Genomic DNA, 922,746 nt, shown 5'->3' with positions numbered 1-922,746 from the left:
AATGGAACTGTTCTAGATGCTCTTGGGTTAACTTCAATTAAGTAAATTTCACCTTTATGAATTGCATATTGAGTATTCATAAGTCCAACAACACCAAGACCTAATGCCATATCTTTTGTTTTAGTTTCTAACTCTTTAATTAACGCATCATCAATTGAAATTGGAGGTAATGAACAAGCAGAATCCCCTGAGTGAACACCAGCTTCTTCAATATGCTGCATAATTCCACCAATGTAAACTTCTTTTCCATCACAAATACAATCTACATCAAGCTCAATTGCTCTATCTAAGAATTTATCAATTAAAACTGGTGCATCATTTGAAACAGAAACTGCTTCATCCATATATTGTTTTAACTCTTCTGTTGAGTAAACAATTCTCATACCTCTACCACCAAGTACAAATGATGGTCTAACTAATACTGGATAACCAATATTTTCTGCAATAGCAATAGCTTCTTCAACTTTAACAGCCGTTCCATTATCTGGCTGTAATAATCCGATTTTTTCAACAAATGTTGAGAATTTTTCTCTATCTTCTGCTAAATCAATAACTTCAGCAGTAGTACCAATAATTTTTGCCCCAGCTTCAGTTAAAGCATTTGCAAGTTTTAATGGAGTTTGTCCACCAAAGTGTACGATTACACCATCTGGATTCTCTTTTTCAACTACACTTCTAACGTGTTCAAAGTCAATTGGTTCAAAGTATAAAATATCAGATGTATCATAATCAGTAGATACTGTTTCAGGGTTACAGTTATACATAATAGTTTTTACACCCATTTCATTTAAAGCAAATGATGCGTGTACACAACAATAATCAAACTCAATACCTTGACCAATTCTATTTGGTCCTCCACCAATAATCATTACTTTTTTATCAGTTTCAGTTTGTCTAGTTGGAAGACCTTTTGTAATGTTAGTTGTAGAATATAAGTATGGAGTTAAAGCTTTGAACTCAGCTGCACAAGTATCAACTTCATTATATTCAAAGTCTACATCTAATGCTTTTCTAGCTTTGTAAACTTCTTCTTCTGATTTATTAATTAACTTTCCAATCATAGAATCAGAGAATCCATTTACTTTTGCATTTCTCATAGCTACTTCATCGCTTAGAATTGATTCATCAATTGATTTTTCAATATTATAAATTTCTCTAAATTTAGTTAAGAACCATGGGTCAACTTTACATAGCTCAAAAATCTCATCATTAGTAAGGCCATGTCTCATACCATCCATTAAGTATCTTAATCTATCACAATTAGGTCTTCTAATCTCTTTTTTGATCAATTCTAAATCATCACTAATTGGATCAAATCCTACAAGCCCTGTTTCCATAGAACATAATGCTTTTTGAATTGACTCATTAAAAGTTCTACCAATTGCCATTGCTTCACCAACTGATTTCATACCAGTTGTTAATGTAGAGTTTGCTTTAGGGAATTTTTCGAAAGTAAATCTTGGAACTTTAGTAACAATATAGTCAATTACAGGTTCAAATGAAGCAGCAGTTCCTGTAATATCATTTGTGATTTCATCTAAAGTAAATCCAACAGCTAAAAGTGTTGCAACTTTTGCAATAGGATAACCAGTAGCTTTAGATGCAAGTGCAGAAGATCTAGAAACTCTTGGGTTCATTTCAATAACAATCATTCTACCTGTATTTGGACAAATTGAGAATTGTACGTTTGAACCACCAGTGTCAACTCCAATTTCTCTAAGAATTGCAAAAGATGCATTTCTCATATCTTGGTACTCTTTATCTGTTAAAGTAAGAGCAGGAGCAATAGTAACAGAATCTCCTGTATGTACACCCATTGGGTCTAAGTTTTCAATTGAACATACAATAATACAGTTATCTTTTCTATCTCTGATAACTTCCATCTCGTACTCTTTCCAACCAAGCATAGATTCCATAATCTCAATTTCATTGATTGGAGATGCTTCAATACCCTCTTCTGCAAGTTTTTTGAACTCTTCCATATTATATGCAACACCAGAACCACCACCAGCTAGTGTAAATGATGCTCTTGAGATTACTGGAAAACCAATCTCTTTTGCAACTTTGATAGCTTCTTCAACAGAATAAGCATTTGCACTTTTTGGTAAATCCATTCCAATTTTAATCATAGCTTCATTAAATAGATGTCTATCTTCACCTTTTTTAATTGCTTCTGGATTAGCTCCTAAAAAGTGAATACCTTCTAGCATACCTTTATCATACATTGAAGTTGCAACATTAAGTGCAGTTTGTCCACCCATAGTTGGTAATATTGCATCTATATTCTCTTTTTCAATAATTTTAGCAACAACTTCTTCTGTGATTGGTTCAATATAAGTTTTATCAGCAAATTCAGGATCTGTCATAATCGTAGCTGGATTTGAGTTAATTAAAACAACTCTATAACCTAATTCTTTAAGTGTTTTTGTAGCTTGAGTTCCAGAGTAGTCAAACTCACACGCTTGTCCAATTACGATTGGTCCAGAACCAATAAGTAAAATTGATTTTATGTCTTCTCTTTTTGGCATTAAAAAGTTCCCCATATAGTTTTATAAAATTTGGATAGTGTATCTAAAAAGGTCTTAAAATTGGGTTAGAAGTTAAAAAAGTAAAAAAAACTTCAATAAAAAAATTGAATTATTTATTGAAGTTAAAATTAATAATTATTTAGTTGGTAAATTAAATTTTTTAGTATCTAAAATACCTTCATCATTGAATGCTAAATAATATAAAATATCTTTTTTAACTGATAATCCAGCTAAATATCTAAGTGCTAAATTTGCTTGAAGTGAAGCAATATGCATAACAATAGGACAAGCAATTCCATTTGGTTTTCTATCATTTACTACAAAAACTGATTCATAAGATGCTTTTTCAAAGAAACAAACTTGACCATGGAACTCTTCAACACTTCCATAAATCCAAGGTTGATTTTTTTTCATGCAGTATTCATTTATTGCTGCTCTTGAAGGAAGATTATCAGTTGCATCAATAATTAAATCAAACTCTAAATCTCTTTTTGCAAAATCATCAAAACTCTCAGTATAAGCTGTAACTTTAGTAAATGGACATCTAGATTCAATAAGTTCTTTTAAAACTTCTGATTTGTATTTTCCATCATCACCAACTTTAAAACCAATTTGTCTATGGATATTATGTACTCCAACTTCATCAAAGTCCACAAAAGCAAACTCCCCTATTCCAGAAGCTCCAAGTGCAATTCCTAAAGAACAACCAAGCCCTCCACTACCAATGATAGCTACTTTTTTATTTTGTAAAGAGTCTTGAGTTTCTTGACCCCAAAGTTTTATTTGTCTATTAAAATATTCGTTAAATTCTTCATTCATATTTAATCCTTAGTGATTTAATATAGTATAAATCTATTATATATCTGTAATCATAGCAAAAAAAAGTTAAATTTGATTTACCTAAATCTTGAGTTATTTTGTACAAAATATGATAATATTCTTCAAATGAATTTTAAAGGAATTAAGTGAAATCCCTATTTATACCTCTATTTTTAATAAGTTACATTTTTGCAAATGAAGATTATGAATATATAAAAAACTCTATTGAGATGAAATATAAAAATCAAACACCTAAACAATGGGGTGAAAATGTAACAGGTGTTAAGTCAAAACTAAACACAAATGAAAAATCAATAGTTTTAACAATGGACGCTTGTGGTAGCAAAAAAGGTATGGGATATGATAAAGAGATTATTGATTTTTTAATCAAAGAAAAAATTCCAGCTGTATTATTTATAAATGCTAGATGGATAGACAATAACCTAAGTACTTTTAAATCCCTTGCATCAAATCCATTGTTTGAAATAGCAAACCATGGATTTAAACATAAACCTGCTTCAGTTACAGGAAAAGAAATTTACAAAATAAAAGGAACAGAAAATATCTCTGAATTAGTTGATGAAATAGAGTTAAACTCTCAAAAAATTGAGCAAATTACAAACAAAAGACCAAAATATTTTAGGTCTGGAACTGCATACTATGATGAAATCGCAGTACAAATTGCAAATGATTTAAACTATGAAGTTATTGGATACTCTATTTTAGGTGATGCAGGAGCTACTTTTAATGAAACACAAGTTGAAAAATCTATTTCAAAATCAAAAAGTGGCGATATTATACTAATACATTTTAATCATCCAAAATCAGGAACTAAAAATGGCTTGATAAAAGCCGTTAAAAAGTTAAAAAAAGATGGTTATAAATTTGTAAGTCTAAGTGATTACTCTTTAAAGTAATCACTTAGTTTTTATTTTCAGTAGTGAAGATAAGTTTTGCTTCATCAAGAAGTTTTTGAGCCTCTTCTAGCTCTTTCATTCCATTTTTATATACTTCAATAGAATCACTTAAAGTGATTTGAGGATTTGAAAGTTTTTCTAAAAGCTCTTTTGCTTTTACTACTTTTTGCTCAAAACTTAGTGTTTCTAATTCTTCTTTAATTTCATTCATTTTAATCCTTTAAAATTTCACTAACATAATCTTTAAATTTTTCTACTTCAACTAAAAAAGAGTCATGTCCGCATTTACTATCAATCATTTTATATGTTACTTGTTTTTCTTTTCCAAGCTCAATCATAATATCTCTAATCTCTTCCATCTCTTCAGGGAAAAATAGCATATCATCACTAAATGAAATAAGATGAAGTTTTCCTTGAACCTTATCAAAAGAGTCTGCTAATTTGTCCTTATTTCTTCCTGCATCAAAAATATTCATAGTCTTACAAATATACAAATATGATAAGGGATCAAATATTTTTGGGAAGCTATATGCGTTGTATTCTAAGTATTTTTCTACTTCAAATCTCCCAAAAAGTTCATATAAACCATCAGTTGATGCATAATCTCTTCCAAACTTTCTATTAAAAAGACCTGGAGATAAATATGCAATTAGGCCTGCCATTCTTCCAATAGCAAGTCCTGGAAGTCCACTTGCTTCTAAATCATCTTTTTTATAAAAACCATTTTTAAATATTGGGTCATGTCGAATTGACTCAATTGCAAGTTTATTAATAGCAATTGCCCAAGGTCTAGTATATGCTGTAGTTGCCATAGCTAAATAGTGTTTTGCAAAAGTTGGATGCTCTATTGCATAACAAAGTGTTTGCATTCCACCCATACTTCCACCAATAACTGCGAAAGCATTTTTTATACCTAATCTATCATAAAGTCTCATTTGAGCTTTTACAACATCAGATATTGCTAAAACTGGAAATTTTAATCTATACTCTTTTTTAGTACTTGGATCTATACTTAAAGGGTTTGTAGAACCAAAAGTACTTCCAAGATTATTCGAACAAATTACAAAATATTTTGTTGTATCTATTGTTTTACCATCACCTATGAATTTATCCCACCAACCTGGTTTTGCTTCATCGGCATATCTTCCTGCAACATGGTGGCTTCCTGCAAGTGCATGACAAATCACAATTACATTTGATTTATCTTCATTTAACTCACCATAAGTTTCATAGATTAGTTCAAACTCTTCTAAAATCCTACCACTTTCTAGATGCAAAGGTTCAGTAAATTTTTCTACTTTTGTTTCGATTTTCAAATTTGTTTCCAGTTATTTGTAATTTTAAGGTTGATATATTAGCCAAAATATCATAAGAGTATAATTTACTGTTTAGATTCTAAACAGACTTTAACTCATCAATTTCTACTTTCATTAATGCTTGCCATAATTCATTTGGACTCCACTTTTTAAACATTGATAAATCAACTTCATCAAATGGTGTGTTTAAAACATATTTATGATAAACATACATAAAAGCACTTACTCTATAATTTTTTGCACAGTGAACCCAAACTTTATTTGCTCCAAGTGCCTGTAGAGTATTTAAAAATAGTTTCAAATCACTTAATTTTGGTTCTTCAAAACTCACAGGTATATGTAAATAGCTCATTCCTAGACTTGTTACAATTTTATCTTCATTTTCAATAGCATTTGAAGAATCATTTAATGCAAGATTTATCACAACTTCAAAACCTTCATTTGCAATCTCTTCAAACTGTTCAATTTTTGGTTGACCTGAAGTTGAAATCAGTTCATTAATTTTTATGTAGTTTAGTATCTTACTCATTACAAGTCCTAGTTATTTTTTTCTATTGTAAGATTTTCTTTCTTATTCATAAGTAAATTTCATTATAATTAGCCCATGAAAAAGATATATATAGCAGGACCGGATGTATTTGAACCAAACTCAATAGAAATTGGGAGGAAATACTCAAACCTTTGTGAAAAATATGGTTTTAAAGGACTTTATCCCTTAGATAATGTAGTTGATTTTAACCAAGAAAAAAGAAAAATTGCCCAAGATATTTTTAAAGCAAATGTGGAACTTATAAAGCAAGCAGATATCATAATAGCAAATCTAAATGCATTTAGAGGGAAAGAGGCTGATAGTGGAACTATTTGGGAGTGTGGATATGCAAGTGCATTAGGGAAAAAAGTATATGGATATATAGCAAAAAATTTAAACTATATAGATACTTTTAATGAAGATGAAACTAAAAAATTAAACGGTATAGTTGTAGATTTAGATAGTAAAACAATTGAAGATTTTGACTATCAAATAAATCTTATGATAGCTTGTAGCGTTGAAAAACTAGTAATTGGTGGATTTGAAGATTGTTTAAAGGAGTTAGAAAAGTGAATATGATTTTGGCAAAAGATAAAAACGCTAAAGGTGCTTATGAGTTAGTAAGAAGCTTACAACATAGATTTGTAGATGGTTTAAATAATTTAAGTGCTAAATATGGAGAAAACAGACCTTTTGAAGAAGTGATTTGGTATAGAGATGAAGGAACTCATGGTGGAGGAAGTAGATTTGAAGCTAGAGATAATGTTTTATTTAACACAGCTAGCGTAAATGTATCTCAAGTTCACTATGATGATATGGAAGAAAAACAGTTACAAAGTGCAACTGCAATTTCAACTATTATTCATCCAAAAAATCCAAATGTAAGTTCAATTCATATTCATATTAGTTTAACTTGCCTAAGATCTGGTCATGCTTATTGGAGAGTAATGGCTGATTTAAACCCTGCAATTGTTTTTGAAGAAGATAAAACATCATTTAGTGAAGCAATAAAAGATTTAGCAGGTATTACTTTTGAAGAAGGAACTGCACAAGGTGACAAATATTTTAATATTCCAGCTTTAAATAGACATAGAGGTGTAGTTCACTTTTATTTAGAAAACTATAAAACTACTGATGAACAAGCTGATTATAACTTTGCATTAAAATTTGGACAAGGAATTATTGATAACTATCTTGAAATTACTGAAAATGCAATCCAGACTAGAACATCATTTAGTGTTCATGATATAAAAGCTCAACTTGATTATCATACTTTATATCTATTCCAAGTTTTAACACTAGATAGAGGTACAACTTCAGGACTTTTAGTTCATAATCAAAATGATGTTGGAATTATGGGTTCTCTTCCAAGTTTTATAAATAAAGCCTTATTAAAATCATGGGCTCAAAAAGTTGAAACTCCACAAGACATACTTGTAAACTCAATTGTTGAAGTAATTGATGATAATGGAATAATCGATGAAAATACAAAAGAAAAGTTAGCAACAGTAGTAAGAGAACATTATAAAAAATATCCTGAATCATTAAAATATCAAGCAAGTGGAAATATAATACCAAGTACTGTTGCAAATCATAAAAAATAGCAATTTATAATATGTTAATTGCATATAAGCTAAAATAATAATTTTTATAAGGATAAATATGGATTATATAAAAGAATTAGAAGAAATCGTTAAAAATGACGTTTTAATTGAAATATCTCAAAATATTAAAGAGTTAAACGAAGCTATAAAAGATAGTAAGAAAAATAAAGATTTAAAAGAAGAGCTAAAATACATGGAACAAGTAAAACTTTATTTTGATGAAGTTATTTTAGATATTGAAAATAAAACAATGACACAAGAACAAGCTTTAGATATTCTAGAAGGACTAGAAGATATGAGAGCTGATAATCAAGAGGTTTAATAAATATGTTTGAAAATTTTGAAATTTATCAAATAGTAAATGCCCTAGGATTGATTCTAGGATTATTATTTGGTGCAATTGCACAAAAAAATCAATTTTGTTTTAGTGGGTCAATAAAAGACTATATCCAAACAAAGTCAACTAGACGAGGAGCTTCAGTTATTATGGCAATGATAATAGCAATAATTGCAACAACAATAGCTGGAAACTACTTTGAATTTGATGTAACAGAAACAAGATACTACAAAGAAGATATCAATTACTTTGCAATTATTCTTGGTGGATTATTGTTTGGTACAGGAATGATGATAGCTGATGGTTGTAGTAATAGACAACTTGTGAAGTTTGGACAAGGAGATTCTAGATCTCTTATAACTTTACTTTTTATTGGTCTTTTTGCATACGCAACTACAAAAGGTTTATTATTTGATATTTTAAATCCATTTACAAATAATGAAACATTAATACAATGGTCAAGTAATTTAGAAAACTTTACAATGAATATCTATGTTGTAGTGGCTATATTGTTTGGTATTTTATTTATGTTAACTAAAAATATAAAAAGAATGTTCACACTTATTGATGGTGTATTAATTGGTCTTTTAGTAGCAGCTGCTTGGAGTATAACTTGGGTTTTAGGCCAAGAAAGTATGGAGAGAATAATCCCTCTTGATGGTGTTTCTTATGTATATCCAACTGCACAAACAATTGAGTTATTTATGTATTACCAAGTTAATTATTTAACATTCCCTATTTGTTTAGTTATAGGAGTGATTGTTGGAACTTTTGCTATGTCATTTGTAAACAAAAAATATAGCTTTGGATGTACTGCAAGCCAAAAAATCAATAGAGTAACATACAATATGATTGGTGGTGCTTTAATGGGAACAGGAGGAGTTATGTCTATAGGTTGTACAGTAGGTCAAGGTTTAAGTGGAATGTCAACTTTAGCATTCTCTTCATTTCTTGCTATTAGTTCAATCTTTATTTCAGGAGTTATAACTGCTAGAATTTTACATAAAAAAGATAAACTTCCTATGTGTTTTATCTTTGAATGGAAAGATAAAGAAAATCAAGATTATCAAATCTAATATTTAATATTTGGGGTTTTCCCAAGTATTATTAATAACACTCTTCTTATAAATTTTATAATTGGATATAAAACTTTTTTAAACAAAATATTATCATAAAGAAATAACTTCCCATCTGTAACTTTTTGTAAAAATATTATTGCTTCACTTCCTTGGAAAATCAAAGTATCAGCTACTACAATTACACCATTGTTTATATCAAAACCTTTTTTTGCAAACTCTTTTATATCTAATATATTATCTCTTGCATTTATTATTGTAATATCATTTGATTTTCTTAATTTTATTAATTGTGCATAGTTTTTACAAAAGGGACAATCTTTATCATAATAAATTTCTATTTTCATTTTTTTCTTTAATTTCTAAATTTAAACAATTATATCAAAGTTTATAAAAACTATTTTTATAAAAGTGTGATAAAATTCAATTAAATAAAAAGGTATTTGATGAATTGGTTGGCACATATTTTTCTTTCTGAACAAAATATAGATTTCCAAATAGGAAACTATTTAGCAGACCCCTTAAAAGGTAAGCTTTGGGAAGATGCTAGCGAAAATCTTCAAAATGGTCTTAAAACTCACATTTTAATTGATTCTTTCACAGATTCCCATGATGTAGTAAAAAGAAGTAAAAATAGACTTAGAGATAGTGGATTATTAAAATCCATAGTTATGGATATAACTTATGACTATTTTTTATCTAAACATTGGAATAAATATTGTAATATTTCTTTTGAAGATTATACAAATCAGTTTTATAAAAAAGCTACCCAAAGAGTTGATAGTTTTCCTTTTAAGGCTGCAAATAGTGTTGAGAGAATCATCAAATACAAAATTTTAAATAAATATCAAACCCTACAAGATTTAGAAGTGGCATTTATTAGAATTGATAGAAGGTTATCACCTAAACTTTTATCAAGAGACACTACAGTTAGTTACTATAAAGCCGTAAGTAAAAACATAAATGAGCTTGAAGAAGATTTTATAGAGTTTTTCCCTCAACTATGTGATATGGTTAGAGAAAATGTTAATAAAGATAAAATTACACACTGGAAAATTTAAAGGTAAAAAATGAATATAGATATTACAAAAATTGCAAATGTAATAGTTTTAATGATAGATAAAAAAGTAAAAAACTTAGATGATAGAAAACTATCAATTATGCTATTTTTGATGGATTACAATCATAAAAAAACTGTTGGAGAATTAATTTTTACAGATGATTATATAAAAAATAAGAAACTTCCTTCTTCAGTAATATTAAGTGAACTATTTGATATTATAGCTTCTCAAGAGGAGTTAAGTGAAGATGATGATAGATTGTATCTAATAGAAGAACTTATTGAATACATAGATATAGATATTACTCCAAAAGAAAAATTTACAGAATTAAAATTTTCTAAAAATGAAGAGTTTGATGATGAAATATTTTCAAAAGAAGAGTTAAAGACTATCAACAAAATCATTACAAACTTTAAAGACACAAGCTTTAGAAATATTGCAAATGAACCTTTTAGTTTAGATTTATTTAGAGATAAAAAAGATGGAGAAATGATTTTTTAGAAATTTTCATTAAAATTTCTAATATCATCTCTTGTCAAAAATAAATCTTTTTCTTGATTCTTTTGTAAAATAGGATTCATCAAAGCATTTGAATCATTAATATGTGGTATTCCAACAAGATGTGCAATTTCATGTGCTAAAACAGCTTTTAATTGATCCAAATTTTCAAAACTATAAATCTCTATTTTATCCATACTACTTTGAGTAGTAGTCTCTTTAAATTTTTTACCATCTTTTATATATGTTTTTTCAATAGTTTGAATTTGTCCAAATGCTCTTCCTTTTACAACCTTTAGACTTCTTTGTAAGGATTCTATCTCATTAGCTAATATTTGTGATTGTTTTACTAGATTATTAAAAGAATGGATTTTATTGTTATATTGATTCAAGCTCTTTCTTAACTTAGACGCTAACTTTCTTTTTAATTTCGTCTCTTTTTTAATATCATCTTTTTTAACTTTTATGTAATTTTTAATTTCATCATACTCTTTTTTTGGATATTGTTTTATTTTATTTACTTCTCTAACATATCTATTTAAATTTTCTATTTTCTTATTTAATATTTTTGATTGGATATTATACTCTTCTTGAACAGTATCTATTTCAAACTTTTTTGAAGGAAAAAACTCTTTTAATTTTGATATCTTATCTTTTTTCTTTTCGAAGTTATTTATTTTTCTTTCTAATCTTTTTTGAGCTAATGTTGGTTCTAAATATGTTAAATGAATAGGTTTCCCATCATTTGAATAATCAAATACATTAAACCCTAATTGAGATTCAAATACTTTTTCAATATCATCAATTATTTCTCTTAGTTGCGAATAAGTTATTTTATCTTCATATTCCCTTGAAATTTCCCCTATTCTAACTTTTTCAAAACCTGCAAATAAAGATGATAGAAAAAGTAATGTTATAAATAAAATTTTCATCAAATCCCTTTATATTTATCTATATATTAAAACTTTTAGATATAGTACCAAAATAACATATAAGGATTAACTAATGGCAATAAAAAACAATCAAATTGTATTAATGCAATATGAGTTAAAAGCAAATGATAATATTATTGAAAGCAATTTAGACGGTGACCCAATTGAGTTTACATATGGGAAAGGACAACTTTTAGAAGGTTTAGAAGAAAGAATTAAGGATATGAATGCAGGCGATGAAAAAGAGGTTACAGTGCCAGCCTATGAAGCATATGGAGAGTATGACAAATCTTTAACAGAACAAGTTCCAATCAATGAATTTGAAGGAATTGATTTAGAAATAGGCATGATATTAGAAGCAGATGGAGATAATGGTGAAATCTTTAAAGCAACAGTTACAGATGTTACAAAAGAAGAAGTAACGGTAGATTATAATCATCCATTAGCAGGTACTGACTTAACTTTTAAAGTTAGAATTAAATCAATAGTATAAAAGAGGCAAACCTCTTTTATCTAAATTTCTTAGCATCTTTTTTTGGTGGAGGTAAAATCCTATTAAAATCATAGGGAACAATATCATGTTCTATCTTTTCAGTAAAATCATATAATCTTATACAAACACCAAATAAAATAAACCATACAAATATTTGATTTATAATTGGCGTTGAAAATACAATTCCAACTAAAACACCCAATATCCCTAAATTTATAGCAATTATATCAATTTTTTTCTCTTTTACTAATTTGTAATAATGTTTAATTTTATCTAGCATATATAATCCTTTTTTAATAAAAGTTCTTAAGTATACTATTCTAACAAAATACTTTTAAATAAAAGAGTCTATTTTTTAACTTTTTTTCTAGATGCTTTTGCTATTTTTGCTTTTTTCTTCGCTTTTGCTTTATTTTGACTAGCTGATTTTCTAGCATTTACAACCTGCTCTTTTACAGTAGTATCTTTTGAAAATGCTTTTGGAGTAGAGTTACTACCTAATTTAATTAAGTCCACTTTTGAACTTTTTACACTGTTATTATTTGAGCTTTTTCCCATTTTTAGTCCTAGTATTTTTTAAGAAGCGCATTATAATCTTTTTTGAATATAAAAATCATAAATACAATCAAAATATAATATACTTTCATCAAATAAGGAAATATATGTATACTGATAATTTAAATAAAATTGATAAAAAAATAGAGCAACTAATAGATGATAAAACAACTTATAACTTCGATACTCTAAGACAAAAAGTAGAAAAGATACTAACTGGAATTGAAATGTTTATGATTGAAGATGAATTAGACTCAAAAGCAGTCAATTTATACCTAAAAAAAGTAATCACACAAAGAAATGAGATAGCAAAACAAAAAGAGAAATCAATTTTTCAAGATACAAAAGAAAATAGATACAAACTAATAGAAGAAATTTGTAAAAAATGCGAATTTAATTCTCAAGAAGAGTTAAGCAAAAAGATAGAAGAATTAGAGAAAAAATCTGTTTATGAATTAAAAGAGATTTTAAATAATATAATCTAAAAATAATTTTTAGAATAATAAATGACTGAAATAGTTTTTAGATACATACACTTTATAGGGATTATCAGTTTGGCTTCATACTTAGTAATGCAACATTTACTAATAGCAAATGAAAATAAAATAGAAAAGTTAAACAAAATAGCTTTTATTGATATAATTTATGGTATCAGTGCTATTCTTACATTAGTAGTAGATTTAGCTTTATGGTTGTTTGTGGGAAAAGATTCAAGCTTTTACATACAAAACTAACACTTTTTATTGTGATTGCTTTATTATCTATTTACCCTACTATGTTTTATCTAAAGAATAAAAACAAAGACGTAGCAGTTGTAAAAATGCCAAAAATGATAATCATGCTAGTTAGAACACAATTAGCTATTTTATTTATTATGCCATTATTAGGTGTTTTAATTGCAAAAGGATAGGTTTTTCCTATTCTTTTAATAATACTTTTAGTTATCGTTATCACCTGACCCCTAATTGAAATTGATGACCCCTAATTGACCCTAATTTTACTAATTATCAAAATTTGATTTAACATCTGAATCTAATGTTTTTATATACTTTATAATTTCTATAGAAGATTTTAGAAGCTCTTTATTTCTAGTATTATCCTCAATAAATTCAGTTGACGTTCCTTTTCCTCCATGAAATAAATTATTTCTTACAGTTTTTAAATATTCAATAGCTGATTTTAAATCATTAGAATTTGAATACCAATGATTACTAAAAACTAAATTGCCACTATTATCAACTTTTTGTATTTTAGGAGGATTATTAAGGATATATTTGTCTGATAAATAAGTTAAAGAAAAAGAACTACTATTTTTAGAAATAAATTCTTCCCAATCTGCAAATGCATTATTATTTCTATCATTTTTCAAATATTTTTGAATACCAGTTGCTTTTAATGCATATTCCATTTTTGAGAATAATTTAAAAAATTCAAAAGCTAATTCTTCAATATTAGTACTTGGCATTTAACTCCTTCAAAAATTATTAAAATAATTATACTAAAAGAAGTTTAGAATTGACTATTTTTTTAAAGTTCAAGGCAAGAGTAAAATTTTTTGTGGGAGCTTACTGAAGTAAGTGAGTAAAAAAATTTCTGCGATAACGCAGAAACTTGGAAAAAGAGGCTGTTATAAACCTCTTTTTTTTAGATGTGGTAATTAGGTGCTTCGTTTGTAATAGTTACATCATGTACGTGAGACTCTTTAAGTCCTGCACTTGTAATCTCCACAAACTCTGCTCTTTCTTGGAATGTAGGAATATCTTTACTTCCTAAATATCCCATAGAACTTCTTAAACCACCTACCATTTGGTGAATGATATCTGAAATATGTCCTCTATATGGTACCATACCTTCAATTCCTTCTGGAACTAATTTATCAGCAGCAGTTCCTTCTTGGAAATATCTATCAGTACTTCCTTTTGTCATAGCTCCAATAGAACCCATTCCTCTATATGATTTAAATTTTCTACCATGAGATAAAATAACTTCACCTGGAGATTCTTCAGTACCTGCTAATGCACTTCCCATCATAACAGCACTTGCTCCAACTGCTAATGCTTTTGCAACATCACCAGAATATTTAATACCACCATCAGCGATAATTGGAGTACCCGTTTTAGCACCTTCAGCAGCACACTCATCAATTGCAGAAATTTGAGGAACACCAACACCTGCAACGATTCTTGTTGTACAAATAGAACCAGGTCCAATTCCTACTTTAACAGCATCAGCACCAGCAGCAATTAAATCAGCAGTTGCTTCAGCAGTTGCAACATTACCAGCAATAATTTGAACATCCATTTCAGCTTTAATTGCTTTTACTGTGTCTAAAATACCTTTTGAATGACCGTGAGCAGAATCTAAAACTAAAACATCAACACCAACTTCAACTAAAGCTCTTGCTCTATCAAGTTGACCAACACCAATAGCAGCACCTACTCTTAATCTTCCAAACTCATCTTTATTTGCATTTGGATATTCTCTTTTTTTGTTGATATCTTTAATTGTAATTAGTCCAACTAATTTATTGTTAGCATCAACGATTGGTAATTTCTCAATTTTATTAGCATGCATAATATCAGCAGCTTCATCTAAAGTAGTACCTTCTTTACCAGTAATTAATGGCATACTAGTCATTTTTTCTTCAACTAATTTACTATAATCTTTTGTAAATCTCATATCTCTATTTGTTAAAATACCTAATAAAATACCATTTTCATCTACAACTGGCACACCAGAAATTTTGTATGAAGCCATAATATCTTCTGCGTCTTGTAATGTTTGATGTTTTTGGATAGTAACTGGATCAATAATCATTCCAGACTCAGATTTTTTAACTTTTTTACATTGTAAAGTTTGAGTTTCAACATCCATATTTTTATGAATAATACCAATACCACCAAGTCTAGCCATTGCAATCGCTGCTTGATATTCAGTAACTGTATCCATAGCAGCAGATACAAAAGGAATATTTAAATCAATTTTTTTTGTTAATTTAGATTTTAAGCAAACTTCTTTTGGTAAAACCTCAGATTTTGCTGGTACTAATAAAACGTCTTCAAATGTTAATGCTCTTTTTCTAATTCTCATATTCTTTCCCTAATATTATTTATTATAATTTACTGCTTTTTCAAGTGATAAAGCACCATCAAACATTGTTTGCTCATCATAAGCTTTTGCTATTAATTGTAAACCAACAGGCATTCCATCTTCATCTTTATCAACAGGAACTGAGATAGCAGGAAGACCAGCTAAATTTACAGAAATAGTATAAATATCACTTAAATACATCTCAAGTGATGTTTTAAATGAACCAAATTTTGGTGCAGTTGTTGGAGCAACTGGAGATAAAATTAAGTCAGCATCTTTAAAAATTGCTTCATATTCATCTTTAATTAAGTGTCTTACCTTTTGTGCTTTGATATAATAAGCATCATAGTAACCAGAACTTAATACAAATGATCCTAACATAATTCTTTTTTGTACTTCTTGCCCAAATCCTTGAGATTTAGTTTGAACATACATATCTTTTAAGCCACCTTCACCTTTTCTATTTCCATATCTAACACCATCAAATCTAGAAAGGTTAGCACTTGCTTCTGCTGTAGCAACGATATAATAAGATGATAATATTTTATCTGTATCTAACATATTTTTATGAACTATTGTATGACCTGCATTTTCTAATGCTTTAATTGTTTTTTCAAATGCATTCTGAATTGCGGGACTAGCTTGAGAAATGAAGTTATCAATTACTGCAATTGTAAGTTTTTTATCACCATCAAGTTTTGGAGTAACTGCTTCATAAGCTATATTTGCTGAAGTAGAATCCATTGGGTCATGTCCAGAAATAATGTCATATAAAATTGCTGCATCTTCAACATTTTGTGTAATAGGACCACATTGATCAAGTGAAGAAGAATAAGCTGTAATTCCATATCTTGAAACTCTTCCATAAGTTGGTTTCATACCAACACAACCACAATAAGCTGCTGGTTGTCTAATACTTCCACCTGTATCAGTTCCAAGGGCAGCAATTGCAATACCACCAGCAACAGCAGCAGCACTACCTCCACTACTTCCACCAGGAACTTTTTCATTGTTAACTGGATTTAATGTCTTACCATAACAAGAAGATTCAGTTGAACTTCCCATTGCAAATTCATCCATGTTTGCTCTACCAAAAGCAGATAAGCCAGCTTTTTCTAAATTATTAATAACTGTTGCATTATAAGGACTAATGTATCCTTTTAAAATATTACTAGAACAAGTAATTTCCCAGTTTTTAACATTTATATTATCTTTTATTGCTATTGGAATTCCAGAACCTGTTTGTGAAATATCAGTAGAAGTTAGTTGTTCAACATAGGCACCTATATTGCTATTTTTAATTTTTGTAGTTAAATCATCTCTTAGTTTTTTTATATCATCATCACTTAAGGTAAGTGCTTCTTTTAGAGTTATCAAATATTTCTCCTGTTGTTTTACATTTATAGTAATACGCTGGATTTTATCTAAAATATCATTAAAATCAGGTAAATAAAAAGTAGGAATAAAAAAAGGGACAGGTACAAATGTACCTGTCCCTTTATATTTCGTTAAATCTAAAGATTATACGAAAGAAATGAATGCCATTGGTGTAGCATCACCTCTTCTAATTCTTGTCTTAACGATTGAAGTGTATCCACCATTTCTACCTTCGTATCTTGGTGCAATTTCATTAATTAATTTTTTAGTAGCTTCTTTGTCTTGTAATGCAGCAAATACAGCTCTATGTGTATTTAAGTCAGCATTTCTAGCAGTTGTTACTAATCTTTCAATGTGTCTTTTTAATTCTTTTGCTTTTGGTACAGTTGTTTCAATTTTTTCTCTCTCGATAATTGCAATTGCTAAATTTTTTAACAATGCTTTTCTATGAGAAGAAGTTCTATTTAATTTTCTATATCCGTGCTTATGTCTCATATTAAACCCTTAAATTATGCTTTTAGTTGCTCTAATTTTCTTCTTAATGCAGAAGCAACATTTTCTGGAAGTGTATTTTCAACTGGGTATCCTAATGACTCTAATTTTTCAGCAATTTCGTCATAAGATTTTTTACCTAAGTTCTTAATATTTTTTACTTCAACTTCACTCATAAGTACTAGTTCACCTAAGAATTTTAATCCAGCTCTATCTAAAGAGTTGAAACTTCTAGCACTTAAATTTAAATCATCAATTTTAATGATTAAATCTTTTAGTTCTACTGGCTCTTCTCCAGTTTCACTTACTGTTACTTCAGATAAATCAAATACTTTGTTAAATACTGACATTTGAGAGTACATAACTGATACTGCTTCTTTAAATGCAGTAACTGGAGAAATTTGTCCATTTGTTTGTACAGTAAATACAGCTTTTTCAAAGTTAGGGTTATCTTCAACTAACATTTTTTCAATATCATATACTACTTTTTTAACTGGAGTAAAGAATGCATCAATAGGAATGTAATCTGGCCCAACAATATCTCTAATATCTTCAGAAGGCATATATCCAATACCTTTTTGAATAATTACAGAGAAAGTTAAGTTACAGTCACTGTTGATAGTAGCTAAGTGAACGTCTGGAGAAACAATTTCAACATCAGAGTTGATTAAATCTTCACCTTTAATTTCTTTTGGCCCATTAAATGAGTACTCTACTACTACTTGATCTTTATCGCCGTTAATTTTAAATCTAATGTTTTTTAGATTAATAATAAAAATAGCTATATCTTCTAGCATACCTCTTAAAGAGTCAAACTCATGAGAAGCACCTTCAATTTTTACAGCAATTGGTGCGTAACCAATTGAAGAGCTTAATAAAAGTCTTCTTAAAGGGTGCGCTAAAGTAATTGCAAAACCACTTTCAAATGGATATGCTGATATTTTAGCTTCATTTTCGCTGATAGCTTCGATCTCAACTTCAGTTGGTAAAAACGGTGTGTCTGCAAACTTTTTCATTAGCTACCTTTTATTTATTATTTAGAATATAACTCTACGATTAATCTTTCTTCAACAGGAATAACAACTTCTTCTCTTGTTGGGATTCTTGTGAAAATTCCGAAAACTTTATCTTTTTCTACGTCAACCCAGTCAACCATACCAGTTTGGTTAGTTAATTCTAATGCTCTAACAATTTGAGGGTTGTTTTTAGATTTTTCTCTGATCTCAATTTTTTGACCAGGTCTAACGATGAAAGAAGGAATATCAACTTTCTTACCATCTACTAAAATGTGTCCGTGAGTTGTTAATTGTCTAGCAAATGCTCTAGTTGAAGCAAATCCCATTCTGTAAACAACGTTATCTAATCTTTGCTCGATTAATGTAATAAGGTTAGCCCCTGTATTACCTTCTCTTCTTGCAGCTTCTTTAAAGTATTTTCTGAATTGTTTTTCAGATACACCATACATAAATTTAGCTTTTTGCTTTTCTCTTAATTGTAAACCATACTCAGAGATTTTAGCTCTTCTTTGTCCATGTTGTCCAGGAGCAAATGGTCTTTTTTCTAATGCAGATTTTCCGTTAAGTCTTCTCTCACCTTTTAATCCAAGGTCTGCATCAAGTCTTCTTTCAATCTTTTCTCTAGGTCCTCTATATCTTGCCATTATTTATCCCTTACACTCTTCTTCTTTTTGGAGGTCTACAACCATTATGTGGTAATGGTGTAACATCTTTTAACCAAGTAACTCTAATACCTTCCATAGCACCTACAGATTTAACTGCAGTATCTCTACCAGATCCTGGTCCTTGGATTTTAATTCCAACATTTTTGATTCCGTGCTCAATTGCTTTTTGCATAGCATCTTCAACTGCTGCTTGTGCTGCGAATGGAGTAGATTTTTTAGAACCTTTGAATCCTAAGTTTCCTGCACTTGACCAAGAAATTGCATTTCCTGCATTGTCAGTAACAGTAACCATAGTATTATTGAAACTTGCAGCAATGTGAACAATACCGTCAGCAATGTTCTTTTTTACGATTTTTTTTCTAGTAACTTTTCTTTTTGCCATCTGTCATTCCTTACTTAGCTGCTGCACCAACAGTTTTCTTTTTACCTTTTCTTGTTCTAGCATTAGTCTTAGTCTTTTGCCCTCTACAAGGTAAACCTCTTCTATGTCTTAAACCTCTGTATGAACCTAAATCCATTAAAGCTTTAATATCCATTGCAACTTTTTTTCTAAGATCACCCTCAACCATGTAGTTCTTTTGGATTTCTTGTCTAATTGCAGCTGCTTCGTCTTCTGTTAATTCATGTGCTCTTTTATTGTAATCAATTCCAACAGCGTCTAAGATTAATCTAGAATTATGTAAACCAATACCATAGATATAAGTTAATGCATATTCCATTCTTTTTTTGTTTGGTAAATCAACACCCGCGATTCTTGCCATGTGTCTTATCCTTGTCTCTGTTTATGTTTTTTGTTATCGCAAATTACTCTTACGATACCTTTTCTTTTGATAACTTTACATTTATCACACATCTTTTTTACTGAAGCTCTTACTTTCATAAGTCTTGTCCTCTTTTTGTGTTTTTTACCACTTTTCAACAGGGAAGAACTACTTCGAAAAAAGCAAACTGCTTTGCTTTTTTGTAGTTCGCCCCGATTTTCATATTCCATAATATAGGAATAAAATCGGCGGAGCAAAGCTAGTCTGTCCCCAAATATTGGTTTCAATTGCTTCTTTCCGGTTCTGCCCAACTCTTTATAAAACACAAATATTTTATAAAAACTTCCGTTATGGTTGAAAAAATGGAATTGGATTATAATTAAATTTTACTTAAAGTAAGTTGAAAAGAGTATATAACGCATTGTTTAATCAAATATCTAGTATTATTCCATTGAAAATAGATAAATATTTATAAAAGGGTTTAATTTTGTCAATAATTTTTAAAAATGAATTAATAAGAATCGAAATAGAAGAGTCTGAAATACCTTGGCTAAAAATATTCACTCAAGAAGAGCTAAAAGAGTTTTCTGATTGTGATATAAAAACTAAAGCAGAAATCTTAAGAGCTTTAGATATTGTTGAAAAAGAGATGATTAATTATTTTAATCCAACAAAAATAAACATTGCATCATTCGGAAATTATGTTCCCCATGTACATTTTCATATAATGGCACGATTTGAAGAAGATTCATATTTTCCAGAGCCTATGTGGGGAAAAAAACAAAGAGAATCAAATCTTAAACTAGCATCATTTAAAGATTTTTACACGATACTTAAAAATAAGCTGTAAAATCAGCTTATTTTATCCATCATTATTAATCTGTTTAATTAATTCTTCTAAAATATTATCTGCATTATCTTTTTCAATTTGGCATCCACCAGCAGCCTTATGACCACCTCCACCATACTTTAACATTAACTCTCCAATATTTGTTTTAGATGATTTATTTATAATTGATTTACCTGTACTAAATACAACTTTTTCATTTCCTTTTGTCCATCCAATATGTATAGAGATATTTTGTTCTGGATACATTGCATAAACCATAAATCTATTACCAGGATAAATTATCTCTTCATATCTATAGTCAATTAAAAGTAAATTATCTTTTACTACTGTACATCTTTTTAATTGTTCTTTGAACTCTTCTTCATATTTAAAGTATAAATCTGTTCTCTCTTTTACATCACTTAATTCTAAAATTTCATCAATATTATGTCTTGCACAATATTTTACTAAATCCATCATAAGTTGATAGTTTGAAATTCTAAAATCTTTAAATCTTCCAAGACCTGTTCTTGAATCCATAATAAAACTAAGTAATGCCCACGCTCTTGGATGTAAGATGTCTTCTTCAACAAAATCAGCACTATCAGCTTTATTTGCTCCATTCATCATACCTGTGAAATATCCTGGGAATACTTCATCTCCATCATAATAATCATATACAACTTGTGCTGCACTTGGAGCATCAGGATTTATTATATGATTAGCTTTTTTTTCATTTCTTAAAGTCTCACTAAAATGATGATCAAATACTAAATGAGCATTTTGCACATAAGGTAAATTTGTAATGATATCATTTGAAGTAATTTCAACTTTTCCATCTTGCATATCTTTTGGGTGTGCAAATAGTACATCATCAATAATACCTAGATAAGTTAAAAGTGTACCACACACTAATCCATCCATATCACTTCTAGTAACCAATCTATACTTTTTATCACTCATTTTAAATCCAAATCATTTTTTTATTAGATTTTAACACAAAATGTTATTAATTACTATTAAATAAATTATTTTTTTGTTTTTTTAAAGAAAAGAAGAATAATTAGAAAGTAAAAACTTTCTAATTATTTATTAATATAGTTAGCGATAATATCACCCATTTCAGCAGTAGTTACAACTTCTTTAGCATCATAAGCTGCTAAATCTTTTGTTCTATATCCATCTTTTAATACATTTTTAATTGCATTACTTATCATATCTGCTGCTTTTTCTTCACCTAGTGAATATCTAAGCATCATTGCTGCACTTTCTATTGTTGCAATTGGATTTGCTATTCCTTGTCCTGCAATATCAGGTGCACTTCCATGAATTGGCTCATAAATTGCTGTTTTATCTCCAGTTGAAGCTGATGGTAATAATCCAATAGAACCAACAACCATTGAAGCAGTATCAGATAAGATATCTCCAAAAATATTCCCTGTTACAATAACATCAAATTGTTTTGGGTTTCTTACTAATTGCATTGCTGCATTATCTACATACATATGAGATAATTCAACTTCAGGATAATCTTTTGCCACCTCTTCCATAGTATCTCTCCATAATTGAGAAACTTCTAAAACATTTGCTTTATCAACAGAACAAACTCTTTTATCTCTTTTCATTGCAAATTCAAATGCTTGTTTACCAATTCTGATAATTTCATCTTTTGTGTAAACCATAGTATTAAATGCTTTTTGGCCATCATTCTCTCTTGGTTTACCAAAATAAATCCCACCAATTAATTCTCTTACAACCATAATATCACAACCTTTAATAACCTCTGGTTTTAAAGTTGATGCATTTAATAGTTCATCATAAACAATAGCTGGTCTTAGGTTTGCATAAACTCCCATTTTTTCTCTAAAGTTTAATAATCCTGTTTCAGGTCTTAATTCTCTTGGCAATGTATCCCATTTTTCACCACCAATTGCTCCAAACAAACAAGCATCAGAAGCTAATACACCAGTTACAGTTTCATCTGGCAATGGAACTCCTGTTTCATCAATTGCAATTCCACCCATTAAGTACTCTTTATACTCTAATGTAAAATCACAAGCTCCTGCTACTGTATCTAATACTTTTATTGCTTCATCAATAATTTCTGGACCTATTCCATCACCTTTGATTACTGAAATATTATATTTCTTCATTATTTACTTTCCTTTTCTTTTGCAACTTCAAGATTTGCATAATTAATTAATCCACCAGCTGCAATTAACTCTTGCATAAACTCTGGAATTGGAATAAATTTATAAGTTTTACCAGTTGTGTTATTTGTAATTTCACCTGCATCAACATCAACAGTAATTTCTTCACCCTCTTTAATTTCTAAAGATTCTGGTAATTCAAAGATTGGTAATCCCATATTAAATGCATTTCTATAAAAGATTCTTGCAAAAGATGGTGCAATAACTGCTGCAACTCCTGCTGCTTTTAGTGCAATTGGAGCATGTTCTCTAGATGAACCACAACCAAAATTTTCACCAGCAACAATAATGTCACCTCTTTGTAATTTATTTGGAAATTCAGGGTCTGCATCTTCCATTACGTATTTTGCTAAATGTTCAGGGTCTGAACTATTTAAATAACGTGCAGCTATAATAACGTCTGTATCAATATTAGCACCAAAATTCCATACTTTTCCAGTAATTTTTTTATCCATTATCTGTCCTTAAATTTAATAAACTTTACTTACTTATTAAATTGATTATTTTTCAAGAAAAACGCATTTTAGCGAAAAATAGAGTAATTTTTAATTAAATCATCATTTAAAGGCTTTTTTAACTAATTTGGGTATAATCCAAATCTATCTTACAAACGAGGATATTCCGTCAATGAGTGCAAAAGATTTAAATAAAGGTATTGAGACACTAGTTAAAGAGTACAAAGACTCAGTATTAACTTATGAAAAAATTATAAAAATCTTTCCCAAAGCTCCAACTGCATCAGTAGTAAAAAAAATTATTGCTTTAGTTCAACTTTACAATGTTACTGTGATTAGCTCACAAGAACAGGCTAAAAGAATGAATGCTGAAGAAGCAAAAAAGAAAAGAGAGCAAAGAGAAAAACTAATAGAAAATGAAGATGATGTTTTTGATTTACTTAAAAATAAAGAGTTATTAGAGTGGTCAAGATCTGATTCTCCAGTTAGAATGTATTTAAGAGAAATGGGACAAATTCCATTACTTACTAAAGAAGAAGAGATTGAAATTTCTAAAAAAATTGAAATGGGTGAAGATATTATCCTTGATGCCATTTGTTATGTTCCATACTTAATTGATTTTATTTTAGAATACAAAGAACCTTTAGTAAATAGAGAAAGAAAAGTAAAAGAATTATTTAGAAACTTCGATGATGAAGATGATTCAGGTGATGATTCAAATGATGACGCTGAAGATGAAATCGATGATGAAGATGATTCAGGTGATGATTCATCAAAGAAAAACAAAAAACTTGATAAAAGAGCACAAACTATTGTTGATGCTTTTAAAATCTTAGAAAAAGCGAAAAAAGATTGGCTTAAATTCTTAGCAAAAGAAGAAGCAAAATCTGATGCTGAATTGGATCAAATGACACACAATTTAGCAGTTGCATTTAAAAAGAAAATCTTAAAAGAGGCATTATTAGATTTAGGACCAACTTCTAAACTTATTACAGAAATTGTAAAAGCTATGGAAACTGCACTTAAATCAGATACTGGGTTTGAGAGTGAATTAAAAAGATTAGAGTATAGATTACCGTTATTTAATGATACTTTATTAAAAAACCACCAAAAGATTTTAGATAACATTGTTAATTTATCAAAAGCTCAAATTACTTCAATGGTTCCTGAAGCGACTATGGTTTCTACATATATGGAAATTAAAAAACTTTTCCAAACAGCAGAAGCTTCTAAAGATGGATTTGATTTAGAACCAGAAGAATTAAAAGACGTTTTAGAGCAGATTAAAAGAGGTAAAAGAATTACTGATCAATCTAAAACTAGAATGGCAAAATCTAACCTTAGACTTGTTGTATCTATTGCAAAAAGATATACAAATAGAGGTTTACCTTTCTTAGACTTAATCCAAGAAGGTAATATTGGTTTAATGAAAGCTGTTGATAAGTTTGAATATAAAAAAGGTTATAAATTTTCTACTTATGCAACATGGTGGATTAGACAAGCAATTTCAAGAGCGATTGCTGACCAAGCTAGAACTATTAGAATTCCAATTCACATGATTGAAACTATCAATAGAATCAATAAAATCATCAGAAAAGGTATTCAAGAAAATGGTAAAGAGCCAGATGTAGAAGAGATCGCAAAAGAAGTAGGATTACCTGTTGATAAAGTAAAACAAGTAATTAAAATTACTAAAGAGCCTGTATCACTTGAAGCACCAATTGGTTCTGATGAAGATGGTAAATTTGGAGATTTCGTTCCAGATGAAAAAGCACCAACACCAGTTGATAATATTATGAAAGAGGATTTACAAGGTCAAATTGATCAAATTCTTGCTCAATTAAATGAAAGAGAACAAGCTGTTATTAGAATGAGATTTGGTCTAATGCAAGATGCATCGGATAGAACTTTAGAAGAGATTGGTAAAGAGTTATCAGTTACAAGAGAAAGAGTTAGACAAATTGAATCTAGTGCTATTAAAAAATTAAAGCACCCAAAAGTTGGTAAAAACCTTAAGAATTACGTAGAGAGTTAATTATGAACTTTTATGAAGAATGGGTTGAATTAGATTTAAACCCTATTATCTCTTTTTCCTCTTCAGGAAAAATTATCTTTTCAAATTCAGAAGCTCAGTTTTTATTAAATAGAATAAAAGCTAAAGAGCTTTTTGACTTAGCATTAACTTATGCACCAAAAACCTTTGGTGCAAATACATCGTACATCGATTTGTCTTTGAAAAATTATACTTTTTACGCGATCACAGTTATGTACGAAAATGAAGATGAAATACATATGAAACTTTATAAAAGTGCTATGGTAAAAAAAGAGAATAAAATCAATATAAAAAATATTAATACTACAAATATATTTACATTAGTAGATTTAGCTATTTCTTCAAGTAAAATTAAAACTAATGCTAATTATATTAAAAACTATGATCCATCAATACCTGAATTTAAACTTGATGCTAGTTCATTTATTAAAACACTAGGACAGGTATTCGAGTCATTTACAGGTTGTGAAAACATTACTTCTACAATTATGTTAAAAATTGGTGAATATATAAAAATTGATGGTAGAAAATATTCTTTAATTAGTGTTGAAATTTCAAGTGATAATGAGATAACAATAAATAATCTTAATCCTAAAGAGGATAATTCTTTAATCTTAACTTGTGAAGACAATAAAATAACAATTGACCTTCCTCTCATACTTTAACATTTCAAAGCTATTTTCTTAGCTTTGAAAGTAAAGTTCCTATAGGAACGACTCCTAATCCTACAATAAATGCTATTGGAATAAGTAATTTGTTATTGTTTAATGCAAAAAAACCAAAAACTAAAATTCCATACCCTAATACTCTATATATAGATAAGAATCCACCTGCTGAAAATATAGTATTTTTAAAAGAGTTTTTCTTTACTTTTGATTTTTCATCTTGAATAATCTCTTTGATTTTTTGAGGTGTTAACTCCTCTTCAGGTATTTCTTCATATTCAGTATATAAATCAAAGGGATCATCTATCTCATCAATTTTATCTCTATCTTCACCCTTTTGAGATTTTGATAAATCTAAATTTGCGATTCTTCCGTTTATATTTCTTCTATAAGATAAAAAAGATGCAATTGTAATAAATAAAGATGAAATAAATGCTACTTGAGTGTTTAAAAGCCAAATAGAATCTTGAAAAATCAATGAATAAATAACTAAACAAAGATCAATTAAAAAAAAGATCTTCGCAAAGTTTAAAATTTCAGAATTAATCTTCATCATTGTCGTAAGCTTTATCCCCATACTTTGCTCTATGTGCATATCGAGGGTCGTTTTCTAAACCTTCATACTGTTTTTGAGCTCTTTTATATGCTTTATAAATATTTAAAATAGCTGCTAAGATACCCCAAACAATTCCAAGCCATAAAGTCCAAGAATAACCTGTAAGATATTTAAGACCATACCCTATTCCAAATCCAATAACAATTGCTGCAACTATAGATATACCTAAAGATAGGTTATCTAAAGCTACAATTTTATCTTGATGCTTTGGTACTTTTTTTTCTTCTTCCATACTAATCCAATTAGTCTATGTATGTACAACAATAATCAGTAATTTCTAATACTTTAATATCAAAGCTACAATTTGCTGGTACTTCAAAATATTCACCTGCATTAACCTCTTCCCAGTTACTATCACCACAAGCAATTAATACTTCAACTTTTCCAGCAATGATTTCCATATGTTCTGCTTTTTGCGTACCAAAAGTATACTCACCAGGCATCATAATTCCTAAAGACTTAGAAACTCCATTTTCTACATAACTTCTTGATGTTACATTTCCATCAAAATAAATATTTGCTTTTTTTGTTAAATCAACATTCTTAATAATTCCCATATTTTTTCCTTATAAATTTTTCATAATTTCATCAGCTGCACTAATACAAGCTTCTATATCTTCATCACTAATTTCTGTACACATAAATCCAGCTTCATATTGAGAACAAGCAAAATAGAAACCTTTTTTAATCATTTCATGGTGGAATTTACCAAATCTTTGGAAATCACAAAATTCACTTACTTCTTTAAAGTTTGTTGGAACTTTATCAGCAAAGAAGAATCCAAACATACTTCCTCTTGTATCAACTTGAAGACCAATATTATTTTTAATTGCTACTTCTTTTAATCCAGAAACTAATTTAACTGCTTTTGCGTTTAAAGTTTCATAAATTTCTGGATTAGATTTTAGTTTTCTTAAACTTGTAAGTCCAGCTGCCATTGCAACAGGGTTACCGCTTAAAGTTCCTGCTTGATAAACTGTACCTTCAGGACTTAAATGCCCCATAATCTCTTTTGAAGCAGCAAAAGCACCAACTGGCATACCTGCACCAATTACTTTTCCAAATGTAATAATATCACCTTGAGTTTTTAAAATACCACTAGCACCTTTTAAACTTGCTCTAAAACCTGTCATAACTTCATCAAAAATAAGTAAAGCACCATGCTCATCACATAATTCTCTACAAACCTTTAAAAATTCATCACTTGCAGGAACTAATCCCATATTTCCAGCAATTGGCTCAATAATAATACAAGCAATATCTGAACTATTTTCAAAACATTTCTTTAGATTCTCTATATTGTTATACTCTGATAATAAAGTATGCTTTGTTAAATCAGCCGGAACTCCTGGAGAACTTGGTGCTCCAAATGTTGCCATACCAGAACCCGCTTGAACTAAAAGAGAATCAGAGTGTCCATGGTAACAACCCTCAAATTTAATAATATCATTTTTACCAGTAACACCTCTTGCTAGTCTAATAGCACTCATTGTAGCTTCAGTTCCTGAACTAACAAATCTAACTTTATCAATGTAATCATACATTTCAACAATTTCAGTAGCTAATTGTGTTTCAAGTTCAGTTGGAGCTCCAAAAGATAAACCATTTTTAGCTGTTTGAATAACAGCTTCTTCTATATCTTTATCACAATGACCAAAAATTAGTGGTCCCCAACTTTGTACAAAATCTACATATTTATTTCCATCTACATCAAATAAATATGCACCCTCACCTCTTTGAATAAAAGGGGGAGTTCCTCCTACACTTTTAAAAGCTCTAACTGGAGAATCAACTCCCCCAGGAATAACTTTACAAGCTTCATCATATGCACTTATTGACTTATCAAACATTAAAAAAAATCCTTTGTTAATCATTTATAAATGATATTGTACTATAATCCCGTTATGAAACTTATTATATTTGCTTTTATTATTTCAATATCTATACATCTACTTCTTTTTAATAATTATAAAAATGAAAAAATAAAAGAAGAGAATTATACTAATGTAGAAAAATCAGCTAAAAAATCTGATATAAAATATGTAACTATAAAAAAACAAGAACCAAAAAAAGAGATTAAAAAGCCTGTAAAAGAGATTGAAAAAAAGATTGAAAAGCCTAAACAAATAAATAAACCAAAACCTACACCTACACCTAAAAAGTATGTCAAAGCAAAAGAGAATATAAAATTCCAAGAAAAAAGAAAGCAAAAAGAGATACAAAAAGCTAAAGAATTTCAGAAAAAAGTACTTAAAGAGCAAATTGTAGAAAAAAAACCTTCAATACAAGAAAAAACTTTAGAAGACTTTTTATCACAAAAAGAGCCTGTTGATAAAAAAATTTTAAATAAGTTAGAGAGACTTTATGGAAGAGAGTATGAAAATTTTACAAAAGTACAAAAAGCATATTTAGAGAAGAATATAAACAATTTTCAAACTATTACACAAAGGGTTTTAAATAGACTTGGATATCCTAGAATTGCAGCAAAATTACGACTTTCTGGAACAAATATAGTTGAATTTTTATTTCATCCAAATGGAAGTATTAGTAATCTAAAAATTATTGATAGTTCTGGTTATGAAGTATTTGATGAGTATACACTAGAACTTATTGAAATTGCGTATAAAGACTATCCAAAACCAAAAACTACTACAAAGCTGAGATTTAATGTTAGTTATAGATTATATTAAAGGTAATAAATGATTAAAACATATTTATTAAAATTTATAAAAGGTGAATTAAGCCTTAAAGTCACTTTTTGGGCTTGGTTTGTACTATTTTCATTTGTTCTAGAGTATTTTATTAGTCCTATTTTTAATATAAGTGAGACACTTAGTGTTATATATTTTATATTTATGTTTATTTATACATTTGCAATTTTTCTTGCAGTATTTAAAAGTGCAAATAGATTTGAAGGTTCAAAAGTTTGGTCATATTTAGCAAAAGCCATCATAACCATTAATCTTTTTTTATCTGTTTCTTATTTTATTGAACTATTTCAAGAAACATATTTAGAAGACTATTCTATAACTCAAGAAATTAATTTTTATAAAGAAAACTTACCTTTAAGAGTTGATTTAAATACAGAACTAATTGATATCAATAAAAAAGAGAACACAATTCAATATGTTTATAAATTATATAATACTGAAAGTTTTACCGCCTTAGAAAAACGAAAATTTATAAAACAAGTTCAAAACTCTTTATGTGAAGAAGAAGGAAGTCAAAACATACTAAAAAAAGACTACACTTTAGAGTATCAATATGTGGATAAAAATGAAAATAATTTTCTTGATATAATCACAGACAAAAGTGTTTGTGGAGAGAGTATTTATGATTTAGATATTTTAAAAGAGATACTTAGACAAAGAGGAGAGTTATAAAAACTTTATAACTTCCTTTCATAATTATATAAATCCATATACCTAAAAGCTAATAAATTCTCTAATATTGCAAATATTACAATAAAGTTTATAAATGAACTTCCACCATATGAAAATAGAGGTAAAGGAAGCCCTACAACAGGTGCAAATCCAATCACCATCAAAATATTTACACTCATATTAAAAAATATCAATAATGCTAAGCCTGAAGCAAAGGCCCGTATGACGTAATCATCTTTGAAATAGTAATTTAAACTAAGAAGATGCATTATGATTAATCCATAAAGAATAATCAAGCCAATAGCTCCTAAAAAACCATACCTTTCTACAAAATAAGCAAAAATAAAATCACTTGTAGCAATAGGAAGAAATTTTAACTGTGTTTGTGTTGCTTCTTCACTTTGTTTCCCAACTAATCCTCCTGAACCAATTGCTATAATCGATTGTTTTACGTGATAACTAGGTTTTTCAGATATAAAATCTTTTATTCTTTTTTTCTGATAATCTTTAATTAAATAGGTATAAATAAAAGGAGATGAAACAGAAACAACTAATACAATAGTTGCCCAAATCTTCCAATTAACCCCAATAATAAATAAAATTCCATATCCAACTAATAATAAAACTAAAGCTGTTCCCAAATCAGGTTCTTTAGCAATTAAAATAAAAGGTAATAGAATATAAAAAGAAAAATATGAAAAATCTTTTAATCCATAGCCTTCTTTTGGTGGAGGTCTATTATAAATTAAATATCCAAGCATCAAAATATAAATAGGTTTAATTAATTCTGATGGTTGCATTGTCGTATTTAAAAATGGAACAGGTAACCATCTTTTTGCACCTAGTTTTGTAACACCCCAAAACTCAACAGCTAATAATAGTGCAATTCCTAACCAGTATAAAATAGGTACTAATCTTAATTTTCTTCTAATAGGTAAAATAAATACTATAATAAATGCAAAAATAGAAATACTAAAATACATTAATTGTTTATTCGCTAATATTTCATTTGTTTCACTTATTAAACGATATGATAAGTATATTAATGGTAAAACAAATATGATTAACAAATAATCAAAATGAGATAAAATTCTTTTGTCAAATAAACGCATAGTGAAAGAGTACCCAAATATGAATAAAAATTTTATTGTTGAAGAAGAAAATAGATTAGACAAGTTCTTAGCTACGAAAATAGAGGCTTCTAGAAACCAAATTGAGCAACTTATAAAAAAAGATTTTGTAAGTGTTGATGGTAAAATAGTTAGTAAAACAGGTTATAAATTAAAACTCAATCAAAATATTGAAGTAAATTTTCCACAAACAGAAATTTCAGATGTTAAAAATGAAGAATTTATTAAAGAATCTCTAAAAGATAAAAAAGTAGAAATTATTTATGAAGATGAACATATCTTAGTTGTAAATAAACCTTATAATTTGACAGTACATGATGCACCAAGTGTAAAAGATGCTACTTTAGTAGATTGGTTAAAACTAAAAAAAATCTCGCTTTCAACTATTAGTGGAGAAGAGAGACATGGAATAGTTCATAGACTTGATAAAGGTACTAGTGGTGTTATGGTTATAGCTAAAACCAATGAAGCTCACACTTTTTTAGCTAAACAATTAGAAGATAAATCTATGGGGAGATATTATCTAGCAATTATAGATTTACCACTAAAAGATAATGTAATTATAGAAAAGCCAATTGGAAGAAACCCTAATAACAGATTAAAAATGTCAATTGAACAAAATGGTAAAAATGCCAAGTCAGCTTTTTTGAAAATAACACAAAGTAAAAATGAAAAATTTGAACTAATAGCAGCAAAATTATTTACAGGTAGAACACATCAAATAAGAGTTCATCTAAGTTCGATAAATAGGCATATACTTGGGGACAATTTATATGGTTTTAAGGGCGAATTAAATAAAATAAATAGATTTTATTTACATGCTTATAATTTATATTTAACTCATCCAATAACTAAAAAACAAATGAGTTTTAAAGCAAACTTGCCTGAAGATATATGTAAATTTCTAAATGAAAACTTTAATATGGAGAATATGAATGACAACATTGATGAAAACAGCATCATTAGCAACTTTGATTCTTTTATTTAGTGGATGTAATAATTTAAATAATAATTTAAACACTCCAGCAATAAAACCAAAAGTTGATCAAACACTTGAGATGATTAACAAAGACTCAATCAAAACTATTTCTGATATTACATCTATTGCTTTTGAATGGCAAAAAGTTGAAGACCCTAGAGTTGTAGGTTATAACTTTTACAGATCAGATGTACTAAAAGATGGTAGAACTTTAAAACTAGTTAAATCTTTAAGAAATAGATATGCTACTCACTATGTTGATTCAGGATTAGAACCAAATACAAAATATATTTATCAAATCTCATCAAAAACAAAAGATGGAATTGAATCAAATACTACAGAAGCTTACTTAGTGCAAACACTTCCTAGACTGGAAGCAGTTAGTTTTGTTCAAGCTATATCTGATTTACCAAATAGAATAAAAATTCTATGGAGACCACATGAAGATAAAACTGTAGAATACTATAAAATTGAGAAATTTAATTTAGCAATGAACAAATGGGAACATTTAGCAAAAGTTGATGGAAGACTTCAAGTTGAATACATCGATGATGATTTAGATAATGAAGAAGAAGGTAAGTATAGAATTACAGCTTACAACTTTAAAGATATTGCTTCAAAACCTACAACTGCAGTTTTAGGAAAAACAAAAGCCTTACCTTTAAGTCCAACAGATGTTAAAGCAAGTAATAACTTAGCTAAGAAAATTGAATTATCATGGAACCCTTCTCCAACTGAAGATGTAATCAAATATGCTATTTTTAGAAGTCCTTTTCAATCTATTGGGTTTAGCCAAGAGTATGAAGTGAAAGCTGATACTTTAAACTTAGTTGATACAGTAAATGATGATGACAAAAAATATTACTACAAAGTTTATGCTGTTGATAAAGATGGTTTATATAGTGATATGAAAGTTGATTCAACAGAAGGTAAAACATTAGGTAAACCTGCAAAACCTGTAATTACATTAGCTCAAATTCAAGGTAATAAAGCTATTTTAAACTGGAAAGCAGGAGATAATAGAGCAGTTTCTTATAATGTTTACAAAAGAATAAGACTTAATTTCTTTGAATACAAAACTGTAAAATATACTGATATCAGAGCTTTAAGATTTGAAGATACTGATATTATCAGTGGAATTGAATATAAATACTCTATTCAAGCAAATGATGAAAATAGTTTAATTTCTGATAAAACAGATGAAGCTTTATTAACTATTCCAAAAACACCAACTCTAAAATAAAAAGTAGAAAATGCCACACTTAGTTTTAAAAAAAGAAGAATTATTAAAAACACCATCTAGTAAAGATGGTGTAGAGTTTAACTTTGTTGCAAAGTCATATAACTTTACAGATAAACCAAGAAAAACAGAATATAAAATTGGTGTTTATGACACTAAAGAAAATAAAGAGTTTATGCTTGGACTTAAGCCTAAAGATGAAAATTATCTTTTAAAATCAGATAAAACTACAAGAGTTACACCTGTAGATATTATGAAAAATGCAATAAATAGTTATGCAATTGCAAATAATAGTGAAATTTTATTTTCTAATACAAACATCACTACTGGTGCAAAAAATGCCTTAGAACATAAATATTTAAAAGATATAAACTATTTTGTTGATGATTTTGAAACTCAAAAAGAGATTCAAATTGAGATTGGATTTGGAAGTGGAAGACATCTTTTACACCAAGCAAAACAAAATCCAGATGTACAATTTATTGGATTAGAGATTCATACTCCTTCAATTGAACAACTTTTAAGACATTTAGAACTTCAAAATATAACTAATGTACTTGTAGTAAACTATGATGCAAGATTATTTATGGAGTTTATTAAGTCAAATCAAGTAGGTAGAATTTTTGTTCATTTCCCAGTTCCTTGGGATAAAAGACCACATAGAAGAATATACTCAAATGAGTTTATTAATGAAGCATTAAGAGTATTAAAAGTTGGTGGAACTTTAGAGCTTAGAACTGATAGTAGAAAATATTTTGATTATTGTATGGACTTATTAACAAATCTACCAAAGGGTAGACTAACAGTTGATATAAATAAAGATTTAGAAGTTTCAAGTAAATATGAAGATAGATGGAAAAGAATGGGTAAAAACATCTATGATGTAGTTTTAGAAGCTTGGAATGAAGATGAAGACATAAATTTAGACTATGACTTTTCATTTGATTTTAAAATAGATTTTAACAAAACTTTAAAAACAATAGAAACAAATACGATAGTTGAAAAAAACTATTTTGTTCATGTTGTAGAGCTTTATACACTTGAAAATAAAGAGAACTCTGGGCTTATAAAAGTAACTATGGGTAATTTTGATAGACCTGTAACAAAATTTTTATTTGTAGATGATGGAAATGTTAAATATTTCCAAGGTAATCCTTTACCAACAAGTTCAAATATCCAAGCACATTTAAAAATTAAAGAGATTTTAAATAAATGATAGAAGCTAAGAATATTTATCTTTCATATGATGATAATAAATATATTATTAAAAAGGGTAATTTTACTATAAAACCTAAAGAATTCATCTTTATTGGTGGAAATTCAGGTAGTGGAAAATCTACTTTATTAAAATCATTTTATGGAGAAATTCCATTAAAACATGGTAGCTTAAAAATAGAAGACCAAGAAGTTTTTGGAATAAAAGGTAAAAAACTTAGAAAACTTAGAAAAGATATTGGAGTAATATTTCAAGATTATAAACTAATCAACGAATACACTATTGAAGATAATATTATGATTCCATTAAAAATCAATGGTTACTCACCTGAAATATCAAAAGATCAAGCAAAAAAGCTATTAGCTCATGTTAGATTATCACATAGAGCAGGATATTATCCAAATGAGCTAAGTGGTGGAGAGCAACAAAGAGTTGCAGTTGCAAGGGCTTTAGCACATAATCCAAAGATTATTATTGCAGATGAACCAACAGGTAACTTGGATGACTATTCTGCTGAAGTTGTTTGGAATTTACTAAAAGGTGCAAATGAGCAGCTAGGAATAACTGTTGTTGTTGTAACTCATAGAGTTCCTAAAAATCTTGGAATAAAATTTAGACAACTATCTATTGAGGATGGAATAATCTATGAAGTTTCTTAAAAATCTTTTTGCTTTTTTTATTCCATTATTAGCTATGCTTCTTACATACTCAATTTTTACATTAGTTGATAATGTAGTTGATAGTTATAAATCAAAAATCTCAAGAGACTACTCTATTGTAATAGTGACAAATACTCCTTTAATAAAAGAATCAATTAATGAACTAGCTGGAATTCAAGTTGAGAAGATTCAAACTTTAAAAAAAGATAGAATAATAGATAATATGAAATCAAGTTTATCTAAAAATTCTATTGAACTTTTAAAACAAAAGCTTCCTCACTTTTATCAGATTTATCTTGAAGTTTTTCCTACAAGTAGTGAATTAGAAGATATTAAAGAGATTTTATTACAAAATAAAAATATTAGAAAAGTTGAAGTTTTCTATAAAAACCATAATCAGATTTATCTGTTATTATTGCTTATTAATACAATTACATTTATACTATTCTTTGTGGTTACAATATTTGCTATTATCGTAATTGCAAAACAAATAAAACTTTGGTTTCATGAACATAGTGTTGAGATATCAATTTTAAGACTTCATGGTGCATCTATTCTTTATAGTGCATCAAGTGTGTTAAAATATGCTGTTCTTAGCTCTTTTTTAGCATTTCTAACAGCAGGAACAATACTATATTACGTTTATAATAATATGGGAATTCTATTTCCAATAGAGTTACATGATATTGTTAATATAGAAATAAACTTATACTCAGAATTTGTAAAACTTTTTATACTCTCATTTTTTATATCAATTTTTACAATTCTTGGAGTATTATTAAAATATAAAATAAACAATGACTAAATTAATATTTATAATTATAATACCTATTACACTTTTATTTAGTGCTACTAATATTGATAAAAAAATTGAACAAAATAAAAAAATATTGGATAATAGTAGTAATAAAAAGAAACAAACAACTCAAAAAGTAAAAGAGTTAGCCAATAGAATTGATAGACAAAATAGAAATATTATTAAATTAGAGCAAGATATACAAAAAGTAAATAGTGATATTGAAAAACACCAAAAACTTTTAGAAGAATCTAAATCTAAATTAGAAGAATTAAAAAAGAGATCTTCAAAATTAATTACTGAAAAAAAGAACAATGAAGAAGAGATTGTTGATACTATTATTGAAGAGTTTTCAGTTTCAATTGCTTTAAAACTTGCTTCTGAAAACTCTTTACAAGAATTAATTGATAGTGAGATATATACGCTGCTTTCTCAAAATTCTAAAGATAAAATTTTAGAACTAAACAACAACTATAATTTAGTTAGTTCAAACACACGAACAAATCAAAAAAACATTGATAAGATTTCTTCATATATTGAAGAGAGACAAAAGACAAAAGAGACTTTAAATAATCTAAAAGAAAAACACTCAAAATCTTTAGTAAGTTTAGAAGACCAGCATAAATCTTATCAAAAAGAGTTAACGAAAGTTGTTGAGCAACAAGAATCATTAAAACAACTTCTATCTCAATTAAATATTTTAAAAGCAGAAGAGATTAAAAAAGCTAGAGAAATAGAGAGAAAAAGAAGATTAAAAGCTTTAATGGAGCAAAAGAAAAAACAAGCTAGTCAATCAAAAAACAAAGATGTTGATGAAATAAAAACAGCAGAAGTTAGGAATCAAGAATATGCTGATAATTTAAATCTTGATGTTAGAAAAATTGGTTCTTCAACTGATGGAGTTAAAATTGTTAGATATAGAGGTAGTAAAACAATTCCTCCTTTAAAATCATTTAAAGTAGTTAAGAAATTTGGAACATATTATGATCCAATTTATAAAATAAAACTATTTAATGAATCAGTTGTTTTAAAATCAAAAATACCAAAAGCAAAAGTAGTTTCTGTATTAAATGGTAAAGTTGTTTATGCAAAGAAAAATGCAGGTATGTTAGAAAACGTAGTTATTATTCAACATGAAAATGGTTTACATACTATTTATTCACATTTAGATGAAATTGCCCCTACTCTAAAAGTTGGTAAATGGGTTAAAAAAGGTTATGTTGTTGGTAGAGTCGATGATAGCTTAACATTCCAAGCAACTAAAAACTCTTCACATATAAACCCAAAAGATCTATTTAGAATCTAAAATATGATATTTAAAAAATTTAAATATCTTCATATTTATTTACCTTCTATATTTATTATATGGCTTGCTCTATTTATAGATAGCAAAACTATTTCAAGTCTAATTTCACATAATCAATACATCTCAAATATTATTGTAATTGCAACTTTTATTTACCTTTATAGAAATGTCACAGTTAAAATAAGAAAAATTATGCTTTATGGAGTTTTTCTAGGACTTGCAGGAGAGACTTTGTTTGCTTTAATTTTAGGAATGTACTCTTATAGACTAGAAAATCTTCCTATTTATGTTCCCTTTGGTCATAGTATAGTTTATGTAATAGTTTTTTATATAGCAAAAGAGAAACTTGTAAAAATAAATTATCAAAGTGTCATTAAATATTTATACATCTTTATGACTACCTTTAGCACTTATTGGTTTATAATAAAAGATGATACATTTGGGTTTATCTGTTTTTTATTTATAGTTTATCTATTTTATAAGAAACCTCAAATGAGACTATTTTATTTAATTATGTATTGTATGGTTTTATATCTTGAGCTTGTTGGAACCTATTATAATTGTTGGGTTTGGCCTGAAACTTGGTTTGGTAAAATTGATTTTATAAGTAGTGCTAATCCTCCAAGCTCAATTAGTCTATTTTATTTTGGTTTTGATTTGGGTTGTTTATGGATTTATAAAAAACTTAATTCTAAAAAATGGAATAGAATGAAAAATATAAAAAGAATTAGAGCATGCAAATAATAGATTTTAATTATGAAAATAAAAAAGATAAAGAGCTTACAGAACTTTTTATATCTTCAAATAGTACTAAAAAATATATTCTAGGAATAAATAGACTTACAAAAAGTGTTTTAAAACATATCAAAGTTGATGGAATAATTGATGATTTTACAAGGGTGCAATCTTCAAGAAAAAAAGATGTATTAAAAATCCAAGATATACCAAAAGACTCTATTATACTTTCAACATCATCTGGAAGTCCACTTGAAGTAAAAAATAGATTAGATGAAATGGGATATACAAATTTCAACTACTTAAGTTTTTATAGATACTCAAAGTTTCCTTTAGCAAATCCTGATTTTATAATAGATTTTAAAGATGATTATATTAAAAACAAAAAAGAGTATGAAAAGGTTTATAAACTACTTGAAGATGAAAAGTCAAAAGAGGTTTTTACAAAAGTAATCAACTTTAAAATCAGTTTTGATTTAGAGTTTATGGAAGGTTTTACAAATAACCATGAAGAACAATATTTTGATAAAGAACTTATTGCAAATATTAAAAATATAAACTTTTTAGATGGAGGAGCCTATGTTGGAGATACAATTCCATCTATTATAAAAAACTTCCCAGACTATAATAAAATATATTGTATTGAGCCAAATAGTTTACATATAAATATAGCAAAAAGAGATTTTGAAAATCAAAGGGATATTGAGTTTATAAATTGTGGACTAGGAGCAAAAAAAGAAGTTAATTTAGATGAAGATAATTCATCTCAAAATAACTGCGCCCATGATTATCAAGCACTAAATATAAACTCAATAGATAATCTAATAAATGAAAAAATTGATTTTATTAAACTAGATATTGAAGGTGCTGAACAAGATGCAATAATAGGTGCAAAACACACTATAAAAAAATATCATCCAATATTAGCTATTTGTGTTTATCACAAAGCACAAGATTGGTACAAAGTACCAAAACTTGTACTTGGTATAAGAAGTGACTATAAAGTCTATTTACGTCACTACATGGAAGGTATTTATGAAACAGTGATGTACTTTATTCCAATAAAGAATTAAATCATCATATTTCATCAAGTTTAGCTTGATAAAGTACATTTAACTCTTCAAGTTCTACTTTTAAAGTATCAAGCTTTTTTTGAGCTGATTGTCTATCATTTCCACTTAGTGTTGGAATTAATACATCAAGTGATTCAATCTCTTTTCTAATAGGAGAAGTTGTTTTACTTTTTTCTTGGACAACTGCTGATCTTAATTTTTTTCTCTCTTTTTTATCTAGTTTAGGCTTAGCAGGTTTAGCTTTTTTCTCTTCAACCATATCATCTTCATCCCAACCAATTTTCTCTAAGAACTCATCATAAGTACCATTGAAATAATCAGCACCTTCGTTTCTAAATACAATCAATCTATCACAAACATCTCTTAATAACTCTTCAGAGTGAGTTACAATTATACAAGAACCTTCAAAAGCTTTTATTGCGTTTGTAAGTGCTTTAATAGAATCTATATCTAAGTGGTTTGTAGGTTCATCTAAGAAAAGTAAGTTAACATTTTGAGCTATGATTTTACCAAGCATTACCCTACTCTTTTCACCCCCTGATAAAAGAGAGATTTTTTTCTTTGCATTATCTCCACTAAACATCATAAGACCACAAATACCTCTAATAACTGGTTCTGGAAGTTTTACATTTACACTATGAATTTCATCTAAGATAGTATTGTCTAAATTTAGATGAGAGATGTTTGTTTGACCAAAGTGTCCAAACTCACAACTTGGGTGAAAATGAACTTCACCTGTTAATTGTTTTAACTCACCTGCTAATACGTTTAAAAGTGTTGATTTACCCTTTCCATTTTTTCCTATAATTCCTAGAGTTTCACCCTTTTGAAGTGCAAAAGTAATATCTTTGAATAGTACATTATCTTTTGAGTAACCAAAGCTTACATCACTAACTTCAAGTAAAAACTTAGCTGCTGTTTCTTGATAATTAAAATCAAATTTTAGATTTGCATCGTATTGAATATCTTCTAAAATATCCATCTTCTCTAAAATTTTAACTTTTGATTGAGCTAGTGTTGCAGTTGCTGCTCTTGCTTTATTTTTTGCAATAAACTCTTCAAGCTCTTTTCTTTTTTTATCTTGAGCTATTTTTTGCTTTTCATGGTGTTCTTCATTTGAAGCTAACTGGTCATAAAACTTTTGCGTACCACCTTCTATTAAAAATGCACTTCTTCTAACTATTCCTAAAGTATGAGTACAAACACTATCCATAAAATCTCTATCGTGAGTGATTAATATAACTTCACCTTGAAATGATTTCAAAAAGGCTTTTAACCATCTAATAGATAAGATATCTAAGTAGTTTGTAGGTTCATCTAATAATAATAGATTTGGTTCAGTTAATAATAATTTAGCTAAATTAATTCTAATTTGATAACCACCAGAAAAAGAGTTTGGGTCTTTTTCTAAATCTTCTTGTGTAAACCCAAGACCAAATAAAATCTTCTCAGCTTTATAGATATTATATTTATCATCTTCACTTAGTGCAAGTGCAGTTTCGTCCAATAAGTTTTTTTCAGTAAAGTTAAAATACTGTTTTAAAGCACCTATTTTATAGTTTTTAGGGATTGCAATATCACCACTATCAGCAGACTCTTCACCAAGTATTAGTTTAAATAAAGTAGATTTACCAGTTCCATTTCTACCTACTAATCCTATTTTATTTCCAGGATTTAATCTTAAATTCAATTCACTATACAAATCATTTGTAGGATAGCTTTTTGATATATTTATTAGTTCAATCATTATATTCTCACATCTATATTTATAATTTTCGCGGATTATACTATAAAGTTAATAATAGTAAATTTACTCATAATTTCAAATTCAGCGCAAAACTGCATTAATTACTATATAATATTAAAAAATAAAAAAGGATTTCCAATAATTTTATTTGAGAAAACTACAAAAAGTCAATTTAAAACTTTTTGTGAAAAGAATAAACCAAAAACGATGGAAGATGCAGTAAATTTCTTTAGCGTATTTGGTGGATTAGATATTCAAGTTGATACTACAAAACCATTAAAAGATGAAATAAAAAAACATATTTTAAATAACTATACTCACCTAAAAAGTGATATAAATGCACTAACTGGTGGATATGGTGTATCTCACGCTATTTTAACAGGTATTGCACTTGGTGATAGAAGAACAAATACATCTTTTAAAAAAGCTCATGTTAGTTTTGAAGAGGGTATGAAAAATATTGAAGATTTATGTGATAGAGGTGTAATTGAGATTGAGTCTTCACTTCACTACTTAGCTGATAAAAGAGGTGATGATAAAGTTGCTAAAAGATTACTGTTTACAACTCCTTTTACTAGATTTTGGTTTGCTTTTGTTTCACCTATTTATAAAGGAATTAGTGAAAAAAACTACAAAGAGTTTGACCAAAGATTTGATAATAGAATTGAAGAGTTTACAGATTTTGTTTTTGAAGAATTAGCAATGGAATATATCAAAGAGTACTACAAAGAAAATGGTGTAAAATCAATTGGGAAGTATTGGGATAATTCAATAGAAATTGATATTGTTGCTAAAACAAATGATGGTAAAGTTTTAGTTGCAGATTGTATAAACTCAAAAAATAAAGTTAAAAAAGCTTCACTAACAACGCTTCAAAGTAATAGTAAAAAAGCTGGTTTCAAAGCTGATATTACAATACTTTTTGCAAGGGATAAATTCTCAACTGAAGTTAAGAACCTAAAAAGTGATTCAATTAAACTATTTAACGCTAAAAGCTTAAAATTATTAATTGACTAAAAAAGAAATCAAGCTTTAGAATCTTTTAAAGCTTGTTCTCTTAATTTATCTTTTTTACTCTTTCTCTTGCCCTTAACTGGTGCATTTCCTTTTTTCTTAATTGCTTTAGTTCCAAGTAATTCAAAGCCTTCTATTTGCTCTTTATGAAGTTTTATTCCAGCTTTTTTTTCAATTAATCTAAAGTGTTCTTCATTTTCATAGTTTATAAAACTAATTGCAGTTCCACTACTCCCTGCCCTTGCAGTTCTTCCAATTCTATGTACATAATCAGCAGGTGATCTAGGCAAATCATAGTTTACAACACAATCAATCCCTTCAATATGAAGTCCACGTGCAGCAATATCAGTTGCAAATAGAATATTTATTTTTTCTTCTTTAAAATCTTGTAGGGTTAATTCTCTCTCTTCTTGGTCTAAATCACCATGAAAAGATAGAGCTTTAAAACCATATTTTTTTAACTTAAAAGCAATATTATCAGTGGCTCTTTTATTTGCCATAAAAACTAAAACTTTTTTAAAGTTTTCTTCTTTTAAAATCTTTCTTAAAAGTGGATTTCTATTTTCAATATTTACTTCAATTAATCTTTGATTGATATTTTCTAGATTTATTTCATCTTCATCTAAAACTACTTTTTTTGCTTCACTAGTGATTTTAGGAATTAACTCTAATATCTTCTTTGGATAAGTTGCAGAAAATAGTAAATTTTGTCTTTGATTTGGAAGTGATTTTAAAACTAAATCAAGTTCTTCTTCAAAACCTTCATTCAGCATCTTATCAGCTTCATCAAGAACAAAAAAATCAAGGGAGTCAAAGTTTATTTGCTTTTTATTTATAATGTCAAGTAATCTTCCTGAAGTTGCAACAACAACATCACAACCTTTTTGAATATCTAATAATTGCTCACCTATTTTTTGTCCACCAATTAAACTTGAAACCTTTAATTTTCTGTCAAAATATTTAGAGAACTCTTTAAAAGTTTGAGCCACTTGTAGGGTTAACTCTCTTGTAGGAGTTAAAACCAAAACTCTTATTTTAGCTTTTTTTGTTTGAGTTGGATTATTTAGTAATTGCTCTAAAATAGGTAATACAAAAGCAGCTGTTTTACCGCTTCCTGTTTGTGCTTTTGCTACTACATCATTTTCTTTAAAAACTAAAGGTATAACCTCTTTTTGAATAGGTGTAGCACTTTTGTAAGAGTTTTCTTCTAAGGCTTTAAAAATGCAGTTTGAGAAATTAAAAGTTTCAAATAACATGATTAAGCTTCCAACTCTTGAAGTTTTACTTCATACTCTTCTAAAATCTCATCTAATTTCAATTGATTTTCTTCTAGTAATTCAAAATTCTCTTCTACTTCTTTTTCAAGTTTTAATACAACTGAAGAGAGTTCAATTACCTTTGAGTTATCATTTTTATTAGAAGCTTCCATTAGTTCATTTTGATTTTGCTCTAATGTTTCTTCTAACTCCATAATTTTTGTTTCATATTTTTCAACTGCTTTTTTAAGAGGACTTGTTAGTTTACTTCTTTCTTGAACTAGTGCAGCTCTAAGTTTTTTATTCTCTTTTTTATTTACTTTTGGAGTAGATTTCTCTTTTTGCTCAATCTCTTCCTCTTCCCAACCAATTTTTTCTAAGAACTCATCGTAAGTTCCATTAAAATAATCAGCTCCACCTTTAGAAAATACAATCAATCTATCACAAGTTTGTCTAAGTAACTCTTCTGAGTGAGTTACAATAATACATGAACCTTTAAAGTTTTTAATTGCTTGAATAAGTGAGTCAATAGATTCCATATCTAAGTGGTTTGTAGGCTCATCTAGAAATAATAGATTTACATCAGTAGCAAGGATTTTACCAAGCATCACCCTACTTTTCTCTCCACCTGAAAGAAGTGATATCTTTTTCTTAATATCATCTCCACTAAACATCATAGACCCAGCTATTCCTCTAACAGTTGATTCAGGCAGTTTAGGATTTCCTAAATATATTTCATCCATAATTGTATTGTTTGGATTTAAATGGTCAATATTAGTTTGTCCAAAGTGTCCAAAATTTGTAGTCCCGTGATAATCAATATTTCCAGTTAATTGTTTTAACTCTCCAGCTATTGTATTTAGAAGTGTTGATTTACCCTTACCATTTTTTCCAATGATTCCTAGAGTTTCACCTTTTTTAAGAGTAAAAGATATATCTTTGAAAAGTATATTATCAGCTTCATATCCAAAGCTAACATCTTTTATATCAAGTAACACTTTTGCAGGTGTTTCTTTGAAATTAAAATCAAAATCAAGTGTTGCATCATGAGATAGTGAGCCTAAATCTTCTAATTTATCTAGCTCTTTTTGTTTTGATTGAGCTTGTGCAGCTGTTGAAGCTCTTGCTTTATTTTTAGCAATAAACTCCTCTAACTCTTTTCTTTTTTTATCAAGAGCTATTTTTTGTTTTTCATAGTGTTCATCATTTGCTTCTAATTGAGTATAAAACTTCTTTGTATCTCCTGGAATTATTTCTAAATTTCTTCTTACTAATCCCATGGTATGAGTTGTTACACTATCCATAAAATCTCTATCGTGAGTGATTATAATAACTTCACCCTCAAAACTTTTTAAAAATGATTTTAACCACCTTAAAGATAAAATATCCAAGTAGTTTGTAGGCTCATCTAGTAATAATAAATTTGGTTCAGTAACTAATAATTTAGCTAAATTTATTCTAATTTGATAACCACCAGAAAAAGATAGTGGGTCTTTTTCTAAATCTTCATTTGTAAACCCTAAACCAAATAGAATTTTTTCAACTTTATAAACATTATACTTGTCTTCTTCATTTAAAGCTTGTGCAGCTTCAGCTCTAACTGTTTTTTCACTAAAGACTAAATGCTGTCTAAGTGCTCCAATTTTATAGTTTTTTGGAATATTTATTTCACCATCATCAGGGCTTTCTTCACCAAGTATAAGTTTAAATAAAGTAGATTTACCACTACCATTTCGACCAACTAAGCCTACTTTATTGCCTTTATTTAGTCTAAAATTTAAATTTGAAAATAATTCTTTGTGCGCATATGCTTTTGAGATATTTGAAAGTTCTATCATTTTATTCTTTTTATTAGTTTTTTGGGATTATACTATATAAAAAGAAAGACAAGAGTTAAAAAGACAAGAGAATGAACTCTTATCTTTTAAAATAATTAGTGTAAATCAGCGTTTAATTTAACTTCTCTAGTTGATCTCATAGCAATTGTTTGACCAGTTTGAGAGTTAACTCTAAAGTGAACTCCATTTACACCTTGGAAATCACTACCTTTCATAACTGTAGAAATTTCTTTATCAGGGTTAATCTCTTTTAATGCAGCAACTGCTTTTTCAGATAATGTAATTTTAGTTCCTGGTAAAATTGTTACACCAGCATCTAAAATACAACTATCACCAATAGCAGTACCTGTACAAGAGTTTGCACCTAATAATGTGTTTTCACCAATTGAAACAGGCACACCATCAGTTCCTGATAATACACCAAGAATTGAAGCACCACCACCAACATCAGAACCAGCTCCAACAACTGCGCTTGAAGAAATTCTACCTTCAACCATAACAGAACCTTCAGTTCCAGCATTAAAGTTAATATATGCAGCACCAGGCATTACAGTTGTTCCACCTGCTAATTGAGCACCAAATCTAACTTTTGAAGTCTCTAAGATTCTTGTGTTATCTGCAGGAATTACGTGAGATAAGAATCTTGGGAATTTATCAACCATATCAATAGTTGGGTATTTTCCTGATAATTTTAATACAATTTCATTAGCTCTTAACCAGTCTAATTCAATTGGTTGATTTCCAACCCATGCACAGTTATGTAAGGCACCAAAAATTCCATTTAAGTTAAGGCTTCTTAATTTTGCTTTTCCAGTTGATAAAGCGTATAATTTTAAGTATGCAGCTTCAACAGAGTTAACAGCCTCATCTTCAAAAATAAATACTACTTTATAATCATCAGCAGTTAATCCTGAATCAATTGGTAATGATGCTAAAGTTGAAATAACTTGAACATTTTTATGCTCATCACCCTTTGCTTCAGGAATGTATGGTCTAAATGCCTCAACACAAGATGCTAAGAATTTATCAGAAAGGTTACATACTAATTCAGTTTTAGATGTATCTACCTCTTCTCCTGCTTCTTTTAATGCATTTAATAATACTGCTGCACTTCCGTAGTTTTCTTCCCAGTTAATTATTGGGTATGTCGCTTGTAAGATTTTGTCAGAGTTTAATTGTCCTCTATCTACTCTTGCAATACCAAAACCAATTGGGTTTTTGTACCAGCTTTGAGCTTGAATATCTTGTACTAATTGTTTAAAATCTTCTTTTGTATAAGCCATAATGTCTCCTATAAATTTTGGGGCGATTATACAATAGTGTAAGAAAATCTAAGATTAAATTTAATAAATAGTATCCATATCTATAATAGCAAGTGAACTATTGATACTGTGAAGAGCTGTTAATAAAGCCTTTACATTAGTTGAACGTAAAATAACCTCATATCTAAACTTGTTAGCTAGCTTAAAAATAGGACTTTGACCAAATCCAACAACTTCAATATTATTCATGTTTTTAAATATTTTTACATATTTATCAAGTTCATCTTTAACTTTTAAACCATTTGTATGAGCAAAAGTCACCTTTGCCATTTTCATAAAAGGAGGATAAAAATCTTGCCTAAACTCTAACTCTTCATCTAAAAACTCTTGATAATTTGACTCACATAAATAGTGTTGAAAGAACTCTTCATTTTTAGTTTGGATTATAACTTCACCCTGCCCTTTTCTACCACTTCGTCCTGCTATTTGAATAAGTAGTGAAAGTGCTTTTTCTCTTGACTTATAGGAATTCATATTTAAAATAGAATCAATTCCTAAAACAACAGCAAGTTTTACGTTATGATAATCATGACCTTTTGAAAGCATTTGTGTTCCAACTAAAATATCAATTTTCCCATCGTTAAACTCATTTAAAACTGTTTTTAACTGTTTATCTGTTTTTATTTGGTCTCTATCAAATCTTTTGATAACCTTATTGGGAAAATGTTCTTTTAGCTCTTCTTCAATTTGTGCTGTACCTACTCTTAGGTTATGAATTACCCCATGGTTACAAGAAGGACAAGTACTTGGTATTTGTTGAGCATAACCACAATAGTGACACTTAAGTGCTAAATCATTTTTATGTAAACTCATAGAAACAGAACAGTATGGACACTCAACAGATTTTCCACATGAAGTACAAATTTGATATTTAAAATTTGCCCTTGTTGGTAAGAATATAATCACTTGATTTTGTGATTCTAAAGTTGATTTAATTTTATTAAAAATTTTTAATGAAATATTTGAATCACTATCATCAAAAGTATAGTTTTTACTTGTATCATAAAAAGTCTCACTAAGTCTATAATATGGTATTTTATTAAAAGAGCTTGAACTAACTGTTGCACTACCAAGAACTAACTGTATATTAAATTTTTTAGCCATATAAATAGATAAATCTTTAGCATGATATCTAGGTTTTGAATCACTTTTATATGAATCATCATGCTCTTCATCTACAACAATTACTCCAAGATTATTAAAAGGTAGAAAAAGTGCAGACCTTGCACCTGCAATTAGTTTTATACTACCTTCTTGTAAGCCTTGTAAGATATCTAGTTTTTTCTTTTTTGTAATTTTTGAGTGCCAAATAGCAACACTTTTTCCAAATACTTTTTCTAATCTTTTTTGCATTTGAGGAGTTAAAGAAATTTCAGGCATTAGTAAAACTGCTTGTTCATTTTTATTTAAATGTTCTTCTATAATTTTTATGTAAATTTCTGTCTTACCTGAACCTGTATTTGCAAAAAGTAAAGCTTGTTTTTTGTCATTTAAAAAATCATAAGCTTCTGTTTGTTTAGGAGATAATTTAATTTTACTATCAAACTCAATTTGCTCTTGTAGTTTAATAATCTCTTTTTGAAAAGGAGTATAAATACTTAAAGCCTCACCTAAACTACATACATAATATTGAGAGATAAATTTAGCAATTTGTAGCATCTTCTCATCATAATATTCATTTGTAAACTCTTGAATATTATTACACACAAATTTTGGTTTTTCTACCTCTTTTATAACAACTGCTTCATTTAAATTTTTTCTTCGTTGAAGAACAACTAAAACTTTATCACCTATTTCTAATTTAGATTCACATTGATAAGTAAGATTATCTAATGGTGATTTTAAAAGTGCTAATTCATAATAGTACATTAATACACTTTCTCACATAGAGTCTCATCACTAACACATTTAAATATTCCATTTTCAAGTGCAAAGTCTATTATTTCATTAGTTGATAATACAAATGAATAACTAAGATCACTTAATTTAATCCAAGAACCTTTTTTACTAACTTCTTTTGAAGTTGCTAAAATATTAATATCTAAAAATTTTGTAAAAAGCTTTTCACCTGCTTTATTAATCATTGCATCATCTAAACTGTTTATTTCAGTTGAGTTTGCCAAAAGTATTTGTTTTGTATTAAATTCATTGATTGAGTTTTGTAGTAATGTATATTGAGATTTCAAAGTTGTTAAATTACTTTTTGTATTTATATTTACAAATTTAGGCAGGGCAAAACTCATAATAATTCCAATTAACAAAACTACAACAGTAATTTCAAGTAAAGAAAAAGCTTTAATTTTAAAACCTTGAAAGTTTATCTGTAATTTGTTCTACATCTTTTTTAAAAGTTTTATATTCGTGAGATAATCTAATATAAGCTGCAAGTAATTCTTTTGTATCATTATTTTTATCTAAGTTTAAATACTTAGTAAGGTGTTCTAAAACCTCTTCATCTAAGTTTACAGTATAAGCCATATTATTGATATGAAATGTAACTTGTTTACTCACCCTTTTGTGCCTTTATTAGTGTTAAAGTACTATCGATTCTTAGAAACATATCTTGATTATTTCGAACTAATTCATCATTGTCATTTTTAAGCATGTCAAGTTCTTGTTTTAAATTTATATTCTCTAATCTTAACTTTTCATAATCATGCAATAATTTGTCAATTTTACTATTTAATGTTTCTATTAGTTCCATAAAAGAAATTCTATCTAAAATTTCCTACAAATCAATATAAATTTTGTCTTTTTTATTATTTTATATAACTTTTTGCCTCTTCATATAAAGTAGCTACAGAATCTCCCCATTTAGAGTACTTTTTTATCTCTTCTTCATTAAAAGCAAATTTTTTAATAATTTTTTCTATTAGTTCTTTTTCTTTATAATGATATTTTCTATCAATATGAATTAAAATCATTAGTTCTAAAATTACAATTTTCTTACTTTTTAAGGATTTAAAATCATTTAATATCTCTTCTAAATCAAAACTATTTTTATCAAAAGATGTAAGATTTTCTATTCCCATTTCAGTGCAATACTCTTGAATAATCTCTTCTTCTTTTTCTCCATAAATATCATCTACTCTTGCAAGATAGTGTGCTAATTGTAAAAAAGAGAATTTCTCTTTTGATTGTAGTTTCATTAATAACATTAAATTTCCTATAGTTTAAGTATAATAATTGTACAAAATAATAGTTAATCATCAATAAACAAACTTTGTAATTAAGGGAAAATAGATGGATATACTTTTTAATCAAAAAAAGATTAATAATATCAAAATAAAAAATGCAATTGTAATGCCTCCTATGTGTATGTATAAAAGTGATGAAGACTCCCATTTAAAAGATTTTCACTTTACTCACTATAATGCCAGAGCAATTGGAGGTGTTGGATTAATAATAGTTGAAGCAACAGCAGTTGAAAAAAGAGGAAGAATTTCTAATAATGATTTAGGATTATATGATGATTCACAAATTGAAGGTCATAAAATATTAAATAATCAAATTCATAAATATGGAACTAAAACAGCAATTCAATTAGCCCATGCTGGTAGAAAATCAGTTTGCACAAACTCTACTCCAATTGCACCTAGTACTATAAAATTTAGTGATGATGAAGGGTACAAAACTCCAAAAGAGATGACTAGTGAGGATATAAAAGAAGTTAAAAATCTATTTGTAAATGCTGCAATTAGAGCAAAAAATGCTGGTTATGATATGATTGAACTTCATGCCGCCCATGGATATTTACTTTGTGAATTTTTATCACCAATTACAAATCAAAGATTAGATGAGTATGGCGGAACACTTCAAAAAAGATGTAAGTTAGTTTTAGAGATTGCAAGTGAGATAATAGAAGCTACAAACTTACCATTAATAGTGCGAATTAGTGCAGATGAATGGGAAGAAAATGGTTGGGAAATAAAACAATCAATTCATTTATGTAAAGAATTAGAAAAAATTGGTGTTAGTGCTATTCATGTAAGTGCAGGTGGAAATATACATAAACCTAGTCTGACTCCAAATATTGAACCACTCTATCAAGTAAACTATGCAAAACAGATAAAAGAGAGTATTAAAATACCTGTAATTGCTGTAGGACTTATTACAACAGCTCAAGAAGCTGAAATGTTATTAAACAATGATTATTGTGATTTTGTAGCATTTGGTAGAGAACTACTTAGAAATCCAAATTTACCTTCTCATATAGCACATGAATTTAATATTGATGGAGTAATTGATAAATCATATTTAAGAGCTTTTCTATAGCTCTTAAATAGTTAATTAAGCACCTAAATATTTTGCTCTAATTTCATCAAGTCCAACTAACTCTTTTCCTACACCTTCAAGTGCTATTTCACCATTTTCAAGAACATAAGCATAATCTGATATTTCAAGTGCTGCATAGGCATTTTGCTCAATTAATAGTATCGTTATTCCTTCATCTCTTAATTTTAAAATAATATCAAAAAGCTCTCCAATAATTTTAGGAGCAAGACCAAGTGAGGGTTCATCAAGCATTAAAAGTTTTGGTGAACTCATCAATGCTCTTGCAATTGCAAGCATTTGTTGCTCTCCTCCACTCATAGTACCGGCTAATTGTGTTTTTTTAGCTACTAATCTTGGGAAAAGTTTAAACATATGCTCTTTTAATTCTTCATATTTTTCATCATTATTAAAAGCACCCATTCTAAGATTTTCTTCAATTGTAAGATTTATAAATACTCTTCGTCCTTCTGGAACTAATGCTATTTTACTTTGTACTATTTCATGTGTTTTTAATTTTGAGATATCTTTCCCTTCAAAAAGAATTTCACCACTTTTTTTAACATCATTTACGATTGAAGATAAAGTTGAAGTTTTTCCAGCTCCATTTGAACCAATAAGTGAAACTATTTGTCCCTTTGACACTTCAAAGTTTATTCCTTTTACAGCTTTTATAAGCCCGTAAAATACTTCTAAATTATTTACTTTAAGCATGTTTAAAATCTCCAAGATAGGCTTTTATAACCTCTTCATCTTTTATTGCATCTTCAATATGCCCTTCAAAAATAGTTTTACCATAATCTAAAACCATTACTCTATCGCACAAATGATTTACAAACTTCATATCATGTTCAATTAATAAAATTGTCACATCAAACTTATCTCTAATATCAAATAAAAGATTTGCCAACTCTTTTGTCTCATTTGGATTCATTCCAGCTGCTGGTTCATCAAGTAAAAGTAAACTAGGAGTTGTAGCTAAGGCTCTTGCTATTTCTACCTTTCGCTGACTTCCATAAGATAAAGAAGTTGCTAATTCATCTTTATATTTATCAATTCCTAAAAATTCTAAAATTTCTATTGCTTTTTTTTCTATCTTTTTTTCTTTAGAAAAAAATCTAGGAAGTCTAAAAATAGATTCAAGATAAGTATATTTAGCACTTTTATCAAGTCCGATTAAAACATTATCTAAAACACTCATAGAAGAGAATAGTCTAATATTTTGAAAAGTTCTTGCTATTCCTTCATGAACTATTTTATAGTTTTTCTTATTTGTAATATTTTTCCCATTTAATATTACTTCACCACTTGTTGGTTTATAGTTTCCTGTGATGATATTAAACATAGTAGTTTTACCTGCACCATTTGGACCAATTAAACCAAAAATTTCATTTTTGTTAATTGAAAAAGATGTATCATTAATAGCAACTACTCCACCAAATGATTTTGTAATATTTTTAACTTCTAAAATCATTTTTTCTTACCTTTAAATTTAAAAATATCACTTAACTCTTTTTTACCCATAATTCCTTCTCTTGCAAATAACATCACAAGAATTAAAATTACAGAGAATACAACCATTCTAAGACCTGGATGTGCATCCGTTTGGAAGCCAAATATATTCATAGGACCATCAAGGAATCTTAACCACTCACTTCCACCAATTACAAGAATTGTACCTATAATAGCTCCTGTCATAGACCCAAGCCCTCCAAGAACAATTATAATTAATAGTTGGAATGTTAAGAAGAATGTAAATAAATCTGGACTAATCGTTGTAAGAAGAATTGCTAATAATCCTCCGCCAATTCCTTCAAAAAATGCACTTGTTCCAAAAGCCAAAGTTTTAATTTTAAAGGTATTAATGCCAATTGCACTTGCTGCATCTTCATCATCTCTAACAGCTTTCATAGCTCTTCCATATTTAGAATGAACTATATTTAGCATAATAATTACAGTTAAAATAGCAAGTCCACCTGTCCAATAAATATTAATTAATGAAGGAATCTCATTTAATCCAATACTTCCATTTGTAATTTCTGGTTGATTTATTGCAATTACTTTGATAATAAAACCAAAACCAAGTGTAACGATAGCTAAATAATCACCTCTTACTCTAAATACAGGTGCTGCTAAACAAACAGCTACAAATGCTGCAATAACACCACTTAATAATAAAGCTGGAACAAGTGAAGTATTAAGTGCAAGTACCCAAGGAGCTGGATCTTCAAGTTGATACAAATCCCATTTTAAATCTTCACTTAATAAACAAATAGCTGTTACATATGCACCAATTGCTACAAATCCATTTGGCTCTAATGAAAACTGTCCTGTAACTCCATTTATAAGATTATATGAAGCTGCTAGAATAATAAAGATAAAAATATTATTTAAAATTCTCATTCCATAATCTTCAAAAATATATGGAGAAATCATTAAAAATGAAATACTTAATAGTGTGTAGATTATAAAATTTTTATTAATAGTCATGATTAAAACCTACTTTTTTCAAAATTTATTCCCATAATACCAGTTGGTTTAAATAATAATACAAGAATTAAAAATATAAATGCAATTGCATCTTTATATCCACCAAATTCAGGGAAAAATGCTACAAATATAACTTCTGTAAACCCTAAAATAAATCCACCTAAAACTGCACCAGTTACTGAACCAATTCCACCTAAAACAGCAGCAGCAAAAGCTTTAAGACCAATCATAACACCCATATATGGAGTTAAAATTGGATAAGAAATAGCCCAAAATATTCCAGAAATAGCTGCAAGTGATGAACCTATAATAAATACAATCATTATAATTCTATTTGAATCCACACCCATAAGTGATACTGTTTTAATATCAAAAGCAAGTGCTCTAATTGCAACACCATATTTTGTTTTAAAAAGTATAAATAAAAGTACACATAAAAGAAGAACTGTAACAATAGGAACTATAATTACAATTGGAGTTAAAACTGCACTTCCCATATGAATAATTTTGTCGAAATATTCAGGGATATCAAAAGATTTTGGTGTTCCACCAAAGGTTACATTCACTATATTTTCTAAAAAAAACGATACACCAATTGCTGTAATTAAAAGTGAAATTCTAGGAGAATTTCTTAAGGGTTTATATGCAATTTTATCTGTTAAAACACCAACAATTACGGATATTAAAATTGCAAAAAAAACAGAAAGTGCAAAAGATATTCCAAAGCTATCCATTGCAAAAAATGAGGCAAATGCTCCAACCATCATAATATCAGCATGGGCAAAATTTATAAGTCTCAAGACTCCATAGACCATTGTATAACCAATAGCTATAAGTGCATACATGCTTCCAAGACTTATTCCATTAATAAGTTGTTGTAAAAATGTTAATAAATCCATTTTTCTCCAATAATTTTTTAAATAAAAAGGCTTTAAAAGCCTTTTTTATTATATTTTTATGGTTCAACAGTAGTTAAATATGATTTTGAACCATCTTTAATTTGATTAATTACAGCAGATCTTACAGCATCACCACCTTGAAGTGTAATAACTCCTGAAGCACCAGCAAAGTTTTTAGTTGCTCTAATATTTTTATTTACACACACAGAATCACTTGGGTCTTCACAAGAATTCATTGCATTTAAAATTACATTATATGAATCTGCTGCTAAAACTCCAAAAGGATGAACTTCTTTTTTTAGCTCTTCTTTATAAGTTTGAGCATACTTTTTTGAAAGTTCTGTTGTTTTAGGAGCACTTGAAGAGTAAAGATCAGTTGCATAGAATCCCTCAACAGCATCACCACCTGCTTTAAAGAATACATCATCTGCAGTCATACCATCTGTTCCTAAGAATTTAGCTGTAATTCCTAGCTGTTTTGCTTGTTTTGCAATAAGACCAGCTTCAGCTGAATATATAGGGAAGAAAATAAGTTCTGGATTTAAAGCTTTAATATTTGATAACATTGCTTTAAAATCAGTATCACCAGCATTTATTTTAGCATTTTGTAAAATTTCACCACCAAGTATTGGATATGTTCTTTTAAAAATCTTAGAAATACCTATTGAATAATCATTTTTAACATCTGTTATTAAAACTGCTTTTTTTAGTTTTAAATTCTTAATAGCAAAATTTGCAGCAACTTCACCTTGGAAAGCATCAGAAAAACAAACTCTCGATACATAATCTTTTCTTTTAGTTACTAATATATTTGTTGCAACAGGAGCTACAACAGGTATTTTTGCATTTTCTGCAAGTTTAGTCATTGCCATTGTATTTGTTGAAGTAAGTGCTCCAATAATTGCTGTAACTTTATCTGAAGAGATAAGTTTTGATGCAGCATTTGCTGATTCAATTTTATCTGATTTATTATCAACTAAAATAAGTTTAACATCATCACCATTTTTTAATTTTGGTGCCATTTTGTTCATTAATTCTAAACCTTCCATTGCACTTTGACCAAATCCACCTATTGGACCTGACATTGGCATAATTACACCAATTTTTACCTCTTTTGCAAATGAAATAGAGCAAGTTAATGCAGAAGCTAAAGCAATACTTATGATTTTTTTCATATTGTCTCCTTGTTTTTATATAAAATCTTATCAAAATAAAATTTCAATAATAATAAGTAAGGTCTATTATTTATACATAATTTACAATGTAGAATTAAGAGATGATAAAATTAATTATGTTATATTATGCACTATAAAAGGGATTGAAATGAAAACTGTTATTGCATTACTGATTTTTTTTAATTTTAATTTATTTGCAGAAAATACAAAATTAGAAAAAATAATCACGAATAATGAATTAAGGGTATGTATTTGGCCTCAATATTATGGAATATCATATATTGATTCTAGAACTCAAAAACTTACAGGCATAGACATTGATTTAGCCCATGAACTTGCAAAAGATTTAAATGTAAAATTAAAGCTAGTAAAAAGCTCTTTTCCAACACTAATTGAAGATGTAACTTCCAACAAATGTGATATTGCAATGTTTGCAATAGGAAATACAAAAGCTAGAAGTGAAAAAATGAGATTTACAACTGCTCATTTACAAAGTGATATTTATGCAATAACTACAAAAACAAATAAAAAAATAAAATCATGGGAAGATATAGATAAGAATGGAGTTATAGTTGCTGTTGCAAAGGGAACATACCATGAACCAATTATGAAAAAAAAATTAAAAAATGCAAAACTAATCACCATAAAAGGATTTAAACAAAGAGAGCAAGAGGTTCAATCTGGAAGAGCTGATGTATTTATGACAGATTATCCTTATAGTAAAAAAATGTTAGAAAAAACTGATTGGGCTAAACTGATAAAACCTACAGATAATTATCATTTAACATCTTATGCTTGGACTATGGCATATGGTCATGAAGAGTTTTATCAAAGAGTAGAAAAATTTATTTTTAAAATAAAAAATGATGGAAGGTTACTTAAGTTTGCTAAAAAAAATGGATTAGAACCTATTGCTAAATTAAGATAAAATTTGTAATGAAAAATAGATTAAAACTAGCCTTAGGAATAATTATTGCTTTTAGTATAATTCTTTTTATTATAGAGCCACTTGCAGATTATAAAAAACAACCCGTAATTTAAGCTGATTTAAATTTTAAAAAGTTGAATCAAACTTCAGATAAGTTATAATTTTTTACTACAAAAATTTAACAGAAGAGCGATTCAACTTATGGAAATTATTCTACCAAAAATATCTTCAAGTCTATCTAAAATGTGGACTAAGGTTTTAAATCTTGAAAATTCACTTTTTCCTTCTTTGAAAAGAGAGCTTCAATTAGAAGAGTTGTCAAATAAAGAGCAAAAGCTTATTAAGATATTAGACTTTGCTGCGATTGAAAAAAATATCACTGTCGTATCTATTACAAACACTCCAAAGCATAGAGAAGAGATTGCACGAGCATTTATTGCAAAGAGTGTTTACAATATCCAAACAACCAGAGACCTTATCGATAGACTTCATAGTGATAGAACGCTGAGGATCTTGTGTGGGTGGAGATATAAAAACGATATTCCAAGTGAGTCTAAATTTAGTAGAGTCTTTAAGGAGCTCAGTGAGCTTAAAATTGCACAAAAGACGCATGAGCAGTTTGTGAAGGAGTATCTAAGGGATACACTCTTTTTTTATAATGCAAGTGATGCAACAAAAATACCACTGAGAGAAAAACCTGTAAAAGTTGAAAAAGAAAAGTTTAAACCAAAAAGAAGAGGACGACCTAAAAAAGGTGAAACAAGAGAGCCTAAAACACCCAGTATCTTGCAGCAACAAGAAGATATGAAAACCACAAAGCAGATGCTATCTTTGGTATCAACGCAGTGTGGAGTTGGAAGAAAACAGAATTCCAAAGGCAACTTTGAAACATGGATAGGAGGGAAACTCCATATCAGTGTAGTAGATGGAGATATCCCTATTACTGCTATTTATTCAGGGGCAAATGTTCATGATAGCTCAGTAGCACTTCCTCTTATAAACGAGACAAGCAAAAAAGTATCATATCTTTATGACTTACAAGATGCAGGATACGACAGCAATATTATCAGAGATTTTTCCAAAAAACTAAATCATAGACCGCTTATTGATATCAATCCGAAGAACTCCAAAGAGTTAAAAGGAAAAATTCAACTTATAAAAGATGAAAAAAAGAAATTTAAAATTCTAAACCTTACTCAAAGTTTAGATACCCATCACTATAACCAAAGAAGTATGGTTGAGAGAGTCAATAAATACCTCAAAGAAGACTTTGGATGCAGTAATATTTATTATAAAGGAGCTACAAAAGTAGCTTCTGTTTTAGCATTTGGTATTTTATCAGTTTGTATTCATCAGAGTTTGAAACTGGTAACATAACTTTTAGCTAAAAACACTAAAAATTAGCCATTTTTAAAACTCAACCATCAAGCACGCACCCAATAATAGTTTTTTATCTAAAATTGACCCATAAAGCGGTAAAATGATTAAAAGTTTAAAAGATCTGCTTGATAAGCTTAGTAGGTTTACAAATTCACTAGTTTATGATGGTGGAATTTGCAAGCGGCTCTATAGTTAAAGCTTTATCCTTATTTAAAGAAGAAGCTGAAAATAATTACATAAAAATCTCTAAATTAAATGCAAAAGCATTTTCAAAAGAGTTAAATCAAGACTTATCAAATATTGAACAAATTATAAATAATATCCACTCAATTATTGATATATCTATGCCACTTACAAGTATAAATAGAAGATTAGTTGATATGCAAAAAAACTATCCACAAATTAGATCTATCAATATATTAAAAAATGACACGATTATTTATAGTTCTAACCTTGAAAATATTAACTTAGTAATCAAAAATCTAAATCTTTTCCCAAATCCTATATTTGAAGAAAATATATTAAAAATATCAACACCATGGATAGGTAGAGATTTTATAAATGGTGATGATGTATATACAAATGAAGAAAAAATCAGCAAAAATGAAACTTTTTTTATACCTATTTCAAAAACTATCTTAAGTAAAAATAGTGATTATAATGTAGTTATAAATCTAAATAATGACTATTTTATAAATAGATTTTTAAATAGTATTGATTCAGATTATGTAACTTTTGAATTAATTAGACTAGATGGAATACTACTATTATCTACTGATGATTCAAAAATAATTGGAACAAAAATAAAAGAACAAGATTTACTTGAAAAGACATTTGAAAAAAATGAAATAACCAAAGTTGACACTATTGATGGAAAAAAATATATTTTAACCTACACACTTACAGATAATTTTCCTATTACATTAGCTGTAAAATTTGATTATGAAAAGAGTATGAGTAATTGGAATAAAAAAGAGTATGAATTTTTTATTATAACTATCATGACTATTATAATTACCATAATCGTATCTTTATATTTATTCTATCTTTATAATAAAGGAAAAGAAAATGAGATAATTCTTCATAAAAAACAATCTCAAGAACAAGAAAAATTTAAACTTTTATTTGAAGATTCTCATTTTTTAGCTGCCGTTTTAGATGAAAGAGGAAAAATAATTGATATAAATAAAACAGCTTTAATTTTCTTAAATCAAAATATTAATGAAGTAAAAGAAAAAAATATTTGGGATTTAAAATGCTGGAGAGATGCTGAAAAAGTTTTTTTCAAAAACTCTTTTTTGATTGGTCCATTAAAAAAAGATATTTCAAAAGAAATAATAGCTTTAAATTCAAACAATGAAGAAGCAATTATTGATTTAAATATATATACAATAAGTAAAAATAATGAACATAATTACATAATAATAGGTCAAGATATAACTCAAAGAAAAAATAGAGAAAAGAAATTAAAACAAGCTTATTCTGTTTTTAGTAATACTCATGATGGTATTATAATTACAAATAAAGATACAAAAATAATAGATGTTAATAATGCTTTTACAAAAATTACTGGTTATACAAAAGAAGAGATACTAGGTATCAAGACTAGTATATTAAAATCAAGTATACATTCAAAAAAATTTTATGAAAATATGTGGGAAAAAATAAGAACAGCAGGTCACTGGGAAGGAGAAGTAACAAATAAAGATAAAAATGGAATTTTATATACTGAGTGGCTTACAATAAATACAATTTATGATAAAAATAATAGTATTCTTAACTATATAGGTGTTTTTAGCGACATTACAGAACAAAAAAATAAAGATATAAAAATAAGAGAAAGTGAAGCTAAACTAAAGAAGTTTTTTCATCATTCAGGAGTTGGGATTGCAAGAGTTTCATTAGATGGTCACTGGTTAGAAGTTAATGATAAATTGTGTCAAATATTAGGTTATGAAAAAGATGAGCTTTTAAAATCAACTTTTCAAGATATAACTTACTATAAAGATTTAGATGAAGATTTAACATATGTTAGTAAAATGATACAAAAAGAGATTGACTCTTATGAAATGGAAAAGAGATACATAAAAAAAGATAACTCTTTAGTATGGATAAAGCTAACAGTGACACTTATTTTAAAAGAGAATGGTGAACCAAACTATTTTATTTCGGTAATTCAAGATATAAATGCTAATAAGTTATATGAGAAAAGTATAAAGCAGGCTTTATTAGTATTTGAAAATACACGTGATGGAATTATGATAACAAATAAGAAAAATCAAATAATAAATATAAATCCTGCTTTTACTAAAACTACAGGTTATAGTTTAAAAGAGATTCTTGGAGAAAATCCATCAATATTAAAATCAAATAAACAAGATAAAATTTTTTATGAAAATATGTGGAAAAATTTAATAGAAAATGGGTTTTGGGTAGGTGAAATAATCAATAAAGATAAAAATGGTAACCTATATGAAGAGTTATTATCAATCAATATAATTAGAAACTCAAACAATGAAATAGAGAACTATATAGGTATTTTTTCAGATATTACAATTCAAAAACAACAAGAAAAGATGCTATTACAACAAGCTAGGACTTCTGCTGTAGGTGAAATGATTGGAAATATTGCTCATCAATGGAGACAACCACTTTCTGTAATATCAACTGCATCTACGGGACTTAAATTTACACTTGAAATTGGCAATAAAATATCTAAAGAGGATATAATTCCAACTTTAGATAAAATAAATGAACACACGCAACACTTATCAAAAACAATCGATGATTTTAGAAACTTTTTTAGGGGAGATATATCTGATAGAAAAGAGTTTAACTTAAAAAAGACATTATTAAAAGTTGAAGATTTAACAATTGATTCTTTTAATAATAATTTTATCATCGTAAAAAAAGATATAAAAGATGATATTTACATAGAAGGAAACGAAAATCTACTTATTCAAGCTTTGATAAATATTTATAATAATGCAATTGATGCTTTAAAAGAACAAAATCAAAATGCTAAACTGTTTTATGTATCTTTAGAAAAAAATGAAAATAGAATCTCAATTTTACTAAAAGATAATGCTGGAGGGATAAAAAAAGATCTTATGGAAAAGATATTTGAACCTTATTTTACAACAAAGCACCAATCAGTTGGTACAGGATTAGGTTTATATATGACTCATCAGATTATAACAAAGCAATTTCATGGGGAAATAAATGTATATAATGAAGAGTTTATTTATGAAAATGAATCAAATAGGGAGTGTTAGAAATTCCGTGTCAATCTGATAAAATAATATCAAGGATTGACAATGGAAGAGAGAATTAACTTTGACTTCAATGAAGTTTTAGAAAAATTTAAAAATGGTAAAAATCTTACTGGTAAAGATGGACTTTTAGCTCCTCTTATCAAACAACTAACAGAAGCTGCACTTGAAGCAGAAGTTGAATCACATATTGCTAATGATGTTCTTTCAGGAAAAAGAAATAGAAAGAATGGTGTAAATAAAAAAACTATTAAAGGTTTATCTGATGGTTCTTTTGAACTTGAAACTCCAAGAGATAGAAATGGAACATTTGAACCTCAAATAGTAAAAAAACATCAAACTACAATTTCAAATGAAATAGAAGATAAAATCCTTTCAATGTATGGCTTAGGAATGAGCTACAGTGATATATCGTCTCATATTGAAGAAATATATCAAGTATCTATTTCAACTGCAACAATTAGTGCTATTACAGATAAAATAATTGATAAAGTTAAAGCTTGGCAAACAAGACCATTAGATTCAATCTATCCATTTGTATGGTTAGATGCAATACATTATAAAATTAAAGATGGTGGTAAATATGTATCAAAAGCTGTTTACACAGTTTTAGGTGTAAATATGGAAGGTAAAAAAGATATATTAGGACTTTACCTTTCAGAAAGTGAAGGAGCAAACTTCTGGCTTAGTGTTTTAACTGATTTAAACAATAGAGGATTACAAGATATTTTAATTGCTTCTGTTGATGGATTAAAAGGATTTCCTGAAGCTATAAAAACTATATTTCCAAAAACTGAAGTACAACTGTGTATTATTCATCAAATTAGAAATTCAATAAGATATGTGGCTTCTAAGAACCATAAAGAGTTTATGAAAGATTTAAAACCAGTTTATCAAGCTGTTTCAAAAGAAGCAGCAGAAGATGCACTTTTAGCTTTAGATGAAAAATGGGGAAAACTATATCCAATAGTTTTACAATCTTGGAATAATAAATGGGAAAATCTATCTGTTTATTTTAAATATCCACCAGAGATTAGAAAAGTAATATACACAACAAATATTATTGAATCTGTACATAGACAATTTAGGAAACTTACCAAAACAAAAGGTGCATTTCCAAATGAGAACAGCCTATTAAAACTGCTTTATATGGGAATGAAAAATGCCACTAAAAAATGGAATATGCCAATGTGGAATTGGAACTTAACACTTTCACAATTGGCAATATTTTTCGAGGGTAGATTGGATAGCGAACTTAAAATTTAAGTTCAGGTGTGATAGGATTTCTCCTATCAGAATTACTTTGACACGGAATATTTAACGATCTCATCAAATATGGGTGCAGTATTTAGTATAAAATTATAATACTATTACTACTGCATTTCAAGGGACATTAAATACATATCTTCACCATCTTCAACTTTTACGTTTACACTATTACAAGATGGACATGAAAATTCATTTTTATCTAAAGTTGAAGTTTTACTACAATCATGACAGAGTATTTGTACTTTTTGTATATTCATTACAAAATCTGCTCCATCACAGACTGTTTGTTCTTTAAAAGTATCAAAAGCAGTTTTAAGTAAGTCTGGTTCTACACCACTTAAAACTCCAATTTTAACTACTACTTTTGTAACTTTTGATGCATCATTTGCTTTTGCATGCTCTTCACAAGATTCTAATAGAGATTGAACTATTGAGTATTCGTGCATTTTTTACCTTTAACAAATTCTTGGAAGTAATTCACCAGTTGGTGTTTCTAAAAATCTTTTTGTTCCCCATGCTGAGTTTAAAACTACTTTTTGTTCATATTGATCTGTAACTTTACCGATAATTGCAGCATTTGTTGCTTCAGGGAATTTTTTTAAAACATCAATTGCTTTTTGTGCATCATCTTTTGCAATTGCTAGTACAAATGTACCTTCATTTGCTAAATTAGATGCTTCAAAACCTAACATTTCACAAATACCTTTAACCTCATCACTTACAGGAATTTTATCTTCTTCAACTTCGATACATACATTTGATTGTTTTGCCCACTCATTAAGTACTGCACTTAAACCACCTCTTGTAGCATCTCTTAAAGCAGTTATTTTAACTCCACTATCAATCAAAGCTTTTACTTGAGGATATAATGAATTACAATCACTTTTAAGTGTTGTACTCATGTCCATTCCCTCACGTGCTGCAAATATAGTTGCACCATGTGCTCCAATATCTCTACTAACTAAAATCATATCATCAGTAGTTATATTATTTGAACTAATTCCTTTATATTGAATCTCACCTACACCAGTTGTATTTATAAAGATTTTATCAACACTTCCTTTTGGTACTACCTTTGTATCACCACTTACAACTATTGCTTCATTTTTAGCAAGTTCTTCTTTCATAGATGCAACTATCTTTTCTAATTGCTCTACTTCAAAACCCTCTTCTATAATAACACTACAAGTTAAATATTTTGGTTTTGCTCCCATCATAGCTAAGTCATTGCATGTTCCACAAACTGCCAGCTTACCAATATCTGCTCCATTAAAAAATAAAGGACTAACTGTAAATGAATCTGTACTAAAAGCTAAGTTGCCATTTTCTATAACAGCAGCATCTTCACTCTTTTCTAATATCTCATTTTTAAAGGCACTATAAAATATATTAGTAATTAGTTCATTATTTTCAACACCACCATTACCGTGAGCTAGTGTTATATTTGTCATCTGTTTTCCCTACTTTTACTATATTTTTTGCTTCCGCCTTTAGAAGTTTCCACTGGATATTTAGCTTCATTTTTATCCATCTTTTTTAAAATAGCATCTTCTAAGTCAATATCTAGTTTCATACATATTCTTAATAGATATATAGCTATATCTGCAACTTCTTCTTTTGTATGTTCTTTTACATCATCTGGTAAATTTAATGACTCTTCAAAATCTAACCATTGAAAAATTTCATTTAATTCACCTACTTCTCCATTTAATGCCATAACTAAATTTTTAGGATTATGGTGAGAATTCCAATCTCTATCATCACTAAATTTTTGAATTCTTTGTTTTATTTTTTCTATATCCATGAATTTTAACCTTATAAAAGATTCCCATATTTATAATAAGCACTACAAGCACCCTCACTACTAACCATACATGACCCAATAGGATTAGTTGGAGTACATACGTTTCCAAATATCTTACAGTCAGTTGGTTTTGCAACACCTTTTAAAATATCTGGACATCTACATGCTTTGTTTTCTTTTACTTCTTTTGTAGGTAGTATATCTTTATAAACTATTTTTGCATTGTATTTACTATACTCATTTTTTAGTTCATAACCACTATTGGCAACCTCACCTACACCTCTAAATTTAAAAGGTACTTTTGTAAAGAACTTCTCTATCTTCTCTTGAGCTTTTACATTCCCCTCATAAGATACAAGTCTTTTATACTCTATTTCTAAATCACTTCTATTTTCAACAAACTGTTTTACAATCATAGAAATAGCTTGCATAACATCTACTGGTTCAAATCCTGCTACTACAACTGGTTTATTATAAGTCAGAGGAAACTCTTCATAAATCTTACTACCACTAATAACACTTACATGAGATGGCCCTAAAAAAGCATCAATCTTACAATCATCACTTTGAACTAAAACTCTCATAACTTCTGGTACAGTTATATGATTTATATGAAATTGTATATTTGGAATATCGTTTTTTATAACTTGTTCAATTAAACTACAAGTCATAGGTGTAGTTGTCTCAAATCCTATTGCAAAAAATACTACAGTTTTATCTGGATTTTCACTAGCAATTTTAATACAATCCATAGGTGAGTAAACAAATCTTACATCAGCACCTTCACTTCTTGCTTTTTGCAAACTTCCTTTACTACCTGGTACTTTTATCATATCTCCAAGTGTTACAAGTATCACATCACTTTGTAAACTTAGTTCATAAGCACTATCTATTCTATCTTTTGGCATAACACACACTGGACATCCAGGTCCATGAATAAAATTGATTTTTTTATTTAGTAATTGAGGAATACCATATTTCATGATAGTATGAGTATGTCCACCACATACTTCCATGATATTAATAGTTCCATCATAATTTTCTAAATCTTTATCTATGATTTGTTTATATGCTTTTATAGTTTTAGGGTCTCTAAAACCATCATATAAATCTTTTAGTTGTAGTTCTTTTTCCATAAATATTCTTTATTATCTATTTGGACAGTTGTCTGATTCTTCAATAGCTGCTAAGCGTTCTTCCTCTTCCATCTTATCTATAATCTCTCGATAGACTTTTAGTGACTCTAAAGCATCTTCTTCATCAATCTTATTCATAGCAAAACCAATATGGATTAATACATAATCACCTACTACTACTTCTTTATCAATTAAGTCTAAACTAGCACTTCTTTCAACTCCCATAGTATCAACTACACAAGTATTCATTTCCTCATCTATACTTTTAATTTTAGAAGGTATTGATAAACACATTATCTCATTCTCCTTTTAAAATTAATCCAATCAACCACTGCTTTTAATGAATCAGCATCTTTAGTACTTACTTCTAAGATATCTACATTTGGTTTTAGTTTTCTGGCAGTCTCTTTTTCTTTTTGAATATCATATTCAAAGTATGGAAGTAAATCAGTCTTTGTAAATAGTATTAAATCTGCTGCTCTAAACATAACTGGATATTTAGCAATCTTATCTTCACCCTCAGGTACAGATACTAGAACAATGTTTAAGTGAGTTCCTACATCATAAGAAGCTGGACATACTAGATTTCCTACGTTTTCTACAAAACATACATCTAAATCTTCTAAAGGCATATCATGTAATCCTTTATGAACCATAAACGCATCTAAGTGACAAGCACTCCCTGTTTGGATTTGTACAGCTTTAATATCTTTTGCAATTAATCTATCTGCATCTCTATTTGTTTCTAAGTCACCTTCAACAACACCATATTTAAAATCTGCAATATCTGCTAAATGTTCAAGTAAAGTAGTTTTACCACTTCCTGGACTACTCATAAGATTTATTCCTAATACTTTGTGATTATCAAAGTGTGCTCTATTGTGAGCTGCTTCGTGGTCATTTTTATCAAGTATTTTTTGAATAACTGAAACTGTTTTTGCATCATTTAATTGAGGGTTATGATGAAGTGTTTCATGAGCTGCTTGATGAGAAGCACTTTCATGTGAATGTGAATGGTCATGACTGTGTGAGTGGTCATGATCATGATGGTGATGAGTAGCACCTGCTATTGTACAACCGCAATCTTTACACATAGGGATATCCTTTTTACTAATGAATTATTATTCAATTTTATGAAGTTTAACTCAAAAAATCTAAAGGATATATAATATTTTTAATTTCTTAGGTATTTTTAGAACTAATCTTTTAATTTACCTGCTAAAAAACCACTTGAAAAAGACCATTGAAGATTATAACCACCACAAGGGCCATCTATATTCATAACTTCACCACAAAAATAAAGTCCTGATGTGATTTTACTTTGCATGGTTTTTGGGTCAATTTGCTTTAAATCAACACCACCTCTTGTAATCATTGCAAATTTAAAACCATCATGTCCAGTAATTGTAAAAGGAGTCCAAGCTAAAGTTTTAACTAACTTCTCTCTTTTAACACCTTCAATTTGTTTAAATCTAAGATTTGTATCTACTTCACAAATATTGCATATTTGAGTTGCTACACTAGTAGCAAGTAATGTTTCTAAATTTTGTAAGATATTGTGTTGCGGATTTTTAACAATCTCTTTTTTTAGATGAGAGTAAATATCTTCTTCATTCATCCCTTTTAAGAAGTTTATTAAAAGTGGTACTTCTTTATGTTTTGCAAGTATTGGAGTAATTTCTCTTGCAAAATCTAAAATAACTGGTCCTCTAAGTCCTTCTTTTGTAAAGATTAAATCTCCAGTTAGTTTTAGTTTTTTATACTTTGGAATATCAACTCTTAATATAGCTTTTGCAATAGTATCTGCTTTACAAGCTGCAAAGTTTTTTTCTTTTGTAAATAGTGGCATCATAGCAGGATGTGTTTCAGTTACTTTATGCCCAAAACCTTTTGCATACTCATATCCATCACCAGTTGCTCCAAGAACTGGATAACCAAGTCCTCCTGTTGCTATTATCACATTTTTTGAAGTGTATGTTTTATCACTTGAATTTAAAGTAAACACCTCATCATCTTTTAAAATACTGTCTATTTTAACTGAACACTCTACATCAATTCCAAGTCTTGCAATTTCTTCATCAAGTGCACTTAAGATGATACTAGAACTATGATTTACGGGAAATACTCTAAATCCATCTCTTGAAATAGTTTCTACTCCAATACCATGGAAGAAGTCTCTAAGTGCATCAGCATTAAATAAATTTAATGCATCACTCATAAATCTACCATTTTTACCAAACTTAGCCATAAATTCATCAGTTGATAAAGTGTTTGTTAGATTACATTTTCCACCGCCAGTTGCTTTTAACTTAGCAGCAATTTTTGATAGTTTTTCTAAAAGTAGTACGCTTTTATTCTCACTTGCTGCACTAATAGCTGCTAAAATTCCAGCAGGTCCTCCACCTATAACAATAACATCGTAAATTTTATTCAATTATCTTCTACCTCTAACTTTTCTAAACAATTATTATGTAGTTTATATATTGTTGGAGCTAAACTTTCGATAAAACTTTTGTGATGGGATACAATAACCATAGATTTTTTAATAGAATTTAAAATATTTACTATCTTTTTTTCTGATTCTTCATCAAGTGCATTTGTAGGTTCATCAAGTAGTAAAATTCGAGGCTCTAATATCAATAAACCTGCTAAAGCAACAATCTTTTGCTCTCCACCACTTAAATCAAAAATTATTCTATCTTCTAAGTGTGAAATATGAAGTTGCTCTAATATCTTCTTACCTTTTTCTAAAGCTACTTCTTTACTCTCACCTCTAGTTCTAAGAGAAAAAATCACATCTTCAATAACAGTTGGACATAAAAAATGATTTGTAACATCTTGAGGAAGATAAGCTATATCGTTTCTATATTTTTTAAACTCTTTTAAATTATTGATTTTATTGTGAAATATCTCTAGATAACCATCAGTTGGCGCTATTAATCCTGCAACTATTTTTAGAAGTGTACTTTTACCACTACCATTTGAACCAATTATTGCTATTTTTTCTTCATGACCTAAATTAAAACTAATCTTACTAAACAACTCTTTTTTATCATTTTTATAAGATACAGCTCTTAAATTAACTGAACAACTCATATACTACCTTTAATAAAATCAATACAATAACACCTAATAAAATCTTTTCATGTAAATCTATTTTATAAGAGTTTAAAAAATAAATTCTATTTTCAAAACCTCTTGCATTCATACTATATTTCATATCTTCTGATTTTTTTAATGCTTTTATAAATATCATGGCAAAAACATTTCCATAAGTTTGATATGTAAACATTGAAGTATTTGCATTAAAACCTCTAGCTTTTAAACTATCCTTCGCTTTTTTGAAATCTAGCATTAAATAGTCAATAAGAGTTAATGTAAAATAAAATACACTAACTAACTTTGAAGGTACTTTTAAAGCATCTAATGCTCTTACTATATCATAACCTTTTGATTTATAAAAAATAGAGATATTAAAAAGTAAAATCATATTAGTTCTAAAAAACAATTCTAAAGCTTCTGTTTTATCTTGAAAAAATACAAATAGTACTAAAACAACTATGAAAAAATTCAAAAAAACTAGTTTTCTAAATATCTTTAATAGATGCTCTTTTTGTACAAATAAAATTATACTCAAAGGAATTAGGAATAAAAAACTTAATGGTGAAAATGCAACTAAAATTGAGAATAAAAAAGCATTTACTAAACTTATTAATTCTTTATTCATTTTTTAAATCTTTTAAGTAAAAAGAAAAGTAAGAATATAGTTACTAATCCTAAAATGATTTTGATATATTCTATTTTCTTCTCTTCTTTTACATGCTCTTTTTTTTCTTCATGTTTTATATTATCTACTGTGACTTTTTGTTGTGCAATATGTCCACTACCTGCATCAATAGTAATCTCAATGTCTTTTGAAGTTGGTTTATATAAAAAAATTCCTTCATTATTAAGTTTATTTTTGAAGATTACTTTGTCTTCACTTTTTACTGTAAACTCACAATTTATACATGGTTTACCATTTGCAAAATATGAATAAATCTCAAGATTGTCATTTTCATTTGTAATAAATAGATTTACTTTATGAGCAAATGATAATGACATAAAAAGAAATACTAAAAATAGATATCTCAAATTAACCTTTCAAAAGTTTTGGATAGACTTTTTTGATAAATAGAAGTAAGAACATACTTACTAATCCTTCTATAATCATAGTTACAATATTTACTGAAAATATCGTATATGCTGCGTAATTATATTCATCTTTTGAGAAATATAAAATTAAAGTAAGAAAAAGTGTTGCAAAAAAAGTTCCTAAAAACCCTACTAAAAAGAATTTTACTTTTTCATTTACTCTTTTTATAAAAGATAAGTTATAAAAATAATAAACTATTACAGCTGGTGCTGCCATAATAAATAAATTTACCCCTAAACTTGTAATTCCACCATATCCTAAAAGAAGTGCTTGAAGTAAAAGTGCTACAAAAATAGCAACAAAACTACTCCAAGATATAAGTATTCCAATAACGCCCAAAAGTATTAAATGTATTTGAGTAACACCAAAAGGTATATGAATAAATGATGCAATAAAAAACATAGCACTAGCAACTGCAGTTAAAGAGATTTCTTCATTTTTAAGCTCTTTAACTGCTTTTATTAGTGCAATTGCTGAAATTGCTGATATGATAATAGTTGGTTCAATTCCTAGAACACCATCAGATATATGCATTTTAGTGCGCTTTAATCCACATTAAAGCACCATTTTCTACAGGATACTTTTTACCTTGGTGTTTTAATTCACCCTCTTCTATAAGTGCAGCAAATCCCCACCAACCTTTATGGTTCATATTAAATGAAAAAACTCCATTATCATCAGTTTTAACTACTTGAGTTATATGAGCATCACTTGGAGCTTTTAATCCAAACTCATTAAAAAGTTCTACTTCTACTTCTGTATTTGCTGCTGGTTTTCCATTATGTAATACTTTACCTGTAAATAAATTATTACTATAAAGTGCAAATGGCTTACTAAGGGGAATAATTTCATATTTTAACCCAAGAGGTTCATCCCATCCATCCTCTAATCCAAATGAACTAATAATCACCTTTGGGACATGAGATATAAACTTCTCTTCAGCAGGTTCAAAATATGGTTGAGGCTCTACAAAAAACTTGTAAACACCAGGTTTTTTTATTTCATAAGAACTTTTCCAAGCTTTATGATCAAACTTTTTTGTCTCTTCTAATTTTATAGTTTTATCTTTACTATTTAAATATAAAGTTGGTTTTTCCATAGTCATACCAGTTTGTTCAAATGGATGAATAAACGAAATATCAAAGTTAATTTTTGATTCATCTTTAGAGCTAACATTGTCAGTTGTTGGTAAAAAAGTTAAAAAATGAGCATTTGCACTAACTAACAATCCTAAAGATATCGAGATAATTTTTTTCATAATTGACCTTTTATTTAAAATTTTATAAATTATATTTATCATGACGTTATAGTATAATAAATTTTTATATCCACTTAGGTAATTTTAGAACAAAAAATAGACAAAACTTGCTAAAATAAATTTATGATTTGTAAAAACTGTAATAACACTAGCTTTTATATGCTAAAAGATGACTATATAAAATGTAAAAATTGTGCAAAAAAATATTCAATAAAAAAACTCAAAAGAGATGAAGATATTATAAATGGATTTTGTGAAGAAAAAAATGCCCTAGAATTAAGTAAAGAGTTAAAGCTAAATTATAAAACTGTAAAAAATAGATATGATGAAATAAGAAGTAAGATTCCACAGTTTTTAGAAGATGTATATAACTCTATGCCAAAAGATTATAGTGAATATGAAGAGTACTATTATTTTACAAAAAAACAAAAACTAAATAATATAAAATCACTTTATGAAGCAATAAACATAATTGGTTTTTACTCCAATGAAAAAGTATATACGTTATTGATGCCAAACTTAAAACACAGAAGAGAATCACATGCAGGTAGTGAATATGAAGAGTATTTAAATTGGCATAAAATATATTCAAAAGAATCGTACAAAACAAACCTATATGACTTTTGGAAATATTTAGAAGAGAATTTGAAAAAATATAAAGGGATTGAATATGAATACTTCTTTTTTTATTTAAAAGAGAGTGAATTTAGATTTAATTACTCAAAACAGGAGCAATTAGAGATTTTAAAAAATCTCTAATTTGCTAAAAATCATAAATTATAGAAGTTAAAAATTTCTTATCTGTTTTTTCTTTAACTGTATCGTTAGTATAATCAACTCTATATGAAAGAGCCATTGATAAGTTTTCAACCATTTTTACTTGTAAAGCTGTTTCGCTTGTAAGAAAATATGTTTCTGATTCTTTTAATGATTGTAAATAATTTAACATTTGTTTAAAAGATGTATTATTACTTACCTTATACTCATAATTTAATTTTGTTTCTGTAGCAACATACGATTCATTAGATTTTTCAGAATATTTATCATAGGCATAATTAATACCCCCTTCTAAATCTAATTTATGAATATCATTATTTAAAACTTTGTATCCAAAACCTGGACCAATATTTAATCTATAATCATATTCAGACAATTCATCTTTTACAAAAGCCATACCAAGGTATGTATATAATCTATCAGTTAAGAGATGATTATAATCAAATTCCAATCTGTACTGATTTGCTGATGTTTTATTATCTGTTTTATTGTATAGAACATATGCTTCGGCTTTAAATGAGTCTTTAGAAGACAACTCTTTTTTTGTTTTTAACTTACCTGAAATAACAGTTGAATCAGTATTTCCATCTGTTTTTACAAATGAAAACTCCAAATGATTATCCGCTGCATTTAAAAGCGAACAAAAAGAAACAACTAAAACTAAGATTATTTTGTGATTTATAATATTTTTCATACTTTATCCTTTCTAAAAAAATAAAGTGGAATAATATCGAAGGTTAATTAATAAGTAATTAATTTGATTATAATAAAAAAAGAATTTAAACTAAAAGCGTTTGCTTTTAGTTTATGTACTCAAACTTCTTAATCGAGTAGTTCACCAGCTCTCTCCTTCAGATGAAACTCATAGAGAAACTATAATTTATTAACGTAACAATAACGTAGCTTTTTAAAATTTTTTAATCTTGTATAGTCCAAATGAGTTTATTTGTAACAAACCCTAAGCTTGGAAGCTTCGATAAAATCTCTGTTTTTAACTCTTCACTTATTGTTGAACTTCTTGATAAAATCCATAAATATTCCCTTGATGGTGTTCCAACAACTGCATATTTATAATCCTCATCTAACATTAAAACCCAATAATCACCCCAAAATGGTCTAAAAAAACTAACTTTAAGTTTTGTATTTTCATCATTTGTAGCATAAGCAATACCATTTGCTTGTGTTTTTTCACCAGTTTTTATTTTAGTACATCGATTAATAACATTTATATCTCCGTCTTCCCTTAAACTATATGTTGCAGTAACATTTTTACAACCTTTTTCAAAAAAGTGTTCATATCTTGCTACTTCATACCACTTACCTAAGTACTTATTTATATCAACACTTTTTGTAGTTGGTAATGTTGGGTATTTTGAAGAACAAGCTGTAAACAGAAAAATAAAAGATAAAGGAAGTAAGATTTTAAATAAAGTTTTCATCATAAGCCTTTTTTATTTGATATTAACAAAGACTTATGATAATTTGTAGTTAATTTATGTCAGTTAGACACTTATAATACTAGAACCTTCTTTAACCCAAGAGCTTAATAATTCACCTGTATAATAAATCTGCATATCACAAGATTTTAATTCATCAACTATTCCTAAGTTTTCAGCACATTTTTGACATGCTATTATTTCAACACCATCCTTAGCCATCTGTTTTACTTTTTCTTGTAATTCATTATCATTTGCAATTAAAGTTTGAGATGCACCCCAAATTAAAACTTGAACATTTTCAATCCAACCTAGTTTTTTTGCATTGTGGGCATATAAACAAACCATATTTAAAGCTGTTTCTTTATTATCACTTGTCCATAATATTCTTGCTGTATTATTCATAAACGCTCTCCTTTTATAAATTAATTTTTAATATCTTATCAAAAAAATACTAGAATAACCTATACCTAAATAGTTTTTAAATAAAATGTCAAAAATAATTATTCTTAAAGGAATTAAATGGCTGGATTATTAGGTTATCTCTCTATTTTAGCTGATGATATTGGAAGTTTAGCAACAAAAACAATAGCAACAGCAACTAAATCTTTAACAACTTCACTAGATGATGTTAGTTTATTATTTGATGATATTGTTACATACACAAAACTTGCAAGTATCAAGTCTTCTGGCTTAGTTGTTGATGATTTAGCTGCAATTGCTAGCTTTACGAATGAAACAACCTCTGATATTTTAAAAAAAGAGTTAAAAGATGCAAAAGATGCAAATGAATTTAAACAAAATATTCAAAGACTTTCAAAAGAAGAACAAGAAGAAATTTTAATAGAATTAGAAAAAATCAAAGTTCAAGCCATAAAAGAAGCCCAAAAAAATGCAGCAAAAAGAGAATTACCAATAGTATATAAAATTGCTCTTGGTAGTTTTAAAAATAAGTTTATTATTATTCCAATAGTACTACTAATGAGCTATTTAGCTCCTTGGCTAATAGCTCCTACTTTAATCTTAGGTGGTATATATTTAGCATATGAAGGTGTAGAATCTATATTAGAAAAATTAGGTTTTCACCATGAAAATCACAATGTTGACGAAAATTTAAAAAACTTATCAACACAAGAACTAGAAGATGAAAAAATAAAAGGTGCAATAAAAACAGACTTTATTTTGTCTTTTGAAATTATCGTAATTACTTTAAGTTTACTAGATAACAATGATTTTATTACAAAATTAGCAGTTTTAATACTAATGGGAGTTTTAGCAACTGTTTTTGTATATGGAATTGTAGCATTAATAATAAAACTTGACGATATTGGGTTTTATTTACAAGAAAAGAAAAGCTCTATCTCACAAAGTATTGGAACTTTATTTGTAAAATCTATGCCCGTGATTATTAAAATTATTGGTATCTTAGGAACAATAGCTATGTTAGCTGTTGGTGGTGGTATTATTTCCCATGAAACTCATATTTTACACTCATTTGATCAGGTATTAAAAAATATACCACTAGGTGGTTTTTTAAGTGAAATAATTCTTGGTGCAATAGTTGGATACATAACTGTTTTAGTTGTACCATTTATTTCTAAATTAATTAAAAAAAGTAAGTCTTAGCAATATCTGCTAAGATATATAACATCAATAAAGCAAAGATAATTTTATTAAAATTCATAAAATTATCTTAGCTAACTTTTCTTAAATAGTAATTTATTTTTACAATTAACCCTTGATTAACGAAAACTAAATATAATCTCAAAATTTAATTAAAGGAAAATTATGTTGAATAATGCATTTTCAAGATTTAGATTTGTATCTTTTATAGAAGGTTTATCATATCTTATTCTTGTATTTATAGCTATGCCAATAAAATATATTGGAGAAAACCCATATCCAGTTAAAATTGTAGGGATGACTCATGGGGTTTTATTTATACTTTTTATGCTTGTACTGTTTTTAGCAAAGTCTAGATACAAATGGAATACAGGGCTTACTTTCCAACTTTTTGTATACTCACTTATTCCATTTGGATTTATTATTATTGAAAGAGTTTTAAAAAACTTACCAAAAGATAAAAAAGAGTAATGAAAGCACCAATTTACATGGATATTATGGCAATTTATTTTGCCATTCTTCCAATTTTGTTTGCTTTTAGTGTATTTTTAGCAGTTAAGAAAAAATACAAACTGCATTTTCAAACTCAAACTTTATTATTAGCTTCAAGTTTAATTGTTATTCTATATTTTGAAATCAATGTAAGACTATATGGTGGTTTTGTTAAATATTCTGATAATAGTAGCCTATCGTTTGAATTTTTATTAGTTTATTTGATTATTCATATACTAATTGCAACTGCAAGTTTAGGTGGATGGTTATATTTATATATTAGTTCTTTAAAAGAGTATAAAAATAGTGGAATTGAAAGTTTTAAAAGTAGTAAACATAAAAAAATTGGAAAGGCAATTTTTTACTCTATGAGTCTATCTTCTTATATGGGTGTTTTACTATATGTTCTTATTTTTTACAAATAAGAACACAAAGATATTTAAGGTCTATAAACTTTTATATTTGTATAGTTTTCACTATCTCTTAAATATTGACCGTGAAGTTGACTTAAGATTCCCTTTTCACAGTAGAAAAGATATTCTCTATCTTGAGGAAGTTTTTTAAACTCTTTTTTTAGATTATAAAATGGTATTTTTAGTGTTTCAACTGATGTTTCAATACAATCATCACTTTGTCTAATATCAATTACTGTGTAGTTTCCAGATGATAAATCAGATATAACATCAAGTTGACCTATTTGTGCTACATCTAAATCAATTTCATCTACATTTACTGTAACCGCGTTTTTAACAGCTTCATCTAAAACAGTATAATCAAACTTTTTAGACTCTTCTTCCATTCTTTTATAGCTACCGTGAGTTATTGGGTTTTTAGAAATTACACCACAATATTCTGGCATAGATTCTGCAAAATGTTTTGTTCCAATCTTAGAAGCTATTTCCATGATATCTGGCTTACTCATAGTTGAAAGTGGTCTTAATACAAGTTTGTTACAAGCTTGGTCTATGATTGCAAGATTTCTTAATGTTTGTGAAGAAACTTGTGAAACACTTTCACCTGTTAAAAGGGCATCAATTTCCATTCTATCAGCAATTCTTTCACTTGCCATTAACATAAGTCTTTTAAGAGTTACACCCATATATGATTCGTTTGTACTATTAAATATTTCAGTCACAACATCTTCAAATGGAATAGTAGTAATTGTTACTCTATGAGATGTTCCAAACTTTTTCCACAGATAATAAGCTACTTGTTTAACTCCTATTTCATGGGCTACTCCACCTAGATTAAAGAAAATAAAGTTAGTTTTAATTCCCCTTGACATAGTTAAGTAACTAGCAACTGTAGAATCAAATCCCCCTGACATAAGTGATAAAATAGCTCCTTGAGTACCTATTGGGAAACCTCCAAGACCTTTGTGTCTTAAGGTAATTACATTTAATTGCTTATGAATTAATTCTAAACTAACTACAACTTCAGGAGTTCTAACATCTACACCTTTTGTTTTTTCACTATTTTGAGCAAGCATATATCCACCAACATTTCTTTCAATATCTGGCGATTTAAAAGGTTGTTCCCCTACTCTTTTTGCATTTACTTTAAAAGTTTTACCTACGATTTGTTCAGCTGCTATTTCATTTACTTTTTCTTTTATTTCATCAATTGTAGAGATATTATCAAATTGAACTGCTTCTAAAACAAGTTCAATTCCTGGTGTTTCAAGTAACTTTTGTCTTGTTTCAACAACAAATTCCCTTAAACATACAACTTCAATCTTATCAAAGAATTTTACGATAGTTGTGTCTTTACTTATAGAAAAAAGTATTTTTTGAAGATTTGTATAAAGCTGATTTATCATCTGTCTTTTAGCTTTTGTACCTTTTACCATAATCTCTGGAAAAAACTTGATTATAAACTTTTGAGTTTTAGCTTCGTGATTTGTCATATTTTTATTTTGGCCCTATATTAAATTAACGCGATTATATCAAAAGAGTGGTAAGTTTTTAATTTAACAGTGTTTTACCCCAAAGCTCCAAAGTCCTATCAGGTATAAACCAAACATCATCTTCTTTATCTATAATCTCTCTTTGATACAACTGTTTTAAAGCACTTTGCATAGAACCTTTTGAGATATTATACTCATCTAACACATCTTTAGAATGAATATTTTGAGAATATTTTGATAAGGCTTTAAAAGCTTTTTTTTGAAATTGACTAAAAGTGTCAAATAGTATTTTGTATCCTGAAGATTTTGCATGAATTATCTCTAAAATAGCTTCATCAACTAAACTAATAGTAATCTCTTTTCTTTTATGATAAACAAAAAGTATATGGAAAATATGTTGTATAAACTTTGTTTCACCATCAGTTAAATCATAAATATACTCTACAATTTCATCAGAAATATTTAAATGTTTTGAGACATAGTTATTTATATCTTCTTGTTTTATGGACTCAAGTTGCATAGATGTCGCCTCTTCAAAAAGTGGTGCTCCATACTCAAAAAGTCTATTTAGCATATGTCTTTTTGAACCTAAAAATATATAAGAGATATTATAGTTTTCTTGGATATATTTTCTAAGAATTGCATCTATTTTTGCATCTTTTAGCGTTGAGATTTGTTGAAACTCATCTAAGGCTATCACTATTTTTTGTTTTTTTGATAGTTCAAAAACTGTATTAAAAAACTCATCCATCATCTCTTGAAAACTTAGGGCTTTTAAATCAGGTTTTAAACTCAATTTTCCAGTTTGAGGATCAGCACTATATACTAGACTAACTCTTTTAAATAGTTTGCTAAGTCGCTTTAAAACTACTTTTATATCACCTTTTATAGAACTAGCCAAACTATGCAATAAATTTGATGCAAAATCCTCTTTAGAAGTAATATCAAACATATCACAATAGATAAATAAATACTCTTTATTTTCCCTAAAAACTTCTCTTACAAGTGAACTTTTACCAAGTCTTCTTTTAGAATATATCACAAGATTTGTTGAAGTATTTGCAAAAGATAGTATTTTTTCTTTTTCTACTTCTCTTCCATAAAATGATTCATTTTCTGCATAAGTTTCATAGGGAAATGGTGAATTCATACTAAACCTTTTTAGTCATTAAATTTATTTACTTTTAGTATATTAACTTATAATTATAATTTTGTCAACCTTTAGTAATCAAATTTAATTACTACAAAGAGCTGTCAAATAAGCTTGTTCTTGATATTTTTTTAATTCATTTGGAAAATCAATCATATTTTTCTTCTCAAATGATGAAATAGCTTGAGGAGATATTAACTCAACTTCACACATAGGATTTAACTGAATTAAGCCTTCAAGTTTAAATGTAACCGCACCACCTGCAAAGTTACCCTTTTTGGCACGTTTTTTGATAACAACTTTATCTATTTGATTTTGTTCTAAAAATAGCAAGAAGTCATTGCAAAACTGTCTAATATCCCCTTGTTTTTCATCATCTTCTAATATAAGTTTTTTTATCTTCAAATCACAATATTTATTATCATCTAACACGACTAATATCACATTATTTGATTTTAATTCTATCCCACAAAGTTTCATTATATACCTTTTTATTTTTTGTGATTATAGACAATAAATAAAAAAACAGTTAATTATATGTCAATTTGTAAGATAATAAAGAAAGGCTAAGAAATGACTCAATTTAAATGGGAATAATATTATTTAATATTTTATGTTATAATTAACATTATGAAAAAAGAAGAAATATTAAACAAACTAAAAGAACTCAAACCTATTTATTCACAAGAGGGATTTATCATAAAAGGATTGTTTGGTTCATATTCAAGGGATGAAGCAACTCCAACAAGTGATATTGATATTTTAATTGAATCTACACCAGAATTTGCTTCTAGATATGGATTCAAATCTATTAGTAGAATAAATGAAATAAAAAATGAAATCAGTAATATCTTTGGATTGCCCGTTGATTTAGCTGATAGTTCAGGTATGGGGAAAACTGCTAAAAAGTTTATTATTGATAGGGCAATATATGTCTAAAGAGTCTATTTCAAAAATATATTTAATTATTGAAAAAATTGAATATATAGAGAAAATTGTAAAAGACAAAGGAAGTATTTCTCTAGCATTAGAAGATATTGTTACTTCACGACCCGAAAAACGAAAAAAAAGGGTCAGGTGATAATAATAACATTATTTACTCATTCTTTTTATAATCCCATTCACAGCTGGTTGTGATATCCCAATAGTCTTAGCAATCATATATTGTGAATAGCCTTGATTATAAGCTTCAAATATATAGTTATTTCTTATTTTCTTATCTGTTATACCTTTAAAAAGTTCTATAAGTTTTTCTTCATATATTTTTTTATCTATATTTGGTGCATCCACTAAGTTTGAAGCTTTTGTTAATTCTTTTAAATCGAAACTATCTATATCTAAACTAAAAAAATCATTTATCCTTTTTATATTTTTTTCATACGTTTTTACAATCCAAGAATTTCTTAGATAATTTGGAACTTCTTCTTTCTTAAAAAAATAATAACTCGAACTATAAGGATAATGTTCAATCTTTTCCACTAGTTTTGCTTTTAATGGATTTTGTTCAATATATCTAATCAATGTATATAAATATACTTCATTTACTACATACCAAGATTTAAATCTTCCTTGCCATAAGTGACCAACTCTTTTATATTTTTTATTAAAATAAATCGCATATGTTGAGTTAAGGTATCTCATAAATTTGGAAAGGTTCTCATCTTTTAGTTCAATCAACAAATGATAGTGATTATTCATCAGACAATAATTATGTAAAGTTATATTAAACTTTTCACATCCATCTGAAAGTAGAATTATAAAATATTCAAAATCGCATCTGTCATAGAATACTACTCTTCTTTCTACACCTCTATTAACTACATGATAGAAACCTGATATTTCAATTCTTGGTCTTCTTGGCATATTTTATCCTTATTTGAAGATAAAGCATAATAACAAAAATATTTATTTATTTTAAAAAATTTTACATTTTGCAATATTTTTCACTAAACTTTTCAATAGAAATAAATTATCTTATCGTTATCACCTGACCCCTATTTTTCTGTATTTTTCTGAAGATAAAACATAATAAAAACATAATAACAAAAATATTTATTTATTTTAAAAAATTTTACATTTTGTAATATTTTTCACTAAACTTTTCAATAGAAATAAATTATCTTATCGTTATCACCTGACCCCTATTTTATTTCTCTAATCTCCAATTTTAATTATTCCACTCATATTCATCTCCTTTTAGTATTTTTGTTTCTATAAGTATTTTTTTAATCTGTTCATATTTTTTTTTATAGTTTTTTAAAGCAAATAATCGAATTTGTAAGATATAAGATAAAAATCTATTAGATTTTGATCTAAAATGAATTGTTCCTTTATTTAATTTATAAGAACTTCTAAATACAATAGCTTCTGCAACCAATAATTTAATTTCACCAAATATCCATATTTTTTTGATTTCTGTTCTTGTAATTAAAAGTTTCTTGAATAATAAAACATCAAAAAAAAGAAATAATGCATATATACATATAAAAATACCTAAAATCTTTAAAAAAATATTTTTATCACTTCCTACAAAAAAAATACATCCTATTAAAATTCCAATTAGGGCAAATAAAAGTAGTAAACTTTTCTTATAAAAGTCATATTCAATTTCAAGTAAAATTTCTTCCCCATCGATATACTTTTTTCCATCTTTCTCTTCTATATTTAATACCATACAATTACCTCTCTAAATCTATTTTTATATCAAACCCTATCATCTCACATTCAACCCCTCATCCAAATACCTAATAATTGGATAAATAAAAAACTCAATAACTCTTCTTTTCCCTACTTTGATTTCAGCTGTTACACTCATACCTGCTTCTAGGTATCTCTCTTGTCCTTCTACATTTAAAGTTTTTCCATTTGGTTCTATTTTTACTTCATAAACGGGACCTAGTTTTTCATCATCTATGGAAAAATTTCCAACATTTATAATCTTACCTTCAAAGAAGCCATACTTTTGAAAAGAGAATGTATCTATTTTGATTTTAGATTGCATATCTTTTTTTATAAAACCTATATCTTGATTTAGTACATTTACTTTTACTATTAGTGGTGTTTCTTTTGGAACTATTGAGATTAGTTTTTCAGCTGGTGTTACTACTCCACCTATTGTATTTATCATTAGTTTTGCTACATATCCATCTGTAGAAGATACAATAGATTGTTTTTGATTTTGAAATTTTATTGCATTTATTTGGGATTCTAAATTTCTTGCTTCTTTTTGTATAGTTTGTAGTTCTTGGTATTTTGTATCTTTAAATTGATTTATACACATAAAAAATAGAGCCTTTTGTTTTTATAATAAATTTTATTATATCTAACAAATGACTCAGAAATGACTCAATTTAAATATATCATTTATGAAGTGCATAAATAGGATTTTGAGAAACTTTTATATCTTTTGTTATCTTTTCTCCAAATCTATTAAAAACTGTATTAAAATCGGTTAATTCTATATCATCCCCACTTGACCAAACTATATCTAAAGTTTGTTTTGAGTTTTTACAAGTGATTACATGAAGGCTTTTTGAGTTTGAGTAGTTTTCTATTTTTGAGCTATTTAGATACGATAATAAAGTTTCATAAGCCTTTTGAGACCTTGTATCAAAAGAACCACTCAAATATACCCTATCAACTTTTCTTGAACCATAAGCTAATAGTATATATCTTAAAAGATTGTTTATATTTGAAGTATTTACTTTTTGATTTGAGATATCTAATTCTATATAAATATTTTCATTTGGGATTTTAGCTCCAAGCATAGACATGGCATAGTAAATATCGATTGTTTTTAAAAAGTCTTGAATCAATCCTCTTCTTAACTCAGGAGCGACATTTAAATCTATTTTAAATTTTACTAGAGTTTTATCATATATTGGTGATTCCTTATCAAAAAAACTTTTGATATTTTGGGAAAAACTATTATTTATACTTTCTACTTCCAAGATTTGTTTGTTTTTTAGTTCATTCCTATCATCACTTATAAAGCCTGTATACTCTTGTTTTTTACCTTTTAAAGTTCTTGCAAATATCATCACAAGAGGAAAAAGTGTGATTGATTTAAAATCTTTTAACATATTAAACTCTAAAATACAAAAGAAATATCAGAAATACCAATATTATAAATATTTACTTTAACACCAACACTATCTAAAATACTATATGAGATAGTTAGTTCATTTGGATTTTCTATTGTTGGATTTTCTTCTACAAACTGTACATACTTATCATAATCAATAATTGAGTAGATAAATAAAGCCTTTTCTTTAAACTTTTCATTATCTATGTACTTTTCATAAACCTCTTTGTAAGTATCCCTATCATACTTATCATAAAAATTTTTCTTATACATTAGTTCACAGTAAGCTTCTTTTTTAAATTCATCAGTTTTGTATGTATAATAATCATCTGCAATAATACCTTGTAAATCTTCGTGTATTTCAAAAAAGTTGTATTTTATATATCCATCTTCACTTGAGATTTCATGTGTTGTCTTAATCATAAATATTCCTATATTTTCTTGTAATTCTAACGAAAACTATATTAAGTACCATAAATACTAAAGTTTAACTTTTGCAAAATAAATTGCTGTTTTTTTATCTTTAAAAGAAGAGTAATAACTGATATATACAATATCATCTTTTAGAACTAACCCAGGATATGAACAGTCACCCAAAGATGGAAGCTTTAAAAACTTTTCAAACTCTAAACTTCTTGGGTTTAAAATCCCAATAGCGGTAAAAACTTCTTTATCTTGAAAAAAGCGCCCACTTACTAAAAAATCATCTTTTAATTGCAACATTTTAGGACCACCAATATATTGCTTTAAATCTTTCCACTCCCAAGAATCATAAGGTGGTTTTGAAAAACCAAGCATTGCAAAATGAGTTCCACCATCACGTCTTAATAAACAATATGCATCATTGCTTTTAAAAACTATTGATGTTTCATTTCCTCTTTCTAAAGCTTTTGGGAAAATATTATCTTGAATTAAATCCCACTTTATTCCATCAGCAGAGCTAAATATAGCACCTAATTTATGTTTTCCAGTATATGCCATAGAATAGGCCTTATTCTTATGCCAAGTAGTACTCCACCTCCAAGTATTAATACCTGTTTCACACCTAAAAGCTTCACTCCACTTATTGTTTTTTTCTAAGAAGAAATTTAGTGAAGAAAAAATTGCTTTTTTCTCTTCTTGTTTTCGCTCTCCCACATTTAACATCAGTTTACCTTCTGAAGTAATAGAAAACTTAGGATCTCTTAAATCAATATCATTTAGTTTAATACTAGAATGAAGTTCCCAATTTTGACCATCACTTGAAATAAGTATTTTTATAATGCCATCAAAACTCATATGAGTAGAAGCTTCTCTAAAGGCACAAAAAAATTGATTATCAAAATAAATCAAATCAGTAAAAGCACAATGTAAATCATTTGCCCATATATTTTTACTTTCTAATAACTTCATATTCTCTCTTTTTATTTTATTGTTAAACACTTAATATAATTATTCATAATACATTTTATATAATTATAATATTTAAAATAGTTCAAATAAAACATCTGCTTTTTTACAAAAAATTATTTTTTCTAAAAAAGCCTATATATAAGCTCTATAAAATATTTTTATTACATTTTTTAAATATATTAACAGTATATATACAATAATAAATTGTATAATATATACTAGCAAACACAATAAGCTTGCCCTGCACTTATTCCACCATCATTTAGTGGTATATTTTTTGAATAGTAAACATCTATATTTTCTTCTTTTAATAGTTTTAAAACCAACTCTAAAAGTGTTTTATTTTGAAAAACTCCACCACTTAAAACAATAGGAAATGCCCTATTCTCTTCGGAAATTTCTAATATAATTTTTGCAAGTGTATTGATAAACCTAGTACAAATTAAAACACTATTTTTATCTTTTACAATCTCTTTTATCATATTTGATAAATCTATTTCATCACTTTTTATTTCAAAACTGTATGAGTCTTTTATACTATCATCATAATTTTGTTCTATTAAAAGCCCAGTTTCACCTTCATAACTTTGTACTTGTAAAACTCCTGCAAAAGATGCAATTGCGTCAAATACCCTTCCTATAGAGCTTGTTAGAGGAGCATTTAATCCTTTTTGCCACATTGTATATAAAAGTTGTATTTCACCTGTTTTAAAAGCTTTTATTGTTGGAATATCTAATTCAAATATCTCTTCTAAACTATAATTATCAAATAAAAGTGACAAAGCTACTCTTTTAGGCTCTTTTACAGCTATTTCACCACCAAGAAGTTTGAAATATTTTATATGATTAACTCTTTTATAGTTTTTCTTTGAAGCTATAAAAACTTCCCCACCCCAAATATTTCCATCATCTCCATAACCTGTCCCATCAAATGCTATTCCTAAAACTTCATCTTTTAGTTTATATTCAAGCATAGTTGAAAGTATATGAGCATAGTGATGTTGAACTTGAATTAATTGTATTGATGGATTTTTTTCTTTTAATTTTTGTGCAAATTTTGTTGACTCATAATTTGGGTGTTTATCACAAACTATAACATCCGGTTCAAAGTCATAAAATCTTTTAAATGTCTCTATGGTACGCTCAAAATATTCAACAGATTCAATTGAGTTTAAATCTCCAATATGAGGAGATAAAATTAGGTTATTTTCAAAGACAAGTGATATTGCTGATTTTTGATTTGCACCAAGGGAAAGTATATTTTTTGAACTATTTTTTTCAAGTTTCAGATGTGTTGGAGCATATCCTCTAGCATTTCTTAGCTTTGAAATATCATCATCTATTATTTGTATAACAGAATCATCACATGCATTTACAATCTCTCTATTAAAATCTAGTACAAAATCTACCACATGAGCTAACTTTTCTAAGATTTCATCTTTAAATCTAATGATTGGTTCATCTTTTAAATTTGCACTTGTTGCAACAATGGGATTGTTTAAATATCTAAAAAGTAAATGATGCAAAGGTGTATAAGCAATAAAGCTCCCAAGATGGTCAATATTTGGTGCAACAAGTTCACTAAGATTAGTATTTGAAGCTTTTTTTACAAGTAAGATTGGCTTCTCTTTTGAGTTAATTATCTCTTCTTCTTTTGTTGTTAAAACTGTATAATTTTTAACACTCTTTAAATCTTTAAACATAACTGCAAAAGGCTTTGAAATACGGCTTTTTCTGATTCTTAGTTCTTTTACTACCATATCATTTGTTGCATCACAAATTAGGTGAAAACCACCTAATCCTTTTATAGCTACTATGTGTCCATTATTGATTAAACCTGCTATTTGTTTTATAGCTTCAATATCATCATTTAACGCTTCATTATATTTATTATACAAAGTTACTTTTGGACCACAAACTTCACAAGAAACTGGCTGTGCATGATATCTTCTATTTGTTGGGTCATTATACTCTTTTGAACATTTAGAACATAGTTCAAATTCACTCATAGATGTATTAATTCTATCATAGGGAACTGTTTTTATAATAGAGTATCTTGGACCACAGTTTGTACAATTTGTAAAAGCATAATTGTATCTAAAGTTATTACAATCATTTATATCTTCAATACAATCATCACAAATTGCCATGTCAGGACTTATGATAGTTGATTTATGATTTGAGTTAGCACTTTCAATAATTTCGAAGCTTTCATATACTTTATTTGAAATTATTTTTTCTATTTTTAGTTCATCTACTTTTGCTAGTTTTGGGGGATTGTTTTTTAATTCATCTAAGAATTTTTGACAAGAATTTTCGTCTGAATAAATGATTATATTTACACCTTTTTCATCATTATTAACCCAACCTTTTATATCATTTTTTAAAGCAAGATTATAGACAAATGGTCTAAACCCTACTCCTTGAACTATACCTCTTACCTCTATTTTATAACTTACCATTTGATACTTTCTATTTAACTATAATTTTTGTAGAGATACTTAACTCACTCTCTTTTTCAATGATATTATCAATTATTGATTTAATCTTTTTATACTCTACTTGACCTATATTTTTATCACTTGTTACTTCTAAATCAATATGAACTATTCCATTTTCAATGAGGTATAAGTCAAGTACTTCAAGATTTATCATTTTATCTTCTATTTTTACATACTCTATTTTCTCTAATTTATTTAAATACTCATTTTTTACTACTAGTTCATCAAAAGAATTAAGTAAAGGAATAGTAATCAATGCCATCATAATTCCAGTATAAAATAGACCTTTTTTTGCCCTTTTAATTGGTGAATATCCCAAGATTATAAAAGTAAGTGCAGCACTTAAAGTAATCCCTACTAAGTTTGTAATAAATAGTAAAAATGAGCCATAAATCATACTTAAATCACCAAAACCTATACCAATACCTGTTACACTTAAAGGTGGCACTAAAGCAACAGCAATAGCAACTCCAGCTAAAGATTTTGCTACCTCTTCTTTTGCACTAGCATAAGCCCCTGCAATTCCTGAAAAAACTGCCACAAAAAGATCTAATAAGTTTGGATGAAGTCTTCCTTTCATCTCACTTGTAATATCTTCAAGGGGTATTAAAAATGTAAATAAAGAAGATACAAATAAAGCCATTATAATACCAATTAAAAGAGTTCTAATACTTTGGCTTATCAAAAAGTTATTAGCTCTAATAACCCCCATAGAAAGTGAAATAATAGGTGACATTAAAGGTGCTAAAATCATAGCTCCAATAATAACTGGTGTTGAATTAGCAAAAAGACCAGTAGTTGCAACTAAAGTACTTAAAATCATAAGAGTAAGATATATATATGAAAACTTTGCACTACTATTTAAGCTTAAAAATAAATCTTTAAAATCATCTTCACTAGCTTTTTTAAATAAATAGAGTTTTTTAGTAAGTAAAAGCTCTTTTAATTCACCTTTTGGTAAATAATTCACTTTGATAGTATCTTTTTCTTCAATTTGATTACTATCTTTTTTTAATTTATTTTCAAAACTTCTTCCTAAATGTAAACAAATACTATCTTTTAAAACATCTATATTTATTTCATCAGTTTTTTGTGTATAAACACCATCAACAACACAATCAATATTTCCTTTAGATTTTATATTTAAAGATGAACTTTTAATAAATCCTAAACTTTTAGGTAAAGAAAATACCGAAATTTTATGATAGAAAAAAATAGTAATCAAATATGTAAAATATGAGATTAATGAACTAGGAGAGAGAATAAAAGCATTTAATTTTCCATCCCTTAAAGATAAATCATCTTTTAAAGCAGAATTTTCATCTTTTACAGAGTGTTCTAAAACAATAATTCCAGAAGCAACAGTTTTAATACTATGCTCTTTTGAAGTTGTTAAAGTATAAGGTTTAAAACTAATATTTTTTAAATTCTTATAAAAACTTTTAAAATTACTTAAATAGCTTTTCTTTCCATAACCATTTATTCCATGCATATTACCTATTTCTATTTTATTAAATGCAATTGTATCATTACACATTAAAACGTCTATACAAGTAAAAAGATTCTCATTAAAAGCATCATCAATAGCCTCTTTTAAACTTTTGGATATTGAATAATTGTTTATGGCACTTGGACAATTTTCATTTGGAAGTATTGCAATATGAACTTTGGAGTTTACATGATTTTTGAAAAATATTTTTATCTCTTCATCACTTAGATTTAATAAAAATAAAGATTGTGTATCTTCAAAAACTTCATCAAAATTAACTTTTTGGATATTTAAACTAAATCTCTCGTTTAAATATCTTGATACTTCTTCATTAACCTCAGTATCTTGAGTCGATACTAAATATACTTTCTTATACAAAAAAAATCCTTGAATTAACTAATAAGAGAGTATATAAAAACATATCTTAATTAGTTAAAATCCAAAGCCTAATAATCTAAAGGATACCTTTTTGGTAAGATTATATTATAGTTTTTAGATAAATTTTTATGTGTTTTAGAAAGTAATATAGAGTTTGCAAACATATCACCACAAAGAACTATATCTTTTGCTTTTGTATCCTTTGCAATTTCATCAGCATAATTATTAATAAAATCACTAAAACTTTCATAAAAAGAGTAAGCTAGTGTCATATTATCAACATCTGCCATTTTATATGACATCATAGATTGAACAGTTCTTCTATAATCTAAATAGTTAACTCCATCAATATTTACAAGTTTTGTATCAATTTGAAGCCCACTTTTAATTCCTGCACTTAAAGCTAAATCTTCAAACTCTTTTGCATCTTTTAGACCAATTACCTTTGCACACATATTAATAATTGATTCAAATCCATTTGTATCTTGTGATATTTCACCTCTTAAAAACTCTGGAAATTTCTTTTTATAATTGTTTATTAATCTTTCGCAGTGTTCATCAATCTCTTCTATCTCTTCAATACAGTTATTTAAATCATTGATAATATTTGGTATTTCAATAATTTTTTTCAGTCCTTTTGAAGGGATATTTATAGAGATATTACTATCATCACTTTTAAGTGAAAAGTAAACACCAATTGATGGAATTAATCTTTTAGCATTTTGTGCTAATATAGCTTTATAAACTCCTCCATTTGTATCAAAATACTCTTTTGAAGTATTAAACTTTTGTTTTGCTACATAATCAAACTTAGGGAAAAGACCTTTTTCACCTCTTATAATTAAATTATCATTATTAAAATATGTAACTTTGATTCCATCTTGGTAAACATCATCATTTACATATAAAAGATAATCAATTCCCTTTTGTTTTAAAGCTTGTGAGAAAAGAACTGTCTCTTTATCATCTGGAATTTTTGCATATACATAATTTGTTGATGAAATCTCTTTTTGAGCATTTTTAAGTAGTTTAATTTTTAACTTAACTAAGGGTCTTTCAATTGAGCATAAAAGTTGCATCTCTTTCATATTTATATCAAATAAATCATGAACTTTTGTTACATCTGTAATAAGTAGTTTTACTTCATAACCTTTTGATTCGAACTCTTCTCTAAGCTCTTTATTTGGCAAAAATAGATCTTTTAATCCATTATAAGTTTCAAATCTAGAAACTTCACCCTTTGATATTTTTAGAATATCATTTAAAAAATCAATATCATTATTCTCTATAATTTCCTTTATTGCATCATTTGTAAGTAGTGATAAATTTTGTTTAACATCATGAACTTCTAATTCTTCTATAGTTTCATCAATATCTTCAATTACATAAGATTTTCCAATAAATATAGAAACAGGTAATCTTGTCTCTAAAAACTTGAAAAAACCTTCAATCTTTTCGCCCTCTTCTTCAATTATTATTAAAATAAATCCATCATATTGTTTACAAACAGCATTAACTCCTGCTTGTGCTATTAAGGTCTCAATAATCTTTTTAAAATAAGAGTTTGTTGAGTTAAACTCAATCTTATAAACTAGTTTCATGTGTGAAATCTTCCTCATTTGGGATTCTGCTTAAATGACTTCCATTGTAACTACCAATCATACTTTTTACAATATCATCAACTGCAATATTATTTACTTTCTTAGCTTTTATACCTAAGCTTTCAATCTCTTTTATTCCATTTAAGGTAAACTCTTCAAATCTTTCTTCCATCTTAGGCGTTAATCCAATACCAACACTAATAATATCTTCTGGAATAATTCCTATAATTGTTACATTTGCGTGAGAGTCTAAAACAGAAACAATTTCAAGCATCTCTACTATTTCTACTTCATGAGCAGTTTTTCTATAATTACCAAGTCCTAATAAAACATCAGAAGGTAATCTATAAATTCCTCCTATTTCATCTTCAATAGACACAGTATCTAAAATAATAACATTATCATACTCTTGGAAATATGTCATTAGTTTAAACCCTAATGTCCCACCATCAATAACTTCAATATCACCTTCAAACTCATAGTTTTGTCTAATATATTCAGCGGCATAAATACCAATACCTTCATCTTTAAAAAGCATATTTCCTACACCAACAACTATATTTTTTTTCATTTTATAACTCCGTTGCTATCTATTTTTAAAGATTAAAACAGGAATTAATCCTGTTTTTTATCCTCTTCTTTCTCTTTTACAAATTTAGAACCACCAACAACTATAGCGATGTCTCCTTCTTGCCAGAAAATTGTTCTCCATACTTGATAGTAAATATGAAATATAACCCACATTAAAATTAAATACATACAGAAATGATGTACATATCTAACACCCATATTTCCACCAAATACATATAGTGTCCAGTCAGTAACTAAATGTAGCATAGCAGGCCACCAAGCACCAATTGAAGAGGTACCAGAAGCTAGTGCGTGTACATATAACTGTAAGCCTGTAAATAACATAAGTACTAATAGTAAGTGAAATACTGTAAAAAATACAGTATTAAAACTATCACTATGAGTTGAATCAAACTTCTTTCTTCTATTTAAAGTAATAAGATTTAAAAGAACTTCCCAAAACTCCACAAGGTTTTGCTTATTTGGAATTAACTTTTTATAAGGCTTTTCAAACCTTGAGAAGAAGTATAAATACCCAACTAAAATTGCAGTTACATCAAATATAATTGCAACAATAAAGTGCCACCATCTATTCCAAGCCATAACATACTTATCCACAGCAGGATCAGCAATAAAAGTTTGGTAATAAGGGTGACCTATATAAAGACCGGTTACAACTGCAATAATCATGCTTAACACTGTTACCCAGTGTATAATTCGCATGGTTACAGTCATTCTTTTAACCTTTTTTATTTTAGGCACGGCTAGTTCCTCCTATTGGATCTACTTTATAAACACCTAACTCTTTACCATTAGTATCGATAATATGAACAGCACAAGCAATACAAGGATCAAAACTATGAACAGTTCTTAAGATTTCTAATGGTTGATCAGGATTTGCTACTTTTGTACCAACTAATGATGCTTCATAAGCACCTAATCTTCCTTTATAATCTCTTGGTGCTGCGTTCCATGTTGATGGAACTACTGCTTGATAGTTTTCTACTTTACCATCTTTGATTTTTACCCAATGCCCTAAACCACCTCTTGGAGCTTCTGCCATACCAAAACCTTGAGCATCAGCAGCAACATTATCAAAGTCAAATTCAGTCCAAGTAGATAAATCTCCATGTGCAACATTTGATGCTAACTCATCAGTCCATTCCATCATAACATCAGCCATAAGTTCAGTTTCAATAGCTCTTGCTGCTGTTCTTCCTACTGTTGAAAATAAAACTTTTGTTGGTAAGTTACCATTTTTTAAGAATGTTGTTACATATTTAGAGATTCTTTCATCACCTTTAGCAACACCTACAATCATTCTAGCAAGTGGTCCTACTTCCATTCTTTCATCATCATATAAAGGTGATTTAATCCATGAGTATTTATTTTCTGTATCTAAGTAGGCAATATTCCCCTCTTTTTTACCAAAACCTGTATAATTAGGATTTGTTACACCATCATATGGGTGTAAATTTGTGTTACCTTCATACCAAGCGTGAGTAACATCTTCTGTAATCTTAGTTTGATCAACTTCATAAACTTTTGTTAAATCTTTATTTTTAACAATTCCTGATGGGAATAACTTTGAAGCTTCATAGAATGGTAAATCATCTAAATTAAAGTCTCCAAAAGACATGAAGTTTCCTAATCCTCCACCAATTCCTTCTAGTGCTTCATCAGCATACATAGTACCAGCCATGTAAACATCTGGTAAATATGCTTCTTTAATAAATTTTCTACTTCTTTTTAATAACTGTTTGAACTCTGCAATTCTTGCTGGGTTTTTAATATCTTGAACACAAGTTACTCCACCAACAACAAATGATTGTGGATGCGGGTTTTTACCACCAAAGATAGCCATCATTTTAGCCATATCCCTTTGTAATTCAAGTGCATCTAAATAGTGAGAAAGTGCAATTAAGTTTTGTTCAGGAGTTAATTTAAAGCCTTTACTTCCCCAATAAGCATTTCCAAAAATACCAAGTCTACCTTGTTTTACATATCTAGTTACTCTTTCTTGAACTTGTACATAAATATCTTCACTTGCATTCCAAGGTCTTTGATCTGAAACACCTGCCCATTTTTGAGCTTCAGCAACTGCAGCTTTTGGATCAGCTTTAAGTGCTTCAGTAATATCAACCCAGTCAAGTGCATGTAAGTGATAGAAGTGAACAACGTGGTCATGTAAATACAGTGCACCTTGGATTAAGTTTCTAACTAATCTTGCGTTTTTTGGAATAGTTACACCAAATGCATGTTCAACTGCTTCAATAGATCTTTGATAGTGAGTACCTGTACAAACACCACAAATTCTCATTGCAAGTAGTCCACAGTCTCTTGGGTCTCTTCCTTGTAAAATTGTCTCAATACCTCTAAACATAGTAGAAGAAGAGTATGCATCAGTTACAACATTGTTTTCATCTATGATTGCCTCAATTCTAAGATGTCCTTCAATTCTTGTAATTGGATCAATTACTAAGTGTTTTTTTGCCATTTTTATTCTTCTCCCTCATCTGATTTTTTTCCTGCAACTGCACTTGCAACTGCATGAACTCCAATACCAATTGTTGTTGCTGTTAATAATCCAAGTCCAAATTCATCAACAGTTTTCTCTACTCCACCAGTTGGCGCTTTAATATTTGCACTTGCCATTGGTCTTTCATATGCATATTTATCCCAGAAATCTGGTTCAGAACAACCAATACATCCTCTTCCAACTCCAATAGGCCAGTTAGCACCATCGTTATATCTAATAATAGAACAGTTATTAAATGTCATAGGACCTTTACAACCAACTTTATATAAACACCAGTTGTTTTTAGCACCTTCATCACCCCACTCTTCTACAAATTCACCAGCATCAAAGTGAGCACGTCTTTCACAGTTATCATGAATTCTATAACCAAATGCAAATTTAGGTCTTAATAATGAATCTAATTCAGGAATTTGACCAGTTAATACGTAATGTAATACAACACCTACCATATTTGCAGGGTTTGCAGGACATGCTGGAATATTAATAATTGGCTTACCTTTAACTAAATCCATAACTCCAACTGCACCAGTTGGATTTGGAGCAGCTGCAGGGATTCCTCCAAATGTTGCACAAGTACCAACAGCAACAACAGCAGCTGAATCTTTTGCAACTCTTTGTAAATGGTCATGGAAAGTTTCACCTGATGGTCCAATAGTTCCATAGTTTCCATTCATTCCCATAGGAATTGAACCTTCAACAAAAAGTAAATACTGTCCTTTAAAGTGTTCAATTGCATCTTCTAATTGATGTTCAGCATCATGACCAGCACCAGCCATTAAAGCATGGTGAAATTCTAAACTTAACACATCAAATAATAAATCATCAACTGTTGGCGCACTACTTCTTAATAATGCTTCTGTATTACCAGCACAGTCTTGTAGTTCTAGCCATATAACAGGAACTCTGTTCATTAGTTCTGTTGCTTCTGCTACTAATGGAGCAAACATTGGAGGTAACATAAGTGTAGCAGTTGTTGCACTAACCCACTTCATAAAATCTCTTCTATTTACACCTTCACTATCAATAACATCCATTAAGTCAATATCTTGTAAGGGTTCTTGTTTTCTTAATGTTGCTAATCTAGTTTTAGCCTTTTGAAATAAAGAGTTATAGTACTCTTCACCTTTATTCGTATCTACTCTTCCTGATTTTTGGGTAAAAACTTTTTTTACCATTTCAGATGAATCAATCATAAATCACACTCCTAAAAAAATGAATATTCATTTATATAAATTTAACTTAGCAATAGTAAACTTTACAAAGACTTAATATTTATTTATGATATGTAGCACCAAAATAGCATTGTAAGGTATGATAGAATAGTAAGTACGGTAATAATTAGGTTTTCTAAATTTTATTAATAAAAAAGAGATTTAAAGTTAACTTTTAACTTTTTTATGTGTTTGTTACAAAAGTAAACATTTTAATGTGTTGTACAAACAGAACAAACATCAAAACTTCGAAGAATAAGTTTTGAAATATCAATACTAGGGGCTCCAATAATTGCATTTTGTGCAACTCCAAATTTATTATTATACTTAGGTCCAAGATTCCAAACACTAGGAGTAATTATATTATATGAAAATATTTTACCTTCATTTATTGATACTTTGTGAAATAAAGAACCTCTAGTTGCTTCAATAGCACTCTCTCCATAAACACCATCAAGTTTTTTTAAATCAATTTTAGGTTCTAAAAATGACTCTTGAGAAATATCAATCTTTGATATAAGTTTTTTTGTTTCAATCAATAGTAAAGCTACTTCATTAATTCTTGCAAAGACTCTTGTATAAATAGAATCTTCATATTTTGTATAGATACTTCTTATAAACTTATTGTTTGATATCATAGCTCTTGATAAAGGTCCTGACTCATAAAATTCATCTTTATACAATACTGATTTAGCCCAAGTATGTTTATCTTCAGAGTTATCATCTTCAATTGTAAATGTATTTTTTTCACTCTCTACAATTTTTGTATAATCAATACCATTTATAAGTTTATTTTTAAATCTACCTTTTTTAAAAATTGTATTTTCCCCTAAACTTATAAATTGACTATATGATTTTCCATACTTAGTTAGCTCATACTTTAATGATAAATCACTAAAGTACTTTAAATCTCCTCTTAAATCCTCAATATTTTCATATTTTGAAAAAGATAAATATTTATCTATTGAAACTCCACTAATTGAATTTTCAAAAAACTTAATAGTACCATCTAAGTAATTACTCATAGTAGTTAATTCTAATAAAGTGGGGTCACTCATAACTCCCCCTGGAATCATATAAGAAGTATGAGGCCATTGACCTCCTATAATTGCCAAAGACTTTATAGTTTCACTTGCTACTTTTGTAGCTTCTAGCCATCTTTTACCTTTTATTGGTTCATAAATTCCTAAATCTTCTGTTTCAAGTTTAACAATATCAGGTAAAATAAACATATAAAACCATTTTATGTGTGAATCTATAATCTCAATATTTAAACCAATTTCTCTTAGAAGTTTGGCTTTTGGAGTAATTTCTAACTTCTCTCCAATATTCTCATATACATTTTCTAAAGCATCAACAGTTGCCTTAAGGTGAGCTTGTCCGCAAATCCCACAAATTCTTGGAGTGTAGATTAAAGCATCAAGTGGAGATTTATTTTCTAAAATATATTCAAATCCTCTAAAATTTAGAAAATCAATTCTAGCATCACTTATAAGTCCATTTTCCCAAGTACAATTAAGTTTTGCTTCACCTTCAATTCTTTCTACTATATCTACTGTTTTCAAATTTAATCCATTAGCTTTTTATTTAATCTATCTATTTTAAAAGTCTTTGCAACACCTGTGATTGAAAGGTATGCACGTTTTGGAATACCTAAAGGTACTTCAAAAGGAATTCCTATATTTTTTTTAGTATTTAACATATCATCTCTTGGGAAAGTTGGTTCTGTACAACCAACGCAAGGCATTCCAGCTCTAGTCTTACTACTAACATCATTCCATAATATTTTATTACAAGAGCCATGAGTCATAGGACCACGACATCCTTGGTCATAAAATAAACATCCCTCTTTTGTTCCAAATTCACCCTCTACTTTCCATTCAAAATACTCATTTCTTGTACAACCATGGTGAACTAAACTACTATATAACTCTTTTGGTCTTCCTTCATTATCTAATGCAATTCTTCCATAATCTTTTAACAAAAACATTGTTTGTAATAACCATTCAGGATGAACAGGACAACCTCCAAGATTGATAATTTGATGCTTTAATAAAGTTTTATCAAAATACTCTTTAACACTTTTAACTCCAACATGCTCTTTAAACATAGCATGAATCCCCCCAAATGAAGCACAAGAACCAACACTAATAACATAAGTTGCTTTTTTTATAAGTTTAGTTAAGTGATTATAAGTTGAATTATTTGAAATTTGGAAAAATTTCTTATTATTTGAAATAGAGCCTTCAACTAATAAAAAATCTATTTTTGAATTAGAGTTCAAAATGTCATCCAAGCTCTTATCAATAGTTAAACTTGGATGATATATAAGATTAAAGCTATCAAAAAAAAGCTCTAATCTATTTGAGTTAGCACTTAGTAATGAGTGAGTATTACCATTACAAGTAATTGCTTGAAACCATACGACTGTAGGCTTTTCTTTATTCTTCATACTTTAATGCTCGATAAATATTATCAGCAACAGCATCACTGTATTCTAATAAATCTTTATCTAATACTTTTTCACCTGAAAGAAATGCAAATCCACCTAAACATCCCATTATCATAGCAAATGCAGGGAAGAATTCTTGTTCTCTAAACTCTTTATTTTGAGCTCCAGTGTCTAGTAAAATCATAACTTCAGTCACAAACTCTCCAACACATAAAAATCCTTCACAACCTTGTTTAAATACTTCTCTATTTGATAAATAAACTCTTAGAAAATACTCAATTACTTCTGGAGATTTTTGCACATTTTCTAAATATTTATTTACAAAAATTGATACTTTTTCTTTTGAAGAAATTTCCATATTGTTAATTTCTCTAAGTTCTAAAGCTAAAATATTTGTTGAGTATTTTATAGCATATTTTGCTAACTCTTCTTTTGAAGAAAAATAGTTATACATATTTCCTACACTCATTTTCATAGCTTTTGCTATGTCTGGAATAGTAGTATTATAAAAACCTTTTTGTGAAAATAGTTTTAGTGCATTTTCAATTATACTGTTTTTTTTAGTCTCTTTTGTTCTAGAAATAACTTATCCTTAATAATTGATTTTTATAGGTAATGATAATCTATTTATAATTAATAAGTAATGAATTAAAAGGGTAAATATAATTAAGGGAAAAATAAAAAAGCTAAGAAGAGAACTTCTTAGCTTTTAAAATTGATAATTTAAATTATCTTGAAGTAACTAATGTAGTTAAGTGGTCAGTAGAAACTTGGTGGAAGTTTAAGTATTTGTAAACACCATCTTTGTTTTCTTCTGTAATTTTCTTAGGAACAATTGACATATACTCTTCTTTAGTTGGAAGTCTTCCAAGTAATGCTGATACTGCTGCCATTTCTGCTGAACCTAAGTAAACTTTAGAGTTTTTACCAAGTCTGTTATCGAAGTTTCTAGTACTTGTTGAGAATACAACTGAACCTTCAGATACTTGTGCTTGGTTACCCATACATAAAGAACATCCTGGGATTTCTAATCTTGCACCTGCTGCTGCAAAGATTGCATAGTAACCCTCTTCAGTTAATTGAGCTTCATCCATTTTTGTTGGTGGTGCAACCCATAATTTAGAAGGAACTTCACCCTCACCTTTTAATACCTCACCTAATGCTCTAAATAATCCAATGTTAGTCATACAAGAACCAACGAATACTTCATCAATTTTTGTAGGTCTATTATCATCAGCTAAGATGTTAGATAATGTATCAACATCATCTGGATCGTTTGGACAAGCTAAGATTGGTTCAGTAATAGTATTTAAGTCGATTTCGATAACCGCTTTGTACTCTGCATCTTCATCTGGTTGTAATAACTCAGGATTTGCTAACCATTCTTTCATTTTGTCAGCTCTTCTTTGAAGAGTTCTAGCATCTTCGTAACCCTCTTCAATCATTTTTTCAATTAAAGCGATGTTTGAAGATAAGTACTCAATGATTGGTTCTTTATCTAATTGAACAGAACAAGCTGCTGCTGATCTTTCTGCTGCTGAATCTGATAATTCGAATGCTTGCTCAACTTTAAGATCTGGTAAACCTTGGATCTCAATAATAGTTCCAGCAAATACGTTCTTTTTATTTTTCTTAGGAACAGTTAATAAACCATCCTGAATTGCTTGGTATGGAATAGCATTTACTAAATCTCTTAAAGTAATTCCTGGTTGCATTTCACCTTTGAATCTAACTAATACAGACTCTGGCATAGTTAATGGCATCATACCTGTAACACCAGCAAATGCAATAAGACCAGAACCAGCTGGGAATGAGATACCAATTGGGAATCTTGTATGTGAATCTCCACCAGTACCTACAGTATCAGGTAAACATAATCTATTTAACCATGAGTGAATAACACCGTCACCTGGCTTAAGTGTAACACCACCTCTTGAGTTGATGAAATCTGGTAAAGTATGTCTTAATTTAATATCTGCTGGTTTTGGGTAAGCAGCAGTGTGACAGAATGATTGCATAACCATATCAGCACCAAAAGATAATGCTGCAAGTTCTTTAATCTCATCTCTTGTCATTGGTCCAGTTGTATCTTGAGATCCAACAGTTGTAGCGATTGGCTCAACGTACATACCTGGTCTAACACCTTCAATACCACAAGCTCTACCAACCATTTTTTGTGCTTGAGAGAATCCTTTTCCGCTATCAGCTGGTTGTGCAGGTGCAATAAACATATCAGTTGCATCTAAACCTAAAGTTTCTCTAGCTTTTGCAGTTAAACCTTTACCAATAATTAAAGGAATTCTTCCCCCTGCTCTCATTTCATCAGTTAATGTATTTGGAGCTAATTTGAATTCAGAAACTACTTCTCCATTTTTAGTAATAACACCTTCGTAAGGCTTAACAATAATTTCATCACCAGTCTCTAAGTTATCAACTGGAGCTTCAATTGGTAAACATCCTGAATCTTCTGCAGTATTGAAGAAAATTGGAGCAATAATAGAACCAATTACAACACCACCTGTTCTTTTATTTGGAACACCTGGAATATCTCTACCCATGTGCCATTGAACAGAGTTAATACCTGACTTTCTAGAACTTCCAGTACCAACAACATCACCAACGTATGCTAATGGGTTACCTTTTTCTTTTAAAGAAGCCATAGTTTCTAATGGATTTTCCATTCTTGATTGTAACATCGCAGTTGCGTGTAATGGAATATCTGGTCTAGTAAATGCAACAGTTGCAGGAGATAAATCATCTGTATTTGTTTCACCAGGAATTTTGTAAACAGTTAATTTAATTTCTTCTTCTAATGCTGGCTTGTTAGTAAACCACTCAGCATTTGCCCAAGATTCAATTACTTCTTTAGCTTTTGCATTTCCAGCATCCATTAAATCTTTTACATCATTGAATGCATCATATACTAAGATAGTATTTTTTAATTGAGTAGCAGCGATTTCTGCAACTTCTTCAACTTTTAGTGCTTCAATTAATGGAGTAACATTAAATCCACCCATCATTGTTCCTAAAATTTCAACAGCCTCAGACTTAGAAATTACAGAACATGAAACATTTCCTTGAACAACGTCATTTAAAAATGCAGCTTTAACGTAAGCAGCGTCATCAACACCTGGGTTAACTTTATTTTTAAATAATTCTAAACAGTACTCTGCTTCCTCAACTGAATCAGCTTTTAATAATTCAACTAATTCAGCAGTTTGCTCAGCAGTTAAAGCTAATGGAGGTAATCCACCTTCATTAAGTCTTTCTTGTGTATGTGCTTTGTAATCAGCTAATAAACTCATATATTTATCTCCTCATCGATTTAAAAAGTTTAGACTGATTATATCATAAAGAAAAAAAATCGTATGTACAATTTCTGTAATCACTTGTACAAGTTTAAATTATGTAAATAAAAGTTACACAAATTTTAGAATTTAAGTTTTAATTAATTTAGATTCAAGGAATTCTATTACTTTATGGGTATTTGAGAACTTTAAGAAAGTTTTTAAAAGAGTTTTTTACTTAGAGTACATCAATGTAAAAAAATTATTCTTTTTTATTTTTTATTGTACAATTTTTGAACATTAGAAGCTTAAATATATTTATATATTATTAATAAATATATTTATATAATTTATTTTTTTAATAAGGAGTCAACTATAAAGAAACCTAACTAAAAAACAAAGATTTTAAAGTTTCATTTGGAAACACCTAAAGCTAAATTTTCATCAAATTTGGTTTTGTTCTTTAACATTACAAATATTGTTTTTAGAAGTTTATTTGCAACAGCAATAACAGCTTGTTTGAATTTTTTACCTTCTTCTCGTTTTTTAGAGAAATAGAGTTTAAATTTTTCACAAGAACGAATAGTACCAATTGCCATTTGCCAAATAGTTCTTCTAAGGTTTGCATTACCTCTTTTAGAGATTTTGCCCCTATAGTTGATTGAAGTACCACTTTGTCTAACTGATGGGTCAATTCCTATAAAAGCACATAGTTGCTTTACGGAATTAAACTTATCAACAGAGGATACTTCAACCATAAAGTTTTTAGAAGTTACTGCTCCAATTCCTGGTATTGATTGTACTATATCAATATCATTGTTTATATCAGTATCTTCTAAAGAGTTTTCCAACTCAGAATCTAGAATAGATAATTCATCTTGAATAGCTATTAATCTTCTAATTTTAGAAGTTAAAACCTTTTCAAGATATTTATCGGATACGGCGATAGAAGTTTTTGCTAAGGCTAATATATCCTTTGCAGTAATTTTAACTTTATTGCCACTTGTATCATCTAAGATTCGTTGGATGGTCTTTTCCCTTAAGTTCCTAATTGCTTTACGGCTAGGAGCTTTAAGGAGCAGATTTAAAATGCTCTTTGTAAATATATTTGTGTTCTTTAACAATTCAGGGAATAATTGCACTAAATTAGCTTTTATTTCAGTTTTTAATCTTGCTACATCTTTCGAGAGGTTTTCTCTTTCACGGATAAGCGGTCTAATATTTTCAATATTATTAGTACTAGCAAGATGTAAAGATTGATATGATTTTAAACTAAATAGAGCAATTGAAGCTGCATCTTTTTTATCATTCTTAGTTTTTCTAAGGGTAGTTGAACCAATAAAACTCTTTATGAGTATTGGATTAATCACTACACACTTAAAACTATTTTCTAATAAAAAAGATAATAGTGGTAAATGATAAATACCAGTTGCTTCCATTGCTATTAAAAGCTCTTCTTTAGGATATGTGGATAAATACTCTACTAAAGTATCAAATCCATCTCTATTCATTGTAAGCTTTACTTCTAGTTTAATTTCACCACTATTTTCAAGTAGTGTTAAATCAAAGCTATCTTTAGAAATATCTATTCCTATGAATTGTTTATACATCACAAATACCTTTACAAATGTTATTTTACATACAAACAGATAAGTAACCTTACTTTTATCCTATCTCCATAATGACAGAAGCTCGAAGCTTAATCAACCTATTGGGATTTGAAGTAAGTGATAGACTCCTTGGAGATTTAATAAAACTTCATTAAAAGTTCTATCATTGATCTAAAAAAAATGTGATCATCTTACTTATCTCTTTGTATGTAATTATACAAAATTTATTAGTAGGAAAACAAATGCTAATTGAAAAACTTCAAGAAAAACTTCATACTCAAATCCCATTAACAAAACTTATGGATATTAAAATAAAAGATTATAATGATGTTAATCTAATTACTACTGCACCATTAGAAATTAATATCAATGATAAAGGTACAGCTTTTGGCGGTAGCTTATCTACCATGACTATTATTTCTTCATGGAGTTTATGCTGGCTTATTACAAATGAGTTAGGATATGAAAATACAAATATTGTAGTAATAAAAAATGAAAACAGTTATAAAAGACCTGTAACAAAAGATTTAGAATGTTTTACATTAAAACCAACAAAAGAAGAGATTGTTCTTTTAAAAAAGAAATTAGATTCAAAAGGTAGTGCATCTATAAAAATAAAATCATATATTAAAGAAGAGAAAGAAGTATGTGTTGAGTTTGAAGGTTATTATGTAATTAAACTCATTTAGATATAATAAAAAAAATTTATAGGATAAAAAATGACAAACACAGAAAAACTTGAAAAACTTCTAAAAGAAGAGTTTATACCAGAATTAGATGAAGCATTATTAGAACTTGCTAATATTACTCAATCATGGAAAGCAACAAGCGAAGATAAAGAAGAGTTTGAAGATTTAAAGCAAATGAAAAAGTTCTTTGATAAAGTTATTGAAGACTTAAATGAAAATGCCATAAATGAAGATGAAGCAAAAGAGTTGATTAGTGCTATTGAAGAGATGAAACTAGATTAATTTTCACAAAGGATAAGTTATGAAGATGATTAAATATACTTTTATTCCATTAGCTTTAACACTATTTATAAATGGATGTACGCATAAAACTCCATATACAAATAGATCACAAATGATATTAATGTCACAAGAAGAAGAGTTAGCATTAGGTGAACAATCATATAAACAAGCCTTAGAAAAATCTGAAGTTATCACAGGGACTTATGATGCACAAAGGGTTAAAAATATTGGTTTTAAAATAGCACAAGCAGCAAATATTCCAAACTATAAATGGGAATTTAACTTAGTAAAAAATGATGCAGCAAATGCTTTTTGTTTACCAGGAGGAAAAGTTGTTGTATATACAGGTATTTTGAATATTGCAAAAAATGATGACCAATTAGCTACTGTTATAGCCCATGAAATAGCTCACGCACTAGCTAGACATGGAGCTGAGCGAATGAGTAGCGCAAAAATGCAACAAGGGGTTCAACTACTTGGAAATATTGTATTAGGTTCAACAGCACCTCAATATACAGATATATTTAATCAAGCTTATGGAGTTGGTACGCAACTTGGAGTTATGCTTCCTTATGGAAGGCTACAAGAGAATGAAGCTGATGAAATAGGAATATATCTTATGACAAAAGCTGGTTATAATCCATATGAAGCATTAAACTTTTGGAAGAATATGAGTAAAAACAAAAAAGAGAGTAGTGAGTTTTTTTCTACACACCCTAGTTCATCAACTAGAATTGAAAATATACAAAAAACTATAAATAAAATGAAACTAAATAATAATTCGACAAAAAGTATAATTGAAAAGAGTAAATCTGAAAGTTCTTTATTAGGTAAACAAGTATATTAAATAGAGATAAAACTTATCTCTATTTAATTAAGCTATATTTGTATAAACAGCTTGAACATCATCATCGTCTTCAAGCTTTTCTAATAACTTCCCAATCTCTTCTTGTTGCTCTTCGCTAAACTCTTGAGGATTATTTGGAATTCTTTTTAACTCTGCTTTTGTAAGTTCTATTCCCATATCTTCAAAGGCTTTGTTTAAAGTTCCAAAATCAGTATAATCAGCAGTTACAAGTACAATTCCATCTTCTTCTTCAATCTCTTCAAGTCCAGCATCAATTAATTCTAATTCTAACTCTTCGATATCCATATCTTCTGGTTTATTAAATTCAAAAATAGCTTTTCTATCAAAGAAGAATTCTAAAGAACCAGTTGGTACTACTTGACCACCATTTTTATTAAAATGCATTTTTACATTTGCTACTGTTCTTGTATTATTATCTGTTGCAGTTTCTACAAAAACTAAAACACCATGAGGTCCTTTACCTTCAAAGTTTACATCTGAATAGTTTGCAGCATCTTTACCTGTTGCTCTTTTAATTGCTGCATCAATATTTGTTTTTGGCATATTTTCAGCTTTTGCATTTAAGATTGCCGTTCTAAGTGCAGAGTTCATCTCAGGATCTCCACCTCCTGCTTTTGCTGCCATTTCAATAGCTTTTGCAAGTTTAGGGAAAACTCTAGACATTGCTCCCCATCTTTTCATTTTAGCGGCTTTTCTATACTCAAAGGCTCTACCCATATTAACTCCAATTAAATTTGTTTTTCTAAATATTTTGGGATTATAGCACTTTTGTAATAATAAATTTATTATAAGCGCCTAATTTAAAATTTGCTACTATTTTAATATGAAAAAAATTATACTTATTATTTTGATATTAAACTTTAATCTTTTCGCACTTGAGTTATCATCTAATCTAGTAAATAATGCAAATACTGTTTTATTAGAAATAGAAAAAGAGAATATAAAAGATGTCAAACTAACTTTTGATAAACAGAATATAAACTTTAATAAAAACCCTTTTAAAAAAAATAGCTTTTATGCTCTACTTCCAATATCTTATTATCAAGAATTAAAAGAGTATAGAATAATTATTTCTTATTTAGAAAATAACAAAAGAGTTTTTGTGGGTAAAGACTTAAAAGTAGTTGATGGAAACTATAAAAGTGAAGTTATAAATGTAAAACCTTCGAAATTTAAACCTCCAAAATCAAGAGTTGAGAGAACAAAAAAAGAGTATAGTGATGCAATGAAAGTTTATAATAGTAAGTCAGAAAAACTTTACTGGAGTGAAGATTTTATTTATCCTTTAAATTCAAAAATCACAAGTAATTTTGGCACAAAAAGAGTTTATAATGGGGAACTAAAATCTTATCATAGCGGTACGGACTTTAGAGCAAAAAACAATACTCCTATTATAGCTTCTAACAGCGGGATAGTTAGAATTGCTCAAGATAGATTTTATGCAGGAAATTCAATTATAATTGATCATGGACATGGAGTATACAGCTGTTATTTCCACTTAAACAAAATGAATTTTAAAGTTGGTGATTTTATAAAAAAAGGTGAAGTGTTAGGACTTAGCGGAAATACAGGAAGAAGCACAGGACCACACTTACATTTTGCTTTTAGAATACATGGAATTCAAGTAGATCCATTACAAGCTATTGAAGTACTAAACTCAATAAATAATTAATTCAACATTTTTTACACATTTTTTAAGTATAATTTTTATTATTTCTAAAAGGACAAATTTGAAAAATTTAATTTTTGTACTATTTTTAACACTTTCTTCTTTCGCAGATGAGACATTTGATGACTTTACAAATGAATTTGATAATGAGCTTAAAAGGCAAGAAACAAAAGTAGTTTTTGACCCACTAAGTGGTTACAACAGAGTAATGACAAACTTTAATGATAAAGTTTATGAAAATGTATTAAATCCTGTTGCAACAGGCTATTCAAATACAGTAAATGAGAATGTAAGAATTGGTATATCAAATTTCTTTAATAATTTACTTTTTCCTGTTAGATTTGTAAATAATCTTCTACAGTTTAAATTTGAAAATTCAGCTGAAGAGTTAGGAAGATTTTTAGTAAATACACTATGGGGATTTGCAGGAATTTTAGATCCAGCTAAAGATGATTTAGGATGGGTTAGCCATGATGAAGATTTTGGACAAACTTTAGGATATTGGGGTGTTGGTGAAGGCTTTCATGTAGTTTTACCATTTTTAGGGCCTTCAAATCTTAGAGATATGTTTGGACTTGTTGCAGATGGATATGTTAATCCTTTAACAACTACAGCTTCAAATGAAGTATCATATAAAATACCAAACAACACATATGAGCAACTAGGAATAAAAACTGTTGATGTTGTAAATGGCACATCTTTAAGATTAGGACAATATGAAGCTATTAAAAAAGATGCTTTAGATTTATACCCATTCTTACGAGATATTTATACACAATCAAGAAATAAACAAATAGAGGAATAAAATGAAAAACTTATTTAAACTTTTTTTAGTTATGTCTTTGGCAATTAGTAGTGCTTATGCATTAAAAAAAGATGAAATCCAGTCTGTAATGACTCAAAAAATTGATGGAGTACTTTTAGTTTTAGAGAAAAAAGATTTAACTACTCAACAAAAAGCTGATGAAATAATCACAATTATGGATGAAGTTTTTGATTACAACTTAATGGCTATGATTTCTCTTGGTAAAGAGACTTGGACATCAATTACAAAAGAACAAAGGGCTGAGTTTACAAAAGTATTTGAAGATAAACTAAAAAAATCATATATTGAAAAACTTGAATTATATACGGACCAAAAAGTTAAAATTATTGGACTTGAAGAGTATAAAGGAAGTAGACAACAACTAAAAACTGAACTTTTAGGTAAAGATAAAACTTATCAAATTAACTATAACTTTTATAATAAAAAAGGTGATTGGTTAATTTATGATGTTGATTTAGTTGGAGTTAGTATAATACAAACATATAGACAACAATTTGCTGGTTTATTAGATAAAAAAACTTTTGATGAAATGCTAAATATGTTAAAAGATTCTTTAAAAGAAGAAGCTAAAAAATAGTAATGATAAAAAAGTTTTATGACAAATTAATATTAAAATATCCCCTTGCAATTCTTATCATACTTTTAAGTTTAATAGGAATACTAGGGTATTTTGCTACGAAATTAGAAATTGATGCTTCTTCTGAAACATTATTAGTAGAAGATGACAAAGACCTAAAGTTCTACAGAGAAGTAAACAAAACATATAAAAACCCCAACTTTTTAATTGTAGCATTTAGTCCTAAACAAGGCGAATTACTTGATGAGAAGAATCTTAATATAATTGAAAATATTAGTAAAGATTTTTTATCTTTAGATGTAGTTGAAAATGTTACTTCAATTTTAAATGTACCATTGCTTCAATCTCCAATTAAACCTATTTCTGAGCTAGTTTCTGGAATTGATACACTACAAACAAAACAAAATCCAAACAAAGATTTAATCAAAAATGAGTTTTTAACTTCTCCTTTATATAAAAATGCACTTGTTAGTGAAGATTTAAAAACTACAGCTATTGTGTTAAGTTTAAAAGAAGAGAGAAAATATTACGAACTTTTAGAAAAAAGAAATTTATTATTAAAAAAACAAAAAAACAATAGTGCCACAAATGATGATTTAAAAGAACTTGAATTAATTCAAAAAGAGTTTAAAAAATATAGAGATTACTTAAGAGAAAAAGAGAGTAAAGATATCGAAAATATTAGAAATATAATCTCTAAATACTCTAATGACTCAAAAATATTTTTAGGTGGAGTTAGTATGATTGCCAATGATGTAATTGGCTTTGTAAAAAATGACTTAAAAATATATGGTTCTACATTAGTATTTATTCTTATTTTTATTTTATGGTTTATATTTAGACATATTAGATGGATTGTAATACCGATTAGTATTTGTATTTTATCAGTAATTTCAACAACTGGTCTTTTAGGATTATTTGGGTGGGAAGTTACTGTAATATCATCTAATTTCATATCATTACAATTAATTATAACAATATCAATAATACTGCACTTAATAGTTAGATATAGAGAATTAAACGTAAAATATAAACATGCTAGCCAATATAAGCTAGTAATCAATACAATTTTATCTAAGTTCAATCCATCATTTTTTGCTGTAGTTACTACTATTACTGGTTTTGCTTCACTTGTTTTATCAAGTATTGAACCAGTTAAAAACCTTGGACTTATGATGAGTGCTGGTATTGCTATTTCACTAATAATAGCTTTTTTAGTTTTTCCAGTTTTATTAATTTTAATGAAAAGAAAAGATGAACATGATAATAAAACATCTAACTTCTCTTTAATTGATAAATGTATTAAAATTGTAGAAAATTCTAAAAGAGCAATTATAATTGCAAGTATAATTGTAGTGGCCTTTTCACTAACTGGTGCTTCAAAATTAATAGTTGAAAATAGCTTTATTAATTACTTTAAAAAATCTACAGATATTTATAAAGGGATGGAAGTAATTGATGAGCAATTAGGTGGGACTACTCCTTTAGATATAATAGTAAAATTTAAATCTATTGAGAAAAAAGTCGAAGAAAAACCTGAGCAAAATGATGCTTTTGATATGTTTGATTCCTTTGATAACGAGTTTGAAGCAAATGCTAATGATGAACAATACTGGTTTACAAAAGATAAAATGGATACTATTACAGCCATACATGACTATCTTGAAACTCTTCCTCAAATTGGAAAAGTAAACTCATTGGCAACTCTTTTGAAAATTGGTAAAATATTAAATGATGGGAAAGAGTTAGACGGTATAACTTTAGCTTTACTATATAACGAAATTCCAAGTGAATACAAAGACTTGATTTTATCTCCATATATAAATATTGAGAAAAATGAAGCAAGAATTAGTATGAGAATTATTGATTCAAATCCTGAACTAAGAAGAAATGAACTTTTAAACAAAATTAAATATGATGTTGAACAAATAATAGAAGATAAAGATACTACATTTAGACTTTCAAATCTAATGGTTTTATATAATAATATGCTTCAATCTCTTTTTGATTCACAAATCAAAACTTTAGGTTTTGTTTTAATTATACTATTAATTATGTTTTTAATTTTATTTAGGTCAGTAAAAGTAGCCCTAATTGCATTAGCAACTAATATTGTACCAATATCAGCTATATTTGGTATAATGGGATGGTTAAATATTCCACTAGATATTATGACTATTACAATTGCAGCAATTTCTATTGGTATTGGAGTTGATGATACAATTCACTATATCCATAGATATAAAGAAGAATTCAAAGTTGACCATAATTATGTTAACTCAATGAGAAGAGCTCATAAAAGTATAGGTTTTGCAATGTATTATACATCTATTGTAATTATGTTAGGTTTCTCTATTTTAATTTTATCAAATCTAATTCCTACAATCTATTTTGGTCTATTAACAGTTGTAGTTATGGCTTCACTTTTAACATCAGCTCTACTTCTATTACCAAGACTAATGATTATATTTAAACCCTATGAAAAATTAAAGGTAGAAAAATGAATGTAGCTATTTATTGTGGTTCAGCATTTGGAAGAAGTTCAATATATGAACAAGAGACTAAAAAACTTGCTTTAAAATTAGTTGAGAACTCTATGAATATAGTTTATGGAGGTTCTACTCAAGGATTAATGGGAGTAATTTCAAATGAATCTTTAAAACTAAAAAATAGTGTTACAGGTGTAATAACATATGATTTAGTAGATAAAGAGATTGAAAATAAAGCTATTAATAAGATTTATAAAGTAAATACTATTAATGAAAGAAAAGAGAAGATGGAAGAGCTTGCAGATGCATTTATTACTCTTCCTGGTGGGTTTGGTACATTAGAAGAGATTTCTGAAGTTATATCTTTTGCGCAACTAGGTTATCACAAAAAGCCATGTGCATTTTTAAATATAAATGGTTATTATGATAACTTTATCAAATTTTTAGAAAATGCTGTATATGAAGGTTTTATTGCAAAAAGATTTATTGAAATGCTAATTGTTAGTGATGATATTGATGAAATTATAAAAAGAATAAAAAATTATGAAGCTCCAACTTCAAAATGGAAGAAAGAAAAGTAAAGCGGTTTACTAACTATTAACTTTTTATTAAATAAATGTTAATTACCATTGTTTATAATTGTATTACAAGTTAATTAATTAACTTAACCACGATGTTAAGATTTTTGAATTTAACTCTCTCCTACTACTAAAATACAAGTTAAAAAAGGGAAGCCTAGGCTTTCCTTTTTTTATGTCTGCATAAATTAGTTTCTGTATAATTCATCTATGAAAAAATATATATTATTTGATAATGATGGTGTTTTAGTTGAAACAGAACCATTATATTATGAAGCAAGCAAAAGAGCACTAAAAGAGTTTTTTAATGTTAACTTACAATTTGAAGATTATATGAAAATTATGACCGATGGAAATGGAGTTTGGGTAGCTGCACCAAATGCTTCATATGAAGAGGTAATAATTGCAAGAAATCAAAGGGATGTTTATTATCAAGAGTACTTAAAAAAAGAGGATATTGCAATAAGTGGTGTTCATGAAATATTAGATGAATTAAAACAAACCTATAAAATGGGTATAGTTACAACTTCAAGAAGAGTAGATTTTGAGATTATACATAATAATAGAGGAATAACAGACTTTATGGAGTTTGTTTTATGTGTTGAAGATTACCCACGAGCTAAACCATTCCCTGATCCATATTTAAAAGGATTAGAGCTATTTAAAGCAAAAAAAGAAGAAACAATAGTAGTTGAAGATTCACAAAGAGGTTTAATATCAGCAAATAAAGCCAAAATAGATTGCGTAATAGTTCATAATAAATTTACACAAACTCAAGATTTTTCAACAGCAAAATATAAAATTGATAGTTTAAAAAAACTAATAGATATTTTATAATATCTATTAGTTTTCAATAGCAATTTTAATATATTGTTCTAAACTCTCTTTTGATGTATTTCCCACAAATTTTTTTATGAATTCACCATCTTTAGAAAATAGAAATTTCTCAGGAATTTTTTGAATATCACCTAAGTCTTTTGCTAGTACAAAATTCTCTTCTCCAATTGTCACAGGATAAGGAATATTATACTTATTTATAAATTCTAAAACCTCTTCTAGAGGTTTATCTTTTTCAAATAAAACAGATACTATTTCAAAGTCATCTTTATATTTTTCTCTTAATTCTTTAAAAACTGGTATATCTTCAATACAAGGTGGACACCATGTTGCAAAGACATCAATTAGTACAGCTTTTTTACCTTTATAGTCATTAAAATTAAAACCTTCTGGTGTACTTTGAAATTCAATAATTTTTGCATCAACAGTTGTTAAGGCATAATCAACTGGCTCAAATGGTTTTTCTTCTACAACTTCTGTTTTAGCAACTAAACTTTCATCAAAACTACTTTTATTATCACATGCTGTGAATAAAAGCATAATACTTAATAATCCAACTAATGTTTTTATCATTCTTATTCCATAATTGTCAATTTTTTTAAAAGATCTTTCGCTTCATCTTCATCAAAAAAAATATTCATAGAAAGTTCTTGATTAACTCTCTTTAAAAACTTTAATTTCTCATGTTTTAAAAGATCTTCATCTTTTTTATATCTAAGATTTATCTCTTTCATCTTTTCAATATAATAATCTTCTATTTCGCTTTTCTTAATAGCTGGGCTTTTTTTATTTGCTGCAATTTTTGCTTTAATAAAAAATGCAACAACTATACCAACAACTAATAATATAATTAATAAAAATTCCATTACTTACTATTTACTTCTTGCTATTGCTTTTGCTTCATTTGCAATTTCATGTGCTTTTCTAGCCATTTCTAAAGCTTCTGCAACAGCTTTATTGTTTTCTTCTTCTGTTTGTAATCTTTCGATTCTTTCTAATACATTTCTATAGTCAATATGTCCTATAGTTTCCAATACTCCATCTGATTCAATTATATATTTAATATAAGATAAATCTTTCCAGTTTTCAGTTAATTTATTATCTAAGTGAGATTTATAATCTGCACCAATATCAGTTTTATTTGCAACAAAAGATAAATCTAAATCTATATCATTTCTCTTTGCAAACATTGTTTTAGATAATAGTTTTAAATGATTTTTAACTTCAAGTTTCGAAATATATCCATATACATTCTGTTTTTCATCATTTTCTAATAAATAATCCAGTATTTCTTTAGAGATTAATCCCTCGCCACTTGTAAATAGACTTCTTAACTTCTCATTACAGTTTGAATAAATATTTGAAGCTTTATTTTTATCTAAACCTCTTATAAATTTAAATAAATCAAGATTATAACCATAACTAAATTTATCAATTTGTTTTTGTAATGGATTTATAATTATACTCGGATTTGAAGTAGTATTTGCATAATTTACTATTTCATTAACATGTTTTATATCATTTTCATCAAATAAAGCATTTGTGTAATATTCTTCAATCTCTTTTAATAAATTGATATCTAAAAGTGACTTAGATTTTTCCTCATAAAAAGATGTCAACTCATCAATTTTATATTTTTTAGAGTTTTGTGCCATCAATGCATATTGTGATGCAATTTGTTGGTATCTATTTATCTTTTCACTTATATCTAAATTTTTTAATAAAGCTAATTCTTGCTTTAAAATATCATTTTTTGATGCATTAATACTTTGCGCAACTTTTATACCTCTTTTTGGTAATTCAGTAACTAACTTTGTTAATTTTGTATCATAATCATTAATATCTTTTGTATCTTGAATATTAGAAACTAATTTTACAGCACTGGAAATTTTTATTGATCTTCTAATTAAAAATATGATTATCAAAATAATTGATAAAACAACAAGTAATGCTATTAAAAAGCCATTTGTATCTTGCTCGTATATTTTTAATAAATCATAGTTTGATTCTTTTACTAGAGCAAAAAAAGATTTAATATTTTCTAAAAAAGACATTGTGGGGTTCCTTTATGCGTAACTTATATTTATATAATATATTATAATAATATTTCTTAATACTTTAGTACAGCAAAATGCTGTACTACTTTTATTATTTATATGCTTCAGATATATACAAGTTTTCTAAAGCATCAGCAGATAAACTTCTTAACCTTTTACCATTTATAAATATAGTTGGTGTACCTCTAACTTGAAGTTTTTGAGCATCAACTAGATCTAAATTAATTCTTTTTTTGATTTCAGGATTTTGCATATCTTTTTGTAATTTAACTAAATCTAAACCTTCAACCTCTTCTAAAAAGCCCATTAAAAGTTCTGGTTTTTCATTATTATGCTGTGCCCATAAAGGCTGTTTAGAATATACAACATCTAATACTTCTAAGTATTTATTTTGCTCTCTAGCAGCTTCAATAATACGAATAGCATACTCTGAGTTTTTGTGATTAGCTAAATATCTAATAACTAACTTTATATCTTTATAATACTCTTTATAAAAATCTTTAATAATACCATTAAATAATGCACAAGATTCACATTCTGGATCTATATATTCTACAACATAAATACCTTTTTCATTGTCACCAAATGATGGGCTATACTCTCTTATAAAAGGGTCTTTTTTATAATCTATTGAAGCTGTAACTTCTTGAACTTTCTTTTCTTCTTTATTTTTGAATGCATAACCACCACCAACAAATAAAGCAATTAAAACAATAAGTGTAATTGCAACTAAACTTTTATTTTTCATCTAAATACTTTCCTTTTTTCAAAATAATTAAAAATATAAATAACATACAAAATGATACTAAAGATAAAAATGGAATTGTAATAAAACCTAATAAATCTATATATCTAGTAGAACAAGGAACTCCTTGAACACACGGAGTCAAATCATCAGTAATAATTCCAAACATTAGTAAATTATGATAAATAGCCATTATAAGACCTCCTAAAACAAGAGGAAATGCATACTTAAATAATTTATTATCTGGATATAAAAGATTCACTAGAAATATTAAAACTAAAGGATACATAAATATTCTTTGGTACCAACACATAGAACAAGGAACAAAATTCATGATTTCTGAGAAGAAAAGACTACCAAGCGTAGCAATACTTGATACAAGAAAAGATAAAAAAACTAAAACTGAACCCAAAACAACCTCCATTAATTTATTTTTAAGATGGGGAACCCATCTTAAATTATGCCCCACCACCAATAGGTGAGTTGATTTCATCATGAATAGTATTTCTAGGTATTGAATCACATAATTCAATCGACTCATTTAATGCTTTCATGAAATCCTCGACATTTTCATAAGGAATATCTATTTCAGATACTTTATCTTTACCATGAGAATATATTGCAATATTAATTACAGGACTGCTATATTCACCATAAGGTTTTTCAACATGAGTAATTCTAACTGTGTCATCAGTAGAGTGGGCTAATTTTAATGTTTTAACTTCTATATGTCTTTTTGGCATAATAAACTCCTTAATATTAGTATAAAAATATTGTACCATAAGTTAAGCTTTAATCAAAAAATAATCAAGTTATTTTATTGATGTAGCCGTCAAAAACAAGTAGTTTTTACCTGTTAAAGTTACCCTATATTTCTTTTGTTGAAGATATTTCTTACAAAACATCACATCATTATACAATACTGATTGTTCAGAGAATGTGTAGTTTTTTGCTTTTGCACCAAAAACAACTTCATTTCCAATCCATCTACAATTAGGAAATCCTAAAATAACACTGCCTTTATCTTTAAGATGGTTCTGAATTAAATTCATAAATAAAAGTTTAAAATTCAAACTTGAACTTTGTAAAGTACCAATTGAAATCAAAAGATCTGCTTTTGGTAAATCTAACTCATCTAACTTATTAATATCATGGTTGTAAAAATTAAAATTATTAAAAGGAAATCTTTCTTTTGAGAATTCAATAGCACTAGAAGAGAAATCTACTCCATGAAATTCAATATCTGCTAAATTATTATCAAGAGTTTGTTTAATTACTTCAAATTCATCAGCTTTATTTATACCTAAATTTAGTACTACTTTTTTATCTTCAATCTTTACATTTTTTAGTGCATTTACATAATTATTTAAAAAAGTTGGGTCTTCATTTTTATTAATTCTAAAAAATATTGATTCTATGCCATACTTATCATTTGGATTGATTAGTTGTTGATTATGAAAAGAGTCATTTGAATTTAGTTTTTCAAACTGTAAATCCATAAAATATTTATCAATACTACTTACATACATTTTACAAAAAAGTATTTCACTTAAATCACTCCAAACCTTAAAAGATCGATAAATAAACTCCTCTTCTAGTTTAATTATTTCACCACTAAATAAATCTTTTGATACACTTGGATTTAATACCTTAATTTGAACACTATCTTTGTGTAACAACTCATTTTGCATGAAATTTATTATTTCATACATTGTTTCATTTGTAAATTTTTTCATATATAAATCTTCTTTTTATTTTGAAATCATATAATAGTATTATGAATCTTAGAATATCAACTTATAACCTATATCAATTTTGTTCTCCACCCTACTCTTACTATACAAAAAAAGAGAAATTTAGTACTACTCAATGGCAAAGTAAATTAAACTGGATTGAGCAAACGATAAAAAATATTGATAGCGATATCATAGCATTTCAAGAAGTTTTCACTCAAAATGAACTAAAAGAACTTCTACTCAAAAATGGTTACAAACATTTTGCAAGTGTAGATGAAGCAATTTGTGAAAAAAATATTTTTCAAACTTGTACTGTTTTTTTAGCTTCAAAATTCCCAATAAATAAAATAGAAACAATAAAAACTAATAAAGATATTGTAGATATATTTGAATTTGATGATGAATTTATTTATTCAAGAAAGCCAATAAAAGCTTTTATTCAAATAGATAATGAAGAACTTATAACTTATGTATTTCACCTAAAATCAAATCGATTAAATGAGTTTGAATATAAATTTTCAAAAAATACAAAAGTAGAAGAAAAAATAGAAAAATCCCTTTTAAGCTTTAGTTACAAAAATGCTAATGCTTTAAAACAAAGATTATGCGAAGTAGTTCATCTATCAGCAGATATAAATAAAACACTTAAAACAAATAAAAATATTATTGCATTAGGTGATTTAAACGATAAAGAATTCTGCTTGAGTATTGATTTATTAACATCTAAAACTTTGATTGAACAAATCATTAAATCAAAAAGTCTCTCTAATTTAAAGTTAAACAATAATGAAAAACAGATACTTGATTCTTTTTATTTAGATAAGAGCTATAAAACTAGACCAGCCACATCTTATTTTAGAACCGTTGGAAATGTAATAGATTATATATTTATATCAAATAGTTTAAAACAATTCTTTAAAAAATATCATATCTATGAAGAGCATCTAAAAGATAATAAAGATGGTTCTTTACTAAAAAGTGATCATACCATAATTAGTATAGATTTTAATTTTTAATGTTACGAATATACTTATTTTTATAAGTTAATTTATTTTTTTAAACTAATTTTAATATATATACATTTTTCTTACATTCTTTTTTTATATTATTACATTCTATTTGGAAGATAGATAAAAAAGGAAGAGATATGAATATGAAAATGCAAACAGCAGATTTATGTGACGATAATAGAAACAAAAAGATTCAAGTTTTATCGCCTAAGTTTAGAAACTATGGTGGTCTTAAAAGTTTTCAAGGAAGAATTGAAACAATTAAATTAGACAAAAGCAATTTTAGACTTCTTGAAATGTTAAGGGATGAAAAAGGTGAAGGCAAAATAGTTGTAGTTGATAATTCTCAAGAGTTTTTTGGTGTTGTAGGGGATAAACTTATGGCATTTGCAAAAAATAACAACTGGAAAGCAATAATATTAAATGGTTATGTTAGAGATACTAAAGAGACACAAAATATTGATGTTGGATTATATGCAATTGGAACTTGCCCTTTAAGAAATTTTGATAAAACAGAATCGTCAAGGGGAGAAGATTTAAGTTTTGAAGGTGTAAATATACAATCTGGTGATTGGGTTTATGCAGATGAAGATGGAGTAATTTTCTCAAAAGAACCACTTAAATAGTTTTTTAAACCATCATCTTTTAGATGCTGGTTTAAAATAAATCTACACTAGAAACTAAATCTTCATTAAATGCTATAACTTGATTTCGCCCTTTATTTTTTGCTTCATACAATGCAATATCAGCATTTTTAATAACTGATTCAAAATTTGTTGAATCATTAGGGAACATAGAAACCCCTATACTAACTGTTTTTCTTAGTTTTGCTCCAGCATAAACATCAATATCATTTTGACTAACTTTTACTCTAATTTTATTTGCAATTTCTAATGCATTATCTAAAGATTTTACATTTATTAATAAAACCATAAACTCTTCACCACCATATCTTACAACAATATCTGAATCTCTAACTGTTTCAACTAATATTCTAGATAGTTCTTTTAATACTTTATCTCCAATGTCATGTCCATATTCATCATTTACAGCCTTGAAGTGATCCATATCAAGTAATAATACTCCAATATCAAAGTTTTCTCTATTAGCTTGTGGAATTAATTTTTTAGAGTGTTCTTCTAAGAATTTTCTATTATAAAGTCCTGTTAGACCATCTCTAAATGCTGATTGTTTTAAAGCTTCCATAAGTATTTTAACTTCAATAGAAGGTGCTGATTCATTTATATAACTTTTTATAAAAGAGATATTTGATTTTAGTTTTTCTAACTCTTTTTCATTATCGAATACAAAATTGATAATTAGATATATATTTTTACTAATACTTGTTGGTACACAAAAATGAAATTTATTTTTTTCATTAAAATATGGACAACTATTGTGGAATTCTAAGGACATCACATCATTTTTAGTTCTAGCAGCTCTACATAAATGAGGTGAATCTTTTAAAGAACTTTCACAATAAAAACCTTCACCAATTTTTTTAATAACTTCCATTTTTTGTTTTGAAGAATCAATCTCAACAAATGTAAAATTCTTTTGATTAAATTGATTAATTAAAACTTGACTTAATCTATTGTAAATCTCATCTTTCGAGCTATCTAACTCAATTTCCTTTTTAAACTGATAAAGATTAGAAAGGTTTGTAATAATTTTTTTTGAATCTTTTAAAATTGAAATTTTAGATTCATCTTCACTACTAGAGTTACCAATAAAAACTTTTAATTTTTTATCAATATCATTTGAAGTATCTTTGAAAGTTGTTAATAAGCTATTAAAATTATCCATTGTTGTAACCATTTGAGGTGTTAAATCAATTGGATATTCTACCTTCTTAAAATTACCTGCAATTGCACTATCTAAGCTCTCAGTTAAATTTTTAAATAATCTAGAGTATTGTGTTAAAACTTTTCTAAATATTAATAAAATCAATACTGCTGATAAAAATATTAGAACTAAAGCAGTTAAAAATATGTTTATGCTTAGTTCTTCTATTTTACTTAAATCCATTTCTAAAGAAATTGCACCTAACACATCACCTTTTTGAACATTATGACATGATAAACAATTACTACCATTTGTATCATCTGCTTTATAAGGTATAGTAATTCTCATAGTTGTATCAAACAATGAATTTGAAACTTCGTATTTTGTAACTCCTGTTTGTAATACCTCTTTATCAATGTCATCTCTAGGCGACTTCTCATTAAAAGTTGAATATTGTTTATTTATTAATTCACTTCTTACAATCCAAAGACTATTAACATCTTTCATATCCTTAATAGAATCTAAAAAAGAATCTATATCTTTCATATTATCATTTTCCATGTAATTAGTAATTCCATTTTTTATTACATTTGAAACGACATTTGCATTATGAATAGCAAGTTCTTTATTATTTTGTTTAAAATTATATGTAATTACTAAAGTAACTAGTATAGTTAAAACTATTGATATAGTAAGAAATTTAATTATTATTTTATTCAACGATTGTCCCTTTATAAAGTTAGGTATTGTACTTTTAAATCACTTAAATAAAAAATAAAAAACACACTTATTAGATAATTATTTAACTTGTTTTTTAATTTCTAAATTAATTGTTGCTTCATTAATAAGTAATTTTGCAACTTCATGATAAGCATGTATGTACTTATTTATTTTTAAATCTTTTAATTCAGCTTTTTCTTTAGTTGATTGAATTTTTAAAATTATATTAGCTTCATCATAATAATTTAAAACAGCTTCACAAACTAATCTTTTTACATGAATATCACTAAGAGTAATTATTATTGCACTTGACTGTTCAATTTTTAATGACTCTAAAACAGGTTTTTTATCTAAGTGACCAAAATATGCCATATAGCCAAGTTTTCTAGCTAAAAGTACATGCCTTAAATCATCACTAATAATTACAAAAGGAACCTCTTGTTCACTTAAATCTCTTGCAATAATTCTTCCTAAAGTAGAAAATCCACATATCACAATATGATTTTTTTGTTTAATTGGTGTGATTTTATCTGATTCATAAAACTCTACTACAAAATATGAAGCTAACTTATAAATATTAGAAACAATAAAAGGCGTGATAATCATCGATAAAACAGATATTAAAATTAAAAAACTAGATTGTTCACTACTTAAAAGATTATCATTTGTTGCTAGTGCAAAAATTGCAAAGGAGAACTCTCCAACTTGACAAAGGGCAATTGCTGATTTTATAGATGTACTTTTATCACTTTTTCTTCTAATTATAAAATAAATAACAATTGCTTTAATAAGCATAATAGCTAATAAAAACAATAGTATTATATGAACATTATATAAGAAATATAAAGCATCTATTTTTGTTCCAACCCAAAAGAAAAAAGTTCCTAATAACAGATCTTTATAAGTTGCAATATCCGATTCAACTTTTACTGAATAGTTTGTATCAGAGATAATCATTCCTGCAATAAAAGCACCTAAAGAATAAGTAAAACCTAATTCATGAGCTAAAAGTGATGCCCCAATTACGATAGAGAAAACAGAACCTAAAAACAGCTCTTCAATTCTTGTTTTAGCAGAAAATTTCAATAACCAACTAATTATCTTCTTACCAACTATAAACATAAATGCAATAATTACAATTGCTGAAATAAAAGTTTTTGTTAGAACTTCACTTATTGATAAAGTATCATTAGCTAAGAATGTAATTAATAAAAGAATAGGAATAACTGCTAAATCTTGAAAAATTAAAATTGCCGTTGATTTTTCACCATAAGGGGTATGAATATCTTTTGAACTTTTTAAATAAGTTAATACAATAGCTGTTGAAGATAATGAAAATGCCAGTGAAACTATTAAAGATACTTCAAGTCCCAAATCAAAAATAAAATAAGAACAAATATAAATAATAATTGCACTTAAACCTACTTGTAAAGAGCCATTAATAAAAAGAATTTCTTTCATTTTCTTAATCTTATCAAAACTCATTTCAAGTCCAATTGTGAACATTAAAAAAACAATACCAAATTCACCAAGTAGTTCTAAAGAATGCATATCTAGCTTGCTAAAATTAAAAAAATAACTAATTATTGTTCCTGTTAATATATAGCCAATTATATGAGATATACCAAACTTTTTTAAAATAATATTTAATATTGTAGCAATAGTAATAGTTAGAAAAATAGTAAATAAGAGATTTTCCATGTAAAACTTTCAATAAATAATTTAGTGCAATTATATCTTAATTTAAAAATATAAATTAGTAGAAACTATATAAATAATATCTAAAATCAAGATTTATTTAAATCTCTATTGAATAAGTTGATCTAAAAACTTCTTGAGCTTTTAAAGTAATTACTCCCTCTTTAAGTTTGATATCTTTATTATGATTTATATTATCAGCTACACCATGCCATGGTTCAATACATAAAAAAGGAGCACCTGTAGGTTTAGACCAAATCCCAAGATAAGGGAAATCTTTAAAGTTAATTTTTACAAATCTATCATTTTGTGTATTTTTATATACTACTTCTTTAAATTCATTTTTAAAAACCAATGCATCTTTACTAAATAATTCATCACTTAGATATATTTTTTCACTATTCATTTCTGAAAAATTAGATAACAATCCATCTTCTAAAAAGAATCTTGAAGCTATTTTTTTGTCAAGTTCTAAATAACACTCATCTTTTCTTTCATCCTCTAAAGGCCAATTAAAGGCAGGATGAGCACCAATAGAAAAATACATAAGGTCATCATCTTTATTAATTACTTCATAAGAAATTATTAATCTATTATCTTCTAATTTATATGATAAATATAGTTCAAATTTAAAAGGGTATATTTTTAAAGTGCTTTCATCATATGATAATCTAAATTTGATTTCTAAATCACTTAATTTAGCTATTTCAAACTCTTTATCCCTAGCAAAGCCATGTTGATTCATTTTATATGTTTTATTATTATAGATATATTCATTATCTTTTAGTTTTCCAACTATTGGAAAAAGAATAGGAGAACTTCTATTCCAGTATTTCTCATCAGCACACCAAATATAATCTAATGACTCATCAATTTTTTTCAAACTATTTAACTGTGCCCCATAAGAATTAATTGTGGCTTGAATATAGTCATTTTTAATTATATAATTCATTCTAGTCCTAATTGCCCCTCTTTATATTCAATCTTTAATAATAATCTATCAATAATTTTTTGATGTTTATCAATCTCTTTTTTTAACTCTCTAATAGTTTTATTTTTCAAATCAAACTCACTATTTACTGAATCCAATAAAATCTCCATTTGTTCACTTTTAATTTTCACTTCATCTTGTTTTTCAACAGCAATTGTTAATTTCTCTTTAGCTCTAACACTTAAATTGGTTAATTTCTTTTTTCTTTCATTTGTTTCATCATTAAAATATCTAAGTTGCTGTTTAAATTTATCTTGCCTAGATACCTCTAATGCTATAGAATTATCAATATTTTTGTATTTTGAAAGTTGAGCAAACAACTCGTCAATTTTTTCTCTAGCTTCAATATTAATTCTTCTATTTTTATTAATATTTTCAATTACTTTTTTTCTAAATTTTTTTTGCTCTAATTCATACTGTGTAGCTAAAAAACCTATCCAAGTAAATTCATAAATATTATTAGTTGTTTCATCTTTTAGTAGGTATAACTGTTAAATATGTATAAAACTCTTCTTTATTTTTTGAGAGATTTTTAACTTTACCTTCCCAAGTATTCCCTTGAGAAATAGTATTTAAAATTTCTTGTAAAGTATTTTTATCATTAACTATTAAATCTATTTTTTTATTAATTACTTCTGTCTCTAAATAATATGAAACCTCTAAAAAAGATTTATTAACAAATGTAATCTCATTATTTTTATTAGTTTTAGACACTATTGCTACTTCATTTACAACTTCAAAAATATCTTCTAAGTTTTTCATTGTTTGAGCTTTTGTTTGTTCATAATATTTTGTTCGACATATCTTTTCAACTGAGTCTAAAAGAGATTTAGCACCTAAAGGTTTAATTAAAAAATCAGTAACATTTAATTTTAAAGCCTCTAATAATTCCTTTGAGTCTAAAACTCCCGTTGTTATAATAAAGGGTAATTCCTCATCAATATCTCTTACTTTATTTAGTAAATCTATTCCCCGAACACCTTTTTCTAACTGCATATCTGAAATTATAAGGTCAATATTATTTTTGTTTTCTAAGAAGTATTCAAAAACATTTTTTGAACTATCAAATAAATATACTTTATTAAAAGTTTTCTTCAAAATATTTTCAAAATATTTTGCAGTTGTTTGATTTGATTCAATATAAATAACATTTAATTTACTATAAAACTCTTCATTACTTAATACCATATTAACTACTTTTTCGTTTTATTTTTATCATTATATAACTGACTTTCTCTATGATTTAAAACATCTTCTAAATCACTAACTTTTTGCTTCTTTATTTGTAACTCTTTTTGAATTTTTTCTATATAATGCTCTCTTACTTTTATTTCTCTTCTTAAATAAATTACTTTTTTATCAGCCTTTATCATTTGTTCTTTCATACTATCTGTAGATTCACTAATCTCTTTCATTTTTAAATTAACATTTTTAGTAAATAATTCCTGCCTATTTCTTATATCTTTTAATTTATTTTCTAGATTATTTATATTGTTAATATATTCATTATTTTGATTTTTTACTTTTTCAAATTCTGACTCTTTTTTTTCAAAACCTTTATAGTGTTCCAATTCTTTAGTTAATGAATCAATTTTTTCTTGAGCTTTTCTATATATTTTTTTTGTTTCATTAAAGTTATATAAAACTTTCTTTTTGAAGTTTCTTCTGTTATTTTCTTCTTTTGTTGTAATAAAATTTATACTAATAAATTTGTTACCATTTTCATTTAATACAGGAATAATTGTGCAATTTGAATAAAAAGCAGTATCATCTTTGGTCATAAACTTTAAATTACCTGACCACCTTTTATTATTATTTAAATCTTCCCATTGTTTATTAATAATTTCAGAAGGAATATCTTTATGATAAATATAGTTGAATTCATTATCTAAGACATCATCTACATCTAATTTTGAAAGCTCTGTGTAAAATTCATTTACATAAGTAATTTTTTTGTTTTTATCAAAAACAAATACAAATGCTACTTTATTAATAGTATCAAGATATTCATTTATCATATTTTGATAATGATCTATCTTTTTTTGTTTTTTACTTTTTCTAGATAAAGTTTCTATTTTTCCTAAAAGTTCTTTAATATCTAATGGTTTAACAAAATAATCGTTAACTCCATATTTGATAGAATCAATTAAATACTCATGGTTTGTAAAAGCAGTAGTAAAAATAAAAGGAACGATTTTATCAATTTTTCTTATTTCATGTAATAAAGCTATCCCATCTTTTTTAGGCATATTTATATCACTAAGTATTAAATCAATATTTTTTTGATTAGCATTAAACAGTTCTATAGCTTCTTCGCCATCTGATGCTAATAAAATATCTTTGAAGAAAAGTTTCAAAGTATCGTTAAGTTCTTTTTTTATTAGCTCATCATCTTCAACATACAAAATATTTAACTGTTTTAAAAAATCTTTATCCATATAACTTCTTATTTTTACATTGTATGTATATTTTACAACAAGTAAGCTAATTATTTTATTTATAACATTTAGTTATTTTTAGATTAATAACAATTTGATTATGATTTGGATATAATCATTGAATTTTTTTATAAAAAGGTACAAAATGATTGAAAAGAATGGTGATATGTTAACAGTTAGAGAAGATTTAAAAGTATTTGACTGTACTATTAGAGATGGTGGTTTAGTAAATAATTACCACTTCACTGATGAATTTGTAAAGGCACATTACGAGATGTGTGTTGCTTCTGGAGTTGATTACATGGAGATTGGTAAAAATGTTTCTCCAACAGTAATGGATCCAAAAGAGTATGGGAAATGGAATTTTTGTTTAGAAGATGATATTAGAAGTGTTGTTGGTGAAAACAATACAAACCTGAAAATTGCAACAATGGCAGATGTTGGTAGAACTTTAAAAGAAGAGATTCCTTTAGCATCTGAGTCAGTTGTAGATATGATTAGAGTTGCTACTTATATTCACCAAATTCCTGAAGCAATTGAATTAATTGAAGATTTCCACGCAAAAGGATATGAAACAACTTGTAATATTATGGCTATTTCTAAATCATTTGATGATGAGTTAGATAGAGTTTTAGATCAAGTTTGTGCTTCAAATGTAGATGTAATTTATATAGCTGATAGTTTTGGTTCGTTTTATCCAGAACAAATTAAAAAGTTAACAGCAAAATATCTAACAAAAGCAAATGCTGCTGGTAAAAAAATCGGTATTCATGCGCACAATAACTTACAACTTGCATACGCAAACACACTTGAAGCTATGATTTATGGAACAAGTTATTTAGATGCAACAGTTTCAGGACTTGGAAGAGGTGCTGGAAATTGTAATTTAGAGTTATTATTAGGTTTCTTAAAGAACCCAAAATATAAATTAACACCTGTATTAAAATTTATTGAAAATTATATTGTAGATTTAGAAAAAGAACTTGACTGGGGTTATAGTGTACCTTATATGATCACTGGTAAGTTAAACGAACATCCAAGACCTGCAATGAAAGCTAGGGATGAAAAAGATACAAAATATGTAGATTTTTACAACAGAATGACAGAAGAGTATAGCTAATAGCTATACTCTTTTAACTTAACTCTCTTGTGAAATATCACCACCTAAACTTGATATTTTTTCATCTAATAAAGCCAAAGTTCTATTTTGAGTTTCATAAGATATCTCAGGTAGTTTTCCTCCAAAAAGTTTTTCAGCCTCTTGAAAACCTTGAATAATACCCTCTTTGCCTTTTTGTAATAGCTCTAAATCATCACCTGCAAAACTAAATACAAAGTTAGCAACTCTATTTGAAGTCTGTTCTACTCCAAAAAAACCATCTTCACTAACTAAATCTTGTGCTTCTTGGGGTGTTAGTTCTAAAATTGGTTTACCTTCGTAACCAATATTTTCTAAACTCATTTCACCATCATTAACACTTTTACCAGATAAGAAATCTAAAACTTCTTGTTGTTCATCACTAATTTTAAATGAAGCCGCACCTTGAGCTATTGTATTTTCTTTCATAGAACTTGCTGTATTCATACTAAAAAGTATTACTTGAGCATTCATAGATAAACTAACTTTAACAGCAGATTCATTAAAAGTATCTTCAAGATTCTCTACTGATTCTTTACTTGTTTTAGATTCATTTGTTGAACTATCATTTTGTTTAAATAGATTCAGAGCCTGATTAACACTATTATTTACTTGCATAATAAACTCCTACTAATAAATTTTGTATAATTACATACAAAGAGATAAGTAAGATGATCACATTTTTTTTAGATCAATGATAGAACTTTTAATGAAGTTTTATTAAATCTCCAAGGAGTCTATCACTTACTTCAAATCCCAATAGGTTGATTAAGCTTCGAGCTTCTGTCATTATGGAGATAGGATAAAAGTAAGGTTACTTATCTGTTTGTATGTAAAATAACATTTGTAAAGGTATTTGTGATGTATAAACAATTCATAGGAATAGATATTTCTAAAGATAGCTTTGATTTAACACTACTTGAAAATAGTGGTGAAATTAAACTAGAAGTAAAGCTTACAATGAATAGAGATGGATTTGATACTTTAGTAGAGTATTTATCCACATATCCTAAAGAAGAGCTTTTAATAGCAATGGAAGCAACTGGTATTTATCATTTACCACTATTATCTTTTTTATTAGAAAATAGTTTTAAGTGTGTAGTGATTAATCCAATACTCATAAAGAGTTTTATTGGTTCAACTACCCTTAGAAAAACTAAGAATGATAAAAAAGATGCAGCTTCAATTGCTCTATTTAGTTTAAAATCATATCAATCTTTACATCTTGCTAGTACTAATAATATTGAAAATATTAGACCGCTTATCCGTGAAAGAGAAAACCTCTCGAAAGATGTAGCAAGATTAAAAACTGAAATAAAAGCTAATTTAGTGCAATTATTCCCTGAATTGTTAAAGAACACAAATATATTTACAAAGAGCATTTTAAATCTGCTCCTTAAAGCTCCTAGCCGTAAAGCAATTAGGAACTTAAGGGAAAAGACCATCCAACGAATCTTAGATGATACAAGTGGCAATAAAGTTAAAATTACTGCAAAGGATATATTAGCCTTAGCAAAAACTTCTATCGCCGTATCCGATAAATATCTTGAAAAGGTTTTAACTTCTAAAATTAGAAGATTAATAGCTATTCAAGATGAATTATCTATTCTAGATTCTGAGTTGGAAAACTCTTTAGAAGATACTGATATAAACAATGATATTGATATAGTACAATCAATACCAGGAATTGGAGCAGTAACTTCTAAAAACTTTATGGTTGAAGTATCCTCTGTTGATAAGTTTAATTCCGTAAAGCAACTATGTGCTTTTATAGGAATTGACCCATCAGTTAGACAAAGTGGTACTTCAATCAACTATAGGGGCAAAATCTCTAAAAGAGGTAATGCAAACCTTAGAAGAACTATTTGGCAAATGGCAATTGGTACTATTCGTTCTTGTGAAAAATTTAAACTCTATTTCTCTAAAAAACGAGAAGAAGGTAAAAAATTCAAACAAGCTGTTATTGCTGTTGCAAATAAACTTCTAAAAACAATATTTGTAATGTTAAAGAACAAAACCAAATTTGATGAAAATTTAGCTTTAGGTGTTTCCAAATGAAACTTTAAAATCTTTGTTTTTTAGTTAGGTTTCTTTATAGTTGACTCCTTTTATCTAATTCTACATTTCTTAAAGTTAATTTAAACTTAATTTTACTTTATATCTTTAATTAACTCCTCAAACCATTTAGCTGCTTCTTCAACACTATCAAATCTTCTAGATTTTGCAACTTGATCTTGTCCTTCATAGAACCTTACTCTAATTCCATCTTCAACATGATCAATTTTAGTTCTAGTAATCTTTGCCATGTTTAAATAAACTCTCTCATTTAATCTTACAAACATACATTCTCCTTTTGTATTATTTTAGTAAAAAATATTTTACCATTAAATAATTAAATCCAACATACATTTTGTGTATTGATATTTATATTAACCTCATCACCTGGTAAAAGTCTTTGTTCTTGCATGTACTCTCTTGTTATTTTACAATTAAAACTAATTCCACAAATAGCAAACTGTACCAATAGTTTAACACCACCATTTATTTGATGAATAGAATCAATAATACCTTTTAATGTATTACCACTATTAAACTCTTCACAATCTACTCTACATATAGTTATATCATCACTATTTATCATAGCTATTGAATCTCTTTTCTTATCAAAACTATTTTGGATTTCTAGTTTTTGTCCATCAATAAACTCTTTTACTAAGTTTTGATTTTCATTTTTACTCCACGGAGCAAAAAGTAGATTTACACTGCTACTTTCTATTAGGTTACCTTGGAAAAGAGCTACTTTTTTATCACAAATATGATTTAACCAATTATGGTCATGACTTGAGATAAATATTGTTGTGTTGTAATCTTGTTTTGCAGTTAATATCGCCTCTTTTATTAATTGAGCAGAATTCGTATCAACTCCACTTGTTGGCTCATCTAGTATCAATACTTTTGGCTTAAGTATTAGTCTAGCTGCTAAGGCTACCCTTTGTGCTTCACCACCTGAAAGTTGACTCCACTTCCTTTTTGCAAATGAATTACTTAGTCCTACAACACTTAAAGCTTCAAACACTTTATCATCTAAATTTTCTTTTTCACCTCTTAGTTTTAAACCATAGGCAATATTTTCATAAACTGTTCTTTTAAGTAAATAAGGATTTTGAGGAACCATTACAACACTTTGTTTAGTTTTTAAATCTAATTTTTTATTTTCAATCCCCTTATAAATTAGTTCTCCATTACTAGGATTATTTATAAAAGAAAGTATAGAAAATAGTGTAGATTTACCACTACCATTTGGACCAAAAAAACCAACAATTTGATTTTCATTAATAGTTAAATTTGGAATATTTAAAACTCTTCTACCTTCATAGTATTGTTCTATATTTTTAAGACTATACAAACTACTCATTGTGTCCATTTCCTTTTTAAAACTGAAAGTGCAATATTTACCATCAATGCAACTGCAAATAAAACAATTCCAAGTGCAATACCTGTAACAAACTCACCCTTACCTGTTTCAAGTGCGATTGCAGTTGTAACAGTTCTTGTGTGATATTTAATATTTCCACCAACCATCATAGAAATACCAATTTCAGTTATAATTCTTCCATATGCAGTCATGGCTGCTGTCATAAGTCCAAACCTAGCTTCAACTAGTGTTGCAACTAATATTTGATATGAACTTGCACCCATACCTTTTAGGGATGTATATAGCCTTTTATCCACTGCTTCTACTTGAGTTGCTGTTAAAGCTATTATGATAGGAAGACCTAAAACTATCTGTCCTATAATAATAGCTTGAGGAGTAAACAGTAAATCAAATTTACCAAATGGTCCTGCTTGTGAAAGCATGGTATATGCAATAAGTCCTATTACAACAGTTGGAAGAGCTAGTAGTGTATCAACGATAGTTCTAAGCACACTTTTTCCATAAAAGTTGTAATACCCAAGGGCAAAGCCCAGAGGTAAACCTATAATTAAACTTATTAGTAAAGACCAAGAAGATACAGTTATAGTTGTAGTAATTGCAGAGTACACACTCTCATTTCCTGAGCTTAACAGTTGTATTGCTTCAGCAAAACCATCGGTAAATAGATTCATATTTTAAACTGTTCCTTACTTATTTGCATTTGGAATAAATAGTGCTTTATCTAATAATCTAAAATCAGCAATAATTTTTTGAGTCTCAGGTTTTACAATCCAGTTAGTAAATTGTGTTGCAAGTTCTGGTTTCACATTTGGACATTTATCTTTATTGATTGTTACAACAGAGTATTGATTAAATAAAGATTTATCACCCTCAACTACAATTTTCATATTATTGTTATCTCTCTTTTGAGATTCATACTTAATCCAAGTTCCTCTATCAGTCATAGTGTATCCATCTTTTTCAGATGCCATATTGATAGTTCTTAGCATTCCTTGTCCAGTTTGTACATACCAAGCTGCATTTTCAGGTGCTTTTTGTAAAGCAGTTTTCCATAATGCAATCTCTTTTTTATTAGTTCCTGAGTTATCACCTCTTGAAAAGAATTTAGCTTCAACTGATTTAATTTTCATTAATGCTTCACTTGGAGTCATACCAGAAACTTTAGCACCATCAGTTTTTGGTCCTACAATAATAAAGTCATTATACATAACTTGTTTTCTATTAACACCATAACCACTTTCTACAAACTTCTTCTCACTAGCAGGTGCATGAACAAATAAAATATCAACATCACAGTTACTTCCCATTTTAAGTGCTTTACCAGTTCCTGTTGCAAGCCATTTTAAAGTTGTACCTGTCTCTTTTTCAAATTTTGGTGCTAAATAGTCTAACAATCCAGTGTTATCTGTACTTGTAGTTGTAGCCATCATAAGTGAATCTTTTGCCATAAGAGTTGTTACTAATAATGTACTCAATCCTAATGTTACTAATGTTTTTGTCATAAAATTCTCCTTTTAGTTAAATATATTTGTTTGGTTTTTATCAAATTGTGAATCAAAAGGTATTACTTTTACTTCTTGATTACTCTGTATATTTTGTGTATTTTCATTTGTTACTAAGATACAATTACTTTCATACAGTGCAGTTATCATTCCTGAACCATATTTATTGTTTCTTGTTACTTTAAACTCTCCGTTTAAAATAGTTCCTAGAACTACATTTACCCTCCCCTTTTTAGTTTTAAAATCACTACTATTTACAGCTTTTAAAAATGTATGATAAATACTTGTATCACCTTGTAATTTTCTTAGCATTGGAATTACAAATAAATAGATATTTACCATAGCAGTCAATGGATTTCCAGGCAGACATATAACAGATGTTTTACCCATAGTTCCCATCATAATTGGTCTCCCTGGTTTTATATTTACTCCATGAAAAGAAGTTTCTAATCCATTTTGTAAAAATGCCTCTCCTACAAAATCAGCATCCCCCATAGAAATACCACCTGTTGTAATAATCACATCATAAGTCTTTAAATTTTTAATAAACTGCTTTGATTCTTCAAGATTATCAGGAACTACCCCTGTATAAGTTGCATCAAAACCTTTCTCTTTTAATTGAGAAATAAGTGCATAAGAATTACAGTTATAAATCTCTTCATCATCAGCTTCTTCCCAAGGCTCCTTAATCTCATTTCCAGTTGAAAGTACAGCAATAGTGATTTTCTTGTAAACTTCAACCATAATCAAACCTTGTGAAGCTAAAAGAGTAATATGAGAAGATGTTATTCTCTCACCCTTTTGGAATAATACACTTCCTTCTTTTTGCTCTTCACCTTTTAATCTTAAGTTTGCACCTTTTTTAATATCTTCAGGGATTCTAACTGTTTTATTAGTTACATCAAAACAGTTCTCAATAGGAATAATAGTATCAGCATCATTTGGTACTTTTGCACCTGTCATAATTTTATAACACCCATTATCCAAAAGTGATTCCTTTACAGCCTCCCCTTTATCACCTGCATAGATAACTTTATTTATATTTAGAGTTTTTCCAGCATCACTAAATTTTACTGCAAAACCATCCATCGCTGAGTTATTAAAAGCTGGTAAATTTTTTACACAAACTATGTCTTTAGCTATTGTTCTATTAATTGCTTCACTAATTGGTATAATTTCAGTAAAACTAATAGGATTTACCATTTCCAAACTTTTTTGTACTGCATTTGGGAAGTCTAAAAAATTCATTTTTTGATTCATCTAATTTCCTTAATTTAAAACTTTGATTTGTCTATATTTTTTTGCCATTGTTTTAACTATTTTCTCAATAGTTTCTTCTTCATACTCTTTTGTAAAAGTTAGACTAATTGAGTTTCTACTTGTAGTTTCATCATATCCCATAGCTTGAATTATTCTTGATGGTTTTGAAAGTCCTAGTGAACACCCTTCTCCATTTGTGATAAAGATTTCATTAAGGGCAAGTGTTCTTATAAGCTCTCTTGCTTTTATATCTTTTAAACCAAAGTGAAGTGAATACTCTAAAGTGTTGTTATTATCAATAAAGAAGTAAATATCTTCTCCAAAAGCCTCTACTAGTTTTGATTTAAATAGCTCTTTTTGAGTTAAGTTAAAAGTACAATTTTGTATTGCTTTTGATATAAACTCAAGAGCAAGTGAATCTTTAAATCCAATTGATTGTTCATCTAATAGCTCCTCATTAAAAAGTATTATTGAATGAGTAAAAAATCCAGTTAGTTTATAAGCATCAAAATAAATCACATCAGAATTTTCATCAAAATTTGCACTTGCATTTGAGATGATTTTTGCACTACAAAGTGTTTTGATTTTTTCTAAATCAGTCTTTAAAAATGTATCCATCACATAAGAACTAAGAAATATAAAATCAACTTCTAAAGTTTTTATAAACTCATAATCAACACTTCCATCTTTTAAAAGTGGAATATAAACTATCTCAAATCCAAGCTCTTCAAAAACTAATGCTGCATCAATTAAAGCTTGTGATTCTCCAAGACTAAGTGCAATTTTTCCTTTTTTAGAAAGTTTTAAAAATAGTGATAAAAAACCCTCACTACTAAAAGAAAAGTAGTTTAAACTTTCAAATCCAAACTTGTCTAAAAAGTTTTTTTCTAAAGATAAATATTGTTCATTGTTTTTTAAAACACTAAGAGAATTTTCCTCACTTATATGCAAATTTTGCATATTTCTATATTGCAAAGCATTAAAACTATGAAGCATCATCTTCCTTTAAACTTATTAATTCATCTTTTTTTAAAAATAGCTCTTCAAATCTTTTTTGAGAATATTTTTTAATATCTTCATCTAACTGGTTATATAGTTCAATTAATTCTTTAGCTTTAGGAGTTAGTTTACTTCCACTATCTTCTCCTCTACCCTTTTTTGTAATAACTAATTTATCTTCAATATAATTTTCTAAAACTTGAATATGACTCCAAGCTTTTTTATAGTTCATTCCAGCTTTTGTAGCTGCTTTTGAAATCGAACCAGTTAACTCAACATATTTTAAAATCTCATTTTTTCCACTTCCAAAAACAAGATTTCTGTTATCATCTTCAATCCAGACTTTAACTTTCACTTCCATTTTTATGACCTTTTTTCTCTCTAAAACATCCTAATTGACAATGAACAACATCAATATCAGAATTTTTTACAGTTGAGCCAACTGTTTTTAAACTACTTCTTTGTGCTTCATCCCATAAAACTTTGCACTCTAAAGTTTTGTGTCCCATATAATTTTGTTTTAGTCTATTATATACTTCAATATTAGGGTCTTGAAATCTTAACTTTCCAAAAACTCCAAGTTCACAATTAGTAATTTTAATACCCAAACTTTTTGTAATAGCACTCATCTCTTTTGGTTTTCTACCAATTAACCTTGATACTTTAAAGGCCTTTAAACAAGATAATTTTCCATCTTCATCTAAGTTAGTTAAAATCAGTTCTTTTTGAATAGAATCAAGTTTTATTTTTACATTATCATCAATACTAGACATCTAAATCTATCCTTCCGCTATGAGTATATAAATTCATTTTTCTACCCCTTGCAAAACCAATAAGAGTAATTCCATGTTTATGAGCTGTTTGAACTCCAAGATATGTTGGAGCTGTTCTTGACACAACTATTGGAACTCTATGCATCACTGCTTTTGTAACCATTTCTGAACTTAATCTGCCACTTACAAAAAGAATCGATTTTGTAGTATCAAGTCCAGCTAATTTACACTTTCCAATAGCTTTATCAATTGCATTATGTCTTCCAATATCTTCTGCTGTTATAGTTGTTCCATCAAGTAAATAAATCATTGCTTTATGAACACAACCAGTTAAGTTATATAGTTCACTCTCTTTATAAAATATTTTAATCTCATCTAAAATAGTTTTAGGCTTTACTTTAAAAGCTGTTTGATTAAATGGTATTTCAAGCTCACACTCAGCTGTTCCAGTAACTCCTCCACCACATCCACTTGTTAGTGTTTTTTCTTTATAAAGATGTTTTAGTGACTCTTCATTTATCTTTGCACTTACATCAACTCTAAGTCCATCTTCACTTAAATTAATTGTATTAATATCTTCAATTGAAGAGATAACATTTTCACTCATCAAAAAACCAATAGCATGAGCTTCTTGGTCTTTTGGTATCGTCATCATAGATATGGCTTTTTCTCCATTTAAATAAAGGTTAAGACGTGCTTCTTCAATAGTCACATCTTCAACCTCAGTGGCTTCATTTTCTATAAGTTTGTCTATTACTACTGTTTTTAAATATTTGGCATTTTCCATATCTATCCTTTAATATGCTAATTTTGCATATTTAAAATATTTTAAAAAAAGCTAACGGAAATATCCGTTATGCTTTTTTAATTAAATCTTTATCTTCTTCTAAAACATCCGGTCTTAATTGTTCTAAATACTCAAGTGGTAACTTTCCAGTTATAACACCTGGAAGGTATCCTTTTACTGACACAAAATATGAATATACTGTCTCAAATGTAAAGAATGAAATAATTGCACTACCCATAAAGTGAATAAAAAGAATAAATCTTTTAAACTGAATAGTTTGTGCATGTGTTTGATAATCTGGAAACATAAACCAAATTATAAATCCACTTAACACTAATAATGAACCAAATGCAACATACATATAGTAGTTGATTCTATCCATATGCTTATATTTTCCTCTTAGGAAAATTTTATTCCAAATCTTAGAACTTGGTCTAATAAAATATTTATGGTCTTTAAATGCAATAATTGTCATAATTGCCCATACAGGGATCCAAGCAACTCCTACAACTTCATGAGTTGCTCTCATATATCTAGCAATTATTCCACCACCTGTCCAGTTACCAAATGTAATTGAAAAACCTGTTATAAATAGATAAATCATAATTACAATATTTAACAAGATTACAACTCTTTGGAAAAGAGAATAAACTTGTACTTTTTCGTTTTCTTTTGTAATTTGTGCTTGTTTCCTACCCTTTGCAACAATAAACATTGTTAAAAAGATAAAAAATTCCACAGTAAAAACTATTGGTAGTAGGTGTTGTCTCTCTTCAAAGGCTCTAATAACTTCAGGAGCTATAGTGTCGTATTGAGGACCAAATAAAGAAACCTCCATTTGTTGATAGTGAGTTAAACTCTCATAAGGAACCACTTGCCCTGTAATGTTACCTTGAAGAACTTGCAATAAAAACTGATATACATAATTTATATCTGCAATCGTTGCTAACCAAAAATACCAATAAGTTAATAATACGAATAAAAGACCTACAATAATGTAGGCTTTATATTCGCTAAGAAAACTTTTATTTTCCATATGCTTTATCCCATCCATAAGGCATAGATTGAACACCATGACCAAATGATAATACTCTTTCTCTATAAATATTTGATATAGATTCAGAATCTCCAACTAATAGAGCTTTAGTAGAACACATAGCTGCACAAACAGGAACTTTACCTTCAGCAATTCTATTTTGCCCGTATAATTCTCTTTCATGCTCACTATTTGTCTCATCTGGACCACCTGCACACATTGTACATTTGTCCATAACACCTTTAGTACCAAAGGCACCATCTTTAGGGAATTGTGGCGCACCAAAAGGACAAGCGTATAAACAGTATGAACAACCAATACACTTATCTTTATCATGCAATACAATTCCATCTTCTCTAATATAAAAACAATCAACAGGACAAACTTGTTCACAAGGAGCATCTGTACAGTGCATACACGCAACTGACATAGAGAACTCTTGCCCTTGTTTACCTTCATTAATTGTAATTACTTTTCTTCTAGAGATTTCAACTGGTAACTCGTGAGCTTCAGCACAAGCAACAGAACAACCATCACAATGAATACATCTGTTTTCATCGCAATAAAATTTCATTCTTGAAAAATCGATTTTATTATTACTCATATTGCTCTCCTATGCTCGCTCAATTCTACATAATCCACCTTTTGTTTCAGGGATTTGAGTAACAATATCGTAACCATAGTTAGTTACTGTATTTGCACTCTCACCTGATGCATAAGGTTTTGTACCATCTGGGAACTTATGAGTTAAATCCTCACCTTCCATAAATCCAGCAAAGTGGAATGGTAGGAATACTCTATCTTCTGATACACTATGTGAATACTTAGCTTTTACTTTAATCTTATTACCTTCAGGTGAGTGAATCCACATCCAAGCACCATCTCTAATACCATGTCTTCCTGCAAGTTCAGGATTAATATCACAGAACATTTCAGGTGTTAATTTAGCTAGATATTTACTAGCTCTATTTTCAATACCAGCACCATTCATATTTACAAGTCTTCCTGTAACTAAGTTAACAGGGAAGTCTTTTGCCCAATCTTGTGCAGTTTGCTCAGACACATATCTAGTATCAACTCTATAGTGATCTTTTTTATCAGCAAACGATGGGTACTGTTTAACTAAATCTGTTCTTGGAGAGTGTAATGGCTCTCTATGTAATGGAATTGGGTCTGCAAATGTCCAAACTTTAGCTCTAGCTCTAGCATTTCCATAAGGAGCAATTCCTCTTTCCATACATTTTTCAGCAATAATATTTGATGTATCAACTTTCCAGTTTTTACCTATTTTCTTTTTCTCTTCTTCAGTTAACTTGATTCCTAAAACTTCTTCGATATTGTCTCTAGTAATCTCAGGATAACCATCTGGATTAGCACTTCCTTTTGGAGCACTTCCCTTAGCAGCTAATTGAGAAACACCATCGTGCTCTAATCCAAATCTATTTCTGAATCCCATACCACCTTCAGATACTTTTCTGTTGATGTTATACAAAATAGGAGATCCACTATGAGCTTCAGTCCAACAAGGCCATGGTAAACCATAGTACTCACCAGCCATTTCTCCATATCCTCTCATAGATACTTCATCAAACATGTGCCAGTTTTTCTGATGTTTTTTTAATCTTTCAGCCGTCCAACCAGTTAAACCAATTGTTTTAATCGTTCTTGCAATTTCATCTGTTGCATCTTCAGGCCAAGTAAACTCTTTTTTGTTTTCTCTAACTAACATACCTGCTGTTAATTGATCATAGAAACCAAGTCTTTTTGCTAATTCAAACATAATGTCATGGTCAGTTTTTGACTCATACATTGGCTCAATAATTTTATCTCTCCACTGAGCAGATCTATTTGTTGCTGTAACTGAACCACTAGTTTCAAATTGAGTTGCCGCTGGTAAAATATAAACATCATCTTGCTTATCTGTTAAAATAGCACCTTCATTTACAAATGGGTCTACAAATACTGCTAACTCTAAGTTATCAAGTGCTTCTTTTACTTTCTTTTGTTGTGCAATTGATGTAATACCATTTGCCATAACAAATAAAGCTTTTAAGTTTGTTCCAGCATTATGAATTGCATCTTCACCTGGCTTTCCACCAAGAACTCCAGCCCACCATCTAGCTAGTGTAAATCCCTTTTTATTCATCCATTCAGGAGATTTGAATCTTCCTTTTAACCATTCATAATCAACATTCCACATTTTTGCAAAATATTTCCATGAACCATCTGCTAGTCCATAATAACCTGGTAATGAATGAGATAAACAACACATATCTGTTGCACCTTGAACATTATCATGTCCTCTTAAGATATTTGTTCCACCACCTTCTTTACCCATGTTTCCAAGAGCAAGTTGTACGATTGGAGCAATTCTTGTATTCGAACTACCATTATTATGTTGAGTTAGACCCATAGCCCATACTAAAGTTCCTGGATTTGAAGATGCATATAGTTTAGTGATTTGCATAATTAAATCTGCATTTACACCTGTTACATCTGCAACTCTATCAAGAGGCCAATTTTTAGCTTCTTTTCTAATATCATCCATTCCATAAACTCTATCATTGATGAATTCTTTGTCTTCCCAACCGTTTTCAAAAATGATATTTAACATTCCATACATAAATGGGATATCAGTACCTGGTCTAATTTGTGCATATAAATCTGCTTTTGCAGCAGTTTTTGTAAATCTAGGATCTACAACAATGATTTTTGCATTATTTCTTTCTTTTGCTTTTAAGAAATGTTGGAATCCAACTGGGTGATTAACCGCTGGATTAGCACCAAATATGATTATCGCTTTAGTGTTTTGAATATCCCCTAAAGAATTTGTCATAGCACCATAACCCCATGTATTTGCCACACCGGCAACTGTTGAGCTATGTCAAATTCTAGCTTGATGATCTATATTATTAGTTCCAAACATTGCAGCGAATTTTCTAAAATAATAAGATTGCTCTGTATTAAATTTCGCTGACCCTAAAAACATTGCGGCATCTGGCCCTTCATTTTTTCTTAAAGATTCAAGCTTATTAGCAATGTTATCTAACGCTTCATCCCAAGAAATTCTTTGCCATTTTCCACCTTTTTTTACCATCGGGTGTTTAACTCTTACTTCTGATCTAACCATATCAATCATATCAGCACCTTTACAACAGTGCCCTCCAAGTGATACAGGGTGATCTTGAGCAACTTCTTGTCTTACCCACACACCATTTTGTACTTCTGCCATAACTCCACAACCAACAGAACAAGCCGTACAGATAGACTTAACCATCTTAGAACCAGGGAAAGGATTTTTTATCTCTTCCTCAGTAGCTTCTCTTGTTGCGTTAGTACTAGCAAAAGCTGATGTCACACCAAATGCTGAAGCAACAGCAGCCATTTTCATAAATGACCGTCTACCTACTTTTGCATTTAGAGTTTCATATGTGTTTACTGACATACGCTTCTCCTACTTTTTATTTTGCGTTCTTGTAGTACTCTTCCCAAGTCGCAGTTTTTTTGTAAAGAATCTCTTTTTTTCTAGAAGACCCTAATACAACACCATTATTTGAATCACTTTGTACTGATTCACCAGTAGCAGCCAATACACTAGTACCTGCAGCTACTGCCGCACCAGCAGTAACTATTGCCGTTTTCTTAGCAAATTCTCTTCTGCTCTTTTGCACGACTGACCTCCTTATAGAAAATAAGCCCCTAAAATAGAGACTTTATAAAAAAAGTTTAAACTCTCTTTATAAAATCTCTTAGTGTAGGAATTCCTACACTAAATCTCACTCTCCACATCATAATGTATATCAATAGGACAAGATTCATTTTGGGTTTTCTTTGGTCCCATTGCTTTTAATACTTTATTTCTAGCACGTCTTTGCTTTTCTTCTTCACTAATTTCTTCAAGCTCACAAGATGTTTTTTCAACTTTTACTTTTGGCGCTGGTTTTGAAACTTCTAAATATAGCCTTTCAAACTCTATAAATGAGTGTAATACAACCATAAGTTCTTTGAAAATCTTTGAACTATTATGCTCATATAATTCTTTTGCTACCTCATCAATAAAATCATTTAAAACTGATGAAAAAATACAGTGAACAGTATTTTCATACTCTTTTTCACCTTTTGAGATATTGTCACAAAGATGTGACATAAGTGAGAAAATAAAACCAACTGAATCTTCATATTCATAATAGTTTTTTTCATTTCTTCTTAATTTTGTTTTTCCCACAAAATTAATCATCTCAACTCTTTTTTTACCTGATTCAACACCCTCATCATAATATGAAGCTGTAAGTCTAATTTTTTTATTAATTGGATTATGAAATAAATCATCAAACTCTTGCATAAGTGTTGCATTTGAAGTGGGGTCTAATAATTCATATAGATTCTCTAATGCACCAGCAGAAGAGTTATCTAAAGGGTTTTCTTTTAGAATTGAGATTAAATCTCTAAGTTCTAAATAGTTTTGAGTCTCTTTAGATAAAACAAAAAAATTTGCAAATAAATTGTAATAAAGTGCTCTTGCTTTATTTATTGCTTGATTATCTTGCATTTGTATCCCCTTGTATTTTTTTATCATAATAGTTTTGCATCATAATTTTTGGCTTACAGTCAGCACAACAGTAAAGACTTCTTTCTTTTACTGGATCACTTGCAAATATTGGAGCCATAATTGAAGCAATTTTTTGAACAGATTTTGTAGTTGCAAACTCTTTCCCACACTCAACACAAGCAAATAAAGTATCTTGAGCTAAGATATTTTCTTTAAACCACATAGGCTCTAATTTGATTACATCTCTATCAATAGTTAAACAATCACTTTCAGGACAAGAAACTTCACAATATCCACATGAAGTACATAAAGATGGATTTAATCTTAAAGTATTATCTTTTGCATCAGCTTGCAGTGCATCAACATTACAAGCACCAACACAAACTAAACATAAAGTACATTTATTTGCATCCACATTAACTAAACCATAGTGAACATGTTCACCTGTTTTAACCTCGCCTAAGTTCTCATCACCAACTATTTTTTGTAATCTTTGTGAGAAAACTTCTCTTTTTTTAAGACCACTTTGATTGAAGTTAAAATATGAGGTTTCTATAAAAGATACTTCATTTATAGCCTCTATTAACTCTTCTTTATTAGAAGCTACAATAATGGCATCTTTTCCATATTTTGCTTGATAAATATCATTTAAAATTCTAATTGCATCGCCAGTACCTTTAGAGATAAAATCAGTATAAAATATAATTTGAGAAGATGAAGATTGAGCAATAGTTAAAAGCATAGTTTCATCTAAGAACTTTTCACCATCAATTGCAAATGGTAAAATATTCTCTTTTAACTCAATATCTAAATTCTCAATATTCATTTTAGAAGGAATAATTAAAGGATGAGTCTCTTTATAAAATAAACTAATCTCATATATAGACTCCCTTGAAGTTGGAGTATATTCTAATGCTCCACTTGGACAAACAGAAATACATCCACCACATCCATGACAATCAATTTGTGAAAAAGTTAATGTTTTAGTTTCATCATCTTTTGTAATAGCAACACTTGGACAAACTTCTTCACACTTTGAACATATTACTTCTCTTCTAGAGTCATATTGACAAATTGTTTTATCATAAGTTGTGATTTTTTTGTATGAATATGAGTTAATATTTTCTTTGATAGTTTTTAATACTTCACTAAGAGTCAAAGTATTTGGGTCAAAGCATCCACTTTGTTTCATTCCTTCAATTTTTGCATTATACCAAACAATTTGTGATACTTGAAGTTTTACATCTTTTCCTTCATCATCAACTACAACTGTTAGATTTCCAATATGTCCATCAATACTTTTTATAATATCTTCATTTATATGGAATAATTCAAAATCTTTTGAATCAATACAAGAGATAAACTCATCATACTGTTCTTTTTGATTTGTAACTAGTAAAAGCTGATTTGAAACCTCTTGGTCGTATGAAATATCTTGAGAAAAATCATACTTAGTTGCAGCTATTTCATAAAGCTTTGAAACATTTTGGATTTTTTGAGATATTGTATCTTGTGAATTTTTAATATAAAAATCAATTTCTCTTGCTGTTAATTCACTATTTATCTCATTTGTATTAGAGATTAAAAAAGATTTGTTTTCAATCTCTTTTAAATTTGTAGTAACTAAAATCTCTTCACTAATTGGGAAATCAAGCCCATTAGGATTATAATATATAAACTCTTGCATAAACTATGCCCTTCTTTTTTTGGTAAAAGATATTTTACCTTATTTTATTTGGATATTTTTTAAACAGAACTTAAATAATAAAAAATTATTTACCATTTTTTATTTGGCTTAATATATTGTACGTATTTACTCAAAATATAGTAAATATTGAGTAAACTTTTATATGTTAAAACGAGTTCCTATAATAATATTCATACTACTAATCTTTTTTTATTACTTTAAAGATGATGTTTTCACAAGTAAAGAGATAAAAATTGGTTCTTCCTTACCTAAAACAGGTATTACAAAAGATTGGGGGAAATCAGTTGTTAATGGTGCAAATGCTTATTTTAAATTTGCTAATGAAAATAAAATACTTGGTGATAAAACTATAAAATTTATCACTTATGATGATAAATATGAACCTGAACTAACTCAAGAAAATATAAAAAGACTTGTTTATAAAGAGGATATTTATGCTCTTTTTGGATTAGTTGGAACGCCAACAGTTAAATCAATTTTACCAATTCTTGAAGACAATCATATACCTCTTTTTGCACCTTTTACTGGAGCTTCATTTTTAAGAGATACTCGCAATGAAAATATAATTAATTTTAGAACTTCATATCAAAATGAAATTGAAACAATAATTGAATACTTATATAAAAAGAAAAACTTAACTAAATTTGCAGTTTTTTATCAAAATGATGATTATGGTGAAGAAGGTTATGTATCTATAATTCAATCCTTAGAAAAAAGAAAACTTAGTTTAAGTGCTGAGGGAACATATAAAAGAAATACCTTATCTATAAGTCATGCTTTTAATGAGATAAAAGATGCCAAACCTGAAGTTATAATGCTTATTGGGGCTAATAGAGCTAATGCACTTTTTATAAAAAAAGCAAAAGAGAATGATGATTTTAAAAATACATTTTTTTGTACAATATCGTTTGGAGATGCTAATGCTACAATTAATGAGTTGAAAAAACTTAATTCAGACACATCAAATCTTCTTTTTTCTCAAGTTGTACCTCACTATGACAATACAAATATAGAAGAGATTAAACAATATCAAAAACTAATGAAAAAATACTATCCAAATGAAGAGTTAGGATTTATATCACTTGAAGCTTTTTTAGCAGCAAAAGTATTAGTAAATTCACTTAATAGAATTAAAGGAGAAAGAACAAGAGATAAATTAGTTCTTACTTTAAAAACTACATATAAAAGTTTATTTGATGGTATAGATATACAATATAAAAACAATCAGCTTTTAAATAAAGTATATTTGTTTGAATACGATAATAAATTTAAAGAGATAGATTATGAAAAATAGCTTTAATAAAATCACAAGTTATTTTGACAACCTAAAATTTTCTTATAAAACCTCTTTTTTAGTTTTTATTATAGCTGGGGGTATGATTTCTATTATTATACTTTTTCAAATATCTATTTTTACAATCAAACAAGATTTTGATGTTTTATTTGATAAAAGAACAACTTCACTTATAAAACTAGAAAATATAAAAGATACTTACAAGGTAAACATTCAAGAAACACTAAAAGACTTAGAGAATAAAAATCTATCTTACAAACAAGCAAAAGAGGTTTTACAATTAGGTGAACAACTTATTAATAAAAACTGGAATGACTATAAAAAAATAAATATTTTAGAACAAGATAATCTAATATCTAATTTTATCAAAAAATTTATGTTAGAAAATCAAGCATCAAATGAAAATAAAATCTTGAAAGATAGTATTATGAATAATATCGATAAAAAGATGATTACTATCAAAAGTATTTTAAATAGTTTAGACACTTCTAAAAAATATTTTTCTGAGATAAATTTACAAGTAAATGGTTTAAATATTTATATTACAAGTTTAATTAACTATGATTTATCTATAGCTTTAAATGAAAAAAGGAAAACTGATAAAATTTTTAATATTATTATCATTTTTTCATTTATAACGATTTTCTTCGTGTTTTTATTCTCTATTTTCTTAACACTGTTTATTATCAACAACTTTAAAAAACTACACAATTCATTGGAGCAAAAAGTTGAAGATAAAACTAAAGAGTTAACAGAACTAAATAACTATTTAGAGATAAAAATTTCTAAAGAAGTTGCTCAAAATAGAAAAAAAGATATGATAATGACCCAACAAGCAAAGCTTGCAAGTATGGGTGAAATGCTAAATAATATTGCCCACCAATGGAGACAGCCACTTGGTTCAATAACGATGATTATTCAAAGTTTCCAAACTAAAATGAATATGGGAAAATTAACTTATGATTTTGTGGAAGATAAAGTAAATGATGCCCTACTTTTAGCAGATAATATGTCAACAACACTAGATGATTTTAAAAACTTTTTCAATCCTGATAAATCAAAAAGCAGTTTTGATTTAAGAAAATGCATCGAACACTCAATTGAACTTTCAAAATATATATTAACAAAAGAGAATATTCATATTGAACTTAGTATGAAAAAAGATATTAAAATAAATAGTTACTATAATGAGCTATCACATGTTTTTTTAAATCTTATCTCAAATTCAAAAGATGCTTTAGCTACTAATGTTGACAAAAATGATAGAATTATAAAAATTGTAGTAAGTAAATACAAAAATGAAGCTATTATAAATATTATTGATAATGGTGGAGGAATACCTAAAGAGGTTATTTCAAAAGTTTTCGAGCCATATTATACAACAAAGTATAAAAGTGCTGGAACAGGTATTGGATTGTATATGTCAAAACAGATTATTGAAAGACATATGAATGGTGCAATTTCTTGTAAAAATATTAATCATAAAATTAAAAATGATAAAAACTATAAATGTACTTTATTTACTATAAAACTACCAATAGAAAATGACAATAACGAGGAAATAAATGAGCAATAAAGATTTAAATATTTTACATAATTTTAATGTTTTATATCTAGAGGATGATAAAAGTTTATTAAAGCATACAACTGATGTCTTAGAAGATTTTGTGAATAAAATCTATTCTGTTGAAAATACTAAAGAGGCTTTAGACGTTTTATTAAATAAAAAAGTCGATGTAATTATATCTGATATATTACTTGAAAATGAAAATGGAATTGATTTCTTAAAATATTTAAAAGAGAAAGATATAAACATTCCTACTATTTTGACAACAGCTCACACAGATACCAACTATTTACTTGAAGCAATAAAATTAAAAGTTGAAAACTATATTGTAAAGCCTATAAATATAAAAGAACTATTAAATAGTTTACATGATGTTTTGCTTCCAGTAGTTCAAGAAAAAGAGATAAGGAAAAATGAAAATGTAATTAAAACAATATCAGCTATAACAGATAGTAAGCAAGTTGATATTGTAAAATACATTATAAATAATTTAGATGTTGATAATCAATTTATCGCTTCATATAGTGATATTATGGAAAAGTTTTCTATATCAAAACCAACGTTAATAAAACTTTTTAAAGAATTAGCTCAAAAAGAGATCTTAGTAAAAACACAACATAAAACTTATAGATTTAATGAAAGTGCCTTAGAAAATATTTAAACTACTTTGTATGATTGTTTGTAGATATTTCGATACCTTCGTATGAAGTTGTTTTTATTGCTTTTAAAATATCATTTATTGAAACTTTTGTTTCATCATAGATAACTTTTACTTCTTTGTTATTTAATCTTGCACTAGCTTTTTGTACTCCATCTAATTTTCTTACAGCTTTTTTAACAGCAGTTGTACATAAAGGACAGTGCATCCCCTCAACTTTGAAAATAGAAATTTTTTCTGCAAATAAAATAGAAGATAGTAATAAAAGTGATAAAAATATTTTCATAATATTAGTCCATAAACATAGGTATAATTTCTGGATAAAAAAGTAATCCAGATAAAAAAATAAAAAAAGTAGAAAAAATCAAATATTGTTTTGTTTTTTCTTTCTTTGAGCATTCGCAAGAAATCTTTTTTCGAAGAGTAATAAATGCAAATATAAACAACCCAACAGTCACTATAGCCATAGGAACTCTCAAATATTCTAATGTAGTAAAATAAGTTAAAACTCCACTAGAAATTCCAAAGAATATAAATAAAAAAGCCGGTAAACAACATAGTGTCGATAATAGTGCAGTAAAAACTGCACCGATTATTGGGAGGTTTATTTTTCTCATGCTCTCTCAGTAGAAGTATAACTATATGCAAAAGCTTTTGCATTATAATAGTCTTGTGCATCTTCTCCAATTTCTGCATATGGATAACCTAACATATTTAATGGGTATTGAGTTGGTTTTGGATTTAATACAAAATCTCTAGCATAGTTAAATGCAACCCAGTTCATTTCCCAAGCACCAAACATGAAATTTTTAGTTTGAATTGTTTTTTCTGATTCATTAGTTAAATCTTCACCTAATCTTACTTTTGTAACATCTGCAGGATCAGCAGGAACCCAACCAAGACCAGCTATAAAGAATTCTGCTCTACAGTGTTGACCACCAGTAATTTTTGCAAAACCATTATCATCAGCTTTTCCACAAACTTTAGAAATCTTAGATTTACCTGCTCTAATTCCAAATACTTCTCTAGAAGGAATTCCAGCATTTCTTAAAAGTGCAACAAATACTGAACTAATATCTGTACATTTTCCACCATAAATCTTCTCTTCTAAAGATTTTCCAGCATCACCAATACCACAACCTACAACTGAGTTATCTCTGTACATTGTAGTAACTGTCCAATCATAAATAGCTTGTGCTTTTTCAAGTGGAGTTTTAGCATCTTTTGTAATATCATTTGCTAAAGCAGTGATTTTTTCTGTAACTGGAATATGTTTTGTTGGCTCTAAATATTTTTTTATTTCAGCTGAATAGTTTGTATCATTTTTAGCTTTTGATAAATCTTTAAATGTTTGATTTGATAATACATCAAAAGTTACATTTACAACTGGTTTTTCAGTTCCTTTTTTCCAAGTTACATATAAAACTTTTGTGTCGTAATCATTTTGTACAATTTTAGCTTCACTAAAGTTTCCTTCATATTTGATATCAACTAGTTTTTGATACTCTGAATCTAATGGAACTGGTATCCAAACTTGAGCTAACTCATCACTTTTGGGTAATTCATAATTATTTGTAATTGAGAATTTTCTAAATCCTTCTTTAATTCCAAAAGGATTAGTTTTTGTATTAGCTAAAGCAATATTAGGTGCAATAACAGCAGCACTACAAACTAAAGATGTAGTTTTAAGAAATGTTCTTCTTTCCATAAGGTAAACCTCAAAATAGTAAAATGTTCTACTTGAGATAAAGTAATAAGTCATACTTTATATCTGCCATAACTATGGCCTATGAACTTAAATATTTTGAAATACTATAATAGCTTTAATAAAACAATACTTAAAAGGTAAAATATTTTTTACCTATCTTAACCTGCCTTTAAATCTCGTTTCTGTATAATATTATGACAATTAAACAGGAAGATAAATGAACGACGAATATAAATTAACCAAGTTTGTCAAAGCTGCTGGTTGAGCTGCTAAATTGGGTCCGGGTGATCTTAAACAAAGTATTATTAGCTTAGTACCATGCGACAATGACATACTTGTAGGTTTTGATAGTAGTGATGACTCATCGGTTTATAAACTTGATGATGAAAAAGCACTAGTACAAACACTTGATTTTATTACGCCAGTTGTGGATGATCCCTATGTTTATGGGAAAATTGCAGCTGCAAATTCACTATCAGATATATTTGCTATGGGAGCAACAGTAAAGACTGCCCTAAATATCGTAGGATTTGATAGAGCTAACCATGGAACAGAAGTATTAAAAGAGATGCTTCGAGGTGGAAATGAAAAGATTCAAGAGTGTGGAGGTCTGCTAATGGGTGGACACACTATTGAAGCACCTGAGATGTTTTATGGACTTTCAGTTAGTGGGCTTGTTCATCCTAATAAAATATATAGAAATAATACTGCAAAAATAGGACATGTATTAGTTCTTACAAAACCTGTTGGAATGGGTGTTTTAACTACTGCTATAAAACGTGATTTATTAAATGAATCTACGAAAAATGAAGCAGTAAAAGTTATGGAAACACTAAACTACATACCATCAAAACTTCTTAGAAAGTATGATATAAGTTCTTGTACAGATATCACAGGATTTGGACTTCTTGGGCATGCTTTAGAGTGTACAAATGATTTCACATCATTTGCTATTAATTGCGGTCATGTTCCAGTGATGGCTGATGCTCAAAACCTAGCAGATGAAGGTGTAATCCCAGGTGGAACAAAAAAGAATATGAAACACCTAAAAGATAAAACTACTATCATGTGTCCTACGAGTGATTGTTATACTATGTACTGTGATGCTCAAACATCAGGAGGACTTTTAATAGCTATGGATGCAAATGATGCAAAAGAGTACATAAAAGAAGTGGAAGACTTAACTTATGGTTATGCTTCAATTATTGGGGAAGTAATCCCTAGAGGTGCTACACCTATTATAATACATTAAGGAAGTTTTTTACTTCCTTGATTAAAAATCAGACATCACTTAATTAATACAATCTTAAAACCGTAAAAAATATACAAAAATTTAAATACAAATATTCTTCATATGATAAACTTATAATTCCAAAAATTTAAAAACTTCTAAAGGAATATGATGAAAAAACTTTATATTTTTAAAGTAGGAAATACATTTGCAAATACAAAAGAGACTTTAGGTGATTTTGATGATTGGATTAAAAACTTTATTTATACAAACTCAATAATAGAAACTATTGACATAATAAATAATCAAAAACTACCTGACTTTGATAATACTTTAGGAGTAATTATTACTGGTTCTCATGCTATGGTTACTGATAATTTAAAATGGAGTTTAGATACTGAAGAATGGATTAGAAAGGCTTCACTAAAAGATATTCCTATTCTTGGAATTTGTTATGGGCATCAATTAATAGCTAAAGCATTAGGGGGAGTAGTTCAAAATAATCCAAATGGAAAAGAAATAGGTACAGTTTATATTTGTAAAACTAAGGAAATTGAAAACGACTTACTTTTTAATAATATGCCCGATACTTTTTTTGCAAATGTAACTCATATGCAAAGTGTATTACAACTACCAAAAGGTTCAAAAGTATTAGGTTTTAATGATCATGACAAACACCAAATTGTTAGATTTACAAATTTAATTTGGGGAGTTCAGTTTCATCCTGAATTTAATTCAAATATTATGAAATCTTATATTGAAGAACAAAAAAATGAACTAATCACCTTTGGTTTCAATATAGATGAACTTTTAGAAAAAGTTAACGAAACTAGTTATTCAAATCAGTTATTACAGAGGTTTGTTAAGTTACTAAAATAAGCTTTTAAAAGATAAACCACTATAATATCTATTAAAAAGTAAAGGCAATACTTGGATTTTAATAAACTTGGCTTAGAAGATAGCTTTTTAAAAAATCTTCAATCTCTAAACTTCAAAGAGATGACAAAGATTCAAGAGCTATCACTACCAATAGCTTTACAAAACAAAGACGTGGTAGCAAAAGCTAAGACTGGTTCTGGTAAAACTGTAGCCTTTGGAATACCTCTTGTTAATAAACTTGATGTTAAAAAGTTTAAAATCCAATCACTAGTATTAGCTCCAACAAGAGAGTTAGCAAATCAAATCGCACTAGAGATTAGAAAACTATCAAGACATATTCACAATGTAAAAGTTTTAACTCTTACAGGTGGAGTTCCTTTTAAACCTCAAGTTGCTTCACTATATCATGGTGCTCATATCATAGTAGGAACTCCAGGGAGAGTTTTAAAACACATTGATGAAGATAATATCAACTTTGAAAATCTAAACACACTAGTACTAGATGAAGCTGATAAGATGCTTGATATGGGATTTTATGAAGATATTAGTAAAATCATAGATGCACTTCCTAAAAATAGACAATCTATGCTATTTTCAGCAACTTATGAAGAAAATATCGAAAAACTAGCAAACGACATACTAAACAGCCCTACTTTTGTAGAAATTGAAGATGAACAAAAAGTAAAAATCACTCAAAAGTTTTATGAGTGTGATGAGAGTATAAAAACATCACTAATACCTTCAATCATCTCTTCAAATGCTGCAAAAACTACGCTGATATTTTGTAATATGAAAATCAAGTGTGATGAACTAGCTGATGATTTAGATAAGCTTGGACTTGATGTACTTACACTTCACTCTGATTTAGAACAGCGTGATAGAGATGAAATCATCACAATCTTTGCAAACAAATCATACCCGATACTAATAGCAACAGATGTAGCCTCAAGAGGACTTCATATAGATGATATAGACTTAGTCATCAACTATGATTTAGCAAGGGATGAAAAAGTACACACACATAGAATAGGACGTACTGCAAGAGCAGGAAAAGGTGGAGTTGCAATCTCACTTTATACTCAAGATGATGACGATAAAGTGCAAGACCTAAAAGAGTGTTTTGATGATATTATTGAAGATAATATAGAAAATATCCACGATAACCCTGATTTTAAAATTGATAGTGAATATAGAAGTATATTTATAAATGGTGGGAAAAAACACAAACTAAGAGCTGGTGATATACTAGGAGCTCTAACTGCTAGTATTGGTCTTCCAAAAGATGCCATAGGAAAGATAAACTCTATGGACTTTTGCTCTTATGTAGCAGTTGAAAAACAGTATTTAGATAAAGCACTAAATGGACTTAGCAAGAATAAGATTAAAGGTAAGTATTTTAGAGTTTTTGAGAAATAAAAAAAGAGGATAGAGGACAAACAACTTTAGTCACCACTCTGACTCTCACCATATAGGTATGTTTGCGATTCCTCTATCACGATTTAAGATAAAGTCTAATTATCTTCTTTTGCTTCTACATCGGGAGCATTTCTCAATATTTTTAAAGCGTGTTCTCTTGAACCTTTTTTTGCTCTTTTTTCTAACTCAGAAACAGTCTTAAGTGCAGAAATTTTTTCTGCAATAGCATTTACTATGAATTGATTCATAGATGTATTACCTTTTAAATTTTCTAATTCTTCCTTATAATAATCTGGAATTCTAAGAGAATAATTCATTTCTACTCCTATATAATTTCTAAAAATTCTTTTGTAGTTACAACTTTAATATTAAAGTTTTTCTCTACATTTTTAAAATCTTTAGTATTATTTGTAACTATATAATTTGCACTAGAATTAAATGCAACTTCTAAAACCATATCATCTTTTATGTCCTTTAAAAAAGGTCTCCATAAAAAATTTATGTTTTGATGATATGAAATCAAACAAATATCATCCAAAAACATTTCAATATCTGCTTTAGATAAATTTGCATATTGTTTTAAATTTTCTTCTCTTAGTAATACATCAGTATATTCACTAACTAATGTATTTGATATAACATTTACTTTTTTGCTATTTTCAAAAAGCCAAATCAAAACTTTATTTGATGAACCATTTTGAGAAAAAAGTGCTGAGACTAAGACATTTGTATCTAAAACTATTTTCATAGTGATATTATATATGATATTACTGTAAAAATCAAGAAAATGTATTAGTCCAATACATATGGCACTGAGGATTAGTATTTAAAAGTTAGTGATACTCTAAATTACTAGAATAGAACTTCCAAAAGATGCTATAGGAAAGATAAACTCTATGGACTTTTGCTCTTATGTAGCAGTTGAAAAACAGTATCTAGATAAAGCCCTAAATGGACTTAGCAAGAATAAGATTAAAGGTAAGTATTTTAGAGTTTTTGAGAAGTAAAACTAGTCAACTAGTTTTACTTGAAAGTTACTACAACCTGCTGTTGTAATTTTTCCATAATATATGTCACCTTTTACAAAACCATCCATACTTACAGTTCTATATCCACTTGGTCTTTGAATCCATTCTCTTGGTTCAAAAACTAATTTTCCTGAAACTTCATCATAATTTCCAACTAATTTAAAAACGCCCTTTTTCACATTTGCATAATTGAAAAAGAATAATGCATTTATATTATTTTCATTTACATTAGTAATTTGAAGATTTAATGCTGTATTACCTTGTGCACATTTATATGCACCTTGCCAATTTTGACCTTTTTTTAAAGCCACGTTTTGAGTTTTTACACTTTTAGTTGGTATTTGAAACTGCCCAACTGAAGTACAACCTGTGATAATAAAAACTAAAGAAATCATAAATAAATATTTTTTCATTTTAGTTACTCCTACTTTTAAAATTTAGATATTTTACAATAACAATGACTCAAAAATGACTCATTTATCTATTAAGTCATAAATTTTCCACAAAACAAGATAGTAAAACTTTTTTTACCATTTTATTAAGAGTCATAAAATAAGATTTTAGATAAAATATTTTAAAATATGTAAGAAACAAATGGCGAGAAGATGAAGGAATCGAACCTCCCACGGCTTTGTCAGCAAAACCGTCAATCAGGGTTGAAGCCTGTGGTGCCCACCAGGTACACTTATCTCCCACTTGAGAATCAAATCTTACATTAAAACATTTTAAAATCTTATAAAAGGGTCAAAATGACTTTACTAAAATCCATTCCTAAGATTGATAAGTTTATCAATAACAAAGCTTTTGATGGATATTCAAAATCACTTATTACAAAAATCTCAAAAGAGATTATACAAAATCTTAGAAGTGATATTTTGAATAACAACATAAAAACAATAGATGAAAACCTACTTATATCACAAACCATAAAAGAGTACGAAAAACAAATCTCTCCATCACTTCAAACAGTGATAAACGCAACTGGTATCATAGTGCATACAAATCTTGGAAGAAGTCTTATAAACAAAGACTCTCTAAACAAAGCTATAAATATAGCAACATCATACAACAACTTAGAATATGACTTAGAAAAAGGACAACGAGGGGAGCGATACTCACACATAGTAAAAACACTTCAAGCCCTAACTGGATGTGAAGATTCCATAGTAGTAAACAACAACGCAAGTGCAGTGTTTTTAGTACTAAATACTTTTTGCAAAGGAAAAGAAGCAGTTGTAAGTCGTGGGGAGCTTGTGGAGATTGGTGGAAGTTTTAGAGTTCCTGAAGTGATGACTCAAAGTGGAGCAATCTTAAAAGAAATCGGAACTACAAATAAAACTCACCTAAGAGATTATGAAAATGCTATTAGTGAAAACACTTCAATGCTGATGAAAGTACATAAATCAAACTACTCAATAGAAGGCTTTAGTAGTGAAGTTGATTTTGAAGATATAGTAAAAACTGCACAAGAAAATGGTGTGATAGATTACTACGACATGGGAAGTGGTCATATGATAGATTTACCATATAATCTAAGCAGTGGTGAGCCATCTATAAAAGAGCTTATGAAATACAATCCATCGCTTCTAAGCTTCTCAGGGGATAAACTTCTAGGAAGTGTACAAGCAGGTATCATAATAGGTAAAAAAGAACTAATAGAAAAAATCAAGAAAAACCAACTATTAAGAATGCTAAGAGTTGATAAAATCACTCTAGCTATTTTAGAAGATACATTAAACTCTAACTTAAAAGATGAGTTAGACTCAATACCAACTTTACAGATGTTAAATACTTCTGTTAAAACTTTAGAGCAAAGAGCTAATGAAGTGAAAAACGCCATTGAATCTCTTTGCAAATGTGAAGTTATAAACACAAGTACGATGGTAGGAGGAGGAACAACTCCAAATAAAAAGATACCATCGGTGGCACTTAGTTTAGAGTATAAAAATCTAAAACCAAATGCACTAGAAAAACTACTTAGAAAAAACAACATCATAGCAAGAATAGAAAATGACAAAGTCTTACTAGACTTTAGAAGTATAAGTAGTGATGATGCAAGTAAACTATCAACTATCCTTTGTGAGGTATTTAACTAATGTCAAATATCATCATCGGAACAGCAGGTCATATCGACCACGGTAAAACTGCACTTATCAAAGCTTTAAATGGTTTTGAAGGAGATAGTACAAACGAAGAAAAACAAAGAGGAATCACAATAGATTTATCTTTTTCAAACTTAAGTAGAGCAAATCAAAACATAGCTTTCATAGATGTCCCAGGACATGAAAAGTTAGTGAAAAATATGATTGCAGGAGCTTTTGGATTTGATTATGTGATGTTAGTTGTTAGTGCAGCAGAGGGAATAAAACCCCAAACAATAGAGCATATCCAAATCATAAATTTACTAGGACTAAAAGAGATTATTGTAGTTCTCACAAAAAAAGATTTAGTAAGCTCTGAAGAGTTAGAAACTCAAAAACAAACTATCCAAAAGTTTTTAAGTGAATTTGACTTTGAGATTAAGTTTATAAGTGCAGTTTCAATATATGATGAAAGTTCAATCGTGAGTTTAAAAGAGCAGTTATTTAGCATAGAAAACTCTACAAAAAGTGAAGAAAACTTCTTTAGATACTATGTAGATAGAGTTTTTTCTCCAAAAGGTATAGGTACAGTTGTAACAGGAACTGTTTTAGGAAAAGCTTGTGAACTAAATGAAAAAGTTTACATAGCTCAAATTCAAAAAGAAGTAAAACTTAAAAACATCCAAGTACACAATGAAAATGTCATGGAAGCAAATATTTCCAATAGAGCAGCCCTAAACCTTCAAGGTGTAAATATAAACCAAATCAAAAAAGGTGACTTAATCACTAAAAAAGGTTATATCAGAGGTTTTGATGGTATAGACATAGCCTTTACTTGCCTAAAAGATAAAAAACTAAAACACAACCAAACATACTCACTTTTTATAGGTGCAAAAAAAGTTGAAGTAAAAACTCTACTTTTTGATGGAACACAAGATAAAGAAACTGGTTATGCTACACTAAAAGCAGATGAAAAGTTATATACAATTTTTGGCGAAAAAGTGATTTTAAGAAGTGGAAATGACACTATATGTGGTGGAAAAGTTTTAAATCCAGTAATTGACCCTATGAAAAAACCACAGAAAAAATCACTTTTGGAAGCTTTAGATAAAAATGATTTTGTAAGTGCTTATAAAGTCTTACTAGAAGTACATAAAAAAGGTCTTGGAATCATTTCATCAACTCAAAGATTTGCTCTTAGTCATAGCCAAGCTATAGAGTTTGCAAATAAACTTGATAATGTATTTATTGATGAAAAAGACTTAGTAATTTATCCACTAAAAACACAAGATGAAGTAAAAGACTTCATCAAAAATATCTATACAAAAAATCAATACGCCCTACTTTCAAGTGCATCTATAAATCTTAGATTAAAATGGGCAAGTATAAACTTCATACAATCAGTTTTAAATGAATTAATTAAAGAAAAGTTCTTAATAGCAGAAGATAGTTTGTATAAAAGTGCAAATTTAAAACAAGATATAAAAAAAGATTTAAAAGATATAGTTCTAAATAGATTAAAAAAAGAAGATATAGAACCAACTGCACCTTATAATATCTATGATGATTTAGATATAGATAGAAAACTTGGTGATACTATACTTAAATCACTAACTTCAAATAAACAAGTCGTAAGACTACAACACAATCTTTTTATTCATGGTGAAAGTCTTAATAAAGTCATTAAAATTATGAGAGAGATTATAAAAGAAGATGGATATATAGAAATTTCAAATTTCAAAAAAAGAGTTGAGTTAAGTAGAAAATATCTGATATCTTATTTAGACTATTTAGATAATTTTTCAGATATTAAAAAAATTGGAAATAAAAGATACTTTATCATATAATTATATACATACTGTACAAGTTAAAAGGAAATATTTGACTGATGATATAATTAAAAAAATTGATTCACTACCTCCATTACCTGAATCAATTACGAAAATAGAAGATTTTAGAAGAAAAGATAACCAAGAAGTTGAAGAGCTTGTAGAAATACTAGAAAAAGATGCATTTTTAGTAAGTACTTTGTTAAAAGTTGCAAACTCTGCAATGTTTGGTTTTAAATCTTAAGTAGAGACAATAAAAAGACTAATCAACCTTCTTGGTGTAAAATTTACTTTATATGTAGCTATAAGTGAATCTGTTCAAAATATTTTGGTAGGTGATTTAAAGCCGTATAATATAACTACAGAAGATTTAAAAGAGAGTAACATATTATCTGTAAATCTAGTTAATCTTTGGATAAATAAAACTAATCCTGAATTAAGAGATGAGCTAATACTACCTGCACTTTTACAAACTATGGGGAAAATAATATTATCAGAGCTAATTATTGAAAAAGACTTAGTTGAACAATTCCAAGAAGAGCTTGAATCAGGTAAAAATATCAATCAAATAGAAAAAGATATTATGGGAATTACGACTGCAGAAATGTCTGCTTTAATCTTCAAACACTGGAAACTAGATGAGAATTTTATTGATTTAATTAAATATGTTGATGATATTGAAAACTGTGATGAGAAATATTTAGAAAAAGCAAAAATCTTAAATATTATAAAGATTATTTGTAATCCCTATAAACCTCTAAATGAAGAGATTATTAATAAAGCGTTAAATAAAGCTTCAGAGTATAATCTAGATACTAAATACCTAAAAGATGCTATCAAAATACTAGAAGATAGAGCTTTAGACTCTTAAAATAAAGGGAATTAAATCCCCTTTTATTTTTTCCCTAAAAAGTTTTTATTATTTACATCTTCCAAAATCTCTTTAGCTATATCCTGAGTTTTATTTGCAATACTTTGTGTATAACTTGCTACATTTGCATTTTCTTGAGTTTGTTTATCTAAAGAATTAATTGCATTATTTATTTGCTCTATTCCAGTTTGTTGCTCTTTTATTCCTGATTCAACATTTTTAATTAAATCCATTGTATTTGATATATTTGAAGTTAATCCTGTATAACCATTTATCATCTCATTTGCTATTTTTTTACCATCACTTGCCTTAGCTGTTGCATTTTCAACAATTGATTTAATCTCATTGGCTGCTTCTGCACTTCTTGTTGCTAAGTTTCTCACTTCTTGAGCAACAACAGCAAATCCTTTTCCAGCTTCACCTGCTGTTGCTGCTTCAACAGCAGCATTAAGAGATAGGATATTTGTTTGAAATGCAATTTGGTCTATTACAGTAATTGCTTCATTAATTGTAGAAACTTGAACATTTATTGACTCCATTGCATTTGTTGTTTGTGTTGCTAGGTCCTGTCCTACATTAACTGAAGTTGTAAGTTCATTTGCATACTGTACCATTTTCATAACATTTAAAGAGTTATTACTCATATTACTTGTAATCTCTTCAAGTGCTGCTGCAGTTTGTTCTATGCTTGCTGCTGCTTCATTTGAAGAGATACTTAATTTATCTACATTTGAAAGTAAATCTTTAGAGTTTGATTGTAAAGTTGAACCATTACTTTGATTTGAAACAAGCATATCACTTACTGTTTGAGATATTTCATTTAAACCATCAACCATATTTCCCTTTGCATTATCTATTTTATGAGAGAAATTCAATCCTTTGATTTCATTGATTGCACTTTCTATTTCATTAATATTAGTAGCAATTTTTTTCGATAATGTTTCTAACATTTCATTCAATAGTATTTTTAAATCTTTTAAAGAGTCAGAATTAGTATCTGCACTTACTTTATATTCTAAACTTCCATTTTTAACTCTATTAACTACTTCATTAACATTAGAAATAAACTTTTCATCTTGATCAAGTAATATTTTTGTCTTTTCAATATTTTCATTAATTACATGAGAAATCTTACTGATCTCATCATTTGATGAAGTATCTAATAAATGAACACTTTTAGTCTCTTTATTTAAAAATTGAAAAAAATCTACTAGGCCATTTTGTAATTTCAATAATGATTCATTAACTGTTTTACCAAGAAAAAATACTAAAATTACTGTTATGATAATAATAAATAAAGCAATAAATATAAATGTGTTTAATGATAAAGAAATTAAATCTTGAACATCTTTTGAATTTTTATCTATAATTTTATTTGTTGCTTCAGTGAAAAAATCAATCAAATCCCTCATAGATTCATAATCTTTTAGATATGTAGAAAAATAAACCTCTTTTGCTTTTTCAATCTCTTGATTTTTAACTAATTCAACAATATATTTTGTATTTTTATCAGTTGAATTATAATAAACTTCAAATTGTTCAAACTCTTTTTTATTTTTATTTAGTTCATTTTCTAGTTTTGCTTTAAATTTATCAAACCTTTGTCTAACTTATGTAAGGTTATCTAATACTCCTTTTTTTATGAGCTTATCGATTTCTTCTTTATCATTTAGGTGCATAATCTGACTAATAGCAACATTTGATTGATATGAATCTCTATCTGCTTCAAGAAGGACTGTAATTCCTTGATATTGTTCATGTGTTAGTTTATCTACATTTACTTTTATATTTGAAATATTATTTGATACATAAATACTAGATATACTTACAATAACAATTAATATAGCAAATGAAATAATTATCTTATTTCTTAAACTCATAAAAAACTCCTAGTTATAGTTTATATGAATTATTTTATTACATAAATGTAGCTTAAAAGTATCATTTAAGTATTATTTATAGATTTTATTACATATTTAGTATCCCGTGATACAATTTCAAGATGACTTTAACTAATGAACAAGAAGAGATAATAAACTCAAAAAAGAAATCTTTTAAAATAAATGCTGTTGCAGGAAGTGGTAAAACTACAACACTATTAGAATATGCCAAGAAAAATTCTCATTTAAAGATTTTATATTTAGCATATAATAAGTCATTACAAATTGAACTTCAAGAGAAACTAAAAAATTATAAATTATCAAATATGTTTGTAAGTACTATTCACTCTTTAGCTTATAATAGGATTTCAGCTTACCAATACAAACTAGTTCAAGATTTAAAAATCGCTATTTTAGAAAAAGTAATTTGTGGGTTTGAACAAATAACCCATCAAAAACAGTACTACCCAACGCCTGAATATTTAACGCTATTAAAAGATTTAGTAAACTTTTATTGTAATAGCTCACTAATTGCACTTGATAGTAAACTTTTAAATACTTATAAAAAACAGTCTGATTTAGATGCAAAAATATTAGAACTTTTAAATAATGAAAAAAAGGTTTTAGGTCACTTAAAACATATACTTAGTTGTATGAAAAATAAAATTATTGAAGCAACTCATGATTTTTATCTTAAAATGTTTTTTTTAAATAAAAGAGCTTGTTCAAACTTAGGGTTTGATTTAATCTTAATAGATGAAGCACAAGATATATCTGATGTTATGATAGGAATTGTTGAAGCTCAAAATTGTGATAGAATTTATGTTGGAGATTCATTTCAACAGATATACTCTTTTAGATATGCTACAAATGCTTTAAATAAAATCGATTTACCCTCTTATGATTTAACTAAATCTTTTAGATTTTCAAATGAGTTTGCAAAAACACTCAGAGATAAGCTAAATAAACTATATGAAGTTAAATCATCTTATAAACTTAAACTAAGTGGAATAGATACTATCACAAAAATAGGTGAAGAGTATATAGATATGAAAAAACCAGTTTGTATTATTGCAAGAACCACTTTTGGGCTTATTCAAAAAATCATACATTTCATTCATAGTGATTATAAAATCTATTTTGAAGGTGGTTATAGTTCATACTCTTTTATGAATCAAACTGTATATTCAATATTTTATTTAAAACAGAAAAAAAATGACAAAATTACAATTGATGAAATCAAAGAGTTTGAATCTATTTATGATTTAGAACAGTTTGCAAAAGATACAAAAAATCAAGACTATTTAAATGTCATAAAGTTTATAAATGCTTATGGTGATAATATTTTTGAAATAAATAAAAAATTAAAAGAAAAAGTAGTAACAGATAAATCTAATGCAGATATTATATTTACTACAACTCATAAAGCAAAAGGTCTAGAATATGACCAAGTTATTATGGCAGATGATTTTATAACAAAAAAAGAGTTATTTAACAAAAAAAATCCCTTAAGTTATAATAGAGCTATTGAAGAATTAAATATATATTACGTAGCAGCAACAAGGGCAAAAAAAGCTATTGTTCTAGCAGATTTACAGCTTAATTACAATAGTGAACAAAGCCTTTAGTAATAATTTGCTAATATTTCAAAATCAAAAGGATTTATATGCAATATTTTGGAACAATTCAAACTAAATACGAAGAGATTTTTTTAACTGAAAGCTATATGTATTTTAATTATGACGATGAAGATATTATTACAGCAAAAGAGTTAAAAGAAAAGATCAAAACTGGAAAATTAAGAAAAAAAAACATTATAGGAACTGTTTATTTATATAATCCAATAGCTGCGCCAATTGGATTTGATTCTAAAAAATTCTTATTAGATCAAGATTTTGAAGATTTTGATAAACTAATTGAATTAAAGGTAGAAAACTACCTAACAACTTTTAAACAAGCAATGAGAGAAAATTGTAAAGGTAAGATAGTTGAAATCAAATCACTATTTAATTTGGTTGAAAAGAATATTGATTCTTCAAAGTTATTAATCAAGTTTAATGAAGATTTAGAAAAATATAACTCAAACCAAAACACTGAATTTGATAGAGATATTATGTATATTGATGCACAAACTTTTATTCCAAATGGTAAGTTTGTATTTTTCTGTTGGGGAGATAAAATTTCTGATAAAGAATTTCCTTACATCAATGAATATGCAAAAACACTTTATGAAAATGTTTTACAACTTGGTAAAAAACCTGTTTATGTATATAAATATGAAAAAACTGAACAAGGTGCTATTGAGTATCTACAATTTTCAAATCCAGATCAAAATCATAAATATAAAAACTCAATTACAAATGCTATAAAAGAGGCTTTTAAAGAGTTTCCTCCAACTCCAAAACCATATCAATAGAAATTGAGAAACCTTAAATTAATTTTAGGTAAAATTTATTATTAATATTAAGGTTTCTTATGTTTGACAAAACTTTTTTAAAAAACTTAACTGTACTATTTGTTGAAGATGAACAATTAGCAAGGGAAAAACTTGCAAAACTTTTAGATAAAGTCTTTAAAAATGTTATTATTTGTGAAAATGGTCAAGAAGGTCTAAATAAATTTACAACTAGATTTAATTCTGATGAAAAAATAGATTTAATTATTTCTGATATAAATATGCCTATTATGAATGGCCTTGAAATGTTAGAAAAAATAAGAGATTTAGATAAAGAAGTTCCACTAATATATACAACTGCTAGAAGTGAAAGTGAAAATATTTTAAAAGCAGTTAGCCTAAATGTAAGCCATTATATTTTAAAGCCTATAGATTCAGAAGATTTATTAAAAAAAGTATATGAAATATGTGAAAAACAATATGTAGAAAAAAAGCTTGAAGATACTAAAACAGAACTTGAAAACTATATAAATGCTATAAATAAAGTTGCTGTAATTTATAAGCTAAATATAGAAGGGAAAGTTTTAAATGCAAATAATATGACTTTAGATATCTCTGGTTATAGTAAAGATGAGATAAAAGAACTTTCATTTCATGATTTAGTTCATCCAGATATTCCAAAAACTTCAGTAAATAGAAGTTGGGAAGATATAAAAAAAGGTAAAAGTTGGACAGGAAATACTAAATACATAACTAAAGATAAAGAGGCATTTTATTTAAAATGTTCAATCTTTAAATTATCCCCTGAATTAGATGAATTTATTACTATTGGATTTTCTTTAAATGAAGAGAATAGTGAAAAAAGAGAGTTCAAGAAAAAAGTAATGAAAGCAATTCAAGAGTTCAAAAAAAATGAGATGAACTACAAAAAAATCATAATTGAACAAAATGAAAAAATACAAGACTTAGAGAGAAAGCTTCTTAGATTAATTGATGAATTAAAAACAGAAAAAGAAAAGACTTCAAGCCGTCAAAGACAACTTGAACATTATGAGTTGCAAATGCATAATGTAGATGAAAAATATGATAAGTTTATGAAAGACTTAAGTAAAAAAAGAGATGAGCAAGCAAGAGAAATAAATGAGCTTAAAAATGAAAAACTTCTTTTAAAAAATAAGAATAATGAGTATGAGGCAGAAATTAGTGCAACAAAAAAAGAATTAAAACTACTTATGGAAACTAATGAACAAAAAAATAAAAAAATTCTTGATCTTCAAGATGTAATAAATTCATTAGAGACAAAAATCAAAGAGATTCTTAATCCTGATGAGGCTTCTCATTAGGAAGCGCAATTATATATCTAAGCCCCTTTTCACTATTATTCACCTTTAAATCCCCACCTAAACTATTTTTAATAACTAATTTAACCATATATAAACCTGTTCCCGTTCCAGAACTCTTCGTAGTATAATAAGGATCAAAAAGTTTTTCTAAGCTATCTTCTTTTACTCCACCTGCACTATCTTCCATAATTAGTATTGTATAGTTTTGTTTAACAAGAACTTCAATATTTATCTCTTTAACTTTTAGTTCTTCTCTTTCTATAAAAGCATCTATTGAATTGTTTATAATATTTAATACAACTTGTTCTAACTCTGTTTCAACACCATAAACCATTTCCTCTTTTACTGTAATATTTAAATTTATATTTGCTGTTTCAATTCTATTCATTAAAAGTTTAACTGATTTGTTTATAACTTTTTTTATTTCAAAAACTCTTTTTTGCTTATCAGGGTTAAAGAAGTCTCTAAAACCATCAATTGTTTCACTTAAATATTCAATTTGCTCTTTTGTATTTTTTGAAAAATCTTCAATAAATTTATCATCAATTTCATTATACGTATAAGAGTCTTTTACATCATTACAATATAAAGATAAAATATTTAATGGCTGTTTTAGTTGGTGAGCAATAATTCCTATCATTTCTCCCATTGTTGCCATTTTTGATTGATGAATCAATAGTTCATCTTTTACAGCAATCTCTTCTTCATCCTCTTTTCTTTTTTCAAAAATATCAATATAAACTTTTAGTTTAGAGTTTAATAATACATCATGAATTGGTTTAGTTATATATTCAACTGCTCCTAAATCATATCCTTTAGATTTATATTCATCTTTGTCATAAATTCCTGTAATAAAAATAACTGGAATTTCTTTAGTTCTATCAATATTTTTTAAATACTCAACAAACTCAAAACCATCAATTTCTGGCATTTGAACATCTGTAAGGATTAAATCTATTTTTTCTTTCATCAAAATTTCCATACCCTCTTGGGCACTCAAAGCTGAAAAAATTTCAACATCGAAACTATCTTCAATCATCATTTTTAAAGAGTAAATATTTTCAGGTACATCATCTACTAATAAAATTTTAAATTTTTCCATTTTATCTTCCTAATTTTTCTAAAATTTCTTTTACCAAGTTCTCTTTTACATCATCTTTATGAAAATACTTTTGATCCTCACTTTTAGACAAAATAATAGTTTGTGTCTCTTTGCCTTTACAGTAGTTTACAAACTCATCTATTTTAGTTTTTGTATTCTCTTTGTCTATTACGACTAAATCTTGATACTCTTTTTCCATTAAATCAAAAGTATCAGTTAAAGAGTCAAGTTGTATTAATTTTATATCATGTTTTTTCAACTGCACAACAATAGGAAACATCGCTAGTTTATCACAATTAAGTAAAACAACCCTTTGTACTTTACTTTCAATATCTTGACTTGTATTGATATCTTCCATATCAAAAAATACTATATCTTCAATTTCTTGCTCATCACCATTTTTTTGAGAAGAGATAGAGACATTGTCATCTGAGATATTTTTAATATCAGTTTTTTTAGGAAGAATCATTTCAAAAGTACTACCCTCACCTATTTTACTAAAAGCTTTAATATCACCACCAAGTAAATTAGCTAACTCTTTTGAAATAGCTAAACCTAAGCCTGTACCACCATACTTTCTAGTTGTACTTCCATCTGCTTGTTTAAATCTATCAAAAATATGGCTAAGTTTTTCCTGTGCTATACCAATACCATGGTCAATTACTTTTACAGTTATATCATTTGCATTCTCTTCTAAAATAACATCAATTAAGCCTTCATTAGTAAATTTTATAGCATTACTTAAAAGATTTTTTAAAATTTGTTTAATTCTATGAGAATCTGTCAATAAATTTATATCATCAAGTAAACAATTAAATTCGATATCTAGATTTTTATCCAAAGCTAAAGGTCTCATTTCTTCAACTAAAGAGAAGATTAAATCATTAATATCAACCTTAGAGAGATTCAAAGAAATTTCTCCTGCTTCAATTTTTGAAATATCTAATATATCATTAATTAAATGCAGTAAATCATTTCCACAATTGTTAATTATAGTTAAATTTTTAACTTGTTCTAAACTAAGAGAACTATTCTTATTTTTTTTCATAATTGAAGATAACACAATTATTGAATTTAGGGGAGTTTTTAATTCATGACTCATATTTGCTAAAAAATTACTTTTATATTTATCAGATTCGATTAGCTCTTTTTGTTGTTCTTTAAGCTCATTTGTTAAATGTTTAAGCATCTTATTTTTGTTTTTCATTCTTTGAACATTTAAACATGCATCTATGCTAATATTTAACTTTACCACTAAATCTTGAAACATTGAGCCAATATAATCAAAATTTATACTCTTATCTTTATAAACTAAAAAAAGAACTCCCTCAATTAAAGGCATTATAATTATTCTAAAGTTTTTCTTTGGACATTGATAAATATTAAATTTTTCTATTTTATCTTTTAAGTCATTTTCATCAAAACATGGCAATTCATTGAAAGATAAATATTTATAAAGATTACTCTTTTCATCTACTAAATAAAAATATCCTCCATCAGCATTAGTTTCAGTAACAAAAGTTTCTAAAACCTCTGTCATCATTTTTTTTAAATCTAAACTATTACCAATTGAGCTATGACACTTATAGGTCAAAGCCAAGTGCTCCATAAACATCTTATGCCTTTTGTGAAAATAAATAATTTTTAATTAAAATAAATAGTACCATAAAAACTTTATAACTTAGCTCAAAAGAATAAAAATAAGTTTTCTTTCTCAAAATATACTCTTTTATCAAATTATTAGTATTTACTAGTGTTTTTATTAATTTAGTAAATTTTTTATTTTTTTCTTCTAGTTTTAGCTAAATTTAATATTAGTAATATTATAATTCCATCCACTTAAATTAATGGGGTATCGCCAAGCGGTAAGGCAACGGTTTTTGGTACCGTCATGCGCAGGTTCGAATCCTGCTACCCCATCCATATTTTTGTGTGATCTTATCAATAATGGTGAGGTTGGAGAGTGGTCAAATCCTGCGGATTGTAAATCCGCCGCCTACGGCTTCGAAGGTTCGAATCCTTCCCTCACCACCATTTATATTAAGTTATGGTTCGATAGCTCAGTCGGTAGAGCAAAGGATTGAAAATCCTTGTGTCGGCAGTTCGATTCTGCCTCGAACCACCACTTAAATTTTTTACACATGTGCGAGTGTGGCGGAATAGGTAGACGCGTGGGACTTAAAATCCCATTCCGGTTTCGGAGTGTGAGTTCGATTCTCACCATTCGCACCATGTTTTTTTTACAATAACTTTTTCTTAGTAACTTCAACTATCATTTTTCAATATACAAATTTTAAATTAAAATACATTTTCATATGCAACTATTTTAAAATTACTACTGAGGAATAGTAATTTTAAATACAGCACCTTTATAAGACTTATCATTATATTTATATTTTTGATTATAAACTTCTATATCAGCTTTTAAATGCTTAACTAATATTTCCTCAGTCATATAAAGACCAATACCTGTTCCATTGCTTTTATGTTTTGTAGTAAAGTATGGTTCAAATATTCTATCTATGATATCTGAAGGCACTCCCCCTGCACTATCTTTAATCTCTATTATCACATTCCCATCTTCAATATATGTATCAATAAAAATTAATCTCTCTATACTATTGGGTAATTTTATAAGTTCATCTCTTGCATTATTTAAAATATTGATTAAAGCTTGTATTAATTCATTTTCATATGTATTTAATTGAATGTTTTCAATATGCTTTATAATTTTAATCTCTTTAGCATTAAATTGTGCAGATATCAAATCTAATGCCGTTGAAAAAGTGTTTTTCAAATCAAATTGTGTTTTTGTTTTATTTGGACTAAAAAAGTTTCTAAAATCATCAATAGTTTTTGATAAATGCTGAGCAGAAGCATTAATTTTGTCAACTGAATCATAAAATATTTCATCATTAAACTCGCCAAACTCTTTTTGCAGTTTCATACCTGTAGCTGCAGTTGTAATTGTTGATAAAGGTTGTCTCCATTGATGAGCAATATTACCAATCATTTCACCCATAGATGCCATTTTAGATTGTTGATGTAAAATTGTTTGTTTTTTACTTAATTCTTGTTTATATTGTCTGAATTTCTGCTCTAAAAAGTTTGTTACATATTTTGAAATAAATAATAAGATAATCATTATCACAAAACTAATAATCAAAATATTTTGAATATACTCTTCAAACTTTTCATCAATTTTTCTTTTTCTATCTTCAATACGTGAGATAACATCATCTTCATAAAACCCACTACCTATCATCCAATTCCAATTACTTAAACCTTTTATAAAACTAATTTTATGTGTTGGTTCATTTGTATCTGGCTTCTTATTTTGAATATAAGAGTAGTATCCTTCACCATCTTTTGCAATTTTAATAGCATCTTCTATAACTTTTGCAATATTTTTTATATCATTATTTTCTAAATAGTGTTTACCTAAATAGTTTTTTCTTATATGAGATAGATAAACACCATCGTAACTTATTACAAATATGTATCCTGCTTTACCAAAGCGAATAAGATTTATATACTCTAAAGCTTTCTTTTGAATCTCTTTTTCAAACTCATCAAAATATTCACCTGTACCAATAGCCATATTTAATGGTTCAAAATATTTATAAAAAGAGATTTTTCTTCCAATCTCTTTATTTGTATTAGGTTTGTACCAATAATATTCATCAAACCTTTCACTCTTTTGTTTTATGGTATCAACAATTGTTTCAAATAGCTTATAACCTTTTACATCTGTAAAATTAAGCATATTTTTACCTTCTATTGATGTATCAATTGGATGAACTAATTTATTTCCATAAATATCATCCATAAAAAAGTAACCTCGGCCATTGTTATACCTAATACCACTTAAAGCTGTTTTTATTAACTCAAAAATCTCTTCTTTTGTTTTTGTATTCTTATTTTTTTCATAAATATTAGTAGCTAATGAGTGGGCTTCATATACCCTTTCTTTTACATTTTTTTTAAGTTCATTTTCTGTAGTTTCTTGCAGATGTTTAATAAAAGTATAAACCCTATTCACTTCATCTTTAATAATCTCTTTATTTTCATTTATAAATTGTTCTTCTATACTCTTTTTTTCTTCATGAAAAGTTCTTTTCTTTTCAAAGTATAAAAATAAAACCATAAAGATAGATAAAATCAAAACAATTATGGCAGGTGTAAATCTAATTATATTTAATAACTGTTTTTCTTTACTTTGAATCATAATTCACCTACTTTCCCTCTATTTAAGAAGTTATTATAGCCTATTAAAATTTAATACTTGTCAAAAATTTATTATTTCTAATTATATAACATAAATCAAAAAAAAGATATAATTTGTCTTATTTATCATTTTTTAGAAGGAATAAGAATTATGGCAAAAATAGGTATTTTAGTTGCAAGTTCAAATAATAACCTAAAATTAGGGAAAAAACTTGAAGAAATTGCAAAAAAACATTGTGATTGTGTAGAATTAATTAATTTAGTAGATTTAAATTTACCATTATATAGTACAGTTGAAGAGGAAAACAATGGGATTCCAGAAGTTGCATTAGATTTAGCACAAAAGATTTTATCATTAAACTCTTTTATTGTTGTGGCACCTGAATACAACGGAGTTATGCCTCCAGTTTTAAACAATGCTATGGCATGGACTTCAAGAGCAACAAAAGATTGGAGAGATGCATTTAATCATAAAATTGTACTTTTAGCAACACACTCAGGAGGTGGTGGGGCAAAAGGTCTTCAAGCTATGAGAATTATGTATCAACACTTAGGTGCAAATATACTTGCTAGAGAGATTTTAACAACATATGAAAAACAATTAAATGAAGAGTCAGCAGAAGATATGATTAAACAATTAATTAAATTAGCAAGAGCTTAGGAGTTTACTCCTAAGTAATTATCTCTTTTTTAGGTTCGCCTATTAAGTAACCTTGGGCATAATCAAAAGCTAAACTTTTTACTTCATCATAAATCTCTTGTGAAGATACAAACTCTGCAATTGTCTTAAATTTTTGTTTTTTAGCAAAATCTAATATTGTTTCAACAATAGCTTTATTATTTTTATTTATGTGTATATCATTTATTAAAGAGCCATCAATTTTTATAAAATCTGCTTTTAATTTAATTAGATAATTAAAATTTGAATAACCAGAACCAAAATCATCAATTGCAACTTTAGCTCCAAGGGATTTAACTTTATCAATAAAATCATTAGCCTCTTCAAAATTATTAATACCTTCAGATTCAACTATTTCAAAAATGACTTTTGAACCAATGTTATACTCTTTTATTTTTTCAATTATATAATTTGCAACATTTTCATTAATTATATCTTCAATAGTAAGGTTTACTGAAAACTCATAGTTTTTGTCTTGAAAATATTCAAATGATTTTTCAACTACTGTTTTTGTCAATTTTATATACTGTTTTGATCTTTTTGCAATATCTAAAAAATAGTAAGGTGAAATTGGAATATTCTCTTCATTTATAAGTCTAACTAAAACTTCATATTTCTCTATTTTTTGAGTTCTCATATTATAAATTGCTTGAAAGAAAGGTACAATTTTATTATTATCAAGGGCTTTTTTGAGTTTTAAAGTCCATAAAACGTTTTTTTCATAAATTTTTTCTAATCCAAGTCTTTTATCATAAATATTTGAACTTTTATCAATTTTTACATATTTCTTTATCATATTAGCTGTTTTTTTTATAATTGATTTATCTTCAAATGAAATACTATATGTAGTTTGAATATATAACTCTTTTTTTCTAATAATTATAGGTGAAGAAGATATTTTGTCATTTATTGTTTTAACTACTTGTATAAACTCATCTTTTTCAATCCCATCAGCTAATATCGCAAATTCATCTGAATAGATTCTATATAAAAAATAGTTTGAAGGAATAAGTGCTCTAAAAAAACTTGAAACAGTTTTTAAAACCTCATCACCTATTTCATGGCCATAAAAATCATTTAACTCACCAAATTTATTAATATCAAATAGAGCTAAAGCTGGTTTATGTGATTTTTGAATATCCTCTAAAAGTTTAAATCTATTCCCTTCATTTGTTAAAAAATCACACCTTAAATTTTTTTCTAACTCTTCTGATTTATTGACTAAATCAGTAATTTCATGTCTGATGGCAATATATTCTAATAGCTCACCATTTAAATCTAAGATAGGTTTTATTGTTACATTTATATAGTAAAAATCCCCATTTTTTCTTTTATTTTTTAATACTCCATGCCAAGTTTGTTTATTTTGTATAGTTTCCCACATTTGGGCAAAAACCTCTTTTGGAGTATCTCCTTTTAAAATACTATGGGGTTGATTTAAAACCTCTTCCTTTGAATATAAAGTACAATCGCAGAACTTTTCATTGACATAAACTATATTCCCTTTTAAATCACCTATGGATACAATATTGCTCTCTTCTATTGCAGATTTATATTGATTTAATTTATAATTCTCATTTTTTAACAATGCAATTTGTTTTTTCAAATCATCAATACTATCTTCACTTTTCAAAGAAAACCTTTTTTTATTATTTTACTATAAGAATATCAAAAAAAATTCACTATTGCAATCATAAGTAAATATTTTTTATATAAATTTGACATAATTTTTACACAACTGTAACTATTTTGATGTTTAAAAGTGTTAAAATTAAGTATGAAAGAAAAAGTTTATGTTATAGATACAAATATCATCTTACAAAATCTTCAAAATCTAAATAGAATATCAGACAATAAAACTAACCATATTGTTATTCCTGAAACAGTATTACTTGAATTAGAGGATAAAAAAAAGCTTTCAAGTGAACTAGGATACTATTCAAGAGAGTTTGCAAGACTTCTAGCAAAGATGAAAATAAAAGAGGTAGATTATAAATTAGGTTTCAAGGTTGTTAAGCTTTACAATGATGAAATAAATCTTGATATTATTAGCAAAGATAGTTATGAAACACAAATTGAGCAAATTCATATATCTGAATCAAATGACAAAAGAATAATTGAAGTTGCTAGTGTTGCTAGGGATTATTATAAAGGTTGTCAAACTATTTTTTTATCACTTGATGTTTATGCAAGAACATTTGCACTATTTAAAGGTATAAAAGCAGAAACTTTACATGATGATAAATCAACAGTTCCAAAGTTTAATTTTGTAAAAGAGTATGAATTAGACTCATCTATGTTTAATAGTTTAGAAAATAAAGATATAAAAAGTATAGACTTAGAATATGAATACCAAAACTTTGCATATTCATTTCAAAGTAATGATGGAAATGTAGAATATGCAATAATTCATGACCAAAGAGTTGATGTATTAAAAGAGAATGATTTTAAAGCACTAAATGTAAAACCTGTAAATTTAAAGCAAAAACTATTTACAAAAGCAATACTATCTAATATGTATGACTTACTTGTAATTGATGCAAAAGCAGGAAGTGGAAAAACTTTAATGTCTATTGTAAGTGCTATGAGACTAATTGACCTTGGGCTTTATGATAAAATTGTTTATGTAAGAAACTCAGTTGAGTCACTTGATAAAGGTGCAGATGTAGGTTATTTAGCTGGAAATGATGAAAAGTTTAGAATTTATAATATGGCTTTGCATGATACTTTAGAGTTTATTGCTAAAAAACATCTCAAAAAAAGTGAAAATAGAGAAAATCAAGAATCAATTGAATCTAAAATTGATGAGCTAAAATCAAGATACTGTATTGAAACTTTATGGCCAGGAGAAGCAAGAGGTAGAACTCTATCTAGTTCAATTGTAATAATGGATGAGTGGCAAAATAGCAGTGAAAAAACAACCCAGTTAATTCTTTCAAGGCTAGATGAAAGTTGTATGGCAATAGTAATTGGTTCAAATAGACAAATTGATAACTTATATTTAAATAAATATAATAATGGATTAACAACTTTACTTAAACAAACAAACTATGAACATCCTGAATTAAAGATGTTTGCTATTGAGCTTGAAAAAGCTGTAAGAGGTAAGTTTGCACAATTTACAGAAAGAATATTTGAAAAAAGAAAAGATTAGGAGAAAACTATACAAAATAGACTTATAAACGATACTATTTACAATCATATTGAGTACACAAAATTAGAAGATAAAATACTTCAAACAAAGATTGTAAATAGACTTCAATTTATCACACAAAATGCTTTAGCATATTTTTCATACCCATCAATTACAACAAAAAGATTTATTCATAGTTTAGGAACTATGCACTTAGCTTCATTTATGTTTAAAAATGCCTTACTAAATGCAGATAAATCTACTAAAAATGATTTTTTAAAATCTTTAAAAAAAGTTTTAAAAAAACTTATTGAAGAGAAAAACATAGATATAAATTTAGATGATATGGAGTATTTTGACAATAAAGCTTTATATCAATTTACAATTCCTACAAAATCTAAATCCCAAAGAGTTGTTTACACTATATTTTTGCAAACAATAAGAATTGTTGGATTATTACATGATGTTGGACATCTTCCTTTTTCACACCAAGTTGAAAATGCTTTAAAAAAAGTGTATCAACAAATAAAAGCAAAAGATGAGAAGAAAAAGCAATTATGTCAAAAAGAGATACATTTTTTAGAGATTTATAACAAAATTACAAATAATGATAAAAATGTACTTCATGAAGCAATAGGTAAGGAGTATCTAAAACTACTTTTTGAGTATGAGCTATATGATTTATTTAAAAAAGATGAAGATATAGAATTTTTAAAGCTGATAAAAGAGTTAGCAATAATGATTTTAGAAGAGCAAAGCTATAAAGGTTTTGATTTTAAAGTATTACATAGTTTCATAGATAGTACAGTTGATGCTGATAGATTAGATTATATAAACAGAGATATGCTTGCAAGTGGTTATATTACAGGACCAAATGACCATATTAGAATTACAAAACAATCAGTTTTAGTTAAAAAAGAGGATAAATATTTATTAAGTTTCTTTGATATGAGTTTAATCGATATTGAACATATGTTAGAGATGAGATTTAATCTTTATAAAAAAGTAATATTTAACCATGGTATTGCAAAAACAGACACTCTTTTGGAAAATGTTGTTCAATATCTATCATCAAAATATTTTGATGACCAACTTTTAAAAGAAAAAATCTCACAAAACATCTCAATGCTTTGGGATTTTCAAAATGAAAATAAACAAAAAGAGTTAGATACTATTTCTATGTTAGATGAAAACTGGCTTATTTCTTTGTTTAAAAATGAATATTTTGAGATAAAAGATAAAGAGAGTTTAACATCACAAGATATCAAATATATGTACTGTTTTGAAGAGGTACTATTTGGTAAAAGAAGATTTAGAAGTCCTTGGAAGAATTTAAATGAATTCTATAAAGTTTTAGAGTTTAGTACAATTGAGAGATATAAATTTAGGGAAAGCTTTGGTTATATAACCTCTAATAGATTAAAAAAACTAGAAAGTAAACTTGATAATTTTATAAAAAAGTGGGAAAGTAGTATTGATGATACATTTTTTGCTTATCAAACTGTTTCATTTAAACTAGGTATTGAAAAAGAGTTTTTATTGTATGATGGATATGAGCTAATAAATTTAGATGAAATTTCAACTTTACGAAAAAGACTTAAACACTCCATGAGAAATACTGTTCCATTTTATTTATACTCTAATGAAAAGAGTTTAAATAAGCAAATGAAAGAGGATTTAAAAACTATATTATTTGACATTTTCGAGGAATGAAATAATCCTTATTTTGCTAGAATATACTGATAGTAAAAATAAGGATTGAAGATGGATTTAACACAGCTTAGAGGAAAATATACAACTAGAAATCTTGAAATAGATGATTTAGATAAAAATCCATTTAAACAGTTTGAACTTTGGTTTAATGATGCTATGAACGCAAAACTAATTGAGCCAAACGCCTTTTCTTTAAGTACAGTTGGGAAAGATATGATGCCAAGTATAAGAACTGTTTTATTAAAAACTTTTGATGAAGATGGATTTGTTTTTTTTACAAATTATAAAAGCACAAAAGCTAAACAAATAGAAGAAAACCCCAAAGCAGCTGCACTTTTTCCTTGGTTAGCTTTAGAGCGACAAGTTAAAATAGAAGGCTCTATAGAAAAGATTTCCACTGCAAAATCCCTAAAATATTTTTTATCAAGACCAAAGGGTAGCCAAATAGGAGCTTGGGTTTCACACCAAAGTGAAGTAATTAGTTCAAGAAGTTTATTAGAATCAAAATTTGATGAAATGAAAAATAAATTTGCAAATGGAGAAGTACCCTTCCCTTCTTTTTGGGGTGGCTATATAATCAAACCTACAAAAATAGAGTTCTGGCAAGGTGGAGATGATAGGCTTCATGATAGATTTTTGTATGAATTACAAAATGATAATTCATGGGATAGAAAAAGATTAGCACCATAATATTTCAAATCGTAATATTTTTTTTAAAATAAAAAGAACTACTATATAATTAATAAAAAAAGAGGTAGTTTTTATGATACTTGGTAAATGTCCCTATTGTGGTGGAGATGTAATTGAGCGAAAAACAGTCGTAAGAGGTAAAAAAGCTAAACTTTATACTTGCGAAAATGCTAGAAAAGAGTATGATGATAGTGAACAGTTTGTGTTTACTTCAGATTCAACTTGTACTTTTAGAATATACTCAAATGCACTTTTAAGATACAATAAACGAAGTATTGGCTCAAATGAAATAAAAAATCTACTAAATGATGGTCAAATAAAAGTAAGACTTCATGGAAGATCAGGAAGTAGTGAATATTTTAAATATGCCATAACAGACAAAGAGTATGGCATATCTATACTTTGGGATGAAGAGTGTGATTAGTCTCTTCTAGAAGTAGTTTCTAATAAGTGGAATCCAAATTGAGTTTTAACTGGTCCATGAACAACATTAATTTCATCATTGAAAACAACTTTATCAAACTCTGGTACCATTTGACCTTGGAAAAAGTTTCCTAAATCTCCACCATTAGCTCCTGATGGACATTTTGAATACTCTTTTGCAATATCTTCAAATTTTTCACCATTTGCAATTCTCTCTTTTAACTCTAAACATAAATCTTCTGATTCTACTAATAAGTGTCTAGCTGTTGCGCTTTTCATTATAATTCCTTATTTTAATTTTTTAATTTGGAAGTTTATCTAAACTTGTATTAATTAAAAAACTCAATTGCATTTTTACCTTGTTTTTTAGCTGCATACATAGCTGTATCAGCTTGTTTAATAATATCTTTCACACTAACGGAAGCATCACTAAAAAGTGTTACTCCAATACTTGGAGTTGAAATATTTTTATGGCCACTTATGTATTCAATACCATTTAAGGCATCTTTTATTTTTTTAGCAAGTATCCCAATATTTTTCTTTGCTTCTTCTTTATCTCTTCCTATACTATCAGCTAGGATAATAAACTCATCACCACCTATTCGTGAAACAGTATCTTCATTTCGAATAACATATTTTAATTTTTTTGCAACTTCAATTAATAACACATCCCCAACATCATGTCCCATAGTGTCGTTTATAGTTTTAAAATTATCTAAATCAATAAATATCAATCCACCTACGTTATTGTGTCTTACAACCTTTGTTATAGCGTGCTCAATTCTATCAAGAAGTAAAAGTCTATTTGGTAATCCTGTTAAATTATCATGGGTTGCTTGATACTCTAAAACTTGTTCTCTATCTTTTATATCACTAATGTCAATGTATTGACCTAAATAATTAATAATTTCATTCTTATTATTTCTAATAGCAGTTACAGTTAATCTAACAGGTAAAATTGTTCCATCTCTTTTTTTATTATAAATTTCACCACTCCAAGAGTCTTCTCTATCTAAAACTCTCCACATTCGTTCATAAAATGATTCATTTTGATGAAATGACCTAAATAAATTGGGGTTTTTTCCTAATATTTCATCTTTTGTATAACCTAATACATCACAAAAAGCTTGATTTGCCTCAATAATTTCACTATTTTCATTAGTAATCACCATAGGCACACTAGATTCAAAAGCAACAGATGCAATTTTAAGTTGTTCCTCTTGCTTAATTCTTATTTTTTCATAATCATATTTTTCTAAATAGTGAGTAATATCAAAAATCATTTGATCAAAAAGCATTTCAACTTCATAATCAAAAAAGTTATATACATTGGAATAAATTACTAATACAGAAACTTGTTCCCCAAACTTTTTGATGGGGAAAGATGCTGCTGAGTTTATATTAAACTTCTTTCCATACTCAGAAAAGACTGAAATATTTGCTTTTGTGAAATCTTCAACTAAAACATTTGATTTCCATTTAATTGCTCGTGTTAAAAGATTATCTAATTTTTCAAAATCTCCATCTAATCTTTTTTTGACAATATCTTTTAATTCACCATCTTTAGCATAAATTCTCTTTTCTTTATCATGTTCTTCTAAATCATACACAAAACAAAAAACCATACTTGAATTTTTTGAAACCATTTCATGTAATTCTGTATAAATCTCTTCTTTACTACTCTTTTTTAATAATTGTTTATTAGTTTCATTTAAAAGTTCATATACTTTTTTCTGTTTTTCTATTTTTTCAAAACTTTTTTGTTCATTTAAGATTATGTTTCTTAGTAAAAAAAGAAGACTTATTAATGTAATAAATGAAACAAATAGATAAAATACACTTACATTCTGTTCTAAGAAAGCATCTTTCGTTGCTTTTTTAGCAATGCTATCTAATTCTTTTAGCATCTCATCAAAAATTTTATTTAATGCATCTACTTTAGTAGTTGATAAGTTCCACCAATGTACTACATCAAACTCTTTAGTCAATATATTTTTTAGGACATCATCTCTGTACTTGTGAACATCTTCTTGAATTTTAAAAGGCAAGTTTTTATTATAAATTTCTTGAAGTCGTAAAGAAGAGTTTATTTTAAAATAGTTAAGATTTGATTTTTTTATGGTATGAACTTCATCAACTTTATTTTGAATTATTTCATCTAGTTTCTTATCAATAATAAGCTTAGATATAATTGCTCTTTCAATACCTGTAAACTCTTTAAAAAGTAAAAAATAACTAATATTTGTAAACTCTTTATTAAAAGCAAATGCTGACTTTACACTTTTAATAGAAATAATTGAATTTAAAAGTTTTTCATTTAATTTTGAATAGAAATCTAAAACTCTGTATGAGTCTATTTTTATTTCATTAATACTTAATCTAATATTTTCCAACAAATAGAATTGATTTTGAATATCTTTTACTAATATTTCAATATTGCTATTTTCATTGCTTTTTTTTATAAATGCTGTAGCATATCTTAGATATTCGTTAAACTTTTTGTTTGTAATTTCTTTTTGTTTTATTAACTTATCGGAAAATTTATGAGATTCTAAATAGACTACAGAATAGCCTCTCTCTTTTTGAAGTTCATGAATTAAATTTTGAGTATACTCTAAATAAACAACGTTATCTAAAGTTCTATTTATTCCCTGAGTATAATCCAATTTTTCAATAACCAATTTAGTACTGAAAAATAAGATACCAACTGCAGGTAAAGTAAATACTAATATAATTTTTAAAAGCAAAGAGTTTTTAAACAAATTTTAACACCTAGAAATTTAAATTATTTTAGACATTTTATGATTATTTTTCTTATAAAGTACTTTTTTGATTTTTTTATATAAGAACTAGCTTTTTTCAATCCTTTTAAAAATATACATTACTGTTAATAAAACTATTACAACAATACCTAATCCAAAGTACTTAAAATCATCTGCACTACTTAAAATAACTTCTCCAGCAATATAACTTGCATATCCAACTACACAAGCCCATGTAGCAGTTGCAAAAATATTAAAAATTGAGAATTTTAGTGCAGAATATTTAGTAAGTCCCATGGCTAATGGTATTAATGTTTTTATTCCATAAATATATTTTTGTATAAATACTACAAATGAACCATATTTTCTCATCATAATATGAGCAAGTGCAATTTTTCTTCCATAGTTTTTCATCATGCCTTTGGCATAGCTTTTATTTTTCCTAGCTAAAAAAAACAGAAATTGGTCACCTAAAAAATTTGAAACTCCTGCAACTAAAATTGATAAGTAAATATTTAAATCACCTGCATAAGATAATACTCCTGCAATAACTAAACCTACAAATCCTCCACCAAATGAGTATAAGAATAAGGCGATATATCCCCAATCTTTAATAAATTCTTCCATTTTATACCTTCAATTCAAAAAGTTCTAAAGCATCAATTACATCTTCATCATCTAAATCAACAATATCTTTATCAATATTTATTTTTGCTTGAGTTTGAATAAATTCTTTGACTTTAAGTCTAACATCATTTATATCTTCAACAATTGTAAATCCATTAAATTGTACTTCATTATCATAACAAAGTAAAATTCCTTCACAGTTTTCTTCAATAAAATCACTAATTTGTCTATAATTAATTTCTAAAGCAGAAGCATTCCAACCATAATCTTCTAATATTTTGTCTTCAAAAAACTCTACTCCATCACTTTGATGATCAAAATATAACATTAGTTCTTTATTTAAATCTATAATATCTTGCCATTTTGATAAGGGTTTTATTCTACATTTTGTTCCAATAATAGTTGGCTTATAATCTTTGAAAATTTCCAAAGATAATTCTTTTGCATCATTACTATTTATTAAAAAAGTATTATCATTAGTTTTAAAAATTATTGGATTTTTTACATTATCATCAATATTTTCTAATATATTCCCATTTATATCAATAAAAAAATTCTTTTTTACAGAATATAAATCTAAAACTTGTATAATATCTATATCAACTTGTAAATCTTTTATATTAATTTTTTTCATTTTTTAATTTCCTTTAAAAAGTTGTTGGATTTTAACAAATTAACTATTAAATATAGAATTTATAAAAAATAATTACATTTTATTTTAAAAAAGTAAAAAAAATAATCAATTTTTTACAATTATTAAAGTTTAATTATATATAATTTAGAAGATTTAGTAGAATTGAAGGTAAATAAATTGGCGTTGAAAAATTTTATATCAAACCTATTCAATAAAAACAGTTACAAAACACTATTTTTAATAGATATTTTGTATATGAAAGATATCAATGCTATTTATAAATTCAATAATGGTGACTATATTATTAGACAATTAAAAACATTACTTGAAACAAAAATAAAATTTGATATAAAACATGAACTTGAGAGAAAAACACTAATAAACATTTCAAATACTCATGCAGATGTATTTGAATTAACAATATATGACAATCTTGAAATAGATGAAATTTTATTAATAAAAGACATTGTTTTTAAGAATATAACTTCTCATAACTTTAAACTTTTAGATAAAAAAACTTTAATTAATATAGATGTAACGATTGGTTGTTCTAAAAGTGATGATAATCAAATTAAAATTTATGCAGAAAAAGCTTTACATAATGCAAAACTTAACTATGTTCACTATATGTTTTATGATTCATATCTTTATAAAAATGAATCTGTTAGTGAAAATTTAGTAAAAATCTTAAACTATAGTATAGATAATAACTTGGTAGAACCATATTTTCAAGCAATTGTTGACAATGAAACTGAAGAGATTGAGAAATATGAAGTTCTGATGAGAATTTTTGATCAAAATGGTAATATTATATTACCTAATGCATTCATTCAAAAAGCAAAAAAATGTAGGCTTTATACTAAGCTTATGGAAATACTAATTGATAAAACAATAAATTATATTTTAAAATACAAAATAAATGTTAGTATTAATTTGAATTATACAGATATTATTAACTCAAATATAAAAAAAGCTCTTATATCAAAAATTCAAAAAAATAATGTTGGGAAATACATAACTTTAGAGATTTTAGAGAGTGAAAAGGTATCTAATTTTAACATTGTAAATGATTTTATAACAAGTGTAAATATTCTTGGAGTAAAAATTGCAATTGATGATTTTGGTACTGGTTTTTCAAACTACGAAAATATATTAAATTTAAATATTGACTATATAAAAATTGATGGTTCATTAATCAAAAAAATTGATGAAGTTATTTATTTAAACTTAATTAAAAGTATAGTTTTATTTTGTAAACAACAGAACATCAAAATTGTTGCGGAGTTTGTTAGTGATTTAAAAATTTTAAGATATGTAAAAAATATACAAATAGATTATTCACAAGGATATTATATTAGTAAACCTAAGTCTATTTCAGAGATAATCTTGGAGAGAGAAAATGAAAAAAGAACTAAAAAAAATAACTGATTTAACTATTAATGAGTTACTTAATCAAGAAGTTATTCTACCATCAATTTATTTTGAAAAGTTCAATGAAAATGCATCAAAAATTGAAATAAATATAGAAGATGAATCTTTTCAAAATGAAATTAATAAAATAATTATTGATGAATATAATACAATTGAAGAGTATATTAATAATATTGCTTCAAATGTAACGTTAATTAAAGACTCAGCAAAAGAAGCAAAAACTGCCTTATTAGAGAAAAATGTTGATGAATTAAGTAATATTTATAAAAAAATGTCTAATTTAGAAAAAGAGATATTAACATTAAATAATAAACTTTTCTTAGATGAAACAACAAATATAAACAACAGAAAGTGGCTTTATAATCAATTTTTGAATGAAAAAGGCTTTCTAAAAGAAAAAGGTACTTCTATTTTAGTAGGAATAGATGATCTTGAATATATAAAAAAACAGTATGGTGAACTAATAGCTAATAACCTATTACTTTTCACTGTTAAGTTCATCAAAAAAAATCTAAATGATGAAAAAATAATTTATAATATAGCAAGATTTTTTGAAAATAAGATTATTATTTTTTGTAAAGAAGAAAACTTTGATGATATAAACTCTATAGTTCTAAATTTAAAACAGACACTTGCAAATGCAACACTAAAAAATAATTCAGGTCTTATGATAAAAACTTCATATAGTTTTGCCATTGAGCCATATTTTGAGAATCAAGACTCAAAAGAACTTTTTGAAAGACTTTTTCTAAAATTAAAAGAGCTGTAAAACTCTTTTGATTTTTTTATAGCAGACTCAAAACTAATAGGTTTAAATTTTATTTTAGTATTTGGTTTTGCTTGAGCTAATTTAAAACAATCAATATCTAAAACAACTCCAATTTTAGGATAACCTCCAATTGTTTGTCTATCTTTTAATAAAATAATAGGCTGTCCATCTTTAGGGATTTGAATAGATCCATAAACTATACCTTCTGATATAATACCACCTAGACTACTATTTATTTTTTCTCCTTTTAACTTACAAGCCATTCTATTAAAATCATTTGAGATTATATATTCAGACGAAAAAAACTTATCTTTTTCTTCCTTTGAAAAGCTATCTTTTTGATAAGAAAGTACAACTCTCAATTCTAACTCTGTACTATATTTTGGTATATATTTCTCTTTTAATCTTTTGTCATAATAATTTATATAAGATTTATAATTTAAGATATCTCCTGTTTTTAAAAACTCACCATTAATTCCACCTAATTTCTCTTTTATAGTTGTACTATTACTACCAAACTCTTTTTTTATAGAAAAACCACCTTTTACTCCTAAATAAAGCTTTGAACCACTAAAAAACTTACCTATTTTTAAAATATCCCCTGATTTAACACTATGAGTTCTCCAAGGTTTTATAAGTTCATTATTTAACTTTATTATTGCATCTGCTCCTGTCAATGCAATTTTTGTAGGACGCAAAAACATTACTTCAAAATTAAAAAATGATATTTCTAATACATTAGTATCTTGCTCATTATTAAGTAAAATATTTAGAATATTATAGGCATATTCATCCATAACGCCAGAATTTGTTACACCAATGTGACTATAACCAAATCTTCCACTATCTTGAATAGTAGTAAAAAAAGATGGATTTAAAACTTCTAAACTCATATTATTCCACCTTTTGATAAAAACTCTTTTTTAGTTATGGGGTTAAATTTTACTTTTGAACCAACGTTAAAAGGACTTAGATTATCTAAGTTTTTATCAAAACAGTTAAATAGTGTTTGTCCTATAATATTCCATCCACCTGGACTATTTTGTGGATAAACTGCTGTTTGAGTATCAGCAATAGCAACACTACCCTTTGGAATATTTTTTCTTGGTGTTTGCAATCTTGGTAGTTTAATTTTTTCATCTACATTTCCCATATATGCAAATCCAGGTAAAAAACCTATAGCAAAGATATCATAAATTTTAGAGCTATGTAAATATACTATTTCTTCAATATCTAACTTTGTATTATTAGAAATTGAATCTAAATCTAAGCCTACTTCTACTCCATAATATACATCTATATTAAGTAAAGAATCTTCAAGATTGATTTCATCTTCAAGTTCAAGGTTTTCTATGATATTTTTAAAAGAGTAAAAGTCTATTTTAAACATATCAAAATTAATAACAATTGAACTATAAGAAGGAATAATATCAACAATAAAATCAAAGTTTTTTTTCAAAATAGCATTATAAGTTTTTATCACTTTTTGAGAAATATCTTTTGAAATTTCATTTGAAAAATATATAATTAAAGAGTTTGGAGAGAGAGGTTTAATATTCATTAAATAAGTGCTTTTCTAATAAGTTTTATAAACTCTACTGCATTTTCATTATCTCCATGAACACATATAGTATCTGCTTTTAAAAATAGTTTTACACCATTTATACTTTGTATAAAGTTTTTTTCTTTTAAATTCACTAATCTTGAAACTAATTCTAATTCATCATGAATAACAGCATTATCATGAACTCTTGATACTAAACTACCATCATCGTTATAGTTTCTATCTGCAAAAACTTCATAAAGAAGTTCAATACTATAAATTTTTGCTGTATATGAGTACTCTTCATTTCTAGGACTTGATAAAATCATTAGTTTAATATTCTTATCAAATGATGAGATTGCACTTAAAATCGCTTTGAAAATATTTTCATCTCTCATCATATCATTATACAAAGCCCCATGGGGTTTTACATAGGCTACAGTTGTTCCGTTTGCTTTACAAAATGCACTTAAAGCCCCTAATTGATATAGAACTATAGACTTAATCTCTTCAAGGGTACATTGAATACTTCTTCTTCCAAAACCAACTATATCTTGATAAGCAGGATGTGCTCCTATTGTAACATTGTGTGTTTTAGCTAAAGAGACTGACCTAGCCATAGTAACAGCATCACTAGCATGAAAACCACAAGCAAGATTTGCCATATCAATATAAGGCATTATTTGCTCATCAGCTCCCATTTTCCATACTCCAAAACTTTCACCCATGTCACAATTTAATTTTATCATTCTACTTCCTATTAGTATTGATACATATGATACTTTTTATTTTCTGCTGCTTTTCTCTCTTCAACTTTTTTATAAGTATCAATTGCCTTTTGTTTTATCTCTTCATTTACATTTTTTGTGATATATTCATCACAAATATTTTTTAAAACCATAATATAAACTATGCTATTTAATTTTTTCCCTTCTTCGTTTCTCATCATTCTTTCCATATCAATAGCCATAATTGCCTCTTGAAAAGTATAATATAATCTTTGAGAAATATCATCTAATCTATATGTATAACCTAAAATCATATAGAAGTTTTCTTCATAATCTTTTAGTAAAGATTCTTTTTCTAATTCATTATAAAATGACGTGATTTTATCTTTACAATTTTCAATAATTTCATCTGATTCTAAACTCTGGTTCTTGTAATAACAAAAAAAGTTACAAATTTCATCAATATTTTCTATTTTTTATCCTTTTTTCACAATTTATACATTATTATATAGTCAAATAACAAAATTTTATATTAGGAAAACAAATGAAAAAATCAGTTATCGTTGCATCACTTATATTAACTACATCACTAAGTTTTGCTTTTGATTTAGGAAGTATTACAAAAACTGTTTTAGATACAGTAAATAATAACTCAACTACAACTCAAAATACAACAACTACAAATTCAAAATTAAGTGATTCTACAGTGTCAAGTGGATTAAAAGAAGCACTAAAAGTTGGAGTTAATTATGCAGTTTCAAATCTTGGAGCTAATAATGGATATTTAAATAACTCTTTAGTAAAAATTCCATTACCAGGAAATTTAGCAAAAGCAGAATCGCTAATAAGAAAAGCAGGAGGAGATGCTATTGCTGATAATTTAATTACTTCTATGAATAATGCAGCTACAAAAGCAGCACCTCAAACAGCAGAAATTTTAGTAGGTGCTATTGAAAAAATGAGTTTAGCTGATGCCCAAAATATTTTAGCTGGAGATAAAGATGCAGCTACAAACTATTTTAAAACAAACACAACAGACTCTTTAAAGAAAATGATAAAACCTATAATTCAAGAGACTATGCAAGAAAACCAAGTAGCAAAATACTACGATATGGCAAATGGTTTTTATAAAAACAATGTTGGTAATTTAGTTGATACAAGTGCAATAAGTGGATTAGCAAAGAATTTTGGTGTTGACTCATATATTCCAAGTTCATCTGATGAAAGTATTGATGATTATGTTACAAATCAAGCAATTGATGGACTATTTAAAATGATCGCAACAAAAGAAGCTGAAATTAGAAGTAACCCTGTTGCTCAAACAAGCTCTCTACTTCAAAAAGTATTTGGAAACTAAGAAGATTTTTCTTCTTAGTTTATTATCCCTCTCCACCTTGCATACAAAAGTAATTTTGAATAGAGTTATTCTTTACAAGACTAAAGTTTATATCTTGAGTAGGTAAAAATGTTTTATCAAAATTATACTTATAATCTAAATCAAACTGCTTTATTAACTGTATATATAAATCTGATTTCTTATCTAATATAAATATATCTTTACTTATTTCATAAATATGAATAATATTTATTATATATTTATTATTTATTTCATAAGTATAAAATGTATAATGTCCAAACTCTTTTTCTTCTAATTTTACGATATTTCTTACGGCTAATTTTTTCTTCAATAACTCTAAGTAATAAGGATAAGATAAACCTATCCAATCAACATCTTGATCAAGATGTATATACTCTAAATATAGATTTTCACAATTTAATGTATATGCATCTAAAACATAAGAATCGTGTCTAGTCTTTATTTCAATATTTTGAAGTTGATATTTATAAAAATTATCTGAATCAATTTTAAAAACCAATTCATTTTCAATTAAACTAAAAGTAGGTCTAGAAAGTTTTGTTACTTTTTTAATAATCTGTTTTATAAAACCCTTAAAAAGACCCATAGTTAATTCCATTTTTATTTAATATTAAGAATTGTATTGTAACTTATTTTTACTATTATTGCAAGGAAAAAGTATATTATTTGTACGTAAAAATACGTACAAATAAAAATATTATAAAGCTTTGTTAGTAATTCTTGAAAGTCTTTGAGCAAATGCTACAGCATCAGTGATATCCATACCTTCAGATAGTTTTGCTTGGTCTAATAAAATCCAAGAAACATCTTCAATTGTAGATTCATCTGGACAAGCATTTAATTTTTTTACAATTTCATGCTCTGGGTTGATTTCTAAAATTGGTGCTGATTCAGGCATTGTTTGACCCATTGCTCTCATCATCTGCATCATTTGAGCCATTTGTGCATCACCTACATCTTTAACGACACAAGATGGAGAATCTGATAATCTATTTGTAACTCTAACATCTGTTACACTTTCACCTAGTTTATCTTTAATTTTTTCAACAATTGATTTAAATTTTTCTTCTACTTCTTTTTTCTCATCTTCACTTTGCTCTACTTTTGGAGCTTCACAAGCTGTAATATCTTTGAATTCCCACTCTTTATAAGCTCCAATATTTGGAGTAATAATTTCATCAATCTCTTTATCATCTAAGATTAATACTTCAATATCATTTTTCTTGTATGCTTCAAGTAATGGAGAGTTTCTTAATACTTTTTCATTTTCACCAATGATATAGTAAATAGCTTTTTGCTCACTATTAGCGCCCTCTTTATAAGCTGCAAGTGAAGTCATTTTTCCATCTTCTGTTTTTGTTGATTTATATCTTAATAAATCTAAAATAGCTTCTTTGTTTGTAAAGTCTTGGTAAACACCCTCTTTTAATGGTCTAATATATTGAGCAATAAACTCTGCATATTTTTCTTCATCTTTTGAAAGTTTTTTAATCTCAGATAAAATCTTTTTAACAGATGATTGTTTGATATTTGCTAAAATTCTATTTTCTTGTAAAATTTCTCTTGATACATTTAGTGGTAAATCTTCAGAATCAATAATACCTCTAACAAATCTTAAATATGTTGGTAATAACTCTTTTTCATCATCAGTAATAAATACTCTTTTAACATATAACTTAACACCTGGTTGATAATCAGCTCTGTACATATCCATTGGTGCAGTTTTTGGAATATAGAAAAGTGTAGTATACTCATTTACACCCTCTGCTTTTGTATGAATTGTAAGCATTGGATCTTGCGAATCATGAGAAATTGATTTATAAAAATCATTGTACTCTTCTTTTTTTAGTTTAGCTTTTGGTTGAGTCCATAATGCCGTTGCTTCATTGATTTTTTCATGTCTTTTTTCAACAGTTTTTTTAGCCTCTTTTCCTGCTTTTTTATCCTCTTCACTTAACTCTTCTGTTACTTCTTCACTATAGTTTAAATAAATTGGGTAAGCAATATGGTTAGAATATTTTCCAACTATATTTTGGATTCTATATTTTGAAGCGAATTCTTCTGCTTCTTCATCTTTTAATTTAATATAAATCACTGTTCCATTTGACTCTTTTGTACAAGGAGCTAAATCAAACTCACCTGTACCATCACTTGACCATTTGTAGGCTTGTTCTTCACCAGCTTTTTTAGAAATTACATCTACTTTATTTGCAACCATAAATACAGAATAAAATCCAACACCAAATTGACCAATTAAGTTTGAATCTTTTTTAGCATCACCTGTTAAATTATCAATAAATGATTTTGTTCCTGATTTTGCGATTGTACCAATTGAAGCGATTAAATCCTCTTCATTCATACCAATACCATTATCTGAAATAGTTAAAGACTTATCTGCTTCATCAAAAGAAATATTGATTTGCCCTGCCCAATCTCCAGGTAGTGCTGCCTTAATATTTTCATCCGTTAGTTTTAAATAATTTAATTTATCAATTGCATCACTTGCATTTGACACTAACTCTCTTATGAAAATCTCTTTGTTTGAATATAACGAGTGTGTCATTAGGTGTAATAACTGACCTACTTCTGTTTGAAATTGATGTTTTGCCATCTTTTTTCTCCTATAAAATTTAATTTTTTATAAAGAGATTTTAACAAAACTTTATAAAACAAAGCTAAAGTTTTATAAAAAATTAGCACTTTTTATATTTAAGTGCTAAAAATTAATTTTATCCCAACAATTCTTATCTAAATAAGAATACTTCATACTATAATTTATTTTCCAACTTGGATGTTGAAATACTACAATTCCACCTAATATCTTAAATTTGTAATCTTTTTTATTCTCTTTTATCCACTTTTGTAATGCTTCAGCTTTATCTTTAGTTTCAATTGATTTAGCGGTATCTCCTTTTTTTGTATCAACAATAAAAAGCCTATTTTCTTTTGTCATAATCAAGAAATCAGGATAAAAAAGTCGCTCTTTTTGTTCTTGTGAATCAAAATATTCAATAGCAAAATTCTCTTTTCCACTATCACTTTGTTTATGCCACCAAAGAATATTTTCTTGTTTTTCTAAATATTCTATAAATTCTTCCTCGTTCTCTTTTCCTTTGTATTTTTTACGATTATAATATCTTTCATAAACATTTTTAAAAACTTTTAATTCTTCAAAATCGTCAGAAAAACTAACCTCTTTCTGAGGAATAGTTACATTTACTAATTCTTTTCCTTCTTTTTCTTTGAGTTTTATTTCATACTCTTTTCGAAATCCAATCAAAGCTTCATTTATAACTACTTTTAAAAAACTATCATTTTTAAGTAAATCATTTACAATAATCAAATAAAACTTTTCCCTATGAAGCTGAAATCTTTTATTAAACCAAACATTTAAAGCCTTTTTTAAAGCACTCCAAGACCTTGATGGATTATATTTTGCAATATCATTTTCTTGTTTTTCAAGTTCTTCAAAACACAAAAGATTATAAAGTTTTTCAATATCATTTCTACTAAAAGTAAAATTTGTTTCATTTGCTTTTTGTTTAAGTTGAACCATAAAACCATCAAAACTACTAATTGTTGCATCAACCACAATTTTATTTGAAATATTAGAAACTTGAAAATCTATTTTTTTCTCAATTTCACTTTTGTAATTATCTAAAGTATTTAGCATATATTTTTGCCACATATTTTCAGGACTTAAAGTATTAAAATCAACCCTATTATGATAAACACTTTGCAGGCTTATTTGAGAAATTTCATCTTTTAATTTTGTAAAAAATATCGGTAATTTATTCTCATTTGCTTCTTTTATATCTCGAATATGGCTTTTATTGTAATTTGTATAGATATATGCCTTATTTAAAACTTCATTTTCATAATGTTTTGCTTCAGGCATTCTCTTAACTCGTCCAATAATTTGAGTATGAAATGATGGAGATTTTATCTCTCTAAACATCACTAAAATTGAAGCTCTTGGACAATCCCAGCCTGTTGCAGGTGCTACTTTAAAAAGCATAAAATTCACTTCATTGTTATTTAAAGTTACAAAATCAAGATTTTTCTTTTCATTTGATAACCAAATAGCTATCTCTTCATCTAAAACACCTTCTGACTTTAAATAATTTAAAACTACAAGTTTTTTATTTGTTGAAACTTCCTTTTTTTCATTCATATCACTTGGAAGTTGGATAAGTACAAGTGGATTTATATCAAGATTTTGCTCGTTATAAATTTTTTTGAGTTCATCTCTTTTTTTTATCGCTAATTGTACCATCAACTTATCTTCACTCAAATTTTGACCTTGAATAGATTCTATCTCTTCTTGTGTTTGGATAATAAGTGATTTTTTAATCAAGCCACTATTTATTACTTCATCTTCCAAAACCTCTATAAATCCCGCTTTAAGATGAGTAACATCACTAATATTTGGTAAATTTTTTGGAGTTGCTGTTACCTTTACGATGATTCTTGGATTTATCAAATCAATCACTTCTTGTGCTAAATTTGTACTTGTTTCTGTATGCGCTTCATCAATGATAAGTATCAAATCTCTTTTATTTTTTGTATTGATAATAAACTCATCAAAAACGCCATAATCTCCATTTGTAAGTTCAGAATCTTTTCGCAAAACCCGTCCATCTTTTGTACTTGACTTTATCTTTGACCAATTTATAAAAAAAATGTTGTTTTTTGGTAATTCTTTAAGAGATAAATCATTTTTATCTCTTAAAGTCATATCTGTTCCATTATTAAAATATCTATAGAATTTTTCTTTTGATTGTAGATAAGAATCATCTCCACCAAAAGAAATCCAAATATAAGCCTTATCATCATCAAAATGATAGTTTCCATCAAGTGTTCTTAAAAATTCTGCCATCATTATAGTTTTTCCAGCACCCGTTGGAGCTTTAAAAATTAAAGGAAGTTGATAGTTTTTTGTTTGCCAAAGATTAAAAAATTTTTTACTTAAAGCATCTACAGCTTTTTTTTGAAAATCGACTAAAATCATAAAATCCCCTCTTTGTTTATCTCTTTATAAATTTCAATTATTGGCTCTGGAATATCTTCAATTTGGTAATTCTTCCCTAAATATTTATATGATGATTTATCAATTTTTCCAAATGAAAAAATATAAAGTTTTGTAGAATGTGATTTTGTTTTTTCTATCAATTCATCAAAACAACTTAAATCCTCTGTAAAATAAATTGCTGTTTGTTTTTTTGTTGTTTCATTTATAAAAATTTGATAATGTTCACAAAGTTCTAACATATAATGTGTATTTTCTTTGATAGCTATCATATTTCCAGCTTTTTTGGTTAGCTCTTCCCTTGTAGTATCTGTGATATTTGATATTCCATTTGTAGGGATTAAATCTGTTTTATAGTAGTCTAAGTTTCCAGATATTCCATCTATATCAACTCCTTTTGGAGTTGTGTAACCATTGATAACTTTTGAGATTCTTGGATAGGTAACTTCTTCACAAATACTATTTTCATTATTTGTACAAAGAATAAATTGTCTATTTCCTTCATCTTCTTTATTTAATTCTAGTACTGCATGTCCTGTTGTCCCTGAACCTGCAAAAAAATCTAGAATTATTGAATTCTCTTTTGATATAATTTCAAGTAAATATTTAACTAATTTAACTGGTTTCGGATAACTAAAAATTGATATACCAAAAATATTTTTTAAATCATTATTCCCATCTCTAGTTAATCCTTGTTCTAATAATAAGCTTCTAGGTTTTATTTGCCGTTCATTATTATCTTCTTCATAAAGATAATTTTTAGTATAAACTTGCCATTTTTTTTTAGAATCTAAAACAATATCAATCTTGCCTTTCAGTTGTTCTTTTTCAAAAGTTTCTTTACTCCATCTCCAAATTGTTGGTGGTAAAATTTTAGTTCCATCAGGTGCCATTATTTCATATCGTAAATTTGGTCTATTATCATCAATACCTGTTTGATACAAATTTTTTCTTTTGTAAAAACCATATTTAGCAAAATTATTATCTTTGAATTTGTATTCTTTTTTTTGTTTATCAGAAATCTTTGTAAAAAATTTATCTACACTATTTTCATTCTTTGCATAAATTAATATATATTCATGATCAGACGCAAAATATTTTGCATCTGAACCTCCACCAGCTTTTTTCTTCCATACTAATTGACTTAAAAAACTATTTTTAAAAATATCATCACAAAGCAATTTTAATTGTGCAACTTCATTGTCATCAATACTTATAAATATAACTCCACTATCTTTTAGAAGATTATGTGCAAGTTTCAATCTTTTACTCATAAAATTTAGCCATTTACTATGTCTATATCCATCTTCCTTATCCACAAAACTATCGTTATATTTAAAATCCTTATTTCCTGTATTATAAGGAGGGTCGATGTATATGACATCAATTTGACCTTTGTGCGTATAATTTAACACTTGTAAAGCATGATAATTATCACCCTCTATCAAAATATTTGTAGGTTTTTGAATATCAGTTTTTATTGTTTTTTCATTAATTTTTTTAAGAATTGGGATGCTATTTTGGCACTCAATTACAACTTTTTCAGGCTCTTTTTCATCATCCCAAACAAGACCATATTTTTTAGATTCTAATTGCTTAATTTTTTGAATTAATTGCGCTTTTGTATAATTTTCATATTTCTTCATAGATTAATATTTTTCTCTTTTTCCCATTTTTAGAAAAATATTTTATCTTATTAATTTTAATAGTAGTTAAATATTAACTATTTATATAGCTTTTGTAGTTAATATTTAATCTGTTGAGTAATTACATCTTATAAGTTAACTTTTTACTAAAAAAGGTTAAAACTATGACTCAAAGAGATATGGCAGGATATATTGGTGTAACTCCTGTTACACTAAGAAATTGGAGAAGAGAAAAACCAAAATTATATGAAATAGTTATGAAAGGTTTTGCCTTTGAAGAGGTAGTAAAAAAAGCTCAAGAAAATGCAGATGAACTTAAAGCCTTGGAAGAATCATTTAAAGTTAAAAAATGAAAAAACTAAATTTGTAACTACTCTAAGATTTTAGTTAATGTTTCTTTTAGTTTTGGAAGATGATGCCTAAGAATACCTTCAATAAGTGATTTATTAACTCCTTCATAATCATGTGCAATAAAATTTCTTACATCATAAGCACCTTTTATATCATTTTTATCGATATTTTTATACTCACTTTCAAGCTTATTTAGTGTTTCACCAATCTGTAATAGACACATAAGAGTTGCATCAAAGCCCATTTTATCTTCAAGAAGAGAAACTATTGAGTTAAATTTATTAATAAATAATTCAATGTCATCTATTTTTTCTAAAATAAATTTAATTCTTTTAGTATCAGACATAAATAGCATCCTTTAAAGCATCATTTTTAAATAACTTACTTGGATTATCAATTGTTGCTAAATCAATATTTGTTTTGAAAATATTTTTTAATTCTTCTTTAATTTCTGTTAACCTACTAAATGAAGAAAAGCCAGGATGTTTTTGACAAAATAGTTCGCCATTTATATCATATAAAATATCGATATCACTATTTTCATTTTGTGTACCCTTAGCATACGAACCAAATATACCTAAAAGTAATAAACCTTCTTGTTCATAGTGAGGTTTTAATTCTTTTATTTTAGACAATATTAAATCTCTATTTAATTCATACATTGCGAATCTCCGATTATATTACGTTACTCATATCAAAATATTTCTGATACCACTTAGAATTATTATATAAGAATAAAAATAAAAAATCACACTTTTTGCAAAAAAGTGCTAATTTATACGGAATAATAATTGTATGACTAAACTAAAAAGGACTTTTATGGCTTTTAATCCAGATGATTTTTTTATAACAACAAAAGTAAAAGATATACTTGAAAAATTTCCACATTTAAAAGAAAATGATTACACAAAAGTTAGTTTAGAAGATGAACTTACAAAACTAAACTTTGAAATCATCTCAAGGGATTATGATAATTTGGCATATAAAAATATAGAAGATTACTATGAGCTAGAAATAGATAGTATTATCTAGTTTTAGTATGGCTTTTTATATGATTTATTTGGTAAAAGAAGTTTACTTTTTCTAATCTTTCTTTTACTTTTTTTCTTTATAAGAGAGAATCTTAAAGCTCTATTAGCATAATATTCTTCTCTTTTTTCTCTCCAAGATTTCTTTTTAGAAATATACTTTTTAAGTGTGTGGTTATAGTACTTTAAAATACTGGACTGAGATATTTCTCTTTTCTTTAAAATATATCTTTCTCTTTGAACAGAAATTGATTCAACAATATTTATATACTTAACTTTCGCACCTAAAACCAAGCAATTTTCCAGTCACATCTCTTAATAGATCAATGATAGCTGTAAAATCCTCATTTCTATTGACAACTTCTTCAATTTTTGCAATCTCATCTAAAATAGCTAAAAATGCTTGCATAGCTATTGCTAGAGTATGAAGTTCACATTCTAAATCTTTAAACAATCCACCAATTGTTTTAGGTTCATTGCTGATACGATTTATATAGCTAACAACATTGTATGTAAAAAAAGATAGTGTAATTCTGGCTATCAAAGCTTCATAGATTCGATTCTCTTCTTTTCCGAATCCAAAGTGTTCACGAAGTTCTTTATACCCTTGTTCTATATCCCATCGTCTTTTATAAATATCTATAATCTCTTCATCACTAAGTATAAGATTGGTTGATACGATTGGTATTAAATTCTCTTTTGTTTTTATAAAAACAATTTTTAATTTACCAGCTTTTTTATGTTCAACTATGGTTGAAAAATACTCAAACTTTATCTTTTTGCCATATTGACCCATCTTGATAGATTTAAGCTTTTTAAATTTGTTATAGATGCCATCAAGGGTCTTTTTCTCTCCTGTAAAATTCCATATCCTGTCATTGTTTACCATTCTTGAAATGACTTGCAATCCAAGTTCATTCATAGTTTCTATAAATACAGGTTTAGAATACCAGCTATCTACAAGCAGATAATCTGCATATATACCACTAGCTACTGCTCTTTTAATCATCTCTATAGCAATTTGTGATTTCCCTTTTAAGCTTTCCAATCTTCGCTTATGTGCATTGGTTCGATGATCAATAATATTTGTAAACTCTTCTATCTTTACCCTTGCATAACTGTTCATAGCAATTGCAAAGTCCAACATAAAATTTGAATAACCATCACTATAGTTTAGTGATACAACATTTACACCTCTGATTTTTCTCTTTGCTTTATTGCTCCAAAGGTTGTCACAACTTCCCTCTATATTTTTACCAACTTTATCTTCAACAGTATCATCAAGTATAAGAACTCTTACTAGCTTTGAATCTTGCACTTTATGAAGTAGTGATAAGATCTTTAAAGAACTAAGAGATAATAGTTTTCTCCAATTATAAGAAGTATTGGAAAGTAATCGATAATATACATCTTTTTTGAAACTATCATTACTTTGATCCATAAAGGTTGATATTTTTTTATTCATAACCAGCATATATACAAAATGTAATACAACCATATGAACAGCAACTCCCTCTTTTTTAGAAAAATTGCTCTTGGTTAAAATAGTTTTCATATTTAACAAACGTAATGTTTCATAGATTGGATTTTTTAACTTATCGTTTATAATACCGATGATCTTGGATTCTATCTGCATTCTTACCCTTTAATATAATAGATATTATAGCTAAAAGTGCCTATTTAAGGGCTTTATTGAGAGTTCAAAATAGAAAAATATCATAGAAAAACAACTAAATTATTTTTATGTCAACAAGGATAAGATTATTAACTAAAGGAGTAATGTTTTAGGGAGATTTAGCTACAATTTTAATCAATTTAACGTGCGAAAGTTAAGTTATATATCTATCTCTTCTTCTTTGGATTATTTCATAAGCTGAAAAATTTTTATCCAAAATTGAAGCGAAATACTCATCTACTCTTCTTGATAACTTAATTAAATTTAGATGTATCTTTGTACCAAATACAAAATCAAAGATATTTAATATTTTTCTAAATAAATATAAAACTGATGAATAAAAAGCCTTTACAATCCAAAATCTTTCAATATAATTTATAATTTTTATTACAAAAAAGATTTGAATAACTGAACTAAAAATAAAAATAGATAATCCAAATACTAAAGTTAAAAACTTTCCAATAAACAAAATTAATACATAAAATACTTTTTGTAAAAGCCCAATAATAATTTTTCCAATATATGTTGTTAAAATATAATAAAAGAAACTCCCACCGAGGAAAAAGTATAAAACTGCAGCAATCTTTTTCATGAAAGTTGTATTTTTTATCTCATTTGCTTTTAATTTTAATACTTCTAAAAAATTCTTTTTAAATCTTTCAAAAGAGTGCTTTTTAAAATAGTTTGTAACTTGTTCAATAAAAAATCTTTTTATAATCACCCAAATGATTGAGATAAAAAATTTCTTGTATCCAATTTTTTTAACAATAGTTAAAAATGTCTTTTTAGCAACCACTGATTTTGTAGTAGCTTTACCTACAAGTAAAACAGTACTTATATCAATCACTAAAATATTTTCTATAAAGAATATTCCAATATCATCCCAATATTTATAAATTAAAAAACAAGACAAAACAAATAGTGATGTTTTTACTAGATTTAGATAACTATTTTTCAAAATATCGAGAAACCATTTTTTTAATTCTTAGATAAAAAACACTATTTTTTATAATATCAGCATAGTGTGTAATTTTATTTTTAATGATACTAATTCTAAGTCTTACCACTCTTTTTAATCTATTTACTCTTATTTTAAAGAGTCTAATAAATGGTATTTTAAATATTTTTTTTATTCCAATACTATTTAATACAATATTTAGTGTTGAAAGAATTTTTCCCACAATTACGAGTAATAGCTTTAATAGGTTTGAGGAAACAATAAAAGGCAATACATAAATCATAAGCCCCGAACTAACAATCAAAAAAACAATAATTACAAGATATGTTTTTTCATCTATTGCATCTACTTTTATTTTAAGCCACTGATAAAAAGATGAAGCATAAAGTCTATCTTTTAGTTTAGTAATAATTGATTTGATAAACTTTATATGAAGTAGAATATAATTGAAAATTTTCTCTAAAACTTCATAAATCTCAAAAATTACATACAGAAAAATTGATAGAATAAATTTTAAACTAAATTTGCTCTCTTTATCTTCTTCATCATTTTTTTTCATTTAAATCTCCAAGTGAGTTATTTTAATATATTAGAAGTGCAAAAAAGATAAAATAACAACTTAATAAAGGATAAAAGATGAATACCGAACAATTTTTAAACGATTTACAAAAAATATATGACTTTTTAAATGAACAAAAATCAAAAACTAATGAACTTATAAAACATCTAGAAAATAAAGAATATGATAAATTAACTATTATTGATGAGTTTGCAAAAACTTTAAATCTTGAAATGAAAGATGACTTAAGACTTGCACTTGTGACAAGACTTGTGAACTTAAGAGATGATTCTTTAGTTCAAGTGTTAAAAAAACTCGATAAAAATGAAAAAGAGATAATCGAACTTCAAGAAAAAGCATATCAATTTATAAAAGATTACTGGCAAGAAAAACATAAAAATTTAATTGACTATATTTATGATAATAATCTTTTAACTCCATTTTACCAATCAGTATTTAGTGGAGTTTATTCAGTTGGATTAGCTATGACTAAATGGCAAACTTCTTGGACAGCACACATCATAAATGGTGTAAATAAAGAGTTAGTAGCAAAATTTGATGGTGATGAAGAAAAGGTTATGAAATATCTTGAGGATGAAAAACTACTAGATCTTGGTCATGGTGGACAAGTTGCTGATAGATGTTATTCAGCTCTTGTAAATGATGGGGATAAATACACTTCAAAAGCATACATAGATGCATTTAAAAAAGAGACTACTGCTGTTGTTGATGCCCTTGAAGAGTTTGCAGATAAGCTAATAGACCTTGAAGATGAAATCTATAATCAAAAATGGGATTATGTACTTTATATTCAAGCACTTATAAAAGCATTTAGTGAACAAAAAACAGAACTATTGGTTTCAAGATGGGCAGATGTTGATAGAGCATGGATGAAGATTAAAACTCCTATTCAAATAGGACATCCACTTGAATACTATGAAGATCACTTTAGAAAAGCAGTAGCACTTGAGTGGGATATTAGACTTACAAATCCAAAATTTGCACAAAATGACCATAGAGTAAATAAAATCAAATCAGCATTTGAGAAGATTTATGACAATACTGAAAAGACAACTGGATACCAGAAGATTTATGATTTTAGTTTAAAATCACTTGATAAAGTTCAATTATATGTAGGAAGACCTGCACTATTCTTTGGAGCAGAATTCCAAGGACTATTTTCAGCTCAAGTTGTACCAAATGATGAAATCGTAAGTTTAGAAGAAGGTAAAAAAATCTTTGCATTTTCTGATGAGATTTTACAATCATCAAGAGCAAAACCATTTTTAGCCCTAAGTAGAGAAATATTTGGTCAAGAGTTACTAACAAAAGATAGAGAGTTTTTATTTAATGAAACCGCTTCATGGCACCAAGTATATGATATAAGTACTATTGGGCATGAGTATGGACATATTTTATGGTGTGATGATGAGACGGAATCAGTTATGAATAAAACAGGGAATTTTAAAAATATTGAAGAGTTTAAAGCAACAACGGGTGGTTTAATATCTTACTTTTTAGATGAAGCAACTGATGAAACACACCTAAAAGAGCAAGTTTTAATTGACTTAGTTAAAAGAAGTGTTGGACTTATAGGATGGATGGAAGTAGATGAAGTTCAACCATACTATTGTGAAGGATTAATTCACTTAGATGGTTTATTTGATACTGGCGTTTTATCTTGGGATGTTGAAAATAGTGAGCTTAAAATAGATATTAGTGATGAAAAATATGAAGAGCTAAAAAAATGGTATGTGGTAAATTACACAGCCTTAGCAAAACACTATTTAGATAAAAAAGACGCTACACAATTTTTAAATCAATATGCTACAAAATCAGGTAAATATTTTATGCCAAATGATAAAACTATAAATGAGTTTGTAAAATACTACTTTAAAAGATACCAAGAAATTGGTCAAGAGTTAGATACAGTTGATAAAAAAGAAAATTATATAAAATAAGAGGATTTAATCCTCTTATTTTTTAATTCATATCACGAACACAACGAACATAAGCTTTGCCATCTCGTCCTGATTTATGAAGACCTCCATGTGAACCATTTGCAAAGTAAATATACCATGCATTTCCTCTTGCTTCAGCATACGAAGTCGAACTCCAATAATTACCAGAAACAATATTTTCAAAAATACTATTTATTGATGGATTATATTTACTTAAATCAACAATACTTTTCAATTCATTTATATTTGGTAAACGCCAGTTACTATAACCTCCTAAAGTTAAATTCTCACAATAATCAACTGCTTCACTCCAAATTATTTTATCAGTCTTCACTTCAAAATCATCTTGCCAAGTAAGATTTGATACATCATCTATCACAACTTCTTGTATAGAATCTCTCGAAAAATCAGCAAATAAAAAATTTGTTAATAAAGCTAATATTAATATATTCTTTTTCATTTTTTCCTCTCTTATATTTCATTTAGTTATCTAACACAACGAACATATGCGTTTGCATTTTTAAAAGCATAAAAGTTCCAACCATTATTAAAATAAACTCCCCAAGCTTGACTTGACAATTTTGCAGAAGAAGTACTACTCCAATAACTATCTGAAATTGTATTTTCAAAAACACTATTCATTGATGGACTATATTTGCTATAATCAATAATACTTTCTAATTCTTCTTGTGTTGGTAATCTCCAATCATTATAGTCTCCTAATGTAAGGTTTTCACAATATGTAACAGCAGTATCTCCAATTGTATCGTCATAATTAGCTGCATCATAATTTGTTTGTGTTGACCAAGGTTTTAATGTAATTGCACCAGCATTATCACTATAATCATCTTGCCATTGTAATCCTGTTACTTTATCAATTACTATTCCTTTTTCTTTTGTATAATTTCTAGCTGTACCTTTCTTATAATAGCCATCATCAAAATTACTATAAGAAGCTGTTTGTCCAGTTGATAATTTTGCTAAAGAAAAAGATGATGAAGTAGATACAACTGTAGAATCATCTTTTATACAACGTATAGGTAATCCAGAAACCCTAATATTTGTAGAACTATTTACATAACCCATATAATAAGAACCTCCATATGGATTAGCTGTACTTGACCAAATCTCAATATTTTGAGTAGTTATTAAACCTGTTGTTCCATCACGATAACCACTATTTGGTAGTTTTAAAAATCCACTATAAAAATCCATATAAAAAGATGGTTCTTTTAATAGTTCATTATAATTTGGAACTCTAAATCCTATTGGACAGACAGATGTTCCATCTAGCTTTGACCAATTTTCAGTTCTTTGAGAACTATTACTATCATCTACATTTGTCCAGTCAAAATATGCACCATCATCACTTTCATCATCATTATCTAAAATAAAATTACTATTATTAGGTAAAATAGAGTTAGATATGTTTATAGATGTTGTTGAATTTAACTTTTCATGACCATCAGCATTTCTTCCCCATTGGAAATAATCACCAAAACATAACTCGTCAGTAGCCGAAGTACAAACTCTATTTGCACCAATATTTCTATCTAACCAAACTCTTCCTGTAGTTGGTGAAATCACTTTACCATAAGAAAATCCATTATGAGTTATTGTGTTTGTTTCTTCAGGTATTTCTTCTTCAAAGGTATAACCACTATTTTTTAATTGTTCAATATTATTTAATTGAACAGAATCAGTATAAAAAGATGGATATTTTTCTAAATTAAATAGTTCTTCCCAAATCTTTTTATATTCATTTTTTTTATTAATAGAATAAACACTATCTGAGTATATGTCACTAATATTTTCTAAATGAGAGGCACTTATTGATAATATGCCTGCTGTTGACTTAAGAATACTATCAGGAAATACTGAAATTCCTACCGATATTAATCTATCACGTAAATATTCTAAAAACGTTCTCTCTTCTAAATCAGTAGTTGCTTGATAAATTTGCATACCATATTGCATAAAAGCAGAAGCTCTGTTCTGAAGTATAAAGAGTTTTGAAAGTTCTGATAGCATGTTAGATTCTAAAGTATTATTTGTTAAAATAACTTCACTTTTAAAATATTCTGTAATTAAATTTCTTTTTCTTACTGAATAATCTCTCAAAATCTCATATCCATATTGTAAAAAATTAATACCCAAAGCTTTAACTGTATATTGATTATTTTGATTAAATAATTCTTCAACTCCAGTGTAAAAATCAGATGTTAGTCCTAATCCATCAAAAGTATAAGCATTAATTGCTATAGAAGTCAAAGCTTCAGTAATAAACATACTATTTTGTGCAGAATCTATTGCATTTATAGTCTTAACATAGTTATCATAAAACCTCATCATAGATCCTTCATCAAAGTTTAAAACACTATGTAAAGTTTGAAGAGAAGAAGTAAGTTGTTTAGCTTTATCTATTGAAGTAGAAAATTCATCATACTCTACTACTATACCTAAAGAATCTTTAATTTTGATGTTATTACTAATAACCTCACTAACTGTGCTAGTATTTATTGAAGCTTTGTATGTTTTTCCTCCTACACTTAATGTTGCATCAGGTAAACTTGATGTTTGTACTGTAAGCTTATATTTTGAAAAAATATTGTTAAGATAATATGTTGAATATTTATTTGTGAATGGAGTAGAAATTATCACAAAATAAGAATCATCTTTATCAGGTTGTTTTGTTAAAATAAATTTTTCATTTTTTAGTTCACTCGCCTTTCCATCAAATAGTATTCCATCCTTTTCTAATACCATTGTTGGAAATAATATTTTAGAAAAATATGAGGCATTTACAATTTGAACATTAAATTCACTTTCATCTAAAGAAAATATTGCTTGTATAGTTTTATCTGCTGATTTTATAGGAATAATATCAATTAATTTATCCTTATTATTGTAATCAAATACACTATGTAAAGTACCATTTATAGTTTTAGTTGAAGTATCTGATAAATTATATGGATTTACATTAACTTTTGAGTCGATAATACCATTGACATAAACTTTGTCAGTAATTTCACCTATTATATTTACTTCAGCATTTGAATCTTTAGATAACCAATTATTTTCACTGAATACAATTTTATATTGCCCAGAATCCAGCCTAAAACTAATATTACTATCACCAAAGATGTATAACTTTCCATCTTTTGTACTTCTAAAAAAAGGTAAACTTACTTTATTATAATTATCAGCCTCTTTTTTATAAAGTGAAAATTCAATTTCACCTTTTAAGTTTTTTACATATATGAGAGTATCTTGTTCTTCTTCTGACACTGTAAAAAATTTACTTATTTCTTTGCCATCAACAATATCTATACAATAAGTTAAGCCACTCAATGACATACCATTACCCAAAACTTCCTCAGTGCAAATATCAGTTTTTACTTCTTCATTATCATTTTTTACATTATTTACTAAAGAACCAGCAAAAGCTACTTGTTGATTTTGAGTTAATTCTAAATCTGTATACAATGTATCTAAGTTAATCTTTGGCTGTAATGCTTGTAATGATTCATTAGTTACTTCATCTATATCACTAATTGCTGGAAGTTGATTAATAATATGATTGTTTATTGTCTGTAAACTCTTTTGATGGGTAATATCATCTTTTAATCCAGAATCTGCTAAAGAACTTAAAATTGGTTCTTGATTTTCTGCCATTAGTTTTACAGTGATTTTTGCGATATTATGAATTTTTGTCTTTTCTAAATCACTTAAATTTGGGGAATCAATATAATTATCCAAAATATCTAAAGAACTGTCATTTATACCAACTTGCAGTTTATATTTTTCTTTTGCTTGTTCTAATGTAAGATTTTCATCAGTTTGAATAGATTTAATTAATGTTGAAACTGGACTTATAAATGCTGTTTCACCTTTTGGTGCACTTAATATATAAGGTTTTTGGATAGGAAGATTATCATCTTCATCAATTGCACCTACAGGAACTTCAACTATAAAAGAATATTTAGAAATATCGATATTTTTATCAATATTTAGTGTATATTGACCACCATTTACACTTTTTGTTTTTGGTTCATTTTCATCACATATTTCATTTTGATTTAAATCCAAACAAACATTTGCACCGACTATATATCCGTCTGCAACTTTTCCAGTAATAACTTGGGTATTTATATCTTTTACCGTTGAAGAACTACTGGTCCCTCCACCACAACCACTAAGTATAAAAATACTTATGAAAATAAATAATAAATTCCTAAACATAATGTTTCCTTTAAACATAATTTATAAAATTACTCTACTAAATAAACATTACATTTCACATTACATTATTAATTAAAAATACCTACACCTACATTTTTTTCTATTTTTATTTCAAGTTTTTGTAATTTATTTTTCAAACGATGGATAAAAATTCTTCTAGTATTATCATTAACATTAGAGTTGAACCATACTGTTGATTCAAAAAGTTCATAAGAGACATAGCTATTTAAATTATTTGATAAAAGTGTTAAAGCTAAAATCTCTTTTTGAGATAAAGGAACTTTTTGTTCATTAAAAAATAAAATATTTTTATTCTTATCAAAACTATAATAGTCATTTATTACAATAATATTATTTGTTGTAGACAAATTATATTTATTTATTGCAAGATTTATTAAAACTTCAAGCTCTTCTTTTCTAAAAGGTTTTAATAAATATCCTAAAAAATTTGTTTGAGAAACTCTTCTTAAAGTCTCAGCATCTTTGTATGCGCTTATAAAAATCACTGGAATGTCATATAAGTTCTGCAAAGATTCCACTATATTAATACCATCTAGTGCACCTTCGATTTTAATATCAGATAATACAAGATTAATACCATTTGTCTTAATCAAATCAAAAGCATCATTCGCATTTGATGTCTTATGAATGTTTTTTATACCAATTCTTTTTAAAATTTTTGAAATATGAAGTGCTATTATTTTATCATCTTCAATTATTAATATATTTATTTTTTCCATAGCTATAACTTTTTATAATATTTATATGTTATTTTTACATAAAGTTTTGTATTATTCACTTATGAAAATAAAACTATTCATATTTTTTATATTTTGTGTTAACTTTTTATTTGCAAATGTAATTGAAATATCAAAACTAAAAAATACAAATATATTAAATCAAATTGAAATTTATATAGATAAAAATTCTAAAAAAGATTTTAAAGAAATAATAAATTCTCCAACTTTATTTACAAAATATGATAAAGAGCATATTTCTTTAGGATATACTAAAGATACAGTCTGGCTAAAATTCAAAATCTTTAATGACTTAAGCAATACCGTAGAAAAAAAACTTGAAATAGATAACACAATGCTTGATGAAGTAATCCTATATGAAAAAATAGATAAAGATCATTTTATAGAGTATAAAAATGGCGTTTTTTATAGAAAAGAGTTTAACTCACTTATGAGGTATAATTTTGATATAAATTTAAAACCAAATGAAATCAAAGAGTACTTTTTAAAAATTAAAAGTGAAACTTCAAGTTCTTACTTTTATTTAAACTTATATGAAGAAAAAGAGTTTTTAAAAAAAGATATTAATTATCAACTTATACTAACACTTTTTTTTGGAGCAATGTTAGCTCTTATTATTTATAATCTTATTATATTTTATTTTACAAAAGAGATGGTCTATTTTTATTATGTTGGGAACATCTTTTTCTTAACTATAAGTCATATCTCTTTTACAAGTATGAATCTGCATTTTTTACCTGTAGCATTTGAACATATTGATGCCTATCTTACAATCTACTATATAATTTTTAACTGCATATTTGTTCTTTTATTTACTAAAGAATTTTTGGAATTAAAAAAATATAGATATATAAATATTTTAATAAGTACTTTTATTTCTATTAATTTAATCTTGATTCCATTTTCATTTATTTCAAATGAATATATTCTAGATTTAGTTACATATTTTTCATTAATAATTTTAATTACTGTTTTTTTTAGCAGTATAATAATTGCAATTAAAGAAAAAAGTGAAAATGCTAAATACTTTACAATAGCCTGGGGAATATATATTTTTGGCTATGTAATGCTTGGCTTTAAGCAAATGAATTTATGGTCTTTAATCGATTATTTTCCATATACATTTGAGCTATGTTGTTTTATAGAAGGAATGATGTTTTCTATAATACTTGCAAAAAAACTTAATAAAACTAAAGAACTTGAAATATCACTAAATAATAATAAAGTTTTACTAAAAGAGTTACATCATAGAATAAAGAACAATATGCAATTTATAATGATTATGTATAAAATGAAATTAGAAAAATTCACGAATGAGCAAATAGATAAAAAACTTGATGAAGTAGAGATGATAATTCAAGCTATTTGTAAAACCCACGAAATTTTATATACACAAGAAAATTTATATAAGATTGATACTAAAATCTATTTTAAAGAATTAATTGAAAAAATTAAAGAATCTTATGAGACAAAAAATATAAAAATTTCTTCAATTATTGAAGTTTCTCTTGATTTGGAAAAATCTATATATTTAGGAATTATCATAAATGAACTTGTAATAAATAGTTTAAAATACGCTTTTTCAAATAACAAAGGTGAAATAAATATCATATTGAAAAAAGATGGAAATAAAACTATTTTTATTTACAAAGATAATGGTAAAGGTTTTGATTATAATCAAAAAAAAGAAGAATCTTTTGGTCTTACTTTTATAGAATCAATTATCCAAAATGAACTAAAAGGTAGTATAAAAGTTGAAAGTCAAGACAAATTAAAAGTAACTATAGAAATATAGTTATCTTTTAAATTTAGCTATAAATTTAGAAAATTCTAAACAAAATTTCATTTTAAATCCATTGTTATTACTACTTTGTATAAAATATTCTACAATATTTGTATTTCCAAATATTGAAGCAAAAAATAGTGGTGTTGTTCCAAATCCATTGTTTTCATAAATATTTGCACCATTTGAAACTAATATTTTAGCAATCTCTAAATTTCCCTTGAAACATACTCCACAAAGAGGAGTTTGTCCTTTATAGTTTTTTTTATCTACTTGGGCATTATAATCAATCAAAAGTTGAACAGTATTAACATTTTCTCTATATGAAGCAAGCATCAAAAGAGTATTTCCTTTATAATCACAAAGATCAACAGACATACCACTATTTAATAATATCTTTAAATCCTCAGTCTTACCTTGTCTTGCATAATCAAAAGCAATAAGTTGCAACTCTTCAAATCTATTTAATTCATTTACTCTTGCTTCCATCTTAAAATCCTTTTATATTGGAAAATTTTTATTACTTAATAAATTTATTCTATATGATAAAATATTAAAAAATTCTTAATCTTTTATACTAGGACTTATAGTTTTCCAATCTTCTCTAAGGGTTTTATTTAAAATAAAAACATCTTTTGAGTTTGCTTTTTCATTATATTCATAAGGTGTTACAACAACTAAGCCACCTTTTAAAATACTTGTAAAAGTATTTGACTCAACTTGTGTTCCTGAAAATAGTGAAAACTTAAGCTCAAAACCACTTATATCATAAAACTGCGAATTTTTTCTTATTAGTTTTGTATATTTATCCTCTATCAGACAATCAACAATCACGTTTGAACCATCATCACTTAAATCAATTTTATTTACTTTTCCTATTTGTACATTTTTATAATAAACAGGTGCATCAACATTTACACTTGAAGCTGTACTATCATATACTTTAAAAATAGTTCCAAAATGAGATTTATTTATAGATGGTTGTGTATCATAACCTACAAATTCATTTTTATATTTACCCTCACCTTTTATAACTCCAATATTTACAGCCATAACAGTTGACCCAACATTTGCTACTTCTTGTAAAGAAATTCTAGGTTTTTTTAAGAAAAATATAGTGCCCTCTTTTGCAAAAGAATCATAATCATCATAGATTATAGCTTTAACTTCGACTTTATGTTTTGAAGTTAGTTTTACATCTGTTACTTTTCCTATATTTACACCCTTATAAGTTAAAGATGAAAAATCTTTTTGTACCCCTTCAACATCATCAAACAAAATTGTAATACTATTTGAAGAGTTTTTCATATCATCAAAACTTGAAAAAATCTCATAATTATCATAAATCATATTTGAATTTGTATCAAGATGGATTGAACCTTCAAGAAGTGAAGTAAAATTATCAACTTCAAATAAAACACCATTTAAACTTGCTTTTAAATTCACAATTCCTTTTTTATAAAATCTTGATTTACTATTTATATATTTTTTAAAAGCATTATAAATAAATAGTTGAACTTCTGACTTATTATCATTAAACTTTATATCTTTTACAAAACCTATCTCTTGATTTTTATAAATAATCGCCATATTTGGTTTTATTTCAAAGTCATTGTTATAATAAGCATTTATTACAAAGCCACTGTTGTAGACTCTTTTTAATTTTTTCACATCTTTGTATGAACTATATAATTTAAACTCTTTTTTCTTTAATTTAGTAGTTCTTTTTTCACCAACTATACCAATAGCACCATTTAATAAAGGTTCTATTCCACTAAAATTAATATTTAAATCAAGTGCTTTTAAATCTACTAACTTTGAGCTCATATCATAAAAAAGAATGTGGTCATTTAAAATGTGTGAATAGTTTTTATCAATAGCAATTTGAATTTTAACCTTTCTAAGACTATTTGTTAATCCATAATCTATAACTTTTCCTACTTCTATATTTTTATAATAAACCTTTGAATTTTTTGAAATAGAATTTAAATCATCACTATATAATGTGATTAAAATATCATTTTCATTTTGGGTTAATTTTTCTTTTGAGAAAGCCTCAAAACTATCAGAAAATTCACCTTTTTCATATTTTAAAGTAAGATAATTTCCTTTTACAATATTTCCTAGGTTTTTAACTCCACTTAATGAAACCTCTGGTTCTTGTATAAAAAATCTTGTTTTATTTGTAAGTAAATATTTATATTTTTCAAAAACATAAGCTCTTACATTTACATCATCAACATTTAAAGTAAGCTCATCAATTTTACCAATTTCTATACCTTTATAAATGATAGGTGTTTCTTCACCTATGCCATTTATTTCTTTAAATGAGATATTAAAATACTCTTTTGCTTGTAATGAAGTTTGATCTGCATATAATGCCACTTCTTCATCTTTACTTATTTTCTCTTCATCTTTTTGAGGTGTAATTACTGTAATTCCACCTACAAGTGCAGAATATAAAGATCCAACTTCAACTTGTAAACCACTTGGTCCATAACTTACTTTAAGAGCTTCATTTAAAACAAATTTTGAACTTTTATTTACTAAATAATTAAACTTATCATAGATATATGTATTTAATAAAACCTTTTCATATTTAAAGTCTTTTGATACAACTTCCCCTATTTGAAACTTATTATAAAAAATAGGAGTACCAACTTCAACATTATCTTTATCACTTGCACTTAAAGTTATATAATATCCCTGGGCAGATAACTCATCATCAGGTTTGCTATCAAGTCCTATGAAATTTATCTGTTCTTTTCCCTTATTATATTCATCTTGAGTTCGAAACTTAGGCGATAGTTCAATTTTATATCCACTAATTAAAGTGTTAAGTCCAGAAATTTTAGTAAGAGAAACTGTTGGTTTTTTTATCCAAAACCTTGAACTTTCACTGGCTACATATTTTGCAACATCACTTTTTACTAAGATTCTTACATTTACATTTTTTAAATCATCATGCATAGTAATTTTAGTAACTTTTCCAAGTTGTAAACCTTTGTATTCAAGGGGAGTGACACCTTCTTTTAAACCTTCTGCACTTTTAAATGTAACTATTATATTTGTACCTTTTTTAGTATAAGTATCATAGGCAATCCAGGCTAATATACAAAGAATAATAATAGGAATCACCCAAGCAAATGAGACCTTTCTTTCTTCAACTTTTGGTTTAAAAACTACACTTTCATTATTTTCTTTCATCCCAAATTATCCTCGTATCAAATATATGTGCTGCTATCATAGTAACTATTACCATCAGTGCAAAAGAGGTTGCAGCTAAACCTCCTTTGATATTAAAAAATTCATCTAGTTGCACTACTGATGCTAATATTGCAACCACATAAATATCTATCATTGACCATTTACCAATTGCTTCAATAAAATGAAACATTACATTTTTTGCTTTATTAGATAACTGTACATTAATCTTTAAAGATAGAAATATTATCAATAATCCAATTAGTTTTATAAGTGGAATTATTACACTTGCTGTAAAAACTACAATTGCTATAAAGTAGTTTTCATACTCTAAAAAACTAATAACACCTTCTAATATTGTACTTTCAACACTAACACCAAATTTAGTTACTTCCATCATAGGATATACCATAGCTGGAATATACAAAAGCATTGCACTTATAACTAATGCAAGTGAAATTTGTAAAGAGTTTTTTGTTCTTCTTCTAACTTTATGTTTACATCTAGTACAAATAAATTCATCATAATTCTCTTTTTCATAAACTTTTCTACAATTACTACAAGATATTAAAACCATCTACTCTCCAAATACACTTTTACCCTCAAATTTTTTATTAGACATATAAAAACAGAAGATATAAAAAAGCATTATATAAAAGCCCAAGTCAAATCTTGTAGAAGAGACCATTCCAACAAGTTTTATATATGTAACAATAATACTAATTATAAATACTTCAATAAAACCCCAAGTTTTTGTAAAGTGAAAGCTATCATGCAAAAATGTTTTCGTAAAAAACTTTACTTTTGTATGTTTTTGAATAAAAGCAACAATTATAATAATTGAGTTAAATAATGGAGCTATAATAATAGTGAAAAAAACTATTAAAGCAACAAAAAAAAGATTTTGCTCTAAAAGGATAAAAACTGTATCATAAAGTGTTGCTTGTAAATCTTTATTATTAATAGATAGTTTTATTAAAGGGAAAATATTCATTAGAACAAAAAGCATAATTGCTGATATTGCATAAAATAAAGAATCATAACTATGGTCTATATATGCTCTTAATTTTGTATTACATCTAGGACACTTGATAAGATATTTTTTTGAGGCTTCTTGTTTATTAACAAAAAGTCCACAACTTTTACACTCGATAATATTTTCAGTGTTTAAACCCATAATTTTCCCAATTAATTGATATATTATTTTAACATAGTAACCTTTTTTTAAATTATAAAAAGTGTTTAAAATCAAATATATTGTAATATATGTGTTGCACTTATGCAAAACTTTGAACAATTTTTTAAAAGGTTAATAAAATGCAATTTAATATAACTCCTGCACAAGTAGGAACAAGACCACCAGTGGTAAAACCTAGTCCACAAGTTTTAGAATTCTTAGGTGAAGAGGGAATGAGAAAATTAGTTTCTGATCACTACGACTTATTAAGACAAAGTGATATTAAAGGATTATTTCCGCCAACTGATGAAGGTTTTGCTTTAGCTAAACAACACTCGGCTGATTTTTTTATTCAAATTTGTGGAGGTCCAGATTATTTTAATCAAAATAGAGGAGCACCAATGATGGCTGCACGTCATCAACCATTTAGAATTACGCCTAAAGCTAGACAAATATGGTTAGAATCATATGCTGTAGTTTTATCTCAATTAGATATGCCTGAAGATTTAAAAGAGTCTTTATGGGGATACCTTGATATTTTTAGTATATGGATGATGAATACGCCAGAATAAGGGGATAAGGATAGGATTTGATTCCTATCTTTTTAAATAAATACCTTCACCTTTTTTAGAAGCTATTTCTAAGTCTTTTATTTTAGATTTTAATCTATGTATTAATTGTCTTCTAGTTCCATCAGATACTTTTTGTGTTCCCCATATTGCTTCATTTATAACTTCATAAGAAGTAACTTTTTCATTATTTAATAAAATAGATAAAAGTAGCTTTTCATTTCTTGTTAAATTTACTTCAACACCATTCTCAAAAAGTTCTTTATGTTTAGGATCATACTTGTAAATATTATTTATCTCAATTACTTTTTCTTTACCAAAAACATCATATTTTAAAATTGCCATGTCAATTAAAGCTTTTAATTCTTCAAGTTTAATAGGTTTTACTAAATAACCAACCATATTTTCAAGTCTTGAAGCCCTGTGGATTTTTTCATCATCACTATATGCAGTAATAAAAATAATTGGTAAATTATAAATGTCTTGAAATACTTTAGAAGCATCAATACCATCAACTAAACCTTTTATTTCAATATCAGAAATAATTAAATCAATATTATCATCAAATAATGTTTCGTATGCTTCTTCTGCTGTAGAATGAATAGCAACAACTTCATAATTAAACTTTTCAAGTATTTCTTTTAGGTTTTTAGCGATTAATCTTTCATCTTCTATCAAAAGTATTCTAAGTTTTCTAGACATTGCTTTCCTTTATGTTTAGAAATTAGATATATGATAAGAAATCATATAAATTTAACTAACTTATCAAATTTTTCTATAAATTATGCTTCAACTATTTGATAATTTAGTATATTATTTAAGGTTTGAGTATCTTTGATATATTTTTACACAAAAAATAGTTATAAATAATGAAATAACAAACTTATGTAAAAATATTTTTCAAAATATAAAAGCTCCACTTAAAAAAGTGGAGCTAAAGTATTATTTTAATTTTGTAGTATTTATTCCAGGTTTTTCTTCTGTTCCTACATAATCAGACTGAACTGATGATGATCTTAAATAAGAAAAAAGAATACCAACAGCTATACAAAATATAATTACAATATAAACTGTATTTCTTTTCTCTTTTGTTTCTTTTCCATTATAATCATCAATTTTTTCTAAACTTGGTTCATTATTCATATCACTCATAATTTCCTCCTTTAAAGAATTATAGCATAAGTTAAACTTAAATAATATTTATAAGTTATACTTATATTAGTGAAACCATTAATTGATTTACAGTAATGGCAATCTCTTTAATATCTTTATTCTCTTTTGCCATAAAATCATCTAAGTGATCTCTTACTTTATAAAATGTATCTTTTTCATTTGCAACAAAGTTTGCAAAGGCTACATCTGGTTCTTCATTTACTCTTTTAAAGTCTAATACTTTTTTTGTATAGTGAACAACAATAAACTCAATAAATTGTAAAACTTGATTTCTAAGAGTTACATCACTATGTCCTGAGATTTTTACTTTATTTAATGCAATGATAATTTCTAAAATATTAAATTCATGAATTAATGAATAAAATAAAATAATTACATCTTTAAATGAATGATTAGTATTCTCTTTTATCACAATTGCAGCAACTGCAAATCTTAGATAATCAATCACACTGAAGAATTTATTGAAATTCTCATCATTAGGTATTAAAGTCTCTACACTTTGGTTGTGAACTTGTGACAATAGTGTAAATAACTCTTCTTTATGGTCAATAATATGAGAGGAATCTAATTGATTTTTCTTTAGATATTTAACCATCCATTTTGTACTTGCATAAAGTACATACTCAAGTTTCCCAATTAGTTTATACTGTCTATCACTATTTAAAACATAATCTTGACTATAAATTTTTTCTCTAATCTCATCAGCACCAAAAAGCTCTCTAACAACTAAAAATGATTTAACTTTTAGTAAAAATCTCTCTTTACCAAGTTTTTCATAATCACTTATAAATGTAATACCTTGATGGTTTATAATAATATCAGCAATAACAGTTGCTATAATCTCTTTTTTTAATGGATGATTTAAAATTTGTTGCTCATACGCCCCTACAAAAGATTTAGGATAATATTTAAATAAATACTGTGTTACAAAAGCATCATCTAAAATTTTTGATTCAAGCAATATTTTCTTCAGAAAAATTTTTGTGTAAGATAAAACAGAACCTAGAACTGGTCTTACAATAGAACCATTAATATCTATAATATCATTTATATTTTCTCTTTTTGGAATATAAAATGCTGACTTATTAAATGATACTAATTCATTTTCTAAAACTTCAATTGATTTAATAAAATCATTTGGATACTTAGTAGAAAATTGTTCATCCATAGAAATAACACAAGCTTGTTCATAGTTATTTTTTAATACCATTTGAACAATTTGTTCAGTTAAAGAATGAAGAGTATCTTTAGCTTGAGTTTCATCTAAAATCCCTTGATTTTTAATAATATTTAATAGAATTTTTAAATTTACTTCATGATCAGACGTATTAACACCTGCAGCATTATCTATAGCATCAAGATTTATTCGTCCACCATTTAAGGCATACTCTATTCTAGCTTTTTGAGTAAATCCTAAATTTCCACCTTCACAAACTACTTTAGCTCTTAATTCATTTGCATCAACTCTAACCGCTTCATTTTGTTTATCACCAATGTCAAGGTTATTTTCATCACTTGCTTTTACATAAGTTCCAACACCACCATTAAATAACATATCAACATCTAAAGTTAAAAGTTTTCTACATAACTCTTCGCCTGAAATAGTTTTTTTAGTAGTATTAATTAGCTTTTTAATTTCAGCAGACAACTCAATTTCTTTATCGCTTCTTTTAAATACTCCACCACCTTTTGAGATTAGTTTTGTATCATAATTACTCCAACCACCATTTTTTGATTCAAATAATCTTTTTCTCTCTTCATAAGCTTTTTTTACATTTGGATTTGGATCAATAAAAATATCTTTGTGGGAAATTGCAGCTAATAATTTAAATTTATTAGACTCTAACATTCCATTTCCAAAAACATCACCACTCATAGAACCAAGTCCAACTACTGAAATTTCATCTTTATAAATATCTATATTATCTTCTATAAAAAATCTCTTTGATGACATTATTGCACCACGAGCAGTTATACCTAAATCTTTATGACCATAACCATTACTTCCCCCACTAGCAAAAGCATCACCTAGCCAATAGTTTCTACTTATTGCAATATTATTTGCAACATCACTCATAGAAGCAGTTCCTTTATCAGCAGCAACTACAAAATAATAATCATCCCCATCATAAGAGACTACTTTCTCATTTTTTACAACTACCCCATCAACTAAATTATCAACTAAATCTAAATTTGCATTAATAAATTTTGAATAAACTTCAGTGAAAAACTCCATTGAAACATCATCTCTTTTTATTACAAAACCACCTTTAGCACCGCTTGGAATGATAATTGAGTTTTTTCCTTCTTGAGTAATCATTAAAGATTTCACTTCTTGTCTATAATCATCATGTCTATCTGACCATCTAAGACCTCCTCTTGAAACCTTTGTCATTCTTAAATGAACACCATAGAAATCTTGGTGAAAAATGAAATTCTCAATATTTGGCTGAAGTCCTTTTAAGTCTTTTCCAAAACAAGCAGTATCAATTTTAAATGAAATTGCTTCTTGATTTAAGAAGTAGTTCGTTCTTAAAAGTGAACATAAAAAAGAGAAAGTAAGATTTAAAATTTTATCATCTAGAATTTGAGGCACTTTTTTTATCTCTTCTTTTATCTTTTCTGAAATAACGCTAAGTTCAAAATCTCTATTTTTTATATCTGGACCAAATTTTGTTAAAAAATACTCTACGAAAAGTGCTGTAATATTATGATGATTTGTGTATGTATTTAAAATTGCAGATGAGTTTATTTCTAAAACTGCTTGGTCTAAATACTCAATAAATGCTCTAATTAAATTTACTTTTCTTAAACTAAAGTTTTGTTCATATACAAGTAAGAATGCTTTAGAATGCTTTACTGTAGTATCTTTTAATGAATTTGTAATTATCTCTTCAATATTCTCCTTCGCAAATTCCAACTTCTTAAAATCTTGAATGTTTAAATTAAACCTTGAGATATAAATCAACTCTTTTTTATTTGTTACATTGTAAGTTACTTCATCAATAATTTCAAAGCCGATGTTATGTAATAATGGAGTAACATTTGATAAAAACATCTGCTCTTTTGAAAATATTTTTATGTATTTGTTATTTTTATTTTCTAAAATTTTTGTAACAATTCCATCTTCTAATACTCTATTAAAAAGCTCATCACTTACCGCTAAATCCTCAGGTGTTAACAGTTGTGCACATATTGCTTGAATATCTGAAGTAGCCATTTTAAAATCCTTAATTAAAATTATTTATTATATAATTTTAATCTTACTCTTTATAAGTTAATGAAATGTTAAATAAACAATAAATTAACTTTTTTATCATTTACTAGTAACTTTATCATACTTTGAATTTAATACTTTTACCAAATCATTAGGGTTAAGTTCTATATCTAAACCCCTTTTCCCTCCACTAATGTAAATAGTTTCAAAACTTTTAGCACTTTCATCTATAATGGTTCTTAAAAGTTTTTTTTGTCCAAGAGGAGAAATACCCCCAAGTAAATAACCAGTTACTTTTTGTGCCTCATCTTTATTTGCCATAACTGCTTTTTTTGAGCCTAAAGCTTCTGCTATAAATTTTAAACTTAACATTTTAGATACAGGTAAGACTGCAACAGCTAATTCTTTGGGAGATAGTTCAACCAAAAGAGTTTTAAATACTTGATTTGCATCTAACCCTAATTTCTCAACAGCTTCATTTCCAAAATCAGTACATGCTGGATCATGTTTGTATTTGTGTAACTCAAATTTTATTTTATTTTTTTTCAATAGATTAATTGCTGGTGTCATTTAACACAAACTCCTTTTTTATAATTGCTCTGCCATAAGATATTTTATAAAAATATAATTAAGAATTAACATTATTATTGAGATAAATATCTTATAATTCAAAATATTTAAAATTACAGGAATATTAATGTCATATAGAACGTTAAAAGAAGAGATTGAAGTATTAGAATTAGGACTACCTCCGCAAGAAGACGATGGATTTATTGGAGGAAGACTAGACCCCCAAGAAGCTAAATTAGTTTTAATTCCAGTACCGTGGGAAGCTACAGTTTCATTTGGTGAGGGAACTGCTAATGCTCCTGATGCTATTAGAACTTCAAGCCACCAATTAGATGTTGAAACTTACCACTATATTAAGCCTTATACTGCTGGTATTTGTATGTTAAATACAGATAAAGAGTTATTAAAATTAAGTAATAAAGCTAGAAAAAAAGCAGTAAAAGTTATAGAAGCACTAGAAAAAGGTAAAAGTGATAAAAAGGCTTTACAATTTGTAAATGATGCTTCAAATGAATTAAATGAATCAGTTTATGAAAAAGCTATGGATCAAATTACAAAAGGTAAATTTGTAGGAGTTGTTGGAGGAGATCACTCTAGTCCACTTGGATTAATAAAAGCTTTAAATGACACACAAATTGAAAAGTTTGGAATTTTACATGTTGATGCACACCATGATTTAAGAGAGGCATATGAAGGTTTTACATATTCTCATGCGTCAATTTTTTATAATGCTATGAATGAGTGTGAAGATATTTCAAATTTAGTTCAAATTGGAATTAGAGATTATAGTAGTGAAGAAGCAAATAGAATGATTGAGTATGGAAAAAAAGGTGCATGTCTATATGATACAGATATGCAAGCTCAATTAGCTAGTGGTAAATCACTAGAAGAAGTTTTTGCTCCTTATATAGAGCAACTTCCACAAAATGTTTATTTATCAATTGATATTGATGGATTAGAGCCACTAAACTGTCCAAATACAGGAACTCCAGTCCCAGGTGGTTTAAGATACAGTGAACTTGAACACTTAATTTTTATGGTTGTAAAAAGTGGAAGAAATATCATAGGTTTTGATTTATGTGAAGTTGGAGATAGTGAAGATGGATGGGATGCAAATGTTGGTGCAAGAGTTCTTTATCAACTTTGTGGGGCATTACTTGCTAGTCAAGGAAAAATAGAGTATAAATAATTAAGGTTTTTTATGATTACTTCAAATATAAATGAGTTACTGATTAAGGCAAATATCCAAAAAGATAAAACGCAAAAAAGTGAAACTACTTTTTTAGATGAAGTAAAAAATATAAGCGTAAACACTCAAAATAGCTCTAAAACAAATAGTTTCTCTTTTGAAAATATTGATGGAATCACTCTTGAAGAGATAGATTCTATCTTTACAAATGATAAAGATAAAGAGTTAGCAAAAAACTTAAGAATAGCAACTTTATTTACAGAAGATAAAAATCTTGCAAAGGCAATGTTTAACACGGTTTTAGGGCACCCATTTTCTTTAGGCACAACTTTTTTATCTAATATGTATGATGATAAACACAACTATTTTAAAAGTATAAATTCAAGCACTAAACTATCAGATTTATTATATGAAACAATTGTAAATAAAACTTCAAATCAAAGATTAAAACCAACAGAAGTAATTTCTCAAGAGAAGCTAGATGAGATATTATTAAGTGTTCAATCATTTGATTTTTTAGATACTCTTTCAAATTCATATAAAAATAGTTATGAAAAATATAAGGATGATGAAGAAGATTACTCTTTTTTATATAATGATTTTAACTTACAATATGAACAGTTAATTGAAAAATATAAAGAGATAAATAATCAAAATTTGAGATTTGTTTAGAGTTTTAGTATAGTTAATCTAACTAATCCTAATTTGCGCAAAAAAGTACAGGTTTTGGAACTAATTTTTATAAGTCATATTTTCTGTTGATAACTTAGTTCAAGAAATTAAATATTTATATAATTTCTACTCTATTTCTTCCATTGGCTTTAGCCTTATATAGTGCTTCATCACATCTTCTAAACATAATGTCCAAATTGTCACCATCTTTATACTCTGTAACGCCAAAGCTTGCTGTTATTTTTCCTGCTGTAGGATGTTTATTCTCTTCAATTTTATCTTTTAGAGACTCTGCTACTTTTTTTGCTTTTTCTAAAGGTGTATTAATAAACATAATTATAAATTCTTCACCACCCCATCTTGCAAATATATCATTTGCTCGAATATTATTATTAACTGTTTGAGCCATTGATATTAAGACTTCATCTCCAATTGAATGTCCAAATTTATCATTAAAAGATTTAAATCTATCAATATCTAATATTGAAATAGATAATGGAACATTATACCTTTTAACCCTTTCTAGTTCATTTTCAAATAATTCATTAAATTTATTCCTATTATAAACACCTGTAAGTCCATCAATATAAGCTTTATTTTCTACTTTTATGAACTCTTCTTGCATTTTTGAAATGTCAAACAAAGTTATTAGGAAATCTCCATTGATATGTAGTTTTTGCATCTCTATAGAGTAAGCTTTTGGTTCAAACTTTTCATTTAGTAATAGAACTTTTCTATCTGTTATTCTTGTATTTTTATATAAATGGGCAAAGGATTCATTATCTTTTAACAATCCTGCATGAAGGTATCCCTCGTGTTTAATAAATAAATTTAATATATTATGGTCCATTTCATTGTTAAAATCAGAAGTGTTCCTAACTAACGCAATTGATTTAAATTTATCATTAGAAAATTTTACATCTTTAAAATCTGTTATTAATAATATATTATCTGTTGTATTAAGAATTTCATCAAGTAAAAATCTTTGCTTCTCAGATTTTTCTTTTTCTTCTTTTATTTTAATATTAGACTTAATTTGTCTAAATATCAAATAGATAATTAAAAGAGATACTAAAAAAGAGACAATTCGAGTAACTAGAACATTTTGAAGAGTTGAATTAATAATATCTGACTTAGTGTAAGATACAATCCAGGCAACTGTACTTTGACTTAAGTTTTTTATTGGTAAAAAAGATACTATTTCAATAGTTCCATTATATTTGGCATAAAAATTAAATCGCTCACCTTTTTCAACATTTATATCAATGGTTTTTTTATGGGGTAAAAGTTTTTTCTTATTGCTTAAAATACATTCTTGCTTTGAATGAAGAGTACTTAAATTAAGCATCTTATTTTCATGTTCAGCAGCTTGATAATAGTTCAATATTAAATCTTTTGTTTCCCATGCTTTAGTGGTAAATAGTTGTTTGTCTACTAGAAAATGAGAGTGTATATTACTTACATTATTCAAATACCATTGGTAATGATTACTTGAAAAAGATATTTCCATAGCACCTATATGAATATTATTTGCATCAAATATTGGAAATGTATTTCTAAAACCATGAGAAGTTCTTCCTTGAGTAAAACCTCTAATAGGTTTTTTTGTTTGATTAACTAATTTAAAGTCTTCTCTAATATTAGTTAAATCATCACCAAATTTAGATGGTTTATGAACTCTTAGAAAAGAGATATTATCTTTATTTACAAATTGAAGTTGTAAAACACCTTGTTTTTTTATATCTTCATAATTTGGTAAAAGTTGATTATAAAGTTTTTCTCTATTAATTTTGTTTTGTTTTTCATTTAATGTGTATGAGGCACTTAAAAACTTAATTAAATCTGTATTTCTAATTATTGAGTTAGAAACAGAATAAGCTATATTTTTTTGTGATGTATTTAAAATGTCATAGTGAATTTGAAGTTTTTGTAAATCTTCTTTTAAAATTAGATTTATCATATGTTTTTGAATATTTTCTGAGATTAAATAAACAGAAGTATTTATAAATATAAACAATACTAAAAGTAATATCTTTGATTTAGTACTCAAAATAATCTCCTTCTTTTGTCACAATAATTATAACATATTATTATTTTAAAAATATTAAAATGAGATTTATGATCTGTCAATAGAAAATAGTACATAAAATTTTGGATAACCTTTCCCTAAGTCTCTAAATTTTGGAACAAAATTAGAAAATCTCACTTATTGGCTTTATAACCTTTATTTAGAGATATAATTTGTTCCAAAAAGTGTTCAATAAGTAGAATTTGGAAATTCTCTCAAACCTTAAGACTTTTGGAACAGTAAAAGTGGTTTTTAAATCTTAAGTCTAAAGATTAATTTTTATAGAAGATAAAATAAAAAGAGAGTTTAAACTCTCTTTTTAAATTGATTATGCAAATGCAGGTTGTAAGAAAGGAATAATTTGTTTTTTTCTAGATAGACAACCATCTAACCAAACTTTTCCATCAACTAACTTAACATCAAATGCTTTTTCAAAAATTGATGCATCAGTTGAAGAAACAAGTACTTCAGAACCCTCTTTCATAATATCTGTTAAGATTAAACATGCTGTATGTAAGTTATTTTCTTCTCTTAATTTGTCTAAATCAGCTTGTAATTCAGCTTTAATTCCATCAAAAATAGCTAAATCAATAACTTCTAATTGACCAATTCCTACTGCATTTCCATGCATATCAAATGGTTTGTAATCTCTTAAAATAAGTTCTCTAACAGGAACACCCTCAACTGCTGATTTAACTTTAAACATTTCCATACCAAGTGCACCAAAATCTTCAACACCAGCAATCTCAGCTAATTCTCTAACTACTTCGATATCTTTAGCAGTACAAGTTGGTGATTTAAAAATAACTGTATCACTTAAAATTGCACATAACATAACACCAGCAATATTTGCAGGAATTTCTACTTTGTGATAGTCATACATTTCTTTTACGATTGTATTTGTACATCCTACTGGTCTAATCCAACACTCTAATGGAGTTGAAGTTTCAATATCACCTAATTTGTGATGATCTACAATACCAACAACTGTAGCTTCATCAATATCTTTTGGAGCTTGTCCTCTATCAGAATAATCTGTAATAAATAATTCACATCCAGCAAATTCAGTTTTAAGCTCAGGAGCTTCAAAACCAAATCTATCTAAAATAAATTGAGTTTCAGGAGAAACTGGTCCTTGACGTGCAGGAATTGCTTCTCTTCCAATTGCGTTTAAAAGGTATGCTAATGAAATCGCTGAACAGATTGAGTCTGAATCAGGAGTTGTATGTCCACATGTATAAATTGCCATAATATTATTCCTAATTTATAAAATTTTGGGCATTTTATCTAAAATTTAGTTATGTTACTTTTAAATAAATTTTTTAACTCTTCTAGTTAAATTAATAACAGCTCTCACTTAAAGATTAAATTAAGTTTTTTTGTTAAACTAATAATATAAAAAACAAAGGAATTATAATGATTAGTAACGAACTACAAAAAGAACTAATAACACAACTAAATAAAGAATACCACTCTGCATACATTTACTTAGGGATGAGTGCATATTGTTCAAAAGAGGGATTTAACGGTGCAGCAAATTGGTTTTTAATTCAATACCAAGAAGAAGTAGCACACGGTATGAAACTATTTAAGTATCTTGAAGACCAAGATGTAGAAATTCAACTACCTTCTATTGAGAGTGTAGAAGTTGAATATAAATCACTATTAGATGTATTTAAAAAATCCCTTGCACATGAGCAAAAAATGACAAAAAATCTAAATATTTTAAGTGATTTAGCAATGAAAGACAAAGACCATGCAACATATAATCTATTACAATGGTATGTTACAGAACAAGTAGAAGAAGAAGCAACAGTAAAAGCTATTATTGACCATATTAAACTTGTTGGTGATAATGGTTATGGTTTATATACGATTGACAAAGAGCTAAGTGGAAGAACATTTACAGATCCAACAGCAAACTAAAATAAGAGGTTTAACCTCTTATTCTTGAATTAAAAATTTACCCTCTTCTCTATTTTTTACTAACTTAGAAGAGTTAACGACAACTCCATGCATAGCAATATAAGTACCTAAACTAGGATTTGCACTTAAAAAACCTAAAGCCATTGAAAAATTCATTGTAGCTTCTGATTCATCTATACTCATAGGAACCATAGCTCCTGTAAATACAATTTTTTTATCTACGATTCTTTTTTTTATCATTGCTGATGTTAAATGAATAGTATCAGTTCCATGGATGATGATAATATTATCACTTATACTATTTTGTATTTCTGTACAAATTCTTTCTCTATCAACATCTGTCATATCTAAACTATCTTTTGAAATTATATTTTTAATATCAAACTGCACATTGTGACAAGATTCAATTATCTTATTTAGTGCAATATTATCTTTTGGAACTTCAAGTTGTCCTTTAATTGGATTATATCTTTTATTAAATGTTCCACCTGTATTAATCACAGTTATCTTCATCATTTCCCTCTTTTTCATCATAATTATTTACCATATTTCTTGGATGTAAAAGTTCATCTAACTCTTCTTTTGTGAACAATTTTTGCTCTAAAATAATATCATATACTCTTTTATTTGTTGCAAGGGCTTCTTTTGCTAAAGCTGAACTTTTTTCATAACCTAAAATTGGATTTAAACACGTTACTAAAGTAACTGAGTTTAAAATATTGTTCATACAAACTTCTTCGTTTGCAGTGATTCCCTTAACACATTTTGTGGCAAGTGTATGGAATGCTCTTCTCATCATATTTATTGAGTTAAAGAGTTTATATGCAATTAATGGCTCAAATACATTTAACTGTAGCTGACCTCCTTCACTTGCAATTGAGATTGTTGCATCAGCACCAATAACATCAAATGCTACTTGATTTACAACTTCAGGAATTACTGGGTTCACTTTTCCAGGCATTATTGAACTTCCTGGTTGTAGTGGTGGAAGGTTTATCTCATTTAACCCTGCTCTTGGACCTGAGCTAAGTAGTCTTAAGTCATTACAAATCTTAGATATTTTAATAGCTACTCTTTTTAAAATACCTGAAATATGTACAAATATTCCCGTATCTTGTGTTGCTTCTATTAAATCCCCTGCACTAACATAATCAACACCTGTAACTTCTCTTAAGTATTTAATAGCTTTTCTTCTATACTCTTTTTTAGTATTAATTCCAGTACCTATTGCAGTTGCTCCAAGATTTACCTCTTTTAAAAGTGCTTGAGCTTCTCTTAATCTATAAATATCTTCATCAATCATAGTTGCAAATGTTTTAAACTCTTGACCTAAAGTCATAGGAACTGCATCTTGTAATTGAGTTCTTCCCATTTTAAGTACATCTTTGAACTCTACTGATTTTTCATTAAAAGTGTCCCTTAAAAATCGTAGACTATCTTTTAATTTATAGATTAAATCAAATAATGTAAGCTTTATAGCAGTTGGATAAACATCATTTGTTGATTGACTCATATTAATATGATTATTAGGATGAATAATATCGTAACTACTTCTTTCATATCCTAAAATTTCTAAAGCCCTATTAGCAATAACTTCATTTGTATTCATATTTGTTGAAGTTCCAGCACCCCCTTGAATTGGGTCAACAATAAATTGATCATAGAACTTACCATCAATAATTTCATTACAAGCTTGAATAATAGCGTCAGTTTGAATATCAGTTAAATCACCTAATTCATGATTTGCTAAAGCACAAGCTTTTTTTACTTTTGCAAGTGATTTTATAAAATTTGGAAATAATGATATATTGGTTTTTGTTATATGAAAATTCTCTTTAGCTCTTAAAGTTTGAATCCCATAATAAGCATCTTTTTCAATTTTCTTCTCACCTAAAAAATCTTTTTCTATACGGAAAAACTCTTCCATATTTATCCTTTTGAATAAATTTGTTAAATTATAATATATAAAAGTGCGCAAAAAGTGGTTTTATTATAAAATTTATAAATATTATTATAAATACTTAACAAAACAATTACAAAAGAGAAAATATGTATAAAACATAATATTTCATTTAAAACTTTTGCAAATACTAGAACAGTAGGTTATTTAGCAAGTAATAAAAAAGGTCCTACTATTACTCTTATAGCTAGTGCAATTACTTTAAACCTTCAACAAATCATAATCTTCAAGCTTCAATTATGAGAGAAAAACTTCAAGAAACTTTAGGTGAAAACTGGAAAAGTGATTTACCAACACCAATCATGGCAAGTGAAGATTTTAGCTACTATTTAAATGATAGACTATAAAACCAGTTAGTATCACTCTTATGAAGTTGGCTAACTTTAGTTTTTAACTAAAGTATAGCCCTCTTGTGGAACATTTTTAATTATATTTATAGGCAGTTTATTTCTAATCTCTTTGACTAATGATTTAAGTGCATAACTTGTCATCTCTTTATCAATCCAGATTTCACACTCTATTTTTTCATAAGACAGTATGCCATCTTTATTGTCATATAAAAGTTTTAAAAAATCTTTTTCCCTTTTTCTTAAAGGTATTACCTCATTATTTTTATAAACTAACTCTCTTTTTTTTAAATCAAGTATCAAATTTTCAAATAAAACTATACATTCATCATTTTTACTTAATATCTTTTTGAAAATCTCATCAAGTTTCTTTGTATTTAATGGTTTTAAAATAAAATGATTAATGTTTAAATTTATCAGTTCAAGTAAGTACTCTTCATTTGAATAAGCAGTCAACATTATAATAATTGTATTTTCATCTTTTTGTCTAATTTTCTTTACAAACTCTATACCATCACAATCTTTCATTTGAATATCAGATAAAACAATTTTTGGCTTATAATATTCATACATTTCATAGCCTTCATTCCCATTACTAGCTTCATAAACATTATTAAAATAGTATCCCAAAGTATTAACAATACTATCTCTTATTCCATCTTCATCTTCTACACATAAAATCGAAATATCTTTTAACTCTTCTAAATCAAATGTTGTCATTTTTTATCCTGCAATAACTATTTTAAAAACAGCTCCCTTTTCACTATTATAAACACTAAGTTCACCACCCATATTTCGCTTAACTATTAGTTTTGAAACATAAAGTCCAAGTCCAGTTCCTTTTGATGAGTCTTTTGTACTAAAATATGGGTCAAAAATCAATTCCATATTTTCACAACTTATTCCACCAGCATTATCTTCAATTTCAATAATTCCCAATACCCCTTTTGTATCAATTGTCAAAATTATTCTTGGCTTAGAAATCTTTTTTTCAACTAAAATATCTTTAGCATTTGAGATAATATTTAATATAACTTGAGAAAATTCTGTGGGGTATCCATATATTTTCTTATCATTTACTATATTTAAATTTAGTTCTATATTTAAATTATATAAAGTAGCTTCAATTATATTTATAGCTTTTTTACATGAATCTGATAATAAAAACTCTTCTTTGGTCTTATCTGGCTTATAAAAGTTTCTAAAATCATCAATAGTATTTGACATAAACTCAATCATCTCATCACTTTTTTCAACTGCTTTATAAATATGTTCTTCATCAACTTTTTTAAATCTTGTGGCAGTTTGAAGTTCCATCAATATTGCACTTAATTGACTTAGTGGTTGTCTCCATTGATGAGCAATCATACTAATCATAGAACCAATTCTTGCTAGTTTTGCTTGTTCTAATATTTTTTTATCTTTTTGTTTTGCTTCTTGTATCCCTGCTTGAACTTTTGATTCTAGATTCTTATTTAGATATTGAAGTTTTGCTTCTTTTTGATTTACTTTTGTGACATACTTATTTATCACATCTTTTATGATTGTCATCATTAAATATGAGAAAAGAGCTAAAAATACTACTAAGATAGAAGTCATAACTATCATAAATTTTTTAAATTTTTCTTGTTGTATTTTTAACTCAATACTCTTTTGTTCAATTATATTTAAAGCAACTCTTTTTTCAAAGTTTAAAATTATCTCTTTTTTTGATTTTTCAAAATCTTCTTGTGTTAATTTTAAGTAATATGATGTTGAAAATATAGATATAAATATTACACATAAAAATGGTATTGTAATTATAAAAAAAGGAATTCCCTCTTTGTTAAACATCTTATATCCTCAACTATAAAAAGTAAGCAAGAGCTTACTTTTTATCTTCTTTTCTTGTATCATTAATATTATCAACAATCTCTTTCCAAGTCTCTTTATCAATATTAAATTCATTGTAGTTATTATATCTAAGAACTGGCTTTTTACCCTCACTAATTTGTTTATCATAACCTTTTATAAGTGCAATAACAGGTTTATATAATAGTGCAATTACAACCATATTAATAACTGCTAATAATCCCATAGAAAGATCTGCAAATGTAAAAATAGAACCTAAATCTTGCATAGAACCCCAAACAATTAAGGCAACACAAAAAACTCTAAAGGCATTAAATAAAGTTACATTACCTTTTGAGAAAAAGTTTAAACTATTTTCTGCTAGATAGTAGTTATATAGCATTGAAGAAAAACCAAACAGTAATAAAGCAAATGTTACAAAATATCCACCAAAAGGACCAATATGCTCAATCAATGCATTTTGAGTAAGTAATACTCCTTGAACACCTTCATTTCCAGGAACATAAACTCCTGATAAAAGAATAATAAATGCTGTACAAGAACAAAGAATAATTGTATCAATAAACACTGAGAACGACTGAACAATACCTTGTTGAACAGGGTGTGCCACATAAGCAACAGCTGCTACATTTGGTGCACTTCCAAGACCTGCTTCATTTGAGAACATTCCTCTTTTAGCTCCTTGAATTAACACTGCACCTATTCCACCAGCTATTGCAGTACTTGGATTAAATGCTTCAGTTACAATCATAGTAATTAAAGAAGGAATTTTATCGAAGTTTAAAATAATCACAACAAGAGCAATAAGTAAATAACTAACAGCCATAATTGGAACAATTACTTCAGATAATTTTGTAATTCTTTTAATTCCACCAAATACAGTAATAGCAAAAATAAATGTTAATAAAACTCCAGTTACATATGTAGGAATTTCAAATGAAGATTCAAATGAAGTAGTAATAATAAAAGATTGTGTTGCATTAAATGCAAAACCAAAAGTAATCATAAGTAAAATAGAGATTATTACCCCTAACCATCTTTGACCTAGTGCCTTTGTAGCATAATAAGCAGGTCCTCCTCTATAAACCTTACAATCTTGACCATCTTTTTCTTTGTATAATTGAGCTAATGAACACTCAAAGAAACTTGTTGCCATACCAATAAGTCCAATAACCCACATCCAAAATACAGCCCCTGGACCTCCAAGAGTAATAGCTACTGCAACTCCAGCTATATTTCCTCCACCAACACGTCCAGCAACACTTAGCATTAAAGCTTGGAACGAACTAATATGTCCCTCTTTATCATGTACTGTATCCCTTAAAATATTGAACATCTTAAAGAAATATCTAAACTGTACAAATCTTGAACTAACTGTAAAAAATAGTCCTAACACTGGTAATAAATAAATTAATATATTACCCCAAATCAAGTCATTTAAAAACGAATTAATTTCAGCTAACATTATGTCTCCTTTTTTTATTTATTGAAAGTTTAACAATCCAAAGGGTGCTAAAAGTGTGTATGCTCAATATTTTTTGGATATTATACCTTTATGATACATATATTTTCAGCACTTATTCCAGTCTTTTCACTGATACTAATTGGATACTTCTTTAAAAGAATAAGTTTTCCATCAAATGAGTTCTGGCCAATGGCAGATAAGCTAACATATTTCGTACTTATGCCTTCACTTTTAATATATAAACTCTCAAGCGCACAGTTTCACGCTGATAGTATTAATTTTGTATTAGCTTCACTTTTAGCAATATTTTTCACTATGGTTGTTTTAATTATATTTAATAAGTTTAGTCCTACTAAAAATAGTTCATTTACCTCTATAGTTCAAGGAGGTATTAGATTTAATACCTATGTATTTTTAGCTTTAAGTGGTTCAATATTTGGAGATGAAGGTCTAATATTATCAGCTATTATTCTAACCTTTGCTATACCTTTTATAAATATACTTTGTGTAACTATCTTTGCACTTTATAGTGATAATGATAAATTAGATTTTAAATACTTAGTGAAATCAATAGTTACTAACCCATTGATTATAGCTTGTGCTATTGGCGCAGGAATAAACTTTTTAGAAATTCCACTTCATGTAAGCATAGAAAATCTTCTTGAAATATTAAGTAAAGCTGCCCTTCCTATGGGACTTTTATCTGTTGGTTTTGCATTAGTTTTAAAAGAAATAAAAAGTGCAAAAAAAGATTTAATTATTACGTGTATAGGGAAATTTATAGTTTTACCACTTCTAATTTATATATTTGGATTGTATTTTGAACTAAGTGATATAATGATTGCTGTGTTAGTTTTATTTGGAGTTTTACCAACTGCACCTAGTTCTTTTATACTTGCAAGGCAACTTGGAGGAAATTTAGAGTTAATGACAAGTATTATTACAGTACAAACTTTAGTGTCTGCACTGTTTATAATACTGTTTTTAAACTATTTTATATAGTCTAAAAACCTAACTCTTCATCTACTAAAACTAAGATAATTCTATCTTTATCATCAGCTTTAATATAAGAAAATTTATTAGCAATATTATCTAAGTTATGTCTTGGTTCTTTTCCCATTTCTATTGCTTTTGAATTCATTCTATCTATATTTTTAACAGCAGCAACTTCCATAATTCTTTTAAAACCATCTTCAACAGTATCTACTATTTTATTTTTTCCAACTATAACTAAAACATTTTTAGGTCCAAATATCATAGCTGCAACTCTATTTCCACTACCATCAGCATTTACAAGTTTTCCATCTTTTGTAAGTGTATTTGTTCCTGTAACATAAAGGTCTGTTAGCATACCTTTTCTTCTTCTTTCTATGTTTTCATCCATAGTTATTCCAGCTTCATACTGGTTATATAAAGTGATGTTTTCATTTTTAACTAAATAATCTAAAAGCCCAATTTGACCAACTGAAGTTGAACCACCAAGCCCAACTGAAATTCCATCTTTTATATATGTTTTAGATATTTCAAAAGCTTCATTTTTATCTTTAGCTAAATGAACTTTATATCCACAATTTTCTAATGTATTAATTAGCTCTTGCATAAGCTCTTTCCTCTTTTGATAACATTTTATGCATTATTATAGCTACAGCAAAAATACCAAAGCCTAATAAATGTGTATTTTGAATAATACCAAAGAAACTCTCAATATTAAATACACTATCAGGAGTCAATAGAAAAAATGCGGCAAATGCAAAGATAACTCTTTCTAATATAGACATTTTTTTATCCCAAAAACCTTCCATAACAATAGAAAAACTCATAATACCAAATAGTGCAAAGCCAAAGATTTCAAACCTTTCAAACCAAGAACCATTTACTAATGGAGTAAATGCAAATAGTAATGGAATAATATACATTCCCTTACCTACTTTCCATGAAACCATACCAGTTTTCATAGGTGGAGTTTTTGCAATAGCAGCTGCTGCAAATGCTGCTAAACATACAGGTGGCGTAAGATTTGAATCTTGAGAAAGCCAAAAGATTATCAAGTGAGCTGATAATAAATACATAGTAACTTCTGGAATTTGAATACCAGCATTTACAAGTGCAGCCATTTCAGGACTTAACATTAATCCAACTAGAGCAGGTGCTGATAAAACTGATAATACTACATAAGAAGCAGTAACTGGTAATCCCATTCCTAATACAAGTGAAGCTACTGCAACTAAAACAATAGCTAAAAGTAAAGAGTTACCAGACCACTCCATAATTAGTTGTGAAAAAGTAATTCCTATTCCAGAAATATTTATAATACCAACAATAATTCCAACTGCAACTAGTAAAACTCCAGTTACAATCATATTTTTACTTCCTAATGCTAAAGCTTCTAAAATCTCTTTTATTCCCATTCTTTTGTTTTTTGTTAAATAAGAAGCTAAAACAATAGTAACTATTGCAATACCTGCAGAATATGTTGGCGTAAATCCGTAAATCAAAAGCCCTACTAAAGTTGAAAGAGGAATTATAAAGTGAAAACCTTCTCTTAATATTGGCAATACTTTTACATTCTTTTTCTCACCTTTAATATTATTCTCTTTTGCATGAATATTGATATAAAATGCGATTGAAGCAAAATATAAAATAGCAGGTAAAATAGAAACTGAAATAATAGTCACAAAAGGTATATGAGTCATCTGAGCCATGATAAATGCCCCTGCTCCCATAATTGGAGGCATAATTTGACCCCCAGTACTTGCTGCTGCTTCAACTGCAGCTGCGAACTCACCTTTAAAGCCTGCTTTTTTCATCATAGGGATTGTGATAGAGCCTGTACTAACTGTGTTTGCAACGGCACTTCCAGAAATAGTTCCCATCATAGCTGATGAAATTACTGCAACATGTCCAGTTCCTCCAGTATATTTTCCAGCAACGGCATCTGCTACATCAACGATAAAATCACCTGCCCCAGATTTTAATAAAAAGGCTGCAAAAAGAATAAACATAAATACATAAGTTGCTGAGATTGTAGCAATTGGACCAAATAATCCTTCATTTGTATAGAACATTCTATATAAAAATCTTTCAACACTCATACCAGCAAATGCAAAAACACCCTCAAAATGTTGACCTAAAAATAGTAAATATGCAATACAGAAAATGATAATTCCAGGAATAATATATCCAGTAGTCTTTCTAACCATTTCTATAGCTAAAACTATTGTCATACCTGCAACTATTAAATCACTAGTTCTCATTTGACCTTTTGCAACTTCATATAGTGATTCTTCAAAAAACATCATATAAGCAAATGTTGCAAGAGAAAGTATTGCAAATAATAGATTTAATATACTAACTTCATCTTCTCCTTTTGAAGCTTCGTAAGTTAAAAATCCAAGTGATGCTAATAGTGCAAAATGAGCACTATTAAACCATAAATCACTCAACCCTCCCCAAATATTTATTCCAAAATGAAATAGTGAAATAAATATGGCATAAACAAATGTTATCTCTTTAAAATATTTTATTTTTATCATTACTTCTTCCTAAATAGCGTTATATATAATAGATAAATAATAGACAATTACTTATATATAATATATGCCAAGAGAAGTGGGTTCTCTTGACTAAAAATCAATTATTTTGCAATTAAGTTTGCAGGAATATTGATACCTTGTTCTTTGTAGAATCTTGCAGCACCTGGGTGAAGAGGCATTGGTAAACCACTAATTGCTTTATCTAAAGACATAGCTTTTGTAGCTTTATGTACTGTATTTAAGAATGGTAAGTTTTCATAAATAGTTTTAGTTAAAAGATAAACTGTTTCTTCAGGAGTATCTTTTGTAACAACTAATAAGTTTGGTTGAGCAATAGTATTAATATCTTTATCTTGACCTGGGTATGTACCAGCTTTAATATTAAATGGTGTCCATACTGGATAGTTTTCCGTAATTTTTGCTAATTGTTCACTTGTGAAATCTAATACTTTGATTTTATCATTTCCAATTGAAGCAAATGCATTTGTAACTGCTGATGTTGGTGGTCCTGATGGAGTATTCATACCATCAATTTTTCCATCTTGAAGTGCAGTTGAACTTGGAGTATATCCTAAGTATTGGATATTCATTTTATTATAATCAATTCCTAAAGATTCCATAATGATTTCAGAAGAAACTCTAGAACCAGAACTTCTACCACCTATTGAGAAACTCTCTCCATATAGATTTTTTAAATCCATAGCATTACCAGTTTTTACAAAATCTTTTCTAATAGTAAATTGTTCAACATTTTGCCATAGCATAGAAATTGATCTAAGATTTTTCTTAGCATCACCGTCATATTTAGCTTTTCCTTGCCAAGCCATTGAACCAAATAAACCTTGAATAATCGCGAAGTTTACTTCACCTTTTTCTAGCATATCTACATTTTCAGCAGAACCCGCAGATGTGATAGCTGAGAAAGTTGTTTTGTGTTGTTTTGCTAATTTTAGTGAAGCAATTGTAGCAATACCAACACCAACTGGATAGAAAGTCCCACCTGTACTTGCTGTTGCAATTACATATTTAGACTCTGTTGCTGCATTAGCACCTGTAAGCATTGATGCAGTAATAACTGAACCAACAAAAAGTTTTTTTAAAAATGACAATTTTGACATGTTATCTCTCCTTTAAAATTGTATAAAGAAGTATAACACATTTTGAAACAAAATTGTTTCAAAATTGTTTCAAATTTATAAATTTATTTATAAGCCTCTATTTTAAGGGCTTTAAAACTATTCAATTATATATCCCAAACCTTTTTTTGAAACAATAAAGTCATTATCTACTATTTTATCCTTTACTCTTTTTATTACAGTTCTTAGTGTTGCATCTGAAGTTTTTGTATCATTCCAAATAAATTCTTTTAAAAATTCTTTTGTTTTTATCTCTTTTTTATTAGTTACTAAAGCTTGAACTAGTAGTGTCTCTTTTTTTGATAAATCAACTAAATCACTTCCTTTGTAAAGTAGATTTGTTTTTGTATTAAAAGTATAAATATCATTCAATTCTACCACTTCATCTTGAATTTCTATCTTTGATTTATCTTCTAAAACTTTAGATTTAACTTTTTTAAGCAATTCCATAATATTTTTTACTTCTAATGGCTTTACAAAATATGAAATTACATTTAATCCAATTGATCTAAATAAATACTCTTCATCTTTATATGCAGATACTATTATAAACTTTTGATTTTCATTGATTGTAGTAATATCATCAATCATACTTAGTCCATCTTTATTTGGCATTTTAATATCTGTTAAAACTAAATCGAATGTTCTTTCTTCATCGTTATACTTTTTATAAAGTTCTAATCCTTGTTGTCCATCACAAGCAATTTCAACCTCATCAAAAATAGTATCTAAATAAAAACTTAGTATTTCTCTTGCATCTTCTTCATCTTCTACTAATAAAACTCTTGTAATTATCTCACTCATTTTTTATCCTTATAGACTTAAATATCTAAAGTGATAGTAAACTTTACACCACTTGAAATATTTTCTACTTCTATTTTTCCTTTCATATTTGCTTCTACAATTGACTTTGTCATATATAAACCTATTCCTGTGCCTTGGTCTTCAAACTTAGTTGTGAAATATGGTTCAAATATTCTATCAATAATTTCTTCATCTATATTTCCACCATTATTTGATATTTCTATTTTTAATTTATCATCATTTTGTGATGTTTTTATATTAATAAGTGCTTCAAAATTCTCTTCTGTTTTTTTACTAAGAAGTGCATCTTTTGCATTATTTAAAATATTTAGTAATGCTTGTTTTAATTCATTTTCATAGTTTAATATCTTGATATCTTCATACTCTATATTTATTTTGATTCCATCTTCATCAAATTGTGTTTTTATCATCTGTAACAATGAATCAATCAATTCTTTAATAGAAAACTCATTTTTAGATTTTGATGGTTTATAAAAGTTTCTAAAATCATCAATCGTATCACTCATGTAATCTATATGTTTAAAAGCCCTATTCATAAACTTATTAATTTGAGCTTCATTTACTGCATCATTTTTATAATTATCTCTTAGAAAATGAAGAATTAAAGATACATTATTTAAAGGTTGTCTCCATTGATGTGCGATATTTCCTAACATCTCACCCATAGATGCTAATTTGTTTTGTTGGATTAAGATTCTATCTTTTTGTCTATTTTTATCAAGCTCTTCTTGAACTTTTACTTTTAACTCTTCTTCACTAAGTTTTATTTTTGTAATATCACTAATATATCCATAAAAGTGACTAACTTGTCTTGAGTGATTTTTAATCAAAATTGCTCTAGTAGAAATCCATCTAGTTTTATTTTCAGCATTTTTAACTCTACACTCCACTGTAAAGTTTTGTAAATCATTTTTAAGTGCTGCATTAATAGCAACTTGAAACTTATCTCTATCCTCTTTATGAATTAATTCCATAAAGTTTCTTTCATGGGATTCAAATTCTCTTTTTGTAAAACCAAAGTTTTTAATACTATTTGAAATATATTTAACACTTAACTCTTCATCATTAACTAATTTAAAGATTACAATTTTCCCATCTTCAACTAGTAATTCAACATCAAGTAACTCTTTTTTTAATCTTTTATTTTTATCTATATCCATAGACATCATAAGCATTCTATCTAGTTCACCATCTTCACCTATAAAAGATTTACCTCTTGCAAGAACCCATTTGAAACCATCATTTTTAGTTTTTAATCTATATTCACAAATAAATGTATCATCAGCTTTTGCAAAGATTTTTGAAAATAGATTTTCTACATTTGCTTTATCATCATTATGAATCAAATTAAACCAATCCGAAAATGTTTTTACTTCATCTTTTTCATATCCAAACATATCTAACCATTTATCTGAGAAATATATCATTTTGGTTTTAAAATCAATATCCCATAAACCATCATTTGAAGCAATAATTGCTAATTCAAATCTCTTTTTCCAATGCTCTAAAGATATAGTTTTATTCTCTAATTCACTATTGTATTTATTAAATATTTTTCCAACAAAGTTTGAAAATAAAAATGTAAATAGAATCAAAATACTTGTTACTACAATTATAATTCCAAGTATTTGAAAGAACCAATTTCTATACTCTTTTTTTATAGAAGTAATAGAGCCACTAATAGAATTTTCAATACTTTTTTCATCATAAAAATTCACTATCAAAAAATTAAATTTGTGATAGAAAAAGCTATTGTCATCAAAATATTGGTTATATTCTAAGTCTTTAAAATAGTGTTCTAAAATCTCAAAAGATTGAGTATGCTTTCTATTTTCTAAAAGTACATTTGATTTAATAAATTTCTTTTGATTGTAAAAGTTAAAAGTCTCTTGAGATAGAATATCATAAAACCAAATTTTATAATCATTTTTTGAAATAGTATCTACAATAGAATCTTTTGTGATTTTTCTAATTGAATTAATAGTAGAAAAAGAACCTATATAATATTCATATCCTAATATATTTACACTATCAAAAAAACTTAATCTTACTGTTTTTTTATCATCATTTTTCCAATATTGTGTATTATTTTTACCTTGAGATGAAATATACTGAAGAGTTATATCTTCATGAATATCATCATTTGAATTAAATATTAGTTTTTCTAAATATTTAATTGATTTTTTTCCATATAAAATATTTAGATTATCTTTGGTAAAAACCACTATTTTTACATCATTCTCCATCTCTAAAGACTTAAAATAATCACTTAAAATCTCAAACTTACTTAAAGAGTTTGATTCTAAATATCCTGATGCTTTATATGAAACTTTTTTAAGTAGTATCTCTTCATCTAAAAAACTCTTTTTTAATTGCTTATCTACTTGTAGTCTAAACTTTTCTAGATATTGCTTTTTCTCAAACTTTTCATTTAAAAATGTTTTTTGTTTTAATAAATCTATCTCTCTATTTTCTTTAGTTTCTAAAATAAAAAATGTAATTACAATCAAAAGTGTTGATAAAAGAAGTATGAATATAGCAGGAATTTGAGAAAAAAGTTTTTGAATATATTCTAGTGTATATCTCTTCTCATTTTTATTTTGCATTTATATTCCTAAAGAATCAATTTAAAGTTTCAAAATTGTTTCATAAGTAAAACATATTTGTACAAAATATCAACTTAAATAAATCTAGCTTAAAAAAGTTCTAAAGGGTATCATTGAAGATTTTTTAAAATCATTCTTTTCATAAAACTTACGGGCTTTAAAATTATCACTGTCAGTTAGTAAAGTGATTCTTTTACATCCTTGTTCTTTTGCAAAATTCTTTGCAAACTCTAAAAGCTTTGAGCCAATGTTTTGATTTCTAAATTCATTTGAAACTATCATATCTTCTAAAATAGCAACCCTAGTTCCAAGTGCAGTTGAAATAGAGTATAAGATATTTACCATAGCAACAATTTTGCCATCTATTTGGCAAACTAAAATATGGCCTATTTTTTCATCTTCTATTATAGTTTTTAAAGCATTATTTTGAAGTTCTTCATTTGGTGTAAACTCTTTTTCTAAACTAAAAAGTTCAGTTAAGAGTTTACATAAGTTTGGTATATCTTTAAGCGTTGCTACTTTGAAGGTCATCTTTTCTCACTAATGTAGTTTCATATCCCATTTCTGGCTCTTTTGGAACAAGATTTGATAAGGCAAAAGAAACAAATGCAATAACCGCTCCAATAATAAATACTAAAGAGTTAGAATAAAGCCAAACTAGGCCTAAAACTGCAGGTAAAAATACTGCTGCGATATGATTTATAGTAAAACTTACTGCACTTGCACTTGAAATATCTTTTGGGTCTGCAATTTTTTGGAAATATGTTTTAAGTGTAATTGCCATAGCAAATAGCAAGTGGTCAATTAAATATAAAGCAAATGCCACAGAAACACTATCAACAAAGGCATAAGAGACAAAAACTATCATAAGACCTAAATACTCAAGTCTTAGAGTCAATCTCTCACCAAATCTAACAATAAACTTACCAATTTTTGGTGCTATGTACATATTTAAAATTGAGTTTACAAAAAGTAAAATTATCATATTGTGAATATCAACACCAAACTTCTCTACAAGTAAGAATCCAGCAAATACAACAAATATCTGCCTTCTAGCCCCTGCTAAAAATGTTAGTAAATAAAATAGCCAATACTCTTTTTTAACTCTTAATTTTCTCTCTTGAATGACTGCTTCTTTAAAGTGAGTAAATAAAAACCAAGCAGCCAAACCTAAAATAAAAGAAAATCCACCAAATATCAAATAAACATATTTATACTCAACAGCTAAATAGTTCATCAAAATATAAATCAAAATAAATACTAAAAGCCCAGCAAATGATTTCACTGCAAATAGTTTCCCTAAAACTATTGGTGATCTACTTTTATCAAGCCATTGAAGAGAAAGTGACTGATTTAAAGTCTCTAAATAGTGAAATCCAATAGACATAATAACTGTTGTGATATATAGACCAATTGGTGTTGGGAAAAATCCAGTAAGTGCAGTACCAAGTCCTAACATCATGATTGATAGATAAACTAATCTTTGCTGAGCAATAATAGCAAGTACTAGTATCACTGTAAAAGCTAAAAGTCCTGGTATTTCCCTAAGACTTTGTAAAATACCAATTTGGCTACCATCAAAAGAAGCTACTTCAACTGTAAAGTTATTTAATAAACTCATCCAAGCACTAAATGACACAACCATAGATATAGTCATAACATATAGTAAGGCTTCCTTTGAAGTGGTAATTCTTGTTAAAAATGTTTTTTTCAAATAATTGTTCCTATGATAATTTTAAGAGCTAAAAGTGTTAATATAACTTTTAAAATCATTGTAAATTTCTTTCCATCTACTTTATCTCGAAGTTTCGTCCCAATCCAACTTCCCGCAATTGCTCCAACAACCATTGCAATTATCACTCCAATATAATCAAAAAATACAAAACCAAAGTACATAAATACAATTAGTTTTAAAATATGAGTGATACACATAATAGCAGCTGCTGTTACTACGACTTTGTTTTTATCTTTGTAGTCTTTTAGTAACAGAGTCATAGCAAGAGGTCCAGTTGCCCCTACTACTATTGATAAACCACTTTGAAAAAATCCAATTAAATAGTAGTTTTCAAATTTTTTGATTTTATCATTAAATTTAGAAGACCAAAGTGATAGTAAAATATATGCTCCCATAAATAGTGGAACATATTCTAAAGATATTAAACTAACAATTGAGGCAAATAAACCAACTCCCAAAAGTGAACCAATCAAAAACTTTGGAACTACTTCATATTGAATATCTTTATATCCAAAAAATGCTCTACTAATATTGCTTGATAATTGTGTTAACCCATGTATTGGTATTACTGCGTTTATTGGCAAGAATGATGGCATAATCGCTATTAACATCATACCTCCACCAAGTCCTACAATCGCAGTAATAGTTGATGTAAAAAAAGTAATAAATCCTAAAATAACTTCTAACATATACAAATCCTATAATTATTAAGCTAAAAATACCCTATTAAGGCTTTATTATCAAAACTGGGTTATAATCGACTTTTCAAATAAAGGAAAAACAATGAAAAAATTACTCATAATTACTATATTTTTAACAAATTTTTTATTTGCAAACTATGCATTCACTGGTCAAAACGGTGGACAAATTGATATGCATGGAGGGAAAGGTGAAAAACTAAAAGGTGGTTCTAGTTTAGGAAGTGGTGAGTTAAAATCACTTGGAAATATTTCAAAACCACTTGCCCCTATTGCACCAACTCCACTTATCAAAAAAGAAGAAAAAAAGGAAGAGACTAAATAATGGCACAAACATATAAATTTATTTCATGGAACGTAAACGGAATTAGAGCAGTTGATAAAAAAGAAGCTTTAAAATGGGTTGATGAAGCAAATATTGATTTACTTGGAATTCAAGAAACAAAATCAATGAAAACACAAATCCCTGATTCAATTTTTGAGAAAAACTACAAAACACTATTTGCAAGTGAATCAAAAATCAAAGGTAGAAGTGGAACGGCACTTTTTACAGACATTGAAACTACATTTGAATGTACTTGTCCAAGTGTTGATATTCTAGAAGAAGGAAGAATCAACGAAGTTCACTTTACACTTGGAAATAAAGATATTGCATTTTTCAATGTATATTTTCCAAATGGTCAATCAAAAGAAGAAAGACTAACTTATAAAATGGAATTCTATGATAGATTTTTAGACCACTGTGAAAATCTAAAGAGTGAGGGAAAATCTATCATCGTATGTGGTGACGTTAATACAGCACACACTGAAATAGATATCGCTCGACCAAAAGCAAATGAAAAAACAAGTGGATTTTTACCAATGGAGAGGGATTGGATAACAAAATTTTTAAACCATGGTTATATTGATACATTTAGATTAGTAAATGGTGATATCAAAGATAAATATTCTTGGTGGTCATACAGAGCAAATGCAAGAGCAAATAATGTTGGCTGGAGAATTGATTATTTTTATATTAGTGAAGATTTAAAAGAGTATGTAAAAGATGCTTATATTTTAGATGAAATTATGGGAAGCGACCACTGCCCTATTGGGCTTGAGATGGAGTTATAAGAGTTCTTCTCTTATAACTAAACTTTTAATAAATCTAACACATCCTGTGCACTTGGTGTAAAATCTTTATGTTCTTCATCACTATATGGATCGATATATTTATATACTATTGTTTCAAGGGGATTTTTCCACTGATTTCTTTGCTCTATTTTTTCATATGAAGTTGGTATAATTAACGTATTTACTCTATATATTCCTGCTATTTGCATAGGTCCACTATCGATTGTTAAAAACAAATCTAAAGCTGCAATTTTTTCTGCTAAATCTATTACTGAAGTTTTACCTGCAAGATTAGTACAATTTTCTATACCATTTTCTTTTAATTGATTTTCAATATCTTCACAAATATCAATCTCATTTTTACCACCAAGTAAAACAATATCATATTTATGAGCTAATGCTAAAGCTACTTTTGAAAACTCTTGGGAAGGCCATCTTTTTACATTTGCATATGTTGAGCCTGGATGAATTCCAAATGTTGGTTTTTTAAACCATTGTGGTTTTACTCTTAGCATCAAATCACCAGCAGTATAATCAGTATCTAAAGTTTTATTCATAAACTCATTATATTTTTCTACATTATGGCAATCTTTGTGAATATCTTCATAAATTACTTTATTTTCACATTGTACAAAAAACATAAAAAACTTAGTAAAAAAGCTATTTTTAAAAGAGATTACTAAATCTTGTTCCCCTAAACCCCTAGCTGTCCTAAAAAGTGACAATAAAGAGAAAATAGACTTAGATGTATCTTCCACTACAACTTTTGAAATTCTTACATCCTTTTCAAATAATTTTGCAGATACAGCAGAACCAACAAGAGTAATCTGTGCACCTCTATGGTGCTTTATTAGGTTTTCTATGGCTGGAGTAACCATTATAGTATCTTCAATCAAGTCAGGTAATTCAACTAATAATTTCATCACATATTCCCAGTAAAAATTTAATATAACTAAATATACACAAAGATTCTTTGTTTTAGTTTAGTTTTTAAGATTACAATTGTTAGTATTGCAAAAACTCAAGGATAAATATGGAAGATTTTAACTTTGATGAATATGTAAAAATGGTTAAATCTTTTCAAGAAAAAGATGACCCAACAGGATGGTTTGATTCTATTTATAAAAATGCAAATGGTGATTATAAAAAAGTATTTTGGGCTGATTTAGAACCTAGCCCTTATTTGGTAGAATGGCTAGAGAAAAATCCCTTAAATAAAAAAAATAAAAAAGCTTGTGTTATAGGTTGTGGAGTTGGAGATGATGCCCAAGCTTTAAGTGAATTCGGATTTGATGTAACTGCTTTTGATATATCACCAAGTGCCATTGAACTTTGTATAAATAGATATCCAAATACAAAAGTTGATTATATAGTTGCTGATTTATTTGATTATCCAAAAGAGTGGTTTGAAAAGTTTGATGTAGTTTATGAATGTAATACTATCCAAGTTTTACCTGGAGTTTATAGACATAAAGCAAGAGATGCTATGAGTTCTTTAATTTGCAAAGATGGATATATATTAGTATCTTGTAGAAGTAGAAATGAAGGTGAAAAACAGGATGCTATTCCTTTACCTTTAACAAAAAAAGAGATAGATAATTTTAAAACTATAAATAATCTAAAAGAGTTAAGTTTTTTAGCTTATGATGATAATCAAGAACCTTCAGTACCTCATTTTTTTGCAGTCTATAAAAAATAGACTGCTTTAACTTATACTATTTTCAGTAACAATAGGTATCTCAATAATAAATTTTGCACCCTTATTTGTATTAATTACATTTAATTTTCCATGTAAACTCTCTACAATTATTTTATAGCTCATATATAAACCAAGTCCTGTACCTTGAGAAGAGTGCTTTGTTGTAAAATATGGGTCAAAAATTTTATTAAGTAAATTATTATCTATTCCACCAGCATTATCTTCTATAGTTAATATAACTTTTTCATCATACTTCTTCATACTAATTTCAATCCAAGGATTTTCTATATCACGTTCTTTTAATGCATCAATAGCATTATTTAAAATATTAATTAAAACCTGCCCTAATTCACCTAAATATAAATATAACTCAATAGGATTTTTATCTATATTATTTTTTAATTCAATTCCATTGTGGGATAATGAACCAGATACAATCTCAATTGCTGTATTTATTCTCTCTTGTAAAACAACTTTTTTAAACTCTTTTTTCTCTTTTAAGAAGTTTCTAAAAGTATCAATAGTATCAGATAAATATTGAGTTGTATTTACAATTTTTTCCATATTATCACTTACAATATTCATATCTTGTTCTATTCCAACTTTATGACTTACATTAACACTTGATGCCAAAGTAGAGATCGTACTTAAAGGTTGTCTCCATTGATGAGCTATATTTTCAATCATCTCTCCCATTTGAGCTTGTTTAGTTTTATTTTCTAACTCTTTAATGTCAGTGATATCAACCACACTTAAAACTGAAATATTTTTATCTTTGATTTTATAAAAACTTACTAAAGCATAAAAGGTTTTATCTTCATTTTTTTTAGCAAATACTTCAAAAGGATATTTATAATTATCATTAATTTTTGTCTTAAAATACTCTTCTGAATCTTCACTAATAAAATCATAAGGACTTTTTCCTTTTATTAATTCTTTTGATTTGTATTTAAAAATTTTAACAGCTCTTTTATTTGCATTAATACACTTATCATTTTTAAAAATAATTATAGCCTCTAAAGTAGAATCTATTAGTTTTGAAAACTCATTTATTGACTTTTTAAGAAGATATTGTTTATAAATGAATAGAGCAAATATAAATAAAACAAAAACTAAAATTTGCCACATAATTGTGTAATCAACAACTTGTTCAAATTTTATAGATATCCATTTATTTAATATTTTTCGTTTATCCTCTTCACTAATAGTCTTAATTGCTTTTTCTAAAATATCAAATAGAATTAAATCATCATTTCTTACAGCAATTCCTAATTCCCAATTAAGATTTAATTTACCCGCTATTTTAACTTGATCTCTCTGTCTTGTTTGAAAAAAAGAACTAATTGTAGTTAGAGTATCTACATAACCAAATATCTCACCTTTAGAAACTAACTTCATTCCCTCTTCGATATTTTTCACTTCAACAATATTAATCTCAGGATGTTTTGTTTTAATTATTTCTGAAATAGCGTTGTTTTTGATTATTCCAATTGGTTTATTATATAAGTCTTTTATATCTTCAATAAAAGGAATATCTAATTTTGTAGCAACAACTAGGGGTAATTTTAAATAAGTAGATGTAAATTTCAAATACTCTTCTCTTTTTGGTGTCTTCATTGCAAGAGATATAATATCACACTTTCTATTTTGAGCATACTTTAATGTTTGGCTCCAGTTTTCCGTTTTAATTACATTAAAATCAATTCCAAGAACATTTGAATACAATTTAAAATAATCAGCACTTATACCTTTATAATTACCTTTTGAATCAAAAAATTCTAAAGGTTCCCAATTTGGATCAATACACATATTAATGTTTTTTTTATTTCTTAAATATTTTTTTTCTTCATTATTAAGTGTTATTCTTGAATTAGTAAAATCACCAAACCATTTCTTATTTAATTGTTCAAGTTTTTGGACAGAAAGATTATTATAGGCTTTATTTATTATTGAAATTAAAGTAGGATTATTAATGTTTGTTGCAAAATGTAAAGAATTTAACTTTCTAGCAAAATTTTCCTTAACTATTGTAGATACCTTAAGAGAGAAGAAACCATATTTTTTTATATAATAATTTGCAACATCTTCACTACTTATTATAGCATCTATTTCTCCTGTACTTAGAGCTTCTAATTTATCTTGAAAACTTTTATAGTAAATTTTTGAAACTTCAGAATATTGATTAAAGAAATTCTCTTCACTCCAGCCTTTTATTACACCTACTTTTTTTCCATACAAATCTTTTATATTTGAAATATTAGGTCCATCTTTTCTAATAACATATACATTTACTGATCTTGAATATGGTGTTGAAAAATTAAATTTTATTTCACGATTTGCAGTTTTATACATTGTGTGCATCAAATCAATATTATTATTTTCTAAATCATTTAGTAGTTCATTCCAATCTTTTGTTATATATTTTATTTTTAAACCACTATCTTCCAAAAGCATTTCTAATAAATCTATTGAATATCCCTTTGCTACTCCATCAATATTATAATCATATGGCTCATAAAAATACTCATTAGAAACTAAAATAATTTTTTTATTTTTAATATACTCTATTTCATCTTCTGAAAAAATAGTCTTAGAAAATAGAATTATAGGTAATAATAAGGCAACTAAAATTTTTATCATTCTTTATCTTTATCATTTTTTGAAATTATATAATATATTTAAAATACTTATATATGTTTTAATAAGAGATAAAAATAGACTTAAAATAATCTTTATATGTAATAAATTCAGAATATCATAATAAAGCCTCAATCCAATTTACTACACCATTTAAACTATCGCTCTGTTTTTTAGAAATAAACACATAAGGCTTGCTTTTTCTACTAACTTTAACATCATTTTCCATATCAGTTAAATCAATATCAACATAAGGTGCTAAGTCAGTTTTATTTACAATAAGTAAATCAGAAAACAATAAACCAGCTCCTTTTTTTCTAGGAATATCAGCACCTTGTGCCACATCAATCACATATACATAATAATCAATTAATTCATAAGAAAAAGTTGCACTAAGATTATCTCCACCACTTTCTACAAATACAATATCAGGATTAAATTTTTCTTCAAGTTCCACTACTGCTTTTTGATTCATAGAAATATCATCCCTAATAGCAGTGTGGGGACAACCACCAGTTTCAACACCTATGATTCTATCTTCATCTAAGTCAAGTGTTTTTTTAAGATAATTTGCATCTTCAGTTGTATAAATATCATTTGTAACTATTCCTAAAGAGTATTTATCTTTAAGTAAATTTGTAAGACTTTCAATAAGTGAAGTTTTTCCACTTCCAACTGGTCCTGCGATTCCTATTTTTAATGCCATATTTTATATTTTCCTTCTTTTCTTTATAATCAAGTTGCGAACATCTTTGGTTCTAAATTTAAGTGTGCAAAAATCACTTCTTCAAATAGTGGATTAAAGTTTGTAACTTTATCACCAATATTTTCATATCCATAATTTTCTAAAATCTCATCAAACTCAAATAACATTTGTTGAATTTCACTTGGTTTTATTCTTGATATTTTTAGAGTTGTTACAGCTATATTTATAAGGTTTTTCTTTGTCCACATTACTATAAAATCTTCTAAGCTAATATCTAAATCATAAGCTAAACAAGCTAAAACTATGATCTCATTTGCAACTGATTTTTTTTCTTCAATGTCTTTAAAATACTCTTTTACTATATCTTTAGTAGCTAAGTTTTTTATTTGAGCATAATAGTTTTGCCCAATATCCCTTGAAGCTTTTGCATATTCAAAAGTCAAATAAGCTTTAAAATTCTTATCTAATCTTTTTATGATAGATAATTTATCATCTTCTAAAGCTTCATAAACTTTTTTGATATAAACAAACTCCATTTGTGAGTATTGGTCTATGATAAGATTTTCTAAATAGATTTTTAAACTATTTATATCTTTTACTTCTTCTTTTATCACATGTGGTTCAAGTCCAAAAGAGTGTACAAAAACACCTGATGGAAAACTCCCATCAAGGATTTGTAAAAATCGACTAAGGCTTTTTAAATTTGATTTTGAAAAAGAATTAGTGTGAGTGATGTGCTTTACCATTTGGTTTAAAGTACCCTTTTGTTTTTTCAACTTTTATTGCATTATTTGAATAACAATCTTTGATAATATCACCAAGTGAAATATCATCTAACACTGTAATTTTAAAATCTTCAATCATAACTGGTTGATGACGATTTCCAATTTCATAAGCAGTTTTTGCAAAAGTTAATGCATCATCAAACTCTAAAGTGAAAATTTCATCTTCACATCTACTTACTTTAATAACATGACCATCTTCACACATCAAAAAATCATTTTCATGAAGATGTGTAAACTTAGCTTTTACTATAAAATTTATATCCTCTTTTGAAACTGCAGTTAAATTTGGCTTTTGCATATCAAACCATGATAACTCAACCTCATCAGTGTAAAAATCTATATTTTTTCTTATTTCAATAACTTTTTTAATATCATTTATACTCATAATTTACTCCTAAAATAAGAAATATTTCTTAGCCATTGGTACTGTTTCAACATAGTTTGAAGTGATTAATTCACCATTTACAGTCACATCATAAGTTTCAGGATCAACTTGAATATCTCCTATGAAATCATTTAGTTTCATATCTTTTTTACCAATATTTCTAGTATTTTTCACTTCTAATACTTGTTTTTCAATTCCAAGTTTATCTTTTAAATCTCCACTTGCAACTTTTGAAGTAAAGATAGCGCTTGTTTTAGCACTTGCTTTTCCTAAACTTCCAAACATAGGTCTATACATATTTGGTTCAGGTGTTGGAATAGAAGCATTAGAATCACCCATCATAGCAAGAGCTATAAATCCACCTTTTAATACAATCTCAGGTTTTACTCCAAAAAATGCTGGTGTCCAAAGAACTAAGTCAGCCATCTTACCAACTTCTACACTACCAACATGCTCATCAATTCCACAAGCAATAGCAGGGTTTATAGTATATTTTGCAACATATCTTTTGATTCTTTCATTATCACACTTTTCATCATCAGATTCTAAAGTCCCTCTTTGTTTTTTCATACTATCAGCAACTTGCCAAGTTCTAATAACAACTTCACCAACTCTACCCATAGCTTGTGAATCAGAACTAGTGATAGAAATAGCTCCAATATCATGAAGTACATCTTCAGCAGCGATTGTATTACCTCTAATTCTAGATTCTGCAAAACTTACATCTTCAGGAATCTTTGGGCTTAAGTGGTGACAAACCATAAGCATATCAAGGTGCTCTTCAATAGTATTTTTTGTATATGGAAGTGTTGGATTTGTACTTGATGGTAAAATATTTTCCATTCCAGCAACTTTCATAATATCAGGTGCGTGACCACCACCAGCACCTTCACTATGAAATGTATGGATAGTTCTATTTTTGAAACTATCAACTGTGTTATCCACAAATCCTGATTCATTTAAAGTATCAGTATGAATAGCAACTTGTACATCAAAATCATCTGCAACTTTTAAACATGTATCAATAGCATTTGGTGTACTTCCCCAGTCTTCATGAAGTTTTAATCCCATAGCTCCAGCTTCTATTTGCATTTTTAAAGCTTCATAAGATGAACTATTTCCTTTACCCATAAAACCAAAGTTCATAGGAATATCATCAACACTTTGAATCATCTTTGATATATTCCACTCACCAGGTGTACAAGTAGTAGCATTAGTACCAGTATTTGGACCCGTTCCTCCTCCTACCATAGTAGTAACACCTGAACTTAATGCCTCATCAATTTGACCAGGACTAATAAAGTGAATATGTGAATCAATTCCACCAGCAGTGATAATTTTACCCTCAGCTGATAAAATCTCAGTATTTGCACCTATTTCTAACTCAGGAGTAATTCCATCACATAGATTTGGATTTCCTGATTTTCCAATGGCTATTATAATCCCATCTTTGATACCAATATCAGCTTTGTAAATTCCAGTAAAATCTATAATAATCGCATTTGTGATAATTAAATCAGCTACTTCTGTTGCAGTTGGACTTTGTGCCATACCATCTCTAATAGTCTTACCACCACCAAATTTACTCTCTTCACCATATGTTGTGTAATCTTTTTCTATTTTAGCGATAAGTGAAGTATCTGCAAGTCTAAATCTATCATTTGTCGTTGGTCCATACATTGAAGCATATTTTTCTTTTGATATCTTCATCACTACTCTCCTAAAAATGTTTTTAAATTTTCTATTGCTTTTGCTTTAGTTGATTCATCATCTAAATTACCTTCAACTAAACCATTAAAACCACTCATATATCTTTTACCTGTAAAATCAACTAGCGTGATACTTTTCTTACTTCCTGGTTCAAATCTCACAGAAGTTCCAGCAGGAATATCAAGTCTTTTTCCATAGGCTTCAATTCTTTCAAAATTTAGCTCTTTATTTACTTCAAAAAAGTGATAGTGAGAACCTATTTGAACTGGTCTATCACCTTTGTTTTCTACTTCAATTGTAGTAGTCTCACAACCTGTATTTAATTCAATTTCACCCTCATCAATAAAATACTCACCTGGGGCAATATCATTCTTATCATAAGGAATTGGGTCATGAACAGTTACTAATTTTGTACCGTCATTAAAAGTAGCTTCTACTTGAACCATATGCATCATAGAAGCAACACCAGGAAGAACATCTTCTTCTTTTAGAACTTTTGTAGCATCTACCATAAGTTGTGCAACACTTTTCCCATCTCTTGCACCCTCTAAAATATAAGAACTCAAGATTGCTACAGCTTCTGGATAGTTTAGTTGTAAACCTCTTTCTTTTCGTTCACACGCTAATTTTGAAGCAGTATAAATAAGCAATTTCTCTTGCTCACGATTTGTTAAAAACATATGGCTAATTCCTCCTTAGTGATTTATTGTTTACCTAAAACAAATGCTTTTTTATTTAGATTTTTTCTATATAGTTCCCATATAGAAAACATACTGTTTTTTAATTCATACATAGAGTTTGAACTAATAACTCCGATGATGATTCTTTTTTCACAACTGTATGTGAAACTTTCAAATTCATTTGAATGTAAAAGATTTAAAAATTCATCATTGTTTTTTGTTTTTATGTACATCTTTGCAAAAATCTGATTTTGTGATGATTTTCTTTTAATGTAGTTTTTCAAACTATCTCCAGTAACTTCAAACTTCTCTAAATACTCTAATTTTTTGTTTTCATAAAAAGAGTTTTTAATAAGCATTGATGAAAAATCAAAGTTCTCAAAGCTTCTTCCATCAGTTAAGATATCTGTATAGAAAAAAGTTGATTCCTCATCAAAATTTAATCTAAAAGTTTGAATATATTTTGAATCTTTATATAAAATCAGTTCATCATTTATAAACTCTAAATTTGAGTTTTTTAAATCTATATTTATAGAGTTGATTCCATACTCTTTTTTTGATGGATAAATTTTTGTTGCTGATTCAGTTGTTATAATAAGATTTGAGTTTGATAGAGTAAATGCTGTTTTTACTCTATCTTTAGGAAAAATACCCTCACCTATATTTAATAGTTTTATATAGTTTTCGCACATCTTAAAATAATAGTGTCTTGATGGTAAACAAAGCTTATCTAAACTAAATCTATCATTTGTAAAACTAAACTTTATACTCATATTTTTCCTAAAATTTGTGTTTTTATTAGTAAATATTTTATCAAAAAAGTGTAGTCTACTTTTTCTTCATCTGTATATATTTTATACACATTTAAGGAGTTTGATTTTGAATTGATTTATTGATATATTTAGGAGGCAACACTAAAGCAACAAATATGAAAATTTTTTATTTTTTCTCTAAAATTCTTATATAATCTGCGGCTTCAGATTCACCCTCTTGCTTTGCTAATTTTAACCATTTTAAGGCTTCTACTTTTTGCTCATTTGTTATATTTTCAACACCTTTTCCTTTTGCTGTTGCAAGCATGATTCCATAAGCTAAATAAGCATCACTATTTTCATTTTCACAAGATTTTTTTAGCCAATACTCTGCTTTATCTATGTCTCTAGGTAGATGTATACCTTTTTCATACTCAATTCCAAGTTCATATTGTGCTCTATCATCATTTAGTTCTGCTGCCTTTTGGATGTATTTTAAAGCCTCTTTTCTATCTTTTTTTACACCATTACCTTGCTCGAAAAGATTTGCTAAATTTATCAGAGCAGTAGTATTTCCTTTCTTTGCTAAGTCTTCCCAAATAGCTCTAGCTTCATCATATTGTCCCATTTTAAATACTGCGTAAGCTTTTAGATTTAATACTGCATTTGTATCATTTTCACTTCTAGCATATAAAGAAAGATTTATTACAAAGATAAATATTATAAGTTTTATAAAAAGATTTTGCATATTTACTCCTATTGATAATTTGTATAAAACATTAGTAAATATTAACATATTAGGAGAGAAAAAAGAAGAGAATTAAATTCAGCTAATTTTATTTTTTAAGATTTTTATAGACTTCGTTATTTTCTCTTCTACCAACAGTTAGAACTAAAACAACTATTTGTTCATCTTTAACTTCATAAGCTAGTCTATAACCTATATTTCTTAGTTTGATTTTATAGACATTTTCAAAACCACTAAGCTTATCTTTTGGGATTCTTGGATTTTCAAGTCTTTCTTTTAGTTTCTTTTTGAATTGTTCTTTTATAGTACTATTTAGTTTTGACCACTCTTTTAAAGCCTTTGGATTAAACTCTAGACTATAACTCATCAATATCTACTTTGATAGATTTTTCACTATCATTTAATCTTTCTTCTACTAATTTAGATAATTGATATTCTTCTATTATTTCCATCATTTTTTCATAAGTTTTTGATGGAATTAAGTATGCACTTGGGCTATTATGATTTAAAATAGCTATTGCTTCATCTCCTGCATTTTTTAATAATTCAGTTGGAGATTTTTTAAGTTCTGTAATACTTGCTGTATAGTTTGCTAATATAGTATTCATTTTGATACCTTTTTAAGTACTTTTTTTAATACTTAATTATACATTTAATTTATGTTGTTGTCAATTTAGAGAAGAAAAAGAGAATATTAAAAGTGTCTGTTCCCTTTTTCTTATGGGTTTTAATGAAGAAGGTGTCTAAAAAAAGTGTCTATCCTTTTTTCCCTTAGGCTTAACAATATACAAAATAATAAAGTTAATACCTAAAGCAAAAATTGATATAATCAATAAAAGTACTATTATTGAAAGATTCCCAACTAAAAAGTTGGGAATAAAAAAGAAATATTTAAACCGACATATACTTCTTAATAATATCATCACTTAACTGGCTGATTTCACCATTTGCAACAACACTACCTCTATCTAGTACATAAAAGTCATCACCATGACGTCTTGCAAATGGTAGTTTTTGTTCTACTAACATTACTGTGATATTTTCTTCTTTTGTAAGGTAGTCTATTACTTCACCAATTTGAGCTACGATATTTGGTTGGATTCCTTCACTTGGTTCATCAAGTATTAAAAAATCTGGGTCGATACAAAGTGCTCTTGCAATTGCGAGTTGTTGTTGCTGACCACCTGATAAATCTCCACCTTTTCTATGAGCCATATCTTTTAAAACTGGAAATAAATCATAAATTTTAGAAGGAACTTCTTTGATTTTATTTCTATTTGATAGTACACCTATTTGAAGATTTTCTAAAACTGTAAGTTGTGAGAAAATCTCTCTTCCCTGTGGTACATATCCTATAGCAATACTTGCTCTTTTATGATCTGATAGTTTTGAAATATCACTTCCATTATAAATCAACCCACCATCTTTGATAGGAAGTAATCCCATGATTACTTTACTAAGTGTTGTTTTTCCAACACCATTTCTTCCCATAACACAAGTACATCTACCTTTTTTGAACTCTAAATCCAAATCCCATAAAGTGTGACTTTGTCCGTAAAATTGATTTACTTTTTCTATCTTTAACATATCTTATTCCCCCAAATATACTTTTCTTACATCTTCATTATTCTGTATTGCATCCATGTTACCCTCAGCTAAAACTGAACCTTCGTGAAGTACTGTAACTTTTTTTGCAATACTTCTAATAAACTCCATATCATGTTCCACTACAACAACTGCATTATCTTTTGCAAGATTTGTTAAAATCTCAGCAGTATTTTCTACCTCTTGTGGAGTCATACCAGCAACTGGTTCATCCACTAGTAATAGTTTTGGTTCTTGCATAATTAACATACCAATTTCTAGCCACTGTTTTTGACCGTGAGATAAGATGCCTGCTTCTTGACTAGATAATTCTTGAAGACCGATTAGTTTCATAGTCTCTTCGATTTTATCTCTTTGCTCACCATTTAATTTTGAAAAAAGAGTTTTGAAAAATCTTTTATCATCTTTCATAGCAAGTTCAAGATTTTCAAATACTGTATTGTTTTGAAAAACAGTTGGTTTTTGAAACTTTCTTCCTATCCCAATCTCAGCAATACTTGGCTCATCCATCTCTAGTAAATCAACAGCTTCACCAAAAATCACATGACCCGTATGCGGTTTTGTTTTACCAGTTACTACATCCATCATTGTAGATTTTCCTGCACCATTTGCACCAATAATACATCTAAGTTCACCATAATTGATAGAAAAACTTAGATTATTTAAGGCTTTGAATCCATCAAAACTAACACTTACACCATCTACTAAAAGGATTCTGTCACCCTTTTTTAGATTTCCAATTCTTTGTTCATTTTCGTGTTTTAATAGTTTCATTTCTACGCCTTTTTAACTTTTGAATTAATTTGAGATATAAGCCCTACTACACCTTTTGGTAAGTATAAAGTTACTACAACAAATAGTGCACCAAGTGCATATAACCAAACTTCTGGAAGAGCTGATGTGAAGTATGTACTTGCATAACTTACAATAATAGCTCCAATAATTGCTCCATATAAAGTTCCTCTTCCACCAATTGCAACCCAAATTACAAGTTCAATTGAGAACAGTGGACTAAATACACCAGGATTGATAATCCCAACTTGTGGTACATATAAAGCACCTGCAATAGCAGCTAATACAGCTGATACTACAAATATAAATAGTTTATATTGTTCTACTTTGTATCCCAAAAACCTTACTCTACTTTCAGCATCTCTAATAGAAATTACTACTCTACCAAGTCTTGAGTTGATGATAAATCTACAGATTAAATATCCTGCTGCTAAAGCTAAAAATGTGATGATTAAAAGCCCTACTCTAGTAGTATCAGCTTGAAGATCAAATCCTAAAATATCTTTAAAATCTGTTAGACCGTTGTTTCCACCAAATCCCATATCATTTCTAAAGAATGCTAACATAAGTGCATATGTTAAAGCTTGAGTGATGATTGAAAGGTAAACTCCTGTAACTCTTGATTTAAATGCTAACCAACCAAATACAAAAGCCAAAATACCTGGAACTAAAGCTACCATAATTAGTGCAAATAAAGGATTATCAAAACCATACCAAAACCATGGTAACTCTTTTAAGTTCATAAATACCATGAAGTCAGGTAATTCAGGGTTTCCATAAACCCCTCTATCACCGATTTGTCTCATAAGATACATAGCCCAAGCATATCCACCAAGGGCGAAAAATGCACCATGACCAAGACTAAGAACACCTAAATAACCCCAAACTAAATCAAGTGCAAGTGCTAAAAGAGCAAATGCTAAATATTTACCTAAAATCGTAACTGTAAAAGTCGAAATATAAAACACTGAATCAGCAGGAACAAATAAATTACAAAATGCAACTACAAGTACTACAACTGCTAGAGTTGAAAGTACTATTTTCCCACCTTTGTCATTTTCTAAAATTTTTAATACTAATGGTTGTCTCATGGCCTAGTCCTCTGCATCTCTTCCCTTTTGTGGGAAAAGACCTCTTGGTTTCTTTTGAATAAATAAAATAATAAATACTAAGATGATAACTTTTGCTAAAACTGCTCCTGCAACTGGTTCGATGAATTTATTGATTTCACCAAGTGAGAATGCAGCGATTAGTGTTCCCCATAAGTTACCAACTCCACCAAATACAACAACCATAAATGAATCTACAATATATGCTTGTCCTAAATTTGGTCCAACATTTGTAAGCTGAGATAGTGCAACTCCTGCAACTCCTGCAATACCAGAACCAATACCAAATGTCATAGCATCGATATAACTTGATTTGATACCCATTGCTCTTGCGATTGGTCTATTTTGAGAAACTGCTCGCACTTTTAAACCTAAGCTTGTTTTTTTCATCACATATAAAATTGCAAGGAAAACAATCACTGCAAAAATAATGATATATAATCTATTGTATGTTAAAGATAATGCACTATTAACTTCAAGTGCACCACTCATCCAATCTGGTGTTTTAACCTCTTGATTTAGTGGAGAATAAATAGTTCTTACTAGTTGTTGTAAAATTAAACTAATACCGAATGTGGCTAAAAGTGTTTCAAGTGGTCTTCCATATAAGTGTCTGATAACTAATCTTTCAATTAAAATACCTACAATTCCACTTACAATAAATGCTGCAGGAATCGCAATAATAATTGAATACTCAATAAGACCTGGCATGATTTGTTGGATTGTATATGTTGTATATGCTCCAATCATGATTAACTCACCATGAGCCATATTAATTACTTTCATAACACCAAATGTAATAGCTAGTCCAATTGCAGCTAAAAGTAAAACTGAACCTTGAGATAAACCAAAAAATGCAGTTTCTAATACAGAATAGAAACTTCTAGAGCTTTCAACAGATGCTATTGATTTTGCTGCTGCTTTTTTAAGTTCAACACTTGATGATTTATTTTGTTCAATGGCTTTTAGTGTTGCTAATGATTTAGATGAGATAAAATCTCCAAGTGCAACTACAGCATTTAACTGCTGTTCACCTGTGTAATTATTAGCAACAATAATATTTTTTGCTTCAGTTAAAACTTCAATTATATTTGAGTCTTTTTCACTTTTTAAAGCTTTGTTTATAAGCTCTTCATCATCAATTGACACGTTATCTAAAATATTTTTTGCTGATTTTAATCTTTTATCTCTATTTTTAGAGAAAAGATTCATCTGTGCTAGTAGATTTTTTATAACACTTCTTAATTTATTATTTGTTTTAACCTTTTTTAAACTGTACTTATCAATAGCTGGTAGTGCAGAGTTTGTTAAAAGATCAATTGTATGATATGAATTTCCTTCTTTTTTATCTAAAATCACAAAAGTCTTTTCTTCTTTTGTAACATAGATATCACCTTGTACCATTTTTGATAAAAGAATTGATAATCTATCATCTTCGCTATAGTTGTTTGCTAATTGCTCTACTATTTGTTGTTTTGTTTTAAAACTTTTTGTATCTAAAGCTTTAATATCTTCTTCAAATGAAGCTGAAAACATAGATGATAGGATTAATAAATTAAGAAAAATTATTTTAAATATTGTTTTCATTTAGTAGTCCTGATTGTTTTTTTGTAAGGATAAAAGAGAGGGAGAGTTCTCTCTTTTATCTTTTAGTTATAAGTTATTAGAAATTTTGACCTGAACACTTTTTAGTAATAGTGTTGTAGTTACCACAGTTGATTGGTGCAGTCCAGTCAGAGATTACATCTTTTGAACTTGGTAAGAAATCAGACCATGCATCACCTGCAACTTCACCTTCAGTTGACCATACTGTTTCAAATTGACCGTCTTCTTGAATTTCACCAATTAATACTGGTTTTGTTAAGTGGTGGTTTTTAAGCATTGTTGCAGTTCCACCTGTTAAGTTTGGAGTTGATAATCCAATAATTGCTTTTGAAACAGCATCTACATCAGTAGTTCCAGCTTTTTCAACAGCTTTTACCCATAAGTTAAATCCAATGTAAGTAGCTTCCATTGGGTCATTTGTAACTCTTTTATCATCTTTGATAAATGTTTTCCATGCTTTGATGAATTTATCATTTTCAGGAGACTCTGCAGATTGGAAGTAGTTCCATGCAGCTAAGTGTCCAACTAATGGTTTAGTATCAAGACCTGATAACTCTTCTTCACCAACTGAGAATGCAACAACTGGAATATCTTCAGCACTAATACCTTGGTTACCTAATTCTTTATAGAAAGGAACGTTTGCGTCACCATTGATTGTAGAAACAACTGCTGTTTTCTTACCAGCAGATCCGAATTTTTTGATATCAGATACGATTGATTGCCAGTCAGAGTGTCCAAATGGAGTATAGTTAATCATGATATCTTCTTTTGCAACACCTTTTTCAAGTAAATAAGACTCTAAGATTTTGTTTGTAGTTCTTGGGTAAACATAATCAGTACCAGCTAAAACAAATCTTTTTACACCTAAATCTTTCATTAAGTAATCAACTGCTGGAATAGCTTGTTGGTTTGGCGCAGCACCTGTATAGAATACATTTTTAGATGACTCTTCACCCTCATATTGTACTGGGTAGAATAATAATCCGTTTAACTCTTCAACAACTGGTAAAACAGATTTTCTAGATACTGATGTCCAACAACCAAATGTTACATCTACTTTATCTTTAGTTAATAGTCCTCTCATTTTTTCAGCAAATAAAGGCCAGTTTGAAGCTGGGTCAACAACTACAGGCTCTAGTTTTTTTCCTAAAACTCCACCTTTTTTATTTTGTTCTTCAATTAACATTAAAACTGTATCTTTTAATGTAGTTTCTGAAATCGCCATTGTTCCTGATAATGAGTGTAATACACCAACTTTAATAGTATCAGCAGCGTGTGCTAACATTCCTCCGATTAAAGCAGAAGCTACAACTGCTTTTGCAAACGTTCTCTTCATGTTCGTACTCCTTTTATATTAAGTCATCTTGACTTCTGATTGGAAGTATAAAATAGAAGTGTTGTTTAAGTGTTGTTTTTAGTAGTAATTATAAAGAGTACTTGTATATAAAGTATACAAATACTTTTTTATGAGAAATATAAATTAGCGACAATAGCAAGAATAACAACTATTTTCACAATTATAATTTGTGCAATTTTATTTTGCTTAATTTTTTCAATCATGTTCTAATCCTTTTTTAAAAGTCAATTATAAAGTATTTGCACTTATATATTTGTTCATTTTCTTCATTATTTCAATTTAATATATGATGAAAATTAGCTATTTATTGTTATTTCCTGCCCCTATTTCCAATAAAAGTATGGTAAAATATGGTAAAGGAGTTTTTATGACTAGAAAAATGACAATAACACTTGAAGAAGAACTACTAACATCACTTGATAATGAAGCTTTAAAAAGTGGTAAGAAAAAAACTCAGATTATAAGAGAAGCTTTAAATTTATACTTAAATATAAGTTCAAAAGGAGAGAAAATTAAAGCTTGGGAAGAAGAGAATAAAAAAGCCATAGACTCATATAATAAGATGGTAGAAGAAGATGGACTTATTCTAAAAAGTTCTAGGATGTTTTAATGGCTCAATTTGATGTATATATAAATGAAAATAATCTAACAAATCAAAGAGTGCCTTATCTTCTAAATGTTCAAAACGATATATTAAAATCACTAAATACAAGAGTTGTAATACCACTGGTTAGAGACTTAAAAGGTGTACAAGGTCTTACAAAAGAGCTTATAATAAATGATGAAAAAGTATATCTAACAACTGCCCAAATGGGTGCAGTGATGATAAGTGAATTAAAACAAAAAGTTGTAAGTCTAGAAGATGAAAAAGAAGAGATAAAAAACTCTATTGATTTTTTGATTTATGGGTTTTAATGAAGAAGGTGCCTAAAAAAAGTGTCTATCCTTTTTTTTCCTCAGGCTTAACAATATACAAAATAATAAAGTTAATAACAGATTATTAAAAGTTTAATATTGATTCATACTCCAAAGTCCTAATGAAAATTCTTACAAAGATTTTCAATTACTAAATTATATTCATCATCTGTTAGTTTTGCAATTTTTTCTTTGATTCTAATTTTTGATAAAGTTCTTATTTTATTGATTAAAATATCTGAATCTTGTTTTAAATCACTTCTTGATTTAATTCTCATTCTGTATGGTTGCATATCATCTATTAAATCAGTTGATAAAGGAAGTAAAATAACAGTATCTAAAATAGAATTTTCATCATCTCCTGAGATAATTACAGCTGGTCTGATTTTACCAACTTCATCACCTTTTTTTGGATAAAGATTTACTATTACAATATCACCTCTATTTAATTCCATCATCAACTCCAAGTTCTGCAAATTCTAAATCTTGATGTTGTTTTAATTTTTTAAGTTTTGCTAGTTTTTCTTCTCTATCAATCTTTTCAATCAATGGTCTAATTTGTTCTTCATATTTTGAAGAGATAAAATATCCTAAAGTTATATGTTTTCTTCTATCAATAATTTCAGCTATATCCATAGCTTTTATTAATGATGGTTTATTTTGAATATCTGTAACACCATAAGTTGTCATATTATATCCTTTATATATTTTTAATCTATAAGAATTATATCTTATATTTTAAAATATAACAACTTAATGTATTAATCCATTAACATATCATATGATTCTAAAGTATTTTCATATTCATCTTTTTGATAAGTAATATAAAACTTTGTTCCTTCTAAACTACCATTTGATTGCTTCATATTCCAAAACTCATTTGCAAAATCATCATATGCTACAATAAAAAGTTCTTGACCTTCATTATCAAAAGTTAAGCATATTGATTCTGGACATGTTTCTATTTTTTTCATAGTTACAAAAGCTTCTTCTGATGCACATAAAAATGTTCCAATTGCAAATAGACAAATAATTATTTTTTTCATAATACTCCTTTTATAAGAATATTATAACATTATTTTATCTATTTACACTTATCATACAAATCTTTTAACTCTAAATTCAAAGCATTTGAAGAGATATAAACTTCCCAAAGTGAGATTACAAGTGATACACACATAGTTAGTAAACTAAGACCAAAAACATCTCTACCAAAATTGTAATATCCTAAAAAAAGTGCAAACATAGAGATAGTACAAAGTAGTATTGAAACCACTCCAAAAAACTGCATCCATTTTGTTAGTTCTAATCTTTTTTTTAGATTTTCAATTTGTCCTGAAAGTTCATGTCCACCGTGCGTTCTTGCTTGATTAGAAATTGACCGTATTAATTGTCCTGTTGTTAGAAATCTATTTGTATATGCTAAAAGCAGTAGTGAAATAGCTGGGAAAAGAAGTGCTGGTGTTGATATTTCAATATCCATAATTTATTAAAATCCTTTATTTTATTTTTTCATAGTTTCTACAAGAAGTATCATCACCATATTCACAACCAAGTTTTAACATCTCTTTTGTTTTTTGAATACTTGAAGTAACTCCTAAACCATTATAATACATAAGAGCAAGATTATTACAAGATGTTCCTTTTTTTTCAATACAAGCTTTAGAATAAAGTTCAAACGCTTTTTTATAGTCTCTTTTTACACCTTTTTTATTTTCATACATTAAGGCTAAATTATGGCAAGCATCTGCATCATTTTTATCACAAGCAAATTCAAAATATTTTTTTGCTTTTAAAAGATTTTTCTCAATTATCTTACCATCATAAAAAATTACTCCTAAGTTATAACATCCAAATGAATCACCCAACTTACAAGATTTTTCATATAAATCTTTTGCTTTTAATTGGTTTTGAGTTATTCCCTTTCCTTTGTCATATATTAATGCGAGATTATAACAAGCAAAACCATGATTTAATTCACAAGCTTTTTTATATAAGTTAGTTGCTTTTTTCAAATCTTGTTTTAAAAGTTTACCTTCATCATACATAACTGCAAGGTTATAACAAGCTCTTGGTTGATAGTTTTCACAAGCTTTATTAAAAAGCTTTATAGCTTCACTAATTTGTCCATTATTTCTTAATTCAATTGCTTTATCAACATTATTTGCATATACATTAACACTCAATAAAATAAATATTATTAGATATATAAATTTCATAAAGACTCCTAAAATATTTTTTATGATTTAATTATATCTAAGCTAAATTACTTATTTATTATATTTGATTATTATTTTTTTACAAAACTGTGGAATAAATAAATATTTATTTAATAGGATATTATAATAAATTATTATAGTATTTTCATAGTAGGTTGAATTTCATAAAAGTTAATCAAGGATTTAAAATGTTATTACATTTAAACACCAAAAAAAGGATACTTCTCAATTTAATTTTGAGTTTGACAGGTTTTGCAACTTTGACACTTGTTGCAATATTAAATAAAGGTGATATTCTATCATTAGTTATTGTTAATATACTTTTTATAACAGTAATTACATATTTAAGTCTTTACTCCATGAAAAGAATTTGTGGTGGGATAGATAGGCTAAAAAGATACATCGATGATTTGATGGACTTTGCTTTCTTTAAAACAAATAGAATAAGAAGAGCTGAATTTATAAAAAATGATGATATAGGGCATATTTTAAAAGAATTAAACAAATATGTTGATAAATTTGATGTAATGAGAAAAAATGATATGCACGTTTTGGGAGAAGTCGTAATATCATTAAATAAAGTTTCTCAAGGAATTTATATTTCAAAAATAAATGCAAACTCTGAAAATTTTATGATTATGACTTTAAAAAAGATAGTTAATGAAATGCTCGAAACAACAAATAAAAACATGGAAGAGCTTGTAGATATAATGGATAAATATACTCATCAAGACTACCGACATCAAATGAAAATAAATCCTATACTAAAAGGTAAAATGTTAGTAACAATGGAGCAAATTAATAAATTAGGAAGAGAATTAAATGATAATGCTAAACAAAATTTAAAAAATGGGAATTTATTAGAATCAAACTCTGAAAAAACCAATGAATCAATAAAAAATCTTGTTTCAAGAGCAAATGAACAAGCAGCATCATTAGAACAAACGGCTGCTGCACTTGAAGAGATTACTTCTATTACAAAAAACAATACATTAAATGCAAGAAAAATGTCTGATTTAAGTAAAAATGTTAAAGAATCTGTAAAATTAGGAGAAAAACTCTCACTAGAAACTGCATCTTCTATGGATGAAATAAATGATGGAATGAGTGCTGTTAATGAAGCAATTACAGTTATTGACCAAATAGCTTTCCAAACAAATATTTTATCACTAAATGCTGCTGTTGAAGCTGCAACTGCTGGTGAGGCTGGAAAAGGATTTGCAGTAGTTGCACAAGAAGTTAGAAACCTAGCAACAAGAAGTGCAGAAGCTGCAAAAGAGATAAAACAATTAGTAGAAACTGCAACTTTAAAAGCAAATGAAGGGAAAAAAATATCTGATAATATGAGTAAGGGATATGAAGAGTTAAATAATGCAATCTCTGAAACTATAGATATTATTCAAGATGTTAGTAGTGCATCAAATGAACAACTAACAGGAATTGAACAAATTAATGATGCTGTATCAATTTTAGATAAAGTTACTCAAGAAAATGCAAATGAAGCAACAAATGTTGCAAAATATACAAGTGAAACTCTTGAGTTGGCCCACCTTTTAGTAGAAGATGCTAAAACAAAAAAAGTAAACTAAGGATATCTGATGAATAAAGAAATAGTTTTAGATGATAATGCATTTTTAGTTAGCGAAACAGATGAAAAAGGAATTATTCTATTTGCAAATGATGACTTTTGTAAAATTGCAGAATATGGAGTTGATGAACTTATAGGGCAACCTCATAACTTAGTAAGGCATGAAGATATGCCAAAGGCTGCCTTCAAAGATTTATGGAATACTGTAAAAAAAGAAGAAATTTGGAGTGGATACGTTAAAAATAAAACAAAATCAGGTAACTACTATTGGGTTTTTGCAACTGTTTTTCCAAGTATAAATGCCCAAGGCAACAGAACATATTTATCTTGTAGAAGAAAAGCTTCTCAAGAAGAAATTAATGAACATATTAAGTTATATGAACAATTGATTAAAGAGGAAAAATAAAAAGAGTTTTTACTCTTTTTAGAGACTGTTTAGAGTTTTGTGTCAAATCCTGATAGTTGAATAAAACTATATCATATTCATAATTATTTGTAAATTTAATTCCACTAATAATAAATCAACTTGACAAACATATTTTATTATATTAGAATATTCTAATATAATTATATTGGAGTTTATATGAGTGAAGAATGTTATAGAGAGTCAAGTAATATCAGTGAAGTTGAAAAAGCTAAGAGTTTTATTTCTGATAATCATTTAGAGATAGAAAAAGAATCAGAAAAATTAGCACTACTGTCAAATAGTGTTAGACTAAAAATTGTATTACTACTTAAAAACTTCAATAAACTTTGTGTATGTGACATTGGTGAAATATTAGAAGTTAATCAATCTGCAATTTCACAACACCTTAGAAAATTAAAAGATGGTGGAATATTGAATAAATCAAGAGAAGGTTTAACTATTTACTATTTTATTGATGAAGTGAATAACCCTGATTTAATAGGTTTATTAGAAAAAATATTTTTATTCAAGGAATAAGTATGGAATTTATATTAAATTTTTTGCAAAGCTTTTGGGAACTATCAGTAATGATAGGTCTATATGTTTTAATTGGATTAATTTTTGTAGGAATAATCCACCTATATATTTCAGAAGATTGGATTAAAAAACATTTAGGTGAAGATAATAAATATAGTGCTTTAAAAGGGGCATTATATGGTATTCCTCTTCCTCTTTGTTCTTGTGGTGTAATACCTTTGGCTACAAGTTTAAGACAAAAAGGTGCTTCTAAAAAAGCTGTGACAAGTTTTTATATTACTACTCCAATGACTGGAATTGATTCAATTATAGCTACATATGGAGTATTTGGTCTTCCAATGGCAATAATTAGAGTTATTTCAAGTTTCATTAGTGGAGTTGTTGCTGGTAGTTTTGTAAAAGAATCATATGATGACATTCAAGAAGAAGAGAAAAAGTCTTGTTGTAGTTCTTCTTGTTGTGGTTCTTCTTCTAATGAAGTAGTAAAAGAGAGTCAATTTAAAAAAGCATATGATTATGCAATGAATGAAGTTTTTAGTGATTTAGCAAAACCAATGTTTTATGGTCTAATATTAGCAACTTTATTTTTGCTTTTAATTCCAAATAATGGGATTGAATTTTTAAATGATAATTTATTTATCGCTTATGCATTAGTTTTTTTAGTTGCATTACCTTTATATGTATGTTCTATTTCAGCCATTCCTATTGCTTTATCAATGTTAGCAGTTGGAGTAAGTCCTGGAGTAGCTTTTATTTTTTTAGCAGCAGCTCCTGCTACAAATATCATTACAGCAGGGATTATAAAGAAAATTCTTGGAAATGATGTCTTAATAATATATCTTATCTCAATTATTGTAGTCACTGTTTCATTTGCATTAATGATTGATTTTGCATTTCCAAAAGAATGGTTTGTTTATACATTAGATAGTTTAGAAAGTGAATCAAAATCAATACTTGATATAGGTGGTGCTATTATATTTTTAGTCACTATGTTTTATTTTGTTGGTAAGCAATGGATTAAGTCTATATCTTCAAAAAAGAATTAAAGTAGCCATCTAAAAAAGATGGCTATTATACTTATAGTTTTAAATACTCAATTGATTATCTAACCTACCTTCAAAAAATATTGTAAGTTGAGAGATTGTAAGAGACCAATTCCTAACTGGCATAGTCCATTTTTTATTTGCATTCTGAATTCCCATATACAATAGTTTTAAAAGTGAATTTTCATTTGGAAAAGCTCCTTTAGTTTTTCTCACACTTTGTGTTCGTTCTAAGCTGTAAGCTTTCTAAATTGCCTATGTATTGATTCAATAATATTTGTAGTATAGATAATTCTTCTAATATCTTCAGGATATTTAAAATAGGCAGATAAGTTTTCCCACTTGTTTTTCCAAGATTGAATTACAATAGGGTATTTTTTACCCCACTTATTTTCAAGTTGAACTAATGCTTCTTCTGCTGATTCTTTTGAAATAGCTTGATAAATAAGTTTTAAATCTTTCATAAACTCTTTTTGATCTTTTGAAGCAACATATCTAATTGAATTTCTAATTTGATGAACAATACACAACTGTATTTCTGTATTAGGAAATATTGCATTTATAGCTTCAGGAAATCCTTTTAATCCATCAATAGATGCAATAAGTATATCTTCTACTCCTCTATTATTTAAATCAGTTAAAACCTGTAACCAAAAATTAGCTCCTTCATTTTCTGACAGATATAATCCTAATATCTCCTTTTTACCATTTAATCCAACTCCTAAAACAGTATAAACAGCTTTAGATATATATCTTCCATTATCTTTAATCTTATAGTGTATTGCATCAAGCCACACAAAGGGGTAGATTGATTCAAGTGGTCTTTGTTGCCATTCTTTTAATAATGGTATAACTTTATCAGTAACAGCACTTATTGTAGCTTTAGAAAAACTCATTCCATACATTTCTTCAATATGTTCAGATATTTGACTATAACTATTTCCTAAAGCATACAAAGATAGAATTTTTTGTTCTATATTATCTGACATATGAGTTTGATGTTTTTTAACTATTTGAGGCTCATAAGAACCATTTCTATCTCTTGGAACATCAAGTTCAAATTCACCAACACTACTTTTCATAGTTTTAATAGATTTACCATTTTTTCTATTTTTATTTATCTCAGAAGTTAAATGAGACTCAAGTTCAGCTTGTAATACAGCTTCTGTAAGTTGTTTAATAAGAGGAGCTAAGACTCCATCTTTACCATCTATTTTTGAACCTGCTTTTATTTGTTCAAGTGCTTCATTTAAATCAAATGTTTGATTCATTGTTCAATCCTTTAGAATTATAAATTCTATCAGACTGACACAAAATTTCTAACACTCCCTCTTTTTATTTATATTTCTCACATATTTTTAAAATAGACTGATAATCAAAATCTTCTAAAAAATCTTCTAAAAACTTTTTACTTTTTTTATCTAATTTATTTGTAGATATTAAATCTTTTATAGATTCATTATCCATTTGCAAACAATAATAGATTAATTTTTCAAAAAAATCTTTTGGTACATTTTCAAAAGAGAGTTTAAAATCTACTTTTTCTTGTTTTTCAAAAACCACTTCAATATTCAAATATTTTTGCAAAATATTAATTAACTCTTTTTCATCAAATGGTTTTGATAAAAAATCATTTGCGCCACTATTATAAGCTTTTTGTTTATCTTCTTCAAAAACATTTGCTGAAAGTGCAATAATTGGAATATCTTTTTTATTTAAATCTTTTCTAATAATTTGTGTTGTTTCTAGTCCATCAAGTCCACTCATTAAAATATCCATAAATATTAAATCAATACTATGAGCTTTGAAAATATCAATTGCTTCTTCTCCACTACTAGCTTCATAGGTTTTAAAGCCATATTGATTTAGTATTTGTACTACTAAATCTCTATTCTCTTTTATATCATCAACAACTAAAATTGTTTTATCATCATTTACATCTGCAATTCCTGCAATATCTTTTGTAAATATTTTTTCTTCTAACTTATTTTTTACAGATTTTTCATAATTAATACTAAAATAAAATTCACTCCCTTTACCTATAAAACTTTTAAGATAAATAGTTCCACCCATAAGTGAAATCAACTCTTTAGTAATAGATAAACCAAGGCCTGTTCCTTGTGAGTTATAATCATCTTTTTTTATCTGTTCAAATGGCTTAAAAATCTTTTTTTGATTTTGGATGTCTATTCCAATTCCTGTATCTTTTACTTCAAAGAAGAGTTTTTTATTTTGTGCATAAATATTTAAAGTTATTTCACCATTTATAGTAAATTTTAGAGAATTTCCTAACAAATTAATAAGTATCTGCCTTAATCTTTGTTCATCAGCTTTTATGATATTTGGAACATTTGAATCAACATTTAACTTAAAGTTTAATCCTTTAGATTCACACCTAAATGCAAACATAGATTCAATATCTTTTATAAATTCATGAAACTCAAAGGTTTTAGGAACTAATTCGATTTTTCCTGCTTCTATTTTTGAAAGTTCTAAAATCTCATTTATAATATTTAATAAGTGATTTCCACTTCTTTTTATAACCTCTAAGTTTTTCTTTTCTTGTTCATTTATATTTGAGGACTTTCTTAAAAGGTTTGCAAAACCTAAAATAGCATTTAAAGGTGTTCTTAATTCATGACTCATTCTAGCTAAAAAGGTTGATTTTGCTTTATTTGCACTTGTTGCTTCTTCCATAGCTAGTTTAATCTGATGTTCACTTTCAATTAATTTTTCTGTATTATCTTTAAAAATTTGAACTGAAGCTATCATATCTCCAACTTCATCTTGATATTTATTTTTTTCTAACTCAACACTCATATCATTTGATGAAAGTTTCATCATAACTTTTCTTAAGTAATCAATTGGATACACAATTCTAAATAAAATAATAAAGAATGACATTAGAAAAAGAATTATTGAAAATAGTACAATCACATTTACGTAAAACTCTAACTCTTTTACTATTATTCTAGCTTCATCTACTTTTTGTTTAGTTCTTGATTCAAAAGCTTTATAAAAATCATCAATTGGTTTCATAATTCTAATTTTTGCTTCATGATATTCATCAGAATGCATAATATCTCTAGCTAATTTAAAATTAGGTTCACCATGAATTGTATAGTTACCATTTTCATCTTGGAAAATTCCTTTAACTGCATTCATAGCTTTGTGTTCCAAATTTGTTAAGTCATCTGATTCTTTTTTTGAAGCATATAATAAATTTAACTCTGATTCAGGGAAGTTTGCCCTTTGCATAAGTTCTTTAAGTGCGATTTTTTCTCCATCTAAAATAGGTTTTTTATCCCCTAAAGTATAAAAATCCCAAAATATACCATTATATCTTTGGGGTCTTGGCAAATCACCATTTCTAATGTCAAATACAGTTTTAAACTGCTCTTCAAACATAGAGTTTCCAGTGATTACATAAGTTCTTGCCATTCTTGTTAAGTCATCACTACTTTGTCTTAATTCTTGAGCTAGAATCAAAGACTTATATTGCATTTGATATGCATCTTCAAGTTTTATTGTTGATTTTTGATATTTATTAATCACAACTGCAACAAAAATAAACGAAACTGTATTTAAAATAAACAGTAACATAAAAAGTCTCTTTAAATTCACTAAAAATCCTCAATTTACTTTTATATCTTTTATCTTATAATCTTAACAAACAAGGCAGTGTAAAAGATTAACTATATGAATAAAAACTATACAGTACTTATTATTGATGACAAAAAAGAGAATTTAAAATATCTAAATGAAATTTTAAAAGATGAAAAATATACTGTTAAAGCATCAACTGATGCTAACTTTGCAATAAACTCTTCAAAAATCAATCCCCCTGATCTAATTTTACTAGATATAAAAATGCCTGAAATAAATGGTTTTGAAGTATGTAAACTCTTAAAAAAAGAGAATAAGCTAAAAGATATTCCTATAATATTTATTAGTGCATTAGATGATATAAATAGTAAAGTAAAAGCTTTTGAAGAAGGTGGAGTTGATTATATTACTAAACCTTTTGAAAAAGAAGAAGTAAAAGCAAGAATTAAAACTCAATTAAAACTTTTTGAGAAAAAACAAACAATTGAAAATCTTCTTATACAACAAGACTTTTTCTTAAAAAAAATAATTCATGAAATGAATACACCTTTGAGTATAATCTCTTTAAATATTGATAATCTAGAAACACAATTAGGTCCTAAAGAGCAATTTGAAGCGATAAAAGCTTCATCAAAATCTTTATCTTCAATTTACAATGATTTATATTATTTAACAAAAAAAGAGAAAAGAACTCAAGAGATAGAATCTATAAACTTAATAAACTTTCTCTCATCAAGGGTAATGTTTTTTGATGAGATGGCAAATATAAAAAATATAGATATAGAATTAAGTATTCACAGTGAATTTAGTGTAATTATGGATAAAAATGATTTAGAAAGAGTTATTGATAATACTATATCCAATGCAATAAAGTATTCTAATGAAAACTCTATAATAGACATAATTTTAGACAAAAATTATATTGAAATAAAAGATTTTGGAACAGGAATAGAAGATACAAATGTAGTTTTTAATCCTTATTACCAACAAAAAAATGCAAATATAGGACTTGGACTAGGGCTTAGTATTGTGAAAGATATTTGTGATAGATATGAAATTAAAATAAATGTAAATTCAGATAATAATGGTACATCATTTATCTATACTTTTCCTCAAAATTTAACAAAAGAGAATTAATGAAAATTTTTTTATTAGAAGATGATTTTTCACTAAATAAAGTAATAAAAAACTCACTTCAAAATAAAGGTTTTTTTGTAGAGAGTTATACAGATGGATATAAAGCAATTGATGTAGTAATAAACAGTAAATATGACTTATATATTCTTGATGTAAATGTTTTAGGATTTGATGGTCACAAAGTTTTAGAAGTGATAAGAAGTGAAGATAAAGATGTTCCAGTTATTATGATTAGTGCAGAAATTGATATAGAAAACATCAAAAAATCATACTCTTTAGGATGTAATGACCACATTAAAAAACCATTTGATTTTGAAGAACTATACTTAAAAATCCAATACCTATTTAGTCATAAGATTAGCGAAGAAGTAACTGAAAAAGTTGATTTAGGATATGAATTTGCTTTTGATTTACAAGAAGAGAAACTTTATAAACATGAACATGAAATTGATCTAACACTAAAAGAAAAACATCTTTTAACACTTTTAGTTAAAAATATTAATAATACAGTTACAAATGAAATGATTCATGAATATGTTTGGGATAGCAAAGAGATGGAAGCTGTTAGTATGAGAAGCATCGTTCATAAGCTAAAAAAGAAGCTTAAGAACGGAATGATTATAAATCTTCGAGGTGTTGGATATAAATTAATTTATCAGAAATAAGTTTTTTTAGCTCTTCTAATTCTTCTTTAGAAAGAGAGTCTTCATCTACTAAAACCTTATCATATTGATTCTCTTGAAGAGCATTAATTAACTCAATTTTTTTAAATACTTGTTTAATTTCATATCTCTTTTTTAATTCAACTACTTTTGTTATATAGTTTATAGGATTTGGATTTAAAAAGATTATATTTTGTTTTGTCTTTTGTCTATTTTTTAAAGTAGTATCTTGACTATCTACTTCTTCAAATCCTTTAATGATTTTTGGTAAAGTAACTTCAAATATAGAGCCTTTTCCTTCTTGACTTTCTACTTTTATTTCTCCTTTTAAAAGCTTAACTAACTCTTTACAAATTGTTAATCCAAGTCCTGTACCAGTAAACTTTCTAGTTGTTGTTGAGTCAACTTGACTAAATCTATCAAATATAAGTTTTAATTTATCACTTGGTATTCCAATACCCTCATCTTGTACTTTTATTTTAACATACTCATTTTGATCAATTAAACTTAAAGAAACATTTTTATTCTCACTAGTAAATTTACAAGCATTACTTAAAAGGTTATTGATAATTTGTGCAACTCTTTTTTCATCAGTAATTATAGACTCTAAGCTACTATCAATATTTAGTTCAAAGTTAATATTTTTAGCTCTAAATTGACTTTCAAAACTATTTACAATATTTTTAATAAAATCATTTACTTTAAATTCACGAATATCTAGATTTATTTTCCCTACATTTAATTTTGAATAATCTAGAATATCGTTAATTAAAACTAATAAATTCTTTCCACTTTTATTAATTACATCTAAGTTTTTTATATCTTTTTCTGTAAGATTTTTTTGTTTATTAGTGGTCATAATTTCACTTATGACATTAATTGAATTTAATGGAGTTTTTAACTCATGACTGATATTAGCCAAAAACTCATCTTTAGATTTATTAGCATTTTCTGCAATTATTTTTGCTTTATTTAACTTATGAGCTTTTTGTTTTAGCTCTTTGATCATATATTCAAAATTATCACTTAATTGAGAAATCTCTAAAACATTTGTATTTACTGATTTAAACTCAATATCATTTTTAGTTAATTGAGTTGTTTGATCAGATAAAAATTCAATTGGTTGTGTAATATCATTTGAAAATTTATTTATTCTTCTTAATAAAATATAAAAGAAAATTACATAAAAAAGAATTAATAAACCAATAGCTAAATATCCTATTTTATTAGTTAAATCTCTTAAACTCTCAATTGAACTAAAAAGCTTATCTTCATCCACTAAAATCATCATTTTCCAGTTTGTTTCACCAACATTTTCCATTAATGTTAAATACTTTTTATCTGCGATTATCAACTCTTCTGTACTATTTGTATTTATAAGATTTTTAAAATGCTCTGCAAAAGGTGATTTATTTTTTAATATATTATACTCTTCAGGCTTTTCAATAGTATTTAGTAAAACATCTGTATATAAATGGTCTTTTAATTCTTTTAATCCCAAAAGTTTTTCAATTTCATTAGGCATTGCAATAATCATACCCTCATTATCAACCATGAAAAGATTTGCATCATAAGGTAATTTTGCATCAAGAATATTTTTAACAAAAGAGTCAATTGTAATATCAAGACCAGTTACACCTTCTAAAAAATCATTTTTATAAATAGGAACTATACAAGAAAGCATCCAACCATTACCTGCTGGGTCTAAGTAAGCACTTGTCCAAACTGGTTTTCTTGAAGGATTATGCTTTTGATCAGCTAAATAGTAAAAATTGTAATCTTCCATATTTATATGTTCACCATATTGTTCATAAACTTTTGGAATAAAAGGATAAAGTCTATTTAAATCATCCCAACTATTAAAGTACGATGCCATAATTAAAGGATTTGTATCAACAATATTTTTTAAACTTGTATCCATAGCTTCTGTAAAAAGTGCTTTATGTGCTTCTACTTCTGTTATTTTAGTATTTGAAGAGTAGTATAAACTAGCCCCAACTTTGTTAGTTTTATAGTAAACACCATTTGAAGCTACATCAAAAGTTGGCTTACCATTTGGTAAGTAAATATTTTCAGAGTTTTTAAATATAGATTCATGCTCTTTTTGTAAAATTGTTGCATATTCAGAGACTTGTCTTAATTTTTCACTTATCTTATTGGCTTCATTTTTAAGAATATTTTGGCTACTAGTAATTGCTTCATTTAACATTAAATCTGTATTTTTAGTAGCTATATATTTATTGATAGAGAAGTATAAAATAATAAGTGTAATTTCAACGACTAAAATTGGGATTAATGAGAATTTTATAAAATGACTAGATAATATCTTTTTTAAAAAAAGTTTTTTCAATTTTTACACCTAATTTTTTTTCATATTATATCACAAAAAGGTGTATTTAAAAAATTATTAAAGATAAAGCTTATAGGGAAATCCCTATAAGTTTTATTATTTAAAAATATCAGCCATTTGATTTTGATACCAACCAACAGCAAAATCTGCTTCTTGCATTCTATAACTTTTGTCTGCATTTGTTGGACTTAAACCACCTGAACCTTCAACTTTTACTATCTTATCTTCATGGGCTTCATAAACTGCAGCAACTGAAATACCATAATCAGGAGCAACAAGACTATAACAAGTATTAGCTAATTTTGGTGGATTTACAGCTTCTTGCTTTCTAAGTAGTCTAGTTATCTGTAAAGCAGCTATTTTACCTTGTGAATTTGCAGAAAAACCTGATTTTGGCATAGATGCTGAAATTGAAGCATCTCCAATAACATGAATGTTTTTAACTAATTTTGATTCAAATGTTTTTGTATTAATAGGACACCAGTCACCATCAGTTAATCCTGAATCAAATGCTAACTGCCCTGCTTTTTGATTTGGAATATAGTTTAAAACATCTGCTTGAATCTCTTCATCTTCTGTAGTACAAACTCTATTTTTAGGATCAACTTTTAAAACTTTTCCTCCAAAATCAGAACTTCTCCACTCAATCATATCACCATAAAGTTCTTCCCAACCTGCTGTGAATAAACCTTGTTTAGAGAATTTATTTTTTTGGTCTAATATAATGATTTTTGATTTTGGCTTATTATTTTTTAAATAGTTTGCAACTAAAGATATTCTTTCATAAGGTCCAGGAGGACATCTAAAAGGATTTTGTGGTGATACCATTACATAAGTTCCACCATCTTTCATTTTTTCTAATTGTTCTCTTAAAAGTGATGTTTGAGCACCTGCTTTGTATGCATGAGGAGAGTAAAGTTCACTTCCTTCTTCATAACCTTTCTCATATTTAAAATCAATTCCTGGAGATACAATAGCTCTATCATATGATATAATTTTTCCATTATCTAAAACTACACTATTAATAGCTCCATCAAGTTTTTTTACTTTTTCATGAATTACTTTTATCCCATATTTAGACTCTAAAGTTTTGTAGTCATGTTTAATATAATCAATATCATTCATTCCTGCAATAACTGTATTACCAAAAGGACAAGTATAATACTCTTTGTTTTGCTCAATTAAAATAACTTCTAAACTTGAATCAAATTTTTTAAGATATTTTGCAGCAGTTGCTCCACCAAAACCACCACCTACAACTACAACTCTTTTTTTATTTTTAGGCATACCAACAGATGCTAAAGAGTTACTAGCAGCAAGTGAAAGTGCAACAGAACCTAATAACAGTTTATTAAATTTTCTTCTACTTAACATAATTTTCTCCTTGCTTATCTTTTAATTTTAGAAAAGTAATATGATACTTGTTCTAACTCTTCATCTGTAAAACCTTTTGTATGCTTTTGCATCATAGTCCCAGGTCTTTTACCATATTTATAATCAAGAAGTGTTTGATATAAAGTAGTTTTACCAAGTCCAGCAATATAAGGTGTTATTGTCTCAGACTTACCATCTGTTCCATGACAAGAGGCACAAGAGAGAGATAACATCTCTCCTCTAAGTGGGTCATAATCAGCAGCAAAAGAGAAGCTTGTTGCTAATAATAAAGAAAAAGCTATTTTTTTCATAAACTATCCTTTCAAAATTGATATTTACTAATATAAATACTATATTTGAAGAATAGCAATAAAGTAGTAATTTTGCTTTAATTAAATAAAAAAGAGTTTTTTGTATCCTAAAGTAACATATTGATTTTTTCATTAGAATCAATTATCTTATCAAGTCCAACTTCTTCATTTAAAATTAAAGAGTATACCGTATCAACTATCTCTTTTAAAGAGACTTCTTTAGCTTGCTGATTAGCAAATAAAAGCATGTTAACTCCTGAATTAATGGCAAGTTTTAAAGTTGTTCTTAAATCATAATGTTTTGAAATAGCATACATTTGTAAGTCATCAGTAATCAATACACCTTCAAAACCTAACTCTTTTCTTAAAAGTTTTGTATTTACATTATAAGATAGAGTTGCAGGATATTTATCATCTAAATTTTTATTAAAAACGTGAGCTGTCATAATCATATCAACACTTTTATTTTTGATAAACTCTTTATAAGGTTCTAACTCTTTTTCACTCCAAGTATTAGTAATATCAACAAAACCTTTGTGTGAATCAGCTAAAGATGAACCATGCCCAGGAAAATGTTTAAGTACGGATATCACATTTTGTTTTTTTTGTTCCTCAACAAAAACTGATGCATATTGAGTTACTTTTTTTGCATCTTCACCATAAGAACGCCCTAGTTTATATATTACTTTATTGTTTTTATTAACAGCTAGATCTACAACTGGAGCAAAATTTAAATTAACACCATTAGAGTTTAACATTGTTGCAAGATTTTTATAAGATTCCCTTGCAAATGCAATGTCCTTTATAGAAATTGTTTTTGCTTTTAAAGTATCTTCAAAACCATTTGATTTTTTCATTCTTTGAACAATTCCACCCTCTTGGTCTATTGCAATTAATAGTTTTTCTTCAGATATATTTTGTAATTGAGAAGTTAAAAGTTTTAATTGTTGTGGGTCTTTAATATTCTTTATTTTCTTTTTATTTGTAGGGTCTTTATCAAATAAAATCACTCCACCTAATCCAGATTCAATATTTTTATAGATTTCATCATTTGAATTTATACTCTCACCTTTAAATCCAAGTACAACCATTTTTGAAATCATTCTTTCAATATCTTTTTTATTTAAATCATCATTTGCACTAATAAATGATACTAACAAAAAAGGTAGTAATAATTTTTTTAACATTTTAACCCTTTAATTTTTTTGGAAATTATAGTTATATTTCATTTGGATATTGTTTAAAAGATTATTTTTTATACATATTTTAGAAGTTTTAGTAATATTTTATTGACTTTGCATATAAAAAAAGATACCATAACAAAATAATTTAAAAAGGAGACCTTATGTCAAAGAAAGAAGAAGAAAAATTAAAGAAAAAAAAGGCTAAAAAAGCTGAAAAGAAAAAAGTAGAGAAGAAGAAAAAAGACTCTAAAAAGAAAAGTAAAAAAGAGAAAAAAGCTTTAAAGAAAAAAGTAGAAAAAAAGAAAGCTAAAAAAATAGAAAAGAAAAAAAACAAGAAGAAAAAAGCAAAAAAAGCTTCTAAAAAGAAATAAATAAAAAGCACTAATTAAGTGCTTTTTATGCCCTCTATTATTCAGGTTTTTCCATATCTCTAAATAGATATCTTTGCGAAGATTTAACAGATAAATATCTAACTAACAATAAGAAAAGTATCACTCCTGATAAAATCATAAGATTATAGTTTACTGCACTTTCAAAAATTGCTTCTATTGAATTTAATTCTTCAACATTAATCTTTACTACATTTACTATAAATTCTCTAAGAGCTAAAATAATAAATGCATCAACAAGTAGACTCATTGTAACTCTTTGTTCTCTAATATAATTTACTACAGCTCTAACTATTTCTAAAAATATAATAAAATAAAGCATATAAATAATAAATTCCATTAACATATTTGTTGCTAATGCAATTAGAAATAAAACAGAAGCAATTGTCATTTCTATATAAAATTTATCTTTAAAAAAACGAATAATAGTTCTTTTCATAACAATCCTAATTTATATTTGCTTTAATAGCTAACCATTCTTGAGGGATCTGATTATATGATTTATTAGCCATAAATATTATTGAAGATATCATAGCTCTTGAACTAGTATCTCCACCTGCTTTTGCATTTTGGATTAATAACTCTTTTAAATTATCATATTTGCATAAAAGATGTATTATTCCACTAAACCCATCATCAATATCACATGCAGGTCCAAAGTTTCTAATTGAATCATATGTATTTTCATTTTTTGAATCAATACCTCTTGTAATCATTTTTTGAATTGAAGTATCAAACTCATCCTTTAAAAAAGAGATAGATTCAATAATATTTTTTCCTTCTAAAACCATTAATAATAATTTTGCAAAAAATTTACCGCAAGTAATAGTTTTAATATTATTATGAGTAAGATTAATAAGTTTTTCTACATTTTGTAAAAACTCTATCTTATTTTCAGAAACTAATAATAAAGGAGCGATTCTACCTATTACAGACATATCAGTAGAAGTTGAACCACTAGGAGTTATACCATTAGCAATATTTTGCATACTTTGTTTTGATGCACTATCTAAATAACCATCATAAGTTTTCATCTTTTCAAACCAGTATTTTGAAAACTCTTTTTCATTAAAATTATTATTTTCTAAAATAAATTCATATAACCATAAAGTTTGGTCACCATAGTGAGTAAACTCTCCTGCACCTTTTCCTTTATGCCAAATTGCCATTGGTGCATTTAGGATATTCCAATTTATACTATCTTTAGCCAGTTGATTCTCATCATAAACCCAATGACTTCCTAATGAATATGAATCAGCTACTAATGAAACTAATACTAATTCTTTTATTTTTTTTTCTTCAAACATCTTTTCTCCAGCACTAAAAAAAATTATATTTTGTAGTTTAACAAAAACTAGATAATAAGTACGATTACTTATTCCAATTTTTATAATTTGTAAAAGCAGGGAACTGTTCTTTATACTCTTCTATATCAAAATTGTATTGATATGAATCCATATATGCAACTAAAATATCATAAGATTTTTTTAATTCTAAAAATTTTTCTTCACTACCTTCTGGCATATCAGGGTGATATTTTTTTGATAGTTTTAAATACTTTTTTTTTAAATCTTTTCTAGATGTTTTAGTTAAGATACCTAAAGTATCGACAGCCTTTTCAAACTCTTTATAATCCATTATTTATCCTTATTAATTGTATTTTACTAAACTAATTTAAATTTTTACTTTATTAATAAACACAAATAGATAAAAAAAGTTTCTATTAAATTTTTGAAGTAGTTTTGAAATAAAGAAGATATCTTCTTTATTTCATTAATGGGTCTATTAAACTTAAACTATACATTCCAATAAGACCTAATATTCCTGCAAATAAACAATAATAAATTGTAGGAATTATAGTTTTTCTTAAAGTTTCACCCTCTTGGTCAAGTAAGCCAACAGTAGCACTTGCAGCAACTACATTATGAATTGCTATCATATTTCCTGCTGCTGCTCCAACTGCTTGAAGAGCAATCATAAATGCAGTTGAAATACCTAGTGCATCAGCAACACCAAATTGAAACTGACTAAGCATCATATTTGAAACAGTATTACTTCCTGCAATAAATGCACCTAAAGCTCCAACCATTGGAGCAAATAATGGGTAAATATCACCAACTGTTGAAGCAACAAAATTTGCCATGGCTACTGGCATTGAGTCAAATCCTGAAGTATTAATACCTGAATTAATTAATATTCTAACTAATGGAATAGTAAAAACAAGTACAAACCCTGCTCCAATCATCACTTTAGAAGACTCACTAATAGCTTCTTTTAACTCTTTAAATTGCATTTTATGTAAGAAATAAGTAATTAAAACTACAAAAACTAAAATTCCACCAGGCAAATATAGAGGTGAGATTGTATAACTTACACCTTCCCCTAAAATATCTTTAAAAGGAATTACAAATGAAGTTACAAATGCTTTAGCTTCAGTACTAACTCTAGTAATTACTAAAATCAATGCTACTAAAATATATGGAATCCATGCAATTGTTAAACTCATTGGCTCTTTTGGACTCATAGCATCAAGTTTTATTTCTAATTTACTAATCCATTTAGAAGGCCACTTATCTAAAGGAGGGAAATCCCATGTAGTTTTAGGTATTAAAAAACCATTTTTAGCAGCAATTACAACAATAGGTAAACCAACAAGTGCACCAATAAGAGATGGGAATTCAGCACCTAAGAAAATACCTGTTAAAGCGTATGGAATTGTAAATGCAAGTCCTGCAAATATTGCAAATGGTAAAATAGCTAAACCTTCACTCCAAGATTTATTTTCACCAAAAAATCTTGTCAACATAATAACCATAAATAGAGGCATAAATGTTCCAACAATTGCATGTGTAATTGCAACTTCAGATGTAATTATTTGTAAATAACTATCCCAAGAACTACCCATAGTTTGTAAAGTTGTACCAATTCCTTCTGAATCTAAACCTTTATTAACTCCAATTAAAATTGGTGTTCCTACTGCACCAAAAGAAACGGGTGTACTTTGAATCATCATTCCAACCATAACAGCAGCCATTGCAGGGAAACCAATAGCAACTAATAGTGGTGCAGCAATAGCAGCAGGTGTACCAAATCCAGAAGCACCTTCAATAAATGAACCAAATAACCAAGCAATAATAATAGCTTGCACTCTTCTATCAGGGCTAATATTATTAAAACCTTGTCTAATAATAGAAATAGCTCCTGAGTGCTTTAGTGTATTTAAAAGTAAAATTGCTCCAAAGATAATCCATAAAACTGCAATAGTAATAAGTAAACCTTGAATAGTAGATGCAAGTACTCTATTAAAAGTTACTTCCCATACAAAAAATGCAATAGCTACAGTTGCTATATAAACTAATGGCATAGCTTTTTTCGCTGAAACTCTCATACCAATTAATAATAATCCAGCTAGAAATATAGGTAAAGAAGCATAAAATGCTTGTAATCCTAAACTCATAACATCCTCCTAGTATTTTAAGGATGTAAGATTAGAATTAAAAAATGAAATTCGTATGATAAAAAACTAAAAATAGCAATAAAATAGCAAATTTATACTCTTTATATTAATTTTTTGTTAAAAATACTATAATACACCAATTTTAAATTTAGGAATAGTTTATATATGCCAAATAACACAGTAATATACATTTTTAATAGAATAGTTAGATTATCAATTTTATTTTTTATTTTATATCTAATTTTTACAAATTTTGGAACGTTTTTGATGATTCTAGGGGTTATCTTCGTAATAATTGCCTTTTTAATTTATAATTTTAAAAAGAAAATGAGAACAAAAGGTTTTCACTTTAAATTTGATAATAGTTCATTTCAAAATGGTCAGAACTTCAATTTCAATGACTTTAAAGGCTTTAATCAACAAGACTTTTCTGGATTTGCGAATACACCAAGATTTGATGAAGTACAAAAAGCAAAAGAGTTTTTTGGATTTACTCATTCTCCAACTAAAGAAGAGATAAAAAAAAGATATAAAGAATTAGCAAGAAAATATCATCCTGATATTAATCAAGGGGATGATGCAAAAATGAAAGAGCTTAATCATTATAGAGATGTATTAATTAAGACTGTTGAGTAAATCTACAATAATTACACTTTAAAAAAATAAGATAAATGAAAAAGGTTTACTAGATGAAATCAATATTTGTACTATTAATTTTTATTAATTTTTCTTTTGCAAGCTACTCTGTATACTTTACAGGAATAAAATTAGGTGAAGCAAAAGATTTTGAAACATTAAATGAACACTATTTAAAAGCAGATGTTACAAACTCAATTGCAAAATTTTTATTAGGTAGAGATACATTTATATTTCATGATGAAAAATTTTCACTAAAAAAAGATAAAGAAAATATCAAGTATAAAAAAGACAAAAATCAAATTATTGAGGTTTTAAGAAGAGCTAAAAACAATGAACTTAAACCTGGTAGAATTACTATAAATGAGAATAAATATATTGACGTAACATTTGATAAAAGTTATAAATTTAAATATGTTTCTAGTGGGAAAGTTAAAAGTGAAGGATACTTTATAATTAAAAATTCACAAATTCAAGAGTTTATTGAAACTAAAAATGATATAAAAATTACAAAAAATCAAGAATAGCACTTGACAAATAGGAAAAAACCAACTATAATACCGCCCTACAGTTTCGGGGCGTAGCGCAGTCTGGTTAGCGCACCTGGTTTGGGACCAGGGGGCCGGAGGTTCGAATCCTCTCGCCCCGACCACTTCAATTTAAAATCAAAAAACTTCAACATCCTTAATTTCAGAACCTGATATTTTTTCTAATGTATTTTCAACAATATCTAAAAATTCTTGTCTATTTTTTTCATCCATATTATTTTCAAGCATTTCTAAAATATATTTTATACCATTTGCATTTATTTTTTTTACACTTGCTAAATAGTGAACAAAAGATATAATCTTCACATCATTAATTGAGTAAAGTTTTTTTGCATCTTTTTTTACGGGGAACAGCCCCTTATCTTCATACATTTTTAATGTTCTTACTTTCGCAGTAAGTAGTTCAGCAATACTACTTAATGGTAGTATATCTTTATCATTGTTTAATAAAGCCAATTAACCGTTCCTTTTTTTGTAAAATTATACTATTTTGCAGCTTTTGCTTCTTTTACCCAAGCATCAACTTGTTTTTTATTCATGTCAAGCCATTTTTGAACATGTCTTTTTATATCTTTTTCTTTATTTTGACCATTTGCCATAAGCATATTTTGTCCACTAACGTCATTAACGTCTAATTTAATGATATTAAATAACTTTGAGATATCTTTATAATCTTTTACATTAGCACTTGCTACAATTTTTTGATGATTTACATTAAATCCATAATCTGCACCATTTGGTAATTTTGTAGAGTCGGTATTTGGATTTGCACTATGAGTTACTTGCAAAAAAGTCACATCCTTACCTGGAACTAATTTACCTGATACCCAATATGGAGTCCAAGTATAATATAAAATTGATTTACCTGTTTTATAGTTTGCAATTGTATCAGCAATAAGTGCTGAATACTCACCTTGATTGTGTTCAACAACACCTCTCATATCATATGCATCTAATTGATGTTCAATAACTTTTTCACATCCCCAACCAGCATTACAACCAGTTAAATCTGCTTTACCATCATTATCTAAATCAAACAGTTTAGCAATTTCTGGTTTCTTTAAATCATTATAATATTTAATATTGTATTTATCAGCTGTTTTTTTATCAATTAAATAACCTTGAGCACAATTAGCAATGAATTTATTATCAAATTTTATTGCTTTATTAGAACCAACAGCATCAATCTTTCCATTGTGTAATGGATCCCAACTACTAGCTAAAAAATAAACCTCATCACTTGTTGCATTGTTTGCAAGTGTTTGGTATGCAATATCATAATTTACATCATTTGAAATAGTTACTTCATGCCCCATTTTCTTTAAAACTTCAGCAACAATTTCCATTTGAAACGCTTCTTCAGCAACATTTGTTTTAAGTGCAGTAATTTTAGCACCAAAAAGTGATGTAGCTACAAGTGATGTTGCTAGCGTTCCTAATAAAATTTTTTTTATACTCATAATCTAATCTCCTTAAAATTTATAAGATACATAAAGTCTTGATCTATATTTACCATATCCTGCATTATCATTTAAATCAGCATGTAATAATCTTGCTGAAAGTGCATTTGTAAATTTATAATCAACAATAATATCTGTTTCTCTCATATCTCCACTATTTCCAATTTCCCAATTAGCATGGATAAAACTTGCAGATAATTTATCAGTGAATTTATAAGAACCATCTATACTATATGCTGTTGTATCAGCATCATAAACTCCACCATACATCCAAGTCCAAGTGTAGATATAATCTGCACCATTTCCTAAGTTATATGCAGATACTCCACCTTTTCTGACACTTCACTATATGCAACACCTAAAGATAAACCACCAATATTAGTAGAAGCTTTTAATGCATATAAATATCCATCTCTATTATTTAAGTAATAACCAGTATCAGCAGTATTATCATCATCAGACCCATAATATTGAGCACCTAATTTAAATGCACCAAAATCATAAGAACCATTTAAATAGTAAAGAGTAATATCTTTATTATCAGTTGTCATATCCGTAGCTTTTACATATTGACCTGCTAAATTTAAGTTTTCAATTGAGTTATTTGTTACATAAACTGAATAAACTCCATCACCTAACTTATTAAACTTAGGAGCACCTTCATTTACATCAGTTCTTCCTTGGAATTTTGTAACGTATGAAGCTGTGATCGTTGTATTTGGTAAATCTGAGTTTTGAATAGTATATGCTTCAAAAGACTCTTTAAAAATTCTAGTACCAGAACCTGCTACTAATGGAGTTGAAATATATTGTCTACCAAGTTTAGCTGTAGTATTTCCTCTTGTATATTGTAAATATGATTCAGACATTACTGCACCTGAAACATTTTGATCTGCATCAAAGGCATCTGGTTTTTCATCTAAGTCTTCAGCTGTAGTTGAAGCAACTTGAAAAGTAACTCCTGCACTTAAACCATAAAATGAACCTGTCTTATAAGATAAGTTTCCACCATTTGTCCAAATACTTGTTGTTTCAGAATTATTACTCTCTTTTTGGAAATATTGAGATTTAATCTCACCACTTACCTTACCATTTTCGAATGCTTCACTTAAAGTATCTGCACTTAAATTTCCTGCAAATAACACCGATGACGCTATTAATCCTAAACTAATTTTTTTATTCATTATTTTCCTTTTCCTACTAATTTTAAGATAAACCCAGCTGGTCCTTTTTCATACCATTTAGTTTTATCACTTTTATCTTTTTGTCCCATTGCTTGAGTTAATCTATCTAAGATTATTGCTAATAAAACAATACCTAATCCTCCAACTGCAGCTAAACCAACATCTAATCTTCCAATTCCTCTAAGAACCATTTGACCTAGACCTCCAACAGCAATCATTGAAGCAATAACTACCATTGATAAAGCAAGCATTAGTGTTTGATTTATTCCTGCCATAATAGTTGGCATAGCAACAGGAATTTGTACTTTCCATAACATTTGCTTAGAACTAGCTCCAAAAGATCTTGAAGCTTCAATTAAATCATCAGGCACTTGTCTAATACCTAGATTTGTAAGTCTAATTAATGGAGGAAGTGCAAAAATGATTGTTACGATAACTCCAGGTACATTACCAATACCAAATAACATTACAATTGGAATTAAATAAACAAAGGCTGGAGTTGTTTGCATAGCATCAAGTATTGGTCGTACAATTTTGTCAACCCTATCACTTTTAGCACACCATATACCAAGTGGAAGTCCTATGACTATAGAAAATATAACTGAAGTAATAACTAAAGATAAAGTAATCATAGACTCTTCCCAAGCACCTATAAATCCGATTATAAAAAATGATATAAGAGTTCCAAATGCCATCTTTTTACTAGAAAACTGTAAAGCTAATAAAACAAAAAATGCAATAACAACATAAGGATTTAAAAATAGTAAAAATGCCTCGATAGATTTTAAAACTATATCAATAGGTGCTTTTGCAGCTAAAAAAACGTCTCTATAGTTTTGAACTAACCAATCAATTCCATTATTAGTCCAATCATCAAAAGGAATAATAGCATCACTAAATGGATTTAAAATATCAAAACTTGTTTCTTCTTCAATAGGAGTTGCTGTAGATTCTTGTGTCCAGTCAACAGATGACTGTTTATCTTCTTGTGCAGTTGATGCATTTCCCCATGGATCATTACTCATGTGATTCTCCTTCTTCTAGACCTTCATCAAATACTTTTAATAATCTACTTTTAGAAATAGTTCCTTTATACTTGCCTTTTCCATCAATAACAGGAAGTGGATATTGATATTCAGCAACATCAGTAATAAAATCAGAAATTTGAGTATCGTCAGTTACAGCTTTATTACAATAAATGGCATCATAAATTGTTCCACCTTTTTGCTTTTGCTCTTTTAAAGAATCTAAAGTTAATATTCCAAGATATTTACCACTTTTTTCAACAAAATATGCATAATCTTCATCAAAATCACCGATATATTGAAGTGCAGATTTTACACCTGTGCTTTCTTTGTCAATAATAGTTGGTCTAAGTTTCTTAGCAATATGCCCTGCTGTTAATACAGAAGTCACATCAACACCTTTAAAAAATGACCTTATATAATCATTTGCAGGATTATTTATAATATCTTCTGGTGTTCCTATTTGAGATATTTCACCATTTTGCATGATAGCGATTCTATCCCCTATTCTTATAGCCTCATCTAAATCATGAGAAATAAATACAATTGTTCTTTTATCATTACTTTGTAATTCTAATAATTCATCTTGCATTTCTGTTCTAATAAGAGGGTCTAGTGCTGAGAATGCTTCATCCATAAGCATAATATCTGGATTATTTGCTAGTGCTCTAGCAAGACCTACTCTTTGCTGCATTCCACCACTTAATTCATCGGGATAAGATTCTTCATAACCTTTTAAACCTACTTGCTCTAAAGCATTTTTAGCAGCTTCATATCTTTGCTCTTTTGATACACCACTTAAATCTAATCCAAAAGATGTATTATCAATAATATTCATATGAGGCATTAATGCAAATGATTGGAAAACCATAGATATTTTCTTTCTTCTAATTTCCATAAGTTCTTTGTCAGATAAGTTTGTAACATCAGTATCATCAATTAAGATGTTACCACTAGTAGGTTCAATAAGTCTATTTAGTAATCTTACAAGTGTAGATTTTCCAGAACCTGATAGTCCCATAATTACAAAAATTTCGCCTTCGTAAATTTCAAAACTTGCATCTTGTACACCTATAGTCATGCCTGTCTTAGAAAATATTTCTTCTTTTGAATGCCCATCATTTAACATCTTTAAAGCTTTTTTTGGATTTTCTCCAAAAACTTTATAAACATTCTTAACTGTTAATTTTTTCTTTCTTTCAGTAATAATTTAACTCCATAATTTAAAATAATTAAATATAACAATATACTATATTTTCTTAATATTTTATAAATATATTAAATTTTATTTGTTTTAATAACAAAATTAATTTAAGCTATATATAAATTTTATATGCTATATTTACAAAAAATATGTTATATTTTTACATATTATATGTAATTTTAAAACATTTAATATGTATATTTTTTAACTATTTTATTAAATTTTAAATCTAAAAAGGAGATATCTTGTCCACCAAGATTAAATTGGTAAAACCTAAAAAATCTCATACAAAAGAGATAATAAAACTAGTAAAAGACACAAAAGTCTTAGATGTAAACTCTGAATATTTATACTACTTACAAACAATCCATTTCAAAGATTATTGTTGTGTTGCCATAGATGAAACTAAGAATAAAGTTATAGGTTTTGTTTCTGGTTATCTAATTCCAAATGAAAATTCACTATTTATATGGCAAGTTGCTGTAAATAGTAATTATAGAGGATTAGGATTAGCTCAAAAATTAATTTTAAAAATTGCAAAAAGAAAAGAATGCAAAGATATTAATTATATAAAAACTACAGTTTCTCCAAGTAACTCTTCTTCAATTAGAGTATTTGAAAAAGTTGCAAAAGAGCTAAACACTAAAATTAAAAAATCTAAATTTTTAAAAATGAAAGATTTTAAAAATGCACATGAAGATGAACCTATGTATACAATTGGTTCTTTTAAATTAAAAGGAAAAAAATAAAATGAGAATATTTGAAAATTTTGAGTCAGAAGTAAGAGGATATATAAGAAGTTTCCCAACAATCTTTAAAAAAGCTAAGGGAGCTATTTTAACAGATGAACAAGATGTAGATTACATAGATTTTTTTGCAGGAGCTGGAACATTAAATTATGGTCATAATAATGATTTAATTTCAAACGCTTTAATTGAATATCTACAAAATGATGGAGTTGTTCATGGACTTGATATGGCAACAACTGCTAAAAAAGAGTTTATGGAAACATTTCAAGAACTGATTTTAAAACCTAGAAACTTAGAGTACAAAATGCAGTTTACTGGACCAACTGGTACAAACTGTGTTGAGACAGCTTTAAAACTAGCAAGATTAGTAAAAGGTAGAAGTAATGTAATAGCTTTTACAAATGGATACCATGGATTAAGCCAAGGTTCACTTGCAGTTACTGGAAATAACGAGTATAGAGATGAAAGTTATATTAGTAGAAGTAATGCTACTTTTATGCCTTTTGATGGATATTTTGGTGATTTCAATACTTTAGAATATTTAAGAAAATTTTTAAATGATGGAAGTAGTGGTGTTGATTTACCTGCTGCTATTATTGTTGAAACAATTCAAGGTGAAGGTGGAATTAATGTTTCAAGTGCAAAATGGCTTAAAGAGTTAGAGAGTATTTGTAGAGAGTATGATATTTTATTAATTATTGATGATATTCAAGTTGGGAATGGTAGAAGTGGTAACTTCTTCTCTTTTGAGTTTGCGGATATAAATCCTGATATGGTAACACTATCAAAATCAATTGGTGGAGGTTTACCAATGGCATTATTACTATTTAAACCAGACCTAGACCAATGGAAGCCAGGTGAACATACGGGAACATTTAGAGGTAATAACTTAGCATTTGTTGCTTCAAAAGTTAGTTTAGAAAACTACTGGCAAAATGAAGACTTGACAAACGCAGTATTTTATAAAGAGAAAGTTTTAAAGAAAAAACTTGAAGAAATAGCCCAAAAACATAGCGATGTATTTGATATAGATATTAGAGGTAGAGGTTTAGCTTATGGATTTGAGATTAAAAATGACCCAACAGTTGCTGGTGAAATTTCATCTTATGCATTTGAAGAACAACTGATTGTAGAAACTTGTGGAAGTCAAGGTCAAGTAGTTAAATTCTTACCTCCATTAATTATTGATGAAGAGACTTTAATTGAAGGTCTAAATAGATTTGAAAGAGCTATTACAAAACTTGCAAGTGATAAAAAGAAAAAATTAACAGAGGAATTTTAATAAATGATTGTAAAAGATATTAAAAAAGATGTTATAGGAACAAATAGAGAAGTATTTGCCCAAGGTGGGCAATGGGTTAGTAGAAGAATGCTATTAAAAGATGAAGGTATGGGATTTTCTTTCCATGAAACAATTATCAAAGCAAATACTAAAACTCACATTCATTACCAAAACCACTTAGAAGCTGTTTATTGTGTAGCTGGGAATGGAAAAATTGAAGACTTAGCAACTGGTGAAATCCATGAGATTTATGATGGAGTTATGTATGCACTAAATAATCATGATGACCATAATTTATATGGTGGAACTGAAGACATGAGACTTATTTGTGTATTTAACCCTCCTATTAAAGGAACTGAGCATCATGATGAAAATGGAGTTTATCCATTAGAGGATTAAGATGAGACTCTTAGCTTTAAATATAGATAAAAAGTTTATAGATGAAATAGAAGAGAAAAATCTTTATATTTGTGATGTTGCAGAAGATTTATTTGATGCAGTTTATCATGCCCAAGTAAGATTATATAATTTAATATTAGTCTATGAAAATGATTTAATAGCTTGTAAAGAGATTATTCAAAAAAGATTAGATAAAAAAAGTGCCGTTGTGATACTTACAAAAAATCAATCAAAAGATTTTGAGATAAGTTTACTTCAATCTGGTGCAATTAGTGTCATAAAAGAACCCTTTGATTATGAATTGATTTTAGCAAAACTAGAATCAATTCATAGAGAGAACTTTGCAAAGAAACTTAAATTTAAAAACTATCTAAAACTAAATAATATTGAGAAACAAGTCCTAGATATAAATAATAATAAATTAAATATAAAAGGTAAATCTTACGAGGTTTTATCTTATCTTATAAAAAATCGACACAAAGCAATTATTTCAAAAGAAGAGTTAGTTAATGCAATTTGGGATGAACCAGAACTAATATGTCATAACGTTATTGAAGTTAATATAAATCAAATTAGAACTGAACTAAAAAAGAACTTTAATACTGATTTAATAACTACAATAAGAAACAGAGGTTACAAAATAAGTAATGTATAGTGAGGAAAATATGAAAGTATGTAAATTTGGAGGTAGTTCTGTAAAAGATGCCTTACAAATCAAAAAAATAGTAAATATCATAAAAGCAGATGAAGATAGAAAAGTTATAGTAGTCTCTGCACCTGGTAGAGATGAAATACATGATGAAAAAATTACAGACCATTTATTAAACTTAGCAACAAATGGAGAGCATTTTGAAAATCAGAAACTTTTTATATCTATTGATGAATCTAAATTTGCTATTATAAAAAAATTTGAAAAGCTTTGTGATGATTTAAAAATAGATAAAAAGTTTATAGTTGACTACTTAAAAAAAGATTTAGAAAACTGTAAATTAAAAGGTGATGAAAGAAAAGCCTTCTTTTTATCAAGGGGTGAACACTTTAATTCTAAAGTTATTACAGCATATATGAATTCAGTGGGATTAAAAACAAAACTTATGCTTCCTGAAGAGTTTGGATTTATTTTAAGTGATTGTTTAACAAATGGAAAAGTAAATTCAAAAACACATGAAAACATTCAAAATGCTTTTACTTTTAAAGAAAATGAAGTTTATTTAGTTCCTGGTTTTTATGGAGTTAATGAAAAAAATCAAATTGCTGTAATGAGTAGAGGTGGAAGTGATTTAACAGGTGGTGAATTAGCCTATGCACTTGATGCAGATATTTATGAAAACTGGACAGATACAAATGGTGTTTATAATGTTGACCCAAGAGTTGTAAGTGAAGCAAAAGTAATACCTAGACTTACATTTAAAGAGTTAAGATTACTTAGTTCAAAGGGATTTAATGTTTTCCATTTTAATGCAATGCTAAACTGCAAAAAAAGTAAAATTCCAATTAATATTAGAAATACAAATAACCCAGTTCACGAAGGAACATTAATTCTTAGTGAAAGAGTTCCTATGGAAGATTTAGTAGGAATTGCAAAACTAGATAATATGGCTTCAATTCATATACAAAAAGATATGTTAGGAGAAGAGATAGGATTTAGTGCAGAACTTCTTAAAATTTTTGGAGAGTTTGGAATAAATACTTATCATTATCCTACTGATAAAGATGATATTGCAATACTTGTTGACCAAGAAGATTTAAAAGGTAAAATCAATAATCTTAGACGTCAAATAGAAAAACGCCTAAAAACCAATGAAGTTAATGTTAACTATAATATATCTATATTAACTTTAGTTGGAATTGGATTAAGACAAAATTCTTTTGCAATAGTTGATGCTATAACTGCACTAAAAGAGAAGAATATACCATTTGAGATGTTTGATATGAGTCCATCAAAAATTTCATTTCACATAGGTGTTTCACAAAATGTCTCTGATATTGCACTTAAAACATTAAAAGAGGAACTACTTTAAGATGAAAAAGCTATTCTATTATTTTTACTTTCGAATATTTTGTGTTTTGCCCAAGAGACAAAACAATTAGACAAGCAAGAAGCTGATAAAAAGGTAGAAAAAGGAATAAATAGCTTGGAAAAACAGTTATACCATCCATTTGTAGAAAACTATATTTTAAATGAAATAAAAACTCTAAGAGATGAGAATAGAGACTTAAAGATTGAACTTCACAAAACTTTAGCAAAAAAAGAAGTTGAAATATCAAACAATGTAATTAATTATGCAACTTCAACTTTAAATAATATGTTTTATATCATCGCTGCAGCCTCATCTTTTTTAGTTTTAATGGGTTGGAACTCAATTAAAGATATTAATAAAAAAGTAAAAAATGATATTGATGAAAAGATTTCAAAAACAATTTCTGATTATGAAAAAAGGTTAAATCTATTTGAAGAAGATTTAGAGAAAAGATCAAAACAAGTTGTTCAAAATCAAAAAAATATTGAGAAAACTAATACTATTTATTCTCTTTGGATGAGAGCTTCAAAGGAATCAACAACTTTAGGTAAAATTGAAATTTATGATGAAATTTTAAATCTAAGTCCTGATGATGTTGAAGCTTTAACATATAAAGCTGAAGCAGTTTTAAAACTTGATGAAGCAAACTGGGCACTTAGCTTAGCAAACCAAGCAATAAAAATTGATGATGAATTTTCTAATGCTTTTTATCAAAGAGCCAAAATTTTATATGACCTTGGACAAATTGATAGCTGTATTGAAGATTTGGAAAAAGCATTGGAGCTAAATGAACAGTATGTAGAAAAACTAAAAAAAGATAAGTTTTTCTTTGAAATACTAGAAGATGAAAGATTCTCTAAACTTATTGAGAAATATACAGCAGAGGAAGTAGTCTAAACAAATACAAACTTTCATTTTTTATCTACAAAATCACAAAATATAAAGTTAAACTAGATATTATTTTAAAAAGGATAAAAAATGCTAAAAATAATAATATCAACATTACTTTTCGTGACTTCACTAATGGCGACAAATAATAATAAAACTATTTACGATTTTAAAGTAAAAGATATAAAGGGAAATGACGTAAGTCTTTCAAAGTATAAAGGGAAAGTACTTTTAATAGTAAATGTTGCTAGTAAATGTGGATTTACTGGTCAATATGAAGATTTAGAAAACCTTTATTCAAAACATAAAGATAAAGATTTTATGATTTTAGGTTTCCCTTCAAATCAATTTGCAAATCAAGAACCAGGAACAAATAAAGAGATTGCAGAATTTTGTCGATTAACTTATGGAGTTGAGTTTGATATGTTCTCAAAAATTGATGTGAATGGAGAGAATGAATCACCACTTTACACATTTTTAAAAGATAAACAACCAGGTATATTAGGTAGTAAAAATATTAAATGGAATTTTACAAAATTTTTAGTTGACAAAAATGGTAATGTAGTTGATAGATTTGGAAGTACTACAAATCCAAAATCTATTGAAGATGATATTTTAAAATTACTATAAGAGATAGAATTTTATTCTATCTCAAATAGACTTTGTTGTCCAATTTCTAAATTAATTTTCTTTTTTATACATAAAGGAGAATTAAAAGAAACCTTATTGACAGCAGAAGTTACTTCATATAAGTCAAGTTTTTCATTTGCATTACAAGTAATTAAAGCTGTAGTGATAATATTCATTTTTAGTTCATCATCACAATATTCATCCCAAATACCTGCAAGGGCAAAATAATCATTTTTTATATCTTTTACAAAATATGGCTTCTTTGTTTTATCCTCTATTTCCCATTCAAAAAAACCATTTATTGGAATTAAACAGCGTCTAAATTTAAAAGAATCCCTAAAAGTAATCTTTTCAAAAATTGATTCACTTCTTGCATTTATATTCATAGATTTTTTACTTTTAGCCCAAGAAGGTAAGTAACCAAAGTGAGTGTATAAATATTCTCCACTATTTAATAAAGCAGGAATTGGCATAGTTGGAGCTATATTATATCTTGGATTTAGATTTTTTACTAAATCAACTTTGATAAATTTTTTTGCATTTTCTTTAAAATATCTATCATCATATATTGCTAATCTTCCAGGCATAAACTATTTTCTTTTCCTTAATTTTTTTAAGTATAATATATTTTAAATTTAATATCAAAAAGAGAATATTTTAGATATTATTTCACAATGAATTTAGAAGAGAAATTAAAACAACTTCCCACTGATGCAGGAGTATATCAATACTTTGACAGAAATGGTCACTTACTATATATTGGAAAAGCAAAAGTACTTAAAAATAGAGTAAAATCTTACTTTAAATTTACTCCAAAACTATTACCTGCTGATAAACTAAGTCCTCGTATATATAAAATGATTAGCGAAGTTGAATCTTTAGAGTGGATTGTAGTTCCTAATGAACATGATGCTTTAATACTTGAAAATTCACTAATCAAACAACTAAAACCTAAATACAATATTTTATTAAGGGATGATAAAACATACCCATATATTTATTTAGATAACAATGAACTTTTTCCTAGACTTGAAATAACAAGACGTGTTTATAAAAATAAAAATCTAAAATATTTTGGACCATATTCAAGTGGTGCTAGAGATATGTTAGATAGTATTTATGAAATTGTTCCTTTAGTTCAAAAGAAATCTTGTGTAAAAGAGAAAAAAGCATGTCTTTTTCACCAAATAAAAAGATGCCATGCACCTTGTGAAGGTAAAATTACAACAAGTGAGTATGCAAAAATTGTTGATGAAGCCTTAGAATATATTTACAACAAAACTAAACTAATTAATAAACTAAATGAAAAAATGATGCAATATTCAGAAGATTTTAGATTTGAAGATGCTATGAAAATAAGAGATAGAATAAAAACTATTGAAAAATCTCAAATTAAATCAGGAATGGATTTAGCCACAAATGAAGATATTGATATTTTTGCAATAACAACATCTAATAAAAAAGCAGTTGTTGTAAGAATGTTTATTAGAGATGGGAAGCTAACTTCATCAAACCATGACTTCTTAAGACTTGATAATATTGAGCAAGATAGTGATTTTGATTATGAAGAAGCATATAAAAGAGCTATTATTAATTATTATGATAATGAAATCCCACTACTTCCCAAAGAGATTTTAACCGCAATTGACCTTGAAGATAAAGAAGAGCTTGAAGATTTTTTAAAAGCAAGATTTGATAGAAAAATAAAAATTATAAATCCTAAAAAAGATAAGAAAAAAGATATTGTACAAGTTGCAATTAATAACTGTAATGAACTGCTTAGAATCGATGCTAGTAAAAATCAAACTACAATTTATGATGAAGTTAAAAAACTGTTTGACCTTAAACTTACTCCTTATTTAATAGAGAGTTTTGATAACTCTCATATGATGGGTCAAGCAACTGTTGGAGCAATGGTTGTATGGAATGAACAAACTAATGGTTGGAATAAAAAATCTTTTAGACACTATAATCTTGAATCAAAAGATGAATATTCTCAAATGAGAGAGATGTTAATGAGAAGAGTTGAAAGTTTTGAAAAAAATCCTGCACCTGATCTTTGGGTAATTGATGGAGGAGAAACCTTACTAAAACTTGCATATGATATAACTCAGTCTGTGGGAGTTAATTTAGATATAATTGCCATAGCAAAAGAGAAAGTTGATGCAAAAGCACATAGAGCAAAAGGTAAAGCAAATGACATTATTCACTACAAAAAAGATGGTGAATTTAAATCTTTAAAACTATTAACAAGTGACCAAAGGCTTCAATTTGTTCAAAGACTTAGAGATGAAGCTCATAGGTTTGTAATTAACTATCATAAAAAACAAAAAAGAAAAGAAGATAAACAAGTTTCACTTTTACAAATTAAAGGTATTGGTGAAGCAAAGGTGAAAAAAATGTTGCTATACTTTGGTGAATTTGAGAAAATAAAAAGTGCATCTATTGAAGAATTAAAAAATGTTTTAAATGAAAAAGATGCAACTGTTATATATAATTATTTTAATAATATTGAGGAATAAAATTGGCACTGATAAAACTTAATAAAAACAATTTGTTTTATAACTTAGAAACTATTTCAAATCATGCAGGTGGAAAAGAAAAAGTAGCTGTTGTTTTAAAAGATAATGCCTATGGCCATGGACTAATTGAAATAGCAACACTAGCTAGTGAATTTGGTATAAAAAAAGCAGTTGTTAGAACACTAGATGAAGCACTGGCTATAGAAAAATTATTTGACTATATTTTAATACTTGCTCACAAGGATTTTCACACTTATTCACATACTTTTCACATAGCATTAAATTCAATTGAGGATATTGATAATTTACCACTTGGATGTAATGTTCATATAAAAGTTGATACAGGGATGCATAGGAATGGAATTTTAATTGAAGAGCTAGAAGAGGCTTTTTTAGGGCTATCTAAGAAGAATATTAAGGTGACTGGGATATTCACACATCATAGAAATGCAGATAATCTCTCAACTGATTTTTTCTGGCAAAAGTCAGTTTTTTCTAGGGTTAAGTTAGCTGTAAGTGAATTATGTGAAAAACTTTCACTAGATATTCCTAGCTTCCATTCTTGTAATTCTGCAGGCCTATTTAGACACACTAATTTTAACGAAGATTTTGCAAGAGTTGGTATTGCAACATATGGATACCTTGATAATGCTAATATCTTTAAATTTCCAACTTTAAAGCCTGTATTATCACTATGGGGGAAAAGAATTTCTACAAGAACTTTAAAAGAGAGCCAAAGTGTTGGTTACGGAGGTACATATAAAGCTACTGAAGATACTATTATTTCCACATATGATGTTGGCTACGGAGATGGTTTTTTAAGACTAAATGAAAGAAAAAACTATACAACACCTGATGGATTCAAAGTTCTAGGTAGAGTATCAATGGATAATCTTTCACTTAATACAAATAAGGATGAAGTATGCATATTTAATGATGCTAATACTCTTGCTAAAGTTCACGATACTATTTCATATGAAATCACAACAACACTTAGTACAAATATAAAAAGAGTAATTGTGTAATGAAACTAGTAGTACTAATTATAATATTTTTCAATCTTGTAAATAGTACAACTTTAAATAAATCTTCATCACAAGGTGAAAAACTTCAAAAAGCAATAAAACTTATAAAAGAGAAAAAAAATCTTGATAATGCTTATAATATATTACTAAATTTATCAAACAATGGAAATATTGAAGCTTCTTATATTCTAGGGAAATTCTACCTATCTAAAATAACTAAATATCACGATGAAATAAAAGCATATAATACTATATTATCAGCAGCCAATAAAAATCACTCTAAATCACAGTTCTTAATAGGAAAGTTTTTTCTACATGGTAAAGTTGTAGAAAAGGATTATGAGAAGGCTTTATATTATTTTGAAGAGGCTTCAAAACAAAAACTTTATGATGCAAATTGTTACATAGCTTATATGTATGCAACAGGGAAAGGTGTTTTTCCAAACTTTGGAAGAGCTCATCAGTTTGCAAAAGATGAGTATAAAAGAGGCAATAAATTTTGTAAAAAAGTTTGGAAAGACTATAATTTAGCAAACTATCCTAAAGATAAAAGCTGGAAAATTGGGAATTATTTAGAACCAGTTAAATAACTAAAAATTTATATCTTTAAGAATATAATCTTTTTTATTTTCTTCACAATATCTAATAAATAAATCAAAATATTTATCTACCTCTGCTTTATCATAACCACCTAATGAAATAACAACTTTTCTTTTATCATTAATTATCTTAGGTAATGAAGCAAAATCTAGATGCTCAGGCATTTTTTTCATTGTTTCTATTAAGTCATTTTCACTTGTATCAATAGTCATAACTTTTTTATATTTTTCTCTTGAAATTGGATAATGAGTATCTAATGCTTCAATAACCATAGATTGACTCATTGAAGGAAAACCAGGGGTAAAAAAGAACCTATTTTCTAAATAAAATCCTGGAACATTATTTACAACATTTTTAAGAAGTTTAGCACTAATGGGAAGATATGCCATATTTACTCTATGAGGATAAGCTTCTTCTCCAAATTGATTTATAATTAAACTCTTAGCTTTTTCGTTAAATTCCATTTTATAATCAGTAAAAGCTCTAGCAGCTGTTTGTCTTGTGTAATCATCAGGAGTTGAACCAATTCCTCCAAAACAAAACATAACTGAATTTTCATCATTTTTTATTAAGTTAAAAATATTAAACATAAGTTTTGGGTCATCTTCAATAACAAATGAAGCTTTATGTTCCCAATTTCTTTTCAGTAACTGCTCATTTAAGAAAGAGAAATGGGCATCTTTTCTTCGACCATTTAGTAATTCAGTACCAATAATTACTGAATAAAAATTTACTTTTTTCATCATATTTTAGATTGAATAAAACTATCCATTTCAGTTACTATTTCTTCAATAGTAGCTTCACCACTAATTGTCTTTAGTATATTTTTTTGAGTATAAAAACTTCTGATTTCTTCTAAAGGTTCAGTAAAAAGTTTCATCCTATTTAAAAATACTTGCTCATTATCATCATCTCTTACAACTTGTGCATCAGCTGCTCTTCCTAAAACTCTTTGAAAAGCTGTCTCTTGTGATACATCAACTTCAATCACATTTACAAGTTCAACTTCATTTTCATCAAGTAAATATTTATCTAACTGCTCCATTTGTTCAATACTTCTTGGATATCCATCAATAATTACTGTTGGAGTTGAAGCTCTTTTAATAGCTCCTAAAATAGTCTCAATAGCAATATCAATAGGCACAATTAATCCTTTACTTATATAACTATCAATTACAGCACCTCTATCAGTTCCACTCGCAACTTCAGCTCTAAACATATCTCCTGTTGAATAGTGTGTGATATTTTCATGTTTAGCTGCTATTAATTCAGCATCAGTTGTTTTCCCACTTCCCGGAGCTCCAATAATTAAAAATAGTTTCTTCATAAATGACCTTACATGTGTTAATTGGCGTAATTGTATCAAAAATCATTTAAATTCTTTATGTATTATTAAAAAGCTAGTTTGCATTTTAAACTTATGTATTATTAAAAGCTTTTTGAATACAATACGGAAAAAAGTAAGGAAAAGCAATATGAATTTAATGCTATTTGGAGCACCAGGTGCTGGCAAAGGAACTCAAGCAAAGTTCTTAATTGAAAAGTACGATATACCTCAAATCTCTACTGGAGATATCTTAAGAGAAGCAATTGCTAACAATACTGATATGGGTATGGAAGCTAAAAAATTTATGGATGCGGGACAATTAGTTCCTGATTCAACAATAATTGGTATTATTAAAGATAGATTAGCACAAGATGATTGTAAAAAAGGTTTCATCTTAGATGGTTTCCCAAGAACTTTAGCTCAAGCTGAAGCTTTAAAAGAGTTAATGGCAACTATGGAAATCTCTTTAGATAAAGTAATTTCTTTAAATGTTCCAGATGAAATGATTGTTGAAAGAATTACAGGAAGAAGAACTTCTAAAAAAACTGGTAAAATTTATCACATTAAATTCAACCCTCCAGTAGATGAAAAAGAGGAAGATTTAATCCAAAGAGCTGATGATACAGAAGAGACTGTAACAAAAAGATTAGAAGCATACCACGCTCAAACTGCACCATTAATTGACTTTTATAAAGAAATGGGTGTATATTTTGAACTTGATGGAACAAAAGAAGTTTCAGAAGTAACTCAAGATATGTTTAACGCTTTATCATAATTTAAAAAGTTTTAATTACTAAAAAGGGAAGCTAATTTTTGGCTTCCCTTTTTTTATGTTTTAAATATATAGATTAATTGAAGAAAACAAAGTAATAAATACTTAGCTTTCTTCTATTTAACTATCCTTGCATTCCAGCACCAGAAGTTTTTGATTTACTGTTTTTACCACCAAATCTTTTCTTTTCAATTACTATCTCTTTTTGTTTTTCTTTTCTTCTTGGGTCTTTTTCCACAAAGATTTTTTTCTTTGTAAATGGATCCATTTCAGTGTAATACATAACAGCAGAATATGTTCCAGGAGTTGGAGTAAAAACTTGTGCTTGTTCTGGATTCATTTTTAATTCATGTGTTGTAAACTGTTTTAACTCATGCATATGTTTTTCTTCACATCCAGGATGAGCAGCTATTAAATAGTATGTTAAGAACTGTTTTTTCCCAGATTCTTTGTTTAAATCATCATACATCTTTTTAAAGTCAATTAATGTTTGTTTTCCAGGTTTTCCCATATGATGTAATACCTCATCATTTGTATGCTCTGGTGCTACTTTCATCTGACCTGAGATATGGTGATCAACCATCTCTTTTAAATACTCTTTACCATGTTTTTTATCAGCTGTAATTAAATCATACCGTACACCAGAAGCAACAAAGGCTTTTTTAATACCGGGAACTGCTCTAATATCTTTTAGAAGTTGGATATTTCTACTATGGTCAACTTTCATAGTTCTGCAAAGTCTGTGGGCATCTACACATCTTTTATTATCAATACAAGTTCCAAGATTCATTTTCTTTTTACACTCATATCCATACATATTAGCAGTAGGTCCACCAACATCAGAAATAATTCCTTTGAAATCTTTCATAGTTGTAAAGTGTTTTGCTTCTTTTAGGATATTTTGTTCACTTCTAGTTCGTATAGTTCTTCCTTGGTGCGCTGCAATTGCACAGAAGTTACACTCACCCCAACATCCATGGTGAGTCATAATAGAAAACTTAATAGTCTCTAAACACTTGACCTTCCCTTCACTAGCATGGAAAGGATGTAAATCTCTTTGATATGGATATGAAGCGATATTATCCATCTCTTCTTCTTCCATATGACGACTAGGTGGATTTTGAACTAAATATCTAGTATCTACTTTTTGATAAAGCCCTTTTGAGTATATTGGGTCATTATTATCATAAAAATCTCTAAAAAGGTCTATATATTTCTCTTTATCATCTAAACACTCTTGGTGAGAAGGTATCTCTTTAAAATCTTCACCTTTTGGTGCTTCTTTTGAGATATAACAAAGCCCTCTAATAGTTCTTGGGTCTTTCCCCTCTTTTAGATAAGTCCCAAGGTCAATAATAGCTTGCTCACCCATACCATAAACCATATAATCTGCTTTTGAATCAAACAGTATTGGTTTTCTAAGTTTATTTGTCCAATAATCATAGTGAGTTAGTCTTCTAAGACTAGCTTCTATACCACCTAAAACAATTGGCACTGTATCTTTGAAGTGTCTTCTAATTAAGTTTGTATATACTAAAGTAGCTCTATCTGGTCTTTTTGTATTTTTTCCACCTGGAGTGTAGTCATCAGAGTTTCTAAACTTTTTTGTTGCAGTGTAGTTTGAAACCATTGAATCAATACTTCCACCACTAACTCCCCAAAATAGTTTTGGCTCACCTAATCTTTTTACATCTTTATCAGATTCAACATCAGGTTGACCGATAATTCCTACTCTTAGACCTATGTCTTCTAATATTCTTCCAACTACTGCAATTCCCATAAATGGAGAATCGATGTAAGCATCACCGGTGATTAGAACAACATCTAGTTCGTCCCAACCTCTCTCTTCCATCTCTTTTCTTGTAGTAGGTAAAAATTTATTTGGTTTATTTTCAATACTCATTTTTTCTTCTTTAATATTTTATATAATTGTTAATACTTTTTTCGTATTGTACCAAATATATTTTAACCCTACTATAATAATTACAATTAAACTTTCTTAGTTAAGTTATCATCTATCTTTTTTATATTTAAAAGCATTGCTACTTTTGATTTTTCATAATCATCAATATCAACTAAACTCTCTACTAAAGTACCTGTTCCTAAGAAGTGTTCTTGGATATTTTGTATTGACTTTTTCTCAACCAGTGAAATATGTTCAAGAGAAGATACTAAAATACCTACACAATGCTCAATATTATCTTTATCATACTCTAATAAAATAATATTTGTTAACTCTTCATCATTAATATCTTCTTTTATAAAGTCTCTAATATCAAGAATTGCAACAAGTTTATCATTGTATAAAACCATACCTTTAAAGTGATTAGATTTATCCATTTCTATTGATTCTTGCATTTGCTCAATTCCAATTGATTCAACAACATTTTCAGCTCTTACAGCTAAAAATTTACTTCCAATATTAAATGTTGCAATCTCTACATTTGAATCATTCTTTTTCTTTTTTAAATTTTGAATATATTTATTATTTTGAACTATTTCAACAGCTTTCTCTTTTTTATTACCAATTTTTATAAATACTATAGAAAAGACATCATTTTTATAATCATCGATACTACTTTTATACTCTCTATATCCTGAAGAACATTTTACTCCAACGGCATAATAAGTATTACCTATTTCTACAATTTTACTCATTTCTTGACCATTTTTTAATTCAAAAAATGAATCTTCTAAATTTAAAGAGCCATTTACTTCAAGTTTTTCATTAGTAGAAGAAATAATTTTTTTGTCTCTTGTTGCAAAGATAGCAAACATATCATTTTTATCAGTTAATTCATTTTTTTTAGGTAAAGTATCTTCTAGCATACTATTAAATTGAGGAGTTGAATCAAAGACAATTGCAATACCACCATTTATCATACTAGGATTTTTCAATGACCTAATACCAGCACAATATACATAAGTTGATTCATTGTTATATAGTGATGTCTTTTCAAAATTTGAAACACAATATTTAGAAGTATCACTTAAATTAAATGTTCTATTAACCCATTCATAATTTAAAATTTTTCCTACTAAATACTCTTGGCTTTCATTTGAAACAGCTATTACTTTTCCATCTTTATCAAATACTAAAAGATTTGTATATACTGTATATAAATCATTAATATATTTTAAAATAGAAGTTATTTCATCTTTTTTTGAAATAATAGAGTTTTTATCATCAAATGCTTCTCTAAAATATGAAGTTAATGCCCACCATCTACAATCATTAGCTCTTTCATATAAATTTCTATCCATTATATCAATTGCTAGACTTGATAAAAATTTACTCTCTGTTAAAATTGAACTTAAAATAGTTTCATTTAAATTTGATAAAGAAGAGTTTGCTTTTGTTCCAGTTACTCCAATCTCTGCTAAAAGAGATTTTGAGAACTCTTTATTTACAGAGTTTAATTTACTTTGAACAATATTACCATTCCAAATAACTCTTTTCAAATTTTCTTGTATCGATTTACTTTTATTAAATACATCTTTTAACTCTTTAGGAAAATGAACTTTATTATCCATCATTGCATCAATCACATTTTGATTTCCTATACTTTCATTTGAAATATCACTTAAAAATGCATACTCCAATGGAATCATCATATGACCATACCATTTTAATCCCATAAATCCTTGATAACCATTTGTTTCACAACTTTTTGCAATATAATCTCGCCCGGCAAAAGATACTATTTTATACTCTTCATTTAAAATAATTGGTAACTCAACACCTAAAGGAATATGATATTTATCACTTGAAGCAATAACACATCCACTCTCATCTAAAATAGTCATACACTCTTTGTTTGAAGGATCAACTAAATTATTAAAAATTCCCTTCATTTCATCTGTAAATCTAAAACATAAAGATAACACTCCTATATTTTCAGATGATGAGCTATTAGTTTTTGTTACTTTATATGAATAAACTAATGACTTTTTATATTGAGGTATAAAATCATGAAACTTATATGTTTCTACATATTCATCACTTGTATTTAAAACCATTTGAATATAATCACTCTCAACTTTTTCAACTTTAGAGTTTTGATCAAGTCTAACTAATATATTTCCTTTTGTATCTGATAATACAATATCAAAATAAACAGAATATTTTGCAACATACTCTTTAAATCTATCTACTATTAAATCTTTTGATTGATTACTTTGTTCATCATATTTTGGAGCCGCTTGCAAATTCCACCATCATAAACTAGTGAATTTGTAAACCTACTAAGCTTATCAAGCAGATCTTTTAAACTTTTAATCATTTTACCGCTTTATGGGTCAATTTTAGATAAAAAACTATTATTGGGTGCGTGCTTGATGGTTGAGTTTTAAAAATGGCTAATTTTTAGTGTTTTTAGCTAAAAGTTATGTTACCAGTTTCAAACTCTGATGAATACAAACTGATAAAATACCAAATGCTAAAACAGAAGCTACTTTTGTAGCTCCTTTATAATAAATATTACTGCATCCAAAGTCTTCTTTGAGGTATTTATTTACACGCTCAACCATACTTCTTTGGTTATAGTGATGGGTATCTAAACTTTGAGTAAGGTTTAGAATTTTAAATTTCTTTTTTTCATCTTTTATAAGTTGAATTTTTCCTTTTAACTCTTTGGAGTTCTTCGGATTGATATCAATAAGCGGTCTATGATTTAGTTTTTTGGAAAAATCTCTGATAATATTGCTGTCGTATCCTGCATCTTGTAAGTCATAAAGATATGATACTTTTTTGCTTGTCTCGTTTATAAGAGGAAGTGCTACTGAGCTATCATGAACATTTGCCCCTGAATAAATAGCAGTAATAGGGATATCTCCATCTACTACACTGATATGGAGTTTCCCTCCTATCCATGTTTCAAAGTTGCCTTTGGAATTCTGTTTTCTTCCAACTCCACACTGCGTTGATACCAAAGATAGCATCTGCTTTGTGGTTTTCATATCTTCTTGTTGCTGCAAGATACTGGGTGTTTTAGGCTCTCTTGTTTCACCTTTTTTAGGTCGTCCTCTTCTTTTTGGTTTAAACTTTTCTTTTTCTACTTTTACAGGTTTTTCTCTCAGTGGTATTTTTGTTGCATCACTTGCATTATAAAAAAAGAGTGTATCCCTTAGATACTCCTTCACAAACTGCTCATGCGTCTTTTGTGCAATTTTAAGCTCACTGAGCTCCTTAAAGACTCTACTAAATTTAGACTCACTTGGAATATCGTTTTTATATCTCCACCCACACAAGATCCTCAGCGTTCTATCACTATGAAGTCTATCGATAAGGTCTCTGGTTGTTTGGATATTGTAAACACTCTTTGCAATAAATGCTCGTGCAATCTCTTCTCTATGCTTTGGAGTGTTTGTAATAGATACGACAGTGATATTTTTTTCAATCGCAGCAAAGTCTAATATCTTAATAAGCTTTTGCTCTTTATTTGACAACTCTTCTAATTGAAGCTCTCTTTTCAAAGAAGGAAAAAGTGAATTTTCAAGATTTAAAACCTTAGTCCACATTTTAGATAGACTTGAAGATATTTTTGGTAGAATAATTCCCATAAGTTGAATCGCTCTTCTGTTAAATTTTTGTAGTAAAAAATTATAACTTATCTGAAGTTTGATTCAACTTTTTAAAATTTAAATCAGCTTAAATTACGGGTTGTTTTTTATAATCTGCAAGTGGCTCTTTGATTTATAATTGTTTAAAAAACTCCTAATATCATCATCCGTTGCTAAGAAACCAATATCCGCAGTTCTTTCAAATAAATTCCTAATAACTATATCAATAGCAACTTGTGCTTTAAAAGTCATTTCATTTTTTACTTTATTTATTTGTTGTTCACTTAAGTGATTTAGAAGTGTTGAAGTTAGATTTAAGAAATTATCTTTCGTTTTTCCAATGTCAATATTTATATCTCCTAATTGACCTAATAATGCTAAAGTATCCCAAGATGAACTTAATCGTCCTAAATCTTCTCTATACTTTTCTACATCTTCAATATATTTTATCATAGGATATAAATCTTTTTTTATATCTATACCTTTGTAATTTAAATTCATAATAACCTCTTGTTATATATTCTATATAAGAATGTTATCATTTAAACTATATCTGATGCACTATACAGTTGTATACTATTTATACATTTTAAAAAAATAATTTTTATTTAGAGATTTCTTGAGCAAGTAATCTAAGTGAGAAAAATATCTTTTCTTCGAATGGGTCATGTTCAATAAGTTTAATTTTAAGACTATTTGAAATAGCACTAGCTAAACTATAAGAATCACCTTTTAAATAAATAATTTTATTTATTTTTCTATTCTTAGTCTCTTGTATTGACTCACTTAATTCATTTAGCTTTATGTACTTTTTTTCTTTGTCTACTAATATTATTCTAAATCTTTTTCCAAAATAGTCCCAATAATTTCCTAATACATATAAACTTCTAACATCACTTGCCATTAGTTTCTCTTTTATATTTAAAAAAGTATTGTCAATTTCATCTAAGAAAGCTTCATAATTTTGTTTGTAAAAAGAACAACTAAATTTATCAATTTCACAAAACTTATCATATATATTCTTAGCAATAACTCTTAAATTAAATGGGTCTAACCAATAATATGGATTATTATCCATTATTTTTATATCTTTTGATAAATCTAAAGTCTCTATAAAAGGATTTGATTTTTTGAAAATATCTTCATACTCTTTTTCAACATTTAGTCCTAAATGTATATAAAGTTTCACATCTGCTAATTTTGATATATCAAAATTTGATATTTTTCTTTTTGTAGGAAGATATCTATTATTTATCTGTTTTACTCTTATTTCATTTTTACCAATATATTTAGCAATATAAGTCTCTAAAGGAAAGTAAGTGGTAACTTGAAATTTTGCAAATAGTAGTATAGGTAGGAGTGAAAATAAAACTATTTTTTTCATACTAACCTACCTATTAAAAGTTTCTATTCAGTAATAGGTTTTCTAATTCTTAAGCTTAATTCTTTTAACTGCTCAGCATCAACTTCTGAAGGTGCTTGAGTTAATAGACATTGAGCTTTTTGAGTTTTAGGGAATGCAATTACATCTCTAATAGAATCAGTTCCTGCAAGTAACATAATCATTCTATCAAGACCCATTGCAAATCCACCATGACTTGGAGCCCCATATTGAAGTGCATCTAATAAGAATCCAAATTTCTCTCTAGCTTCTTCATCAGAGATTCCCATAAGTTCAAATACTTTTGCTTGAATCTCTTCTTTGTGAATTCTAATACTTCCACCACCAAGCTCAGTACCATTTAATACAATATCATAAGCAATTGATTCAATAGCTTCTAAATCACTTGTATCTTCTAAAGATTTTGGCATTGTAAATGGGTGGTGAAGTGCTTTTGTTCTTCCATCTTCAACTTCAAACATTGGGAAATCAACAACCCATAAGAACTCATATTTATCAGCTGGAATAATATCCATAGTCTCAGCTAAATAAAGTCTAAATCTTCCCATGTAATCCCATACAGTTTTTTTCTCACCTGCTCCAAAGAATACTACATCACCAACTTCAAGTTCTGTAACTTTTACAATCTCATCTAAATCAGCTTCAGAGAAGAATTTTGTTAATGGACCTTTTAATCCATCCTCTTTCATTTGGAAGTAACCTAAACCTTTAGCTCCAAATTTTCTAACGTAATCTTCAAAACCTTTCATTTGTCTTTTAGAGAAGATATTATCCCCATTTGGACATTTAAGTGCTTTGATTCTGTTGTTCTTTTTATCTTTTGCAATATCAGCGAAAATTTCATTTGTAGATTTTGCAAAAATATCAATTACATCTACCAATGGCATTTCAAATCTTGTATCAGGTTTATCAGAACCATAAGTTTCCATTGCATCCCAGTATCTCATTCTTGGAAATGTTTCAGGAACTGTTTTTCCACATTTTGTAAACACATCGTAAATTAATTTTTCAGCAACTTTGATTACATCTTCTTGGTCACAAAAAGACATCTCAACGTCTATTTGAGTAAATTCAGGTTGTCTATCAGCTCTTAAATCTTCATCTCTAAAACATTTAGCAATTTGGAAATATTTATCAAATCCAGATACCATTAAAAGTTGTTTGAATAATTGTGGAGATTGAGGTAATGCATAAAACTCACCTGGGTGTACTCTTGATGGTACTAAATAGTCTCTTGCACCTTCTGGTGTAGATTTTGTTAAAATTGGAGTTTCAACATCTAAGAAACCTAATTCATCTAAAGTATTTCTAACTTGAATAGCTGCTTTACTTCTTAATTGGAAAATTTCATATGATTTTGTTGATCTTAACTCTAAAAATCTATTTCTTAATTTAATTTCATCATTTACTTTTTCATCATTTAAATCAAATGGCATAGGCTTAGATCTATTTTCAATAACTAATTTATCTAAAATAATTTCGATTTTTCCAGTTTTTAAATTAGGGTTTTCTAAACCTTCACCTCTAGCTCTTACTTTTCCTGTTGCTACTAATACAAACTCGTCTCTTACAGTTTCTGCTATGTTTAATGCTTCTTGACTATCTTGTGGATCAGCTACTAATTGAACGATACCACCTTTATCTCTTAAGTCAATGAATATAATTCCACCGTGATCCCTTCTACTGTTTACCCAACCAGCAACAGTTACAGTTTCACCAATGTTTTTTTCAGTTACGTCAGTACAATAATGTGTTCTCAAATCTTAACTCCGTTTACATAAATATTCGCGATTTTATCTAAATTTTACTTAATTTCAATAAAACCAAAATCAGTAGCCTTAAATAAACGAGGTTTATAATCTACTTCATTATCAATAATTTCAGTTAAAAGCAATCCACTTCTATTTGAATCAAATAAGTAATTAACTCCAACTAAAACTGAATAATCAACCCACTCATATCTTACATTTCCACCAAATAATTCAATAGTATCTAAAAGTTTTTCATTGACATCATCAATTGAACTAGCAACAATAAATTTATTTCTATCTTTTTCTTGTGTTAAAGATATTAATTTTGGGTCAAAGTTATTTTGAGTTGATAAAACAATACTTGGATATATTCTATTTGCAGTAATTTGAGAAAGAATTAATGATGTTTTTACAATATCAGTATTTAAAAAGATATTAGCATTATTTAATCTATAATCTTTAATTAAACCTCTAAAATAGTTTCTTTTTTTCTTTATCTCTTTTACAACAGGTATATTTATACCTAAAGAATCAAATTTTGATTTTAACTTTTTACCTAAAAATGAGTCTTGATAAAACATTACCTTTTTATCATTTGGAGAGTATTCAATTAGTTTATTAATTTGTTCCTCATAAGAAATTGAGCCATAAATTAAATTACTTTTATTTTCAATTGAAGAGTTCTTTTCAATTAGAGGTAAATATACCCTTATATCTTCTAAATCAATTTGATTTAAAATTTCATTTACTCTTGGAGTAAATAGTGCTATTACATTCTTATAATCATTTTGTTTTAAAGTTTCAAATGCACTTTGAATATTCTCTAAAGACTCATTTTCTGTATCAATTATCTTAAAGTCATAATCTATTTCTTTATAAGATAAATAGGCTAAAATTGTTGATATTGAAGGTTTCGTATATTTTGCTACATATTTTGAAGGATATATAAATGCTATTTTAACTTTGTCTTGGGATTCTAAAAAAGGGATAATCTCCTCTTCAATCTCTAACTCTTCTACAACATTAATTTTTTCTTCTATCTTTATTTCAGGTTTAACTATAGGTTTTCCAATTTTTTCATTAGGAATATTCGCTTCAACAACTTGTTGTTTCTCAACACAACCTGTAAAAACAAAAACCGAAATAATAATACTAAGTAAATATTTCAAATTAAATTCTCCATTATATTTTTAATTTTCAACATATCATAATAAGCATCTTTCTTAAAAGATGGATTTCTAAGTAAAAAAGTTGCTGAATAAGTAGCAATTAGTTTTATACCGTTAAAACTTAACTCTTTTCCTCTTACTTGAGAAAAATCATTGCTATTATTCAATAAATAAGAATAGGTTTTATCTCCTAAAACCACAATTAATTTAGGATTTACTAACTCAATTTGTTTTAATAAATAATCATTACAAGTCTCGACATTTGAACTATTAATTCCAGAATTACTCTTACACTTTACTAAACTTGTTAAATATAAATCCTCTTTTTGAACTTTTAAAACATTTTCAATCATATTTTTTAAAAGGTCACCTGTTTTACCACTATAAAATAAACCTAGTTCATCTTCACTATTAGTGGGTTCATCAGTTATCAACATAATATTTGAATACCTATTTCCGTAAGCAAATAATACATTTTTTCTAGTTTTTGACAATTCACACAAATGACAATGTTCACATATATTTTTTAATTCTTCAATATTGTTTGGTAATTTATAATTTTTAATATCAGGTGAAAATAGTTCTAAGTTTTCATGATACTTAAAACCTATTGATTTTAAATAATTCAATTGATTTAAAATTTTGTATTTAACTAATTTTGTCATGTTAAAATTGTACAAAAAGAATACTTTTAAGATTATTTGTTCCAATATATAGGAAAAAATGTAAAATTATTTGACATATATATAAATTATTGGTACAATAATCGTAATTTTAAAATGGAATAGTTATGACAATACCAAGTTTAAGAAAATTAGAAATAGATTTAGAAGTAAATAAAACAACATTACATAATTGGAAAAAAAATAGACCTAAATTGTATGAGTTTATTATAGAGTCTTACAAAGATAGAGAACTTTTGAAAAAACATTTGAATCTATTATTAGAACAAAAAGAATTGATTGAAAAAGAAATAGAACTAGTAAGTAAAAAATAATTTAGTATATAAAGTTATGGAGCATTATTATAATAATGCTTTTTAAAGCGTGCGAACTATTTTAATTAGTGCTTCATAGTTTTGTATATTAAATAAGGAATAAATTCCTTATTTAAAAGATATATTATTTATATCTGTGAGTAATTCTACCTTTATCTAAAGAGTAAGGTGTAATCTCAACTTTTACCTTATCACTAGGTAAAATTTTTATATAGTGCATTCTCATTTTTCCTGAGATATGACATAGTACTACATGACCATTGTCTAATTCAACCCTGAACATAGCATTAGGTAAAGCTTCAATTACTTTACCGTCTATAACTATTACATCATCTTTTGCCACTTTTTTTCTCCAATTATTCTACTAAACTTAATATTTGTGCTTTGCCATCAACAACAGCAACAGTATGCTCGTAATGACTACCTCTTAATCCATCTTCAGAAACAACATCCCAACCATTATCTAAAATTATTGGGTTTCTTCCTTTTTTACAAATCATAGGCTCAATACAAAAAACCATACCATTTTTGATTTTTGGTCCTGATTTTGGTGAACCATGTTCTAAATAGTTAGGGATTTCTGGGTCCTCATGTGGCTTTTTACCAATTCCATGACCACAAAATCTAACTAATGGCTGATAGCCTCTTGCAACAATAAATTTTTCTATTTCATATGATAATTCTTTAAATCTCATACCATCTTTAATAATATCAATCGCATGATATAAAGAGTCCTTTGCACAAGCGATTAGCTCTTCATCCTCTTTTGATATATTTCCAATAGGCATTGTAATTGCAGAATCACCATACCAACCATCAAGTTCAGTTCCAATGTCTATACCAAGTATATCTCCATCTTTTAAAACTCTATCTGTAGGAATACCGTGAATGATTACTTCATTAACAGAAGTACAAATAGAACCAGGGAAACCATATAAACCTTTAAAAGAAGGTCTTGCTCCATGAGAAAGAATAAATTCTTCTCCCATAGTATCAACCTCTTTTAAAGTCATACCTGCTTTAACATTTTCTTTTAAATAATTTAGAGTTTTTGCAACAATGATGTTTGCTTCTCTAAGCTTTTGAATTTCATTAGGCTTTCTAATTGAAATTGCCATTTTATAAACCTACTGCACTTAACGTTTGATATTTATTAGTATACTGTTGTGCTTCAATTTTTCTCATCGTATCAATTGCAACTTGAACTACAATAAGCACAGCAACCCCTCCAAAATAGAAAGGTACACCCATAGCTTTTACAATTAACCATGGAACAGTTGAAACTGCACCTAAATAAATCGCACCCCAGAAAGTTAATTTACTTGCAACATCATTTAAAAATTCAGAAGTATGTTCTCCAGGTCTAACACCAGGAATAAATCCACCTTGTCTTTTTAAATTATCAGATATATCTTTTGCATTAAATGTAATTGATGCATAGAAGAATGCAAAGAAAACTACAAATAAAAACATAAATAAATTAAACGTATATGAACTAGGACTTAAATAATCTGCAATTGCCACTAAATACTCGTTTTGGCTACCTTGTAATACAGTAGCAGGAAACATTAAAATAGCACTTGCAAAAATTGCTGGAATTACACCTGATAAGTTAACCTTAATTGGAATGTAATTCATAACCCTTTTATTTTGGTTTTGCATCATTACTTTTCTAGAATATGATACAGGGACTCTTCTTTCACCTAACTCTACATAAATAATTGCTCCAACAGTTGCTAAAATAACAACTAAAATACCAATTACTGTTAAGAAATTCATTTGACCATTATTAACAAGATCAATTGTACCACCAATAGCACTTGGAATTGCAGAAACAATACCTGCAAAGATAATTAATGAAATACCGTTACCGATACCTCTTTGAGTAATTTGCTCACCAATCCACATTAATAACATAGTACCAGTTAACATAGAAATTGCAGATACTGCAATAAATGTGTTCATATCAATTGAAATTGCACCTTGCCCATTTTGACCTGTCAAAGAATTAAGACCTACTGATACACCAATAGATTGAATTAATGTAATAACAATAGTTGTATATCTGATGATTTGCATATATTTTTGCATACCATCTCTTTCTTTTTTCATTTTACCAAGTGCTGGGAATGTTGCTGCTAGAAGTTCCATAATAATAGAAGCAGTAATGTAAGGCATAATACCAAGTGAGATAATAGACAGTCTTTCAACTGCATTACCACTGAACATGTTAACAAGACCTAGTGCATTGTTAGCGTTTGAGTCGAAAAATTCTTTAACTACGTCTATATTAACTCCAGGAACTGGCACGTATGCCAGTAACCTGTAAAGAAAAATAAAACCTAATGTAATAAGAATCTTATTTATTAGATCTTTACTCATTTTTAGTTTCCAGTAGTTGTAACGTTTTCGTCTTTGATCTTAGAAGCTAAATCTTTAGCTGTTGAACCAACTAATTTAACTTTTACTACTGATTTAGATAATTTGTATACAGATTTGATTGTCTCAACTGTAATTTCTTCAAGTGCTGCAACTTGTTTTACTTTATCTACGTTGATAGAATAAGGTTTTGTTACTCTTGAAGTGAATCCTACTTTAGGTAATCTTTTATAGATTGGTTGTTGACCACCCTCGAATCCTCTTTTAATTTTGTAACCAGATCTAGATTTTTGACCTTTTTGACCTCTTGTAGAAGTCTTACCCATTCCTGAACCTTGACCTCTACCTACTCTTTTTACGTTTTTAGTACTACCAGCAGCTGGTTGTAAGTTATTTAATACCATTTACTATCCTTTAATTCTAGCTAAAGCTTCAACAGTAGCTTGTACAAGGTTATTAGGATTGTTTGAACCTAATGATTTAGCAATAATGTCTTTTACACCAGAAAGCTCAAGTACAGGTCTTGCAGCTCCACCAGCGATAAGTCCAGTACCCTCTGATGCAGGTTTTAATAAAATAACACTTGAATTATACTTATGTTGAATATCATGTGCTATTGTTGTACCGTGAATATTAACTTTAACTAATGATTTAAATGCATCATCTAAAGCTTTTTTAATTGCATCAGGAACTTCTTTTGCTTTACCAGTTCCGAATCCTACTGTACCGTTTTTATCACCAACAACAACTAAAGCTGTAAATCTGAATCTTCTACCACCCTTTACAACTTTTGTTACTCTTCCGATTTTAACGATTGCTTCTTGAAAATCTTCTCTATTTACTGCTGCCATCATTAACCCTTATAATTTGATACCATTATCTCTTAATGCATCAGCAAATGCTGCAACTACACCGTGATAAAGGTAACCATTTCTATCATAAACTACTGTTTCAACACCAGCAGTTTTTAATTTCTCTGCAAACTCAGTTGCAACTTTAACTGCATTTTCTTTATTAACTTTAAGACCCATAGCTTGAGAACTAACTGCTGCTAAAGTAACACCTTCAACATCGTTAATTGCTTGTGCGCTAATGTATTTGTTAGATTTAAAAATTGATACTCTTGGCTTTTCAGCAGTACCAAAGATATTTCCTCTAACTCTTCTTTTTCTTCTTGCTCTTAAAGCATTTTTCTTTGCTAAATCTTTTGCTCTACTCATAATCTCACACCTTACTTAGCAGTTTTTCCGGCTTTTCTAACGATATGCTCGTCAGTATACTTAACACCTTTACCTTTGTATGGTTCTGGTTTTCTAAAGCCTCTAATAATTGCAGCAGCTTGACCAACAGCTTGTTTGTCAGCACCTTTTACGTGAATTAAGTTTTTCTCAACAGAAATATCTAATCCCTCAGGGATATCATAATTAATTGGGTGAGAGTATCCTAATTGTAACTCTAAAACGTTTCCTTTAACAGCAGCTCTATAACCAACTCCATTAATCTCTAAAGATTTTTGGAATCCAGCATCTAAACCAACAACAGCGTTGTTAATTAAAGCTCTGTAAGTTCCCCAGAAAGCAGAAGATTCTTTAGACTCTCCAACTCTTTCTAGAACGATTTCATTGTTTTCAACTTTAACTTCAACTCTTCCGTGTGTTTCAACAGGAATAGTTTTGTTCCCTTTTTTTACATTTACAATAGTACCAGCAACTGATACTTCAACTCCTGAAGGAATTGCGATAGGTTTTTTTCCAATTCTAGACATTACACTCTCCTACCATACAGTACAAAGTACTTCGCCACCAACATTAGCTGCGTATGCTTCATCATTAGCAATTACACCCTTGTTAGTTGAAACGATAATAGTACCGTACCCATTTTTAAAAGATTTGATTTCAGAAGCGTTTTTATAAACTCTTCTTCCAGGTTTAGAAACTCTTTTAATTTCGTTAATTACTGAGTTTTCATTGTCATCATATTTTAATTCAACTTGAATCGACTTCTTATTGTTTTCACCATCAATAACTTTGAAACCAGTAATGTATTCTTTTTGTTGTAATACGTTTAAAACACCTACAACAGTATTTGAATGTAATAATGTTGCAACTTCTAATTTTCTCATTGCAGCATTTCTGATTCTAGTTAAAGCATCTGCGATTATATCATTCATCATAGCTTTTTATCTCCTACCAACTAGCTTTTCTAACACCAGGTAATAAACCTTCGTTAGCCATTTTTCTTAAACAAACTCTACATAAACCAAAATCTCTGTATACAGAGTGTGGTCTTCCACAAACAGAACATCTAGTGTATGCTCTTACAGCATACTTAGGTGTTCTCTTTTGTTTAGCGATCATAGATTTCTTTGCCATTACGCTCTTCCTTTTGTAAATGGAATTCCTGCTAACTCTAATAATCTAAATGCTTCAGCATCGTTATCAGCAGTAGTAGAAATTGAAATATTCATACCGTGTGTTTTGATAATGTTATCATATACAACTTCTGGGAACATTAATTGCTCATCAAGTCCAAAGTTGAAGTTACCTTGACCATCAAAACCATTCTTATTTAAACCTCTAAAGTCTTTTACTCTAGGTAGTGCAATAGAACAAAGTTTGTCTAAGAACGTGTACATTTGCTCACCTCTAAGTGTAACTTTAACACCTACAGGATAACCTTCTCTAACTTTAAAACCTGCAACAGATTTCTTAGCAATAACTAAAACTGCTTTTTGACCAGCAATTAAAGAGATTGTGTCTTGAATATTTTGCATTAATTTAGAATCTTTCATAGCTTCACCAGCACCAACAGAGATAACTACTTTATCTAACTTAGCAGTTAACATTTTGTTTTTTGGGAACTCAGACTCTAAAACTGGTTTAATTTCTGATTTGTATTTTTCTAATAATCTTGCTGCCATTTATTACCCTTCTACTTTTGCTACATTTGAAATGTCAATTGGCATCTCTTTGTTTACAAATCCACCATCTTTATTCTCTTCAGATGGTTTAACAGTTTTTTTAGCAACTTTACAATCTTTTACGATTACTTTGTTTTGTTTTGGTAATACAGATAAAACTTCACCAGTTTTACCTTTATCATCACCAGCGATGATTTTTACAGTATCACCTTTTTTAATTTTTAATTTAACTGCCATATTATAATACCTCCGGTGCAAGTGAAACGATTTTCATAAAACCTGAATATCTAACTTCTCTAGCAACTGGTCCAAAGATTCTTGTTCCAATAGGCTCTTTCTTAGCATCTAAGATTACTGCCGCATTGTCATCAAATCTAATTAATGAACCATTTTCTCTTTGAACTTCTTTATGAGTTCTAACAACTACAGCTTTAACAACTTGACCTTTTTTAACTTTACCAGTTGGTAAAGCTTTCTTAACTGAAGCAACAATTACATCACCAACAGAAGCATATCTTCTTTTAGAACCACCTAAAACTTTGATACACATGATCTCTTTTGCACCAGTATTATCAGCTACGTTTAATCTAGTAAAACTTTGAATCATTATTTAACTCCTGTAGCTACAATAGTCTTTAATCTAAAAGATTTAGTTTTTGATAAAGGTCTACACTCAACAGCAATTACAGTGTCACCTTCGTTTAATTCATTTCTTTCGTCATGAATTAAGTATTTTTTAAATCTTTTTACAGTTTTGTGGTATTTTGGGTGTAAAACTGATCTTGTAACTAGTACAGAAGCAGTTTTGTCTCCAGATTTTTTTACCACTACACCTTGAATCTCTCTTTTATGTGTCATACTTAGATCCTTAGTTAGCTTTTGCTGCAGTAATAGCTGTTTGAATTCTTGCGATATCTTTTTTCGCTGTTCTTAATTCAGAAGTGTTAGTTAACTGCATAGTTTTTAGCTTAGCTTTTAATTCAAAAAGAAGCACCTTTTTCTCTTTTAATAACTCGTTTAGCTCTGTTAAGCTTTTATCTTTTAAATCAGTATAGTTCATTTTCGCTATCTCTTGTTACAATTTTAGTTTTAAATGGTAGTTTGTGTTGTGCTAAAGTTAAAGCTTCTCTTGCTAATTCTTCAGAAACCCCTGCCATCTCAAAACAAATTCTTCCTGGCTTAATGTTCATAACCCATTTATCAACAGCACCTTTACCTTTACCCATTCTTGTTTCTAATGGTTTAGCAGTAAGTGGTTTGTCTGGGAATACCATAATCCATACTTTAGCTTGTCTCTTAACTTTTCTAGTCATCGCAATTCTTGATGCTTCGATTTGTCTTGAGTCAATTCTTCCGTGTTCAACAGCTTTTAAACCGATTTCACCGTAAGCTAAAGAGTTACCTCTAGAAGCTTTACCTCTGTTTCGGCCTTTCATCATTTTTCTGTATTTAGTTCTTTTAGGCATTAACATGATTATTTACCTCTTCTTTTTGATGGTCTTCTTTTTGGTTTAGAAGTATCTTCAGTTTTCTCTGCAGGAATACCTTTAGCTAAAACTTCACCTTTGAAAATCCAAACTTTAATACCAATACAACCATAAGTTGTATGAGCTTCAGCAAAACCATAATCAATTCTAGCTCTTAAAGTATGTAAAGGAACTCTACCTTCTAAGTACCACTCAGTTCTAGCCATTTCAGCTCCACCAAGTCTACCAGAAACAGAAACTTTAATTCCTTTTGCTCCACCTTTAAGTGCGTTTTGCATAACTCTTTTCATAGCTCTTCTAAACGCAACTCTTCTTTCTAATTGTTGAGCAACATTTTCAGCAGCTAACTGTCCAGAAACTTGAGGTTTTCTCTCTTCTTTAATGTTAACAGCAATCTCTTTACCAACTAATTTAGATAAGTTGTTTTTTAATTTCTCAACATCTGCACCTTTTTTACCAATAATGATACCAGGTCTAGCAGCAACGATAGTAACTCTAACTTTTTTAGCTGTTCTTTCAACGATAGTTTGTGCAACACCAGCATAGTATAATTCTTTTTTAACATACTTTCTGATTTTGTCATCTTCAGCTACATTAGTAGGAATGTTTCCAAATTTAGGAAACCATCTTGATTCCCAGTTTCTGTTAATTCCTAATCTTAAACCTATTGGATTAACTTTTTGACCCATTACTTATCTCCTTTTGCAGCTACTTCAATCATAATATGTGCAGTTGGTTTATGTTTAGGTGATGCACTACCTCTTGCTCTTGGAGTAAATCTCTTAAGAACTGGTCCTTTATCTACTCTTGCAGATGTAACTACTGCATTTTCTGGCTCTAAACCTGCATTTGCAACAGCTGAAGCTATAACTTTAGAAATGATTCCTGCAGCTTTGTTAGGAGTAAATGCTAAAGATGCAATTGCGTACTCTGCATTCATACCTTGAACTTCTCTAGCAATTAATCTTGCTTTTGTAGGAGAAACTCTAATAAATCTTAATATTGCTCTTCCCATTATTACGCCTTTCTCTGAACAGAACCTTTATGGCCCTTAAATGTTCTAGTTGGTGCAAACTCACCTAATTTATATCCAACATGGTTCTCTGTAATTAATACAGGAACGAAGTTTCTTCCGTTGTGCACATTAAATGTTAAACCAATCATATCAGGTAAAACCATAGATCTTCTTGACCAAGTTTTAATTGGTTTTTTATCGTTAGCTTCATTAGCTTTGATAACTTTTTTCATTAAGTGTGCGTCTACAAATGGACCTTTTTTTATTGATCTTGCCATCTTAAACCCTTACTTCTTTCTTCTTGAAATGATTAATTTGTCACTAGCTTTTTTCTTTCTAGTTTTGTAACCTTTAGTTGGCATACCCCATGGAGTAACTGGATGTCTTCCTGAGTTAGTTTTACCTTCACCACCACCGTGTGGGTGATCAATTGGGTTCATTGCAGAACCTCTAGTTTGAGGTCTAATACCCATGTGTCTAGTTCTACCAGCTTTTCCAATTACCATATTGATGAAATCTTCATTTCCAACAATACCAACAGTAGCCATACATACACCTAACATTTTTCTCATCTCACCAGAAGGTAATCTTAAGATAACGTATTTGTCTTCTCTACCCATGATTTGTGCATAAGAACCTGCAGATCTTGCAAATTGTGCACCTTTACCAGGTTTTAACTCAATGTTGTGAACCATTGTACCAACTGGGATGTTCATTAATCTCATTGCATTACCAGGTAAAATATCAAGTCCAGATTCAGCAGCTTGTACTTTATCTCCAACTTTTAATCCTGAAGGTTGAATGATATATCTTTTATCACCATCAGCGTAAGTTACTAAACAAATTCTACAGTTTCTGTACGGATCGTACTCAACAGTAGATACTGTACCTTCTACACCAAATTTATTTCTTTTGAAATCAATAATTCTGTAAAGTTTTTTAGCACCTGCTTCTTTATGTCTAGATGTAATTCTACCGTTATTATTTCTACCAGCGTTAGCTTTAACTCTTACAAGTAAAGATCTTACTGTTGGTTTAGAAGTAATATCAGAAGTATCCATAACTGACATGAATCTTCTTGCAGGAGTTATTGGTCTAAATTTTTTAATTGCCATTTAATATCTCCTTAAGCTGATAGGTTCGCTATTTCAGCGCCCTCTGGTAATGTAACATAGAATTTTTTGAAGTCTGCTCTTTTTCCAGGTCTTCCTCTAAATCTTTTAACTTTACCATCTTGTCTTAAAGAATTGATTTTTGATGGAGTAACACCAAAATACTCTTTAAATACTTCTTTTAAACCGCTTTTAGTCATTCTTGGACTAGTTTGAACAACGATTACACCATTTTCTTGAAGCTCGATTGTTTTTTCTGTATATAATATTGCTTTAATATCTGTAATATCTGCCATCTTAAGCCTCTTTTGTTAATGCATCTAGTACTGATTTTTCAATTAGTACTGAGTGGTATGCAGCAATTAAATAAGCGTTAACTTCTTGCTTTTCAACCATATAACAGTTTTTAATGTTTCTAAACGCTAAGTAAGTTTTTTCATCAATTGAATCAACTACGATTAATGTATCTCTTTTGTTTATTTTACTTAAAACTGCAACTGCGTCTTTAGTTTTACCAGATTCTAATTTTACTGAATCTACTACGAATAAAGCTTCATTGTTAGCTTGAGCATTTAAAGCATATTTTAATGCTAATACTTTTTGCTTTTTATTAACTTTTTGGTTGTAGTTTCTCTTAGTAGGTCCAAATACTTGACCCCCACCAACGAATAAAGGAGATCTTTTAGAACCCCATCTAGCACCACCAGAACCTTTTTGAGCTTTAGGTTTTTTACCACCACCGCTAACTTCAGATCTGTTTTTAACTCTAGCAGTATTAGCTCTTAAACCTGTTAAATATGATTTTACATATAAGTATAAGTTGTGAGAGTTAATCTCTTCATAACTTGCAGGTAAAACTACTTCACCATTGTTTTCAAATTTTTCGTTTAAAACTATTGCTTTACTCATTTAGCAACCTTTACTTTTCCTAATGAACCATTTGCACCAGATACAGAACCTTTAACTACTAAGATTCCAGTTTCAGCGTCAAATGAAACTACATTATTTTTTACAGATACATTTGTATTTCCGTATTGCCCTGGCATTTTCTTACCTGGCATAACTCTACCTGGCCATTCACAGTTACCAATAGAACCTACTCTTCTACCCATTCTGTGACCGTGTGATGCTCTACCACCAGCGAAGTTCCATCTTTTAACCCCACCTTGAAAACCTCTACCTTTAGTTTTAAAAGTAGTTTTTAATACAGCACCTTCACTTAATGGTGAAACATCTAAATCACCAGCTTCAGTATTTGCTACAGTTAATGTTGCAAATCTATTAAACTCTTTAGATAAGTTATATTTTTTTTGTTGACCTTCAATTGCTTTATTGAATTTCTTACCGTTACTGTAAGACACTAATGCTACACCGTCAGTTACTTCACATACTTTTGTATCAAGAACTTTTAAAAGTGTAACAGCTGTACTTGGAACAGAAACTGTTCTACTCATACCGATTTTTTGAACTATAAATTCCATCTTGTATTACCCTTTCTTCTTATTCTTGACCCATAGATCTAACTTCAACATCAACTTCAGGAGCTAAGTCAAGTTTCATTAATGAATCTACAGTATCTGGAGTTGCAGCAATGATATCAATCATTCTTGAGTGAATTCTGATTTCAAATTGCTCTCTAGAGTCCTTATTTACGTGAGGACCTTTTAAAACTGTGTATCTTCTGATTTTTGTTGGTAGAGGGATTGGACCTCTTAAATCAGCACCAGTTCTTTTTACAGCTTCAACAATTGAAGCAACACTTCTGTCTAAAACTCTATGATCATAAGCTTTAAGCTTTAATCTGATTTTTTCCATTTATTTTCCTTTAAAGAACTCGTTAGATGTGCCATAAAATGCACTCTAACCACATTTAGTGGACGCGGATTATAACTTAATTTTAGTTAAATGTCAAGATTTATGGGGTTTTGTAGTAAAAAAAGTATATTTTATTTCCTTCTAAAAAGGATAACTATATACAATTAGAGAGTGTTTTAAGTTTTTTGTAAGATTGTTAATAAAATTCAATAGTTATATACTATTGAATTTTAGCTGCTGTTACAACAAGTTCTACTAGCGTATTATGACTTGCCATATTTGCTTGTACACATGAACGTGCTGGTTTATCATCTTGAGGTATCCACTCTTTCCATACCTCATTAAAATCATTAAAATCTCTATAAATATCTTTTAAAAATATCTCTGTTCTTAAAATATGATGCTTACTAGAACCTGCTTCATTTAATCTTTCTTCTAAAATATCCAATGCTCTTTTAGCTTGAATTTTTATGTCAAGTTCTTTATCATCAGAAACAATCCCGGCTAGATAAACTGTTCCATTATATTCAACAATTCTACTCATTTTTTCATTTACAATTTTTCTTGTAATCATAATATCCCTTTTTAGTATTTTCCTTGATAAAAGCCAGAGAATAGAAGAATGTCATCACAATCTTTATTCTCTAAGTCATTTATAATTAAATCATTTAATATCATTGCTAAACTTGGTCCAAAGGTCATACCAAGCCAACCAAGTCCCATTCCATATATTAGATTCTTGTATTTTTCATCTCTACCAATTAAGGGCATATCATTAGGTGTCAATGGTCTAAATCCTGCCCATAGTTTTTCATTTGACATTTCAAAAGGTATAGTATATTTTTTAAAATTCTCTTTTATACTATCAATTTGCTTTTTAACAACAGCAGGATTAGTAGAACCTATTTCTAATTTAGAAGTAAGTCTAACATCATCTTTTCGTGGTGACATTATTATAAATAAATCAGCAAATAATGTTGATGTTAAAGGTTCATACTCTTTTGGCATATTAAATGTAATACTATAACCTTTTGCAGGTGTCATAATTAATTCTTTATTTAATTTATCAGCTAAAAGTGTTTGATAGCCTGTTGACATAATATAAGTATTTGCTTCATAAGTTTTTGTAGCTGATTTCACGTATTCAATTTTATCTTCACTAAATTGAATATCAGTGATTTTTTCATTTAATATAAATTCAACACCATTATTTTCCAAATACTCTTTTAATTGTGTAATAACTTTTTTTGGATCTAAATGTGCATTCTTTTTAAATAGTATCGCCCCTTTAGCTTTTTCATTTGAACAAGGAACATAATCTTTTATTTCAGATTTAGTAAGTATTTTGAATCTTGTTTCATCTTCATAACTATATTGCTTTATTTTTTTATTATATGTCTCTTGGTTTGTAAACAAAGAGAGCATACCTTTATGTTGAAAATCAAAATCTAAGCCATCTTCTTCTTGCATCTTTTTATATTTATCAATTGTAATTTGTCCATACTTTTCAAATAACGCTATTGTTCTTTTTAATCTTTGAGGATTTGCACTATTAATAAACTTCCAAAGCCAAGATATAATTTTTTTATCTAATGTAGGATGAAGAATAACAGGTGATTCACCTTTAAACATTAGTTTTAAAGTATCTAATACTACTCCTGGATTTGATAAAGGACCTTTGTCAAATGCAGATAATAAACCTGCATTTCCAAATGAAGTACAATCTGTGATATTACCTTCATCTATTACTGTAACTTTTTTACCAGATTTATGTAATTCATAAGCTGCAGTTAGTCCCATAATACCTGCACCAATTACTATAATATCTCTATTCATTTTTTTTCCTAATTTATATACATTAAGGGCATAATATACAATAATTATGTTTATTTGTAGTGTAAGTAAAGCACTAGATAAAATATTTTGAAGAGTTTTCTTTTAGTTTTTGGAATATCTCATTAAAATCAGCTGGATATACTCTGTTACCTGCAATAGATGATATAAAGTTTGTATCCCCAATCCATCTTGGTAACATATGATAATGAACATGTTGTTCAATACCAGCACCTGCAGCTTTTCCTAGATTCATACCAATATTAACACCTTCACAAGGCATAATATCTTTTAATAGTTTTACCCCTTGTCTAACTCTAATGCTCATTTGTATCCAAGTATCTTCATTAAGCTCTTCTATTTTATCTGTATGAAAATGTGGTATAACCATCATATGTCCAGGAGAATAAGGGAACTTATTCATAACCACATAACAAAATTCATCATGAAAAAGTACTTGAAGTTTTTCATCATCAAGATTTTTTGATATATGACAAAAAACACAACCTTCTATTTTTTCTTCACTAACATAAGAGTATCTCCAAGGTGCATATAAATGTTCCATTTTTTAACCTGTTTTAACTATATAAAATTGGGTGCATCATTTGCAAATAAAATTAAATCACCTTGTGTGGTTTTTTGAGCCAATGTTGTTTCTAAATGTGATTTATCTTTTAAGATAAATACCTTTTCACTATCAATATTTGAACTTAATAAATGGCTATTTAAACTTCCTGTAATAATTACAAAATCAAATTTTTCATTTATGGCTTTTGCTAAAAGAATATTTGCTTCGTCAGTTGATTCAACTAAACCTGGAGTTATAATTACTTTTCTACCTTCATATGTACTACAAATATTTACAGCTTCTAGCATACCTTCTAAATTTCCATTGAAACTATCATCAATAATAAGTTTTCCACCAGCTTCAATTTTTTGAAGTCTATGTTCAACTTGAGGAAGTGTTTTTAGTGCAATTTTAATCTCATCAATACTCATACCTAAATAATGAGAAACTAAAATAACAGCCGTTAAATTTATTGCATTAAAACTTCCTAAAATAGGAGCATAAAAATGTTCAATTTGTCCATTAATCTCAACATCAAACCACAATCCATCTAGCGTACTTTTAGTTATATGTAAATTGTTTGGGAATTTTGTAATAGTGTCATAGTCTTTAATTGGAACACTCTCATGCACAAATCCCATTTTCATTTTTGGTGATTTTAATATTTCCATTTTTGTATGAATGATATTATCTAAAGTTTTAAAGTACTCTATATGTTGCTCGCCAACACTTCCTAAAACACAAACTTCAGGTTCTAAATACATAGTTATCTCTTCAATATCGCCTTTGACTCTTGCCCCTGCTTCGGCAATATAAATTTGTGTATCTAAAGGTATATCCCTATTTACATCTAAAACAATACCTCCAATAGTATTCACACTTCTTGGTGTTTTATATGTTTTAAACTTATTTTTTAATACATGGTGTAAATAGTTTTTTATTGATGTTTTTCCATATGAAGCTGTAATAGCAACTGTTTTAAGTCCCACTATACTTTGTAATCTTTGTTTACCTTTATGCTTAAAAGATAGGAAAAAAATCTTTTCTAAAATAGTTGAAGCAACATATGTAATAATCAAAGGAACAAAAATAAACATATTTGTACACTCTGGACTTGCTAAACATAAAGCAGAGATTGCAAATGTAGTAAATAACAGTATTAATAAAAATCTTTTTACTCTTGAAGTTAAAACAACTGGCCTATCAAGTTTTCTATTCCATAATATAAAACTTGTCATATATATCAAATAAAAGTATATAGCAAAATATGGACTAGGAATTAAATAGTATAATACAACAGGCGCTAAAAAGTAAGTAATGTGCCATTGCCATTTATGATGCTTAAAAACAACTCTATCAAGTTTATAGTTGTACCATTGTAAGTTTGTAATTAAGTACCAACCTAAAGCCATGATTAGTACAATATGCGTAAATATATTAAAGTATTCCATTCTCTATTCTTTCAGAAATATCTTTTGCATTATGTGCAAAGAAATAGTGGTCACCATCATAAGATATAAAAGTTGATTTTTCTATTAAAGAAGCAATTTTTTTACCTGAACTTAAAGATGTAGCCGTATCTTTCTCACCCCAAAAGATTAAAGCATTATTTTGAAAATTTGAGAAATGTGTAGAAAAATCTTCATTTACAACATTTTTAAATGTTGAATACATCTGTTCGCTCATTTGATTAACATCACTACTTCTAAAAGATTTTGTTAAAGAGCTAAGACCTAATTTATTAAAAATCTTTGCAAATGCAATTTTTAATTTAACATCAAAAGGTTTCTCTTCTAAAATTCCAGCACTACTTAGTAAAACTAAATTTTTAGGATTTAATAAAGTTGAAACTTTTCCTCCATAAGAGTGTCCTGCAATTATATCTTTTGAACTGTTTAATAGTTTTAAAAACTCATCCACTATTTTCACATAATCATTAGTTGTTAAATCATAACTATTTGAAGATTTTCCAAATCCTGGCATATCAATATAAATATGTCTAAAATTATTTAAATATTTTCCAAAAGAGTTTTTCATAATCTCTTTATTTGAACCCCAACCATGTAAAAATACAATATCTTTAGAAGCAGTTGGATTAACTATCTCATAAGATATATCGAATTTTTTGTTATCTACTATTAAACTTTTTGATGCCAATTTTTATTTACCCTTAGATGCGTGGATTTTATTTACATATTCATATGTTATTGGAATATGTTTTTTTCTTGGTAAGTTTTTAGCTAAATCTGTAAATAAAGAATTAAAATCTTCAAATAAATAATTTGCCATAGAACCAGGAATTGAGTTGATTTCATTTAAGTAAACTTCATTGTCAATTACAAAAAAATCACATCTAATAATTGAACCTTCAAATAAATTATTATAGATTCTTTTGAATGATTCTTTTACCTTTGCATTTAACTCTGCACCTAAATCAACTTCCATTGCTTTTGAAGTTCTTGAAAAATCCAAATATTTCTTATCAAAATCTAAAAACTCCGCTTTTTGAGGCTCTTCAATAATGGAGAATTTAAATTCTCCATTTATTCTAGTTCCTGCTAAATTATACTCTTTAACCCCAGGAATAAAAGGCTCAATTATAATTGCATTATCAAATTCATATGCAACATCTAAAGCATACTCTAGTTCTTCTTGTGATTTTACAATTGAAACTCCAATTGAACTTCCTAATTTTACTGGTTTTAAAATTACAGGAAATTCATTAACTTCAACTGTTTCACCTTTTGTATAATATTTATAATCAACAGTTTTTACATCAACACTTGAAGCATAACCTTTAGTTAAAAATTTATTTGAACTAACAACACAAGCTTCTGTTCTTGGAGCTATAAAAGGAATACCATAGAAATCTAAAACAGATGAAAAAATACCATCTTCACCATCACCTCCATGCATTAATGATAGTACAAGGTCATAATCTATAGCTTTATTTTTTGATAAAAGTCCACCTTTTTTATAGAAGCCACCCTTTTGTAAATAAACCTTATCAAACTTTTTATATTCACCTGAACTAAATAGTTTAGACTTAATTACATCTGTTGGAATATGATATAATTCTCTTGAAGAATCTAAAAAAAGATATACCAGTTCATTTTTCAATACATCTTTCATAGCAATTGAACTAACTATTGATATTTCATGTTCAAAACTTATTCCACCAAAAACTATTGCAATTTTCATCTATTTCCTTTTATTATTATTTTTGTAATTTTTTAAGTGCTTCTTTTACAAGATCACTTGTATTATTTCCTACACAAGTTTTTAAAACTTTTGATACTAAATCTTTTTTGAAACCTAATGATTCTAAGGCTAAAGATGCTTCTAAAGTACTATTTGAAGAGTGATCATTTAAAGCATCATCCCCTGATATTACAAATCCAGATAATTCAACTAAAATTCTACTTGCACCTTTAGGTCCAATTCCAGGAACTCTTTTTAGCATTGATATATCATTTTCATTAACTATTTGTGCAAAAGAAGTTGGAGTAAAGGTTGAACAAATAGCTAATGCCACTTTAGGACCAACTCCATTTATTTTTATAACCGTATCAAATAATTTTTTTTCATTTGGATCTAGAAAACCATATAAAGTTTGAGAATCTTCTCTAATAATATGAGTTGTAACTAAAGTAATTTCATCTGAAACTATTTTTGAACTGCAATTTAATGAGACAAAAACTTCATAAATAATTCCATTTACATTGACGTTTAATAACGTCGGTTCTTTTTTAATTATTTTGCCTACAAGCCCTACAATCATTATTTCTGCTCTTTTGTTTCTTTTTTAATCTTTTCATAAAAAAACATGCTGTTTTTTATAAATAATAAATACTATTAATTATATAATAATTGTACTTAAAGAAAAAAGGGCTATCAAATGTTGGATTTTGTAACAAAAAAAATAAGCAATAAAATCATATTACCTCTACTTGTTTTAATGACATTAAGTAGTTTAGCGGTTGTATATTTTACAACAGAAAAGGTTAGTAGTGATTCAATAGCTAAGACTAAAGAAAATTTAGAAATGCTGAATTCAGCCATGTTCCAAAGTTTAAGAAATGCAATGAACACAGGAGACCCTGCACAAATTCAAAAAGCAGAAGATGATGCAAGAGCAATAAAAGGTGTGAAAAACCTTACTGTAGCAAAAAGTAAACCTCTAATGGAGTTATATGGTTCAACAAGCCCTTTTACAAAAGATACGGATGTAATATCTGTATTTGATTCTAAAAAATCAGCATTACTTGAAACAGATGATGAAAATGGCCATAATTTAAGAATGATAAAACCAATGATAGCTACTCAAGAGTGTCTAATGTGTCATGCTAATCAACAAGAAGGTGATGTTATAGGTGTAATGGATTTAACATTTTCACTTGATGAATCAGATTCTCAAATAGATGAGCTTGTAATTGATATTTTAATTATATCTACTGTTCTTGGTTGGATAACTATTGGACTAATATTTATTATCGTGAAAAAAGCAACTAACCCTATTACAAAATTAAAAAAAGGATTTGAAAACCTTTTAAATTCAAATGATTCAAATATCAAACTTGAAGTAGAATCTAAAGATGAAATTGGAGAAGTATCTTCATTATTTAATCAATATATGAAAAAAGTGAGAGATGGACTACATCAAGATGAATTAGTTATTGAAGAGGCAAGTGATGTTTTAGAAAAAACGAAAAATGGTTTCTTTGTTTATAATGTTAATAAAAAAGCTTCTAATCCACATGTAGAAGATTTAAAAAATAAACTTAATCATATGATAGAAAGTACAAAAGAGACACTTGACAGGATTAATGAAACATTGAGATCTTATTCAGAATCAAAGTATGATTTCAAAATTAATGATGATGGAATTTATGGAGATTTAGGTTCATTAACAGCAGGTATAAAGCTTGTTGGAAATAATACTTCAGAAATTTTAGCAATGGTTATGAATACAGGTAACAACTTAAATGAAAATACAAAAGTATTATCAGAAGCATCAAGAAATTTATCAATATCATCAAATCAACAAGCTGCATCTTTAGAAGAAACAGCTGCAACTTTAGAACAAATAACTTCTAATATACAAAATAACACTCAAGCAACAGTAAACATGGCTCATTTAGCTCAAAATGTTACAAAATCAGCAAATAAAGGACAATCTTTAGCAAATGAAACTGCTGTATCTATGGATGAAATAAATAGCAAAGTTACAGCTATTAATGAAGCTATTGATGTTATTGATCAAATAGCATTCCAAACAAACATTCTATCACTAAATGCAGCAGTTGAAGCTGCAACTGCTGGTGAAGCAGGTAAAGGATTTGCTGTAGTTGCACAAGAGGTTAGAAACTTAGCTTCAAGAAGTGCAGAGGCTGCTAAAGAGATTAAAGATTTAGTAGAAGATGCTAGTACTAAAGCCCATGAAGGTAAATCAATTTCAGATGAAATGATTAAAGGTTATGAAGAATTAAATACTAATATTTCAGATACTATTGAAATAATTAACCACGTTGCAACAGCTTCAAAAGAACAAGAAAATGGAATAGTTCAAATAAATGATGCAATAAATACATTAGATAGAGCAACTCAAAAAAATGCCCAAGTCTCTGAACAAATTTCAAGTATGGCATCTGAAATAGCTAATATGTCAAGCTCATTAGTAACAGCTGCTTCAAGAGCTTCATTTATTCAAGATGCTCTTGACAAAGTAGATGATGTAGATTTAGTATATGATACAGCTCAATTAAAAGTTGATATTCTAAATACAAAAGATAAAGTTTACTCTCAATTAGGAACATATCAAAACTTTGAAATTGAGAGAAATAAAACTTTAGATGAATGGAGTTCAAAACATATTAGTTCAGGGAAAAATGTCGATCCTAACTTAATGAATGATATAAAAGAGCTTCAAAAAGAGTTCCATGATGACCTGCAAAATTTAGTAACTTAACTTTCGCACCTAAAACCAAGCAATTTTCCAGTCACATCTCTTAATAGATCAATGATAGCTGTAAAATCCTCATTTCTATTGACAACTTCTTCAATTTTTGCAATCTCATCTAAAATAGCTAAAAATGCTTGCATAGCTATTGCTAGAGTATGAAGTTCACATTCTAAATCTTTAAACAATCCACCAATTGTTTTAGGTTCATTGCTGATACGATTTATATAGCTAACAACATTGTATGTAAAAAAAGATAGTGTAATTCTGGCTATCAAAGCTTCATAGATTCGATTCTCTTCTTTTCCGAATCCAAAGTGTTCACGAAGTTCTTTATACCCTTGTTCTATATCCCATCGTCTTTTATAAATATCTATAATCTCTTCATCACTAAGTATAAGATTGGTTGATACGATTGGTATTAAATTCTCTTTTGTTTTTATAAAAACAATTTTTAATTTACCAGCTTTTTTATGTTCAACTATGGTTGAAAAATACTCAAACTTTATCTTTTTGCCATATTGACCCATCTTGATAGATTTAAGCTTTTTAAATTTGTTATAGATGCCATCAAGGGTCTTTTTCTCTCCTGTAAAATTCCATATCCTGTCATTGTTTACCATTCTTGAAATGACTTGCAATCCAAGTTCATTCATAGTTTCTATAAATACAGGTTTAGAATACCAGCTATCTACAAGCAGATAATCTGCATATATACCACTAGCTACTGCTCTTTTAATCATCTCTATAGCAATTTGTGATTTCCCTTTTAAGCTTTCCAATCTTCGCTTATGTGCATTGGTTCGATGATCAATAATATTTGTAAACTCTTCTATCTTTACCCTTGCATAACTGTTCATAGCAATTGCAAAGTCCAACATAAAATTTGAATAACCATCACTATAGTTTAGTGATACAACATTTACACCTCTGATTTTTCTCTTTGCTTTATTGCTCCAAAGGTTGTCACAACTTCCCTCTATATTTTTACCAACTTTATCTTCAACAGTATCATCAAGTATAAGAACTCTTACTAGCTTTGAATCTTGCACTTTATGAAGTAGTGATAAGATCTTTAAAGAACTAAGAGATAATAGTTTTCTCCAATTATAAGAAGTATTGGAAAGTAATCGATAATATACATCTTTTTTGAAACTATCATTACTTTGATCCATAAAGGTTGATATTTTTTTATTCATAACCAGCATATATACAAAATGTAATACAACCATATGAACAGCAACTCCCTCTTTTTTAGAAAAATTGCTCTTGGTTAAAATAGTTTTCATATTTAACAAACGTAATGTTTCATAGATTGGATTTTTTAACTTATCGTTTATAATACCGATGATCTTGGATTCTATCTGCATTCTTACCCTTTAATATAATAGATATTATAGCTAAAAGTGCCTATTTAAGGGCTTTATTGAGAGTTCAAAATAGAAAAATATCATAGAAAAACAACTAAATTATTTTTATGTCAACAAGGATAAGATTATTAACTAAAGGAGTAATGTTTTAGGGAGATTTAGCTACAATTTTAATCAATTTAACGTGCGAAAGTTAAGTTAGTAAGGTTAAATTCTGAACATGCAGCAAATTTAGAATTAAATGAAAAAGCTAAAAATGTAGAAGTTACATCACTAAGAATATTTGGAAACTTAAATAATGTAAAAAGAGTAGCTTGCAAGAAATAAAAGAAGTTTAACTTCTTTTATTTTTAAGATTGCATTTGCTTGATTAAAGCTTCAAGTTCATCTTCACTAATATTGTCATCGGTATTATCAATATTTTTAGCACTTGGCGCTAAATTGTATTGAGATTTATCAATATCATTCTTTTCACAAACATAATTAACAACTCGTTCAATTTTTTGTCTATGTAAATCTTGATGTTGCAAAAATCCAAAAACCTCTGTTAATTTATTTGTGACTTTTTCTTTTTCATTAAAAGAAAGATTTGAATTAGAAATTAATTCTTGAATATCTTCACAATTATTGTAAATCAATTCTGCATTATTTTCTGATTCTTTTATCACTACACATAGTTCACTAATAAGTTCCTCATACTTCATAAATATACCTTTTCATAAGCTTATGTAAAAAGTTTAGCTTATTTTTACTTAATTATTATCTATGAAAAAAAAGTTATTAGTGTATAATTTCAGCTATTACTTCTGTAGCGTAAGAGCCTTTTGGTAAATAAAATTGTAACTCCATCCAATTTTTATCTTCTTTATAATTACTCTCCAACTCTTCAGGGAATACCCAAGCAAATCTTCTTGCTCCATCTGTTCCAGTTTTTTCATCAAACTCTTTTTCAATTTCAAAAGCTAAACCTTCACTTAATTTCACCCTCTTCCCACATAATAATCCAGTTGGAACTCTATCTCTGTCATAAAACTTTTGAGCTTCTTCTTCAAGATTTTCAATAGTAAAGATTCTTCCATAAGGATAATGAGAGAACATATCTCCTGGTAATACTTTTAAAGGGTGTGGCTGTTTTTTCATCTGTTTTACTATATCAAGTGGTAAATTTAATTTTTCATAAATCTCTTTTGGTTCAAAAGCATCTACCAATTTTGAGATTTCAATTCTTTTTGACAGCCAATTATTAAACAGATAACTTTGATAAGAGTTAATATACATTTGTTTTAAGTTTCTTCTTTTTTCTTTTAACTTACCATCAATAATATCTTTACCTTTTTTATAATTATCACCTTCAATTCCAAATCTTTGAAAACCAAAATAGTTTGGAATCCCATAAGTTACTATTTGACCTAAAATTTGTTCTATTTTTCTTGCATCAACTAAATTAACTCTTTTAAGTCTAATAAAAAACTTATTACCTTTTAAATGGCCTATTTTTATTTTATTATTATGATAAGTTTTTTCTAATATTTTTATATTTGGATTATCAAAGCTATCCAAAGCCTCTTCATATTTTTTATGAATAGATAATGATTGAATTGTCATCGCATTTTTATCTTTTAATCCAGCATAACCAAACTCTCTTGTACTACAATTTAAATGTTTAGCTAATATTTCAATAGCATCCCATGTAGCTAAATCTTTTTTTCTAATTTTAATTATTAGATGTTCTCCTTCACCTGAAAAATCATATAATGGTACTTCTGTTACAACAAAGTCATCTTTATTTTGTTTAAATAGTACATCTATTTTTGAGTGATTTAAGTATCTTTGTAATTGATTCAATATATTTCCTTAGTTTTTAAAAGTGATGCTTTTTAGCTTTTGTTTCATATTTTCCTTTTTTGGCCTTAGCAAAAATATTTAACTTTACTTTATGTTTTTTTGCAATTTCTTCTATTTTATTTTTATTCTTTTCATCAAAAGCAAAAAGTATTTCATACTCTTCCCCTGAAGTTCCTCTAAACTCATCAATCTCATAAAAAAATTCAAAGCCTACTTTACTTTGTTGAGATAGTTTTTCCAAATCAAAAAACAAACCATCAGAAATATCCATTGCTGCATTTATTAATGGAGCAATTTCATAAAAAAAATCTTGCTTCAATTTTGGTTTAATAAACTTTGATTTATTAGAAACTTTTTCATTATTAAATAATCTGTTTAAATCTCTTTTACTTTCACCTAAAGTTCCCGTAAAACAAACTAAATCATTTTTCTTGATACCATTTCTATAAACAGGTTTATTTGTTTTTGAAACTATTGTTATTGAAATATCTAATTTTTCATTTGATATTGTGTCTCCACCAATAATTTCGATGTCAAACTGCATTGCTGCTTTTTTAAAACCTTTGGCTAGCTCTTTTAAATCTTCATTTGAATAAGTTTTGGGAATAGCTACACTTAAAAGTGCATATTTAGGAATTGCATTCATTACAATTGCATCTGAAATATTTACAATCATTGATTTATATGCAATTTGCTTTAAACTCATCCACTCTTTTTTAAAATGAACATTTTCAAAAAAAGCATCTTGAGAGTAAACATATTTACCAATAACAGCGCCATCATCACCAATGATTTTATTTTTTGAAAATTGTTTTATAAAATAGTCTTCTTTATTCATGTCGCAATTATATCTAAGAAGAACAAAATATATTCTATATTAAAATCTTGAAATTTTAATATGATCAAATAAAGGTCTAATTTGATAAAAATAATCGTTCTAAAAGTAAAAACAAAATTATATTACTTATGCATGATTTTATTTTTGTAAATAGATTAAATGAAAAAGAGAATTTAACTAACTTTATAAAACTACTTAAAAATAGAGGTTGGAAGTTTAAATCTATTAATGAACATCTTTGAAAATATTGAAAATTACAATTAGGATACATTATGTCCTATTTTATTTTAAGAAAATTATAGTATAATACCGTCATTAAAATAATTATATAGGAGATAATATGCCAAAAATTAATAAATACGTTGATATTGATACTGTTGAGAGAGAAGCTAAAAAAGACTTAATTGATAGACACTCACCATTCATTCACTGTGCTGAAACTGCAAAAGCAGGAGAGCCATTTGAAGTAACTGTTAAAATGGGTAACGAATATACACACCCAGATGATTTTGATCACTACATTGAGTCTGTTTCTTTATTTAATGGTGAAACATTATTAGCAAAAGCTACATATGTACCAGGAACTTTAGGAAATGTTAAAGCTCATAATACTACTACATTTACTATTATTCCAACTAGCAAAAAATTAAACTTAGTAGCTCACGGTTACTGTACTAAACACGGTATTTGGGAGTCAACTCCTGTAACTGTTTCTGTTGCTGAGTAGTTAAATACTTTATTTTATACAAAAAAGGTAGGAGTTCTTACTTCTACCTTTTTTTATTCTATTTTAAATACAATACTATTACTATATACTAAATCTTCAAAATTAAAAAAAAGAGAATATATTGACAAAATTCAACTTATTAAAGTATCTATCAAGTGATATTGATGAAGCTTTTGAAGCTTTTTATGAAGGGAACATCAATTTTAAAAGAGCACTTTCTTCTTCATATTCAAAAATATGATAAAACAGAACATTTAATAAAAGAGATATTTGAATATTTTAAAATTATGTCTTCTTATACAGCAAAAGGCTATTTAAATAGAATGATTGAAGAGGATAAAAGAGATATTGAAAACTTCTTTAATCAAAATATTAACGATGAAAATATTATTCCTCAGGATATTTTATCAAAAAAATTTATATGGCTAAAAAAACTAATTGAAAATATTGAAAATAAAGGTACTTTTAATAACACTTTAAATGATGAGCTATTTTATAATTGGATAGAATCAGTTGAGATTTTGTCAAATGAAAAAAAAGAGTTCTTTGAAGAGTTAAAAAGAAGAATATCAATCAATATTCAAAATCTATTTTATTTCTTAGAAAATGATGAATATACAGAAATTCTACCACTATATACTTCTCTTTTAAATATTTATAAAATAATTTTAATGATGAAAGATACTCTAACAGTAGAGTATGCAAATAATATTATAAAAAAGATGAAATTAGATTCTTTAACTCAACTATATAGAAAAGATTTATTTGAAGAGATATTAAACAAAGAGTTAAAATCACAAAGAAGTAATGATGATTATAATTACTTAAGTATTGTATTTATTGATATTGATGACTTTAAATTAATAAATGATAAGTATGGTCACTACACAGGGGATAAAGTTATAGAAAAATTTGGTGAAATAGTGAAAAAAAATATTAGGTCATCAGATATAGGTTTTAGAATAGGTGGAGATGAATTTGCGATTTTGTTAAAAAATGCAAATGCAGATATTGCAAAAAAAGTAGCTTTGAAAATTAGTCATGATTTAAGATCATACAAATTTATATTTAATGATAATATTTCATTTTTTACAAGTTTAAGCATTGGAATTTATGATATTGATAAAAAAATAATGAATCTATTGATTCAATAATAAAAAATGTAGATAAAAAACTTTATATCTCAAAAAAGAATGGGAAAAATCAAATAACAGTATAGATTTATTTAACATAAAATTAACTATTTATAAATATAATGAATAAAATCATTCAAAGGAATAAATATGTACAAAAACAAAATTTTATTAATTTTGATTTCAACTATATTAAGTTTTTCTTATGCCCAAGAGATGTTCCAAACAGTAAACCCAAAGGATGCGACACTTGTGAAAAGTGACTCATCAAAAGAGTTTTGTAATGTATGTGGAATGCACTTAACAAAATTTTATAAAACAAATCATGTGACTGAGTTTAAAAATGGACATAAAGAACAATACTGTTCAATACATTGTCAAGCAAAAGTTGATGAAGCTTTCAAAGAAAAAATTAAACATGTTCAGGTAGTTGATACTAATAGTTTAGAACTAATTGATGCCAAAAGTGCCTTTTATGTTGTAGGGAGTTCAAAAAAAGGAACTATGAGTATGGTTAGTAAATATGCATTTTTGAGTGAAAAGGAAGCTAAAGAGTTTCAAAAAGAGTTTGGAGGAGAGATTCATAACTACAATGAAGCATTAAAAATCGCAAAAGATGACTTTAAAAATGATGACAAAGCTATTAATCAAAAAAGAATAAAAGTAGCACAAAAAGGGAAAAAAATTTATGAATCTCTATGTAAAGAGGTAAGTAAAGAATTTAACTCTATTGGTGAAGCAAAACAGTATCTAATAGATAATAAAGTTTGTAAAAATTTAAAACCTCAAATGCAACAAGCGGTTGCTATTTATTTATATAATCCTTTACTAGCTGTTGATAAAAATAAAATCATTAATGTACCAGCAGATGCAAAATGTCCAGTATGTGGGATGTTTGTTGCAAAATATCCAAAGTGGGTTGCTAGTATTAATATAAAAGAAGCCCATACTCACTATTTTGATGGAGTTAAGGATATGATGAAGTTTTATTTTAATCCTTCAAAATTTGCACATAATCACTCTAAAGATGAGTTTAAAGATATAAAAGTTACTGATTACTATACACTAAATGCTATTAGTGCAAAAGAAGCATTTTATGTAATTGGCTCAAATATCTATGGACCTATGGGTGAAGAATTAATACCTTTTGTTTCAAAAGAGAAAGCTCAAAAGTTTTTAAATGATCATTTTGGTAAAAAAGTTTTAAAATTTGAAGAGATTAAAGAAAGTATGCTTTACTAAACTCTCGTAATACAATGCGATTTATCGCATTGTAATTAAATGCCGAGAATTAAATTTTATTTTTAATAAAAGAACAACAATAATCAACTAATGAATGAACTCTTAATTTAAATTTTGAATTTGCAGGAATCTCAAAAGTTGCTGGCCCTTCAAATTTTACCCAATCTTCTGCTGGTAACATAACTTCTAATGTACCTCTTTGAATATCCATAACTTCTTTATGAACAGTGTTTAATTCATATTCTCCTGGTAACATAATTCCTAAAGTTTTTCTTGAATCATCAGGGAAAACTATAGTTCTACTTGTAATGTTTCCATCAAATAATACGTTTGCAGCTTTTGCAATCGATACATTATTAAATTCTGCCATTTAATTTCCTTACTTATATATTTTAGATATTTTATCCAAAAAAAAATATGAATATATTGAAGTAAAGTAGCAGTTGCATTTAGATACAATTAGCAATAAATCAAAAGGTAACAAAATGAGTATTCAAAGAGAATTAGAAACATTAATTAAAGAAGATGTTTTAATAGAAATTGAAGAGTATATCAAAGAATTAAAAACAATGATTGAATCAAATAATGACACAATCGATGCTAATGAAGAGTTAAAACAGATGGAAGAGATGAAAAAAGACTTTGAAGACATTTTAACTGATTTAGTTCATGGGGATATAAAAGATGAAGAAGCAAAAGAGCTTTTAGATGAGATTATTGAGATGAGAAAAGAAGAGGATTAATTTTAATTTATGCAAGGATATATAATTGATATTAAACCTGTTAAAGATGATGATTTAATTGTTACATTACTTACAGAACATGAACTTATCAAAGCATATAGATTTTATGGAGCAAGACACTCCAATATAAATATTGGTTATAAAATTGATTTCGAACTTGAAACAACAAAAGCTAATATTCCAAGACTTAAAGATGTAATTCAAATACCTTTTAAGTGGATATTAGACAATGAAAAAATGTATTGTTGGCAAAGATATATTAAACTTTTTTATCCACATTTAAAAGAGTTAGAAGGATTAGACCCTTTTTATTTTTATTGTTTAGATAACTTAATATTTATTCTAGAAAAGCAGAATGCTTTAAGAGCTATAATACACTCTTATATATCTCTTTTAGAGTTTGAAGGAAGAATTCATACCGATTATGAATGTTTATTATGTGAAAGTGAAATAAAAGAAAATATATCTTTAGTAAGAGGTTTTTTGCCAGTTCATGCAAAATGTACCTATGGAAAAGTTTTTGAAATGAAAAAAATAAAATCTTTATTTGAAGAAAAGGATTTAATAAACTTAAATAACCAAGAAATAGAATACCTTTGGGATATTCTACTACAAGGTCTATAGTTCGTCTAGTAATCTATCTTGAAGCTTTTCTATTGCACTTAATAAAGGTTTTGTATCAAAACCATAATCTTTTGCTTTTGAAACCGCTTTTTCTATATTTTCATCACTTAAAGGACTAGTTACACAACAAGCTGTTTTAATAATATCTAAATATCTAGCTTTAGTTTTAAAATTAGAATCACATTTTGAGATATCATCTACAAATTCTATCATATTTATTAAATTATCACTTAACTTCCAATGCTTAAAAATTTTTGCCGTTGTTTCTGAAGTAGTAATTCCAATAATCTCTTTTTCAGTACTTGCAATATCTTTAGTTTGAGCTAATTTGTTTTTAAACTCTTCTAGCTTATTTTCACTAATTAGTATATCTGATAATACAAATTTTCCAGCTTCTTGTAAAAGTGCAGGAAGAACAATTTCCTCTTTCAAATCAAAATCAACTTTTGATAACCAAAGGTTTGCTAAAGTAGAAGAAATATTTGACGCTCTCATAAAATCATCACTATTTATACCATATGGGTCTAAGTTAGAAGCTAACATATTTTGAACTGTTCCTCCAATAGCAATAGAAACCGTAAAATTTATTCCTAACAAATTAACAGCTCTACTTGGAGTTTCAACTTTACTTCTAAAACCAAACATAGCAGAATTAGAAATTTTTAATAAAGTTGAAATTATTAATGCATCTTTTTCAATTATTTCCAATAATTCTGATACTTCTTTATCACTTTTCTTTCTAAACTCTTCTATCTCAACAATAGTTTTAGGTAGCGGAGGAAGGGATTCTATCTTTTCTAAAATACTTGTAGATGACACTCTATGCTCCTATACGTTTTTTATTATTTTTTATTTTAACTAAAATATTATCAAAGGATTATAAATTACTTTAAAAAAATTTAAACATTAAATCTAAAGTGCATTACATCACCATCTTGCACAACATAATCTTTACCTTCAAGTCTTAACTTTCCAGCTTCTTTACATTTTGCTTCTCCACCAAGACTAACAAAGTCCTCATAAGAGATTACTTCTGCTTTAATAAATCCCTTTTCAAAATCATTATGAATAACAGCTGCTGCTTGTGGTGCTTTTGTATTTTTTCTAATAGTCCATGCTCTAACTTCTACTTTACCTGCTGTAAAATATGATTGCAATCCTAATTTATCAAAAGCTTTATGAATAATTTGCTCTAATCCTGATTCTTCAACACCTAAATCAGTTAAGAATTCTTTTGCTTCATCATCATCTAAACCAACTAACTCTTCTTCAATTTTTGCACAAAGCATAATAACATCAGCATTTACAGATTCTGCATGTTCTTTTAATGCTTCAACATACTCATTTGTACCTTCAGCTAGTGAATCCTCATCCATATTTGCACCATAAATTACATCTTTATTTGATAAGAATCTTAACTCTTTATCTAATGCAATAAAAATATCATCATCAGCTTTTTCAAAAGTTTTTACAGGCTGTAATTCACCTAAATGAGCCATTAACTCTTCAGCTACTACTAATTGAGATGCAGCTTCTTTAGAAGCTTTTGCTTGTTTTTTCAATCTTTCAATTTTTTTCTCAACTTGAGTTATATCTGCATAAATTAATTCTGTTTCAATAATTTCAATATCTCTAATTGGATCAACATCACCTTCTACGTGAGTAATATTACCATCATCAAAACATCTAACCATATGTAAGATTACTTCAACTTCTCTAATGTTAGATAAAAATTGATTCCCTAAACCCTCACCCTTTGAAGCTCCTCTAACAAGTCCTGCAATATCAACAAAATCAATAGTTGAATGTTGAATTTTATCAGGATTAACAATTTTTGCTAATTCATCTAATCTTTTATCAGGAACTGGAACAATCGCTTTATTTGGTTCAATTGTACAAAACGGATAGTTTTGTGCTTCTGCATTTTGTGCTTTTGTTAATGCATTAAAAGTTGTTGATTTACCTACATTTGGAAGTCCTACTATTCCTACACCTAATCCCATTATAATCCTTTTATCATTTTGTATAAATAATCTAATATATCCATCAAATTGGCTTTTTTAAGGTTTTCTTGTGATCTATATAAAAAACTTTATTTCAATATTTAGCAAAATTTAGCAAATTAAAAGGACTAAATAAGGATTTTTCATATTGAAATTATACTTCTATCAAAAGAATTCCAACCAATATGGAAGGTATTTTTGAATACATATTATAGGTAATAAAGACAAAAAAAGAGATAAATTAAAAATATTTACTTAATGTTATATTTCATACTTTTTAATCTCTTTTTTTAACAGCTCAAAATTGTTATGTATTTCATCTTTTGATAAAGAGTCTGCTTTTTCTAACTCATCAAGAATTTCACAGCTTTTATCTAAACCAATATTCAAACATGAGTTTTTAATATAGTGTGCTTTTTTAGATATTTCTTCAATATCATTAGCTTCTACAAAATCATTTAATTCTTTCATATCTTCTTTTATTGATAATTTAAACTTTTCAACTAACATATTTGCAATTTTATCACTTACACCTAACTTTGAAGATATATTTTCTATACTTAAATTTTCAACACAATTATTTTCAATTTCTAAATACTTATCAAGTATTTTTACTAACTCTTGATTATCTATTGGTTTACTTAAATAACCATCCATTCCCTCTTTTATATATTTTTCTCTATCACCTTCAATTGCATTTGCAGTTAAAGCAATAATTGGAGTATGATTATTAGATATTTGTTCATAGTTTCTAATTAATTTTAATGAAGTAAGCCCATCCATAATTGGCATATTAATATCCATAAATACAATATCATAATTATTTTTTTGATACTCCATAAATGCTAACTCACCATTATCAACAATTGTAACATCTAGTCCAAAATCTTTTAATATTAAATCCATTAATAGTTGATTATTTGTATTATCATCAGCAACTAAGATTTTTCCTATATATTTAACATCAGAAGATTGTAAGTTCTTATTTGTTTTTTCAATTGATTTGACTTCTGCAATAATATTAAATATTTTTGAGCCATAAATAGGTACATCAAGATAATAATCCATTAAAGGCTTCATAATATTATTTTCCATTTTTTTCATCTGACCAACATAAACAACAGGACATTTAAATTTTTCTTTTCGCCCTTTTAACTTTTCATAAAATTGTGGATCACCAAAACAGAAAATCAAGTCTAAATGTTCTTGCTTGTCAATATCATCTCCAACATGAATATTTCCAAAATTTTTAACAATATTTTTTAGATGCTCCCGTATATTTTCTGGATCTTCAATTATATTACATATTGCAAAATTATATTTACTCTCTTCAAGTATATTTTCAAGTTTATTCTCAACTTCAAAGTCAATATCAAAATAGAAAACACTTCCCTTATCTATTTCACTATTTAATTTAATTTCAGATCCAAATAGCTGAACAATTTTTAGACTAATTGCTAAACCTAAACCCGTTCCACCAAACTTACGAGATATACTTCCATCAGCTTGTGAAAATGGCTCAAAAATCTTTTTTTGTTCTTCCTTTGAAATACCTATACCTTCATCTTTAATAGAGAATCTAATTTTTGCAGTGTTTTTTGTTTTATTTATTAAACTTACATCAAAAGTAACTTTTTTATTTTCTGGAGTGAATTTTATTGCATTACTTAAAATGTTAGATAGTACTTGTTTTAATTTTGTATCATCACTTATCACATACTCAGGAATAGAATCTTCTAGTCTATATAAAAATCTAATATCTTTTTGTTTTGTATTAACAGCATATAATTGTACAACCTGTTCTAAAAGTAATTTTAAATTAAAACTACTTTCTGAGATTTCAAACTTACCACTTTCAATTTTTGAAATATCTAAAATGTCATTAATAATATTTAATAAGGCTTTTGCACTTCTAGAGATTACTAAAGCTTTATCTTTTTGTTTATTTACATTTTCAGTATTGGCTAAAATATCAGAAAAACCAATAATTGCATTTAAAGGAGTTCTAATTTCGTGAGACATATTTGCTAAAAATTGAGATTTTGTTTCATTAGCTTTTAATGCTTCTTGTTCTGATTGTTTAGCTTTTAAAGTTATAGCTTCTAGTTCTTTATTCTTTTTTGTTATTTGTTTAATTAATAAATATCCAAGTATAATAATTAAAAATACAATAAAATAAGTAAAAATATACTCAAGGTTTTCATAATATTTTTTCTCTTTATTTATACTACTTTCTAATTTTGATATATTTTTTTTACTGTCATAAAGCAATCTATTTGCATTCTCTTTCATTCTAGTAAATAGTGTTGGTAACTGTTTAAAAAATAGCTCAACTTTAAAAAGTTCATCATTTGTTGCATTATTACTATTAATTTTTATTTTCATTATATCTTCCATTTTAGAAGATTTATTTTCAAGCTCTTTTAATTTAGGAAGAAGATCAATTGCCTCAAATGTAAATTTTTGATTAAGTGATGGAGTAAATTTAATTACATCTGTTGTTTCATCTATATCTAAAATGTTAAGTTTTATATAACTATTAACCTCACCTCCATAGTTTAAAACATTAATCGCCTTTTTTACATCTTCAATCTCTTTTTTAATCTCTTCTTGCATAGGCTTAATGCTTTTTATATTTGTTAAAATACCCATTTTATAATAGTGAGTTTCAATAGAACTAATCTCTTTTAAAATATACTCACCAATCTTATATCTAGCATACTCATTTTTAACATTTGTATCAAGTTTTTCAACAATATCTTTAAAAACCAAATGAATAAAAATAATTCCCATATATCCTAATACAAAAGCTAGTAATAAAGCAATTAATCCATGAAGAATACTATTATTTCTTATCATTAGAAACTAACTTTATCAAAATCTATCAAATCTTGTTTAGAGAGGAAACCATAATTATAAAAAATCTCTCTACCTCTTTTAGATGTGGCAAATTCCATGAACTCTTTTGTTAATTCTGGATATTTAGAAGTTTTTAATAAATTTAATACAAGTTTTGCCTTGCTTATAACTTTTTCATCTATGTATAAAGCCTCAATATAATCTTTATTTTCACTCCAGTAAGTTGTTGCATGCCAATTTAAAATTAAATCTGCATTCCCATCTTTTATTGCATTAACTAAATTTCTTGAATCAGAAGCTAAATAGATAGTATTCATATAATTTTGGATTTAATAACTCTTCAAGTGATGGCTTTATATTCTTAGGATTTCCTTTTTTTACAACCATTGAAAGTTTATTAAAACCAACAAATTTACCATCTAAAATCAAACCATCTTTTAAATTATTATTTCTGTATGTAACAGATCCAGGAAGATATAAATCTCCAATTTGACTAAGTTTTATGCTATCGTATAAATCTTGACTTCCACCTTGTAAAATCTTTATCTTACAATCACATTTTTTTTCAAATTCTCTAGCTAATTTATCAATGGGTTTAACCATAGTGATTCCAACATAAAAAAGTAATTCTTTTTTAGCGTGTAAAAGTGTAAGAGAGAATAAAAATAATATTAATATGATTCTTTTTAGCATTACAAAATCTTTCAGTTTTTTATTATTATAGCAAAATGTTATTATAAATTAATTGAAAAGATAATATTATAGAGATAAATAAAATTATAAGGTTTATTTTGGAATTTGAAAATATAAAAATTATATCTATTGATGATAATGAAAATAATCTTTTCTTAATTGAAGCTATATGTGAAGATATGAATCTAAATGTAACAAGTTTTTCTAATCCTTTAGATGCATTAGTCTACTCACTAAAAAATAAAGTTGACATGATTCTAATTGATTATATGATGCCAACATTAAATGGATTAGAATTTATAGAAGAGTTTAGAGTTCACAAAAAAAATGTGCCTATCATAATGATAACAGCAGCTGGTGATGAAGATATTCATAAATCTGCTTTTGAACTAGGTGCAAATGACTTTTTAAGTAAACCAATTAATACTGTACTATTTCAAGCAAGAGTACAAAATCTTTTAAGTGACTATCAAAATAGATTACTACTAGAAGATAGAGCAAAACTGCTTGAACAAGAAGTTGCAAAAGCTACAAAAGAATTAATTGATAAAGAGCATGAAACTCTTAAAATTTTAGGTAAAACAGCTGAATATAAAGATCCTGAAACTGCTTCTCATATTGCAAGAGTAGCATATTATTCTAAAATGCTAGCAAGGGAGTATGGATTAAATGAAAAAGAACAAGATTTAATATATTATGCTGCTCCATTCCATGACATAGGTAAAATAGGAGTTGAAGATAAAATTCTTTTAAAACCTGCAAGATTGGATGAAGAAGAGTTAAAAATCATGCAAAATCACTCAATGATTGGTTATGATATTTTAAAAGATGCAAAAAGTGATTATTTGCAAGCAGGAGCTACAATAGCCCTAACTCACCATGAAAAATATGATGGAACAGGATATCCTAATAAACTAAAAGGTGAAGATATTCATATTTATGGAAGAATTGTTGCAATTGCTGATGTATTTGATGCATTAACATCACAAAGACCGTATAAGAAAGCATGGGAAATTAATGAAGCTATGAATTTTCTAACTGAAAATCGTGCTAAACATTTTGACCCAAAACTTGTAGATATTTTTATTACAAATAAAAATGAAGTTTTAGAAATTTTCAACTCTTTCAAAGAGTCTTAAAATAGAGAAAAAATCTCTATTTTAAATCTATTATTTAGCTAAATCTTTTAATAGTTCCACTGTAAATCTAACCCCTGCTCCACTTGCTCCATGAGGATTATATCCCCATTGTTTTTCTACAAAAGCAGGTCCAGCGATATCAAAGTGAATCCATTTATTTTTATTCTCTTCATAAATAAAGTTATCTAAGAATATTCCAGCAGTTATTGCTCCACCATATCTAGTATTAGCAATATTACAAACATCAGCAATCTCTGATTTAATTGATTTTCTTAAATATCTATTGAAATCTAATGATGTAGCATACTCTCCAGCTGCTTTTGCACTACTTACAGCTTTGCATTTTAATTCATCACTATTTCCCATAACTCCACTTGTATATTGACCAACACCAACAACACAAGCACCAGTTAAAGTTGCATAATCAAAGATATAATCAATATCTTTAATTTCATCTTGTGCATAACACAAACAATCAGCTAATACTAATCTTCCCTCAGCATCAGTATTTCTAACTTCAATAGTTTTACCATTTTTAGCTGTAAGTACATCATCAGGTTTATAAGCATCTCCACCAATCATATTTTCAACTGCACCAACAATTGCATGAACTTCAACTGGAAGCCCAAGTTTTGCTATAGCCCAAATTGAAGATAATACAGCACAACCACCTGATTTATCTGATTTCATAGTAACCATAAAATCAGCAGGCTTTAAAGATAGTCCACCTGAATCATAAGTTAAACCCTTACCAACTAATACAACTTTTACCTTTGCATCTTTTGGTTTATATGATAAATGAATTAGTTTTGATTCATGAATTGAAGCTCTACCAACACTTAACATAGAGTTCATACCATTTTTCTTTAAATACTTTTCACCCTCAACTTTGATTTCAATATTTGTATCTTTTGCAATATCTTTTGCAATATCAGCCATAACAGCTGGATAAAAATCTTGAGGAGGAGTATTTACCATATCTCTTGCTTTATTTACAGCTTTTGCAATAGTTTTAGACTCTTTTAAAATATTTTCTAATTCATTAGTTTTATTATTAACTGCCATTTCTAAAGTTAATTTCTTTTTTTCTTCTTTTTTAGATTTGTATTTAGTAAATTTATATTCACCTAAAAATGCACCTTCTACTAATGATTTAAAGTTTTCTTCTAAGTCACTATTTAAAGTTAATTTCGCACTTTCATATTTAGTTGATGCAATCTTTCTAACTGCATTTGCTGATGCAATTGCTATTGAATCATAAGATGCTTCCTCGTAACCAACATAAATTTTTTTTGACTCAGCTAATAGTGTACAAGCTTCATCTTTTGCTTTAAAATCTATTGATTCTAAAACCTCTTTATCCGCACAGTTATCTAAATCATTTATAAAAATTATCTCTATATCTGCTTTAATATCATTAATATTTTTTTCAATTAAATTAATTTTCATTTACTACCTTTCTTTCTACTTTTTTTGTAGCTTTATTAAACATATAAATTATACTACCGCCAAAAATTGCAGCAATTGGAATTGCTAAATACCAATGCTCTTTAGCCCATTCTAAAACTACTAAAATCTCTTCACCAAAATACCAAACAGGAACTATAGTAATAGCAGCCCAACACCAAGCACTAATAAGATTTATAAATGCAAACATTTTTGCACTATATCTTGTAAGTCCAATTGATATTGGAATAATTGTTCTCATACCATACATATATCTTTGGATAAATATAATAGGCCATCCATATTTCTTTAAAAGTAAGTGCGCAAAAGCAAATTTTCTTCGCTGTCCTTTAAACTTTTTATGAACATGAGACTTATTAAATCTTCCTATATAAAAATATACTTGATCACCAGCAAATCCACCAAGACCAGCTATGAATATTGCTAAATATAAATTCATATCACCTGTATGAGATAAAAGTCCTGCCATAACAAGACCTGCTTCACCTTCTAACATTCCCCATGCAAAAAGAATTATATATCCATACTCTTTTAATAAATATACAAACTTTTCTTCAAATCCACTTACAGGTGCATGATATAAATTATATCCTAGGTATGAGAAAAAGGTAATAACAATAACTGCTAAAATTTTTCCAGAATGTGGTTGAAGTTTTTTAAATAGTTTTTCCATAAAAGAACCTAGTCAAAGCTTAATAAACTTTTTGCTTGAACCATATCCTTATCACCTCTTCCTGATAAATTAATAACAACAACCTTACCTTGAAATTTATCCTTTGCCTTTTTTAAATATGCAACTGCATGAGAACTCTCAAATGCAGGGATAATTCCCTCACGTCTACTTAGCCATACAAAAGCATCTAATGCTTCATCATCTGTAATTGAATCATAAGAAACTGATTTGTTATCTTTATGAAATGAATGTTCTGGTCCAATTCCTGGATAATCAAGTCCTGCACTAATAGAGTGTGCTTCTATTACTTGCCCATCTTCATCTTGAAGTAAATATGAACACTGACCATGTAAAATTCCAGGAGTTCCTTTTTCTAAACTACATCCATGCTTATCTGTTTCAAGTCCTAAACCACCTGCTTCAATACCAATACAAGTAGTTTCATTATCTTCTAAAAAGTGTGAGAACATACCAATAGCATTTGAACCACCACCAATACATGCTACAACATAATCAGGTAGTTTTCCCTCTTTTTGTAATATTTGAGCTCTTGCTTCCCATCCAATAATTGCTTGGAAATCTCTAACCATCATAGGATATGGATGAGGACCAGCAACTGTACCAATGATATAGAATGTATCTCTTGCATTTGTAACCCAATATCTAATTGCATCATTCATAGCATCTTTTAATGTTTTACTTCCAGATTCTACTGCAATTACTTTTGCACCTAAAAGTTTCATTCTAAATACATTTAGTTCTTGTCTCTCAACATCTTTTGCACCCATAAAAATAGTACACTCTAATCCCATTAAAGCTGCAATAGTAGCTGTTGCAACACCATGTTGTCCAGCACCAGTTTCAGCTATAACTTTTGTTTTACCTAATTTTTTAGCTAACAATCCCTGAGCAATAACATTATTTACTTTATGTGCACCTGTGTGATTTAAATCTTCTCTTTTTAAGTAAACTGTAGCACCAATTTCTTCACTTATATTTTTCGCGTGATAAAGAGGTGTTTGTCTTCCAACATAATCTTTTAAATACCCATCTACTTCTTTCCAGAACTCTTCATTAAATCTAAACTTTTTATACTCTTCTTCTAATTCTTTTAAAATAGGCATTAATGTTTCAGGAACATATTGTCCCCCAAAAATACCAAATTGCCCTTTTGTATCTGGGTCAAATTTACTTGGCTTTGGAATATAGTAACTCATTATAATCTCTTTTTTTTAAATTTCTAAAACTGAATATACTGGTGCATGCTCTTTTAATTTTTCTGCACCATCTAAAAATGTTAAATGTATTAAAAAACACATCTCAACTAAATTTGCATTAATATCTTTTACTAATTTAGCAGCAGCATTAGCAGTCCCACCTGTTGCAATTAAATCATCAATAACTAAAACTCTTGCATCTTTTTTTGGAAAAGCATCTAAATGAATTTCAATTTGATCGAATCCATATTCTAATTCATATTTTTCACAAACAGTTGCAGCAGGAAGTTTTCCCACTTTTCTAATTGGGACAAAACCAATACCTAATCTATCTGCAAGTGCTGCCCCAAAAATAAATCCTCTTGAGTCAATACCCGCAATATAATCTAAATCATAACTTTTATATCTTTGTTCTAAGTGATCTATTAAAAACTTGTATGCATCTTTATTGTTTAAAAGTGTAGTAATATCTTTAAAAACAATTCCAGGTTTTGGAAAATCTTTTACATCTCTTATTGAATCTAATAGATATTTTTTATCAATATCATTTAATACTATTTCTTCACTCATAAAATCCCTTTATATCGCTTCATGTGAAAGTTAAACATTTTATCTAAAAAAATATTATGAATTTATGATGAATTTAAAATATTTTAAATATAATTTTTATTATTATTTTAAAGGTATAAGATGAGACTTTTTTTAGTATTTATAATAAGTTATTCTTTATTATTTTCATTAGAGATACAAAAGCCCAAAACTTATGAAAAAAACTTTCATAAAATTGAAAATTGGGTTATGAGTGAAAAACTAGATGGAATAAGAGCATATTGGAATGGTAAAGAGTTAATTACTAAAAATGGTAATAAAATTTATACTCCAAAATGGTTTATACAAAATTTTCCTCCCTTTGCACTTGATGGTGAACTTTGGACAAAAAGGGGTGATTTTGAAAATATTCAAAATATAGTTTTAGATAAAATTCCTTCAAAAAATTGGAATCAAATTACTTATAATATTTTTGAAGTTCCTAACCAAAAAGGTAATTTTTTTCAAAGAATTCAGATATTTAAAGATTGGAAATCCAAGAAAAATATACCTCATCTAAAAATCATTCCACAAATAGTTTGTAATAATGAAGAGCATTTGAATCAATTTTTAGAAGAATTAGTCTCAAAAAAAGCTGAAGGTGTGATAATTAAAAATCCAAATAGTGCTTATTTTACAGGAAGAAGCAATGATATTTTGAAAGTAAAAAAGTTTTATGATGATGAAGGTTTAGTAATTGCTCATAACTATAATGAAAAAAATAACTTTAAAAGCCTAGTTATAAAACTAAAAAATGGTGTTGTATTTAATTTAGGCGGAGGCTTTTCAAATAAACAAAGAGAAAAACCTCCTAAAATTGGGGAAATTGTAACTTTTAAATATTATGACTTAACAAAATATGGTAAACCAAAGTTTGCATCTTTTCTAAGAGTAAGAAAAAAAGAATAAACTATAACAACTGATAAGATTGTGTTTCAATTCCCTCATCTTCTTTTAATTTAGCACAAACGTTATCTGTATTTGACTCATCTAAAGTTAAAGAGATCTCATCAATTTTTACTTCAATTGTAACACAAGATTTAAAATCACTAATTTTTTTACTATTAGTTTCATCAGTTGTCCAGTTTTGACTATTTAAAGTTATTGCATCAGAAATATTATCAATCTTACCTACTTGAAGATGATATGTTTGAATGGATGAAATAATTGAAGAAATATCTCTTTTTAAAGTAGATACAACAGCTGAATCTTTTGTATCTAAAAACTTAGGAACTGCAAAAGATGCAATAACACCAATGATTACAATAGCGAAAATCAACTCTAAAAGAGAAAAACCTTTCTTCATAATTAATCCTTTAAAATAATATAAAAGATTATAAGCTAAGTTTTCTTAAGATTAAATAACTAAATAATTTATTTATAAACTTTATAATATATCAGGTATATCTATATTCGTCTCTTTTTCATTATCAGCAACTGTTTCAAATACAATTTCAACAGGAGCTGCACCATGGTGTTCATTTGGCTTATCAACAAATTTAGTTAACGCTTTATGGAAATCAAGTTTTACTGTACCAATAGGTCCATTTCTTTGCTTACCAATAATTACCTCAGCCTCTTCAACTGGCTTATTAACAAAAGTAGATTTATACTCTTCACCTTTGTCTTTAGCCTCTTTTTCTTTTCTAGCCTCATCTCTTTCTTTATAAACATCATCCCTATATACAAACATAATAATATCGGCATCTTGCTCAATAGCTCCAGATTCTCTAAGGTCACTTAACATAGGTCTTTTATCAGGTCTATTCTCTAATCCCCTATTTAACTGAGATAGAGCAATAATTGGGATTTTCATCTCCCTAGCAAGCATTTTAAGTCCCCTTGAAATATCAGAAACCTCTTGGTGTCTATCTTTATTTCCAGTTCCTTGCATAAGTTGTAAGTAGTCAATGATTACTAATGAAATATTATTATCTTCATTTTGTGCTAATTTTCTAACCCTTGCTCTTAATTGATTAATATTAACACTACCCCCATCATCAACAAAAAGCTTCTTTTTATTTAAATCATCAAATGCCCCACTTAATTGACTCCATTGATTATCGTCCATATCACCTTTTCTAAGGTTTTGTAATGGAATAGAAGTCTTTGCTGCTAACATTCTTAGCATCAATTGTTCTGCTGGCATTTCTAGTGAGAAGAATATAACACCCTTATTTGCTTCAACATTGGCTAATGCCATATTTAAAACTAGTGCAGTTTTACCCATCGCTGGCCTAGCTGCAATTATTACTAAATCCCCTTCATTAAATCCTGTTGTTCTTTTATCTAAAGCTTCAAAACCTGTTGTTTCACCAATTAAGTGAGTATTTCCAAGCTCTTTCATTCTTTTGATATAATCAAGTGTATCAGTGGTTACAACTTGCATATCTTTTACTTCATTTGTAGCACTATCAGTTGAAATTTTGTATAAAGCACCTTGAACTGTATCAAGGGCCTCATTTGCACTTACCTCTTCTTCGATAGCTACTTTTTTGATAGTTGTTGCAAGTGTGGCAAGCTCTCTTTTAATTGCACCATCTTTGATTTCTCTAACATAAGCTAAAGTATTAGTAATTGGATTTGCTGAAAGAATTTCAAGTAAAATTGAGTCATCTACATCTTTACCTTCAAGTTTTCTTCTAATAAACTCTTCATCAATAGGCATAGCATCACTATGAAGTTTTTCCATTACCTCAAATATTTTTTTGTGTGCAGGCAAATAAAAGTCATTTGCTTTTAAAACACCTAAAACATCTTCAAACTCTTCTGGATTAAATAAAATCGAACTTAATACTGCTCTTTCTATATTTATACTATAAACACTATCCATCTTTTCTCCAAATTATTAGCAAACTCTATTTCTACCACTATTTTTAGCTTCATATAGCTTTCTATCAGCTATTATTAAAGCATCTTCAAAATTTTTAAAATAGGATTCGCCATTTTCTGAATTGATTTGTATAAAACCAATACTTATTGTTGTTGATACTTTTTTATCTTCATAATCTATACTAAATGATTGGAAATCTTCTCTAATTTTATTTAAAATCTCTTTTGCTTTTTTTGCATTAACAGCAGGAAGTATAAAGACAAACTCTTCTCCACCATATCTAATAATCATATCTGAACTTCTAAGGCTTTTTTTTGCAATTTGAACAAAAGCTTTTAACATTTTATCCCCAACCATATGACCATAGCTATCATTTACATTTTTAAAATAATCAAGATCACACATTGCAAGTACAAATGTTTCTGCTGTAGCTGATGCAATTTCTAATTGATTTTGATAAAGTTTTTCTATCCTTTGTCTATTTAATGCACCTGTTAGTGGATCTTTTTTCGCTTCATTATTTATTAAAGTATTGTCAATTAATGCAAGCTCTGTTCCTAAAGATAAAGATAACATTTCACTTTTTTCTAAATATGTTAGCAAGATATGGTTTTGCCCACTATCTTTTGATAAATAGCTCATAATTTGTTTTGACATAAAATGAAGTTTCTCATGCATTTTCAAAATACTATTATATTTTGAATTATTTTGAATTATTTTCTTACCATCACTGTGTAACCATTTTCCAAAAGTACAAAGGGTGTGATTAGTTTCAGGGATTATAGCTATGTCTCTTGATTTTACAGCTTTTGATAACTCGTTTAACCACTCTAAATGAGCCTTATAATATAACACTACATTTCTTTCATATATATCATTTAAACTAGATAATCTAATGTTATTTTTACTAATTAAACTCTCAGTATATTTATCAAGATAGATTTTTGCTATAGTATCTTCTAATTCCAAATGAAGTTTATAAATCTCATAAATTTCATCTTTTGCATTTTTATATAAGAGTCTTTCCATAATTAACTTTTCTAAATTTATAAGTTCATTTGTTAAAGTTACATATGGAATTGAGAGTTTAATATTTAGTTCTACTAATTTTTCACAAGTAATAAATGATTTTTCTAAATTTCCATTACAAATATCTTCTATAATATCACAAAAAAAATCTTTTATATTTACATACTCTTCCTCTTCTATTTTTCTAAAACTAGCAATATATCTTGATAAAAATTGCTCTTTTATATACACAATTTCAGAGGATAAAACTTCTTTAAAAGATTTTATATTATCACTCATTATTTTCTTTTTTCAGCTTCAAGTTCAACCTCTTGTATAAACTTATTAATTAAAGCATCACCTGAAAGCTTTTCAATTATTTCACCTCTTTTCATTACTAATCCACTTCCCTTACCAAATGCAATTGCAACATCAGCGCTTTTAGCTTCACCAATAGCATTTACAACACATCCCATTACTGAAACATCAAGTGGTGTTTTAATATGTGCTGTTCTTTTTTCAATTTCAGCTACTGCACTTACTAAATCTGCTTCAATTCTTCCACAAGTTGGACAAGAAACGATATTTAATCCCTCTTTTGCAATTCCTACATCTTTTAAGATTGCTTTTCCTACTTTAATCTCTTCTTCAAGCTCACCTGTCATTGAAACTCTTAAAGTATCCCCTATTCCATCAAGTAATAGTGAACCTAATGCAATTGAAGATTTAATAGTTGAGTGAAACTGTGTTCCAGCTTCTGTTACACCTAAATGAAATGGATAATTATTTTTAGGTCTTAACATTCTATATGCTTGAACTGTTCTTTGAACATCACTTGCTTTTAATGATATTTTCATATCAGTAAAACCTAAATCTTCAAGATATTTTATATTATATTCAGCACTTGCAACCATTCCTTCAGGTGTTTGCCCATATTTATCTTCAAATTGCTTTTCTAAACTTCCAGAGTTTACTCCAATTCTAATTGGAATATTTCTTTGCTGGCAAGCTTTTACAACTTCAGCAACTCTTTTTTTATCTCCTATATTGCCTGGATTAATTCTGATACAATCTACAACTTCAGCTGCAATTAAAGCAAGTTTATATTTGAAATGTATATCTGCAACAAGTGGTAAATCAATTTGAGATTTTATATCTTTTAATGCATTAGCTGCTTCTAAATCAGGAACAGCAACTCTTACAATATCTGCACCAGCAAAATGTAATTTTGTTATTTGCTCAACTGTTGCTTTTACATCTGATGTTTTTGTAAAAGTCATAGATTGAACTGGTATTGGAGCATCACCACCAATTGGTACATTTCCTACGAATATTTGTTTTGTTGGGTATCTTTTTATCATCTTGTGATTTTATCTAAAAAATATTAATTTAAAATGAAAATTTCAATTAAAAAAAAGCCTTACTTTTATATAATCTAAATTGATAAATATAGGAAAATTAAATATAAAATTATGCAACTAAAAAAAAATATATTAACAATAATTCTAACTTTCTCAATTTTAGCAATTTTAATAATTATCAGTTCCTATTATTATATTTCCAATAAACAACATGAGCTTCTAAATTCTATTTACAAATCCACCCATCAAAATATAGTTAAAACAACACAAAATTTAATCAAAGATAAATTAAACACAACACTAACTATCTCTTTAGCTTTAGCTAAAAGTTATGATCTACAAAATATTATGAAAAATAAAAGTTACGATCAAATAGATTATCAAAACATCACAAAAGAGATTAATAAATATTCAAAATATAAAAATGTTTGGATTCAAATAGTTGATAAAAATGGTAAAAGTGTTTATAGATCTTGGACTAAATTAAAAGGTGATAATTTACTTTTTAGAAAAGATCTAAAAAAAAGTTTAATGGATAAAGATGTTTCAAGTTCTATAAGTGTTGCATTATTTAATCTAACATTAAAAGCAAGAACGCCAATTTTTGATAAAGAAAATAACTTTTTAGGGGCTTTAGAAATAATAACTCATTTTAATTCAATTGCTAAAGATTTAAAAGAAAATAATATAAACAGTTTAGTAATTGCTGATAAAAAATATAAAAATACTTTAAAATATCCTCACACAAATATTTTCATTGATGATTATTATATAGCTAATATAAATGCAGACGAGAACTTAATAAATTATGTAACAGAAAATAAGATTGAAAAGTATGTGAATATTAAAGAATATATTATTGAAAATAACTATCTAATTTCAAATTATACATTAAACACTGCAAATGGTGAAAAACTAGCTTATATAATAAACTTTCTAGACTTGAAAAACATTGATTTAAATAGTGTAAAATCTTTTAAAATAAAAATTATAATGAGTTCTATTATTGCACTAATATTTATATTTTTCTCTTTTTTAATTTATATTTATTCTTCTTACTTAAACAAAATTAAAGCTCAAGAGATGAAAAAACAATCAATTTTAGACTCTCAACTTAGTATAATTGTAATTACAAATGGAGATACATTAATTGATGCAAATAAAAAATTAATAGAATTTTTCAAAGATGTTACAACCCTTGATGAATTCAAAGAAAAATATAGATGTATTTGTAAAACTTTTATAGATTTAGATAATGATTTATATATTGTCGATAAAGATTATGAAGGTAAAAATTGGGCAGAACATATTTTGATTAATAGCGAAAAGCATTTTAGAGTTGCTATGAAAAATAGTAAAAATGAGATTAGACATTTTTCAGTAAAAGCTTCAACAAACCCAAGTGAAAGTTACATAATTGCAACTTTTTCAGATATAACTCAAGACATAAAAGAAATAGAAAAAGATAAAGAAAAAGATAGATTACTCTTTCAACAATCAAAAATTGCAGCCATTGCAGACATCCTTAAGAATATTGCTCATCAATGGAGACAACCTTTAAGTGTTATTAGCACAATTGCAAGTGGTATGAAGATTCAAAAAGAGCTTAATTTATTATCTAATAAAGATTTTGAAAAGTCTTGTGATGATATTATTTCAAATACACAAAAGCTATCACATACTATTGAAAATTTTACAAACTTTTTTAATAAAGAGAACAATATCAATAATTTTTCACTAGTTGAGGCATTAAAAGAAGCCACTGACTTTTTTGAATCAATATTTGAAAAAAACAATATTAAATGCTCTTTTATTTATGAAAGTGATACTATTTTAAAATGTAATAAAAATGATTTTTCACAAGCAATTTTAAATATCTTAGATAATTCCATTTATGCTTTGACACATAATAAAAATGAAGATGAAAGAGTTATATTAATTGAATTTAAAAATAATATTTTACAAATAACAGATAGTGGAAATGGTATAGATGAAAAGATTATTTCTAAAATATTAGAACCTTATTTTACTACAAAACATCAAGCTTTTGGTGTTGGCTTAGGATTATATATTGTAAATGAGCTTTTTGTAAAAAATTTAGGTTATAGTATTGATATTAAAAATATTGCATTTGAATATGAAAATAAAAAATATTTTGGTGCAAGCTTTATGATTAATTTTAATTAAACTTCTATTTTGTAAACATTAGATAGAATATCGCATATTATACAAAGGAAATTTATGCAAGATTTTACTATTTTTGATATGGTGGTACTAGGTATTACTTTAGTTTTAGGACTTAAAGGACTTTTTAGAGGACTTATCAAAGAGGTATTTGGAATTGTTGGAATTATTGGTGCTATATTTGTAGCTTCAAGAGTATCTAAAGATATTGGTGATTTAATAGCACCTTTTTTAGCACTTGAAAATGAAACAACAATTAAATTAATTGGATTTATTGTTGCGTTAATTGGTTTTTGGATTATTGTTTATGCACTAGGATTAATCATAAGCAAAATTTTCAACGCAAGTGGTCTAGGAATTTTTGATAGAATTTTTGGATTTTTATTTGGTGCAGCAAAAGTGTTTTTAATCTTTTCTGTTATTGCTTATGCATTATACCAAGTAAATTCATTTAAAAAAGCAATTGATGAGAAATCGGCTGGTTCAGTTGTTATGCCACATTTATTAAGTGTTGGTTCATATATAATTAAACTAGATACAAGTTCAATCACAACAAAGATAGGAAACACTGTAGATACTGTTGTTGATACAGCAAAAGATGCAACATCAAGTGAAAAACCTACAAGTGAAAAAATTCAAGAAAGCATAGATGAAACTACAAATGAGATAAAACAAGAAGTAGAAAAAAGTGTAGATGAAGTAAAAAAAGCTGTTGAAGAAGAGGTTATGAATAAAGTAGAAGAGAAAGTTAAAGAAGTATCAACAGCAACAGATGAGCAAATCAATACAATGAAAGAAAAACTACAAAGTATTGTAAATAAACCAGAAGAAACTAACTAAAAAAGGAAATAAATATTGTTCGAAAATAAATACATACAACAAAGAATAGAAAAAGCCAATATTTTAAAAGAAGCGGGATTTAATCCTTATGCAAATGATAGTAAAAGAAATACTTCTATTTCTAAGTATATCAATGTAAACAGTGATATATTTAAAACTGAAGAAAAAAGAGATGAAAATAGAAACTATACAGTTGCAGGTAGAATTAAGTTTTTTAGACTTATGGGAAAAGCATCTTTTCTTAAAATTGAAGATGAGTCAGGAATTTTACAAATTTATGTGGCAAGAGATAATTTACCAGAAGGTTTTTATAACGATATTTTCAAAAAGAATGTAGAAGTTGGAGATATTATTGAAGTAAGTGGTTATCCATTTATTACTGGAAAAGGTGAGCTTTCATTACACGTTCATGATTTAAAAATCTTAACAAAAGCCATTTCACCACTTCCTGAAAAATACCACGGTATTCAAGATAAAGAGTTAAGATATAGACAAAGATACTTAGACTTAATTATGAATTCACAAGTTAGAAAAACTTTCCAAATTAGATCTAGAGTTATTTCACTAACTAGAAGATTCTTTGAAAACAAAGGTTTCTTAGAAGTTGAAACTCCAATGATGCACCCTATTGCAGGTGGAGCTAATGCTAAACCATTTGTTACTCATCATAATGCATTAGGAATTGATAGATTTTTAAGAATTGCACCTGAACTATATTTAAAAAGATGTATTGTTGGTGGATTTGAAGCAGTATTTGAAATAAATAGATGTTTTAGAAATGAAGGAATGGATGCAACACATAATCCAGAGTTTACATCTATTGAGTTTTATTGGGCCTACAAAACATACAAAGATTTAATTATACTTACAAAAGAGTACTTTGAATTTTTATTTGAACATTTAGATTTACCTACAGTTTTACCTTATGGTGAATTTAAAATCGACTTCAGTAACTTTACAGAGATTCCATTAATTCAATCACTTTATGAGATTGGTGGAGTTCCAGCTGATATTGTTGAAGATAAAGATAAGATAATTGCTTTTATGAAAGAGCAAAATCTTGAAGTAAATGAAAAAATGAACTTAGGTCAATTACAAGGTGAGTTATTTGATGAGTATGTAGAAGATAAATTAATTGATCCTACTTTTATTACAGAGTATCCTGTTGAAATCTCTCCACTTGCAAGAAGAAATGATGATAAACCTCATTTAACTGATAGATTTGAGTTATTTATTGCAGGAAAAGAGATTGCAAACGCCTTCTCTGAGCTTAATGACCCTATTGATCAATTAGAGAGATTTGAAGGTCAAATGGCAGCAAAACATAGTGGTGATGATGAAGCACATGAAATGGATGAAGATTTTGTAAATGCTTTATCTTATGGTATGGCTCCAACAGCAGGTCAAGGTATTGGTATTGATAGATTAGTTATGATGTTAACAAATGAACACTCTATTAGAGATGTATTGTTATTCCCAGCTATGAAACCAGTTAAACATGAAATTAATCTTCATGACGATGTTGATGAAGAAAACTAAAATATAATTAAAACTATTAGGAGAAAATAAATGAGTTACATTAGTAATAAATCTTTAAAAGATGCAGATAAAGAGATTTTTGATATTGTTGAGTCTGAGTTAGAAAGACAAACTTACCACTTAGAAATGATTGCAAGTGAAAACTTTACAAGTCCAGCAGTTATGGAAGCTATGGGTTCTGTTTTTACTAATAAATATGCAGAAGGTTATCCATATAAAAGATACTATGGTGGATGTGAATTTGCAGATAAAGCAGAGCAACTAGCAATTGATAGAGCTTGTGAAATCTTTGGATGTAACTATGCAAATGTTCAACCTCATGCAGGAAGCCAAGCTAATGGTGCAGTTTATGCAGCATTATTAAAAGCAGGTGACAAAATTTTAGGTATGGATTTATCTCATGGTGGTCACTTAACTCATGGTTCTAAACCTTCATTTTCTGGTAAAAATTACCAAGCATTCTACTATGGTGTAGAGCTAGATGGTAGAATTAACTATGATAAAGTAATGGAAATTGCTAAAATCACTCAACCAAAAATTATCGTTTGTGGAGCATCAGCTTATGCAAGAGAGATTGATTTTTCTAAATTTAGAGAAATAGCTGATGCAGTTGGTGCTATTTTATTTGCTGATATTGCACATATTGCTGGATTAGTGGCTGCTGGTGAGCATATGAGTCCATTCCCTTATGCTGATGTTGTAACAACAACAACTCATAAGACTTTAAGAGGTCCAAGAGGTGGTTTAATTATGACAAATGATGAAGAGATTGCTAAAAAAATCAACTCTGCAATTTTCCCAGGATTACAAGGTGGTCCATTAGTACACGTTATGGCTGCAAAAGCTGTTGCATTTAAAGAAGTTTTAGATCCTTCTTGGAAAGATTATGCAAAACAAGTAAAAGCAAATGCAAAAAAACTTGGTGAAGTATTAGTTTCTAGAGGTTATGACATCGTTTCTGGTGGAACAGATAACCACTTAGTATTAGTATCATTTTTAAATAAACCATTTAGTGGTAAAGATGCAGATGCAGCACTTGGAAATGCAGGAATTACAGTAAATAAAAATACAGTTCCTGGTGAGACAAGAAGTCCATTTGTTACTTCAGGTATTAGAATAGGATCACCAGCACTTACATCAAGAGGTATGAAAGAAGCTGAATTTGAAATTATTGCAAATAAGATTTGTGATGTTTTAGATAATATTGAAGATACTGCATTACATGCAAAAATTAAAGAAGAACTAAAAGAGTTAGCAAGTAATTTTGTAATCTATAATCAATCAACGTACTAAGAAAACCTATAAGGATTAGCTATGCAAATAAAAGGCGAAGAGTTTATTAAAAAAGTTCAACTTCAACAAGAAAGAGAAGAGCTTGAACAAAAATTAAATGAACTAGAAGAGGCAGAACAAACTTACACTGAAGAAGATCCAGTTATAGTTGAAACTCCTATTTCAAATGAACATGAGCTAAATAACATTATGTTAGATGCAAATGAACCAATAAATAATGACAATGACAATAAGAAAAAATATCTAGCTCTAGGTATTGTTTTAGTTGTACTATTTTTATTGACAATTATCATTATTCGCCTTTTAACTGGAGATGAAAAAGAGGATGATTTTACATCTTCAAAAGCTAGTTCTTTAGAGATGAAAAAGCTTGAAGAAAACTCTAATATAGAAGAAAATTTTCAAAAAATCATTAATGAAAGAATAAAAAAAGAGGCTGAAACAGTAGCTAATACTGATACTAAATCTTCTGAAGATAAAATTGATAATATTGAACAAAACATTCAAGAAGAAGAAAAAGAAAAGACTCTTCAATCAACTTTAGATGAAACTATTAAAAAAATAGAAGAGAAAACTAAAGAGATTCAGAAAACTGAAGAAAAAGCAGTTAAAACAAAACCTGAAGTAAAAGAAGAGCCTAAAAAAAGCATAAAAGACTTAGTTCAATCAACTGCTTCAAATGAAGTAATTAGTGGTTATTTTGTACAAATTGGTGCATTTACTAAAACACCTTCTTCAAGTTATATTAATAAAATTAGAGATGCAGGATTAAAGTATAAAGTATATAAAGTTGAAGTAAAAGGTACTATGTATAATAAAGTACTAATTGGACCTTACTCTTCAAGGGCTGTTGCAAAAGACAATATTGATTCTATCAAGAAGAAATTAAATTTATCAAGTGCATACGTACTTAAGTTTTAAAGAGATTAAATGAATTTTTATAGTAAAGAACTATTTTTAGACCAGTTTACACCTGTTTCAATTTATGAAAAGATTAAAGAGATTTATAAAGAAGAGATTACTTTTCTTTTTGAAAGTACTATCAACTCTAGTGATGGGAACTACTCATATATAATAATAGAAGCACGTGAGCGAGTTTGGTATGAAAATGGTGTTTGTTATCATAAAAATGAAAATGGTGAAATAAATGAAGTTGAATCAAATCCATTAAAATTCTTAAAAAACTATTACAAAAATTTTGATAAAGAGCTTTTTAAAGCAAAAAGTGAAGAGTTAGGAATTGGTCTTGTTGATGGTTTTATAGGAAATGTAGGTTATGATATAGGTAAAGAGTTTGAACCTGTATTAAAACCTTATATGAATTCATTAGAAGATCAATTAAATATTCCTGATTTAGATTTAATTAGACCAAAGATAATTTTAGGGTTTTCCCATAAAACTTCAAAATTAGTTATGGTTACTTCTCTAGAAGAAAAAGAAAAAGAACTTGATAAAATAGAAGAACAACTTTTAACTGCCTATACTTTTACTCCACTTAAGAAAGCTATTATTAAAGATGAAGGTAAATTTAACTTTTCAAAAGAAAAGTTTTTTGATATGGTTGCAAAATCAAAAGAAATGATTAAGTCAGGTGATGTATTCCAAATTTTAATGTCAAATAGATTTATTCAAAAAGCCCAAGTTGACCCATTAAGTTTTTATAGAGCCCTAAGAAGTAAAAATCCAAGTCCATATTTATATCTACTACAATTTGAAGATTTTTCAATTGCAGGAAGTAGTCCAGAAGTTATGATTAGGCTTGTTGATGGACATCTTCTTTTAAGACCTATTGCAGGAACTCGAAAAAGAGGAAAAACAATTGAAAGAGATTTAGAGCTTGAAGAAGAAATGATTAATAACCCTAAAGAAAGAGCAGAACATTTAATGCTTGTTGATTTAGGAAGAAATGACGTTGGAAGAGTAGCACGACCAGGTACAGTTAAAGTAACTGATTTAATGAGAGTTGAAAGATACTCTCATGTAATGCATATAGTTTCTGATGTTGAGGCTGTAATTGATGATAAATATGATATGTTTGATTTATTTGCCGCAACTTTTACAGCTGGTACTATGACAGGAGCTCCTAAAATTAGAGCTATGGAACTTATTGCACAATTTGAAGGAATTAAGCGAAACTTTTATTCAGGAAGCATTGCATATTTTGGATTTGATGGAAATATGGATAGTGCAATTACAATTAGAACTTCAATGATTAAAAAAGATAGTATTATTTTCCAAGCAGGAGCAGGAGTTGTTGCTGATTCAATACCTGAAGAGGAATACTTAGAAGTTCATAATAAACTAGCTGCTAATATCTCTACATTAAAAGACTTGTCTTAAGTCTTTTAAGTTATAATTTTACCACTTAAAATCCCTAAAAAGGACACACTATGCTACTTGGTGTAAATATAGACCACATTGCTGTTTTAAGAGAAGCGAGAAAAATAAACGACCCAAATCCCCTTGATGCACTTGGAATTTGTAAGCTATCAGGTGCTGATCAAATCACAATTCATTTAAGAGAAGATAGACGTCATATACATGACAATGATGCAAAAGCAATTATTGAGCAAAGTACACTTCCTGTTAATTTAGAATGTTCAATTAATGATGATATTATTGATATTGTATGTGAATTAAAACCTCATAGAGCTACATTAGTACCTGAGAATAGAAATGAAGTAACAACAGAGGGTGGACTTGATATAGAGTCAAATTTTGAAAAGATAAAAAGAGTTGTTGAAAGATTACATGAAAATGAAATCGAAGTTTCTCTTTTTGTAGACCCAGACTTAGAAACTATAGAACTTTGTTCTAAATTAAAAGTTGAATGGATTGAACTACATACTGGAACTTTTGCAAATGTTTATGCAATGCTTTATTCAAACTTAGCTCAAACTCATCATAGTATTAAAGAATTAGAACTTAGTAAAAAAGAGTTAAAAACTAAACTTGATGAATCAATTACAAGTATAAATGATGCTACTAAATTTGCTTTAAAACACAATTTAAAAATAGCTGCAGGTCATGGATTAAACTACCAAAATGTTACACTTATTTCTTCAATTAAAGGAATTAGTGAACTTAACATTGGGCAAAGTATAGTTGCAAGAAGTGTTTTTACAGGACTTTCAACAGCAATTATTGATATGAAAAATATAATAAACTAAGGCAAATAAATGAAACCTAAAATAGCTATAAGTATTGGTGACTTAAATGGAATTGGTATAGAAATTGCTTTAAAAAGTCATGAAAAAGTTTCAAAACTTTGTGAACCTATTTATTGTATTAATAAAAAAATGCTAAAAAAAGCTGCGACAGAATTAAATATAGAAATTCCCAAAAATTTTGAAACTTTCAAAACAAAAGGTGACTTTGAAATTAGGCCTGGAACAGTTCACAAAAAATCTGGGCAATACTCTTTTGACTCATTTCATGATGCAATAAACTTAGCTTCTAAAAATGAAGTTGATGCAATTTGTACACTTCCTATTAATAAAGAAGCTTGGTCAAAAGCTGATATAAAATATAAAGGTCATACAGAAGTTTTAAGGGACTATTTTGGTAAAAATGCAATCATGATGCTAGGTTGTAAAAAGATGTTTGTAGGACTTTTTACAGAGCATATTCCCCTTAAAAAAGTAGCTAAAAAAATAAAAGAAGAGGATTTAACTCAATTTTTAATTGATTTTTATACTAATGTAAAAGCTGAAAAAATCGGTGTCTTAGGCTTAAATCCACATGCAAGTGATAATGGAGTGTTAGGGGATGAAGAAGTTGAGATATTTAAAGCAATAAAAAATGCTAATAAAATACTAAACAAAAAGGTTTTCACTGGACCACTAGTTCCTGATACTGCTTTTTCACCCCTTTCTAGAAAAAGCTATAAATACTTTGTAGCAATGTATCATGATCAAGGATTAGCACCATTAAAAGCTTTATATTTTGATGAAAGTATTAATGTAAGTCTTAATTTACCTATTGTTAGAACATCAGTTGACCATGGAACTGCCTTTAATATTGCTTATAAAAATGAAAAAATCAATACTAAAAGTTATATCAATGCAATAAAAGAAGCTGTAGTACTATCTAAAAACCAATAATGAAAAGTTTAGAAGCTTCATATGAATTAAATCTTTCTAAAATTAATTTTTTAGAAAGAAAAGTTAAAATAACTCATCCTAAAACAATACTTTATGGCCCTTCAAATGTGGGTAAAACCTATCTTATTTATGATTATTTATCACATTTTAAAATAAGTGAATATATTTATATTGATTTTAATGACAGTAGAAATAACTATGAAGATATAAAAAATAATCTTGATGAATTTTTAAGAAAAAATCAAATAAAAGTTTTAGTCCTAGAAAATTTTGATTTCTCATTTGAAATACCATATTGTGATAATATAATTATTAGTAGTGATATAAAAAAGAGGCTAAAAGGATTTAAAAACTTAACTATAAATCCTTTAGATTTTGAAGAGTATATACTTCATGATCAAAGACATCAAAATATTACAATTAGTTTTAATAACTTCCTAAAATATGGGAATCTCCCAGAAATAATTAATCTTGAAGAACACAAAAAAGTACATAGACTTCAAGAGATTATAAAACTACAATCTAAAAATACTACGGAGTATGAAATACTTAATATTTTAATTGAAAATATTGATGAAAAGAAATCATTATTCCAACTTTTTAATGCACTTAAAATGAAAATTAAAGTCTCAAAAGATATATTTTATGAAACAGCTAAAAAACTTCAAGAAAACAATACTATATATTTCTTACAAAAATATAATCAAGAGAAAGCTGTAAAAAAAATCTACTGTTATAATCACTCATTTTTAAATGCAATTACTCATAATAAAAAGTTTAAAAATGAGTTTACAAATATGATTTTTTTAGAATTAAATAGTAAATTTAAAGAGTTATATTACTTAGATAATATAGATTTTTATATCAAATCTTTAAATCAAGCTGTTGTTTGTATTCCTTTTTTTAACTCAATTTTAATGGGAAGTATTTTAAAAAAGATAATAAAAACAGCTAAAGATAATGAAATAAATGAGGTAAATATTATCACTATTTCAAACAATGAAAATATAAAAGATCCAAATATAAAAATTAATATTTTGCCATTTTATGAGTGGGCTTTAAGCTAATAAGTAATTGTTAATAAAATTTTAGATAAAATCACGAATTATTAAAGGATACGTAATATGGATAAAATGGATAGAAGAGTACTTGTAAAATTTTCTGGTGAGGCACTTGCAGGTGCAGAAGGTTATGGTATTGACACTCAGATTTTAGATTATATTGCTGAGGAAATTAAAAACTTAGTTGATAACGGTATTGAAGTTGGTATTGTTATTGGTGGTGGTAATATTATTAGAGGTGTGACTGCTGCTGCTGATGGTGTTATTAAAAGAACAAGTGCTGATTACATGGGAATGTTAGGAACTGTTATTAACGGTGTTGCAATGCAAGAAGCATTAGAACACAAAGGTATAACTGCAAGACTTCAAACTGCAATTAAAATGGAACAAATTGCTGAACCATTTATTGTAAGAAAAGCAAGAAGACACTTAGAAAAAGGTAGAGTTGTTATTTTTGGAGCAGGAACTGGTAATCCATATTTTACAACTGATACTGCTGCAACATTAAGAGCAACAGAGATTGGTGCAAGTATGTTAATAAAAGCAACAAAAGTTGATGGTGTTTATGATAAAGACCCAATGAAATATGATGATGCAATCAAATTAGATACAATCTCTTATGACCAAGCATTAGAAGATCATATCAAAGTTATGGATGATACTGCTATTGCTTTAGCAAAAGACAATAAGCTTCCATTAGTTGTTGCTAATATGAATGAAAAAGGTAACTTACTAAAAATCATTAATGGTGATTTTAGTAGATGTTCAATTGTTAAATAAATCACAGAGGAATTTAAATGAGATTAGAAGAAAGAATGACAAAAGCTTTAAAACAAGTTAACAATGATAGATATATTTTAGCTATTGCTGTTGGACAAAGAGCTGATGAATTAAGTAAAGGTGCAAAACCATTATTAGAGCAAAATACTCAAAAAATGAAATATACTGATATTGCAATCGATGAAATTGCAAACGGTTTATTAAAAATTGAAGGACTAGTAGACAAAAATTAGATATAAGAACTCTCTTATATCTTGGTCTAAATTTAATGGATCCATTTATCAAAAGAATTCAACAGATTAATTCTGTTGAAGATGCTATAAAAGAACTCGAATCAGAAACAAAACTCTCATCAAAACTAAAAGAAATAATAGATTTTGTTATAACTGCACATGAAAATCAATACAGAAAAAGTGGTGAACCTTATTGTGTACACCCTATTTTAGTAGCTTCAATTACAGCTCACTTTTCAAAAGATGAAGCAATAATTGCAACTGCCCTACTTCATGATGTTGTTGAAGATACAAACTATTCACTAGAGTACGTTCAACAAAGATGGGGATATGATATTGCCCACATGGTTGATGGATTAACAAAAATTGTAGAAATTAGAGAGCATGAGTTTGTTCCTTCAAATAACACAAATGATGCAAAACTAATATCTTCAGCTTTAACATTTAGAAAAATGCTAATTGCTTCAATTGATGATGTTAGAGTATTAGTAGTAAAGTTATGTGATAGATTGCATAATATGCTTACACTTTCAGCACTTCCACCTAATAAACAAAGAAGAATAGCGGAAGAAACACTTGTTGTTTATGTGCCAATAGCAAATAGACTTGGTATTTCTACACTAAAAAATGCTTTAGAGGACTTAGCATTTTTTTACATTTATCCACAAGAGTATAAAAAGATTGATAAATTTTTAAAAGATAATGAACATGCAATGCAATTAACTTTTAATAATTTTATATCAACTACAAAATCTTTATTAGAAAAAAATGGATTTGATTTAGAAAAAATCAAAATCTACTCTAGAATTAAACACCATTACTCTATTTATTTAAAAATGCAGAGAAAAGGTATCTCTTTAGATGAAGTTTTAGATTTATTTGCAATTAGAGTTTTAGTTGAAGAGGATATTGATTGTTATAAAGTTTTAGGATTTATTCACTTAGAGTATAAACCTTTGATTTCAAGATTTAAAGATTATGTAGCAACTCCAAAAGAGAATGGTTATCAAACTATTCATACAACAGTTTTTTATAACTCTAAAATTTATGAAATTCAAATTAGATCATTTGAAATGAATAAAGTTGCTGAATATGGTATTGCAGCTCATTGGAAGTATAAAACAGGTGAAAAAAGTACTACAAATTTAAATTGGTTAAAATCACTAGAGTTTTCAAATGAAAATGTAGAAGAGTTTTATCAAGAGACAAAAGATCATTTATATACTGAAGAGATTATTGTTTACTCACCAAAGGGTGAGATTTTTAATCTACCAGTTGGTTCAACGGCTCTTGATTTTGCATATTTAGTTCACACTGATGTGGGTAAGAGAGCAAAAGCTTGCTATATTAACAAGATTAAAAAACCTTTATTAACTGAACTTAAAAGTACAGATATTGTTAATATTGAAGTAAGTGATAAAGAGATTGCTAGATGTTCTTGGATTGAGATGGTTAAAACATCAAGGGTAAAAAAACAAATAAGACTTACATGTTCTCATAGACAAAAAGAGATTGATGAGTTATATGGTAAAAATATAATAAATACAGTATTCTCAAGATATGATGAAGATATTACTAGTAAGTTTGAAGTTGAATCTCCATATAAAATCCCTCAAATATTAGACTATTTTAAACACACAAAGTTACAAGTTGAGAAAAAAATAGTTGCCCACAGAGGATTGATGACAAGATTTAAAATCTTAACTAGTAAAATAAAAGAGTTTAAATTTGATAATATGTTGATATATTCTAATTTTAGTATTAATTCTGTATCATTTGACCATTGTTGTCACCCAAAATTTGGTGATGATATAGTAGCTTTTAGAGATGGAAGTAATGCTGTAATACATCATAAATTATGTGACAAAGCATATAATAAAATATTATCAAAAAATCAAATGCTATTTTGTAAATGGACAAAAGATACAGTATATCAATATAAGATGCTAGTATCTTTACCTAATACAAAAGGTGAATTAGCAAGATTACTAACTCATATGTCTCAATACGAAATATATATTTTATCTGTAGATTTTGGAAGACAAAAGCACTCTTATAGACAATATTGTGATATTGAATTTGAGATAAATAAATCAAATATTGATGAAGTTAGAAAAATAATAGAGAAAAAAGTTAAAGTTATAGAGTTTTTCTCAAAAAAAGATGCATATAAAAATTAGAAAAGGTAAGAATTTAATGGAAAACAAAGTTCAAGAAGCAATTGCTGAAATACAAAGAGGAACAGCTGAAATAATTGATATCGAAAGAATTGAGAAACTTATTACTAGATATTTCCAGACAGGTGAAAACTTCTATGTAAAAGCGGGATTTGATCCAACTGCTCCAGATTTACACTTAGGGCATACTGTATTAATCCAAAAATTAGCAGCTTTCCAAAAATATGGTGGAATTGTTCAATTTTTAATTGGTGATTTTACGGCAACTATTGGTGATCCAACAGGTAAAAGTGAAACAAGAAAAGTATTAAGTGAAGAGCAAGTATTACAAAATGCTCAAAGTTATAAAGAGCAAGTATTTAAAATCTTAGATGAGAGTAAAACAGAGGTAAAATTTAACTCAACTTGGTTAAAAGAGTTAGGTACTGCTGGATTAATTTCACTTGCTTCAAATTTAACTGTTGCAAGAATGTTAGAAAGAGATGATTTTTCAAAAAGATATGCATCAAATACACCAATTGCTGTAAGTGAATTTACTTACCCATTATTACAAGGTTATGACTCAGTTGCTATGGATACAGATATTGAGCTTGGGGGAACTGATCAAAAGTTTAATTTACTTATGGGAAGAACTTTACAAAAAGCATACAACTGTAAAAAACAACAAGCAGTTTTAATGATGCCTATTTTAGAAGGTTTAGATGGTGTTCAAAAAATGTCTAAATCTTTAGGTAACTATATTGGTGTTACTGATGAGGCATTTGATATGTTTGGTAAAGTTTTATCAATTAGTGATGAATTAATGTGGAGATATTATGAACTATTATCTACTAAGTCACTAAAAGAGATTGAAGAGTTAAAAGATGGTGTTGAAAATGGTTCAATTCATCCAAAAGATGCGAAAGACTCTTTAGCAATTGAGATTGTAGATAGATACCATGGAATTGGTGCTGGTCAAAAAGCTAAAGAAGAGTTTAAAAAAGTTTTTGCAAAAAAAGATATCCCAACAGATATTGATGAATACACTTTTGAAGGTGAAATTTGGATTGGTCAAGCCTTAGTTGACTCTAAATTAGTGCCTTCAACTTCACAAGCAAGAAGAGATATAAAAGCAGGTGCTGTTAAATTAAATCAAGAAAAAGTAACAGATGATAAACTAAATTTATCAAAAGGTGAGTACATTTTACAAAAAGGTAAAAAAAGTTTCGCTAAGATAACAATAAACTAGAAGGGCTAATTTTGAAAATAGGAAAGTATGAAATAAAACACCCAATTATCCAAGGTGGAATGGGAGTAGGTATTAGTTGGGACCAATTAGCTGGTAATGTAAGTAAAGAGGGTGGTCTAGGTGTTATTTCTGCTGTTGGTACAGGTTATTATAGAAATAGAAGTGAAAATGTACAAATTATCACAAAAAAAGATAAACCAAAAGATGTAGCGAACTTTTATAATAGAGACTCTCTTAATGAAATCATTCAAAATGCAAGAAAAATTTGTGGAGATGCTCCACTAGGTTGTAACATCTTATATGCAATTAATGATTATGGAAGAGTTGTAAAAGATGCATGTGAAGCTGGTGTTGATATTATTATTACAGGAGCTGGACTTCCTACAAATATGCCAGAATTTACAAAAGATTTTCCAGATGTAGCTTTAGTTCCTATTGTATCAAGTGCAAGAGCTTTAAAACTTATTTGTAAAAAATGGCAAAAATATAACAAAATTCCAGATGCCGTTATTGTTGAGGGTCCTTTAAGTGGTGGTCATCAAGGATTCAAATATGAAGATTGTTTCAAAGAAGAGTTTCAATTAGAAAATATTGTTGGACCTGTTATTGAAGAGGCTAAAAATTGGGGAGATATTCCAATTATTGCAGCTGGTGGAATTTGGGATAAAAAAGATATTGAAAAATTCCAAGCACTAGGTTGTACTGGTGTTCAGATGGCAACAAGATTTATAGGTACTTTCGAGTGTGACGCCCATCAAAATTTAAAAGAAGTATTAATCAATGCTGATAAAGATGATATTAAATTAGGTAAATCTCCTGTTGGATTACCTGCAAGATCAGTTAGAACTAAATTACATTTTTCTATGGAAAATAACACAGCACCAAAAGTTCAGTGTATCTCAAACTGTGTTGCACCATGTAACAGAGGTGTTGAAGCTAAAGCCGTTGGATACTGTATTGCAGATAGATTAGGTGCAGCTTATAATGGTGATGAAGATACAGGTCTATTTTTTACAGGGGCTAATGGCTACAGAATTGATAAACTAATATCAGTTCATGAGCTAATGGAAAAACTAACAAAAGGAGAATAAAATTTTTAAGAATTTTTTTCTTCTAACCCTTCTATTTATAGTATTTAGTACAAATACATATGCTTCTATTAAAGATGATTATAGAACAGCTCGAATGGAATACCTAAAAGCTGTTCTAAAAAAAGATAATGATAAAAAAATCGAAGAGCTGAAAAAACTTATTGTTCTTGGTGAAAAACTAAATAAAGATATTACTCCTGATAAAAAAAAGTTGGAAATACTTTTAGAAAGAGGAAATAAAATATCATCTACTCCACAAAAAGAGATAAAAGAGTCTAAAGATACAAAAGAATCAACTGTAAAATATGCAATAGAATCTGTTTATACTCAAGGTAATAAAGTAATAATAGATTTTAATGTTGATGTTACAAAAGATGATATTAAATTTTTTGAACTTAAACAAAACCCTTTAACAAAAGATGTTTATGATATAAATGGCTATTTTAAAGATGCAGCTCCTACAAAACTTAGTATAGATGGTGTTGAAAAAATTGTAATTGGTCAATTTAAACCAGATGTTTTACGAATTGTTTTTTCAGATAAAAAAAATCTAAAAACATCATATGAAATAAATGATAGACAAATTATAATTAGTGTAGAAGATGTTCAAAAACAATATTTAGAACAAGAAGAACTTGGCAATCCTTATGTTGATAAGAAAAATGAGATTAGGACAATTACTGCAAAAAACAATAAGATTTTTGTGAGATTTAATAAAAATGTAACATTAAATGATATTAAATATAAATCATATAAATTTGGCAAAAATTTTGAAAATACTTTTGATATAAAAGGAAAATTTGAACACACAAAACCAACTGTTTTAAAAATTGATGAAATAGATAGAATAATAGTTACAGACTATGCAAAAACTGCTGTTAGAATAAAGATTAGAAATAAAAATAAAACTGATGTAAAATATAGTTTAAATGGAAAACTTCTAACAATTAGTGTAAAAGAACAAAAAGAGACACTACCATATCCAAACTTTAGACCAAGAACTATTGTAATTGATGCAGGACATGGAGGGCATGATGTAGGTGCTGTGGGTCCTGGAAAAAGATATGAGAAAGTAGTTACTTTAAATGTTGCTAAATATCTTCACGCTATGTTGAAACAACGTGGTCATAAAGTTTATCTTACTAGATACAATGACAAATATATAAAAGTTAGAAATAGAACAATATTAGCAAATGAAAAAAATGCTGATATATTTATATCTATTCATGCAAATGCTGTTCCTAAGGCAAAAGCAACTAAAGTTGAAGGTATAGAAACATTCTTTTTAAGTCCTGCTAGAAGTGAAAGAGCAAAAAGAGTTGCTGCGATGGAAAATAAAGAGGATATTACAAAAATGAGTTCTTCTACAAAGAGTGCCTTTTTAGAATCACTAAATAGACCAAGAATTACAGCTTCACATAAATTAGCTATTGATGTGCAAGCAGGATTACTACAGTTTGCTCACAGTAAATATACAGATGTAAAAGATTCAGGAGTTAGAGAAGGACCGTTCTGGGTTCTTGTAGGTGCTCAGATGCCTTCTATTTTAATAGAACTTGGATATATGTCTCATCCTGTTGAGAGTAAAAGATTATACTCTTCAACTTATCAAAAACTATTAGCAAATGGTATTGCTAATGGTGTAGATGCTTACTTCTCAAAAAATCCTTAACTTGATTGATTAGTTTCATCTGCTTTTTTTTAATCTCGGGTAAATCATCAAGTGAAAAGAATTTCACTTTTGAATTTTCCCAAGATAGATAATTGCTTTTTAATTTATCTTCATTAAAAAACTCTTCTAAGCCTTCTATATTTTTAGCATTTACTAACCAAATACCAATATCTTTTTCAAGATTTATTTGCTCAAAATAGTCTTCAAATAAACCTATTTCAACATTAATAGAGCTCTCTTCGTAAAACTCTCTTTGGGCACATTCATAAGCAGTCTCATTTTTTTCTTTACTACCTTTTAAACATCCCCACTTATTTTTACTCGCAACAGATTTACACAATAAAATTTTAATATCATCATCAATAGCTAAATAAGGAACTACACCATATGCTTTTTCATGAGATTTCATAAATTTCTACCTTAAGAGTTGATTTTTTTATTATAAAAATATATTGAGCCAACTACCCAAATAAACATAGGAAGTAGTATTGATAGCTCAGGAAGTATAATTCCACCACTTGTAAATTTAAAAAGCATAAAAAACACACCCCAAACAATTAGTGTTCCAAATACACATAGGGATACGAATTTACCCATATTAAAAAATCTACTATTTAGTGATGCATATGCAAATATTAGTAAAATCAAAGGTATTACAAAATAAGTAACTACTAATTGATTATATAAAATACCTCTAATTGTATCAGTATTTATTCCTTGATTTGATAATAAAATCAATGCTGAAACTGCATCTATGACAGAAAAATTTGATTTTGATTCATATACATTATCTAAAATTTTTGGTTTAAATCCCTCTAAAGTATTCAAAAACTTTTCATATCTAATAGTTAGTTTTGAGTTATCAAAATTTAACTCTTTTGGTTTTGTTACAATTTTAGCATCTACTACATACCATTTATTATTTTGGAAGTATGCATTTCTTGCTATGATTGTCTCAATAACATCCCCTTGTTCAACTCTAAAGATATGTATATTTTCAGCTTTTTGCTCCAAAGGTAATAGTTTTTTAAAGTATACATAATAGTCATTATATTTTAAAAAAATATCACTTTTTGTACTTGTAAAATATTCATTATCAAGTATTTTTTTCTTTTGGTCATAAGAGTATGCTAAAGGTGTCAATTGAAGCACAATAAGCAGTGTTAAAAGAGCAAAAGATATTTTTAATACAGGAGAGTATATATCTTTAAGATCTGCACCTATTGCGTTAAAAGCAACAAGTTCGTTTGATCTAATAAATAAAACTAAAGTAATAATCCAACCAAATACTATTGATAATGGAAGTGCTAAAGTTAAAGTAAAAAAACTGTTATATAAAAGATATAGTAGCTGTAAATTTGCTGAGCTTGGTAGATCTTTAAAGTTTTGTAAAAAATCAATTCCAACAAAAAAAAGTTCTAGTGAAATTAAAACAATTAAAAAGTTTTGAAGGTATTTTTTTAAAATATATTTTGTTAATATTCTCATTCTTTATTTCAATGTAAATTTTGATTTTACTTGATCGATATCTTCACTTTTAAGTGCTTCTATCGCTTTTATAGTATGAGGTATTATATCTTCTAGTTTATTTAATTCTTCTTTTGAAAAGTTACTTAATACATAATTTGCAACTTCAGCTTTATCTTGTGGTTTTCCAATTCCAATTCTAACTCTAATATAATCTTTTCCAATATGTGCATCACATGATTTAAGTCCATTATGACCACCATGTCCACCACCTATTTTGAACTTAACAGCACCAAATGGTAAATCTAAATCATCATGAATAACTATAATATTTTCATTTTCAATTTTATAGTACTCTTTTATAGAACCAACTGCAAGACCTGAATTATTCATATAAGTTGTAGGTTTTGAAAAAAGGTTATAACCTGATTTTAAAAGTGTAGAGTTGAAGTTTGATTTATTTATATTTGAAGTTGTAAGATTTTTGGTCATCTCGTCAATGACCATAAATCCTATGTTGTGTCTTGTTAATTCGTATTTCTCACCAATATTACCAAGACCAACGATTAAATGCATGTGATTTATCTAAAATTATTTAGCTTTAATTACACCAACAACTGGTACTCTTGGGTCTAAATAACAATCAACACCCTCTGGGAATTCAATGTTTCTAATTAAGATGTTATCACCTGTATCTAATTGAGAAACTTCTAACGTAAAGTTTTGTGGTAAGTTCTCATAAGTACATTTTACAGGTACTCTTTTGTGGTTAATCATTAAAAGACCTTTATTTTTAAGACCTTTTGGAGTTCCTGTAGTATAAACTGGAACTTTGTAAGATGCTCTAACACCTGGTTGTGCTACCATTAAATCAACGTGTAATAAATCAGAAGTTAATGGACATTTTTGGTACTCTTGTACTACTACTTTAAGTGTGTTATCACCTACTTTTACATCAAATGCTAAAGTTTCTTTTGTTCTCATGAATTTAATGAATTCATTTCTTTTGAACGCAGCAGAAATATTTTCTAAACCTTTACCATAAATATTTGCAATTAAGTAACCATCTCTTCTTAAAGTCTTAGTTGCTTGTTTTGTCATACTATCTCTTACGATACCCTCTAACATAAACAGATCCTTTGTTTTAAATTTTAAGTGCGGGATTTTACACAAACTTACCTAAATATTTGTTTAAGTTTTAATTAAACTACTATTTAACTTTTATTAATTGGTTTTTTGCTAATATATTTGCCTTAATAAAACTTTAAAACAAGGTAATACCCTATGATACTTTTAGATGGAAAAGAACTATCAAATAAAATCAAAGAAGAAGTTAAAGTTGAAGTTTCTCAACTAGTTGAAAATGAACAAATCACTCCAGGTCTTGCAGTAATATTAGTTGGTGATGATGCAGCAAGTGCTACTTATGTAGGAAGCAAAGCAAAAGCATGTAAAAGTGCAGGAATTTACTCTGTTGTGCATGAAATGCCTAGTTCTATTACTCAAGAAGAGCTACTAGATACTATAGCTATGATGAACAAAAATCCAAAACTTGATGGTATTTTAGTTCAATTACCACTTCCAAAACATATTGATACAACAACTGTTTTAGAAGCAATTGACCCTTTAAAAGATGTTGATGGATTCCACCCATACAATGTAGGAAGAATGGTTTCGAACTTAGATTCATTTTTACCAGCGACTCCATTTGGTGTTATGAGAATGTTTGAAGAGTATAATATTGAATTAAGTGGAAAAAATGTTGTAGTAATTGGTTCATCTGATATTGTTGGTAAACCAATGGCATCACTTTTAATTAATGCAAAAGCAACAGTAACTGTATGTAATAGTAAAACAAAAGATTTAGCAGCACACACAAAAGAAGCAGATATAGTTGTAATTGCTGTTGGTGTTCCACATTTACTAAAAGGTGATATGTTAAAAGACGGTGCAGTTGTTATTGATGTTGGTATTAATAGACTTGATACAGGAAAATTAACAGGTGATGCTGATTTTGAAGATTGTAAGCATAAGTGTTCACATATAACTCCAGTTCCAGGTGGAGTAGGACCTATGACAATTGGTATGTTACTTAAAAATACTGTTAAAGCTGCAAAACTAAGAGAGAAAAGAGAAGCAAGATAGATGTTAAATAAACTTTATAGATGGTCTTCTTCTTGGACTGGAACTATTGTAATAGTATTAGGTATTATATTTTTTATAGCTCAGGCATTTGTAATACCTAGTGGAAGTATGAAAAATACACTTTTAATAGGTGATATGCTTTTTGTAAAAAAATTCTCTTATGGTATTCCAACTCCAAGAATTCCTTGGTTAGAAGTTAAAGTATTACCTGATTTTAATGACAATGGTCACTTAATAGAAGGACCAAGACCAAAAAGAGGAGATATCGTAGTATTTAGATATCCAAAAAATGAAGCTATTCACTATGTAAAAAGAGCTGTTGCAACAGGTGGAGATTTAGTTGCACTTAAATCTAAACACCTTCTTTTACATCCTGTTGAAGGAAATGAATATGTAAAAGCTAATTATCCAAAAGAGAATATCATTCAAATAGAGGATAAACTTTGGGTAGTAGATCCATATAAGATAGATCATCCAGGAATTCACAATGACCCAAGTGTTGTAAACAATGGATTAAATCCTGCACAACTGTTTGATATGATGCCTATTAAAGTTCCTGAAGATGAAACATTTATGATGGGTGATAATAGAGATCACTCAAATGACTCAAGATTTTGGGGAACTGTTCCATACAAATATATTGTTGGAAAACCTTGGATAGTATATTTTTCAATTGATGACAATTATGAAATTAGATGGGATAGAGTTTTAAAGACAGTTGATTCTTTGGAAGAAGATTTAAAAGATAAAGATATAGAAATTAACCACGAAAAAGGAATTTACTAATGAAGTATTTTATTGGAGCAGACCACGCTGGAATTGATATAAAAGCTTATGTAAAAGAGCTTTTTGAAGCAAGAGGTCATGAAGTAGTTGATTTAGGACCAAGCACAAAAGATAGAGTTGATTATCCAGATTTTGCAGCAAAGGTTTGTGAAAGTGTATTAGCAAATGAAGGTTCAAAGGGAATCTTAATTTGTGGTTCAGGTATTGGTATGTCAATGGCTGCTAATAAATTTGATGGAATTAGAGCGGCACTTTGTCATAATGAATACTCTGCAAAAATGGCAAGAGAGCACAATGATGCAAATGTTATTTGTTTAGGTGAAAGAGTAAGCGGATACGGTATGGTTGAAGCAATCGTTGATGCGTGGAATGAAGCATCTTTTGAAGGTGGAAGACACGAAGGTAGAGTTGAAAAAATCAATGCCTTAGGAAAAATGGGAAGTTGTAGAGCATAGTTTCTATGCCCTACTTTACCATCAAGTATCCATCAATATCTTCATAATAATCTTTTAAAATTCTACTTACTTTAAAGCCAAACTTTTTATATAATCTAATGGCATCCAAATTTGATACTTTTACTTCAAGTGAAAACTTCTCTTTATCTAGGTTTTCTAAACTATACTCTAGTAATCTTGAAGCAAGTCCTAAACCTCTAAAATCTGGATGAATAGCCAAAGAGTATAATCTATAATAATTTTTTCTTTTTAGCCACAGAATATATCCTGCTATTTTTTCATCTTGTTCAATTTTATAGATAATATTATTTGATAGATGATATCTAAGTGAATTTTTACTTAGTGCAAAACTATCATTTGCAAATACTCTGTTTTCAATATCAAATAGAGTATTCAAATCTTTTGTTGTTGCGATTTCAATCATTTTTGATAAATAGTATATTTTGGTACTAATTTATTTGGTCTATATGACATTTTTACTTTTTTAAGATTTTCAAATCCCATATCATCACCTACATTTATATACTCAACGCCATATTTATCTTTTAATATTTTTGTAAACTCTCTAAAAATAAACTGCGCACAGCCAAGTATTTCAAAATCTGTTTTCTCTAAGATTACACTGGCTGTTGTTTTATTTATTTTTTCACCTACAGTGAAGCCTTTTACTTCATCATCTATATATATCACTAATCCAATGATGTCTAAGTTTTCATAATCTTTTACTAATCTTTTAATAGCAAATCTTTCAAAATAGATACCATCTAAAAATACTTCAACTTCCTCTTTTGGCATATATGTTGTTCTATCTTTTACCCATTTATTAAAAAGATTTAAAACATCATTTCCATGTTTCTTTATATCAAGTATCTCAATTTTATGTTCTGGATAAACTTTATTAAATCTATTGATTTCATTTCTTTTTGATTTATAAGAATCCCCTTTTAGATCGATCAAATCATCAACTTTATAAATATAATCAACTAACTTTTTTTCTATAATAAAATCTTTTAACATTTCATATATCAAAGTACCCTCTTCTAAATAATCAACAAAACCTTCTAAGATATCTTCATGAACATACTCCATTTTTGAGTAGTTTCTATTACTATTGTGGGAGTTCATAATCTCAAAACAATCAATAATAGCTTCATAAGTATTCTCTTTTTTTCCAATTGGAGGCAAAAGCATAGTTAATTCACCAGAGTTTAAAATAAACAGACAAAAAGTATCATTTACAATTGCATAAAAACCAGTTGCAGTTGATAACCAAATATAATTTCCTGCAAATGTATAATCACTAACATCTACATTTATAAGATTTAGATACTTATCCATTGTCTCTTTTGCACTTAAATCAAAATGCTTTAAAGTATATTTTCCAATACTTAGTGTTGACATATATTTCTTTTTCCTTGTATAAAAATTTGCGGAATTATACTCCTAATTTTTGATTTTGCGTCAAAAAGTCAAAAAATTTTTTTCTCATAAAATTATTGACTTTTTTTTTATTTTGTTTTACAATATAATAACTATTTTATATAAGGTGTTATATATGTATACTTTAGAACAAATTGAAAAGCAGCAAGTTGGATTAAGACTTCCTAAATACTTAATAGAGCAAATTGATGAATTAACAAAAGAATATTCACTAAATAGAAGTGAAATTATTACAGAATCAATAAAGGCATTTCTAATAGAACAAAAAAGTAAAAGACTTTATGATAGTTTTAATGAATCTTGTAAAGAATTAAAAACAATAATTGCAAATGAAGGTGATGATTTAGATACTTTAGAGGATTTCATAAATGAAATTGATAATTAAGCCTCTTGAAAACTTCAAAAAAGAGGCTAAGAAACTTGCAAAAAAATATAAAGAAATCTCAAATGATTTAAAAAAACTTCAAGAAGAACTTTTAAATAATCCTAAAGCAGGAATTGACTTAGGCAGTAACTGTTACAAAATAAAAATTAGAGGATTTAGGGTTATATACTATTATATTGACCAAAAAGGTATTATATACCTAATGTGCATATATTCAAAAAGTGATTTAGAAAATATTGAAGATAATAAAATTCTTCAATTAATCGAAGATAATAATTTATAAGATTAATTTCTTTCATATCAATCTTATGAGATAATCGAAGCAATAAAAAAGGAGCTATTATGGAAGATTGGCAAGTTTATTTGATGATGTTTTTTGTAATAGTTCTTATGTTAGTTGGAAAAAAACTGATGTTTTTTTCAGATGATAAAACAAAAAAGGATTAAAACTTGATAAATCCAAAAATAATTGACTATATATTTTCAAGTGCATCTATTCAAAGATGGAATGACTATCCAAGAATGGTTGAGCTAGTTGAGCTTGATAAGCAAGCCCACAAATTTATTATTGCTTATTTTATAGCAAAACTTGAAGATGATATAAACTTTACTCACTTGATTGAAGCTGGAATTTTTGAGTTTTTAAGACGTGTAGTTGTAACTGATATTAGACCTGATGTTTTTAGAAAAGCACTTCAAAAAAAATCAAAAGAGATTAACTCTTGGGTTATCTCAAAACTAAGACCATCACTTGAAGATATAGATAATGGTAATTTTTTACAAAAATTTGAAGATTATTTAAACAACCCAGAAATATATAAAAAAGAGAGATTTATACTAAAAGCCGCATCATATCTATCTACGAAATGGGAGTTTTCTATCGTATATCAAACAAGTCAATTCTTAAGTGATATTGAAGATGTTAAAAAAAGTGTTGATGAAGAGATAGAGGATTATTATGAACTTATAGGAGTGCGAAAAATTGCACTTAATAAAAAGCTTGCAAAAGTAATTGATCTTAGTGGTAGATTGAGATTTCAAAAAAGATGGGCTCAAACTCCAAGAGTTCCTGAAACTTCAGTTTTAGGTCATATGTTAACAGTAGCTATTTTTGGATATTTTTACTCTATTGATGTAAATGCCTGTGATAAAAGACTTCAAAACAACTTTTTCACAGCCCTTTTCCATGATTTACCTGAAGCTTTAACAAGAGATATAATCACTCCTGTAAAATACTGTGTAGATGAATTATCTGAAATAATTGCAGAGTATGAAATACAAAAAATAGAAGATGATATTTTACCAAATGTACCAGAAACACTCCATGAAGAGTTTTCATATATTCTTGGATTATATGATGGAGTAAAAGAAGAGTTTGAAAATAAAATCAAAGTAGATGGAAAGATAGAAGTTGTAGAAGATGTTTCAAAATACAACTCTGATAAATATGATGCAATTGATGGACTTGCACTAAAACAGTGCGATAAATTATCAGCTTTTGTGGAAGCTAGTTTATCTATATCTCATGGTATAAAATCAAAAGAGTTGGTAAATGGTAAAAAAGAGATTTTAAAAGCTTTTAAAGAGATTCAAGGAATAGATTTCAAAGCAATTGCAACACAGATAGATTATGAGTTTGGAACAACAGGACAAACGCAAGTTAGAATGGATTTTGATTAAAAAATAGTATTTATGAGATTAAATTTAATATACTTTTTTTCTGTGGGCCACTCTAATTATTGTAATAACTAAGAAATTATTTTCCTTTAAATAAATAATTCGATAATCACCTGCTCGTTTTCTATATTTACCTTTATGTTTTCCTTGTAAAGCCTTATTTTTTGAAAAAATACCATTTTGTAAATCAAGAATTTTTGTAGCAATTAATTCTTGATTTTTCTTATCAATTTTCAAGAATTCTTTTTGAGCTTCTTCCTCAAAAGCTATTTTATACATCAATTCCAGCTTTTGCAAATACTTCTTCTAACGGTACAACTTTTGTTGATCCATTTTTTAAATTATCAATTCTTTTATCTGCAACCATTTCATCTAATTTATCAAAATATAAATCAATGGCTTTTTCAATCAAACTAGTTCTTGTTTTATCCAATTCTAGGGCATATTCATCTAAACTTTTAACTATATCTTTTTCAAGTCTAATATTTATTGCTTGTTTCATAAATAATTCCTTTGTTAAATTTGTATATACAATTGTAGTGTATTTGTATTTAAATATCAATTATGAATAAAATAATTTAATACATAGTATAATTGGAAAAATTTATACAACAGGAATAAAAAGTGGTTTACGATTTTTGGAAACACTACCAGGAGTTTTTATCTTATGATCAAGCTTTGGCTTTTGATTATAGACTTGATAATATTGTTATAAAATTAAATGATTTTTTTCAAAGATTGATAGTACAAAATATTGAGAAAGAAGAGATTCGATTTTTTCTTGCGGGGTCTTGTATAAAGTCTGATGTTTTTAGAGACTTAGATATGATATTTCCTATTAGTGAAGATAGAGAGCTTATAAATAATGCTTTAAATAAAGACTTTTTTGAATATGAAAACAACTCTTATACATATAGATACAAAAATGATATTTATCAACTTGTTTTTAGAGAAAAATTCAAAGATGCATCTCTTGAATACTTAGTAGATGGATTTGATTTTGATTCTACAAAAGTTGCTTTTGAGTGTACTTTTCATACTACAAAAAAACTTCTTAGTATTGAAAAATGTGATATGAGAGTAGAGTTTGTAAACTATATCAACACAAAAGTAAATAATTTGCATAGAGTTAGTGTAAATCCTTTTGTATCTTTACAAAGGTCTATTCACTTCTTAAAAAGAGGAGATGATGTACCATATAGTGTATTTTTGGATATTTGTTCTGCAATTGCAGATTTAAAAATCAAAGAGAATGAAGATGTAAATAAACACTTCACAAGACTACAAGGTAATCCAAATAAATTAGAAAATATAAAAGATGCCATAAGTCATTTTATTGAAGATAAAAAAGAGGATGCTAAGAATAGTGATTAAGTAAAGAGATTTGACTATCGATATCTTCTTTACACTCTTCAATAGTTTTTTTATCAAGTCCAATTTCTTTAGCTTTATTTTCAAAGTTTTTTACAACTTCAATAGCTTTGTCTATAATTTTTGCAGCAGCTATAGATTTAATAGACTGAGACTTTGCGATATTAAGAACATCTGATCTTGTAAAGTTTAAGTCTTTCCCTCCAATTGTTGTTGTATGTGATTTCATTACACCCTTTGAGTATGTAATATCATAAGCTGGAGATAGACTCCATTCTCCATTTTCATCCATTAGATACGAAAAGTTTTTTGCATGATCATCGAAATTGAAAACTAATATATTTAAAACCATTCTTTTAAACAGTTCTTCTATGTCTTCTTGTGATTTACAAACTATTCTTGTCAATGCAAATAGATTTTCATATGAAGTTGATTTTAAAATAGATATATCTGTATGCATTAATCCTGCAGCTGTACATAAATGTATCTTTTTATCATTTTTATCTCTATCAAATCTTTTAACAAGTAAATGATTGGCATTATTTTCACTGATTAATTCAAAATCAGCAGTATTTATTCCCATTTCTTTTGCCATTGACATAAAAATATATTCTAGTTTTGTAAAACCAATACTTCCAACATAATCATAAATCTCATCAAATTTTATTATTGCTCTTTCAAATTCTTTATGTAATGTTCTTTTGTTTAATCTAATTTCTTTAGTTTTATAATTATATTGAACTAGCATTTTAGGTCTTCCTCCTCCTACAGGAGAAACACTTTCTCGTATATTCATTAATGTTTCAATAGAAGACTCTTTTTCTTTTAAGGCTTGTTTCATTTCTTCATAAGCATCTTTTGCATTTATCGCAATATCATGTGTTACAAAATCATCTTCTTCTTTTGGAAAATATTCAATTGCTCCCATTCCTCTATCACCAATAAATGCTAGTTTATGTAATTGGGTTAGGTCAAAAGATTTTAGCCCTTGTTTTTCAAAATACCTGTCAATAAAAGGCATTCCATGTTTATCTGGAAGTGAATCAAAAAAGACACCTGCTATTCCATGGTATAAAGTAGGATGATTTGGGTTGGTATAGGCATCTTTTGTTTTTGAAGTATGAAGTTTAAGAGGAGATATCTCTAATCCTTCTAATTTAAAATCTTTGTCATATTCAAAATATACAACTCCATCATGTTCAATCATTGTGCCAATTTTCTTACCATAAATGTATGCATTGATTTCATCCATGACTTTTTCCTTTTCTAACTCTTCTTCTCTCTTTCTTGTTCTTTTCATTTCTAATTTCATCAATTGAAGTGAATTTTTCTTGTTGAAGTAAAGATTCAAGTTTAGCTGTCATATCAAGGGCAATCATGATATTGATGATATTTTCAAATTTTGTTGTTTTATTTTGAATAAAATTCGCATAGGATTTTGATGACATACCAGCAGCCTTATATAACTCTACTTGTGTCATATTTTTTCGAATTCTTTCTTTTTCAATAATTTCAACAAATTTTTCCATAATGTCATATGGTGACATCATCTCAATCATAATTATCCTTTTTTTACTAATTTATATTAGAATAAATATATTAATTTATCTTTTCAAATAAATTATACTAAATAAATAAGCAAAAAGCAATTATTTTTTAAAAGCTATATTTTAAATTTGCATAAAGGTATCTTCCTGGGTCATTTAATAACTGAACATCCCCTAAACCAATATACGTAATATCTTGATAAGTATTTGTTGAGTTGTAAGTCTTATCAAATAAATTATCAATACCTAAAGTCAAAGCGAAGTTTTTAGATAGTTTGCTATTTGTTTTTAAGTTTACAACTGCATAGCCAGCTAGTTCTTGTTCATCTGCACTTGAATCATATGTATCCCAAGAATCAACTGCAATAACTTCTGCTGTGTATGTTGTAGTATTTTGTTCATAGTTTAGAGCTAAATTGGCTTTTAATGGTGGAACCTCTGCTAAATCTTTATCTGTATAATTACCATCTTTTTTTCCTCTTTGATATGCAATTCCATAATCAATTGATAAATTTTCACTTGCTAAATAGAAACCTGAAATTTCTGCTCCAAAGATTTTTGCATCTATGTTTGTAAATGTTCCTGTATTATAAATATAATCTTCTAATTTTGAGTAGAAAAGTTTTGTTTTGATATTTAGTGCTCCAATATTTTTCTCAAAACCTAAGTCTAGTTCATAGTTTTTTGTATCTTCTAGATTATCATTTCCTGTTAAATCTCCAGTTGATTTTCTTGAGTATAATTCTCTAGCATCTGGAACCCTTGAAGCTTTTCCTATACCTGCGAAATATTTTGTATTTTCGTCTGCATTATAAACTGCAAATATGTTTCCACTCAAATCAGTATATTTTTTATCAGTTAAACTATTATCAACTGTATCTATATCAGTATAATCATATCTAGCGCCAAACTCTAAATCTAATTTTCCAAATGATTTTTCTAATTTTGTAAAAATTGCTTTATTATTAGTATCTGTACTAGCTATAGAATCTCCAATATAAGGATTTGTGATATTTAAGTATTTTCCTCTCCAGTTTCTAACACTTGTATCTAGTCCTACAGTTACAATAGAGCTTGCAACTTCTAAACTATTTTTTATTTTAGCTCCCCAAATTGAGCTTTTCATATGATTTGTCATATACATCATACTTCCAGCATCTCTAAATGATGTATCCATTGGATGATCAACATTTGAGTAGTAATAATCAATATTTAATTCTTTTGATAAACTTCCTAAGTCTCTTGTAGTATATCCAACTGTGTAGATATTTGAGTCATCATATTTTGCATCCATTGGAGTATTTGGATATAAAACATTATCACTTCTATTTGCAGTATAAGATAGCTTTATTTCACTATCATCAGTGATATTATATACTGCTTTTGTAAGTAAAGTTTTTTTCTCATAAGCATCTAAACCATCTCTTGAGTATTGATTAGCAACTGGTACGCCACTTGCTTTTTGTTGCTCTAAAAAGTTGTTTCCCTCACCATCTTCATATTGATCACTTGTTTCTGTTGATGCACTTACTAATACTTTTAATTTATCAGTTCCACCGCTGATTGTTGCACTTGCTTTTTTGTATCCAAAGCTTCCAAATCCTACATTTATGTCACCACCAAAATCTTTTGTTGGTTCTTTTGTATTTACTGTAACTTTTCCACTTAGTGTACCAAAGTTTTCAACATCGTATGGACCTTCTATAACTTCTACACTTTCTATGTTGTTTGATAATACATGAGATGTTGCTGGGTCCATTCTGTTTGGGCAGGCTCCGTAGATTTTGGCATCGTCTATTAGGATATTGATATTATCTTTTTTTTGCCCTCTTAATATAATATCATTTGCAATACCGCTTCTTCTTACTATTGAAATAGATGGGATGTTTTTTGTCAGGGCTTCTGCTAAATCTGCACTTTTGATTTGTTCGTTACTTATGTCTTTGATTATTTTACTATTTTCTTTTTCTACTACACTTAGAGTTTCTAATTGTACTTCTTGTGCATTTACTAAAACTGCTGCACTAATAAAAGATAAAGTTAAAATTTTTTTCATAAACTTTCCTTAAATAAAAATTTATGAATTATTGCTAAGAGTTGTTAATTTTGTGTTAATTTAGAAGTAAAAAAGAGAAGTTGAAATAACTTCTCTTTTAAGTAATTAGTGTGAGTGGTTTGAATCGTTTGAAGACGATGCAATAGCTGCTGCACCAATTGTTGCTACTGTAGCACCAATCACAGTTGCTGTAGAGATAACAGTACCACCGATTGCAATACCACCAGCTGCCGCTGCTCCACCTGCTGCTGCTGCTCCACCTGCTGCTGCCGCTCCACCTGCCGCTGCTGCTCCACCAGTACTACCTGCTGCTGCCGCACCAGCACCTGCTGCTGAACCTGCTGCTGTAGCTGATGTTAAACCTAATGAAACTGATAATAAAATCACACATAATTTTTTCATTTTAAATTCCTTTTTTCAATTTTGGCATTATTATAACATAATTTTTTTAATTTTTATAAATTTATTCTTTAAATCTATGAATATTTTTTTTCATTATTTGACTATTGTTTTCACTACTACTCATAGGATATATTGCATTTGGGCTTTCTATAAACTTGCCTACGTCTCTTGTCCATGGTTTTAGGTTGTATGTTAAAATATTTTTAATATTTTTAAATGTAAACACCTCTAGTGGAACTTTTAAATATACACCTTTATCTATATATCCTTTGTTTTCTTCATCGGTAAATACTTCATCAGAGTTTGTAAATGTTGCAAATACACCCATAGAGAACTCTTTGTAATTTCTAGATAAATCTATCTTAAATCCTCTATCTCCTGCCATAAACTCACCAATTTTTAATCCCATATGAATATCATATTTTGGTGATACTAAAGCGTATAGATTTACAAACTTGGCATCATATTGTGTGTCACCATAAATTTTTACCATGTTGTTTATATATCTTTTATAAGCTACTTGATACTGTAAACCTACACCAAACCTATCATCAAACAGTGGTTTGTACCACTCTAAGTCAACACCTGCAAAAGCAATATCTAAATATCCAAGTTCAACTCTTGCCAAACTTTCATAAGGAGCTTTTGTCATATATCCTACAGTAAAGTGATTTAGTTGAGTGCTATCGTATTTACTATAATCTAAAAGCTGTGTATTTACTGATAGGTTTGTAGTCACATCATCATCTGATGGTAAATCTTTTATTGAATTATATAAAGGATGAGATAGTGAAGCACTTGAGAAAAATCCTCCTCCAAAGTCATACTCTAAATCAAGCTTAACACCAAGTTTTATAGCAAATGGGTCTTCTTTTCTATTTAAAACACTACTTGCACTCATACCAAAGTTGTAGTTAAATCCACCGATATTTAGTTTGTCTGATTTATGTGTCTCTTTTGTGTCCTCTTTAAACTCTTTATACATTTTTTCATAGCTATTTGATAAAATAAGTGCATCTTTCATGTAGTTTGAACTTACTTTTTCATTTTCAAAGGCATCATACTCTTTTCTACTAACTTTAAAAGTCTTTGTTGGGACGTCTTTTTGTTTTAGTGTTGCATATATAGTGTCATAGTTTTTTGGTGCTACTTCATCTACTGTTGAGATAGCTCGTCCTGCTGCTTTTATATCACTATTGTATCTTGAGTTTTCTAGTTCGATCCAGATTTTATTTTTTGAGATTTCACTTGTTACTTTTTTGAACTTTTCTGCTGCGACTTCATTTGATAGTTTTGCTGTGAACTCATCCTGAGATATATTTTCATACTGTTTTAGTTTTTTTTCATCTGCTTTCCATTTTGGGTCTGGAAGTCTATCAAACATACCATCATTTGAAAAACCAAACTGATAAGCGTATCCAAAGGCGAAGTTATTCCCTCTAGTAAAAGCTAAACTTACAGTACTATTTGGAGAGTAAAAGTATTTTAAACCTAAGTTTATATTTGACTTTGCTTTATCAAAACTTGCGCCATCATAAAAGGCATTTACTCTATCTTTTTCATACTCTATAGGTGAGTATTCTGCTAATAAGTTCACTTTTGGGTGAGCTTTAAAAACTACACTCCCAAAGGGTTTTCCACCACTCCAGTTTGTATCTTTTATAAACTGTACAGCACTATTATCACTTCCACCACTATTTGAAGTTGATGAGTATTTAGAGATATCTTCACCTCCAAGCCTACCTTTTGCATATCCTAAAGTAAAATCAAAATAACCTATCTCTTTGCCCAAGGCCACATATTTAGAACTATATAAAGCTGTTCCCCAAAAATCATCTAGTCCAAATACCACACTAGGAAGAAGTTCAGTCTCTTCTTGTAAAAGTAGTTTTAGATTAAAAGATTTATCTTTGTAATTGCCATATCCATAATTACTACCAAATCCAGTAACTCCACTGATTCTTGTAACATGGAAGTTTGCTTCTAAAAAAGGTAGAGGAGTTGCTGTAAAACCAAAGTAAGTGAATGGTTGATCTTGATTTAAAAACATTCTCATAGACCAATCAGGCATAATTCTAGCGTTTGGTGTCTCTATGATACCTGTGTTTCCATTGAACATGGAAGTGTTGTTTGAGGCTAAAACGCTTGAAGAAAAAAAAAGAGTAGATAAAACTACCTTAGATAGTTTTTTCATCTTTTTTATTTCCTTTTATAAACTCATAAAAAAATACCATAAAAATACCTAGTATGATAGATGTCACAAATGACACTACTAAGATAAGTGCTCTTTTTGGTTTTGTTTTTTCTTTGATATATGCTACTCTACTATCTACTAGCTTTGATACAAAGTAGTAGTCATTTGCTTGAGAGAATACTCTTTTTTGCATAAGCGAAGAGATTGACTTACTTAGCTGTTCTTTTAGGCTTACATCATATGTTGAGCTTAGCTCTTTTTGGTAGTAAGTGATTTGTTTTTCTATCTCTTTCATATCTTGGATTTTTATCTTTTCTATAATCTCTTTTAAGTAGATATCTACTAGTTCTTTTGCTAAAAATCTATCTATATACTCAGCACTAAAAGTGATAAGTCCACTATCTTTATCACTAGATATACTTAATATTTTTGATAAAGCTAAGTTTGTATCATATATCAATTCATCTTGAGTTTTTTCTTCATCAATTTCTGGCACACTATAAAGTGAATCAAAACCAAGAGCAAATACAAGATTTGATGGTTTATTTATTTTTTCTATCAGGTCATACTTTTTTATCATATATGAGTTGAACTCATAGTCTTTTAGTACTGTTTGCATCATAGTCATAGGGTCTTTGCTACTTCCACCACCAAGAGATATACCTGCAAGTCCTGCAAGTGAGCCTAGACCTCCTAGACTTGACTTACCATCATCACCTTGGGGTGATAGTACTACACTTGACCTATATGAGTTTGGGATACTTAAGGCATATATCAAAGTAGCACAAACTACTATAAAAGAAAATAGTACTATTTTAATCTTATGTTTCCAAATAGTAGAGAAAAGTTCCCTTAGGTCTATCTCATCTTCTTGGATATACTCTTTATTTACTACTTCACTCATACTATAGTCCACCTACTGTTTTTAGAGATGCTGCTGTTACAGCCAACTGATAAACTATACTTGATACATCTTTTGCGAAGCTTATATCTGATACTGGGTCTAACATCATAGGCACTACTATAGTGTCACCTTTGAATACATCGTTTGAGTTACCCCAGAAGTAGTCTGTCTTTACTCTTTTTGCTTCACCGTTTGCTTTTACTATGTATATATACTCTTCATCAGCTAGTTCTGTGATACCACCTGCTTTTGCTAGGTAGTCTTTGGCATCTAGGTCTTTTTCATATACAAAAGTGTTTTGATTTAGTACTTCTCCTACTACTGAGATAGTGTCGTTTATACTTGGTATATATAGACTATCTTGGTCTTTTAGTGTTAAATCAAAAGGTGAGTTTTGGAATCTTTGTAAATCTAAGTATAAATTTAAAGATATTCTACCTATTGGTTTGTTTCTTGAAGCTTCTTTTTCTAGTTGGGCTACTGTTGATACCATGTTTTGTTTACTCTGCAGTGATTCACCTGCTTCATTTGCGCTTGAGCTTATTTGAAGGGCTTTTGTACGTAGTCTATCTAAGCTATCATCTAGTCTTCTTTGTTGTAGTTGTTTTACTTCTTCTCTAGTAAACACGCTACCTTCTACAAAGGCATGCTTTGTAAATCCACCAGCACGAGCTAGAACGCTAGATAGTTTCTCACCCTCTGCTATAGAGTATCTTCCTGGGAATCTAACCTCTCCTTTGATATCTATATATTTTTTTTCATTCCAGTTTTTTATGGTAAATATCGTCCACTCATCATCTGGAAATATCTGTAAGTTTAGATCAAAGGCTTTGTTTAGGTCTATTGGGATGATAGTTCTGATTCTCTCATCGCCTTTTGTTTCATATCTTGCTAGTTCTGCTCTACTAAGTAGTGACTTTTTAGTAAAACCTCCTGCTAGGTTCACTAGGTCTTTTATAGTAGTATTTTTTGTGATGTTGTAAGTACCTGGGATAAATATCTCACCTTTTATAGTGGCTTTTGATATGTCGTTTGTACTTTCAAAGTCAAAGAAAACTATCTCATCGTATTTTTTGATAGCAAAGTTTCCATTTGTAGATATATCTACTAGATGAGTTACTTTTTGGTTGTTTTCTACTCTGTTTATTTGGATTTTTGATTTGTCTGGGTAGATTGCTTTTCTTTTATCATCTATTATAGTCTCTGTTTTGAAGTTAACTATACTAAATAGATCTTTGGCTTTTAGTCCATCTATAAAGTCATATTTTCTTTTTTCATCACTTACTATCATACCACTTGCGAAGATGTAAGGTTTTTGTTGGAATTCATCTTTTTTAAATACCTTTATAGTATCTCCTGCACTTAAAGAAAAGTCCAACTTAGAGTCTAAGACATCTTTTAGACTAAAACTTTTTACCTTGCCTTTGATATCTTCTACCATAGAAAACTCATATCTTGTGTCTTTTTTGAAAAAACCATTTTGACCGTGAGTATCTAGTAGGTCTTTGAATAGTGTAGTGATTTTTTTATCTTTTGGTAGTTGTACTTCTCCTTCTAAGAATACATTTCCTACTATAGTCACTAGGTTTGCATTTTGGGCGCTTAGTTGGCTTACTACTATTTCATCACCATTTTTTGGTTTTAGTTTGTATAACTCTTCTTTGTTTAGGCTTAGGACTTTTATAGAGTTGTTTTCATATCTTTTTAGTTTTATTGCTTTTGTGTTTGCTTTTGCTTTGAATCCTGTAGTGAAGTTGATAAGGTTTTTGTATGATTCGTATGATCTTAGCTCATATATAGCTGGGTTATTTATAAAACCTTTTATAGATACTTGTTTACTCACTGGATTTACTACTATGATATCGCCATTTTTCAAAGTCATATCTGATGAGTTTTTACCATATCTTATAAGCTCATATAGATCAAAGTTTTTTATAACTTTTCCATCTCTTTTTAGTGATATATTTCTATATGAACCACTAGGTAGGATTCCCCCACTATTTAAGATAGCATCTTTTATAGTAGAAAAACTAGTAAGGTTATAAAGACCAGGTGCGTTTACAAGTCCTGAGATAGTAACCTGAATAGATGTAAACTCAGAGATATCTACTAAGATATTCGTAGAGTTTGGATAGGCTTTTTTTACCTCTTCTTCTATAAGAGTCTTTGCCTCTTCAAAAGTCTTACCGATAAGTTTAAGCTCTCCTACTAGTGGGATAGTTACATTTCCATTGTTATTTATAGATAGTTTGAAGTTTTCATTTGTAGCTCCATATATCACTATGTTTAGTTTATCTTCATAGTTTAGTATATAGTTTGATGGAGTTGGCATAGAGTATGGATTTATTTTATTTTTATTATTGAAAAATTGACTTCCAAATCTTTGTAGCTGTACTTTTGTAGTAGTTGATACGAGATCGTTTTGAACTACTTGCTCTTTTGCTACGCTTTGCTCGCTAGCTTGTTCTTTTTGTACTATAGCACTATCTATCTGGCTTTGGCTTATGCCTGCTTGTTTTGCCATCATGATCTGCTCAGGGCTTAGCTGTATGGCAAATAAGTTTATAAATAGTAAACATACTACTAATAGGTATCTCATTTATATAGTCCTTTTATAAAATTAAGTAAGATTTTATCTAACTTTTTTGGTTATTTAGCTTATATTTTCTTTTTTTTCTTAAAGCTAGTTTTTCTATGAGTTTTTGTCTTCTTTTCATACCTGTAAATATCATATAAAAAAGTATAGTAATACCAAAAAATCCAACCAAAGCCATAAAAGCTCCAGCACCATTACCCAACTCTTTTGAGTTTGAAGCTAGGACTATACCAAGTAAAGAAAAAAGTCCTTGCATCAAAGATATGAAAAATACTGTTTTTTTGACATTTTTTGAAAAGAACTTTAATAAAATATGATGTATGTGAGTCTTATCTGGCTTAAAAGGTGACTTACCATATCTTATACGTCTTATCATCACAATAACAGTATCTAGTATAGGAATAGCTATGATGTATAATACAGCTATAGGATGTACATACTTTATAGATAAAACTCCAAGTAATGCTATAATAAATCCTAAAAAAAGACTCCCACTATCTCCCATGAATATCTTCGCAGGGTTCCAGTTGAAGTACAAAAAAGCCAATAGTGTCACTATAAGCACAGTACTAAGCGATAGTATAAGTTCATCATCAAACTTATAACCAATATATACAAAAGTACTAAGTATAATAAGAGATACCAATCCAGCCAATCCATCTAATCCATCGATAAGATTTAAGGCATTTGTATATCCTGCAAATGCAAACATACTAAAAGGCAATGCAAAATACCAAAGATAAACTTCAAAACCAAAAAACAACCCCAAACTATCTATACTAATACCACTAAAATACAAAATAATAGAAGATATAAATATCACATAAAACTTCTGCTTTGGACTTGCATCTTTATGGTCATCTAAAATACCTATCAAAAATACTAAAAATATAGCTAAAAATACACTCCAATACTCTATAAAAAAAGAAAAATCAAAAACCAAAAAATATAGAAAAAAACTCAAACCAAAACCAATACCTGCACCTCTTGGAGTGATTTTAGTGTGAGAACTTCTGTCATTTGGGATATCTACTAATCCTAGAAATGAGGCGTTTTTTATAATTAGTTTTATAAAAATAAATGTCAAAATGAGTATAGAGATAAGTTTTATTATAAGCATATATTTTCCTGATTTATAATTTACCTAGTTTTAACAAAACTAAAAATTTCACTAAATTTAACTGTCTGCCTATTCTTGTAGGTTCTTTTAAAAGTCTATATAACCACTCTAAATGTAAATCTAAAAATACCTTTGGAGCTCTTTTTTTATTTCCTCCATAAATATCAAAACTACCACCTAACCCCATATATAAAGCAGGCTGTAAATGTATAAGTTCATCCATTAAAAACTCTTGTCGAGGACTTCCTTGTGCTACAAAAATAACATCAGGTTTTAAATTTTGTAGTTTCTCTTTTAGTTCACTTTTTTGTTCTTCATTTATAAATCCATTTTGATATCCTAAAATATTTATACTTGGATATTCTATCTTCAATTTTCTTATTGTATTTTCTATTACTTCTTGTGTAGAGCCTATAAAATAAAAACTTTTTTCATTTTGAAATTCTTTTATTATATCTAACCAAAATTCACTACCAGGTATCTTTATAGTATTTAAGCCCTTTTGTTTTAATGCCATAACTGCACCAATACCATCAGGATATGAGATATTTTCATTTACAATTTTTCTTAGTTTTTCATCATCTTTAAGTATCTTTTCTGCATTCATTGCTATGAGTATTTTTTTTTCATTTTTAATTTGATTTAAAAAGTGTTTTTTATTTTCAAATGCATTTATTTTATAATCATTAATAATTTCACTTCTCATCGATAAATCCTTTCAATTTAGAAGACAAAATTTTAGCTACAATTTTGGAATCATATAGTATCGCTGTTTTTAGTGCATTGTTTTTATACATTTGTAATTCTTTTTCATTCATGTTGATAAAATGTTCAATATTATTTGCTAAAGCTTCAGCATTTCCTACTTCAAAAAGTTTACCGTTTATGTTATCCTTAATATAACTAGGAAGTGCACCTATGTTTGAGCCAACTACAGGCACACTACATGCCATAGCTTCAAGTCCTACAAGACCCAAACTCTCTGCAAGCCTAGTAGTAAAGGCAAAAATACTCATTTGATTAAAATAGCTTACAAGCTCATTGTGAGGCTTTGGTCCGACAAACTCCACTATATTTTTAAGTTCTAGATCTTCAATCTTTTGCAAAAGTGATTTTTCCTCTGCACCACCACCAATAATTAAAACTCGAAATGTTACACCTTCACTCATCAGTGAATTAACAGCATCTAGTAGAGTGTCCCAACCTTTGCCTTTATCTATTCTTGAAACATATCCTATTGTAAATATCTCTTTTTTTATCTCTTGAGGCTTAAACAGATTAGTATCTATACCACCAGATGGAGAAACAAATATTCTTTCTTTAGAGATATTAAATTTAGTGTAAATAACATCTTGAAAATAATCTGATGGCACTACTATCATATCTGCTTTTTTAATAATAGGAGTTACAAGCTTTTGAATAAATCCACCAATTCTATTGTTTACAAATATATCACTTCCATGAGCATTTAAAACTAGAGGCTTTTTAATATATCGTTGTACTAACAAAAGTGGTAGTAAAGAGTGACTTATATAATGTACATATATCATATCATAGTTATCTACTTTTACTTTGCTAATTGTATTTTTGAAAAAGTTAAAATATTTTTTGATTTTATCTAATTTAGAAGTTCCTTTGCCTTTGATAACTACAAGTTTAAAAGTAATATTTTCATCTTCTAGTCGTTCTCTAAAATTTTTTACAAATGTACCAAAAAAAGGTGTTTCTTTTGATGGATACATGTTTGATATTAATAAGATTTTCAATGTTTTTCCTTATATCTGTATCCATTAAAATATTGAATATCGTTTTCTAAATATTCTATAAGAAGGGGGAAGGTTTGATATACTGTTAGATTAATTGGGGCTTGATTACTTTTATAAAAGAATTTAGATTGATTAAGGTTTACAATATATAAATGTCCAAGGTATAAACTTAAAATGATTGGTATTGAAAATATAATTTTTATCGATAAGTTTTTAATATTTTGTAATATCATTAAAAATACAATGGGTTGTAAAAATAAAGTAAACTGAACAATTCTAAATATCTCCCCTCCTGCTATTACTACACCTACTATAATAAGTAATAAATTGTATAATATAATATTATATATGAAATAATTTGTTAAATTTAATTTTTTGAAAACTATCACATATGTAACCATTAAAAATAATGGTAATATTAAATAAATAATATTTGAATTAATTTGAAAAAAAGAACGAGTATCAAAAGAACCGGTTATTTTATTAACTACATAATTATCTGTTAATGTTAATATTAAAAATAAAATTATTGAGACAAATAATATTTTTAATATTATCTTAATGTACTTGATAAAGTTAATATGTGTTCTTAAGTTTTTTGCAAAAATAAATAGCGGTAATAATAATAATGCAGATGACATATGAATTGTCGCACCAATAACATAAATAAGTAGTGATTTTTTTGCTATAGTTTCATCAATAGATCTATAGTAAATTGCCATGAAAAGTATTGGGAGAGCAACTGATGATCTGAGAATATGCCATTGTAACTGAAAACTTTTTATATATAAAATATAAAATACTACAGAAAAAATTGCTTCTTTTAAGGTTAAAATTTTTCTATAACTAAAATACATAATTATAAAAGTTATTAAAATTGTGGAAAAATAGTATTGAAATAAATTAAAATTCCATACTTTCAAAAAATATGAATAATATGCAAATAATATATCAACATTTTTAGCATAAAATAGTGAAATAGCAGGAACAGTTTCAAAGGTCGTATAATGTTCATATGCTAAAAAGTAGGAAGCCATATCATCTGAGCCATCCCACAGTAAACCTACATATCGACTTGAAACCAAAAAAGTAATTATAAATAGAAATAATAAAAAATTATATTTTATAAATATTTTTTCAGACAAGAAAAAAAAATATAACAGAGAACAATAAATATATAATACATATGGCATAAACAAACTAGTTGTTAAAAGAATTAAACCTGACAGATATCTAATATTATTAATCATTATAAATATTTTTGTACCCAATTAATTTATAAAATTTTTTATTTAAAATGTTTTTTATTTTCCTAACTGATTTGGTTAAAAACTTCATCAATGTCATCTTGTCTTTTTTTAATAATCTATCTGATTCAAGATTGGACTCACTAAGTTCAATAGGATGAAGCAATATACTTGCTACATAAGATTTAACTTTTAGTCTTGGTAAAATTTTATTCCACTCATCTGCAACAGCAATATTATTCTTGTATATATTTAATAACTTAATAGCTGTATTTTTATCAATACAGTAAGAAGATGCCCTCCATAAATGATTAATACTAAATTCTGCTAATAAAAATATGTTTTTATTTTTTTTTATTTTTTTTCCAAAAATATATTTACTTGCTTTCCTACCGTCCATTCCACCACAATGAAAGAAAAATTCTTCTTTTAAATTAATTATAATATCTCTTATCTCTTTTATGTCTTGTTCAGTACCTATTATATCATCTTCAAGAATAAGTGCATATTTGTAATCTGAATCTATAAAACTTTTCAAGGCTTTTTCATGACTCATAAGACAACCAAGCTCACCAGGAGTTATTAACTTATCAGTATTATGAAAAAAATGATTCATTCTATTAAAGTACTCCTCTGTAGTTAAGTTTTTTCCATAAACTGCTTCTATATAGTTCATTTTTTCAAATTCATCATTAAATGATTTTGACATTTTATTTCTTCTATGAGTATCTTTTTTTAATGAAATATAATATATTCCTAATAAATCATCTTGCATTTTATTCCTTATTGTAAGTTATCAATTAAAAAATTTTTAGATCTAACTTTATACTTATTTAGTATTAAATTTATTTTCTTCCAGTCAATTTGGCTTTGAATTTTTTCTATATTTATATCACTTTTATTCAGAACTAGCCTATCTTCTAGACCAAATATTTTAAGAATAGAATTAAATCTAGCCATTCCTCTGCTTTTATTTCCATATACAATAAAAGGCTTATTAAATATGATAGAAAATACACAGCCATGGAAAGAATCAGTTACTACATACTTAGCATTATCAAAACCTTTTAACCATGAAGTTACTGTTGGATAAATTTGCTTCTCAATATCCTCATTCGGATCTTTTGATTTAACATTTATACTGTATGGTTTTAAACCAAGAGTAGAAACTATTAGCTCCTCAAGATATTTTTTATCGTGTGTTTCATCTAAAATATAGGATAATAATTCACCATTAAAATCAGATTCATTTTCTTGTTTTATGATTTTATCATAATCATCTTTTTCTAATAGCATAGTTGGATCAAGAACATGCTGAACATTAATTCCAAAATTATTTTTACAAAGTAAAACTCCACTATTTTCCCTAACTGATACTGCTTTAAATCTTTTAATTTGTTTTTTAAACTTTGAAGTTTGCTCCGGAGTAAATTCCCATTTATCAAGTCCAAATGATGGAGCATAAGAAAGTAAAATTGCTTTTGGATTTATTACAAAATCAAAAAAAGCCCTGTCGATATACTTATACATAGTAGGTCGCCAAACTTGATCACTACCAACAATATAAGCATCAAACTTATCCCCATACTTTTTAAAATCATCAAATGAGTATATTGGATCAGTTTTGGGTATAATATATCTATCAACAAAGTATTTAGTATTTTTTTCAATAATATTTTTAAATCGTTCATTCTTCCATCTAGTTGTTACATAAGATAAAAAATATCTTTTTAAATATTTTTTAAATTTAGTTTTAAGACTTAGATCATTTGACTGTACAAACAATAACATTGGTTCATGACCAAGTTTTTTTAGTGTTTCAATTAGTGCATATGATTGTAAATACCCTCCATAATTATTATTGAAAGTCATTGTCAGTACTGCTATTTTCATTTATTAAACCTTTTAAATTTATTAACTATTTTTTTTGAAATACTTTCAAGATTATTGATATTAGAAAGCTTTCCCATCACTCTAATTTTTTTTAATAATGAATTAATTTTTTTCTTATTCTCTTCATATCCACTATTACTTAGTTTTTGTATTTCTTTTCTATATTTTATTATTTTATTAATAAAATAATTTTTATTACCATATTTATAATTATTTTTAGTATCTACTACCATTTCTTGAGATTTATATACTAAATTATAATCAATCATTTCAATCGATACATCATTACTATTACAAATAATTTCATCTATTTCATTTGTACGAGCTATTGCTAAAGTATGACCTTTATAATCTTTCATATAATCAGGTAGCCAAGCATCCATCAGAACTACATCTGCACAATGAGCAAAAACATCTGTACAACTATTACAAGCATTTGGAGTAAAGGCTCTGCTTCCCCACAACTTTGAAGGGAGATCTGCATTTGAAAGTCTATTAACTTTTTTTTCATCAATACTTGTAAATTCAAAACCAAAATTTATCGCTGATTTGTTTTCTTGTTTGACTCTAAAATTGACTTTTTTCAATCTATCTGTTCCAATAGCAACTTTTGCCAAAGCATGGGCAAACTCCTTTGTTTTCATCTGCCCACAAACAAGACCTATGATAAATCTGATTCTTTTTCTTAGTTTACTATTTTTAGCTTGTGCAAGCCTGATAGCTTTTGCAAAACATGGAAGTGTAGTAATAGCATATCTTCCATCATTTTTCAAAACATAATCTAAAACTTCAGACATTTCTGTAGGATAATATACTGAGCCTCTTATTTTTTCTAACTCTTTAATCTCTTTAAAGTTAGAAAACTTGAAAAGTTTATCTGGATCATTATTTGATTCTACTGTCAATATTGTATCTACAAGCTTTTGCTCAAGTAAATTTTTCAGTAGTGAATGTCCTGCTCCACCAGATGCTGACTTTAACCTTTCATAAGTATCTTTTTTATGTACTTCATAGGTATTTACAAAATAGCCTAAATCTTTATGAAAATTTATATTTTCTTCATCTTCATAGATATCTTTTGCTAACTCTTTTTCATCTTTATTCTCTTCTACAAAAGGGCAAGCATCCATACAAAGTGTACATTTATCTAAACAACCCTCTGATTCAATAGGTTCATACATACCTATTGAGTTAAAATCCATTTTTAAAACATCTACGGGGCAAATAGCATCGCAAGTTCCACAACCTATACATTGATCTTTTTGTACAGTAGTTTTTATAATATTGAAACTCATCTATTTCCTTGTAATTTAAACTTATTTTTAAAAATAATTTTTAGTTTTTTTCTTGTTTGTAAATCTATACCTATAAAATAGATTAAAATAAAATTTACAAATATAGACACTACAAAAAAAAGTAATAGTTGATAAATATTATTATCTATCAAATTAGATAAATAATTTAGTGATAGTAAAGAAATGCTTATAATGATTATAAGAGGAGCAAAAGATATTTTTAAAAAGCTTATCAATGAAAAACCTATTAATCTTTTTAAGAAAAATATTTCTAATAAAATATGAAAAATCCACATGCAAAGCATCACTATAAATGGAGAATATATAGGAAAATCATTTTCTAATAAAACCCATGAAATTGGTAAAACAAGAATCAATAACACTCCAGCACTAATTTGAATACCTTTAACTTTTCCAGTTGCTTGTATAGCCATAACCATTGGACGTATAAAAGAATACATTAAACCATATATCATAAGTAATTTTGTAAAAATAATTGTATTTTCAGGTATTTGCGTTAACCATACAGATAAAACATAATCTAACTTTAAAATGATTGGTAATACCATTATCCAAAGTAATAAAAATGCATACTTAGTATTTTGATATAAAAAATTATTTAGTTCATTTATTTTATTTGATGCATATAGTTTAGTTATTTGTGGTGTTATAGCTGTTTGAAAACTATTTACAAATTGATTTAATCCATTACTCACTTGCATTGAAATAGCATGTGCAGCATTTGCCACAGGTCCAAAATATAGATTTAAAAGTATAGATACTCCATGATTAGATAACATTGCACCTAATGTTCCAAATAAATTCCAACCTGAAAATTGCATCATAGATTTAATAATATGTTTATCAAACATAAGTGTAAAATGAGACTCTTCATAATTTTTTAACACATAAATTCTATAATATAAAGCAATTGTTAATGAAACTAAAAACATCAAAATACCATAAATTATTAATTTATCAAATGATATAACCAACAGTAAATAAACAACAAAAAGTTTTAAAATAGCTTCAACAATACTTACATAGGCAAATATATGCATCCTTTCATGAGCTATAATCAAAGCGTGGTAAGGTACTTGCATAACTGTGACCATAATAGAAAATATAGCAAACTGATAAACCCAAAATGCAGCATCAAATCTATCAGCTGGGATACTTATCTTTTCATACAATAGCCAAAGACCAATAGTTTCACCTAAAAGTAAAATTAATAAAGCTAAAGCGATATGAATCATTACAGCAGTTGAAAAAGTCTGTTTGAGTTTTACTAAGTCACCTTTGCCTATTTCAAAAGTCAAAAATCTTTGTGTACCGCCTGTTAAAGTATTATTCAAAACAGCCATGAGAAGAACAAAACTAGCCACAAGATTGTAAAGACCAAAATCTGTTACACCAAGTATATCTAATACGACTCTTACAGTATAAAAACCTACTGCCATGATGATAATCATACGGAAGTAAAGAAACATTGTGTTTTTGGCTATTCGTTTGTTGTTTTGGGTCATTAATAGTTTTTCTTAGTTAAAACATTATTTTTATTAAAGAATTTATTTTGATATACGTAATCAATTTAAAACTCCACAAAAGTCTAAATCAGTTTGAATTTCTAAAGATTTAAACTCTTTATGTGCTACTAAAAATGTCACTATATCGGCTTGTTTTATAGCCTCTTTATAATTTACTATTTCAAATTCTTTATGACTCTCTATATTCGGCTCAACTGCTAATACATCTAGTCCATCAGCTTTAAGTCTTCTAGCTATATAAAGTGCTGGTGATTCTCTTAAGTCATCAATATCAGGTTTAAATGCTAATCCCATACAAGCTACTTTTGCTTTTCTTCCATTTTCAACTTCGTAAGCTAGTGCAGCATTTTTTATCTTCTCTATAGCCCACTCTGTTTTATATGTATTTACTTCCCTTGCTGTTCTTATCATCTTAGCTGTTTCACCACCTGCATGAACTATAAACCATGGATCTACAGCTATACAGTGACCTCCTACTCCAGCACCTGGTTGAAGTATATTTACTCTTGGGTGTCTATTTGCTAAAGATATTAATTCCCATACGTTTATATCAAACTTATCACATAACATAGATAATTCATTTGCAAAAGCTATATTTGTATCTCTAAAAGAGTTTTCAGTTAATTTTGCCATTTCAGCTGTTCTTGCATCTGTTGAAAGTACCGCACCACTTACAAAAGTTTTATAAAATTCTACAGTTTTTTCTGTAGCTTCTGGTGTAAGACCACCTACGATTCTATCATTTTCCACAAGTTCTCTCATGATATGACCAGGAAGTACTCTCTCAGGACAGTGAGCTATATAAAGTTTGCTTGTATCTACATCTTCTTCTTTTAGAGTCTTTTCTACAAGCTCTGTAGTTCCTACTGGTGATGTTGATTCAAGTATCACTATATCACCATCTTTTACATAAGAAGTTATTGCTTTTGTAGCACTTACTACATAATCCACATTTGGTACATGCCCATCATGAAAAGGAGTAGGAACAGCTATGATAAATACATCTGCAATATCAGGTTTTAGGCTTGCTTTTAATTTTCCACTATTTACAGCACTTTGTACAAATGTATCAAGTTCTGGTTCTACAATATGAATTTTACCTTGGTTGATAGTATCAACTGTACTTTGAACTACATCTACTCCATGTACACTATAACCTCTATTTGCCAAAAGTGCTGCTGTTGGTAAACCTATATATCCAAGTCCTATTACACATATCTTTTTATTTTGATTCATATTATTTTGTTTCCTTAATAAAATTTACAATTCTCTCACAAGCCTTACCATCTCCATATGGATTGTGTGCTTTTGACATTTTGTTGTATTCTTCTTCATTATCTATAAGATTTTGAGCCTCTTTGATAATAGTCTCTTTATTTGTTCCTACTAATTTTACAGTTCCAGCTTCCACTGCTTCTGGTCGCTCTGTTGTATCTCTCATAACTAATACAGGTTTTCCCAAACTTGGTGCCTCTTCTTGTATTCCTCCTGAATCTGTTATTATAAAATATGATTTATTCATCATATATATAAATTGTTCATATTGAAGTGGTTCTATTAAAAATACATTTTTAGTATCTGATAGTATTTCTTTAACTGGTTTTTGTACATTTGGATTTAAGTGTACTGGATATACTATATCTACATCGGGATTGTTTATTGCAAGTGTTTTTAAAGCTTCACAAATATTTATAAATCCATCTCCAAAGTTTTCTCTTCTATGTCCTGTTACTAAGATTAGTTTTTTATTTTCTTTTAATTCATATTGAGAGTTTATAGAATTTACAATTTTAGTTTTTAATTCTTCATTTTTTTCTATTTTATCTAATGCTAAAAAAAGTGCATCAATAACTGTATTACCAGTTACTATTATATTTTTTGGATCTTTATTTTCTTTTAGAAGATTATTTTGAGATGTTGTTGTGGGAGCAAAGTGATAGTTTGCTAATACACCTGTTATTTGTCTATTTGCTTCTTCTGGCCATGGAGAGTATAAATCACCTGTTCTGAGTCCTGCTTCAACATGTCCTACTTTTATTTTATTATAAAAAGCAGCTAGTGAAGATGCACTAGTAGTAGTTGTATCACCATGAACTAAAACTACATCAGGATTAAAGTCATTTAATACTTCTTTTAATCCCAAAAGAACATTTGAAGTTACATCAAAAAGATCTTGACCTGGTTTCATAATATTTAAATCATAATCAGGTTTAATATCAAACATTTCAAGAACTTGATCAAGCATTTCTCTATGTTGTGCTGTTACACATACTTTTGATTCAATTGAGCTCTCTTCTTCAAAGGCTTTTACTAATGGTGCCATTTTTATTGCTTCTGGTCTTGTTCCGAATACTAGTAGGACTTTTTTCAAACTTCATTACTCCCTATTTTTAAGACAAATATTTTATCTTCTTACAACTTAGTAAATAATAAACAAGTATATTTTACCGTTATATTTTCATCATGTATTGTACTATACAAATGTCTCAGAAATGACTCATTTTTATATTTTTATTGATTTTTTGCAAATTTTACATCCTAAAATCATCATCAACCCTAACAATATCATCTTCACCTGTATACTCACCAACTTGGGCTTCTATTAGTACTACTGGTATTTTTCCTTCATTTTCTAGTCTATGAAGTTCTCCCATTTTTATATATGTACTTTCATTTGGTCTGATATATTGTTTTTTATCTCCTACTGTTACTGTTGCAGTTCCTGATACTACTATCCAGTGTTCATTTCTATGGAAGTGTTTTTGAAGGGATAGTCTTTTTCCTGGTTTTACTTCTATTCTTTTTATTTTATATCCACTTTTATCTTCTAGTACTGTATATGTTCCCCATGGTCTATGTCCTGTTAGGTGGATATTATGTAGTTGGGAGTTTTGTTGTTTTAGTTTTTCTACTACTTTTTTTACTTTTTGAGAAGAGCCTTTTTTTGATACTAGTAGTGCATCTCCTGTATCTATTACAATAAGATCTTCTACATCTACTGTTGCTATTATTCTATCATTACCATATATTAGATTATTTTTAGAATCTATTGATATATGATTTTCATTTAATGTATTATTATTTTCATCTTTTACCTTTGCTTCGCTGCAGGATTCCGTTTCACTCCATGGAAGTTCTTCATAAAGGGCATCAAAGCTACCTACATCTGACCAGTTTATATTAGAGGGTATTACTTTTACTATAGAAGATTTTTCCATTACAGCGTAATCTATACTATCTTCTGGGATATTTATCATATCAGTATGTTTTATTCTAGTTAGGTCATTTTCTTTATTTGCATTATTTAGGGCATTTAGTGATGTTTCATAAATATTTGGAGAGTATTTTTTTAGTTCATTTAAAAACACACCTGCTTTAAACATAAACATACCACTATTCCAGTAGTAGTTTCCTGCTTTTAGGTAGGAAGTTGCTGTATTTAAGTCTGGTTTTTCATGGAAGGCTTTTACATCAAACTCATTTTGTGATTCAATATATCCAAATCCAGTTTCAGGAAATGTTGGGGTAATACCGAAGGTTACTAGGTTATTATCTTCAGCTAATTCTTTTGCTTTTAATAGAACTTTTTCATATTCTATTTCATTTTTTATTAGGTGATCACTTGGAGTTACTAGGACTATTTCATCTTTATCTAATTGCATACAAGCTAGGGCAATAGCAGGGGCAGTATTTCTTCCTATTGGTTCTAGGAGGTATTTATTATTTGTTTTACTTAATTCTTCAAGTTGATCTAGGGCTAGGAAGTATTGTTCTGTATTTGAGACTATAAATTGACTATCACATATTTTTGAGTTTCTTTGAACTGTTAATTGGAACAATGATTTTATTTTTTTATTATGAGAGAATAGTTTTACGAATTGTTTTGGCATAAGTGTTCTACTTATTGGCCACAATCTTGTTCCACTTCCTCCGCATAGGATTATGTTTGTCATTTTTTGGTCCTTTTCTTAACTATCACTATTAAAAATATCTCTAGTATAAACTTTTTCTTTAATCTCTTCTAGAGGTGATTCCATTCTATTTGCTACTATTAAATCACTTAGGAGTTTAAACTCTTCTAAATCGTTTATGACTTTTGAGTTATAAAACTCTTTGTCTTTTAGTTCTGGTTCATAGATAACTACTTCGATACCTTTTGCTTTGATTCTTTTCATGATGCCTTGAATAGCACTTTGTCTAAAGTTATCACTTCCACTTTTCATAATCAGTCTATAAATACCAACTACCTTGGGATTTCCTATTCTTGGGTCTAATCCAACTCCATCTATGATTTGTTTTGTATCTAAGTTGTGAGTTTGAGCATAAGAGTCTAGTTCATTGAAGTATGCTACTCTCATGGCTAGATATGTATTTGAAAATAGTTTTATAGCTTCTGCTTCTGTTGAGTTTGTGAATAATATATCAATGTTTTCTTTTTTAGCACCTTGTTCTAGTAGTTTTGCAAAGGTTTGGGCTCGCTTTGATTTTTCACCTACTATTATTCTAGAAGGGTATAGATTATCATATAGTGCTTTTCCTTCTCTTAGGAATTCTGGTGAGAAGATTATATTATTTGTATTGAATTTTTTTGATACTTCTTTTGTGTATCCTACTGGAATAGTTGATTTTATTACTATTGTTGTGTTTGGGTTTATTTCTATGATATCTTTTATTACTGATTCTACAGATTTTGTGTTGAAGTAGTTTGTTTGTGGGTCATAGTCTGTTGGTGTTGCTATGATTATGAAGTCTGCGTTTTGGTAGGCTTTTTGTTTATCTAAGGTTGCTGTGAAGTTTATGTTATCTTTTTGTAGATACTCTTCTATCTCTTTATCTTTGATTGGTGATTTTTTGTTGTTTAAGAGTTCTACTTTTTGAGGGATTATATCTAGTGCTATTACTTCATTTTGTTGTGATAGTAAAAGAGCGTTTGAAAGTCCTACATAGCCTGTTCCAGCAATAGCAATCTTCATATGATGTTTGCTTCCTTAAGATTTTTAGGTTATTATATTTAATATAAACAAAAAAGATAATATAATCCAAATTAAAAAGGCAAAGAATTGGCGAAAATTATTCTAAGATTTATATCTTTTTAGATATACTAATGTATATATAAAACCATAGGATTAGATTATGATAACAACTAAAAATACAAAACTACTAGTTTCCATGCCAAAAAGTTTATCAGATGAAGTGACAGAATTTGCAAAAGAATTAAATCAAAATAAAAGTGCCTTAGTTTCACAAGCCTTAGAATTTTATTTTGATCATCTTGATTTACAAATTGCAAAAAAGAGAAGTTTAGAGAAAAATGAAACAATTAGTTTAAAAGATATGAGAAAACTATCTAAATCGTGAGATTGTACAGAGATTTTACTCCCTCATTTACTCCCTTATATAGTCCCTCATTTACTCCCTCATTCATTTTTATAAAATATTTTAGAATATTTGCTTCTTTTAGATTTTTAAGTTATTCAATATAAATAAAAAAGATAATATAATCCAAATTAAAAAGGCGAAAAATTGGCGAAAATAGTTTTAGATGTGGATAATAAAAATAAAGATACGGTTTTGATGATTTTAAAGAATCTAAAATCTGATTTGATAAAAGATATAAAAGTAGATAATAAACCAATAGGTAAAAGCTCACTTGTAAAAAGAACACAAGCTGTAGCAGAAGATGAGTTTTTGCCAAAGGCTGTATCAACTTCTAGTAAATATCTATCAAAAGATGCATTTAAAGCAAGACTTCAAAATAAAGGTAAATAAATCATGCAAATACTTATATTTTCCCTACTTATAATAGCTTTAATCATATATTTAGTATATAAAATAAAAACAAGTTTTACAAAAAAAGAGCTGGTGACTACTTCGGTGGTAGCTGTATCTATAGTAGTGGCTATACTTTTCTTTAGTGTTGAAAAGAAAAATCAACTTCCAAATGCTTTTAAACAATACTACAAAGAGCATAAAGGTTTAGAGGTTTTAAAACTATCATTTAATCAAACAAATGTAGAGGTACTATCAAGTAGTAAAAATATATATAAATTTAACTACCTCATCCAAAAAGAAGGCCAAGAATACTTTTGTGAAGCAAAAGATGTAGAAGTAATCAAAGTAGAAGATGAGTATATCTTTAAAGATTTTAAAGAAGAGTGTAGAGTTAGATAGGGTTTAAAGCTGTTTGAATTTTCGGAATAATTGCTTTGAATTTTCGGAATTTTTATGTATAATTTTCGGAATGGAATGATGAAAGCCTGCAATAGCTTTTGATTGTAACCTTTTCTTAGCATCATCAAAATTTGAAAATTTTAATTGATTGTCTTTTTCTTTAGTTTCTAATTCATCTAGAATTTCTGTGTGCCAATTTGGAGTGAATCTTTCATCATCTACATTTTGACTCATATCATTCCTTTTATAATTATTTTTAATCAATGTGGTTTGAACCCACTCTTTGATTTACATACATGAGGGAACAAGCAGTTATCACAATCAGGTTTAACTGCTTTACAAATATATCTACCAAATAAAACCATCGCTTGATGAAAGATGTGTAAATCATGCCCTTTTAGTTTTTTTACTAACTCTTCTTCTGTTTTATCTACAGTTTTAGCATCACTAAGACCTAGTCTATGCGAAACCCTAAATACATGAGTATCAACAGCCATCAAATTTGCACCCTCAAACTCAATCATAAATACATTTGCAGTTTTATTTCCAACACCTGCAAGTTTCATAAGCTTCTTTTGGTCGTGTGGGATTTCACCATCAAAATCTTCTAAAACACTTTGTGCCATTTTGATGATATTTTTTGCTTTGTTATTGAAAAATGAACAAGATTTTAATAACTCTTTTACATCTTCTAAATTTGCAACGGCAAGCTCTCTTACACTTGGGTACTTTTCAAAAAGTGCAGGAGTGATGATATTTACCCTTTTATCTGTACATTGAGCTGAAAGTATGATTGCGATTAATAACTCATAATCGTTTCTATACTCTAACTCTGTAACTGCATCACTATACTTTTCTACAAACGCTTGTTTTATGATCTCTATCTCTTCTTTAGTTGCTTTTTTTAATCTTGGCAAACCAATTTCCTTTTATTTACTATTTAAATTTTTTAATTGCTGTAAAAACTTTATTACTGATTTTTGTTTTAAGTTTTCTTTTTCAAATATTTCAATTGTGAGAATAATATCAATATTTTTTAAATAAATTAATTCATCAATATCTGTTTTAAATTCAACTAATTTATTTTTAATAACATCCCAAACTATATCTTCATCAATACCAAAATAACCATGATTTATCTGATTTCTAAAATCTACGATTCTTCTATACTTTTTGTCTTCTAAAAAAGATTCATTCAATAATATTTTAGTTGCTTCGCCAATAATTTCTAACTCTCTAATAGTTGCATCCCAACTTAGTTCATCATTTAGTAATTCAGTACCATTTGAAAATTTTTTTGTATATCTTTCTACTTTATCAATTGCAATTAATATGTCTAATATATAGAATTCTATTTTTCTTTTAGACATATATTATGTCCTTTTTTATATCTTCTGCAATAAAACTACGAATACTTTTTTCTAATCCTAAATCAATTTTTTTCTGAAGTTTTTCTTCTAAATACTCTTTGAAATCATAATAGTTATCAAAACTTGAAGGCATTTTTACAAGAATATCTATGTCACTATCTTCGGTTGCTTCATCTCTTGCATAAGATCCAAAAAGTCCGATTTTTTCTACCAAATATTTTTTCTGAAATTCTTTTTTATGCTCTTTTAAAAAAGACAATATAGTTTCTTTTGTTACTTGCATATATAAACTCCAAATTAATTTTTTCTATTATACCTATAACTTCTTTATCTTATCTATCTCATCTCTAAGTCTAATTGCTTCTTCAAAATTCAAGTCTTGGGCGGCTTTTTTCATCTGTTTATTTAACTCAACTAAGATTTTCTTTCGCTCACTTGCTGGCATTTTTTCTAGCTTGCTTTTCTTCCAAGCAACATCATCATACTCTTCCATTTTTAGATTTTGGTCTAAACTTCTTTTTGTTGAAGTTGGAGTAATACCATGCTTTTTGTTATGGGCTTCTTGGATTTCTCTTCTTCTACTTGTTTCATCAATAGCATACTGCATAGAGTCTGTGATTCTTTTTGCAAATAGTATTACTCTACCATTTTGATTTCTTGCAGCCCTTCCTATTGTCTGTATTAGTGAAGTTCTACTTCTTAAAAATCCTTCTTTATCTGCATCAAGTATTGCTACAAGTGAAGTTTCTGGGATATCAAGCCCTTCTCTAAGTAGATTAATACCAATTAAAACATCAAACTCTCCAAGTCTTAACTCTCTGATGATTTGATTTCTTTCAATTGCATCAATTTCACTGTGCATATACTTAACTTTGATACCTAAATCTTGATAATAACTTGCAAGCTCTTCTGCCATCTTTTTTGTTAAAACAGTGATTAAGGCTCTTTCATTTTTCTCTATTACTTTTTTAAGTTCATCATATAGTGTCTCTACTTGATATTCACTATCTTTTATCTCAATTAGTGGGTCAAGAAGTCCTGTTGGTCTGATGATTTGCTCTGCAACTACGCTTGATTTTTCTATTTCAAGTTCATTTGGAGTAGCACTTACAAACAAATATGAAGCTTTTTTACTCATAAACTCATCAAACTGTAAAGGTCTATTATCAAGTGCACTTGGAAGTCTAAATCCATACTCTACAAGTACTTCTTTTCTACTTCTATCAGCTGCGTACATCCCTCTAAACTGAGGAAGTGAAACGTGTGATTCATCAACTATTAGTAAAAAGTCATCATTCATCGTTTCAAAATAATCCATAAGTGAATATGGAGTCTCACCTGGCTTTTGACCAGTTAAGTGTCGTGCATAGTTTTCAATTCCCTTACAAGCACCTGTTCCTTCAATCATCTCTAAATCAAACTCTACTCTTTGTTTTAGTCTTTGATACTCTACAAGTTTGTTTTCACTATAAAGTTGTTCTAGTCTTTCATCTAACTCTTCTTCTATTTGTTTAACGGCAACTGCTAATCTATCATTTGTAACAACAAAGGGATTAACAGAATAGATAATCACATCTTCAACTTCTTTGATTTTATTGTTTGTTAGATACTCATGTTTTGTGATTGATTCAACCTCATCACCAAAAAATTCAACTCTAATAAACTCATCATCATAATATGCTGGGTAGATATCAATTACATCACCATTTACTCTAAAATCAGCTCTATCAAAAAATTTGTCGTTTCTTTTATATCCCATTTCTATAAGTTTTAGTAAAAATTCCCTCTGAGAGTATTCAAATCCTACTTCGATTCTTTGAACCATCTCTTTATATTCAGTAGGATTACCTAAACCATAGTTTGCTGAAACTGAAGCGATAACTATTACATCATTAAAAGAAAGAAGTGATGCTGTTGCACTAAGTCTTAATCTTTCTAATTCACTATTTATAGAACTATCTTTTTCTATAAACAGATCAGTTCTAGGAATATAAGCTTCAGGTTGATAATAATCATAGTATGAGATGAAGTATTCCACATGATTGTTTGGGAAAAACTGTTTAAACTCAGAGTATAACTGAGCAGCTAGTGTTTTATTATGAGTCATAATAAGTGTTGGTTTTTGAGTTTTTTCAATAACCTTTGCCATAGTATAGGTTTTACCTGAACCTGTAACACCTAAAAGAGTATTAAACTTATTACCTTCAAGGATACTATTGCTCAGTTTTTCGATTGCTTGGGGTTGATCTCCTGCTGGAGAGTATTGAGATTCTACTTTAAATTTTGTCATGTGGGATTATACTGAAAAATTTCTTTTTCTATAATCAGTAATCACTTTTTTATGTATTCAGATGCTGCTTTTTGAATAAGAGCTGATCTTGATAAATGATGTTCTTTAGCATTTGTAAAATACTCATCCCATGAACCTTTTAATTTATTTCTATTTGTTTAATTTTATCTTTTTAATACTATAAATTATTTATAAATATCACCTCTAGTGTCAACTTTTAAAATTAATATTTCATAAATTAAATTTACTTTTAAAATCTTCATTTGAAATCTGAGAGTATTAAACTTATTACCTTCAAGGATACTATTACTCAGTTTTTCGATTGCTTGGGGTTGATCTCCTGCTGGAGAGTATTGAGATTCTACTGAAAAATTTCTTTTTCTATAATCAGTAATCACTTTTTTATGTATTTCCAAAGTCTCTAATTAAACCTTCAACAGATAAGTCTTCATCAATTTTATCAAAATGCAATCCAATACCATTTTATTCCTTATTAAATTAAGCTGTTACTTGGACTTTAACTCCAAGTGAACTAATTACTTTCATAATTGTATCAAATTTAGGTTTTGTACCTTTATGAAAAGTTTTATATAAACTTTCTCTACCTAATCCAGTTTCACTTGCAATTTGGCTCATACCTTTTGCTTTTGCAATATTTCCTAGAGCTTCAAGTAATTCATCCATATCACCATCAGCTAAAATTTGAGATAGATATTCAGCTATTACTTCTTTATTATCAAGATATTGTGCTATATCAAAGTTTGTAAGTTCTACATTACTCATTTTCAAGCTCCTTTAAAATCTCATTTGCTTTTTTAATATCATCACTTTGTGATGATTTATCTCCACCAATTAATAAAACAATAATTTCATCATCTTTTAAAGTATAGTAAACTCTATATCCTGGACCTGTTGGAATTCTAAGTTCATTTATATTATTACCAACTGATTTATGATCTCCAAAGTTTCCTAATTTCATTCTCTCAACTCTTCTTAATACAGCAACTTTACCTTGAGTATCTTTGAGTTTTGATAGCCATTTTGAAAAGATATTTGTTTGTTTTATTAAATACATAAAGAAATTGTATCTTAAAAGATACAAGATGTCAAGAATTTCGAGAAAAGGTTAAATAATAAAAAATCAAGGAAACCTCTTTTACACTCCAAATCACATGTTTACTAAGTTGATCTCTATTTTTACTTATATTTACGTTTTCATAATACTTCTTTTTGATTCTATTTATTTCGAACTCTACACTCTCTTTTGGCATTTGTAAAATAGTAGAAGGGATATGATTTTTTAAATCAGGTAAAAAAAGTTGTCCATTTTTTTGGATTAAAGATAATAGCAAAGAGACTTGCCATGAGTGCCACTCTATTTGAGCTAGTACCTTTTCATCACTATTTTTATAGTCTAAGGCTTTATAAGAATCAAATATAAGCATGCAAGTTTTTACCAAAAGATGATAATCACTTTTTTCTATATTGTTATGAAATACTAAATTAAATGATTCTTCTTTATTATCTGTAGGTTCATATTTATATGAAATAGTAGTTTTACTTTTCATTAGCAAATAGACTAAAATCAAACAAATGATAACTAAAAGTAAAATTATGACTACTAAAATTGTATTTATCATAAACTTTCCTTTTTAAATCCATCCTTTGTAAATCTTGAAAACTCTTTTGAACAGCACAATGACGGGATATTTACATAAAATTTATTATCAATATTATAACTCTTACCTTGATGATAGTGTCCTTCTATGATTAAATCAGTTTTATAGTTTTTCACTCTTTTTTTCACTAATTCTTCAAAATTCTTCATATCATGACATATACTTTTTCCAAGAAGTGCATTTTCTATTTTTTTTGAAATAGAGAAATTAAAATCTAAAATATTTAAAAACTTTAATAAAGTAGAGTTTCTAATAATAGAACAATATAAATCATATTTCCAATCGATAAAATTATCACCGTGGGATAAAGCTATACTTTTGCCATCTTGTGTTTTACAAATATATGGTTGATTTTCTCTTTTTATCACTTTGATATTTGGAAATAATACTTGCATATTATAATCATGGTTTCCCTCTAAATAAAGTATCTCTATATTTTGAGACAAAATATTTAAAATATCAATTAGTTCTTGATTTATTTTTATAAAATATTTACACTCACCTGAGATAAAATCAAAATTATCTCCCATTAGTATAAGTTGAGTTGCTGTGATTTCACCAGAGTTTAACTTTTTTAAAAAAGTCAAAAACTCTTGGTGATTTTGGTTGTAGTGAGAATCTGCTACAAAAATAGCATCATATTTTATATTATGGAACATAAGCTATTTTAGGAATCCCTTCACCCTCTTCATATCCACACATGATGTTGGCATTTACAACAGCTTGTGATGAAGCTCCTCTTAATAAATTATCAATTGAAGAGTTTATAAATAGTGCTTTACCATTTCTTGATACAAAAATATCACAGAAGTTTGTACCAGCTGTTGATTTTAAATCAACTGGTGTTTTTCTAACTCTTACAAATTCACTATCTTTATATGCATCTTCAAGTACTTTTTCTACATCGATTTCTTCTTTAAGTGTTGCAAATACTGATACTAACATTCCTCTTGTGATTGGAAGTAAATGTGGTACAAAGTTTATTTGAAACTCTTTATTTTTTACTTTTTTTACTTTTTCTTCAATCTCTGGCATATGTCTGTGTTTAAATGGATTGTATGCATGGTGGTTTTCATTTAAATTTACAAAATGAGCTACTTCACTTAGCTTTTTACCAGCACCACTAACACCTGATTTTGCATCAATAAAGATTTGAGAATCTTCTTGAATATAATCTACAAATGGTAAAAGAGCAAGAAGAGATGCTGTAGGATAACATCCTGGGTTTGCTACTAGTTTTGCATCTTTTAAATCATTTTTATAATATTCAGGTAATCCATAAACTGAATCTTTTATATGTTCTTTATCTTCATGTGGACAATAATGTTTTTCATAAGTTTCTAACTCAAGTCTATAATCTGCACTTAAATCAACTACTTTCACACCAAGGTCTAATAACTCTTTTGCAAAAAACATTGAAGTCTTATGAGGTAATGCTAAAAATGCTAAATCAGCAACTTTGGCTACTTCACTAGCATCTGCTTTTGAAACTTCCACATCTATTACACCTGCTAAACATGGATGTAAATCTTGAACATTTTCATTTCCAGTTGAATTAGCTATATAAGTGATATTAAACTTTGGGTGATTGATTAAAATCTTTATTAATTCTAAGCCTGTGTAACCACTAGCTCCAATTATTGCTACGTTCATTATAGTTCTAACTCCTTATAATACACTGCTAATATTTCATAAGTTTTATTTCCACCAGGAAGAGTTGCAGTTATTTCTTCACCCTCTTCTTTTCCAAGTAGTTGTTTTGCTAAAGGTGAGTTAAAAGAGATTAAACCATTTTGTGCACTTGATTCAACTCCACCAACAATTGAGTATGTAAACTCTTCATCACTATTGCAATCTACTAAATCAACAGTAGAACCAAAACTAACTTTTGTATGAGGAAGTGTTGAAGGATCAATAATAATAGCTTTTGAAATTAAGTCATTTAATTCTGCAATTCTTACATCAATTAATTTTAATTTCTCTTTTGCAGCATGATATTCTGCATTTTCTTTTAAGTCACCTAATTGTCTTGCTTCATCTAAAGCAATAACTGTTTCAGGTCTTTCTGTTTTTTTCAAAAATTCTAATTCTTTAGTTACTTTAGTGTAACCGGCATTTGTCATTGGTTCTTTATCCATCAATAACTCCCATATATATTTTATGATATAATATCCTATTTTAATAAAAGAGTAGATTATATAAAGAGAAGAATTATGCAATATGATAGAACTATAAAATTATTTGGTGAAGAAACTTTTGAGAAGTTTCAAAATACAAAACTTATTTTACTAGGAGTTGGAGGTGTAGGAAGTTTTGCACTTGATGCACTATATAATACAGGAATTACAGATATTACAATAGTTGATTTTGATACATACGAAGAGTCAAATATGAACAGACAAATGGGAAGTCATGGTAATATTGGAAGAGTTAAAGTTGATGCTTTAAAAGAAAAATATCCAAATGTTACGCCAATTCATGTAAAAATAACTCCTGAGTGGATTGATCAACATGATTTTTCATCATATGATTATATTTTAGATGCAATTGATGATGTTAAACCAAAAGTTCATTTAATCAAAAAACATTTTACAAAAGTAATTAGTACAAGTGGTGGAGCTAAAAGATTTGATCCTAGTAAAATTGAATATATTTCAATATGGGATACTTATAATGACCCATTTATTAGAAAAATAAGAAATGAGTTAAAAGCTCAAGGTTTTAAGAAAAAATTTAAAGTAATTTTTTCATCTGAAAACCCAAATTGTATTGAAAAAGGAAGCTTTGAAGGTGTAACTGGCTCATTTGGACTTATGATGGCATCGGTTACTGTACAAAAAATTTTGAAGAAACAAAAAAAATAACTTAAAGTGTCTTAAAGTTTAAAATTTATATAATTGATAACTTAAGATTTAATAAAGGATTCACATGAGCGGTATTAGTGGTAGTGTTGAACAAATGACGCAAGGTCATTTAAGAAACGTTCAACAATTAGCTGTATTTTACACTGGTCATAATAGTATATATGCGATTAATATTGCAAAAGTAAAAGCGTTTATAATCACAGAAGAAGTTGCAATTAATGACACACCAAAAGATAGTGATGTTATTGCTGGTATTGCAACTATTAGGGGTGAGCCTGTAACACTTATCAATCTTGATGTTTGGTTAGGGGTTAAACCTTTAGAGATAAAAGATTATAAGCTTATTATTTATTGTGAATTTAATCATAAAAAAATTGGTTTCTTAGTAAAAGATATGCTTGATATTGTAGAAAAAACAACAGATCAATTAAGACATACAGAAGAGACAAATTCTAAAATCACATATACAACTTATGTAAAAGTTCACGATAAAGATGAACTTTGTACAGTATTTAATGCAGAGCAGTTATTAAAAGATATTCACTTTACTGATGATGGTGAAAATGAAGTTCAAAAATATGTAGATGAGAAACTACACTCAGATAGAGTTATTTTAGCAGCTGAAGATTCAGGAGTTGCTAGAGAAGTATTAAATAAATTCTTCAAAAAAACTGGTGCTAAGTATGAGATTTATACAAATGGTTCTCAACTAATAAAAAGACTTGAAGAGTTAGACCCACAAGATGTTGGTATGATTTTAACTGATATTGAAATGCCAGGAACTGATGGATATCAAGTGGCATCTTTTGTAAAAAATAGCAAGTTATATAGTGAAATTCCTGTAATTGTAAACTCATCAATGACTACTGATGCTGTAAGAGGTAAAATGAAACAAATTGGAGTTGATGGTTTTGTTGGTAAAACTGATATTCCAACACTTTTTGACTACACTAAGAGATTTTTATTACACTAAAACTTTTAAATAAGATGAGATCTTCTCATCTTATTAATTATTTATTCTTAATTTTTTTCTAACCATTGCTCAAAATATTTTATTTGATTTTCTGTTTGAATTGATGATGTTCCACCGTATGAATTTCTAGAGTTCATTGAGTTTCTTAAATCTAAATACATAACTATTTCTTCACTTACATCTTTTAATTCTTCATTTGCACTTCTAATTTCATCAATATTTAATTCACTAATATCTTTTCCTAGTTCATTTGCCTTTGCTACAACATCTTTTGTTATATAGTAAGCTGTTCTAAATGCCATATTTTGTTTTTGAACTAAAAAGTCTGCTAAATCTGTAGCAGTTAAGTGCCCTATTTTACAAGCATCTTCCATTTTATCAGTATTTACAATCATAGTTTTAATAACTTCATTTAAAATAGAAATAGAAATTTCAGCTGTTTTAACAGAATCAAAAACACCCTCTTTGTCTTCTTGAGTATCTTTGTTGTATGCTAGTGGTAAACCTTTCATAACTGTTAGAAGTGAAATTAGGTTTCCATAAACTCTTCCTGTTTTTCCTCTAAGTAATTCTGGTACATCAGGGTTTTTCTTTTGAGGCATGATTGAAGATGTAGTAGCATATTCATCACTCATTCTAACAAACTGGAATTCATATGAAGACCATAAAATTAACTCTTCAGAAATTCTACTAATATGCATCATACAAGTTGAGATATTAAATAAGATTTCTAAAGCAAAATCTCTATCTGAAACTGTATCCATAGCATGATTTGTAGGAGAGCTAAAGCCTAGTTTTTCACAAGTTGAAAATCTATCAATATTATGTGGAGTTCCTGCTAAGGCTGCACTTCCAAGTGGTGAATAGTTGTTTCTTTCATAAGAGCTTTCAAATCTTTCAAAATCTCTTTTAAACATATTTGCATATGCAAGCATGTGATAACCAAAGTTAAGAGGTTGAGCGTGTTGTAAGTGAGTCATACCAGGAATTAAAGTTGTTGTATGTTTTGATGCAACATCTACAAAAGTAGCAACTAACTGCTTTAATTGATTTTTTAATTGAACTGATTTATCTTGAACATAAAGTCTAAAATCAGTTGCAACTTGGTCATTTCTACTTCTTGCTGTATGAAGTTTTTTACCTGGTTCTCCTATGATTTCAGTTAGCCTTGATTCAACTGCCATATGAATATCTTCAGTTGCTAGTGTAAACTCAAAATTTCCTGATTCAATCTCTTCTTTAACTTGTAAAAGTCCTGTTTCTATTGCAGTTTGTTCATCACTAGTTAAAACACCTTGCTCACAAAGCATTTGTGAGTGAGCAATACTTCCTTTGATATCTTGAGCATATAACTCTTTATCAAACATAATAGAAGCGTTGAATTCATCTAATATTTGAGCATTTGTATTTTTTAAAATTTGATTGTTTGTATTTGACATAAATATCCCTAAATTGTAATGTAGCTTAAAATAAAAATGCCATTATATCATAAGTGATATTATTATAAGTACTTAAGAATTATTCAAGTAGAATATTAAAATTAATAATTTTTAAGGTTTTTTATGCGTTTAATTTTGGTATTTTTTCTTTTGTTAAAAATACTCTCTGCCCAAGATTTACAAACTCTACTTGATGAATTTAAATATGAAACTTCTAAACAAATAGCAAATAAAACAAAAAAAGAGTCTTTAGGACATGTTGTATCATTTACCCAAGAAGATTTAGAAATGATGGGTGTTAAGACACTAAAAGATATATTAAAAATATTGCCAAAAGTCTCTATGCAAACAAACTTTTTTGGAGCTTCAAATCTAACTTACGCAGGAAATCCAAATAGTATAAGTACATCTATGAGATTATATATAGATGATCAAGAGTTAAGCTCAGTTCAAACTCTATCACCTTGGCTTTTATATGCCAATTATCCAATGGAACATATAAGTCATATTGAAATATATTATGGAGAAAGTACCTTACATTTAGGTAATGAACCTGCAAAACTTACTATAAAGTTACATACAAAAAGAGCATATACTGTTTCAGGTGGTATATTAAGAAGTTCTATTTCAAGACAAAATTCAAACTCAACTACTGCTGTTTATGGAAATGATATTGATGATACTTCACTTTTATTTATGTTAAGCCACTCAAATGTAAATAAATATGCTCACTTATCTTTAAAAAAAGATGAGTATAAACTTAGTTCTGGTTTTACAAAAGTGCAAAAGGAAAACTATCTTGGACTTGCATATGATTTAGAACCTGATTATTCAAAAAGTGAATATGATCAATATTTTTTAGAGTTTTCAAAGGCTTTTAATGAGGACTTAGGAAAGGTCTATTTTAGTTTTAATCAAACTGAAAAAAACTCAACTGAGATAAATCAAGAGGGAATTTTACTAGCCTCTGAGGTTGATTTTAATACTTTTAATTTACCAAAAGAGCTAGATGAAGATTTGACATTTAGAAAATATGACTTTGGGCTTACAAATATTTTTGATTTTAAAAACTACTCTTTATACTTAGGTGGAGCAATAAAACACAAAGAGTATGATATAAATAGAAGAGATATAACTTACTTTGATAATACTACAAAAAGTGATGTTAAATATTCAAACCTCAAAAGTGAAACTATCTACTCAATACTAAGTGAACACTCTTATAAACTTAATGACTCAAATATATTAATTGCTAATTTAAAATATGATAAATATATTAAAGATAATGGCTTTAAAAACTTTGATTTTCTAACATCAAGACTTGGATATATATCAGCACTAAATGAAAACTATAGTTTAAAACTATTTTTAACAAATACTTTTACTCCACCTTCAATGTTTGAAATTGATTTTGCAAGTAAGCAAAAAAAGATCTAAAAAATGAAAATAAAAATATTGCTACATTTGAAATAGAGTATGAAGATGAAATACAAAATCTATCACTTTTTTTAAACTATTTAGAGATTAAAGATATGATTGTTTTTGATTCTAATGAAATTGGCTATATTAACTACAATGAAAAAGATTTTAATGCAACTGGCTTTTCACTAAATTATGAAAGGTATTTTAATAAATTTAATAAAATCCATTTTAATTACTATGGATATATTAACTCAATTGAAAAATATGGTAGCCCTAAAATGGGTGGTTCAATAAAAGCTTATCAAAAATTTGGTGATTTTAATTTTTATGAACAGCTTATTTATAAACAAAAATATAAATATAATGACAAACTAAAAATAGATGATAGTTTTAATTTGTCATTTGGTTTAGCTTATAATTTAGATAAAAACCTACAAATTGATTTTAAAGCAAATAATTTACTAGATGATGATATGGATGTAGTTTTTGTTGATTATGCAAATAACTCTTTTAAAACTATGTCAAATAGTAATAGAAGCTATACAGCTAGCTTAAAGTGGGTATTTTAAATGAGAATTCTTTTTTTTAATCTTCTATTTTTAATGCCTTTAGTGTCAAAAAACATCTATTTACCTCAAAACTCATCGAATATCATCGAACTTGAAGCAAAGATTGTAAGTCAGATTGCAGAAGCATTTGTATTTGATCCAAAGATTTATATAATTGGTTCTAATGAACAATTAAATAGTTTTTTTTCAATATATTCAAAGCTTTCTTCAAATTGTGAAGATGCAGATTTTATTTATATAAAAAAAGATTTTGATATAAATAAATGTAAAAATAAAAGGAAATTCTTTTTTACGGACAATAAAAAAACATATAAAAAAAGTAGTGATATTTTAGGCGCTTTTTTTTGGTTTAAAAGTAGACCAAATATAAAAATATCTTCAAGTAGAGCAAGAAAATACAATTTGATAATTCCTAGTGATTATAAAAGATTTGTGGATAAATAATGATTTTAAAACCTGTATTAAAAAGCCGATTTAATCTATACTTTAGTTCACTTCTTGCTATTTTTATAATAATATTAATGGCTTATTTTTCAACTATTTATATAGAAAAAAATATTGAATCAAAAATCTTAGAGATCTCTACAAATGATGTATTTGAAATAACAAATAATACAGCCAATGAAATAAAAAAAATTGTATTAGATAATAAAGAAGATTTAGATTTATTACTTAATGAACAAAAAATAAATAAAAATGAAAAATCACTATTTAATCTATTAGATAAAAAAGTAGCACTTTTAAAAACTAATAATATCAAATACGCATATATACTTTATGTTGATAAAAATGAAATATTTAGATTTATTTCAGATGCTGCAAGGGGTGAAGAGAAAGCTGAGATAAATCAAAAATTCGATATTGATTCAAAATATTGGATTGAAGCTTATTATACTAAAAAATCAAAAGTTATTAAACATGATTACATAAATGAACTCTCTTTAACATATTTAAAACCTATTGAGATTGAAGATATTACTTTGATTTTAAGCATTGATTTTTCTGTAAAAAAAATTGATGAAATCTCTTCTACGATTTCACAAGTAAAACTATTTTTACAACTATTTTGGGTATTAATATCAATCTTACTTGTGATACTTATGTATCAAACATTTAAGTTTTACAAAACTAAAAAAATATCTTATATTGATAGATTAACAGGTATTTATTCTAGAAACTATCTTCAAGATAATGAGATGTTTATCAATCTAAATGATTATATTGTTTGTGCAATTGATGTTGATTATTTTAAAAAAGTTAATGATACTTATGGACATGTAGTTGGTGATGATATTTTAGTTCAAATATCAAACAGAATTAAAAATGAGATTAGAGAAAAAAAAGATATATTTGTAAGATATGGGGGAGAGGAGTTTTGTTTACTTATTAAAAAAGAGAAAAGATTTGATCCTTTAGAGTTAGTAGAAAAAATTCATAATGCAATAAAAAATAGGGAATTTAAAGTCTCTAATAGTGAGAGAATCTCCCTAAGCGTATCAATAGGAGTAAACCTTAATCCTAAAAAACAAAGAAACTTTATAAGTGCATTTAAACTAGCTGATATGGCACTTTACAATGCCAAAAATAAAGGTAGAAACTCTATTGAGATATACAAAGAAGATCATAGAAATAAAGACTTTTTAACAATAAATGATATAAAAGATGCAATTGAGGATAAAAGGGTTGTGGTTTATTATCAAGAGATTATAAATGAGGATGAAAATGATAAAAAAAGATATTATGAAGCTTTAATTAGAATCATCAAAGATGGTCAAATATACTCTCCTGAAAAGTTTTTACCAACAATTAAAGACACATTTATATCAACTAAACTTACAAAAGAGTTATTAAGTATTATTCAAACAAAAATTTTAAATTCCCAAGAGAATATTCAAATTTCTATTAACTTAACTCAACAAGATTTACAAAATGAACCCATTTTAAACATATTAAAAGAGTTTGCAAAAACTAGTAATATTGCATCTAAAATCGCTTTAGAAATAGTAGAGACTGATGAAATAATATCATATGAAGAGATTACTAAAACTATAATGGAGTTAAAAAAACTATCTTATAAAATCTATATTGATGATTTTGGAAGTGGATACTCTAATTTTATTTATCTTTCAAAAATAAATGCTGATGCAATTAAGATTGATGGCAGTATTATTAGTACAATCAATAAGGATGAGTTATCTTATTTAGTAGCAAAAAATATAATGAATTTTGCAAAAGAGGCTGATATTGATGTAATTGCTGAATATGTAAGTTCTAAAGAGATATATGAAACTGTAAAATCACTTGGAATAAAAAAGTTTCAAGGTTACTACTTTAGTGAACCTATTTAGTTAAAACAAAGTTAAATACAGGATTAGAGATTTTGTATTTTTTACAAATTAGTGTAAATAAAATAAATATAAATGTATGAAAAACTACCAAAAGAAATATAGCTAATAAAGGAACTCCAAAAAACTGATAATCCCAATAATAAGTCCAAACCCCTAAATTAATTGTAATTATTTCTCCCCATGTAGGAAATATAGCTGAAACTAAAACTACAAAAATCAATTTACTTTTCAAAGAAATTGTATTTGTGATTTTTAAAATATCTCTTTCTAACTTGTAAAAAAAGCTAAAAGTTAATGCCCAAGCAAAAGGTAACCAATAGGGAAAATGTCTGTTATTATCTAAATTATGATATTCCCAATAATTATTACTTATGCCCCAGATTTCTGCAAAAGAACCAAGTAAGCCACTTAAAACTGTACCAGCAATTAAGATTTTCCCATTTGTTGAGAATAGATTTTTATCTGATTCTTGATAAATTCTAAAAACTAAAAGTAAAAAAAGAAATACTGCTAAATATAAATCATAAGGGAAAAAAAAGCCAATAATAATACCAGCTATAGATAAAGATAAAAAGGCTCTTGCTATTCGTAAGGTTAAAGCTTTATTCATAAAAGAAAAAACCTATGTGAAATCACATAGGTTAAAAATTAGATTGGTAATACTCTAATATTTTCGTCAACTTTTTGTTGTAAAACTGACTCAATAGCGTATAATGTTCCAGTACTTCCAGAAGCACATCCAGAACAAGAACCTAAATATCTAATATAGATATCGTAGTGTGGTAAGTTTTCTTTAATATCGATGATTTCCATATCTCCACCATCCATAACTAACATTGGTCTAATATCAGAATCAATTACAGAATCTACTGCTTTAATTCTTTGAACTAAAGTCATTTTATCAAAACTAGCTTGACCTGAAGCACTTGCATCAGCAGCAGTTTTTAATTTTTCTTCTTCCATTGAAGCTCTAGTATCTTTTAAAATATCTACTAAATAAATATCTTTTTCTTCATGCCCACCAGGCTTAATACATGATTTACAAAATGCACCTGCTTTTGTAAAGTCAGTAATCTCTTCAACAGTTTTTAAATCATTTAATTTAATAACTTCTTTTAAAGTTGCTAATGAAACTCTAGCACACTCACAGATAATTTCCTCTTCTTCAAAAGACTCCATATCTACACCTTTGTACTCACCTGCTGCTTTTTTAATAACATCGTAAGCCATAACTGAACAGTGCATTTTTTGAGGTGGAACAGCTGGAGTATCTGGATTATCTCTTAGTGCATGCTCAACATCAATATTTGTAATCTTAACAGCTTCATCAACAGTTTTTCCAACACATAATTCAGCCATAACATCTGAAGATGCAATTGCAGTACCACAACCAAAAGATTTGAATTTTGATTCTAAAATTTTATCATTTGACTCATCAACTGCCCAGTATAATCTTACTGCATCACCACAAGATTCTGCACCAAAATCTGCAATAATAAGTTTTGCATTTAACTCTTTTGCTCTTTCTTCAGTAATTTCCCCTTGGTGTTTAGGGTTGTTCATTCTTTCAACTACTTGGTTTGAATATTCATCCCAAATTGAACCACTAATTAAATCATTTTTTGCCATTTTTAATTCCTTTTGATATCTTCTTTAAATATTATAAACCAGATGCATGTGATGCTGGCGCGTATGCATAAGAGCTTGAAATTCCTCTTAATCTTGTAACTGCATTTTTAATAACTTCAATTGCATAATCAATTTGCTCTTCAGTTGTAAATCTACTTAAAGAAAATCTAACACCTGTGTGAGCTAATTCACTATCAGATCCAAATGCATTCATAACTGGGTTTGCTTCTAAATCTTCACTAGCACAAGCACTACCAGTTGATGCTCCAATTCCTTTTTGGTTTAAATCCCATAACATAGATTCACCCTCAACACCTCTAATAGATATTAATGTTGTATTTGGAGTTCTATTTTCAGTTCCTCCAATAACAATTGTGTCTGGTAATTCTAAAATTGCACTTTCTAATTTATCTCTTAATTTAGAAATATGATTTTTTTCATATGCTAAAGCCATTGTAGAAGTAGCTAATTTCATAGCCCATCCCATTCCTACCATTGATGCAACATCAACAGTACCAGCTCTTAAACCACCCATTTGCTCACCACCATGTAATAATGGAGTTAAAGCACATGATTTTCTTACATATAATCCACCAATACCTTTTGGTCCGTGGAATTTGTGAGCTGAGAATGATAAATAATCAACATTACAATCTTGAACATCTACTGGAATTTTACCAATTGCTTGAGTTGCATCAGTGTGGAATAATACACCTGCATCTCTACAGATTTGTCCAATCTCTTTAATTGGGAAAATTTTTCCTGTTTCATTATTTGCCCACATAACTGAAACTAATGCAGTTTCATCTTTGATACAATCTTTTACTTGTTGTGCATCAATAGTACCTTCAGCATTTACACCTAAGTAAGTTACTGCAACACCTTGAGACTGTAAAAATCTACATGCTGCTGTTACAGCTGGGTGCTCTACTTCAGTTGTGATGATATGTTTTTTATCACCATTTAAAATTTTATCAATCCAAACACCTTTGATAACAGTATTAATACTCTCTGTTGCATTTGCTGTAATAATAATATCATCTTCATCAGCTGCATTTATACCTTCATATAAAAAATTTAATGCTTCAACCATTTTTGGATGAGTTCCAGCACCAAACCTGTGCAGTGAGTTTGGATTACCATAAATGTCACAGAAAAATGGTTTCATTTCTTCAAAAACTTTTGGGTCAACCATTGTTGTGGCATTATTGTCTAAATAAACTTCCATCATAATTATATTCCTAATATTTTTTAATTTTAACTTGTTAAGAGGTATTTTAAAAATACTTCTTTTTTAAAAATTTTTCGTATTCTAATCTAAATCGGATAAAATATGTCTTAATTTGATTTTATACAAGTCTAAGTTTTCAAAAAGTAACAACTTATTCATATAATTATATTCAATTATTCCTAAATTTTTTATTTGATTTTAAGTAATATTTCTGCTATTATTTTAAATAAGATAATTTTTATCCTATTTAATAAATTTTAATAAACTATTGACTACAATCAATTTAGTGAATTACTAAAAATTGTAGAATCTTAAAATAGGACAAAAAATATCTTATATAAATAAAAATGGAGTCAATTATGAGTGACAACAAACATATTCACGACGTTTTAAAACAAGAGTATAAACTTGGTTTTGAAACATTAATAGAAAGCGATACTTTTCCTGTTGGACTTAATGAAGACGTAATAAAAGCAATAAGTGCAAAAAAAAATGAACCTCAATGGCTTTTAGACTTTAGATTAAAAGCCTATGCTAAGTGGTTAAAGATGGAAGAGCCAGATTGGGCACATTTAAAGTACCCTAAAATAGATTATCAAAATATTTCATATTTTTCTGCTCCTAAGAAAAAACTAGATAGCTTAGATGAAGTAGACCCAGAGATTTTAAAAACATATGAAAAACTTGGTATTCCGCTAGAAGAGCAAAAACAACTTGCAGGTGTTGCAGTTGATGCAGTATTTGATTCAGTTTCAGTTAAAACAACATATCAAGAAGAGCTTGAAAAATTAGGAATTATATTTTGCTCTATTTCTGAAGCTGCAAATAAATATCCTGATTTATTACAAAAATATTTAGCAAGTGTAGTCCCTGTAACTGATAACTATTTTGCCTGTTTAAACAGTGCAGTATTTACTGATGGAAGTTTTGTATATGTTCCTCCAAAGACTAGATGTCCAATGGAATTATCAACTTATTTTAGAATTAATGCACTGAACACTGGACAGTTTGAAAGAACACTAATCATCTGTGATGAAGGAAGTTATGTATCATATAATGAAGGCTGTTCTGCACCAATGAGAGATGACAACCAACTTCACGCAGCTGTAGTTGAGCTTTGTGCACTAGAAAATGCTCAAATAAAATACTCAACTATTCAAAACTGGTATCCAGGTGATGAAAATGGTAAAGGTGGTATTTACAACTTTGTAACTAAAAGGGGTTTATGTAAAGGTGATAATTCAAAAATCTCTTGGACACAAGTAGAAACAGGTAGTGCTATTACTTGGAAATATCCATCATGTGTTCTTCAAGGTGATAATAGTGTTGGTGAGTTTTATTCTGTTGCAATTGCTTCAAAAGCACAACAAGCAGATACTGGAACTAAAATGGTTCACTTAGGTAAAAATACAAAATCAACTATTATCTCAAAAGGTATTAGTGCAATGCATGGTTTAAATGCATATAGAGGATTAGTTAGAGTTGGTAAAAATGCCCACAATGCAAGAAATATTTCAGAGTGTGATTCACTACTGATTGGAAATACATGTAGAGCCCATACTTATCCATATCATGAGATAAGAAACTCTAGTGCAAATATAGAGCATGAAGCTACTACTTCAAAAATATCGGACGAACAATTATTTTATTTAAATCAAAGAGGTATTAGTGAAGAGAATGCAATTGCAATGATTGTAAATGGATTTTGTAAAGAGGTTTTAAAAGAGTTACCAATGGAATTTGCTGCTGAAGCAAAAGAGTTATTAAATATATCATTAGAAGGAAGCGTTGGTTAATCCAACGGATTTATAAGGAAAACAAGATGTTAAAAATTGAAAATTTACACGTTAATATAAATGAGAATGAAATTTTAAAAGGTTTAGACTTAGAGGTTAAACCAGGTGAAGTACATGCGATCATGGGTACAAATGGTGCTGGTAAATCAACACTTGTTAAAACAATAAGTGCTCACTATGACTGTAATGTAACGGATGGAAACATCACATATAAAAATAAAGATTTATTAGAACTTGATGTGAGTGAGCGAGCAAATGAAGGAATCTTTATGAGTTTCCAATCTCCAGTTGAAGTTCCAGGAGTAAATAATAGCTACTTTTTAAGAACAGCTATTAATGAAAAAAGAGCTTATAATGGAGAAGATGAAATCGATACAATGGAGTTTTTAAAACTTACAAAAGAAGAGACTGCAAAATTTAATATAGATAGAAAACTACTTCAAAGAGATTTAAATGATGGTTTTAGTGGTGGTGAGAAAAAAAGAAATGAATTAATTCAACTACTTATGTTAAAACCTGATTTAATCTTACTTGATGAAATAGATTCAGGACTTGATGTTGATGCTATTAAAATAGTTGCAAATGTAATCAACTCTATGCTTGATGGGAAAAGATCAATTATTATGATTACGCACTATGATAGATTATTAGAGTTAATTAAACCTGATTTTGTACATATTATTAATGATGGAAAAATTGCAAAAACAGGTGATTATAGCCTTGCACTTGAACTTGATGAAAAAGGTTATGAAGCAATAGGAATTAAAGATGAAAGTAATTAATACAAAAGATTTAAGACTACCAAAGAAAAAAGAGGAAGAGTTTTTAAAGATAAATTTTGACCCACTTTTTTCTTATGATTTTAAAAATGTTGAAACTTTAGAAATTGATATTATGGGATTAGAAGAAGTGGTTGATGAAGCTACTTATGCTTCACCACTTTTTGATATCACAAGAAATTTTGATGTAAAACAAAAGGTTTTAAAGATAGATAAAAATATAAAAGAGCCAATATTTTTAATTCATAAAATCAGCGAAGATGAAACTTTTTTTACAAACTCTATTAAAATTGAAGTTAGTCAAGGAATAAAAGCTCAAGTAGTTGAACTATTTATTACAAATGGACAAAACTCTGCTTTAAGCATAAATAGAAATATTCATTTAGAAAAAGATGCTAATTTGGAGTATGTAAAAGTTCAAGATATTAGTAGTTCAAATTCAATGCTATTTAATACTTTAGTTTCACAAGATGAAAACTCAAATTTAGATTTTTCAAACTTTGAGTATGGTGATGGGTTTATAGTAAATACAATTCAAAATATTATTGAAAAACAAAGTGTTACTTATAATCTTAATGGATTAGTAAAGTTACATAGTGATGCAAATTGTGCAAATTTAATTAAAACTATCCACAATGAAAAAGAATCCCTTAGTAACATAAACTATAAGCACTCATTAAAAGAGAGTTCAAAAGCTGTATTTAAAGCAACATCTGTTGTAAATGAAAGTGCACCTAATTCAAAGGCATTTCAAAATAGTGATACTATTTTATTAAGTGATGATGCAACTATATTTGCTCAACCTCATTTAGAGATATTTATTGATGAACTTGAAGCAAGTCATGGTGCTACAACTGGGTCTTTAAATAAAGAGCAGTTATTATATCTTCAATCAAGGGGTATTTCAAAAGATAATGCATATAATATGTTATTAGAAGCTTTTGAGAAAGATATTGCACAAAATTTAAAAGATGAACTTGTAAAAGAGTTTGTGGTGCAATATGATAGGAGAAAATATGTTTAAAAAGGATTTCCCATATTTTTCAAATAGTGATATCACATATTTGGATAATGGAGCAACTACGCAAAAACCTAAAGTTGTTATTGATTCACAAATTGATTACTATACAAAATATTGTGCTAATACACATAGAAGTAATTTTGGGGATGCTAATAAAGCAACAAGAGAGTTTGAAAATGCGAGAAAAATATTAAAAGAGTTTATTAATGCTTCAAAAAATGAGGAGATTATCTTTACAAAAGGTGTTACTGAATCAATAAATTTTATTGCAAGTTCATTTGCTGTTGATTTTGAAACAGTGATTATTTCAAGTTTAGAACACCACTCAAATGTTGTTCCTTGGCATATGCAAGGAAGAACAATAGGAAAAGGTTTAGAAGTAGTTAAATGTGATGACAGATTGAACTTTGATATGGAGCATTTTGAAGAATTACTAAAAGCTAATCCAAAAGCTTTTGTAAGTATTACACATATTTCAAATGCCTTTGGAGAGATTCATGATATAAAAGCTATTACAAAATTAGCTCACTCTTATGGTGCAGTTGTATTAGTGGATGGGGCACAAAGTTTAGCTCATCTAAAAGTTGATATGCAAGAGTTTGATTGTGATTTCTTTGCAATGTCTGGACATAAAACATTTGCTCCAACGGGAGTTGGTGCTATTTATGTAAAAGAGCAATATTTAAATGAATTAAAACCATATCAAACAGGTGGAGCAACTATTCATGAAGTTGATTTTTATGGTTCAACACTACTTGATTCTCCATACAAGTTTGAAGCAGGAACTCAAAATATAGCAGGTGTTATTGGTTTTGGAAAAGCTATTGAGTATTTAAGCCATGTTGGATATGCAAATATTGAAACAATAGAGAATGATGTATATAAATATTTACGTAATGAGTTAGAAAAACTTGATGGAATTATTTTTTATAATGACATAGATAACTGTGTTGGAAGTCTAAGTTTTAATTTTGAAGGAATTGTTCATGATGATATTGGAATTTTAATCGATAAGATGAAAATAGCTTTAAGAGTTGGTCATCACTGTGCCCAACCAATTATGAAACAACTTGGAATAAAAGGAACAATTAGAGTCTCTATTGCATTTTATAATAACTACAAAGATGTTGATAATCTAATAAATGCACTAAAAAGAGCTTTAAATATGTTAAGGGATTAAAAATGAGTATAGAACAAAGAGTTGCAGATATTAAAGAAGATTTAGATTTTTTTGAAGATGAATTACAAAAATATGAATATATTATAGATTTAGGTAAAAAACTTGAAGAGTTTCCTGAAGATGATAAAATTCCAGCAAATATAGTGCATGGATGTACTTCTCAGGTTTGGTTAACAAGTGAAATTAAAGATGGTAAATTATATTTTCATGGAACTAGTGATGCAATAATTGTAAAAGGTTTAGTTTATATGATATTAAAGATTTTTTCTGACTCTACAATTGAAGAGTTAAAAGAGGTTGATATGGATATAGTTCATGAACTTGATTTATCAGAAGTTATTACTCCAAATAGACAAAGTGGAGTTATTGGAATGATAAAAAAGATAAAAGAGTATGCGCAAAATGCGTAAAGGATAAAAAATGAGTACAAATTTTGATAAAGATGAAATTAAAGAAAAGATTATAAAAAATTTAAAAAATGTATTTGACCCAGAAATTCCAGCAAATATTTATGACTTAGGGTTAATATATAATATAGATTTACAAGAAAAAGGGAACTATTTACACTGTGTTATTGAGATGACTCTTACAAGTCCAGCTTGTCCTGTTGCAGAAAGTTTAGTAGAACAAGTTAGATATGTAACACTTGCTGTTGATGAAGTAGATGAAGCAAAAGTAAATCTTACATTTACTCCACCTTGGAGTCCTGAACTTATGACTGAAGAGGCAAGAGAAATCATGGGAGCAAGTGGAGCTGCGATGTTCTAAAAGGAGTTTGTTATGGAAATAGCTGTTTTATTAGTTTATATAGGATTATTTGTAATAGCTATTATTTTATCTTTCGCTTCTATTAAATATTTTATAACTATGTGGAAGTTTAAAAATAGAAAAAAAGATGGAAGCGAAGATAAAGATTTTAAATATTTTGATTAAATTCATAAAAAAATTATTATAAACTTATTTTTAAGATTTAAATAGTATCATTTGTATTATTATCATGGATTTAATTATGGGAAACAAACTCAATAATAGTTGTAAATTAGAATTTAGTAATGAAGTAGAAATTAGTTCTGAAGATTATAATAATATATTAGATTTAGAAGAAAAGATACTTCATATGGTTGCATCAAACCAACAAACCTATGAAATTTTAGATCAACTATGTATTATGGCAGAATCTTTACTAAAAAACTCAGTGGCTTCAATATTAATAAAAAACCATAATGGTGATTTAGATGTTGAAGCTGCTCCTTCTATACCTAATGATGCAAAAAAACTATTGTATGATCTAAGCCCTGGCCCTCATAATGGCTCTTGTGGAAATGCTGTTTATTATAATAAACCCCAATATATCCAAAATACATTTATTGATGAAAGATGGACAAACCTAAGAGAGTTTGCTAGAGATTTTAATATTTGCGCATGCTGGTCAACACCAATTACTAATGAAAATAAAGAAGTAATTGGATCTTTTGCATTATCATCTTTTGAACATCGAGCTCCAAGTGCATTTCATAAGAAACTTTTAAAAACAGCCTCAACAATAATAAGCATTGTTTTGAAAAATAGAAAAACTAATAATAAAATGAAATATTTAGCTTATCATGATGAATTAACTGATTTATACAATAAAAGTTATTTAGAAAATGTTTTAAAGAAAAAAGGTGAAAAGAGCTTAATTCTTCTAAATATTAATAGTTTTAGTTATATTAATACAGCCTATGGATTTGATATAGGTGATAAAATTTTAAAAGATGTTTCAAAAGTGTTAAAAAACAACTTTCATGCTGATACTTTATGTAAAATAAATTCTGATGAGTTTGCCTTAGTTTATGATAAAGAAATTGATATAAAAAGTAAGATTAATTCAATTCAACAATATTTTTTAAATCACATGATTGATATTAATGAAATTAAAATTAGTATTACTTTCTCATATGGAGCAACTTTTGGAGAAGAGAATCTATTAAGAAAAGCATCTACTGCATTAAAAAAGGCAAAAGAGAGTGGAAAAAACAAATTCATTATCTTTGATAAATTTGATAATCTAAATTACAAAGACAGAGAAAAATTTATTAAATATACTAACATTATAAAAAATGCCCTTGATAATAATCAAATTGTTGCTTATTTTCAAGGTATATATGACAATGAGAAAAACTTAATTAATAAATATGAAGCTTTAGTTAGAATTGAATTAGAAGATAAAGTAATTAGTCCATTTGAATTTTTAGAAATCGCTAAATTAGCTGGCTTAATTCCTAATATAACTAAAATTATGATTAAAAAAAGTTTTGAGACAATGCTTTCTAACGACTACACATTTTCAATAAATATTACAGAAGATGATTTAGCAGAAGAGTATTTGGTGGATTACTTAAAAGAGCAAGCATCCAAATATAATATAAATCCCAATAGAGTTATTTTAGAGATTTTAGAGGGTGTTAGTACAGGTGGGAAAGATAGCCATTTAAACCAACTAATTGAACTTAAAAAACAAGGATTTAAAATTGCAATAGATGATTTTGGTGCTGAATACTCTAATTTTGAAAGAATTTTAGATTTAGATGTTGATTTTATAAAAATTGATGCTAAATATATTAAAAATATTCATAAAGATAAAAGAAGTTATGAAATTACAAAAGCTATTGCATTTTTTGCAAAGAATGTAAATATATCTTCAATTGCAGAGTTTGTACATAATGAAGATGTTCAAAAAATTATTAAAGAGTTAGGTATTAACTTTTCTCAAGGATATCTATTTAGCCAGCCCAAAAAAGAGCTATTAAAATCCCTAGAAGAATAAGTAGCGTTGAAATAATCAACTCAAAAGTAAGAGCTTCATCTAAAAATACAACTCCTAAAAATATAGCAATAATAGGAACTAAAAGCTGCAATATACTTGCTGTTGTAATTTTCATTTTAGGTAAAACAAAATACCAAATCAAATACCCAACTGCAGATGTTAATGAACCAGATATAATTGCTAAACTTGCAGTATATAAATCAAATTTTAATTCACTAATAAAAAGAGACATAAATACAATAACAAATAGTGTAGCTTTTAAAAAATTATCAGTTGTATTTAAAGTAGCATTTGTTGATTTTTTCCCAAGAACACTATAAACAGCCCAAGCGATACCTGATAATATCATTAAAAAAGAGTGATAAAAAGATAAGGAAAACTCTTCTTTGGGATACAATAAATAAAATAGTCCACTAAAAGCTATAATTACACCTAAAGCTTTTTTTGAACTAAACTTTTCTTTATAAAAAATTGCTATTAAAATCATACTTATTTGAACACTTGCAAAAAGAATTAAAGTTCCAACTCCTGCTTCCATATTTACATAAGAGTATGAAAAACAAATGGCATATAAAAAAAGCATAAAAGAGCTTATCCAGTTCTTTTTCAAATCAAATTTCAGAGTTTTAGTTTTATAAAAATATATTATTAAAAGTAAAATTGCCCCTGAAAGTATACGTAAAAAAGTAAAAGAGAAAGCATCAATATTTTGGGTAATTAATGCCATTCTTGCAAAAATAGAGTTTGCACTTAAAAATATAAGTGAGAGTGAAACTAAAATAAAAAGTTGCATTTATGACCATAATTGAAATTTAGGTATATGTGAAACAGCCTTTATAATATCTGTTTTTGAAACTATTCCAACTAAAATATCCTCTTGTGTCACAACAGGAATTGCATCAAGTTTAAAATCTAGCATAACTTTTGCAACTCTTCTTATATCTGTTATAGGGTCTGTTGTTAAAACCTCATCAAGATAAATATCTTCAATTTTTCTATTTAAAATATTATTTATATTTGATATATCATCCATTATAAGATTTAAGATAGTTTTTTTATTTATCATACCCATGATTTTTTTGCTAAAGCCTAATACTGGAAGTTGATTAACCTCAACATCTTTTAATTTATCATAGGCTTCTTGGATTGTTATTGATTGGTCTATATAAACAGGTTCTAAAGTCATAATATCTTTTACATGAAATACTTGTTCAGAAGTATCAATATTTGCGACTTTTTTATATGCATTTATCGCTTGTTGAGTATCTTTCCCTTTTTTTGAAGTTAAATACTCTTGAAATAAATCATCATCATTAGGCTTTAATTGAACAGCATCAGGAGCATCAGTTTTTTTTAATTCATACAGGTTATCTACTGTACTTCTAAATCCTACACTCCCTTTATTATATATTGCGAACATTTTTTTACCTTTTATATAAAATTAATTGATTTTATTACAATAGTATAACATTAAACTTTAAAGATTTAATAAGAAAATTGTTAAAGGGGAAATAACTAAAGAGAGTATATAAAAGGTTAATAAAAAATTTATTAACCTTAAAACATAAAATTAAAAACTTGAGCTAATGTAACCAATAGCCAAGAAAGAAACTACTACTAATACGATTAAACTTCTAACAAAGTTCATATTACATCCTTTAAGGTTAAATATTTTAGTTAAACTAAAAATATTATATATGAGATATGTAAATTTTAAAATGTAACTACTCTTTACAATTCCTTGACATTTAATTAAAATTTATATGAAAAAAGTATTGAAGTTACTTTTGTATCTACATCATCTCTATTTTCTGGTAGTTCTTTTCCATTTTGATATGAATACTTTGCAATAATATCAAAGTTTTTAAACTTTTTACCAAATGAAAACATATATGTTTTATCTTGTTGCATTGCATGGTGTTGAACTTTCATACCATCATCTAAAACTGTAAAAATTCTCTCTCCAAAGAAAGCGGCAAAGCCTGTAATAAATCCATTATAATTTCCTGCAAGTTTTAAGCCTGTAGTAAAATAATCTCTATCTTTAAAAGTATATGCACCATATTTATTGCCATCAATATCTATTTTTTTTGCAAGGATTGTTGCTTTAAGCCTCAAATTATTGATTTTAAAAGCTTTTGATAAACTAATATCATATTGATTTACGTCAAAATCTTTGTAATCACTTTTATAATAATTAATTGAACTAATAAGAGCTTTTGAAATATTATAAGTTGCACCAACTCCATAAATTTTTCCCTAATCAGTTGGAGCTAAATTATCTATAATTTTTATAAAAGAGCCTTTTAAAGCTAAAACATTATTTAGATTATATGAGTATTTTGCACTATATTTTTCAACATCTAAAGATGGTAAACTTACATTTGTAATTGAGTGTTTTCTATTAACATTATCTGATTGCATACTTAAGTTTAGTTCTTGCTTTTTATCAAAATATTTATAATTTATATTTTGTACTTTTCCATCAATTTTTGTCATTGAATTATTATAATCTTTATTTCCGTATTCATATGAAAGTTGAGTATTTGCATAAACCATACTACTTAATAGTAAAATTATAAAAAGAGTTTTTTTCATTATATTCCTTATTTAATTTGCAACTAAGTTGCAATAAATTTTCAGAATTATAATCATTTTTTATTAATTTAAACTTATGATATATTTATAGTAAATACTTATATTTAAAAAAGATGGAAGGTTTTATTTAAATTTTATTATAAAAATATTATAAGAGTCTTTATAGTCATAATCTAAGGTAAAGTCATGCATTTTTACAATCTTATTTACAATATTTAATCCCAATCCATGACCTAATTGCTGGTTTGGATCCCTTGTAAAAGGTCTTGTATAATATATTAAATCATTATGTAATTTATTTCCTAAATTTTTAATATATATTCTATTATTAAGTGTTTGAATCTTTATTGGATAATTGTTTGTATATTTCATTGCATTATCGATTAGATTTTTTAGAACCATTGTCATGTAGTACTTATCTGCACTTATTTCAAAATCATCATCAACATTTAATTCAATCTTTGATTCATCATCTATTGAGAGTTTAGATAGAGCTTCTAATATCAAAGAACTAATTTTAAAATTTGTAATATTTAAAGTTGCAAAATTTAATTTCTCTCTTTGAAGAAGTTTACTAGTTAGCTCTTCAATATCAACAAAAACACTATTTATATTTGATAGTTCATTTTTATCTAGTTTATCTTTTAGATTCTCTAATAAAAATTTACCTTTTGTAATTGGTGTTTTTAATTCATGACTTATATTTCTAAGTAGCTCTTCCCTTGAATGAATTATATCTTCTTGTTTTTCTAAATATGAGTTTAGATTATTAGTAATTTCATTTAATTCATTGTTTTTACCAATATCAACTTTAATTTTATTTTCATCATCATTAAAGAGTTGTAAGACACCTTTATTTAATTTATCAAGTTTATCTTTTATCTCTCTTATAATTTTTGAAGATATTATAAGGGCTAAAATTAGTGCAACTAAAAAAAGAATTACAACCTCAATTTTTATAGTATCAATAAAGTTATTTTTATCTATTTCTGTTTTATTAAGTTCATTTTGCAAATAATCAATTTCATAATCTAAAAGCTCATCTACTTGCTTACTTAAAGACTCAAAACTTGTGTTGAAATCATTGAAAGTTCTATTCTCTTCTTTTGTTAAAACTATTCCATATAATTCATTTCTAATTAGTTTATGTATTTTTTCAAACTGTAAGAAAATCAATTGAAGATTCTCTTTTTCAATTATAGATTCAGAGTTTTCAATTGTTATCTCTTTTTTTAAAAGTAGTTTTTTTAATAACTCATCTGATTTATTAAGTCTCTCTTTTACAATATTTATTTTTTCATAATCAGTAATAATATCTAATACAATCCAAGAAAAAGAGTTGTTATACTCCTTTAGTTTTTCAACCCTTCTAATTTGGTCATATCTATGTTTTTGAGATAAATGTACTTCATTGAAATTATAAATTGAGTAAAAAAATACACCTATAATAAATATTGTAATCAATAAGATTAAAGAGAATGAGATATAAAGTCTTTGCCTAATTGTCATTTATAAATTTATACCCTATTCCCCAAACTGATTTGATATATTTAGCCTCTTTAGAATCATCATTAATTTTAAATCTAATATTGCTTATGTGCATATCGATTGTTCTATTTTTTGTATCTTTTTTTAGACTTGTTTGATTTAAGATATCTTCCCTAGAAACTACTTTATTTATATTGTTTACAAACATAAAAAATATCTCTGATTCTATTTTTGTAAACTCAATTTCTTGATTTTCTAAAAAAACTCTTTTTTTGTCTAAATCAATATATAAATCATTTATATTCATTTCATTACTACTAGAGTATCTTTTTAGTGTAGCATCAATTCTTAGAACTAATTCCCTTGGTTCATAAGGTTTTGATAAATAATCATCAGCACCAAGTTCAAAGCCATGGATTTTATTTCCTATATCATCCCTAGCAGTTGATATAATTATAGGAATATTTTTTATCTCTTTTAATTTTTTAAATAGATCAAAACCATCCATTCCTGGAAGTCCTAAATCTAAAATTACAATTGAGTAATTTGTAAAGTTTTCTTCAAACTCTTTTAAAGCTTCAAAGGGATCAGAAAAAACCTTACAAGTGTAGTTGTAAGGTTCTAAAAATCCACTTATTAAGTTTTGTAACTCTAAATTGTCTTCGATTAAAAGAACATTATTGTTTTTCACTAGTTTCCTTTAGTTTCACATTATTTTAATGTTTGTTCTTTGCTGAAACTGATTTTAACCAAAAATATCCAAATAATCCAGAAAACAATGAAGCACTTAAAATACCAACCTTAGCTTGGAAGATTAATTCTGCATTTCCTAAAAACGCAAGATCTGCAACAAATATTGACATTGTAAAACCAATACCACCTAAAAATGCAACTCCAAATACTTGACTTAAAGTACTTCCAGTTGGAAGTTGTGCTATATTTAATTTAATAGCTAACCATGAAACTCCAAAAATTCCTATAACTTTTCCAAAAATTAAACCTAAAATTATTCCTAAAGATACAGGTTCTAAAATTGTTGAACCAATTGAACTAAAATCAATTTTTATTCCAGCATTTGCTAAAGCAAAAATAGGAATAATTAAAAGAGCAACTGGTAAATGTAAATTATGTTCTAATCTTGATGCAGGAGTACCTACTTCATCAATTTTATCTTTGATATTATTTAAAATCTTTTTTTGCTCTTCATGTAATTCAAAATTCTCTTTTTCTGGATACTTTTCATACTCCTCTAAAAGATGTTTAGTATCTTTTGCTAAAGTTGATGGAACTCTTTTTGGAGTTGAAGGAATTGCTAAGGCTGCTAAAACACCAGCAATTGTAGCATGAACTCCTGATTCAAGCATAAAAAACCACATAAATAAACCTACAATAAAGTAAGGTAATATCATATGAATTCCAAATCTATTAAACATTATCATTATAAAAAACATTGATGCAGCTAATACAAGAGCTACCATATTAATTGTCTCTGTATAAAATAATGCAATAACTAAAACAGCACCTAAATCATCCACAATTGCAAGTGCTACTAAAAATGTAACAAGTGCTGTTGGAACTCTTTTTCCAAGTAAAACTAAAGCACTAATTGCAAAGGCAATATCTGTTGCCATAGGGATTCCCCAACCTGCACTTCCAGGAGTTCCATAATTTAAACTTGTGTAGATTAGTGCAGGAAATACCATTCCTCCAATTGCTGCAAGAATCGGTAAAAGCGCAACTTTTAGATTTGATAATTCTCCTACTGTTATTTCTCTTTTAATCTCTAAACCTATCACAAAAAAGAATATTGCCATTAGACCATCATTTATCCAGTGATGCAAAGTATGAGATAAGGCCCAAGAGCCAACATTAAAATCAATATTTAGGTGAAAGAAATGTGAATATGATTCATAAAGTGATGAGTTTGCCAATATTAAAGCTAATACAGTCATCACAATCAAAATCAACCCTGTTGTTGTTTGAGCATGTAAAAACTCTTCAAATGGTGTTGAGACTTTTTTAAAAGCTTTTTCCCATGGTGCATATAATTTCATTTAAATTCCTATTTAGTAAATTTTATAATATAAATGTAAAGTATACATAATAAGTGTCAATATTTTTATGGTTTTATTATTGACAATTTATTGACAATTTATTATCAAAAAAAAATATTTGTTTAAAGAAATAATAAACTGTTAATTGTAAAATAGAGAGTATAAAAGAATTAATAAAAAAAAATGGAATATCTAAATTGAAAATTAATAGTTCTAAAACATTAAGTCAGCTTATTTTATTGGTAATGGTTTTTACAATAGGCCTATTATCACTTATATTTTTACATCTTTTTTTTCAAAAATTAGTAAATGGACTATCTCAAAAGAGTGAAAACCTAAAATCAAAAATTTATATTGGAAGATATATTGTGACTGATTTATATAAAATAAGATCAGATTTTTATGAATTAGCAACAACAGCAACAAATGAAAGAGGTAGAGAATTAATAAAAAAAAGAATATCAAAAAGAACCGATGAAATAAAACAGAGTTTACATATTTTGAAAAATGGGGGAACATTTCAAAGGGTTATTAGATTAAATATTGCGGGTCAAAGTTTCACAACTGAAACAATAACTTATAAAAAATATGAAAACAGTATATCCTTAGAATCTATTGATCTTCTTCCTAAACTTATAAAATTTGAAAAAATGATTGAAGATATGATTACTCTTTTGAAAAAACAAGATATTTATAAAGAGCAAAATAATATAAATAAATATTTAGATTTAAATAATGAAATTAAAAGCTATTACAAAAGAACTCCATCTTTTTTTATTAGAATTACTGAAAACGCTAACAGATTATTATATGAAGGTTCTAAGGAGCTTGAATCACTACAAAAAGAGCTAAAAAAGCAAGAGGATTATTATGTTAAGCTAGAGATAATTCTTGTATTAACTATCTTTACTTTAGTTTTTATAATTGCATTTGCAATCGCTTTACAAATTAATAAAAATACAAAAAATCTAGAAAGACAAAGTAAATCAAATCGTGGTGTTTTAGATGCACAAAAGAATATTGTAATAGTTAGTAATGGTGAAAAAATGATTGATGCAAATAAATCATTAGTTGATTTTTTTAAAAATTATAATAGTTTTAATGAGTTTAAATCTAAGCATTTATGTATTTGTGATTTTTTCCAAGATATTAATAAAGAGAACTATTTATTAAATAAAGATTATGATGGTTTAAAATGGTTTGAATATATAATTAATAATCCCAAACTACCACATAAAGTTGCTATGAGAAGAGATGTAGCTAGTAGTATCAGTCACTTTTCGATTAGTGCTGTAAAAAAGATTTTAGATGAAAATACATTTATTATTATAGTTGTTTTAACTGATATCACTGAAGAGGTTAAAAACCAAGAAGTACTAAAACTCTTAAATGAAAACTTAGAAGATTTAGTAACTCAAAAAACAAAAGAGCTTCAAGAATTAAATGAAAATCTAGAAGAAAAAATTAAGAAAGAAGTTGAAGATAATAGAAAAAAAGATAAAACTCTAATTCAACAATCTAGATACGCAGCACTAGGAGAGATGATAGGTAATATTGCCCATCAATGGAGACAACCACTATCAGCTATCTCTTCAACTGTTACTTCAATGCAACTGCAAAGAGAATTAAATCTTGCAACTAATGATGATATTGATAAATCTTATTCATCAATTTTAAGAAATATCAGTTTTTTAAATCAAACTATTGAAGATTTTAGAGGTTTCTTTAGACAAGATAAAAAAGCTATAGAGTTTAATATTTTAGAGATTTACAGAAATTCAATGACTATAATAAATGCAACCTATAAAAATAATGCTATTTTAATAATAGATGATGTTAAAGAGTCTGAATATAGGGCTTTAGGATTTCCAAATGAATTAACTCAAGTTTTTTTAAATATTTTAAATAATGCAAAAGATATTTTAATAGAAAAAAAAGAAACTCAAAGGTTAGTAAAAATACATATAAGTCAAACTCTAAACCATAACATAATTGAAATTACTGATAATGGTGGAGGAGTTGAAAAAGAGATTAAAGATAAAATTTTTGATCCATACTTTACAACAAAACATAAATCTCAAGGAACAGGAATTGGACTTTATATGTGCAAAGAGATTATAGAAAAAAACCTAAAAGGTTCTTTATCTATAGAAAATAGAAGTTTTGATTATCAAAATGAAAAACAATATGGAGCTTGTTTTATAATCAAACTTCCTAAATATTAACTATTATATTTTATAAAAAGAATCAATTTTATCTTTGTGATTTGCTGCCCACTGTTCAAAACTCATCTCTTTTTCTTTTTGTACATTTGCTTTTGTTTGAGCATAAATATCCTCAGCTTTCTCTTTTGGAATAACAGCAACGCCTTCTTCATCAGCAACTATTATATCACCTGGATTAACTGATATTCCACCAGCAGTTATAGGGATATTAACAGGAACGGCATTTTTCTTACCACCTGGCATAGGTATTACACCTCTTCCAAAGATTGCTACTTGGTTTTCTCTAATTTCACCAATATCTCTAACAAGTCCATCAATCACAAAACCTTTAATTCCTCTTTTTTTAGCAATTAAAGATACATTTCCACCAATTACAGCATAATCCATTGTATTTGATTGAGCTACAATAATTGAACCAACAGGAGCTTCATAAATTGCTCTATGCAAACTTAAATTCTCACCACCAACCATTTCAACAGTAAAAGCAGGTCCAGAAATTCTTGGAATACCTTGCCATAACTCTTTTATACCACAATCCATAAAACTCTCTCTTTTTAAAGGTCCTGCATAATCACAAGGTGAAAAGTCTGCAAATTTATCATAATCCATTTATACTCCTACTAATAAATTTTGTATAATTACATACAAAGAGATAAGTAAGATGATCACATTTTTTTTAGATCAATGATAGAACTTTTAATGAAGTTTTATTAAATCTCCAAGGAGTCTATCACTTACTTCAAATCCCAATAGGTTGATTAAGCTTCGAGCTTCTGTCATTATGGAGATAGGATAAAAGTAAGGTTACTTATCTGTTTGTATGTAAAATAACATTTGTAAAGGTATTTGTGATGTATAAACAATTCATAGGAATAGATATTTCTAAAGATAGCTTTGATTTAACACTACTTGAAAATAGTGGTGAAATTAAACTAGAAGTAAAGCTTACAATGAATAGAGATGGATTTGATACTTTAGTAGAGTATTTATCCACATATCCTAAAGAAGAGCTTTTAATAGCAATGGAAGCAACTGGTATTTATCATTTACCACTATTATCTTTTTTATTAGAAAATAGTTTTAAGTGTGTAGTGATTAATCCAATACTCATAAAGAGTTTTATTGGTTCAACTACCCTTAGAAAAACTAAGAATGATAAAAAAGATGCAGCTTCAATTGCTCTATTTAGTTTAAAATCATATCAATCTTTACATCTTGCTAGTACTAATAATATTGAAAATATTAGACCGCTTATCCGTGAAAGAGAAAACCTCTCGAAAGATGTAGCAAGATTAAAAACTGAAATAAAAGCTAATTTAGTGCAATTATTCCCTGAATTGTTAAAGAACACAAATATATTTACAAAGAGCATTTTAAATCTGCTCCTTAAAGCTCCTAGCCGTAAAGCAATTAGGAACTTAAGGGAAAAGACCATCCAACGAATCTTAGATGATACAAGTGGCAATAAAGTTAAAATTACTGCAAAGGATATATTAGCCTTAGCAAAAACTTCTATCGCCGTATCCGATAAATATCTTGAAAAGGTTTTAACTTCTAAAATTAGAAGATTAATAGCTATTCAAGATGAATTATCTATTCTAGATTCTGAGTTGGAAAACTCTTTAGAAGATACTGATATAAACAATGATATTGATATAGTACAATCAATACCAGGAATTGGAGCAGTAACTTCTAAAAACTTTATGGTTGAAGTATCCTCTGTTGATAAGTTTAATTCCGTAAAGCAACTATGTGCTTTTATAGGAATTGACCCATCAGTTAGACAAAGTGGTACTTCAATCAACTATAGGGGCAAAATCTCTAAAAGAGGTAATGCAAACCTTAGAAGAACTATTTGGCAAATGGCAATTGGTACTATTCGTTCTTGTGAAAAATTTAAACTCTATTTCTCTAAAAAACGAGAAGAAGGTAAAAAATTCAAACAAGCTGTTATTGCTGTTGCAAATAAACTTCTAAAAACAATATTTGTAATGTTAAAGAACAAAACCAAATTTGATGAAAATTTAGCTTTAGGTGTTTCCAAATGAAACTTTAAAATCTTTGTTTTTTAGTTAGGTTTCTTTATAGTTGACTCCTTAATCTTTAGAAAGTATTATACTAATTAGTTAATTTAGTGTATTTTAAGTACCAATAATTGTAGCAACAATTTTTCTACTACCACCATAATCTCTATGTTCACCTAGATATATTCTTTATTAAGTCTTTAATATGGTAAAGTATTGAAAGGATGATAACAGCTTTATTATCATTTTTTAGATACAATTTTTAGTATAAAATTAAAAGGTTATAATATGAGTATAAATGAAGTATTAGAGCAAGCACTAGAACTAAAAGCCAATGAAAGGTCAAAACTTATAGATGAACTTTTAAAAAGTCTTGACAAACCTGATGAAGAAATAGATCAAATTTGGGCAGAAGAAGCTGATAAACGTCTTGAATCTTATAGAAAAGGTGAGCTTAAGGCTGTACCAATGGAAAATATTTTTAAATAATGAATATTTTATTTCTAGAAATTGCCGAACAAGAGTTTTATGATTCGCAAGATTATTATGAAGAACAACAAACAAATTTAGGGGAAAAGTTTAAAAAAGAAATTTTCAATACCTTAAAACGAATACAAAGATTCCCAAATATGTATGCTGAAATTAGAAAAGACATAAGAAAATGTGTTGTAAATAAATTTCCATTTAATTTACTCTATTCAGTTGAAGAAAATCACATTTTAATTATTGCAATTGCTCATCATCATAGAAAACCTGACTATTGGGTTGAGAGGATTTCATCAGTTACTAGATGAAATCCTCTTGAGTGTGGGTTTAAGTTAAACTCTTTTTGAAAGATTTGCAAAACTAACCTTAGTATTTATTTATCTCAAATATTCTATCTAAACTTGCAATTGCTAAATATTTATCAAAATATGCTTTATTATATCCTTGTTGCGCTTGAGTTAATAAATAATTGGCATCTGTTAAATCTGTAGTTGTTGCTAAACCTTCATCAAATCTATTTTTAACAATTTCATAATTCTCTTTTGCTTGAATTAATGATAACTTTGAAGTATCTAAATTATCAATTGCCACCTCTAAATTTGATTTAGCATTTTCATATTGAAGATTTATATCAAGTTTTGTTTTATCTAATTGATTTATTGCATTTTTATAATCAATTTTAGAGTTTTCAACTTGTGCCATAGTTGAACCACCGCTATATAAATTCCAACTTGCTGTTATATTAGCACTATTTTGATTATCAACATTTGGTATAGCTTCATATTTATTTAATGAAAAAGTATCATAATATTTATTATGAGAAGCACTAATATCAACTGTTGGATAATAACTAGATTTTGTTGCTTTTATTTGTTGATTAAATGATTTTAAGGCCATTTCTAATGCTTGTATTTCACTTCTTTGTGAAAGTTTAGACTTATCATAATCTTTAATACTAAGAGTTTTTTCATCTAAGTTTTCTATATTTTCATTTGTTAAATCAATGCCACCTAAAACATTAGATAATTGATATTTTACAACTTTTAAATCACCTTTTGCTTGAACAACATTTTGCTTTGCACTTGACATATTTACTTGAACTTGTAATAAGTCATTTCTTGCAATTAATCCTTGGTTATATCTATTTTTAGAATCTTCATACTGCTCTTTAAATAACTCATAAGCACTATTATATGTTTTTAGTGAATTTTGTGCATTTAGGTAGTTTATATAAGCACTTTTTACACTTAAAACAATATCTTGTTTTGTAGCATTTAAAGAGTATTTAGATGATTGAGATAAATACTTAGAAGCATTTTTATTTGCTAAATCTTTAAAACCATTAAACAAATTATAAGAAACTGTTGCACTTAAAGCTGTAGTTTCTGATTGGTTGTTATTAAAAACTGCTTCATCTGTATTATTATAAGCATATCCTAAATCTAATTTTGGAAGGTATGCTGAATTACTCTGTTTTAAACTCTGAATACTTTTCATATAAGTAAACTCAGAACTCTTAATATCTAAGTTTTTATTTAGTGCTATATCTATTGCTTCATCTAAATTTAATGCATTAGCATTCACTAAAAATAGTGAACTTAATGCTAATGATAATATTGAAATTTTTTTCATAAATTAATCCTTTATGCTTTACTAACATCAATTGGCTTATTAGACATTGATGAAACTTTTGACTCTAATTTAATAAAGAACATTAAAAGTGCTGGCGTAACAAATATCGTAAATACAGTTGACAATGCAAGTCCACCAGTGATAACTGAACCTAAACCTCTATAAAATTCACTTCCTGGACCTGGCACTAAAACTAAAGGTAACATACCAAAAATTGAAGTTAATGAACTCATATAAATAGGTCTAATTCTAGATTTTGTTGCTGCTATTACTGCATTTTTATGCTCCATGCCTTCATTTCTAATATAATTTAAACTTTGATGAACAATTAAAATTGCATTATTTACAACAATACCAACTAAAATAATAAATCCTAACATCGTAAGAACATCTAAAGGCTGTTCTTCTATAAAATTACTTGTTAAAGCAAGTCCAATAAATCCACCTGCTGTTGCTAAAGGTACTGTAAACATAATTACAATTGGATACAAGAAATTACCAAATAAAGCAGACATTAGTAAATAAATAATTACTATTGCTAAAATGAAACTTCCACTTAAAGCTGCAATTGTTTCAGTTAACTTATCAGCTGTACCACTAATACCTACTTCAACTGTTTTAGAGATTTCACCTTCACTTTTCATTTTTTCTAAAGCTCCACCTAAAATACCCATTGTCTCTTGAATAGTCATATGCTCAGGTGGTGTAACTTGTAATGTAATAGTTCTATCACCATTTAAGTGTCTAATTTCACTAATACCTGTTGTATCAACTGAACTTGCAAGTGAAGACATAGGAACTAAAGCACCATTTGGTAAAGCAACTTGTGTAGCTAATATATCTTCTGGTGTTTTAATTAAACTATCATCAGCTTTTAAAACAAGGTCAATTTTCTTTTTTCCATCTTGTTCATAATCAGAGATTTTTCTACCACTCATTAGAACATCACTCATAATTCCCAAATCAGTTGAACTCATACCAAATGCTTTTAAGGCATCTTGATTTGGTTTTATTCTAACTTCTGGATAAAGTAATTCTATTGAAGGTACTGGTCTAACTTGAGCACCTTGAATTGCACCTCGCGCTGCCATAAATAATTTTGTACCAACACCAGCTATTTCTTCAATACTTTCACCACTAATATCAATATTTACAGTTTTACCCTCACCAATTCCACTTTCAAATACTCCTGATTGTAATGAAACTCCAAATACAGAAGGAAGAGAATTTACAATTGGTCTAAAAAATGGTATTAATTCTCTTGCTCGACTTTCGTGCATAGAAGTACCACCAAATAAGTTAAAATCACCAAATGATACAAAAAATGCTCTACTTATTCCTGGAACTCCATCAATATCATTATTAATATTAGGTTCAATTTGTTTCATTAAATATGCACCCATATTATATCTTTCTTCATAAGAAAGACCTGGAGGAGTAATTAAAATATTAAACACTAAGTTCTTATTTCCTTGAGGCAAATAGTCTAACTTAGGGAATAATAGAAAAATCGTAGCCCCTGAGATTACAGCAAATGAGATAATAGTAGCTATTTTTGTCATTGTAGATTTTAACGACCATTTAACAAATCCCATAATAAAGTTTACAAATTTATGCCCAAGTTTTGTTAAACCACTTTCACCCCTTGGCTCTTTTCCAGAAATTGAAGCAAATTTTTTCCAAAGCATTGGAATAACTGCAATTGAAACAAATAAAGAGAATGTTACAGCTGCTGTTACAGCAATTGCAATATCTTTAAATAACTGACCTGCTTCATCTTGTAAAAATACAATCGGTAAGAATACTGCAACAGTAGTAGATGCACTTGCAATTAAAGCTCCCCAAACTTCACTAGCACCTTTATAAGCAGCTTCAGGAATACTCATTCCTTCTTTTCTGTGCCTATCAATATTTTCTAAAACTACAATGGCACTATCAACTAACATACCAACTGCAAATGAAATACCAGCTAAAGAAATTGTATTTAAACTTCTTCCCATAGACTCTAAAATAATGAATGTACCAATAACTGAAATTGGAATAGCAATTGAAACAACAGCTGTTGGTGAAATAGCTCTTAAAAATAGTATTAAAACAATTATTGCTAAAGCACCACCAATCATAATATTTTGTTTAACTAAATCAACAGAACCAACAATATAAGGTCTTTGATCATACAACCATTTTATTTTTAGTTCTTCTTTTTTTAGAATAGTGTCATTTAATTCATTTACAACTTTTTCAACTTCATTTGTTAAAGCAACAATATTTGCATCACTACTTGGTTGAACCCCTAAAAAGATACCATCTTTACCTAAGAACATTGCAACAGTACTTGGTGTTGCATATCCAAAATCAACACTTGCTACATCACCTACTGTAACTCTTTGTTCTCTATTTGAAATTAAAATTACATCTTTTATATCTTGAGGTGTTTTAAATTTATGAACTGTTCTAATTCTGTAACTTCTTCTACCCATATTTTGAGTACCAGCAGAGATATCAACATTTTCTGCTTGTAAAATACCTATTACTTGAGGAATAGTTAGATTATAAGAGGCAAGTTTATTAGTATCTAAACTAATTTGCATCTCTTGTTCTCTTCCTCCTCCACCCATAGTACCAGCAACTCCGTTAACTCTTTTTATAACAGGTTTGATTTCATTTTCGAAAAATGTTTTATACTCATCAATATGTCTATCATTTGTATCTAAAGTTTGTAACATCATCCAAATAACTGGACTTGCTGTTGCTGTTTCAATAATAGGTTCATTTGCATTAGCTGGATATGAACTAACTTCATTTAATTTGTTAGATACATCTTGAAGTGCTGCTCTTAAATCTGTTCCTAATTTGAAAGTAAGAGTGATTTCACCTGAATTATCCTTTGAAGATGATTCATACTCTACTAAGTTATTCAAACTTTTTAGTGCATCTTCTTGCTCTTCAATAATCTCTCTTTCAATCTCATAAGGAGTAGCTCCTGGCCATGTTGTTGTAATTTTAATCTCTGGTTTTGTAACATTGGGAGTTAACTGATAAGGTAACTTTGTTAATGATAAAAAACCAAATAAAACTACAATAAGAACTGAAACTATTATTGTTACAGGATTTTTTATTGAAAATTTTATTAAATCCATTCTTAGTCCTATTTATTTATAATTTTTACAGGCATATCAGGAAATATTCTTTCATTTCCTTTTGTTACTAGTTGCATACCCTCAACTAATCCTTGTCCACTAATAGCTGCATTTGTACCAAAAAATGCTAATGGTTTTACAGGAATCATTTTTGCTTGATTTTCAACAACTGCAAATACAACATCCATGTTAAATCTTTTAATAACAGCATCTCTATTTATTACTAAAGCAACACTTTTTGACTCTTTTGCAAAATTTACTTTTGCTTGAGCTCCATCAAAAATAAACATATCTTTAATAGTTGCTTTAAATCTAACAGGGAAAGTTCTTGTTAATTTATCCCCACTTGGAATTGCTGCAAATAATTTTGCTTTTACACTTTTTCCTGAAATATTCACATCATATTCTTGACCTATTTCAAGTCCATTAATAAAAGAAATAGGAAGATTAAATATAATCTCCACATCACTAGTATTTACGACAGTTGCTATTGAAGTACCTTGATTTAGCCACTCATCTTTATTTACAGTTTTTTCAACTACTATTCCATCAAATGGTGCTTTTATAAGTTTTTTTGATTTTTGAATATTTAATTCATTTAAATTTGCTTTTGCACTTATTAAACTCTCTTTTGCTACATCATACTCCAACTTTGCATCATCAAAAGTTTTTTGTGCAATTGATTTTTTCTCAACTAAAGCTTTATATCTGTCATAATTTTTCTTTGCATTTTTTAACTGTACTGAGTACATATTAACTGAAGATTTTGCAGCATTAATTTGTGCGTTTAAAACATCTGAATCAATTACAACTAACACATCACCTTTTTTAACTTTCTGTCCAACTTCAAAGTTTATTTTTTTAGCAATACCACTACTTTGACTTGCCACTTTTGATTTTTTATCAAAATTTACAGTTCCAACAAACTCTTGTAAATCATTTACTTCTTGTTGTTTTAATGTTTCAACTTCAACTAAAGAAGGTGCTTTACTTGCTGCTTCAATAAAGTTAGCCATCATGAAAAACACAACAAATATTGCCATTCCTATTCTTTTCATATAAATTCCTTTTATCTTAATCAATATTTTTCATTAATTTATGCACAATTTTATGTACTATCGGGGCAACTACAAATATAATAGGAAAAGCACACATAAAAGCTAATCCAAATGCTTTCATCCATTTATACATAAAACCATCAACAAAACCTAAATTTATTATAGAGATTATAAAGCTCATGATAAAACTCATAAATAAAGACATAAAAAAAGCAAATACTACTCTTTCATATTTTCTACTTATCATTTTTAACCTCTAAATTATCAAATAAATTATTTACAAAATCTTCACAAGCTTTTTTTGCATCAAATTCAACTTGTGTCATCTTTGCACAAACAACACCCTTTTCAAAATGCATTAATCCATCAACAAAATTAATTGATTGATCTATTAATTCATTTTTATTAATACCCTCTTCAATAATTTTTTTTAGTTGTTCTTTAAAAAATAAATGACATGTATTATTAAAAAACTTCATATCATAATTTTCGTCACTTAAAACAACTGATAAATACTCTTTATAACCATTAAAATGTTTTAAATTTTCTTCACTATCATCCATAACAAATTTAAAAAAATGAAATACTTTTTCTCTTGTTGTTTCAACATTTTTTATACTTTCTAAAAAGCTTTCATGATGTTTTTGGATATGGATATTAATAATCTCAAAAATAATATCATCTTTATTTTCAAAATATTCATAAACTGTACCTTTGCCAATTCCAGCTGTTTTAGCAACTTGAGCAACAGTAAGCTTTTTTACTCCTACATCATAAATTAAATCTTGGCATGATAATGCAATATCTTTTCTTTTTTGTACTTTATCTACAATTTTTGGCATATTGCAACTCCTAAATATTTTTTTGACTGACCGTCGGTCAATATAAATTATATTCCATGAAAACTTAATTCTTTTTTAAATTGACCATTGGTCATAAAAAAAATTACATAAAAAAAGGCCCAAGGGGAAACCCCTTGAACCTTATAAATATGTTAGTGTATATAGTAGTAGTGGAATTTGAATTTCAATGGTTATGACATAATCTCATCAACAGTGATATAATCACCAACTCTTCCTGTCATTTGCTCAACATCAGTATTTACTGGAAGCGTTTTTTTACCTGGAACCCATCCTGCTGGACAAACCTCACCTGTTTTTTCTGCATGTTGCCAAGCTCTAACTTGTCTTAAGAATTCATGTACATTTCTTCCAACCATTGGTGCTTGAACTTCTTGAGCTACAACTGTACCTTCTGGATTAATTAAGAATCTTCCTCTTAAAGCAATACCTTCTTCTTCAATCATAACACCAAATGCTCTTGAAACAGTTCCTGTTGGGTCTGCACCAATTGTAAGTTTTAACCCAGCTAATAATGGCTCAGTCTCAACAAATCTTTTGTGAGAGAATTTTGTATCAGTTGATACAGCTAAAATCTCAACACCTAATTCTTGGAACTCATCATATTTTGCATTCATTGCTGCAATTTCAGTTGGACAAACAAAAGTAAAATCTGCTGGATAGAAACAAACTACTCTCCATTTACCTTCATAATCACTACTTGCTACTTGTTTATAGTGTCCTGTTGCTGCATCGTATGCATCCATTTTAAACTCTGGCGCTTTTCTTAAAACTAAACTTGAACTCATATTTTCTTCCTTTTTTATTTCTTTATTTTCATTTTCATTATTTATAACGTTTTCATTTTCTTCAATTGGTTTTGAACCTGTATCACAAGCCATAATATTCTCCTTACATCATTGGATAATTTTTTTCCTTTGATAAAAGTATTCTATAATTTGTTAGCTTAATCTATTCTTAAATTATAATATAAATTTATAAAAAAATAATAAGTTTTACTTATATTAAGAAGAGCAACTTAATTTCACATTTGCATACTTAATAGGAGTTGGATTTGAATAGTGTTCAAAATCAGGATGTTCATCAAAGGGTGATTGAGCAATTTTTAGTAAATCATTTACTAAAGAGTAGTCTCTATCATGAGCTTTTTGTATAGCCTCTTCAATCATATAGTTTTTTAATATATATTTTGGATTTACTTTTTTCATAATTTCAAATCTATCTCTAAAACTACTATTTTGTTCTAAGCATACATTTTTATAAGATTCAAACCAATTTTTTATTGGCTCTTGAAATACTGCTATATTTAGAATACTACTTAGGTCCTCAAATGATTTTAGATTTGTTAATCTATAAAAGAAAACATTATAATCCATTCTTGAAGTCTCTAAAGCTCCTAATAACTCTTTGATTAAATCAGAATTTAAATTTCCACTTTTAGAAGCTTCTAAACCTATTCTTTTATTCATCATCTCTAAATATACTTTTTGGTATTGAGCTAAAAATGTCTCCAAATAAGAGTTTAATTTTTCACTATCACATATTTTTTCTAAACAGTTTGCTAAAACAGCAAGATTCCATCTAGCTACAAAAGGCTGGTTATTATATGAGTATCTTCCTTCTGAATCAGTGTGATTACAAATTGAGTTTTTTTCAAAATAATCCATAAATGCAAATGGACCATAATCAATAGTAAGACCTGCAACTGAAAAGTTATCTGTATTCATAACTCCATGTTGGAAACCATAAACGCTCCATTGGGCTAAAAGTTCGGCACTTTTATCAACTATTGAGTAAAACATCTTTTCATATTTCTTTTCAACATCAATTAAATGTGGATAAGATTGTTTTATTACATAATCGGATAATTGTTTAATATTTTCAATTGCATTTTTTGTTCTTGCAAAATATTCAAAAGTCCCTACTCTAATCCATGATCGACTAAGCCTCATTACAATTGAGCAAGACTCTTGATTCCATTCTCTATGTGCATAGGTATCTGAATCTATAATTCCTAACGCTCTTGTAGTTGGTATTCCTAAATGATGCATTGCTTCACCTATTAAATACTCTCTAATACTTGACCTTAGAACTGCTCTTCCATCTCCTTGTCTTGAATATTTTGTAAGTCCAGAGCCTTTTGTTTGTAAATGCCAGCCATTTATACTTCCAAGATTTATAGCTCTTCCATCACCAAGTTGTGGTACAAAGTATCCAAACTGATGTCCTGCATATCCCATAGCATAAGGAACACTTCCTTTTAAAACTTTAATACCATTTATAAAATCTATAAAATTTTGAGTTTCACAAGCTTCATAATCAAGTCCTATTAAATCACAAGCCTCTTTATTAAAAGATACAAGTTTTGGATTTTCTAATGGTGTTGCTTGAAGTTTTTGATATAAGTTCTCATCAAATTCAAAATAATCTATTTGTAATTCTAATTCATCTAATTTCATTTTATTCTCTTTTAAAATTTGTTTGTAAATAAACAAAACTCTATCAAAAGAAAACATAAAAGAGGATAAATATTGTCCTATATTAACTTGACACTAATCAAGGAAATTAAAACCTTATTATGGAAAAATTCTAAAAAAGAAAAAGGCCAATATAATGTTAATAGATAAAAATAATCTTCCTTTAGTAGCTGAAGAGTTTATGAATGATGTTCATTTTGAGGATGTGGAAATAATAAATGAATTATATGAAACAGTACAAAAGTACAAAAATGATAAAACTGAAGATAATAAAAATATAGTAATTGAAATTTACACAAAATGGTTTAATCATACAGTTGATCATTTTAAAGGTGAAGAAGACAAAATGCTAGAATTACACTTCCCTCCATATATGATGCATAAAGGTGAACACGAAAGATGTTTAGAACATATGCGATATATTATTGAAAACTTTAAAAATAGTGGTGATGAAAAAACACTATTAAAGTATTTAGAAGTAGATTTAATAAACTGGCTTGTAAATCACATACAAACTATGGATACAGTAACTGCTATGTTTTTTAAAACAGGACTTAGTCCTTGTGCTATGCAACACTAATATAATATTTATTTATGTTAATTATTAGCTAATTTTTATTCAAAGAAAAAATTAGATATAATCCCCAAAAAACATAGGTAAGACATGAAAAAACATATAGAAACAAATTTAAGCCATATTGCTGCATTTGCTCCATTTGAAGATGTTGCAGGGGCTTCTCACTTCCCTATTTATAATACAGGAACATTTGATTTAAAAAAACAAGACTCTTCTAATGGTGGTAAAATCTACGACTATACAAGAAGTGATAATCCAACAAGAGAGATGTTAGAAAATCTATTTACTCAAGTTGAAGGAGGTGCTGGATGTGTATGTACTCATACAGGAATTGCATCAGTTGCACTTTTATTTGAAACAGTTTTAAAAGCAAACTCTCATATCTTAGTTGAAGCAGATTGTTATGGTGGGACTTTTAGATTATTAAAAGTATTTAAAGAAAAATATAATATCACAGTTCATTTTGCAGACTTTTTAGAGTTTGATGAGATGGAAAAAATTTTAAGTGAAAATCCTATTGATTTAGTTTTATGTGAGTCTCCTACAAATCCTGGTCTTAAAATTATTGATTTAAAATCTGTTGCAAAATTATCAAAAAAATATCATGCATTATTTGCAGTTGATAACTCTCTTGCAACTTTTATATCTCAGCGACCACTTGAACTTGGTGCAGATTTTTCACTATTTTCAACAACTAAATATATCTCAGGACATGGAGCAGTTGTTGCTGGTGCAATTGTTGCTAAAACACAAGAGTTAGCTGATGAAATTCACTACTATGCAAATGCCCATGGTAGAAGTCAAAACCCTATGGATGTTTACTTAATCACACTTGGTATTCCAACTTTAAAAGTTAGAATGGCAGAGCATGAAAAAGTATCTATTAAAATTGCTGAATTCTTAGAAGAGCAAGATTACATCACTAAAGTAACTCACCCTGCACTAAAATCTCACCCACAGTATGATTTGGCAAAAGAGCAAATGGATTATATTCCTGGAGTTTTCAGTGCAGATTTTGAAAGCTTAGAATTAGCAGAAAAGTTTATTGAAAATACAAAAATATTTGGTGAAAAGTGTTCATTTGGTAGTCCTGATTCAAGAGTTGAAATCCCTGCTAAAATCTCTCATGCCTCTTTTTCTAAAGAAGAACTTGAAGCTATCGGAATAGCAGAAGGTACTGTTAGATTTTCTATTGGATTAGAAAATATAGAAGATTTAATTGAAGATATTAAACAAGCAGTAAAGTAGTAAAAATATATGAGTAATAGTTTTTTTAATCACATTCCTTGTGGGCAAACTTTACCACAAAATAACATACATGCGGTATCAGTTTCTATGCCTGCTTTACAAGATGTGATTGATTATGAAGAGCAAACACCTGAGATTTTAGAAAAAATCAAAAGTGCTTATCCTAGATTTGTACTACATCCATATTTACGGCAACTAGCAAACTATATTGAAGATAAATACAAAGTAAATGAAGCATATGAAGTGGTACTTTTAAGTTCACAAAAAGCGGTTGAAATAGTAAGTAATAAATACTATATTCATAATAAGATAGAAATAGATGAGCCATTTGGAGTAATACTTGTACAAAAAAGTTCAAGACAATTACAAAAGGTTTTAAAATATATTCAGCATGTTGGATATAACCTATCTTCTAGACTTGCTCAAGATTATCTTTGTGATGTAGGATTATTAAAAGAGAAATATCAAGAAGAGTATGAAGATCAATTAGTATCTTATGATAATATTATTTCAATATTAAGTGATGCATATAATCAACCAAAAGAGAATATCTGTTTAAACCCATCTGGAATGAATGCAGTTTATTGTGCCTTAAGAGGTATTAAAAATATTCAATCAAGAAATGGAAGAACTGTTTTAGTTCAACTAGGATGGTTATACCTTGATACTATGAATATAGTTGAGCACTATTTTGAAGAGAATAAAAAATTCTATGATGTATCAAATTTAGATGATTTAGAAAAATACTTAGAAAATGAAGGTCTAAGAGTTTCAGCAATAATTACTGAAGTTCCAACAAACCCACTTCTAAAATGCCCAAATCTTCCAAGACTAAAAAAGCTTTGTAAAAAGTATAATATTCCTTTAGTTATTGATTCTACTTTTGCTACACCATATTTACTTGATTTAAAATCTTATGCCGATATTTATATAGAATCACTTACAAAATTTGCTTGTGGGAATGCTGATGTTTTAATGGGAGCTATTATTTTAAATACTGATTCTAAAATCTCTCATATAAGTCATGAGTTTTTTAAGTATGCTGATATGCCATATATAAAAGATTTGCAAAGAATGGCATATGAGATAAAAGATTATAAATCAAGAATGAAGAAAATTAGTTCAAATACTAAAAAATTAGTTGAGTATTTTAAAACCTCTCCAATTATTGATAAAATTTTTTATTGTTTAAGTGAGGAAAACAAAGTAAATTATGAAAACCTGATGATTGATGAGAATTCTTGGGTTGGAATAGTTTCTGTTACATTCACAAATGATTTTGAAAAAATCTATGATAAACTTAATATAGCAAAAGGACCTAGTTTAGGTACAGAGTTTACTCTTCTTATGCCTTATACTTATTTAGCTCACTATGATTATCTTCAAACAAAAGAAGGACTAGCTTTTTTAAATAAAATTGGTCTTCCAAAAGACTTACTTCGAATTTCTGTTGGAATTGAACCAATTGAAGAGTTAATAAGTGAGTTTAAGAAAGTTGAGAAACTTATTTAAAGTTTCAAAACTCCTTTAACTCTATTTACACTATCAAGTTTACTAAGACTAAGCCTTATAATACAATCACTTGTAGCTTTTAAATCATGGGGAACATTTCCTTCTAAAGTCAATATATCACCTTTTATTAGATTATAAATCTTACCTTCAACACCAAAATCAACACATCCATCAAATACCTCAACAACTATAGGATATGGTGTTTTATGCTCACTCATAATTTGATTTTCTTTTAAAAGTATTCTAATCTCTTTTGAAAATGAACTTTCAAAAAGTACACTTATACTTGGCTTTTTTTCATTGTAGTTTAGATCATTTAATATATTATTTGAAATCATTGATATAATCCTTTTTTTGAAGGATTATATCTATATAAAAAGTTTTAAAAATTGATTTATATCAATTAAATAGTAGAACCAAATAGAAGGAATACTCCTAAAATAAACATAAATATAGGAGCAACTATTTCTAAAAAGTTAATTAATTTATGTGACTTTGCAGATACTTTATTTAAAGATAATCCTAAGAAAGATGAAGCAAAAATCACAATCCCCATACCTAAACTAATAGCAATACTTGCAAGTAATACAGATAAATAAGTCTCTAAAATAAATGCATATACAAATAATAAAACAGTACCAGGGCAAGGAATAAGACCAGCTGTTAAAACAAAAAATAAATCTTGTTTTTTTCTTTTACAACAATCACAAGATTTCTTTTTTAACTTTTTATAAAGTATATATAGTGATAAAATCATTATTAGTACTGCACAAAGAGATGTTAAATATGAAATTGAATCTTCAATAAAACTATTTAAAACACTTTGAAGTACAAATACAGAAACTACAACTAAAATAAATGCTCCAATTATATGAACAAATGCTGTAGCTAAAGAAATACTAAAAGCTTGAATAAAACTACTTTTTTGAGCTGAAAAATATGAAAATGCTAAAGCTTTTCCATGACCTGGACCAAGGGCGTGAATTACTCCATAAATAAATGAAGCAAAAAGTAAAAATACAAGTGCTAATTTATCTTCACCTTTTTCAATTTCTATTAAATATCTTTTAATCTCTTTTGTATATTTTTCAAGAAAAGTCAACTCTTTTTTCTTCTCTTCAACTGTGAGTTTTTCTTCTAATGTAGGTTCTTCAATAGATTTTACATTTTCATCTTTGGTAATTATATTACTATTAGCCAATGAAGGTGCATCTATAGTGTATGTAATGTTATTTGGTTTATACTCTTTTTTAACTTTGTATGGAATATTAAAAAATTGTTTATTTTTATCAAAAAGTATTAAAAAATATGCTCCATCATCATGTATTCTAATATGAAGTTTATTTTTATCAATAATTTTATAGTTTAATCTTATCTCATAGTCAAAAGACAATGACTTTCCATCAAAAGAAAACTTATAGTTAGTAACATCTACTTTTCTAGACTCTTTTTGTATATCTTTATCGTAAGAGATAAAAGTCAAAAAGTTTTTTGTTTCAATATAAGCTAAAAGAGCATCTTCTATCATTGTTAGCTCTTTTTCATCAAAAGTCTCATCTAAATTTAAATCATAAAGTTTTAAAAGTTCGTCACTAAAAGCAGCAGCAAAAGTCCATGTAACTTTTGCTGTTTTTATCTCTTCTTTATCTGCTTTTATATGTATTGATACATCTGTTCTTGGAGAGTATACTGCACATAAAGAACATGCATTAATAAGGTTTGTAAATAAAAGTGTTAGAAAAATTATTCTAATCATTTGTAACTTTTTTCAATTTCCTTTGCAGTTATTATTAGCTCTTCATCCCATTTTAAACTAAGTGGATTGATTGTAACTACATTTGCATTTAAACTCTTTGAAATTGTTTTTGCACTATTTTGTGAGAATTGAGGTGCAACAAAAACTACTTTAATATTATGTTTTTTGGCATCTTCAATAATTTCAACCAATTGATTAGGTTTTGGCTCTTTCCCTTCTACTTCAATTGAAACTTGTTCTAAATGATATCTCTTTGCAAAGTATCCCCATGATGGATGAAATACCATAAATGGTTTATGTTCTACATCTTTTAAAATATCTTTAATGTTATTATCTAATTGCTCTAGTTCTTTTATAAATACTTCGTAATTGGCTTTATAAAATTCACTATTTTTACTATCTATTTTTGAAACTGCATCATAAATATTTTTAGCTTGTATTTTTACTAAAATTGGGTCTAACCAAATGTGTGGGTCTAAACCTCCATGATCATGTGCATGCTCTTCATGGTCATGTTCTTCATGTTTATCTTCTTCATGGTGTTGTTCTTCTCCATGAGAGTGTGCTTCCATCGCAAGTTTTTCAATACCCTTTGAAGTATCTACAAAAAGTGTATTTTTAGCACTTTGTTTAAATTTTTCTAACCACACTTTTTCAAATGGTACATCAATTGAAAAATATATATCTGATTTAACTAAATCTCTCATTTGAGATGTTTTAGGCTCATATGTAGCAGGTGAGGATCCTGGTTTTACCATTACATTTACATTAAACTTGTCTCCCACAATTTTTTCTACAAAATATTTTTGAGGTAAAATACTTACACTAATCTCTTTTGCACTTAAAAATGTCCAAGAAAACAAAAATATTAAAACAACAAATAGTTTTTTCATCTAATAATCCTTTATTTTTTTGCAACCTAGTTGCGATTATCGAATTTTAATTAACTATAACTTTAATGCAACTTAGTTGTAAAAGTAATTTTAAAAAGTAAATTGATATAATATTGCTATGAACAAATTAGACAAAATAACAAATAATACAAATATCAAACTAACAAATGCAAGAAGAGCTATTTTAGAAATTCTAATTGAATCTAATAAACCTTTGTGCTATGAAGATATTAAAGATAGTTTATCAATGGATAAAGCTACATTTTACAGAAATGTTTCAAAATTTGAAGAGGAAAAAATAATTTATTCTTTTGAATCAAATGATAAAAAAAGATACTTTGAAATGCAAAAAACACAGCACTCTCACTTTATTTGTACTAACTGTTCAAAAATTGAATGTATTCATAAAGATTTTAATCTAAATTTAGAAAATCATAAAATAGGTACAATAATAATCAAAGGCTTATGCCCAAACTGTATATAAAGGAAATAAATCATGATTGATAAAAATGTTGTAATTGAAAAATTTACATCGATACAAGACTTTATAAATAAAGAAGCCCTTAGTGGTATTTTATTATTTATTGCAACTGTTGCAGCTGTTTTAGTTGCTAATTCTGCTTGGGGACAAGCTTATTATGACTTATGGCATATGCCTTTAGGAATAACATTAGGTGATAAAACAATTTCTATGACATTAACCTATTGGATTGATGATGGACTTATGGCTTTATTTTTCTTAATGGTAGGACTTGAGATAAAAAGAGAAATGGTTATTGGAGAATTATCAACTGTTAATAAAGCAGCATTTCCAATAGTAGCTGCAATTGGAGGAATGGCAATTCCTGCACTTATTTATGTTGCTTTAAATCCTGATAATCCATTAGGATTTGGTGTACCTATGGCAACAGACATAGCATTTGCACTTGGTATACTTATGCTTTTAGGAACAAAAGTAAATCCAGCATTAAAACTATTTTTAGTTGCAGTTGCAGTAGTTGATGATTTAGGTGCTGTTATGGTAGTTGCTACTGTTTATACAGCAGAAATAAAAGCAGAATACTTTTTACACGCTGGAGTTACTTATGCTCTAATTTGGGCATTAAACTATTTTGGTGTTAAAAAATTATTACCATATTTAATACTAGGTGTGTTCTTATGGATTTTCATCCATGAAATAGGAATTCATGCAACAATCGCTGGTGTTTTATTAGCCTTTGCTATTCCAATTAGCTCAAAAATTGATGAAGAGAGATTTTTAGAAAAAACAAAAGAATCAATTGAAGAGTTTGAAAAACACAAAGATCCAACTCCTGTACTAAATCATCATCAAATTGATGCTTTAGAAGGAATTGCTTATGGATATGATAAAGTTCAAAATCCTCTAGTAAGATTAGAACACAATTTACATGGATTATCTGCATTTTTTATTATGCCGTTATTTGCATTTTCAAATGCTGGAGTTTTAATTGATTTCTCAACAGTAAATGCAAACTTAATGATTGTTTTAGGCGTTGTATTTGGACTTTTAATTGGTAAACCTATTGGTGTATTTGGTTTTACATACTTAGCTACAAAACTTAAAATTGTTTCAAAACCAGATAATATATCTTGGTATGAAATATTTGCAGTAGGTTTCCTAGCTGGTATTGGTTTTACAATGTCTATATTTATAACTCACTTAGCCTTCTTAGATGAAAGTACAATTAGTGCAGTTAAACTTGGAGTATTTGCAGCATCATTCTTAGCTGCCATAATAGGTGTAGTACTTATACTTATGTCAAATAAAACAAAAGCTTAATAGCTTTTGTTTATAAAACCTCTTTAGTTATAATTTTCCCATATTCTATTAATTCATTTGCTTTATGAAAATCATAAAAATCACAAATATCACTTGGAATTTCTATCATAATATCAGGTCTATGGCTTGCTAGTTGATGCCTTGAGATTATTTCTTGCATAGTTTCTATTGATTTATTTATAAGCTGAAAATAACTAAGTGATTCTTTTTTTGTGATATGCTTTTGTAAGAATTCACTTATACTATTTTGAATAAACCCTTTATCTTTTTTAAATAATTTAAGATGCTCTTTTTTAGCTTTTACATCACTATTTAAATTCACTGCTATAATCAAATCTGTAAACTCTGAAGCAGTTGGTAAAATTGGGATTGGATTTAATATCCCACCATCAAAAAGAGTTTTGCCATTTAATTGTTTTGGAGTAAAAATAGTAGGAATTGCAATTGAAGCTCTAATTGCATCTTTTAAGCTTCCTTTTTGAAGCCAAACTTCTTTTTTATTTACAATATCAGTTGCAGTAGCAGTAAAAGAAATAGGCAAATCTTCAATACAAACATCACCAATAATCTCTTCGATTTTTGCAAAAACTTTATCTGCTTTTATCATTCCATCTTTATTAAAAGAAAAGTCAATAAGTTTTAAAATATCTATTACATTAAAATTAGACACCCACTTTTGATATTCTTCTAACTTACCTGCTGCATATAATCCACCAACTAGTGCTCCCATTGACGATCCGCAAACAGATTTTATTTCATAGCCTTGTTTTTCTAACTCATTTATTATACCAATATGTGTATAACCTCTAGCACCACCACTTCCAAGAACTAAAGAAACGCTTTTTTTAGCTTTCATGAACAACCTTTCTTGCTGACTTTTCTGATACATTTGAGTATCCTGTTAGTTTTTTCATAACTAAACTTGCTGTTAAATCCCCTGTAACATTTACAGTAGTTCTACACATATCTAGAATTCTATCTACTCCTAAAATAAGAGCTATTCCTTCAACAGGAACTCCGATACCTTGTAATATTGTAGCTAATATAACAATACCAACTCCTGGTGTACTTGGAGCTCCAATTGATGCTGCAACAGTAGTGAAAGCTAAAACTATAATTTCTATAAATGTTAAATCAATACCAAAAAGTTGTGTTAAAAATATTGCAGCACAAACTTGATAAAGTGCCGTTCCATCCATATTTACAGTTGCACCTAAAGGTATTACAAATTTTGAGATTGTAGTTGGAACATTTAATTTATCTTGTGCTGTCTTAATAGATAATGGCATAACAGCAGCAGAAGATGAAGTTGAAAATGCCATTAGTTGAACTTCTCTTATTTTACTTAAAAAATCTATTGGTCTTAAATTTGATGAAAAGTAGACAATAATTAAATAGAAAACTAAAAGTAAGCCTAAACCTATAATCACAGTTAAAACATACATAAACATTGAAGAAATAGCATCAAAACCTATTTTTATTGTGATATTACAAAGTAGTCCAAATACCGCATAAGGAGCTAATTTCATAGCCCACTCAACAACTTTCATAGAAAATGCTTGTAAAGATTTTGCTAAATCTTTTAAAGGTCTTGCATCATCATCTTCAATATTTAATAAAGCAACTCCAATAAATATTGATAAAATTACAAAGGCTAAAATATTCCCATCTAATTCAGCTTTTGCGTTATTAACAGGAATTAAATCAACAATCATATCAGGAACAGAAATATCTTTTAAATTTTTTGAAACCTCAACTGCTGTAATTTCAATACTATTTAAAATATCAGGGGATACATATAATCCAGGTTTTAATAAATAGGTAATAATAATACCAATAATAACAGCAACTGTCGTAGTTAAAACAAAATAAGGGGCTATTTTAAGTCCAAGATTTTTTAATATTTCTGGATTACCTGCACTTGTAATACCTAAAATTATTGAACTCATAACTAAAGGAATAACTACCATTTTAATAAGTGCTAAAAATATATTACCAACTAAAGCAATCCAAGGTGCAATACTCAAAGCTATATTTTCAGGAATAATTGCAAAAGCATTAGGTGATAAAATCAAACCACATACAATTCCTAAAAACATACCTATTAAAACTTTAAACCACAACTGTTTTAACATAGTCATACCTTTTTTACTTTATAGAAAATAGAATATAAAACGGGAACAAACAATAAAGTAAATATTGTTGATACTAATAAACCAAAAATTATAGATATAGCCATAGGTTCCCACATAATTCCTCCACTATACCATAAAGGAACTAAACCTAAAACAGTTGTCAAAGTTGTAAGTACAATAGGTCTAAATCTACTTAGACTAGCTTGTAGTACAGCATCATAAGGACTTAATCTATTTTCTACTTGTTCTAATTTTATTCTTTCTAATAAAACAATTGCATTATTAATTACAATACCACTTAAGGATATAATTCCTAGTAATGTCATAAATCCAAAATATGAATTTGTAATAAATAATCCAAAACTAACTCCTATAATACCAAGGGGAATTGCAGTTAATATAATAAAAGGTTTTCGTATAGAATTAAACTGGGCAACCATTAAAAGAAGAATTACCATAAAAGCGATAGGCAGATTTACAATTATTGATTCATTAGCCTTTGCACTAGCTTCATATTCTCCTCCAAATTCATAAAAATATCCTAAATCAAATCTTTTTGAATATTCATCCAACCAAGGTTTAATTTCATCAAAAACATCAATTGCATTATAACCATCTTTAATTGCACTTCCAATTGTAATAGTTTTTAATCTATCTCTTCTTATTATTTTTGATTCTTCATAAACTACATCTATTTTTGCAACTTGAGATAAAGGTATATTTTTACCTGTTGATTGAGAATAAACATTTATTGTTTTTAATCTATCTATATCATCTTTTGTATTTTCATTTGACCTTAAAATAAGAGGTATAAGTTTATCATCTTTTCTAAATGTAGTAACCTCAAAACCACTTACAGCTGTTTGAAGAGAAACTGCAATATCTAGGTTTGAAATCCCTTCTTTCAAGGCTTTTGATTCATCAATATTTACTATTATTTTTTTATTCTTTAAACCCCAGTCATCAGATATATTTACAACACCATCTATCTTTGATAATTCCTGTTTTATTTTAGAACTCATTAGTGATAATTTATCTATATCTTTCCCACTAATTCTAATCTCTATAGGTTTTTTAACAGGTGGTCCCATATTTAATGTTTTTGCACTTATTTGCATATCAGGAAATTTTGATTTTGCAAAATCTTCTATATCTTTTCTAATTTCATTTATATTTTGAGTATCTTTTAAATTAACTAAAATGGTACTATATTCACTACTTGCTAACTCTTGGTCATAAGACAACCAAAACCTAGGAGCACTTTCACCAATAAAAGAGACAAAATTAATAACTTCTTTTTCCTCTTTCATATATTTTTCTTTTATGAAGTTCTCTATTTGTTTTACACTATCTAAAGTAGTTTCAATAGCTGTTCCAACTGGTAAATTTATTTCTACAGTAAAAGTAGATTCACTAGAAGGAGGGAAAAACTTTTTTGGTACATTTTCAAATAAAAGTAATGAACCTATAAATAAAACTATAGTTACTATTAAAGTAACTGTTTTATTTGAAATTGCAAAAACTAAACTTGCTTTATAAAAGCTAGAAAGAAAAGACTCTTTTATTTTTGCTTTAATTCCCTTTTTCATAAAATATTTACTTAAAACTGGCGTTAAAGTTAAAGCTAAAACCCATGAAGATAAAAGTGTGATTGTTACTACTTTAAAAATAGAGTTTGTATATTCTCCAGTAGTTGATTTTGCTAAAAATATTGGTAAAAAAGCAGCTGATGTTGTCAATGCTGATGTTAATAGTGGTATTTTTAATTCATTTGCACTTTTTATGGAAGCTTCAACAACACTTTTACCTTTTTGCATTAAAACCATAATAGATTCACTCATTACAATAGCACTATCTACTAATAATCCCAAAGATATAATAAGAGCTGCTAAAGATACTTGATCTAACCAAATATCAAATATAGACATAATAATAAAAGATAAAAGTATAGACATAGGTATAAGTAAGGCTACAATCATACCTGTTCTAAATCCAAGTGAGAATAACATTACTATTATTACTAAAGCCATAGCTTGAAGTAAATTAATTACAAAATTACTAACTATTCTATCTACAACTTTTGGTTCATTAAATAATCTATCTAAATAAACTCCTAATGGTAATTTATCCTGAACAGAAACAAGTAAAGCATCTATTTGCTCTCCTAATTTAATAATATCTCCATCATCTTTCATCGAAACTGCTAATAAAACAGCATCTTTTGAATCTTTTTGAACTATAAAATTACTTGGTGTTTTATACTCATATCTTATTTTTGCAATATCTTTTAAGTATATTTTTTCTCCTGTATTTAAAGGAATCAAAGTATTTTTAATTTGTTCTATATCTTCATAATTTCCTGTTGGTTCTATAGATAATCTATTTTTTTCAAGCTTTATATTCCCACCTGATAAAACTATATTTTTAGATTCTAAAATTGTTTTTATGTAACTTGCACTAAGATTTAAACTAGATAATTTTGAGTTATCATACTCAATATATACTGCTTGATTTTGTATACCTAAAATCTCGATTTTTGCTACATCATCTAATCTTAAGAAAATATCTTTTGTATCATTTGAAATATCTTCTAATTCTCTATAACTTAATCCATCACTTTGTATTGAGATTAATGTTCCATAAACATCTCCAAACTCATCATTTACAATAGGAGTTAATGTCCCTTGAGGCAAACTTCTTGAACCATCTTGAACTTTTCTTCTAAGACTGTCCCAAATTGGACGCATATTTTTATATTTTTCTAAGATATTAACAAAAATTATTGATACACCATTTTTTGAAGTTGATTTAATAAAATCAATTTCACTCATTTGTTGTATCTCTTTTTCTAATTTATCTGTTACTAGCTGCTCAACTCTTTTTGCACTAGCACCAGGAAAATAAGTGACAACTGTTGCAGTTCTTATGATAAATCCTGGGTCTTTAGCCCTTGGCAAATCTATAAAAGTAATTACACCATAAATAAAAATCAATAAAGAAAAAACAATAGTTACTTTGTCATTTTTTAATGCAAAAGATGTAATATTCATCTTATAATCCTAATTCTTTTTTATTTCCAAGCTCTACTTTCATTCCTTCAAATACTTCACTCATACCTGCTTTTAAAACTAAATCTTTACTATTTAGTCCTTCTGTTATTTCATAGCCAGCACTACTTAATTCACCTACTTTCACTTCTTGTTTTTGTATTAAGTATAAATTTTCATCCTTAGATAAAACATACACAAAATGATTATCTCCATCACTTAATACACTACTAGAAGGAACTAAATAAACAGAAGAGTTCATATTTTCATTTATATTAAAATATACTTCTCCTGACATCCCTATTTTTATCTGTTCATCACTGTTTAGAAGTTTGATAATTACTAAATATAACTTCTCATTTTGTGAAGAAAACTTTGATATTTCTGATATTTTTCCATTATATGTTTTCTTTGAAATTGAGTTAAATAATACCTTAACTTCATCATCTTTTTTTAATTTATTTACAAAATCTTCAGGGACTTGAACATGAACTTCATTTACTAATTTATCACTAATTAAAACAATAGGCATACCTGCTTGAATATTTTCATTTTCTTGTGCAAATTTTGAAGAAATATAACCATCAATTGGTGAATACAATTTTGTATATGACTCTTGAAGTTTTGCATACTCCAATTCTTGTAATATGTTTTTTACTTTTGCTTTTGAGGCATCTAGTTTTGCCTTTGCGTTGTCTATATCACTTGTACTGGCATTTTGGTTTATATATAATTTCTTTACTCTTTCATAATTACTTTGGGCATTTTTTAGACTAGCTTTTGCTTCACTAAGTCCATATCTAACTTGAGATACTTTTAATTCATAAGGCTTTGAATCTAGCTTTGAAATCAATTGATTTTTACTAACCTCATCACCAATTTTTAAATCAAGTTTTTTTATATTTCCTTGAACCTTAAAACTTGTTTTTATTTGATTAGTTGTTGTAGCTGTGGCATAGAAAATCCTATTTTGATTATCATCTTTTAATTTTACATTAGTTGCAAAAACTGTTTTATTGTTATCTTTTATTTCTTGTTTTTTATTTACATCTTCACAAGCACTAAAAAATAAAACTACTAGTATCCATAATAAATAATTAGTTCTCATTTACAATCCTTAATATCTCTTTTTCTAATTCTATTTTTTTATTTTTATCTATTAATACATCAATATTTCCAGTAAAATAATATATTGAAGTTAAGTCAGCTAAATAGTCAATTATTGAAATGTTTTTATTTAATCTTGAAACAATATATGAATTTTGAGCATCAAGTACAGATATAATATTTTCTTTACCTTTTTTATATCTATCCAAAACTAAAGCATAATTTTTTTTAGAAAAAGATTGAGACTCTTGAGAATATTTAATTTTAGAATAACTCTTTTTTATAGAATCATAGTTTTGTAAAAGATTAGTTTTAATTAGATTCTTAACTTCATTATATTTTAGCTTTAAATTTAAAAGCTCTACTTCACTTCTTTGAATATCAAGTGATTTTTTTCCACCTTCATATAAAGGCAAATTTAAATTTAAAACAACTTGTAATTCGTTGTTATCCCAAGGTCTAGGAAAATTAGATGCGCTTCCATACCTATCTTCTATTTTTTTACCTTGAGCTTGTAAAGAAACTGTAGGCAAATATCTTGATTGTTTATTCATATCATACTGTTCATTTTTTGCATTTATTAATTCATCGATATATTTTAAAGAGGGATGTTTAAAAATCATATTTTCGAAGAAATAATCTTGAATTTTTTCATTATTGATATATTTTATCGCAGTATTATCATTTATTTTAAATATTGAAGAGTATAAACCATAATTTTCTAAATCATACTTCTCATCTAATAAAATCATATTTGATAAATTTAGCTTTAAATTTTCTAACTGTTTTAAAGAGTTGGCAAGTTCAATATTTACACTAGCAAGTTCATTTTTCCACCTATAAATATCACTTCTATTTTGAACACCAATTTGAACTCTTTGATTTGATAACTGCAAGTTTTTAGTAATAAAATCTTTTTTAACATTGATAATATCATTATATTTTTTTAGCTTTAAAATATTTAAATAAGTTAGAATTGATTTATAAATTACTTCATTTTTCTCATTTTTAACTCTATTTTTAACAGATTTATCTAGGTATTTTTTTATTTCTATATTTTTTATCACTTGATTTGAATAGATTAATTGAGTTACTTTTAAACCATAATCAACTGTACCTTCAGAATAAAGTCCTGAACTATATTTGGCTCTATCTGCATCTATTTGAATGACATCTGCAAATAATTCTACTTTTGGCTTATATAAACTTACTGCTTCATCCTTATTTAGTTTACTAAAAGTCAGTTCATTAATGTTTTGCTTTAATGTTAGATTATTTTTATCAATTAAATTATAAATATCTAATAATGAATATTTTTTTAGATTTTTATCTATTTTTTCTTCATCATTATTTATATAATCACTTTTTAAATATATACTCTTTTTTTTAATGTTTTCTTTTAAAAGTTCTAAAATAGAGATACTAGTAGTTCTTATAACTCTATTTTCATCATATAAGGTTATTATCTTATCATAGTTTATTACATGATTTTTTGTACTTTTAAAACTATTTTGACTCTTAAATACAAAAATAGAATCCTTATTTATTTTTATTAAATTAGCACAATCTTGTTTTTCGCAAGAGTTAAATTTATAAGTTATATTATCATCTAAATCCAAAAGTGTTTTTGTCTCTTTTTTTATAGCTTGAGAATAAAATGAAACTTCATTATCTAAATATATATCAATTTCATATTCACTTGCAATAGAAAAATCTACTATAAAAAAAATGAAAACTATAAATCTAAAAACTCTCATCTCTTATCCTTTAATACTTTTTCAATATCTTTTATATTTTCATTATCTAAACTTTTCTTTGTTAAATATGGTTTTATTAAATAATATTTATTTAATGCAGCTTTTTTAGTAAGTGAAAAAATATCATGCTCTTGTAAACTCCAATATAAGACATTATTTGTTACAACAATCCAAATATTAGATACAAAGAATTCTATTTCATTTTCATCTAGTTCTTTTATGTAACCATATTTTATTTGGTGCTTGATTAATTGTGTTATTAGTTCTATTTCACTTTTTAATTGAGTTTGCATTATTTGTTTAAATTTAGAAAAAGAGATAACTAATAAATTTAATTCTAAATGAAAAAACCTATACTCTATCTCTATTTCTAAATTATCTAATAAAAATTCTTTTAATAAAAATATCTCATCTTTTTCATAATTTAAGTTAGTGACATTCTTAAAAACCTTTTCTAAATATCTTAAAAAAAGCTCTATTACTATCTCTTCTTTATTTTTAAAATAATAATAAAGATTCCCTACACTAATATTCAATTCATCAGCTATATGTCTTGTTGAAGTATTTAAACAACCTTTTTCATTAAAAAGTTTTAAGGATGTTTGTAAGATTTGTTCTTTTCTTATTAGCATTTTAGTCCTTTAATTAGAACATTTATTCTAATTATAGAACATTTATTCTAAATTAATAATAAAAAAAAGTAACCTTAAATAGTCACTTTTTTGATTTTAAAAACTTTCCCATTCATCATTATCATTATTTGATGAAATAATAGTATTTGAATTAGTTGTTGTTTTAATAGGTCTAGGCTCTACAATTTTAGGTTTTGAAGTAGTCACAGTAGAACTACTCACATTAACTTGATGAGCTAATTCAACCTTCTTTGCTACTACTGTATCTTTACCTTTGAAATCTTTAGCATTTGCGTTTTCAACAACAGTATGTGCAATAGTTTGAGTTGACTCAGCAATAGTTTTAGTCACTGAAGCCACTTCTGCATTTTGTTGTGTTTGTTTATCAAGAGAAGTAACTGCATCATTTATTTGAGAAATTCCAGCTAATTGTTCTTTTGATGAACTTTCAACATCTTTAATTAACTCTAAAGTCTTAGCAATATTCTCATTTAAACCATTATAACCTTCAATCATCTCAGAAGCAATAGTTTTACCACTATTTGCTTTTAGTGTAGCATCTTCTACTAAATCTTTAATCTCTTTAGCAGCCTCTGCACTTCTTGAAGCTAAGTTTCTAACCTCTTGTGCAACTACAGCAAATCCTTTACCAGCTTCACCAGCTGTTGCTGCTTCAACTGCAGCGTTTAATGATAAAATATTTGTTTGGAATGCTATTTGGTCAATTACTGAAATTGCTTCATTAATAGCTGTTACTTTATCATTTATTTCATCCATTGCATTTGTTGTTTGAGAAGCTAATGTTTGACCTTTTGTTGAAGAAGAAGATAATTCATTTGCATATTGTGACATCTGATTTACTTTTACATTATCATTTTTAATTGTAGAAGTTATCTCTTCTAAAGCTGCTGCTGTTTGCTCTAGTGAAGCTGCTGCACTAGTTGATGAATTACTTAATTCATGTACATTATTCATCAAAGTTTTTGAATTTTGCTCTAATGTTAAACCATTTGATTTATTTTCAATTAACATAGAAGTAATAGCATCACCAAGTTCATTAACAGCAACTGCTACTTTTCCATAAGCATTTTCAAATCTTGGAGTATAATCATATCTGCTAAAACTAGATAGTATGTCAAGCAATCTATTTAAATCTCTTGCAATTGTATGTTCTAAATAATCTTGTAATTCAATCAATAATTTTCTAAGTTCCTTTAAGTCTTGAGAATCTGTATCTTTTTCAATTTTAGCTAACATATTTCCAGATTTTAGTTCATTTACAAATCTAGTAACATCTGCAATAAATTCACTATCTCTTAAAATATCTTTTTGAGTTTTCTTAATATTTTCATTAATAACCTTTGACATCTGACCAATATCATCATCTGTACTATCATCTAATAGAACAACCTCTTTTGTTTCTTTATTTAAAAATCTAAAGAAATCTTTTAAACCATGTTCAAAAGCCTCAATTTTTGGAACAGTTTTATAATACAAGCTTACAAAAATAATAGTAAGTACAATCAATAGTAAGAATCCTAGTAAAATACTAATAGTCAATGAAGCATGAACAGAATCAACAATATCTTTTTCAAGACTTCTATTTATTTCCTCTTCATATGAAATCATTTTTTGAAGTTGAGTTGTTATTTTTGTGGCATATGGATCAAATTTTTCCATCATTTTATTTCCAAACTCTGGACCATCTTTTATATAAACCTCTGCCATTTTATAACCCATTTCATAAAAAGATTTTAGATCATTTCTAAATGAGTCTAAAATAGGAATTTGCTCTAAATGATTATTTAATTTATTTAATTCAATTAATCTATCAATATTTTTATTTGCTTTTTCAAAATATACTTTTGCTTCACTAAAACCATCATCATAACCTTCAGCACCTCTAGTTGCAGATATATCTGTAAGCCACTGTTGTATTTGAATTGTATTTTTTTCTAAAGCTAATAACTCAAATGAAATTGGTAATACATCATTTGCTTGACTCTCTACTTTTTTATTTACACTACTTAAATTTAAGTAGCTAATTACCATATTTGATATTGCAACTATTATAATTATTGATGAAAAAATCATCATAGTTGATCTAATCGTTGTATTTTTAAACATTACTATTCCCTACTAATTTTTTTAACTTTACCTTGGATAAAAACAATTATTTATATCTATTGTTATTCCATTTATATACTCAGGACAATCCGTTGCTAACCAAACAATAGCTTTCGCTACTTCTTCAGGTTCAGCAAATCTGTTTGTTACAACTGCTGCTTTAAAAGCCTTTTTTCTTGCCTCATCATTATCTTTTTGCATTCCAGTTTCAGCTGCACTTGGTGCAACACAATTAACTGTAATTCCATCAGTCCCTAATAGTTTTGCATATATTTTTGTTGCATTTATAAGTCCAGCTTTTGCAATACCATACCAAACATCAGGATGTCCAATTTGTCCTGCAATTGAAGCTGTGTTTACGATTCTTCCAAATTTTTTCTTTTTCATTGAAACACTAACTAGGTTCATTAATTCAACGGGAGTGTGTAAATCAACATTCATAAGATGCTCTTTTGCTTCTTTAGGATAGTTATCATAAGTATATTTAGGTTGCATATATCCAGCGTTATTGATTAGAATATCAACTTCACCAACCTCTTCCATAAGCTTTGGTAAATTATCAACATCTGATAAATCATATTCAATAGCTGTAACATTTTCAACACCAACTATTGGACAATCTTCAAAATCTCTTGCTACAATTACTATTTCATATCCAAACTCTAACATAGCTCTTGAAACACAAAGACCTATCCCTTTGTTACCACCAGTTATAAGTACTTTTTTTGACATAATGATCTCTCCTCATTATATATATTTTGTACTTATTATAAGCAAGTTTATATTAAAAATCAGTTTAGATATTTAATAATTCTGTTCTTCTCATTATTTTTACAAAAATAGATATCTCTTTTTGTTCGTGAAGATTCAAAACACTTTAGAGTCTTTGAAAAAATTTCAACTTTTGAGATATCATTATCAAGTTTTGCCATTTCAATTCTTATTTGATATCTATTTATTAATTCATCTTTATCAATAATATTTTTTAATCTTGGATTATCTTCATAGCTAAGATATATTTTTTCTAAATTAATTGATTCATTGTGTTTACAACTATTTATATCATTAGAGTTTTTTGAAGTTTTTATGCATTTTAAAGTTTGATTTATAAGTTCTTTTTTTACTTTCTGTTTTGTCTTTAAGTACTTAGCCTTATACTCAATTAAAACTCTATTTTTGATAATAGTAAACTCTTTACTACTATCAAAGTCTTTATTTATATAATCCATTAAAATTGAATTTTCTTGTGCTTTACAAGCATCTAACTCTGTACTACTTCTAGAATTATTAATACATTTTAAAGTATTACTTAATATTTCATATCTAATTTTTTTATCCTCAATTTTCGCAAGTTCTATTCGAATTTTATAATTATTAATAATTTGTTCTTTTTTATTCTCTAAATCTTTGAAATCATTTTCAAAATTAGCGAATAAACTAAATGTAAAAAATAGTGTGATAAATAGAATTTTGATACGATATCCTTATGTAAAATTAAACTATTGTAACTATTTTTTACTATTTATTTTCTAAAAGATGTTCATACTTCTCATCAGTTAAAAGTTTCATAAAAGCAACTAATGCTTCAACTTTTCTATCAGTTAACTTTTTTGCTTTTAAATCATCAAGGGATATTGTCTCTTTAACTTCAGGCTCTCTCCAAGGTTTACCTGTCTCAGGGTTTATAGTTCTATCTTTATTGTTATATTTATCATAAAACTCAACTACTGTTTTTAAATCTTTAAATACTCCATTATGCATATAAGGTGCAGTTACTGCTATATTTCTAAGTGTGGGAACTTTATACTTACCTTTTTGTGCTTCATCATTTACTAAAGGATTTGCTAGTAAACCTTTATCTATCTCTTTTACACCATTTTTTGATCTTAAAGCTTCATTTATAGGAACCCCAATATTATGATATTCATAGTTAGTAAATGTTTCCATAGGAGCGTCTTCAACTTTTAATACATGGCAATTTATACAAGAGTTATTATTGTTTGAGAAGAATATTGTTCTACCTAAGTCTTCTAAAACAGTTAAATCATATTCCCCTCTTAAAAACTTATCATATTTTGAGTCAAAAGGTGAAAATTGTTCTGTTCTTTCAAAAGTTGCAATAACCTCAGTCATAGCATTATAAGCTTTATTTAAATCTTCAAAAATATTATCTCCATATAACTCTTTAAAAGTACTCACATAATAACTATTCTCTTTTAATCTTTCAACAACTTCTTCTTTAGAAGCCATTCCCATCTCAATAGGATTAAGAGGTGGTCCTCCTGCTTGTTCTTCTAAAGTATTAGCTCGCCCATCCCAAAATTGACCACCTTTATAAACTTTATTTTTTTCATCAAAATGAAATTTTGGAGAGAACTTTGCATAAGCAGCAATTGGAGCATTTCTATCTCCTAGAGATTTTCCATCATCACCTAAAGATGCCATTTTAGCAACACCATTATCTCTATCATCTACAAAACCTGCACTTGGATTATGACAAGTTGCACAAGACATTGTTCTATTTTTTGATAGGTTTGCATCTAAAAATAGTGCTTGACCTAAGTTCTCTTTTACTGCTTGATTACTAGTTGCAGCAAAACAAAAGATATTAAAAATACCTAAAACTAAAAAATATTTCATTTTTTTCTCCTACTAAATACTTGTGGCAAATTTAAAAATGGTTTAATTAGAACTTTTGAAATAGAATTATAATCACTCATCTGCTCAGCTCTTAATCCAAATTTTAAAACCTTAACTTCATGGGATAATTTTAAACTACCAAAAATATTATCCCAAAGTGAGAGGTATCCACCATAATTTTTATTAAAATGTTTTTTACTATGATGAACTTGATGTTGCTTTGGAGACATAAATACTTTTTCTAATATCCTACCATAAGAAAAAGGTACATGAGAATGTCTCAAATTTGAACCAAAAATTGAAAATATAAATAAAATTATATTAACCCCTAAAACCATTTTTATATTTATCATTGCACCAAAAAAGTAAATGAATACTCCTGTTACTAATCCAATACTTAAACTATAACGTATACCAAAAAGTAAATTTTCAACAGGATGAACTCTATAAAATGTAAATGGTGTTAATACTTTTGCACTGTGATGTACCTTATGAAATTCCCAAAGTACTGGTATAGTATGTAAAAATCTATGAAGCCAATATCTTGTAAAATCACTTACGATAAATAATGCTATTGTATACATCACTACAATTTGACTATATGAAAATAGTGTATTTTCAAAATAATCAAATTGTAAAAATAAAAACTTATTTACACTCAAAGCAACTGTTTTAGCACTTACAATTAGTGGTATTAACAATAATATATTTATAAAATAAGATACAAAAAAGTAATAATAATCTAACTTTGCACTAGGATGTAGCCAAAGTTTTGAAGAAGTTATTAATCTATTACTCTTTTTTGTATAGTAAAAATATATTATTGCTAATAACACTGAACTAATAATATAAATCCAGTAAAGTCTCTTTCCTGGATTTATAAAATACTCTAAAGCATAAAATTCATTCAATATTAATCACCATCTGCATCTAAGATTTTTGCAGTAACAGAGAGTTGAGTTGTTAATGATAAATAATATGCATTATGTAAATTACTAACTGCTTTATATAACTCTTGAGCATTTTTAAAATCATCTTTTTTGATTTTAGATAAAGCAATTTTAATCTCTTCTATAGCTACATGAACCTCTTTGATTTCATTTTTTGCATCACTGTGTTTTGCCATAGAAGCAAAATTATAATAAGATTTATTTCCTACTACTTCTTCATGTGCATTTACAATTGCTTTAATTGCATTAAATGAGTTTTGACTTAAAAAATATTCACCTCTAGTGTTATCTAAATCATTTTTATATTTAGCAGTAAATCCAGCTGGGTCACCAATTCTCCACTCTTTAAGTTTATAAGTTGAAGCAATTAAAGTATTTAATACAACAGCATTCTCCCAAGCTTCTTCTTTTTGCTGACCATTTAAATAGTTTGTATAGACTTCTTTTATATCATTTAAGTGAGAGATTATATTAGCAATCACAGCTTTTGCTAACTCTTTTTCTCTTTGTGTTATCTCTTTGTCATTATAAAGAATATACTCTAAAGCATTTATTGTTTTAAAAGAGTTTTTAAACAGTGCAATATTTGGCTCATCTTTTGATTCAATTACCCTTTGCATTTGTGCAGATAAATCCTCTTTTAAATTGTGAAATACATCAATATATCTTGGAGTATCAATATAATTTTCATCAATATCCCCACCAAAATACATTGTCTCTACTTCTTTCCATGATTGTACAAACTTTGTAAAATCATCTTTTGAGAAACTCTTTTCTAAATTTTGAGCATTTTTTATAGCTTCATTAACATCAACTATTGAAACATTTTTTAAAATAGAAGTAAAAGCTCTATCTTGAGCAAATAATATTCCTAAATTTAAAAACATAAACACAAATATTTTTTTCATTATAATCCTTTTAAAAATTCAATTAAAATTTTTCTTTCATTTTTTGCTAAATTCATATAGTTTACTTTAGCATCTCTTGCCTCACCACCATGCCATAAAATAGCTTCTTGGAAATCTCTAGCTCTTCCATCATGTAATAATCGTGGTTTTGTTTTATTTATTTTTTCATGAAGGGCTAATCCCCATAAAGGTGCTGTTCTAAACTCACTTTTAGAGGCTTCAAATTCAACTCTACCATCTGATAACTCTTCACCCATATCATGTAATAAAAAATCTGAAAAGGGTTTAATTTCTTGTCCATTTATAGTATTAAAACTACTTATGTGACACTTTACGCAACCTACTTTTTCAAAAATTTTTAAGCCTAATTTGTACTGTTTTGTCTCTTTTGCACTATATGTTTTTAAACTCTTTAAATAATAAGTTATAGCATCTAATCTAAAATCTGGAATATCAATATTATCTTTTGACTTTGGAGCTTCTAAACACTCTTTTTGAAAACTTGTACAATTTTCATGGGGATTTAATGTTGTTGTCAATCCCATATCATTATTAGCTGCATTTGCAACCTGCTCTTTTAAGCTAGAAACACTTGCTTTCCAAGTAAATCTTCCCAACTCTTTTTGACCATTTATCTTAGATTTAACCCAGTTTGCTTTTCCACTAATTCCATCATTATTTTTATCTTCTACATCTTCATTTTTTAAGATATCTTCATCACTAATTAGTGATATTAATCCCATTCCATTTAAACTATTTGCGATTCTATAAGAGATATTTGAATCTTTATGTAATTCTCCATAATTTAAATCTTTCAAAGTGTATAAAGGCTTTAATAAAGTATCAATCTCTCCATCAGGAAAAACAACTTCTACTTCTTTAAATTTTATATCTACTCTTCCTTCAAATAAAACTCCATGTATACCATTAATAGATATTTGAGAACCATAAACAGGTTCAGGAACAAAACCTTTATTTATCAAAAGTTTCTTATGTAACTCACTACCATTTGAATCTATTGAAGCCCTAGCAACTAAACTTCTTGAAGCATTTCCTTTTTTTGAGTATAAAGTTCCTCTACCATTTCCAGGATGACAACTAACACATGTATTTGCATCAAATAGTGGTCCTAATCCATCTCTAGCAGTTGTTGCACTAGGAGACTCAACCCATGGGATTCTAAAAAAACTCTTTCCTAACATAAATATGTCATACTCTTCATCTGTCATTTTTTTATAAGGCTTTAGTAATAGTGACTTATTTTTATCACTTGATAAATATTCGCCTTGAGAATTAACGGCAAAAAGCCCTGTAGCTACAAAGACTACAAGGCTTTTTGATATTAGGAGATTTTTGACAGATTTAATTAAATTAAAGTTGTGTTTCTTCAGCATCCGTTACATCTTCAGTTGTTAGACTAATCCCATTTGCTTTTGCAACTGTAACCATCTCATCACCAAGTTTTCTCATTTCATTTTTAAGTTTTACAATCACTTTTGCTTGAGAACTTGTTGGTTTAATTTGATAATCAAAATGTTCTTTTGTTTTAGCAATTTCATCAATTGAGTTTATCTTTGCTTCAATTGAAGACATTAATTTTGTAATTCTAGCTTTTGAATCTGCATCAACTGCATCAAGTAAAGCTACTCCATATTTTTTACCATTATATGTAGAAGTTAATAAGTTTTTAAATCCTAAATAATTAGTTAAAATATCTCTATGTGTATTATCTGAGAAGCAAGAGTGTTCATCTTCTTCTGATGGAGTTAACACAGCAACTGCAATTCTTTCATTAGCAAGTTCTGATTTAATAAATACCCCAAGTCCTGCAATTACTTGTTTTAATGCTTCTTTTGAATCAATATTTTTAGCTGCTTCATCACCAGTTAAGTTTCCTAAAAATGCTGCTCTATATAATCCATTTGTACCATTTATATCTTTATCCCAAGCACCTTTGATAACCTCTAAGTCTGCAACAATTTTATTTGCAGCTGCTTGTAAATAAGCTAATCTTCTAGGAGCATCTTTGTCACTTGTAAAATCAGATAATAATCTATTTCCAGCTGTTAAAGGTCCACTTGTAATTCCATCTTTTAAGAAGTTAGAATAATCTTGATCTTGTCCCCATAATAAAAATTCAATGGCATGATATCCTGTAGCTACATTTGCTTCTCCACCATTTTCATTTAATGCAGTAATAGCATCAACTGTAATTTTTGTTACATCAACAACAGTTGAATCCTCACCACCTGGATTAAATTTACCTACTGTATCGATAATATTACCGCTAGTTCTTTTACCATCTGCATCAATTGTATAATCAATCATATTTTCATCTAGTGGCCACGCATTTAATTGTCCTTCTAGTGCTCCATATGAATCTGCAACCCATCCTTCTTCCGCATCAATTGGTCCATTTGAAAGTCTAAATGCTTCTGTTTGACCATAAGATTCTCTTGAAATCAACCAAGCTTTTTTTGCTTCATTAAATGTAGCTTGTGTTGGGTTTGATGCAAAATTATCAATTGCATTTTTTAGTGCTTTTGCATCATTTAATGTATCAGTATAGTTTGCTAATGCAATATTTGCATAAGAGTTTAATACTGATTGAGAAGAAGAAATCTCTGTTTTGGCTGTTTGATTATCTGAAGCTGTACATCCTGTTAGTGCTATGGCAGTAACTACTGAAACAGAAAGTAAAGCTTTTTTAACGTTGTTTAACATAAATTGTTTCCTTTTTAATTTTAATATCAATTATCATTAATGAAATTAAACCGAAAATAAACTTTATCTTTTCTTAATTATGATAACAATTATCATAATAAATTTTATTTTGTTTTTTATGGTATTATTTAAAAAAAGGAAAAAAATGAAATTTTTTAGTTTAATATTTATATTTTCATACTATTTATATGCAAATATTAATCCAATAGCTTTGCAATACAGTGGAGTAAAAGTTACTCATACTTTTCTTGATGGTTCAAAAAAAGAGTATACAATTCAAAGAGAAGTTCATAAGGATTGTTTAAAAATGCCTGTAAATCCTGAAAACTTTGATGAACAAAATATAAGAAACAATATATCAAATAGATGTAAAAGAGAGTTTATAATTACATGGTGTTATTCAACCAATGATATTTGATGAGAAGATAAAAACTATAGGTGAAATTGAAGTACTTGATTTTATATATAATAAAGCACAAAAAGATCCAAATAAATATGCCTTAATAGATAGTAGAAAAGCTATTTGGTTTAAAAAACAGACTATTCCAAGTGCTCTTAGTGTTCCCTTTGAAGATTTAGCTTATGATGAAGATTTTATAGAAGATTTTAATAAAGCCTATGAGAATTTAGGTGTAAAGGTTATAGGAAAAAATCAATTTGATTTTACAAATGCAAAAACTGTAGTATTTTTTTGCAATGGAGTTTGGTGTCCAATATCTTCTAAAAGTATGAACTATTTAATAAAACTAGGCTATCCAAAAGAAAAGATGCTTTGGTACAGAGGTGGAATGACAAGTTGGAATTCTGTATCTTTAACAACTACAAAAAAATAAAGCTAATTTAGCTTTATTTATTAAAAAAGAGATTTGATATTATTTAATAATTTCTCAGAGCCCTCTTCTCCAAGTTTACCTTTTAAAACCTTGTCTAGCTTTTCTTTTATTTTATCTTGATTTTTATCTAATTGTTTATTAATTTGATTTTCTATTAAGCCTTTTGTATCAAGAGATATTTTAGGTTTTGAAATACTTCCTTTTATATTAACTCCAAAATCTGTTGTTTTTATTTTCCCTTTTACAGTAGCATCTATTGTATCTTTATTTAAATCTAAAACTGAGTTTGTAACATCTATTGTTGTATTTGCACTTTTCATATTTATAACACTAGATAAAACCATATTATTTATATCACTATTAATTTTAACTGTTTCATATACTTCTCTTGTAAGATCAAATTTTGCTAATTGATTAACTAAAGCAGAAAAATCATTTGGTAAGAAGTGACCATTTAAAAGATTTCCTGATAATTTACCTTTATTTAATAATAAATTATAATCTAAGTTTAAATCTGTTTTTGAGTTAAAAACTTCTGGATAGTAAAGCATATGTGTTAATTGTTTGATTTGGGCATCTTTTAATGTTGCTTTTAAATCATCATTTTTTAAATTAAAGTTTAACTTTCCACCAATAACATCTGAGTTTCCATTTACAACTAAAGCTCCTGATTTTTTACTTAAATCACCTGATATATCTAAAGACCCACGTAGTTTTGCTCCTGTAAAATCTTTTAGTTTTTCTAAACTTGGTACACTTAAAAGATAATCACTAATTAAAGATGAATCTTTAAAGTTAAAAACTAATTCATTTGCAGTTAAATTAGCAATTGAAGTGTCAATCTTAGCTTTTGTTAATGCTTTATTTGATGAAAGTTTTGTATCTAAATCCCCACTAAAAGAGACATTCTTTTTAAAGTTTTGTTTAAATACAGTGTTTATAACTTCATTAATAAGTTTTCCATTTTCTATAGTAGTATTTATTTTTCCATCTAATGTATTTAAATTTGCATTTGGAATATTACCTTGAACTTTTAAATCACCAACAGCATATATAGGTTTATTTAACATATGTAAAAGTTTATCTATTTTTGCATTTTCTATTTTAAAATTCACATCTTGTAGACTTGAATTTAAAAGTTTAAAATCATAAGAGGTATTACTTTCAAAGATATTTGATTTACCATCAATTTTTAAATTACCATTTTCAAAAACTAAATTACCATCTAAAATAAATTTACCATTTAGTTTAGTACCAATTACACCTTGAAGCTTTGATAAGTTTTTTACATCAATTTTATAATCACTTGTGATTTTATTTGTGTTAAGATTTATAATACTTTTAGAAGCAAATACATCTGCTAATGAAGTAATCAAATCAGACTTTAACTCAATTTTATCTCCAATAAGTTTTGCGTTAATATCACTTTTAAAACCTATTCTTGAAGCAATATTTTGATTTAACTCTTTATTAATTACATCGTTTATCAACTTACCATTATTTATGTTAGTTATGATTGTCCCATCTAAGTGATTTGCTCTTGCATTTTTGATATCACCTTTAATATCAATATTACCTGATGCATAATTAGGTTGATTTACTAAGTTTAATAAATCAGTAATTTTTGCATTTTTTACTAAAAAATTAATATCTGATGGTTCAAAATTAATAAGATTTATTTTATAAGTAGTTTCACTAGATGCAATATCACTTATACCTTCAATTAGTGCCGCTCTTTCATTACCTTTGAAAATACCTGAAGTGTTAAAAGGTCCATTTAACTTTTGATTTATTAAGTTTTCCAAGTTAGAAAGCTCTTTGATTTTAATATTATATTTTAAATCAACAACTTTTTTAAATAATTGTAAATCTCCAATGACATCTATATTAGAATTATCATCAATTGTTGCATTAAAAGTAATAGTGTTAAAAGTCAATTCAAATTTATTTACCTTTAATTTTACATCACTTTGTTCTGTATTTACTTTATTCTCTATATATGAGGCAATAAAATCATTACCAGTTTTTGTAAATAATACACCATAAATAGTACCTATAGTGGCTATAATAAATAAAGTTAATCCAAAAAATAGTTTTTTCATAAAATACCTTTCTTTAATAATCATAATTATTATAACAAATTTTATAATAATATCTAAATAAATCATTTTAGCTTTATTTTATTTTAATTTGAATATAATTTTGCCCAACAAAGTGATAAGTAGGGATACGCAAGCCGAACAGACTTTGTAATACAAATTTTTATAAGGATTTCAGAATGAAAAAAATCGTTCTTTTAATGCTAGCATTTGCTGGTTTCGCTTTCGCTGCTGAAGGTGAGTCTATGATTCAAGCATACTCTGTAGTAGCTGCAGGTATTGGTTTAGGTTTAGCTGCACTTGGTGGTGCTATCGGTATGGGTAACACTGCTGCTGCAACAATCGCTGGTACTGCTAGAAACCCAGGTTTAGGTGGAAAATTAATGACTACTATGTTCATTGCATTAGCGATGATCGAAGCTCAAGTTATTTATGCATTAGTTATCGCAATGATCGCTTTATATGCAAACCCATTCTTAGGGTAATCAGTACTTACTACAGAACTGATAACTTAAAAGGTCAAGAGTTCTTGCTCTTGGCCTTTTTTTAGTTAAACTTCAAAAACTTCTTATTAAGCGGATATGGTGGAATGGTAGACACGCAGGCTTGAGGGGCTTGTGGGGCAACCCGTGCTGGTTCAAGTCCAGTTATCCGCACCATAAAATTAATATTAAATTTTCCATTAACTTTCTATTTCTTCTTTTTTGGTAAAATCACAATTTTAAAAGGAGCCATATGTTAAATCAAAAATATTACCTATTTTTATTATCTATTATTTTCCCAATATTACTAGTTGCTCAAAATACAGAATTAGAGCCAGTTAAACTTATAAAAAAAGATGAACAGACTATAACTTCTACACAAGAAGAAACACCTTCTAATGAAACTACTGAAGCAAATCAAACATTAGAAGTATCTGCAAGTGATGATATTGATAAACAACTTGAACAACAAAATAAATTATTAGATGAAGTTGTACAAAATATTAACAGTGAAAAGTATTTAGAGATATATAATAACACAAAAAAATACAATGAAGATATCAACTTTTTAACAAATAGAATAAATATAAATAAAAAACTAAATAATACTCTTGCTGTAAAAAGAGATGAGTTAAAATTAATTTACATAAAAGAAAAACTAAACTACGAAAACACTCTAAAATCAATAATAATTGCAAAACAAGAGTATAAAGATAAAAAATATTTTATTGACTTATTAAATAAAAATTTAGATTCTCTTTCACAAGTAAACTTTGAGGAATACAAAGTACTATATGAATCAGAAAAAAAAGTTGATAATAGAATATCAAACCAATTTGTAGAAAATTATATTGATGCATATAATCAGACAAATACTCAACAATTTGTATTAACTTATCTTTTAGAAAATATGTCAGTTTACAGACCAACTAATTTTATTATTGATGAATTTAATTTACAATATTTAGTTGATAAAATTGATTCAGTAAAAGGAGTATCTTTTGTATCTAAACTAACTTCTTATTATTTAAAATTTTCAATTGGTGAAATTGTTGTAGTTTTATTTATCATAGTGTTCTTTAGATTTTTAAATAAATATATAATTTCACTTTTAGCAAACTTTATATCAAGAGTTTTTGTAAAAGTAAAGGATGAAGATAGTGAAAGTATAAGACAATACTTAAGAATGTCTATTGACTCACCTTTAAAGTACGCACTTTATACTCTATCTATTCATATATCTGTATTTATTTTAGTAAAAGATGAAGAGCTTATTAATACATTATTACCATGGATTAACACAGTATACATAGCAATTTTAACATGGGCCATCTATGCAATAATCAATAATAGTATAAATATCTATGCACACACATTATTAGAAAAATATCCAAATGTTAGAAAAGAGATGATTGTATTTTTACTAAGAATTGTAAAAATCATACTTATTATGCTTGTATTACTCTTCTTACTTTCTCAACTTGGAATTGATATTAAAGCAATAGCAGCTTCTCTTGGAGTTGGTGGTATTGCTGTTGCACTTGCATCTAAAGATACACTTGCGAACTTCTTTGGGTCTTTAAATATTATGACAGATAACTCTTTTTCTCAAGGCGATTGGATAAAAACTCCAGATATAGAAGGAACTGTTGTTGATATTAGAATGAGAACTACAAGAATTAGAACTTTTGATAATGCTATGATTACTATTCCAAATTCTCAACTTGCAAACTCTCATATTATGAACTGGTCAAAAAGAGTAGTTGGAAGAAGAATAAAAATGAGTCTTGGTATTACTTATGAAAGTAAAATGAGTGATATTAAAAATTTAAAAGAAGATATATTAGATATGTTAAAAAATCATCCTGATATAGCAACTGATTTTAATACACATATCACTAGGACAAAAGCTTTTGAGGTTGCAAAAAAAGAGGACTTAAAAGGTATTAAAAATACTTTATTAGTATATATTGATGAGTTTGCAGGTTCATCAATCAATATCTTAATTTATTGTTTCTCAAAAAGTCCAGCATGGGAAGAGTGGTTGATAACAAAAGAGGATGTACTAATAAAAATAGCTCAATTAGTAGAAAAAAATAATTGTGAATTTGCTTATCCAACACAAGCAATTGCAATCAAAAATCCACTTGAAATTGCAAGTATGCAAGAACAGAAAATAAGTAAAGAGATTTAAATCTCTTTACTTTTCTAATAAGATATCAGCTTTAGTTCTTAACTTTTTTTTATTTAGAAACTCTTTTTCTCTATTTGAAAACTTATCAGTTTTTTTAATTTCAGTTTTTATTTTTTTATCTTCTTTTTGCACTTTTTTTACAACTTTATCTTCTTCTTTTTTAAACATTGTAAGAATTAAATAGATTGAAAAAACTATATTAAAAATTATAATTATCCATTTTGCAATAAGTACTGCTTCTAAAAATTCAAGTTTTTCTTTCAATGTCAAATACTGAACTACATCAGAATAAATTGCATTTGCAAAAAGAGCAACAATTAAAAGTAATACTATTAAAATAACTCTTCTTCTAAATTTAAATAAGTAGTACCAAAAAAGTGCAGATTTTACTTGTTTAAACATTTTATAATCCTAAACAAACATATTTATTCCAAGTGCAGCAAGAGCTACAACAAGGGATTTTGTTTTTAAGTCATCAATAATTTTTCTCTCTTCATCAGCAATAATTACTTCTAATTGCTCATCACTATAATCATCAAAAGTCTTATGATTTTCTGCAAGTCTAGCTTTTGTTGCTAATACTGCTTTTTCTCTAATTTTTGCATCAATCATATCCTTTAGCTGTTCGCTTTTTACTTTAGGATAATCTAATAATTTACTTGATTTATCTTTTATTTTATCTTTTATTCCCATTTGCTAACCTATTTTTTATTTAATTATAACATTAGAGAATTAACGAAATATTATAATTTTTATCTAGAAAGAGAGATACCAAAATTTATTCTATTTATCTCTTTATCATAATCAATTAAACTATCCCCATATCCACTTGATAATTGAAGATAGCCAAATGTATTTTTTGAATTGAAAAATGGAAATGTCCAATCAAATTGAACAAAACCTTTATTATCTTCATCAAATTTTAGATTATTTCTAAACAAAGCTTTAAAAGTATGTTTTTTATAGGGATAAATTAAAGTAAAATCTCCATAACCCATATAATCTTCAATATCTGGATTATCATCATCTTTTTCCTCTTCTGGTATTCTATACCATACTCTTGGAACTGCAAATAGATTTCCAACTTGGAAATAACTCTCTAAATATATTCTATTCCATGACCTAGACTTTGGTTCTGCTTGTCCATTTGATTCATGTAAAAAACCAAAAGTAAATGCTTTTAATGATGTCTTATCTTTCTTCCCATAAGGTATTGTTACAAATATTTCTGGCTTATAATTTGTTTCCCTAAAAGGAGAAGAATCTTTATATAATTGCCACCATGAAGTTTGAGTGTAACCAAAATTTATAGTTTCATCAAAACCAAAAAAATCATGGATTATTGGCTTTTTAATACTTAATTGAAATTTAGTTTCTAAACTATCTCTACCATCTGATCTTTTATTTGTATCATAAGAAATTGGGAAAAAATAGTTTTCATGGTGGGGATAAATATCAAATTTTGAAGCTATAATTTGAGCGATAGTTTCATTTGTTTCTTTATCATCTACCTCATCTATTGTATCTTTCATAGCTGTTATTTCACTTTTTTTATCTTCATCTATATAAATACTATTTATAGTTTTCTCTTTTTTTATAATCTCTTTGTAAATTTTATTTGCTTCTTTATATTTTCCTTGAAGTTCTAATTTTTCAGCTTCTTTATAAAGTTTATCAAACTCTTGTGCATTAAGTGAAAAAACAATAAATAGTAAAATAGAAAACTTTTTCATTTAAACTCCTCGTATAATAAATTAAGAATATATAACTTAGATTTTTAGCTAAAAAATATATTCTTCTAAGATTGAAGTACTAACTTCAAATCTTTTACTTTTTACAGTCTATGACTTTAGATATAACAACATTTTTCTCCTTGTAGCAATGGAAGATTTATCTAACAAACTACAATATTTAAGCCTGTTGATATCTTTAGTTGTTAATCATTTATTAAAAGCTGTAGAGATAGCTGTATAGCATCTACTACATATAGATTAACGAGGCTGTGAATCTAGCTTAGGCTAGGCAACTAAAGATTATTATAAGCGAGGTATAAATTATGTATTATGTTGGAATTGATATTGCTAAAAACTTTCATGTTGTTACTATCATTGATGAAGATGAAGTAAAAGTTACTACAAAGCCCTTAAGGATCACAAACTGTATTAATGGATTTAAAAAGTTTATTACTAAACTTGAAAAACTATCATTAAATACAAATGATTTTATTATTGGTCTTGAAGCAACTGGAATCTATGGTGAAAACCTTTGGGAATTTTTAAACTCTCATGGGTTTAATGTTAAACTATTAAATCCATTTCAGACAACAAGATATAGAGAACAACACACAATGAAAAAAGTTAAAAATGATAATATAGATTCTTGGATCATAGCTTTATTTTTAAAAGATGGCAAGTTTAGTTCAGGTTATGTTACAGATGATGAATATCAATCTTTACGAACTCTTTATAGAAATAGAGCTTCTATTCAATCTGATATGAAAGAGGTTAAAAAGAGAATTTTAACTCAAGTAACTGTTACCTTTCCAGAGCTTGAAAACTTTTTAGATATTTTTAGTATCTGTGGTTTAGCTCTTTTAGATAAGTATCCAACATCTCACCACTATAAACACAGTAGTGTTGACAGAATTATGAAGATATTTCGTCATATTCAAGGTAATAATTTTAATAATGAAAAAGCTTTAAAGGTTTTAGAACTAGCTAAATCTTCAATATATTCTGGTAAAGCCAAAGATGCAAGAGCTATTGCAATTAAAAGCTCTATTAGATTACTTAAAATGTACCAAGAAGAGTTATCCATCTTAGAAGATGAGATACTAGCTCTTTTAGACAAACAAGGTATTAGTAAAGAAGAAGATGTTCCAACTAACTCTTTAATTGAGAACTTAAAAACAATTCCTGGAGTTTCTTCTAAAACTATTGCTGCAATTATTAGTGAATGTGGTGACTTATCAAGATTCTCTAAACCTACTAAATTTATTGGTTATTTAGGATTATTTCCTACAGAAAATAGTTCTGGTAATTCTAAATCAACTGGAAAGCTTTCTAAAAGAGGTTCTTCTTTAGCTAAGCATGCATTATATTTAGCAAGTGTTAGTTGTATGATACACAACAAAGAACTCAAGCAATACTATGATACCAAAAGGTCACAAGGCAAATCTAAACAAGAGGGACTAATCGCTGTTTCAAGGAAACTTGCAACAATTATCTACTCTATATTTAAGTATAACACACCTTATGATCCTGCTCGTGTATTTGCAAAGTCATAAACAGTAAATTGTAAAAGATCACAAGTTAGTACTTAAATCATTATGATAGCAATACAATAAAGCTATCTTCATACTAAATTGTTAACCAAACATATTTGTTTGATTATGGAAATACTTCTGCAAAATTCTAGATAATTGCAAAAAACAAGTACTTCAAAAATCAAACATTAGCAAGTAAAAATACTTGCTATGTTCTTTTAAAATATATTGTTAATAAATTATTGTCTATTTTTAAAACTACTTCCTCTTTAAGTTATCCTTTATAAAAAGGCTTTTTCTTTGTGCAATAATAACTAAAAAAAACTATTTATTAATAAAACTAAATTCTAATCATCATTTTTAATTTCACTCAATGACTTTATCACATCTACCCCATATTTTGCCCTAACTTTTTGAAGCTGATTTGTTAACTCTCTTTTTTTTAGATTATCTTCATATTCAAAGAGATTATAGGTATATTCATTTATTTTTGCAAAATTGGTAACACTAATCATAAGCTGAACTACTCCATGACTTGGATGGTTATCATTTTCTTCAAAAAGCTTTGCCATATGTTTTTTAAAATCAAGTTCATTAAAAATTGTATTTACATTTATATAATTTTTTGATTTTATTCTTGATTCATATTTTATCTTTATATGATAACTTAGTGGATTTACATTTGCTTTTTTAACTAAAAAACAAAGATACCTAGAAAGAATAATTACCCTTCTTCTTAACTCTTCTCTATCATATAATACATCAAAGGTTCGCCCTATTCCTATAGATTTTTTTTCTCTAAAAGTAGTAAGCTTATTATCCCTTATTCCACAAATACGGTTATATAAATCAATACCTGGTTTTTTCCATGAATAAAAAAGCTTTTGATTATTTTTCACATCACCAAGTGTTCGTATTCCATATCCTTTTAATCTTGATTGAAAACCTTTTCCAATACCAGGGAACTCTTCAATTGGGATATTTTTTATAAAATTTGCAATATGGTCACGACTCACATACTTAACACCATCTGGTTTTGCATATTCTGTGATAAGTTTGGAAAGATACTTTGTATTAGCTATTCCTATTGAAACAGGCAGTTTTAACTCTTTTTGTATTTTTCTCTTTAGCTTATAAGCAAACTCTACAATCTCATCCTCATCAATATATCCAGTAACATCTCCAAAAAATTCATCGATTGAAAACTGTTCTACAAGTGGTATTTCTTTTATTAGTAATTCTTTTAATTTATTTGATAAGTCATGGTATAAAGGATAGTTTGGTGCTAACATTTTTAAATGAGGACATAATTTTAATGCCTCATTTACGCTCATTGCTGTTTTAACTCCATATGCTCTTGCCTCATAAGAAGATGTAGTTACAATACCTCTGATTTTTCCATTCTCATCAACAAAGTAATCTTTGAAGCTTTTCATACCCTCATTTGTAAGAATAGTACTTACAAAAGCTCCACTATTAGAAGATATTTTTCTAACCTCTTTTTTAGAAGAAAATATATTAAGATTACTTCGTCCTCCAACAGCAACTGGAATATGAAACAAACTATCATCTAAGGTTCTATGAGCAGAAACAAAAAAGCAATCTAAATCTAAGTGCAAAAACATAAAGCTATTTTACACTATTTTATCTCAAATTACAATATTATTACATATTGAAATATTTTATTTTGTATATTTTTGTAGTAGTTTTTCTAATTCATCTAGATTAATTGGCTTACTTAAATAATCATTCATTCCCAAGGAAATGAACTTTTCCCTATCTCCTTTTATTGCATTAGCAGTTAAAGCAACTACTGGAATAGGATTTAAGCTTTGATTCTCTTCATATTCTCTAATCTCATAAAAAGCCTCAATTCCATTCATTATTGGCATATTTATATCCATTAAAATTAAGTCAAAATCTTCATGATATTTTTTATAAATATCAATTACATCTTGGCCATTTATAGCAAGTTTATAATCAACTCCTAGTTCTTCAAACACAATATCAATTAATTGTTGATTTGCACTATTATCCTCAGCTATTAAGATTTTACCTTTTATAATCTGTTCATCAGTTTTAATTTTTTGCTCCTTTTCTTTTATTTCTACTTTATCACTCTGGCAAACTTCTACATTCAAAATGAATTTAAAAGTAGTTCCATGATTAATCTTACTTTTAATTTGAAATTCTGAATCTAATTTTTCTAAGATATTTCTACAAATACTTAGACCTAAACCTGTACCTGTATGATGTTTATTTTCAATATTTTCAAGTTGTATAAAAGGATTAAAAATTGTTTGTAATTTATCATTTGGTATACCAATTCCAGTATCACTAACTTCAAACTCTATTGAAACCTTTGAAGAGTCTTCATCTACTAAATTAACAAAAAAACTAATGTTTTTTGATTCTGGGGTAAATTTTATAGCATTGCTTAAAAGATTTAGTAAAACTTGTTTTAATCTTAAACCATCTGTTAATATATATTTTGGAATTTTACTATCATATTTATAATCAAACTTCAGTTGTTTTTTCTCAATTTTATTTGATAATAAATCAACTACTTCATTACAAACTTCATTTATATTAGTTTGTGACATTGATATATCAAAGTTTCCACTTTCAATTTTAGAAAAATCAAGTATATCATTAATTATTGTTAATAATGAATTTGCACTTGATTCGATAATTGATGCACTTTTAATATTTTTATCACCTATAGTTTTATCATTTACTAAAAATTGAGAAAAACCTATAATAGAATTTAAAGGTGTTCTTATTTCATGAGACATATTAGCTAAAAAGTCTGATTTAACTTTATCTGCTTTTTTAGCTTTTTCTAAAGCTTTTTGCAAAGACTTAGTTCTTTTCTCAACTAAAGCTTCAAGGTCTTGATTTATTTTCCAAAGTTCTAAACTTTTTTCTTCAAGAAGTCTCTCACTCTCTTTTCTAGCTTTTCTTTCTCTTTCAAAACGAGCCTGCCAAGGATTTTTCTCTTCCATCTTTTTAACTTTTCTTTATATTAAATTGAACCTCATAAGGCTCTTGACTAATTGTTTTATAACTTATATCTAAATTTTCATTGAAATATTCTCCACAAGCTATCATCAAACCATGGGCAAAAGATTCTAACCTTTTTTCTGATTTATATACTAATACCATACTATTCTCATCTTTAGAAACTGTTTGGAAAGTAGGTAAATCAACATCGGGATAAAGCTTTTTTACTTCCACATGAACTAATTGTTCTACACTATCAATAAACTCTAAAGCTCCTCCAACTTTTTGTATATCTTTATTATAAAGTTTTACTAAAACACTAAATAAATGTTTTCCAAAAATAAAAAGTAACTCATTTGGCTTTTTAGCTGTAATCTCAGATAAAGCCCCTAGCAATTTTAACATTTGAGAAAAAGGATAATTACCACCTTGAGTAAAGGCTCCATCATTTTCTAACTTTGCTTTTTCTATCATCTTATCAGCTACGTCAAAACCTAAAGCATCCTCAACAAACTCAATTAATTCTGTAAAAACTATACCTTTCATACTCTATCTCCTATCTATAAATAATTTGATAATTTCTCTTTAATATTCTTAAATAAACTCTGTTTTTCACTAGTTGTTGTTTTTTCAGATTCTAACTCTTGCAAGAAATTACAAATATCATCTAATGCAACATTTAAACAAGAATTTTTTATATAATGAGCTTTTTCTTTAATATTTACTTCATCATTAGATTCAATAAATTTCTCTAATTCAAAAATATCTTTTTTAATATCTTTTTCAAATTTTTCTATTATCTTAATAGCAATTTTTTCACTTACACTCAAAGTTTTACAAACCTTCTGCACTTCTATTTTATTATTAACAACCTCTTTTTCAATCTTAGTAAAAACTAAATACTTATTTAAAACTCTTAATAACTCTTTTGTATTTATAGGTTTGCTTAAATAATCATTCATCCCTAACTCTAAGAATTTTTCTCTGTCTCCTTTTATTGCATTTGCTGTTAGGGCACAAATAGGAGTTTGTTTTTTATTTATACTAGATTCATACTCTCTAATTTTATTAAAAGACTCAACCCCATCCATAATAGGCATATTTATATCCATAAAAATTAAATCATAGCTATTTTGTTTGTATGTTTCTAATGCTTCAAGACCATTGTTTACTATAGTAAACTCTATTTCCATATTTTCTAAAATTGCTTTGATTAATTCTTGGTTAGCTAAATTATCTTCTGCTATTAAAAGTTTTCCATTAAAACTATTATTTTCACTTACAATAATAGTCTCTTTTTTTATATTATCATTTTTTAATTCTTGTAATGTATCACTACTAGTACAAAAATCTAAATTTAAATCAAACCAAAATTTAGTTCCCTCTCCTACTACACTATTAACTTCAAGTTTTGATTCAAATAGATTAACTATATGAGAACTAATTGATAAACCTAAGCCTGTTCCTTGATAGTTTTTAGTTGCTTCATTATCCGCTTGAATAAATGCCTCAAAGATATTTTTTAACTTACTTTCTGGAATTCCGATTCCTGTGTCTTCTATTTCAAATCTAAGAGAAACTTTTTGAGATAATTCATCTTTTTTAAGTAACTCTACATTAAATTTAATATTTCCATAATCCTGAGTAAATTTAATAGCATTACTTAAAATATTTGAGATTACTTGTTTTATTCTTATATCATCACAATAAACACATGAAGGAATATTATTATCCATATAGAAAAAGAGCCTAATGTTTTTTTCTAAAGCCCTACTTGAAAATAGTTCAACTAACTCTTCATTCAACTTAAAAAGATTAACTTTCTCTTTTGATATATTAAAATTCCCACTTTTTATTTTTGAAATATCTAAAATATCATTAATAATAGAAAGCAAACCATGGGCACTTGATTCAATTAAACTTACTTGTTTAATAGTTTTTTCATCTAGATTTTTATTATTAACTAAAACTTTTGAAAAACCAATAATAGCATTAAGTGGTGTTCTTATTTCATGGGACATATTAGCAAGAAAAATTGATTTTGCTTCATTTGCATCTTTTGCTTCTTTCAATGCTTCATTTAATTCATCAGTTCTTTGATTAATTTTCTTTGCCATTAAATTAAAAGAGTTTTCAAGTTCACCAATTTCATCATTACTATTTACTTTTATTTTATAATCAAACTCATTATTTGAAAATTTATGTGTACCTTTTAATAGATTTTTAATTTTACTACTTATGAAATTTGACATTAATATAGCTATAAATATTACTAATATTATCATGATAAATGTTACTATAAAAAGTTCATTTTTAATTAATTCAATAAAATCTTCTACTTCCTTTGAATTTATTTCTATATTCTCTTTCATTAAAGCTGTTTGCTCTTCTAAAACCTCTTGTACTTTTCTTTTTGTATTATTTGCAGCCATATGAAATTCATCTACATTAGCTCCAATTGTAACAAATCCAAAACCTCTTTTACTGTTAGCATAATCCCCAGTATAATATGGAATAGCAGCAGCTGTTACAAGTTTCCAAACTCCACTCCAAAAGATTACAAAAGAACCATAACCTCCATTTTCTGTTAATTGCATCCACCCTTCACATTGAGGAGCAAAATTTAAATATCTACAATCTAAACCAATATTACCATCATCTTTAAGCTGTTTTATATTTGGTTTTTTCTTTAATGTTTGATTTTCAAAAGTTGGATAACTCTTCAAAAATTCATTTATCTCTAAATTTGAAGCATAGAATTTATCAGCTACATCTTTACTAAGCCATGGCATCTCTCTTTTTCCAGTTTTTGAGTTAAATCCAGAAATAAAATAGTCTCTTGGGTGAGAGATACTTCTTCCAACACTATCCCACATAAAAGCATAATTACCTAAACTTGCATCTGAAATATCTTGTAATGCATCTTTACTAGTAGGATTTGAAGTATCAGTAAACTGCATAATGTGTTCATGGTCTAGTGCTAAAGAGACATATCCAACTTTTATATTATCTTTGAAAACAGGAGTAACAAATCTAACAATACCTTCAAATTTTTTACCTAGTGGATTTTCTTTTCCTGCATATGCATGATCTTCAGGTTTAAATTCTATATTTGCTTTTTTTGCTTTTTCTTTCGTAAAAGTTCCAATTACTTTAGAGCTAACATACTCTCCAATAACTTCTGAAACGTAGATTTCACCTTTTTTGAGTTTAGAAATTCTATTAAAATAGTTTTCAGAGTTTATATATGTATTTTTTCTATTTGAAATATCTAAAAGTTCTTTATTTATATTTGATATTTTATATTTTTCCATACCAACTAAATCAAAAAAAGTTACCTCTTTATAAATTGGAATACTTTTCTTTGAAAAAATAAATGGGTCTGTATAATTAAACTCCTCTTGATTATCTTTTAAAACTAAGATTTTATTTTTTCGCTCCTCTTTTTGTATGTCAAAACTATTTATCCAAGAAGAGCTTTTATCATTATACATATATTGATTATGAATTAAAATATCTCTATTTTTACTTTCAAAAAACTCTTTTAATATTTTCTCATTTAAATCTATTTTTGATAAAAATAGTATATCTCTGTCCCTTTCATATAAAAAATCTGCAACTTTATTTGCTATTTCATAAGAGATCCTCTCTAGTGATACTTTTGATTTTTCATCTAAATTTTTGATACTATCTTCAATTGATGCATCTGCTGTTTTTAAAATAATTTCTTTGTTTGTATTAAACTGATATTTTGTACTCTCTTCAATATATGTTTGAAGTTTTGTAATTCCTATGTAAACTATAGTTAAGATTAGAATTAAAGGTAATATTTTAATTAAAATAAACAAGAGAATTAGTTTTAATTTTATTGATAAGTTTTTCATTTTGTGCTCACATAGTTTAAAAAATTATTTTATATAGTATTTAACTTTTAAATATTTTTATATTACTATAAAATAGTATTTTTGTAAATATATATTTATTATTAATTAAAAATAACTTGTGTTAAATCAATTTTTGATAAAATCTAAAAAATAAAAGGATATAAAATAGCTACTTGTAAAAATTGTAAAAGAGAAATTGAAGCTAAAAAGAGACAATGTCCATACTGTGGGATATTAAACCCCACTGTTACCTTAAAAGATATATTTATAAGTATGGCAATTGTTTTAATTATAATGAGTATTGTAACTATTATAGTAAATATGTAACAATTATCTTTTATCTAAACTATATTTTCCAGCACCTAAAAAGAAAATTGTAATTGAAGTTGTAATATAAAACATTTGTAACTCAATAGCCCATGCTCCATATTTATTTAAAGCTAAAATACTATCAGAATAGAAAAATAGAATAAATCCCATTGTTCCAATAATCAAAATAGAAGCTAATTTAACTCTATACCCAATTAATAACATAATTGGTGCTAGAATTTCACCTAAATATACTCCATAAGCAACAAAAGTTGGTAGACCATTACTTTCTACTGTACTAATAATTCCATCAAGTCCGCTTTGTAGTTTTGCTACTCCATGAAATAACATTAGTATAGCAACAGCAAATCTTAATACTAATTTTCCTAAATCTTCATTTGTATATGTACAAATACTATTTAAATTCATTTTCGACCTTTTTAAAAATTTAAAAATGAATTTTATCCCAATATTTTTAATGAAAGATTAACATATTAAATTATTTTGTTATCTTCTAATAATCGCGTATAAAAAACCCACCCCTAGTCCTATAAAGTGTGCATACCAAGCAATAGGAAGTCCAATAAGTAGGGGTGCAACACTTATTAATAAAACCCAAGTAATAATCCCACTTCTTTGAGCCTTATCAAGATATGCTACATATCCTAAAAGTGCACATATAGCTCCTGATGCTCCTACTAAATTTACTTGGTGGTCTAAATAATAGATATATCCATAAGAAAGAATTGATGTGGTAATCCCACAAATAAAATATAAAGCTAAAAACTCTTTTGTTCCCTTATATCTCTCTATTAAATTACCAAATTGCCATAAAACAAACATATTCATAGCCAAGTGTGCTATTCCACCGTGAGCAAAAATAGTGCTTAAAGGTTGCCACCAAAAATCATATACACTAAAGTATAGATTTAATCCTAAAAATAATGACCCTTGAGGTATATTAATTTGAATAATATACATCAACACTGTAATAGCAACTAGCACATTTGTTGCTGTATAATTATTTGTTGTTCTAAAGTTTCTTAACATGATTTTTGTATACCTTTATTGTACAATCTATTCTTGATTCTATCTCTTTTTTATTAAAAATTAAAAAATCAGTGTAATACCTAAATATCTCAACATTTCCTGCTCTAAAAGAGGTTTGGATTGAACCACTACAAAGTTTACAATCCTTTGATTTTTTATTTGGGTCTTTTCTATCATTTTCAATCAATTCATAATTTATTGTTAGATATTTTGATATATCATCTTTTGGAGATTTTGAGATAGCTTTTATGTAGTAATTATTAACTTCATCAAGTTTTATAAACTCCTCAATAATACTATCAGAATATTGAGCTTTTATATATCCACCATCAAGTTTATAAAAACCTTTGTTTAAAGCTTTCATTGATTCATTTAAGAGTTTTTGATTAAATACTTTTAATGTAAAAAAGCTTTCATCTTGACAAGCAAGTGGCGTGACAATCTCTTTTGTAGGTTCAGGGTCAGAAAAATACTTTGTATATAAAGTAATTGTAACTGAGATTATAATTATCGAAGCAAGAGTAAAAAAGTTGTTTACTATTAAACTCTGCCTCATTCCTCTTCTCATTACAGAACTAATGCCTCTTTTAATACATCTTCGATAACGTCAACAGGCTTAATTTCCATAGCATCTTTAACCTCATCAGGAATTTCATCTAAATCTCTTTCAAAGTTCTTTCTAGGAATTAATGCTTTTTTCATTTTTGCTTTATATGCAGCAATTAACTTCTCTTTTAATCCACCAATTGGTAAAACTTTTCCAGATAGTGTTAACTCACCAGTCATTGCAACATCAGATTTAATAGCTTTTTCGCTTAAAACTGAAGCAATAGTTAAAGCCATAGTAATACCTGCACTTGGACCATCTTTTGGAGTTGCACCTTCTGGAATATGTAAGTGAATATCATATCTTTTATAAACTTCACTTGGATTAACTATAATTTTTTCTTCTTCCTCTTTTGGAAACTTTGGAATAATTTCATTATCAATTAATAATGCTCCATTATCAATTAAAACTTTTACAACAGAGTAAGAGATTCTTGAAGACTCTTTCATAACTTCACCAAGATTACCAGTTACAGATAAAATACCCTTACCTTTTAACTTAATAGCTTCAGTTTTTAAAACATCTCCACCAACTGAAGTCCATGCTAATCCATTTGCAATACCAATAGAGTTTTTCTTATCAGCTGGGTCAATTTCAAATATTGGATTATCTAAATACTCTTTGATATTTTTAGTATTTATTGATACTTTTTTAATAGAATCATCCATTAAGATTTGTCTTACAACTTTTCTAAATAGTTTTGCAAACACACGTCTTAGATTTCTAACTCCTGCTTCTCTTGTATATTTAGAGATGATTAAATCAATAGTAGTTTTACTTAAAGCAACTTCACTTCTCTTTAATCCATGTTTTTCTAACTCTTGAGGAATTAAATAATCTTTAGCAATATGATACTTCTCATTTGGTGTATAAGAAGAGATTTCAATAAACTCCATTCTATCTCTTAGGGGTGCTGGAATTCTTCTTACATCATTTGCTGTTGATACAAATATAATTTGAGATAAATCAATTGGGAAATTTAAATATAAATCTCTAAACTCATGATTTTGCTCAGGGTCTAAAATCTCTAACATAACAGCTGTTGGGTCACCTCTGTGGTTTGCTCCAAGTTTATCAATTTCATCTAAAACCATTACAGGATTCATCTTTTTAGCATCGATTAATCCTTTTACAAGTCGTCCAGGCATCGCTCCAACATATGTTCTTCTATGACCTCTTAATTCATTTACATCTTCCATACCACCAAGAGCAACTCTAACTAGCGGTCTTTGTAAGGCTTTTGAAATAGAGTTAGCAAGTGAAGTTTTACCAACACCAGGAGGTCCTACAAAACATAAAACAGTCCCTTTTGATTTTAAATCTTCTAAATTTCTTTGCTCTAACATCTGTTTAACTGCAAAGTATTCTGAAATTCTCTCTTTTGGTTTTTTTAAAGAGTAGTGATCTTTATTTAATTGCTCTTCTACAGCAGCTACTGAGATTTTTTCATCAGCATATTGTCCAAATGGTATATCTAAAACTTGTTCAACATAAGTTTGAAGTAATGATGCATCAGGAGAATCTGGGTTCATTCTACTTAATTTTTCAATTTGTTTTTTAGTCTCTTTGTACCCTTCTTTATCCATAAACTTCTTGATTTTTTTAAGTCTCTTTTTGTACGACTTAATCTCTTCATCTTTTTGATTATCAGCACCAAGCTCTTTTTGAATAGCTTTAATTTGCTCTTTTAAGAAGTAATCTTTATGAGTTTTTTCAATTTTAGAATTTACTTTTTGAGTAATCTCTTTTTGAATTTTAAAAGACTCAATCTCTTTTTTAATTACTTCAATAATATCTAAAAGTCTTTGCTCAACACTTGTTTGAGAAAATAGTTTATAAGCTTCATCTTTTTTAACTTTTAAAACTGATGATATTAAATCTGCAATTCTTGTTGCATCATCATTCTCTTCAATTGTCTTAATTAAATCTGCTGGAAACTTTGTATTTAATTTTGAAAGTTTTTTTACATTTTCAATTAATACATCAATTACAGATTTGATAGATTCATCACTTGATACTTCATTTTCTAAAATGTCAACTTTTGCAAATAGTGGTTGTTCAATTGCAAAATCATTTATTCTACCTTTAGCTAATCCTTGAAAAAGTACTTTTATTTTACCATCAGGTAAAGATACTTTTCTCATAATATTTCCAATAACTCCCACATCATAGAAAGAGTCTTCTTCTCTTTTATCTTCTTTCCCTTGTTTTGACACTGCAACCACAACTAAAGTGTTGTGTTCCATTGCATACTCCACTGCTTTTATATTTTCTTGATTACTTAAAAAAAGCGGAGCAATCATAAAAGGATATAAAAATATTTCATCCTCTATTATTAATGGTATTGTTTGAGGAAATTCATCATAATTTTCTAATTCCATCTATCTTACACTCCTAAAAATTGTTTATATTTATTCAAAAATTGATCTATACCAAGGAACATCAACTTCTACAATCTCATTTGGATTAACCCATGATTGTTTTACTTTTTCATTGTAAATTTCTGAAGCTTTTTCTTTACCTGTTCTTTCGTATAAATCTGCTATTTCTTTATCCATAGCTGCCTTAGCCATATAAAGTCTTGCATTAATAGTATCAACTAAAGGCATATATGGAGAAGTTTTATATTTTGCTTTAAATTCATTAATTTCAACTATTGTATTTTCAATTAATTCTTGGTCTCTATTTTGATATTTAAACCCTAAAAAGTTTGCTTTGATTTTCAAATATCTAACATAGTCAATATTTTTACTTAATCCAAATCTTTTAATATATTCATCTAAATAAAAATTTGCTAATGCATACTCTTCCTCATCCATATGAGCATTAACCAAAATTAATAAAGATGTTGGAATAAAAGGAGAATTTCTATGCTCACTTTCTAGTGATGTGTATGTATCATCAGCAGAATCCAAATCACCAGTTGATATTTGTGTTAACATTTTGTTGTACCAATACATTGCTGGTTTATTATACTCTTGAATTTCATTTTTACTTGAACACGCTGTAAAAAATAGTGCTGCACAAACAACCAATAGTATATCTCTAAACTTAAAGACTTTATTCATAAAAACATCCTTTGTAAAAAAAAAATATTTTAGCTAATTGTAGCTTATGTTTTATTTGCTATAATCATAAAAAATAATTATTATCATAATAAAAAAGGTTACTAAATGAAACTAACTTTAATTGGAAATGGTACTATGGCTCAATCTTTAGCAAAAGGACTAGTTGCCAACCATGAAGTAGAAATAATAGGAAGGAATATAAATAAATTAAAAGAAGTTCAAAAAACAATTCCTCAAATTTCTATAAAAGAATTAGATGATGTTGAAGATATCACAGGGAAAAATATACTTTTTTGTGTAAAGCCATATGTACTTCAAACTGTATCTGCAAGACTTAGTGGAAAAGCAAATATACTATTTTCAATTTTAGCTGGAACTACTTTGGATTCTTTAAAAAAGCATATCGAAGCTAAATATTATGTTAGAACAATGCCAAATGTGGCTGCATCAGTTCTAAAATCAATGACAACTTTAACAGGGGATGAAGAGGTTAAAAATGAAGCATTAGAAATTTTTACATCAATTGGCCAAACACTTTGGTTAGAGAGTGAAAAGCAACTTGATATTGCAACAGCAGTAGCTGGAAGTGGACCTGCATTTTTAGCTTTAATTGCAGAAGGGTTAACTGATGGGGCTGTTAGAGCTGGACTTCCAAGAGATTTAAGCTCAAAACTTGTTCAAGGATTATTTACTGGTACTTCAACTTTACTTGAAACACAACATCCTGCACTTATTAAAGATTCAGTTATGAGTCCAGGTGGAACAACAGCAGTTGGCTATGGTGTCTTAGAAAAAAATGGTGTGAGAAATGCTATGATGGATACAATAGAGCAAACATATAATAAAGCACAAGAGCTTGGAAAAAAATAGTTTTACTCTTTTTGAAACACTTCTAAGTATTACATTACTAATTTTAATAGTAAGTGGGTTTTTAAACTCATCTTACTATGACCAAACAAATCATCAAAACTTTATGCTTTTAAACTCTATAGAAAATAAATTTGATATTAAAGACTACTCTGGATTACAAAAATCTTCAAAAAACTTAAAAATTACAATAAACGACACAGAAGTTGAGTTTTTGACTGTCAAAAAATATGTTTTTGAAAATGAAGATATAAAGATATTAAAATATGAAAAATAGTTTTACTCTTTTTGAAATAATATTATCCATAATTATAAGTTCATTAGTAATTATCTACTCCCTAGCTTACTCAAAAGAGTTATTAGAAACAAATAAAAAAGCTTATGAATTAGAAGTTAAAAAAACAAATTTATTAAGTACTAAAGTATTTTTACAAAAACATAAAAAAGATATCTCCAAACTTAGCTATAAAAATAGTAATTTATATTTTGATAATAATTTATTATTGGAAAATATAAAAAACTTTAATTTAAATATTGTGGATAACATAATTTTTATAGAAATAAATTTAGATAATACAATAAAACAAAAATGGAGTTTTTAAGATGAAAAAATCATTTACTCTTTTAATCACACTTTTGTTAGTTTCTTTATTTTCATATTTACTTATTTATATTATGCAAACAAAATCTATACAAATAAAAAATATTCAAAACCAATATTTATACATACAAGCAAAAAATCACATGAGTTTTTTTAAAGAGTATTTAAAAACTAAGGATTTGACAAACATAAACACAATAAAAATTGATGATAATGTTTTTGATATATTTGCAAGTGTTAATGAAGATAAAATAGATATTTATGTGAAAGCTAAATCACATAATATATCTATTTATGAAGAATTAGCTAAATAATTACATCTAAAACTTTTTTAGCTAAATTCAATGCTTTTGTTCTATGAGAAAAATCTTTTTTTATTTCATATCCAAGTTCTCCTAAAGTTTTATCAAAACCATTAGCTATAAACATTGGGTCATATCCAAAACCTCCATCTCCTCTTTGCTCATTTATTACATTTCCATTCATCCAACCATGAACACTATAAGGGTGTCCTTTATAAACAATTGCTATGCAAGCAGTATAAAAAGCAGGTGTTTTTGTCAATTTTTTCTCATTTAATTTAGAAATTAATTTTTTATTATTTTCTAAATCACTAGCATTCTCACCTGCATATCTAGCAGAATAAATTCCAGGTTCATTATTTAAAGCTGGCACTGTTAATCCACTATCATCTGAAATTACTACAATATCTTTATAACCATTTTTAATTAATTCATCATAGATTTCAACAGCTTTTTTTACTGCATTTCCTTGAAAGCTATCTTTATCTTCAACAACTTCAATATCTCCTAAAAGTTCCTTAAAAGCGATTACCTCATCATTAGGCATTAATTTTTTAAACTCTTCAATTTTGCCTTTATTACCTGTTGCTAAAATTATTTTCACTTATATCCTTTTCAAGCCATACTTAACTATTTTTTAACTATAATCTCGACAAATTATATTATGTTTAGGATTATAAATGATTAAATCAGTTTTACCTCTAAGTTTAATTATTGCGCTTAGATTTTTAGGTTTATTTTTAGTTTTACCAGTGATATCAGTTTATGCATTAAATTTACAAGGAGCAACACCAACACTTGTAGGGATCGTTGTTGGAGGATATGCATTAACTCAAATGATATTCCAAGTTCCTTTTGGAATTATGAGTGATAAATTAGGAAGAAAAGGTACTATTGTTACAGGACTTATTATTTTTGCTATTGGTTCATTAATTTGTGCACTTTCAACAGATATTTACACACTTATGCTTGGTAGATTACTGCAAGGTGCTGGAGCTATTGGGGCAGTTGTAACTGCAACTATTAGTGACTTAGTTAAAGAAGAGCAAAGACCAAAAGCTATGGCTATGATGGGAATGTTTATTGGTATTTCATTTGCTGTTTCAATGTTAGCAGGACCACTTGTAGGTGCTTATTTAGGAGTTGAATCTTTATTTGTTATTACTATGGTTTTAGCATTGGCTTCAATTTTTATTATTCTTAAAAAAGTTCCAAATCCACCAAAGATTACTCACACATACAACGCAAAACCTGATTTTGGACAAGTTTTAGGGAATACAAATCTAATTAAAATGAATATCACAAACTTTTTACAAAAGGGTTTAATGACATTTGCATTTATGATTATTCCAATTACTCTAACAAAAGCATACGAGTGGGATATGACAGAGCTTTGGAAAGTTTATCTACCGGCTATGATTTTAGGTTTTCTTGCTATGGCTCCAGCTGCTATATTAGCTGAGAAAAAAGGAAAATTCAAAGAGATTTTAATTATTGGTATTGCACTTTTTGCAATTTCATATTTAATTATTGGATTTAGTACAGGAAGTACAGCTTTCATTATTGGTGTAGCAATTTTCTTCATAGGTTTTAATATGCACGAACCAATTATGCAATCACTTGCTACAAAATTTGCAAAAGTTCACCAAAGAGGATTAGTATTAGGTTTCTTTAACTCATTTGGTTATTTAGGTACATTCTTAGGTGGTTTAATTGGTGGAGCATTTTACCAAGATGTATCAATGTCTACATTAGTTATTACAATTGCTATAATTTGTATTTTATGGGCAATTTTAATTTTTACTATGCCAAATCCAGCTAAGAAAAAATTTGTTTACTTATCACTTGAAGAGTATCATTTAGAAAATAGTGTTAATCTATCTTCAAATGAGGCTATTGATGAGTGGTATTTAAATAATACTGAAAATGTAATCGCTATTAAATATGATGGTGATAAAATTAGTGAAGATGAAATAAAGAGTTTGTTAAAATAATAAATAATAAACAATAAAAATTAGGAGAGATGGTTTGAATAAAGTCTTACTAAAATCAATTCTTATCATCTCTGTTATTACCATTGGAATAGTTGCATCTAGTAACTTTACTTTAACTTCTGAAAAACTCTCTAAAATTGAAAAAAAATATGGCTCTAGTGCTAAAATAAGAGTTGAACTTTGGGATTCTATGATGGAGTCTTCTAAAAACGAAAAAATTCTAAATAAACTAAAAAATGTAAATGATTTTTTTAATAAAATTAAATATAAATCAGATTTATCCCATTGGAAGAAAAAAGATTATTGGGCTACACCATTTGAATTTATGGGAACAGGAGCTGGTGATTGTGAAGATTATGCTATTGCAAAATATTTTAGCTTACGAGAGCTTGGAGTGCCTGATGAAAAATTGCGTATCACATATGTTACATATAAACGCACAAACTCTAAGTATGAACAAGCTCATATGGTATTAACTTATTATCATAAACCAGGTGCAACTCCTGTTGTTTTAGATAATATTAACAAAACACTAAAATTAGCAACAAAAAGACCAGATTTAAAACCAGTATATAGTTTTAATGCAACAGGACTTTGGCAAGCTAAAAATAGAGGTTCTGTAAAAGTTGGAAGTAATAATCTTAGGTCTTGGAAAGACCTTATGAGTAGATTTTAAAAAAGGAATTAATAATGTCTTTATCAAAACAGCTTTATATTATCATTTCGATAATATTTTTTATGATTTTTGCAGGTAATTTTTTAATAAGTATTAAAAACACTAAAGAGTATTTAGTTAGTGAATCAATCACAAAAGCACAAGATACAGCAACTTCTTTAGGAATGAGTTTAAAGAATATTATTAAAGATAAAACAAACCCCGAAATCGAAACTATAATAAAATCAATTGCTAATAGTGGATTTTATAAAGAGATAAGACTAGAAAACTCTCTATTTACATTTAGTGAGAGTGATTTAATTATTGCCTCAAATGATTTAGACAATTCTATTTGGAAAATCTCAAATTTAAAAACTCCTAATGAATATGGTAAAATAGAAAAGATTACTAGTGATTTAGAGATGAACCAAGAACTTTTAGCCCTTGAAAATCCAGATTATCATGAAGAACCTGTAAGTGAAATAGATGAAAGTACTTATAGTTTTATTCCATCAGAAAAATATATAAATGGTGGAGAAATACCTTTTTCTTTTAGAGCAACTAATGAAAAAGGATTAAAGGTTGATTCTACAGTAATTTTAAATATAGATAAAATATTAGTTCAAGTAAAAAGAGATGAAAAATTTGACTATGTACCAAGTTGGTTTATAAATTTAATATCCTTAAGTCTTCCAGAACAATATAGTGAAATAAATGATGGCTGGCAAAAAACAGCTGTTATTTATGTAAGTGCTAATGCAGGTGAAGCATATGCAAAACTTTATAATCAAGTAAAAACAGCAACTATATATTCTTTTATAGCCTTTCTTATTTCAATTGCTATATTATTTGTTTTTGTACAATATTTATTAAAACCATTAAAAAAACTTGAAAAACTTGCAAATAATATTGCACAAGGTAAATTCACTCAAATTGAAGAATTACCTTTTACTACTGAAATAAAAGCTGTTTCAATAGCATTTAATGATATGAGTCTAAAAATTGAAAATATGATTGATAAATTAAATAGAAATCTATCTAAAATAACAAAGAAATTATCAAAAGATGAATTAACTTCTCTTCCTTTAAAACAAAACTTTGAAACAGATATGAAAGATCTATTTATAAATAAACTTGAGGGTTATGTACTAATTATCAGACTCTTTGAACTATCAAGTTTTGCAAAATCTCATACAAATAAAGAGATAAATGAGTACATAAAAGCATTTGCTAATATTTTAAAAGAGACTCAACTTGAAGATAAAAACAAAGAGAGTAAAGTTTATAGATTTTTTGGATCTGAATTTGCAATTATTGCAAAGAATTTTAATGATGAAGACATAGTAAAATTTATCAAATTACTCCAAAATCAAATAAACAAATTTTCATATGCTTGTAATAAAAAAGATATTATGCATATTGGAGCTTCTAAAATCACACCATTTTGTACAATACCTGAATTACTTCAAAGTGCAACTGAATCTTATGAAAAAGCTACTTTAATTGGTTCAAACGAGGCATTTATCTGTAAAGAGAGTAGCCAATCAAGAACAATGACTCAATGGAAAGATTTAGTATTTGATATTATTGATAATTCCAAATTTGATGTGAGATATATTGGAGATTGCTACTCATTATGTGACTCAACTAAACTTCTTATGCAAGAAGCATTTACTTCAATTAAAGATGATGAAAATAAAGATATCCCTATTGGTACTTTTGTTTCAATTGCAGAAAAATATGAAAAAATTATTGAGTTTGATCAAAAAGTAATTACAAAAGTAATAAATCATATTTTAATAAACAATATAAAACATGAAATTTCAATTAATCTTTCATTAGAATCTATTAATAATACTGCATTTATTGCTTGGCTTGAAAAAACTATTTTAAAACATAAAGATATTTCTAATCAATTAGTATTTTCTGTAACTGCATACGCCGTAGCAAAAGATATAGAAAAATTTAAATTCTTTGTTGATGAAATTCATAAATGTGGCGCTAAAGTAATTATGAAAAGATTTGAAACTAAGTTTATTGCACTTGATTGTTTAAAAAACATTAATCTTGATAGTATAAGATTAGCAAGAGATTATACAAATGGAATTGCAACTGATTTAGCAAAACAAAGCTTTGTAGAATCCATCCAAGATTTAGCAAACTTACTAAATATCAAAGTATATGCAGAAAATGTAAAAGAAGATTGCGATTTTGAAATAATAAAAGAATATAACCTTGATGGTTCAAGTAGGTAGTAAATGTTTGAGAAATTATTAAAGTTTTTTATAGATAACTCTAGGGTTAACTATACTTTATTTGTACTGATTTTTGCAATAGGTATTTGGTCATATACAAAAACACCAAAAGAGATTTTTCCAAGTTTTGAATTAGATATGATATCAATAAAAGGCTCATATACAGGTGCTTCAGTTGATATCTTAGATAAAATGGCAGTTACAGAGATAGAGGATAATTTAAAAAATGTAGACTCTGTTGATACTATGACTACAATCATAAGTCCGGGACGTTTTTCTATTGTTTTAGAATTAAAAAAAGGATTTGATAAGTATCAAGAAAGTGATAAAATCAAAGATATTATTGCTTTAACAAAATCAAATCTTCCAAGCGATATGGATGAACCAACTGTTAAAACTTTAGATAGAACAAGAACATTAGTTGATATTGCAATTACAAGTGAAAAATTAAATCTTGATGACTTAAAACCACTTGCTGATAAAATAAAAAGTCAATTTTTAAATATTAGTGGAATAAATGAGATTAATGTTTTTGGAGATTCAGATAAATATTTTGAAGTTTTACTTGATGATAAAAAGATTGATGCTTTGGGATTAAATAAATCCCAAGTTTTTGATGCAATCTCAACTATTTCATATATTTTTCCAATAGGAAAAATTGAAGATCCAAAGAAACACTACTATATTTCTACATATAATGGGGCTAAAAATGCAGTTGATTTTGGAAATACTTTACTTAGAATATCAAATACAAATGTATATGTAAAAGATATTGCAAAGATAAGTAAGAAGTATGAAGACTCTTCTACTATGTACTCATTAAATGGGAAAAATTCTATTTCACTTCAAGTTGTTCAAGCAAGTAGTGCAGATGCTATAAAAATAGTTGAAGGAATTAAAAAACTTCTACCAAAAATTGCAAAAGAAAACCCAGATATAAATATAGAGATATCTGATGATAACTCTGAGAGAATTGTAGATAGATTAAATATCGTAACTTCAAATATTCTATTTGGAATTATAATGATTACTATTTTAGTAGCAATTTTAATTAATGGAAGAATGTCTTTAATTATTGCAGTTGGTATTCCAACTTCTTTTGTAATTGCAGCTGTTTATATGTACTTATCTGGATATACAATTAATATGATTTCATTAGTTGGAGTTTTAATAGCAATTGGTATTGTAGTTGATGATGCAATTGTAGTTAGTGAAAATATTCAACAACATATAGAAGAGGGGTATCCTCCTAAAGAGGCTGCACTAATGGGTGCAAAGGAGATGGTTCAACCTGTTACAATTGCTTCACTTACTACTTTATTCTCATTCTTACCAATTTTAATGATTAGTGGAACTATGGGTGAGGTTATGAAGCTTATTCCTATTGCATTAAGTGCCCTTGTTGTCGCTTCATTAATTGAATCTTTTATATTTTTACCAATTCATGCAGCCCATACACTTAAAAATAAAGCAAAAGTTACATCGTGGGAAAAAGCAAATGCTATTTACAATAAAATCATTCATTTCTTTATGCATTTTAAAAAGACATTTATAGTTTTATTTGTGATATTAGTTCCTTTTTTAACTTTTTATTTTATAAAAGAATCAAGATTTCAAATGTTCCCTAAATTTGACTCAACAAATATAAAAATTACACTAAAAGCTAATGCTAATACAACTTTAGAAGAGGCATTTGAGATTGTAAAAGGAATTGAAGCAGATATCTTAAAAAATAAAGATGAGTTTTATATAAGAAATATCAACTCAATTGCTGGATATAGAAAAGATTTAGGAGATAACACAGAAAACTTCCCTTATGCTATGTATATGACTATTGAGTTAATGAAAAATAAACCTTCAAATTTTGTTGATAAATTTGTAACCCCAACTCTAAGTTTTTATTATGATGAAGATGGTAGAACTAGAGAGTTAAAATCTCAAGAAATTGCAAGTAAGTTAAAAAAATATTTAGAAAAAAGAGATTATAAAACTCAATATAATCTTGAAGAGATTGCAGTATTAGAAAGAAAAGTAGGCCCAATTAAATCAGATATAAAAATTGGTGTTATAACAGCAGATAATCAAAAAGCAATTCAAGCTGTTGAACTTCTAACAAATGAACTATCACAAATGAATGGAGTTAAATCTGCATCAAATTCATTAAAATTTGGAATTGATGAGATAAAATTAAAAGTAAATGCTTATGGTGAGCAATTAGGACTAAGTGAAGCATTTATTGGAAATTATCTATCAAATCTTTATTTATCAAAGAAAAAAGCAGTCTCTTTTGATGATAAAGAGATGCTTGATATTAAAATCAAATCAAAAGATAAAGATGATTTTGAAAGCTTTAAAAATACAAAAATTCCTCTAAATGATGGAAGCTTTGTAAGTCTACAAAATGTAGTTGATTTAAACTCTATTAGAGCCTTTGAACAGCTAATTAAAGATGATGGAATTAAAAATTTCTATGTATTTGCAAATGTTAATCCAGATGTTCTAACAGCCACTGAAGCAGAACAAAGACTTCAAAAAACTATTGAAAAATTAAAAGAAAATGGTGTAAGTTTTAAATTTAAGGGTGAAGCTGAGAAAAAAGCTGAATTAAAAAGAGATATGCTTTTAGCAACAGCTCTGGCTTTAGTACTTATCATGCTTTCAATGCTTTATTTATTTAACTCATTTAGAGAGACATTTATTGTAATGAGTGTAATTCCTTTCTCTTTACTTGGCGTTCTAATTGGACATCAAATTATGGGTCTTAATTTATCTATGCCTTCAATGATTGGAGCACTTGGACTTGCGGGGGTTGTTATTAATGATGGTATTATTATGATGACTTATCTTAAAAAAGCAAAAACACTAGAAGAAATTTTCCAAAGAGCAACTAAAAGGTTTAGACCAATTATTATTACAACAGTAACAACACTTATTGGTATGAGTACACTGATTTTCTTCCCATCAGGACAAGCTGTTATTTTCCAACCAATTGGTATCGCCCTTGGTTTTGGATTAGCATGGGGAACGATTTTAAATCTAATTTATCTTCCAGTATTATTTACGTTAACTCACAAATTAAGAAAAGATATAGTTAAAAAATAACTATATCTTTTTATAGAATAAACACAAAACTTTTTATTGCTGAGATTCCCATCTCATATGGTTCAATATTTATTTTTCTTAAAATATGCTCTATATTTACAAGCATACTTGAAATTAAAATCTCAAAAGAGAAGTTTGAATGATCAAAAATACTCTCTTGATTGTTTTTAATATATTTTAACTGTTTTATAATATTTAAATCATTTAGGTCACTATTTTCTAGTTCTAGCTGCCAATTATTTTGCCAAGTTTTAAAAAGATATTGATTGTTTTTATCTTTATTTGTTCTAACTTTCCATCTTATAACTTGAAGTGTTTCATAAAGTTTAATCATTGATTTTTTATCATATTGACTTGCAGCAAAAGTATGATTTTTTTGATAAGCAAAAGCTTGATAGATAAGTTTATACATTCCTAAAATTAAAAAATCATTTCTATTTCTAATCTCATTTTCACTAAAAGCGTAGTGTAAATACTCTTCATAAGTTTTTAGTTTTTTATCATTTTCAATGATATTTATATAATCTTGTTTGGACCTAATTTGATGATTAATATTTGAAGCTAGATCTTTATTGCATGAGTATGGATTTCTTAAATCTAATTTCTCTTTATATTTTAAAAGAAGTTTTAAAACTTCGCTTTTATACTCTTCTATTTGTGAAGCAGAATTTGTTTGGGCAATACTTTTTATACTTGATGTTGATACACAAGCTTGAAAACTAAAAATCAAAACAATAAAAAGTAAAACTCTTAATTGTTTTAATTCTTTCATAATTTAAGCTCCTAAAGCTTTAAGTTCGTTCTCTACCTTAGCCATTTTTTCTACTGCTTGTGCTAATCCAGCCCTATTTTCTTCAATAACATTTGCAGGTGCATTTGCTACGAATTTTTCATTTGATAACATACCGTTTAGTTTGTTAATCTCTTTTTCTAACTTCTCTTTTTGTTTTGTAAGTTTAGAAATAATTGGCGTCATATCAATTTCACCAGTTGGTAAATAAACCTCTAAGTTATCAGATACATCAGTGATACTATTTTCAACTTTAGCTTCTACAAACTCAATATCTTCAACTTTTGCAAGTTTTTCAATAAATGGTTTTGCAACTGCTGTATCAATTGATTTATCTAATTTTACATAAGCTTTTGCAATTTTGCTATTACCCATATCAATAACAACTTTTGCTCTTCTAATTGCAGTAATTGCTTCTTCAATAATAGCAAACATAGATTCTATTTCTTCATCTTTTTTAACATCTTTAGGGAAGTTACAAACCATTAAAGAAGCATCACCCTCTTCTAATGAAGTTCCAGATAACTTATGATATAAGAAATCAGAAATAAATGGCATAAATGGAGATACCATTTTTAAAGTCTCTTTAAAAATTGCACCAAGTTCTACAATAGAGTCTTTACTAGCTTTTGAGTACTCAATACCCCAATCACAAAACTCTGTCCAAACAAATCTGTATAAAGTTGAAGCAGCTTCATTGAATTTAAAGCTCTCTAAAGTTTCTCTTACCTCTTCAACTGCACTTGAAAGTCTTGATTGCATATACTTTCCAAGTGGTGTTTTAATCTCTAAATCTTTTAAATCAGGGAATGTATCAACATTTAATGTTAAGAAATTAGAAGCATTGTAGATTTTATTTGTAAAGTTTCTAAATTGCTCTAAGTTTTTAGCCCCTAGTTTAATATCTCTACCTTGAACTGCAAGATATGCTAATGTAAATCTAATAATATCAGCAGAGTGCTCATTTACCATATCAAGAGGGTCAATTACATTTCCTTTTGATTTAGACATTTTTGCCCCATGTTCATCTCTAACTAGTGCATGCATATAAATATCTTTAAATGGTAATTCGCCTTGGAAGTGATCACCCATCATCATCATTCTAGCTACCCAGAAGAACATAATATCAAATCCAGTGATAAGTAATGAGTTTGGATAGAAGTCTTTCATATCTTGTTCAAAATCATATAACTCAGGTAATTTTCCATTATTTCCCCAACCTAATGGTGACATAGCCCAAAGAGCTGAACTAAACCAAGTATCAAGTACATCTGGGTCTTGAGTATAGTGTTTTTCACCACATTTTGGACACTTCTCTGGTTCATCTGCTTGGTCTGCCCATTGATGATTACAAGAGTCACAAGTAAACACAGGAATTCTATGTCCCCACCATAACTGTCTTGAGATACACCAAGGTCTTAACTCATCCATCCATGCTGTATATGAATTAATCCAGTGTTGAGGGTGGAAGTTATTGTGTGCTTTTGTTTTTTCAATTGAACTTTGAGCAACTTTTTCAGATAAAAACCATTGTTGAGAAATAAATGGTTCAACAATATTTTTACATCTATAACAATGACCTACTTGATGAGTATGCTCTTCAATTTTTACTATAAATCCTTCTTCTTGAAGTTTTTTAACTATTGGTTCTCTAGCTTCTAGTCTCTCTAACCCTGCGAATTCTCCACAATACTCATTTAAAATACCTTTGTCATCAAAACAAGTAATAAACTCTAAATCGTGTCTTTTCCCAACTTCGTAGTCATTTTGGTCATGAGCTGGAGTAACTTTAACAACACCAGTTCCAAAATCCATATCAACGTGAGAATCAGTAATAACTTTAATTTTTCTATTAGTTAATGGTAAAACTACTTCTTTACCTACAATTGAAGTATACCTTTCATCATCAGGGTGAACCATAATAGCTGTATCCCCAAAATAAGTTTCAGGTCTAGTTGTTGCAACTGTAACATGTCCAGAGCCATCTGCAAAATGATAATTCATATGATAGAACTTACCATTTACTTCTTCATGTTCAACTTCAATATCAGATAATGCACCATCATGAGTACACCAGTTTACCATGTAGTTATTTTGAGTGATGAATCCATCATTATATAGTCTTACAAAGGCTTCTTTTACAGCCTCTTTAAGACCTTCATCCATTGTAAATCGCTCACGCTTCCAAGCAGGTGTTACACCTAACTTTCTCATTTGGTGAACAATATTACCACCTGAAGTTTCTTTTTGAAGCCAAGCTCGCTCTAAAAACTTCTCTCTTCCAATCTCTTCTTTAGTTGTACCTTCAGCTAATAATTGTTTTTCAACAACGTTTTGAGTTGCAATACCAGCATGGTCAGTTCCTGGTTGCCAAAGAGTTTTAAACCCATCCATTCTTTTATATCTAGTAATAATATCTTGTAATGTGAATGTTAAAGCATGCCCAATATGTAAACTTCCAGTTACATTTGGCGGTGGCATCATAATAGAGAAGTTTTTACCCTCTTCTTGGATAGATTTGTTTCCATCTACCTCAAAGTAACCTCTATCTTCCCATATTTTATAAAATTTATCTTCTACAATTGATGGTTCGTATTTTTCGCTCATTTAAAATTTCCTATAAATTTTCTTTAATTAGTCGCGATTATACCCACATTTTTCTTAAGTATGATTTTTATCTTTTTTTGCTTTATTTTTATAATTTTATAGTGTACAATTGATATAACTATTTTTAATTTTTTAAATATAAGGAGTAATGATATGATGAAAAATATTTTAACAGGATTAGCACTTAGTTCTACTTTACTATTGGCATTTGATATCCAAAAAGAGGGAGTTGAAGTTTCATACACAAACTCTGATGATGAACAAAAAAGTATACTAGTAAAAAGAGTAAAACCAAGTGAGTGTTTAAGTGTGAAATTTGCCCCTGAAGTTGTTTATGGAGGGCAAAATCAAGCAGCAAAAAGTGTAAATGAAAACTGTAAAAGATCATTTGTTACATATATGGGAAAAATCTCAAAAATGAAATTCTCTGAAAAAGTAGAAACTGTTGGAGAAGTTGAAGTAATGGAGTTTTTAGAAAAAGCAAGTGAAAATAAAAATATGCTTTTAATAGACTCTAGAACTGAAGATTGGTTCTACCACGAAACGATTCCAGGAGCTATAAATGTTCCATATAGATATCTAAAAAAATCTCAATTCCCTGAAGAGTTTGAAGAATCGATTGCAAAACTTGGGGTAAAAGTAATAAATGGTAAATATGATTTTAGTGAAGCAAAAGAACTTTTAATGTTCTGTAATGGAGCATGGTGTGGTCAATCACCTGAATCTATGAAATATTTAGTAGAAATTGGTTATCCAGAAGAAAAAATGAAATGGTATAGAGGTGGAATTCAAGCTTGGCTAAGCTTAGGTTTACCTGTGGTTAAACCATAATTTAAAGAGAGTTTTAACTCTCTTTAAAAATCTCTTCAATATCTTTGATTATTACTTCATCAAATTTATTTTCACTAGCTTCAAATTTTAAAACTTCAATTGCATCTTTATGTGAATAGGAATCCCTATACTCTCTTCTTTCTCTTAGGGCATTATATGCATATAAAACAGCTAATAATCTATCTTTAAAAGCTAATTCTTTTGCATCAAGTGAGTTTATATAGCCACTTCCATCAAGTCTTTCTTGAACTTTAATTGCCCAAGATGTAATATCTGCAAATCCAATAATATTTGATAATATTTTATTTGTATAAAATGGATAAGCTTTTATAATCTCAATTTCATAAACATCTAAAGGCTCTTTTTTATCTAAAATTCTTCTACCAATTGATAGTTTTCCAATATTTGCAAAACTTGCAGCTATTAAAAAAGTCATTTTATCTTTATGGTCAAACTCATAAAAATCACAAACTAAAGCACACACATCTAAAAATCTTGAACTAAAGTTCTCTAAAAGATGATATACCCTTGCTATTTTTACAACTGTTTCAAAATCAACTGGTGCAGTATAATCTTCAAATGAAGAGTAAATAAACATTAATGTATCAGCTTCATTATACATATTTTCCCAAAATGAAACATCATTTACACACTCAAAAAACTTATCAACTAAATCTTCACAAAAAAGTGTATTTATGTTTTCTTTTACAAACTCAACTGCTTCAAATCTTTTTTGAATATTTCTAGTTCCTAAATCAAACTTATCATCTAAAGTTTTAGCTAAAAATATAATTTGAGAAAAAAGTGGTATATCATTAGCTTTTAATTCATAAGGACCAGAGCCATCAAAACACTCTTTTTGATATAACAAAATATCTTGTTTCTCATTTTGGAATACAAAATCTTTTACACTTTCATTTGCAATTTCACAAAAACTTTTTTCATTAAAACATCCACTTAATCCTAAATTTGAAGCTAATGCATAAGAGCATAAATCTGATAAATCTTTTGAATCTAAATTATACTTTTCACCAAGTTTAAGTGCTATATATGCAACTCTTTTTGAATGTCCCATAGATGTACCAATTCTATGAAATTGCATAAAATCTAAAGCTACACTAGTTGAAATTAAAAAATTGTTCATATTAAATTTAATTTGTTTCTTTTTATCCATTAAATATTTCCTAATAATTGATTAAAACTGTTACTTATATAAAAGTAGTTTTGTATTATAATAAAAAATTATAATAAAAAGGAGAAATATGTTAAAAAAAGTATTAGGTTCACTGATTTTAACTTCAATCTACACATTTGCATTTGATTATAACTTAAAACCCACAAAAGTTTCAAATGATGTTTGGTGTTTTTTTGGTGAATTAGACATGCCTAAAAAAGAAAATGGTGGTTTTATGTCAAACAGTTGTTATATAAAAACTTCTGATAGCTTTGTTTTAGTTGATACAGGTGCTAGTTATGAGTTTGCTAAACAATCTTATGAACAAATGAAAAAAATTGCAGACTTACCTGTTAAAAATGTTTTGATTACTCATGGTCATGATGACCACTGGCTAGGTAATAGTTTTTATAAAGAAAAATTTGATGCAAAACTTTATGGACCAAGTTTAATTAATAAAGAATATAACGAAAATAGTGAAATAAGAGGTGTTAAAATTCTTCAAGGAGATAATGCTTTAAAAACTAAGTTTATAAAGATAGATAATGATATAAAAGAAGCTACTACATTAAATATTGGCTCTAAAAAAATCATGATTGTACCAATTGGTGTTAAGGCTCATACTTCTGATGATTTATATGTTTATTTGCCAGATGATAAAGTATTATTCTCAGGTGATATGGTTATGAATGGAAGAGTTACATCAAATAGAGATGGTTCTGTAATTGGTGCTTTAAAAGCCTTAGAAATCATCAATAATCAAAAATGGGATGTGTTAGTTCCAGGTCATGGAACAGATACTTCAAAAACAGCAACAAAAGAGTTTGTAGAATACTTTACACTTTTAAAACAAAGAGTTATTGAAGCTATTGAAGAAGACATTGGAGCAGATGAAATCACAAAAATTGTTACAATGGATGAGTTTAAAAATAAACCTTTATATGAACAATTAAATAGTAGAAACGTATTTGATGCTTTTAGAGAGTTAGAATTTTATGAAGGAGAGTAAATTACTCTTCTTCATTTAATTTTATAATTGCTGCAACAGAAGGATCTGTCATATCTAAATCTAGATGTCCAGCCCCCTCAACTTTTATAAGTTCAACATTTAAACCTTTTTCTTTTGCTAAATTATAAAAATCTATTGTTTTTTGTGGTTCTGAGATATCATCTTTTGTTCCATAAACTAATGCAATTTTTACATCTTTAGAAATATTATCAATTACATCAGTTGCTTTAATTAAACCATCTTTATCTTTTTTAAAACTTCCACCAGCACATAAAAGATTTGAAACTAATTCATTATTTAAACCAAGAAGCGTAGCACCCATTGCACAACCAGCACTATGACCAATATAAGTTACATTTGTTGCTTCATATTTCTCTTTTATTTTTGATACTAAATCTTCTACAAAAGCTAAATACTCTTTATTTGAAGATAAATTCTCAATTCCTTTTGAATTTAAAAGTGAAGGGAAATTATTAGTTGAGCTTCCAGAATATCCAGGAAGTGCCACAGCTACTGTTGTAACATCAGTTTGAAAAGCTATACTTTCAGCAAAAGGAGCATATCTTCCTAAAATATTAGTTCCCTCTTTCCAAGAACCATGAACAATAATATTTAAACTCTCATCAGTATCGCCTGTATATGCTTTGTACTCAATGCACTCATTTCCTGCAAAAATAAAATTATCACCTTTTTTTGAACACTCATCATTTGAAATATTTGCAGCACTTAAACTAAGTGTCGCTCCAAATAAAAATGACATTAATAAACTCTTTTTAAACATTTTATATCTCCTTAATAAAATTTATTATTAGATAATTATACACTTTTAAAAAGTTTCAAACAAGTGATTTTTCAATATAATTATTTATAATACTAAAAGGAGAGTAAAAATGTTACGAAGCATCGTTTTTATAGCAATTCTAATGACATCAATTTTTGGACAAAATTTCTCAATTGATAAAATAAAAAAAGAAGTTAAAGCTATTAATACACAAGACTTAATAAAATTATTGGATGAAAAACCTAACACTGTAGTTTTGGATGTAAGAATAAAAGAAGATATTGTAAAACAAGGTGGATATATTAAAGCCAATAAGTATACAAATATATCAAGAGACAAACTTGAATATTTAGTAGAAAATGAAATTTCTAAAGATAAAAAAGTTGTAGTTTACTGCTTTAATGGGAATATATCATTATTAGCAACTAAAAGATTAAATGATATGGGATACAAAAATGCTATTTGGTACCAAGATAGTTATAAAGGCTGGAGCGAAGCTAAGCAAACTATTTCATCACTTGATTATGATACTAATTCAATTTTATATAATAAAGTAAAAGAAGTATCAAAAGATGTATACACATCAATTGGAGCAACTCAACCTTCAACATATGAAAACTCAGGTCATAACAATAATTTTGGTTTTATTGTTGGAGATGAGTCAGTTTTAGTTTGGAATGCAGGAGCAAACTATTTACTTGCAAAAAACTTTCATGAAGAGATAAAAAAAATTACTAATAAACCTGTTAAATATGTAGTTTTAGAAAACTCTCAAGGTCATGCTATGTTAGGAAGTTCATACTGGAAAGAACAAAATGCTCAAATCATTTCTCATGAATTAGCAAAAGATGAAATTGAGAAAAAAGGTGAAAAAATTTACCAAAGACAAAAACAAGTTCTAAAAGATAAAATGATTGGCACAAAAGTAGTGATTCCTGATATAACTTTTCAAGATACCTATAAAATAGATTTAGGGAATAAAACTGTTGAATTAAAATATTTTGGATATGCCCACGAATATAGTGATATAGCTATTTGGTTACCAAAAGAGAAAATATTATTTGCTGGGGATTTAGCTTTTCATCAAAGAATGCTTCCAATATTTGAAATTACTGATACTGCTTTATGGCTTGAAGCTTGGGATAAATTAGAAGAACTAAATGCTCAAATCGTAATTCCAGGACACGGTGATGTTACAAATATGACTGAAGTTAGAAAATACACAAAAGGTTATTTAGAATTTTTAAGAACAAAAGTGGAAGAAGTTTTAGATAATGATGGAACACTTGAAGATGCTTATAAGATAGATCAAAGTGAATATGCCCACCTAGATACATTTAAACAGCTAGCACTTAGAAATGTTGCTAGAGTCTTTAAGAAAATGGAGTTTGAATAAAATATATGAAAAGCTAAAGCTTTTCATATATTAATAAGCAGTAATTCCTATAAATCCATCAACTTGTCTCTCTATTACTTCAACAATTCCAGCTTGTGTATAATCAACACCATCTATAAAATCCTCTTCAGTCCATTTCATAGTCTCTATTGTATTTTTACATACAATAAACTCCACGTCATATTCCATTAAAGATTTAATTCTTGTTAAAGTTCTTTCATCATAATCTTTTTTCAAGGCTCTTACACCTTTCCCATAAGCTACAACAACTATCTTTAAACTCTCAGCAGGATACTCTTTTAAAATATTATACATAGAACCAATTGTATGACTAACTGTGTCTAAATCTCCTACATGTAAAGAATAAACAACTTTTCTAGGATTTTCAAAACTTGGCTTTGGTTCTGAAAACTCTGCATTTGCCAAACTGAATAATCCTAAAAATAAAACTAATAAAAACTTTTTCATCTATCTTCCTTAAATAATACTTCTTTTTCTTTAGTGATAATACCACTATTTAATATTTTACAATATAAACCTCTATGGGATTTTAATAACTTTGGTAGTTTTTTATCAAAAACACTTAGATGATTACAAACGGTACATATTTGTGTGATTTCAATTGCACTATCTCCAATATAAAATACATCACCGATTTTATACTCATGTGGGTCAAAATCAACTAAAATATTCTCTCCAAGTGCACCGTGAACTAAATTAATGCCTTCTTGCTTTGCAATATCATATGATTTTAATCCTACCATCATAACTGTTTGGTCTAAATCTTTTAGTGCAAACTTATCATTTTCTATCCCATAGTCAACTATTAGATTTAAACTACTAACTATTGGTCTTGGTAAACCACTACTATTTTTATCAGCACTAAATGTCTGTATTACTTTTCCTATATTTGTCATCTATTTTATATTCTCTTGTAAAATCTCTTTAAAATCTGACTTAGTCCAACTTCCAGGATATTGTGTAATAAACTTTCCATCACTATCTAAAACGAAAAATGATGGTGTAATTTTTTTATATTTTTCAACTAAATTAAATGGTAAGCCCATTTTTTCAACATCTACTTTAATATAAATATAATTCTTGTCAATCTGTTTTTTAATATCATTATAACTTAGAACATTTTTCTCCATTTTTCTACAAAAATAACAATCTTGTGAAGTTGCATAAACCATTATAAGTTTATTATCTTTTTGTGCATTTAAAATTATTTCATCTTCATCAAAATCACTATCTAAAACTATCTCTTGTTTTATGTCTAAATTCTCTTTATACTCCATAAAAAAATATGATAAATTAATATAATCATCATCACTTAATTCACCTTTCATAGAAGGCTTAACATCGTAGAATTTTAATATATGTTCATCACAAATAGAGTTAAAGATATCTGGTTTTTCTAAATATGATTTTAAGAACTCTTCAATCTCAATCTGTCTCATCTCAGGGTCAGTTGGATCACCAATTTTTTTTGAACTATCCATAATAGCATATGCTAACATATTAACTGTTGGAGCTTTTAAATTAAGTAGCTTATTATTTTTTTCAAAAAAATTCTCTTTTAATTTATTTATAGATACATATGATGTGTGACAAGATGAACATTTCGCTTCAAAAACTTTTTTGCCCTCTTCATATTCACTACTTGCAAATAGATTGAAACATAACATTGAAATAATAAGAAGTGGTTTTTTAAACAAGGTAGTTTCCTTTTTTTCAAATTAGTAAATCTTTAAAGAAAAACTTACTAAAAGGAAAAAGTATAAAGTAAATACTTTATACTTTAAATTAGGAATTAAACAATTCCAGGGTTTCCTTTTACTCCAACGATATCTGGAGTATCTACATTTAATTTTGAAATGTGTTTTACATTTTTTAAGTAAGTCTCAACAGTTTCCCAAACTGGTTCACCTGGAGATTTAGCACCAACAGTTGACCAACCTGCAACTTTATAAGATTTACTTGCATCAATTTTTTGTCCATTTCTAGTTAGAGTAATATCTGAAATTCTTTCACCCATTTTTGCTTTTGGATTAATTTTATAAGAGATTCCACCTGTTCTAACCATATCTCCACCTTGTTGGTAGAATGGATCTTCATTAAATAAGTTATCTGCAACATCTTCTAAGATTAGCTTAATATCTTTACCAGAGATATCTCTAGCATAAGTTTCTGGATATGTCATAGCTGTTTGAGTCATTAAATCATCAAATGTAATCGCTTGACCAGGAATTACAGATGTTCCCCATCTAAATCCAGGAGATAATGAAATCTCTGCATCTTTTACTTCTAATAATGCATCACAAATGATTTGATCCCAAGAACCATTAAAGTTACCTCTTCTAAATAAAGTTACATCAGTTGTTGCAATCTCTCTAGTTAATTCTTTCATAAATGGAGCTCTTACATCTTCGATATATTTCTTCATAGATTTTTCTTCTGGAATTAAATCAGAGAAAATTGGTAATAGAGTAAATTTAAAGTCTTTGATCTTTCCATTTTGAATATCTAAATCAAGAACATTTAAGAATTTACCATTTGAACCTGCATTACATACATAAGTTGTACCTTCAGCATTTTTAACTGGATATGCTTCTGGAACACCATCGTGAGTGTGTCCACCCATAATAAAGTCAATACCAGTAACAACTTCTGCCATTTTTTTATCTGTATCATAACCATTATGAGATAATACAATAACTGCATCAGGTTTTTCAGTTTCTCTTACTTCATCAACTATTTCTTGCATACCTTCATCATTAATACCAAATGTCCAATCAGGAATAAATCTTTGTGGATTTGCAATTGTAGTATAAGGGAATGCTTGACCAATAATAGCAACTCTTGCATTACCCATTTTCTTAATAGTATATGGTTTAAATGCATGACCAGAATCTTGATCATATGCTGCCATTGCAACATCAGTTTCCTCAAATAATGCATCTTCTTTTACTTTAACATTTTGTGCTAAGAATTCTGCATCTAACATTTTTACGTTTTCAAGAACTTCTTCTGCTTTATAAGTAAACTCCCAGTGTCCAACAGCAACATCAACACCTAGTAAGTTCATAGCACCAACCATGTCTTTACCTCTTGTATATAATGCAGTTGCACTACCTTGCCAAGTATCACCACCATCCATTAATAAAGTTTTGTCTTTACCAAAAGATTCTCTTAAATAATCAACAACTGTTTTAATTTGAGCAAAACCACCAGTTCTTCCCATTACTTTTGCATGCTTTTCAAAATCAACACATGAATATGCGTATTCAAGTCTTTTATTACCTTTAATTCCATAGTAATCTAAAAGCTTTTCACCAACAATATGTGGTGGTTTACCTAAGTTACCATGTAAACCAATATTAACACTTGGTTCTCTAAAGTATACTGGTAATAACTGAGCATGAGAGTCAGTCATATGTAAAAATCTTGCATTACCAAATGGCTTTAATTTATAGTAATCTTCTAATTTTTGAGAAGTTTCTACCATTCTTGTATGAGAGTTTGCAAATACAGGCGCTGCTCCTAGCATTGCCATCATATAAACAAATTCTCTTCTACTTAATTTACTCATTATAAATTTCCCTTAATTATTTAGAGGCTTCACCAATAACAGTAAAACCTAATGAAGTCCAAGCTTGCATACCACCTCTGTAGTACTTAATTTTTTCAGCTGGATACCCCATTTTTAAAAGTGCGTATTCAGCATTTTTAACCATACCTGGTGTTTGACCACACCAATATCCATTACAATATAACACTAAAGTTTTTGCATTTGAAAAATCTAAAGTACCATCTTCTTTTTCAACCACACCCATTTCATCTTCCATCATTTCAATAGCTGTGTCTTTTTCATTGAAATTAGTAAATGGCACATTCACTGCACCTGGAATTCTTAATTTTGCAAACCAACCTGGCTTTCTTGAATCAATAATTGCTATTGATTTATCATTTTGAGCTTTTTTCATATACTCTATAAATTCAATCTCACCTAGAGTTTCAATACCAGCTCCTAAACTAATTGGCTGAGGAGTTCCTCTAAAAGTTGTATCATAAAGTGATGAAATTTTGCTATCTTTTGATTGATTTCTCATAATAGTAAAAGATTCACCATTTAATGTTATATCAACTGATTTTACACCTGGAGATATGGCAACAAAATTGTCATTACCTTCTGAAGCAAAAGAAGAAGTAGAATATAAAGTAGTAATAGCTGCTGTAAGAACTAATTTTTTTAATAGTTTCATATAGTTTTTCCTTAAAAATTTGTAAAAAAAAAGCCAAGGATAACCTTGACTTTTGAAGTATAAATAATTTTATTATTTATACTTATATCCATCTCCAGGGATTGCTAATCTCCAAGTAGATTTTGCTTCCTCAGCTTGTTGTAATGCTCTTATAGCAAATTTACAAGATCTGTGTGCTGCAAAATTTGTTTCTAATTTAGTTTTTGAAGCTTTACCTTTAAAATCTTTTGGATTAACTTCTTTAGCTCCTGTTTTAATTGCTTCTTCAACAGAAGTAATTAATCCAGAGTTATTAACACCAAGTCTTCTAAACTCTAAACCCTCTTTTATAGCAATTTCATTATATTGTTTTGCAGTTTCAATAACTTTTGAAATTCCATTCTCTTTAACATTACAAACTTTTTCAACATCAATTTTTGAATATTCTGCTGCGTTAGCTGATACTAATCCAGTAGTTAATAATGCAATAGATGTAGCTATTTTAATTGATAATTTTTTCATAATCTTCACCTTTTATTATTTTCTAATATCTGGACCGTCAACAGTCATTCCATTTGACATATAAGCCATAAAGTATAGCAACTCTTTCATAGTTTTTGAAGTATCACCTGGTGGCACTTGACCTTGATCTTTAATACATCCAGACATTCTTCTTTCTAATGTTCCTAAACCATCATTATCTGCACTTGCAGCTGCCCATTTTAATCTATAAACAGGGAAGTGAGTAGTTTGACCTAAGAACTGAGATAAAGACTCATTTCTAACCCTTTGACCTGCACCTTGAACGTGACAAGTTGCACAAGAAAGTTTTAAATATCCTCTTTGAGAATAGTAATACTCTTTACCTCTTTGATAAGCTGCTAATGCATCTGCACTATTAACTTTAATATCAACTTTCTTTTCAGCTTCACCCGTAGCAAAAGCAAAATAAGCTTCTAAATGTGCCATTTTACCTTTTTTAGTATTCCACGGCTTTTCACCATTAGTTTCTAAACACTCATTAATTGCTTGAGTCAAAGATACAACATCTTTTCTTTTTTCATCAAAATAAGGATATTGTCCACCGATTTCTGGATCAGGGAAACAATCTTTAAATGACTTACCATTTGCAAATGGTTCTTCATATAAAGCTTCACCTTTTTCTACAAACTCTTCAGTTGGAGGGAATTCTTTGATTTCATCATAAGAGGCTCTACCATTTTTAGAAAATGCGTAGTTTCCTTTTGAGAACTCTTCAAATTTTACACCCTTCATAATATTGTTTTTTAACTCATCATCAGTTGAATATGGGAAAAAAGCATATCTATTTTTTTCAGCATCAGCAAACTTTGCCTCAAAATATTTTACTAGCTCTTTTCTATCATTCTCTGGTTCTTTATTATACTCTCCAGCATTAGCAGCACAAGTTATAATTGCAACTAAAGCTGTAGATTTAACTAACTTTGATAACATGCTCTCTCCTTAGGTTATTTACTATTTAATTGCAATTATTTGATTTTTGCGTCACTTACTTCAGTTTTACCTTTAAGGTCTGACCAAGTAATAGTAATTGTGTCACCTTTTTTTACATCATCACCTTTGAATAAAAACTTCATGTAAGGATCTTTTGATAAGAATTGAGAAGTTGATGCTTCAAATACAATTTTACCATTTACTTCTGCTTTATAATAAGTAATAAAATTAGTCTCTTTATTAGCTCTTTTTGCTTCTTGGTAACTTAACATTGGGTGCTTTGATAAAGCTTTAACAGTTACAACACCTTTTTTTAATTTTGCTTTAATTCTTGTTTTTGCCATTTTAAAAATCCTTTTAATTTTCTATTTTATATTTTTCTATTTGTTGTATTTATTGGTTTGTTGAAACTAAATCAACCACCACAACCACCGATTGTTACTTTTACAAGTTTAGAAACTTTATGTAATTTTCCATTTACATCTGCAACTACTGTAACAGTACCTGTTTTTGCCATTTTGATTCTAATACCATAATCAATAATTCCAGCTTCTGGAATAGTAAATACAGCAACTGCAGATTCTGGGTTTGCATCTTGGAATACAGCTATTTTTGAAGCTTTTAATTCTGTATCAAATGAAACAGGAATTACCGCACCATTTTCTGCAATATCTGGAGCACTTAAATTAATTCCACCCTCTGTTGCATCTGTTGTACCAAAAATCTCTTTTATAGCTTCATCAACTTTTGTTGCAGTCCAAGCTTTTGGCTTAGTCTCTCTAAAGTTAACAGCACTTAATTGTGAAGGAACTGCAGCAGCAACTGCTAATGCACCTAATCCTAGTCCTAAAAAATTTCTTCTATTCATCATTTTAAATTCCTTTTTTATTAATTTAATTTATTGTTTTAATATAAGCTACAACTGCTTTAATTTCTTGATCACTTAACCAACCATTTTTACCAAATGCTGGCATTGCTGAAATTGGATTTGTTACATATGGGTCATAAATTTTATCATACAATGCTTGTTCTGGCCAAGCTGATAAATATTGAAGATTAGGTCCCATACTTCCTGGTCCATCAATGTTTTTACCATTTGCACCGTGACACGCAAGACAGTTACCTAAATTTTTACTATTAAAAATCTTCTCACCCTCTTTAATTAAATCTGCATCTGATGCAAATCCATTAATAGCAATAAAACCACTAACTGCAGTCGCAGCTAGTATTTTCTTAATTAAAATCATGCTCTCTCCTTAATTTTATTTATTTACTTGCTTCAATCATGTAATCAACAATTTGTTTGATTTCATCATCTGGTGTATCCATATGCCCACCTTTTGGAGGCATTGCATTAATACCATTTAAAGCATTTTTATAAACAGCATCAAGCCCTTTGTTCATCACTTTTGCCCATGCATCTTTATCACCAAGAACTGGTGCTCCAATTGCTTGATTTGCATGACATGCAGAACATTTAGCTTCATATCCTGCTTTACCAGGATGAACTGAACCTTCAGCTTTTTTCTCAGGTAAACTTCTTTCAGTAGAAACTGGTTGAACAATTCCATCATCTAATGGTATTTTAATTTTCATTAATAAATCATCAACAGTTGTACCTTTTCCATATTGTTTTTCAAAACAATTAGTCATACACTTAGTACCTTTTCCATAAATCGTTGGATCAGATAAAAGTTTTCTCATATTTTCAATACCATCTTGAGGATTTTTCGTATCTACTTCAGGATAGAAACCATCTGCATTTGGCATTTTGATTTTCATCATTTTTTCTCTATCTAATACGAATTCATAATCCATCTCTTCACCTTCGTATTTAACATTATTAATAGATAATAAATATGCAGTAATAGCATAAGTCTCACTATTAGTTAAACTCTTAGGATGATTAAATGGCATTGAATCTTGCACATACCAATATACAGTACTTGCATATGGCCAATAAGAACCAATTGTTCTAATTGGAGTTTCTGGATTAGGATTTTCATCGGCTGGATTAAGTCTTTGAATCTTTAATGACGCTACAGTTCCTCCAGCAAGCATTGGATAACCTTTTCCACCAATTCCATACTCACCATGACACATAGCACATTGAGCATCATATAACTCTTCACCCCATTCAACTGAACCTTCAGCTTTTTTAGGCTCTCCATCTTCCATAACTGGTTTTCCATGTTTCATATCATATTTTGGTAAACCTTCACCATCAGGTCTTACATCAATATTCCAAACTGCAATTTCATTTTTAGTTGCAGCTCTTCCATTATTAAAATTTTTACCATCAGTTGTAGGAACATAGTATGGTCCATATTTACCATCTTTTGTTGGATATTTAACAGCACCATCAACAGATACACCATTAGCAGCATATAACGAACTTGCTAATAAAGCTGAAGCTCCTAGTGCAAGAATAGAAGAATTAAGCTTTTTTGTTATGTTTTCTAATTTGAACATTGTTACATTCTCCTTTCTTATTAATTTCCCATGTTACAATAGCATTTCTGTGATATACTGACTCAACACCAACAGCAGATGTCTCTTCATCAATTGTAGGTTGGATATTTCCAAAGTCATCAGTAGCTCTAGAAGCTAATAATAATGGCTTGCCATCCCATTTTATTACATAACTAAATCTAGTCCAAGATTTAGGTAAAACTAAACCTTTTAAGCTAGCTTTTTTCCAGTTGTTACCACCATCAAGTGAAATATCAACACCAGTGATAGTTCCATGTCCTGACCATGCTATACCTTCAATTTCAACCATATCACCTTTTTTCAAGTGTGTCCATGGTTTTTCAGGACATGGAGAAGTAATTACAGAGTTAACTTCATTAACCCAGAAATATCTAATCGCTTTTCCTGATTTTTGTAACATAGTATATTTAGAAGTTTCTTCTTTTGAGTGCCATGGCTTATCACTAAACTCTAATCTTCTTAACCATTTAGTATTTAAGTTACCTTCCCATCCTGGAACGATAAGTCTTACAGGATAACCTTGCTCTGCTCTTAATGCTTCACCATTTTGAGCCCAAACAACCATTACATCATCTAAAGCTTTTTCAACTGGAATTGTTCTTGGATTTGAAGCATTATCACTACCTTCTGCTAACATCCATACAGCATCTTTATCTAGACCTACATCTTCTAAAATAGTTTTAAGCATTACACCAGTCCATGCTGCAGCACTCATTAAACCTTTCATAAATTGTAAGTTATTAAACTGTGGTCCTCTCCATTCTGGAGCACCATTAGCTGGACATTCCATAAAGTAAATTCTAGTTTCACTTGGATATCTTTGTAAATCTTCTAAAGTTAAAACGATCTCTTTTTTAACTTTACCATGAATCATTAATCTCCACTCTTTTGGATCAATATGAGCTGTTCCACCATGATCTCTTACAAAGAATAAACCATTAGGAGTAATAATTCCTTCTGATTCGTGAATTGGACACATAGCAACAGAAGCATAATAATCTCCAGAAGAGAAAATTGGATGTGTTCTTCTAATGTTATTGTGTTCATAAGGTGATGGCATACCATATAGATTCTTATCTACAGGATCACCTAACTTTTGTCCCCAAGGTGCTTCATTCATGATTGCAGGATCATCAGCTTTCGCAGAAACTGGTGATATTACACTTGCAGCACTTAAGGCTCCAGCAGAGTAAACAGCTGTTTTCTTAAAAAACTCTCTTCTTGAAGATGCTTCTAAAGAAGGACTATTTGACTCTTTATTGAAAATATTAATTTTTTTCAAGTGAGTACCTCCTAAAATTATTTGACAATACTTATAAAAAATCTTTATCGACATATATTATAGTTCTAATAACTTAAAATAAAACTTAATTTATTAGTTTTTCTTATGGAATAATGAAAATACTCAATTGATTCATAGCATTCACGTAGCACCCATAAAATAGTCATATTAGACTAATTTATGATAATTATAAGTTGACTTTTTTAGTGAATATATATTCATTTCAATAAAAATTAAAGAGATTTTTTTGATTAAAAAATATTCTAATATATTCTTATTTTTTTTACTTTTAAAAAAATTATTTTTTTAAAAGTAAATGAAGAGTTTTTTTGTCAAGATTCATAAAACGCTATACTTAGGCTATTTAATTCATATCTTATTTAATTATATTAGATTAGCAAAAATAGTTATTATTGGAAAAAAATTATAAAATAATTATAAAGAATCTTCTTCTTTTTCTTCTTTTATCAGTCCTGCTTCATGTAAAAAAGGACTTGCTACAAAGGTAAGTTTTTTGATTTTATCATACTTTGCATAACTCAAATATAGTATATCTTTAGCTCTAGTAACTGCAACATAAAAAAGTCTTCTCTCTTCTTCTATGCTACCACCTTTACTCATTAATTTTCTATTAGGAAATCTTCCATCCATTAAATCAATAACGTAAACTTCCTTGAATTCTAGGCCTTTACTAGCATGAATTGATAAAAGATTAACTCCTTCACCTTCACTCATCTCCCCACCACCAAGAATCATTGAATTAATAAATTTGGATAAATCATTGAAATTTTTTGAAAGATTTATTAAAAGTAGAACTTTTCTATTTAATCTTGCTAAAGATTTTGTTTTTTGCATAGGATTTACTGTTCCATCTTTTTGAGTTGCTCTTTTTGTAGATAAAAACTCTTTAATTTTTGAGTAAATCATAGATGAAGTAATACTTTTAACAAGTGTTGATGGATTTTTTGTTCTTCTTAAATGTTTCATTAAAAGATAAAAATCGTATAAAAACTTAGCTCCATCAACATTTAATTTTGGATGCTTTAATATAGGATTTGACAAAAAACCTTCTTCAAAATTACAATCTTTGAATTTAGAAATAGAACCTAATTCTATAAAATCATCAAATAGACCTAATTGAACATTCTTTATTCTTCCTGTTTCATAGGGATTTTTAATATTTTGGTCTGGATGAAATAAACCTTCTAATAAATCACCTTGTCCTAATTTTATTAAAGCATCAAAAATATCTTTTGCTATTGCTTTTCCAATCCCTTTTCCATGCTCTATTACGTGAATAAAAGCCATCATATCATTGTGGGAAATTTGCATAACTAAAATATCAATAATAAATTTTATCTCTACAGAATCAAAGAAACTCATACCACCTTTTCTTTTAGCTGGTATATTGTACTCTCTTAAGTTTGTTTCAATTCCATCTGCACTTGAGTTGTTTCTATATATAATAGCTATTTCTTCATGGGGAGTTGAGCTTTTTGAAATTAGTTCTGAAATGTAATGGTATTGATTAAATAATTCATTAAAGGCTAAAAGTTTAGGTTTATATTCACTCTCAGTTCTAATAACTTCAAGTTTCTTTTCATAAACTCTTTCATTATGTTCAATTACCTTTGTAGCTAAATCTAATATTGGTTTTGTTGAACGATAATTTTTTCTTAATGTAAAAACTTCAGCATCATTATATCTTTTAGCAAATGTTGAAATAATTCCAATATCTGAACCATTAAAAGCATAAATACTTTGGTCATAATCACCTACACAAAATAGTGATTTAGGTTTAAAAGCATCTAAAAGTCTACCTTGTAAAGGATTTGTATCTTGGTACTCATCAACTAATATCTCTTTAAAATCAAACTCTTTTTCTTCCAAAGTTGTTAACATAATAGTTAATAAATCATCGAAATTTGCATATCCATATTTTAGTTTTAATTGATTAAACTCATCAACTACATCTTCATAAATCATAGTATATAATTCATGATCTGGATTTTTATTCTTAATCCAAGTAGCAAAATCTTCACCCTCATTTGAGTTTAAAAAAAGTGAATACATATCATATAAATATCCACCATCATATGGATTTACATCCTCTTGTCTTTCATAAAAAACTCTTTTTTCATATACTGATCTAAAAAGTGTTTTCAACTCACTTGGTTGTTTTAATGTGATATTTACATTTAACTCTTTTAATAATTTATATGAAACAGAGTGAAAAGTTCCAGCCATAATTTGTTTGGCTATATCTTTACCAAAAAATTTAGCAACCCGTTGAACCATTTCAGCAGCTGCTTTATTTGTAAAAGTTAATAATAAAATTTCATTTGGTTTTACACCACTATTGATTAAGTTTGCAATTCTTCCTACAATTGTAGAAGTCTTACCTGTTCCTGCACTTGCGATAATAAGATTGTATCCACTAGGACATGTGGCTGCACTTAGTTGTTCTTCATTTAGATTTGATAATGGCATGTGATTAGTTAGTTGATTGTTTAAAAAGATTTATCATTTGCGAATATTAGCATAAAAGTATAAAAATTGATTGAAATAAAAAAAAGGGTACCCTTGGAGGAAGGTACCCTTAATACACAAGGAAACATAAAAAAAATTATTTATTTAAGAAATTCTATCTTAAAAATACAGATATAAATAAGTCGCTGCGTCAACTTATCTATAAGAAAATTATAACGGCTCATGATTAATGTATTTTAAATACTTAGTTAATCAAAAGTTAATGGTTACTTTTTATACTAAGTTTATTTAATCTTAGCATTAAAACTACTATACAAAGTGCCAAATATAGGTAACTTGTGAACTCTAAACTTTTTTGTGCCATAAGCCAATGTATAATTATTAATACCAAAGCTATGTAAATTAGTTTGTGAAATTTATTAAATTTTCTAAAAAGTATTTTACTCGATGTTAAAGCCATAAATAAAACTATAAAAAAAGCAATCATTCCTAGATAAATAAATGGCTTATCAATTGTCTCTTCAAAAATAAATAACACATCAAACTGAGCATCAAAGCCAATAAAATTTAGTAAATGAAGTAGTGCATAAAAAAATCCATAAAGGCCAACTATTTTTCTATATTTGATAAGATTTATTTTCTCTTTTATAATTGAAAAAGTAATAGATATAAACAGAATCACAGTAGCACTAACACCAGTTAGTGTATAAATATATTTTATAGGGTCATTTACATCTTCAAATATAAACAATCTAACTAATAAATATAAAAGCGGTGTTAGTAAAACTAAATTTAAAATCTTCATCTAAATATACTTTGTTAAATCCATACCCTTGTATAAATGTGCAACTTCTTTTTCATATCCATTGTACATCAAAGTCTTTTGCTTTAAAAAACTTCCTAAAACACGTTCTCTTTTTTGAGACCATCTTGGATGATCAACATTTGGATTTACATTTGCATAAAAACCATACTCTCTTGGATTTTCTTTTTGCCAAGTATTTAGAGGCTCTTCTTTTACAAAAGAGACTTTAACTACAGATTTAATAGATTTAAAACCATATTTCCAAGGAACAATAAGTCTAATTGGAGCACCATTTTGTTTTGGCATAGAATCACCATATAAACCAACAGCAAGTAGTGGCAAGTCATTCATGGCTTCATCAATTCTAAGACCCTCTACATAAGGGTAATCTATCACTCCTAGTTTTCCTCTTTTTTGGTCTGGAAAACTAAATGGGTCATATAAAGTCTCAAACTTTACATACTTTGCACTTGAAAGAGGTTTTACTTTTTTTACTAACTCTTTTAATGGAAATCCAACCCAAGGAACAACCATAGACCAACCCTCAACACATCTAAATCTATAAATTCTCTCTTCTAAGTCAAACATCTTTACTAAATCTTCAAAATATATCTCAAGAGGTTTTTCAACTTCTCCATCAATAGTAATTAACCAATTATCTGTATCTAGTGTATGAGCTAAGTCTTTTACTCTACTTTGATTTGTGGTAAATTCATAAAAGTTATTATGACTTGTGATTTGCTCAAAAGTGTTTAGTTTTAGATTATCAGGGTTTGTATCTTTTATATAGTTTAGAGTTGGTGTAGGGATATTCTCTTTTGCAAGAAGCTCAGTTAATGCAGAACTTGCTACTAAACTAGCCGCACCAAGTTTTATAAAATCTCTTCTTTTTTCAAATAATTCTTTTGGAGTTACTTCATTTTCACTTAATTGCCATGAAGGTTTTTTAAATATTTTCATTTAAGAGTCCTTTACTAATCTTTTAAAATTATAAAGATTTTTTGTAAAGGATATGTTTAGAGGAAAACTAGTTTCCCCTAAAAATTAGTGACAACCACATCCTGTACCACAAGATAATACTGCACTTAAAGCTGCATTGTAGTTTGGCTCTTCAGTAATTTCTGGACAAATTTCTTTATAAGTTACTTGACCACCTTTGATTACAAAGATTGCTCTACAAGTAACACCTGCTAATGCACCATCAGCAATTAAAACACCATAAGCATTTGCAAATTCTTTTGCTCTAAAGTCAGATCCTACTGTTAAATTTTCAATTCCTTCAGTTGTACAAAATCTTTTCATTGCAAATGGTAAGTCCATAGAAACTACGATAACTTCTGCACCTTCGATTTTTGCTGCTTCTTCATTGAATCTTCTAGTTTCAGCTGCACAAACAGGAGTATCTAATGATGGAACTACTACTACGATTTGAGTTTTTTCACTTCCACCAACTTGAACATTTGATAAGTCTTGAGCTACTACGTTTACTACTGGAGCTGTATCACCTACGTTAACTTCAGTTCCAGCTAAATTTACAACATTTCCTTTTAACATTGTTGTTGCCATATTTGTTTTTCCTTTTAAATATAAATTAATTAAAGTGATTTTATAAAATTTAATATTTAAATAGGATAAATTTAGTCTTAATTAACTGCAATCAAGATGTAACTGTTACGATTTAACTCTTATTGATGTTTCATCAAGGATTATTTTACCCTCTTGTATTAACTTAGTAAGAGTTGCTTTAAATGATTTCTTACTAACCCCAAACATCTCTTTTATGTCTGTAGAGTCACTTTTATAAGTAAAATCTAGCTTTCCACCATTTTGAACTAAGATTTCATAAACTTCATTATCTTTTACTTTCTCGCCAATCTTCTGTAAAGTAATATCTAGTTTATTATCACTTCTTACAGTTTTTACATAAGCTCTTTTTTTATCACCTATACTTACATTTTCAAAAATTTCATTATGGAAAATCATACCTTCATAAAGATTGTTTACTATTACTTTAAATCCAAGTGGAGTTTTTGAATAAACCATAACTTCAACTTCATCTTTTCTTTCTAATCCAGTGATTTTTTTCTCTAAGATATATTTTTGTGATGCAATAAGTCTATTTGTTTTTTCATCAAGTTGTAACTGAACTATTGCTCTCTCACCGATATTAAAAGTTTTTTTAGTTCTATTTTTAGGTAATAATAAATCTTTTGGTAATCCCATATCTAAAAAGTACCCAAACTTAGCACTATCAACAATCTCTAAAAAAGCAATCTCGCCAAGCTTTGCATAAGGTTTTAGTGTAGTAGCTACTGGTCTATCTTCACTGTCAGTGTAAACAAACACATCAATAACTGAGCCCATAGCCATAGTTTTTGTAACATATATATTTGGAAGTAATACTTCCTCTTCATCTGCTGCAATTAAGTAAACACCTGGTTCACTAACTCTGTTTAATTTTAGTGAGTTTATCTCACCTATTTTTATTTTTTCATTCATTGGTTATTCCGTCTTTCTATTTAGTTGTTGTATTTTAGCATAATTTTTTAACCCCAGGGGTTGAATCTCCACTTTTTAGTATTTTTGAAATAGATGATTTAGATAAATTCAAATAATTTCCAATCTCAACTTGAGTATAACCATCATAAAAAGAGTTAAAAATTGAGTTATTTCTTTGTTCTTTTGAATCTACATCTTTAAAATGCTCATTTAATGTTTTAATTTTCAGTACATTGATTTTATTTTTCTTTTTTTCTATATTTTCTTTTTCACTTAGTAACTCAATTTCTTTATCATTCAGTGGATTATTTAAAAAATCACTCAATGTCTTAATATCAAAATCTTTTAATAAAATTGAATTTTCGCAACAAGGATAATATTTCAAACCTTTAAAAATATTATATGATAAAGTAAAAGGATAAGATGAAATTTTTGAGCTAATATTTGCTTCAAGAGGGTTGTACTCAATATATTTTATTACTGTATACAAATAGTTATCAGATAAAACATATTTTGATTTATATCTATCTTGCCACAAATGGCCACTTCTATTATATTTTCTGTTGAAATATATTGCATAATTTGCATTTACAATTCTCATAAATGATGATAGATTCTCTTCCTTTGTTTCTAGTAAAAGGTGATAATGATTCTCCATCAAAGCATAAGTATGTAATATGATATTATGAACTTTTGAGCTTTTATTTATGATTTGTAAAAACATATCTTTATCATTTGGATGATTAAAGACATTTGTTCTATTTACTCCTCTATTTACAATATGATGAAATCCCGCAAAATCAATTCTAGGTTTTGTAGGCATAAATACTCCCTATTTAATAATTTTATAAATTATAATAAGAATTTTAATTAATCATTTAAAATATTTCATTTTGTAATATCATAAATTTAAAAGTGGAGATTCAACCCCTGGGGTGTAGTTTTGGGGTGTAGTTTCGGTGTAGTTTCAAAAGTGGAGATTCAACCCCTGGGGTGTAGTTTTGTGTAGTTTTTGGGGTGTAGTTTTGACCCCTATTTCTTAACTTAAAAATACTTATAAGTACTTTTAAGTTAAATTAAGTAAGTTTATATTATAGTTTCAAATAAGGAGTCAAATATGAATGAAATTGTTTCGAACTTAATTGAAAATTCTAAACTTGCCTATAAAAAATCAATATTATTAGGAGATGAAGAGTTAGAAGAATTGCTTTTGTCTATACTTACAGACACAAAAAAACTACAAGATGTAGCAAATAGTAAAAAACAAAATAAAACCTCTTTACTAACTGAAAGAACAGAAGAAGAGGAAATTGAGAGAGTAAAAAGAAAAATACCTTCATGGTTTTCTAAACCAGAACAATATAACCATAAAATATTAGTAGCTTTTTTGAAGATATCTAATAAAAATGAAATATCTGTAAATTTAAATGATTTAGAAAAAGCTTCAGGATTGGATCAGCATAAATTCAAAACGAATTTCAATCAAATGAAAATAATTTCATATAAGAATCATGGAAAAGTATTTAGTGAGCTAAATGAAGATGTTACTTTGTGGGAGCCTTTGGCCGAATTTATTGTTAATGAGTATGAAAAAATGGAGATAAAGCAATGAATGAAATAGAGCTATCAATTATTTTAAATAAAATGATAGAAAGTGCAAAAAAAGGTGAAATTTATGTTCAATATCATTTATTTGGGATTAAATACGCAGATATTATAAAAGAAAGTAATCTTAGTATTGAAAATATTGTTAAAAATGCAGGAACTCAAAAATCTTTGGCATCTGAAATTAGAAAAGGTACAAAACTGTCAAAGTATGTAGAAATTAAAAATTAATTTCCAGACACTAAGTTGTCAATTTTTAATAGTAAAATATTTTATAACAAATATTCATATAAATTGTATTTAGATAAATTTTGCAAAGGTAAAGTATGAAAAAACTAATTATAGGTCTTGGTGGTTGCGGTAACAATATAATCAATTTACTTCAAGATAAAATAGATGATTCTTTTAAAACTTTATCAATTCAAAAAGATTTACAACTACTTGCAATAAGTCAAGCTAATTTTAAATTGAATCCAAAAGATAATGATTTTGAAAAAAAGTTAAATACTTTACTTCAATATTCAAATAAAGTGATTTTAGTTTTAGGAGCTGCAGGAACTTCTTCTTTATTATACTTTGAAAATTTAGTAGTAATTTTTAGAAAAAATAGAGTTTTATTTAACATAATAGCTTTACAATCATTTAGAATTGAAAACACCAATAAACAAGAAATCTCGAAGAAAACATCACTATTAATAAGACAATATACTAAAAACTATGAATTTATTAGAGAAAGTAATCCAGAAAAACATGATATTAAAGCTGTTAATTTAATCTTAGAGTATTCTATAAATCTTAGAGGAGCAATTGAAAAAATAAAAGAAAACAAACTATGTATTTCTGATGCATATGGAATTGGTTCATGTTCTACATGTGGTTGTATGGAAGCTGATAGATTAGTTAAAAAAATAGAAAATATTGAAGATGAATTAATTCAATTTAATATTGATGATATTATAAGTGAAAAAGCTTACTTTTCAAGTTACAGAGATATGCCAATAGAACTTAATGTCATTATATTTATTTATTACAGAGTAACTTTTAATAAAGAAAAAGTATTAAACTTCTGGCTTGAGAATTTAAAGGATAAAAATATTAGATTTTTTGATGTAATACTATTTTATGTTTTAAAGCAAAAACCATTTTCAGAAAATATAAAAAACAAATGGATTAAAAGATGTGAATCTTTAGTAGAAAAATATAATGATAGATCTCTTAGAGAGACTATTAGATATTGTAAAAGTAATGATTAAAGGTATAAAAAAAACTATCTGTTAACATTTAGTGCTGGTAAAGAACGAAGATATTTATATCTCAATCAAAATTTACAGATGATACCATATTAACAATTACAGATGCTAATACTTTTATTCATAATAAAGATATGGCAATAACTAAACAAAATTATCCAAGAAAATATTAAGGTAAGCTATAGTGGAAGATTCTTTTCTTGGATATATGATGAAAACCCAAAACCATATGAAATCTATTGTTTGTATGGGTTTGGTGTGTATTTGAGATTAAAATAAAAAAAGGACTCCTTTGAAAAATATATTTATAATTTTTACAATTAGTTTTTATATCAATTTTCTATTTGCCGAAAATAATAAAAATGAAAAAATAATTACTGATAAAATAGAAATTCTATTAAATAATTACCTTGAAAATATAACAACCGGTAGAATTATGTCTTTATATGCAGATAAGATAAATTATAATAATTTAGGTTTTATTTCAATTTTTGAATTAGTAGATCTAAAAGAAGATCATATTGAAAAATGGCCTTATATCAAAAAAGATGTGGAAAAAATAAACTCAAAGTATTTTAATGAAAATGGTGAATTTGTTGTTAATCTAAATGTAGTTTCATATCTTTATAGTCTAAAAGAAGACAAAGGTTTAAAAAGAGAAGAAGAACTTGAGTTAATTTTTAATAATAACTCTTTATCCATTCTTTCAGAAATATCAAAAATCAAAAATGAAAAAAATTACACTCCTATTTTAAATAATAAACTACCACCCAAATATTTCATTTTTAATCCAGCAGGAGGAGCAGGAACATCTTCAAGCTTACACATAGATAATATTAAAAATAGTATTGTACTTAAAAGCTATGGAATTTGTAATAGTAATTTACTTTGGAAAGGTACTTTTGAACAATTTAAGAAACAAAATGAATTCATAATAATAGAAGATATAATTTGCAGAAAGAGTATTAATCAATGTGGAAAATTATATGAACAAAAAGATAGTATAGAATAAAAGAAAAGATATTATTATTAGTTTTGCTACATATCCATCAGTTGGTGATACAATAGATTGTTTTTGATTTTGGAATTTTATTGCATTTATTTGAGACTCTAAGTTTCTTGCTTCTTTTTGGATAGTTTGTAGTTCTTGGTATTTGGTATCTTTAAATTGATTTATACACATAAAAAATAGAGCCTTTTGTTTTTATAATAAATTTTATTATATCTAACAAATGACTCAGAAATGACTCAATTTGAATAGTTTTTTTATCTTTTAATCAACTTCACAATAACCAAAATAGCAACTGCAACGATAATAATACTAGCCCCTGAGCTAATATCATAAAGGTAAGAAATCACAAGTCCAAGAAGTGTAAATAAAGTAGCTAAAAGAGCACTTATAAACATCATTTTAGACAGTTTATTAGCAAAAGTTTCAGCTAAATATGTAGGAATAGTCAAAAGAGCAATCACAAGTATAAGCCCAACTGCTTTGATAGCTGCAACTACACAAAGTCCTGCAAGGATTAAAATAAGTGTATAAAAGAACTTTACATTTATTCCTCTTAGACTTGCAAATTCACTATCATAAGAAACGGCTAGTATTTGCTTATAGAAAATTGATACTACACTTATGATAAATAAATCAAGAAGTAAGAGATAAGTTATATCATCACTTGATACAGCAATAATACTACCAAAAAGATATGACATCAAATCCACATTATAGCCAGGTGTTAAATCCACAAATATAATACCAATAGCCATACCACTAGCCCACATCATACCTATGATGGAGTCTATTCTTTTCTTATCATTTATGGTTAGTATTGCGATGATTATTGCAGTGATTATTGCAAAAACAGTTGCTCCAAAAAGCACTGGAATTCCTAAATAAATAGCAAGTCCAATTCCACCATAAGAACTATGGGCAATTCCACCTGTTAAAAAAGTGATTTTATTTACAACTACAAGTGAGCCAATGATACCAGCAGCAATTGAGATTAGAACTCCTGCTATGATTGCATTTTGAATAAAGTCATATTGTAAAGCTTCAAACATATATATCCTTAAAAAATGTCCCATTTTTTAAGGGACCAAATCATTTAAATACTACTTTTTAGCGATGAAGTAAATTCATCTAAAAGTAGCAAAATTCTAAAGAAGGTAACGAGTTACCTTTTAATGCTCATGATTACAACAAACTTGAGTTTTACCAAGTGCTGCTAAAAGTTCAACTTCACAAAGATGTTCATCATTTGCTGATACATTGTTAGTTACTTGGTCTAGTTTGTGATACACAAGATTTTTATTTACATGGGCTACATTTTTTGCATAGTTTAAAAGAACTGAAATATCATGACTAACAACAACTATACAAATAGATTTATTAAGCTCTTTTAATAACTCATAAATCTCTTTTTGTCCCTTTACATCAATACTTGCTGTTGGTTCATCAAGTAGTAAAATCTGAGGAGTTGAACAAAGTGCCCGAGCTATAAATACTCTTTGTCTCTGACCTCCACTTAAATCTCCGATTTTGCTATTTGCAAACTCTTCCATTCCAACTTGTTTAAGGGAATTCATAGCACAAGATTTATCATGACTTGAATAACCAAAAATTCTTTTTTGTTTTGAGACATGTCCCATTAGGACTACTTCAAGAGCAGTAATAGGAAAGTCAGTATTTAAGTTTGTATTTTGAGGAACATATCCTATTTTGTCATTTTTGATATTTTTATTTACTTTTCCATTTTGAGGTTTTAATAAACCTAAAACTAGTTTTAGTAAAGTTGATTTACCGCCACCATTTGGTCCAATGATTGCTAAAAAATCATCATTATCTATTGATAAATTTACATTTTCTAGAACATTTTGTTTTTGATATTTATAAGAAAGATTTTCTATTTCAATTAGTTTCAATTTTACCTCTTTATGCAACAAAGTCGCAATATTATCTAAATATTAAAATAAAATCAAATTTGTCCTCTTATCTTTGACCATAAAATACCTAAATACTCATGAACTGCAACTTCAACTTTTCTTAGATTTTCTGAATTAAAATATGAAGAATAACCTTCAGATTCATAAGCTAAGTTTTGAGTTGGAGCAGCTATTGGGTTTAAACCAACTTTTTGAAAAAGAAGCATTGATCTTTTCATATGAGATGCACTTGTAACTAAAATAAAAGCTTGATTATCTACTATTTTTTTTACTTCAATTGCTTCTGAATAAGTATCTTTTGGAGTATCCAACCTTATTATATCATTAGGGTTTACACCTAAAGATATTGCAAGTTTTTCTTGCATAGAGGCATGTGAGTTTTCATCAAAACCACTATAACCAGAAACTATAAACTTTACATTTTCTAGCTTGTTGTAGTGTCTTATACCTTCAACTAATCTATTAACTCCTGTACTTTTTACTTGAGAAGTAATACTTATGTTGTCATCGCTTTTATGTCCGCTACCTAAAACTAAAATATAATTCACATTAGGTGTTTCTAAAAGGGCTTTATGTGAATTTTCTAAAGGAGACAAAATTGCATTTGAAATAAATTGATTAGATAATAAAATAAACCAAAGAAGTGCAAGGATAGAAAAAACTTTTGCTTTTTTATATGAGTTTGAAATTAAAAAAATAAAAGCCAAAAACAGCAAAAAAATACCAATTGGAATTGGTAATAAAAATGCCGAAATAAATTTTTTCAATAAAAACATTTATCTTCCTATTAAAGCTGATGTATAACCAACTACTCTATTTTTGTCTTTTGAAACATCTGCACTTGTACAGTAATGAAGTAACTTTGATTCATATCTATTTTGTATTGCCCAATTTATAAGTGCCTTTACACCAACTTTACCACAAGCTTCACAAGAATTAAACAAATCTAAATTCTTATTTTGAACAGCACTTAAAAAAAATCCATCCAAATTATTTGCCTCTTCTAAAGTGTAAAAATGACTTAAGTCAGTGCTAATTACTACTAAATTAACACTGCTATTTAAAACCTCATCAATAATCTTGGAAATCTCTTTATAATCAATCTCACCATAAATTATTTCTACTATTTCAACATCACCAAAATAGTGTTTGATAAATGGAACTTGTACTTCTGTTGAGTGTTCAAATTCACACTCAATATTAAAATCTAAAAAGTCATATTTATCTATTAAATACTGACTAAACTCTTTGTCAATAGATAAATTTCCAAGAGGTGTTTCATACTCATCATACAAAGCTACACTCGCACCCTTTAAATAAACATTATGAGATGGACCAATTACAACTACTCTTTTGTAGCTTTTTAAACTTGCTTTTTTATATGCTAAATTTGCAGTATATCCACTATAAATATATCCAGCATGGGGAACAATAATTGCTTTAATATCTTCAAATGTTTCGTCTGTATCTTCAAAACTATTAAAATGATTAATATATCTTAAAATCTCATCTTTTTCATTTGGATAAAAACTTCCTGCAACTACTGTTTTTCTAATACTCATTTGATTTTTTTAACCTCATAGACAAATACTTTAGGATTATAGTCAAATAAGTTATCATCAAAACTACCTTTATAAATAAGATGAGAAAAAAACTCTTCAAAAGTTGCTAACTGTTCCCAAACTTGGGGTAAAAAGGTGCTTCTCTTTCTATTGTATTCTAAAATCACACCATGGATATTTGGTTTTATTTTTGATTTTAAATCATTTAAATCAGAGTATTGAACTTCAACAGGTGAGCTTAAAATAGAGATCTCAATATCTACTTTTTTAAACTCACTAGGTGTTAATTCCAAAAATCTTGGATCTTCAAATGCTGCAGCATATGCATTTGAGATTAAGTCATCTATTAAACTTCTTTTAGCTTGAAGTGAACCAATACAACCTCTTAATTCTCCATCTAAATTTAGAGTTACGAAAGTTGCACCAGGATTTTGAAGTTTTGGAAAATCACTTAAAAGTTTCTCTTTATCTATTTTGATATTTGAATCAAACTTTTTTTCTATAGACTTTTTTACAATATCTAATAAGATTTGATTTTCCATTTACTTCTCCTACATATATGCTTTGATTATATCCTTAATAGCTTCAACAAATTCATCACTATCATTTACACATTTACAAACTTTAAATTCACTCACCCCTATTTCTTCAGCCATTTCTCTATACTCAATATCAAGCTCAAAATCAGTTTCAGAGTTATCCACAATAAATGCAATTGGATAAATTACTACTTTTTGGTCTTTAAAATTTGTTAACATATTATCAAGAGAAGGCTCTAGCCATTTCATAGGACCTACTTTTGATTGATATGCAAGGTTTACAGACTTAAAGTTATAACCCATAAATTTAAGTTTTTCTCTTAACATTATTACATGCTCTTTCATTTGCTCTTCATAAGGATCACCCTTATCAACTATTTTTTGAGGAAGACCATGGGCTGAAAAAATTAGATTATATTGTGTACTATCATCTACATTTCTAATAATCTCATTTACAATACAATCATTAAATTTATCATTTTTATAAAACTCTTCAAAGTAAGATATTTTAAATGTATCATATGGAGCCCAACCTATAAAATCCTGAACTGATGATTTTGTAGTAGTTGTTGAGTATTGTGGATATAAAGGAAGTAAAACAACCTCTGTTATTCCATCTGCTTTAATTTGCTCAATAACTTCAGCAGCAAAAGGAGGAGTATATCTCATAACTTGATATGTTTTGAAACCTTCAATTTTTTCATTACATTTTGCAACTAACTTTTCAGTTAAGGGATTAATTGGAGAAGCATTTCCTATCTCTTCATAATTTTTCCATGCTTCATCAAGTCTTCTTGATACAATAAATTTTGCTATTAAACTTCTAATAAAATCAATATTAATTGTTAAAATATTTTCATCATTAAACATATTTGTTAAAAACATTTTTAACTCATCTTTATTTCTAGCTCCACCCATATTTAGTAAAACTAATGCTTTTTTTTGTTCGTTCATTTTTCCTCTAACCTTATAATTTTATCACTACACCATTTAGCCATATCAATATCATGTGTTATTAAAAGAATTGCACAATTATCAAGCAAAGAAACCAATAATTTCATTACATCATATGCAATTATATTATCAAGTGCAGAAGTTGGTTCATCAACCAAAAGTAATTTTGGTTTCATCAAAAGTGCTCTTAAAATTGAACATCTTTGTAACTGACCTCCACTTAATTCATATGGCTTTTTATATAGTAGTTCTTTTTGTAGTGTAAGTTTTTCTAGTAAACTTGGTAACTCTTTTTCATAATCTCTTTGTACTACATCATTAATTTGCTCTATTATTGAATAAGTTGGATGAAAAGAGTTATATGGATCTTGAAAAATCAAACTTATATTCTCTTTTTGAATAGTTCCTTTTATTGGTTTTAAAGTACCAATAATAAGTTCAAAAAGTGTTGTCTTTCCACTTCCACTTTTTCCAAATATAGTAATAAGTTCACCTTCATGTAAATTTAAATTAAAATTTTCATAAATTGGTTTCTCTTTTTTATAATAAAATGTTAAATCTTCTACTTTTAAAACTATATTTTTATCCAAATTTTTACCTTATTTAAAAGTGTAGTGTATAAAAATTTTTCTTTATTTTAGTAAAAGTATATACTTTGATATATCACTTTTTAATTATTTATTATATTTTATGTATAATAATCAAAAGGAAAGAAATGATACAAATAATAAAAATAATCTTTTTTATATTTTTATTTACTTCATTCATAAACGCGCAAGAAACAAAAAAAAATATTTTAATAATTACTAGTTATAGTAGCTCTTATCCTTGGGATATAGACTACACAAAAGGAATACTTGAAGTTCAAAAAGAGCACAAGAATTTAAATATTTATAAAGAGAATTTAGACTCACTTATAAATCGAACTTCTAATTATGAATATTTTTATGAATATATAAAAGATAAATACAGCTCAATAAAAATAGATGGTGTAATAACTGAATCAAATCCAGCTTTTTATTTCATGCAAAAATATGGACTTAAACTTTTTTCAAATATACCTTATGTTTACTACACCAATGAAAAAAAAAGTTCAAACTTTTCAAATACAATTAATATAACAAACACAACAAATATATATAATAGTTTAATGTTAGCAATTGACCAAAATCCTAATGCAAATAATATGATACTTATAGATCAAGAAGAGCATATAAATTTACAAAAGCAAATAGAAAATATAAAAAAAGATCTGAATATTAGAGACTTAAGTAATTTACCACTAAATGAAATAATAGATATTACATCAAAAATAGATAGTCATACTTTCATATTTTATTTATCATATTTTAAAGAACCATTAGGAAATATCTTTAAATCACAAGATGTTCTTAATAAAATCTCAGAAAAGTCAAAAATACCTATCTATTCAATTTATTCCACTTATTTAAATAATGGAATAGTAGGTGGTAATATCTTATATAGTAAATTACTTTCAAAAGAGTCTATTAAAGCTATAAATGATTTATTAAATAATAGAAAAAACTCTTATAAAGTTTCAAAAACAATTTTAGATAATAAAAAACTGAAGGAATTTAACCTCTCTATTCCTAAAATACAAAGTGCTGAGATAATAAACTTAGAATCAAAAATTTCATTGTTATTAAAGTATAAAAAAGAAATTATTTTAATAGTTCTTCTTTTTATAATATTAGTTCTATTTTTAATATTCACAATCTATCTTAGTATTTCCAGAAAAAGATTAATTAATAAGTTAAAAGTTAAAAATGAAGATATTATAAATGAAAGAAATGCAAAAGATAAAACAGAAAAAATACTAATTCAACAAAGTAAAATGGCTGCACTTGGAGATATGATTCAAAATATAGCCCATCAATGGAGACAACCTTTAAGTGTAATATCTACAAGTGCTAGTGGAATAAAAATGAATAGGCAATTCGATATAATAGATATAGATCAAGAATTAAAATCCATAGACAAAATTCTTGAAAGTACAAAATATTTATCTAATACAATTGAGGTTTTTAGAAACTTTTTTAAACCATCTAATACAAGAGAGTTTTTTGATATAGGGAAAAGTATTGATGAGGCGATATTTTTAGCAAATATTGATTCAAATCCCTATTACAATATACAAATAAAAAAAGATTATGAAAAATTAGACGTAAACTCTTTTAAAAATGAATTCATTCAAGTAATATTAAATATCATTAATAATGCAAAAGATGCACTAATACAAAATATTAGTGATAATGAAGATAGATTAATAATAATTAAACTATATCAAAAACAAAATAATCTTGTGATATCTATAAAAGATAATGCCCATGGAGTAAATGAAAAAATTATAGATAAAATATTCCAACCATATTTTACTACTAAACATAAAAGTAAAGGAACAGGAATTGGCTTATTTATGTCAAATGAAATTATTACAAAACATATGAAAGGGAAATTGATTGTAAAGAATTCGAACTTTACTTATAATAAAAATAATTATTATGGAGCAGAGTTCATAATATATTTACCAATAAAAATATAAAATTTCACAATTATTTTACAATAAATACGCATACTTTTAAAAGCTAAAAAGTTTAATTTAAAATATTAAGCTAAGCAAAAGAAAAAATAGCTAAAATATTTTTTCAAAATTTAAGGAGAACAAAATGAAAAAACTTGTATTAACTACAGTTATCGCTGCATCATGTGCTTTCGCTGCACCAGCTTCTTACAATACATGTAAAGGTTGTCATGGAGCTAAAGGTGAAATGAACACTACTACTGGTGGAAAATCACATATCCCTGCAGATTTAACTAAAGCTCAAGTTATTGAAGCTTTAAATGGTTACAAAGCTGGAAACTATGCTAATGCTGGTAAAATGAAAATGCTTATGAAAGGTCAAGTTGCAAGACTGTCTGATGAGCAAATCAAAGAATTAGCAGAGTACATCGGTAAATAATTTTTATTTACGTACTTTTCAAAAAGCTTAAAGTTTAATACTTTAAGCTTTTTTTATTTCTTCACTATTTTTATTTTTAGACTTTAATTCTTTAGCCTCTTTTAATTTTTTCTCTTTTTCTATGGCGTCATTTAAATCTTCAACACTATCAAAAAGCAATCCATCAACCATTTTATTTGAATCATCAAACTGCCCCGTTTTAGCACCCCAAATAAAAAGCAAAAGTAATGCAGCTGTGATAATCAGCCCAACAATCAACATTAAAAATAAGGTATCATTTATCATATATTTTCATCCTATTTCATTTTTATTCTTAATGAGTTTAATACAACAATAAGTGAACTTAAACTCATTGAAAGTGCTGCAACTAAAGGCATAACAAATCCAGCCATTGCAAATGGTATTGTTACAACATTATACAGTAAAGAGATTAATAGATTCTGTTTAATAAATTTGTATGTTCTATAAGATAAAACAAATGACTCTTTTAAAGATTTTAATGATGAATTTAATAAAACTATATCAGAAATTGATAATGAAACATCTGCTGAATTACCCATTGCAATTGCAACATCAGCATTACCTAATGCTACACTATCATTTAATCCATCTCCAACCATAACAACTGTTTTACCTTTTGCTTTTAAATCTTTTATATATTGAGCTTTTGAAATAGGTGTTTGTGATGCATAATACTCTTTTATACCTAACTTTTCCGATATTTTTTTTGCTACTGCTTCATTATCACCTGTTAACATTACTATATTTAAATTTTGTTCTTTTAAATAATCAATTAAATCTTGAGCATTTTCTTTAATTTCATCTTCAAGTTCAAAGGTTGCAATTACTTTTTTATTAATAGCAAATAAATAAACACTACTAGTACTATCAAATTTATACCAAATTTCATTATCTCTCATTAATTCAATATTTCCACCAATAAGTTCAAACTCTTTATCATCTAGATTTTTATATTTTGCAGTAACACCTTTTGCATTTATAGTTTTAACTTCATTTAAATTTTTTAACTCTAAGTTATCATATTTCTTCAATAAAGCTTTTTTAACTGAAACACTTATAGGATGAGAAGATGAATCTAGTAAAGAGTACAATAGATTTAATTTATGTATATTTTCATCTAAAATTCTCATTTTTACAACTGATAACTCACCTTTTGTCAAAGTACCTGTTTTATCAAAAACAACCGTATCACTTTTTGCAATTGATTCTATAAATTTAGCTTCTTTAAATAGTAAACCTTTTTTTGCTAATTCTGAAATACCTATTAAACTCGCTATTGGTGTAGCTAAAGCTAAAGCACAGGGGCAAGCAATTACAATCACTGAGATTCCAACAATAAATGATTTCTCAAAATGATTAGTTCCTTCATAATCAAAACCTAAATCAATCCCAAAAAAATACCAAACTAAAAAAGTCAATAATGATAATGATAAAATTGCTGTAGTAAAACCTTTTGATATTTCATTTGCAGTATTTTGAATTTTTGGTTTAGAGTTTAATGAATCTTCTAATAAAGTAACAATTGATGAAAAAGTTGAGTTTTTGAAATCTTTTGTTACTTCATACTCAATTAAAGAATCATTATTTATTGTCCCACTATATAACTCTGAACCTACATTTTTATAAACAGGGATTGATTCACCTGTTAAACTTGATTCATCAAATGAAGCATTACCTTTTGTTATCTTTCCATCAACGGGAACTTTTTCCCCTGCTTTTAATTGAACAATATCTCCAATGTTTATGCTATTTAACGCTACAACTTTTTTTATACCATCTTTTATAATAGTTGCTTCTAAAGGAAGTGAAGATTTAATTTTATCTAGTGTATCAACTGCTGATTTTTTACCAATTACTTCTAAATATTTCCCCACAAGTACAAAAGTAATAATCATAGCAACACTATCAAAATAACTCTCGCCCTTTGCTCCAAATAGAATAAATAAAGAGTAAATATAAGTTAAAGTTGCGCCTGATGATACTAAAAAATCCATATTTAATACACGATTTTTTAAACCAAAATATGCACCTTTAAAAAATACCCAACCACTATAAAATAATACAGGAGTAGATAATAAAAATTCTGCAAAATGAATCATATGTTTTACATCATTATCCATTCCAGTGAAAAACCCCGTATATTTAGCAACACTTATCATCATAATATTCATACTAGCAACAACTGCAACCATCATACGAATAAAGTAGTCTCTTTTTGCTTTTGTAGCTTGAATATCAGCTATACTAGAATCATATGCATAAGCATTGTATCCAATAGATCTAATTCTTAAAATAATATCTGATAGCTTTAACTCATCCTCGTCCCAAATTATTCTTGCTTTATTTGTGGTAAAGTTTATATCAGCTTGAATAATTCCTTTTGTATCATGTAAAATTTTTTCATTTAACCATACACAAGCGGCACAATGAATTCCTTCAATAATCAAATCAATTTGATTAAAACCTTCATCGGTTTTACGAACATAATTATTTAAGAAATTTTCTGAATCAAATTTATTTAAATCATCATTTTCTAAATTTATTGGAGGAGCAATTGTTTTATTTCCTAATTTGTCATAAAATGAATCAAGACCATCACTTTTCAATAAATGATACACTCCTTGACAGCCCTTACAACAAAATTTCAAATCACCATCTTTTATCATAATTTCATCGTCAAATGAGAGATGACAATGATTACATTTTACTTTTGACACTATTTTTTCCTACTATTTATGGACAAGCAAAAAATTATTTTTTATTTTTTTATCTAAAATTATTTTGCAATTATGTTTATTTATGATATTATATCTTATTAAATTTGGAGTGCGTCTTAATCATGGTAAACAATATTTCAATACTAAAAAATATCACAATTTTATATGCAGAAGATGAAAAAGATTTAAGAGAAGTAACTCATCAAATTTTAAAAGGTTTTACAAAAAAACAGTATGTTGCACAAAATGGGCAAGAGGGTTTAGAACTTTTTAAACAGCATGAAAGTGAAATTGATCTAATCATAACTGATGTTAACATGCCAATCATGAATGGATTGGATATGGTAAAAGAGATTAAAAAAATTAATCTAAATATCCCAATTATAGTAGCAACAGCTTTTTCAAATAAAGAGTACTTACTAGAAGCCATTGATATTGGAGTAGATAAGTATGTTTTAAAGCCAATTGATGTTGCAAAACTTCTTCAAGTAATGTCTCAATCATTACTTTATCATGAGTTAAAAGATTTATATATTGATAAATTAACAAACCTTCCAAATAGAAATAAACTAAAAAAAGAGTTAGATGAAAATCATGTTGAATTAATGGCACTAATTGATATTGATGAATTTTCAACTATTAATGACCTTTTTGGTGAAGAGAATGGTGATATAATTTTAGCTGATTTAGCAAATAAACTTAAAAACTTTTTAGATAATAAAAAATTTACTATTTATAGAATTGAAGCTGACAAATTTGCAATTGTTGCAAATGAGCATGAACAAAACTTAGATGAGTTTGTTGAAATATGTAGGGATTTTGCAGATAAAATTGAAAAAGAATCTCTATATATCCAAGATAATGAAATTGATATAAATCTTACAATTGGTATTGCAAAAGGTGATGGATCTAGGGCATTTAAATACTCTCAAAGGGTTATAAACTATGCAAGAAGTAAACTTCAAAGAATAATGGTTTACAATGAAGCCTTTAAAATTCAACAATCATTTGAAGAGAATATTAAATGGGTTAAACAGTTAAAGACAGGGTTTAGAGAGAATTTATTTCAAGCATATTTTCAATCTATTGTTGATACAAAAACAAAAGAGACTTATAAATATGAAGCCCTAATTAGATACATTACAAAAGATGGACAGGAAATCTCACCTTTTAACTTTTTAGATGTTGCTAAAAGAACAAAGCTATATCCTAATATTATTAAAATTATTTTACAAGACTCATTTAAACTTATAAAAGAAAAAAATAAAAGAGTTTCTGTAAATATTTCATTTGATGATATTGCAAATGAAGAGACTACAAAATTTATTTATGAATCATTAGAACAAAATAGAGAATATACAGATAGATTAGAGTTTGAGATATTAGAATCTGAAGAGATATCTGATTTTAACGAAGTTTCAAAATTTATTTCAAATATTAAAAAATTTGATTGTATAGTTGGTGTTGATGATTTTGGTGCTGGATATTCAAACTTTAATCTACTAACACTGCTAGATATAGACTTTGTAAAAATTGATGGTTCATTAATTGAGAGTATTAATACATCTAAAGATTTAGAGATTATTGTTAGTACTATTGCAAACTTCTCAAAAGAGTTTGGAGTTAAAACAGTTGCTGAATATGTTTCAAATGAAGATATTTATAATAAGATTAAAGAATTGAATATAGACTATTGCCAAGGGTATTATTTTGATAAACCCTCGTCATTTGACTCTATAAAATAGATTAATTTAGCCAGTTAGATACGATTTTTTCTTTATCAAATAGTTTTGCTTTTATTCTAGTAATATTAGCAATACTAACTAATTGCTTCGCTGCTAGTTCTAAATTATCATTAATTATTAAATAATCATAAGTATCAAAATATTCAACTTCTGTTTTAGCATTTTTAATTCTTTTTTCAATAATCTCACTGCTATCTGTGTCTCTAGAAGTTAATCTATCTTTTAAGATATTTAAATTAGGTGTTGTTATAAATACTGAAGTAACAATAGAATCAAGCTTCTTTCTAACTATTTCATGACCTTGAACATCAATATCAAAAATAACTAACTTACCCTCTTTTAGTGCTTTCATTATAGGTTTTAATGATGTTCCATAGTAATTATCATGAACTTTTGCATACTCTAAAAAACCATCATTTTTAATATCTTCTTCAAACTCTTCTTTTGATACAAAGAAATAATCAACACCATTTTGCTCACCTACTCTTGGAGCTCTAGTTGTAGTTGAAATAGAAAAGTAATAATCATCAATCTCTTTATATACTTCTTTTAATAAAGTAGATTTTCCACACCCACTAGGTCCTGATAAAATTAATATAGCACCTTTTTTTTCACTTATCAATTCTTTTCCTTTAAAGCTATTTTAACATCAACAGTCTCACCATTTGCAAGTTTATCAATTATAGTTTGGTTAAACTTTTCTAATAATGGTTTTAATTCATCTATTTGATAATGACTAAGAACTAAATTATAAGGTTTAGGCTGATTTTGTTCTAAATCAAACTCATACTCTTTTACCTCTTCTAGAGCATCATCTATAATATCTGAAATATTTTTCCAATCCTCTTTTTCAAGATTAATTTCATCTTGAATTGATTCTTCTTTTAAAATATCATTTATTTTAGACAACTCACTTAAATCTAATACTCCACCGCTTTTAAGTGTTGCTAGATTTACGATACTTTCATCATTTTCTTCTTCAATTTGCTCATATATATCATTTGCTAAAGAATCTACATAAGCTGTAACAGGAACAGTGACTTCTACATCCTCTTCTTCATAGTCTAAATCAGCAACATCATTAGCTATTACTTTCTCTTTTTTATAACTTTCAACCTGAGCCTCTTCTTTAATAACATCCATTTGTTCTTGAAGTAAAACTGTAAGTTTCGTAGGTAAAAAAGGTCTTGGAATAATAAAATCTCTAGATTTGTCAAATGGTAATTCTTCACTTGAAATAGCTCCAAGCTTTTTTGAAAATTGTTTAATAATATTAAATTTGTCATCAATAAAATTTTGATCTATAACTATTAAGTCATATCTATCTTCAACATTATTATTTTTTTGAACAGTTAAATCAATATTTAGTTTCTTACAAACCAAAGTAAAAATATGCTCAATGATTGCAGTCTCACATATTAATAATAAATTCACTTTAACTCCTGCAATTTTAAATCTTCTAATCTGTACAATTTATCACATCTATAAGCTAATTCTTCTTCATGTGTAACAAGAATTAATCCTGCATCATTATTTTTTATGTAATCAAAAAGTGTATCCATAACTATATTTGCAGTATCTTTATCAAGATTACCCGTAGGTTCATCTGCAAAAATTATCCTAGGTTTTTTAGTTAAAACTCTAGCAATTGACAACCTTTGTTGTTGTCCTCCACTTAACTCACCAATTCCTTGAGCTAAAACGTGGTCAATTTTTAAATCTTTTAACAACTTTTCATCTAATGCTTCACCACTTAAAAAAGTAGCAATATCTAGATTTTCACTTGCAGTGAAACCTCTAAATAAATAGTGCGCTTGAAAAATTATACCAAAATCTTCTCTTCTAATTTTTAAAAGCTCATTTTGTTTTAATGAATAAAGATTTTTATTTTTATATAAAACTTCTCCAGCAAAAGGTTTTAATAAAGTTGATAAAACATTTAAAAGTGTAGATTTTCCACTTCCACTTGTTCCAATAATAGCTATTGATTCTTGTTTTTCTAATGATAAATTAATATTATTAAATAATTCATAATCAAATTTATGGGATAAATTATTTGCAGTTAGTAGTTGGTTACCTGAGATAGGTGTTTTTATATTTTGTTGTTCACCTATCACAAGTTTACCTTTATGAAGATTTTTCTTTGGATTATTTACCCATTTGCGCAGCAACTTCTGCAGCGAAATCTTCTTCTTTTTTCTCGATACCTTCACCAAGTTCAAATCTAACGTATTCAACTAATTCAATTGATGCATCACAAGCTTTAATAGCTTCTTCAACAGTCATTGAATCATCCATAACGTAAGTTTGAGATAATAATGCGTGAGTTCTATCTAATTGAGAGTTATCTTCAATCCATCTAGCAATTTTACCTTTAACGATGTTTCCAATAATTTTCTCTGGTTTACCTTGAGATAATAACTCTTCTTTCATTTCAGCTTCAGCAGCAGCAACAGCTTCTTCAGTTAATTGTTGCTTAGAAACGAATTGAGGGATATTTTTAAGAGGTTTACCAAGTCTAACTAACTCTTCGTTCTCTTTTTCAATATCAGCAATAATCGCTTTGTTTTCTGATTCAATAAATTCAGCTGATAAATCTTTGTAAGAAATTACAGTTGGTTTCATTGAAGCTGCGTGCATAGCAACTTTTTTTAATAATTCAGCAGTTTTTTCTTTAGCAGCATCATCACATTTAGCAGCTAATAAAACCCCTACTTTACCCATGTGAACGTAACCATTAACAACAGTACCTTCAACATTTACAACTTTTCTTGCAACTAAGTTTTCACCAATAACTGCAATTTTTTCGTTTAAGTAAGTAGTAAACTCTTGACCTTCGATAGTTGAAGAAGCTAAAGCTTGCGCATCAGCAATTGAGTTTGCTTGAACGTGTGCAGTAATTCCTTTTGTTAAATCTAAGAATTGTGCATTTTTTGCAACGAAGTCAGTTTGTGAGTTAACTTCTGTCATTGTACCTATAGTATTGTCTTCGTTTACTAAAATAGTAACAATACCTTCAGCAGCAACATTTGCAGATTTTTTAGCAGCTTTAGAAAGACCTTGCTCTCTTAACCACTTAATTGATTCATCAATGTCACCATTACACTCGTTTAATGCATTCTTACAATCAAGCATTCCTGCACCAGATTTTTCTCTTAATTCTTTAATTAATTTTGGAGTTGCACCTGCCATAATTACGCTTCCTCTGTAGTTTCTTCAGTTGATTCAGCTTCACCTTCAGCTACTGCTTCAGCAACAACTTCTGCTTGCTCTTCTTCACTAATTGGTTCAACATCTTCACCAGTCTCTTCAGCTAATGCAGCTCTACCTTCATTCATTGCTGCAGCCATTTCGTTACAGAATAATTGAATAGATCTGATTGCATCATCATTTCCTGGAATTGGTAAATCTACAACATCAGGGTCACAGTTAGTATCTAAAGGAGCAACAACAGTGATTCCTAATCTTCTAGCTTCTTGGATAGCAATTTTTTCTTTTACTGCATCTAAAACGAACATCATATCAGGGATTTTGTTCATTTCTTTGATACCACCAAGGTATAATTCTAATTTTTCTTCTTTTCTAGAAAGCATTAAAGCTTCTTTTTTAGTAAGTAAGTCTAATTGACCTTCTTCTCTCATCTTTTTGATGATTTCTAATTTTCTAATTGATTTTTTGATTGTTCCAAAGTTAGTTAACATACCACCTAACCATCTGTGGTTAACGTAAGGCATACCACAAGAAATTGCAGCAGATTTAACAGCTTGAGAAGCTTGTTTTTTAGTACCAACGAAAATCATTGTTTCACCAGCAGCAGCTCTATCTCTAACAACATTGTATGTATATCTGAAGTATCTTAACGTCTTTTGTAAGTCGATAATATAAATATTCTTTCTAACACCGAAAATGAATTTTTTCATTTTTGGATTCCATCTTCTTGTTTGGTGTCCGAAGTGTACACCACACTCTAATAGGTCTTTCATTGTAACCATAGTATTCTCCTTGAATATAATAAATCTTGGGTTTTGCCTCTGTGCCCCTTAATGTCTAGCGCAAACTAGTCACAACCCAAATCAGGATGTTGACACATGTGAGGTTCTAATATAAAATTAGAGTCGTGATTTTAACTAAGCTTACATTAATTTTAGTTTAAGTGGTTTTTAAATCTTAATTTACCACTAATTTGATACAATCATGTATCAAAAACAAAGGACTATTTTTGAGCTTATACGAAAAGATAGAACTATTACAAAAAGAGATTTCAAAAGGTGTAATAGGTCAAGAAGACATGGTAAATTCTATTTTAATAGGATTATTAACGAATGGACATATACTTTTAGAAGGAGTTCCAGGACTTGCTAAAACAACTACCGTTAAATGTGTAGCTGATGCAATTGATTTAAACTTCAAAAGAGTTCAATTCACACCTGATTTACTACCAAGTGATATTATAGGTACTCAAATATATGATATGAAAACAGGTGATTTTAAAATTAAAAAAGGACCTGTGTTTACAAATCTTTTATTAGCAGATGAAATAAATAGAGCTCCTGCAAAAGTACAGTCTGCACTTCTTGAAGTAATGCAAGAAAGACAAGTTACCATTGCAGAAGATAGTTTTAAAATAGAACAACCCTTTTTAGTTTTAGCTACACAAAATCCAATTGAAAGTGAAGGAGCATATACACTTCCTGAAGCACAATTAGATAGGTTTATGTTTAAAATTGTTGTTGGCTATAATACAAAAGAACAAGAATTAGAAATGGCTAAAAAAGTTACTATGAATAGTTTTGAGAATATTAATAAAGTTATAAATAAAGATGAATTAAATAATTTAAAAAAATCAATTAAAAATATACATATAGACAATGAATTAGAAGAGTATATAGTAAATATTATTGATGCTAGTAGATATCCTAATAAATATAATCTAGATGAAGTATCAAATATGATTCACTTTGGTGCAAGCCCTAGAGCAACTATTGATATGTTTAAAGCAGTAAAAGCAAACGCTTTTTTAAGAGGGAATGACTATGTAAGCCCAATAGATATTGCAATGGTTGTAAAAAATGTTTTAAGACATAGAATTATATTAACTTATGAAGCAATGGCAAATGAGATTCTTGTTGATGATGTAATTCAAAAGATTTTAGAAAAGGTTGATATCCCATAATATGAATCAAGCCTTAAAAAAGATACTTATAAAAACAAAAAAAAACTTATTTTCAGAAATTATAGGGAATAACTCTAGCCTAAAAAAAGGTGAGGGGTATGACTTTTGTGAACTAAAAGAGTATGAATATGGAGATGATGTAAAAAATATTGATTGGCTTATTAGTGCAAAGATGCAAAAACCTTATGTAAAACAGTATCACACTCAAAAAGAGCTAAATATAAAAATTGTATCTTTCTTAACTGGTTCAACATATTTTGGAACAAAAAAATTTAAACAAGAAATAATAACTGAACTTGCTAGTTCACTTGGATATATAAGTATAAAACAAGGTGACCCTTTTGCATCTTTTATTGCAAATGAAACATTAGAAATATGTACAAAAAAATCAAAAAAGATTTTCAATGTTAATTTTATGGCTGAACAGATTTACAACTATAATGTATTAGGTAAAAATATAAACTATAAAACAATAACAAAAGAACTTTTTAAATCAATTCATCATAAATCAATAATCTTTTTAATTGGTGACTTTTTTGACATAGATACTTTAGATCTAAAATTACTTTGTCAAAAACATGAAGTTATTGCATTAATTGTTAGAGATAACTTTGAAGAAAATCCAGCGGAACTTGGGAATGTAAACTTTGTTGACCCAATGACAAATAAAAACTTTGATGGTGTAATTAGTAAAGGAACAATCAAAAACTATATTCAAAAAATAAAAGAAAACGATAGAAAGCTATTTAATCATTTTCAAGATTGTGGTATAAAATTTACAAAAATATACACACACGAAGATAGCACAAAAAAACTAATTGGAGTTTTAAGATAATGCCACAAAATGACCCTTTATCAAAACTACATGACATAAAACCTTTAGTAGAAATTCCTGATAATTCATTTTTTATATTTTTAGCTTTAGTTATATTTGGACTTATACTTTTAATATCAATAGCTTTTGTACTTATACGTTTTTTTAAAAATAGAAAAAAAAGTGATAGAAAAAGATATTTTGAGATTTTAGAAAATATTGATTTTTCAAATCCTAAACAAAGTGCTTATGATATTACAAAATACTCAAGACTACTTGCACGAAATGAAAGGGAAATAAGACTTTGTAATGATTTGATTGAAGATTTAGAACAATATAAATATAAAAAAGAAGTAAAAGATATTGATAAAAGTATACAAGCAAAATTTTCCAACTTTTTGGATGTGATTGATGTTTAATATATTTGAAAATATAAGTTTTGAGTATCCATATTTTTTACTTTTAATTCTTGTTTTTGTTGCATGTTCAATTTTTTGTAAAGCAAAAACTCCAAGCATGTATATGCCACATCTAAATATTTTTCAAAGTGCTACAAAAAAATCAACAGCACTTTTAAATACATTAAAATATGTTGTAATAATATTTTCGATAATTGCTCTAGCTAGTCCTGTGAAAATAAATGATACTCAACTTATAAAAAATGATGGAGTAAATATCGTATTAAATCTTGATGCTTCAAGGTCCATGATAAATAGAGATTTAGACCCACTAAAAAATAGATTTGATGTAGTTAAAGATATAGTAAAAGATTTTATCTCAAAAAGGGTATCTGATAATATTGCTTTAGTTTTATTTGGAGATTCAGCCTTACTTGCAAGCCCACTTAGTTTTGATAAAGAGGCACAAATAGAAATTTTAAACTATTTAGAAGTAGAAATGGCAGGAAGAAATACTGCCCTATTTGATTCAATCGCTCAAAGTGTAAATATATTAAAAGATAAAAAAGCAAAATCAAATATCATAATCATTTTAAGTGATGGAGAAGACACAGCATCTAAAATTCCTTTAGATGTAGTTATAAAATTCTTAAAGAAATATGATATTAAAGCGTATACAATAGGTATTGGGAATTCTAATAGAAGTGTATTAAATTATATTGCAAAAGAATCAAATGCAAAATCATATACAGCTTATTCTAAAGAAGATTTAGCTTTAATTTACGCAGATATCAATAGATTAGAAAAATCAAAAATAGAACAAAATAAAATTGTTCTAAAAGACTACTTGTTTTTCTATCCCTTATTTATAGCAGTTTTAAGTTTAATAGGATTAATTTATTTAAAAAATAGAGAGTAAAAGAGGAAACATATGAGAAATATATTGACATTAATTTTAGTTGTAAACTTTAGTTTTGCAGCTTGGCCCAAATCAGACAAAGAGATTCTAAAAGGATCATGTATGTACAAAGAAAAAAATGAAATTTTTTGTAATTGTGTAGTTGAAGAGTTTGAAAAAAGAACAAATAACTATATGGATTTATTAAGTAAAAGTCAAAATGATGTGAAATTAATTAGTTCAAATGTTGCAAAAATTTGTGAGAAAAAAAAGTAAAAATAATATCAAGACTAAAAAGTCTTAATATTATTTGACTTCATCAATAATTTTTAAAATAGTTTCTTGTGTTTCTTGAGCAAGTTCTATTAAATCTGGATTAATATCATCTACTAATTGAACTACAGAATTACTAGCGATGAATGTTTTAGCATTTTCCCTGTAAACAGAAATTTTACAAGGCATTATTGCACTTAAACTCATATCTTGTCCTAAAAATGTACTCGCAACTGTTGGATTACATACATCTAAAACTTGACAGTCATTTTTAAAATCAAATCCTTTTGAATTTAATGTCTCTTTTATGTTATGAATATGTAAAACTCCAAATTTATAGTTTGGAACTACTTCTTGAATTTTATCAACAACTTCTTGTACGCTTTTTTTTGTTTTTTCTATATATAACATTTACTGTCCTAATATTTTTAAAATTTCTTCTTTGTCATTGTAAGGGAATTTTTTATCATAAATAATCTGAGTAGCCTCATCACCTTTTCCTAAAACTAATACTACAGAATTTTTATCAGCCATATCAATTGCAGTTTTGATAGCACTCTTTCTATTTACATCAACTATTACACTTGGGTGATTATCAATACCTTTTAAAATATCTTCTATAATCATATCAGGGTCTTCAAATCTTGGATTATCTGAAGTAACTATTATATGTTTTGAATATTTTGCTGCAACTTTTCCCATAAGAGGTCGTTTTTCTTTATCTCTATCCCCACCTGCTCCAAATATACAAATAATATCTTTTTCATTAAAACTTTTTAAAACCTCATCCATACCATCAGGTGTGTGAGCAAAATCAACTATTATTAGTGGGTCAACACTAATAGTTTCCATTCTTCCACTAACTCCCCCAAATCCTTCCAAGGCTTCACAAATCTCTTCAAGTGGTTTTTGTGTTGTTATATGAACAGCAGCAACACAAGCCATAAGATTGTAAACATTAAAAATACCCATCATCATTGATGAAAAAGAGTAATGTTTTCCAAAGTGATTAAACATCACATGCATACCATTTTTAAAAGAATATGCATCTACTTTATAAGTTGATGGAGTTTCAAGTGAGTATGCAAAACCATTTTTAGTATTACAAACAACTTTTGGGTCATCTTTATTTATAAGTTTTGGTGTTTCGTCGCTTAAGAAAGAATTTTTAACTCTAATATACTCTTCTATTGTTTTATGATAATCTAAGTGATCTCTTGTAATATTTGTGTGAATTTTTAAAGCAAACTCAAGCCCTTCAATTCTTTTTTGTTCAATAGCATGTGAACTAACTTCCATTACAAAGAACTGACATCCATTATCCATAGCTTTTTGAATATGTGCAAAATTTCCAAGTTGAACGGGAGTTGTTAAAGAGTACTCTTCAACTCTTGTCTCATTTATAAAAAAACCACGTGTACCTTGAAGGGCTACTTTATAACCTAAGTCAAGTAAAGTTGAATAAATAGCAGCAGCAGTTGTAGTTTTACCATTTGTTCCAGTAATTCCAATAACTTTAATTGAACTCATATCTAAATGATTTTTTAAATCTTTTGCAAAAACAACTTCCTTACAACCATTATCAATAGCTGCTTGTTTAAATCTTTCATTTTGTTTTGAAACAACAAAAATTGAATTTTCATCTACTTCATTTGAGTTATCAGTATATACTCTGTTATTTATGATTAGCTGCAAGTTTTTTCTCTTCTAATTTTTTATAAAGTTTCTCAATTTCACTGTCATATGAAAAATATTCATTAAAACCATCTAAATATGTATATGCAGTGTTATTAAAATCGTTATCGATTAATTTTGATACAAAATCAAAAAAATCCTCTTTTGATTCAATAGCTACTTTAGTTGAAAACATAATATCTTCAAAGGCAACTCTAAAAGAACCTCTAGATTCAATTAATTTTTTAAAATCTTCATATTTAATAGCATCAAGAGCATCAACAGTTGAAGCACTTAAATCTTGAAGTATCTCCATCATTTTATCAATGTCACCATCATAAGCATTTATTACATCTTCAACATAATGAATTGCCTCATCAAGGTTTTCATTTTTTACTACACTAAAATAGTCAAATAAAGATAAAGCTTTTTGTTCATCTTCACTAGCTATATCGCAAAATAATGCGTAAACTGGATACTCTTTATTTTCAGGAAATTCAGTTGATAATTGTGAATATAAGAATAAAGCTTTTTCAAATTTTTTTTGTAAAAATAAGCTATTTGCTTCATTTAATAATCTATTCTCATTTATCATTAAAGCTCCTGTAGTTTATCTTCCATACCATGTGGTACATTTACAATCTCTAATTCTGGATGAATTGCTGCTTTTAGTTCTTTTTCCACAACAAATTTGAGTGTACTACTACTAGCACTACATCCTACACATGCACCTTGCAATTGAACAAAAACCCTAGCGTTTTTGATATCTAATAACTCAATAGCTCCACCATCTCTTGCTAGCATTGGAGCAATTTTTTCTTTTATTATTGAACTAACTGGTGCTTGTAAATCTTCATCAGTAAATGGCATCATATTATTTCACCTCTTTTGCTTTTTTCTTTACAAAATATATTCCTATAGCTGTAAATGCTAATATTACAGCTATAGTTGCGAATATAAATGTTAATGTAACTTCTTCTTGAAACATTTTTTTCCTAATTTAACACTTCATCACATCTAGAACAAAGTGTGTCTTCTTCTTTTGAAGTTAGCTTCCAACATCTTGGACATTTGTGTTCTTGTGCTTTATAAACTTCAAACTCAAAGTTTTCAATACTAAACGAACCTAATATATCAGATTTTTGTTTACTGTTTGTTACTGAACTAACTAAGAACCAATCTGATGCTTCTACTTCGCCTAAAGCTAAAATCTCTTCACAGTTAGTATACATACTTAACTCTAAAGTAGACTTAATAGTTTTTTCTTTACTTAATGCATCTTTGATTTCAGCAAACTTCTCTTTTGCTTCAATTAACAAAGCATCATTTATTCCAGATTCAACTACAGGTAGATCAAATTTTGAATAATCAAAAATATCTTCACAATCACCTTTAATAAATGCAGGTGCATAAGCAATTAACTCATCCATAGTATATGTTAATATACAAGACAATGTAGAAATTAACTTTTTAGCAATTAATGCCATTGCACTTTGACTTGCAAGTCTATGAATATCACTTTTATCATCACAATATAATCTATCTTTACAAACATCTAAATAGATACCTGATAAATCAACTACTAAGAAGTTGTTTAATTTATTTAATCCTTTAGAGAATTCATAAACACTAAATGCAGCTTCAATTTCATCAAATACTTTTTTAGCTTTACTTAATATCCACTTATCTAATGGTCCCATTTTATCTACTGATACAATCTCTTCAAGGTCACTAACATTTGCAAGTAAGAATCTAGAAGTATTTCTGATTTTTCTATATAACTCTGCATTTTGTTTTAAGATATTATCAGAAATTTTTAAATCACTTTGATAATCACTCATTGCAACCCATAGTCTTAAAATTTCACTTCCATATTGCTTCATAACTTTATCAGGAGCAACTACGTTTCCTTTTGATTTAGACATTTTCTCACCTTTTTCATCAACAGTGAATCCATGTGTTAAAATCGATTTATAAGGTGCAATTTCAGATGATGCTAAAGTAGTTAAAAGTGAAGACTGGAACCAACCTCTATGTTGGTCACTTCCTTCTAAATACATGTCAGCAGGGAATGTTCCAGCATCATAGTTTCTACTTCTTAATACAGCATTTTGAGTAGAACCTGAATCAAACCATACATCTAAAATATCCATAGTTTTTTCTAAATCTTCTGGGTTATATCCACTTCCTGGATATAATAACTCTTCAATTGATAAATCATACCAAGCATCACAACCTTTTTGTTCAAAAATCATAGCTGTAAAGTTAAGAACTTTTTCATCAAAAATGATTTCATCAGTCTTTTTATTTCTAAAGAATGCGATAGGCACACCCCAATCTCGCTGACGTGAGATACACCAATCAGGTCTTCCATCTAACATAGACTTAAGTCTATTTCTTCCCCATTCAGGATAGAAAGTTAAATTCTCAACTACATCAAGTGCATTTTGTCTAAGAGTTTTATTTTCCTGCCCATACTCATCATCAATAGAGATAAACCATTGCTTAGTTGCTCTAAAAATAATTGGCTTATGAGTTCTCCAACAGTGTGGATAAGAGTGTCTAATATCAACTCTACTTAAAAGTGCCTCACCTAACTCTTCTAAAATTAACTCATTTGCTTTAAATACATGCATACCAAGATATTTTTCAGTATCGTTAAATAGTTTTTCTCTAACTATTGTTTCATCATATTTACCTTCAGCATCAACTGGCATAATAACATCAAGTCCATATTTTAAACCAACTTTGTAGTCATCTTCACCATGCCCAGGTGCTGTATGCACTGCACCTGTTCCTGTTTCCATTTCAACATGGTCACCTAAAACAATTTTAGATGTTCTTCCATTTAATGGATTAATAGCATTTGTATTTTCTAAATCTTTTGGATTAACTGAATCAACAATCTCTCCATTAATAATTTCTTTTTCGATTAATTGATTATATAGTTTTTTAGCAACAATAAACTTGTCACTTGTTTTTACATACTCTTCTTCTCCATTTAAAGCAATACCAGTATTTGCTGGTAATGTCCAAGGAGTTGTAGTCCAGATAATTACACTTGCATCAATTGATTCATGCTTAAATGCAACATAAATTGATGGTGAAGTTTTATCTTCATATTCAACTTCAGCTTCAGCTAGTGCAGTTTGTGCTGCCCATGACCAATATACTGGCTTACTTCTTTGAACTAATAAACCTTGTTTTGCAATTGCGCAAAGTTCTCTATAAATATTTGCTTCAAATTTAAAATCCATAGTTAAATAAGGATTTTCCCAATCCCCAATAACTCCAAGCTTTTTAAATTCATCTCTTTGAATATCTACAAATCTAGAAGCATGCTCTCTACATAACTCTCTAATTTTTGACTTTGGTAACTCTTTTTTTTTAGTAGTTCCAATTTTCTCTTCAACTTTTTGCTCAATTGGTAAACCATGACAGTCCCAACCTGGAACATATCTTACTGATTTTCCTTCAAAATAGTGATACTTAACTATAATATCTTTTAAAATTTTATTTAAAGCATGACCGATATGAATATGTCCATTTGCATATGGAGGTCCATCATGCAATGTAAAAGAAGGAGCGCCTTCTCTATTCTTTTTCATTCTGTCATATACTTTTTTTGTATCCCATGACTCATATTTTTTTGGTTCGTTTTGAGGAAGATTCCCTCTCATTGGGAAATCAGTTTTTGGAAGTAATAAACTCTCTTTGTAATCCATATTATAACACCTTCAATAATCGAAATATTTGTTGTTTTATTAAATCGTAGATTATATCTAAAGAATTTTGAAAAACATATTATGAATATTTTTTTAAATCTTTAGCTTAAATTTAGCTTTAATTTATATTTGTAAGATGTTACCAAACTATATAAAATATAACTTAATTGATGAACAATCTATTTTTTTTAAACCAATTAATAAAAATTTATGATAAAATCTCCCAATAATTCAAAACATAGGAACGCTGTATGAATGAGAAACATTATGAAGTTGTAATTGTTGGAGGTGGTATCTCTGGTGCTGCATTATTCTTCGAATTAGCAAAATATTCGGATGTAAATAGTATCTGTTTATTAGAAAAATATGAAGATTTAGCTACTTTAAACTCAAAAGGGACAAGTAACTCTCAAACAATCCACGTAGGTGATATTGAAACAAATTATACATTTGAAAAAGCAAAAATCACAAAAAGAACTGCAAAAATGATTGAAAAGTTCAACTTAATGTATGGACTTGAAGATAAAATCATGTTTAAACACCAAAAAATGGCTTTAGGTGTTGGTGAAAAAGAGGTTGAATTTATTACAAATAGATATAACCAATTTAAAGAGATTTTCCCTTACTTAGAATTATGGGATAAAGAGACTTTAAAAGAAAAAGAACCATTATTAGTATGGGCTGATAAAGAAAGAACAAAAGAAAGACCTGAACCAATTGTAGCAATGGGTACTGATAATCAATATACAACTGTTGACTTTGGTGAAATGACTAAAGAGTTAGTTAAAGCTGGTAAAGCTGCTGATGAATCAAAAACAACTGATGTGTATTTTAATTCTGAAGTTGAAGAGATTGAAAAAATTGGTGATAAATTTAAGTTAACTACAGTTAATGGTACAGTTTATACTGCAGATTTCGTAGTTGTTGATGCTGGTGCTCACTCATTATTCTTAGCTCATAAAATGGGTTACGGTAAACATATGGGATCATTATCAATGGCTGGATCATTCTACATTACTAATGATACTTACTTAAATGGTAAAGTATATATGGTACAAAATGATAAATTACCATTTGCAGCACTTCATGGAGATCCTGATATTTTATGTGATGGAAAAACTAGGTTTGGACCAACAGCATTAGCATTATTAGTTTTAGAAAGATACAAAGGTGGAAAATCATTCTTCCAATGTTTAAAAACTCTAAACTTCGATGGAAATATTATGAAAATTTTCTGGGATCTATTAAAAGATTCAGACATCAGAAACTATGTATTTAAAAACTTCTTATTTGAAGTTCCTGGTATTAACAAAGGTTTATTTGTTAAAGATGCTAAAAAAATCGTTCCTTCTTTATCTACAGATGATATTGAATATGCAAAAGGATTCGGTGGTGTTAGACCACAAGTATTAAATAAAGATGAGCAAAAATTAATGCTTGGTGAAGCATCAATTACTGAATTAGAAGGAATCATCTTTAATATGACTCCAAGTCCTGGTGCAACTTCTTGTTTAGGAAATGCAGAAAGAGACATTAAAAAAGTATGTGAACATTTAGGTAAAACATTCTACGAAGATCAATTCTTAGCAGATTTTACTGACGACAAATAATACTACAGTATAAATAAGAGAATTTTCTCTTATTTGTATCTATTCTTTAATTCATCTATATATCCTTTTAATTTTTCTACTTTTAATATAATTACTACTACAATTAGCTATAAATCAATTTTAAAGGCTATTATTCATGTTTAATGATATTTTTAATGAAAATGATATGCTAAAGCTTCAAGAGCTTCTAAGAGCACATAATAAAACAATTACAACAGCTGAATCTTGTACTGGAGGTTTAGTTTCATATATGATTACACAAATTTCTGGTTCATCTGATATATTTAATGGAGCAATTGTAAGCTACTCAAATGAAATTAAACATAAAGAATTGAATGTAAAAGAAGAAACTTTAGAAAATTTTGGAGCAGTATCACATGAAACTGTCAATGAGATGCTAAAGGGTACCCTAGAAAAATTTAGGGCTGATTATGCTATAGCTATATCAGGTATTGCAGGACCAAGTGGGGGAACTGAAAAAAAACCTGTTGGTACAGTTGTAATAGGTGTAGGAGGCAAAAATATTGATTTCATGGTATCTACACACCACTTTTTAGGTAATAGAAATGAGGTTCAAATACAAGCTGCAAAGACATCTTTGAAAGAAATTTTAAATTTTTTTCAAAAAACCCTTGACAAATAAAAAAAAACCTATTATAATTCCAGTCCAATTTAAGAAGAACAACTTAAATTGAAGAGCGACCCGTTAGCTCAGCTGGTAGAGCATCTCCCTTTTAAGGAGGTGGCCGAAGGTTCGAATCCTTCACGGGTCACCATTATAAAGTTCAAATATGGCCCCTTCATCTAGCGGTTAGGATTCATGGTTTTCATCCATGCCACAGGAGTTCGAGTCTCCTAGGGGTCACCATATTTTAGGTCGATTAGCTCAGTTGGTAGAGCGCTACCCTTACAAGGTAGATGTCATAAGTTCGAGTCTTATATCGACCACCATTGTTAAGAAAGTTTGTGCGGTTGTAGTTTAGTTGGTTAGAATGCCTGCCTGTCACGCAGGAGGTCGCGAGTTCGAGTCTCGTCAACCGCGCCACTTACTTTCAAATTGACCCGTTAGCTCAGCTGGTAGAGCATCTCCCTTTTAAGGAGGTGGCCGAAGGTTCGAATCCTTCACGGGTCACCATTTAACTTTTCATTGTTGGCCCCTTCATCTAGCGGTTAGGATTCATGGTTTTCATCCATGCCACAGGAGTTCGAGTCTCCTAGGGGTCACCATCTCATTTGGTCGATTAGCTCAGTTGGTAGAGCGCTACCCTTACAAGGTAGATGTCATAAGTTCGAGTCTTATATCGACCACCATTGTTTAAGTATGTGCGGTTGTAGTTTAGTTGGTTAGAATGCCTGCCTGTCACGCAGGAGGTCGCGAGTTCGAGTCTCGTCAACCGCGCCACTTACTTATGAAATCAAAACCTTATTTTAAAACTTTTTTAGATATCCTTATAAACTTATTTAATCAAGGATTCTTTTATGTTTAAAGCTAAAAGTCTTTATCACCTAATTGTTTATAGTATTTTCTTTATTGTCATTTTAATATCATTTTTTACCTTTATTATAATAGATAATGCCCATGAAGAGTTACAGCAAAAAATAGAAACACAAAAACAAGATTACACTAATAGTCAAAAAGAGTTACTCAAAAGTGATATATTATCAACGATAAATTTTATTAACTTTTACCATAATAAATATAAAAATGAAAAAAATGAAAAAGATATTAAATTAGAAGTATTAAATGCTTTATATCAAATACAACATAATAACAATATAAATGAATATATTTTTATCTACGACTATAATGGAAATTTAATTTTTCATCCTGTTGTTCCTGATGATATAGGGAAAAATAAACTCCACATTAAAGATAAAGCAGGAAAAAGTGTTATAAAAGAATTAATAGAAATTTCACAACTTCCAAATGGTGGCTTTATTGATTACATTTGGTTTAAACCAGATGTTCAAAAAAATATTAAAAAAATCTCTTATGCTCAATCATATGAACAATGGGGCTGGACTATTGGCAAAGGTGTTTATTTAGACGAAATTGATGAGTTAGTAAAACAAAAAGAAGAAGAATACAATCAAAAAATTTCAAACTATACTTTACAAATATCTTCTTTAACAATAATGTTAGTTCTTTATTCAATTTTTATTTATAAAAATGCGACTATATTAATTGTAAACGATGTAAAGGAAATAGGAAAGTATTTTAAAGAATCACAAATTGATGACACTCCTATAAATCAAAATAGATTAATGTTTGGAGAGTTTAAAGTTATTGCAAACTATGCAACAGATGCTATGAATAATATAAAACTTAAAACACATATGCTTGAAGATTTAAATAAAAATCTTGAATTTAAAGTTAGTGAAAAAACAGCTGAACTTACAAAATTAATTGAATCACAAAAATCATTTATCAAAAATTCTGTTCATGAAATAAATACGCCATTATCAATAATTCAAACCAACATTGATCTTCTAAAAATGAAAATACCAAATAATAAATACATCACTCATATTGAATCAGGTGCAAAAATAATTCAATACATTTATGATGACTTATCTTACTTAATTAAAAAGGATAGAGTTATATATGAAAAAGAGTATTTAGACTTTAGTACTATTTTAAAACATAGACTTGAATTTTTTGAGGAAATTGCTATATCAAATTCCTTATATTTTATAAGTAATATTGATGATGATATTTATATAAAGTTTAACATAACTGAACTTCAAAGAGTTATTGATAATAACTTATCAAATGCAATTAAATATTCATATGCTAAGTCTCCTATTTTTGTCAAACTTGAATATACAAAAGATGATGATGTAGAATTTAGTGTTGTTACAAACTCAAAAAAAATAGAGTATCAAAACAAAATATTTGATGATTTCTATAGAGAAAATTCTGCACGTGGTGGATTTGGACTAGGATTAAAAATAGTAAAAGAAATATGTGATAAAAATTTAGTTATAATCAATTTAGAATCTACTGACAAAGAAACAAAATTTACTTATAGGTTTAAAATAAATGAAAATACTACTTCTTGAAGATGAACTAATGCTAAATAACTCTATAACAGAGTACTTAAAAGATATTGGACATATGGTTGAAAGTTTTACTGATGGCCAAGACGTATTAGATAATGTAAATAATAGCTATGATCTTTTAATTTTAGATATTAACACACCCACTAAAGATGGATTTGAAATTTTAACAGAATTAAATGCGAGAAAAATATACATCCCAACTATTTTTATTTCAGCATTAATTGACATAGAAGATATAACAAAAGCATATGACTTAGGTTGCAGAGAGTATATTAAAAAACCTTTTCATTTAGGTGAACTTGGAATTAAAATAAATCAAATATTAAAAAAAGAGCAAAGTAATACATCTCATATAAGATTTTCAGAAAACTACTCATACTCAAAAGATAAAAAAACACTCTATTTTAATGGTGAACCCCAAAACTTAACAAAAAAACAACTTGATATCATTCATATTTTGGCACTTAATATAAATATGATTGTCGACTTTGAAAGATTCAGAATTGACATATGGGATGGTGAAAATATTGATAATCCAACAATTAGAGCAGAAATTTCAAGATTAAAAAAAGCATTAAAAGAAGATTTTATAAAAAACATTAGAGGTTTAGGATATAAAATCGACAGATTTTATTCTGCTTAATAAACACCTATAATTAGGGGCTTTAAGCCCTAAAATGCTACTTTATTCCTACTTTCAAAATAATTTTTATAAATTTTTTTTTCATTGCTACGCTTTTGCAACCTTAACTTATTAAAATTTCATTGTTAACTTATTAAGCACTTGTTGTTTAATAAATAAATTAAAGGAGAGCAGGATGAGTCCAGAAAAAGCACAAGCATACTGGAAAGAAAATATTGCAATGATTCTTAAACTACTTGTAGTTTGGTTTGTTGTTTCTTTCGGTTGTGGGATATTATTCATAAATGAGCTTAACGCTATTGAAATCAGTGGTGTTAAATTAGGTTACTGGTTTGCACAACAAGGTGCAATTTATGTATTCGTTATCTTAATTTTTGTTTACGTTAAAGCAATGACAGGTATTGACGAAAAATACGGCGTTCACGAGTAGGAGTTTAAAGCATGGAATTACAATCATTAATTTATCTATTCGTAGGTATTTCATTCGCAGTTTATATTGGTATTGCTTTATGGGCAAAAGCAGGGTCTACTAAGGACTTCTATGTTGCAGGTGGTGGAGTTCACCCAGTTGCAAATGGTATGGCAACAGCAGCAGACTGGATGTCAGCAGCTTCATTTATCTCATTAGCAGGTATTATTGCATTTAGAGGTTCTGATGGTGGTGCATTCTTAATGGGATGGACTGGTGGATATGTTCTACTAGCTATGTTATTAGCTCCTTATTTAAGAAAATTTGGTAAATTTACAGTTCCTGATTTCGTTGGTGACAGATACTACTCTGATACAGCTAGATTAGTTGCAGTTATTTCAGTTATCTTCGTTTCGTTCACATATGTTGCTGGACAAATGAGAGGTGTTGGTATCGTATTCTCAAGATTCTTACAAGTTGATGTAAACACAGGTGTTATCATTGGTATGGCAGTTGTATTCTTCTACTCAGTTCTTGGTGGAATGAAAGGTATTACATATACTCAAGTTGCTCAATATGTTGTTATGATTTTCGCTTACATGATTCCAGCGATTTTCTTATCATTACAAGTTACTGATACATTCTTACCTCAATTAGGTATTTTTGCGCAAACAACTTTTGAATTTGATACTGGTGTTCAAACAATTAAAGAAGGTACCTTCTTACTGCATGCACTTGATACAGCTGTATCTGATTTAGGTTTTAATGAGTATACTCAACCAGGTAACTTATGGAATACATTTATGTTAACTACAGCATTAATGTTAGGTACTGCTGGACTTCCTCACGTTATTGTTAGATTCTTTACAGTTCCAACTGTTAAAGATGCTAGAATTTCTGCTGGATGGGCGTTAGTATTTATTGCGATTATGTATACAACTATTTCTTCAGTTGCATCATTCTCAAGAATTAACTTAATTAAAAACTTACAAAACACTGAATATAAAGCGTTTGTAAATGGTGAGTTAAGTCATAAAGATGGTACTCCAAACGATGGTAACTGGTTCAAAACTTGGGAAAATGGTGGACTATTAGCATGGAATGATAGAAATGGTGATGGTAAAATTCAATATGCTGCTGGTGCTGCATTTGAAGGAAAAGGTGGAAAACCTGTATTTGATGGTGATAACAGAGCAGAAGATGGTCACAGATTAACTACTAATGGTAAACCAGCTGAAAATACTGGAAAAATTGAAAATGAGTTATACGTTGATAGAGATATCATGGTACTTGCAAATCCTGAGATTGCAAACTTACCAAACTGGGTTATCGCGTTTATTGCAGCTGGTGGATTAGCAGCAGCATTATCAACAGCAGCAGGTTTATTACTTGTAATTGCTTCAGCGATTTCACATGACTTAATGGGTCAAGTTATCTTTAAAGACAAAGAGACTGGTAAATCTACATTAAATGAGAAAACTGAGTTAATGTGGGCAAGAGTTTCAGCAGTAGCTGCTATTTGTGTTGCTGGTTACTTAGGAATCAACCCTCCAGGATTCGTTGCACAAGTTGTTGCATTAGCATTCGGTATTGCTGCAGCTGCATTCTTCCCAACAATTATCCTTGGGGTATTTGATAAGAGAATGAATAAAGAAGGTGCGATTGCTGGTATTCTTGTTGGTCTTGTATCAACTGTTGCTTATGCTATCTACTTCATCTGGGGTGGTGGTAAACCTGAAGATTACTTCATGGGAATTGCTCCTGCAGCATTCGGTACAATTGGTACAATCCTACACTTAGTAGTAGCATTCGTTGTATCTAGAATGACTCCAGAACCTCCACAAGAGATTCAAGATCTTGTAGAAAAAATTAGAATTCCTTCGGGAGCTGGTGAGGCACACGATCACTAGTATCTAATTTCACTTTAAGAGATGAGTCCCCCCCCTTTTTCTAAGGGGGATTTATTCTCACTCTTCTTGTGTTTTTTTATGTTAAAATAGTTTAATATAAAAAAGCACTTTACTAAGGGACAAAAATGAGTCTTCAAGATCAAGAACTATTCCTATCTAAAATTCCTCCTTTTCAGGCTTTAACGCAAGAACAAATGGATTATTGTATAAAATATATGGATATTGCTTATTATCCAAAGGATTCAACACTTATAACTCCAGAAAAAATAAGTAATCACTTTTTTATTATTATAAAAGGGAGCGTTTTTGAATACTCTTCAGATAATGCAGTTGTAATGGATTATCATAGTGAAGATTCATTTGACTCAAACTCTTTAATTTATGGAAAGTGTAAAAATACATTTAAAGTTCATGAAGATTTAATTTGTTATGAGTTAGAAAAACAAGCTTTCTTAAAACTCATTGAAGATAATCAAGAGTTTAAAGATTTTTATTTAAAAGATTTAGTTAATAAAATTAAAACATTAAAAGATAAAGAGTATACATCTGAACTTTCTTCTTTTATGATTGCAAAAGTTGATGATACATTAATTCATGAAGCATGTATTGTTGAAGAAAATACTAAACTTAATGATGCAATATCTAAATCTATGGAGTATAAAACTTCAACTATCATTGTAAAAAGAGATGATGGTGTTTATGGTATTATTACAGATTCTTTGTTAAAAGTAAAAGTTCTACTTGAAGGAAGAGATTTAACAATTCCTGTAAAAGATATTGCTATTTTTCCACTATTAACAGTGTTTAGTGATGATTATTTATTTGAAGCACTAACTTTATTAATTAAAAGAAATATAAAAAGAGTTGGCGTAACAAATAGTGAAGGTGAAATGATTGGTATTTTAGAACAGATTGATGTTTTATCACATTTTGCAAATCATACTTATGTAGTTGATTCTAAAATAAAAAAAGCTAAGACAATTGAAGATTTAAAAAATGCTAGTGGTGATTTAATTAATATCATTAGAAGTCTACATGCAAAAGGTGTAAAAGTAAATCATATTTCAAATCTTATAGGTCAACTTAATACAAAAGTTTATCAAAAAATCTATAGTTTAGTTGTTCCCTCACAACTTCAAAGAGAAGCTTGTTTTATTGTAATGGGTAGTGAAGGTAGAAATGAACAAATAATAAAAACAGATCAAGATAATGCACTTGTAGTAAAAGATGGTGTTGATGTAGAACAATATAGACCATATATGAATAAAATAATTGAACACCTAATTGATTTTGGTTATCCTCCATGTGAAGGTAATATTATGGTTTCAAATCCATTTTGGTGTAAGACAGTTAGTGAATATAAAGCTGAAACAGCAAGATGGATAGAAGCACCTGATATGCAAAACTACATGGACTTAGCAATTTTCTTTGATTCATTTGCAGTTGCAGGGGATAAGGAATTATTAATTAATTTAAAAGATGATTTATTTAATAAACTTCATGATAAAGATGTATTTATGGCATATTTTGCAAAAGCAACATTAACTTTTGATACTCCTACAACCGTATCTAATTTTATGACAAAATCAAATAAACTTGATATTAAAAAAGTTGCTGTATTCCCTATTGTTCAGGGTATTAGAAGTTTAGCATTAAGAGAAAAAATTAGAGAAACTACAACCGTAAAAAGAATAAAGATTTTGCAACAACGAGGTGAAATAGAAAAAGAACAAGCAGCTGAGCTACTAGAAGCATTTGATGTAGTTAATACATTAAGATTAAAATCACAACTTGAAAATATTCAAGATGGTAATAAAATTGATAATGAAATTGATACTCACACTTTAGGTAAAATTGAAAGAGACTTGCTAAAAGACTCTTTAAAAATTGTTGTTGAATTTAAAAAATTCATTACTTATAAATTTAAAATTGATAAGATCTCATAATGTTTGATAACTTCTTTAGGAACCTAAATAAAAAAAGATTAAAAGATGATAAATATCTTTACTTATTTGACACTCCAATAAAAGGTGAATATGTATCATTAGATTGTGAAACAAGTGGACTTAATCCTAAAAAAGATGAAATACTTTCTATTGGTGCAGTTAAAATTAAGGATAACAAAATCATAATGAGAGATACATTTAATATATTTGTTAAACCATCTAAAAATATTGATGCAGAATCAATAAAAATTCATCAAATTAGACCTATTGATTTACAAAATGCAATTGAGCCTCAAGAAGCAATTTTAAAACTTTTAGATTTTATCGGTAATAGACCAATTGTAGGTTACTACATAAAATTTGATATAGCAATGATTTCTAAATATACAAAAAGATATATAGGTATTAAACTTCCAAATGAAACTATTGAAGTATCATCAATGTATTATAAAACAAGAAAAAAAACTAGTGAATATGAATTTATAGATTTAAAATTTGATACAATAATGAAAACACTTGATATTCCTGAATTAGGAAAACATGATGCTTTAAATGATGCAATTATGACTTCCATGATGTTTTTAAAGCTAAAAGATATGACTCCTGCAAAAACTACTTTCTATACAAACTAATTTTTTGATTAATTTACTCAAAATAACGATTCAAAAAGTTACATCTTTTTAATTTTTACTTAAATTTATCTTATTTTATTAAAATAATATTTATACATAAACTTTACATCTATATAATTCCCACTTATTTAATACAAAGCGCTATTTTAATGCTACTTATAGCTTTAAGCTAAACTACAATTGTATTTTAAATATTTAGGAGGAAAATATGAATGATGAGTTAATACAACGAATCAAAGAAAATCCAAAATATAAAGAATTGGTAAAAAAAAGAAATGGCTTTTCTTTAAAATTAGCTATTTTTGTACTTGTAATGTTTTATGCATATATTTTAACAATTGCATTTGAACCAACATTACTTGGTATAAGAACTGGCGAAGGTGTTATGACAATTGCATTTCCTATAGCAGCAGCTATTATTATTGTTGGATTCATTACAACACTAGTTTATGTAAAAAGAGCTAATGGTGAATTTGAAGATTTAACAAATGATATTAAAGAAGATGTAAAGGACTTAATGTAATGCTAAGAATATTAACACTTATTTCAATTTTCGCTGTAGCTTTATTTGCTGCAGGTGACGCTAACTTTGAAGCATCAAAGAGAGAATTAAATATCCCTGCGATTATTATGTTCTTCATTTTTGTTGGTGGTACTTTAGGTATTACATACTGGGCAGCTAAGAAAACTAAATCTGCATCTGACTTCTATACAGCAGGTGGAGGAATTTCTGGATTCCAAAATGGTATGGCAATTGCAGGGGATTACATGTCTGCAGCATCATTCTTAGGTATTTCTGGACTTGTTTACTTAAGTGGTTATGACGGTTTAATTTATGCAGTTGGATTCCTAGTTGGGTGGCCTGTAATTTTATTCTTAATGGCTGAAAAATTAAGAAACTTAGGTAAATTTACATTTGCAGATATTGCAGCTTATAGATTAAGCCAAAAAGAGATTAGAACATTAGCTGCATTTGGTTCATTATCTGTTGTTACTTTATATTTAATCGCACAAATGGTTGGTTCTGGTAAATTAATCCAAGTATTATTTGGTTTAGAGTATGAGTATGCAGTAATTCTAGTTGGTGTTATGATGATTATTTATGTAACATTTGGTGGTATGTTAGCAACTACATGGGTTCAAATTATTAAAGCTGTATTATTACTTTCAGGTGTAACTTTTATGGGATTCATGGTACTAAGTCACTTTGGTTTCTCATTTGAAGCCTTAGCTACAAAAGCTGTTGAAACACATGAAAAAGGTCAAGCAATTATGGAACCAGGAGGATTTATTTCTGATCCTATTTCAGCTATCTCACTTGGTATGGCTTTAATGCTAGGAACAGCTGGTCTTCCTCACGTTTTAATGAGATTCTTTACAGTTGGTAATGCAAAAGAAGCTAGAAAATCTGTTGTTTATGCAACTGGATTTATTGGTTACTTCTATTTAGTAATTGCTGTAATTGGTTTAGGTGCCATCGTATTCTTAAACTCAGATGCAGGTGCTGCGTACTTTGTTGATGGTAAGTTATTTGGTGGAAACAACATGGCTGCTATTCACTTATCTCACATTGTTGGTGGAAATGTATTCTTAGGATTCATCTCAGCTGTTGCATTTGCTACAATCTTAGCGGTTGTTGCAGGTCTTACTCTTGCTGGTGCATCTGCAATTTCTCATGATATTTATGCTTGTGTAATTAATCCAAATGCTACTGAAGAGCAAGAAATTAGAGTTTCTAAAATTGCTGTTATTACTATTGGTGTAATTGGTGTTGTACTTGGTATTGCATTTGAAAACCAAAACATCGCATTTATGGTTGGTCTTGCATTTGCTATTGCTGCATCTGCTAACTTCCCTATCTTGTTCTTATCTATTTACTGGAGAGGATTAACAACAAGAGGTGCTTACATTGGTGGGTTTATTGGTTTAGCAACTGCGGTTATTTTAGTTGTAATTGGACCAATTGTATGGGTTCAAATTTTAGGAAATGAAGAGGCTTTATTCCCTTATAAACACCCTGCACTATTCTCTGTAACTATTGCATTTATTGCAATTTGGTTCTTCTCAAAAACAGATAATTCTCAAAGAGCAAAAGATGAAAAAGAATTGTTTGAAGCTCAAAATATTAGAGCAAATACTGGAATTGGTGCAGCAGGAGCTGTTGATCACTAATTGTAACTACTAAAGAGATTTATTCTCTTTAGTAACATTATAAATCAATATTATTACAAAAAGTTACACTTTAATATTAAAACTTATTATCAATAATATATATTCTTAAATTAATATTAAATTTATCTATTAAATTAAATAATTAATATATGTATATTATGTTACTTTTCTACATTTTTACATTTTTTATACATAAATTTTTCAATTTTTTCTTGAGTAAATTATTTTAGTATGTATAATTGATTACATTTTTCACTTGCTATTTAATTGCTACTATTAAATAGCTTTTGTAAAAACTAGTAAAAAAGGAAGCAAAATGAACAACGAATTAGTTGAACGAATTGAATCTAATCCTAAATATCAGGAATTAGTTTCAAAGAGGAATGGTTTTGGTATCAAATTAGGTATCTTTGTACTAGTTATGTTTTATGCATATATCTTAACAATTGCATTTAACAAAGAAGTCCTAGCAACAAAATTAGATGATAGTATTATTACTATTGCATTTCCTATTGCATTAGCAATTTTAGTAATTAGCTTTATTACAACATTAATTTATGTAAAAAGAGCTAATGGTGAGTTTGAAGACTTAACAAATGAAATTAAAGAAGATGTAAAGGATATCATATAATGCTAAGAATATTATCATTAATTGCTATTTTTGCAATTGCTGCATTTGCTGCAGGTGATGCAGAGTTTGAAGCAACAAAGAGAGAACTTAATATACCTGCGATTATTATGTTCTTTATTTTTATTGTTGGTACTTTAGGTATTACTTATTGGGCTGCTAGAAAAACTAAATCTGCAAGTGATTTCTATACTGCTGGTGGAGGAATCTCAGGTTTTCAAAATGGTTTAGCAATTGCTGGAGATTATATGTCAGCTGCTGCATTCCTAGGGGTTTCTGGTCTTATTTACTTAAAAGGTTATGATGGTGTTATTTATGCTGTTTCATTCCTAGTTGGTTGGCCAATTATTCTTTTCTTTATGGCAGAAAAACTAAGAAACTTAGGTAAATTTACATTTGCTGATATTGCTGCTTATAGACTTGGACAAAAAGAGATTAGAACATTAGCTGCATTTGGTTCACTTTCTGTTGTTGTTTTATACCTTATTGCACAAATGGTAGGAGCTGGAAAATTAATTCAAGTTTTATTTGGTATGGATTATGAGTTTGCAGTAATTTTAGTAGGTGTAATGATGATTATTTATGTTACATTTGGTGGAATGTTAGCTACAACTTGGGTACAAATTATTAAAGCTTGTTTACTTCTTTCTGGTGTTTCATTTATGGCTATTATGGTTTTATACCAATTTGATTTCTCATTTGAAGCTTTATTCGTTAACGCTACACAAAACCATGCTGCTGCTGAGTCTATTTTAAGTCCTGGAGGATTTATTTCTGATCCTATTTCAGCTATTTCTTTAGGTATGGCTTTAATGCTTGGTACTGCTGGTCTTCCTCACGTATTAATGAGATTCTTTACAGTTGGTAATGCAAAAGAAGCTAGAAAATCTGTTGTTTATGCAACTGGTTTTGTTGGTTATTTCTGGATTATCATTACTATCGTTGGATTCGGTGCGATTGCATTATTAAACTCTGATGCTGGTGCACAATACTTTATAGATGGTAAGCTATTTGGTGGAAACAATATGGCATCAATTCACTTATCACACTTACTTGGTGGTAATGCATTCTTAGGATTTATTTCAGCTGTTGCATTTGCTACAATCTTAGCTGTTGTATCTGGATTAACACTAGCAGGAGCATCTGCTATTTCTCATGATATCTATGCAAATGTTATTAATCCAAATGCAAGTGATGAAAAAGTTGTTAAAATCTCAAGAATCACTGTTGTTATTGTTGGTATTGTTGGTGTTATCTTAGGTATTGCATTTGAGCAACAAAATATCGCATATATGGTTGGGTTAGCATTTGGTATTGCTGCTTCTGCTAACTTCCCTATTTTATTCTTATCTATTTACTGGAGAGGATTAACAACTAGAGGTGCATTTATTGGTGGATTTATTGGTCTTATTACTGCTGTTACTCTTGTAATTGTAGGACCAATTGTTTGGGTAGATATTTTAGGAAACGCTGAAGCATTATTCCCATATAAACACCCTGCATTATTCTCTGTAACTATTGCATTTGTTGCTATTTGGTTATTCTCTAAAACTGATAACTCTCAAAGAGGTAAAGACGAAAAAGAATTATTTAGAGCTCAAAATATTAGAGCAAATACAGGTATTGGTGCAGCTGGAGCAGTTGATCACTAATATCAATTTTCAAAGGAGTTTCTCCTTTGAAAACATAATTATTTAATAATTATTTATCTATCTTTCGTTATCATTAAATACAATACTACTACAAAGAGTAAACTATGAGTATTCTAGAACAAAAACAGTTCATAAAAAGTATCCATCCATTTGAAAATCTAAACAAATCACAACTAGATAAATTTGCTGAAAATATTGATATTACTTACTTTAAAGCTAATCAAACTATTCAAAAAGCACAGATGAAGCCGACACACTTATACTTCATACTAAAGGGTATGGTTCAAGAAAAAAGTGAAGATGAAGTATTATCAATATATTCTAAAAATGAAATATTTGATGCCATATCATTAATTGAAAACTTTTCAAAGCATGAATTTGTTACAGCCCAAGAGACTATTTGCTATGAGTTACCTAGACAAATATTCATAGAAACATTACATCAAAACTCTCAATTAGAGAGCTATTTTTTTCAATCTATTTCAGATAAATTAAATAATCATATTAGCCATGAAAAGAACAAAGAAATGGCAAATATAATGATTGCAAAAGTTAAAGATGCACAAATTCATAAAGCTATAGTCTTAGATACAAATAAAACAATATTTGAAGCAGTTAAAACAATAAAAAAAGAAAAAATTCCAACACTTCTATTAAAAGATGAAAATGGAGAAATGTACGTTGTAACTGATTCAGATTTTAGGGAAAAAGTAATTTTAAATAGAATGGATTTTGATGATAAAGTAATAAAAATTGCATCAAAAGGATTAGTTTATATAAATGAAAATGACTTTTTATTTAATGCCCAGTTAACTATGGCAAAACATGGATTAAAAAGAGTTATAGTTAAAAATGATGAAAATGAGATTGTTGGAATTCTAGACCAAATATCTCTATCATCATTTTTTGCAACTAATACATTTTCAGTCTCTAACCAAATAGTAAAGGCAGAAACTGTTGAAGAGTTAAAAAAAGCTTCCCTTTCATTTATTAAAATTATTAAATCATTAAATGCAAAAGGGGTTAAAGTAGAGTTTATTTCAAAATTAATTAATCAATTAAATAAAAAACTACTTGATAAATTATATAAATTATTAGCACCAAAAGATCTTTACGAAAAATCTTCTTTAGTTGTAATGGGAAGTGAAGGTAGAGGAGAACAAATACTTAGAACTGATCAAGACAATGCTTTAATTATTGATGATGATTGTGAAATTGATGAAAAAACATTAAAAGATTTCACTGAAAAATTTACAGAAACATTAGTTGATTTTGGTTTTCCAAGATGTGAAGGTAATATCATGGTTTCAAATCCTTACTGGTGTAGAAAAAAATCTGAATTTAAAAACTTGATTTATGAATGGGTTAATCAACCAAGTGGTGATAATTTTATGAATATTGCTATATTTTATGATGCGGTAAGTGTTTCAGGTAATAAAGAACTAATTATAAGTTTAAAAGAGTATTTATTTAAAGTTGCAGGAAATAGCCAAACATTTAATGCCCAATTTGCAAAAGTTATTAGTAGTTTTGATGTTCCATTAGGTTTCTTTGATGGTTTTGTATTTGAAACAGATGATAAAGAACATAAAAATGAAATTGATATAAAAAAGGGTGGTATTTTTATAATTGTTCAAGGTATCAGAAGTTTAAGTTTAGAAAAAAAAGTATTAAATATAAATACAATAAAAAGAATTCAAAAACTTAATGAATTAGGCATTTTAGAAACCGAGTTTGCAAAAGAATTAAGTATGGCATTTAACTTTTTGACAAATTTAAAATTAAAATCAAATCTTGATAAACTAGATAAAAAAGAAAAAATTGACAATTATATAAATCCTGAAAATCTAAATACAATGGAAAAAGATTTATTGAAAGATTCATTTAAAATCATTAATAAATTAAAAAAGCAGTTAGAATTTCACTTTAAGTTGAACTATGTTTAAAAAAATTAGTAATTATTTCAATAAAAAAAATCTAAAAGATGACAAGTTTTCTTATCTTTTTGAAAACTCTTCAAATGAAGAGTTTGTATGTTTTGATTGTGAGACTACAGGCCTTGATCCTAAAAAAGATGATATTATCTCAATTGGTGCAGTTACTATAAAAAATAATACTATAGTATCAAGTAAAAAATTTGTTAGATTTGTAAAACCTAAAACAAAACTACAAGCAGAAGCAATTAAAGTTCATCACATTAGAGAATGTGATTTAGAAAGTGCTGAAGATATTGATGATGTAATTTTAGAATTTATTGACTATATTGGAAATAAACCTTTAGTAGGATATTTTCTAGAATTTGATATTGCCATGATTAATAAATATTTAAAACCAAAACTAGGTATTAAACTCCCAAATAGAGCATATGAAGTTTCAGCAATTTATTATGACTATAAAATAGAGAAAATTCCTCAAAGTAACATTGATCTTAGATTTGATGTAATAATGGAAGATTTAAAAATACCAACTATGGGGAAACATGATGCCTATAATGATGCTTTAATGACATCATTAATTTTTATTAAACTTCTTAATCAACCAAATGTAAAAATCAAATAACTGTTACAAAATGCTCACTTTATAAAAAGTTGAGTCTATTGTACAAAAACTGTACAAAAACTACTTTTTTTTCTTACTATTTATACAATTAAATCAATGATTGTCACAATAATCTTCATCTTTGAGCTTTTTTTATTTAATACTATATATTCAATGTACTAATATGGATTTTCAAAAAGATTTGTCTTAAAAAAGAATATTAAAAATGCTATTCTTTTGCTACGCTTCTTTTTTATAATCATTATTGAAAGTTTAAAGTAGAAAGGATAACTTAGATGGGTTTAATTGAAAGCATTAAAGAGAAAGCAAAATTACAATTAAGAACGATTGTTCTTCCAGAAACAGAAGATGAGAGAGTGTTAAAAGCTGCTCAAATGGTTCTTGAAGAAAAAACTGCAAATGTAGTTTTAATAGGAAATGTTGATACTATAAAAGCAGATGCTGCTAAATATGGTGCAAATATTGAAGGTGCAGCTATTGTAGATCCTAAAAATTTCGATAATATCGATAAATATATTGATGAATTAGTTGAATTAAGAAGATCAAAAAATCTTTCAAGAGAAGAAGCTACTGAAATTATGACAACTGAACCTAGATTTTTTGGTTGTATGATGGTTAGACTTGGTGATGCTGATGGTTTAGTTGCAGGATCGAATTCTCCAACTGCTGATGTTTTAAAAGCTGCTATTCAAGTTATTAAAACAGCTCCTGGTATTAATACTGTTTCTTCAACATTTGTTATGGAAACTAAAGATGGTAAATTTGGAGACAATGGTCTGATTTTATTTGCAGACTGTGCTGTTATCCCAGAACCAAATGCTGAACAATTAGCTGATATTGCTGCTGCTACTGCTGCTACTGCATCTTCTGTTGTAGGATTAGAACCTAGAGTTGCAATGTTATCATTCTCAACAAAAGGAAGTGCAAAACATCCATTAGTTGATAAAGTTCAATATGCTTGTGAAATTTTAGATGAAAGAAATGTTGATTTCTCATTTGATGGTGAAATGCAAGCAGATGCTGCTATCGTTGAAGCAATTGGAGCAAAAAAAGCGCCAGATTCAAAAGTTGCTGGTAAAGCAAATGTATTAGTATTCCCTGACTTACAGTCTGGAAATATTGGATATAAATTAGTTCAAAGATTTGCAGGAGCTGAAGCTCATGGACCAATCGTACAAGGTTTAAATAAGCCAGTTAACGATTTATCAAGAGGTTGTTCAATCGAAGATATTGCAAACTTAGTAGCTATTACAGCAACACAAATTAAATAATTAAAAACTAAAACAATTAAAGGAAAGTAAATATGTTAGTATTCATTTTAAATGCAGGAAGTTCTTCATTAAAATACCAATTAATGAACCCAGTTATAAAAAAAGTTTTTGCACAAGGTATTTGTGAAAGAATTGGTATTGATGGTGTTTTAAAACATGAGTTTGGTGAAAAAGAGTTAGAATTAAAAATTGAGATGCCAACACACAAAGAAGCAATTGAAGCTGTATTATCTACTTTAACAGTTGGTGAAGGTAAAGTTATTGACTCTGTAAATGATATCGAAGCTATTGGACATAGAGCAGTTCATGGTGGGGAAGAGTTCTCAGGTTCAGTAATGGTAACTGATCAAGTTATTGAAACAATGAAAAGATTAATCCCATTAGCTCCTTTACATAACCCAGCAAATATCTTAGGTATGGAAATTTGTCAAGAGTTAATGCCAGGTAAACCAAATGTTGCTGTATTTGATACTGCATTCCACCAAACTATGCCAGATTACGCTTATATGTATGCATTACCATATGATCAATATACAAAACATGGTATTAGAAAATATGGATTCCACGGAACTAGCCACTATTTTGTATCAAATGAAGCAAGAGGAATGCTAGATAAAAAACATAATACTAGAATCATCGTTTGTCACTTAGGTAACGGTTCTTCTGTATCTGCTGTATTAGATGGTAAATGTATTGATACTTCTATGGGTCTTACTCCAGTGCAAGGACTTATGATGGGAACAAGAGCTGGTGATGTTGGTGCTGGTGCTTTACAATACATGATGTCTCAAGAAAATATGACTATTGATGATGCACTAAATGTAATGAACAAAAAATCAGGTATCTTAGGTATTTCTGGTAAATCTTCAGATTTAAGAGAAGTATTAGAAGGTATGAGTAATGGTGATGAAAGATGTAGATTAGCAGTTGATATGGTTGCTTATAATATCAAAAAATATGTAGGAGCTTATGTAGCTGCACTTGATGGTGTTGATGCATTATGTTTCACAGGTGGTATTGGTGAAAATGCAGCGTTAATTAGAGAAAAAGTTTGTGCTGGTTTAGACTCTATGGGATTAGTATTAGACCCAGTTAAAAATAACAAAAGAGCTAAAACTGCTAGAGATATTTCTACAAATGGTTCTGCTTCAAGAATCCTTGTTATCCCAACAAATGAAGAATATGTAATTGCTAATGATACTTATAAAGTAGTAACAGGAACTAAATAATTCTTATTAGTACTAAATAAAAAAGGGGAAGCATTTGCTTCCCCTTTTTTTATATCTAAAATAAATTATATTTTTAATAAGCTTTTAATCCATTAGAAAAATAAACAGAAACTTGAGAAACTGTTTCACTAATAATCTTATCCATAAATTTTTCAAATCTATCTGGCTTTTTCCAAATAGGGTTATCAACATTTGAAAGTTCAATTAAAATATTTTGAGCAGTAGAAATAGTTCCAAGTTCATCAACTAATCCTACATTTTTAGCTTGATTTGCCGTAAAAACTCTTGCGTCAGCAAATTCAGTATGATTTTCAACATTTAATTTTCTTGCATTAGCTACATCATTAATAAACATTTTATAAGTATCATCAATAACTGATTGTAAATGTTTTTCTTCATAATCAAACCATTTTCTACTTGGTGTTCCAATCTCTTTATATTTACCAGCTTTCACAGTTTGAGTTGAAACTCCAATTGTTTTCATTAGCTCTTCAACATTAACACCTTGCATAATAACACCAATAGAGCCTACCATACTTCCCGGATTTGCAATAATTTTATCAGCCCAAATAGATGCATAATAGCTACCACTTGCTATTACTCCACTTGCATAAACAACTACAGGTTTTACTTCCTTTAACTCTTTAATAGCATAAGCCAGCTCAACAGAAGGAGCCACTGCACCACCAGGAGAATTAACATCTATCATAACACCTTTAATATTTGAATCATTTTTAGCTTTTTGAATATCTTCTAAAACTTTAGAAACATCTAAAATTGGTCCAAATAACTCTATTTTCTGTAGATTCGCATAAGAATTACTATTTTCATTTAAAGCTTCACTTGAGTCAAATACAAAAAAATAAAGTATAGTTAGAAATACAATTGTTTTAAAATATTTAGTAATAAAATCTAAAATTGCAATTACTGGAGAAAAAAGTATTTTAATAAAATTAAACATATTTACCTCCTATGATTGTTTTATCAACAAATTTAGTATGAAGTATAATATTCATAGCTAAATCATCCTTATCTTCTAAAATATCTGGTAACTTAAAATATATCATATCTGCATCAAACTCTTTTTCTAGTTGACCTTTTTTTAGACCTAATGCTTTTGCACCATTTGATGTAGCAGCAATTAAAAGTTTCTTTGAAAGATTTATTATATTTTCACTTGAATGAACCATAATACAATTTCTTAATTCATCAAACATAGATAATGAATTGTTAGAACTCAATCCATCTGTACCAATTGTAAAAGGTACATTTTTTATCTTTTCTAAATCTAATTTAGAATTATTTAAAACCCTATTTGATGTAACACAATGATTTATATAAGCACCTAAATCTCCAATTTTTTTTATATCAGCATCACTTGCTTCTACACAATGAGTAAAAGATAAATTCTCAATATTTGAAAACTGATTTAAAAATTCCATTGGTTTACTTACAGCTTTTTCTTGCCCTAAAAAGTTTTTAAAAAACTCTAAAAAACTACCTTCATCTTTATGTAACCAATCAAACTCTTCAGGTGATTCTAAAAAGTGCGCACTTACAGCACATTTTTCTTCCCTTGAAAACTTTAGTGCTTCTCTAACTAAAAAAGGATGTACAGAATATGGAGAATGAATAGCAATAGCAGGTATAAAATTTTTAGATGAATATTTTTTTGCATTATTATATCTTGATTTAAAATCTGCAAAAAGTGTATCAATCATATCTGATTTACTACCAATAACTTCACAAAAAAATACTTTATTAATTGGAGAATTAATTAAAGCTTCTAGCTCAAAAGAGTATGATGAAATTGCTCCAATTGTTGTAGTACCTGTTTTTATTATCTTTTTTAATTTTGCATCAATTAATTGCTTTGTAGCTTTATTAATTAACTCATCCCTACTTTTAATTACAGAGTTTAACCAATTCATAAAATTTCCATATTTTAAAGTTGTACTGTTAGCACTAAACTCTAAATGTATATGAGAATTTATAAGCCCTGGCATTAAAACAGAGTTTTTACCTAAAATTTCTATTTGCTTATTTGGATATTTTTTTTGGATATTTTCTAAAGAGTCAATTTCTAATATTTTTTCATCAAAAACAATAGCACCATTTTTTATGATACTATTATTTTCATTACAAGTTAAAAGCCAATTTGCACTTATAATTTTCATTTATTCAGCAGATTGTTGTTGAGCATTTTCAGCAGCTTTAATCTCTGCAATTATTTGCATTAAAGCAATTAATCCCATATGGTAACCAAATGGTCCAAATCCAGAAATAACTCCTGTTGAAGCCCCTGCAGTAATTGATTTTTGTCTAAACTCTTCTCTTTTGTAAATATTAGAAATATGTACTTCAACAGTAGGCATAGCTACGGCACTTAGTGCATCTTTAATTGCAATTGAAGTGTGAGAAAATGCAGCTGGGTTAATCATAATTCCATCAACTGTTCCTAAACACTCTTGAATTCTATCCACAATCTCACCTTCTAAGTTTGATTGGAAAAATTCTAATTCAACTCCATTTTGAGCTGCAGCATTTTTTAGTTGTTCATGTATTTGATCCATTGACATAGGTCCGTAAATATGTTGTTCTCTAATTCCTAACATATTGATATTTGGTCCTTGAATTACGGCTATTTTCATATTATATTCCTTTTATAAAATTTAGGTAAGATTATAATTAAATTTATGTTAAACAATACCAAAGCAAAGGCTTTATATGAAAAATTTTATTCTTCAAAATGAAAATGCAATCTATTATGAATGTAACTTTTCTTGTGACAATGTTATCTTTTTAAATCTAGAAAATGACAAATATTTTATAACTGATGCTAGATATACCATAGAAGCAAAAGAGTATGCAAAAGATTGTGAAGTAATAGAAACTAATGATTTAATCAAAACAACAAAAGAAATATTGACAAAAAATAAAATCAAAAAAATAAACTTTGATCCAAATGATTTTAAATATTCTACTTTTAAAAACTTAACTAATGATATAAAAACACAGTTTATTGAAAGTCCAAACTTTTCTAAGTTAAAAAGATCTATTAAAAGTGATAAAGAGATTGAATTACTAAAAAAAGCTGCAAAACTTGGAAGAAAAGGGTTTAAAGAGTTTGCTAAATATATTAGAAAAAATGGTTTTAACCAAAGTGAAGAGTTTTTATTTTTTAAATGTTTTGAAAAAATGACTCAAACAGGAAAATTAGATGTTAGCTTTGAACCAATTGTAGCAGTTAATCAAAATGCAGCAAAACCTCATGCTCTTCCTACAAGCAAAAAACTAAAGTTAAATGATTTATTATTAGTTGATGCTGGAGTTAAATATAAAAGATATTGTTCAGATAGAACTTGTACAAGCGTAGCTAATTTTGAAAAATTTAATTTCAAAAGAGAACAAAATTTTAAAAATAAAAAACATCAAAAAATTTATGATATCGTCTATAAAGCCCAATTAAATGCTATAGAAAAAGCAAGAGTTGGTATGAAAGCTAGTGAAATTGATAACCTAACTAGAAGTATAATTGATAAAGCTGGTTATGGCAAATATTTTGTTCACTCAACTGGTCATGGAGTGGGACTTGATATTCATGAGTTTCCATTTATTAACTCTAAAAGTGATGTAATTATAGAAAATAATATGGTATTCACAATTGAACCAGGTATTTATCTTCCAAATGAGTTTGGTGTTAGAATTGAAGATACAATTGTAATGCAAAATGGTAAGGCTGTGATTTTATAAAATATGAAAAAAAAACTAAATGAAAAATTAACACTTTTTTATACTCCAAATTTTCCAAAAAAATTCAATAGTTACTCTTCAAAAAAGTATCTAGTAACTATTGGAATTGGGGGAAATATTGGAAATATGAAAAAAACATTTGATAAATTAATCTTATGTTTAAAAAATGATTCAAGATTTACTTTACTTATGACTTCTCCATTATTAAAAAATCCTCCTTTTGGCTTTTTAGAACAAAATGACTTTTTAAATGGTATAATCACGATCAAATCAAATCTTAGCCCTAATGACTTATTAAAAGCGATGCAAAGATATGAGAAAAAATTTGGAAGAAAGCGGTCCTTTCAAGATGCGCCTAGAACCTTAGATATAGATATAATCTTTTTTGATAATAAGAGAATAAATAAAAAAAATCTTATTATCCCTCACAAAGATTGGGCAAATAGAGAGTCAGTTATTATTCCTTTAAAATATATGATAAACAACTAATTGTTGTAAATTAAATACAGCTTTAAAAGAGCTTTTTAAAGGTAAACTATGAACAAGAAAAAAGTAGTAGTAGGAATGTCTGGTGGAGTTGATTCATCAGTTACGGCACTATTGTTAAAACAACAAGGCTATGATGTAACAGGCCTTTTTATGAGAAATTGGGAATATGGCATCAAAGGTAGCCAATGCCCTAATAGAATAGAATTTGAAGATGCAAAAAAAGTTGGTGCATTAATTGGAATTGAAGTAAAGGGAAAAGACTTCGTAAAAGAGTACAGAGATAGGGTTTTTGATGTATTTTTAGAAGGCTTAAAAGCTGGGCTTACTCCAAATCCAGATATTTTATGTAATAGAGAAATCAAATTCAATGTATTTTTAAATGAAGCAAAAAGTATGGGTGCAGATATGATTGCAACTGGACATTATGCAAAAATTGCAAAATACAAAGACCACTATGTACTTGATACTCCAAAAGATAGTTCAAAAGATCAAAGTTATTTCTTACATGCACTTTCAAGTGAGCAATTAAGTCAAGCTATGTTTCCACTTGGAGATTTAACAAAAAAAGAAGTTAGAGAGATTGCTGAAAAACATAACCTTCATGTAAGTAATAAAAAAGATAGTACTGGAATTTGTTTTATAGGTAATCAGAAATTTGATGACTTTATCACGCAACACCTAAAAGCAATTCCAGGTGATATTATTGATGAGCATGGGAAAGTTATAGGTAAACACAAAGGCTTAGTTTGCTACACATTAGGTCAAAGAAAAGGAATTGGACTTGGTGGAATAAAAGAGACTGAAGGTGAGAACAACACTCACAAACCTTGGTACGCTGCAGCTAAAGATATAAAAAACAATACATTAACAGTTGTTCAAGATACAAATCATCCATTACTAATGAGTAAAAGTGTTGAAGCTAGTCATATGCATTGGGTATTAGAAACTCCTCCAAAAATTGGAGATAAACTAATGGCACAAGTAAGATACAGACAACAAAAACAAGCCTGTACAGTGGTAGAAGCAAATAATGAAAAAGTTGTAGTTGAATTTGAAAAAGAGCAAAGAGCTGTAACACTTGGACAAAGTCTTGTTTTATATGAGGGTGATTATTGTCTTGGTGGTGGATTTATAAGTTTTTATAAATAAAAAGGCAAATGATGAGTATAAAAAAAGTAATGGTAGGTATGAGTGGTGGAATTGATTCATCAGTTACTGCTTATATGTTACAAAAAGAAGGATATGAAGTTGAAGGTGTATATCTAAAACTTCACAACCGTACTGATGGATACCATGAAAAGAACCTTGGTTTTATTGAAGATGTTGCTAATTTTTTAAGTATCAAATATCATGTTTTAGACTTAGCTGATGATTTTTCAAAAGAGGTTTATGACTATTTTGTTGATTCATATTTACAGGGTACTACACCAAATCCTTGTGTGAAGTGTAATAAACAAATCAAATTTGGTGCGATGTTAGATTTTGCAAAAAGCCATGGAGCATCATATTTAGCAACAGGACATTATGTAAAAACTGATGGAAAGTTTTTTTATGAAGCTGATGATAAAACAAAAGACCAAAGCTATTTTTTAGCACAAGTAAGTCCTGATGCCCTTCCTTATATGATGTTTCCTTTAAGTACTTATAAAAAAGAAGATATTATCAAGTTTGGTTCAGAGCTAAATGTAGCTTATAAAAAAATTACTGAGAAAAGTGAATCTCAAGAGATTTGTTTTGTTGAAACTATTTATACAGATGTGATAAAAAGGCATGCAAACATAGACAAAGCAGGAAAAGTCTTAGATGAAATGGGTAATGAAATTGGAGAGCATAAAGGTTATGCTCATTATACAATTGGTAAAAGAAGAGGTTTTACGGTTCATGGAGCACAAGAACCTCATTTTGTTACAAAATTAAATCCAAAAGATAACACAATTACTGTTGGTAAAAAAGCTGCTTTAGAAGTTAATGAAGTTCTTTGTAGTAATTTAAATATGTATATTGATGAAAAAGAGTTTTCATGTACAGTTAAACTTAGATATAGAACAACTGCAACTACTTGTGATGTTAAAATTCAAGGGAATGAAGTTATTATTTCATTAAAAGAGCCTGTTTTAGGAGTAGCTGCAGGGCAGCTTGCGGTATTCTATGATGAAGCTAAAGTTATTGGAAGTGCATTTATAAAAAGTACAATCTCTTAGTTTTATTTACCTTAAATTCTATTAAGTACCATTTGGATAAAATACAACAACTAATAAACCCAAGGAAAATTTTATGTCAACATTCAAACTTTTTAGTGGTTCAGCAAACCCTGAATTCGCAACAAAAGTAGCACAATACTTAAGTATGAAAGTATCAAGTGCAACATTAAATAAATTTAGTGATGGAGAAATATCTGTACAAATTACAGAAAGCGTTAGAGGTCTTGATGTATTTATTATTCAACCAACATGTGCTCCAACAAATGACAATCTAATGGAACTACTAATTATGGTAGATGCCCTAAAAAGATCAAGTGCAAAATCTATTTCTGCAGTTATTCCATATTATGGATATGCAAGACAAGATAGAAAAGCAGCACCTAGAGTTCCAATTACAGCAAAATTAACAGCTGACTTATTAGAAGCTGCTGGAATTGATAGAGTTGTAACTATTGATTTACACGCTGCACAAATTCAAGGATTCTTTAACATTCCTGCAGATAACTTATTTGGTTCAATTTTATTTGTAAACTACATTAAGACAAAGAAATTGAAAAATCCTATTATTGCAAGTCCAGATATTGGAGGGGTTGCTAGAGCTAGAAGTTATGCAGATAAATTAGGATATGATTTAGTAATTGTTGATAAAAAAAGAGAAAAAGCTAATGTATCTGAAGTTATGAATATCATTGGTGATGTAAAAGGTAAAGATGTTATCTTAGTTGATGATATGGTTGATACTGCTGGTACTTTAGTAAAAGCTGCTGAAGTATTAAAGAAAAAAGGTGCTACTTCTGTTATGGCATGTTGTACTCATGGTGTATTAAGTGGACCTGCTTATGATAGAATAGAGAATGGTGTTTTAGATGAATTAGTTGTTTCAGATACAATTCCAATTAAAGAAGGAGCTAAAAAAATTACAGTTTTAACAGCTTCAACAATGATTGGAGAAACTATTAGAAGAATCCATAATAACGAATCTGTAAACTCTATTTTTATAGCTTAATAGTAAAATTAATAAATTTTAGCTATAATTACAAAGATTATTTAATCCAAAAGGACAAAAAATGAAAAAAATATTATTATCATCAGTTGTATGTGCATCAATGATGTTCGCTGCAAGTGATTACAAATACGAAATAACGCCAATGTTTAGTACAGCTTTCCCTGAGCATAATACTGATTTACCAGATGCTTATGCAAATGCAGGTTTAGCTTTAGGTTTTAATCAAACTGACTCTTTCTTTGATCAAATTGAATTAGGTTTCTTAAGATCAATTGAAGATGTAGAATACCAAAATGCATTTAGAGATACTGGTGTAACTAGAGTATTTACTAACTTTATTAAAGAGTATGACTTAAGTTCATCTTTCTCTTTATATACATTAGTTGGTGCAGGTGTTGAAATTTTTGATGATGAATTTGCTGGAAATGAAGATGGCTTATTTGGTAATTATGGTTTTGGTGTAAAATTACCAGTTTACAATGATATTTCATTTAAAGCTGATTTAAGACATTTAATTGAAACAGATCATGGAGATAACACATTATTATACACTGTTGGTTTAGCTATTCCATTTGGAAAAATTGCAAAACCAGCTCCTGTTGTAACTCCAGCTCCATTAGATTCAGATAATGATGGTGTGATTGATGCTAAAGATAAATGTCCTAATACTGTTGCAGGTGCAACTGTTGATGCAAATGGATGTGAATTAGATGATGATAAAGATGGTGTAGTAAATAGATTAGACAAATGTCCTAATACAATTGCTGGTGCTAAAGTTGATAATACTGGTTGTATGACACTTGTTAACTTAAACATTAACTTTGATACAGATTCTGCGAAAATTAAACCTTCGTATGATTCAAAATTAGAAGCATTTGCTACTATGATGAAAACGAATACTATGTTAAAAGCTACAATTGAAGCACATACTGATTCAGTTGGATCTGCAAAATATAATCAAAAATTATCAGAAAAAAGAGCTGCTTCTACAATTGAAGCATTAAAAGCATTAAATGTTGACACTTCAAGATTAAATGCAGTTGGTTATGGTGAAACTAAACCTGTTGCATCTAACATGACAAAAGAAGGAAGAGCAGAAAATAGAAGAGTTACTGCTGTAATTAATAAATAATTCTCAAAAAGAAGATAGACTAAGGTCTATCTTTTTAACTATCTAATCACTTTTATCTCCAATTTATACATTTATCTTAAATTAATATTTTTTATACCAAATAATTTGTAATTAAACTATTTTTCTGTTATAATTTTAAAAATTATTAATATATTAAGGATAATTATAATGAAAAAAGTCTTACTAACAACTGCTTTTAGTGCTTCACTAATATTTGCAGCAAGCTCTCCAAGTAAAGATTATTCATATGAACTTACTCCGTTTGCAGCGGGTATTTTAAGTGATAGTAAAATTAACTTAGAAGATGATAACTATGCAAATGCAGGAATTTCATTAGCAAAAAACTTAGACTACAAATATATAGACCAAATAGAATTAGCATATATGAGAAGTGATAGCTTAGAATATAAAGGTTCTGGAAATACAAATGTAAATAGATTCTTTTTAAATGCAGTGAAACAATACCCTTTAACAGAAAGATTAGCAGCATATGCTTTAGCAGGTATTGGTTACCAAGATGTATCTCAAGAAATCACTTCACATGATGATGGAGGAATTGTAAACTATGGTATTGGTTTAAGATATGATATTCCATACTATGGTATAGCTTTAAAAGGTGATATTAGACACTTATATGCATTTGAGGAAACTCAAGATGACTTTATGTACACTATTGGTTTAGGTATGCCTTTAGGTAAAAAATATAGTGAAACAATTGCTCCTGTAGTTCCAACAGTTGTTGAACCAGTTGTAACTGCTCCAATTGTAGATGGGGATGATGATAATGATGGGGTATTAAACTCAAAAGATTTATGTCCAAATACAGCACCAGGTGCAATTGTAGATGAAAATGGTTGTGAACTTGATGATGATAATGATGGGGTAGTTAATAAATTAGATAAATGTCCTAACACATCTGCAGGTGTAAAAGTAAATACAGATGGTTGTGTAAATACAGTAAATTTAAGTATTAATTTTGATACTAACTCTTCTAATATTAAAGGTGCATATAATGCAGATTTAGAAGCATTTGCTTTAATAATGAAAGAAAACCCAAAATTAAACGCAGTTATTGAAGCTCATACTGATTCAAAAGGTTCTGAAAATTATAACTTAAAATTATCAGAGCAAAGAGCAAATTCAGCTGTTAAAGCACTTGAAGAATTAGGTATTGATGCAATGAGATTACAAGCAATAGGATATGGTGAAACACAACCAATTGCAACAAATGATACAGCTGAGGGTAGAGCTGCTAATAGAAGAGTTACTGGATTAATCAATCAATAATTCACAATAAAAGATTTAGGATTTACCTAAATCTTTTTATCCCCTCTACAAATTAAAATTACTTAACATTAAACTTACAATTTTTTAGATATAATCGCGAATAAATATTAATATACGTTAGGATATAAATGCAAAAAAATATTAGAAATTTTAGTATTATTGCACATATTGACCACGGTAAATCTACTTTAGCAGACAGAATTATCCAAGAGTGTGGAGCAGTTAGTGATAGAGAGCTATCTTCACAAATGATGGATACTATGGATATTGAACAAGAGCGTGGTATTACAATTAAAGCACAAAGTGTTAGGTTAAAATATGTAAAAGATGGACAAGAGTATGTACTAAACTTAATTGATACTCCAGGTCACGTTGATTTTTCTTATGAAGTTAGTAGATCATTAGCTTCATCAGAAGGTGCATTATTAATTGTTGATTCAACTCAAGGTGTTGAAGCGCAAACTATTGCAAATGTTTACATTGCACTTGATAATGACTTAGAGCTTTTACCTGTAGTAAATAAAATTGACCTTCCAAGTGCTGATCCAATTAGAGTTTTAGAAGAGACTGAAGAAGCTATTGGACTTGATTGTACAGAACATAATCTGATTTCTGCAAAAACAGGAGTTGGAGTAAAAGATTTAATTGATTCTATTGTAGATAGAATCCCTTGCCCAACAGGTGATGAAAATGCACCTACAAAAGCACTTATATATGATTCATGGTTTGACAACTATTTGGGAGCTTTAGCACTTGTTAGAGTTTATGATGGAAGTATTAAAAAAGGTCAAATGCTAAAAATGATGAATACAAAAGTAGAACATCCAGTATTAGATTTAATGTATCCTCATCCATTAAAAAGAGAAAAAACAACTGAGCTTGAAACAGGAGAAATAGGAATTGTTGTGCTTGGTCTGAAAACTCTAGATGGTATTGCAGTAGGTGATACCATGACTGATGCAAAAAATCCAACTAGTGAAGCTATTGATGGATTTGAACCAGCTAAGCCATTTGTATTTGCAGGAATTTATCCAATTGAAACTGATAAATTTGAAGATTTAAGAGAAGCGCTTACTAAGCTTCAATTAAATGATTCATCTATTTCTTTTGAACCAGAAAGTTCAGCTGCACTTGGAAGTGGATTTAGAGCTGGTTTCTTAGGGATGCTTCATATGGAAGTTATTAAAGAAAGATTAGAAAGAGAATTTAATCTTGATTTAATTGCAACAGCACCTACAGTTGTTTATGAAGTATTAAAAAAAGATGGAGAAAGAATTGTTATTCAAAATCCTTCAGAACTACCAGAACCTAACTATATTGAGACTATTTTTGAACCATACGTAAAAGCTACAATATTAGTTCCTGATGAATTTTTAGGGAATTGTATTAAACTTTTAAATGATAAAAGAGGTGTTCAAAATAAAATGGATTACTTAGGTAAAAGAGTTTTACTTGATTATGATATTCCAATGAATGAAATTGTAATGGATTTTTATGATAAATTAAAATCAACTACAAAAGGTTACGCATCTTTTGATTATGAACCAATTGGATTTAGACCAGGAATTTTGCAAAAACTTGATATTAAAGTAGCTGGAGAAGTTGTTGATGCATTATCAATTATTGTTCCTGAAAATAAAGCTTTATCAAAGGGTAGAGAGTTTATTAAAGCCTTAAAAGAGTTAATTCCTAGACAATTATTTGAAGTTGCTGTTCAAGCATCTATTGGTAATAATATTATTGCAAGAGAAACTGTTAAATCAACAGGTAAAAATGTTACTGCTAAATGTTATGGTGGTGATATTACAAGAAAAAGAAAACTTTTAGAGAAACAAAAAGCTGGTAAAAAAAGAATGAAAGCTATTGGTAAAGTAAATGTACCGCAAGAAGCTTTTATGGCTGTTTTAAAAATTTAATACTATCATTTAAACATATTAAAATAATTTATGATATTATTTTAATATGTTATGTCTAGCTTGTAAAAACTTATCTTTCCAGATTATTTGTAAAGATTGTCAAAACAATCTACTAACACCCTCTTTTCATAAAAGAGAAATTTTACCAGGATTTTATAATTACTCTTTTTATTCACTTTCGGAGCTTGATGATTTAATTAGCTCTAAATACTATTTCCATGGAGATAGAGTTTTTAATCTTTTAGCAAAATTATCATTTGCAAAATTTGCACAAAATTTTGATTTTAATGAGCAAATTGTAGCAATACCAATTGATGATCATACAAGACATGAATTTTCCCATACAGCTGTATTAGCAAAACATTTAAAATCAAAATATATAAAACCAAAATACAACTGCTTAAAAGCTACAAATATAGTTAAATACGCGGGAAAAGATGCTAACTATAGAGAAAATAATCCAAGAAAATTTAAATTAACAAAATTATATAATCAAACGACAATATTATGTGATGATATAATCACAACTGGTGCTACAATTAAAGAAGCTAAAATAGCTTTAGAAAAACAAAATAATAAAGTCCTCTTTTCTTTAACCCTAGCTGATGCAAAACTTTAGTATAATAGTTTTTTATAAAAGGGAATAAAGTGATAGGAATTATTGATTATAATATGGGAAATCTAGCAAGTGTTTATAATGCTTGTCATTTAATTGATGCAAAAGCAACAATAGTTAAAAACCCAAATGAACTAAAAAATTTTGATAGAGTTATTTTACCTGGAGTTGGCGCATTTGGAGATGCTATGGAGCATCTAAATGAGACTGGCATGAAAGAAGCAATATATGAATTTGCAAAATCAGGAAAACCAATGATTGGTATTTGCTTAGGTATGCAACTACTTTTTGAAAGTTCTCAAGAGTTTGGTCACAGTGATGGACTTGGTTTAATTGAAGGTGAAGTTGTAAAATTTGATAAGTCAAAAATGCATGAAGATCACAAAATCCCTCATATGGGATGGAATACAATTGTAAATAAAGAACATCCTTTATTTGAAGGATTAAAAAACCCTTATTTATACTTTGTACACTCTTATCATGCAGTTACAAATGAGAAAAATGTGATTGGAACTACAACTTATGGTTATGAGTTTGTAAGTGCAGTTAATAAAGAAAATATTTATGGATTCCAACCACACCCTGAAAAATCTCATGATAATGGACTAAAAATTTTAAAAAACTTTATGAATATCTAAAATATAAATAAAGGAGCTCTTATGAAAACTATCGCTATAACAGGAGCTAGTGGTTTTGTAGGAAAAAGTCTTCGAAACTATTTTACAAACAGATACTATAAAGTTATCTCTATACAAAGAGAAACTTTAAATGATAAAAATAAATTAGAAGAGATAATTAACTCTTCTGATATAGTTATAAATCTTGCAGGTGCTAATATCATCAATAGATGGAGCGAATCTTATAAAAAACTTTTATATTTTAGTAGAATTGATACTACAAAAAAAGTTGTAGAAGCTATAAAAAGTGTCAAAAATAAACCAAAGCTTTTTATATCAACTTCTGCTGTTGGTATTTATGATAATAAAAGTACATACACAGAAACTGGTAATTACTCTAATGATTTTTTATCAAATCTTTGTCAAGATTGGGAAAAAGAAGCATTAAAAGCAAAAAGTGAAGATACAGAAGTATCAATATTTAGATTTGGGATTGTTCTTGGTAAAGATGGTGGAGCATTAGTAAAAATGATTACTCCATTTAAATTAGGTCTGGGTGGAGTAATTGGAAGTGGTAAACAAGCATTTTCATTTATTCACATTGAAGATTTACTTGAAGCATACAAATTTATTATAGATAATCCAACTTCTAAAATATTTAACTTAACTGCACCATGTCCAACTACAAATGCAGGTTTAACTCACGCTTTAGGTAAAACACTAAAAAGACCTACTATACTTCCATTACCAGAATTTGTTTTACAACTTATTTTTTCTGAGGGTGCAAAAGTATTAACTGATGGACAAAGTGCTACTCCACAGAATCTATTAGACCTTGGATTTGAATTTAAGTATAAAACAATTGAAGATACTATAGAAGATTTATGTAAATAAATCTAAATAAGGAAATACTAAATGGATATTTTACCAGCGATTGATTTAAAAGATGGAAAAGCTGTAAGATTAAGTAAAGGGCTTATGGATAGTGCAAAAATCTATTCAGATGAGCCTTGGCAAGTTGCAAAAAGATTTGAAGAATTAGGTTCAAAATGGGTTCACGTTGTTGATTTAAATGGTGCTTTTGCAGGAGAGCCAGCAAATTTAGAACAAATCAAGAAAATCAAAGAGAACTGTAATTTAAAAATCGAAGTTGGTGGTGGTATCAGAGATGAAGAGACTATCAAAATGTATGTAGAACTTGGTATTGATAGATTAATCTTAGGTTCAATTGCTGTAAAAGATCCACAATTTGTAAAAGATATGGCTGCAAAATATCCAATTGCTGTTGGAATTGATGCTATGAATGGAATGGTAGCAGTTGAAGGTTGGGCAGAAGTTTCAACAATGAAGGCAACTGATTTAGCAAAAGAATTCGCAAATGCTGGAGTTGAAGCTATTATTTGTACTGATATTTCAAAAGATGGTATGCTTTGTGGTGTAAATGTAGAATTTACTGAATCAATTGCACTTGCTTCAGGAGTTGATACAATAGCTTCAGGTGGAGTAAAAGATATTAATGACATTACTAATTGTAAAGCAAATGGGAATATTGCTGGTGTGATTGTTGGTAAGGCCTTTTATGAAGGAACATTAGACCTAGAAGAAGGTTTCAAAGCCTTATAATTATGTGCTTAGTAATTACACTAATCTTTTCAGCACTTGCATATACTTTCTACACAGATGGTAATATGCAAGGCTTTTATTTAAATATATCTATTGCTTTACTATTCTTACTACTTATGACTAGAAATATAATAAAAGAGAAAAAAAGAGAAAAATAACTAATATTTAATTTTTCACTTAAAAATTATAAAAAACTATTTCCAAAAAAATAATTTTATGATATCATTATATAAATTTAACATTGATGGTATCTCTATGAATTCAAATAAAAAAATAACTATTATAATATTCTCTATGGTAACTTTGTTAACAATATTAATTGTAGCACTTGTAGCACTTGGATCTAGGCAAAGTGGCTATGATAGTGCAAAAAAAAGAGCTTATTTAACAGCAGATATAGTTAAAAAGTCTTTAACCACTCATATGGTTAATGGGAATATGAATCAAAGGGATGTATTTTTAGAAAGTATCAATGATCTAAAAGATATCAATGATCTTTGGATAATAAGAGCTAAAAGTGTAAGTGAGCAATTTGGAGAATCAACACTTGGTAATGAATATCCAAAAGATGCCATAGATAAAAAAGTATTAGACACAGGAAAAGAAGAGATAGTAATAAGTGAATCTTTTACAAACGCTTCACTTAGAATCACTATTCCTTATACAGCATCTATGCATGATAAACCTAATTGTTTATCATGTCATAATGCAAAAGAGGGTGAAGTTTTAGGGGCTATATCATTAAGTTTCGATATTGAAGAAGATAGAATTGCAAGCATATCTATTTTATTAAAAATAATAGCTATTATAACTATATTTTTAATTATAATTCTATTTTATATAGTAAAAAGAATTAAACCTTATACTTCATCTTTTGATGGTATTACTGATGTTTTAAAACAAGTACACGAAGGTGATTATTCTGTTAGAGCAAAGCAAGGAGTTCTAAAAGAGGATAAAGAAGCTTCCTTATGGGTTAATGAATTAATAGAAAAACTTGAAACAGTTTTAACAGGAATTGAAAAAAATCTTACTGCATTTGTACATAATAGATCGACTAATGTTAATAATGATAAGCTACTTACAGCTCAAGAAATTATAAAAGATATATCTGAAATTTATAATTATAAAAAGACTATTGAAACAGATTTGACAAAAGAAGATATCTATTATAGATTAACACAAGTATTAAAAAACAAACTCAAAATAGAAGATTTTTATATTTTTGAAAATGATTTAATAAAAGATGAAAGAGTAGTAATCTATTCAACAAATAATCTAAAAGCATGTTGTCATATAAATAAAAATATAAAAGAGCATTGTAGAGCTGAAAGAACTGATACTATAATCTTATCAGAAAACTTTTCAGAAATTTGTAGAGTTGCAAATTGCAAAGAGAATAATCATTATATATGCATACCATTTTTAATAAATGATCAAAAAAGTATTACTATACACATAATTTGTAAAGATGAGAATTGTCTTAAACATACGAAATATCAAATAGGTATTATTAAAAAATATTTAGAAGAGACTAAACCTATTTTAGAAAGCAGAATGCTTATGGATGTCTTGAGAGAGAGAAATTTAATAGATGGTTTAACAGGACTTTATAATAGAAAATACCTTGATGAATTTATTGAGAAAAAAATGCCTATTGAAGTTTCGAAGGGTACAACTTATGCAATTATGTTCTTAGATATTGATTATTTTAAAATGATTAATGATACTTATGGACATGATGCTGGTGATGCAATTTTACAAAAACTTTCTAAAACAATGAAAAGCTCAATTAGTGAAAATGAGTTTATTATTAGATTTGGAGGGGAAGAGTTTTTAATTATTATGAAAAATCCAACTGAGGAGAGTGCATTAAATTTAGCAACGAAAATTAATAATGACTTTTCAAAATTAGTTTTCACATTTAATAATGAATCATTTAGTAAAACTGTAAGTATTGGATATGCTTTCTATCCAACTGACACAGATCAAATTTGGAAATGTATTAAATATGCTGATTTATGTTTATATGAAGCAAAAGAAACTGGAAGAAATAAAGTAATTAGATTTAGACCTGAATTACTAAAAAATAATGATAAAGAAAAGTATTAAATAAAATTGCAAAAAATATTAACTATTTTTTGCAATCTCTCGTAAGTCAATATTTTTATCTAATTCATCAATAATTTCTTGACCTAGTACTGTTTCCATTGCATCTTCTAAAGTTACTATTCCTTCTGTTTGGCCAAAATTATCAACAACCATAAATAGGTGTTCCTTTTTTTTCAAAAAAAGGTCTAGTAATCTTGAAACAGATATATTTTCATTTACACTATAAACAGGTTTTACTAACTTTTCAATATCCCTTGTATTTTTTATATAATCAAAGAAAAACTCTTTTGATAATAAAACTCCAACAATATCATCAATATTTTTATCATAAATAGGTACTCTTGAATACTCTTTTAACTTCTCTAACTCTAAATCATTATCTATCTTATTTTGAGAAATTCTTTTTAAGTCTTCAAGACTTAATGTAAACATAACTTTTCTTGGAGTGAATATATCTTTTACTTTAATTGAATTTAAATGAAGTATATTTTCAATTATATTTCCATCTTTTTCTTTTAAAACACCTTCACTTTCACCCATACTAACTACCGCTTCAATCTCTTCTTTAGTAATATTTTTATGATCTTTTTTACTAGAAATAAAAGCTGTAATTTTGTTCATCACTAAAAGTAAGGGATAGGTAATAAAGACTAATATATTAATAAGATAAGAACTGATTCCACTTAATTGTTTCCAATAAACTGCACCAATTGTTTTAGGTATTATTTCAGAGAATATTAAAATAAGTAGAGTTAAAATAGCTGAAATATAAAACATAAACTCTTCACCAAAAATCTTCACAGCTTCAGCTCCAACACCAGCTGCCCCTAAAGTATGTGCAAAAGTATTCAAAGTTAATATTGCACCAATTGATAAATCTATATTATCTTTTTGTCTAACTAACCTTTTAGCCAACTTAGGATTAGTTTTTGTCAAAGATTGTACATAAGCTGGAGTTAAAGACAAAATCACAGCTTCTAAGATAGAGCATAAAAAAGATATTCCAACAGCTATTAAAAAATATGTTAGTAAAAGCATGAAAAACTACTTAGTATCATCTAATATTGTATAATGAAGTTCTAATCCACTTGAAGTAGCTACAAAGCCATTTACATTTATAGTTCCATCATGAACCATTTTATGATGCTCTTTACAAAGTGGAATTAGATTATATTTATGATTAGCATTTATATGACCAATAAAGCCATCTTTATTTGCTCTTGCTTGCTCTTTAATATGGTGAACATCATCACAAGCTTTTCCACAAATTACACATGAACTTGCAAAAACGTCTTTATTGTATTTAGAAGTTTTTCTCTGAGATAATCTTTCTAATGGATTATAATCATCAGTTAATTTTTTTCTAATATCATTTGCAACAGATAAGAATTCTCTATCCATATGAAGTGATTTTGCATACTCTAAACCATACATAGAAGAGCCACTTCCAAAAGCTAGTTTTCTATCAAATATTAGCTTATCTTCATCATCTTTATACATAACTGATAAATGAAGAGAGATAATATTTTTAAGCTTTTGAATCTCTTCAATTTCAGGTAATTGATGTAAATGTGTCGCAAATACAAAAATAGATTCTAATTTTGCAAGTTTTAATATTGCACTTGCAACAATACTTAGACCACTCATAGTTTCTGTACTATGAGAAATTTCATCACCTAATACAAGTGAATTTTTACTAGCTCTATTAAAAATATTCTTAAGCTCTAACATTTCAACTGCAAATGATGATAATCCTTTTGCAATATTATCAGCTCCACTAATTCTAGTAAATACAGCATCAAATATAGAAAACCTCATCGATTTAGCAGGTACATAAAACCCTGCTTGTGCAAGTATTACAGAAATTCCTATTGCTTTCATAAGTGATGATTTACCTGAAGAATTAATCCCATAAAGAAGTATTCCATGCATTTTATTATTAAACATATTTACTGGATTTGAGTTTTTGATAATCACATTATTCTGATACTCTTTTGATGCAAGACTTAATTCACCTAAAATAACATCATTTGGTACATAAATCCCCTGCTCTTCATTTGCCTCAATTATTGGATGCCTTAAATCGATAAGCTCTATAAAGTTCTCACCCTCTTTTGCTTTTACTATTTTTGGACAAGTATAGTTATATTTTTTGGCTGTTTTGATATTTGAAACTGTTAAGTCAACTTCAGCAATAAATTGAACTAACTCTTCAAGTAGCGTTGCAAACTTCTTTTCAAACTCTGCAATCTTTTCTTTAAATACTAGTTTATTTAGTTCAACTATTTTTCTTAAGTTATGAACATATTTATCAGATACACTCTCTGTTACTTTACAAAAAATCTTTACATTGTTCGTTTGTACTTTTACAGTAAAGTCTTTAAATAGATGTAAATCATCATCTATTATTATATGTGAATTTTGTAATTCATCTTTAATTAAATTGTATCTATTTTTAGTTAGTGTTAAAAAGAAACCTTCTTTATCTAATCTATTAATTCCAACATAGTTTGAATCTTCAGTTTTTAAAAATCCTAAAATATGTTTTTGAAGAAGTTGTAGTTTTGAATATAACTCTTCATTTTGAGTATTTAACTCATCAATTTGAGTATTAATACCCTCACAAACCATATTTCCTTCAACATCTTTTAGCATATACTTTCCACTGATTGCTAAATCAAACGTTGAATCAATAGATTGAATAAATAGCTCTAGCTCTGCACTACTACAAGGAGGAGTTAAAAACTTGTAGTTTTCCATAAAAGACACTACTTCTTTTATACTAAGTAATGAGTCATATAAATAGTTTAACTCAAAAGGATGAAGTCTATTTAGTTTTATTCTTCTAGTTAGTCTTTCTATATCATAAATATTTGCTAATTCATTTTCAATTGGAGCATGGTAATCAAACAACTCTTTTGATAAAGCAAATCTTCGCAAGATTTCTTTACTATCTTTTACAGGATGAGTAAGTCTTTCTTTTAAAAGTCTTTTTCCCATTGCAGTAGATGTGTTATTGATAAGTTTTATTAAACTTGGGTTATGGGTAGTCTCTATTATGTTTAATTGCTCTAAAGCGTTATTCCCTAAATAAATATATCTGCTAACATCAAGTTTAGCAGGAAAAGATAACTTTTGAATGATATTTGAATCATGTCCTATTACAAAGTCAATTAAAACTGCAAGTGATTCAGTGCTTAAAGGAACTCTTTCCATATCAAGATGTTCAATTGCAGTTAATAAAGATTGTATATTAAATACATTTTTAAATAGTTCATTTTGGTAATTTATCTTTGGTCTAAAAGAACCTATATGAAATGTTTTTAGCTTTAGTTCTAGATAATCAATCACCTCTTTTTGATTAATATTATTATCTGCAAATGTAATTACAACCTCATTTGTTTTATGCATATTCATATAATTAAATACTTCATCAAGAGCAAAGAACTTATCTTCACTTGTTCCATGTACTTCATTATAGTAACATTTACCAGTTGTTACATCAATAGCACTATAACCAACTAAATATATTCCTTTTACTTGATCAACTAAAAGAGAAGTAATATTATTCTCATCTTGGTCAACTACAAAGTCAAAGTTAGTACCAGGACTTACTACAGTATCTAAATATCTAGTAACATTAGGTGGAACACCTTTTTGTCTAATAATTGCGATTGTATATTTTTGCTCACCAATAATTCTAGCAAGGTGCTTTTCAAAAGAGATTGCAGGAACTCCAGCCATAATTGGATTCTCTTTTGAGTTTTCCAAAATAGTTTTATTTTTTCTAGTTAGTTGAATATTTAAAAGTTCTGCAATCTCTTTTGCTTTACCTATTTGTTCTTCTTCATTGTTTACTTCATAAACTTCAAAAAATGTTCCTATCTCCATCAAAACTACAGTATTAGGACCATATTTTTTTTCAAACAATTTTTGAAGCTCAAAGTATGTAATTGTAAGTAAGTTTTTTTTATCAGCTAAAAGCTCTGCTACTTCTTCTCTCACTTTTTCTTTCTAACTCCCGTCCAATCTCTAACTAATTGCCTTTGCTCTTTTGTTAAATCACCCTCTTTATGAAGCCAAATATAACTTATAAGTGGCATAGAACCATAAACTGTTCTATAAATTGCTTTTAACTCTTTTTGTTTTTCTTCTTCACTATAATTTTCCCATGTTGAGAAATTAAGTGCTTTTCTCCCCTCATTAACATGATTAGATATTACCCATGAAAATGGTGCAATATTAGAGTACCAAGGCCATTTTACTTCATTTGAATGACAATCGTAACATGCATTTTTAAAGATAGTCATGATTTCTTCATTAGCTTTTATCTCTAAATTTTTATCAACACTTGGTAAAGTTTTATCTGTTTGAATAAATTGCATAACAATAAATACAATTAAAAATATTAATAACGTTCTTTTCATACTACTCACACATCAAATTATATGGTCTTCTTATATCTTCTAAAAAAATATGAATACTCATGTTTCTTCCATATCTTTTAAACTCTTTCTTATCAAAATAAATAATTGTTGTAGGAATAGAAAATACAGTAAATTGGCTGACAAGTTCTTTATGTATGTCCGTTTGAACTTCATATATTCTAAATTTAGGAAAATTAGCAGATACTTCTTGCTCAATTTTAGGTTTTAAAACCTTACAAACAGAACAGTTTTCACCACTAAAATATATTAATACAGGCTCGCCTGTATTAATAATTTTATTTATTTCATTAAGATTTTGAATTTTGTGCAAGATTATTTTCCGATTTTTTATTTATATCTACTTCATATGCTTTATCTTTGAATATATCCTCTTTTGTTAAAGATATTCCTTTCATATGAGACAGAGGAAAGGCAAATGCAATACCTTTTCCTGTTGTTGTAATATGAAGTGAATGGATAATTGATTTTATTACATCATTTACCATATGTTGTGGCAATAAAAATAAAAGCATTACATCTGTTGCTTCAAATGATGTTCTATAGAAATTTGCAATACCTTCAAGTCCAATACCATGTGCATTTAAAACAGTAACTCCACTAGCACCTGCACTATGTGCCGCTTGGATAGCTTCATCTCTTTTATCTTCAGGAACTATTATTACAACAGCACTAAACTGTAAAGATAAAGAGTGTCTAACTTTAGATCCATCAATATTAACAGTTGATAAATCCATGTTTTCTGCATCACTTAATGTATCATGTAATAACTCTTCTTTTTCAATTTGAGTATCAGATTTAACGCCAAGTTTTTCTGTTATTATTCCATATAACATAACTGTAATCATAGGGAAAAGTGAAGCAAAGGCAATAAGACCAAATCCATCAATTAAAGGACTTCTTCCTTCAATATTTGTAGCAAGTCCAATACCAAGGGCTGCAACTAAAGGAACTGTTACAGTTGAAGTTGTAACTCCACCACTATCATATGCAATTGGAATAATATATTTTGGAGCAATAAAAGTTAATACTATAACAACAATATATCCAACAATAATATAGTAGTGAATATGCCCACCATCAACAATTCTAAATGCACCTAAAGCAATACCAATTGCAACACCAGCAGCTACAAAAAGTCTTAAAGCAAAATCATTTATCTTACCATCACTAATCTCTTTAGCTTTTTTAGCAATTGCCATAAGTGCTGGCTCTGCCATAGTAGTAGAAAAACCAATTGCAAAAGCGAATGCATAAATCATCATAACAGAAGATGATTTTGTAAGTTGGTAAGCCATTGTCTCACCAAGTGAGAAAAGACCCATTTCTAAACCAAGAATAAATGCATCAAGTCCTAAAATTACTAAAAAAAATCCAAAAAATACTGTTTTAATATTTTCTATTGGCTTTTTAACAACAACATATTGAAAGAATAAAATAATTAAAATAATAGGCAGTACATCTTTTGCAACATTATAAATACCCATTAAAAGTGATTGTGGAGTTATCGCTGCTGTAGTTGAAACAGTTGCTTGAACTACTACTTCAGCAACATCTTTTGCATCAACCAAATTATAAACTGCTATTCCATAAATTTGTACAAAAATCATAGGAGTTAGAGAAGCAAAAGCGATAAGTCCAAAGCCATCAATAACAGGATTTCTTCCTTTTATTGAAGAAGCTAAACCTATACCAAGAGCTGCAACTAAAGGAACTGTTACAGTTGAAGTTGTAACTCCCCCTAAATCATATGCAAGACCTATAATTTCTTGAGGTGCAAAAAAAGTAACTCCTACAACTAAAATATATCCTGCAATAATATAATAGTGTATAGGATGACCCTTAATAATTCTAAAAACACCTAATAAAATAGCAAAACCAACTGATAAAGCAACAACTATTCTTAACCATGTAGCATCAATACGACCACTTGAAATGGATGCTGCTTTATCTGCAATAACAGCAAGTGCTGGTTCTGCAATTGTAGTACCAAAACCTATTAAAAATCCAAAAATTAATATCCATGCAGTCCAGCCTGATTTAGCAAAATCACGAGCTAATCCCTCTCCTACAGGGAAAACTCCTATTTCTAAACCTTGTAAAAATATAGCTAAACCAACACCAACAATACCTAATCCAATTGCAGTACTAACCCATCCATCTGGGACAGCTTGAATAATTGCAAGTTGGAAAAATAAAATAACGATTATAATTGGGATTAAATCCCTAAATGATTCTTTTAATAATTTTAAAAAGAAATAGAATTGTAGCAAATTGAAGTCTCCTTGTGTAGTTTAAATTGCAGCTATTAAATAGCTCAAAGGAGCTATTTAAGTATTATACTTGGTGTTCTGTTTTTTTAGAAAGTCTCTCTTTTTGAGAAAGGTATGAATTAACAGATCCTAAGTAAGCTTTCGCAGTTGCTAACATAGTATCAATACTTAATCCATGACCTACAAATGATGGAGCATTTTCATCAAATGTTACTCTTGTAGTAACTTTAGCTAATGCATCTTTTCCTTCAGTTACAGAAATTACTTTATAGTCATTTAGTTCACCGCTAATTCCTGTTAATCTATCTATAGTTTTAAAGATGGCATCCATTGTACCATCACCAATTGCCGCATCTTGAATAACTTCATTATCTTTTTTAATAGAAACTGCCGCCATTGGCATACCATTTGAACAATCAGAAATCTGTAATCCAACTAGCTCATAAGTTTTTCCAGAGTTTAAAGCTTCATCTGTAATTAACATTCTTACATCATCATCAGTAATCTCTTTTTTCTTATCAGCTAAGATTTTAAATCTTTCAAATGCAGAGTTTAATTCAGCATCACTAACTTTATCAAATCCTAAATGAGCAATTTTATCTTTAAATGCTGCTCTTCCACTATGTTTTCCTAAGATTAATGTAGAGTCTTTAAATACACCTACATCTTCAGGTCTCATAATTTCATATGTTTCTTGATGTTTTAATACACCATCTTGATGAATACCACTTTCATGTGCAAATGCATTTTTACCAACAATTGCTTTATTTTGTTGTGGCTCAACACCTGTAATTGTTGCAACTAATCTTGAAGTTGGATATAACTCAGGAGTGTTAATTGTAGTATATAACTCTCCAAATGCATCTTTTCTAGTTTTAATAGCCATTACTGCTTCTTCTAAAGCAGAGTTTCCAGCTCTTTCACCTAAACCATTAATTGTAACCTCAATTTGTCTAGCACCATTAGCAACTGCTGCTAAAGTATTAGCTGTTGCTAATCCTAAGTCATTGTGGTTATGAACTGAAATAATCGCTCTATCATTAGCATAATCAGTTAATTCTCTAACCATTGCACCTAATTCATGTGGTAATCTGTATCCAACAGTATCTGGTAAATTAATAGTTGAAGCACCTGCATCAATAACTGCATCCATCATTTCTTTCATAAATGAAATTTCAGATCTTCCTGCATCTTCAAAAGAAAACTCAACATCATCAACAAATGTTTTTGCATATTGTACAGCATGAATTGCCCTTCTAATAACTTCATCTGGTTCCATTTTTAATTTATATTTCATATGAATTGGTGAAGTTGCAATAAATGTATGAATTCTATGTAATGGTGCTTTTGAAACAGCTAATCCAGATTGCTTAATATCATTTTCAACAGCTCTACTTAAAGAACAAATACTAGAGTTCTTCACTTGCTCTGCTATTCTAGAAACTGCATCAAAATCTCCTGGACTTGCTGCTGCAAATCCTGCTTCAATAACATCGACACCTAATTTTTCTAACTGTAATGCAACTTTGATTTTTTCTTCAGTATTCATTGAACAACCAGGAGATTGTTCACCATCTCTTAATGTAGTATCAAAAACTATGATTTTATTCTTATCCATTATTATTACCTTTTATTTATACGTATATATTATATTCTATTTTTTATTAAAAAAATACAACAATTTGTTTAAAATTATTTTGAGAAAATTACGATTGTAATTAGAGAGAAAAATTAAGCAATAGAAGAGTATTAACACTTTTGATGAAATGGTTATTATAAAAATTAAATATTTTCATTTTACTCTCCCTATTATTTTTAAGTTATACAAGTATAATTAATAAAATTTTTTTTGTCAAGACTTATTTTGAATGTTCAGATAAAATTACTTGATTTCTACCTTTTTCTTTTGCTTCATAAAGTGCATCATCCGCATATTTATAAAGAATTCTTTCATCTTCTAGATATTGAGAACTTTGAACAACTAAACCTGCTGATATAGTTACGTTGGAGTTATCTTTATGTTTTAGTTCTAAGCTTTCTATATTTTTTACTATATTATTAGCAAAATCTAAAGACTCTTCGATACTTAATCCTGAAAAAATCATACTAAACTCTTCGCCACCAATTCTAAATAGATAATCAGTAGAACGTCTTAATAGCGATGATTTTAGACTATTTGCTATTGATATTAAAATTTCATCACCTTGTTGGTGTCCAAAAGTGTCATTATATTTTTTAAAATGATCTATATCAATACATAATAAACTTAAAGTATTATCTTCTCTTTTAACTCTTCTAATCTCTTTATTAATAATTTTATTAAAGTATCTTCTATTATAAATTTTTGTTAGATCATCTTTAATTGCTAATGTTTCTAATATTTTTTTATTTGTTATATCATGTCTAATTGCAATATATTTTTGAATTTTCCCTTCTATTTTAACAGGAGTAATAGTAAGTTTGGTCCAATATGTATCACCATTTTTATTTTTATTCTTCACTTCACCATTAAAAGATTTTCCCAAAGTAATTTCATTCCACAATTCCTGATATAACTCATCACCTGTTGTGTCATGTCTAAGAATATTATGAGTTTTCCCTATTAATTCAGATTTTGAATAACCAGTAAGATTACAAAAAGCTTCACTTACATCTAAAATAACTCCATTTGTATCTGTAATTGAAATTAAAACATTTTTATCAACTATTTCAAGTAATGTATCTTTTTCAAAAATCTCATTTTTTAAATGATTTTCTAAAACAACACTTTGAACATCATTTACTAATTCTATTAAATTTATAGGTTTAATAACAAACTTATCAACCTTTAGCTCAATTGCTTTTAAGAAATACTCAGCATCTGAATATGCAGTGGTAATAATTACTGGCAAATCTTTTCTTCTTAATTGTTTTATCATGTCCAAACCATTCATTTTTGGCATTTGAATATCAGTAATTACTACATCAGGGTTTACTTTATCAAAAAGCTCTAGTCCCTCTTCACCATTATTTGCTATATGAAATTCTTTAACATATCTATCAAAGAAGTATTTCACTTGTTCACTTATATTTTTTTCATCTTCAACATAAAGAATTTTAATATTTTTTAATAGTTTTTTATTTAGTTGTTCCATGTGTATATTTTAACTAAAAGTTAATTATCCTTAAATTTTTCTCTAATTTCTAAAAATTCATCTAAATTATCTATAAAAATTTTTATTAAGTTAGGATCAAAATGTTTTCCACTCTCTTTTTTAAAGAAATCCAATATATTTTCTAAAGGCCATGATTTTTTATAAACTCTATCACTTCCTAATGCATCAAAAACATCAGCTACAGCGGTTACTCTACCAAAGATATGAATATCATCACCTTTCAATCCTAATGGATAACCTGAACCATCCCACTTTTCATGGTGTGTATAAGAAACAATTGACGCTGCTTTTAATATTGGTCTTGATGAGTCTTTGAAAATTTCATATCCAATTTGTGCATGTGTTTTCATTACTTCCCACTCATTAGAGTCTAGTTTTCCTGGTTTGTTTAAAATAGAATCTGGAATACCAATTTTTCCGATATCATGCATTGGAGAAGCTAAAAATAATAGATTTATATCTTCTTTATTTAAATTAATTTTTTGAGCTAAAAGTTTTGAATATTCTGCAACTCTTTTTACATGATTTCCCGTTTCTTCACTTCTTGTTTCAGCAATTTGTCCTAATTTAAATATAATTTCTCTTTGTGTTTGAACTAATTCATTTTGCAAATTTTCTATTTCTGTAATATCATGTCTAATGCCCATAAATTCAATAACATTCCCATATTTATCTTTTAATGGGTACATTGTTACACTACAATGAAAAATATCTCCATTCTTTTTATAGTTTGAAATCTTTCCTTTCCATATTTCTCCTGAAAATATATCTCTATTTTTTTTCTCTGCTTCATTTTTTGCTAAACCTACATGTTCTAGAAAAGAGTAATCTTTTCCTATTAGTTCATCATTTGTATAACCGCTAATTTTAAAAAAAGCATCATTTGCATAAACTATTTTTTTATCAAGATTCATTCTTAAAATAATATTACTCTCATCAATAGCTTCTTTATAAGAATTGGCTATTCTTATTGATTCACCTAGATTAATTTCACCTTTTTGGTGTTGTTCTTTAAAATACTCTTTTGATTTTTCTAAATCAGTTATATCATTTGATAAAGATATAAATTCAATTATATTTCCATCTAAATCCAAAATTGGTTTAATAATAATATCAACATAATATTCACTACCATCTTTTGCTAGATTTTTTATTCTACCTTGCCATAATCTTTTTTCAATCTTAATTCTCTTCCAAAGTTCTTTAACAATACTTATTTTAGTATCTGGATGAGCTACAATATTATGGGGCTTACCTATTAATTCATCTTTTGTGTAACCTGAAATTTTTTCAAAGGGTTCATTAACATATGTAATAATACCTTCTAAATTTGATTTAGAAATAATAGATCTTTCATCTACAATATCTTTATACTGTTTTAAAGTATTTAAAATCTCTTTATTATCTTTTTCTAAACTTATATTTTTAGAAAGTTTTGCCAATATATCAACTAAAGAGATTAAGTTTAAAGGTTTTGTTAAATAATGATTTACATTTAACTTTATTGCTTTAAATAAATAATCTGTATCACTAAAAGCTGTAATTACTACAATTGGTACATAATTATCGATATTCCTAATTTTTTCAATCATATCAATACCATTTAAAACTGGCATTTGAATATCAGTAACAACTATATCAGGTTTTTCATTTTTATATAAATTAAAACCTTCTTCCCCATTTTTTGCAACAAAAAGCTTATTAACTTTTGTAGAGAAGAAATACTCTAACTCTTCCCTTGTACTTGTATCATCTTCAACATATAAAATATTTAATTTTTTTAAATGAGTTAACAATTCTTTCAATTAACTCTCTCCTTTAATAGGTATTTTAATAGTAAATTTTGCACCTTGATCTACATTTTCCACAAAAATATAGCCTTGCATATTTTCTTCAATAATAGTTTTAGACATATATAAACCAATACCCGTACCTTTTCCTTCTTCTTTTGTACTAAAGTAAGGATCGTAAATTTTTCCTATAATATTATTGGGTATGCCTCCTGCATTATCTCTTATGCTAATATAAGCATACTTTAAATCCTTTGATAAATCTATGTTAATTTTCTTATTTTCTATATTATTTTCTATTAATGCATCTTTTGCATTATTTATTATATTTAAAATAACTTGTGAAAACTCATTAGGAAATCCGAAGATATAAACATCTTGATTTATATTTTTTATTAATTCAATATTATTATTTTCTAAAGACGAGTCAACCATTGATACTGTTTTTATGATATTTTCATTTAAAGAAAAAACCTTTTTTTCTTTATTTGGTTTAAAGAAATTCCTAAAATCATCAATTGTATTTGACATTGTATTTGTTAGCAGATTTGCTTTTTGCATTGAATTATCCATAAATTCATCATTTAAATCATTTATTTTATATGAGAAATGGATATTTTGTAGAACTAAGCTTAATGCATTTAATGGTTGTCTCCATTGGTGTGCAATATTACCTATCATTTCTCCCATTGCTGCAAGTTTAGACTGTTGTATTAATAATTGTTCTTGCTTCTGTCTTTTTGAAACTTCACTAATAACTCTATACTCTAGATTCTCATTTAATTCTTTTAGTTCTTTTGATTTTTCTTCTAAAGAGTCATTTACATTCTTTAACTCTTGAGTCCTTAATTCAACTCTTCTTTCTAAATCAAATTGAGCTTTTTTTAACTCTTTTTGGGAAGATTCTAAAGAGTTTAACATATTATTAAATGTAACTGCTAAATAGCCAATTTCATCATTAGCTTTTATATCTACTCTTTGTGATAAATCACCATTTGAAATCTCAGAAGAAACTTTACTTAATTTTATAATTGGAGTTGTAATCATAGATGTAATTAAATATGATAAAAAAATGGAAGTAAATAACATAACAAAAGCTAAGAATATTATATTTTCATACATCAAATCAACTTTCTTATTATACTCTTCAAGGGATAACTCTATATGATACCAACCCCAAAGTATGTTTTGTATATATATAGGATAAGTATATTTAAAAACTTTTTCATTTGAATACTGAGATAAAGTTATTTGGGAATTACTAATATTTTGTTCAAATACTTTATATAAATTAGCACCATCAATTAATTTCCATTGATTCTTTTTAATTAATAACTTAACTTTCGCACGTTAAATTGATTAAAATTGTAGCTAAATCTCCCTAAAACATTACTCCTTTAGTTAATAATCTTATCCTTGTTGACATAAAAATAATTTAGTTGTTTTTCTATGATATTTTTCTATTTTGAACTCTCAATAAAGCCCTTAAATAGGCACTTTTAGCTATAATATCTATTATATTAAAGGGTAAGAATGCAGATAGAATCCAAGATCATCGGTATTATAAACGATAAGTTAAAAAATCCAATCTATGAAACATTACGTTTGTTAAATATGAAAACTATTTTAACCAAGAGCAATTTTTCTAAAAAAGAGGGAGTTGCTGTTCATATGGTTGTATTACATTTTGTATATATGCTGGTTATGAATAAAAAAATATCAACCTTTATGGATCAAAGTAATGATAGTTTCAAAAAAGATGTATATTATCGATTACTTTCCAATACTTCTTATAATTGGAGAAAACTATTATCTCTTAGTTCTTTAAAGATCTTATCACTACTTCATAAAGTGCAAGATTCAAAGCTAGTAAGAGTTCTTATACTTGATGATACTGTTGAAGATAAAGTTGGTAAAAATATAGAGGGAAGTTGTGACAACCTTTGGAGCAATAAAGCAAAGAGAAAAATCAGAGGTGTAAATGTTGTATCACTAAACTATAGTGATGGTTATTCAAATTTTATGTTGGACTTTGCAATTGCTATGAACAGTTATGCAAGGGTAAAGATAGAAGAGTTTACAAATATTATTGATCATCGAACCAATGCACATAAGCGAAGATTGGAAAGCTTAAAAGGGAAATCACAAATTGCTATAGAGATGATTAAAAGAGCAGTAGCTAGTGGTATATATGCAGATTATCTGCTTGTAGATAGCTGGTATTCTAAACCTGTATTTATAGAAACTATGAATGAACTTGGATTGCAAGTCATTTCAAGAATGGTAAACAATGACAGGATATGGAATTTTACAGGAGAGAAAAAGACCCTTGATGGCATCTATAACAAATTTAAAAAGCTTAAATCTATCAAGATGGGTCAATATGGCAAAAAGATAAAGTTTGAGTATTTTTCAACCATAGTTGAACATAAAAAAGCTGGTAAATTAAAAATTGTTTTTATAAAAACAAAAGAGAATTTAATACCAATCGTATCAACCAATCTTATACTTAGTGATGAAGAGATTATAGATATTTATAAAAGACGATGGGATATAGAACAAGGGTATAAAGAACTTCGTGAACACTTTGGATTCGGAAAAGAAGAGAATCGAATCTATGAAGCTTTGATAGCCAGAATTACACTATCTTTTTTTACATACAATGTTGTTAGCTATATAAATCGTATCAGCAATGAACCTAAAACAATTGGTGGATTGTTTAAAGATTTAGAATGTGAACTTCATACTCTAGCAATAGCTATGCAAGCATTTTTAGCTATTTTAGATGAGATTGCAAAAATTGAAGAAGTTGTCAATAGAAATGAGGATTTTACAGCTATCATTGATCTATTAAGAGATGTGACTGGAAAATTGCTTGGTTTTAGGTGCGAAAGTTAAGTTAATAAATTATAAGAATCTTTTCTTGAAACTATAAAAGATTTTATTTGTTCATTTTGATTAACAAACTTTAAAGTAAACTCTAAAATTTCTATTTCATTGTCAATAATCATATCATCTTTTTTTACAAAAGATATAGAATCTGCAATACTTTTAGCTTCTGAAGATAAAGAATCTAAAATAGATCTTTTTTGAAAGTCAACTGCTAAAACAGCAAAAGTAGTAACTATTAAAACAATAGCTAAAAAAATAAGAATAAATAATTTACCAAAAAGTCTATTTATAAATATATTTAACATTATTTATACTTCTTTTTTAAGTTATAATAATCTTCATAAAATTTTTCAACTGTTATAATATTTTCTTTATCTAATTTATACATCTTATTAAAATCAAAAAGTTCAAATAAATTGCCAATCTCTTTATCATCTCTATCTAATATTGCATTATAAAAAATTTCAGACTTTATATTGTCAGTTTTTTTAGAAAAAAAACTAATAAATGGTAAAAAATCCATTTTTGAACATTTAAAAAGTTTTATCTTATGCTTAATTGCTGGATTTAATTCAAGCATAACTTCCCATGTTTGCTTTTGTATTAAAGCAATATCCTCTTTTTTAAAATACACATTTAATAATGAAGTGGATTCTTTAGGCTCATATTTAATAGAATCAACTAAATCTGTAAAATCTTTGTTTAAATTTTTAGTCGTATTATAATCAAGCCATATTCTACCTATATTTTCGTGTTCTTTCATTATGATTTTTTTATCTTTTAGATCATTAAAAGAATTAAATTTAATATCATTTCTAACGGCTAAACAATATTTATATTCATTTTTATCATTATATGAAACAGACCAGTATCTATTAGAAATCTCTTTAATCTTCTCTCTTCTTAAGAAATAATCGTTAAAATTCAAAGTAACAATATCAAGTTTTCCATCAAGATAGTCACTAAATAATTGATCTATATCATCATACATAATAGTTTTAAGTTTTGCACCTTTTTTTATTCCTAATTGTTCAAGCCAATTTGCAAAACTATCTTTTGTATCTTTAAAGTTTGAAAATACATCATAATAGGTAACTAAACCATACTTTATAATAGGTAATTCTTTTTTTTCATTTGCATATAAATTTGAACTAAAAAGTAATAAGAGTACAATTAATAATTTAAAACTATTCATATTTCTTCTTTAAAGTTATATAATTATTGTAGAAATTATCAATAGCTTTTAAATCATCTTTTTCTAATTCTACAATTTTTTCAAACTGAAACAGTTCATGTATATTCTTAATCTTTTCTTCATTTCTCATATTATCAGAAATCTTAAAAAAAGTATTAATATCTTCATTTTTAACTTTTTTTGAAAATAGGCTAACGAATGGCAAAAAATCTATCTTAGAACATTGAAATACACTAATTCGTTTAGAAATTGCAGGGTTTAATTCTAACATTGTATTCCAAGTATCTTCACTAATTAATGCTAAATTATTCTTGTTAAAATAAACACTTAATAAACTTGTTGATTCATTATGTTCATATTTTACCAAATCAAGAGTATCCTTAAATGTTTTATTATTACTCTTTAAAGATTGATAATCTAACCAAATACTTCCATGATCATCATATTTTCTTAAAATAATAGATTTCTCCTTTAGGTCTTTAAAAGAGTTAAATTTTACACTATTATTTTTGATTAAACATAATTTATATGTTTGTTCTTTATTGTATGTAATAGTCCAATATCTAGAAGAAATTGCTTCTAATTTTGATTTATTTTCAAAAAAACTGTAATAATTAATAGTAATTAAATCAAGTTTACCTGAATTGTAATCATCTAAAATTTTCTTAGAGTCTTTATAAAAATAAACATTAACTGAGAAGTTTTGTTCTTCTCCTAGCTTTTCTAACCAAGTGGTTAAATTACTTCTTGCATCTTTAAAATCATCTAAAATATTAAAAGTTGATAGGAATCCAAAATTATTTTTTTGAGTATTACTCTCATTATTTGCTAGTAATATGTTTGAAGAAATTAAAATAATAAATAGTATTTGTTTGAGTATCATAATTTTACCAAGTAATTAGTTTATTAAATTATAGCTAAAATAAGAGTAATTAGAAGACCACAAATAGTCTTCTAATTTTATTTATCTGAAGATTCAGAAGAAGTCTCTTCTTCTTTCTCCTCTTTCAAAGCTTCTGTATGTAAGTCTTCATCTTCAAAAACAGTACCACCGTTTTCTTTAATTATCTCTCTTACTCTTTCACCTGAGATCACTTCAATTTCAAGTAATTCTTTAGTCATTTGCTCAATTGCATCTTTACTATTTTCTAAAGTCTCAATTACAGCTTCATATCTTTCATTTAATACATTTTTAATATATTCATCAAGATTTTTTGCCATTTCATCAGAGAAATCCTTTTGAGATTGTCCACCTAAGAATTGGTTTGTTCTTTTTTCCAATACCATAAGACCTGCAATATCACTCATACCATAAACAGATGCCATAGATTTAATAATATCAGTTGCTCGCTCTAAATCATTTCCTGCACCAGTAGATATTTCACCAATAAATACTTGCTCAGCTGCTCGTCCACCTAAAAGAACATCAACTTCTGCAATTAACTCATGCTTTTGCATTAAGTATTTATTTTCTTCTGGAGTATTTAATGTATATCCAAGTGCTGCAAGTCCTCTTGGAACGATTGATACTTTATTTACTTTTTTAGCACCTTTAGTAACTTCAGCAATTAAAGCATGTCCTGATTCATGGTAAGCAACAATTTCTCTCTCTTTTGGAGAAATTCTTCTTGATTTTTTCTCTAAACCAGCAATTTGTCTCTCAACTGCTTCTTTGAAATCTTCTGGATCAACTTGATCTTTTGAAGCACGTCCTGCTAGAAGTGCTGCTTCATTAATAATATTTGCTAAATCTGCACCCGCAAGTCCTGCTGTCATTTTAGCAATCTCTTTTAAATCAACATCTTTCCCTAGTTTTACATCTTTTATATGTACTTTTAGTATTTCGATTCTACCTTCATAATCAGGTTTATCAACTAATACTTGTCTATCAAATCTTCCTGGTCGCAGTAAGGCTGGATCAAGAACTTCAGGTCTATTAGTAGCTGCTAAAACTATAACTGGTGCTGCTTCAGTTGAGAATCCATCCATTTCAGCAAGTAATTGATTTAAAGTTTGTTCTCTTTCATCATTACCACCCATTGGTCCACCACTTGCTCTACTTTTACCAATAGCGTCAATTTCATCAATGAAAATAATTGCAGGAGCTACTTTTTTAGCTTGTTCAAATAAATCTCTAACTCTTGAAGCTCCAACTCCAACAAACATTTCAATAAATGCTGAACCAGAAACAGATAAGAACTCAACATTAGCTTCACCTGCAACTGCTTTAGCAAGTAATGTTTTACCAGTTCCTGGAGGTCCTACTAATAAGACACCTTTTGGAATTTGAGCTCCAAGTTTTACGTATCTTTCTGGGTCTGATAAAAAGTCAACTACTTCTTGAACTTCTTCTTTAGCTTCTTTATTACCAGCCATATCATCAAATTTTACTTTTGGTTTTTCAGAGTTTATCATTTTCTTAGAACTACCAATTCCAAGAATTCCTCCTGAACCACCACCCATAGATTTTTGCATTCTTTTTGCAATAAACATCCAAATAGCAAAGAAAATAAAGATTGGTAAAACCCAACCAAATAAAATATCAGCTAATACATTTTCTTCATTTACTCCACCATAAGAGATACCATTCTTTTCTAATTCAGGAATCAATGTTTCATCAGGAATCACTCTTCTAGCTGTATAAGTTACAACTTGTCCGTTTCCACCTTTTGAAACTGCCCTAATTTGAGTATTTCCAATACCAACATATTGAATCTGACCAGACGAAATAAGTTTCTTTAAGTCTGAATATGCAACTGTTTTATTAGTAGTTTGTCCAAATGCACTTATATTTTGATTCGAAGTATTCCCCATTTGTTCTTCAGGGAAAATTGCTTTAAATACAAAAATTGTTACTATTGAAAAAATTACAAAAATTAATAATGGATTATTATTAAAAAAGTTATTGTTATCACCATTATTATTGTTATCTTGTCTTTTAGCCATAAACTAAAACTCCTTATTTATTTTTGAAAACAGCACTGTACCATTCATTTTTATGAATTAATTCAATCTGTTCTAAATCTTCAAATTTTTTTAATACTCTATCTACATGCTTGTCTAAAATTCCCGAAATAATAAGTATTCCATCATCATTCATACACTTTTTTAAATCTTTGTGAATCATAATCAATACATCTGCAACAATATTTGCTATTACAACATCATATTTTTTATTGCTTTTATTTGTAGATCCAACCCATGAATTATTAAACTCTATTGAATTTAAAGTAGCATTTGAAAGAGAATCTTTGATACAAACTTCATCTGTATCACAAACATCAACTATACACTCTTTTTTAGCTGCAGCAATTGAAAGTATTCCACTTCCACAACCAACATCAATAACTGTTGATTTAGTATCTACATATTTATCAATTGCATAAACACAAGAAGATGTAGTTTCATGATGCCCTGAACCAAAAGATAAAGCAGGATCAATTATAATATCAATCTTTCCATCAATTTTCTCTTCCCATGATGGTCTGATGTAAAAATTACCAATTTCAACAGCTTTCACTGAATCTTGATATTGTTTAATCCAATCAATATTCTCTTTTTTTTCTAATGTAATTTCACAAGGGGTATCTAAAGCCTGTGCAAATTTTTCAATACCATCTTTCACATCGCTTAAGTCTTCTTCACTTCTAGCAATTAAACAATCTTCTCTTTCTTCAATTGCTTCAGTAGAGATAGCACTTAAAAGTTCTAAAAAAAGTTCCTGATTTGATTGAGGTTTTATTATCAATTCAAAATAATATTCAGACAAATAATTCCTTTATATTTAAAAATAATAATTAATGAAAATTATATAAAGTGCAATATTTTATCTAAATATCTTTTGAATATAATTAAATGTAGATTAAAAGAAGTTTTCAATCATATCTCTCATTACATGAGGATCTGAAATTCTATTTATAATATCTCTAAATTCATTAGCTCCTGTGTAGCCTTTTGAATAAGAGTGAAGTAGTTTTCTAAACATTACAACACCATGTTCACCATGAAAATCTAACACTGCATCATAATGTTCTAATATAATCTCTTTTTTCTTTTCATTAGTTATATCTTCAACTCCATGCTTTAATTGATAAAACACCCAAGGTTTCCCAATAGCACCTCGACCAATCATTACTCCATCAGCATTAGTGTATTTCAATACCTCTTTTGCTTTCTCATAATCTTTAATATCGCCATTCGCAATAACAGGGATTGAAACCGCTTCTTTCATAGCTTTAATTGCATCATAATCAACTGGAGCTTTATATTTTCCAGCTCTTGTTCTTCCATGAACAGCAACATAATCAACACCACAAGCTTCAACTGCTTTTGCAATATCAACTGGAATTTTTTCATTAACACCAATTCTCACTTTTGCAGTTGTATATTGTTTTTTTGAATATTTTTTAACTGTTGAAAGTATATCTTCAAGTTTTTTTAAATCACCTAATAAATTTGAACCACTTCCATGAGAGAAAACTTTTGGAGCAGGACATCCACAGTTTAAATCAATTCCGTCAATTCCTTCTACATCATTTAAAATTTCTACTGCATCTCGTACAAGCTCTGGTTTATTACCAGCAATTTGTACAATGTAAGGATCTTCTGAAGGTGACTTCTCAATCATTTTCAAAGTCTTTTTTGATTTATAAACTAACGCATTAGAAGATATCATTTCAGAGATTGTAATATCTGCACCAAATTTTTTTACTACAGATCTAAAGGGTAAGTCAGTATATCCAGCTAGTGGAGCAAGCACAATTAATGGCTTGCTAAAGTCTATCTTTTTTTCCATTATTTATATGAAAGCGATTCTAAATTATATTGTTTTCCAGCATCTTTTAAATCAAGTAATGCTTTAAATGCTGTATACTCATCATCAGAAGTTGCAGATACAATTTCTTTTACTTTTTCAATCATTTCATATTCACATAATACATGTAAGTAAGCAGGAGTCGCTGTTTCAAGTTCGTTTGAAAGTTTTTCAAATAATGCGATTATCTGATCTGGTTGTAAAATTGTTTCATAATTCTTTGCTAGCATCATATAATCTTGACTTTTATAATCTAAATCTTTTACAATTTTGATAATCTCTTCTGTTGTAAAACCAAACTCATTATTTGCTGCATCTTTTTCAAATAGTTTTTTTGCTAACTCTTTATCAAGTTTTATATTTTTATATAGTTTTTTTACTGTTGTCATTGTTTTATTTGTTAAAACATTATCAAAGGCATGTTTAACTACATTTACTGGATAATTTTCACTTTTTTTAACAACTTCAACTGCAAAATCTACTTGTTCATTGATTTTATTTAACAAGTTTAAATTAGCTAGCTCTGAAGTTTCACTTAATTTAAATGATTTATCACTGATAAATTTTCCATTTCTAATATCTTGCACATAAGCTACAATTTTATTTAATTCTTCATCTGTTGAAGAAAATGTTTCATCTTTAACAGTAAAGTTAAATTGTGTAAGAATTTTTGATAAACTCTTAAAACCTTGAGTTTTAAATTTTTTATTACTGTTTTTTCCAAGTAAGTTAGCTTTTAATAAATCAATCATTGTTTCATGATCTTTTCTAATTGCTCTAGTTTTAAAAATATTAATTAAACCATAAAAAAGAATGTGTCCAATTGTTGCGAGAAATAGTAAAACTATTGGTACTATTAACCATACAGCAACTGGCAAGTTTACAGAAATATCTAATACTGTAATTTTATAATCACCTAACTCTAAACTAAATGCATAACCATAAATTGCTACAATAAATATTATTGAAAAAACAATATATTTTTTAAAACCCATACTAATACCCTCTCTTTAATACTATTTTTCTACTTCATAAATCTCTCTACATGGCGTACAAAACTTAGCAAATGGTTTAGCTCTAAGTCTTCCAATTGCAATAGTTTCATCGCACATTTCACAAATTCCATAAGTACCTTTTTGAATTCTCTTTAATGCATCTTCAATTTCACCAAGCTCTTTAATTTGTTGATTTGCAATAATTCCCTCTTTGAAACTATCACTTGAAACCTCTGCATAATCATATTCATCATTACACTCAGAGTTTTTTAAAGAATCAATACTTTGTCTGCTTCCCTCTATATTACTTGTAATTAACTCTTTTCTTTCTAATAGAATCTCTTTTAACTCTTCTATTTGCTTTGAATTTGCCACTTTACACCCTTAATTAAAAAATTTTGACATTATACAAAAAATATAATAAATTATTTATGATAAGGATGATTATTTTGTATACTAAGTGCTCTGTAAATTTGTTCTGCTAACATTACATTAGCGACTTTGTGAGCCATAGTTAAATCACTCAAAGATATTATACTATCACATTTCTTTAAAAAGTCTCTTTCAAAGCCAAAAGCTCCACCAATAAAATAATTTATTTCATTTCTACCCTCTATTAGCTTTGAAAATGCAAAAGTATCAACTCTTTTACCTAAAACATCAAGTGCTATATTATAACCTTTTAGTAAAGGTTCATAGGCTTCACTATAAGCTAACTGTGACTCTTTTTCACCAATTGTTTGTGCTTTAGAAATAGTTTTATTAAATACATAATGAAACTCTACTTTAGCATATTTAGAAGACATTTTTATGAATTCTTTCATAATTGAATCAAATTCATCTTTAGATGGTTTTAATATTGAATAAATATTTATTTTAGTCATAAAAAGCACTCCCAACTACATTAAAGTTTACATTCTTTATAAGGTCTTCAATTTTAACTCCACCAATTGCACAAACTGGATGCTTTGAAATTTTTGCTAAATAAGGCATTTTTTCACCAATAATAGTAGAAACATCTTTTGTTGAAGTGTTTTTATAAGCCCCAAGGCCTATCATATCTAAATCTAAAGTATTCGCTTCTAATATCTCTTTTTCATTATGAGTTGAGAGACCTAAAAGTTTATTTTTTAATTTCATTCTAATTAATTTCATAGCTAATTTTTTATCTTTGTGAACTTTTTCAAAATCTTCTTGACCTAAATGTAAGCCATCTGCAAACTCTATTAATTCAATTTTATCATTTATAATAATTGGTATATTTAACTTCTCTTTTAAATATAAAAGATTATTTTTTTGCTCTTCTATAGTTGATATTTTATCTCTATATTGAACAATTTTTACATCTTTTTCATGACACAATTGAACAAATTTTTCTAAAGTTATTGATTTTTTTAATAGTGTTTCATAATCACATAAAACATATAAATAATTAAAGGCTTTAAGCTCAAAGCCTAAAGCCTTTTCTAAGTTTGTTTGCATGTTTTTTAGTTAGCTACTTTCTCTTTTGAGAACATTTTTAATAAATCTGAGATTGTCTTTTTCATATTACTTCTATTAACAACCATATCAATAGAACCCTTTTCAAGTAAGAATTCTGCTCTTTGGAATCCTTCAGGTAAATCTGCACCAATAGTTTGTTTAATAACTCTTTGACCTGCAAATCCAATTAATGCACCTGGTTCTGCCATAATAATATCACCTAAAAAAGCAAATGAAGCAGAAACTCCTCCCATCGTTGGGTCTGTTAAAACAGAGATATAAGGTAATTTTGCATGATCAAGTCTTTTAAGTGCTGCAGAAGTTTTAGCCATTTGCATTAATGCAAATGTTGATTCTTGCATTCTAGCTCCTCCTGAAGCAGAAACTATAATTAAACCTTGGTGTTTTTCAATTGCTCTATTAACTGCTCTAACTATTTTTTCACCCTCAACAGAACCTAAAGATCCACCCATAAAAGAGAAATCAAAAACAGCTAACTGAACTCCCATTCCATCAATTGTAGCTTCACCACTTACAACAGAAGATGTTCTTCCTGTTTTCTTTTCTGCTTCTTGAACTCTTTTCTTATAAGACATTTTATCAACAAATTTTAAAGGATCATTTGGTTTTAAATCTGCATCATATTCAACAAAACTACCCTCATCAGTGATAATTTCAATTCTTCTTTTTGCCCCAATTCTCATATGAAAATTACATTTTGGACAAATATTATTTTGAGCTTCAACCTCTTTAAAAAACATTAATGAACTACACTCAGGACATTTAATCCAGTGTGTAGGTGCATCTTTTTTTGTTGGTTGCTCTTTTGAACTACTATCAAAAGAGATTTTGCTAAATAGGTTTTTTAAATCCATTTTAATCCTTTAATCTTATTAAATATTCTCAAATTTTTCTAATTCGTCTAATTTTTCCCAAGGGTAATCAGGCTGACCTACTTGACCTCGTGCAGCTACATCTGCATAAAGGAAAGTTTCCTTACTTGGTTTATCTAAATTAAACTTTTCAGTTATCCATCTTGGTGTTAATGGGAAAGTTCTCATTACAAAAGAAGATAATTTGTCATCATCAAATTTTGTATATGTTCCCATTGTATCAACAGCAACTGAAGTTGGCTTAGCTACACCAATTGCATATGAAATTTGAACAATTGCTTTTTTTGCAAGACCTGCTGCAACAATATGTTTTGCAATCCAACGTGCAGCATATAATCCACTTCTATCAACTTTTGTATAGTCTTTTGAACTTTGAGCTCCACCACCAATAGGTGCATACCCACCAAAAGAATCAACAATAAGTTTTCTACCTGTTAAACCACTATCAAATAATGATGAGTGATTTACATATTTACCAGTTGGATTGATATGAATGATTGTATCATTTTTATCATATAAATCTGTAGGTAATCCTGCATCATCAATTAATGTTTGAATTAAAGCTCTAACTTCTTCAATTGGCATACCCTCTTTTGAAGGTGCACTTACAACAATTGTATGAATTTTTTGAGGTTTACAATTTTCAAAATTCTCTTTTGTTACATAATCAATAGTAACTTGAGTTTTAATATCAACCCCTAAAGTATCTTTGTGAGTTAATGCATAATTGTAAACTTTATCAGCTAACATTCTAGCATATGTAATAGCTGCTGGCATATACTCAGCTGCTTCATCTGAAGCAAATCCAAACATAATACCTTGATCTCCAGCACCAATTTCTCCAGTTTCTTGATCAACACCTTGAGAAATATCAGGTGATTGTTGATTTAATAAAACTTGAATATCTGCTTCATCAGGATATAAACACTGCTCTTTTGTAAAAGCAGATTTTCCATCATAACCAATTTTAATTAGAGCATCTCTAACTATATGCTCATACTCTTCGTGACTAAGTTGACATTTTGACTTAACTTCACCACCAATAACAATATGTTTTCCTGCAACAAAAACTTCAGAAGCAACTCTTGAGTCTTTGTCTTCAATAATTAATCTATCTACAATTGAGTCAGCAATAATATCTGCACATTTATCAGGGTGTCCTGGGCTTACTACTTCACTTGTAAATAAGTATTGAGTTTTGTTTTCCATTTTTGTTTTCCATCCTTTTGTTTTCCAGAAAAGCTTTTAAACTTTCCGTTGTTTTCCATTCCTTCGTTTTCCATTTTTGTTTTCCAACTATATAAAAGTTAAAAAATTTATAAAAAATAAAAGTTTGAATTCTCTTAATTACAAAATTTGTAAAAAAGTGCTACATTTTATCTAAGTTTTTCTTTTAAGTTTGTAAAAGTAGAGTGCTTACTCTACTGTTACTGATTTTGCAAGATTTCTTGGCATATCAACATCATTACCAAGTCTAATAGAAATTTCCATTGAAAGAAGTTGAAGTGCTACTAGCATTTCAAAAAATTCTAACATGTAGTGGTCAGTTTTTGCTGTTTTTATAAAATCATCAGCTAATTCAAAATCAAGTGGTGAAATTGCACAAATAGTACTATCTCTAGCACTTAATTCTTCTACATTTGATTTAATTTTGTCATATAATAAATTTTGAGGCATAAGTGCAATTGTAAATAACTCTGGGTCTGCAAGTGCTATTGGTCCATGTTTCATCTCACCTGCTGGATATCCTTCAGCATGTAAATATGAGATCTCTTTTAATTTTAAAGCACCCTCTAAAGCAAGTGGGAAGAATACATCTCTTCCTATAAAAAAGAAACCATGTCCATGAAGATATCTTTTTGATAATCTTCTAGTTTTTTCATGAATTTTATCATTTACAACAAGTGATTTAGGTACTTCTCTTAATGCATGTAACTCTTCTTGCATCTTTTCTGATGATATTACATTTTTAGCCTTTGCAAAATAAAGTGCTAACATCCAAAGTACAACAGTTTGAGTTGAGAATGCTTTTGTTGAAGCAACACCTTTTTCAATACCTGCTCTTGTTAAAATTGTAGCATCAGCAGTTCTAGTCATAGATGAGTTATCAACATTACAAACAACTAATGTCTTAAGGCCTGCATCTTTTGCCATTTTAAGGGCCTCTAAAGTATCTGCTGTTTCCCCACTTTGACTTATAACTACAAATAAAGTATCAGTAGTAAGAAGTGGTTCTTTATATCTAAACTCACTTGCAATTTCTACATTACACTTAACTTTTGAAAGCCTTTCAAAAAGGTATGAAGCAGTAAGTCCTGCATGATACGATGTACCACAAGCACAAATTTTAATTTCATTAATTCCTTCAATAATTGAAGAATCAATTTCATCAAAAGAGATACTCTTATCAGCAATTCTTCCAAGCATACAATCACTTACAACTGTACTTTGCTCATAAATCTCTTTTTCCATAAAGAATCTAAATCCATCTTTTTGAGCAAACTGTTTTGAACTAGGTAGTGTTGACCAAGAATAATCATCACTAAAAAATTCAATTGAATTAGAACTTGCAATTCCGCCAACACCATCTTCAAGATAAACCACATCATTAGATAATCCAATAAGGGGCGCATCTGATGAAGCAAATAATACTTCATTCTCTTCTTTTCCTTTTGCTACAATTAAAGGACTTCCATGTTTAAAGAAAAATACTTTTGTTGGATCTGCTTTTGTAATTAATAAAATTGAAAATGCACCCTCTAAGCTTTCTATTGTTTTTTTGAAAGCTGCTGTTGTATCATTAAGTTGGTTGTAAAAATTCTCAAATAAGTGAACTATAACTTCTGTATCTGTTTGAGATACAAATTTATGTCCTTTTGAACTTAAATCATCTTTTAATTCTTTATAATTTTCAATAATTCCATTATGAACTACATAAGAGTACTCACCTAAATGTGGGTGTGCGTTTAATTCTGTTGGTTTACCATGTGTTGCCCATCTTGTATGACCAATACCAATTTCATAGTCATTTTTTGATACTGTTGCATTTACTTTTTCTTCTAGATTTACTAATTTTCCTAAAGCTTTAAATACATCAATTTTTTCATCTTTTAATACTGCGATTCCAGCACTATCATAACCTCTATATTCAAGCTCTTTTAGTCCATCTAATAATATTTTTGTAGTGTTTTGCTTACCAATATAACCAACAATTCCACACATATAAATCCCTTATTCTAGCGTTTAAATAGTGATAATTATATTTAATTATTTCTAAATAGTTGCTTTTTTATTATTTTTCTTATTTAATTAACTCTAATAACGAATTATGAATATAACCATTTGTAGCAACAATATACTTATCTTCAAATAGTCTATAATCACTTCCATTTAGTGTTGAAACTTTTCCACCAGCTTCATTTAAAATTATTATTCCAGCACTAACATCCCAAGCTTTTAGGTTCATTTCATAATAACCTTCATAAGTACCACGTGCTACCATACATAAATCAATTGCTGCACTTCCTAATCTTCTTATATCTTGACATTTTGGAAGGATTGTTTTTATTTTTTCGATTACATCATTTAAATCATCACTATTTGTCCCACTTGAATATGGGAATCCTGTAGCCATTAGTGCTTTTTGAAAATCATTTTCATCTGATACTTTTATTTGTTTTCCATTTAAATATGCACCCTGGCCAATTTGAGCTTCATACATTTCATCTAAAATTGGATTATAAACTATTCCAATAAATGGTTTTTTATCTTTATAAACTCCAACTGAAATAGCTGTATGAGGAACACCATTTACAAAATTTGTAGTTCCATCAATTGGGTCTATTATAATTGAGTCTTTAAATTCAATATTTGAGTTATCAGACTCTTCTGCAATAATATTAAAATCAGTAAACTCTTCTGAAAATTTTTCTTTTAAAAAGTTCTCAACACCAACATCATATTTTGTAACTAAATCTTTTTTTGCTTTAAATGTCACATCTTTGTTTGAGTAGTAACCTTCATGAAGTATTTTTCCTGCTTCTTTTATAATCTCTTTTAATCTTTCTTTCATATCTTCACTTTTTTGTTTTTTGCAATTGTAACAAATGATAGTTACATACTTATTAAGAAATATGAACAAAAATTAATATTTTATTCATATTAGCTTCATATTGACAAACTAAACTTGCAAAAAATAAAAAAGGAAAACTTTGATTTTATATGCTTTTAAAGCACTTGCAGCAAATAAACTAAAAACTACACTTATTTTTGCAAGTCTGATTTTTTCTATCATATCAATCTTTTTAATCAGTTCTATTTCTAATGGAATTATAACTATGTATTCATCAATGTTAAAAAGTGATGGAGATATTATAGTTACTCAAGCAAAAATCTCTGATACATTTTTTTCAAACGTTGATATAAATCTAATTGAAAAAATCAATACAATTACTGGAGTAAAAGAATCATCAGCTTTAATTGTTGGTGCAAGTCCAGTTGAAAAACTTCCAATAGTAGCTATTTATGGAGTTACTCAAAATAGATTTAAAAACTACAAAATTGATAAAGGAAATTATCCATCAAACGATGAAGTAATTGTTGGACAATCAATTTTTGAGCAACTACAAAATAAAGAACAAATCCAAATAGCAAACAAAACATTTAAAATCTCTGGAGTTTTTAAAAGTGAAATTGGTTTTGAAAATGGTGGAGTTGTTTTAAATATTAATGATGCTGGAAAAATATTTAATAAATCTGCTTCAATGATTATGGTTAATACAAAACTTGAAGCAAACACAGACAAAATAAATAATGAAATAAAAAAACTACATAATGATATAGAAGCAAAATCAACACAAAATTTTGTAGATAACTATAATCAATTTAAAATCATTAAAACCTCATCAAATGTTATTTCAGCAATTGCATTTTGTATGGGATTACTTGGAATTATTAGTTTAATGAGCATAACAATAAATCAAAGAAGAGCAGAATTTGGGATAAAAAGGGCTATTGGAATTCCAACATCAAAAATAGTTTTATCAATTATGTACGAGAGTTTTATATTAGGTGTAATTAGCTTTATTGCAGCACTTGCTATTTCAAACTTAGCACTTTATTTTATAAAAAATGTTCAAAGCTTACAAGGTTATGTAAATGGAGAGATTTCATCAACTCTTGCAATATATATTTTTATAACATCAGTTTTGATGGCAATTATAGGCTCAATAATACCTGCACTAAATGCAGCTAAAACTGACCCGGTTGAGTTAATTCAAGGAAATAAAATATGATAAAAGCAATTAATTTAACTCATTACTACAATAAAGATAAAGCCTTAGAAAATATCAATTTAGAAATAAACAAAGGTGAATTTGTATGTTTAATTGGTGAAAGTGGTAGCGGAAAATCAACACTTTTGTCAAATCTTTCAACACTACTTAAACCTACAAGTGGAGATATTTTCTATGAAGAAACGAACTATAAAAATATCAAAAATATTGATAGCTTTAGAAAAGAGAATATTGGTTTTATTTTCCAATTTCACTATTTAATTAACTATTTAACAATTAAAGAAAATATCAAATTAGCAAATGAAAAAGCAAGTGATGATGACATTTCTACTTTTTTAAATAGTTTAGGAATTAATGATTTAAAAAATAAATATCCAACTGAGATTTCAGGAGGTCAGCGACAAAGAGCTTCTATTGCACGAGCACTTATTAACAATCCAAAAGTAATCTTTGCAGATGAACCAACAGGAAATTTAGACTCACAAAACTCACAAAAAGTTTTTGAAATGTTTAAAGATTTATCAAAAAAAGGAACAACTATTATAGTAGCAACTCACGATAAAAATTTAGCACAAATTGCTAATAAAATTTATGAGGTAAAAGATGGAAAAATTAATAAATAAACATTTTAAAATCTCTATTGTATTTTTTGCACTTGGACTTTTATTTGGAATTATATATTCATTAAATTTACTTGGCTTAAATATTAATTCTGAAACTTTAAGTCCAGTAAACATGAGATCAATTCATATTAGTTTAATGCTTTATGGATTTGTACCTTTAATGCTTTCATATTTACCTTTTTTACTAATAAATAAAGAAGTTGGAACATCTGAAGATGGTCTTAGATACTTAGATTTATATACTATTATTTGGTATATCTTTTTAGTATTTATGGTTATTTCACTTCTTCTTGGTAAAAATAGAGGTTTAGCATTTTATGATTTTGCTTATGAGTTAAATTTTTTACTTGCATTTGCTGGTGTTTTTTATATTATTGCCTTATATAAATTTATTAGACTTTACAAAGTATTACCTTTATGGATAAAAGTATGTTTAAGAGTTGTTATTATCGCACCTATTACTTTACTAATACTTATGAATCCAATCATTGGACAAGTTGAAAGTACGGTAACTGGTCCACATGGAGATAATACGCTTGGAATGAGTTTAGCTTTAATTCCTATTTATTATCTAATTATAAAACTACTTAATGAGGGTGAATTTGCTGCACGTTGGAATATTTTATGGATTATTCCAACTGTGTTTTATTTTGGAACAGTTTTATATAGAATTTTCTTTGAAGCCTTAACTTACAATCAAGAGTGGTTTGCCCAATATTTAACTTTATTATATGTTCCACTTCTTTACAGATGGTATAAAGATTCAAATATAAAAGTTCATGCAAAAAGAGCTTTACTAATCTCAATTTTAGCTTTTTTATTTGTTGATATTGAAGGAAATATTCTGTTTATTCCAGAAATTAGATGGTTATTTCATAGAAATGATTTAATAGTTGCTCATGCTCACGTTGCAATGGGTATTGGAGTTTTCTTTATGGTAATTTCTATGTTTATAAATCAAATAAAAGAATTACACAAAGAGATTTTTCTAAAACTATATTTAGTTGGAATTTTAGGGATATTTACAGTTTTATCAATTTCTGGATTTACTCAAGCTGGATTTAGCAATATTCCCACTGATAAATTATGGATATTAAGATCACTTTTTGGTCTTATTGCATTTAGTTTTATCTTTGCATTTATCAAAATTAGAACAAGCTATTCTAAACTTGAACTTTATAATTTAGCAGGAGTTTATGCTGATGGATTTGGTGGAATTTTTTTAATACTATTTGCAAGTTTTAGCTATCCACTTTTAGGTTTTAGTTTCAATGGTGTTTATGAATATGTTGTTTTTACTTTTGTAAGCATGACTGGAGTTATTCACTATATGGCTCTTAAAAATCCAAATTTTACACTTCTTACAGTGATTATTAGAGTATTTGCAAGTTCAATGTTTTTTGCACTATATGCAAGTGATAAACTTGGAATTGAAGCACTTTTAATCTCACTATTTGATTTAACATATGTGTTTATTTATTTAATCTTTTTTTATAAAAAGGAGCTATTATGCAAAGATTAATTTTAGTACTATTTATAGCAACTGAGCTTTGCTACTACTTACTTATTGCTCAAACTGGAATTGTTGAATACTTTTCTTCAAATATTTTTGTAATTGCACCTCTTCCAATTGGTGGAATTATAGGTTCATTTTTAATTCCTTATTTAAAAATAGAGAACAAAAATAAAATATCAATACTATTAGTAATTCAACTAATTATGAGTTTTATCTATCCAAACTTTAACTTTATAACTCTATTTATTTTAGGATTAACAGTTGGGGCTTTAGCACCACTAATTATAAATGAGATTAAAAAAGCTGATTTTATTCAACTTGGACTTGCCTTATGTATTTCATATGTGACTGGAACAATGATGTTTAACTATGATGTAGAATTAAGGGATATTATTGCAATAATTTTAACAATAATTACACTTATCTCTTCAAGATTTTTACCAAATAAAGAGTTAGAAAGAGACTATAGTGAAAGCTTCTCTTTATATGCAATGGTTTTATGGATATTCTTAGATTCTGCACTTTTTGAATCTCTTTCACGTGATATTACAATCTCAATTTGGAGAGATGGATATAGTTTAGAGATTGCACTATTTCATATAGTGGGAGTTGTTGCTGCTCTTACTTTAAAATTAGAAAAGAATCAAAAAGAACTATTTATTATAATACTTTTTGCACTTTCATATCTATTCTATTTTTTAAGAGAAGGATTTATTTTATCACTTATTTATCCATTTGTAATCTCATATTACAACGTAATTATTCTACAAACAATTATAAAAAAAGATTTTAAAACAATATCAATATATATGATTTTTATAGGTTGGATTGCTTCAGGGGCTGGGCTTTTTGTAGCATTAGAAAACCTAATTTTATTTGTACCAGTAATTTTATTAATAACCTTACTAAAAATTATGTCAAATCAGTTTATACCAAATAACAAGGAGGTTAATTATGTTTAAGGTATTAGTATTAATTTGTTTAGGTCTATTTGCAAGTGCAAGTAGTTTAGGTGTGTCAAGTGGGAGTATCCAAGCTCACACAGAGGTTTTTGGTGATAGTGAAATTAATCCAACAACAAATGAAGTTAAAGGAGAATTATCAATTGGTGATGCAATAACATCATTAAAAGGAAAAATCTATTTTGATACTCTTTCATTAATTAGTAGTAAAAAAGATAGAGATTTAAATATGTATGAATTATTAAATGCAACAAAATATAAAACCATTTCATTCAATATAAACCATGTTTTGCAAGTAGAAGACAAATATCTAATTAATGGAACATTAACTTTAAATGGTATTGAAAACAAGATATCAACAACAAGTATGATTATTGAAGAAAATGGTGCTTTAAAACTTGATGGTGGCTTTTCTATTTTATTAAGTGAATATGGAATGAAACCACCAACAATGTTTTTTTTAACAGTTAGAGATCAAATCGATATTACTTATAATTTAGAATTGAAATAATCTAAAATAAGGAATCTTTAATCATGAGTAAAAGAAGTCTACCAAAAGCTAGAACTTTAGAGGTAAAAGTTTCAAATGAAAAGTTAAATCATTTGAAACTACTTCACTTGAGTGATTTGCATATAAATAAGAATTTTCCAGATGAGATTCTACATGAATTAGTTTTTTATTGCAATTCACTAGATTATGATTTTACAGTTATTACTGGTGATATTATTGATTGTAAAGTTAAAAATATAAAAGAAAAACTTGCAATTTTAAATAACCTAAAAGGTGATGTTTATTTTATTAGTGGGAACCACGATTTAGTTTATGGATTAAATGATTTAAAAAAAGAGTTAACAAACTTTATTTTTATGGATAATGAAATAAAAAAAATTGAATATAAAAATGAAATCATAAAATTAGTTGGACTTTCTGATAGATTTTCTAAGTTTTTTGGAATTAAAAGAGATGAAAAAAAAATATTAGCAAGTATAAAAGAAAGTGAACCTACTATATTTATCTCCCACCAACCAAAGGATTATAAATTAGCTTTAAATTCTAACCTTTTTTTATGTGGACATACCCATGGAGGTCAAATTTTTCCTTTTCATTATTTAGTAAAAATAGTTCAACCTTTTTTATCTGGTCTTCATTATGTAAAAGATACTGCAATCTATGTAAATTCTGGGCTTGGTACTTGGGGAATAGATATGAGGTATAAAGCACCAAGTGAAATTACCATATTAGAATTAATTCATAAAAGTGTAGAATAGCATATGAAAATTTTAATTATAGAAGATGACGAAAAAATTATTAACTTTTTAAAAAAAGGTTTAACTGAAGAGTGCTATATAGTTGACTCTTCAACAAATGGAGATGAAGGATTATATTTAGCAAGTGTAAATGAATATGATTTGATTTTACTTGATATTATGCTTCCTATAAAAGATGGAATTGAAGTTTGTAAAAGTTTAAGAGCTTCAAATATTCAAACTCCTATTATAATGCTAACAGCTAAAGATTCAATTGAAGATAAAATAAAAGGTTTAGATATTGGAGCAAATGATTACCTTGCTAAACCATTTTCATTTGCAGAATTACTTGCAAGAATTAGGGTACAACTAAGAACTACTTCAAATGTACAAACAAAACTACAAATTGCTGATTTGGAGCTTGATTTACTAAATAAAACAGCAAAAAGAGATTCTCAAGAAATAGTACTAACATCAAAAGAGTTTACACTACTTGAATACCTAATTAAAAACAAAGATAGAGTTTTAAGTGAGACTACAATCAGTGATTCTTTAAGCTCTTTTGAAAACTCAAATATGAGTAATATAGTTAATGTTTATATCTATAGAATTAGAAATAAAATAGATAAAAATTTTGATAAAAAACTTATAAAAACTGTAAGAGGAATAGGATTTAAAATTAGTGATGTCTAATCTATCAATAAAAAGAAAATTAGTTTTATATAGTATAGTTATTCAATTTTTAGTTTTGATAATATTCTCTTTTGCACTTTATAAATCACTAGAAATCACTACTTTAGATAAAATTCAAGCTAATCTAAAAGTAATTATACTTGATGTTACAGATGATATTTTAGAACATCAAAATATTAGTGATAAAACCTTAGATGAAGATATTGAGTATATGATGGATCCCTTATATATCAGAGTTATGGAAGCTACTAAACACAAAACAATATCAAAAACTCCTAACTATCCAGATAATATTATTCATGATGATGACTATTTAGAAACCTTAGAAAAAGAGATAATCACTTTTGAAGAACAAAACAACTATTTAGTTAGTAGAATAAAAATTAATTTCCATAAACAAAATGATATTATAGTTGAAGTTGCAACTACAAAAGAGATATTAAGCTCCACTCTTGAAGACTTACTTTATATACTTTATTTTATTTTACCAATTATTTTAATATTTTCAATACTTGGTGGAAACTTTATTATATATAAATCATTTTTACCAATTGAGCAGATATTAAATCAATTAAAAAGAATCAATGCAAATGATTTGTCTGAAAGAATAAAATCAACGAATACAAATGATGAGATAGACTCACTGATACTTGAAATAAATTCCCTTTTAGAAAGAATCGAAGAATCATTTCAAAGGGTTAGCCAATTTAGTTCAGATGCATCCCATGAACTAAAAACTCCACTTACAATAATTAGAGGTGAAATAGAAATAGCACTTAGAAAAGATAGAGATATTGATGAATATAAATCGACTCTTCAAACTTCACTTGATGAGATATTAACAATTGAGCAAACAATAAATGACTTACTATTTTTAGCAAAAAATGAAAATGAAATCATGATAGATAAAATGCAAAACTATTATATAGATGAAATAATTGATGAATCAATTAATGAAGTAAAAAATCTTGCAAAACTTCATAATATTAATATCATTTTAGATTTAAAAGATAGTGTTGAATTTAATTGTTATGCAAATTTAATCAAAATTGCATTAAAAAATATACTAAAAAATGCAATACAATATAGCTATAAAGATAGCAAAATTATTGTAAAAGGTAATAAAAACAATAGTTTTTTTGAAATTTCAGTACAAGATTTTGGAATTGGTATTGAAAAAAACAAACAAAATAAAATATTTGAAAAATTTTATAGAACAGATAAAAGTAGAAATAAAAATTCAGGGGGTACGGGCCTTGGAATGTCCATTGTTAGGAAGATTGTAGATATTCATAATGGAGATATCAAAATTCAAAGTAATGAAGATATTGGAACAACAATCACACTAATCTTAGCTTTAGAAAAATAATTTTTTTTAATTTCAGTAAACTTTAATTTAAAATGATGTTATAATTACATTATCAAAACAATACGGAGGTGTAAATGACGAAGGATTCACATTTTTAGCATTGTTAAACACTAATTAAGATATTAAATTTACTTACGAGTAGATTATATAAATGAGTGTATTATTTATAAAAATAATTTTTCAAGGGAAGTTTTTATAACTTCCCTTTTTTAATACTCAAAATTTATTACATTCATTAAATAAAGGACTTATATGACGGGTTGGACATATTTAATTATTGCTGGCTTACTTGAAATAGGCTTTGCTTCTATGATAAAACTTACTGAAAATTTTACAAAAATATTTCCTACTATTTTATTTATTTTATTTGCAATGGCAAGCTTTTATATGTTAACTAAAGCTATTGAATCTATTCCAATAGGAACAGCTTATGCAGTTTGGACTGGAATTGGAGCAATAGGAACAGTAATAGTTGGAATAGTTTTTTATAATGATCCCGTAAGCTTTTTACGATTATTCTTTATATCTATGTTAATATTTTCTATTGTGGGGTTAAAACTAGTAAGTTAGAAATAAGTCTCTTAAATAAATTAAGAGACTTATTTAATTGATGAAGTCTTAATATGACTACATCATTCCTGGCATTCCGCCCATTCCACCCATATCTGGCATAGCTGGACCTGATTTTTCTTCTTTAATATCTGTTACTGTTGCTTCAGTTGTTAATAATAATGAAGCAACTGATACTGCATTTTGCATAGCTACTCTTTCAACTTTTGCAGGATCTACAATACCAGCTTCAAACATATCTACATACTCACCAGTTGCAGCGTTGAATCCTAAATTATCACTAGATGCTTTTTCAACTTCATTTACAACAACACCAGCGTCAAATCCAGCATTGATTGCAATTTGTTTCATAGGTGCTTTAATAGCTCTTAATACAATATCTGCACCAATTTGCTCATCACCATCTAATTCAAGGTTTACTTTAGCAGCAGCTCTAATTAATGCAGCCCCTCCACCAATAACAATACCTTCTTCAACAGCAGCTCTAGTTGCAGAAAGTGCATCATCAACTCTATCTTTTTTCTCTTTCATTTCAGTTTCAGTAGCAGCACCTACTTTGATAACTGCAACACCACCAGAAAGTTTTGCTAATCTTTCTTGTAATTTTTCTTTATCATACTCAGAAGTTGTATTAGCCATTTCAGCTTTGATTTGATTAACTCTTCCAGTTACTGCATCAGCTGTTCCATTTCCATCAACAATAGTTGTATTATCTTTATCAATAACTACTTTAGAAGCACTTCCTAATACATCAATACCACAAGTATCAAGTTTCATTCCTAACTCTTCAGATACAACAGTACCGTTTGTTAATACAGCGATATCTTCTAACATAGCTTTTCTTCTATCACCAAATCCAGGAGCTTTAACAGCAGCAATATTTAAAGAACCTCTTAATCTATTTACTACTAAAGTAGCTAATGCTTCACCATCAACATCTTCAGCAATGATTAATAAAGGTCTTCCTGATTGATTTACTGATTCTAAAATTGGTAACATCTCTTTTAAGTTAGAGATTTTTTTGTCATATAATAAAATAAATGGATTATCCATTTCAGTAATCATTTTCTCAGAGTTTGTAATAAAGTATGGTGATAAGTAACCTCTATCAAATTGCATACCCTCAACAACATCTAATTCATCAACGATACCTTTAGCTTCTTCAACAGTAATAACACCATCTTTACCAACTTTATCCATTGCTTCAGCAATCATAGCTCCAATTGCTTTATCAGAGTTTGCAGAAATTGTAGCAACTTGCTCAATCTCAGTTTTATTAGCAACAACTTTAGAAGACTCTTTTAAGTTAGCTAAAATTGCTTCACAAGCTTTATCCATACCTCTTTTTAAAGAAATTGGGTTAGCACCTGCTGTTACGTTTCTTAAACCTTCTTTGAATACTGAATGTGCTAAAACTGTAGCAGTTGTAGTACCATCTCCTGCTTCATCAGCAGTTTTAGAAGCAACCTCTTTTACAAGTTGTGCACCCATATTTTCTAATGTATCTTCAAGTTCAATTTCTCTTGCAACAGAAACACCATCTTTTGTAATTGTTGGAGCACCAAAAGCTTTTTGTAATAAAACGTTTCTACCTCTTGGTCCCATTGTAACTTTAACAGCATCTGCTAATTTTTCAACACCTGAGTATAATTTATTTCTTGCACTATCACTAAATGAAATCTCTTTTGCCATTACATAACTCCTATAATATTTTCAATTTCTAATACTAAATAATCTTCACCTTCTAAAGTGAATTCAGTTCCTCTGTATTGTTCAAATACAATTGTGTCACCCTCTTTTAACTCAGTAACATCTGTACCAATTGCTTTTACAACAGCTGTATTTGGTTTTTCTTTAGCTGAATCAACTAAAATAATTCCGCTTGCAGTTTTCTCTTCTGCTTGTGTTCTTTGAACAAGAACTCTTTTACCTAATGGTTTAAAATTCATTATACTTCCTTCTTTATTTTTAATTATGTTATATTTCTAATTTAACTTAGAATTTAGCACTCTAAATTTCCAAGTGCCAAATTTTATAAAATTTTTTATAAATTGTCAAGAGGTTTGAGTTAAATTGACTAAGAGTATATCAAAAGTTTTATTTATGTCTATTGATATACTTTAATAAAAGTTCTTCTAATGAGTTTTTTAAATTATCTTCAAGTGTGTTTAATGTAGCTTCACACTTATTTGCTAGTTCATTTGCACTATTAATTGCACCATCAAGGCCAAGTAAATTTACAAAAGAGTTTTTTGATTCATCATTTTGAGTAGTTTTTCCAGCTTCTTCACTAGATTGAGTTTCATCTATAATATCATCTTGAATCTGAAATAACAATCCTAAGTCAATTCCAAAATCATATAATTTATTTTGAGTTTCTATGTCATATTCACTGATTATTGCACCCATTTTTAAAGAAGCTGCAATAAGTCTTGCAGTTTTATGAATATGTAAAAACTCTAGTTGATTAAGTTCAAGCTTTTGATTTTCAAAAAAACAATCAATTGCTTGTCCTATAATCATTCCATCAATTCCGCCATTTGATGATAAACATTTTACTAACTCTATTTTTATGTCATTATGTAATGATGCATTTGAGATTAAATTAAAAGCTTCAGTATTTAAAGCATCCCCTACTAAAATAGCAGTTACTTCATCATATTTTTTATGAATTGTTTCAAATCCTCTTCTTAAATCAGCATTATCCATAGAAGGTAAATCATCATGAACTAATGAATAAGTATGCAAAAACTCTAAACCAAGAGCTACAGGCATTGCATTTGCTAAAAGTAAAGATTTATTTGATTTTACAACTGAAAGTAAAAGCATAGGTCTAAATCTTTTTCCTCCAGCTTTTAGCATCTCAGATAAAGCATCCTCAAAATATGGATGAAAAGATTTAGATTGTGGTAAGTTATTTAATAAATAAGTTTCGAACTGTTGTAATAGTTTTTTCATATACTACTTTTGGCCAAAAGAACCAAGACCACCCATCATGTTCATTGCCATCATTTTTTTGTTTTCATCACTTTGTTTAATTACATCATTCATAGCAGAAATTAGTAAAATTTGTAAAGAGTCTTTATCCTCTAAAAGTGAATCATCAATTTGTAAATCTACGATTTCAGAATTACCATTGATAGAAATTTCTACCATTCCACCACCAGCTTTTGAAGTAAAAATTCTTGATTCATTCTCTTCTTTAGATTTTTCAGCCATTTCTTGAAATTGACCCATCATTTTATTTAAATCTAAATTTTTTAAATCAATTCCATCAAACATAATCACTCCCTACTAACTCATTTGTAATTAAATCAATATCATTTTTATCATTAACTAAAACTACAGTTGGCTCATAATTTTCTAATTCAGATTCATTGTATGAAGCATAAGCAATAACAATAATTTTATCACCAATTTCAACTTTTCTAGCTGCTGCTCCATTTAAACACATATCTTTGCTTCCTGGCTCGCCTTTAATAACATATGTTTGAAATCTTTCACCATTATTAATATTAACAATATCAACTTTTTGACCAACTCTTAACTTAGCCGCTTGCATAAGCTCATAGTCAACTGTAATTGATCCAACATAGTTAAGATTTGCATCTGTAACTGTTGCTCTATGAATTTTGCTATATAGCATATCAAATGTCATATACTTAAATCCTTTTTAAATTTCCTAAATTAACTGGCTTTTTGCCTTAAATATATTCTCTTGTGATTCTATCTATTTTGTCCTTAGATAATGAAGCACGATTAAATATATAATCTAGGTTATGATTATATGGCGTATTGTATAATCTTTAAATAACCCTTACTTATAAAATCTTTGAATTTTAACACTTTTTTTTTAAACTTGACTAAAAAAGATTCTTTAATTTATTTTTAAACCTATTATACTATACTTTTTGTCCTATATTTAAATTAAAAGGTAGAAAATGAAAAAAATTTTATTTTTTATTTGTACTTTTGTGTTACTTTTAGAAGCTTCAAATCCAATTGCAATAATGAATACTACAAAAGGTTCTATTGAAATTGAACTAAGACCTGATATTGCACCAAAAGCGGTTGAAAATTTTGTTACTCATGCAAAAAATGGCTACTATGATGGATTAATATTTCATAGAATCATTAAAAATTTCATGATTCAAGGTGGAGACCCTAAAGGTAATGGTACAGGTGGAGAATCAATTTGGGGAAAACCATTTGAAGATGAGTTTGCACCTAATGCAATATTCGATAAACCAGGTATTTTAGCTATGGCAAATTCTGGAAGAAATACAAATGGTAGTCAATTTTTTATTACAACTGTTCCAACTTATTGGTTAAATGGTAGACATACAATTTTTGGTTATGTAGTAAATGGCATGGATGTAGTAAAAAAATTAGAGAGTGTTCCAACTGCTAGAGGTAATAAACCTTTAATGGATCAAAAAATTATATCTATTACAATAAAATAAATATCTAAGTAAAATCTTAATTTAGTTAAAGATTTTACTTAATAACTTACCATCAGCAACTGATATAATCTTTTTTTCTAATTGTTCAAGCTTAGTTGATTCATCTTTAGCTTTTTCTTTCCAGTATGCTAATTTCTCAACTAAAACCTCATCATTTTGTATACTGTTTAGTTTTTCTTCTAGCTCTTCTAAAGACTGTTTATATTCATCCTCTTGCATTTCATAATGCAATTTTAGATTAGATAACTCTTTTTCTTGTATTTCTCTAAGATAAGAAACTTTATCTTCAAGTCTTTTTATTTGATATTTTAAATCTGAATTCTCTTTCATCAGTTTAAAACTACTTGTATGCGACGAATTCTTTTTTTGTAGACCTAATTCTGTTTTTAAGTTTTTAATTTCAATCTTATATTTTTGTGCACTGTGCATGTATTTATCTATACTTGTTAAAGCTTTATTTAAATCTTCTTGAGCTTTTTGTAATTGATTTGATAATTCATTTATCTTTATTGTTTGCTCTAGACTACCTTCTTGACTTCTTTTAAAAATATCACTTTTATCTCTCATTAATGCAAGTTGAATTTCTCTTTTTTTATTTTGTTCTTGAGTTATATCTTTTTGAATTGAAATAGTACCATTAATCTCTCCATTGTCATCTAAAAGAGTAATCATATAACAATCTGTTGTATAAGCACTACCATCACTTTTTCTATTTTTTAAAGTGCCACTCCAAGGCTTATTATTTAGAACATCTGCATATAAACTTGTATAAATATCTTTTGACATATCTTTATGAGCTAAATCTTTGAATTCTTTTCCTAGCAACTCTTTTTTTGAATAGCCAGATATTTTACAGAAAAGATCATTTACATAAGTGATTTTCATTTTGCTATTTGTTTTAATTACGATATTAACAGAATCAATTACATCTTTAAATTTACTAAGTTCTTTAATACTTAATTCTAATAAAGTATCTTGATATTTAACTTTTGCAATCTTAGAAATAGACTCAATAAGACTTCTAATATCCACAGGCTTAATTATATATTCTTGAACTTTTAATTTTATTGACTCTAAAAGATAATTATTATCAGAGAAAGCTGTAGTAAATATAACAGGAATTTCCTCATCTTTTTTTCTAATTTCTTTAATCATATCTATACCATTTAAGATTGGCATATTTATATCTGAAAGTATTATATCAATTTTGTTAGAATGATATAAATCTAAACCTTCTAATCCATTTTTAGCCACAAAAACATTGTTAAAAAAATTTAAAAGAAGTTTTGACAACTCAGTTCTAACAACATCATCATCTTCAACATATAATAAATTAAAATTTTTAAGAAGATTTTTACTATTAGTTTTCATGAAAACTACTTAATTTTCATATCAACAATTATATCAATAAAATTTATAAAATCGAAAGGTTTTAATAAGTATTTATCTACTCCATACTCTTTAGCTTTTTGGATATACTCTTCTTCAGTATGTGCAGACATTACAATCGTAGGTATATTTTTGCCCTGCTCTTTTAACTTTTTAATCATTTCTAAGCCATTCATATGAGGCATATTAATGTCCGTTATAATAGCATCTATATCACTATTTTGTGATATAACTTCTAAAGCCTCAACGCCATTAGATGCAGTTAAATAATTAATTTCTAATTTTTTTAATGCGTCACAAATTATGTTAAGAAGCTCTTCTTCATCTTCAACAAACAATAATTTTAATTTTCTTAACTGCTGGATTTTTTCTTGCATGTTAACCTACTTATCAATTAATTCTTCTTTTGCAACTACTTTTTCAATATCCATTATAACTAGCATTTCATTATTATCTAGTCTAACATAACCCTTTAAGTATTTTGAAGGGATTGCAGAACCCATTTCAGAAACTGGAGCTAATGTGCTTGTATCTAATCTTTGAACATCATCAACTAAATCAACAACAACTCCAAGCATTCTTTTATCTTCTGTAATTACAGCAATTACAGATGTATTTTCATCATATTTAGCAGGTCCTGTATTAAATTTAGTTCTAATATCTAAAATTGGTACCACTTCACCTCTTAAGTTAATTAATCCCTTAACCCATTTTGAAGTATTTGGTAAAGTTGTAATATTATCTGGATACGTTAATATTTCTCTAATTTTAGGTAGTTCTATTGCATACTTCATAGCACCTAATTCAAAAGTCATATATTCACTTGTGTTTGCCCAGTCAATTACTTTTTCTTCATTATTTTCCATAGAGTTTTCCTTTTAACGTGCACCATATACAGCTTGTGTATTGATTAATTCATATAAATACACAATATTTTACCTATAGTAAACTTAAATTTTATTGTTTTTCTAAGTTATTTACAGTACATGTAGCAATATATTTGGGACTTTGAAGTTCTATTTTATCACCAATACTTATTGTATCCATAGAAATTATTTTATTTTCTTTTGAAATCTGTACAAATCCATTTTTATCTTTTTTATCAGGATGATTCATTTCATAACTAGATTTTAATAAATCTAATTGGGATTGTGATTTAGATAAAATCGAAGAGATTGAGTTTTTAAATGTAGAATTAAATAGATTTAACTCATTTTGTGTGCTATTAATTTTTTGAATCAAATCAGTTCTAAATGATGATTTTAACATTTTAATTTCACTTTGAATATACTCAAATTTACTTTCAATAGAGTTTTGAATAAAGAGTGTTTTTAAGTTTGTGAGTTTTTGTTGTTTATTTAAAAGAATATTATTAAATCTATTTTGATATTCATTTGAAACATTATCTAAATACATTCTATGTTCATTTATATCAGGCAATGCTATTTCAATAGCATTTGATGGAGTTGCTGCTCTAACATCTGCTACAAAATCACTTATTAGATAATCAACCTCATGACCAACAGCAGATATAATTGGTGTTTTTGCCTCATAAATAGCATTTGCTACTATTTCTTCATTAAAAGCCCAAAGATCTTCAATACTTCCGCCACCTCTTCCTACAATCATCACATCGCAGTTTAAACTATCTGCATATTTAATAGAATTTGAAATATCAAAAGCCGAACCCTCACCTTGAACTAAAGTTGGGATTAAAATAAACTCCACCAAAGGCCATCTATGTGTTGCTACTTTTTTCATATCTTCAATAGCAGCACCTGTTGGAGAAGTTACAAGTGCAATTTTCTTTGGATATTTTGGAAGTGTTTTTTTAATTTCAGCCTTAAAGTATCCTTTAGCATCAAGTTTCTCTTTTAACTGCTCAAATGCAAGTGCTAATGCACCCTTTCCTGATGGTTCAATTTTATTACATAATAATTGATAATTTCCCCTTGGAGCATATACTGTTATATTTCCACTAATATTAATTTTTTGTCCAACTTCAAGTTGAAACTTTAAATACTTTGCATTTCCCCTAAACATTACACATGAGATTGTAGAGTTTGCATCTTTTATTGAAAAATATATATGCCCTGAATTATGATAAGTTAAATTAGAGATTTCACCCTCAACATAAACTTGAATAAAAGTCGTTTCTAGTAGTGATTTAATTTGTGTATTTAGTGTTGTTACACTTATTGGTGAGTTCAAAATAGATTCCTAAAATGCAAGAAAAATTAGATTTTTCTTGCAATTATTAGTGTTGAAATATTCATAGAAAATGCTTTAACATGAACAGGTTCAAGCCCAGCGTTTTTAAGTTCATTACATAAATTTTCTGTTGTTAAAAACTCATCAATTGAGTTTGGTAAATATGTATATGCTTCTTTATTTTTTGAAATCATTCCACCTAAAGTTGGTAAGATTTTATTCATATAAAAATCAGTTACATGGTCAAGTAATTTCTCTTTTTTATTTTTTGTAAACTCATTGATTACTACTAAACCATCTTTTTTTAGAACCCTTGCAAATTCATTGAAAGCTTCTTGTCTTTGAACTACATTTCTAATTCCATAAGAGATAGAGATAATATCAGCACTATCACTATCAAGAGGCATATCAGCAGCTCCTGCTTCAATAAACTCTACATGAGGAAGTTTTTTCTTGCCTACTTCCATCATACCAACACTTGGATCTACTCCAACTACATTTTGTAAGTCAATACCATTTTCTTTTGCTACTTTTTCCCAGTAGATAATCATATCTCCAGTACCACAAGCAACATCTACGATTTTTTCAATTTGTTTATTTCCATAAAGCTCAAATGCTTTATTACAAGCTTTGTTTCTCCATGATTTATCAATTCCCATTGATAAAACTCTGTTTGCTACATCATATGTTCCTGCAATATCATTGAACATTGATACAATTTTTTCTTGTTTACCCATTTATTATTTATCCCTACTATTTATAAAAAAAATTTTGCTACTAATAAACCTAAAACAAAACCAATGTTAACAGCAACTGCAATTGCCATATATGAAACTTTTTTATTAGCTTCTGGGATTTTATAAATTAAATCCTCTTGGTGTTTTAGTGTTTGCTCAAAATTTTTTGATGATTTTTCTAAATTTGTAACTGCTTTTTTTAAAGCGATTTCAGAAAATTCCATTCGTTCAACAAGCTCTTTTGCTTGTTTAAAACTCATATCACTCATTTTTTAATATCAATCCATTTATCTAAATCACAGAAAATTCTATTTAAAGTGTTGATTACATAATCTTTTGCTTCAGTTTGAATTCTTCTAAAAAAAAGATATTTTCTAGCACTTTCAATATCTCCAAGCTCTTTTGCTTTCATAGCTTTTGCTGCAAAATCACTATTGTTGTATGCCATTTCCCAAACTGTACTTCCTAAGTATCTACTCATTGTAATTACTTTATCATTTTTAACTGGAAAGTATTTTGGATTTTTAACAAAGTCACAAATTACTGAGTTTGAATCTAAATATTTATGTCCAAAAAAGTTAATAAACTGTTCTTTAAAATAATCCTCTTCCATAGAGATTGATCTATTTAAAGCAAATATAATATTCTCTTCTGGATTTTTTTCAATCTTTTTGATTTTTTTCATTGTTGCAATTGCATTTTTTCCATCAAGTTCACCATCACCTAATGGAATAATCCATTTAACATTTCCAAAAGAACCAACTTTTTTAATCTCTTCAAGCACAAGTGAAGATGTTTTATTTCCACCAACATCAACTATAACTTCATGATTATCATCCATTAGGATTAATTCATCAAGTTCAGTTAATCTGTTAGTTCCTAACATCTTTTTATTTACAATTTCTGTTCTTGTAAATGATTGAGAATCATTATTCTCATCATCAATTTCAATATATGTAACTTTTTTTCCGTGCTTTTTATACAAGTATGGAGCGATTACTTGCATTGCAACTGTAGATTTACCTACACCACCTTTTGTCTGTGGAATTATAATCATCAATTAGCCCTTTGGATTTTGTTTCATGTATTCAACAATTTTGCCATGAAATCGACAATATATTCTATTTAATGAGATTTCATAACCATATAGTTTGGATATTTTATCGTAATTTTCATTAATTCCATATACCAGCCATTCTTGTAGTTCTTCATAGCTTTCAAATTCATATCCAAATCTACTTAATAGTTTAGCGCTATATTTATCAACTACCATATAATCTTGCTTACAAGCATAACACATAATAGCATCAGCAGTTTCAGGACCAATTCCTTTTTGAGCTAATAACCACTGTCTTGAAACATTTTTACAAAAAATTTCAAAGTATTCAAAATCTTCAATTATATTTTTACAGATTTGTTTAATTCTTAGGGATTTTTGATTTTTAAATCCACTTGGAGTAATTGCATTTATTAAAATTTCATTATCAACTTCTATTAAATTTTCTAAACTTAATAGATCTAAATTTCTAAGATTTTCTAAGGATTTTTCGACATTTGTCCATTTTGTATTTTGAGTTAGAATTGAGCCTAAAAAGATTTCAAAATCATTATCATTTGGCCACCAATTTATTGGCTCATCTTCTAATAAATTCTGCTCTTTTAAAAACTTTAAAAGCTCATAAGAGTTAGAAATACTATTCAACAAAGGCCTCTGTTATAAAGTGTTGACTTTTATTGCAGTATTTTTTTAGTTTAAAAGCATTAGAAGCTTTGCCATCGCTCATATCTACAACCATCATTTGTAAAATTGATTTACAATTATTTGGAACTTCAAAATGCCCACCAATTCCTGTTGTTGCTTTTTGAACTGGAATTTTTGCATCCATTCCAATAACATTGTCTCTACAACCTGTAAGACCAATATCTGTTAAATATGCAGTATTTTCAAATATTTGTAAATCATCAGTTCCTACGTGAGTGTGAGTTCCACAGATTGCACTAACTTGATTTTTAAACATCATTAGCATTACTCTTTTTTCACTTGTAGCTTCACCATGAAAATCTATAAATATATTTTTAACTCCCTCATCATGAAGTTTTGATATAACTTTTTTTGCCCAATTAAAAGGGTTCTCAACTGTAGGCATAGCAAATTGTCCCATTAAATTTACAACTGCTAGTTTTTCAATGTCATCTTTACTTGAAACTTCAAAAACCTTTACACCACTTCCAACTAATCCTTCAGGGTAATTATCAGGTCTTAACACATCAGCATTCTCAAGTAATGCCATCATATCTTTTTTCTTATCAAAACTATGATTCCCACCTGTAATAACATCTATTCCTGCTTTAAAAAGCTCAGAACTATTTGTCATAGTTAAACCAAAACCATGACTTGCATTTTCTGCATTTGCAATTACAAAATCAATCTCATATTGTTCTTTAATTTTTGATAAGTTCTCTTTAATAATTCTTCGACCAGGTCTGCCTACAATATCTCCAATAAATGCTACTCTCATCACCCTACTTTAATTTTTTTGTAATTGTATTTAATTAACTATTAGAGATTTCTTCAAAGGCCTTTAATCTAACCTCAAAAACAGCACCTTCATCTTCATTAAAAGCGATTATAGTTCCATCTTGTTCTTCTACAATTTTTTTAGCAATATTTAATCCAACACCCATTCCACTGTGTTCTTTTGAAGACATAAAAGGTTCAAAAATATCTTCAATAATATCCTCTTTTATGCCACCAGCATTATCTTTAAATCTTATAATAATTTCATCACTTTCATATTTAATATTTATTGATAAATTTCTTTTTTCATAATCTTCAATTTTTACAAGTTCGTCTAATGCATTATTCACAATAATAATCCAAACTTGTTCTATTCTTTGCTTTTGAACTATACTAAAAAACTCAAACTCATCTTTACTTGAAGTATTTATATTAAATAATTTATTATTCAAGTAGATTTTTGAAACCTGTTTTGATCTATTATGTGCCATTGTTAAAGATGTAATAAGTGTTGCATAGATATTAGTATTCTCTTTTATCTCTTTTGTACTTTGAGACATTTCTCTCATTGAATCAACTATGTTTGCAATTCTTTCAATTCCCTCTTGCATCTTTTCACTATCAGATTTCATTCTTTCTTGAATTGAACTTTCAGGTAAATCTAAAATATCATAATACATCAACTCTAAATTACCTTTTATATAAGTAAGAGGTGTATTTATTTCATGGGCAATGCCAGCAGCTAATGAACCAATAGAAGTTAATTTTGCATTTTTAATTTGTTCTTGTTGATGAAGTTTGTCTTTTTGAATACTTTTTTCAACTTCTTCTTTAATTCTTAGTTCTAAATTTTGATTTAACTCTTGTAATTTTCTTTTATCTTCAAGTGAATTAACAACAAAAACAAAATGTTTTTCATCTGATAATAGATTAAAAGATACTTCTAAATGAACTTCATTTCCATCTTTGTGTAAAAATATTTGTTCTATATTTGAAATATATCCCAACTCTTTAACTTCAAGGAGTAATTTAACTAAAATCTCTTTGGAGTCTTTAAATACCAACTCTAAAAAACTCATATTTATTAAATCTTCATTTGAATAACCTAGAAGTTTAGTAAATACATGATTGATTTTTTTAAAATTACCATCTAAATCTATTAATGCAATTCCACTATCAACATTTTCAAAAATCGCATTATATTGAGTATTTTGATGATTAAGGTCTTCATACAAATCTTGAATCATTATCTTATCACTTATATCTGTTGCAATGATTGTAAAACTTTTAACCACTTTTTCATCATAATTTGCTTCAACATTTATTCTAAGCCACAAACTTGATCCATCTTTTTTTTGAATTTCAATTTCACTTGAAAAAGCTTTTTTATTTTTAACTATTTTTTTTAGGTTTTTAAAAAGATCTTTATTTTCACTTTTTAAAATTTTTTTATACTTTTGTCCTATAAGTTCAGATTTCGAATAACCTGATAAATAAGCAAATGCCCTACTAATATCAATAATTCTGTTTTTTGTATCAATTTTTATAAATATAATATATTTATCTATTAATTTTTGACTTTGCTCTTTAAAACTTTTTTTAATATCTTCATCTAAAGCCTGATTTTTCTCTTCAATACTTTTATTTAAACTTGCAATAGGCTTTGTAAATAAAAGAGCTAAAAATATTGATAATAATAGACCAATTACTATTACTGACTCATAATAGTTACTAAAAAATTGAATATCAAAATCATATTTTATTTCACCTATAAAAGTTAAATATTGATTATTATTTATATCAATATTTTTTGAGATAAAACTCTTTTTATTGGTTAAATCTTTAAATGCTTTATTATGATAAATAGAATAATCTTTTTTCATATCAAAAATATAAATTTCTTCATTTATACTTATATTTTTTAATATATTATTAAAATCAACCTCTAAAATAAAAAAGCTATCTTTAGTTCTTAATATAGATACTAAAATTGGAGTATCTTTTTTTTCATAAAAATGATAAAAATTATTCTCTTTTAATGTTCTTATATTTTTATAATATGATTTATTATAAATTTCATGAATAATTTTATTTTCAATGGAATTACTATTTGGAATTTTTAATAGAATATTTCCCTTTAAAGTTGAAATAGTTAAACTATTTAAAGTAGTATCTTTTTTTAGAATTCTTTTTAAATCATTATCAAAATTGTTATCTTTCTTAAAAGCATAAATATCTTTCAAGAAATTCACTTTCTTTTCCAAATCTAAAATATAATTTTTAAAAATCTCTTCTTTACTTGAAATAAGTTGTGTTATCAATTCTTGTTTTTGTTTCTTAGAATGAAAACTATAAAAATGATTAAATACAAATGTAGAAAAACCTAAAAGTAAAATGGCAAAAATTACAAAAGCAATAAATAATTTTACGTAAAAAGATACCTTCATCTACAATTTACCTTTTAAATTATTTAACTTTAAATAGTAATTTGTAGTTTTTTTTGTATACTCACACCAAATTATACCATTACTTTTTTTTACTAATAATTTACACAAATATAAATAATCTCCTATGTTTGTTCCAACAATAGAACTATCTTCAATTGATAAAATAGAATCTATAAACGTTTTACTTTCTATTTCTAAATTATCTTCTATTTTAATTAATACTCCATCATCTTCTTTAATTGTTTCTATATAAATTTTAGTCTCTTCATTATTTGAAATTGTACTTTGTATCACAATATTTTTCAACAAATTAAATAGTATATTTCTTAATTCAACAGGGTTTAATTCAATAGAGAAATCATCAAAGCTTATATATTTCAAGCTTATTTTATTTAGCTCAAACTCATTACTTAAAACATCATTTAACTCATTTATAATATCTTTAATAATAATTTGTTCATTTTTATTTTTATTAAATAAATATTTAATTTCATTTAACATGTAAGATAAACTTTTTAACTCACTTTGAATACTATTATGTATTCTTAAAAGTTGTTCTTTTTTTATATGTTCTTCATTTATTTTTGATTTTAACTCAGATAATTCAGAAGATATTCTTAAAGTTGGATTTTTCCATTGATGAGAAATTGAATCTAAAATTTTAGACATTAATTCAACTTTTGTATTATCTATTAAATCTTTATTTTTAACTCTTATATTATTTAATCTATTGAGCCGCTTGCAAATTCCACCATCATAAACTAGTGAATTTGTAAACCTACTAAGCTTATCAAGCAGATCTTTTAAACTTTTAATCATTTTACCGCTTTATGGGTCAATTTTAGATAAAAAACTATTATTGGGTGCGTGCTTGATGGTTGAGTTTTAAAAATGGCTAATTTTTAGTGTTTTTAGCTAAAAGTTATGTTACCAGTTTCAAACTCTGATGAATACAAACTGATAAAATACCAAATGCTAAAACAGAAGCTACTTTTGTAGCTCCTTTATAATAAATATTACTGCATCCAAAGTCTTCTTTGAGGTATTTATTTACACGCTCAACCATACTTCTTTGGTTATAGTGATGGGTATCTAAACTTTGAGTAAGGTTTAGAATTTTAAATTTCTTTTTTTCATCTTTTATAAGTTGAATTTTTCCTTTTAACTCTTTGGAGTTCTTCGGATTGATATCAATAAGCGGTCTATGATTTAGTTTTTTGGAAAAATCTCTGATAATATTGCTGTCGTATCCTGCATCTTGTAAGTCATAAAGATATGATACTTTTTTGCTTGTCTCGTTTATAAGAGGAAGTGCTACTGAGCTATCATGAACATTTGCCCCTGAATAAATAGCAGTAATAGGGATATCTCCATCTACTACACTGATATGGAGTTTCCCTCCTATCCATGTTTCAAAGTTGCCTTTGGAATTCTGTTTTCTTCCAACTCCACACTGCGTTGATACCAAAGATAGCATCTGCTTTGTGGTTTTCATATCTTCTTGTTGCTGCAAGATACTGGGTGTTTTAGGCTCTCTTGTTTCACCTTTTTTAGGTCGTCCTCTTCTTTTTGGTTTAAACTTTTCTTTTTCTACTTTTACAGGTTTTTCTCTCAGTGGTATTTTTGTTGCATCACTTGCATTATAAAAAAAGAGTGTATCCCTTAGATACTCCTTCACAAACTGCTCATGCGTCTTTTGTGCAATTTTAAGCTCACTGAGCTCCTTAAAGACTCTACTAAATTTAGACTCACTTGGAATATCGTTTTTATATCTCCACCCACACAAGATCCTCAGCGTTCTATCACTATGAAGTCTATCGATAAGGTCTCTGGTTGTTTGGATATTGTAAACACTCTTTGCAATAAATGCTCGTGCAATCTCTTCTCTATGCTTTGGAGTGTTTGTAATAGATACGACAGTGATATTTTTTTCAATCGCAGCAAAGTCTAATATCTTAATAAGCTTTTGCTCTTTATTTGACAACTCTTCTAATTGAAGCTCTCTTTTCAAAGAAGGAAAAAGTGAATTTTCAAGATTTAAAACCTTAGTCCACATTTTAGATAGACTTGAAGATATTTTTGGTAGAATAATTTCCATAAGTTGAATCGCTCTTCTGTTAAATTTTTGTAGTAAAAAATTATAACTTATCTGAAGTTTGATTCAACTTTTTAAAATTTAAATCAGCTTAAATTACGGGTTGTTTTTTATAATCTGCAAGTGGCTCTAGAACACTTAAAATTTCTGTTTCATCATCAACAATTGCAATAGAATATTTTTTATTCATCTTTTTTTCCTTTAATTAAATAGCTTTTGAGCTGCTTCTTTCATCACAGTCTCATTTTTCTCTTCTAAAATTTTATCTAGATAAATAAATACATATTCACTAGCATCTTCAACTAACTGTATCTTATCTTCAATTAATTGCTTAGAACAAGAAACCGAATGACCTGAACACTCTTTAGCTAAAAGGTTTGCTTGGTGGTGAACTGTATGGTGGTATTTTTCTAAGCCTTTATAAGAAGGAACAAAACTAAACTCTTCTTTCCCTAATCCTGTATCGTACCATTTACCTAATCTACAATTATGGTGGTCAACTGCTTTAAAGTTGTTATCATTACCAAAAATTAATTGGTATAAATTATTTTTGTAAATTACGTGGTCAAGTTTTGCAAGATTTATAAAGATTTTATTTGAGATACTTTCCACTTCATATACAGATCTATTTGCATTTTTTTGGAAAGTCGTCATAAGTTTACTTAACACGGCAATTCTTTGCTTTGTTTCATTTACAACACCTGAAACTTTTTTTGAACTTGTTTCTATTCGTTGTGTTTCAGCTTGAATTGATGTAACAACATCTTTGATTTGTTTTGCAGCATCTGCACTTCTTGTTGCAAGATTTCTAACCTCTTGTGCAACTACAGCAAATCCTTTACCAGCTTCACCAGCAGTTGCAGCTTCAACAGCTGCGTTTAATGAAAGAATATTTGTTTGGAAGGCAATTTCTTGGATTATATTAATTACTTGTGCAATATCTTTACTTTTTTCAACTAAGGAATCAACAACTTGATTTTCTACTTCTAACTCTTCATGCAATAAATCTGAATCAGCAACAATTTCCTTTGTAAGATTTAAACCTTCAGTTGAACCTTCAGCTGTTTCATTTGATTCAGTTGCCATACCTTTAAGTTCTTCAAGTAAACTAAGATAAGTTTGTTGTGTATTATCTAAAGCTTTAGTTACATTAGCACTATGTCTTTGTAGAAGTCCGCCATCTTTGTTGTCATGAATTGAAGTTTTCTTTAGTGAGACAATATTGAAATCTTGATATTGTTTTAGTGACACATTTGCCTCATAATCTTCCATAATAAGTCTATCACTTCTATTTACTACTGCATCTAAAACAATAGAGTAATCTTTTATATTATTTCTAGCTAAATTATTTGCAAATATAAGATTGTTATCTTTGTCAAAGGCAACAAGACCTTCTTCTTGAGAATGAACTGCTATTTCTTTATAAAGTTGTACTTCTTTTTTAAGAGACTCCTCTTTTTCTAATAATTTTAGAGAAAACTCTTCTTCTTTTTTTTGAATTTCTAATTCTTTTAAATTCAACTGGTTTTGTAATTTTTCAATCTATTCTTTTAAAGAGAGGTTCTCTGATTCAAGCTTTTTATTAACAAATAACATTATTTAGCCTTATATATACAAGTTTTTTACATATTATAGTAAAGCTTTTATAAAAAAATAATTATTAGGAAAAGTTATTTGTAAAAGAAATTAATTCTTATTTAGATACTCTGCACACACAGTACTTTGAGAAAAATATATTTGAAAATTAAATCCACCTAATTCTCCTGTTATATCTAAACACTCTCCAATAAAATATAAATCTTTTTGTTTTAAACTTTCAAAACTTTTATGATTTATTTCATCTGTGCTAATTCCACCTTTTGTAACTTCTGCTTTTGTATAACCAAAATTACCAGCTGGACTAAACTCATAATATTTCAAAACTTTAAGTTTTTCTTTTTCTTGTTCGCTTAGTTGACTAACAGCAATATCTTTTAAATCAATTGATTTTAAAAACTCTTCAGTAAATCTTTTTGGAAAAGGAAAAGCAGCTGAAATTTTTTTATTACTTCTTAAAAAACTCTCTATTTTTTTATTAGGTAAAAAATCAATTGCTATTTTACCTTTGTTCCAATATAAAGAAGTTGTTAATGTAACCGGACCTGAACAGCCCTTATGTGCAAATAAAAATGAACCTTCAAACCTTTTATTATCTACAAAAGTATGAACAAGAAGAGAAATCCCTGAAAGATTTTTAAACCAAAATTGCTCTTTTTGAACTGTAAATCCAACTAAAGCTGGGTCAAGTTTACTTATAGTATGACCAAATTTTTTAGCTATATCATAGGCAATTGAACTTGCATTTAAAACAGGATAAGACAAACCTCCACTTGAGACTACAACCTTCTTTGCTTCAATTATGTTTTTATCTGTTTTGATTTTATAGTGATTATGAAAATCTACATCAAGCACTTTTGTATTTAAAAACTTTTTTACATGTGTAGTTAGTTTTAAAAACATATCTATAACATCTTGACTAGATTTACAAAAATATGTTCCCTTTACAATCTTTGGATTAATTTTTGGAAAAACTTCATTTTTAGCTAAGAAGTCTAATAAATCATCTTTAGAGAATCTTTTTAATAACTCTTTTACTAAATTCTCATCTCCAAGGTAGTTCTTATATGTTACCAACTCATTAGTAATATTACATTTAGCACCACCACTAACTTTGATTTTTGAACCAACTTTAGGATTTGCATCTATAATACAAATATTTTTAAATTTTCTTTTATCTAATTTTGAAGCAAGCATTAACCCGCTCGCTCCAGCACCTATAATAGCTATATCGTAGATAATATTTCCTTCTTACAAATAAATCTGTTAATTCCATCAACATATTCATATTTTAGTGTGTAGTCATTTGCTTTTAAAATATTGTGAACTATATATAAACCTAAGCCAAAAGAGTCTTTTGATTTATCCTCATTGCTAAAAAATGGTTCAAAATATTGTTCTAATTCAAATTCTAGTTTTTTACCATCATTTTCAAAAATAATATCTTCATTTTGAGTCTTAACAGTAACTTTTTTATTATCTGAATATTTTAAAGCATTATCAATCAGATTTTTTACAGCAATTGAAAATAGTTTGAAATTAACATTTATTTTTTTATTTTCGTGATTATAAATAACATCATCTTCTTCTAACATTAAAATATCAACTGCATTTTCTAAAATATCATTTAAAAAATATAATTTTTTATCTATATTTTTTGTAGAAGATATTAATTCTTCAATTGAAGCAAATTCATTAATTAAAGATTCAAGTCTATTAAATACTGATTTTAATTTTTCATTATTATCTTCACTTTGTTCTAATTGAGTTAAAAATTTTCCTTTAGTGATTGGTGTTTTCAATTCATGCATAATATTTCTAATAAATACATTTCTAGCTTCTTTTAAATTTTTAAGTTTTAAAGCTGATTTTTTAAACTCCATTCCAAGTTGCGAAACTTCATCTTTACCATTACTATTGCAACACTCAAAATCAAAGTTCTCATCACCTAAAGTTTTTACTTTATCTTTTAATATTTTAAGAGGCATTAGTTTTCTAAGAGTTATTAAATATACTAAAATAATTGTTATAAATATAATTGAAAAAACCAACATAATATATATATTTATATTCTCAATACTATCACTTTTAGGGTTATTATCTTTTATTAAATATGTCCAAGCCCTTCTTTGAGACTTTATATAAATATAAGTATTATCTCCTAATTTTAAGACTCTTAATAAATCATTTTTTTTGTGATGCTTTTTCTCTACAACAACTTTAGTTTGAGGATTATAAGTAATAGCATTAACTTTATTTTTATCTAAAATTAATTCATAATTCATTTCAAGAAATTTATTATAAAATTTTTCATCAAAACCATACTTAGACTGTTTTAAAACTAGTTTTATTGGATATTCATATTTGTCAAAAATTGCCATTTCTTTTATTTTATAACCATGTGTCATAAGAATAAAAAAACTAATTACTACTAAAAGTAGTGAAATAATAAAACTAACTGTTATTGTAAAAAATATTGATGATCTATTCATTGTGTAAATTTATATCCCATTCCTCTAATTGTATGTAAAAATTGTGGTTCTCTTGGATTGTCTTCTATTTTATGTCTAATTCTATTTATAATAACGGCTAAAGAACCCGTGCTATCATAATCTTGATTTAGTAAATCAGAATTATCAAAAATCTCTTCTCTAGAGATTACAAATCCTTCTCTTTTTATTAATAAACCCAAAACCTCAAACTCAGCTGCTGTTAGTTTAACATATTTTCCATTTTTTGTAATCTCGTTTTTATCAAAATCTAATTCAAAAGTCTTTTTTGAAATTTCTTCATTACTATTATTAGAGTGATTAAATCTTCGCAAAATTGTTTTAATCCTTACTTCAAGTTCTCTTGGGTCATATGGTTTTGGTAAGTAATCATCAGCACCTAATTGTAAAGCTGTAACTTTATCAGTTAAATCACTTCTCGCACTTGAAATAATTATAGGAATATCAAAGTTTTTTACTATCTCTTTACAAACATCTAACCCATCCATACCAGGAAGAGTTAAATCTAAAATTATAAGATCAAACTTTTGAACTTTTAAAGTAGAAAGAGCCAAAAATGGCTCTTCAAAATTTGTTACTTCAATATTAAATTGCTTTAGGTATTGAGTTAATACATCTGCTAATTCTAAATCATCTTCTACCATTGCAATTTTTATCAAAATATTTCCTTTTATTTATTTGAGATTCTTTCCATTTTTTTATCTAAAAAACTCTCTTTTTTTTCTTGCTTTAAATCCATTAAAACTTTTAGTTGTTCTTTTTGTTGAGAAGTTAATAATGCATAAGATTTTTCTAAAGCTTCTGCTTTAGATTTTAACATATTCTCTCTTTTTTGACTAATAATTTCTATATATTTTTTCTTGTCAAATGAATCTTTAGTAAATGCATCACTAGCATTCTTTTGATTTTGTTTACTTTCAAGCATTATTTTTTTGATTTCAACTTTTTGTTCATCTGTTAAATTTAATTGCTTAAATAGTCCAAAAATATGACCTTCTCTATGATTTTTCATATCTCTCATTTTTTTATGATGTTTTTTATCTACTTGACAAGATTTTTTGTAACAATCTTTTTGACCATCTTTTATTTGACAATTTGCAAAAAGAGTTGTACTAGCAACACTACATAATAAAAGACCTGTTAATACTTTGTTTTTAAATTTCATTTTTTATCCTTTTTTATTTGATATATGAAATTATGACATGTAGATTTTAACAATTATTAAATTTTTTATTAACGATTTTTTAACAAAAATAACAATTTAATAACTCTTTTACGAAATAGGAGATTTTTTCTCTGATTTTAAACTTTAAATTCAAATATATAATTTTTTTTTAGCTATAATAAAATAAAAAAGTAAATTTATGTCATTATCAAACTTCTTTACAAAATTAATTTTCTTGATTGTAAGTATTTGTATTATTTTAGCATTCGTTTTTACTATTTTATTTCAAAATGCAAGTTTCCAAAAAGAGAAAGAATTAAAAAAAACTGAGGTTACTGAAATAAAGAAAAATGAAGTAAAAAGAGAAGTAGAAAGAGTTATTAATTATATTAAATACAGAAATTCAAATACTAAAACATCGAATATACAAGATTTAACTCAATTACAAAATGAAATTCTACAATGGATAAAAACTATTAGATTTGGTGATAATGGATATCTATTTGTTAATACATTGGATAAAAAAGCATTACTTTTTGATGGTAAAATACAAAATCCAGCAATTATATATCCTAATAATGAGTTAATGAATCTTCAATTAAAAATTTTAGAAGACGAAAAAAATAATTTTATTGAATATAAATTCAAAAAATTAAATAATGAAAAACTATTTGAAAAAATTGCATATATCCAAGTTTTCAAAGAGTGGGGATGGATTATAGGAAGTGGTTTTTATTTAGATGATGCTACAAAAGAGATTGAGAATAAAAATTTTATCTATGAAGATATTATTTATAATGAATTAAAATCAGTAAGTATTGTCTTTGTTTTACTATTATTAAGTTTATATTTTTTATCAAAAAAAATATCAACATATATAAATCTTAACATCAATAATCTTATTTTAGAGTTTAAAAAAGCTTCAAAAAAAAATAAAAAAATAGAATACGAGAATTTGACATTTAATGAATTTATATCTTTAGCAAAAAATATTAATGAAATTTTAGAAAAAAAACTTGAGGCTGAAAATAAATTAAAAGATCATTTAAAAATTTTAGATGAACATATAATTTCTTCAACAACTAATTTAGAAGGAAAGATAACTTCAGTTAGTAAAGCCTTTTGTGAAGTATCAGGATACTCAAAAGAAGAACTAATAGGAAATACACATAAATTAGTTAGACATGATGATATACCTGATGAAATCTACAGAGAACTTTGGAATACAATAAAAGCAAAAAAAACATGGAGAGGAGAGTTTAAAAATCAAAAGAAATCTGGTGAGATTTATTGGGTTGAAGCTATTATAGAACCGTTAATTCAAGAAGATAAAGTTGTAGGATATACTTCAATTAGACATAATATTACAAATAAGAAAAAAGTCGAATATTTATCAATTACAGATGAATTAACACAATTATACAACCGAAGGCATTTTAATACAATAATTGAAGAAGAGTTAAATAGAGCAAAAAGAAGAAATGACTATATATCTTTTTTAATGCTAGATATTGACTATTTTAAAAAATATAACGATGAATATGGACATCAAAAAGGTGATAAAATTCTAAAAGAAGTATCCCATGTATTAAAAGAGAGTTCAAAAAGAGTCAGTGACTTTGCCTTTAGAATCGGAGGAGAAGAGTTTGCATTGATTTTTTCAAGTGTTGAAAAAGAAAACTGTTTAAACTTTGCACGTAGTATAAAAGAAGAAATTGAAAACTTAAAAATTGAAAATATGAATAGTGAGATTTCAAATTACTTAACTGTATCTATTGGACTTGTATGTAAAAAAGCAAATGAGATAAAAGACTCTAAAGAGCTTTATAAGGCAGCTGATGTAGCACTTTATGAAGCAAAAAATAGTGGAAGGAATCAAATTAGGATAAAAGATTAGTTATCTTATTACCCTAACTTCTTAAATACTTCATTGTAGTTGCAATAATATCGTCATCATCTTTGCTTGGAGATTTTATAGTCTCTTTTGTATCATCACCTTTTACAAAAGTAATATTCATCTCATATGAACTAATTGTTTGAATACCTTTACTAAGTGCTAAAATTTTAATTAAAATTAATTCAATAAACTGTTTAGTTGGAATATCTGGTTTACCAAATCTATCTTCCATTTCTTCTTCAATTGCATATACCTCTTGATTATCATGAGCTTTACTAAGACGTCTATATAATTCAAGTCTAACTCTATCTTCACTGATATACTCATCACTAATATATGCAGAAATTGCTAGTTTAATATCAACTGATTTTTTCTCTTCTTTTGTTTCGCCACTTAAAGAGGCAAGTGCATCTTCTAACATTTTTAGATATAAACCATATCCAATTTGTTTAATATGCCCACTTTGTGCTTCACCGATAATATTTCCACCACCTCTGATTTCTAAATCTTGGTGAGCTAAAGCTGTACCACTTCCTAAATATGAGTTAGACTCTAGGGCAACTAGTCTTTTGATTGCATCATCAGTGATTTGTTTTTTATCTTCAACAACGTAGTAACAAAAACCTTCTTTATTACTTCTTCCAACTCTACCTCTTAATTGGTGTAAATCTGCAATACCAAATCTATCAGCACCATCGATGATAATTGAGTTTGCATTTGGTAAGTGAAGTCCAGATTCAACAATAGATGTTGCAAGTAAGATATCAAACTCTTTGTTTTCAAAGGCTTCAATTAGTTTTTCAGCATCTGCTGGTTTTACTTTTGAGTGGATAATCTCTATTTTGATATTTGGAACAATCTCTTGAATATCTGCTTTTTTAGCTTCAATTGAAGCGATGTTATTATGCACATAAAAAAGCTGTCCACCTCTTCTTTTCTCTCTTAAAATAATCTCTTTAATTAACTTATCACTATACTCTTTTACATAAGTTCTAACCCCTAATCTCTCACTTGGAGGTGTTAGTAAAGCACTCATACCTTTTAGTTTTGATAAGGCTAGATTTAGAGTTCTTGGAATTGGAGTTGCACTCATTGAGAAAATATGCACATCTTCTCTTAATTGTTTTAATTTCTCTTTTTGTTTTACACCAAACTTATGTTCTTCGTCAATTATAACAAGTGCTAAATCTTTTGTTTTAACACTTAAAAGTGAGTGAGTTCCAATAACCACTTGGATATCTCCACTTTCAAGTGCTTTTTTAACTTCATTTTTCTCTTTAGTTGTTGATTTTCCATCAAGTTTAGCAACTCTTATTCCAAACTCATCAAATCTTTTTTTAATACCTTGGAAGTGCTGAGAAGCAAGAAGCGTAGTAGGACATACAAAAAGTGTTTGATGACCATCTAATACAACAGCTAACATTGCATTCATAGCAACTTCTGTTTTTCCAAAACCAACATCACCTGAAAGAAGTCTGTCCATAACTCTACCACTACTTAAATCATCAAAGATTTCTCGCACACTTCTTTTTTGATCTTTTGTATATTCAAAGCCTGAACTTTTAGCAAAATCTTCAAGTGTCTTTTTATTTGTATTGATTTTTATACCATTTACTAACTCTCTAGCTGCTGCCATTTTAATAATATCATTTGCAATAGCAAACAATCTATCTTTTACTTTCTCTTTTAACTTAGCAAAGCTTCCTTTACCAAGCTTATCAACAACCGCATAAGAGCTTCCATCAGCTACATATCTATCAATTAAATCGATATTTTCAACAGGAATTAAAAGCTTATCATCCCCTGCGTACATAACAATTACGAAGTCTCTTTTAGCTCCCATAACTGTTACTGGTTCAATACCTTTATACTGACCAATACCATGCTTCTCATGTACTACAAAGTCGTTTAGTTGAAGTTCATCTAAAACTAGTTTTACTTTTTTCTTTCTTCTTTTTTTAATCTCTTTATTTAGTGAAAGTATTACTTCAGAGTTTGAAACAAGATTTATGATTTGATTATCAAATAAGTAGTTAATATCTTTATCATTTAAGTCTAAATTAAAGCCTTTAACTTTTGCTTCGCTACTAGAGATAATAGTAACTTTTTTACCAGAATGGAAAGTTAAAAACTCTTTGATATTAGCTGGGGCTACTTCTTGGTAGTTTCTACTTTGAATTATTTGAGGAATAGTTAAAAACTTATCTTTGTCTATTCTTTTTTCTTCAAATACATAAACTTCTTCAAGCTCATCAAGGGCTTCTTTTGTGATATATGAGCTTAAATTTTGAGGTAAATACTCACCTAAATCATTTAGATACCAAAATCCAAGTGAGTGAATATCTTTAATAAATGCATCAGTTTGAACTGTTTCTATTTGTTCATTTATTTGCTCAAATGTAGCTTCATCTAGAGCAAGAAAAGCTGGAGAAATAGAAAACCCTTCAATCTCTTCTTTAAAAGATTTTTGATCTTCAATATCAAATTTTCTAATACTTTCAACTTCATCATCAAATAATGAAACTCTATAACCAAACTCACTTCCAAGTGGGCAAATATCAATAATATCTCCCCTAATAGAAGCTTCTCCCTCACTTGTAACAATATCTACAAAGTAGTATCCCCAATTGTAAAGTTTTGATTTGAACTCTTCTAAATTTATTGTATCTGCAAAATTTATTTCAAAGCTATCAAAACATTTTTCTTTTGGTAAAGGAAAAGAGATAGTTCTAATTGGTGAGATTAAGATTTTGTCTTGTTTTTTATAGTTATAGTAGCTATTTAAGGATTTTGTAATCTCTTGTAATTCTTCACTAAATGATAATAAATCATCACCAAAATTTGCCCTAAAATCACTTAAAACAAATGGTTTAAATCCTAAAAAAGAGACTACATCACTAGCCATTTGAGCTTGAATGTCATCATTTACAATTAAAAGTTGACACTCTTTTAGTCTTTTATCTGCTTTTAAATTTTTTAAATACTCAAAAATATTTTTCACTATTTAGCTTCTTCTTTTACTTCTTCAAAGAATCCTGTTTCCTTGTCATAATAATATGGAGGATAAGGTGTTTCATTTAGCAAAAATACTAAATTTGCATTTTCAAACCCTGCTTTTTGTAAAGCCTCTTTGAAAATTTCTAAAATAAAAGCTTTTGTAGTAACTAAAGTTGTTGTAGAACTAGATGTATAAACATGCTTCTCTCCTTCAACTTCTTTAAAACTCTTTCTTTTTAAAAACTTTTGTAATTTTTCTTCATCTTGAAGTCCGCCTACATCAAGTAAAACTAATACTTCTATTTCTTCAACTGCCACATTATTCCTTTATAATTATTAGAAAATTAATATATGATTTTTTAAACAACATTGTATTTAAATTAGCATTAATATGATATTTAAGAAATCACTCATAAATATAGATCACATCTGCTTTACTAGCTTTTACTTTTATATCTTTTTCTTTTAAAATTTTTTCATTTGATATTGTAAAAAATGGAAGATTACTAAACCTTGAGAATCTCAAAGGTATCCCTAAATCATGTTCAATATGCATAGCACCTGCAAAAACTATAAGTTTATCTTTTGGTGATTTTAATGAAAATTTAGAAATTTTAGCTACATTTTGTGCCATGTAAGTATCCCAAGATACTTGAACTCTATACATTCTTTCTTCACATTTTTCATCTGTCTTTTGTGGTATTTTTGAACAATGAGATAAATAAGGCATCACAAAATTTCTATGAACACTTACATTTAAATCTAAACTATCATAAAATATCTTTTCCTCATTATTCATCTTATCAAAACTCTTTAATGATATTTTTTTTCTATCTTCTTTTGATAAGTTTATACCATAAAGCTTTCCATTATTTTTTTTAACAATTTCATACAATGGTTCTACATATTCCCATTTAAAACTTGTAAACTTTTCCCATTTTCTTCTATTTTTTAATTCTTGTGAGTCAAAAACATCATTAGTATAATTCTCTAATAACTTATCATGGCTTGGAGAAAACCACTCATTAGCTAAATGTAGTTTGTAGTTCTTTTTATCAAGTTCTATTAATAAACTTTCAAAAAAATCATGGGTCTTTTTAGTATTATGATGATCTCCAACAAAAATTATAGGATAGTGTTCTATTTCCTTAACTAATTCCTCAATAGAGATATATTTTGCTTGTTTTAAAGAATAAATACCCTCTTTTTTTTCTAAATCATGAGTAAAAGATAGTGTTGACTTCTTTTGGCTACAAGCAGAAAAAAGAAAAATTGTTATAATTAAAGTTAATATAATTTTTATCATCTATCCTCTTTTATTTACAACAACCACTACCACAACACTTAAGTGCTTTTTCCAATGGTTTAACTAAAGAGATACTAAATGTATCAAAAACTTTTAAGACTTGAAATGAATGTTTTTTACAAAACTCATTATTCATAATTTTATTCATTTTTAGTGCGAAATTAAGTGCATCTTCTTCATTTTCAAATTCACTATGTACTTCTAACTCACTTTTTTTAAAACAATTACATTGATTATTTACTATTACTTTATACATAAGATACACTACCAAATTTAAGATTAAATAAATATTTTAAATCATAATTGATGAAATACAAAGATTACCTAATTAAACATATAAATATGTATTTTATTAACATAGATTATATATTTCAACTAAAAAATGATATAATCGTTTAATTAACTTTACTACTAAAGGATAATAATGAAAAGTCTACTAAACAACTTATTTGAACTATCTAACAAAAAAGTACAAAACAGTACTATCAAATACCATCGTTTTTTATACGATAGATTATTAGCTAGTGAATCAAAGTTTAGTGGTGTTTATGGCTCTAGGGGTGTAGGTAAGACAACATTATTGCTTCAAGTTGCACAAGCTTTAGAATATAAAAGTGATGAAGTACTTTACATTTCATGTGATCATCCACATTTAGCAGGTGTATCTCTTTTTGAATTGGTTCAAGAATTTGTTAATTATGGTGGTAAATGTATTTTGATAGATGAAGTTCATGAAGCTAATGATTTTGAGCAAGAACTAAAAAGTATATATGATTTTTTAGAAGTAAAAGTTCTATTTTCAGGTTCAAGTACAATCAAATTAACAAACCCTAGTTTTACAAGAAGATACGGGATGTATCATTTACCAATATTATCGTTTAAAGAATTTTTGGAACTAAAGTTAAATAAAAACTTTGATTCTTACAAATTGGAACATGTATTAAAAGACCATGTTGATATCGCAAATGACATTATTAAAAAGCTAGATAATGAAAAAATTTTAAAACACTTTGAGCAGTATTTAAGGATTGGGGCTTATCCATTCTATTTTGAAAATAAAGATAGTTACACACAAATGGTATTAGATACAATTAACACTATTCTTCATACTGATTTAGGTTCAATTCACAATATTTCAGGGGATAAAATAAGTACATTAAAAAAGCTTTTAACAAGTATTTGTGTGTCAAATCCTCTTGAACTTAGTATTGAAAGCCTAGCACAAAAAGTTGGATTATCAAAAGTTACTCTATACAAATACATAGAACTACTTCATAAAGCAGAATTATTAAGACATATTGTATTTGAAGGCAAACGATTTAAATCAATGCAAAAACCTGATAAACTTTATTTATCTAATACAACACTGTTATCATCGCTTTGTTTAGAACCAAAAATAGGAACTTTAAGAGAAAGTTTCTTCGCTTCACAAGTTAGTGTTAATAGTTCTATATACTATGTTGATAAAGGTGATTTCTTAGTAGATGAAAAATATACTTTTGAAATTGGTGGCAAAAATAAAAGTTTTGAACAAATAAAAGGTATTAAAAACTCTTATGTAGTTGCGGATAGTATAGAAGTTGGATTTAAAAATAAATTACCTCTTTGGCTATTTGGATTTACATATTAAATATCAAAAAGATTCTGATATGTTAACTCGAGAATATACTGAACAGCTAGAAGATCTATTTGACAATAAAGAAATGGAATGACCCCGATAGTGTAGACAATTTTTTAAACTATATACAAAATGAAAATTTACTATAAGTCTATAATATTACTATTATTAAAAATCAAATACTTTTATATAAATATTTATTATTACAATAGAATTAATAAATTCTTATGATTGATTTTATATTATCAAATATAAAATAAGATAAAATACATTTCATATATTTTATAGGAATATTAATGCCAGAGAAAATAAGAAAAGAACTAGAAGAAGTTCTAAAAAATGAGCCTAACAACTATTCTAAAATTTTAGAATTATCCAATAGCCTATCGAAATTTGATGAAAAAAATGTTAGATTTTCTGTCGATGCAGGAATAATTAACCGTTTAGGAATGGAACTTGTTGCAAGACATGAAACAGCAGTATCTGAATTAGTAAAAAATGCCTATGACGCAGATGCAACCCATGTTAATATTGTATTTAAAGACTCTTCTTTAGGTGGAGGTACTTTAGAAATAGATGATAATGGGTTAGGTATGACTAAAGAACAGTTAGTTAACGGTTTTATGAGACTATCTTCAAGTGAAAAGTTACACTTTCCCATGTCTACACGATATAATAGAAAACGAGCAGGGAAAAAAGGTATTGGACGTTTTTCTGCTCAAAGACTAGGTAAGAAACTAACTATTATTACACAAACAAAAGATTCTCATAAAGCATTAAAGGTGACTATTAAGTGGGATAACTTCCTTGGTGATCTCGACTTATTATCTATTACTAATGAAATTTCATATACTGAAAAGACTAAAGAAGAAGGTACAACATTAATTATAGAGCAGTTAAGAGATAACTGGACTAAAGCACAAATTCAAAGAGTATATAGATATGCTTCTGAAGTATTACAGCCTTTTCCTCTTTCTAAAACTAAAAAAGATTTAAAGAATGATGATCCAGGATTTAAACTTAAATGTATTAGTCAAGAGAATAACAAAAAAACAATTATTGCTGACGAAAAAAACATGTTTTTTAAACATGCTTTAGCTGAGATTACTGGTAAAGTTGATAATGAAGGATATATGTATTTAACATTAAAAAGTTCAAAGCTTGGATATAGAGAGAGGACTTTTTGTTTAAACGAAGAAACTCCATTTGAAGTGTTAAGGAATGTTTCTCTAAAAGCATATTATTTTATTTACAACAAGGGACTAATTCCAAAGCAAATTGAGACAGTAATTAGAGAAAAAGCCAAAACGCAAGGTGCAATAAGATTATATAGAAATGGTTTTAGAGTTTTACCTTATGGTGAATCAGATGATGATTGGTTAGGGTTAGATCAGTCTATTGCAAGAAGAACAGTTCTTCCAGTTCACGGTAATATAAATTTTTTTGGTTTTATAGAAGTTAATAACGATTATGGTGAACAATTTGAAGAGACATCAAGTAGGGAAGGCTTGTTAGATAATGAAGCATTTGAAGAATTAACTGATTTTGGGTATATGATACTTACAGATGCAGTAACTAAAATTGGTGCAGAAAGAGGTGTGAAAACACGAACAAATGATAAAGATTGGCAAAAAGAACCAGAAGAAATAATTGATGATGCAATTATTGAATTAAAAGAAATAATTGATACCTCTGTCGAAAGTCAAAAAAAAGAACCAACAATTAATCAAAATAAATTGATAGAATTAGCGCAAGATCTTGAAAATGCACAAAAAGAACAAAAAGAACAGAAAAAAGAATTTATAAAGGAAATGAACCTTTTAAGAATCCTAGCTGCTTTAGGTTTAACTATTGGAGAGTTTATTCATGAAATAAAACAATACCAAGGTGCCCTACAACATGATATAAAGAATGTTGAAAATAGCTCCTCTTTAGAACATGCTTTGCAGGTTAATGAAAGAATTAAAAAACACTTAGATGGACTATCAACTTATGTATCATATTTCGATGAAGCTTTTTCTGAAAATGTACAAAAAGAATTACAATCAATTGAACTAAGAACTGTTGTTCATGCTTTACAATCCACTTTAGAAGCAGACATATCAAAAAGAAACATAGAATTCATCGAACCTAAATTCAATGGATATAACTTATATACAATTCCAATGCATAAGTCAGAATGGGCATCTATTTTATTTAACTTCTATACTAATTCTCGTAAAGCAATTAACAGAGCAAAAGTAGATGGTAAAATATTTATAGAGTGTGGAAAAATTTACAATAATGTCTATTTGGAATTTTCAGATAATGGTGATGGTATACAACTAGAAAATAGAGAAAAAATTTTTAATGCATTTTACACAACAAGTGTTCCCGTTGGAAAGATTGTAAAAACACATGAAGAAATGACTGGTACAGGACTAGGATTAAAAATTGTTAGAGATATTATTACTAGTTATGGCGGTAAAATATTTGTAAAAGAACCTAAAAAAGGTTATTCAACAACAATTAGAGTAGAATTACCTTGGGATAAAGAAGGATTTAAAATATGATTAAATATTTATATATTGATGATGAAAGTAATGAAACAGTAGATTCATTTACTGATGGTTTAAAAGATGAAAATTTATTAATAGAATATAAACATGTTGATGAAATTAATTCAAAAGATTTTTTTATAGAGAATTTAAATAACTATGATGGATTACTTTTAGATTTAAGAACTGATGAGTTTTCTAAGAATTCAAATTTTACAGGTTCAGTTTGGGGTCAACATGTAAGAGATTTATCTACTGATTCAAAGCTTACGGTTAAAGATGTACCAATTGTACTATTTTCAACAGATTTAAAATTAAAGGCAACATATTTCAAAGATTTAACAAGTAATAACATCTTTGATAGGTTCTTAACTAAAGGTAGTACTCCTCCTAACGCAAAATCTAAACTAATTTCTTTAGCAAATGGATATAAACAGATTATTGTAGAAAAAGATTTTAGTAAGCTTTTAAATATTAATATATTAAATCTAGACCCAAGAATCTTTTCACGTTTTGAGGGTGGAGAAAATATTCCTAGCCATGAATATGCCCAAATGATTTTAAAAGAGCTTATTTATGCTAAAGGGATATTAATAAATGAGAAATATTTGGCAGCTAGATTAGGAATAGATAAAGATAGTTCTAATGACTGGAGTAAAATTAAAGAAGTATTTGAAAGAGCAAAATATACAGGTGTTTTCCATGATGGATGGAATAGATGGTGGATGTTTGAAGTTGATAAAATATTTAATGAAATATCTGGAACATACTTATCATACTTAGATGCAGAAGAAAGAGTTAATATTTTAAAAGAAAATCTAAAACTAAAGAATCTTAATGTTCCAAGTTTAATAGAAAAAAATGAAAGCTATGATTACTGGACTGTTTGTAAAGCATTAAAAAAACCTCTTGATCCACATGAAGGATTTAAAGTATATACTCGCTCAGAACCTAAAGAGTGGCAAGAATATGAATATATTTCTTTAGAGGCTTGGTTAACACAATCACCTGTTATAAAAAAGAAAAATATAGTTGTTCACCCTTCTGATAAAAATAAATTAAATATTAAACTTGAAAAGTATAACGATGAATAATGAATACATTATTCAAATGGCATCTGATTTATCAGAAATTGCAGAGCTTTTAACTACAGAAGGTATTGACTCATCACAGTTATACAGAATTAGTAATCAATTAAACCAAGTAAATAATTTTGAATATACATTATTACCTTTTAAAATAGACATTAATAAAGATAGTAAGTTTCCTAAAAAAATATCACACAAAAAGAGTGCTTCAAACTTAGAATTATTTTTAGATATGGATATAGAAGGAGATAATCAAGGATTAGAAAATGGGCTTGATCCATTTAAAAAGTTTTCATTAAACATTGTAATAAAAGGAAAAAATAAAAATAACTCAAGCAGTAAACTTCTCTATGCTGTTCATTTTGATAAACATAATGTAAGCCAAGGAGGGCATCAGGCACATCCAGTATATCACTTTCAATTTGGAGGGAATAGATTAACAGAAGATGAGAATAATAAAACTACAAATCTAGACTTTGGACAAGCACTGTTTTTAGATGCTCCAAGAGTTATGCATCATCCTATGGAATTAATACTAGTTTTAGATTTTATTTTATCAAACTTTTTTCCTGAAATATGGAATAAAATTAAAAATATTAAGCGATACAAAAAAATTCTTATTAAATATCAAAAGGATTTTATATTACCATACTTCAAGTCAGTAGTTAATCATTTAGAAAATACTACTTCAAGCTGGAATGCAAAAGATATATACCCTCAATTGGTAGGTAATTAGAATTTGAATCAGTCAGTTTGTAAGTTCCTAAAAGATTATGGAACAGATGAATATTCTATAAATAGATTATTAGTTTCATCTTTTGTTATTCAGCATAAAATAACAAATATTCAAAACCTTCTAATTAAAAACCTTTTAATTAATGAAGATGAATTAGAATATGGAATATTAATACAGTTCTTAGAACTTATTAAAGAATCCAATAAACACTATTATTTTGAAGAGTTAGTTGAATTTTTTGAGTTTGTAATTTCCCCATCAGATAAGTTAGTTAATGGTGCTATTTATACTCCAAAAGATATTAGAGAATTTATAATAGAAGAAGTGTTTTCAACGGTGAGTAAAAACTCTGCTAAAAAGATAACAGTAGCTGATATAGCTTGTGGATGTGGAGGGTTTCTAATTGATTCAGCTTTAGAAATTAAAAAGTTAACAAACAAGTCTTTTAAAAGTATATTTAGAGATAATATTTTTGGTATTGATATTCAGAAGTATAGTATTGAAAGAACGAAAATCCTTCTATCTTTATTAGCATTAAAGTATGGTGAAGATACTAAAGAATTTGAGTTCAACCTATTTGTAGGTGATTCTCTTGAATATAAATGGCAAGATGAAAATAAGAAAATTAGAGAAAATAAAGGTTTTGATATTATAGTAGGGAATCCACCTTATGTGTGTTCTAGAAATATGAATAATGAAACAAAAGAACTAATGAAAAATTGGAGTACATGTAAAACAGGGCACCCTGATCTATATATTCCATTTTTTCAAATTGGATATGAACTTTTAAAGCCCAAAGGTATACTTGGATATATAACAGTTAATACCTTTATAAAAAGTCTTAATGGTAGAGCAATAAGAAAATATTTCAGTGACAATCAAGTTGATTTAAAAATCATTGACTTTGAACATGAGCAAATATTTAACTCAAGAATGACTTATACTTCAATTTGTTTTTTAAAAAATATAAAATCGGAGACAGTTAAATATACTCCTTTAAAAAGATTAGGCTTAAAGAATAATATTATCTATGAAAAATACAAATATATAGATTTATCAATTTCTAAAGGATGGTATTTAAAAAATAAGAATATAGTAAATAAAATAGAAAAAGTAGGTACTCCTTTTGGAGAAATATATAACACTAAAAGTGGTATAGCAACATTAAAAAACAATGTTTTCATATTTAAACCAATAAAAGATACTAAAAAATACTATTACATAGATAAAAATACTAAAATTGAAAAAAGTATTTGTAAAGATATTGTTAATTCAAATTTACTAGTTAAAACAGATAAAATTAATAATATTATTGAAAAAATTATTTTTCCATATGAGTATAATGAAGAAAATCAAATTTATGTGATTTCAGAAGATAAGTTTATAAATGACTATCCCTTTGCTTACCACTATTTATTATCTAATAAAGATGCATTAGTTAATAGAGATAAAGGTAAAGGTAAAGATTATAAATATTGGTATGCTTTTGGTAGAAACCAATCTTTAGAAAGATATAAATATAAACTACTATTCCCTCAAATGGCAAGAGAAGGGTTTAAAAGTTGTTTTGTAGAGAATGAAGATATATATTTTTATAATGGTATGGCTGCTATGGCAGAGACTAAAGAAGAGTTAAAAATATTAGAACAAGTTTTTAAAACTGATATCTTTTGGTTGTATGTAAAAAGTATTAGTAAACCTTATGCTTCTAATTATTTTTCTCTTGGAAAAAACTATATAAAAAACTTTGGGATATCTGACTTAACAGAAGAGAAAAAAAAGTATATTTTAAATGAAAAAGAAATTGACAAGCTAAATAAATTTTTTAATAATATATATTTAAATCATTAATCAATCAACTATTATCAAAAACTATTGGCTTTTTTTAATTTGTAGTAAAAAATGTAGTAAAACTATACTACATTTTTCATATAAAGCCTAAATAAAGAGCTACACTATTAAAGTTGAAACAAACCCAATAAGTCCACCAAAAACTGCACCCCAAATCACAAGCCATCCAAGATGTTCTTTTATCATATCTTGCACTATTTGTTTAACCATTTTAGGCGTTAATTCATCTAATCTTGAACTTACAATTTCACTTAACTTACTATGAACATCTTTTGATAAATCTTCTGATTTTAAACTCTCATCTAAAACTTTATTAAAAGCTTCACTACTTGTAATATCAATTATAGATTTTTGAAGTTTTTTTATAAATGGCTCTTTTAAAGGTTCAAGTGCCGCTTCACCTCCAAACATGCCTAACATTCCACCAAAACTTGATTCCATAACTGCTGTTTTTAATGAGTCATAAGCTGGAGTAAAATCTGTTTTATTTAAAATTTTTTCAAAATCTATTGTATTTTTTGCACTATTTACTTCTGTTTGAAAAAACTTTGTTAAGTGTTCTTGAGTGAAAAATTGATTCGTTAAAAGATTATGAATTGATGATTTAAACTGTTCAAATTTGTTTTCAATAACTCCACTTCCATATAAAAATGGAACTTTATGAAAAAGCATATGAATCGCAAGTGTATTTGTAACTGCTCCACTTAGAGCAAATAAACCAATCATAAAAATTGTATCATTGCCATTTGAATAACCATATGCCATGATTAAAACAGTAAGTAAGTTTGTAATATCTGATTTATTCATTATGATAATCTCCCTTAATAATAAGGGATTTTATCATAACTTTTTAAAAGAGTTTTTTAAAGTTTATTTGATTTCATATACAGCTGTTGTTCCACTAACTTCAAAAGCAACTAGTAATAGTGCATTTCCAGTAGGAGAGTTTTCAGCATCAACAAAACTCATACCTTCAGGTGAAATATCACCTTGTGCTTCAGTATTTATAAACTTAACAAATTTTGCATTTTCAGGAGTTGTAATATCATAAACTACAATTGCATTTTGTCTTTCTAATCCTACAAAAGCATAAGTTTGTGTTCCTATTTTCCCAACAGTTAAAGCTTCAGGTTCAACACCTTTATTTCCACTTCTACCATCAATTTCACCTTCATCTTGGTTAAATAAATTTGGCATCATTTTAGATGTTAATTTAGAAAGTGCATCACCACTATCCCAAACTAAATTTGCTTCATCATCCCAAATAGTAAAACTTCTTGCACCATAAGTATATAATTCTTCATATAAACCATCGTTATTTGAATCACCCATATCAGTTACTACTTTTAAGTCATTTTCATCTTCATAAGCAGCAGCTATTGAAGAGTCTAAGTCTAACTTAGAGATTTTCTTTTCATCTACAAATACATCTTCATCTGCTGAATCTAAATACTCTCTTCCATCACCTTCATTAGCAGTAACTAAATAAGTTTTACCATCAACTTTATATGAAGAGATTGAGTCAGGCATATATAAACCTTTTAATCCTGGATAGTTTTTAAATAAAGCATATCCCTCTTCTTCAATATCAATTAAATTTTCACTAGAATAATCTTTAGCTCCTAAAGATTTAACAGCTATTACAACAGGAGTTGATGTACTAATATCAATTTTAGCTACTGCGTTATTTTCTTGTAATGTTACATAAGCGTAAGTTCCACTAACTGTAATATACTCTGGTTCTAAATCTAAAGCTTTATCATTACTTGGTGTTCCACCTAATCTAACTGGTGTTCCATCAAGTGCATCGCTTAATGTTGCATTTTCAAATCCAACCTCAGCATATCCATTTGCATTATCATCTTTATCAGTATTTGCAACAGTTACAATACCAATAGTTCCAGCAACATCAACATAAGTTCCCGAACTTGCATCAGGTTCACCTTCATTTGCAACAATCACTTTATTTCCATCTTCACTAAATGTTACCATATCAGGTAAATATCCAACTGTAGTTTGAGATACTAAAACTCCTGCTGTGTCAAAAATCACAACTTTACCTTTAGTATTTACTTTATCATCGCTTCCAACTGCAACGGCAACTTTTCCATTTGATACAGCAACACTTTGAACTCCTGCTCCATAAGCTGATAAATCAATAGCAGTTGTTGAACCTATTGTTCCATCTTCATTTATTGGTGTAATATCTAAAGTATTATTTTTACCATTTGTTGTAAACATTTTTTTTGAATCTTTATCAAAAGCAACAATCTCACTTCCACCTTCAACTTTTGTGTCTAGTGTAGCAATTTTTGTTACAGAGTCAATTGATTTTACATTTTCTAAAGAAGTTAAGTTTTTAAATGGCCCTACATAACCAAATGCTGACTCTCCTTCATCAGTTGAATCAAAACTTGGGTGTTGAGTTACAACAGATAAATATCCAAATCCATTTGCAAGTTCAGGATACCAAAATGGTGAAGTTGTTTCAGCACTTAAAGGTGTAGTAAAAATTCTACTTAACTCTTCAGTTTTTACATTATAACTCCAAACAACATTATTTTGATGAACACTTGAACCAGCATCTTCTCCAATAATTAATACATCAGAGTTTGGTAAGAAAGTTACATTATCAGGGTTTGCAATACCATTTACATCACAAGAATTACCTGCATAAGTAGTTCCTTCTGCATAAGAAATAGGATTCCCAGATAAAATTCCATACATATTTTCAACAACATATTTTGAAGGTATTACAGACTCATTTGTATCTTTTACACTATTAGTTGAAACATCTAAAGCATAAATTCCTCCACACTTATTAGCTTCAACTTTTATATCATCATTTCCACCTAAATCATTAGATGAATCTGCGGCCATACCTTTTGAAACTTCACTCATAGCAACATATAACTTTCCAGAGTTTTTATCAAAAGTAATACCCTCTTCTTTTCTAAACTCAGTTGTAGCACCCATATAAGCTGCATATCTTCTAGTTTCTAATCTAGATGCTGCTAATTCCATACCCTCTTTTATTTTTAAACACTCATGTCCTGCACTTGTATTAATAGAAACATACCCTTGTGTACAAGAACCATCTGTTCCTTCACTAATATCAAAAATATCAGCAAATGTTGGAGCATCATTTGTAGTAATATCCCCATCAGGGTCGATAATTGCTCTAATTTGTTCATTTGTAGCATGACCTAAAGAGATCCATTGAATATCTGCTTCACCTAAACCAATACCAACTTCAGATGTTTGATTCCATTTTGCAGCATATAATGTTCCAGCACTTAAATCTTTAGCAGTATCAGATACATACATAAATAATCCAACATTTGTACCATCATCACTCATGTAAACTGTTTTATTATCAGGCATTACATAAGATAATTCATGGGAAAATCTTCCCATTGCATAATGTTTTGAATAAACTGGTTTTTCATTTTCAATTTTTACTTCAGGAGTCCATCCATAGTAATATGCACTATAATCATTCTCTCCCCAGTATTTCTTTAGTTCTAAATGATAACTATTTTTACTAGTGTCTTTTGCATCTGGCTCATACTCTTCAGAAGATAAATGAGAAGACCAAGGTGTTGTTTGACCTGCACAGTGAACAAATCCACCAAACTCATCTTTTTGAGAGATATATTGAAGTGTATCTTTTTTTGCAATTAGTTCACCATCTCCTTTTTGCTCTAATTCCATCATATACATAGAACCTAGTGCACACTCATATTGAGAAATAGCAAAGATTTTCCCATCTACATTATGTAATGAAGTAAAATCCATTCCTGAACCTTCTTCTCTATTTTCAGCACCTTTAGAACCATTACAAATATAAGGACTTCCATCTTCAAATGTAATTAATTTATCTTGATAATCTTTTGATTGTCCTAAAACTTCTCCATTTCCTTCTAATCCAGTTCTAAAAATAGTTTTATATGAAATTGCTTGTTCTTCATCATTAATCATAACTTTTGAGCTAGCTTGTTGTGTAAGTTTATCATCACTTGAAACTGGTGTTTCAATCTCTTCAAATCTAACATCTACTCTTTTAGCAGTTTTAGCTGAAGAGATTTTTGCTTTATTTGATGCAAATTTATCTTTTAAAAATTTACCATTTGAGTCTGTTAAAGCTGCAAAACCTGAACTTGCTTCTAAATCTTCACTTAAACTATCAAAAGAAGTAAAATCACTTATATCATCAGTTGCACTTTTAAATGCATCAGAAAGAGATACTTTCCCTGCACTTGAAAGTTCAGCTTGACTTAAACCTGTTGCAGCAGAAATATATCCCCAAATTGCACCTTGAGATACATTAGGGTTTTTTGTAGTGTCTTCTAAAATTGATTCAATTGTAAGATTTGCAGATGGATTTGCTTTTAACTTAACTCCTCCAAAAGTAAATTCACACTCACTTCCTGCTATATATGAATATTTTCCATTTTCATCTGTAGTTTTTTCTCCATCTCCACAGTCATAAGTAATATTTCCTAAAGCTGGATTTAATTGTAGTGTACCAGTTGAAGTAGTAGTATTACTTGAACTTCCACAACCAACAAACGTAAAAGTAGCTAAAAGTGCACACGCACTTAAACTTAGATAGCTTTTATTCATTTTTTGCTTCCTTATTTGATTTTTATATTTTTTAAATGAGCATGTATTGTAAAAAGTAACAATTACACTTTGATAACATTTTTCTAAGTGGTAACTATTATCAATAGATAATAATGGTAAAAATTACATATTTATGGGGATTTTATAAAATTAAAAAAAATCTAAAAAATCTAAAATGGTATCAAATAGAAGAGATATTTAGAGTTGTTTAACTCTAAATATCTTTAATAAGTTAATTATTTAAGTCCTACAAAACTTTTTATAGGATGGTCTTGAGCAGGTAGTTTTGTCACTAATTCATTATTTGCAGCTTTAGTTTCAACATATTTTACAAAACTCATAGCATAGTCTAAATATGTATCTGTACCAACTCCTCTTTCATCTTGAACTGATTTAAATGTTAAATAACCATCTTTACCACCAGCTGTATAAGAGTTAGTCACAATAGTATATAAAGTTGTATCATCAGATAAATTTAAAGTAGACCAAGTTCCAGTTTCTCTATCTTTCATTTCTAGATTTTGAATTCTATTTCCTGCTTGAGCACTTGCATCAACATCATATTTTAATCCATAAGAATAAGGGAATGAACCAGTTGAAACTGTCATATCCTCACCACCATAAAATGCTTCTTCAATAGCATCCTCTAACACATCTTTAATCTCTTGAGCTTTCATTTTAATTTCAAATAAAGTATTTGCAAATGGTAATAATGTATAAGCATCACCCATTGTAATATTTCCTGAATCAATTTTAACTCTAACTCCACCTGCATTTTGAATACAAGCATCTGCTAAATTACTTAAATCATAAAATGATTTAGCAACAATTGGAGCGATATCTGAACCTAATGGTAAATTACTAACACCATCTTTCATATCTCCTGGAATTCTGTTATGACCTAAAGTTTCTGAAGCTTCACCAATAACTAAAGCTTTTTTTACATCTACTTGATTTTCATAGTTTTTAATTACATTTAAAGTAGCTTCATCTTCAACTACAACTTCAATATTTTTATTATCACTAATTACTTCATTTACTGTTGATAAAAGATTTTCATCAATTGAATCTGTACCTACTAATAATCTTGGAGTACCACTACAGTCAATTACTTCACCATCTTTATTAAATACAACATCTAAATCACCTAAGATATGTCCATATTCCCAAGCTTGAACTACACAAACTTTATTTCCATCTTTATCTGAAACTTTTGTAGGATAATCATTTGAAACACTTGATAATCCTAATTTAGAAAAATCTCCAAGTAATGAATGAGAATCTCCACCAACAATAACATCAACTCCACTTAATTGAGGTGCCATTGCTAAATCATAATCATAACCTTGATGAGTTAATAATACTACTCTATCAACTCCATTGTCTTTTAATTCATCAATATATTTTTGAGCTGTTTCTATTTCATTTAAGAATGTAATTGTATCACTTGGATTAGATGAGTTTTTAGTTTTACCTACAATATCAATTCCAATTACACCAACTTTTTTACCATTTATCTCTTTTACAATATAAGGCTTCCAATAATTTTCTAAAATATTTCCACTTTGTGGTACAACATTTGAAGAGATAACCGAAATATCTTCATTTAACATATCTAAGAAAGATTTTAAGCCCTCATCTCCATCATCAAACTCATGATTTCCTAAAGCATAAGCATCCCACTTAATCATATTCATAGCAGCAGCATCAGCTTCACCTTTAAATAATGAGTAATATAATGTACCTTGAAATACATCACCTGCATTTAAAATTAAAGAGTTTGGTTTATTTTTCTTTAACTCATCTAATTTTGTTACATATCTAGCATATCCACCTACATCAAACTCAATTTCAGTTCCATTAATCTCTAAATCCATCCCTTCACTTGAAATATGTGAATGAGTATCGTTTACATGGAAGATAGAAACAGTATCTGTTGCTTCTAATTTAGTTAGATTTTTAAATGGTCCTACATAACCAATAACAGACTGACCAGCATCACTTGTTTTATCATCTGGATGTTGTGTCACAACTGACATATATCCATAACCATTTGCTAAATCTGTATACCAAAATGGAGAAGTCGTTTCAGCACCAATAGGAGTAGTAAATACTCTTGTTAACTCTTTTGTTTGTACATCATAAGCCCAAACCATATTATTTTCATGTTTACCAGTATCTTCACCAATCATTAAAATGTTTGAATTTTCTAAGAAAGTTACATTATCTGGATTAGAAATTCCATTTACGTCACAACCATTTTCTGAATAATCTGAATTTTCATCATAAGTTGTTGGATTACCTTCTAAAATTGAGTACATGTTATTTACAACATATTTAGATGAAATACTATTTTTTTCTAAATCCATAGCCTCATTAGCATTTACATCAAGGGCATAAATAGCTCCACAACTATTGTATTGCACTTTAATATCATTATTTCCACCAATATCGTATTTAGTTTCACTCTTTCCAGATTTTTGCTTATCTTCCATTCCTCTTTCAACAGAACTCATAGCAACATATAAAGTTCCAGTATTTTTATCATATGTAATACCTTCTTCTTTTCTAAATTCAGTTGTTGCTCCCATCATAGCTGAGTATCTTCTTGTTTCAAGTCTTGAAGCTGCTTTTTTCATACCATCTTTGATTTTTAAACACTCATGTCCTACACTTGTATTTATTGAAGTATAACCTTCTGAACAAGTTCCATCTGTTCCATCAACTGCATCAAAGATATCTGAGAATTTTAATCCATCATTAGTTGAAACATCACCATCTGGATCTAAATATTCTCTAATTTCACTATTTGTAGCATGCCCTAAATTAATCCATGAAATATCAGCTTCACCTGCACCAACACCAACTTCAGATGTTTGTTCCCATTTTGCAGCATATAATGTACCTGATGTTAAATCAGTTGGTTTATCTGCAACAAACATATATAATCCAACATTTGTACCATCATCACTCATATAAACTGTTTTATTATCTGGCATTACATAAGATAATTCATGGGAAAATCTACCCATCGCATAATGTTTTGAATAATCAGCTTCACCCTCTTGTGTGATTTTTACTTCTGGTGTCCAACCATAATAATATGGACTCATCTTTTCAAAATCACCACCCCAGAATTTTACAGTTTCATCATAAGAAGTACTCCCAACTGCTTTATCAAACCCAGCTTTTTCTACTGCTCTTGCATCATTTTCATACTCTTCTGAACCTAAATGAGACTCCCAAGGTGTTTTTTGTCCTGCACAGTGAACAAAACCACCAAATTCATCTTTTTGAGAAATAAATTCTAATGTACCCTCTTTAGGAGTTAAAGCACCAGTTTCCTCATTTTGAACTAACTCAGTCATATACATAGCACCGATTTGACACTCAAATTGAGAAACCATATATAATTTATCATTAACATTTAAAAAAGATGTATAGTCTAAGCCTGAACCAACACCTTCATTTGTACCATTACAAATATAAGGATTGCCATCTTCAAATGAAATAATCTTATCATTCATATCTTTAACTAATCCGAAAACTTCATCATTTGTATCTTTAAAACCAGTTTTCATAATAGGAGTGTAATTGATTTCTTGTTCTTCTCCATTTATATAAACTTTACTGCTTGATTGTTGAGTTAATTTTGTTTCTTCTTTTACAGGTGTAGAAATTCCTTCAAATCTAACATCAACTCTTTTTGTAGTTTTAGCTGAAGAAATTTTTGCTTTATTTGTTTCAAACTTTTCTTTTAAAGATATATCATTTTCATCAGTTAATAAAGCAAAATCATCATCATCTAATAGTGCTGTTTCAAATCTATCAAATGAAGAAAAATCAGTAATATCATCAGTTGCATTTTTAAAATCATCTTTTATATGAGCTTTTCCAGCTTTTGATAATTCAGCTTGAGATAATCCAGTCGCAGCAGAAACATATCCCCAAATTGCATCTTGTGATATATTAGGATTTTTTGTAGTGTCTTCTAAAATTGATTCAATTGTAAGATTTGCAGATGGTGTTGCTTTTAAAGTAACTCCACCAAAAGTAAATTCACACTCATCTCCTGAACTAAATTTATATTTACCACTTTCATCTGTAGTTCCACTAGTAGAACCACAAATATAATCAATATTACCAAGAGTTGGATTTAATTGTAATGTACCTGATGAAGTAGAAGAACTATTAGAACTTCCACAACCAACAAACGTAAAAGTAGCTAAAAGTGCACATGCACTTAAACTTAGATAGCTTTTATTCATTTTTTGCTTCCTTATTTGAATTTTATATTTTTAAATGAACAAGTATTGTAAAAAGTAACAATTACACTTTGATAACATTTATCAAGATGGTTAGTAAAATGATTTAAAAAAAATAGTTTGTAAGCTCTATTTTTAGGTAGGTTAAAGAATAGTTGATAAGTTTAATAAGAATTAATGGTAACTAAAAAAATTACCATTAATCAAATATTTTTACATATAAATGCTCTGGCGTTTTTCTTAGATAAAACTCTAACTTAGAAGGTTTTATATCAGATTTTATGTTTATTGAATTTTTTAAAAAAGGAAATCTTTTATCTACTATCTGCTTATCATTTTTATCAAGTAAACGAACTGAATACAATCCGCACTTGTTTTTACTATTACTAGCACAATCTATTTTTGCAGTTTTTGAATCTTCATCATAAGATACAGCTAAATCTATTGTATAACTTACAGGATGTGAAAATCCAATAGTTGCAAATAAAAATATTAATAATAACTTTTTCATTTTAATACTCCAATACAATAATCATATTCACTTTTTTGAATATCTGTTTTATAATTTGTGTTTAATTTATCTAATTTATAAGCAAGCATTATTTTTTCATCCATTGTACATATTGTAGTATCACTTGAAAGATGAAAAGGTATATCAAAAACTATACTTAATCTTTTTTTATCAAAAACTAAATCAACATTTTTAGGTTCAATGTTAAATTCCGTTTCCTCATTTGCTAAAAATATATTATAATTGTTCTGTTTTAATTTAAAAAAATGAGAGTTTAAAAACTCTATTTTTTCTTCTTCATCTAATATTTTATTTTTATTCTTATCAAAATCAAACATCAATATTTTTGAATTTAATCTATCAAATTTCCAAATATTTTTTATATTTTCATTTGAAACTTCCAAACTTGAATCTAAAAAATAGTGAGGATGTGCATATAAACTTATTGTTAAAAAAATAAATAGACTTAACTTTTTCATACTAATAGTATAGCCCCCATTGAAAATAACACAGCAATTCCACCATAAGTAATAATATTCATAATTGAGCTAAGATTCTTACTTTTTGATTTTTTTATTTGTGTTGATAAAATAGCAGCTAATGAAATTGTGATTCCCATTCCAATACTCATAGTTATAGCACTTAAAATTCCAAGATTTATATATCCTAAGATTATAGAAAAAAGAACTATTGACATAACACCAGGACAGGGCACAATTCCTATACTCATCGTGACTGCTAATAAGCTTTTATTTCCTACTCTTTGAAACTTTTCTTTTTCATTTCTATCTTTATATGTTTCATATAATAAAAATAGAGCTATTGCTATAATAAATATAGCCGATATCTTATATATATTCGTATTTATATCAGAAAAATATTTTGTAATTGCACTTTCAAAAAATAGATATAGTACAAAAGTAATAGCTAAAGCAGAAATTGTGTGAATAATAGAAGTTAAAAAACCTGCTTTAAAAGCTTCTTTCATTTTTGCACCTTTAACTAAAAAGTAGCTTGCAATTACCATTTTTCCATGACCTGGCCCTAAAGCATGAATCAGCCCATAAATAAAAGAAACAGCTAAAATATACATAAACATACTATTATCACCTGATTCTAATTTATCAAAAGAATCACTTATTGTTAAATTTATTTTTTGCTGTGTACTTATTACAAAGTTTAAAAAACTATCATAAAAATTTGTCATTGTTCAACCTTTTGTAAATGAGTCATTGTTCCAGCTTTCAACTCTTTATGTACATTAATAGCTGGTTTTACATGTACGTCTCTTCCATAAATATAACTTTGTTCATCAACAATCACTTTGTATGCTTTATTTAAAGTAATTGCTCTTTTCTCACTTGGAAGAATTAAGTAAGAGATATCATTTTTTATTTTTTCTAACTCTTTTTGCTTAAATTTCCACTCTTGTTTTAAAATAGCTTTCGGATCTTCTAATTTAGTAATCAAATCTTTTTCAATATTTTCAGCATCTTTTTCCCAATTCTTTTTGAAAAATTTTTCTACAATCTCATCATTTGCTCTTAACTCATCACCTGCACTATTCTCTTTTAAATATCTAACATATTCTGTTTGTCCATTAGGAAGTTTTTTATCAGGAATTCCTTCGATTCCTTTTTGTGTCCAGTGATACCAACCATCTAAATAAGAGCCCTTTTCTAACTTTCTTTGATATACAAAAGTAGAATCAGCAATTGCTCCAATATTACTATGACATCCCATACAATAAAGAGTTTCTTCATAAGTTTGAGGTCTTAAATCACCTTTTTTATCTTCAATAAAACCTTGATAATACCAACCTCTTTTATTTCCAAGTCCAGTCTCTAAATTACCTAAATATACATCTAATCTATCAGGGAAATCATGCCTTTCTTTAATATCAGCAAGGCCGAGATTATTTAATTGAGCATAAGTATTCCAATTTATTTTTTTTGCATATCTAAACTCTTTTAATCTTGATGACATTTTGATTTTTTTATCTTTACTAATATCAATATATCTAACTGTATGAGCGAACTCAGTTCCAATAGGATAAAGTCCAGGAGCAATTTTTAAAGTATTATCTTCCAAAAGTTTTTTTGCTTCTCCTACATAACTCATTGAAAAATCATAAATTTTTCTAGTTTTCATATCATACTTTGGTTTTATCCAATTAAATACAATTTGAGATGCAATATCTAATTTTCCATTTTGGTTTAAATCTACCCCATACTTTTTTTCATCAGTATTCTCAATATCAAGTGTTTTTTGCTTGATTAAAGATTCAATAATTAATAAATTAGTTTTATATACTTCTAAATCAAACTTTCCTGATTCATCATTTTGGAACTCTTTTGAAAGCCTTATTAAAACATCATCTGTACTTCCATTTGTTGGCCAAAATGTTCCTAAAAATGGTTGGTATGAAAAAGCTCTCCATCCTGTATATTTATTATCATTAGTTCTATCAAAACCTTCATTATCAAATTTGAAGTTTATATCAGGGATATAACCATCCCATTTACCATTGTTATTGAAATCCCAATCTTTATTTAAATTTTCTAGTTTAGACTTTAAAATAATTTCGCCATCTTTATTTTTATAGTTATCTTCTCTTATATAATCCAATATAGATTTATCACTGATTTTTGATATTTGTTTAGTTCTATCTTTGTAAAGATTAGTCCATCTATTTTTTAATGCATGAGAAGGGAAATCATAAGCTTCTTGTAAATCATCATCTAATAATGTATAGTTTGGTTTTTTATTTTTTACATGGCAACTAAAACATGGATTATGTAATATATTTTCGTTGGCATTATTTGTTGTTTTTGTGTAGCACTGACTTGGTATATATGCAGTTTTGTTATATAGTTTTTTTGATTTTAAGTCTATCTCACTACTAAAAGCAGTTGTAGAAATTAAAACACTAAGTAACATAATTCTTTTAAACATAAAATATCTCCCATAAATTTGAGACTTATTATAAATTTAATCCATTACAAAATGATAACAACACTTATTATGGTTACCTCTAAAAAAAGTGTTACCTTTTTGTAATCAAAGGTAACTACAATTGCATTAAGGAGTCAACTATAAAGAAACCTAACTAAAAAACAAAGATTTTAAAGTTTCATTTGGAAACACCTAAAGCTAAATTTTCATCAAATTTGGTTTTGTTCTTTAACATTACAAATATTGTTTTTAGAAGTTTATTTGCAACAGCAATAACAGCTTGTTTGAATTTTTTACCTTCTTCTCGTTTTTTAGAGAAATAGAGTTTAAATTTTTCACAAGAACGAATAGTACCAATTGCCATTTGCCAAATAGTTCTTCTAAGGTTTGCATTACCTCTTTTAGAGATTTTGCCCCTATAGTTGATTGAAGTACCACTTTGTCTAACTGATGGGTCAATTCCTATAAAAGCACATAGTTGCTTTACGGAATTAAACTTATCAACAGAGGATACTTCAACCATAAAGTTTTTAGAAGTTACTGCTCCAATTCCTGGTATTGATTGTACTATATCAATATCATTGTTTATATCAGTATCTTCTAAAGAGTTTTCCAACTCAGAATCTAGAATAGATAATTCATCTTGAATAGCTATTAATCTTCTAATTTTAGAAGTTAAAACCTTTTCAAGATATTTATCGGATACGGCGATAGAAGTTTTTGCTAAGGCTAATATATCCTTTGCAGTAATTTTAACTTTATTGCCACTTGTATCATCTAAGATTCGTTGGATGGTCTTTTCCCTTAAGTTCCTAATTGCTTTACGGCTAGGAGCTTTAAGGAGCAGATTTAAAATGCTCTTTGTAAATATATTTGTGTTCTTTAACAATTCAGGGAATAATTGCACTAAATTAGCTTTTATTTCAGTTTTTAATCTTGCTACATCTTTCGAGAGGTTTTCTCTTTCACGGATAAGCGGTCTAATATTTTCAATATTATTAGTACTAGCAAGATGTAAAGATTGATATGATTTTAAACTAAATAGAGCAATTGAAGCTGCATCTTTTTTATCATTCTTAGTTTTTCTAAGGGTAGTTGAACCAATAAAACTCTTTATGAGTATTGGATTAATCACTACACACTTAAAACTATTTTCTAATAAAAAAGATAATAGTGGTAAATGATAAATACCAGTTGCTTCCATTGCTATTAAAAGCTCTTCTTTAGGATATGTGGATAAATACTCTACTAAAGTATCAAATCCATCTCTATTCATTGTAAGCTTTACTTCTAGTTTAATTTCACCACTATTTTCAAGTAGTGTTAAATCAAAGCTATCTTTAGAAATATCTATTCCTATGAATTGTTTATACATCACAAATACCTTTACAAATGTTATTTTACATACAAACAGATAAGTAACCTTACTTTTATCCTATCTCCATAATGACAGAAGCTCGAAGCTTAATCAACCTATTGGGATTTGAAGTAAGTGATAGACTCCTTGGAGATTTAATAAAACTTCATTAAAAGTTCTATCATTGATCTAAAAAAAATGTGATCATCTTACTTATCTCTTTGTATGTAATTATACAAAATTTATTAGTAGGAGAATAAATGATTGATGTACAAAAAGAGATAGAAAAGAAGTTTCCAAAAATAAAAGATAAACAAAGTTTTCTAAAAAAATCTTTATTTAAAATAGCGAAGAAAATAGTTCACGAAGACTCGATAAATCAGTTCTTACAACAAAATTCCCACTTAAAAGGATTTGATTTTGTAGATGCAGTTTTAGACTATTTTGATTTTGATTATACTGTTTCAAGTAGTGATATGCAAAACATCCCAACTACTGGTAAAGTTGTTATTATTGCTAACCATCCATTAGGTGGTTTGGATGCATTATGTTTACTTAGACTTATAGGTCAAGTAAGAAAAGATGTAAGAATAGTGGCTAATGATTTTCTAGTTGGATTTGAAGCAATAAATTCACTAATGATTCCAATAGATAATTATAAAATAAAGCAATCAAAGCAAGATATTAAAAATATTTACGATGCTTTAAATAATGAAGAAGCTATTATAATATTTCCAGCAGGAGAAGTAAGTCGTGCTACATCAAAAGGGATTAAGGACCCTACTTGGAATAAAGGTTTTTTAAATTTTGCAAAAAATACTAATGCTCCTATATTACCTATATTTTTAAATGCAAAAAATTCTAAAACTTTTTATACAATTTCATTATTAAATAAAACTTTCTCAACTCTACTTTTATCAAATGAAATGTTTAATAAAAAATCAAAAAGAATAAATATTAAAGTTGGAAAAATCATTCCAAATGAAAATATTATTCCCAAAGGTATTGATAAAAAATATCTTACAAATTTATATAAAAAACATCTATATGCTTTAAAAAGAGGGAAAAAATCATTTTTTGAAACTCAAAGTGCAATTGCGCATCCTGTAAATAGAAAAGATTTACTAAATGAACTTAAAAACTCTAAACTAATTGGAGAAACAAATGATGGGAAAAAAATCTATTTATATGATTATGTTGAGGACTCAATTGTACTAAAAGAATTAGGAAGACTAAGGGAGTTATCATTTAGAAAAGTTGGTGAAGGAATCAACAAAAAAAGAGATACAGATAAATATGATATTTATTATCAACACATCATCTTATGGGATGAGAATGATTTAGAGATAGTTGGTTCATACAGAATAGGTAATAGTGATTTTATATATAAAAATATTGGTGTAAAAGGTTTTTACTCATATAATCTATTTAAATACCAAGATGATTTTGTTCCATACTTAAGAAACTCTATTGAGCTTGGAAGAAGTTTTGTACAACCAAAATACTGGGGAACTAGAGCTTTAGATTATTTATGGTATGGAATTGGGGCTTATTTAAAAAATAACCCAAATATTAAATATATGTTTGGGCCTGTTTCTCTTAGTGCAACTTACCCAAGAACAGCAAAGGATTTAATGGTATTTTATTATGACCATTATTTTGGTCAAGAAAAGAACTTTGTTAACCCTGTACAGCCATATCAATTTTCAAATACTCAATCAGAAATAAAAGAGTTATTTAGTCTTGAAGATAAAAAACAAGATTTTAAAATATTAAAATCAAGTCTGGGGAACATGAATGTTTCAGTTCCAACACTATATAAGCAATATAGTGATATAGCTCAAGATGGTGGAGTAAAATTTTTAGGATTTAATATCGACCCTAATTTTGGTGATTGTATTGATGGATTTATATTAGTTGAAGTTGATAAAATAAAAGAAAGTGCAAAAAAAAGATATATAGATAAAAAGTAGAAATATCTACTTTTTATCTATTGGTTTTACACAATGTTCAGCATAATAGCTACCGAACTTTTGTTTAGAACCTGTTTTATCCTTTGATAAAGAATATTTTGTAACCACAGGATTACACTCATCAATCCAAGTAACCATTGGATAAATTTTTACTTTTTTAAATCCCATATCTCTAAATTTAACTGCATCAATAGAAGCTCTTGAAGCAGTATTACAAACAACTATTAAATTTGGTTTTACAAAGTTATCATCCATATCAGTAACAATACTTTCTAAAGCTTTTTCAGGTGCTTGTCTACCAATTCTTTGGCTTCCTTCAATAAATCCACCTGACCACTCTTCAATTGTTCTAACATCAACTACAGCCCAATCTTTAGCTTTTAAAGCATCTTTTACATCTTGAGTTGTTGCAAAATTACCATCTTTTTTTGCCTGAGCTTTTAAATCTTTTGATAAAGACTTATAATTGATAAAACCTTCAGCAAACATAGTTGAAGCTAGTACTCCAACTCCTAGTAAAATATTTCCAAATCTCATAATCTCTCCTTAAATTATCTAAGAAGAGTTTATATTAATAAAGATTACATATAAGTTAAAACTATAATTTATTTTTTATAATTATTATAATTAATTATAATACTAACCGATTCGACATAACATAACCTCATCAACAACTGCTTTTGCAATTTGGTCTGTTTCAACAATAACGTGCTCTAAATGTAAAGTATCTAATATAACTTTATCATTTTCACTAGTTACTGTTACAATTGTTTTACTGTTGTGTGTTAAAGAATCTACTGCCTCACAAATTAAATGTAAAGCTTCTGGGTTATTAACAGCAACAATTACAGCTGATGCTTTTTTAATATTTAATGAGTTTAATATATGTTTTTGAGCAGCATTTCCAAATACAATTGGCTCACCCCTACTTTGACCTAATTGGAAGAACTTAATATTGTGTTCTAATATCACATAGTTTTGATTGAAGTTTTTTAACTGCTTTACAATTGATTGTCCAAATCTACCATAACCTAATACAACAACGTGATTTTCTGTATCAACATCAACTTGATTAGTATTACAAGCCATCATAACATCTTCAGGAACAAGTTTTGCAGCTGCTTTAGATAAATTCTTTAAAATAATTGGCGTTAAAATCATAGAAATTACAATAGTTACAATTAATACTTGAGAATAAGTTGGATCTACTAAATCTTGACTTCTTGCAATCTCTAATATTGCAAGTGAAAACTCACCAATTTGAATTAAAGATAATGCTGTTTTAAAAGCAACTCTTTTGTTATCTTCAAACCTAACTAATGTATAAATAATTAAGTATTTTAAACCCATTAAAGCAGGTAGTAAAATTAAAATTATAAATATATAATCAGCAATTACACTAAAGTTAATTTGCATACCAACTGTAATAAAGAATACACCTAATAAAATATTTCTAAAAGGAATTAAATCAGCTTCAACTTGATGTTTAAATTTAGTCTCTGCAATTAACATACCTGCTACAAAGGCACCTAAAGAGTATGTAAATCCAAAGTAATAAGCTAAATAAGAAGAACCCATTGCAAGTAATAAAACAGAAGCAACGAACAGTTCATCAGATTTCGTATTTGAAACATGTGTTAAAAATGGTTCTAATAAATATTTTCCAGTTACATATAAAAGTCCAAGTAAAACAATTGCGGCTAAAATTGTTTTTCCGATCATTAAAGTAACACTACTTCCCTCACCCATAGTAAAAAATGATATCATTAAAAGAATTGGAATTACAGCAATATCTTGCATAATTAAAATTCCTAAAACTCTTCTACCATGAGGTCTATTTATCTCTTTTGTTTCATTAAATGTTTTTAAAACAATTGCTGTTGAAGAAAGAGCAAGGGCTGCACCAATAATTAAAGATGTTTGAGTTCCAAGACCTATTGCAAATTTTGAAATTATAAATACCACTAGTGCAGTTACAACTATTTGAAGAGTTCCTGTAAAAAATACCTCTCTTTTCATCTTTTTTAAATGCTCTATTGAAAACTCCAATCCAATAGTAAACATTAAAAAAACAACACCAAACTCTGCTATCTCTTTTAATTCATGATTATTAACAGCATCATGAAGATTAAATAAATATGCGATTATAGTTCCTGTAACAATATAACCAATAATGGTTGGTAAATGAAATCTTTTTAGCAGTAAGTTTATAACTAATGCTATAAGTGTTGTAGAAACAATTATTCCTAACATATTTATGCTCCTTATTTGTAATGCATTTGTTTATATCCATCTAATCTTTTTTTATAAGATGAATTTAACATAGCATTTTTTGAATCTAAAAAATCAATAGCTAAGCACTCTTGATTACCTCTACCAATTCGACCTAAGTATTGAATTAATCTTCCATAATAAGAAATTGGTGTTGCAAATAAAATAGTATTTAAATGAGGGAAGTCTATTCCTTCTCCAAAATATGATGTTGTTGCAAGTATTAAGGATTTTTCTTTTACAAGCTTCATATTCTCAACTTGTTGTTTTTTATTCATGCTACCATGAACACAAACAAAATCTATACCCTCATTTTCTAGAAGAGTCTCTAGTAAATTTATATGCTCTATTCTATCAGTTAAAACTAAAATTTTTCTTTTAATATTATCTTTTATTGCACTTATTATTAAATCATTTCTCTTTTCATCAACACATAACTCATTGATGATAGTAGAGTAGTTTTCAGCATCACTAACAAAATCCGTTCTAATTATCTTTAACTTATTATAGTGTGTTCTTTTCTTTTTATACTCATAAGATATATCACCTAATTGTTGAAATAAAATAGGGTCTAATCCATCTTTTCTATTTGGAGTTGCACTTAAGCCCAAAATATATTTACCCTTAAAGTTTTTTATGATTTGCTCAAAAGTAACTGCTGGTATATGATGACATTCATCTACAATTACAAAAGAGTAGTTATTAATAATACTTGGGTCATTTTTTAAACTTTGCATTGTGGCAACATCCATATAACCATTAAGTTTATTATGACCTTTTCCTAGATAACCAATATCTTTTTTAGAATATCCAAAATAATCAACAAATCTTTCTATCCATTGGTTTAAAAGCATATTTTTATTCACAACTATTAGTGTATTACAAGCTCTTTGTTCAAACATTTTTGCACCAATTAAAGTCTTACCAAAACCAGGAGGTGCAACACAAATAGAAAAGTCACTTTTCATAATTCCATCAATTGCATCATTTTGTTCTGGTCTTAATTTAAATTGTACTTTTTTTGTTTCAATATTACTAAAGACTCTTTTATCTTCAATAGAAAACTTCACATCATTTTCATTAAAAAAGTCAATAATCGTTTGATATAAGCCTCTAGGAAGCATTAAATGTCTTTCATCTTCTTCAAAAGATTTTATAACTCTTGGAGTATTATAAAGTGGCTTTCTAAGACTAAGTAAAACTTTTATTTGAGGATTATCAAAAGAAGAGAATGCTTTTAATTTATTAATTAAACTTTTTGATAAATGTAAAGTTGGGATATAAATATAATCAAATAATACAATTTCAATATTTTCAATTGGAAACTCAATATCATCAAACTCTTTTACAATACTTACAAGTTCAGAGTTTTGAGAATATGTATATATAATCTCTTTAGAAACTTTTTTTACTGAATTTAGCACCATCCATTGGTCTTCATATATTTTATTTGTATTAGCATCAATAAATACAGTTTTATTTCTATTTCTATACTCTAAATGTAAAGGTAACTCTAAAGGCATTCCTAAACTTGCTTTTGTAGCAAACTCTTTATTTGGAAAAACTTTTGCGGAGATATTTGCTTTTTTTAAAATAAATTGTGCAAAGTTAAATACTACTTTCGAAGAGATTTCCTCTTCTAAAAAAATCCAAGCTACTAAACTATTATGAGAGTTTAACTCATAGTATGCTCTTACATTAACAGAGTTTAGTGCAATTTGTAATTTAAATTTATCTTCATCAAGTATTTCAAAGGCTATAAACTTTGATTTATTTTGTAAGTTTATACAATAAGTTGCTAAAAAAGATTGTCCTCTTAAATGCTCTTCAATCTCTTTATTTGTTAAAGGTAGATAATCTTCACCTCTAAATGTTTGAGTTACAGGAAAGAAATTTTGTTTTGTTCCCTCTTTATTTATCCATTTTTTTGCATAAATATCAAATCTTGCTATAAATAAAGATTTAAATATATCTATTTTTTCATCTTTAGAAAAGTTTCTTTTTTGTGAAATTAACTCTTGTTCTTGTATTTGTTGCTCAAGCTCTAAAATCTGCTTTTCTATTTCTTCTTTTTTTGTATAAAGTGTTTCTAGTTTCTTTTTAAGATTTATCATGACCTATTATATTAGATGGCGAGACAACGATGTTATTAATTTTATTCTCAACTTCATTATATTTACTTTTTAGTTCAGAATTTTTTCTAATACCTCTACCTTCAAACTTCCCATTTGTTTCTATTATAAGTTCATTATATCTCATATCTCCTATAACTTTTCCTTGAGATAAAATTTGAACTTCATTACAATCAATTTTTCCATCAAAAAGTCCATTTACAACTAAATTATTGGCTTTAATATCTCCAATCACTTCACCCTTTGGACCAATAGAAATTACATTAGCTTCTAAAATAACACCTTCAAACTTTCCATCAATATGAACTGTTCCTTTTGTACTAATACCACCAATAATACAAGTACCTTCTGCAATTATCGTAGCTGAGTTTGATGACTGTTTATCAGACTTACTAAAGACTCCCATTCTATCTTCCTCTCTTTTTTAAATATTTCTTCAAAATTACTTAGATTCCAATCCACAAATCTTCTTGGATTTAAAACCATATTTGCATATCTAACTTCATAATGCAAATGTGGAGCTGTACTTCTACCACTGTTTCCAACTAAACCTAGAATTTGACCTTTTTTTATAATATCACCAACATTTACAAAAGTTTTTTCCATATGAGCATATACAGTTTTAAAACCATAATTATGCTGTACTTTTACAACCCTTCCATAATCTCCAATATTTCTACTTTGAACATACTCAATAATCCCATCAGCAGTTGCTCTAATTGGAGTTTTTCTAGGTGCTGCCATATCTAAACCTCTATGAAACTGTCTTTTTTTAGTTACAGGATTAATTCTGTAACCAAAATTTGATGAGTATCTAAATTTTTCTAAAGGCTTACCATTTGGAATAAGGTTAAGTGCATATTTCTTTTTATTTTCATTTATAGTATCTAAAGTTTTTTTAGTAATTTCTTCTTTTGTATCATCATCTTCAATACCAATTATAGTATGAATTTCATCAAGTTTTGAGCTTAATTCTTCTATATCTTGCACTTTACTTTTTATTTGCATTGAATATAATTTATTTTGAGATACTAATTTATCCTCTTTTTCTTTTAAGATATTTAGTTGAGTTTCTTGGTTTTTCTTTGATTGTTTAACTTGTTCAACTTCGCTTGTTAAATAATTAATAAATAGAAAACTTCCTGCTAGTAAAATAAAAGTAGCTGTTAAAATTATAAAAAAGAATTTTCTAAAGAGTTGATGTATATTGTAAGATTTAGTACCTTTTATGTCTGATATTGTAATTATTAATCTATTTTTCATTAAAGCCTATTAAAGATAAAAATTTCTCAACTACTAAAAATGAACCAAAGACTAAATACTCTTCATTTTCATTTATTTCAAGTGAGTTAAATTGTATTATATTTAATTTATTTATAATTTCTAATAAATTATTTTTATCTACAATTCTTTTATCTTCAACAGGAATAATAATTATTTTACTTATTATTGGTTTTAATATACTTAATACTTTTTCATAATCCTTATCTTTGTAAGAATTATAAATCAAGGTAAGCTTCTTATCTTTAAATTCATTTACTAAAGCTCTTGCAGCAAGAGGGTTGTGACCAACATCAATAGTTACATTTGGTAAAACTTTTTGACATCTCCCAAAAAGTTTTACATCATCAAAAAGTTTTATATCAATATCAATATTTAATTGATTTAAACACTCAATAACTAAATGAAGATTTCTTTTTAAATATGAGGCAAAAGAGTTATTTAAAATATACTTTTCAAACTCTTTTACTTCAATAATCTCAATCTCTCTATTTCGCTCTTCTTTTATTTGTTTTTTTACTTCACTAGCAACTTCATAAACACTATCATGAAGTTGATATCCAATTATCATTTTATTATCAACTGAACGCATTTTTGTTTTAGCTATATCTTCAACACTATTACCTAAAAAGCTTTGATGATCTAAGTCAATTGTAGTGATTAAAGATAGATTGTTTTCAATCACATTTGTAGCGTCAAACTCACCACCAAGACCTGCTTCTAAAACAATATAATCCATATCTTTTGATAAGTATAAAGCCAAAAGTGTTGTGTACTCAAAATATGTCAATTTTTCTAAAAGTTCTACAGAAAGAATATCTTGAAGGTATTTGTGAGCTTTTTCTAAAGTTTCATCGCTTACATCACTTCCATTTATCCAAATTCGTTCATTGAATTTTACAATATGAGGAGAACTGTAATGAAGAACTTTATAATCTTTTTTAACTAAATAGTGAGCTAGAAATCTACCTGTACTTCCTTTTCCATTAGTTCCTACAAGATGAATCACAAAAGGTGTTTTAATTTTTGTTTTTAGTATTTCCCATGATCTATGAACAATAGAAAAATCGATTTTATCGTAGTAAAGTGTTTTGTGCTCTAAGAAGTGTTCTAAAGAACACTTTTTTAAATCATATCTCATTGTCTAAAAGAAGAAACTGCAATTTTTGATAAAACTTCATCAAGTGCATCTTCACTTGCATTTTTAATAGCATCAAATCTTTTTGTATCTGTAATTGTTGAACCATCATCAACAGAGAAGTTATGCTCTCCTGTAACAATAAATTTGTTAGTTTTATTAGTATCTTTTTTTGTATAGCTAACTAAAATATCTACAACTGCTTTATATAACTTATTATATCCATCAATATCATATTGTAGTGTTCTCATTTTTACAGAATTAATTTTTAAGTTCATAACAGTATCTGCTAAACTCTCATCATATACTAATTTAGAACCTATTTTTTGTGCTAATAATTGATTTATTGAATCTTTTATTAATACTGCATTTTTAGGGTCTTTTAAATCTACAAAAAGTTTAACAAAGACTTTACCGCTTAACTCTTTCTTTGCGTAATAAGTTGATGGTTTATATCCACATCCAGAAAATAAAGAGAGTGAAATAAAAGAAGTGAAAAGTACAAATAGTACTTTTTTTGAAATATTATTCATACTTTTCATAATCTTTTATCCTTTAACTACTAAATTTACTAATTTATTTGGTACAACAATCTCTTTGATGATTTCTTTACCATCAATCCATTTTGCACCAACTTCTTTAGCCATCGCTAAAATCTCATCTTTTGAAGCACTTGGGCTTACTTCAATTTCACATCTTTTTTTACCATTAATTGTAACAGCTAAAGAGATTGAATCTAAAGTAAATACTTCTTCTTTAATTTCTAATTTTTCACCAAAGTTTTCAAGATTGAATAACTCTTTTGAAAGTTCCCAACAAGTATGAGGAATAATTGGTTCTAAAATATTTGTTAAAACATAGTAACCTTCAGCCCATACTAATTCATTTTTTTGTGTTTGAAGAGCATTTAAAGCTTCCATACATGATGCAATTAAAGTATTAAATGTATACGTTTTAGTAAATACCTCATTAGATTTTTCTAAAGCTTCATATACTTTCTTTCTTGCATCTTTTTCATCTTTATCTAATGATGAATGGTCAATATTTTTAAAGTTAGCTACTGCTTCATTTGTAACATTAGCTGACCTTTCAAAAAATCTTTTTATAAATCTAAATGAACCATCAACAGCAGAATCATTCCACTCTAACTCTTTTGTAGGAGGAGCAGCAAATAAAATAAATAATCTAGCTGTGTCAGCTCCATATTTCTCAACAATTAAGTCAGGATCTACTACATTTCCTTTTGATTTACTCATCTTAGCACCATCTTTAAGTACCATACCTTGAGTAAGTAACCTTTTAAATGGCTCAGTTGATTCAGTATAACCTAAATCTCTTAGTACTTTTGTAAAGAATCTTGCATAAAGTAAGTGTAAAATTGCATGTTCTATTCCACCAATATATTGGTCAACATCCATCCAGTATTTACTATCTTCTTTTGAAATACCAACATCATTCCATTTTTTATGGTCAGTTGCGTATCTTAAGAAGTACCAAGAAGATTGAACAAATGTATCTAAAGTATCAGTTTCTCTAGTTGCTGGTTTACCACATTTAGGACAATTAGTATGTTTCCAAGTTGGATGAGAATCTAAAGGATTCCCTTCACCTGTAATTTCTACATCTTCTGGAAGTGCAATTGGTAGATTCTCAGTTTTTTCAGGAACTAATCCACAATCATCACAATGTACAAATGGAATAGGTGCTCCCCAATATCTTTGTCTTGAAACTCCCCAATCTCTAAGTTTAAAATTGATTTTTTTAACACCATAAGAGTTTTGCTCAAAATGATACATAATTGCTTTTTTAGCTTTTGTATTTTGAAGACCAGTAAAGCTTTCAGAGTTGATTAATTCACCCTCACCTGTATATGCTTCTGTTGGATTTTCTATTAACCCTTCAGGTCCAGATATAACTTGTTTAATTGGTAAATCATATTTCTTAGCAAATTCAAAATCTCTTTGGTCGTGAGCTGGTACTGCCATAACAGCACCTCCACCATAAGAGCTTAATACAAAGTTTGCAACCCATACAGGAATTTTTTCACCAGTTAAAGGATGTACAACATCAATTTCTAAAGAAATACCTTCTTTTTCTTGTGTTGCTCTATCTCTTTCACTAACTTTTTGCATCTCTTTAATTGCATTAATTTTCTTTTGAGGTAAAAGATTGTGCTCTACAATATATTTTACAATTGGATGTTCTGGAGCAAGTGCAGAATAAGAAACCCCGTAAATAGTATCTGGTCTAGTTGTAAATACTAAATATTTAGTAAATTGTCTATCAAGTTTCATTCTTGAATCATAATCAATTTGGAACTTAAATTCTAAACCTTCACTTCTACCAATCCAATTTTCTTGCATAGTTAAAACTTGGCTTGGCCAATCATTTTCTAAAAGTTTTAAATCATCTAATAATTCTTGTGCATACTTTGTAATACCAATGTAGTAACCAGGCATCTCTTTTTGAACTACCTCTGTACCACATCTCCAACAACAACCCTCTTCTAATTGTTCATTTGCAAGAACAGTTAAATCATGTGGACACCAGTTTACAGTCGTAGACTTTCTATATAAAAGCCCCTCTTCAAACATTTTGATAATAAACTCTTGTTCCCATTTTGTATATAATTCATCACTTGTTGCAAACTCTTGATTTTCACTAAAAGAAAGACCTAATGCTCTTAGTTCATCTCTCATATAATCAATATTTTCATAAGTCCATTTTTTTGGATGAAGTTTATTTTTTATTGCTGCATTCTCAGCAGGCATTCCAAAACTATCCCAACCAATTGGGTGTAAAACATTGTAGTTTGATTTTCTAAAGTGTCTAGCGAATGCATCACCTAAACAGTAGTTTCTAACATGTCCCATGTGAATTCTACCACTTGGGTATGGAAACATACTTAAGATATATTTTTTCTCTTTTGATTGATCATCACTAGGTTCAAAAGATTGATTTTCACTCCAGTAGTTTTGCCATTTTTGCTCAATCTCTTTTGAATTATATTCCATTAAAATTCTTCCTTATCTTGACTTTTTGCACTTTCTATTAATGCTAATGCAATTGAGAACACATTTGCTACAACTGCTCCAATTGCTAATGAAATTGCTAATGGTAGGTCATTTGTAAATGTTAATACCATAAATGCAGGGATTAAGTGTAAATCTGCAACTAACGAACTTGCAAGAAGTTCTGCAGCTAATAAGTTTCTAACACCAAGTTTTAAAACTGTTGATATAATATTTACCCCAGCAGCTACGAATAGTGCAATTTCGTTTGGCTCGTATAAAAATCCAGCTGTTGTTGTAAGAGACATTAGTGAAAAGAAAATATAGGTTACTTTACCCCAATCCATAGTTATCCTTTTATTTTATGCATTATAAATGGCAGATATTTTAGCCAAATATAACTGAATACTTACTTGTTTAGGGTGAGTTCACTTAGGTATTACTTTTTCGATTTTTAAATGCTATCAACAATTTATATATCAAGTATAAAATTATAACTTTCAATAAAACTTGCACAACTAAATATATGCCAAAGCCATCAATATATAATTCTGTAGGATTTAGATTGTGTAAAAGTAAATTAAAAGTTAAATCATTTGTAAATAAAAAATAGATACAAACCCAAATATAAATTGTAAAAAGTAAAAATCTCTCTTTATTCATAAAAATAAAATTATATAAACTATACCATATAAATAAAACTAATAAGATAGCTATTGATATTTCTTTAAATAAAGTATTTGTAATTGGCTCTACAAAGTTTTGTGCTTTTTCAACTAAATTGTATTCTAAAATCGAAGATATTAGTTCAAAAATAAAAATCCAATTAAGAGCTAAGAGCCAATTTTTACCATGATTAGAAGTTACAAAATCAAATTTATATTTAATCTTTCTAAATAGGTTTTTATTATTGCTAGAAGTATTCATAATTTCTCCTAGAGATTAGATTTTTTGTTTAAATCTCTTTGATATAATTAATATTCTATAGCAAAAAATTTTATATATAACTAAAAAGATAGAGTTATTTTCAATAGAAAAGAGAAGTAAAGTCCTAATACAAATATTATGCTAAATAAATTCATAGCCTATCTCTTTTTTTAGGTGTATTTTGTTTTGAATATTTTTACAAATCTCAAGGAATACTCTTTCTAAAGGCTGATGAGATTGATTAGAAATAATAACAATTCTATCATCTAAATTCTTTATCTCATTATTTGCTGAAGTTAATACAATTTTTTTTACATTAGAATTAACAAGTTCTTTTAAATATAGCTCAGACTTATTTTGATTATCCATAATAATTGAAACATCAAATTGCTTTTCTAAAACTTTAGAGATACTCTTCTCTTCATTTAATAATACTATTTCATCAAGATGCTTAACTCTTTTAAAATTACCACCCCTTATATCACTCAAACAAATTTGCCATCCTAATAAATCTGCTGTTTTGACTAATTCAACACTTCCTTTAGCTGTACCTAAAAGTAATAACTTTATTGGAAAATTAATTTTTTCATAAAAAATATTTTTATTACCAGTGAATGAATTGTTTTCCTCATCTAATACTGGTATGAAAGCGTGTGCACCAGAGTGCTTAATAGATCTTACTAAAGTTGTATTAACTCTTTTAATTGCGTTTTTTAAAGCTTCTCCTAAATATCCATAATCATTTTTTGCAAAAAATGGCTCAGCCCAGCATTCCATGTCAAATAACTCATTCCATTTAGTTTTATTAATATTAAATTTAATTAGTTTTCCTTTTTTTTCTTTGAAAAACTCTTTACTATGAATTAAAATAAAATTCTTTAATTCTTCACTAAATTCAAATCCAATAGAATCTCCATTTGAGTTGATAAACATATTTTTAATACTATGCTTTAAACCTTTATTATCTTCTTTTAGAATATTCACGCAAATAATATCTGCATTTATAACTTTAGATTTTTGTAAAAACTTAATATATTTTTTATTTTGGAACATTTTATCATTATCCTAATTATTTTAAATTGGCGTATTATAAAATAAATTTATAGCCCTCGTGTAGCCCAAAAATAGCCTATTTATAGCGTATATTTTTTATACAGCTGAATGTTGATTCATATGTTTATATTTAAAAGATTTGCAGTTTAAATAAAAAAAGGGAAGAAAGTAAAAACCTTCTTCCCTTTTGTAAGTAATTAATATACTAAGTATTTTATACTGTACCTTGCTCGTACATAGCTCTCATTTTTTCTTTCTCTTTTTGTCTTTTTAACTTTTCAGCCTCTTTAGCTTTAAAGTTAGCAATTGAGAATTTTAACTGAACTAAGAATGATGCTGCAATAAAAATAGATGAATAAGTACCAACTACAATACCTACAAGCATTGTAAAGGCAAATCCATGAATAATCTCTCCACCAAATAAGAACAGAGTAATAACAACAAAGAATGTTGTTAATGATGTAAGAGTAGTTCTAGATAAAGTTTTACTTACTGATTCATTTACTACTTTATCAAGAATAGACTCTTTTGATATTTGAACACCTTCTCTAATTCTATCAAATACGATAATAGTATCGTTTAGTGAATATCCTAAGATTGTAAGAATAGCTGCTAAAATATCTAAGTTCACTTCGATATTAAATAGAGATATTGCTCCAAGTGCAATAGTAACATCATGTGCTAAAGCTAAGATAGAAGCAACAGCAAATCTCCATTCAAATCTAAATGATACATAGATTAGAATAACTACTAAAGATAATCCTAAAGCCATTAAACCTTTTTCTCTAAGCTCTCCACCAACTTTAGGTCCAACCATATCAACTCTTCTAACTTCAAAGTTTCCTGTTGAATCTAAAAGCTTATGCATTTCATCGCCAATGTCATTGGCTAAATTACTTGAACTTCCTTTGATTCTAATAACTACTTCTTGGGGACTTCCAAACTCAGTTATTGTAGAGTTTTCATATTTTGTTCCCTCTAAAGTATTTCTGATTTTCTCAATTGGTGCTTTTTGTTCATATTGAACTTGAACTACTGTACCACCAGCGAAATCAATACCAAAGTTTAAACCTTTTGTAAAAAGTAAAACAATTGAAGCTATAACTAATAATCCAGACAATCCTAAAAAAGGAAGTCTTTTTGACATAAAGTCAAATACTTTATCTATTTTAAAAAATTCCATTATTTAACTCCAAACCATTTTTTCTTATCTTTACTTTGCATAATTTTTGGTAATAATGCTTCATAAATACCATGAGTTCCTAATATTGCTGTTAACATAGATGCTAAAATACCAATAGAAATAGTTACAGCGAATCCTTTAATTGGTCCTGTTCCGTAAGCATATAAAATAACAGCAACTAATAATGTTGTAATATTTGCATCTAAAATAGCTCTCATTGCATTTGAGTAACCATCTTCAATTGCTTTTGGAATTGACATACCTTCTCTTAGGAGTTCTCTAATTCTTTCACTAATAATAACATTGGCATCAACTGCCATACCAACAGTAAGTACGATACCTGCCATACCAGGAAGTGTTAAAGTTGCACCAAACATCGCCATAACAGCAATAATAATAAAGATATTAGTAACAAGTGCAATATTAGCAATGATTCCAGCACGTTTATAGTAAATAATCATAAAAATAAATACTAAAACAAAACCAGAAATAAGTGCAATCATTGAAGCTTTAATAGAATCAGCACCTAAACTTGGTCCTACACTTCTTTTTTCTAATAATTTAACAGAAGCAGGCAGTGCTCCACTTCTTAGGGCAATTGCAACATTTCCAGCTTCTGCAACTGTAAAGCCACCAGAAATTTGTCCACTTCCTCCACCAATTCTCTCTCTAATATTAGGTGCAGAATAAACTTTTCCATCTAAAACAACAGCTAGTCTTTTACCAACACTTTTAGCTGTAAAATCCCCAAAAATTCTTGCTCCACTTGAGTTTAATGTAAAGTTAATAATCGGTTGATTAGCTTGATCAAAAGCCACTTGTGCATCAATAATTTGACTACCATTTAAAATTGGAATCTCTTTAACTAAGTATTTTGTACTAGCATCGTTTGTGTCTTCTAATATGATATTCCCATATTGTGCAGCTTGAGATGCAGTCATTGTATATACTTGATCAGCTCTTTCTTCATCAACTGCCATAAGCTCTAAATTAGCTGGCTTTGAGATAAGTTCTCTAGCAGCTTTTTCATCTTCAGCAGTTTTAATACCTGGAAGTTGAACAACAATATCAGTATCACCTTGTCTTGTAACACTTGGTTCTGATAATCCAAATTGGTCAAGTCTATTTCTAATAGTTTCAACAACTTGACTAACTGCAAAATCTTTTGTTTTTTCAATATCTTCAGCAGTTAAAGTTAAAATATAATCTTGATCATTTTTATTAACTTCTAAACCAGTTATTGATGTATTTAACATCTCATCCATTTTAGGCATTTCATCAACATCTAAAACAGTAAATGTAACACTGTCTTCGTTTATTGACAATGCATCTATTAAAATCTCTTCATCATCAGCAAAATATTTTATTGAAGATGCAATAGATTTGATTTTAGCAGTTACAGCTTCATGTGTATTTACACCTAAAAGCATGTGTAATCCACCTTGTAAATCAAGTCCTAGAGAAATTTTTTTACCAGTATCAGTTTGCATAAGTGAAGGGATAGAGAAAAATATACCAAATACAATACTTAATGCAAATATTATGAATCTATAATTAAAGATTTTCAATCTTAATCCTTAGTAGGTTATTTGAGGTATAAAACATGTAAGAATCTTACATGTCTTAAATAGTTTTTTAGTCTTCTAAAAGCTTAGCTACAAACTCTTTCATAAGTTTCATCTCAGAGTTATCATTGTTTTTAATCACTAGATATGTCTCTTCAACTTTTGCAACTTCAACGATTAAGCCACCATTTGTTACAATTTTGTCACCTTTTTTTAAATTAGCAACCATTTCTTTATGAGCTTTCGCTTGTTTTTGTTGTGGTCTAATAATTAAAAAATAGAATATTGCAAATAATGCAACAAGAGGTAGTAATGAGCTTATTAAATCAGCGCTTGAACCTTCCATCAAATTTCCTTTTAAAAAGTAGTCTATTATGTTTTTAGCAAAACGCGAACATTCTAACAAAAACTTTATAATAAAAGGCTTGATTACAGCCATTTTATTTAGTTCATTTATTTACTTAAACTATTTTGGTGTAGAAATAAAAATTATTGATACAATATTTGCTATCTCAGCATTTTATTTAATACTAACAATTCCTAAAAAAGCACTATTTTTCACAGGTTTTTTTATTGGTGTCTTTTGGTGTTACTGGATGGCTGTTAGTTTAAAATATTATGAGTTAGTTTACTTAACACCCATTCTTTTAATAGGTGTTGGATTAGTTTATGGAATAATTTTTTATCTATTTGCACTTTATGATAAAGCCTTATTTAGAGCTTTAGCACTTTTTGGATTTAGTTTTTTAATTCCCTTTGGATTTAATTGGATTAAACCTGAATTGCTGTTTATAAACTCTTATATTGGAACATCAAAAATTGATTTAGCCTTAATTTTAATAGGGCTTTTTTTAATTATTAAATTAAAAAGATTAAAAATAATTGGGATTGTGCCTTTAATTTTTGCTATTTCATTACCAAAAGGTGATTTTATAGATAATCCAAACTTAAAAATAGCAATGCCTCAAATGAATATTCAACAAAATCTAAAATGGGAAAAAGATTACAGGGAAATATTAATAGAGAAAAACTTTGAACTAATTGCAAAAGCAGTCGAAGAGAATAAGGATTTAATAGTTTTACCAGAAACATCTTTTGCTACTGCATTAAATCTTGATGCTCAAACTATGGAAAGATTAAATAGTTTTTCTTATGATATTGATATTATTACAGGTGCTTTATATCTTGAAGGTGAGAAAATTTATAATGCAACTTATCATATCTCAAATGGTCATGTAAAAATTGCAAAAAAAGTAGTTTTAGTTCCATTTGGAGAAGAAATACCTCTTCCTAAATTTTTTGTTGATTTAATTAATGATGTTTTTTATGGAGGAGCTAGTGATTATTCAAAAGCATCTACTCCTACAGATTTTATAGTTAAAGATATAAAGTTTAGAAATGCTATTTGTTATGAAGCAACAACTGATGAGATATTTAAAGATTTAAATGACACAAAATATATGATTGCAACTTCAAACAATGCTTGGTTTACTCCATCAATTGAACCAACACTGCAGTCTTTGCTTTTAAAATACTATTCTAAAAAATATAGAGTGACAATTTTCCATGTGGTAAATGGAAGTAAAAATGAGATATTTAGACCCTAAAAATAGTAAAATAAACCAAATGATAATTTATCTCGTTTTTCATGTAAATTATCATTTGTGTAATTTAGATTAACAGAAGTATTTCTTAAAAATTTATATGTAAGAAAGGTTTCAAATTCTTTGTTTGTAATACTTTTATTATATTTATCATAAGAGTATTTTAATCCAAGTTTATAGTTATCAAATCTATTTGAAACTAATCCAATATTCCCACCTAAAGAAGCCAGTGTATCATGGGACTTAGTATAAAGTTTTGAATTTAACATTATATATAAATATTCAACATCATTTGAATATGTTACTCCAAATTCAGGAGATATGTTTAAATAATCTGAATTATCTTTAAAACGTTCATAGCCTAGTTTTATTCCCCATGATAATGGTTTAAAAATTTCATCTCTTGAAGAGTATGATTTAATATCTAATATTGTAAATCTATTAATTGATACTTCATCATCTTTAGAAATTAGTCCTAAATTAAAAAAGTCTATAAATGCCCCTTCGAGATAACCATCAGAAACATCATAAATATCATTATAAGCAGGTTTTACATCTAATAATATTGAATCATCAGTTCTATATGAAATCTTCAACTTTGATGAATCATGTGAGTTTATAGGATTTTTAGGCTTTTTTATATCAAAAGTAGAGATTTTATCTAAAGAACTTCTAATCTTTAAATACTTTAAATACTCTTTTAAATATAAATCTTTAGAGATTTTATTTTGACTTCTTTGGTATCTTATATACTCTATTTTTAAATCTAAATATTTTACTTTATCTTCAAAGCTAAGATTTTCATTTAGTTTTACACTACTTTGTAAAAACTCTTCAAGATATTTTTTATTATCAATTTTATTTAAAATAAATTTCATCTTTTTCATTTTAGAATATCTATAATTTGAAGACTCAATTAAATTATTTTCATTTAATATTTTTATAGTATCAAGTGGTATTGCTTTTAAATTAAATTTATTAACTAAATCTAAATCTGGCTTTGCTATTTCAAACATCCATAAAAGATTGTAAGAACAATTTTCTAAAAAAAAGTAATAATACGCATAAGAATTAATTAATTCATAAGTGTGTAAAACAATATTTCTAATCTCTTTTTTTGTAAAAGATAAGTTATATTCCCAAATATCTCTTTGCTCTAAATTATTATATTCTTTAATTTTTTCATAATAAGGTAAGATAGAGTATCGTCCTTCATAACCACCAAATAAACCTTGATATGCAAATACTAATCCATTCTTTTCATCAGTCTGTGCAGCATAATTAATTGCATTTGATATTAAAGTTGTGTCTTCATTATCATAAACTTTCAAAAATGTGTGTCCATACATTGATGCAGGAGAATTAATGTGAGAAGAAGGGAATACAATACTAATTTTTTTTCCACCTATCTCTTTTAAATAAATATCTAAATCTTTACACTCATAGTTTTTAATTTGATTAACCAAACTTGGTATATTTTGTTTAAGCCACTCTACTCTTAAAGGAAAACGACATAACACATCATTTTTTCCTTTTACTAAAGAATCAATAGTCTCTAATAACTCTTTTTTTAAATCATTTTTTCCATTTTTAGAAACAAAAAAATTATCAGAATCTATTTCACTTATACCATTTTTATAGTGTAGAAGTTTTGACCAATAAGTATCATTATAGATTTTATTTTTATTTATATATTTGTTTAAATTTGTATTTGAAGCTTGAAGTAGATTTAAAAACAGGGCATTAAAAATTAATACTTTAATACCTTGTTTTATAGTAATATTACATATATTTAGCAATTGAATCAATCACGTTAGCTGAAGTAACATTTTCATTTGCATAAATGCTTGAGAAATTCTCTTTTAATTTTGCATTAAATGATGCTTTATCTTGAACGTTCATTAATGTAGCAACAGTATTTAATGTTTCACCTTGACCTGCTGAAATATCCATTGCTAATTCATCCATGTTTTCACCAACAAATTTTTGTAGTTTATCATTTGAAACAAAGTTTGATGGCTTATCACAATTTAGTGTTCCAGTAGTAATACCAAAAGTTTGGTTACCAGATGTACCATTTGTAGTTGCTGCTAATACTTGCATTACAACTGTACTTTGGTCTTTAATAATTACAGAACCAAGTCCACATCCAGTGTTAGGATTTACTTGTGCATTTGCTGCTGTTGTTAATAATAAAGCTGAAATTGAGCTTATTAATATTCTTTTCATTTTAACTCCTTTTAAATGATTATTATTTTATTAAAAAATAACTAAATTAATATTTTAATTAATTAAATTTTTTAGATATTTCTAAAAGTATTTCATTTTTCCCCATATGTTCATCTATTTGTAAATCAAATGCAAAATCAAGTATTTCTTTAAATTTTTTACTAGGCTTAAACCCTAGTTTAATTAAGTCTCTACCTTGAATTAATGGAAGTATAGGAGCATTATGAATTTCTAATTCTTTTGCCTTTTGTAGCAACCAATTAGTTGCTTTATAACACTTGTCTTTATCAGGTATGTCTCTTCCTAAACAATCCGCTAAACAAACCAAACAAAGATCTTCAATATTCACTTTTAGTGATAATCTTTTAACTGCTTTTTCGCTTGATTGTGCAAGATAGAGCTGAAAAGGTGCAAGGTGATTTTTTACAAGTGAGCAAACTATATCTATAAACTTTTTTTCATTTGTTAATTTAGATAAAAATGAAATTGTTGGTTCAATCCCTAAGCTTTCATGTTTGTGTGAAGTGATTCTTTCATTAATAACTTCTGTACAAAATGGCTTGCCTAAATCATGACAAAGTATTCCATAAAACAGATATAATTTTCTATATTCATCTTCTAGATTTTGTTTTTTTATTATTTTTGATAATTCATCAATAGTCATTAAAGTATGAACCCAAACATCTCCTTCTGGATGATATTCTTTATCTTGAATACATCCAATAAGGGCTTGAAGTTCTGGAAAATATTTGAGTAAACCAAACTCTCTTAACAGTTCAAACCCATATGAAGGTTTAGATGATTTTAAAAATAGTTTTTTAAACTCTTCATAAATTCTCTCTTTTGGTAAATATTTACACTCATCTGAATTAACAATCTTTTTACAAAGCTCTAAAGTTTTTTCTTCAACTTTTAAATCAAATCTTGAAGTAAACTGTACAGCTCTATAAACTCTTAAACTATCTTCTACAAAAGTTTTATCATCAATATGTCTAAGTGTTTTTGTTTTGACATCTTCTAATCCATTAAAAGGATCTAAGAACTCTTTTGACTCATAATCATATCCAATTGCATTTATTGTAAAATCTCGTCTAATAGCTGCTTCTTTAAAACTCAAATTAGCATCGCTTACAATTTCAAAATCTGTATGTGAATTACCTATTTTCTTTTCAATTCTAGGTAAAGCAAAATCAAAATCATATTCATCAACTCTTAGAGTTAACACACCAAATGATTTTCCAACTAGTTTAACATTTCCAAATTTTTGTAAAGTCTTTTCAATAGTTTCTAAGCAGTTTAAACCAAATAATTCAATATCAAAATCTTTATTTGGTATTTTAAAAAAGTAATCACGTACACAACCACCTACTAAAACTGGTTTTACACCAATTTTTAGCAGGTCATCTAGTATATTTTCTAGAACAACAGGAAGATTAATCGTTGTTGTAGTGGTGAACATCTTGTTGTGGATATGGAATAGAAATCCCCTCTTTATCAAATGTTAATTTGATATTCTCTGTTAAGTCAAATTTAACAGCCCAGTAATCAGGAGTATTAACCCAAGCTCTAACTACAAAATTAACTGATGAATCAGCAAGTTCTGAAACTGCAACAGTAACACCTTCATCAACTAAAACTCTCTCATCAGAAGTAATAATAGTATTTAAAACCTCTTTTGCTTTTTTAATATCATCATCATAACCAATACCAACAACTAAATCTACTCTTCTAGTTGGTTTTGCATTTACATTTGTAATAGTTCCCGATGTAATAGCTCCATTTGGTACAATTAAAGTTTGATTATCACCAGTTTTTAAAATAGTATTAAAAATTGAGATTTCTTCAACAGAACCACTAACTCCACCAGCATTAATAAAATCACCCACTTTAAATGGTCTAAACATAATAATCATAACACCTGAAGCAAAGTTACTTAATGAATCTTTTAAAGCTAAACCAATAGCTAAACCAGCTGCACCAAGTATTGCTAAGAATGAAGTTGTATCAACTCCAAGTTGTTCTAGTGCTGTTAAAATAACAACAATCATTAAAACATAGAAAATAATATTACTTAAAAATTTAAGTAATGTTTCATCAACTTTTCCAGTTTTTCTAGTAATTTTTACTACTAAATCAGTAAGTTTTCTAGCAACCCACTTACCAATATAAAAGATTACAATTGCAATAACAATCTTTACAGCATAATCACTAATTAAGTCAATCATAGAAGCGTCCATAAATAAGTCCTTTTTTTTAAATTGCGTGATTATAGCACAATAATCTAATAAATTATTTTAAAAGCTCTTCTATTTTTTGTACAACCTCATCAATTGCAACATCAGTTTTTTGACCTGTTTTTCTATTAGCAATTTCTACAAGTCCATCTTGCAGTTTTTTACCAACAATAATTGCATAAGGGAAACCTAATAATTCGTAATCTCCCATTTTAAATCCAAATCTCTCTTTTTTTCTATCATCAATAATAGTTTCAATTCCAGCAGATTTTAAATCTTCATAGATTTTCATTCCAGCTTCTAATTCTTCATCTTTTTTAGCATTTGAAACAATTACATCAACTTTAAAAGGAGCTGTTTCTTTTGTCCAGATACAACCTTTTTCATCATGGTTTTGCTCAATTACAGCTGCAACAAGTCTTGAAACTCCAATACCATAACATCCCATTACAAATGGTTGAGTTTTCCCATTTTCATCCAAGAAATTTGCACCCATAGCTTGTGAGTATTTAGTTCCTAATTGGAAGATATGCCCTGCTTCAATACCTTTTGTGTATGAAAGTTTTCCACCACAACAAGCACAAATATCACCCTCTTGAACAGCTACTAAATCTTTATAAACAACATTTTCTAAAGTTGTTAAATTAAAACCTTTATAGTGGTAATCAATTTCATTTGCACCAATTACAAGATTGTTATCACCTTGTAATTCATTATCAACTACTACTTGAATATCTTCTTTAATTCCTAAAATTCCACAAAATCCAGGAACTATACCTGCAGCTATAATTTCATCTTCGATTGCATCTTCAAGTTCTAAAGCATTAACTGCATTACAAGCTTTTGTCTCTTCTAATTCATCACATCCTCTTACAAAGAAAACAACGATTTCAGTTTTTTCTTCATAAACAGCTTTTTTAATTACTGCTTTCATTGAATAGTATGAATCAGTTCCTAAAAATGTATTTACTTCTTCAATAGATTTTTGACTAGGTGTATGAACCTTTTCACACTCAATTGTTTCTAACTTCTCTTTTTTATTTGCTTTTCTAGTAGCTGCTTCAATATTAGCTCCATAATCACAAGAATCACAAACAACTATTGTATCTTCACCACTATTTGCTAAAACGTGGAACTCTTTAGAACCACTTCCACCAATAGCACCACTATCAGCTTCAACAACTCTAAACTCTAATCCAAGTCTAGTATAAATTTTTTTGTAAGTCTCTTCCATATGATTGAATTCTCTTACTAAATCTTCTGCATTAGAGTGAAAAGAGTATCCATCTTTCATTAAGAACTCTCTACCTCTCATAAGACCAAATCTAGGTCTTGCTTCATCTCTAAATTTTGTATTGATTTGATATAAATGTACTGGTAAATCTCTATATGAAGTAATTCTATTTTTTACCATATTTACTACAGCTTCTTCATTTGTAGGAGATAATACATAATCACCATTTTTTCTATCTTTAAATCTTAATAGTTCATTACCCATAGTTAAAGATCTTCCAGATTCATCCCATAATGATAATGGTGTTACAAAACCAAATTGAACTTCATTAGCACCAGCTTCATCCATCTCTTCTTTTACTATAGCTCTAATTTTATCAAGAACAATTTTCCCTAATGGCATAAAATCATAAATTCCAGCACCAGTTTGAGCAATAAATCCACCTCTTATTAGATATTGGTGTGATGGTAGTGTTGCGTCATTTGGAGTCTCTTTTGTTGTTGGAATAAACATTTGTGAAAATTTCATATATAATCGTCCTATAATTTAATTTTTTGATAGATGTTCACATCTATATTTTTCGCTTAAGTCTGAATCATTTGTTAGTCCAAACATTTTTTGAATTGAACCCACTACAATATCACACTCCATATTCTGTGAAATATTTTTTAACTCTTTTGATGGAGCATGTAAATATTCAGTTATTACTGTTTGACAAAGTTTTCTAATATTCTCTTCATCTTCAGCTTTTATAAAACCTTTTTTTATGGCATTTGCCATTTTTTTCTCAATAATCTCATCAGCTTTTGTATAAAGATGTTTTACTACTGGTTCAATTTCAAGTGATTTTAACCAATCAAAAAATTCAAGTGAATTTTTACTAACAATTGAATAGGCAGTTTTAGCTTGTTCTGCCCTTAAACTCATATTTTCATTTACTATATCTTGTAAATCATCAACTGAATAAATTTGTAAATTTGGTAAATCAATATCATCAATGTCTCTAGGCACTGCTATATCAAACCAATACCTATTAAATGAAGCTTCAGGTGCATTTGAACTTGTAATAATTGGATAAGGAGCAGAAGTTGCAGTTATCATAACTGGAACTTGCCCTAAAAGTGCTGTTAAACTCTCATAAGGAGCAACATCAACATTAACTTCAAATGTATCAGCTAAATTTTGAGCTTTTTTCATATTTCTACTTGTAATAATTACATCAAAGCCTGAAGCTAACAAATGCTTAACTGTTAACTCACTCATCTCACCTGCACCTATTACAAGAGCTTTAATCCCAGTTGTATTTCCAATAATCTCTTTTGCCTTTGCAACTGCAGTTGAAGCCACTGATACTGAACCTGTACCTAAACTTGTAGCATTTCTTACATTTGCTGCACACTTAAAAGCATAGTTCATTACTCTTGTGATATTCTGAGCACAGTATCCTTTACCTTGAGAGTATCTAAAGGCATCTTTTAACTGTCCTACAATTTGCGTTTCACCAATTACTAGTGAATCAAGGGCAGATGCTACAGTAAATAAGTGATGAACTGCACCATCATTATCATAAATATCAGCTCTTTTATAAAGTTTATCAAACTCAACCCCTGAAAAATCAGAAATTTTTTGAATAATATCTTTAGAACTATTTTTTATATTTGATGACCTAGTTATTATCTCAACTCTATTACATGTTGATAAAACTACAGCTTCTTTAGTAGTATCACATGCTAATATATTTTTTAAAAATCTATCTTTTAATTCTGTGTCATTAAAAGCTAGTTTTTCTCTCATCTCAATATCAGTATTTTTATGGGAAAAACTAATTACTAAATAACTCATATATTAAAACTCTCTTTCAATCATTGCTTTCATAATCATAATTAGAGTTTCACTATTTTCTTCACCTTTTACAGCTTCAATAGCTTCATTTCCTAATTTTTTAGCTTGAGTAATTGAATCAGATAATGCATTTGTTTGAATCATCTGTTTTTTAATCCAATCAGACTCTTCTTGTGATAACTCTTTTTTGTATAAAGACTCTAATTTTTCTTTGTCTTCAACTCTTTCATGTAATAATAGATATGGAATAGTTACTTTACCTTCAACAAAATCAAGCATAGCAGGTTTCCCTAAAGTTTCACTATCTTGAGTGATATCTAAGATATCATCAATCATTTGAAAAGCAAGACCTAAATTCTTTCCATAAAGTGCATATTTCACTTCATCATGTCCTACTAAAATAGCTGCTGCTTTAGCACTAGCTTCAATTAATGAAGCAGTTTTTTTATAAATCATATCAAGATATTTATCATATGACTTATTAAAACTATTTGTTAAATCTACATCAAGCATTTCACCAATACTAAGTAATGTTACGGCATTTGATACAGTATATGCAATCTTTTTATCCATTTGAGATAATTCAGTAAAGGCTTTTGAATATAAAATATCTCCAAACATAATTGAAGTCTTATTATCATAAAGAGCATTTACTGATGGTTGCCCTCTTCTTGTATCAGCTTCATCAATTACATCATCATGTAAAAGTGATGCGGCATGAATCATTTCAACTATAGCACATAGTTTAATTGACTGCTCATTAATTCCTGCAATTTTAAGTATTAACTTACTTCTTAGCATCTTTCCTGTTGCTAATTTATCAAGTAATTCTAAACTTTTAGTATCATTACACTCAATAACAAATTGCTTTATTTGGTCTTTTACTTGTTGTAACTCTTCCACAAAAAAAACCTATGAATCTAATCTACAGATAATCTCACCAGTAAACTCTACATAAAGACCTTTTTTCATAGAATTTACTTCTTTTTCGTTATCCCATTTAAACTCTTCAACCATTTTATTAATATCAAAATCAGTTCCTTTTTCTCTTTGAACCATCATTTCTAAAACAGCTAATTTTTCAATAACTTTATCCCACTCTTCTTCTACGATATCTTGAGATGCTTCTCTACTTACATCAAAAAATTTTGATTTTGGGCTTCCCATAAAAATATCATCTTCGTCTTCTGTAAACCAATCTTTGAACGTTGACATAAATCTATTTTCCTTTTCTTTTTTCTTTTATTTATCTTCTAATCTAACTCTAACTGATTTAGCATGAGCTGTTAAACCTTCTGTATCTGCTAATAGTGCACACGCTTCACCTAACTCATCAATTGCATTTTTTGAAAAATTGATGATTGAACTTTTCTTCATAAAGTTTTCAACATTTAATGGGCTATAAAATTTAGCCGTACTTCCTGTTGGTAGTGTATGATTTGGACCTGCTATATAATCACCAATTGGCTCAGGAGTATTTTCACCTAGGAAAATTGCACCTGCGTGTTTGATGTATGGTAATAATTCAAAAGCATTTTTAGTCATTACCTCTAAGTGCTCTGGGGCGATTTCATTCATAAGCTCAATTGCTTCTTCCATATTTGAAGCAACTATAATAGCTCCTCGCTCTTCAATAGATTTTCTAGCAATTGTTTCTCTACTTAAAGTTTTTAAATACTCTTCAACTTCATTGCTAGTTAATTCAGCAATTTTATCGCAAGTTGTAATCATAATTGAACTAGCCATCTCATCATGCTCTGCTTGAGATAATAAATCAATTGCTAAGTAGTGAGGTTTTGCTGTTTCATCTGCAAGTATTCCAATTTCACTTGGACCTGCTATCATATCAATATTTACTTCACCAAATACTAATTTTTTTGCAGTAGCTACAAAGATATTTCCAGGTCCCGTAATTACATCAACTTTAGGAATAGTTTGCGTTCCATAAGCCATAGCTGCAATCGCACTAGCTCCTCCAACTTTATAAACTTTTGAAACTTTACATAAGTGACAAGCTGCAAGTAACAGTTCATTTACTTCATTTTCAGGAGTTGGAGTACATACTACGATTTCTTCAACACCAGCAACAATTGCAGGAACTGCATTCATTAAAAGAGAACTTGGATATGCTGCTTTTCCACCAGGAATATATAATCCAGCTTTATCAACTGCAGTTACTTTTTGTCCTAAAATTGTTCCATTTGATTCAAAATCTAACCATGATTTTGGCAATTGTTTTTCGTGGTATGCTTTAATTCTATCATAAGCAGTATGCAGTGCAGCTCTTAATTTATCATCAATATTTTCATAAGCTTTTTTCATATCATCTTGTGAAATTAGTAACTCTTCATCACTTTTAACTTCCCATTTATCAAACTTTTCGATGTGTCTTTTTAAAGCTTCATTACCCTCTTCTACAATTTCATCAATTATATTCATAACAATTGATGAAACACCTTTGATATCACTTTTAGCTCTTGCTAAAATTGCATCAAATTCATTCTTAAAATTTGCGTCACTTGTATTTATAATTTTCATTAAACTTGTCCTAAAATTTCTTCAACTATTAAATTTATATCTTTCTTTTCTACATCTACAATAATATCTGCAACTGCTTCATATTGAGGTGCTCTTTCATCAAAAAGCTTACTTGCAGCTTCCATATTTTGTAATAATGGTCTTTTTTTAAGTTTATTAGCAGCATTTGGCGCACTGTGAATTCTATCTAGTATTCCTTGGAAAGATGACTTTAGATAAACTACTTTTCCAATTTCATTTAGTTTTTCTTGCTTATAAAATCCACCACCTGTTGAGATGATAGTTCCTTTTACATTTTTAGCAAGCCACTTAGCAGTTTTTTTCTCTAAATTTCTAAAATATGGTTCACCTTCAAGCTCAAAAATTTTTTTAATTTTTCTATTTTCCATACTTTCAATAATATCATCAGTATCTATAGCCATCATGCCTGATTTATTAACTAACGCACGTGCTACTGTACCTTTACCAACACCCATAAAACCTATTAATATTATATTGTTCTTTTTCATAGTTAGGGATTATATCCAATTTATAGTAAATTTTTTTAATGTAGTAAATTTTATTAGTTCAAATTATAACTATTTTTGGTAGAATTATGACTTCTATTCTCTATTAACAGGCAAAAACATGGCATTAACAAAATTCATTTCAGAAATTAAAGACTCAATAAATCATGACGTAACTTTACAAGAAATTCTTGATGAAATGATAAAAAACAATACTAAACATTTCGTTTTACTTAATGGAAAAAAACCTGTAGGTATTATCACAGAAAGAGATATTCTTTTTTTATATGCTAAGCACATCGATTTAAATTCAAAAGCCATAAATTTTGCAAATAAAAAATTGATTTGTGCAAAAGAAAGTAGAAAAATAAATTATATTTTAGGCCTTATGTTAAATCATAAAATAAGAAGAGTTATAATTTTAGACAAAGAGGGTGACTACAAAGGTTCTATTATTCAAGAAAAAATTATTTTTGAATTTGAACAGGATATTTTTAAAACAAATATAAAAGCAAAAGATTTAATTAAAAATAAACAAAAAGTAATCTCTTTACAAAAAAACTCTTCAATTCAAAATGCCCTTGATTTAATGAGAACAAAAGGCATTGGCTCTGTTTTAATTTTTGATAAGAATGAACCCATTGGTATTTTAACAGAGAGCGATGTTGTAAATCTTGCACAAAAACATATTGATACAAAACTTAATATTGAACAATTTGCCCACAAACAACTGATTTACTTTGATAGTGAAAAAGCTTTATTTGAAATAGTAAAAATCATGAGAGAGAAAGATATAAGAAGAGCTTTAATTTTTGATAAAGATAGTTCGAATTATTTTATAATCACTTCAAAAGAGATTTTAAATAATATAAAAGGAAACTACAATCTTTTTTTAGAATCAAAATTAAAAGATGTAAAAAATACTTTTAATTCTTTAAATGAAGCGGTTATTGAATTATTTGACAATGAAGAAGAACAATTAATTTATTGGTTTAACCCCAAAGCCTCAAATCTGTTTGACATAAGAATTGATGAGAACATCACAACAATTATTTCAAAAGCAAGATGGGATTTAATTTATAAAAAAATTAAATCTAATAGTTTTAAAGATAATGAAATTATAGAAATTGGCAAAAATATTTTTCAACTAAATGTAATTTATAATGATGTTATGGGTAATACAATAATCAAGCTACTTTTTACAAATATTTCAGAAATTGCTAATACAAATAAAAGTATTGAAAATAATTTTAAACTTTTATACGAAGAGGTACCTTACCCTTATCAATCTTTGGATTCAAAAGGAATTATTACTAATGTAAATAAAAAATGGTTAGAAATTACTGGCTATGAAAAAAATGATGTAATAGGTCAAAAATTTTCAATTTTTACAGATGAAAGTTATGAAACTTTAAAATTTCTATTTGCAAACTTTTTAAAAAATATGCATATTGAAAATGAATTAATAAAAATGAAGAAAAAAAATGGAGAGATTATACTTGTTAGTTTCACTGGAACTTTATCAAATGTAAATAAAGAATTAAGAACTCACTGCATTTTTAAAGATATAACTCAAGAGCAAAAAATCCAAAAAAAATTAAAACTTTCTGATATTGTATTTGAAAACACAACAGAAGGAATTATTATAACAGATGAAAAAGCAAAAGTTATTTCAGTAAATAATGCTTTTTCAAAAATTACTGGCTATTCATTTGAAGATATAAAAGGAAAAAATCCAAAAATATTAAAATCAGGGAAACATGATAGAGATTTTTATAAATTTTTATGGAGAGAATTAAAAAATAAAGGTTCTTGGAAAGGTGAAATTTGGAATAGAAAAAAATCAGGAGAACTTTACCCTGAATGGTTAAATCTAAGTGCTGTAAAGGATAAAGAAGGAAATATATTAAATTATGTTGCTCTATTTTCAGATATAACAAAAATCAAAAACTCAAATGCAAAAATTGAATTTTTAGCACATCATGACCCTTTAACAAATCTTCCTAATAGACTTTTACTAAAAGCTAGACTTATAAAATCTATAGAAAAAGCGAATGAATTAAAACAAAGATTAGCAATATTTTTTATAGATATTGACAACTTCAAATTGATTAATGATAGTTATGGCCACTCAATAGGAGATGAAGTTATTACTTACGTTGCAAATAGATTACAAAAGAATATAAGGAAAAATGACACTATTTCAAGAATTGGTGGAGATGAATTTATAATTGTAATTGAAGATTTAATAGAACATAAAGATATTACTAAAATTGCAAAAAAAATAGTAGCTGATTTTAAAGAACCAATAAAAATTGAAAAATATATTTTTGATATTACTATTAGTGTTGGAATTTCTATTTTCCCAAACAATGGACTAAATGTAGAAGATTTAATTAAGCATGCAGATACTGCTATGTATAGTGCAAAAAATAGTGGCAAAAACCAATATCAATTTTATAAAAATGAAATGACAAGTGAAATTTTTGAAAAAATCACTATGAAACAAGAGTTAACTGAAGCTATCAAAAATGAAGAGTTTGAAATTTATTATCAACCTCAAATAGATATAAAAGAAAATAAAGTTGTAGGAGCTGAAGCACTTATTAGATGGAATCATAAAAAATTAGGTTTAGTGTTCCCTAGTGAATTTATTTCCCATGCAGAAGAGAGTAGATTAATTATCCCTATTGGTGAATTTGTCTTGAATAAAGCTTGTAATTTTATGAAAAAACTAAGTGATTTAAATTTATTAAATGAGGGAATAATTGCTATTAATATTTCTAGTATTCAAATTAAACATAGTGATTTATTAGCTTCCATTATCAAAGAATTAGAAAACTCAAAATTAAGTCCACAAAATTTAGAAATAGAATTAACAGAAAGTTATATTATGGAAGATATTGAAGAGTCTTTAATTATTTTAAAAAATCTAAAGAATCTTGGGATAAAACTTGCTATTGATGATTTTGGAACTGGTTATTCATCATTAAACTATTTAAAACAATTTCCAATTGATAAATTGAAAATTGATAAATCTTTTGTAAGTGGTCTTCCTTCAAATAAAAAAGATGTAGCAATTGCAAAAACTATTTTAGCTTTAGGAAATGGATTAGAAGTTAAAACTATTGCAGAAGGTGTAGAGACAATTGAGCAAAAACAATTCTTACAAAAAGAGGCTTGTGATGAAATACAAGGTTGGTTATATTCTAAAGCTTTAAGAGAAGATGAATTTATAGAATTTATAAAAAATTTTAACTAATCATATTTATAGATATATCTTTGAATCATACTTGTATTACCAAGTATACCACCTTGATGAATATACAAATATTTTGTATTTTCATCATAGTTTTCTTTTACATATTTTTCAAAAACAAGCCATCCTAAACTATCGTAAAGTAAATCAAACTCTATATTTGTTTGTTTTATAAGTTCTTTATGAATTTCATAAAACTCTTTATACAATTTTCCAAAATGGTATTTCTTTTCTCTTTTTAAAATTGTTGGGAAATTATCATTTTCTAAATATTCAAACTGCTTTTGTAAATACTCTTCATCGCCTACACAAGCACATGTCATTACTTCAAAGCTCAAATATCTTTGCAAATAAAGTGCAGTAGTTCCTGTTCCACTAGGTAAAAAAACTTTTAGCTTTTTTATTTGATTTTCATTAGCCCAAAACTCAATCTCTTTAGCTAATTTTTCAATTCCTAATTTAGCCTCTTTAACTGCTCCACCTTCACTTATAAAAAGTGTATTTTCATCAAACTTTTTTGCTAACTCTTTTTCAAAAATTTTCATACCATTTTGTAGTGCAGCTTTATAATTTCCTATAGGATTTTCTTTTAAAAAAGTTGCTATATGATCAACATAATATTCAAAATTCCAATTTTTTAACTTACATAAAACACTTAATGAATACATTGCATTTGATTGGGCTGAACCATGAGAGACTACTTTTTTGATATTTGGAAAATCATTTACTAAAAAATGATAAAACTTCCTAGCTTTGTTTCCTGAAAAGTCATTGTTTAATAAATCATCTCTTTTAACATAGTATTCAAATTTATTAAATTTTACTTTTTGTATAGGGGAGTTTTGTAAGTTCATATAAAATTGTACCATCTGTTAATAAAAATTTAGTAGAATAACAAAAACTTTATTGGGAAAAACTATGGATTTAATGGAATATATTGATAAAGGTGGAATTATTGTTTATATTTTAATTGCACTAAATATTATTGGATTTACTATCATTTTATGGAAATTTTTTACACTTCCTAGAAAAAATGCAATTATTGAAAAAATTAAAAATAGAATTGATCCTGAAAATTCAATATATGCACAAATTGAGTATGAGGTAAAAAAATTAGAATCAGGTCTTACTTATATTAAAAATATTGCAACAATTGCTCCGCTTCTTGGATTACTTGGAACTGTTATTGGTGTTTACCAATCATTCGAAGCTATTACAGCAAATGGATTAGGAGACCCAACTGTATTTTCAAATGGTATTGCAATAGCTCTTATTACTACAATTGCAGGACTTATTGTAGCTATTCCACATCATATTGCCTATAATCACTTTATTTCTCAAATTGATTCAATTGAATTAAAAGCAAAAAAGGTTATTGGTAAATTCTAATGAAAAGAAGAGAACCATTAGGGATTGATTTAACACCTGTTATTGATGTTGTATTTATTCTATTAATTTTCTTTATTGTTAGTTCTGTATTTAAAAAAGATGAACTTGCACTAATACTAGATTTACCAACTTCTAGTGCAGATGAGATGAAAATAGATAAAGAACAAGTATTTATAGAACTTAGTCGTGAAAAGCTTGCTATAAAAGGGATTGAAGTATCTTTTGAATCACTTGAGGATAATTTAAAAGCAATTGAGAATAAAGATAAATCAGTGATTGTTAGAATTGATAAAAAAGTAGAATATGAAAGAGTTGTAAAACTTTTAGATTTATTACAAAAATATGATTTAACTAACTTAGCATTAGTTACAAATGAAGAAAAGCAGTAACTACTTCTTTTCTTCCTCTTCTTTTAAAGCTAAATACTCTTCGTCTGTAAAAATTCTTGATCTTGTTAAAAATTGATACCCATGGTCTATTTCAATAGAAAATGAATTTCCAAATGCACCTTGCTCTTTTTTAACATCAACAATAATTTGTGAGTGTCTAAAATACTCAAACTGTTCATGGTCTATAAAAAACTCACAACCACAAATCTCACCCATTTTAACATTTCTACTTGGAACGTAAAAATCACCTTTTTCATAACACATAGGAGCAGTACCATCACAACAACCACCACTTTGGTTAAATACAAGCTCTCCATGCTCTTTTTTTAACATTTCTATCACTTCTGAAGCTTCAGGAGTAACAGTTACTCTTCTTGTATCCATGATTTTATCCTTGTAAGTCCCTATAAGGAATATAAGTTTGTTTTCTGTACTAATTTTACACTAAATCACTAAAGAAAACAAATAAAAGGACAAAGAATTCCCAAAAGGGAATTTCTTTTGTCTAATACCTATTAAAAGAATCCTAAAGCGTTTTTGCTGTAAGAAGTTAAGATATTTTTTGTGTGTCTGTAAGAGTTTAACATCATCATGTGAGTTTCTCTACCGATACCTGATTTTTTGTATCCACCAAATGATGCGTGAGATGGGTACATATGGTAACAGTTAACCCATACTCTACCAGCTTCGATACCTCTACTCATTCTATGTAATTGGTGAGCATCTCTTGACCATACACCTGAACCTAATCCGTAGATTGTGTCATTTGCAATTTCTAATGCTTCAGCTTCATCTTTGAAAGTTGTAACAGCAAGTACTGGTCCAAAAATTTCTTCTTGGAAAATTCTCATTTTGTTATGACCTTTGAAGATTGTTGGTTGAATATAGAAACCATCTGGATTTACTTCTGATTCTAATACATCTCCACCAATTAAACACTCAGCACCTTCTTCTTTACCGATGTTAATGTATTCCATAATTTTCTCTTTTTGGTTAAGAGAACATTGAGCACCCATCATGTTTTCAGTATCTAAAGGATTACCTAATTTAATTGCTTTAACTCTCTCTAAAACTCTTGCCATAAATGGCTCATAAATTGATTCTTGAATTAATGCTCTTGATGGACAAGTACAAACTTCTCCTGAGTTAAATGCGAATAATACTAGACCTTCAATTGCTTTATCGAAGAACTCATCATCAGCATCCATAATTGATTCAAAGAATACATTTGGAGATTTACCACCTAATTCTAATGTAGAAGGAATAATATTTTCAGTTGCATATTGCATAATTAATTGACCAGTAGTTGTTTCACCAGTGAATCCTACTTTTTTAATGTCTGGGTGAGTTGATAAGAATTTACCAATTTTTCCACCTGAACCATTAATAATGTTTACAGTACCTTTTGGTAATACATCTTGGATTGTTTCCATTAATAATAAAATTGACATTGGAGTTGCACTTGCTGGCTTCATAACTACACAGTTACCTGCTGCTAATGCAGGAGCTAATTTCCAAGCTGCCATTAATAGTGGGAAGTTCCAAGGAATAATTTGAGCAACAACACCATATGGCTCATAAACTTCTTGTGAAATTGTATTTTCATCTAAATCTGCAACTGTTCCAGACTCAGCTCTAATTACTGAAGCAAAGTATCTGAAGTGATCTACAACTAAAGGTACATCTGCTGCTAAAGTTTCTCTTACAGTTTTACCATTGTCTAAAGTTTCAGCAATAGCTAAAGCTTCTAGGTTAGCTTCAATTGCGTCTGCAACTTTGTTTAGCATTGTACTTCTTTCAACTACAGAAGTGTGTTTAAATGATGCAAATGCAGTTTTTGCTGCTTGAATAGCTAATTCTACATCTTCTTCATTTGATCTTGGAATTTGTGTTAAGCTCTTACCATCAACTGGTGAAATATTGTCAAAGTACTCACCACTCTTTGGAGCAACCCACTCTCCACCGATGAAGTTCTCATACTGAGCTTTATATTCTGGTCTGCTATAGATCATTTTTAAATCCTTTAATATTATTGTTTTATTTAATTAGGAGAAAAACTCTTAATTATCCTAAGCAATTTTTCCGCTTGATGAAATTTTACACGAGAAATGTAGCGTGAGTTTAGCCTAAGTATAGCCTAAGTATAGCATTAGATTTTTTTTTACTTATTTACCATAAAAAGGGGCTCTAAAGAGCTTTTTTTTCTTTATTTTTTTTATTTTTTTTGCTACAATTTTTTTTATGAAGACTTATAATTATACAATTAAGAACCAGCCTCTTGACTTGATGATAGATTTCAATAATTTTAAAGACAAGGAAAATATATTAATTCAGATATATTGTGGTCAAACAAAAGATAAATTAGAAAAAATAGTAGAGGTGTTAAGAAAAAAACTTCCACATGCTATTTTGATTGGTTCATCAACAGATGGAGAAATTAATAATAGCAATATTAGTACTTTAAAAACCGTGATATCTTTTTCAATATTTGAAAATACAAAAATTAAAACAGCATATGCAACAGAAAAAGATTCCTTTAAAAATGGAGTAAAACTAGCTAAAAAACTCTGTATGCCTGATACAAAAGTTATAATTACATTTTGTAATCCATATACTACAAATGGTGAAGAGTTTTTAAATGGTATTAGTTCAGTTAATGAAAAGGTAATAGTTTGTGGTGGGATGGCTGCTGATAATGCTACATTTAAACAAACATTTATTTGTTCTAATGAAACTATATTAAGTGATGGAGCAGTAGGAGTTTCTTTAAACTCTGAAGAATTAAATGCTTGTAGTGCCTATAATTTTAATTGGTCACCCATAGGAATAGATCATGTAGTTGAAAAAGTTCATGGCAATAGAGTTTATCAAATATCTGGACTTAAACCAATTGATTTTTATAAAAAATATTTAGGGGATTATGTAGCACATGCACTACCTGCAACTGGAATAGAATTTCCATTAATCGTCAAAAAAAATGGTATTCCTTTAGCTAGAGCTGTAATAAATAAACATGATGATGGAAGTTTAAGTTTTGCAGGAAATTTAAATGAAGGTGATGTTGTAAAATTAGGTTTTGGTAATGTTGAAATGATTATGAGTAATCCTATTCAATCACTTTTTAAATCTTGTGCCGTTGCAAATAGTGAATCATTTTTTATTTTTTCTTGTATGGCTAGAAGAAGATATATGCCAAATCTAATAGATATTGAAATCAGCCCATTTTCAAAAGTAGCTACTACTTCTGGTTTTTTTACTTATGGGGAGTTTTATCACAATAAAAAGAGATCTAGTAATGAACTTTTAAATCAAACATTAACTGTCTTAGCATTAAGTGAAAAAAAACCTAAAAAAGTTAAAGGTGATGAAGTTAAAGAGAATGATACAAGACTAAGTGACTATGCAAGAAGTTTACAAGCCCTAACTCATTTAATTCAACAATCTTCTCAAGATTATAACGATCAATCAGAAAAATTAGAACAAGGGCATAAATATGCACAAAATCTAATCGAATCTCAAAAACAGTTTTTAAAATATGCAATTCATGAAACTAATACTCCACTTTCAGTTATAATGGGAAATATTGATATGTATGAAATGGAGTTTGGTAAGAACAAGTATTTATCAAATATTGAAGTAGCAATGAAAAATCTATTTAGTATATATGATGATTTAAGTTACTTAGTTAAAAAGAATCAAGTTAATCAAGCTGTTCATGAAATAAATTTAGTTGATTTTGTTAGAAGTAGAATTGATTTTTATACCCAAAATGCTATAAAATCAAAAGCTACATTAAATTTTTCATCAAATAAAGAAGAGATAAATTTAAACTTTAATGAAATTAAACTTCAAAGAATTGTTGATAATAACCTAACCAATGCAATTAAATATACCTTGCCAAATGAGAATATTAATGTAAAATTAAAACTTCATCCAAATGGAGAATGTGACTTAGTATTTGAAGGTCGTTCAGTTCAAATTTTAGATCCTCAGCAAATATTTGAAGAGTATTACAGAGAAGAAGAGTCACAAGATGGATTTGGACTAGGATTAAATTTAGTAAAAAGAATCTGCAGTGAAGAAAATGTTGGAATTAGACTTGAATCTGGGGAAAACTTTGCTTCATTTACATATACATTTAAAGGAATAGAAAAATGAAAATCTTGCTTTTAGAAGATGATGTAATGTTAAACGAAATGATCACAGATTATTTAACTTCAACAGGACATGCAATCACAGCAACAACAGATGGACTAAAATGTTTAGAAATATTAGAAAATGAAAAATTTGATTTACTAATACTAGATATAAATGTACCAAATGTAGATGGACTTACCATATTAGAAAAATTACATGAACAAAAAAGAATGGTTCCTACAATCTATATATCTGCACTAATTGATATAGAAGAGATAACAAGAGCCTTTGATATTGGTTGTCATGATTATTTAAAAAAGCCATTTCATTTAAGAGAATTAACACTAAGAATTAATAAAATTTTAAAAACTAACATTGCCCCTCAAAAACATAAAAGATTGTCAAAATCTTATAGTTTTGATGCAGAATCAATGACTTTATATTTTAATAATGAACCTCATATCTTGCCAAAAAGACAATTACAAATTATAGAACTATTAGCTCATAATAGAAGTTTAGTTGTTAATTATGATATGTTTAGAACTTATGTTTGGAATGACGATTATATAGATAATGCAACAATTAGAGCTGAAGTAAATAGAGTAAAAAAAGTACTAAAAGAAGATTTTATTAAAAATATAAGAGGTAGTGGATATATGGTTGAAAGACCTAATTAAACAGTTAGCCTAATGCTAACTGTTTGTACTTGAATTATAAAATTACTTAGTACAAATATACATTGTAACTTCAAATCCAAATCTATTATCTACGAATTGTGGTTTTTCCCATTTCATGATTATCACCTCCTTTGGTATAATGAAAATTATACCATATTTAAAAAATTTTGCTACTAAAATTTTATTGATACATAAAAACTTAAATCAAATTGATTATCGCTACTTAAAAAATTGTTTTTTCTATAAATTACATAAGATGGTTTTGTAGTAGTTTCAAATTCACTTTTGGGAAGCCATTCATGATAAACCCAGTGAATAAATTTTAGAATATCCCCTTGTTTTCCTTCTACATCAAATTTCGCATAAACTCCATCTGAAATTTTAAAATTTGGTAATCTATCGCTTTTTATATTCTCATTAGTAACAATACAAGCGATATATTGACACTCTTCAAGTGGTGTAATTGTTGGATTGTCATGAAAGAGTGCAATTTGTTTATATTCATGAATATCATTTGATAAAATCCATGTTTGTAATTTTTGCCATGCTTGTTTTATATTTGAATTGTATCCTGGATTTCTAATATAAAAGCTCTCAAAGGAAGGCATTTTTACTATTTCTGGTATTTTATCGCTAAAATCTGCAGTTGATTTCATAGCAACAGCTGATTGTTGTAAAATTTTCTGAGAATAATTTTTATACCCTCCATTTCTCCATTGTTTTGGAGTCATTTCAAATCTATCTTTAAAAGTTTTTATAAATGATGATTGAGAAGAGTATCCACACTCATTTGCAATTTCAGAAATGGTAGAATATTTATTTGTTAAAAGTAAATTTGATGCCTTTTGTAATCTAATTGATTTTATACTTTCATAAATATTTTTTCCAAATGCTTCTTTAAAAATTCTATGCATATGGAATTTACTAACATTTAAATCAATACTAAGCTCTTCAATATCGATATTTGTATCAATATGAGTATAAATATAAAACATAATGTCATTGGCTATTTTTGTTCTTTTTTGTAAAGTATCTTTTTTCATAACAATTATTTTAGCATAAACAAAATATAAAATAAGCACTAAAGAACAACTTATAAAGCATTCTAAAAGAAGAACTAATTTTTAAAAAAACCTACAATTACATTTTTAATAAATTATAGGAAGTAATAATGAATAAAATCAATAAAGTTTTAGTGGCTAATAGAGGTGAAATTGCACTTAGGATTATAAGAGCGTGTAAAGAGTTAGATATAAAAAGTGTTGCAATTTTTTCTGAAGCTGATGTTGAAGGTGTTTGGGTTAGAAAAGCAGATGAATGCTATCCAATTATGGGAGATGTAATACAAGCATATTTAGACTTTGAAAAAATTATTACCATTGCTAAAAGAGCTAATTGTGATGCAATTCATCCAGGTTATGGATTCTTAAGTGAAAATGCTGATTTTGCAAGAGCTTGTGAAAAAAATGGAATAACTTTTATAGGCCCAAAAGCAGACCATATTGAACTATTTGGGGATAAAATGGCCTCAAAAGTTGCAATGAAGAAAGTTGGTGTTCCAGTACTTGAAGGAACGAATGAACCAATTTTAGATGTTAAAGAAGGTGTAAAAATAGCTAATGAGATTGGATTTCCTGTGATTATCAAAGCTGCTTTTGGTGGAGGGGGAAGAGGAATGAGAATTGTAAAAGAGCAAAAAGATTTTTCTTCAATGTTTGAAAGTGCTACAAATGAATCCCTAAAATATTTTGGTAGAGGTGAAGTATTTATTGAAAAATATGTTGAAAATCCAAGACATATAGAGATACAAGTAATTGCAGATAAGTATGGAAATGTTTTGCACTTAGGTGAAAGAGATTGTTCTATTCAAAGAAGACATCAAAAAGTAATTGAAATAGCACCAAGTCCAAGATTAAATAATGATACAAGAAAAGAGCTATATAGAATTGCAACAAAAGCAATGTTCAAACTTGGATATGAAAGTGTTGGTACTGTTGAATTTTTAGTGGATGTTGATGATAATATCTTCTTTATTGAGATGAATACAAGAGTTCAAGTAGAGCATCCAGTAACTGAAACTATTACAGGTGTTGATATAATTCAAAGAATGATTGAAATTGCAGAAGGTGATAAATTGCAGTTCTTACAAGAAGAAGTTCAATTTAGAGGATATGCAATTGAGTTTAGAATCAATGCAGAAAACCCTCAAAAAAACTTTATGCCATCAGTTGGAACTGTGAGTAAATACCTAACACCAGGAGGTCCAGGAGTTAGAATTGATACTAGTGTTTATACGGGATATAAAGTTCCAGCAAACTATGATTCAATGATTGGAAAACTTATTGTATGGTCTTTAGATTGGGAAGGTGCAGTAAGAAAAGCTACAAGGGCTTTAGATGAATTTTACATTGAAGGGTTTCCTACAAATATTCCTCTTCATAGAGAAATAGTAAGGGATAAAGATTTCAAAGATGGAAAATTTTATACTAACTATTTAGATAAAAAGTTAGAAAAATTTAATCTTGATGCAAAAAATCATCTTGAAGAGGAAGAAAAAAAGGTAGAAGAGATACATAAATTAATTGATAAAATCAAAAATAGTAAATTAAATATTAGATAAGCAATTTATTTAACAATTTTAAATAATAAAATAAGCACTAATAAACAATTTTATTAGCACTTAAAAAGAAGAATTAAATTAAATATTTTCATAAAATACGTTCAATCAAATATAGGTAAGGGTTTTGGAAAAAAATAAAGATTTAAATAAACAACTAGATTTAGTATTAAAACAGTGTGAATCTATTAATTTGAGAAAATTAAAATTAGATACGTTATTAATTATTGTAAATCATCTTTTAAGTGATTATCAAAAAATGCAATTACCAAAAGATGAAAATGATACAAAAATAATATTAAGTCATATTAGAAATCTAAAAGAGTACTTAGACAATAATATAATTACTCCTAAGACTATGATTTATATCTTCCAAAATGAAAATAAATCTTTATTATTAAAAAAGATTTCAACAAATATTCAACCAATGAGAGCTTATTATAAATTTCTAACATCTATCTTCTCTTCCAAATTAGAAAAAGGCTCTTATTGGATTCCTGAACTTCTTGCCTTTAGTTTGATATATAATTATAAAAAAGAGTTTGGAAAGTCTTTTGGATCATACGATTTTATTGATAATTTTCCAGTTGAAAAAATACTAGACATTTATAACAAAAATAATATTGCAGTTAAAAAAGAATTAGCAACAAAAGAGAATAAATCAACTTGGGAAATTAAAACAAGTTTAGATCAAATGTATGATATATCTGAATCAATGATAAATAAATATATAAACTATAATTTCAAGATAAACACAAAAAGAGTTTCAAAGTCAAGAAAGAAAAGAAGATAGTAGCTTCCTAATCTATCTTCTTTTTTATTTAAAAAGTTTTATTTATAAAAGCTAATGAGTTTTTCTTATTTCTATAAACCAAATCTTGGTTTGCAAATTTAACACTATCAGCTATTTTTTTCTCAATTACACCATGGTCTGGAGATTTTGAACAAACAGGATCAGTTGCATGCATATCACCTGTTAGTGCATAAGCTTGACATCTACAACCACCAAAATCTTTATCTCTTTCATCACATGTTCTACAAGGTTCACTCATCCATGAATCGCCTCTAAAGTGATTGAATTGCTCTGAATCAAACCAAATTTCTTTGATTGAAGAGTTCTTAACATTAGGCCACTGTATAGGCATAGTATTTGCTGTATTACATGGTAGTGCCATTCCATCTGGATTAATAGTTAAGAAAGTAGTCCCTAATCCATTCATACAAGCTTTTGGTCTATCAGCAAAATAATCTGGAACAACAAAGAAAGCTTTCATGTCTTTCTTTTTTGATCTATATTTATCTGTTACTTCTTTTGCTTTAGTTAATTGCTCTTTATTTGGTAAAAGCGCATTTACATTTTGTAGTGCCCATCCATAATATTGAATATTTGCAATCTCTAAATAATCAGCATCTAAAGTCTCATCTGCAAACTCAATAATCTCACCAACTTGATGAATATTTTGTCTAGTTATACAAGTATTTACAATTAATTGTAATCCTGCATCTTTAATCTCTTTTGCAATTTTTAACTTTTGCTCATAAGCACCTTTGTGATTAGTTACTAAAGTCATAGTATCTTTATCATGAGATTGAATACCAAGTTGAACAGTTTTTAATCCTGCATCTTTTAATTTACCAATAATCCCTTCAGGAGCACCTACTCCTGAAGTAATTAAGTTTGTATAAAAACCTAATTCACTAGCTTTTGCAACAATTTCAACTATGTCTTTATTAAGTAATGGTTCACCACCAGAAATTCCTAATTGTACTGCACCTAGTTCTCTCACTTCTTCCATGACTCTAAACCAGTCTTCTTTTATCATTTCATCTTTTGTATTAGCAAAATCTAATTGATTATAACAATAAGTACACTCTAAAGGACACTTATGTGTTAATTCTAATAATACCCATAATGGTGGTTTAATATCATTTACTTTTTCATTAGTCGACATAATTTACCCACTTTCTCTCAAATGCCTCAGTAAAGAAAGCTTCTACATCTTTTTCTAGTCCAGACATATCAAATTTTTTTTCTAAAGTTTCTACTATTTGATTAAAATTTTTAGTTCCATCACATTGGTTCATAATCTCACCAGCACTTTGGTTTAACTGAACCATTCCTTCAGGATACAATAATACAAAGCAATCTTGTGCTTTTTCAAATTGCAATTGAAAGTGATTATTCACTGCAATTAATTTTTCTTTGTGCATTTTCTGCCCCTTCAATATTGAAGTATGGAGGTTGTTTTAACTCGTATGCTAAATACAACGCATCACACATTGTCCATAGTATATCTAATTTAAATTGTAAAATCTCACAAGCTTTCTCTTGAAGTTCAACCGTATTGAATTCTTCTAAAGTAATTGATAATCCATGTTGAACATCTCTTCTTGCTTCACTTAATCTTTTTTGGAAATATCTTAAACCTTCTGGTTTTATCCAAGGATAATTATCAGGCCAAGTTGATAATCTTTGTTGGTGAATTTGAGGTGCAAACATCTCAGTTAATGATGACATTGCAGCTTCTTTCCAAGGTCTTTGTTTAGCAAAGTTAATATATGCATCAACTGCAAATTTAACAGAAGGTAATACATACTTATGAGAAATTAAATCCTCTTTATTTAATCCAACAGCTTCACCTAACTCTAACCAAGCTTCAATTCCACCACCAACGCTATCATGGTCAATAATTCTATCTAACCATTTTCTTCTATCTTCTAATGGTGGGTTATTTGACATAATAGCTGCATCTTTAATAGGTATTGCTGTTTGATAATAGAATCTATTTGCAACCCATCCTTGAATCTCCTCTTTTGTACATTCTCCTTTGTACATTCTGATATGAAACGGATGGTGGATATGATACATACTACCCATACCTCTTAGTTTTGCTTCAAACTCTTCTTTACTTAATAACTTACTCATAATTTCTCCTACTACTAAATTTCGATACTCATGCCATCATATGAAACTTCTATTCCATGAGATATCAATTCTTTATACTCATCACTACTTTCATCTAGAATTGGATTTGTATTATTAATATGAATTAAAATTTTTCTAGGCTTTTCTAAAGTATCTAATACTTTAATAAGTCCTTCATCACCACTTAATGGAATATGTCCCATATCAGTTCCAAGTTTATTTGAGAACTTTCCTTTAATCATTTCATCATTTGTCCAAAGTGTTCCTTCAATTAAAAGAACATCTGCATTTCTCATCTCTTCAAAAACATGATCTTCCATAACTCCAAGACCTGGAAGATAAAACAGTCTTTTTCCAGTATTTTTATTAACTACTGTAATTCCAATATTATCACCACGTCTTGGCTTATCTCTGTGAGCTGAATAAGGTGGTGCATTCGAAATTAATGCATGTGCATAAAACTCATAAGAAGGCATTACAGGGATTTCAAATTTTGTTGTTGAATCAGGAAGTATTTCATGCCAATTAGTTCCACCACCATCCCAGTGTTGTAACATTTTCATAGTAGGAAATGATGTATTTAACTCTTCATTTACTTCTTTTGTACAGTAAATCTCGTGAGGGCAACCTTCTCTTAGCATCAATAAACCTGTTGTATGATCTATTTGAGCATCATTAAACACGATTGCTTTAATTTTAGTTTCTCTTTTTTTAGTAGGATGTAAAAAAGGTGAGTTGTGAATTTGCTCTAAAATATCAGGACTAGTATTAAATAATACCCAGTTTTCACCATCTTCACTAATTGTGATTGAACTTTGAGTTCTTCTTTTAATTGTAGGCTTTCCTTCTCTATAACCTTTACAATTGTCACAATTACAATTAAATTGAGGAAGACCTCCTCCAGCTCCAGAACCTAAAACTTGAATTTTCATAAAAACCTTACCTCTCTTTTCATAATTGAACTTATATTAGCATAAACTCAATTATAAAAAAACAAGCCAGTTGAGCAAACTGACTTGTTTATAAACTAAAACTTTTAACTAAAAACTAAATTTGGAAAGTATCTAACTTTTCTTAGTTGTGACAAATGTACATTGTCACTTCAAAACCAAATCTATTATCAACAAACATTGGTGTTTCCCATTTCATGATTAGTACCTCCTTTATAGATTTTTAAATATTCAAATTACTTGTGTAATTTGAATAAGTGAACAGTACCACCTTGGTTAATGTTCTTAATTGATTTTGCAACTTCACCACCCCATAAAGGAACAGCTCCACCCCAACCAGAAACGATTGCGATATATTGCTCACCATTTTGCTCCCAAGTAACTGGAGAAGCAACGATTCCTGAACCAACATTGAAGCTATATAAAGTTTCACCTGTTTCATCATCTAATGCTAAGAATTTACCTTCAGGAGTTCCGAAGAATACTAAACCACCTTTTGTAGTTAAAACTCCACCCCATAATGGTGCTTTGTTTTTATAGTTCCATTTAATTTCACCAGTTAATGGATCAATTGCTTTTAATGAACCAATGTGATCATCATAAATTGGTTTAATTGTAAATCCAGCACCTAAGTAAGCTGCACCTTTTTTGTATGAAATTGGTTGATTCCAAATATCCATTCCCCACTCATTTGATGGAACATAGAAGTTTCCAGTATTTTGAGAGTAAGCCATTGGCATCCAGTTTTTACCACCTAAGAATGAAGGTACTGAGAATACTGATTTACCTTTTGATTCACCATTAGGATTACCTGGTCTTCCTTCTGGATTTAAAATTGGTTTACCATTTTTATCAATTCCTTTTGCCCAAGTAATTTTTGAAACAAATGGGTTTGCAGTAATAAATTTACCATTAGTTCTATCTAATACATAGAAGAAACCATTTCTATCTGCAGTTGCAGCATATTTTTTACCATCTTTGTTGAAAGAAATTAATTCGTTAACACCATCAAAATCCCATCCATCATGTGGAGTTGTTTGGAAATGCCATACAATTTTACCAGTATCAGGGTCAATTGCTAATCTTGAAGAAGAGTATAAGTTATCCCCTGGTCTTGTGTGTGAATTCCAAGGAGCTGGGTTACCAGTACCAAAGAATAATAAATCAGTTTCTGGATCATAAGTACCACCTAACCATGTAGCAGCACCACCAGTTTTCCACATATCACCTGGCCAAGTTTTACCAGCTTCTCCACCAGTAATTCCATTTTCTTTACCGTTTAAGTATCCCATGTGACCTTCAACAGTTGGTCTAGTCCAGATAACTTCACCAGTTTTTGCACTTCTAGCTTCAACTTTACCTACAATTCCGAACTCACCACCAGCAACACCAGTGATTACCATATCTTTAACGATAATTGGAGCAGCAGTAATTGAGTAACCATCTTTATAGTTTTCTATTTTTTTCTTCCATACAACTTTACCAGTTTTTCTATCTAAAGCAACTAATTTAGAATCTAATGTTCCAAAGATAAATAAGTTATCATATAATGCTCCACCTCTGTTAATAACATCACAACAAGGTAAAATTGCATCAGGTAATTTTGCATCATATTGCCATAACTCTTCACCACTTGCAATATCAATTGCAAATGCTCTTGAATATGAAGCAGTTACATACATAACACCATCTTTAATTAATGGTTGAGATTCTTGACCTCTTTGTTTTTCACCACCAAAAGAGAAGTTCCATACTGGTACTAAATCTTTAACTGTCTCTTTATTAATTTGAGTTAATGGTGAGAATCTTTGTCCCTGTAATCCCATACCATTTGATAATACATCACCTGTAGTTTTTACATCATTTAATACATCGTTACTAGTAACTGGTGTATAAGCAGCTTTTGTCGCGCTAGCTTCTGTTTTAGCTACATTACTATCAGCTACACAACCTGTAAGTAATGCAGATAATGATACAGCAGCTGCACTTGTAAGCAATCTGTTTTTTAACATAAGTCTCTCCTTAAAAATTTTGATAACAAATTGGGAATTTGTCTAAGCAAAAGTATACATGAGAAATATAGCGTAAATTTAGCCATGATTAACTTTTTTAGATTTAAATCCTACAAATGCCATTATAAGGGTAATAACAAGAGAAATTCCTAATATTAAAAAAACCTGAATATCAAATTTTAGATATAAACTGAACCTTATGGCTTCAACTATATAAGTAAATGGGTTATATGATGATATTTCAAATAATAAAATTGAAGAATCTTTTATTTTCCATAAAGGATAAAGCGCTGAACTTAAAAAGAACATTGGGAAAATAACAAAATTCATCACTGTTGCAAAGTTCTCTAACTGTTTGATTACAGAGGATAAAAATAGTGCAAAAGCATTTAGAATTATAGAAGATATAATAATTACAGGAATTGTAATAACTATTGCTAGAAAACTAATATCAACTCCATACCATTTTGCAATTAATAAAAACGTAATTGCTTGAATAGTAGAAACAATTGATGTAGCAAACATTTTACAAAATAATAAGTAGTTTCTATTTATATAAGATGATAAAAGAATTTTCATACTTCCCATTTCTCTATCAAAAATCATAGTCAATGAACTTTGCATACCATTAAAAAGTAAAACCATTCCAACAAGTCCTGGAACAATATATGTTTCATAAGTTATATATGTTTCATATGGAGGTGTTATAGCTAAACCTAATGCTGTTTTAAATCCAACAGAAAAAATAAATAACCATAAAAGAGGTCTTACTAATGCTGAAAAAAATCTACTTTTCTGTTTTATAAATCTAATTAATTCTTTATAAACAATACCCTTCATACAATTAAAATAAATATTCATTTTTTACCTTACTAAATGGTTGAATGTTTCAACTAAATTTTCTTTTTCATATTTTGCTACAATATCTTTTACAATACCAGCTTCAACAATTTGACCAGTTTTTATAAATGAAATATCGTCTTCTTCATTAACCTCATCAAATAGATGTGTAATCCAAAGTACTGAAAGATTTTCTCTTTTTACTAAATCTCTTACATACTCTAATATATCAAATCTACTTTTTAAGTCTAAACCAACAGTTGGTTCATCTAGTAATAAAAGCTTAGGTCTATTTATAAGTGCTCTTAAAATTTCAACTCTTCTTCTATGTCCTCCATTTAATCTTCTAGCTGGAGTATCAAGAGAATCTTGAAGTTCAAGTCTTACAATCTCATCACCAATAGATTCAAGTGTTTGTTTGAAATTTAGGCCCTTTAATGAACCATAATAATATAAATTTTGTTTAACTGTTAAGTCTAAATCTAAAGTTGGCTCTTGAAATACTATTCCAATATCTTTTAAAGCTTTTGAATATTCGTTAATTGGATATTGATTTATATTAATTTTTCCTACTTGCAATTTTAAAAGTCTTGTTATTAAAGAGAAAACTGTAGATTTACCTGCACCGTTTAATCCAAGAAGAACAGAGAAACTTCCTTCTTTTATGTTAAAAGATATATTGTTTAATACTTTTTTACTACCATAAGAAAACTCAACGTCTTTTAGTTCTAATATATTTTTACTCATGTTTACCACATATTTTTTGAATTTATATTAATTATATGAAATGTTTGTAGCATTAATTTAGCATATTAATTGTAAGAGATATATAACTTGAAAAACTCAAGTTATATATCCTAAAAACTAAAGGAGACCAGTTATTTTTTATTATTCATTACAAATATACATTGTAACTTCAAAACCAAATCTATTATCTATAAACATAGGTGTTTCCCATTTCATGTCATTTACCTCCTTTATAAGATTTACCAATTTGTGGGACAATCTATACAATCATCCATAAGAACTCCACTTAAATTTGCATAATGAATTCTAGTTCCAGTAAAAATTGCTTTTAGTAAAGATGAATTACCTAATTTAGTCTCTTGTAAATAAGCATTAGTAAAGTTTGAATTTTCAAAATTTACCCTAGTCATCCATGCTGCTTCTAAACTTATAGCTTGTAAATTACAATTTCGCATACTAGAACCACTCATTCTTGCAAATTGAAAATTAGCACCATGAAATGAAGAGTTGTCAAAATTACTTCCTTGAGCAAATAAAGCCCATGCATTTACTCCATCAAAATTTGCATTTGATGCTTGTGCGACCTTCATATTTGCATGTCTTAAATCTGCTCTTGCTAAATTTGCATTCACAAAATTTGAATTACTTATATCTGATTGCTTTAAAATTGCATGCCTTAATTTTGCATTTTTAAAGTTCGAATTTTTAAGTATAGCCTTAGTTAAATCCGTTCCATCAAGAATAGAGCCTTCAAAATTTGCACCTTCAAAGTTAGATCCTTTTAAATCTAAGCCTGAAAGATTTTGATTACTTAAATCAACTTTTTTACATTGTGTATTTGGCACTAGTTTACATCCATTAATTACTTTTATATCATCTTCATATCCATAAAGAAAGCCAACAAAAGCAACTAGTATGATTATCAAATTTCTCATTATATACCTTTAAGTGTTATTAACTCATATACTAATAATTTTATATACTTTAATTCCCAATTTGCGTAAAAAATTATTTTTTAAGTTTAAATACCCAGAAAGATCCACCTTGAGAAACAGGTTTAGTTAAATCAGCCATGTCTCCACCCCATAAAGGTACAGCACCACCGTATCCACTAGCTAAACCAATATATTGTTCACCATTTTCTTCCCAAGTAATTGGACAAGAAATAATTCCAGAACCTGTTTGGAATTTCCATAACTCTTCACCAGTTTTTGCATCAAATGCTTTTACATAACCTTCACCAGTACCTGTAAATACTAAACCACCTTTTGTAGTTAATACACCAGCCCATAATGGTAATTTCTCTTTATGAGACCATACAATCTCACCTTTTACTGGATCCACTGCTCTTAAAATACCAACGTGATCATCAAAAGTTCTTTTAATTCTAAACCCTTGACCTAAATATGCTGCACCTTTTTTATATTTAACAGGTTGAGTCCAATAATCTTCTTCCCAGTGATTCGCACCTAAATAGAATAATTTTGTATCTTCATTATATGCCATTGGATTCCAGTTTTTACCCCCTAAAAATGGTGGAGCAACTTGAATAGCTTCACCTCTTGTCTCACCTTCTTTTGGTAATGGTGGGTATTGCTTTGGATCTACAACAGGTCTACCTGTTTTTGGATCAATATGACTTGCCCATGTGATTTTATCAACAAAAGGGAACGCTTTAATAAATCTTCTAGCTTGATCTTCTCTTTGTTTTTCAGCTTTAGGCATAGCTTCTCTATTAATTACATAGAAGAATCCATTTCTATCTGCATGACCTGTTGCTTTAATTGTTTTACCATTTTCTACATAATCAAATAATACTAACTCATTATTTCCTGAGAAATCCCATGCATCATTTGGTGTATGTTGGTAGAACCATTTAATATCACCAGTTGTAGGGTCAACTGCAATTTGACCTGAAGTATATAAACTATCCCAATCTCTTGGATCTCCACCATCAGCAGTTCTTTCCCAAGTATTCCATGGTGCTGGGTTACCAGTTCCAATTATAATTGAGTTTGTTTCATAATCATAACTAGCACTTTGCCATGGTGCACCACCACCGTGGCTCCACGCAGTTTTTTTACCAGTTGGGTTATTTTTGTCATCTGGCCATGTTGGAGCTTTTGGATCACCTGTTGGAGTAGATTTCTTACCATCTAATCTTCCGTAGTGACCTTCAACCATTGGTCTCATCCAAATCTCTTTTCCTGTATCAGGATCAAGTGCAAATAATTTACCAATTACACCAAATTCATCTCCTGATGAACCGTGAATTAACATTACTTTACCAGTTTTTTTATCTTTTACAATAGTTGGTGCACCAGTCATTGTATAACCGTCTTGGTAACCTTTATTTGGTCTATCTTCATAACCAAATCTTTTTTTCCAAATTACTTTTCCAGTATCTTTATTTAAAGCAACAATACCTGCATCTAAAGTACCAAAGAATACTTTATCCCCAAAAATAGCTGCACCTCTATTGATTACGTCACAACAAGGTTTAATATCTGCTGGTAATCTGTGTTCATAAGACCAAATTTTTTTACCAGTTTTAGAATCTAATGCAAATATTCTTGAATATGATCCTGTAACATAAATTTTCCCATCATGAACTAATGCTTGTGATTCTTGTCCTCTTTGTTTCTCTCCACCAAATGAGTAACTCCAAACCGGTACTAAATCTTTTACAGTTTTAGTATTAACTTGATCTAATTTAGAATATCTAGTTGCTTCTGGTCCCATACCATACATTAATACATCTTCTGTTGTATTTTTGTCATTAAGTATATCTTCCCACGATACTTTTTTTGTATCAGTACTTGCAATACTTGATTGAAGTCCTAATAAACCAATAAAAGTTACAATAGCTGCTTTTTGTAACATATTGTTTTTCATCGTCTCTCCTTAAAAAAATTTATTTTAAATTAATACATTTATATGTAATTATTTTAAAACAATTATGTAATTATATATCTATACTATAGCTTGAGTTTAGCAAAAGTTTCAAATTTGTAAATTTATATATAATTAATATGAATTTTATTATAAAATATATATTTTGATTTTAATTGAAAATTAAATATTGAGTTTTATTTTTAGATTTTTTAAAGAAATTATAGCTTGGAAGGAGAAAGTATCCAAGCTATTTATAGATTATTTAATTTATATTGATTAAAGTATCAACATTCCCAATTTGTTATTATTATTTATCGCTTGGAATTACTGCTAATCCCCAAGGATATCTTCCAACTTTTATTGTCTTTTCTACCTTTAAAGATTCCACATCAATAATTGAAACATCACCACTTACACCATTTGTAGTGTATAGTTTTTTCTGATTATTTGCAAAATCTAATTGCCAAACTCTTTTCCCAACTAATAAATATTTTATAACTTTATATGTTTTTGCATCAACTACTGCAACATGATTTGCTGGACCTAGTGCAACAAAAGCATATTTCCCATCATCAGTTAATTTAATACCAACTGGTTGAATTAAGTCTTTAAAAATACCAGGAATTTTAAAACCAAATTTAGCAATCTCTTCTTTCGTTTTAGTATCAACAACCATCACAGTTCCACCAATTTCACTTGATGCCCAAATTTTATCCCCACTTTTAGTAAATTCAATATGTCTTGGTCTTGCATCAACTAAAGTATTATGGATTATCTCTTTTGTATTTGTATCAATCCAGTGTAAAAAGTTTGAAGTTTCAGATGTATTAATAGCTACACTTCCATCTGGACTAACAGCCATTCCTTCAGGCTCTAAACCTACTTCAACTTGTGAAATTACAGTTTTATTTGGAACATCAACAATTGTTACGATACCATCATCTTCATTTGAAATGTAAAGCTCTTTTCCATTTGGATGTAATGCAAACTGTTCTGGATCTTCACCTGAAGGAAGATTATATAAAATCTTTCCAGTTTTTGTATCCATAGCTTGAACTGTATCATCATCACTTGCACAAATATATAGTTTTGAATAATCATTACTTAACAAAATACCTCTAGGTCGCTGACCTACTTCATAAGTATTTATAACTTTTTCTGTTTTTGAATCAATTACTGTTATAGTGTTATCTTTTTCATTTGATACAAATACTGTATCTGCACTTAGAATAGATGCAGTTAAAATTGATGTTAGAATTAATTTCTTCATCATTAATACCCTTTATAAAATTTATTCAACAATAAAAATTGCTCTTTCTCTATCACTTTTAGCTGATGGTAAACCTAATGTATAAGTACCTGGTTTAATAGTTACAAAAGTAAGTTCTATCTCACCTTCATCATCAAACTCGAATCCATCTAAACCTAAAGGTCTAACTTCAATATCATTAATAGAAACCTGGTTTACCCAAATATTTCTAAAAAACTCTGCACCTACAATTGGAACTTCTCTAGAACCATCACTTTTTAAAACTAATTTATAATATTTACCAGCTTCAAGTTTATAAGGTTTAGCAGCAAGCTCTTTACCTACACTAATAGTGATTGGCTCTAATGTTGTTCTTGAATGTAATAAACCCTTTAAATTTTTTGCAATTGCAAACTCAGATGTAACTAGTAGCGCTGCTACAAATAATAAGATTTTTTTCATTTTCTTTCCTTTTTAAAATTAAACTTCAAAATTGTACTTAAAGAGTATAGCATTAATTTAGCATTAATTTATTCTTAATTTATTTAAAAATTTAACTCAATTAATGCTGTATTTATGCTATATAACTTTTGTATAATAATTTAAAATTATTAAGGAATAAATATGAGAAGAGTTATTATTGTTTTTCTTTTTTTACTTGGATTGGTAAATGCAAACAATTTAGAAGTAAATATTTTATATCTAGAACAAAAAATCGAAAAACCACCTGTACTTTCAAATGTAATTGAAGATCCCGAAGACTTAGGATTAAAAGGTGCTCAAATTGCAGTAAAAGATAGTAATAAAAGTGCAAGATTTTTAAAACAACATTTTAATCTAATTGAAAAGATATCTTACGATAAGGCAGAATTAAAAAAGAATTTTGAAGAGTTTATAAACAATGGTAACTCTTATATAGTATTAAATGTTGAAGATGATCTATTAAAAGAGTTATTAGAAAATCCTCTTTCTAAAAAAGCTTTAATGATTAACGCAAGTAGTCCAACAACATCTTTAAGACAAAACTACTGTTTACCAAATTTCTTTCATACAGCACCTTCTAATGCAATGCTTTATGATGGATTAGTACAATTTTTAGTAAAAAGAGATTTTAAAGATATCTTTTTAATTAGTGGAGAAAATCAAAAAGATAAAGAGATTGTAAAAGATATAAAAAGATCAGTAAAAAAGTTTAATGCTAAAATTGTAAAAGAAAAAGTTTGGGATAACAATAGCGATATTAGAAGAAAAGCTAATAGTGAATTTCCAGTATTTACACAAGCAAATGATTATGATTTAATTGTTTTAGCTGACCATTACGGTGACTTTGGTGAATTTATGTATTTTAATACTTGGCTTCCAAGACCAATTGCTGGAACGCAAGGATTAACTCCAACTGCATGGCATAAAGTTATTGAAGCTTGGGGAGCAGCTCAAATGCAAAGTAGATTTGAAAAATTTTCAAATAGATGGATGCAATCAAAAGATTATACAAACTGGACGGCAATAAGATCTATCATAGGTGCAATCACAAAGACAAATACTGCTGATTTAAAAACAAATCTTGATTATATTCACTCAGATAAATTTGATTTAGCAGCGTATATGGGAAGAAAAATTTCATTTAGAAATTATAATGGTCAACTAAGAATGCCAATTAGTTTAGTTCAACCAAGAGCTTTAATTACAACTTCTCCACAAGAAGGATTTTTACATCCAACTACTGATTTAGATACTTTAGGTATTGCACCATTTGAAATGGAGTGTAAGAAATGAAAAAATTCATTTCTTCACTTTTAATATTTACTAGTTTTGCTTTTGCAAAATATGAGATAATTGAAAATGATTATATATACACTATAAAAATAGATGATACATCATTTGAACAATTATATGTAGATTTAAAATCAGAAATTGAATTCAATAGTTTTGTTGTTGTACATGAACTTGATTTAGCAAAATCTACTAAAGAAATTGCTGAATATTTAGATAAACAAGCAGTGCTAAACAAAGGTAAAAATATTTTAATATGCAAAAGTAGTTTCACACTACAAATGCATGAAGAAAATATTGAGAATATAACTTATTGCCCACTAAACATTTCAGTTTATTCTGATAAAAATCATAGATATATTTCTTTTAGAAAGTATCATAAACTAAGAAACAATGATAAAATTGCTGATGATATAAATATGAAATTAAAAAAGATTTTACTGGATAGCTTAAATTAAAATAAGAATAGTTAAAGCTACAATAATCCCCAACTCTATTTTAAACATACCTTTTATATCTTCAGATGAAACTTTATTATTATAATATGCATCATAAGTATTTACATTCATAATTTAATCCTTTTAGTAATATTTTATTACTTTTAAGCATAACATATAGAACTTAATAAAAACTTAATTTTACCTTTTTTATACTATTTTTACTAGTTTGAGCTAGGGTTTTACTCCTAAACTCAAATTTTAACTAAATATCTACCAACTGCTTTTCCAGCTAATAGGGCTTCATAAGCCTCTTTTACCTCTTCTAATGTTATTTCATTTGTTAAATCATCTAAAGTATCAATTTTAAACTCATCAGCTATTTTTACCCAAGCAGCTATTTTTTTCTCTATTTTACATTCAACTGAATCAATACCAATTAATCTAACTCCCCTTAAAATAAATGGGAATACATTTGTATTTAACTCAAATGATGATGTTAAACCACAACAAGTAGCAACTCCATCGTATTTTATAACTTTTAAAGCTTCTGCTAAAATATTTCCACCAACAGTATCAATAACTCCATCATACTTTTCACTTCCCATTGGTCTTTTATTTTCAACATCAAAATCTTTTCTTAAAATTACTTCACTTGCACCTAAAGCTTTTAAGAACTCAATCTTCTCTTCTTTTCCAGAAATTGCCACAACTTCAAAGCCTAATTTACTTAAAATAGAAACAGCAATACTTCCAACACCACCAGTTGCTCCTGTTACTAATACTTTTCCACTTTTAATGCCATTGTTTAATAACTCATTTACACTTAATGCTGCTGTTAATCCAGCTGTTCCATAAGTCATTATCTCTTTATCTGTTATATTTTCTGGTTTTGGTACTACCCAAGAAGCTGGAACTTTCACATATTCACTATGACCACCATTTGTATTCATACCTAAATCATATCCAGTTACTAATACCTCTTGTCCAACTTTAAAGTTTTCACTATTAGATTGCTCAATAACACCTGCAACATCAATACCAGTAACATGTGGGAATACTCTTGTAACACCTGGATTTCCAACAGAACTTAATGCATCTTTATAATTTAATGATGAATAAGTTGCTTTTATTAAAACTTCATCCTTTTCTATCTTTGGAGTATCAATCTCTTTTAATGATGATTCAAATTTTTTATCTTCAATTTTTTCTACAATAAATGCTTTCATATTAATTCCTTTTTTTAAATATATTTACTTTATAGTGTAACTTTAGCTAAAATATACTAATCAAACAAGTACATACTAAAAAGAAATGTACTATCTAAAAAGATACTATTGTGATTTAAAGGCACTTTAATGACTAAAAAAATTGATAAAAATATTGAAGATTATGAGAAATGTCCAGTTGAAACTGCACTTGATGTATTAGCAGGTAAGTGGAAAATATTAATTTTATGGTATTTAAGAAGCGAAACAAAAAGATTTAGTGAGCTACAAAAACTATTACCTAGAACTACACAAAAGATGCTAATTCAAAAGTTAAGAGAACTTGAAGAAGATGGAATAATAAATAGAGAAGTTTATCCAGTAGTTCCACCTAAAGTAGAATACTCACTCACACCTTATGGTGAAACTTTAAAACCTATATTAAAACAGTTGTATTTATGGGGTGAGATTCATAAAGAAAAATATAGAAAATAGATTTCTATATTTTTTTATTGCTTAAATTTTTTCTCATCTACATCTTTTAATATCTGTTTTGCCATAGTATTTGAAGTTGAGGCAATATCTCTTGTTTGAGATGCAATTTGTGCATTTTTTTGAGTTTGTTGGTCAAGCTGTGAAACAGTGCTATTAATTTGCTCTATTCCTAAAAGTTGTTCTTTACTTGCTTTTTCAACATTAGAGATTAAATCTAAAGTTTGTTCGATATTTGAATTTAACTCTTTATACCCTTCAATCATTTTAGAAGCAATACCTTTGCCTTCATTAGCTTTAGATGTAGCATCCTCAACTAAATCTTTTATCTCTTTTGCAGCTTCAGCACTTCTATTAGCTAGATTTCGAACCTCTTGGGCAACTACAGCAAAACCTTTCCCAGCTTCACCTGCTGTTGCAGCTTCAACTGCTGCATTTAGAGATAAAATATTTGTTTGAAATGCTATTTGATCAATTACTTCAATGGCTTCATTAATTGCATGTACTTTACTATTTATTTCATCCATAGCTGTATTTGTTTCATTTGCTAAAACTTGCCCACTTGAAGATGATTCATTTACTTTTTGTGAGTATTGAGTCATTTCATAAATATTTTCAGAATTACTTCTAATATTTGATGTTATTTGTTCAATTGCACTAGATGTCTCTTCAAGGGAAGCCGCTGCATTATTTGAACTTCTATTTAATTCATCAACATTATTTAATAAAATTTCTGATGTTTCATCAATGGTTAATCCATTTTCTTTATTCTTAATCAACATATTTGTAATTGAATTTCCTAAATTATTCACACCATTAGCTAATTTAAGTAAGTCCTCTTTTAAACCTTTGTTATCAACTTTATCAAGATAATTATAGTTAGAATATTTTTCTAAAATATCTAGTACTTTATCAATATTTTCTTCTAAATTATTTGCCATGTTATTTAAAACATCTTTTAGTTGTAATAAAGCTGGATTTGAGACATTTAGATTTATTCTTTGACATAAATCGCCTTGTCCAAACTCACTAAGAACAGCAATAGTTTCATCAATTAATTTTCTATCCTCTTCAATAGCTTTTTTTGTTAAATTTATATTTTCATTAATAACCCTAGACATCTGTCCAATTTCATCTTCATAGATAATTTCAAGCTCTTTGACATTATCAGTTTTATGATTTAAATATGCAAAAAATGAGTCTAAACCTCTCTTTAAATTCTCAATTGGATTAATAATTAATTTACTAATGGAAACTATTAAAAGTAATAAGAAAACAATAATACAAATTATAGAAACAATTAATACAAAGTTTCTCAATTCATAGGCTGATTTTAAAGCTTCATCTTCATCAATTTCTGCCACTAAAAGCCACTGTGTACCGTGGAAAATATCTATTTTTTCAAATACACTTAAAACAGACACTCCCCTATAATCATCAATAATCCATGAACCTTTTTCTTGATTTTTTTCGAAACCTGCTATGGTTGTGTCTGTTTTTACTTCCCATACACCAATTGTTGAATTTAGCTCTTTAACTATTTCATCATCTAAATCTTTTACAAATCTAGAATCATTTCTCATTTTATAATCACTACCAATTAAATATGCTTCACCACTTTGTCCAAAACCTGCCTCTTCATATTGACCATTGAAATTCATGATTTCATTTATTTTATCAACTGGCATTTGGAAAATTAAAACACCCTGTTTTTTCCCATCAATAAAAATTGGTGTAGAGATAAATGAAGCAGCTGAGTTATAACTAGGTTCATAAGGAGCAAAGTCTTCAAAGGCTATTTGGTTTTTATCAAGATCTAAAGCCTTTTTATATGCTTTTCCTAAACCAGTTTTTGAATACACACCATTAATTAAATTAGTAGCAAAATCTTTTTCTTTGAAATCTGTATAGATTAAGTTACCTTTTAAATCAACCATAAAAATATCATATAGACTATAATGTATTAAAAACTCATTGAATGTACTGTGGTATAGTTTATGGGCATCCATATATTTTGATTTATATTTTTCATTATAAATCAAATTATTCTTTTCACCTAATTTCTCTTTATTATCTGTAATAAAAATATACTGTGCAATTAAAGAGTTGTTATTTACAGGTAAATAGATATTTATATCTTTTCTTTGATCACTATTTGGAACATTGTAATTAACTAAATCTAAATAGTTTTTTTGAAAATCAACGATAATTTGCTCTTCAATAAAATCAATTCCTAAATCAACCTCATTTTCTAAATTATGAAACCCCTCATAAAAATCTAAAAAAGCATCTTTTGTAGTTTTACTTTGAGCAAGAGATAAAAGTAAAGATTCTAAAGTATTAAAATATGTCTGTACTTCATTTTTTTTAGTAGTTTTTACAGCTTTTAATTTATCCATTTCAGATTTTTCAAGTGATGTCATGGACATATTAATAGAGATATAGGATATTAATGACCCTAGAAGAATTAATCCACTTACAACTATAGTAATTAATTTGAATCTGATTGATAATTTTTTCTTCATAGAGGCAGCCTTTAATAAAATAATAAATATATGAAGTATAATATATTTGAACTGAATTGCTATTTATAAAGGTTATTTAGATTATTTTTAAAACATATAATCAATACATTCCAAACTCTTCATAAGTTTTATCTTCAAATATAACAAACACTTTTTTTCTATCTTTATCATTTTCGTAAGCAGGTAAAGCTAATCCTATACTATTTTTTACAGGATTTGCTAAATAATCCTTTATAGCAGCAAGAGGTACATTCCCTTCAAATACAAAATCATTTAAAAAAGATGTATTACAAGATTGAAGTTCATAGGGTACTCCAACATCTCTTTTTATTGCTTTTACATCTCTTAAAGTAATTACTTCAACATCTTTTGTAATATTCTTCATCTCCTCATACCAAGAAGCAGGACAAGTACTTGTCAAAGGTTTAAATACTTGCATTTTATTCTCATTTGCAAATAATGATGTAGAAAAGAATACTAGAAAACTCAATATTATTTTTTTCATTATATTTCTCCTTTTAATATATTTGGATATAAATCAAATAATTGATTTTTAATTTCATCTATTTTTTTAATATCAAAACTTTGTTCATTTGGATTTTGATACTCTAAAATCAAACTTGCTGGGTTTTTAGATAAAAATAAAATTCTATTAGAAAAAAGTATTGCTTCACTAATATCATGGGTAACTAATATAACTGTTGGATTAAATTTTTGACATAAATTTAAAAACTCTTTTTTTAAATCTTGTGCAGTTGGAAAATCTAAAGAAGTAAAAGGCTCATCTAAAAAAATTACATCTGGTTGATTAATAAATGCTCTAATTAATGCAACTCTTCTTTTCATACCTCCAGATAAGGCTTTAGGATAAAAATCTAAAACTTCATTTAAATCTATAAGCTTTAGAAGCTCTATTATTTCATTTATATCTTTATTTTTTGAAACTAGTAATAAATTTTCTTTTACAGTTAGCCAAGGAAGTAACCTGTGGTCTTGAAACATAAATGAAACATTATTTGTTGATAAATTAATTTTTCCATCATAATCATTATCTAATCCACTTAAAATATTTAAAAAAGTACTTTTGCCACATCCAGATGGACCTAAAATAGATATAAACTCTTTTTGTTCAATATTTAAATTTATATCTTTTAATATCTCTTTTTTCTCAAAATATTTTGAGTTAATTTTTATATCTATCATTCTATTTCCATGCACTTATTTTATTCTCAATTGGTTTTAAAATATAATTTTCAATCAATAAAATTACTATAACAAAAGCTAGTGAATATGCTAAAATTGATGTAATGTTAAAATATTGGAAAAACATTGATATTTTAAACCCTATCCCATCACTTCTTCCTAATAGTTCTACTACTAATACTATCTTCCAAATTAAAGATAAAGATAATCTTGTTGAAGCCATAATATATGGGTAAATTTGTGGTAAAAAAACTTTAAAAAAAGTCTCTTTTTTAGATACATTATAAACTTTTGCAAGATTTAAATACTTTCTTTCTATTGCTTTTGTACCCTCTCTAACATTTACAACAATAATAGGAACTTTATTTATAATAACTGCCAATAGTGCTGCAAAATCAGTTAATCCAAACCAAATATAACAAACAACAATAGTAACTAAAGCTGGAATGTTTAAACCAAGAACTAATAGAAAATCAAACAAATCATCTATTTTTCTTGAAACTCCCATAAGAATTCCTATAAATATTCCTATAATCATAGCAATACTAAAAGCTATAAAAACTCTTTTTAGGGTAACTCCTAGATGAAAGAGTAAATCCCCATCACCTAAATGTTTCATTAAATCACCAACTATATCAACAACACTTGGAAAGACAGAAGAGTTTACAAATATAGATATGGCTTGCCAAATAATTATAAATAAAATAATCGATACAACTTTTGTTTGATTCAAATTACAACCTATCTATTTTTTAAAATTCCAAAAAGTTTCATCTTGTAAATATTTACTCGACCCCATAAGTCTCTCCCCACCTTCTTTTAGTAATATATTAAAAACTTTTGATAAATCTTTTTTTGATTTTTCATTTAACTCTTTTACTATACCTAATTTATACCCTTCTTTTAATGCTTCAAAAGTTTTTTCATCTTTAACATTCATTAGTGGCTTTAGTCTCTCCCACTCCTTATTACTTGAAAGTAGTAATTCTTTAGCCTCATGTGTAGCTAAAATAAAAGATTTATATAGTTTTTCATTTTTTTGTATATCTTCAACTCTAAATGTCCATCCAATCATTGGAATACTACTATGTACACCTAATTCTTCAAATACATTAGAAATATCAATGAACTCTTTTGCACCTTTTGCCTTTAGTTTTGCATTAAAATGCCAAAAATTTATAGCTCCATCTAAAGAACCATCTAGCACTTTTTTCATCAAAATAGGTGGTGCTGCAAATGTAGGTTTTACTATATCAATTAAGTCTTTATTATATTTAAGTTTACTATATGCTCTAAGAAGTAACCATGTTTTATCTACAGGACCACCTGCAACACCTATATTTTTACCTGATAAATCTAAAAGTGTTTTTGCTTTACTATCAATTGGAACATATAGTGTTCCATTTGCTTTAGAGTAAGGGTAATATGTAAAGTCATTACCTCTTTCTCTTTGGGTATTTACCCAGATCCAATCAGTTACAAAAACATCTACACTTTTAGATTGGAATGCTATAGATGTAGCATTTTTAGAAGCAAGTTTTACTACTTCTAAATCAAAATTATACTTCTTATCTAAACCATTAGTTTTAATTACATCTAACTCCCAATTAACAGTACCAAATGCTAATACACCAACTTTTATTTTATCTAATCCAAATAAATTTATTGTTAGTATTAACATTGTAAATAAAAACTTGTTCATAGGGAATCCTTAAATTATTTTTATAAAATTGTATAGGATTTTTATAGCATGAGTTTAGCATTTTAGAATTCTTTTTAATCGCTATAATCAAGCTATAAAATTTGTCTATAATTTCAATATTCAAAACAAAAAAAAGGACGAAAATTATGAATAAAATTCAAAAAATTGGATTAGCTGCACTATTTTCTGCAGTATGTGCATTTGGACATGGTAGTGTAACTCCACAAGCAATTGATGTTGAAGTAATCAAAAAAGCTGGAATTCCATTATTAGGTGAAGAGATGCTGGAAGAGAATCCATACAAAACTGATGATAAAAAAGTAGTTGAGTTTGGAAAAATCCAATATTCTGAAAACTGTGCTAGATGTCATGGATTAGATGCAATTTCTGGTGGAGTTGCTCCTGATTTAAGATATTTAGAAGCTGGATTTGATGGTGATGAGTGGTTTATTGAGAGATTTATGAATGGTGCAGTTAGAAATGGTAATGTTTACATGCCACCATTTAAAGGTATCTTACCACAAGAAGCTATGTGGGCAATTAGAACTTACGTTTTATCTTTACCTCAACCAGAATAATTTAATTAAAAAAGAAGTAAAAAATGAAAATTCTTAAGTCATCGATTTTATTAATCTTACTTACTCTTTTTGCTCACGCAAGAAGTATAGAAGATATTCAAAAAAGTGGAGAAATGGTAATAGCAGTTTATGAAAACTTTCCTCCTTATTCATTTATTAAAGATGGAAAGTTAACTGGAATCGATGTAGATTTAGGTAAAAAACTTGCAGCTTCACTTGATGTAAAACCTGTATTTTATCAAACAGGTACAGATGAAACACTATCAGATGACTTAAGAAATACACTTTGGAAAGGTAACCTTATACATAGGAATAAAGCTGATGTAATGTTTAGAGTTCCTTATGATTATGACTATTTAAGACTAACAGATGATTATACTGGTGAATTAATCAATGAAAGAGTCTCAATTAGAGGACCTTACCAAAGTGAAAGATGGGTTATTGCAACTCATAAAAAAGTAATACCAGAGTTTAAAAACTTGGCTATATTTGCCTATCATACAATTGGAGTAGAACTTGATGCATTACCTGATTTACATTTATCTGCATTTGCGAGAGGTTTAATAAGGGAGAATGTTAAGCATTACTTTAAGTATGAAGATGCAGTAAAAGATTTTTTATCAGGAAAAATTGATGCAATTGCAGGATTAAAATCACAACTTGAATACTATTTAGATTACAACAACAATCAAGATAAATACTTCATGAGTGATAGTATTCCTCAAGTTAAATCTAAATGGGATTTAGCAGTTGCAGTAGATAGTGAATTTAGACCATTAAGTTACCACATAGATGGTTTACTTCATGAAGAGTATGAAAATGGCAATATAGCTAAAATCTTTGAAAAATATGGAGTTAAATACCAGGCACCAATTGCAAAGACTGTTGAATAAAAAATAAATAAATTTAAAGGATTTATCATGAAACATATATTCTTCTTCATCCTAGTATTTTTAGCAACTACCGCAAGTGCTAAAAATCCAATTATATCTCCAACATTTGACGACTTAGTAAAATCCATAATTGGTGAAGAGGAATATATCTTTGATGATAAAAATATCACAATTAAAGTTCCTAGTTTTGCAGACAATCCTGTTCAAGTTCCAATTTATGTTGATGCAACAAAAATTAAAGATGCCAAAAGACTTATTATTTTTGCAGATTTAAATCCAATTGCTCAAATTGTTGATATGCCAACAACTAAACTACTTCCTATTTTTTCATCAAATATAAAAGTAGCTCAAGAAACACCATTAAGAGCTTTAGTTCAAGACTCAAGTGGATTATGGCATGTTGGAAGTGCGAACATTCATAGTAATGGAGGAGGATGTGACATCTCTTCTCAAGCATCACAAAATAGCGAATTTTCTAAATTCTTAGGACAAACAAAAGGTCAAGTTTTTGATAAAAAAGGTATTACTAGAATTAAAGCTTCTGTTTTTCATCCAATGGAAACTGGTCTAATATTTGGTAATACAAAATTCTTTGTTGATACGATCTTAATTAAAGATGGAAATAGTTTAATTGATGAGATTAAATTAACTCCTGCAATTAGTGAAAACCCTAGATTTATCTTCGAAACGAAAAATAAATACACTAATTTAAATATTCTTTTTAAAGATAATGATGCAAATAGTTTTGAGTTGAAATTCTAATGAAAAAGTTAATATCACTTACAACACTAACTGTTTGTGGTTTTGCTTTTGAATTTGATTTAAAACCTATAAAAGTATCTGAAAACAGCTACTACTTTGAAGGTAAAAAAGAGTATTTCTCACCTTCAAATGGTGGGGACATCTCTAATAGTGCATTTATTATAACTAAAGATAGTGTTATTCTTATTGATACAGGTTCTACTGTAGAGTATGCAAAGCAATTAAAAGAAAAGATTAAAACAATTACGAATAAACCCATAAAATATGTAATAAATACACATCATCACCCTGATCACTTCTTGGGTAATTATGTATTTAAAAATGTAAATATTTATGGTACAACTTATACACTAAATGAAATAAAAAGCCATGGAGAATTGTATGTAAGTAATATGGCAAACTTAATAGAAGATACTGCTTATACTACAAAATCATTATCTCCAAATAAAGTATTAAAAGAAGGTACTTTAAAACTTAATAACTATGAACTAGAGGTTTATTTATATGATGGACATACAAAAAGTGATGTTGTAATTTTTGATAAAAATACAAAAACTTTATATACATCAGATTTAATATTTAATCAAAGAGCTCTAGCAACTCCCCATGCTGATTTACAAAAATGGATAAAAACATTAGAAAAATTAAAAAAATTTGATTTTAAAACATTAGTTCCAGGTCATGGAGCAGTGGCTTACTCAAAAAATGTAATTGATGAAAATATTAATTATTTAACTTTCTTAGATAATAGATTAAAAAACTCTGTAGAAGAAGGTTTAGATACTTTTGAGATACTCTCTTTAGATGTTCCTAATGAGTTTAAAAACTATTCATTATTTACACAAGAGTATGAGAGAAGTATAATTAACTTATATCCCTCATACGAAAAAAAATTTTAATTTAACTTATTTTTAGAGTTTAATAATACAACTTTATCTAATTTATCAAAAACTTCAAAAGTATAGCTTTCAATATCTTTAGCTATAACTTTTAGTTTTGAATTATCAACTTTTTTATGATTGCTTGATATATAGTTTTGAACCTCATTATGAACTAACTGATGACTTTGTTTTAACTCATCCCAATATTTTGTTTTAGTAAAGTAATTATGATTATTTTCACAAGATATAATCCATTTACCCATATTACAAGACTTACAATCAACAACTGTTGAATTCTCATAACTATCTAAGACTTTATAATTGTTCTTTTTAAAATTAATATGGTCATTTTTATATTTAGAAACTTGATTTAAGAAGTCAATATCATTAACCATTTCATAATAGATATCTTTTATATTTGCCTTTGAAGTAATTTGAAGTAATCTATGTGATAATTTAGCAACTTGATTAGATAAAGTATCAATTTCATTAGCAGTTGATGCATTATTTTGTGTAGCCTGGTCTAATTGGTTTATTGTTTGATTAATTTGAATAATACCCTCTTCTTGCTCTTTACTAAAGTGTGTAACCTCATCTATAATCTCTTTTGTTTCAGAAATTTTAGAACTTAAAGTCTTATATCCTTCAATCATATTATTGGCAATATTTTTACCTTCATTTGCTTTTGATGTTGCATCACTTACTAAAAGTTTAATCTCATTTGCAGCATCAGCACTTCTTGAAGCTAAATTTCTAACTTCAGCAGCAACAACAGCAAATCCTTTGCCAGCTTCACCAGCAGTTGCTGCTTCAACAGCTGCATTTAGTGATAAAATATTTGTTTGAAATGCTATTTTATCTATTATTGCAATCGCTTCACTAATAGCTAATACTTTATCATTTATTTCACTCATAGAATCAGAAGTCTGATTTGCTAGATTTGCTCCATTTTGAGAAGAGATATTTAACTCATCTGCAATGTTACTCATTTTATTAATACTGTGACTATTATTTTTAAGGTTATTAGTTATCTCTTCAAGTGATGCAGCAGTTTGCTCTAATGATGAAGCTTGTTGGTTAGCTGCAATTGATAAATTATATGATGATGTTGCTAGTGTAGTTGTGTTATCATTTAACTCTTTACCTGCATTTGTAATCATAGCTATTAATTGAGATGTTGTTTGAGCTAATAGTGTAGTTGAATTATAAACAATACCAAAGTCACCGTACATGCCTTTCTTTTGAATGTCATTTAATTCAAAAGTATAGTTATTAGAAGTATAGTTGTTAAGTAATAGGTTGATATTTTCAAGTTTTAATTTAGTTCTATCAATCATTTTATTAATAATACCTCTTAAAGCTTCAACTTCAGATTGGAGTGGTAACTTAAAATAAGACACTTTTTTTATAATTCTATGCAGCTATTTCATTTTGTAACATCAAATTGATTTCTTCAAATCTAACAGGTGATAAATTTCCAAGATAACTATGTGATCTTGTTCTATTATAATAAAACTCAATATACTCAAAAATCTCTTGTTTTGCTTGTTTTTTAGTATAGAAATATTTCTGATAAATTAACTCATTTTTTAATGATTTAAAAAAACTCTCTGCTACTGCATTATCCCAACAATTTCCTTTCCTACTCATACTTTGAATTATTCCATATTTTTGCAATAAATCTTTATGACTATAAGAAGCATATTGACTTCCTCGATCTGTATGCCAAATAAGTCCTTTAGGTGGATTTCTATGTTTAATTGCCATATCTAAAGCATCATTTACAAGTGATACTTTCATACTATCATCAATAGACCATCCAACAACTTTTCTTGAATATAAATCAATTACAGTTGCAAGATACAACCATCCCTCTCCAGTAGGAATATAAGTAATATCACCAACATATTTCTCATTAGGATTTGAAGCATAAAAATCTCTATTTAAAATATTTGGTGCTATTGGTAGATTATGATTTGAATCTGTAGTATTTTTATATCTTCTTTTAATATTCACTTTTAGATTCAAATCTTTCATAATAGTAGAAATACGTCTTCTTGATACAATAAGCCCATAGAGTTCTTTTAGTTTATCTTGAATTCTTCTACTGCCATAATTATTTCTACCAAAAACAAATATAGATTTTACAAGTTCATTAAGTTGAATATCTACTTTTTTTACAATACAACCAGCTTTTACCCAATGATAATATGAAGCTCTATTTACTTTTAGAATTTTACACATTTTATTGATATTGAAACTCTTTGTATGTTTTTGTATCCAGGCATACTTTATAGAGTTTCTTTTGCGAAGTATGCTGTTGCTTTTTTTAATATATCCCTTTCTTGCTTTAAAATCTTATTCTCTTTACGTAAGCGTTTAAGCTCTTCAGCTTCACTCTCTTTGAGTGTACTTTTTATTTCAATATTCCTCATTGGAATATTATGTTCTTTTTTATATGCAGTAACCCATGCATATAATGTTTTTGGATTTAAATCTAAATCTTTTGCTATATCTTTTACATTTTCATTATTGTTAATAATTAATTGTACTGTTGAGTCTTTAAACTCTTGACTATATTTTCTCATGGTAACCCTTATTCATTTTTTATTTTAACGCAGAATCTCTAAAATTCTTTGTCTGAATTTATGTTACCACTCCACTCTTCAATTCTTAAAGTAGAGATATTACTCCATTGTGATAAAGATGTTCCATAGATTGTTTTTGATAATTTATCTAATGTTTCTAAAGCTTTTGTATCATCTATTTTAACTTTCTCATCAATCTCTAATATTGATAAGCCTTCTTGCTTATATTGAGCTATTTCATCACTTGCTAAAAGATATTTATCAAATACTCTTTGAACTATTTTTAAATGCTTTTTCTCTTCTTTTGTAACATTTTTTAATCTTTTATATTTTCTAATTGTTCTTAAAATATTTGTGTGTTTTTGCTGTAATGATGTTAAATAATTACTATCTCCTCTTAATATATAATTCTTAAAATCATGAATTAATCCACCATAACCAGCTTCACCTTTCATTGCTAATAAAAGATTATCTTTTTGATTTTTATATAATAGAATCTCTCTGTATTTTTCAATTTGTTTATAAGAATCACTAAGTTTGAATTCATTGTAAATTTTTAAAATATCATCTGTACTATTTTTTTCAAAGATATCAATATAGGTTTTTTGAGATGATAATAAAGAACCAATATTATAATAATCTTCAATTTGTATTTTTCCTATTGAAAAAATCTCTTCAAGTTACTGCTTTTCTTTAAATGATTTATCAATTAAATTAGATAAGGCTACATAAGATTGGATTAATTTTGATATTTTTGAGTCAGTTGAATGAAGTATTAATTCGTCTAAAAACAGAAAAAGATTTTTAATTTTTTCATCATAAAAATTTAATAAAGTTGATTCATCAACTCTTAAAGATAAAACATCATCCCTTAAAACTTTTAACTCTTCTTTTTTTTGTTTATACTCTTTTATAAAACTTTTATCATTATCAAACTCTTTAAAGCTATTTTCTAATTCAATTTCAGTATTAATTGTGTTTTCAACTTGGGCTAATAAATTCTTTTTATATCTTTCTCCATAAGAATTTAAATATTTATTTGATATGTTCCTCTCAATTTGAAACTGGTAAATTAAAGATGAAACTGCTTGAGATATTTTTAAATAAGAACTAGTTTCCTTTATCTTATTTTGTTGTTCAATATTCTCAAAAATAATTAAGATTGATAATATACAGATACTTATTAGAGGTAGTAAGAGTACAAAAAAAATCTTATTTTTTAATTTTAAACTATTCATATATTCCCTTAAAATGATTAATTAATGGAAATATATTAGAATATTTATAAAATCAAAATTAGCTTATTTTTTTTGTAATCAAAGTGTAATCTTCAAATTATTAATTTGTTATTTATTTATATTTTCTAAGAATCTAACAACTAATCTCACTGCACATCCTGTTGCACCATAAGGATTATATCCCCATGTCTCTTTTCTATATGAAGGACCTGCTATATCAAAATGTAACCATTTATTTTTATTTTCTTTTTCAATAAAGTTAGATAAAAACAAACTTGCTGTTATTGCTCCCCCATTTTTATTTGAACTTGTATTTGTCATATCTGCAATTGAACTTTTTAATTTATTTTCCATAAATTGATTGAAAGGTAAAAATCCAACTAACTCTCCTGATTTATTTGAAGCTTTAGTAATTAATTTTTTAATCTTTTCATTATATCCCATTACAGCCGTCGTATATCCTCCAAAAGCTCCAATACTAGCTCCTGTTAATGTTGCAAAATCAAAAATATAATCAATATCTTTTATATTCTTTTGTGCATAAGTTAAACAATCAGCAAGTACCAATCTTCCTTCAGCATCTGTATTAGTAACTTCAACAGTTTTTCCACTATAAGTTTTAAGTACATCATCAGGTTTATAAGCATCTCCACCTATCATATTCTCAACAGCACCTAAAATAGAGTGAACTTCAATGTCTACATCATTTTCACTTAAAAACTTCATCACACCTAATAAAGCACTAGCCCCACCTTTATCACACTTCATAGAAATCATACCTTCGCCTCTTTTTAGACTAAGTCCTCCCGTATCGTATGTAAGTCCTTTTCCTACTAAAACTATTTTTGCCTTAGGCTTTTTAGGTTTATAAGAAAGATGTATTAACTGAGATTCATGTCTTGAAGCTTTTCCAACACTATACATAGCATTCATTCCAACTTCTTGAAGATAGTCTTCACCATAAACTTCACAATTAATCTTAGAATCTTCTGCAATTTTTAAAGCATCACTAGCCATAACTTTAGGATAATAATCTTCAGGGGCACTATTTACTATATCTCTTACATAATTTACACTATTACTTAAAGATAAAGAGTATGCTAACTTCTTCTTTAAATCTTCATATTTTGTAATAGAATTGTATGTAGAAATAATTATCTTAATATCATTTTTCTTTTTATCATTTAAATACTTGTTAAAAGTATATGTTCCTAATAATATGCCCTCTACGATATTATTAATTTTTAATTCTTTTTTCAATTGAACAATATCTAATTTTATAGAATCAATATTATATGATTTAACGCTATTTAAAGCTTTACTAAATGCTATTTTAAATGTTTCATTTGATTTATCATTCACATATATGTAAAGTTTTTTTTCATTTTGAGATGCAAAACAATTATATGCTGAACTAAAAAAGTTTATTTCATCTAAAACTTTTTTAATCTTAGAATTTAAATTTTTTTTATTTTTTATTAGTACTAACTCTAAATCTGAGTTAATATTCTCTATTTTTTCTTTATTTAAAACTATATTCATAAACTTAATCCTTTAGGGATATTATATAATTTTAAATTGAAAGCAGTGTTATAAAACTAGCTATAAGCTAGTTTTATAAATTAATTAGTTTTTATTTAAGCAATTTAAATCAAAAAATGCTACTTCAAGTCTAGCAATCATAGACTCTTGACCAGCTCTTAGCCATTTTCTTGGGTCATAGTATGATTTATTTGGTTTATCTTCACCTTCTGGGTTACCAATTTGACCTTGTAAATAATCATGGTTTTTAGCTACAAAACCTCTAACTCCATCCCAAGTTGCCCATTGAGTATCTGTATCAATATTCATTTTAATTACACCATAATCAATTGCTTCTCTGATTTCTGATAACTCAGAACCAGATCCACCATGGAATACAAAATCAACTGGTTTTGAATCAGTTGAGTGTTTTTCAGTAATAAATTTTTGTGAGTTATCTAAAATTTTTGGAGATAATACTACATTTCCTGGTTTATAAACACCATGTACATTTCCAAAAGATGCAGCAATAGTGAAGTTTTCACTAACTTTACTTAACTCTTCATATGCATAGCATACTTCTTCTGGTTGAGTATATAAAAGTGCATTATCAACATCAGAGTTATCAACACCATCCTCTTCTCCACCAGTAATTCCTAACTCGATTTCAATCATCATATCAAGTTCATTCATAGTTTTAAAATACTCAACACATGTTCCAATATTCTCTTCTAATGGCTCTTCTGATAAATCTAACATATGTGAAGTAAATAAAGGTCTTCCAGTCTTTTTGAAGTTTTCTCTACTAGCTTCAATTAAACCATCAATCCATGGTAAAAGTTTTCTTGCAGCATGGTCAGTGTGTAAAACTACTGGAATCCCATAAGCTTTTGCCATAGTATGAACATGATTAGCTCCACTAATTGCACCTAATACTGCAGCATCAGAAGATTTTAAACCTTTTCCAGCATAAAATCCTGCTCCTCCATTTGAAAACTGAACAATAATTGGTGAATTTACTTTAGCTGCTGCTTCTAAAACTGAATTTATAGAATCAGTTCCTACAACATTTACAGCTGGAATAGCAAAGTTGTTCTCTTTTGCATAAGCAAAAAGTTTTTTTGCTTCACTACCTGTTAATACTCCCGCATTTACTACATCTAATGCACCCATTCTATCTCCTTGTGTAATTAATTATTTAATAACAATCTTAGCTTTACTTCTAAGTTTATCAGCTAGTTCTTTTGCTTTCTTGTTATATTCATTTCCGATAAGAATTTGTGAAATATTACCTTCTACTTCTTTAAAAGATAATGATTTAGATGGTTTTTTGTCTTTTAAATAAATTACATGGTAACCAAACTGTGTTTTAACTGGAGTTTTTGAGTAAGATTTTGGATTTAAACTTTTAGCACCTTTTGAAAACTCTGGAACCATTTGAGCTTCAGAAAACTCTCCTAAATCTCCACCATTTTTCTTGCTTGGTCCTTCAGATTTAGTTTTTGCTAACTCAATAAATTTTGCTTCTTTATCTGAAGCTTTATCTAATTGCTTAATAATATCTTTTGCTTCTTTTTCAGTTTTAACTAAAATATGTCTTGCATTTAATTTACCTGGTTGTACAAACTTATCTTTATTTTTTTCATAAAAATCTTTTTTTTGTGAATCTGTAAATTTTAAACTCTCTAATTCATTTTTTTGCCAAATTTGGAAAGCTAAATCTTCTTTCATTTTATTAATAGCTTTTTCAAATGTTTTATCTTTTTCAATTCCATTTTTAATTGCATCTTTTGCAATTAGCTTTCTATTAATAATTTGTTCTAGAACTTCTTTTTGAGCATTTTTTGGTAATTTCTCAAAATTAATTCTTGGGTCTTGTAATGCCATAGCAACATCATCTTTAGTAATTTTCTCTCCGTCAACTGTTGCGTAAAAATCAGCTGCACTTAGCGTAGAAACTAATGCAATTGAAGCTACAAAACTTGATACTACTTTTCTCATATTATTCCTTAATCATTTAATTGTTGATATTTTATCTTTTATACATTAATAAAAAGTTAACTTAAAATTTTTAAATAATAAAAATAATTACCACTTGATTTGAGTAGTTTTTTATAAATTTTAAAATTTAGCTTAAAAACCCTTTAAATTTTTAAATTTTTATGATACAATTCGCCAAAATTTAAACTTAACTTAAATTTAAGGGATGAGATGAGAATATTAATTATTGAAGATGAAATTACTTTAAATAGAACATTACAAGAGGGTCTTACTGATTTTGGATATCAAGTAGACACTGCAGAAAACTATAAAGATGCTGAATATTTTATAGATATTAGAAATTATGATTTAGTATTAACTGACTGGATGTTACCAGATGGTGATGGTATTGAGTTATGTAAAATTGTAAAAAATAGAAGCTCAAGAACTGCTGTTGTTATTATCTCTGCAAGAGATGATAAAGAATCTGAAATTGAAGCATTAAAATCTGGTGCTGACGATTTCATTAAAAAACCATTTGATTTTGATATCTTACTAGCTAGAATTGAAGCTAGATTAAGATTTGGTGGAACAAATGTAATTGAAATTGATGAATTATCAATTAACCCAGATGAAGAAAAAATTGAATATGCTGGTGAAGAGATTGAATTAAAAGGTAAACCTTTTGAAGTTTTAACTCACCTAGCAAGACATAGAGATCAAATTGTTTCTAAAGAGCAATTATTGGATGCAATTTGGGAAGAGCCTGAATTAGTAACTCCAAATGTTATTGAAGTTGCAATTAATCAAATTAGACAAAAAATGGATAAACCATTAAATATCTCTACAATTGAGACTATTAGAAGAAGAGGATATAGATTCTGCTACCCAAATACGGTAGATGAAGATCAAAAATAGGAATTTTCTTTTTTAATGGAAAGTAGAAGTATATATAAACAGTTCTATAATAAACTGATTATTGCCACTTCACTTTTCATTATTACTTTATCTTTTATATTCTATGAATATACAAGAAGCACTATCTACGAAGATATTCATAAAAACCTTTTAAAACAAGCTAAACAGATTTATCAAGGAACATATTCCCATGATAATTTTAAACCATCACAAACAGAGAGCATTACTGTTGAATTAGTTTATGAAAAAGACTTAAAAAACTATAAGTTTTATAATTATAAAAAGAATTCAAGCTACTATGTGAAGCTATTATATCCTTTTGAATTAAAAGATAAACTTTTCTTACAAATCATAAAAAATATTGACTTTGAAAGAGAATTATTACACTCTTTAATTTTCAAAAACCTATTTATATTAGCTATTCCTGGATTTATAATGATGCTTTTATATTCAGTATTTGTATCAAAATCACTTTTAAAGCCTATCATTCAAATCAATAATAAACTATCACATATGGATGAAAATACCTTAACCCAAATAGATAAGAAAGATTTACCAATTGAGTTTCACTCACTTGCTAATTCAATTAACTCATTAACAAATAGAATTGAAACATATGTTAAATTTAAAAAAGAGCTTTTTATTGGTGCAGCCCATGAATTAAAAACCCCACTTGCAGTTATGAAATTAAAAAATGAAGTAACTTTAAGAAAAAAAAGAGAAATAGAACAATATGAAGAGACTTTAAATCTTACTATTAAATCAATTGATGATATGAATAAAATGATATCTTCAATTTTAGATATAGGAAGAGCTGAAGGTGCACAATTTGAACAAATGACAGATTTAGATTTAGTACAATATCTAAAGAAAAAATCAAATGATTATAGAATGTTGAGTGCTCAAAAAAATATAATCATTACATTTTTTTCAAATGTTAATTATTTACATACATCTATTAGACTTACTCTTTTTAACCAAATACTTCAAAACTTTGTACAAAATGCCATTAAATTTACACCTGAAAATAAATCTATTGCAATAAAATTAAAAAAGAAGAAAGATAAAATAGTATTAACAGTAATTGATGAAGGAATAGGTATTAATGAAGATATTGATTTATTTGCACCATTTAAACGAGTTGGCAATCAAAGTGGAGTTGGATTAGGATTATTTTTAGCTAAAAATGCAGCAGATGCACTTAGAGGTAAAATCTCACTTAAAAATAGGAAAGATGGAAAGTCAGGATGTATTGCAAAACTTGAGCTTCCAAATACATCAAGACTAACTATTACTTAGAAATTATTTGCGTGTTCTATTTTAGTACACTTATTTTGAACTACTTTTAATCCAGCATCTTTTGCTTTTTGAGCAGCTTCATTATTTACTAATCCTAATTGTGTCCAAACACATTTAACATCATCTCTTTTTAATACTTCATCTACAATTGCAGCAATGGCATCAGGTTTTCTAAAAATATCAACCATATCAATTTCAAATGGAATTTCAGAAATAGTTCTATAAACTTTTTCTCCTAAAATTTCATCCTCTTTTGGATAAACAGGAACAATTTTAAATCCTGCACTTTGTAAATATTTAGCAACTCTATTACTAGCTTTTTCTTCATTTGGAGAAAGACCAGCAATTGCAATAGTTTTTGTATTATTAAAAATTTCTATTATTTCTTCATTATTTGAATTTACACTTGGGAATTCACACTCCATTTTATATCCTTATAAAAAATTTACCTAGATTATAAGTAAATTTTTTAAAAAACTGGATAAATTATATGGAGTTATTATATTTTATTTAGTTTTTCTTGTAAGTAAGACTTAACATCATTATAGATAATAGTCTCTTTGAAGTCTTCAAATTTTGCACCACTTGCATTTACATGTCCGCCACCTTTTGCAAGTTTTTCAGCCATGATTGAAACATTTACAACACCATCTGCTCTAAATGAAGCATGACCTTTTCTTCCAATATCAATAAAGAAATCATACTCTTTATTTGCTTTTAAAAATGCATTTGCTGGAATTGAAACAGAACCTAAACAATAAGTTAAAAGTCCTTTATGTCCATTATAAGTTACAGTTAAACTCTCTTTTACATCAGCTAAAGATTTTACTAAATATTTTGCACTTAGGTTATCTAAAGTATCATCATTTTTTGTTTGATTCAAAAACTCTTTTTTAAAACTGTGGATATTGCTATCTAGTTTTATATTTGCATTTTCTTCATTTAAAAACATAGTAGCTTTTTTCAATAAAAAATGTCTATAGTCCCTATTTAAATCAGCAAATAAAACATTATTTATTTCTCTAGCACTACTAACCATTGTCATTAGAACTTTACCAAATTCAAAATTGAATATTTCATCTTCTAGCCAAATATCAATTGCATTAATTGCATTAACTAGCGGATTCATCCATTTAATAGTTTCACTATCAAAACCATCAAACTGCTCAAACATATAATCATAAACTATTTTTGTAGCACATCTTTTATTATCTAAATAATACCAATCAAAAGTATTAGCACTTTTCTCACCACTAGCATGATGGTCTAAAAGTTGAAGTTTAATATTAAAACCTTCTTCTTTTAATTTATTTATATCTCTATCTAGGTCTTTTGATTCTTGAAAAGTTAGATTTAAATCACTAATAATTAATAAAATCTCTTCATCTTTGTAATTTAAAATCTCTTCTAAAACCTTAGCAATAGTCAGTTTTACTTCTAAACCATAGTTTGCATTATAAAAAGAGCCTTCTTTAAAGTACTCTTTTGTAATTAACTGACAACCATAACCATCTAAATCTGTATGAGAAATGTGAAATAATTTCATTAAACTAAATCTTTTAGTGTTAAATCTTTTAAGAAGTCATTTACCTTTAATTGTAAATTATTTAATAAAGGCCAAATAGAACAATTAAGTGCTTTTTGGTTTGGACAGCTTTGTAATGAAGGTGAACATTCAAATACCATAGGTATTCTCTCTTCTGCTGCTTCGACTATTTCTAAAATAGTCATCTCTTCCCAAGACTTTTTTAAAGTAAACCCACCGTTTACACCTCTGTGAGAAATCACTAATTCATTTTTAGCAAGATTTTGCATAATCTTTGCAAGAAATGATTTTGATATATCCAACTCTTTTGATAATACATCTACATTTTTTGGCTTCTCGCCTTGAGCTATAGAAATAAGTGACAATAATGCGTATTCGCTTTTTTTTGTTAATAACATATTAAATCCGATTGTTTTTGTCTTAATTTTACAAGAAAGTTCATTAAGATTTGTTATTATAATTAATTAATATAATTTTTTAATAAAAAAAAAGGGTTGTAGCAAAACTACAACCCTTTTTCTAAGCTAATAAAACTTAATTACTTAGCTCTAATTCCTAAAGAAGCTACTAATTCTACAAATGAGTTGTAGTTTTTTCTTCTTAAGTATGCTAATAATCTTTTTCTTTTACCAACCATTTTTAAAAGACCTAATCTTGAAGAGTGATCTTTTTTATTAATTTTTAAGTGCTCTGTTAATACTTTAATTTGCTCTGTTAAAATAGCAATTTGTACTTCTGCTGAACCTGTATCACCATCTTTTTTTGCATACTTTGCAATAATTCCTGCTTTTACTTCCTGATCTAAAGCCATCTTGACCTCCTAATAGGTATATTTAATTTGTTTCACTTTTACAAAAGTGGTTGCGGATTATAGTTAAATTAATATTAAAATATCTTTAAGTTTAAACTATATTTTCTTTTAGATAAATATTGCTAAAATTTAACATGATAATAAATTTTGAAAACATCCATCTCTCATACGATGAGAAACTAATATTAAAAGAGTTAAATCTAAAAATTGCCAAAGGTGAGAACTGGGCAATTTTAGGAAAAAATGGTAGTGGAAAATCTACATTAATTAAATTAATATCTTCAGAAATTCACCCAAGAAAACAGTATAAATATAAAAAAGAGATTTTAGGAAAAGAGAGATATACACTAAGTGAATTAAAACAATACCTAGGAATTATTACTAATGATTTACATAACTATTTTGAAACCCATGGTAATTTTCTAACTACCTATGAAGTGGTTTTAAGTGGATATTATAGTTCTATTGGGGTATTTAAACATCAAGACTTCAGTGAAGCTCAGCACATTAGAGCTTTAGAAGTAATTGAATTTTTAGAATTAAATGAGATAAAAGATAAGCAAGTTTACCAACTATCAACTGGGCAACTTAGAAAAGCAATTATAGGAAGAGCTTTAATTCATAAGCCAAGTGCTTTTATACTAGATGAGCCAACTATTGGTTTAGATATAAAAGCTCAAGTAAACTTTATAAATATGATGAAAAAACTATCATCTCAAGCAAGTATTATTTTAGTGACTCACCATATTGAAGAGATTTTTGAGGAGATATCTCATATAGCTTTAATGTATGAAAACAAAGTATTTATTCAAGGGAAAAAACAAGAAGTTTTAAATAGTGAAAATTTATCTAAGATTTTTGAAGTTGATTTAGAAATAGCACAAAAAAATGGAAGATACTATTTTGAAACAGTAGGATGAGTTATCTCACCCTCCCGTTTCATAAAAAGCTCTAGATGAAGTTTCATTTTCATCTTTTGTTGACCACTTATTTTTTTCAGGTTTATTAGCTAAAACCTTTTTTAAAATATTAGCAGCCTCATCTATATCATTATTTTGAACAGCATCTTTAATACTCATTGCATCTTCAAAATATAAACAAGGTATTAAGTAACCCTCAGCTGTTAATCTAATTCTATTACATGAAGCACAAAAATCATCTTTATGTGGTTCTATTATTCCAAATTGGAAACCATTTTCAAACTCATAGTATTGAGCAGGTGAGCTTGTATCTCTAGGAACTGTTTTAAAGTTAGGGTATTTTTGAGATATTATCTCTTTAATTTCATCAGAATTTAATCCCTTTGCACCATCTTTTGCATGGTGATTTTCCATAAACTCAATAAATCTAACAACATAACCTTTTTCCATACAAAACTCTAAAACTTCTAAAATATCTTGATCATTAATTCCCTTTAAAGGAACACAATTAATCTTGATTTTTAGACCTACTTTATTTGCTTCTTCAATACCTTCTAATACTGTTTTTAAAACATTTTTTTGAGCCATCTTAGCAGCCGTTGCTTCATTTAAACTATCTAAAGATACATTTATTCTTTTAAGGCCTGAATCCTTTAATCTTTGTGCAACTTTTGATAATAAAAAACCATTTGTAGTTAAAGCTAAATCAATATCATTTTTATAATCATAAATCATTTTTAGAAAAACATCTAACTCTTCTCTTAAAAGAGGTTCACCACCTGTGATTCTAACTTTTTTAATACCCTCATCAATACCTACTTTAATAAATTTAAATAGCTCTTCATAAGTAAGTAGGTTCTCTTTAGGTACCCAAGAAAATGGTTTTTCAGGCATACAATATTGACATCTAAAATTACATCTTTCAGTTACTGAAACTCTTAGATAATCATGTTTTCTACCAAATCCATCTATTAACATATTATATTCCTATTTTTAAAACCCTAAGCATAGTACATAAATGCTTAAAAAGGTAAAATTAATTTAACCTTTCCCATGCTTCATCAATAGTTTTTACCCTAGAAGCGAATACTAAATATAATGCAATATTAAATTTAGCAAGTTTTATAAGCTCATCATCTGCATTATTAACTATATTTAGTGATTCTTCAAGGGTAATATTCTCAAAACTTCTATCATAAGATATTTCGTAATCTTCTAATTTAAAATTTTGCTCAACTATTTCACCATCAATCATTTTCCAGAATTTTCCATTTTTCATAACTTCTGGACTACCTTCACTTGCTTTTACAACAATAATATCTTTATAATACTCTCCAAAGATATCTAAATACTTTTGAACATATGGCTTATGAAATGCTGTTGTTACTGCATATTCACTCTCTCCAGGGCTTAATAGCTTTTCAACTGTATTAAACGCTGTTCTAAGACCTAATTCTTGTCTTAAGTCAGTTAAGTCACTTAACTCTTTTAAATATTCACTTCTATCAAAAAAATGAATAAACTCACCTTTTTGTATTTGTGAATAAACTTCTTTTGTTGTTAAACCATTTTTAGCTGGTTGAACTCTATCTCCTGAAATAACTAGATTTAATCTTCTAATATCACTATTTTTAGAATAAAACTCTTTTAAAATCTCTTCATATAAAGGAAATAAAAATGGATTACTAGCTCTTCCATCAAAAGAGTATCCCAATTCTAAAGAGTCTTCTACTTTTTGAAATTTCATATATTTTTTCAAAGCTTTAACCATAGCTTTTAATTCACTATTTGTTTCAAACTTTGTTCTCCATGCAATTAAAAATGCTCCTATTTGAGAATCTGTTGCAGTTCTTAATAAAATATTATCAATTGCATCAATAATTTCATTCTCTTCTAACTCCCTATTTCCTTTAGGCCCTGTTCCAACAGCTTTTATATACTTTTTAAAACTCATTATATACCTTATTCATATTTTATAATTATATTAATATCGTAATATACTATAATTTTTATAAAACACACTATATGGTTAGTTTATATACATTATAAGTCTAAATTATATATAATATAATAGTAAAATATAAAAAAATATTCAGGGAAAAATTTGGCAAACGTATACTTAACAGGGGCAGGTCCTGGTGATATAGAACTTATGACTGTAAAAGCTTTAAGAGTTGTTCAAAATGCTGATGTGATTATATATGACAGACTAGCCAATAGTGATATATTAAAAGAAGCAAAAGATGGAGTTGAACTTATTTTTGTAGGTAAAGAAAAAGGTAACCATAGAGTTCCTCAAGATGAAATCAATGAAATTATTTATCAATGTTCATTAAAATATGAAAATGTAGTAAGACTAAAAGGTGGTGACCCTTTTGTATTTGGACGAGGTGGAGAAGAAGCACTTTATTTAAGACAAAGAGGTGTGGAGTTTGAAATTATTCCTGGGGTTACTTCAGCTATTTCAGTTCCAGCATATGCAGGAATTCCTATTACACATAGAGGAATTACTCCGTCATTTAGAGTAGTAACAGGACATAGAAAATCTAGTGATAATATCGCTCAAATTAATTGGAAATCTTTTATTGAAGATGAAACAATCGTTTTTTTGATGGGCTTACACAATATTGAACTTATAGTAACAAACTTACTAAAAGTTGGAAAAGATAAAAACTACCCTTGCGCGATTATTTCAAATGGAACAACTAAAAATCAAAAAGTTATTACAGGAACCTTAGAAAACATAGTTGAAAAATCAAAAGAAGCAGTAAGTCCTGCAATTATTATTGTTGGAGAAGTTGTAAATTTAAGAGATGAATTAAAATGGTTCGATAAAGAAGAAAATATTTAATCTAATTTATCAAAAAAATCTTTTGTTTTATTTCTAAAATACTTCATTCTCTCTTCCCCTTTAGGAAGAGATAACCTCTCTTTTTTTATCTCTTTTATAAAATCAATTACACTATTTGGTATTTTTTTATCTAACCAAAGTTTTAGTTGAGTAATAACAGAAGGTGCTCCACCATTTGTAGAAATAGAAATAATCAAATCTTCTTTTTTTAGATATGCACCCAAATTAAAATCGCAATTTTCAGGTAAATCTGCAAAGTTACATAGATAATTTTTACCTTCTACTTGTTTTGCAATTTGTTTTTGTAATTCAATATCATTAAAAGCAACAATTAAAATATTAAAACCCACAATATCATTTTGCTTATACTCTTTTTTAAAATTCTTAAGCTTATTATCTTTGATTAATTTTTGCATTTCATCACTAAAAGATCTTGAGATTACAGTTATATCCTTTGTAAAATCTAATAAAACTTTTAATTTTCGTGTGGCTATCTCTCCTCCACCTAAAATCAATATTTTTCTACCTTTTAAATTCAAAAACATAGGACAATTAGCCATAGAATACCTTTGTATTTTTTTATATTTTATCTAAATAATCTATTTATTTTAATTTTCACAAAAATTACATAAAAAAATAGTACTATTAAAGTATGAAATATCTAATTTTAATTTTAATCATAACTACATCTTTATTTTCAAAAAATGTAAAAATAGATAAAGCTGTTGCTGTTGGAATCTTTGATGAAAATGGAAATGGAGAAAATATTCAACATTTAAGAGAGACTAAAAACGACTATAATGGTTTATGTTACTCAAAAATAGTAGTTTTTGGAAATTACCAAAATCAAAAGATTGATGTAAAAATAGGAAAATCAATAGGTCACAAAATAAAATCAATTCCTATTTACAGTAAAAATAAGACTAAAATAGGTGAAGAAATCAGTTTCAAACACTACAATATTACAAAAGGATATTTTGAAGTAAAAATTGAGAATAAACTTTTTGATACAAAAGTTTTTGTCAAATAATTAAATTCAAAACTTAATTTATACCAAATGTATATAAATTAGTCAAAAAAGTTAAGATTTTTTTTATATTAGTAGCAATAACATAGCAATTTTTAAGTTTATGAAGTGTATAATTAATTCAAATAAGAGGTTTTCATCATTATCTCTCCTTAGTAAATAACTTACAATAATTGTAACTATTTCAGATGGAACTTACTTATTTACTTTACTTCTTAATTAAATTTAGTCATACAAGGAAATGTAGTGGGTACTTTTCCTTGTATCCTCAAAAAAAAAATCAGAAAGTTTAAAATTGTTTAATATCTAATAGAGGATTAATAACTTGTAGTTTTTATAAAAGCTAGCAGAAGCTAACTTTTACATATATTTTTTAAGAACTTCAGGAATAGCAACTGTTCCATCTTCTCTTTGATAGTTTTCCATAATAGCTAACAGTGTTCTTCCAACTGCTAATGATGAACCGTTTAATGTATGAGCTAATACATTTTTCTTTCCATCTTTATATCTAATTTTTGCACGTCTAGCTTGGAATTCTCTTGTATTCGAAATTGAAGAAATCTCTCTAAATTTTCCTTGACCTGGTAACCAAACTTCTAAATCTATTGTTTTAGCTGCACTAAATCCAAGGTCACCAGTACATAACATTACTTTTTGATGAGCAAGTCCAAGTGAGCTTAATAAATCACTAGCACAAGATACCATTTTTTCAAATACTTCATCTGATTCATCTGCTTTAGTAATAGCTACCATTTCAACCTTGTCAAACTGGTGTTGTCTAATTAAACCTCTTGTATCCCTTCCTGCACTTCCCGCTTCTTTTCTAAAACAAGGAGTATAAGATGTAAGCATAAGTGGTAACTCTTCAGCCGGTACTATTTCATCATTATAAAGATTTGTAAGTGATACTTCTGCTGTTGGAATTAAGTATAAATCTTCACCTTCAATTTTAAATAAATCATCTTCAAATTTTGGTAATTGACCTGTTCCTTGAAGTGTATTTGTATTTGCCATAAATGGAACATACCACTCTTCAAAACCTCTTTGTCTGTTAAAATCTAACATGTAGTTGATTAAAGCTCTCTCTAATCTTGCACCCTCACCTCTAATAGCTGAGAATCTTGATTTTGCTAGTTTAACACCTCTTTCAAAATCTAACCAACCATTATCTAAATCCCAGTGCTCTTTTGGTTCAAAATCAAAAGATGGTTTTTCACCAATAACTTCTAAAACAACATTTTCATCTTCATTTGCTCCATTTGGAACATTTTCATCAGGAAGATTTGGAATTCCAAGTGCTAATTTAGTTAACTCATCTTCTATAGCTCTAACTTCATCTTCAAAAATTTGTTTTTGTGATTTTAATTCATTGATTTGAGCTTGTAAAGGAGCAATATCTAGTCCCTCTTTTTTATATCTTCCAAACTCTTTTGATAATTTATTTTGTTCAGCAGTAACATCTTCCATCTCTTGTCTTTTAGCTTTTGCTGTAAGTGAGATTTGTTGAAGACTGTCAAGAATATCTTGAGATACACCTTTTCTTTTTAAGGCAGTTGCAGTTGTATCGAACTCTTTTTGTAGTAGTTTTATATCAATCATTCTAACTCTTTGTCTTTAATTTTTTTGCATTATAGCTAAAAAAATCTACAAAGAGATTAGAATAAAAAATTATCCGTTCATTTCCATTTTAATAATAACTTCACCATCAACATACTCTGCTTTGAACTTATGTTTATGACAGAAGTCTTCATTCATAGAAATACACATTAATTGTGCTTTTTGTAATGCTTCATCAACTGTTTCAAATTGCGACTCTGCTTCATAATCAGAGTTTCTAAAACAGCCACATTGTCTTTCAACTTTAACTGTAGTCATATAATATCTCCTTTTTAAATTTTTGAAATTCTATCAAAAGTTTTATATCATATACTTTTAGTTAAATATAATCCTACTTATTATAAAGTTTTTAACAATAAACCTTGAAAGACTTTTTGATGAAAAATAAATTTTTAAATGTTACTTTACTTATGATTATAATTGGTGTAATTCTATTTTATATTACTGCTCAATTTATACAACCTAGTCCTAAAAAAGAGATTACCATAGCAACTGGTTCAAAATCAGGTCAATATTATGAAACAGCACTAAAATATAAAGAATTATTAGAAAAAGAGAAAGTAAAAGTAAATATCATAAATACAAGTGGTTCTATAGAAAATCTAGAATTAATACAATCAAATAAAGTTGATATTGCTTTTGTTCAAAATGGTAGTATAAAGAACTCTTCAAATATTGAAGCCTTAGCATCAGTATACAATGAACCACTATGGATATTTTATAATAAAAAATTACATGATGTAGAATATATTAAAGATTTAAATGGTAAAAAAATTTCTATTGGTGAAGCTAAAAGTGGCACTGAAGATTTAAGCTTAGAAGTTTTAAAAACAAATGGTATTAATAATGAAAATAGTAAGCTTTTAAACCTTAACACAATAGAAGCTAAAGAAGCATTAATTTCAGGAAAGATAGATGCAATGTTTTTGGTCACTTCTTCAAATAATAAAATTTTAAAAGAGTTATTACAAAATAAAGATATAAATCTATTTTCATTTAGAAGAGCAAATGCTTATAGTAAAAAATTTACTTACTTAAATAGTGTCAACTTATATGAAGGAACAGTAAATCTTCATAAAAATTTACCAAATGAAGATAAAAGACTATTAGCAACTACTGCATTACTAGTAACACATAATGAATTTTCTGATGAACTAATTAGAATTTTTATAAAAAAAGTAAAAGAAGCACACTCTCAAAAAGGAATGTTTGAAAAAGAAAATGAATTCCCAACTCTTAGTGGTATAACTATTCCTATAAATGAAGAGGCTCAAAGATATTTTACCCATGGAGATACTTGGCTAGAAAAGATTTTTCCATATTGGATAGCTTCAAATTTGGATAGATTAAAAATTTTATTAATTCCTTTAATTACATTAATGATTCCTATTTTTAAAGGGATATTTCCTTTATATAGATGGAGCATTAGGTCAAAAATTTATAGATGGTATGACGAACTTCAAGCCCTTGATTTATCATTAGAAGGGCTTAGTAAAGAAGAGTTAAAAGACAAACTAAATGACTTAGAAAAATTAAAAAAAGAGATTAAAGATGAGACAAAAGTTCCCCTTGCATATATGGGAGAATACTATGATTTAATCATGCATATTGAGTTAATTATATCAAAGTCAAACATTAGAATCCAAAGTGAGTAATTTTAGGTAGTTTTGATATAATGTCAGCAAAAAATAAAAGGACTTTGATTTGAGAATTTTATCAGGAATTCAACCATCTGGAACTATTCATATCGGTAACTACTTTGGTATGATTAAACCAATGATTGAATCACAAGATGATGGTGATTTATTTGCATTTATTGCATCATATCACGCACTAACTTCAGTAAAAGAAAAAGAGGTTTTAGAACAAAACACTTTTGAAGCAGCAGTAAACTTTTTAGCACTTGGTATGGACCCAGAGAAATCTACATTTTGGGTACAACATCATGTAAAAGAGGTTTTAGAACTTTACTGGTTATTATCAAATCATACTTCAATGGGACTGCTTGAAAGAGCTCACTCATACAAAGACAAAACTGCACGTGGTATTCAAGCTAATCATGGACTATTTTCATATCCAGTTTTAATGGCAGCTGATATCTTACTATTTGATTCAAATATAGTGCCAGTTGGAAAAGATCAAATTCAACATGTGGAAATGACAAGAGATATTGCAAATTCATTTAATCATGCTTATGGTAAAGAAGTTTTTGTAATGCCTGAATCAAAAGTAGATGACAATGTTGCAACAGTTCCAGGAACAGATGGAGCTAAAATGTCAAAATCATACAACAATACTATTGATATGTTTAATACTAAGAAAAAAATTAAAAAACAAGTTATGGGAATCGTAACTGACTCTAAAGAACTTGATGAGCCTAAAGAGTGGGAGAATTGTAATATTTATAAACTTTGTGAACTATTTATGAATGATAATGAATTACAGCAGTTACAACAAAGATATGCAACTCCTGGTGAAGGATATGGTCACTTTAAATTAACACTTCTTGATAAAATCAATGAGCATTTTGAACCATACGTTCAAAAAAGAGAACACTTCTTAAATAATCCAAAAGAAGTACATGATATTTTAGCTTTTGGGGCAGATAAAGCTAGAAAAATAGCTTCTGCTAAAATGGAAATTATTAGAGATGCAGTTGGATTAATTTAATCATATAAAAGATTGATTTTAAATCAATCTTTTTATTCTTTAAACACTTTTTTATTTACATTATCTATTACTGTTGTTGCAATCTTATCTGTTGAAGTGGCAACCTCATGTGTTTCATAAGCTATTTTAGCATTTTCTTGAGTTTGTCTATCTAAAGATGAAACAGCATCATTAATTTGCTCTATTCCACTTAGCTGTTCTTTACTAGAAAACTCTATATTTTTTATTAACTCAATAGTATCTAAAATATTTTGATTAAGTTCAACATAACCATCAGCCATATTAGTTGCTATATTTTTTCCATCATTTGCTTTTGAAGTAGCATTTTCAACTAAATCTTTAATCTCTTTTGCAGCTTCTGCGCTTCTTGAAGCTAAGTTTCTCACCTCTTGAGCAACTACTGCGAATCCTTTTCCTGCTTCACCTGCTGTTGCTGCTTCTACTGCTGCGTTTAGGGATAGAATATTTGTTTGAAATGCAATCTGATCAATTACCACAATAGCTTCATTAATTGAAGAGATTTGAGTATTTATATCATCCATTGAGCTATAAGTTTTAGAAGCAAGTACTTCTCCATCTTTAACAGACTTAGTAACAGTATTTGCTAAATTTGACATTTGAGCAACTGTTTGAGTATTGTCTCTAATATTTGAAGTCATTTGCTGTAAAGCTGCTGCAGTTTCCTCTAAATTTGAGGCAGCCTCATTTGAACTATTATTTAAAATTTGAACATTGCTTAAAAGTGTGTTTGAACTCTCTTTTAGATTTAAACCATTCTTTTTATTTTCTACTAACATTGTAGTAATAGATAAACCTAAAGTATTAACACCTTCTGCTAATTTTAATAAGTGTTGAGTTAAACCATCAGGATTTACTTTATTAGTATATTTATAGTTACTATACTCATCTAATACACTTAAAACATTTTCAATATTCTTTTCTAAATTCTCTGCCATGTTGTTTAAAACAGATTTTAATTTAATTAAGGCTTCATTTGATACATTTGTTTCAAGTCTTTGAGATAAATCACCTTTTTGAAACTCACCTAAAACTTTAATTGTATCTTCAATTATATGTCTATCTTCTTCGATATCTTTTTGTACTTTTTTTATATTTTCATTTAATAAGTTTGACATTTGACCTAGCTCATCTTTTGTCTTTAACTCAACAAACTCTATATCAGTACTTTTTTTATTTAGATAATCAAAAAAGTTAACTAAACCATCTTGAAATTTGTATATTGGTTCAATCAATACTTTATTTAAAGAAGGAAGAATAATTATTACAGTTAAAATAATCAGTACAACACACACTAATACAGAAATCATCAAAGAATTATTTATAGAGTTTGCAATATTCTCTTCTAATACATTCATTTGCTTTTCAATATCATCAACATAAATACCAGTAACTATAGTCCATTGTAATTTTGGAATATAAACAGAAGATGCCATTTTTGGTACAATTTCTTTTGTGTTTGGTCTTTCATAGGAATATGTAACAAATTTATTATCTTTTGCAAAGTTAATTAAATCTTTCCTAAAAGCATAACCTTTTATATCAGGCTTTTCTATATTTGTTTTCTTACCATTTAACTGTGGTTTTATTGGATGAAATCCAAAATAGTAACCATCATCTCTTTTTTCATAAGCAAAGAAATAACCACTATTATCTTCTAAGTATCTAATACCACTTAATAAATCAATTATTCTTATTTTTGCTTCTTCAATATCATCAGTTTTTGATAATATATTGTCAACTAATGATTTAATTGATACCAACTCATTTCTTAATAGTGATTGTTTCTCTTTAATAGTTGACTTTTCAAAATTACTAAGTGTATCTTCTAAAACTATATCTGTGTTTATATAATTTATAATAGATAATAAAATAACACCTAATAAAAAAGGTACTAAAGAAAAAAGCAATAACTTTGACTTTAACGATTCCATAAACCCTCCTACTACAAATAATTTATTGGGAATAGCTAAAATTATATAGTTTTTTTGGTAAAAATACTTTTACTTTATATACTTTATTTATGTAAATTATAAAATTTATTTATATTTTTATAATAGTAATTATTAAAATTAGAATTATGTAATAAAACTAATATCTATTTTTTACAAATAAATATTAGTTTATCAGCATCTTCATCGCTGTGAAGATTGAAGTCTCTAATTTCTTGTACTTCAAAACCACATTTTTTTAGTAGTTTTTCTAAGTACTCTTTTGAGTGGTACTCTTGAACTATACTATCACTTTCTTTAGTGAAAGTTCCATTATCATTTTGAGTAAAAACTGTTAGGTCTGTTTGTAAGTTTTTTTCATCAAAGTTTGCATCAATAGCTATAAATCTATCTTCTAAATCTATAGTAATGCAGCCTTGGGCAATCTCATCAAATCCAAAGTATGAGTTTACATCAAATACAAAATATCCACCATCATTTAAAACATCATAAGACTCTTTTATAAAAGTTTCTAAGTGTTCTTTTGGAATATAGTTTAATACATCAAAAATTGCTGTTGAACAATCAAACTTTTCACTAACTTCATTTAGTGGTATTGCTTTGGCATCTAAGCCTTTTTCTTGGCAAACTTTGATTTGCTCTACACTAAGGTCTGTTCCAAAAGCTTTTTTACCATTGATTTTAAGATTTTCTAAAAAGTATCCTTGACCACATCCAATATCAATGATGTTATCAAGTTCATTTACCATCACAAACTCCATAAACTGTTTGTGTAAAGTATAAACCTCATCTTCAAAATCTAAGAAAGGTTCTATTTTAGAGTATAGTTCTAATCCCATTATAAAGTAGCTTCTATCTTTTCTTTTAAATCTAAGATTAAATCTTTTTTAGCGTAAAATGAGTTTTTATTAGCAATTAAGTGTGCAGAACTTTCCATGATAGTAGGACCTACTTCAAGACCATTTTGTTTCATTGTTTCACCAGTTTCAACAATATCAACAATACAATCTGATAAACCAACTAATGGTGCAAGTTCAATAGAACCATAAAGTTTGATAATCTCAACTGCCATTGCTTTTTCTTCAAAGTATTTTTTAGCTATTTTTTCATGTTTTGTTGCAACTGTAATTTTACTTTTAGTCATATCAAGTTTTTCACCCTTTCTTAGACCAAAAGCAACTTTACATTTTCCAAGTTGTAGGTTTAGAAGTTTGATTAAGTCATACTCTTTTTCTTCTAAAACATCTTGTCCTACAACTCCTAAATCTGCTGCCCCATGCATTACATATGTTGGTACATCTTGGTTTCTTACATTTAAAAATCTAAAACCACTTTTTTCTAAGATAAGTTTTCTATTCTCAAATACAAATTTTTCACCAAAAGCTTTCTCAAATTTGTCTAAAGTCTCTTCTGCAATTCTTCCCTTAGGCAATGCAATCGTTAGCATCAATAATCCTTTTCATGTTCTCAAATATTAAATCTTTTTTGTATGTGCTATTTTCAAAATATTTACTTAATAGTTTTCCATCTCCACCTGTGAAGATGATTTTTTTGTTTTCGCTTACTTCTTTGATTGGTAAAATGATAGATTTCATCATAGCGTATGTAATAGCATCTTTTGTTTGAAGCGGTATTTTATCTAAATTTATATTTTTTTCAAAATCAAACTTTAGTTTTTTGGAAATTTTTGGATAAGTTTTCATAAATGCTCTAAATCCAGGTAATATAAATCCACCTTGATGCTTTCCTTTTGACATAATATCAACAGTAATCGCACTACCTGCATCAACTATTACTGAATCTTTTTCAAAATAACTAGCAATTGCCCTATCAATACCAAGTCCTACATAAGAAGTCTTAAAATTCATTAATTTCTTGATATTTTTAGCTTGAGGATTAACTTTTTTCAACTCTTTAGTCGCGCTTTTATTTACTGATACATAATATATTTCTTCATCAAATTTTGGAAGCTTTTCATCTAAAAAATATTTTTTATGTTTTCCCTTGATGAAAAAGTGGTAAGTGCTATTACCAATATCACATAAAATCAACTCTTACACTCCATCCGTTTTCTTTTAAAAATGTTTTTGCTTTACTACATAGTGGACTTGAAATCAGTAACTCTTTTTTCTTAAAATTATGACCTTCAAAATCTGCTAACTTTCCACCAAGTTCTATTAAATCTTCTGCATTTTTTCTTAAAAATCTACTTTTAGCATCAACTATAAATATTGCATAATAATTCTTATCAACACTTGTTGCACTATAAATTCCAATTTTTTTTCTACTTCCAAGCTCTTTTGGAGTAACTTCTTTAATATCTTTAAAAAGTACGTTTTTATTTGTAAAATATTTTGTTAAATCTTTCAATTTTTTCCTTTTATATTGCCGCAATTATATCAAATAATAATTAAAGCAAATAAAATACACAACTTCTACATAACTTTTAAATATAATTTAATTATAATTCTTAAAAATTTTCTAAGAAAAGAGCAAATCATCGACTACGAAGAACAATCAAAAATAACAAGAGTAATAATAAAAGCTGCAGTATTAATGTTAGAGTTTGGAGCAGAAAGTATTCTAATAGAACAAACTGCCCAAAGATTAGGAAAAGCCTTAGGAGTGGATTCAGTAGAAATCTCACTAATCCCATCTGCTATTGTATTAACTACACTTCTAAAAGGTAGGTCTGCAACTACTACAAGAAGGGTTCATCACAAACCAATTAATATGTCAATTGTATGTGATGTACAAAAAATGGTAATAGAAATTGAAAAAGATAAACATGACTCAGATTGGGTAACTACTCACATGAAAAATATTCAACCAAACTATTATAATAGGTGGTTAGTTATTTTAATGGTTGGACTTGCTTGTGCTTCATTTTCATATCTTTATGGTGCAGATATTTGGGCATTTGCAATTACATTTATTAGTTCATCAATTGCTATGTATATTAGACAAGAGTTATCTAAAAAAAGATTTATGTTGATACTTACTTTTGGTATAACTGCATTTATAGCTACACTTTTATCTAGTACTTCACTATTATTTAATTTAACTAATACTCCAAATGTAGTATTTGCAGCTAGTGTACTTTTATTAGTCCCTGGATTTCCATTTGTTACATCATTTTTAGATGGCTTCAAAGGATATTTAAGTATGGCTTGGGGTAGATGGCTTCAAGCTTCACTTCTTACAATTGCAACTTGTATGGGTATTATTTTAGCCATGAGTGTATTAAATATAAAAGGCTGGTAATGAGTGGTTTGATTTTTGATATTATTATAAACTCTATTTTCGCTTCAGTTGCTTCAACTGGTTTTGCAATGCTTTTTAATGTGCCCAAAAATGCCTTGATTTATTGTGCTATTGGTGGAGCAATGACATACATCATAAAAGACACTTGCATGGATTTAGGACTATCTATAGAATTAGCAACTTTTATTGCTTCTGCATTTATAGGGGTTGTAGCATTAAGATGGTCAAAAAAATTCTTGATACCTAGACCTGTTTATACCGTAGCTTCAATTATTCCTATGATTCCAGGAACTTATGCATTTACAGCAATGATAACTTTAGTTGATATGAATTCTCATGGTGTAACACCTGAGCTTATTGAAATTTTTATAGAAAATGGATTAAAAGCAATATCAATTTTAGGAGCTATAAGTTTTGGTTTAGCATTAACATCTTTATATTATATGAGATTAAATAGACCAGTGATTTAAACACTGGCTCTATTTTTATATCTTTTATAGTACCAAATACCTAAAATTACAAGAGTGATTAAAATTGCAACTATTATATATCTTAAATACTCTTTTATAAGGGCTTCATTATCACCTAAGTAATAACCTAATAGAGTTAAAATCACAACCCAAATAGCTGCACCTAAACTTGTATAAATAGAAAAAATTAGTAGATTCATTCTTGCAAGTCCTGCTGGAAATGAAATATATTGCCTAACAGCAGGGATTAATCTTCCAGAAAAAGTAGAGATATGTCCATGCTTTTTAAAGAACTCTTCCATCTTTTCTATAGTTTGTTCTTTAATAAAAAAATATTTACCATATTTAATTAAAAACTTTCTTCCAAATTTTACTGCTAAATAATAGTTAAAAAGTGCTCCTGCAAGTGAACCTGCAATTCCAGCTGAGATAGCTATATATATATTCATTTCACCTTTATAGGCTAAATATCCTGCTGGTACCATAACTACTTCAGAGGGAAATGGGAAAAATGAGCTCTCTAAGAACATCATAAAAAAAATTCCAATATATCCTAACTGACTAACTGTACTAACTATAAAATCTATTATCTCATGAAACATTCATATTATCCTTAATAATTAAGTGTGACATTTTATCATTTTATTTTTAGTATTAGTTTATTGAAAATTAATAATTTGTGAAGATTTATATTTATGAGTTATTTATGTAGTAACTTATTGTTTATCACAGATAAACAATAAGTTTACGAAGATTTTAATTATTTTCTAAGCTCTTTAATTTTTGCAGCTTTACCTTTTAATCCTCTTAGGTAGTGAAGTTTAGCTCTTCTTACTCTACCTCTTCTGATTACCTCAAAAGATTTTAAAGACTCAGAGTATAATGGGAAGATTCTCTCAACACCAACAGAGTTAGCACCGATTTTTCTTACTGTAAAAGTTGCACTTACACCTTCACCACTTCTAGCAATAACTACACCTTCGAAAGTTTGAACTCTTTTTTTCTCACCTTCTTTAATTTCAACACCTAATCTAACTGTGTCCCCTGCTCTAAACTGAGGAACTTCTTTTTCTGCAATTTGCGCTGCTTCGAAGCTTGCAATATATCTATTTTTCATTGTATTTCCCTTTGGTGAAAGTGCCCGCATTTGCAAGTTGCGGGGTATCACACTTCTATTTTGTTTTTTTGTTGGTAACTAAACCTGGCCTAAAGTATCTCGTCTTGCAAATAGATAGACCATTTTTTAAGTCGGATATTTTACTATGGTTTCCCTTTAAGAATTCTTTAACCACACTTAAATTTTGGAAATTTTCAGGTTTAGTAAAAGATGGAGCTTCTAAAAGGTTGTTTTCATAACTTTCCATTACTAAAGAATCAGCATTTCCAAGAACACCTTCAACATTTCTTGAAATCGCATCCGCCATTACAGTTGATGCTAATTCACCACCTGTTAATATATATTCTCCAATTGAAAATACTTCATTTGCATATTTTTCAATTACTCTTTCATCAATACCTTCATATCTACCACAAACAAAAACTATGTTTTTTTTCTTGGCTAATCTTTTTGCATCATTTTGATTAAAAGGCTTTGCTGCTGCTAGTGGAAATATTATATATGCATCTTCATTTTTACTTTTAATTTCATCTAAACAATCAAAAAGTGGCTGAGGAGTCATAAGCATTCCAGCTCCTCCACTAATCATCTGTTTATCAACTTTTAGATGTTTGTTTGTTGTGTAATCCCTAGGATTATAAAACTCATAATCTATAAAATTTGAGTCAATTGCTCTTTTTAATATTGAATCTTGAAAATATGGTTCTATTAGGTTTGGAAATAAAGTAACAAAAGTAAATTTCAATTTATCCCTTATTGATTTTTCTAAATATTATCTAATTTTAAATTAAGTTTAGTTTTTCTGGGTATAATTGCGCCCTTAAAATTTTATGAAAGGATTGTTGTGAAGTCACCAAAAGGTTTTGGAAAAAAATATTTTACATTTGCTAGTATATTAGCTCATAATGTACAAAAAAAACTAGAATCTCAAGTAACTATTGCGAAAAAGACTTTACAATATAGACTATCTAAAGATTGTGATGAACTTGAAAATGAAGATCCACCGGAACTTCTTTTATGCTTAACTAATACAATCAATTTTAATAAACCTTGTCATTGTGATTGCCTGTTTAAAGTAAAAACAAAACTAACAGTCTCACTTTTTAAGTTTATTCCTAGATGTCCATATTATACTACTTGTTTCGCATTTAGACGAACAGGAGTACACCCACCACGATAACTTTAATATTTAAATAACAAAAACAAATCAAAATAAAAAATATTAAAGGATATATTAATGTCAGTAAATTCATACGTTGTAGGTTTTCCAAGAATTGGAGAACAAAGAGAGCTTAAAAAAGTACTAGAAAGTTTTTGGGCAAAAGATTGCTCATTTGATGACGTAAAAAAAGTTGCAAGTGATTTAAAGAAAAGACACTGGAAATATCAAAAAGATGCAGGAATTGAATTTATTAGTTCAAATGATTTTTCACTTTATGATAATGTTTTAGACACTTGTATTTTACTAAATGCTATTCCAAAAAGATTTAAAAACTTAAAAAATGAAGAACTTTATTTTTCTATGGCTAGAGGAAATGATTCAACTGTAGCAATGGAAATGACAAAATGGTTTAATACAAATTATCATTATATAGTTCCTGAATTAAGTTTAGAAGATGAATACAAATTAAATGCTACAAAAATCGTTGAAGAGTATAAAGAGGCTAAAGAGCTAGGAATTAAAACAAAAATAAATATTATTGGACCTATTACATTTTTAGCCTTATCAAAAAGAGTTGATAGAGGTGATACTTTTGAATTATTAAATAAAATATTACCAATTTACGAAGAGTTACTAAAAGAGTTAGAAAAACTTGATGATGAGATATTTGTACAGTTTGATGAACCTACTTTTGTAAAAGATAATGATTCTAAAATATTAAGTTTAATAAAACCTGCATATGATAGATTGTGTGAAGTAAGTAAAAATATTAAAGTTGTTGTTACTACATATTTTGAACATTCAATAGAGGCTACAAAAGTTTTAGTAAATACTCCTGTATGGGGAATTGGTTTAGATTTCTTATATGGAGAAGAGAATATTCAAGCATTAGAAGATATTTCAAAAAGTAATAAAAAACTAATTGCAGGAATAGTTGATGGTAGAAATATTTGGAAAAATGATATTCAAACTTCTTTAGAAAAACTAAGTAATATATCAAAAACTATAGATAAAGATAATTTAATTGTTTCTTCATCTTGTTCATTATTACACACACCTTTTACTTTAAAGTATGAAGAGAAACTTCAAGATGAAATAAAAGATTGGCTAAGTTATTCTTGCGAAAAACTTGAAGAAATAAATTTAATTTCAAAAATTTTCTTTAATGGAGTTGATAATTTAAAAGAAAAAGAGTTATTGGATTTAGAAAAAAACATTAAATCAAATTTTGAAAGAAAACACTCAAATCTAATCCATGATGAAAATGTACAAAAAAGAATTAATGTAATAAACAGCTTTGAAAACTTTTCAAGAGATGGTTCTTTTCAAGAGAGAATAAAACTACAAAAAGAGATTTTAAAATATAAAGATTTAGCAACAACAACAATTGGTTCTTTTCCACAAACACCTGAAGTTAGAAAGTCAAGAAGAGACTTTAAAAATGCAACAATATCAAAAGAACAATATTTAAAAGATATGAAAAACTATATTGATGAGTGTATAGCTTTTCAAGAAGATTGTGATTTAGAAGTTTTAGTTCATGGTGAGCCTGAAAGAAATGACATGGTTGAATACTTTGGAGAACAATTAAAAGGATTCGCATTTTCTCAAAATGGATGGGTTCAATCTTATGGAAGTAGATGTGTAAAACCTCCTTTTATTTTTGGAGATATTAGTAGACCAAAAGCTATGACAGTTGATTGGATTACATATGCTCAAAGTAAAACAAAAAAAATCATGAAAGGTATGCTAACAGGTCCTGTTACTATTTTAAATTGGTCTTTTGTAAGAGATGACATACCAAGAAGTGAAATTTCTAAACAAATTGCAATTGCTATAAGTGATGAAATTGATGATTTACAAAAAGCTGGAATAAAAATTATTCAAGTTGATGAAGCTGCGTTTAAAGAAGGATACCCTTTAAGAAATGAAAAAATTAAAGATTATGAAAACTGGGCAGTAAGAGACTTTAAAATAGCAGTTAGTAGTGCAAAAAAAGAGACTCAAATCCATACTCACATGTGTTATAGTGAGTTTAATGATATTATTAAAACTATTGAAGATATGGATGCAGATGTAATCTCTATTGAAACTGCACGAAGTGGAAATGAACTACTTAAAATATTTAAAAAAGTAGGATATAAACAAGAAGTAGGACCTGGAGTTTATGATATTCACTCTCCTAGAGTTCCAAGTGTGGAAGAGATGAAAACTCAAATTAAACTATTACTTAAAGTTTTACCAAAAGAACAATTATGGATAAATCCTGATTGCGGATTAAAAACGAGAAAATGGAAAGAGACTAAACAAAGTCTATTAAATATGGTAGAAGCCGTAAAGCAAATACGTGCAGAGTATAGATAGGGGCTAGTCCCTATCTAAAAATAGTTTATATTTAAAGAAGTAAAAACTATTTTTAGATATTATTCCAAGGAAATAACATGAAAAGAAACAAGATGATAACGTTAGATGATATAAAAAGAGCAAAAAAAAATCTAGAAGGGATATCTTATAATACTCCTTTTACAAAAGCACCATTTTTAAGTGAAACTTACAATAGTGAAATCTATTTAAAAAAAGATAATTTACAACTTACTGGAAGTTTTAAATTAAGAGGAGCTTTTAATAGAGTTGCTAATTTAAGTGAAGAAAAAAAACAAAATGGTGTAGTTGCAGCAAGTGCAGGTAATCACGCACAAGGTTTGGCATTTGCAGCGAATTACTTCAATATTGAAGCTACAATTTTTATGCCTGAAGCAACTCCTTTAACAAAAGTTAGTGGAGTAAAACAATATGGTGCAAATGTTGTATTAACAGGAGAAAACTTTGATGAAGCCTATGCTGCTGCTAAAAAGTTTACAAAAGAGCATAACAAAGAGTTTATTCACCCTTTTGCTGATGATGATGTTATTGCAGGGCAGGGAACAATTGCCCTAGAAATACTTGAATCAAATCCAAATTTAAAACAAATAATAGTACCAATTGGAGGTGGTGGATTAATCTCAGGAATTGCAATTGCAGCAAAAGCTATAAATCCTGATATTAAAATTATCGGTGTGGTTGCAACAGGTGCAAGAGCCATGAAAGAGTCATATAGATCTCAAATGCCAATTGATTCAACTTCTGTTAGAACAATTGCAGATGGAATTGCAGTTAGAGATGTAACACCTAAACTTCTTGATATTATTATCGATTATGTAGATGATATTGTTGAAGTGAGTGATAATGAAATAGCAAATGCAATTCTATTTTTACTAGAAAAGCATAAACTTGTAGTTGAAGGTGCAGGTGCTGTTTCAACAGCTGCTATTATGCATGAAAAAATTGATATTGAAGATAGTGAAGTTTGTGCTATAGTTAGTGGTGGTAATATTGACGTAACAATGATTTCACAAATTATAGAAAAAGGTTTAGTAAAATCATATAGAAAAATGAATTTAATTATTAAATTAATGGACAAACCAGGTTCTCTTACTAAACTTACTGAAATCTTTAAAGAGTGTTCAGCAAATATCGTTCAAATCGATTATGATAGAGACTCTATAAAGCTTGAATTTGGTGAAGCCCAAATTACAATTGCACTTGAAACAAAGGGTGAAGATCACCAAAAACAAATAAGAGAATCTTTGAAACAAAACGGTTACAAATTTAAACAAATATAAGTTAATTTTAATACTAAAGAAAATTTTTAGATTAAAAACAATATAATAGGCACGTAATTTAGTGTTGTGAAACATAAAAAGGAAGAAAATGGAAGGAAGACTGTTTACGTTCTTAGGCGCTATCGGTGGTCACGGTCAAGAATGGATGATTCTATCTCACTACATTTTAGTAATTGGTATTATTTTCTTAGTTGCAAGAGCAGCTACTAAAAACTTACAATTAGTTCCAACAGGAGCACAAAATGTAATGGAAGCCTTTGTAGGTGGAGTTATATCTATGGGTTCTGATACTATGGGTGAGAAAAATGCTAGAATATATATGCCTTTAATTGCATCTTTAGCATTAGTAGTTTTTGTTAGTAACTGGATGGGACTTATCCCTGGTTTCGAGTCTCCAACAGCAAACATTAACTTTACATTATCTTTAGCACTTATAGTATTTGTATACTATAATTATCTTGGAATCAAGAAAAATGGTTTTATAAACTATTTTAAACATTTTGCTGGACCTATGCCTATTTTAGCACCTTTAATGTTCCCAATCGAAATAATTTCTCATTTATCTAGAATTGTTTCACTATCTTTCAGACTTTTTGGATCAATTAGAGGAGATGACATGTTCTTAATGGTATTACTTATGTTAGTACCTTGGATTGTGCCTCTTTCTGGATTCTTTATGTTAGCTGCGTTTGGTTTTTTACAAGCGTTTATCTTTGCAATTTTAACTTATGTTTATATTGCAGGATCTATTATGATGGAACATGAAGATCACTAATTAGTTTCAAAAGACTGATTAACACATAAGGGAAGATAATTTTTATCTTCCCTTTTTTTATGGCAAATATTATATAATTCTTTTAATTTTACAATAAAGGAATGCATCTAAATGCAAGAGGAGTTTATAAGTTATTTAATAACTGATCCAAAATACTACTCAGATAATAAAGAGTTATTTGAAAAAAATCTATTTAAAGTCTTATCAAAAAATAGAGTTGATTTTGCATGTTTTAGGGATAAAACATCACCTAATTTTAAAGATTTAGCAGAAATATTTGTAAAAATTTGTAAAAACTTTGATATAAAAAAAATTTTAATAAATGGTGATTATGAACTTGCAAAAAAGCTTAATGCAGATGGAGTTCATTTAACTTCTAAACAATTTGATGATATAACAAAAGCGAAAAAATTAGGTCTATACACAATTATCTCATGTCATAATTTTAATGATATTGAAAAAGCTCAAAATAGACATGTAAATGCCATTACTTATTCACCAATTTTCAAAACACCTAATAAAGGTGAACCAAAAGGTATTGATAAATTAAAACAAACAATTAAAATATATGAAGATATAGATATTATTGCTCTTGGTGGAATAGTAAATGATGAGCAAGTTGAACAAATTAAAAAAAGTAAAGCTTTTGGATTTGCTTCAATTAGATACTTTATTTAACCTCATCAATACTTACTGATTCATCATTCATATAAACTAAATAAGAGTATACATTTGATGTATTAAAAATATCACTTATAGCCTTTTTATAATGATTTACTTGCACTTTATGTTCAAGATGTTTTTCTTTAGTAGTTTTATAATCAAGAATATAGTAACTATCATTTTTATATAATAAAAGATCAATAATTTTTATCTCCTCTTTATATATTATGGATTGTTCACTTATAAACTCAGAATCCTTAATCAACTCTTGAAAAGTAGTATTTTGAAGTAGATTAAAAATACTATTTTTTATTTTCTCAAAATCATTTAATTCTAAATAATTTGAATATCTACTTTTTGCCAAATTAATACAATAATCTAAGCTATCTATGTTAAACTCATCCATCATTTCAAGGCAATAGTGTGTTGCTAGACCAAAATACTTAGAGTGTAAATGATTTTCATAATACTCTTTTTCAGTACTTATTTGTTTATCTTGAAGACCTAATTTAAGTGGTTTATAAATAACCTTCTCAACTTTTTCATGATTCTTTGATAAATTTTCACTTGTAATTACTTGTCCAATTTTTATAGGACTCATACTTAAATAGTCAAAAACTGAAGCTTTCTGCTTTTTAAAAATAACCATATTATTTTTTGCTCTAGTTAAAGCAACATATAAAATATTTAACTCATCTTCAATAACTAAACTCTTCTCTTTTTTTAAAGCTTCAAAATACTCTTTGTTATAATTTTCATAGCCTTTTATCTTATAAAAAATATTTTTTAATTCTATATTTTCATAATTAAAAAGTAAGGTTGATCTATCAGCATTTTTCTTTTTAATTCTATCTAGCATCAATACAGTGTGAAACTCTAGACCTTTTGATTTAAATATAGTTAATATTTGTAATCCCGTTGATTCACTATTTTCAATAGTTGAATCTAGCTTATCAATTTCATAAACAAAATCAACTATATTATTATAAATTTTACACTCATCTATAAATTTCACTACATTTTCATCTATTATTTCAAGATTAGTAGAAATCTCTTTTACAAGTTCTTGCATTGATTTTTTATCTAAATCTATTTCAAAATTAAATTCGTTTAAAAGCTTTTTACCTATTAAAGCATTTAGATTCTCTTTATAAATATCCTCTTTAAAATAGATATATTTAACTGCATTTATAACAGCTTTAACATTTTGTTGATTTATTAATTTAGATGTCATTTCAGTTGTTATTTTAAGACTTGGAAACTTTTTCTTTAAATAGTAATACAAACTTAAAACATCATCATTTGTATATGTTAAAATTGCAATATCATTTGAGTTAATACCTTCTTTCATTAAAGAAGCAATCTTAGAAGCTATATTTTTATATTTTTCATCTTCATCCAAAGCACTATCTTCAATAACTTCAACATATCCACCTTTAGTAATACTTTCTTGTGCATAGTACTCATAATTAGATAAATTTAAAAACTGCTTGTTTACAAATTCAATAATATTTTCACAAGATCTATAATTTGTATTTAATACTTCAACATCTATTAGATTATTACTATTAGCAACAAAATCGAAAAGTTCCCTTTTCCCACCTCTAAATCTATAAATAGATTGTTTAGTATCTCCAACATAAAAAAATGTTTTAAATTTACTTGTATCTCCTGATAAAATCTCCTCAATTAAAGGATTTAAGATTTTATATTGAAGTAAAGATGTGTCTTGAAATTCATCAATTAATAGATGGGAAAAATTTGAATCTAGCCTAAAATATAAAAAATCTTTATCTATTTTAGTTGATAATAATTCATAAGTTAAATTTGATATATCATTAAATTCTAGATAGTTTTTTCCCTTATTAAAAGAGAGTTTGAACTCTTTAAACATTTTATATAATTCAAAAAGCTTACTTAAACTATATCCAGCTCTTAATTTATAATAAATCCCCATTTGTTTTTTTAACTCTAAAAAATATTTATCTAAAGTCTCATTTGCACATTTTTTGAAATTTCTATGTTCACTTAGTAAATCTTTTTCAAGCCATGTCCTACCAAACAATTCATCAAAAGTTTCAAAACTAACCATACCCTTTACCGTATCAGATGCACTGGGGCAATTTAAAATATGCTCTTTTATTTTTAAACCCTCTTTTAAAGTTTGCTCTTTTTGAAAATCAATAAGTGTTGCATCAATATTTACAATATCTATCTCTTCATTCTTTTCAAGTAGATCTTTAAATAGTTCAAAAATAGAATTAAATTTTTTATTTTCATAAAGTGAAAAATCAATTAATATTTCAAACTGCTTTGGATCAAGTGATTGTAAAAACTTCATACTTAAAGCTTCTATATCATCATATTTGATTTCAAAATCATCACTTATTCCAATATATCCACAAAACTCTCTAAGAATTTTATTTATGAATTTATCAATTGTGAAAATAGATAAGGTCGCGTTTGAAAATGAATTTATTAATTGTGTTTTTTTTCCTAGAATTTCACTTTTAGTAAGTCCTGATTGATTTACAATTTGTGTTAAGTAAGCTTCATCATCACCTAAAGTAAGTAGTGTTTTATAAATTCTCTCACTCATTTCATTTGCAGCTTTATTGGTAAATGTAAGAGTTAGTATTTCATTAGGTTTTGCACCAAGAAGTAAAAGAGATATATACCGTACTGTTAAGGCAAAAGTTTTACCACTTCCAGCACTTGCTTTTAAGGCTAAATATTTTTTCATATTAACATAATACTAAATTTTTAATTAATAAGATAGTTTTAGATATAATCAGCCTTAAAATTTTCACAGGATAATTTATGCAAGCTAAACATCAAAAGGTACAAACGCTACTTGATGCTATACCACACATCAAAAAATTTTACGGAAAAACTATTGTTATTAAGTATGGTGGTTCAGCACAAACTAGCCCAGAATTAAAAGAAAAATTTGCAGAAGATATTGTTCTTCTTTCACTAGTTGGTATTAAGCCAGTTATTGTTCATGGTGGAGGAGCTAGAATCTCTGAACTTTTAAATAAATTAGAGATTCATTCAGAATTTGTAGATGGTCATAGAGTAACATCAGAAGATACAATGAGAGTTGTTGAAATGGTATTAAGTGGTGAAATTAATAAAAATATCACTTCACTTTTAACTCACCATGGTGCAAAAGCTATTGGTATTTCAGGAAAAGATTCAGGAATTATAAAAGCAACTCCAAAAGAAAATGGTAAGTTTGGATACACAGGTGTTATTACAAGTGTTGATGGAACATTAATTAATAATCTTATAAAAGAAGGATTTATTCCAGTTATTGCTCCTATTGGAGATAGTGCAGAACCTAATCATCCTGGTTTTAATATCAATGCAGATGTTGCAGCTTCTAAAGTAGCTCAAGCTATTGGAGCACAAAAAGTACTATTTTTAACAGATACTGTTGGAGTTTTAGATAAAGAAGGAAATCTTTTAAATTCTCTTGATAAAAAAGATGTACAAAACTATAAAGACAATGGAACAATTGCTGGTGGAATGATTCCAAAAGTTGATTCATGTATTGATGCAATTTACAATGGTGTTAATAAAGCTCATATTATTGATGGTAGAGTTGAACACTCAATTTTACTTGAATTATTCACAAGTGATGGAATTGGCACTCAATTTTTAAGAAAAGACAACCCAAATAATGGGATTGATATGGAAAAACTACTAAACGATTAAGGAAATATTGAAATGAATTTTATAGAAACTAGAGGAAATGATGGAGTTAAACAAAGTGAAGTTACTTTTAGTGAAGCAATTTTAAATCCAAGTGCTTCATTTGGTGGACTTTATGTACCTGAACAATTACCCAAATTAGAAGATAATTTTTTACAAAATCATTTAAATTCATCATACAAAGAGCTTGCGTATGATATTTTAAAAGCTTTTGAAATCGATATTGAAGAACGTGAGATTCAAAAAGCTTTAGATTTATATGATAATTTTGATGATGCTTCAAATCCTTGTCCTGTAGTAAAAGTAAAAGATGACCTTTTTGTACATGAACAATATCATGGACCTACACGTGCTTTTAAAGATATGGCATTACAACCTTTTGGTTCTATTTTAAGCTCAATTGCAAAAGCTAAAAATGAAAAATATCTTATCTTAGCAGCAACTTCAGGTGATACTGGACCAGCAGCTTTAAATACATTTAAAAATAAAGAGAATATCCAAGTAGCTTGTTTATATCCAGATGGTGGAACTAGTGATGTTCAAAGATTACAAATGGTTTGTGAAGATGGTAAAAATCTAAAAGTTATTGGAATTCATGGTAACTTTGATGATGCACAAAGTGCTTTAAAAAATTTACTTGCATCTGACTCATTTAAAGAAGAGTTAAAAAATGATGGCATTAAACTTAGTGCTGCAAACTCAGTTAACTTTGGAAGAATTATTTTCCAAATCATCTATCACTTCTGGTCATATATCCAACTTTTAAAACAAGAAGAGATAACTTATGGTGAAAAAATCTATCTTGTAGTTCCATCAGGTAATTTTGGAAATGTTCTTGGAGGATTTTATGCACTTCAAATGGGTGTTCCAATTGAGAAACTACTAGTTGCTTCAAATGAAAATAATATTTTAACTGAGTGGATTAACACAGGTGTTTATGATATCACGGATAAAGAGTTAAAATTAACTAAATCTCCAGCTATGGATATTTTAAAATCTTCAAACATAGAAAGGGTAATATATTCTCTTTATGGTGCAAAAAGAACTAAAGAGATGATGGAAGATCTAAATAGTAACAAAAAGTTTGTGATGAGTGAAGATGAAACAAAAGAATTACAAAAATATTTTAGTGCAATAAATTCAAATGATACATATGGTGCAAAGGTTATCAAATCATTTTTAGATGATGGATACTTAATGGATCCACACACAGCAACTTGTATAAAAGCTTATGAGAATTTAAAAGAAAAAGATTTAAAAACTGTTATTTATTCAACAGCTGAGTGGACAAAATTCTCTCCAACAGTACTTAATGCCCTTTTAGAAAATGATGAAAAATATGCTGATAAAGAAGCTTTAGAAGAAATTTCTAATAAATTTAAAGCAAATCTACCTCAAAACATAAAAGAATTATTTAATTCAAAAATCATTCATAATACAATCATTGAAAAAGAAAATATTGAATCTGAAATTGTAAAATTTATTAGAGAATCATAAGATTCTCTAATAAAACACTTCCTATAAAATACTTGTTTTTTATGTGTAAAAACTTCCCATTTTTCCTTTTATAAGCTATTCTTATGCTGTGAATCAATTCTATTTAAGTATGAAAATTATATAATTAGGCGATTAAAAAAACTAAAAAAAGGAAGCCAAATATGTCTAATCAAACAAATAGACGAGATTTTATTGGTTACTCATTTGCAGCTGTTGCAGCTGTAGGTGGTGCTGCGTCGCTTGTTGGTATGAAACAAGTTTGGGATCCATTACCAAGTGTTCTTGCTGGTGGATTTACTAAATTTGACTTAAGTACTTTAAAAGCTGGAGAACCTGAAGTTATTACTTGGAGAGGTAAGCCAATTTTTGTTCTAAAAAAAACAAAAGAGATGGAAGCATCTGAAAGAGATTTAGTAATTGGTGAAGATAGATTCACTGTTGTTATTGGTCTTTGTACTCACTTAGGATGTATTCCTGCATGGAAAAAAACTATGTGGAAATGTGCATGTCACGGTGGAGAGTTTACTCCTTCTGCTAAAAACGTATTTGGTCCACCACCAAGACCTCTTGATTTAGCTCCGTTTAGTGTTTCTGGTACTACTATTACTTTAGGTGAAGATGGTCCTGAATACCAAAAAATGCTTAAAGCAGTAATATAAGGGAGTTATTATGGCAAAATTTGAAAAAGCAAACTCTGTTGGTGAATGGTTAGACCAAAGACTTAACACTACAGCTTTAAATAAAGTATTAATGACTGAATACTGGATTCCAAAAGATATTAACTTCTTATGGGCAATGGGTGTTCTTTTAGCAACTACATTTGGTATCTTAGTAATCTCAGGATTATTCTTAATGATGTACTACAAACCAGATGTAAATTTAGCATTTGATTCAGTAAACTATACAATTATGCAAGAAGTTGCATTTGGTTGGTTATTTAGACATATGCATGGTGTTGCAGCTTCTGTTGTATTCTTAATTATTTATATTCACATGTTTACAGGTATCTACTATGGTTCTTATAAGCAAGGTAGAGAAATGATTTGGATTTCAGGTATGTTATTATTCATGACATTCTCTGCTGCTGGATTCTCTGGATATATGTTACCATGGGGACAAATGTCTTACTGGGCTGCTATGGTTATTACTAACTTATTTGGTGGAGTTCCTGTTATTGGTGATCAATTAGTTATCTGGATTAGAGGTGACTTTAATGTTGCTGATGCTACTTTAACTAGATTCTTCATGTTACACGTATTCTTATTACCTATTACTATTATGGGGATTATTGGTTTACACTTCTATACATTAAGAATTCCTCACGTTAATAATCAATCATCTGAAGATATTGATTTTGATGCAGAAGCTGAAAAATATTTATCAGGAAATAAAAGAGAATCAAAAGTTATTCCTTTCTGGCCAGTATTTATTTCTAAAGATTTAGCAGTATTAGGTATTTTCTTAATCTTCTACTTCTATTTAGTATTCTTCCATTATAACTTTGCAATGGACCCAGTTAACTTTGACCCAGCAGATGCAATGGTAACACCTGCGCATATTTACCCAGAGTGGTATTTCTTATGGTCATATGAAGTATTAAGAGGATTCTTCTTTGATATTGCTGGATTTAAAGCATTTGATATTGGATTAATTGCATTTGCATTTGCAAACGTTATATTCTTAGTATTACCATGGCTAGATAGAGATCCAAAAATCTTACCAGCACACAAAAGACCTATGTTCTTTATTTGGTTCTGGATTTTAATGGTAGACTTAATAGTATTAACTGTATATGGAAAATTACCTCCAACAGGTGCTAATGCTTGGGTTGGATTCTTCTCAGCGTTAGCATTTATTTTATTATTCGTTGTATTACCTATTATTACAAAAATTGACGCGAAGAAAAGAGGAGATGCATAATGAGAGAATTAAAAATATTAGCAGTAGTAGTAGTTCTAACACTTATTACTTACTGGGGAGTTGAGCCATTTGCTCACTCTCAAATGCATCCACATGTAGCGCCAGCTGATTTTACTTTTTCTGATACAAAAAAAGATGTAGCTGATGTTAATGAATTAACAGGTGACGTAGCAAATGGTCAAGTTTTAGTAACATCAAACTGTACTGCTTGTCACTCAATTGAGTCTCAAGGTTTCCCAAAATTAATGGATGATGCATCTTCAGCTGCTGCTTACGGTGTAACACCTCCTGATTTAGGAAGTGCAGGAAAATTGTATAATGAATCATATTTAGCTGCATTTATTAAAAATCCTGCAAAAGCTGCTTTAGTTGAGCACAAATTCCAAGATGGAAAAATTCACCCAATGCCAGGATACGACTGGATGCAACCACAAGAGATTGCAGATATGATTGCATATTTAAAATCTATTGCTCCAAAAGAGATGACAAATAAAGAAGTATTTGTTAATGCTTGTCAAAGATGTCACGGTATTAAATATGCTGATATGTTAAATGGTACAATGGCAGCATTTACACCTGATGCTGATATAAAAAAATACATGGGTAAATTACCACCTGATTTATCTCAACACATCAGATCTAGAGGTGCTGGATACTTAGAGACGTTTATTAACAACCCTCAAAAACACTTAGAAGGTACTGCAATGCCTAGAGTTGGACTTAATGAAGAGTCACAAAAACAAGTTATTGCATACTTAGAAGAAGTTGGTGATTCTAAAAAGTCTGAGAGAGAAGAATTAGGACCTAAATTCTTAATCTACTTAGTTATCTTTGCTATATTTGCCTTCTTATGGAAAGCAAGTAAATGGAGAGAAGTTCATTAAGAACTTATTTTAAAATATTACAAGCTAGAAGTAATTTACTTCTAGCTTTTTTTATGTGAGTAAGAATTCAACACTAATCTTATCTTTTAGTTATTTATTAAAATAATCAACATGTTTTAATTGAAAAGATAATATCATTAAATATATAAATCAAGGAGAATCAGATGGGTTTAAAAAAATTAATTATTGCATCAACATTATTATTTGCAGCTGCTAATGCTAATGATGTTATGATGAAATCAATGTCACAAATGGAAAACGGAATGATTGAAATTCAAAAAGGTTTTCTAAATAATAATATTGAATTAATTAATAAAGGTTTAAAATCTGTAAAAGAAGGTAATGCACTATTTTCGGATGAAAAAGTAATCGCTCAATATTTACCTGAGAATAAAAAACACTTAGTAAATGTTGCTAAAAATGCAGCTGAAAGAATTACTTTAAGTTCAAGTGTTTTAGAATTGAACTTAGAAGAAAAAGCATATATCAATGCTACAAACGCATACTCTGATATGTTAAATGCATGTTCTAGATGTCATGCATTAGTTAGAAATTGGTAAAAAAGTAAAAGTTCTTACTTTTATACCAATATTTTTGAAACTGCACTTATAGCTGCAGTTTCACTTCTTAAAATTAAATTACTATCAAATCCAACAACTTTATCTTTATCAAAATCATCTCTTTCATTTGTTGAAAAACCGCCTTCACAACCAAGAACTAAAGTTTTAATATTATTCTTTTTAGAATCTACATTTGTAGTTGAGAAATCTAAAAAATATACATCATCATTTTTTTCTAAGAATTCATCTAAAGTTTTACAAATATCAAGTTTTATAATATCACTTCTTCCACATTGACTTGAAGAGTTAATTAAAATTTTTTCTAATTTTTCTAAATTTATTTTGAAATTCTTTTGTGAATATTCACAATATATAAATGTAATTTTATCTAAGCCTAATTCATTTAATGAAGCAATATATTTTTCAACTGTTTTAGGGTCAACTATACACCAACCAAGGTGTAATTTCTTTTGATTTGAAACTATTTTTTCTTCACTTGAAACAAGTTTAAAAATAGCATCTTTTTTAGAAATATCAATAAGTTGATATAAATATATATTATTATCTTTTAAATTTCTAAAATAAATTTCATCTTCTATTTTATGACGTCTTGCTTTTATTAAATATTTATAAACATCATCTTTGATTGTTAATATAGATTCACCACAATTTTCATCATATGTAAATTGCATTAAAATACCTTAGAAATCATATAAACAAAAACTAAAACCATAATTTCAATTATATAGATTTTTTTAGCATACTTATAAAACTCTTCTTGTAGTTGAATATCACCACTTTTTATAACTCTCATTTTTTTATATCTTTTAATCTCAATAACTAATAAGAAAATAGAAGCAGGAATCATTAAAGCAATTGTAAGACTAAAATATTGAGCATAAAAAGCAACAATAGTTCCTGTGTAAATTACAATAGCGTTTGTTAAATGATATAAAGGAGTCATAAATCTTAATCTTTTAGCTAATTTTATAAAATCTTTTTGTGTACTAACTGAGTATAAATTAAATAGCATAACTGCTAGAAAAAAATATATTACATATACGTGAGTTTGGATTGCGCTTTGCATTAATTCCATGATTGTTTATCTCTCTTTTAAAATTTTTTGGTATTATATCTAACTTGTCATAAGTTTTTTATTTCAAAAAAAAGGAATATTGTGGCTATTAATATTCATGAAGCTATACAGATTATCTCAAGTTTAAATATAAACTTGGAGTTTGAAATTATACCAATAGAAAATGCTGTTAATAGAATTATTTCACAAGATATTTATGCTAATCAATCATTACCAAAATTTAATAATTCTGCTATGGATGGATATGCTATTATTCATAAATCAAAAGATAAAGAATTAAAAATTATAGATACCATTTTTGCTGGTGATGATAATAATAGTTTATTAGATGAAAACAGTTGTATTAAGATTATGACGGGTGCACGAATTCCTTCAAATGCAACAGCAATTGTTCCAAAAGAAGATACAAAAGAACTTGATAATGGCAATATAAAAATAGAAAAACAAGTTAAAGAATTTCAACACATACGATTTATTGGTGAAGATATAAAAGAGAATGAACTTTTAATTACAAAAGGCGATGAAATAAATTTTGCAAAAGTCACACTATTAGCTAGTCAAGGCATAACACATATTAAAGTTTATAAAAAACCAAAAATAGTAGTTTTTTCTAGCGGTGAAGAGTTAAAACTTCACTATGAAAAAATTGAACCCCATCAAATTTATAATTCAAATACTCCAACTTTAATATCAAGAGCTAAAGAGTTAGGTTGTGATGTAAACTTTATAGGTCAAGCTAAAGATAGTGTAGAATCAATTAAACAATTAATTCAAAATAGTTTAGATGCAAATTTAATTATAACTTCTGGTGGAGTTTCAGTTGGAGATGCTGATTTTACAAAAGATGCAATTAATAAACTAAATTATGAAAATATTTTTGATGGCATTTTTATAAAACCTGGAAAACCTACTGTTTTAGGCAAAATAGATAATACATATATTTTAAATCTTCCAGGTAATCCCCTTGCAAGTTCATTAATACTTGAACTGTTTGGAAGAGTTTTAATTCAAAAATTAATTGGCTCAAATGAGATTTATCCTAATTATATTTTAGGAAAATTAGATGAAGAATTGATATTAAAAAAAGGTAGAGTAACTATAATACCTGGAACTTTTAATGGAGAATATTTCTCAATATCTAAAAAAAGAAGTCCAGGAATGGTTTCTACATTAAGTAGTAGTAATTCAATGATAGTGATTGATGAAAAAGTAGAAAAACTAACTAAAGATAGTTTAGTAAAAATACTTCCTATAAATTGGAAATTTTTTAATAAAGAGAATAAGGACTTTTTAACACATGAGTAGCACAGCTAAAAAAGCAATATGTATATTAAGTGGAGGAATGGACTCTACTTTAGCTTCATATATAGCTAAAAATGATGGTTATGAAATAATTGCTGTTCATTTTAATTATGGGCAAAGAACAGAACAAAGAGAATTAAAAGCATTTAGAGATATTTGTAATGATTTAGGAATTTTAGAAAAATATGAAATTGATATCCCCTTTTTCACACAAATTGGAGCTAGTGCATTAACGGATTCATCTATTGATGTCCCAACTGAAGGTGTAAAACCTGGAGTTCCAATAACTTATGTACCATTTAGAAATGGAATTTTTCTTTCAATAACTGCAGCAATTGCTGAAAAAGAAGAAGCAACTGCTATGTATATTGGCGTTGTTCAAGAAGATAGTTCAGGCTATCCTGATTGTACAGATGAATTTATACAAGATATGACAAAGGCAATCAATCAAGGAACAAAAGAAGAGACAAAAATTGAGATAAAAACTCCATTAGTTCATCTTTCAAAAGCACAAATTGTACAAGAAGCACTAAAGTTAGATGTACCATTAGAACATACTTGGTCTTGTTATAAAGAACAAAATGAAGCTTGTGGTGTTTGTGATTCTTGTAGATTAAGATTAAATGGATTTAAAGAAGCAGGTTCTAGTGATCCAATACCTTACAAGGCTATATAATGCATTGGAAAATATCAAAAGAGTTTGATTTTTGTTATGGGCATAGAGTTTGGTCACAAACTTTAAACTCTGAATTCTCAATTGATTCATGTCTTAAATGTAGACATTTACATGGTCATCAAGGAAAAGTAATTGTTTATTTACAAGCTGAAGAATTAAAAGATGGAATGGTAACTGACTTTAAACACCTAAATTGGTTTAAACTATTTTTAGATGATGTACTAGACCATAAATTTATCCTTGATATTAATGACCCATTATTTTCAAAGTTACTTCCAGATATAAAAAAAGATGAGTTAGTTAAATTTGATGAAGGTTATTCTTTAGTAGATTTAACAAAATTCAAAGATGAAGAATCTTATATAACTGAACTTTATGAAGGTTATGTAATAGTTGATTTTGTTCCAACAAGTGAAAATATTTCAGCTTGGCTTTTAAAAATAGTTGCTAAAAAAATGGCAAAACTAAATGTTGAAGTTTCTCACATAGAATTTTTAGAAACACCAAAAAGTAAAAGTACATTTTATGCTTGAAGTAAATGAGATTTTTGGTCCAACAATTCAAGGTGAAGGAAAACTTGTAGGAACTCCATCAGTTTTTATTAGATTTGGAAAATGTAATTTCACTTGTGAAGGTTTTATGGTTGAGTATGAAACTCCAAGTGGAATTAAAAAATGTGCTTGTGATTCTTATTTTGCAGTTGATAAAGAGTTTAAAGATACTTGGACAAAATACAAATCTTATGAAGATATTGTCTCTGAAGTTGATAAATTAACAAATATCTATACCTATGATTATAAAATGGATATAGTTATAACTGGTGGGGAACCATTACTTTATTGGAATAAAGAAGAGTTTCAAAAACTATTAGAACACTACATAAATGATGGTCACAAAGTAACTATTGAAACAAATGCCTCATTAAATCTTAACTTTACAAAAGAGTATCAAAAGAAAATTTTATTTTCCATGAGTGTAAAACTAAGTAATTCCCTTGAACCACTAAAAAAAAGAGTAAACAAAGAAACACTTACAAAAGTACTTACAAATACAAATGAATCATATTTAAAATTCGTAATTGGAAAAGATTTTAAGAATGATGCAAAAGAAGAAATTCGCGAAATATTAAAAGATATTCCAAAATGCGAAGTTTTCTTAATGCCTATGGGTGATACAGCACAACAAATTAGTGAAAATAGTGAAGATGTTATTAATATGGCTATTCAAAATGGCTACAAATATTGTGATAGATTACATATTCGGGTATGGGATAATAAAAGAGGTGTATAAATAAACTTTAGCCTTATTTAGATATAATGTAAAAATTTTTAAACAAATCAAAGGAAAGCAATGAATTTTACAGGTTCAAATGTATTAGTTACTGGTGCATCAAGAGGTATTGGAGCACAAATTGCAAAAACTTTAGCTGGTTATGGGTTAAAAGTATGGATTAACTACAGAAGTGGAGCCCAAGCTGCTGAAGCAATTAAAGCTGAAATTGAAGCTGCTGGTGGTCAAGCTGCAATTATTAAAGCAGATGTTACTAAAGAAGATGAATTTAATGATGCAATTAAAACAATTATTGATGCTGATGGTGCGTTAGCATACTTAGTTAACAATGCCGGAATTACTAGAGATAAGTTAGCATTAAGAATGTCAGTTGAAGACTTCAATGATGTAATTGCTGCAAACTTAACATCTGCATTTATTGGATGTAAAGGTGCATTAAAGGCTATGGGTAAAAAGAAATTTGGATCTATTGTAAATATCTCTTCAATTGTTGGAGAAATGGGAAATCCTGGACAAACTAACTATTCAGCTTCAAAAGGTGGATTAAATGCAATGACTAAATCATTTGCAAAAGAAGCAGCTGCAAGAGGAATTAGATATAATGCAGTTACACCTGGATTTATTCAAACTGACATGACAGATGAATTAAAAGAAGAAGTAAAAGCAGAATATGAAAGAAATATTCCACTTTCAAGATTTGGTCAACCAAGTGAAATTGCTGATGCAGTTGCATTTTTATTAAGTGATCATTCATCATATATTACAGGTGAAATATTAAAAGTTAATGGTGGTTTATACGTTTAATATAAACGTATTTAATAAATTTAAAAGAGAATTTAAACCTTTTTGGTTATAATTCAGTGTTAATTTTATAAAAGGAAATAAATATGGCATTATTAGATGATGTAAAAGAAGTAGTTGTTGAGCAATTAGATTGCGATCCAGCAGAAGTTAAAGAAGATTCAAAATTTATTGAAGATTTAGGTGCTGACTCTTTAGACGTAGTTGAGCTAGTTATGGCATTAGAAGAGAAATTTGACATCGAAATCCCAGATGAAGATGCTGAAAAAATCTTAACTGTTGCTGATGCTATTAAATACATCGAAGATAACGCGTAATTTATACGCTTAAATAGAAGAGTTAACTCTTCTATTTTTAAATTTAAAATATTGAGTTTTTTGTAAAAAATTGAATATTTTCAAATAACAAATAATAAACAAAAATTGGAGCTTATTTAATGAGAAGAGTAGTTGTAACAGGTTTAGGTACTATTAATTCTACAGGTCACAGTGTAAAAGAATCATTTGATGCAGTAGTTAAAGGAGAATGTGGTATTGATAAAATCACATTATTTGATGCATCTGAGTTCCCTGTTCAAATTGCTGGAGAGGTAAAAAATTTTGATCCAACTACAGTAATGGACAAAAAAGAGGTAAAAAAAGCTGATAGATTTATTCAATTAGGAATCAAAGCTGGTTTAGAGGCTATGATTGATTCAGGTTTTGTATCACAAGAAAACAAGAAAGTTGATGATTCAATTGCTGATAGATTTGGAATTATTTCAGGTTCTGGAATTGGTGGATTATCTACAATTGAGAAAAACTCAGTTGTATGTGCAAATAGAGGACCAAGAAAAATATCTCCTTTCTTTATTCCTTCTGCTTTAGCAAATATGTTAAGTGGTTTTATTTCAATTGAGCACAATTTAAAGGGACCAAGTTTATCTTGTGTAACTGCTTGTGCTGCTTCTACACACGCAATTGCAGATGCAACAAAAACAATCATGCTTGGTGGAGCTGATAGAATTTTAGTTGTTGGTGCTGAAAGTGCTGTTTGTGGTGCTGGAGTTGGTGGATTTGCTGCAATGAAAGCATTAAGTGCTAGAAATGATGATCCTAAAAAAGCTTCAAGACCATTTGATACGGATAGAGATGGATTTGTAATGGGTGAAGGTTCAGGAGCACTTGTAATAGAAGATTTAGAATCTGCAAAAGCAAGAGGAGCTAAAATCTACTGTGAAATCATTGGATTTGGTGAATCTGGAGATGCAAACCATATTACTGCACCAGTAGTTGATGGTCCACTAAGAGCTATGAAAGCTGCATTTGAAGTAGCAAAAACATTAACTGGTGAATATCCAAAAATTGATTATATTAATGCTCACGGTACTTCTACTCCAGTTGGAGATAAAAATGAAACTGCAGCTATTAAAGCTTTATTTGATGGAGCTGAAAATTGCCCTCCTGTATCTTCTACAAAAGGTCAAATTGGTCACTGTTTAGGAGCTGCTGGTGCTATTGAAGCGATTTTTACAATTAAAGCATTAACAGAAGGAATTATTCCTCCAACAATTAATATTGAAAATCAAGATCCTGAATGTGATTTAGATTACGTTCCTAATACAGCAAGAAAAGCTGAGTTAACTACAGTTATGAGTAATAACTTTGGGTTTGGTGGAACAAACGGTTCTGTTATATTTAAAAAATATAACGACTAATAAATACCTATGTACGAAAAGAGTTAGTAATGAACTAGCTCTTTTTTTTTATTAAAGGGGAAATAATTTGGCAGCTTATTTAGATTTTGAAGATAAAATAAAAAAAATTGAAGAAGATATTATTATTGCTAAAACTAAAGCAGATGAACATGCTGTAGAGATTTTAGAAAAAAAACTTGAAAAAGAAGTTGAAAAGACTTTTAAGAATTTAAGTGATTATCAAAAATTACAACTTGCAAGACATCCGGATAGACCTTATGCAATGGATTATATTAATGAGATTTTAACTGATGCATATGAAATCCATGGTGATAGACACTATGTAGATGATAGTGCAATTGTATGTTACTTAGGTTTTATTGGTGAACAAAAAGTAATGGTAATTGGTGAGCAAAAAGGTAGAGGTACTAAAGATAAGCTTCATAGAAACTTTGGTATGCCAAGTCCTGAAGGATATAGAAAAGCTCTAAGAGCAGCTAAAATGGCTGAGAAATTTCAAATTCCAATTCTAATGTTAGTAGACACTCCAGGTGCATATCCTGGAATTGGTGCTGAAGAGAGAAATCAATCTGAAGCAATTGCTACAAACCTTTTTGAGTTTGCAGACTTAACAACACCAACTGTTTCAGTTGTAATTGGAGAAGGTGGTTCAGGTGGAGCGCTTGCAATTTCAGTTGCAGATAAACTTGCAATGATGAGATATTCTGTTTATGCAGTTATTTCACCAGAAGGTTGTAGTGCGATTTTATGGAATGACCCATCAAAAGTTGAAACAGCTGCAAATGCACTTAGAATTACAGCTGAGAATTTAAAAGATTTAAAATTAATTGATGATGTTGTAAATGAACCTTTAATTGGAGCTCATAGACAAAAAGAAGAAGCAATTAGAGCATTAAAAGAGTATTTTTTAACTTCTCTTGAAGAGTTAAAACAACTAACTCCAGCTCAAAGATACCAAAAGAAATATGAAAAAATCATGGCTTTAGGATCTTTCCAAGAGTAAAAAGAAAAAACAAGAGAATAGCTTCTCTTATTTTTCTCTAACTAACCTACCCACAGGTTCACCACCTATTAAATGAAAATGTAAATGTGGTACTTCTTGTCCACCATCACTCCCAATATTTGTAATTAATCTGTATCCACTTTCACTTACATTTAATTCTTTAGCAACTTTTTGCGTAAATTCAGTAAGTCCTGACATAATTGATGGATCTACAACATCAAAAGATTCATAATGTTTTTTTGGAATAATTAATACATGAATTTTTCTAGTTGGATTTATGTCATGAAAACATAAGAAATTCTCATCTTCTAAAACTTTATTGCTTGGTATTTCACCTGCTACAATCTTACAAAAAATGCACATCTTTTTTCCTTGAAATTGATATAAAAAACATTATAACCAAACTCTAATAAATCTTTAAGTATAATCGCCATAAATTATAAATATGATGATATTAAAACATAGAAATTTAGGGGAAAAGAAGTGACTATTTGGATTGAAAAAATCAACAATGCAGCATCACTTGAAGAGTTAGAAAACTTAAGAATTGAAACACTAGGTAAAAAAGGTGTTATAACTTCTGAGTTTGCTAAAATGAAAAGTGTTCCAGCTGAAGAAAAAAAAGCTTTTGCAGAAAATTTGAATAAACAGAAAGCACAAGTTAATGAAGCAATTGAAGCAAAAAAAATAATTTTAGAAAAAGAGGCTTTAAATCAAAAACTTGCATCAGAAAAAATTGATGTTACAAAATTTAATAATGAATTATCATGTGGTGCAACTCACCCTGTAGTTGAAACAATGGATAGAATTATTACTTATTTTCAGAATTTAAACTTTGCAGTTGAAGAAGGTCCATTAGTTGAAGATGATTTCCATAACTTTGAAGCATTAAACTTACCTAAATATCACCCTGCAAGAGATATGCAAGATACGTTCTACAATAAAGATTATACACTACTTAGAACTCATACTTCTCCAGTACAAATTAGAACTATGTTAAATCAATCAACACCAATTAGAATGATTGCTCCAGGAACTGTATTTAGAAGAGATTTTGATATTACACACACTCCAATGTTCCATCAAATTGAAGCATTAGTAGTTGATGAAGCAGATAAAATTTCATTTGCAAATTTAAAACATGTGTTAGTGGAATTTCTACATCATATGTTTGGTGATGTTGATGTTAGATTTAGACCATCGTTCTTCCCATTTACTGAACCTTCAGCTGAAGTTGATATCTCATGTGTATTTTGTAAAGGTGATGGATGTAGAGTTTGTTCACAAACAGGATGGCTTGAGGTTCTTGGTTGTGGGGTTGTTGATGAAAATGTATTTAAAGCAGTTGGATATGAAAATAAATCTGGTTATGCATTTGGATTAGGAGTTGAAAGATTTGCTATGTTAATTCACAATATTGGTGATTTAAGATCATTATTTGAAAGTGATACAAGATTAATAGGACAGTTTAAATGATAGTTACAAGAAATTGGTTACAAGAGTTTATTGATATTTCAAAAATATCTACTGAAGATATTTGTAAAGCACTTAATTCAATTGGACTAGAAGTTGACAGTTTAGAAAAAATCTCAATCCCTTCAAAAGTTGTACTTGGAAAAGTATTAGAAAAAGAAAAACACCCTGATGCTGATAAATTAAATATTTGTCAAGTTGACATTGGAACAGAACAGGTACAAATTGTTTGTGGTGCGAAAAATGTAGATGCGGGTCAATATGTACCAGTTGCAATTAATGGTTGTAATTTAGGTGGTGGATTTAAAATCAAAAAAGCTAAACTAAGAGGTGTTGAATCAAATGGAATGATTTGTTCATCAACTGAAATTGGTATGGCAAAATTAAATGATGGTATTTTAGAACTTGATGATTCTATAGGTGAATTAATTATTGGTAAAGAACTTTGTGAATATCCATTATTAAATGATGAAATTATTGAGATTGAGTTAACAGCAAATAGAGGTGATTGTTTAAGTATTGCTGGAGTTGCTAGAGAATTAAGTGCTTTTTATAATATCCCATTAAATGAATTTGAAAACCACTCTAACTTTAATGATTTTGGTATTGGTCAAGTATTAGAAGTAGAATGTGAAAATAAAATTGATACTTCACTAGTTTTTAAAGCTATTGATTTTTCAGAGTTTAAACTTAGTGTATTACAAAAAATCAGAGTAGGTATAATTGATAAATATCAAGACTCAAATGACATAGCTAATATCTTATCATATGTTACTCACTGTACTGGTGTAATTTTAAATGCTTATCCAAAAGAAAAAGCCATTAAAAAAGGTGACCTTAGTATTATTCATGTAAAAAAAGATACTCAAGGTTTTGATAATACTTATGGCACAGAACACTTAAGTAAAATAGGAATAGAGCACAATAAAATTGAAGCAAATGAGACTAATTTTATAATTGAAGCATCTTACGTTAATCCAGAGTTAGTATCGAAAAAAGTTTTTGAAACTAAAATTAAAACTGGTGATATCTATTATAGAACTTCTAGAGGAAGTGAGCCTGATATTGAGTATGGTATTAATTACTTTACTTCAATAGTATCAGATAATGGAGCTTTAATTTATAAAGGTAGTGAATCTTTTGTTGAAGAGGAAGAGAAAATTGCTTTAGATGTTAATGTTAATAAAATCAATTCAATTATTGGTCAAAATATTGAAAAAACAGAAATTGAAAGAATTTTAACATCACTTCAATTTGAGGTTAAAGATACAGGTGATAATATTCTTGTAGTTAAGATACCTCAGTTTAGACATGACATCAAAAATATTGCTGATGTTACAGAAGAGATAGTAAGAATAATCGGTATTGATAATATTATTGCAAAGCCTCTTGCTATTGATGAAGTAAATAGAGTAAATAAAACTTCTTTAGATTTAGTAAAGAAAAATAGATTAAGAGCAAAAGCTATTGAAAATGGGTTTTATGAAACGCTTACTTATGTATTTAGTTCAAAAGAGAACTTAGAAAAATATGGATTTAAAACAGTTAAAGACAATCTTGATATTTTAAACCCTATCGTAAAAGAGTTGAATACGTTTAGAAGTACAATTTTATTAAATTTAGTGGAAGCTTGTTCAAACAATTTCAAAAATGGAGCAAGATCAACTGCATTTTTTGAAATAGGAACAGTATTTGATGAAAATAGAAATGAATCAAAAAAGATTTCATTTATTCAAACAGGTGCAATAGCACAAGAAGATGTTTCAAATTCTGGGAAACCTGAAAATATTGATTTCTTCTCATTTGCTAAAAAGATTTTAAATACAGTTGGAAAGTTTGATTTAGAAACTTTAGAGAATATTCAAAATGATTTTGTGCACCCTTATCAAAGTGCAAAAGTAATAATAGAGGGGAAAGAAATTGGATATATTTCAAAATTACACCCTAGTGTTTGTGAAGATTATGATTTAGGTGATACATTTATTGCTGAACTTGATTTTGATGCATTAAAAAATGATTTAGTAAAAACTCAATCTTATTCTAAATTCCAAGCATCAAAAAAAGACTTAAGTATTATTGCTCCAAAAGATTTAGAATACAAAAAAATTAAAGATGTTATCAATTCATTAAACGATAAAAGAATTAAACAATTTAATTTAATTGATATTTATAGTGATGAAAAACTTGGTGAAAATGAGAGTTTAACAATTAGATTTGTTTTACAAGATGATGAAAAAACTATGGAAGAAGAAGATATTTTAACATCAATGAATTCTATTTTAGATGCCTTAGATAAAAAATTATCTATTGGATTAAGACAATAAATTAAAAGGAAAAAAGTGGAAAAGTTTAGTATTAAAAAGTTAGATAAACCATTTAACATTGAAATTGACAATATTGCAAGTGATAAATCAATCTCACATAGATGTGCTATGTTTTCACTTTTTTCAAACCAAACTTCATATGTTAAAAACTTTTTAACAGCAGAAGATACTTTAAATACTCTAAGTATTGTAGAGCAACTTGGAGCAAAAGTTAAAAGAGATGGAAGTAGTGTTGAAATAACTCCCACTGATAAACTAACAGAGCCATCTAATGTGCTTGATTGTGGAAACTCTGGAACTGCTATGAGACTATTTTGTGGTTTATTAGCTTCAGTTGATGGTGCATTTACACTAACAGGTGATAAATACCTTCATGCAAGACCAATGAAAAGAGTTGCAGATCCATTAAGAAGTATTGGAGCAAATATTGATGGAAGAGAAAATGGAAATAAAGCTCCCCTATTTATTAGAGGTGTAAAAGAGTTAAAGCCATTTACATATCACTCACCTGTTGATTCAGCACAAGTTAAATCAGCTATGATTCTTGCAGCACTTAGAGCAACTGGAGTTTCTAAATATAAAGAGAATGAATTAACAAGAGACCATACAGAACGAATGTTAAAAGGTATGGGAGCAAAATTAGAAAATGATGAGGAAGGATTTATAAATATTCACCCTTTAACAGGTCATTTAAAACCTTTAAATATAACTGTTCCAACAGATCCAAGTTCTGGATTTTTCTTTGCAGTAGCTGCTGCCATTACAAAAGGTGCAAGAGTTGTAATTAAAAATGTAACTTTAAACCCAACTAGAATTGAAGCATATCAAGTATTAAAAAGAATGGGTGCAATAGTAAACTTTATTGAAAAAGAGAATATTTATGAGCCAATTGGTGATATTGAAGTAATAAACAATGAACTAAATGGTGTAGAAGTTAGTGAAAACATCTCTTGGTTAATTGATGAACTACCTGCTCTTTCTATTGCAATGAGTTTAGCAAATGGAAAATCAATTGTTAAAAATGCCAGTGAATTAAGAGTAAAAGAATCTGATAGAATCAAATCAGTTGTAAACAATCTAGAAAAATGTGGTGTAGAATTTACTGAATTTGAAGATGGATATGAAATCACAGGTGGTACAATTTCAAAAGCTACTATTGATTCACATGGTGATCACAGAATTGCTATGAGTTTTGCAATTGCAGGTTTAAATAGTGATATGGAAATAGAAGATGTTGATTGTATATTAACATCATTTCCTAATTTTAAAGAGATATTAGACTCTTTATATAAATAAGGATAATTATTGTGAAAGTAAAATTAGCAGCTAATTATGGTTTTTGTTTTGGAGTAAAAAGAGCAATTAAAATTGCTGAAGATTACAAAAACTCTTCAACTATGGGGCCACTAATTCATAACCAAGATGAAATCAATAGATTAAAAAATGATTTTAACGTTGGATTATATAATGGATTAGAGGATGTTAAAGATAATGATACAATCATTATAAGAACACATGGTATTCCTAAAAATGATTTAAAAAACTTACGAAAACAAAAAGCAAAAGTTATAAATGCAACTTGCCCATTTGTTACTACTCCTCAGCAAATAGTAAAGAAAATGTCAAAAGAAAATTATTCTATTTTAATTTTTGGAGATGAGCATCATCCAGAAGTTAAAGGAGTTGCTTCTTATGCTGAAGATGCTCAAGATGTTCATATAATAATGGAACCAAGTGAATTAGAAAATTTAGAATTTAAAAACAATAAAATTGCAACTGTTGCACAAACAACAAAGAAAAAAGAGAAATATCTAGAAATTGTAAATGCATTAATTTTAAAAAATAAAGAGGTTAGAGTATTTAATACAATTTGTGATGCAACTTTTGAAAATCAAGATGCTGCAAGAGAAATTTCAAAAGAAGTTGATGTTATGGTAGTTATTGGAGGTAAAAACTCTTCAAATACTAAGCAACTCCATGCAATTTGTAAAGAGAGTTGCGATGACTCATATTTAATTGAAAATGAATCAGAAATAGAAGAATCTTGGTTTAAAAATAAAACTTTATGTGGTGTAACAGCAGGCGCTTCAACGCCAGATTGGATAATTCAACAGGTTGTGAATAAAATAGAATTAATTAACTAAGCAACTTTTTAAGGCAATTTAATGTATAATCGTCCCATTTAATAAAAATGGTAAATATGAAGGAATAAAATGGGTATCGATGATATAGATTTAGGTGAAGACTTTGATTTTGAGCAAATGCTTAATGAGTCTTTTGAGAATGCTGAAAATAATTCTGTAGTTGATGGTGTAATTGTTGAAATTACTAATGATAGAGTACTAGTTGATGTTGGTCAAAAAATTGAAGGTCAATTAAACCCAAGTGAGATCACAATTGGTGGTGAAGTTAAATATAACGTTGGTGATTCAATTCCAGTTATGTTAATGGGTAACAGAGGTGAAAGACCAAATATCTCTCATAAAAAAGTTTTACAAAAAGCTAAGTTTGATGCATTTGTTGAAAAATATGGTGAAGATGTAGAAGATGTAACAATCGAAGGTAAAGTTGTTTCTGTTAAAAACAGAGGTGGATTTATCATTGAAGATGAAGAAGGTTGTGAATACTTCATGCCAATGGCTCAATCTTTCTTAAAAGCTCAAGGTGCTGTAGGTAAAACTGTTAAAGCAAAAGTTTTAAAAGTTAACAAAGCACAAAATTCAATTATTGTTTCTAGAAAAAAATTAATTGAAGAAGCTAAAGCTGTTAAAGATAACAAAGTTGCTGAAATCATGGAAAGTGGTGAAGCAGTAAACGGAACAATCAAAAAAATTACTTCTTATGGTATGTTTGTAGATTTAGGTGGAATTGATGGTTTAGTAAACTACAATGAAATCTCATACAAAGGTCCAGTTAATCCAGCTAACTACTACAATGAAGGTGATGAAGTTACTGTTGTTGTATTATCTTACGATAAAGCAAAACAACACTTATCATTATCTATTAAAGCAGCACTTGCAAATCCATGGGAAGAGATTAAAGACGAATTAGAAGTTGGTGATACAATTACTGTTACTGTTTCTAACTTTGAATCTTATGGTGCATTTGTTGATTTAGGAAATGACATTGAAGGTTTATTACATATTTCTGAAATTTCATGGAATAAAAACGTTAAAAATCCAAAAGAGTTATTAACTTTAGGTGAAGAAATTAACGTTGAAGTTATTGAATTAGATGTAAATAAAAAAAGATTAAGAGTATCGTTAAAGAACTTACAAGAAAAACCATTTGCAAAATTCACAAAAGAGTTTAATGTTGGTGATGTTGTAAAAGGAAAAATTGCTACATTAACTGATTTTGGTGCATTTGTTACTATTGGAGATGTTGATGGTTTATTACATAATGAAGAAGCTTCATGGGAGCCAAATACAAAATGTAAATCAATCTTCAAAAAAGGTGATGATGTAGAAGTTAAAATCATCAAAATTGATAGAGAAAAAGAGAATATTTCATTATCAATTAAAGAAATTGCAGATTCTCCAGCACAAAGATTCCAAGATACTCACAAATTAGGTGATATCGTAAAAGGAAACGTAAAAGATAAAAAAGACTTCGGAGTATTTATTAAACTAGAGAACAACTTAGATGGTTTAATTAGAAATGAAGATTTTGGTCCATTAAATGTTGAAGAAATTAATAATGGTGATGAAATTGAAGCTGTTGTTGTAAATATTGATACTAAAAGAAATAGAGTTAGATTATCTGTTAAAAGATTAGAGCAACAACAAGAAAGAGAAGTATTAAAATCTGTTAATGATGACTCATCTATGACTTTAGGTGATTTATTAAAAGATCAAATCAAATAAATAGGACTTATTTAAATGAGTAAACATACAATTGTAGTTTGTGACCACATTCATGATGCAGGATTAGAAATCCTGCAAAATACAGAAGATGTAAATTATGTTTATGCAGCAGACATTGATAAAGTAGCACTTTTAGATGTTATCAAAGATGCTGACGTTGCAATTACAAGATCTTCAACAGATGTGGATGAAAAATTCTTAAATGCAGCAACTAACTTAAAAGCAATTATCAGAGCCGGTGTTGGTTATGATAATGTTGATATGGAAGGTTGTTCAAAAAGAGGTATCATTGCGATGAATGTACCAACTGCTAATACTATTGCAGCAGTTGAATTAACTATGACTCACATGTTATCTTGTATGAGAAAATTTCCTTATGCTCATGGTCAATTAAAAGACCAAAGAATTTGGAAAAGAGAAGATTGGTATGGTAGAGAACTTTATGGTAAAAAATTAGGTGTTATTGGTTTTGGTAACATTGGACATAGAGTTGCATTAAGAGCTAAATCATTTGAAATGGACGTAATTACATACGACCCATATATTCCTTCAACAAAAGCAACTGATTTAGGTATTAAATATACAACAAACTTCGAAGACATTTTAGATTGTGATATTATTACTATTCACACACCAAAAAATAAAGAGACAATCGATATGATTGGTGAAGAAGAAATTGCTAAAATGAAAGATGGTGTAGTATTAATTAACTGTGCTAGAGGTGGTTTATATAATGAAGATGCATTAGTAAACAACTTAAAGTCAGGAAAAATTGCTATGGCTGGTATTGATGTATTCAAAAAAGAGCCTGCTACTGATCACCCATTATTAGATTTACCAAATGTAACTGTAACTGCACACTTAGGTGCAAATACAAAAGAATCTCAAAGAGAAATCTCTGTTCAAGCAGCAAATAATGCTATTGAATCAGCAAGAGGAATTGCATATCCAAATGCATTAAATTTACCAATTGATGAGAGTAAAATTCCTTCATTTGTAAAACCATACATTGAGTTAACACAAAAAATGGCATTCTTAATAGCTCAAAGTGATAAAACTGAAATTAGATCTATAAACATTGCAGCTGAAGGTGAAATTGCTGAATATTTAGAATCATTAGAAACATTTGCAACAGTTGGTGCACTTGCAGTATCAACTGAGGATATTAATTATGTAAATGCTAATTTTATAGCTGAGGAAAAAGGTATAGAAATTACTACATCTAAATTCTCAAATCATAGTGGATATCAAAATAAAGTTTCTATTAAATTTACTACATCAAAAGGTGTACAAACAATTTCAGGAACTGTATTTAATGATGATGTTCAAAGAATCGTAGAGCTTAATGGATTTGCATTAGACATTGAACCACAAGGTAAAATGTTAATCATGAGAAATGAAGATGTTCCAGGTGTTATTGGTGAAGTTGGTAAAACTTTAGCAAACTCTAACATCAATATTGCAGACTTTAGATTATCGAGACAAAAAGATGGTGCTTTAGCAGTTATTTTAATTGATGAAAAAGCAAGTTCAAATGTTATCAAAGAACTTGAAAATATCCAAGCAGCTAAATCAGTTGCTTATGCAGAAATTTAAGGAGAATACTAATGGCAAATATTGGTATGAGTGAATTAAAAAAAGGTCTTAAAATTGAACTTGATGGTGTTCCATATAAAATTACAGAATACCAACACGTAAAACCTGGTAAAGGTGCAGCATTTGTTAGATGTAAAATCAAATCATTTTTAAATGGTAAAGTTATTGAAAAAACTTTCCATGCAGGTGATAAATGTACTACTCCAGACTTACAACAAAGTCAAATGCAATACTTATATGATGATGGTGAAATGTTACAATTCATGAACACTGAAACATATGAGCAAATTGGTTTAACTTATGACCAAGTTGGTGAAGCTGCTGATTGGATTATTGATGGAATGAATGTTGATATGATGTTCTTCAATGGTAATGCAATTACAGTTGAGCCACCAATGACAGTTGAATTAAAAATTGTAGAAACTCCACCTAACTTTAAAGGTGATTCTCAAGGTGGTAAAAAACCAGCTACTTTAGAATCAGGTGCAGTTGTACAAATTCCTTTCCATATTGTGGAAGGTGATGTAATCAAGTGTGATACAAGAACTGGTGAATACATCGAGAAAGTTAAGTAAAAAGCGAAAGCTTTTTACTTTCTTTTTAAAAATAAGAGTTTTTCTTCCCCTATATAGTTCTCATGAACTATCTCAAAATTAATATCCAAATCATTTAAAGCATTTACGCCTTTTCTAATTTTTGGATTTACTATTAGTAAAATATAATCTAGTCTATCTTTTAAAGTATCTAATAAATTATAAGTTCCTTCAACCATAACAAACTTATAATCAAGTAGTTTAAATAAATCATCACTAACTATAACTTTTCTATTTGGTATTTTAAATAGTGGGATATTACTATCAAATACTTTGTTTTTACTATAAATCATTACATTAGGAGCACGTCCTGCAATAAATCTTGCATCAAGTGTTGGTTTATCAGTTCTCACTGTATTCCCACCTATTAAAAGTAAATCTATTTTGTCTCTTAATGTATGCACATATGCTTTTGCTTGGTTTGCTGAAATTGCACCATCAATACAACCATTTAACGTTTGTGCCATTTTATAAAAAATAAATGTTCCACTATTCCATTTTAGAAATGGATATAAAAGCTCATAGGCCTCTTTTTTCATACAACCAATGTTCACATCAATATTTTCACCTTTGAGAGTTTCTGCCCCACCTCTTGCAATATTATTCATATCCTCATGTGCAATGATTACTTTTTTTGGTTTTAACTCTTTAAGTAAATTTGCACAAGCTGGTGTTTTTCCCTCATGATTACATGGTTCTAATGTTACATATATTTTGCAATCATTAAAAAAACCATTATGATTTTTAATTAAATAATCATGTATTTCATGGGAAGTTTTTTTCATCTTTAATAAATCATTTGGATGATACTTTAAATATGCTTCTTTTAATGCATTTACTTCAGCATGAGGCATACCCGCTTCTTTATGAGCTTCAATTGATAGTATTTCACTATCACCTTTAACTACTACACATCCAACAGCAGGATTAGGATAAGTTAAAAATTGATATTTCCAAGCTTCATCAATAGCTAATTTCATAAAAAATTGATCATTAATTTTCATTTGTTAAATTCCGTAAAAAAGTTTTAATATATAAAAAGAAGTATATTGAAATAAGAGTAAATTAGTAGTTAAAATAGTAATTAGAAAATTCTAATTACCATTCAAAATAAGTTGATGCTGATAAGATTGAGCTATAAGAAACCTCTTCTTCTCCAAATTCAGTTTTAATTATTATTTTTTCATCATCTGCACTTAAAAGTTCACCTTTGTAAATTTCAGTTGCAATATCTTTTACTTTAACCTTTTCTCCAATTGATGCTTTAAAATGTTCAGTTTTTCTTAACTTTCTTTCAATTCCTGGTGAACTTACTTCTAAAGTATACTCTCCACTCATTGGTTCATTTACATCTAAAATAGGAGAAATCATTCTTGAAATTTCAGCACATTTATCTAAGTTAATTCCCTCAGGACTTGTAACATAAACTCTATAAATGTTTTTGTCATGTTCTTTTGTATTTACAATATCATAAAGTTGAGCACCTAGTGATTCAACTGCTAATTTAATTGATTCTTCTAAATTCATTACTCTTCTTCTTTTTTTGTTTTTTCTATTTGTGCAAATAATGCTTCTATATTCATTGATTTTTCTAAAGAAGTATCATTTTGAAATTTAAAATTAGGACACTTATACCAACCAGTACTTGCTAATACATGAGATTTAATTCTTCCATTTGCTTTTTGAAGTGCAGAAATTACACCTGGAATTTCTTTTTGTTCAAAATCACTTCCATCAAAATAAACAATCGCATCATACTTACCATTTTTACAATTAACTGCTGTAATAGGTAGTGAATTAATTCTGCTATCTGATAGATTTGAAAGTGCTTCGGGAATCAACTCCATAAGAAGTGATTCCGTTCTTTGTAAGTTTATACTTTTCATTATTAGTCGTCTATAGAAACTTTTTCTTCTATTTGAATGAATGTTTCAATGAAGTCACCATTTTTGATGTCATTGAATTTTTCAAACATAATACCACACTCATAACCATTACCAACTTCTTTAACATCATCTTTAAATCTTCTTAATGATGAAATTTTACCAGTGTAAGTTACAACACCATCTCTAATGATTCTAGCATGACCACCTCTGATTACTTTACCATCAGTTACAATACATCCAGCAACTGTTCCAACTTTTGGAACTACAAATGTATCTCTAACTTCAGCTTGTCCAGTATTTTCTTCTCTAATTACTGCACTCATCATACCAGATAATGTATCTTTAATATCATCAATTAAATCATAAATAATTGAATATGTATTAATTGTTATACCATCAGCTTTTGCTTTATTTTTAACAGCACCTGTTGGTCTTACATTAAATCCTAAAATAATACATCCTTCAGATGCACTTGCTAAAATTAAATCTGATTCAGTAATTCCACCAACCCCTGCATGAACTACTTTTACTTTTACTTCATCATTTTGGATTTTTTCTAAACTACCTTTAATAGCTTCAAGTGAACCAGATACATCTGTTTTAACAATAACTGGAAGTTGTTTAATTTTACCTTCTGCAATTAATCCACTCATCTCTTCAAGTGAAACTTTTGTAGATTTTGACAACTCTTTAGCTCTTGCATGCTCAGCTCTTTTAGTTGCAATATCTCTAGCTTCTTTATCAGAATCTTGAACAACCATTACAGAACCAGATACAGGAATATCATTTAATCCTAAAACTGTACCAGTTTCAGATAAACCTAATTCTTTAATAGGTTTTCCATTATCATCAGTAATTGCTTTTACTCTACCATATGTAGTATCACAAACAATATTATCACCAACTTTTAATGTACCGTTTTGAACAATAACTGTTGCAACTGGACCTCTACCTTTTTCTAAAGATGCTTCAACAACTGCAGCTTTTGCTTTAGCTTCTGGGTCTGCTTTAAGCTCTAAAATTTCTGATTGTAAAAGAATATTTTCTAATAAATCATCAATTCCTTCACCAGTTAAAGCAGAAACACCAATAAATTCAGTCTCTCCACCCCAATCAACAGGAGTCATATCTCTCTCTGCCATTTGAGCTTTTACCATATCTGGATTAGCTGCTTCTTTATCAATTTTATTCATAGCAACAATAATTGGACAACCTGAAGCTTTTGCATGAGAAATAACCTCTTCAGTTTGTTGTTTAACACCATCATCAGCTGCAACTACAATAATGATAATATCAGTAATATCTGCACCTCTTGATCTCATTTCAGAGAAAGCTGCGTGACCTGGAGTATCTACAAATGTAATTTTTTGACCATCTTTTTCTACAGTGTAAGATGAAATATGCTGAGTAATTCCACCCGCTTCACCAGCAGCAACTTTTGATTCTCTAATCTTATCAAGTAAAGAAGTTTTACCATGGTCAACGTGTCCCATAATAGTTACAACAGGAGGTCTTGTAACAAAGTTTGAATCATCAATCTCTTCTTCTTGGTATTCTTCAACATAATTTGCATCTTCTAAAGCATCTTTAACAGTTACTTCAATACCAAACTCTTCACCTAATATTTCTAATTCATCTTGTTTTAAGAAGTCATTTTTAGTAACCATCATTCCTAAACCAAATAACACAGTGATTACTTCAGCAGCACTTTTACCACAAGCTTCTGCAAATTCATAAACTCTGATATCTTCAGGAATTGTTACTTCAGTAATTTCTACCTCTTCAACTTCTCTTCTAACTCTTTTCTTTCTCTTACCTCTTTTTAATCCTCTTGGAGCATTACCAAAAGCAGCAGGTCTAGAACTTCTAGATTGTTTGTTATTGTTATTATTGTTAGGTTTTGGTTCATCTAAAATTTTAATATTATCACTTAAATCCATATCAAGTAATACTACTTCTTCACCTAATAATGAATCATCTGAACTTCTAAAGTCATCTGAATAGCTTACATCTAATTTAGTTCCATGATCATGTGCTCTTGGACTTGGTTTCTTCTTCTCTTTTTTAGATTTAGCTTTTTTAGCATCTGCACTTGCAGGTGGAATTTTGATATCTTTAGTTTTTATCTCTTCTTTTGTCTCAGTTCCACCTAAAATTTCACTAAGTGATTTCATAGGTTTTTTTGCTGTTTGCTCTACAGAAGAGTTGTTAACAGTTTTTTCAGCTGGTTTTGGATTGTTTTTCTTAACAATTTTTAAACCTCTTCTTTTTGGAACAATCTTATTTTTGTTTTCAGGATTAACTGCAGGTTTATTTTCTTCTTCTTTTTTTTCTACTTGAGAGCTTGTAACAGGCTTTGGTTTAGAAATTGCAGGTTTTTTTATTTCATTAACTTTTTTAACTTCAGTTGATTTAGTCGCAGCTTCAACTTTTTTCTCAACTTTTTCTTCTGTAACTACAGGCTTAGCTACTTCTTTTTTAATCTCTTTTTTTGGTTTTGCAGGTGCTTTTTTAGCTAATTTTGCACTTTTACCAGTCATTATGTAATTTGCAATCTCTTCAGCATCCTCAAATGATACCGCACTTTGAGGTGATTTAAGCTCTATTCCTAAATCTTTTGCTTTTACAATCACATCTTGACTGCTAGCCCCTGCCTCTTCTGCAATTTCATAAACTCTTACTTTATCTGACATCTGTTAGTATCTCCTTAAGTTGTGTAACAAAGTTATTTTTACTTTTACACTCTTTGTTTAGTATTTTTTCCAATCGTTTTAAATCTTTTACTTTTAAATCCGTTTGAATCTGTTTTGAACAAGTCTCACAAATATAAAAACTTCTACCATAGTTGTTATATTGCACAAGTTTTTCATTTTCACATTTAAATCTTAATAACTCTTTTTGTTCGAATTTTTTTCTACAAACAATACAAGTTCTTAAGATCTTTTTCAAATTAGCCAATTATTATACCCTAAATGTTCTTAATTTCCAAAAACTTATAAATCTATTCTTACACCAACATTATCAAAGTCACATGTAAATACTTTAAAGTGAGGAAATTTTTGCTTTAATGCTTTTTCCAATTTTCTTGAATCATCTACATAAGCCACTGAAAATAGTGTTGAACCAGATCCTGATAACGTACTCATTAAAGAACCATTACTTAAGGCAGTTTTTTGAACATCAAAAAGTTCTGGCATATGTTTCATTCTATATTTTTGATGAATCATATCTTGAGAAGCACATTTTAACATATCCCAATTTTCACTCATAAAAGCAGCAGTTAATAAAGAAGAGTGAGATATATTATAAATTACATCCTCTTTTGAGTATTTGTATGGTAGTGCCTTTCTTGAAAGCTGTGTTGATATTGGTCTATTAGGAATTACTACAACTGCTTTTAAAACTTTTGGAATTGATTTATTTAAAAATCTAACCTCATTATCTTGAACTGTTGCAACATTAAAGCCACCCATAACTGCAGGAGTTATATTATCAGGATGATTTTCATAAGCAAGTGCTAAATTTAATAGTTTTTGTTTTTCTAATTTTATTCCCTCAATTGCATAAGCACTTGCAATTGCTGAAACAATCACAGCAGATGAACTACCTAAACCTCTTGAAAGAGGTACTTCATTTTGGAATTCAAATCTAAAGTTTCTTTTTTTGTGTGTTAAATTATGATAAAAATCATTAAAAATCGAGATAAACATATTGTTATCTTTTAGTGCAGGATTATTAGAACCTTCACCTCTTAATGACACACTATGAAATTTTGATGGCTTTATTACAACTTGGTTTTTCATAGCAATTGCTAAACCTAGTGTATCAAAACCTGGCCCTAAATTGGCACTAGTAGCTGGAACGCTTACTCTCATTTATTTCCTTCTTAAACAGCTGGTAAATTATATATTGGCAGTGTTTGATTATTAAAATTTATATTTTCTATACTTAAAGGTAATTTAAAATCGCGTATTATACTATCTTTTTCTAAAAAGTCTACTTTAATTTTATTTTCATCTTTTATGAAATATTTTTTACCTAAAGCTTTTATTGGAGAATTTTCGTTAAATTCAAAGCCATCAATGGCTCTAAATTGAAGTTTTTTCGTAATAGCTATTGTTTTTAAAAAAACATAAGCAACTTTTATAGCCATAAATGAACCCGGAGTATTTACATAATTTAATCTTTTTATATCATAAGTACTAAGTAGTTCTTCAAATAGTGTTGGTAATAAATCAGAGGTCTTACCTTCTAATTTATACTCTTTTATTAATTTATTATTTTCGTAAATCCCAATTAATAAAGGATTAGAGATTGTTATAACTAAGACTTCAATCAAGTTTTTTCCTATGCTTCTACTTTTGAATAAGCTAGTTCAAATACTTTAGCTTCACTATTAGCCTCTTCTAAATCAATAATTTCATAATTTGATTCATCTTCATAAAGTTTTTTAGTTAATAAGTGATTTAAATGATGACTTCCTGCAATTGCATCATACTCTCCAACTAAAGTATATTCTAATAAAGCCATATCTCCAACTGCATCAAGAATTTTGTGTCTTACAAACTCATCATCAAATCTTAAGCCTTCAGGATTTAAAACTTTACTCTGGTCTAGTACAATTGCATTTTCCATAGACCCACCTTGAGCTAAACCAATACTTCTTAGATATTGTACTTCATGCAAAAACCCAAAAGTTCTTGCCCTTGAGATATTTTCTTTATACTCTTCAATTGAATAATCAAAATGAAAATCTTGTTCACCAATGGCTGGATGGTCAAACTTAATTTTAAAATCATATACTATTCTATTAGATGGCTTTAAACAAACTCTTTTACCCTCAGGTGTTGTTACTTCAACCTCTTTTTTTATCTTTATTGCTTTTTTACTCTTTTCAAGCTCTTTAATTCCAGCTTCTTCAATCAGCATACAATATCCTGAAGAACTTCCATCTAGAACTGGTACTTCATCATTATCAATTATAATTCTAAGGTTATCAATACCATATGCATAAACAGCTGATAATAAGTGTTCTATTGTAGAAACAACAACATCATCTTTTCCAATAACTGTTGCCATTTTTGTATCAACAACAAACTCTCTTTTAACTGGAATTGTAACTCCTGCATCAGATCTATAAAAAACAATTCCCATATCACTATCAAGAGGTTCTAGTCTCATTTTTACAGGAACTCCTTTGTGAAGCCCTATTCCTACAATTTCTACACTTTTTGCTATAGTTCTTTGTTTCATTTGCTTTTTATCACTTCCATTGAATTGTTAATTATTTTTGTAATATTTTCCCTAATCCAGAATTTACTCAACCACTCTTCAGGATTAACTTCAATTCCTTGAACTAAAACTCCAAAGTGTAAATGATCTCCAAATACAGCTCCTGTCGAACCAGTATTTGCTATGTGCTCACCTGCTTTTACTTCTTGATTTAAAGATACAGCTGCTCTACTAGTATGGGCATATAATGTAGCTAATCCAAATCCATGATCTATAATTAAAGTATCCCCATAAATTCCTAGATAATCATTAAAAATCACTTTTCCATCATTTGATGTAAAAATTTTTGCTTTTTTTACACTTGCCCAATCAATTCCTAAATGCCATGCTTCATCTATTTTTTTGCCATTATAAGTGTAATGCCTTCTTTCACCATATGAAGCAAATCTCATAGATGAAGGTAATCTTTTAAATGTATTTAAATCAAAATTTGAAACTTTTTCCCTACTCATTTTTTTTCTAGTTTCATTTTTAACAGTATCAACATTTACTTTTCTCAAAGTTTTATTTGCCTTCACAAAAATTTCATCTTGACTATTTGGGATATCCATACCACTTTTTTGTAATACATTTTTACTAACTCTATTTACAAAGTCATCTGAAATTTTTAGTGTATCAATTTTTGGCTCTAAATATTTTATATATAATGGAACTTTTGTAACTGACTTATTTTGCGCTTCATCAACTGCCACTAAATTTACTTGTTTAAACTCTTCTATATAAATTGGCCATGCAATAATAGCCATATAAAAATTTTCTTTATAAAAAGGTATTAATTCAAATCTCTCTTCATTATTAAATGATATATACATATCTTTTAAATTTTCATCTTTAACTTCAACTACAACAGCAGCACTTCCACCTTGTTTTATTAAGTATGTATTTGAAATAACATTTGCTATGGGACTTTTTTTATCAATTTTTAGTTTAACTTCTTTTTTTATCTCATTTCCCATAAAAAAGTTCCACTTACTTGTGTCACTAACTTTTATTTTAAGTAAAGCAGATGTTGGTTTATAGTTTTCCATGGTTTTAGGAGCAATAATATTTAAATCGATTGAACCTTTTGATTTATTAATTACTTGCGTATCTAATCTAATCTCATTTTGTTCATCTTTATAAATTATTTCAAAATCTTTGATTTCAGTATCATCACTTAAATTTATTTTTAAAGGGGTTTTTAAATTCCAGTAAATATCATCTTTTATTGATATTTTAGGAGAATTTTTTTCAAACATTGGTGAAAAAAATACAAATGCTATTGCACCTAAAACTAACACTACTAATAAAAATAATAAAAACTTTTTAGCTTTATTCTCTCTTTTGTTATTAAATCTCAAGAACTTCCTTTAATACTATTTCTTTTGCTTTATTTACATCTAAAATATCTATACTACAACCTGCAGCATTTAAATGACCTCCACCACCAAAGTTTTGAGCCACCTTTGATACATCAACAGAACCTTTAGATCTTAATGAAACCCTAGCTGAACCATTAACTATTCTAATAAAAAATGCTACTTTTACTATAGCAATACTCATAACCATATCTAAAGCATCTTCACAATCTCTATTGTGAGCTCCCGTTTCTTCAAACCATTGAGGAAGAGCTATTATAGAAGCTACACTTCCTTCTTTATATAAAGATAAACTCTCCAATACTTTTGGAATAATTCTATATTTTGCTAAAGAGTCTCTTCTTAAAAGTTTATTTGCTATATCAGATGGGTTTGCACCACACTCAACTAAAAAATTAACTTTTTCAAAAGTAACCTCATCACATCTACCTAAACTAAAAGCTAGTGTGTCATCATAAATTCCAACATAAAGTGCCGTTGCTGAATTTTTAGTAATATATAATCCATTATGTTTAAAAAACTCAAATACTAATTCTGCTGTTGAACTTTTCATACAATCTACAATATTTACATCACCAAAACTATCATTAGATTTATGGTGGTCAAAATTTATAAGCGGTATATTAGGGTCAATATCAATTCCTAATCTTTTTTTAGTTCCACAATCTACACTAATTACTAAATCGAAAAACTTAGGTAGTTGGTCAGTAATTTTGTCAAACTTTGGAATAAAATCCAAGTTTTGAGGCAAATCTGAACTTACGTTAAAAACCTTATGCTTAATCTTATTTTCATAAAATAAATTTGACAAAGCCAATGCTGAACCTATAGAATCAGGGTCAGGATTTACATGAGTTACAATAAGTATATATCTACTTTTTTCAATTAATTTCAAAGCTTTAGAGTATTCACTCATATCTACTTTATTATTAACTATAAAATCCTTCTTCATATTTTAAACCTTTATTCTTTACATACTACTATTTCAAAACTAACCAAAAGTTAACCACTATTATTAATCAAACTTCATTGAAAAATCTAACCAAGTAGCTTGATGGATTATACTTCCACTACTAATAGCATCAACTCCCGTTGCAGCGTATGATTGAATAGTTGTTGTATCGATATTTCCACTAGCTTCTAGTAAAACATGAGGAAAATTTTCATCTCTGTATTTAACAACTTCTAATATTTGTTCAGGTTGCATATTATCACACATAATAATATCTCCACCAGCTTTCATCGCCTCTTTTACTTGATCAAATGTTTCACACTCAATCTCAATTTTAGTTACCCAAGAGATTCTTTTTCTTGCTTTTTTAATAAACTCTCCTAAATCCTTAATAGTTCTTAAGTGAGTATCTTTAAGCATTAAACAATCATCAAGTCCAAGTCTGTGATTTATAGCACCACCTATTCTTGATGCATACTTTTCAAAGTCTCTAAGTTGTGGTCTTGTTTTTCTAGTATCAAGTAATACAACACCTGTATTTTCAATAAGCTTTGCGTACTTATTTGCACTAGTAGCAATACCACTTGCATGTTGAAGCATATTTAAAAAAGTTCGCTCAGAAGATAATAGAATAGATGCTTTTCCTTCAAGTTCTGCAATAACATCACCCTTTTTAATCTCATCACCATCATGTTTTAAAAATTTACAGTCAAATTTTTCAGTTCTAGCTAATACTTTAGCATACTGTACACCTGCTAAGATACCATCACTTTTAGAAATAGCTTTTGCTGTAAATCTACCTTTTGGTGCAACATCAAAGAATAAATCTCCCCTACCATTATCTTCTATAATAGCATTTTTCACGAACTTCTTAATATTAATCATACTTCAAACATCCTTTCTAAAGCAACTTTTGCCCATTTTGCTGTATCTTCACTAACAAATATTTCATTCTCTTTTGAAATATTATCTTCTTTTATTGATTTTAATGTTCTATAAACATCTTCAAGTGTTGTCTCATTCATAGTTGGACATTCAGGTTTAGTTGAGCTTAAGATATATGTATTTTTTTCTCTTAATCTATTTACCATATTAAACTCCGTACCAACTACTACTTTTTGTTCAAGTGGTAAATCTTTGATATAAGTAATAAGTTGCGAAGTAGAACCTACAAAATCAGCTGCATCACAAACACTTGGGTCACACTCAGGATGAACAGCAACTAAAATATCAGGATATTTTTCTCTATAAAATTCAATATCTTCAACATTGAACTGCTGGTGAACAGAACAAAATCCATTATAACAGATAATATCAGCTTCTTTTAAATCCGTTCCATCTCCAACAACTGCAGACTTAAGCCCCATTTGTTTTGCAAAGTTTTGACCTAAACATCTATCTGGAACAAAGAAAATCTTTTTACCAGATTCTAAACCTTTTTCAATGATTTTATAAGCATTTGATGAAGTACAAACTAATCCACCCATTTGACCAACTCTTGCTTTAACAGCAGCACTTGAGTTGATATATGTAATAGGTAGAATATCATCATTTGATATTCCTGCTTCATTCATAGTTTTCAAGTTTTGTTCATAGTAACCTTCATCAATCATTCTTGCCATTGCACAACATGCAATTTTTGGCATAAGAACTCTTTTTGAGGTATCCATTACTTTAACACTCTCTCCCATAAAACCAACACCACAAAATACAATAAATTTTGAGTCCGTTGCAATTGCTTTTTTAGCAAGTTCTAATGAGTCTCCTGTAATATCAGCTAAATCAAACACTTCATCTCTTTGATAAAAGTGTGCTACTAAAGTTACGTCTAACTCTTCTTTTAACTTTATAATCTCTTCTTTTAAATTCAAAATAGACCTTCTTCAATTAATTAAATGTGAATATAACAAAATTTTAGTTACAATCTCATTTAATTATATGATTACTAAAGGTAATAAATGGATTTTTTAACAAATACAAATGTACTGTTTTTAGTTGCTGCTTACTTAGTTGGGTCAATCCCATTTGGTCTTATCTTAGCAAAAACATTTGCAGATGTTGATATAAAAAGTGCAGGAAGTAAAAGTATTGGTGCTACAAATGTATTAAGGGTTGTAAAAGAAACAAATCCTAGCTTAGCTAAGAAACTTGGAATTGCTACAGTTATACTTGATGCTTTAAAAGGAACAGTTGTAATTTTAATAGCTATGGCTTATGGTGTTAGTGATTCTACACTTTGGGGAATTGCAGTTCTATCTGTATTAGGGCACTGTTATTCTATATACTTAGGATTAGAAGGTGGAAAAGGTGTTGCAACTGGACTTGGTGTTTATATTGCTCTTATACCAATTGCTACATTAATAGGAGCTGCTGTTTGGATAATATGTGCAAAAGTTCTAAAAATATCTTCACTATCTTCACTTCTTGGATTAACTGCCGTTATCATAAGTGCAAGTTTTATAAATGATGGATTAAATGTTGGTTCTAATGTACCTATGTATTTAATTGCGTTTATAATATACTACAAACATATTCCAAATATTGTAAGACTTATAAAAGGTCAAGAGGGAAAAGTAATCTAATATGAGAGTACATATTGAAGATTTAACATTTAAATGTATTATTGGCTTATTGCCATTTGAAAGAGTAAATAAACAAAGAATAATCATAAATCTATCTTTTGATTATGATTATTCAGCTGATTATTTTATTGATTATTCTGAAGTTTCTACTCTTATAAAAAAAGAGATAAAAAAGAAAAAATTTGAACTTTTAGAAGATGCAATAATTCATATAGAAACTCTACTATACAAACTGTATAAAATAAATAACCTAAAACTAAAAATAACAAAGCCAGATATTTTAAAAGATTGTTTAGTTTCATTATCAAATTACAAATAAGACTAAAAAACTCCTAAAATAGCATTAACACAGCATTAATAATCGGTTAATTAAAAACTAACTTAAATTAACAGTTAATTAACACTCAAAAGCATAATTTTAAGAAAACTTTAAAATTTAGTGATGTAGAATGAACGCAACGGTAAGCCGGTAGAGTTTCGAAACCTCCGTTTTGAACATGTTCGCGCGCTCCGGTAAACTGATTAAAGATTTCGAAATTTTAGGAGAACAAATGAAAAAAATCGCAAAAATGAGTTTAGTAGCTGCAGTAGCTGTAGCTGGATTTTCTACAACTGCATCTGCAGGTGCATTAGAGGATGCAATTAAAAATACATCTATCTTAGGTTATGCAACTTATAGATATGATGATAGATCTATTGATAACACAAACTTTACAGATACAAAAGGTAAAACATTAGAAGATGGTACTGTTGTAGCTGATGGTAATGAAGACGACTACAACAATACAACAAACAATAAACACAAAATTGCTGTTGGTTTAATTTCTAAAATCAATGATGATTTATCATATACTTATGTTGGAGCAGTAACTGGAACTTCAGATACTACATCAGAAGGTGTTGACTACATGGGTGGTAACTTCTACACAGTATACAGTTACTTCACATATACAGGTATTAATAACTTAACAATCAATGTTGGTCAACAAACTATTAATACTCCACAAACTGATACTTATGATGATATTGGTCAAACTCAAGAGGGTACTGGTATTACTGCTGTAGCTAACGTTGGTCCTGTTACATTAGTTGGTGGATTTATGAACCAAACTAAATTATCTGGTGAAGGTGTAGATGTAGCAACTGGAGCTGAAGATTTAGCAGTTGTTGCCGTTATGACTAAACTTGGTGGAGTTGCATTAGATGCTAACTTTATTGATTTAAAAGATTTTGCTGAATCTTACACATTTGGTGCTAAAACATCTTTAGATTTAGGTGGAGTTTCATTATCTCCATATGCTAGATATACTTCATTAGAATTAGATTCAGGTGAAGAGCAAGCGTTATACTATGTAGGTACTAAATTAAAAGCTGGTGCATTTGGAGCTAATGTTTCATATACTGCAACAGGTAAAGACGGTGGTTTAGTTGCATTTGATGATGATGCTGAGGCTGTAAACCAAGGTTGGGCTTTAAATCTTAATACTTTAGATGTAGAAGGTGATATGATTAAATTAAATGCTTCTTATGCAATTACTTCTTCAATCTCTGCTGCAATCAATCATAATATGATGAATAATGATACAACAGACTTAGATTCTGATGAAACTTATGGTCAATTAACTTGGAAACCATCTAAAAATTTCTATGCATATGCTAGATATGGTGTAGTTAACCAAGAAAATGCTGGTGCTGCTGATACTGAAGCTCAAAGAGGAAGATTACATTTCACTTACATGTTCTAGTATTTGAACTTTTAAATTCTTCAAAGGTAAAGAGTTTTAACTCTTTACCTTTTTTTATTTCATTTTAGTTTTTTTATGATAAAATCTTCTATCAAATAAAAGGATACAAATGAATAGCCTATTAAAAATATCACTCTCAACTTTAGCTTTATCAACTCTTACTTTTGCACAAACAACAATGTGTTTTAAAGAGAATCACACAAATCTTATGACTTTAGAAAAAGTAGCACTAGATGGTGGTGAATGTAATTCTCAATACTCATTAACAGATATGAAAAATAGTGGTTGGAGAGTTGATGATATAAAAATAAATAATAACAACTATATCTATATTCTTAAAAAAGGAACAACTTCTACAGCATTTGTAAATACAAACACTAATATATCTCAAGAAGAGTTAGAAAAAAGAGTTTTAGCTAAACTTGAAGCAAAACAAGCTCAAGAGAAAAAAGAAAAAGAGATAGAAGAAAAGATCATGAAAGCTCAAAGAGGTCAAGAACTTTATGAAAATAAATGTCAAAGTTGTCATGGGAAAAAAGGAGAATTAGAACCTGGACTTTCAGTAGCAATTAATACATTATCTGAAGAAGACATTCTTGAATTGATGGATGGATATAAAAGAGGTACTTATAGTAAAGGTAATCCATATCAAATGAGAGCCTATGCAACTACAACAACAGAAGAAGATACAATAAATATCTTTAACTATCTACAATCTTTAAAATAAATCAAATTTCTTTGATTTATTTGTAACTTAGCTGTAATAAAATCTATCTATAATTTCACTACATCAAAGTTTGGTGTCTTAAAAATTCGAAATCTTAAGGGAAAGTAATTTTTTACTTTCCCTTTTTTTGTATCTTCTATAATCATTGTAATCAATTAGTAACTTTAACTCATTAAAATTCTACATCATATTTGATATAAAATTTTTAGGAGAACATTAAAATGAAAAAAATCGCAAAATTAAGTTTAGTAGCTTCATTAGCAGTTGCTGGATTAACAACTACAGCATCAGCTGAATCTTTAGCGCAAGCATTCGCTGATTCAAAAGTAAAAGGAGAAATTAGAGCTCAATACTTTGCAGAAGATTATGAAGCAGCAGCTGGTAAAAAAGATAGTAATATCAGCGTATTTGGTGGTAGCTTAGGAATTAAAACAGGTTCATTCTATGGATTAACTGCTGGAGCAACATTTTATACATCACACGTAATCAACAAAGATGATGAAAGTAATATTACAATTAAAGATGAAGATGCATCTGGTTCTGTTTTAGGTGAAGCTTACTTAGCATATACAATGGATAATTCATCAATCAAAGTTGGTAGACAACACTTAAAAACTCCATTATTAGGGAACTCTAGTTCAAGATTAATTAAAGACTCTTTTGAAGCAATTACATTTGTTAATACAGATTTACCACAAACTACTATCGTGTTAGGTTATGTTGATAAAATGTCTACAAGAACAGATAGAAATGGTAACCCAGGTGAATTTGATCAAGTATCTAAAGATGGTGCATACACAATCTTAGTTAATAATAAATCAATTGAAAACTTAGATTTAACAGCTCAATACGCATCTGTTCAAGATGATAAAGATATTAACTTAATGTTCTTAGAAGCTGCGTATAAATTAGGTGCTGTAAAAGTTTCTGGAGAATACTTAACTTCTGAAAATGAAACAACAAATTTAGATGGTCAAATGTTAGGTTTAAAAGTTGATGCAAAATTAGCTGATCTTTCTTTAACTGCTGCATATACAACTACTGATGATGAAACAAACTTAGAGTATGGTTTAGGCGAAGGTTCATACAGTACTTATACTAAGTTAACTGCTGGTTCTGGTAAAAAAGGATATTTAGCTGATACTGATGCATATATGATTAAAGCTGCATATAAAATTGCTGATTTAAAATTAGGTGCTGCATACGCAAACTACGATGCTAAAGCTGCAAATAAAGAGTATGATGAATCAGAAATTAATGCATCATACAAATTTACTAAAAATGCATCTGTAAAAGTTAGTCACTCTATGTTTGGTAAAGATGAGACTAAAGATTCTGAAACAAGAGTTAACTTATCTTACAAATTCTAATTTCTTAGAGCATCATACTTTCCTACACTTTTTTTTGAGGGCCTAAAGTTTTTCTTTAGGCCTTTTTTTATGATTATCTTAATCTAACCACTTCTTATACATATTTAAAGTATAATTACTTTTTTAAAAGGATTGTACTTACATGGATGCATACGAATATAGTGAATTAATCAAACTATTAAATACTAAACTAAAAAATATCGAAGGTATTTTAAAACCTGATGAGCTAAATAGAAGACTAAAAGAGATTGAAACTTTAGAAGCTGATCAAAACTTTTGGAATGATGTTGAAAATGCCACTAAAATAGGTATTGAAAAGAATAGAATATTATCAAAACTTTCAAAGTTTAATAAAGCAAACGAAGCTTTAAGTGGAACTAATGATTTATATGAATTAGCTACTATTGAAAAAGATGAAGATACATTTGAATTACTTTATGAAGAAGCAAATGAATTAGGAGAACTAATAAAATCTACAGAAATCTCTGTAATGTTAAGTAATCCAGATGATAGTTCAAATGCAATTGTTTCTATTCATCCAGGTGCTGGAGGTACTGAATCGCAAGATTGGGCTAGTATGCTTTATAGGATGTACCTAAGATGGGCTGAAAGACGTGATTTCAAAGTTGAACTACTTGATTATCAAGCTGGTGATGAGGCTGGTATAAAAGATGTTTCATTTATCATCAAAGGTGAAAATGCTTATGGTTATATGAAAGCAGAAAATGGTATTCACAGACTTGTTAGAATCTCTCCTTTTGATTCAAATGCAAAAAGACATACATCGTTTGCTTCAGTTATGGTAAGTCCTGAGATTGATGATAATATTGATATTGAAATTGAAGATAAAGATATTAGAATCGATACATATAGAGCAAGTGGAGCTGGTGGGCAACATGTTAATAAAACTGAAAGTGCTATTAGAATAACACATATTGAAACAGGTATTGTAGTACAGTGTCAAAATGATAGATCTCAACACAAAAATAAAGCAAGTGCAATGAAAATGCTTAAATCAAGACTATATGAACTAGAACTTGAAAAACAACAAGCAGATAAAGATGGTGTTGAAAAAAGTGAAATTGGATGGGGGCATCAAATTAGATCTTATGTTTTACAACCTTATCAACAAATCAAAGATACAAGAAGTAATATTGGGTATTCAAATGTAGAAGCAATTTTAGATGGGGATATTACAAAAGTAATAGAGGATGTTTTAATAGCAACATCGACTAAATAATTTAGGAGAAAAACTCCTAAATTATTTTAAGGTATTAGAATGAGTAAGATAAAGTAGCTGAGTACTCTTTATAATCTTCATCAGATGAACCATCTTTGTCATAATCAACAAATAATAATCCTAAAGATAATGAATCAGTTAATCCATATGAACCATATACATTTAACTCAGCGTAATCACCAGCAGCTGTATCAGATTCACCAAATAATACACCTACATCAGCTGAACCAATTGCATAACCAATTGAACCATAGTAAGTTTCAGAATCAGTCATATATTGTTGGTCACCATTATCAAATGGAGTTAAGTTATCACCATAAGCTGTAATTGATCCCATTCCTGCATCTTTATCAGTTTCAGAGTACCCTGCAGCTAATGCAACACCAGCAACTGTTGTACTTAATTCAATATGTGCAATTGAACCATCTTCACCTACATCTTCACTTGAAGCTGCATATTGTCCTACAATGCCAAACATATCATTTGAATATGAAGCTTTTAAACCATAAAACTCAGCAACATCTGGTGCAGAATAGAAATAAGGATTTAATTCAACACCCTCAATTCCACTATATTTAACGTCAACAACGTATGCACCATCTTCAGTAATTTCATCAAAGTTACCAATTTCATCTTCATCAGCTGCTGCTTGTTGATTAACATAACCTAATACTAATATAGTATCAGGAATAGCTGTAATTGCTGCAACTACAGACTCATTATAATCACCTAACCACTCTAAATCAATTGCTTGTCTACCAACAGATAATGCAAATCCATCAGTTGCATATTTAATATAAGCTTCAGTCATTAAAGCATCATTTTCTAATTCGCCATCAGCAAAAGCATGACCACCAATGAATCCCATTTTAGCACTTAGTCCCATGTATGAACCAGTTTCATAAGCTAATGCAGCATTTGTATAACCACCATCAGAATCAGCTTCACCACCTTTTCCATCATGAACTAGTCCGTATGCAGTTAATGTTCCAGACACAGTTCCTGATTTAAATGCTTCATCAATTGAGTTAGCACCAAATGCCATTGAAGATGATAATAATAAACCACAAGCTACTAAGCTAATTTTTTTCATTTTAATTCCTTAATTACTAATTTTATTTTTAAATTTCTTAATATACTTCGCGCAATATATTTCGAAATCTTAGAAGAACAAAATAATTATATACAATTAATTTATATATAATTGATTATTTATGTATATTTTATATACAATTATTTAAATCAATTGAAATTATATAGATTTTAATCTTAATTAATAGTTAATATCAATATCATATGCGCTATTCTCTATCACATATTATTTTATATTGACAGTATTGGCAAGTAGATTTTTCTTCACATTTCGTGAAACTAATCTCTTTTTTAGATATCTCTTTAATTTCATCAAATTTTTGACTTAATAATTCTAGTTTTCTATCAAGGGCAACTTCTTGTTTCAAACTATTTGTTGAAAGATCATAATAAAAACAATCTATTTTATCAGTTTTATAGATATCATTCATCGCTATATAATAAAATTCCAATTGAAAATCTTTACTATTTTCAGATGTTTTTATAGAATCAACCTTTAAAGAACTAGAAGTTTTATAATCTAAAACTTCATATCTATCTTCATATTTATCAATTCTATCTATTGTGCCTTTTATTTTTATTCCATCAAAAGTAGAATTGAACTGCTTTTCTAAACCAACAATTTTTCTAGTTTCTAGTCTTTTATTATCTAATTCATAAAATTTGTATAGTTTCTTTTTCCATATTTCTAAATCTAAAGTTAAAAAAGCATTTGATGTTTTATATTTATTAAACAGTTCTTCAATTATAGAAAAATCTCTAAAATCTTGATTATAATACTCTTCTAAAATATTGTGAATGATATTACCTAATTCATAACTTTTAGGTTTTAAAGATATATCGTGTTCTTTTATTTTTAAAATATAATTTAAATAAAATTTTCTTTTACACTCTAAATATGTTTTAAATGAAGTTGCAGACCAAGTAAATTTGCTTAAATCTATTTTATCTATAATCTCTTCATTTAAATATGATATTGAATGATTATTATATAAAATGTGTTTATAGCTATTATCTTCATTTTTTGAATTAATTTTATCATCAAACAATTCATTTGCAAATCTTGATATTTGACTTGTGTCATTTTTCACATAAGAGATATAAATTCTTTTTGTAGAATCACATAACCTTTTGTAGTAATATTTTTGTAATGATTCTCTATCACTACTTGTAGGTAATCCAACATTTTGCTTAATATTTGTAGATAAAAATTTATCTTTTACTGATTTTTTAGGAATATAGTCTTCATTAAAATCACAAATAATAACACAATCAAAAGCTACTGCTCTTGTCTCTAATAATCCTAAAACTGTGATTTTCCCTGAATTTACATCATCTAAAGTTATTGATGATATCTTTTGTAGTAATACTTTAAATACATCTTTTACTAAAATCTTGTTTGTTGTACTAAAAATTAGTATATTTAACTTATAAAGTAATTCATTAAATTTTTCTAAAACTTCATCATTGTTTTCAAAATTTTTTATATATGTTGTGATAATTTCAAGTAAATCTTTTGAACAATTATGTTTCCAAACCTTTTTAATAGTCTCATCAATAATCTCTTTTTTTATACCTAAATATTCTAAATTTTTTACATGCTTAACTTCATCATCACTAATATAAGAGTGAATGGCGTGTGATATTTGATATAATTTATGATTTTTAATAGACTTACCCATTGCGTAGTTAAAGTACTTCTCATTATCAAATAATTGTATAGTTTGGGCAAAATTTTCATCAGGTAAAACTACTGCAATGTTTGATGGATTAATTCCACTATTTACAGCATCAACTATTGAGTTTTTTATGAATGCAATTTGATTTAATCTTGAACTAAATCCTTTTATTGAAAAATTATCTACAACTTTTTTTGTTTCTATTTCATTAATTATCTCTTTTTTTGTAAGATTTATTTTATATTCATAATTGCTTTTAAACTCATAATCAAAGATATCATTAAAAATTGAAATTGATTTTTTATTGTAATCATTTGAGTAAAAGTTTATTGAAAGTTCTTTTTGTGATGAAATTTTTTCAATTATATCAAACTCTATTTTTGTAAAATATCCTTCAAAATATAATTCAATACAATCAAATTTATTAATAAATCTTTTGTTAATTTTATAAAATTTAGATAAATTAATTCTATCAACAAAATTCTCTTTTCCTAAGATTTCTTCATAATTGTGTTTAATTTTTTCTAATATACTTAAATGCTCAATATAGAATTCATAAGTATCAACTGATTTTATCTTTTCAATATCAATTTTCTCACTAGAGATTTCTAAAAGAAATCTATATATATAATCACTTTGTTTTAAAAAATTTGAAAATTCACTTGATATTCCAAGTTTAGAAATATTAGTATTTTTTATTGCTTCATTTAAAAATAGAACTCTTTGCTCTTCTTCACAATATTTTTTTCCACTTAGAGTAATTGACTTTTTTAAAAACTCGTCAATTGTAATACAAAATGGAAGTAATTTATTATTTTCTTTTTCTTTTGAAAGATAGGTCCTTATGGACCTATGAGTGGGAAATACTAGCAGTTTTTTTTTAAATTGCATTAGTTTTTAGAAAGATATATCCTGTTTTATCATTAATTTTAAACATACCTGTTATATTCCAATTATTCTCTTCATCAATTGAAAAATTAGTAGTATATTTATTTTCAATATTTTTAAACTTATCTGTTTTTAAAACTACATCTTTATCATTTTTAGAACTTTTTGTAACTACTAAATCAATATCAATAAGAGACTTTTCATTTGTATCTTTATTAATAGCCATAATCTCTAATTGATTATCACCTACATTTAATAGATTTTTATTTTTAGAATATTTTTCTAAAACTCTTTGAGAGTACATAATATCCTCAGTTGATAAAGGTAGTTTCTTACCATTTAGAATAAAAACTAAATCATAAGATTTATTAAAATCAATATTTGAATTCATAATCTTATTATAGTTATCATCTACTTCTTGGTAAGTTTGTAAAAAGCTTCTATCTTCACTAACAGGAACACTAGTTGCACTAACAATAGTCCATATGATCATACTAAATACGAATGAAAATATACCTATAAAAAAAAGTGGCCAATAATTTCTTTTCATTTATTTTCTCTTTTTAAGAACTGCATAAGTATACGCTAATAATCCTGTAACAATTAAAAAATACATTAGCACACGCCAAATTGTACTTGATACTTTACCTTGATTACCAATACTTGATTCTAGTTCAATATTTTTACTTTCAGCTGCAATATCAGCAATTGCTGCATAACCATTTAGCATTGCAGCACTAACTTTTGCAAAAAGTGAATTTTTATCTTTTGAAGCTAAAAGAGGAACTACATAACCATCTAATATATCATCTTTATCAATAATAGATTTTAATTCATCACTCATGTAAAGATTTACATGCGTCTCTTCAACTGCACTTGTTAATAAAACATAAGGCTTATCTAAAGTTTGAATAATTTCAGATTCATAATTTTTAATGTATTCAATTTTATCTTTTGTAGTTATGTTTTCATCTAAACCTAAATTAGATTTAGTATAAATATATATATTAATGCCTAATTTAGACTTAGCTTCTGTACCGATATTATTAATTTTTTCTTTTGCTCTATCATCAATTAAATTATCATCACTTAATATGAAATTTTGTGCAAATAGATTTTGTGAGAATAAAAACAGAAGTGAAAAAATCACTCCTATTTTATATAAGTTATTAGCTTTCATTTAACCTACAAATACCTTAGCAGAATCAAAGAAACCATAGTATACTGTCATAATTGCAGATACTAGAAGTAAAACACCTATTAATTTTTCCATACTTTACCCCTTACTTTTCACTACCAATTAATTGGTACTGTTTGTGGTTATCAGAACTATTCATTTTTAAACCATTTAAATCTTGGTTAACTTGATAATAGTTTGTAGCTTCATTTTGTTGTACTTTTATTCCATTAATAGTTAATACTACTAGAATAGTAAGTAAAAGTGCTACAGCTATTAAATAACCAATTATACCATGTAAAGAGAAAACACCTCTTTCATTGTCGTTCATTTGTGTATTTCCAGCCATAATTACTCTCCTATACTTCTTAAGTAAGATGCTAAAGCTTTTTCTTGTGTTTCATTTAGTCTTCCTTCAAAACTTGGCATTGCACCAATGTTTCCTTTCTTACCATCTTTTAACACAGCCATAACGATTGCATCATCATACTCTCTAATATTTGGAGCAACATAAGCCATACCTTTACCATCCATACCATGACATCCAGCACAAACTGCATAAGATGCTGGTTGTTCACCTTGGAAACCACCTGCAACATATTCAGCAACTGCATTAATATCAGCTTCTTCTGTTAACATCATTGGAGGCATTCCACCTGGGTATGCTGTTTTTAAGTTATTTGCACCATTTTTAATAACATGTACAACTTGATCTTTTTCAAATCTTTTTGTTAAGTTATGAGCTTTTCCATTAATACCTTCTGCATCAACACCATGACAAGGTGCACATTGTACTAAGAATGTAGATTGTCCCATAGCTTGTAAAGTTTCTTCAGATGGGTTTTCCCACTTTTTCTCAAACTTTGCATTGTACTCTAAAGTCTCTTCATTCCATTGTCCAATTTGAGAGAAACCATTAATTGGGTAACCAACCGTAAAGTACCAAAACATCCAAATAATTGTACCAATGAATGCTAATCCCCATCCAGTTGGAATAGGATTTTTATATTCACCAATACCATCCCATTTCTCTTCAGCTAATTCACCACTAGCTGTGTCATTTTTCATTTGGTTAACATATTTAAGTGCAACAAATACAACAATTGTAATAATTGCAACTGCACCTAATAAAGTTAAACTACTAATATAATCATCACTGCTAAAAGCATCCCCTGCTGCAAACCAAGTTCCTGCTAATAATGCGATGATAAGAATTATTCCACCTACTACCATAGACTTCATCTTATTTCTCCTTATTATCTATATCACTATCTTTTTTTCTTTCTTCCAAAGGCTGTGAAACACTAGAATCGTCATGTACTAGGTTTGAGTATTTTTCAAAATCTCTTTCACCAGTTCTTTGTCTTTTATATAAAGACCAAGCATATGAATAAAATATAATAAATACAACTAAAATCAAAAAGAATTTAGCATAACCTTGTACCGTTAAAAGTGTTTCATAATCCATTTATAGCCTCTATTTTAAAGAATTTAAATACGCAATTATTGCAACTATTTCAGGAATCTGACCATTTGCAACAGCATCTTTAACTGCTTGGTTTTTCATATCTGCAGCAATTAATTTTGCTTCTTCTAACATTGAAGCTTGAGCTTCTTCCCATGTTCCAAGTTTTGGCATTCCTTCTTGGTCATAAGGAGTATTAAATACTTTTTTAACTGTTACAGCTTCTGCATATGCAGTTTCTATATCAGCCATATTTGTGAAATGATGTGGGTATGCAGGCATAATTGAACCTGGTACAACTGAAGCTGGATCCATCATGTGATTTTCATGCCAGTCAGTAGTTCTGTAATTACCAACTCTCATTAAATCTGGACCAGTTCTTTTTGAACCCCATAAAAATGGTCTATCATAAGCATACTCACCTGATAATGAATACATACCATATCTATCAGTTTCAGACTTAAATGGTCTAATTAACTGAGAGTGACAAGCATTACAAGAATCTTTAATGTAAACATGTCTACCAGCTAATTCTAATAGTGTATATGGTTTAGTACCAACAGTTGGTCTTGATTGTTTTGCAAAATCAGGAATAATTTCAATAATCCCTGCAAATGCAACAAATACGAATACTAATACCGCAAAGAAAAACGGTCTTTGTTCAAACCAATGAAACATAATTTTCCCTCCTTCTTATGCAGCTACTGGTGTAGCGTTTACAGGTTCTTTGTCTAATACTCTACCTGCAGTAATTGTTTTGTAGATATTGTATGCAAACATAAAGAATCCAATTAAGTATAATAAACCACCAACAGCTCTAATAGTATAGTATGGGTGTAATACAGTAACTGTATCAATAAATGAGTATACTAATGAACCATATTCATCATATGCTCTCCACATCATACCTTGTGTAATACCTGCAATCCACATAGAAGTAAAGTATAAAACGATACCTGTAGTTTGTAACCAGAATTGTGTATCCATTAATGATTTAGAGTAAATTTCTCTTTTAAACATTCTTGGAACCATATGGAATAATGAAGCCATAATCATAAATACAACCCATCCTAATACACCATCATGTACGTGTCCTGGAATCCAGTCAGTAAAGTGTGCAATAGCATTTACAGATTTAATAGCTTGAATTGGTCCTTCAATTGTTGATAACATATAGAAAGTTGAAGCTAATACCATAAATTTAATTAGTGTATTTGTTTGTAATTGATTCCACTCACCTTTCATAGTTAAAAGCATATTAATTGCCGATCCCCATGATGGTAAAATTAATACAACAGACATAACTGAACCCATAGTTTGCATCCAGTCAGGAACTGTAGAGTAAATTAAGTGGTGTCCACCAGCCCATAAATATACAAATAATAATCCCCAGAATGCTAAGATTGATAATTTGTATGAGTAAACATTTTGACCAGATTCTTTTGGTAAAAAATAATAAATCAATGCAATAATAGGTGTAGTAAATACGAATGCAACGGCATTATGTCCATACCACCATTGTACTAATGCATCATTTGTTCCTGCATACATTGATACAGAGTGAATCCATGAACCATAACCAGAAACTAAAGCAGTTGGAACTTCCATATTGTTAAATAAGTATAACATTGCAACGGCAATAAATGTAGCAATAAAATACCAAATAGAAATATATAAAGTTCTTTCTCTTCTAATTCCAATAAGTCCAAAAATTGAAACACCCCATAAAACCCACCATACTACTACTAGTATATCTAGTGGCCACTCTAATTCAGCATACTCTTTTGAAGTTGTAATACCCATAAATAGTGTAACAACTGCTAAAAGAATAGTAATAAAATAAATTACAAAATGTAATTTCGCAATAGCCATTAAAAATGGCGATTCTTTTAAAGAAACCTTTAATACTCTTTGTGAGATATAATACCATCCCGCAAAAATACCACTTAGAGAAAAACCAAAAGCTACACCATTAGTGTGTAAAGGTCTTAATCTACTGAATGTACCATATTCTCCAGCTAGGTTGTTTAACCCTGGAAAAGCTAATTGAAATGCAAGTATAACCCCGATAGTCATACCAATGATACCAAACAAAATCGTTGCAAACGTAAATAACTTCGCAACTGAGTAATCGTACTCGATTTGTGCACCGTTTTGCATCAATTTCCTCCTACTAATTTTATATACAAGTCACAAGAATGTCACTTAATATGCAAATAATATCTAACAGAAACTTAAAATTAACAAAAAATTAACAGATTATTAATAGAAGAATTATAATTTTAGCTTATAAAGAAGATAATTTTTATCTTCTTTTAGTAATTCTTTAAAGCTTGTTGAGTTTCCCTTAACATCGTTTTTCTCTTAAGGTCTTCCCTTTTATCATGAAGTTTCTTACCCTGCGCTGTTGCTATTTTTACTTTTACTATGTTTTTAGAGTTAAAATACATTTTTAAAGCAATTAAAGTGATTCCATCTTTAGTTACTTTTTCATATAGTTTACCTATCTCTTTCTTATGTAAAAGTAGTTTTCTATCTCTTCTTTCATCAGGTCTATAAGTAGCATGTGTAGTACTTAAATGTGAAATATGAGTATTTAATAAGTATACTTCACCTTTAATAATTCTTACAAATGAGTCTTTTAAATTTACTCTTCCTTCTCTAATAGCTTTTACTTCACTACCTTCTAATACGATTCCTGCTTCAAATTGGTCCAAAATAAAATAGTCATGGAATGCTTTTTTATTTTTAAACTCTAATCTTTTATTATCTTTTTTATTATTTGCCATTTTTAATCCTAAAGAATGAACTTCCACTACCACTAAAGTACCAATCATCTTTTGCATACTCTTTTAATAATGGATATGTTTTGGCAGCTGGTTGATATAAATCATTTGCTTGCTCAATATTTAACTCATTTAAAATATCTATAGACTTCATATTTAAAAGTCTATTTGATTCTTCTTTTGAAATCTGTTTATAGTAATTTTGTCTAAAACAATTAAAAATTTCTCCAGTGTTACATTGAACTTTTGGTGTAATTGTTTCTATATCTAAAACTTCTTCATCAAATTTTTCTACAATTTCTCCAATTCCAGTTACATTTGCACTATCATATTCATATACAAAAAATGGAACATCAGCTCCAACTTTTTGAGCTATTTCACACATTTGATCTTTTGATAGATTTAATTCACAATATTTATTTGCCATTAATAAAAATGTAGCAGCATTTGAACTACCACCACCAAGTCCTGCAAATTCTGGTATATTTTTTTCTACTCTAATTTCGTATTCATTGAAGAAATTTTCAACATTTTTGTACTCTTTTATTAAATTGTACATTTTATATACAGTATTTGACTCCATTTTGCAACCAAAATCACCTATAATGTTAACAGCTTTCCTACTAGTTTTAACAAATGACATTATGTCATATTTATTTTGAACTCGTACAAACCTAGATACGAGTTCATGATAATTTTCTCTTTTATCAGAAATTTTCAAAAAGATATTAACTTTAGCATAAGATTTAGCAATCATTTCAGACATTTAATGTAACCTTATTTAATAAATATTTAACATCATTTTCATATATTTCAATAATAGAGAAAAAGTCATCAAATACAATTATATATTTTCCATTATCTTTTTTATCTAAATAATCAATTGAAATTTTTTTCCCATTATCTAACCACTCTTTAGTTCCATTATATTTAATAATAGGTAAATCAATATAATCTAAAGGGTTTAAATCTTTTTCATTATTAAAAAAGAATTTTCCTTCATTAACTCTTTCTAAATATGATAAAGTTCCATTGACCTTTAATCCATCACATATTAATTGTGCTAAAGATCTAATATAACTACCCTCACTTACAGTAGCCTCAAAAGTAATAAAAGGATGGTTGTAATTTAAAAACTTTATATCATAAATGTTCATAATTGATTTTTTCATTTCAACTTCTTGACCAGCTCTTGCCAAGTCATAAGCTCTTTTACCATCGATTTTTTTAGCACTAAATTTTGGAGGAGTATAACTTATCTCTCCTAGCATGGAATTTATTACTTTTATAACTTCATCTTGGTTCAATATTCTCTCATCATTTATATCAATAATATTTTCAATATCTAAAGATTCAGATGTAGCCCCTAGCCAAATAACTGCTTTATATGTTTTTGGAGTTTTAGATAAATAATTAAAAAGTTTTGAGTATTGTCCAAAAGCAACAATCAAGCAACCCTTTGCAAAAGGGTCTAAAGTACCAGAAAATCCTGCTTTTTTATTTTTGTATTTTCTTTTTATTTTATTTAAATATGAATTTGAACTAATAAACATTGGTTTATTAACTACCAATAATTTATTTAATGGCTCTTTATTATAAAGTTTTTTTTGCATCAATTATCTCTAAGCTTTTTCCACAAATGAAGATAAAATTTCTCTATGAGTTCCACCAAAATTGATTGTTAATTTATAATCTTTTCCAGCTTTTGTAGATTTTTGAACTCTTCCTATACCAAATATTTTATGTTGAACTAAATCACCTTTTTTAAATGATGAGTGTTTTTCAATTGTTAAACTTCCTTTAATCACACCTGATTCACTTAAAAATCTTGATTTTGTCAAGATTGTTCTTTTACCTTTGTAAAATCTTGAATGAGCAAATGAAAGAGTTAGTTTATCCATTGCACGTGTTATAGCAACATACCCTAATCTTCTTTCCTCTTCTATATCACTACCATCACCAGTTATTGGGAAAAAACCTTCTTCAAAACCAATTATAAATAGATGTTTAAACTCTAAACCTTTTGCAGCATGAATACTCATCATTGAAACTGCTTCACCACTAAATTCATCACTTTCACTCTCTAAAGCAATTTCATTTAAAAAGTCTTTTAAATCTAAATGTGGATTTTGAATAAAGAAATCTCTTACATATCCATAAAATTCGTCAATATTTCCTTGTCTATCAAAACCATCTGGCACATTATCATAAGAAGCTCTATAATCAAAAGTTTCTTCAAATGAATCTAAAAATTTCATTTTCGAATCATTTAATATTTCTCTTAAATCCATTATAGAAGCTTCAAATACTTTTAAAGTTCTTGCATTTTTCTTACCAACAACTGCTGATAGTTCTTCTGAACTTAAACTAGAAATTAAATCTACAATTGATTTTTGTGTCTCTATTGATTTAGCATCAAGCTTTTCTATTGTTGTTTTACCAATGCCTCTTTTAGGTTTATTAATAATTCTTTTTACTGAAAAATTATCATTTGAATTAGTAAGAACTCTAAAATATGCAATTAAGTCTTTTATCTCAGCTCTTTCATAGAATTTCATCCCACCTACTAATTTATAATGAAGTCCTGCTCTATTAAATCCTTCTTCTAGTGATCTTGATAAAGCATTTACTCTAAATAAAATTGCAATATCTTTTCCCTGAACACCTGATTCTAATAAAATTTTAATATCATCACAAATTTTTCTTGTCTCTTCATTTTCATCATGGGACTCATAAACTCTTACAGAACTACCCTTATCTTTAGTACCAACTAATTTTTTACCTAATCTGTCTCTATTATGTTCAATCAATTGATTTGCATGGTCTAAAATTGTATCAGTCGATCTATAGTTTTCTTCAAGTTTTACAACTTTTGTATTTTCGAAGTGCTCAGAGAAATTAAGTATATTCTTAATTGTAGCACCTCTCCAACCATATATTGATTGATCATCATCACCTACGACACATAGATTATTATGTGATGAGCATAATAATCTTAGTAATCTATATTGTAATTCATTCGTATCTTGATACTCATCAACCATTATATATTGATATTTTTGACTTATCTCTTTTGCTAAAGATTCGTTCTCTTTTAAAATTTTATATGGAAGAAGTAATAAATCATCAAAGTCAACCAAGTTGTTTTTTAAAAGATATTCTTCATATTTTTCATATATATTTGCAATCTGTTGATATAATTTTAATTGAGCACTTGATTTTGCTTCATATGGAGTAATCAAAGTATTTTTATATTTTGATATTTCACTAACTAAAAGTGATGTAGTAATCTCTTTATCAATAGATTTTAATATTCTTTTTTTATCATCAGTATCTATTATCACAAAATTATTTTTTCTATTTAATTCACTCATGTGAAACTTCAGAAAAAGTAAACCAAACTTATGAAAAGTACAAAGTAATGGAGGAGTATTTATAATAGTTGAATCTATCATTTTAAATGCTCTTTCTCTCATTTCACTTGCAGCTTTATTTGTAAATGTTAATGTTAAAATTGAACTTGGATCGATTCCAATTGATATTAAATAAGCAAGTCTAGTTGTAATAGTTTTAGTTTTACCTGACCCTGCTCCTGCAAGAATCAATAGTGAACCGTCAATATACTCTGCAGCGACTTTTTGTGCTTCGTTTAAAGATGATAATAGATTTTCTGACATTTTATTCTCCAATTATTATTTATTATAACATAGATTAGATAAATTAATAAATTCTTGACAGCTCTTAATGATTTTATATATAAATAAATGTTATAATTTTAATAAATTTTTATTTGGAGAAATGGATGCTAAATGACTTTGCAAAACTTGAAACATTTTTAACTGTTGTAAGAGAAAAATCTTTCTCAAAAGCATCAGCAAAACTAGGTATTTCTCAACCTGCGGTTACTCAACAAATGAAGTATATTGAGGATTATTTGGATGTTCAAGTTGTTGATAGAAAGAAAAATGGTATTAGACTAACTAAAGAGGGTCAAATGCTTTATTCCATTGCACTAAAGATTGAAAAATGTGTTGCAAATGGAGAAAAAGAATTACTAAAAATTATGAATAAAAATGTTACTTTTATATTTGGAGCATCTTTTATTATTGGTAATTATATCTTGCCAAAATTTTTAAATAATTTAAAAGAAAATATTCATAATGACGTATCAATTAATGTTTCAGTTTCACATGAAGCAATCGAAGATTTACTTGATAAAAAGATTGATATTGCATTAGTTGAGAATTATGTTACAAATGATGACATTATATATAGAGAGTGGATGGATGATGAAATAGTAATTTTTTCAAATCAAAAACTTCCAGCTAAAGCAAAACCTGAAGATTTATTATCTTATAAATGGGTTTGTAGAAATCCAGAATCAAATACTAGATTACTATTTAAAGAAAATCTTGATAGAGCTAATTATCCTGATTGTGATACATTTGATGTTACAAGTGAAGTTACAAGTGCTACGACTATCGTACAAACTGTATTACACTCTGATAAAAACATTACACCAACAGTATCAATTGTTTCAAGAAATGCTATTGAATCACTAATAAAAGCAGGAGCTTTATTTGAATCTAGAATAGGTGATCAAAAAATGATGAGAAAACTATATATTGCATATAGAAAAGATAGAAAAAACGATGCATTTATTGAAAATGTTGTTGATTATCTATTAAAAATGAAATAAAACTAGGAACTACCTAGTTTTAATAATAATCATTAATAATTGAATCCTTCTTTTTCCAAAGCAACTCTAATCTTTTTCATTTGAGAATGTTTATTTCTACACCATTGTGGTGATAAAAGTGTATCATCATCAATTCCAGCAGTTATTCTTTGAACAGATATATTCTCAGGTAAATTAACAATAGATTTTACAACTGTATCAATATATAAATCTTCACTAATTGGCTCAAATCTACCTTTTCTATACTCATTAGTTAAAAGTGTATTTTTAACTACATAAAGAGGATGAAATTTAATTGAATCTACATTTAAATCAACTGTTTGCTTAAATGTTTCTAACATCATATCTTGATTTTCATCAGGAAGTCCATAGATTAAATGTCCGCATACATTTAATCCTTTTTCCTTACTTCTTTGTATCCAGTACTTCATATTTTCAACACTATCACCTCTATTTATTTTATCAAGTGTTTCATCATAAAATGATTGGATACCATACTCAATCCAAATCTCTTTTTCTTTTGATAAATCAACTAAAAAATCAAGTATCTCATCTGTTACACAATCTGTTCTAGTTCCTATACTAAGACCAATTACATTATCAAAACTAAGTGCTTTTTCATAAAGTGCTTTTAAGGTATGAAATGGAGCATAAGTATTAGTAAAAGATTGAAAATATACTATAAATTTATTTGCACCAAATTTATTTTGCAGCCTTTGTTTAGTTGCATAAAATTGTAATTCTAATTGCTTTAATTGATTATCTAAAAAAGGATTTTCACTGATTCTTGGATTTAATTTGAATTTTGGTCTTTTATCTTGTAAGTTAGGAGAAAAGGAGTCATTCTCACAAAATGAACAACCACCTTTAGCTACTGTTCCATCAATATTTGGACAAGTGAATCCGCCTATTGAAACTGGAACTTTATAAACTTTCTCTCCGAATTTATTTTTAAAATATCGACCTATTGTTAATACGTCTTTTAAATTACTCATTATGCTTTTACGAAATAGTCTCCATTGAAACTTTCAAGTGCATAATTTCTATCATTTCCAATTGCATCAACTAAATCATCAACAGATAGGTAAGCTAAAGAATCTGCTTCAATATATTCTCTAACTTCTTCAATAGACATATTATTAGAAATTAATTCCTCTTTATTTGGTGTATCAATTCCATAGTAACATGGGAATTTTATCTCAGGAGATGCAACTCTAAAGTGTACTTCTTTTGCACCTGCATCTTTTAACATCTTAACTATTCTTTTAGATGTTGTACCTCTTACAATTGAATCATCAATTACTAATAAAGATTTTCCTGCAATTAGTGACTTCATAGGACTAAGCTTCATTCTTACTTTGATGTCTCTCATCTCTTGAGTTGGTTCTATAAATGTTCTACCAACATAGTGATTTCTAATAATTCCATATTCAAAAGGTATTCCACTTTCAGCAGCATAACCAAGTGCTGCTGGAACACCTGAATCTGGCACGGGAACAACCATATCTACGTGAATTCCATTATCTTTATCATTAGTAGCTAATGCTTTACCCATGTTTTCTCTTGTTCTATATACATTTTTACCATCAATTACTGAATCTGGTCTTGCAAAATATACATATTCAAAAGCACAAGGTCTTGGCTGGGCTTCAAATAATTGGATTGATTCAGGTTCATCTTTATCTTCATCAAAAATTAACATTTCACCTGGATTTACATCTCTTATAAAGTCTGCACCAACTAGATCAAATGCACAAGTCTCAGATGCAACAATATAACCACCTGATTTTAATTTTCCTAAAGATAATGGTCTAATTCCATATCTATCTCTTATAACAAATTGTTTTGATCTTGATTGAACAATAAAACAGTATGCACCAACTGTTCGTTCTAGTGCTTCTTTAATTCTATCTCTTAATCTATCTTTTGTATTTTTAGCAATTAAATGAATTAAATTTTCAGTATCCATTCCTGTTTGAAAAATAGCACCTTTATCAATTAAATCTTGTCTCACTTCATCTTTATTAATAAGATTTCCATTGTGTACAATAGATATTTCACCTAACTTATATTTAGCAAATACAGGCTGAGCATCTAATATTGAGTCTCCACCAGCAGTTGAATATCTGTTATGACCAATTGCCATATTACCTTTTAAATAAGCTAATGCTTCATCAGTAAATACTTCAGAAACTAAACCTCTATCTTTTTTTGTAAATATTTTGCCATCACAAGATGAAGAGATACCAGTAGCCTCTTGTCCTCTATGTTGCATCGCAAATAGAGCTATTGAAGCAAGCCTTGAAGCATTTTCATTTCCGTAAATTCCAACTATTGCACACATTTTTTATTTTCCTTATAGACCTAAAGCGTCATTGATTGAGTATAATTTTGGATCTTTTCCAATAATCCATTTTGCAACTTTAATAGCACCTCTAGAGAATGTATTTCTAGAAGTTGCAGTGTGATTTAATTCAATAAATTCACCATCATTGTATAAACCAACTGTATGTCTACCAACAATATCCCCACCTCTTAATGCCATAACTGCAATTTCATCTTTAGTTCTAGCACCAATAATTCCATCTCTTCCTGAAACTCTAACTTTATCTAAGTCTAAATCTCTTGCATTTGCAGCATGTTCTGCTAAAGTAAGAGCAGTTCCTGAAGGAGAATCTACTTTATGTCTATGGTGTTGTTCAACTATTTCAATATCAAAATCTGCTAATGTTTTAGAAGCAAGTGCTACAAGTTTATTTAAAACTGCAACACCTAAACTCATATTAGTAGCATATAGTACTGGAACTATTTTACTAGCTTCAACTAATAAATTTTGTTGGTGTTTATTAAATCCTGTTGTTGCGATAACTAAAGGTTTACCATTTCCACTTTCAACAATTTGTGTTAATAAAGCTTCCGTTGCAACTGGAGCACTAAAATCAATAATTACATCACTTGAATCAAGTAAAACTTTCATATCATTTGTAACAACTGTATTTTCTGGTAATTGTTTTGTCATTTCACCAAATACGTGAACTGCACCAACTTTTGCTTGCTCATCATTAGCTAAATCATCAATTAATAATGAACCAACTCTTCCTGTACTTCCAACTATACCTACTTTGATCATCTTCTAAAAATTTCCTTTATCCAATATATTCAATAATATCAACCGCAGCAGTTGCACCATCGCCTGCTGCACAAACAACTTGTTTTGCTGCATCAATTCTAACATCACCTGCTGCATATAAACCAGGAATATTTGTTCTCATTTTTAAATCTACTATTACTTCACCTTGCTCATTTGTATCACATAAGAAAGACCCATCTTCTTGTTTTAAAGGTTCGTTTAATACATCTCTTCCAACAAATACGAATACACCAGGAACATCTAAATCTCTAATTTCACCTGATTCTTTAGATTTTACTTTTAATCCAGTAACTCCACTTGCATCTCCATATACCTCTTCTACAGTTACATTTGTAACTTCTTCAATATTTTCACAAGCTTTCATATGCTCAATTGTAGAAGGTGCTGCTCTATATGTATCTCTTCTATGAACTAAATATACTTTTGAACAAATTTTTGAAAGATATACTGCTTCTTCTAAAGCTGAATCCCCACCTCCAATAAGCGCCACTTCTTTATTCTTATAAAAGAATCCATCACAAGTTGCACAAGTAGAAATTCCTCTTCCAAAGAATTCATTCTCACCTTTAAATCCAGCACGTCTTGGAACTGAACCTGTTGCAAGTAATACAGCTTTAGCTTCTACAGTCTTACCATCACCAGTTGTAACTTCAAATATATCATTCACTTTTTTAACATTAGTTACTTGGTTCATTTCATGTTTAAGACCAAATTTTTGACATTGCTCTGGCCAGTTTTGCATTAATTCCATACCAGACATTACATTACCTTGACCAGGGTAGTTTTCAATTTCAGAACTTCCAGTAATTTGTCCACCAGGCATTCCCATTTCAAACATAGTTACTTCTTTTAAACCACCTCTAGTTGCGTATAACCCAGCTGTTAACCCAGCAGGTCCTCCACCAATTATCGCTAAATCTAACATTTTATATCCTTTTGAAAATATATTAAATTAAAAAACATTTGACAATAAATAAAACCATTTAATATAAGAGGGTAATAATACTCAATTTTTGTTAAGTATAAAGTTAATTGCAATTTAGATAATTTAACTTCACATTTTCTTAATCTGTAATCAAATCAATTTAGCATTCTTATTTAATGAATACCCTAAGCCCTTAATGATGTTTATAGCATCACTTGGGAGTTTTTTTCTTAATCTTTTAATCATAGTTCTAATATTTGTAAGATTTGTTTCTTCACCTTCCCAAACATATTCTTCAATTTCATCATAGCTAGCAACATGATGTAAATTTTTTGTAAATAATTCTAAAAACAAAATCTCTTTTTTTGTTAATTCAACATTATCATCATTTTTATAAAGTTTTTTATTTTTAAAATCAAATTTATACTCTTCATCAAACTTTATAAATTGCTCTTCAACTGAAATCAATTTTTTAACTTTTTGAACTAATTCAAAAATATAGAAAGGCTTTTTTAAATAATCATCACATCCTACCTGATAAGACTTTTCAATTTTTTCTAAATCATGATTTGCACTTATTATTATTACTGGCGTGTTTGCATGATTGTATCTGATATATTCCATTACTGTAATTCCATCTAAATTTGGGACATTTATATCTAATATAAAACATGAATAACCATTTTCAATAGCATTTGATGCTTCATCACCATCATAAAAACAATCCACTTGGTAACCTTCAGCACTCAATGCTTTATTCATTACATTTGATAAACTTTTATTATCTTCTAAAATTAATATTTTCATTTTCTCTGATCCAATTTAATTGTAAATAATGCTCCACCATTAACATTTTCTACATTAATAATACCGCCCATTTTATCCTCAATAATAACCTTACTCATATATAAACCTATTCCATGACCATCAGATTTAGTTGTAAAATATGGTTTAAAAACATCATAAATATTTTCATTTTTTATACCACCTGCATTGTCTTTTATAGTAACCACTAGATAGTCATTTTGATTAAATAGTTTGATATCAACATGCCTATTCCTATAATCATTATTTAACAATGCATCTTTTGCATTATTAACAATATTTAAAAAAGTTTGCATACACTCATTTTTGTATCCAGTAACTAATAAATTAGTACCTTCTTGTACCTCAACACTTATTTTTATACTATTATACTTCATATTATGATTTACAATTTCAAGCATAGATTTTATTGCTTCATAAATATCAAACTCAACTTTTTCATTAGATGGCATTATAAATTTTTGGAAATCATTTATGGTATCAGTCATATATGTAACTTGATTCATAATATCTTTTACAAAACTCTCATCCTCTTTTTCTGCAACACATTTTTTGCTATAAAATAGTTCCTGAGCAATAGCAGTAATTTCAATTAAAGGAGATTTCCATTGGTGAGCGATTGATGAAAAAACTTCTCCTATTTCAGCTAATTTACTTTGTTGAATAATAAACTGTCTATTTTTTTGTTTTTCTTTATTTATTTCTCTCTCTTTTGTCACATCTGTAAATATTGTCACACGACCTGAGGTCTTTGATTTTTTATCTTGAAATCTTTCTTGCTTAACAATATAAACTCTTTTTTTTCTATTTTCATCAAAATGTTTGAACTCAAAGTTTTCATAACTATTTTCTATATATTTATTAATTACTTCAATAATCTCTTTTGTTTTTGGATTATCTTTAAAATCTTCAAGTCTCTTCCCATAAATACTTTCATGAGTTACCCCAATAAGTGAACAAAATTTACTATTAGAATCTACAATAATTCCCTTTTCATTTTCCCAAAATATTGGACTTTCAATAGCATTTAATAAAACTTCATCAAATTCAATTCTTTGTCTTAGCTCTTTTTCGGTTCTTTTTCTCATATAAATATTATGAAATAATCCCAATATCAAAAATACTAAGAATGGAGAAATAGTAAAAACAAAATTGATAAATCCTGTATGTCTATCATAAAAAGTTTCTCTTTTATTAACTACTTCATAATCAACTCTTAAAGCATCAACTGGAAGGGTGAATTCACTTAATTTTTTTGAATCAAATATAAAATATAAATCATCTGATACTAAAACTTGATGAGGCTTTTTTTCTAAAATATCTAAAGCCATTTGACCTGAAGATTTACCAAATCTATATAAATCTACTATTTTTCCACCCGTTGCACCTTTTTTTATAAAAAGGGAGTCTGTGATAAATATTGGGATTTGAGCATTTTTAATAAAATCAGCGATGTCATGATTTTTGTTTAATTCACCATTTGCATTCTTGTAAAACCTAATAAATATAGCTGCACTAGATTCTTCTCTTTTGGAAAATCTTTTTTTTAAATCCTCTAATGAATCTTCTTTAATATATTCTAATTCAAAATTTCCATTAAAGTTTTGAATTAAATCAAATATAAGTGGTTCAGTATGTAGGGCATTTAAACTCTTATCATTAATGATGTAAAGTTTTTTCATACTAGGAAATATTGCTCTAATAACATCGACATTTCCTTTTAAATCTCTTCTTTCAATTAATGCAGAAACTTTATTTTCAACACCATATTTTTTCGCTTTATCATAAGAAAAATTTTCTATACCAACTGCGAGTATTTGAGAATCAATAAAGAATTTATTGTGAGTATCTAAAACAAAATCATAAGCAAATCTATCAACTGCTATAACTAAATCATATTTTCTATTTTTCAGCTGAACACTATAAAGTTTTTCTAAACTGTCAAAATACTCTTTTGAAGTAACTCTTTTAGCATCCATATATAATATATTTACATCAATATCTGTATTTTTATATAAAATTTCTTCTATACCTTTTACTATTCTATCACTAAACTCATAACCTTTATGATATGAATTAATAATCAATATTGATTGATTGGCTAACAAATAAATTGGGAATATAAGAATAATTAAGAGCTTTTTCATTCTGCTATTATAGTTAATTCTAAATAAAAAAGGTGCTAGGAAAAATTCCTAACACCTTTTTTTAAGGAGAGATAAGTTTTTTTATAAGATTATTAGTCCTAAAACTACAAGTGCAGCTAAGAAAATTGCACCGAAGATTAGACCTAAGAACCACCATTTTGCTTGTGAAATATATCCAGCACCATACCAAATTGGAGAAGGACCAGTTGCATATGGAGTGATAATTCCCATTAACCCTAATGAACCTACAAGTAAGATTGCTAAAGGTTGTAACATATCTGCAGGTAGTAAGTTAGCCGCAATTCCTAAGAATAAAGGAAGTAAAGCTACCACGTGTGCAGTTACTGATGCAAATAAATAGTGGAATAAAAAGAATAATACCACTAAGACAAGTGCAATCATTGTTGGATCCATTCCCACTAAGAAGCTAGAAATTAATCCAGATGCCCATTTTAAATATCCTACTTTATTTAAACCTGCTGCCATTGCTACTAAAGTTGCGAACCAGATGAATACGTTGATTGCACCTTTGTTAGTGATAACATCTTCCCAAGTAATAACATTTGTTAAAACAAGTAAACATAATACAAAGATTGCTGCAACTGTACTATCTATTCCAATTTGTTTACCAAAAATCCATAAAACAAGAGCAAGTAATCCAAGTCCAAGCATTAAAATTTCTTTTCTAGTAATTGAACCCATTTTTTCTAACTCTGCTGCTGCCCAAGCTGGAGCTTCAGGAGAAGTTTTTTGTTCTGGTGGATATACAATATATGTTAAGATTGGCACTAATAAGAATAGTGGAATCATAATTATTGCAAGTGTACTAAACCAAGTACCCCAATCAATTGGAATATGAATGTTTTTCTCAACTAAAGACACTGCAAGTAAATTTGGTGCAAGTGCTGTTAAGAACATAGAACTTGTAACAGTTGTTGCAGCTATTGCTACCCATGAAATATATGAACCAATTTTTCTAGGCTCATTTTCAGGAGTTGAATTAAACATTTGTGGAATATTAATAGCAATTGGGAAAATAGTACCTGCACTTCTTGCTGTATTTGAAGGCATAAATGGTGCTAAAACTCCATCTGCAAATGCAACTGCGTAACCTAAACCAAGTGTAGTTTTACCTAATTTTTTAACTAAAATTAACGCAATTCTTTTTCCAAGACCTGATTTTTTGTAACCAAGTGCAAACATAAACGCTGCAAAAATTAACCAAATAACTCCATTAGAGAAACCACTTAATGCCCATTTAGCAGCATCTTTTGCATTGTCTCCTACTAAACCAAACGCTGCACTAAAAGCAACCCCTGTTAAACCAATAAGTGCTGGCGGAATTGGTTCTAAAATTAAAGCTACAATAACTCCTAAGAATATTGCGAAGAAATATTGTGCGTTTACTGCTAATCCTTCCGGTGTTGGAATAAGAGCTACGATGATTGCAACAAGAATTGGTATTGCAAATTTCATTGTGTTACTCATGACTGATCCTTTTTATGAATTTCTTATAGTGAAATCATAAAAAATCTGTGTGGCTTTAATATGACATTTGATTATTTGTTTTAAAAATAAAAAAGGTAAGGTTAAAAAACCTTACCTTTTAAATAATTGATTGTATTTATAGTATATAAGTGTTATTAGATAATTGAATTTAATTTATCTGTGAATGCTTGTTTAGATGCTGCACCAATCATAGTATCAACAACTTCTCCATCTTTCATAAATAAAATCGTTGGAATTGATCTAACACCATATTTAACAGCTAAATCTTGCTCTTCATCAGAATTAACTTTACAAATTTTTGCTTTACCTTCAAAATCAGCTGCTAATTCATCAATTACTGGTGATAACATTCTACAAGGTCCACACCATGGAGCCCAAAAATCTACTAATGAAATACCTTCACTTACTGTTTCTTCAAAATTGTTATTATTTAATTCAATATATTTTCCCATTTTTATTCCTTTTTTATTTTGTGGAAAAATTTTATCATCTAATAATTTATATTAAGCTTAAATTGATCATAAAAAAAGGCTAAGATTTAAATCTTAGCCTTTTTTTGTCTATTATTTTGATTATTTATTATAATAAAGAGTTAATTTTATCAGTAAATGCTTGCTTTGAAGAAGCACCAACCATAGTATCAACTACTTCACCATCTTTCATAAAGATAATTGTAGGAATAGATCTAACACCAAATTTAACTGCTAAATCTTGCTCTTCATCAGTATTAACTTTACAAATGTTTGCTTTACCATCAAAATCAGCTGCTAACTCATCAATTACTGGAGCGATCATTCTACAAGGTCCACACCATGGAGCCCAGAAATCTACCATAGAAACACCACTATTTGTAACTTCTTCAAAATTTGCAGGAGTTAATTCAATATATTTACCCATTTTATCTTCCTTAATTTTAATTTATTTTGTTTCACTTAATATTATTAATTCAACTTATTTATTATATCTTCCATTAACTTAAATTTTGTTTTACATTTTTTTAAGTTTTACTAATCTAGCCTAAATTAATTTTTAGATAAAATCAACTTAATTTTAATAAGAATGGAAAGTTTTATGGATGTTAGAAAAGAATATTTAGATTTTTTCAAAAGTAAAGGACATGAAGTAATATCTTCAATGCCATTAGTACCAGATGACCCGACTTTAATGTTTACAAATGCAGGTATGGTTCAATTTAAAGATATTTTTACAGGTGCTGTTCCAGCTCCATCTAATCCTAAAGCAACATCGTGTCAGCTTTGTGTTAGAGCTGGTGGTAAACACAATGACTTAGAAAATGTTGGTTACACAGCACGTCACCATACACTTTTTGAGATGCTAGGTAATTTCTCTTTTGGTGATTACTTTAAAGAGGATGCTATTGCTTATGCATGGGAGTTTGTAACTAAAAATCTAGCACTACCTATTGAAAAATTATGGGTAACTATTCATGACAGTGATGATGAAGCTTATGATATTTGGTCAAAGCATATTGATCCTTCTAGAATCATGAGATTTGGAGACAAAGATAATTTCTGGTCAATGGGAGATACAGGAGCTTGTGGTCCATGTAGCGAGATTTTTTATGACCAAGGAGAAGAAAACTTCAATGGTCCTGAAGATAAAATGGGTGGAGAAGGTGATAGATTCTTAGAAATTTGGAACTTAGTATTTATGCAATATGAAAGAACATCAAGCGGTGAATTAATACCTCTACCAAAACCATCAATTGATACAGGAATGGGATTAGAAAGAGTTATTGCTATTAAAGAAGGTGTTTTTAATAACTTTGATTCATCTAACTTCCAGCCAATTATCAAAAAGTTAGAAAATTTAGCAGGAAAAACTCCTACAAAAGAGACTATTGGTTCATATAGAGTGATTGCTGATCATTTAAGAGCTTGTTCATTTATGCTTGCACAAGGTATTTTATTTGGAAATGAAGGAAGACCTTATGTAAATAGAAGAATTATGAGAAGAGCTGTTAGACATGGGTATCTTTTAGGATTTAGAAAACCATTTATGGCAGATTTATATGATACTTTATGTGAAATTATGGGTGGACACTATTCAGAATTAGTTGAGCAAAAAGATTATGTAAAAGAACAAATGACTTTAGAAGAAGAGAGATTCTTAAAAACTATTGATTCAGGTATGGCTATTTTTACTGATGAATTAGCAAACACTAAAGAAGTATTTAGTGGTGAAGTAGCATTTAAACTTTATGATACTTACGGATTCCCATTAGATTTGACAGAAGATATGTTAAGAGATAAAAATTTAAAAGTTGACAATGCTAAATTTGATGAGTTAATGGATGAACAAAAAGCAAAAGCAAAAGCAGCGTGGAAAGGTAGTGGAGACTCTGCCAATGAAGGTGACTTTAAACAACTTATTGAAAAATATGGTTTAAATGAATTTGTAGGATATGAAAATGTTTCATATAAATCTACTATCGTTGCGCTTTTAGATGAAAACTTTAAAGAAGTAGAAACTCTATCTAAGGGAACTACGGGATGGGTAATGTTAGATAAAACACCATTTTATGCTACAAGTGGTGGACAAGAGGGTGATATTGGAGCATTAGAAGATGGTGAGCATATTGCAATTATTGAAGAGACTGCTAAATTCCATGGATTAAATCTTTCTAAAGTAAATGTGGAAAATTCTGAAATTTCTAGAGGTGAAGCGGTTGAAGCGGTTGTAGTAAACAGATATGAAGTTGCTAAACATCACAGTGCTACACACCTTTTACAAAGTGCACTAAAAATGGTTTTAGGAGATAGTGTATCACAAGCTGGTTCATTAAATGATGCAAAAAGATTAAGATTTGACTTTACTTATCCAAAAGCTATGAGCAATGAACAAATTGAAGAAGTTGAAGATTTAGTAAACTCTATGATTTCAAGAGGAATTGCTGGAAATGTCGAAGAGTTACCAATTGAACAGGCAAAAGAAAAAGGTGCTATTGCAATGTTTGGTGAAAAATATGGAGACATGGTTAGAGTTGTAAGTTTTGCTGATGTTTCTGTAGAATTTTGTGGTGGAACTCACGTGAAAAACTCTGCTGATATTGGAAGCTTCTATATTATTAAAGAATCAGGAGTCTCTGCAGGTGTTAGAAGAATTGAAGCTGTTTGTGGAACTGCTGCAATTGAGTACACAAAAGAGATAATTTCAACTTTAAATGATGTAAAAGCTGAAGTTAAAAACAACGATGTAATTACAGGTATCAAAAAATTAAAAGACCAAATTAAAGATCTTAAAAAAGAACTAGAAGAAGCACAAAGTCAAACAGCTGCTCCAATTAAAGAAGAGATGATTGGTGATACAAAAGTTGTAGTTGATGTTGTAAAAGCAGGTGATCTTAAAAAAATCGTTGATGATATGAAAAATGCAAATGAAAAACTTGCAATTTTATTACTTCAAGCAAAAGGTGACAAGGTTATGATTGTTGCTGGAAGCAAAAATACAAACATCAAAGCTGGAGATTGGATTAAAAATATTGCACCAATCGTTGGTGGTGGAGGTGGGGGAAGACCTGACTTTGCACAAGCTGGTGGAAAAGATGTAACTAAAATTGAAGATGCAAAAGCAGCCGCAATTGAATTTGCTAAGGCAAATTTATAAAGATTAAATTATGAGCGAATTATTTAATAACTTTTCAACTTTAATCATATTTCTACACGTACTATCAGCCATAATTTGGGTTGGTGGTATGATTGTAATTAGATTTGCAGTTCACTACTCTATGCAAGACATAGAAGATCCAAAAATCAAATTAGGAAGAACTTTGGAAAACTTACGAAGGTTTTTTAATATGGTTATTCCTTCAATTATTCTTTTATTATTAACTGCCATTATCATGATAATAGCTTTAGGATTTAAAGGAACACCTTTATATAATTTTGTAATTTTAAAAGAGATTATTTGGACAGTGATGACACTGATTTTTATAGTAATTTATATAAAAAGAAACAAAGCACAAAAAGCTTTTGATAAAGGAGAATTTCCAATAGCAAAAGCCCAATTAGCTCCACTTGCAAAATATTTAATTCCTACAAATATCGTACTAGGATTAATTGCTGTTATATTAGGAATTACACTAAGAGGGTACTAATTCTCTCTTAGGTAATTACTGCGCAAATTCAAAATTAGAATCTCGTCCAAAGTAATTATTTAACATGTTTTTATCAACTAAACTCTCTTTATAATTTGATATAAACCTTGGTTTATAAAGATATTTATTTTCATATTTAACATCCTTTTCCTTTATTAATTTAGTAAAATACTCACCCTTATAGTCAATAATAAACTTATCTTCAAAAGCACTAAACTCATATATTAAATTCATATAATATTTATTATCAATTAAATATGTAGTAAACTCTTGATTTCCATAATCTACTCTTTCAATAACCTTCATTGATTTTACATCAACTGAATCTTTAAATAAATCTTCAAAAAAACCTCTTGATAAACCATTCCATAAACAAGATGTATCTAAATCTATATATTCAGTGAAGATAGTTCCATACTCTTTTGTTTCTGAGTTGGATATATAAGAATCAACAGTACAGTAATCTATTGTAATCTCTTTTTTACCTTTTAATTTATCAATTTCTAAGCCATTAAAAGAAGTGCTACAAGCACAAAAATAAATACTAATTAAACTAAACAATATAATCTTATACATTTTAATTCCTTTTAAAACTTGACATAATTATTATTTTTGATTAATATTTTATTATATACTTATTTTGGGGTTTATATCAATAATGTTTATTAAAAATATATTATTTATTTCTATCTTATTTTTGTTTTTTACAGGTTGTTCAATAAAAAATGAGACTACAAATATTCATATAAAAACAGTTGATAATATTGAAATAAAGAGTGCTTCACTTGAACACTTAATTGAAGAGAAGATAAAAGAAGAGAGAAAATCAAGTTCTAATCTAAATGAAAAACTTTATAACTTTTACTCTGAATGGAAAGGTGTTAAATATAAATTTGGTGGTAACTCTAAAAATGGAATAGATTGTTCTGCTTTAATTCAAATTGCTTTTAAAGAGAAACTAGATTTAGATATTCCAAGAACAACAAAATTACAATCTAAGACCGGTTATGAAATTGAGAAATCAGACTTAAATACTGGCGATTTAGTTTTTTTTAAAACAGGAAAGAATTCACGACATGTTGGGATATATTTAGATAATGGAGAGTTTATTCATGCTTCAACAAAAAAAGGAGTAACCATATCTAAACTTGATAATGTCTATTTTAAGAGGCATTATTGGAAATCACAAAGAATTATTGATTAAGTACTTTTTTGCTATAATATAAGCTTATTTTAATTTTAGACAGGAGTTCTAATGATAAAAAAATCTTATTTTTTTATTCCACTTTTACTAATATTTACAGGTTGTACAGCATCTAAATCTGTAGCAGACAACTCAGAACACAATATAAATACAAACAATAATACAAATAAAGAAATTATTATTTCATATGAAGAATATCAAAAATTATTCAAATCTGAAAAAGAAGAAAAATTTGAACCAATAATAACACCTGAAGAATATAAAGCTATGATTGAAGAAGGTAAAACTAAAAAAACAAAAGAGCTTTCTTCAAATGCTAGTGATAAAGAAATTAAAGCTGCCCTAATGGAGTTTTATAATGAATGGAAAAATGTAAAATATAAATTTGGTGGCAATTCTAAAAAAGGTATTGATTGTTCAGCATTTACTCAAAGAATTTTTAAAGAGAAATTCAATGTAAAAATACCAAGAAGTACTAGAACACAAGTTAAATCAGGAGAAGGTATAAAAAAATCTCAACTTCAATTAGGAGATTTAGTTTTCTTTAAAACAGGAAAATATGATAGACATGTTGGAGTTTATATGGGTGATGGAAATTTTATGCATGCATCAATCAAAGGTATAAAATTCACAAAATTAAATAAACCTTTTTATAAAAAAGCATATTGGACATCTAGAAGAATTTTAGATTAGATTACAAAAGGTAAATGCAGCTTATCTTATTCAAAATTAGGAAGCAGAAAGGATATAAATGAGACATGCATCTACCTATTAATGTAATTATAATTTAATCGTATGAAATTTATATGATTTTTTAAATCCCTAAATATTTTGATAAACAATATAAACAAAATACTGAAACAAAATACATTTTTATTGCATAAATAATATTTAATTTAAATACTCTTTTAGAATCTAAAGTATACCTTGAAACTATTGTTAAATTTAAACCACTAAATGGTGAAGTTGAAACTGTTGTTGCCCAAGACATTAAAAAAGCAACCGCTAAAAGAGTATGATTAACTCCACTTAAAAACTCTCCTACAATTGCAATAGATATTATTGGATGAATTCCAACAAAACCTAAAATTATAAAAAGAGCTAAAAATATTGAAGCAATGATCCAATCAAATTTCTCAAAGGGTAATTCTATTCCTATTCCAAATAAAATTGAACTAATTGAAATACCAAACATTCCAGCAATCAAAAATAGTGACATCTCCACTTTCATTTTTGGTAACTCTTCTAAAATATGACTTTTAAATATATTAATTGATTTATTTATTCCTTTTTTAATTGGTAAAACAAAAAAAGCTAAGATAAGGGAAAATAGAGCAATTAACACAATTACCTTTAAATCTTTAACAAAATAGTTTGTAAGTAAAACTAAAAAAGCTAAAGAAAAAGGAAGAACTAATGTCTCTAAAGCAATGGGATATCCTCTAAAGTTTTCTAACTCAAATCTATCATTTTTTGTAATTTCATAGAAAGTGAACATAAAACCAATCAATACTAAGAAAAGACCATTTATGATGATTATATGTGTATCTAAATTTGGAGCATAAGTAATAGCTGCTGCAAAAGCAACAAAAAATGGTGACCAATAAGCATCTGAAGAGAAAGCTCTAGTTAATAAAACAATCTGTGCATCACTAAGTTTTGCTTTTTTATACATTTTATCAGCAACCAATAGTAATGATGACATATTTATAACCGAACCAAAGAAATGAACCCCCATATATGTTCTAATAAATGAACCTTTTCCCTTTGGTAAATCTTTTAAATTTTCATTTTTTGGTGTGGCAATCAATCTTAAAAAACCAACACCAATTAAAAGAGTTAATAAATATTGATTTACTGTAAAAAGCTTGATAAAGTTTATTTCATAGCTATTTATATATGAATAAATTAAAGCAACTATACTTAATAAAAAAAGAATAACAAGAGTAGTTTTTTACTTTTTAGTGAAGTAAAAAGTATTATAAATGCACTCCAAGCTAATATTCCAGAAATGATTAAAAAATCATTTTGGAAAAAATAAAAATATAAAGTTGTTATAAAAGATAAAAATATTAAAACCCCAGAGATTTTTTGCATTTAAAATACTTTTCTTTTATAAAAAATTGATAAATAAATACCAAGAAAAATTAATATAAGTCCAATTAAATGATAAAAATATAATACCTCATCAAGAAAAATATATGCAAGTGCTGCACCTGAAATTGGCATTATATGAGCAAATTGCCCTGCTTTATTTGCCCCAACTTGAGGTGTTGAAATATTCCAAAAATAAAATGATAATAGTGAAGGGAATATAACTATATAAATCATTGAGTATAAGACATCATCATTTTTTACAAAATCAAAAGAGAAACTATATCCTTGATATAAAAATACTCCATATATAATTACAACACCAATAATAGTCGTAACAGTTAAAAACTCAAAGGCATTTAACTCTTTTGGTTTAAATTTCAATAATACTGAATATAAAGCCCAATCAATACAAGCAGCTATTATCCATAAATCTCCACTTGTAAATGTTAAGTCAAAAAAATGGTCAATTTCACCTTTTAATATTAAATAAACTACACCAAAAGTAGAAAGTACAATTCCTAGCCATTGAACTTTACTCATAGTTGTTTTTAAAATTAGGGCTGAAAATAGTATTATAAATATTGGTGTTGAGGAATTAATCAACAATGCATTTGTAGCAGTGGTTGTTTGCAATCCATAGTATAAAAAAGTATTAAACCCTGTAACACTTAATGCACCTAATAGTATGATATTTAAATACTGTTTTTTAAATACCTGCATAATATTTTTAAAATGGAATATAAAAAAAGGTAATAGTATAACTAATACTATAAACCATCTATAAAAAGATAACTCCATAGGAGATATTTCACTTGAAATATATCTCCCTACAATAAAATTTCCCGACCAAAAAAGTACTGTAAGAAGTAATAAAACATAATATTGCATTTAGTTTTCTATTCCTCTTTTTCTATTGTATAAAAACTCTAATATAGTTGATACACTTCTTGTATATGGTGCATCGAAACCTTGCTTTTCACAGTTTTTTATAACTACACCACAAATATCTTCAAGTTCTAAATCCCTACTGTTTTCTAAATCAACCCACATAGATGGTTTAACTGATTGAAAGTTTGTCATAAGTTCAAACATCTTTTGTGCATCGTCTTGTGTTAAATTTACTCCAACTGCATTTGAAGCAAGTGCTGCTTCTTTCATAAGACCTTCAATTATCTTTGAAGTTTTTTGATGTCTTATTAAAGGACCTGATTCTTCTAGTAATAATGCACAAATAGGATTTACACCATTATTTATAATTAACTTATTCCATAACTCTAATCTAATATTTTCACATATTATAGTTGTTGTTTGCGTTTTGTCTAAATAGCTTTTTAACTTTTCTAAAAATGCACTATTCTTCTCATTTGGATAAAGTGCTCCAATTAAAGTCTGCACTTCTCCTGAGCAGTGAACATGACCTAAAGAAACTGTATGAGAAACTATAAGTCTAGTTAATCCACCTATTACATAATCTTTATTGTAATACTTTTCCATCACATCTTCATTTTCAACACCATTTTGTAGTGATATAAAATAAGGTATCTTTTTTACATCCTTAGTCCAGTTTGCAAGAACTTCGCTTATTGACTTTGTGCTCATTGATTTTGTAGCAATTATAACTGCATCAATATCATCAGGCTTAAAATTATCCACGAACTCTTCTATACTATATGTATCTATTTTATCTTCAATAACATAATTTGGATGAGTTACCTTCATAGCATTTTGTTTTAAATATTTTAAGTTTTCATTTCTTGCTATAAATTTAACATTACATCCAACACTATGTAAAATCATTCCATAAAAAGCACCTATTCCACCTGCGCCTATTACTACTATATTCATTTTATCTATCCTAAAATCTTATTAAATCTTTTAAAAGGCGTATTATATACAAATTGAGTATAATTCAAATAAAAAGGACTTTTATTGATTAGACTTGGTTCGAACTCCCCAACTCGGGCAAAGATATTAAAAGACAATGGAATAGAGTTTATTCAAAATGGTGGAAACTTTGATGAAGACTCAATTAAAACAACAAATCCTAAATCTTTTTGCTATGAAGCTACAAAAGGTAAATTTGAAGAATTATATAAAAAATATGGCGTAGAAGATATGCCCCTATTGGTAGCTGATTCAGTAGTAACTTGTAATGGTGAACTACTTAGAAAAGCAAAAGATTTAGATGATGCAAGAAGAATGTTAGAGTTACAAAGTGGTAATAAAACATCAGTTATAACTTGTATGATTTATAAATCAAAAAAAATGGAATATATTGATATTTCTATTACTACTTACAAATTTGTACCATTTGACAAGACACATATGGATGAGTATATATCTAGTGGTGAATGTATGGGAAAAGCAGGAGCTATAATGGTTGAAGGCTTTTGCAAACCATATATAAAAAGTGTAAAAGGATATGAAAGTACTGCTATGGGATTATGTGTAGAAAAACTTAAAATGATACTTAAATAACATTTAATCTAAGAGACTAAGCTCTTAGATTATTAGTTTGCTGATGGTTTTGGAGTATTTATAGAAGACTCTGGTAATTGTGGATAAATGATTTCAGGTTTATCACCTTTTAATGCTTTTAAGAATGTTACAATCTTAGCTGCATCATTATCATCTATTTTAATACCTAATTGAGTAGAACCCATCTCTTTAACTGCTTCACTTAATGACCAGATTTGTCCATTATGGAAGTATGGTGCTGTTTCAGTGATATTTCTAAGTGTTGGTGTTTTTACCATACCATTTTCATCACCTTTAAAATCACCTACATTTGTAAACTTATATTTAGCAGCAATTTGGAATGGTTGCATAGTTCCACCTAAAGCAATTCCTGAGTGACATGAAGTACAACCTTTATCAATAAACGTTACTAATCCCTCTTTCTCTTCTTTATTTAATGCATTTTCATCTCCATTTAAAAAGTCATCAAATTTTGATGGAGTCACTAAAGTTTTTTCAAATGTTGCAATAGTTGCAGTAATTTTTTCAAAATCAATTTTTACATCATCACCATATGCACCTTTAAACTCTTGTACATACTCAGCAATTGAATTAATTCTATCTTCTACAAGTTTTGGAGGTGCAGCCATTTCTGGACCTGCTTGAACTGGACCTTGAGCTTGGTCTGCTAAGTGAGGACTTCTACCATCCCAAAACTGTGCTTTGAAAAATACTGAGTTATAAACTGTTGGTGAGTTTAAATGATGAGGATTTGCTGTCCAACCATGTCCAATAGCAGCAGGAATTCCATCTGCTCCACCTAATCCTAAGTTATGACAAGTATTACAAGATATAAGTCCGCTTTTTGACATTCTTGGGTCAAAATAAAGTTTTTTACCTAATTCAACTTTCTCTTTTGTAATTGGGTCATTTTTATCATCAATTAACTTCATTAAAGCTTCTTGCGTAGCTGGAATTGCTTCTAATCTACTATTTTTTGCTTTTTGAATTAATGAAGAACTTGCGAAAACAGAACCGGCACTTATTAAACATACTGCTAATGAAACTACTAATTTCATATGATCTCCTTTTTGTGTTATATAAATATTTTAGGATAATAATTATTAAATAAAAATTAATTTTCTTTAATATTTTTTATTTTATTATAAGCATAAGTTATAATATTTAAGAGTAAAAATATCTTAAATACGTATTTAAGGGAATATAATAGGATAAAAAATATCCTATTATATTTATAAGTAAAAATTAGAATTGATTTTTTAGAAAATTATTTAATTAAGATTTAGATAGCTTTTACTAATTGTTCAGGAAGTAAACCTAGTGACTCTTCAACCTTTTTTGTATCACCATGATCAATAAAAATATCTTCATATTCAAAAGATTTTAAATTAACATTTTTAACATTTTCTTCATTTAAAACTTCTAATATGGCACTTCCTACTCCACCTTGTTTTTGAGAATCACTAAATACATACCAATCATCATATTTAGAAGATAACTCAACTAAAGTTTTTTTATCTATTGGTTTTACGAATCTTAGATCTAAAATAGTAATATCTTCACTATGTAAAGCTTCTGTATTTATTGCTCTACTAACCCCCGCACCATAACCAATAAATAGTTTTTTAGAACTACCCTCTTTTAAAATTTCTGCCTTTCCAAGCTCAAAAGCAGTTGAAGGATACTCAAGTTCACTAAATGCACCTCTTGGATATCTAATAGCACTTGGGCTTTTTAACTTATAAGCAAAATCTAAACCTAACTCTAAAGTTTTATTATCTCTTGGAGCAAACAGAATCATATTTGGAATAAATCTTAAATAAGAAATATCAAAAGCCCCTTGGTGTGTTTCACCATCATTTCCTACAATTCCAGCTCTATCCATTGCAAATACTACTGGTAAATCCATTAGACATACATCATGAATTATTTGATCAAAGCCTCTTTGTAAAAAAGTTGAATAAATTGTAATAAATGGCTTAAAACCCTCTTTTGCCATTGCTGCCATTGAAGTAACTGCATGTTGTTCTGCAATTGCTACATCCCAAAATCTATCAGGAAATTTATCCATTAGTTTATTTATACCTGTTCCACTTGGCATAGCAGCTGTTACGCCAACAACATTTTCATGTTTTGAAGCTAAATTAATTAAAGCATCAGCAAAAACTGCAGTTGCTGCTTTTGGTGCCTCTTTTTTTACAAAAGCACCATCTTCAACATTAAATGGACCCACCCCATGCCAATGTTCATGCTGACCTTCTGCAACTTTATAACCTTTTCCTTTAACTGTTCTTGCATGAACAATTACAGGTTTATTCATATCTTTTGCAATTTGTAATGTATCAATAACTTCTTCTAAATCGTGTCCATCTATTGGTCCTATATAATCAACACCCATCTCTTCAAATAAAATTCCAGGTGTAATTAACTTCATAGCTTCTTCCATTCTTTTTGCTATGTATGTAGTTCCTTCTGGCATATTTTTCTTTATAAAACTATCAACCTTCCCTTTAAATCTTTGATATGATTTACCAGCAAGTATCTTTGATAAATATTTTGAAATTGCTCCAATAGGTTTTGCAATTGACATTTCATTATCATTTAAAATAATTACTACAGGAAGTTTAATATCACCTAGCTCATTTAATGCTTCATAAACCATACCTGCTGTCATAGAACCATCACCAATCATAACAACTGGAACTCTAGATTCATTTTTAAGTTTTATAGATTTTGCTGCACCTACGGCAAGTGAAATTGAAGTAGAACTATGTCCAGCTACAAAGTAATCAGCAACTGATTCATTTGGTTTTGTAAATCCACTTAATCCACCAAATTGTCTAATAGTTTCAAAATCATCCCATCTATCAGTCAATAATTTATGGGGATAACATTGATGAGAAACATCAAATATAAAAGGATCACTGTATGCATCAAAGACATAATGCATACCTATAGTTAATTCAACTGCTCCAAGTGTTGAAGAAAAGTGTCCACCTTTTCTTGAGACAACATCTATTATTCTATCTCTAATATCTTGTGATAGTTGTTTTAACTCTTTTTGTGATTTTCCTTTTACATCTATATTCATAATCAATCTTTATTTTAATTTTTCTAAAACTTCATCTAATTGAGCAAATACTTTACTATTTTGTTCTTGTGTACCGATAGTTATTCTAATTGCATTTACACCATATCCAGTTAAATCTCTTACAATTACACCTTTTTGTAATAACTCTTGTGCAACTTGTTTTGAGATATATTTATCCCCAAACTTTAAAGTAATAAAGTTAGTGTATGAATCAATATATTCAAAGCCTTTTGCTTTTGCATACTCTTCATATCTTTGCATCTCTTCAAAGTTTTTTGCAATGCAATCATTTACAAACTCTTCATCTTTTAAAGCTTCAATAGCTGCTGCTAATGTTAAAGTTGTAATATTAAAAGGAGCTCTTAATTTATATAAAGTTTGTATAATATCAGGTTGAGCAATACCATATCCAACTCTCATACCACCTAAAGCATATGCCTTAGAGAAAGTTCCTAAATAGATACAATTTGGGAAAGTTTCAATTAAATTTTTTGGAACTATTCTTTTTTTCTCATCTTTAAAAGAAGCATACTCTTGATAAGCACCATCAATTACAACTAATGTTTCACTATCAATTGTTTCTAAAAACTCATATACATCATCTTTATCTAAACATTCACCTAATGGATTATTTGGTAAACATAAGAAAATTATATCTGCGCCATGCTCTTTATAAAGTTTTGAAAATTGCTCTAAATTATGAGTATCAGACTCTGTTTTAATAATAGTAGAACCTGTTTGTTTTCCATAAATTTCATACATTGCAAATGTTGTTTTTGCCATTAAAATTTTTGAATTTTCATTACATTTTGCATGAACACAAAACTCTAATATTTGATCACTACCTGAACCAATAACTACATTTGAACTAGTTACATCAAATTTATTTGCTAGTGCTTCTTTTAATTCAAACATAGAATCATCAGGATATATAAACATATTTTTAGCTAATTCTTGAATCTTATCTACTACTTTTGGACTTGTTCCATATGGGTTTTCATTTGAAGCTAATTTGATTACATCTTTTGGATTAACTCCAAACTCTCTTACTACAAGCTCTATTGGTTTACCAGCTTCATAAGTTGTAACGTTTTCTAATACACTATTAAATTGCATCTATTTTCCTAATATTAAATATCGTTTATTTCTTTTACATATGATCCTAATACTTTAACATTTTCACTGTGTTTTAATAGGACATTTTTAACATTTTCATCATCTTTATGACCATCAAAATCAATAAAGAAGATTGAATTTCCCTCTACTATATGAGATTTAATCTTTGTTAAATTAATTCCAGCTTCATTAAAATCTTTTAAAAATTCAAATAAAGCTCCCTGTCTATCAGCAAATTTTACTAAAATTGATGTTTTATCATTTCCTGAACTTGCATTTTCAAAGTCACTAATTATAAAAAACCTTGTTTTATTATTGTCTGTATCTTCAATATTTTCAAATAAAATAGGAAGATTGTGTAGTTTTGCTCCAACATGTGGACAAATAGCCGCACTTCCTTCTTCTTCTACTGCAATTTTCGCAGCTTTTGTTGTTGATTCAATAGGTATTTGTTCTACTTCATCAAGCCCTACATTTGCCAAGAATTTTCTACATTGATCAAAGGCGATATCTTTTGAATAGATTCTTTTAATATCTTTGATTTTATCGCAATTAGTTGCTAGTGTATGATGAATATCTAATACTACTTCTGCAATAATTTTTAAATCATATTGTTTTAAACAATTAATTGTATCAGTAACTATTCCATTTGATGAGTTTTCAATAGGAACAACACCAAACCTTGCTTTCTTTGTACTAACTTCCCTAAAAATACCCTTAATAGAACTAATAGAAATATATGAACTCATAGCACCAAATCTACCTTCAGCAGCTTGGTGTGTAAAGCTTCCTTCAGGTCCAAGATATGCTACATTTTCAGGAAGTTCTATATTTCTTGAAATTGCAAATATTTCTAAAAATAGTGCTTCAATAGCTGCTCTATTCAAAGAACCATTTGATTCTTTATTTAGTTTTTCAAGTCTATCTATAATAGCTTTTTCTCTTTCAGGTCTATAAATAGCTCCACCACTTTTTGCTTTTAAAGCACCAACTTGATGAACAATTTTCATTCTCTCATTAATTAAAGCTAAAAGCTCATTATCAATACTATCAAGTTTATTTCTAAGTTCTAATAATCCATCTTCATTCATAAAAGACCTTCTAATTTATTTTAAAAACTCTTCTTCTAAAGCAATTAAATCTTCAAAAGTTTCTCTTTTTCTAATTAATCTATCTACACCATTTTCTACTGCAATTTCCGCAACTTTCCCTCTTGTGTTATAGTTACTTGCCATTGTAAATCCATAAGCCCCAGCAGAATAAATTGCAATTAAGTCATTATGTTCTGTTTTTGGTAAATCTATATTTTTAGCAAAGAAGTCACCACTTTCACAAACAGGACCCACTAAATTACAATCACTAAACTCTTTATTATCATTTAAAACTTCAATTTTATGATATGCGTTGTATAAACTTGGTCTAATTAAGTCATTCATAGCACCATCAACAATAACAAATCTTTTATTCCCATTTACTTTTTCATATAAAACTTTAGTTACAAAAGTACCACAGTTTCCTACTAAGAATCTACCTGGTTCACAAATAATTGTAATATCTAAACCAAACATTGTTTCTAAAACTGATTGTGCATATTCATTTGTATCAATTAATTTTTCATCATCATAAACAATACCTAATCCACCACCAATATCCATAAAAGATAGTTCAATTTTTATTGCTTTTAAGTTTCTAACTAAATCAGCAACAATCTTTACTGATTCTTTAATTGGTTCAAGTTCAGTTAGCTGAGAACCAATATGACAGTGAATACCTTGAGGATCTAAGTTTTCAGAGTTTTTACATTGGATATACATTCTTTTTGCTGTATCAATATCCACTCCAAATTTATTCTCATGTAATCCTGTTGAAATATAAGGATGAGTTTTTGGGTCAATATTTGGATTAACTCTAATTGAAATTCTTGCAACAACATCTAACTCTTTTGCAATTGCTTCTACTCTTTGTAATTCTGCATCTGATTCAACATTAATCATTAAAATACCAAGTTCTAATGCTTCTTTTATTTCAGAATCAATTTTCCCAACACCTGAGAAAATGATTTTATATGGAGCAATTCCAACTTTTAATGCTCTTTTTACTTCACCAATACTTACACAATCAGCTCCTGCACCTAATGATGCTAAATGCTTAATTACTGATAAGTTCGAGTTTGCTTTAACTGCATATGCAACAAGAGATTTTCTTGCTTTAAAGGCACCCTTTAACTCGTTGTATTGTGCTGTTATATGGTCAAAATCATATACATAATATGGTGTTTGATATTTATTTGCTAATTCTTTAAAATTAATACTCATTTCTTTCCTATAATATTTTAAAATTTTAATTTAAAATTCCATAAATTCTAAATTAAAGTTTTTGATAGAATTATTTATCAGTCTCAGACATGATGGCTTCACATTCGTTACAACCATCATCTCGTACAGACCTATAAAAGCCAAGAAATTGGCTTTTACTTAACGGTCTGTACCATTCCAAGCAATTGTTGGCTTACCATTCTCATCAAAATCAACTGCTGGCATTCCCATAATATTAAATCCACTATCAACATAATGAATCTCTCCAGTTACAGCAGAACTTAAGTCAGATAATAAGTACATACCAGAGTTTCCAACTTCATCAATTGAAACATTCTTTTTAAGAGGACTATGTGCTTCATTCCATTTTAACATGAATCTAAAATCACCAATTCCAGCTGCAGCTAAAGTTTTAATAGGTCCTGCAGAAATTGCATTTACTCTAATTCCATCTTTCCCTAAATCTTCTGCTAAGTATTTAGTTGTCATTTCTAAAGCTGCTTTTGCTACACCCATTAAGTTATAGTTAGGGATATATTTAGCTCCCCCATAATAAGTTAATGTTAAAACTGAAGAATTTTCAGATAATAATGGTTTTAATTCTCTTACAACTTCAATTAATGAATAAACTGATACATCCATAGCAATATCAAATGCTTCTTTAGAAATATCATAAAATCTTCCTGATAATCCCTCTTTTGGAGCAAAGGCAATTGAGTGAACAATAAAATCAATTTGACCTAAATCTTTCTCTAAAGACTCTTTTAAAGCTTTTATCTCTTCAGGTTTACTAACATCACAAGGATATACTAAATCAGCACTATCAAACTCTGCTGCGATTGGTTCAACTCTTTTTTTAAGAGAATCATTTAAATAAGTAAATGCAATTTGTGCACCTTGTGCAGCACATGCTTTTGCAATACCATAAGCAATAGACTTATTATTTGCAACACCTAAAATTACACCTTTTTTACCCTTCATAAACATTCTATAAATCCTTTGTATTATCTATTATTTGTATAAAATCTTCTTTTATCCAAGAAGCTGTTCCAATTAGCGCTCCATCAACATTAGGAATTTCACAAATTTCTCTAACATTATTAACTTTTACACTTCCACCATATAATAGTGGTTTATCAATTTTTTCTTTAATAGCTGTATGAACATTTTTAATATCATCATTTGTTGCTGTAACACCTGTACCAATAGCCCAAACAGGTTCATATGCTAATATTAAATTTTCATAATTTGTATCTATTCCTACAAATTGTTCATAAATATACTCTAAAGTATTTTCAAGTCCAGACTCTTTTACTTCTAAAGGCTCTCCAATACAGTAAATAATTGTATATCCTAAAGCCTTATAAAATTCATATTTTTTAGCAATTTCTTCTTGTGATTCACCTAAAATATGTCTTCTTTCACTATGTCCTATTAAAATAGTTTTAATTCCAAACTCATCAAGCTGTTGTGTTCCAATTTCACCTGTAAAAGACCCTTTTTCAGTGTAATATGCATTTTGCGTACCTACTGTTAAGTTTTTTACAGTATCAAAATCATTAAGTGAAGTAGCTGTAGGGAAAACATATACTTCACTTTTAATATCATTTGATTTTAAATACTCATTTATACTAGAAATGAAATCATTTGTAGACTTTCTTGTATGATTAGTTTTGAAATTACTTGCAATAATAGGCATTAATTATTCCTCAATTACTAAGGCTTTTACACCTGGTAAAACTTTTCCTTCAATTAACTCTAAAGAAGCTCCACCACCAGTAGAGATAAATGTCATTTCATCTTCATCACCAGTTACTCTAACTAAATCTGCCGTATCTCCACCACCAACTACTGTTGTAGCAAATGAACTTGCAACTGCATGAGAAATTTTTGTACTTCCTTTTGCAAACTTATCCATTTCATAAACACCCATTGGTCCGTTCCATAAAATAGTATTTGCATCTCTAAGGGCAAGAGAGAAAAGTTGAGCTGAAGCTGGACCAATATCTAATCCCATCCAATTTTTAGGAATCTCTTGAACTGTTACATGTTTTGCAATAGCTTCAGCATCAAAAGCTTCTGCTGCAACAACATCAACAGGTAAATAAAGTTTTACACCCAATTCTTTTGCTTCATCCATAATTTTAATTGCTTCAGGAATTAAATCATCTTCAACTAATGAATTACCAATTTCATGTCCTAATGCTTTTAAGAATGTAAATGCCATTCCTCCACCAATTAAGATTTTATCAACTTTTGGTACAAGATTATAAAGAGCTTCTAATTTTCCAGAAACTTTAGAACCACCAACAATTGATACAAATGGTCTTTTTGGATTATGAACAATATGGTGAAAGAATTTAATCTCTTTTGCTAGTAAGAATCCTGCTGCTTTATGCTCAATATCAAAATGTTGTGCAATACCTTCAACTGAAGAGTGAGCTCTATGAGAAACACCAAATGCATCATTTACATAAATTTCTGCCATTGAAGCTAGTTTTGCACTTAATTCTTCATTATTTTTTGTTTCACCTGCATCAAATCTCATATTTTCTAATAATAAAATCTCACCAGATTTTAATTCATTAGCCATTTTCATTGTTTCATCATCAACAATTCCAGGAGCCATTTGAATCTCTTGTTTTAATAAAGTATGTAATCTTTTTGCAATTGGTTGTAGTGAAAACTCCTCTTCAAAACCATTTTTTGGTCTACCAAAGTGCGATGCTAAAATAATTGAACAATCATTATCAATACAATATCTAATTGTATTTAATGCACTTCTAATTCTTCTATCATCAGTGATATTTCTATATTCATCCATTGGTACATTAAAGTCACATCTAATAAATACTTTTTTACCACTAATATCGATATTTTTAATTTCTTGTAATTTCAAATTGTTTCCTTAAACCTAGAATTATTTAGTTGCTACGTGAATACCCATTTCTACAAGTCTTGTAGAGTATCCCCATTCGTTGTCATACCAAGATAAAACTTTTACCATATTTCCTTCAATTACTTGAATAGTATCAACAGGAACTACAGTTGATAATGACTCACCAATAAAGTCAGAACTTACTCTATACTCTTCATCAACACCTAAAATACCTTTTAAATTACCTTCAGCAGCAGTTTTAAAAGCAGAAATTACTTCTTCTAAAGTTACATCATTTTTAAGTGTTACAGTTAAATCAACTAAAGAAACATTTGGAGTTGGAACTCTAATTGCTTGACCATTTAATTTTCCATTTAAATGAGGCATTACTTTACCAATAGCCTTAGCTGCACCCGTACTTGCTGGAGTTAAGTTTGTAGCACCTGCTCTACCCTTTCTTGGGTCTTTTTTATCTTTACCATCTAAGATTGGTTGAGAACTTGTATATGAGTGAATTGTAGTCATTAAACCTTTTTCAATTCCAAAAGCATCATCAAGAACTCTTGCAACTGGCGCTAAACCATTTGTTGTACAAGAAGCGTTTGATACAATAGCTTCACCTGCATATGTATCTTCATTTGCACCAATTACAAATGTTGGAGTATCATCTTTTGCAGGTGCACTCATTACTACTTTTTTAATACCATTGTCAATATATGGTTGAACTGATTCAGTTGTTAAAAATGCTCCTGTACATTCATAAACAACCTCTGCACCATAACTAGCAAAATCAATTTTAGAAGTTTCTCTTTCGCTTAAAATCTTAGCTTTATTATTTCCAATATAAAGATATCCGTCTTCAACTTTAATATCTTGTTTAGGTCCATGTACTGTGTCATATCTTAGGTTGTATTGAAGCATTTCATCACTTCCACTTGCATTTACTGCAACTAATTCTACATCCTCTCTACTTGCAACAATTCTTGCAACACATCTTCCAATTCTTCCTAAACCGTTTATTGCAACTTTTACAGCCATACTTTTCCCTTTATTGTAAATCTAATGGTAGATATTTTATCGAAAAATTGCTATAATATTATTTAAGTATATTTGAAAAGGTTTTAAGTAAGTGCATATAGCGATATTTGGTGGCAGTTTTGACCCTATTCATTTAGCACATGTTGCTATTGTAAATAATGCACTAGAAAAACTAAAAATTGATAAATTTTTTGTAGTTCCTACATACTTAAACCCTTTTAAAAATAGTTTTAAAATTGAACCAAAAACTAGATATGAACTTTTAAAAAAAGTTTTTAAAAATTTTTCAAATGTTCAAATATGCGACTATGAAATCAACAAAAATAGACCAACGTACTCTATTGAGACAGTTAAATATCTAAAAGAGAAATATAAGGCATCAAAAATATATTTTATTATAGGTGCAGATAATATAGAATCTTTAGATAAGTGGCATAGTATTGAGGAGCTTAAATCATTAGTTGAGTTTGTTGTTGCAACTAGAAGTGGTTATGATTTACAAAAATGTAGTGAATATCAAACACTCAATATAGATATAAATATTAGTTCTTCTCAATTAAGGGAAAAACTAGATTTAAACTATATTCCAAATGAGATAAAAAAAGAGATTTTAGATCTTGAAAACTAAAAATAAAGGTAAAAACTTTTGGATAAAAGAATAGAAAAAATTAGAGATATTCTAGATGAAAAAAAAGCAGAGAATATTGAGATAATTGATTTAAAAGAAAAAGACTATATTGTTGATTATGTAGTTATTGCTACAACATTAAACGCAAAACATGGTATTGCACTTTTAACTTATTTAAAAAACGATTTAAAACCACTTGGTGAAGAGTTTATTAGAGTTGAAGAAGATGATAACTGGACAATTTGTGATTTAGGTGATGTATTTATTCACTTAATGAGTGAAGGTCATAGAGAAAAATACTCACTAGAAGAGTTCTTAAGTGAGTTAGATAACAGAGCATAAAGTTTAAACTTTATTGCCCTGGTCTTAAAACTTTATTGTAATTAGATGCTGCATCTTTTGCACCACCCATATTACCTGTCCAAATAGCGTAACCAACAATTAGTGCTAATACAATTATTGCCCATTTCATTACATTACCTCCTTAGCTTTTATTCCTAAAATATTTAATCCTGTTCTAATACTAAGTGCAGCCATACTTAAAACTTTTAGATGTCTATTTTGTTCATCACTTCCAATGATTTTATATTCATTGTAGAATTTATGAACTGATGATGCTAATGAATATAAATAGTCAGTAATTTTTTGCATCTCTCTTTTTGTAAATGCTTCATTTAAAACTGATTGTAATAATAATGATTCATATACTAAGTTTAAACCATCTTGATTTAAGTTTTCAAAACTTTCATTTAATACATCATTTTGAGATAATTCAGCTTTATTAAATACTTGATTAATTCTTGCATGTGCATAATTAATATAAAATATTGGATTTGAAGAGTCTTGATTTTTTAACATATCAATATCAAATTCTAAGTGAGTATCACTCTTTCTTGTTAAGAAAATAAATCTTAATGCATCTGCACCTATTTCTTCTGTAATATCTGACATTAAAATAACATTACCAGCTCTTTTACTCATTTTATATGGTTCACCACCTTTTAGTAGTTGTACCATCTGAGATAAAAGAACTTCTAATTTACCTGAATCATTTCCACAAAATTTAATTGCAGCTTTAACTCTTGCAATATATCCATGGTGGTCTGCACCCCAAATATTTATATATTTATCATATGGTCTATCATATTTATTTTTGTGATATATAATATCACCTGCTAAATAAGTTGGGATTCCATTATCTCTTACAACAACTCTATCAGAATCATCTCCATACTGAGTAGATTTTAGATAAACCTTATCATCTTTTTCATATAAAGAACCATTTTCTTCTAAAATAGTTCTGATTTCATCCCATTTATCATATAAAGACTTTTCAGACACAAAGTTATCAAACTCTACACCTAAATCTTTTAAATCTTTTACAATGATATCCATAACAATATCTTTTGCAAAAAATGCTATCTCTTTAAATTTTGATTCATCATAGATAATTTCTTTACCAAACTTATCAATTACCACTTTAGCAATATCAATTAAATATTCACCTCTATAATAAGTTTCTGGATATTGTACATCTTCACCTAAAATAAACTCTCTTGCAGCAAGTGATACAGAAAGTCCTAGTAAATCCATTTGAGCACCAGCATCATTAATATAATACTCAGTTGTAATATCAAAACCTAAATGTCTACCAACTCTAGCTATTGCATCACCATTGATTGCACCTCTTGCATGTCCAATATGTAAAGGACCTGTAGGATTAGCTGAAACATACTCTAAAAGAATTTTTTCTTCTTTTGTTTCACCTTTTGCAAAATCAGCTTCATTTTTTAAAGACTCATCAACTAATTCTTCTAAAAACTTATTTGATAGTTTAAAATTAATGAACCCTTTTACAGCTTCAACTTTTTCAAACATTGATGACTCTTCAAATTTTTTTGCTAATTCTTCAGCAATAACCATTGGAGATTTTCTAAACTCTTTTGCAAGTGAAAAAGCAATAGGAGTCGCGTAGTGTCCTAAAGATACATCTTTTGGTTTTTCTAAAACTACACTAGTTTCTAATATTTTTTCAATATAATTTTTAACTAAATTTTGCAATATTATCTCTTATACTGTTTTTGTATCGTTTTTTTCAGAAGTTGTAGCTTCAGTTTTTTTATCTAACTCTTCAGCTTTTTTGTTTTCTGCAACTTCATCTTCATCATCTTTAACTGCTTTTTTAAAGTTCTTGATTCCAGAACCTAAACCTTTTGCTAATTCTGGTATTTTCTTACCACCAAATAGTAATAACACCACTAATGCAATTAAAATCCATTCCATACCACCTGGCATACCCATGAGTCATCCTTAAGTTTAATTTTTAGTAATTATTATAACTACTTAATGCTTAAAATTTTTTTTGTGAGTTATCTTATAAAAAATTGAATAAGTTTATATCCAGTGCCAGCTGCTAATACTGTACCAAATAGATTTAAAGCCATATTTGAAATTGCTAAATAAATAGAAGTTCCAAATAATAGATATGACTCTATTGCAAAAGTTGAGTAAGTTGTTAGTGCACCTAAAAAACCTGTAGTTAAAAAAGCTTTTGTAGTATCTTCCACACTAACATGAGAAAAATAAGCAAACAACATACCAATAATAAATGAACCTATAACATTTACTAATAAAATACCTATTGGAAATTCTAATGGGATATATTTATTTGTAATATGAACACTATATGCTCTTGCAATTGCTCCTAAAAATCCTCCAAGACCAATTGCTAGAATAGTTTGCCAGCTAAGAGACATAGTTTTTATATTCTTTATTAAAAGCTTCGTTCATTTTAATCTCTGTTTGCTCAAACCAATCTGTTGATTTATCAGCTTGAACAGGGTCTAAAAATACAACTTTTACAACACCAGGACTTGCTTTTAGTGCTTTTGAATCAACAATATTCCTAGTATTAAATAAAATTGCTGGTTGTACTTTTAGTTTATGCTTATTTGCAACCATTTTTGCCCCTGCTTTAAAGCTTAGCATCTTTGTACCATCACTTCTCGTTCCTTCAGGGAACATTGCAATTGGTCTACCTTTGTCTAATCTATCCTTAGTCTCTTTTAAAAGTGTAATAATTCCAGCTTTATTTTCTCTATCAATACTAATCATTCTTGGGGCTTTAATAATATGACCAAAAAAGAATAAGTCTGTTATCTCTTTTTTTGCAACCCAAGCTAAATCTCTTGAGTGAATATACTCCATAACAATAATATCTAATAAAGATTGATGATTCATTATAACCATATCACATGACTCATCTAATTTACCCTCGATTTGAAGATCAATTCCCAAAACTTTCATTTGAAATTTCATCCAAAGTTTTATTACTTTATGTGTATGATTTCTAAATAAATACATTGCAACTACTGTAATTGCAACAGTAATTGAAAATTGTATGAAAAGTATAATTCCTCTAATTCTTGCCAAAACTTTCTTCCTTTACCCAACCAATAAATTTATTATCAATTCCTATAACCTTTATAAAACCATTTCTTTTTTGTAGTTTTTCAACTTTTTGAGCACTATCTAATTTAAAGAAAATTGTAGAGTTTTTTGTCGGTAATATATAAATATAAGAGTCTTTTTTTACTGTACCTGTTTGATTTGGCATTAAATAAATTGCACTAATTATAAATAAGATTATTGTAATTACTAATAAGAACTTCTTTCGCTTCCAAATATAAAGTGCTAAAGCGATTAAAAATAAGAGTGCTACTGCAATCTTTTTATATTTCTCAAAACTTGAATCATTTGGATTTAAATCTGTTTGAGTACTTACAAGTTCATTTTGTAAAACTAAAGGAATAGTTATCTCTTTAAAACTTTTTAGTTTTGTATTATGATATGTTATTACAACTTTTTTTTCATGAACTGGTGTAACAAAATAGTATACTAAGTTTTGGTTAGTATAATTATCTTTAAGATCTGAGATACCTTGTTCTAGGGCACCATCAATTTTAAAGTTTTCTAAGTTTGAATTGATTCCTTCAATATCTACAATTGTTAGAGCATCATTGTTATTATATTGTTTCGTCTTGTAAGCTTTTAAAACCAATTCATCTGCAATAATACCAGAAAATCTGCTATCACCTACGGCGATATCAGAATAAGCAATATTAGGAACACCTAAACTACTTATATCAATTGTTGTTGAACCTTTTAGTAACTTAGTTGTAATTTTTGGTAAAGTGAAATCACCCTCATTTATTTTGAATATATACCTATTTTCATATATATCATTTGATACTTTTGTCCATGAACTATTAGGGTTTAATAATTTAATATTTTTTCCAGTTGAAAATGAACTTGATAAGGAATCAAAGTTATTTGTAGTAATTAAAGCTTTAACAACAACTTCAAATCTTTGATTTTTATAAACTTTTTTAGGAATACTTTTATAAGAAAGATACAAATTTTTAGCAGCAAATAAATTAACTGATAAAAAAAGATTAAGTAAGACTATTGATATAAGTAGTTTTTTCATAAATAAACTTTTAAAAGAGATAGTAATCTATCTCTTTATTGTAAAAAACCTTTAAGCATTCTAACACCATCATCACAACCTAAAAGTTCTTCCATTGCTCTTTCTGGATGAGGCATTAAACCAAAAACATTTCGTTCACTATTACAAATACCTGCAATATTTGCAACTGAACCATTTAAGTTCTCTAACTCTCCATTTTCATCACAATATTTTAAAAGAATTTGATCATTTTCTTCTAACTCTCTTAATCCTTTATTATCTATAAAGTAGTTTCCATCGTGGTGTGCAACTGGAATATTAACAACTTCATCTTTTTTCATTAAAGATAAAAATGTATTATCATTTGAAATTACTTTTAAGTGATTATATTTAGATATAAAATGTAAAGAATCATTTCTTTTCATGGCACCAGGTAATAAACCTGCTTCTAACAAAATCTGAAATCCATTACAAATACCTAGAACCTTACCACCATTAGCAGCATATTCTTGAACAGAATTCATAACATTTGCAAACCTTGCAATTGCACCACTTCTTAAATAATCTCCGTATGAAAATCCACCAGGAATTACTAAAAGGTCAGTATCTGCTGGAATACTTTTATCTTTATGCCAAATTATTTCAACATCAGCACCAATTTTTTCAAATGCATACTTTGTATCATATTCACAGTTTGTTCCAGGAAATTGTAATACTGAAATTTTCATATTAACCTACTATTTCTATATCGTAATCTTCGATAACTGTATTAGCTAATAACTTTTCGCACATTTTTACAACTTCTTCTCTTGCTTCTGATTCAGTAGTTGAGTTAAGTTCTAAGATAATTTGTTTACCGATTCTTACATCTTTAACTACATCTTTAAAACCTAAAGTATCTAAAGCATGATGAGTTGCTTTACCTTGATCATCAAGAACACCTTGTTTTAATGCTACATTTACTATTGCTTTCATTTATTACCTTCAATTAATATTTTTGCGATTATATCTAAAAATGCCTTAGCACTTTAGATAATGAGTTTTATTTACTTAATCTATTTAAAATTGTTGTGTAACCACTTAAAATTTTATCTTTAATCTCTTGTGGTACATTTACCTCTAACTTTTGACCTGGTGCTAAAGATTTAGCTTGCTCTTTCCAGTTTTGTTCTTTACCAAAGTCCCTTAAAATTTGTTTATCCATAGAGATGTAGTTTTGAGCTTCAAAATCCTCTTTTGAAATAAATCTTGAACTTTCAGGAGTTAAAACTTCATCTCCTAATACCCATTCACCCTTTGAATTAACAAAAATTTCAAATTTAGTATCAACTACAATTATTCCATTTTCTAAAGCAAAAGAAGAGAAATCTTTAAATAGCTTTTCCATACTTGAAATTACTTCAGGAAATTTTTCTCTTACACTTTGAGAATTTAGAGGTATATCTTTTACACCTTTAGTTGTTGGTGTAAATATTGGATTATCAAATTTATGCCATTGTCTTAAATCAGAACCTAATTCTAATCCATAAGGATCATTTCCATTTTGACAAGCATCAAATAATGAACCCGTTAAATAGTTTCTAAATATAAACTCAAATTGAACTAAATCACCATCAATTTCAGCTTCTAAAGGCTTACATAATTCCATAAACTGACATCTTGGAGCAATACTTAAAGATGAATCAATAGTCTCATCCAATATAGCTGTTTTAATCCCAGCATCTTTTGCAAATTTAGCTCCATTATTTGAAATTGCTGTTTGAGAAACACCCTTTCCTTCAATTTCTAAATTTAACGGAATATCAAAAACAGAACATCTATCACTTCTAACTAATAAAATTTTTGGCTCATCTCCAGGACAAGTGTAAAGATCTGCATTTTTTCCTATATAAAAAAGATTATAACCCAAATCTTCAAGTTCTGAAACACCCTTTTTAGTAGTTGTTTTTTTAGATTCTGGCCATAATCCAAGTTCAACAATTTTTTCTATATTCATTAAGTCTCCTGTTATTTACTCATTATAATCAAACTTTTTAAGATTGCAATTGAAGTATTTAATTGATTATCTTCTAAAATTTCATCTTTACTTATTATTTTTTTACTTTCGTTTTTTACTTCTTTTTCTTCATTTTTCGTATGATCAACTTTTTCAAGTTCACCTTCTAAATGCTTTTTAAGATCTGCTTCTTTTATTTTAAATTCATTATTTTCTTCAACTGTAACTTTTCCAGCAGCTGCTATAATATCAGGAGTAACCCCCGTTGCTTGGATAGTTCTACCACTTGGTAAATAGTATTTTGCAATTGTTAATTTGATATTTTCTGTTCTATCATTATCTATTGGAAGTACAGCTTGAACTGAACCTTTACCAAATGTTTTTTGACCTATAACAATTGCTCTTTTGTGATCTTGAAGGGCACCACTTACAATTTCTGAAGCTGAAGCTGAACCACCATTTACTAAAACAACTAATGGTTTTTTAGTCATTGTTGATCTTGAAGTAGCTTCAAATTTCTCTTCACTATCTTCATCTTTTCCTTTTTGAGAAACGATTACACCCTTATCAACAAATAAATCTACAACTCCTATAGCTTGAGATAATAAACCACCTGGATTATTTCTTAAATCTAAAATAATCCCATCAACTTTTGGGTTTTCTTCTATAGCTTTCTCAAGTCCATCTGTTACTTTAGTATCAAAACTAGAAACTCTTAAATATAATAAATTCTCATCTTCAATCTTTTTAGTGAATACAGATTGAATTTTTATTATATCTCTTGTAATTTTTATTTTTAAAGGTTCATTAGTACCTTTTCTAACAATTGTCAAAGTTATATCTGTTTTAGGTTTCCCTCTCATTAAAGATACAGCTTCGTCTAAAGTCATATTTAAAGTTGCTTGGTCATCGATTTTTAAGATAATATCTGATGATTTAATTCCTGCTTTAAATGCTGGAGTGTCATCAATAGGAGAAATAACTGTTAAAGCCCCATCTCTCATTCCTACTGTGATTCCTAAACCTCCAAATTCACCCTTTGTTTGTATGCTCATCTCTTTTGATGATTTCTTATCTAAAAAACTTGAGTGAGCATCAAGCTCTTGCATTAAACCCTTTAATGCTTTATCTACAATCTCTTGTAACTTAATATCATCAACGTAGTACTTTTCAACTGTGCCGATAACTTTTGTTAATTTTGATAATGATTCAAATCTTGTTTGTTCTTCTTGTATTTCTTCTTTTGCAAATAATGATTGAGTTAATAATAATGCTACTGAAGATGCTAATAATAGTTTTTTCATGAAATAATAACCTCTTAAATTTATAAAGATATATTCTACTAAAAAATTCATAAAAGTAAGGTTTTATAAAAATTTTTGTAACATATCATCTAATTTAATATAAGGTAAAAAATTATGAGTTTAAAAGAGAATGTTGACTACGTAAAACAAGAGCTTAATAGTGAAGAAAAGTTTCTTGAAGGCTTTGTTAAAGTAGAAAGATTTTACAAGAAATATAAAACATTAATTTTAGGACTTATTGCAATATTAATTATCGCAGGAATAGCACTAGTTGTTAAAAGTAACATTGATGAATCAAATAAGCTTGAAGCAAATTTAGCATTTGAGAAAATACTAAAAAACCCTGAAGATAAAGATGCAATGGCAAAGTTAAAAGAAACAAATACTAATCTTTACAATATTGCTACTTATTTAGTTGCAAAAGATAAAGGTGAAATAGTAAAAGTAAATGTTCCTTACTTAAAAGAGTTAACAACTTACCAAGAAGCAGTAAAAAATAATAGCATTTCAGAGTTAAATAATGTATCAATGGAGAATAACTTTTTATTAAAAGAGTTTGCAATTTTTAATAAAGCATTACTTTTAGCAAATGAAGGGAAATTTGAAGAAGCAAAAGCTGCTTTAAATTTAATACCAAATACATCTAAAGCAAATGACTTAGCTAATTTATTAAATCATTATTTAGTAACAAAATAAGGAAACCCTATGAAATATTTATTATTTGCTCTTTCATTTATTTTAGTTTTAACTGGTTGTTCTAGTAAAAAATATTTTGAGCCAGAAGATACAGAAGGTGACTTAAAAGTTCAAACTGAATCTATTCCTTATGATATTAAATCAATGAATAGAGTTGGTGCTACATTAGAAAATGGGCAAGTGATTACAAAAGATGGTTTATCTGAATTTAAACTACCAGAGAATTTTGACTTTTTAAATGTTAGTGAAGATGGTAAAGTAATTGCAACAAATAATAAAGACAAAATTTTGATAGGTGAAGAAGAATTAACTATTGGAGATGTTGTTATTGCAGCTTCTTTAAAAGATGATAGACTAGCACTTATTTACTCTAATAATACAATTGAATTAATTGATATGGTAAATAATAAAACTTTATTCAAAGAGTATCAACCTATCTCTTTAGCAAATGATACAAGAGTTACAAATCCACACTTCATGGGTAATCTTGTACTATTTCCTACACTAAATGGAAAAGTAATTATTGTTTCAAAAGCTTCAAATGAAGCTGTAAAGAATATATCTGTTGACCCAGATGGAAAATTCAATAATATTATCTTTCTAGATGTAATTCAAAGTCTTCAAACACTTATTGTTGCAACACCTAATAAAATAGTATCTATTTCTCCAAAAGAAATTTTGGCAAAAGATTATGAACTAAGAGATATTTTAGTTAATAAAGAAGATGTTTTTATAGCAACAATTGATGGACAGATAATAAAATTATCTCCATACCTAGAAGAAGTATCAAAAAGTAAATATAAATACTCAAAAATTCACTCTTTAGCTTATACAAACTCTTTATATGCAATTGAATCTCAAGGATACATTATAAATATAAGTGATGACTTTACAAGTAAAAAAGTTTATGATTTTGATTTTGATAATGAAGAGAGATTAATTGTATTAGGTAATAAAGTTTACAATAATAAAATCATAACTTTACCTTAAAAATTTTAATAGCTATTTAGCTATTAAAATTCTTATTTGCTAAATATTCAATTAGAACCGTTGCGTAAGAGCCTTTTGGTAAAATAAAATCTAAAGTACATTTTTTATTTTCTTTATCATAACTACAATTAATATCAGATGGAAAAACTATAGCTTCTCTTCTATAACCTTTTTCTTTAATATAAGCATCATCAAACTTACTTTCAATCTTTCCAGCTTCACTTGTAGCTTTAAATACTTTTCTTCCAGGAAGAAGTCCTGTAGGAGTAATATATTTATTTTCAAAATCTTGTATCAATTTTGCATTTAAAGATTTAGGAGTAAAAATCTTATCATTTTTGATATCATAGAAAATATCTCCATCTAAAAGTTTAAAGTTTTCCATGTCTAAATTTAATCTCTCAACTAACCACTCATTAAAAAATGTACTTTGATAAGCAGAAATTAACATCTTTTCTACTTTTCTATCTTTCATTAATCTATCATCATGGATAAGCTCTTTAGCTTTTTCTATATTATCACTTGAGTCTTTACCAAACCTTTGATATCCAAAATAATTTGGCATACCTTTTTTAGAAATTTGTTTTATTAATTTTTGAATATGATTTAATTCTTCAAAGCCTACATTATAAAGATTAATTTTAAATCTATTTCCTTTTAAATCTCCAATATTTAATTTACTAGAATGTAAATAAGAGTCTAAAACTTCAATCTTTTTATTCCTAAAATTTCTTATCTCTTTAGAGTATTTTTTTGGAATTGAAATATATTGAATAGTTGTTGCATTTTTATCTTTTAAACCTGCATAACCTATCTCATTTGTATAGATTCTTAAATATTTTGCAACTCTGTCAATTAATTCCCATGTATCACAGTTTTTCTTTTTTATTTTTAAAACTAAAAAACTACCTTTTTTTGAGAAAGTAATAGGCTGCTCTTCAACAAAGAAATCATCTTCATTTTGTTCAAATTTAAAATATAGCTTCTTTTTATTTGGATAAATTCTCTCTATCAATTTTTATTCTCTTTTTCATAAACTTCTCTACACTCAGTACAAAATTTTGCGAATGGCTTAGCTTTTAGTCTTCCAATAGGAATATTAACTCCACACATATCACACTTTCCATATGTATCATCTTTTATTTTTTTTATTGCTTCATCAATTTGCTTTAATTCAGCAATTTGATGATTAGCAATCATCCCTTGAGTAAAAGAATCACTAACTAATTCTGCATAGTCTAACTCATCATTAATTTCTTGATTTTTAATCTCATCAATACTATTCCTACTATTATTGATGTTAGATAGAATGCTCTCTCTTCTTTGAAGTAAAGTCTCTTTTAATTCTAATATTTGGCTTTTATTTGGCATGACATGCTCCTTGAAATTTGGCAATTATATAATTTTTATTATATATTATATATTAGAGCCTTTAAAATAATCGTATTATATGACTAATAACTAGCAGAGACATAGCATAACAAAATATAAAAAACTAATTAACTAAAAATTAATAGTTGCTAGATAAAATACGTTTATAAAAAGTAGGAGTTTATTATCACAAGTTTATCAAAAATATTTTTATCAACTTTTATTCTACTATTACTAATATTTTGTTTTTTTATGTTTTTTTATACAAAACAAAAAAGTAATATATCTTTAATAAGTGATTTAACAAAACTTCCTAATATCTCATACTCAACATCATTTTGGGAACCAAGAGTTAAAGAGTATAAAGATTTTTCATCAATAATTTTTATAAATCAAAAAAATATTAGTTATATGGATTTTGTCTATGAAAAATAGTATATTTTTAAATTTTTTATTTTTATTACTTAGTAAACATAAATCAAAACATCTAGCTATATTTTTTATATCTATTATTATTGTTTTTTTAATTAGTTCAGTTATGTTTATATCAAATAGTTTAAAAAAAGAGATTTTTACAACACTTAATTCACAAGCTGATTTTGTAATTCAAAAATTAAATGCAGGAAAAGTTGTAAATCTACCCACTTCTTGGTTAGATAAATTCTCTTCAATCAATGGAGTTACAAAAGTTCAACAAAGAGTTTATGGACAATACCATTTTAAATTTGCAGATGTTAATTTTATGATTGTTGGAATTGATTTATTTGAAAAAAACACAAATAAAGATTTACAAAAACTTTTAAATCATTTAGATATTTCATCTTTTTTTGAAACTGATTCTATGATAATTGGAAATGGTGTAAAACAAATATTTGATAAATATCATTATAAAGATGAGTTTGTTTTTAGACTTGAAAATTTAGAGACAAAAAGAGTAAAAATCTTTAAAGATTTACCAAAAGAGTTTAATCTAATAGCAAATGATATTATCATTATGGATATTAATTTAGCAAAAGAGATATTAAATATAAACGAAGATGAAGCAACTGATATAGTTTTAAATGTACCAAATGAATTAGAGCATCAAAATATAAAGACTGAGCTAATTTTAAAAGAAGCAAATATTAGAATTATACCAAAAGAGGATATTAAAAAAGCCTATGAAAATATGTTTAACTACAAAGGTGGTTTCTTTTTAACTTTGTTTATTAGTGTAATGTTTACATTTATTTTGATTTTATATCAAAGATACTCTATGATTAATTCAAGTGATAAAAAAGAGATTGGAATATTAAAAGCTGTTGGATGGAGTATAAAAGATATTATAAAACTTAAAATGTTAGAGAACTTAACTGTTGGTATTTTTGCATTTTTAATTGGTGTGATTTTAGCCTTTATATTTGTTTTTATTTTAAATGCACCACTTTTAAGTAATATTTTTTTAGGTTTTCAAAATATACAAAATGATGTAGATTTTATACCAAATATTGATTTTACAACTATTACAATGCTGTTTTTATTTTTTATTATTCCATTTATAAGTGCAGTATTAATTCCTGTTTGGAAAATAAGTGTTATTGATGCAAGTGAGAGTATGAGATGATAGAAATTAAAAATTTAAATAAGATATTTAATGAAGATAAAAAGAACCAATTTCATGCATTAAAAGATATTAATTTAAAAATTAACTCAAACTCTTGTGTAATTTTAAAAGGAATTAGTGGAAGTGGAAAATCAACACTACTTTCTATTTTAGCAACACTTAGTAAACCAACAAATGGTGAAATTATAATTGATGGTGAATCAATTGCAAAACTTCCTGATATTCACGCTTCAAATTTTAGAGCAAATAAAATTGGATTTATTTTCCAATCATATAATCTATTTAATGAACTAAATGTCTATCAAAATGTTAGTATTCCTTTAGTACCCTTAAATTTATCAAATAAACAGCTTGATGAAAAAACTTCAAAAGCTTTAAAAATAGCTAATATCTCCCATAAAAAAGATGAGTTAGTATATAACCTATCAGGTGGGGAAAAACAAAGATGTGCAATAGCAAGAGCCCTTGTAAATAATCCTGATATTATTTTATGTGATGAACCAACGGCAAACTTAGATTTAGAAAACTCAAAAAAATTTATTGAAGCTTTAAGGAGTTTGAAAAAACTAAATAAAACAATTATTGTAGCAACTCATGATCCTATTTTTGATGATTTAGATTTTGTTGATGAAGTTATAAATATAGCGGATGGAAAAATTTGTGAGTAGTATATTATTATCAAATGATATTATTATTTATCTATTTTCTCAAGCGATTTTGTTTATACTTTTATGTATTGCTTTTTATAATTCGATTATTATTCTAAAAAATTGGGATTTTAATAAAACTACGTCTTTACAATATAAACTAGAAAAAAAATCATACCTAGTAATCCTAATAATCTCTTTTGTACTAATAATAAAATTAATTCTATTTCCTTATTTTACATATAGTTTAGATAATTTATCAAACATAGTTCCAGGGGCTATGTGCGCTGCAGGGATTGTGGGTGCAAATGAGTATGGTGAAATTAACTTAGCCTTAAAAGTTTTTATTTTATTTCTTATTGGTGTATGGCTTATAATAAACTCTTTAGATTTAATAGAAAAAACATATCCATATACCAAGCAAAAATATCTTTTTTTTATCTTTTTATTTATATTAATAGTACTTGAAACTATACTTGATGTATTATATTTAACAAATATTCCAACCCAAGAACCTGTAATGTGTTGTTCTATTATCTTTGGGGTAAATAACACTGGAAGCAAAATACCATTTAATTTATCTATTCCATCATTACTTATTTTATTTTATTTATTATCTGTTCTAGTTATATTTTTAAATATACAAAAAAAAGTTTTACTTAATTTCTTTACATCATTACTATTTTTTTATATTTCATACTATGCGGTAACCTACTTTTTTTCTACATATATTTATGAACTTCCAACCCATCAATGTCCATTTTGTATGCTTCAAAAAGAGTATAACTATATTGGTTACTTTATATGGTTTTCACTATTTTTAGGTGTCTTTTTTTCAATAAGTAATCTTTTTATGACTTTTTTTATAAAAAAAGAGTTAGACTATTTATTCAAACTTTCTTCTATTTTTATTGTTTTATTTACAGTTTTATGCTCATTTTACTTTATTAAATACTATGTAATAAATGGTGTTATTTTATAAAAATAAAAAAATGAGCACTTTTTGAGACATTCTTGTGTTATTATTTCACAAAGGAGATTTTATGTCAATTGATTTAAAAAATATTAAACTACTTTACTTTCGTTATGATGCTAAAAAAAATACTTTTTATAAAAAAAATAATATTTCAGACTTCTACTTATCAAAAGAGTTATTAACAATGACTAATCTTTTAGAAAAAAATGAAATCCCATTTTTAATTGATAAAGATAATAATATAATCTTAAAAAGATAATCTAAATTTATATTACTTTTGTAAATTCTTCATACAAGTCATCACTCAATATTTTCTCTAGTTTTAAATGTGTAAAGATAGGTTTTTCATCCCAGTATTTTATAGTATTAGCAAGCCCTAAATATATAAAAGCTTGTGTTTGTTTATCAACTTGAGCAAATTTTCTAACAAAAATATGAAGTTTTACTCCATATTTTTTATTTTCAACTAGTCTTTGACCATCACCTTTATCACTACTCATACTAGGTTTACTTTGATAAGTAAATGTATCTTTTGAAATAAAAGCATTTTCATAGTGAGATGATTTTGAAAATTTTTTCTTTTCTAAATTTATAAATAAAAAGAAGTCATTTTCATATTTCAAAAATCCACTTCCCCTAAAAGAGCTGTGAATTTTAGGAAAATTACATAGTTGAGCAATATTTAACATATTATATTTTTCATAAAGTTTTAAAAATGGCATTCCATAATTCTTTGTTGAGAACTTTTGTTCATAATGAAGAAGTCCATAGTTAATACTATCTTTTAATATCTTTTTGTATTTACTATTTTCTAATAATAGTTCAAACTCTTTAGATCTAATTAATTTATCATTTTCAAACTCAACTAGTTTTAAATATCTTTTCTTCTGAGCACTATCAAAAAACTCATGAGAGAGATACTTAAAAGAGTGATTTATTGTATTTTCATTAATTTCATCAAGATATTTTTTTAATAAATTACTTGCTATTTTTATATCAATACTATTTTTATCTAACAGCTCTTTTAAAACAACAAATTCATACACTCTTTTTATAGGAAGCATATAATCAATAAATCTAATTGCTTTTATAAATAACTCATCAAATACTATTTTGTTTAATTTATCAGACTTTTCAACTTTTTGTAAAAATTCAATATATGATTTTGAGTGATTAATAAAATCTATTGGGTCAATAAATTCATCATATTTAAAAAAATCCACCATACTTGGAATCTTATTTCCTAAAAATAGTTTAAACTCTAAATATTGTTCTTTTAAATATTTTATTGCATTAAAATTCTCAGAATTAATTTGTTCTAAAACTCTTTTTTTACTAATTTCATCCATACTTATAAAAGCGTTATCAATATTTGCAAAGTTATTTAAAATAGAGATTTTCATACTCTCTTTATCAATTTTTTTATCTCCAAGTAAAGATAAGACTACTAAATAAGCTTTTTTATGATTTCCAATAAAATCTAAAACCGTTAAAAACTCTTTATTCTTATATCTTCTCAAACCTCGCCCTAGTTGTTGAGCAAATACAACCGGTGAATTTGTAGGTCTTAACATCAATACAGTATTAATAGAAGGGATATCTACTCCTTCATTAAAAATATCTACACTAAAAATGATTTCTAAACTATGTTTATCATCTTCAAGTTGCTTTATAACTTTTTCTCTTTTATCAACACTATCATTACTAGTCAAATATATTGAATCTATTCCTCTTTTGTTAAACTCTTCACTCATATATTTTGCATGCTCTTTTGATACACAAAATCCTAAGGCTTTTCTTTTGCTTCCAGTATAAGAATAAAAATTCATTTTTTCAATAACAAAATCAACTCTTCTATTAACTTGTAAAATCCTTGCAATCTCATCAATTTTTGTTAAATCCAAATTTTGCATATCAACACTAATATCATTTATTCCAAAATAGTGAAAAGGTACTACAAGATTATGTTTTAAAGCATCATTTAATCTAATATCACAAGCTATATTATCATCAAAAACTTCGTAAATATTTTGCCCATCAGTTCTATTCGAAGTTGCAGTAAGTCCTAATAAAAATTTTGACCTAAAGTGATTTATCACCTTCTTATATGATGGACTTGATACATGATGTGCTTCATCTATAATTATATAATCAAACTCATTTTTATTAAATTCTTGATAATTTAAACTCATAGTTTGGATTGTTGAAAATAAATAATCAGCTTCTAACTCTTTTTTATTCCCAGTGTATAAACCCATTGTTTTATTTTTTATTACTGATTCAAAACTCTTTTTAGCACTCAATAAAATATTTTCTCTATGAACCAAAAATAAAACCCTATTGGCATTGTATTGTTTCACATCAAAGGCACTAAGATATGTTTTACCACTTCCTGTTGCTGCAATTACTAAGGCTTTATTTTCACCTTTACTTCTTAGATTCTCTAGATTTTTTAATGCCTTTTCTTGCATATAGTTAGTTGTGATTTTATTATCAAAAATAAACTTTTTACTGCTATTTTTAATCTCATTATAAAAAAAGTAATAACTTTCTAAAAACTCTTTATTTACATTAATAGACTTTTCCCAAAGTATATAAAATTCATTTAGAACAGTTTTTACAAAACTATCATCTTTTTTATTTATAGTTTGTATATTCCACTCTATATTTGTTTTAAAAGCACTTGCTGTTATATTTGAAGAGCCTAATAGTATTTTATATTCATCTTTATATTCAAAGATATAAGATTTTACATGAAAACCAAGCTTTTGTTCATCACAGTCAAATATTTTAAGTTCAATATTTTCAAACTCTTTTAACTTCTCTAATGCTTTTGGTTGAGTAAATCCAAGATAAGTTGATGTTAGTATTTTTCCTTTTATATTTTTATTTTTACATTTTTCTAAACTATCAATAAGTAATTGAACACCACTATAGTTGATAAAAGCTACATTAAAGATAAAGCTATCACAATTACTCAGTTGTTCAATTAAATGATTATAAAAGTTTGATGTATGGTTGTTTGTAATTAAACTATTCAAAAAAAGACCTTTTTTCTATCTTTGAGATTATAATTAAATCACAATTTATCCACACTGAAGACTTATAATTCAAGTATATACTATAAAAAAGGATTAATTATGAAAAAGACAATATTAGCAACTATAATGTTTTTATCTTCTATGTCATTATATTCTGATAGTTCTATTGGAGTTAGAATAACTGCTCCTATTGGCAATAATGGTGTTATTGAATTAGGGGCAAGATCTGATGACCATAGATATAATAATAGATACAAGAATTTCAACTATAGAAAAAATGCTTATTATGATGATTATGGATATTACTTTGGATATTTTGATAGAAAAGGATATTTTTTTAATAATATCTTCTTCTTGTTTGATAGTAGATATACTTATCATGATAGATTACATAAAAGAGGTTATTTTAGACCAAACCATGCACACTATAGACCATATAAACATCATAAAATAAATAACTGGAATAAAATACATAAATATAGAGATTTAAATAGACCTATTTATGGGCACTATTATGAAAAAAACAAAACTAGGTATTATAAACATAGAAAAAGTAAGTCAGATTATCATCATAGAAGATAAGGTATAATTTTTCATATTTAAAGAAAAAGATATATATGGAAAATGAAATTATATACCAAATAACATATGATGATTTAAAAAATAGAGATATTTTATATAATCATATCTACTTAAATGAGAAAATGAATTACTACTTAAGTGATGATTTTTCAAAAGAGTTTTATGTATACCTCGCATCTTGTGGCTTTATTGCCACAAGTATAACTCTTAATGACACATTTTATTTGCTCCCTGAAATACAGTTTGAGTACGCTTTATTAGATTTTGATGATTTATACATTAGTAAATCCGTAAGAAAATTGATAAACAAAAATCAATATAACTTTTGTATAAATACTAATATTGATTTAGTTTTAGATAATTTAGATTTATATCATGAAAACAACTGGTTAACAAATAAATACAGAGATTTAATTATTGACTTATATAATGAAAACTTTGAAAATGGTTTTGAAATTATAAGTGTTGAGCTTTATGATAAGGAAAATAATCAACTAGTTGCAGGGGAAGTAGGATATAAAATTGGAAAAACATTTACATCTCTTACAGGATTTAGTTCAAAAGAAAAAGCATATAAAAACTGGGGAAAACTTCAATTAGTACTATTAGGTTTATATTTACAAAAAAACAATTACTCTTTTTGGAATTTAGGTCAACCATACATGCAATATAAATTTGATTTAGGTGCAAAACAATATTCTAGAATTGATTTTTTAAAAAGATGGTTAAAAGAAATTTGATTTTTTATAAAAAGTGGAGCGGGAGACGAGACTCGAACTCGCGACAATCTGCTTGGAAGGCAGAAGCTCTAGCCAACTGAGCTACTCCCGCTTATACTTTTAAGTGGTACTCCCTATACGATTCGAACGTATGACCTACGCCTTAGAAGGGCGTTGCTCTATCCAGCTGAGCTAAGGAAGCATTTGAAAAAATAAGGCTAAAAAAAGCCTTACACAAAAAGTTAAAAATGAAACTTCTTATATAAGGCTTTTTTAATGGAGCGGGAGACGAGACTCGAACTCGCGACAATCTGCTTGGAAGGCAGAAGCTCTAGCCAACTGAGCTACTCCCGCTTGTAAATGAATTTTATCGATTTTAAACTTAAAATCAATAAAAGTGGTGCGGATGAGAGGACTCGAACCTCCACACCGTGAGGCACCAGATCCTAAGTCTGGCGTGTCTACCAATTTCACCACATCCGCAAGGTGGTACTCCCTATACGATTCGAACGTATGACCTACGCCTTAGAAGGGCGTTGCTCTATCCAGCTGAGCTAAGGAAGCACTCTAAAATAAAAAATGGGGTAAGTAATGGGATTCGAACCCACGACCCTCTGAACCACAACCAGATGCTCTAACCAACTGAGCTATACCTACCGTCAAAAAAATAAATGGTCGGGGCGAGAGGATTCGAACCTCCGGCCCCCTGGTCCCAAACCAGGTGCGCTAACCAGACTGCGCTACGCCCCGACAATGTTCACTTTATCAAAAAGTGGACGGAATTATACAAACTTTTTTAAAGTTTGTCAAGAGTATTTAAAAGAAAATCTTGAAAAATCTCAAAATTCTCTTTTTTCTATTAAAATTGAATTAACCCATCAACTGGAGAACTAGCCGTTGCATAAGGCTTTTTAGGGATTCTTCCAGCTAAATAACTTAATCTTCCAGCAATTGTTGCATGTTTAAATGCTTCTGCCATAGCCAATGGATTTTGAGCTTGTGCAATTGCAGTATTTGCTAAAATTCCATCTGCACCTAATTCCATTGCAGCTGCTGCATCACTTGCACATCCAAGTCCAGCATCAACTAAAACTGGAACAGATACAGCATCTCTAATAAATGTAATATTATATGGATTTTGAATACCAAGTCCTGAACCAATTGGAGCAGCTAAAGGCATAATTGCATCAGCTCCTGCATCTTCTAATCTTTTAGCAACGATTGGATCATCACTAGTATAAGCCATAATAGTAAAGCCCTCTTTTTTTAAAACTTCACAAGCTGTAATTGTCTCAATCACATCTGGATATAAAGTTTTTTGAGCATCCCCAATAACTTCTAATTTAATGATATCAATTCCAGTTGCTTCTCTCATAAGTCTAAATGTTGTAATAGCTTCATCTGCTGTAAAACACCCTGCACTATTTGGTAATAATTTTACGTTTGTATCCTTAAAATAATCTAGTAGGTTTTCTTCATTTGGATTAGTAATATTTACTCTTCTAATTGCAACTGTGATTAGTTCACTACCACTTGCTAATGTTGCATCTTTAGTAGTTTGAAAGTCTTTATATTTACCACTTCCAACTATTAATCTACTATTAAATTCATATTTACCAACTTTTAAAATTTCATTCATATTTTCTCCTATTATTTTAAATATCACTTTTATGATTGCAATTTTTTATTATAAACTCTAAATACTCTTTACTTGCATCAGTAATATCTATTTGAATAATTTCAGGCACATCATAACTATGTAATTCTTTTATTTTGCTTTTTATCTTTTTGAAATTTTCTTTTACTGTTTTAATGGATAAAATCGTTTCATTATCACTACAAAATTCATCATTCCAACTATAATGTGATTCTATTTCATTCATTTGTATGCAAGCTGCTAGCTTTTCATCAATCAATACTCTTGCTATTTTTTGCCCTTCACTTTTAGAAGAACAAGTTGTTTGTATAATTACTGCTTTCATAATTTTCTAACCTCTTCAACTAAATCAGATGGAATTAAAGAGTAATTATTTTTCTTATAATTTGCTGCTGCTAAGGTATGTGCTAAGCTTGCACTAATAGCTGCATCTAGTGGTGTATAATTTTGAGCTAATAAAGAAGCTACAAGTCCTGCTAAAACATCACCACTTCCACCTTTACTCAATACTGCACTTCCATATCTATTTACATAAATATATTCATCTTGAGCTATTATTACGTTTGCACCTTTTAATAATAAAACTACTTTTGGATACTTTTTACAAAACTTTTCTACATAAAAAAATCTATCAGCTTGAAGCTCATCAATTGTTATATCTGCAATATTACAAATTTTTAGTAAAGATACAAACTCTTTAGGATGAGGAGTTAATACAACATCTTTTTCAAAACTTTCAATTACTATTTCATCATAAAACAAATCAGCATCAATAATTTTAGGAATATCATTTCTTAGTATTTCTCTAACTTCAGCTGTCTCATACTTTCCAAGCCCCATACCTATTGCAATAGCTGTACAGTTTTTTGTCAAAAAGTGTGTTTGCATAATATGATAGGGTAAATCAAGACTCTCATGACAAACTACACTTACTAACCCTGTTCCAAATCCAAAGGCAGCTTTTGCAGCAATTATACCTGCACCTTTTTTACAACCTGCAAATACATTTAAGTGACCATATGTACCTTTATGAGAGTTTTTTTGCTTTCTATGTGGTAACCTTATATCTTTCTTTTGTAATAGAAATTTTGTAGTATTAACTTCATATACATCTCTTTGAACACCAAGATTAATTACTTTTACTTTTCCTAGGTAATCTTTGGCATTATCAGTATATAAAAATGTTTTTAAAGCACCCATTGTTAAAGTTAAATCTGCATAAAAAGCAGTTGTACTTACATGACCTGTGTTATTAACTCCACTTGGGATATCACATGAAATTTTAAAACTTTCAAACTCATTTAATGTATCAATTAATTTAATTGCATCATCTTTTAACTCTTTATTTAATCCTGTTCCAAAAAGAGAATCAACTATAATATCAGCTTCAAAAACTTCATTTGTTTCTTTTACACCTAGAGCTTTTGCTCTTTTATATTGAAGTTTTGCCATATCAGATTTTGGTTTACTTGCAAGATATAAACTAACATTATATTTACTATACAAAAGTCTAGCTAATGCTATTCCATCTGCTCCATTATTTCCACTTCCACAAACAATAAGTACTGATTTCTTATCTTCAAAATTATCTTGAATATATTCACACATACCATTTGCAGCGTGTTCCATTAAAATATCTTCACTTAGAGAAAACTCTTCGTAACATCTTTTATCTAAAGAATTTACCTCATCAAATAGTTTTTGCATAAATACTCCTCAAAATAATTCTTCTTACTTATTATTTAAATTTCCAACCTTGTGATGATAAAATTGTTTTTATTTTATCTTTTACATCACCTTGGATTTCAATCCATTCTTCTTTTATACTTCCACCACAAGCAAGTTTCTTTTTCAATAGTTTAAGAACATCTTTTTTATCGCTATCACTTAGATAAAATCTTCCAACTAATGTTACAGGCTTACCTTTTCTTTTTTCGTAAGTGAATACTAATTGATGTTGATTTTTAGGAATAATTTCATTTGAAGACTTTTTCTTTTTATCCTCTTTACTTGTATCAAACTTATCTCCATCTAAAGAAGAGTTCATACTATTTGCTAACATATCTGCTAAGCCACCCATTAAAACTCCTTTATTCTAGTTTGAATATCAATTTCATCAACTGATACAAAATCGTTTAATTTATATTGTTCAACGGCAACTCTTCCAATCATAGCTGCATTATCAGAACAATATTTAAGTTCACTTAGATACAAACTAGTTTTATGCTTTTTACATAACTCTTCGATTTGACCTCTTAAGTGAATATTTGCACTAGCTCCACCTACAATGGCTAAGTTTTTAGACACATTTATTTTAAACTGTTTTTTTAACTTTTGCATAATATGCGCAACTGCTGTTTTTTGAAAAGAGGCACAAATATCATATTTATCTTGTTCAGTTAATCCCTCTTCAGACTCTTCAAGTTTTTGGATTTGCATTCTAACTGCATTTTTAAGACCACTATAACTAAACTCAATCTTTGGACTTTGTCTAAGTGGAATTGGTAAATCAAATCTATTTTCATCACCTTTTAATCCATACTCTTGCACAACTGGGCCACCTGGATATCCTAAGCCCATCATCTTTGCAACTTTATCAAAACTCTCACCAAAACTATCATCAATAGTTGTTGCAACTACTTTCATATCACTTAAACTGTTTGCTTCAATAATTTGCGTATGGCCACCTGAAACCAATAAAACTGTCATTGGTAATACTTCTTCTTTTTCAATGAAAAGTGAATAGATATGACCTTTTAAATGATTTACTGCAATCAATGGTAGATTTAAACTTATAGCTAAAGCTTTTGCCATAGTTACACCTTCCATAAGTGTAACACTAAGTCCAGGGGCGTTTGTAACTGCTATTGCTTTTAGGTGTGGGAAATATTCTTCACACTCTTGCAATATTTTTGGAAGTGCTTCAACATGCAGTCTTGCAGCTAGTTCTGGAACTACTCCACCATATACGCTATGTTGTATTTCTTGAGATATTTTTTTGTGGTAAACTAATTCATTAGTTTCAATTTTTGTAATAGCTATTGAGCTATCATCACAACTTGACTCTATACTTAAAATCATTACTCTTCTTCACTATTAATTTCGCACTCTTCTTCTCGATTTAACCAATCAAGAGCACAATCAAGTTTTCCAAATCCAGAAGCTGCATTTATATGTCCAGCATCTTCCATAATTTTCATTCCAACATTTAATTTTGATTGTAATCTAATAGCTTCTTCAACTGTCATATATGGATCATTTGTTGATGCAGCCATAATTACCTCTTTTGCTTTTAAATCTTTTGCAATTGGATAAGGATAGAAAGTTTTAGCCTCTTCAATACTTCTATTCATAGAAACAGGTGCTACTAACATCAGTTTATCAAGTTTTATATCAAGTTCATCACAAGTATGAAACCATAAAACATTTCCCAAAGAGTGACATACAACCATATTTGGTTTAAAATGTTCAATTTCCTTTTTTAAAGTCTCTTTCCACTCATTTAAATCTGGATTATCTCTGTTTGGAAATGCTGGAAATGATACTACATCATTTTGTTTTATTAAATCCATTGCTAATTGTGATTGCCAATGGGGATAATCACTTCCACCTAAACCGTGAATTATTAATACTCTTTTGTTCAATTTTAACCTCTCACACATCTTACATATTTCTTTTTATGTCTACTATCATAATATGCAGTTCCACTTACAAAATGCATATAATCTGCGTAAAACCATAATGTTCTCCAATGAGCTTTTGAAGCCCAATATCCATCTCTTAAATTGTATCTAAATGCAAAATTAATATTTGTTTTTGTATTTTTTTTATAAACAATTGACTCATACTCTTCAATATCAGGAAGTCTCCAATCATTAAATCCTGCTAAACTTAACTCTTCACAATATTTTGTGGCTTCTTCATGAGTCAATAATAATTTAATATTATCAACATCATCTTGCCATAAAATATTTCTAGCATCATCTAAAACTACAGGATTTTTACTGTCTCTATAAATTTTTGCATCAAGTAATGATAAAAAAAGTAGAAATATGAATAAATATTTCATTAGTTATCCTTTAGATTTTCAACCTTGAACTTTCCTTTTTCTAGTGAATTTCTTGCACTTTCATCAAGTAGTTCTATTGTTACTTTATAATCTTTTTTAAAAACTAAACCTACTAACTGTTTATTTGATTCTTTTGTTTCTTCTATTTTACTATGTTTTTTCCATTCATCAAATTTTTTTTCATATATCTCAACGGTACTTTTTTCAAATTTACCTCTAGTGTAAATTAAATATATTACTAAAACAAGTAAAATTCCAAAAGGAATTAACATATCAAGACTCACAGTAAATTCTCACTTCTTTATCAATTTCAAATATATCTTCTATAGTTTTAGGTTTTACATTGTTGTATTTATTTATTGCATCTAAACTCATTTTAGAAATATCTAAAAAACCTATTTCACCATTTAAAAACTTTGAAACAGCAACTTCATTTGCTGCATTTAAAACAACTCCTAAATCAAGATTATTTAAAATTTCATCTTTTAATTCCCAAATAGGATACCTTTGAGTCTCAATTTTTCTAAACTCTAAAGATGAAACTTCTACTAAATCAACAGGCTTTAAAATCTCTTCATCACATTTTCCAAGTATTGCATAGGCTATTGGAAGTTGCATAGAAGCATTAGCAATATGTGCAGTTGTACTTCCATCACAGAAATTTATAAGTGCATGAATAAGTGATTTTGTCTCAATTATTGCATCAAGTTTTCTAATATCAAAAAGCCAAGCTGCTTCCATTAGTTCAAACATCTTATTTGTCATAGTTGCACTATCAATTGTAATTTTACTTCCCATTGACCAGTTTGGGTGGTTTAATGCTTCTTTTATAGTTACATTTGCAAGACTTTCAAGTGGATAGTCTCTAAATGAACCACCACTTGCAGTTACTAACATAGAATTGATTTTTTTATCTTGTAATAAATACCATAATCCAAAATGCTCTGAGTCAATTGGATTTAATTTAGTTTGGTCTATAAATTTTCCAGCAACCACAAGTGATTCTTTGTTTGCTAAAGCTATTTTTTTACCACACTGTATAGCTTTTAGTGTTGGTTTTAAACCTAAAAAACCAACAAGTGCGTTTACAACAGTCTTTGATGTGCTATTTTCAATAGCTTCTAAAATAGCATCTTCACCAAATGAAACATCATTATGGTTTACATCTTTTAAATTCTCTTTATTTGCAATTACTACTTTTTTAGGATTAAACTCTTTTATTTGCTCATTTAAAACTTTTATATTTGTCCCAGCTACTAAAACCTCAATATTTAAGTTAAATTTTCTAGCTATATTTAAGGTATTTACCCCTATAGAGCCCGTACTTCCAAGTACAATCACGCTAGAATCCTAAGTAAAACTAACATAACTATTGCACCAAATAAATATCCATCTGTTCTATCTAATACTCCACCATGCCCTGGTAATATACTTCCACTATCTTTTACTCCAGCTTCCCTTTTTAAGTATGATTCAAATAAATCACCAAATACAGAAGCAAAAGCAACAATAACTGAGATTAAGAAAGCAGAAAAGATTCCTATATGTTCATCTGCAAAGTATGTTCCTAAGATTGCAGCTATTATAACGCCACCTACAACACCTTCAATTGTTTTATTTGGACTTGTTTCACAAAACTTAGTTTTACCAATACTTTTACCCACAAAATAAGCTCCCGTATCAGCACCTGCAACAACAACTAATAACCATAATAGTGTTGATACTCCATATTCACTATATAAAGAGAGTAAAAAAAGAAAAGATGCAGTTGGATAAAATAGAGGTAAAAACATCTTTGTATCTATTGATTTTTTATATGCTAATTGAGAAGCATAACCAATAGCAACAATAAAGATTAAATCTTCAGGTGTTGGATAAAAATATGCAGCAAACCATAAAAGAGCAGTGTATACATAAATACTATCACTTTTTAAACCAAATAGTTTTTTAGACTCACTAATTGAAATCATAAGCATAATTCCAAACAGAAGCCAAAACACAAAATATGAATCAATGAAACCAATAATTAGCATTGCAAGAATTAATACAACACCCGTTTTTATTCTAGTAGAACTCTCTGAGATAACGTTAGACATAGACAACCTTATGTATAAATTGATATATTATACACAAGGTTGGCTTTGAATAGTTTTTATAATTTAGTTAAGTTCCTTGATATCAATAACATTATCATTTTCATCAAAATAATATAACTTTTTTAAACCATTTCTTTTAATTAGTTTTATAGTATTTTCTTTAGAATCAAATGAAACAAAGTCTCCAACTTCTGCATCAAAACCTTTTGGTTTTTCATCAAAAGCGAATCCTCTAAGTAGTGACGTTTTGTAAACTATTTGAGTTTTAGTAACATCCATACCAGCTACTTTTTTATATTCAATTGAACGAATTTCACCGTCTCTTTTGCTACCAAAAGGGTCTTTCACAGCACATCCAGTAAAAAATACAAAAATAATTAATACAACCAATGTCTTTAAATTCATTTTTTCTCCTTCTTTGAAACTATTTTATCAAATGAATGACTCATAAATGACTCAATTTTAATTAATTGTTAAATTTTTACCACAATAGTAGTGTAAGGATTATATAAAACATTTGCACCTGATTGAATTTTTACATTTCTTCTTTGGGTAAAATCAACTTCAATATTACCTGTAAAATCAACTGAAAACTTAGCACAAATAAGAGCTGCTTGTTCAATCACACTATCTGGAATTGCTTTTTTACTATTTTGTACAATCACATGTGATGATGGTCTATCTTTTAAGTGAAACCAAAAATCACTTGCTTTTGAATTTTTTAATAAATAGATATTTTCTCTCTCACTAGTTCCTAGCATGATTTTATATCCTTCAAAAAAGAAACTTTCATACTGTTGAGCTTTTTTAGTTTTAGTTTGATTTCTCTCTTTTTTAGGATATAAAAACTCACACTCTTCAATAGAATTTGCATTTTTTAAATTTACAATCATTCTATTTAAAAAATCTAATTTTTCATTTAGATTATCTTTTTCAAGACCTATATTTGAAGCTTTTTGCTTGGCTCTTTTTGCTTTTTTAAATAAATCATTTGAATATTTTGAAGCAGAAGCTGCCCCTTGTAAATCAACTTCAATCTCTTTTCCTCCATAATCAAAGGTTTTCAAAATCTTTTGATAAGGTTTAATTGTATGTAAATTCATAAGTATTAAATTTGCTTTTTCATATAAATCAATAGACTCTTGTTCTAATTCCTCTTTTTTGGGTAAAGAGTTAATAGTTTTTAAAAGTTTCTTTACTTTTTTATCAAGTTGTTGAATCTTTTGTTTTTGCACATTTTCTAAATTTTTAAGCTCTTTTTGCTTATAAATCTCAAATAAATAACTTTCAATATCTTCAACTCTATCTTCTTTAAATGCAAAACTTTGTTTTGGTATCTCATCTAATTTCAAACCAACTTTTACAACTCTACTTGAGGAAAATTCATCAATATGTCTTAAAGCTTCTAAAATAACTCTATTTTCATCTAATATAATAATATTTGTATGTTTACCTGTAAACTCTAATTGTAAAATTGTTGTTAGTTTTTTATAAGAAGATGAAGAGTTTACTTTTATATTAATAATTTTATCATCATTATATAATTCTATTTTTTCAATTTTAGAGTTTATAAATCTTTTTTGTAATGTTACATCAAAAGGTGCATTAAAATCTTTTTTTGCATTTAATTGATTCTCACTTTTAAAGATTGTACTATTACCTTTTGTAATATCAATATATATTATGTTTTTATTATTAAATTCAATTATAATTAAATTATTGTCCAATCTTTTGATATGCTTTATAGTTTGGGCATTTCCACTAAGGTATGCAACTATTTGTTTCAGTAAGAAATATTTCACTTTTGTTTCACTTTTTTTGTATAAATTTAGTATATCTTTATTTAGACATAGATATAATTATATCAAAGATAATATAGGAGAATGATTATGAGATTATTAAAGGTTTTACTTGCTGGTTCATTAGCTTTAGGAATTGCTGCAACAACTGTTAGTGCAGATGCTGCTAAAGGTCAAAAGATTTTTATTAAAAAGTATAAAGAAGCTTGTGGATTTAATGGTGCAAAATTTGCTTCAAACCACACTCAAGCAGAGTGGGAACAAATTATGAATGATGGAAAATTTAAAGAAGAAATGATTAAAATTTGTCCAAATTTAAAAGAAGGTGATATAAAAGATAATTGGATTCAGCACTTATATGATTTTTCATATGAATTTGCAGTTGATTCAGGAAATGTTCCTTCTTGCTAATCATAAAATAACTTTTTAATAACTAAAAGTACCTTTGTACTTTTAGTTACTATTTTTACTCTATAAATTACACTATTTAACTTACTTAAAAACACAAGGAAAAATTATGAAAAAAGGGATTATAACTCTTTCTTTATTTGCTTCACTTAGCACAGCAACTTTTGCAAATGACGTAAATTCTGCTATGTATGAGCAAATTCAAGCTTTAAAAGCTCAAATTGAAGCTTTAGAAAAAAAGATGAATGAACAAAAAACTACTGTTGTAAATGAAGGTAGAATTCAAAAAATCGAAAAAAAACTAGCATTAGTTGATAAAACTGCAAGATCAGCAAAAATGCAAAGTGCTGGAGATAATATTAAATGGGATATTGATTTTAGAACACAAGTTGATAATATTCAGTATAAACGAAATGGTATGAAAGATGCTAAGAATAATGCTTTAATGACTAATAGATTATGGTTAGGTGCAGCTTTTTCACCTGATGATAATACAATTTTTAAAGGAAAATTATCTTATAACAAAGCTTTTGGTGATACAGCTAATCACCAACAATCAAATACAAACCCAGGATATGCAAATTTTGATTGGTTAACAAATGAAAATGCAACTGATAATACTATAAAACTAAAAGAAGCTTATTGGTTATATAAAAACAATACTTTCTTAGGAACAAATGTTCCTTGGACTTTTTCAGTTGGAAGAAGACCTTCAACAGATGGACTACCTATAAATCTCAGAAATAATCAAAAAGCCAATTCACCTCTATCTCATGTAGTTGATGTAGAGTTTGATGGTTTTTCTGCAAAATTTGATTTAGAGAAAGTTACAGGAGCAACAGGTTCTTGGTTTAAAATTTGCGGTGGTAGAGGCTTAACAAATGCAAAACCTAGATTCCAATTTGATGGAACTGATTATGCAAGAGATGAATCAAAAAATGTTGATGTTGATATGCTAGGATTTATCGCTGCACCATATGATGATGGTCAATACTCTGTTCATATAAATTATGCCAGAGCTTGGAATTTAATTGGCTACAATGGAGCTGATATTGCCCCTGGTTCTACATTTATGACGGCTTACCAAAACTACATAATAAATCCAAATAATACTATAGGTGCTGCTCTTCAAATGGCAATGCCTGCATTTAATGATGTTGGTGATATGGATTTTGCAACAGTTTTATTTAAAACAGAAGGTATTGGTGATGGAATTTCTGACTTCTTAGATGATACTACACTATTTGCTTCATTTGCTATGTCAAAAACAAGACCTAATTCTATAGGAATGCTAGGTTCAACTGACTCGCAAACTGGCCACTCTATCTGGTTAGGTGTAAATGCACCTTGTCCTATTAGCCCAGATGATTCAAGAATTGGATTTGAATGGAATAAAGGTAGTAAATACTGGAGATCTATGACATATGGTGAAGATACTTATGCAGGAAGTAAAATTGCAACAAGAGGTCAAGCTTGGGAAGTATATAGAAACCAACAATTAACAAAAGCATTAAGCTTTGGATTAAGTTATGTATTAATGGATTATGACTTTACAGGTTCTAACTCTTTCTTTGGAGCAGAAGGAACACCACAAGATGTTAACACAACTGCAGGTGCTATAACTGAAGCCCAAGATATCAAAGCATACATGAGATATAAATTTTAATAAAAGAGGATTTCCTCTTTTATTACTTACCTAAACGAGTAAGAATCAAGTCTATAAACTATTTTCTCAGCTAATTCAATCATTTTTATATTTAATTTTTTAAAATCTTCATTTTTTATTTCTACTAATAACTTATCATAAACATGACCATAAGGATATAATAAGAAATAGATATACTCTTTACTTCTTGATTCTTTATTTAATTCCTTAAACCAAACAGCTAACATAGAAAAATATAACATCGAAGGATTAAAAGCATCACCTTGTTTTAAAAGTTTTGATACTTCTTGATTGATAAAATTATATGCATCTAAAATTGCTTTTATTTTATAGTGTTTTCTGTTATTTAAGTAAAACTTATCTTCATAAGTAACTTTTAAAATCTCTTTTAACATATCATTTCCAATATTATTAAAATTAATCATTATCTCTTTATCAACACCATAACTTTTTAAGTCTTCTTTATCTTTATATGAGTTAATTAAGTCTTTACAAAACAATAATAAAGCTTCTGTTTTTATTTTTGATAAGTTTAAAATCATTCTTTATTGTAACTAAATTTTGTTAAATTAAGTTATATCTAATTTAATTTAAGGCGCTTTGCGATAAAATAAAGCAAAACTATAAAAATAATTTGAAAAAGGAAATTATTGGAATTAATTGGTAAATTAAATGATGGTCAAATATATGACCTTCAGACTGCGGAAGCTTTAGGTATTGATGGGACTGACATAAAAGCAGACAACTCAAGTGAATCTTTAGAAATCTTAAGACACTCTTGTGCTCACATGATGGCTCAAGCTATCAAAGAACTTTATCCAGAAGCAAAATTCTTTGTAGGACCTGTCGTAAAAGAAGGATTCTATTACGACTTTAAAGTTGAATCAAAAATCTCAGATGATGATCTTCCAACTATTGAGAAGAAAATGAAAGAGATTGCAAATAGAAAACTTCCTATTGAAAGATATGAAACAACAAGAGAAGAAATCATTAATAAGTTTTCAAATGATGAACTAAAACAAGCTGTTTTATCAAACATCAAAGATGATACATTAACTATGTATAAACAAGGTGACTTCGAAGACTTATGTAGAGGTCCACACTTACCAAATACTAGAATGATCAGAGCATTTAAACTAACAAGAGTAGCAGGAGCTTATCTTGGTGGTGATGAAGCAAATGAAATGATTACTAGAATCTATGGTATTGCTTTCTTTGACAAAGGTGAATTAAACGATTACGTTAGAATGTTAGAAGAAGCTAAAAAAAGAGATCATAGAAAACTTGGAACAGAATTAGAACTATTTACATTTAATGATGATGTAGGTGCTGGGTTACCACTATGGTTACCAAATGGTGCAAGACTTAGATCTAAATTAGAACATATTTTATATAAAGCCCACAGAGTTAGAGGATATGAGCCAGTAAGAGGTCCAGAGATGTTAAAGTCTGATATGTGGAAAATTTCTGGTCACTACCAAAACTATAAAGAAAATATGTACTTTACTATTATTGATGAGCAAGAGTATGGTATTAAACCAATGAACTGTGTTGGTCATATTCAAATTTTCAAAAACGATTTAGTATCATACAAAGACTTACCTCTTAAACTATTTGAATATGGAGTTGTTCATAGACATGAGATGTCTGGAGCAATGCATGGTTTATTTAGAGTTAGAGAATTTACACAAGATGATGCACATATTTTCTGTATGCAATCACAAGTAAAAGATGTAATTATTGATGTATTAGAATTTGTTGATTCATTAATGAAACTATTTGACTTCAAATATGAAATGGAAGTTTCAACTAAACCTAAAAAAGCAATTGGTGATGATAAATTCTGGGAAACTACAACTAAGGGTATCATGGATGCACTTGATTCTGAAGGATTAGAATATGGTATTGATGAAGGTGGTGGAGCATTCTACGGACCAAAAATTGATATTAAAATCACTGATGCAATTGGAAGAAAATGGCAATGTGGTACAGTTCAAGTTGATATGAACTTACCTGAGAGATTCAATGTTGAATTTATTAATGATGAAGGTCATAAAGACCAGCCAGTTATGATTCACAGAGCAATTCTTGGTTCATTTGAGCGATTTATTGGTATTTTAACAGAACACTGCGCGGGAGAATTCCCATTTGTTATTGCACCAACTCAAGTAATTTTTGTACCTATTGCTGATTCTCACGTTGCATATGCAAAACAATTACAAAGAGAATTATTAGAAGAAGATATGGATTCTAAAATCTTTGATATGAATGAGTCATTAAACAAAAGAATTAGAATGGCTGAAAAACAAAGAGTTCCTATGATTGTTGTAATTGGAGATGAAGAAGTAGAGAAACAAACTGTAGCTCTTAGAGATAGAAGAAAAAGAGAGCAATCAAACATGACTAAAGATGAATTTATTTCAATGTTAAATGAAATTAAAAAAGGGAGTAGAATTTGAGTAGACAAGGTAAAAAACCAGAAGCAATAATGAATGAGGATATTAGAGTTCCTGAAGTAAGATGTACAGGTGATGATGGAACAAATTATGGAATTATTTCAACAAGAGATGCACAACAAACTGCAGATGATTTAGGATTAGACTTAGTTTTAATTGCACCTGATGCAAAACCACCAGTTGCAAAAATCATGGATTATGGTAAATTTAAATACCAACAAGAAAAGAAGAAAAAAGAAGCTAAGAAAAACCAAAAAGTTATCGTAGTAAAAGAGGTTAAATTCTCTGTTAAAATTGCAGAAAATGATATCAATTATAAAGTTAAACACGCTATTGAATTCTTACAAAAAGGTTACCACGTAAAATGTAGAGTATTCTTAAAAGGTAGAGAAATGGCTCATCCTGAAGCAGGTGCTGAAGTACTAGAAAAAGTATGGCCAATGCTAGAAGAGTATGGTGATAGAGATGGTCTTCCAAAACAAGAAGGAAGATTTGTAAACATGATGGTTCTACCAAAGAAAGACTAATTTAAATAAATACTACTCACTTTTAAAGAAGAGATTTTATATCTCTTCTTCTTTCTAAAAACTAATATTTAAACTTAAACTAAGCATTTTTTAAGTAGAATCCAAAACTTTTTCATATATTTATGAAAATGCAAATTTATAAGGAAGGATTTTTCAATGCCAAAGATGAAATCAAAAAGTGGCGCTTTAAAAAGATTTAAAGTGAAAAAGAACGGATCTATTAAAAGAGGTTCTGCATTTAGAAGCCACATCTTAACAAAAAAATCTCAAAAGAGAAAAAGAAATTTAAGAAGCCCGCAAACTGTATCTAGTTCTGACACTGGTAGAGTTAACGCGATGTTATGTAAAGCGTAATTACTTAAATATTTAAGTAATTTTGTAGTCCCTCCACAAAGTGGACAAGTTCGACTCCCATTTATGGTTGATTAGTCGACACCTATTAAATTAAGGTAAAGAAAGGAAAGATATGCCTAGAGTAAAAACTGGTGTAGTTAGAAGAAGAAGACACAAGAAAGTATTAAAACAAGCTAGAGGATTTTTCTCTGGTAGAAGAAAACACTTTAGAAAAGCAAAAGAGCAATTAGAGCACTCTTTAGTATATGCTTATAGAGATAGAAGACAAAAGAAAAGAGATATTAGAAAGCTTTGGATTGTAAGAATCAATGCAGCTTGTAGATTAAATGATATCAACTACTCAAGATTCATGAATGGTTTAAAATTAGCTAACATTGAATTAGATAGAAAAATCTTAGCTGACATGGCTATGAACGATGCTGCTGCATTCACTTCATTAGTTGCTTCAGCAAAATCTGCACTTAAATAATAAATTTGCAAAAAAATAAAAAAGGCTAGAAGTTAAACTTCTAGCCTTTTTTTATCTTCAATAAAAAGAGTTAATTATCCAATTGGCTCATTAACTTCAATTTTACAATCATTCCCTTTACAATCTATATTTGCATCAAAATAGAATATCTCAGATACATCCATCTTTGCATTATTGATTTTCGTCCAAGCATCAATAGATCTTCCCCCAGCAGTACAATTAAATACTATAGTTTTACCTTTTGGTAATTTTGCAACTAACTCTTTTGCACTTAATTTTTCAGCATGAATATTTATAGCACCTTTAATATGCCCTGATTTAAACTCATCTGGTGCAGTTACATCAACTATTTGAATAAATTCAGGAACTTCTCCTTTTTTAATAAATTCATATAACCACTCCCCATCAATGCTTCCTTCATCAACACCTAATTTTGCTCCATTTTTACTAAATTTATTAGATGTATTTGTTTCTTCTTTTTTTACACTTGAAGTGCTTTTTGTTGTTCCATAACCTTTTTCTTTCCATAATGGCTCACCACCAGCGAATACTGAAACATTTTTATATCCCAAAGATATTAATTTATCCGATACTACATGTGATTTTACACACTTATATCCTCCACAAAAAACTATGATTTTTTCTTCTTTATTGCTTGGAAATCTACCAATATATTTATCTAGTTCTGTATCTGGTATTGAAATTGCTCCAGGAATTGTTTCACTTAAATATTTTTTATATGGTCTTGCATCAACTAATAAAGCTGAGTTTTTTTCTTGTGCAGATTTTACAACTGCGATATCAACTTCTAAATAATCTTTTTTATTCCATTCAGGTTCACCTGCTTGATAAAGTTTTACATTTTTAAAACCATCTTTTTTCAACATATTAGCAAGTTTAGGTGATTTACCACAATTCCATCCACCACAGTAAACTATTAATTCTTTATCTTTTGATATATCTTTTAATTGATCTTTATATTTATCATACTCAGTATCAGGGATATTTATTGAAGTAGGTATTGTACCTGCCTTAAATTTTTTATTTGGTCTAGCATCAATTAAAATTATCTTGGAAGTATTTATTGTCCCTTTTCCAATTTTATTTTTTACATAATCATAATCAACTATTTTTAATTGATATTTATTAATTAATAATTGAACTTTTTCACTTGGTTTTGTTAAATTACCATTTTCATTTGCTAATAAATTTCCTGCTCCTACAATCAATAGCCCACTAACTAAAACTGATGATAATAATTTACTTTTCATGATTAATTCTCCTATTTAAATTTTATGCTCTACCTGAAAGCATTCCATACTGTGTCATTGGCTTTAAAATATAAGCTTTTAAAAGCCACCAGATATATCTCTCTTTTGTTGGATCTAATGGAAATGAAGGTGTTGGCTTCATACTCCAATCAAACTCAGCTAACATAACTGTACCAATACTTGTAATAATTGGACATACTGTATAGCCATCAAATTTAGAAGGCATAGGTTTACCTTCCATAGTCGCTATTAAATTATCTACTAATACTTTATACTGCTTTCTAACTGTTCCACCTGTTTTACCAAGAGGAATAGCTGCAATATCTCCTAAAGCAAAGATATTGTTATATTTTACATGTTGAAGTGTCTCTTTATTAACAGGTATCCATCCTTTTGCTGAACCAATTGCAGATTTTCCTATCTCATCTGGTGCTTTCATAGGTGGTGCAATATGTAAAAAATCATATGGCACTTCTATTTTCTCACTTTTTCTAACTATATCGTAATCTTCAAGATCTGGATCCCATGCACCTTTTTCTTGCCAATGATGATTTATAACTGCAACTTTCTCTTTTAATTTAACTTCTTCAAGATTATGAGATGTATGCCATTTCATATCTCTTACTCTAAATTGCTCTTTTATCGCATCTTCATACTCTTTTACCCCAAACATTTTTGCACTGTTTTTATAAAGAGTCATTGTTACATTATCTCTAGCACCAGCTTCATTTAATCTTTCATTCATAAGATACATGATTTTCATTGGTGCACCACCACATTTAATAGCTGTATTTGGATGAGAGAATACTGCTTTAACTTTTTTACCAGCTTTTGCTTCCGCTATTGATTTTTGCATATTTTCCCAAGTAATAACTGCCCCATCCATATTATAAATTGTACTTGCCCCACTATTTTTAAATAGGTCATTCATTACTTTTTTACTTTCAATTGTATAAGCATCTCCTATCTCTTCTAAACCTTTTATTTTAGAAAAGTCTAGTGTAACACCTGCTGCTACAATCAAGTAATCATATGTAACCTTCTCTCCACTAGAAATTGTAAGTTCATTATTCTCAGGATTAAACTCTACTGCTTTATCTTTGATTAATTTAACCCCACTTGGTAAAAAGTCTGCTAATTTATACATTACATCTTTTTTCTCATATAATCCAGCACCTATAAAAGTATTCCCAGGTTGATATGAAACAGAATCACTGCTTGGTTCTATTACTGTTACATCAGGATTTGATAATGAATTCATTAATCTAGCTGCCGTTGAAATCCCTGCTAAACCTCCACCAACAATAACAATTTTTGCTTTTACATCACTTGCATTTGCTTTTGTTCCAGTTGCTTCATTTGAAGCTAAAAACATTGCTCCACCAAGACCAAGTAATTTTATAGCCTCTCTTCTTGATATGTTGTTTTTCTTTAATTGATACTCAAACTCATCTAGGAACTCTTTATTCATTACTCTCTCCTTATAAAGTTATTAATATACTATTTATATATTACAATTATATTACTATCAAGTAAAATTTTCAAGTAAAATTGAATAAGGATTCACCATATTTTGTAAAAAAGTAACTAGTTATATAGTTTAATATTTTTTAAATAATTTAATAATAGCTCTTGGAACTAAAAAAAGGATATATAAGATTAAAGTAAATACAAAAGGATGATAAACTCCTAAGCCATAAGCTCCTGAAGTTTTTAAGTTTAGCATATGATCAACAGGATAAGATACCCATTGATCAAAATGCATTAGAATTGAAAGAATAATAAAAATACAACTGTAAATTAATAACTCTTTTTTCAAAAAAAATCCTATTAAGCTTTTCCGCTTAACATACCATATTGAGTCATTGGTTTTAATAAGTAAACTTTCATTAACCACCAAATATATCTCTCTTGTGCTGGGTCTAGTGGGAATGAAGGAGTTGGCTTTTTAGTCCAATTAAACTCAGCTAACATAACTTTTCCAATATCAGTAATTAAAGGACATACTGTATATCCATCATATTTAGCCTTCATCTCTTTACCTTCCATTAATGCAACTAGATTTTCAACTAATACTTTATATTGTTTTCTAACACTTCCACCTGTTTTACCCATTGGAACAGCTGCAATATCACCTATTGAGAAAATATTTGGATATTTAACATGTTGTAAAGTCTCTTTATTAACAGGAACCCATCCTTTTCCTGAACCAATTGCAGAATTACCAATTTCATCTGGAGCTTTCATTGGAGGTGTAATATGTAAGAAATCAAATGGTACTTCAACTGCACTATTTTTAGTTACTACATCATACTCTTCTAAATCAGGATCCCATTCACCTTTTTCTTTCCAATGCTTATTAAATGTCGCAATTTTTTTATCTAAGTCAACTGCCGTTAAATTATGATTATAATGCCACTTAAATCCTCTTTGCTCAAACTGCTTTACAATTGCATCATGATACTCTTTTACCCCAAACATAGTAGAGCCATTTGGATAAAAAGTTAAATTAGCATTTGCCTTTGCTCCTGCTTCTTCTAATCTTGAATTAGTAAGATACATAATCTTTTTTGGAGCCCCACCACATTTAATTGAAGTATTTGGATGAGAAAAAACTCCTTCTACTTTTTGGCCATTTTTTGCTTTTTCAATAAACTTTTGCATTTGCTCCCAAGTTGCAACTGCACTATCAATATTATATATTGACGTTGCACCAGAATCTCCAAACACTTTTAAAATCTTTGAAGCATCTCCAACACTGTAAGCATTTCCAACTTCTTCTAGACCTTTAATTTTTCCAAAATCTAAAACTAAACCAGCTGCAACAATTAAATAATCATAAGTTAGTATTTCTCCACTAGCTAAAACAACTTTGTTTTGTTCTGGGTTAAATTCAACAGCTTTATCTTTTATCATTTTAACGCCACTTGGGATAAAATCTTTTGTATCATACATTACATCTGATTTTTCATATATTCCAGCAGCTATTAAAGTATTCCCTGGCTGATAAGAAACTGATTTTTCACTTGGTTCTACAATCGTTATATCTGGATTTGAAAGTGCACTTGTAAGTCTTGCAGCTGTTGAGATACCAGCTAAACCACCTCCAATAATTAAAATTTTACCTTTTGCCTCACTAGCATTTGCAGTTGTTGCTGCATTTGCGCTAGTAGAACCAGCTAACATACCTGCTGCTCCAAGACCTGCTAATTTAAACGCTTCTCTTCTTGAAATCCCGCTTTTTTTAATTTCTGAATCTATTAAATCTAAAACTTCATCTAATTCATTTTTAGCCATAATTATCCTTATCCCCAATAATATATGATATAGGATAACTAAAATATGATAATAGTATGCTTATGATTATAAGTTTATTTGCATTAAGTTATATTAGTTTAACTTATAATTTTTAGTGATTTTTTATACTCTTGTATATTATTTAAATTTATGAATTCATCATCATTGTCAAATTGAACTGTTTGAGTATTTAAATTATTAAGTAAATAACCAACTTTGTGGATATTTTTGTCAATCATTTCATCTAGCGTCTCTTTAGTCTTTTTTGAAAAGACACCACATAAATTATGAGTTTTTATAGTTTTTGCAACACAAATATCCCAAGATTTTGATTTATCAATAATTTTACTGATTGAATCAATTTTAACTAAAGGTGTATCAACCGTAATAATAAAAATCTTATCTTCTGATTGTAATGCTTCAAAAATTGATTTTAATGCGACAATTGGAGAATAAATTTCATTATCATCAAATATTAAATTGCAGTCAAAATCAAATTTGTTATTTTTTGAAGAGATATAAACTTTTTTAAAATAAGGTTTTAATCTATCATATTGATATTGTGTTAGTGTAGTTTTTGAGTCAAATGGAAGAAGAGATTTATCCTCTCCCATTCGAGAACTTTTACCACCACATAAAATAACACATGGTATTTTATGTGATGCAATAGTCATTACAAACTTCTTGGGTCTGTAATATAACCTGAAATTGCAGAAGCTGCAGCAACTGCAGAGTTTGCTAAATAAATTTTAGAAGATCTAGAACCCATTCTTCCTACAAAGTTTCTATTTGTTGTAGAGATACATACTTCATTATCACCTAAAATTCCCATATATCCACCTAGACAAGCTCCACATGTAGGGTTTGATACAACCCCACCAGCATCAACTAAAGTATCAATATATCCTAATTTTGTTGCATCTCTAAGAATTTTTTGAGTACCAGGAGTTAAGATAAGTCTAACATGTCTAGCAACTTTTTTATCTTTTAAAATCTCAGCTGCTACTTTAAAGTCTGATAATCTACCATTTGTACAAGAGCCTATAAATACTTGGTCAACTCTGATATTATCTTCAACTGCTTGAGAAACTGAATGTCCATTATCTGGTAAGAATGGATATGCAATTACTGGCTCTAATTTATCTACATCAATTTCAATAATTCTTGTATATTTTGCATCTTCATCAGAATAATGAATTTTTGGCTCTGCTCTTAAACCACCATTATTTTCAGATACTTCTTTCAAGAATGCTTCAGTTGTTTCATCATATGCAAAGATACCATTTTTAGCACCAGCTTCAATAGCCATATTACAAATAGAGAATCTATCGTCCATTGATAAGTATTGAACAGTATCACCTGTAAACTCTAATGCTTGATATAAAGCACCATCTACACCTAATTGTCTAATTACTTCAAGAATAATATCTTTTCCTGAAACATATTGAGATGGTTTTCCTGTCATTACTACTTTTATTGATTCTGGAACTTTAAACCAGTTACCACCTGTAATCATACCAAATGAAATATCTGTTGAACCCATACCAGTAGAAAATGCTCCTAATCCACCGTGAGTACAAGTATGTGAATCAGCTCCAATAATAACATCACCTGGTAATACTAAACCTTTTTCTGGTAATAAGGCATGCTCAATCCCCATATCTTTTTCATCAAAAAAGTATTTTAAATCATGTTTCATAGCAAAATCTCTAGAGATTTTTGCTTGATTTGCTGAAGCAATATCCTTAGCTGGAATGAAGTGATCTAATACAATTGCAAAACCTTCAGGGTTTGCTAATTTTTCTCTACCACTCTCTTCAAAAGCTCTAATAGAAATTGGAGTTGTAATGTCATTTCCAATTACCATGTCAATTGGACTTCTTACAATCTCTCCAGCATATACTTCTCTTCCTACATGCTCACTAAATATTTTTTCTGTTATAGTTTGACCCATATTAAATCTTCCTGTCATTTCTAAAATTTTTTGGATTATAGCTAAATTTACGTTAAGCTACAAAATTAGCTATTTTCAGTTTTTTGTTTTTCTTTTCTTGCTTGCTTAAATTGTTTATACAAAATTATAGCTACACCTAAATTTATAATTACATCGGCTATATTAAAAATAGCAAATTCAAATCCATAATGCCAATAAAAATAATCTACCACTGCGCCATAAGTAAACCTATCTAAAATGTTAGATAGACCCCCTGCAAAAAGTAAAGCTACACTTATGTAATATTCTTTGAAAACATCAGGATTTTTATACAAATACATAGTTGCACCAAAAACAATTGCTAATTGAATATATTTTAAATACTCTTGCAAAAAAGAAAACATAGAAAAAGCCACACCATAGTTGTAAGCTAATTCTAAAGACATTATTGGACCTGCAACATTCCAATCAAAATTTGCAAATCCAAATTTAACTATTTGATCAATAATAAATATTGATAAAAAAATTATAAAAGCTGTTTTAAAATGTTTACTCATTTAATTATAATGCCTTTTTAAAAAATGCCTTTAAAGTTTCCATAGCATCTTCAACATCTTTTCTATTTTTACCCTCTACTAAAAGTCTTATTTTATTTTCAGTTCCAGAGTATCTAATTAAATCTCTCATACCTTTTTTTCTAATAGGTTCTAAAATGTCTTCTAAACCATCTATTTCATTAAGTGGTTTTTTTTCACTAACTTTCATATTATGTAATATTTGAGGATAAAGTTCAAATGGATTTAAAACTTCACTTGCTTTTTTACCTGTTTTTAATATTAATGCTAATACTTGTAAAGCTGAGGCTAGTCCATCACCTGTTTTTGCTGCATCTAAGAAAATTATATGTCCACTTTGTTCACCACCAAAATTAATGCCTTTTTCTTTCATTACTTCTAAAACATATTTATCACCAACATTAGATCTATGTAAAACTAAACCTTTTGTAGCTAAATAATCTTCAAGTGCTTTATTTGACATAACAGTAGCAACACAAGCATTTCCTTTTAATAGTTTTTCTCCATGTAAATAATTACATAAAGCACCTATTAGTTTATCACCATCAACAATCTCACCATTTTCATCAATTACAACTAATCTATCAGCATCACCATCAAGTGCAAGACCTATATCAGCTCTATATTTTCTAACTAACTTTCCAACATGTTCTGGATGCATCGCTCCACAATCTTCATTAATATTAAATCCATCAGGCTTATCATTGATTGTAATTACATCTGCACCTAATTCATGTAAAATTGTTGGTGCTACTTTATATGCTGCACCATTTGCGCAATCTAGTACTATTCTCATTCCTGCAAGTGTTAAATCTGTAGGGAAAGAACTTTTAATTGAAACAATATATCTTCCAATTACATCATCAATTCTTTTAGATGAACCTATATTTTTCCCAACAACCTGTTCTTCTATCATCAAACTATTATCATTGAAAATATCTTCTATCGCTTTTTCTGATTCAACACTTAATTTATTTCCATGATTATCAAAAAATTTAATTCCATTATCTTCAAAAGGATTATGAGAAGCACTAATCATAATACCACCATCACATCTCATTGATTCAGTTAAATATGCAATAGCTGGAGTTGGCATAGGACCAATTTGAATAACATCATATCCAACTGCAGTTAATCCACTAACAAGGGCATTTTCAATCATATAACCACTTCTTCTAGTATCTTTTCCAACTAGAATTTTTTTTGTTGTTGAATGCTTTCTAAAATAGATTCCTGCAGCCTTTGCAAGTTTTAAAACAGTCATTGCATCTAAAAATTCACCAGCTTTTCCTCTAACACCGTCAGTTCCGAATAGTTTCATTAAAATTTCCTAAATTTAAACTTTTTTTAAGTTGATTTAGATAACATTCTACCCTTAAAAATTTTATAAAGAGGTTAAAAAATAATGGCAAATCACAAATCTTGCGAAAAAAGAGCTAGACAAACTAAAGTAAGAACAGAAAGAAATAGATTCTACAAAACTAGAATTAAAAACGTAATCAAAGATGTAACATCTGCAATCGAATCTGCGGATAAAACTAAAGCTGTAGAAGCAATGAAAACTGCTAATAAATACTTACACCACTGTGTTTCTAAAGGTATCTTAAAAAAAGGTAATGCAGCTAGAAAAGTTTCTAGATTACAAACAAAAGTTAACGCTATATAATTTGAAATTAGAAATAATATATGTTAAAAAATAGACTACAACCTTTTATCAATAGATATGAAGAGATAAACAATTTACTTATTTCTCCAGACATAACTAGTGATATAAAAAAAATGACTGAACTTTCTAAAGAACAGTCAAATATTGAACCAATTGTTCAAAAAGCAAAAGAATATATTACTTTAATAAATGATATTGATGAAAATAAGTCTATGTTAGATGATCCAGAACTTGGAGAACTAGCAAAAGAAGAATTAAAAGAATTAGAAACTAGAAAACCTGAGCTTGAAGAAGAGATTAAAGTATTAATGCTTCCAAAAGATCCTAATGATGATAAAAATATCTATTTAGAATTAAGAGCAGGAACTGGTGGAGATGAAGCTGCATTATTTGTTAGTGACTTATTTAGAGCTTACTTAAGATATGCAGAAAACAATGGTTGGAAAGTTGAGATTATGAACTCTAGTGAAAGTGAAGCTGGAGGTTATAAAGAGATGGTATTTTTAGTAAAAGGTGACCACGTATATTCAAAGCTAAAATTTGAAGGTGGGACACATAGAGTACAAAGGGTACCAGCAACAGAATCACAAGGCCGTGTCCATACTTCAGCTATCACAGTTGCAGTAATGCCTGAAGTTGATGATGTTGATGTTCAAATTGATCCTAATGATTTAAAAATTGATGTAATGAGAGCCAGTGGGAACGGTGGTCAATCTGTAAATACTACAGACTCGGCTGTTAGAATCACTCACATTCCAACAGGTATTGTAGTTACAAATCAAGATCAAAAGTCTCAACATAAAAACAAAGATAAAGCTATGAAGGTTTTAAAAGCTAGACTTTACGACATTCAAATGCAAGAAAAAATGGAAGCTGAAGGTGCTAATAGAAAAGAGCAAGTAGGAACTGGTGATAGAAGTGGAAGAATTAGAACATATAATTATCCACAAGGTAGAATCAGTGACCATAGAATAAACTTAACTCTTTATAGACTTGATGCTATCATGAATGATGGTTTACTAGATGAAGTGATTGATCCTCTTATCGCTGATAATCAAGCTAAACTAATTGAAGCTAGTGGATTATAATCCACTACTTTAATGATAGAAATAAATAAAACTTACACTCACTATAAAAATAAACAATCTTATATCCCTTTAAATACATGTAAAATTCAAGAAAATGACACTTGGGTCAAAGCTATAATTTATAAGCCAATAGATTCAGAAGAACTATTTGTACGATCATATAAAGAGTTTAAAGAAAAGTTCTCATTAGTTAAGTAACCAAAATGTAATCAACTGTTAATACAATTTCACCATATTAATTTTATGGAGAAAAAAATGACAATTAAAAAATCATTATTAGCTTTAAGTGCAAGTGCATTATTAGCAACAACTTTATCTGCGAGAGACCAAGTAAAAATCGTTGGTTCTTCAACTGTATACCCATTCTCATCTGCAGTAGCTGAAGAGTTAGGTGCAACAACAAAATACCCAACTCCAGTAGTTGAATCAACTGGTTCAGGTGGTGGTGCTAAATTATTTTGTTCAGGTGTTGGATTAGATACTCCTGATATTACTAATGCTTCAAGAAGAATGAAAGCAAAAGAGTTCAAAATGTGTGAGCAAAATGGTGTTACTAATATCACTGAAGCTGTAATTGGTTATGATGGTATTGCATTTGCACAAGCAAAATCAAATGCACCATTTGATGTAACTTTAGAGCAATTAGCATTAGCAGTTGCAAAAGAAGTTCCTTCTAAAGATGGTAAATCTTTAATTGCTAACCCATATAAAAAATGGTCAGATATTGATGCTTCTTTACCAAATAGAGAAATCATTGTTTATGGACCACCAAAATCGTCTGGTACTAGAGATGCATTCGAAGAGTTAGTAATGCAAAAAGTATTCAAAAAAATGCCAGTATATACTGACCTTTACAAAGCTGACAATAAAGCTAATAAAAAATATAAAAAGTACTCTGTAGTTAGAACAGATGGTGTTTATGTTGAATCTGGTGAAAATGATAACTTAATCGTTCAAAAATTAGATAAAAACAAAGCTGCATTTGGTGTATTTGGATTCTCTTTCTTAATGGAAAATGATGATAAAGTTTCTGGTGCAACAATTAATGGTGTTAAACCAACTCCAGATACAATCTCTTCTTCTGCATACCCAGTATCAAGATCATTATTCTTCTACATCAAAAATGATCATGAAAAAGAAGTACCTGCAATCAAAGATTATGTTAACTTATTTATGTCAGAAAACATGATTGGACCAGATGGAATCTTAGGAGAAATTGGTCTTATTGCTTTACCTGATGCACAAAGAGAAGCTATTAGAGCATCTGTTACAAAAAGAGCTAAATTAACTTTAGAAGACTTAAACAAAAAACACTAATTAAAAACTAGTATCTATTAAGAGGAGATGCCCTCCTCCTCTTAAATCTTATTTATAAGATTTGGAAAACTTATGCAACATAACTGGCAAAATATAATCAAAAATCTTGATTATGCATTTCAACCTATAGTACATATTCACACTGGAAAAACCTATGCTGTTGAAGCCTTAATACGTAATGTAATTGGTAATAATGGTTTAACTAGTATAAATGACTTATTTAATCAAGCTTTTAATGACAATTATTTATATGAATTGGATTTAACTTTAAGAGAAATTGCTTTAAGAAAATTCTCATATATTGGATATGATAATCTTAAACTTTTTTACAATTTAGATAATAGAATCATATATGATGATACTTTTAAAAATGATGAAAAATCACCAACTTTAAAAACTCTTATGAATAAATTTAATATCAATAAAAATGATATATGCTTTGAACTAAGTGAAAAAGGTACATCAATTGAACAAAATGCTATGTCAACAATGATTCAAAAATATAAGAGTAAAGGTTATTCAATTGCAATTGATGATTTTGGCATAGGTGTTTCAGGTTTGAAACTATTATATTTTAGTGAAGCTAATATTATAAAATTAGATAGGTTTTTTATATCAAATATAGATCAAGACCAAAAAAAGAAACTATTTTGCTCTTCTATTATTGAAATGGCACATATTATGGGAATGACAGTTGTTGCAGAAGGAATAGAAACAAAAAAAGAGTTTTACACATGTAGAGAGATTGGTGCAGATTTTGTTCAAGGGTATTTAATACAAAAACCACAAGTTGATATAACTAAAATTAAAAAAAACTATAAAATTGTAACTAACTTAATTGACAATGATAAAAGAACCAATAGTACACTAAGGTTTGATAATAAATATATAAAAAAAATACCAGCTTTATCAATTAATACATCACTTTATCAATTATTCATTCACTTTAAAGAGGAAACTCAAAATAACTTTGTTCCAATAGTTGATAAAAATGGTAATTTTTTAGGTGTGGTATTTGAACCAGATATAAAAAAAATATCATATTCACAATATGGTTTATCTTTAGCACAAAATAAAACTTTTTCCTCTTCATTAAAAAAGTATTTAAAACCAGCACTGAGTGTAGAAATCTCTTGGGGGATAGATAAAATTTTAGAGATTTATCAAATGAATGCTACAAATGATTTAGGAATTTTTATTACTCAATCAGATAAATATTTAGGCTTTATAAATCTTAATTCTCTTTTAACACTATCTTATAAAAGAAATATAGAAATAGCTACTAACCAAAATCCATTGACTAAACTACCAGGGAATAATCAAATAGAAAAGTTTATTTCCAATTCTATAAATGATCAAAAAAAGAAAACTACTCATATAATATATTTTGATTTTAATGATTTCAAACCTTTTAATGATATATATGGATTTAGACAAGGTGATAGAGCAATTTTAATTTTTGCAGAACTTTTACAAAAAAGATACTCAAAAAAATCATTTATAGCACACATTGGAGGAGATGATTTTTTTGTGGGGATTCAAGGTGAAAATTTTGAAGATATATATAAATTAACTAGCGAAATTCAAAATGAGTTTTCAAACTCTACTAAAAATTTATATAACAATAAAGATAAAGAGAATCAATTTATAATTGCAAAAGATAGGTTCGGTATTGAAAGAAAATTTAATTTATTAACAGTATCAACAGCTATTTTAGAGATAAATTCTCATTCAGATATATCTAGTTTTGATTATATTATTGGGAAATTAAAAAAGTTATCTAAAACATCAAAAAGCCCTGTTTACGCCTCTTTATAAAATTGTAACCATTTTGTAATTGTTCTTAAATACCATATGTTTAAAATTTACACATAAAGGCAAAAGTATTGAGCACTTTTGAATCAAATAAAAGAAGAAGAGAATTAAATGAAAAACTAATTAAACTAGCATTAATTAGTGCAGCAACAATTTCAATTCTAACTACATTTGGAATCTTATTTTCAATCCTTTTTGAAGCAATAGAATTTTTCAAATTAAGAAGTTTCTGGTACTTTATAACAGGAACTGAATGGTCACCTGGTGTTGTAGGAAGTAAATTTGGAGCAGTTCCTATTTTTGCAGGAACTTTTATGATTACAATAATTGCACTTGCTGTTGCAATTCCTATAGGACTTGGAAGTGCCATTTATATGAGTGAATATGCAAGTAATAAAGTTAGGGACTATCTAAAACCTATACTAGAAGTTCTTGCTGGTATTCCAACAGTTGTATATGGTTTCTTTGCTGCAATTACTGTAGCTCCACTAATTGTAAAAGCTGCAAATGCAATTGGTTTAGAAGCTACATTTAATAGTGCTTTAGCATCTGGAGTTGTAATGGGTATTATGATTATTCCAGTAATTTCATCTTTATCTGATGATGTAATTAGATCAGTTCCTGATTCACAAAGAAAAGCTGCATTTGGCTTAGGATTAACACATGGAGAAGTGATTAGAAATATTGTTTTACCTTCTGCAATGCCTGGTATTATTTCTGCATCACTACTTGGTTTATCAAAAGCATTAGGTGAGACAATGATTGTTGTAATGGCAGCAGGTCTTAGACCAAACCTATCATGGAATCCCCTTGAAGATATGACAACAGTAACTGTTACAATTGTAAATTCACTTGTTGGTGACTTTGAATTTAATTCACCTGAGACATTATCAGCATTTGCATTAGGACTAATCCTATTTGTTGTAACTTTAATTTTAAATATGATTTCTCTTTCACTAATTAGAAAATTCAAAGAGAAATACAAAATCAATACACTATAAGGTAAATTATGGGTAAAAAGAACAAAAATAAAAATAATCCATTTTATGATCCATCTCTTAAAAAGAGACATGCTAGTGCAAAGAGATTTAAGAAGTTTACATTAACTTCTCTAATTTTTTCAATTGCATTCTTAGCATTTTTTTTAATTGATATTGTAGGAAAAGGTGTTCCTGCATTTAAAATCACATATGTAAAAGTTCCTGTAACTATAAATGAAAAAACAATTAAAATTTATAACAAAGCAGTTGAGAGAAAATACAGAGCAGTAGTTTCAAGAGCATGGTTAAGAGATATTAGAGTTTTAGCAGAACAAAGACCTGAACTTATGAACACTACAACTGAGCTTTGGGCATTAGCAGATGATCAAGTTGACCAATACTTAAAAGGTCATCACTACAACATGAAAGACAAAGAAGTAGCTTTAGTTGAAAAATTAAAAGAACAAGGGAATATAAAACAGGAGTTTAATAAAATCTTCTTCACTCAAGGTGATTCAAAAATCCCTGAGTACGCTGGTTTATTCTCAGCAATGGTTGGTTCTGTTTTAACTTTGATTATTACAATGCTTGTTGCATTCCCTATTGGAGTTATGACAGCAATTTATCTTGAAGAGTTTGCAGGAGATAATAAATTTACTAGATTTATTGAAGTAAATATTAATAACTTAGCTGCAATTCCTTCAATTTTATTTGGTCTTTTAGGTTTAGCAATATTTATCAACCTATTTGGTATGCCAAGAAGTTCACCACTAGTAGGTGGTTTAACTTTAGCACTTATGACATTACCAATTATTATTGTATCTTCAAGAGCAGCATTAAGAGCCGTTCCAGATAGTATTAGACAAGCAGGATATGGACTTGGATTAAATAAAATTCAAGTTACAAGAGACCACGTTTTACCACTTGCATTCCCTGGTGTTTTAACGGGTTCTATTATTGGATTAGCACAAGCAATGGGTGAAACTGCACCTTTAATTATCATAGGTATGATTGCATTTATTCCAGATGCACCAAGTATGGTAACTCAAGCAGCAACAGTTATGCCTGCGCAATTATTTACATGGGCTGGAATGCCAGAGAGAATGTATATAGAAAAAACAGCAGCTGGTATTATGGTGTTATTAACAATCTTAATTTCACTAAATGCATTAGCAATTTATTTAAGAAAAAAATTCGAAGTTAAATGGTAGAAGGAAAAATTAAAATGGCAAATAAAGATAACGTTAAAATTGATGTTAAAAATCTAAACTTATGGTATGGTCAAAACCATGCCTTACATGATATAAATGCAGAGTTATATGAAAATAAAATCACTGCTTTAATTGGACCTTCTGGATGTGGTAAGTCTACATTCTTAAGATGTATTAACAGAATGAATGACTTAATTCCCATTGTTAATATTAAAGGTGAGATTATTATTGATAATAAAAATATCTATGATAAAGATGTTGATGAAGTAAGTGTAAGAAAAAAAATTGGAATGGTATTTCAACAACCAAACCCTTTTCCTAAATCAATTTATGAAAATGTTGCTTATGCTCCATTAAAACATGGAATTATCAAAAAAGGTAAAGAGTGTGATGAGCTTGTTGAAACTTCACTTATCAAAGCTGGTCTTTGGAATGAAGTTAAAGATAAATTAACAGATCCAGGAACTTCATTATCAGGTGGTCAACAACAAAGATTATGTATTGCTAGAACAATTGCTGTTAAACCTGAAGTTATCTTAATGGATGAACCAACTTCAGCACTTGATCCAATTAGTACAGAAAAAATTGAAGCATTAATGTTAGAGTTAAAAGAGGATTATTCAATAATTACTGTAACTCACAATATGCAGCAAGCTGCTAGAGTTGCTGATTATACAGCATTTTTCCACTTAGGAAAACTTATTGAATATGACGTAACAGATACAATTTTTGTAAATCCTAGCAATAAAAAAACAGAAGATTACATTACAGGGAGATTTGGATAATGTTAAGACCTTACCAACAAAACTTAGAAAAAATAGAATATGGCATTCAATCTATTGGAAATGAAGTAGTTGATGCATTGGAAGATGCATTAAAAGCAATTAAAACTCAAGAGTTATCTGATTTAAAAAAGATTGATTTATCTGTAAAGCAGATTGTAGTTAAATCAGATGAAATTGATAACTTAATTATTAAAACCTTAGCACTACATTCACCTGAAGCAGGTGATTTAAGATCAATTGTTGCATATTTAAAGATGAGTAATGAGCTAGTTAGAACTGCTGGAAATGTAAAAGATTTTACAAAATTATTTAAAAAGTCATTTAGTGATGATTTAAATAAAGAAGTTATTTTAGAATATACAATTCCATTATTAAAATCTGCATTAGTTTCTCTAAGAACAGCAACAACTATTTTTGAAGAAACAGATGAGAATATAATTAATGAAAAATACCAAAGAGTAAGCGTTGAAGAGAGTAAGACTGATGATTTATACTCTATGATTCAAAAAAATATTTTAAAACTTATAACAAAAAACATAAATTTATCAAAAGACTATTTCGATATTTTAACTGCACTTAGAAGATTAGAGAAAGTTGCAGATAGATCAATTGCAATTGCAAGTTTACTACAATATGCAAAAGTAGGTGGGGAGATATCAAAATCATAAAACTTTTTGATATAATGTGTTTATGAAAAATACGTTAAATAAAGTTAAGAACTACCTTGGTTGGAATATTGAAGTTTTAGTTGCCGTTATTATTTTTGCATATATAATAATGATTGGCATAGACTTTTACAAAGCTATTATCTTAATGTTAGAGTTCATTGTAATAATGGAAGTTGTTAAAATGGTCTCTGATTTTATAAAAAAAGAGAAATTAAGACTTAGATTTGTAATAGATATATTTATTATCTTTCTTATTAGAGATGTAATTATTTTAACTACAGATAAAAATAGAGACTACTTTGATATAACATTTTTACTTTTTGTAATTTTTATATTCTTTATTTTCAGAATTTTTGCAATTAAGTTCTCTCCGGGAGTTATAAAAATTTCTAAAGATACAGTTATTGAATATGATGATGACAGACCAAATAAAAAAGTCTCTGAAGACAAAGAAATATTAGTAAAAGAAGAAGAAAAAGGCAATGTCAAATAAATTAGTATTAATAGTTGAAGATGAAGAGGATATCTTAGAACTTTTAGAATATACCCTACAAAAAGAGGGCTTTGAAACTATTGGATTTTTAAATGTAGATTCAAAAGTCAAGAAACTTTTAGACGAAGAAGAAATTGATTTAATTTTAATGGATAGAAACCTTCCTGGTAGTGAAGGTACTTCCTTTATCAATGATATTAGAAAAGATGGTTATGCAAACCCTGTGATTTATGTTACAGCTAAAGATAAAGATGAAGATATTTTAGAAGGTTTTGATGCACATGCAGATGATTATATTACAAAACCATTTAATTTAAAAGAACTAACTGCAAGGGTAAAAGCTGTTATTAAAAGAACAAGTAAAGATGTAGATATTTTAAAAGTGAGAGATATTATTTATAAAGCATCAAATAAAAAATTTTATATAAATGATAATCCAGTTGAATTAACTCATTTAGAACATGACTTATTTTTAGAATTTTTCAAAAATAAAGATATTTTAATGACAAGAGAGCATTTACTTAATACAGTTTGGGATGATTCTTTTGACAAAAAAGTAAAAACAGTAAATGTTGCAATAAAAAGATTAAAAGCAAAAATTGACCCTGATGGAACAAAAGAGTATATAAAATCAGTAAGGGGAGAGGGTTATATTTTTTGTTAAAAATTCACCAACTTTTTTTTAGAACTTTTAGTTTAATATTCCTTGCTATTTTAATAACACTTAGTTTTATTACCTATTATTGGTCTAAAAACATCTACATAAATCAAATAGAAAAAAATTTAATTCAAAATATTGATACTTTATCAGTTGTACTAAAAGACCTCAATAATATTGAGAATATTATCAAAGATTTAAAAGCTAATATTAATTTAAGAATCACCTTAATTGATGAAAAAGGTAATATTATTGCAGAGAGCGATAAAGATAAAGAGACAATGGAAAACCATTCTAATAGAGAAGAAATTTTAATGGCTAAAGATAAAGGAATAGGTAAAAGTCTTAGATTCTCTTCAAGTATAAAAAAAGAGCTTTTATATGTAGCAAAAAAAATTACTATTGATAGAAAAATCTATTTTATAAGAATGGCTGACTATACAGATAAGATTACAGATAATTTTGTAAAATTAACACTTCAAATATTTATGTTTATTACATTCTTTTTAATCTTAGCCTTTTTAGCAACATATTTTATAAGTTTAAGAATAAAACATGAAACAGATAATATTTTAAACTTTTTAACACACATTTCTAATAAAAGAACGCCTTATAGGTTAAAATCAAACTATACTGATGAATTTTATAAAATTACAAAACTGTTAAATAAAGTTGCATTTAAACTTGCTAAAAAAAATAGACAAAAAGCAAAACAAACAGCAAAATTGAAAATTGCAAATAAACAAAAAGATGAAATTATCTCAGCAATTTCCCATGAATTCAAAAACCCTATTGCTGTTATTTCAGGATACTCTGAAACGATATTAAATGATGAAGATTTACCAAAAATTATGAAAGATAAATTTTTGACTAAAATTCAATCTAATTCTCAAAAAATGTCAAATATAATTGATAAATTAAGGCTTACTTTAAAACTAGAGGAAGGAAAACAAGAATTAATACTAACTCCTACTTCAATTAAAAACATAGTAAATCAAGCAGTTTGTGATTTAAAAGACAAATATAAAAATAGAGAAATTCTTATTGAAGGTGAAGATATAACTTTGAAAGTTGATGAGACTTTAATTTCAATGGCAATTACAAACCTAATAGAAAATGCCCTTAAATATTCAGATGATGAAGTAACAATAACTATTTCACAAAATGAATTATGTGTAAAAGATAAAGGAATAGGAATTGAGCCAAAAGAGTTAGAAAATATTAATCAAAAATTTTATAGAGTATCCAAAAATGGATGGAATAACTCTTTAGGTTTAGGTCTATTTATTGTTCAATCTATTTTAACCTTACATAATTTTCAATTAAAAGTTGACTCTACTTTCGAAAAAGGTTCAAGTTTTTGTATAAAATATTAAAAATTACTTAATTTAAGTATTTTTTAAGTATTACTACACTATTATTCGACCTCATTAATAAAAGCGGAGAAAATAAATGAAATTTACTCAAATGGCGAAAGCTAACGAAATCGAAAGAGATTGGATTGTAGTAGATGCAGAAGGTAAAGTATTCGGTAGAATAATTACTGAAGTTGCAACTATATTAAGAGGTAAAAATAAACCTAACTTCACTCCAAATGTTGATTGTGGAGACTTTGTAGTTATCATCAATGCATCAAAAGCAAAATTTACAGGTGCTAAATTAGAAGATAAGAATTACTACACTCACTCAGGATACTTTGGATCAACTAAGACTCATAAAATGTCTGATATGTTAGAAAATAATCCAGAAAAATTATACAAATTAGCTACAAGAGGTATGTTACCAAAAACTACTCTTGGTAAAGCAATGTTAAAAAAATTAAAAGTATATGCAGGTGCTGAACACCCTCACACTGCGCAAATTAAAGGATAAGACTAATGGCAAAAGTTTACGCAACAGGAAGAAGAAAGTCAGCTATCGCTAAAGTATGGTTAGAAAACGGAAACGGTGAGCTAACTATCAACGGTCAATCTTTAGACGCATGGTTAGGTGGACACGAATCAATTAAAAAAAGAGTTATGCAACCATTAGTTGTAGCAAAACAAGAAACTTCAGTTAATATTGTAGTTAAAACTTTAGGTGGAGGTTACTCTGCACAAGCTGACGCTGCAAGACACGGAATTTCTAGAGCATTAGTTGCTTATGATGAGCAATTCAGAACTATCTTAAAACCTTATGGGTTATTAACAAGAGATGCAAGATCTGTTGAAAGAAAAAAATACGGAAGAAAGAAAGCAAGAAAATCAACTCAATTCTCAAAAAGATAATCTCTTCTTGGAATATTTGGTATCACTACCGCTTTTCAAAATCCAAAGGAAGCAAGAAATTGCTTCCTTTTTTTATGCCCTTTTTTAAAAAAAAATTATACAATATCTTATGAAATCTATATTTATAATTCTAAGTATCTTTATATATCTAAATGCATCAACACTTAACTTATCAATTAGTTCAAGTCCTAGTAGACTAAATCCTATTTTAGCAAATGATAGTGCTAGTAGTGAAATAGCCAATTGGATTTTTAATGGATTGTTTAAATATGACAAAAATGGAAATATTGTTCCTGATTTAGCATCTTCATATGAGTTTATAACTCCAACAAATTTAGTTATAAAACTAAAACAAAATGTAAAATGGCATGATGGAGAAAAATTCACAGCCCACGATGTAATTTTTACATATGAAAAGATTATAGACCCAAAAGTTTTTAACTCAATAAAATCAAATTTCAAAGAGGTTCAAAGTGTAAAAGCACTTGATGATTATACTATTGAAGTAAAATATAAAAACCCATATTTTAAAGCATTAGTTATTTGGATGAGTGGAATACTTCCAAAGCATTTACTTAAAGATGAAAAAGATTTGATGACAAGTAGTTTTAATAAAAACCCAATAGGAACAGGGCCATATAAAATAAAAGAATTCAAAGTTGGAAGTGATATAGAACTAATCGTAAATGAAAGCTATTTTGATGGAAAACCAAAAATAGAAAAAATTCTATTTAAATTTTTACCTGATCCAAATACCTCATTTTTATATTTAAAACAAAAGAAACTTGACCTTGGTGGATTAACTCCAATTCAAATAGATAGACAAATAGATGAAAACTTTAAAAACAATTATCAAGTCATAGAAAAGCCTGCTTTTGCATACACATATTTAGGTTTTAATTTAAAAAATGAGAAATTTAAAGATAAAAGAATCAGACAGGCATTATCACTTGCAATTAATAGAAAAGAGTTAGTAGATATTTTATTCTTTGGTCATGGACAAGTATGTAATGGTCCTTTTTTACCAGGTTCATTTGCCTATAATAGTGATGTTAAAATGCCTGTTCAAGATATAAAAAAAGCCAAAAAGCTTCTAAAAGAGTTAGGGTATGATGAATCAAATCCATTTACATTTGAAGTTGTTACAAATACAGGAAATGATATTAGAATAAATGCAGCTCAAATATTACAATACCAGTTAGCAAAAGCTGGTGTTAAAATGAAAATTAGAGTTATGGAGTGGCAAGCTTTTTTAAATACAGTAGTTCATCCCAGAAACTTTGAAGCTGTAATTTTAGGATGGTCTCTTTCACTTATGCCTGATGCATATCCTCTATGGCATAGCAGTAGTTCAAAACTTGGTGGTTTTAATTTAGTAAATTATGAAAATAAAAAAGTAGATGAATTAATTGAAAAAGGTTCAATTACAGTTGATCAAGAAAAACTAAGTGCAATATATAAAGATATTTATAAAATCATTGCTGATGATTTACCTTATTTATTTTTATATATACCAAACTCAATAACAGTTGTTAATAAAGATATAAAAAATATAGAACCATCTTTTATTGGAATAACACATAACCAAAAAGATTGGATAAAGGAATAGAATTTGAAAAAAGATACAATCATACTATTTGATTTAGATGGAACATTAATAGACTCAACTGATGCTATTGTTTCTACATTTCATCACTCATTTAAAGTTATGGAATATGACTTTAAAGGCTGTGATGAAGATATAAAAGCCTTAATTGGATATCCCCTTGATATTATGTATAAAGATTTAGGAATTGAAGACTCTAAAGTTTGGGATTTTGTAGATGCATATAAAAATAGATATAAAGATATCTCTACAAAAAAAACTCTACTTTTAGATAAAGCATATGAAGCAGTTCAATTAGCAGCTTCATTTGCAAGAGTTTCAGTTGTTACAACAAAAACAAGAAAATATACAATGCCTTTACTTGAACACTTTGATATAAATAAATATTTTGAAATCGTAACAGGAAGAGAGTGTGTACAAAATCCAAAACCACATCCTGAACCAATTTTAAAAACATTATCAGATATGAATTTTGACAAAACAAAACATGATGTATGGATGATAGGTGATACAAAGCTTGATTTGATTTGTGCAAATGAATCGTCAATAAATAGTGTTGGTGTTTTATGTGGATATGGTTCACAAGAAGAGTTGTTAGAATATACAAAAAACATTAAAAATGATGCCTTTGATGCTGTTAAATATATAAAAGAATTAAACATTTAAAACCATTTTTACTCAATAAAAGTTCCACATAAGTTAAAAGTTAATATAATATAAAAGACTAATTATTTTTTTTAAGTCAATTTTAATATTATTAAGGAGCCTCTATGTTAGAGATTAGATGGCATAGCCGAGCAGGTCAAGGTGCTGTGACAGGTGCAAAAGGTCTTGGTTCAATTGTAGCAGAATCAGGCAAAGAAGTACAAGCATTTGCATTTTATGGATCAGCAAAAAGAGGTGCATCAATGACTGCTTATAATAGAATTGATGATAAACCAATTTTAAATCATGAAAAATATATGAGCCCAGATTATGTGTTCATTCTTGATCCAGGTCTTGCTCTAACAGATGATATAACTGCTAATGGAAAAGAAACTACAAAATATATTATTACAACTCACCTTAGCAAAGATGAATTAATTGATTTAGTTCCATCTTTACAAGATATAAAAGATAGAGTATTTATTTTAGATTGTTTACAAATAGCTAGAGATACTATTGGTAAAGCAATTCCAAATACTCCAATGTTAGGTGCATTTATGAAAGTTAGTAATATGTACGAAATTGAAGACTTTAAAGAAAAAATGAAACATGTACTTAAAAAGTTACCTGCTAATGTGATTGATGCAAATATGGTAGCAATCCAAAGAGCTTATGACGAAGTTCAATAAAGGATATTAATATGAGTAAACCAATTAATGAAATGGGGTGGGACGAATTAGTTCCAGGGGCTGCATTATATACATTTGATGGTTATGTAGACTATAACCTAGCAGACATTCAACCAGAAGATAGAAAATATTCAGAAACAAGTTCAAAAAGTATGAGTGTGGGAGACTGGAGAGTTATTAAACCAGTTTGGAATAGCCAGACTTGTATTGACTGTCAGAACTGTTGGGTTTTCTGTCCAGATTCTTCTATTATTGCAAGAAATAAAGAGATGAAAGGTGTTGATTATGAACACTGTAAAGGTTGTGGACTATGTGTAAGTGTATGTCCAACTAACCCAAAATCTCTTTTAATGTTTAATGAGTATGAAACAGTAGAAGATGCTTTAAGCAAATGGCCAGAAAAAAAGAAGAGAGGTGAGTAACAATGAATAAAAATGTTATGGAATTAAGAGAAGTAGAAGTTTGGGATGGAAATATGGCAAACTCACAAGCTTTAAGACAAGCTGATGTTGATGTAGTTGCTGCTTATCCTATTACTCCTTCAACTGCTACAGTTGAAAACTATGCTATGTTCCATGCAAATGGATATATTGATGGTGAAGTTATGATGACTGAATCAGAACATGCTGCTATGTCTGCATGTGTTGGAGCAGGTGCAGCTGGTGGTAGAGTTGCCACTGCAACTTCTTCTCAAGGTTTAGCACTTATGATTGAAGTTTTATACCAAGCCTCAGGTATGAGAATACCAGTTGTTTTATGTTTAGTTAATAGAGCTTTAGCAGCACCTTTAAATGTAAATGGTGACCATTCTGATTTATACTTGACAAGAGATTCAGGATGGATTTCACTAGATGCATTCTCACCACAAGAAGCATATGATATGACTTTAATGGCATTTAAAATATCAGAACACCCTGAGGTTAGATTACCAGTTATTTCTAATCAAGATGGATTTATGACATCTCATACAGCTCAAAATGTTAGGCCATTAAAAGATGAAGTTGCAGCTAAATTTGTTGGTGAATATTTACAAGTTAATGCTTTATTAAACTTTGATAGACCAGTAACTCATGGTGTTCAAACGGAACAAGATTGGCACTTTGAACATAAAGCAAAACAACATGCTGCATTAATGGGATCTAAACAAGTTATTTTAGAAACATTTGCACAATTTAAAGAGTTAACAGGAAGAGAGTATAAACTTGTTGAATCTTATGGTATGGAAGATGCACAAATTGCAATTGTATGTTTAGGCTCTACATATGAAACTGCTATTGTAGCTATTGAACAATTAAAGGAAGAGGGAATAAAAGCAGGAGTTATTGCACCAAGACTCTTTAGACCTTTTCCCCTTGAAGAAGTAGCAAAAGAACTTCAAAATGTAAAAGCAGTAGCATGTATGGACAGAAGTGCCCCTGGTGGTACTGTTGGTACCTTATATAATGAAGTTTCAGGTGCACTAATTAATACAAAGGCACGTCCTTTAATATCTAACTTAATTTATGGATTAGGTGGTAGAGATATGACAGTTGCTGGTTTAAAAGAGATTTTTAGAACATTAAATAAAGAAGCAAAAGATGGAAAACTTTCAGGTAATATCCAAAGATTTATCGGAGTTAGAGGTCCAGAATTAAGTTTCTATAATGTGGAGGGAAAATAATATGAGTACACAAAAAGTAATTAAAAACTTAAAAACGTTTTCAACAGCTGCTGAGAGATTTGAAGGTTCACACCTTCTATGTCCTGGTTGTGCTCACTCTATTATCGTAAGAGAAGTATTAAATGCAACCAATGATAACTTAGTTGTTTCTGCTTCAACTGGGTGTTTAGAGGTTTGTACAGCAATTTACCCTCATACTTCATGGGACTGTTCTTGGATTCATATTGGTTTTGAGAACTCATCAACTGCAATGGCTGGTGTTGAAACTATGAATAAAGCTTTAAGAAACAAAGGTAGAATAAGTGCAGATACACCTCAGCCAAAATTTGTAACTTTTGGTGGTGATGGTTCAACTTATGATATTGGGTTTCAATGGATTTCTGGATGTTTCGAAAGAGGACATGACTTTATGTACGTTTGTTTAGACAATGAAGTTTATGCAAACACAGGAGGACAAAGATCTTCTTCAACTCCAATTGGTTCATCTACTACAACTGCACCTGCTGGAACTCACTCTTATGGTGAAAAGAGACAGAAAAAAGATATCGTATCTATTATGGCAGCTCACGGTTCTCCTTATGTTGCACAAGTTGCTCCAAATAAATGGAAAGACATGGTTAAAAAAATCCAAAGAGGATTTGATACTAAAGGCCCTGTATTTATAAATGCAATGTCTGCTTGTACAACTGAGTGGAAATTTGCTCCAAACCAAACAATTGAAGTTTCAGATTTAGCAGTTGATTCTCTTGTTTTCCCATTATATGAAATCATTGATGGTAGAGAGTTAAATATCACATATAGACCAAAAAATATAATTCCAGTTAGAGACTATTTAGCAGCTCAACCAAGATTTAAACACTTATTCAAAAAAGAGAATGAATACTTAATTGATGAGTGGCAAAAAAGAATTGATGAAAGATGGGAGTTCTTACAAAAAAGAGAAGAGATAAGGATGTAACTTATACAAAATTTATAAATTTTAACACTTTTTATACACACTTTTTATGTATAATTTTTCATACTTAAATTTAAAAGAACTCTCCTGTGCTTTAAACATTCTTTAGATTTAAGTTATCCCGCAAAAAAAGATATATTAACAATTATTAGAATTCCAAATTAAATCCATTCGCTTCCTAAGATTTAATTTGGAGATTCTTATCCATCTAATAGTTTGTTTTTGTTAAAATTCAACTAAATTAAAAGGATATATAAATGCTCAAAGTTTTAAGCTTACTAATTTTTTGCACTGCCTTTGTAAGTGCAAATGATGAATCAATTAAAAAAATTTTTGAAAACTATAAAATAGATGGTACTTTAATTATAACTGATTTAAATAGTGATAAGTTGTACTTACATAATTCAAAAAGAGCTGATACTAGATTCTCTCCTGCTTCAACATTTAAAATAGCTCATACTTTAATTTTATTAAATGAAAATATTATTAAATCTCAAGATGAAATTATAAAATGGGATAAAGTTAAAAGAGCTTATGATTTATGGAATAAAGACCAAACATTAGCTACAGCTGTAGCTAACTCTTGTGTTTGGTGTTTTAAAAGATTTAGTAAAAAAGTTTCAAAAGAGACCTATCTTGATTATTTAAAGAAATTCAACTATGGGAATAAAATTATAGGAGATGATAAATCAAATTTCTGGTTAGATAGTAGTTTAAAAATATCTACCTTCGAACAAATTGATTTTCTAAAAAAAATCTATACTCAAAATTTGCCTATTTTAGAAAAAAATATTTCTATGTTGAAAGATATTTTAACTATACAAAAAGATACTAACTTTCAAATAAAAGCTAAAAGTGGATGGGATGGTCAAATTGGATGGTATGTAGGATATGTTAAAACAAAGAAAGAGATATACTTCTTTGCTTTAAATGCAGATATAAAAAAAGAACAATTAAACTATAGAAAACAGATAGTTTACGAAGCTTTAAAAATAAAGAATATAATAGATTTTAAATAAGATGATAAAAACTACAATACTGCTACAAATGATATTGGCATTACTAATTGGAGTTAGTGGCTCTATTTTGTTTATTTATCTAAATCTTCCTCTTCCTTGGCTTTTAGGTTCAATCTTTGCTGCATCAATTGCAATGAGATTTGAAAAACTTCCAATACAAAGTCCAAAAACATTCTCTCCTCCTGCTAGAGTTTTAATAGGACTTACAATAGGAAGTGCTTTTACTCCTGAGATTTTACAGTTTTTAGATGTGTACTTTTTTAGTTTACTTCTTGTTATTCCATATACTATTATTACAATAGTTGCTGGAATGTATTACTTTTATAGATTTCAAGGCTTTGACAAAAAGACTGCTTATTTAAGCTCTATGCCTGGTGGTGTTATTGAAATGGTAATAATAGGTGAAGAGATAAAAGCGAATATTTCTAAAATTACACTTGTTCAATCTTCAAGACTATTTTTTATAGTTATTACTCTACCTTTTGTAATACAGTATATTTTTCAAGTTGATATTGCAGGAAATAAACTTATCACCCTTCCAATAAAAGATGTAAACCTAATAGAGCTTTTAGTTTTAATAACTTTAGGTTTTATTGGTGGAATAATTGCAAAAAAGGTAAAACTTTCAGCTGCTTTTTTAATAGGTCCTATGATTATAAGTATTGTTTTACATGCAACAGGATTAGTAACAACAACTGTTCCAGATGAGTTATTAAAGTTTGTTCAAGTTGTATTTGGAACAATTATTGGATTTACTTTTAAAGGAGTTGATTTCAAAACTATTATAAAAACACTTATAGCAACATTTGGACATTTTGTTATTTTAGTGACTATTTCAGTAGTTTTTATTAGCCTTGCCTACTATCTATTTGATTTCCCAATTATTTCAACACTTCTTGCATTTACTCCAGGTGGACAAGCAGAAATAAATTTAATTGCTATTCTAGTAAGTGCTAGTGTTCCATATATAACACTGCACCATATAGTAAGACTTTTTATAGTTATGAATATAGCACCAATATTTGCTAAAAGGCTTTGAATATTAAAATATGACAAAAAATTCATAATTATTCATTAACTCTTAATTAATAGATTATTAATTCATTAAAACTATGATTTCATATATTAATCAAAGGTTCAAAATGAATTTATCTCAACAAAAAGTAATTTTACTATCTTCCATTGTTTTGACTACATTTTTTAATTTTACTTTTTTTCAAAATGTAATCACTACTTAT

At 27.8% G+C, this 922,746-nt stretch carries 940 protein-coding genes, 22 tRNA genes and 5 pseudogenes (2 of these 967 only partly in view); 352 read left to right on the top strand and 615 right to left on the bottom strand.

The window, feature by feature from the left end; all coding sequences use genetic code 11:
- On the bottom strand, positions 1–2,528 hold the 5' portion of the coding sequence (gene carB / locus APAC_RS05665) for a carbamoyl-phosphate synthase large subunit (RefSeq protein ID WP_130233195.1). It extends 712 nt beyond the left edge of the window; the window shows 2,528 of its 3,240 coding nt (coding positions 1–2,528); the start codon lies at positions 2,526–2,528; its stop codon lies off the left edge, out of view.
- A gap of 135 nt (positions 2,529–2,663) precedes the next feature.
- The gene (locus APAC_RS05660) at positions 2,664–3,347 is read right to left on the bottom strand and encodes a HesA/MoeB/ThiF family protein (RefSeq protein ID WP_130233194.1); all 684 of its coding nucleotides are present in this window, start codon (positions 3,345–3,347) and stop codon (positions 2,664–2,666) included.
- A gap of 146 nt (positions 3,348–3,493) precedes the next feature.
- Between APAC_RS05660 and APAC_RS05655 the strand changes: the two genes are divergently transcribed.
- Complete coding sequence (locus APAC_RS05655; protein ID WP_228255954.1) at positions 3,494–4,264, top strand: polysaccharide deacetylase family protein; 771 nt, start codon at positions 3,494–3,496, stop codon at positions 4,262–4,264.
- Positions 4,265–4,268: 4 nt separating this feature from the next.
- Here APAC_RS05655 and xseB read toward each other — a convergent pair whose 3' ends face one another.
- The 3 genes from xseB to APAC_RS05640 form a co-directional block, all read right to left on the bottom strand.
- Positions 4,269–4,475 carry an exodeoxyribonuclease VII small subunit gene (gene xseB, locus APAC_RS05650; protein WP_188353752.1) on the bottom strand — a complete coding sequence of 69 codons (207 nt, stop codon included), beginning with the start codon at positions 4,473–4,475 and terminating at the stop codon, positions 4,269–4,271.
- 1 nt (position 4,476) lies between these two features.
- Entirely contained in the window at positions 4,477–5,580 is a 1,104-nt protein-coding gene (metX, locus tag APAC_RS05645; RefSeq protein ID WP_130233193.1) for a homoserine O-acetyltransferase MetX, read from the bottom strand.
- 79 nt (positions 5,581–5,659) lie between these two features.
- Complete coding sequence (locus APAC_RS05640; RefSeq protein ID WP_130233192.1) at positions 5,660–6,109, bottom strand: protein tyrosine phosphatase family protein; 450 nt, start codon at positions 6,107–6,109, stop codon at positions 5,660–5,662.
- 75 nt (positions 6,110–6,184) lie between these two features.
- On the opposite strand from APAC_RS05640, the gene APAC_RS05635 reads away from it, so the two are divergent.
- The 4 genes from APAC_RS05635 to APAC_RS05620 are packed head-to-tail and all read left to right on the top strand — an operon-like array spanning position 6,185 to position 9,126.
- A complete protein-coding gene (locus APAC_RS05635) occupies positions 6,185–6,682 on the top strand; it encodes a nucleoside 2-deoxyribosyltransferase (RefSeq protein ID WP_130233191.1) in 498 nt (165 codons plus the stop codon).
- 2 nt (positions 6,683–6,684) lie between these two features.
- Positions 6,685–7,713 (top strand): coproporphyrinogen III oxidase, encoded by a 1,029-nt coding sequence (locus APAC_RS05630; protein WP_130234587.1) that lies wholly within the window; start codon positions 6,685–6,687, stop codon positions 7,711–7,713.
- A 58-nt stretch (positions 7,714–7,771) separates the two neighbouring features.
- Complete coding sequence (locus APAC_RS05625) at positions 7,772–8,035, top strand: hypothetical protein (RefSeq protein WP_130233190.1); 264 nt, start codon at positions 7,772–7,774, stop codon at positions 8,033–8,035.
- A 5-nt stretch (positions 8,036–8,040) separates the two neighbouring features.
- On the top strand, positions 8,041–9,126 hold the full coding sequence (locus tag APAC_RS05620; RefSeq protein ID WP_130233189.1) for a YeeE/YedE family protein: 1,086 nt from the start codon (positions 8,041–8,043) through the stop codon (positions 9,124–9,126).
- On the opposite strand, the gene APAC_RS05615 is transcribed toward APAC_RS05620, so the two are convergent.
- A complete protein-coding gene (locus tag APAC_RS05615; protein ID WP_130233188.1) occupies positions 9,123–9,473 on the bottom strand; it encodes a thiol-disulfide oxidoreductase DCC family protein in 351 nt (116 codons plus the stop codon). The two genes, APAC_RS05620 and APAC_RS05615, sit on opposite strands and share 4 nt — an antisense overlap.
- A gap of 99 nt (positions 9,474–9,572) precedes the next feature.
- Between APAC_RS05615 and APAC_RS05610 the strand changes: the two genes are divergently transcribed.
- Together APAC_RS05610 and APAC_RS05605 are read left to right on the top strand one after the other, a co-directional pair.
- Positions 9,573–10,187: an acyl carrier protein phosphodiesterase gene (locus tag APAC_RS05610; RefSeq protein ID WP_130233187.1), complete on the top strand. Its 615-nt coding sequence runs from the start codon at positions 9,573–9,575 to the stop codon at positions 10,185–10,187.
- A gap of 9 nt (positions 10,188–10,196) precedes the next feature.
- Positions 10,197–10,688 carry a type II toxin-antitoxin system antitoxin SocA domain-containing protein gene (locus APAC_RS05605; RefSeq protein WP_130233186.1) on the top strand — a complete coding sequence of 164 codons (492 nt, stop codon included), beginning with the start codon at positions 10,197–10,199 and terminating at the stop codon, positions 10,686–10,688.
- Here APAC_RS05605 and APAC_RS05600 read toward each other — a convergent pair.
- Positions 10,685–11,617, bottom strand: coding sequence for a matrixin family metalloprotease (locus tag APAC_RS05600; RefSeq protein WP_130233185.1), 933 nt, complete (start codon positions 11,615–11,617; stop codon positions 10,685–10,687). The genes APAC_RS05605 and APAC_RS05600 overlap by 4 nt on opposite strands.
- Before the next feature lie 73 nt (positions 11,618–11,690).
- On the opposite strand from APAC_RS05600, the gene APAC_RS05595 reads away from it, so the two are divergent.
- Positions 11,691–12,110: an FKBP-type peptidyl-prolyl cis-trans isomerase gene (locus APAC_RS05595; RefSeq protein ID WP_130233184.1), complete on the top strand. Its 420-nt coding sequence runs from the start codon at positions 11,691–11,693 to the stop codon at positions 12,108–12,110.
- Positions 12,111–12,126: 16 nt separating this feature from the next.
- Here APAC_RS05595 and APAC_RS05590 read toward each other — a convergent pair whose 3' ends face one another.
- Positions 12,127–12,390 carry a hypothetical protein gene (locus tag APAC_RS05590; RefSeq protein WP_130233183.1) on the bottom strand — a complete coding sequence of 88 codons (264 nt, stop codon included), beginning with the start codon at positions 12,388–12,390 and terminating at the stop codon, positions 12,127–12,129.
- 68 nt (positions 12,391–12,458) lie between these two features.
- Positions 12,459–12,668, bottom strand: a complete 210-nt coding sequence (locus APAC_RS05585; protein ID WP_130233182.1) for a hypothetical protein — start codon at positions 12,666–12,668, stop codon at positions 12,459–12,461.
- A gap of 104 nt (positions 12,669–12,772) precedes the next feature.
- Here APAC_RS05585 and APAC_RS05580 point away from each other — a divergent pair, with 104 nt between their 5' ends.
- Entirely contained in the window at positions 12,773–13,150 is a 378-nt protein-coding gene (locus APAC_RS05580; RefSeq protein WP_130233181.1) for a hypothetical protein, read from the top strand.
- Positions 13,151–13,171: 21 nt separating this feature from the next.
- A pseudogene (locus APAC_RS13345) lies at positions 13,172–13,575 on the top strand (DUF2214 family protein).
- 90 nt (positions 13,576–13,665) lie between these two features.
- On the opposite strand, the gene APAC_RS05570 reads toward APAC_RS13345, so the two are convergent.
- The 9 genes from APAC_RS05570 to rpmJ form a co-directional block, all read right to left on the bottom strand.
- Positions 13,666–14,130 (bottom strand): hypothetical protein, encoded by a 465-nt coding sequence (locus APAC_RS05570; RefSeq protein WP_130233180.1) that lies wholly within the window; start codon positions 14,128–14,130, stop codon positions 13,666–13,668.
- Positions 14,131–14,309: 179 nt separating this feature from the next.
- The gene (gene guaB, locus APAC_RS05565) at positions 14,310–15,755 is read right to left on the bottom strand and encodes an IMP dehydrogenase (RefSeq protein WP_130233179.1); all 1,446 of its coding nucleotides are present in this window, start codon (positions 15,753–15,755) and stop codon (positions 14,310–14,312) included.
- 15 nt (positions 15,756–15,770) lie between these two features.
- On the bottom strand, positions 15,771–17,132 hold the full coding sequence (gene gatA / locus APAC_RS05560; RefSeq protein ID WP_170170120.1) for an Asp-tRNA(Asn)/Glu-tRNA(Gln) amidotransferase subunit GatA: 1,362 nt from the start codon (positions 17,130–17,132) through the stop codon (positions 15,771–15,773).
- A gap of 144 nt (positions 17,133–17,276) precedes the next feature.
- The gene (gene rplQ, locus APAC_RS05555; RefSeq protein ID WP_130233178.1) at positions 17,277–17,627 is read right to left on the bottom strand and encodes a 50S ribosomal protein L17; all 351 of its coding nucleotides are present in this window, start codon (positions 17,625–17,627) and stop codon (positions 17,277–17,279) included.
- 14 nt (positions 17,628–17,641) lie between these two features.
- A complete protein-coding gene (locus APAC_RS05550) occupies positions 17,642–18,640 on the bottom strand; it encodes a DNA-directed RNA polymerase subunit alpha (RefSeq protein ID WP_130233177.1) in 999 nt (332 codons plus the stop codon).
- Between the two features lie 17 nt (positions 18,641–18,657).
- On the bottom strand, positions 18,658–19,284 hold the full coding sequence (gene rpsD, locus APAC_RS05545) for a 30S ribosomal protein S4 (protein ID WP_130233176.1): 627 nt from the start codon (positions 19,282–19,284) through the stop codon (positions 18,658–18,660).
- Between the two features lie 10 nt (positions 19,285–19,294).
- Positions 19,295–19,687, bottom strand: a complete 393-nt coding sequence (rpsK, locus tag APAC_RS05540; protein ID WP_130233175.1) for a 30S ribosomal protein S11 — start codon at positions 19,685–19,687, stop codon at positions 19,295–19,297.
- A gap of 10 nt (positions 19,688–19,697) precedes the next feature.
- Entirely contained in the window at positions 19,698–20,066 is a 369-nt protein-coding gene (rpsM, locus tag APAC_RS05535) for a 30S ribosomal protein S13 (RefSeq protein WP_130233174.1), read from the bottom strand.
- A gap of 5 nt (positions 20,067–20,071) precedes the next feature.
- Entirely contained in the window at positions 20,072–20,185 is a 114-nt protein-coding gene (gene rpmJ, locus APAC_RS05530; RefSeq protein ID WP_079577253.1) for a 50S ribosomal protein L36, read from the bottom strand.
- 368 nt (positions 20,186–20,553) lie between these two features.
- On the opposite strand from rpmJ, the gene APAC_RS05525 reads away from it, so the two are divergent.
- Positions 20,554–20,916: an HIT family protein gene (locus APAC_RS05525; RefSeq protein WP_130233173.1), complete on the top strand. Its 363-nt coding sequence runs from the start codon at positions 20,554–20,556 to the stop codon at positions 20,914–20,916.
- A 12-nt stretch (positions 20,917–20,928) separates the two neighbouring features.
- Here APAC_RS05525 and APAC_RS05520 read toward each other — a convergent pair whose 3' ends face one another.
- From APAC_RS05520 to APAC_RS05510, 3 genes are all read right to left on the bottom strand, one after another.
- Complete coding sequence (locus APAC_RS05520; RefSeq protein WP_130233172.1) at positions 20,929–21,858, bottom strand: DHHA1 domain-containing protein; 930 nt, start codon at positions 21,856–21,858, stop codon at positions 20,929–20,931.
- Between the two features lie 122 nt (positions 21,859–21,980).
- Positions 21,981–23,048 carry a 3-isopropylmalate dehydrogenase gene (gene leuB / locus APAC_RS05515; protein WP_130233171.1) on the bottom strand — a complete coding sequence of 356 codons (1,068 nt, stop codon included), beginning with the start codon at positions 23,046–23,048 and terminating at the stop codon, positions 21,981–21,983.
- On the bottom strand, positions 23,048–23,560 hold the full coding sequence (locus APAC_RS05510; RefSeq protein ID WP_130233170.1) for a 3-isopropylmalate dehydratase small subunit: 513 nt from the start codon (positions 23,558–23,560) through the stop codon (positions 23,048–23,050). The genes leuB and APAC_RS05510 overlap by 1 nt, the downstream gene beginning before the upstream one ends.
- Before the next feature lie 172 nt (positions 23,561–23,732).
- Here APAC_RS05510 and rpoD point away from each other — a divergent pair, with 172 nt between their 5' ends.
- Positions 23,733–25,595, top strand: a complete 1,863-nt coding sequence (gene rpoD, locus APAC_RS05505) for an RNA polymerase sigma factor RpoD (protein ID WP_130233169.1) — start codon at positions 23,733–23,735, stop codon at positions 25,593–25,595.
- 2 nt (positions 25,596–25,597) lie between these two features.
- Positions 25,598–26,278: a hypothetical protein gene (locus tag APAC_RS05500; protein ID WP_130233168.1), complete on the top strand. Its 681-nt coding sequence runs from the start codon at positions 25,598–25,600 to the stop codon at positions 26,276–26,278.
- A 10-nt stretch (positions 26,279–26,288) separates the two neighbouring features.
- Here the strand turns inward: APAC_RS05500 and APAC_RS05495 are convergent, their stop codons facing one another.
- From APAC_RS05495 to hemL, 4 genes are read right to left on the bottom strand one after another with little or no spacing between them, the layout of a single operon-like run.
- The gene (locus tag APAC_RS05495) at positions 26,289–26,834 is read right to left on the bottom strand and encodes a hypothetical protein (RefSeq protein ID WP_130233167.1); all 546 of its coding nucleotides are present in this window, start codon (positions 26,832–26,834) and stop codon (positions 26,289–26,291) included.
- On the bottom strand, positions 26,821–27,126 hold the full coding sequence (locus tag APAC_RS05490; RefSeq protein ID WP_188353751.1) for an AtpZ/AtpI family protein: 306 nt from the start codon (positions 27,124–27,126) through the stop codon (positions 26,821–26,823). The genes APAC_RS05495 and APAC_RS05490 overlap by 14 nt, the downstream gene beginning before the upstream one ends.
- Before the next feature lie 10 nt (positions 27,127–27,136).
- Positions 27,137–27,451 carry a pyrimidine/purine nucleoside phosphorylase gene (ppnP, locus tag APAC_RS05485; RefSeq protein ID WP_130233165.1) on the bottom strand — a complete coding sequence of 105 codons (315 nt, stop codon included), beginning with the start codon at positions 27,449–27,451 and terminating at the stop codon, positions 27,137–27,139.
- 9 nt (positions 27,452–27,460) lie between these two features.
- Positions 27,461–28,744 (bottom strand): glutamate-1-semialdehyde 2,1-aminomutase, encoded by a 1,284-nt coding sequence (hemL, locus tag APAC_RS05480; protein WP_130233164.1) that lies wholly within the window; start codon positions 28,742–28,744, stop codon positions 27,461–27,463.
- Between the two features lie 54 nt (positions 28,745–28,798).
- Here hemL and APAC_RS05475 point away from each other — a divergent pair, with 54 nt between their 5' ends.
- Entirely contained in the window at positions 28,799–29,584 is a 786-nt protein-coding gene (locus APAC_RS05475; RefSeq protein WP_170170119.1) for an energy transducer TonB, read from the top strand.
- 9 nt (positions 29,585–29,593) lie between these two features.
- Positions 29,594–30,277 carry a hypothetical protein gene (locus APAC_RS05470; protein WP_130233163.1) on the top strand — a complete coding sequence of 228 codons (684 nt, stop codon included), beginning with the start codon at positions 29,594–29,596 and terminating at the stop codon, positions 30,275–30,277.
- A 5-nt stretch (positions 30,278–30,282) separates the two neighbouring features.
- Here APAC_RS05470 and APAC_RS05465 read toward each other — a convergent pair whose 3' ends face one another.
- Entirely contained in the window at positions 30,283–31,389 is a 1,107-nt protein-coding gene (locus tag APAC_RS05465; protein ID WP_130233162.1) for an FtsW/RodA/SpoVE family cell cycle protein, read from the bottom strand.
- A 19-nt stretch (positions 31,390–31,408) separates the two neighbouring features.
- Between APAC_RS05465 and APAC_RS05460 the strand changes: the two genes are divergently transcribed.
- From APAC_RS05460 to APAC_RS05425, 8 genes are read left to right on the top strand one after another with little or no spacing between them, the layout of a single operon-like run.
- Positions 31,409–32,395, top strand: a complete 987-nt coding sequence (locus APAC_RS05460) for an RluA family pseudouridine synthase (RefSeq protein ID WP_130233161.1) — start codon at positions 31,409–31,411, stop codon at positions 32,393–32,395.
- Positions 32,343–33,629 (top strand): fibronectin type III domain-containing protein, encoded by a 1,287-nt coding sequence (locus APAC_RS05455; protein WP_228255953.1) that lies wholly within the window; start codon positions 32,343–32,345, stop codon positions 33,627–33,629. Before APAC_RS05460 ends, APAC_RS05455 begins: the two co-directional genes overlap by 53 nt.
- Before the next feature lie 10 nt (positions 33,630–33,639).
- Entirely contained in the window at positions 33,640–34,842 is a 1,203-nt protein-coding gene (gene trmB, locus APAC_RS05450; protein WP_130233160.1) for a tRNA (guanosine(46)-N7)-methyltransferase TrmB, read from the top strand.
- The gene (locus APAC_RS05445; RefSeq protein ID WP_130233159.1) at positions 34,839–35,501 is read left to right on the top strand and encodes a cell division ATP-binding protein FtsE; all 663 of its coding nucleotides are present in this window, start codon (positions 34,839–34,841) and stop codon (positions 35,499–35,501) included. Before trmB ends, APAC_RS05445 begins: the two co-directional genes overlap by 4 nt.
- Positions 35,488–36,306, top strand: a complete 819-nt coding sequence (locus APAC_RS05440; RefSeq protein ID WP_130233158.1) for a cell division FtsX domain-containing protein — start codon at positions 35,488–35,490, stop codon at positions 36,304–36,306. Before APAC_RS05445 ends, APAC_RS05440 begins: the two co-directional genes overlap by 14 nt.
- Positions 36,299–37,603: a murein hydrolase activator EnvC family protein gene (locus APAC_RS05435; protein WP_130233157.1), complete on the top strand. Its 1,305-nt coding sequence runs from the start codon at positions 36,299–36,301 to the stop codon at positions 37,601–37,603. Before APAC_RS05440 ends, APAC_RS05435 begins: the two co-directional genes overlap by 8 nt.
- Before the next feature lie 3 nt (positions 37,604–37,606).
- Positions 37,607–38,347, top strand: a complete 741-nt coding sequence (locus APAC_RS05430) for a hypothetical protein (protein WP_130233156.1) — start codon at positions 37,607–37,609, stop codon at positions 38,345–38,347.
- The gene (locus APAC_RS05425; RefSeq protein WP_130233155.1) at positions 38,338–39,411 is read left to right on the top strand and encodes an FkbM family methyltransferase; all 1,074 of its coding nucleotides are present in this window, start codon (positions 38,338–38,340) and stop codon (positions 39,409–39,411) included. Before APAC_RS05430 ends, APAC_RS05425 begins: the two co-directional genes overlap by 10 nt.
- 4 nt (positions 39,412–39,415) lie before the next feature.
- Here APAC_RS05425 and APAC_RS05420 read toward each other — a convergent pair whose 3' ends face one another.
- A complete protein-coding gene (locus APAC_RS05420; RefSeq protein ID WP_130233154.1) occupies positions 39,416–41,158 on the bottom strand; it encodes an ABC-F family ATP-binding cassette domain-containing protein in 1,743 nt (580 codons plus the stop codon).
- A gap of 207 nt (positions 41,159–41,365) precedes the next feature.
- On the opposite strand from APAC_RS05420, the gene APAC_RS05415 reads away from it, so the two are divergent.
- Positions 41,366–42,175 carry a DUF234 domain-containing protein gene (locus APAC_RS05415; protein ID WP_228255952.1) on the top strand — a complete coding sequence of 270 codons (810 nt, stop codon included), beginning with the start codon at positions 41,366–41,368 and terminating at the stop codon, positions 42,173–42,175.
- An 8-nt stretch (positions 42,176–42,183) separates the two neighbouring features.
- Here the strand turns inward: APAC_RS05415 and APAC_RS05410 are convergent, their stop codons facing one another.
- The 8 genes from APAC_RS05410 to APAC_RS05375 form a co-directional block, all read right to left on the bottom strand.
- Positions 42,184–43,428, bottom strand: a complete 1,245-nt coding sequence (locus tag APAC_RS05410; RefSeq protein WP_130233152.1) for a DEAD/DEAH box helicase — start codon at positions 43,426–43,428, stop codon at positions 42,184–42,186.
- Positions 43,429–43,430: 2 nt separating this feature from the next.
- Entirely contained in the window at positions 43,431–45,266 is a 1,836-nt protein-coding gene (locus APAC_RS05405) for an ABC-F family ATP-binding cassette domain-containing protein (protein WP_130233151.1), read from the bottom strand.
- A gap of 95 nt (positions 45,267–45,361) precedes the next feature.
- Positions 45,362–46,549 (bottom strand): tetrahydrodipicolinate N-succinyltransferase N-terminal domain-containing protein, encoded by a 1,188-nt coding sequence (locus APAC_RS05400; RefSeq protein ID WP_130233150.1) that lies wholly within the window; start codon positions 46,547–46,549, stop codon positions 45,362–45,364.
- Between the two features lie 60 nt (positions 46,550–46,609).
- A complete protein-coding gene (locus APAC_RS05395) occupies positions 46,610–48,457 on the bottom strand; it encodes a primosomal protein N' (protein ID WP_130233149.1) in 1,848 nt (615 codons plus the stop codon).
- Positions 48,457–48,831, bottom strand: coding sequence for a hypothetical protein (locus APAC_RS05390; protein ID WP_170170118.1), 375 nt, complete (start codon positions 48,829–48,831; stop codon positions 48,457–48,459). The genes APAC_RS05395 and APAC_RS05390 overlap by 1 nt, the downstream gene beginning before the upstream one ends.
- Positions 48,832–48,889: 58 nt before the next feature.
- Entirely contained in the window at positions 48,890–49,099 is a 210-nt protein-coding gene (locus tag APAC_RS05385) for a hypothetical protein (protein WP_130233147.1), read from the bottom strand.
- Complete coding sequence (locus APAC_RS05380) at positions 49,092–49,292, bottom strand: hypothetical protein (protein WP_130233146.1); 201 nt, start codon at positions 49,290–49,292, stop codon at positions 49,092–49,094. Before APAC_RS05380 ends, APAC_RS05385 begins: the two co-directional genes overlap by 8 nt.
- Positions 49,293–49,347: 55 nt before the next feature.
- Positions 49,348–49,746, bottom strand: coding sequence for a TerB family tellurite resistance protein (locus tag APAC_RS05375; RefSeq protein WP_130233145.1), 399 nt, complete (start codon positions 49,744–49,746; stop codon positions 49,348–49,350).
- An 85-nt stretch (positions 49,747–49,831) separates the two neighbouring features.
- Between APAC_RS05375 and APAC_RS05370 the strand changes: the two genes are divergently transcribed.
- On the top strand, positions 49,832–50,863 hold the full coding sequence (locus APAC_RS05370) for an NADH:flavin oxidoreductase/NADH oxidase (RefSeq protein WP_130233144.1): 1,032 nt from the start codon (positions 49,832–49,834) through the stop codon (positions 50,861–50,863).
- Positions 50,864–50,878: 15 nt separating this feature from the next.
- Here APAC_RS05370 and APAC_RS05365 read toward each other — a convergent pair whose 3' ends face one another.
- From APAC_RS05365 to APAC_RS05345, 5 genes are read right to left on the bottom strand one after another with little or no spacing between them, the layout of a single operon-like run.
- On the bottom strand, positions 50,879–51,574 hold the full coding sequence (locus tag APAC_RS05365; RefSeq protein ID WP_130233143.1) for an ABC transporter ATP-binding protein: 696 nt from the start codon (positions 51,572–51,574) through the stop codon (positions 50,879–50,881).
- Positions 51,567–52,334: an ABC transporter ATP-binding protein gene (locus tag APAC_RS05360; RefSeq protein ID WP_130233142.1), complete on the bottom strand. Its 768-nt coding sequence runs from the start codon at positions 52,332–52,334 to the stop codon at positions 51,567–51,569. Before APAC_RS05360 ends, APAC_RS05365 begins: the two co-directional genes overlap by 8 nt.
- Positions 52,331–53,350: a branched-chain amino acid ABC transporter permease gene (locus APAC_RS05355; RefSeq protein ID WP_130233141.1), complete on the bottom strand. Its 1,020-nt coding sequence runs from the start codon at positions 53,348–53,350 to the stop codon at positions 52,331–52,333. Before APAC_RS05355 ends, APAC_RS05360 begins: the two co-directional genes overlap by 4 nt.
- Positions 53,351–53,352: 2 nt before the next feature.
- Positions 53,353–54,249 (bottom strand): branched-chain amino acid ABC transporter permease, encoded by an 897-nt coding sequence (locus tag APAC_RS05350; RefSeq protein ID WP_130233140.1) that lies wholly within the window; start codon positions 54,247–54,249, stop codon positions 53,353–53,355.
- 56 nt (positions 54,250–54,305) lie between these two features.
- Positions 54,306–55,424 carry an ABC transporter substrate-binding protein gene (locus APAC_RS05345; RefSeq protein ID WP_130233139.1) on the bottom strand — a complete coding sequence of 373 codons (1,119 nt, stop codon included), beginning with the start codon at positions 55,422–55,424 and terminating at the stop codon, positions 54,306–54,308.
- 148 nt (positions 55,425–55,572) lie between these two features.
- Between APAC_RS05345 and APAC_RS05340 the strand changes: the two genes are divergently transcribed.
- From APAC_RS05340 to APAC_RS05325, 4 genes are all read left to right on the top strand, one after another.
- A complete protein-coding gene (locus APAC_RS05340) occupies positions 55,573–56,352 on the top strand; it encodes a substrate-binding periplasmic protein (protein WP_130233138.1) in 780 nt (259 codons plus the stop codon).
- Positions 56,353–56,553: 201 nt separating this feature from the next.
- Complete coding sequence (locus APAC_RS05335) at positions 56,554–57,729, top strand: transposase (RefSeq protein ID WP_130232576.1); 1,176 nt, start codon at positions 56,554–56,556, stop codon at positions 57,727–57,729.
- A gap of 170 nt (positions 57,730–57,899) precedes the next feature.
- Positions 57,900–61,007 (top strand): PAS domain S-box protein, encoded by a 3,108-nt coding sequence (locus APAC_RS05330; RefSeq protein ID WP_170170117.1) that lies wholly within the window; start codon positions 57,900–57,902, stop codon positions 61,005–61,007.
- Positions 61,008–61,049: 42 nt separating this feature from the next.
- Complete coding sequence (locus tag APAC_RS05325) at positions 61,050–62,270, top strand: IS256 family transposase (protein WP_130233136.1); 1,221 nt, start codon at positions 61,050–61,052, stop codon at positions 62,268–62,270.
- Positions 62,271–62,377: 107 nt separating this feature from the next.
- Here the strand turns inward: APAC_RS05325 and hypA are convergent, their stop codons facing one another.
- From hypA to APAC_RS05265, 12 genes are all read right to left on the bottom strand, one after another.
- Positions 62,378–62,719, bottom strand: a complete 342-nt coding sequence (hypA, locus tag APAC_RS05320; RefSeq protein ID WP_130233135.1) for a hydrogenase/urease nickel incorporation protein HypA — start codon at positions 62,717–62,719, stop codon at positions 62,378–62,380.
- A 9-nt stretch (positions 62,720–62,728) separates the two neighbouring features.
- On the bottom strand, positions 62,729–63,724 hold the full coding sequence (hypE, locus tag APAC_RS05315; RefSeq protein WP_130233134.1) for a hydrogenase expression/formation protein HypE: 996 nt from the start codon (positions 63,722–63,724) through the stop codon (positions 62,729–62,731).
- Positions 63,721–64,077: a nucleotide pyrophosphohydrolase gene (locus tag APAC_RS05310; protein WP_130233133.1), complete on the bottom strand. Its 357-nt coding sequence runs from the start codon at positions 64,075–64,077 to the stop codon at positions 63,721–63,723. Before APAC_RS05310 ends, hypE begins: the two co-directional genes overlap by 4 nt.
- An 11-nt stretch (positions 64,078–64,088) precedes the next feature.
- Positions 64,089–65,213 (bottom strand): hydrogenase formation protein HypD, encoded by a 1,125-nt coding sequence (gene hypD / locus APAC_RS05305; protein ID WP_130233132.1) that lies wholly within the window; start codon positions 65,211–65,213, stop codon positions 64,089–64,091.
- A gap of 12 nt (positions 65,214–65,225) precedes the next feature.
- Positions 65,226–65,507, bottom strand: coding sequence for a HypC/HybG/HupF family hydrogenase formation chaperone (locus tag APAC_RS05300; RefSeq protein WP_130233131.1), 282 nt, complete (start codon positions 65,505–65,507; stop codon positions 65,226–65,228).
- Positions 65,507–66,307, bottom strand: coding sequence for a hydrogenase nickel incorporation protein HypB (gene hypB, locus APAC_RS05295; RefSeq protein WP_130233130.1), 801 nt, complete (start codon positions 66,305–66,307; stop codon positions 65,507–65,509). Before hypB ends, APAC_RS05300 begins: the two co-directional genes overlap by 1 nt.
- Positions 66,308–66,411: 104 nt before the next feature.
- Positions 66,412–67,647 carry a BaiN/RdsA family NAD(P)/FAD-dependent oxidoreductase gene (locus tag APAC_RS05290; RefSeq protein ID WP_130233129.1) on the bottom strand — a complete coding sequence of 412 codons (1,236 nt, stop codon included), beginning with the start codon at positions 67,645–67,647 and terminating at the stop codon, positions 66,412–66,414.
- The gene (locus APAC_RS05285) at positions 67,644–68,309 is read right to left on the bottom strand and encodes an energy-coupling factor ABC transporter ATP-binding protein (protein ID WP_130233128.1); all 666 of its coding nucleotides are present in this window, start codon (positions 68,307–68,309) and stop codon (positions 67,644–67,646) included. Before APAC_RS05285 ends, APAC_RS05290 begins: the two co-directional genes overlap by 4 nt.
- Positions 68,293–68,940 (bottom strand): energy-coupling factor transporter transmembrane component T, encoded by a 648-nt coding sequence (locus APAC_RS05280; protein WP_130233127.1) that lies wholly within the window; start codon positions 68,938–68,940, stop codon positions 68,293–68,295. The genes APAC_RS05285 and APAC_RS05280 overlap by 17 nt, the downstream gene beginning before the upstream one ends.
- Entirely contained in the window at positions 68,937–69,317 is a 381-nt protein-coding gene (locus tag APAC_RS05275) for a hypothetical protein (RefSeq protein WP_130233126.1), read from the bottom strand. Before APAC_RS05275 ends, APAC_RS05280 begins: the two co-directional genes overlap by 4 nt.
- A gap of 31 nt (positions 69,318–69,348) precedes the next feature.
- The gene (gene cbiM / locus APAC_RS05270) at positions 69,349–69,942 is read right to left on the bottom strand and encodes a cobalt transporter CbiM (RefSeq protein WP_130233125.1); all 594 of its coding nucleotides are present in this window, start codon (positions 69,940–69,942) and stop codon (positions 69,349–69,351) included.
- A 1-nt stretch (position 69,943) separates the two neighbouring features.
- Positions 69,944–70,666: a DUF4198 domain-containing protein gene (locus APAC_RS05265; protein ID WP_130233124.1), complete on the bottom strand. Its 723-nt coding sequence runs from the start codon at positions 70,664–70,666 to the stop codon at positions 69,944–69,946.
- A 159-nt stretch (positions 70,667–70,825) separates the two neighbouring features.
- On the opposite strand from APAC_RS05265, the gene APAC_RS05260 reads away from it, so the two are divergent.
- Positions 70,826–71,425 carry a hypothetical protein gene (locus APAC_RS05260; RefSeq protein ID WP_228255951.1) on the top strand — a complete coding sequence of 200 codons (600 nt, stop codon included), beginning with the start codon at positions 70,826–70,828 and terminating at the stop codon, positions 71,423–71,425.
- A gap of 4 nt (positions 71,426–71,429) precedes the next feature.
- On the opposite strand, the gene APAC_RS05255 is transcribed toward APAC_RS05260, so the two are convergent.
- From APAC_RS05255 to APAC_RS05245, 3 genes are all read right to left on the bottom strand, one after another.
- Positions 71,430–72,137: a DUF481 domain-containing protein gene (locus APAC_RS05255; RefSeq protein ID WP_130233122.1), complete on the bottom strand. Its 708-nt coding sequence runs from the start codon at positions 72,135–72,137 to the stop codon at positions 71,430–71,432.
- Between the two features lie 223 nt (positions 72,138–72,360).
- Complete coding sequence (locus tag APAC_RS05250) at positions 72,361–72,882, bottom strand: lipocalin family protein (protein WP_130233121.1); 522 nt, start codon at positions 72,880–72,882, stop codon at positions 72,361–72,363.
- A gap of 63 nt (positions 72,883–72,945) precedes the next feature.
- Positions 72,946–73,284 (bottom strand): DsrE family protein, encoded by a 339-nt coding sequence (locus APAC_RS05245; RefSeq protein ID WP_130233120.1) that lies wholly within the window; start codon positions 73,282–73,284, stop codon positions 72,946–72,948.
- 117 nt (positions 73,285–73,401) lie between these two features.
- On the opposite strand from APAC_RS05245, the gene APAC_RS05240 reads away from it, so the two are divergent.
- From APAC_RS05240 to APAC_RS05230, 3 genes are all read left to right on the top strand, one after another.
- Positions 73,402–74,505 (top strand): DUF808 family protein, encoded by a 1,104-nt coding sequence (locus APAC_RS05240; RefSeq protein WP_130233119.1) that lies wholly within the window; start codon positions 73,402–73,404, stop codon positions 74,503–74,505.
- A 162-nt stretch (positions 74,506–74,667) separates the two neighbouring features.
- Positions 74,668–74,973: a DUF3817 domain-containing protein gene (locus APAC_RS05235; protein ID WP_130233118.1), complete on the top strand. Its 306-nt coding sequence runs from the start codon at positions 74,668–74,670 to the stop codon at positions 74,971–74,973.
- The gene (locus APAC_RS05230) at positions 74,973–75,419 is read left to right on the top strand and encodes a DUF420 domain-containing protein (RefSeq protein ID WP_130233117.1); all 447 of its coding nucleotides are present in this window, start codon (positions 74,973–74,975) and stop codon (positions 75,417–75,419) included. Before APAC_RS05235 ends, APAC_RS05230 begins: the two co-directional genes overlap by 1 nt.
- 14 nt (positions 75,420–75,433) lie before the next feature.
- Here the strand turns inward: APAC_RS05230 and thiI are convergent, their stop codons facing one another.
- The 3 genes from thiI to APAC_RS05215 form a co-directional block, all read right to left on the bottom strand.
- Entirely contained in the window at positions 75,434–76,900 is a 1,467-nt protein-coding gene (gene thiI / locus APAC_RS05225) for a tRNA uracil 4-sulfurtransferase ThiI (RefSeq protein WP_130233116.1), read from the bottom strand.
- Between the two features lie 58 nt (positions 76,901–76,958).
- The gene (locus tag APAC_RS05220; RefSeq protein ID WP_130233115.1) at positions 76,959–78,050 is read right to left on the bottom strand and encodes an AAA family ATPase; all 1,092 of its coding nucleotides are present in this window, start codon (positions 78,048–78,050) and stop codon (positions 76,959–76,961) included.
- Between the two features lie 84 nt (positions 78,051–78,134).
- Positions 78,135–78,530, bottom strand: a complete 396-nt coding sequence (locus tag APAC_RS05215) for a DUF3010 family protein (RefSeq protein ID WP_130233114.1) — start codon at positions 78,528–78,530, stop codon at positions 78,135–78,137.
- Between the two features lie 150 nt (positions 78,531–78,680).
- On the opposite strand from APAC_RS05215, the gene APAC_RS05210 reads away from it, so the two are divergent.
- Positions 78,681–78,989 carry a nucleotidyltransferase family protein gene (locus tag APAC_RS05210; protein WP_130233113.1) on the top strand — a complete coding sequence of 103 codons (309 nt, stop codon included), beginning with the start codon at positions 78,681–78,683 and terminating at the stop codon, positions 78,987–78,989.
- Entirely contained in the window at positions 78,982–79,131 is a 150-nt protein-coding gene (locus tag APAC_RS13235; protein ID WP_170170090.1) for a hypothetical protein, read from the top strand. The genes APAC_RS05210 and APAC_RS13235 overlap by 8 nt, the downstream gene beginning before the upstream one ends.
- 11 nt (positions 79,132–79,142) lie before the next feature.
- Here the strand turns inward: APAC_RS13235 and APAC_RS05205 are convergent, their stop codons facing one another.
- From APAC_RS05205 to APAC_RS05120, 18 genes are all read right to left on the bottom strand, one after another.
- Positions 79,143–79,913 (bottom strand): transposase, encoded by a 771-nt coding sequence (locus APAC_RS05205; RefSeq protein WP_130233112.1) that lies wholly within the window; start codon positions 79,911–79,913, stop codon positions 79,143–79,145.
- Between the two features lie 304 nt (positions 79,914–80,217).
- The gene (locus APAC_RS05200) at positions 80,218–80,724 is read right to left on the bottom strand and encodes a hypothetical protein (RefSeq protein WP_130233111.1); all 507 of its coding nucleotides are present in this window, start codon (positions 80,722–80,724) and stop codon (positions 80,218–80,220) included.
- A gap of 39 nt (positions 80,725–80,763) precedes the next feature.
- Positions 80,764–81,330, bottom strand: a complete 567-nt coding sequence (locus APAC_RS05195) for a beta-barrel domain-containing protein (RefSeq protein ID WP_130233110.1) — start codon at positions 81,328–81,330, stop codon at positions 80,764–80,766.
- 79 nt (positions 81,331–81,409) lie between these two features.
- A complete protein-coding gene (locus APAC_RS05190; RefSeq protein WP_130233109.1) occupies positions 81,410–82,132 on the bottom strand; it encodes a hypothetical protein in 723 nt (240 codons plus the stop codon).
- Positions 82,133–82,140: 8 nt separating this feature from the next.
- Positions 82,141–82,557: a hypothetical protein gene (locus tag APAC_RS05185; protein ID WP_130233108.1), complete on the bottom strand. Its 417-nt coding sequence runs from the start codon at positions 82,555–82,557 to the stop codon at positions 82,141–82,143.
- 57 nt (positions 82,558–82,614) lie between these two features.
- Positions 82,615–83,526 carry a hypothetical protein gene (locus APAC_RS05180; protein ID WP_130233107.1) on the bottom strand — a complete coding sequence of 304 codons (912 nt, stop codon included), beginning with the start codon at positions 83,524–83,526 and terminating at the stop codon, positions 82,615–82,617.
- Positions 83,527–83,744: 218 nt separating this feature from the next.
- Positions 83,745–85,988 (bottom strand): carbamoyltransferase HypF, encoded by a 2,244-nt coding sequence (gene hypF, locus APAC_RS05175; RefSeq protein WP_130233106.1) that lies wholly within the window; start codon positions 85,986–85,988, stop codon positions 83,745–83,747.
- Between the two features lie 10 nt (positions 85,989–85,998).
- Complete coding sequence (locus tag APAC_RS05170) at positions 85,999–87,894, bottom strand: TIGR00341 family protein (protein ID WP_130233105.1); 1,896 nt, start codon at positions 87,892–87,894, stop codon at positions 85,999–86,001.
- Between the two features lie 68 nt (positions 87,895–87,962).
- Positions 87,963–89,495, bottom strand: coding sequence for a Kae1-like domain-containing protein (locus APAC_RS05165; RefSeq protein WP_130233104.1), 1,533 nt, complete (start codon positions 89,493–89,495; stop codon positions 87,963–87,965).
- The gene (locus APAC_RS05160) at positions 89,479–90,066 is read right to left on the bottom strand and encodes a HyaD/HybD family hydrogenase maturation endopeptidase (protein ID WP_130233103.1); all 588 of its coding nucleotides are present in this window, start codon (positions 90,064–90,066) and stop codon (positions 89,479–89,481) included. The genes APAC_RS05165 and APAC_RS05160 overlap by 17 nt, the downstream gene beginning before the upstream one ends.
- A gap of 44 nt (positions 90,067–90,110) precedes the next feature.
- Positions 90,111–90,800, bottom strand: coding sequence for a cytochrome b/b6 domain-containing protein (locus APAC_RS05155; protein WP_130233102.1), 690 nt, complete (start codon positions 90,798–90,800; stop codon positions 90,111–90,113).
- Positions 90,801–90,819: 19 nt separating this feature from the next.
- Complete coding sequence (locus tag APAC_RS05150; protein WP_130233101.1) at positions 90,820–92,562, bottom strand: nickel-dependent hydrogenase large subunit; 1,743 nt, start codon at positions 92,560–92,562, stop codon at positions 90,820–90,822.
- A gap of 2 nt (positions 92,563–92,564) precedes the next feature.
- Entirely contained in the window at positions 92,565–93,797 is a 1,233-nt protein-coding gene (locus APAC_RS05145; RefSeq protein WP_130233100.1) for a hydrogenase small subunit, read from the bottom strand.
- A 230-nt stretch (positions 93,798–94,027) separates the two neighbouring features.
- Entirely contained in the window at positions 94,028–95,380 is a 1,353-nt protein-coding gene (locus tag APAC_RS05140) for a nickel-dependent hydrogenase large subunit (protein WP_130233099.1), read from the bottom strand.
- Positions 95,381–95,382: 2 nt separating this feature from the next.
- Entirely contained in the window at positions 95,383–96,267 is an 885-nt protein-coding gene (locus APAC_RS05135; protein ID WP_130233098.1) for an NADH-quinone oxidoreductase subunit B family protein, read from the bottom strand.
- On the bottom strand, positions 96,257–96,814 hold the full coding sequence (locus APAC_RS05130; protein ID WP_130233097.1) for a TetR family transcriptional regulator: 558 nt from the start codon (positions 96,812–96,814) through the stop codon (positions 96,257–96,259). Before APAC_RS05130 ends, APAC_RS05135 begins: the two co-directional genes overlap by 11 nt.
- A gap of 181 nt (positions 96,815–96,995) precedes the next feature.
- The gene (locus APAC_RS05125; protein WP_130233096.1) at positions 96,996–99,572 is read right to left on the bottom strand and encodes a bifunctional aconitate hydratase 2/2-methylisocitrate dehydratase; all 2,577 of its coding nucleotides are present in this window, start codon (positions 99,570–99,572) and stop codon (positions 96,996–96,998) included.
- Between the two features lie 395 nt (positions 99,573–99,967).
- Positions 99,968–101,164, bottom strand: a complete 1,197-nt coding sequence (locus APAC_RS05120; RefSeq protein WP_130232234.1) for an IS110 family RNA-guided transposase — start codon at positions 101,162–101,164, stop codon at positions 99,968–99,970.
- Between the two features lie 242 nt (positions 101,165–101,406).
- Between APAC_RS05120 and APAC_RS05115 the strand changes: the two genes are divergently transcribed.
- The 3 genes from APAC_RS05115 to APAC_RS05105 are packed head-to-tail and all read left to right on the top strand — an operon-like array spanning position 101,407 to position 102,982.
- Positions 101,407–101,853 carry a YiiD C-terminal domain-containing protein gene (locus tag APAC_RS05115; protein ID WP_130233095.1) on the top strand — a complete coding sequence of 149 codons (447 nt, stop codon included), beginning with the start codon at positions 101,407–101,409 and terminating at the stop codon, positions 101,851–101,853.
- Between the two features lie 30 nt (positions 101,854–101,883).
- Complete coding sequence (locus APAC_RS05110) at positions 101,884–102,135, top strand: hypothetical protein (protein WP_130233094.1); 252 nt, start codon at positions 101,884–101,886, stop codon at positions 102,133–102,135.
- 19 nt (positions 102,136–102,154) lie between these two features.
- Entirely contained in the window at positions 102,155–102,982 is an 828-nt protein-coding gene (locus APAC_RS05105) for a M48 family metallopeptidase (protein ID WP_228255950.1), read from the top strand.
- 27 nt (positions 102,983–103,009) lie between these two features.
- Here APAC_RS05105 and APAC_RS05100 read toward each other — a convergent pair whose 3' ends face one another.
- Positions 103,010–103,720 carry a YebC/PmpR family DNA-binding transcriptional regulator gene (locus APAC_RS05100; protein ID WP_130233093.1) on the bottom strand — a complete coding sequence of 237 codons (711 nt, stop codon included), beginning with the start codon at positions 103,718–103,720 and terminating at the stop codon, positions 103,010–103,012.
- 106 nt (positions 103,721–103,826) lie between these two features.
- On the opposite strand from APAC_RS05100, the gene pgp3 reads away from it, so the two are divergent.
- The 6 genes from pgp3 (at position 103,827) to APAC_RS05070 (ending at position 109,979) form a co-directional block, all read left to right on the top strand.
- Positions 103,827–104,675 (top strand): peptidoglycan metallopeptidase Pgp3, encoded by an 849-nt coding sequence (pgp3, locus tag APAC_RS05095; protein WP_130233092.1) that lies wholly within the window; start codon positions 103,827–103,829, stop codon positions 104,673–104,675.
- A 58-nt stretch (positions 104,676–104,733) separates the two neighbouring features.
- A complete protein-coding gene (locus APAC_RS05090) occupies positions 104,734–105,477 on the top strand; it encodes an MlaA family lipoprotein (protein ID WP_130233091.1) in 744 nt (247 codons plus the stop codon).
- Position 105,478: 1 nt separating this feature from the next.
- Complete coding sequence (locus tag APAC_RS05085) at positions 105,479–106,075, top strand: Tgt2/MlaC family protein (protein ID WP_130233090.1); 597 nt, start codon at positions 105,479–105,481, stop codon at positions 106,073–106,075.
- A gap of 2 nt (positions 106,076–106,077) precedes the next feature.
- Complete coding sequence (locus tag APAC_RS05080) at positions 106,078–108,579, top strand: efflux RND transporter permease subunit (protein WP_130233089.1); 2,502 nt, start codon at positions 106,078–106,080, stop codon at positions 108,577–108,579.
- Positions 108,576–109,145, top strand: coding sequence for an LOG family protein (locus tag APAC_RS05075; protein WP_130233088.1), 570 nt, complete (start codon positions 108,576–108,578; stop codon positions 109,143–109,145). The genes APAC_RS05080 and APAC_RS05075 overlap by 4 nt, the downstream gene beginning before the upstream one ends.
- Before the next feature lie 207 nt (positions 109,146–109,352).
- On the top strand, positions 109,353–109,979 hold the full coding sequence (locus tag APAC_RS05070; protein ID WP_130233087.1) for an HAD family hydrolase: 627 nt from the start codon (positions 109,353–109,355) through the stop codon (positions 109,977–109,979).
- Between the two features lie 6 nt (positions 109,980–109,985).
- Here the strand turns inward: APAC_RS05070 and APAC_RS05065 are convergent, their stop codons facing one another.
- From APAC_RS05065 to APAC_RS05035, 7 genes are all read right to left on the bottom strand, one after another.
- The gene (locus APAC_RS05065; RefSeq protein ID WP_130233086.1) at positions 109,986–110,552 is read right to left on the bottom strand and encodes a TlpA family protein disulfide reductase; all 567 of its coding nucleotides are present in this window, start codon (positions 110,550–110,552) and stop codon (positions 109,986–109,988) included.
- A gap of 2 nt (positions 110,553–110,554) precedes the next feature.
- Positions 110,555–110,845, bottom strand: coding sequence for a hypothetical protein (locus APAC_RS05060; RefSeq protein WP_130233085.1), 291 nt, complete (start codon positions 110,843–110,845; stop codon positions 110,555–110,557).
- A 6-nt stretch (positions 110,846–110,851) separates the two neighbouring features.
- Complete coding sequence (locus APAC_RS05055; protein WP_130233084.1) at positions 110,852–112,033, bottom strand: hypothetical protein; 1,182 nt, start codon at positions 112,031–112,033, stop codon at positions 110,852–110,854.
- A 94-nt stretch (positions 112,034–112,127) separates the two neighbouring features.
- Positions 112,128–112,784: a DsbA family protein gene (locus APAC_RS05050; protein ID WP_130233083.1), complete on the bottom strand. Its 657-nt coding sequence runs from the start codon at positions 112,782–112,784 to the stop codon at positions 112,128–112,130.
- Positions 112,774–113,193, bottom strand: a complete 420-nt coding sequence (locus APAC_RS05045) for a disulfide bond formation protein B (protein WP_228255949.1) — start codon at positions 113,191–113,193, stop codon at positions 112,774–112,776. Before APAC_RS05045 ends, APAC_RS05050 begins: the two co-directional genes overlap by 11 nt.
- A gap of 46 nt (positions 113,194–113,239) precedes the next feature.
- Positions 113,240–113,524, bottom strand: coding sequence for a hypothetical protein (locus tag APAC_RS05040; protein WP_130233081.1), 285 nt, complete (start codon positions 113,522–113,524; stop codon positions 113,240–113,242).
- 69 nt (positions 113,525–113,593) lie between these two features.
- Positions 113,594–114,517, bottom strand: coding sequence for a methyltransferase domain-containing protein (locus APAC_RS05035; RefSeq protein ID WP_130233080.1), 924 nt, complete (start codon positions 114,515–114,517; stop codon positions 113,594–113,596).
- A gap of 41 nt (positions 114,518–114,558) precedes the next feature.
- Here APAC_RS05035 and APAC_RS05030 point away from each other — a divergent pair, with 41 nt between their 5' ends.
- Both APAC_RS05030 and rraA read left to right on the top strand, forming a co-directional pair.
- Entirely contained in the window at positions 114,559–115,533 is a 975-nt protein-coding gene (locus APAC_RS05030; RefSeq protein WP_130233079.1) for an endonuclease/exonuclease/phosphatase family protein, read from the top strand.
- 131 nt (positions 115,534–115,664) lie between these two features.
- Positions 115,665–116,153 carry a ribonuclease E activity regulator RraA gene (gene rraA / locus APAC_RS05025; protein ID WP_228255948.1) on the top strand — a complete coding sequence of 163 codons (489 nt, stop codon included), beginning with the start codon at positions 115,665–115,667 and terminating at the stop codon, positions 116,151–116,153.
- A 31-nt stretch (positions 116,154–116,184) separates the two neighbouring features.
- Here rraA and APAC_RS05020 read toward each other — a convergent pair whose 3' ends face one another.
- The 6 genes from APAC_RS05020 to APAC_RS04995 all read right to left on the bottom strand — a co-directional run bounded on the left by APAC_RS05020 (position 116,185) and on the right by APAC_RS04995 (position 123,159).
- The gene (locus APAC_RS05020; protein ID WP_130233078.1) at positions 116,185–118,032 is read right to left on the bottom strand and encodes a GGDEF domain-containing protein; all 1,848 of its coding nucleotides are present in this window, start codon (positions 118,030–118,032) and stop codon (positions 116,185–116,187) included.
- Positions 118,033–118,110: 78 nt separating this feature from the next.
- Positions 118,111–119,733 carry a cation:proton antiporter gene (locus tag APAC_RS05015; RefSeq protein ID WP_130233077.1) on the bottom strand — a complete coding sequence of 541 codons (1,623 nt, stop codon included), beginning with the start codon at positions 119,731–119,733 and terminating at the stop codon, positions 118,111–118,113.
- 97 nt (positions 119,734–119,830) lie between these two features.
- Positions 119,831–120,682 (bottom strand): aldose 1-epimerase family protein, encoded by an 852-nt coding sequence (locus tag APAC_RS05010; protein ID WP_130233076.1) that lies wholly within the window; start codon positions 120,680–120,682, stop codon positions 119,831–119,833.
- On the bottom strand, positions 120,679–121,041 hold the full coding sequence (locus APAC_RS05005; protein ID WP_130233075.1) for a hypothetical protein: 363 nt from the start codon (positions 121,039–121,041) through the stop codon (positions 120,679–120,681). The genes APAC_RS05010 and APAC_RS05005 overlap by 4 nt, the downstream gene beginning before the upstream one ends.
- Positions 121,042–121,189: 148 nt before the next feature.
- Positions 121,190–121,909: a response regulator gene (locus tag APAC_RS05000; protein ID WP_130233074.1), complete on the bottom strand. Its 720-nt coding sequence runs from the start codon at positions 121,907–121,909 to the stop codon at positions 121,190–121,192.
- 5 nt (positions 121,910–121,914) lie between these two features.
- Entirely contained in the window at positions 121,915–123,159 is a 1,245-nt protein-coding gene (locus APAC_RS04995) for a response regulator (protein WP_130233073.1), read from the bottom strand.
- 145 nt (positions 123,160–123,304) lie between these two features.
- Here APAC_RS04995 and APAC_RS04990 point away from each other — a divergent pair, with 145 nt between their 5' ends.
- Positions 123,305–124,279, top strand: coding sequence for an aldolase catalytic domain-containing protein (locus APAC_RS04990; protein ID WP_130233072.1), 975 nt, complete (start codon positions 123,305–123,307; stop codon positions 124,277–124,279).
- A gap of 18 nt (positions 124,280–124,297) precedes the next feature.
- Here APAC_RS04990 and APAC_RS04985 read toward each other — a convergent pair whose 3' ends face one another.
- The gene (locus APAC_RS04985; RefSeq protein WP_130233071.1) at positions 124,298–124,915 is read right to left on the bottom strand and encodes a hypothetical protein; all 618 of its coding nucleotides are present in this window, start codon (positions 124,913–124,915) and stop codon (positions 124,298–124,300) included.
- 243 nt (positions 124,916–125,158) lie between these two features.
- On the opposite strand from APAC_RS04985, the gene APAC_RS04980 reads away from it, so the two are divergent.
- Positions 125,159–126,355 (top strand): IS110 family RNA-guided transposase, encoded by a 1,197-nt coding sequence (locus APAC_RS04980; protein WP_130232234.1) that lies wholly within the window; start codon positions 125,159–125,161, stop codon positions 126,353–126,355.
- A 92-nt stretch (positions 126,356–126,447) separates the two neighbouring features.
- On the opposite strand, the gene APAC_RS04975 is transcribed toward APAC_RS04980, so the two are convergent.
- The 15 genes from APAC_RS04975 to APAC_RS04900 form a co-directional block, all read right to left on the bottom strand.
- Positions 126,448–126,639, bottom strand: a complete 192-nt coding sequence (locus APAC_RS04975) for a sodium-dependent tyrosine transporter (RefSeq protein ID WP_130233070.1) — start codon at positions 126,637–126,639, stop codon at positions 126,448–126,450.
- 50 nt (positions 126,640–126,689) lie between these two features.
- On the bottom strand, positions 126,690–127,712 hold the full coding sequence (locus APAC_RS04970) for an energy-coupling factor ABC transporter ATP-binding protein (protein ID WP_130233069.1): 1,023 nt from the start codon (positions 127,710–127,712) through the stop codon (positions 126,690–126,692).
- Positions 127,709–128,404: an ABC transporter permease gene (locus APAC_RS04965; RefSeq protein WP_130233068.1), complete on the bottom strand. Its 696-nt coding sequence runs from the start codon at positions 128,402–128,404 to the stop codon at positions 127,709–127,711. Before APAC_RS04965 ends, APAC_RS04970 begins: the two co-directional genes overlap by 4 nt.
- Before the next feature lie 15 nt (positions 128,405–128,419).
- A complete protein-coding gene (locus APAC_RS04960; protein ID WP_130233067.1) occupies positions 128,420–129,235 on the bottom strand; it encodes an ABC transporter substrate-binding protein in 816 nt (271 codons plus the stop codon).
- A 12-nt stretch (positions 129,236–129,247) separates the two neighbouring features.
- Positions 129,248–130,495 (bottom strand): molybdopterin molybdotransferase MoeA, encoded by a 1,248-nt coding sequence (locus APAC_RS04955; protein ID WP_130233066.1) that lies wholly within the window; start codon positions 130,493–130,495, stop codon positions 129,248–129,250.
- A gap of 9 nt (positions 130,496–130,504) precedes the next feature.
- Positions 130,505–131,491 (bottom strand): cysteine desulfurase, encoded by a 987-nt coding sequence (locus APAC_RS04950; RefSeq protein WP_130233065.1) that lies wholly within the window; start codon positions 131,489–131,491, stop codon positions 130,505–130,507.
- Entirely contained in the window at positions 131,481–131,855 is a 375-nt protein-coding gene (locus tag APAC_RS04945) for a winged helix-turn-helix domain-containing protein (RefSeq protein ID WP_130233064.1), read from the bottom strand. The genes APAC_RS04950 and APAC_RS04945 overlap by 11 nt, the downstream gene beginning before the upstream one ends.
- Positions 131,839–132,267, bottom strand: coding sequence for a ModE family transcriptional regulator (locus APAC_RS04940; RefSeq protein WP_130233063.1), 429 nt, complete (start codon positions 132,265–132,267; stop codon positions 131,839–131,841). The genes APAC_RS04945 and APAC_RS04940 overlap by 17 nt, the downstream gene beginning before the upstream one ends.
- Entirely contained in the window at positions 132,260–133,054 is a 795-nt protein-coding gene (gene fdhD, locus APAC_RS04935; protein WP_130233062.1) for a formate dehydrogenase accessory sulfurtransferase FdhD, read from the bottom strand. The genes APAC_RS04940 and fdhD overlap by 8 nt, the downstream gene beginning before the upstream one ends.
- 67 nt (positions 133,055–133,121) lie before the next feature.
- On the bottom strand, positions 133,122–134,090 hold the full coding sequence (locus APAC_RS04930; protein WP_228255947.1) for a cytochrome b/b6 domain-containing protein: 969 nt from the start codon (positions 134,088–134,090) through the stop codon (positions 133,122–133,124).
- A complete protein-coding gene (gene fdh3B / locus APAC_RS04925; protein WP_188353757.1) occupies positions 134,080–134,694 on the bottom strand; it encodes a formate dehydrogenase FDH3 subunit beta in 615 nt (204 codons plus the stop codon). Before fdh3B ends, APAC_RS04930 begins: the two co-directional genes overlap by 11 nt.
- A 9-nt stretch (positions 134,695–134,703) precedes the next feature.
- Positions 134,704–137,535 (bottom strand): formate dehydrogenase subunit alpha, encoded by a 2,832-nt coding sequence (locus APAC_RS04920; RefSeq protein WP_228255946.1) that lies wholly within the window; start codon positions 137,533–137,535, stop codon positions 134,704–134,706.
- 16 nt (positions 137,536–137,551) lie between these two features.
- On the bottom strand, positions 137,552–137,761 hold the full coding sequence (locus tag APAC_RS04910; protein ID WP_130233060.1) for a Tat pathway signal protein: 210 nt from the start codon (positions 137,759–137,761) through the stop codon (positions 137,552–137,554).
- A gap of 98 nt (positions 137,762–137,859) precedes the next feature.
- Positions 137,860–138,639: a TorD/DmsD family molecular chaperone gene (locus APAC_RS04905; protein ID WP_130233059.1), complete on the bottom strand. Its 780-nt coding sequence runs from the start codon at positions 138,637–138,639 to the stop codon at positions 137,860–137,862.
- Positions 138,629–140,326 carry a 4Fe-4S binding protein gene (locus tag APAC_RS04900; RefSeq protein WP_130233058.1) on the bottom strand — a complete coding sequence of 566 codons (1,698 nt, stop codon included), beginning with the start codon at positions 140,324–140,326 and terminating at the stop codon, positions 138,629–138,631. The genes APAC_RS04905 and APAC_RS04900 overlap by 11 nt, the downstream gene beginning before the upstream one ends.
- 163 nt (positions 140,327–140,489) lie before the next feature.
- Between APAC_RS04900 and APAC_RS04895 the strand changes: the two genes are divergently transcribed.
- From APAC_RS04895 to APAC_RS04885, 3 genes are read left to right on the top strand one after another with little or no spacing between them, the layout of a single operon-like run.
- On the top strand, positions 140,490–141,641 hold the full coding sequence (locus APAC_RS04895) for an ABC transporter substrate-binding protein (protein WP_130233057.1): 1,152 nt from the start codon (positions 140,490–140,492) through the stop codon (positions 141,639–141,641).
- Positions 141,631–143,217, top strand: a complete 1,587-nt coding sequence (locus tag APAC_RS04890; protein WP_130233056.1) for a sensor histidine kinase — start codon at positions 141,631–141,633, stop codon at positions 143,215–143,217. Before APAC_RS04895 ends, APAC_RS04890 begins: the two co-directional genes overlap by 11 nt.
- Positions 143,207–143,869, top strand: coding sequence for a response regulator (locus tag APAC_RS04885; RefSeq protein ID WP_130233055.1), 663 nt, complete (start codon positions 143,207–143,209; stop codon positions 143,867–143,869). The genes APAC_RS04890 and APAC_RS04885 overlap by 11 nt, the downstream gene beginning before the upstream one ends.
- 1 nt (position 143,870) lies before the next feature.
- On the opposite strand, the gene APAC_RS04880 is transcribed toward APAC_RS04885, so the two are convergent.
- Together APAC_RS04880 and APAC_RS04870 are read right to left on the bottom strand one after the other, a co-directional pair.
- Positions 143,871–144,152 (bottom strand): heavy-metal-associated domain-containing protein, encoded by a 282-nt coding sequence (locus APAC_RS04880; protein ID WP_130233054.1) that lies wholly within the window; start codon positions 144,150–144,152, stop codon positions 143,871–143,873.
- Between the two features lie 327 nt (positions 144,153–144,479).
- Positions 144,480–145,574, bottom strand: coding sequence for a transglutaminase family protein (locus APAC_RS04870; RefSeq protein WP_130233052.1), 1,095 nt, complete (start codon positions 145,572–145,574; stop codon positions 144,480–144,482).
- 217 nt (positions 145,575–145,791) lie between these two features.
- Between APAC_RS04870 and selD the strand changes: the two genes are divergently transcribed.
- The 3 genes from selD (at position 145,792) to dbpA (ending at position 149,100) form a co-directional block, all read left to right on the top strand.
- Positions 145,792–146,826, top strand: coding sequence for a selenide, water dikinase SelD (gene selD, locus APAC_RS04865; protein ID WP_130233051.1), 1,035 nt, complete (start codon positions 145,792–145,794; stop codon positions 146,824–146,826).
- Between the two features lie 150 nt (positions 146,827–146,976).
- Positions 146,977–147,684 (top strand): glutamine amidotransferase, encoded by a 708-nt coding sequence (locus APAC_RS04860; protein ID WP_130233050.1) that lies wholly within the window; start codon positions 146,977–146,979, stop codon positions 147,682–147,684.
- A 51-nt stretch (positions 147,685–147,735) separates the two neighbouring features.
- Positions 147,736–149,100 carry an ATP-dependent RNA helicase DbpA gene (gene dbpA / locus APAC_RS04855; protein WP_130233049.1) on the top strand — a complete coding sequence of 455 codons (1,365 nt, stop codon included), beginning with the start codon at positions 147,736–147,738 and terminating at the stop codon, positions 149,098–149,100.
- Between the two features lie 95 nt (positions 149,101–149,195).
- Here the strand turns inward: dbpA and APAC_RS04850 are convergent, their stop codons facing one another.
- On the bottom strand, positions 149,196–149,417 hold the full coding sequence (locus APAC_RS04850) for a CopG family transcriptional regulator (protein WP_130233048.1): 222 nt from the start codon (positions 149,415–149,417) through the stop codon (positions 149,196–149,198).
- An 8-nt stretch (positions 149,418–149,425) separates the two neighbouring features.
- On the bottom strand, positions 149,426–149,848 hold the full coding sequence (locus APAC_RS04845; protein WP_130233047.1) for a putative toxin-antitoxin system toxin component, PIN family: 423 nt from the start codon (positions 149,846–149,848) through the stop codon (positions 149,426–149,428).
- A gap of 100 nt (positions 149,849–149,948) precedes the next feature.
- Here APAC_RS04845 and APAC_RS13515 point away from each other — a divergent pair, with 100 nt between their 5' ends.
- Complete coding sequence (locus APAC_RS13515) at positions 149,949–150,107, top strand: DbpA RNA binding domain-containing protein (protein ID WP_371868584.1); 159 nt, start codon at positions 149,949–149,951, stop codon at positions 150,105–150,107.
- A 2-nt stretch (positions 150,108–150,109) separates the two neighbouring features.
- Here APAC_RS13515 and APAC_RS04835 read toward each other — a convergent pair whose 3' ends face one another.
- Together APAC_RS04835 and APAC_RS04830 are read right to left on the bottom strand one after the other, a co-directional pair.
- Positions 150,110–150,541 carry a hypothetical protein gene (locus tag APAC_RS04835; protein ID WP_130233045.1) on the bottom strand — a complete coding sequence of 144 codons (432 nt, stop codon included), beginning with the start codon at positions 150,539–150,541 and terminating at the stop codon, positions 150,110–150,112.
- Positions 150,542–150,723: 182 nt separating this feature from the next.
- Positions 150,724–150,822, bottom strand: a tRNA-Sec gene (locus APAC_RS04830).
- A gap of 55 nt (positions 150,823–150,877) precedes the next feature.
- On the opposite strand from APAC_RS04830, the gene selA reads away from it, so the two are divergent.
- The 3 genes and pseudogenes from selA (at position 150,878) to APAC_RS04810 (ending at position 154,909) form a co-directional block, all read left to right on the top strand.
- Positions 150,878–152,224 (top strand): L-seryl-tRNA(Sec) selenium transferase, encoded by a 1,347-nt coding sequence (gene selA, locus APAC_RS04825; RefSeq protein WP_130233044.1) that lies wholly within the window; start codon positions 150,878–150,880, stop codon positions 152,222–152,224.
- Positions 152,224–154,056 carry a selenocysteine-specific translation elongation factor gene (gene selB / locus APAC_RS04820; RefSeq protein WP_130233043.1) on the top strand — a complete coding sequence of 611 codons (1,833 nt, stop codon included), beginning with the start codon at positions 152,224–152,226 and terminating at the stop codon, positions 154,054–154,056. Before selA ends, selB begins: the two co-directional genes overlap by 1 nt.
- Positions 154,028–154,909, top strand: a pseudogene (locus APAC_RS04810) (HDOD domain-containing protein). Before selB ends, APAC_RS04810 begins: the two are co-directional and overlap by 29 nt.
- Positions 154,910–154,932: 23 nt before the next feature.
- On the opposite strand, the gene APAC_RS04805 reads toward APAC_RS04810, so the two are convergent.
- Together APAC_RS04805 and APAC_RS04800 are read right to left on the bottom strand one after the other, a co-directional pair.
- Positions 154,933–156,321: a methyl-accepting chemotaxis protein gene (locus APAC_RS04805; RefSeq protein ID WP_130233040.1), complete on the bottom strand. Its 1,389-nt coding sequence runs from the start codon at positions 156,319–156,321 to the stop codon at positions 154,933–154,935.
- Positions 156,322–156,519: 198 nt separating this feature from the next.
- Positions 156,520–156,789, bottom strand: a complete 270-nt coding sequence (locus APAC_RS04800; protein WP_130233039.1) for an MCP four helix bundle domain-containing protein — start codon at positions 156,787–156,789, stop codon at positions 156,520–156,522.
- Between the two features lie 122 nt (positions 156,790–156,911).
- Here APAC_RS04800 and APAC_RS04795 point away from each other — a divergent pair, with 122 nt between their 5' ends.
- From APAC_RS04795 to APAC_RS04785, 3 genes are read left to right on the top strand one after another with little or no spacing between them, the layout of a single operon-like run.
- Positions 156,912–158,417 carry a UvrD-helicase domain-containing protein gene (locus APAC_RS04795; RefSeq protein ID WP_130233038.1) on the top strand — a complete coding sequence of 502 codons (1,506 nt, stop codon included), beginning with the start codon at positions 156,912–156,914 and terminating at the stop codon, positions 158,415–158,417.
- 38 nt (positions 158,418–158,455) lie between these two features.
- Positions 158,456–159,205: a hypothetical protein gene (locus APAC_RS04790; protein WP_130233037.1), complete on the top strand. Its 750-nt coding sequence runs from the start codon at positions 158,456–158,458 to the stop codon at positions 159,203–159,205.
- Between the two features lie 59 nt (positions 159,206–159,264).
- A complete protein-coding gene (locus tag APAC_RS04785) occupies positions 159,265–160,527 on the top strand; it encodes a response regulator (protein ID WP_130233036.1) in 1,263 nt (420 codons plus the stop codon).
- Here APAC_RS04785 and APAC_RS04780 read toward each other — a convergent pair.
- Together APAC_RS04780 and APAC_RS04775 are read right to left on the bottom strand one after the other, a co-directional pair.
- Positions 160,502–161,629: a hybrid sensor histidine kinase/response regulator gene (locus APAC_RS04780; protein ID WP_130233035.1), complete on the bottom strand. Its 1,128-nt coding sequence runs from the start codon at positions 161,627–161,629 to the stop codon at positions 160,502–160,504. The genes APAC_RS04785 and APAC_RS04780 overlap by 26 nt on opposite strands.
- A 1-nt stretch (position 161,630) precedes the next feature.
- On the bottom strand, positions 161,631–163,223 hold the full coding sequence (locus APAC_RS04775) for a sensor histidine kinase (protein WP_170170115.1): 1,593 nt from the start codon (positions 163,221–163,223) through the stop codon (positions 161,631–161,633).
- Positions 163,224–163,477: 254 nt separating this feature from the next.
- On the opposite strand from APAC_RS04775, the gene APAC_RS04770 reads away from it, so the two are divergent.
- From APAC_RS04770 to APAC_RS04755, 4 genes are all read left to right on the top strand, one after another.
- Positions 163,478–163,552, top strand: a tRNA-Gln gene (locus tag APAC_RS04770).
- Between the two features lie 26 nt (positions 163,553–163,578).
- Positions 163,579–163,663, top strand: a tRNA-Tyr gene (locus tag APAC_RS04765).
- A 15-nt stretch (positions 163,664–163,678) separates the two neighbouring features.
- Positions 163,679–163,754 (top strand) — tRNA-Phe (locus APAC_RS04760).
- Between the two features lie 20 nt (positions 163,755–163,774).
- Positions 163,775–163,861, top strand: a tRNA-Leu gene (locus APAC_RS04755).
- Positions 163,862–163,964: 103 nt separating this feature from the next.
- Here APAC_RS04755 and APAC_RS04750 read toward each other — a convergent pair.
- Positions 163,965–165,857: a sensor histidine kinase gene (locus APAC_RS04750; protein WP_130233033.1), complete on the bottom strand. Its 1,893-nt coding sequence runs from the start codon at positions 165,855–165,857 to the stop codon at positions 163,965–163,967.
- Positions 165,858–166,007: 150 nt separating this feature from the next.
- Here APAC_RS04750 and APAC_RS04745 point away from each other — a divergent pair, with 150 nt between their 5' ends.
- A complete protein-coding gene (locus APAC_RS04745) occupies positions 166,008–166,517 on the top strand; it encodes an NADPH-dependent FMN reductase (RefSeq protein WP_130233032.1) in 510 nt (169 codons plus the stop codon).
- Between the two features lie 10 nt (positions 166,518–166,527).
- Here APAC_RS04745 and APAC_RS04740 read toward each other — a convergent pair whose 3' ends face one another.
- Positions 166,528–168,168 (bottom strand): bifunctional diguanylate cyclase/phosphodiesterase, encoded by a 1,641-nt coding sequence (locus APAC_RS04740; RefSeq protein WP_130233031.1) that lies wholly within the window; start codon positions 168,166–168,168, stop codon positions 166,528–166,530.
- Positions 168,169–168,312: 144 nt separating this feature from the next.
- Here APAC_RS04740 and APAC_RS04735 point away from each other — a divergent pair, with 144 nt between their 5' ends.
- The 4 genes from APAC_RS04735 (at position 168,313) to APAC_RS04720 (ending at position 172,495) form a co-directional block, all read left to right on the top strand.
- On the top strand, positions 168,313–169,689 hold the full coding sequence (locus APAC_RS04735; RefSeq protein WP_130233030.1) for a PhoH family protein: 1,377 nt from the start codon (positions 168,313–168,315) through the stop codon (positions 169,687–169,689).
- 186 nt (positions 169,690–169,875) lie between these two features.
- Positions 169,876–171,381: an HD domain-containing protein gene (locus APAC_RS04730; RefSeq protein ID WP_228255944.1), complete on the top strand. Its 1,506-nt coding sequence runs from the start codon at positions 169,876–169,878 to the stop codon at positions 171,379–171,381.
- A 51-nt stretch (positions 171,382–171,432) separates the two neighbouring features.
- Complete coding sequence (gene pdxH, locus APAC_RS04725) at positions 171,433–172,071, top strand: pyridoxamine 5'-phosphate oxidase (RefSeq protein ID WP_130233028.1); 639 nt, start codon at positions 171,433–171,435, stop codon at positions 172,069–172,071.
- 73 nt (positions 172,072–172,144) lie between these two features.
- On the top strand, positions 172,145–172,495 hold the full coding sequence (locus tag APAC_RS04720; RefSeq protein ID WP_130233027.1) for a hypothetical protein: 351 nt from the start codon (positions 172,145–172,147) through the stop codon (positions 172,493–172,495).
- On the opposite strand, the gene APAC_RS04715 is transcribed toward APAC_RS04720, so the two are convergent.
- From APAC_RS04715 to APAC_RS04700, 4 genes are all read right to left on the bottom strand, one after another.
- Positions 172,492–172,773: a peptidylprolyl isomerase gene (locus APAC_RS04715; RefSeq protein WP_130233026.1), complete on the bottom strand. Its 282-nt coding sequence runs from the start codon at positions 172,771–172,773 to the stop codon at positions 172,492–172,494. The genes APAC_RS04720 and APAC_RS04715 overlap by 4 nt on opposite strands.
- Positions 172,774–172,823: 50 nt before the next feature.
- Positions 172,824–175,256, bottom strand: a complete 2,433-nt coding sequence (locus APAC_RS04710; protein WP_130233025.1) for a diguanylate cyclase domain-containing protein — start codon at positions 175,254–175,256, stop codon at positions 172,824–172,826.
- 87 nt (positions 175,257–175,343) lie between these two features.
- Positions 175,344–175,883 (bottom strand): DedA family protein, encoded by a 540-nt coding sequence (locus tag APAC_RS04705; RefSeq protein ID WP_130233024.1) that lies wholly within the window; start codon positions 175,881–175,883, stop codon positions 175,344–175,346.
- Between the two features lies 1 nt (position 175,884).
- Positions 175,885–176,517, bottom strand: a complete 633-nt coding sequence (locus APAC_RS04700) for a hypothetical protein (protein WP_130233023.1) — start codon at positions 176,515–176,517, stop codon at positions 175,885–175,887.
- 183 nt (positions 176,518–176,700) lie between these two features.
- On the opposite strand from APAC_RS04700, the gene APAC_RS04695 reads away from it, so the two are divergent.
- Together APAC_RS04695 and APAC_RS04690 are read left to right on the top strand one after the other, a co-directional pair.
- A complete protein-coding gene (locus APAC_RS04695) occupies positions 176,701–177,945 on the top strand; it encodes an EAL domain-containing protein (protein ID WP_130233022.1) in 1,245 nt (414 codons plus the stop codon).
- Positions 177,917–178,717 carry a diguanylate cyclase domain-containing protein gene (locus tag APAC_RS04690; protein WP_130233021.1) on the top strand — a complete coding sequence of 267 codons (801 nt, stop codon included), beginning with the start codon at positions 177,917–177,919 and terminating at the stop codon, positions 178,715–178,717. The genes APAC_RS04695 and APAC_RS04690 overlap by 29 nt, the downstream gene beginning before the upstream one ends.
- Here the strand turns inward: APAC_RS04690 and APAC_RS04685 are convergent.
- The 4 genes from APAC_RS04685 to APAC_RS04670 are packed head-to-tail and all read right to left on the bottom strand — an operon-like array spanning position 178,663 to position 181,302.
- On the bottom strand, positions 178,663–179,610 hold the full coding sequence (locus tag APAC_RS04685) for a 5-oxoprolinase subunit C family protein (protein ID WP_130233020.1): 948 nt from the start codon (positions 179,608–179,610) through the stop codon (positions 178,663–178,665). The genes APAC_RS04690 and APAC_RS04685 overlap by 55 nt on opposite strands.
- On the bottom strand, positions 179,607–180,278 hold the full coding sequence (locus APAC_RS04680) for a 5-oxoprolinase subunit B family protein (protein ID WP_130233019.1): 672 nt from the start codon (positions 180,276–180,278) through the stop codon (positions 179,607–179,609). Before APAC_RS04680 ends, APAC_RS04685 begins: the two co-directional genes overlap by 4 nt.
- Complete coding sequence (locus APAC_RS04675) at positions 180,278–181,009, bottom strand: 5-oxoprolinase subunit PxpA (protein WP_130233018.1); 732 nt, start codon at positions 181,007–181,009, stop codon at positions 180,278–180,280. Before APAC_RS04675 ends, APAC_RS04680 begins: the two co-directional genes overlap by 1 nt.
- A gap of 11 nt (positions 181,010–181,020) precedes the next feature.
- Entirely contained in the window at positions 181,021–181,302 is a 282-nt protein-coding gene (locus APAC_RS04670) for a hypothetical protein (RefSeq protein ID WP_130233017.1), read from the bottom strand.
- 230 nt (positions 181,303–181,532) lie between these two features.
- Between APAC_RS04670 and APAC_RS04665 the strand changes: the two genes are divergently transcribed.
- Positions 181,533–182,345, top strand: coding sequence for a DUF4197 domain-containing protein (locus APAC_RS04665; RefSeq protein ID WP_130233016.1), 813 nt, complete (start codon positions 181,533–181,535; stop codon positions 182,343–182,345).
- Between the two features lie 22 nt (positions 182,346–182,367).
- Here the strand turns inward: APAC_RS04665 and APAC_RS04660 are convergent, their stop codons facing one another.
- From APAC_RS04660 to APAC_RS04645, 4 genes are all read right to left on the bottom strand, one after another.
- On the bottom strand, positions 182,368–182,952 hold the full coding sequence (locus APAC_RS04660; protein ID WP_188353755.1) for a hypothetical protein: 585 nt from the start codon (positions 182,950–182,952) through the stop codon (positions 182,368–182,370).
- A 111-nt stretch (positions 182,953–183,063) separates the two neighbouring features.
- Complete coding sequence (htpG, locus tag APAC_RS04655) at positions 183,064–184,977, bottom strand: molecular chaperone HtpG (RefSeq protein ID WP_130233014.1); 1,914 nt, start codon at positions 184,975–184,977, stop codon at positions 183,064–183,066.
- Positions 184,978–185,082: 105 nt separating this feature from the next.
- Positions 185,083–187,377: a DEAD/DEAH box helicase family protein gene (locus APAC_RS04650; RefSeq protein WP_130233013.1), complete on the bottom strand. Its 2,295-nt coding sequence runs from the start codon at positions 187,375–187,377 to the stop codon at positions 185,083–185,085.
- On the bottom strand, positions 187,374–189,041 hold the full coding sequence (locus APAC_RS04645) for a site-specific DNA-methyltransferase (RefSeq protein WP_130233012.1): 1,668 nt from the start codon (positions 189,039–189,041) through the stop codon (positions 187,374–187,376). The genes APAC_RS04650 and APAC_RS04645 overlap by 4 nt, the downstream gene beginning before the upstream one ends.
- 164 nt (positions 189,042–189,205) lie before the next feature.
- Between APAC_RS04645 and APAC_RS04640 the strand changes: the two genes are divergently transcribed.
- A complete protein-coding gene (locus APAC_RS04640) occupies positions 189,206–189,394 on the top strand; it encodes a helix-turn-helix domain-containing protein (RefSeq protein ID WP_130233011.1) in 189 nt (62 codons plus the stop codon).
- Between the two features lie 17 nt (positions 189,395–189,411).
- Here APAC_RS04640 and APAC_RS04635 read toward each other — a convergent pair whose 3' ends face one another.
- Positions 189,412–189,738 (bottom strand): HepT-like ribonuclease domain-containing protein, encoded by a 327-nt coding sequence (locus APAC_RS04635; protein ID WP_130233010.1) that lies wholly within the window; start codon positions 189,736–189,738, stop codon positions 189,412–189,414.
- Complete coding sequence (locus APAC_RS04630; protein WP_130233009.1) at positions 189,731–190,054, bottom strand: nucleotidyltransferase family protein; 324 nt, start codon at positions 190,052–190,054, stop codon at positions 189,731–189,733. Before APAC_RS04630 ends, APAC_RS04635 begins: the two co-directional genes overlap by 8 nt.
- Before the next feature lie 157 nt (positions 190,055–190,211).
- Between APAC_RS04630 and APAC_RS04625 the strand changes: the two genes are divergently transcribed.
- Positions 190,212–190,424 (top strand): hypothetical protein, encoded by a 213-nt coding sequence (locus APAC_RS04625; RefSeq protein ID WP_130233008.1) that lies wholly within the window; start codon positions 190,212–190,214, stop codon positions 190,422–190,424.
- Between the two features lie 2 nt (positions 190,425–190,426).
- On the opposite strand, the gene APAC_RS04620 is transcribed toward APAC_RS04625, so the two are convergent.
- The 4 genes from APAC_RS04620 to APAC_RS04605 all read right to left on the bottom strand — a co-directional run bounded on the left by APAC_RS04620 (position 190,427) and on the right by APAC_RS04605 (position 193,612).
- On the bottom strand, positions 190,427–190,714 hold the full coding sequence (locus tag APAC_RS04620) for a hypothetical protein (protein WP_130233007.1): 288 nt from the start codon (positions 190,712–190,714) through the stop codon (positions 190,427–190,429).
- Positions 190,692–192,056, bottom strand: coding sequence for an IS4 family transposase (locus tag APAC_RS04615; protein WP_130232179.1), 1,365 nt, complete (start codon positions 192,054–192,056; stop codon positions 190,692–190,694). Before APAC_RS04615 ends, APAC_RS04620 begins: the two co-directional genes overlap by 23 nt.
- Before the next feature lie 193 nt (positions 192,057–192,249).
- Positions 192,250–193,053: a hypothetical protein gene (locus APAC_RS04610; RefSeq protein ID WP_130233006.1), complete on the bottom strand. Its 804-nt coding sequence runs from the start codon at positions 193,051–193,053 to the stop codon at positions 192,250–192,252.
- Positions 193,043–193,612 carry a hypothetical protein gene (locus APAC_RS04605; RefSeq protein ID WP_130233005.1) on the bottom strand — a complete coding sequence of 190 codons (570 nt, stop codon included), beginning with the start codon at positions 193,610–193,612 and terminating at the stop codon, positions 193,043–193,045. Before APAC_RS04605 ends, APAC_RS04610 begins: the two co-directional genes overlap by 11 nt.
- A 77-nt stretch (positions 193,613–193,689) precedes the next feature.
- On the opposite strand from APAC_RS04605, the gene ciaB reads away from it, so the two are divergent.
- Positions 193,690–195,573, top strand: coding sequence for an invasion protein CiaB (ciaB, locus tag APAC_RS04600; RefSeq protein WP_130233004.1), 1,884 nt, complete (start codon positions 193,690–193,692; stop codon positions 195,571–195,573).
- Between the two features lie 22 nt (positions 195,574–195,595).
- On the opposite strand, the gene APAC_RS04595 is transcribed toward ciaB, so the two are convergent.
- From APAC_RS04595 to APAC_RS04585, 3 genes are all read right to left on the bottom strand, one after another.
- Entirely contained in the window at positions 195,596–196,033 is a 438-nt protein-coding gene (locus tag APAC_RS04595; RefSeq protein ID WP_130233003.1) for an Lcl C-terminal domain-containing protein, read from the bottom strand.
- Positions 196,034–196,059: 26 nt separating this feature from the next.
- Positions 196,060–199,815 (bottom strand): Lcl C-terminal domain-containing protein, encoded by a 3,756-nt coding sequence (locus APAC_RS04590; protein WP_170170114.1) that lies wholly within the window; start codon positions 199,813–199,815, stop codon positions 196,060–196,062.
- A gap of 68 nt (positions 199,816–199,883) precedes the next feature.
- The gene (locus tag APAC_RS04585; protein ID WP_130233001.1) at positions 199,884–200,555 is read right to left on the bottom strand and encodes a response regulator; all 672 of its coding nucleotides are present in this window, start codon (positions 200,553–200,555) and stop codon (positions 199,884–199,886) included.
- A 61-nt stretch (positions 200,556–200,616) separates the two neighbouring features.
- On the opposite strand from APAC_RS04585, the gene APAC_RS04580 reads away from it, so the two are divergent.
- Positions 200,617–202,368, top strand: coding sequence for a 7TM diverse intracellular signaling domain-containing protein (locus tag APAC_RS04580; RefSeq protein ID WP_170170113.1), 1,752 nt, complete (start codon positions 200,617–200,619; stop codon positions 202,366–202,368).
- On the opposite strand, the gene APAC_RS04575 is transcribed toward APAC_RS04580, so the two are convergent.
- The 4 genes from APAC_RS04575 to APAC_RS04560 all read right to left on the bottom strand — a co-directional run bounded on the left by APAC_RS04575 (position 202,369) and on the right by APAC_RS04560 (position 206,737).
- Positions 202,369–202,845, bottom strand: a complete 477-nt coding sequence (locus tag APAC_RS04575) for an ankyrin repeat domain-containing protein (RefSeq protein WP_130232999.1) — start codon at positions 202,843–202,845, stop codon at positions 202,369–202,371. It lies immediately after the preceding gene.
- A 75-nt stretch (positions 202,846–202,920) separates the two neighbouring features.
- Positions 202,921–205,563 carry an MlaD family protein gene (locus tag APAC_RS04570; protein ID WP_130232998.1) on the bottom strand — a complete coding sequence of 881 codons (2,643 nt, stop codon included), beginning with the start codon at positions 205,561–205,563 and terminating at the stop codon, positions 202,921–202,923.
- Positions 205,550–206,137 carry a paraquat-inducible protein A gene (locus tag APAC_RS04565; RefSeq protein WP_130232997.1) on the bottom strand — a complete coding sequence of 196 codons (588 nt, stop codon included), beginning with the start codon at positions 206,135–206,137 and terminating at the stop codon, positions 205,550–205,552. Before APAC_RS04565 ends, APAC_RS04570 begins: the two co-directional genes overlap by 14 nt.
- Complete coding sequence (locus APAC_RS04560) at positions 206,138–206,737, bottom strand: paraquat-inducible protein A (RefSeq protein ID WP_130232996.1); 600 nt, start codon at positions 206,735–206,737, stop codon at positions 206,138–206,140. It abuts the gene before it with no gap.
- Between the two features lie 140 nt (positions 206,738–206,877).
- Here APAC_RS04560 and APAC_RS04555 point away from each other — a divergent pair, with 140 nt between their 5' ends.
- Entirely contained in the window at positions 206,878–207,309 is a 432-nt protein-coding gene (locus tag APAC_RS04555) for a globin domain-containing protein (protein ID WP_130232995.1), read from the top strand.
- Between the two features lie 24 nt (positions 207,310–207,333).
- Here the strand turns inward: APAC_RS04555 and APAC_RS04550 are convergent, their stop codons facing one another.
- From APAC_RS04550 to ybaK, 4 genes are all read right to left on the bottom strand, one after another.
- Complete coding sequence (locus APAC_RS04550) at positions 207,334–208,008, bottom strand: response regulator (protein ID WP_130232994.1); 675 nt, start codon at positions 208,006–208,008, stop codon at positions 207,334–207,336.
- Between the two features lie 240 nt (positions 208,009–208,248).
- Positions 208,249–208,458, bottom strand: coding sequence for a hypothetical protein (locus APAC_RS04545; RefSeq protein ID WP_130232993.1), 210 nt, complete (start codon positions 208,456–208,458; stop codon positions 208,249–208,251).
- Positions 208,459–208,519: 61 nt separating this feature from the next.
- Positions 208,520–211,699, bottom strand: coding sequence for an NAD-glutamate dehydrogenase domain-containing protein (locus APAC_RS04540; protein WP_130232992.1), 3,180 nt, complete (start codon positions 211,697–211,699; stop codon positions 208,520–208,522).
- A gap of 96 nt (positions 211,700–211,795) precedes the next feature.
- The gene (gene ybaK / locus APAC_RS04535) at positions 211,796–212,266 is read right to left on the bottom strand and encodes a Cys-tRNA(Pro) deacylase (RefSeq protein WP_130232991.1); all 471 of its coding nucleotides are present in this window, start codon (positions 212,264–212,266) and stop codon (positions 211,796–211,798) included.
- A gap of 127 nt (positions 212,267–212,393) precedes the next feature.
- On the opposite strand from ybaK, the gene APAC_RS04530 reads away from it, so the two are divergent.
- Together APAC_RS04530 and APAC_RS04525 are read left to right on the top strand one after the other, a co-directional pair.
- Entirely contained in the window at positions 212,394–213,455 is a 1,062-nt protein-coding gene (locus tag APAC_RS04530; RefSeq protein WP_130232990.1) for an agmatinase family protein, read from the top strand.
- A gap of 12 nt (positions 213,456–213,467) precedes the next feature.
- Positions 213,468–214,127, top strand: a complete 660-nt coding sequence (locus tag APAC_RS04525; RefSeq protein WP_130232989.1) for a hypothetical protein — start codon at positions 213,468–213,470, stop codon at positions 214,125–214,127.
- A 115-nt stretch (positions 214,128–214,242) separates the two neighbouring features.
- On the opposite strand, the gene APAC_RS04520 is transcribed toward APAC_RS04525, so the two are convergent.
- Positions 214,243–216,177 (bottom strand): sensor domain-containing diguanylate cyclase, encoded by a 1,935-nt coding sequence (locus APAC_RS04520; RefSeq protein WP_130232988.1) that lies wholly within the window; start codon positions 216,175–216,177, stop codon positions 214,243–214,245.
- Positions 216,178–216,523: 346 nt separating this feature from the next.
- A complete protein-coding gene (locus APAC_RS04515; protein WP_130232987.1) occupies positions 216,524–217,444 on the bottom strand; it encodes a manganese-dependent inorganic pyrophosphatase in 921 nt (306 codons plus the stop codon).
- Between the two features lie 167 nt (positions 217,445–217,611).
- Between APAC_RS04515 and APAC_RS04510 the strand changes: the two genes are divergently transcribed.
- Entirely contained in the window at positions 217,612–218,121 is a 510-nt protein-coding gene (locus APAC_RS04510; protein ID WP_130232986.1) for a ferritin, read from the top strand.
- A gap of 18 nt (positions 218,122–218,139) precedes the next feature.
- Here APAC_RS04510 and APAC_RS04505 read toward each other — a convergent pair whose 3' ends face one another.
- The 5 genes from APAC_RS04505 to APAC_RS04485 form a co-directional block, all read right to left on the bottom strand.
- Positions 218,140–218,634, bottom strand: coding sequence for an asparaginase domain-containing protein (locus APAC_RS04505; RefSeq protein ID WP_188353741.1), 495 nt, complete (start codon positions 218,632–218,634; stop codon positions 218,140–218,142).
- A complete protein-coding gene (gene aspA / locus APAC_RS04500) occupies positions 218,615–220,048 on the bottom strand; it encodes an aspartate ammonia-lyase (RefSeq protein ID WP_130232984.1) in 1,434 nt (477 codons plus the stop codon). The genes APAC_RS04505 and aspA overlap by 20 nt, the downstream gene beginning before the upstream one ends.
- 416 nt (positions 220,049–220,464) lie before the next feature.
- On the bottom strand, positions 220,465–221,148 hold the full coding sequence (locus APAC_RS04495; RefSeq protein WP_130232983.1) for a response regulator transcription factor: 684 nt from the start codon (positions 221,146–221,148) through the stop codon (positions 220,465–220,467).
- A gap of 3 nt (positions 221,149–221,151) precedes the next feature.
- Complete coding sequence (locus APAC_RS04490) at positions 221,152–222,261, bottom strand: sensor histidine kinase (protein ID WP_130232982.1); 1,110 nt, start codon at positions 222,259–222,261, stop codon at positions 221,152–221,154.
- 34 nt (positions 222,262–222,295) lie between these two features.
- Positions 222,296–223,744, bottom strand: a complete 1,449-nt coding sequence (locus tag APAC_RS04485; protein ID WP_130232981.1) for an alanine/glycine:cation symporter family protein — start codon at positions 223,742–223,744, stop codon at positions 222,296–222,298.
- 90 nt (positions 223,745–223,834) lie between these two features.
- Between APAC_RS04485 and APAC_RS04480 the strand changes: the two genes are divergently transcribed.
- Positions 223,835–224,746: an AEC family transporter gene (locus APAC_RS04480; protein WP_130232980.1), complete on the top strand. Its 912-nt coding sequence runs from the start codon at positions 223,835–223,837 to the stop codon at positions 224,744–224,746.
- 1 nt (position 224,747) lies between these two features.
- Here the strand turns inward: APAC_RS04480 and APAC_RS04475 are convergent, their stop codons facing one another.
- The 8 genes from APAC_RS04475 to APAC_RS04440 all read right to left on the bottom strand — a co-directional run bounded on the left by APAC_RS04475 (position 224,748) and on the right by APAC_RS04440 (position 234,268).
- Positions 224,748–225,344 (bottom strand): lactate utilization protein, encoded by a 597-nt coding sequence (locus APAC_RS04475; RefSeq protein ID WP_130232979.1) that lies wholly within the window; start codon positions 225,342–225,344, stop codon positions 224,748–224,750.
- Entirely contained in the window at positions 225,328–227,277 is a 1,950-nt protein-coding gene (locus APAC_RS04470) for a TRAP transporter permease (protein ID WP_130232978.1), read from the bottom strand. The genes APAC_RS04475 and APAC_RS04470 overlap by 17 nt, the downstream gene beginning before the upstream one ends.
- A 101-nt stretch (positions 227,278–227,378) precedes the next feature.
- Positions 227,379–228,395, bottom strand: a complete 1,017-nt coding sequence (locus APAC_RS04465) for a TAXI family TRAP transporter solute-binding subunit (protein ID WP_130232977.1) — start codon at positions 228,393–228,395, stop codon at positions 227,379–227,381.
- Positions 228,396–228,512: 117 nt separating this feature from the next.
- A complete protein-coding gene (locus tag APAC_RS04460) occupies positions 228,513–229,217 on the bottom strand; it encodes a response regulator transcription factor (protein WP_130232976.1) in 705 nt (234 codons plus the stop codon).
- 17 nt (positions 229,218–229,234) lie between these two features.
- The gene (locus APAC_RS04455) at positions 229,235–231,844 is read right to left on the bottom strand and encodes a PAS domain-containing sensor histidine kinase (RefSeq protein WP_130232975.1); all 2,610 of its coding nucleotides are present in this window, start codon (positions 231,842–231,844) and stop codon (positions 229,235–229,237) included.
- Between the two features lie 84 nt (positions 231,845–231,928).
- On the bottom strand, positions 231,929–232,375 hold the full coding sequence (locus APAC_RS04450; RefSeq protein WP_130232974.1) for a GNAT family N-acetyltransferase: 447 nt from the start codon (positions 232,373–232,375) through the stop codon (positions 231,929–231,931).
- Entirely contained in the window at positions 232,350–233,558 is a 1,209-nt protein-coding gene (locus tag APAC_RS04445) for an MFS transporter (protein ID WP_196781795.1), read from the bottom strand. The genes APAC_RS04450 and APAC_RS04445 overlap by 26 nt, the downstream gene beginning before the upstream one ends.
- Positions 233,555–234,268 (bottom strand): sulfite exporter TauE/SafE family protein, encoded by a 714-nt coding sequence (locus APAC_RS04440; protein ID WP_130232973.1) that lies wholly within the window; start codon positions 234,266–234,268, stop codon positions 233,555–233,557. The genes APAC_RS04445 and APAC_RS04440 overlap by 4 nt, the downstream gene beginning before the upstream one ends.
- 94 nt (positions 234,269–234,362) lie before the next feature.
- Between APAC_RS04440 and APAC_RS04435 the strand changes: the two genes are divergently transcribed.
- Complete coding sequence (locus APAC_RS04435; protein ID WP_130232972.1) at positions 234,363–234,602, top strand: hypothetical protein; 240 nt, start codon at positions 234,363–234,365, stop codon at positions 234,600–234,602.
- Entirely contained in the window at positions 234,602–235,390 is a 789-nt protein-coding gene (locus APAC_RS04430) for an exodeoxyribonuclease III (RefSeq protein WP_130232971.1), read from the top strand. Before APAC_RS04435 ends, APAC_RS04430 begins: the two co-directional genes overlap by 1 nt.
- 17 nt (positions 235,391–235,407) lie before the next feature.
- On the opposite strand, the gene APAC_RS04425 is transcribed toward APAC_RS04430, so the two are convergent.
- Positions 235,408–236,313 (bottom strand): glycosyltransferase family 9 protein, encoded by a 906-nt coding sequence (locus APAC_RS04425; protein ID WP_130232970.1) that lies wholly within the window; start codon positions 236,311–236,313, stop codon positions 235,408–235,410.
- A gap of 110 nt (positions 236,314–236,423) precedes the next feature.
- On the opposite strand from APAC_RS04425, the gene APAC_RS04420 reads away from it, so the two are divergent.
- Positions 236,424–237,089, top strand: coding sequence for a class I SAM-dependent methyltransferase (locus tag APAC_RS04420; RefSeq protein WP_130232969.1), 666 nt, complete (start codon positions 236,424–236,426; stop codon positions 237,087–237,089).
- Positions 237,090–237,095: 6 nt separating this feature from the next.
- Here APAC_RS04420 and APAC_RS04415 read toward each other — a convergent pair whose 3' ends face one another.
- The 15 genes from APAC_RS04415 to urtA all read right to left on the bottom strand — a co-directional run bounded on the left by APAC_RS04415 (position 237,096) and on the right by urtA (position 251,939).
- Positions 237,096–239,729 (bottom strand): transporter substrate-binding domain-containing protein, encoded by a 2,634-nt coding sequence (locus tag APAC_RS04415; protein WP_130232968.1) that lies wholly within the window; start codon positions 239,727–239,729, stop codon positions 237,096–237,098.
- Positions 239,730–239,844: 115 nt separating this feature from the next.
- The gene (ureG, locus tag APAC_RS04410) at positions 239,845–240,432 is read right to left on the bottom strand and encodes an urease accessory protein UreG (RefSeq protein WP_130232967.1); all 588 of its coding nucleotides are present in this window, start codon (positions 240,430–240,432) and stop codon (positions 239,845–239,847) included.
- A 29-nt stretch (positions 240,433–240,461) separates the two neighbouring features.
- The gene (locus APAC_RS04405) at positions 240,462–241,178 is read right to left on the bottom strand and encodes an urease accessory protein UreF (RefSeq protein WP_130232966.1); all 717 of its coding nucleotides are present in this window, start codon (positions 241,176–241,178) and stop codon (positions 240,462–240,464) included.
- Positions 241,153–241,602, bottom strand: a complete 450-nt coding sequence (locus tag APAC_RS04400) for an urease accessory protein UreE (RefSeq protein WP_130232965.1) — start codon at positions 241,600–241,602, stop codon at positions 241,153–241,155. The genes APAC_RS04405 and APAC_RS04400 overlap by 26 nt, the downstream gene beginning before the upstream one ends.
- Positions 241,603–241,611: 9 nt before the next feature.
- Positions 241,612–243,312: an urease subunit alpha gene (gene ureC / locus APAC_RS04395; RefSeq protein WP_130232964.1), complete on the bottom strand. Its 1,701-nt coding sequence runs from the start codon at positions 243,310–243,312 to the stop codon at positions 241,612–241,614.
- 2 nt (positions 243,313–243,314) lie between these two features.
- Entirely contained in the window at positions 243,315–243,992 is a 678-nt protein-coding gene (locus APAC_RS04390) for an urease subunit beta (RefSeq protein WP_130232963.1), read from the bottom strand.
- A gap of 23 nt (positions 243,993–244,015) precedes the next feature.
- Positions 244,016–244,765, bottom strand: coding sequence for an urease accessory protein UreD (locus APAC_RS04385; RefSeq protein WP_130232962.1), 750 nt, complete (start codon positions 244,763–244,765; stop codon positions 244,016–244,018).
- A 166-nt stretch (positions 244,766–244,931) separates the two neighbouring features.
- Positions 244,932–245,492, bottom strand: coding sequence for a tetratricopeptide repeat protein (locus APAC_RS04380; RefSeq protein ID WP_170170112.1), 561 nt, complete (start codon positions 245,490–245,492; stop codon positions 244,932–244,934).
- A gap of 88 nt (positions 245,493–245,580) precedes the next feature.
- Positions 245,581–245,859 (bottom strand): type II toxin-antitoxin system RelE family toxin, encoded by a 279-nt coding sequence (locus APAC_RS04375; protein WP_130232960.1) that lies wholly within the window; start codon positions 245,857–245,859, stop codon positions 245,581–245,583.
- Entirely contained in the window at positions 245,849–246,100 is a 252-nt protein-coding gene (locus APAC_RS04370; protein ID WP_130232959.1) for a type II toxin-antitoxin system prevent-host-death family antitoxin, read from the bottom strand. Before APAC_RS04370 ends, APAC_RS04375 begins: the two co-directional genes overlap by 11 nt.
- Positions 246,101–246,383: 283 nt before the next feature.
- Positions 246,384–247,079, bottom strand: coding sequence for an urea ABC transporter ATP-binding subunit UrtE (gene urtE, locus APAC_RS04365; RefSeq protein WP_130232958.1), 696 nt, complete (start codon positions 247,077–247,079; stop codon positions 246,384–246,386).
- Between the two features lie 3 nt (positions 247,080–247,082).
- Complete coding sequence (gene urtD / locus APAC_RS04360; protein WP_130232957.1) at positions 247,083–247,871, bottom strand: urea ABC transporter ATP-binding protein UrtD; 789 nt, start codon at positions 247,869–247,871, stop codon at positions 247,083–247,085.
- Positions 247,872–247,873: 2 nt separating this feature from the next.
- Positions 247,874–248,980 (bottom strand): urea ABC transporter permease subunit UrtC, encoded by a 1,107-nt coding sequence (gene urtC / locus APAC_RS04355; protein ID WP_130232956.1) that lies wholly within the window; start codon positions 248,978–248,980, stop codon positions 247,874–247,876.
- A gap of 3 nt (positions 248,981–248,983) precedes the next feature.
- On the bottom strand, positions 248,984–250,585 hold the full coding sequence (gene urtB / locus APAC_RS04350) for an urea ABC transporter permease subunit UrtB (RefSeq protein WP_130232955.1): 1,602 nt from the start codon (positions 250,583–250,585) through the stop codon (positions 248,984–248,986).
- A 76-nt stretch (positions 250,586–250,661) separates the two neighbouring features.
- The gene (urtA, locus tag APAC_RS04345) at positions 250,662–251,939 is read right to left on the bottom strand and encodes an urea ABC transporter substrate-binding protein (protein WP_130232954.1); all 1,278 of its coding nucleotides are present in this window, start codon (positions 251,937–251,939) and stop codon (positions 250,662–250,664) included.
- Positions 251,940–252,327: 388 nt separating this feature from the next.
- On the opposite strand from urtA, the gene APAC_RS04340 reads away from it, so the two are divergent.
- On the top strand, positions 252,328–252,570 hold the full coding sequence (locus APAC_RS04340) for a type II toxin-antitoxin system CcdA family antitoxin (RefSeq protein ID WP_170170111.1): 243 nt from the start codon (positions 252,328–252,330) through the stop codon (positions 252,568–252,570).
- Positions 252,570–252,875, top strand: coding sequence for a CcdB family protein (locus APAC_RS04335; RefSeq protein WP_130232952.1), 306 nt, complete (start codon positions 252,570–252,572; stop codon positions 252,873–252,875). Before APAC_RS04340 ends, APAC_RS04335 begins: the two co-directional genes overlap by 1 nt.
- Positions 252,876–252,994: 119 nt before the next feature.
- On the opposite strand, the gene APAC_RS04330 is transcribed toward APAC_RS04335, so the two are convergent.
- The 5 genes from APAC_RS04330 to APAC_RS04310 all read right to left on the bottom strand — a co-directional run bounded on the left by APAC_RS04330 (position 252,995) and on the right by APAC_RS04310 (position 255,094).
- The gene (locus APAC_RS04330) at positions 252,995–253,330 is read right to left on the bottom strand and encodes a type II toxin-antitoxin system PemK/MazF family toxin (protein WP_170170110.1); all 336 of its coding nucleotides are present in this window, start codon (positions 253,328–253,330) and stop codon (positions 252,995–252,997) included.
- Positions 253,317–253,565, bottom strand: a complete 249-nt coding sequence (locus APAC_RS04325; protein WP_130232950.1) for a hypothetical protein — start codon at positions 253,563–253,565, stop codon at positions 253,317–253,319. The genes APAC_RS04330 and APAC_RS04325 overlap by 14 nt, the downstream gene beginning before the upstream one ends.
- A 71-nt stretch (positions 253,566–253,636) precedes the next feature.
- Positions 253,637–253,921, bottom strand: a complete 285-nt coding sequence (locus APAC_RS04320; RefSeq protein ID WP_130232949.1) for a hypothetical protein — start codon at positions 253,919–253,921, stop codon at positions 253,637–253,639.
- 38 nt (positions 253,922–253,959) lie between these two features.
- Positions 253,960–254,358, bottom strand: a complete 399-nt coding sequence (locus APAC_RS04315) for a DUF2721 domain-containing protein (protein ID WP_130232948.1) — start codon at positions 254,356–254,358, stop codon at positions 253,960–253,962.
- A gap of 16 nt (positions 254,359–254,374) precedes the next feature.
- The gene (locus tag APAC_RS04310) at positions 254,375–255,094 is read right to left on the bottom strand and encodes a tetratricopeptide repeat protein (RefSeq protein ID WP_130232947.1); all 720 of its coding nucleotides are present in this window, start codon (positions 255,092–255,094) and stop codon (positions 254,375–254,377) included.
- A gap of 188 nt (positions 255,095–255,282) precedes the next feature.
- On the opposite strand from APAC_RS04310, the gene APAC_RS13555 reads away from it, so the two are divergent.
- The 4 genes from APAC_RS13555 (at position 255,283) to APAC_RS04290 (ending at position 258,671) form a co-directional block, all read left to right on the top strand.
- A complete protein-coding gene (locus APAC_RS13555; RefSeq protein WP_130232946.1) occupies positions 255,283–256,683 on the top strand; it encodes a methyl-accepting chemotaxis protein in 1,401 nt (466 codons plus the stop codon).
- Positions 256,684–256,692: 9 nt separating this feature from the next.
- Complete coding sequence (locus APAC_RS04300; protein ID WP_130232945.1) at positions 256,693–257,088, top strand: PAS domain-containing protein; 396 nt, start codon at positions 256,693–256,695, stop codon at positions 257,086–257,088.
- A 177-nt stretch (positions 257,089–257,265) separates the two neighbouring features.
- Entirely contained in the window at positions 257,266–257,625 is a 360-nt protein-coding gene (locus tag APAC_RS04295) for an ArsR/SmtB family transcription factor (protein WP_129083585.1), read from the top strand.
- Positions 257,626–257,627: 2 nt separating this feature from the next.
- Entirely contained in the window at positions 257,628–258,671 is a 1,044-nt protein-coding gene (locus APAC_RS04290) for a permease (RefSeq protein WP_130232944.1), read from the top strand.
- 39 nt (positions 258,672–258,710) lie between these two features.
- On the opposite strand, the pseudogene APAC_RS04285 reads toward APAC_RS04290, so the two are convergent.
- Both APAC_RS04285 and APAC_RS04280 read right to left on the bottom strand, forming a co-directional pair.
- A pseudogene (locus APAC_RS04285) lies at positions 258,711–259,939 on the bottom strand (IS256 family transposase).
- A 64-nt stretch (positions 259,940–260,003) separates the two neighbouring features.
- Positions 260,004–262,271, bottom strand: coding sequence for a response regulator (locus tag APAC_RS04280; protein ID WP_228255943.1), 2,268 nt, complete (start codon positions 262,269–262,271; stop codon positions 260,004–260,006).
- A 96-nt stretch (positions 262,272–262,367) separates the two neighbouring features.
- Between APAC_RS04280 and APAC_RS04275 the strand changes: the two genes are divergently transcribed.
- Positions 262,368–263,411, top strand: coding sequence for a hybrid sensor histidine kinase/response regulator (locus tag APAC_RS04275; protein WP_130232942.1), 1,044 nt, complete (start codon positions 262,368–262,370; stop codon positions 263,409–263,411).
- Positions 263,411–264,076 carry a response regulator transcription factor gene (locus tag APAC_RS04270; protein ID WP_130232941.1) on the top strand — a complete coding sequence of 222 codons (666 nt, stop codon included), beginning with the start codon at positions 263,411–263,413 and terminating at the stop codon, positions 264,074–264,076. The genes APAC_RS04275 and APAC_RS04270 overlap by 1 nt, the downstream gene beginning before the upstream one ends.
- Here APAC_RS04270 and APAC_RS04265 read toward each other — a convergent pair.
- The 4 genes from APAC_RS04265 to APAC_RS04250 all read right to left on the bottom strand — a co-directional run bounded on the left by APAC_RS04265 (position 264,030) and on the right by APAC_RS04250 (position 269,295).
- Positions 264,030–266,423, bottom strand: coding sequence for a sensor histidine kinase (locus APAC_RS04265; RefSeq protein ID WP_130232940.1), 2,394 nt, complete (start codon positions 266,421–266,423; stop codon positions 264,030–264,032). The genes APAC_RS04270 and APAC_RS04265 overlap by 47 nt on opposite strands.
- Positions 266,424–266,519: 96 nt before the next feature.
- A complete protein-coding gene (locus APAC_RS04260; protein WP_130232939.1) occupies positions 266,520–267,797 on the bottom strand; it encodes an NAD(P)/FAD-dependent oxidoreductase in 1,278 nt (425 codons plus the stop codon).
- A gap of 14 nt (positions 267,798–267,811) precedes the next feature.
- Positions 267,812–268,108, bottom strand: coding sequence for a c-type cytochrome (locus APAC_RS04255; protein WP_130232938.1), 297 nt, complete (start codon positions 268,106–268,108; stop codon positions 267,812–267,814).
- Between the two features lie 107 nt (positions 268,109–268,215).
- Positions 268,216–269,295, bottom strand: coding sequence for a glycoside hydrolase family 3 N-terminal domain-containing protein (locus tag APAC_RS04250; RefSeq protein WP_130232937.1), 1,080 nt, complete (start codon positions 269,293–269,295; stop codon positions 268,216–268,218).
- A 158-nt stretch (positions 269,296–269,453) separates the two neighbouring features.
- Between APAC_RS04250 and APAC_RS04245 the strand changes: the two genes are divergently transcribed.
- Positions 269,454–269,663, top strand: coding sequence for a hypothetical protein (locus APAC_RS04245; protein ID WP_130232936.1), 210 nt, complete (start codon positions 269,454–269,456; stop codon positions 269,661–269,663).
- A 37-nt stretch (positions 269,664–269,700) separates the two neighbouring features.
- Here APAC_RS04245 and APAC_RS04240 read toward each other — a convergent pair whose 3' ends face one another.
- From APAC_RS04240 to APAC_RS04225, 4 genes are all read right to left on the bottom strand, one after another.
- Complete coding sequence (locus APAC_RS04240; protein WP_130232935.1) at positions 269,701–270,120, bottom strand: phosphate-starvation-inducible PsiE family protein; 420 nt, start codon at positions 270,118–270,120, stop codon at positions 269,701–269,703.
- Positions 270,121–270,127: 7 nt separating this feature from the next.
- Positions 270,128–270,988 carry an ADP-ribosylglycohydrolase family protein gene (locus APAC_RS04235; protein ID WP_130232934.1) on the bottom strand — a complete coding sequence of 287 codons (861 nt, stop codon included), beginning with the start codon at positions 270,986–270,988 and terminating at the stop codon, positions 270,128–270,130.
- A 64-nt stretch (positions 270,989–271,052) separates the two neighbouring features.
- Positions 271,053–271,319, bottom strand: coding sequence for a DnaJ domain-containing protein (locus APAC_RS04230; RefSeq protein WP_130232933.1), 267 nt, complete (start codon positions 271,317–271,319; stop codon positions 271,053–271,055).
- Positions 271,320–271,446: 127 nt separating this feature from the next.
- Positions 271,447–273,138: an L-lactate permease gene (locus APAC_RS04225; protein ID WP_130232932.1), complete on the bottom strand. Its 1,692-nt coding sequence runs from the start codon at positions 273,136–273,138 to the stop codon at positions 271,447–271,449.
- Between the two features lie 165 nt (positions 273,139–273,303).
- Between APAC_RS04225 and APAC_RS04220 the strand changes: the two genes are divergently transcribed.
- From APAC_RS04220 to APAC_RS04210, 3 genes are all read left to right on the top strand, one after another.
- Positions 273,304–273,774: a J domain-containing protein gene (locus APAC_RS04220; protein WP_130232931.1), complete on the top strand. Its 471-nt coding sequence runs from the start codon at positions 273,304–273,306 to the stop codon at positions 273,772–273,774.
- A gap of 53 nt (positions 273,775–273,827) precedes the next feature.
- Complete coding sequence (locus tag APAC_RS04215) at positions 273,828–274,301, top strand: hypothetical protein (RefSeq protein ID WP_130232930.1); 474 nt, start codon at positions 273,828–273,830, stop codon at positions 274,299–274,301.
- A gap of 47 nt (positions 274,302–274,348) precedes the next feature.
- A tRNA-Pro gene (locus APAC_RS04210) sits at positions 274,349–274,426 on the top strand.
- Between the two features lie 13 nt (positions 274,427–274,439).
- Here APAC_RS04210 and APAC_RS04205 read toward each other — a convergent pair.
- The 6 genes from APAC_RS04205 to proV are packed head-to-tail and all read right to left on the bottom strand — an operon-like array spanning position 274,440 to position 279,198.
- A complete protein-coding gene (locus APAC_RS04205) occupies positions 274,440–274,778 on the bottom strand; it encodes a MerR family transcriptional regulator (protein WP_130232929.1) in 339 nt (112 codons plus the stop codon).
- A gap of 29 nt (positions 274,779–274,807) precedes the next feature.
- The gene (gene proX, locus APAC_RS04200; RefSeq protein ID WP_170170109.1) at positions 274,808–275,782 is read right to left on the bottom strand and encodes a glycine betaine/L-proline ABC transporter substrate-binding protein ProX; all 975 of its coding nucleotides are present in this window, start codon (positions 275,780–275,782) and stop codon (positions 274,808–274,810) included.
- A 12-nt stretch (positions 275,783–275,794) separates the two neighbouring features.
- On the bottom strand, positions 275,795–276,052 hold the full coding sequence (locus APAC_RS04195; RefSeq protein WP_130232928.1) for a hypothetical protein: 258 nt from the start codon (positions 276,050–276,052) through the stop codon (positions 275,795–275,797).
- 35 nt (positions 276,053–276,087) lie between these two features.
- The gene (locus APAC_RS04190) at positions 276,088–276,966 is read right to left on the bottom strand and encodes an OprD family outer membrane porin (protein WP_130232927.1); all 879 of its coding nucleotides are present in this window, start codon (positions 276,964–276,966) and stop codon (positions 276,088–276,090) included.
- Positions 276,966–277,991, bottom strand: coding sequence for a glycine betaine/L-proline ABC transporter permease ProW (gene proW, locus APAC_RS04185; protein WP_130232926.1), 1,026 nt, complete (start codon positions 277,989–277,991; stop codon positions 276,966–276,968). The genes APAC_RS04190 and proW overlap by 1 nt, the downstream gene beginning before the upstream one ends.
- Positions 277,984–279,198, bottom strand: a complete 1,215-nt coding sequence (proV, locus tag APAC_RS04180; protein ID WP_272940760.1) for a glycine betaine/L-proline ABC transporter ATP-binding protein ProV — start codon at positions 279,196–279,198, stop codon at positions 277,984–277,986. The genes proW and proV overlap by 8 nt, the downstream gene beginning before the upstream one ends.
- A 242-nt stretch (positions 279,199–279,440) precedes the next feature.
- Here proV and ectA point away from each other — a divergent pair, with 242 nt between their 5' ends.
- The 7 genes from ectA (at position 279,441) to APAC_RS04145 (ending at position 285,164) form a co-directional block, all read left to right on the top strand.
- Entirely contained in the window at positions 279,441–279,944 is a 504-nt protein-coding gene (gene ectA / locus APAC_RS04175) for a diaminobutyrate acetyltransferase (protein WP_170170108.1), read from the top strand.
- 1 nt (position 279,945) lies between these two features.
- The gene (ectB, locus tag APAC_RS04170; protein ID WP_130232923.1) at positions 279,946–281,226 is read left to right on the top strand and encodes a diaminobutyrate--2-oxoglutarate transaminase; all 1,281 of its coding nucleotides are present in this window, start codon (positions 279,946–279,948) and stop codon (positions 281,224–281,226) included.
- A 3-nt stretch (positions 281,227–281,229) separates the two neighbouring features.
- On the top strand, positions 281,230–281,625 hold the full coding sequence (locus tag APAC_RS04165; protein ID WP_130232922.1) for an ectoine synthase: 396 nt from the start codon (positions 281,230–281,232) through the stop codon (positions 281,623–281,625).
- A gap of 1 nt (position 281,626) precedes the next feature.
- Positions 281,627–282,280: a winged helix-turn-helix transcriptional regulator gene (locus tag APAC_RS04160; protein ID WP_130232921.1), complete on the top strand. Its 654-nt coding sequence runs from the start codon at positions 281,627–281,629 to the stop codon at positions 282,278–282,280.
- Complete coding sequence (locus APAC_RS04155; RefSeq protein ID WP_130232920.1) at positions 282,273–283,646, top strand: aspartate kinase; 1,374 nt, start codon at positions 282,273–282,275, stop codon at positions 283,644–283,646. Before APAC_RS04160 ends, APAC_RS04155 begins: the two co-directional genes overlap by 8 nt.
- A 114-nt stretch (positions 283,647–283,760) precedes the next feature.
- A complete protein-coding gene (locus APAC_RS04150) occupies positions 283,761–284,543 on the top strand; it encodes a TPR end-of-group domain-containing protein (protein WP_130232919.1) in 783 nt (260 codons plus the stop codon).
- A gap of 126 nt (positions 284,544–284,669) precedes the next feature.
- Positions 284,670–285,164, top strand: a complete 495-nt coding sequence (locus APAC_RS04145; protein ID WP_130234576.1) for a glutathione peroxidase — start codon at positions 284,670–284,672, stop codon at positions 285,162–285,164.
- A gap of 11 nt (positions 285,165–285,175) precedes the next feature.
- Here APAC_RS04145 and APAC_RS04140 read toward each other — a convergent pair whose 3' ends face one another.
- Positions 285,176–285,751: an SOS response-associated peptidase gene (locus APAC_RS04140; RefSeq protein WP_130232918.1), complete on the bottom strand. Its 576-nt coding sequence runs from the start codon at positions 285,749–285,751 to the stop codon at positions 285,176–285,178.
- Between the two features lie 87 nt (positions 285,752–285,838).
- Between APAC_RS04140 and uvrC the strand changes: the two genes are divergently transcribed.
- The 3 genes from uvrC to APAC_RS04125 are packed head-to-tail and all read left to right on the top strand — an operon-like array spanning position 285,839 to position 289,301.
- A complete protein-coding gene (gene uvrC / locus APAC_RS04135; protein WP_130232917.1) occupies positions 285,839–287,686 on the top strand; it encodes an excinuclease ABC subunit UvrC in 1,848 nt (615 codons plus the stop codon).
- A gap of 2 nt (positions 287,687–287,688) precedes the next feature.
- Entirely contained in the window at positions 287,689–288,711 is a 1,023-nt protein-coding gene (locus APAC_RS04130) for an alanine racemase (RefSeq protein ID WP_130232916.1), read from the top strand.
- A complete protein-coding gene (locus APAC_RS04125) occupies positions 288,711–289,301 on the top strand; it encodes a tetratricopeptide repeat protein (RefSeq protein ID WP_130232915.1) in 591 nt (196 codons plus the stop codon). Before APAC_RS04130 ends, APAC_RS04125 begins: the two co-directional genes overlap by 1 nt.
- On the opposite strand, the gene APAC_RS04120 is transcribed toward APAC_RS04125, so the two are convergent.
- Together APAC_RS04120 and APAC_RS04115 are read right to left on the bottom strand one after the other, a co-directional pair.
- Positions 289,302–290,057: a competence/damage-inducible protein A gene (locus APAC_RS04120; protein ID WP_130232914.1), complete on the bottom strand. Its 756-nt coding sequence runs from the start codon at positions 290,055–290,057 to the stop codon at positions 289,302–289,304. It abuts the gene before it with no gap.
- Entirely contained in the window at positions 290,054–290,638 is a 585-nt protein-coding gene (locus APAC_RS04115; RefSeq protein ID WP_130232913.1) for an adenylate kinase, read from the bottom strand. Before APAC_RS04115 ends, APAC_RS04120 begins: the two co-directional genes overlap by 4 nt.
- Before the next feature lie 148 nt (positions 290,639–290,786).
- On the opposite strand from APAC_RS04115, the gene APAC_RS04110 reads away from it, so the two are divergent.
- Positions 290,787–291,413 (top strand): adenylate kinase, encoded by a 627-nt coding sequence (locus tag APAC_RS04110; RefSeq protein ID WP_130232912.1) that lies wholly within the window; start codon positions 290,787–290,789, stop codon positions 291,411–291,413.
- Positions 291,414–291,534: 121 nt separating this feature from the next.
- Here the strand turns inward: APAC_RS04110 and APAC_RS04105 are convergent, their stop codons facing one another.
- The 9 genes from APAC_RS04105 to APAC_RS04070 all read right to left on the bottom strand — a co-directional run bounded on the left by APAC_RS04105 (position 291,535) and on the right by APAC_RS04070 (position 301,974).
- Complete coding sequence (locus APAC_RS04105) at positions 291,535–293,313, bottom strand: YgiQ family radical SAM protein (protein ID WP_130232911.1); 1,779 nt, start codon at positions 293,311–293,313, stop codon at positions 291,535–291,537.
- Positions 293,314–293,399: 86 nt separating this feature from the next.
- Positions 293,400–295,619, bottom strand: a complete 2,220-nt coding sequence (locus APAC_RS04100; RefSeq protein ID WP_130232910.1) for a chemotaxis protein CheW — start codon at positions 295,617–295,619, stop codon at positions 293,400–293,402.
- Positions 295,568–295,693 carry a hypothetical protein gene (locus APAC_RS13440; RefSeq protein ID WP_266095880.1) on the bottom strand — a complete coding sequence of 42 codons (126 nt, stop codon included), beginning with the start codon at positions 295,691–295,693 and terminating at the stop codon, positions 295,568–295,570. The genes APAC_RS04100 and APAC_RS13440 overlap by 52 nt, the downstream gene beginning before the upstream one ends.
- A gap of 103 nt (positions 295,694–295,796) precedes the next feature.
- Positions 295,797–296,972, bottom strand: coding sequence for a transposase (locus APAC_RS04095; RefSeq protein ID WP_130232909.1), 1,176 nt, complete (start codon positions 296,970–296,972; stop codon positions 295,797–295,799).
- A gap of 93 nt (positions 296,973–297,065) precedes the next feature.
- On the bottom strand, positions 297,066–297,473 hold the full coding sequence (locus tag APAC_RS04090) for a hypothetical protein (RefSeq protein WP_228255942.1): 408 nt from the start codon (positions 297,471–297,473) through the stop codon (positions 297,066–297,068).
- Positions 297,474–297,576: 103 nt separating this feature from the next.
- Positions 297,577–298,356: a metal ABC transporter substrate-binding protein gene (locus tag APAC_RS04085; protein ID WP_130232908.1), complete on the bottom strand. Its 780-nt coding sequence runs from the start codon at positions 298,354–298,356 to the stop codon at positions 297,577–297,579.
- Positions 298,357–298,379: 23 nt separating this feature from the next.
- Positions 298,380–300,134, bottom strand: a complete 1,755-nt coding sequence (gene aspS / locus APAC_RS04080; RefSeq protein WP_130232907.1) for an aspartate--tRNA ligase — start codon at positions 300,132–300,134, stop codon at positions 298,380–298,382.
- A 44-nt stretch (positions 300,135–300,178) separates the two neighbouring features.
- The gene (locus APAC_RS04075; protein ID WP_130232906.1) at positions 300,179–301,294 is read right to left on the bottom strand and encodes a hypothetical protein; all 1,116 of its coding nucleotides are present in this window, start codon (positions 301,292–301,294) and stop codon (positions 300,179–300,181) included.
- On the bottom strand, positions 301,291–301,974 hold the full coding sequence (locus APAC_RS04070) for a uracil-DNA glycosylase (RefSeq protein ID WP_170170106.1): 684 nt from the start codon (positions 301,972–301,974) through the stop codon (positions 301,291–301,293). The genes APAC_RS04075 and APAC_RS04070 overlap by 4 nt, the downstream gene beginning before the upstream one ends.
- Positions 301,975–302,084: 110 nt before the next feature.
- Here APAC_RS04070 and APAC_RS04065 point away from each other — a divergent pair, with 110 nt between their 5' ends.
- Positions 302,085–302,291, top strand: coding sequence for a hypothetical protein (locus APAC_RS04065; protein WP_130232905.1), 207 nt, complete (start codon positions 302,085–302,087; stop codon positions 302,289–302,291).
- Positions 302,292–302,415: 124 nt separating this feature from the next.
- Here the strand turns inward: APAC_RS04065 and infA are convergent, their stop codons facing one another.
- The 30 genes from infA to ruvA form a co-directional block, all read right to left on the bottom strand.
- Complete coding sequence (infA, locus tag APAC_RS04060; RefSeq protein WP_128994851.1) at positions 302,416–302,634, bottom strand: translation initiation factor IF-1; 219 nt, start codon at positions 302,632–302,634, stop codon at positions 302,416–302,418.
- A gap of 13 nt (positions 302,635–302,647) precedes the next feature.
- Complete coding sequence (gene map / locus APAC_RS04055; protein ID WP_130232904.1) at positions 302,648–303,409, bottom strand: type I methionyl aminopeptidase; 762 nt, start codon at positions 303,407–303,409, stop codon at positions 302,648–302,650.
- A 1-nt stretch (position 303,410) separates the two neighbouring features.
- Positions 303,411–304,673, bottom strand: a complete 1,263-nt coding sequence (secY, locus tag APAC_RS04050; protein WP_130232903.1) for a preprotein translocase subunit SecY — start codon at positions 304,671–304,673, stop codon at positions 303,411–303,413.
- Positions 304,674–304,675: 2 nt separating this feature from the next.
- Positions 304,676–305,074 carry a 50S ribosomal protein L15 gene (rplO, locus tag APAC_RS04045; protein WP_130232902.1) on the bottom strand — a complete coding sequence of 133 codons (399 nt, stop codon included), beginning with the start codon at positions 305,072–305,074 and terminating at the stop codon, positions 304,676–304,678.
- A 3-nt stretch (positions 305,075–305,077) separates the two neighbouring features.
- A complete protein-coding gene (gene rpsE / locus APAC_RS04040) occupies positions 305,078–305,521 on the bottom strand; it encodes a 30S ribosomal protein S5 (RefSeq protein ID WP_130232901.1) in 444 nt (147 codons plus the stop codon).
- Between the two features lie 9 nt (positions 305,522–305,530).
- On the bottom strand, positions 305,531–305,890 hold the full coding sequence (gene rplR, locus APAC_RS04035; RefSeq protein WP_130232900.1) for a 50S ribosomal protein L18: 360 nt from the start codon (positions 305,888–305,890) through the stop codon (positions 305,531–305,533).
- 11 nt (positions 305,891–305,901) lie between these two features.
- Positions 305,902–306,435 (bottom strand): 50S ribosomal protein L6, encoded by a 534-nt coding sequence (rplF, locus tag APAC_RS04030; RefSeq protein WP_130232899.1) that lies wholly within the window; start codon positions 306,433–306,435, stop codon positions 305,902–305,904.
- A 9-nt stretch (positions 306,436–306,444) separates the two neighbouring features.
- Positions 306,445–306,843, bottom strand: coding sequence for a 30S ribosomal protein S8 (gene rpsH / locus APAC_RS04025; protein ID WP_130232898.1), 399 nt, complete (start codon positions 306,841–306,843; stop codon positions 306,445–306,447).
- A gap of 13 nt (positions 306,844–306,856) precedes the next feature.
- Positions 306,857–307,042, bottom strand: coding sequence for a type Z 30S ribosomal protein S14 (locus tag APAC_RS04020; RefSeq protein ID WP_130232897.1), 186 nt, complete (start codon positions 307,040–307,042; stop codon positions 306,857–306,859).
- A complete protein-coding gene (rplE, locus tag APAC_RS04015) occupies positions 307,042–307,590 on the bottom strand; it encodes a 50S ribosomal protein L5 (RefSeq protein WP_130232896.1) in 549 nt (182 codons plus the stop codon). Before rplE ends, APAC_RS04020 begins: the two co-directional genes overlap by 1 nt.
- 3 nt (positions 307,591–307,593) lie before the next feature.
- Positions 307,594–307,827 (bottom strand): 50S ribosomal protein L24, encoded by a 234-nt coding sequence (rplX, locus tag APAC_RS04010; RefSeq protein WP_130232895.1) that lies wholly within the window; start codon positions 307,825–307,827, stop codon positions 307,594–307,596.
- A gap of 1 nt (position 307,828) precedes the next feature.
- Complete coding sequence (gene rplN, locus APAC_RS04005; RefSeq protein WP_129106971.1) at positions 307,829–308,197, bottom strand: 50S ribosomal protein L14; 369 nt, start codon at positions 308,195–308,197, stop codon at positions 307,829–307,831.
- Complete coding sequence (gene rpsQ, locus APAC_RS04000) at positions 308,197–308,448, bottom strand: 30S ribosomal protein S17 (protein WP_130232894.1); 252 nt, start codon at positions 308,446–308,448, stop codon at positions 308,197–308,199. Before rpsQ ends, rplN begins: the two co-directional genes overlap by 1 nt.
- 10 nt (positions 308,449–308,458) lie before the next feature.
- Positions 308,459–308,650, bottom strand: a complete 192-nt coding sequence (gene rpmC / locus APAC_RS03995; RefSeq protein WP_130232893.1) for a 50S ribosomal protein L29 — start codon at positions 308,648–308,650, stop codon at positions 308,459–308,461.
- A complete protein-coding gene (rplP, locus tag APAC_RS03990) occupies positions 308,637–309,062 on the bottom strand; it encodes a 50S ribosomal protein L16 (protein ID WP_130232892.1) in 426 nt (141 codons plus the stop codon). The genes rpmC and rplP overlap by 14 nt, the downstream gene beginning before the upstream one ends.
- Before the next feature lie 2 nt (positions 309,063–309,064).
- Positions 309,065–309,766 (bottom strand): 30S ribosomal protein S3, encoded by a 702-nt coding sequence (rpsC, locus tag APAC_RS03985; protein WP_130232891.1) that lies wholly within the window; start codon positions 309,764–309,766, stop codon positions 309,065–309,067.
- Positions 309,766–310,092, bottom strand: a complete 327-nt coding sequence (gene rplV, locus APAC_RS03980) for a 50S ribosomal protein L22 (RefSeq protein WP_130232890.1) — start codon at positions 310,090–310,092, stop codon at positions 309,766–309,768. The genes rpsC and rplV overlap by 1 nt, the downstream gene beginning before the upstream one ends.
- A gap of 2 nt (positions 310,093–310,094) precedes the next feature.
- A complete protein-coding gene (rpsS, locus tag APAC_RS03975; RefSeq protein ID WP_130232889.1) occupies positions 310,095–310,370 on the bottom strand; it encodes a 30S ribosomal protein S19 in 276 nt (91 codons plus the stop codon).
- Between the two features lie 9 nt (positions 310,371–310,379).
- Entirely contained in the window at positions 310,380–311,207 is an 828-nt protein-coding gene (rplB, locus tag APAC_RS03970) for a 50S ribosomal protein L2 (RefSeq protein WP_130232888.1), read from the bottom strand.
- A gap of 11 nt (positions 311,208–311,218) precedes the next feature.
- Positions 311,219–311,500: a 50S ribosomal protein L23 gene (locus APAC_RS03965; RefSeq protein WP_130232887.1), complete on the bottom strand. Its 282-nt coding sequence runs from the start codon at positions 311,498–311,500 to the stop codon at positions 311,219–311,221.
- Position 311,501: 1 nt separating this feature from the next.
- The gene (gene rplD / locus APAC_RS03960) at positions 311,502–312,113 is read right to left on the bottom strand and encodes a 50S ribosomal protein L4 (protein ID WP_130232886.1); all 612 of its coding nucleotides are present in this window, start codon (positions 312,111–312,113) and stop codon (positions 311,502–311,504) included.
- Entirely contained in the window at positions 312,110–312,685 is a 576-nt protein-coding gene (rplC, locus tag APAC_RS03955) for a 50S ribosomal protein L3 (protein WP_130232885.1), read from the bottom strand. The genes rplD and rplC overlap by 4 nt, the downstream gene beginning before the upstream one ends.
- Positions 312,686–312,704: 19 nt before the next feature.
- Positions 312,705–313,019, bottom strand: coding sequence for a 30S ribosomal protein S10 (gene rpsJ, locus APAC_RS03950; protein WP_130232884.1), 315 nt, complete (start codon positions 313,017–313,019; stop codon positions 312,705–312,707).
- A gap of 220 nt (positions 313,020–313,239) precedes the next feature.
- On the bottom strand, positions 313,240–313,593 hold the full coding sequence (locus tag APAC_RS03945; RefSeq protein WP_130232883.1) for a RidA family protein: 354 nt from the start codon (positions 313,591–313,593) through the stop codon (positions 313,240–313,242).
- 11 nt (positions 313,594–313,604) lie between these two features.
- Complete coding sequence (locus tag APAC_RS03940) at positions 313,605–314,855, bottom strand: NAD(P)/FAD-dependent oxidoreductase (RefSeq protein WP_130232882.1); 1,251 nt, start codon at positions 314,853–314,855, stop codon at positions 313,605–313,607.
- Positions 314,856–314,928: 73 nt separating this feature from the next.
- Positions 314,929–315,417, bottom strand: a complete 489-nt coding sequence (locus tag APAC_RS03935; protein ID WP_130232881.1) for an HIT family protein — start codon at positions 315,415–315,417, stop codon at positions 314,929–314,931.
- A gap of 17 nt (positions 315,418–315,434) precedes the next feature.
- Entirely contained in the window at positions 315,435–316,871 is a 1,437-nt protein-coding gene (locus APAC_RS03930; RefSeq protein ID WP_130232880.1) for a Mur ligase family protein, read from the bottom strand.
- Positions 316,858–317,577: an alpha/beta fold hydrolase gene (locus APAC_RS03925; RefSeq protein ID WP_130232879.1), complete on the bottom strand. Its 720-nt coding sequence runs from the start codon at positions 317,575–317,577 to the stop codon at positions 316,858–316,860. Before APAC_RS03925 ends, APAC_RS03930 begins: the two co-directional genes overlap by 14 nt.
- Before the next feature lie 3 nt (positions 317,578–317,580).
- On the bottom strand, positions 317,581–318,621 hold the full coding sequence (locus APAC_RS03920; RefSeq protein ID WP_130232878.1) for a D-alanine--D-alanine ligase: 1,041 nt from the start codon (positions 318,619–318,621) through the stop codon (positions 317,581–317,583).
- A gap of 16 nt (positions 318,622–318,637) precedes the next feature.
- Positions 318,638–319,201 carry a Holliday junction branch migration protein RuvA gene (gene ruvA, locus APAC_RS03915; RefSeq protein ID WP_130232877.1) on the bottom strand — a complete coding sequence of 188 codons (564 nt, stop codon included), beginning with the start codon at positions 319,199–319,201 and terminating at the stop codon, positions 318,638–318,640.
- A gap of 117 nt (positions 319,202–319,318) precedes the next feature.
- On the opposite strand from ruvA, the gene APAC_RS03910 reads away from it, so the two are divergent.
- Positions 319,319–321,388: a methyl-accepting chemotaxis protein gene (locus APAC_RS03910; protein ID WP_130232876.1), complete on the top strand. Its 2,070-nt coding sequence runs from the start codon at positions 319,319–319,321 to the stop codon at positions 321,386–321,388.
- Here the strand turns inward: APAC_RS03910 and APAC_RS03905 are convergent.
- The 4 genes from APAC_RS03905 to APAC_RS03890 all read right to left on the bottom strand — a co-directional run bounded on the left by APAC_RS03905 (position 321,385) and on the right by APAC_RS03890 (position 325,432).
- Positions 321,385–322,749, bottom strand: coding sequence for an IS4 family transposase (locus APAC_RS03905; protein ID WP_130232179.1), 1,365 nt, complete (start codon positions 322,747–322,749; stop codon positions 321,385–321,387). The two genes, APAC_RS03910 and APAC_RS03905, sit on opposite strands and share 4 nt — an antisense overlap.
- Positions 322,750–323,099: 350 nt before the next feature.
- A complete protein-coding gene (locus tag APAC_RS03900; protein WP_130232875.1) occupies positions 323,100–323,453 on the bottom strand; it encodes a hypothetical protein in 354 nt (117 codons plus the stop codon).
- Positions 323,454–323,529: 76 nt separating this feature from the next.
- Positions 323,530–324,594 (bottom strand): tRNA pseudouridine(13) synthase TruD, encoded by a 1,065-nt coding sequence (truD, locus tag APAC_RS03895; RefSeq protein ID WP_130232874.1) that lies wholly within the window; start codon positions 324,592–324,594, stop codon positions 323,530–323,532.
- Positions 324,595–324,610: 16 nt separating this feature from the next.
- The gene (locus APAC_RS03890; RefSeq protein WP_130232873.1) at positions 324,611–325,432 is read right to left on the bottom strand and encodes a thiamine-phosphate kinase; all 822 of its coding nucleotides are present in this window, start codon (positions 325,430–325,432) and stop codon (positions 324,611–324,613) included.
- 340 nt (positions 325,433–325,772) lie between these two features.
- Here APAC_RS03890 and APAC_RS03885 point away from each other — a divergent pair, with 340 nt between their 5' ends.
- The 3 genes from APAC_RS03885 (at position 325,773) to APAC_RS03875 (ending at position 328,534) form a co-directional block, all read left to right on the top strand.
- Positions 325,773–326,159: a class II SORL domain-containing protein gene (locus APAC_RS03885; RefSeq protein ID WP_130232872.1), complete on the top strand. Its 387-nt coding sequence runs from the start codon at positions 325,773–325,775 to the stop codon at positions 326,157–326,159.
- 185 nt (positions 326,160–326,344) lie between these two features.
- Positions 326,345–327,313 (top strand): GGDEF domain-containing protein, encoded by a 969-nt coding sequence (locus tag APAC_RS03880; RefSeq protein ID WP_170170104.1) that lies wholly within the window; start codon positions 326,345–326,347, stop codon positions 327,311–327,313.
- 129 nt (positions 327,314–327,442) lie between these two features.
- Complete coding sequence (locus APAC_RS03875) at positions 327,443–328,534, top strand: nitrous oxide reductase accessory protein NosL (protein ID WP_130232870.1); 1,092 nt, start codon at positions 327,443–327,445, stop codon at positions 328,532–328,534.
- 49 nt (positions 328,535–328,583) lie between these two features.
- Here APAC_RS03875 and ppnP (APAC_RS03870) read toward each other — a convergent pair whose 3' ends face one another.
- Positions 328,584–328,904 carry a pyrimidine/purine nucleoside phosphorylase gene (gene ppnP / locus APAC_RS03870; protein ID WP_130232869.1) on the bottom strand — a complete coding sequence of 107 codons (321 nt, stop codon included), beginning with the start codon at positions 328,902–328,904 and terminating at the stop codon, positions 328,584–328,586.
- A 115-nt stretch (positions 328,905–329,019) separates the two neighbouring features.
- Here ppnP (APAC_RS03870) and APAC_RS03865 point away from each other — a divergent pair, with 115 nt between their 5' ends.
- A complete protein-coding gene (locus APAC_RS03865) occupies positions 329,020–329,277 on the top strand; it encodes a hypothetical protein (RefSeq protein WP_130232868.1) in 258 nt (85 codons plus the stop codon).
- 9 nt (positions 329,278–329,286) lie between these two features.
- A complete protein-coding gene (gene recO, locus APAC_RS03860; protein ID WP_130232867.1) occupies positions 329,287–329,901 on the top strand; it encodes a recombination protein RecO in 615 nt (204 codons plus the stop codon).
- Here recO and APAC_RS03855 read toward each other — a convergent pair.
- From APAC_RS03855 to APAC_RS13430, 5 genes are all read right to left on the bottom strand, one after another.
- On the bottom strand, positions 329,896–330,720 hold the full coding sequence (locus APAC_RS03855) for an HDOD domain-containing protein (protein ID WP_130232866.1): 825 nt from the start codon (positions 330,718–330,720) through the stop codon (positions 329,896–329,898). The two genes, recO and APAC_RS03855, sit on opposite strands and share 6 nt — an antisense overlap.
- Before the next feature lie 80 nt (positions 330,721–330,800).
- Positions 330,801–331,904 carry a redox-regulated ATPase YchF gene (gene ychF, locus APAC_RS03850; protein ID WP_130232865.1) on the bottom strand — a complete coding sequence of 368 codons (1,104 nt, stop codon included), beginning with the start codon at positions 331,902–331,904 and terminating at the stop codon, positions 330,801–330,803.
- A 261-nt stretch (positions 331,905–332,165) separates the two neighbouring features.
- Positions 332,166–334,763 carry a hybrid sensor histidine kinase/response regulator gene (locus APAC_RS03845; RefSeq protein ID WP_130232864.1) on the bottom strand — a complete coding sequence of 866 codons (2,598 nt, stop codon included), beginning with the start codon at positions 334,761–334,763 and terminating at the stop codon, positions 332,166–332,168.
- Positions 334,763–335,080, bottom strand: coding sequence for a substrate-binding domain-containing protein (locus APAC_RS13435; RefSeq protein ID WP_130232863.1), 318 nt, complete (start codon positions 335,078–335,080; stop codon positions 334,763–334,765). Before APAC_RS13435 ends, APAC_RS03845 begins: the two co-directional genes overlap by 1 nt.
- Positions 335,055–335,456, bottom strand: a complete 402-nt coding sequence (locus APAC_RS13430; protein WP_130232862.1) for a substrate-binding domain-containing protein — start codon at positions 335,454–335,456, stop codon at positions 335,055–335,057. Before APAC_RS13430 ends, APAC_RS13435 begins: the two co-directional genes overlap by 26 nt.
- Before the next feature lie 98 nt (positions 335,457–335,554).
- Between APAC_RS13430 and APAC_RS03830 the strand changes: the two genes are divergently transcribed.
- Complete coding sequence (locus tag APAC_RS03830) at positions 335,555–336,595, top strand: HD domain-containing phosphohydrolase (RefSeq protein ID WP_228255941.1); 1,041 nt, start codon at positions 335,555–335,557, stop codon at positions 336,593–336,595.
- Positions 336,596–336,625: 30 nt separating this feature from the next.
- Here the strand turns inward: APAC_RS03830 and APAC_RS03825 are convergent, their stop codons facing one another.
- Genes APAC_RS03825 through APAC_RS03810 form a run of 4 tightly spaced genes read right to left on the bottom strand, consistent with a single transcriptional unit; the run spans position 336,626 to position 340,522 of the window.
- Complete coding sequence (locus APAC_RS03825; RefSeq protein ID WP_130232861.1) at positions 336,626–338,044, bottom strand: leucyl aminopeptidase; 1,419 nt, start codon at positions 338,042–338,044, stop codon at positions 336,626–336,628.
- Positions 338,034–338,735 carry a DedA family protein gene (locus APAC_RS03820; RefSeq protein WP_130232860.1) on the bottom strand — a complete coding sequence of 234 codons (702 nt, stop codon included), beginning with the start codon at positions 338,733–338,735 and terminating at the stop codon, positions 338,034–338,036. The genes APAC_RS03825 and APAC_RS03820 overlap by 11 nt, the downstream gene beginning before the upstream one ends.
- An 8-nt stretch (positions 338,736–338,743) precedes the next feature.
- Positions 338,744–339,952 carry a tryptophan synthase subunit beta gene (gene trpB, locus APAC_RS03815; RefSeq protein WP_130232859.1) on the bottom strand — a complete coding sequence of 403 codons (1,209 nt, stop codon included), beginning with the start codon at positions 339,950–339,952 and terminating at the stop codon, positions 338,744–338,746.
- A 15-nt stretch (positions 339,953–339,967) separates the two neighbouring features.
- Positions 339,968–340,522, bottom strand: coding sequence for an adenine phosphoribosyltransferase (locus APAC_RS03810; protein ID WP_188353739.1), 555 nt, complete (start codon positions 340,520–340,522; stop codon positions 339,968–339,970).
- 120 nt (positions 340,523–340,642) lie between these two features.
- Here APAC_RS03810 and APAC_RS03805 point away from each other — a divergent pair, with 120 nt between their 5' ends.
- The gene (locus APAC_RS03805) at positions 340,643–341,449 is read left to right on the top strand and encodes a DNA ligase (protein ID WP_130232858.1); all 807 of its coding nucleotides are present in this window, start codon (positions 340,643–340,645) and stop codon (positions 341,447–341,449) included.
- 1 nt (position 341,450) lies between these two features.
- On the opposite strand, the gene APAC_RS03800 is transcribed toward APAC_RS03805, so the two are convergent.
- The 4 genes from APAC_RS03800 to ispG form a co-directional block, all read right to left on the bottom strand.
- The gene (locus tag APAC_RS03800; protein WP_130232857.1) at positions 341,451–341,846 is read right to left on the bottom strand and encodes a type II secretion system protein; all 396 of its coding nucleotides are present in this window, start codon (positions 341,844–341,846) and stop codon (positions 341,451–341,453) included.
- A gap of 81 nt (positions 341,847–341,927) precedes the next feature.
- Positions 341,928–343,373 (bottom strand): replicative DNA helicase, encoded by a 1,446-nt coding sequence (locus tag APAC_RS03795; RefSeq protein ID WP_130232856.1) that lies wholly within the window; start codon positions 343,371–343,373, stop codon positions 341,928–341,930.
- Between the two features lie 15 nt (positions 343,374–343,388).
- Positions 343,389–344,681 carry a diguanylate cyclase gene (locus tag APAC_RS03790; protein WP_130232855.1) on the bottom strand — a complete coding sequence of 431 codons (1,293 nt, stop codon included), beginning with the start codon at positions 344,679–344,681 and terminating at the stop codon, positions 343,389–343,391.
- Complete coding sequence (ispG, locus tag APAC_RS03785; RefSeq protein WP_130232854.1) at positions 344,681–345,742, bottom strand: flavodoxin-dependent (E)-4-hydroxy-3-methylbut-2-enyl-diphosphate synthase; 1,062 nt, start codon at positions 345,740–345,742, stop codon at positions 344,681–344,683. The genes APAC_RS03790 and ispG overlap by 1 nt, the downstream gene beginning before the upstream one ends.
- A gap of 111 nt (positions 345,743–345,853) precedes the next feature.
- On the opposite strand from ispG, the gene APAC_RS03780 reads away from it, so the two are divergent.
- The 15 genes from APAC_RS03780 to APAC_RS03710 all read left to right on the top strand — a co-directional run bounded on the left by APAC_RS03780 (position 345,854) and on the right by APAC_RS03710 (position 363,943).
- A complete protein-coding gene (locus tag APAC_RS03780) occupies positions 345,854–347,929 on the top strand; it encodes a sensor histidine kinase (RefSeq protein WP_130232853.1) in 2,076 nt (691 codons plus the stop codon).
- 54 nt (positions 347,930–347,983) lie between these two features.
- Complete coding sequence (locus APAC_RS03775) at positions 347,984–348,766, top strand: CvpA family protein (protein WP_130232852.1); 783 nt, start codon at positions 347,984–347,986, stop codon at positions 348,764–348,766.
- A 12-nt stretch (positions 348,767–348,778) separates the two neighbouring features.
- A complete protein-coding gene (gene lysS, locus APAC_RS03770; protein ID WP_130232851.1) occupies positions 348,779–350,305 on the top strand; it encodes a lysine--tRNA ligase in 1,527 nt (508 codons plus the stop codon).
- 30 nt (positions 350,306–350,335) lie between these two features.
- On the top strand, positions 350,336–351,598 hold the full coding sequence (locus APAC_RS03765) for a serine hydroxymethyltransferase (protein WP_130232850.1): 1,263 nt from the start codon (positions 350,336–350,338) through the stop codon (positions 351,596–351,598).
- A gap of 21 nt (positions 351,599–351,619) precedes the next feature.
- Positions 351,620–352,519, top strand: coding sequence for an SPOR domain-containing protein (locus APAC_RS03760; RefSeq protein WP_130232849.1), 900 nt, complete (start codon positions 351,620–351,622; stop codon positions 352,517–352,519).
- Positions 352,520–352,528: 9 nt separating this feature from the next.
- A complete protein-coding gene (locus APAC_RS03755; RefSeq protein ID WP_130232848.1) occupies positions 352,529–353,938 on the top strand; it encodes an anthranilate synthase component I family protein in 1,410 nt (469 codons plus the stop codon).
- A 50-nt stretch (positions 353,939–353,988) separates the two neighbouring features.
- Positions 353,989–354,768, top strand: a complete 780-nt coding sequence (locus APAC_RS03750) for a pyridoxine 5'-phosphate synthase (protein ID WP_130232847.1) — start codon at positions 353,989–353,991, stop codon at positions 354,766–354,768.
- A gap of 9 nt (positions 354,769–354,777) precedes the next feature.
- Complete coding sequence (pdxA, locus tag APAC_RS03745) at positions 354,778–355,701, top strand: 4-hydroxythreonine-4-phosphate dehydrogenase (RefSeq protein ID WP_130232846.1); 924 nt, start codon at positions 354,778–354,780, stop codon at positions 355,699–355,701.
- Positions 355,701–356,768 carry an ATP-binding protein gene (locus APAC_RS03740; RefSeq protein ID WP_130232845.1) on the top strand — a complete coding sequence of 356 codons (1,068 nt, stop codon included), beginning with the start codon at positions 355,701–355,703 and terminating at the stop codon, positions 356,766–356,768. Before pdxA ends, APAC_RS03740 begins: the two co-directional genes overlap by 1 nt.
- A 66-nt stretch (positions 356,769–356,834) precedes the next feature.
- The gene (gene pyrH / locus APAC_RS03735; RefSeq protein WP_130234573.1) at positions 356,835–357,542 is read left to right on the top strand and encodes a UMP kinase; all 708 of its coding nucleotides are present in this window, start codon (positions 356,835–356,837) and stop codon (positions 357,540–357,542) included.
- A gap of 17 nt (positions 357,543–357,559) precedes the next feature.
- Complete coding sequence (locus APAC_RS03730; RefSeq protein ID WP_130232844.1) at positions 357,560–357,775, top strand: DNA-directed RNA polymerase subunit omega; 216 nt, start codon at positions 357,560–357,562, stop codon at positions 357,773–357,775.
- Positions 357,776–357,810: 35 nt separating this feature from the next.
- Complete coding sequence (locus tag APAC_RS03725; RefSeq protein ID WP_130232843.1) at positions 357,811–359,955, top strand: RelA/SpoT family protein; 2,145 nt, start codon at positions 357,811–357,813, stop codon at positions 359,953–359,955.
- A 16-nt stretch (positions 359,956–359,971) separates the two neighbouring features.
- On the top strand, positions 359,972–361,180 hold the full coding sequence (gene tyrS / locus APAC_RS03720; RefSeq protein ID WP_130232842.1) for a tyrosine--tRNA ligase: 1,209 nt from the start codon (positions 359,972–359,974) through the stop codon (positions 361,178–361,180).
- An 11-nt stretch (positions 361,181–361,191) separates the two neighbouring features.
- Positions 361,192–362,271 (top strand): nitronate monooxygenase, encoded by a 1,080-nt coding sequence (locus tag APAC_RS03715; RefSeq protein ID WP_130232841.1) that lies wholly within the window; start codon positions 361,192–361,194, stop codon positions 362,269–362,271.
- A 94-nt stretch (positions 362,272–362,365) separates the two neighbouring features.
- Positions 362,366–363,943: an N-acetylmuramoyl-L-alanine amidase family protein gene (locus tag APAC_RS03710; protein ID WP_130232840.1), complete on the top strand. Its 1,578-nt coding sequence runs from the start codon at positions 362,366–362,368 to the stop codon at positions 363,941–363,943.
- On the opposite strand, the gene APAC_RS03705 is transcribed toward APAC_RS03710, so the two are convergent.
- Genes APAC_RS03705 through APAC_RS03690 form a run of 4 tightly spaced genes read right to left on the bottom strand, consistent with a single transcriptional unit; the run spans position 363,906 to position 366,538 of the window.
- Entirely contained in the window at positions 363,906–364,352 is a 447-nt protein-coding gene (locus APAC_RS03705) for an NUDIX domain-containing protein (RefSeq protein WP_130232839.1), read from the bottom strand. The two genes, APAC_RS03710 and APAC_RS03705, sit on opposite strands and share 38 nt — an antisense overlap.
- Before the next feature lie 11 nt (positions 364,353–364,363).
- Positions 364,364–365,431, bottom strand: a complete 1,068-nt coding sequence (locus APAC_RS03700) for an LptF/LptG family permease (RefSeq protein WP_130232838.1) — start codon at positions 365,429–365,431, stop codon at positions 364,364–364,366.
- Between the two features lie 3 nt (positions 365,432–365,434).
- On the bottom strand, positions 365,435–365,986 hold the full coding sequence (pth, locus tag APAC_RS03695) for an aminoacyl-tRNA hydrolase (RefSeq protein ID WP_130232837.1): 552 nt from the start codon (positions 365,984–365,986) through the stop codon (positions 365,435–365,437).
- A 15-nt stretch (positions 365,987–366,001) separates the two neighbouring features.
- A complete protein-coding gene (locus APAC_RS03690; RefSeq protein ID WP_130232836.1) occupies positions 366,002–366,538 on the bottom strand; it encodes a 50S ribosomal protein L25/general stress protein Ctc in 537 nt (178 codons plus the stop codon).
- Positions 366,539–366,694: 156 nt separating this feature from the next.
- Between APAC_RS03690 and folD the strand changes: the two genes are divergently transcribed.
- The 3 genes from folD to rpiB are packed head-to-tail and all read left to right on the top strand — an operon-like array spanning position 366,695 to position 368,796.
- The gene (gene folD / locus APAC_RS03685; RefSeq protein ID WP_130232835.1) at positions 366,695–367,555 is read left to right on the top strand and encodes a bifunctional methylenetetrahydrofolate dehydrogenase/methenyltetrahydrofolate cyclohydrolase FolD; all 861 of its coding nucleotides are present in this window, start codon (positions 366,695–366,697) and stop codon (positions 367,553–367,555) included.
- The gene (gene lepB / locus APAC_RS03680) at positions 367,556–368,341 is read left to right on the top strand and encodes a signal peptidase I (protein WP_130232834.1); all 786 of its coding nucleotides are present in this window, start codon (positions 367,556–367,558) and stop codon (positions 368,339–368,341) included.
- Positions 368,341–368,796: a ribose 5-phosphate isomerase B gene (rpiB, locus tag APAC_RS03675; protein WP_130232833.1), complete on the top strand. Its 456-nt coding sequence runs from the start codon at positions 368,341–368,343 to the stop codon at positions 368,794–368,796. Before lepB ends, rpiB begins: the two co-directional genes overlap by 1 nt.
- Positions 368,797–368,806: 10 nt before the next feature.
- Here rpiB and APAC_RS03670 read toward each other — a convergent pair whose 3' ends face one another.
- Together APAC_RS03670 and APAC_RS03665 are read right to left on the bottom strand one after the other, a co-directional pair.
- Positions 368,807–369,220, bottom strand: coding sequence for a GNAT family N-acetyltransferase (locus APAC_RS03670; RefSeq protein WP_130232832.1), 414 nt, complete (start codon positions 369,218–369,220; stop codon positions 368,807–368,809).
- Positions 369,217–370,197, bottom strand: a complete 981-nt coding sequence (locus APAC_RS03665; RefSeq protein ID WP_130232831.1) for a DUF2156 domain-containing protein — start codon at positions 370,195–370,197, stop codon at positions 369,217–369,219. Before APAC_RS03665 ends, APAC_RS03670 begins: the two co-directional genes overlap by 4 nt.
- Positions 370,198–370,351: 154 nt before the next feature.
- Here APAC_RS03665 and APAC_RS03660 point away from each other — a divergent pair, with 154 nt between their 5' ends.
- The 3 genes from APAC_RS03660 (at position 370,352) to APAC_RS03650 (ending at position 372,301) form a co-directional block, all read left to right on the top strand.
- Entirely contained in the window at positions 370,352–370,621 is a 270-nt protein-coding gene (locus APAC_RS03660) for a ribbon-helix-helix domain-containing protein (protein ID WP_130232830.1), read from the top strand.
- Entirely contained in the window at positions 370,605–370,904 is a 300-nt protein-coding gene (locus APAC_RS03655; RefSeq protein ID WP_130232829.1) for a type II toxin-antitoxin system RelE family toxin, read from the top strand. The genes APAC_RS03660 and APAC_RS03655 overlap by 17 nt, the downstream gene beginning before the upstream one ends.
- Before the next feature lie 167 nt (positions 370,905–371,071).
- Entirely contained in the window at positions 371,072–372,301 is a 1,230-nt protein-coding gene (locus tag APAC_RS03650; RefSeq protein WP_130232828.1) for an HD domain-containing protein, read from the top strand.
- A gap of 24 nt (positions 372,302–372,325) precedes the next feature.
- Here APAC_RS03650 and APAC_RS03645 read toward each other — a convergent pair whose 3' ends face one another.
- Together APAC_RS03645 and APAC_RS03640 are read right to left on the bottom strand one after the other, a co-directional pair.
- Positions 372,326–372,577 (bottom strand): type II toxin-antitoxin system RelE family toxin, encoded by a 252-nt coding sequence (locus APAC_RS03645; protein WP_130232827.1) that lies wholly within the window; start codon positions 372,575–372,577, stop codon positions 372,326–372,328.
- The gene (locus tag APAC_RS03640; protein WP_130232826.1) at positions 372,570–372,800 is read right to left on the bottom strand and encodes a ribbon-helix-helix protein, CopG family; all 231 of its coding nucleotides are present in this window, start codon (positions 372,798–372,800) and stop codon (positions 372,570–372,572) included. Before APAC_RS03640 ends, APAC_RS03645 begins: the two co-directional genes overlap by 8 nt.
- Before the next feature lie 122 nt (positions 372,801–372,922).
- Between APAC_RS03640 and APAC_RS03635 the strand changes: the two genes are divergently transcribed.
- On the top strand, positions 372,923–373,672 hold the full coding sequence (locus tag APAC_RS03635; protein ID WP_130232825.1) for a Gabija anti-defense Gad2 family protein: 750 nt from the start codon (positions 372,923–372,925) through the stop codon (positions 373,670–373,672).
- On the opposite strand, the gene APAC_RS03630 is transcribed toward APAC_RS03635, so the two are convergent.
- From APAC_RS03630 to APAC_RS03540, 19 genes are all read right to left on the bottom strand, one after another.
- Positions 373,656–374,969: a type II toxin-antitoxin system HipA family toxin gene (locus APAC_RS03630; protein ID WP_170170103.1), complete on the bottom strand. Its 1,314-nt coding sequence runs from the start codon at positions 374,967–374,969 to the stop codon at positions 373,656–373,658. The genes APAC_RS03635 and APAC_RS03630 overlap by 17 nt on opposite strands.
- Entirely contained in the window at positions 374,914–375,228 is a 315-nt protein-coding gene (locus tag APAC_RS03625; protein WP_130232823.1) for a helix-turn-helix domain-containing protein, read from the bottom strand. The genes APAC_RS03630 and APAC_RS03625 overlap by 56 nt, the downstream gene beginning before the upstream one ends.
- Before the next feature lie 97 nt (positions 375,229–375,325).
- Positions 375,326–377,272, bottom strand: coding sequence for a TonB-dependent receptor (locus tag APAC_RS03620; protein ID WP_130232822.1), 1,947 nt, complete (start codon positions 377,270–377,272; stop codon positions 375,326–375,328).
- 105 nt (positions 377,273–377,377) lie between these two features.
- Positions 377,378–377,674, bottom strand: coding sequence for a hypothetical protein (locus APAC_RS13230; protein ID WP_170170102.1), 297 nt, complete (start codon positions 377,672–377,674; stop codon positions 377,378–377,380).
- 61 nt (positions 377,675–377,735) lie between these two features.
- The gene (locus APAC_RS03610) at positions 377,736–379,868 is read right to left on the bottom strand and encodes a YjbH domain-containing protein (protein WP_130232821.1); all 2,133 of its coding nucleotides are present in this window, start codon (positions 379,866–379,868) and stop codon (positions 377,736–377,738) included.
- A complete protein-coding gene (locus tag APAC_RS03605) occupies positions 379,852–380,772 on the bottom strand; it encodes a Wzz/FepE/Etk N-terminal domain-containing protein (protein ID WP_130232820.1) in 921 nt (306 codons plus the stop codon). The genes APAC_RS03610 and APAC_RS03605 overlap by 17 nt, the downstream gene beginning before the upstream one ends.
- 1 nt (position 380,773) lies before the next feature.
- Complete coding sequence (locus APAC_RS03600; RefSeq protein ID WP_130232819.1) at positions 380,774–383,371, bottom strand: polysaccharide biosynthesis/export family protein; 2,598 nt, start codon at positions 383,369–383,371, stop codon at positions 380,774–380,776.
- Positions 383,372–383,408: 37 nt separating this feature from the next.
- The gene (locus tag APAC_RS03595; protein ID WP_130232818.1) at positions 383,409–384,488 is read right to left on the bottom strand and encodes a glycosyltransferase family 4 protein; all 1,080 of its coding nucleotides are present in this window, start codon (positions 384,486–384,488) and stop codon (positions 383,409–383,411) included.
- Between the two features lie 13 nt (positions 384,489–384,501).
- A complete protein-coding gene (locus APAC_RS03590; protein ID WP_130232817.1) occupies positions 384,502–385,194 on the bottom strand; it encodes a WecB/TagA/CpsF family glycosyltransferase in 693 nt (230 codons plus the stop codon).
- On the bottom strand, positions 385,184–386,254 hold the full coding sequence (locus APAC_RS03585) for a glycosyltransferase family 4 protein (protein WP_130232816.1): 1,071 nt from the start codon (positions 386,252–386,254) through the stop codon (positions 385,184–385,186). The genes APAC_RS03590 and APAC_RS03585 overlap by 11 nt, the downstream gene beginning before the upstream one ends.
- Positions 386,251–387,447, bottom strand: a complete 1,197-nt coding sequence (locus tag APAC_RS03580; protein WP_170170101.1) for an EpsG family protein — start codon at positions 387,445–387,447, stop codon at positions 386,251–386,253. Before APAC_RS03580 ends, APAC_RS03585 begins: the two co-directional genes overlap by 4 nt.
- A 49-nt stretch (positions 387,448–387,496) precedes the next feature.
- Positions 387,497–388,276, bottom strand: coding sequence for a glycosyltransferase family 25 protein (locus APAC_RS03575; RefSeq protein WP_130232814.1), 780 nt, complete (start codon positions 388,274–388,276; stop codon positions 387,497–387,499).
- 8 nt (positions 388,277–388,284) lie between these two features.
- Positions 388,285–389,394, bottom strand: a complete 1,110-nt coding sequence (locus APAC_RS03570; protein WP_130232813.1) for a polysaccharide pyruvyl transferase family protein — start codon at positions 389,392–389,394, stop codon at positions 388,285–388,287.
- Complete coding sequence (locus APAC_RS03565) at positions 389,391–390,689, bottom strand: Coenzyme F420 hydrogenase/dehydrogenase, beta subunit C-terminal domain (protein ID WP_130232812.1); 1,299 nt, start codon at positions 390,687–390,689, stop codon at positions 389,391–389,393. Before APAC_RS03565 ends, APAC_RS03570 begins: the two co-directional genes overlap by 4 nt.
- Positions 390,686–392,179 carry an oligosaccharide flippase family protein gene (locus APAC_RS03560; protein WP_228255940.1) on the bottom strand — a complete coding sequence of 498 codons (1,494 nt, stop codon included), beginning with the start codon at positions 392,177–392,179 and terminating at the stop codon, positions 390,686–390,688. The genes APAC_RS03565 and APAC_RS03560 overlap by 4 nt, the downstream gene beginning before the upstream one ends.
- A 96-nt stretch (positions 392,180–392,275) precedes the next feature.
- A complete protein-coding gene (gene wecC, locus APAC_RS03555; RefSeq protein WP_130232810.1) occupies positions 392,276–393,472 on the bottom strand; it encodes a UDP-N-acetyl-D-mannosamine dehydrogenase in 1,197 nt (398 codons plus the stop codon).
- 1 nt (position 393,473) lies between these two features.
- On the bottom strand, positions 393,474–394,607 hold the full coding sequence (gene wecB, locus APAC_RS03550; RefSeq protein ID WP_130232809.1) for a non-hydrolyzing UDP-N-acetylglucosamine 2-epimerase: 1,134 nt from the start codon (positions 394,605–394,607) through the stop codon (positions 393,474–393,476).
- Between the two features lie 160 nt (positions 394,608–394,767).
- Entirely contained in the window at positions 394,768–396,189 is a 1,422-nt protein-coding gene (locus tag APAC_RS03545) for a mannose-1-phosphate guanylyltransferase/mannose-6-phosphate isomerase (RefSeq protein WP_130232808.1), read from the bottom strand.
- Between the two features lie 15 nt (positions 396,190–396,204).
- Positions 396,205–397,209, bottom strand: a complete 1,005-nt coding sequence (locus APAC_RS03540; protein ID WP_130232807.1) for a nucleotide sugar dehydrogenase — start codon at positions 397,207–397,209, stop codon at positions 396,205–396,207.
- Between the two features lie 160 nt (positions 397,210–397,369).
- Between APAC_RS03540 and APAC_RS03535 the strand changes: the two genes are divergently transcribed.
- The 3 genes from APAC_RS03535 to APAC_RS03525 all read left to right on the top strand — a co-directional run bounded on the left by APAC_RS03535 (position 397,370) and on the right by APAC_RS03525 (position 398,407).
- Positions 397,370–397,594, top strand: a complete 225-nt coding sequence (locus tag APAC_RS03535) for a CopG family transcriptional regulator (RefSeq protein ID WP_130232806.1) — start codon at positions 397,370–397,372, stop codon at positions 397,592–397,594.
- A gap of 165 nt (positions 397,595–397,759) precedes the next feature.
- The gene (locus APAC_RS03530; RefSeq protein ID WP_130232805.1) at positions 397,760–398,005 is read left to right on the top strand and encodes a hypothetical protein; all 246 of its coding nucleotides are present in this window, start codon (positions 397,760–397,762) and stop codon (positions 398,003–398,005) included.
- Positions 398,006–398,008: 3 nt separating this feature from the next.
- Positions 398,009–398,407, top strand: coding sequence for a hypothetical protein (locus APAC_RS03525; protein ID WP_130232804.1), 399 nt, complete (start codon positions 398,009–398,011; stop codon positions 398,405–398,407).
- A gap of 3 nt (positions 398,408–398,410) precedes the next feature.
- On the opposite strand, the gene APAC_RS03520 is transcribed toward APAC_RS03525, so the two are convergent.
- From APAC_RS03520 to greA, 12 genes are all read right to left on the bottom strand, one after another.
- Complete coding sequence (locus APAC_RS03520) at positions 398,411–398,641, bottom strand: hypothetical protein (RefSeq protein WP_130232803.1); 231 nt, start codon at positions 398,639–398,641, stop codon at positions 398,411–398,413.
- A 26-nt stretch (positions 398,642–398,667) separates the two neighbouring features.
- On the bottom strand, positions 398,668–399,324 hold the full coding sequence (gene nth, locus APAC_RS03515) for an endonuclease III (RefSeq protein ID WP_130232802.1): 657 nt from the start codon (positions 399,322–399,324) through the stop codon (positions 398,668–398,670).
- A 12-nt stretch (positions 399,325–399,336) separates the two neighbouring features.
- A complete protein-coding gene (locus APAC_RS03510; protein ID WP_130232801.1) occupies positions 399,337–399,777 on the bottom strand; it encodes a HepT-like ribonuclease domain-containing protein in 441 nt (146 codons plus the stop codon).
- Positions 399,770–400,060 carry a nucleotidyltransferase family protein gene (locus tag APAC_RS03505; RefSeq protein WP_130232800.1) on the bottom strand — a complete coding sequence of 97 codons (291 nt, stop codon included), beginning with the start codon at positions 400,058–400,060 and terminating at the stop codon, positions 399,770–399,772. The genes APAC_RS03510 and APAC_RS03505 overlap by 8 nt, the downstream gene beginning before the upstream one ends.
- Positions 400,061–400,093: 33 nt before the next feature.
- Entirely contained in the window at positions 400,094–402,067 is a 1,974-nt protein-coding gene (uvrB, locus tag APAC_RS03500) for an excinuclease ABC subunit UvrB (RefSeq protein WP_130232799.1), read from the bottom strand.
- A gap of 185 nt (positions 402,068–402,252) precedes the next feature.
- A complete protein-coding gene (locus APAC_RS03495) occupies positions 402,253–402,483 on the bottom strand; it encodes a hypothetical protein (protein ID WP_130232798.1) in 231 nt (76 codons plus the stop codon).
- 82 nt (positions 402,484–402,565) lie between these two features.
- Entirely contained in the window at positions 402,566–402,850 is a 285-nt protein-coding gene (locus tag APAC_RS03490) for an addiction module antidote protein (protein ID WP_130232797.1), read from the bottom strand.
- Positions 402,843–403,142: a type II toxin-antitoxin system RelE/ParE family toxin gene (locus APAC_RS03485; RefSeq protein ID WP_130232796.1), complete on the bottom strand. Its 300-nt coding sequence runs from the start codon at positions 403,140–403,142 to the stop codon at positions 402,843–402,845. Before APAC_RS03485 ends, APAC_RS03490 begins: the two co-directional genes overlap by 8 nt.
- A 31-nt stretch (positions 403,143–403,173) precedes the next feature.
- The gene (locus APAC_RS03480; protein ID WP_130232795.1) at positions 403,174–403,707 is read right to left on the bottom strand and encodes a hypothetical protein; all 534 of its coding nucleotides are present in this window, start codon (positions 403,705–403,707) and stop codon (positions 403,174–403,176) included.
- Positions 403,704–404,405 carry a UDP-2,3-diacylglucosamine diphosphatase gene (locus APAC_RS03475; protein ID WP_130232794.1) on the bottom strand — a complete coding sequence of 234 codons (702 nt, stop codon included), beginning with the start codon at positions 404,403–404,405 and terminating at the stop codon, positions 403,704–403,706. Before APAC_RS03475 ends, APAC_RS03480 begins: the two co-directional genes overlap by 4 nt.
- The gene (gene argC / locus APAC_RS03470; protein ID WP_130232793.1) at positions 404,395–405,399 is read right to left on the bottom strand and encodes an N-acetyl-gamma-glutamyl-phosphate reductase; all 1,005 of its coding nucleotides are present in this window, start codon (positions 405,397–405,399) and stop codon (positions 404,395–404,397) included. The genes APAC_RS03475 and argC overlap by 11 nt, the downstream gene beginning before the upstream one ends.
- The gene (gene greA / locus APAC_RS03465) at positions 405,399–405,884 is read right to left on the bottom strand and encodes a transcription elongation factor GreA (RefSeq protein WP_130232792.1); all 486 of its coding nucleotides are present in this window, start codon (positions 405,882–405,884) and stop codon (positions 405,399–405,401) included. The genes argC and greA overlap by 1 nt, the downstream gene beginning before the upstream one ends.
- A gap of 75 nt (positions 405,885–405,959) precedes the next feature.
- Here greA and APAC_RS03460 point away from each other — a divergent pair, with 75 nt between their 5' ends.
- Positions 405,960–406,610, top strand: coding sequence for a tRNA threonylcarbamoyladenosine dehydratase (locus APAC_RS03460; RefSeq protein ID WP_130232791.1), 651 nt, complete (start codon positions 405,960–405,962; stop codon positions 406,608–406,610).
- 64 nt (positions 406,611–406,674) lie between these two features.
- The gene (locus APAC_RS03455) at positions 406,675–407,583 is read left to right on the top strand and encodes a chemotaxis protein CheV (RefSeq protein WP_130232790.1); all 909 of its coding nucleotides are present in this window, start codon (positions 406,675–406,677) and stop codon (positions 407,581–407,583) included.
- A gap of 47 nt (positions 407,584–407,630) precedes the next feature.
- Here the strand turns inward: APAC_RS03455 and argH are convergent, their stop codons facing one another.
- On the bottom strand, positions 407,631–409,022 hold the full coding sequence (gene argH / locus APAC_RS03450) for an argininosuccinate lyase (protein ID WP_130232789.1): 1,392 nt from the start codon (positions 409,020–409,022) through the stop codon (positions 407,631–407,633).
- Positions 409,023–409,145: 123 nt separating this feature from the next.
- On the opposite strand from argH, the gene APAC_RS03445 reads away from it, so the two are divergent.
- The 4 genes from APAC_RS03445 to APAC_RS03430 all read left to right on the top strand — a co-directional run bounded on the left by APAC_RS03445 (position 409,146) and on the right by APAC_RS03430 (position 413,361).
- Positions 409,146–410,459: a TonB-dependent receptor plug domain-containing protein gene (locus tag APAC_RS03445; protein ID WP_130232788.1), complete on the top strand. Its 1,314-nt coding sequence runs from the start codon at positions 409,146–409,148 to the stop codon at positions 410,457–410,459.
- A gap of 95 nt (positions 410,460–410,554) precedes the next feature.
- A complete protein-coding gene (locus tag APAC_RS03440) occupies positions 410,555–411,013 on the top strand; it encodes a hypothetical protein (RefSeq protein WP_130232787.1) in 459 nt (152 codons plus the stop codon).
- Positions 411,014–411,457, top strand: coding sequence for a hypothetical protein (locus APAC_RS03435; protein WP_130232786.1), 444 nt, complete (start codon positions 411,014–411,016; stop codon positions 411,455–411,457).
- A gap of 77 nt (positions 411,458–411,534) precedes the next feature.
- Positions 411,535–413,361 (top strand): EAL domain-containing protein, encoded by a 1,827-nt coding sequence (locus tag APAC_RS03430; RefSeq protein ID WP_170170099.1) that lies wholly within the window; start codon positions 411,535–411,537, stop codon positions 413,359–413,361.
- Here APAC_RS03430 and APAC_RS03425 read toward each other — a convergent pair.
- From APAC_RS03425 to APAC_RS03415, 3 genes are read right to left on the bottom strand one after another with little or no spacing between them, the layout of a single operon-like run.
- Positions 413,354–413,971, bottom strand: a complete 618-nt coding sequence (locus APAC_RS03425) for a hypothetical protein (RefSeq protein WP_130232784.1) — start codon at positions 413,969–413,971, stop codon at positions 413,354–413,356. The genes APAC_RS03430 and APAC_RS03425 overlap by 8 nt on opposite strands.
- A 38-nt stretch (positions 413,972–414,009) precedes the next feature.
- Positions 414,010–414,990: an iron-sulfur cluster assembly scaffold protein gene (locus APAC_RS03420; protein ID WP_130232783.1), complete on the bottom strand. Its 981-nt coding sequence runs from the start codon at positions 414,988–414,990 to the stop codon at positions 414,010–414,012.
- Positions 414,991–415,021: 31 nt separating this feature from the next.
- Positions 415,022–416,218 carry a NifS family cysteine desulfurase gene (locus tag APAC_RS03415; protein ID WP_130234572.1) on the bottom strand — a complete coding sequence of 399 codons (1,197 nt, stop codon included), beginning with the start codon at positions 416,216–416,218 and terminating at the stop codon, positions 415,022–415,024.
- A 362-nt stretch (positions 416,219–416,580) separates the two neighbouring features.
- Between APAC_RS03415 and sufB the strand changes: the two genes are divergently transcribed.
- From sufB to APAC_RS03380, 8 genes are all read left to right on the top strand, one after another.
- The gene (sufB, locus tag APAC_RS03410) at positions 416,581–418,017 is read left to right on the top strand and encodes a Fe-S cluster assembly protein SufB (protein WP_130232782.1); all 1,437 of its coding nucleotides are present in this window, start codon (positions 416,581–416,583) and stop codon (positions 418,015–418,017) included.
- 26 nt (positions 418,018–418,043) lie between these two features.
- Positions 418,044–418,799, top strand: coding sequence for a Fe-S cluster assembly ATPase SufC (gene sufC / locus APAC_RS03405; RefSeq protein WP_130232781.1), 756 nt, complete (start codon positions 418,044–418,046; stop codon positions 418,797–418,799).
- Positions 418,786–419,820: a SufD family Fe-S cluster assembly protein gene (locus APAC_RS03400; RefSeq protein WP_130232780.1), complete on the top strand. Its 1,035-nt coding sequence runs from the start codon at positions 418,786–418,788 to the stop codon at positions 419,818–419,820. Before sufC ends, APAC_RS03400 begins: the two co-directional genes overlap by 14 nt.
- Positions 419,813–420,997, top strand: coding sequence for an aminotransferase class V-fold PLP-dependent enzyme (locus tag APAC_RS03395; protein WP_130232779.1), 1,185 nt, complete (start codon positions 419,813–419,815; stop codon positions 420,995–420,997). Before APAC_RS03400 ends, APAC_RS03395 begins: the two co-directional genes overlap by 8 nt.
- A 2-nt stretch (positions 420,998–420,999) precedes the next feature.
- Positions 421,000–421,407 (top strand): SufE family protein, encoded by a 408-nt coding sequence (locus tag APAC_RS03390; protein WP_130232778.1) that lies wholly within the window; start codon positions 421,000–421,002, stop codon positions 421,405–421,407.
- A 10-nt stretch (positions 421,408–421,417) separates the two neighbouring features.
- On the top strand, positions 421,418–421,765 hold the full coding sequence (locus APAC_RS03385) for a metal-sulfur cluster assembly factor (protein WP_130232777.1): 348 nt from the start codon (positions 421,418–421,420) through the stop codon (positions 421,763–421,765).
- A 12-nt stretch (positions 421,766–421,777) separates the two neighbouring features.
- Positions 421,778–421,930, top strand: coding sequence for a hypothetical protein (locus APAC_RS13225; RefSeq protein ID WP_170170098.1), 153 nt, complete (start codon positions 421,778–421,780; stop codon positions 421,928–421,930).
- Positions 421,931–422,006: 76 nt separating this feature from the next.
- On the top strand, positions 422,007–423,803 hold the full coding sequence (locus APAC_RS03380) for a sensor domain-containing diguanylate cyclase (RefSeq protein ID WP_130232776.1): 1,797 nt from the start codon (positions 422,007–422,009) through the stop codon (positions 423,801–423,803).
- Here APAC_RS03380 and APAC_RS03375 read toward each other — a convergent pair.
- The 7 genes from APAC_RS03375 to nhaA (APAC_RS03345) form a co-directional block, all read right to left on the bottom strand.
- Positions 423,760–424,596, bottom strand: a complete 837-nt coding sequence (locus APAC_RS03375; protein WP_130232775.1) for a DMT family transporter — start codon at positions 424,594–424,596, stop codon at positions 423,760–423,762. The two genes, APAC_RS03380 and APAC_RS03375, sit on opposite strands and share 44 nt — an antisense overlap.
- The gene (locus tag APAC_RS03370) at positions 424,597–425,223 is read right to left on the bottom strand and encodes a CBS domain-containing protein (protein ID WP_130232774.1); all 627 of its coding nucleotides are present in this window, start codon (positions 425,221–425,223) and stop codon (positions 424,597–424,599) included.
- A 332-nt stretch (positions 425,224–425,555) separates the two neighbouring features.
- The gene (locus tag APAC_RS03365) at positions 425,556–425,921 is read right to left on the bottom strand and encodes a hypothetical protein (protein ID WP_130232773.1); all 366 of its coding nucleotides are present in this window, start codon (positions 425,919–425,921) and stop codon (positions 425,556–425,558) included.
- 141 nt (positions 425,922–426,062) lie between these two features.
- Positions 426,063–426,401 carry a hypothetical protein gene (locus tag APAC_RS03360; protein ID WP_130232772.1) on the bottom strand — a complete coding sequence of 113 codons (339 nt, stop codon included), beginning with the start codon at positions 426,399–426,401 and terminating at the stop codon, positions 426,063–426,065.
- A gap of 123 nt (positions 426,402–426,524) precedes the next feature.
- Complete coding sequence (locus APAC_RS03355; RefSeq protein WP_130232771.1) at positions 426,525–427,910, bottom strand: ATP-binding protein; 1,386 nt, start codon at positions 427,908–427,910, stop codon at positions 426,525–426,527.
- Positions 427,900–428,580 carry a response regulator transcription factor gene (locus APAC_RS03350; RefSeq protein WP_130232770.1) on the bottom strand — a complete coding sequence of 227 codons (681 nt, stop codon included), beginning with the start codon at positions 428,578–428,580 and terminating at the stop codon, positions 427,900–427,902. Before APAC_RS03350 ends, APAC_RS03355 begins: the two co-directional genes overlap by 11 nt.
- A gap of 25 nt (positions 428,581–428,605) precedes the next feature.
- Complete coding sequence (nhaA, locus tag APAC_RS03345; RefSeq protein WP_130232769.1) at positions 428,606–429,943, bottom strand: Na+/H+ antiporter NhaA; 1,338 nt, start codon at positions 429,941–429,943, stop codon at positions 428,606–428,608.
- Positions 429,944–430,140: 197 nt separating this feature from the next.
- Between nhaA (APAC_RS03345) and APAC_RS03340 the strand changes: the two genes are divergently transcribed.
- On the top strand, positions 430,141–432,168 hold the full coding sequence (locus APAC_RS03340) for a sensor histidine kinase (RefSeq protein WP_130232768.1): 2,028 nt from the start codon (positions 430,141–430,143) through the stop codon (positions 432,166–432,168).
- Positions 432,169–432,171: 3 nt separating this feature from the next.
- Here the strand turns inward: APAC_RS03340 and APAC_RS03335 are convergent, their stop codons facing one another.
- Complete coding sequence (locus APAC_RS03335; protein ID WP_130232767.1) at positions 432,172–432,777, bottom strand: RraA family protein; 606 nt, start codon at positions 432,775–432,777, stop codon at positions 432,172–432,174.
- A 242-nt stretch (positions 432,778–433,019) separates the two neighbouring features.
- Here APAC_RS03335 and APAC_RS03330 point away from each other — a divergent pair, with 242 nt between their 5' ends.
- The 3 genes from APAC_RS03330 (at position 433,020) to APAC_RS03320 (ending at position 434,986) form a co-directional block, all read left to right on the top strand.
- On the top strand, positions 433,020–434,216 hold the full coding sequence (locus APAC_RS03330) for an IS110 family RNA-guided transposase (protein ID WP_130232234.1): 1,197 nt from the start codon (positions 433,020–433,022) through the stop codon (positions 434,214–434,216).
- Positions 434,217–434,480: 264 nt separating this feature from the next.
- Entirely contained in the window at positions 434,481–434,681 is a 201-nt protein-coding gene (locus tag APAC_RS03325) for an addiction module protein (protein WP_130232766.1), read from the top strand.
- Positions 434,681–434,986, top strand: a complete 306-nt coding sequence (locus APAC_RS03320) for a type II toxin-antitoxin system RelE/ParE family toxin (RefSeq protein WP_130232765.1) — start codon at positions 434,681–434,683, stop codon at positions 434,984–434,986. Before APAC_RS03325 ends, APAC_RS03320 begins: the two co-directional genes overlap by 1 nt.
- A gap of 58 nt (positions 434,987–435,044) precedes the next feature.
- On the opposite strand, the gene APAC_RS03315 is transcribed toward APAC_RS03320, so the two are convergent.
- The 7 genes from APAC_RS03315 to APAC_RS03285 all read right to left on the bottom strand — a co-directional run bounded on the left by APAC_RS03315 (position 435,045) and on the right by APAC_RS03285 (position 443,827).
- On the bottom strand, positions 435,045–436,310 hold the full coding sequence (locus APAC_RS03315) for a TolC family protein (protein ID WP_130232764.1): 1,266 nt from the start codon (positions 436,308–436,310) through the stop codon (positions 435,045–435,047).
- Between the two features lie 11 nt (positions 436,311–436,321).
- Entirely contained in the window at positions 436,322–439,450 is a 3,129-nt protein-coding gene (locus APAC_RS03310) for an efflux RND transporter permease subunit (protein ID WP_130232763.1), read from the bottom strand.
- A gap of 8 nt (positions 439,451–439,458) precedes the next feature.
- The gene (locus APAC_RS03305) at positions 439,459–440,508 is read right to left on the bottom strand and encodes an efflux RND transporter periplasmic adaptor subunit (protein WP_130232762.1); all 1,050 of its coding nucleotides are present in this window, start codon (positions 440,506–440,508) and stop codon (positions 439,459–439,461) included.
- A 16-nt stretch (positions 440,509–440,524) separates the two neighbouring features.
- Positions 440,525–440,755, bottom strand: a complete 231-nt coding sequence (locus APAC_RS03300; protein WP_130232761.1) for a DUF2798 domain-containing protein — start codon at positions 440,753–440,755, stop codon at positions 440,525–440,527.
- The gene (locus APAC_RS03295) at positions 440,745–441,350 is read right to left on the bottom strand and encodes a TetR/AcrR family transcriptional regulator (RefSeq protein ID WP_130232760.1); all 606 of its coding nucleotides are present in this window, start codon (positions 441,348–441,350) and stop codon (positions 440,745–440,747) included. Before APAC_RS03295 ends, APAC_RS03300 begins: the two co-directional genes overlap by 11 nt.
- 191 nt (positions 441,351–441,541) lie before the next feature.
- Complete coding sequence (locus APAC_RS03290; protein WP_130232759.1) at positions 441,542–442,249, bottom strand: peroxiredoxin; 708 nt, start codon at positions 442,247–442,249, stop codon at positions 441,542–441,544.
- Positions 442,250–442,372: 123 nt separating this feature from the next.
- The gene (locus tag APAC_RS03285; RefSeq protein ID WP_130232758.1) at positions 442,373–443,827 is read right to left on the bottom strand and encodes a protein adenylyltransferase SelO; all 1,455 of its coding nucleotides are present in this window, start codon (positions 443,825–443,827) and stop codon (positions 442,373–442,375) included.
- 154 nt (positions 443,828–443,981) lie between these two features.
- On the opposite strand from APAC_RS03285, the gene APAC_RS03280 reads away from it, so the two are divergent.
- The 3 genes from APAC_RS03280 (at position 443,982) to APAC_RS03270 (ending at position 447,182) form a co-directional block, all read left to right on the top strand.
- Positions 443,982–444,425: a bacteriohemerythrin gene (locus tag APAC_RS03280; RefSeq protein ID WP_130232757.1), complete on the top strand. Its 444-nt coding sequence runs from the start codon at positions 443,982–443,984 to the stop codon at positions 444,423–444,425.
- 84 nt (positions 444,426–444,509) lie between these two features.
- The gene (locus APAC_RS03275; protein ID WP_130232756.1) at positions 444,510–445,670 is read left to right on the top strand and encodes a trans-sulfuration enzyme family protein; all 1,161 of its coding nucleotides are present in this window, start codon (positions 444,510–444,512) and stop codon (positions 445,668–445,670) included.
- 9 nt (positions 445,671–445,679) lie between these two features.
- The gene (locus APAC_RS03270; RefSeq protein WP_130232755.1) at positions 445,680–447,182 is read left to right on the top strand and encodes an aminotransferase class I/II-fold pyridoxal phosphate-dependent enzyme; all 1,503 of its coding nucleotides are present in this window, start codon (positions 445,680–445,682) and stop codon (positions 447,180–447,182) included.
- Here the strand turns inward: APAC_RS03270 and APAC_RS03265 are convergent.
- The 3 genes from APAC_RS03265 to APAC_RS03255 all read right to left on the bottom strand — a co-directional run bounded on the left by APAC_RS03265 (position 447,179) and on the right by APAC_RS03255 (position 449,831).
- Positions 447,179–447,520: a cupin domain-containing protein gene (locus APAC_RS03265; protein WP_130232754.1), complete on the bottom strand. Its 342-nt coding sequence runs from the start codon at positions 447,518–447,520 to the stop codon at positions 447,179–447,181. The two genes, APAC_RS03270 and APAC_RS03265, sit on opposite strands and share 4 nt — an antisense overlap.
- A 65-nt stretch (positions 447,521–447,585) precedes the next feature.
- Positions 447,586–448,938 (bottom strand): HoxN/HupN/NixA family nickel/cobalt transporter, encoded by a 1,353-nt coding sequence (locus APAC_RS03260; protein WP_130232753.1) that lies wholly within the window; start codon positions 448,936–448,938, stop codon positions 447,586–447,588.
- Positions 448,935–449,831: a metal ABC transporter solute-binding protein, Zn/Mn family gene (locus APAC_RS03255; protein ID WP_130232752.1), complete on the bottom strand. Its 897-nt coding sequence runs from the start codon at positions 449,829–449,831 to the stop codon at positions 448,935–448,937. The genes APAC_RS03260 and APAC_RS03255 overlap by 4 nt, the downstream gene beginning before the upstream one ends.
- A 118-nt stretch (positions 449,832–449,949) precedes the next feature.
- Between APAC_RS03255 and APAC_RS03250 the strand changes: the two genes are divergently transcribed.
- Together APAC_RS03250 and nhaA (APAC_RS03245) are read left to right on the top strand one after the other, a co-directional pair.
- Positions 449,950–450,315, top strand: coding sequence for a Fur family transcriptional regulator (locus APAC_RS03250; RefSeq protein ID WP_130232751.1), 366 nt, complete (start codon positions 449,950–449,952; stop codon positions 450,313–450,315).
- 12 nt (positions 450,316–450,327) lie between these two features.
- Complete coding sequence (gene nhaA, locus APAC_RS03245; RefSeq protein ID WP_130232750.1) at positions 450,328–451,632, top strand: Na+/H+ antiporter NhaA; 1,305 nt, start codon at positions 450,328–450,330, stop codon at positions 451,630–451,632.
- 10 nt (positions 451,633–451,642) lie between these two features.
- Here nhaA (APAC_RS03245) and APAC_RS03240 read toward each other — a convergent pair whose 3' ends face one another.
- The 14 genes from APAC_RS03240 to APAC_RS03175 all read right to left on the bottom strand — a co-directional run bounded on the left by APAC_RS03240 (position 451,643) and on the right by APAC_RS03175 (position 469,659).
- The gene (locus APAC_RS03240; RefSeq protein ID WP_130232749.1) at positions 451,643–452,488 is read right to left on the bottom strand and encodes a patatin-like phospholipase family protein; all 846 of its coding nucleotides are present in this window, start codon (positions 452,486–452,488) and stop codon (positions 451,643–451,645) included.
- Complete coding sequence (locus APAC_RS03235; RefSeq protein WP_130232748.1) at positions 452,478–453,767, bottom strand: dicarboxylate/amino acid:cation symporter; 1,290 nt, start codon at positions 453,765–453,767, stop codon at positions 452,478–452,480. Before APAC_RS03235 ends, APAC_RS03240 begins: the two co-directional genes overlap by 11 nt.
- 2 nt (positions 453,768–453,769) lie before the next feature.
- Positions 453,770–456,817, bottom strand: coding sequence for an efflux RND transporter permease subunit (locus APAC_RS03230; protein ID WP_130232747.1), 3,048 nt, complete (start codon positions 456,815–456,817; stop codon positions 453,770–453,772).
- 1 nt (position 456,818) lies between these two features.
- Positions 456,819–457,922 (bottom strand): efflux RND transporter periplasmic adaptor subunit, encoded by a 1,104-nt coding sequence (locus APAC_RS03225; protein ID WP_130232746.1) that lies wholly within the window; start codon positions 457,920–457,922, stop codon positions 456,819–456,821.
- Positions 457,912–459,678, bottom strand: coding sequence for a TolC family protein (locus APAC_RS03220; protein WP_130232745.1), 1,767 nt, complete (start codon positions 459,676–459,678; stop codon positions 457,912–457,914). Before APAC_RS03220 ends, APAC_RS03225 begins: the two co-directional genes overlap by 11 nt.
- A complete protein-coding gene (locus APAC_RS03215; RefSeq protein WP_130232744.1) occupies positions 459,675–460,310 on the bottom strand; it encodes a TetR/AcrR family transcriptional regulator in 636 nt (211 codons plus the stop codon). The genes APAC_RS03220 and APAC_RS03215 overlap by 4 nt, the downstream gene beginning before the upstream one ends.
- 96 nt (positions 460,311–460,406) lie before the next feature.
- On the bottom strand, positions 460,407–462,437 hold the full coding sequence (locus APAC_RS03210) for a methyl-accepting chemotaxis protein (RefSeq protein ID WP_130232743.1): 2,031 nt from the start codon (positions 462,435–462,437) through the stop codon (positions 460,407–460,409).
- Between the two features lie 27 nt (positions 462,438–462,464).
- Complete coding sequence (locus APAC_RS03205) at positions 462,465–463,169, bottom strand: SDR family NAD(P)-dependent oxidoreductase (RefSeq protein ID WP_130232742.1); 705 nt, start codon at positions 463,167–463,169, stop codon at positions 462,465–462,467.
- A 59-nt stretch (positions 463,170–463,228) separates the two neighbouring features.
- Complete coding sequence (locus APAC_RS03200) at positions 463,229–463,666, bottom strand: hypothetical protein (RefSeq protein ID WP_130232741.1); 438 nt, start codon at positions 463,664–463,666, stop codon at positions 463,229–463,231.
- A gap of 289 nt (positions 463,667–463,955) precedes the next feature.
- Positions 463,956–465,077, bottom strand: a complete 1,122-nt coding sequence (locus tag APAC_RS03195) for a cytochrome-c peroxidase (protein ID WP_130232740.1) — start codon at positions 465,075–465,077, stop codon at positions 463,956–463,958.
- Entirely contained in the window at positions 465,074–465,988 is a 915-nt protein-coding gene (locus APAC_RS03190) for a sterol desaturase family protein (protein WP_130232739.1), read from the bottom strand. Before APAC_RS03190 ends, APAC_RS03195 begins: the two co-directional genes overlap by 4 nt.
- A 2-nt stretch (positions 465,989–465,990) precedes the next feature.
- On the bottom strand, positions 465,991–466,935 hold the full coding sequence (locus APAC_RS03185; RefSeq protein ID WP_130232738.1) for an imelysin family protein: 945 nt from the start codon (positions 466,933–466,935) through the stop codon (positions 465,991–465,993).
- A complete protein-coding gene (locus APAC_RS03180; protein ID WP_130232737.1) occupies positions 466,935–468,329 on the bottom strand; it encodes a di-heme oxidoredictase family protein in 1,395 nt (464 codons plus the stop codon). Before APAC_RS03180 ends, APAC_RS03185 begins: the two co-directional genes overlap by 1 nt.
- Entirely contained in the window at positions 468,307–469,659 is a 1,353-nt protein-coding gene (locus APAC_RS03175; protein WP_130232736.1) for an imelysin family protein, read from the bottom strand. The genes APAC_RS03180 and APAC_RS03175 overlap by 23 nt, the downstream gene beginning before the upstream one ends.
- A gap of 145 nt (positions 469,660–469,804) precedes the next feature.
- Between APAC_RS03175 and APAC_RS03170 the strand changes: the two genes are divergently transcribed.
- Positions 469,805–470,077, top strand: a complete 273-nt coding sequence (locus APAC_RS03170; protein WP_130232735.1) for a hypothetical protein — start codon at positions 469,805–469,807, stop codon at positions 470,075–470,077.
- On the top strand, positions 470,067–470,492 hold the full coding sequence (locus tag APAC_RS03165; RefSeq protein ID WP_130232734.1) for a rhodanese-like domain-containing protein: 426 nt from the start codon (positions 470,067–470,069) through the stop codon (positions 470,490–470,492). Before APAC_RS03170 ends, APAC_RS03165 begins: the two co-directional genes overlap by 11 nt.
- 20 nt (positions 470,493–470,512) lie before the next feature.
- Here APAC_RS03165 and APAC_RS03160 read toward each other — a convergent pair whose 3' ends face one another.
- A complete protein-coding gene (locus tag APAC_RS03160; RefSeq protein ID WP_130232733.1) occupies positions 470,513–472,594 on the bottom strand; it encodes a hypothetical protein in 2,082 nt (693 codons plus the stop codon).
- Positions 472,595–472,770: 176 nt separating this feature from the next.
- On the opposite strand from APAC_RS03160, the gene APAC_RS03155 reads away from it, so the two are divergent.
- From APAC_RS03155 to APAC_RS03145, 3 genes are all read left to right on the top strand, one after another.
- Positions 472,771–473,076, top strand: a complete 306-nt coding sequence (locus APAC_RS03155; protein WP_130232732.1) for a F0F1 ATP synthase subunit C — start codon at positions 472,771–472,773, stop codon at positions 473,074–473,076.
- 90 nt (positions 473,077–473,166) lie between these two features.
- Positions 473,167–473,250, top strand: a tRNA-Leu gene (locus APAC_RS03150).
- 76 nt (positions 473,251–473,326) lie between these two features.
- Positions 473,327–475,267, top strand: a complete 1,941-nt coding sequence (locus tag APAC_RS03145) for a mechanosensitive ion channel family protein (RefSeq protein ID WP_130232731.1) — start codon at positions 473,327–473,329, stop codon at positions 475,265–475,267.
- Positions 475,268–475,273: 6 nt separating this feature from the next.
- Here APAC_RS03145 and APAC_RS03140 read toward each other — a convergent pair whose 3' ends face one another.
- The 3 genes from APAC_RS03140 to APAC_RS03130 are packed head-to-tail and all read right to left on the bottom strand — an operon-like array spanning position 475,274 to position 477,000.
- Positions 475,274–475,669, bottom strand: coding sequence for a hypothetical protein (locus APAC_RS03140; protein WP_130232730.1), 396 nt, complete (start codon positions 475,667–475,669; stop codon positions 475,274–475,276).
- Between the two features lie 9 nt (positions 475,670–475,678).
- Positions 475,679–475,960, bottom strand: coding sequence for a hypothetical protein (locus APAC_RS03135; protein ID WP_130232729.1), 282 nt, complete (start codon positions 475,958–475,960; stop codon positions 475,679–475,681).
- A gap of 59 nt (positions 475,961–476,019) precedes the next feature.
- Positions 476,020–477,000 carry a phospholipase A gene (locus APAC_RS03130; protein ID WP_130232728.1) on the bottom strand — a complete coding sequence of 327 codons (981 nt, stop codon included), beginning with the start codon at positions 476,998–477,000 and terminating at the stop codon, positions 476,020–476,022.
- Between the two features lie 323 nt (positions 477,001–477,323).
- Here APAC_RS03130 and APAC_RS03125 point away from each other — a divergent pair, with 323 nt between their 5' ends.
- Positions 477,324–478,553, top strand: a complete 1,230-nt coding sequence (locus tag APAC_RS03125; protein ID WP_130232727.1) for an IS110 family RNA-guided transposase — start codon at positions 477,324–477,326, stop codon at positions 478,551–478,553.
- A gap of 326 nt (positions 478,554–478,879) precedes the next feature.
- On the opposite strand, the gene APAC_RS03120 is transcribed toward APAC_RS03125, so the two are convergent.
- From APAC_RS03120 to APAC_RS03080, 9 genes are all read right to left on the bottom strand, one after another.
- A complete protein-coding gene (locus APAC_RS03120; RefSeq protein ID WP_130232726.1) occupies positions 478,880–480,157 on the bottom strand; it encodes a Y-family DNA polymerase in 1,278 nt (425 codons plus the stop codon).
- Between the two features lie 57 nt (positions 480,158–480,214).
- Complete coding sequence (locus APAC_RS03115) at positions 480,215–481,537, bottom strand: ATP-binding protein (protein ID WP_130232725.1); 1,323 nt, start codon at positions 481,535–481,537, stop codon at positions 480,215–480,217.
- 4 nt (positions 481,538–481,541) lie between these two features.
- Positions 481,542–482,081, bottom strand: a complete 540-nt coding sequence (locus APAC_RS03110; RefSeq protein ID WP_130232724.1) for a heme NO-binding domain-containing protein — start codon at positions 482,079–482,081, stop codon at positions 481,542–481,544.
- Between the two features lie 14 nt (positions 482,082–482,095).
- On the bottom strand, positions 482,096–485,419 hold the full coding sequence (locus tag APAC_RS03105) for a response regulator (protein WP_170170097.1): 3,324 nt from the start codon (positions 485,417–485,419) through the stop codon (positions 482,096–482,098).
- Positions 485,420–485,749: 330 nt separating this feature from the next.
- A complete protein-coding gene (locus tag APAC_RS03100) occupies positions 485,750–486,157 on the bottom strand; it encodes a DoxX family protein (RefSeq protein WP_130232723.1) in 408 nt (135 codons plus the stop codon).
- A 78-nt stretch (positions 486,158–486,235) separates the two neighbouring features.
- Positions 486,236–486,778: a rhomboid family intramembrane serine protease gene (locus APAC_RS03095; protein WP_130232722.1), complete on the bottom strand. Its 543-nt coding sequence runs from the start codon at positions 486,776–486,778 to the stop codon at positions 486,236–486,238.
- Complete coding sequence (locus APAC_RS03090; protein WP_150131736.1) at positions 486,762–487,334, bottom strand: hypothetical protein; 573 nt, start codon at positions 487,332–487,334, stop codon at positions 486,762–486,764. The genes APAC_RS03095 and APAC_RS03090 overlap by 17 nt, the downstream gene beginning before the upstream one ends.
- An 11-nt stretch (positions 487,335–487,345) precedes the next feature.
- Positions 487,346–489,766: an endopeptidase La gene (gene lon, locus APAC_RS03085; protein ID WP_130232720.1), complete on the bottom strand. Its 2,421-nt coding sequence runs from the start codon at positions 489,764–489,766 to the stop codon at positions 487,346–487,348.
- 30 nt (positions 489,767–489,796) lie between these two features.
- A complete protein-coding gene (locus APAC_RS03080) occupies positions 489,797–490,453 on the bottom strand; it encodes an outer membrane protein assembly factor BamD (RefSeq protein ID WP_130232719.1) in 657 nt (218 codons plus the stop codon).
- A gap of 105 nt (positions 490,454–490,558) precedes the next feature.
- Here APAC_RS03080 and APAC_RS03075 point away from each other — a divergent pair, with 105 nt between their 5' ends.
- From APAC_RS03075 to APAC_RS03060, 4 genes are read left to right on the top strand one after another with little or no spacing between them, the layout of a single operon-like run.
- Positions 490,559–491,323, top strand: a complete 765-nt coding sequence (locus APAC_RS03075; RefSeq protein ID WP_130232718.1) for a pyrroline-5-carboxylate reductase — start codon at positions 490,559–490,561, stop codon at positions 491,321–491,323.
- Entirely contained in the window at positions 491,310–491,597 is a 288-nt protein-coding gene (locus tag APAC_RS03070) for a hypothetical protein (RefSeq protein WP_130232717.1), read from the top strand. The genes APAC_RS03075 and APAC_RS03070 overlap by 14 nt, the downstream gene beginning before the upstream one ends.
- Entirely contained in the window at positions 491,587–491,922 is a 336-nt protein-coding gene (locus tag APAC_RS03065) for a hypothetical protein (RefSeq protein WP_130232716.1), read from the top strand. Before APAC_RS03070 ends, APAC_RS03065 begins: the two co-directional genes overlap by 11 nt.
- Position 491,923: 1 nt before the next feature.
- Positions 491,924–492,235, top strand: coding sequence for a hypothetical protein (locus APAC_RS03060; RefSeq protein ID WP_130232715.1), 312 nt, complete (start codon positions 491,924–491,926; stop codon positions 492,233–492,235).
- Here APAC_RS03060 and APAC_RS03055 read toward each other — a convergent pair.
- Positions 492,228–492,827 carry a non-canonical purine NTP pyrophosphatase gene (locus APAC_RS03055; protein ID WP_130232714.1) on the bottom strand — a complete coding sequence of 200 codons (600 nt, stop codon included), beginning with the start codon at positions 492,825–492,827 and terminating at the stop codon, positions 492,228–492,230. The genes APAC_RS03060 and APAC_RS03055 overlap by 8 nt on opposite strands.
- 76 nt (positions 492,828–492,903) lie before the next feature.
- Here APAC_RS03055 and APAC_RS03050 point away from each other — a divergent pair, with 76 nt between their 5' ends.
- Genes APAC_RS03050 through APAC_RS03035 form a run of 4 tightly spaced genes read left to right on the top strand, consistent with a single transcriptional unit; the run spans position 492,904 to position 500,229 of the window.
- Entirely contained in the window at positions 492,904–494,217 is a 1,314-nt protein-coding gene (locus tag APAC_RS03050) for an MFS transporter (protein WP_130232713.1), read from the top strand.
- A 34-nt stretch (positions 494,218–494,251) separates the two neighbouring features.
- A complete protein-coding gene (locus tag APAC_RS03045; RefSeq protein ID WP_130232712.1) occupies positions 494,252–494,893 on the top strand; it encodes a transglutaminase-like cysteine peptidase in 642 nt (213 codons plus the stop codon).
- A gap of 14 nt (positions 494,894–494,907) precedes the next feature.
- On the top strand, positions 494,908–497,127 hold the full coding sequence (locus APAC_RS03040; protein WP_130232711.1) for a bifunctional diguanylate cyclase/phosphodiesterase: 2,220 nt from the start codon (positions 494,908–494,910) through the stop codon (positions 497,125–497,127).
- A gap of 3 nt (positions 497,128–497,130) precedes the next feature.
- Positions 497,131–500,229, top strand: coding sequence for an efflux RND transporter permease subunit (locus tag APAC_RS03035; RefSeq protein ID WP_130232710.1), 3,099 nt, complete (start codon positions 497,131–497,133; stop codon positions 500,227–500,229).
- A gap of 10 nt (positions 500,230–500,239) precedes the next feature.
- Here APAC_RS03035 and APAC_RS03030 read toward each other — a convergent pair whose 3' ends face one another.
- Entirely contained in the window at positions 500,240–501,001 is a 762-nt protein-coding gene (locus APAC_RS03030) for a hypothetical protein (protein ID WP_130232709.1), read from the bottom strand.
- Positions 501,002–501,004: 3 nt separating this feature from the next.
- Positions 501,005–503,626, bottom strand: coding sequence for a valine--tRNA ligase (locus APAC_RS03025; RefSeq protein WP_130232708.1), 2,622 nt, complete (start codon positions 503,624–503,626; stop codon positions 501,005–501,007).
- 153 nt (positions 503,627–503,779) lie between these two features.
- On the opposite strand from APAC_RS03025, the gene APAC_RS03020 reads away from it, so the two are divergent.
- Positions 503,780–504,457: a rhodanese-like domain-containing protein gene (locus tag APAC_RS03020; protein WP_130232707.1), complete on the top strand. Its 678-nt coding sequence runs from the start codon at positions 503,780–503,782 to the stop codon at positions 504,455–504,457.
- Between the two features lie 13 nt (positions 504,458–504,470).
- Here APAC_RS03020 and APAC_RS03015 read toward each other — a convergent pair whose 3' ends face one another.
- A complete protein-coding gene (locus APAC_RS03015; RefSeq protein WP_130232706.1) occupies positions 504,471–505,631 on the bottom strand; it encodes an HD-GYP domain-containing protein in 1,161 nt (386 codons plus the stop codon).
- An 88-nt stretch (positions 505,632–505,719) separates the two neighbouring features.
- Here APAC_RS03015 and APAC_RS03010 point away from each other — a divergent pair, with 88 nt between their 5' ends.
- Complete coding sequence (locus tag APAC_RS03010; RefSeq protein WP_130232705.1) at positions 505,720–506,640, top strand: MBL fold metallo-hydrolase; 921 nt, start codon at positions 505,720–505,722, stop codon at positions 506,638–506,640.
- 1 nt (position 506,641) lies between these two features.
- Here APAC_RS03010 and APAC_RS03005 read toward each other — a convergent pair whose 3' ends face one another.
- Positions 506,642–507,421 (bottom strand): alpha/beta hydrolase, encoded by a 780-nt coding sequence (locus tag APAC_RS03005; protein ID WP_130232704.1) that lies wholly within the window; start codon positions 507,419–507,421, stop codon positions 506,642–506,644.
- A gap of 109 nt (positions 507,422–507,530) precedes the next feature.
- On the opposite strand from APAC_RS03005, the gene APAC_RS03000 reads away from it, so the two are divergent.
- Positions 507,531–508,817 carry an MBL fold metallo-hydrolase gene (locus APAC_RS03000; protein ID WP_130232703.1) on the top strand — a complete coding sequence of 429 codons (1,287 nt, stop codon included), beginning with the start codon at positions 507,531–507,533 and terminating at the stop codon, positions 508,815–508,817.
- A gap of 30 nt (positions 508,818–508,847) precedes the next feature.
- On the opposite strand, the gene APAC_RS02995 is transcribed toward APAC_RS03000, so the two are convergent.
- The 18 genes from APAC_RS02995 to APAC_RS02910 form a co-directional block, all read right to left on the bottom strand.
- The gene (locus APAC_RS02995) at positions 508,848–509,285 is read right to left on the bottom strand and encodes a DsrE family protein (RefSeq protein WP_130232702.1); all 438 of its coding nucleotides are present in this window, start codon (positions 509,283–509,285) and stop codon (positions 508,848–508,850) included.
- Entirely contained in the window at positions 509,282–509,734 is a 453-nt protein-coding gene (locus tag APAC_RS02990) for an MOSC domain-containing protein (protein ID WP_130232701.1), read from the bottom strand. The genes APAC_RS02995 and APAC_RS02990 overlap by 4 nt, the downstream gene beginning before the upstream one ends.
- Positions 509,735–510,535, bottom strand: coding sequence for a thioredoxin family protein (locus APAC_RS02985; RefSeq protein ID WP_170170096.1), 801 nt, complete (start codon positions 510,533–510,535; stop codon positions 509,735–509,737). It lies immediately after the preceding gene.
- A 95-nt stretch (positions 510,536–510,630) separates the two neighbouring features.
- Positions 510,631–512,409 carry a thiosulfohydrolase SoxB gene (gene soxB / locus APAC_RS02980; protein ID WP_130232700.1) on the bottom strand — a complete coding sequence of 593 codons (1,779 nt, stop codon included), beginning with the start codon at positions 512,407–512,409 and terminating at the stop codon, positions 510,631–510,633.
- A gap of 16 nt (positions 512,410–512,425) precedes the next feature.
- On the bottom strand, positions 512,426–513,082 hold the full coding sequence (locus APAC_RS02975; RefSeq protein ID WP_130232699.1) for a rhodanese-like domain-containing protein: 657 nt from the start codon (positions 513,080–513,082) through the stop codon (positions 512,426–512,428).
- Positions 513,083–513,154: 72 nt separating this feature from the next.
- Complete coding sequence (locus APAC_RS02970; RefSeq protein WP_130232698.1) at positions 513,155–513,583, bottom strand: hypothetical protein; 429 nt, start codon at positions 513,581–513,583, stop codon at positions 513,155–513,157.
- 15 nt (positions 513,584–513,598) lie between these two features.
- The gene (gene soxA / locus APAC_RS02965) at positions 513,599–514,534 is read right to left on the bottom strand and encodes a sulfur oxidation c-type cytochrome SoxA (RefSeq protein WP_130232697.1); all 936 of its coding nucleotides are present in this window, start codon (positions 514,532–514,534) and stop codon (positions 513,599–513,601) included.
- A 35-nt stretch (positions 514,535–514,569) separates the two neighbouring features.
- Positions 514,570–514,878: a thiosulfate oxidation carrier complex protein SoxZ gene (gene soxZ / locus APAC_RS02960; protein WP_130232696.1), complete on the bottom strand. Its 309-nt coding sequence runs from the start codon at positions 514,876–514,878 to the stop codon at positions 514,570–514,572.
- A gap of 71 nt (positions 514,879–514,949) precedes the next feature.
- Positions 514,950–515,402 (bottom strand): thiosulfate oxidation carrier protein SoxY, encoded by a 453-nt coding sequence (gene soxY, locus APAC_RS02955; RefSeq protein ID WP_228255938.1) that lies wholly within the window; start codon positions 515,400–515,402, stop codon positions 514,950–514,952.
- 25 nt (positions 515,403–515,427) lie between these two features.
- Complete coding sequence (gene soxX, locus APAC_RS02950) at positions 515,428–515,781, bottom strand: sulfur oxidation c-type cytochrome SoxX (protein ID WP_130232694.1); 354 nt, start codon at positions 515,779–515,781, stop codon at positions 515,428–515,430.
- A 19-nt stretch (positions 515,782–515,800) separates the two neighbouring features.
- The gene (locus tag APAC_RS02945; RefSeq protein WP_130232693.1) at positions 515,801–517,006 is read right to left on the bottom strand and encodes a c-type cytochrome; all 1,206 of its coding nucleotides are present in this window, start codon (positions 517,004–517,006) and stop codon (positions 515,801–515,803) included.
- Positions 516,972–518,309 carry a sulfite dehydrogenase gene (gene soxC / locus APAC_RS02940; RefSeq protein ID WP_130232692.1) on the bottom strand — a complete coding sequence of 446 codons (1,338 nt, stop codon included), beginning with the start codon at positions 518,307–518,309 and terminating at the stop codon, positions 516,972–516,974. Before soxC ends, APAC_RS02945 begins: the two co-directional genes overlap by 35 nt.
- Before the next feature lie 435 nt (positions 518,310–518,744).
- Positions 518,745–520,799, bottom strand: a complete 2,055-nt coding sequence (locus tag APAC_RS02935) for an ATP-dependent helicase (RefSeq protein WP_130232691.1) — start codon at positions 520,797–520,799, stop codon at positions 518,745–518,747.
- A 259-nt stretch (positions 520,800–521,058) separates the two neighbouring features.
- On the bottom strand, positions 521,059–521,604 hold the full coding sequence (locus APAC_RS02930; RefSeq protein WP_130232690.1) for a ferric reductase-like transmembrane domain-containing protein: 546 nt from the start codon (positions 521,602–521,604) through the stop codon (positions 521,059–521,061).
- Positions 521,605–522,564, bottom strand: a complete 960-nt coding sequence (gene msrP / locus APAC_RS02925; RefSeq protein WP_130232689.1) for a protein-methionine-sulfoxide reductase catalytic subunit MsrP — start codon at positions 522,562–522,564, stop codon at positions 521,605–521,607.
- A gap of 84 nt (positions 522,565–522,648) precedes the next feature.
- A complete protein-coding gene (gene tpx, locus APAC_RS02920; RefSeq protein ID WP_130232688.1) occupies positions 522,649–523,170 on the bottom strand; it encodes a thiol peroxidase in 522 nt (173 codons plus the stop codon).
- A gap of 105 nt (positions 523,171–523,275) precedes the next feature.
- Entirely contained in the window at positions 523,276–524,103 is an 828-nt protein-coding gene (locus APAC_RS02915; protein WP_130232687.1) for a CvfB family protein, read from the bottom strand.
- A gap of 34 nt (positions 524,104–524,137) precedes the next feature.
- Positions 524,138–524,926 carry a transposase gene (locus APAC_RS02910; protein WP_130232686.1) on the bottom strand — a complete coding sequence of 263 codons (789 nt, stop codon included), beginning with the start codon at positions 524,924–524,926 and terminating at the stop codon, positions 524,138–524,140.
- Positions 524,927–525,220: 294 nt separating this feature from the next.
- Between APAC_RS02910 and APAC_RS02905 the strand changes: the two genes are divergently transcribed.
- From APAC_RS02905 to APAC_RS02890, 4 genes are all read left to right on the top strand, one after another.
- Positions 525,221–525,715 (top strand): hypothetical protein, encoded by a 495-nt coding sequence (locus tag APAC_RS02905; protein ID WP_130232685.1) that lies wholly within the window; start codon positions 525,221–525,223, stop codon positions 525,713–525,715.
- Positions 525,712–525,939, top strand: a complete 228-nt coding sequence (locus APAC_RS02900; RefSeq protein WP_130232684.1) for an HTH-like domain-containing protein — start codon at positions 525,712–525,714, stop codon at positions 525,937–525,939. Before APAC_RS02905 ends, APAC_RS02900 begins: the two co-directional genes overlap by 4 nt.
- Before the next feature lie 95 nt (positions 525,940–526,034).
- Positions 526,035–526,961 (top strand): hypothetical protein, encoded by a 927-nt coding sequence (locus APAC_RS02895; protein ID WP_130232683.1) that lies wholly within the window; start codon positions 526,035–526,037, stop codon positions 526,959–526,961.
- Positions 526,962–527,250: 289 nt separating this feature from the next.
- Positions 527,251–527,970, top strand: a complete 720-nt coding sequence (locus APAC_RS02890) for a hypothetical protein (RefSeq protein ID WP_130232682.1) — start codon at positions 527,251–527,253, stop codon at positions 527,968–527,970.
- On the opposite strand, the gene APAC_RS02885 is transcribed toward APAC_RS02890, so the two are convergent.
- The 8 genes from APAC_RS02885 to APAC_RS02850 form a co-directional block, all read right to left on the bottom strand.
- The gene (locus tag APAC_RS02885; protein WP_130232681.1) at positions 527,941–528,141 is read right to left on the bottom strand and encodes a hypothetical protein; all 201 of its coding nucleotides are present in this window, start codon (positions 528,139–528,141) and stop codon (positions 527,941–527,943) included. The two genes, APAC_RS02890 and APAC_RS02885, sit on opposite strands and share 30 nt — an antisense overlap.
- Positions 528,142–528,224: 83 nt before the next feature.
- Complete coding sequence (locus APAC_RS02880; protein ID WP_130232680.1) at positions 528,225–529,019, bottom strand: metal ABC transporter permease; 795 nt, start codon at positions 529,017–529,019, stop codon at positions 528,225–528,227.
- A 120-nt stretch (positions 529,020–529,139) separates the two neighbouring features.
- A complete protein-coding gene (locus APAC_RS02875) occupies positions 529,140–529,880 on the bottom strand; it encodes a metal ABC transporter ATP-binding protein (protein ID WP_130232679.1) in 741 nt (246 codons plus the stop codon).
- Positions 529,881–529,933: 53 nt separating this feature from the next.
- Positions 529,934–530,677: an ElyC/SanA/YdcF family protein gene (locus tag APAC_RS02870; protein WP_130232678.1), complete on the bottom strand. Its 744-nt coding sequence runs from the start codon at positions 530,675–530,677 to the stop codon at positions 529,934–529,936.
- Positions 530,678–531,463 carry an AmmeMemoRadiSam system protein B gene (amrB, locus tag APAC_RS02865; protein ID WP_130232677.1) on the bottom strand — a complete coding sequence of 262 codons (786 nt, stop codon included), beginning with the start codon at positions 531,461–531,463 and terminating at the stop codon, positions 530,678–530,680.
- Entirely contained in the window at positions 531,460–532,005 is a 546-nt protein-coding gene (amrA, locus tag APAC_RS02860) for an AmmeMemoRadiSam system protein A (RefSeq protein ID WP_130232676.1), read from the bottom strand. The genes amrB and amrA overlap by 4 nt, the downstream gene beginning before the upstream one ends.
- 9 nt (positions 532,006–532,014) lie before the next feature.
- Complete coding sequence (gene hemH / locus APAC_RS02855) at positions 532,015–532,956, bottom strand: ferrochelatase (RefSeq protein ID WP_130232675.1); 942 nt, start codon at positions 532,954–532,956, stop codon at positions 532,015–532,017.
- A complete protein-coding gene (locus APAC_RS02850) occupies positions 532,953–533,546 on the bottom strand; it encodes an ATP-binding cassette domain-containing protein (protein ID WP_130232674.1) in 594 nt (197 codons plus the stop codon). The genes hemH and APAC_RS02850 overlap by 4 nt, the downstream gene beginning before the upstream one ends.
- 125 nt (positions 533,547–533,671) lie before the next feature.
- Between APAC_RS02850 and APAC_RS02845 the strand changes: the two genes are divergently transcribed.
- Together APAC_RS02845 and APAC_RS02840 are read left to right on the top strand one after the other, a co-directional pair.
- Entirely contained in the window at positions 533,672–535,519 is a 1,848-nt protein-coding gene (locus APAC_RS02845; RefSeq protein ID WP_130232673.1) for a sensor histidine kinase, read from the top strand.
- Between the two features lie 124 nt (positions 535,520–535,643).
- The gene (locus tag APAC_RS02840) at positions 535,644–535,937 is read left to right on the top strand and encodes a c-type cytochrome (RefSeq protein WP_130232672.1); all 294 of its coding nucleotides are present in this window, start codon (positions 535,644–535,646) and stop codon (positions 535,935–535,937) included.
- 42 nt (positions 535,938–535,979) lie between these two features.
- On the opposite strand, the gene ccoS is transcribed toward APAC_RS02840, so the two are convergent.
- Positions 535,980–536,222, bottom strand: coding sequence for a cbb3-type cytochrome oxidase assembly protein CcoS (gene ccoS / locus APAC_RS02835; RefSeq protein WP_130232671.1), 243 nt, complete (start codon positions 536,220–536,222; stop codon positions 535,980–535,982).
- An 11-nt stretch (positions 536,223–536,233) separates the two neighbouring features.
- The gene (locus tag APAC_RS02830) at positions 536,234–538,675 is read right to left on the bottom strand and encodes a heavy metal translocating P-type ATPase (RefSeq protein WP_130232670.1); all 2,442 of its coding nucleotides are present in this window, start codon (positions 538,673–538,675) and stop codon (positions 536,234–536,236) included.
- Between the two features lie 122 nt (positions 538,676–538,797).
- On the opposite strand from APAC_RS02830, the gene APAC_RS02825 reads away from it, so the two are divergent.
- Positions 538,798–540,420, top strand: coding sequence for an EAL domain-containing response regulator (locus APAC_RS02825; RefSeq protein WP_130232669.1), 1,623 nt, complete (start codon positions 538,798–538,800; stop codon positions 540,418–540,420).
- Position 540,421: 1 nt separating this feature from the next.
- Here the strand turns inward: APAC_RS02825 and gmk are convergent, their stop codons facing one another.
- The 5 genes from gmk to rpsB are packed head-to-tail and all read right to left on the bottom strand — an operon-like array spanning position 540,422 to position 544,412.
- Positions 540,422–541,039, bottom strand: coding sequence for a guanylate kinase (gmk, locus tag APAC_RS02820; RefSeq protein ID WP_130234570.1), 618 nt, complete (start codon positions 541,037–541,039; stop codon positions 540,422–540,424).
- Positions 541,039–541,854, bottom strand: a complete 816-nt coding sequence (locus APAC_RS02815; RefSeq protein ID WP_130232668.1) for a hypothetical protein — start codon at positions 541,852–541,854, stop codon at positions 541,039–541,041. The genes gmk and APAC_RS02815 overlap by 1 nt, the downstream gene beginning before the upstream one ends.
- Entirely contained in the window at positions 541,851–542,534 is a 684-nt protein-coding gene (locus APAC_RS02810) for an ABC transporter ATP-binding protein (RefSeq protein ID WP_130234569.1), read from the bottom strand. The genes APAC_RS02815 and APAC_RS02810 overlap by 4 nt, the downstream gene beginning before the upstream one ends.
- Positions 542,535–542,568: 34 nt before the next feature.
- The gene (gene tsf, locus APAC_RS02805) at positions 542,569–543,612 is read right to left on the bottom strand and encodes a translation elongation factor Ts (RefSeq protein WP_130232667.1); all 1,044 of its coding nucleotides are present in this window, start codon (positions 543,610–543,612) and stop codon (positions 542,569–542,571) included.
- A 2-nt stretch (positions 543,613–543,614) separates the two neighbouring features.
- Positions 543,615–544,412: a 30S ribosomal protein S2 gene (gene rpsB, locus APAC_RS02800; RefSeq protein WP_130232666.1), complete on the bottom strand. Its 798-nt coding sequence runs from the start codon at positions 544,410–544,412 to the stop codon at positions 543,615–543,617.
- A 227-nt stretch (positions 544,413–544,639) separates the two neighbouring features.
- Here rpsB and APAC_RS02795 point away from each other — a divergent pair, with 227 nt between their 5' ends.
- Genes APAC_RS02795 through APAC_RS02775 form a run of 5 tightly spaced genes read left to right on the top strand, consistent with a single transcriptional unit; the run spans position 544,640 to position 547,979 of the window.
- Positions 544,640–545,593 carry an AAA family ATPase gene (locus tag APAC_RS02795; protein ID WP_130232665.1) on the top strand — a complete coding sequence of 318 codons (954 nt, stop codon included), beginning with the start codon at positions 544,640–544,642 and terminating at the stop codon, positions 545,591–545,593.
- Between the two features lies 1 nt (position 545,594).
- The gene (locus APAC_RS02790; protein WP_130232664.1) at positions 545,595–546,428 is read left to right on the top strand and encodes a DUF58 domain-containing protein; all 834 of its coding nucleotides are present in this window, start codon (positions 545,595–545,597) and stop codon (positions 546,426–546,428) included.
- Positions 546,428–546,826: a hypothetical protein gene (locus tag APAC_RS02785; RefSeq protein ID WP_130232663.1), complete on the top strand. Its 399-nt coding sequence runs from the start codon at positions 546,428–546,430 to the stop codon at positions 546,824–546,826. Before APAC_RS02790 ends, APAC_RS02785 begins: the two co-directional genes overlap by 1 nt.
- A complete protein-coding gene (locus APAC_RS02780; protein ID WP_170170095.1) occupies positions 546,819–547,724 on the top strand; it encodes a vWA domain-containing protein in 906 nt (301 codons plus the stop codon). Before APAC_RS02785 ends, APAC_RS02780 begins: the two co-directional genes overlap by 8 nt.
- 12 nt (positions 547,725–547,736) lie before the next feature.
- Entirely contained in the window at positions 547,737–547,979 is a 243-nt protein-coding gene (locus APAC_RS02775; protein ID WP_130232662.1) for a hypothetical protein, read from the top strand.
- A 30-nt stretch (positions 547,980–548,009) separates the two neighbouring features.
- On the opposite strand, the gene APAC_RS02770 is transcribed toward APAC_RS02775, so the two are convergent.
- From APAC_RS02770 to ileS, 5 genes are all read right to left on the bottom strand, one after another.
- Positions 548,010–548,387 (bottom strand): DUF302 domain-containing protein, encoded by a 378-nt coding sequence (locus tag APAC_RS02770; protein ID WP_130232661.1) that lies wholly within the window; start codon positions 548,385–548,387, stop codon positions 548,010–548,012.
- The gene (locus APAC_RS02765; protein ID WP_130232660.1) at positions 548,388–549,671 is read right to left on the bottom strand and encodes a UDP-N-acetylmuramoyl-L-alanyl-D-glutamate--2,6-diaminopimelate ligase; all 1,284 of its coding nucleotides are present in this window, start codon (positions 549,669–549,671) and stop codon (positions 548,388–548,390) included.
- Positions 549,652–550,245 carry a hypothetical protein gene (locus APAC_RS02760; protein ID WP_130232659.1) on the bottom strand — a complete coding sequence of 198 codons (594 nt, stop codon included), beginning with the start codon at positions 550,243–550,245 and terminating at the stop codon, positions 549,652–549,654. Before APAC_RS02760 ends, APAC_RS02765 begins: the two co-directional genes overlap by 20 nt.
- Entirely contained in the window at positions 550,245–550,523 is a 279-nt protein-coding gene (locus tag APAC_RS02755) for a NifU family protein (RefSeq protein ID WP_130232658.1), read from the bottom strand. The genes APAC_RS02760 and APAC_RS02755 overlap by 1 nt, the downstream gene beginning before the upstream one ends.
- 122 nt (positions 550,524–550,645) lie before the next feature.
- Positions 550,646–553,375, bottom strand: coding sequence for an isoleucine--tRNA ligase (gene ileS / locus APAC_RS02750; protein ID WP_130232657.1), 2,730 nt, complete (start codon positions 553,373–553,375; stop codon positions 550,646–550,648).
- 251 nt (positions 553,376–553,626) lie between these two features.
- Between ileS and APAC_RS02745 the strand changes: the two genes are divergently transcribed.
- The 24 genes from APAC_RS02745 (at position 553,627) to APAC_RS02630 (ending at position 573,099) form a co-directional block, all read left to right on the top strand.
- Positions 553,627–554,985, top strand: a complete 1,359-nt coding sequence (locus APAC_RS02745; RefSeq protein ID WP_130232656.1) for an FAD-dependent oxidoreductase — start codon at positions 553,627–553,629, stop codon at positions 554,983–554,985.
- A 136-nt stretch (positions 554,986–555,121) separates the two neighbouring features.
- Positions 555,122–555,628, top strand: coding sequence for a CinA family protein (locus APAC_RS02740; protein ID WP_130232655.1), 507 nt, complete (start codon positions 555,122–555,124; stop codon positions 555,626–555,628).
- Positions 555,629–555,685: 57 nt separating this feature from the next.
- Positions 555,686–555,761, top strand: a tRNA-Lys gene (locus APAC_RS02735).
- Positions 555,762–555,778: 17 nt separating this feature from the next.
- Positions 555,779–555,853, top strand: a tRNA-Glu gene (locus APAC_RS02730).
- Positions 555,854–555,860: 7 nt separating this feature from the next.
- Positions 555,861–555,936 (top strand) — tRNA-Val (locus tag APAC_RS02725).
- Positions 555,937–555,953: 17 nt separating this feature from the next.
- A tRNA-Asp gene (locus APAC_RS02720) sits at positions 555,954–556,030 on the top strand.
- A 14-nt stretch (positions 556,031–556,044) separates the two neighbouring features.
- Positions 556,045–556,120, top strand: a tRNA-Lys gene (locus APAC_RS02715).
- A 17-nt stretch (positions 556,121–556,137) separates the two neighbouring features.
- Positions 556,138–556,212: transfer RNA gene (locus tag APAC_RS02710), tRNA-Glu, on the top strand.
- An 8-nt stretch (positions 556,213–556,220) separates the two neighbouring features.
- Positions 556,221–556,296: transfer RNA gene (locus tag APAC_RS02705), tRNA-Val, on the top strand.
- 14 nt (positions 556,297–556,310) lie between these two features.
- Positions 556,311–556,387, top strand: a tRNA-Asp gene (locus tag APAC_RS02700).
- Between the two features lie 77 nt (positions 556,388–556,464).
- On the top strand, positions 556,465–558,048 hold the full coding sequence (locus APAC_RS02695; RefSeq protein WP_130232654.1) for a sensor histidine kinase: 1,584 nt from the start codon (positions 556,465–556,467) through the stop codon (positions 558,046–558,048).
- Positions 558,029–558,691, top strand: coding sequence for a response regulator transcription factor (locus APAC_RS02690; RefSeq protein WP_130232653.1), 663 nt, complete (start codon positions 558,029–558,031; stop codon positions 558,689–558,691). The genes APAC_RS02695 and APAC_RS02690 overlap by 20 nt, the downstream gene beginning before the upstream one ends.
- A 175-nt stretch (positions 558,692–558,866) precedes the next feature.
- Positions 558,867–559,121: a DUF4212 domain-containing protein gene (locus APAC_RS02685; protein ID WP_130232652.1), complete on the top strand. Its 255-nt coding sequence runs from the start codon at positions 558,867–558,869 to the stop codon at positions 559,119–559,121.
- Between the two features lie 11 nt (positions 559,122–559,132).
- Entirely contained in the window at positions 559,133–561,010 is a 1,878-nt protein-coding gene (locus tag APAC_RS02680; RefSeq protein ID WP_130232651.1) for a sodium:solute symporter family protein, read from the top strand.
- 125 nt (positions 561,011–561,135) lie between these two features.
- Complete coding sequence (locus tag APAC_RS02675; protein ID WP_130232650.1) at positions 561,136–562,956, top strand: DUF294 nucleotidyltransferase-like domain-containing protein; 1,821 nt, start codon at positions 561,136–561,138, stop codon at positions 562,954–562,956.
- Positions 562,956–563,588, top strand: coding sequence for a 3'-5' exonuclease (locus APAC_RS02670; protein WP_130232649.1), 633 nt, complete (start codon positions 562,956–562,958; stop codon positions 563,586–563,588). The genes APAC_RS02675 and APAC_RS02670 overlap by 1 nt, the downstream gene beginning before the upstream one ends.
- 208 nt (positions 563,589–563,796) lie before the next feature.
- Positions 563,797–564,111, top strand: a complete 315-nt coding sequence (locus APAC_RS02665; protein ID WP_130232648.1) for a DUF485 domain-containing protein — start codon at positions 563,797–563,799, stop codon at positions 564,109–564,111.
- The gene (locus APAC_RS02660; RefSeq protein ID WP_130232647.1) at positions 564,111–565,760 is read left to right on the top strand and encodes a cation acetate symporter; all 1,650 of its coding nucleotides are present in this window, start codon (positions 564,111–564,113) and stop codon (positions 565,758–565,760) included. Before APAC_RS02665 ends, APAC_RS02660 begins: the two co-directional genes overlap by 1 nt.
- Before the next feature lie 316 nt (positions 565,761–566,076).
- Positions 566,077–566,391, top strand: coding sequence for a DUF485 domain-containing protein (locus APAC_RS02655; RefSeq protein WP_130232646.1), 315 nt, complete (start codon positions 566,077–566,079; stop codon positions 566,389–566,391).
- Entirely contained in the window at positions 566,391–568,040 is a 1,650-nt protein-coding gene (locus tag APAC_RS02650; protein ID WP_130232645.1) for a cation acetate symporter, read from the top strand. The genes APAC_RS02655 and APAC_RS02650 overlap by 1 nt, the downstream gene beginning before the upstream one ends.
- A 104-nt stretch (positions 568,041–568,144) precedes the next feature.
- Positions 568,145–569,986: a putative nucleotidyltransferase substrate binding domain-containing protein gene (locus tag APAC_RS02645; protein ID WP_130232644.1), complete on the top strand. Its 1,842-nt coding sequence runs from the start codon at positions 568,145–568,147 to the stop codon at positions 569,984–569,986.
- Entirely contained in the window at positions 569,979–570,599 is a 621-nt protein-coding gene (locus APAC_RS02640; protein WP_130232643.1) for a 3'-5' exonuclease, read from the top strand. The genes APAC_RS02645 and APAC_RS02640 overlap by 8 nt, the downstream gene beginning before the upstream one ends.
- A gap of 275 nt (positions 570,600–570,874) precedes the next feature.
- Complete coding sequence (gene pta, locus APAC_RS02635) at positions 570,875–571,870, top strand: phosphate acetyltransferase (RefSeq protein ID WP_130232642.1); 996 nt, start codon at positions 570,875–570,877, stop codon at positions 571,868–571,870.
- 32 nt (positions 571,871–571,902) lie between these two features.
- Positions 571,903–573,099: an acetate/propionate family kinase gene (locus tag APAC_RS02630; protein WP_130232641.1), complete on the top strand. Its 1,197-nt coding sequence runs from the start codon at positions 571,903–571,905 to the stop codon at positions 573,097–573,099.
- A 73-nt stretch (positions 573,100–573,172) separates the two neighbouring features.
- Here the strand turns inward: APAC_RS02630 and sppA are convergent, their stop codons facing one another.
- The 3 genes from sppA to aroQ are packed head-to-tail and all read right to left on the bottom strand — an operon-like array spanning position 573,173 to position 575,750.
- On the bottom strand, positions 573,173–574,060 hold the full coding sequence (sppA, locus tag APAC_RS02625; RefSeq protein WP_130232640.1) for a signal peptide peptidase SppA: 888 nt from the start codon (positions 574,058–574,060) through the stop codon (positions 573,173–573,175).
- Positions 574,053–575,276 carry an aminofutalosine deaminase family hydrolase gene (gene mqnF, locus APAC_RS02620; RefSeq protein ID WP_130232639.1) on the bottom strand — a complete coding sequence of 408 codons (1,224 nt, stop codon included), beginning with the start codon at positions 575,274–575,276 and terminating at the stop codon, positions 574,053–574,055. Before mqnF ends, sppA begins: the two co-directional genes overlap by 8 nt.
- The gene (aroQ, locus tag APAC_RS02615; protein ID WP_130232638.1) at positions 575,277–575,750 is read right to left on the bottom strand and encodes a type II 3-dehydroquinate dehydratase; all 474 of its coding nucleotides are present in this window, start codon (positions 575,748–575,750) and stop codon (positions 575,277–575,279) included.
- A 76-nt stretch (positions 575,751–575,826) separates the two neighbouring features.
- Between aroQ and APAC_RS02610 the strand changes: the two genes are divergently transcribed.
- The 14 genes from APAC_RS02610 (at position 575,827) to APAC_RS02550 (ending at position 589,851) form a co-directional block, all read left to right on the top strand.
- Complete coding sequence (locus tag APAC_RS02610; RefSeq protein ID WP_130232637.1) at positions 575,827–576,852, top strand: M24 family metallopeptidase; 1,026 nt, start codon at positions 575,827–575,829, stop codon at positions 576,850–576,852.
- A 3-nt stretch (positions 576,853–576,855) separates the two neighbouring features.
- Complete coding sequence (folK, locus tag APAC_RS02605) at positions 576,856–577,341, top strand: 2-amino-4-hydroxy-6-hydroxymethyldihydropteridine diphosphokinase (protein ID WP_130232636.1); 486 nt, start codon at positions 576,856–576,858, stop codon at positions 577,339–577,341.
- 48 nt (positions 577,342–577,389) lie between these two features.
- The gene (mnmA, locus tag APAC_RS02600) at positions 577,390–578,490 is read left to right on the top strand and encodes a tRNA 2-thiouridine(34) synthase MnmA (protein WP_130232635.1); all 1,101 of its coding nucleotides are present in this window, start codon (positions 577,390–577,392) and stop codon (positions 578,488–578,490) included.
- Between the two features lie 11 nt (positions 578,491–578,501).
- Complete coding sequence (gene mnmA, locus APAC_RS02595) at positions 578,502–579,542, top strand: tRNA 2-thiouridine(34) synthase MnmA (RefSeq protein ID WP_130232634.1); 1,041 nt, start codon at positions 578,502–578,504, stop codon at positions 579,540–579,542.
- A gap of 73 nt (positions 579,543–579,615) precedes the next feature.
- Positions 579,616–580,548, top strand: coding sequence for a ribose-phosphate pyrophosphokinase (locus APAC_RS02590; protein WP_130232633.1), 933 nt, complete (start codon positions 579,616–579,618; stop codon positions 580,546–580,548).
- 61 nt (positions 580,549–580,609) lie between these two features.
- Positions 580,610–581,680: an OmpA family protein gene (locus APAC_RS02585; protein WP_130232632.1), complete on the top strand. Its 1,071-nt coding sequence runs from the start codon at positions 580,610–580,612 to the stop codon at positions 581,678–581,680.
- A gap of 168 nt (positions 581,681–581,848) precedes the next feature.
- Positions 581,849–582,967: an OmpA family protein gene (locus APAC_RS02580; RefSeq protein WP_130232631.1), complete on the top strand. Its 1,119-nt coding sequence runs from the start codon at positions 581,849–581,851 to the stop codon at positions 582,965–582,967.
- A gap of 128 nt (positions 582,968–583,095) precedes the next feature.
- Complete coding sequence (lepA, locus tag APAC_RS02575; RefSeq protein ID WP_130232630.1) at positions 583,096–584,883, top strand: translation elongation factor 4; 1,788 nt, start codon at positions 583,096–583,098, stop codon at positions 584,881–584,883.
- A gap of 46 nt (positions 584,884–584,929) precedes the next feature.
- On the top strand, positions 584,930–585,502 hold the full coding sequence (locus APAC_RS02570) for a ComF family protein (RefSeq protein ID WP_130232629.1): 573 nt from the start codon (positions 584,930–584,932) through the stop codon (positions 585,500–585,502).
- 29 nt (positions 585,503–585,531) lie between these two features.
- A complete protein-coding gene (gene hisH / locus APAC_RS02565) occupies positions 585,532–586,137 on the top strand; it encodes an imidazole glycerol phosphate synthase subunit HisH (RefSeq protein WP_130232628.1) in 606 nt (201 codons plus the stop codon).
- Between the two features lie 21 nt (positions 586,138–586,158).
- Complete coding sequence (locus APAC_RS02560; protein WP_130232627.1) at positions 586,159–587,010, top strand: TIGR01777 family oxidoreductase; 852 nt, start codon at positions 586,159–586,161, stop codon at positions 587,008–587,010.
- A gap of 21 nt (positions 587,011–587,031) precedes the next feature.
- Complete coding sequence (gene hisA / locus APAC_RS02555; RefSeq protein ID WP_129085393.1) at positions 587,032–587,739, top strand: 1-(5-phosphoribosyl)-5-[(5-phosphoribosylamino)methylideneamino]imidazole-4-carboxamide isomerase; 708 nt, start codon at positions 587,032–587,034, stop codon at positions 587,737–587,739.
- Between the two features lie 2 nt (positions 587,740–587,741).
- A complete protein-coding gene (gene ypmT / locus APAC_RS13220; RefSeq protein ID WP_170170094.1) occupies positions 587,742–587,897 on the top strand; it encodes a protein YpmT in 156 nt (51 codons plus the stop codon).
- A 97-nt stretch (positions 587,898–587,994) separates the two neighbouring features.
- On the top strand, positions 587,995–589,851 hold the full coding sequence (locus tag APAC_RS02550; RefSeq protein WP_130232626.1) for a GGDEF domain-containing protein: 1,857 nt from the start codon (positions 587,995–587,997) through the stop codon (positions 589,849–589,851).
- 18 nt (positions 589,852–589,869) lie between these two features.
- Here the strand turns inward: APAC_RS02550 and APAC_RS02545 are convergent, their stop codons facing one another.
- The 9 genes from APAC_RS02545 to APAC_RS02505 form a co-directional block, all read right to left on the bottom strand.
- Positions 589,870–590,889, bottom strand: coding sequence for a CNNM domain-containing protein (locus tag APAC_RS02545; RefSeq protein WP_130232625.1), 1,020 nt, complete (start codon positions 590,887–590,889; stop codon positions 589,870–589,872).
- A gap of 6 nt (positions 590,890–590,895) precedes the next feature.
- Positions 590,896–593,856 (bottom strand): MutS-related protein, encoded by a 2,961-nt coding sequence (locus tag APAC_RS02540; protein ID WP_130232624.1) that lies wholly within the window; start codon positions 593,854–593,856, stop codon positions 590,896–590,898.
- A complete protein-coding gene (locus APAC_RS02535; protein ID WP_130232623.1) occupies positions 593,853–594,278 on the bottom strand; it encodes a heme-binding domain-containing protein in 426 nt (141 codons plus the stop codon). The genes APAC_RS02540 and APAC_RS02535 overlap by 4 nt, the downstream gene beginning before the upstream one ends.
- Before the next feature lies 1 nt (position 594,279).
- Positions 594,280–594,609: a thioredoxin family protein gene (locus tag APAC_RS02530; protein ID WP_130232622.1), complete on the bottom strand. Its 330-nt coding sequence runs from the start codon at positions 594,607–594,609 to the stop codon at positions 594,280–594,282.
- Positions 594,587–596,569 (bottom strand): DUF1538 domain-containing protein, encoded by a 1,983-nt coding sequence (locus APAC_RS02525; RefSeq protein WP_130232621.1) that lies wholly within the window; start codon positions 596,567–596,569, stop codon positions 594,587–594,589. Before APAC_RS02525 ends, APAC_RS02530 begins: the two co-directional genes overlap by 23 nt.
- Before the next feature lie 64 nt (positions 596,570–596,633).
- Positions 596,634–598,187, bottom strand: coding sequence for a 2-isopropylmalate synthase (locus APAC_RS02520; protein ID WP_130232620.1), 1,554 nt, complete (start codon positions 598,185–598,187; stop codon positions 596,634–596,636).
- Between the two features lie 241 nt (positions 598,188–598,428).
- Positions 598,429–599,703, bottom strand: a complete 1,275-nt coding sequence (locus APAC_RS02515; protein WP_130232619.1) for a GGDEF domain-containing response regulator — start codon at positions 599,701–599,703, stop codon at positions 598,429–598,431.
- 20 nt (positions 599,704–599,723) lie between these two features.
- Entirely contained in the window at positions 599,724–601,529 is a 1,806-nt protein-coding gene (locus APAC_RS02510) for a PAS domain S-box protein (RefSeq protein WP_130232618.1), read from the bottom strand.
- Positions 601,530–602,636 (bottom strand): sensor histidine kinase, encoded by a 1,107-nt coding sequence (locus APAC_RS02505; protein WP_130232617.1) that lies wholly within the window; start codon positions 602,634–602,636, stop codon positions 601,530–601,532.
- Positions 602,637–603,047: 411 nt separating this feature from the next.
- Here APAC_RS02505 and APAC_RS02500 point away from each other — a divergent pair, with 411 nt between their 5' ends.
- On the top strand, positions 603,048–604,412 hold the full coding sequence (locus APAC_RS02500; protein WP_130232179.1) for an IS4 family transposase: 1,365 nt from the start codon (positions 603,048–603,050) through the stop codon (positions 604,410–604,412).
- On the opposite strand, the gene APAC_RS02495 is transcribed toward APAC_RS02500, so the two are convergent.
- From APAC_RS02495 to APAC_RS02430, 14 genes are all read right to left on the bottom strand, one after another.
- A complete protein-coding gene (locus APAC_RS02495; protein WP_130232616.1) occupies positions 604,409–604,711 on the bottom strand; it encodes a hypothetical protein in 303 nt (100 codons plus the stop codon). The two genes, APAC_RS02500 and APAC_RS02495, sit on opposite strands and share 4 nt — an antisense overlap.
- Entirely contained in the window at positions 604,711–605,601 is an 891-nt protein-coding gene (locus APAC_RS02490; RefSeq protein WP_130232615.1) for a PhnD/SsuA/transferrin family substrate-binding protein, read from the bottom strand. The genes APAC_RS02495 and APAC_RS02490 overlap by 1 nt, the downstream gene beginning before the upstream one ends.
- Entirely contained in the window at positions 605,594–606,484 is an 891-nt protein-coding gene (locus tag APAC_RS02485; protein WP_130232614.1) for a PhnD/SsuA/transferrin family substrate-binding protein, read from the bottom strand. The genes APAC_RS02490 and APAC_RS02485 overlap by 8 nt, the downstream gene beginning before the upstream one ends.
- A gap of 77 nt (positions 606,485–606,561) precedes the next feature.
- Positions 606,562–608,547, bottom strand: coding sequence for an ATP-dependent zinc metalloprotease FtsH (ftsH, locus tag APAC_RS02480; RefSeq protein ID WP_130232613.1), 1,986 nt, complete (start codon positions 608,545–608,547; stop codon positions 606,562–606,564).
- A 13-nt stretch (positions 608,548–608,560) separates the two neighbouring features.
- The gene (locus APAC_RS02475) at positions 608,561–609,370 is read right to left on the bottom strand and encodes a 50S ribosomal protein L11 methyltransferase (protein WP_130232612.1); all 810 of its coding nucleotides are present in this window, start codon (positions 609,368–609,370) and stop codon (positions 608,561–608,563) included.
- Positions 609,371–609,463: 93 nt separating this feature from the next.
- Complete coding sequence (locus tag APAC_RS02470) at positions 609,464–610,396, bottom strand: tRNA dihydrouridine synthase (protein WP_130232611.1); 933 nt, start codon at positions 610,394–610,396, stop codon at positions 609,464–609,466.
- A complete protein-coding gene (locus APAC_RS02465) occupies positions 610,396–611,409 on the bottom strand; it encodes a hypothetical protein (RefSeq protein WP_130232610.1) in 1,014 nt (337 codons plus the stop codon). The genes APAC_RS02470 and APAC_RS02465 overlap by 1 nt, the downstream gene beginning before the upstream one ends.
- Positions 611,410–611,430: 21 nt before the next feature.
- Positions 611,431–611,784, bottom strand: a complete 354-nt coding sequence (dksA, locus tag APAC_RS02460; protein WP_130232609.1) for an RNA polymerase-binding protein DksA — start codon at positions 611,782–611,784, stop codon at positions 611,431–611,433.
- A gap of 50 nt (positions 611,785–611,834) precedes the next feature.
- Complete coding sequence (locus APAC_RS02455; RefSeq protein ID WP_130232608.1) at positions 611,835–612,293, bottom strand: 23S rRNA (pseudouridine(1915)-N(3))-methyltransferase RlmH; 459 nt, start codon at positions 612,291–612,293, stop codon at positions 611,835–611,837.
- A complete protein-coding gene (locus APAC_RS02450; RefSeq protein WP_130232607.1) occupies positions 612,286–612,891 on the bottom strand; it encodes a thiamine phosphate synthase in 606 nt (201 codons plus the stop codon). Before APAC_RS02450 ends, APAC_RS02455 begins: the two co-directional genes overlap by 8 nt.
- 5 nt (positions 612,892–612,896) lie before the next feature.
- Positions 612,897–613,766 (bottom strand): acetyl-CoA carboxylase, carboxyltransferase subunit beta, encoded by an 870-nt coding sequence (gene accD / locus APAC_RS02445; RefSeq protein WP_130232606.1) that lies wholly within the window; start codon positions 613,764–613,766, stop codon positions 612,897–612,899.
- An 18-nt stretch (positions 613,767–613,784) separates the two neighbouring features.
- Positions 613,785–614,993, bottom strand: coding sequence for a methionine adenosyltransferase (gene metK, locus APAC_RS02440; protein WP_130232605.1), 1,209 nt, complete (start codon positions 614,991–614,993; stop codon positions 613,785–613,787).
- A gap of 207 nt (positions 614,994–615,200) precedes the next feature.
- Positions 615,201–617,006, bottom strand: coding sequence for a glutamine--fructose-6-phosphate transaminase (isomerizing) (gene glmS / locus APAC_RS02435; RefSeq protein ID WP_130232604.1), 1,806 nt, complete (start codon positions 617,004–617,006; stop codon positions 615,201–615,203).
- A gap of 79 nt (positions 617,007–617,085) precedes the next feature.
- Positions 617,086–617,856 (bottom strand): inositol monophosphatase family protein, encoded by a 771-nt coding sequence (locus tag APAC_RS02430; RefSeq protein ID WP_130232603.1) that lies wholly within the window; start codon positions 617,854–617,856, stop codon positions 617,086–617,088.
- Between the two features lie 139 nt (positions 617,857–617,995).
- Between APAC_RS02430 and APAC_RS02425 the strand changes: the two genes are divergently transcribed.
- From APAC_RS02425 to APAC_RS02385, 9 genes are all read left to right on the top strand, one after another.
- Positions 617,996–619,078: an ABC transporter permease gene (locus tag APAC_RS02425; RefSeq protein WP_130232602.1), complete on the top strand. Its 1,083-nt coding sequence runs from the start codon at positions 617,996–617,998 to the stop codon at positions 619,076–619,078.
- Entirely contained in the window at positions 619,075–619,701 is a 627-nt protein-coding gene (locus tag APAC_RS02420) for an ABC transporter ATP-binding protein (protein ID WP_130232601.1), read from the top strand. The genes APAC_RS02425 and APAC_RS02420 overlap by 4 nt, the downstream gene beginning before the upstream one ends.
- A complete protein-coding gene (locus tag APAC_RS02415) occupies positions 619,682–621,223 on the top strand; it encodes a heme-copper oxidase family protein (RefSeq protein ID WP_130232600.1) in 1,542 nt (513 codons plus the stop codon). The genes APAC_RS02420 and APAC_RS02415 overlap by 20 nt, the downstream gene beginning before the upstream one ends.
- On the top strand, positions 621,211–622,179 hold the full coding sequence (locus tag APAC_RS02410; protein WP_130232599.1) for a hypothetical protein: 969 nt from the start codon (positions 621,211–621,213) through the stop codon (positions 622,177–622,179). Before APAC_RS02415 ends, APAC_RS02410 begins: the two co-directional genes overlap by 13 nt.
- Positions 622,172–622,690 carry a YceI family protein gene (locus APAC_RS02405; protein WP_130232598.1) on the top strand — a complete coding sequence of 173 codons (519 nt, stop codon included), beginning with the start codon at positions 622,172–622,174 and terminating at the stop codon, positions 622,688–622,690. Before APAC_RS02410 ends, APAC_RS02405 begins: the two co-directional genes overlap by 8 nt.
- A 23-nt stretch (positions 622,691–622,713) precedes the next feature.
- Entirely contained in the window at positions 622,714–623,448 is a 735-nt protein-coding gene (locus APAC_RS02400) for a metallophosphoesterase (RefSeq protein WP_130232597.1), read from the top strand.
- 3 nt (positions 623,449–623,451) lie between these two features.
- Positions 623,452–624,120 carry a response regulator gene (locus APAC_RS02395; RefSeq protein WP_130232596.1) on the top strand — a complete coding sequence of 223 codons (669 nt, stop codon included), beginning with the start codon at positions 623,452–623,454 and terminating at the stop codon, positions 624,118–624,120.
- Positions 624,113–625,489: a sensor histidine kinase gene (locus APAC_RS02390; RefSeq protein WP_228255937.1), complete on the top strand. Its 1,377-nt coding sequence runs from the start codon at positions 624,113–624,115 to the stop codon at positions 625,487–625,489. The genes APAC_RS02395 and APAC_RS02390 overlap by 8 nt, the downstream gene beginning before the upstream one ends.
- 252 nt (positions 625,490–625,741) lie before the next feature.
- On the top strand, positions 625,742–626,059 hold the full coding sequence (locus APAC_RS02385) for a DMT family transporter (protein WP_130232594.1): 318 nt from the start codon (positions 625,742–625,744) through the stop codon (positions 626,057–626,059).
- A gap of 57 nt (positions 626,060–626,116) precedes the next feature.
- On the opposite strand, the gene groL is transcribed toward APAC_RS02385, so the two are convergent.
- The 5 genes from groL to panD all read right to left on the bottom strand — a co-directional run bounded on the left by groL (position 626,117) and on the right by panD (position 629,717).
- Positions 626,117–627,751: a chaperonin GroEL gene (gene groL, locus APAC_RS02380; RefSeq protein WP_130232593.1), complete on the bottom strand. Its 1,635-nt coding sequence runs from the start codon at positions 627,749–627,751 to the stop codon at positions 626,117–626,119.
- The gene (gene groES, locus APAC_RS02375) at positions 627,751–628,008 is read right to left on the bottom strand and encodes a co-chaperone GroES (protein ID WP_130232592.1); all 258 of its coding nucleotides are present in this window, start codon (positions 628,006–628,008) and stop codon (positions 627,751–627,753) included. Before groES ends, groL begins: the two co-directional genes overlap by 1 nt.
- A gap of 148 nt (positions 628,009–628,156) precedes the next feature.
- The gene (locus APAC_RS02370; RefSeq protein WP_130232591.1) at positions 628,157–629,017 is read right to left on the bottom strand and encodes a polyprenyl synthetase family protein; all 861 of its coding nucleotides are present in this window, start codon (positions 629,015–629,017) and stop codon (positions 628,157–628,159) included.
- 3 nt (positions 629,018–629,020) lie between these two features.
- Positions 629,021–629,341 carry a YbaB/EbfC family nucleoid-associated protein gene (locus APAC_RS02365; protein ID WP_130232590.1) on the bottom strand — a complete coding sequence of 107 codons (321 nt, stop codon included), beginning with the start codon at positions 629,339–629,341 and terminating at the stop codon, positions 629,021–629,023.
- Positions 629,334–629,717, bottom strand: a complete 384-nt coding sequence (panD, locus tag APAC_RS02360; protein ID WP_130232589.1) for an aspartate 1-decarboxylase — start codon at positions 629,715–629,717, stop codon at positions 629,334–629,336. The genes APAC_RS02365 and panD overlap by 8 nt, the downstream gene beginning before the upstream one ends.
- Positions 629,718–630,000: 283 nt before the next feature.
- Here panD and APAC_RS02355 point away from each other — a divergent pair, with 283 nt between their 5' ends.
- Positions 630,001–630,522: a peptidylprolyl isomerase gene (locus APAC_RS02355; protein WP_130232588.1), complete on the top strand. Its 522-nt coding sequence runs from the start codon at positions 630,001–630,003 to the stop codon at positions 630,520–630,522.
- A gap of 21 nt (positions 630,523–630,543) precedes the next feature.
- Here APAC_RS02355 and APAC_RS02350 read toward each other — a convergent pair whose 3' ends face one another.
- The 18 genes and pseudogenes from APAC_RS02350 to APAC_RS02270 all read right to left on the bottom strand — a co-directional run bounded on the left by APAC_RS02350 (position 630,544) and on the right by APAC_RS02270 (position 647,190).
- A complete protein-coding gene (locus APAC_RS02350) occupies positions 630,544–631,893 on the bottom strand; it encodes a response regulator (protein WP_130232587.1) in 1,350 nt (449 codons plus the stop codon).
- A gap of 5 nt (positions 631,894–631,898) precedes the next feature.
- A complete protein-coding gene (locus APAC_RS02345; RefSeq protein WP_130232586.1) occupies positions 631,899–632,288 on the bottom strand; it encodes a response regulator in 390 nt (129 codons plus the stop codon).
- A 6-nt stretch (positions 632,289–632,294) separates the two neighbouring features.
- Positions 632,295–632,777 (bottom strand): chemotaxis protein CheW, encoded by a 483-nt coding sequence (locus APAC_RS02340; protein WP_130232585.1) that lies wholly within the window; start codon positions 632,775–632,777, stop codon positions 632,295–632,297.
- 91 nt (positions 632,778–632,868) lie between these two features.
- A complete protein-coding gene (gene xseA / locus APAC_RS02335) occupies positions 632,869–634,122 on the bottom strand; it encodes an exodeoxyribonuclease VII large subunit (protein ID WP_130232584.1) in 1,254 nt (417 codons plus the stop codon).
- 26 nt (positions 634,123–634,148) lie between these two features.
- Complete coding sequence (ubiE, locus tag APAC_RS02330) at positions 634,149–634,859, bottom strand: bifunctional demethylmenaquinone methyltransferase/2-methoxy-6-polyprenyl-1,4-benzoquinol methylase UbiE (protein ID WP_130232583.1); 711 nt, start codon at positions 634,857–634,859, stop codon at positions 634,149–634,151.
- Positions 634,860–634,879: 20 nt separating this feature from the next.
- Positions 634,880–635,119, bottom strand: a complete 240-nt coding sequence (locus APAC_RS02325) for a hypothetical protein (protein WP_228255936.1) — start codon at positions 635,117–635,119, stop codon at positions 634,880–634,882.
- Between the two features lie 5 nt (positions 635,120–635,124).
- Positions 635,125–635,916: a nucleotide-binding protein gene (locus APAC_RS02320; RefSeq protein ID WP_130232581.1), complete on the bottom strand. Its 792-nt coding sequence runs from the start codon at positions 635,914–635,916 to the stop codon at positions 635,125–635,127.
- 3 nt (positions 635,917–635,919) lie between these two features.
- Complete coding sequence (locus APAC_RS02315) at positions 635,920–636,561, bottom strand: 3-methyladenine DNA glycosylase (RefSeq protein WP_130232580.1); 642 nt, start codon at positions 636,559–636,561, stop codon at positions 635,920–635,922.
- On the bottom strand, positions 636,554–637,378 hold the full coding sequence (locus APAC_RS02310) for a TIGR00282 family metallophosphoesterase (protein WP_130232579.1): 825 nt from the start codon (positions 637,376–637,378) through the stop codon (positions 636,554–636,556). Before APAC_RS02310 ends, APAC_RS02315 begins: the two co-directional genes overlap by 8 nt.
- Before the next feature lie 34 nt (positions 637,379–637,412).
- Positions 637,413–639,824, bottom strand: a complete 2,412-nt coding sequence (locus APAC_RS02305) for a PAS domain-containing sensor histidine kinase (protein ID WP_130232578.1) — start codon at positions 639,822–639,824, stop codon at positions 637,413–637,415.
- Positions 639,825–640,643: a histidine kinase gene (locus APAC_RS02300; RefSeq protein ID WP_130232577.1), complete on the bottom strand. Its 819-nt coding sequence runs from the start codon at positions 640,641–640,643 to the stop codon at positions 639,825–639,827.
- Between the two features lie 103 nt (positions 640,644–640,746).
- On the bottom strand, positions 640,747–641,922 hold the full coding sequence (locus APAC_RS02295) for a transposase (protein WP_130232576.1): 1,176 nt from the start codon (positions 641,920–641,922) through the stop codon (positions 640,747–640,749).
- Between the two features lie 198 nt (positions 641,923–642,120).
- Positions 642,121–642,531: a CZB domain-containing protein gene (locus APAC_RS13550; protein WP_474537504.1), complete on the bottom strand. Its 411-nt coding sequence runs from the start codon at positions 642,529–642,531 to the stop codon at positions 642,121–642,123.
- Positions 642,523–643,005, bottom strand: a pseudogene (locus tag APAC_RS13545) (methyl-accepting chemotaxis protein); the annotation flags it as partial. The gene APAC_RS13550 and the pseudogene APAC_RS13545, both read right to left, overlap by 9 nt.
- Before the next feature lie 600 nt (positions 643,006–643,605).
- On the bottom strand, positions 643,606–644,757 hold the full coding sequence (locus tag APAC_RS02285) for a BaiN/RdsA family NAD(P)/FAD-dependent oxidoreductase (protein ID WP_130232575.1): 1,152 nt from the start codon (positions 644,755–644,757) through the stop codon (positions 643,606–643,608).
- Positions 644,742–646,007, bottom strand: coding sequence for an ArsS family sensor histidine kinase (locus tag APAC_RS02280; RefSeq protein ID WP_130232574.1), 1,266 nt, complete (start codon positions 646,005–646,007; stop codon positions 644,742–644,744). Before APAC_RS02280 ends, APAC_RS02285 begins: the two co-directional genes overlap by 16 nt.
- Positions 646,004–646,684 (bottom strand): response regulator transcription factor, encoded by a 681-nt coding sequence (locus tag APAC_RS02275; RefSeq protein ID WP_130232573.1) that lies wholly within the window; start codon positions 646,682–646,684, stop codon positions 646,004–646,006. The genes APAC_RS02280 and APAC_RS02275 overlap by 4 nt, the downstream gene beginning before the upstream one ends.
- 11 nt (positions 646,685–646,695) lie before the next feature.
- Complete coding sequence (locus APAC_RS02270) at positions 646,696–647,190, bottom strand: Spy/CpxP family protein refolding chaperone (protein WP_130232572.1); 495 nt, start codon at positions 647,188–647,190, stop codon at positions 646,696–646,698.
- A gap of 199 nt (positions 647,191–647,389) precedes the next feature.
- Between APAC_RS02270 and APAC_RS02265 the strand changes: the two genes are divergently transcribed.
- Positions 647,390–649,087, top strand: a complete 1,698-nt coding sequence (locus APAC_RS02265; RefSeq protein WP_130232571.1) for a diguanylate cyclase — start codon at positions 647,390–647,392, stop codon at positions 649,085–649,087.
- A gap of 13 nt (positions 649,088–649,100) precedes the next feature.
- On the opposite strand, the gene mfd is transcribed toward APAC_RS02265, so the two are convergent.
- The 4 genes from mfd to APAC_RS02245 form a co-directional block, all read right to left on the bottom strand.
- Positions 649,101–652,088, bottom strand: coding sequence for a transcription-repair coupling factor (mfd, locus tag APAC_RS02260; protein ID WP_130232570.1), 2,988 nt, complete (start codon positions 652,086–652,088; stop codon positions 649,101–649,103).
- A complete protein-coding gene (locus tag APAC_RS02255) occupies positions 652,088–652,402 on the bottom strand; it encodes a hypothetical protein (protein WP_130232569.1) in 315 nt (104 codons plus the stop codon). The genes mfd and APAC_RS02255 overlap by 1 nt, the downstream gene beginning before the upstream one ends.
- An 88-nt stretch (positions 652,403–652,490) precedes the next feature.
- Positions 652,491–653,390, bottom strand: coding sequence for a ChaN family lipoprotein (locus APAC_RS02250; RefSeq protein WP_130232568.1), 900 nt, complete (start codon positions 653,388–653,390; stop codon positions 652,491–652,493).
- Between the two features lie 10 nt (positions 653,391–653,400).
- A complete protein-coding gene (locus APAC_RS02245) occupies positions 653,401–653,646 on the bottom strand; it encodes a hypothetical protein (RefSeq protein WP_130232567.1) in 246 nt (81 codons plus the stop codon).
- Between the two features lie 168 nt (positions 653,647–653,814).
- Between APAC_RS02245 and APAC_RS02240 the strand changes: the two genes are divergently transcribed.
- The 5 genes from APAC_RS02240 (at position 653,815) to APAC_RS02220 (ending at position 661,220) form a co-directional block, all read left to right on the top strand.
- On the top strand, positions 653,815–655,020 hold the full coding sequence (locus APAC_RS02240; RefSeq protein ID WP_130232566.1) for an ATP-binding protein: 1,206 nt from the start codon (positions 653,815–653,817) through the stop codon (positions 655,018–655,020).
- A gap of 284 nt (positions 655,021–655,304) precedes the next feature.
- Positions 655,305–657,560 (top strand): sensor histidine kinase, encoded by a 2,256-nt coding sequence (locus APAC_RS02235; RefSeq protein ID WP_130232565.1) that lies wholly within the window; start codon positions 655,305–655,307, stop codon positions 657,558–657,560.
- Positions 657,557–658,639: a hypothetical protein gene (locus tag APAC_RS02230; RefSeq protein WP_130232564.1), complete on the top strand. Its 1,083-nt coding sequence runs from the start codon at positions 657,557–657,559 to the stop codon at positions 658,637–658,639. Before APAC_RS02235 ends, APAC_RS02230 begins: the two co-directional genes overlap by 4 nt.
- Complete coding sequence (locus tag APAC_RS02225) at positions 658,632–659,369, top strand: hypothetical protein (RefSeq protein ID WP_130232563.1); 738 nt, start codon at positions 658,632–658,634, stop codon at positions 659,367–659,369. Before APAC_RS02230 ends, APAC_RS02225 begins: the two co-directional genes overlap by 8 nt.
- A 3-nt stretch (positions 659,370–659,372) precedes the next feature.
- Entirely contained in the window at positions 659,373–661,220 is a 1,848-nt protein-coding gene (locus tag APAC_RS02220) for an HsdM family class I SAM-dependent methyltransferase (protein ID WP_130232562.1), read from the top strand.
- Positions 661,221–661,319: 99 nt separating this feature from the next.
- Here the strand turns inward: APAC_RS02220 and APAC_RS02215 are convergent, their stop codons facing one another.
- The 8 genes from APAC_RS02215 to APAC_RS02180 all read right to left on the bottom strand — a co-directional run bounded on the left by APAC_RS02215 (position 661,320) and on the right by APAC_RS02180 (position 674,952).
- The gene (locus APAC_RS02215) at positions 661,320–662,027 is read right to left on the bottom strand and encodes a DUF445 domain-containing protein (RefSeq protein WP_130232561.1); all 708 of its coding nucleotides are present in this window, start codon (positions 662,025–662,027) and stop codon (positions 661,320–661,322) included.
- 63 nt (positions 662,028–662,090) lie between these two features.
- The gene (locus tag APAC_RS02210; RefSeq protein WP_130232560.1) at positions 662,091–665,846 is read right to left on the bottom strand and encodes a choice-of-anchor I family protein; all 3,756 of its coding nucleotides are present in this window, start codon (positions 665,844–665,846) and stop codon (positions 662,091–662,093) included.
- Positions 665,847–666,082: 236 nt separating this feature from the next.
- Complete coding sequence (locus APAC_RS02205; RefSeq protein WP_130232559.1) at positions 666,083–670,114, bottom strand: 5'-nucleotidase C-terminal domain-containing protein; 4,032 nt, start codon at positions 670,112–670,114, stop codon at positions 666,083–666,085.
- A gap of 196 nt (positions 670,115–670,310) precedes the next feature.
- Complete coding sequence (locus tag APAC_RS02200; protein WP_130232558.1) at positions 670,311–670,622, bottom strand: hypothetical protein; 312 nt, start codon at positions 670,620–670,622, stop codon at positions 670,311–670,313.
- Positions 670,619–671,101, bottom strand: coding sequence for a DUF1007 family protein (locus APAC_RS02195; protein ID WP_130232557.1), 483 nt, complete (start codon positions 671,099–671,101; stop codon positions 670,619–670,621). The genes APAC_RS02200 and APAC_RS02195 overlap by 4 nt, the downstream gene beginning before the upstream one ends.
- Positions 671,098–671,829, bottom strand: coding sequence for a nickel/cobalt transporter (locus APAC_RS02190; protein ID WP_130232556.1), 732 nt, complete (start codon positions 671,827–671,829; stop codon positions 671,098–671,100). Before APAC_RS02190 ends, APAC_RS02195 begins: the two co-directional genes overlap by 4 nt.
- Positions 671,826–673,577 (bottom strand): hypothetical protein, encoded by a 1,752-nt coding sequence (locus APAC_RS02185; RefSeq protein WP_130232555.1) that lies wholly within the window; start codon positions 673,575–673,577, stop codon positions 671,826–671,828. The genes APAC_RS02190 and APAC_RS02185 overlap by 4 nt, the downstream gene beginning before the upstream one ends.
- A 178-nt stretch (positions 673,578–673,755) precedes the next feature.
- Positions 673,756–674,952, bottom strand: coding sequence for an IS110 family RNA-guided transposase (locus APAC_RS02180; protein ID WP_130232234.1), 1,197 nt, complete (start codon positions 674,950–674,952; stop codon positions 673,756–673,758).
- A 242-nt stretch (positions 674,953–675,194) separates the two neighbouring features.
- Here APAC_RS02180 and olsF point away from each other — a divergent pair, with 242 nt between their 5' ends.
- Complete coding sequence (olsF, locus tag APAC_RS02175) at positions 675,195–676,907, top strand: bifunctional ornithine lipid synthase OlsF (protein WP_130232554.1); 1,713 nt, start codon at positions 675,195–675,197, stop codon at positions 676,905–676,907.
- A 6-nt stretch (positions 676,908–676,913) separates the two neighbouring features.
- On the opposite strand, the gene APAC_RS02170 is transcribed toward olsF, so the two are convergent.
- From APAC_RS02170 to yajC, 14 genes are all read right to left on the bottom strand, one after another.
- Positions 676,914–677,444 (bottom strand): rhodanese-like domain-containing protein, encoded by a 531-nt coding sequence (locus tag APAC_RS02170; RefSeq protein WP_130232553.1) that lies wholly within the window; start codon positions 677,442–677,444, stop codon positions 676,914–676,916.
- A 102-nt stretch (positions 677,445–677,546) separates the two neighbouring features.
- Positions 677,547–679,160 carry a cation:proton antiporter gene (locus tag APAC_RS02165; RefSeq protein ID WP_130232552.1) on the bottom strand — a complete coding sequence of 538 codons (1,614 nt, stop codon included), beginning with the start codon at positions 679,158–679,160 and terminating at the stop codon, positions 677,547–677,549.
- 11 nt (positions 679,161–679,171) lie between these two features.
- Entirely contained in the window at positions 679,172–681,292 is a 2,121-nt protein-coding gene (locus tag APAC_RS02160; RefSeq protein ID WP_130232551.1) for a DEAD/DEAH box helicase, read from the bottom strand.
- On the bottom strand, positions 681,279–681,716 hold the full coding sequence (locus tag APAC_RS02155; protein ID WP_130232550.1) for a bactofilin family protein: 438 nt from the start codon (positions 681,714–681,716) through the stop codon (positions 681,279–681,281). Before APAC_RS02155 ends, APAC_RS02160 begins: the two co-directional genes overlap by 14 nt.
- Entirely contained in the window at positions 681,665–682,573 is a 909-nt protein-coding gene (locus APAC_RS02150; RefSeq protein ID WP_130232549.1) for a M23 family metallopeptidase, read from the bottom strand. Before APAC_RS02150 ends, APAC_RS02155 begins: the two co-directional genes overlap by 52 nt.
- On the bottom strand, positions 682,563–683,732 hold the full coding sequence (locus APAC_RS02145; RefSeq protein WP_130232548.1) for a folylpolyglutamate synthase/dihydrofolate synthase family protein: 1,170 nt from the start codon (positions 683,730–683,732) through the stop codon (positions 682,563–682,565). Before APAC_RS02145 ends, APAC_RS02150 begins: the two co-directional genes overlap by 11 nt.
- Positions 683,729–684,271, bottom strand: a complete 543-nt coding sequence (gene lptE / locus APAC_RS02140; protein ID WP_228255935.1) for an LPS assembly lipoprotein LptE — start codon at positions 684,269–684,271, stop codon at positions 683,729–683,731. Before lptE ends, APAC_RS02145 begins: the two co-directional genes overlap by 4 nt.
- Positions 684,272–684,277: 6 nt before the next feature.
- Positions 684,278–686,743, bottom strand: coding sequence for a leucine--tRNA ligase (gene leuS, locus APAC_RS02135; protein WP_130232547.1), 2,466 nt, complete (start codon positions 686,741–686,743; stop codon positions 684,278–684,280).
- Complete coding sequence (locus APAC_RS02130; protein ID WP_130232546.1) at positions 686,743–687,087, bottom strand: DUF6394 family protein; 345 nt, start codon at positions 687,085–687,087, stop codon at positions 686,743–686,745. Before APAC_RS02130 ends, leuS begins: the two co-directional genes overlap by 1 nt.
- 85 nt (positions 687,088–687,172) lie before the next feature.
- On the bottom strand, positions 687,173–687,667 hold the full coding sequence (locus APAC_RS02125) for a hypothetical protein (RefSeq protein WP_130232545.1): 495 nt from the start codon (positions 687,665–687,667) through the stop codon (positions 687,173–687,175).
- Positions 687,668–687,808: 141 nt separating this feature from the next.
- On the bottom strand, positions 687,809–688,720 hold the full coding sequence (locus tag APAC_RS02120; RefSeq protein WP_130232544.1) for a hypothetical protein: 912 nt from the start codon (positions 688,718–688,720) through the stop codon (positions 687,809–687,811).
- 214 nt (positions 688,721–688,934) lie between these two features.
- Complete coding sequence (gene secF, locus APAC_RS02115) at positions 688,935–689,903, bottom strand: protein translocase subunit SecF (RefSeq protein ID WP_130232543.1); 969 nt, start codon at positions 689,901–689,903, stop codon at positions 688,935–688,937.
- Positions 689,903–691,471 (bottom strand): protein translocase subunit SecD, encoded by a 1,569-nt coding sequence (gene secD / locus APAC_RS02110; protein WP_130232542.1) that lies wholly within the window; start codon positions 691,469–691,471, stop codon positions 689,903–689,905. Before secD ends, secF begins: the two co-directional genes overlap by 1 nt.
- A gap of 67 nt (positions 691,472–691,538) precedes the next feature.
- Positions 691,539–691,814, bottom strand: a complete 276-nt coding sequence (gene yajC / locus APAC_RS02105; protein ID WP_130232541.1) for a preprotein translocase subunit YajC — start codon at positions 691,812–691,814, stop codon at positions 691,539–691,541.
- 28 nt (positions 691,815–691,842) lie between these two features.
- Between yajC and APAC_RS02100 the strand changes: the two genes are divergently transcribed.
- On the top strand, positions 691,843–693,075 hold the full coding sequence (locus APAC_RS02100) for an apolipoprotein N-acyltransferase (protein WP_130232540.1): 1,233 nt from the start codon (positions 691,843–691,845) through the stop codon (positions 693,073–693,075).
- Here APAC_RS02100 and APAC_RS02095 read toward each other — a convergent pair.
- From APAC_RS02095 to APAC_RS02050, 10 genes are read right to left on the bottom strand one after another with little or no spacing between them, the layout of a single operon-like run.
- Complete coding sequence (locus APAC_RS02095) at positions 693,072–694,871, bottom strand: Lnb N-terminal periplasmic domain-containing protein (protein ID WP_228255934.1); 1,800 nt, start codon at positions 694,869–694,871, stop codon at positions 693,072–693,074. The two genes, APAC_RS02100 and APAC_RS02095, sit on opposite strands and share 4 nt — an antisense overlap.
- Positions 694,855–695,301, bottom strand: coding sequence for a DUF3015 family protein (locus APAC_RS02090; protein ID WP_130232538.1), 447 nt, complete (start codon positions 695,299–695,301; stop codon positions 694,855–694,857). The genes APAC_RS02095 and APAC_RS02090 overlap by 17 nt, the downstream gene beginning before the upstream one ends.
- 58 nt (positions 695,302–695,359) lie before the next feature.
- Positions 695,360–696,760, bottom strand: coding sequence for a CCA tRNA nucleotidyltransferase (locus APAC_RS02085; protein WP_130232537.1), 1,401 nt, complete (start codon positions 696,758–696,760; stop codon positions 695,360–695,362).
- On the bottom strand, positions 696,735–697,538 hold the full coding sequence (locus APAC_RS02080) for a mechanosensitive ion channel family protein (RefSeq protein WP_130232536.1): 804 nt from the start codon (positions 697,536–697,538) through the stop codon (positions 696,735–696,737). Before APAC_RS02080 ends, APAC_RS02085 begins: the two co-directional genes overlap by 26 nt.
- 52 nt (positions 697,539–697,590) lie before the next feature.
- Positions 697,591–699,297 (bottom strand): proline--tRNA ligase, encoded by a 1,707-nt coding sequence (locus APAC_RS02075; RefSeq protein WP_130232535.1) that lies wholly within the window; start codon positions 699,295–699,297, stop codon positions 697,591–697,593.
- Positions 699,298–699,315: 18 nt separating this feature from the next.
- The gene (gene hemA, locus APAC_RS02070) at positions 699,316–700,611 is read right to left on the bottom strand and encodes a glutamyl-tRNA reductase (RefSeq protein ID WP_130232534.1); all 1,296 of its coding nucleotides are present in this window, start codon (positions 700,609–700,611) and stop codon (positions 699,316–699,318) included.
- Positions 700,612–700,614: 3 nt separating this feature from the next.
- The gene (locus tag APAC_RS02065) at positions 700,615–701,514 is read right to left on the bottom strand and encodes a polyprenyl synthetase family protein (protein WP_130232533.1); all 900 of its coding nucleotides are present in this window, start codon (positions 701,512–701,514) and stop codon (positions 700,615–700,617) included.
- A gap of 9 nt (positions 701,515–701,523) precedes the next feature.
- Positions 701,524–701,826 (bottom strand): DUF2018 family protein, encoded by a 303-nt coding sequence (locus APAC_RS02060; RefSeq protein WP_130232532.1) that lies wholly within the window; start codon positions 701,824–701,826, stop codon positions 701,524–701,526.
- A 27-nt stretch (positions 701,827–701,853) separates the two neighbouring features.
- On the bottom strand, positions 701,854–703,149 hold the full coding sequence (gene hisD, locus APAC_RS02055) for a histidinol dehydrogenase (RefSeq protein WP_130232531.1): 1,296 nt from the start codon (positions 703,147–703,149) through the stop codon (positions 701,854–701,856).
- Entirely contained in the window at positions 703,149–703,658 is a 510-nt protein-coding gene (locus APAC_RS02050) for a shikimate kinase (protein ID WP_228255933.1), read from the bottom strand. The genes hisD and APAC_RS02050 overlap by 1 nt, the downstream gene beginning before the upstream one ends.
- A 118-nt stretch (positions 703,659–703,776) precedes the next feature.
- Between APAC_RS02050 and APAC_RS02045 the strand changes: the two genes are divergently transcribed.
- On the top strand, positions 703,777–706,917 hold the full coding sequence (locus tag APAC_RS02045) for an EAL domain-containing protein (protein ID WP_130232530.1): 3,141 nt from the start codon (positions 703,777–703,779) through the stop codon (positions 706,915–706,917).
- Here APAC_RS02045 and APAC_RS02040 read toward each other — a convergent pair.
- The gene (locus tag APAC_RS02040; RefSeq protein ID WP_130232529.1) at positions 706,914–707,768 is read right to left on the bottom strand and encodes a 1-aminocyclopropane-1-carboxylate deaminase; all 855 of its coding nucleotides are present in this window, start codon (positions 707,766–707,768) and stop codon (positions 706,914–706,916) included. The two genes, APAC_RS02045 and APAC_RS02040, sit on opposite strands and share 4 nt — an antisense overlap.
- Positions 707,769–707,832: 64 nt before the next feature.
- Between APAC_RS02040 and APAC_RS02035 the strand changes: the two genes are divergently transcribed.
- Positions 707,833–708,303 carry a MotA/TolQ/ExbB proton channel family protein gene (locus APAC_RS02035; protein ID WP_130232528.1) on the top strand — a complete coding sequence of 157 codons (471 nt, stop codon included), beginning with the start codon at positions 707,833–707,835 and terminating at the stop codon, positions 708,301–708,303.
- On the top strand, positions 708,303–708,692 hold the full coding sequence (locus tag APAC_RS02030; RefSeq protein ID WP_130232527.1) for an ExbD/TolR family protein: 390 nt from the start codon (positions 708,303–708,305) through the stop codon (positions 708,690–708,692). Before APAC_RS02035 ends, APAC_RS02030 begins: the two co-directional genes overlap by 1 nt.
- Here APAC_RS02030 and APAC_RS02025 read toward each other — a convergent pair whose 3' ends face one another.
- Positions 708,693–709,076: a DUF779 domain-containing protein gene (locus APAC_RS02025; RefSeq protein WP_130232526.1), complete on the bottom strand. Its 384-nt coding sequence runs from the start codon at positions 709,074–709,076 to the stop codon at positions 708,693–708,695.
- Between the two features lie 131 nt (positions 709,077–709,207).
- Positions 709,208–710,704 carry an aldehyde dehydrogenase family protein gene (locus tag APAC_RS02020; RefSeq protein WP_130232525.1) on the bottom strand — a complete coding sequence of 499 codons (1,497 nt, stop codon included), beginning with the start codon at positions 710,702–710,704 and terminating at the stop codon, positions 709,208–709,210.
- Between the two features lie 274 nt (positions 710,705–710,978).
- Between APAC_RS02020 and APAC_RS02015 the strand changes: the two genes are divergently transcribed.
- Both APAC_RS02015 and APAC_RS02010 read left to right on the top strand, forming a co-directional pair.
- The gene (locus APAC_RS02015) at positions 710,979–712,850 is read left to right on the top strand and encodes an FIST N-terminal domain-containing protein (RefSeq protein ID WP_130232524.1); all 1,872 of its coding nucleotides are present in this window, start codon (positions 710,979–710,981) and stop codon (positions 712,848–712,850) included.
- Entirely contained in the window at positions 712,847–713,506 is a 660-nt protein-coding gene (locus APAC_RS02010; RefSeq protein WP_130232523.1) for a response regulator transcription factor, read from the top strand. Before APAC_RS02015 ends, APAC_RS02010 begins: the two co-directional genes overlap by 4 nt.
- 42 nt (positions 713,507–713,548) lie before the next feature.
- On the opposite strand, the gene pqqA (APAC_RS13505) is transcribed toward APAC_RS02010, so the two are convergent.
- Entirely contained in the window at positions 713,549–713,623 is a 75-nt protein-coding gene (gene pqqA, locus APAC_RS13505; protein ID WP_130234565.1) for a pyrroloquinoline quinone precursor peptide PqqA, read from the bottom strand.
- A gap of 56 nt (positions 713,624–713,679) precedes the next feature.
- The gene (locus APAC_RS02000) at positions 713,680–714,549 is read right to left on the bottom strand and encodes an AraC family transcriptional regulator (protein ID WP_130232522.1); all 870 of its coding nucleotides are present in this window, start codon (positions 714,547–714,549) and stop codon (positions 713,680–713,682) included.
- Positions 714,550–714,677: 128 nt separating this feature from the next.
- Here APAC_RS02000 and APAC_RS01995 point away from each other — a divergent pair, with 128 nt between their 5' ends.
- Both APAC_RS01995 and APAC_RS01990 read left to right on the top strand, forming a co-directional pair.
- Complete coding sequence (locus APAC_RS01995) at positions 714,678–716,126, top strand: acetyl-CoA carboxylase biotin carboxylase subunit (protein ID WP_130232521.1); 1,449 nt, start codon at positions 714,678–714,680, stop codon at positions 716,124–716,126.
- Between the two features lie 124 nt (positions 716,127–716,250).
- Entirely contained in the window at positions 716,251–716,916 is a 666-nt protein-coding gene (locus APAC_RS01990) for a hypothetical protein (RefSeq protein ID WP_130232520.1), read from the top strand.
- A 28-nt stretch (positions 716,917–716,944) separates the two neighbouring features.
- Here the strand turns inward: APAC_RS01990 and pqqE are convergent, their stop codons facing one another.
- From pqqE to APAC_RS01925, 13 genes are all read right to left on the bottom strand, one after another.
- The gene (gene pqqE, locus APAC_RS01985) at positions 716,945–718,075 is read right to left on the bottom strand and encodes a pyrroloquinoline quinone biosynthesis protein PqqE (RefSeq protein ID WP_130232519.1); all 1,131 of its coding nucleotides are present in this window, start codon (positions 718,073–718,075) and stop codon (positions 716,945–716,947) included.
- On the bottom strand, positions 718,065–718,334 hold the full coding sequence (pqqD, locus tag APAC_RS01980) for a pyrroloquinoline quinone biosynthesis peptide chaperone PqqD (RefSeq protein ID WP_130232518.1): 270 nt from the start codon (positions 718,332–718,334) through the stop codon (positions 718,065–718,067). The genes pqqE and pqqD overlap by 11 nt, the downstream gene beginning before the upstream one ends.
- The gene (gene pqqC / locus APAC_RS01975) at positions 718,303–719,049 is read right to left on the bottom strand and encodes a pyrroloquinoline-quinone synthase PqqC (RefSeq protein WP_130232517.1); all 747 of its coding nucleotides are present in this window, start codon (positions 719,047–719,049) and stop codon (positions 718,303–718,305) included. Before pqqC ends, pqqD begins: the two co-directional genes overlap by 32 nt.
- Before the next feature lie 14 nt (positions 719,050–719,063).
- Positions 719,064–719,981: a pyrroloquinoline quinone biosynthesis protein PqqB gene (gene pqqB / locus APAC_RS01970; RefSeq protein WP_130232516.1), complete on the bottom strand. Its 918-nt coding sequence runs from the start codon at positions 719,979–719,981 to the stop codon at positions 719,064–719,066.
- Between the two features lie 142 nt (positions 719,982–720,123).
- Positions 720,124–720,198 carry a pyrroloquinoline quinone precursor peptide PqqA gene (gene pqqA, locus APAC_RS01965; protein WP_130234564.1) on the bottom strand — a complete coding sequence of 25 codons (75 nt, stop codon included), beginning with the start codon at positions 720,196–720,198 and terminating at the stop codon, positions 720,124–720,126.
- 37 nt (positions 720,199–720,235) lie between these two features.
- Positions 720,236–722,011, bottom strand: coding sequence for a PQQ-dependent methanol/ethanol family dehydrogenase (locus tag APAC_RS01960; protein WP_130232515.1), 1,776 nt, complete (start codon positions 722,009–722,011; stop codon positions 720,236–720,238).
- Positions 722,012–722,089: 78 nt separating this feature from the next.
- Positions 722,090–722,872 carry an ABC transporter permease gene (locus APAC_RS01955; protein WP_130232514.1) on the bottom strand — a complete coding sequence of 261 codons (783 nt, stop codon included), beginning with the start codon at positions 722,870–722,872 and terminating at the stop codon, positions 722,090–722,092.
- Positions 722,873–722,875: 3 nt separating this feature from the next.
- The gene (locus APAC_RS01950) at positions 722,876–723,598 is read right to left on the bottom strand and encodes an ATP-binding cassette domain-containing protein (RefSeq protein WP_130232513.1); all 723 of its coding nucleotides are present in this window, start codon (positions 723,596–723,598) and stop codon (positions 722,876–722,878) included.
- Between the two features lie 141 nt (positions 723,599–723,739).
- Positions 723,740–723,814 (bottom strand): pyrroloquinoline quinone precursor peptide PqqA, encoded by a 75-nt coding sequence (pqqA, locus tag APAC_RS13500; protein ID WP_130234563.1) that lies wholly within the window; start codon positions 723,812–723,814, stop codon positions 723,740–723,742.
- Between the two features lie 23 nt (positions 723,815–723,837).
- Complete coding sequence (locus APAC_RS01940; RefSeq protein WP_130232512.1) at positions 723,838–724,533, bottom strand: pentapeptide repeat-containing protein; 696 nt, start codon at positions 724,531–724,533, stop codon at positions 723,838–723,840.
- A gap of 73 nt (positions 724,534–724,606) precedes the next feature.
- On the bottom strand, positions 724,607–726,493 hold the full coding sequence (locus APAC_RS01935) for a methanol/ethanol family PQQ-dependent dehydrogenase (RefSeq protein ID WP_130232511.1): 1,887 nt from the start codon (positions 726,491–726,493) through the stop codon (positions 724,607–724,609).
- Positions 726,494–726,800: 307 nt separating this feature from the next.
- Positions 726,801–727,763, bottom strand: a complete 963-nt coding sequence (locus APAC_RS01930) for a PQQ-dependent catabolism-associated beta-propeller protein (protein WP_130234562.1) — start codon at positions 727,761–727,763, stop codon at positions 726,801–726,803.
- Positions 727,764–727,784: 21 nt separating this feature from the next.
- On the bottom strand, positions 727,785–728,204 hold the full coding sequence (locus APAC_RS01925) for a cupredoxin domain-containing protein (RefSeq protein ID WP_130232510.1): 420 nt from the start codon (positions 728,202–728,204) through the stop codon (positions 727,785–727,787).
- Between the two features lie 162 nt (positions 728,205–728,366).
- Here APAC_RS01925 and APAC_RS01920 point away from each other — a divergent pair, with 162 nt between their 5' ends.
- A complete protein-coding gene (locus tag APAC_RS01920) occupies positions 728,367–729,518 on the top strand; it encodes an ABC transporter substrate-binding protein (protein WP_130232509.1) in 1,152 nt (383 codons plus the stop codon).
- Positions 729,515–729,973: a DUF302 domain-containing protein gene (locus APAC_RS01915; protein WP_130232508.1), complete on the top strand. Its 459-nt coding sequence runs from the start codon at positions 729,515–729,517 to the stop codon at positions 729,971–729,973. The genes APAC_RS01920 and APAC_RS01915 overlap by 4 nt, the downstream gene beginning before the upstream one ends.
- A gap of 233 nt (positions 729,974–730,206) precedes the next feature.
- On the opposite strand, the gene APAC_RS01910 is transcribed toward APAC_RS01915, so the two are convergent.
- Positions 730,207–731,181, bottom strand: a complete 975-nt coding sequence (locus tag APAC_RS01910; protein WP_130232507.1) for a YhdH/YhfP family quinone oxidoreductase — start codon at positions 731,179–731,181, stop codon at positions 730,207–730,209.
- 129 nt (positions 731,182–731,310) lie between these two features.
- On the opposite strand from APAC_RS01910, the gene APAC_RS01905 reads away from it, so the two are divergent.
- Positions 731,311–731,655, top strand: a complete 345-nt coding sequence (locus APAC_RS01905) for a winged helix-turn-helix transcriptional regulator (RefSeq protein ID WP_130232506.1) — start codon at positions 731,311–731,313, stop codon at positions 731,653–731,655.
- Positions 731,656–731,669: 14 nt separating this feature from the next.
- On the opposite strand, the pseudogene APAC_RS01900 reads toward APAC_RS01905, so the two are convergent.
- The 5 genes and pseudogenes from APAC_RS01900 to APAC_RS01880 form a co-directional block, all read right to left on the bottom strand.
- Positions 731,670–732,971, bottom strand: a pseudogene (locus tag APAC_RS01900) (methyl-accepting chemotaxis protein); the annotation flags it as partial.
- A gap of 1,306 nt (positions 732,972–734,277) precedes the next feature.
- Positions 734,278–734,682, bottom strand: a complete 405-nt coding sequence (locus APAC_RS01895; RefSeq protein ID WP_130232505.1) for a DUF411 domain-containing protein — start codon at positions 734,680–734,682, stop codon at positions 734,278–734,280.
- Positions 734,682–735,380: an ABC transporter ATP-binding protein gene (locus APAC_RS01890; RefSeq protein ID WP_130232504.1), complete on the bottom strand. Its 699-nt coding sequence runs from the start codon at positions 735,378–735,380 to the stop codon at positions 734,682–734,684. Before APAC_RS01890 ends, APAC_RS01895 begins: the two co-directional genes overlap by 1 nt.
- A 1-nt stretch (position 735,381) precedes the next feature.
- Complete coding sequence (locus APAC_RS01885) at positions 735,382–736,113, bottom strand: ABC transporter permease (protein ID WP_130232503.1); 732 nt, start codon at positions 736,111–736,113, stop codon at positions 735,382–735,384.
- 12 nt (positions 736,114–736,125) lie between these two features.
- Positions 736,126–737,082, bottom strand: coding sequence for an ABC transporter substrate-binding protein (locus tag APAC_RS01880; RefSeq protein WP_130232502.1), 957 nt, complete (start codon positions 737,080–737,082; stop codon positions 736,126–736,128).
- 146 nt (positions 737,083–737,228) lie between these two features.
- Here APAC_RS01880 and pedF point away from each other — a divergent pair, with 146 nt between their 5' ends.
- The 4 genes from pedF to APAC_RS01860 are packed head-to-tail and all read left to right on the top strand — an operon-like array spanning position 737,229 to position 740,214.
- Positions 737,229–737,660 carry a cytochrome c-550 PedF gene (gene pedF, locus APAC_RS01875; protein WP_130232501.1) on the top strand — a complete coding sequence of 144 codons (432 nt, stop codon included), beginning with the start codon at positions 737,229–737,231 and terminating at the stop codon, positions 737,658–737,660.
- 23 nt (positions 737,661–737,683) lie between these two features.
- Entirely contained in the window at positions 737,684–738,553 is an 870-nt protein-coding gene (locus APAC_RS01870; RefSeq protein ID WP_130232500.1) for a substrate-binding periplasmic protein, read from the top strand.
- Positions 738,554–738,580: 27 nt separating this feature from the next.
- On the top strand, positions 738,581–739,315 hold the full coding sequence (locus APAC_RS01865) for a thiosulfate oxidation carrier protein SoxY (protein ID WP_130232499.1): 735 nt from the start codon (positions 738,581–738,583) through the stop codon (positions 739,313–739,315).
- Complete coding sequence (locus APAC_RS01860; protein WP_130232498.1) at positions 739,315–740,214, top strand: quinoprotein relay system zinc metallohydrolase 1; 900 nt, start codon at positions 739,315–739,317, stop codon at positions 740,212–740,214. The genes APAC_RS01865 and APAC_RS01860 overlap by 1 nt, the downstream gene beginning before the upstream one ends.
- Here the strand turns inward: APAC_RS01860 and APAC_RS01855 are convergent.
- The 8 genes from APAC_RS01855 to APAC_RS01820 form a co-directional block, all read right to left on the bottom strand.
- A complete protein-coding gene (locus APAC_RS01855) occupies positions 740,211–741,533 on the bottom strand; it encodes a methyl-accepting chemotaxis protein (protein ID WP_130232497.1) in 1,323 nt (440 codons plus the stop codon). The genes APAC_RS01860 and APAC_RS01855 overlap by 4 nt on opposite strands.
- A gap of 76 nt (positions 741,534–741,609) precedes the next feature.
- On the bottom strand, positions 741,610–742,491 hold the full coding sequence (locus APAC_RS01850; protein WP_233750439.1) for an IS3 family transposase: 882 nt from the start codon (positions 742,489–742,491) through the stop codon (positions 741,610–741,612).
- Positions 742,488–742,784 (bottom strand): transposase, encoded by a 297-nt coding sequence (locus APAC_RS01845; protein WP_044416656.1) that lies wholly within the window; start codon positions 742,782–742,784, stop codon positions 742,488–742,490. Before APAC_RS01845 ends, APAC_RS01850 begins: the two co-directional genes overlap by 4 nt.
- A gap of 38 nt (positions 742,785–742,822) precedes the next feature.
- The gene (locus APAC_RS01840) at positions 742,823–743,239 is read right to left on the bottom strand and encodes a CHASE3 domain-containing protein (RefSeq protein ID WP_130232496.1); all 417 of its coding nucleotides are present in this window, start codon (positions 743,237–743,239) and stop codon (positions 742,823–742,825) included.
- 225 nt (positions 743,240–743,464) lie between these two features.
- The gene (locus tag APAC_RS01835) at positions 743,465–744,022 is read right to left on the bottom strand and encodes a nitrate- and nitrite sensing domain-containing protein (RefSeq protein ID WP_130232495.1); all 558 of its coding nucleotides are present in this window, start codon (positions 744,020–744,022) and stop codon (positions 743,465–743,467) included.
- Positions 744,023–744,130: 108 nt separating this feature from the next.
- Entirely contained in the window at positions 744,131–745,564 is a 1,434-nt protein-coding gene (locus tag APAC_RS01830) for a leucyl aminopeptidase (protein WP_228255932.1), read from the bottom strand.
- Positions 745,565–745,648: 84 nt separating this feature from the next.
- Positions 745,649–746,716 carry a class II fructose-bisphosphate aldolase gene (gene fbaA / locus APAC_RS01825; RefSeq protein WP_130232493.1) on the bottom strand — a complete coding sequence of 356 codons (1,068 nt, stop codon included), beginning with the start codon at positions 746,714–746,716 and terminating at the stop codon, positions 745,649–745,651.
- 21 nt (positions 746,717–746,737) lie between these two features.
- Complete coding sequence (locus tag APAC_RS01820) at positions 746,738–747,544, bottom strand: peptidylprolyl isomerase (protein ID WP_130232492.1); 807 nt, start codon at positions 747,542–747,544, stop codon at positions 746,738–746,740.
- Positions 747,545–747,754: 210 nt separating this feature from the next.
- On the opposite strand from APAC_RS01820, the gene hsrA reads away from it, so the two are divergent.
- Both hsrA and APAC_RS01810 read left to right on the top strand, forming a co-directional pair.
- Complete coding sequence (hsrA, locus tag APAC_RS01815; RefSeq protein WP_130232491.1) at positions 747,755–748,441, top strand: homeostatic response regulator transcription factor HsrA; 687 nt, start codon at positions 747,755–747,757, stop codon at positions 748,439–748,441.
- Between the two features lie 15 nt (positions 748,442–748,456).
- Positions 748,457–749,740 carry a sensor histidine kinase gene (locus APAC_RS01810; protein WP_130232490.1) on the top strand — a complete coding sequence of 428 codons (1,284 nt, stop codon included), beginning with the start codon at positions 748,457–748,459 and terminating at the stop codon, positions 749,738–749,740.
- Here the strand turns inward: APAC_RS01810 and APAC_RS01805 are convergent.
- The 4 genes from APAC_RS01805 to rpsO all read right to left on the bottom strand — a co-directional run bounded on the left by APAC_RS01805 (position 749,737) and on the right by rpsO (position 752,097).
- Positions 749,737–750,165, bottom strand: coding sequence for a CoA-binding protein (locus APAC_RS01805; RefSeq protein WP_130232489.1), 429 nt, complete (start codon positions 750,163–750,165; stop codon positions 749,737–749,739). The two genes, APAC_RS01810 and APAC_RS01805, sit on opposite strands and share 4 nt — an antisense overlap.
- A 74-nt stretch (positions 750,166–750,239) precedes the next feature.
- Positions 750,240–751,286 (bottom strand): DHH family phosphoesterase, encoded by a 1,047-nt coding sequence (locus APAC_RS01800; protein WP_130232488.1) that lies wholly within the window; start codon positions 751,284–751,286, stop codon positions 750,240–750,242.
- A complete protein-coding gene (locus APAC_RS01795) occupies positions 751,286–751,684 on the bottom strand; it encodes an RrF2 family transcriptional regulator (protein ID WP_130232487.1) in 399 nt (132 codons plus the stop codon). The genes APAC_RS01800 and APAC_RS01795 overlap by 1 nt, the downstream gene beginning before the upstream one ends.
- Before the next feature lie 140 nt (positions 751,685–751,824).
- Positions 751,825–752,097: a 30S ribosomal protein S15 gene (gene rpsO / locus APAC_RS01790; RefSeq protein ID WP_130232486.1), complete on the bottom strand. Its 273-nt coding sequence runs from the start codon at positions 752,095–752,097 to the stop codon at positions 751,825–751,827.
- Between the two features lie 134 nt (positions 752,098–752,231).
- On the opposite strand from rpsO, the gene APAC_RS01785 reads away from it, so the two are divergent.
- On the top strand, positions 752,232–753,017 hold the full coding sequence (locus APAC_RS01785) for an ABC transporter ATP-binding protein (protein ID WP_130232485.1): 786 nt from the start codon (positions 752,232–752,234) through the stop codon (positions 753,015–753,017).
- A 6-nt stretch (positions 753,018–753,023) separates the two neighbouring features.
- Here APAC_RS01785 and moaA read toward each other — a convergent pair whose 3' ends face one another.
- Positions 753,024–753,995, bottom strand: coding sequence for a GTP 3',8-cyclase MoaA (gene moaA, locus APAC_RS01780; protein WP_130232484.1), 972 nt, complete (start codon positions 753,993–753,995; stop codon positions 753,024–753,026).
- Positions 753,996–754,053: 58 nt separating this feature from the next.
- Positions 754,054–754,971 carry a glycosyl transferase gene (locus tag APAC_RS01775; RefSeq protein ID WP_130232483.1) on the bottom strand — a complete coding sequence of 306 codons (918 nt, stop codon included), beginning with the start codon at positions 754,969–754,971 and terminating at the stop codon, positions 754,054–754,056.
- A gap of 150 nt (positions 754,972–755,121) precedes the next feature.
- Between APAC_RS01775 and cobA the strand changes: the two genes are divergently transcribed.
- Positions 755,122–755,868 carry a uroporphyrinogen-III C-methyltransferase gene (gene cobA / locus APAC_RS01770; protein ID WP_130232482.1) on the top strand — a complete coding sequence of 249 codons (747 nt, stop codon included), beginning with the start codon at positions 755,122–755,124 and terminating at the stop codon, positions 755,866–755,868.
- Here cobA and APAC_RS01765 read toward each other — a convergent pair.
- Positions 755,865–756,428, bottom strand: coding sequence for a precorrin-2 dehydrogenase/sirohydrochlorin ferrochelatase family protein (locus tag APAC_RS01765; protein ID WP_130232481.1), 564 nt, complete (start codon positions 756,426–756,428; stop codon positions 755,865–755,867). The two genes, cobA and APAC_RS01765, sit on opposite strands and share 4 nt — an antisense overlap.
- Positions 756,429–756,520: 92 nt before the next feature.
- Here APAC_RS01765 and APAC_RS01760 point away from each other — a divergent pair, with 92 nt between their 5' ends.
- Positions 756,521–756,898, top strand: a complete 378-nt coding sequence (locus tag APAC_RS01760; protein ID WP_130232480.1) for a hypothetical protein — start codon at positions 756,521–756,523, stop codon at positions 756,896–756,898.
- A gap of 357 nt (positions 756,899–757,255) precedes the next feature.
- On the opposite strand, the gene serS is transcribed toward APAC_RS01760, so the two are convergent.
- Both serS and APAC_RS01750 read right to left on the bottom strand, forming a co-directional pair.
- Positions 757,256–758,494, bottom strand: coding sequence for a serine--tRNA ligase (gene serS / locus APAC_RS01755; RefSeq protein ID WP_130232479.1), 1,239 nt, complete (start codon positions 758,492–758,494; stop codon positions 757,256–757,258).
- A gap of 69 nt (positions 758,495–758,563) precedes the next feature.
- Positions 758,564–758,770, bottom strand: a complete 207-nt coding sequence (locus tag APAC_RS01750) for a hypothetical protein (protein WP_130232478.1) — start codon at positions 758,768–758,770, stop codon at positions 758,564–758,566.
- 119 nt (positions 758,771–758,889) lie between these two features.
- On the opposite strand from APAC_RS01750, the gene APAC_RS01745 reads away from it, so the two are divergent.
- Complete coding sequence (locus tag APAC_RS01745) at positions 758,890–760,167, top strand: TAXI family TRAP transporter solute-binding subunit (RefSeq protein WP_130232477.1); 1,278 nt, start codon at positions 758,890–758,892, stop codon at positions 760,165–760,167.
- A 49-nt stretch (positions 760,168–760,216) separates the two neighbouring features.
- Entirely contained in the window at positions 760,217–761,182 is a 966-nt protein-coding gene (gene trpS / locus APAC_RS01740) for a tryptophan--tRNA ligase (protein WP_130232476.1), read from the top strand.
- Between the two features lie 32 nt (positions 761,183–761,214).
- Here the strand turns inward: trpS and APAC_RS01735 are convergent, their stop codons facing one another.
- From APAC_RS01735 to APAC_RS01715, 5 genes are all read right to left on the bottom strand, one after another.
- On the bottom strand, positions 761,215–763,134 hold the full coding sequence (locus APAC_RS01735) for a methyl-accepting chemotaxis protein (RefSeq protein WP_130232475.1): 1,920 nt from the start codon (positions 763,132–763,134) through the stop codon (positions 761,215–761,217).
- Between the two features lie 164 nt (positions 763,135–763,298).
- Positions 763,299–763,991: a class I SAM-dependent DNA methyltransferase gene (locus tag APAC_RS01730; protein ID WP_130232474.1), complete on the bottom strand. Its 693-nt coding sequence runs from the start codon at positions 763,989–763,991 to the stop codon at positions 763,299–763,301.
- Positions 763,991–764,599 (bottom strand): ATP phosphoribosyltransferase, encoded by a 609-nt coding sequence (gene hisG / locus APAC_RS01725; protein WP_130232473.1) that lies wholly within the window; start codon positions 764,597–764,599, stop codon positions 763,991–763,993. The genes APAC_RS01730 and hisG overlap by 1 nt, the downstream gene beginning before the upstream one ends.
- A complete protein-coding gene (locus APAC_RS01720) occupies positions 764,577–765,203 on the bottom strand; it encodes a type III pantothenate kinase (protein ID WP_130232472.1) in 627 nt (208 codons plus the stop codon). The genes hisG and APAC_RS01720 overlap by 23 nt, the downstream gene beginning before the upstream one ends.
- Positions 765,190–765,522 carry a hypothetical protein gene (locus APAC_RS01715; protein WP_130232471.1) on the bottom strand — a complete coding sequence of 111 codons (333 nt, stop codon included), beginning with the start codon at positions 765,520–765,522 and terminating at the stop codon, positions 765,190–765,192. Before APAC_RS01715 ends, APAC_RS01720 begins: the two co-directional genes overlap by 14 nt.
- Before the next feature lie 69 nt (positions 765,523–765,591).
- Between APAC_RS01715 and APAC_RS01710 the strand changes: the two genes are divergently transcribed.
- Together APAC_RS01710 and APAC_RS01705 are read left to right on the top strand one after the other, a co-directional pair.
- Entirely contained in the window at positions 765,592–766,416 is an 825-nt protein-coding gene (locus APAC_RS01710) for a threonine/serine exporter family protein (RefSeq protein ID WP_337584622.1), read from the top strand.
- On the top strand, positions 766,416–766,886 hold the full coding sequence (locus APAC_RS01705; protein WP_130232470.1) for a threonine/serine exporter family protein: 471 nt from the start codon (positions 766,416–766,418) through the stop codon (positions 766,884–766,886). The genes APAC_RS01710 and APAC_RS01705 overlap by 1 nt, the downstream gene beginning before the upstream one ends.
- Here the strand turns inward: APAC_RS01705 and APAC_RS01700 are convergent.
- The 3 genes from APAC_RS01700 to trmD form a co-directional block, all read right to left on the bottom strand.
- Entirely contained in the window at positions 766,883–767,488 is a 606-nt protein-coding gene (locus APAC_RS01700) for a DedA family protein (RefSeq protein ID WP_130232469.1), read from the bottom strand. The genes APAC_RS01705 and APAC_RS01700 overlap by 4 nt on opposite strands.
- Before the next feature lie 158 nt (positions 767,489–767,646).
- On the bottom strand, positions 767,647–768,003 hold the full coding sequence (gene rplS / locus APAC_RS01695; RefSeq protein ID WP_130232468.1) for a 50S ribosomal protein L19: 357 nt from the start codon (positions 768,001–768,003) through the stop codon (positions 767,647–767,649).
- Positions 768,004–768,058: 55 nt separating this feature from the next.
- The gene (trmD, locus tag APAC_RS01690) at positions 768,059–768,748 is read right to left on the bottom strand and encodes a tRNA (guanosine(37)-N1)-methyltransferase TrmD (protein WP_130232467.1); all 690 of its coding nucleotides are present in this window, start codon (positions 768,746–768,748) and stop codon (positions 768,059–768,061) included.
- Positions 768,749–768,847: 99 nt separating this feature from the next.
- On the opposite strand from trmD, the gene APAC_RS01685 reads away from it, so the two are divergent.
- From APAC_RS01685 to APAC_RS01665, 5 genes are all read left to right on the top strand, one after another.
- The gene (locus tag APAC_RS01685) at positions 768,848–769,183 is read left to right on the top strand and encodes a hypothetical protein (protein WP_130232466.1); all 336 of its coding nucleotides are present in this window, start codon (positions 768,848–768,850) and stop codon (positions 769,181–769,183) included.
- A 57-nt stretch (positions 769,184–769,240) separates the two neighbouring features.
- Positions 769,241–771,529, top strand: coding sequence for a 5-methyltetrahydropteroyltriglutamate--homocysteine S-methyltransferase (gene metE, locus APAC_RS01680; protein ID WP_130232465.1), 2,289 nt, complete (start codon positions 769,241–769,243; stop codon positions 771,527–771,529).
- 92 nt (positions 771,530–771,621) lie between these two features.
- Positions 771,622–772,827, top strand: coding sequence for a threonine ammonia-lyase (gene ilvA / locus APAC_RS01675; RefSeq protein WP_130234559.1), 1,206 nt, complete (start codon positions 771,622–771,624; stop codon positions 772,825–772,827).
- A gap of 88 nt (positions 772,828–772,915) precedes the next feature.
- Positions 772,916–773,602, top strand: coding sequence for a F0F1 ATP synthase subunit A (locus APAC_RS01670; protein ID WP_130232464.1), 687 nt, complete (start codon positions 772,916–772,918; stop codon positions 773,600–773,602).
- A gap of 111 nt (positions 773,603–773,713) precedes the next feature.
- Complete coding sequence (locus APAC_RS01665; RefSeq protein ID WP_130232463.1) at positions 773,714–774,280, top strand: thiamine phosphate synthase; 567 nt, start codon at positions 773,714–773,716, stop codon at positions 774,278–774,280.
- On the opposite strand, the gene APAC_RS01660 is transcribed toward APAC_RS01665, so the two are convergent.
- Complete coding sequence (locus APAC_RS01660) at positions 774,273–777,008, bottom strand: RecB-like helicase (protein WP_130232462.1); 2,736 nt, start codon at positions 777,006–777,008, stop codon at positions 774,273–774,275. The two genes, APAC_RS01665 and APAC_RS01660, sit on opposite strands and share 8 nt — an antisense overlap.
- A gap of 77 nt (positions 777,009–777,085) precedes the next feature.
- On the opposite strand from APAC_RS01660, the gene argB reads away from it, so the two are divergent.
- From argB to APAC_RS01630, 6 genes are all read left to right on the top strand, one after another.
- Positions 777,086–777,985, top strand: a complete 900-nt coding sequence (gene argB / locus APAC_RS01655) for an acetylglutamate kinase (protein WP_130232461.1) — start codon at positions 777,086–777,088, stop codon at positions 777,983–777,985.
- 12 nt (positions 777,986–777,997) lie between these two features.
- Positions 777,998–779,479 carry a threonine synthase gene (gene thrC / locus APAC_RS01650; protein ID WP_130232460.1) on the top strand — a complete coding sequence of 494 codons (1,482 nt, stop codon included), beginning with the start codon at positions 777,998–778,000 and terminating at the stop codon, positions 779,477–779,479.
- Between the two features lie 161 nt (positions 779,480–779,640).
- A complete protein-coding gene (locus APAC_RS01645; RefSeq protein ID WP_130232459.1) occupies positions 779,641–780,138 on the top strand; it encodes a Rieske 2Fe-2S domain-containing protein in 498 nt (165 codons plus the stop codon).
- A gap of 10 nt (positions 780,139–780,148) precedes the next feature.
- On the top strand, positions 780,149–781,399 hold the full coding sequence (locus APAC_RS01640) for a cytochrome b (RefSeq protein ID WP_130232458.1): 1,251 nt from the start codon (positions 780,149–780,151) through the stop codon (positions 781,397–781,399).
- The gene (locus tag APAC_RS01635) at positions 781,399–782,283 is read left to right on the top strand and encodes a c-type cytochrome (protein ID WP_130232457.1); all 885 of its coding nucleotides are present in this window, start codon (positions 781,399–781,401) and stop codon (positions 782,281–782,283) included. Before APAC_RS01640 ends, APAC_RS01635 begins: the two co-directional genes overlap by 1 nt.
- A 164-nt stretch (positions 782,284–782,447) precedes the next feature.
- Entirely contained in the window at positions 782,448–782,843 is a 396-nt protein-coding gene (locus APAC_RS01630; RefSeq protein WP_130232456.1) for a hypothetical protein, read from the top strand.
- 20 nt (positions 782,844–782,863) lie between these two features.
- On the opposite strand, the gene APAC_RS01625 is transcribed toward APAC_RS01630, so the two are convergent.
- Together APAC_RS01625 and APAC_RS01620 are read right to left on the bottom strand one after the other, a co-directional pair.
- Entirely contained in the window at positions 782,864–783,535 is a 672-nt protein-coding gene (locus APAC_RS01625) for a 16S rRNA (uracil(1498)-N(3))-methyltransferase (RefSeq protein WP_130232455.1), read from the bottom strand.
- On the bottom strand, positions 783,535–783,939 hold the full coding sequence (locus APAC_RS01620; protein WP_130232454.1) for a hypothetical protein: 405 nt from the start codon (positions 783,937–783,939) through the stop codon (positions 783,535–783,537). The genes APAC_RS01625 and APAC_RS01620 overlap by 1 nt, the downstream gene beginning before the upstream one ends.
- An 81-nt stretch (positions 783,940–784,020) precedes the next feature.
- On the opposite strand from APAC_RS01620, the gene APAC_RS01615 reads away from it, so the two are divergent.
- The 8 genes from APAC_RS01615 (at position 784,021) to accA (ending at position 790,707) form a co-directional block, all read left to right on the top strand.
- The gene (locus APAC_RS01615; RefSeq protein WP_130232453.1) at positions 784,021–785,244 is read left to right on the top strand and encodes a molybdopterin molybdotransferase MoeA; all 1,224 of its coding nucleotides are present in this window, start codon (positions 784,021–784,023) and stop codon (positions 785,242–785,244) included.
- Positions 785,237–785,917 carry a 7-cyano-7-deazaguanine synthase QueC gene (queC, locus tag APAC_RS01610; protein WP_130232452.1) on the top strand — a complete coding sequence of 227 codons (681 nt, stop codon included), beginning with the start codon at positions 785,237–785,239 and terminating at the stop codon, positions 785,915–785,917. Before APAC_RS01615 ends, queC begins: the two co-directional genes overlap by 8 nt.
- Positions 785,917–786,450: a 6-carboxytetrahydropterin synthase gene (locus APAC_RS01605; protein WP_130232451.1), complete on the top strand. Its 534-nt coding sequence runs from the start codon at positions 785,917–785,919 to the stop codon at positions 786,448–786,450. The genes queC and APAC_RS01605 overlap by 1 nt, the downstream gene beginning before the upstream one ends.
- Complete coding sequence (locus APAC_RS01600) at positions 786,443–787,207, top strand: 7-carboxy-7-deazaguanine synthase QueE (protein ID WP_130232450.1); 765 nt, start codon at positions 786,443–786,445, stop codon at positions 787,205–787,207. The genes APAC_RS01605 and APAC_RS01600 overlap by 8 nt, the downstream gene beginning before the upstream one ends.
- A gap of 60 nt (positions 787,208–787,267) precedes the next feature.
- Complete coding sequence (gene fabG, locus APAC_RS01595) at positions 787,268–788,011, top strand: 3-oxoacyl-ACP reductase FabG (protein ID WP_130232449.1); 744 nt, start codon at positions 787,268–787,270, stop codon at positions 788,009–788,011.
- An 83-nt stretch (positions 788,012–788,094) separates the two neighbouring features.
- The gene (gene acpP, locus APAC_RS01590) at positions 788,095–788,325 is read left to right on the top strand and encodes an acyl carrier protein (RefSeq protein WP_130232448.1); all 231 of its coding nucleotides are present in this window, start codon (positions 788,095–788,097) and stop codon (positions 788,323–788,325) included.
- Between the two features lie 119 nt (positions 788,326–788,444).
- Positions 788,445–789,704: a beta-ketoacyl-ACP synthase II gene (locus APAC_RS01585; RefSeq protein WP_130232447.1), complete on the top strand. Its 1,260-nt coding sequence runs from the start codon at positions 788,445–788,447 to the stop codon at positions 789,702–789,704.
- Positions 789,705–789,771: 67 nt separating this feature from the next.
- Positions 789,772–790,707: an acetyl-CoA carboxylase carboxyl transferase subunit alpha gene (gene accA, locus APAC_RS01580; RefSeq protein WP_130232446.1), complete on the top strand. Its 936-nt coding sequence runs from the start codon at positions 789,772–789,774 to the stop codon at positions 790,705–790,707.
- A gap of 27 nt (positions 790,708–790,734) precedes the next feature.
- On the opposite strand, the gene APAC_RS01575 is transcribed toward accA, so the two are convergent.
- Positions 790,735–791,070: a histidine triad nucleotide-binding protein gene (locus APAC_RS01575; RefSeq protein WP_130232445.1), complete on the bottom strand. Its 336-nt coding sequence runs from the start codon at positions 791,068–791,070 to the stop codon at positions 790,735–790,737.
- 120 nt (positions 791,071–791,190) lie between these two features.
- Here APAC_RS01575 and pheS point away from each other — a divergent pair, with 120 nt between their 5' ends.
- From pheS to efp, 7 genes are all read left to right on the top strand, one after another.
- Positions 791,191–792,183, top strand: a complete 993-nt coding sequence (pheS, locus tag APAC_RS01570; protein WP_130232444.1) for a phenylalanine--tRNA ligase subunit alpha — start codon at positions 791,191–791,193, stop codon at positions 792,181–792,183.
- Positions 792,180–794,504 (top strand): phenylalanine--tRNA ligase subunit beta, encoded by a 2,325-nt coding sequence (gene pheT / locus APAC_RS01565; RefSeq protein WP_130232443.1) that lies wholly within the window; start codon positions 792,180–792,182, stop codon positions 794,502–794,504. The genes pheS and pheT overlap by 4 nt, the downstream gene beginning before the upstream one ends.
- 15 nt (positions 794,505–794,519) lie before the next feature.
- Complete coding sequence (gene aroA / locus APAC_RS01560) at positions 794,520–795,800, top strand: 3-phosphoshikimate 1-carboxyvinyltransferase (protein ID WP_130232442.1); 1,281 nt, start codon at positions 794,520–794,522, stop codon at positions 795,798–795,800.
- Between the two features lie 11 nt (positions 795,801–795,811).
- A complete protein-coding gene (locus APAC_RS01555) occupies positions 795,812–796,648 on the top strand; it encodes a 4-hydroxy-3-methylbut-2-enyl diphosphate reductase (RefSeq protein ID WP_130232441.1) in 837 nt (278 codons plus the stop codon).
- Positions 796,649–796,717: 69 nt separating this feature from the next.
- Positions 796,718–798,370, top strand: coding sequence for a 30S ribosomal protein S1 (locus APAC_RS01550; RefSeq protein ID WP_130232440.1), 1,653 nt, complete (start codon positions 796,718–796,720; stop codon positions 798,368–798,370).
- 15 nt (positions 798,371–798,385) lie between these two features.
- The gene (serA, locus tag APAC_RS01545) at positions 798,386–799,966 is read left to right on the top strand and encodes a phosphoglycerate dehydrogenase (protein WP_130232439.1); all 1,581 of its coding nucleotides are present in this window, start codon (positions 798,386–798,388) and stop codon (positions 799,964–799,966) included.
- Between the two features lie 11 nt (positions 799,967–799,977).
- Positions 799,978–800,541: an elongation factor P gene (gene efp, locus APAC_RS01540; protein WP_130232438.1), complete on the top strand. Its 564-nt coding sequence runs from the start codon at positions 799,978–799,980 to the stop codon at positions 800,539–800,541.
- Between the two features lie 14 nt (positions 800,542–800,555).
- Here the strand turns inward: efp and ribD are convergent, their stop codons facing one another.
- The 12 genes from ribD to nadA all read right to left on the bottom strand — a co-directional run bounded on the left by ribD (position 800,556) and on the right by nadA (position 811,918).
- Positions 800,556–801,563 carry a bifunctional diaminohydroxyphosphoribosylaminopyrimidine deaminase/5-amino-6-(5-phosphoribosylamino)uracil reductase RibD gene (gene ribD / locus APAC_RS01535; protein WP_130232437.1) on the bottom strand — a complete coding sequence of 336 codons (1,008 nt, stop codon included), beginning with the start codon at positions 801,561–801,563 and terminating at the stop codon, positions 800,556–800,558.
- 94 nt (positions 801,564–801,657) lie between these two features.
- Positions 801,658–802,086 carry a ribosome maturation factor RimP gene (rimP, locus tag APAC_RS01530; protein ID WP_130232436.1) on the bottom strand — a complete coding sequence of 143 codons (429 nt, stop codon included), beginning with the start codon at positions 802,084–802,086 and terminating at the stop codon, positions 801,658–801,660.
- Complete coding sequence (gene rbfA / locus APAC_RS01525; RefSeq protein WP_130232435.1) at positions 802,086–802,445, bottom strand: 30S ribosome-binding factor RbfA; 360 nt, start codon at positions 802,443–802,445, stop codon at positions 802,086–802,088. The genes rimP and rbfA overlap by 1 nt, the downstream gene beginning before the upstream one ends.
- A gap of 2 nt (positions 802,446–802,447) precedes the next feature.
- Positions 802,448–805,138 (bottom strand): translation initiation factor IF-2, encoded by a 2,691-nt coding sequence (gene infB / locus APAC_RS01520; RefSeq protein ID WP_130232434.1) that lies wholly within the window; start codon positions 805,136–805,138, stop codon positions 802,448–802,450.
- Positions 805,128–805,403 carry a DUF448 domain-containing protein gene (locus APAC_RS01515; RefSeq protein WP_130232433.1) on the bottom strand — a complete coding sequence of 92 codons (276 nt, stop codon included), beginning with the start codon at positions 805,401–805,403 and terminating at the stop codon, positions 805,128–805,130. Before APAC_RS01515 ends, infB begins: the two co-directional genes overlap by 11 nt.
- A 35-nt stretch (positions 805,404–805,438) precedes the next feature.
- A complete protein-coding gene (gene thrB, locus APAC_RS01510) occupies positions 805,439–806,320 on the bottom strand; it encodes a homoserine kinase (RefSeq protein WP_130232432.1) in 882 nt (293 codons plus the stop codon).
- Between the two features lie 11 nt (positions 806,321–806,331).
- Complete coding sequence (locus APAC_RS01505) at positions 806,332–806,784, bottom strand: hypothetical protein (protein WP_130232431.1); 453 nt, start codon at positions 806,782–806,784, stop codon at positions 806,332–806,334.
- Between the two features lie 8 nt (positions 806,785–806,792).
- Positions 806,793–807,698 carry a UDP-3-O-acyl-N-acetylglucosamine deacetylase gene (gene lpxC, locus APAC_RS01500; RefSeq protein ID WP_130232430.1) on the bottom strand — a complete coding sequence of 302 codons (906 nt, stop codon included), beginning with the start codon at positions 807,696–807,698 and terminating at the stop codon, positions 806,793–806,795.
- Positions 807,695–809,077, bottom strand: coding sequence for a M23 family metallopeptidase (locus tag APAC_RS01495; protein ID WP_228255931.1), 1,383 nt, complete (start codon positions 809,075–809,077; stop codon positions 807,695–807,697). Before APAC_RS01495 ends, lpxC begins: the two co-directional genes overlap by 4 nt.
- Positions 809,067–810,047 (bottom strand): DHH family phosphoesterase, encoded by a 981-nt coding sequence (locus APAC_RS01490; RefSeq protein ID WP_130232429.1) that lies wholly within the window; start codon positions 810,045–810,047, stop codon positions 809,067–809,069. Before APAC_RS01490 ends, APAC_RS01495 begins: the two co-directional genes overlap by 11 nt.
- A 63-nt stretch (positions 810,048–810,110) precedes the next feature.
- On the bottom strand, positions 810,111–810,932 hold the full coding sequence (gene nadC, locus APAC_RS01485) for a carboxylating nicotinate-nucleotide diphosphorylase (protein ID WP_130232428.1): 822 nt from the start codon (positions 810,930–810,932) through the stop codon (positions 810,111–810,113).
- Positions 810,929–811,918 (bottom strand): quinolinate synthase NadA, encoded by a 990-nt coding sequence (nadA, locus tag APAC_RS01480; RefSeq protein ID WP_130232427.1) that lies wholly within the window; start codon positions 811,916–811,918, stop codon positions 810,929–810,931. The genes nadC and nadA overlap by 4 nt, the downstream gene beginning before the upstream one ends.
- Positions 811,919–812,005: 87 nt before the next feature.
- On the opposite strand from nadA, the gene plsY reads away from it, so the two are divergent.
- The 6 genes from plsY to prfB all read left to right on the top strand — a co-directional run bounded on the left by plsY (position 812,006) and on the right by prfB (position 817,711).
- On the top strand, positions 812,006–812,629 hold the full coding sequence (gene plsY / locus APAC_RS01475; RefSeq protein WP_130232426.1) for a glycerol-3-phosphate 1-O-acyltransferase PlsY: 624 nt from the start codon (positions 812,006–812,008) through the stop codon (positions 812,627–812,629).
- 1 nt (position 812,630) lies between these two features.
- Complete coding sequence (locus APAC_RS01470) at positions 812,631–812,948, top strand: dihydroneopterin aldolase (protein ID WP_130232425.1); 318 nt, start codon at positions 812,631–812,633, stop codon at positions 812,946–812,948.
- Between the two features lie 232 nt (positions 812,949–813,180).
- Positions 813,181–814,374: a major outer membrane protein gene (locus APAC_RS01465; protein WP_170170093.1), complete on the top strand. Its 1,194-nt coding sequence runs from the start codon at positions 813,181–813,183 to the stop codon at positions 814,372–814,374.
- Positions 814,375–814,483: 109 nt separating this feature from the next.
- Positions 814,484–815,101: a c-type cytochrome gene (locus APAC_RS01460; protein ID WP_130232423.1), complete on the top strand. Its 618-nt coding sequence runs from the start codon at positions 814,484–814,486 to the stop codon at positions 815,099–815,101.
- Positions 815,102–815,322: 221 nt separating this feature from the next.
- Complete coding sequence (locus APAC_RS01455) at positions 815,323–816,471, top strand: porin (RefSeq protein WP_130232422.1); 1,149 nt, start codon at positions 815,323–815,325, stop codon at positions 816,469–816,471.
- A 142-nt stretch (positions 816,472–816,613) separates the two neighbouring features.
- A complete protein-coding gene (gene prfB, locus APAC_RS01450; RefSeq protein ID WP_130232421.1) occupies positions 816,614–817,711 on the top strand; it encodes a peptide chain release factor 2 in 1,098 nt (365 codons plus the stop codon).
- Between the two features lie 34 nt (positions 817,712–817,745).
- Here the strand turns inward: prfB and APAC_RS01445 are convergent, their stop codons facing one another.
- The 13 genes from APAC_RS01445 to APAC_RS01385 all read right to left on the bottom strand — a co-directional run bounded on the left by APAC_RS01445 (position 817,746) and on the right by APAC_RS01385 (position 830,475).
- Positions 817,746–818,804: an Opr family porin gene (locus tag APAC_RS01445; RefSeq protein WP_130232420.1), complete on the bottom strand. Its 1,059-nt coding sequence runs from the start codon at positions 818,802–818,804 to the stop codon at positions 817,746–817,748.
- 208 nt (positions 818,805–819,012) lie between these two features.
- Positions 819,013–821,373, bottom strand: coding sequence for a PD-(D/E)XK nuclease family protein (locus tag APAC_RS01440; RefSeq protein WP_130232419.1), 2,361 nt, complete (start codon positions 821,371–821,373; stop codon positions 819,013–819,015).
- On the bottom strand, positions 821,363–821,920 hold the full coding sequence (locus APAC_RS01435) for a hypothetical protein (protein WP_130232418.1): 558 nt from the start codon (positions 821,918–821,920) through the stop codon (positions 821,363–821,365). The genes APAC_RS01440 and APAC_RS01435 overlap by 11 nt, the downstream gene beginning before the upstream one ends.
- On the bottom strand, positions 821,921–822,550 hold the full coding sequence (locus APAC_RS01430; RefSeq protein ID WP_130232417.1) for a hypothetical protein: 630 nt from the start codon (positions 822,548–822,550) through the stop codon (positions 821,921–821,923).
- A 103-nt stretch (positions 822,551–822,653) separates the two neighbouring features.
- Positions 822,654–822,896: a DUF4006 family protein gene (locus tag APAC_RS01425; RefSeq protein ID WP_130232416.1), complete on the bottom strand. Its 243-nt coding sequence runs from the start codon at positions 822,894–822,896 to the stop codon at positions 822,654–822,656.
- A 2-nt stretch (positions 822,897–822,898) separates the two neighbouring features.
- Positions 822,899–823,789: a c-type cytochrome gene (locus APAC_RS01420; RefSeq protein WP_130232415.1), complete on the bottom strand. Its 891-nt coding sequence runs from the start codon at positions 823,787–823,789 to the stop codon at positions 822,899–822,901.
- Position 823,790: 1 nt separating this feature from the next.
- Positions 823,791–824,015, bottom strand: coding sequence for a cbb3-type cytochrome oxidase subunit 3 (locus APAC_RS01415; RefSeq protein ID WP_130232414.1), 225 nt, complete (start codon positions 824,013–824,015; stop codon positions 823,791–823,793).
- Between the two features lie 9 nt (positions 824,016–824,024).
- Entirely contained in the window at positions 824,025–824,690 is a 666-nt protein-coding gene (ccoO, locus tag APAC_RS01410; protein WP_130232413.1) for a cytochrome-c oxidase, cbb3-type subunit II, read from the bottom strand.
- A 15-nt stretch (positions 824,691–824,705) separates the two neighbouring features.
- Positions 824,706–826,172: a cytochrome-c oxidase, cbb3-type subunit I gene (ccoN, locus tag APAC_RS01405; protein WP_130232412.1), complete on the bottom strand. Its 1,467-nt coding sequence runs from the start codon at positions 826,170–826,172 to the stop codon at positions 824,706–824,708.
- A gap of 155 nt (positions 826,173–826,327) precedes the next feature.
- Positions 826,328–826,801 (bottom strand): SsrA-binding protein SmpB, encoded by a 474-nt coding sequence (smpB, locus tag APAC_RS01400; protein ID WP_130232411.1) that lies wholly within the window; start codon positions 826,799–826,801, stop codon positions 826,328–826,330.
- Positions 826,791–827,555, bottom strand: coding sequence for a 4-(cytidine 5'-diphospho)-2-C-methyl-D-erythritol kinase (locus APAC_RS01395; RefSeq protein WP_130234557.1), 765 nt, complete (start codon positions 827,553–827,555; stop codon positions 826,791–826,793). Before APAC_RS01395 ends, smpB begins: the two co-directional genes overlap by 11 nt.
- Position 827,556: 1 nt before the next feature.
- On the bottom strand, positions 827,557–828,411 hold the full coding sequence (gene truB, locus APAC_RS01390; protein ID WP_130232410.1) for a tRNA pseudouridine(55) synthase TruB: 855 nt from the start codon (positions 828,409–828,411) through the stop codon (positions 827,557–827,559).
- Between the two features lie 9 nt (positions 828,412–828,420).
- A complete protein-coding gene (locus APAC_RS01385) occupies positions 828,421–830,475 on the bottom strand; it encodes an ATP-dependent helicase (RefSeq protein WP_130232409.1) in 2,055 nt (684 codons plus the stop codon).
- Between the two features lie 125 nt (positions 830,476–830,600).
- Between APAC_RS01385 and APAC_RS01380 the strand changes: the two genes are divergently transcribed.
- Positions 830,601–831,497: a LysR family transcriptional regulator gene (locus tag APAC_RS01380; RefSeq protein WP_130232408.1), complete on the top strand. Its 897-nt coding sequence runs from the start codon at positions 830,601–830,603 to the stop codon at positions 831,495–831,497.
- A 32-nt stretch (positions 831,498–831,529) separates the two neighbouring features.
- On the opposite strand, the gene mnmL is transcribed toward APAC_RS01380, so the two are convergent.
- The 9 genes from mnmL to trxA (APAC_RS01335) form a co-directional block, all read right to left on the bottom strand.
- Positions 831,530–832,492, bottom strand: a complete 963-nt coding sequence (gene mnmL, locus APAC_RS01375; protein ID WP_130232407.1) for a tRNA modification radical SAM protein MnmL/YtqA — start codon at positions 832,490–832,492, stop codon at positions 831,530–831,532.
- The gene (gene purF, locus APAC_RS01370) at positions 832,492–833,841 is read right to left on the bottom strand and encodes an amidophosphoribosyltransferase (protein ID WP_130232406.1); all 1,350 of its coding nucleotides are present in this window, start codon (positions 833,839–833,841) and stop codon (positions 832,492–832,494) included. Before purF ends, mnmL begins: the two co-directional genes overlap by 1 nt.
- A gap of 12 nt (positions 833,842–833,853) precedes the next feature.
- On the bottom strand, positions 833,854–834,627 hold the full coding sequence (gene dapB / locus APAC_RS01365) for a 4-hydroxy-tetrahydrodipicolinate reductase (protein WP_130232405.1): 774 nt from the start codon (positions 834,625–834,627) through the stop codon (positions 833,854–833,856).
- A gap of 16 nt (positions 834,628–834,643) precedes the next feature.
- Entirely contained in the window at positions 834,644–835,573 is a 930-nt protein-coding gene (gene trxB / locus APAC_RS01360; RefSeq protein WP_130232404.1) for a thioredoxin-disulfide reductase, read from the bottom strand.
- Positions 835,574–835,723: 150 nt separating this feature from the next.
- Entirely contained in the window at positions 835,724–836,380 is a 657-nt protein-coding gene (locus APAC_RS01355; RefSeq protein WP_130232403.1) for a response regulator transcription factor, read from the bottom strand.
- Positions 836,377–838,545: a sensor histidine kinase gene (locus APAC_RS01350; RefSeq protein WP_130232402.1), complete on the bottom strand. Its 2,169-nt coding sequence runs from the start codon at positions 838,543–838,545 to the stop codon at positions 836,377–836,379. The genes APAC_RS01355 and APAC_RS01350 overlap by 4 nt, the downstream gene beginning before the upstream one ends.
- Positions 838,546–838,626: 81 nt before the next feature.
- Complete coding sequence (locus APAC_RS01345) at positions 838,627–840,033, bottom strand: DASS family sodium-coupled anion symporter (protein WP_130232401.1); 1,407 nt, start codon at positions 840,031–840,033, stop codon at positions 838,627–838,629.
- A gap of 155 nt (positions 840,034–840,188) precedes the next feature.
- The gene (gene trxA / locus APAC_RS01340) at positions 840,189–840,506 is read right to left on the bottom strand and encodes a thioredoxin (protein WP_130232400.1); all 318 of its coding nucleotides are present in this window, start codon (positions 840,504–840,506) and stop codon (positions 840,189–840,191) included.
- A 127-nt stretch (positions 840,507–840,633) separates the two neighbouring features.
- Positions 840,634–840,951 carry a thioredoxin gene (gene trxA, locus APAC_RS01335; protein ID WP_130232399.1) on the bottom strand — a complete coding sequence of 106 codons (318 nt, stop codon included), beginning with the start codon at positions 840,949–840,951 and terminating at the stop codon, positions 840,634–840,636.
- Positions 840,952–841,125: 174 nt separating this feature from the next.
- On the opposite strand from trxA (APAC_RS01335), the gene alaS reads away from it, so the two are divergent.
- Together alaS and APAC_RS01325 are read left to right on the top strand one after the other, a co-directional pair.
- On the top strand, positions 841,126–843,681 hold the full coding sequence (gene alaS / locus APAC_RS01330) for an alanine--tRNA ligase (protein ID WP_130232398.1): 2,556 nt from the start codon (positions 841,126–841,128) through the stop codon (positions 843,679–843,681).
- 10 nt (positions 843,682–843,691) lie between these two features.
- On the top strand, positions 843,692–844,171 hold the full coding sequence (locus APAC_RS01325) for a hypothetical protein (RefSeq protein ID WP_130232397.1): 480 nt from the start codon (positions 843,692–843,694) through the stop codon (positions 844,169–844,171).
- 15 nt (positions 844,172–844,186) lie between these two features.
- On the opposite strand, the gene APAC_RS01320 is transcribed toward APAC_RS01325, so the two are convergent.
- Positions 844,187–844,747 (bottom strand): hypothetical protein, encoded by a 561-nt coding sequence (locus APAC_RS01320; protein WP_130232396.1) that lies wholly within the window; start codon positions 844,745–844,747, stop codon positions 844,187–844,189.
- Positions 844,748–844,829: 82 nt separating this feature from the next.
- Between APAC_RS01320 and APAC_RS01315 the strand changes: the two genes are divergently transcribed.
- Positions 844,830–845,375, top strand: a complete 546-nt coding sequence (locus tag APAC_RS01315) for an NlpC/P60 family protein (protein WP_130232395.1) — start codon at positions 844,830–844,832, stop codon at positions 845,373–845,375.
- A gap of 51 nt (positions 845,376–845,426) precedes the next feature.
- Entirely contained in the window at positions 845,427–846,068 is a 642-nt protein-coding gene (locus APAC_RS01310; protein ID WP_130232394.1) for an NlpC/P60 family protein, read from the top strand.
- A 121-nt stretch (positions 846,069–846,189) separates the two neighbouring features.
- Here APAC_RS01310 and APAC_RS01305 read toward each other — a convergent pair whose 3' ends face one another.
- From APAC_RS01305 to APAC_RS01295, 3 genes are all read right to left on the bottom strand, one after another.
- Positions 846,190–847,185, bottom strand: coding sequence for a tellurium resistance protein TerC (locus tag APAC_RS01305; RefSeq protein WP_228255930.1), 996 nt, complete (start codon positions 847,183–847,185; stop codon positions 846,190–846,192).
- A 287-nt stretch (positions 847,186–847,472) separates the two neighbouring features.
- Positions 847,473–848,360, bottom strand: a complete 888-nt coding sequence (locus APAC_RS01300; protein WP_130232393.1) for a DMT family transporter — start codon at positions 848,358–848,360, stop codon at positions 847,473–847,475.
- The gene (locus tag APAC_RS01295; protein WP_130232392.1) at positions 848,361–849,317 is read right to left on the bottom strand and encodes a ketopantoate reductase family protein; all 957 of its coding nucleotides are present in this window, start codon (positions 849,315–849,317) and stop codon (positions 848,361–848,363) included.
- Positions 849,318–849,401: 84 nt separating this feature from the next.
- Between APAC_RS01295 and maf the strand changes: the two genes are divergently transcribed.
- The gene (gene maf / locus APAC_RS01290; RefSeq protein WP_130232391.1) at positions 849,402–849,950 is read left to right on the top strand and encodes a septum formation inhibitor Maf; all 549 of its coding nucleotides are present in this window, start codon (positions 849,402–849,404) and stop codon (positions 849,948–849,950) included.
- A gap of 32 nt (positions 849,951–849,982) precedes the next feature.
- Here the strand turns inward: maf and APAC_RS01285 are convergent, their stop codons facing one another.
- From APAC_RS01285 to gap, 9 genes are all read right to left on the bottom strand, one after another.
- Positions 849,983–851,008, bottom strand: coding sequence for a cytochrome-c peroxidase (locus APAC_RS01285; RefSeq protein WP_130232390.1), 1,026 nt, complete (start codon positions 851,006–851,008; stop codon positions 849,983–849,985).
- A 224-nt stretch (positions 851,009–851,232) separates the two neighbouring features.
- Positions 851,233–853,035: a 1-deoxy-D-xylulose-5-phosphate synthase gene (dxs, locus tag APAC_RS01280; protein ID WP_130234556.1), complete on the bottom strand. Its 1,803-nt coding sequence runs from the start codon at positions 853,033–853,035 to the stop codon at positions 851,233–851,235.
- Between the two features lie 15 nt (positions 853,036–853,050).
- Entirely contained in the window at positions 853,051–854,157 is a 1,107-nt protein-coding gene (gene hisC / locus APAC_RS01275; protein WP_130232389.1) for a histidinol-phosphate transaminase, read from the bottom strand.
- Between the two features lie 14 nt (positions 854,158–854,171).
- On the bottom strand, positions 854,172–855,248 hold the full coding sequence (gene pheA, locus APAC_RS01270; RefSeq protein ID WP_130232388.1) for a chorismate mutase: 1,077 nt from the start codon (positions 855,246–855,248) through the stop codon (positions 854,172–854,174).
- Between the two features lie 15 nt (positions 855,249–855,263).
- Positions 855,264–856,472 (bottom strand): diaminopimelate decarboxylase, encoded by a 1,209-nt coding sequence (gene lysA, locus APAC_RS01265; RefSeq protein ID WP_130232387.1) that lies wholly within the window; start codon positions 856,470–856,472, stop codon positions 855,264–855,266.
- A 159-nt stretch (positions 856,473–856,631) separates the two neighbouring features.
- Entirely contained in the window at positions 856,632–857,459 is an 828-nt protein-coding gene (gene fabI, locus APAC_RS01260) for an enoyl-ACP reductase FabI (protein ID WP_130232386.1), read from the bottom strand.
- Between the two features lies 1 nt (position 857,460).
- A complete protein-coding gene (locus tag APAC_RS01255) occupies positions 857,461–858,171 on the bottom strand; it encodes a triose-phosphate isomerase (protein ID WP_130232385.1) in 711 nt (236 codons plus the stop codon).
- A gap of 3 nt (positions 858,172–858,174) precedes the next feature.
- Positions 858,175–859,371 (bottom strand): phosphoglycerate kinase, encoded by a 1,197-nt coding sequence (locus APAC_RS01250; RefSeq protein WP_130232384.1) that lies wholly within the window; start codon positions 859,369–859,371, stop codon positions 858,175–858,177.
- A 21-nt stretch (positions 859,372–859,392) separates the two neighbouring features.
- The gene (gene gap / locus APAC_RS01245) at positions 859,393–860,388 is read right to left on the bottom strand and encodes a type I glyceraldehyde-3-phosphate dehydrogenase (protein WP_130232383.1); all 996 of its coding nucleotides are present in this window, start codon (positions 860,386–860,388) and stop codon (positions 859,393–859,395) included.
- A gap of 91 nt (positions 860,389–860,479) precedes the next feature.
- On the opposite strand from gap, the gene nadD reads away from it, so the two are divergent.
- Positions 860,480–861,016 (top strand): nicotinate (nicotinamide) nucleotide adenylyltransferase, encoded by a 537-nt coding sequence (gene nadD, locus APAC_RS13315; RefSeq protein WP_188353732.1) that lies wholly within the window; start codon positions 860,480–860,482, stop codon positions 861,014–861,016.
- An 18-nt stretch (positions 861,017–861,034) separates the two neighbouring features.
- Complete coding sequence (rsfS, locus tag APAC_RS13310; protein WP_188353731.1) at positions 861,035–861,358, top strand: ribosome silencing factor; 324 nt, start codon at positions 861,035–861,037, stop codon at positions 861,356–861,358.
- Between the two features lie 129 nt (positions 861,359–861,487).
- Here the strand turns inward: rsfS and argS are convergent, their stop codons facing one another.
- From argS to APAC_RS01195, 9 genes are all read right to left on the bottom strand, one after another.
- The gene (argS, locus tag APAC_RS01235) at positions 861,488–863,077 is read right to left on the bottom strand and encodes an arginine--tRNA ligase (protein ID WP_130232382.1); all 1,590 of its coding nucleotides are present in this window, start codon (positions 863,075–863,077) and stop codon (positions 861,488–861,490) included.
- A 9-nt stretch (positions 863,078–863,086) separates the two neighbouring features.
- Positions 863,087–863,317 (bottom strand): Sec-independent protein translocase subunit TatA/TatB, encoded by a 231-nt coding sequence (locus tag APAC_RS01230; protein ID WP_130232381.1) that lies wholly within the window; start codon positions 863,315–863,317, stop codon positions 863,087–863,089.
- A gap of 68 nt (positions 863,318–863,385) precedes the next feature.
- On the bottom strand, positions 863,386–863,772 hold the full coding sequence (locus tag APAC_RS01225; protein ID WP_130232380.1) for a fluoride efflux transporter FluC: 387 nt from the start codon (positions 863,770–863,772) through the stop codon (positions 863,386–863,388).
- Positions 863,762–864,448 (bottom strand): lysophospholipid acyltransferase family protein, encoded by a 687-nt coding sequence (locus APAC_RS01220; protein ID WP_130232379.1) that lies wholly within the window; start codon positions 864,446–864,448, stop codon positions 863,762–863,764. The genes APAC_RS01225 and APAC_RS01220 overlap by 11 nt, the downstream gene beginning before the upstream one ends.
- Positions 864,435–865,505 carry a hypothetical protein gene (locus APAC_RS01215; RefSeq protein WP_130232378.1) on the bottom strand — a complete coding sequence of 357 codons (1,071 nt, stop codon included), beginning with the start codon at positions 865,503–865,505 and terminating at the stop codon, positions 864,435–864,437. The genes APAC_RS01220 and APAC_RS01215 overlap by 14 nt, the downstream gene beginning before the upstream one ends.
- 35 nt (positions 865,506–865,540) lie before the next feature.
- Entirely contained in the window at positions 865,541–866,212 is a 672-nt protein-coding gene (gene purQ, locus APAC_RS01210) for a phosphoribosylformylglycinamidine synthase I (protein WP_130232377.1), read from the bottom strand.
- Between the two features lies 1 nt (position 866,213).
- Positions 866,214–866,459, bottom strand: coding sequence for a phosphoribosylformylglycinamidine synthase subunit PurS (purS, locus tag APAC_RS01205; protein ID WP_130232376.1), 246 nt, complete (start codon positions 866,457–866,459; stop codon positions 866,214–866,216).
- Positions 866,460–866,526: 67 nt separating this feature from the next.
- On the bottom strand, positions 866,527–867,480 hold the full coding sequence (locus tag APAC_RS01200) for a phosphoribosylaminoimidazolesuccinocarboxamide synthase (RefSeq protein ID WP_130232375.1): 954 nt from the start codon (positions 867,478–867,480) through the stop codon (positions 866,527–866,529).
- Positions 867,481–867,491: 11 nt separating this feature from the next.
- The gene (locus APAC_RS01195) at positions 867,492–868,784 is read right to left on the bottom strand and encodes a S41 family peptidase (RefSeq protein ID WP_130232374.1); all 1,293 of its coding nucleotides are present in this window, start codon (positions 868,782–868,784) and stop codon (positions 867,492–867,494) included.
- A 114-nt stretch (positions 868,785–868,898) separates the two neighbouring features.
- On the opposite strand from APAC_RS01195, the gene APAC_RS01190 reads away from it, so the two are divergent.
- Both APAC_RS01190 and APAC_RS01185 read left to right on the top strand, forming a co-directional pair.
- Complete coding sequence (locus APAC_RS01190; RefSeq protein WP_130232373.1) at positions 868,899–869,480, top strand: hypothetical protein; 582 nt, start codon at positions 868,899–868,901, stop codon at positions 869,478–869,480.
- A gap of 9 nt (positions 869,481–869,489) precedes the next feature.
- A complete protein-coding gene (locus APAC_RS01185; RefSeq protein WP_130232372.1) occupies positions 869,490–870,470 on the top strand; it encodes a hypothetical protein in 981 nt (326 codons plus the stop codon).
- Between the two features lie 16 nt (positions 870,471–870,486).
- On the opposite strand, the gene APAC_RS01180 is transcribed toward APAC_RS01185, so the two are convergent.
- Both APAC_RS01180 and dksA (APAC_RS01175) read right to left on the bottom strand, forming a co-directional pair.
- Positions 870,487–871,485, bottom strand: a complete 999-nt coding sequence (locus APAC_RS01180; RefSeq protein WP_130232371.1) for a tRNA pseudouridine(13) synthase TruD — start codon at positions 871,483–871,485, stop codon at positions 870,487–870,489.
- The gene (gene dksA, locus APAC_RS01175) at positions 871,482–871,841 is read right to left on the bottom strand and encodes an RNA polymerase-binding protein DksA (RefSeq protein ID WP_130232370.1); all 360 of its coding nucleotides are present in this window, start codon (positions 871,839–871,841) and stop codon (positions 871,482–871,484) included. The genes APAC_RS01180 and dksA (APAC_RS01175) overlap by 4 nt, the downstream gene beginning before the upstream one ends.
- 252 nt (positions 871,842–872,093) lie before the next feature.
- On the opposite strand from dksA (APAC_RS01175), the gene APAC_RS01170 reads away from it, so the two are divergent.
- The 5 genes from APAC_RS01170 to APAC_RS01150 all read left to right on the top strand — a co-directional run bounded on the left by APAC_RS01170 (position 872,094) and on the right by APAC_RS01150 (position 875,326).
- Positions 872,094–872,276, top strand: coding sequence for a hypothetical protein (locus APAC_RS01170; RefSeq protein WP_130232369.1), 183 nt, complete (start codon positions 872,094–872,096; stop codon positions 872,274–872,276).
- A complete protein-coding gene (locus tag APAC_RS01165; RefSeq protein WP_130232368.1) occupies positions 872,266–873,444 on the top strand; it encodes an ABC transporter permease in 1,179 nt (392 codons plus the stop codon). The genes APAC_RS01170 and APAC_RS01165 overlap by 11 nt, the downstream gene beginning before the upstream one ends.
- Positions 873,441–874,112: an ABC transporter ATP-binding protein gene (locus tag APAC_RS01160; RefSeq protein ID WP_130232367.1), complete on the top strand. Its 672-nt coding sequence runs from the start codon at positions 873,441–873,443 to the stop codon at positions 874,110–874,112. The genes APAC_RS01165 and APAC_RS01160 overlap by 4 nt, the downstream gene beginning before the upstream one ends.
- A complete protein-coding gene (locus APAC_RS01155; RefSeq protein ID WP_130232366.1) occupies positions 874,105–875,073 on the top strand; it encodes a hypothetical protein in 969 nt (322 codons plus the stop codon). Before APAC_RS01160 ends, APAC_RS01155 begins: the two co-directional genes overlap by 8 nt.
- Positions 875,074–875,134: 61 nt before the next feature.
- Complete coding sequence (locus APAC_RS01150; RefSeq protein ID WP_130232365.1) at positions 875,135–875,326, top strand: hypothetical protein; 192 nt, start codon at positions 875,135–875,137, stop codon at positions 875,324–875,326.
- A gap of 7 nt (positions 875,327–875,333) precedes the next feature.
- Here APAC_RS01150 and APAC_RS01145 read toward each other — a convergent pair whose 3' ends face one another.
- Positions 875,334–878,108, bottom strand: a complete 2,775-nt coding sequence (locus APAC_RS01145; RefSeq protein WP_130232364.1) for a DEAD/DEAH box helicase — start codon at positions 878,106–878,108, stop codon at positions 875,334–875,336.
- A gap of 99 nt (positions 878,109–878,207) precedes the next feature.
- Here APAC_RS01145 and APAC_RS01140 point away from each other — a divergent pair, with 99 nt between their 5' ends.
- Positions 878,208–878,690 (top strand): hypothetical protein, encoded by a 483-nt coding sequence (locus APAC_RS01140; protein ID WP_130232363.1) that lies wholly within the window; start codon positions 878,208–878,210, stop codon positions 878,688–878,690.
- Positions 878,691–878,725: 35 nt separating this feature from the next.
- On the top strand, positions 878,726–879,430 hold the full coding sequence (locus tag APAC_RS01135) for a GNAT family protein (protein WP_130232362.1): 705 nt from the start codon (positions 878,726–878,728) through the stop codon (positions 879,428–879,430).
- Positions 879,431–879,444: 14 nt separating this feature from the next.
- On the opposite strand, the gene APAC_RS01130 is transcribed toward APAC_RS01135, so the two are convergent.
- From APAC_RS01130 to APAC_RS01040, 19 genes are all read right to left on the bottom strand, one after another.
- Positions 879,445–879,521: transfer RNA gene (locus tag APAC_RS01130), tRNA-Gly, on the bottom strand.
- Positions 879,522–879,534: 13 nt separating this feature from the next.
- Positions 879,535–879,611, bottom strand: a tRNA-Arg gene (locus APAC_RS01125).
- Between the two features lie 75 nt (positions 879,612–879,686).
- Positions 879,687–879,763: transfer RNA gene (locus tag APAC_RS01120), tRNA-Gly, on the bottom strand.
- A 44-nt stretch (positions 879,764–879,807) separates the two neighbouring features.
- Positions 879,808–879,892: transfer RNA gene (locus APAC_RS01115), tRNA-Leu, on the bottom strand.
- A 4-nt stretch (positions 879,893–879,896) separates the two neighbouring features.
- Positions 879,897–879,973 (bottom strand) — tRNA-Arg (locus APAC_RS01110).
- A gap of 16 nt (positions 879,974–879,989) precedes the next feature.
- Positions 879,990–880,066: transfer RNA gene (locus APAC_RS01105), tRNA-His, on the bottom strand.
- 15 nt (positions 880,067–880,081) lie between these two features.
- A tRNA-Pro gene (locus APAC_RS01100) sits at positions 880,082–880,159 on the bottom strand.
- Positions 880,160–880,268: 109 nt separating this feature from the next.
- Positions 880,269–881,048 carry a thiazole synthase gene (locus tag APAC_RS01095; protein WP_130232361.1) on the bottom strand — a complete coding sequence of 260 codons (780 nt, stop codon included), beginning with the start codon at positions 881,046–881,048 and terminating at the stop codon, positions 880,269–880,271.
- A gap of 16 nt (positions 881,049–881,064) precedes the next feature.
- Positions 881,065–881,391 (bottom strand): divalent-cation tolerance protein CutA, encoded by a 327-nt coding sequence (gene cutA, locus APAC_RS01090; RefSeq protein ID WP_130232360.1) that lies wholly within the window; start codon positions 881,389–881,391, stop codon positions 881,065–881,067.
- The gene (locus tag APAC_RS01085; RefSeq protein WP_130232359.1) at positions 881,388–882,773 is read right to left on the bottom strand and encodes an NAD(P)H-hydrate dehydratase; all 1,386 of its coding nucleotides are present in this window, start codon (positions 882,771–882,773) and stop codon (positions 881,388–881,390) included. Before APAC_RS01085 ends, cutA begins: the two co-directional genes overlap by 4 nt.
- 31 nt (positions 882,774–882,804) lie before the next feature.
- Positions 882,805–883,146 carry an SUI1 family translation initiation factor gene (locus tag APAC_RS01080; RefSeq protein ID WP_130232358.1) on the bottom strand — a complete coding sequence of 114 codons (342 nt, stop codon included), beginning with the start codon at positions 883,144–883,146 and terminating at the stop codon, positions 882,805–882,807.
- Positions 883,146–884,147: a tRNA (adenosine(37)-N6)-threonylcarbamoyltransferase complex transferase subunit TsaD gene (gene tsaD, locus APAC_RS01075; RefSeq protein ID WP_130232357.1), complete on the bottom strand. Its 1,002-nt coding sequence runs from the start codon at positions 884,145–884,147 to the stop codon at positions 883,146–883,148. Before tsaD ends, APAC_RS01080 begins: the two co-directional genes overlap by 1 nt.
- Positions 884,147–884,710: an RBBP9/YdeN family alpha/beta hydrolase gene (locus APAC_RS01070; protein WP_130232356.1), complete on the bottom strand. Its 564-nt coding sequence runs from the start codon at positions 884,708–884,710 to the stop codon at positions 884,147–884,149. Before APAC_RS01070 ends, tsaD begins: the two co-directional genes overlap by 1 nt.
- 2 nt (positions 884,711–884,712) lie before the next feature.
- Positions 884,713–885,135: an Lcl C-terminal domain-containing protein gene (locus APAC_RS01065; RefSeq protein WP_130232355.1), complete on the bottom strand. Its 423-nt coding sequence runs from the start codon at positions 885,133–885,135 to the stop codon at positions 884,713–884,715.
- The gene (locus APAC_RS01060; protein ID WP_130232354.1) at positions 885,135–885,419 is read right to left on the bottom strand and encodes a hypothetical protein; all 285 of its coding nucleotides are present in this window, start codon (positions 885,417–885,419) and stop codon (positions 885,135–885,137) included. The genes APAC_RS01065 and APAC_RS01060 overlap by 1 nt, the downstream gene beginning before the upstream one ends.
- Positions 885,409–886,476: a 1-deoxy-D-xylulose-5-phosphate reductoisomerase gene (dxr, locus tag APAC_RS01055; protein ID WP_130232353.1), complete on the bottom strand. Its 1,068-nt coding sequence runs from the start codon at positions 886,474–886,476 to the stop codon at positions 885,409–885,411. Before dxr ends, APAC_RS01060 begins: the two co-directional genes overlap by 11 nt.
- Positions 886,473–887,231 (bottom strand): phosphatidate cytidylyltransferase, encoded by a 759-nt coding sequence (locus tag APAC_RS01050; protein ID WP_130232352.1) that lies wholly within the window; start codon positions 887,229–887,231, stop codon positions 886,473–886,475. The genes dxr and APAC_RS01050 overlap by 4 nt, the downstream gene beginning before the upstream one ends.
- A gap of 63 nt (positions 887,232–887,294) precedes the next feature.
- Complete coding sequence (locus tag APAC_RS01045) at positions 887,295–887,636, bottom strand: hypothetical protein (RefSeq protein ID WP_130232351.1); 342 nt, start codon at positions 887,634–887,636, stop codon at positions 887,295–887,297.
- A gap of 68 nt (positions 887,637–887,704) precedes the next feature.
- Positions 887,705–889,033: an NFACT RNA binding domain-containing protein gene (locus APAC_RS01040; protein ID WP_130232350.1), complete on the bottom strand. Its 1,329-nt coding sequence runs from the start codon at positions 889,031–889,033 to the stop codon at positions 887,705–887,707.
- A gap of 87 nt (positions 889,034–889,120) precedes the next feature.
- Between APAC_RS01040 and APAC_RS01035 the strand changes: the two genes are divergently transcribed.
- Together APAC_RS01035 and APAC_RS01030 are read left to right on the top strand one after the other, a co-directional pair.
- Positions 889,121–889,441 carry a cytochrome C gene (locus APAC_RS01035; RefSeq protein ID WP_130232349.1) on the top strand — a complete coding sequence of 107 codons (321 nt, stop codon included), beginning with the start codon at positions 889,121–889,123 and terminating at the stop codon, positions 889,439–889,441.
- Between the two features lie 106 nt (positions 889,442–889,547).
- Positions 889,548–891,104, top strand: a complete 1,557-nt coding sequence (locus APAC_RS01030; RefSeq protein ID WP_130232348.1) for a DUF3373 family protein — start codon at positions 889,548–889,550, stop codon at positions 891,102–891,104.
- A gap of 26 nt (positions 891,105–891,130) precedes the next feature.
- On the opposite strand, the gene APAC_RS01025 is transcribed toward APAC_RS01030, so the two are convergent.
- Positions 891,131–891,646 carry a hypothetical protein gene (locus APAC_RS01025; RefSeq protein ID WP_130232347.1) on the bottom strand — a complete coding sequence of 172 codons (516 nt, stop codon included), beginning with the start codon at positions 891,644–891,646 and terminating at the stop codon, positions 891,131–891,133.
- A gap of 108 nt (positions 891,647–891,754) precedes the next feature.
- On the opposite strand from APAC_RS01025, the gene thrS reads away from it, so the two are divergent.
- The 4 genes from thrS to rplT all read left to right on the top strand — a co-directional run bounded on the left by thrS (position 891,755) and on the right by rplT (position 894,910).
- Positions 891,755–893,563, top strand: a complete 1,809-nt coding sequence (gene thrS, locus APAC_RS01020) for a threonine--tRNA ligase (protein ID WP_130232346.1) — start codon at positions 891,755–891,757, stop codon at positions 893,561–893,563.
- 29 nt (positions 893,564–893,592) lie between these two features.
- Complete coding sequence (infC, locus tag APAC_RS01015) at positions 893,593–894,087, top strand: translation initiation factor IF-3 (RefSeq protein WP_130234555.1); 495 nt, start codon at positions 893,593–893,595, stop codon at positions 894,085–894,087.
- Between the two features lie 156 nt (positions 894,088–894,243).
- Complete coding sequence (rpmI, locus tag APAC_RS01010; protein ID WP_130232345.1) at positions 894,244–894,441, top strand: 50S ribosomal protein L35; 198 nt, start codon at positions 894,244–894,246, stop codon at positions 894,439–894,441.
- Positions 894,442–894,553: 112 nt separating this feature from the next.
- A complete protein-coding gene (gene rplT, locus APAC_RS01005; protein WP_130232344.1) occupies positions 894,554–894,910 on the top strand; it encodes a 50S ribosomal protein L20 in 357 nt (118 codons plus the stop codon).
- A 74-nt stretch (positions 894,911–894,984) separates the two neighbouring features.
- Here rplT and APAC_RS01000 read toward each other — a convergent pair whose 3' ends face one another.
- The 8 genes from APAC_RS01000 to glmM form a co-directional block, all read right to left on the bottom strand.
- The gene (locus APAC_RS01000) at positions 894,985–896,181 is read right to left on the bottom strand and encodes a rhodanese-like domain-containing protein (protein WP_130232343.1); all 1,197 of its coding nucleotides are present in this window, start codon (positions 896,179–896,181) and stop codon (positions 894,985–894,987) included.
- 22 nt (positions 896,182–896,203) lie between these two features.
- Complete coding sequence (locus APAC_RS00995) at positions 896,204–897,652, bottom strand: NAD(P)/FAD-dependent oxidoreductase (protein WP_130232342.1); 1,449 nt, start codon at positions 897,650–897,652, stop codon at positions 896,204–896,206.
- A gap of 129 nt (positions 897,653–897,781) precedes the next feature.
- Positions 897,782–898,000 (bottom strand): hypothetical protein, encoded by a 219-nt coding sequence (locus APAC_RS00990; RefSeq protein ID WP_130232341.1) that lies wholly within the window; start codon positions 897,998–898,000, stop codon positions 897,782–897,784.
- An 11-nt stretch (positions 898,001–898,011) separates the two neighbouring features.
- Positions 898,012–899,478 carry an NAD(P)/FAD-dependent oxidoreductase gene (locus tag APAC_RS00985; RefSeq protein ID WP_130232340.1) on the bottom strand — a complete coding sequence of 489 codons (1,467 nt, stop codon included), beginning with the start codon at positions 899,476–899,478 and terminating at the stop codon, positions 898,012–898,014.
- A gap of 98 nt (positions 899,479–899,576) precedes the next feature.
- The gene (gene mobA, locus APAC_RS00980; RefSeq protein WP_130232339.1) at positions 899,577–900,152 is read right to left on the bottom strand and encodes a molybdenum cofactor guanylyltransferase MobA; all 576 of its coding nucleotides are present in this window, start codon (positions 900,150–900,152) and stop codon (positions 899,577–899,579) included.
- The gene (locus tag APAC_RS00975; protein WP_130232338.1) at positions 900,152–901,432 is read right to left on the bottom strand and encodes a 3-isopropylmalate dehydratase large subunit; all 1,281 of its coding nucleotides are present in this window, start codon (positions 901,430–901,432) and stop codon (positions 900,152–900,154) included. The genes mobA and APAC_RS00975 overlap by 1 nt, the downstream gene beginning before the upstream one ends.
- Before the next feature lie 65 nt (positions 901,433–901,497).
- Positions 901,498–901,968, bottom strand: a complete 471-nt coding sequence (lspA, locus tag APAC_RS00970; protein WP_130232337.1) for a signal peptidase II — start codon at positions 901,966–901,968, stop codon at positions 901,498–901,500.
- A 4-nt stretch (positions 901,969–901,972) separates the two neighbouring features.
- On the bottom strand, positions 901,973–903,307 hold the full coding sequence (gene glmM, locus APAC_RS00965) for a phosphoglucosamine mutase (protein WP_130232336.1): 1,335 nt from the start codon (positions 903,305–903,307) through the stop codon (positions 901,973–901,975).
- 84 nt (positions 903,308–903,391) lie between these two features.
- Between glmM and rpsT the strand changes: the two genes are divergently transcribed.
- From rpsT to APAC_RS00850, 23 genes are all read left to right on the top strand, one after another.
- Positions 903,392–903,652, top strand: a complete 261-nt coding sequence (gene rpsT / locus APAC_RS00960; protein WP_130232335.1) for a 30S ribosomal protein S20 — start codon at positions 903,392–903,394, stop codon at positions 903,650–903,652.
- 20 nt (positions 903,653–903,672) lie between these two features.
- Positions 903,673–904,740, top strand: coding sequence for a peptide chain release factor 1 (gene prfA, locus APAC_RS00955; RefSeq protein ID WP_130232334.1), 1,068 nt, complete (start codon positions 903,673–903,675; stop codon positions 904,738–904,740).
- Positions 904,741–904,752: 12 nt separating this feature from the next.
- Positions 904,753–904,938 carry a DUF1653 domain-containing protein gene (locus APAC_RS13495; protein WP_130232333.1) on the top strand — a complete coding sequence of 62 codons (186 nt, stop codon included), beginning with the start codon at positions 904,753–904,755 and terminating at the stop codon, positions 904,936–904,938.
- Positions 904,939–904,995: 57 nt separating this feature from the next.
- A complete protein-coding gene (locus APAC_RS00945; RefSeq protein ID WP_130232332.1) occupies positions 904,996–906,057 on the top strand; it encodes a substrate-binding domain-containing protein in 1,062 nt (353 codons plus the stop codon).
- A gap of 72 nt (positions 906,058–906,129) precedes the next feature.
- Positions 906,130–907,875, top strand: coding sequence for a GGDEF domain-containing protein (locus tag APAC_RS00940; RefSeq protein ID WP_130232331.1), 1,746 nt, complete (start codon positions 906,130–906,132; stop codon positions 907,873–907,875).
- A gap of 68 nt (positions 907,876–907,943) precedes the next feature.
- Positions 907,944–908,873 carry a phosphate ABC transporter permease subunit PstC gene (pstC, locus tag APAC_RS00935; RefSeq protein ID WP_130232330.1) on the top strand — a complete coding sequence of 310 codons (930 nt, stop codon included), beginning with the start codon at positions 907,944–907,946 and terminating at the stop codon, positions 908,871–908,873.
- Positions 908,874–908,881: 8 nt separating this feature from the next.
- A complete protein-coding gene (gene pstA / locus APAC_RS00930) occupies positions 908,882–910,063 on the top strand; it encodes a phosphate ABC transporter permease PstA (protein ID WP_130232329.1) in 1,182 nt (393 codons plus the stop codon).
- A 14-nt stretch (positions 910,064–910,077) separates the two neighbouring features.
- Positions 910,078–910,848 carry a phosphate ABC transporter ATP-binding protein PstB gene (gene pstB / locus APAC_RS00925; protein ID WP_130232328.1) on the top strand — a complete coding sequence of 257 codons (771 nt, stop codon included), beginning with the start codon at positions 910,078–910,080 and terminating at the stop codon, positions 910,846–910,848.
- Entirely contained in the window at positions 910,848–911,516 is a 669-nt protein-coding gene (locus APAC_RS00920) for a phosphate signaling complex PhoU family protein (RefSeq protein WP_130232327.1), read from the top strand. Before pstB ends, APAC_RS00920 begins: the two co-directional genes overlap by 1 nt.
- 22 nt (positions 911,517–911,538) lie before the next feature.
- Complete coding sequence (locus APAC_RS00915) at positions 911,539–912,009, top strand: phosphate-starvation-inducible PsiE family protein (protein WP_130232326.1); 471 nt, start codon at positions 911,539–911,541, stop codon at positions 912,007–912,009.
- A complete protein-coding gene (locus tag APAC_RS00910) occupies positions 911,999–912,673 on the top strand; it encodes a response regulator transcription factor (protein ID WP_130232325.1) in 675 nt (224 codons plus the stop codon). The genes APAC_RS00915 and APAC_RS00910 overlap by 11 nt, the downstream gene beginning before the upstream one ends.
- Entirely contained in the window at positions 912,667–914,043 is a 1,377-nt protein-coding gene (locus APAC_RS00905) for a HAMP domain-containing sensor histidine kinase (protein ID WP_130232324.1), read from the top strand. The genes APAC_RS00910 and APAC_RS00905 overlap by 7 nt, the downstream gene beginning before the upstream one ends.
- A 76-nt stretch (positions 914,044–914,119) precedes the next feature.
- Positions 914,120–914,539, top strand: a complete 420-nt coding sequence (gene rplM, locus APAC_RS00900) for a 50S ribosomal protein L13 (RefSeq protein WP_130232323.1) — start codon at positions 914,120–914,122, stop codon at positions 914,537–914,539.
- 5 nt (positions 914,540–914,544) lie between these two features.
- On the top strand, positions 914,545–914,934 hold the full coding sequence (rpsI, locus tag APAC_RS00895) for a 30S ribosomal protein S9 (protein WP_130232322.1): 390 nt from the start codon (positions 914,545–914,547) through the stop codon (positions 914,932–914,934).
- A gap of 109 nt (positions 914,935–915,043) precedes the next feature.
- Positions 915,044–916,543, top strand: a complete 1,500-nt coding sequence (locus APAC_RS00890) for a peptide-binding protein (RefSeq protein ID WP_130232321.1) — start codon at positions 915,044–915,046, stop codon at positions 916,541–916,543.
- 3 nt (positions 916,544–916,546) lie between these two features.
- Positions 916,547–917,206, top strand: a complete 660-nt coding sequence (locus tag APAC_RS00885; RefSeq protein ID WP_130232320.1) for an HAD family hydrolase — start codon at positions 916,547–916,549, stop codon at positions 917,204–917,206.
- Between the two features lie 104 nt (positions 917,207–917,310).
- Positions 917,311–917,874, top strand: coding sequence for a pyruvate flavodoxin oxidoreductase subunit gamma (locus APAC_RS00880; protein ID WP_130232319.1), 564 nt, complete (start codon positions 917,311–917,313; stop codon positions 917,872–917,874).
- Between the two features lie 11 nt (positions 917,875–917,885).
- Positions 917,886–918,296 carry a 4Fe-4S dicluster-binding protein gene (locus APAC_RS00875; protein WP_188353730.1) on the top strand — a complete coding sequence of 137 codons (411 nt, stop codon included), beginning with the start codon at positions 917,886–917,888 and terminating at the stop codon, positions 918,294–918,296.
- 2 nt (positions 918,297–918,298) lie between these two features.
- Positions 918,299–919,534 (top strand): 2-oxoacid:ferredoxin oxidoreductase subunit alpha, encoded by a 1,236-nt coding sequence (locus APAC_RS00870; protein WP_130232318.1) that lies wholly within the window; start codon positions 918,299–918,301, stop codon positions 919,532–919,534.
- Position 919,535: 1 nt separating this feature from the next.
- On the top strand, positions 919,536–920,492 hold the full coding sequence (locus APAC_RS00865; protein WP_130232317.1) for a thiamine pyrophosphate-dependent enzyme: 957 nt from the start codon (positions 919,536–919,538) through the stop codon (positions 920,490–920,492).
- Positions 920,493–920,746: 254 nt separating this feature from the next.
- The gene (gene blaOXA / locus APAC_RS00860; protein WP_130232316.1) at positions 920,747–921,508 is read left to right on the top strand and encodes a class D beta-lactamase; all 762 of its coding nucleotides are present in this window, start codon (positions 920,747–920,749) and stop codon (positions 921,506–921,508) included.
- Positions 921,509–921,536: 28 nt separating this feature from the next.
- Positions 921,537–922,547 (top strand): AbrB family transcriptional regulator, encoded by a 1,011-nt coding sequence (locus APAC_RS00855; protein WP_228281173.1) that lies wholly within the window; start codon positions 921,537–921,539, stop codon positions 922,545–922,547.
- Positions 922,548–922,650: 103 nt separating this feature from the next.
- On the top strand, positions 922,651–922,746 hold the 5' portion of the coding sequence (locus tag APAC_RS00850) for a phosphoethanolamine transferase (protein ID WP_130232314.1). Its footprint extends 1,512 nt past the window's final position; 96 of the gene's 1,608 nt are visible here — the first part of the coding sequence; it begins with the start codon at positions 922,651–922,653; its stop codon lies off the right edge, out of view.

Source organism: Malaciobacter pacificus (genome assembly GCF_004214795.1).
In the GTDB taxonomy this organism is placed as follows: domain Bacteria; phylum Campylobacterota; class Campylobacteria; order Campylobacterales; family Arcobacteraceae; genus Malaciobacter_A; species Malaciobacter_A pacificus.
This window is presented reverse-complemented; position numbering and strand designations above follow the sequence as displayed.

Coding starts and splice junctions, on each gene's coding strand:
- pheT (WP_130232443.1), top strand. CDS start 792,180: ATGATAGTTACAAGAAATTGGTTACAAGAGTTTATTGATATTTCAAAA.
- APAC_RS05235 (WP_130233118.1), top strand. CDS start 74,668: ATGTTGAATAATGCATTTTCAAGATTTAGATTTGTATCTTTTATAGAA.
- APAC_RS05120 (WP_130232234.1), bottom strand. CDS start 101,164: ATGTATAAACAATTCATAGGAATAGATATTTCTAAAGATAGCTTTGAT.
- APAC_RS05275 (WP_130233126.1), bottom strand. CDS start 69,317: ATGTCATTATCATTTGCTCATAAAGTAAATCTATTTATTACAAATGAA.
- yajC (WP_130232541.1), bottom strand. CDS start 691,814: ATGGAAGGTTCAAGCGCTGATTTAATAAGCTCATTACTACCTCTTGTT.
- APAC_RS04255 (WP_130232938.1), bottom strand. CDS start 268,108: ATGAAAAAAATAGCTTTTTCTTTATTATTAGCAACAAGCTTCTCTTTT.
- APAC_RS01930 (WP_130234562.1), bottom strand. CDS start 727,763: ATGAAGAAATTAATTCTAACATCAATTTTAACTGCATCTATTCTAAGT.
- APAC_RS05370 (WP_130233144.1), top strand. CDS start 49,832: ATGGATATACTTTTTAATCAAAAAAAGATTAATAATATCAAAATAAAA.
- rplD (WP_130232886.1), bottom strand. CDS start 312,113: ATGAGTAAAGCAATAGTTTTAAACGAAAAATTTGAAAACAATGGTGAA.
- pyrH (WP_130234573.1), top strand. CDS start 356,835: ATGGATAGAAGAGTACTTGTAAAATTTTCTGGTGAGGCACTTGCAGGT.
- APAC_RS03160 (WP_130232733.1), bottom strand. CDS start 472,594: ATGAAAAAACTATTTTTTGGATTAACTTTATTTATTATAGCCACTATA.
- APAC_RS02015 (WP_130232524.1), top strand. CDS start 710,979: ATGATAGATTTCAATAATTTTAAAGACAAGGAAAATATATTAATTCAG.
- APAC_RS03730 (WP_130232844.1), top strand. CDS start 357,560: ATGAGATTAGAAGAAAGAATGACAAAAGCTTTAAAACAAGTTAACAAT.
- APAC_RS01395 (WP_130234557.1), bottom strand. CDS start 827,555: ATGATTGCTAAATCTTATGCTAAAGTTAATATCTTTTTGAAAATTTCT.
- APAC_RS04240 (WP_130232935.1), bottom strand. CDS start 270,120: ATGAAAAGAACTATTATTCGTTTTTTTAAAGATAAATTTTATATAGAA.
- APAC_RS02515 (WP_130232619.1), bottom strand. CDS start 599,703: ATGGAACAACTAAATAAAAAACTATTAAAAAATATTAAAATTCTTTAT.
- APAC_RS03390 (WP_130232778.1), top strand. CDS start 421,000: ATGAGTATAGAACAAAGAGTTGCAGATATTAAAGAAGATTTAGATTTT.
- APAC_RS05500 (WP_130233168.1), top strand. CDS start 25,598: ATGAACTTTTATGAAGAATGGGTTGAATTAGATTTAAACCCTATTATC.
- APAC_RS04700 (WP_130233023.1), bottom strand. CDS start 176,517: ATGAAAAAAATTAATATAAAAGATTTACAAGTTGATATAGATATTATA.
- APAC_RS03295 (WP_130232760.1), bottom strand. CDS start 441,350: ATGCCAAAAATTGTAGATAAAGTACAAAAAAGAAAAGATATTGCATTA.
- pedF (WP_130232501.1), top strand. CDS start 737,229: ATGAATAAAATTCAAAAAATTGGATTAGCTGCACTATTTTCTGCAGTA.
- APAC_RS01750 (WP_130232478.1), bottom strand. CDS start 758,770: ATGACTACAGTTAAAGTTGAAAGACAATGTGGCTGTTTTAGAAACTCT.
- APAC_RS01575 (WP_130232445.1), bottom strand. CDS start 791,070: ATGTGCATTTTTTGTAAGATTGTAGCAGGTGAAATACCAAGCAATAAA.
- APAC_RS04715 (WP_130233026.1), bottom strand. CDS start 172,773: ATGAAAAGCGCAACAGCTAGACACTTATTAGTAGAATCAGAAGATTTA.
- APAC_RS03910 (WP_130232876.1), top strand. CDS start 319,319: ATGTTGGATTTTGTAACAAAAAAAATAAGCAATAAAATCATATTACCT.
- APAC_RS03225 (WP_130232746.1), bottom strand. CDS start 457,922: ATGAGAACTAATTATTTATTATGGATACTAGTAGTTTTATTTTTTAGT.
- APAC_RS04930 (WP_228255947.1), bottom strand. CDS start 134,090: ATGGAAAATAAAAGTTTTCTTAGCGAATATAAAGCCTACATTATTGTA.
- APAC_RS03845 (WP_130232864.1), bottom strand. CDS start 334,763: ATGATAAGAAATAATAGTATTCTTCATGGATTAATTGCTTTATTACTA.
- APAC_RS03520 (WP_130232803.1), bottom strand. CDS start 398,641: ATGAGTCAAAATGTAGATGATGAAAGATTCACTCCAAATTGGCACACA.
- ccoO (WP_130232413.1), bottom strand. CDS start 824,690: ATGTTTCATTGGTTTGAACAAAGACCGTTTTTCTTTGCGGTATTAGTA.
- pstA (WP_130232329.1), top strand. CDS start 908,882: ATGGGTAAAAAGAACAAAAATAAAAATAATCCATTTTATGATCCATCT.
- APAC_RS02990 (WP_130232701.1), bottom strand. CDS start 509,734: ATGACAAATATAGGAAAAGTAATACAGACATTTAGTGCTGATAAAAAT.
- APAC_RS05415 (WP_228255952.1), top strand. CDS start 41,366: ATGGAAGATGCAGTAAATTTCTTTAGCGTATTTGGTGGATTAGATATT.
- APAC_RS05475 (WP_170170119.1), top strand. CDS start 28,799: ATGAAACTTATTATATTTGCTTTTATTATTTCAATATCTATACATCTA.
- APAC_RS03880 (WP_170170104.1), top strand. CDS start 326,345: ATGAAGGGAACATCAATTTTAAAAGAGCACTTTCTTCTTCATATTCAA.
- APAC_RS02030 (WP_130232527.1), top strand. CDS start 708,303: ATGAAAAGAAGAGAACCATTAGGGATTGATTTAACACCTGTTATTGAT.
- APAC_RS05010 (WP_130233076.1), bottom strand. CDS start 120,682: ATGAATTATATAATTAAAAATGACTATATTCAAGCCACAATTAATTCT.
- APAC_RS04590 (WP_170170114.1), bottom strand. CDS start 199,815: ATGTTTAGGAATTTATTATTTATTTTCATAAGTATTTTTATACTTAGT.
- prfB (WP_130232421.1), top strand. CDS start 816,614: ATGGATGCATACGAATATAGTGAATTAATCAAACTATTAAATACTAAA.
- APAC_RS04570 (WP_130232998.1), bottom strand. CDS start 205,563: ATGAAAGAAAATAATGAAAGTGTAGTTTTTAAACCAAAAGTTGAAGAA.
- APAC_RS05200 (WP_130233111.1), bottom strand. CDS start 80,724: ATGGTATTAAATATAGAAGAGAAAGATGGAAAAAAGTATATCGATGGG.
- APAC_RS13495 (WP_130232333.1), top strand. CDS start 904,753: ATGATAGAAATAAATAAAACTTACACTCACTATAAAAATAAACAATCT.
- APAC_RS05220 (WP_130233115.1), bottom strand. CDS start 78,050: ATGAATTCACCATTTCCCTATGAAACTTATGCAGAAAATGAATCATTT.
- APAC_RS04950 (WP_130233065.1), bottom strand. CDS start 131,491: ATGCTTCATAGTTTTAATGCTTTGCAATATAGAAATATGCAAAATTTG.
- APAC_RS04155 (WP_130232920.1), top strand. CDS start 282,273: ATGTATAGTGAGGAAAATATGAAAGTATGTAAATTTGGAGGTAGTTCT.
- rpsC (WP_130232891.1), bottom strand. CDS start 309,766: ATGGGTCAAAAAGTTAATCCAATAGGTTTAAGATTAGGAATTAACAGA.
- rpsE (WP_130232901.1), bottom strand. CDS start 305,521: ATGGCAGCAGTAAATAGAGAAGATTTTCAAGAAGCAATCGTTAAAATC.
- APAC_RS03385 (WP_130232777.1), top strand. CDS start 421,418: ATGAGTACAAATTTTGATAAAGATGAAATTAAAGAAAAGATTATAAAA.
- APAC_RS02755 (WP_130232658.1), bottom strand. CDS start 550,523: ATGATGCCATTTACTGATGAAGATTTACAAGCACCAGTTAGTTCAATA.
- APAC_RS02560 (WP_130232627.1), top strand. CDS start 586,159: ATGAAAACTATCGCTATAACAGGAGCTAGTGGTTTTGTAGGAAAAAGT.
- APAC_RS03430 (WP_170170099.1), top strand. CDS start 411,535: ATGGCTTATTTTTCAACTATTTATATAGAAAAAAATATTGAATCAAAA.
- APAC_RS03540 (WP_130232807.1), bottom strand. CDS start 397,209: ATGAAGATTGCTATTGCTGGAACAGGCTATGTAGGACTTTCAAACGCT.
- APAC_RS04675 (WP_130233018.1), bottom strand. CDS start 181,009: ATGATAAAATTAAATTGTGACATGGGTGAAAGTTTTGGAGTATGGAAA.
- efp (WP_130232438.1), top strand. CDS start 799,978: ATGGCAAATATTGGTATGAGTGAATTAAAAAAAGGTCTTAAAATTGAA.
- APAC_RS03250 (WP_130232751.1), top strand. CDS start 449,950: ATGAACAAATTAGACAAAATAACAAATAATACAAATATCAAACTAACA.
- APAC_RS04965 (WP_130233068.1), bottom strand. CDS start 128,404: ATGAATCTATTTACCGATGGTTTTGCTGAAGCAATACAACTGTTAAGC.
- APAC_RS02465 (WP_130232610.1), bottom strand. CDS start 611,409: ATGGGTTTTAAAAAATATATTGTTTTTTCAATAATATTTATTGTAGCA.
- APAC_RS01730 (WP_130232474.1), bottom strand. CDS start 763,991: ATGGGATTAGAACTATACTCTAAAATAGAACCTTTCTTAGATTTTGAA.
- APAC_RS02490 (WP_130232615.1), bottom strand. CDS start 605,601: ATGAATAGTTTTAAATTATTAATTGTACTCTTATTACTTTTTAGTTCA.
- purF (WP_130232406.1), bottom strand. CDS start 833,841: ATGTGTGCAATAGTTGGAATTTACGGAAATGAAAATGCTTCAAGGCTT.
- APAC_RS04560 (WP_130232996.1), bottom strand. CDS start 206,737: ATGGGTTTAAACACTGAAAATATTATCGAGTGTAAAAGTTGTGGACTT.
- APAC_RS05550 (WP_130233177.1), bottom strand. CDS start 18,640: ATGAAAAAGTTTGCAGACACACCGTTTTTACCAACTGAAGTTGAGATC.
- APAC_RS01800 (WP_130232488.1), bottom strand. CDS start 751,286: ATGAAATTATTTCACATTTCTCATACAGATTTAGATGGTTATGGTTGT.
- APAC_RS02780 (WP_170170095.1), top strand. CDS start 546,819: ATGTTTAATATATTTGAAAATATAAGTTTTGAGTATCCATATTTTTTA.
- APAC_RS05325 (WP_130233136.1), top strand. CDS start 61,050: ATGGAAGAGAGAATTAACTTTGACTTCAATGAAGTTTTAGAAAAATTT.
- APAC_RS05630 (WP_130234587.1), top strand. CDS start 6,685: ATGATTTTGGCAAAAGATAAAAACGCTAAAGGTGCTTATGAGTTAGTA.
- tsf (WP_130232667.1), bottom strand. CDS start 543,612: ATGGCAGGTGCAACTCCAAAATTAATTAAAGAATTAAGAGAAAAATCT.
- APAC_RS02235 (WP_130232565.1), top strand. CDS start 655,305: ATGCCAGAGAAAATAAGAAAAGAACTAGAAGAAGTTCTAAAAAATGAG.
- APAC_RS03205 (WP_130232742.1), bottom strand. CDS start 463,169: ATGTCAAAAAAAGTACTTATAACTGGTGGTAACAAAGGGATAGGTCTT.
- APAC_RS05070 (WP_130233087.1), top strand. CDS start 109,353: ATGAAAAAATATATATTATTTGATAATGATGGTGTTTTAGTTGAAACA.
- APAC_RS05240 (WP_130233119.1), top strand. CDS start 73,402: ATGGCTGGATTATTAGGTTATCTCTCTATTTTAGCTGATGATATTGGA.
- rpsM (WP_130233174.1), bottom strand. CDS start 20,066: ATGGCAAGAATCGCGGGTGTTGATTTACCAAACAAAAAAAGAATGGAA.
- APAC_RS05465 (WP_130233162.1), bottom strand. CDS start 31,389: ATGCGTTTATTTGACAAAAGAATTTTATCTCATTTTGATTATTTGTTA.
- rraA (WP_228255948.1), top strand. CDS start 115,665: ATGAATATGAAAATGCAAACAGCAGATTTATGTGACGATAATAGAAAC.
- APAC_RS02405 (WP_130232598.1), top strand. CDS start 622,172: ATGTTTAAGGTATTAGTATTAATTTGTTTAGGTCTATTTGCAAGTGCA.
- APAC_RS03175 (WP_130232736.1), bottom strand. CDS start 469,659: ATGTTAAACAACGTTAAAAAAGCTTTACTTTCTGTTTCAGTAGTTACT.
- APAC_RS03935 (WP_130232881.1), bottom strand. CDS start 315,417: ATGGAACATTTATATGCACCTTGGAGATACTCTTATGTTAGTGAAGAA.
- APAC_RS01285 (WP_130232390.1), bottom strand. CDS start 851,008: ATGAAATTAGTAGTTTCATTAGCAGTATGTTTAATAAGTGCCGGTTCT.
- ureG (WP_130232967.1), bottom strand. CDS start 240,432: ATGGCATTAAAAATAGGAATCGCAGGACCAGTTGGAAGTGGAAAAACT.
- APAC_RS05610 (WP_130233187.1), top strand. CDS start 9,573: ATGAATTGGTTGGCACATATTTTTCTTTCTGAACAAAATATAGATTTC.
- thrB (WP_130232432.1), bottom strand. CDS start 806,320: ATGAGAGTAAGCGTTCCAGCTACTAGTGCCAATTTAGGGCCAGGTTTT.
- APAC_RS03455 (WP_130232790.1), top strand. CDS start 406,675: ATGAGCGGTATTAGTGGTAGTGTTGAACAAATGACGCAAGGTCATTTA.
- APAC_RS02150 (WP_130232549.1), bottom strand. CDS start 682,573: ATGAAAAATAGATTAATAATTACAATATCAGACATAAAAGGTACTAAA.
- APAC_RS04970 (WP_130233069.1), bottom strand. CDS start 127,712: ATGAGTAGTTTGTATAGTCTTAAAAATATAGAACAATACTATGAAGGT.
- rpsB (WP_130232666.1), bottom strand. CDS start 544,412: ATGGTTACAATGAAAGACCTATTAGAGTGTGGTGTACACTTCGGACAC.
- soxY (WP_228255938.1), bottom strand. CDS start 515,402: ATGAATAGAAGAAATTTTTTAGGACTAGGATTAGGTGCATTAGCAGTT.
- APAC_RS04805 (WP_130233040.1), bottom strand. CDS start 156,321: ATGAGGGATTTGATTGATTTTTTCACTGAAGCAACAAATAAAATTATA.
- APAC_RS02535 (WP_130232623.1), bottom strand. CDS start 594,278: ATGAAAAGAACGTTATTAATATTTTTAATTGTATTTATTGTTATGCAA.
- mnmA (WP_130232634.1), top strand. CDS start 578,502: ATGAGTATAAAAAAAGTAATGGTAGGTATGAGTGGTGGAATTGATTCA.
- APAC_RS00915 (WP_130232326.1), top strand. CDS start 911,539: ATGAAAAATACGTTAAATAAAGTTAAGAACTACCTTGGTTGGAATATT.
- APAC_RS01465 (WP_170170093.1), top strand. CDS start 813,181: ATGAAAAAAATCGCAAAAATGAGTTTAGTAGCTGCAGTAGCTGTAGCT.
- argH (WP_130232789.1), bottom strand. CDS start 409,022: ATGTCAAATACAAACAATCAAATTTTAAAAAATACAAATGCTCAAATA.
- APAC_RS05595 (WP_130233184.1), top strand. CDS start 11,691: ATGGCAATAAAAAACAATCAAATTGTATTAATGCAATATGAGTTAAAA.
- APAC_RS03610 (WP_130232821.1), bottom strand. CDS start 379,868: ATGAAAAAACTATCTAAGGTAGTTTTATCTACTCTTTTTTTTTCTTCA.
- APAC_RS02640 (WP_130232643.1), top strand. CDS start 569,979: ATGTTTAAAAAAATTAGTAATTATTTCAATAAAAAAAATCTAAAAGAT.
- gap (WP_130232383.1), bottom strand. CDS start 860,388: ATGGCTGTAAAAGTTGCAATAAACGGTTTAGGAAGAATTGGAAGATGT.
- APAC_RS01325 (WP_130232397.1), top strand. CDS start 843,692: ATGAGCGAATTATTTAATAACTTTTCAACTTTAATCATATTTCTACAC.
- APAC_RS02880 (WP_130232680.1), bottom strand. CDS start 529,019: ATGTTTGAAGCTTTACAATATGACTTTATTCAAAATGCAATCATAGCA.
- APAC_RS05520 (WP_130233172.1), bottom strand. CDS start 21,858: ATGAGTGATAAAAAGTATAGATTGGTTACTAGAAGTGATATGGATGGA.
- ureC (WP_130232964.1), bottom strand. CDS start 243,312: ATGAAGATATCAAAAGAAAAATATGCTTCAATGTATGGACCAACGACA.
- APAC_RS05165 (WP_130233104.1), bottom strand. CDS start 89,495: ATGAAACTAGTTTATAAGATTGAGTTTAACTCAACAAACTCTTATTTT.
- APAC_RS04630 (WP_130233009.1), bottom strand. CDS start 190,054: ATGTATGAATTAAATAGAGATTTAATATTGTCTAAAATAAAAGAATTA.
- APAC_RS02045 (WP_130232530.1), top strand. CDS start 703,777: ATGGCATTAACAAAATTCATTTCAGAAATTAAAGACTCAATAAATCAT.
- APAC_RS03525 (WP_130232804.1), top strand. CDS start 398,009: ATGCAAATACTTATATTTTCCCTACTTATAATAGCTTTAATCATATAT.
- APAC_RS04780 (WP_130233035.1), bottom strand. CDS start 161,629: ATGGAAAAATTTAAAATTTTATTAGTAGATGATGTACCTGAAAATATT.
- ubiE (WP_130232583.1), bottom strand. CDS start 634,859: ATGGGTAAACAAGAAAAAATTGTATCAATGTTCAATGATATTGCAGGA.
- APAC_RS02390 (WP_228255937.1), top strand. CDS start 624,113: ATGTCTAATCTATCAATAAAAAGAAAATTAGTTTTATATAGTATAGTT.
- rplC (WP_130232885.1), bottom strand. CDS start 312,685: ATGGAATTTATAGTTCAAAAAATCGGTATGAGTAGAACAGTTTCTGTT.
- APAC_RS02210 (WP_130232560.1), bottom strand. CDS start 665,846: ATGAATAAAAGCTATCTAAGTTTAAGTGCGTGTGCACTTTTAGCTACT.
- APAC_RS01795 (WP_130232487.1), bottom strand. CDS start 751,684: ATGTTATTAACAAAAAAAAGCGAATACGCATTATTGTCACTTATTTCT.
- APAC_RS04665 (WP_130233016.1), top strand. CDS start 181,533: ATGAAAAAATCAGTTATCGTTGCATCACTTATATTAACTACATCACTA.
- fbaA (WP_130232493.1), bottom strand. CDS start 746,716: ATGGGTGCATTAGATGTAGTAAATGCGGGAGTATTAACAGGTAGTGAA.
- APAC_RS05620 (WP_130233189.1), top strand. CDS start 8,041: ATGTTTGAAAATTTTGAAATTTATCAAATAGTAAATGCCCTAGGATTG.
- APAC_RS02655 (WP_130232646.1), top strand. CDS start 566,077: ATGAACAACGAATTAGTTGAACGAATTGAATCTAATCCTAAATATCAG.
- APAC_RS01315 (WP_130232395.1), top strand. CDS start 844,830: ATGTTTATTAAAAATATATTATTTATTTCTATCTTATTTTTGTTTTTT.
- APAC_RS04450 (WP_130232974.1), bottom strand. CDS start 232,375: ATGACCTTCAAAGTAGCAACGCTTAAAGATATACCAAACTTATGTAAA.
- APAC_RS02155 (WP_130232550.1), bottom strand. CDS start 681,716: ATGGGAGTCTTTAGTAAGTCTGATAAACAGTCATCAAACTCAGCTACG.
- APAC_RS03220 (WP_130232745.1), bottom strand. CDS start 459,678: ATGAGAGTTTTTAGATTTATAGTTTTCATTTTTTTTATAGTAGATTTT.
- APAC_RS02840 (WP_130232672.1), top strand. CDS start 535,644: ATGAAAAAACTTGTATTAACTACAGTTATCGCTGCATCATGTGCTTTC.
- APAC_RS03545 (WP_130232808.1), bottom strand. CDS start 396,189: ATGACAAACATAATCCTATGCGGAGGAAGTGGAACAAGATTGTGGCCA.
- APAC_RS04330 (WP_170170110.1), bottom strand. CDS start 253,330: ATGGAATTAAATAGAGGTGATATTGTAATAGTAAATCTTTATCCAAAA.
- ciaB (WP_130233004.1), top strand. CDS start 193,690: ATGAATACCGAACAATTTTTAAACGATTTACAAAAAATATATGACTTT.
- APAC_RS03060 (WP_130232715.1), top strand. CDS start 491,924: ATGAAAAAATCATTTACTCTTTTAATCACACTTTTGTTAGTTTCTTTA.
- APAC_RS04315 (WP_130232948.1), bottom strand. CDS start 254,358: ATGGATATTGAAATATCAACACCAGCACTTCTTTTCCCAGCTATTTCA.
- APAC_RS02365 (WP_130232590.1), bottom strand. CDS start 629,341: ATGTTTGATGGAATTGATTTAAAAAATTTAGATTTAAATAAAATGATG.
- APAC_RS01955 (WP_130232514.1), bottom strand. CDS start 722,872: ATGAATATTTATTTTAATTGTATGAAGGGTATTGTTTATAAAGAATTA.
- APAC_RS01625 (WP_130232455.1), bottom strand. CDS start 783,535: ATGCAATTTACATATGATGAAAATTGTGGTGAATCTATATTAACAATC.
- APAC_RS03595 (WP_130232818.1), bottom strand. CDS start 384,488: ATGCTTATAATAAAACTTATCTCTATACTCATTTTGACATTTATTTTT.
- APAC_RS04220 (WP_130232931.1), top strand. CDS start 273,304: ATGCCAAATAACACAGTAATATACATTTTTAATAGAATAGTTAGATTA.
- APAC_RS04065 (WP_130232905.1), top strand. CDS start 302,085: ATGACAATACCAAGTTTAAGAAAATTAGAAATAGATTTAGAAGTAAAT.
- APAC_RS03075 (WP_130232718.1), top strand. CDS start 490,559: ATGAAACTAACTTTAATTGGAAATGGTACTATGGCTCAATCTTTAGCA.
- APAC_RS02910 (WP_130232686.1), bottom strand. CDS start 524,926: ATGCCTACAAAACCTAGAATTGATTTTGCGGGATTTCATCATATTGTA.
- APAC_RS05590 (WP_130233183.1), bottom strand. CDS start 12,390: ATGCTAGATAAAATTAAACATTATTACAAATTAGTAAAAGAGAAAAAA.
- APAC_RS04160 (WP_130232921.1), top strand. CDS start 281,627: ATGAGACTCTTAGCTTTAAATATAGATAAAAAGTTTATAGATGAAATA.
- APAC_RS01455 (WP_130232422.1), top strand. CDS start 815,323: ATGAAAAAAATCGCAAAATTAAGTTTAGTAGCTTCATTAGCAGTTGCT.
- APAC_RS03660 (WP_130232830.1), top strand. CDS start 370,352: ATGTATACTTTAGAACAAATTGAAAAGCAGCAAGTTGGATTAAGACTT.
- lon (WP_130232720.1), bottom strand. CDS start 489,766: ATGGAATTAGAAAATTATGATGAATTTCCTCAAACAATACCATTAATA.
- APAC_RS04470 (WP_130232978.1), bottom strand. CDS start 227,277: ATGATAAAAATAAAATATTTTAAAGAGATAACATTTGTTTATGCCATA.
- urtD (WP_130232957.1), bottom strand. CDS start 247,871: ATGAAACTATTAAAACACGAAAATGAACAAAGAATTGGAAATCTAAAA.
- trmB (WP_130233160.1), top strand. CDS start 33,640: ATGCCACACTTAGTTTTAAAAAAAGAAGAATTATTAAAAACACCATCT.
- rplB (WP_130232888.1), bottom strand. CDS start 311,207: ATGGCAATTAAAAAATTTAGACCAATAACTCCTGCAAGAAGATTCATG.
- APAC_RS02300 (WP_130232577.1), bottom strand. CDS start 640,643: ATGATTAAAAGTTTAAAAGATCTGCTTGATAAGCTTAGTAGGTTTACA.
- pdxH (WP_130233028.1), top strand. CDS start 171,433: ATGGATTTAACACAGCTTAGAGGAAAATATACAACTAGAAATCTTGAA.
- APAC_RS00945 (WP_130232332.1), top strand. CDS start 904,996: ATGACAATTAAAAAATCATTATTAGCTTTAAGTGCAAGTGCATTATTA.
- APAC_RS01620 (WP_130232454.1), bottom strand. CDS start 783,939: ATGGAATTAATGCAAAGCGCAATCCAAACTCACGTATATGTAATATAT.
- APAC_RS01085 (WP_130232359.1), bottom strand. CDS start 882,773: ATGCAAAAACTATTTGATGAGGTAAATTCTTTAGATAAAAGATGTTAC.
- APAC_RS03315 (WP_130232764.1), bottom strand. CDS start 436,310: ATGAAAAAAATTTCAATATTATCATTAGCATTAAGTTCACTATTTTTA.
- APAC_RS02010 (WP_130232523.1), top strand. CDS start 712,847: ATGAAAATCTTGCTTTTAGAAGATGATGTAATGTTAAACGAAATGATC.
- APAC_RS02690 (WP_130232653.1), top strand. CDS start 558,029: ATGAAAATACTACTTCTTGAAGATGAACTAATGCTAAATAACTCTATA.
- APAC_RS02370 (WP_130232591.1), bottom strand. CDS start 629,017: ATGAAAAAACTATTACAACAGTTCGAAACTTATTTATTAAATAACTTA.
- APAC_RS05085 (WP_130233090.1), top strand. CDS start 105,479: ATGAAAAACTTATTTAAACTTTTTTTAGTTATGTCTTTGGCAATTAGT.
- APAC_RS03105 (WP_170170097.1), bottom strand. CDS start 485,419: ATGAAAAACTTATCAATAAAATTAAAACTAATTCTCTTGTTTATTTTA.
- APAC_RS05190 (WP_130233109.1), bottom strand. CDS start 82,132: ATGTTAAAAGATTTTAAATCAATCACACTTTTTCCTCTTGTGATGATA.
- APAC_RS01640 (WP_130232458.1), top strand. CDS start 780,149: ATGGCAAAATTTGAAAAAGCAAACTCTGTTGGTGAATGGTTAGACCAA.
- soxB (WP_130232700.1), bottom strand. CDS start 512,409: ATGAGTAAATTAAGTAGAAGAGAATTTGTTTATATGATGGCAATGCTA.
- APAC_RS02130 (WP_130232546.1), bottom strand. CDS start 687,087: ATGGATTGGGGTAAAGTAACCTATATTTTCTTTTCACTAATGTCTCTT.
- APAC_RS00910 (WP_130232325.1), top strand. CDS start 911,999: ATGTCAAATAAATTAGTATTAATAGTTGAAGATGAAGAGGATATCTTA.
- lpxC (WP_130232430.1), bottom strand. CDS start 807,698: ATGAAACAAAGAACTATAGCAAAAAGTGTAGAAATTGTAGGAATAGGG.
- msrP (WP_130232689.1), bottom strand. CDS start 522,564: ATGAAAATATTTAAAAAACCTTCATGGCAATTAAGTGAAAATGAAGTA.
- APAC_RS02520 (WP_130232620.1), bottom strand. CDS start 598,187: ATGGATAAGAATAAAATCATAGTTTTTGATACTACATTAAGAGATGGT.
- APAC_RS02845 (WP_130232673.1), top strand. CDS start 533,672: ATGATACAAATAATAAAAATAATCTTTTTTATATTTTTATTTACTTCA.
- APAC_RS01430 (WP_130232417.1), bottom strand. CDS start 822,550: ATGAAAGCTAATAACTTATATAAAATAGGAGTGATTTTTTCACTTCTG.
- APAC_RS01195 (WP_130232374.1), bottom strand. CDS start 868,784: ATGAAAAAACTATTATTAGCATCTTCAGTAGCATTATTATTAACTCAA.
- APAC_RS03010 (WP_130232705.1), top strand. CDS start 505,720: ATGTTAAAAAAAGTATTAGGTTCACTGATTTTAACTTCAATCTACACA.
- APAC_RS01170 (WP_130232369.1), top strand. CDS start 872,094: ATGTTTTTTTATACAAAACAAAAAAGTAATATATCTTTAATAAGTGAT.
- APAC_RS01920 (WP_130232509.1), top strand. CDS start 728,367: ATGAGAAGAGTTATTATTGTTTTTCTTTTTTTACTTGGATTGGTAAAT.
- APAC_RS03035 (WP_130232710.1), top strand. CDS start 497,131: ATGTTTGAGAAATTATTAAAGTTTTTTATAGATAACTCTAGGGTTAAC.
- APAC_RS03135 (WP_130232729.1), bottom strand. CDS start 475,960: ATGGGAATAAAAGATAAAATAAAAGATAAATCAAGTAAATTATTAGAT.
- APAC_RS02385 (WP_130232594.1), top strand. CDS start 625,742: ATGACGGGTTGGACATATTTAATTATTGCTGGCTTACTTGAAATAGGC.
- APAC_RS00855 (WP_228281173.1), top strand. CDS start 921,537: ATGATATTGGCATTACTAATTGGAGTTAGTGGCTCTATTTTGTTTATT.
- trxB (WP_130232404.1), bottom strand. CDS start 835,573: ATGTTAGATTTAGCGATAATTGGTGGAGGACCTGCTGGGTTAACAGCT.
- APAC_RS03690 (WP_130232836.1), bottom strand. CDS start 366,538: ATGTTAGAGGGTATCGTAAGAGATAGTATGACAAAACAAGCAACTAAG.
- APAC_RS03800 (WP_130232857.1), bottom strand. CDS start 341,846: ATGAAGAAAGGTTTTTCTCTTTTAGAGTTGATTTTCGCTATTGTAATC.
- APAC_RS02670 (WP_130232649.1), top strand. CDS start 562,956: ATGTTTGATAACTTCTTTAGGAACCTAAATAAAAAAAGATTAAAAGAT.
- rplT (WP_130232344.1), top strand. CDS start 894,554: ATGCCTAGAGTAAAAACTGGTGTAGTTAGAAGAAGAAGACACAAGAAA.
- groES (WP_130232592.1), bottom strand. CDS start 628,008: ATGAATTTTAAACCATTAGGTAAAAGAGTTCTTGTTCAAAGAACACAA.
- APAC_RS02410 (WP_130232599.1), top strand. CDS start 621,211: ATGCAAAGATTAATTTTAGTACTATTTATAGCAACTGAGCTTTGCTAC.
- APAC_RS04745 (WP_130233032.1), top strand. CDS start 166,008: ATGGCAAAAATAGGTATTTTAGTTGCAAGTTCAAATAATAACCTAAAA.
- APAC_RS04525 (WP_130232989.1), top strand. CDS start 213,468: ATGATTACTTCAAATATAAATGAGTTACTGATTAAGGCAAATATCCAA.
- APAC_RS02785 (WP_130232663.1), top strand. CDS start 546,428: ATGCCACAAAATGACCCTTTATCAAAACTACATGACATAAAACCTTTA.
- APAC_RS01080 (WP_130232358.1), bottom strand. CDS start 883,146: ATGGGTGGCTTAGCAGATATGTTAGCAAATAGTATGAACTCTTCTTTA.
- olsF (WP_130232554.1), top strand. CDS start 675,195: ATGATTGATGTACAAAAAGAGATAGAAAAGAAGTTTCCAAAAATAAAA.
- APAC_RS04385 (WP_130232962.1), bottom strand. CDS start 244,765: ATGAGTATAAAGTTTAGTTTTACAAATGATAGATTTAGTTTAGATAAG.
- rpsO (WP_130232486.1), bottom strand. CDS start 752,097: ATGGCTTTAGATCAGGAAGTAAAAGCAGGAATTATTGCAAAGTATGCA.
- APAC_RS01585 (WP_130232447.1), top strand. CDS start 788,445: ATGAGAAGAGTAGTTGTAACAGGTTTAGGTACTATTAATTCTACAGGT.
- APAC_RS04215 (WP_130232930.1), top strand. CDS start 273,828: ATGAAATCAATATTTGTACTATTAATTTTTATTAATTTTTCTTTTGCA.
- APAC_RS03565 (WP_130232812.1), bottom strand. CDS start 390,689: ATGAGTTTCAATATTATAAAAACTACTGTACAAAAAGATCAATGTATA.
- APAC_RS05405 (WP_130233151.1), bottom strand. CDS start 45,266: ATGATAGAACTTTCAAATATCTCAAAAGCATATGCGCACAAAGAATTA.
- APAC_RS01435 (WP_130232418.1), bottom strand. CDS start 821,920: ATGAAAAGAAATTATTGGCCACTTTTTTTTATAGGTATATTTTCATTC.
- APAC_RS04260 (WP_130232939.1), bottom strand. CDS start 267,797: ATGTTAAGTAGAAGAAAATTTAATAAACTGTTATTAGGTTCTGTTGCA.
- APAC_RS02485 (WP_130232614.1), bottom strand. CDS start 606,484: ATGATACTCAAACAAATACTATTTATTATTTTAATTTCTTCAAACATA.
- APAC_RS04325 (WP_130232950.1), bottom strand. CDS start 253,565: ATGACAACTTATGGTGTTACAGATATTCAAAATAAACCATCATTAATA.
- wecC (WP_130232810.1), bottom strand. CDS start 393,472: ATGAATCAAAATAAAAAGATATGTGTAATAGGACTTGGATATATAGGT.
- APAC_RS04245 (WP_130232936.1), top strand. CDS start 269,454: ATGTCAAAGAAAGAAGAAGAAAAATTAAAGAAAAAAAAGGCTAAAAAA.
- APAC_RS05030 (WP_130233079.1), top strand. CDS start 114,559: ATGAATCTTAGAATATCAACTTATAACCTATATCAATTTTGTTCTCCA.
- APAC_RS01810 (WP_130232490.1), top strand. CDS start 748,457: ATGGAAAGTAGAAGTATATATAAACAGTTCTATAATAAACTGATTATT.
- APAC_RS05490 (WP_188353751.1), bottom strand. CDS start 27,126: ATGGAAGAAGAAAAAAAAGTACCAAAGCATCAAGATAAAATTGTAGCT.
- APAC_RS01865 (WP_130232499.1), top strand. CDS start 738,581: ATGAAACATATATTCTTCTTCATCCTAGTATTTTTAGCAACTACCGCA.
- APAC_RS01765 (WP_130232481.1), bottom strand. CDS start 756,428: ATGGCTAATTGTCCTATGTTTTTGAATTTAAAAGGTAGAAAAATATTG.
- rplF (WP_130232899.1), bottom strand. CDS start 306,435: ATGTCTAGAATTGGAAAAAAACCTATCGCAATTCCTTCAGGAGTTGAA.
- APAC_RS01745 (WP_130232477.1), top strand. CDS start 758,890: ATGAAAAATAAATTTTTAAATGTTACTTTACTTATGATTATAATTGGT.
- APAC_RS03670 (WP_130232832.1), bottom strand. CDS start 369,220: ATGATTGAAATCGCAACAACAAAAGATTTGAATACTCTATTTGATATT.
- tpx (WP_130232688.1), bottom strand. CDS start 523,170: ATGGCAACAACAATGTTAAAAGGAAATGTTGTAAATTTAGCTGGAACT.
- APAC_RS05145 (WP_130233100.1), bottom strand. CDS start 93,797: ATGATTGATTCATCTGAAATGGTAAAAAAAGTTTTTACCCAAAAATCA.
- fdhD (WP_130233062.1), bottom strand. CDS start 133,054: ATGGAAAATGCCAAATATTTAAAAACAGTAGTAATAGACAAACTTATA.
- secY (WP_130232903.1), bottom strand. CDS start 304,673: ATGAGTAAAGATCTAATAAATAAGATTCTTATTACATTAGGTTTTATT.
- APAC_RS03440 (WP_130232787.1), top strand. CDS start 410,555: ATGATTGTTTTTGATTCTAATGAAATTGGCTATATTAACTACAATGAA.
- APAC_RS02695 (WP_130232654.1), top strand. CDS start 556,465: ATGTTTAAAGCTAAAAGTCTTTATCACCTAATTGTTTATAGTATTTTC.
- APAC_RS02665 (WP_130232648.1), top strand. CDS start 563,797: ATGAATGATGAGTTAATACAACGAATCAAAGAAAATCCAAAATATAAA.
- APAC_RS03965 (WP_130232887.1), bottom strand. CDS start 311,500: ATGGCAGATATTACAGATATTAAAGCAATATTATATACAGAAAAAACA.
- APAC_RS04295 (WP_129083585.1), top strand. CDS start 257,266: ATGAGTGAAGAATGTTATAGAGAGTCAAGTAATATCAGTGAAGTTGAA.
- APAC_RS04720 (WP_130233027.1), top strand. CDS start 172,145: ATGATACTTGGTAAATGTCCCTATTGTGGTGGAGATGTAATTGAGCGA.
- rplX (WP_130232895.1), bottom strand. CDS start 307,827: ATGGCAGTTAAATTAAAAATTAAAAAAGGTGATACTGTAAAAATCATC.
- APAC_RS02505 (WP_130232617.1), bottom strand. CDS start 602,636: ATGTATGAAAATATAATATTCTTAGCTTTTGTTATGTTATTTACTTCC.
- APAC_RS03705 (WP_130232839.1), bottom strand. CDS start 364,352: ATGAAATCTCATGAAAAAGCATATGGTGTAGTTCCTTATTTAGCTATT.
- APAC_RS04845 (WP_130233047.1), bottom strand. CDS start 149,848: ATGAAAATAGTTTTAGATACAAATGTCTTAGTCTCAGCACTTTTTTCT.
- APAC_RS05100 (WP_130233093.1), bottom strand. CDS start 103,720: ATGGGTAGAGCCTTTGAGTATAGAAAAGCCGCTAAAATGAAAAGATGG.
- APAC_RS04650 (WP_130233013.1), bottom strand. CDS start 187,377: ATGATTTTAGTCGATTTTCAAAAAAAAGCTGTAGATGCTTTAAGTAAA.
- APAC_RS05180 (WP_130233107.1), bottom strand. CDS start 83,526: ATGAAGTTATTAGAAAGTAAAAATATATGGGCAAATGATTTACATTGT.
- lysA (WP_130232387.1), bottom strand. CDS start 856,472: ATGAGTATTAATTTTAAAGAATTAGCAAATAAATATCAAACACCATAT.
- APAC_RS02345 (WP_130232586.1), bottom strand. CDS start 632,288: ATGCAAGAAAAAATCCAGCAGTTAAGAAAATTAAAATTATTGTTTGTT.
- leuS (WP_130232547.1), bottom strand. CDS start 686,743: ATGGAATATAATTCAAAAGAGATTGAGCAAAAATGGCAAAACTACTGG.
- APAC_RS02760 (WP_130232659.1), bottom strand. CDS start 550,245: ATGATAAATGAGAATAGATTATTAAATGAAGCAAATAGCTTATTTTTA.
- APAC_RS03620 (WP_130232822.1), bottom strand. CDS start 377,272: ATGAAAAAAATTTTAACTTTATCTTTTATTAGTGCAGCAGTTTTAGTA.
- APAC_RS04310 (WP_130232947.1), bottom strand. CDS start 255,094: ATGAAATTTATATATCTAATAATATTTATTTTATTGAGTGTTAATGTA.
- APAC_RS01785 (WP_130232485.1), top strand. CDS start 752,232: ATGATAATAAATTTTGAAAACATCCATCTCTCATACGATGAGAAACTA.
- APAC_RS04880 (WP_130233054.1), bottom strand. CDS start 144,152: ATGAAAATATTTTTATCACTTTTATTACTATCTTCTATTTTATTTGCA.
- recO (WP_130232867.1), top strand. CDS start 329,287: ATGCAAGGATATATAATTGATATTAAACCTGTTAAAGATGATGATTTA.
- groL (WP_130232593.1), bottom strand. CDS start 627,751: ATGGCAAAAGAGATTTCATTTAGTGATAGTGCAAGAAATAAATTATAC.
- APAC_RS01660 (WP_130232462.1), bottom strand. CDS start 777,008: ATGAAAAAATATTTAGCCTTAAAAGCAAGTGCTGGAAGTGGTAAAACT.
- APAC_RS02295 (WP_130232576.1), bottom strand. CDS start 641,922: ATGGAAATTATTCTACCAAAAATATCTTCAAGTCTATCTAAAATGTGG.
- APAC_RS04615 (WP_130232179.1), bottom strand. CDS start 192,056: ATGCAGATAGAATCCAAGATCATCGGTATTATAAACGATAAGTTAAAA.
- APAC_RS05280 (WP_130233127.1), bottom strand. CDS start 68,940: ATGAATAAAGAATTAATAAGTTTAGTAAATGCTTTTTTATTCTCAATT.
- ppnP (WP_130233165.1), bottom strand. CDS start 27,451: ATGGGAATTATTAAGAATGTTGATTTAACAAAAAAAGCAAATATTTAT.
- fabG (WP_130232449.1), top strand. CDS start 787,268: ATGAATTTTACAGGTTCAAATGTATTAGTTACTGGTGCATCAAGAGGT.
- APAC_RS01300 (WP_130232393.1), bottom strand. CDS start 848,360: ATGCAATATTATGTTTTATTACTTCTTACAGTACTTTTTTGGTCGGGA.
- pth (WP_130232837.1), bottom strand. CDS start 365,986: ATGCATTTAATCGTTGGTCTTGGTAATATTGGTGAGAAATACGAATTA.
- rpiB (WP_130232833.1), top strand. CDS start 368,341: ATGAAGTATTTTATTGGAGCAGACCACGCTGGAATTGATATAAAAGCT.
- APAC_RS05360 (WP_130233142.1), bottom strand. CDS start 52,334: ATGATTTTAGAAGTTAAAAATATTACAAAATCATTTGGTGGAGTAGTT.
- APAC_RS02160 (WP_130232551.1), bottom strand. CDS start 681,292: ATGATAAATCTTAAAAAGAAACTAGAAACACTTTATACAAAAAAAGAA.
- APAC_RS03575 (WP_130232814.1), bottom strand. CDS start 388,276: ATGCAAGATGATTTATTAGGAATATATTATATTTCATTAAAAAAAGAT.
- APAC_RS01840 (WP_130232496.1), bottom strand. CDS start 743,239: ATGAAAGGTGAAGCTGGTTATGGTGGATTAATTCATGATTTTAAGAAT.
- amrA (WP_130232676.1), bottom strand. CDS start 532,005: ATGGAAAATCAAATCTTATTAGATATTGTAAAAAAGTCTATAGAAAAA.
- APAC_RS04640 (WP_130233011.1), top strand. CDS start 189,206: ATGACTCAAAGAGATATGGCAGGATATATTGGTGTAACTCCTGTTACA.
- purQ (WP_130232377.1), bottom strand. CDS start 866,212: ATGAAAATTTCAGTATTACAATTTCCTGGAACAAACTGTGAATATGAT.
- APAC_RS13440 (WP_266095880.1), bottom strand. CDS start 295,693: ATGATTAAAAGTTTAAAAGATCTGCTTGATAAGCTTAGTAGGTTTACA.
- APAC_RS02945 (WP_130232693.1), bottom strand. CDS start 517,006: ATGTTCAAATTAGAAAACATAACAAAAAAGCTTAATTCTTCTATTCTT.
- serS (WP_130232479.1), bottom strand. CDS start 758,494: ATGATTGATATAAAACTACTACAAAAAGAGTTCGATACAACTGCAACT.
- APAC_RS01420 (WP_130232415.1), bottom strand. CDS start 823,789: ATGAAGTCTATGGTAGTAGGTGGAATAATTCTTATCATCGCATTATTA.
- APAC_RS03115 (WP_130232725.1), bottom strand. CDS start 481,537: ATGGAAGAGAAAAATCCTTGGCAGGCTCGTTTTGAAAGAGAAAGAAAA.
- APAC_RS05380 (WP_130233146.1), bottom strand. CDS start 49,292: ATGGAACTAATAGAAACATTAAATAGTAAAATTGACAAATTATTGCAT.
- APAC_RS04595 (WP_130233003.1), bottom strand. CDS start 196,033: ATGAAAAAGAATATATTAATATTAGCTTTATTAACAAATTTTTTATTT.
- APAC_RS04335 (WP_130232952.1), top strand. CDS start 252,570: ATGGCTCAATTTGATGTATATATAAATGAAAATAATCTAACAAATCAA.
- APAC_RS02770 (WP_130232661.1), bottom strand. CDS start 548,387: ATGTTATATATAGAAAAAACAAAAAAAAGCGTACAAGAAGTTGTTGAT.
- APAC_RS02060 (WP_130232532.1), bottom strand. CDS start 701,826: ATGTCAACGTTCAAAGATTGGTTTACAGAAGACGAAGATGATATTTTT.
- APAC_RS05435 (WP_130233157.1), top strand. CDS start 36,299: ATGACTAAATTAATATTTATAATTATAATACCTATTACACTTTTATTT.
- APAC_RS05255 (WP_130233122.1), bottom strand. CDS start 72,137: ATGAAAAATATTATAAATCACAAAATAATCTTAGTTTTAGTTGTTTCT.
- folD (WP_130232835.1), top strand. CDS start 366,695: ATGATACTTTTAGATGGAAAAGAACTATCAAATAAAATCAAAGAAGAA.
- serA (WP_130232439.1), top strand. CDS start 798,386: ATGAGTAAACATACAATTGTAGTTTGTGACCACATTCATGATGCAGGA.
- APAC_RS13435 (WP_130232863.1), bottom strand. CDS start 335,080: ATGAATACTATCTATTTAGCTTCTGATTCAAGAAATTTAGTTAATGCA.
- APAC_RS05300 (WP_130233131.1), bottom strand. CDS start 65,507: ATGTGTTTATCAATACCTTCTAAAATTAAAAGTATAGATGAGGAAATG.
- rplP (WP_130232892.1), bottom strand. CDS start 309,062: ATGTTAATGCCTAAAAGAACTAAATACAGAAAAATGATGAAAGGCCGA.
- APAC_RS03605 (WP_130232820.1), bottom strand. CDS start 380,772: ATGAGTGAAGTAGTAAATAAAGAGTATATCCAAGAAGATGAGATAGAC.
- APAC_RS02420 (WP_130232601.1), top strand. CDS start 619,075: ATGATAAAAGCAATTAATTTAACTCATTACTACAATAAAGATAAAGCC.
- APAC_RS01255 (WP_130232385.1), bottom strand. CDS start 858,171: ATGCCTATTATTGCAAGTAATTTCAAAACTAATCATACAAGAAAGTCT.
- ribD (WP_130232437.1), bottom strand. CDS start 801,563: ATGAAAATTAATGATCAATTTTTTATGAAATTAGCTATTGATGAAGCT.
- APAC_RS03195 (WP_130232740.1), bottom strand. CDS start 465,077: ATGAAATATTTTTTAGTTTTAGGTATTTTTAATATCTTTTGTTTTGCT.
- secF (WP_130232543.1), bottom strand. CDS start 689,903: ATGGAATTTTTTAAAATAGATAAAGTATTTGACTTTATGTCAAAAAGA.
- APAC_RS01310 (WP_130232394.1), top strand. CDS start 845,427: ATGATAAAAAAATCTTATTTTTTTATTCCACTTTTACTAATATTTACA.
- APAC_RS00975 (WP_130232338.1), bottom strand. CDS start 901,432: ATGGGTCAAACTATAACAGAAAAAATATTTAGTGAGCATGTAGGAAGA.
- APAC_RS05355 (WP_130233141.1), bottom strand. CDS start 53,350: ATGACTATTAATAAAAATTTTATAATCTACACACTATTAAGTATTTCA.
- APAC_RS04605 (WP_130233005.1), bottom strand. CDS start 193,612: ATGAAAAAAAATGATGAAGAAGATAAAGAGAGCAAATTTAGTTTAAAA.
- APAC_RS00875 (WP_188353730.1), top strand. CDS start 917,886: ATGAGTAAACCAATTAATGAAATGGGGTGGGACGAATTAGTTCCAGGG.
- APAC_RS03370 (WP_130232774.1), bottom strand. CDS start 425,223: ATGTTCGCAATATATAATAAAGGGAGTGTAGGATTTAGAAGTACAGTA.
- APAC_RS04635 (WP_130233010.1), bottom strand. CDS start 189,738: ATGTCTGATACTAAAAGAATTAAATTTATTTTAGAAAAAATAGATGAC.
- hisD (WP_130232531.1), bottom strand. CDS start 703,149: ATGAAAATTATAAATACAAGTGACGCAAATTTTAAGAATGAATTTGAT.
- APAC_RS03380 (WP_130232776.1), top strand. CDS start 422,007: ATGGGAAACAAACTCAATAATAGTTGTAAATTAGAATTTAGTAATGAA.
- soxA (WP_130232697.1), bottom strand. CDS start 514,534: ATGTTATCAAAGTTAGTTAAATCTACAGCTTTAGTTGCAATTATAACT.
- APAC_RS05400 (WP_130233150.1), bottom strand. CDS start 46,549: ATGGCTTATACAAAAGAAGATTTTAAACAATTAGTACAAGATATTCAA.
- APAC_RS05000 (WP_130233074.1), bottom strand. CDS start 121,909: ATGGTATTAAGTAATGAAGAGTTTTATAGTAAATTAAATGTTATTTAT.
- APAC_RS04680 (WP_130233019.1), bottom strand. CDS start 180,278: ATGAATATTAAACCTCTCTCTCCAAACTCTTTAATTATATATTTTTCA.
- APAC_RS03015 (WP_130232706.1), bottom strand. CDS start 505,631: ATGGATAAAAAGAAACAAATTAAATTTAATATGAACAATTTTTTAATT.
- APAC_RS03625 (WP_130232823.1), bottom strand. CDS start 375,228: ATGATTGAGATGATGTCACCATATGACATTATGGAAAAATTTGTTGAA.
- APAC_RS01600 (WP_130232450.1), top strand. CDS start 786,443: ATGCTTGAAGTAAATGAGATTTTTGGTCCAACAATTCAAGGTGAAGGA.
- rpmI (WP_130232345.1), top strand. CDS start 894,244: ATGCCAAAGATGAAATCAAAAAGTGGCGCTTTAAAAAGATTTAAAGTG.
- APAC_RS04960 (WP_130233067.1), bottom strand. CDS start 129,235: ATGACAAAAACATTAGTAACATTAGGATTGAGTACATTATTAGTAACA.
- APAC_RS04660 (WP_188353755.1), bottom strand. CDS start 182,952: ATGGGTCTTTTTAAGGGTTTTATAAAACAGATTATTAAAAAAGTAACA.
- rpmJ (WP_079577253.1), bottom strand. CDS start 20,185: ATGAAAGTAAGAGCTTCAGTAAAAAAGATGTGTGATAAATGTAAAGTT.
- APAC_RS04495 (WP_130232983.1), bottom strand. CDS start 221,148: ATGACAACATTTGATTTAGAAGAGTTAAAAGATATTTCGATTTTATGT.
- APAC_RS04485 (WP_130232981.1), bottom strand. CDS start 223,744: ATGTTAGCTGAAATTAATTCGTTTTTAAATGACTTGATTTGGGGTAAT.
- APAC_RS03820 (WP_130232860.1), bottom strand. CDS start 338,735: ATGGAAAAACTATTTAAAAAACTTCAACCACATTCTGGAAAAATTTTA.
- APAC_RS03700 (WP_130232838.1), bottom strand. CDS start 365,431: ATGAGAATATTAACAAAATATATTTTAAAAAAATACCTTCAAAACTTT.
- APAC_RS01095 (WP_130232361.1), bottom strand. CDS start 881,048: ATGAATGAAATTTTAAAAGTTGGTAAATATGAATTTAATAGTAGATTA.
- APAC_RS03435 (WP_130232786.1), top strand. CDS start 411,014: ATGAGAATTCTTTTTTTTAATCTTCTATTTTTAATGCCTTTAGTGTCA.
- APAC_RS01445 (WP_130232420.1), bottom strand. CDS start 818,804: ATGAAAAAAATTAGCTTAGTAGCTTGTGGTTTATTATTATCATCTTCA.
- ectB (WP_130232923.1), top strand. CDS start 279,946: ATGAGAATATTTGAAAATTTTGAGTCAGAAGTAAGAGGATATATAAGA.
- APAC_RS05420 (WP_130233154.1), bottom strand. CDS start 41,158: ATGATTGAACTAATAAATATATCAAAAAGCTATCCTACAAATGATTTG.
- amrB (WP_130232677.1), bottom strand. CDS start 531,463: ATGAGTATTAGAAAAACAGTAGTTGCAGGAAGTTTTTATCCAAATGAA.
- APAC_RS04565 (WP_130232997.1), bottom strand. CDS start 206,137: ATGGTTTTAATATCTTGTAGTAATTGTAGAAAAGTTTATGAAAAAGAG.
- APAC_RS04905 (WP_130233059.1), bottom strand. CDS start 138,639: ATGCAAGATAATCAAGCAATAAATAAAGCAAGAGCACTTTATTACAAT.
- uvrB (WP_130232799.1), bottom strand. CDS start 402,067: ATGACAAAATTTAAAGTAGAATCTCAATACTCTCCAGCAGGAGATCAA.
- APAC_RS03590 (WP_130232817.1), bottom strand. CDS start 385,194: ATGAGAAGTGAAATTATTAATGATTATAAAATAAATGCATTTGAAAAT.
- nhaA (WP_130232750.1), top strand. CDS start 450,328: ATGATTGATAAAAATGTTGTAATTGAAAAATTTACATCGATACAAGAC.
- APAC_RS05065 (WP_130233086.1), bottom strand. CDS start 110,552: ATGATAAAAACATTAGTTGGATTATTAAGTATTATGCTTTTATTCACA.
- APAC_RS02450 (WP_130232607.1), bottom strand. CDS start 612,891: ATGCAAACAAACTTAGAAAAGGCTTTAGGCTTTGAGCTTAAAGCCTTT.
- APAC_RS04085 (WP_130232908.1), bottom strand. CDS start 298,356: ATGAAAAAAATAGTTTTATTTTCACTCCTACCTATACTACTATTTGCA.
- APAC_RS04575 (WP_130232999.1), bottom strand. CDS start 202,845: ATGGAAGCAAGAGTAAATGAATTAAATAGATTTGAAGAGTTGCAACTT.
- APAC_RS01895 (WP_130232505.1), bottom strand. CDS start 734,682: ATGAAAAAAATAATATTGAGTTTTCTAGTATTCTTTTCTACATCATTA.
- APAC_RS02885 (WP_130232681.1), bottom strand. CDS start 528,141: ATGTGTATAAATCAATTTAAAGATACCAAATACCAAGAACTACAAACT.
- APAC_RS04995 (WP_130233073.1), bottom strand. CDS start 123,159: ATGGATAAAGATTTTTTAAAACAGTTAAATATTTTGTATGTTGAAGAT.
- APAC_RS03535 (WP_130232806.1), top strand. CDS start 397,370: ATGATAACAACTAAAAATACAAAACTACTAGTTTCCATGCCAAAAAGT.
- hypF (WP_130233106.1), bottom strand. CDS start 85,988: ATGGTAAGTTATAAAATAGAGGTAAGAGGTATAGTTCAAGGAGTAGGG.
- APAC_RS03875 (WP_130232870.1), top strand. CDS start 327,443: ATGTACAAAAACAAAATTTTATTAATTTTGATTTCAACTATATTAAGT.
- APAC_RS01735 (WP_130232475.1), bottom strand. CDS start 763,134: ATGGAATCGTTAAAGTCAAAGTTATTGCTTTTTTCTTTAGTACCTTTT.
- soxZ (WP_130232696.1), bottom strand. CDS start 514,878: ATGGCAAAAACAAGAATTAAAGCAAAATTAAAAAAAGGTGTTGTAACT.
- APAC_RS03255 (WP_130232752.1), bottom strand. CDS start 449,831: ATGAAAAAACTATTTGTTGTTTTAATATTTTTGTTTTCTTGGACATTT.
- APAC_RS03305 (WP_130232762.1), bottom strand. CDS start 440,508: ATGAAAAGAATAGGAATGGCAATATTTGTTGTGTTTTTCATGATGGCT.
- trxA (WP_130232399.1), bottom strand. CDS start 840,951: ATGGGTAAATATATTGAATTAACTCCTGCAAATTTTGAAGAAGTTACA.
- rplE (WP_130232896.1), bottom strand. CDS start 307,590: ATGGCAGCAAGATTATTAGAAAAATACAAATCAGAAATTAAACCAGTT.
- rimP (WP_130232436.1), bottom strand. CDS start 802,086: ATGAATTTAGAAGAATCAATTAAATTAGCAGTTGAATCACTAGGTGCT.
- APAC_RS02585 (WP_130232632.1), top strand. CDS start 580,610: ATGAAAAAAATATTATTATCATCAGTTGTATGTGCATCAATGATGTTC.
- APAC_RS02470 (WP_130232611.1), bottom strand. CDS start 610,396: ATGGAAAAAAAGATAGACTTTAGCAAGCCATTAATTGTGCTTGCTCCA.
- alaS (WP_130232398.1), top strand. CDS start 841,126: ATGGATGTTAGAAAAGAATATTTAGATTTTTTCAAAAGTAAAGGACAT.
- APAC_RS05365 (WP_130233143.1), bottom strand. CDS start 51,574: ATGCTTAAAGTAAATAATTTAGAAGTATTTTACGGGCTTATAAAAGCT.
- APAC_RS04785 (WP_130233036.1), top strand. CDS start 159,265: ATGTTTGACAAAACTTTTTTAAAAAACTTAACTGTACTATTTGTTGAA.
- APAC_RS04390 (WP_130232963.1), bottom strand. CDS start 243,992: ATGTTTTTAACAAATCGTGAGCAAGAGAAATTGCTTATTTATACTGCT.
- APAC_RS03215 (WP_130232744.1), bottom strand. CDS start 460,310: ATGCTAATAAGAAAAGAACAAATCTTACAAACATCCTTAAAACTTTTT.
- APAC_RS01760 (WP_130232480.1), top strand. CDS start 756,521: ATGAAATATCTAATTTTAATTTTAATCATAACTACATCTTTATTTTCA.
- APAC_RS03480 (WP_130232795.1), bottom strand. CDS start 403,707: ATGATAAATACAATTTTAGTAGTCATAATTTTACTTTTAGTTATCATT.
- APAC_RS03325 (WP_130232766.1), top strand. CDS start 434,481: ATGAGTATAAATGAAGTATTAGAGCAAGCACTAGAACTAAAAGCCAAT.
- ccoN (WP_130232412.1), bottom strand. CDS start 826,172: ATGCAAAACGGTGCACAAATCGAGTACGATTACTCAGTTGCGAAGTTA.
- APAC_RS03100 (WP_130232723.1), bottom strand. CDS start 486,157: ATGAATTTAAATAGTATTTGTACATATACAAATGAAGATTTAGGAAAA.
- APAC_RS01915 (WP_130232508.1), top strand. CDS start 729,515: ATGAAAAAATTCATTTCTTCACTTTTAATATTTACTAGTTTTGCTTTT.
- rpsJ (WP_130232884.1), bottom strand. CDS start 313,019: ATGGAAAAAATCAGATTAAAGCTTAAAGCTTATGATCATAGAGTTTTA.
- APAC_RS04430 (WP_130232971.1), top strand. CDS start 234,602: ATGGCACAAACATATAAATTTATTTCATGGAACGTAAACGGAATTAGA.
- rpsQ (WP_130232894.1), bottom strand. CDS start 308,448: ATGACACATAAAAGAGAGATTCAAGGTGTAGTGGTAAAAAAATCTGGA.
- urtC (WP_130232956.1), bottom strand. CDS start 248,980: ATGAGACAACCATTAGTATTAAAAATTTTAGAAAATGACAAAGGTGGG.
- APAC_RS01190 (WP_130232373.1), top strand. CDS start 868,899: ATGAGTTTAAAAGAGAATGTTGACTACGTAAAACAAGAGCTTAATAGT.
- APAC_RS04735 (WP_130233030.1), top strand. CDS start 168,313: ATGAAAGAAAAAGTTTATGTTATAGATACAAATATCATCTTACAAAAT.
- APAC_RS01925 (WP_130232510.1), bottom strand. CDS start 728,204: ATGAAAAAAATCTTATTATTTGTAGCAGCGCTACTAGTTACATCTGAG.
- APAC_RS05660 (WP_130233194.1), bottom strand. CDS start 3,347: ATGAATGAAGAATTTAACGAATATTTTAATAGACAAATAAAACTTTGG.
- APAC_RS02165 (WP_130232552.1), bottom strand. CDS start 679,160: ATGTTAGGAATAATTGTTTCTACAACACTTATAGCATTAGTTATAAAC.
- APAC_RS05615 (WP_130233188.1), bottom strand. CDS start 9,473: ATGAAAATAGAAATTTATTATGATAAAGATTGTCCCTTTTGTAAAAAC.
- APAC_RS02350 (WP_130232587.1), bottom strand. CDS start 631,893: ATGAAAACTAATAGTAAAAATCTTCTTAAAAATTTTAATTTATTATAT.
- APAC_RS03360 (WP_130232772.1), bottom strand. CDS start 426,401: ATGAAAAAAACTCTTTTTATAATTTTACTATTAAGTAGTATGGTTTAT.
- APAC_RS02050 (WP_228255933.1), bottom strand. CDS start 703,658: ATGAAAAAGAACAATATAATATTAATAGGTTTTATGGGTGTTGGTAAA.
- APAC_RS01820 (WP_130232492.1), bottom strand. CDS start 747,544: ATGAGAAAAGTAGTATCAAGTTTTGTAGCTTCAATTGCATTAGTTTCT.
- APAC_RS00995 (WP_130232342.1), bottom strand. CDS start 897,652: ATGAATAAAGAGTTCCTAGATGAGTTTGAGTATCAATTAAAGAAAAAC.
- rpsS (WP_130232889.1), bottom strand. CDS start 310,370: ATGGCAAGATCAATAAAAAAAGGTCCATTTGTAGACGCACACTTAATG.
- APAC_RS04375 (WP_130232960.1), bottom strand. CDS start 245,859: ATGAGTTATAGTCTAGAGTTTAATCCAAAGGCTTTAAAAGAGTGGTCA.
- APAC_RS03065 (WP_130232716.1), top strand. CDS start 491,587: ATGAAAAATAGTTTTACTCTTTTTGAAATAATATTATCCATAATTATA.
- hemA (WP_130232534.1), bottom strand. CDS start 700,611: ATGAGTTATTTAGTAATTAGTTTTTCCCATAAAAATACTGATATTGAG.
- APAC_RS03810 (WP_188353739.1), bottom strand. CDS start 340,522: ATGAGTGAAGAAATAGTATTAAATGATATTGATAAAAAATATCTATTA.
- APAC_RS02400 (WP_130232597.1), top strand. CDS start 622,714: ATGAGTAAAAGAAGTCTACCAAAAGCTAGAACTTTAGAGGTAAAAGTT.
- thiI (WP_130233116.1), bottom strand. CDS start 76,900: ATGACAAATCACGAAGCTAAAACTCAAAAGTTTATAATCAAGTTTTTT.
- APAC_RS05015 (WP_130233077.1), bottom strand. CDS start 119,733: ATGGAAAATCTCTTATTTACTATTTTTCTAACTATTACTATTGCTACA.
- APAC_RS04670 (WP_130233017.1), bottom strand. CDS start 181,302: ATGATTTTAGGTTATACATATAGATTAGATGATATTTCTCAAAGATTA.
- APAC_RS04225 (WP_130232932.1), bottom strand. CDS start 273,138: ATGAGTTTAGGATTACAAGCATTTTATGCTTCTTTACCTATATTTCTA.
- uvrC (WP_130232917.1), top strand. CDS start 285,839: ATGAATTTAGAAGAGAAATTAAAACAACTTCCCACTGATGCAGGAGTA.
- APAC_RS01045 (WP_130232351.1), bottom strand. CDS start 887,636: ATGAATTTAAAGACATTGGTTGTATTAATTATTTTTGTATTTTTTACT.
- APAC_RS03285 (WP_130232758.1), bottom strand. CDS start 443,827: ATGAAATTAGATGAATTAGAATTACAAATAGATTATTTTGAATTTGAT.
- APAC_RS03600 (WP_130232819.1), bottom strand. CDS start 383,371: ATGAGATACCTATTAGTAGTATGTTTACTATTTATAAACTTATTTGCC.
- APAC_RS02145 (WP_130232548.1), bottom strand. CDS start 683,732: ATGAGATATGATTTAAAAAAGTGTTCTTTAGAACACTTCTTAGAGCAC.
- APAC_RS05640 (WP_130233192.1), bottom strand. CDS start 6,109: ATGAGTAAGATACTAAACTACATAAAAATTAATGAACTGATTTCAACT.
- APAC_RS03760 (WP_130232849.1), top strand. CDS start 351,620: ATGCAAATAAAAGGCGAAGAGTTTATTAAAAAAGTTCAACTTCAACAA.
- APAC_RS04020 (WP_130232897.1), bottom strand. CDS start 307,042: ATGGCAAAGAAATCTATGATCGCTAAACAAAAGAGAACACCTAAGTAT.
- rplO (WP_130232902.1), bottom strand. CDS start 305,074: ATGGTATTAAATAACTTACAACCAGCTGCTGGTAGTACTAAAAACGTA.
- APAC_RS03940 (WP_130232882.1), bottom strand. CDS start 314,855: ATGAATAGAGATATTATAGTAATTGGTGCAGGTATTATGGGACTAACT.
- infC (WP_130234555.1), top strand. CDS start 893,593: ATGAATGAGGATATTAGAGTTCCTGAAGTAAGATGTACAGGTGATGAT.
- APAC_RS03210 (WP_130232743.1), bottom strand. CDS start 462,437: ATGTTTAAAAATACAACGATTAGATCAACTATGATGATTTTTTCATCA.
- APAC_RS03920 (WP_130232878.1), bottom strand. CDS start 318,621: ATGAAAATTGCAATAGTTTTTGGTGGAATAAGTTTTGAACATGAAATA.
- APAC_RS04425 (WP_130232970.1), bottom strand. CDS start 236,313: ATGAAATTATTAGTTGAATTACCTGACTTGATTGAAGATACTATAATG.
- APAC_RS04090 (WP_228255942.1), bottom strand. CDS start 297,473: ATGAATTTAAATTACAAAGGTATAGATATAAAAAAAGATTTATATCCT.
- APAC_RS01215 (WP_130232378.1), bottom strand. CDS start 865,505: ATGAAAAAACTACTTATATCAATAGTCTTACTTAATCTTTTTTTATCA.
- APAC_RS02280 (WP_130232574.1), bottom strand. CDS start 646,007: ATGAATAGATCATCAATATTTTTTACAATAACAGTTAGTTTTATTATT.
- APAC_RS04115 (WP_130232913.1), bottom strand. CDS start 290,638: ATGAAGAAACTATTTTTAATTATTGGAGCTCCGGGAAGTGGGAAAACA.
- APAC_RS02185 (WP_130232555.1), bottom strand. CDS start 673,577: ATGTTTAAAAGAATTATGTTACTTAGTGTTTTAATTTCTACAACTGCT.
- APAC_RS05395 (WP_130233149.1), bottom strand. CDS start 48,457: ATGTACTATTATGAATTAGCACTTTTAAAATCACCATTAGATAATCTT.
- APAC_RS03375 (WP_130232775.1), bottom strand. CDS start 424,596: ATGCAACTTTTTATTTTAGTTTCACTCTCACTTATATTTTTAAGTGCA.
- APAC_RS04095 (WP_130232909.1), bottom strand. CDS start 296,972: ATGGGAATTATTCTACCAAAAATATCTTCAAGTCTATCTAAAATGTGG.
- trpB (WP_130232859.1), bottom strand. CDS start 339,952: ATGAGTTACTATATTCCAAAGCCAAGTAAATTTGACCCAGATACAAAA.
- APAC_RS04980 (WP_130232234.1), top strand. CDS start 125,159: ATGTATAAACAATTCATAGGAATAGATATTTCTAAAGATAGCTTTGAT.
- rplN (WP_129106971.1), bottom strand. CDS start 308,197: ATGATTCAAAGTTTTACTAGATTAAACGTAGCTGATAATACTGGTGCA.
- APAC_RS02895 (WP_130232683.1), top strand. CDS start 526,035: ATGAAAAAACTAATTATAGGTCTTGGTGGTTGCGGTAACAATATAATC.
- APAC_RS02745 (WP_130232656.1), top strand. CDS start 553,627: ATGAATGAGAAACATTATGAAGTTGTAATTGTTGGAGGTGGTATCTCT.
- APAC_RS01645 (WP_130232459.1), top strand. CDS start 779,641: ATGTCTAATCAAACAAATAGACGAGATTTTATTGGTTACTCATTTGCA.
- nadC (WP_130232428.1), bottom strand. CDS start 810,932: ATGATTAATATTAAGAAGTTCGTGAAAAATGCTATTATAGAAGATAAT.
- APAC_RS01935 (WP_130232511.1), bottom strand. CDS start 726,493: ATGAAAAACAATATGTTACAAAAAGCAGCTATTGTAACTTTTATTGGT.
- acpP (WP_130232448.1), top strand. CDS start 788,095: ATGGCATTATTAGATGATGTAAAAGAAGTAGTTGTTGAGCAATTAGAT.
- APAC_RS05460 (WP_130233161.1), top strand. CDS start 31,409: ATGAATAAAAATTTTATTGTTGAAGAAGAAAATAGATTAGACAAGTTC.
- ypmT (WP_170170094.1), top strand. CDS start 587,742: ATGTGCTTAGTAATTACACTAATCTTTTCAGCACTTGCATATACTTTC.
- APAC_RS01030 (WP_130232348.1), top strand. CDS start 889,548: ATGAAAAAAGGGATTATAACTCTTTCTTTATTTGCTTCACTTAGCACA.
- APAC_RS03290 (WP_130232759.1), bottom strand. CDS start 442,249: ATGGCTTGTGATACAGGTTCAAAACCAATTGAAGAAAATGAAAACGTT.
- APAC_RS02935 (WP_130232691.1), bottom strand. CDS start 520,799: ATGCCATTATCAAATCTAAATGAAGAACAACTAAGTGCAGCCACATGT.
- APAC_RS01035 (WP_130232349.1), top strand. CDS start 889,121: ATGAGATTATTAAAGGTTTTACTTGCTGGTTCATTAGCTTTAGGAATT.
- APAC_RS02020 (WP_130232525.1), bottom strand. CDS start 710,704: ATGATCTATAGCAGACCAGAATATAAAGCTCAGTATGAGAACTTCATC.
- APAC_RS02340 (WP_130232585.1), bottom strand. CDS start 632,777: ATGGAAAATAATGAAGAAAAAGTAATTGACTGGGCAAACACAAGTGAA.
- APAC_RS02415 (WP_130232600.1), top strand. CDS start 619,682: ATGGAAAAATTAATAAATAAACATTTTAAAATCTCTATTGTATTTTTT.
- APAC_RS03260 (WP_130232753.1), bottom strand. CDS start 448,938: ATGATTAGAATAATTTTTCTAACACTTTTATTTACAAACCTTATTAAT.
- APAC_RS02685 (WP_130232652.1), top strand. CDS start 558,867: ATGAGTCCAGAAAAAGCACAAGCATACTGGAAAGAAAATATTGCAATG.
- APAC_RS02870 (WP_130232678.1), bottom strand. CDS start 530,677: ATGTTTTTATTGAAAAAATTTATTTCGGCATTTTTATTACCAATTCCA.
- APAC_RS03230 (WP_130232747.1), bottom strand. CDS start 456,817: ATGAATATTACATCTTTTGCATTAAAAAATGACAAAGTAACTATTGTT.
- lepA (WP_130232630.1), top strand. CDS start 583,096: ATGCAAAAAAATATTAGAAATTTTAGTATTATTGCACATATTGACCAC.
- guaB (WP_130233179.1), bottom strand. CDS start 15,755: ATGAGAATTAGAAAAAGAGCATTAACATTTGAAGACGTTTTATTAGTA.
- APAC_RS05390 (WP_170170118.1), bottom strand. CDS start 48,831: ATGAGTTTTGCCCTGCCTAAATTTGTAAATATAAATACAAAAAGTAAT.
- APAC_RS03110 (WP_130232724.1), bottom strand. CDS start 482,081: ATGAAAGGTATAGTTTTTACAGAATTAATTGAGTTTGTTGAGGATGCT.
- APAC_RS02680 (WP_130232651.1), top strand. CDS start 559,133: ATGGAATTACAATCATTAATTTATCTATTCGTAGGTATTTCATTCGCA.
- APAC_RS01385 (WP_130232409.1), bottom strand. CDS start 830,475: ATGTCAGAAAATCTATTATCATCTTTAAACGAAGCACAAAAAGTCGCT.
- APAC_RS03395 (WP_130232779.1), top strand. CDS start 419,813: ATGTTTAAAAAGGATTTCCCATATTTTTCAAATAGTGATATCACATAT.
- APAC_RS03640 (WP_130232826.1), bottom strand. CDS start 372,800: ATGAAACAAGCAATAAATATTAGACTTGAAAAAGATATAGTTAAAAGT.
- APAC_RS03710 (WP_130232840.1), top strand. CDS start 362,366: ATGGAATACCTAAAAGCTGTTCTAAAAAAAGATAATGATAAAAAAATC.
- APAC_RS04400 (WP_130232965.1), bottom strand. CDS start 241,602: ATGAGTATAAATGATATTAAAAAAGTTATTGAAATAAGAAAAAATATA.
- ccoS (WP_130232671.1), bottom strand. CDS start 536,222: ATGATAAATGATACCTTATTTTTAATGTTGATTGTTGGGCTGATTATC.
- APAC_RS02790 (WP_130232664.1), top strand. CDS start 545,595: ATGAATCAAGCCTTAAAAAAGATACTTATAAAAACAAAAAAAAACTTA.
- APAC_RS05445 (WP_130233159.1), top strand. CDS start 34,839: ATGATAGAAGCTAAGAATATTTATCTTTCATATGATGATAATAAATAT.
- APAC_RS05195 (WP_130233110.1), bottom strand. CDS start 81,330: ATGTGTATAAATCAATTTAAAGATACAAAATACCAAGAACTACAAACT.
- APAC_RS01880 (WP_130232502.1), bottom strand. CDS start 737,082: ATGAACAAGTTTTTATTTACAATGTTAATACTAACAATAAATTTATTT.
- ileS (WP_130232657.1), bottom strand. CDS start 553,375: ATGGATTACAAAGAGAGTTTATTACTTCCAAAAACTGATTTCCCAATG.
- APAC_RS01380 (WP_130232408.1), top strand. CDS start 830,601: ATGCTAAATGACTTTGCAAAACTTGAAACATTTTTAACTGTTGTAAGA.
- APAC_RS04530 (WP_130232990.1), top strand. CDS start 212,394: ATGTCATATAGAACGTTAAAAGAAGAGATTGAAGTATTAGAATTAGGA.
- pgp3 (WP_130233092.1), top strand. CDS start 103,827: ATGAAAAAAATTATACTTATTATTTTGATATTAAACTTTAATCTTTTC.
- APAC_RS01835 (WP_130232495.1), bottom strand. CDS start 744,022: ATGAATAGTTTAAAATTAAAAAATAAGATTTTTTTTGTACTCTTACTA.
- APAC_RS01470 (WP_130232425.1), top strand. CDS start 812,631: ATGAGAGTACATATTGAAGATTTAACATTTAAATGTATTATTGGCTTA.
- urtA (WP_130232954.1), bottom strand. CDS start 251,939: ATGAAGAGAACGTTTGCAAAAGCAGTTGTAGCTTCTGCTTTAATCGGA.
- APAC_RS02975 (WP_130232699.1), bottom strand. CDS start 513,082: ATGAAACTATTAAAAAAATTAGTTCTTACAGCAGCTATTACTACTTTA.
- APAC_RS05245 (WP_130233120.1), bottom strand. CDS start 73,284: ATGAATAATACAGCAAGAATATTATGGACAAGTGATAATAAAGAAACA.
- hisA (WP_129085393.1), top strand. CDS start 587,032: ATGGATATTTTACCAGCGATTGATTTAAAAGATGGAAAAGCTGTAAGA.
- lspA (WP_130232337.1), bottom strand. CDS start 901,968: ATGAGTAAACATTTTAAAACAGCTTTTATAATTTTTTTATCAATATTT.
- APAC_RS04145 (WP_130234576.1), top strand. CDS start 284,670: ATGGCGACAAATAATAATAAAACTATTTACGATTTTAAAGTAAAAGAT.
- APAC_RS03095 (WP_130232722.1), bottom strand. CDS start 486,778: ATGTTAAGAAACTTTAGAACAACAAATAATTATACAGCAACAAATGTG.
- xseB (WP_188353752.1), bottom strand. CDS start 4,475: ATGAATGAAATTAAAGAAGAATTAGAAACACTAAGTTTTGAGCAAAAA.
- APAC_RS04125 (WP_130232915.1), top strand. CDS start 288,711: ATGAAACTAGTAGTACTAATTATAATATTTTTCAATCTTGTAAATAGT.
- APAC_RS04455 (WP_130232975.1), bottom strand. CDS start 231,844: ATGCAAAATAAAAATGAGAAGAGATATACACTAGAATATATTCAAAAA.
- APAC_RS04990 (WP_130233072.1), top strand. CDS start 123,305: ATGATTGAAAAGAATGGTGATATGTTAACAGTTAGAGAAGATTTAAAA.
- APAC_RS04870 (WP_130233052.1), bottom strand. CDS start 145,574: ATGGAAAGAAGAACATTTCTTAAAACTACATCTTTAGTTTGTAGTGCT.
- APAC_RS02495 (WP_130232616.1), bottom strand. CDS start 604,711: ATGTTAAATATATTTATAAATAGACTTTTTGGTAAATTATTTATTCTT.
- APAC_RS05125 (WP_130233096.1), bottom strand. CDS start 99,572: ATGAGTTTATTAGCTGATTACAAAGCACATACACAAGAAAGACTTAAT.
- rplR (WP_130232900.1), bottom strand. CDS start 305,890: ATGAGTAGAGCAAAAGATTTAGCAAAGAAAAATGCTTTAAGAGCAAGA.
- APAC_RS02180 (WP_130232234.1), bottom strand. CDS start 674,952: ATGTATAAACAATTCATAGGAATAGATATTTCTAAAGATAGCTTTGAT.
- APAC_RS03140 (WP_130232730.1), bottom strand. CDS start 475,669: ATGTTTAAACAAGTAAAATCTGCACTTTTTTGGTACTACTTATTTAAA.
- APAC_RS01165 (WP_130232368.1), top strand. CDS start 872,266: ATGAAAAATAGTATATTTTTAAATTTTTTATTTTTATTACTTAGTAAA.
- leuB (WP_130233171.1), bottom strand. CDS start 23,048: ATGAAGAAATATAATATTTCAGTAATCAAAGGTGATGGAATAGGTCCA.
- APAC_RS02125 (WP_130232545.1), bottom strand. CDS start 687,667: ATGAATACTTCTAGCAATAATAAAAACCTATTTAGAAAGATTAAATAT.
- prfA (WP_130232334.1), top strand. CDS start 903,673: ATGTTAAAAAATAGACTACAACCTTTTATCAATAGATATGAAGAGATA.
- APAC_RS00920 (WP_130232327.1), top strand. CDS start 910,848: ATGTTAAGACCTTACCAACAAAACTTAGAAAAAATAGAATATGGCATT.
- APAC_RS04415 (WP_130232968.1), bottom strand. CDS start 239,729: ATGATAAAAATTTTAGTTGCCTTATTATTACCTATAATTCTATTTTCT.
- hisG (WP_130232473.1), bottom strand. CDS start 764,599: ATGCTAACGATTGCATTGCCTAAGGGAAGAATTGCAGAAGAGACTTTA.
- selA (WP_130233044.1), top strand. CDS start 150,878: ATGACTTTACTAAAATCCATTCCTAAGATTGATAAGTTTATCAATAAC.
- rpsD (WP_130233176.1), bottom strand. CDS start 19,284: ATGGCAAGATATAGAGGACCTAGAGAAAAGATTGAAAGAAGACTTGAT.
- accD (WP_130232606.1), bottom strand. CDS start 613,766: ATGGATTTAAAAAACCTATTTAGCAAAATCTCTTTTGATAGTAGTTCA.
- APAC_RS01550 (WP_130232440.1), top strand. CDS start 796,718: ATGGGTATCGATGATATAGATTTAGGTGAAGACTTTGATTTTGAGCAA.
- APAC_RS00865 (WP_130232317.1), top strand. CDS start 919,536: ATGAGTACACAAAAAGTAATTAAAAACTTAAAAACGTTTTCAACAGCT.
- APAC_RS04580 (WP_170170113.1), top strand. CDS start 200,617: ATGAAAATAAAACTATTCATATTTTTTATATTTTGTGTTAACTTTTTA.
- rpoD (WP_130233169.1), top strand. CDS start 23,733: ATGAGTGCAAAAGATTTAAATAAAGGTATTGAGACACTAGTTAAAGAG.
- APAC_RS04110 (WP_130232912.1), top strand. CDS start 290,787: ATGAATTTAATGCTATTTGGAGCACCAGGTGCTGGCAAAGGAACTCAA.
- APAC_RS02240 (WP_130232566.1), top strand. CDS start 653,815: ATGAAAAGTCTACTAAACAACTTATTTGAACTATCTAACAAAAAAGTA.
- rpsT (WP_130232335.1), top strand. CDS start 903,392: ATGGCAAATCACAAATCTTGCGAAAAAAGAGCTAGACAAACTAAAGTA.
- APAC_RS05040 (WP_130233081.1), bottom strand. CDS start 113,524: ATGCCAAAAAGACATATAGAAGTTAAAACATTAAAATTAGCCCACTCT.
- APAC_RS01150 (WP_130232365.1), top strand. CDS start 875,135: ATGTCAATTGATTTAAAAAATATTAAACTACTTTACTTTCGTTATGAT.
- APAC_RS03755 (WP_130232848.1), top strand. CDS start 352,529: ATGAATTTTTATAGTAAAGAACTATTTTTAGACCAGTTTACACCTGTT.
- APAC_RS02740 (WP_130232655.1), top strand. CDS start 555,122: ATGTTTAATGATATTTTTAATGAAAATGATATGCTAAAGCTTCAAGAG.
- APAC_RS00870 (WP_130232318.1), top strand. CDS start 918,299: ATGAATAAAAATGTTATGGAATTAAGAGAAGTAGAAGTTTGGGATGGA.
- hemH (WP_130232675.1), bottom strand. CDS start 532,956: ATGAACGAACAAAAAAAAGCATTAGTTTTACTAAATATGGGTGGAGCT.
- APAC_RS04480 (WP_130232980.1), top strand. CDS start 223,835: ATGATACATATATTTTCAGCACTTATTCCAGTCTTTTCACTGATACTA.
- APAC_RS02320 (WP_130232581.1), bottom strand. CDS start 635,916: ATGATTATAATTCCACAGACAAAAGGTGGTGTAGGTAAATCTACAGTT.
- APAC_RS05510 (WP_130233170.1), bottom strand. CDS start 23,560: ATGGATAAAAAAATTACTGGAAAAGTATGGAATTTTGGTGCTAATATT.
- APAC_RS04405 (WP_130232966.1), bottom strand. CDS start 241,178: ATGGTAAAGCACATCACTCACACTAATTCTTTTTCAAAATCAAATTTA.
- APAC_RS01185 (WP_130232372.1), top strand. CDS start 869,490: ATGAAATATTTATTATTTGCTCTTTCATTTATTTTAGTTTTAACTGGT.
- APAC_RS03400 (WP_130232780.1), top strand. CDS start 418,786: ATGAAAGTAATTAATACAAAAGATTTAAGACTACCAAAGAAAAAAGAG.
- APAC_RS03945 (WP_130232883.1), bottom strand. CDS start 313,593: ATGATTACAAGAAAAATTGTAAATGAAAAAATGAGTAGAATTGTTGAA.
- dksA (WP_130232370.1), bottom strand. CDS start 871,841: ATGCCAAATAAAAGCCAAATATTAGAATTAAAAGAGACTTTACTTCAA.
- APAC_RS04835 (WP_130233045.1), bottom strand. CDS start 150,541: ATGAAAAAATATTTATTTATGATTTCTTTAGTTTTTATTATCACAGGT.
- ispG (WP_130232854.1), bottom strand. CDS start 345,742: ATGATAAAAAGATACCCAACAAAACAAATATTCGTAGGAAATGTACCA.
- APAC_RS04120 (WP_130232914.1), bottom strand. CDS start 290,057: ATGATGAAAAAAGTAAATTTTTATTCAGTAATTATTGGTACTGAATTA.
- APAC_RS04320 (WP_130232949.1), bottom strand. CDS start 253,921: ATGAAAAAAATAATTATTTGTCTATTTGCAATTGGAACATTTTTATGT.
- APAC_RS02660 (WP_130232647.1), top strand. CDS start 564,111: ATGCTAAGAATATTAACACTTATTTCAATTTTCGCTGTAGCTTTATTT.
- APAC_RS02580 (WP_130232631.1), top strand. CDS start 581,849: ATGAAAAAAGTCTTACTAACAACTGCTTTTAGTGCTTCACTAATATTT.
- APAC_RS02215 (WP_130232561.1), bottom strand. CDS start 662,027: ATGAATAAATCAGATATTACAAACTTACTTACTGTTTTAATCATGGCA.
- hsrA (WP_130232491.1), top strand. CDS start 747,755: ATGAGAATATTAATTATTGAAGATGAAATTACTTTAAATAGAACATTA.
- APAC_RS04195 (WP_130232928.1), bottom strand. CDS start 276,052: ATGTATGGTGGAGTTTATGATGCTGATACAACAGCATATAGTATAGAT.
- APAC_RS04280 (WP_228255943.1), bottom strand. CDS start 262,271: ATGTTACTGTTTATTTTAAATACAGTTTCGTTTATTTTTGTTGCAGTT.
- APAC_RS02650 (WP_130232645.1), top strand. CDS start 566,391: ATGCTAAGAATATTATCATTAATTGCTATTTTTGCAATTGCTGCATTT.
- APAC_RS03025 (WP_130232708.1), bottom strand. CDS start 503,626: ATGAGCGAAAAATACGAACCATCAATTGTAGAAGATAAATTTTATAAA.
- APAC_RS04300 (WP_130232945.1), top strand. CDS start 256,693: ATGAATAAAGAAATAGTTTTAGATGATAATGCATTTTTAGTTAGCGAA.
- urtB (WP_130232955.1), bottom strand. CDS start 250,585: ATGAAAACAATATTTAAAATAATTTTTCTTAATTTATTAATCCTATCA.
- APAC_RS03445 (WP_130232788.1), top strand. CDS start 409,146: ATGCGTTTAATTTTGGTATTTTTTCTTTTGTTAAAAATACTCTCTGCC.
- APAC_RS04800 (WP_130233039.1), bottom strand. CDS start 156,789: ATGAGTTTAAGAAATAAGATAATTATTTCATTTGCTATATTAATTGTT.
- APAC_RS02085 (WP_130232537.1), bottom strand. CDS start 696,760: ATGTTCACCACTACAACAACGATTAATCTTCCTGTTGTTCTAGAAAAT.
- ilvA (WP_130234559.1), top strand. CDS start 771,622: ATGATAACGTTAGATGATATAAAAAGAGCAAAAAAAAATCTAGAAGGG.
- APAC_RS05150 (WP_130233101.1), bottom strand. CDS start 92,562: ATGGCAAAAAAACACTTAGTAATTGATCCAATTACAAGAATTGAAGGA.
- APAC_RS02395 (WP_130232596.1), top strand. CDS start 623,452: ATGAAAATTTTAATTATAGAAGATGACGAAAAAATTATTAACTTTTTA.
- APAC_RS01355 (WP_130232403.1), bottom strand. CDS start 836,380: ATGAAAATATTAATTTTAGAAGATAATAAAAGTTTATCAAATGTAATG.
- APAC_RS03165 (WP_130232734.1), top strand. CDS start 470,067: ATGATATTTGATGAGAAGATAAAAACTATAGGTGAAATTGAAGTACTT.
- APAC_RS03185 (WP_130232738.1), bottom strand. CDS start 466,935: ATGAAAAAAATATTTGTGTTTATGTTTTTAAATTTAGGAATATTATTT.
- hemL (WP_130233164.1), bottom strand. CDS start 28,744: ATGTTTGATAAGTCAATAAGTGCATATGATGAAGCTTGTAAAGTTATT.
- APAC_RS02570 (WP_130232629.1), top strand. CDS start 584,930: ATGTTATGTCTAGCTTGTAAAAACTTATCTTTCCAGATTATTTGTAAA.
- APAC_RS01940 (WP_130232512.1), bottom strand. CDS start 724,533: ATGAGAAATTTGATAATCATACTAGTTGCTTTTGTTGGCTTTCTTTAT.
- APAC_RS03090 (WP_150131736.1), bottom strand. CDS start 487,334: ATGAGGCAGAGTTTAATAGTAAACAACTTTTTTACTCTTGCTTCGATA.
- APAC_RS03890 (WP_130232873.1), bottom strand. CDS start 325,432: ATGAATAAAGAAGACTATTTTATAAAACAATTTTCAAAAAATAAAATC.
- APAC_RS04890 (WP_130233056.1), top strand. CDS start 141,631: ATGAAAAATAGCTTTAATAAAATCACAAGTTATTTTGACAACCTAAAA.
- APAC_RS03460 (WP_130232791.1), top strand. CDS start 405,960: ATGCAATATGATAGAACTATAAAATTATTTGGTGAAGAAACTTTTGAG.
- APAC_RS01415 (WP_130232414.1), bottom strand. CDS start 824,015: ATGGATTATGAAACACTTTTAACGGTACAAGGTTATGCTAAATTCTTT.
- APAC_RS04490 (WP_130232982.1), bottom strand. CDS start 222,261: ATGTTTAACAAAGAGGGAATTCCTTTTTTTATAATTACAATACCATTT.
- APAC_RS01225 (WP_130232380.1), bottom strand. CDS start 863,772: ATGTCTCTTAGCTGGCAAACTATTCTAGCAATTGGTCTTGGAGGATTT.
- APAC_RS03300 (WP_130232761.1), bottom strand. CDS start 440,755: ATGATAAGTAGAAAATATGAAAGAGTAGTATTTGCTTTTTTTATGTCT.
- rplV (WP_130232890.1), bottom strand. CDS start 310,092: ATGGGAAGAGCAATATTAAGATTTATTAGAGTTTCTCCTACAAAAGCA.
- APAC_RS01700 (WP_130232469.1), bottom strand. CDS start 767,488: ATGTTTCATGAGATAATAGATTTTATAGTTAGTACAGTTAGTCAGTTA.
- APAC_RS03630 (WP_170170103.1), bottom strand. CDS start 374,969: ATGAAAAGAACAAGAAAGAGAGAAGAAGAGTTAGAAAAGGAAAAAGTC.
- APAC_RS02550 (WP_130232626.1), top strand. CDS start 587,995: ATGAATTCAAATAAAAAAATAACTATTATAATATTCTCTATGGTAACT.
- lepB (WP_130232834.1), top strand. CDS start 367,556: ATGTTAAATAAACTTTATAGATGGTCTTCTTCTTGGACTGGAACTATT.
- APAC_RS01000 (WP_130232343.1), bottom strand. CDS start 896,181: ATGAAAAGTAAATTATTATCATCAGTTTTAGTTAGTGGGCTATTGATT.
- APAC_RS04235 (WP_130232934.1), bottom strand. CDS start 270,988: ATGTTTGAAGAAAAAAAAATAAAAGAATTAGTATTAGTTTCATTAGTA.
- APAC_RS02225 (WP_130232563.1), top strand. CDS start 658,632: ATGAATAATGAATACATTATTCAAATGGCATCTGATTTATCAGAAATT.
- metK (WP_130232605.1), bottom strand. CDS start 614,993: ATGGAAAACAAAACTCAATACTTATTTACAAGTGAAGTAGTAAGCCCA.
- glmM (WP_130232336.1), bottom strand. CDS start 903,307: ATGAAACTATTCGGAACTGACGGTGTTAGAGGAAAAGCTGGTGAATTT.
- APAC_RS03780 (WP_130232853.1), top strand. CDS start 345,854: ATGCAACTAAAAAAAAATATATTAACAATAATTCTAACTTTCTCAATT.
- APAC_RS01140 (WP_130232363.1), top strand. CDS start 878,208: ATGAAAAAGACAATATTAGCAACTATAATGTTTTTATCTTCTATGTCA.
- APAC_RS04850 (WP_130233048.1), bottom strand. CDS start 149,417: ATGAATTATTCTCTTAGAATTCCAGATTATTATAAGGAAGAATTAGAA.
- APAC_RS05075 (WP_130233088.1), top strand. CDS start 108,576: ATGAATGTAGCTATTTATTGTGGTTCAGCATTTGGAAGAAGTTCAATA.
- APAC_RS13225 (WP_170170098.1), top strand. CDS start 421,778: ATGGAAATAGCTGTTTTATTAGTTTATATAGGATTATTTGTAATAGCT.
- folK (WP_130232636.1), top strand. CDS start 576,856: ATGAAAAAAAAACTAAATGAAAAATTAACACTTTTTTATACTCCAAAT.
- APAC_RS02645 (WP_130232644.1), top strand. CDS start 568,145: ATGAGTATTCTAGAACAAAAACAGTTCATAAAAAGTATCCATCCATTT.
- greA (WP_130232792.1), bottom strand. CDS start 405,884: ATGGATAAAGAACCAATGACAAATGCCGGTTACACTAAAGTAACTAAA.
- mobA (WP_130232339.1), bottom strand. CDS start 900,152: ATGACTATTGCATCACATAAAATACCATGTGTTATTTTATGTGGTGGT.
- hisC (WP_130232389.1), bottom strand. CDS start 854,157: ATGCAATTTAATAGTGTATTAGAAAACGTTACAACTTATGAAGCTGGT.
- APAC_RS01860 (WP_130232498.1), top strand. CDS start 739,315: ATGAAAAAGTTAATATCACTTACAACACTAACTGTTTGTGGTTTTGCT.
- APAC_RS03180 (WP_130232737.1), bottom strand. CDS start 468,329: ATGCTGAAGAAACACAACTTTAATTTAATTAAATCTGTCAAAAATCTC.
- APAC_RS03020 (WP_130232707.1), top strand. CDS start 503,780: ATGATGAAAAATATTTTAACAGGATTAGCACTTAGTTCTACTTTACTA.
- APAC_RS04105 (WP_130232911.1), bottom strand. CDS start 293,313: ATGAGTATTGAAAATAAACCAAATAAATTTTTACCTACTACAAGAAAA.
- APAC_RS05580 (WP_130233181.1), top strand. CDS start 12,773: ATGTATACTGATAATTTAAATAAAATTGATAAAAAAATAGAGCAACTA.
- APAC_RS02970 (WP_130232698.1), bottom strand. CDS start 513,583: ATGAAAAAATTATCAATTAAAATAGCTACATCTATTGCATTATTAACT.
- metE (WP_130232465.1), top strand. CDS start 769,241: ATGTCAGTAAATTCATACGTTGTAGGTTTTCCAAGAATTGGAGAACAA.
- infB (WP_130232434.1), bottom strand. CDS start 805,138: ATGTCAGATAAAGTAAGAGTTTATGAAATTGCAGAAGAGGCAGGGGCT.
- APAC_RS04460 (WP_130232976.1), bottom strand. CDS start 229,217: ATGAGTGAGATAATTACAAGAGTTTTATTAGTAGAAGATGAAGAAGAT.
- APAC_RS04475 (WP_130232979.1), bottom strand. CDS start 225,344: ATGCAAGAGCTAATTAATACATTAGAAAATTGTGGATATAAAGTTCAT.
- APAC_RS04540 (WP_130232992.1), bottom strand. CDS start 211,699: ATGGCTACTTCAGATATTCAAGCAATATGTGCACAACTGTTAACACCT.
- APAC_RS03580 (WP_170170101.1), bottom strand. CDS start 387,447: ATGCCATATGTATTATATATTTATTGTTCTCTGTTATATTTTTTTTTC.
- ruvA (WP_130232877.1), bottom strand. CDS start 319,201: ATGATTGTAGGGCTTGTAGGCAAAATAATTAAAAAAGAACCGACGTTA.
- hypD (WP_130233132.1), bottom strand. CDS start 65,213: ATGGAAAAAGAACTACAACTAAAAGATTTATATGATGGTTTTAGAGAC.
- mnmA (WP_130232635.1), top strand. CDS start 577,390: ATGAACAAGAAAAAAGTAGTAGTAGGAATGTCTGGTGGAGTTGATTCA.
- APAC_RS01845 (WP_044416656.1), bottom strand. CDS start 742,784: ATGAGAAAATATAGTCAAGAGTTTAAAGACTCAACAGTACAATTAATT.
- thrC (WP_130232460.1), top strand. CDS start 777,998: ATGAATTTTATAGAAACTAGAGGAAATGATGGAGTTAAACAAAGTGAA.
- APAC_RS03825 (WP_130232861.1), bottom strand. CDS start 338,044: ATGAAAATTAATTTAATTGAAAAAAATATTAATGATATTAAAGCAGAT.
- rpsH (WP_130232898.1), bottom strand. CDS start 306,843: ATGATGAATGATATAATCGCAGATGCTTTAACTAGAATCAGAAATGCT.
- APAC_RS02025 (WP_130232526.1), bottom strand. CDS start 709,076: ATGGATACAAGAAGAGTAACTGTTACTCCTGAAGCTTCAGAAGTGATA.
- argB (WP_130232461.1), top strand. CDS start 777,086: ATGCAAGCTAAACATCAAAAGGTACAAACGCTACTTGATGCTATACCA.
- rpsK (WP_130233175.1), bottom strand. CDS start 19,687: ATGGCAAAAAGAAAAGTTACTAGAAAAAAAATCGTAAAAAAGAACATT.
- APAC_RS02590 (WP_130232633.1), top strand. CDS start 579,616: ATGTCAACATTCAAACTTTTTAGTGGTTCAGCAAACCCTGAATTCGCA.
- APAC_RS05035 (WP_130233080.1), bottom strand. CDS start 114,517: ATGAAAAAATTTACAAATGAAACAATGTATGAAATAATAAATTTCATG.
- APAC_RS04550 (WP_130232994.1), bottom strand. CDS start 208,008: ATGTCTAGAAAACTTAGAATACTTTTGATAGAAGATGAAAGATTAATC.
- APAC_RS01230 (WP_130232381.1), bottom strand. CDS start 863,317: ATGGGTATGCCAGGTGGTATGGAATGGATTTTAATTGCATTAGTGGTG.
- APAC_RS04510 (WP_130232986.1), top strand. CDS start 217,612: ATGATTAGTAACGAACTACAAAAAGAACTAATAACACAACTAAATAAA.
- aspA (WP_130232984.1), bottom strand. CDS start 220,048: ATGGAAGAGTTTTTCCGTATAGAAAAAGATTTTTTAGGTGAGAAGAAA.
- APAC_RS01960 (WP_130232515.1), bottom strand. CDS start 722,011: ATGTTAAAAAACAGATTGCTTACAAGTGCAGCTGCTGTATCATTATCT.
- APAC_RS02930 (WP_130232690.1), bottom strand. CDS start 521,604: ATGAAGATTTTAAATTTAGTTTTACTAACACCGCTTTTATATTTATTA.
- APAC_RS02900 (WP_130232684.1), top strand. CDS start 525,712: ATGAATGAAATAGAGCTATCAATTATTTTAAATAAAATGATAGAAAGT.
- APAC_RS03775 (WP_130232852.1), top strand. CDS start 347,984: ATGCAAGATTTTACTATTTTTGATATGGTGGTACTAGGTATTACTTTA.
- hypA (WP_130233135.1), bottom strand. CDS start 62,719: ATGCACGAATACTCAATAGTTCAATCTCTATTAGAATCTTGTGAAGAG.
- APAC_RS05605 (WP_130233186.1), top strand. CDS start 10,197: ATGAATATAGATATTACAAAAATTGCAAATGTAATAGTTTTAATGATA.
- APAC_RS04790 (WP_130233037.1), top strand. CDS start 158,456: ATGCAATATTTTGGAACAATTCAAACTAAATACGAAGAGATTTTTTTA.
- APAC_RS02305 (WP_130232578.1), bottom strand. CDS start 639,824: ATGAAGGTATCTTTTTACGTAAAATTATTTATTGCTTTTGTAATTTTT.
- pqqE (WP_130232519.1), bottom strand. CDS start 718,075: ATGTCGACTAATGAAAAAGTAAATGATATTAAACCACCATTATGGGTA.
- APAC_RS02170 (WP_130232553.1), bottom strand. CDS start 677,444: ATGAGATTTGGAAATATTTTACTAGGAGTTGGAGTACTAGCTTCAACT.
- APAC_RS01870 (WP_130232500.1), top strand. CDS start 737,684: ATGAAAATTCTTAAGTCATCGATTTTATTAATCTTACTTACTCTTTTT.
- APAC_RS02080 (WP_130232536.1), bottom strand. CDS start 697,538: ATGGACGCTTCTATGATTGACTTAATTAGTGATTATGCTGTAAAGATT.
- APAC_RS01460 (WP_130232423.1), top strand. CDS start 814,484: ATGAATAGCCTATTAAAAATATCACTCTCAACTTTAGCTTTATCAACT.
- APAC_RS03560 (WP_228255940.1), bottom strand. CDS start 392,179: ATGTTTCTTTACTTCCGTATGATTATCATCATGGCAGTAGGTTTTTAT.
- APAC_RS05340 (WP_130233138.1), top strand. CDS start 55,573: ATGAAAACTGTTATTGCATTACTGATTTTTTTTAATTTTAATTTATTT.
- APAC_RS01320 (WP_130232396.1), bottom strand. CDS start 844,747: ATGTATAAGATTATATTGTTTAGTTTAATTAGTATTTATTTTTGTGCT.
- APAC_RS05210 (WP_130233113.1), top strand. CDS start 78,681: ATGAAAAAAGAAGAAATATTAAACAAACTAAAAGAACTCAAACCTATT.
- APAC_RS02610 (WP_130232637.1), top strand. CDS start 575,827: ATGAAAAATTTTATTCTTCAAAATGAAAATGCAATCTATTATGAATGT.
- APAC_RS05230 (WP_130233117.1), top strand. CDS start 74,973: ATGAAAGCACCAATTTACATGGATATTATGGCAATTTATTTTGCCATT.
- APAC_RS01350 (WP_130232402.1), bottom strand. CDS start 838,545: ATGAAAAAGCTCTTAATTATTCTTATATTCCCAATTTATTTGTTAGCC.
- APAC_RS05495 (WP_130233167.1), bottom strand. CDS start 26,834: ATGATGAAGATTAATTCTGAAATTTTAAACTTTGCGAAGATCTTTTTT.
- APAC_RS04705 (WP_130233024.1), bottom strand. CDS start 175,883: ATGGAAGAATTTATTAAAGATTGGGGATATATCGCCTTATTCTTATAC.
- APAC_RS04275 (WP_130232942.1), top strand. CDS start 262,368: ATGAATAAAAACTATACAGTACTTATTATTGATGACAAAAAAGAGAAT.
- plsY (WP_130232426.1), top strand. CDS start 812,006: ATGGATTTTTTAACAAATACAAATGTACTGTTTTTAGTTGCTGCTTAC.
- APAC_RS01910 (WP_130232507.1), bottom strand. CDS start 731,181: ATGAAAGCATTTATTGTAGAAAAAATTGAAGATAAAAAATTTGAATCA.
- ychF (WP_130232865.1), bottom strand. CDS start 331,904: ATGGGATTAGGTGTAGGAATAGTAGGACTTCCAAATGTAGGTAAATCA.
- APAC_RS03510 (WP_130232801.1), bottom strand. CDS start 399,777: ATGTCTAAAAGAAAAATAGAATTCTATATATTAGACATATTAATTGCA.
- APAC_RS03750 (WP_130232847.1), top strand. CDS start 353,989: ATGCTACTTGGTGTAAATATAGACCACATTGCTGTTTTAAGAGAAGCG.
- map (WP_130232904.1), bottom strand. CDS start 303,409: ATGGCAATTTCAATTAGAAAGCCTAATGAAATTCAAAAGCTTAGAGAA.
- APAC_RS05080 (WP_130233089.1), top strand. CDS start 106,078: ATGATAAAAAAGTTTTATGACAAATTAATATTAAAATATCCCCTTGCA.
- APAC_RS03330 (WP_130232234.1), top strand. CDS start 433,020: ATGTATAAACAATTCATAGGAATAGATATTTCTAAAGATAGCTTTGAT.
- APAC_RS04985 (WP_130233071.1), bottom strand. CDS start 124,915: ATGCAAGTAAATAATAGTGTTAATCAGGCTCTGAATCTATTTAAACAA.
- APAC_RS04945 (WP_130233064.1), bottom strand. CDS start 131,855: ATGGAAGTGAAAGTTAAAGTCTGGATTGAAGATGATAACAGAAATCTT.
- rplQ (WP_130233178.1), bottom strand. CDS start 17,627: ATGAGACATAAGCACGGATATAGAAAATTAAATAGAACTTCTTCTCAT.
- APAC_RS02205 (WP_130232559.1), bottom strand. CDS start 670,114: ATGAATAAAAGCTATCTAAGTTTAAGTGCATGTGCACTTTTAGCTACT.
- APAC_RS04690 (WP_130233021.1), top strand. CDS start 177,917: ATGAAAAAAGAACTAAAAAAAATAACTGATTTAACTATTAATGAGTTA.
- queC (WP_130232452.1), top strand. CDS start 785,237: ATGAGTAGCACAGCTAAAAAAGCAATATGTATATTAAGTGGAGGAATG.
- moaA (WP_130232484.1), bottom strand. CDS start 753,995: ATGTTAATAGATGGATTTGGTAGAAAACATGATTATCTAAGAGTTTCA.
- APAC_RS03790 (WP_130232855.1), bottom strand. CDS start 344,681: ATGAGTGATAATATAAAATCTTTTAAAGAAGTTTTATCCTCTGAAATT.
- APAC_RS03145 (WP_130232731.1), top strand. CDS start 473,327: ATGTTAAATCAAAAATATTACCTATTTTTATTATCTATTATTTTCCCA.
- APAC_RS02310 (WP_130232579.1), bottom strand. CDS start 637,378: ATGAGAGTAGCATTTATTGGAGATATTGTAGGCAGACCTGGTCGAAGA.
- APAC_RS04885 (WP_130233055.1), top strand. CDS start 143,207: ATGAGCAATAAAGATTTAAATATTTTACATAATTTTAATGTTTTATAT.
- APAC_RS05110 (WP_130233094.1), top strand. CDS start 101,884: ATGACAAACACAGAAAAACTTGAAAAACTTCTAAAAGAAGAGTTTATA.
- mnmL (WP_130232407.1), bottom strand. CDS start 832,492: ATGAGTAATTTAAAAGACGTATTAACAATAGGTCGATATTTTAAAAAT.
- APAC_RS03425 (WP_130232784.1), bottom strand. CDS start 413,971: ATGAATAAAGCTTTAACCTTACGAATAGCAAGAGCCTTTTTATCTTTA.
- APAC_RS03130 (WP_130232728.1), bottom strand. CDS start 477,000: ATGAAAAAGTTTTCTATTTTACTATTTATTGTTTTTTCACTTAATGCA.
- panD (WP_130232589.1), bottom strand. CDS start 629,717: ATGACATTTGATATGCTATATAGCAAAATTCATAGAGCAACAGTTACA.
- APAC_RS02995 (WP_130232702.1), bottom strand. CDS start 509,285: ATGAAAAAGTTTTTATTAGTTTTATTTTTAGGATTATTCAGTTTGGCA.
- APAC_RS05570 (WP_130233180.1), bottom strand. CDS start 14,130: ATGCCAAGTACTAATATTGAAGAATTAGCTTTTGAATTTTTTAAATTA.
- APAC_RS04975 (WP_130233070.1), bottom strand. CDS start 126,639: ATGTTTGTAAGATTAAATGAGAGAGTTTATTTAAACATGGCAAAGATT.
- APAC_RS05635 (WP_130233191.1), top strand. CDS start 6,185: ATGAAAAAGATATATATAGCAGGACCGGATGTATTTGAACCAAACTCA.
- APAC_RS02120 (WP_130232544.1), bottom strand. CDS start 688,720: ATGTTCCAAAATAAAAAATATATTAAGTTTTTACAAAAATCTAAAGTT.
- APAC_RS02355 (WP_130232588.1), top strand. CDS start 630,001: ATGAAAAAAATTTTATTTTTTATTTGTACTTTTGTGTTACTTTTAGAA.
- APAC_RS05625 (WP_130233190.1), top strand. CDS start 7,772: ATGGATTATATAAAAGAATTAGAAGAAATCGTTAAAAATGACGTTTTA.
- APAC_RS05425 (WP_130233155.1), top strand. CDS start 38,338: ATGCAAATAATAGATTTTAATTATGAAAATAAAAAAGATAAAGAGCTT.
- glmS (WP_130232604.1), bottom strand. CDS start 617,006: ATGTGTGGAATTGTTGGTTATATTGGTAAGCAAAACACTACAAAAATA.
- hypE (WP_130233134.1), bottom strand. CDS start 63,724: ATGACAAATATAACACTAGCTCACGGTAATGGTGGTGTTGAAAATAAT.
- APAC_RS03900 (WP_130232875.1), bottom strand. CDS start 323,453: ATGAAGTATGAGGAACTTATTAGTGAACTATGTGTAGTGATAAAAGAA.
- APAC_RS01905 (WP_130232506.1), top strand. CDS start 731,311: ATGACTAAAAAAATTGATAAAAATATTGAAGATTATGAGAAATGTCCA.
- truB (WP_130232410.1), bottom strand. CDS start 828,411: ATGCAAAAAAAACTTTATAATAAAGAGCCATTAAATAAATTATTGGTA.
- cbiM (WP_130233125.1), bottom strand. CDS start 69,942: ATGCATATATCTGATGGTGTTCTAGGAATTGAACCAACTATTATCATA.
- APAC_RS03485 (WP_130232796.1), bottom strand. CDS start 403,142: ATGTATTTAATAAAACAAACAAATATCTTTTCAAAATGGCTATCAAAA.
- APAC_RS01805 (WP_130232489.1), bottom strand. CDS start 750,165: ATGGAGTGTGAATTCCCAAGTGTAAATTCAAATAATGAAGAAATAATA.
- pqqD (WP_130232518.1), bottom strand. CDS start 718,334: ATGCACAAAGAAAAATTAATTGCAGTGAATAATCACTTTCAATTGCAA.
- APAC_RS01950 (WP_130232513.1), bottom strand. CDS start 723,598: ATGAGTAAAAATATATTAGAACTAAAAGACGTTGAGTTTTCTTATGGT.
- APAC_RS03505 (WP_130232800.1), bottom strand. CDS start 400,060: ATGCAAGTAACAAAAGAAACTATATTGTCTTTTTTAAAAGAGCATAAA.
- sufB (WP_130232782.1), top strand. CDS start 416,581: ATGAGTGACAACAAACATATTCACGACGTTTTAAAACAAGAGTATAAA.
- APAC_RS01200 (WP_130232375.1), bottom strand. CDS start 867,480: ATGAATATAGAAAAAATTGTTGAACTTGGATTATGGCCAGAATCTAAA.
- ftsH (WP_130232613.1), bottom strand. CDS start 608,547: ATGGCTAAAAGACAAGATAACAATAATAATGGTGATAACAATAACTTT.
- APAC_RS04955 (WP_130233066.1), bottom strand. CDS start 130,495: ATGAATCAAAAAATGAATTTTTTAGACTTCCCAAATGCAGTACAAAAA.
- APAC_RS00880 (WP_130232319.1), top strand. CDS start 917,311: ATGTTAGAGATTAGATGGCATAGCCGAGCAGGTCAAGGTGCTGTGACA.
- APAC_RS02265 (WP_130232571.1), top strand. CDS start 647,390: ATGTCATTATCAAACTTCTTTACAAAATTAATTTTCTTGATTGTAAGT.
- APAC_RS03805 (WP_130232858.1), top strand. CDS start 340,643: ATGAGACTTTTTTTAGTATTTATAATAAGTTATTCTTTATTATTTTCA.
- APAC_RS03420 (WP_130232783.1), bottom strand. CDS start 414,990: ATGGCAAAAAATGATTTAATTAGTGGTTCAATTTGGGATGAATATTCA.
- APAC_RS02545 (WP_130232625.1), bottom strand. CDS start 590,889: ATGCTTTTACTAACATATTTTTTAATAGCTGTTGGAATATCTTTTTTA.
- fabI (WP_130232386.1), bottom strand. CDS start 857,459: ATGTTTATGAAGGGTAAAAAAGGTGTAATTTTAGGTGTTGCAAATAAT.
- pta (WP_130232642.1), top strand. CDS start 570,875: ATGGGTTTAATTGAAAGCATTAAAGAGAAAGCAAAATTACAATTAAGA.
- fdh3B (WP_188353757.1), bottom strand. CDS start 134,694: ATGAGTAATAATAAAATCGATTTTTCAAGAATGAAATTTTATTGCGAT.
- nhaA (WP_130232769.1), bottom strand. CDS start 429,943: ATGAAATTATATGCACCATGGGAAAAAGCTTTTAAAAAAGTCTCAACA.
- APAC_RS04515 (WP_130232987.1), bottom strand. CDS start 217,444: ATGGCAATTTATACATGTGGACATACAACTCCTGATTCAGACTCAATC.
- APAC_RS13430 (WP_130232862.1), bottom strand. CDS start 335,456: ATGCTAAAAAGAATCATATTAATATTATTTTTATTCTCTCTTACACTT.
- APAC_RS03270 (WP_130232755.1), top strand. CDS start 445,680: ATGAGTAATAGTTTTTTTAATCACATTCCTTGTGGGCAAACTTTACCA.
- APAC_RS02035 (WP_130232528.1), top strand. CDS start 707,833: ATGGATTTAATGGAATATATTGATAAAGGTGGAATTATTGTTTATATT.
- APAC_RS01630 (WP_130232456.1), top strand. CDS start 782,448: ATGGGTTTAAAAAAATTAATTATTGCATCAACATTATTATTTGCAGCT.
- APAC_RS04555 (WP_130232995.1), top strand. CDS start 206,878: ATGCAATTTAATATAACTCCTGCACAAGTAGGAACAAGACCACCAGTG.
- APAC_RS05335 (WP_130232576.1), top strand. CDS start 56,554: ATGGAAATTATTCTACCAAAAATATCTTCAAGTCTATCTAAAATGTGG.
- APAC_RS02430 (WP_130232603.1), bottom strand. CDS start 617,856: ATGAAAGAAAGATTAAAAGAGATTATAAAAGAAGCAGGAAAAATACTT.
- APAC_RS02630 (WP_130232641.1), top strand. CDS start 571,903: ATGTTAGTATTCATTTTAAATGCAGGAAGTTCTTCATTAAAATACCAA.
- APAC_RS03280 (WP_130232757.1), top strand. CDS start 443,982: ATGTTAATAGATAAAAATAATCTTCCTTTAGTAGCTGAAGAGTTTATG.
- APAC_RS04900 (WP_130233058.1), bottom strand. CDS start 140,326: ATGCAAGAGTTTATATATTATAATCCTAATGGGCTTGATTTCCCAATT.
- APAC_RS01775 (WP_130232483.1), bottom strand. CDS start 754,971: ATGAGTTTTAAAAAGTATATAAAAGCTGTTGGAACAGGGCCTAAAGGA.
- APAC_RS01295 (WP_130232392.1), bottom strand. CDS start 849,317: ATGAATATAGTAGTAATAGGCGCAGGTGGAATAGGTGCTTTTTATGGA.
- tyrS (WP_130232842.1), top strand. CDS start 359,972: ATGGAAAACAAAGTTCAAGAAGCAATTGCTGAAATACAAAGAGGAACA.
- proX (WP_170170109.1), bottom strand. CDS start 275,782: ATGAGTATAAAAAAAATTTTATTAGGAACGCTAGCAACATCACTTGTA.
- urtE (WP_130232958.1), bottom strand. CDS start 247,079: ATGTTAAAGATAGAAAAAGTAAATCAATTTTACGGACAAAGTCACACT.
- APAC_RS04645 (WP_130233012.1), bottom strand. CDS start 189,041: ATGAAGAAATATGAAAATTATACAAAAGCGCAATTAATTCAAAAAATT.
- APAC_RS02040 (WP_130232529.1), bottom strand. CDS start 707,768: ATGAACTTACAAAACTCCCCTATACAAAAAGTAAAATTTAATAAATTT.
- APAC_RS02825 (WP_130232669.1), top strand. CDS start 538,798: ATGGTAAACAATATTTCAATACTAAAAAATATCACAATTTTATATGCA.
- APAC_RS04730 (WP_228255944.1), top strand. CDS start 169,876: ATGCACTTAGCTTCATTTATGTTTAAAAATGCCTTACTAAATGCAGAT.
- APAC_RS02190 (WP_130232556.1), bottom strand. CDS start 671,829: ATGACAAATTTTTATGATAGTTTTTTAAACTTTGTAATAAGTACACAG.
- APAC_RS02500 (WP_130232179.1), top strand. CDS start 603,048: ATGCAGATAGAATCCAAGATCATCGGTATTATAAACGATAAGTTAAAA.
- APAC_RS04940 (WP_130233063.1), bottom strand. CDS start 132,267: ATGTCTAGTATTGATGATAATGTAAAAATAAAACTTGATTCTATTCAA.
- hypB (WP_130233130.1), bottom strand. CDS start 66,307: ATGTGTAAAGATTGCGGTTGTACAATAGCAGGTGCTACTCATCACCAT.
- APAC_RS03030 (WP_130232709.1), bottom strand. CDS start 501,001: ATGAAAGAATTAAAACAATTAAGAGTTTTACTTTTTATTGTTTTGATT.
- APAC_RS02455 (WP_130232608.1), bottom strand. CDS start 612,293: ATGACTAAAATAAATATTTATTCAATATTAAAACCATCTAAAGATGAA.
- argC (WP_130232793.1), bottom strand. CDS start 405,399: ATGAACGTAGCAATAATTGGAGCTAGTGGTTACACAGGCTTAGAATTA.
- APAC_RS05470 (WP_130233163.1), top strand. CDS start 29,594: ATGATTAAAACATATTTATTAAAATTTATAAAAGGTGAATTAAGCCTT.
- sppA (WP_130232640.1), bottom strand. CDS start 574,060: ATGTTTAATTTTATTAAAATACTTTTTTCTCCAGTAATTGCAATTTTA.
- APAC_RS05600 (WP_130233185.1), bottom strand. CDS start 11,617: ATGAAAATTTTATTTATAACATTACTTTTTCTATCATCTTTATTTGCA.
- APAC_RS04795 (WP_130233038.1), top strand. CDS start 156,912: ATGACTTTAACTAATGAACAAGAAGAGATAATAAACTCAAAAAAGAAA.
- APAC_RS03040 (WP_130232711.1), top strand. CDS start 494,908: ATGTCTTTATCAAAACAGCTTTATATTATCATTTCGATAATATTTTTT.
- APAC_RS04625 (WP_130233008.1), top strand. CDS start 190,212: ATGGCTTTTAATCCAGATGATTTTTTTATAACAACAAAAGTAAAAGAT.
- APAC_RS03265 (WP_130232754.1), bottom strand. CDS start 447,520: ATGATTTCAAATAATATATTAAATGATCTAAACTACAATGAAAAAAAG.
- APAC_RS05050 (WP_130233083.1), bottom strand. CDS start 112,784: ATGAAAAATAAAAGTTTAGTTGCAATTACACTTATTGTTTTAATTGCT.
- rpmC (WP_130232893.1), bottom strand. CDS start 308,650: ATGAACTATACTGATTTAAAAGATAAAAGCTTAACAGAGCTAAACGAG.
- tsaD (WP_130232357.1), bottom strand. CDS start 884,147: ATGATTTTAAGTATAGAGTCAAGTTGTGATGATAGCTCAATAGCTATT.
- APAC_RS03240 (WP_130232749.1), bottom strand. CDS start 452,488: ATGAAAGCTAAAAAAAGCGTTTCTTTAGTTCTTGGAAGTGGTGGTGCT.
- selB (WP_130233043.1), top strand. CDS start 152,224: ATGTCAAATATCATCATCGGAACAGCAGGTCATATCGACCACGGTAAA.
- APAC_RS05055 (WP_130233084.1), bottom strand. CDS start 112,033: ATGTCTTTTTTAGAAAATATTAAATCTTTTTTTGCTCTAGTAAAAGAA.
- pstB (WP_130232328.1), top strand. CDS start 910,078: ATGGCAAATAAAGATAACGTTAAAATTGATGTTAAAAATCTAAACTTA.
- APAC_RS01665 (WP_130232463.1), top strand. CDS start 773,714: ATGCAAGAGGAGTTTATAAGTTATTTAATAACTGATCCAAAATACTAC.
- APAC_RS02325 (WP_228255936.1), bottom strand. CDS start 635,119: ATGAGTTTTAAACAAGCAAAAGAGCTTGTTGAACGAATGGAATTTTCT.
- APAC_RS04340 (WP_170170111.1), top strand. CDS start 252,328: ATGACTAGAAAAATGACAATAACACTTGAAGAAGAACTACTAACATCA.
- rpsI (WP_130232322.1), top strand. CDS start 914,545: ATGGCAAAAGTTTACGCAACAGGAAGAAGAAAGTCAGCTATCGCTAAA.
- APAC_RS00890 (WP_130232321.1), top strand. CDS start 915,044: ATGAAATCTATATTTATAATTCTAAGTATCTTTATATATCTAAATGCA.
- APAC_RS01890 (WP_130232504.1), bottom strand. CDS start 735,380: ATGATAGATATAAAAATTAACTCAAAATATTTTGAGAAAAAAGAGATA.
- APAC_RS05250 (WP_130233121.1), bottom strand. CDS start 72,882: ATGAAAACTTTATTTAAAATCTTACTTCCTTTATCTTTTATTTTTCTG.
- APAC_RS02775 (WP_130232662.1), top strand. CDS start 547,737: ATGAGAAATATATTGACATTAATTTTAGTTGTAAACTTTAGTTTTGCA.
- APAC_RS01830 (WP_228255932.1), bottom strand. CDS start 745,564: ATGAATATAGTTTTAAATAAAGAAAAAATAGAGAATATTAACTCAGAT.
- rbfA (WP_130232435.1), bottom strand. CDS start 802,445: ATGAAAAGTATAAACTTACAAAGAACGGAATCACTTCTTATGGAGTTG.
- APAC_RS04230 (WP_130232933.1), bottom strand. CDS start 271,319: ATGGATTATAAAGAGTTTGAAAAGGCTGTCGATACTTTAGGTATCTTA.
- APAC_RS05060 (WP_130233085.1), bottom strand. CDS start 110,845: ATGGAATTTTTATTAATTATATTATTAGTTGTTGGTATAGTTGTTGCA.
- APAC_RS05345 (WP_130233139.1), bottom strand. CDS start 55,424: ATGAAAAAAATCATAAGTATTGCTTTAGCTTCTGCATTAACTTGCTCT.
- lptE (WP_228255935.1), bottom strand. CDS start 684,271: ATGAAAAGTATGAATAATATTTCAAAAAAAGTACTATTTGTACTTTTC.
- APAC_RS03765 (WP_130232850.1), top strand. CDS start 350,336: ATGAGTTACATTAGTAATAAATCTTTAAAAGATGCAGATAAAGAGATT.
- APAC_RS05160 (WP_130233103.1), bottom strand. CDS start 90,066: ATGAAAAAAAATATAGTTGTTGGTGTAGGAAATATGCTTTTTAAAGAT.
- APAC_RS03050 (WP_130232713.1), top strand. CDS start 492,904: ATGATTAAATCAGTTTTACCTCTAAGTTTAATTATTGCGCTTAGATTT.
- APAC_RS05215 (WP_130233114.1), bottom strand. CDS start 78,530: ATGAAACTTTGTGGGATAGAATTAAAATCAAATAATGTGATATTAGTC.
- APAC_RS03645 (WP_130232827.1), bottom strand. CDS start 372,577: ATGTATAAAATAGCTTTTGAGGAAGAAGCTCAAAAAGAATTCTTGAAA.
- APAC_RS05285 (WP_130233128.1), bottom strand. CDS start 68,309: ATGAGTTGTTCAGTTAATTTAAGAGCTGTATCTTATAAAAATGATAAA.
- APAC_RS01160 (WP_130232367.1), top strand. CDS start 873,441: ATGATAGAAATTAAAAATTTAAATAAGATATTTAATGAAGATAAAAAG.
- APAC_RS04465 (WP_130232977.1), bottom strand. CDS start 228,395: ATGTCAAAATTGTCATTTTTAAAAAAACTTTTTGTTGGTTCAGTTATT.
- APAC_RS01490 (WP_130232429.1), bottom strand. CDS start 810,047: ATGAAGAAGGATTTTATAGTTAATAATAAAGTAGATATGAGTGAATAC.
- APAC_RS04370 (WP_130232959.1), bottom strand. CDS start 246,100: ATGAATACTATATTAGCAAACTATACAGCAAGTATTACAGAACTTAAA.
- APAC_RS03310 (WP_130232763.1), bottom strand. CDS start 439,450: ATGGATTTAATAAAATTTTCAATAAAAAATCCTGTAACAATAATAGTT.
- APAC_RS03275 (WP_130232756.1), top strand. CDS start 444,510: ATGAAAAAACATATAGAAACAAATTTAAGCCATATTGCTGCATTTGCT.
- APAC_RS05455 (WP_228255953.1), top strand. CDS start 32,343: ATGACAACATTGATGAAAACAGCATCATTAGCAACTTTGATTCTTTTA.
- APAC_RS04270 (WP_130232941.1), top strand. CDS start 263,411: ATGAAAATTTTTTTATTAGAAGATGATTTTTCACTAAATAAAGTAATA.
- APAC_RS01440 (WP_130232419.1), bottom strand. CDS start 821,373: ATGCAATTTAAAAAAAAACTGCTAGTATTTCCCACTCATAGGTCCATA.
- APAC_RS01050 (WP_130232352.1), bottom strand. CDS start 887,231: ATGTCTAACGTTATCTCAGAGAGTTCTACTAGAATAAAAACGGGTGTT.
- APAC_RS02270 (WP_130232572.1), bottom strand. CDS start 647,190: ATGAAATTTAAAAACAAAGTATTAACAGGTCTTTTATTATGTAGTGTT.
- ybaK (WP_130232991.1), bottom strand. CDS start 212,266: ATGACACCAGCAATTAATCTATTGAAAAAAAATAAAATAAAATTTGAG.
- APAC_RS04860 (WP_130233050.1), top strand. CDS start 146,977: ATGAAAAAACTTTATATTTTTAAAGTAGGAAATACATTTGCAAATACA.
- APAC_RS03170 (WP_130232735.1), top strand. CDS start 469,805: ATGAAATTTTTTAGTTTAATATTTATATTTTCATACTATTTATATGCA.
- APAC_RS05440 (WP_130233158.1), top strand. CDS start 35,488: ATGAAGTTTCTTAAAAATCTTTTTGCTTTTTTTATTCCATTATTAGCT.
- APAC_RS03235 (WP_130232748.1), bottom strand. CDS start 453,767: ATGTTAAAACAGTTGTGGTTTAAAGTTTTAATAGGTATGTTTTTAGGA.
- APAC_RS04895 (WP_130233057.1), top strand. CDS start 140,490: ATGTTAAAACGAGTTCCTATAATAATATTCATACTACTAATCTTTTTT.
- APAC_RS03655 (WP_130232829.1), top strand. CDS start 370,605: ATGAAATTGATAATTAAGCCTCTTGAAAACTTCAAAAAAGAGGCTAAG.
- pqqC (WP_130232517.1), bottom strand. CDS start 719,049: ATGAGTAAGTTATTAAGTAAAGAAGAGTTTGAAGCAAAACTAAGAGGT.
- APAC_RS03355 (WP_130232771.1), bottom strand. CDS start 427,910: ATGACAATTAGGCAAAGACTTTATATCTCATTCTCTTTAATCTTATTG.
- APAC_RS01065 (WP_130232355.1), bottom strand. CDS start 885,135: ATGAAATATTTATTCATATTTCTACTTTTTTTATCATTACTTGATGCA.
- pqqB (WP_130232516.1), bottom strand. CDS start 719,981: ATGAAAATTCAAGTTTTAGGTTCTGGAGCTGGAGGAGGTCTTCCTCAA.
- ppnP (WP_130232869.1), bottom strand. CDS start 328,904: ATGGCAGAATTTAATAATGTATCGATTGCAAAAGCTGCAAACGTATTA.
- cutA (WP_130232360.1), bottom strand. CDS start 881,391: ATGAAAGCAGTAATTATACAAACAACTTGTTCTTCTAAAAGTGAAGGG.
- APAC_RS02000 (WP_130232522.1), bottom strand. CDS start 714,549: ATGAAAAAAGATACTTTACAAAAAAGAACAAAAATAGCCAATGACATT.
- trxA (WP_130232400.1), bottom strand. CDS start 840,506: ATGGGAAAATATATTGAATTAAATAATAACAATTTTGAAGAAACAGTA.
- APAC_RS04250 (WP_130232937.1), bottom strand. CDS start 269,295: ATGTTAAAAAAATTATTACTACCTTTTTTGTTAGTATCATTTATTAGT.
- APAC_RS01855 (WP_130232497.1), bottom strand. CDS start 741,533: ATGATTGATAGAACTAAATTAAAACTTGAAAATATCAACCTATTACTT.
- APAC_RS13230 (WP_170170102.1), bottom strand. CDS start 377,674: ATGAAAAAATTATGTGTGATTTTATTATCAGTTTCATTAGGTTTAACA.
- APAC_RS02230 (WP_130232564.1), top strand. CDS start 657,557: ATGATTAAATATTTATATATTGATGATGAAAGTAATGAAACAGTAGAT.
- APAC_RS03335 (WP_130232767.1), bottom strand. CDS start 432,777: ATGGATTATGATAAATTTGCAGACTTTTCACCTTGTGATTATGCAGGA.
- APAC_RS04420 (WP_130232969.1), top strand. CDS start 236,424: ATGGAAGATTTTAACTTTGATGAATATGTAAAAATGGTTAAATCTTTT.
- APAC_RS04440 (WP_130232973.1), bottom strand. CDS start 234,268: ATGTTAGAAGTTATTTTAGGATTTATTACTTTTTTTACATCAACTATT.
- APAC_RS05350 (WP_130233140.1), bottom strand. CDS start 54,249: ATGGATTTATTAACATTTTTACAACAACTTATTAATGGAATAAGTCTT.
- APAC_RS04545 (WP_130232993.1), bottom strand. CDS start 208,458: ATGAGTGATATGAATAATGAACCAAGTTTAGAAAAAATTGATGATTAT.
- APAC_RS05115 (WP_130233095.1), top strand. CDS start 101,407: ATGCTAATTGAAAAACTTCAAGAAAAACTTCATACTCAAATCCCATTA.
- APAC_RS03490 (WP_130232797.1), bottom strand. CDS start 402,850: ATGAGTAATGTAGAACTTACAAACTTTGATATAGCACAATATCTTGAT.
- APAC_RS03080 (WP_130232719.1), bottom strand. CDS start 490,453: ATGAATAAAGTCTTTAAGTTTAGAGATATACTATTGGTTGTTTGTGCA.
- APAC_RS05430 (WP_130233156.1), top strand. CDS start 37,607: ATGATATTTAAAAAATTTAAATATCTTCATATTTATTTACCTTCTATA.
- APAC_RS02195 (WP_130232557.1), bottom strand. CDS start 671,101: ATGAAAAAGTTAAGTCTATTTATTTTTTTAACAATAAGTTTATATGCA.
- APAC_RS03475 (WP_130232794.1), bottom strand. CDS start 404,405: ATGTTCCATAATATAAAATATGATGCTATTTTTGTAGCAGATTCTCAC.
- APAC_RS02090 (WP_130232538.1), bottom strand. CDS start 695,301: ATGAAAAGAATATTAATAAGCTCAATTTCAGCTTTATTATTAACAACA.
- APAC_RS01025 (WP_130232347.1), bottom strand. CDS start 891,646: ATGATTTTAAACTTATCAAAAATAAAAACAGAAGCTTTATTATTGTTT.
- dapB (WP_130232405.1), bottom strand. CDS start 834,627: ATGATCAAAGTAGGTATAGTTGGAAGTACAGGAAGAGTTGGTTCATTA.
- APAC_RS01605 (WP_130232451.1), top strand. CDS start 785,917: ATGCATTGGAAAATATCAAAAGAGTTTGATTTTTGTTATGGGCATAGA.
- rplS (WP_130232468.1), bottom strand. CDS start 768,003: ATGAAAAATAGATATATTGCAAGCTTCGAAGCAGCGCAAATTGCAGAA.
- APAC_RS01425 (WP_130232416.1), bottom strand. CDS start 822,896: ATGGCTGGAAATACACAAATGAACGACAATGAAAGAGGTGTTTTCTCT.
- APAC_RS03320 (WP_130232765.1), top strand. CDS start 434,681: ATGAATATTTTATTTCTAGAAATTGCCGAACAAGAGTTTTATGATTCG.
- soxX (WP_130232694.1), bottom strand. CDS start 515,781: ATGATTTTAATTAAGAAAATACTAGCTGCGACTGCAGTTAGTGGTTTT.
- APAC_RS03885 (WP_130232872.1), top strand. CDS start 325,773: ATGCCAAAAATTAATAAATACGTTGATATTGATACTGTTGAGAGAGAA.
- APAC_RS02100 (WP_130232540.1), top strand. CDS start 691,843: ATGTTTTTAGCAAAACGCGAACATTCTAACAAAAACTTTATAATAAAA.
- APAC_RS01705 (WP_130232470.1), top strand. CDS start 766,416: ATGAGTGGTTTGATTTTTGATATTATTATAAACTCTATTTTCGCTTCA.
- APAC_RS03570 (WP_130232813.1), bottom strand. CDS start 389,394: ATGAAAATAGCAGTACTGACAATGACTTTCAATAATAATTATGGAGGG.
- smpB (WP_130232411.1), bottom strand. CDS start 826,801: ATGGCAAATAATAAAAAAGATAATAAAAGATTAGAGTTTAAAAATAAA.
- sufC (WP_130232781.1), top strand. CDS start 418,044: ATGTTAAAAATTGAAAATTTACACGTTAATATAAATGAGAATGAAATT.
- APAC_RS02075 (WP_130232535.1), bottom strand. CDS start 699,297: ATGAAATTTTCACAAATGTTTATTCCAACAACAAAAGAGACTCCAAAT.
- APAC_RS05135 (WP_130233098.1), bottom strand. CDS start 96,267: ATGAAGAATAAAGAAAAGCCTACAGTCGTATGGTTTCAAGCAATTACT.
- APAC_RS01135 (WP_130232362.1), top strand. CDS start 878,726: ATGGAAAATGAAATTATATACCAAATAACATATGATGATTTAAAAAAT.
- APAC_RS04505 (WP_188353741.1), bottom strand. CDS start 218,634: ATGAAGATAACTGTGATTAATACAGGTGGAACATTTAATAAAAGATAT.
- APAC_RS04165 (WP_130232922.1), top strand. CDS start 281,230: ATGATTGTAAAAGATATTAAAAAAGATGTTATAGGAACAAATAGAGAA.
- APAC_RS05375 (WP_130233145.1), bottom strand. CDS start 49,746: ATGTTATTAATGAAACTACAATCAAAAGAGAAATTCTCTTTTTTACAA.
- proW (WP_130232926.1), bottom strand. CDS start 277,991: ATGAGTAATGATCCATGGGGAAATGCATCAACTGCACAAGAAGATAAA.
- APAC_RS05260 (WP_228255951.1), top strand. CDS start 70,826: ATGCTAAAAGATGACTATATAAAATGTAAAAATTGTGCAAAAAAATAT.
- APAC_RS03005 (WP_130232704.1), bottom strand. CDS start 507,421: ATGTTTAAAAAGAGTTTATTAATGTCATTTTTATTTGGAGCGACACTT.
- APAC_RS04190 (WP_130232927.1), bottom strand. CDS start 276,966: ATGAATAAAAAAATTAGTTTAGGATTAATAGCGTCATCGGTGTTATTT.
- APAC_RS13555 (WP_130232946.1), top strand. CDS start 255,283: ATGTTATTACATTTAAACACCAAAAAAAGGATACTTCTCAATTTAATT.
- pdxA (WP_130232846.1), top strand. CDS start 354,778: ATGAAACCTAAAATAGCTATAAGTATTGGTGACTTAAATGGAATTGGT.
- APAC_RS03120 (WP_130232726.1), bottom strand. CDS start 480,157: ATGTTTTTGCACTTAGATTTAGATTGCTTTTTTGTTTCTGCTCATAGA.
- APAC_RS04585 (WP_130233001.1), bottom strand. CDS start 200,555: ATGGAAAAAATAAATATATTAATAATTGAAGATGATAAAATAATAGCA.
- APAC_RS03740 (WP_130232845.1), top strand. CDS start 355,701: ATGAAAAGTTTAGAAGCTTCATATGAATTAAATCTTTCTAAAATTAAT.
- APAC_RS02905 (WP_130232685.1), top strand. CDS start 525,221: ATGAATGAAATTGTTTCGAACTTAATTGAAAATTCTAAACTTGCCTAT.
- APAC_RS03000 (WP_130232703.1), top strand. CDS start 507,531: ATGTTACGAAGCATCGTTTTTATAGCAATTCTAATGACATCAATTTTT.
- APAC_RS03415 (WP_130234572.1), bottom strand. CDS start 416,218: ATGGAAGTTTATTTAGACAATAATGCCACAACAATGGTTGACCCAAAA.
- APAC_RS04380 (WP_170170112.1), bottom strand. CDS start 245,492: ATGCAAAATCTTTTTATAAAACTTATAATATTTATCTTTGTAATAAAT.
- APAC_RS03125 (WP_130232727.1), top strand. CDS start 477,324: ATGTATTATGTTGGAATTGATATTGCTAAAAACTTTCATGTTGTTACT.
- APAC_RS04435 (WP_130232972.1), top strand. CDS start 234,363: ATGAAAAAATTACTCATAATTACTATATTTTTAACAAATTTTTTATTT.
- APAC_RS02245 (WP_130232567.1), bottom strand. CDS start 653,646: ATGTATAAAGTAATAGTAAATAATCAATGTAATTGTTTTAAAAAAAGT.
- APAC_RS02675 (WP_130232650.1), top strand. CDS start 561,136: ATGAGTCTTCAAGATCAAGAACTATTCCTATCTAAAATTCCTCCTTTT.
- rplM (WP_130232323.1), top strand. CDS start 914,120: ATGAAATTTACTCAAATGGCGAAAGCTAACGAAATCGAAAGAGATTGG.
- APAC_RS01995 (WP_130232521.1), top strand. CDS start 714,678: ATGAATAAAATCAATAAAGTTTTAGTGGCTAATAGAGGTGAAATTGCA.
- APAC_RS04140 (WP_130232918.1), bottom strand. CDS start 285,751: ATGCCTGGAAGATTAGCAATATATGATGATAGATATTTTAAAGAAAAT.
- APAC_RS02250 (WP_130232568.1), bottom strand. CDS start 653,390: ATGATAAAAATTATATTAACTTTAATTATAACAATTTTTCTTTTTTCT.
- APAC_RS05310 (WP_130233133.1), bottom strand. CDS start 64,077: ATGGATATAGAAAAAATAAAACAAAGAATTCAAAAATTTAGTGATGAT.
- APAC_RS05410 (WP_130233152.1), bottom strand. CDS start 43,428: ATGTTATTTGAAACTTTTAATTTCTCAAACTGCATTTTTAAAGCCTTA.
- APAC_RS03865 (WP_130232868.1), top strand. CDS start 329,020: ATGAGTATTCAAAGAGAATTAGAAACATTAATTAAAGAAGATGTTTTA.
- APAC_RS00985 (WP_130232340.1), bottom strand. CDS start 899,478: ATGGCTAAAAATGAATTAGATGAAGTTTTAGATTTAATAGATTCAGAA.
- APAC_RS01635 (WP_130232457.1), top strand. CDS start 781,399: ATGAGAGAATTAAAAATATTAGCAGTAGTAGTAGTTCTAACACTTATT.
- mqnF (WP_130232639.1), bottom strand. CDS start 575,276: ATGAAAATTATAAGTGCAAATTGGCTTTTAACTTGTAATGAAAATAAT.
- APAC_RS05185 (WP_130233108.1), bottom strand. CDS start 82,557: ATGATTAAGACAACACATGAAATCTCAAGTGAAGATGGATATATAAAA.
- purS (WP_130232376.1), bottom strand. CDS start 866,459: ATGAAAGCAATAGTAAATGTAGCATTAAAACAAGGTGTTCTTGATGAT.
- pheA (WP_130232388.1), bottom strand. CDS start 855,248: ATGAATGAAGATGGATTATTAGAACTTAGAAATAAACTTGATAGTATT.
- APAC_RS03905 (WP_130232179.1), bottom strand. CDS start 322,749: ATGCAGATAGAATCCAAGATCATCGGTATTATAAACGATAAGTTAAAA.
- APAC_RS05585 (WP_130233182.1), bottom strand. CDS start 12,668: ATGGGAAAAAGCTCAAATAATAACAGTGTAAAAAGTTCAAAAGTGGAC.
- APAC_RS04750 (WP_130233033.1), bottom strand. CDS start 165,857: ATGATTCAAAGTAAAGAAAAACAGTTATTAAATATAATTAGATTTACA.
- APAC_RS05155 (WP_130233102.1), bottom strand. CDS start 90,800: ATGACTGTAACCATGCGAATTATACACTGGGTAACAGTGTTAAGCATG.
- APAC_RS03155 (WP_130232732.1), top strand. CDS start 472,771: ATGAAAAAAATCGTTCTTTTAATGCTAGCATTTGCTGGTTTCGCTTTC.
- APAC_RS03665 (WP_130232831.1), bottom strand. CDS start 370,197: ATGTCAACACTAAGTATTGGAAAATATACTTTAAAGCATTTTGATTTA.
- APAC_RS05205 (WP_130233112.1), bottom strand. CDS start 79,913: ATGCCAAGAAGACCAAGAATTGAAATATCAGGTTTCTATCATGTAGTT.
- htpG (WP_130233014.1), bottom strand. CDS start 184,977: ATGGCAAAACATCAATTTCAAACAGAAGTAGGTCAGTTATTACACCTA.
- APAC_RS04685 (WP_130233020.1), bottom strand. CDS start 179,610: ATGAGTTTAGAAGTTTTAAATCCATCTTTTTTTACTACTATTCAAGAT.
- APAC_RS03930 (WP_130232880.1), bottom strand. CDS start 316,871: ATGGAATACTTTAATATATTTACGCATATTGTACTAATCATGGCTTTA.
- APAC_RS13235 (WP_170170090.1), top strand. CDS start 78,982: ATGTCTAAAGAGTCTATTTCAAAAATATATTTAATTATTGAAAAAATT.
- APAC_RS03200 (WP_130232741.1), bottom strand. CDS start 463,666: ATGGATTATATAAATAAAGACTTTGATAGTAGTAAAGAGTTTACTATT.
- APAC_RS04290 (WP_130232944.1), top strand. CDS start 257,628: ATGGAATTTATATTAAATTTTTTGCAAAGCTTTTGGGAACTATCAGTA.
- APAC_RS05265 (WP_130233124.1), bottom strand. CDS start 70,666: ATGAAAAAAATTATCTCGATATCTTTAGGATTGTTAGTTAGTGCAAAT.
- APAC_RS03725 (WP_130232843.1), top strand. CDS start 357,811: ATGGATCCATTTATCAAAAGAATTCAACAGATTAATTCTGTTGAAGAT.
- APAC_RS00940 (WP_130232331.1), top strand. CDS start 906,130: ATGCAACATAACTGGCAAAATATAATCAAAAATCTTGATTATGCATTT.
- APAC_RS02200 (WP_130232558.1), bottom strand. CDS start 670,622: ATGAAAAAGTTATTATTAATATTTTTATTTGCAACTATTGGATTTTCA.
- APAC_RS01345 (WP_130232401.1), bottom strand. CDS start 840,033: ATGAGTAACACAATGAAATTTGCAATACCAATTCTTGTTGCAATCATC.
- APAC_RS05105 (WP_228255950.1), top strand. CDS start 102,155: ATGAAGATGATTAAATATACTTTTATTCCATTAGCTTTAACACTATTT.
- APAC_RS03795 (WP_130232856.1), bottom strand. CDS start 343,373: ATGGATAGTGTTTATAGTATAAATATAGAAAGAGCAGTATTAAGTTCG.
- APAC_RS01670 (WP_130232464.1), top strand. CDS start 772,916: ATGGAAGGAAGACTGTTTACGTTCTTAGGCGCTATCGGTGGTCACGGT.
- APAC_RS02915 (WP_130232687.1), bottom strand. CDS start 524,103: ATGAATGAAAAAATAAAAATAGGTGAGATAAACTCACTAAAATTAAAC.
- aroQ (WP_130232638.1), bottom strand. CDS start 575,750: ATGAAAATAGCCGTAATTCAAGGACCAAATATCAATATGTTAGGAATT.
- blaOXA (WP_130232316.1), top strand. CDS start 920,747: ATGCTCAAAGTTTTAAGCTTACTAATTTTTTGCACTGCCTTTGTAAGT.